We start from the raw sequence: 922,746 nt of genomic DNA on the forward strand, positions 1-922,746 counted from the left end.
GGCTTGGTTGAACAGGTCCATGCCCTACACGAACTCCGCGGGCAAATCGCAAGGTCAGCTGCTGGAGGATCTGCGCAATCAGGCCCTTGATCTCGGTTTGAAGGTGGAGAACGAAACCCTGCTGGAGGCACTCGCGCTCGACCATGCCAATGAAGTGGCCGTCAACCTCCGCCTCAAGGGCGACCAGGAGATCATGCTGCGCTGGCTGCTGACCCTGCAGTCTCCGGAGAAATTCACAGCGGTGAAGAACATCGAACTGGAGCTGGACACCCGCTCTCGTGAAAAGACTCCGCAAGCTCAGTGCAACATCACGGTGGCGCGGTGGTTCAATCCCAATCCACCCCCGAATGCCGCACCGCCGGAACCCCACCTCCAGCCCCAGCCAGCCGCTGAACCTGCTCCTGCGCCAGTTCCGGCCCCGGCTCCGGCGGACAATCCTTTGGAAATGACATCGCCCTTGGAGGTGCCCAATCCCCTCGCCAGCTAAGACAAAACCCTGCCATGAAAGCTTCCTTCTTCCTCCGACTCGCCACCGTCCTCGGCCTGGCACCTGCGTTGGTCATGGCTGCGGATCAGCCAGCCACAGATCCGGATCTTCCCAAATCGTTTGATCCCAGCGTCGCCGACGGACTGCTGGCGGCACCGCCTTTCACCCGCTCGCTCGACCTCTCCGATTCACTGGTACTCACTGGCATCGCCTATATTGAGGGCAAGCCTGTGGCCACCATCCTGAACAAACAGACCAAAGAGAACTTCGTGGTCAGTGAGACGCCCAATGCCCAAGGCTGGAAGCTGGCGGAAACCAGCGCCACAGTCCAGCTCAGCCGTACCCAGGCCAAGATCATGGTGGGAGCGGAGATGGTCACCGTCCGCTACAGCAACGAGCAACTTTCCCCCGAGTCCATGAAAAAAGGCGGCTTCCGCCCTGGTGGTTCGGACCATCGTGGTGGCGATGACGGTCCGCGCCGTGAGCGCCGCGGCCCCAGCGAGGAAGATCGCCAGCGCTTCATGTCCCTCTCTGAGAAAGCGCGCGAGAAGTTCATCCATGAGATGCGCGACTCCCGAGAGAAAATGCAGAACGCCACCCCGGAAGAACGGACCTCCTACGCCAAGAAGATCTTCGAACGCGTGGAACGGGAGGACAAAGGCGGACGTTGACCACCGCCCTGCCCTCTTCTGAACAAGCTCTCCCAGCTTCACGCTCTGGCTTTGCCATCGCATCGACCGACTCCCTTTTTACTCTTCTCACTTCCTCATGCGTCTCCCCATCCTCACGCACAGTCCCAGCCTGAAGCATTGCCTGCCTCTTCTGGCAGGATGTCTCCTGAGCACTGCGGCCCAAGCGCAGATTCGCGGTAACACCTCAAACCCCAGCACCTCCACCAGCCCTTCCCAGTTCCGGGCGCTGCAAAGCGTGCCCGCCGAAGATCGCCTGGAGACCACGGGTCTGGTGGCGCAAACTGAGGTGCCCGCTCCGCCACCAGGCGGCCCCACCAGTCCCGGAGGTCCGGGTGGCCCTGGCGGCGGGCCGGGAGGTCCCGGTGGCGGCTCGCCCTTTGGCGGTGGCAGTGGGTTTGGAGGACGGAGCAGTTTCCGCGGAGGCGGCTCCGGCCCCGGCGGCAGCTCGGATGTGGAGACATTCCGCATCGAAGGCGACAAGGTGTCCCTACAATTCCCCAACAACACCATTACGGACATCCTCGGAATCTACGAGCGCCTGACGGAAAAGACACTGATCAAGGACACGGCCATCTTTGAAGGTCAGACCATCAGTCTCGTCACTCCCAAGCCAGTGGACAAAGCTGAGGCCATCAAGTTGATCGAGGCCGCCCTCCTTACGAACGGCTACGCCATCGTGGCAGAGCCAGGAGGCACCAGTTCCCGCATTCTCTCGACCAAAGCCCAGGGAACCTCCGGCGCCCAGTTCTCCCAAGGGGTGCGCTTCTATCAGAGCGCCTCAGACCTCCCCAGCAACGAGACGATCGTGAGTTATTTCATGCCCCTCACGTTCCTGAACCCCACCGAGGCAGCGACGATGCTCGGTGGCCATGTGGGGCTCAATCCCTACGGTCGTATCACTCCGGTGCTGGCTCCCGCCGGTCTGCTCATCACGGAGAACGCCAACATCGTAAAGCAACTGGTGGCCATCCGCGAGGTCATCGACGCCCCCGCCACCTCCAGCGCCCTGGTGACAAAGTTTGTGACTCTGAAGTATGCGGATGCCGCCACTGTCGCGCAGATCGTGCAGGCCACGCTGGACGCCCAGGCCACGGATTCGCAGACCAAGGGCATCACCACCATCCGCGGCCAGGCCATCAATCTGGGAGGAAACAACCAACAGCCCCAACAGCAGGCGCAGCCGCAGATCCAGATTACCCAGGGCAATCGCAGCAACCCCAACGACCCGAACGCCCAGAAGGTGCGAGCCAGTTCCCAAGTGGTGGCGGACACCCGCTTGAACCAGGTCCTCATCGTCGCAGAGCCCGATGACTACATATACATCACCAGCCTCATCCTGGAATTCGACAAACCCGTTGAGGTGCCCACACCCTACGAGCGCAAACTGAAGAACATCTACTCCGTGGATGTGATTTCCGTACTGGCCGATCTGCTGCGCGAATCCACCAGCGGCTCCACCCAGCTTCCTGGGGGTGGCACGCTCACCCAGCAAAACCAGGCACTCACCACCAGCAGCAACCAGTTTCTCACCGGCCGGAGCAACACCACAGCCCGCGGCGGCACCTTCAGCGGGGCTTCCACCTCCGCCTCTACGACAGGCACATCCACAGGGGTGGGCAGTCGTCCCGACCAGTTGATCGAGTCGGAAGAGGACAATGCGCCCATCTCCATCATGATCAACAAGACGCGGATCATCGCCGACCCGCTGGCCAATGCGATCATCGTCATCGGGCCCAAGGAAAATCAGGACAAAGTGGATCTGCTACTGGACAAACTCGACCGCAAGTCCCCACAGGTGTACCTTGCAACGGTGATCGGCCAGCTCACGCTCAGTGATGGCATGCAGATGGGTGTTGATTACCTCCAGAAGTTTGTCAGCACCGGCAGCAACAGCGGACTCTCCAGCGCTTTCATTGCCGGTCGTGAGGAAATCATCACGAACAATAACGTCGCCGACATGCGCGACAACTTGATCACAACAGCACTGGCCAATGCCAAGGGCTTCAACATCTATGGTCAGCTCGGTCAGTCCCTCGACGTTTTCGTGTCCGCTCTGGAGACTACCAACAACTTCAAGGTGCTCTCCCGACCCAGCGTGTTTGCCTTGAACAACAAGCGCGCCGTGATCACCAGTGGTCAGAGCATTCCTGTGCCGGAGTCCAGCCTGGCCAACGCCAGCAGCAACAACAACGGGACCGGCAACGTCACCACCACCATCACCTACAAGGATGTGGTGTTGAAGCTGGAAGTCATTCCACTCATCAATCCCGATGGCGATGTGACCCTCCGCGTGGCCCAGGTGAATGACACCGTGGTCGGCAACCAGATCGTGGCCCAGAACAATGTTCCCATCATTGGCACAGAACAGATCGCCACCACCGTCACCGTTCCCACCGGCAACACCGTCGTGCTTGGCGGGCTCATTACCGAGACCGACAAGAAGGACACCGAGGGCATTCCTGTTCTCAGCCGCATTCCCGGGCTGGGACGTCTTTTCCGCGAAGACGTCACCAGCAAGGAGCGCAAGGAACTGGTCATCTTCATCCAACCCATGGTAGTGAATGATGACGGCTCACTGCAGCGCGCCAGCCTCCGCGAAGACCTTCGCACCAAGGTGGGCGAGGATGCCTACAAGGTCTTCCCTGATCGCGTTGTACCCAAGGCCACCCTCGTGGATCCCGAGCCTCCAAGAGACGACAAGCGCAAATGGTTTAATTTCAACCGCAAGCCAGCGGTCAAGTAACGCCGGAGCCTGCCCCCCATTTTCATTCCAAACCCCGCTGGTTGCCAAGCCAGCGGGGCTTCTTGTGTTTGAGGATTCTCAGGATCTTCACAGAGCCTTCACGTCGAATTCATCCTTCCCTGCTGGTGACATTTGGGCGGGAGCTTACGGTGCCACACGCCTCTGGGCGGCATGATGGACGAACCGGCTTCAACCTCCACTTCAACGACATCCGAGCATCGTGCCGGACCTGTGTCAGAGGGCAAGCAGCAACCCCGCCCCCGGTTACGATTCCCGGTGCTGTATTTCTTGCTCGCCATCATTCTTGGATTTCTTCTGTCACTCGCTGCATTGGGAGCATTCCGCTGGGAGGTGAGGGAAATGTGCGAATGGACGGGGTCGAGACGCGACTACATCGCCTATCCGCTCGGAGTCCATACAAGCGTAGTTTACGCCCCTTCCGCCCTGGAGTTACATCTCGCCAAGCACCATCCAGACAAGCTACAGCACCGATGGAGGAGCTACTCCCGGATTTCGCGGGGTTGGTTGGGGACCACGTATGCGTGCGGTCGCCCCAAGGGGTTCTTCGAGCTGCCCGGCTTCTGCATCGACAGGTTCATGGAAACTGCCAATGACACCGAGGTCCAGGCCCTTTATAACCTTGTGCGGTCCGGTAATGAAGCCGTGATCGAGATGCGGTTCCAGCAGTTGATGGAAGCAGCGATCCCCTGAGGCGGCCAGCCCGTCATAGCTCCGTTCGTGAGAACACGGAGGGTTCAAGCCATCTGCCTGATGCGCCTGGTCACTCATTCGCCCGAGCCATCCTACTTACCAAGCTCTTACGAACTCAGCCACGAGCTTCTTCTCGTCCCACCTCAGTCGTGGCTGCGTTCGTGAGAACGCGGAGGGTTCAAGCCATCTGCCTGATGCGCCTGGTCCCTCATTCGCCCGAGCCACCCTTACTGACCAAGTTCTGACGAACTCAGCCACAAGCTTCTTCTCGTCCCACCTCAGTCGTGGCTGCGTTCGTGAGAACGCGGAGGGTTCAAGCCATCTGCCTGATGCGCCTGGTCCTTCATTCGCCCGAGCCACCCTTACTGACCAAGTTCTGACGAACTCAGCCACAAGCTTCTTCTCGTCCCACCTCAGTCGTGGCTGCGTTCGTGAGAACGCGGAGGGTTCAAGCCATCTGCCTGATGCGCCTGGTCCTTCATCCGCCCGAGCCATCCTACTTACCAAGCTCTTACGAACTCAGCCACGAGCTTCTTCTCGTCCCACCTCAGTCGTGGCTGCGTTCGTGAGAACGCGGAGGGTTCAAGCCATCTGCCTGATGCGCCTGGTCCCTCATTCGCCCGAGCCACCCTTACTGACCAAGTTCTGACGAACTCAGCCACAAGCTTCTTCTCGTCCCACCTCAGTCGTGGCTGCGTTCGTGAGAACGCGGAGGGTTCAAGCCATCTGCCTGATGCGCCTGGTCCTTCATTCGCCCGAGCCACCCTTACTGACCAAGTTCTGACGAACTCAGCCACAAGCTTCTTCTCGTTCCACCTCAGTCGTGGCTGCGCTCGTGAGAACGCGGAGGGTTCAAGCCATCAGCCTGATGCACTTGGTCCCTCATTCGCCCAAGCCACCCTTACTGACCAAGTTCTGACGAACTCAGCCACAAGCTTCTTCTCGTCCCACCTCAGTCGTGGCTGCGCTCGTGAGAACGCGGAGGGTTCAAGCCATCTGCCTGATGCGCCTGGTCCTTCATCCGCCCATGCCACCCTTACTGACCAAGTTCTGACGAACTCAGCCACGAGCTTCTTCTCGTCCCACCTCAGTCGTGGCTGCGCTCGTGAGAACGCGGAGGGTTCAAGCCATCTGCCTGATGCGCCTGGTCCCTCATTCGCCCGAGCCACCCTTACTGACCAAGTTCTGACGAACTCAGCCACAAGCTTCTTCTCGTCCCACCTCAGTCGTGGCTGCGTTCGTGAGAACACGGAGGGTTCAAGCCATCTGCCTGATGCGCCTGGTTCCTCATTTGCCCAAGCCGCCCTTACTGACCAAGTTCTTACGAACTCTGCCACAAGCTTCTTTTCGTCTCACCTCAGTCGTGGCTGCGTTCGTGAGAACGCGGAGGGTTCAAGCCATCTGCCTGATGCGCCTGGTCCCTCATTTGCCCAAGCCACCCTTACTGACCAAGTTCTGACGAACTCAGCCACGAGCTTCTTCTCGTCCCACCTCAGTCGTGGCTGCGTTCGTGAGAACGCGGAGGGTTCAAGCCATCTGCGTGATGCGCCTGGTCCCTCATTCGCCCGAGCCCCCCTTACTGACCAAGTTCTGACGAACTCAGCCACAAGCTTCTTCTCGCCTCACCTCAGTCATAGCTGCGTTCGTGAGAACGCGGAGGGTTCAAGCCATCTGCCTGATGCGCCTGGTCACTCATTCGCCCGAGCCACCCTTACTGACCAAGTTCTGACGAACTCAGCCACGAGCTTCTTCTCGTTCCACCTCAGTCGTGGCTGCGCTCGTGAGAACGCGGAGGGTTCAAGCCATCAGCCTGATGCACTTGGTCCCTCATTCGCCCAAGCCACCCTTACTGACCAAGTTCTGACGAACTCAGCCACAAGCTTCTTCTCGTCCCACCTCAGTCGTGGCTGCGCTCGTGAGAACGCGGAGGGTTCAAGCCATCTGCCTGATGCGCCTGGTCCCTCATTCGCCCAAGCCACCCTTACTGACCAAGTTCTGACGAACTCAGCCACGACCTTCTTCTCGCCTCACCTCAGTCGTGGCTGCGTTCGTGAGAACGCGGAGGGTTCAAGCCATCTGCCTGATGCGCCTGGTCCCTCATTCGCCCGAGCCACCCTTACTGACCAAGTTCTGACGAACTCAGCCACGAACTTCTTCTCGTCCCACCTCAGTCGTGGCTGCGTTCGTGAGAACGCGGAGGGTTCAAGCCATCTGCGTGATGCGCCTGGTCCTTCATCCGCCCGAGCCACCCTTACTGACCAAGTTCTGACGAACTCAGCCACAAGCTTCTTCTCGTCTCACCTCAGTCGTGGCTGCGTTCGTGAGAACGCGGAGGGTTCAAGCCATCTGCCTGATGCGCCTGGTCCCTCATTCGCCCGAGCCACCCTTACTGACCAAGTTCTGACGAACTCAGCCACAAGCTTCTTCTCGTCCCACCTCAGTCGTGGCTGCGTTCGTGAGAACGCGGAGGGTTCAAGCCATCTGCCTGATGCGCCTGGTCCCTCATTCGCCCGAGCCACCCTTACTGACCAAGTTCTGACGAACTCAGCCACGACCTTCTTCTCGCCTCACCTCAGTCGTGGCTGCGTTCGTGAGAACGCGGAGGGTTCAAGCCATCTGCCTGATGCGCCTGGTCCTTCATCCGCCCGAGCCATCCTACTTACCAAGCTCTTACGAACTCAGCCACGATCATCCGTCCGCCCCATCTCGTTATTGGTCACGGCCATCGAGCCATCCTGAAAGGATGCCTCTCAGACCGCCACAACTCCATCGGAGTGGTGGCCCCTATCCCCTCCACCCTACGTAGAATCCCCAAACCCGCGTCAACGTTTGGCTTGTAGCCGCATCCTCTTCGAGGAAGAGCTTCGCCCCCGCATCTAACATCTAACATCTAACTCCCAGCCTCCGCAGGCTGAAGCCTGTACTCCGTGCAAGTTCAGCGCCCCCGCGCCGCCAACTGCCAACTGCCAACTGCCAACTGCCAACTGCCAACTGACGCACCGCCCCCCCTACTCCAATCTCCCAAACATGATCCGCTCTTTACGACTCTCATCGCTGTCGCCCTGCGTCACTGACACATAGATCTTGCCAACGCCGTCATCATGAAAGGCCGGATACTGAAATGACTTCTCCGTTTCAAACCGGTACTTCCTCTCCCACCGTTTCCCATCTTTGGACACCTCGATGTTGAAAACACTGCGGGACACATTGTTGATTCTCGTGCTCTCCTGCCACCCGAGGTAATAGACCTCCCCAAACTTATCCAAGGTTGGCTTGGAACTCGCCCCATTCTGCACCAACGGGCGGTACTCATTCACACTCCACGTCCGACCATCCGGGCTGGTGCTGAACGTGTAATTTCCATTCCCTCCCTCCTGCCTACAGATGGCCAGCCAGCTTCCGTCGGGGAGGCGGTTCGCGGAAGATTCCGTGAGTTTCAGTTCCATCGGCTGATTGTAGTGCCCCAAGACCTCAAAGGTATCGCCTGCCGCATTGAGCCGGCCCAAGGCGTTCTGTCCGCCGGGATAATTGTTCAGCGTCACATGCCACTGGCCGTCGATCCACTTGAACGAATCAAAGATGTAGAGACCGAAATCCACCGGCTTCCGCGTGAAACCCACCGCCACGGCATCGGCATGGAAGTACTGAGGCTCCATGTCAAACGTGCCTGCTGCGGTCTTGATCTTCGTTTTGTGAAGTTCATTCGCAAACGTCCCCATCTTCACATCATAGTCCACGTACCAGGTCACCGACTGCCGTCTCCCCGGTTCCTCGCTAGCGAAATAGAGCCGAAGCGTCCTCTCATTCAGTTTCAAAATGCGCGGCACAAAGCAGGCCCCTACCGGCAGGGTCACATTGGCAAAAACCTGCCCACCACGGGCGAAGTCATGTTGTGTCTCCACCTTCATGGCAGGCACATCCACCACGGTCAGCGTGACATAGACAAAGGGCCATGCCGCAGCCTCACCCGGCTTTTCGTCATTGGCTTCGGCCACAATGTACGCCTTGTCCCCCACGATCACGAACTCCGCATCGTGAGCCCCCTTCACATGGGGTTTGGTCACATTGATGAGACGCCCCAGCACCTTGTCCCCCTCTGCCTTGGCATCCCAACCCACAGGCAGCAATTTGGACTCAGCAGCGGCAGGACTGCCCCCCAATCCGCTGAAGGCGCAAACGGCGACGAAGGGCAAAAGGAAGGTTCTTCTCGTGAGCATGGACGAGACCGTACGTCCCTGGAACAACCGCCCTATCACACAGAGTCCTACAACCGCCGTTCTTCAAGGACCTCCAGCCCAGTCATCTTCCAGGCACCCTCCACCGGCTCGACATCGATCTTGGCCGTGTAACGGTTCAGCCGCTGATGAAGGTGGCCCCAATGCCCCACCGTGCCGCGCGCGGTCCACTGACAGTCCGCCACAAAGCCTTCGCGACCTTGCAGAGGCGTCACTTTGTCCACATGCACATACAAATCGTTCACCTTCACCCGCGTGCCATCCTGACCGTCCAAGGTGAGGGCCTGAGATGTCTGCAGATACAGATTCTGGAGCAGGGGACCGTTCACGCTGCGCTCAAGCACGTCGTAGATCGCTGACTCGCTGTTCTGATCAAATGACCGGTAAACGTTCTCCACCAGACTGGAAAGAATGGCCGTCGCCTGTGCAGTGGTGACCTCAGGCACTTTGGATCCTGGAACCGGCACTGGGACCCGCCAAACTGGCCACAGCAGCCAGGCCCCCGCCCCGAGCATGAGCATGGCCCCGGCAAAGACCGAGGGTTTCGAACGCAATGACCGCCCCGCAATCATCACGGCAACAAGTCCAAGCACTGTCCAGACGATCGCCCCCGCAGGCAACGGATAGGTGGCTTTCGCAGGCAGTTTGGGGACTTCCGCCAGCGGCGGCGGGTCCGGCAGCAAGCCTGTGTTCTTCCAAAGCAACATCGGTCCAGCTGCCGTGAGTTCCTGCCCCGACTCCGCCTGGGATCCAAAGAAGATCGTAACCGGCACCTTGGTGATGGTTCCGTCAAAACCCGTCCACTCCAGCTCCACGCTCTCCACATGCGGAGGCAGTTCAAACTGCCAGATCAGGCCCATCATCCCTTCAATCACCGGGATGGCATCCTTGGTTCCAATCGTCTCGCTCCGCCCCGGCATGCCCTTGAGTACTGTAGCGGAGACAATGCCGCCCTGCTGATTCACATGATTCACCCGCAGACGGCACCAAGACGGGGCCGCCTCCCGGGCGGTCGCAATCAATCGTGCTCTAGCCTCCTCTGGCAGCAGGAGGTCCTTTACAGCCGGTTGCCCCAGCCGCTCCAGCGCTGCGGGCAGCCACATCAAGCACTCCACCCGGGCCAGGCCAGGCTCCAGATACAGGTACACCTGCGTGTTCCGGCTGGCATCAGCAGCCTCCCCTGCTCCATCCCCGTCAAAGGGATGGGCCAGCGCGGTGGCCGCCAGCAGCAGCCACGTACAGACCATCCACCGGATCCAGCCTCTGCCGGATCCGGTAGTTTCCTGATTTTGAGTTTCCCCTCTCACCGTGCTGACTATGCCAGCACCCAAGGCTTGCGCCACTCCCGATTCCGCAGGCCGTTCGCCTCCTCGTCACCTGTAAAGGACTCCGCCCTGGGATCCCACTTCAGAGAAGTGCGCCCCAGACGCAGGCCGATGTTGCCCAGATGGGAGATGCTGATGGTGCGATGAGCTGTCTCCACCGGAGCCACGGGCGGCTTGCCGGAGTACACGCAATCAAGGAAGTTGTCCGTATGATCCTTGCTCTCGTACAGGTGCACTTCTTCCGGGCGTATCTTGTCGCGGAAAAGGTTGGGATCACTCGCCAGAAGTTTGCCACGGTTCACCCAAATCCACTTGCCGCCCTCGCCTTCAAAGAAAATGCCGGTCTGATCCGCAGGCTTGCTTTTGTCCTTCTGCAGCGCTTCGAGCTCTGGCATGAGTTTCTCGCTTTCATCTGCGATGATGTACTGGGTGCCGTTCTCAAACGTGCACTCATAGTGGAACTTGGAGGCCGTGTTGTAGAGCGCCTTCTTGTCAGGAACCTCCCCTCGGATGTTGTTGATCTCCACCGGGCCGGTGCTCTCAAGATCCATGGCCCACTGGGCGATGTCGATGTGGTGCGCTCCAAAGTCGGTGATCATCCCGCCGGAGAAATTGAAATTGTGACGCCAGTTCAGCGGCAGCAATGCCGGGCGGTACTCCATTTGTTCAGCTGGCCCAAGCCACATGTCATAGTCAAAGTCGGCCGGCACGGGCGCAGGGTCAGTTTTGTCTCCCAGCTTGCTCCAGTTCTTATGACCTCCGGGGAGGCCAATACGCACGCGCTTGACCTTGCCGATACGTCCGTTGCGAACGAACTCACACGCCATGCGGAAGTAGGCGTCGCTGCGCTGCTGGCTGCCGGTCTGCCAGGTGATCCCAGCTTCATTGATGGCATTTACCATCTGACGGCCTTCGCCGATGTTCAGTGAAAGCGGCTTCTGTCCGTAGAGGTGTTTGCCCTTGCGAGCACTGTAGATCGTCTGGTAGGCGTGCCAGTGGTCAGGCGTGCAGATTTGCACGGCATCAATGTCTTCTTTCTCCAGCAGTTCTCGGAAGTCGGTGTAAGCCGCACAGGCTTTGACCTTGGTCTTGGCGTTCTCGGAGTAGAACTTGTCGATGAACTGGCGACCTACTTCGCGCCCGCCTTTGAGTTCACCGCTGTACCCATAGTTTGAGCCCTCTTTCATGGGGTCCGCCACGGCTACGACCTGGCACTTCTCGTTGTTCAGGAAGCTGGGAGTCCAGTGGGTGGCGATGGTGCCCCAGCCCAGAACGGCCACCGTGATGCGCTCCGACGGAGCCGGACGGCCAGCTTTTCCCAACGCAGTAGCAGGGATGATGGCAGGAAATCCGAGCGCTGCGGCGCTCTGGAAAAGGAACCGACGACGAGACGTGGTGGGGGCAGTGGGATCAGGGAGTGTGGCTTTCATGGAGGAAACAAATGCAAAAACCACCCTCATGCTAGCGGGGAGCACCTGGCGCGGGCAAGCGCAAAGCCGCTCACTCGGAGTCCAAAGTCTCCCTCAGTGCCACCAGCAGGGCTTCCACGCTATACGGCTTGGCCAGGAAACGCTTCACACCAGAACCTGAGGTCCTCGCAAGCTGGTCATTCGTCGCAATGCCGCTCGCGGCGATGATTTTCACCGCCGGATTCATCTCCATAAGCCGCTGGATGGTCGATGCCCCATCCATGACGGGCATCATCATGTCCGTCACGACCGCAGCGATGCGGTCGCGGTTCTGCCGATACAGGGCAAGAGCCTCGATCCCATCACAGGCCACAATGACATGGTAGCCATAGGCCTGCAACGTCTGGCGGGCAATCTGGCGAATGAGCTGCTCGTCATCCACTACAAGGATCCACTCCCCCGTGCCCCGCGGTGCTACCCCTCCTGTGGGATCCAGCAGAGGCCGCCCGTCCTCTGCCCAGGCCGGCAGAAAGATGCTGAAGTGCGTGCCCACCCCAAGCTGGCTTTCCAACCGCATGAAGCCCTCATGGCTTTTCACAATGGCAAGGGATGTGGAAAGCCCCAGCCCGGTGCCCTTGCCAATCTCCTTCGTGGTGAAGAAGGGATCAAACACCTTCTCAATGATGGACTGCGGAATGCCGGTGCCGGTATCCACCACCTCGATCAGCACATGCGGTCCGGCGTGGGCATCAAAGTCGGCCGTGATGTCCTCGCGGTGCACCATGATATTCCGGGCCGAGATCGTGATGTCGCCGCCATCGGGCAGGGCATCCCGGGCGTTCACACACAGGTTCAACAACACCTGATGAAGCTGCGTGGGATCACCGTGCAGAGCCAGGAGATCCGGCGCGATTTTTGTGCGCACCCGGATGCTCTTGGGAAAGGTGTCGCGGGTGATTTTTTCAATTTCCCTAATCAGATGCTTCACCTGGATCTGAATACGCTGACCCTCCATGCCCCGGGCAAAAGACAGGACCTGCCGCACCATGTCTGCCCCGCGTCGGGCGCTGTCCGCGATGGTGGCATAGAGCTCTTGACTCTCCGGGTTGTCGTTGCTCATCTTGAGCAAGTCGATCGCCATCGTGATGGGTGACAGCACGTTGTTGAGGTCGTGCGCGATGCCTCCGGCCAGAGTGCCAATGCTCTCCATCCTCTGGGCGCGGAGGAACTGCTGCTCCAGCTTTTTTTTCTCCGAGATATCCGTGTTGATGGCCAGAATGCTCTGGGGCTGGCCCGTCTTGTCGCGCATGAGAGTCCAGCGCCCCTCCACGATCAACTGGCGGCCGTCCTTGCCCACATGATGAAGTTCCCCGGACCATTCACCCGTATCCAAAACGGACTTCATCGCCTGATGCAACCCAAAGGTGTCGCGATAGAGCACACCTGCGGCGTCGCGCCCCAGGACTTCTTCCTCCGCCCACCCGTAGATGCGTTCTGCCCCTTTGTTCCAGTAGATGATCTTGTTGTCCATGTTCCGGACCAAGATGGCATCCCGCGCGTGATCCAGCAGGGAGGCCTGCTGACGAATGCGGCGGTCGGACTCCTGACGCTCCAGCTCCGCTGCCGCACGAGTGGCGAAGATCTTGAGCGTCGTGGTGACCAACTCCGTCTTTTCCAAAGGCTGCTGGAAGATCACAAACAACAGGCCCACGAACTGGTCCGCCGTATTGGAGAGGCGGCAGCCCACATACCCCTCTGCCCTGATCTCGTGCAGCAAAGTCAAATTGGGGAACTGCCGTGCCATGCCCGATGGCACCACCCACTCCTCCTGCTCGGCAAGATTCTCGCAGGGCGTGCCAGCCAGAGAGTACTCAAAGTTCGACAACACCTCCCCACCCATCACCGCCGCAATCGTGCGCACGCGCTTGGTCTCTCCTGGCAGCAGTCTGGCCACAAATCCCGCATGTGCCCCAAGTGCCTCCGCCATGTTCCGCGCCAGTTGCTCAAAAAACTCCCGGCCTGTGCTGGACGAGATACTGGAGGCCACCTTGAGCACCGTGGCCTCCAACTGACGCCGCTCCCCTTGTGAGCGCAGGTGGTGTATGCCAAACGCCAGGTCGTCTGCCAGTTCCTGGAGCAGTTGCACCTCCTCCGGAGCAAACGGCTGCACCTCCCCGGAGTAGAGGGATAGAATACCAAAGGTGCGCGTCTCCTCCTTGAGCGGCAGGCAAATCACACTCTGATATCCCCTGCTCAGCGCGGATCCCAGCCAATGAAAGCCCGAGCCCGTGTCCCGGATGTTTTTGGCCACGACGGCCGTGCCACTGCGGATGGCTTGGCCGGCGGGTCCGAGACCGCGTGATTCGAGGTCCGACCAAGTAAGAATGATCTCGCTCAAATAGCCCAGCTCGGCCCCGGCGTGCGCCATGGGCTTGATGGTCTTTTCCGCATCGTTCTGCGCATAGCCTACCCAGGCCATGCGGTAGCCGCCTTTCTCCACTGCCAGGCGACAGATCTCTGCCACCAACTCATGCTCATCGGCGGCATGGATCAGCCTCTCATTGCAGTCTGAGAGCATTTTGAGCGCGCGATTGGAACGAGCCAGCTCCATCTCCGCCTGCTTGTAGGCGGTGAAGTCGGTCATCCCACCCACCATGCGCACACACCGGCCGCCGGAATCGCGGATGATGCGCCCCCGATCCAGCACTTGGGCCACATGGCCGTCCTTGCACAGAAACCGATACTCCGCCACCCAAGTGTCTCCGTCCCCGTTCACGGCAGTGAAAAAATCTCTCACCACCGTCTCACGCTCGTCGGGATGAATCAGGAGAGTCCAAGACTCGATCCCCTCCCCAAGCTCTGTGGGTTCATAGCCAAAGAGACGTTTAATCCCCTCACTCCACCACAGTTTGTCCTGCACTACATCCCAGTCCCAGATGGCATCATTGGTCGCTTGGGCCACGAACTTGAAGCGTTCCTCACCCATGATCACAGCATCCCGTGCCAGCTTGGGCAGAGTGATGTCCTGAATGGCGCCCTGGATGCGAATCACCGAGCCATCCAGCGCCCGCACCGCCTCCCCCATCACCCGCACCCAGATGGCATGGCCCTTCTTGGTGGTGATTTGCAGTTGCTTATCGAAGGGCGTGCCATTTTCTTGGCAGTCCTGGATGGCCGCCAGCACCACCGGCCGCGCTTCGGGATGATAAAACCCGAGCGCCTCCTCCACGGTGGGGCGGCTCCCCAGCGGGACGTCATGGATGCGGCACACCTCGTCTGACCAGGTGAGCTTACACCCTGGGAAATCCACCGTCCACGCCCCCATTTGAGACATTTGCCCTGCCATTTCCAGCAGCGCATCCTTCTCCCGCAGCGCCAGTTCAGCACGGACACGATCCGTGATGTCGTGCCCCTGGACGATGAAGTAATCCAAGCTACCTGCCGCGTCCCGCACGGCCGTGATGGTATCAAGGGCATAACGCAGGTCGCCTGATCCCGTCTTGAACGGGCCCTCGTGATGCACCGGTCCCTCCCCTGCTGCGGCAGCCTGCAGACGCACCGGCCACGCTGCACGCATCTCTGGGTGATCCCGCCACCAGCCTCCCTCCCACAAGGGCCGGCCCACCACGGATTCCCGGCGCACGCCCCCCACCCTGAGGGGCAGATCATTGATCTCCAGAACGATGCCATCCGGAGATAGCACCGCCAAAAAATGATGCTGGAGATTGAAGACGCTCCGGTAACGATCCACGCCAGCTGGCGCAGGATCGCTTCCGATCAAGTTCGGGCGTCCGGAGGGCATGATTTACATTTGTAAATCACACCCTAGAGCATCCGGAAGCCCCCAGAAAGCTTCTGGCAAAAAAATTTTTAATCAGGTGGGCAGAGGGCGATTCCATCAGCGACATGTGAATTCCACTCCGCCACCAGCAAGTTGATGGCCAATCGACAATAGGGTTTTATTCAACGGGCGAAGGCTCGGCCTCATCAAGCCGGCCCACGCCCCCTTAAGGCGGGTGCCTATAGCGGAAGCGGTTCCTCTTCGCCAATGATCTGGACCTCTGTCTCCAGCATGATGCCCCGCTCCTGTAACGCCACCTGCTTGATGTCGGAGATGAGATCCTGGACGTCCCGGGCGGTGCCTCCACCGGAGTTCAGGATAAAGTTCCCGTGCACATCCGAGACGATGGCCTTGCCGAACGAGCGCCCCTTGAGGCCCAGCTCGTCCACCAGTTTGCCAGCAGGCACTGGCCCTGGATTTTTGAAGATGCAGCCCGCGCTGGCACCGATAGGCTGTGATCCACGGCGTTTCTGGTGGGAGGCGGCCAGCTTCTCGTCAATCTCTGCCGCCTCCGCAGGCCTCCCCTGGAGCACCGCGCTCACGGCAAAGTGCCGGTCCAGTTCCGGAACACTCCGGTACTGGTGGTCGATCTCGTGTTTCATCTTCTCGCGCAGCTCTCCATTGCCATCAAGGAAACGGACGCTCACCACCTGGTCAAAAGTCTGCAAGCCCATAGCCCCGGCGTTCATGCGCAGCGCACCGCCGAGGTTGCCCGGAATGCCTTCCATCCATTCGAACCCGCCCAACCCCGCTGCACGGGCCGCGCTGGCGATCTTCTTGAGGCGGACCCCTGTGGCGGCGAAGATGAAATTGCCATCGACGCGTACTTCATCGAACTCGCCCTTGCTCGGGTGCAGTACCGCCCCCTTGATGCCGCCATCGCGCACCAGCAGGTTCGAGCCCCTACCAATGACACGAATCGGAATCAAGGCAGCGCGCAGCGCCTTTACCACCTCGGCAAAGCCCTGGATGGTCATGGGCTCGATCCAATACTGAGCAGGCCCTCCCAGGCGGATGGTCGTGTGGTTGGCCATCGGCTCATAGAGCTTGACCGTGCCACCGCCTTCGCGATTGAGCACCGTAGTGAGCTGCTCGGCCACCTTCAGGTCCCTGGCCAGGGCACTGCCCACTTCATGCACGTTCCCCGCCCCCAGGGTGATGAGGAGATCGCCGGGGCGCAGCTTGCTGCCGATCAAATCCCGGGCGTTCAGAAGCTTGGGCGTGCTATGGCACTCCACGCCTGGGGCCTGGAGTTTCACCTCTTCCAGAATGGTTTCGCCAGACACACCTGGCAGCGGTTTCTCACTGGCTGCGTACACGTCCGTCACACAGAGCACATCCACATCATTGAAGGCACCGCCGAACTCCTGCTTCAGCAACTGCGTGCGGGAGTAGCGGTGCGGCTGAAAGAGGCAGACAATGCGCTTGGGATTGAGCGCCTTCGCCGTGGCCAGTGTCGCTTTGATCTCCGTGGGATGGTGACCGTAGTCGTCGATGATCTGGTACTGGCTGCCGGAGTACTTGACCTCAAAACGCCGACGGGCCCCGCGGAAGGACTCCAGGGCCTGCTTGATGCTGGAAAAGGGGACTCCCACGCTGACGGCCAGGCTGATCGCGGCCAGGGAGTTCAAAACGTTGTGGCGACCAGGGATACCCAAGAGCACCTCCCCAAGGAGTTCCCCCTTTTGGAAGACTTCATAGCGGGTCTGGGCGGGGCGCAACTCCAGGATGTTCGCTGAGAAGTTGTGGTCACGGCTCCAGCCGTAGCTGATGCCATTCTTGCGGCCTTCGCAGAGCTCCGTGGCCACGGGATCCTCCGCGCAATACACGCTGTAGCCGCTGGTTTTCTCCAGAAGCTGGCGGAAGACGAGCTTGATCTCGTTGAGATCCTCATAGTAATCGAGGTGCTCGGCCTCGATGTTCAAGATGATGGCATGACGGGGCTCAAATTTCACGAGGGTGCCATCGCTTTCATCCCCCTCTGCCACGAAGAGCTCACCGGCATCATCCCAGTGGGCATTGCTTCCCAGAATGGGAATCTCCGCCCCGACGTAGTGCGAGGGCTTGGCTCCGCCCACACGCAGCACATGGGCCGCCATGGAGGAAGTGGTTGTCTTCCCGTGAGTACCGGCAACCACCACGCCATGCTTGCGGGCCATGATGGCGGCGAGAGCCTCGGCCCGGCGAACGAGCGGGATGCCGTGTCGATAGGCTGCTTCATATGCGGGATTGCCCGGCTTCACAGCACTGGAGTAGATGACCATGTCTGCCCCCTCCACCTCGCGCTCGCTCTGCGGGCAATGGAAGATGAGGCCCTTCTTCTCCATCCGCTCTGTCTCCAGAGTCGTCACCTTGTCTGAGCCGCTGACCTTGTGCCCGAGCTCCATGAGCAACAGGGCGAGTCCGCTCATGCCAGAGCCCGCCACCCCGATGAGGTGCACGTGCATCTTGTGGCGACCTTCCTTCAACAAACTGACGACGGCGTGATTCATGCTTTGTGCCGTGCCTTACAATGGAATGTCCGAATCACAAAGGGCAAAAATCACGGGCGAAGCTTGGGGAGCGCAGTCGGCTCGACTGCTGTTCCCGGCGGCTCGCCGGGAACTCTGCATCGAAGCGACAGAGTCCACTCTTTCGAATGCGCCCCCTGACCTGAGCTGCGGGCGAGCCGCTCTTGCAGCAGGCCAGCGGCCTGCGCTGCCCAAGCTTCGGGCTTCTACTCACCCCTCCAGCCTCGCGGCCCGACGAGCCGCTTCCCCAGCCCCTCCCACACCGGCCGATTGAGCCCGCCGCCAGAGATTGTCTTTCCAGCTTCCGGACAAGGCTGGACACTCCGCCAGCTGCCGGGCGCTCTCTGCGTCCTGACGCTGGTGGTGCATGATCTCATTGCAACGTTGCAGGGTCCACTGGGGCCAGGGGCGGTCCTTCAGCACCAGCTCATTCCCGGCCGCAACATTTCCGTGACGCAGCACCCGGAGGTAAAACCCCGTGAAGCCCGTGCGCTCCACCTGGGCGCTCAGGTCCTTTACCCTCCAACGGCGGGCCAGTTTCCAGCAGGGCTGTCGTGGCTGGGATACCTGCACGATGGCTTCTCCCAGTTCATAGACATCCCCAACAGAAACCCCGGATTCCAGCAGGCCACTGGTGGTCAGATTTTCGCCAAAGGCCCCGTGAGGCAGCGCCAGTTCCGGCAGATGCTCATGCCAATACTCGTAATGCTCCACCGGGTAAACGCAGACGGCTTTTTCCACTCCACCGTGATGCTTGCGATCCGCCTGCTCATCTCCGCTGAAGCCCTCGTACCCCAGCCAGACTGAGCCTGACTGAGCAGATTTCACAAATCCGGACCGCCAGTCCTTGTCCCACCATTCTCCCGTGCCCGTCGCTGCAATCTCCCGGGCCGCACCAGCGTGCAACGCAAGAACCTTCACGGCGCGCCCTCCCTTTCGTCCAAGGTAGCTTGATGCTCCCCGTTGAGCACCCGAAGCTGCCCCAGAATCTCTGCCAGCCGAACACCGGAGGGGGTGAGGTGATACTCCACATGCGCGGGGAGGCCGGTGCCTTCCTCCCGGATGACAAGCCCGTAGGCGAGCAGCTTGCGCAAGCGTTCGTTCAGCACCTTGCTGGAGATGCCAGGGATGTAACGCTCCAGTGCTCCGGGCCGGTGCACGCCCTGGGAAAGGGCGGCGACAACGCCAGCGCTCCATTTGCAGCCCACCACGTCCTCCAGACTGTGGTAGGCCGAACGCTCGCTCAACGTGAGAAACTTCTTGGGCTTGGCAGGCATGATGCGGTTTTCGCCACCATGGCAGATCGGCCGCCGGGTGTCATGTGGGTACTTTTCGGTACCCTCCCCCCGCCAAACTGCTACGCTTACTTGAGCTTGCCGAGGTACTTGGCAGGTGCCTTGTCGAACTTTTTCACACAAGGTTTGCAGCAGAATTTCACCTCCTGTCCCTCATGGGACTTGGTGACGACTTTTCCCATGCTGCCCAGCTCATTGCCGCTAACGAGGCATTCCTTGGACGGATAGGGTTTCACAGGTGCCGCTGAAGCCATGGGGACGCCAATGGTCAATGCCAGAGCCAACGCAGCGAGGGTACTGATGAGAGTAAGCTTCGTTTTCATAGTCTTGGGTCTTTCTGTTCTATTAGGTTTGTGTGGTGTTTTAGGGAGGGTGTTCACCCTCAAAATCGAATTTGCAGACCTCCGCCCAGGCCGTACTCGGAGTGGTACTCGCCGATGAGGGAGAATTCCTTGGTCAAGGTGTAGTCCACCCCGGCGGTCCATTCCCACTCGGTGTTGGTGTCATATTCCACCCTGCCAAAGGCCCCGAGTCGCGATGTGATCTGGAAGCGTTTCGCAAGTGCGAGCCGAAGGTCGCCCTCACTGTCCACACTGGCGCTGGCCCAGATGATCAACGGCAGGCGATAGTTCACACCAGCCACCGCCCGGTTTTCCGCATCCTCGTCGTTGGTGAGACGTGCTCCGACAAAGAGCTGCCAATCGGGTGAGAGATAGCGCTGGCAGAGCGCTTCGATCTCATACTGGGTGTCATCCACATCCTGCCAACCGACCTCCCAGCCGAGGATGAGGTCATTGCGGGCATTCATGAGGGTGATGTTCCCCTCGCTCATGTGAGACTGGGCCGATGCTGCTCCAAAGAGGAACCACATGTCATGCGCATGCTCTCCCAAGCTCCCGCCATGATGATCACTGGATGTACCTTCCACCGCCGAAGAAGCCGTGTGAGAGGGATGAACCATCTGGGACTCTCCGATACCGCCATCAGCAGGAGCCGCAGGCTTGTCATAGCTGAACACCCGGGCCATGCCGGACATCATGTGATAGAGGATGTGGCAGTGGAACATCCAGTCCTTTTCCTCATTGGCCTCGAACTCGACCGTGCGACGGCTCATCGGAGGCACATCCACCGTGTGTTTGAGCGGTGAGCGCTGCCCCTGCCCATTGATCAAGCGTACAAAGTGCCCATGCAGGTGAATGGGGTGATGCATCATCGTGTCATTCACCAGCTCGAGCTGGATCACCTCGCCGTGATGCAGGCGCACATAGGGATCCTCCGCCATCGTTTTGCCATCAAAGGACCAGACGTAGCGGGTCATGTCGCCCGTCAGGCGCATGGTGATCTTGCGCTGGGGCCGCCCCTTGGGCAGCGTGGTGTCTTCCACCGCTTTGAGCAGGCGGTACGGCGAACCCGGCCGAGGCAGGTTCAAGGAAGCACGCGGATCATCCTCCTGCTCCTCCAGGGTGAGGTTCAGCATCTCGTCCATGGTGTACACATTCGGCCGGGGTGGATCGGTCGCGGGATGTACCGCCCCCGCACCCATGTAGGCGGAGGCGTGCCCCGTCCCATCCTGGGCCGTGGCTCGCAGTTCCCACCGGCCCGTTTTGGGGATGGTGATGATGACGTCATAAGTCTCGGCGATCGCGATGAAGAGACGGTCCACCTCCACCGGCTGCACGGCGGGACCGTCCGCAGCAACAATCGTCATGGGCCCGGTGGAGGACGTTACATAGAAGTAGCTGGCCGCCGCCGCATTGATCAAACGCAGCCGCACCCGCTCGCCAGGTCGGCCTTCGATCTGCGACTCCTTCCGGCCATTGATCAAGAAGGCGTCATAGCCCACATCCGACACATCCATGGGGCTCATGCGCCCCCATTCCCGTTCCCAGTATTCCTTCAACGCGCCGTGCTGCCATGCACCGACGATGGACTGCGCATTGCCGCGCTTGAGCGCATAGTAGTCACTGCCCCGCGCCAGGGTGCGGTGCACTTCTTCGGGCTTCTCGTTGGTCCAGTCAGAGAGGATCAGCACCTGATCGCGGTCCACCTTCTCGCGTTCGGCCCCTTTGGGAGTGACGACGATGGATCCGTACACGCCGATCTGCTCCTGCAGATGTGTGTGGGAGTGGTACCAGTATGTCCCGGCATGACGGAGTTTAAATTCAAAGGTATGCGTGGCCCCCGGCTTGATGGGCGGTGTCGTAATGTGCGGCACCCCGTCTTGCTCGTTCGGCAGCAGCAGTCCATGCCAGTGCGTGGAGGTTTCCTCGGACTTTAACTGATTGTGAACACGGATGCGAGCCCACTCGCCTTCGCGAAATCGCAGGGTTGGTCCTGGGAGTAAGCCGTTGATCATCAGGGCACGCACGGGCTTGCCGGCAGGGCTGACTTTCTGTTCGGTGATGTAGAGGTCGTATTCGACCACCTTGTCAGTCGCCAGAGGGCGGACCGACTTGCATGAATCACACAGGACGGCGAACGGCGCAGCCTGTAGTGCGGAGGAGATGAACACGGCTGCGCCAAGGCACGCCGCCAGACGACGGGAGAAAGAGAACATGAGGTGAATCTGAGTTGAGTTGCGTTGCGCGAAATTTCGCGATGCACGCTGCAGGTGGGTGGAGGCTCCCACACGTCCCTGAACACACCATCAAGGTGATGCCAGGGCACAATCCATCCTAGGAGGAGGACAACTCAGATCAAAAAGGCGCAATGCAGCACCTGAACGGGCACGGTATGAAGAGGCTTCACCCCCTCCATGCGCCCCGCTTCCACCGGATGAAACTCACGCGGTGGCTGGCTCAGCCAGAGATCGGCCAATGCCATGTACAGCCACACCGCCTGCTGGGATGCGAGATCCCGACTGGCAGACGCAGGCATCACCGGAGCTTGGGCCGGGGGCTGACTTTCCTGCGAGCTTTGCAGGCAGGCACATCCAGTCTCTTGAAGTGAAGGCTCCGTGCTGGCCACCGGGGCGCAGCACTCATGCGGGCATTTCTGGGCGGGTGCCGCTTTCTCGCAGGCTCCAGATACTGTAGCCCCAGCCTGCGAGAACAGGAGGAGAAGCAGCAGTGCCAGAGCGCGAAGATTCATTTCAACAAGAGAGGATACCCTACAACTGAGAGAACTCCACCGCCGAAATGTTCAATTTCAGCCGAATCTAGCGCTTGAGCTTTTGACGCATCCGCATCCAGGTCGGGACGTCGAGGTCCTCCCCTTCTACGATGGTTTTGTCTGTGCCCTTGAAGCGGGCGACTTCTTCCTGGCTCAAATCAAAAGTGCTCTGCTTGAAGTCCGAGCTGGACTTGCCAGGCGCCCCCGGCACTGCCGCCTGCTGGGGAGAGGCTGCGACCACCGTGGAGGCAACGGCTGTAGCAGCGGCCTCAGGACGTGATGAAGAAGGGTTGGAGTATTTGTCAGCCCAGTGACCGCCGGAATCCTCCTGATAGCTCGCGGGGGCGATGTCCCCTTCATCTTCCTCATCCTCAATGATGGAGAAAATGGAGGACTTGGCAGGAGCCGGCGCAGGAGCGGATGGCTCCACAGTCACCTGGGGCTGCTGATGGTAGAGCTGCTCCTCTGCACGGAGCACGGCTTCATTCTCCTCGGCTGGCACTTCGATAGGAGCCGGGTGGGTATTCTGAGGCTCAGAAACCTGGGCTTCCACTTCCCCCGCTTCCGGCGTGTCATCTGCAATGATAAAGGATGACTTGCTTGGCTCAGGATGAGGAGCCTGCTGTGGCTGCGAGACAACGACGGGGACCGGCGCAGTCGCGGCTGCCACATTCTGAACCGGGGCGGGCGCATCCATGAAGAACAAATCTGGCTCAGCCGCCGCGCGAGAATCCCGTTGGAAGAGCTGAGGCTCCGGCTGGGTTGTGGGCTGCGGAGCCGGTGCCTGAACCGGCAATGGCGCGCTGGAAACGGGTTGCGGGGCCACCTCTGCCACAGGAGCAGGGGCTGGCACCTGGACCGGAGCAGGTGCTGGCGCGGCGGCAACGGCTGCCTGTACGACCGGCTGCGGAGCATGACCATTTTGGCCGTTCTGATAGTAAACAGGCTCAGCGGAAGGCACCGGCTCTGGCTGGGGTTGAGGAGCAACGTAAGCTTCAGCCACGGGCACCTCTACGGCAGGAATGGCGGGAAGTGACTCCACAGGCGCGGAGCGTTCCGTGCGCCCCAGCACGGAGTCCGGAGACATCTCATGCACACTCAGCGAGCTGACGAGCGTGACGGAGATCATGTCACCCAGCTTGGGCTCTACGGCCAGGCCGAACATGATCTGCGTCTCCTCGGGCACGTACTTGCCGAGTTGTTTCATCAAATTTTCCACTTCGGCCAGGGTCAGGCTTTCACCACCGGCCACATGCACTAGCAGGTTGCGTGCGTTCTGCAGCAGCATGCCCTGATTCACCAGCGGGCTCTTCAATGCACGCTTGAGTGCATCTGCCACACGGTTCGTACCACGGGCTTCACCAAAGCCAAAGAGGCAGCGGGAGTTGGGGCCGCGGAGTGCGGTAAGGAGGTCTGCAATGCCCATGCGGACAATGCCAGGCTGCATGACCATGGTGGCGATCGCACGCACACTGTGACCAATCAACTGATCTGCCTGGCTGAAGGCTTTCTGAATGCCTTCCTTGGGCAACGTAAGCTCGCCCATGCGGTTGTTTTCAAACAGGATGAGCGCGTCCGCCACCTGGCCAAGGTGCTCCAGCGCCACCTCGGCCTGCTGGATGCGACGACGCCCCTCAAAGGAGAACGGCATCGTGGCAAACACAAACACCATGGCGCCAACCTCCTTGGCCACCTCTGCCACCACCGGCGCAGCACCAGAACCGGTGCCACCACCGAGACCGCAACAAACAAAAACCATGTCATGCCCCTGCAGCGCAGCGCGGATCTGCTCGCGCGTATCGATCGCCGCTGCATAGCCGTTCTCCGGGTCTCCGCCGCTGCCAATGCCCCGCATGCGCTCGGAACCGAGTTGAATCTTCACCGGCGTCATCGCATGGCCCAGCACCCGCACATCGGTATGCATCGACACGAGCGTCGCATCCATCATGCGATCCAGAGAGATCCGGTCCAGCACGTTCAAGCCACCGCCACCCACGCCAGCCACACAGATCTTCATGCGCATACTGGGAGCCAGTTCGCGTTCGTCGGTGCGTTCAAATTCTACCATAAGCCGGAGTGGTTAAAAATTGGGTTGGAAAACGGGGTTATGGGCCGTGATTACATAAACCACAAACCGGGCAAAACTCCAAGACGAATCGAGTCTGGAAAGAAAGTTGAATCCCAGCGGGTTACACTGGAATACTATTTTAAAAATACCGGGCCTAATTCCACGCCCCCAAGGAGCAATTTATTAAATAGTCCAGGTGCTGAACACCTCCGCCATCCGGCGGCCCAGTTTTGCCAGAGGTGAAAGCCAGGGTTTCTCTGCATCCATGAGCTGTGCATACCGGATCAGACCGATCGGTGCCGAGTAGCAGGGATTCTCATAAGTGGCGGTGACTCCACCCATCTGGGACGAACCCGCGCGGGTAACGCGAACCCCAAAGATCTCCTTCGCGACGTGTTCAATGCCACGCATCATGCTCACGCCACCTGTGAGATACACCCCAGCGCCAAGGCGGCCGACGTGCTCCTCACAGCGGTCACGAATCTGACCCAGAATCTCCTGCGTGCGCAGGCTGATGACTTCATTCAGCAGAGCGCGCTCCACCTCGCCGACGAACATGCCGTTCTCATCCTCCACACGGATCATCTCACCAGGAGCCACGTCTTCATAGACAGCGCTCCCCTCCTCCACCTTCAGACGTTCGGCACGGCCGTGCGGGATCTGGAAGCAGAGGGAGATGTCGTTCGTGATGTGATCACCACCCAATGGCACACACCCAGATGCCGTGAGCATGCCGTCGATGTAGAGGACGTAATCCGCAGTGCCGCCGCCAAAGTCAATCATGAGAGCCCCATGCTGCTTTGCTTCCTTGTTAAGCACGACCTGGGCGGCTGCGAGAGGCAGGAAAACGACGTCTTCCACCTCCAACGGGATCTGGCGGACGAGCCGGATGGAATTCTGGACGCGGCTGCGTACGCCGTGAATGATGTGAAACTCTGCCTCAAGCTTCTCTGCGGGACGCCCGATCAAGGAGCGCACCTGCTCCTGACCATCCACGCTGTACTTGCGCGCAATGCGATGCAGAAACACATGATTCTGAGCAATATCCACATTACAGGCAATCTCGCGAACGTCCTCAAGATCATCTTCCGTGATGGTGTTCTGATCGGAGGGCAGGCGATACACGCCAGCGTGATTCAAGCTCTCAATGTGCGTACCGCTCACGCCGAGGAAGACATTACGGATCATCACATCACTGCGGTCTTCCGCCCGCAAGAGGGCGTCATTGAGGCAGGTCTGGGCAATGTCAAAATCTGTGATCTCGCCCTTGCGAATGCCGCGGGCAGGAGCCTGACCTACACCAAGAATCTTGATCGCACCGTCCTTCTTCACCTCGCCGACAACGACGCAGATCTTGGACGTGCCGATCTCTAGTCCTGCATAGATGGTGCTCTTGGCCATGGTGGTGAACGTGTTGAGGTTGTAGGAAATGATCTTGGAGTGTTATTGCGCCCGGGCGAGTGTACGTCGTCCGGCGGGAGTGCGCTTGGCGGGAGTGGAAGGAGGCTCGGGGGCGAGATTTTCTGGAGCAATCGCCGTTCCACGAAGGGTCACGGGTACGTTTTGGGCAACCAAGAGGTCAACGGTGGCAAGTTGCCATTTCTGACGTTCCGATTCTGCAAGGATCCGGTCGAATCGGGCAAGCTCTTTTTCCATGCCATCCACAGGGAGGGTGACATGAATGCGTGAATCATAGGTAACACCCAGCACGTGAGCACGAGTCGCGTCCACCCACTTCACCCCCAGAGTGCGGGAGGCCAGGGTACCGTCATGCATCTTCAGCATAGCCAGAGCGGCAAGTGCAGAAGGGGATTCAATTTTCTGACCAGGCACCAGACGATGGACACGACCCACGCGAATGACGGGCAGCTTGCGACGAGATTCTGTCAGTTCCCCGCTGGGAATCACAACACCATCCGCATCCAGCAGGCAACCGTAGCCGGAGACCTTGGCCTCCAGCTTCTGCTCAGGAGATTCCAGCCAGGCCACAGGGTGACGCTGCTCCACATCCAGGAACATCATCCCGGGATAGCCCCGGGTAACCCTTGCGCTGCGAACCTGAGGCATGGCCTCAAGGCGCTCCTTCACCTGCACGAGCGAGATGCCCAGCATGTTCATGCCCTCATGCAGACCAGTCGCGTTGACGATCTGCGATGGCGTGATCTCGCCTTCCGTCACCACGGAGAAGTGCTGTAGATGAAAGCGGGAGTTGTCCACGAACGCCTCCTTGACCACGATCTTGCCGGCACTGAAAATGCCCATGGCAGCCAGCAAAGCCACGGCCAGCTTGAAGCCGAAGCGTGCTGTCTTGCGGCGGGATTCACGGCGCGTGGCGGCCGTCTCTGGATTCAGTTCCAGACGGTGCACCTCCAGTCGCACCACTTTGCGGCGGCGACGGAACGCGTAATTACCTTTCGCCGCCCCAGGCTTGCGTCGGGTGTTTTTGGCAAAGAACATGTTGATGAGAAGTCGGTGGTTAGCCTGCCCTCCGCACCTCAAGCGACAGCTCGATAATGCGCTCCATCAATTGCGGAAACTCCAGCCCAGCCACTCGTGCGGCCTTGGGCAAAAGACTGCTTACAGTCATGCCAGGGATGGTGTTGATCTCCAGAACGAACGGTTGCCCGTCCTTCCGCAGCATCACATCCACGCGACCGTACACCTCCACGCCCACCGCTTTCATCGCGGCCAGCGCAGCTTCCTGGACCCGTTGGGTCGTCTCAATGTCCAGGTCCGCAGGGCAATGGTAGTTGGTCTTGCCAGTGCCTGACATCCACGGATACTTGTTGTTGATGTCATAGAACCCGCTCACAGGCTCAATGTGGATGACAGGCAGCGCTTCGCCACCAATCACCCCCACGGTGAGTTCCTTGCCATCTACAAATTCTTCCACCAGCGTATCCTGGCCATACTGTTTCGCATCGGCCAGCGCTGTAGCAAGCTCCTCCTCCGTGTGGACGATATGCACCCCTACACTGGAGCCCTCACGAGGGGGCTTCACCACCACCGGGAGGGTAAGGCGGAGCTGATCCACCCCATCAAGCTTGAGCACCTGACTCTGAGGCGTGGGGACCCCACCTGCCACAAATTTTTCTTTGCTGAGATTTTTATCGAAGGCAACGCGGCTGGTTTCCACACCGGCCCCGGTGTATGCCACCCCCTGCTTCTCCAGAAGGGCCTGCAATTGACCATCTTCACCGAAGGTGCCGTGGATCATATTCACCGCAACCACCACATCGCCTGGCACCGTGAAGTCCGTGGCGGTGACATCGATCTCAACCACTTCTGCACCAAGGGATTTCAGAGCCTCAACCACACTCTCTGCAGACTTCAGCGACACTGCCCTCTCAGAGCCTGGCCCGCCTTTCAAGACTGCGATTTTGTGATTTGCTAGAGCCATGGGAATCGGGCCGGTCAGTATTGTAGGTTAAATGCTGGGAATTATGGTCCGAGTGTAGAACCAGCACGTTAAAAATCAAGATAATCTAACTAATTTAGGACACTCATTTTCAGCGCGCAAGCCCTCGTGGATACCATATATCCTCATTTGAACACTGGTGCAACACAACCCGTAGGGGGTCAGGGGTGACACTCAGAATTGCGAGTCCGACTTAGCTTGGACTTCGGAAGACCCTATCCGCCACTTTCTGATGAAGGCATAGGCCAGCAAAGTCGCACCAAAGTACCACGGCCACCAGGTGAGCGCAGTTCCAAACACTTGAGGAGCTTCATTGGGCAACTGTAGCCTTCCCGCCAGCCATGCCATCTGCCAGCCAAAGAGCAAGGTCACACCCCCATACGCCAGGTTGATCGTCATGCCCTTGAAGCTCAGCACTGTAGCCCGATGGGACGACGGCGTAACCTCATTCAGATAGTGCGACTGGAAGAACTGGAGAAATCGAATGGCCAGGATCAACGGAGCCAGCGCCAACACCCCCCACCAGCCCGGCACCTGAATGGCCACAACGACCAGGCCCCAGAGCGTCATTGCAATGACGACGCCGAAGTTGAAGGCCGAGGAGCGATGCCTCACCAGCCACTCCATCCAGCCCGTGGTGAAGAAGGCCGCCACCGACCCGGCCACCGAGATCACGCCAAACGAGGCCTCGGCAATCCCAATGTGCCGATAGTAGTTGCTAGAGACGGTGAGGAACAACCGGATCGTGCTGTCCAGCAGGAAACCCAGGACCACCAGTAGGAAGGGCGCGGGCGTGCTCCAGATCCAGGCCCCGGCATGCCGAATCCCCTGCCAACTCTGCCGGACGGTGACCCAAAAGGGCTCCTTGGGACGTACCGAGGCTGGCTCCTTCATCGCAAGAGTCACGGCCAGACAGGCCAGGGCAGTAAGGACGCACAAGTACACTGGGAACTTGATCGTGTCCGCCTTGGCCAAGGCACCCTCCCCTGCCCCCAGCCAGCACAGCAGGCGGTTCATCTGGTGCACGTCATAAACGTAGGCACCTAGAAGGGATGTCACAATGAATCCCAAGGCCATCCAGCGACTCAGCCTGCCAATGACCGCCGGCCAGATGGTGGAGCGGTCCGCCTCAGGAATGCTGTCATAGGCCAGCGCTTCATCGGCCCCGCTGGAAAAAGCCTCCGCCGCCCCGCTGAGCACCCTGTTCACAGCAAAAACCCAGAAGACCCACGGCCCTCCCACCGGCAGCAGGGCGAACACGGTCATCTCCACCACCATGAGAACCGCAGATAGCACGACCAGATTCCGCCGCCCAATGACATCCGCCATGGCCCCGCTGGGCACCTCCAGCACCACAATGCTCAAGGCCCAGATCACATTCAGCGCCGCGAACTGCGAGAGGTTCAACCCGAAGTCGAGGAACAGAATGGTGTACACCGGGTAGTAGAACCGGCAGTTGAACAACAGGCGGAACCAGACAAAAAGCGCGGCGTTGCGGGGCATGGAATGCGAGAGCATGGGGTGGATGTCGGAAGGCGGTACGCCCGGTGCCGCGAGGAAGAAACAACCCGCTGATGAGCGGATAGCAGGACTTTCGCGAAGAGCCTTGTCTTTTTGTCGAGATTCTAAAAGAATCAACTGGTCGAGCCGAGTTCCGATGAACGCCTCACAAATCCTGGAAGAGCTCAAGCCCCTGGGAAAGGAGAGCCACAAGCGCACGCTGATGAAAACCACGGCGTGGAGGAGCCCTGCGATGGGGTGGCGACTGTGCCCACCAATGCCGCCATCGTGGGAGGCGTTGTGGTAGCGTGCTCGAATGCCGCGAACATTCCCAATGAGTGGCTCAGGATTCGGGAGACATTGAAGTTCAAAGTGTAGCGAGAGGAACCCGCCTGGCATCACCCCTGAACACTGGAGGGTCCCACCGCTGTCAACCGATAGGACACTTGCTCACCTGGCGACGAAGTCGCTTTGGAGTGCGCGCGGGAACCGCCGCTTTGGCGGAGCTTGTGAGGTCCACTCCACGATCACGGTCGAGCAGGGCCATTGTCACCCCAACCACCTCCGCAAGCCCTGGTCACACCCCAAGGTTTCAGGAACTCACAAGAGCCGCAAAAGCGGCGGTTCCCGCCACAGTCCCAGAGATGCTTCGCATCCAGGTGATGGATGCGAATGCTTATTTGGCCACGAATTCGCCCTTCGACATTGAAGGCACAGCACCTCTCCCCTCTACGGAATCTCCTCCGCCTTTTCCACGAACCAGCGTTCCGCATCAAACGCGGTGCTTTCATCGCTCAGGTTGAAGTTCCCAATGGCTGGCTCTTTCTCCTTCTTCACATCCCACGGCACCAGCGTCAGGCGGTAGCGTTTGCCCTGGGCAAAGGCCGCGGTGGGTTGCATCTGCTTCTCCCTGAAGGTCCACTGCACTCCTAGGATCTGCTTGGCCTCCATCGCGCCGGTCACCACCTTGCCCACTTCATAGGTGGCGGTGTGAAGGGCGTTGGTATAAGGGGTGCCGTTGGGGTCCTGGTTGGCGGACTTCTCGGTCAACGTGGCCTCTACCACCACATCGCCAGCAGGGGCGGCGGCATCGTGCGACACCCCGCCTGCAGCGGCTGATGAGGTCTTCTCGCTAAACTTCACCCGGGCCCAAGTGATGTTGGCGGCACGGGCGGCATTGGTGGAAAGCAACACATCGCGAGCGGCGATCACCCAGATGACGAGCTTCTTCTCCCGGACTTCATCGTCGGGACGGCGGGCCAGTTCACGGCGCACCTCGGTGGAGCCCTGGCCGTTCTTCGCGATCACATCAAGGGGACGTTGGAGGAGCAGGCTGAGGTGCTGGGCAAATCCGGACCGGATGGGCTCATCGGGCTTGTCCGGATTCTCAAAGCCCAGGGTGGGATCATCGTAGATGTTCACGAAGCTGTCCCCCAGCAGGACCAAGGGCGAGCGGCTGTTCTGCGTGCCTTCGCCAATGACATTCAGGAACACTTCTTCCTCGTCAAAGAACTGATGGGGATCCTTAAGATCCAACAGCTTCACCAGGTCTCCCAGGCTGCTGCGATGCACGCCATCCACCGCACGGATGGTGCGGAAGCCAGGGCCCAGTGCCTGCGGGTACTTGGCCTTGATGTGGTCTGCCACCTTTTCGGCGGCCAGGCGCATCGCCTCTGGCGTCCAGTGCGTGTCCTGCTTCAAGAACGCGTCCTTCTTCAGCTTGAGCGCTTCTTCGCTCTCTTTGGCAATCTCGCGGTTCTGTGAATTGGCTTCCAGGTAAAACACCCGCTTGCGCTCACCGCGCAGCTTGGAGAGGTCCTGCGTGAGATCCAGCACATCCACTCCGTTCTTGCGGAGCAGGCTGTAGAACGCCGGGGCATCCGGGTGAGTCACCCAGGAGGGCGTTGACTGCGGGGCCACCTGCTCGTTGTAAATCATCGGCTTCAGCGGCACAGGTACCAGGAGAAGGTCGATGCCCCGCTCCTTGAGCTGGGCGGCGTACTCGATGATGAGCTCGCGGGTTTCCGGCACCCTCCCCAGCTCTGGGTCCTTCATCACGCTGAAGGGCTCAGGCTTGATGGGGCCATAACCGGTGAGTGCCTTCAAATCTGGGTGGTAGAAGAGCCACCCCTCCCAACCCAGGTAGGTCTTGAGATTGCCTTCATCAGCGTACTCCAGCAGCATGCTCTGGGCCTTCTGCCGCAGCGCCACGCTGTAGCCCGCCTTGTCGGTGACCTTCTCCACCTCGCGCAGATGGTGCACAATGTCCTGCTGCCCTGGACGCCAGCTCAGCAAACGGGATGCAGGTGACTCTTTCCACTTCCCCTGACTGGCAAGGTACACATGCCAGCCCAACGCCGGGAGAATGAGCATGAGCATGAAGCCCGCAATGAAGATCGTGGCGACGCCTTTGCCGATCTCAAAGACCGTGCGGCAGCGTTCCTCCGCGAAGGGGTTGTGCATCTGGGACATGGCAGAAATGAGGCTGAAGGGGAAATCGAACCCGGAGAAACTCCAACTGGGAGACTAGAACTGGAAGTACAGGAACGGACTGTGGCCACGGGTGACCATGATCGTGACAGCAAGCAGGAAGAGCGGCACGGCGATGAGTGCCTTCCACAAGGTGAATCGCTGCAGCATGGTCTGCGTATTGGGCATAAACCAGACGGCGAAGGCGCAGATGCAGAACTGGAACAGATTGAACCCACGAAGCAGTTCCGACTCCAGCAACAACGAGGTGGCTACCGCATTGCCCTGACCGAACATGGTGCCGAGGTAACGCCAGGCGACCTCAAAGTTCTCCGCACGGAAGAACACCCAGGTGATGAGCAGGATGAAGAAGGTCAGCGGAATCTTCACCACGGCAGGTGCCTTGCCATAGAAGGAGTTTTTCCCCATGAGCCGCTCCAGTGCCAGCATGCCCCCATGGATGGCCCCCCAGATGACAAAGTTCCAAGACGCGCCATGCCAGAGGCCGCCGATCACCATCGTCAGCATGAGATTGACATACGTCCGCCCCCGCCCTTTCCGGTTGCCCCCCAGCGGGATGTAAAGGTAGTCCCGCAGGAAGGTGGAGAGAGAGATGTGCCAGCGTCGCCAGAAATCGGTGATGCTGACGCTCTTGTACGGCGAGTTGAAGTTCTCGATGAAATAGAAACCGAGCAACCGGGCCAGACCGACGGCCATATCTGAGTAGGCGCTGAAGTCAAAGTAGATCTGGAAAGCGTAGGCAACGATGCCAATCCAGGCCGCCAGGGTGGTGAGAGAGCCTGCCCCGCTGCCAAAGGCACTGTCGGCGATGGCCCCCATGGGATCGGCCAGCAGGATTTTCTTTGCCAGACCAAAACTGAAGCGGGTGAGCCCCAGGGCAAAGCCCTCCACCGTGTGCACGCGGTGGCGCATCTGGTGGTCGATGATGCCATAACGCACGATGGGCCCCGCGACCAGGTGCGGAAAGAGGGAGACGAAACAGGTGAAGTCCAGAAACGAATGCGCGGGCTTGGCGTGACCACGGTAGAGGTCCACGCAATAGCTCAAACTCTGGAAAACGTAGAACGAGATGCCCGCCGGCAGGATGATGTTCTGGAAGAAAGCGGGCACTGCCACACTGCCCCACCCCATGGCGGAGGAGATGCCCTGAACCGAATCCACGGCGAACGCGGTGTATTTGAAAAAGGCGAGCGCCGCGAGGTTTGAGGTGACGGAGAGCACCACGCCCAGCTTCTTTCGTCGCTGCACATCCTCATCCGTCCCTCCCCGCTCTTTAAGCTTGTCCGCATTCGCGATCATCGAGCCCAGGTTGTAGTCGAGCGCGGTGGTGCCCAGCATGAGCAGCACGAACCACGGGTTCCACCAGCCATAAAAGATCATCCCCGCGATGGTGAGATACAGGTGTCTCAGGGTGGTATTGGTCTTCAGGCCCAACAGCAGGTAGTAGCCGGACACTACCAGGGGCAGGAAATAGAAAATGAAGATGTGCGAACTAAAAACCACGCGCTGGACTTAAACGGGAATGCTCATGGGTCAAGGGGAGTTGCCACCCGCTGACCTGGAGGACAGTTCATCCGAACGCCTCAAGCCACCGCCTGTAGCACGCTCCGCGCCTCTGTCGCGTCCAGGGCAATCTGCGCCTTTAGCGCTTCCAGCCCATCGAACTTCCGTTCATCCCGGAGCTTCTGGACGAAGGCAACCTCCATCTGGTGCCCGTAGAAGTCGCCACTCTGGTCGAAAAGATGCACCTCCAGTGAGCGCTCGCCACCGGAGTCCACCGTGGGCCGAAAGCCCAAATTAGCCACGCCAGAAAGGCAGCGCCCGTTCAACTGCACCCGCACGGCATAGACTCCAGTGGGGGGCAGTTCTTCATTCTCCACCCGGACATTCGCCGTGGGGAAGCCCAGGGTCCGGCCGAGCTGACGGCCCACCACCACCTCCCCCAGGACAGTGTAGGGTCGCCCGAGGAGTTCGGCTGCCCTTGAGAAATCGGCCGCGCGCACAGCTTCGCGTATGAGCGTGCTGCTGACCACCTCGTCACTCAGTTTAACCTCCGGCACCCCATAGACGCCGAATCCAAACTCGCGTCCCAACTCCATGAGCTGGTGGATGTTGCCTCCTCGCCCCTTCCCAAAACTCCAGGTGTATCCCACCGAGATGAAACCCAGCGGCTGGCAACTCTGGCTCAACGCGCCAACAAATTGGGCGGCATCAATCTTGGCGAAGTCAGGCGTGAACTTGCAAATGAGCACGTCGGTCACACCGAGCTGCTCCAGGATTTGAAGCTTGTGCCGGGTGCTGCACAGAAGCCGGGGAGCCGACTCTGGACGCAATACCCGCAGCGGATGGGGATCAAACGTCATGACCACTGCCGTCCCCTGATGGGTGGCGGCGTGGTCCATGGCCGCCCGGATCACCTCCTGATGCCCCAGATGCACCCCGTCAAACACCCCAATGGCCAGCGCCACCGGGCCGCGAAGAGCCCGGAGGTCGCCGATGGAGGAGTGAGTCCGCATGGGGTCAATGAGAACGGTTCAAACGTTGGACGCAAACAGAATAGAAGCGCAGTCACACTTGAGATCCTGAACCATCTACCTCTTACCTCCAACCATTTACCATATCCTAAGCGCCCCTCAGCTTCGACACATCGTACAGAGAGTACATGGCAGCCAGGGCCTCATCACGACGACCTTCCTTGAGCACATCGAAGGTCGTGAACTTGCCAGGCTGGAAGGTGAAGTGCCCAGAGCGGGTGCGGCGCAGCGCGCTCAAGTGAGCTCCGCAACCAAGGTGCTGACCCACGTCATGCGCATAGGTGCGTACATAGAACCCCTTGCTACAGACGACGCGGAAGTCGATCTCCGGAACCTCCACCCGGGTGAGCTCGTAGTCAAACACGTGCACCAGCCGGGGCTCGCGCTCGATCACCTTGCCCTGCCGGGCCAGCTTGTAGAGCGGCACGCCGTCTTTCTTGATGGCGGAGACCATGGGCGGTGTCTGGTAGAAATCCCCACGCATGGTGTCGAAAGCCCCCTTGATCTGCTCGGTTGTGAAGGCGGGCACCTCCTTTTCTTCGATGATCTCCCCTTCCCGATCCTGGGTAGAGGTGGTGGCACCCAGCCGCGCGGTGCCGGTGTACTCCTTGTCCTCACTCATCAGGAGATCCTGGATGCGCGTGGCATTGCCAATGACCAGGATGAGCATCCCGGTGGCCATAGGGTCCAGCGTGCCGCAGTGGCCGATCTTTTTCGTATTCAGGCATCGGCGGGCCACCGCCACCACGTCGTGAGACGTCATGTCAGGCGATTTATCTACCAGGAGGACTCCACTAATCGGTTCGTTCGATTTCATTCTTTAATACTTCAAGGAAACGTGACTCCGCCTCTGCCACTGGGCCGGGCAGACGTGCCCCGGCAGCCATGACATGGCCCCCACCGCCAAACTCACCACAGACACGTGAGACATTGACGCGTGAGTCTTTAGACCGGGCACTCACACGAATGCGCCCGTCAGGCAGCTCTTCAAAAATGACAGCAGCCACCACACCCTCAATGGATCGCATGATGTCGATGAGCCCTTCGGTATCGCCCGGCTGGATCTGAATCTCCTCCTGCAGGGCCTGGCTCAGCGCCCAGCTTGCCACCCGCTGCCCGCAGGTGAACTTCATCTCGTTGAGCAGAGCCTTCTGCAAAAGCACCCGGCGCAGGGGATGGGTCTGGTAGAGATGGGTCGCGAGCGCGGCCGTGTCCAGCCCGGCCTCCATCATCTCCGCCACGATACGGTGCGTGCGTGGATTGGTGCTGCTGTACTGAAAGGAGCCCGTGTCCGTGCTGATGGCCGCGAAGAGGTTCTCCCGAACCATCGCATCCATGGGAAACTGGCTGACCTGCAGCAGCTCATAGACGAGCTGCCCCGCAGCAGGCGAGGCGCTGTCGATATGGTTGAAATGGCCGTAGCGAGGGTTCGTGCCGTGGTGGTCCACGTTGATGAGCACAGGCGCATTCTGAAAGGCGGTCAGAGTGCGCTCGCCCAGGCGGTCTTTCGCCGCGGTGTCCAAGGCCACGGCCACGTCCAGCTCCAGCGGCACGGCTTGGGAAACTTGCACGAGGTTCGACCCCGCAAGGAAAGTCAGATTGGGGGGCACGCCATCTTCAGACAAGATCGAGACAGCCTTGCCCATAAGCTGCAGGCTGCGCCCCAGACCCACAATGCTGCCAATGGCGTCGCCATCAGGCCGCACGTGACACGCGATGCCAATCCTCGACGCATCGCGAAGCAGGGCACCCAGATGGGACAGGCTGTCATTCATGGCTGGAGGGAAGAGAGAGGTTGGAGCAAGAGATCGGGACACACAGAGCTCAGGAAGGCCTCCGGATCAAGGGGCAGCCTCGCTCAGCGCTCCGTAGCGACTGACCTGCTCTGACCGGAGCAGATCCAAATGGCACCGGAGTCAACGGGATTTGTCTGAGCGGTCGTCCGCAGCATCGCGGTCGTCCTCGGCCTCATCCTCCCCTTCAGGGGCGTCGTCATTGTCAACCCCCTCCTCAGCAACAGGCTCCTCGTCAGGGAGCGGCTCGGGGAGAGTTTCAATGAGGGCCAGCACCCTCACGCCACGCTCAATGGAGGTGTCGTATTTGAAAGTGAGAGACGGAGAATTCTTGAGAATCACGCGCTTAAAGAGCTCCCGCTGGATCAGGCCGCGGTTCTCATTGAGCTTGCGCACAATATTGGGCGCAGCGTGTTCCTTGCCGAGAATTCCCACATAGATGAAGCACTGCTTCAGGTCAGGGGTGACATCGACTTCGTGAATGGTCACCACGGAGCCCGCAAAAGTGAAGTTGCGGTCCACGATGGGCCCCAACTCGCGCTTGATGAGCTCACGGACGCGCGCGAGGCGGTGGTTCATGTCGGTATTTGAAAAGAGGTTTGAGGGGTCGGGCATGCCCGGGCATGAAGCCCATTGGCAGTCCCGCACCCCGGGATGAATCGTATAGAGAGGGCGACCGTTTAGAGCGTCTGCTGAATCTTCTCGAGCTCGTAGCACTCGATGACATCGTCCTCTTCATACTCCTGGTAGCCGCCGAGGCGGACACCGCACTCCAGACCATTGCGCACTTCTGGCACTTCCTCGTGGAAGCGACGAAGCGTGTCCATGGAGCCGTCATACACGGGCTGGTTCCCACGGATCACGCGGGCCCGAGCCTTGCGGTCCAGACGTCCGTCCGTGACCACACAACCGGCCACGCGACCACGGGTCAGCTTGAAGACAACCTTCACCTTGGCATGGCCAAGGATCTTCTCGCGGGTCTCCGGATCCAGCAGGCCGAGGAGGGCCTCCTTCATCTGGTCGAGCAGTTCGTAGATGATGCTGAAGAGCTTCACCTGCACGCCTTCGCGCCTGGCAACAGCCACCGCAGTGGACTCCACCTTCACGTTGAACCCGATGACAACGGCGTCAGACGCACTGGCAAGAAGGATGTCGCTCTCGGAGATGGGGCCAGCGGCACTGTGCAGGATCTGCACCTTCGCCTTGTCGCTCTTGATCTCCATGAGGGTCTTCGTGATGGCCTCCATAGAGCCCTGCACATCCGTCTTGAGAATGATCTTGAGCGTCTTCTTTGCCCCCGCTTCGAGGTTGGCAAAGAGGGCCTCCAGAGTGCTGCGACGTGGGGCGGCGAGCTTCTTCTGACGGATCTCTTCCTGCCGCTCTTCGCTCAGGCGCTTGGCGGTCCGCTCATTGTCCATCTCCACCACTTCGTCACCCACATTGGGCAGACCACTGAAGCCAACCACCTCGGCAGGCATGCCGGGCTTCACTTCCTTGATGATCTGGCCACGATCATTGATGAGGCTCTTCACCTTGCCCCAGTAAGGACCGCAGATGAAAGGCTCACCCACCTTCAGGGTACCATTCTGGACGATGACAGTCGCCATGGGGCCGCGACCGGCTTCCATACGGGACTCGATCACCGTGGCCCGCATTGGAGCCTTGGAATTGGCGCGCAGGTCGAGCACTTCAGCCTGTAGAGACATGGTCTCCAACAGGTTGTCAATGCCGATACCCTTCGTGGCGGAAACTTCCAGCACTTCCGTTTCGCCACCCCACTCCACCGGCATGAGACCGGCTTCCTGAAGCTGCTGCTTCACTCGCATGGAGTTGGCAGCGGGCAGGTCGCACTTGTTGATCGCCACCATGATAGTGACTCCCGCCGCCTTGGCGTGGTTGAGAGCCTCGACGGTCTGCGGCATGAAGCCGTCATCCGCTGCCACCACGAGCACAACGATGTCCGTGACGTTGGCACCGCGAGCGCGCATCTCAGAGAAAGCGGCGTGACCCGGGGTGTCGATGAAAGTGATGGGCCGATCGTTGTAGCTGACGCTGTAGGCACCAATGTGCTGGGTGATCCCGCCAGCTTCCCCTGCCGTGACGCTAGTCTTGCGGACCGCATCAAGGAGCGAGGTCTTGCCGTGGTCCACGTGACCCATGAAGGTGATGATGGGTGCGCGAAGCTCGAACACGTCCTTCTCCTCAGCCTTGGGCGGCGGCGGCGGCGGCGGTTCCTCGATCTTCTCTTCCACCTTGTGGATGCCAGCACCTTTTTCGCGCTTCTCCTTCTCGAAGATGAAGCCGTGCTTCTCACATACCTTGGCCGCGATATCGGGCTCGATGGCGGTGTCCGCCTTGGCGAACACCTTGAATTCGATAAGGTCCTTGATGACGTGGAACACCTTCAGGCCCATGCGTTCGCACAGCTCCTTGACGATGATCGGCGGCTTCAGGTGGATGACCTTGGACTCAGAATTGTCTTCTACAGGCTGGGCGGGCACTTCCGCAACGGGAGCTTCCGGCTCAGGGGCTTTGACCGGAGCAGGCGGTGCCGGGGGCTCCTCGTGGCGGAGGAGGGAGATGGGCGGCAGCACTTTTGAAGACGTCACCTGGAAAGGGCGGACGGGAGCCTCACTCGGCCCCTCCTCAGCACGGCGCACACGGCGGGCTTCCTTCTTTTCCACCTCGTCAAACAAGGACAATGCCTCAGCCTTCACCTGATCCAGCGTCTTTTTCGGAGGTTCAGGGGTGGTGGAGGCGGGCTTGGCGGGAGCCGCAGACTGCTGCGGGCGTGAGCCCAGAGGAGCAAAGGCGGAGCCAGTTTTGAGTTCACCCGTGCGCTTCTTCCGAGGACTTCCCTCGTCGTCGATGAGCGAAACCGCCCCGGGTTTGCCGGAACTCTTCGCCGCGGGCGCTGAGGCTCCCTGCGCCTCCTCGGTGGAAGAGGTGCGCTTGACGGGCTTGGAAGATGACGGGGGCTTGTTTGCCATGCGAGAGTTGGAAAAGTTCAGAAACTGAAAGAGTAACGAGCGGTGCTGGAGAAAATTGGCGAAAGATCGGTGAAATAACGATTACGAACCAGAAGTGATGGCGGCTACCTTGTCCACGATTTGCTGGGCAAGTTCCGTGTCACCGTCCACGATGGAGGCGATGTCATCGACGTCTGCATCAGCAAAATTGGAAAGGTCAGAGAGACCCTCACCCACCAATTTGCGGGCGATGTTTCTGTCGATGTCGAGATCAGCGGCGATGCGATGCACTGCCTCCTCCACATGGGATTCAAAGACCTTGGCCGCGTGCTCATCCTTCTCGATCACGAGATCGTAACCGATGAGACGGGACGTCAGGCGGGCATTCTGCCCCTTTCGGCCGATGGCCTTGGAGAGCTCCTCCTCACTGACGGTGAGGAGCACCCGCTTGTGATCCTCGTCCACCTTGATGGAAAGGATCTTGATGGGCTTGAGCGCCTCCTTGGTGAACTCGGCAACGTCCTTGCTCCAGCGGATGATGTCCACTTTCTCGTTGTTGAGCTCACGCACAATGTTCTTCACGCGTGCGCCACGCAGGCCGACGCAAGCACCCACCGGGTCCACCTTGTCGTCTGCACTGTGCACGGCCACCTTGGTACGGTAGCCCGCCTCACGGGCGATGCTCACGATCTCCACGGTGCGGTCCGCGATTTCGCTGACCTCAAATTCAAACAAGCGGCGCACGAAGTTCGGGTGGCTGCGGGAAAGAATAATTTCCGGACCCCGGGAAGTACTCTTCTCCACCGCCTTGACGTAGAAACGCATGCGATCACCAGACGTATAATCCTCCGTGGGCACACGCTCACGGGAGGTCATGATGCCCTCGAACTTGCCGAGGTCCACGACGACATCTGACTTGTCAAAACGACGAATCGTTCCACTGACCACGTCACCGGTACGATCCTTGAATTCGTCATACAGGTTGGCCTTTTCGGCCTCCCGCAGGCGCTGCATCCATGTCTGCTTGGCCGTCTGGGCGGCGATGCGACCGAAGTCCTTGGGAGTGACTTCGATGTCCACCTCGTCGCCCGGCTGGGCGTCGGCCTTCAGTTTGCGGGCATGCTTGACGGAAAGCTGCTCAAAAGGGTTCTCAACGGTGTCAGAAACCAGCAGGCGCGCGAACGCGCGAATAGACCCCTTGTCGGGATCAATCTCAATGCGCAGTTCCCGGGCGGGACCGATGCTTTTCTTCGAGGCGGCCAGCAAGGCGCTCTGAAGGGCATCGACCATTTTGGAACGGTCGATTCCCTTCTCCTTCTCGTAATATTCAAACAGGGCTTTAAGTTCGCTGACCATAAAACTTTGAGGGCTGCCTGTCCTGGACGAAAAAGAGCGGGACTCGTCCCACTCTTGCGTCAGGAGATTCGCTCTCAAGTCTTCGCCCCGGAAAGGAACGATAAATGTACTCGATTGTGAAGATGTGGCAAGTGTTTTCTCTAAAATGGCTTCATGTGCCAAACTCTGCCGTAGCTTTCTCTGGCAGAACGAAATAGCTCGTGCGAAAAGCCGCCCATGCTCCCTGTTTCATGTGTCTTCTTTGACGCGGCTGGAACCCTGATCCGCCTCCGTGAACCCGTGGGCGAGGCCTATGCCAGGATCGCTGCCCGGCACGGGATTGAGGTCGATCCGCAGTCCGTGGAGACCGCCTTTCTCCAAGCCTGGAAGACTACGCCTCCCCTCCTCCACCCCGATGGCGAGCCCCCGGCAGATGACGACGCCTCCTGGTGGCGGACTCTGGTCGCCCGCACCTTTGCGACGGTCACGGGAGCCCCTCTGCCAGATGAGAGGCTCGATCCCCTCTTTGCCGAGCTGTACGCCCACTTTGCCCAGCCCGGCGTTTGGGAACTGTACGAGGACGCCCTCCCCGCCCTGGACCAGCTCCGCGATTCTCACCGGCTCTTCGTTCTCTCCAATTTCGACCGCCGGCTTACCCCCATCCTGGAGGATCTCGGCATTGCCTCCCGTTTTGAGCGCATCCTTCTCTCCAGCGAGGTCGGAGCCAGCAAGCCACACCCGCGCATCTTCCACCACGCCCTGGCTGCTGCCGGCGTTCCCGCCAGTGAATGTCTCCATCTGGGTGATGATCGGAAGTGTGACCTCGAAGGCGCAAAACAGGCCGGTATGAACTCACAACTCGTGGACCGCCCCGGCACCACCCTGCTCACCTTGGTGGCGGAACTGGATGGCAACACGAAGGCCCACCGGGGGCAGTGAAAAAGAAAATGCGAAAAAGTGATTTTGCCACTTGCACCAAGCTCCAAAATGCATATCTAAAACTCCCCTTCCAAAACGCGTGGGTAGCTCAGCGGTAGAGCAGTTGGCTTTTAACCAATTGGTCCTGGGTTCGATCCCCAGCCCACGCACTTTCCTCACACTGAGGCAGTTAAGTTAGCACTGTGTGGGTTCCTCGCCCAAAATGGGAACACTCTGGGAACAACGTCAAGGACGTTCATCATTGTTCGTCAATGTCTGCGGCTACGCTTCCCCATTATAATAGGGATACCGCCCGGACAACGCAATCACCCTTATTAAGGAAGCCAGCGCCCCCCAAGCGGTCGCAATGGAGGTGATCGGCCACGACAGCGAGCAGATGAGCCAGCACTACACTCACGTCGGCAAGGAAGCCCTGGTCAACGCTGCCGCGCGTTGCCGGATTTGACGCCACCTGAATGCGTTGCCGACGCAAACGAATCCACCCCCGTCTCTCAAGTGAGTCGCAAGGCAGGACACGTGGATCCACCCAGTCTTTGATCACACTCTGAGGCGAAACATCATGAGTCCGTGCGCAACGAATCTTGTCCACGTCTTGCCTCCCTGAACTGGTGGAAAGACAAGAGTCGGCTAACCGGGCCCACCTTCAAGCTCAAGATCCTCAGGCCAGATCGAATAAGCCTCTCCAAAACCAACCCCCCCCTTTGGGTCAACACCGAGTTCATCACACGCATCAGTATACCACTTCAACAATCTCAGACGATTGGTTCGGAGAGAACCATTGAGAGTGAGATCAGCATGCTTCTGGCCATCCATGGCTTCAACAACAAGCCAGTCAGGCGAAATCTGATTCACTTCACCCCGTTCTTTGGCTGCAAGACGCTCCCGCTTATTGCTACCACGCAAACTCTCTAAGCCGAGCAAATGCCACCTCGCTGTCGAAAGCATTTTAACACTCTTCTTGATCTGATTTTCTACTTCACCCTCTCTCTTCGTTAGGTCAACCTTGACTTCAAATATGTGCCTAATCTCCTCCTCGTGGCGCGAATCACGCCAATGATGAGCCGCCAACGGCGGCTTCGTTAAGTCAGGAGGTTCACACAAGCAATTCAAAACCGCTCTCTCGGAAGAGTCCAATCTCAACCAGGGCCGAGCAAAGAAATCCCACGTTGCCGGCTGTGAACAAATCTGCCTAGCCCTCAGCTCATAAAAAAGAGCAGAATTCTCGTACTCTTGCTTGAACAGCATTGGAAACTCTGGCCCTCGCATGCGGTCTATGTACCTCCACCACCAAGTCCCCTCCTCTTCGAGAAAAGTGATATCGAATGAACGTCTACTGTATCGAGGCAGCGATGTGCGATTCCAATCAGAACTCCAAGCCAAAAATTCTAAAGGGTGCCCACCCCGAAATGACACGCCCAGCGGAACAACGTTTTCCCCTGAGTCCCCCCAGAAAACGCCGCAAAGTTTGTGCAGCACCGCAACTGAACAAGCCAACCTACGCAACCTTGCTCTCCGCTCCCGATGCATACTGAGTTGGGAAGAAGGACATAGACTATCAAATTCGCGCTTGCTGAACTCAACATCGAAACAGCTGGCAACCATCTTCAGCCGTCGCTCGATAGTTATCTTCCCCATTTCCCAAGCATTCCAATTCTCAGCTACATGCCAAGCAAGGATGTCTTCACCGTCCTGGAAGTAGCCAACGCGAAACTTCATATCGAACAACATGCATTTCGCGTCGAGTTCCTGTTCGATGTAGATCCGACGCCATCCGCACATCCAGTCCAGAAAAGGCAAAATTGTCCTTATGCTCTTGTACTGTAAACGGCACAATACTTCGAGCCAGTCACACTCAACATGTACGATAAGCACATCGTCAGGCAGACGGTACTTCCAAAATGAGGTGTAGTGAAAATCGCTGTCCCCTCTTTGCCTTAATCCCAAGCCCGGCATCTCGCGCCTCAAGTTTGGACCACTTGCCACTGTACAAAATGCCATCACCTGTGCTCCGCAGGAGCTCTTCTCAAGCACACAGACTAGTCCCCTGCCAACAAAACCTACAGGGCATTTTCGCTCCTCTGCCAGCTTCCTCAACTCATCCCAAGTGAGTTTTCCCCTCATGTATTTCTCGACCTCAATGAATGGTAGGTCGCAATAGGCTGCAAAGACTTCCTTCGTCGGTGACATGCCGCCACAAAATATGAATTCACAGCATGTCAAGCGCTATTTCGCGACAGTACAGCACACCACTTTTGTCGCGGCAGAAAAGCGCTGGAAAGCAGACAATCCAAAAGGCTGGGTGCAGATTCCCAACATGCATCAAAAAATACTTCGCTCAGACTCACCACTGCCAATTTGGATCCGGCTCCCAAGGTCAGGGACAAAGGACCTTCATACTGGACTGTCCCGAAGCGCATTAAATGCGCTCATCCTTCCCACAGACAAAAACAACTTCCGCCCTTCGGTGCGAAGCAAGGTAGTTAAGAGCAACCGCAGTAACCGAAGAGGGGTGCGACTCATCGACCTCGAGTCACTCCTGGCTCACATCGAATCTCAAGCCTAAATGCCGCTCAGAGGCATTATTCAGTCCTCACCAAAAATTTCCGATCCCGCCATTCGGCGAGGATTGAGAAGCTGCAAACGTCGCCAGTTGCGACGCAGTACAACATCCACCCTGTGGAAACAAAATAAGACGATGAACCAAAATACGACAGCATCCCCCCCACATCAGAATAGCGAGACTCCGGCGGTAGCAGCCGCCGAAGTCTCTACCCCCAACATCGGAACCGTCGAAGCTCAGAGCCAAGGGTGGGTCCCCCATACTCCATTAAGCACCCAAATCAATCCCGACCCCAAGGAGGCGTATCGGAAACTGCGAGAAGCAGCGATCAAGCAGCTGCACGACGAGATCGGGGAAGTACGAGTTAGACTCCACCTACTCCTCGCCCAGCTCGCCGAATATGGTGGCGACGACGAATATCATAGCCCACTTCTGACCCTGGTCTCCGGAGCCGGCGAAGAAGGACTCCTCGCCTCGTCCCTACACTCAACACTGCCAGATCCCAAGTTACTCGTCGAAGCCCGTCGTAGACTCGTCGAGCTTGGCCAAATTTCCGAGCATAAGCGCGGAAACACTTGGCTCTTCAAGGTCGCCCCAGCCGCCTAATCACCCGCATGACCAGCCCTGCCCGCCCTTGCCATCACGGTGGGGGCGGGCTTTTTTATGCCCCCGCTGCGTAGAGTCGATTGGAGGCCGCAATAAACCCAGAGGATCGCATCGAAAGCCAGCCAGTAGACTTTAGCCCGACTTGGCCGATTGCCGGGGTTGATGATCATCCAGACCTTGACTCTGCAACATCAGTTTCAAAAAGTCTGCACTACATCTTCCACCATTTCGCAACTTCCTGCTCTCATCCGGTGATTTTGGGCGGGGCCTGTTCAGGCAGTGTCATCTTGAGCTGGTCCAGCAGCAGCAGAAGTTCCCTCAATGATTGAGTGTAGCGGCCCATCACCACCTCCCTCCCATCAGTTGTGGGCATGTCCACCAAATAGCTCACCGGTGGAGCGCTCTGACACATCTGTTCAAGGGTCTCTTCAGTCGGGATGCCCCGGTCCATGACCCAGATGCGTTGGGCCTTGCCGTACTGGTCTTCGATCCTGGCCAGGAAGCTCTTGAGGGTGCTCTTGTCGGTGGTGTTGCCCGGCAGCACCTCATAGGCCAGTGGGAAGCCTTCGGGGCTGACGATGAGGGCAATGACTACCTGCACGCAGTCGCTGCGCTTGCCGCGACTGTAACCAAATCGGCGTAGACCGATGGCGTGGATATGCCTCCCCGCATAGCAAAAGAGTGCAGCAGAGCTGCTCTCACTTCGAGCACCTGGCCCACGACCACTTCCCACCCATTAAACATTCTCGGCATCTCGCTGATAGCATATCGCCAACCCGCCACCAACGTACCAACCCAATCTGCGCAGCCCGTCCGAACAAATGTCCACCTTTCAAACTATCTAGCCCCCTCACAAAAACGCAACAAGCGCGGCACTACAAAAATAATTCACCCAAAACTTCTAACTCAAAGAGTCACAAACTTACAGATTCACTTTGACTTATCCACAATCTGTGCGATAAGTCGCAAATACTTCCACTGCGCCCGCTCCAACAAGAGCACCGAGTTGGACAGTGCATCGACCGTAAGAACGCACGCAGAATGGACCCGCCATTTTGTGACAATCGATGACCCACCCTTCAGTGAAACAAGGGACAATTGTGCCCACGGCCAATTTCCCTCAACAAAGTAAAACAGAAATAGAAACATAAATCATGCAAAGCATTCAAATCTTCAGTGGCAAACCTTCAGTAAGGGCGAAGCGCATGGCTCAGGCCAACATCCGCTTATTCAGCCATCCGGCTCTCTACAAGTCAATGAACGTTCTACTCGTCACTGACCTCATAGAAGCACTGCGATAGCCGCCAATCATGAAGTTTCCGCACGACCACAAAACTCTTTGCGGCAAGTCAGTATCGATTAAGCACCAAGTCCGGACACTTCGGACCACTTTTTCAGACTCGCTATAGATATTGGACCATCCACCAAGCACCGCAGCACACGCATTCGATGTCTTGGTTACACAACAACGGTTGCGCACTCCAATCGCAACTCGCCCAGTCCCATGCAATCAATTGTTAATATGCGCAAAAAACCGAGTGCACGTCAAAGACCAAGAAACGTTGCGAGGCACTCCCAAGAGCAACAACGCAAGTACAAGTAAGCATAAATCTAAATATGAACAAAACGGAAGAACCAAGAGAACCAGTGCAAATCATCATCGAGACATGCACTAACACAACGGCATGCATCAGGTCAGAAAACTCAAGTCAACTCAATCCTGTTGACCGTATACTTGGACTACTCGGGGATAAAACAGTGCTGCTACCAGTACTGTCAAAAACTAAACAGCCAAACCTCAAAAACTGGCAGAATACGACACTACGCGAAATGCAAGATAACAACTACCTGCAACATTTACAAACCGGCAACATTGGTGTCCTACTGGGCAAAGAGTCTGATAACCTATGCGCCATCGACATAGATGATGACGACTCCGTTGAACCATTCCTTGAACTCAATCCTCGACTGAGATCAACAACAAGAACGAAAGGCGCACGAGGGGTGCAACTCTGGATCAGGTGCAATGGTGAATACCCCAAGGTTACTAAAATCGAGAATGAAGAAGGACACCCTTGCGGTGAGTGGCGAGCTGACGGTGGACAATCCGTCATCCACGGCATTCACCCCAGTGGTGTTGAATACCGCATCCTCGTTGCAACTAGCCCTATCCTCATCGCATTTAGCGAAATCACATGGCCCTCAGACTGGCAACTCCCGTGGGTCAAGTCTCCCTACGACCGAATTGTTGATGAAGAAGGTCCTCCAGTACTGGAAGCCGCGAATGGAGGCATCACGCTCAACCAGATGTTCTTCGTCACCAAATACACCCAAGAACACAAATGCATCTATCACGGAAGCGAAGGTGAGTTCTATGAGTACTCCCAGAACACCGGGCTTTACTCAAAGATCAGCAAAGAAACCATCAAAAGACGATTCTTGGATGAACTGAAGAATGCTGCGAAAGTACTTGGAATGCCACAACTGCAAATCTTGCGTAAAGATTCCACTGTCACAAGCCTGCTAGCGCTCCTCCAATCTGTAGTAGAGCAGTCTCGTATCTTTGATGAAAAGCCTGAAGCCATCCATGTGGCCAATGGAATGATATGCTTTGAAGAGGATAAAGTCCTTTTAAAGTCATTTCATCCAAGCTTTCTCTCGCGGAATGCTTGCCCCTATCAATACGTTCCAACAGCTACATGCAATAGATTCCTTACGGAGCTTTTACAGCCGGCGTTACGAGAAGAAGATATCAATATGCTTCAAAAATGGGCTGGATCAGTTTTGCTTGGAAACAACAAGGCACAACGTCTGATGATGCTCCTAGGATCGGCAGGGGGTGGTAAATCTACCCTTATGACTGTTTTGGAAGGCGTCATCGGCAGTCAAAACGTCGCTCAGATGCGAACAGAACACCTCGGAGAGCGGTTCGAACTCCTCAGTTTTGTTGGCAAGACCCTTCTGACTGGGAAGGATGTGGCAGCTGAATTCCTCCGTCACAAAGGAGCATCTACAATCAAGTCACTCGTTGGCGGAGATCTTCTAGAAGCAGAAAAGAAAGGATTCAATAACCGAGTCCAAATCCGTGGAAACTTCAACATTGGCATCACTTGCAACGCAGACCTTGTGATCCGACTAGAAGGTGATGTTGATGCCTGGAGGAGACGCCTTCTTGTGCTGCGCTACGTTGCTCCGCCTCCAAAAAAGCGCATTTCTGGCTTTGACCAGGAACTCCTCAAACAGGAGGGCGCTGGAATACTTCGATGGATGGTAGAGGGCGCCATTGCTCTTATTCGAGATCTTCGTACACATGGGGACTACGTTCTCACGGAGCGTCAACAGGATCAGATAGAAGCGTTGTTGGACCAATCCGACAGCATAAAGCTCTTCGTCCGCGACTGTTTAGAGCGAAGCGAAGGGACAGACGTCACAAAGAAGGAGCTTGAACAAGAGTACTGCGAATATTGCGACACCATGGGATGGTCACCGCTATCCACTCGTGAAATATCACAGCAACTCAATGACAAGATTCTAAAGATTCACAAGGTCTCATGCTCGCACGACATCCGTCGAATCGGCTCTCAACAGCGTGGGTTTAGAGGCATCAGAATGAAGGGAGGTGCACAATGAGCCTCAACAAAACACTCCTCTCAAACGTCAAGCAGTGCTTCGGCAAGACAACTGCCCAATGCCCAGCGTGCGAAGAACTCGGTGCCGACAGCAAGGGTGAACACTTGGTGATATATCCTAATGGCAAGTACGCCTGTGTGGCATACCAGGGTGACAGAGAACATAGAAAACGCATCCATAAACTAGCGGGGGGATCCACAGAACCAAGGCGACTGACACTTTCAGTACGCCCATTCTCCCCCCCTCCCATCACTGTCATAAGAGAAATAGGAAACCTTGAAGAACCCCACCACGTATACGGCACCAAAACCTAAGTTGAGTCGCAAAATGGCGTCCGAAGTGTCCGAGCCACCCGCTCTCCCTAGATAAAGCCTGAAGGGGCATGAAGACAAGGCTGTCATGTCATGCCCTTTCAATACCCCCCCTCATCGCAAAGTTGGGCTGATAAATGCATTCTAACGCACCGCGCACCGCTTCCGCCATCATCACACTACTCAGCATCTGTAATGCCGCCACGAATATTTGTGAGGCATTCAGAGGCATCTCATGCGACAAAGGCCAACTCCAAATTTCACCACCACAACAACAATCCACATTTTTCAACATATGGCACAGTTTCCTCTTCCCTTAATCACATAATTTTGGTAAAATGTAGATGCTGGATTGTGCAGGATTTTTGTCTGTGGTGCCGATTCGTGAAAAACACGCTCAGGCATTCAGAACCTCAAACTAATGAAAGTCGTCAGGGTAACCGCAGACAGTCCAGCATATAACAATAACAAGAGGAAACACCTCGTGTCAGAAAAGGACAAAAATGAGGATAAATAAAAAAGTGGAATGGGTTTGCCCAAAAGGAACCCACCAAGCGCGAGTGGTAGATGTCAATCTCGTGCAAAAGCATGAAGGAAAGAACGGAAGTATCATTCGCGTCATTTTTCAGATCACGTCGCTGGTGCATCCATTCAAGGTCTACCAGGTTAGGGAAACCTACGATCATCGTGAACTCAACATGTTTGTCGATGACTTCAGCAGACTGGCCGGCGAGGAGGCCGTGGCGAAGGTCTTCAATATGAACGGTGAACTCATGCCCGAATTCCTGGTATCCTTGACCGGAATTGATGTGGATGTGGAAGTCGTACACTTGCTGAACAACGCATACGAAAGCCCGTTTTGCCGGGCAGCCAGGATTGCAAAACGCGGTGAACTGACTGACGGATTCCCGGATCCTCCGCTGGCAGCATAGTCCGCAACCTCGATCAAGGCGAAGGCCCGCATGTGTTTATCCTACGGGATCGATACATGCGGGCTTTTTCGTTTAAATTTCGTCGCTCGACACTGGAGACTTTCGTCGATCGCCGTAATCCTACACGACATCAATCACGCACACCAATGCAACACCACCCCAGCATCAACTGCTTATCCGAGACCTTGGCCAAAGTGTCGCCAGGCAAAGTTGAATCCTCAGAAGTCATCTCGCTCTTGGGCGACGCTTGGTTTCATTTCGGAGGCTCAGACGAAGGAGCCATGCGCGGCGACAAAGTTCTCCCTGACCGCCTGGAGAACTTGGAATGGCACCCTCCGATCCTCTCTTTCATCATCGAACGCCACGCCCGCCTCATGAACGGTTCCACTCGTGCCGATCTACAATATTGGGAAGTGAATACGGAAATCGTGGCAGCGAAAATTGTCAAAATGGGCAACCGGCAGAAACATGCTCAGGCCAAACGCTGGGATCACAAACCGCTTGCCCTTGAACTCGCCAACAAGATCCGAAATGGCCAAGACGACGACCGACTGCGTTGGAAGAAGAACGGCACAGTAACAATTAACCGCGAGTGCGTTCCCGATGGCGCGAAGCAGACACTCGACAGCCGATGCAAACGCCTGAATAACGCGATCGGTGAACTCCTCAACGACCCAGAATGGCGGGAGAAGTCTTGGCGACACAGTGAAACCGCGGATCCCAGAATGGAAGATCACCGAGAATCGTGAATCAGCAGGTGACTCTGCAAGCTTTATAGAATTAGGCATGCAGAGTCATCGCCGTCTTCGTCAGTGTACTAAAAGGACGTTGACGATGCGTTTAAAAAGAAGCTTGTGGCATTCTGCAGCATCAGTCTCAGGTCAGCTTATCTTGTAACCCACACACGGAGCAACGACCGTCAGAGTAGCGCTTCACAGCCTCGGTTCAGATTGTTCTCACCGGCAGGTCACTCGCTCCCCCAGACTGTTCCAATCTTGCGTAGTCAACATCCCTCTACGGAAGTCAGCCCTGATCAACCACTCCCTCATCTAGTCAGAGCATCACGCAACACGGAGGGATTGGCCCACAATAATTCATAGAGGCACCTGTGATGCATTTAGATCACGTGTCCGCCGCATCCATACTCGGGAGCCGCCTCAAACGCACCAGAAGCCATTTGTGAAGATTCACACAATTTGCAAGAATCTCACCCATCAATACCTCAAATAATGGACACCACCAACGAGATCAAGTCCACTCTCAAGAAATACCCCAAGTTCCTTCCAGAGGGGTTCTACACTGCAACACTCGAAGGATGCTTCACGCGCATCAATGCCGATTGCTTGGATCAGATATTCCTGCAATTCACCATCCCGATTGGTCGAATTGCATCTGCTCGCACTTTGTATCGATCATACGCTCGGAATCACCCCACTCTGTACAAGGAAATTGGCGCGCTCGTGGACTTCTCTATCGAAACATCGGATGACCTCGCATTTGCCCTCATCTACCTCCAAGCCAACCCGGGTACAGAAGTGGATCTGGAGATCTCCCCCTACTGCGGGGACGACTTCTTCCTCTACCATTCAATCATTCGTTCAGTTCATCCACCAGGTACGCTCCCAAGAAACTGCCTGAAGGACTAACCGCTCATCTCCCGCCAGTGATTCTTTCTGCGGGAGGTGGCAACATTCCTGAAAATGCGCCGCGCTAAAACAGTTCCTTGAAGACTGACTCAAACACGCTCCAGTGTCCATTCTATAGAGGTTCGGAAGGCACGGTAGCTCAAAAGACTTGTACGGGTAGTTTACCAACATTTCATTTTAAAAATGGTCTTGCACGAACTTGATGCCGCCGAGCTCTCTCCAAGGTGCAAACCGTCAATACTTGTCGGATAGCTACCATGCGCTAGGCCACACAAACTGCATACGCCATCCTGCTCCCGCTGAAATGGCCCCAACTCCCAAGAGCACACAATCCCCCCACTCGACCTGCAACTACGTACTGCAAAAAACTTGAACACATAAAATATTCGGCGACAAGTTCCCCTCATGCTCCGCTTGGACCTTCACATCAACTCCTCTTTCATTCCGCCACGACTGTTCAAAGCGTCTGACGGCACTACCCAAGCACAGACGGACGAAGGGTTAATGGTCATTCCTTCCCCCGATTTCGACAGCCGCAACTTCAGCGCCAACGACGTCCTAACGTTCTTCGTTGAACAAGGTACAAACATCGCCGTCGGCATCATTTCCAGCTACATCTACAATCTTTTGCAGTCCAAGCAAGCGAAGGAAGTTGTGATCAATCAAGAAGTCATCATCACGGTGGAAACTAGCTTGAAGGACATCGAGATCATCATCGAACATGAACGATGACTCTACAGAATACTGGCTCAACTGGTATCGCAAATGTTACAAGTTGATGCATCCTTCGCAAGAGTCGGTCAATCTCGCATCAGGTCTCTGGAAGCAATGGGAATCCGATCCCAGTCAAAGACCTGACGTCATTCAAATCTCATCCCGAGTTCAAGAGATTGAGAAAGGCTTCTTCACCGAGTTGCTTAAGGCCGCCCAAGCGCTCACCGGAACTGACCTAAAGGTCGAATACTGCCCCTTCGTTACAAGCAGCTACAATCTGGCTGCCAAAACAACCTCCGACGGATACATCGTGCTAGTAGACGATGCGTTCTTACAGTTTCTCTTCCTACTTTCAAACGTTCTGGTGCACGTAGCATATACGGACTTCGAGAGCGCCACATCGGAAGCACTAAAGCTAGAGATTAGTGATTGCCTGCATCGAGGGTACGTCAGACGCCTCTCGTACAGTGTACCTGACCAGTCCTCCATAGCACGCATCCTGGGAGGCAACTACGAGAATACCGAGGCAGGAGGATTTCTCTTTCAAGCAATGAGAACCTTCATGCTCGGGCACGAACTAGGCCATCACGCACTGAAACACTCCGCCCAAATCACTGAGAAGAACTGCCTCAACAACGGGACCGCTCTGACACTCTCCTTCGACAAGAATCAATGGCACGAAGAACTCGCAGCCGACGCATTTGGATATCAGATCTTGGATAGAATGCTTAAGGGTGGTCCACAGATCGACCCACTGCACCACTTCAGTTATTCATTCCCCTTTGCTCCGTTGCTTCTTTTTGACATTTGCTCACGAATCGAGCAAAAGGCCAGCCAGTTCAAAGGCTTACCTTTTTTGGACGGTGCTGGATATACACACCCTCCATTGGCGCAACGCCGACAGTCCCTCATTTCAACTTTCCAAATTGATGACTCAGATGACGTGTATGGATACCTAAGGGAAGCTTTAGATGACTTTATACCGCTCTGATTGAATCCCCCTCTGCCCAAGCAGCGGGTACCGATGCTGGAAAGATTCTCCACAACGTCATTTCCCGAGCCCCCGATCTCAATGGACTGCATTGTGGACTCCATCGCACGAGAGGACACTACGAAATTCGCGACCAAAGCTGATTCATCATGCGATGAGGAAGCCAAGCTGACCAATCTTGTCCCTGAATGAATGGTCGAATGCCTTTTCTCTGAAGATCACTGATAGCCTCCAGCGGGCAGTCCGGCCGCGCCGAGGCCGACCATTGTTGATAGTCTGATCAAAATCCGACCTGACCGCGTACGAAGAGGAATGCCTTTGTTTTGCGGTGAATGTAGGCTTCAAACACCTGGTCCGTGATGTTCATGCATCACTCTATCACCTTCACTACTCACTGGAACGTCAATGAGACAGGTCGACCAGTTCACCCGCTGGGGCGACAACCACGGCAAACTCCTACGGTAGATTGGGTCAAAAAGAAGCCTCCCGACCTGTTTATTGCACACATCTTCAATTTCCGTTGAGATCTGTTGAACGTGATCAAGACTGGGGAATGATTCAGAAGATCAACCTTGCCAGCACCTCTGCCGCACTCGCCCTTTTTTTCCTGCCCTGGGTAGACCTTCAATGCAGCGGTCAAAGTCTCGCAACTCAGACGGGCATTCAGGTTATCTACGGCGGCGGCTCCCCCTCCCCAGAGCTGGAATCCATGGCAAAAGACCGTGAAAATTCTGCCAATCGCACCTACTCCACCGAAGAATCGATGGGCTTCTCGTTTCTGATCGCCCTTGTTTTAGTTCTCGTCCTCGCGGCATTTATTGCAACCCTTGTGAGCGTACGCACCGGGACAGTTGACCAGAGGAATATCGGACTTGTATGCACGATTGGCCTACTATTGTTGATCACCCAAGCGAGCATCGGCTTCCCTGCAGCCGAGAAGCTGAAAGAGGCCATGAATGAGCCTGGCCCCGCCACAACGAAAACAGGATCCGCTTTCGATGCAATGGGTGAGAGCATGGCAAAAGCGGTGATGATCAACTTCCAGGCCAAGCACACGCCCTGGCTCTACCTGGAAATGTTGGCTCTCGGCATTCCTGCATTGATTTACGCAAACGGGCTTGTTGATCGCCTCAAGAGGAACTGAGCTTACTCCACTCACCATGTCAGACGACTTACGCTTTACTGAAGACCAAGAGCCGATTAATGGCAGGTTCTGGGTAGCTGGAAGGCAAGATTGCAAAGCACCAGGCGTCTTGTACCTGAAGAAGGGACAGGAAGCACTTCTTGAAATTTCCATGTTTCAAGACGAAGGAGACGATCCGTTCAGACCTTCTGCCCCTCCCAAAACCCCTGAGAACTCCGTTCAATCAGCGCACCGATCATGGTTTGCTGATGCATGCAAGGTTCTACATGGAGAAGATGATCAAGGCCAGAGGCTCACGCTCTTGAACTGTCACTCCTCTCACTCAAACTCTACACTAGCAAAAGTTGGTCACAGCTACAATTGTCAAACTGTGATCTTCGGACGCAGCCTCCCTTCCGACGATCTACTCTTCGACGGTCTTGAAGTGAGATTCGACCATCAGGAAGAATGGTTAGGGCACGACAGGCTGGGACAATACCAAAATATCGGCGATAGGAAGACAGACGACGAGCGGTACATAAAGATTCCGATTTCAAAAGAAACTGCACTCCCACTCAATCTGCCAAACTACGCGAAGAGCTCCTTAGATTTCGTCTGGGGTGCGTCGAGCAAAGCCACAGAACAGACTTTTCGCTCGTGGAGCTACCTCTGCCTACAATTTGATTCGCCGCGGACCTGGGATCAAACCAAGGAGGTTATTCAAAGCTGGCGTAAATTCTTCAGCCTTGCAATGCGAACCGCTGCAGACCTCGTTGAGCTCCGTTTGCTTCGGAAGGACCACACCTACTTCTTCAAGGAGGATCAGCTACGCGGACTTCCCACCTGGATCGCGAGGAGCCACTCTCCCGAGGTCGAACATCCCAAGGCCGACAGGCGATTTCACTTCAACTTTTCTGACATTGAGCCACAGTTTCCCGAGATTGTAAGAAGCTGGCAGAGAATTGCGGAACCATGGCATGCTGTTCTCCACAGGTTCTTTGCTGTGACAACGCCGCGCGAATTGTACATGAACGAGTCGTTCCTTTTTCTCGCACAGGCAATCGAAGCTCTGCACCGAGCCCGGACGGGACACCAAGACGTCCCAATGAAGCAGGCGGCAAAGGAAGCCTATCTACGATCACCAACTGAACTTCAGGACTATCTTGGCCCTCGCAAGGCATTTACCGATCAACTCCACAAGACTCGAAACTATTGGACCCACCACGGAAAACCAACGCCTGATGACGATCCCGAAGTTTTGGACGACATTCTCCTCATTGTAATGACTGACAAGCTGCGATTCATCCTGGAAGCGGCGATCATGAAGGAGATTGCCATACCAGACAATTGCATCTCAAATGTGTGGTCCCCACGCTGGCAAGGTCACTTCGTAGAGTTCAAGTAGTGAACAAGATCCGTGAGCAACTAACAATCGTAGCTCAACCCATTAACTTGACAACTCCACTCCCTTCAACGCACCAGCGTTGGTGGATGAGACCATTCTGACCGCAAGCCTCTGTTCTGGACCACTCTTGTAGATCTCCCACACACCGTGCGCCTTGGGATCGTAAAATTCGTGCTTACCATCATCCCGCCGGTAGATTCTGTCGAAAACATTTCCCGTATCTGTCCGCCTTTCAAGCTTTCCTCCACTGTAGTGCACTCGGCTTTGAGAGTTTACTGTCAACAAGGCAAGATCTGGCCGAACATTGACAACCTTCCTGTCCGGGTGCCTTTCTGCAAAAGCAGCCTCAATTTCTTTCACCGTCCCAACTCCACCTATTTGGTTTAAGCAATCCAAGATGAGCTTCCAGTTGGGCACATACCTCTCTTTCGAGCTCGCTTGGCTGTGCGGGACCTGGGTGTTGACCACCACCGCACAAGTCTCCTTTAGAGAAGCCACGGCCTCAGGCACTACATCAGCACTTTCTCCACCCGCGGGAGAAACATTCACGCAAAGAAATCGGAAATTGCCATACCGCTCAGAGTGAAGGTTCGAGTACCATTTCCACGACAACGGGTAGCCGCCGCTGATTGTGATAGGGGCTTCCCTACCGACAACGCTTCCAGTTCCAGCGTAGGATTGCCACTGCAATTTTCCGGTTAGAACGCGCCCATCATAAAGCCTGAACTCGCGATCGATGGTTACCCTGGAGTTCACGTCGTTCCAGTACGTCTCGTCGTTGGTCAGGATGATTGCAAAGCCCTCACTACCAGGAGTCCGCTTCGTAAACTCTTCAATTCTCGACACGTCCTTAAGAAAGTCATAGGAGCCTTGGTCGGAAGCACCCTGCCGCTTAAGGGTGTATCCCTCTCCGTTGTGAACCGCACACAATGGTGCAGTCTTGTACTTCAGTTCAATGAAAATGGGCTTGCCAGCCATATAGACGATCATGTCAACGAATGCTCTGGCCTCCTTGAAAGACTCAGGAATTTCAAGCCGCACCTCGATTTCTGGATATAACGTCTTCAACTCCCACGCTAGAGCGTGCTGAAAGTCAGCCTCCGAATGAAGAATCGGTCGCCGCACTGACAGACGCTCCAATACATTCACGATATCAATTTCCATCGCCATTTTGGTGATTATCACAAATTCTTACAGCCCCTAACGACAATCTCAATCAAACCTATCCAGGTCCAAAGCCTCCACCGGCTCGAATCCCGTCCTCTTGGAGAAGTTCATGGTATGCACAAAGCTTTTCGCCGCCTCAGAGAAGTCCACATGGCGAAAGTCGATGTGATTCAAAGAATCTCGATGGATAGCGAACGATCCCAGGCACATTCGCTCATACCTGCCGTTAGCTGGGTTCACCAAGACACAGTGAGCTGACGTAACCAGAAAGCGCACTGGCAGAAGACTGAAGATCTCCCTGGCACCACGAAACATGCAGCCACAGACGTAGTCCTGGTAGATCTCCCATTTCCTCGTCACTGGCATGGCCTTCTTCGTGAGTTTCCCAGTAGAGGTCAGCAGCTTTATCTCGTCGGGGACCACCTGCTCCCCTTTTACATCCACCTCCACACCCCCTCGATACTGGTCAGCGAACCAGAATCTGAAACCACTAGCGATGTTTTTCAGGCTGGCGAAGGGACCGATCTCCTTCAGAACCTCTTCGTAGACCACCAGATCGCCGGCATTTACTCTTTCAGCCAGCTCTTTCCTCTCCCTCCATGCATTCCACTCCTGAGTATAGCGCCCGTGTGCTTCTGTGTAGTCCCTGTAGTCGGCAGCACGAGCTTCTTCAACGGCCTGAGCCAGTTGCTGCTTCTTCTGGTGAGGCGAACCGAAGGTCTTTTCGATGAAAGAGGGCACGTAGGACGTGAACTCTCTCGTGGCAAAAGTCTCACGAGCATCCTGGAGCTCGGGCGCCATGGGTTCAGGCCTGCTTAGCTCTTGCACCCAATTGATGGACTCTCCGCAGTCTCTACCGACCCCCGTGAGGAACTCGATCAGATCATTGTAGTCTTCAACCTCGGCGGCAGCTTGGCCCAGATCGGCACGTTTCCTCGCAAGCTTCTGTTCATAGGCTGCCTGGCGCACACCCCTGTTGTGAGCGACGGTCAGCGATCGAATGATTCCGTTGATGGTCATGCTACAGCGCGTTTTCTATTCCACTCCAGAACTCATCTTCCCCAATTTCAAATGCCGATATGCTGCCTTTCAGAATCGAATACGATAGCTCCTCGATACCCTCCGGAAGCCGGAGCTTTTCCGATGTCAACCTCGGAAATTCTCTTACCCTGTTAAGAACACCGCCAGAAACGGCATAATATGTCCAATCTCCCATAACCCTGAATTGGGTTTTTGCTTGGGGCTGCAAGCTCCGAGCATCGGATCTAATGCCAAGCATTCGCAACCTGTCTTCGTATTCTGCTGTAGCATGGCGTTCGCTCTTCATATCCTCCTTAATCTCCTCTATAAGGTCACAGAGCCTGACAATCTTCTCGCCCGCACTCTGCTCTAGCGAATCACCTTCGTCCAGCTCGGGAAAACCGCGGAATGCCAAGAAGAGAACTCCTCCTGCAAAATCCAGCTGTTGAAGACTCGATATGCGGATCTTTGTTGGATTTTTCGCGGCACTCGACTTCACTTCAACACGTACCTGCCCGAAATCGAAGTCTTGGGCAGCGCCCAACGGCCCCTTCCACACTCTCATCAATGCTGCCCATGATGTTCCAAGAGACCTCTTGCGACACTCCTTCATGAACTTCAGCTCCGCAACTAGCCCAACGGCAGCCGCTCTGGACAACGGTTCTGCATCTATCCCTGCACAGAATTTGAGGTTCCCATACAGTCGTTGCCATTCAACAACCGCAAGCTCCACACTAGCGTCGGTCATTTCGATCGCCCTTCCGACAATGCGAATAAAAACGGTCCAATCGCTCTTATCACTTTGTCTAATAACAAGACACCGTTTCACGGTTACGCTCGCCGTGTCAAACTCGTCTTGAATGAACATGGACAAGAGCCCATTTTTCCTAGTTCGCCTCCAGACTGACCGATCTACACCTCCCTTGATCACACAATAGCAAGTGAATGTCTGCAATTTGTGGTTGAATCCGCAGTGAAGGATGCAACTTCGGCTCCGCACCTGTGACAACTCCGTATAGTCCTGAGGATTTACCGGCCTCTTGGTGGCGATCTGCTTCTCCCGTATTTGCTCCAACCGCCGTTCAACCTCTTCACGCGTGACAGGTTGCGTCTCCCCCACTTTGTCAAAAGCAGTTTTCATCTCAATCATTGATCTATCTCTGTTGGTGCATGGGAAGCACCACAACCACCGGAAAATGATCACTCCCAGGTGTGTCTTTCAAAACTGAAGTGACGGGTCTTCCAAGATCTCGGGTGTAGATGTGATCGAAGCAGGCGTCTGGGTATCGACCGCCCCCAGGAATGGTGATCCTGTCCTTCAGCGGCACCCCTTCGAATGTCCAGAAGAACCCCTGTTCTGTCAGCGGGCACTAATATCCGGCCACCGATGGGCACATTGAGTGTACCACCCAATTTGGCGCAAGTGAACATTACCCTTTTAAACCCATCTCACAACTCGTTGACAGAGAAGTGTTTAAAAGGGTAATGTTCAAATGGCCAGCGCGAGTTATGTAGATTTGCCTGGCCGGTCTATTCCGCCCATCGGTGGCCGGTTTTGAAGTGCCCGGTGACACCTGTTCTTCCAACTTCAACAAAGTGCGGTCCCCCGCCAAGTTGACCTGCTCCTTTGAAGTGTTGAAGTCGCCGACTACCACAATCGGTTCACCCGCTTTGCATTGGTCTTTAATGTGCCCTAGAAGCTGCTCTACGGCGTCTTCCCTCTTGGATGTGTTCTTGATCGGATCCCCCAGGTTGCTCTTCAGATGGAGCCCGTAGACGTGAAGAGGACGACCTTCCACGATCAGCTTCGCATACGCATATCCTCGCGGCGCGTTGGCCCATCCTCTCTTCCAAGATTCAGCCCACGCACCATCAGCAGCAAATCGGGACATGATCGCAATTTGTTGAAGACCGACTGCACCACCCACCTCGTCTTTGAACCGGCTCACGACATGAACTTGGAAACCTGGCATTAGCTTTGCCAACTTCTCAGCCGAGTCTTGATCCCGAACCTCCTGCAGAACCAGAACATCGGCTCGAAACTGTGGCATGACGGCCGCAACCTCTAGAAAGTGCCGATCCTTCTCATCTTGGGTAGCGTTGGGCCTCTCACCAGGAAACCACTTCAGATTCCAAGTGACCAGCCTGACCACCTCTGAGGCATAGCCAGGTGTGGAAATGGCCACAAGCAGCCCGAGGAAGATCAACCGCCACATATTTTGCATGCAATACCGGCCGTTGGTCCACAAGAGCTACCGCGCCCATAGTAGCGACAATTTGAGTTGTGGCGTTTCCCAGTAGAACTGATGGTCCATCTTGAGGTGGATTGAGTCTCCACAGGAGAAGTCCCTGTTTCGGAACTGGAAGACAGCCGTTGCATTCCAGATGCCGATGTCGTGGCACTCGAGGTCGACGTAGCGGTCCCAGAGAATTGCGATGCCGGGTTGTCGGCAATGACTGGTGCCGGTTTGGGGTATTTGAGATTGAACTCGATCCTGTCGGCTTCTGACAACAAAGCAGGTGAAATCGAAATCACCCCACTTCCGTGGATCACCTTCAGTTGGCCATTGGCATCCCAGTTGATCGCGACAGCAGGAAACACCCTTCCATCAACAAGGTGCAGATCCTTAGCACCCAGACAGGTGCAGAATGCCAGCAGCATGAGCGAACCGAGGAGTGTATTCATGGATTTCAACATTGAGGGTGACTCCTTGGTCAGAAAGAAAGTGAGGGCGGCACCAAAGCAATACTCAGCCGACGGTAAAACTGGGTTGGCGCCTCAGTCTTGCAACGCAGTCTGCCGAACTGCTTTTCACCCACCATCCCCGCCTCCGATTGAAGCCATGCCCTTGCCTCCTGCACTTCGGGCATGTCAGCACTAATGCCCACAACATGCTGGTAGAAATTCTTGGCAAGCTCGTCGATCTTTCCCGGAGCTGACATGACGAGTTCCGCATCTATGCGCTGAACCTTCTGTTGGGACGATGATCTAAAGGTCACGCTGTACTCGCGGTCTGCCTGAGTGCTGCGAGCCATCCAATAGTTGCCCCCGCCCTCCGCAACCGCAATCGAACGAACAAACCCCCTCTTTTCCAGTTCCAGCGTGCTGTAAACTTTGCTGACGTCGGGCCCCACATCTGCTTGCTCCGTCACAGGGAAAGTTGGAGGACGGAGAGGATCTAGCCCTGTCGGCTCAACTCTTTGTACTGCTGGTTCATGTCGCGGCAAAAACGCACCCGCCGATGATGCTACCGACGGATTTGACTGCGTCTTCTCTGGGGCACACTTCCCCACCACAATCCCGATGAAGAGTAACAGGAGGACTGAACAGCCACCCGCCGAACCCTTGCGCGAACGAGATCTACGCGTGAATCCAAAAATTCGAAATGGGTTCTGTGATCGTCTAGCCACGTGACATTCAATGAGCTTCCAACTCCCTTATCGACCTCAGCCACCGCAGATTTTACATGCAACGCCGTCACCTGGACCACATGAACGGCCTGATCCATAGTAGCGGCATCCCGAGTTGTGACGTTTCCCTGTAGAGCTGATGGTCCATCTCGATGCAGCTGGTGCCTCTGATGAAGAAGCTCCTGAGCCGGATCCGGGCGACAGGCTCCGTATTCCCGTTGCCGGCGAAGGGGTGTACGCAGGGGTCCTAGCAGGAGTGGAGACAGCAAGAGCACCTCTGCGAAGCTGTTCGTTCTCCTGCTGCAACTGGCTCACCTTGGCCTCCAGTTCCACTATCCGCTGAAGAAGGGCCGCCGAATCAGGTTTACTGGTCTCTGAGAGCTTCGCCCTGGTATCTGCGGTTAGCTTTTGCAGATCCAGCCGGAGAACCCCAAAATCGCTCATCACGGTCACTTCAGAGGCCGTCACCGACATCACCCTTCCCTTGATCTTGCTTCCGTCGTTGAGGAGCAGATCCATAGTCTCCTGGCCAGCGAACCCCGGAAATGCCAGGAGAACTAAGACCAAGAGGTGGAACAGGTAGGGTTTCATTGCAGAATTCAGTTTGAACCCTGCATTTTGGCATGTGGCACCCTAGAAACAAGTGCCTATTTTTTCCAAATACTCATTATGCCACCCTCAACTCTCCACCCTTTCCATCTCCAAAGTTGCGGAATTGGAACCTCGGCAGCCCCCTACAGAGGATCGGCACGGTTTGGACACTCCTCTTTTCTATTGATTGCTCTCCTGCTCCTTTCGGCTTTGCCCGGAGCAACAGCAGCTTCAGAGGAACTCGGCATGACAGATCGCGCAAGAACTGAAACAGCACCGGCGCTTGAGCTCAACAAACTCATCACCTCTCATCCCACGGACAAACTTTTCATAGTTGCCGCCATGTCTCAATTAAACTCGAACGTCGCCGAACGGTACAAATGTTTTTACAACGCATAACTCAAGATGCTTGTCCTGATACAGAGAACGAGCATGAAAACAATGCACGATGTTTTTGTATGGAGAATTTGGCGCAACATTCTCCCCAAACAGTTCGCCACCCACTTGCCCTATGGCGATTCCTCAATCAAAACCACGCCATCCCCATTTAAGAACGCCGTTCAAGCCTTCGACAAAGCTTACCCCAACCCTTCAGGTCTTCTGAAGTGGCCCTAGGCGGCAATCCAACTTGTTCATCACGGGCTGCACACGCCCCAACCCGTCCTGTTTCAAAACCAATGACGTCGTCCTCGTAGGCGTCATATCTTTTGAAACCTCGACGTCAATGATGCCAACGAGATCATAATGCTCTGGGCATCACGCTTACGCGAAACCCGATAGTTGCAGGATTGCGTCGAAATTTGCAGAGAGTGCTGGTTAGAACTCACTCAGGAAACACCACACCATCGACCATTGAATAGATGTTGTACGAAAGTTGCGACACACCATTGTCAGTTGACACCCACGACTTAATCAACCAACCTCTGATTTTTGAGTTCTGTATATCGGCGATTTCTAGAATCTCCCCAACATCATAATTACCAGGCTTTAGTTCCATCTTAACTGTGCCGGTTGGATCAAAGCTAGACAATCCTGCGAAAATTTTGCATTCTGTTTGCCTCGACATTTCCAGCATGAGTTCAGATAACGCATACGATTTTGACACTTTGACGTGAACTTTCGATGCCATTAGCAAATCGTCACATCGCGATCCTTTTCGCACAATCCAAACTCGATTTTTACGCAACAGGGCCACCAATCCTTTCTCGCCAAGTGAACTGTTGATTTTTTTTACCAATTCTTCATGACTGGCCCGTCCGCCTTCTAAGATTGACGCGAGCGCATGTTCGTCGATTAGCATTCCGTAATTCTTCCTAGAAGTTTCTTCAACATTTGGATACTCCAAATGAATCACAAGAGGAACTCCCATTTTTCGCAGTGCACTTGCCAGCACATCCAAACCCACATCTGCGGCACCAACCTGCCACCTCAGGCTAAAGCAAATTGCAACAGCCAATGGCAGAATAAAAGCTGACAAACTACGATAGCTTCCAAGGTTAGACATAGACTACAAGTAGTTTGAGTTGGCTATCCGTTACTCGCAGAGCAGTTTGCAGAGTCGAGGTCCCACGTCCCAGCTGTTTTCTTGACAACAAGGACCGCTGTGCGCTTTGGAGTATCGGTCGACAGTTCAAATTTGTTTCCGTTTCCATCATCAAGGGCATACGTGTGCTCTGTACTTGATAACGTTATGTGCCCGGTGGAACCATCTGGAGCAGCAGCAGCGACGACATCAATGGACATCCGGCCAATGATGTCAATACAGATAAAGTCCCCCTTTGCCACCCCCCCAGAATTTACATCAGGATATACCTCCATTAGTTGCCACTTGGGAATGCTGCCCGTCTGAGATCCTTGCACTGTATAATCGGCAGAACCCGCTCGTTTCAGTATTATCGCACTTTGCGAAACTTTGGCGGTCTCGTGCAGCTTGAAGTTATCCATGTCATCATCTGTTAAACATAAATTTTCCCCTTCTGTATCCCAGATGTTCATGGTAAACAACATTCCCTGCACAGGCGTACCGGTGCTAGGCCTAGTCCCATATTCATGATTAACAGGATTGATATCGTCTGATTTGTCGGGTTTTTGTATTTTGAACTCAACAACAAATGGATCTGAGTCCATCTCTTTAGATTCACAACTGCGTTTCCACTTTTGACGCTTTACTACATTGGCTGCGAGTCGCCCATCAGTCGCACGTGACAAGTTCCCCTCCTCACCATCAAATTCCGATCCCTCCTGAAATACAAGTTCGGTTCCATCACCTTCTTGCACGTCCCAATGATAGTATTCTTCGCCGTCCTTCACCCAGTCGTCTCCTTCTGGAAGATGAGGAGCGCCACCCGTCGCCTTGAAATTGACCACCTGCCCCGTCGTGCCCTTCAAGACGACGCCGCGACCAGTATCACAAAAATAGTCTGGGGTAACAACATCCACAGAGGGTGCCGCACCATCATCTGCGACCACCACACTGGATAAAAGACCGCACAACATTAAAGCCATTATTGCAGGTGAACATCTCATAAGTGGAAAAAGATCTCTGGCAAATTCACTTTTTGACCGCCTCCGCTTCAACTGCAACTAGCAATTGAGCAAACATTCGCGATTCGCGGAATCCGAGGAGTCGCTTCGATGCCGTATCGTATATGGAACGCGCCATTCCGTCGCTTCCAAAATTGACCTCGTACAAAGCCCCCGTCTGACTGTGCTGCATCAAACTCCATGTTAACTTTCCGTTTAGGAGACGGCTTATCTGCTTAGATCCTGAATACTTGAATTCACGGATCGCACCGCTTCTAAGCACATGTCGAGAAAGTTGTCCGCGACTCAAATAGGTCATAACCTCGGCGCTTCCATCAGGGTATTCACATCTCACCACATCACCACGGTCATCGAATATTTCGCGCTTCAGACCACTTGCCAAATGTGTAATTCGCTCGTGCAATAACGGTGAAGCTCCTTCATAAACGTAGTCGGTTCGCGTTTCGTTCTTTTCAGTCTTCTCTACCAAACGACCAAGAGAGTCGTACTTCAGGACTTGCAGTATACTGGAGCCCCCCGCATCCCGCTTAGTGACAACTCTGCTCAGTCCAGCACCATATTGCGTAGTTTCGAGAGCATCTGCAATTCTCTCCCTAATTGTTCGCCCCTGATTGTCAAAGCTTGCTAGCGCAAGAAGTCTCGGCTCTGTTGAACCCTTTTCAATTGTTTCTATCTTTCGGGCCTTCCCATAACCCATCCCGGGTGTTAACATAAAATAAGTTCTCTTCACCGATCCATCTGGCAACCCATGTTCCCAGATGCCGGTCTTCTCATCATAGGAGTAGCTCTCACGCTTCCCGTCACGGTCAGTGGCGACTATCTTCGCCCTCGCTCCGGCCGCAACGCCCTCAGGGATCTCGACGTTGTACGTGCGATTCCCATCAGATGCTATCGCTCCGCTTCCGACGTTCCATTTGAATGTTTCGTCATGCTGCTTTCCCTTGCCAAGCTGTTCCTCCAGGCTCATCGCCTGCAGCAAACCATCCTCATCAGGCCGGTAGCCAATCTTGCCTTGGTAGTCCTGATTGTCCTTGATTGACCCGACACTGGGAAGCATGCGAACGGGCAGCGCCTTCCCCAGAGCTTTCGCCATCACAGGAAACTCCGTGTACCCGAACTCCGTCCAGTACTTGTTGGGCACAAGTTCAAACCTCTCCAAGTGCCCGGTCGGACCGTATCGGGCCGTGAGCAGATCCCCCTTCTTTTTCGAGCTGATCTTGCCCACTCTGGTTCCATCGTAGGCCCACCTCAATTCGTCACCCTTGGGAGTCGTTGCCTCCACAATCCGGCCTTTGTGGTACCGAAACTTCCAGCCTTCCTTCTTGTCCACCACTTCAAATGCGTCGCCTGGCAGCAACTTGCCCGCTATGGCGGCATCCAGAGAATCATACGCATCGGGCTTCTTGGGGTCCCTGAACAAGCGATAGACGAAACCGCCCGGCGAATGGACCGTCACCTCAGTTTCGTCACTCTGAGTGACTGTGCTCTCCAAAAGCGGGAACCACCAACCATATCCCAGGCAGCCATCTGACACATAACGTGGCTTGCTGTTGAACAAAAACCGCACCGGCAACTCCGTGGCCTCATCAAGCGTGATCTTCTCGTCACAGAGCCACCACTTGCTGAAGCATCCCTGGCGATCAGCACTCCAGAGAGCATTGTTGAGGTACTTGAACACAGGCGGCACTGCCGCATGCGCCAGTGAAGACACAAACAACCCCAGCAGGACGAGCAAACTCCCTTTCATGCAGACGAAGAGACCAAGCTTTTCAACCAACCGTTACACCTGTTCACCAGCAACCCCTACCAACTTGTTGTAGGTGGATTGGTAGTCGACGAATCACAAGCCGCAGCGGCGGTCCCACCTGTCTCCGAACTGCTGTAACACGCAGAAGAACCTCCATTGTGACGCAGGGCGGCCGCCAGATTGAATGCCTGATGCCCCATCACTAGGAGCCCCGCCAGAAGAACCGCTCTGAATGCTTTTTTCATATTTCAGGAGAATTTGTGGAGATTATCTCCATGGTTACGCAGATGTCCACCAAAAGTTCACCCCATAGTAGTGTTTTCTCTCTCGCGATAGAAAGGAGATCCCTTATGGCCTTCCGGCTAGGTTTGGGCATTGTCATAGCGGTCGATATCCTCATGCGTTTGTTGGACGTGAGGGAGCATTATACAGACGATGGGATCTGGCCACGCAATGCCGCGATGGTAGATTTTGGCAAATACCCTTGGCTTTGGTCGCTTCACTACCTGAACGGCAGCCTCCTCTTCAACACCGGGCTTCTTATTGTCACTGCATTGTCAGGACTCTGGCTTGCCTCTGGAAGATCCAATCGATGGGCCACATTGATAACGTGGGTGCTGGTGTCCTCAGTCCAACATCGGACTCCCGGTCTAAACATGGGTGCGGACACACTTTTGCTTGTATTGCTCTTCTGGAACTTCTTTCTGCCTTCATCGACTCTTACTTCCGATAAGCAATTTTCTGCTCCAACTACCGGCTGGCCCCAGCGAGCACTTCTGCTTCAAGTATGCCTCATGTACTGGTCGACCGCTTTGTTCAAAAGTCATCCTGTATGGCGGTCCGACTATTCTGCCGTTGAGTTCGCATTGGGAATTGAGTCCTTTCAGGCGTATTTGGGTCCCGAAGCCCTGAGATTTCCTAGCCTTTTGAAGGTTCTAACTTGCTCGACGATAGTTTTGGAGGAGTTGGGACCAATTGTCGCACTGTTGGGCAGTAGATTTTGGATCGCCCGTACAGCAGCGGCGATTTCATTCATGGCATTTCATTTGCTCGGCCTGGGTCTCACAATGCGACTTGGCATCTTCCCATGGGTGTGCGCGGTAGCTTGGCTGCCTTTCCTCCCAGCACAGTTTTGGGACAGAGTTGCCCACCATTTTGGCCGTCTGGCCCGCCATCCACAGGTTGACACTTGTAGCCAACAATTGCCACTCCGCCAATGGTACCGCCTGCCGAATCCCCTTGTCATCAGCTGCTTGCTATATGTGTCATGGTGGAATCTCTCCGTCCTCTACACAAAGCCTCTTGCCAAGATCTTCCCCGAGATGCTTCGCACACCAGGACACTGGTTGGGTATTGCCCAAAATTGGCAGTTTTTTGCCCCTCGGCCGGCTACGCGAGACGGATGGTATGTCGCCAAGGCCAAAACTTCCGACGGCAGGGAATTCGACCCTCTCCATGGGGGCGGTCCAGTCACTTGGAACAAGCCAGTTCAGGGAGTTGCCAAGGAATTCAAAAACTCAAGGTGGCACAAGTATCTGCACAGCACTTTTCTAGGGCGACGCCAGTCCCAAGTCGATGAATATGCGAGATACATCACAAGGGAGTGGAACCAGAGTCACACAAGCAAGATCGAATCGCTTGAATTGTACTACATGCTCCAAGATCATTTCCATCCGGAGGATGGAATCCGGCCGATAAAGGTCTATCCCAGCTCTGGACTCAACTCAGAAGGCAAAGCTCTTTTTCAAGGAGACATCCGATGGGAGGCGGAACAGGCAGATCAAAAGCAACCGGTCAAAAAGTAGCACCCTCAACACTCAGAACAGCGGTTAGCCAATTCGGAACATATTGACCTGCCAAGGGACAGGGTTCGATTGTGAACCTCTTGGACGCAATTCCTTGGGGCTCCCAAAAAAGTTTTGCTTCACCTGTCCAGAATGCCCCCAACAACACATGAACCTCACCGTGTTCCTTGAGTTGCTCAAAGACAGTGTTGGAGGGATTGCCAGGATTGATCAACCAGATTCGCCTCGCAGCCACCGGGTTGAACTGCAACTTCTCTTCCGCGACACCAACACCCGAAACTACCGCTATGTCCACATCCTGAATGTTTCGACTATGCTCCTTCCATTGTATGTGAAATCTCGGTGCTAAATTGCTATCCTCAGCAGCGGATCGAAGCTTGTGTCCGTAAAACGCGCCGAGGACTGCTTGATCAGGCTTGGCTACAAAAACGGAAAGCTGCTCACCTCCTTTCCCGATAGTCACGATCCCCTGGCGGAGAGCAAGTTCCAGATGGCCTTTTCCCATACCCCCCAATACCGCCAACACTCCCAGGAGCATCATTCCGGCAACAGCCGAGACCGCGAATAGAATACCAGAAGGCCAGTCGGCAACAACAACACGGGCCACAACGACACAGACGAGCGAGAGGGTTGGCACTATCCAAAGCCACGGTTGATGGGCAGTGTCACTGAAGGATGCGGAAAGACCAAAGCATATCCACACCGCCAATGGAACAGACAACCAGTGTTGAGCTCTTCCCGGAAAGCAAAGGACGATGACGGCGGCCCAAGACAAGACATAGGCTATTCGGATTCCCCATCCAAACTCGACTAGCCAGGTCAAATGACTGCTCACAAGCTGACGGTACTTCTCAAGTCGACCCGTCTCCTGATACCATTGTCTGTACGCATCGCTCGCCCGCCCAGCTCCCCAGCCCTCCGGGGCATCCCACATCATCCTGGGCACCTTTTCATAAATAGCCCATCGATTAACCACTGAACCATCTTGCGCGACAAAACCTGGTTCATAGCGTTTTGAGGCACCTAAATAGCCACTGTAGCCGACCAGAGCCGCAGCGGTGACCACACATGCAATGATTCTGTTCGCGGGCCATCGTCTCACGCAGCAGACGAGGACAATGGTTCCTCCGACCAATGCGACAACCGAACCGCGTGAATAGGTGTGCACCAGACACGCGCCAAGCACGGCATTGGCTGATAACGAGAGCCAGAATCCGTACTTCCACAGATAAGCGGCTATCCACAATGAGATCATGAGAGTTGCAATCAACGCTCCCGTGAAATTGGGGTTTCCAAGGCCCCAGTCCAAACGGCGCACCCCCTCGAAAAAGTAGTCCCTCATTTAGCCTGTGGTTGAGCTTGTCCTGCTTGAGCCGCCGGCAATGCGGCGAATGCTCGTCCATCATCTGCTTTCCGCGTAGCTTCTTCCAATGTCATCCCCCACGCTTTAGCAATTCCCTCCGTTGGCAGGGGCACACGCTGTTCCTTGGGCACCCACCAGTTGTCTGCGTCACTGGCAGGACTGATTTCATGATTGATCAGGTCCCCAAAGTATGCCGGTGCTGCCATGTTTTTTGCAAACAGTACCGCAGGCGGAATCTTGGGATGCCGATCCTTGGCACGCTGCTCGACACTTGTTCGCCGGAGGCTCAACGCATAGTCAAAGAACGCCACCGAAAGCTCTTCAATGTCGCGTCGAGACGCATGACCAAGGCTTGGCCCAGCCTTGAAGATCATCGGGAGTTTGGCTTGAAGGCCACGTTGGTAGAAGTCGAAGCTGTCACGAAATCCCCCATCAGCCTCACCGGTTGTTACCAGCCAGAGCGTCTGCTCGGCACCTCTGGAAAATGGTGCCCTGTAGCCCACTCCGATGTGAGTATGAACTGCAAGAAACTGCCCTGGGTAGCGCATCGCGATTTGATTTGAGAAGAATGCGCCCCGGGAGATTCCGTAGAGAAGCATGCCATCGTTGGGCAACTTGTGCTCAGACGCAATCTTTCCAACACCTTCTCTCCAAGCTTCACCAAAGACACTGAACTTACGCTGCAGTTCATTCTCCATCTCAGGTGTCAAGGTGTCGATCCTGGTGTTAGGTGGAAGCAAGTGAGCCGTATTCCAGGTTATCATCGCAAGGCCGCTTCGATCAGCAAACCTCACCAGATAGTCGTCAGTGCTCTTGAGTTTGTTGACCAGCGAAGTGTCCTCCTGCTGCCAGGTGCAGAAACAGAGGATCCCGTTGGGACTCTGGCCTTTTGGAATCGATCCTGGCACCCTAACGAACAAATTCAGCTCAGGCATCTCCGGGAGCTTTGTTTTGAACGTTCTTTTGGCAATCTGAGCAAGGGGTGTTGATTCAGTCTCTTTCCGCATTGACTTCCAGATCCCCAGAAACTCCGAATTGGGGAACCACGCATAAGCCTTCGGATCGGGCCTTTCGGTCATCGAACGAGAAGGTGGTGTCAAACTATGGAGGTGAACCCAGCGGTTCATCTCCTTGTTGGAGCTAAAAACAGAGTCCAGGAAGCTTCTGGCAAAGCTCTCCTTCACCCGAGCGGGCAACCAAGCCTGGGGCATCGCCATGAATCCGACTGGATTGTACGGATCCGCACGACGCAAGTCCTCGAAGTGATACAAACTGTTTTTGTACTGACCATCGGATTCGGCCACCACAATCCCCGGGGGAACTTTCAACAAAGTGGTAATCGCAGGAAACTTGCTGGCACCGCTGCAGTACCAAGCCCGGTATCTGGAGGGAGCGCGGACCAACATAAACTGAAACCAGGTAGCGGCAGCACCCTGTGCATGCACCACCAATGGCAAGTCTTTGTAGTCGGCTCCCGCGAGGCTGTTGAGTTCTCTGTAAAACGCTGTTTCGAGACCCTTTACAGCCGAGTCATCAGAACGGACAGTTCCCTGCTTCAACCCCACCAGCAATACCGACCACTCACGTTTCTTTGCGTAGTCAATCCACTCAGGATCGAACCTCACCATAGCGGGGAGAGTGCTGTTTGCTATCACCAGGACGGCCTTAGGCGCTGCCACATTCTTGATCCACCGCAACTCACACGAGGCAAATTCCCGCGTGCTGAAACTCCGACGCCCGAACCCCGGCGTCATTTTGGGCCAGTCAACAGGTCTCAACGCCTTAACAACGCCAACAAACTCAGTGCTTGGATACCATCCGAATCGTATGGGATCAGGCTGGAATTTCGCGTCCTCAGGGTGAGGGGTAAGCGTGTGAACATTTAGCCATTGTCCGGACTTTCCACTGCCTGACAGACTCTCCTTCAGGTAAGACAGGACAAAGCCATCCACAAGGGACGGTTCCGCCTTGATGTCCCACCCCGCAAACGTTATCTCGTTGTTTCTATTGCTTGATCTCAGTTCTTCGAAGTGTTCGAGATGCCCGATATACTCCTTTTCGCTCAACGACAAGATTGCCCCAGGTGGCCATACAAAGTCCTTCCTTCTCGGAATCTCCGCGAAGCGGGCGGCCCCTGCCAGAACCCACCTCGTTTGTCGACCAGGATGTCGAGCCATCCAGCTCTCCAGCCAAAAACCTGTTTCGCCCGATAGGTACAGCATGATCGGCACTTTATGCGCAACTTGATTGGACACCGAATCCGAAGATCCTGACTCCTCAGAATCTCTCTTGGGGGCAGAATCAAGAAGCTTGCTGTCGATCCAATGCGGCAAGGTTTGCTCGATCGCATCGACGATGATCTTGCTTTCAACCTTCTTCACCACGTTGAAGCGCAATGTCACGAGACTCGTTCCCGTTTCCCTCGCAAACCTAATCCAAGCTTCGTCACGAAAGATGTCGCTTCGATCTGCATCATTCGCAACGACAAGAACCCTTCCGCAGTCCGCTTTCGGAGCATACCCCTGGAGCACAAATGTCTCGAATTCATTCTTTGAAACCAGTTGATGCTGCAAAACCTCCACGCCAGGCAAATTCGTCCCTTGCAGGTGGTCAGCAACTTTTGCACCAGCATCGGTGGTTGCACCGTTGCCATCCTTGCTTTGCGCGCTCACGGTCAAGGACGTCAGGCCCATTGTGAGACACAGACTGCTCAAAATCAGTTTGAATGCGTTCATGGTGCACTCGGTGTTTTTGTGGGGGCCGGGATCGTTCCTGCGCTTTGTACCGGAGGGCTCGGCGGTTCTGTAGCCTTTGAGGCCGTTGCACCCGGGCCAGGACCTTGCTTGGGAGCACTTCCGACACGCCACGCTTCCTCGATATCGGGATTGGGCAATCTCTGACGATTGGCATCTGGAACCTGTCCCTCATCCTTTCTAAAATAAACTCGACCGTTAGTCACATCAGCCACTGCCGGTGCCTCTTGCATTTGCTTAAGCATGTATTGGGACACTTCCGCTACCGCGGGTTTGCTTCCCGCCTTTTGCAGCGCCATTGCATCTCCGGCATCTTTTGCCCATACGAAAAATGCAACACTCAGCGGTGTTGTCCAATCATCAATAGTTCCGGCGGCTCCCTGCGGAGCCTTAAATACTACCGGTCTTTGACTCGACGCCGAGGACCTAAAGTACTTTAGAGACTCTTCATAACCCCGATGCTTGCCTCCTGAAGTCAGCAGCAACGGTATCTGACTGGAGCTTGCCGAAGTGGGAGAGAAGAGGGAGCCAGCGTGAAGATGCACGGCAGCATACCTTGTAGGATCCTCCAAAATCAGAGCCTGTCCGAAGTCGGCTCCACTGCCATTGGCAAACAGATAATATGGCGAACCAGGCCATCCCAGTTCCCGAATCGCATTGCCCACGACCCGCCACAGTTCTGGATTCACGAGTTTAGCCACCTTGGCTATTCGCACCACATCCTGTGGATCCGTATCAATCCCTAGGCCCAGCTTTTTGACATTCACAGCAATCACCCCAATGCGTTCTCTCTCCCACAAAGCTGATCTGAGGTCTGTGTTTGACTTAAGGCGGCCAATCAGAGCCTCATCGTCATTTTCCCAGGTAAGCCAGAGCTGCACCATTCGCACGGGAGCCCCCTCCTTCACCCTGCCAGGAACTCGAAAGTAGATCTTGGAGGATGTCGCGAGCTCTACAAGGTTCAACTCCGCTGCGGCTATGGCACAATCGGGTCTTTTGGGTCTTTCTTGATGCAGCAGCTTCCATGCACCGGGCAACTCGTCCCCCGCAACCCATGATTGAAGTGTGGCCGAGGGAGCCTTTTCCAACGTTGCACAATCCATCTCGGTATGAATATGAAACCACCGTGATTGAGCAATTCCACCCGACAGTACAAAGCTCAAGGAATTCTGCGCGTAACGATCCAAATAGGCACGCCCCACACCCTTGCCGTCTATCAGCAGGAAGTTTATCTTGTTTTCAACTTTGGTGCGCCGGAGATCTTGAAAGAAGAACAGGTTCTCCTGGTACGACTTCGCCAGCGTCGACACGACTATGCCTGGAGGATACTCAATGCCCCTCGGCACAAACGGATACCGTGGCACATCGCTCGTGCACCAGAACCCCCACAGCCAGGGTTGACGCATCATAATGCGATGCATCCAGACGGCTCCAGAACCGCTGGCAAAGCATACCCCTTTTAGATTTGCCCCGTATGCTTCCTCTGCAAGCCTGTAAATCCTGTTCGAAAGATCCCCCGTCGTCTCGGACAAACGCCGGGCAGGCTCCTGTGGATCAAATCCAACTGAAATTATTCCTAGTTGGTGTTGCTGAGCAAATTTGACCCAGTGGGGATCTTCGAGAGGCACCCTGGGCTTGGCCATCTCCGAGGCAACAACGATATATGCCTTGGGCTTCGCAGTTGCTGGAACCCAGAAAAATTCTACTCTCTTGAAGTAATCGTTTGCCCCAAATGCCTTCCGTTCAATTCGATATGGCAGAGCATTTGCCCGCATCTCTTGCATCGCTTCTGGACCCTTCGGTTGTGCCACAGCGGGTGTCGTTGCTGGCGGCACGGTTGCAGCAGGAAGGCTCTTTTGACCCAATGCCGTTTGCTGCGCCGGCAATCCAGGCACCACCACCAGCAAGGTCGAAAACAATGCGCTCTGAAAGATCTTCATGGCCGATGAAAAGTTTCCCATTTTTTAGCCAGTTTCGGAGATGGAAACCAAGAAGCGAACGTGGGGTGAGTGCTGACGTCCTTCGGGTCCAGTTCCCTGCAGGTGCCAATATCCCTCCATACCCCTGAAGGACGCAGTTTCGACAAGTGGCTTGCAAGCAGCGATTCAAAGTATTCTCTCGCAAAGGATTCGAACTCCGAACTTCGCTTATGGGACGCCTGCGGAATGCTGATCCAAGTCCACTGTCTACCAAGCTCCCTTCCTCTTTGGAAGTGCTGGAGTGAAGCCCAATAGCAGGTGGCATCAAATTCGCCACATGCCACCAGTGCTGGGGCATATTTTTCAGATGGGGCGGCCGGTTCCCATCTTACAACTCCACATCCGCTCCAACCCACCACTTTGTCAGGGTAAATCTCGGCAAAGGAAGCTGTGAATCTGGCACCTGCTGAGAAGCCGTACACCAAGAGAGGAAGGTCACCTGCGCCAGCTTGCTTGAGTGCCTGGATCACCAGGGCTCCAGACCCCAGCGTTGCGTCGGAATAGCAAGCCAGCGGGTAGGATTGCTTCGACACAAACCAGATGCCACAAAGCAAGATCTGGTTCCGAAGAGCATATTCCTGCCACTCCTTTTCAAGCAGCCACTTGCCGCCGTTTCCGTTCTTCCCGGGGCACAAAATGATTGCCGCCTTCGGTTTGTATTCTGACTTGAGATAGAAGAAGTCCGCCTTTTGGATGTGGTCGTTGGGCACCAATTGCAGATGCTCTAGAACTGGAGGTGCGCACTCAGCCGTTTCCAGCCCTGAGAAGCTCCACCATGATGCGAGCGCACACAGCACCACTCGCGCTGCTGTACCAGATCGTTTCATTAGTGAAGGGAATTCTTGTTTCGTGCCAGCACCACCCAGGCTATCCCCAAGCCCACGACAACATGGACTATCAGTAGAACCCATGACGCATTGTACTGAGCTATTGCGGTCTTGGTTGTCTGCTGGACAATATCATAGTGCCTGAAGGACTCGAAGGTCCTCAGGTAGCCACTCCATCCCCAGTACGCTGCAATAAAAGGTCGTGTCAGAAGGGTTAGCCAGGCTGGAAGCGCCAGCACGGCACCAGACAGTGGTAGCTGAAGACCAACGAGATAGATGGCCAGCAACGACGCCCTCTCCGGCGAACGTGAAACAGCTGAAAACATCAAACACGTCGAACTCATGGCCAGAGTCGACAGGAAGAGTATCCAAAACTGAGCTCCAAGTTCCCCTGGGAAGCCGCACATGGTTTTCACGAACCAAGTCATCGACAAGCTTTGCACCAGACTCAGTACAGTCACAAAGACCACTTTTGTCCCGATGTAAGCAAAGGGGGACAGACCCGATCTCAGCTCCTTGTTCAGAACATCCCTTTCTTTGGCAATCTCCCTGGCTCCATTATTGGCCCCTATCAGCGTCAAAAGGATTACCTGAAACATGCTCAGGCCAGCGACCAGCGAAGACACATGAAAAGACTCCTTCATCAAATGGAGCCTCTCGGTAAGTCCATCCACCACACTGGTTTCAATCCTTAGCGAGAGACTTCTGACTTCAGGGAGCCCATTCGAGGCAAAGACGGCCACGAGAACCGGAAAAGTGATCAACAGCATTAACTGAAGCCACATCTGCCCCTTGTCTCTAAAGAAAAGAGTGGCCTGCCTTTGAAGAAGTACACAAAACTGTCTGATCACTCCTGCCGGTGCTGCGGTACGCAGTGCAGTTGGTCCTCCCCCTCGATCTGAAGTCCCGGATTCCAATCGTGTTGCCACGAGTTGGTCGGCTCTCCCATATACCTCTTCCCACGAACTCGCACCAAATGACGGAAGGACCTGGTCTGGTGGACCGTCATAAAGCAGACGCCCTCGGTTGAGAAACAGTACCGTGTTGGCAAACTGCAGGTTGGCTACCGAATGAGTCACGAGAACCACCGTCTTGCCTGTCTGCTGCACCAACCCCGCCATCCATTGCATCATTTCAAGTTCGGCATGGGGATCCAGCCCACTGGTCAATTCGTCCAGTAGTAGAAACTGCGGGTCACTTACCAATTCCTCCGCCAGCGCCAGCCGTCGCCGTTGTCCTCCAGAAAGAGTGGCCACACGCTGATGTAGGATCGCAGATAGTCCTGACAATTCCACAATCGACCTGAGCCAGGCCGCCCTGTCATTCTGTGAAACTCCACCAGGCAGCCGTAGACTCATGGAATTGCTCAGAACCTCCTCAACCGAGAGATTCTCATGAAATGCCGCGAACTGAGGCAGGTATCCAACTGCAAGCGGTAGGGCCGTGCGAAGCTCAGCGGGATCATATCCTCCAACCCGCACAAGACCCGAAGTAGCAGAAGTCAAACCGGAAAGCACCCGCAAGAGCGTACTCTTACCGCACCCACTTGGACCAACCAAAACAGCGAAAACACCTCCTGCAATTTCAAAGTCCAGATCCTGCAGCAGCAGCTTGGCGGGGTCTTTTGAAGCTGCAAAGCTGAGCTGATGCACACTAACTCCTGTCATGGAATCGTGAAAGGGGGTGTAGGGACGCAATGGCTGTTCGACACAACTGGATCAATCAGCTCTGCCAGAATTGCTGTTCTTGGTCCCCTCTGGCGATTCCGCCCCTTTGGCACCACGCTCAGCAACTGCTGATACTGGCGCAGGTCTCCCCAGAATCGTGTTAGAGATGCGTTGAATCCCTTCATTGGCAATTTGGCTGGGAGGATATTGCCGTTGGGCATTGAGCATCCAGGTCAAAGCAAAGCCGTCATCCCCACGCCTTTCGGCATCGCGGGCTTTTGAGATGGATGCAACGAAGTCTGTCGCACGCACCGAGACGTCGGCACGAAATTTGTTAAGCTTCGAATCTTCGGGCCAATCTTGTGTAGCCAGCTCCAAAGCTTCCCAAGCGCCGAATGGATCTCGACTGCGGTCGAGAAGACTGGCCTTTTCATAAGCTAGTTCAGCACCTTTTACTTTTTCCAGTGCACTCTTCAATTGCTCTTCCCGTTTGGGGTCTCCATGTACCGCCCCGGCGAATTGCAACTGCTTCTCGAAAATGAGCCTGAAGTTTGCATCCTTGACCGCACGGTCAAAGTCGTCAGCCCCCTGGTTTTTGGTATCCTGTGATGCAAAAAACTGCTTGGATGCCGTCTCCAGATCGGGATTTCCAGGCCATGTCGCCGCCGCCACTCGGAACTCCTCCATTGCTTTGTCGAGTTGCCCCTGTTGCGCCGCAAGCTTGGCCATACCGAGACGCATCTGACTCTCACGTTTTACACCGTCCACCAAGGCCCTTGGCTTCGTGCCATCAAAGTCGACAACATCCTTCTCAAGTGCTTTCAAAGTGGTCTCCAGCTTCACAAAGTCCTTCGCTTCAATCATTGCCTGCACCTGCTGAAGCTTCTCGTAGTACTCAGCGGTTTGCAGCTTTTGAGCCCTCAATACAGACTGAAATGCCGGATGATACTGAGACTTGAAAAAAGCTTCGCGTAGGATTTTGGATCCTGAAGCAACTTTTTGCTGCTGTACTTTGAACTTGAACACCTCAATATCACTCTCCGTTTGACGAATGATTTCCGATGACAACGCCGCCTGCTGCGCCAGTTCTGGAGGCAGGTCCCCGTCCCCGAACAGAATCCTGTAGAAATCCGCAGAAACTCTCGCATGATAGTGACGCCTTCCTTGAAATAGGACGTCGACGAACTTTTTGAAATCAGCCTTGGCCTTCTTCTCAAGCTCTTCCATTTCCTTTTCATTGAGACGCATGCGGGCCCTCGAATCTAGGGAATTAAAGTATTCCTCTGTGAGCTGCAATTTCCCCATCACTCCGCTCACCGCATCTGACGCATCTTTCGGGCTCGGGAGAAATGCCTTGTTACCATTGTTTTTGTCGCCTTGATTGCCCTGCTTGCTTCCCTGACCCTGAGGTCGACCATTTATGGCATTGCGGCGGGTCCGATCCTCCTCCTTACGCCACACATCATCTGAGATCATGTCGGCATTCCGACTCGCAACCTTGACCTTCTGCTGAAGCGCCCTGTTGGCGGCATCCAATTCAGCCTGGTTGTTGCGCATGTCCCAGAAGCTCAATACGCGGTTGGCAAGCTGCCGGCTGATCCCAGCATCCCACGGATACTCGCTTAAGGTGTAGAGATTCCCGACAGCTACTGCGGCCTGCCGCTTGTCACGGAGCAAATTCACCGTTTGCTTGAACAGATCCTCGTATGCCTTAACTTCCTGAGCATCCACTTCGGCGGAGTTGAGGTAACTTTCCAGTTCCGGTGGAATGAGATTCTCAGCTCCACTGAGCATGTCTGCGGCCATTGCTTTTTGCTGCATAGTTGCAGCTCCGCCTGCGCCACCTTGGGCCGCTGAGCCATCACCAGGCTTGCGATTGTACAGATAGTCGAGTGTCGTGCCTGTCGCCCCCCCATTGGGACTGCCTTGTGGAGATGGGGTGTTGCTTTGCGGTGCAGCACCTTGAGACGTGGCTCCAGACTCCGGCGCAGGTGCGCCAGACGGTTGTTGCGCAGCAAGGCCAAGGCTGAATCCCGCACAGATCACAAGCCCAATAGCCCTACTTCTTCTTGAATCTTCGCGCATAGATAATCCCTCCTTTGCCGACTTCCAGTTCTGCGGTGTACCCCTGCCCCTTTACAAACACGACATTGTTTTGGTCCGGTGGTACAAGCACAGCTAAGTTCTTTTGTGATGTCTCCTCGCGAAACGAAAACAACCGTCCCTCGGAGATGGCCGAACCAAGATCTGCATCGACCACAAGATTTGCCTGAAACCGACCGCCAAGAACCCGCTCGTATCCAGCCATATAGTCTTCCACAGGGAACCGCTCCAGCGTCCGGTAGGGATCCCCGGTGAACGTAAGGACGTAATACCCGATGCCTAGAATGGCGATTGTGGCAATGGCCCCCACCACTGCCCACACGGCAGCATTCCCTCTAGGCTTGGATTGCATACCTGTTTGAAAATGAGCAAACGGCGGCGTCACCATTTGAGGCGGTGACACTTTTTCGTGCTGATGCTCGGGGCCGGAGTAGTCCATCGCCCCAGATGCTAGTAATTTAAATCCTGATGGCAAGCATTCTATTCATAACTTTTTGGAAATCACTGCCTCCTCCAAGACCTTCAGACGTGATTCGCAAAACTGCCCATGACTAGGACCTCTTCTTCCCCGCCCACCGCTTCTTCTGGGCCTCAATAATGCGCTGACGTCCCTCTTCGGACATCACTCGCTTCTTCCTGGCTGCCTTTTTCGCCTTGGGAGCTTTCTCCTCAACTTCCAAAACCACCTTCGCCGGCCGACCACGACGCTTGGCAACTACGGGAGCATCACTGGACTCGCCAAGGATCGCAGCCAAGTCGGTTTCCAGTCGCTGGATCTTTTCAGCGATGGCGAGGGCTTGTTTGAGGGCTTCGACAGACGGTTTGGATGAGGTATTGGCCATGGAGGCAGTGTAGTCACAAAGTATGACGCTCCAAGCAGAATCTTAGGGAGGAAAGAGCCAGGCAAAAGTTCGCTTGCACTCTCTTCGTCCACACTGCGGCCCCTAGCCGAAGATGTCATCGAGAGAACACTTTAGACGCTCCATGACTGTCTGAAGCCTCCCGAGGGTGATACTCTGCTGGCATTGCTCAAGCCGAAAGATGGTGGATGCAGGAAGGCCAACCTTCCTAGAGAAAGCAGCATAGGTCATCTCCCCTCGCTTTTTGCGAAGAAAGGCAGCTAGCTTCTCATCCAATTCTGATGCCACCCGCAGAGAATTAGCGAGAAGCCATTCCGGATACGGAATATTTGCCTTGACCGGGGAATTTCCTAGAGGTTATTCGACCCATGCCTCGCCGATCAACCGGAAGGCCCACAAAAAGTTCGGCCATGGAGATCTTCATCCTCAGAGACGGCGAAAGTACCGGCCCCTACTCTCCTGGTGAAGCCAGAGAGCTTATTGACTCACAGCAGTTCCCCGCATCCACACCGGCTTGGTACGGTCGTCTGACAGCCTGGATGCCGCTTGAGAAGGTGCTCGAACACATCGATCTCCCTTTCCCGGCACCGGAAATACCGACTCTCCCTCAGGGATCTGCTTTTCTGGTCTGCATCAGCGGCCCGGACAAAGGAAAACGGGCATCTCTCAAGGAGGATTCCCCGGTCACCCTCGGCCGGTCCGCTTCCTGCAGCATCCTCTCGGACGACTCGGACGCTCTCGACGAACACATCCGGATTTCGGTCGCCCAGAAAAAGGTCACCGTTGAACCCCTGGGGGCAGCAACGGTATTCTTGGATGGTCAGCCGTTCGCCGGCGGCAGCTTTTCCGCCAAACAACAGCTCCGTATTGGTCGATCCCTCTGGCAGGTCGAAGCTTCTCGCGACTTCAAAGCCAGTGCCGAAAAGATGCTCGGCTCGGTCGCCAGCAAGATCAGCTCCGCCGCGGGTCTTGAGGAGCTTCAGGATTTTCGTTCTGCCAATCTCTTCTCGGCAGTCTTCAAGAAGCGCACGGACGAAGAGTTTGAGGTACACTTCGCTGCCGGAACCCCCTCAAACACCCCTGAACTGGCGCAAATCGACACCCGCTGGCCTCAACCGTGGGCATTCCTGCGAGCGTTCCTTCTCTCCATTGGTGCATTCATTGGCCTCTACTACACCTGCTTCCATTTCGAGAACCTCAAGCTCATCCCAGGAGTCATCATCGTGGGAGCTTTTGCAGTTCCACTCTCGATCCTTGTTCTCTTCTTCGAGATCAACGTCCCTAGGAACATTTCCGTCTATCAGGTCATCAAGTTGGTTCTCACGGGAGGCATGCTCTCCTTGCTGGTTTCAATGTTCCTCTTCCAATGGTCGGACAGCATCGGCCTCTCTTGGATGGGCGCTTCCGTCGCTGGAATCGTAGAAGAGTCCGGAAAGTTGGTCGCCTTGATCATTGCGGCCAGAAAACTGCGGTTCCCATGGACTTTAAACGGTCTGGTACTGGGTGCCTGCGTCGGAACCGGATTCGCAATTTTCGAGACCGCTGGCTACGCATTTGACGCATTGATCACCGGTTGGGCCACGCACAGCGGTTTCCAAGGGGTGGTCATGATGACTGAGACCCTGCTGGTTCGCGCCATCTTCACTCCTCTAGGTGGACACGGAATCTGGACTGCGATGGTTGGAGCAGCCCTCTGGAGGGTAAAGAGAGACAATCCCTTCAAGTTCGAGATGCTCAAGGATCCCAAATTCCTCCGAGTCTTCATCGTTGCCGTTCTTCTTCACACCATCTGGAACTCGCCTCTGGATCTGCCGTTCATGACCAAATACATGGCAGTCGGCTTCATTGCGTGGGTGGTGGTGCTCAGCCTGGTCCAGATGGGATTGAGAGAGGTGCGGGAAGCTCAAGCCATCACAACACCGTCAAACGAGGCGTCAACACTTCCTGATTCCTCTCTCCTTCAACCCGATCAATCATGAACTGCCTTGGCAAGATCTCACTGGCCTTTTTTGGCGTCATCATCCTCTTCATCGCTCTTGCAGCCGGATCCACAACGCACACGGCAGTCCGCACTGTCGAACGTGGAGGTTCCGGATCAGGAGCAGCGATAGCCTTCCTACTTTTACTAGGAGCGGGAGCTGTGGCTTTCGTTGTCTACTCTGCTCGCCGCTCGAATGCACAGGATAAACGACGTCAAAAGTCCAAGGACGAACGCCAAGAGCTGCAACGGGCCGAGGAAATCGTCAGACAGTACGGTAGCGACGGAGAGAAACACGCGGTTGCTTCCGGCAAGGTCGACGCCCGAAGTTTGGCTCACGACATTCTCGTAAGGGCTCGCCAAAGGCGCTGACCCCCTCCCCTCATTCCAGCACAACAACTGGTATAGCAAAGTGCAGACAAAAACCACTGCACTCAAAAACCATGATGAAACACATCGTTACCACCATCGCACTCACCATTCTGGCATCCTCAGCCTTCAGCCAATCCGTTCTCAAGGACGAACTGAAGTCACTGAAGGATAAAAAAGAGGCGGCGTACCAGCAAGCCGAACAGGTGAAACTGGATCAACTCGCCAACGTCAACAAGAAGTACTACGAGGTCTTGAAGCAACTCCTGCTCAAGGCCAAGGTCTCCAACGCCAAAGACAACGAACTGATCTGGGGCATCAAGCGCGAGCTTGCTGACCTGGGACACTTCGAACCGGAAGACTGGTGCTACGGGACCTGGATTGTTGGCCCACGCCCTGAAGATCCACACACAGTGTTCAAGCTCGACTTCGACGGAGCAGTCTACCGGGTCAACAGGGATACCGGCAAAGCCTTTGAAGACATTGGCTCGTCGAAACTGGAGATCCTGAGCGACGCCAAGGTGAAGTTCAAGAGCTATCGCATTGTTTACGAGGTTCAGAAGATCTCAACAGGCAAGGCGAAGTTCTCATTGTTCACCGAGCAGGGCAAAACAAGCGAAATGCCGGCAGTCCGTCAGTAGGGCTCAGTATGGAGGGGGCGGCGCAAGCCAAACCCTTTTTTAGCTGACCGAGCACGCAGTTCTTGGAATGTCTCCAATCAGTTCAATTTCGCCGTTAGACTCAAATTCCTTTATCGGCCTTATCACCAACGGGAACGCCTTGAGACAGGCAAGATCGGTGGACCACTCGGACCAGACTAGCGCAGCGCCCAATAGACTCAACGACTCAGACGCAGTCTTCCCAGTTAGGTGACAGTCTACACTGCATGCCCTCTCCCATTCTAGGAACCACATTGCTGCGGTTGCTCCATCTTTGATCGGACAACCGCACCTGCCATCACGATTATGCGCAGCCCCACTGACAAAAGCCTCCCATAGTAGCAGCGACGGAATTTTACTAGATCTCCACTTCGAGACATCAAGTGTTGCATAGACCTCTGTTTTCAGGTGGTCCATTCTCTTCAGCAGCCACGCACACTGATGGAGGCCAATCAACCCAACGTAGCAGCCTACCTTTCCAGACCACGATGGCGATTCATTTTCAGATCTCCGTTTACTCAACATACCTGCGTCCACCGGAACAGGGATATAGCCAGGCGATTCAAACCCCAAGGCTACGGACCTTCCAGATCTTAGATCAAATTCAATCCATTCTGCCAACTTTTCAATGCTCCGATGACCTCTAACTTCATCGGAGTGGGTACTCAGAGCGCTTATCCGTGCCCATCCAAAATTCTTCTTCAGTGTGGATCCCACGTCACAGGCGTAGATGACCCTTTCCGGCAGATCTTTCTCGTCGTTCATCATCCTTTGATAGTTGCACCCAATAATCGATCAAATTCAGTTCGCCTGCCGCAAGCTAAGACAGATTCGGCCGACCTGCAAATGCGGTTCTTTTAGTGGTATAATACATTGAACGCGAAAGGGTTAGCCTCCAGCACCAGCTGAACAGGTCAAAATCCTCTCCGGAAGGCGTCATGAAGGCAAAGCACCGTCATTACAGCCCTCCCATCTCGCGGTTTCTCGTCTCCGTCCTCTACCATGAGGCCCAAGCCAAAGGCATTCCGATGACCAAACTCACGGATCAGCTTCTGCGCCAGGCTCTTACCGGCTCCTCAGGATGGCAGACTGCGGAAACCCTCCGGGAACAGGAGGCTCAGTACCAGATTCCGCCGGCGAAAGCTGCGTAGGAACCACCCACATCCCAAGGAATGAAGCACCGGCCCCACCACAGGCCGGTTTTTTCATGCTCTGGATCCACCCCACACCCACAAAACACCGCCATGGCAGTCAGACTATCCGCCAACTACAGCAAAAAGCTTGGTTTGCCCCAATACAGCAGCCACAGCTTCAGTGCCTCCGTCGAAGTCGAACTCACCGATCTCAATCAGGTCGAATCCGAATGTCAGAAGCTCTACCAGCTTCTTCAGCAGTCGGTCGACCAGGAGATTCAACAGGTCGGCTTCGTTCCCGATCCCAAGCAGTACGGCCAAAAGGGTTCCTCATCTGGTCTCCGCAATGGCTTCCACCGCAACGGGAATAACCAGAACGGCCGTCAGTTCAGGGTCCACAATGGTTCACAAGACCGCTGGGCCTGTACGGATGGTCAACGCGGGTTCATCCTGCGCATCACCAACGAGAACAACCTCGACAAGCAGGAGATCGAAGCTCTTGCCCATCGTCTCTACGGCCTGGGCGTGAAGCATCTCAACAAGATGCAGGCTTCCCAGCTCATTGAGGAACTCCTCACCCTGGCTGGCAAACCCCGTCAGTCCAGGTGGCATCAACAACCTCAACAACAGGCGGCATGACCAATCTCGCTGTTTCTCCACCCCAAAAGGTTGAGCGCAGCGAGAATGAGATCCTCACCGGCTTGCAGCAAACAGTTTCAGCCTCACGGCTCACCTTGTTTCTGCAATGCCGGTTGAAGTTCTACTACCGCTACGTGCTCAAACTGCCCAAACCCAAACCTGCTTCACTCCATGTCGGCAATGTGGTTCACGCCACCTTGAAAGCATGGCACAAGGCGAGATGGATCGGGACACCCCTCACCCTCAAAGGACTCCATGACGAGTTCTCGAAAGCGTGGGACGACCAGAACAAGGAAGAACCCGTCGACTGGCAGGGAGAAGAAGAAGACGAAAGGCTCACCGCTTGGCGTCTTTGCGAACTCTACTACCGCCAGTCCGGATTCGAACACGCTGAAAAACCCGATGCTGTGGAAGTACCGGTCGAAACCGATCTGTCCTCCCATGGTCTTCCGCGGTTGATCGGTGTCCTTGATCTGGTCCAGCAACGCAAAATCATCGACTACAAGACTTCGTCCACCACACCCAACTCTGAGAAGGTGGCGCACACTCACGAAGTGCAGACCAGCATCTATGCCATTCTCTTCCGGGAAGCCGCAAGCATCCGGGAAGAAGGCATTGAACTGCATCATCTGGTCAAATTGAAGAACCCAAAGCTCTGTATCACCCAGCTTCCTCCGATGACCGACAGCCAGCAAAACAGGCTGTTTCATCTTCTGGAAGCCTACCTGGAAGGAATCGACCGCAAGGACTTCGTTCCTTCACCAGGCATGGGCTGCGCGAGCTGCGAGTTCTTCAACGAGTGCCGCCACTGGAATTAATCGAACCATCACCACCCCAAAACCGGAAGAGAAGCCAGCCATCTGCCCTCGTGGTGGAGGCTGGCTCTCTTCTTTTACCCGCCTATGAAGATCATTCCCCTCCTCATGTTGTGCTGTCTGATGCTGGTCACAAGTCCGGCAAAGGCAGGCTGGTTTCCCGAAAAGAAAGACGATCACAAAGAACGGCTCGTCTTCATGGAGAACCAGCTCCAGTCACAACGAAAAACCTCCGATGGTTGGGCCATTGCCGCCGGCATGCTCTGCATCGGATGTGTTTTCCTCTTCGTTCTTGGAACCGCCCTTGGATCAAAAGCCCGCCATGCAGCATCCCAACCTCAACGACAGCCGCTGGATTGATGAAGACAATCCGGAAGTGCTTCCGCCAGCCCGGACCAACAACTGGGCCACCCGATGTCGCCAGTACTTTTCCAAGTACTGGAACCCCAGGTCTGTTCAGCCGCCTCAAGCGGATCCGGACTTTCCACAGTATTCGGCTCCTGAACGGGCTGCAGAAGTCCTCCGGTACATCTTCAACCTCATCGAGCACTGGCTCTCTCCTCTCGGCACCCTCCGGGAATGGCTGCGGATTAACGCCCGCATCGCCATTTTTCTGTTGGTACCGATTCTTCTGGTTGTGCCACTGATCACCTACGCGCTTGGACAGTTGAATGTCTGGGCAGCGTTGATCGCGACGATGACCTCGCAGGTAGTCATCTTCCCTCTCTCAGCCCTGCTTCTGGTAGGACTGATCATCGCCCTCATCCACGTGAGCAAAACACTGGTGGGGCGCAACACGCAGGGACGCAGACCGCCACCGAACTACTACGAATAGAGGGACTCCCCTCACCCGCAACCCCAACCCAAATCAGACCCGCATGCCTTCACCGGCGTGCGGGTCTTTTCATTTCAAGCCATGCAAACCACTCTTTACTACCGCCAAGGATCATCCGACAAAGTCTACACGGTGAGCATCGTCCCGCAGGGTCTTCGCTTCGCCGTCAACATCGCATACGGCCGCAGAGGCTCCACCCTGCAGACGGGCACCAAAACCGACGTTCCCGTTGCCCTGGAAGATGCTCAGATCATTTTCCAGAAGACGGTGAAGGAAAAGACCACCAAGGGCTACATCGAAGGAGAAGCAGGAACCCGATACACGGAGACCGGCAGCGTCCGTAAAAATACGGATATCCTTCCCCAACTCCTGAATCCCATCACGGAAGAACATGCACAGAAGTACATTGAAGATCCCGCCTATTGGATGCAGGAAAAGCTCGATGGTCGGCGGATCCTCCTCAAGAAGACCGCGAACCAGGTCACGGGCATCAACCGTCTGGGACTGGAAACGGAACTGCCCTTAACAATTGTTAAGTCAGCAATGGAACTCCCGGGTGACTTCCTTGTGGATGGTGAAGCCGTTGGCGACACTCTTCACGTCTTCGACCTCCTGGAACTTGCAAATGGAAACCTGCGTGATCAGCCCTACGGGCAGAGAATGCTTAAAGCCATCCAGTTGTTGGCAGGCAGCATCTACAACATGCACCTCAAGCATGTCCCCACGGCTACTCTGACTGACAATAAACGGTCGGTGTTCGCCGTGATGAAGGCCCGGGGCAAAGAAGGTGTGGTCTTCAAACACGAAGACTCTACCTATATTCCAGGCAGACCGGCTTCAGGTGGTTCCCAGCTCAAGTGCAAGTTCTACGAGACGGCTTCGTTCATCGTCGGCAAGATCCATCCCAACAAGCGGAGCATTTCATTGCTGCTGTTTGAAGGCGACAGGATCAAGCCAGCGGGGAACGTCACCATCCCGGTAAATCACGACATTCCAAAACCCGGGGATGTGGTGGAATGCCGGTACCTGTACGCATTCAAGGAGAGCGGCTCCATCTTCCAACCCGTCTACCTGGGCAGAAGGGATGACATTCGCGCTGCTGAATGCGTGGTGGGACAACTGAAGTATAAAATGCACTAAAACGAGTACATTGAATTGGGCTGCCCCTGCATCTAGTATACAGGGACAGTTCATCCCTCTCCAATCCCGAAAGACATGCACAAGCTTGACTTCCTTGAGGTAGGTAAAATCGACCAGGTGCCGACAGCTCCTCGACTGTATCAAAAGTCGTGCCGCGAAGCACACGCACACTTCACGTACAACGTCGGACTGGTCGCGGGTCTCGCAGTACTACCAGGCTTTTCCTTCTGGGCGGCACAGATTTGGCAAGAGTGTTCCACTGAAGCACATCGCCAGATAATGGGCAAACACCGAAAAGTGCCGACCCACAACCAGGACACCATGCTGCGTATTGGCCTCAGATCCCGTGAACTCATGGCACGAGAGTTCAATATCAGCAGCGATCAACAAATCGACCACTTAAAAGAACGAACAGTAACGTTTGAGGAGGTAATTTCGCACTCCGCCTACTTGCACGGAGTGGTAGAAAATCTACTAAAGTCCATTTGCGTCCAGATGTGGGGGGCATTTGAAGTTCTGTGTGAAGACGTCCTGAACGGATCGCTTTGCTCACTACCGACTATCTTCGGTCATGTAGCTCCAGAGGACATGAAGTTCCGAAGCAGGAAGGCAATCCGCAAGTCGTTTACAAAGGCGTTCGCGAGCGACCCAAAAATCGACTCAATATTATCCGACCTTCGCATCGACGCTAGCGCAGCCATCCGTAATTTGCTTGTACACAAAGCAGGAGTTTGCGACATCGACTTCCTCCAGGACACAAGAGGTTGCCAGACGCTGACGCAGTACGCGAACATTACACCTGGAACAGCACTAAAGTTCGATGGGCCTTCTACGTTCGCAATTGTAAATCCGATTGTCCACTTGGGACACGAGTTGCTTATTGCGACAGACAACTGGATCTCATCCAAATTGCCCTCACACCCAAGTACCTAATCCTAGCTACAACTTCGCTTTTAAACCCATGTCCTCTCAAGAGGCATGGGTTTTTCATTTTCAATCTCAAACCCAGAAAGGAAACCACACCATGACACCCATAACCTTGCCCGTCGCAGAGCTTAAATCGGCTCTCAGCGGCTTCAGCAAGATCATTCCAAAGAACAGCACCCTCCCCGTCCTGCAATGCCTCAAAATCGAGCGCACACAGGAAGGTTGGATTTGTCTCACCGCCACCGACCTCGACAGGTTCGTGACGCTCAGACTCGAACAACCGGCCAAAGGTGAACCCGCCTCGCTTCTCGTCCCCTTCGACAACCTCCAAAAGGTGGTGAAGACCTGCGACAAGAACCAACGGATCCACCTGGAAGCCGGCCCCAACAACCACCACAGCATCAAGTTTGATCTCGTCGGCCAGATCGGGGAGACCAAATCCAAAGCTCCCCCGGTCGAGGAATACCCGGAAATCCCAAGGATTAACGGAGAACCGACACCGGTCTCTGAATCGCTCAGAATGGCGATTCTAGACGCCATGACCTGCGCCTGCACTGACGACACTCGACCGCCGCTGAAAGGCGTCTGCGTCGACGTAAGCAAGCATGATGCACACTACGTTGTCGGGACGGATGGGCATCACCTCTACAGCTGCAATTCTTTCAATCTGCCATTCAAGAAATCCCTGCTCATACCAAGGCACAAGTTCCTGGCGTGGAAGGATTTCAATCTCGATGGCGAATGGAAAATGAAGGTCTCGGACACTTCGGACGCCAAATCTGAAGTCAGTCTACAAATCAGCAGCAGGAGGTGGCGCTTCATTACCAAACAACTTCCCGGCAACTTCCCGAACTGGCAACAGTGCGTCCCGGATCCTACTTTGGCAAAAACTCACCTCGAACTGGTTCCCGACAACCTGCAAGCGGTAGCGCAGGTCATCCAGAGCATGCCGTGTCATGATCCCAAGCATCAGACCATCGGCATTCAATGGAACGGGAAAGAGGTCGCACTCCTGACCAAACAGGAACCCACCGATCCATGGAGTCGCATCTCGATTCCAGACGCCAAAGGAACAGGACCAGATGTGACGATCTTTTGTGACCGTCGCTACCTATCCAAAGCCCTGGAGTACGGCCTCACCACTATTGGGCTCATTGATGAAATCTCTCCACTTCGACTCTACCGCGGTGGAAGACAGATGATCATCATGCCTGTGCGAACAATAGGCGCAGTTGAAGAAGTTCAACCTCCACAGCCTGCCCTTACTCATCGCAAAACAGCAACGTCACAAACGTCGCCCACACCTCAACCACCCAAACCAGAAAGGAATCCCATGCCAGCCCCCACAAACACCCCTCCTGATCATGAACAAGCCCCAGGCATTGATCAGATCGTTCAGGTCATCGGAGAAGCTCGTGACACCATCGTGAATGGCCTTAACCGGCTCCAGGATGCGTCCAAGCAACTCCGACAGCTCCAGAAGGGTCGTCGCAATGCTGAACGCGGTCTGCAATCGGTACGAGCCACCATTCAATCCCTCACCCGCCTGAGGATCTAGCGGAACGACCATACCTGAAACGGGAAAGGGCTGGACGTGCTTCGTGCATATCCGGCCCTTCCTGTTTTCAGATGACATCATCACATCAAATGGAAACCGAACCCAAATTCGAAATGGGCGGTCTTTCCCTCACTCCAGGCGCCCTAAACCTCCTTGATCCCGAAGAGGTGTTGAACTCACTGAACCGGCATCAACGTGGAGACTGGGGAGACTGCGATCACGAAGACGCCCAGGCAAACGATCTTGCATTGGTAGAAGGAACCAGAGTGTTCTCCGTCTACCACGACAGGCGGGATCAAAAATTCTGGATCATCACCGAAGCAGATCGATCCATGACTACGGTAATATTGCCAGAGGAATACTGACGACTCCGGACACTTCGGACGGTTAACCTGCACTCCATTTAGAATTGGGCACACCTTACGAAGTGACGCCTATTTCACTGGGGCTCAATGACTGTCCGAAGTGCTCACGGTTGAGGACGGAATTCAATTCTGTACTGCAACATCAACGGGCAGCACTGAGAACAGAGTGTCTGCCAAGTTGGCTAGGAAGCCGATAGCTTCATCACGGCCTCCCTCCCTGTTCTCAAAGAATTTACCAAAATACCATCCTCCTTCTTCGTTGACACGTTCAACAGAACGATCTCGAAGACGATTCTCCACGCCCTCAAGAAGGGATGATCCATTAACCACCCAAATACCGGCGTAGAACTGCTTCCTTGTTCCGTCACCCCCTTGCCCAGGTGTCTCCAACATCAGCATCCAAAGCTTACCTGTCACATCTGAGTAACGAAATGCCCACCCAACGTCTTTGAAGTCAAAAGCAATTCCAGGCACAGCTTTCGACAGCCGGGAATTAATCTCGCCGATCAAGAAGGCATTGTAGCCTCTTAGCAAATTCTGCGCCGCCTTTATCGTCAACAGATTCTCCTCAACAGATCTCGCCTGCTCTTCGGTTATAGTCATGTTCTCTCCTTGTAGTTCATTCATGTGAAGACATAGTTCACGGGCAAACACAACCCATTTTGAGGCTTCTTGTACTCGCTTGATGGAATCAAGGGCCTTCCCAATACGGCCAGACAGGTACCCTAGCGATCTCCATTTCCAGTTTGATTTTTCACCAGGACGTCCATCCCGGGGTGAAAGCAGAACGTACTTCCATGAGACGTTTGGGAATCCACTCCTCAACCCTCTTTCGTAGGTGTCGAGGTCATTATAAAGGTCAGCACGGACTTTTGTTTCCATCAAAATTCCCCAATCATGGCCGACAACAACAATATCGAGCCGACCGCCTTCTATTGGAAACTCACGCATTACCGACACAGGACCGTAGGCAATCAGTTCAGAGTCCAAGTCAACAGTTCCCATGAGAACTGAAAGAAACAACGTACCCAGCCCGTGACCTTCGTCTGGCTTGAGAAAGAACGCCAACAGGTCAGACAACGGATTCTCGTAGTGACCTCTGCCGGCTAAAGAAAAGAGCGTCTTCTCTGGGGAGACAACTCCTGCGCGCTCAACCAATGAACGTAAGCTCTCAAATATTTTGGGTGCATCAGTCTCCATGCAACAACGGCATACCTTCGCCAAAACTCAGTGTCCAGTCCCACAACCAAAATTCTGCTCAAACGTCTACGTCTTTTGATACCATTGACGCTGTTCCATCACCCAGATCTAGAACAACTTGGAAAAACCTGTCCGAAGTGTCCGGACGGCCCTTCTGGACCTTGCCGAAGCCGCAGGAAAATTTCGGCGATCCTCCGTCGGATCATCCCCTCATCTCTCACTGTCATCCATGTTCCCCTTCAGAGAAGCATGGGTTTTTCATTTTCAGCCAAAACCACAACCCTAGACCACCCATGCATATGCAACTACTCGAACAACCCAAACCAAAACGTCCCACCCCGAACCTGATCCTTCACTGCGGAGCTCACAAAGCTACGCTGGATGAAGTTCAGGATGTCAGAACACCCAGGTCGACATCTAGCTGGTGTCCCATCCCGCACAACCGACTGATCGACACCGTCCAGAAGACCCTGGCCAGTACCAATCTCCGCATCGGCACCCAGGCCCACAGCCTCAGCCATGAAGGTCATCGCTACTTCGGTCTGATGGAGATCTTGGGACCAAAGAACGATGATGACTACTGCTGGGTGTTGGGACTCAGAAACAGCCACGACAAGACCTTCCCAGCAGGTATTGTCGCCGGAGCCAGCGTTTTTGTCTGCGACAACCTTTCCTTCTCTGGAGAGGTCAAGTTCGCCCGAAAACACACCCGATTCATCGTCAGAGACCTCCCCGGGATCACGGAGAGAGCCATCGGTCAGCTCATGGCGAAATGGCATGACCAAGACAAACGCATCGGAGCCTACAAGGAAGCTGACATCGAAGACACCACCGCTCATGACCTGATCATTCGGGCCACTGACGTTGGAGTGTGCAGCAACCGACTCATCCCCTCTGTGCTGAAGGAATGGCGGGAACCACGATACCCGGTCTTTGAAGATCGGAGCGTCTGGAGCCTCTTCAACGCCTTCACGGAAGCTCTCAAAGACGGCAGTCTCGCAGAGCTCCCGAGAAGGACCGAAGCCCTCCACGGTCTGCTGGATGTCCATGTCGGTCTCGGGCTGAACTAGCTAAAGAAAAGGGATCCCTGCCAGCCTACGGCTTTTAGGGGTTCCTTTTCTTTAGCTTTCAAGTGGCTACGCGCCAGCACTAGACCGCGTGACTTTCACTTCCTCCAAAATGGGGCTACACCCGAAGCCATAATTCCGGGAGCCAGGAATTTATCGACATGCCGCCAACCTAAGAGGTACCAAGTCGCCTAATCAGCCGAGATTCCCTACAGAACATGCGAGGTTCCTTCTTCATTTGTTTGGTTGCATCCATCTACCGGTCTCTCCGCAACGCTGATTCCAAGCCATCCAAGTAGATTAGCGGGGGGCGTGCCAAAATCAAAGGTCAACTTATTACCGTTGATCCTGATACCTTGAACTATCTTATACTCCGCACCAGGGAACCGATCAGATACTTCGTTTGCCAATCCAGCAAAAAAGTTGTGCGCATCAAATAAGGTTGGAGCGAATGCTTGCGCAACAAAGTTGGCAAAGTCATGACTGAGACGAATATAATAGTCGTCTGTCAAGTTGATAAGATCCAAACGCCCGTCACCCTCCTTCAATCTGGACTTATCCCACTTTTTGTAACGCTCTACTAGCCATCTGGAGTCAGCCTCAATCGATAGCCTAACGGATGAGGCATCAACATTTCTCGAATAATTTCCCACAGGAAGACCGCAATGCTGTGTGAAATTTCTTAAATCTTGAAAGAAAGCAAAGGCCCAACTACTGGACTCCAAATGCTGCAAGCATTCCTGGAATTTCACTTCATCTGGCGAGCCTCTATGGACCTGAATCCAATCTTGTCGAAAGTGATCAATCACAGACTTTGCTGAGGATTGAAAGTTCAGAAGTAGCCTGTCGAGTTCCAACATTTCATCTTCAACAAGGTCCTTTGTCGGCGTGAGAAGCGACCGCACATAATTGCCCCATTGCTCGTAGTTTCGACGAAGGATCGCAAACAATTTGAAACGGTTTCTCGCATGAGCACCCACTTTTGTGTATTCTTCAATTTTCGCCTGCTCTGCATCGGACAACTCTCGAACGGCCTTGACGTCGAAGTTTGAGCTTTCAAAAATCACCCCTGCGAGAACTGGAAATTTCCACTCAGTCGGATTCGGTTTCATGGCTGCTTTGTCACAAATGACTCGTGCAGTGTCCCTCGCACCGAAGCACTTGTCAAGCTACTGGAATGCCCGCGATAGAATCGATTTCCATCCCGATACACTGATGACATCTTAGTCGGGACTGCCAGTCTTGGCACTACCTGCGCAACGCGTTTTGCACTATTACGTGGAGCACATCGATCTCCTTGTTCACGCACATTCCTTAGTAGAACTCTGACTTCATTCGGCTAGACCCCAGAATACCGGGTCCGTCTACGCCACCATATACTTCACCCACCTTTAGAGCCGGACAAATTTCGAGTCTGAGAACGGTATTTACGTCCAAGGGCGACACTACACCTCCACCGGCTTGACTGAGGTTTGCGAGACGTACACGGAGGCCGTGATCAATGAATGGCGGGCAGCGCATCTTCTCCACTCGCAGCTCACCCGCGAGACGGTGGAGCGAATCGTTGCGCTCACGAGGTTTTGATTGATAGTCTTCCAATCGTTGAGCCCGCTTCAATTGCCTATTAAAAAGTCCCATTTGAATTCGTGGTTCCATAGAGCTTGACGGTACAGTCCCGCCCATGGTTCTGGAAGTATTGGCGCGGAGCATCGCATTGGCTGCAAAGCCTCCTTCATTGACACTATAGCCACCTCAAACACCCGAGGCCCGCGACTAGTCGCCTCGCACTTCATAGATGCCGCGCGGCGCCTGCCAAGGAAAGGCGCCAAGGCATCCGCATTATTCGACATCTGCTCATTGATAATTGGCCAAGCAGAGCGACCGCGTGTCTTCCAATTCGCCGGGCATCGCTTCACGAGAATCCCTCGTTCATCTGCTTAGGCTTGACCTCCCGCGTCAGCGCTGGGAGCGCACTCTTGAAAACCTTGCATGAGCGCTTTATTGCCGCCCCGAACTGCTGACTTAAGACCTAGAGCTGAGTGCTCCGGCTACAATTCGTCCCCGAACTGTCAAGAAACGTCGGTTCACGCCCCGCCGAATCCGAGGCCATAGATTGTCATGCAGGAAAAGTGCGGTCATTATACGACAAGTCCGCAGAGTAAATTGCCTTTTGAACCGCAATTCGCGGTCTTCAACCTTGTAGCAGTAAATCTAGTAGCTCCACGGTTCACGTTAAACCAATCGAGAGTCGGAACGCCCCACCGCATCCACAGTGCTCACTCGCACTGCACCGCCACTCACAGCGCTTGCTGTGACGCGCATGAATGGTTGGACAGGTGCCGACCGGTGCATTTCAGGGATTAATAAACCATGTGGCGGGCTATAGCTTCGTCGAAGCACTATCTTCTGGATCTTGACCGTCTCCTTTCCTGCGAAGATATAGCCGAACCTTTTGGCAAGTCTCTTCGCTTTTAATGACACTTGAATTTCCGACGCTTGGAGTCCATCCATGAAGTGCGCTTCAATTCCAAACGGAACGATCAAGCGATGCTTGACCAGGAATTTCCCCGACCATGTAAGTGCAAATGGCAAAATTGCATCTGTGGACTGGCCTTGAACAAAAAACGGTTGGAGGCCAGGCGAAGCCGGATCTCTCATGCTGAGCGGCGAGTCAAATGTCACATTGATCTCTGACACCTCGATATCCTGTTCAGATGAAGAAGTCACTCCAAAGTAAAACAGCCCCATGCCATTGTTCTGATCCAATACGTGCGCGTCCGACTCTTTCACTGCCTCACCTCTTGGCAAGAGCAGCTTTAGCCTTGTTCGGTTTGCAACGAGTTCCCAGCCTGCCACAACAGGCGTAGCCAGCGTTTTACAGGCGGAAAGAAAGATTGTTCCAGGGTCCATCATATAAATTTTCCAAAAGTTGTTGGTTCAAAAATTGATCGCAGCGCCATCGCTGCCATTTTCGGAGCATGCGAATCTTCGGCAATTAGGCAGAGGGGAAATGTGCTGGCAAGTGATAATAGTACGCTACAAAACAGGTTGAGAGGCCGCAATTTTTTGGGCATCGGATGCGCGAGTTCACCATGTTGGCAGTGAAGTGGGGCAAGAGGTGAGCATCCCCATTGGCAGAAATATACTCGCCCTCCCCCCTGTTTTGGAAGCCGACCTAGTGCATGGTCCGGTTAGTGTGTGTGCAATGAAACTTGGTAAGCTTTTGTTAGTTCAATGATCCGTTTGAGTTTCTTAGGGCCTTTCGTCCAGATGTAGGCGCCGCAGGTCTTGTTGTATTGCTTAACAAACTCCTTGAGGAAGCGCACCAGCTCCCGGTTGGACCGGTGCACCGATTGTTGCAGCCCTTTGCGTGTGAGGATTGAGAAGAAGCATTCTGCCAGAGTGACCCAGCTGGCGTACGTGGGGGTGTAGCGGAAGCTCACCAGCGGTGCTTCTCCAACCACTCCTGGGCCAGGATCCCTTTGTGAGTGTTGAGGTTGTCCATCACCACGCACAGACGCACTCCAGGGTACTCTTCCACCACCTGGTTCATGAAAGCGATGAAGTCCGCGGATTCGCGGGTTTAGGCACAGCTTCCCGTATTTGTTTTTCGCCTTGGCGGTGATACTATGGAGACAATGGCCGGAAGCTCTTTTCCCCTTCAACACTATCCCACGGATCCGCCCCGCTTTTCGCATTGGTGGGCCGTCGTCGATTCGACCGGCGTTCAATGCTCTACTGCCCACGCATCAGACTATAACGAGCGCATTGATCGATAAGGAACTTCAGACCAGAAACGAAGTCCTGCGCTTGCGGGAAGGTCACTTCCAAGCGCCCTGGATTGTCGTGGCTAAGAAAGTTGATGAGATCTCCCGTTCCGAACACGCGCCCCACGGCCGTCTGGACAGCGGCTTCAGTTGTGGCTGCTGCGGCGTCGGCTTTGACCGCAGCGGCGAGTTTCTTTCGGATGTCATCTTGGATTCCAGCCGCCGCGAAATCGCCGCTGGTGTATTTGCCGTCTATCTTGAACTTCACTTTGCTTTCCAGCTTCACCGCCGCCCGCTTCAAAAAATCCTCCAGCACCAACCGGAGTGGTCCGCCCAACGCTCTGTAGGAGGCTTCATTGAGATTTGCATTGATGAACGCCCACGAATCGTCACTTACCGAAAGAGTGGGCCCGCGCTCGACTGTCCAACCTTCTACCTTCGTGAATTTCCACGTTCCTTGAATGCCGCGGGCGCGGGAAAGCGATTTGAGAAGATCGAACCAGTATTCGTCGTGGGTCGTAAGTAGAATCTGATACTCGTGGAATTCGTCAAAGAGCAGCTCGCCGACTCTATGGCGATGGTCTTTGTCGATGCTGGTGAGCACATCGTCCAACACGAGCATTGTGCCGGTAGGATTGAAGATCTTCACCGTTGCAAGGAAGATACAAAGGCCGAGCGAATCGAGATGCCCCTCGCTCAAAAACGCCCGAGGATCCTTCGGGTCTGCAAGCTCCAAAAACTGGATCGCCAGCTTCAATCCGCCAGCGGCAGCCCGGGAATCTGGTTTGAGCTCAAGCCCGGTGCATTCCGATCTTTCGTTCTGCTCTTCGCTGTCATGTAGCTTTTTGTAGAATGCAAGCACGGTGCCCGAGATTCGGGCAAACACCTCCTCGATTGCGAATTCCCTGCTTTTTTTGAAGGCCGCATTTGCAAATTTTGCCCGGCGAGCAACCTCGGTCGCGCGGCCATCTTCATCACAAGCGGCACGGATAACCTCGGCAGAAGCGATGGCGCGTTCCACGAAGGCGATAGCGCCTTCGAGTTTTGAAGAATCTGGCGCCACCAGCGCTTCCTTCTTCGTTTTCAGATCGGCGAGGCAGCCCGCCCGGAGAGTGGTTAGATCCTGAAGGCTGGCAGGAGGAGTCAACTCGTCCGAAGTCTTCGCGGCCTCAAGGAGAGCTTCCGCATCGGCCTTGGCGACCTTCAGCGACTCTACCGCATCGCGAAGCAATTGTTCCGCATGGCCCAGATCTCTGGCAATCAGGGTGACAATTGCGCCCAGACTCGTTCTTACCTTCGCTAAGGATGTGTTCCGGGCGCTCTGCGCTTCCTTGAGTTCGCGTAAAGCGGCGCTCCGAGTATTGAGACGCAAGACCAATGCGCCAACCGTTTCCGGCAATGTTTGTTCGCAAAGCGGACATGACTCTTCGTCCGGATGCGCGGCGAAGAAAGTGAGGCCGCCATCAATGATGTCGCTTTTCGCGGCATCGGCGATTCCGGCGGAGACCTCTTTCAGCTTCTTCGACTTACTCGCCAGCTCTTCCAGGTCGGTTTGCAAGGCGTGGTCCGACGACATTTCAAGGACGACAATCGCTTTGGACAATGCGTCGATTTTTTCCTTGTTCGCCTCCGGTCGCTTCTCCTTCAAGGCTTGCAAGGCCTTTCCGGCACCGTCCCAGTCGGAAACTTTTCCAACAGCTAGTCCATCAATCACCGTGGAGACCTTCGCCAGAATGTACTTGAGATTCTTCGGCGCGAATTGGGAAGCGGCGTCATCGAAGGCGGCCAGCCTCGCCTTGTAAGCCTCGCCTGCCGTTCTCGCTGTGCCGGCGCTCTCCTTCTCTGCGGTCACAAATGCTCCTTGGAGCGCATCGATTTCAGAAATGCCGAGGAGTTGAACGAACTTCTTGTAGCGGTCGGAGGCGTTGTTGGAGATGAATTCGAGAATCTGCGCGCGGCGTAAAATGAAGGCATTTACGCCCGGATGCCCATCAAGGTAGGCTTTACCTTGTGGCCGCTGGCAGAAAGTGGGGGCGTCCGTTCCGAGCGTTCTGCTAACGACCGCTCTCGATGGCGAGAGCGTAACGGAAACTTTTGGTGTTCCCCCGCGCCGGATGTGGCATACCGCCTCATCATGGTTAATGCCCTGTGTGCCCGAACCGACGAACCGCCCAACCTGTCCTGAAAAGAGATACTCAAAGCCATCCACAAGGCCACTCTTTCCCTTGCCGTTTGACCCTAGGATCACGATATTTTTCCCCCCGAGATCAAATTCCGTGTTCGGCAAGCCCCGGAAGTGCTCAAGGCTAACAAGTTTTACTGATTCACTCACCCTGCACCTCCTTCTCCTTCGGGTTCTCGATCGCCAATGCTGCTAGGATGTCCGCGGAAATCACGACGGGTTTCGCGAGGAGAGCTATGAGAGCAGCCTTAGCGGCGTCAGGCATCGTGGCGTCGGCGGACAAGCGAGCGGCAAATTCGCCTCCAAGTCCCTGATAAAGAGAGCCTTTTAGGTTTTCAGGGCCGGTTTCACCGGATGGAGGGATCTCAACGGGCATATACCTATCGCATTTACAGGACGGGAAGAAAAAAGTCAATCACCTCTCATACGGTCGGCCGTGGCCTGATCCAGCGCGACGTAACGAGGCATGAAGAAAGTTTCGATATGGGGGACACACATGTCGCACGCCGCTTCGAGGCTCGCCGCTAATCTACCTCACCAAATGCCATCAAGCTCTCGAGCTGAAAGCACCTCCAACCGCCTTTCAGGATTCAGAGCAATGCACTGCCTGAGGAAGCCCTTCGCCTTCTCGATTCGTCCCGCTTTCGCCTCAGCTTTGGCACAAGCAATCAGGACGTCACATACAGCAGCTTCAACATCATCACTTCCCGGCACCTGGTGGGCGACACTTGATACCAAAAGCAAGGCTTTGTCCAACTCCCCAACCCCAACAAGTATCTTGGCATGCAGTAGCAGCACCGACACTGTGACCTTCGCCTCAGTCGGCATGTCCTCAAGTGTATCAAACGCCTGCTGCCACATCCCTAGATCACAATAGCCCTCGGCCCGTATGAGTCCGTCGTTGTGGTTCATTTCAGTGCTGCGGTGAGGACTTCCGTCGTCCAGGCATAGAGCCCCGGCTCTTTGGATTCCCTGGAGCCCGCCACATTCAACTTGGCGACGTGGTGCGCTTCAATGAAGACACGTAGTTGCCCTACAGCATCGACCAGCCCAGCGTGAAGGTGCAGATGAGGTTTCCTGGTCTTCCGTGCCACGGCCAACGTCTTCGCAGATCCGCCCGACGCTTTTAGCGACCTGAGATCCACCTCAATGTGAAGTTTTTCCGTCGGCCTTTAAGTCGGCGAAAACCTGATATTGGTCGTTTACTAGAAGTACCGTTCTTGCGTTGGGGGGAACTTCCCCGGATCTACAATAGACTATTCCGAGAAAGTTGATGCTGCTATCCGCAAAAGTGGTGTTCCCGTAGTTGTCGGCAACTCGTGCTTCGACCTCTTGCCTCCCTTGTTCTTCTGTGAGACACCAACAAATTACAGGCAATGACAATTCTACGGTTTCGTGGCTCTCGCCAAAAATCGCCCAGGTATCAGGTTGAGCAGGGATGATTTGATGAATCTTTCGGTTGTGTGGTTTGTTCGCTTTCATCAAGTGGAATCTTCTTGGTTAGAGTCAATTGAAGAGTTTGGCAAGCCGCCACCGCCACCGCTTATCGTGAACGAGTCGTTCCTTGTGAAGATGATTGCAGAGTATATCCTTCTTGGTGAACTGCGACAATGGCTCCCAATCTGAGCCGAAAACATATGTGGCATTGTCCAATTCGGTGCTCTCCAACACAAACAGTTTACGCTTGTTGAAGCCAAAAGCAAAATAGCCCCGGAACCCGCCCCGACCCACGGCAATCAGGTCAGGGCCGAACTCCGCCAACCTCCGAAGTCTTGAAAAAACCACGAGTTGTTCGTCGGGACTCAAGTGCTTCGTAGACTCTGAAAGATGTTTTTCCGCCCGCTCCCAAGGGAACTCCCCCTTCGGCAACAGTTCCCAGTTTAATCGCCGAACTTTCGGTGCAAGCAGAGTGTGTCCACGTTCATCGAAAAGGTCAAATTCACCGAACAACTCAAGAAAGAGGTTCAACACATGGATATTTCTCGCTTCGTCTTTTGGAGTGTATGTACAAACTGAAGAGCAAAGATGGAGTGTTCCATCAATATCCTGAATATGAATTAATTCTTCCTGCGGAGGATTTATTATCCGGGGCCATCGCCTATATGGACGGGACACAATTCCTGAATGGGAAGTGCCATGCCAGTCCTCCCAGCTGCTGTAAACCATTCTATAAACCGTTTCCTTGTCGCCGGACTTGTCCAGTGTCTCGGATGCTTGCGAATTAGAGATTGAATGAGTGCCAAGGGGTGTGGGTAAAAATGATGTGTCCGTAGTCGGCTGCGACGGGCACCCAATCTCCACGAGTCGTTGACTGCCAATTTCCGGCAAGCCCAGCGAGAGCATGTACCGCTCGCCCTCCTTTAAAAACGGTCGGATGAGCGAGAGACTACGCGCTGCGGACCCTTTGATTCTTCGGGACATAACGGGAACGACTACTTGTTTGGTTAGGGGCGGAGACAACTGATAAAATGTGAACGAGTATCGATCAAACCAGACAATACTGTGCAGCCCCTTCTGCATTGCAATCTTTTTTGTTTGCAATGCAGAGGTAAAATCGGGCTGACCGGGCCGGAGAGGGTCGTTAACTGCCCGACTTCACCGGTTTGACAATAGTTCATTCCAGGTCGACAAACCTGTTGAGCGGTCCAAGGTTCCTTTATAAAAGAGACGCCCCGCCCCACTCGCCGCGCCGAAGCTGCTGAAAAGATCGAAAAGAAGCTGCAGTCAATCATTAGAGACATCGGGAAAATCTCATCCTTCAATGGAAAGGCGCGATTCATGGACAAGGTGCTTCAGGTTAATATGCTTGCCCACAATCTGGCCTGGGACCTCCGCTACGACGCAAACGAGGAAAGGCCCTCGACATGACCTTATCCCCCGCCTAATCGCAAGGTGAGCGGGCCGACACTCCTTCCGCAATGACGCATTTTGCGTTCAAGGCCAGTGAAAACCCACACTTCCGATCCAAGACTCCTCGGGTTTCCAAGCCAGTCCAGTTCCTAGACAAGGTCCCTCCATGGATTGCTGGATGTCCATGTGGGACTCGGGCTGAACTATCTCAAGAAAAGGGATCCCTGCCAGCCCGCGGCTTTAGGGGTTCCTTTTCTTTAGCTGGCAGCCATCGCTAAATGTCCACTTGCAGTCCAGTGCCCGACCTGCTAGACCAGTGACCGATTTTCATCTTCAAGAAGAAAAAACACCACCTTCACCTCGAACAAACACCACACTTCACTACGGCCCCTTCAAGCATGCACTTCGTCACAAAATGGCTAAAAGCTCCAACGATTTCTGACGTTGCTCAGCACAGATCGTTCGAGGAGCAACGAAAGAGAGCTCGAATCCTTATCATTGACGATGATCCTAACGCATTTCCTGTAGAACTACTTCAAAAGGAGGGCTACAACCTCACTCACTGGTTCAAGGTAGAGAACTACAAACCACTTGAGTCCGGAGAATATGACATCGTCGTTCTTGATATCCAGGGGATACTTCCCGAAAACAAATCAAATGAAGATGGGATCGATCTCTTGCGACATATCAAAACCTACAATCCAGCTCAGATCGTGATTGCATACTCTGGCAAGAAACACGACCTAAACAAATCAGATTTCTGGAAACTTGCTGACGACTATCTCGGCAAGCCATCGTCAATAATGATCTGCAAACAAAAGATCGACGAACTACTCACAAGCAGATTCTCTATAGACTATTACTGGTCCGTAATAAAAAACCTACTTCAATCACAGGAGGTTAGCGAGAAGGACATCAGCAAACTGGAGACAAGAATGGCCAAGAGTCTAAAGAAAAAGAAACCTTTAACGAAAGACGACATATCTGAGACTATCAAGCTCAGTCGAGAATCACTTGCAGCCGTCTCATTGGTCGTCGGTTTAATTACCCGTCTATACAGCACACCGTGAATAGAAGCATTGAGATTCTCCGGACTATATGCCCTCTGCCATTCATAGCAAGTGGACAGGAATACGATGGAAACACACAAAAACAGCCTTCTCGCTGTCTGAAATGTGTTCACAAGGCCTGCACTAGCGAGTCTGCATCGCCCCTTGAACACAATGTCTGCCCTGAAACAATGTCGTACTACACTACATCATGGCTTGGGACACAGATCACATTCAACGGGTTAATCGTGGAGGATCGAAACAAAAAAGCGCCAACGCAGCTAAAAGTGGATCTCCGAAGGCTTTGCATAACGCATCACAACGCTCAGACTATCATCGGGAATATTCAACTTGTCGGCCATTTACTGAGTCGTGAATTGGACCTTGCAACCAAGGAAACGGTGAGCTTCCTCCACGACATTAGATCTTCTCTCTCACTCGTCATGTCAAACTGCGAGGCCCTGATATCGTCATCAAGTGGCAATGACTTCAGCTCAAAGCTGCATTCGTCGAGCCAACCTCTGAGGAACCTATATGGTTCAATCGGTTTACTTACCGAACAATTGAACCTTGCAGATATTATCACGAACCCGCAGTCCATCACGTTTGGAAGGAGGTCCCAATGCTCCCTGCATGGATTTTTGTTCAGAATTGTAAAGTTGTTTGAATCCAGAGCAAGCGAGAAAAGGGTCTGGCTTCAACTCGGAGAACTCAAAGGAGAGATCTTCCTATCGCTCTATCAGTCATTCCAGTTTGTCCCCCTGATTCTCTTAGACAACGCATTGAAATACTGCAACCCTAAATCGAACGTCTATATTCAAATTTCGCATGCAGTTGGCGATCTTCGTATAACATTCACGTCTTACGGAGAAATTGTTCCAGACGACTTTCATGAAAAAATATTTGAAAGACACGTCCGAGGACCTAACGCCCTGAGTAGCCAGATCCAAGGATCGGGACTTGGTTTGTCCATTGCCAAAGCGGTAGTTGAGGCGCATGGCTATGCTATCTTCTACTCCTCAGCGCCGCAATCTCAGCAAAACTTTTTCACGATTGTCGTTCCGAAGGGTTCTTTTGTTAAGACAGGGCGTTGACGATGGATGACATATAGTAAGAGGCAAAGCTGATCACTGACAGTCTCCCTTTTCGCAAGTGTGAAGACCTCAATACCCCGACCCGACACCTTTAATGCGAACTCATTTCCCAAGGCAATGTGCCCAATCGCTAATGTTCGACCTACATTACCGTAAAGTCGAATCAGGCGTTCCAGAAGGTTTCAGTCTTTGATCGCGATCACTTTTGAGAACCCCGGGAAGAAATGCATCAATCTCCTCATCAGCGAAGGTTAAGTCCTCCTTGGTCTTCAGAGCAGCCTGGGCCTTGGCGTATGCTTTGCTAGTGGTGGCTGGAGCACTTTCGTAGATTTTCCCCAGATCCGCAGTGATCGAGTCACGTTCCTTCTGGAGTGTTTCGATAGGCCGCTCCCCCATCACGATATCAACGAGCAAAGTCAAATACCGCTCCCGAATCATCCAAAGCGCAGCGCCTGTTTGCTTATGCTTCTGAGCAAGCTGCCCATGGTCGTAGCTCTTTGTGTATGTGTTTAGCCCGAGAAGAGCAGTGGAAACCAAACCACCCACGATGGATGACCATTTCCCAGCATCGAAGGCAGCAGCTATAAATCCCCCCGCAGCCACAGCTGAGCACACAATCTGGCAGAGTTTGATCTGCGCCCAGGCGTCAAGCAACAAGTCTGCGCACTTCTCATGCGTCTTATGGCTGTAGACGACACGGCCATAACATTCCCGGATCTGCCCTTCAAAAACACGACGGGAGAAAGGGGTGTCGTCAGTTCGAGAATGGAGAGCAGCAGATGCTGCACCTGTTTCGCCTGGGGTACCGCTTTCTTCGGGATGGGACGGATTCATGAGATCTTGACGGTCTGCTGTATTGAATGTTTTCGAATCAACTTCACCTACTTCCGAGTAGCTGTTTTAGCAAGGATGCCCTGCCTATCGGTCTTCGATTGGAACGTGGATTCTATCCTTCGCTACTACTACACCATCTTTGATGGCATAGCATTCGACAATGTGATCTCCCTTGAAGTTTGTTGTCTCTGTCTTTCGCATACGGCCTCCATCAGGCCAGATCTGCCCGCGCACACAGTCCCTACGCTTCGCGACTTCACCGCGATTTAGGACCTTCCATTTAATAGTGTATGGTTCAGAGACCGTGATCTTGTTCACCCAAAATTCCAGGCTTTTGCTCGCCAAGAGTGGAATTTTTTTAGCAAGCATGTCGCGAAGGAGATTTATCCTATAGCCGGACTGCTTCACTTCACAATCAAGCTTCAACGTATATCGAATGTCGACCGGATATTTATCCTCGATGAACTCCTCGGTATCCCGCCAAGTCGAAGCAGCTTTCGTGATGGACTCCTCCATAGCCTCTTTGGGGAGGGGGAAGGGCCGCCCATATACCTTGCGCCACTTCTCGTTCGCGTTCTTCTGCTTCTCAGCGTTTATGGCTTCAACAGACAGCGCATACGCTTTTCTAGCTTTACGCTGAAATTTTTTCTTAACCCTGACCCACTGACGACTGCCCGGAGCAGCGTAGCGGTCCTGCTCAGGAAGCTTCCAAAGATAGTGAAAAAAATCACGACTGAGCCAGTCGTAGTAAAGAAAACTCCTGCTATCGTATTCGGTTGTTTGGCAAAGGAAATTGTAAGCCAAAGTGTCAACCAGAAGTCCACCCATCTCCAAGCCATGTTTATTACGCCATGCCCGCGCCATCTTGCAAAGACGCTTCAGATTGTTGTTTTTGTCAGTATCCTTGGCAGAAATCTCGGCCATCTCTTCACGCGGCTTAGTGATCTTCCAACTGGACTCGCCTTTGGTGTCTGGATACTTAAAGCTACCATCGACCTGCTCAAAGACGGGTTGAACTTCTACATGGAAGTTGGTGTAGGTAACGGTAACGACGAGCCTATCCACTTTTACAACTGTTGAGGGATAGCGGGCCTTTATTGCGTCCTTGGTGTGCTGAAGCAATCTCAGCTGTCCGCCATCCTCATATGCCGCCCACTTCCCTTGGGGCATAATGTAAAGCATGTCGAGGTCTGACAATCCGTTGATGCCAGTTTTCCGACCAAATGAACCAACCTGAAGGCTGTTGGCGGTTTTGGATTCGGTCTCACGAAATTTCTTGTTGAGCGCCGCAGTCAATTCACCGTAGCGCAGGCTGATAGTCTCTGCATTCTGGATGGTAAGATTATCTAGGAACTCGTTAAAGGTCTCCGCTACTTTCATTGTTAGGTGGCAGATGATGATGTTGTATCGCTTAAGACGAAAGGCGGCTGGGGAGGCTAATGATGCCAAAGGTCCTATTTGCGATATCGCAGGTGAGTCCACCACCAGCGAGTGCGAATATTTGAAACGAATGACAGTTTCTATCCATCACTCGTGGCATGAACGCCCCCAACCAAGTTTGCCGTAGTAAATGACGAGGTCCCGGCACCACTTCTGTGGCGCCGGGTATAGTCTTTGGTTAGGTCTGGTGCTCGACGACAGGCGCAGATCCGGAGCCTTTCACCAAGGTGATAGCATCCAAACAATCTTGCTTGTTGTGGTACCCTTCACTGCTGACTGCGAGCGTTTTTCCATTGGAGGCATTCAGCCACCACCTCCACTCGCCCTTGTTGTCTTTGTAATAGTAGTACTTCATGTGCGCACTGCCTGCTCAAAACGCTGTGCTCGGGATCTGACACCACTGTCCACCCGAACACCTGCTTCTCTCACAGGTCTTCTTAACTGCCCTTTCGTTTGACGTGGGGGCACAGAAGGTGCTAAAACTGAAGTCTCTTACCTCCTCAGTTTCCCAACGTTTTCCCACCGAGGACAACGGCAGAGAAACTTGGATGACCGCACTTGGCGAAAGCTGGGTGCGGTCTTTCTATGTACAACCTTCCCTTCTGCTATTCCTCTGTCGAACCCGCTTGGAAGCGGACTCCGCAAGTGAAACACAACCGGTAGTGGTAGGTACCGAGGATTTTGCCTATATGTAGCGCCGTCGCAACTTTTTTTTCAAAAAAAAATCAACTACGTTGAAGAGGCAACTCTGCGCTTTTTAAATATACGCATCATGATTTGATGATTCGTTCTGTTCTAAAGAACACTTCCGCGCGAGTCTTCGAAAAAATCATGCCGGGTCAAATGGAAGGCGGAGCGTAAAGACACCATCATCATTAGTGGATATGTCCCTAACGGAAGGTGCTTCGAAGAGCTCATCGTGGGCCGTAGGTGTGGCTGAAAGCTCGACTACGTAAGCAGCGTTCGTGCGGACTTTACGGCGTTACAGAAGGGCAAAGGTCATGGACGCCATCCGGCCGCTCATCGTGAAGACCTGCCCTTTCAGCAACTTGCCTGAGACTGGCAAGAGCCGTTGGGACGCAGCTTGGACGGAGAGAAGAAGCGAGAATGCCGGTGGGTGGATCCGAAGGTGAAAGCGACAGTTGCCTTCGTGGAATGGACCGAGGACGGGAAGCTCAGACACTCAAGGTTCGTCTCAATATCTTGACGCCCGTGGTACACCTGAGACATGTGTGGCCGCTTTCGCTTTCGGGGAGAACTGCGGGAAGACGAACTCAAGCATATCCCCGGGCTGGAGATCCGTAGCGCCTTTCCGCCTCGCTACAACATCGCTCCTACCCAGATGTCTCCTGTGATCCGGTCCACAGTAGGAGGAGGGCACGAGGTTGAAGCCCTGCGGTGGGGTTTGGTGCCTTTCTGGGCAAAGGATCAGTCTTTTGGCAGCAAGGCCATCAACGCCCGCTCCGAGACGGTAACGGAAAAGCCGGCGTTTCGTGCCGCATTCAAATCCCGGCGGTGCCTGGTGCTCAGTCACGGCTTTTTCGAATGGGAGAATCTTCCCGACAAGAAGAAGCAGCCATGGCTTTTTACCCTCCCCGGCCAGGGCCTCATGGTGTTCGCGGGTCTATGGGAGTCCTGGAAACCTAAAGATACTGCCCCAGACACTCCACGGACAGAGACCTTCACCATCCTCACCACCACGGCCACCACCAGGGGAGCGTGGATTCACGATCGATTTCCCGTGATCTTGGAACCCGAAGACTGGTTGCATTGGATGGATGATGCCATCAGTCCCCAGGAGCTTGCCCGACTAGTGGAAAAAGTGCAAACAGGCAGGGCAGCCACTGAAATGAACCAGTGGCCCGTGACACCGAAAATGAACACGGTGAAATACGAAGCGCCTGATGCCGTGAAGCCCCTATCTCAGGATCAATGAACGTTACCAGTGAAAATGATTAGAGCGAATCTGCTCAGAGTGGACTAGCGCTTTCGATCACACTTCCACGTCATACGAGCATTCAGCTTCGCCGCGCTCTTGACGACGAATCTCTTCTTTTAGCCGACGCCAGTGCTCTTTCACCTGCTTCTTGATTCCGCCGTCTCCCATGATGCGGGCGGCCTCAAAAGCGTAGCTAAGAAAGTTGTGACGGCCCAGGTATGAATAGCGGATGTATAGCTGCTTCACCCGTAAACGAGGAAGATGAGGAAACTCAGGGACCTCGGCACATCTGCGCATGATCGCTTTGGCACGTCTCACTCCCCTTCTCATCTTGCGACAATACCGGGCAAGAGATCCAGGGCGTATCCGCTTGTGGCGACCGTCGAAGGTAAACCCCAGATATTGCAGAGGTTTGGGAGTCGTTAACAAGCTGTTAACCATCCTGAAGTCGATGCGCTCAGTTTTCTTGTCGTTAACCTGTAGAAAGAGTCTCGTGCACCACTCCAGCACCAGTCGCTCAGCTTCGTCACGAGCCTCGGTATTGGGCAAGACTAAAAGGAGATCATCACAGTACCGGCGATACAGCCCCCCATGGGAATCCGCAAACGACTTCATTGCCTCGTCGAACTCCAAAACGTAGATGTTCGCCAGAACTGCGCTGATGGGCGATCCCTGAGGAATACCCATCCTCGATCGGTTCACCTCGACTAGCCCTCCACCTCTGACCTTGTCTCGGAACTCAGCCGGGGTGCAAATTCGCTGTCTTCTTGTGCTGTGGTTGTCGTGAGCGTCTAAACCCATGACCTCACGGAGCTGAACACGGTTCACGCTTGCGTGTTTCGTGATCGCCTTGAAGACGGCATAGTGATCCGCAGGTAGTGTTTCCACTCCCATGCACCGACACCATGCACGCTTCAGATGCCGATGGTCTAGTCTGTCAAAGAACTGAGAGAAGTCCATCGCGAGTACTGAGCACGGCCCTCTCCTGCGGATATCCTCGAACACATCATTCGCAAAGTGTATGTTTTTGAGCGCGACGTCTCTGCCTCCTTCCCGTCGTCGCAGACTCCTGAATGCAGTCACAACATCCTGAAGTCCCAGTTCACACAAGTGTAGCTCGTAGCACTCGCTTAGAATCTGTGAGTACCATCCGAAAATGTGGCTATCGGCGTGAGCCGCGTACGCGATCCTCCTTTGTTTTGGTGTTGATTTCTGGATTCCCCCGCCCTCTTTCTTCTGAACCTTCACGGTCTCCACAACGTGGTGGATTAAGGGGTAGAATGAGTGGCAGGATACTTCCGCGGCATCGGTAGCTAGAGCCCTCGCGGCGGCCTCGTTGATCGGATGGTCGAAGTGGAGGTAGGTTCGCGGATTGAATTTAAACTCTGGCATCTGGAAAAAATTTGCCAACTGACGACGGAGGTGACGACCATGTCCCGGGAGTTGTCGTCGTCAGTTAGCGTTTAAATTTCGTCTGGCACAGTCGCTAGGTGCCCCAGCACGGGTCGTAAGCAATCTGAATCTCATCTGGGAGAGGCATAAAGCCCCCCGCAACCGATGCTGCGGGCGACCACATTGGAGCTCAGTGTATGCTGTTTTGCAATTGCAAAACTACACGCTCCAGTGCACCTAAATTTCGACACACATCTTTAAACATTGTTGAACGAGAATTATTTTTCTCGTGTGGGAGATGCTGCTACTGGAACCTATCCACCCTCCAACTAGGTTAAGGATTGGCCAAGTGTGGTCACCGAGGGCCCGCGATGGCTAGGCAGATCAAGCTCAAAGCCCGTCGAACCCAGGGACAAGGTCGACGGCGGCTCGCAGGGACTGAATCTCAGCATGGGAATAGCCATCATTCGATTCCGTATCGCTGTGTCCCACGATCTTCATTCGGATCTCTTGAGCCACCCCCTTGTTTAACATGGCAGAATTGAAGGTATGCCTTAGAGAATGGAACGATTTGGAGTGACTTGATCGCCCCGCCTCCCCCTCGATCCGCAACTTCACCTTGCCCCGGGACACCCCCGCCTTCTCCATGATCTTCACGAACTTGGCAGACAGTCCGCGATTACCACTGACGCTGATTCGACACAGCGACGGAAAGCAGTAGTCATCAGAATCGGCATTGGGAGGCATCTTCGCGAAATGCTTCTGAAGTTCCCGATGCATGGGAAGCAAGACCTTGGCCTTTTTTCCTCGTCGGCTACTCTTCTCAGGAATGTACGAGATGCTTCCTTCAGCAATATTCAGATTCGACATCCGAAGTCTCGCAGCATCGCCCAGTCTGAGCCCTCCAAACGCCCCCAGAAGTATCACCCCCCTCCATTCGTTCGAATAAGCGGCCGTCACCAGGGCCTGCACTTCCTTCGGAGTGAAAGTTTCCCGTTCCATTCCATCCTCCTCAGGAAGGTCTTGGAGAGTTCCTGCAGGCAGGCTTCGAAGCAATCCTTCTTTCACTGCAGCAGACAACGAAGCCCTGAGGTCTTTGATGTAACCGTTGCACGTCTTTGCGGTCCGACCTCCCTTGTGGAGCATCTCACGAAAGCTCCTGAGATTCTGTACTGACAGATGCTCCAAAGGAAGCTCTGCCTTTTCTCCGAGGAACTCAAGGAAGGAATCCACGCTATGCTGGTAGCGCGTCACCGTGGCCTTCTTGGTGGTTGGAGTCTTCAATGCAATCCATTCATTGAGCCACCCTTTGATCGTCCAGACCTTTAGCGACTCACCGGTCGCCTCCTTAACGATCTCCGCCAGAAGTGAACGCCCTTCGTCGATCGTCAGCCTTTTCTGCATTGCCAGTTCTGCAGCTCTCCTGAGAATTCCCAAGATTCGCTTGCTGCCATCCTCTCCTGCTCCGCTCTCCCTCAGGGCATCGTCCTCCAAAACATCAGCCGCCTTCTGCGCCTTTGAGCGGTCTGTGTGCTTGGTGACTTTCCTCTCGAGCTTCCACTGCCGGTTGCCCGCACCGTCAACCAGCGGCGTCCGGTAAGCTGCATACCAAAAGCGAGAGCCTGGACGTTTGAACACAGAAGCCATAGTGTGGGAACATTATGGGAACAATCCATGATGTCCAGCAAAGTTTGAAGAGATCCCCTCCCCGGGAGTCGCGGCATAACCCACTCACTATCAACGCTGTATATCGAATCCTGGGTTCGATCCCCAGCCCACGCACTTTTCCCGTCCAAACTGGATTGAGGAAATACTTTACGGGGCGCTTCCAAAGCTGGCAGTCCTGTTCGCTGAAACAATTTGTTCGAGCGGCAACTCAACTCCGGTTCGCGCGGGTCAGATACTCTGCCCACACCAGTTCCTATCCAGAATCCACATGCCGGGTTCATTGAGACCGGGCGATCCGTGGCGGATTCCCGTTGATCATGTGGGAGTTGGGAGATCTTCCAGAAAGCCATGCAATCGTCACATGGCATCGGATTCGCAGTGTGCGGCACAAGCAGTGACTTGCGCGGCCGTGTGATTCCTGCTGGGATTCTGCCATGCAGCCAAGCGACTCCGGCTCTCATAGGATGGCAGGCATGATCTCGATTCCCCTCTTGCGGCTTGGATCACGAACCTCTCACTCTTTGATGCTTTTGGCATTGGCATGGGCAACCGGCACCGCAACCTTGTTCCTCGCTGGCACCAGTGACGCCCAGGCGCAACAGACTGCCATGGGAACTGCGCGCCCGCCCCATCTCGTGGTCTTCCTGGCGGACGACTATAGTTTCCTCGATTCCGAGTCCGAGGGGGCGAAAGACGTTAGCACCCCGAACCTCACAAAACTGGCCGCGGCAGGGATGACGTTCTCGCATGCCTTTGTCGCCTCACCCAGTTGTGCCCCGAGCCGGGCCGCACTGCTGACCGGGCTCACCCCGGTCCACAACGGGGCGGAAGTTAATCACTCCAAGCCGGGAGCGGCGATCAAAAAGCTGCCCGCCTATCTGAAGGAGATTGGGTACGAGGTCGTGGCCTTTGGCAAGGTGTCCCACTACAAGCACACGGCCGACTATGGGTTCGATCACTTCGAGCACGACACATTTCACGATCCCGAGGGCATACCCTCAGCGATCCGGTGGCTGAAGCAGCGCAAGAGCGACAAGCCGCTGTGCCTATTCGTCGGGTCCAACTGGCCTCATGTCCCCTGGCCTGCGCCACCGGCGGATGCCGATCTGAGCAAGGCGGAGCTCCCCCCTTCCCAAGCCGATACGCCGGAAACCCGTCGCGCACGGTTCGCCTACGGAGCGGCGGTGAAGCATCTGGACGATGAACTTGGGCAGGTCATGACGACAGTGAAGGATACCTTGGGCATCCAAGTGGCCTTCATGATGACCAGCGATCACGGAGCCCAGTTCCCCTTCGGCAAGTGGAACTGCTATGACGCAGGCATCAGGGTTCCCATGATCGTGTCCTGGCCCATCGCCCCGCACTTGAGCTGTACGATCTGAAGAACGATCCGCACGAGCTCAACAACCTGGCCGCAGATCCCGAGCAGGCGGAGCGGGTGAAAACGCTGCGGACGGAGCTGGATGAATGGAGGAGAGAGCAGCGGGAGTTGATGAATCCTTGAGCGGACGTGCGGGGGCGGAGGAAACACGGGGAGCGCACGCATCCCTGCGTGCTGTTTGCGGCATCTTGCCGCGAACGTCAGGCAGCACATGACATCGCATCCGTCTGAGGTGGAGGTGTTGATGGTGGTGGGGAGAAAGCAGATGCTGTCGGCCTTCCCACCTGAGGATCATCGTTGGATGTACCCAGGGTTGACTCGCTGGAAGCCGCGTCACCGTTGGGCTTGTGGCCACATCCTCTTCAAGGAAAGAACTTCAATGCCCTCCAGGCCCAATCCAGTTGCCACGTCAGGATCCGCACACGGCATGCGGAGCGCTTGCCCTACAGCGTCTATAACCGATCAACGTCGGAACAGATCTTCCGGAGGGATCAGTCGCGACGCTCCTTCAACCGTCTAATGACTTTGATGCCTCCGGCATTGGGCAATCCGGACTGGGACACCATCAGATCGTCAAAGTCGACAAGCCAACTTCCCGATGAGTAGCTGTGCTGGGTGCCAAGCTCAGTAAAAGGAGGCAGGGACATTCCTGTCCCGGTCCGCCCCAAGCGTCCCAACGCATCGCCATGCAGCCCCGTGGTCAAACCATCGTGGGTTGTAGGGCGAGCGCTCCGCTTGCCACGAATGGCCCCTGATGAGGCAACCGGAGCGGTCGCCCTACAGCCCGGGGAGACTTGGACGGAGGGACGTGTGGCAAGTTTGTGGCGGCCCCGGGCAGGAATGTCCCTCCCTCCCTTTACTGACACTTGACCCAAAGGCGAGCCCCGGGGCCACAGCTCAGATCTTGTGTCTTGCAGTCTTGTGTCTCCTTGTTCCCCCTAAAACACCGCGTCCAGCGCCAGGGTCACCAGCAGGCCACTGATGCCGACGAGGGTCTCGGTCAGGGTCCAGGTGCGGAGGGTTTGGGAGACGGAGAGGCCGAGCGTTTCCTTTACGATCCAGAAGCCGGCGTCGTTCAGGTGGGAGAGGAACAGCGAGCCACAGCCGATGCCCACGACGAGCAGCTCCGGGTTGACGCCCGGGGAGTTGACCATGAGCGGAGCAACGAGACCGCAAGCGGCCGTGATGGCCACGGTGGCGGATCCGGTGGCCACACGAATGAGCGCGGCACAGAGCCAGCCAAAGACCAAGGTGGGCAGGTGAAAGGCCAGGGCCATCTCGCCAATTGCGTTGGCCGCACCGCTCTCACGCAGCACACGGTTGAAGCCGCCGCCACCGCCTACGACGAGCAGGGTCATGCCCACCGTAGCGATGGCCTTTTCCCCCACCTTAAGGGATTCCTCACGCTTAAAGCGGAAAAGGATGGAGGCAAAGATGACAGAAAGGCCGAGCGCCACCGTGGGATTGCCGATCACGCCAGCGATATTCTTGAGTTGCTGGGGAGCATCATGCCAGAGCTCGACGGCCGTCTGGCTGAGGAGGAGGATCACCGGGAGGCTCAGTACAGCCACCGTGGCGCGCAGGGAGGGCTTGGGACGTTCGCTCTCGGTGGAGGGAGCCGCTACCGGCGGGGGCGCGGAGGCTTGCACGTTCTTTACCGCCCACTTGGCAAAGATGGGACCGGAGATGGCCGCCACAGGGATGGCTGCCACCAAGCCCCAGAGCATCACCTTGCCGAGGTTCGCATGCAGCGCCTCAATGGCCACCAGCGGGCCTGGATGCGGCGGCATGACGCCGTGCATAATGGAAAGCACCGCCAGCATGGGGATGGCGAGCTTGAGGAAAGGCTCCTTCGTCTCCTTTGCCAGGGTGAGGAGAATGGGTGCCAGCATGACCAGGCCCACGGCAAACCAAGTGGTAAGCCCCACGGCGAGCGCCAGGATCATGAGACACCAGTGCACCCGCTTGGGACCAAAGATCTTAACCAGCCGCACGGCCAGCACCTCAGCCCCGCCCGAGACGGCCAGCATGCCGCCCAGAATCGTGCCAAGCCCCAAAACGCCAGCGATCCCGCCCAGCGTAGCCCCCATCCCGTCTTGAAACGCCGTGGCCACCTTCGCTGGCGACATCCCTGCGCCCAGGCCCATGAGGAGGGCAGCGAATAACAACGCCAAAAACGCATTCAGCCGCAGCCAGGCGATCAGCAAGATCAGCACGGCAACTGCCCCGAGGGAGAGATACAACAGGTTGATAGATTCCGGACTCACGGCGCTGATAAAGCCAGTACCGCCGCGCGCCGTCAATAAAGTAACGGTTTACTTTTATTGAAAGTTTTCACGCACACGATCGGGGGTTGGTGCAGATGAGCGAGTGTCCCGTATCCGGAGGACAGCAAGGAGTGGTTGTGCCTCGAACTTGCGATGCAAGGTGCTTTCTTTGTCGAGACATCCAGCGACAACTGCTTTCGTGAGAACGCGGTCAAAATGCGCACCTTGATCTAAACTTGAGGTTGGCAACCCGCATAGACGTGCGAGCCCTGCCGCAATCTCACGAGACTGCTACAAACGCTCCGGCGAGGCGGCGTTTGAGCCAGTCGCACCGTCCGTTGCAAAATCCTCCCTCCTCACAGGCCGTGCTTGCAATTCACTCCTCCATCTTTTGCCGCATCCGTGATCGCTTTTTCCAGCGATACACTGGAGACTGACCCGGGCTGATTTCCTGATCCGCTTAAATGAACAGCGGGCGTCCCGCCCCCACCAACCTACCTGAGGCACCCATCCATGTCAGACACCGCTGAACGCGAGCCCCGGATTTTCGTCCTGCCCAACTTGATGACGGCGGGCAACCTGCTGTGTGGCTTTCTTGCCTCACTCCACATTGTAGGCCGCTTCCAGCCAGACGATGGTCACCAGCGGTACATCTGGGCCATTGGCCTCATCCTGCTGGCCTGCTTCTTTGATCTCCTGGACGGCCGGCTGGCCCGCATGACGGGACAGTCCTCCTCCTTTGGGCGCGAGTTTGACTCGCTGGCGGATGTGGTGAGCTTTGGCGTAGCCCCTGCCCTGCTCATGCATGACATTGTGCTGGCCGAGTTTGAGCAATCCATGACTGGTCTGGGCTGGCTGATCGCCTGCATCTATCTGGTCTGTGGGGCCATGCGGCTGGCGCGGTTCAACTGCCTCGCGGCCATGCCTCATCAGGGGGGATCCACCCACTTTCGGGGCTGCCCCATTCCTGTCGCAGCAGGGGTCATCGTGTCCCTCACCTTGTTTCTGCTCTGGCTGGATGGGTCCAATCGCGAGATCGGACGCTGGCGCTATGCCCTGCCGGTGCTGATGCTCATCCTCTCCTACCTCATGGTGAGCAATGTGGAATACCCGTCGTTCAAGGCGGTGAACTTCCGCACCCGACGCTCGTTTCACTGGGTGCTGGTGAGCATCCTAGTCCTCTTTTTCACTGTGCGGTACTGGCAGTGGATGCCGATGGTGCTCTTCGTCTCCTACCTGGCCTATGGGCTGGTACGCCCGTGGATTTCCCGCCGGTGGCGGCAGCAGCTTGAGGAGGAGGACGAGGAGGAAAAAGCGATCAAGCCGGCCACCCCCGCCCCGGCTCATGACGCGGGCACAGATGACCCCGCATCCCTGATCTAATACCCGCTCCCTTATCCGGCCAGACGGCCGCAGGTGGATTGAGATCCGATGTCAAGTTATGAACACGCTTCCCTCCCTGGAAGAGCAGCAGGAGCATTTCCGCCGACTGTTGAGCAGATTTTCCACCGCCATGCTGGTGACGCATGGACAGACGCATTCCTTTCACGCACGACCGATGGCGCTGGCACAGGTGGAGACCAACTGTCGCATCTGGTTCCTCACCCGTCGGGAGTCTGCCAAGGCGCACGAAATTGAGACGGACACTCGCGTGCTCGTGATCTGCCAACGGGAGCATGATGCCTACCTTACGCTCACCGGGCGGGCCACCCTCGTGGAGAACCGCGCCAAGACAGAAGCCATCTGGAAAGAGCCCTTTCGCGTCTGGTTTCCCGACGGCGTTGAGGACCCCGATCTCGTCCTGATCTCCGTCGTTCCTGAGAATGGAGAGTTCTGGGACAATTCCGGTTTTCGCAAGATCAACTCCTTCATGGAGTCGGCCGCAGCCTACGTCGCCGGACGACAGCCTCGCATCGCGGAAGGTGAGGAGCACGGCGTCGTTCGTCTTTAAAAGCGACCACTTCCCCCTTCAATACCGTTCTTGAAGTCGCAGGCAGGCAACGGACGGTCCTTCGCGGACTGACGCACTTGCCAAGTTAACCCCTACTCCATACGCGAATATGAAAACCGCCACGATTACCGACGCTAAAGGCCTGGCAGAGCACGTCGAGAGAGAGAAGCGCCAGGAGGAGCTGTTGCATCAGCATCATGAAGATCCCGTGACGGGCGAGCCCGGAAGCCACCCCCTCGGCGCAGGTCTGGGGGCCACCGGCGGAGCGGTGGCGGGTGCCATTGCCGGGGCCATCGCCGGGCCGGTCGGCTCTGCGGTGGGAGCCATTGTTGGCGGTGTCACCGGCGGGCTTATGGGCAAGGAGGTGGCCGAGTCCCTCGACCCTCAGGATGGAGTACAGGCCATTGCGCCGGAAGGCTGGGAGGAGTGGTGGCGCGATGCTTATATCAGCGAACCGTACCTGGATCCCAGTCTCGGTTTTGAGGAATATCTGCCCGCCTACCGGCTCGGTTATGAAACGTACGCGTGGCAGCGCGGCACCTTGTTTGAGGATATCGAGATCACCCTGGAGAACCGTTGGGAAGAAACTCGCGGCACTTCACGCCTCCCTTGGTCCGTGGCAAAAGAGGCCATTAAGTCCTCCTGGCGCGTGCTCGATGAACGGGGCGCGAATGGCTTTGACTCGCCAACGCCTGCCACAGCTCTCTAGCCCCTGCACTGAATCCAATCCAATCCCTGCACCCGAATTCCGCGGGCGCGAGACCATTTAGAATCAACCCAGACCTATTTCGCATTCCATGAAAACGCCTCCTCTTCTCATCGTTGCCGACCGCGGCGTGATCAAAACCTTCATGGCCAATGGGCAGCAGGCCGGATCAGTGCCACAACTTGCCGACACCATCCGCATCGACGAGGCCCACCAGAAATATCAGGATATCTACACGGATCAGGCAGGCTCCTTTGCCAAGCGCGGCACCGGCCATGTGGGCAACTCCACCGCTGAGCGCATGCATGTGGACACGGAGAAGGAGACGCGCATCATCCGCCTGATCGGCGAACATGTGACCGAGCTTCTGGACCTGCATCGCCCAAAGAAGTGGGGCTTTGCCGCCCCTTCAGACATCAATGGAGCAATTCTCTCCCATCTGTCCCAGGCTTGGACCAACGCCATAGAGGTGAATCTCACCAAGGATCTTACCAAAGAAAGCCCGGCCCACCTGCGCGATCACTTTCTCGCCGCCCGCGGCGCAGCCTGATCCCAGGCCCGTCCCCGTTTCTCCCCCAGGCACGTATCCTAATAAAACACCCCTGGTTCGCCATGACGTCCTACCATCATCGCACCCCTGTACCGCGGCCCGCTTCGTTGAAACAACTCGCCTATCTGCGGTATATGAATGTCTCCTACCCAGCCGACATCGGCGAGCTGGAGGCCAGGAACATGATCAACGAGGTGGAGCATGCCTCGGACTACGATGGATGGCACCGGCTTGTGGAGAAGAAATGCGCCTGGCGCACGGATCGCTTCATCCTCCACCCACGTCTGTTCCTGCATGAGTTTCAGGTGTACTATCATCAGGACCTGCCGGTGCAACTGCGCGCGCATCTGGTGCATCACCTGTCGGCCACGTTGCGCTGGCCCACCTTGGGATCGGTAAGGGAGTGCATGAAAGCGCTTACGAAAGCCGAGCCCAACTGGTGGCACAGCCCTTTCGTGAACGACCGCTTCATGGAGTACTACCAGGAGTGGGACAAGAATCGGCGCGCGAAGTCCGAGCCAAAACCAGAAGCCCTGTGGGACCAGCTCAAGGGAGCGATCTCGGTGTTGTCTGGGCTGACGCCGGATCTGATGCAGTTAAAGCCGGGCAAAGCATGAGGGGGCGCAAGTGGGGTCGAGGTCCCGGCCCCTTGCGCGAGTTATCTCATGAACCCGGAGGGTTCGCCCATGCGTAGCCATGGGTCGACCGAGTAGAGCGAGGACTATCCATGGTAGGGGGGAGGCGCACTGCTACCGCGGAGCGGTAGGCCCATAGCACCCAAGGATCTGCCAGTTGCATCGCGGGAATATCCTCAGCGGTCGGCCATGCGATGGGACTACCGCTCCGCGGTAGGAGTCCCATCGACGACGTCCTATTCATGGTGAACCCTCCGGGTTCTAATTTCCTGAGGTGTGCGTCGTTCATCAGAGTGTTGTAGAGGTGGCACGATTGCAATTCGTCAACGTTGGGCTTGTAGCCCCATCCTCTTCGAGGAAGAACTTCGCCTGAGTGCGTGGAGGGCGTCACTTCCTTGGTGACCACCCCAAATCGCGCGCGATTGGGATAGGCGCCAGAGGAACCAACTGCTGCTCAGTCCGCAGTTAATCCCCGAAGGGGATTTGTAGCACAGCCCAGTGGTTGGACGAGCCTCAAGCGAGTCAACCCTGGGTACCTCCACGGACGATGATCAGGTGGGAAGGCCGACAGCATCCGCTTCCTCCTCCCCGCTATCAACACCTCCACGTCGGTTGGACCAGATGTCATGCGCTGACTGACGTTTGCGGTAAGATGCCGCCAACAGCACGCAGGATGCGTGCGCTCCCCGAGCTTCCCAGGCACAGGCCATCTGAAGCCTGTCAGTCTATGCGTCACCACCCCAGGTTCCTTGGCAGCCACAAATTTCCCGGTCTATAGCCCAATGCCATCAGGGAAAACGCATCGTCTTGCTCGTTTGCCTTGGCGCGCCTCGGAGCCGCGATGGTGCAACCGCCACGACTGTAACTGGTGAGCCCCTTTCAGAAGGGCCGAAGGTCCGGGTTCATACCAGCCTGGGGCAACGCCCCAGGGATAGATGGCCAAACTACCCTTGAGGGCTGTAGGCCCGGTGTCATCAAGTCTGCCTATGACGAGCATCCCTGAATGACGTCGGGCCTACAGCCCTCAACATCTAAAACGAGCGCCTGCCTTGGGCGTTGCCCAAGGCTGCAATGATGCCGGACCTTCGGCCCTCAATACTTTCACAAAAGGGAGATGCTCGACCTCTCCACTTTTCCCTGATGGCATTGGTCTATAGCCGGTGCCCCTCAAGCCAACCCAAGGCCGAGCAACCTGCGTTGACGTTGCGTTTTGCCCCCCTTACGCCTTCCGCGGGATCCACCCCGTAGCGATGTCCCACAGGCCGGTGACATGCTCCCAGCGCCGCACCGCGACGTCCAGCATGAACATCACGAGCAGGGCCATGACGAGGTAAGGCCAGAGCTCCACATAACGACGGGCCTTGGTGGTTCCAAGATCCAACGCGGTGCTCTGGTCCATGTAGGTGCCGCCGGTGAGTCTGCTGACATCCCGAAGGAGTTTCTCGTTCACCGTTCCGAGACTGACCTCGCTGCTGGGATTGTGCACCCAGCCTGCGGTCACCATTTGGGCACCGCTCTGGGCCCGCACGAGGTACACGCCCGGCTGCTCGGGGCGAAAGGTGCCTTCGTACAATCCTGGCCCATCCTGGCGCAATGAAAGCGCCTGCACCGGCTTCAAGGGAGCGCCGAGAGATTCCGCTGAGACATAGAACACCTCTGCGGTGACACGGGCTTCATTGCCCCGCGTACCGGCATCCTCCAGTACATCCACACTTACGCGGGCCTCTTCCCCGGCGGTTTCACAGCGCAGGTCCATATTCTGACCCTGCGGCGGACGGGCGGTCTCCCGCAATACTTGGGACCAAAACTGGCCGAAGCCATTCCACCGGCTGATCCAAAGGCTGGCCCAACGGCTCTTCGCATCACTGGTGAAGGCGGTCACCTTGCCCAGGCCATAACGCCAGTGCGCCAGGAGCGGGTCGCCCAGATCCGTGACCAGCGGCACTTGGGCCGTGCTCTTCCGCAGGGTCTTCACATAGCCCAGCAGCGGGGGCGACTCGAACTTGTCCCAGCCCGCGAGGATGGGATGGCGCTCCACCAGCTTCGGCTCAAAGGCATCTTCCCGGATCATGCGTCCCGTGTGCACTAGCGTATCCTGGGTGAAAATGCGCACAATGTTGGCGGCATCCAGCGTGGTGTAGGACTTGCCACCCCCCAAGCTGGCGATGGCTTGCAAGAGGCCCACATGCGCCCCGTCGCCAATTGCCACCGTGGAGATCGTCACGCCCTCCGCGCGGCACTGGGAGGCCAGGGCCTCATACCCCTGACCGCTCGTCTGACCATCGGTGAGGATGATCATGTGCTTGATCTTGGCCTTCGTCCGCTGAAGGGCGTTGCGCGCCTCGGTAAAGGCGGGGTGCAGGTTCGTGCCCCCGCCGCTGGTCAGCCCGGCGATCTGCCCGGCCACCGCACTGCTGGAGGTCAGCCGCGTCATGGGTACCACGACATGGGCTTCACTGTCGAAGGCGTACACACCGATGCTGTCGTTGCGGGTGAGAACCTCCGCGGTGGCGATGGCGGCACTCTTGGCCATCTCCAGCTTTTCACCAGACATGGAGCCGGAACGGTCAATCACCAGGGCCAGGGCGCTGCTTTGTTTTTCCTCTTCATCCGGAGCCTTGAGGCGCACAGGCAGGACTTCCTCAATTGGGGTGCGATAGTAGCCACCGACACCAAACGAGTTGGGGCCACCCAGCATGATGAAGCCGCCGCCTAGTTTGTCCACATAGTCACGAATGGCCACCATCGCCGTCTCCCCCACCTGGTGGGCGGGCACATCGGAGAGGATCACACCGTCGAATCCGCTCAACTCCTGCGGCGTATTCGGGATGCTGTTGGGTGCGCGCAGCTCCAGCTCGATCCCCTCTTTGGCCATGGCCTGCACGAGATACTGGCCTTCATTCATATCGCCCTCCACATAGAGCAAGCGCAGGCGTCCGCGCACGTCCACCAGGGTCAGCGCCTCATTGTTGGCCGGGATGGCATCGCCCGCAAATCCCTCCAGCACCGCACGGTACTTGTAGATGTTCCGGGTATCCGGGTGTCGCACAAAGGTTTCCGTCACCGTGCTGCCGCTTACCACCTTCACCTTGCGGCGCTCCACTTCCACGCCGTTTTCAAACAGCTTCAGCAGCCCCGCGCCGTCCATGGTGCTCTCCACCTCCACCTTCAGCTGGAGGGCGGCACCTTCATGCAGACGGCTCTGGCTGGGCAGGAACTGGCGTACACGCACATCTGGCTTCCGGGGACCTGCTACGGGCACGGCATGAAGATGCACATCCGCCACCATCGCGGCGCGGGCAGCCTCCATCAGGCTGCCACGGGTCTCATGCCCATCCCCCACAAACACCACGTGACGCGAGGTGCCGGCCGGGAAAAGGGAGCGCGCGTACTCCAGCGCCCCGGCGTAGTTGCTCTGGGCTCCGTGGGTCTTCAGGGCATCAGCCCATAACTTATCCCCACCCACCTTCAGTTCCGCCTCGGAGTAGAGCCGGGCCTCATCGCCGAATCCCGTGGTGTACACCTCCACATCACCCGGGAGGGCTTTGCGAATGTCATCCGCCTTCTGCAGGACCGTCTTCACCCCTTCCGCACCCAGGCTCTGGCTGTTGTCCAGCGCCAGCACCACCGCACGCTGGCTGCTCGACACCACCTTGGCAGGGCCTGCCAGGGCGACCAGCGCCAGCATGATGCCCAGAGCCCGCACCAGCAGGAGGAGTTGCTTGCGCCGGGCTGACATCGGGTGCGCCGACCGACGCTCCGCCCACAGCAGGAACGCAAGGGCGGGAAAGATCAGCAGCAGTAGATAAGGTGACTCCCAGTCCATGTAAGTTCGTCTTCCCGGATCAAATTTAGAAACTTCTGTAATGCATCTATCAATACACCGCCTGGCGGTGGAACAACCAGCTCTCCACCAGCAGCACTCCCAGCACGAGCCAGAGGAGTGAGGTGCTCCAGTTGCCCCCGCGGGCCCAGCGCTCGCTCACCTCCTGGCCCCCGCCAGCCTCCGCCTTGACCTGGGCGGGGACGTTGGTCTCCTGCGAAGAAATCAGCAGACTGGCCAGGGTGCGGCCATCACCGCCGTCCACCAGACCCACTTGAGAAAGCTCCAACCAGCCCCCTTTGGCATCCTGGGAGGTTTCCTCGAATCTTGTCCCCGTCCACGCGTGCCACTTCACCAGACCCGCTGGCATTTCCACCAGGTCCCCAGGGCGCACGGCCTTCAGGGAGGCCAGGGCGTCGTTGTTCTCCGCTGCCCAGTAGATGGCGTTGCCCACCAGCAGCGGGAAGGCGGAAAGCAACGCGAGCTGCTCACTGCGGCCCGGGGTAAAAGCGACCACCACCAACCGTTGCCCGCCAGACTCCCCGGCGGCCAGCACGGGCTCATTGCCCGCCATCCAGAGGGTCTCCAGCGTGTCGCTGACATTGAGCACCGTCGTCTGTGTCACCGCCACCCGGCCACTGGCCACCCGGTACAGCACTGGATGCTCTGGCTGCACGGCCCGCACCGCTTCATAGGGCACGCCTGAGCCCAGCTTCTTCGCATGCACCGGGCCAGAGCTGTTGGGAGGATTCAGCACCAGTACGGGGCGATCTGTGGGCCAGGCCGCAGGCACCCAGTTCTCGAAGACATAGACGTCCGCCTTTTCCTTCATTGGCCAGTCTTTCACCCCGCCCTTCAGCACCTGGATGCGGTCCTCCGCCAGCATGGAAGTGAGCGCCAGCTCTACGAAAGGGTCGGGCGAGTCTGAAAACCATGCCACCACGAGCGGTTTGGTTTCTGGCAAGGGCGAGACGGCCACGTTGTCCCAACCCAGACAATCGCCAGGGGTGCGAACTTCCATCTCCAGACGCTGCCCCTTGCCCCCTTCCAGCGGCAGAATCAGGCGGTTGCTCTCGCCCGGCTTCAGCGTCATCTGGCGCAGCTGCACCGGACGACCGTCGAGGCGAGCCTCCAGGGTGCTCTCCACCGGGTTGGCATTGGCGCGACCAGCCGTCACCTCCACAAATACCTCGAACCGGTTCCGCGCCAGGGGTGCCGGGCGGATCTGGAAGCCCGTGATCCCGCAGTTCACCGGGCTCTCCAGTGCGACGTTCAGCAGGCGCATTTTCGGCGGCTTCACTCCTTCGGCAGGGGCTTCAGCCGCCAGCGGAGTCTGGGGAGAGACCTCATCCGTGATCTGCCAGATTTCTGAAGGTGCATCCAGGGCCGCAAGCCGCCGGGCCACGAGCAGCGCTTCATCCGCACGATCTTCCATCGGCACCGGTTGGGTCTGCTGGATCATGCGCAGCAGTTCCCGCCGGTTGGTGCTGCGGGACTGGGTCACCTCTGCCTTGGCATCGTACACGATGAGCGAGGTCACCACATTCTCTGGCAACGCACTCAGGCGGTCCTTGAGCTGGGTCTTCGCCTCCTCCATACGGGTGCGCCCCTTGCCATCCGTCGCCGCCATGGAGGCCGAGCGGTCCAGCAGGATCACGAGGCTCTTGGGCGTCTCCCCACCGCCCTCGCGGAAAGGCTTGGCCAGGGCCATCACTGCCAGCAGCACGACGAGCAACGTCATCAGCAGTGAAAGGATGCGCTTGAACCGCCTCAGCCAGGCTGACTCCTGGTGCTCCTTCGCCAGCGTGCGGAAGAAGAGCAACGTGGACACCTGCACCCGCTTGGCCTTCCGGCGGAAGAGCCAGAGAGCGATGGGGATGAGCGCCAGCCAGAGCCAGTGGAGAAAGTTGGGAGAAAGGAACTTCATTCAGAACAGAGTCGAAAGAGGCGGCAGAAAAGAGGATCCATCACGGGGCCAGGGCAGTTTACGCGGAGGCCAGGGAACCGCCCCTCATCAGGAGATCGAGGAAGCGATCCTCGAACGGTTCATCACTGCGGCAGGTGTAGAAGTCGATCTGGCGGCCCGCACAGGCGGAGCTCAGGTTTTCGGCAAACGCGTCAAACATCTCGGCATAGAGCTTCACCTCGCGCTTTGTGATCCAGAAGCGGCGACGCTCGCCGGTCTCCACATCGGCCAGCTCCACCTCCCCATCCAACTCGGGCCGCTGCTCCCACGGGTGGATTACCTGCACAAAGTGGGTCTCGCCGGGCCAGCCTGCGGCGCGTTTCACCGCCTCCACCGCTGTTCCCACCTCACGACCAAAGAAGTCGGAGATGACAAAGATGCTACCATACCTCTGCCGGGTGGGCCGGAAGTCCGTGAAACACTTTTCCAGATCGGTCACGCCGCCGTACGCCCACTTGGTCACGGCCGTGATGATCTTCTCGATGTTCCCCTGCCCCCGTAGCGGAGGCAGTTCCTGCCGCGTGGTGTCACTCATGGAGTACAGGCTCACGCGATGCTGGCCAGACAACCCTAAATAGGCCAGGGCAACGGCGAAGCGGAGCGACTGTCGGCGTTTTTCGATGAAGGGCTTCTCCATGGAGGCGCTGGTGTCCACCACGATGTGGATGTGCAGCTCCTGCACCTCCTCATAAAGACGGACAAAGAGCTTGTCCAGCCGGGCGTACAGCCGCCAGTCGATGGCGCGGAAGTCTTCCTTGGGTGTGTAGTGCCGATAGTCCTTGAACTCCCGGGTGTATCCCGTCGCCGGACTGCTCTGCATGCCCCGGCGCATCAACTGGCGTCGCTTGCGCAGCCGGAGGGCCAGAGTGCGCAGACGGTCCAGGAAATGGGCGTCAAAGAGATCCTCGCGGGTCAGGGTGGCGGTCATGGATGGGGAACGGAGACGGGAGAAGAAGGAGAGGAAGGGGCGGCAGCGGGAGCGGGCGAGTTCGCGGAAACAGCAGGTGACCCCATCGGAGCACCGCGCAGGCAGACCAGGGCCCGCTCACTGACGGGCAGGATCCACACGCCCGCAGCCACGGCGGTGGTGGAACCACAGAGAGTCCCACCGCCCCGCTCGTTCTGATAAAGCACGCCTGAAGGCAGATAGGTGCGCCGGTTCTGGAGTCCGCCAGACACCACCCGGCGTGAAGAGGTAATAACCATCGTACTGGACTGCTGCGCGGGGGCCGTCTCGTCAGCAAAGGTCCTGGCCCAGGCATCCGCCTCTGGGGGCAGTGGCACGTCAAACAAGACACTGCCACTGCGCAGGTCGGACATGCGCAGCCGCGTGCCCAGGCTGGCGTACAACCGTGAGCCATGCAGACTGCCGGACGGCAGGACATCCGCGCGTGCTGGCTGGCCTTCCGGAGTGCTGCTCTCAACCAAGCCAAGGGAAGTTTGCACGCCATTGCGTTGTGGCGAGGTGCTGCCAAAACCGGAACCGTTAAAACAGACCAGCTGCCCCTCCCCCACCCCAATGACCATCCCGCTGTGCGAGAGCTGACCCAGCGGCAGCCCCATGGCGCTTACCATGCCGGTGCCGTTGCCATTGACCATCCACACCCTGCCCTCGTGCAGCAGGGCATAGGGCGAATAATAACCTTGCCCTTGCAACAGTGCTCTCAACCCCGTCGCGTAGCCCCAGCCTCCGCTGGCTACGCCCATGCCCCCCCGCATACCCATCATATGCAACCCGGAGATGAAGCCGCCAGAAATCTGGATGCGCGACGGCGAGAAGGCCACCAACTGACGGGGCGGAGGGGGTGCCAGGGGTGTGGCAGTATCGCCTTGGGACTGGAGATCGATGGGAAATCCCGGCACATCTCCGGTGGCCAGACGCCACAACACCTGCCCGCTGTCCGCACGGAGCAGCGCCGCAGACTGGGCAAAGACGAAGACCCGGCCATGCTCCACACTCAGACCGGACTTGAGCTTGATGTAGGCATCATAGCCGCCCCAGCTGTTGTAGGGATTGGGAGCCGGTATCGGTGGAGACGGCACCAGCGTCTGCCACAGGAGCTTGCCAGTGACAGGGTTCATGGAGGAAACCGTGGAAACTCCCGGCTGCCAGACAAAAACATGCCCCTCATCCTGGTGCAGCCGGCTCATGGCAGGCGGCCCCGCCGCGGAGCCGTCCACTTCGGAGAGCTGGTTGCGCCAGAGCAGCTCCCCGGAGCGGGCATCCACACAGGTGACCTTCTCATTCTCCAGCAGACAGAGGCGGTTTCCACGAACCGACATCTCCAGCGGGACGCGGACGTCTGGCTGACCGGAGCCTCTCACGATCACCCTTGACGCGATCGTCGTGGTCAGGGCCCGTCCGCCGGACGATGAGACAGCAGGGACGACCTTGCTGCCACCGTCCGGGCTGATACGCCAGCGTAACTTGCCGGTGCGGATGTCCAGGGCATGCACGTTGCTGCGATCATCCACCACATAGGCCAGGCCAGCGGCATCGTCCGTCAGCACCCGGGTAATCAGCATCCCCTGATCCACGGCGAACCCCCAGCCCAGGGAGAAAGGCGGCAGACAAGGTGCTGGGCCCGATGGCGATCGTGTGGCAGCGGCTTCAGAGGGGCCTTCACGAAGTGATTCCCTCGCACCCGCCACACTGAGCTCCATCCCATCCGGAAAGGTGATCCACTGATTGTCGCTGAGCTTGCCAAAGGCGGAGAAGGCATCTTCAGCGGCTTTCTTATCCCCCATTCGTGAGCTGAGGTATGCCACCAGCCAGTCCATCCAGCGGCGCTGATCACTGGTGAGATCCGCTTTCTCCAGCGCGGACGCCTCGCGGCGCGCCAGAGCCCAGGTGCTGGGATCCGTCGCGCTCAGGCTGGACATCACGCTGCGCCACTGACTGGCCACGAGATGCTCCTGCAGGGATTCCCGCACCGCATCCGTCAGCTTCCAGTCATGCGCCCGGCCCAGGATCTCGCGCAGGGCGAACCGCAACCGCTCCTCCTGTCCGGTCTGGGCCAGGAGGTTGGTCCACTGCGACCAGTGCGACATTTCTGCCGGCTCCAGACGCGTGAGCCGCTCCGCGCAAGTGAGCGCCAGGGCCAGGGACCCCCTCTCCAGGCAGATGGGCACCATGCTGCGCAATCCCGAGACCTCGGTGACCTTGGACGCATCCAGAGCCTCAAGGAACTGCATGGCCAAATCCTGCCGCCCCGCTTGATGGTACAATAATGCCAGACGCAGGCGGTGATCTTCACGATGGGCAGTATCCGTCTCCAGCAGCTTGCGGAGACCTGCCTCTGTCTCCATGGCGCGGGTACTGTCTGACGCCATAAGGTCGAGCCGGAGCTTCTCCAGCATCAGGGAGCGGTCCGCCGCCAGCCCCTGCCGGGCCAGTGCCAGCTTCAGCATCTCTTCGGCTGCTTTTTCCGCCTTGTGGGCGGAGGCCTGGCCGACGAGCGCAAGCCAGCGGTTGAAGCTCATTTCATCCTCGGGAAGTTTGCCACCAGGTGCGAGCAGGCCCGCCTCCTTCTGCACCGCCAGTTCCACCATCTCCCGCGCCTCGGCGTGCTGCATGACCGCGTCGATCCAAGCTTGATAGCGGGCGTCCGTATCACAAAGAGCCCGGGCAGCTTCGAAGGCTGCCGCCACGCGGGCGTCATCCCCGAGTTTTTCCTCGATCTTGGCCAGGAGCAGGTGCCCCTCAAAAGCCGTTGGCTGGGCCACCAGCCAGGGCTCCACCAGCTTTTTAGCGTTCACCCAGAGCTGCTTGCTCATGAGGAATTGCGCAATCTCCAGTCGGGCGTCTGGGGTGAGAGTCTTGGTCCAGTCCCCTTCAAACAGGGCCGCCACTTCATCTGTGCGACGTTGGGTGAAGTAGAGCTCGCCCAACTCCCGGCGCAGATCCCACCGGTCCGGGGATTTGCCTAGTGCCGTCTCCAGGAGCAGGCCAGCATCCTGTAGCTGATTGCGCCGGCGCAACCAGCGGGAAAGCTCCACACTGCGTCCCACCTGATCGGCCATTTCCAGTCTGGACAGCAGCGTCTTAAAAGCCTCATGCGCTCTGGGGCCAAGGTTGTTGGCGAAGAGCCAGCGTACTTGACGCAGCAACAGATCCTGACGATCGGGATGCGCGGCCATCAGCTTCTCCAGCCACTGTAGCGCAGCGGCATCCGTCCCCTCTTTTTCCCACAGGTCCAGGAGACGCTGCTCCACCTGCGGAGTACCGGGCAGAGCTTCCATGGCCTCCCTGAGCACTTGCAAGGCCTCATGGCCGCGATGGGCAGCATCCAGCACATCCGCGAGTGTCAGCGCGTTCATGGCGGTGCGCCCGTCTTTGGCCTGCCAGCGGCTTCTGGCCGCCTCCACCATCAGGTCGCGCCCATCGGAGCCCGTAACGTCCAGGCGCAGCATGAGAATCTCCCGCCGCCGCCAATAGTCCGGCGCGAGCTTCTCCAACAGCGCATCAAGCAGGGAGCCTGCCTCCTTCGGCTTGCCATCGGCAGCCAGCAGTTCTGCCTGTAGCATGGTGGCGTCCACTTGGTTGTCCGTACCCAGGCGGGCGGCATCCACGCCTTCCATCATGCGAACGGCCGTCTTGGTCAGCTTCTGGCCCGCGGCCTGCCGGGCCCAGCGCAGACGCTGCTCCGGAGTCAGAGCCCCCTCCTCGATGAGGCGGCGCGTTTCTTCCAGCACCAGATCTTCGCGCCCCTGGGTGGCGGCCACTTTCATCAGTTCACCAAACCATTGCGCCTTCCGCGCGGCGGACTTCTCGAGCCGCACGGCAGAAGCCATGGCCTCCACGGCCTTGGGATTGCGCTCCTCCTGGAGCATGCGTCCCAACTGCCAGGCCAGCAACGCGCTGTCGGGATGGCGTGCGACTGCTGCTTTCAGGAAATCACCCGCCTTGCGGTCCTGGAGCAGGGTGTAAATGCGCGCCAGCACCAGACTCGCTCCGGCATCATCAGGGTACTGGGCAAGATGGGTATTGTAGAGGCTGAGGAGTTCCTCCGTGCGTCCGGCACTGCGATAGAGCTCCACCAGCTTCTGGAGCGGGACCTCCACGGAGGGGTCGTAATGCAGGGCGGTGCGCAAGGTGACAGACGTCTTGTCAAAATCCGCCGTCTCCTCCGCCGCTGCCGGGGCCCAGGTCAGGCTTAGTCCAAAAACCAGGCCCACCGCAGAGACGGTCACCGCGGCCAGACGCAGCCCGGCCGCCTTCCTGCGAAGGCCGCCGCGCCCCATCATCAGCCGTTCCCCGTACCGCATGTGCAGGGTAGTTTCCTTACGCCGCCTCCATGGCCGGTGTCGCGACCTGCTTGATCAGATCCTCCACCAGGGAGTCCACCTTGATCTGCTGGGCCTCGCCTTCGAAGTTCAGGATCACCCGGTGGCGCAGGGCCACCAGGGCCACGCGCTGGACATCCTCCGTACTCACCGCCGTGCCACCCCGCACCGCACACCACACGCGCGCTCCACGAATGAGGGCCTGCAAACCACGGGGGCTCGCCCCGTAGGAGACATAGCGCCCCACCACGGGCAGCACCCCAGGCTGATCTGGATGTGTGCCCAGCACCAGCTTGGAGGCATAGGCCGCCACCGGATCCGCCACAGGTAGCTGGGTCATCACATACTGCAGGCGCATGAGCTCGGTCCCGCTGAGCACGGATTCCAGCTTGGGTTCCTCGAACCCGGTGGTGCGGCGGCTGATCTCCACCAGCGACTCCAGTGTGGGGAAGGGCACCTTGATCTTGAACATGAAGCGGTCCAGCTGCGCCTCGGGCAGCGGGTAGGTCCCCTCCATCTCCATCGGGTTCTGCGTGGCCAGCACGAAGAATGGCTCCGGCAGCACATGGCGCTCCCCGCCGGTGGTCACCGCACGCTCCTGCATCACTTCCAGCAGGGCCGCCTGCGTCTTGGGCGTGGCGCGGTTGATCTCATCCACCAACAGCAGGTTCTTGAAGACCGGCCCTTTTTCAAAGTGCAGCACCCGACGACCGTGAGAGTCTTCATTCACAATGTGCGTGCCAAGGATGTCTGCCGGCATGAGGTCCGGCGTACACTGCACCCGTCCCGGCTCCAGACCGACCACCTGGGAGAGCACACGGACCAGGAAGGTCTTGCCCAAACCGGGAACCCCCTCCAGCAACACGTGACCGCCGGAAAAGATGGCCAGGAGCGTATCCGTCAGCAGATCGTCATAGCCCACGATGGCCTTCTGGATCTCCGTCTTCAGCTTGTTAAAAATGGTCCGGAAACCTTCCAACTCCTCCTCAAGGGGACGCTGCGGCAGCGTGCGGATGTCGATGACATTGGCAGGTGCCTCAGCTCTCTCGATCGGCACATCGTCCGACACGATGCCGGACTCGCCAGCACCGGTAGTCAGTCCATCGGGCTTGCCGCCTTTCTTTGGAGGGCGTTTCTTGGAACTCTGGTTCTGGCTGCTGGCGGATGAAAGGTCGTCACTCATGTTTCTTCAGGATGGAAAGGGAGGTGGGAAGATGGCGATAGCGGGGCGGGGCGGTTTCAGTTGCCCTTCTCAAACCGCTTTCTCAGTTCTGTAAAATAACGTCGCACCTGCTCGCGGCGGGCCGGGGGCAGGGCCTGGTCATCCAGGGCGTTTTCCTCTGCAGCGATGGACTCCAGCGTGGTGGCCTCAGCCTTGCGACCGGCAGCCTCACTGCGGGCCTGGCCTTCCACCGCACGTACGGAGGAGGCACCGTCAGCATTGCGCTGCGCATCCACCGTGGCTTGCACGCCCGCCTTGGCCTGGGCGGTGGGGGTGTTCCCGATGGCGGAAGTACCGTTGCCCGCCTGTAGTCCGCCGGGATTGGCCCCTGGCATGGAGCCCAGCATGGCTGCGGCACCGGGTGCCTGGCCAGGCGTCATGCCTGGGATGGGGGCGATCAGCATCGGCTTGTTGCCATTGTTGCCTCCAGGCGGCTGGTTGCTGCCGGGCACGATGGCCATGGGCTGCCCCGTACCGGGAACGGGGCTCATCTGCCCCATTTGCTGCTGCCCCTGATTGGGGTTGCCCTGCTGATTGCTCCCCGGGGGCGACATGGAAAGGCCGGGAATCTGCATGGGCTGCATCTGCGGCGCATTCTGCATGGTCATCATCTGCTGCTGGCCCTGCTGTCCTTGTTGACCCTGCTGCCCCTGGGCTCCCTGATTCTGTTGCGCCTGCGATCCCGCGAGCTGTTTCATCCCCTGCCCGCTCTGGCCGGCGATGTCACTGCCGGACTGGCGGAGCTGTTGGGCCAGCTTTTCCAGCTGCTCACGTGATTTCTCGCGTGCGGCCAGGGTTTTCATTTTGTCTGCCAGCGACTGGAATTCATCCCCAGCCTCCTTGGGAAGCGCCTGGGAGAGGTTGCGATCCGCCCCCAGCACATGCTGCCCCACCGTGCGGGTCTTGTCCTCCGCCTCGGCGGCCTTGCCGATCTCCTTGAGCGTTTCCGCGAACCGCTCCTTGGTCTCCAGCGTCAGCTTTTGGTCGCGCAGCTTGTCCGCCAGATCCTGGGCCTTGTCCCCGGTCTTTTCCGCTGATTTGTTGGCCACGGCATCGCCCAGTTCGGCCGTGTCCGCATGCTTGCGCATCTCCGCCACCATCTGGGCGGAGGCCCAGGCGTCCTCGCCAGCCTTGAGCTTGTCTGCCAGCTGCTCAGCCTCACGGGCGCGTTTTTCCAGCTCAGAGAGCACATCACGGGCGGTCTTGGCCTCATTCTGCTGCAACGCCTTCGCAGTTTCCTGAACCTTCTGCTGCAGGGCTTCAGCATCCTTCTTCTCCTGCTCCGTCAGAGACTGCATCTTGTCCACGTCCAGCTTCTTCTCGGCAAGTTCGCGCCCCTGTTCCACGGCCAGGCGACGGCCTTCCGCGGTCAGCTCAGGGTCAGGCAGACCGATCACCGCCCCGGAGGGAAGAAACATCATGGCCAGCGCCGCCACGGGCAGGAGTGGCAGCCAGCGAACGTCTGGCAGCGGGATGTCACGCCCCAGCTTCCCCAACGCCTCCGGCAGCTGGCGGCGGTTGCGCTCCACATGCAGGCGCTGCCCCTCTGTGAGTTGCGGTTGCCCCTCGAACCACCAGCCATTCGCAAACGCATCACTGCGGGAGGCTTGTCGGTCCCAATAGGAGAAGGCGGCATAGGGCGCGGGCCGCTTGTACCACGCCCAGCCGAAGCAGCCCAGCACCCAGAGCCCCAGAGCGATGAAGCCCACGGTGGCCCCCGCCCAACCCTGGCCAAGGAGACGAATCACCATCAACAGGACAAGGAGTCCGGCCGCATATTTCCAAGTCTGGAGCAGGTGCAGCAGACCTTTCCGGAGGACCAGCCGCCCTTGCAGCGAACTGGCGGCATTGGCGAAAGTGAGCGAGGAAGCTGGGGGTGTTTCAGTCATGCAAAAAACACTGGCTTTGAAGAGTCTATACGGCTGGCGAGCGGTTGTCTTGTCTTTCTGAGAGCATGGCGGCGGCCAGTCAGTGCTAATTGTGGGAAATCCTCTACCAACCTCACTCAAGATCGCCCAAGATGCCCTCGATCCGGCGTTTTACCTCCGGGTCCTCACTCTGCTTGAAGGCCTCCTGCAGAGAGGTGCGGGCCATCTCGCCAAAAGTAGCCAGCTCCCCGCTGGCCTTTTCCCGCACCTTCCAGTCGTCATGGCCCAGCTCTCGAATCAGCTGACCCATCCGGGCCAGCGTGCTGTCGGCGATCTTCGGCACCGGGTTGACCACGCGGACCACCTCCTTCACCGGGAGTTGCCAGGAGGTACCGCCGACCTGGAAACCCAGCACCATCTCGCGCAGCTGGCCCATGACCGTACCGCCCCCCCACAGGTCCATCTGGAACCACGCCGAGTCATCCGTGCCACTGGCGGGCACGTCCTCGGAGACGTTGCGCATCTCTTTGATGCTGGCGGGATCCAGCGGCACCACGCCGCCGGAGGTCACGATGTGCCAGATGGGGTCTGCTGGAGCCGCCACTAGACGCTGCTCTCCAGCCAAATCGACGAAGCTCGTGGCAGGCTCGCCATCGTCCGATTCAAGGCTCTCCTCAGACACCTGCGGCCCCTTTGCCGCCACCACCAGCGAGCGCACCTGTACCCCAGGCAGGGTCTGCGCGCCAAACTGGGCGGTGGCGAAGCTGAACTCCCCCTGACTGCCCATCCAGACCCGCAGGCGGGAGCCGTCCTTAAAGGTCACACTCGGGGCAGCGCCCTCCTCCGCATTCGAGGTGAGCGCGGCCACATCATTGAGCGCCACCTTCCGAACCCCCCAGGTAGTGGCGAGCGTCATCTCCGGCGGCTTGGAGTCCAGAAGAGCCCAGCGTTCGCCGTTCCAGGTCTCCATCAGCGCCGCCACGCCTTTGGGCCATTCTGCGGCTCCCGTGGCGGCGGTGGTCCCCATGACCAGGCGATCCACGTCCGCAATCTTCAGAGACATCTGGAGGCCGCTGCTCAGGGAGAACTTCAGTTCCTCCGTCTCCAGCTCTCCCCGCAGCACCTGACCATCATTCAAATAGAGGCGGCTTTCCCTGCCTTCGAATCGTCCCCCAGTGAGCGCCACTACCTGCGCCCACGGCACCACCACCTTCCCCAGGCGATGATGGAGCGTGAGCTGCCCGCAGGTAGCCCGCCCCCTCAGTCGCGTGCCCTCCCCCATGCCCAGCACATCCACCGGCTCCCGCTTGATGCCCAGAATCTCCTCCGGGAACCACGAGGCCAAATCCGACGCACCGGTGCCAGCGGACCTCACGTTGACCAGCGTCGCACCGCTGCCCTTGGGCAGATCGCGTAGAAAACGCACCAGGGCAAAGGGGCGGAAGAGCTTCTCCAACTCCGGGGCGTCCGGGCGCAGGGAGAGCTTGGCCTGGGTGATCGTGTGCAGGATCGAGGCCGACTTCCCAGCCGGTACCGTGATGCTGTAGAAAAACGACATCTGGTACTGGTTCTGCGAAGCAATGCGTGGTTTCACCGAACTCCGCGGCGCACAGGCAGTGAAGAGATAGCCCCGGTAGTTGGTGGAACCAGGGACGATGGCGATGCCGCTCTCCCCTTTTTCAAAAGCGCCGTTATTGGCCCGGGCCGCATCGGTGAGAATGCTCTTCACCTGTCCGCTGAAGTTGTGCCGGATCTCCACATTGGTCGCGATGTCGCGGCCGGAGGTGTTGGTGAACATCTCCATGAAGCGCATGCCGCCCTCCTTCTCCAGCATGCGGACATAGCGGGTGACCTGCAGCCCCTGCATGGGCTGCTGGCCCATCAGCACCATCTCCTTCCCGTCTGAGGTGCCCATGGGCTGGTTGCAGTAGAACTGCTCTGATCCCACCATCAGCATCATGGCCCCACTCAGGATGGAGTTGCCCCCGCCCTGGCGGGAGATCATGCCGTTCTGCTCCACGTACCAGTCATTGCCCAGCTTGTCCGTACGGGGCTGCGGGTTCACTGGTACGAGCCCGCTGAGCTGGGCGTTCGCCGACCCGAGCGTCCAGCAGAACACCAGTCCTGCGGCAGCCGCGCCTTTCATCCACTGCGTCATGTGCATGCTATGGGGGTAATGTCTAAGTTGTGAGCGGGTGACCTGTGGAGAGATGGCAGTTGCGGCAGGATCGCATGGGGTGTCAGGCTCTAGGACTTGGCCTTTCGGACGATCTCGGTGATCAGCCCCACCGGCAGGGATACCGTCTGCTTGTCGAGCTTCCAGGTGAGGTTTTCGTTCAATATTTCCCCGCGCACCTTGGTGCCGTTGCCCAGCTCCAGGGCCGCTTCACCGCCCGCACCGAAGTCCCAGAACACTCTGGCCACGGCATCAGGTTTCAGGGTCAGCACGCCCGTGCTGGTCCGCACGCGAAGCGTCTCATCCTCCTGAAGAATGCCCACCAGCAGGGATCCGTCGCGCATCCAGCAATATTGATTGAGAGCATCTCCCGTCGTGGGCTTGGCGCTTTCCTTCGGTTCCGGTCCACCAGCCATCTCCTTCAAGGCGGCCTCCACCGCGCCCCAGCGCACCACTTGGGGCAGCGCAATATCTGACGGGCCGTCACCCACCACCTCGCGTCGGATCGCCCCACTTCCCAACACGCCCTGAATGCGGCTGCCATCCGTCAGGGTGGCAACCATGCAATACGGAGGATCGGGACGTCGCCCCAGCGTCCACAGTTCTTCGCTGCGGACCTTGATTCTCCCGAATGATGCGACCAAGTCCACAGCCACCGGGTCACCCTTGGCAAGCCATCGCAAGGACCCGTCCATATATTGAACAAACTCAGCGGCCGTCTCTGGCACGCGACCGTCCTCTGTTGAGACTGGCCACGTGAGCAATTCCATCGCATCGGCATCCAGCGCGAGTTCCCCCAGATCCCCTTTCAGCGCCCCTTTGATCAAACGGACTCGACCCGTCAGCACGGTGCCATCCCGCAGATACAGCCGGTGATCCCGCCCCCGCCCGGCTCCGCCGCGGATTGCGGCGATGTTGGCACTCAGCACCTCTTTCTCCCCTGAAGCCAAGGTCAGCACCACCTTCTCCACCGAGATGTCGCCAGGGATCTGCTCGTCCTTGCTCATCCAGAGGAGTCCCTTGTCCGTGCGTTTGATGTCCAGCTTGCCCGTCAGCGCATCCAGCGCCAGCAGACGGCCCGCACGCGGAAAGCTGGGCACGCCGCCCTCTGTGGTGGTGGCCCCCAGGGAAGAGGGCTTGAAGTTCACCACCAGCGCCGCCACGTCAGGAGGGACCCCAGGCTCAACCAGTTTGCCGTCTTTAATAAAGAGATCGAAGGTCTTCTCCAGCTTCACCTTGGGGTCCAGTCCGGCCGTGCCCACCCAGTGGAGAAAGGCCACCTTCCCATTGGCAGGCACCGCCCCCTCATAGCGGAGACGCAGCGTGGATCCTGTATCCTGCAGGACCGCGCGCCAGGGAGCATCTGGCTGTCCCCAGATAAAAAGCGGCACCGCGGGAGTCCCTTGCTTCTCAGCCATGACGATGGCAGACCAGGTGCCGTCTGGCAGACCATTGCCCAGATCCCGCATCTCCCCACCCTGGCTCAGTGTGCCGCTGAACCTCACCCCGCCCTGACTGCCGACTGGCGTGGAGTAGTCGAGCTGGAGGTTGTTCTCCTGGCCCTCCGTGTTGGAGATGGTGTCGATGACGAGCAGCGCATTGCGCTTGTCATCCCGGCGCACCAGACGGTCCACTTTAAAAGGACGCACCTCGAACCCCATCTGGGACTGGCGACCAACCGTCGCCCCTTCGATTTCGGTGTTGCCACCCGCTTGGGCAGTCTTCTCCACCGCATCCATGGCCGTGCGGTAGGGCGTGGACTGGCCGTTGATGCCCATCTGAAAGAAGCGCCCCACGGAGAGTGTCTTGGACTTCCAAACAGTCCCGCCCTCCAGATTCCAGTCCTGCTCGCTCTGCGCGAGGGCCAGCGGGCTCACCACGAGAGCCCACACCCACAGTCCACTGGCCGGAAACGGAATACGCATGCGCCATTGCATGACGCAAACACTAGTGGGTGCCTTGGATCATGAAAACCCAAAAGTGCGTTTTTGCACATTCACACAGAGAATCCACGCCGCCAGACCGGCTCATCTGGCGGCAGCCCCCTTGGCCGCCTCGACGGAGAGCGCCTCAGAGCTGGCGGCATCAATATAGACATCCACCTGCTGCCCCACATACACGGGCACTGACTCGGGGCGCTTCATGCTGTAGATCACCTGTAGCACCCGGGTGTCCACACGCTCGGTGCTGGAACCCGTGAGCGACACCTTCGGGATGACAAACGGCTCCACACGCAGGAAGTCGAGCTGAATGGCGGTCTTGGTATCGCCCTTGATGAAGGCGGTCGCTTTTTGCCCCTCGCGAATGCGGGACGCATTTTGCTCATCCACATCGGCGCGCACCTGGAGCTTCTCCAGATCCCCCAGTACCATCACAGGAGAATCCTTCACGTTGGTAGCGAACTCACCCGCGCGGATGTTCACCTGCAGCACCACCCCATCCCGTGGGGCCTGCACATGGAGGCGATCAATCATGACCTGGGTCTGCTTCACCTCCGCGAGCGCCGCGGTGAGCTCCGCCTCACTCGCCAGGAGCTGGGCCTTGGCGATCGCCACCTCATTCTCCCGGGCTCGAATCTCATCCACGCTGAGCGCCCGCGAGTCCGGCACGGACTTCACTCGATCCAGCTGATCCTGGGCCTTGGCAAGTGTGGCCTTTTGCACCCCCACCCTGGCACGGGCCACCTCCACGGAGGCATCCTGCCGCACCTTTTGTGCCTGCAGGTCACGGTCGTCGATTTTGAAAAGCAAGGCACCTGCTTTCACCGACTGATTCACCTTCACGGGCACCTCCGTGACCAGCCCCGCCACCGGTACGCCAATGGCGACGTTTTCGCTGAGGGCCTCCAGAATGCCTGTCGCAGCCACCGTGCTGGCATAAGGCTTCTGCGGCGGGGCGACGGGGGGGGGCGCGATCTGGCGGGACTCGCCTGCCTGGATCCGCATGACCACCATGCTGATGCCCAGAAACCCCGCGCCAGCCCCGGCAAAGGTGGCGTACTTGACCAGGTTGCTAAAGATCCGGTTCATGGAAATAAAGAAAAAGAGGGTGACACAATGTTCAGTGATGCAGCTCCGGCGGACGGCTCTTGTCCACATCATGCACCTCCACGATCTGGCCATCATCCATCTGGGCGATGCGGTCAGCGTGGGAGAAGATGCGGTTGTCATGGGTGACAATGATGACGGCGCGGCCGGGAGCCTTGGCCACCTTGTCAAAGAGCTCCATCACCATGGTGCCGTTCTTCGCATCCAGTGATGCGGTGGGTTCATCGCAGATGATGAGACGCGGCTCGTGCACGAGGGCGCGCGCGATGGCCACGCGCTGCTGCTGCCCCCCTGAGAGCTGCGTGGGACGGTGGTGCCAGCGATCCCCCAGCCCCACTGCGGCCAGCAGTTCCTTGGCCCGCGCCTCGGCTTTGCGAGCGGGCGTCCCCTGGATGAGCAGCGGCACGCTCACATTCTCCGCACAATTGATGGTAGGGATGAGGTTGAACGACTGGAAAATAAACCCGATGTTCTGGGCGCGGAACTTCGTGACGTGGGCTGCCTTCATCTTGTCCAGACGCGTGCCGAAGACCTCCACCCCACCCTGATCAGCATGCAGCGTTCCCGCCATGATGCTCAGGAGGGTGGTCTTGCCACAGCCGGAGGGGCCGACCAGCATCATGATCTCCCCGGAGCGAGCGTCCAGATCGATGCCCTTCAGCACCGTCAGGCGCGAGTTGCCATCGCCAAAGCTCTTCACAATCCCGGAGAGCCGCACGGCGTGGTCCGGAAGGTGAACGGGATCAGGGTTCGAGGTCATGAGAGAGTGTCCACGAAGGCGGAAGGGCAACACATCAACCGCGGAAGACCATGGCAGGCTCGAACCGGCTCACCCGCCAGATGCCCAGCAACGCTGCCAGACTGCAGATGAAGAGGATCACGGCGAGCGCAAATACAGGAATGTGCCAGGACATGTAGAACGGAGGCTGCTCATTCTTGAGCGCCCCCATGGCAAACAGGGTGGTGCCCGCCAGCCCCAAGCCAAACCCGACAATACCAACCGTGAAAGCCTGGACGATGAGCATGAGACAGAGCTTGCCGTTGGAGGCACCCATGGCCTTCAAGGCCCCCAGGTGCTTGATGTTCTCCAGTACGAAGGCGTAGAACGTCTGGCAGGAAATGGCCACCCCTACGATGAAGCCCACGATCACCGTGGTGCCAAAGGAGATCGGGATGCCGGTGTTCTTCACATACCACCAGATGGTGGAGGTGCCGAAGTCATGCGGCGAAGAGTTGAACGACTTGTTCACGAAGGCCTTCAGCCCCGTGGTGCGGCGAATATCCTCCACCACCTGTTCTTCCGTGAACCCGGCCCGCGGGGCGGCGATCACGGCAGAGAGCATCTTGCGGGACGCAGGGGTGTATTGCAGGGCCCGCTCATAGGTGGTCCACACGTACGGACCGCCCGTGAAGCTGTTCATGGCCTCGCAGATGCCCACCACCCGGGCCTCCATGTCATTGATCTCAAACACGTCACCCACCTTGATGGCCTGACCCCGCACCTTCGCGAGCCGTTTCACCGCCAGGTCATCGATGATGACCGTGTTCGGCAGTCGCAGATCCTCCAGCCGTCCTTCGATCATCTTTACCGGTGCCCCAGCCAGCGTAGCGGGATCAATCCCGATCAACTGGATGATCTTGAAGCTGCCAGACTGCAATCGCACCCGCTGGATGCCGGAATACAGCGGCATGGCCCACTCCACGGAGTCCACGGAGCGCACGCGGGCCACATCGGTGTCACGCAGAGGGTTGGTTTCATTCACCTGCTCCACCTTCTCATCCACCACCCAGATCGGTGCCGGGACGTTGGTAAGCGTGGCGGTGGTCCACATCATGAGCCCACAGAATACGGAGCTCTGCTGGGCGATGAGGAAGGTCGCAAAGAACAACCCCAGGATCAGCATCAAGTACTTGGCGGTGTCGCCAAAGAGCATTTTCAGAGCGAGTCCCAGCATGGCAGTAGGCGGTGGGTGTGGAGAGGTTGTCGAAAGGGATCGCAGCTCCACTCGTCTAACCCGCCAGGGTCAGGAGCGCACGGCGGATGGTTTTGATCTCGTCCTCTGAAAACGGAGACAGAAGCTGCTTTTCCATCGCCTCCCCCACGACCTGAAGTTCCGCGAGGGCCTTCTTTCCCGCAGGTGTGATCTCCACGAGGTAAATGCGCCGGTCCTCCGGATGATCCCGGCGTCTCGCCAGCTTTTTCTCCTCAAGCGCATCCACAAGCTTCACCATGGAGGTACGGTCGATGCGCAACTTCCTGCCCAACTGTTGCTGGGACATGGAGCCGGACTCATCCAAAAGATGGAGCACTCCCCCGCAAGGGACGTCGAACCCCAGTCGTTTGCACTCGTCATTAAAAAGCGTCCACAGACGTTGATGCGCCTTCGCAATGAGGAATCCCATGTAGCGAGTCAGCGACTCCGGAAGCGGCTCGCGCTCGGCGTCCTCTGGAAATCTCGGCATGGAAAATGGAAAGTCGGCACCCATGATTGTCAGTATTACTGATGATTTCCTAGCTGTCAATTGAGAGACTGGGCGATCCTCAAACCCCATCCGCTGACCAACCACGCTGCTGCCTTATCCAGCATCCGCAGGCTCAGCAAGCACCGCCGAACCGCGCCAGCAGCCAACACCTTGACCACTGACGCACCGCCTACTGCCCACTGATTTCCCCTACTCTTCCAACAGCAGCGGCGGCTGGAACCAAATCTCCACCTCGCAGGTAGTACGCGCCGGATTGTCCAGCAGCAGCACCGTGTCCCAGATCAAGGGCGGCACCGGCACCACACTGGCAGGAGCGTCTTCCGCCCCCGTAGCCTTCCCACCCCAGTGGGCGGTCCGCTCATCCAGCTTGAATTCCACAAACCTCCAGCCTGTCCAGCTCACATTAGGGCCATCCGGCTGCCAGGTGCGTCCAGCGGCATCCTGAAGGCGGAGACGCAGGGCGGTCTTGCTCTTGTCCCCGTGCACCCACATGCCGAACCGGGTGACGCGATCAACCGGCCCCGCCTCAGCCATCCCTGACACGCGGTGGCGAGTGCCCTCGGCCCCGATGACTTGGGCGAACTTCCAGCCCGCACCGAACGCGCACTTGAGCCGCCAGGCGTCAGCGCTGCCCACTGGCGGGGCCACGGGAGCCGTCCCGCGGCTGAGTTCAGCCTTGCCCGACACCTTGTCGTCTCCCGTCACAAAGGTGCGCAACCCTTTCTCAAGCTCCGCAGGCTGGGCGACAAAATGACGTGCGGGGACGGTGAGCACGGTCTGACCATTCACCTCCAGCTCAGCCCCAAGGCGGTAGCTGGGTGAGGCAGATGCCTTTAGCGGAAACAAGACGGTGGTTGCCGCCTGATCTGGGGCCAAATTCAGCGATTGCGTGGCCTCCTGCACCTCCAGACCTTCCGTGCCGATGAGCTTCACCTTCCCCACCACTGGGTGCTCACCATAGGTGGTGACCTGCACCGCCGCCCTGTCCCCGGCACAGGGCAGCACGGTCAGCTTCATGGGCACCGCCTCCATCGCCTGGCGGAGCAGCGGATCTGTTTCCTGAAACTTCACGTAAATCGGGGCATCGGTGAGTTCCAGTTGGAGCTCGCCTCCACTTAGGGGTGGCAATACCTGCCCGAGATGCCCCACCCTGCTGATGGCTCCTGGCGATACCAGCACCTTCACGCTGGCTGGCACACCTCCCGCCGTCCAGGCCACGAGGCACTGCGCCCCGGCCCGCTCGAACAAGTAGCCGTGATGATCCAGATTCCCCAAGTTGATCCGCTTCACAAAGTGGAAGCCTTCCAGCTCTCGATTGAAGGTTTGCGCGGCGAGATACGCTGGCTTGGCGTTGTAGGCCGCCGCCCGCCCCGGGAAATGCTGGCGCTCCACTGTGCCAAAACGATGCTCCGCCTCCTTGGGATCCGGGCCATCGTCCTTCCAGTCATACCAGATCGATACCGGCACCGCGCTCGCGGCATTCACCACCCACTGGCGGGTGAGCATCTTCCCCTGCAAGCTCGCATCGAAGTTCGCCCAAGCCTCCGAGTAGCCCCACTCACCCGCGAGCACAGCCACCTTCTTCCCCGCCGGTGCGTGCTTGCCAATCAACTGGCGCAGCGCGTGATACTCGGCCGCAACTGATTCCGGGCCGCCCTGGCGATAAGGATGCACCGACACCGCCTGCCACCATTCCAGCAACCCGCCTTTGAAACAACCTTCCAGGAACTCGAGGTCGATCGTCGAACTCGCCGGCCCCACCACGCACTCGTCCGGAGCCGCCTCCTTGATGGCCTGACACGCCACCCGCGCCATCTTGACGTAGGCTTCCACATCCGGCTTGGGCTTCCAGAAGCCTTCGATGTTCGGCTCGTTCCAGATTTCCCAAATCACCCCTTTGCCCCGAAAGTGCTGCACCGCAGCCACGGCCCAACGCGCGTAGGCCGCCCTGCCTTCATCAGAGGTGATGGAGCGGAGCGGCTCGTAGTTCTTGTTGGAATAGTTTAAGATGAAGACCGCCCCCAACCCCTGCGCCTCCAGCGACTTCATGAGGTGATCATAGGCTGCAAAGTCGTACGCCCCCTCCTTGGGCTCCGTGGCCTCCCAAGTGAGATCCATCCGGATCCACTTGAATCCTGCTGCGCGAATCATCTCCAATTCCCCCTGCTGCGGATGGGTGAAGTGAATGTTCACCCCACTGGCATCCGTCACGATTCCCGAAGCCGGGATCTGGGCCATCAGCCCGTGGCCCAGTGCAAGACTGGCGGCGAGGATAGCGAATGAGACAAAGGAAGCAGAGAGAAAGCGGCGCGAACCTACGAACGACATGGCGCATGGTGGTACGCATGAGCCCTGTCCGCAAGCGAGGTTGGACGACGACCAAGCCCATTTCTACGCGCATCTTGAGCCAAGAAACCGGCCGAGGACGACCGAGCCACCACTCCGGTCCGCAGTCAGGGTTGGAGCACCGCGTTTACGCGGCTCAGAACGCACTGCCCTGGACGTCTCATGCAAGCAACACACTGCTTCGCCTACAACGTCCGCCAGCTTCGCTCACCAGCGGGACCGGAGATCCCGCCTCCTTTAGGTGCCCCAACTCCGCACACCTTGGGTAAAGGAGGCGGGGGTTCCAGCCCCGCACGAACGTCTCCTGATACGCCAAGCACCTCAAGCGTCAAACCACCTCGAGACGTCCACCCCTCCGCTCCCAAACCGGCCGAGGACGGCCGAGCCACCACTCCGGTCCGCCGACAGGGTTGGAGTACCGCGTTTACGCGGCTCAGGACGCGCCCCCCCTGACGTCTCATGCAAGCAACACACTGCTTCGCCTACAACGTCCGCCAGCTTCGCTCACCAGCGGGACCGGAGATCCCGCCTCCTTTAACAGCCCCAACTCCGCTCGCCCTGGGTAAAGGAGGCGGGGGTTCCAGCCCCGCACGAACGTCTCCTGATACGCCAAGCACCTCAAGCGTCAAACCACCTCGAGACGTCCACCCCTCCGCTCCCAAACCGGCCGAGGACGGCCGAGCCACCACTCCGGTCCGCCGACAGGGTTGGAGTACCGCGTTTACGCGGCTCAGGACGCGCCCCCCCTGACGTCTCATGCAAGCAACACACTGCTTCGCCTACAACGTCCGCCAGCTTCGCTCACCAGCGGGACCGGAGATCCCGCCTCCTTTAGGTGCCCCAACTCCGCACACCCTGGGTAAAGGAGGCGGGGGTTCCAGCCCCGCACGAACGTCTCCTGATACGCAAGCATATCGAACGACCAACCACCTCGAGACGTCCACCCCTCCGCTCCCAAACCGGCCGAGGACGGCCGAGCCACCACTCCGGTCCGCAGTCAGGGTTGGAGTACCGCGTTTACGCGGCTCAGGACGCGGCACCCCCTGACGTCTCATGCAAGCAACACACTGCTTCGCCTACAACGCCCGCCAACTTCCCTCACCAGCGGGACCGGAGATCCCGCCTCCTTTAACAGCCCCAACTCCGCACACCCGGGGTAAAGGAGGCGGGGGTTCCAGCCCCGCACGAACGTCTCCTGATACGCCAAGCATATCGAACGACCAACCACCTCGAGACGTCCACCCCTCCGCTCCCAAACCGGCTGAGGACGACCGAGGACGGCCGGACGACTCCTCACATTGCAGCCGAAAAGTAGTGGCGGGCTTTAGCCTGCGTCCACATGACATGAACACTCGACTGAACCGGCTAAAGCCTGTGACTACTTTACTGCCCCCTCTCCCAACTCTCCCAACTCTCCCAACTCCTAACTTTCTCTGAAATCCATTTGTCCCAGCCGAAAGTCCCCTTACGCTATTTTCACCATGCTTCCAGTAAACACATTTGCAACGCTACTCCTGTTGGCGACCGCAACGTTCAGCATCGACAATCTTCACGCCAACTCCCCTTCCCCACTCCCAGCTCGCGGCGACATTCGCGATCGTAACGGCATCGTACTCGCCACCGACAAACCAGACCCGAAGGACTCCTCGACCACGCCGCCTCCACGTCGCTACCCTTTCCAATCACTCGCCAGTCATGTCCTTGGCGCAGTGACTCAACCTCAGCCCTGGCAACCACCCTTCGGCATCGACGGCGTTGAGAAGATGCTGAATGACGACCTCGCATCCACCCCAGCTCAAACGGACCACTCTAACTCCGGCAAGTCTGGCCAGGATGTCTGGCTCACGATTGATGCCCGGCATCAGTTCATCGTCGAGAACGCTCTTCGCGATGCCAACGTTGGTCGCGGCACTGCGGTGCTGATGGATGTGACCTCCGGCCAGATCTTTGCCATGGCTTCTTTGCCGTCATTCGATCCCAACCTTTTTGTCCCGCAGATCTCCGAAGCAACGTTTGAGGCCTATCGCAGGAATCCTTCGATTCCCATGCTCAATCGTGCAACCACCCCCTTCACTCCTGGCGCATCGTTCATGTTGGTCACCGCTCTCGCGGCGGCGACCAGCGGTCACGCCATCGACGTGCACGCTTGCGACGGTGTGTTTCAGGCCGGCTCGAAGTCATTACCCTGTTGGATTCGCAGCAAAGGCGGCACACATGGCCAACAGACGCTGGACAAAGCCATGGAGAACAGCTGCGGGCTCTACTTCTATGGCCTCACCCTCTCCATGGGATATGACAAGATAGAAAGGTTGGCAGATCTCGCAGGCTTGAGGAGCAAGCCCGGCACAGGGCTTCCTGGCGAGGCCGCAGGATTCATCCCAGGGCCAAGTTGGCTGAAAACGCAAACCTCTGATCTCAACGCCGGCTCCCATTCACCATGGACGGACGCCAGTTCCGCCACCAATTCTGTGGGCAGCGGGAGGATTGCGATCACCCCCCTGCACATGACCACCATCGCGGCCACGATCGCCAATGGCGGCACGGTCTGGAAACCTGAGTTGGTTCGCCATGTCGGCGAACAAGAAACCAAACTCTACCGAAAAACAAACTCCATCCAGATCAGCAACCTGAAGGACCACGGACTCAGCGCAGAAGGATTGAGCATCATTCGGGAAGGCATGCGCAAGCGCACTGCCAAAGTGACACCGTCTCAAGCTCAGTTGGTGCCCACTATCAATGGCTTCTCTGGCACCATGGTCGAGTATCGAAAGCATCCCGTGCTACGGGAATATGTTCGTGAGAGAAACTGCTGGTACGTCTGCTACGCTCCTGCCGATAAACCGCAGTGGGCTCTGACGGTGCTGGTGCAACACGGCCGATCCGGCGGAGACACCTCCGCACCCATTGCCCACCGCATCCTCCAGGATGTGTCTGCAGTTGAGGCAGGTGCGCTCAAAGTTGAGCCAAAGCCATTGCCGCCCACGCCAGGTCATTGGGAGTTGGTGGACGCCGTGGGGTTTCCCGGCACGAAGGTCGAGGAAAAGTAGCGGAACCTTCTCGATTCCTATTGTCGCATCCCAGCGCAACGAAGCCGATTACCAATGGCGGCACAGCAGATTGCCAATCTGCGCTACACGGTCCACCACCCTGCTCATCTACCCAGGGCGAAGCCCGCCTAAACCAGCGCAGCGTCTCAACAGCCCGCTTGCGGGCCCCTCAACCAGCGCAGCGCCTAAACCACTCCACGCCCCGCCAATCTACTAACATTTTAGTCCGTGAGATCCTCGACACCATCAATGAGGACCGCGTTCCGCCGCTGGTGTACACGACGGTACTAACGTTTCTCCAGATTATGACAGACAAGGGTCTGGTCCTGCGGGACACCCAGGGCAAGACGCATGTCTATCGTGCGGCGGTCGCGGCAGAGAAAACCCAACGCCATCTCGTGAAGGATGTGCTGGAGCGCGTGTTCTCCGGCTCCGTCAACCAGTTGGTCATGCACGCCTTGGGTTCGAGGAAGATTAGCGCGGATGAAGTGCGCGAGATCAAGGCCATGCTCAACGAGAGCGATCACACTCCCCCCATCGCAAAGCCACTGCCGCCAGCGCAGGGTCACTTCAATCCGGTGGAACCTGCGGGGAGCACCGGGCCCCAAGATTGAGTAGCGACGGGGGCGAAGGGCGAACAAAGCCCGCGCCCCCAAATCGGCCAAGGAAAGCCGGACGACTCCTCACATTGCAGCTAAAAAGTAGTGGTGGGCTTTAGCCTGCCTTTACGTCACATGAACGCACGACTGAACAGGCTGAAGCCTGTGACTACTTTCCCGCCTCCACCATTACTAGCTTCACGCTCCCAGCTGAAAACTGCAAACTTGAACCCTGAAAACTCACTTCCCCATCTTCGCCCGCACCTCATCCGGCGTCATCTTCGCCACCGGAACATCATAACCCAGATTATCCCCATTGGCCTGAAAGCCGTGGCCATCGACATCCACATAGAAGGGCGTGTGATACGCCATCGGGCGCAGTTTGGCCTGGCCGCTGGTGCCGTAGCCGGTCTTCAGATCACCGTTCTCTAACAGGGCCACGACAATCAGGTGGGCGTCTTTGCCGAGCTTCACAGGAATCGTCTGGTCAAACTTTACCACCCCGTCCTTGAACATGTGCGGATGCGTGGCGCGGGTAAAGTTAAGGCTGGGCTCCTTGCGGCCGTTGACCAGGATCTGCACACGGTCGATGTCGATCCAGTCCGTGCACTGAACCTTGACCTTCAAGGGCAGCACCCCGGAGCTACGCACGTCATCTCCCGGCAGTTTACCATCTCCCGCCGTGACCTGCAGGAACGGGCCGGTGGTGAGGATGAAGTGGCCGGCCAGAGCATGCGCGGCGAGGTCGTTCGTCCAGTCAATCTTGGCGGGCTCATCCGTCTTGCTGGGCAGGTACATGCGCCAGCCGCCGACGCCGTTTCCATGAACCGCGTGGGCATCTGCCACGGCCACGGGGTGAATGCGGTGCCCCTGATTGAGCATCTGCAGCCAGATGAACTGACGCACCGTCTCCACCCGGGTGGCCAGTGAGTTCTTTGCCTTGGTCAGACGCCAGGGCGAATCCGCCAGCACCCCTTCGTCCACAAAGTTCTCCGTCTCCATGCCATTCACCATCTCGGTGATGCCCAGATAGCCGCCATCTGCCACGCCATCGGCATGGCGGTCATTGTAGAGGAAGGCCATGTCCGGGTGGTTGATCTGTACCCAGCGGTCCTGCCGCTCTCCCTGCCAGCCACGCAACGTCAGAGCAGTGATGCGAGGATCCGCATTCCACACGGGGGCTCCCCCATCCTGCACAAAAGGCACCGGATTGAGGGGGAAGCAGTTGAAGTGTGAGCCGCTGCCGGTGAGTTCCATGCCGACCACTGTCTGGATCTCCTGAGAGAGCCCGAGGCGCTCAATGGTGGGACGCCAGTCATAGATGCGGTTGTGCTCTGTTGTGGGTGTGAACTCCAGGTGCTCTGCGGCGATGTTGATGAGCCGGTCTGCGGTGCCGCAGATGTTGTCCCCGCTGGGCGTGGAGTGATTGTGGAAGTCCGTGCTGATCCACCCCGTCGTATCCACCAGACGCGCCAGTTTGGCATCGACAACCAACTCCTGGCCCTGGGCCAAGGCGACCTCCTGCTCATGGTGGGAGTATTCAATCCCGCGTGTCACCACCACCTTGTAAGTTCCGGCCGGGACTTGAACGGAGAATTCGCCCTTCTCACTATGATACTGGTCCTTGCAGCCATGCGCCCGCATCACAGGACCGAGATTCAACGGCTTGGTCTCGCCCGTGGCCAGGATCTGCACCTTGCACGGCAGGCTTTGCCCACGAGCATCTTGGACGACAAACTTCAATCGAGTGGCGGGCTCCAGCTTCTCCTGCTGTTTCACCACCCCACCCTGATTCAGCGTGAAGGACACCCGGCGTGGCAGTCTTCCAGCCTCCTCCACACTCCCGTGGTAGGTCCCGGAAGGAAGGGACAAGGCGATGAGTCCTTGACTGTCCGGATAAGCGACCACGCTCCCATCAGACTTCTGCCCAGGGTTGATCTCCTGCTCCAGCACCAGCCCCGCACCTGTCACAGGCTTCGTGCCGTCTGCCTCCGCGAGCGCCAGTTCCAGGCGCCCCGTCGGCACCCCATTGGCTCCACGAACCGCCGACCACGCCTCGGCCGGGGACCGCCCAATGGCCAGGAAGCGCACCCAGGTCAGCACCTGGCCGGGCTGCAACTCCACCTCATCCGCGATCGCTCCCGCACCGGGTGCTGAGAGCTTGCCATACGCATAGCCAATGCGATCATCGGGATCCACCGCGTCTGCCCAGGTCACACCGTCGCGCTCACCCGTTTCATTGAACCTCGTCCAGGCGTCTTTTGTGCTGACTTTTACCGGGGCCTTGCCCTCATTGCGCAGCGTGGTCTGGATTCTGAGCCCCTGCTCCCCGTCCCGCACGCGATACTCATGCCGTTTGTACACGCCGCCATTCTTCGCTGCTGTAATGACCGTTTCCACTGCGCATTCGCCCTGCTTGCCATCTTCCACGATCTTCACGTACGAGACCTGCCCACGTTGCCCCGCCGGACCAAAGTAGATCAACTGGTCGTCCTGCTTGTCACGGAGCGCCAGGTCATAGAGACACCCCGGCGTGACGCCGTCCTCACCGTAGAAGGTGCTCATGTTCGCACGGCGCAGCGGCGCGTTCTGGGAAACGAGGGCAGTGATCTTGTCATTGCGCAGGACAAAGTCTCCCCGGATGCCATCAGCCTCCTTTCCCACCGGCAGTTCAGCCTCCCGCCCCGCTCCCACTTCAAACGCCTCGGCAGCATGGAGATGAGTGCCAGGCGCAGCAATGAGCGCAGCCAACAGGCTCAGCCGGAGGGGCCAACGCGGGGTCAAGGGAGCGAAGTTCATCATGCATCTCAAACGGTGCTGGAACCTTGAAACAAGCAACAAAACCGTCACCCGGATCATTTAAGTCCGGCTCTGCCACCGCGCCGTTACACCCTGCGAAACATGCGTACCATTGGACTGATACGTTTCCAAACGCGTTTTGGGTTTCTCGATCATTAGCATTCGGATTTGATCGAAAGTTTTGAATTAACTCGCTGGTGGTGAGTCTAATCCTCCAACAACCCATCCAAAAGCCATGCGCCTGCCCGATGCCATGCGCCGCTTCCCCTGGTTCTCCGCCGAAGACTGGCTGAACCGCTTCATGGAGGCTCCTCCCGCCCCGGTGGCCCCCCCGCCACCCCGACTGGGACTGGTCCTTTCCTGTGGCGGTGCCCGCGGTCTGGCACATGTGGGAGTCATCCAGGTACTTGAGCGCGAAAAAATCCCGATCTCTGCCATCATCGGCAGTAGCATGGGCTCCTATGTGGGCACGCTTTGGGCGGCAGGGTTCAACGGCCAGCAACTGGAGGAACTGGCGGCCGAAATCAAAGACCGCCGCACGCTGCTGCGGCTCATTGATCCCGTGTGCCCGCCCCTGTCCGGCTTCCTGCGGGGCAACAAGCTGCGTCGGCATCTGGAAAAGAGCCTGGGCCAGCGCACACTGGCCCAGCTGGAGCGCCCCATGTATGTGGTGGCCACGAACCTGGACTCCGTGACATGGGAGGTGCTGCCGATGGACACGTCGGCAGCGGCGGCGGTGCAAGCCAGTTGCGCCATCCCCGGCATTGTGGCCCCAGTTGAGCTCGACGGGAAACGCTATATCGATGGCGGCGCGTCCCAACCGCTGCCGGTAAACCTGCTGCGACAGATCCTGACCTGCGGTGAGCCCTCTCTGGCGGGCGATGACAAGGGGTTCACTCACAGCCCGATGAGTGGCATCATTGCGGTGAACGTCATGCCCACCCCGGCCGACCTGGCTGCTGCGGGCATTTCCACCTACCCGATTCCCCCACCTCCTCCAGAAGGTGTGTGGCGTCGCCTGAGAGATTCCGCGAACCGCAAGGTGAACCTCTTCGCGTATGGCAACGTGCTGGACACTTTCAAACGCTGTCTGACCAGCGCCCAGTTGCGCCTCATTGCCGAGGAGGGCACACGCGCAGATGTCCTTGTGCATCCGTACTTCGGTCAGTCCCGCTGGTACGACTTTGAGAACTTCAACCGTTACATCGTGGCCGGGAGGACAGCAGCTGAAGCCGCCCTGCCGCACATCCTGGATCTGATTCAACGTCCGACCCCGGTGCCGGAACACAGCTCTGACGTGAACGACGGTGACAAGGCTGCGGCGGATGATTCCCACCCCTCAGCTTCTGGCCGCCACTCCGGACTCTCCGGATACGTCTAACCCCCCTCCACTTTCCGCCGACACCTGATCGCATGCCCAGCCTCAAATCTGAAACCACCCCAACTCTCAAGCACTATGAAACCCTTCCTCTCCTCCCCTCTCTGGGATGCCGGAGCCCCTGAATTCTGGCAGGCCTGGCAGATCCGCCGGTTGCGCGACTACCTGAAATCCCGCGTCTTGCCCTTCTCGACGCACTACCGCGAGTTGTTCAAGAGCATCGGCCTGGAGCCTGGCGACATCCGCACCATGCAGGACTGGGCCAAGGTGCCCTTCACCAGCAAGTCTGACCTCACCGTCTCCAAAGAAAAGCTGCGGGAGTTTGTCCTGATCCCCAACCATCAAACGCTGCGCCGCGAGCCCAAGGTCATCATCAACACCTTGCTGCACGGCATGAGCCATACCAAGGAGAAGCTGGAGGCGGAATTCCGCCCCCTCCTGCTGACCAGCACTACTGGCCGCAGCAGCGAGCCCGTGCCCTTCCTCTACACGAAGCATGATCTCAATCACCTCGAACTCTCCGGCAGACGCATCATGGAGACCGGGCGGTCGGACAAAGAGTACCGTCACGTAAACATCTTCCCCTACGCCCCGCACCTTGCCTTCTGGCAGTCACATTACGCCGGCCTGGGCTTCGGCACCTTCATGATCTCCAGCGGCGGCGGCAAGTCCATGGGAACGGATGGCAACATCGCCCTGATCGAGCGCATCCAGCCGGACGTGCTCATCGGCATGCCCACCTTTGTGTACCACGTGCTGCGCCAGGCCGTGGAGGAGAATCGTCACTGGACCTCGCTCAAACGGATCGTGCTCGGCGGGGAAAAGACGCCCCAAGGACTTCGTGCGAAGCTTCGCGAGCTCTGCGCCCAGCTTGGTTCACTGGGGGTGTATGTCATCAGCATCTATGCCTTCACCGAGGCCAAGATGGCCTGGACGGAGTGCCCGACCCTCCCGCATGAGGGTGCCAGCGGATTCCACCTCTATCCCGATCTCGGTTTCATCGAACTCGTGGACCCCAAGACCGGGGTGCCGGTACCTCCAGGTGCGCCCGGCGAGATTGTCTTCACCCCGCTGGATGCCCGCGGCACCGTGGCGATGAGATACCGCACGGGCGACATGGCGGAGGGCGGACTCACCTGGGACGCCTGCCCGCACTGTGGCCGCCGCTGCCCACGACTGCTGGGCCCCATTTCCCGCGCCAGTGAGGTACGCACCCTCAGGCTGGACAAGATCAAGGGCACCCTGGTGGACTTCAACATGCTGGAGCACCTGCTCGATGACCAACGCGGCCTGGCTGCCTGGCAGATCGAGCTGCGCAAGCGCCATGATGATCCGCTGGAGTGCGATGAAGTGTACCTCCACGTGGCCCCGGATGGCAACATCAACGAGGACACGCTGAAGGACCTGCTCATCCGCCGGTTCCATGAAGTGACGGAGATGACGCCGAATGCGATCCTCTTTCACACCGTGCCAGAGCTCCGCAATCTTCTGGGCGTGGGGCGCCTGCTGAAGGAGGAGAAGGTGGCTGACCGCCGCCAGGGGCTAGGCCAACCGGGACACGGACAGAGCCAGAGCCAGCCCCAGACCGCCACCCCGGGCTGACGGCCACCAAGGCTCCACCCCACCCGCACGCAATTATTACCCATTTTGATCCTCCATGAACGCCTCCCCCCTTGTCATTGTGGCCGGTGCCCGCACCCCCTTCTGCCGGGCTGGCAGCACCCTGGCGGACTTCGACGCCGTGGAACTGGGCCGCCATGCCGCCAGCGGCTTGTTTACACGAACCGGAATAGACCCCGCTGCTGTGGACGAAACGGTGTTTGGCTGCGTGTCCCAGCCCGCAAACGCGGCCAACATCGCCCGTGTCATCGCCCTGCGGGCCGGTGTGCCCAAGGAACGCCCCGCCATGACGGTGCACCGCAACTGCGCCTCCGGCATGGAGGCGGTCACCACAGCCCAGGAAAAACTCGCCGCTGGCCAGGGGGAAGTCTTCCTGGTGGGTGGCACAGAGAGCATGTCCCAGATGCCGCTCCTCTTTCGTCACGAGGCGGCAATCAAGTTTGCCCTGCTCTCCCGCGCCCGTGGGATGGGCGGCAAGCTCCAGGCGGCCACGGCCTTCCGCCCCCAGGACTTCCTGCCCCTGCTCGCCATCAAGATGGGCCTGACCGATCCTGTGGCCGAGATCAACATGGGGCAGACAGCCGAGCTCCTGGCGCGTGAGTTCGAGATCTCACGCGATGCCCAGGATGCCATGGCCGTGCGCTCGCAGCTGCTGGCGGCCCAGCACCGCGGCCATCTGCGTGAGGAGATTGCGCCCATGTTCTCCGGCCGCAAGGATCTCGTGGCTGTGGAGGATGACAACGGCGTGCGCACCGACAGCTCGCCGGCCAAACTGGCCAAGCTGCAACCCATCTTTGAGCCCCTCACAGGCACGGTCACCGCGGGGAACTCCTCCCAGGTCACAGACGGAGCCGTGGCTCTCCTGGCCTGCAGTGAAGCTCGCGCCCAGCAGCTGGGGGTGGCACCACTGGGACGTCTCGTCAGCCATGCCTACACGGGGTGTGATCCGGAACGCATGGGCTTGGGCCCCGTGACCGCCATGGCCGCAGCACTCGGTCATGCGGGCTGGAAGCTGAGTGACGTGGACATCATCGAGATCAACGAAGCCTTCGCCGCCCAAATCCTCGCCGTGCTCAAGTGCCTGAAGGATCCCGCCAGCGCCCGCAAGGCGGGCCTCAACACGCCGCTGGGCGAGGTGGATGACTCCCAGCTCAATCTTCAAGGTGGAGCCATCGCTCTGGGCCACCCGGTGGGAGCCACCGGTGCCCGCCTCATTCTCACCGCCCTCTATCAACTGCGCCGCGCCGGCAAGCGACGGGCGCTCGTCAGCCTCTGCGTGGGAGGCGGCCAGGGTGGCGCAGTCTGTCTCGAAGCCTTCTAACCCGACCGTTTTTTCCTCACACCCTTTTCGCAACCTCAGCCCCTTTGCCGCCATGGATCTCATCGTCCTCGACCCCACTGAAAACCCCTCTGAAGATGCCATGCTGACCACCCCGATCCGCAAGCACCTGAGCGAACACCGCCCCGCCAGCTTCCACAAGGAAGTGGACGCCGACGGCATCTGCTGGCTCACCTTCGACACCCCGGATTCCCCTGCCAATGTGTGGAATCCCAAAACGCTCGATGAGTTTGACTGTCACATCGAAGACCTGCACCGGGACGCCGGCGTCAAAGCTGTGGTTCTGCGCAGCACCAAGGACCGCGTCTTCATCGCCGGTGCAGACTTGAAGGCCGTGCAAACGCTGCCCGATGAGGAAAGACGCAACCTCCTCGCGCTTGGGCAGGACGTCTTCACCCATCTGGAGGCCCTGCGCATTCCCAAGATCGCCCTCATTCACGGAGCCTGTGTGGGAGGAGGCTTGGAGACTGTCCTGGCCTGTGACTGGCGCATTGCCAGCGACAGCGATGTCACCCGCCTGGGTCTGCCAGAGGTCATGCTCGGCCTCATTCCCGGCTGGGGCGGCTGCACCCGTCTCTCACGGCTCATCGGCCTGCCCAAGGCCCTGGACCTCATTGTGCGCGGGAAGCTGGTGAAGGCCAGCCATGCCCGGAAGCTGGGGATCGTGCAGCATGTGGTGCCGAGGGAGAGAATGGAGGACCTGGCGCGCAAGCTGGCGCTTTCCGCGAACCACCGGCCGCGCCGTCACCACCTGCACCTCACCCAGGCCTGGCCGGTGCCGCAATTCCTCCGTTTCCGGGCCAAGACCATGCTCTGGAGCAAGTTCCCCTGGATGCGCCATCATGACGCCGCCCCCATCGCGGCGGTGGATGTCATCACCCGCGGTGCCGGCCGTACCGCAGAGAAATCCCTGGCCCTGGAGCAGGAGACCCTGCGCCGACTCACCGAATCCGGTGGTGCCCGCCGGTTCATCGATGTCTTCCTGCGCAAGGAGGCCGCGTCCAAGAAGCTGCCTCCGTTGTTTCATGGGATCGAGGCTCCTCCGATCACCCGCACCGCCGTCATCGGAGCGGGCGTCATGGGCTCTGGCATTGCCTACACCCTCGCCAGCCGGGGCACCCGGGTGCTGCTGAAGGACATGAGCAACGCCGCCCTGGCCAAAGGGGCGGAGCGCATCGGAGGACTGCTGCATAGCGGGGTGAAGAGCCGGGCCCTCACCACCAAACAGGGCCGGGAGACGCATGACCTTATTTCCTACACCTCAGAGGAGGTGCCGCTCAAACAGATGGACCTCGTCATCGAGGCCGTCGTGGAGGACAGGGAGGTGAAGAAGCGCCTCTTTGCCGAGCTGGCCGCCCAATGCCGCCCAGACACCGTCCTGGCAACCAATACCTCCGCACTTTCTGTAGAGGAGCTGGCCGCCGCCACCCCGCATCCTGAGCGGGTCATCGGTCTGCATTTTTTCAATCCCGCCCACCTTATGCCTCTGGTGGAGGTCATCGCACCTGCTCAGGCCTCCCCGGCGGCGATCGCCGCCGCGCTCCGCTTTGTGCAGGGGCTGGGCAAGACGCCCATCGTCGTGCAGGACCGTCCTGGTTTTGTCGTGAACCGCATTCTCATGCCTTACTTGCTGGGAGCGGTGCAACTCGCCTCCACCATGCGGGACCCCTGGGAGCTGGACGACGCCATGACGGACTTCGGCATGCCCATGGGCCCCCTCCGACTGCTCGATGAGGTGGGCTTCGATGTTGCCCTGCATGTCGAGAAGACTCTGAGGGCCGCGTTTGGCGACCGCATCCCGCAAAGCGATCTGCTCGACCAACTCGCCACGGCAGGGATGATGGGGCACAAGAACGGTCGCGGTTTTTACACCGGCTTCAACGACCGCCACGGACCGCAGCCCAATCCCGAAATCCTCCGCTACATCAAGCCCAGGGAGCTGCCCGAGTTCACAGAACGTGAACAGATGGCCACCTACCTGAACGGCCTCATGCAGAAAGAGGCCCAGCTCTGCCTGGAGGAGGGCGTAGCCGCCTCCGCCAGTGACATCGAACTGGCCATGATCCTCGGCTCCGGCTACCCGGCCTTCCGGCCCCTGTTTCCTCCTGCAACTTCACCCCCATCTGACCTGCCATGAAAATCAAGCATCCCTCCTCCACACCTCCCAAGTCGGTGCTCGACACTTCAAAGATGTCTGAAGGCCAGCGGGCCGCGTTGGAGATGACCGAGGCGGCCCGCGATGAAAGGGACCGCAACTCCGGCTTCGCGGCCTCTCTCTTCGACGGCGCCCCTGACACCTCCACCCTGCTCCCCTTCCCGCGCCAGACGCTGGAAGACCGCGACCAGGGGGACGCCTTCCTGCTGCTGTTAAAAAGTTTCCTCGAATCGCATACCGATCCTGATGCCATCGACCGGGAGGGCGAGATCCCAGATGCCGTGCTGGAAGGACTCGCGTCACTCGGTGCCTTTGGCATCAAGATCCCTGTGAAGTACGGGGGGCTGGGGCTGAGCCAGACCAACTACTCCCGCACGGCCATGCTGCTGGGCGGCGTATGTGGGAACATGGCCGCCCTGCTGTCCGCCCACCAATCCATCGGTGTGCCGCAGCCTTTGCTGATGTTTGGCACAGAGGAGCAGAAGGCGCGCTTTCTCCCGCGTTGCGCGAAAGGCGAGATCAGCGCCTTCGCCCTGACAGAACAGGACGTCGGCTCCGACCCCGCACGCATGAAGACCCAGGCGGTCAAGTCCGCAGACGGCACACACTATGTGTTGAATGGGGAGAAGCTCTGGTGCACCAACGGCACCAAGGCCGGTGTGCTGGTGGTAATGGCTCGAACCCCAAGCCCGACGCATCCGCATGCGACCACCGCATTTATTGTGGAGACCAGCATGCCCGGTGTGGAAGTGGTGCAACGTTGCCACTTCATGGGGCTGCGTGCTCTTTACAACGGTGTCATGCGCTTTCACGACGTGCGGGTGCCCGTGGAGAATGTGCTGGGTGGCGAAGGCCGGGGCTTGAAGGTCGCGCTTACCACCTTGAATACCGGCCGCATCACCCTGCCTGCAGCATGTGCCGGTCTGGCCAAATACTGCCTGGAAGTCTCCACCCGCTGGGCTCGCGATCGGGTGCAATGGGGCCAGCCCATCGGCCGGCACGCTGCCATCGCAGACAAACTGGCCCGCATGGCCGCCCACACCTTCGCCTTGGAGGCGGTGGTCCGCTATGTCAGCGCCCTGGTGGATCGGGACAAAAATGCCGACGTCCGACTCGAAGCCGCCCTGGGCAAGCTCTGGGGCAGTGAGCGGGGCTGGGAGATCGTGGATGACACCATGCAGATCCGTGGTGGCCGTGGCTATGAAACGGCGGACAGTCTGAAGTCCCGCGGCGAGAAGCCGGAACCGATTGAGCGCTTCTTCCGTGACGCCCGCATCAACACCATCTTTGAAGGCAGCAGCGAGATCATGCGCCTCTTCATCGCCCGGGAGATGCTGGACTCGCATCTCAAGCTGGGGGCTGCCGCGTTCAATACCAAGCTGCCGCTCAAGGATCGCGCCCTGGTGTTTCTGCGGGCAGCCAGGCACTACGCCAAATGGTACCCCACGCGCTTCCTTCCCTTTTCGGATGACAGGGATGATATCAACCTGCACCCGGATCTGGAGCAGAGCATGCGCGATGTCCGTCGTCTCAGCCGCAAGCTGGCCCGGCACACCCTGTATGCCATGCTGCGCTATGGACCCAAGCTGGAACGTGAGCAACTCGTCCTCGGCCGGCTGGTGGACATCGGTGCAGAGATCTTTGCCCTTGGCTGTGCCGCCTCCTATGCCCAGAGCAAGGTGGAGGATGCCTTCAGCCCCACGGCAGAGGTGGATCGCGTGACCTCCCTCGTGAAGTACCACACCCGCCTGGTTCGCGGCAAAACCAGCCGTCTATTCCGCGAACTCTTCAATCCCGCCGATCACGAGGGCTATGCGCTCGCGAAGCGGATGCTTGGTTAGTTCGGTAAGCGGTAAGTGGTAAACGGGCACCTGGCGGAAGAGTCTGGCGGTGCCCACCTAGGGGGAGCGGAGCAGATGACCGGACATAGGGGCATGTGGCGTCGGTAGAAACTTGATGACATGACCGCAAGGACGAGGCTTGCAGACACTTCAGCTAGTGCCTCGTCACATCCACAACTACGAACGGTGTTGTTCGGCACCTGGCAGAAGGCATCCTCAAACACCTTCCGTATCCGCAAGCACCCCGATGGCTCGCGCCTCAACTCCTAGTCACTGGTGTTTGATCACCCATCACCCAGCGCCCCTGTAGTTGTCGACGTGAGGAGAACAGACCAACCGCGCGCGTTTTGGGGTGGCCGCCAAAGAACCACCTTGAGGCGACCACCCCAAATCGAAGCTGATCCCCAGCGGGGATCTCTAACACAGCCCAACGTTGGGCACCTCCCAGGACGATGATCAGGTGGGAAGGCCGACCGCATCTGCTTTCTCCCCACCGCCATCAACACCCCCACGTCAGTCGGACCTGATGTCTTGTGTTGCCTGACGTTCGCGGCAAGATGCCGCAAACAGCACGCAGGATGCGTGCGCTCCCCGAGCTTCCCAGGCACAGGCCATCTGAACCCTGTCAGTCTATGCTTCACCACCCCAGGTTCCTTGGCTGGCACCAACTGAAGCGTCTGCAACTTTCTGACCCGCGGAATACGACCGCATGCCCAAGGAATACTCCACGTCGTCCACGAGGGGCAGGGCCCGATGGCCGCATACGCTCCGCCGCGAGCGTCCCACAGGCACCGAGGAAAGAACCCGGTCTAATTTCCCCCAACCCTACGCCCGGCGGCTTACGGACTCGGGATTATTTCCACCTTCCCCCCCGGCCCAAAACATGCAAGAGCGGTTCTCATCCACCCCCTACCGCTTGAAAAGCGAAGACCCTGAACCCAAAAAACAAAAAAAGGCGGGGCCGAAGCCCCGCCACTCAAAAGATTAAAAAAGACTCACCTGGCCGGACTAGGCCTGCTCTTCAGCTTCGGGAGCCTTGCCTTCCGCCTTCTTCACGGCAGGAGCCTTGGTGCTCTTTTTGGCCGCAGGCTTTTTGGCTGCCTTCTTCTCGTCGGAACCCGCCTCCGCCTTGACGCGGGAGGATTTCCGAACCACGCCGGACTTGGCAAGCGCCTTCTTACGTTCGAGGTAAGCCTTGCGGCGGCGGCGCTTGATGATTTTGCTGTGCTGTTGTCCCATGATATTCAGATTGAAAAACGGCGGTCAGCTTTCCACCGGCCCACGCAGGAAGCAAGACGAAAGTTACGCGAAAGGCACTTGTCCTCCGGCACCCCCCTCCGCAACGGAATAAAAAAGGGGTTGCGCGAGCCGCCGTTATCATTCACACTCAGGATGTCGACGGGCTCGCAAGCCCGCGCATGTGACCGAAGTTGCCTCCCGCGCAACGGTTCTCCCGCCCAGAAAGCCGCAGCAGATGCGACCTATATGGTGTTTTTTCGGCAGGAGCCAACCCTTGAATCGCCCGACTTCGTTCATTGATGGTTCTCTCTTCAGGCATCCACATGCGCCGGACAGCCCGGCCTCCCCACTCCCAATCCCAGCTCTATTTTTTGCATGGCAGGCCACAACAAATGGTCGAAGGTCAAACATATCAAAGCCGTTGTTGACGCGAAACGCGGCAAAGTTTTCAGCAAATTCAGCAAGGAACTCACCCTCGCTGCCAAGCTGGGCGGTTCAAACCCTGAACTGAACGCCCGGCTTCGCACCGCCATTCTCAATGCTCGCGCTATGAACATGCCCGGAGACAACATCGAACGCGCCATCAAAAAGGGCGCGGGCGAACTCGGTGGCGCGTCGCTGGAAGAGATCGTGTACGAGGGCTACGGCCAGGGTGGAGTCGCCATGCTCATTGAGGTGGTTACCGACAATCGCAACCGCGCCGTCGCGGATATCCGGCTCATCATGAGCAAGCTGGGTGGGACCTTCGCCGATGCTGGCAGCGTGAGCTACCTGTTCCAGCGCCGGGGAGAAATCCGCCTGGACAAAGGCACCCTCACAGAGGATGCTGCAATGGAGCTGGCCTTGGAGTCCGGCGGCGAGGACATGGTGGATGGTGAGGATGACTGGGTCATCTACACGGCTCAAGACCAGCTTTTTGCCGTGGGCGGTGCGCTCCAGGCCAAAGGCGTCTCACCTCGCTCGCAGCAGCTAGTTTATCAGCCTTCCACCACGGTCACCCTCACAGATGTGGCCACCGCACGCGCTTTCCTGAAACTCTACGACCAACTGGACGACTACGACGACACCCAGAATGTCCATGCGAACTTCGAGATCGCGGACGATGTCGCAGCCCAGCTCTCAGAGTGAGCCAGCGTCAGATTATCTCTTCGACGATTCTTACAATGCCTGAAGACCTCATTATGCACCCCGCACCTCTGGCCGACACGCTCTTCCCGCTGGCTCCAGATTCGGCTCGCGGCATCGGTGCAACCAAAAAGCGTGCTGCCAAAAAAGCGGCCAAGCCTGCCGTCCGCAGCAGCTCCGCTGGCTCCTTGTTCTCTGACGAGCCCCAAAGCGCACCCGTGGTCCCAAGCACGACCAAGAAAGTCGCTGCCAAAAAGGCATCAAAGAAAACCGCCAGGAAAGTGGCTGGTGAGAAGTCGCCGCCTGCTCCACCTCCCCTCCCGGTAGAGGCTCCCGCACCTGCCAAATCCGCTGCTCCTGCAAAAAAGGCTGCCAAAGCACGTGCCACAGCTGCCAAGACCCCCAAGGCCCCCCGAAGCGAGGCATCCGCACCAGAACCTGGCCCGGCCCCCGTTTCAGTACCCGCTCCTGCCCCCAAGCCGGTGGTCGCGCCTCCGGTGGTAGAATACGCACCTCCTGCGGCACCGATATCGGCACCAGCACCCGCTCCCTCCGCCCAGTCAGCCCCCGTCGCAGGCCCCGCTCCCGCCTCCGCTCATGAAGGTGCCAGCCATCCGCAGTTTCAGCCGCGGCCCCAGCAGCCCCCCCAGGAATATTCCCGCAATCAGCAGTACGGCCGCCGTCACCAGAGCAAGTACCCCCAGCCGAGACATTCGCAACACGGCGCCTCCCATGGCGGGGAAGGTCAGTACCGCGAGAATGCAGGCGAATCCCAATCCCAAGGTGAAAGCCGTGAGAACCAGGCCTACGCCCCCGGCCCCCACCCCGGCCAGGGACAAGGACATGGCCAGGACCAGCGTGAACATCGGCAGGGCGGCAAATGGAACAAGCGTGAGCGTTTCAAGGACCGCTTCCGCAACAAGCCGCGTCACGGCCAGGATGGCCACCCTGGCGATGCCCCGCAGCCCATCCAACCAGCTCCGGAACGGCCGCTTGGCCCACCGGAACCCTCTGAAGGCATCCTGGAAATGACCCCCAAGGGCTACGGCTTTCTCCGCCAGAAGAGCCGCCTTTTCGCCCAATACGCCCAGGACCCGTGGGTCTCGCCCGAGTTTGTCCGCAATCTTGGCCTGCGCGAAGGCATGTTCATCAAGGGCATCCATCGCGAAGGACATCGTGGACCACAGGTCACGGAGATTACTGAGGTTAACGGGCTCGAACCTGAGAAGGTGCGCAACCTGCCGCTCTTTGAGGAGCTCAAGGCCATCAATCCCAACAAGCGAATCCAGCTGGAGACGCGGCCCGACCGTCTTACGACGCGTATCATGGACCTGATCACGCCCGTAGGTCGCGGTCAGCGCGGCCTCATTGTGGCCCCGCCACGCGCTGGCAAGACCACCCTGCTCCAGCATATCGCTGAGGCCGTGGTGCAGAACCATCCCCAGATGCACCTCATGATTCTGCTGGTGGATGAGCGTCCCGAAGAAGTGACCGAGTTCCGCCGCGCCCTGCCCACCGCGGAGATTCATGCCAGCTCCAACGACAGCGATATGAAGAGCCACCTGCGCACCGCTCTCTTTGCGATCGAGCGTGCCAAGCGGCTCGTCGAAGCCGGTCAGCATGTGTTCATGCTCCTGGATTCCATCACCCGCATGGGACGCGCATTCAACAACGCCCAGAAGCACGGTGCCACCATGAGTGGTGGTGTGGGCGTAGGTGCTCTGGAGGTGCCCCGCCGCCTCTTCGCTGCCGCCCGCAATACTCGCGATGCTGGCTCCCTCACCATTCTTGCCACCACGCTGATCGAGACAAACAGCCGCATGGATGAACTCATCTTCCAGGAGTTCAAAGGCACGGGCAACCTCGAACTGGTGCTGGATCGCAAAATCGCCGAGCAGTACATCTACCCGGCGGTGAACATCTTCCGCTCCGGCACCCGCCGTGAAGAACTGCTTCTGCCTGCCTTCCAGATGGAGAAAGTGCACCTGCTGCGCCGCGGCCTGGCGGGTCATAAGCCCATGGAAGCCATCCAGCGCGTCATCTCCCTCATGGAACGTTTCCCCAACAACGCCCAGATGCTCGTGGAGCTCCCCGGCCGCACATCATAGGGCCAGCCAGCAACAAACTACCGTTTCCCGCAGAGAAGCCGCTGATTCAGCGGCTTCTTTTTTGCACCCAGAACAGGATCAGAGGCTGACCTACCCCCCCGCCACAAAAGTTCGATGCGTCAACGCTCTCTCCCACGATTCACTCTAAACAACGCCCCCGCCCAAATCCCCCGCCCAAATCCCCCGCCCACATTCAACGCCACCCGCCATTGAATGTCGGACCTTCATCGCGGGCCCTTCCCTCTCCCCTGGCCCTTACCCCCCTTCCCTCCCTCCAGCCCATGCCCGCTACCAAACGCCCCCTCAATGTGGATGTGGACGTCCTTCCGCCTGACGGGAAGGGCCGTGCCCCCGTCGGCCGTGATGGCGACAATGCCTCCGAGATCTCACGCATCATCGCCCGGTGGATGGATGACTTCATCCGGATCCCCGGCACGAACTTCCGCGTGGGACTGGACCCCATCATTGGTCTCGTCCCCGGACTGGGAGATCTGCTCGCCTCCAGCGTCGGCCTTGTGCTCGTGACCGAGGGCATCCGCAGCGGCCTTCCCATCTCCGTGCTGATCCGCATGGGGGCCAATGTTTTGATCAACGACGCGATTGGGACGATTCCCGGCCTCGGCGATCTGTTCTCCGTCTGGTTCAAGTCCAACTCCCGGAACCTCCGCCTGCTCAACCGCTGGAAGACTGGCGACCGCACCGTGCGACGCAGCAGTCGCTGGTTCCTAGCGGGCTTCATCGGCGTGTGGTTCGTGCTGCTCATGTTCTGGATCTTTGTCTGGTTCCTCGTCGCCCGCGCCCTCTGGGCCGCAGTATTCCAGAACTGAGGCAGACGGTGGCGGGCCCTTCGTTCCCACGTCAGGTCTTTCGTCTTCTGTCTTCAAGTCTTCTGTCTCTCCCGTTGCCATCCCCCCAACTTTGCGGCACAACGAGGGGTGTCAGTTCGCACGTCCCATCTCCCCATTGAAGCCATTCGCAATCCGCTCGTCGGATGGTTCAACCGCACATCGAAAAGGGCCAATGCCGTGGTGAAAGCCCCTACGGGTTCCGGGAAGTCCACGCAAGTGCCCCAGATGCTGCTGGACCATGATCTGGCCGGGGATAAACGCATCGTGGTACTACAGCCCCGCCGCATTGCCGCCCGCATGCTGGCTGCCCGCGTGGCCTCGGAGCGCGGTGTCCGCCTCGGTGAGGAAGTCGGCTATCAAGTGCGTTTTGAAAATGTCAGCAGCGCCCGCACGCGCATCCTGTTTGTGACAGAGGGCGTGATGCTCCGCCATCTGCTGGATGATCCCACCCTTGGCAAGGTAGGATGCCTGGTGATCGATGAATTCCACGAGCGCCATCTGGACGGCGATCTCTGCCTGGCCTGGGCCCGCGCCATCCAGGCCGTGCACCGGCCGGACCTGCGCATCATCGTGATGTCTGCCACCATCACACCGGAGCCGCTGCGGGAGTTCATGAACCCGTGCGAGATCTTCGACTCTGAGGGCCGCACCTTCCCGGTGAGCATCTCCTACCAGGCACCGCAACGCGACAAACGCGGGTTCGAGGAAGCCATCTGGGACCAGGCCGCCCGCGCGGCGGAGGACCTCGTCACCACCCGCGGCGTGCAGGATGACATCCTCATTTTCATGCCGGGTGGCCACGAGATCCGCAAGACCATTTCCGCCCTGCAGGGCCGCAGTTTTGCCCGCGGCTACCGCATTCTCCCACTGCATGGCGAGCTGCCCCCTCAACAGCAGGACGAGGTGCTCCAGCCCGGTCAGGGCCGCCGCATCATCGTGAGCACGAACGTCGCAGAAACCTCCCTCACCATCGAGGGCGTGCGCGCCGTCATCGACAGTGGCCTGGCCCGCATCTCCTCTTACGACGCCCGCCGTGGCATCAACACCCTCACGGTGCAGAAAATCAGCCGCGCCAGTGCGGAGCAACGTTCCGGTCGCGCAGGTCGTCTGGGCCCCGGCATGGGCGTCCGCCTCTGGCCGGAGCGGGAGCATCTGCATCGGGCGGAGAACGAACTGCCGGAAATCCGCCGGCTGGACCTGAGCGAGGCCTTTCTCACCCTCAAAGTGGTGACCAAGGCTGCCGGCATGACCTTCGACTGGTACGAATCTCCTACCGAGGAATCGGCCCATCGCGCCACAGGATTGCTCGCCGCACTCGGCGCCATCCAGGGTCAGGACGGCTCTTTGACAGAGCTCGGTCGCCAGATGAGCGCCTTCCCGCTGCATCCGCGCTTCTCCCGCATGCTCATCACGGCGGCAGAGTTCAACTGCCTGGAAGACGCCGCCCTCTGTGCCGCGCTGGCACAGGGGCGCGACCTCCTGATGAAGCCCACGGAGCTGACCAAACGCAAGCAGGAAGACTTCTTCCAACGCGACGACTTGAGCGAGTTCCAGGCGCTGATGCGCGCGTTCGACAAGGCCGCCTCCACCAAGTTTGACCCCACGGCCTGCGCACCCTATGGCATCCATGCGCGTGCAGCGCACGATGCCATGCGCACCTACGAGCAAATCGGTGGCCTGTGCCGCCGCATGGGGCTGGCCAACCGCGCGCAGATGAACAACGAGGATGTGCCCCCGCCCCGTGCGGAGGATCTCGCCCGCGCCATCCTCTCCGCCTTCTCCGACCACCTCGGCGTGGAGACCGCATCGGGTTCGCGAGTTTACGCCCTGGCTGCCGGTTACAAAGGCCATTTGGAAAAAGACGCCCACATCAAGCCACCGCCCCTGCTGGTGGCAGCGGAGATCGCCGAGATCCAGGGCAAAGCACTCCAAGTGAAACTGAACCTGGTGACACGGATCGAGGAAACCTGGCTGCGGGAGCTCTTCCCCACCGACGTCACCTCCGGTTTCCACGTGGCGTATGATGCCATCAACAAGCGCGTGATGAACCTGGAGCAGACGCGCTTCCGCGATCTGGTGCTGCACAGCCGCGAGCGCGGCGAGCCCAATCTGGGGCTGGCCGCCACGCTGCTGGCGGAGGAGATCGTCTCCAAGCGCCTGGACCTCCCGACCTGGACGGAGAAGACCGAGCAGTGGATCACCCGGCTCAACTGTCTGGCCATCTGGATGCCCGAGCTGGAGTTGCCCACCATCACTGAGGAAGACCGCCGCCTGCTCATCGAGCAGATCTGCTACGGTGCCACGGCGTACCGCCAGATCAAGGACCGCACCCCCGACTCCGCCCTGCACGCCTGGCTCTCCGCCGCCCACCGGGACATGCTGGAGCAATACGCCCCGGAGCGCGTGAAGCTCGCCAGTGGACGCACCGCCCGGGTGGAGTACCGCGACAACGCCCCGCCGCAGATGGCCGTGATCCTGCAGCACCTGTATGATACCCTGGAGAATCCGCGTATTGCTGGAGGCAAGGTCAGCGTTCTGGTGGAGATTCTCGCCCCCAGCCAGCGCCCCGTGCAGACCACAGGTGACCTCGGCAGCTTCTGGAAGACCAGCTACCAGGCGGTGAAAACCCAGTTACGAGGCCGCTACCCACGGCACGAGTGGAGATAGCAAAAAACGAAGACCAGCCTCCAACCTCACGCGACTTCCCCCACCCCTCTTCCCTCCCCAGATCTCATGATCGGCATTTTCCTCATCATTCTTTTCATCACCCTCGGTATCGCGCGCTTTGCTGCCCGTCGGTATGAAGATGCGCTCAAGGCAGGTTCCATCCACACCGTGCCAGGCGCACAGACCGCGGCAGAAGCAGCCCGCGAGTTCCTGGATGAAATGGGTGCCACGAAGGTGACCATCATGGAGCACAACGCCCTGATCACGAACTACTACGACCCCAAGCGTAAATGCCTCTTCCTCGACCGGGCAATCTCCAGCGGCACCGATGCCGGCTCCTGGGCCGTCGCCCTGCATGAGGCCGCCCACGCCACCCATGAGGGAGATTCCGCCAAGGCCTTCCAGTGGCGGCAGGGCAACATCCGCCTCACCCGCTACGCCCCCACCCTGGTGGCTCTGGTGTGCCTCATCCTCATGGTGCTCAAGCGCATGCCCGCCACCCGCGTCATGATGGTGTGCTCCGCCCTCTGCGCTCTCATCATGCTGGTGAACGTGCTCAGCATCCCGGTGGAGTTCAACGCCTCACAACGCGTCATGGCCTGGATCGAGCAGAAGCTCAAACGCCACGCCTCCCTCATCGACGTCTTCGCCGTCATCCTCCCCCGCATCGCCTGGCGCGACACGGGTATTTTCCTGAAATCCCCCGCCTATTTCTTCTACGGCCTGCTGCCGATGGGCGGGAAACTGCGCCCAAATCAGAAGACTCCGCCGAAGAAGTGAGTCGGGGGGGATAGGAGTTTCGGATTAACCACAGAGGCACGTCAGAAATTAGAAATGATGAATTAGGAATTAGGAATGGAGGCCCCAATTGGGCCTCAGCAATGCCACGCCATCCGGGAAAATGTGGCGAGGCCGATGTTCTCCTTTTTGCAAACGAGCTGAGGGCTGAAAGCCCGGAGTGATGACAGCCTTGGGCAACGCCCAAGGTGGGCGTTGGTTTTAGATGTAGAGGGCTGTAGGCCCGGCGTCATTCAGGGATGCTCATCGTGGGCTGACTTGATGAGACCGGGCCCGTCTGAAGTGGCATTCCTGCCACCTGCCGACTAGACACTCCGATCACCCGCGGGCAGGTCTGCGAATTGAAGGATTGAACCAGATCAACGAACTTGCAGACTTCATCCGATGAACCATTTGGAACAATTGGCCAGAAGCTACGGAACAAGATGGACATGCTCGCAGGTGGCCTAGTCCAAATTGCGCCCCACACCCTTTTTGTCTCGATCATTGGCTGACTTTTCGTCATGATTTAAGGCATTTGGTTCGCTGCCCTACTTAAGCCGGTTCAATGACTCCGATCCAAATCTTGCTGATCAACTTCTCGCAGATTCTGGCATTTGCCCTCGCGATCACAATCCCTGTCTATCGGGTGCTCGTTTCGGGCAGGTTTTGGGCTTCAGTGGGCCTGGGGTATCTCTGTTTTATCCTTTGGGGGTTCGCCGTCTGCCTGTTCTTGCCCGCTGCCTTTGCCACTCTTTTCCATGAAAAGCGGATATACGAATACTTTCCTGACGGCCCCGGCGCTGCGGGCATGCTCATCGCAGGCTGGATCCCCAGTCTGGTGCTTTGCACATCGGCACTTGGGCTGCGCAGGCTGTGGCGGTTAGTCAGGCGTTCCAAATCGACTACGTTGTCTTCCTAGTTGAGCACTGTATACGACGTTTGAGGTGCCCCTCCATCCCCCCTGTCCCATGTCTCTCCCCAGCTCCAGGGCGTTTGAACTGAAAACTCCAGATGGGACCTTCGAATACACCGTTTCAATCTGTGCCGATGATGCCGGTGGCTCGCTGAAAGCTCTTCACCGTCGGGCTGGTGGCCACTTTTGTTCGAGGAAATACCTCCGACCCCTTCCGTCTGCCGAAGACGTTCCAGGCAAGTCAGACAGACTCTGGCAGAGCTACAGGCAGCTCATTTCTAATTCATCATTTCTAATTTCTAATTTCTAATTTCCTAGTATCTCCGCATCGTCGGATCAATCCGCACCGCCCAGACCTCAATGCCGCCGGTGAGGTTGTAAACTTCCTTGTACCCCATATGCCGCAGAGCGGCGGCGGCACGGGCGGAGCGCATGCCGTGATGGCAGTACACGACGATGGGCTTGTCCTTGTCCACCAGTCGGACGGGGGCCGATTCCATGAACCGGGATAGCGGGATGAGCTCGGCCGATTCCAGCTTGCAGATGTGGAACTCGTCCTCCTCCCGCACATCAATGAGACGGAAGGGACGCGGCCCATCCTGCTTCATGAGCTGGTCCAGTTCTTCGGGGCTGATGTCAGTATCCATCGATCACTCGGCCAGCCAACGTGTCAATACACCACCTCCACCGGGGTCCCCACGCTCACGTTGCGGAAGAAAGCCTGGGCCATGTCGCGCGGCATGCGCACGCAGCCATGTGAGGCCGGGTAGCCAGGCAGATAGCCTGCATGCATGCCGATGCCGCCGGTGAAGCGCATGAAGTAGGGCATAATGGCCCCATCGTACCGGGTGCCGGGAGGCTGGGGATCCGAGTGACGGTCGATATTCTCCACCACCACGTTGCCGGAGCTATCCACATAGTCTCCGTACTGGCTGGACTTGTGGTCCGCGTTCTTTTGGGAAATCGAGTACCGTCCGGTCGGGGTCGGATGCTGCTCGTCGCCGGAGGAGATGGCGGATTCACCCACCAGTTCACCGCCTTTGTAGAAGAAAGCACGCTGCTGCCCCAGGGAGATCACCACCTTGGCGGGACCAGGAACGCCGTCACCTCGCCACCAGGAGGAGCTGTCGGTCTGGCGGAATTGCTGCCCCCTCGGCAGGCCGGGGTCATACCCCTCCATGTACTGGGTCTGCCCACGCAGGGTGGTGGACGGCCCATAGTAGTAGAAATCTGCACAACTGGTGAGGCCAGAAAGAGCGGCGGAAGCGGCAACCAGCGGCAACAACCGGCGGAGAGTGCAGAGCTTGCGGAGGTTTTGCATCGAGACTTTTGGGGGGAGGTCCCAAACTATGAAACACTCCCGTAGGAAAGTCCATCCTCCGCCGTGCTATTCCCCTCTCGTTGGACGTATTTCCAACGTTGTCTTTGCCCTTGCCAGTCCCGCCTGCATGGGCCATCAGTCTGATTCCGTCTCATCTCCTTACCATCCCAGCATCCACCATGCCGACCTACGAATACGAATGCACCACCTGCGGTCATCAATTCGAGACCGTGCAGTCCATGAAAGACCCGCACCTGAAAGACTGCCCCCAGCAGGAGTGTGCCGGTCCGGTGAAGCGCAAGATCGGACGCGGAGCAGGGCTCATCTTCAAGGGCACAGGCTTCTACATCACGGACTATCGCAGTGATTCCTACAAGGCAGCGGCCAAGCAGGACAGCGCCAGCTCCAGTTCCAGCAGCAGCAGTTCGAGCTCGGGCTCCAGCTCAACGGCTTCCTCCCCCTCCAGCGGCAGCAGCTCGTCCGCTTCCTCCAGCACCTCGCCTTCGCCCAAGGCAGCTTGATGCCACCGGCGGGCTTCCGGGCCCGCGCGTTCCGGCATCCCTCCTCCTTCGATTGCCCGTGCTGCGCTTCCTTACCAACTGCTGCATCCTGCTGTGGTTCAGCTTCCTGCTGGCGGCTGTGTTCCAGATGCACCGCCCTGCGGACTGGTCACAGATTCAGGGTCTGGAGCCAGCGCCGGAAGGCACCGCCAAACCGGCACCTCCCGCCCTGCTCGACCGTATGGAGCAGGCTGTTTTCCGGCGCAACGCGGAGATGCAGATCACCGAAGCCGAGGTGAACCGCTACCTCGCCAGCGCATTGGAGGGTCGCCAGACCTTCGCGAGCCTGCTGGGTACGAAGTTTGACCGGGTAGCACTGGACTTCGAGGCAGATGAGTCAAAGGCCTGCTTCTCATGGAAAGGCCCTTTTGGCCTGGTTTCCACAGCGACCCTGAATTTTACCATCGACCGGCGCGGCGGGCAGTTCATAATTGAGCCCCGCCATGGCCGCTTTGGTCAACTCCCCCTGCCCCGAGGCATCCTGTGCACCCTCCTGCCCCCACTGCACACGATGACAAAGGGCCTCGAAGTCGAGATTTACACCCTGTTTCAAATGAACAAGATCCGCTTTGAGAAGGACAGATTGATCCTCGATCCGCGCTCAGAAGCCCTCAAGTAAGCACGTCCGCAAACGCAGCAAGCAAGCCCTCGGGCAAGCAAGCCTCCCGCGCCCCATCCCGCATGAGACTGGCCTCCATTTTGCCTGCCTTGACCATCGCCTTCGCGGTCCAAGGCCCAGCCCAAAGCCCCTCCTCCCTACCCCCTCCTGTCCAGTCGCAGCAGGGGCTGCTGACTGCGCCTGCAACCTCCACCACACCAGGCACGCCGGCCACTTCCGGTGCCGTCACCTCGGTGAATACGAGCGCACAGGTGACCAGCTCCACCAGTGCCACCAAGCAGTTTATCGTGTACGGAGCTGACCTCCAGACCCGCGGTGCCTTCTGCCTGCTGTGCGAGGACATCGCCTCCGACCTGGGGCGCCTGCTCAAGGACGACGGGCGTTTCGCCCTGCCCATCGTCGTGGTGCTCAAGACCCCGCCGAACATCAATCTGAGCGAGCCGGTCATCACGACCAGCTTCAGCCAGCTGGCGTACGGGGGCTTTCACCTGCAGATCAATGTGGAGTTGCGCAAGGACTTCAACACTGAGGACTTCTCCAAGGAGCTCGTTCGCATGCTCCTGGCGGAGCGCATCCTGCGCAACCACAAGGAGGTGCAGACCACCCGCAGCCAGCTCCTCTCTGGATGGCTGCTCACGGGGGTGACCCAGGCCATGGAGTTCCGCAGCCGCAGCCGGCCCAGTGCCCTCTTTGCCGCCGTGTTTCGCAGCGGCCAGGTGTACAGCATCGACCGCATCATTGAGGCGGACCCCAAGGAGCTCGATGCCCTGGCCCGTGGGATCTATGAAACCTCCTCCTGCGCCCTGGTGCTGGCCCTTCTGGATCAGGCCGATGGCGGCCTGCGCTTTTCCCGCTTCCTCAGCGCCCTTGCCAACGGTAAAAAGGGCGACCGTGAACTGCTAAAGGAGCATTTCCCCACGCTGGGCGTCTCCAAGAACAGCCTGGAAAAATGGTGGACCCTGCAGATGGCATCCCTGGCGACGCCTTCCACGTTCGAAGCCATGACCTACGTGCAGACGGAGGAGGCGCTGGAACCTGCTCTCACCTTACGCTTGCCAGAGCAGCATGCCAGCTCCGGCAACAAGCCGACCTCGGGCAACGCCACCGAGGCTCAACCGACACCCACAGACTCCCAGTCCGAGAAGAAATCCCGCAGCTGGTTCCGCTTCGGCCGGAAGGACAAGGACGAGGAACCTAACTCCGAGACCGACAAGGAGGAGACGGCGACTCCGCCGCAGCCCGCTCCCGCTCCGGCACCTACAGCCACACCCCAGCCTGCCAACACCCCTGCGACACCCGCGCCGGAAGAGAGCCCCAAGAAGCGTGGGTTCTTCAACTTCAACGGTGGTCGCAAGATTGCTGCGCCAGTGAGGGCCAAGCCGGAGGATGTTGACGGCCAGACTCCCGCCAAACCTTCGACTCCTGCCTCAGGCAACAGTCCCGCCGCGGCAGCAACAACTCCCGTTGAGGAACCCAAGAAGCCCCGAGGGTTCCGCGGCCTCTTTGGCCGCAAAAAAGAAGAGTCTCAACCCGCGCCCGCCCCGGCAGAGACCAACAAGCCTGCTACAACTGCCCAAAAGGCTGCTCAAACGAAAAAGCCCCAGGCTGAAACGGTCGAAAAAACCGCTGCGAAACCCACGACCCTAGGGAAAGAAGCCTCCAATGCGGACCAACCTGCCAAGGTGGAAGCTGAGACCAAGGGCACGGGCAAAGACAAAGGGAAGGAGGCGGACAAGCCCGAAGCCGCGCCCAAGGAAGAGGTGGCGCCTGCCATTGTCCCCGCTGATCCCGAATTCGTAGGCCCGCCTGCTCCAGGGAACCATAATGAGCCCGTCAAGACTCCTGGTGAATTGCCCGCCGGGACTGATCTCAATGCCGTGCCGGAGCTCGCCATGCCAGCCAGCGCAGGTGAACGCCGCCCCGATGAGCCGCTTCCTCCCGGTCTCTCGCCGGTGCCCCCTGCCCCCGGGGATTCTCACATGGCCTCGCCCGAGATGCCCCTGGGCCTGCCGTTCCTTACGGGTGACCCCACCCCGCCCCCTCCAGATATAGACACAAATACGGGATCCCCCCTCCCCCTGCCGGGCACCCGGCCGGCGGATCCCAACCTGCTGCCGTTGGAAGACTTCGCCAAACTGGGCAAGCGCAAGGATCGCAATGAGATCTTCAAGCGCACGCTCAACCACATCAACAGTGTGAAACTGCGGGCCCACCCGCTCTACAGGCCCGTCATCGGTGAATACGCCGCCGTCATTCAGAGCCTCATCATGGGCCGCGAGACCGGGGTGGCGGAACAGCTCGCCGCCATCCGCAAGCGCCACCTGGAGGTGCGAGAAATGGCGCGCGCAGCAGAGTCCTATGTGGACTGGTACGAAGCCTCCCAGACGCAGACCTACAGCCATGCCTTCGACGACTACATGAAGCTGCGGGACGATCTGGACAAACAGAGCATTCCCCGTGCGGACGCCGTCTCCCGGTACCTCGACGCGATCCAGCAGGAGTTCGAGGAATAGCCCCCTGAGAAAGTTGTTTCCCGCACCCCCGGCAGGTGGCAGCGCCGGAAACGCCTCGCTGCCACATGTTCGAAGCCCTCACCCAGCACCTGAAGCTGCCCGATCTGTGGCAGCACGCCGCGGTCAACCACCTGCGGGCAGGCAGAGATGTCATTGTGAGTGCGCCAACCGGTGCCGGGAAGACCTACGTGTTTGAGCTCTTTGTGAAGGCCTCGCCGCCCAAGGGGCAGGCCGTGTACACCGTGCCCACCCGGGCCCTGGCCAATGACAAGTTCGCGGAATGGACAGAAGCCGGCTGGAAGGTGGGCCTGGCCACGGGAGACCGCGCGGTGAATGTGCAGGCCCCGGTGCTGGTGGCCACGCTGGAGACGCAGATCGAGCGAATCCTCACCGGTCAGGGGCCAGAGCTGCTGGTCATCGACGAGTTTCAAATGATCGGTGACCCCGCACGGGGCAGCCACTACGAAGGGGCCATCGTTCTGGCGGGAGCCTGCACCAAGCTCCTGCTCCTGAGCGGCAGTGTGGAGAACTCCGAGGACGTGGCGGCCTGGATGCGCCGGATTGGTCGCAACGTGGAAGTCGTCTCTGCGAAAGAACGCCCCGTGCCCCTGGAGGAAATGCCAGTGGAAGTGCTGCCGCAGAAAGTCCGCGGCCTGGAAGGCTACTGGCCAAAATTTGCCGCCAGCGCTCTGATGGCCGATCTTGGCCCCCTGCTCATCTTCGCCCCCCGGAGAAAGGATGCGGAAAAGATCGCCAGACAGCTGGCGGATCAACTGCCCCAAGGTGAGCCTCTCTCGTTGACCCAGGAGCAAAAGTCACTGGCCGGCAGGGATGTCGCCGCCCTGCTGGAGAAGCGCATTGCCTACCATCACAGCGGCCTCAGCTACCCGGTGCGGGCGGGATTGGTGGAGCCCCTGGCCAAAGGCGGCCAGCTCCGCGTCATCGTCTCCACCATGGGACTGGCGGCGGGCATCAACTTCTCCGTCCGCAGCGTGCATGTTTCCTCCACCATGTACCATGACGGCACGATGGAGCAGCAACTGGCCGCCGACGAACTGCTCCAGATGTATGGCCGAGCCGGGCGTCGTGGCCTGGATGAGCGCGGCTACGTGCTCACCTCCCGCACCAGCCCCACCTTGGCAGATGCCCGGCCCGCCCGCTTGCGCCGGAGCAGCAAGCTCTCTTGGCCATTGTTTCTGCGCATCATGCGCCGGGCCGCCCTGGACGGCCTCAACCCCTTCCAGGCCGCCCTGGACTTCGCCCAACGTCTGTTCGCGAAGGCACCCCCGGAGCTTGGTCTCGAAGCAACCACCGATCCTGCCGCCACCGCCCCATCCGGGAGGTCTGGAGCGCTCTTTGGCCTCACCGGCACCCGGCATGAACTCCGCAACAGTGAAGGCCAGTGGGAGGAACTCAAGGTGCGCAAGGAAGGACAGGTCTCACTGGGCGAAGCCTGGCGCGCCACGCACTCCTACCACGGCGCAGCCTTGGGCGACGCCAGCTATGTGAAAGATCTTCCCGGCGGCCCCGGCAGAATCTTCAAACTTGTCCGCCAGTCAGGCGTTCAGCTCTATGGGAGCGAAATCGCCCTCGGCAAACCACCGGAAGGCGGTGGCGAAGGCATCGTCCCCACCCAGAGTCTGAGGAAACTGCTCAACATTCCCCGCCATCTGGAGGTGCTCACGGAGGAGCAGATCACCCAAAAGGCCCTTCCGCGGCTCATGCCCCATTTTCCTGGAGCAAACCTCCTGGGCACAACGGTGAAGGACAACCTGCGGTGGGCCCAGTTCGACCACTCCACCCAGCTCGTCACCGCCCTGCAGGACAGTCTGGGGCGCTGGGTGGTGACACCAGAGGAGCGCACCGTGCAGCGGGCGACGGAAACGGGCATCCACATGAGCGCCACCGTGCCCGATCAGACGGCCAGGGCGGGCACACCCGTGCATGCCTGGCGGATGCTTGGCCTGGTGGACAGCGACGGCTCTCCCACCCGCCGCGGCGTGATCTTTAGTTATTTCCAACATGGCGAGGGTCTCGCCGTCGCAGCCGCGCTGGAAGACGAATCCTATCCTGTGGACGAACTGGCCATTCACATGGCCAACCTCCGATCTGACTGTCGCCTGGAGATGACCGAACCCGGCGGCAGCGAACGCCTGGCCGCCGCCTGTCGGGGCATCTACGGCTATGTGAACCACGCCGGTTATCTGGAGGCCGGCCTCCCCATTGGCTACGGCGAAGGCACCGCTGAGCTGCTCGGGCTGCTGGAAGGTCGCGGCATGACCCGCCCCTCTCCGCAGAGAGACGCCGTGGCAGAAGGTGACCTCACCCGTGCGCATGTGGAATGGCTCAGCCTCCTGCGCCATGTCGTGCATGCGCCCGCTCATGACTGGGACCGCTGGCAGCACCTGAAGGCCGCCTGCGCCCTGCTGCTGGAAAAACAAGCCAGCTCCGGCACCCTGATCATGAACTTTCACGTGCCGCCCCTCACACCCAAGCAAAAGCACGACCGCCCCAAGCATTTCTTCATGCGTTATTGAGGGGAAGAGAGAGGGTCAAGGGATAAGGGAAGAGGGATAAGGCGCATCCTTGAGCCGTGGCGGCACCCGAGAGGAGTGGGTGTCTCCTAGAACCCCACCGCGCCCCCAACTCTCCCCAACACCGCCGCCAACCCCAGCACCCTCCGCATTCTTACGAATGCAGCCACAAGCCACCCCGCCACGCCCCTCAGTCGTGGCTGCGTTCGTCAGAACGCGGTGCGTCATCGAACCCAATGCGCCCCCTTCCCCCGACACCGCCGCCAATCCAGCACCCTCCGCATTCTTACGAATGCAGCCACAAGCCACCCCGCCACGCCCCTCAGTCGTGGCTGCGTTCGTCAGAACGCGGTGTGTCCTCGAACCCAATGCGCCCCCCTTCTCCCAACACCGCCGCCAATCCAGCACCCTCCGCATTCTTACGAATGCAGCCACAAGCCACCCCGCCACGCCCCTCAGTCGTGGCTGCGTTCGTCAGAACGCGGTGCATCCTCGAACCCAACGCGACCCCGTTCCCCCGACACCGCCGCCAACCCCAGCACCCTCCGCATTCTTACGAATGCAGCCACAAGCCACCCCGCCACGCCCCTCAGTCGTGACTGCATTCGTCAGAACGCGGTGCGTCCTCGAACCCAATGCGACCCCGTTCCCCCGACACCGCCGCCAACCCCAGCACCCTCCGCATTCTTACGAATGCAGCCACAAGCCACCCCGCCACGCCCCTCAGTCGTGGCTGCGTTCGTCAGAACGCGGTGCGTCATCGACCCCCATGCGACCCCATTCCCCCGACACCGCCGCCAACCCCAGCACCCTCCGCATTCTTACGAATGCAGCCACAAGCCACCCCGCCACGCCCCTCAGTCGTGGCTGCGTTCATCAGAACGCGGTGCGTCCTCGAACCCCATGCGACCACATTCCCCCGACACCGCCGCCAATCCAGCACCCTCCGCATTCTTACGAATGCAGCCACAAGCCACCCCGCCACGCCCCTCAGTCGTGGCTGCGTTCGTCAGAACGCGGTGCGTCCTCGAACCCAATGAGCCCCCGTTCTCCCAACACCGCCGCCAATCCAGCACCCTCCGCATTCTTACGAATGCAGCCACAAGCCACCCCGCCACGCCCCTCAGTCGTGGCTGCGTTCGTCAGAACGCGGTGCGTCCTCGAACCCAATGAGCCCCCGTTCTCCCAACACCGCCGCCAATCCAGCACCCTCCGCATTCTTACGAATGCAGCCACAAGCCACCCCGCCACGCCCCTCAGTCGCGGCTGCGTTCGTCAGAACGCGGTGCGTCCTCGAACCCAATGAGCCCCCGTTCTCCCAACACCGCCGCCAATCCAGCACCCTCCGCATTCTTACGAATGCAGCCACAAGCCACCAACCAAGGGCCGAGACCGCCCACCTAAATTCCACACCTATGCCAGCCAGCGGCGTAGAAACTTTGGAATTTTCTTCAGAGCGAAGTCATTCTGTTTGCCGTCGATCTTCACCTGGGCAAGCTGCCCCTTCAAACTCGCGTTGTGCTCTTTGAGCTGAGCCACCTTTTCCTGAAGCGCCTGGTTTCTGGCCCTGAGTCGTCCATTTTCATCTTCCAAAAGAGAGACCCTGACAGTAGGCAGGGATCTCTTGTGGATTTCGTAGCCAGGCTCAAGGTTCAACAGCAGGTCCTTCACATAGGCAGAACTGTCCGGCGCTGTCTGTTCGACAAGCCAGCGGAGCTCCTCCTGGTAGCCGCGCAGAAAATACAGATCGAAAATCTCGTCCGCACTCAAGTGATGGGCATTGCTGCTTTTTTCATGCACGACAAAAGTACCACAGCAATGGCGATAGAATGCAGCCTTCATATGCCGCGCATTCTGGATTCCAAATAGAGTGTCTGCACCATGCCCGGCATTCTCAGGGAAAGGGTGGCTTTTTAGAAACTCTGTCCGATACAGATTGCTGGCGGAGCTGCACAGCCAATTGTTGTAGTAGGGTGGATGAGCAGCTTTGAGTGCGAAAGCCACAAGATCCGGGCCTGACAGCTGGATGACATCCTGATCAACCTCGTCAGTCCACAGCTTGTGAATGGGCCAAACCTTCCCGGGCGTTGGCTGACAGTCCCCGTCCAGAAACCTGGGAGACGAAACCACCACATCCACGTGGGGGTGACTCGTGAAAACAGAGTTCAACGTCGCAAGATCGCGCTCTGAGATCGCATCGCCAGCAGTAGAGATATAGGTGATCGGGCGGCTCGCAGTCTGGATGCCAAAGTTCCATGCCGCATAGAGTCCGGGAGGACGGTTGTGAATCTGCACATTGGGATAGGGAAACGCCGACTCAATCAGTTCCCTCGTGCCGTCAGTGGAGTTGCTGTCCACAACGATGACCTCGCCAGCTTTGGGGAGCCATTCCTGAAGCAACGGGACCGAATGTGCGATTAGAGGCCGACTATCCCGGGTCGGCATGATCACGGAAATATGATCAAACATAAACTCAACAAATTGCTGTGGAAAGGGTTACTTGTAAGGATGGCTCCTCCATGAAGGCTTCTTCCACGGCATGAGATTCCAGCCCAGACGTGTCCACCGATTGATCAAACTGGAAATGCGGTTCTTCAGCAATTCAATGGTGGCTGTTTGTTTCTGGATCTGCTGCCGGAGTGTTTCAATCTCCTGCTGATATTTCTGAATTCTCTTGTCTGCCTTGGTGAGGGCCCTGCTCATGTCCGCCATGTTCTGGTGAGCGTCGTGTCTGCTGTTTTCGGCATACTCCAGCAGATCATACAGCTCATGCATCTGCCCCTCCAGCACGCTGGCAGAAGGCTTGCGAGAGAGTGGCAAGGCCTCTGCAAGATAGGCTCTGCCAATGGATGGTCTATCTACGCAGGGGCACATCCACAGTGGGGTAATCGGATGCACGATCTGCTTCTCGGAGGCGAAATACATCGCGGCTTGGGACACATTGGACGCTCCACAAGCAAAATGTCCGCAACGTGAGAGCAAGAGCGCGTCCAGCAACACCTCAAGACCCAGCAGATAGCGATGGTGGTGGCGTTCCCCATCAAAGAGCCATGCGTAGCTCCACTCTCGGGGAATCTCCACAAGGTCAACGGAGGTACGGTGCGCTGGGAGTGTCAGAAGACGATCTCTAAACTGGCCTTGAAACAAAGCCACCGTTTCCTGCTCGTCACATGCCAGGAAAATTCGAGAATAGGAAAACTCTTGATCTAGCAGTATGGCTTGTTCCAGGTAGGTTTCGGGGATGTTTGGAGCCGGGTGATATGGGGGGCGATGTTTCCGCATGTCCGTGCCGCGAACATGAACGCCCAGCATGTCTCTGCCAGCATCCACCGGGATAACAGCATCCAGTCTCTCAACGATGTGAGACTTGAGCCGGATGTACTTCCTCACAAGCTCACGCGCTCTGGCAAGGATGTCTGCCGGGGGGATGACATGATGGAAATTGCTCGTGAAAGGTCCGGAGACATCTCCTCCATTGTCAAGGGGGTTCTGAGCAAGCGCCTCGGCAAGCGACAGGATGCCAGGCTGATGGAAGTAGTACTCCCAGGCGTTGGTGACACCATGCACCGGCTCCTCTTCACTGTAGCGGGTAGGATGGCGCTCCATGTCAACAACGGGCTCCAGCTTTTCCCGATCCGCATAATCCAGCCCCTGAAGCACACAGGAGAAATTTGACCAGAAACCCCACCCTGGAGGCGGGCGATAGATGATGTAAGGGCGCGTGGTTTCAGAGGCCATTGCTAAAAAGTGGATACTTGGGATTGAACCGGAATGGGATCAAGGGAGGAACAAGCCAACCCAGCCGGGACGAACTGTGGACAGTAGATGCCGCCTCAGAACCGAAGACGATGCAGAAGCTTAAAGACCCACAGTTTTCGGACCGCACGCGTGCTTTCCTTCTCTTCTTTAAGCTGTTTCTTGGTCAACCGAAGCTTCTCCTTGGTCGCAGAGAGCCGCTTTTGCAGAGAGGTCTCCCGCTTCCGGTACACCGCCACATCTGATCTGAGCCTGCCGATTTCATCGCGCAACTCAGAAATGGCGAGAGAAATCTGTCCTGCAAGAAAGAGCTGGGATCTTCCCTCCGGTGAGTCAGCAATGCGTCTTACTTCACAGTTGGTCATGTGCGCCTGCATATTAATGTGCAGTTGGCGCCCCGCTGTGTGGGTCTGATCCAGCGAGTTCTGTCTGATGTGATAGTACGCCAAAGGTTCCGGCAGGAGCAAGATGTCTGTCAAAAGAATGCTTCGCAGATTGAAGTCCCAATCCTCTCCCACCGGCAGATCTTCCCTGTAGCCACCAAGCTCTGACCAAAGTGATTTCTCGAAAAGAAAACCGTGGATGACGATCTGGTTTCTGGCGATCTGCCGGGTGATGAGAAGTGATTCCACCTCTTCCCCGCTCTTTGCCCGATAGCTTTCCACCACCTCCCCGCTTTCAGTGATGGCTTCGTGGACCATAAGGTACTGACAGGCCGCAGCACGAGGTACAGGGGAGACCTTGGTCTGTAGAACCGTGGCGAGCCTTTCCAAACAGGTGTGATGCCAGGTGTCATCGTCGTCCAAGGCGATGATCCAGTGCCCCGTGGCGGCTGCAATTCCCTGATTCAACATCCCCCCGAGGCTGCTTCCAGGTGCCGCTTGTATGATCTGAGCATGGAACCTGGAGGCAACCTTTGCATTTCGCAACAGGTCTGGCGCGTAGTCAAGAGCGTCTCCGTGAGCTACGATGACGAGCTCTACATTGGGGTAGCTCTGCTGGGCAATAGAGTCCAAAGCCCGCCGCATGAATTGCGGTCGGTTGTGGGTTCGCATGATGACGGAGATGCGGGGCAGTGTAGCCTCTGTAGTCGCCGAATCGCCAAGAGACACGTAGTGGCGGACTTGCCCATGCATGTGGAGCCAACCTCTGAGGGCACCTGGGTTTCGACTGATGAACAGTTGCCGCCCATGGATCTCCCTCGATAGGACATTCTGTCTCTGGTAGGTTCCGTCCATGGGGGCGGCATTGTCGTGGTCGGGATGAACATGACGAAACACTAGATCCCGTGCGTCAACTACGACTCCATCCTGAAAGGCCCGAAAGCTGAACTCGTCATCCGAGTAGAGACCGAAGTAAACGGGAGCCAGGAAGAAACCCTGCTTCTCATAACGAGCCCGGGTGCAGATGGCCATGCAGAGCAAGTCGTCCCAACGATGTCCATCTGAGATCTTGAGCACTTTAGGCATGTCTAGATCACCCAGTCTAGCGAGAATGCTCTCATCCCAACCCTCAACAGGCACCCAGTCGTCGGAGAGTTGAACCAGCACCTGACCCCGGGCGTTTGCGGCCGCCAAGTTCCACGCGGCGACACACCCTCCCTCCTTCACCTGAACGACATGATGTGAATAACCACTTAGCGCCTTGCAGGAGTCCTCATCATCCGCGTCAAAGGCAAACAAATGCTCCACCTGGTCAGGATTGCTCGCAGCAGCAAGCCATTTCTGTCGGCATTGAAGAGCAAGTTCAGGACGGCTTCGCGTGGCATGCAGAAGTGATATGACGGGATGTAGAGGAGGTTCCATGTGGAGTTGCAGGGAGATGGGAAAGCGAACAGAGATCCTAACAGATCCTGGTATACCATTTACAGAATTATTCGTAGTGCATTTATTTCCATTCTAAGTTTTCAATTTTATAGTCGCTTATAGTTGAAGAAGCCTAAAGGGGCATCCGTGCAACACTTGGCTGCGTTCGCGAGAGCGTGGTCCGTCCATCGCCCCTGCTGTGCTCGACGTCCCGACACGTCCTCCCGCATTCTGACGAACTCAGCCACGAGCTGCTCTCTCGCGCTGTCCCACAGTTTGCCGGGATGTCTCCCCCTCTCCATTTGGTCGCCCTGACGTTCCGGCAGGATGCCGTGAACAGCACGCAAGATAAGTGAACTCCCCGCTGCGCTGATGCAGGGTCGCAGCCTGTAGTCCGTCTGAGACGGCAACTCATTACCGTAAACTTAAGTTTGAGCAAAACCGCTACCACGTCCCCATTTCCTATAACCCTATCCAACATCCACGGGCTCAATTCTGTATGTACCCTGTACAACTTCGACCCCAACACCTTGCACACTGACTACCGACCTACCTCGCGACAATACCCGCCAGCACCTCGCCAAACGAAGCCTTCCACCGCGCGGGGCTGCATTCGGAAAGCAGCCACACCCTGCCCTCGGCCCCCATGTGGCAGCGCTCAGAGAGACTCATGGACTCCAAGATGAGCACATCGTCGGCCAAGCCCGCAGCATCGCCAGGCTCGTGTAAAAACCCGGTGAGACCAGCGACCACCGTTTCTGAAAGCCCCCCGGAGCGGGCAGCGAGCATGGGTTTGCCGTAATCATAAGCCTCATAGGTCACAAGGCCCAGCGGCTCCCACCAGACGGAGGGGGCGAGCATGGCCCGACAGCCGCTGATGGCCGCATGCTTGGCTTCGCCAGTGACCAGGCCAAGGTACTTGATGTCTCGATGCCTGGCTGCCTCCACCTTGACCCGTTCCGCAAGAGGGCCCTCGCCACCGATGTGCAAGGCAGGGGTAGCGGGGCCAAGCCGGGCCCGCAGATGTCGCCAGGCCTCCAGCAGCACCTCGACACCCTTCACATCCACCAGCCGGCCCAGGAAGAGGTAGTAACCCCGGTCATCCGGTGGCGGCGGATTCTTCATCGCGTCCCACGAATGCCGCAGGGCGAACAGCCGGTCTGCCCCCACCCCGGTACCGATGGCCAGCTTGTCCCGGAGAAATTCTGAGATGCAGACCCAGGCACGCACATTCTCCAGCCAGCCGGAGGCATGCAAACGGCGCAGCACACGGGCCATCACGGCAGACTTCAGGCGCGATCCTTGCCAAGCCCCGGTCTGGACCTCGCGGCGATAGTCACCGCCCAGCGCCTCCTCCAGGAACTGCCCGTTCGAGTAGAGCGTGCCCCCTACGGAGAAGGGGCGGAAGTTGTGCACATAATGAATCACTGGCACGCGGCGTCGCGCCGCGGCGTGGTACAGAGAAGGTGAGCCGACTGGGAAGACGTTGTGAAACAGGGCAACCTCCGGGCGGAAGGTTTGGATCATCTCCTCGAACTTCCTGCGGCTGCCGTGATTGTAGAAGGTCCTGATCAACTGCCCGGGAATGGCGAGGGCAGAAGCGCGGGCCCAGTCACGACTCTCAAAGAAACAACGAGCCACCACATGCTCCTCCCCCAGATGCTGGTAGATCCGGTCCACTGACTTCTCCTCGCCACCCATGTGGACGTATCTGTTGAACACCTGAAGAATTCTCACCATGTTTTCGCCTCTCGTAATCTTCCCTCGACCGTTCTGAGTTGCCTTGCTGCAGGGAGTCCGCCGCCGCTTATTCCTGAAACCTCTCCGTCTGCCGGGCCGCCCAGGACTCCAGCACAAACATGAGCCACACGGACTGGCTCAGTCGCCAGGCCCGCTTGTCCGAGACATCCGTGCGGTAGTACGCCTCCAGATGCTTCCGCACCACTTTGGGGTTCATCAGCCCTCGTTCGCGACACTTGTGACTGTGCAGCGTGTCGCTGATGCGCTCCTTCCACGCCTCATCCCGCATCCACTTCATGAGTGGCAGGGTGAAGGTCTTCTTGCGCGTGTCTTGGGCGATCCACTCCGGCAGGATGTCACGAAACGCCGCCCTGAGGTTCCGCTTCCCACCGCGCAAGTTGAGCTTGCTGGAGGGGAGGATGCGCCCAGCCAGGGTGAATACCTCCGGGTCCACCAGCGGCACCCGTAGCTCCAGGGAGTGGGCCATGCTGGTCACATCATTGTCCCGCAACAGGGTATTGGGCAGATAGGTCTCCGTCTCCAACAGGAGCAACTGGTGCAGCCAGGAATCCGGTGCCCGCTGATCCAGATCCGCCACCAGCACATCGCGAATCTCATTGCCCAGGGCCAGATGCTCCACCACGCGGGTGCGACTGCCCAGCAGGCGGGCGGTTTCTTTGGAAGAAAAGATGCCGCGCGCATGAGCATGCATTTCAGGCAGGCTGCGTCCGGCGGCGCCACTGGCATAGTAGAGGGCCTTCCATGCCTTGTGCCCCTGCGCTCCTGCCGGGAGCAATCCATTCAAGGCTCCCGCCAACGGGGCGGAGAGCAGTCGCAGCGGCGTGCGCCCCACAGGCAGCAGCCGGGCCAGATGCAACAAACGGTGATAGTTGTACCCGCCAAACCACTCGTCCGCGCCCAGGCCGCTCAGGGTCACCTTCACATGTTTGGCCGCCACCTGGGAGACCAGCCAGGTGTTCAGCGCATCCCCTGTGGGTTGGTCCAGGCTGGAGAGATAGTCATCCAGCTTGGCAAACAATGAGGCTGAGGTCAGACGCTCGCGGAAAAACCGGCAGCCGTAGAACTCCGCCGTCTTCTCTGCGGCATCGCTCTCATCCGGCACACCCGCATTTTCCTCGTACCCGATGGAGAAGGCCTGGATGTCGGTAAGCCCGTGCTGCCTCATCAGCGCGACCATGAGGGTCGAGTCCAGCCCACCACTCAGGAACACGCCCACCGGCACATCGCTCACCAGATGCGCCTTTACGCTCTGGCTCACCACCTCCCGCGTGAGATCCAGCGCCGCCTTGCCACCCACGCGCTCAGACTTGCCCGGCCATTCGGGCACAAAATAGCGCTCCACCTGCAGATCGCCCGCACTCCAGCGCAGGAGGTGCCCGGGGGGCAGGCACTTCACGCCGTCATAGATGGTGTGAGGGGCCTGCACCGCTCCCCAGCGGAAGTACTCCGCCAGTCCCGCCCGAGAGATCGCGGTGTCTGGCCCCATCATCTTGCGCAGCGCCTTGATCTCAGAGCCGACCATCAATGAACCATCCGGAAAGAGCCGGTAGTAGAGCGGCTTGATGCCAAAGGGATCCCGTGCTGCGAGCAGGGTGCCAGACTCTTCATTCCACCAGGCGAAGGCAAACATGCCCCGCAACCGGCGCAACACCTGCTCCGGCTCTGAGGCACGCTCAAGCATCCGCCCCAGCACCTCCGTGTCCCCGGTGGAGTGGAAGGTCGCGCCCGCCAGGGTTTCACGGAGTTCGCGGAAATTATAGATCTCGCCATTGAAAGTCAGCGTACAGCGATCCCCGGCAAACCGCATGGGCTGCCTCCCCGCCGGGCTGAGGTCCTGGATCGCGAGCCGCCGGAATCCCATGTACCACCCCGGACCACCCGCTTCTGAGCCGTCATCCGGCCCTCGGTGGGTGATGAGATTCAACGCCTGGGACAGCCGCTGCCGTCGCCCGTCGTCCAAACCTCCTCCGTTCTGGAACCAGCCGATGAATCCGCACATGATGTTTCTCCGTCAAGACAGCAGAAATGAAGCCGTAATTGATCCTGACTGCCAGCCCTATTTGTCCCGGTGTCCGATTCCCCTGCTCACGAGAGTCTTGACGCCCCGGACCCGTCTGGGATAATTCGACAGCCTATTAATTCTTCCATGCGCTTCTCCGTCTTTTTTGCCACCGCTGCATTGGCCTGCGCTCCGTTTGCCCTCTCCCTTGGGCAGGCTCCTGCGGCAGGAGATCTCCGCCAATGGACAGATGTCCAAGGCCGGGTCATGCAGGCCAGGCTGGCCGGTGTGGAGGGCGACCAAGTCGTGTTTATGCTCGCCTCCGGCCAGTCTGTGAAATTTGCCCTGAGCCGCCTCTCCAATGCGGACCAGGCCTTTATCAAGCAGAACGGCACCCCGGCACCTGGCGGCCCGGCACCTGGGGCAGGCGTAACGCCCCCCACCGGCACTCGCACTCCTATCGAGAAACGTGCCTGGCCCGACGTCGTGGAAGTTTCCACCCGCGCCATCGAGATCACAGTGGTGGACGAGGTCCCGGCCGAGAAGCGCTGCATCTACCGCTCCGAGGCCTTTGAGTTCACCTCCGAGGACAAGCTCGCCTGCAGCGTGATGAAGGAGATTGCCCGCACCTTCGAGGCCACACGTGCCCTCGTGGAGGCCCTTCCCTGGGGCATCGAGCCCCGTCCCCCGGCAGATCTGGGTCGCTACCAGGCCAAGTTCTTCGCCACCCGGGCGAGCTACGTGGCCAGCGGAGCCCCGGAAAACTCCGGTGGGGTGTACTTCGGCAGTGACCGCACCTTCCGCGTCCCCTTCCAGAGCCTGGGCCTGGATCTGCGGGGAAAGACCTGGTTCAAGGACGACAACTACCGCAACGACACGATCGTCCACGAGATCACGCACCAGCTCATGCATGACTATCTGGGCTTCCTGCCCACGTGGATCATTGAAGGCACCGCCGAGTACACGGAGTCCATCCCCTACAACGCTGGCCGCTTCCAGGCTGGGCGTCACGAATCTGGCCTGAAGGAGTACATCAAGGAACGCGCCGAGCGGGAGAACATGACCCTGGCCGACTTCCGTGGTTGGGAGGAGCACATGCGCATGACCCGCGACAAGTGGGATGAGATCGCTGAGAACCCTTCGGGCCAGCACCGCGCCATGCGCCAGCTCTACTTTCAGTCCTATGTGTTGGTGTACTACTTCTGCCACCTGGATGGCGATGGCAAAGGCACCCGCTTCATGAAATACCTGGACGCCATGGCAGAAGAACGCGCCAAAGGGGCCGAGTACGACAAGAAACTTGCGGAATATCGCAAGGCCATGGAGGAATTCTTCAAGCTCCCCGGCGTGAAACAACTGGGCGGCGGACGCTTCAGCTACCCCCGCGAGCTCACTCCTCCTCCGCGCCCCGAGCGCCCTGAGCGGGTGAACTCCCGCCAGTTCGGCCTGGACAAGCTGGACATCCTCTTCGACGGCCGCAGCTCTGAAGTGCTGCTGAATGACGTTAAGAACGGGTTCAAGAAGATCGGGATCAAGATCTAGCAAAGACCCAGACTGCCAGACGCCAGACATCAGACGTGAGCTCTCGCCAAGCAGCCCACAAACATCGAAGCGGTCAGTAAAAAGGAGGGAGGGACATTCTTGTCCCGGCCCCTACCCACGGCATCCAACGCCAGGCTAATGCCCAGCACTACTTTCAGCTGCCGCCTACGGCGTAGTCCGGCTGTGCCAACCGGCCTTGGGAGCGGAGGGATACCGCGCGTCGTCCCCTTGAACCCGATGACCGTCTGCCACCTCAGGCGTTGCGCGTGCGCAGCTCCTTGATCACCCTCCCCACACCCCACCTTCAAACATCTTGGGCTGTAGGGCGGCCGCTTCGGTTGCCACCTCAGCGGCCACTCGTGGCAAGCGGGGCGCTCGCCCTACAGTTGACGTCAGGGGCGGCAACACACCAAAAAGCACGCAACATCTCTCCCTGCGCTCACCCAACCGACTGAGGACAGCCGGACCGCTCCCGCTTGGACCTCCCACCTCATGTCTTCTGTCTTTCGTCTTCCAGTCTTCTATCTCACTTCATAAACTCCTTCACACCCCGAAGAAACATCTCCACGGCGATCGCGGTCAGCAGCAGCCCCATGAGGCGCTCCATGGCGGCCAGTCCGCGCTCGCCGACGAGACGAATGATCCGCTCCCCCAGAAGCAGCACGATACAGGTCACGCCCATGGCGATGGAGATCGCCCCGACCGCGCCCAAGGTGGAAATGCCCTCCCGGGTGGTGAACAAGATCACCGTGGCCAGCGCAGACGGCCCGGCCAGCATGGGTATGGCCATCGGCACGATGAACGGCTCACCCTGGGGCAACCCGCCAAACACTTTCTCCGTGGACTCGAACACCATGCGCAGCGCAATCATGAACAAGATGATGCTGCCGGCGATCCCCAGCGAGCTTTGCGAAAGCCCCACAAGTTTCAGGAAACCACCTCCAAACGCCAGGAAAAGGAAGAGTACGACCAGCGCGATCCCGCACTCTCGCAGAATGACCCGCTTCCTCCGCGCCGGCTCCACCTGACGCAACAGCGAGCTGAAGACCGGCACGTTCCCCAGTGGATCCAGCACGATAAGCAGGAGCACGAGGGCACTGATCCAGTCGGTAGGGCGCATGCCCCATCATCCGACCCCACCCGGTGCCGTCAAGAGCAAGCGATTCGCAACCGACGCAGCCCCCACCCAAGTGACGCGGAGACCTGACCACTGATCCACCGGTTTACAGAATCACTGAATTACCGTTTTACCGATCTCAAGGGCTGAGCCGCGTCCACTTCCAGCCCGCCCCCTCCGCCAACCGGTCATACTGCACCCGGTCGTGCAACCGGCTGGGGCGGCCCTGCCAGAACTCCACCTCGTGAGGATCCAGAACGTACCCACCCCAAAAGGGAGGCAGCGGCACCTGCCCCTCGGGATATTGCGCCTTAAGCGTCCGCTCGCGCTCCTCCAGCCACTCGCGATTTGGGATGGGGCTGCTCTGCTCAGACACCCAGGCTCCGATCTGGCTGCCATAGGGGCGGCTCTTGAAATAGACTTCCGATTCCTCCCGCCCCAGCAACTTGACGGCACCCCTCACGCAGACCTGGCGCTCCCGCTCCTTCCAGAAGAAGACGAGGGAAGCCTTGGGGGTGCCGGTGAGCTCCTGCCCCTTGCGGCTCCGGTAGTTTGTGAAGAAGGAAAACCCCCGCTCATCCAGCCCCTTGAGCAGGACGGTACGGGCGGAGGGCTGGCCGTCCGCAGACACCGTCGCCAGCGTCATGGCATTCGCCTCTGTCACCCCGGCCGCCAGGGCGTCGTCCAGCCACAACCGAAACAGGGTGAACGGGTCCCCAGGCAGCGTGGCCTCGTCCAATGCACCTTTTTCGTAGCTAAGTCGGAGGTCGGCGAGATTCGGTTTGCCAGCGGGAGTCATTTGCAGGAAGTAGGGAGTTCAGTGGTTTTTCTGATACAACATGAGCGAAGCGGTTGCAGGTGTTCTTTCCAGCTTAGACAAGATCGTCTTCGATGCCGAGACGATCCAACGTCGTGTTGCTGAGATCGCCGCAGAAATTGTGCACGATTATCAAGGTCAGGAGCTGGATGTGGTCGCCCTCATGGACGGGGCCCTGTTCTTCGTGGTGGACCTGTTGCGCTCCGTGCCGCTCCCTGTGCGGGTACATACCGTTTCCGTCCGCAGTTACCATGGCGGCACCTCATCCACCGGGACGGTGCAACTCCTCCAGCGCATGCCCGCCGGGCTGGAGGGGAGGACCGTGCTGCTCATCGATGACATCCTGGATACCGGGCTGACCCTGGCCACCGTGCAGGATCAACTGATCGCCGCCTGCCGACCCGCCACCCTGCGCACTGCCGTCCTGCTCAGAAAGCAACGCCCCCGCGAACGCGAGCCCCTGGTGGATTATGTGGGCTTTGACATCCCGGACGAATTTGTCGTGGGCTACGGCATGGATTACCAGGGCCACTACCGCAATCTGCCCTGCATCGGCGTACTCAGTGAGAGCGCCATTTGACCACCTATTCCGTCCCCCGCCCCCCACATCGCATGAAGGTCCGAGTTTTGTATTTCTCAGTTCTGAAGGACCTCACAGGGATCGAGGAGGGCGAAGTCACCCTCACTGAAGGAGCGACAGTGGCGGATCTGCTGACGCACCTTTTTCAGAACTGGCCCACGCTCCAGGCCTGGGACACAAGCCTCCTCGTGGCCGTGGACCAGACCTACGCCAAACGCGACACACCCCTGCATGAGGACGCGGAGGTGGCAATCATGCCCCCGGTCCAAGGAGGCTAGTGGCCCCCAGCCGTCGAATCCCCATTCCGCCCCGCCATGGAAGCCCCCGTCCCCACTTCCCCTGCTCTCAGCTCCTGCCCGTTTCTCCCGCAGATTGATCGACGCTACTCTGCCGATGAGATTCACGCTTTGGGTCGGGATCGCAGCGCGACCTTCTACCACACGGCGCTGCACTATGCCCAGAGCCTCTGGCTGGAGGGATTCCCCGCCAAGTCTCTGCTCCTAGTGAACCGGGCGCTCTCCTGCCATCTGCCGGAAGTGTCCCTACAGTCGGAGGGATTCCGCCCCTACCACGCCGTAGCCTGGATCCTCCAGCATCGTCCAGAGGGCCAGTTCATCGGCAATCCCCGCCGTCACTATCAGCACCTCGCGACCCGCATGGTGGAGCCGCACAAGACGCTGCGCACCTGGCGCGCCTGGGCCTGCTGGTATCTCGCCAAGCATCTGCTGCCCGAGTCTGAGCACCCGTCAGACGAAAAGCAGATCCGGGAAGAAGGCATCGTTGAGCCCCGCCGCTTAGACATCGTCCGGCATCTCACGGAACTCAGCCCTAATGACGACGTGGCCGCCTGGCAAGCTGCGCTGAAGTGGGCGGGTGAACATTGGTCACCCGCCCCCCACCTGCATTTCGTTCCGGCGCAGCAGGAGGATCTGCCTATGGTGGAGGCCCTGGCACGGGAAATCTGGCCCCAAGTTTACCGTGAACTCATCAGCGCCGATCAAATCCAATACATGCTGGGACTGATGTACAACGTGCCCCATCTGGAGGAGGAAGTCCGCACCCGCGGTGTGAGGTATCAACTCATTCGCGAGGAAGACGGGAGCATGGTCGGGTTTCTGGGCTGGGAGTTGGAGGCAGGATCTGGCGCGAATCATTCCACCGCCCTGCTGCACAAGCTCTACGTGAAGCCCAACCAGCACAGCCGCGGCGTCGGGGCTTCAGCGCTGGCGCATGTCATTGCGGAGGCGACTATAGCCGGGGCGAGCACGCTCCAGCTCCGCGTGAACCGCCAGAACCGCAAGGCCATCCGCGCCTATTTACGCGCCGGCTTCGAGTTCGAGGAAGACCGCTGCACAGACATCGGCGGCGGGTTTGTGATGGACGACCACGTGATGGTAAAGCGGTTGTGAGGTGGTGAGGATTGCCCTGCTGGCAGGTCACACGCCAAACGTCCCTTGATCCCTTCTCCGCTCCGCGCACCCCACAGACCGCGGGGCCGGAGACCCCGCCTCCTTTACTCCGCGACCATATCACCTTGAAGCTTGTTCGTAGGTACAGGAGGCGGGGGTTCCCAGCCCCGCTCACTGGCCAAGCGTCCCATGACACCGGTGAACCACAACGCATCCTAGCCGATGCAAAGTAGCCCAGCACTTTAGTGCGCCAGTCGCGCACCTCACGTCATCCCATTCCGAGCTAAAGCTCTATACAACTTTTAGCTGCCCTCAGCGAGCCCAACTTCGCTCGCCGGAGATGAGCCAAATTCGGCAAACATTCACCACCACTTACCTCTAACCATTTACCACTCACCGAGCCGCCGGCTCACTTCATCGTTAGCTTGCCCATCAAGTAGCGCAGCTTTTCGTGCGTCATGGTCACGACCTCATCAGAGGGAGCACCCTCTGCCGCAGCCCAGTGGCGTTGCAGCATTTGCAGGATGCTGCCGACCTGGGCGATGGTTTCATCAGTCCGGGCCGCTTCGGTGAGGCGCTCATAACGAGCAATCATTTCATCAAGCAGGGTCTTGGAGCCAATGCAAAGAGACTTGTTCTCCAGCGCAGTGTTCCCGACCACGAGCTCGGAGCTGATCTCCAACAGGCGCAGCCACATGCCCAGATCCACCAGGATGGCCAGATCATCATCCCGCTGTTCTTTGAGCAGGTTCGAGATGACACCCTGCTTTTGCACCAGTCTTTCGCGCAGCATGGGCCAGTCCTCGGCCTCGGCCATCTTGCCTTCGGCCAGGATGTCGGGGGTGATCTTTTCCGCCAGGCCCAGCACGCGGGCGTAGTTCAGCACTTCCTGGTTGTTGTTCTTGAACTGCTGGGCATGGCCTGCCTGCAAGGTCAGATAGGCATCCGCCACCAGCCCCCCCAGAGTGAAGGCCACCTTGCGCCGGTCAGAAGAGGGCGTGGGCGGAGGCTGGCGGTAGAGCGTGCGCCACCGCGCCTTCGTCTGCTTGCCCACGCATTCCAGGAAATCCGCCGGCAGCATCTCCGGGTGAGGCTGCGGAACAACATCCGCAGCCCTGAGACCGGAGGATCCCAGCAGAACTGCGGCTACACAGACCGACAGTGCTGCCAGGCGCCATTGCATCGCAGACTGAGACCTGTACTGGCGGAGAATGTTCATTCCACCGTCACGCTTTTGGCAAGGTTCCGGGGCTTGTCCACATCGCATCCCCGGGCCACGGCCACATAGTAAGCCAGGAGCTGCAAAGGAATGACCGTAAGCAGCGGGCTCAGGATCGAGGGACTGCGCGGGATGTAGATCACATCATCCGCCACCTTCTCAATGTTCGGGTGTCCTTCAGTGGCCACGGCCACCACCGGCCCCTTGCGCGCCTTCACTTCCTCGATGTTGCTGATGTTCTTCTCGAACACCGCGTCATGCGGTGCAAGGAAAATACTCGGCAGCTCCGGCTTCACGAGCGCGATGATGCCGTGCTTCAGCTCGGCGCTGGGGTGACCGCTGGCGTAGATGTAGCTGATCTCCTTCATCTTCAGCGCCCCCTCCATCGCCACGGGGTAGTTGATCTGGCGGCCCATGAAGAGCATGCCGTCTGCGTCCGCGTACTTGTTGGCGATGGTCTTGATGTGATCCGCCTGCTCAAGGATCGAGGCAATCTTGTCCGGGATCGCCTCCAGCTCATCGATGAGCTCCAGTCCATCCGTGCTGCTCAGGTGGTGAATGCGACCAAAGAGGAAGCTCAACAGCGTGAGCACCGCCACCTGGGAGGTGAAGCTCTTCGTGGCTGCCACCCCGATCTCCGGTCCGGCGTGGATGTAGATGCCGCCGTCCGTCTCACGGGCGATCGTGCTGGCCACGTTGTTCACGATGCCGAGCACCTTCATGCCCTTGCGCTTGGCTTCACGCAGGGCAGCGAGGGTGTCGATGGTTTCACCGCTCTGGCTGATCACGAACTGGAGGGTGTTCTTGTCCGTGGGCACGTTCCGGTAGCGGAACTCGCTGGCGATCTCCACCTCCGTGGGGATGCGGGCCACGGTCTCCAGCAGGTACTCACCCACCATGCCGGCGTGGTAGGCCGTGCCGCACCCGCTGAGGATGATGCGGTCGATCTGACGCAACTCCATGGGCGACATCTGCAGGCCGCCCAGCACTACCGTGGCCTCGTCCCGTGAGAGACGACCGCGCAGGGCATTGCGCAGAGATTGTGGCTGCTCATAGATTTCCTTGAGCATGTAGTGCGGGAAGTCGCCCATCTCCGCATCGTCTTCCGTGAAGTCCACCCGGCTCACGCTGACTTTTGCGGAGCCGCCGGCCAGGGCCTGCACGTCGAAGGTGTCTTTCGTGATGGTGACGACGTCGTAGTCGTTGAGATAGATCACGTCCTTCGTGTGCGCGATGATGGCGGACACGTCACTGGCCAGGAAGTGCTCCTCCTGCCCGAGACCGACCACCAGGGGGCTGCCCAGACGGGCTCCCACGATGACGTCTGGAGCATCCGTATGGATAGCGGCGATGCCGTAGGTGCCCTTCACCCGTGGCAGAGCCGCCTGCACGGCTCCCACGAGCCGGGCGACGGGGTCAGCCTGTGGGCTGGCGTCGTAATACACGCCAATGAGGTGGGCAAGGACCTCCGTGTCCGTTTCCGAGCCAAAAGTGTGACCGTCCGCCAGCAGGGTATCCCGCAGGGTCTGGTAGTTCTCGATCACGCCGTTGTGGACGACGGCCAAGTTGCCCGACTGGTCCCTGTGAGGGTGGGCATTTTCATCTGTGGGTGCCCCGTGCGTGGCCCAGCGGGTATGGCTGATTCCTGCCATGCTTTGCGGAGCCGTCTCCGCCACCAGCTGGCGCAGGTTGTCAATGCGTCCCGCCCGGCGCAGCACCTGGAGACTGGCACCATTTTGCAGGGCCATCCCAGCAGAATCATAACCACGATATTCCAGACGCCGCAACCCATCGAGGAGGATGGGACTGGCCTGACGCTTGCCGATATAGCCTACAATGCCGCACATGTGTGAATGGAGAGGGGAAAAATGGTGATAGAAAAGCTGCCCCGATGCTAACCCCCGATGGAGACAGGGTCAAGGCGGTGTCACACCCGCAGAAAAACCTGCACATGGCCAACCTCTGAGTGCCGCAAAAGCGGAGAATGGTTGCAATCCGGGGCCTTTGGCGGTTGATGAACGGACCATGCGCGCGCCGCCCAAGAAGTTTGTCCCCCACCCGTTCCCCTACCATCACGAGCTCACACTCGAGATTGAGACCCTGACCAATCTGGGCCACGGCCTGGCCCGCGTGGACGGCTGGGTGGTGATGGTGCCCTTTGCCCTGCCGCAGGAGAAGGTGGTGGCCCGCGTGCATCGCAACCACAAGAACTACAGTGAGGCGGACCTCATTCAGGTGCTGGAGCCCTCCCCGCATCGCGTCCAGCCCCCCTGCCCGGTCTTTGGACAGTGCGGTGGCTGCCAGTACCAGAACATGGACTACCCCACCCAGCTCGACTGGAAACGCCAGCAGGTGGCGGAGCTGCTCAAGCACATGGCGCGCATCGAGCACCCGGTGGAGCCCGTCATCCCCTCTCCCACCCAGTACGCCTACCGGTCCAAGATCACCCCTCACTTCGCCCCACCGCGGGATGGGACCATCACCGAGATCGGCTTCCTGGCCGACAGCAGCCGCTATCGCATCATCGATGTGCCGCGGTGCGAGATTGCCATGCCAGAGCTCAACGAGCGCCTCACCTCCCTGCGGGATGAGGTGCGGCAGAACGCCCATCGGTACAAGCGCGCCGCCACCCTGCTCATGCGGGCATCTGAGGGCAAGGTGCTCACGGAGTCCTCCCAGACCGCCGTGGAGGTGGTGGAGGGCGTCCGCTTTGAGTTCCAGGCGGGCGACTTCTTCCAGAACAACCCGTTTATCCTGCCCGCCTTCGTCCAGCATGTGGCCCGCGAGGCCCGCACGGATGGAGCACGTTATCTCATCGATGCCTACTGCGGCAGCGGCCTCTTCGCCCTGGCCTGCGCCCGCCACTTCGAGCAGGTGAACGGAGTGGAGATCTCTGAGAGCGCCGTGGCCAAGGCCACTCACAACGCCCGGATCAACAACATCACCAACGCAAAGTTTATCGCCGGCAGTGCCGAGCGCATCTTCGCGGGCGTACTTCTGCCCGCAGCAGAATCCTCCATCATTGTGGACCCACCCCGCGCCGGCTGCGGCGAGGACTTCCTGCACCAGCTCTTTGCCTACGGACCGCACAACGTTGTGTACGTTTCCTGCAACCCTGCCACCCAGATGCGCGACCTCGTGAAGTTCGTCGAGGCTGGTTACATCCTGGAAAAGGTGCAGCCGTTTGACCTCTTCCCGCAGACCCGCCACCTGGAGTGCGTGATGACGTTGACGAAGAAGGTTGGGAGTTAGGGTGTGAGTGTTAAGAGTTAGATGCATTGCGCTCTCACGAGCGCAGCCACAGTACTGAGGTCCGCCTCAGACGAAGCTCGTGGCTGCATTTGTAAAAATGCGGTTCAGCGCCGGGCCGAAGCACGCCCTCAGACGATTCCCACACCGCCAGGACGAACCACCCACCGCGCTCTCACGAGCACAGCCACAATACTGAGGTCCGCCTCAGACAAAGCTCGTGGCTGCATTTGCAAAAATGCGGTTCAGCGCCGGGCCGAAGCACGCCCTCAGACGATTCCCACACCGCCAGGACGAAGCACCCACCGCGCCCTCACGAGCAGAGCCACAGTACTGAGGTCCGCCTCAGACGAAGCTCGTGGCTGCATTTGTAAAAATGCGGTTCAGCGCCGGGCCGAAGCACGCCCTCAGACGATTCCCACACCGCCAGGACGAAGCACCCACCGCGCCCTCACGAGCACAGCCACAGTACTGAGGTCCGCCTCAGACGAAGCTCGTGGCTGCATTTGTAAAAATGCGGTTCAGCGCCGGGCCAAAGCATGCCCTCAGACGATTCCCACACCGCCAGGACGAACCACCCACCGCGCTCTCACGAGCGCAGCCACAATACTGAGGGACGCCACAGGGGCACTCGTGGCTGCATTTGTAAAAATGCGGTTCAGCGCCGGGCCAAAGCATGCCCTCAGACGATTCCCACACCGCCAGGACGAAGCACCCACCACGCTGTCACGAGCTCAGCCACATTGACGCTCGCCTCGATTACAAAGCCGCAATCACTCGGCTCCGAACCCGGAGGGTTCACCCATCCGTAGCCATGGGTCGGCCGAGTTTGGCGAGGCCTACCCATGGTATCCCCACCCCTGATTCTACCGCGGAGCGGTAGGCCCATCGCATCGCCCCCCCTGATCCTCTCCTCCACCACATCACCCCCATCCAACTACTAACTCCCAACCCTTAACTCCTAACTCCTACCCCTCCTCCCCAACCACAGCCCCACCGCCAACAGCACCCCATCCCGCGCCAGGACCTCCCATATATGCGTGGTCCCGTTCTTCCCGCCAAAGCACCCGCACTCCACATCCAGCCCCCGCACCAATGCCGTGACCAGCGCAATGCCAAAGGCCACGAGCAACAAATTCAACAACAACAAGCCTCCCCTCCGAAACACCCCAGTCACCACCGCCAGCCCGGCAAAGATCTCCAGCCAGGGCAACCCCAGCGCCAGCCACGCCGCGAATGGATCCGGCAACATCCGGAAGGAGCGCACACTGATCAAAAACAGCGTTGGATCCTGAACCTTGAGCCAGCCTGCCCACACGAACAGCCCGCCAAAGCCCCACGCGAGCACACGGGTGAGCCAGATCTGCCAGGTGAGTTGCCGCCGCTCTTCCATAGGTCAGTGTTGAAACACAATACGCATGGCATGCGCATGACTTCTCACGCAAAAGCCGCGATGAACGCTGAGTCCAGCGCCAGCGTCTCGTTCACATTGGTGTGCAGATTGGAGTGCAGTTTGCGCAGCTCCTTCAGCCGCCTTGCCAGCGTGCTGCCATCCCAACGGGCAGCCAGAGCCTTGGTCGCCGCGGCGTAGTCTGGCAGGTCCAGACGCTCCACGCCCACCTGGTGACGCAGCACATCGCCCATCCAGGCCAGCAGCAGCTCCATCAACGCATCACGCTCCTGACGATAGCGGGACTCGATCGCCGCCTCGGTCTCCTCCTCGCGAGACTTGATCCAGGAGTTGTCCACATCAGTGGTCTGCTTGTAGTACTTTTTCTCCTCCTCAAACTGGGCCTCCAGCTGCTTGGTGAGAGCATCGTGGATGTCCTCCAGGATCTCCTCAAACTCCCGGCGCAGGGTCATGGCCCCCGCCAGGGAGTCAGACTTGCGATTGGCCAGATCTGAGAGCAGGTCCACGAGGCGCACTTCTGATTCAGAAAGCTTCCGCGTGTTTTCCTCCGGCATGAGCGAAATGCGGATCACGCGGGAAAGGATGGTCTCAAGGAACTGCTGGGGCTGCTCAGACAACAGCAGGAAGAGCGTCCGCGGCGGCGGCTCCTCCAGCGTGCGCAGGAACGCATTCTGCGCCTGCACGTTCATCCGCTCCGCATCCACGATCACCACCAGCCGGTGCTCCGCCCCGGAGGAGGTGACAAAGAGGTAGGGCTCCACCTGCTCGCGAACTGCGTCCACCTTGATCTGGCGGGACTTGCTCTCAGGCCGCACCACGCAGATGCCGTGCTTCTCCCACGTGTCCAGATCCTTGTAGGCACAGCCGGAGACGAGATTCAGCATCCGCACGGCAAAGGCCGGTAGATCCGCCTCCTTGGGGCCGCAGATGAGGTAGGCATGCCCCAGCCTCCCGCGCTCCCTGGCGCGGTTCACGAACTGCAGTGCGATGTCTGCCTTGAATGCCATGCTCCTTCCCTACGCATGACACCCCGGTTGTCGAAGCAAATCAAAAGGCGCTTTCCTTTTTCCCACCCCGGGGCATCTTCACCCTCCCCAAAAATCACTGCCTCCCCCCCCTACGATCATGTCCCTAGAAGCCTGCCAGTTGGCCTTTGCCGAGCGCGATTCCAAGCAGACCATCGAGCAGGGCCTCGTTCTGGCCCCCAAATTCGATGCCGACGGCCTCATCCCTGCCATCGCCCTCGACCACCAGACCAACGAGCCCCTCATGGTGGCCTACATGAACGAGGAAACGCTGCGCATGACCATCGCCCTGGGCGAGGCCGTGTACTACAGCCGCAGCCGCAAGGAGATCTGGCACAAGGGCAAGACCTCCGGCGAATTCCAGGTGGTCAAGGAAATCCGCGTGGACTGTGATCAGGACGCCGTGATTCTGAAAGTCGAGCAACTCGGCGGCGGCTGCTGCCACACCAAGGCCCCCACCTGCTTCTACCGCAAGGTGGACCTCGAAAACGTGACGGCGGGACCTGTGCCGCTGGTGCGGGCGTAACGGCAGCGATGCCGCGAGGTGAAGCAAAGTAGTGGTAGGCTTTAGCCTGCCTCACTCGCGCTACCCACGATTCCCAACGCAAGGCTAAAGCCCAGCACTACATTTCGGCTACCGCCTCCCGCGTAGTCCGGTTGTGCCAACCCGCTTTGGGAGCGGAGGAATACCACGCGTCATCCCCTTGAACCCGCTGACCGCCTGCCACCTCAGGCGTTGCGTGTGCCAGGCCCTTGGTCACTTTTCCCACACCCCACCTTCAAACTTCCTGGGTTGTAGTTGCCGGATCAGGAGCCGCTCGTGGCAAGCGGAGCGCTCGCCCTACAGCAGACGTCAGGAGCGGCCACACACCAAAAGGCTCGCAACAGCTGTCCCCTCCGCTCACCCACCGGCTGGGGACAGCCGGACTACTTTCAGCTGCCACCCGCGGCGTAGTCCGGTTGTCCCAACCGGCTGTGGGAGCGGAGGAATACGACAAGCGTCTTCCCCGTGAACCCCGATGACTGCCCGCCACCTCAGGCGTTTCGTGTGCGCAGGCCCTTGGTCACTTTTCCCACACCCCACCTTCAAACTTCCTGGGTTGTAGGGCGACCGCCCCGGTTGCCGGATCAGGAGCCGCTCGTGGCAAGCGGAGCGCTCGCCCTACAGCAGACGTCAGGAGCGGCCACACACAAAAGGCTCGCAAAAGCTCTCCCCTCCGCTCACCCACCGGCTGGGGACAGCCGGCTTTGGGAGCGGAGGAATACCACGCGGCATCCCCTTGAACCCGCTGACCACCTGCCACCTCAGCCATTACGCGCCCGACTGAAACAACGATGCCCCTCCCGCTACTGATTCAGGCCTTTCGTCTTCTGTCTTGTGTCTCCCCTCCCTGCTTCGCCGGGCCTCAGTTCGGCGTACTCCCCGTGATCGTCACGGGTGTACCGATCTTCACCGCCTCATACAGAATCTCAGCCATCTCCCGGGGAAGGCGGATGCAACCGTGCGAGGCTGGTCGGCCGGGTTGAGGGATATGCCCCGCGTGCATGCCCATGCCATAACCGGTGAGTCGCATCCAGTACGGCATCGGCGCTCCGGCAAACCGACCGCCGGGTGGTATCGGCTCCCGCCCAGATCTCGCATCGCCATCCACCACATTGCCCTCAGCATCCTCCAGCACACCCCAGGTGTTGGAGTATTTGTCCTGAATCTTCTCCGTGATACGGTAATTCCCCGCCGGACTGGCCCGGCTGCCCTTGCCGGAGGCGAGGTAGGTCCAGCCCACCTGCTCCGTGCCTTTGTAAATGTAGGCCTTCTGCTCATCCAGCACGATTTTGACCGAGACCGGCCCCTCAATGCTGTCTCCATTCCATTCATAGAGCACCGGCTTCGCCGGAGTCTGCCCCACGGGAGGCGGCGTTGGCTTGGAGGCACACGAAGCCAGCAGCAGCAGCGCCGCCCCGCTCAGCACCTGACCAGTCCAACGTCGTAAAGCTCCTCCAACACAGTAGTCCATGGACTAACCTGTAGCGTTTTTCGTTCCCACTGCCAACGCGAAAAAAACGGTGCCGCCGACCTGAGCAGGAGCCCCGATTTATCACCAGTTTGCGTGGTTCTGTCACTTCCACCCCAAGACAGGAGCCTGCTTCGACCGATTCCATTTGCGCAGGTTCGAACGAAACCCTAAATCGCGGCGTATTCTCGCGAGCTCACCATGAAAATTGTCCGTTACCTCGATCCACTCGACCTCATCCGCCACGGCGTCCTCAAAGACGACGGCTCCATCGTCCTCTTGGAGGGCGACGTCTTCGGTGAGCACCGCGCCTCCAACACGCCGGCCGAGGTGCAAAAGCTCCTGGCCCCCGTGGCCCCGGTTGCCATCGCCTGCATCGGGCTGAACTACCGTCACCACGCCGCCGAGAGCGGTGCGCCCATCCCCCAATGGCCGGTGCTGTTCCACAAGTCCGTCTCCGCCCTCCAGAACCCCGGCGACCCCATCGAGATCCCCACCAAGCTGGCCAGCCACCAGGTGGACTATGAGTGCGAACTCGCCATCATCATCGGCAAGCGCTGCAAGAACGTCAAAAAGGAAGACGCCCTCAGCTACGTGCTGGGCTACACCTGCGCCAATGACGTGAGCGCCCGCGACTGGCAGAAAGACTGGGGCGGCAGCCAGTGGTGCCGCGGCAAGACCTTCGACACCTTCTGCCCCCTCGGCCCCGCCCTCGTCACTGCCGATGAGATCCCGAATCCGAATGCGCTCCAGATCAAGACCATCGTGAACGGCGAAGTCCTCCAGGACTGGAACACGAACGACATGATCTTCGACGTGCCCACCTTGATCGAGTTCCTCAGCGGCTCCACCACGTTACTACCCGGAACCGTCATCCTCACCGGCACCCCGCACGGCGTCGGCATGGCCCGCACTCCGCCCCGCTGGCTTAAGGAAGGCGACGAGGTGACCATTGAGATCGAGAAGATCGGCAAGCTGACGAATCCGGTGAAGTTGGAAGCATGACCCGCTACGCGGGAGACACAAGACTTCAAGACTTGAGGCCAGGGGCGTGATGAGCGCCGCTGGCTTTTTTGTTCACGCCCGCTACGCGGGAGACGCCAGACTGCCAGACTTCAGACACCAGACCTGAGCTCTCGCCCCTGAAAACACCCACCAACCGGTAAAAGAGGCGGGGTCTCCGGCCCCGCGTGGAAGCGGAGCATAGGACACCCCTCACCTCAAGCCCCCCTGGGCTCTATCGCGAACATCTCGTCGCGATTGCCACCTCGGGGACCACTCGCGGCAAGCGGGGCGCTCGCCCTACAGCGGAGGTCTGCAGCGGCCACACAACGCAAGGCTCGTCCACCTCAGCCACGCCGCTACCCCGACCCGCGGGGGACAGCCGGACTGCCCGCGGCGGCATGGCAACAAATCAATTGTCAGTCGCGCTACCCAAGTCCTCCAATACCGAGCTAAAGCTCTGCACTACATTAAGCTGCCGCCTCCGGCGTAGTCCGGTTGTGCCAACCGGCTTCGTAAGCGGAGGGGCCGGCGCGTTACCCCCTTGAACCCGATGACCGCCTGCAATGTCAGGTGTTGCACGGCCGACCGGGACAGGAATGCTTCCTCCTTTACTGAAGCAACATCTCCCCTGCTTGACCGTCTCAGGTTCGATCCCATCACAAGGTCCACCAAAGCGGCGTCGAGCCTGCTGAAACAACAACCGCCCCCCTGAAAACACCCACCAACCGGTAAAGGAGGCGGGGTCTCCGGCCCCGCGTGGAAGCGGAGCATAGGACAGCCCCTCACCTCAAGCCCCCCTGGGCTCTATCGCGAACATCTCGTCGCGATTGCCACCTCGGGGACCACTCGCGGCAAGCGGGGCGCTCGCCCTACAGCGGAGGTCTGCAGCGGCCACACACCGCAAGGCTCGCCCTCTTCACCCAGGCCGCCCCCCAACTCTCCCACAAAAAAACGGGAGACGATCTCCGTCTCCCGTCTCAGCATCAGACTCAAGTCTTGCGTCTTTCGTCTCGAAGTCTTCTGTCTAGCCGCTTCGCGGCTACTGGCACATCTCGCAATCCTCACCCGCCTGCGCCTTCCGGCGTGCCTCGGCGAGGAACTGCTTGTACTCATCGGCATCCACCTTGGCCTTGTCGGCAACAGCGGCGGCGGTCTGGGCGACCACGCCGCGGATGTCCGTCTGCACCTGGGTGGTGGAGCCCTCGATGGAGCTCGCGCCCTTCGTGCGGAGGTAGTAGGTGGTCTTCAGCCCCTTGCGCCAGGCAGCGCGGTACATGTGGCTCAGCGTCCGCATGTCCGTGTCCGGGCACCAGAGGTTCACCGACTGGCTTTGATCGATCCACTTCTGGCGGCGGGCGGCCGCATCCAGCACATAGGCCCAGTCCACGCTAAACGCCGTGGCGTACTTGCGCTTCAGATCCGCAGGGATCTCGTCCATGGCAGCCAACTCACCGTCGAAGTACTTCAGGCGCTCTGCCACCTCGTTGGTCCAGAGGTCACGCTTTTTGAGGTCCTTCACCAGGTACGGGTTCAGCACCACATAGTTGCCACCCAGGTTGCTCTTCGTGAAGTTGTTCGTGAAGAGCGGCTCGATGCACGGGCTGCTGCCCATGATGTTCGAGATGGTGGCCGTGGGGGCGATCGCCAGCACGTTGCTGTTGCGCATGCCCTGCTTCGCGATCTTCTCCCGCACCGGGCTCCAGTCCATCTTGCCTCCTCGAACCACATCCACCGGCTCGCCGCGCTCTTTCTCCAGCAGATCCACCGTGTCCTGCGGAAGCAGGCCGCGGGACCACTTGCTGCCCGGGTAGGTGGAGTACTTGCCCAGCTCCGCCGCCAGGTCACTGCTGGCTTCATAGGCGTAGTAGGCCACGGCTTCCATGACCTCATCGTTGAAGTCCACAGCCTCCTTGGAGGCAAAGGGCAGCCCCTTGCGATAGAGCGAGTACTGCAGGCCCATCACGCCCAGACCGATCGGGCGGTGGCGGGTGTTTGCCGTCTTCGCCGCATCTGTCGGGTAGAAGTTGATGTCGATCACGTTGTCCAGCGCCCGCACGGCCATGCGCACCGTTTCGCGCAGCTTGGTGTGGTCGATGTTGCCTGCCTCATCCAGGTGGTTTTCCAGGATCACAGAGCCCAGGTTGCAGACGGCCGTCTCATCCTTGCTCGTGTTCAGCGTGATCTCGGTGCAGAGGTTGCTGCTGTGGATGACGCCGGCATGGTCCTGCGGGCTGCGGACGTTGCACGGATCCTTGAAGGTGATCCAGGGGTGTCCAGTCTCGAAGATCGCCTTGAGCATGGACTTCCAGAGATCGATCGCCGGAATCTGCTTGCCCAGCACCTTGCCCTCGGCCGCCATCGCCTCGTACTCCAGGTAGCGCTTCTCAAACGCCTGGCCATAGAGCTCGTGAAGATCCGGCGTCTCGTTGGCGCGGAAGAGCGTCCAGTGGGAGCGGGCTTCCATGCGTTTCATGAAGAGGTCCGGCACCCAGTTGGCCGTGTTCATGTCATGCGTGCGGCGGCGCTCGTCGCCCACGTTCTTGCGCAGGTCGAGGAAATCGACAATGTCGTTGTGCCACGTTTCCAGGTAGGCGCAGCCGGAGCCGCGGCGCTTCCCGCCCTGGTTCACCGCCACGAGCTGGTCATTGTGCAGTTTCAGGAAGGGAATCACGCCCTGGCTCTCGCCGTTGGTGCCCTTGATGTAGCTGCCCGTGCCACGCACCGCCGTCCAGGAGCCACCCAGACCCCCGGCCCACTTGCTGAGGAAGGCGTTCTCCGCGATGCCGCGGATCATGATGGACTCAATGTTGTCGTCCACCTTGTACAGGTAGCAGGAGGAGAGCTGGGAGTGCAGCGTGCCGCTGTTGAAGAGCGTCGGCGTGCTGGAGCAGAAGCGGCGGCTCTTGTACATGCGGTACAGGGCGATCACCTTCTCCGTGGGATCCTCCTCGCGGACGAAGAGGCCCATGGCCACGCGCATCCAGAAGAGCTGCGGCGTCTCCAGGCGCTTCGCAGGCTTCGTCTTCTTGTCGATGATCAGATACCGGTCATACAGGGTGTGGATGCCCAGGTAGTCGAAATCCATGTCCGCAGCGGGGTCCAGCGCATCGGCCAGCTTGTCCAGATCAAAGTCCAGCAGCTTGGCGTTGATGCGATCAATCTCCACCCCGCGCTGCAGATTGCGGCGGAACGCCCGGCGGTGGAAGGTCTGCAGGGAGCCGATGCCATCGCGCACGATGTCCCAGCCCAGCACTTCCTCATAGATGTAGCTCAGGAGGATGCGCGCGGCGAACCGGGCAAAGTCGGCATCCCGGGCCATGAGGGCCTTTGCGTTCAGGATGATGGTCTGCTTCAGGTGATCCAGCGAGATGTCCGTGGCCAGGGAGCGACGCAGGGAGGATTCGATCTCCGCACGGCTGATGCAGAGGTCCAGCCCCATCATGGCAAAGTCGATACGCCTCTGCAGATCCAGGCCATCCCAGAGGATGGTTTCCTTGTCTGAGATGCGCACCATGATCATCTCCTGCTGGCCGTCATCCACCGGCAGTTCCGGTGCGGAGATGTCGGCAGCCGACTTGGCATCCCGTTCCCGGGAGTCCGCGCGCAGCGCACGGTAGAGCATGTAGGCCTTGGCCGCCTTGAAGTGGCCCTGCCGCATGAGTTGCTCTTCCACCAGGTCCTGCACCTGCTCGATGTGGATGAACTGCTTGGCCTCCTCGATCATCTGGTGCGTGAGCGCCTCCGCCACCGCCTTCGCATGCGTCGTGCCCATCTCGACGGACACAAACGCCTTGCTCACCGCCAGCTCGATCTTGTTGGGGTTCCACGAGACCACCTGCCCGTTGCGGCGGATGATCTTCGTGGGCACCAGCAGGCCCACCGGGGCGTTGGCTTCGGTATCAGACATGCTTTCAAGACGCTGACGGCGGGCAATGACACTGCGTGCCACATCATGCGCGTTCTGCTTCACCAGCACGTGCTCGATGGCATGGTAGATCTCCTGCGCCGTGAGCGACAGCAGCTCATCCCCCACTTTCTCTGCATTACGCTTGGCACGCTCGTGCAGTTCCTGCGCCACCTGCAGGCTGAAGACCTTCACCCGCTTCTGGTTGGCCGGAGTGAATATGTCAGTCTCATCCTGATTGCGGGAGAGGAGCAGATCCGTCAGCGCGCCGCCGATCGTCTCGGCAATCTCCGCCAGGTCAAAGTCACGGTGCTCCCCCCTCACCCGCACTTTCAGCGTTGCCGCGCCGTTCGCGTTCTCCCCTAGGGCCACGTTTCGCCAGTCGAAACTGGGCTTTTCACTCTTCGACTTGGTGGCAAGTCGTTTCAACTCTAGGTCTTCCTGGAAATGGTGGGTCGAAATCATGTTGAGCCTTAGGTTGAGGATGGGTCGCTGAAGGGGGGCTTTTTTGGGAGTCTGATGCGGTGTAGGGGCCGGAAAAGGGGCGCGAAGTCTAGCGGGGGTCGGGAGCGGTGCAAGCCGGACTCGATCTTTCATTCACGCCTCTCATAGTAGTACGGGGGGCGGCACCCAGGGGGACGGGCGCAGCGCAGCAGGTGGGTGGTGGGAGGGGGCTTGGGAGCCTGGGCTAAATCAATCGGAGCGGAGTCTTGGTCTTTTTATCCTAGAGGTCATCGTCGGAACCCGTGTGCAGGGAGGAAGCCTTCTGGTAGTCCGTCACGGTGCCTTCAAAGAAGTTCTGCTCCTTGCGGATGTCCTGCATCTCCGCCAGCCAGGGCAGCGGATTCACGATGCCCGGGGTGAGCGCCGGCAGCCCCACGCTCGCCAGACGGCGATCCGCGATGAAGTCGATGTACAGCTCAAACTCCCCGGCAGTCAGACCCACCGCAGCCACCGGCAGGCAGTCGCGGATGAATTCCTTCTCCAGCGCCACGGCCTCTTTCATCAGCTCGACCAGCTCCTCGCGGAACTCCGGCGTCCAGATTTCTGGATTCTCATCAATGAGGTCCATGAACAGGTTGCGGAAGACCTTGATGTGGTTGCTCTCGTCCCGCAGGGTGTAGCGGAACATGGTGCCGATCCCCGGGAACTTGCCCTGGCGGTACAGGCTCAGGATCATGCCGAAGAGCCCGTAGAACTGGGTCCCCTCCATGCACTGGCCAAAGACAAAGATGTTCTTCGCCAGGAGACGCTTGTTCTCGATCTGCGTCAGGTCCAGGTCGCGACGCAGCGCGTTGGAGGAGCGCGTCACGAACGCGTTCTTCTTCACGATCGTCGGGATGTCTTCAAACATCGCCTCGCACTCGTGCGGGTTGATCCCCAGGGAGGAGATCATATAGAGCAGGGAGTCCGCGTGGATGTTCTCCTCATGCGCATGGCGGCCCAGCACCAGCTTCAGCTCAGGTGCCGTCACGAGTTCCCGCACCACGTGTTGGATGTTGTCCCCCACGATGCCTTCGGCGGCGGAAAAATAGCCGATGCCCATCATGATGATCCAGCGCTCCACCTCGGCCACCTGGTCCACAGAGCGCCATTGCTCCACGTCCTTCTGCATCTGGATGTCCTCCGGCTCCCAGTGGTTGGCCTTCATCACCCGGTACAGGTCATAGGCCCACTGGTACTTAAGAGGCAGGAGATTAAACGTCATGGTCTGACGCCCATTGATGACGCGCTTCGCATGAAAGGCCGCCTCAGCTTTGTCCTGATCCAAGACGAAGGTGCGATTGCCGATTTGAAATGTTTTTTCCATGGTGGGAGACGGAAGGAGAGATCTGCTTGAGAGAGAGGGAGTTGAGCCAGAACCGAGCGTCGGGTGTCGTGTCGTGGGGCACAAGTAGAACACAATATGTTGTGCCGGTCCACACATTTGGCCACTACCGGCGGGGCAAAACCTGCTTTCCCTAGTATTTGGCCGGATCGAGGGACTTTAAAAAGTTTTCAAGTAAAAACCCTGTTCGTTTCAATCGAAAATTTGTGATTTCCGGTTGCAAAGTACCAACTTTTCCAAGCAACTCAGAGTGAGCGAAATTAAGGAAAACTGAGCTGATGCGGCAGGAAATTTGATCCCTCCAGCGGCATTGTTCCTGCACTCCAGCGCCGCTTTTTTTGCGCCCGAAAAGTGGCAGGTGGTAGCCCGAAAATCCTCGGACGCGCCCTGGAGCACCTCTGCTAATCGGGTCCATCGACACAAATTCGGCGTCCCAAGGTGGGAGTACCCCATTTAAACCAAACTTCGCTGTTGATCATCAACCCGTAGCGAATGCTTAACACGCCGCCAGTAGCGGAGGTTGGTCGTCGGTATCAGCCCCGAAAAGCCTGAGAAGCCTCACACAAAGGCACGAAGGCACAAAGATCGGGAAGCTCTAAGTAGTGCTGGTCCCGCGTGCGGGACTGGCGTCACCCAGTTCCGCATCGGCCCCAGCCCACCAACCACCCCAGCCCCCCGCTGGCAGCGTTGGAATTCCGTCACCGCCTTGCGGGACCAATGCCATCAGGGAAAAGGATAGTTTTGCTGTTTTGCCTAGGCAAGCCCGGGATAGCGACAGCGCATCCGCCATCCCGGTGGCACGAATGCCACTTCAGAAGGACCGAAGGTCCGGCCTGATAGCAGCCTTGGGCAACGCCCAAGGAATAGATGTCCCCATCAACCCTTGAGGGCTGAAGGCCCGGCCTCATCAATCCTGCCCACGACGAGCATCCCTGAATGACCCCGGGCCTACAGCCCTCAACATCTAAACCAACGTCAACCTTGGGCGTTGCCCAAGGCTGCCATCACGCCGGGCTTTCAGCCCTCAGGTCATTCCCAAAAAGGAGGTCATCGGCCACGCCACTTTTTCCCTGATGGCATTGGCGTTTACGCGGCTCAGTCGAGCGGCACCCCTGACCTCCTAGGCGGTCACGATAGGTCAACCGCCTTTCCGGCCCCCCCACCCCTCCGCTCCCCAGCGGGGCTGGAACCTCCGCCTCCCTTAAGCTTCCCGGCAGGCGTCACTTAAGTGCAAGGCAGAAGCGCCATCCCGGCTCTTGCCCTCGCTGGGAGATCTGGAGAACAAGTACCGAGACGGTTCTTCTACAATCTTGACGTAAAGGAGGGGGGGGCCCAACCCCGCTCGTGTGACGTTTCATCGACGCCAGACGATCAAACCACCCCAGCGGTCAATCGGCAGGGTTGGAGTTCCGCGTTTACGCGGTCACTCCCCGCGCCACCCAAAGCCCCCACCTCGCCCACAACTCTCAAACCACCTCGTAGCGCAAATTGGCAATCTACTGTGCCGCCGATTGGCAATCGGCACCAGCGCCCCCAAACCTCCAAAGCACGTCCAACCCCACCCACCTCCCTCTTCCAATCTCAATTCTTCCGTCTTCCCAACCCCGCGCAGCCGCCCCCCTCTGAATACTGAAAACTTGAAACTTCAAACTCCCCTTGCACTTCCCCTCCCCTCATGATAAACCTCTCCTCCCGTCCCCAAAAGGTCGGGGAAATTAAGACCAAAAAACGGAAGGGTGGCTGAGCCCGGTTTAAGGCACACGACTCGAAATCGTGCGTAGCCAAAAGCTACCGAGGGTTCGAATCCCTCCCCTTCCGCCATCTGCTCCAAAGAGTGCCGGGAGCTTGGGCCTATCAGCCCCGCATCCTTACGATGATCCAGCGCGATCACCTCAAGGGTGAATGCCCTTCCCACCGATCTTTGGCAAAAGGGCTCCCCTGTGGAGATTTGGGATAAAATCGCAATGGCGCTTCATCGCCGACGACATTCAAGGCTTCGCACCGGGGGCGGCCAAAATAAGTCACCCGCTGCCCGCGCAGGAAGGCGAAGCAGCCCTGCACACCGCCCCTCATGGCGCGGATGCTGAAGTCGCTCCAGGACTGGTGATTCTGCTGGCTGTCGAGGATGTTCGCCCGCAGGCCTGCGGCATCAAAATCAACGGCCACTGGCGGCAGATTTTCCCACGTGACCGGCAGGATTTCCTGCGCTGCGTCCTCCGCAGCCTCCCGCCGCCACATCATGCGCAGGGCGAGGTTAAAAACCCATGCCTGGTGCCCCCGCACCAGCGCATCCAGCGCATCCAGCGCATCCAGCGCATCCAGCGCGGTCATGTCACCCTGCCGGCACCGCGCGACCAGCGTATCGTCCTCCCTGTCGGGAGGGGAGGAATCAGCGGTTGCTGCTGCAGGCTTCATGAGAGCGCTCCATCCTATGGGTCCTTTCTGCGGAGGGAACCATCGGGTAAAGCCCCACCAGCGGGCTTCACGAACTTCCTCCGCGCCCGCGAGGCTTTTGCCCGCGATGCACAGTCGGTGGCATGATCGTTCACCAGGCCCATGGCCTGCATGAAGGCGTACACCGTGGTGGGGCCGACGAACTTCCAGCCACGCTTCTTCAGATCCTTGGACAAGGCGATGGACTGAGCGGAAGTGGAGGCCGTTTGTGGTTCCGCCAGGCTGGCTGGATCCGGCTCGTAGCTCCAGATGTAGGCGGCCAGGGAGCCGGCTTCCTTCTCCAGTTCCAGAGCCCTTCTGGCATTGTTGATCACCGCCTCGATCTTGCCGCGGTGGCGGATGATGCCGGCGTCCTGCAGCAGGCGCACCACATCGTTTTCCTCGAACCGGGCCACCCGTTGATAATCGAAATCATGAAAGGCGCGCCGGAAGTTTTCCCGCTTGGCCAGAATGGTCCGCCAGCTGAGGCCAGACTGAAACCCTTCCAGGCTCAGTTTCTCAAAAAGCCGGCGGTCATCGCTCACCGGAAAGCCCCATTCCGTGTCATGGTAGGCGGGAAACTCCGGAGCGAGACTGCACCAGTGGCAACGTCGTATTCCATCGGTATCGAGGTAGGTTTCGTTCATGCTGGTTGGAGGGATCAGGAAACCAAAAACTGCAGGCGCGGATCGGCCATGCCCGGATCCAGCTCTATGATCTCCGCCGTCACCACTCGTTCTGCCACGAAGGGGTCCTCCTGCACGCGTTGCTGAATCTCGGCCAACGTCACGCCGTGCGCCAGAAGGCAACCGCCTTGAGCGGAGGCGAGACTCCCGGCGAGCAGGAAGACGCCATCGTCAAAACCCCGGCTGAGCCACTGCTTGTGTCCGGCCATGAATTGCGGCGCTTCAGACTGGCGGGAGGAAAATCGGAGCAGGATGATGAACATGGTGAAATGCTGATGCAATGGGGTTGGGAAAAAAATTGGCTCAGAGACGGCGCAACAGTTGATCCAGAGTAGAGTTCCAGCACCCTTCGTGACGAGCCCGCATCGCTTCATCCGGGAAGAGGGTGTGCCGCACCTCCACCTCGGTTTCGTGATCACTTAGCGGACGGAAGAACACGGACACCATCGTGTCCTTCCCCGCATCGATGTCCGGCGGCTCCGGCATCCAGGTGAAGATGAGGCATGCCATCGGCTGCACCGTGAGGTACTTGCCCCGCAGCAGGAACTTCGCCTGCGGCCAGGTGAAGTGGAAGACATACTCGCCACCCTCTCGCAGATCGTGCTCCACGATCTCCAGCGTGACGTCGTCATAAGGGCGAAACCACCTGGTGAGATGCTCCGGATCCGCCCAGGCCTGATACACAAGCGCAACGGGATGCGGATAACGACGGATGACTTGAACTTCGAGCGGAGGTTGATGCACGGGCATGACGCAAAATCAGGAGGCAGACTTTTGGGACTTCGGGTTCGCGGAAACGGCTCCACTTTGCTGGCTGGCCATGGTGTCGAGATACGCCCCCAACCGGTCCAACTGCCTTTCCCACAGCTTGCGATACCGTTGCACGAAGGCGGAGGCATCAGACAGCGGCGTCGCATCCAGCCGCAGCCAGTGCTCCCGCCCCTTCTGCTCACGCCGCACCAAACCCGCACGCTCAAGATTGAGGATGTGCTTGGACGCCACATTCAGCGAACAATCAAACTGCGCCGCCAGATCCGTCACCCGCACCGGCTCACGCGCCAGCAGCTCCAGCATCCCCCGCCGGGTGGGATGCGCCAGAGCGGAGAAAGTGTAGTCGAGCGCCGTCACACATTCACCCATATGGATGAATGTTTTACACGAGGAACTAATACTGTCAAGGCACCAACCGAAGAAGCCGCGCGAAAGTCAGCTCATGAGAGCCTCGCGCTCCTGAGCGGTCCACGGCGGCGGCGCAGCAGGCAGCAGCCCAGGGCCACGCCGAGCAGCAGAGCCCGGGAGGGTTCTGGGACGACCTCACCCTGAATCTGAAGACTGTCGAGACGCAGGCTGCCGTTGGTCGTCGAGTACACGCCTACAGTGAACGTGATCGGGGTGCTGACATTCGTCAGATCAGCCGAGTAGGCGCTCAAGTCAAAGGAGTAGAGATTGGAGGAAGATGGCGCGGTGTTGTTGTTCACCACGGCACCCGTGGTGTCGTAGGCTTTGGTCGTGGTGCCAAGGATGGTGCTGCCCGTCGCGCTGCTCTGCACAAAGTACGTATAGCTGCCTGACGTGTTGGTTTGATTTGCCCAAGCGTAGAAGCTGATCTCGGTCAAGTTAAGCGCGTAGCCGCTCTCAGGGGTCAACGTGACGGAGAAGAAGTCGCTGGCCGTGATCGCAGCGGCGGGCGAGGCTGTCGCTGCCGCGGCTGAGGGAAAGACATACGGATTGCTGCCGCCAACTCCCATGACGCCGTTGTAGCTGGGCGAAACCGCAGTGCCCGTGCTGCTAAGCGTTCCCGCTCCGCCGTTGGTTCTCAAACCCGAGCCCACGCTGAGACTCGACACGGTCAGATAGGGCACGGCACCTGCGGCATTCGAGTAGGTGCTTCCCGAATAGGGTCCTGCCGCGGGTGTGGTATTCAGGAAATTGAGCTCCGCCGAATTGTCGAAATCCCACAGTCCGAGAGTCACCGCAGAATGAGCCGGCAGGATGAGATACGCCAGAGCCAGCAATGTCAGGCAGAAGGCACCTTTGCCGTTCGCATTCGTTCCACCGGAGAAATGGGGTCTGTCCGGACGGGCCGTTTTCAAGGTCGCAAAAGGTAGTTTCATAGTACGCTTTGGAGGGGAAGCACTGCTTGATATTGATCAAGATCATGGCAAAACCACCCCACCCCGTCTCCCTCTCATCATGCACCATTTGGGGACACCTGGTCCCTTGACAAAATCCATTGCCGCAATTTCCCGGCATTTCTCATCCCCTCAGACCGCGTGCCCGGGCGCTGGTGAGGTCGGGGTCACACTCTCACAATCCCACGCCGAATAGCTTCTGCAGTGGCCTGCGCGCGGTCATGCACCCCCAGTTTCTCGAGAATGTGGCTCACATGGCGTTTCACCGTGTCTTCGGAGATGGCAAACAAGGCGGCGATCTGTTTGTTCGCGTGTCCTTTCGCGATCAGTTCCAGAATCTCCCGCTCACGCATGGAGATCCCCACGCACAGGCGCAGGTCCGCCAGGCGTTGCTCCAGTTCAGGCGGAAGATAGCTCCCGCCCGCGGCCACCCGCCGCAGGGCCGTCAGCAACTCGTCGCGGGAGGCGGTCTTTTGCAGGTAGCCCGCCGCCCCGGCGTCCAGCGCCATCTGCACCTCGTCATCGTGGGCAAAGGTGGAGTAAACCAGGATGCGGGCCTGTGGATCATGAGCCCGCAGGATGGCTGTAGCCTGCACGCCGGTGATCCCAGGCAGTTGCAGATCCATCAGCACCACACCCGGCTGCCGGAGCTGGTACACCTCCAGCGCGTCTTCCCCGCGCTTCGCTTCGCCCACGACCTTGACGTCGCCCTCAACCTCGAGCGCCGCGGCCAGACCGCTCCGCACGACGAAATGATCATCAACAATGAGAACGGTCAGCGGAGGGGTCATGAGTGGAGCAGCAGTTGTTTGGCGGCTTGCCCATGGGCGGCCGGGGCGGATCTTTCCAGCATCAGTTCGATCTCCAGGGTGGTGCCCTGCCCTGGCGCAGAACGCCAGAGGGCGATCCCGCCGAATTTTGCGCAACGCTCCTCAATGCCAATGCAGCCGAAGTGTCCCCTTTGTCCGCCGTGCAGTGCCTCGGCGTCAAAGCCTTGCCCATCATCCGCAATGGTCATCCGCAACCGGCTCCCCTCCACACCCAGAGAGAGGCGGATGCAACCCGCGCGGGCGTGTTTCAGCGCATTGGTCACCCCCTCGCGTGCGATCATGCGCAGATGATGAACGGTGCGGGAGGGAAGCGGGGGCATGGGGCCGCTGACTTCCAGTTTCAGCACGGGACCGCAGCCCAGAGGGTGCTCATCCACGATGGCCTGCAAGGCCGCCACGAGGTCCGCGTTCTCCCGGGAAGGCACGCGCAACTCCGAGACCAGGCTGCGTGTCTCCACCTGCATCTGCGAGACCAGGCCGCGGGAGGCGCGCAGGAGGTGTTCCCCTCTCTCATTGACGCCGTGTGCCTGCACGGCCTCCAGCCGGAGCAGCAGCCCGGTGAGCCCCTGCTCCAGGGTATCATGAAACTCACGCGCGATCCGCTGCCGCTCATCATGCGCAGCTTCGCGCTCGATCCGCCAGCGCAATGCCGTCGTCTGACGCCGCACCTGACGCCGCAGCATCGTGATCCACAGCCCCGCCAGCCCCATCGCGAACAGCAGCACGCCCACCACCAGGGCCAGACGCTGCGCCGTCCACCATGAGGGTGAGTTGAGCACCTCTACGTCATCCGCACTGCGGCTGCGCAGGCTCACCGTACGCGGCACGGACTGCACGCCTGAAGCCGTCATCTTGATGGAGTCCACCTGGCAGATCCCGGTGACCCGTACGCGTGAGCCAGCCGGCGGCTCCTGTGCCAGCAGCGGGGCCGAGACGCGAAACGTTCTGCCGCCCTCCTGCAGCACCAGCACCAGCCCCTCCTCCGCCCTGAAGGAGCCGGAGAGAGTCGCAGTCACCGCGACCAGATCGTTGTCATGCGCACCGTTCAAGAGATCGGTCATGCTCGCCTCAATCGCGGGAGGCTCCGGTCCAGGCTCCTGTTGAATGAGGCGCGTGTTGACCAGGGAGGCGCCAAACCCCTGTATCTTGGGAAAGCCGACGGCTTCGATCCTTGTGCCCGCGCTCAAAAGCATGGGCGGGTGCAGTTGCAGCCCGAGCGCCGTCGCCTCATCACGAATAAAGACCGTGCCGTCTGAAAAGGCGGCGACGACCGTGCCAGCGACACGCACGCGATGTCCGTTCTGACCCACCACTCTGAAGGCCAGCAGCTTGCTGGCGGAGATGGTCGGCACGTCCTGCACGGGTGGAGCAGCCTTCAGCACCTTGAGCCAGCTCCAGTCCTGGAGCCATAAGATGGGCTGGAGGAGCTGCCGCCGGTGGTTGATGGTCCCTGCGGCCAGCCCTTCGATGCGCACCCGGCTGTCCACCAGCAGATGCCCTTCCTGCGGCGGCGCATAGACATCCACCTCCAGCAGGTCCTGATTCATCGCCAGGTGAAGGATCGTGTGATCCCCGTCTCCGCTCGGCGTCACGGACTGCACGATGCCTTCCGCCGCCACCAGCTGGTAGTGATAGCGGCCGGAGAGCAGGTCGGCGTAGGACACCGGGGCAGCGGGCGGCGTCTCCCCATGCCCCAGCTTCTTATAGGTGGCTTTTTGGATGCCCGGCATGTACATGCCCGGCGAGGTGACACCTCGAACCCCGACCTCATCCCCCACCCGCAGCGCCAGCACGTTTGAGCCGCGAAAGAACGTCCCCGCCGTCTTGTCCTGGATGAGCACCGATCCTCGCGGATCCACAAAGATCACCGTCCCCTGCAGTGCCACGGGCAGCTCTTTCTCCGCTTCTTCCGGCGGCAGCGAACGCACCTCCAGGGCGGTTCTCAAGGGCGTCTCCACGCCGAACGCCATCGCGCAGACCAGACTGCTTCCCAGCACGGCCAGCCAGCTCAAGGCTGGCAGGCGGTATGCGGTCATGCAGGGGCGCGGAGGCATTCAGGCACTCTACACATCAAGCGAAGAGCGAGGCAATAGGTTTGCCTTCATCCGTGATGGGGATGGGGCGCGAACCGTCCATCAGCGCCCGATGGGGATCAATGCCCATGGCCGCGTGAATCGTCGCATGAAAATCCGGGATCGACACGGGATTCTCCGCGATGTTTTTCGAAAGCTCATCCGTCACGCCATAGGCGCCGCAGTGTCTCAATCCGCCCCCGGCCAGCACCATGCTGAAGGTGGTGCCTTGATGCCCACGCCCACCGCGTCCGTCGAACTCTGCGGGGCGGCCAAACTCTGTGGCCATCACCACCAGGGTCTTGTCGAGCAGCTTCTTCTCCTCCAGATCCCGGAGCAAGGCAGAGACGGCAGTGTCCAGATCACGGATGAGCGTGTGCTGGTTGATCTGGCCCTCATTGTGCGTGTCCCAGCCGGTGCCGTTGATGAAATTCAGATTTTGCGACACCTCGATGAAGCGCACCCCGGCCTGCACCAGCCGCCGTGCCAGCAGACAGCGCTGGCCGAACTCGCCTCCGTACTGCTGCCGCAGGGTACCGGGCTCTTCATCAAGCTTGAAGTGCCGCATGAAGCCCGGCCCCGCCAGTCGCAGGGCTTCACGTTGTGCCTCCTCGTACTCCCCGGCCATGGTGCCCTCCGGCGCTTTCTCCAGCAACGGTTTCAGCAAGGCCTGCCGCCGCGCGGTGCGATCCATGTTCACCCACTCAGGGCGCGTGAATCCCGCCGGTCCAGACTCCGTGTCCGTGAGATAGACATACCCATGGCGCGCCCCCAGAAAGCCCGGCCCCCGGCTCACATTGGGAAATCCCATGAGCATGTAGGCGGGCACATCCGGATCGGCCGCACCCCGTTGCTGGGCCACGATGGAGCCGATGGAGGGATACGTCACCGTGCCGCTGATCATCCTGCCGGTATGAACGAGGTTGGTGGCGAAGGCGTGCTCATCCACCACGTGATGATTGACCGTACGCACCACCGTCATCCGCTCCGCCATACGCGCGAGCTGGGGGAGATGCTCCGTGAACTGGACGCCCGGCACAGAGGTGTCGATCGCTGCATAATCCGAGCCCGCTACCTTTGGCGATGCCTTGGGGTTGCCACGACGTTTGGGGTCAAAGGTATCAACCTGCGCCATGCCGCCGCCCAGCCAGATGAAGATGCAGTGTTCCGCTTTGCCCACAGGCATCGGCGCAGCCGCCTTCATCAGGCCCGGCAGCAAGGGAGCGGCCGCGAACGCGGCACTCTGCTGTAGAAAACGGCGACGGCTCAGGTGGCGGGTTGAGAGGTTGTTCATGATCGAGGGGTGATGAGTAAAAGAGAGAGAAAGAGTCTGTGTGTCTGCATCAAGGGGCGGTGATCCAGCCCGGCGCATTGATCAATGCCCACACCACATCTTCCAGGCGGCCCCGCCAGTCTGCCTCCAGCCTTGAGGTGGGCTCATCGCCACGGCGGGCCTGCTCGGCCTGCTTCTCTCGCAGCACATTTGCCGCGGCATCCACATGGTTCGACCAACTAACATATTTCTCACGCACGCGAGGTGGCGGAGTTGATCTGGGAAGTTTTTCCATGGGCACAATGCGCTCCGCATAACCCGCCGTGAGCAGGGAGACATAGAGCGTGCGCTCCTCCGCCGAAGGCTTGCGCGTGAGCAATCTCAGAAAGAGCCGCTCCACCAGCGCATCCACCGGTTGATACTCCATCGCCAGTTGCGTGAGCGCATGGTCATCGCTCAGCCGCGTCAGCCAGCCTCCCACGGTGCCGTTGGAGATGATCGCGGGTTGCAACACATTGGGCGCGGTCTCCCGCTTGCTGACCGGGTCCACGCGAGCTCCCCGCCAGCCAAAGATCTCCAACACATCCGCCACCGCCTGAATGCGCGGCAGCATGAGGCTCGGGCGGTCACGCTCATTCGAGGTGGAGGCCAGCATCCAGGCGCGGCGCGGCTTGCCCAGCGCCAGTGCGAAATCCGCTTTCCGGTCGCCATCCACGTCCAGGCTCATTTCCTCAAGCGCAAAGGGCTTGCCCGTGGCGGTGAACAGGGAGTCAACAATCTGCTCTGCCGCCAGCCGGCGTGGCGCGGGCGAGACAAAGAGGGGCTCCTGGCCGGCCAGCATGGGATCCACCTGCCGCTGGTAGGCATGCGAGTTCAGGATGAGACGCTGGATCGCCTTCGCGCTGTAGCCAGAGCGCACAAACTCACGCGACAACCACTCCAGCAGCTCGGGATGCGAAGGCCGCCCCTTCTCCCAGTCCTCGACCGGCTCCACAATCCCGCGCCCCATGAGCTGCTGCCAGAAGCGGTTCACGACCACCTGGGCAAAGCGGGTGTTCTGCGGCGCGGTGAGCAGTGCCGCCAGGCGGTCGCGGGAATCATCCGGCTTCATCGCCAGCGAGGCCGCCGCACTCTCGGAACTCATCTGGCCCAGCGGCCACTTGGGCTCCACGGTGCTGCCCGGCTTGAGCGTGACCTTGATGAGCGGTTCACGCCCGCTCTGATGAATCCTGTCCAGCGGCACACTGCTCGTCTCTGGCAGTTTGATCGGCTTTCTCCCCATCATCGCCGCCAGCTCAAAGAGATCCTGCTGCTTGGTCAGATTGGCCGGGGAATCGTGGCACCGGGCGCACTTCATCTCCACCCCCAGAAAGGCGCTGCTCACGATCATGGCCTTCTGCGCCATCGGCACATCATTTTGCGATGCCATGCCAAACCCCGCCGGTCCGCCAAAGAGTCGGCTGCCTTCCATGCGGATCAGTTCCGTCACGAACAGGTCCATCGGCTTGTCATCCAGCAGCGACTCGTAGATCCACCAGCGAAACGGCCCCGTATTGTTCAGCGTGGGGTTCAGGAGATTAGGATTCTCCGCCAGCACATCCTGCCAGTAGCCCATCCAGCGATCCGCCCAGCGGGGGTCCGCCAGCAGACGGTCGATCATCTTCGCACGCCGGTCCGGTGAGTTATCAGCGGAGAAGTCGCGAATCTCCTTCTCACTCGGCACCAGGCCCACCGTATCGAGCGTGACGCGACGGAGAAACGTCAGATCGTCGGCAAGCGGCGTCATCTTCAGGGTGGAAAAGCGCAAGTCCGGCCAGTGCGCCCCTTCGGCAATCCAGCGCTCCAGGGTTGCCAGCTCCGCACGATTGAGCGGCTCGCCTTTGCCTTCCGGCGGCATGATTTCATCCGGATCCGCCGTCGCACGGATGAACAAAGCACTCTCTGCGGGCTTGCCCGGCACGATGGCTGGGCCGTCAGATTTGCCGCCCTTCAGCGCTGCCGCGAGCGTGTCCAGCCCCAGCTTTCCTTTGGCACTGCCACCCTGATGGCAACTGTAGCATTTGGCCTCCAAAATCGGCTGCACATCGCGGTAATAGTCCACCCCGTCAGCCGGTGTGGCGGAGCGATCCTCCGCGATCCCAGCGATGCGTGCCGCGAGGAAACGATCAATCGTATTGTGCATGGGGAACTCCGGTGGCAGATCCGGCACCGGCACTTCTGGCGTGGCGGCCAGCCACTTTGCCGTGGCATCCCGTCGTGCATTCCAGTAGGGTGCATGCTCGCTACGCCGCGCCGCGCGAGCCTCGGCATTCACCTTCACGAAGTGGGCGCTCCGCTCCGCCTCGTAGGCCGCCCAGCCCGCGTCGGTGTAGGGTACTTGCCGCGAACCAGGGGACAGCAGCGACCACGTGGTGCCCCCTTCTGGACAAATCGCCACCACCGTCTCCCCCAACTCCGGCCGGAAGGGATTGCCCGCGGAGCCGCCGCCCACCACCGTCTCCAGCACCACCAGGTGCTCTTCACCATCGCCGGTGAAGGGGCCCGTCACCTCGCTGTTCCCCGGCGGCGCAAAGCGGAAATCGGGGCCGAGCTCCAGATAGCTGTCCTGATCTGTCAGAGGGGCGTAGCCTGCCCGGTCGCGCTGCGGAAAAGGCGTCTTCAACACTTCTTGGCCATCGATGAACAACCGCGCGGCACCGAGCCCGCGGAGCAGCAGCCGGTTCTCCCCCTTCGGCAGCCGCACCATCGCTGAAGCACGCAGCATAAAAGTCGCCGCACGATCCCCGCGCACCCCGGTCGCCACATAGTGTTGCGGCAGCTCGGAGAAGCCGAATACCTCCTCGACATACGACTCCGTCGCGACAGGCGATTCCGCGGGCCACATGGGCTTCTGGGGCACGCCTTTCTCGCACAGCTCCACCAGCACCCGTCCGCCCGGCAGCTTGCTGCGGTCGATCTCTGGAGCCGGTGCTGGAGCCACCGCGAAGCGCGTTTTCAAGGTGGCCGCAGACAGCGCGGTGCGATGGATGGCCACCTCATCCAGCCAGCCATCCAGCGTCTCCGCCGTGCCACGCGTGTATCCGGTGCCAATGACCAGCGTGTCGCCATCGTGCACCGGCCCCGCATCGGTCGCCCCGCCCAGATCCCAGGCGCCCTTGATCTCCACGCCATCGATGTAGCCCCGCAGGCTGTCCTTTTTGCCAAACGTGTAAGTCACCGCGAGGTGATGCCATCCCGTGTCGGTCTGAAACGTCGCGTTGCTCCACCAGCGGTGCCACTTGGCCGCCTGCCCGTCCGCCGCGGCACTGGTGAAGATGAACCCAATCGCCGCACTCCCCTGCCCGCCTCTCAGTCGCAGTCCGTAGTTTTGGTTGTTGTCGCCAAACTCCCTGGTTCCATTGCGCCCCTTGCCCATGAGATGCACAATCTGCCCCTCGCGGATCTTGCGCACCTTCACCCACATCTCGATCGTGATGGCGTTGCCCTTTTGAAAACGCAGCTCCGGCCTGTCTGGCACCACCAGCGCCGCATCCTGCCCGGCCAGCTCCATCGCCTGGTTTCCTGCCGCAAACGTCGGATACCCCGGCCCCTGCGGGCCCGGCACCTGGCGAAAGCCCTTCCCCTGCCACACCCCCAGCACATCCCCTCCCTCGAATTTCCAGTGGGCCACGGGCGGTTGTGCGTCTGCTTTTGGCGCTGCTTCGGAGGAATGGGCGATGCTTGTGGAGAGGAGGGCCAACACAGCGCATCCCAGCCAGCCAGGAACAGAGAGGAACAGCAGAGCAAATCGAGAGCGCATGGGCATAGAGAGAGGGAGATTTCTTTGCCGATTCTATGCGTGCGGAAGCAGCACCGCACCGCATGCGCCATCACACGATCGTGCGCGAAAAGAACGCCGGGGGCCGTTCCGGCGAGGTAGCACCCGCCGCCAAGGTAGAAGAACCGTCTCGGTTCTTGTTCCCCGCATCACCCAGCAGCCCCAAGAGCCGAGACGGCCCTTCTACTTTCCCAAAGCAGCGCCCGCCGGGAAGCTTAAAAGAGGCGGGGGTTCCCAGCCCCGCGGGTGAGCGGAGCGCATCCGGGCGGCCTGGCGATTGTCCCCTATGACCGCTGACCGCATGCAGCCACGGCTCTCCGAAATGATGCAACTGGCCTGAAGGGCCCCAAAGACTCCAGCCCATGGGGCAAAGGCCGCGAAGTGGACGGAGCCAGATTCTGTGCCGCAGATTCACTGACGCTGAAGTTAACTCCTCAAATAGATCGCCCCAATTTGTTCGAAGTTGCCTTCCAGCCTTGCGAGACATATTCTGTCGCCCAAACCGCGACCCGTACACGGATGCCCAAGAAGAGCCCAAGAACAAAAAAAGTCACCTCGTCAGCACTGAAAACTGGCCCTCCACCTGTTGCACCCAAGCCCAGACTCTTGCCATTCTACGCACCCGCATTTTCATGGGATACGTTTGAGAACTTCTTTTGTGACTTTCTAGCCGCATGCCCCGAACTAATCGGCAAAGATGGAATCCCACAGCGCATCGTGTCCACCAGTCTTTATGGCATGCGTGGAGACAATCAATACGGAATCGACATTCGCGCGGAGATCGCAAATGGAGAAGTTTGGGCATTCCAATGTAAGCACTACAAGAGCTGGGGGCCTGCAGACACAAGAGATGTGATCGCCAAATGCGAGTACACTGCTGATCGAAAGTTCCTATTGGTGACACGAACAGTTTCGTCTGAATCGCGTGATGAAGTAGCAAAACACGCTGATTGGCAAATATGGGATTCGGATGACATCTCTCGCGAATTTTTGGCGCGACTTCCGTTAGAGACAGCCGCACGGCTGCTTTACACAAATTTCGGCCCATCTTGGCCTAAGGAACTTCTCAACCTTCCTGGACTTGGGCCACTATACACTTCTGACGCAAAGTTTGCTCCGTTTCTTGAAGAGGGGCGCACTTTCCATCACCGCATTGGATTGATTGGGCGGAAAGACTGGTTGAAGACCCTGGACGACTTCATTGTGAATGAACAAGAGCGGGTTTTAATATTCAGCGGGCGAGGAGGCGTCGGGAAAAGCCGAATATTACGAGAGTGGAGTCAAGGCTTTTCCCGACGGCACAACGGATGGACTCTCAGGTTTGTATCCGATTCACCTTCAGACTTCGGTCCCGCTATCGACACCTGCTCTCGTCCTCTGGTTTTGGTGTTTGATGATGCCCATCGACTGGACGACGTGCGCCGCCCACTATTCAGCGAGCTTCCGGCGCGGCAACATGTAAAATTGGTGCTTTGCTTACGACCTGGACCAATTGACCAAGTTGAAGTTGAGCTCACAGATGCTGGATTCGATGCAACGCAGATCAACCACCCCGAACCTCTAAAGCGACTGAGTTCTGAGCACGCACTTGAGCTAGCGGAAGCCGCTCTTGGCACAGAACTCTCAGAGCGCTTTCGCCTTCGCCTTAGAGACTTATCAAGGGATTGTCCACTATTGGCTGTACTGGCCGCAGAGTTGCTAAAGACTGGAAAATTAGCTGATCGGGATCTGAATGATATTGCCGAGTTCCGAATTCACGTCTTCAAGGGCCTCTTGAGTGAAGCAAGACCAGTGGAGGAAAGTTTCGGCACAACATTAACACGCGACATTCTCAGACTCCTTGCCCTTCTCGCTCCCGTCAAAGTAGATGCAGACTTCCTGAAGATCGCTGCACAATTCTTAGGTCCAGCCACGCAACCGAGTCATGTTTCTGACATCATCAATGCCATTGAGCAAGTCGGCTTGCTAGCGACCACTGGTGCAGGTGTCCGCGTGACCCCCGATCTACTGTCCGACCACCTTTCTTTTACAGCTTGCTACGACAAGCGTGGCAATGACACGACATTCGTCGGACGAGTATTCGAACTTTTCCCCCTCAACAAATTTCCTCGACTTATTCAGCATGTTGCCGAAGCTGAGTGGCAAGCCCTACAGGTGAACGATTCAGCTCAGTCCGTCATTGAACCCGTCTGGCAGTGGTTTCTCGAACGCTTCAATCAAAACAGTTTCCACGAACGCCACGAGCAATTGAAACAGTGGGCAAACCTCGCTCATATACAACCGAGGCGCACGCTCGAACTTGCCCAGCTATCGGTAAAACTTCAGAACGCGCCATCACCAAAAAACACGTGGCTAGTCGGAAAAGACATGAATTCGCATGCGCATGTTCTCTCTGCATTGCCTTCTCTATTGAAGCCGTTAGCAAAACATCAATCGGAATCAGTAGCTTCCTGCCTGGATATTCTCTGGAAAATTGGGAGAGACCGTCCTGCAACTTTCACCAATGAGCGAGAACATCCCATTTCCGCAATTGGCGACATCGCCAGGTATGATGGAGGCAGGTTTCCCGCCGTACAACGGGAAGTGCTAGCATGGCTTCAACGTCTTTTTCGCAGCAATAATTGGCACACAACCGAAAACAAGCCGGCATGGGTCTTAGCACAATTGCTGCACCCATTCTTTTCTCAAAGTATTGAAGAACAATGGAGCACCGGAAGGACTCTACACTGGCGGACAATCCCAATTCATCTTGGCAACACCGCCGAATTTCGTGAGGGAACGCTCAAAATCTGTCAAACTATTTCGGCAACGCATTCCACTCCACTTATATTGGCGACGCTTGGAGTACTTGAACATGCCATGCGAGCAGCACAGTTATCTGGACAAGATCCCACGCCAGAGTTTTTAAGTGAATGGCATAACGAACGGCTTAAGGCCCTGGCTATTGCCACAGAGATAGGAAGATCCAACGATGCGCCGGCAATTCAGTACCGTCTACGTGAAATTTTGCGTCGGATACTTCAGTTTGATGCAACGGCATTTCGCGAACATTGTCGACCTGTTTTTGAATCAATACCTAACACTCTCGAAGTTCGCCTACTGAGAGTCACTATGGAGAGCTACTGGGATGAGTTTTATCGCCCAGCACAGGCCCACACAATGGGAAGGCGGGATGAGGCGAAACAACGCCAGGAGCAATTCATTCGCTCCACGGCGGACGCACTGCTAGACACCTATCCCGATCCATCAAACTTACTTAATAAACTAGGTCAATGCCACAACGATTGCACACTAGTCGACTTCAATCCAAATTTTGACATAGTGCTCAGATCTATCTCTGATCGATATGCATCATACTCTCTCAAACTAGCCGAACAACTAATTTCCGAGCCTTCTCACCCGCTTGGCTGGACATTAGGAGCACTCATCTTTTCACCAACTTCAAATAAATTACAAAGAAGACTCTCATTCTGCGTCGCCGCGATTGAAACTGGAGCAGAAGGTTTGACTATTGGCGCAATAGATTGCATTACCTGGTGGCGCAAGGAAACGGATCTACCAAATGAAGCCTGGTCGAAGATCAGCGAGACAGCACCCAAATCTTCGATTCAAGTTGCAAGAGCCATTGTACGATTTGTTCACCTAAACGAGAACGCCCCCGCACAAGCAGATTGGTCATTACTCGCTTACATTCCCGTTCAGCCCGAAGATTCGTACCTTATCAAACAGATATTGGCTTGTTCGGCCAATCTGCTTGCAAAGGAAATCGCACCTAATCCAGAATTTGCCGATGCAATATTAGCCAAACTGGTGAATCTAAATTCACTGGGCGGACACGAAGTCATCAGTTCGCTAGCCAAGTTCGCAAAATACTTTCCCGGCAAAGTGCTCATGCTTGCTTGGCGTCGTTACAAGCTCAAACAAATGGCGAAACCGGAATTGGAACCTTTACCTACCGACTTCGGATCAATTTTTTTCGCAGATGTGTCGGCAGACCCAGATGCCGCGGCTGTAGTCGCGCAGCTTCAAGCACGATTAATTGATGGCGACGAATTGAGCTATGAAGAGCACCAAATTTTAGGGATTCCCTTGCTTCAAAGTGTCGGCGGGCCTGAAACGAACTTGTTACGCCTCCTAAGTTTTGCGTCATCTCCACACCAACTCCGCCGGGTCGCAGATTTTGCACAAAGACGACATTCAAGAATATTAGTTCTTGAATGTGTAAATTTCACCCGAGAATTATTCTTGAAGGCGCGAGCGGCGGGAGAGGAATGCCATACGGAGATTTTTCAGCACTTGCTCTCACTCCCTGCAAATAGAGGCTTCGGGGGCATTGAACCAAATAATGAATGGAAGGCTCTCGTAGAGGCTATTGAGGCGAAAGCTAAACAATATGAGAGCGATTCAGAGCTTGGCCCCTACTTTGCGGCCGTGTTGAAGCATGAACGTGCCTGGATCGCAGGCATGAGACGGAGTGGCCTTGAACATGAGCGGGCATACCAAAATGACCTGGATTAAGTATCTCGTATGCGTGCATTTTTTGGTAAATTTAGTTCCAGAATCGAACTAGCCTCAATGCTGCCGACCAACAAATGAAACTCCCCGCCCCCATCCTTCTCACCTCCCTCCTGTTCTGCCAGTTCGCTCTGGGCTTCTTCGTTCCCCTGAGTCTCGACGAAAAGGTCTTGCAAGCCGATGTCATCGCGAAGGTGACGGTACGCAAGGTTACCCGCCTCATGCCGGAGAAGCCTAATGAAGGGGCGGATCAGAAGATTCAGGGCTTGTACAACGGTCCTTTGTGCATTGCGACGGTGGAGATCGAGGAGGTTTGGAAAAACACTGGCAGGAAGACGGCATTCTCGCCCACCGAGGGCAGGTCCCTCTCGCTGCCCAAGACGATCATGGTGCCTTGCCAGTACACGTTCGATGAAAGCCCTTCCAGCCTGACGGAGGGCAAGAGCTATGTGGTCTTCCTGCAGGCGATGGGGGCCAACCTCTATCACCCACTGGATCCAGCCTCCACGCACCGGATCAAGGAGGGCAAGGTGTCCGACTTCGGCATGAACTCCGACCCCACCCCTGACTTTGGCGGGCGGGTCATTCCGGTCGCCGACTTCAAAAAGGAAGTTCTGGCACTGCTGCCCAAGCAGAAATAGGCGGGAGAGAGGACGGGAGGCCATGCCAGCAGCAAGCGAGGAGATGAGCCGGCGCCAACGCACACCTCTCCCCTCCCCGCTCCAACCATCACTCCATCACTCCATCCCCTCACTCCTTACTCGGCACCCAGACGGTCAGCTTCTTGGGCAGGCCGAAGGTGGAGCGGAGCGCTTCCTGGGCCATGGTCTTGGGGTTGCGGCGAGCCAGGGAGGTGCGGTAGTTGCGAGTCTTGACGATGAGGCTGCGCGTCTTGGGATCGAGCACGCGGAGATTCAACTCCAGGAGGTAGGGAGACATATCCCAGTGCCACTTGTCGTCATAGGTCACGATGGCATCGACATTGGCAGGGCCCTTGTAGGGCTCCCCGGCGGAGGCGGTGTAGCCCATCATGCACATCTCATCCGCAATCATCTGATGGTAGCCCCAGTCCTCCTCGGGGTGACGCTCGACGTAGAACACCTTCTTCCCAGCAAGGGAAGTGCCGGGAGTCTGCACCGTCTTCAGGGAGGTGACACAGGACGAGAGCAGCAGGCAGAGGGCCAGGGGCACGATGGATCGAAAAAACATGCGCGGACTCTAGCACCCTTGTCAACCAAACCCGGTGGTGTGGGTCCGGTGCCGTGTCTGGCGGTATTCCAGGGCAATGGCAGCCTCCAAGGTGCAGGGAGTGGAGGCCCCTGGAAAGCCTGGGGAGCGCACGCATCCCTGCGTGCTGTTCGCGGCATCTTGCCGCGAACGTCAGTCAACACGCGACGTCACCTCCAAATGACATGGAGGTGTTGGAGGCGATGGGGAAGAAGCGGATGCTGTCGGCCTTCCCACCTGATCATCTGCTGCGGCAGTACCCAACGTTAACTCGCTTAAGGCTCGTCCAACGTTGGGCTGTGTTAGAGATCCCCGCTGGGGATCAGCTTCGGTTTCAGGCGGGCACCTCAAGGTGGTTCCTTGGCGGCCACCCCAAATGCGTGGCAGACGCTGCAGCTAGCGCCTCCTCACGTCGACAACTACAGGGGCGCTGGGATGATGGGCCATCAAACACCAGGGGGTGGGAGAAGAGGCGTGAGCCATCGGGGCGCGTGCGGATACAGTAGGTGCTTGAGGATGCCTTCTGCCGTGAGGCCAACAACACCGGTCGTAGTTGTCGACGTGAGGAGGCACTAACTTCCCGGTCTGCGATGTTTCCTCGTGGAGATCAGCCAAGAGCCCAAGGGCTACTCCTTGGCCGCGAGGCGAGGCAGCATCGAACATCCCAGACATCCCCTTCCCCTTCCCGTTAAGGAGCACGCGAGATGACTGCCGGCCCTACCCCGCACTCCCTGTCCCCCGCCCCAGCCGGGACTTCAGGGCGATCATGCGGCCGAGGGTCTCGGTGATGGGGAGGGACACGGGCGGCTCCAGGGAGGCGGCGATGCGGGCGAGTTCGAGGTTCAGGTAGTCAATCTCCGTCTCCCGGTTCTCCCGCAGGTCCTGCAGAGTGGAGATGGCCTGGGTGGAGTTGGCGCTGATCTCCAGCACCCGCTCCATGAGGGCCTCCACCTCCACGGGGATGCCCAGCCGGTTCGCCAGAGTGACGCCCTCCGTGACGATCTTCCGCGCCAGGGTCCCGGGCCTCTTCGTGCTTTGAGAACAGGCTGTTGTCCACCTCCAGCAGCGGGCAGACGGCGTTGAACACGCAGTTGATAATGGTCTTCGTCCAGGCCTCGCGCTGGATGTCCGCCTCCGCTCGCAACGGGAAGCCGACCGTATGAAGCGCGGCCAGGCAGGACTGCAGCCGCTCCTTCGTGCCGGTGACGACTCCCACCGGTGAGGGCGTGACGGCGCGGAAGCGGAAGCCCTTTTTCAGATCGCCTTCGCTCACGACATACAGCACCGACCGGTAAATCTCCTGAAACCCCGCCTCCACAAACGGCCGCTCCACGCCCAGCCCATTCTGCATGATGACCACCGGGCCGCTCACCCGCGGAGCCAGCCTCCGGGCCAGGGCCACGTTGGCATGCGCCTTGGTGGCAATGACCACCGGCCCCTTGATCTCCCCCAGCCGACCGATGCCCACCGTCTGAAGGGGCAGGTCCAGCGCCTGGTCATCCACCGTGACGGGGACGGTCACCGTCTGCTCCGGCGCGTCTTCCTCGCTGGCGCGAACGCCGACCACTCGCCGCCCCGCGGCAGCGAGACAAGCCATCAAAGGCACCCCGACGGCGCCGCATCCGATCACGTAAATGGGTTCCATAGGGTTCGAGGTGAGCATGAGGAAGGTTCGAGGGAAGTCAGACGTTTATCCCTACGCCAGAACTGGGGCGCTGGACGCCTGGGGTCTTTCTCGGGCTGGGATTCTGTCTAGTTTCCATGAACCTAAAGACGCGTGAGGAGTCCCCGCCTCCTTTGCGTTGCCAGTGTCGAAGAGCCGTCTCGGTTCTTGTTCGTCGAATCGCCCAGCGCCCCAAGAGCCGGGACGGCTCTTCTACTTTCCCAACCCTTTGTGCCTTGGTGCCTTTGTGTGAGAATTCTCAGTCGCCTCCCCACCCAATGCCGATTGCCAATCGGCGGCACAGCAGATTAACAATCTGCGCTACGCTATCGCCCCGCCCAGCGCCTCAGGTCTGATGTCTGATGTCTTCAAGTCTTGTGTCTCCCGCGCAGCGGGACGGTACTCCAACCCTGCCGGCGGATGTTTAGGAATAGCTTGGTTGTCCGGGACCGATGCGACGTCACATACGCGGGGCTAGGAACCCCCGCCTCCTGTACCTGAGAACAAGCTTCATGGTCGGATGGCCTCGGAATAAAGGAGGCGGGGTCTCCGGCCCCGCGGTCTGTTGGGTGGGCGGAGCGAGAAGTGAATCAAGGGACGTTTGGTGCGTGAGCCGGTTGGCACAACCGGACTACGCCTGTAGCGATCTCTTGTGCGAGAGCTCAGGTCTTGTGTCTGGTGTCTTCTAGTCTGGCGTCTCCCGCGCAGCGGGCAGGGCTAGGAACCCCCGCCTCCTTTGCGTTGCCAGTGTAGAAGAACCGTCTCGGTTCTTGTTCGTCGAACCACCCAGCGCACCCAAGAGCCGGGACGGCTCTTCTACCTTGCCCAGAGCGACGCCTGCGGGGAAGCTTAAAGGAGGCGGGGGTTCCCAGCCCCGCGGAGGAGCGGAGGGAAGATTGCGAAAACGTCGATTGCATCCTATAACCGTCTGCAACGTCATCAGTTTATCGACTGAGCCGCCTAAAGGCGGAACTCCAACCCTGCCGGCGGATGTTTAGGATAAATTGGAGGTTGGGGACCGATGAGACGTCACATACGCGGGGCTGGGAACCCCCGCCTCCTTTACTGATTGCCGCGTTCTCAATGTAGAAGAACCGTCTCGGTTCTTGTTCTTCGAACCACCCAGCGCACCCAAGAGCCGGGACGGCTCTTCTACTTTCCCAACCCTTTGTGCCTTCGTGCCTTTGTGTGAGAATTCTCAGGTCTGGCAGTCTGGTGTCTGGCAGTCTGGCGTCTCCCGCGCAGCGGGTCCCACTATGGTGTGATGCGCCTCCCCTTGAGCATCGCAGCCTCCCACGCAACTCTTCCACCACCATGCGAATCAACCACCGCACTTCCTTCTTGCGCCGCTCTCCGATTCCCCTGCCCGTGTCCTTGGGTTTGGGTCTGGCCCTGCTTGCGGCCAACGCGCCCCTCTCCGTCGCCGCGGATCCAGCGCCCCCGACTCCCGTCTGGCTCTCGCCCAGTCAACTGACGCTCGCCACGGGCAATCCCTCCCTGGCGCTCATGTCGGGCGGTTCCATGCAGGTGCCTGTCTGGTCGTTATCCGGAGGCACGGTGGGGCAGTCGGTGGCGGGTCTGGTGACGGGGCTGCCCGGCGATTGCGCGGCGGTGAAGGTGGAGGTGCTGGTGACCCAGACGGACGCCTCCACGAGCCCGGCGTTTGAGGATGTTTACCGGGTGCATCTCTCCCAGATGATCGAGGATGCCCCGTTCACGGCCCTGTACCTGCAAGGCACGCCGGTGCGGACCGCGCTGCCCGCGGGACCGTTCCACACCCGGACGATCGTGCTGGAGTCCTACTACGAGGTGGTGCCGGGTGCGCCGCTCTGGGTACGCGTGCAGCGGGAGCCGGGCGATGCGGCGGACACGTTCACCCACCCTGCCGGACTGGCCACGGTGAAGGTGACGCCGGTGCAGGTGCCGAAGAAGCCGCACGTCGTGGAGGACGTGAAGGGCTACAACTCCTGGCCGATGCTGCAGGCCATCGGCGACAAGCTCGTGTGCGTGTACACCCGGGGCGCTGGGCACACGATCGGCGAGGACGCCCGCGCCACCTATGCGCGCACCTCCACGGATGGAGGCAAGACCTGGACGCAGGAAACAACGGTGGCCAATTCTCCAGGGTACGGCGATGTGCCCGTGGGGAAAGGACTGGATGCCAACGGCGCGATGCTCCTCTGGGTGCGTCGCGTGGGGAAAGAGCGCATCCACGACCTGTACCGCAGCACGGATGGAGTGACCTTTACCCTGCTGGCGACGCCCAAGCTGGCGGTGTCCCCCATGCAAATCACCGACGTCTTTGCCGTGCCGCAGGTCGGGCTGATGGCCCTGTGGTTCGAAGGAAACTACCAGAACGAACCCACCAACTCCTGGGGCATCGTGACCAGCAGCGACAACGGCGCGACCTGGACCCAGACCACCGTGGAATCTGGACTGCCCAAGGCAGAGTGGCCCACCGAGCCTGCGGCCGTGTACCTGGGCGATGGCAAAATCCTGGCCATCGCCCGGACGGAGCTGGGCGTGCCCACCACGGAGCGCGCCCAGTTCCAGATCGTATCCACCGACAACGGCGCGACCTGGAAGCGCACGCGCACGAACATCGGCGATGTGACCGCCTCCACCCCGAGCCTGATCCTCGATGCCAGGACAGGCCTGCTGAGCAACTACTACTACCAGCGCGGCCGCGGCATCCTGCGCCGTCGGGTGGTGGCCCCAGACACCGTGTTCAACGCCCCGCTCCAGTGGCCCGCGTCTGAGGCCGTCGCCACCGGCAGCGCAGTCACGTGGGATGCAGGCAACGCAAACGCCACCGTGATCGGCGACACCCACTACGTGTCCTTCTACTCCGGCAAGGCACCGGACACGAGCGTGCAGGTGGCCGAGGTGCCGGCACCGGGGGGGGCGGTGAAGGAGGACGAGGAGGGATCGCGGAAATAGAGGCGATGGAGTGCTGGAGTGCTGGAGTGCTGGAGTGCTGGAGTGCTGGAGTGCTGGAGTGCTGGAGTGCTGGAGTGCTGGAGTGCTGGAGTCAGGGAGTGCTGGAGTCAGGGAGTCAGGGATGGGTGGATGAGAGCAACGCTCCCGCCGGGAAGCTCAAAGGAGGCGGGGGGTCCAGCCCCGCGTAGGTGACGTTGCATCGGTCCACCACATCCTGATTATCTTAATGGTCCGCCGGCAGGGTTGGAGTACCGCCTTTAGGCGGCTCAATCGCAAAACTCCTGACGTCGCGATCGGTCATGACGCACAACGACAACACCTCCCTCTCCCCCTTCGCTCACCCGCGGGGCTGGGAACCCCCGCCTCCTTTAAGCTGCCAGCCCCTGATCAACCGTCTCGGTTCTTGTTCTTCGAACCACCCAGCGGCCCAAGAGCCGGGACGGCTCTTCTACATTGCTCTGCGGCACCGCCTGCCGGAAAAAAGTAGTGCTGGTCCCGCATACGGGACTGGCTCATCGCGCCTCTCTCGCCGGGAAGCTTAAAGGAGGCAGGAAGAGGACCGTGGGACGTTTGGCGGGTGAGCCGTTTGGCACAACCGGACGACGCCTGTGATGACCTCTCGTGCGAGAGCTCAGGTCTTGTGTCTGGTGTCTTCTCGTCTGGCGTCTCCCGCGCAGCGGGCAGGGCTCTTCTCCATTGCTCTGCGGCGCTGCCTGCCGGATAAAGTACCGTTAGTCTCACCCATGTCATCGCCGCCACTCCGCCCTATCCAACCCCGCAGCAGACGTGCGGCCGGGTGGGTCATGGCCTTGGGCCTATGCGTGAACGTGGCCTTAAGCGGCCCCACCCTCCCCTCGGTCCACGCTGCCGAGGCCCCGCTCACCACGGCGGCGGCGGTGCGTTCCTTGCGCGAGGAGGAGGCGGCCAAGAAGCTGCCGGTGGAGCTCCGCGGGACGGTCGTCTTCATCGAAGGGCCGAACGGAGCCATCGTGATCCAGGACAGCACGGCGGGCACCTATTTCCGCGGGCAGAACGAGACGTCTCTCCAGCCGGGCGACGAGGTCCAGGTCAAAGGCGTGACCACCCCGGGGACTTACCTGCCGGGCATCGAGCAGGCGAGCTATGTGAAGCTGGGGCATCGCGAGCTGCCCGCTGCCCTGCCTGCGACTTATGCGGACATCCTCTCCGGGCGCTACTTCTTCCAACGCATCGCGGTGGAGGGCATCGTGCATGCGGTGGTGCCCACGAGCGATGAATCACGCTCCATCCTGACCCTGGCCCTGGGGCAGGATCTGCTGGAGGTGCGCATCTGCGCGCCGCCGCAGGAGGGGCAACAGCTCACAGACAGCCGGGTCCGCATCGAGGGACTGGCTGCGGGCGGCGTGAACCAGCGTCGGCAGTTGGTACAAGCCATCGCCTGGGTGCATGACTGGAGCGGCCTGCAGGTGATCAAGCCCGCGCCTCCAGAGAATGAGGTGCCGCTGATCTCCGGCAGCAAGTTGCTGGCGTTCGATGCCCTCGGCCAGGACAGGCATCGCGTGCGCATGGCGGGCACGGTCATCGCTGCTTTCCCCGATGGAGAGATCTTTGTACGGGATGATGCGACCGCATGGCGGATGCAGATGCTCAAGCCTCTGCCCCTGCCCCTCCCTCTGGGCACGCGGGTGGAGGTCATCGGCTTCCCCAGGATGCAGCGCTTCAGCGCCTCTCTGGTGCATGCGCAGGTGCTGCGGCAGGAGCCCGGCCCGGTGCCTGCCGTGATCGCCACCAGCATGGCGGACCTCTTGAAGGGAAAGCACGACAACGATCTCATCACGGTGACGGCCGACCTCACGAGCAGCTTCCAAACCGAGGACGGTCACGTGCTGGTGCTCCAGGAAGGCGGTCGCTCCCTGCGAGTGCAGATGCCCGCAGATGGCCGCCCATTGCCCGCCGGTGCCCGCGTGCAGGTGACGGGCATTTGCCTGGTGGACTCCAACACCGCCTCTGGCACCACCTCCACGCCACGCAGTGTGCACTTGCGCGCCCGCTCGGCCATCGATGTCGCGGTGCTCAGCGCCCCGCCGTGGTGGACCGCGCGGCGACTCGCACTGGCCGTGGGCCTGCTGCTGCTGGCGATGGCCCTCTGCGCCCTGTGGATCGCCTTCCTCCGCCGACAGGTGCGTCGCCAGACCCAGGCGCTCCGCCGTCAGATCCAGCACGAGGCCACGCTGGAGGAGCGCCAGCGGATCGCGCGTGAGTTTCATGATACCCTGGAGCAGGGTCTCACCGGGCTGGCGCTGCGGCTGGATGCCGTGAAGGCGCGCGGTGCCGATGAGAAAAGCGGCCGCCTGCTGCAGGCCTCGCGTCGGCTCGTCTCCCAGATCCATGAGGAGACCCGCAGCCTGGTCTCTGAGCTGCGCCAGCCCTCGCATGAGGCGCTGGATCTCAAGACCGAGCTGGCCAGGATCGCAGAAGAGCACACCACCGACTGCGGCCCCGCTGTGGAGTTCCAGGCAGACTCCCCGCTGCCCGCGCTGCCTTCGCACATCGTGCACCATCTGAAGATGATCGCCCGCGAGGCCGTGACCAATGCGCTGAAACATGCCCAGGCATTGCATGTGGTAATGCGTGTGCATATGCAGTCGCAATGCTTGCGCATTGCCGTGGCAGACGACGGGCAGGGCTTTGACTCCGAGGCGCGGCATCACGGCCAGGCGGGGCGATTCGGCTGCATCGGCATCGAGGAGCGCTGCGAGAAGCTCAACGCGACCGCGCACTGGCGCACTGCCCCGGGCCAGGGCACCGTCTTGGAAATAACCTTGCCCCTGAACGCCGCCGCTTGAAGCCCCTCACATGACCTCCCCGCTGACCCTCCTCATCGTCGATGACCACTTCGTCGTCCGCAGCGGCCTCGTGGCCGCGCTGGAGATCGAGGACGACATCGACATCATCGGCGAGGCCAAGCGCGGTGATCAGGCACTGGAGGCCTACCAACGCCTGCGGCCGAGTGTTGTGCTCATGGACCTGCAACTCCCCGGCCTGAGCGGCGTGCAGGCCACCGCGGCGATCTGTGCGCACGACCCCGAGGCGCGCATCCTGGTGTTCTCCACCTTCTCCCATGAGGACGAGATCCTCTCTGCGCTGAACGCCGGGGCGGCCGGGTATGTGCAAAAATCCTCCACCCGCGAGGAGCTGCTGGACGCCCTGCGCCGCGTGGCCGCAGGCGGCACCTCCCTGCCGCCAGACCTGGCCCAGCGCCTGGAGAGCCAGCGCATCCGCCTCACCGTCACGCCGCGCGAACGTGAGGTCCTGGAACTCATCGCCAGCGGCCAATCCAACAAACGGATCGCCGCCGCCATCGGCATCACGGAGGACACCGTGAAACGCCACGTGACCCACATCCTGGAAAAGCTGGGCGTGAACGACCGCGCCCAAGCCACCGCTGAGGCGATCCGCCGCGGGATCATTCGGCCTCCTTTGCGTCAAGATGGTAGAAGAACCGTCTCGGTTCTTGTTCGTCGAATCACCCAGCACTGCCAAGAGCCGGGACGGCTCTTCTACCTTGCCCTGTAGCGACGTAGGCCGGGAAGCTCAAAGGAGGCGGGGGTTCCAGCCCCGCGGGTGAGCGGAGGGGATGTAGGTGATGCGGAAGTTGTACCCTATGACCGGGAGTGACGTCAGCGGTTGTTCGACTGAGCCGTCTAAAGACGGTACTCCAACCCTGCCGACGGTCGTTTGGGATAGCTTGGAGGTTTGTCACCGATGCGATGCCACATACGCGGGGCTGGAACCCCCGCCTCCTTGACGTTGCCAGTGCCGCAAACCGTCCCGGTTCTTGTTGCTCAAAACCACCCTGCGCAACAAGAGCCGGGACGGCTCTTCTACCTTGGCGAGTAGCTCCAGTGCTCGCGTCCAACGACGGCGAGAGCTCAAGTCTGATGTCTTCTGTCTTCAAGTCTTCAGTCTCCCGCGCAGCGGGCCTCACTTCCCCAGCCGTCGCGCGGTCGCGGCTCTGGCCTCGGTGAGAGGCCGGTAGCGGGCGGTCACGGCCTCCAGCACATCCGGCGGCGCGGTCTCCGGGTTGCCCGCCTGGAAGGGCGGTTCAGGAGCATACTGGACGTCGAGCTGGATCTGCTGCGCCACGTTCTCCCCTCGAACCAGGGCGACCAGTGTCAGCGCGCCATCGATGCCCGCGGTGACTCCGGCGGCCGTCACCAGATCACCGTCCACAACCACCCGCTCCTTGGCCGTGATGGCACCGAAGTGCCCCAGCAGGGACAATGCCGACCAGTGCGTGGTGGCCCGGCGACCCCGCAACACTCCGGCCGCGCCGCAGAGCAAAGCCCCGGTGCAGACGGAGAACAAGGCACGGCCATCATGCTGCTGCGCGGCGATGAAGTCGAGCAGGTCCCGGTGCTCCATCAACGCCTCCTGCCCTGGCCCGCCGGGGACGACCAGCACATCCGGCTGGCCTGCCTCCTTGAGCGCAATCTGAGGCGTGAGGATCAGCCCCTTGTGATCGCGAACCGGCGCGCTCGTGAGACCGACCACCTGGATGCGGGCCTCCGGCACGCGGGCGAGCACGGAGAAGGGTCCGGTGAAGTCGATCTGGTCCATGCGCTCAAAGACGAGCATCGCGATGGTGATGGGCCGCCCGCGAAGGCTCGTGAGAAATCGCGGGGGCGGCGTCGCAGAGGCAGTCGCTGCCGCTGGTGCCGCCTCGCCCCGGGTCGATGCCTGCCCCAGCGTGACCCCGGCCAGGGTGCCCATCGTGAGCCGGGCAAATTCACGTCGCCCGGTTTTCAGGGTGCTCTCCTCTTTCATGCTCTGGTTGTCGTGCTTCATGGCTTGGTAGTTTCCTCTACTTGGTGCGCAGAGTGACAAAGCGAGCCTATCCCGCCCCCAAACCCCAACAAAGGACGTTACTCCGCCAATTTACGCCATGCGCCGCACGGGCCCCGCATCGACTCAGGTCCCCTTCCCACCCAGGGCTTTCTCCAGCTCCTTCGAGATCTCCTCTGCCTCAGCACCTCCGTGCGCTGCCAGATTCAGCAGTCGCTGCATCTGCTCCAGATCGGTTTCGTAGAGGCGCCGGGCAGCTTCGTGCTCGGTCCGCGTCTTGGCGACGACCAACTTCTCCAGCCGCGCAGGACCTCCGCCATCTCGATCACCTGGCGTGCCTGCTCTGCGGGAAGGGGAAAGACAGCACCCCCAAGCCCTCGACCACGACCTTCGGCATCGGAGTCTCATGGGAGCCGGAGCAACAGTAGTCCCCCGGCCGATTCACGGCCTCCAGGATCCCCTCCAGAGACACGAGGGACTGATTGTAGGTGAGGTCGAATCCTTTGGCTGACATAAGCAAGGCCGACAAAACTAGCTAGACTGGATCGCAGGTCAAAGGGCACGTGACTTGCTCCTTCCTCCCTGCGCCTGTCTTCCCACCGCAACGCCCGCCGGGAAGGTTAAAGGAGGCGGGGGTTCACAGCCCCGCGTAGGTGACGTCGCATCGGTCGCAGACGCCCAATCCACACTCGATGTCGCCGGCAGGGTTGGAGTACCGCCTTTAGGCGGCTCAGTCGCAGAACTCCTCACGTCGCGATCGGTCATTACGCACAAGGACAGCATCACCCTCTCCCCTTCGCTCACCCGCAGGGCTGGGACCCCCCGCCTCCTTTAAGTCAACAGCCTCGAAGGAGCGTGTCGGTACTTGTTCCTCAAAATCCCAGCGGCCCAAGAGCCGGGACGGCTCTTCTACCTTTCCCACAACAACGCCCGCCGGAAAAAGTAGTGCTGGTCCCGCATACGGGACTGGCTCATCGCGCCTCTCCCGCCGGGAAGATTAAAGGAGGCGGGAAGAGGATCGTGGGAAGTTTGGCAGGTGAGCCGGTTGGCACAACCGGACTACGCCTGTGGCGACCTCTTGTGCGAGAGTTCAGGTCTGGTGTCTGGTGTCTTCTCGTCTGGTGTCTTCTCGTCTGGCGTCTCCCGCGCAGCGGGCAGGGCTGGGAACCCCCGCCTCCTTTAAGCTGCCAGCCCTGATCAACCGTCCCGGTGCTTGTTCCTCAAAACCCCCAGCGCACCCAAGAGCCGGGACGGCCCTTCTACCTTTCCACCTCAACCTCCAATATCCAACGTCCCCTTATTCACTCACACACTTCCTCTCGATTCCAAATCGATTCCGATTCTATCTCTGTTCTGAGTGGGATCTATCTCCGCCAATGACTTTCTCACTAAACAGACTTTATCATTGGAAGACTTTTTCATTAATGTTGCAGGGCTACTTGCTGAGCCGTTGCAGGTGGGGTTGGAGGCGCGTTGGAAGTGGGTTGAGAGGGATTGAGGGGAGGTTGCCGATGACATGGGGGCAGCTTGGGGTCGTGTTGCAGGGGACTTGAGGCTAAAATTTGGAAATTATAGAACTGGAGGTCCGTTGGGACAGGGCACCCACCCCCTTGGTCCAAAGTTGATGGTCCGCTTTGCGATTCTCGGCGACCGTGGCGAAGAGCGAGGTACGCAGCTCAATCACGAGCGCTTCCCGGTTCTTGTGGCGAATGCTACAGGCCGTACGCCCTCCACGTCCCGTGGGGGACCTGGAAACGCGCACGCGCAGGAAGAAACCCAGTTCCTCCAGCCGGTTCAGCGTGGCCCCCAGCATCCAGCGGGAGAGTCGCGGGCAGTGCTCTGCAGGCACCTTGCCCTTGAAGGTGCTGGCTGAGGTGTAGCCGCAGACCCGGTGCTGAAGGGTGTTCGTAGAGACCCAGGCGTATTGTTTCTGCCCAATGACGGAGAGCACGGCACACAGCACGCGGAACTCCCGCCACGAAAGGTAGCCTGTATTTTCGTGGAGAGGAGACCTGCCCACCTCCATAAAGGCGGTGTCCAAGGCGTTCCAAACCCACTTGGCATTGATGGTGACGAGGGCAGACTTGGGGAGCTCTGACGTGTGCTGTAACAGCCTCTCGTAGCCCGACCGGACTGACCGCCAGTCTCCCACCTGCGCCTGCGTGAGCTGCGAGCCGACACAGACATCCAGGTACGCCGTCCAGTCCTCCGCCTGCTCCCTACCTGGAGGATTGGGCAGGGCATGCGCTGCCGCCAGCGCCTCGTGCGCCTTGGGATCGAGCCTCCTGGCCCCCACCCCTGCTGAGAGTATGGAGTGATCCAGAATGGCATCCATGCACTGCAATGAAGTCTCACCATACGTCAGAGCACTCAGGGGAAAACGGAAATACGGATCAGTCGTGGCCATGGGGTCAAAGGGAGTTCAGCTCCCCCAGACAGCTAGCACCGGGTGGAAAAACTCGCCAGAAAATAATGTTCACATGAACACTCTTTTTACTGCGAGGATGAGGCCCTCCGGAGCGTCTCTCCCCGTCCCCGCTCTACTCATTCCCCGTAGTTCTTAGCCCGCGTTCAATCTCCCACTAGCCTCGGATTGCTCTATTGCGACTCATTCGCATTCTCAAGTTGACCCGTCTAGCGTCGGCAGCGAAGGGGGCCAAGTATGCCTCAAAGATATTGCCACAAGCAACGACTCCCACACTCCCGCTCCATCGCTCTCGTAGGATCCCTGGCCACGACCCTGGCCTGCCTGCCCCTCACCGGGGTGGCGGCTGAGCCTGCAACACCAGCCAAGCCAGAGGCGACCGCAGCCAGCGTGGCCCCCGTCCCAGTCTCAACAACGACTGCCCCTGCCGCCCCCGGTGCCGCACAGGAGCTGGACACCGTCACCGTCACCGCGACGGCCGAGCCCCCTATCACCACCGTCCCCGCCACGACCTCCACAGGCCTGGCGCTGACCATCCGCGAGACACCGCAGTCCGTCACCATCGTGGACCGCCAGCGCATCGAGCAGGAGGGCTTTACGAACATCGCGGAGGTCCTGTCCAACACGCCCGGGATCACGGTGGTGAACCTGGACACGGAGCGCACCTCCTACTACGCCCGCGGGTTCCCCATCACCCAGTTCCAGGTGGATGGCATGCCCTACTTCACCGGGGCCAATGAGTCCTGGGGCGCGACGCCCGTTTATGACACCTCCTTCTACGAGAGCATCGACATCCTGCGCGGATCCAACGGCCTGCTCTCCGGCCCAGGGTACCCCTCCGCCACGATCAACCTCAATCGCAAACGCCCCGGTCGTGAGTTCGGCGGCTCCATCGCGGCCACCATCGGCACCTGGGAGTACTACCGCGGCGAGGGCGATGTGACCATCCCCATCACGAAGGACGGCAGCGTGCGTTCGCGCTTCGTTGGCTTCTACCAAGAGCGGAATTCTTTCCTCGATCACTACAGCGAGGAACAGTTCGGCCTGTACGGCATCGTCGAGGCTGACCTGACGGAAGACACCACGCTAAGCCTGGGCTACCAGTACCAGAAGAGCGACCCCCGCGGGGCCTCCTGGGGGGCCGTGCCCTACTGGTCTGCCGATGGCACCCCGGCCAATCTCCCCCGCTCCACCAACTGGGCGGCCGACTGGAGCCGCTGGACCAAGGAGACCGGCACGCTCTTCACCATGCTGGAGCACAAGTTCAACGATGACTGGAGCATCCGCGCCGGCTACTCCCACACGGAGGGCAGCACGGACAACGTCATCGGCTACGCCGGCAGCGGCTTCCCCGACCTGACCACAGGCACCGGCATGAGCTGGTGGTTCGCGAACACCTATATGGAAGAAACGCGCGACAACGCCGACCTCCACCTGGCGGGTGCGTTTGACCTCTTTGGCCGCAAGCACAAAATCGCCGCCGGTTTCCAGTACAGCCAGTTCGAGGAAACCCCCGTCTGGACAAACTCCTCATCAAGCTACCCCGCCGACATCCCGAACGTCTTCAAGCTGGACCGCAATCCCACCGAGCCCAAGCAGGGCACGCCCAGCGCGGACCGCTATGTGGAGCAGTACGGCGGCTATGCCTCCATCCGCTTCAGCCTCGCCGATCCCCTCTCCCTCATCCTCGGCGCCCGCCTGAGCAACTGGGAGACTTACACGGACAACTATGACGCGAAGGGCAAGCACCTGTACAACGACAACGTCGCCAGTGTGGACGCCGAGTTCACCCCGTACGCGGGCCTGGTATGGGATGTGACGGACACCACCTCCCTCTATGTGAGCTACACGGATATCTTCGAGCCCCAGATGGGCCGCGATATCAACGGGAACATCATCGATCCCATCCGCGGCTCCAACATCGAAGCCGGGGTCAAGGCCGAGTTCTTCGATAAGCGCCTCATCGCGACCTTCAGCGTCTTTGAGACGGAGCAGGACAACTCCTACATCACCGACTGGTCCAGCCCCTTCCCGGATGGCAGCTACCCCTCCATCGCCACCGGCCCCATCACCAGCCAGGGCTTTGAGCTGGAGCTGGCCGGCCGCATCACGGACGACTGGACGATCAACGCCGGCTACACCCACGTGAGCACGAAGGACGACTCCGGTGCCCGCGCCAACAGCAGCGCCCCCATCGACATGGTCGTGCTCTCCACCAACTACCGCCTGCCCGGCAAGCTGAACAAGCTCTCCCTCGGCGGCGGCATGCGCTGGCAGAGCGATACCAACAACAGCTACTGGGGCAGCGATCCCAGCCTGAACTTCGAGCAGAACGGCTACTTCGTGTTTGACCTGAACGCGCAATACCGCATCACCGACAAGGTCATGCTCAGCGTGGTGGTGAACAACCTCTTCGACAAGACCTACTACCAGAACGTCGGCTTCTACGACGGCGTGTACTACGGCGAACCTCGGAACGTGCAGGTGTCGTTGAGGTACAACTTCTAGAAGTAAAAAGTAGTTAGTGAAAAGTGAAAAGTGAAAATCTGGGAGTTGAGAGTTAAATGAGAGACGTTAGACGTTAAGCGTCGCTCCCGTGATGAATTGTCCGCCCCGGCATGGCTTCCTGGCTGTGTCGGGGCGTTTTGTTTTGGCGCGACGCCTGCCGGGGAGGCTTAAAGGAGGCGGGGGTCCCAGCCCTGCGGATGTGACGCAGCAACGGCCGCCAGCGAACAATTCCCCCCCAGACGTCCGTCGGCAGGGTTGGAGTACCGTCTTTAGACGGCTCAGTCGCACCATCCCTGATGCCTCCCGCAACTAACACTCTACCGCCAACTCGAGTCTGATCCTCCGCTCCTCCGCGGGGTTGGGAACCCCCGCCTTCTTTACGCTGGCACTGTAGAAGCACCGTCTTGGTTCTAGTTCCTCGAACCATCCAGCGCCCCCAAGAGCCGGGACGGCTCTTCCACATTCCTGACGCACCTCCCGGCCCCTGCTCAGTCGTGGCTGTGTTCGTCAGAACGCGGTCAGGCAGCGCCGCCCGCACACCGCAGCCGCAATCCACCCCCAAACACCCACTCTCACCCGCCTCCTCCGCATTCTCACGAATGCAGCCACGAGCTTCCTAGAACCACCCACATCCCGCCCCTTGCTCAGTCGTGGCTGCGTTCGTCAGAACGCGGTCAGGCAGCGCCGCTCGCACACCAAAGCCACAAACCACCCCCAACACCCACTCGCACCCGCCTCCTCCGCATTCTCACGAATGCAGCCACGAGCTTCCTAGAACCACCCACATCCCGCCCCCTGCTCAGTCGTGGCTGCGTTCGTCAGAACGCGGTCAGGCAGCGCCGCTCGCACACCAAAGCCACAAACCACCCCCAACACCCACTCGCACCCGCCTCCTCCGCATTCTCACGAATGCAGCCACGAGCTTCCTAGAACCACCCACATCCCGCCCCCTGCTCAGTCGTGGCTGCGTTCGTCAGAACGCGGTCAGGCAGCGCCGCCCGCACACCACAGCCGCAAACCACCCCACCCCCACTCGCACCCGGCCCTTCCGCATTCTCACGAATGCAGCCACCAGCTTCCTAGAACCCCACACCTCCCCGACGCACTGACGCACTGACGCACTGACGCACTGACGCACTGACGCACTGACGCACTGACGCACTGACGCACCGACGCACCGACGCACCGCCCCACTCCGCTATCCCCCAAGCTCCCGCAGCCGCTTTTCCAGAAACCGCCGCTCCGGCTCCTGCTGGGCCAACGCCAGGGCCCGCTCATACGAAACACGCGCCTCCCTTTTCCTGCCCAGACGCCGGCACAGATCCGCCCGCGCGGAATGAGCCAGGTGATACTCCGTCAACACACCGCGCTGGAACAGGCCGTCGATCAACACCAGCCCCGCCTCGGGCCCATCCCGCATGGCCACGGCCACGGCGCGGTTCAGCTCAATGACGGGCGAAGGCACGGCACGGGCCAGCAGACTGTACAGTGCCACGATCTGCGGCCAGTCCGTGGCAGCCGCAGAGGCCGCCTCAGAATGCACCGCCGCGATGGCCGCCTGCAAGGTGTAGGGGCCGAAGCGACGCGACGTCAGCGCCCGCTCCACCAGCTTCACACCTTCGGCAATGAGGGCTCGATCCCACAGGGCGCGGTCCTGATCCTCCAGCAGGATCAGCTCGCCCTCAGGTGAGGTCCGGGCCGCCCGACGCGACTCCTGCAGGAGCATGAGGGCGAGCAGGCCCATGCCCTCCGGCTCCGGGAGCAGATCCAGCAGCAGACGCCCCAGGCGGATGGCTTCGCCAGAGAGTTCCGCCCGGGTGATCGAGGCGCCTGCGGAGGCGGAATAGCCCTCGTTAAACATGAGATACACCACCTGCAGCACCGCATCCAGACGCTCCGGCAGCTCCTCTGGCGCAGGCACTTGATACGGGAGGCGCTCGTCACGGATCTTCGCCTTGGCCCGCACGATCCGCTGCGCCAACGTCGGCGCAGTGGTGAGAAAGGCGCTGGCGATCTCCTCCGTGGTCAGACCGCAGACCTCTCGCAGCGTCAGCGCCAGCCGCCCCTCCGGTGCCAGGGCGGGATGGCAGCAGGTAAAGATCAGGCGGAGCTGGTCGTCAGGCACGCTCTCCTCGGATGCCGTCCCCACCTCAGCAGGGGCGAAGTCACCGCTGGGCAGGAGCTGGTCGGCGATCTTGTCCTGTGATGCATCGAACCGCGCCCGACGTCGCAGCCCATCGATGGCCTTGTGTCGCCCGGTGGAGATCAGCCAGGAGCGTGGATTGGCTGGCACCCCCTCATGGGGCCAGCGCTCCAGTCCCGCGGCAAAAGCGTCATGCATGGCGTCCTCCGCCAGGTCAAAGTCCCCCAGCAATCGGATGAGCGTGGCGAGAATACGACCCGACTCTGAGCGGTAGAGACCGTCCAGCGTGGTCCGCACGAGTTCGATGGAATTTTCCCGCATGAGCGGAAGGCTATGGGCCAGCTGCACAGGAACACAACGTGAAATCTGCCTCCCGCTGAACCTCGCCGGGCAGGCACGAGGGGGAGATCAGCTCGTCAGCTTGTTCTTCGCCAGCGCCCAGTAGGTGTAGATCGAGATGGCTGTGCCAAACGGCACATTCATGAGGTTCAACACCGCAGCCACAATCGCCGCCACCGTCCCCCAACTGCGATCTTTGAACAGCCCCCAACCCGCCAGAAAGAAAGGGATGGCCAAGAGGACCAGGATGGCAGAGAGGCCCAGCCCGATGACCAGCGGGATGAAAGACCCCTCCTCATGGGGCACAGCGATGGCCGGGATGCTCGTGCCCAGCAGGATGAAAGGCACCGCGACCAGGGGCATCAGACCGCAGAAGATATTGCCCCCCGCCAGGATGAGCCGGCGCGGCCCTTTGGTGGCAGGCGACTCATTCAAAATCGAACGAATTGCAACCCTCTTTTTGAGGACGGAAAGCAAGGCTCATTCCGAACGCCTTCTGGCGGAAGCGCACCAGCCTGGCGGCATCTGCAAGAAAAATTCCGCAACTCCCGAACAAACGGGGACATTTGCCGCCCCAATCTCCCGCCATGACGAAGCTTCTTTTAGCCGCCCTCCCGGCCCTCCTTTTTGCCATCCCCTCACCCGCCGCTGCCCCCCGCCCTGCCCAGGTAGCGAAACAGGAGCGGGAGCGAATTCTGACCCAGGCGGATGCCGCCTTGATGATGCAGCCGGTATCCATCACGTCCGACCGCTCCCCGCTCAGCGAGGGTCGGCCTGACGAATTCTTTTCCATGAGCGACTACTACTGGCCCGATCCCGCCAAGCCCGACGGGAAGCCCTACCTCATGCGGGACGGTCAGTCGAACCCGGAAAACTTCAACGCGCATCGCAAGTCCCTCATGGCCATGCGCGATGCCACTGCCGCGCTGGCGACCGCCTACCTCCTGACCCGGGAGGAACGCTATGCGGCCAAGGCGGTGGAGCTGCTGAAGGTGTTCTTCATTGACAAGGCCACACGCATGCATCCCAGCCTGGACTACGCACAGGCCATCGTGGGCAAGGCCACCCCGCAACGTGGCACGGGATTGATCGACACCCTGCATCTCATCGAGGTGCCGTTGTCCATCCTGGCCCTGCGCGACTCCCAGGCCCTGTCCCAGGAAGACTTTGGCAGCCTGCGCCAGTGGTTCGTGGACTACACGCATTGGTTCATCGAAAGCCCGAAGGGCCGAAATGAGGCCAATGCCAAGAACAACCATGCCGTGGCCTACTGGCTCCAGGTGGCCGCCTTTGCCACGCTCACCGGGGATGAAGCGCTGCTCGCCGAATGCCGCCGCCAGTTCAAGGAAATCTTCATCCCCATGCAGATGGGCACTGACGGCAGCTTCCCGTTTGAACTGGCCCGCACCAAGCCCTACGCCTACTCCATATTCCAGCTCGACCTCATGGCGGCGCTGTGCCAGATCCTCTCCACACCTTCAGACAATCTCTGGACCTTCACCACGCCGGACGGCAGAAGCATGGCCAAGGCCGTAGCCTTCCTCCACCCCTACCTGGCAGACAAGTCTTCCTGGCCAAAGGCCCCGGATGTGAACGCCTGGGAGGGCTGGCCGGTCCGGCAGCCCGCGCTGCTCTTCAGCGGCCTTGCCCTCCAGGAGGAAAAGTATGTCATGCTCTGGCAAAAGTTAAAGCCCGACCCCCAGGACTTTGAAATACGCCGGAACAACCCCATCACCCAGCCGCTGCTTTGGACTTCCCTCTTGGCCGCACCACCCGCGCAACACAATCACAATCCACCCCCACCCCCGCTCGCACCCGCCCCTTCCGCATTCTGACGAATGCAGCCACGAGCTTCCTAGAACCCCACTCCGCACGCCCGTCTGCTCAGTCGTGGCTGTGTTCGTAAGAACGCGGTCAGGCCGCGCCGCCCGCACACCCCAGCCACAATCCACCCCCAACACCCACTCGCACCTGCCCCTTCCGCATTCTGACGAATGCAGCCACGAGCTTCCTAGAACCCAACACCTCCCGCCCCCTGCTCAGTCGTGGCTGCGTTCGTCAGAACGCGGTCAGGTAGTGCCGCCCGCACACCCCAGCCACAATCCACCTCCACCCCCGCTCGCACCAGCCCCCTCCGCATTCTGACGAATGCAGCCACGAGCTTCCTAAAACCCCACTCCGCCCGCCCCCCTGCTCAGTCGTGGCTGTGTTCGTAAGAACGCGGTCAGGCAGCGCCGCCCGCACACCCCAGCCACAATCCACCTCCACCCCCGCTCGCACCTGCCTCTTCCGCATTCTCACGAATGCAGCCACGAGCTTCCTAAAACCCCACTCCGCCCGCCCCCCTGCTCAGTCGTGGCTGCGTTCGTGAGAACGCGGTCAGGCACGTCATCCGGCCACTGCGGAGACAAGACTTTCCGCGCAGCCAAATCCCCCCCGGACCTTCCCGCATTCTCACGAATACAGCCACAAGCCGCCTCCGCCCGCCTCCTCACTCCAGCTCTACCAGCACCGGAAAGTGGTCGGAAGGCGTCCGGGGCAGGTAGTTCCTGAACTTCATCTCCCGCGGAAACGCCACCGATCCAGTTTCCGCCGCATCCCCTGAGGGCGAGCGGTAGCTGTCCGTCAGCACCCCGTAGCGCAGCACCTTGAACCCCCGGGTGTGAAAGATGTGATCAATGCGACGGTCGGTGTAGGCAGTTACCTTGAACCCATTGGCGGTGCCGTTCAGAGCATACCGCTCCTCTGCGGTCTCAAAGCCATCCGCCAGGAACTGCGAATCATGAATCCGCCGATAGCTCTCGCTCGTCTGATCCACGTTAAAATCCCCGGTGAGCACCGTGGGCCGCCCACCCGCGATCTCCCGGATCTTCGCAAGGATGAGCCGTGCGCCCTCCAGGCGGGCCGTCGTGCCGTGGTGGTCAAAGTGGGTGTTGAACACATAGAGCGTCTCGTGCGTCTTGTTCGATTCCAGCTTCACCCAGGTGCAGATGCGGTTGAATTTCGCATCCCAACCGATTGAGGGCAGTTCTGGCGTCGGAGAAAGCCAGAACGTGCCGCTGTCCTTGAGGGTGAAGACATCCTTGCGATAAAAAATGGCGGCAAATTCGCCCGCCTCATGCCCGTCGTCCCGTCCACAACCGGCATGGGCGTAGGCTGGCAGATGTCTCTGTAGATCCTCCACCTGATGGTGGAGAGCCTCCTGGATCCCCAGAACATCGAAACGGTGAAAGCGAATCAGCGACGCGACGACCGGCGCCCTTTGCAGCCAGCCATTTCCGTTTTCCCCATCCCTGGGATTGTCATACCGGATGTTAAAGGTGCCGACAATGACGGCCAGCGACGTCTGAGTGCCCAGAAGCAACAACCACAACACCACCCCCGCCTGCATCAGTGTGCACAGGGCTCCTGAGCCCCTCCGCAGGCACGGGATGAACTGGCACGGCAGGCCGGGCACGCCAGCGCAGGGACGGGATGATAATGAGGCAATGTTCTTCATGGATGACAAACAGTCTCGGCAAGTCAGGCAGGCACAGCAGCGGGCAGGGTCGTTCACTTCAGCCCATCTGCTCCCGCCTCCGAGACAAGCGGGCCATCGAGCGCTCATGCGCAGGCGAACGATGGCTCACCTGTGCGCCCCCTCTGAACACGGGCTGAGACGCCCCGGCCTGCGCCGACGCCCCACGAATGCCACAGCGCCCAACACCAGCAACATGGGCACCGTGGGCTCTGGAGTTACTGCCAGATAGTAGTTGTCCGTGTAGAACACACCGCGATCCAGGTTCGTGGCAAAGATACCGCGCCCCACCGTGCCAAAGTCCGGCACCACCACCGTCTTTCCAGTGCCGCTCAAAACATCCGCCGTGACCTCAGCAGTGCCATCCGCCCCAAAGTCATCCAGCGAGACATCGACAAAGGTGAATGTACCGGTGACCGGGTCATAGTTGATGGTGCCCTCCAGCCTGTACCAGTTGCCAGACGTCAGGGAGGCCACCGTATTCCCAAAGTAAGTGCCAACTCCTCCCACTGCTCCCGTGGCCCCGTTGGCCGCACCAAAGCTGAAGCCACCCTCAGCCGTGCGAGCCAGACCCACCAGAACCGTGTCCGCAGCCGTCACCCCCGTACCCGCTCCACTGAAGGAGTTGAACTCCGTCGTGGCCCGTGTCCAGCCAAACGACATCGCGCTGCCATTAACTCCTGCATTCCCGTTATACTCGCCGTACATGGAGAAGGTGGCGGTGGAACCAATGGTCATGGATGCCGTCACGGCACCGCCGTTGTTGCCAAACTCCAGCCCCGTAGATCCGCCCACTCCCACATTCGCTCGCAACGTCGGATTTCGTTGCAGGCTGAAGTCAAACAGCCCGGCATCCGCAAAGGTGCCGGAGTTGAAGTTCGCATCGGTCACCACCGTGGCCGCCCACGCCGGGGCTGCGAAACAGGCGGAAACTGCGCAGGAGGCCAGAGCTTTGCAGACAGTGTACGAAGTGAGGCGCATGAGGAAGGGCGTGCTTGGGTTTTTTGGTTAAAGGTGATAACTCCAGGGTGCGACCCCAGCCAGGCGGCTGGAGGCACCCACATGGGTGCGGACGCGACGCAGCCCACGGCGCGGCTTCCGCCCGTCTGCGTCGAAGGCCAGCCTGGTGACGGTTTTGTCACCTTGATCGGACCGCATCCGGGCTGGAATCCCGTTACCAGCTTCTCCAGGGACACGTATGAAGTTCCAATCTCGATCAATTCCACCATTGGCGCGAGTTGATGCGGATTCTGTGATCCTCGTCCGCCAAGAATTTTCAAAACGCATCACTTTTTTAGAAACACCCTTCTACGCGGTGCGATGCCCCTCATGACGTGATGACTATCTTTCCTGTTGATGCTGGACCTCTGCTTGATGAGGCGTTTAATTGCCCTTCCAAAACCCAGACCCATCGCCATGCCCCCCTCCTCACCTGCCGAATCTTCCGGGAAGACCGCTGTAGATGGAGCAGCCCACCCGGCAGCAGCCCCTCCAGGTGAGAGCCTCACCTCAGAAGAGTTGTTGCCAGTCATGTATGGGAAGCTGCGGCGGCTCGCGGCGTCCAAGTTGTTCCGGGAGTCCGGCCTGCAGACACTACAGCCCACCGCGCTGGTGCATGAGGCTTGGCTGCGCCTGGCCACCTCCCAGTCAGAGTGGGACAGCCAGGCCCACTTCTTTGGTGCCGCCGCGGAGGCGATGCGGCGCATTCTGGTGGACCGGGCCCGGACCAAGTCCGCCGTCAAACGCCAGCTCACCGACGATCCAGCGCTCGCCCAGAGCGAGGAGCCCGCAGAGGGTGACCACATCCTGCTCATCCATGAGGCCCTCACCCGCCTGGAGAAGGAGGATGCCCACGCGGCACGGATTGTCATGCTCAAGTTCTTCAGCGGATCCACGAGCGAGGAGATCGCCTCCATGCTGGGGCACAGCCTCAGGACGGTGGAAAGACAGTGGACCTTTGCCAAGGCCCGCCTGTACCAGATGATCCAGGAGGATCTGAACCGCCCGTGAATCGGGAGCCCCTGCCTGTGAACACCGCCGTTGAAGGAGCCATCTACGAAGTCGCGCTGTCGCTGGAGGACGCGGAGCAGCAGCGGCAATTCCTAGAACTCACCTTCCGCGATGATCCACATGGGCTGCAACGGATGAAGACACTCCTGGGGGCGGCCAGCGAGGCAACGTCGTTCTTTCTGGAGGCGCGGGAGGCCCGCACGCATCTGGCCACGCAGCTCATGAGCGATCTGCCACCCCAGAGTGTGCCCTCCAACACCACGGCGGCAGACCTTCCCCCGGAGGTGGGCTCCTGCATCGGGGACTATCTTCTGGTCCGGTGCCTCGGTGAAGGTGGCAGCGGCATCGTGTACGAGGCAGAGCAGGCCCAGCCAGTGAGAAGACGCGTCGCGCTCAAGCTCTTCTGGATCGATACCGGCAGCGCCATCACCAAGGCGCGCTTCGATGTGGAGCGCCAGGCGCTCGCCATCATGGACCACCCGAACATCGCGAAGGTGCTGGATGTCGGCGGTTTCCACAACGGCAGTCCCTACTTCGTGCTGGAGCTGGTGGAGGGAGAGGCCATCACCACTTACTGCGACCGTGAGAAGCTGGACGTGCGGCAGAGAATCACCCTCTTCATCTCTGTGTGCGACGCCATTCAGCACGCGCACTCCAAACGGATCATCCACCGCGACATCAAGCCCTCCAACGTGTTGGTGAGCGGCCCCCGCCATCAACCCGTGGCCAAGGTCATCGACTTTGGCATCGCCAAGGCAGTCGCCACCGACACCAAGGTGGAGCCCCGGCTCACCGGGCACGATCACTTCCTCGGCACCCCGGCCTACATGAGCCCGGAGCAGGTGGAGATGATCGGCATCGATGTCGATACCCGCAGCGATGTGTACAGCCTGGGCGTGCTGCTCTATGAACTGCTCACCTCACAGACACCCTTCGACCGGAAGGTCCTCATGAACGCCGGCATGGCGGGCATGAGGAAACTCATTCTGGACAAGCAGCATCTCAAGCCCTCGGCACGGCTTACCGAGGTGGGTGAGGACACGTTGAAATCCATCTCCGCCGCACGCCAGGCAGAGCCTTCCCGGTTGCTCGCCTCCGTGCGGGGTGACCTGGACGGCATCGTCATGAAGGCGCTTGAGAAGGACCGCAACAGCCGCTACGAAACCGCAAGCGCTCTGGCGCTGGACCTGAAGCGACATCTGCAGGACAAGCCAGTGACGGCCCGCCGGCCCAACAACTTCTACACCTTCACCCGCTTTGTCCGGCGCAACCGCATCCCCTTCTACTCTGCTCTCGCCGGGATCACCGCCATTCTCCTGGGATTTGGCGCTTCAACAATGCTGTACCTTCGGGAGAAGGAGGCACTGAGTGAGCAGGAGCGGCTGAGTCTGGAGGCCCAGAAGTCCCGGGATCAGGAGCTCGCCCTCCGTCGGCAGGCCCAGGCGCGGGCCAATGTCTCGCGAGCCGCCTTTTTGCTGGGTGAGGGCAAGATCAGCGAGGCGGAAGAGCTCCTCCAGCAGACGCCCCTGATCTCCATCGAGCCCTCCAAGGAGGCGTCCTCCGTCTTCCGCACGCTCGGCAACTGGTACGCCACCTACGGCAGATGGGCGGAAGCCGTCCAGTGCTATCGCCTGATGGCCCAGGCCACCCAGATGACCCGCCCGGAAGAAATCCTGCGTGGCACGGACCTGCTTATCACTGCCCCCGCCCTGCTGGAACTCGGAGACAAAAAAGCCTACGAGGCCTTCCGCACCGAGACCCTCTCGCGGTATCTCCCCGCGACAGACCCCCTACAGGCCGAGCACATTCTCAAGGCCTGTCTGATTGTGAAGACCACGCCGGAAATGCTGCAACAACTGGCAGCCGCAGCCGCCATTTGCGAGGCCGCCGTGCAAGCCCACTCCGATGGCCCCTTCCCCGCATGGGAGGCATATTCTCTTGCCCTGTATCACTATCGAAAAGGCGAATACGAGAAGGTGCTCCAGATCGCCCAGGCGGCCCTCGCTGCACCCAACATTCGTGAAATCTGCGCGGCCGGCCTCAGAGCCATGATGGCAGCCTGCTATCAGCATCTGGGCCAGGATGATGCCGCCAAGACGGAGCTTAAACTGGCCAGGACCGTCATTCGTCGCACCAGGGTCGATGAAGCGAGCGAGGAAAGGGTCATCTTCTTCAAATGGTACGACTGGTCCGTGGCCTCCCTGCTCCTGAAGGAGGCTGAGGCAGAGGTTCGAGCCCAAACACGACTCCGCAAGGACAGCTCGTAGCTGCACGTTATTTCCTTTCAGTCGTGGCTGCGTTCGCAAGAACGTGGTCAGCGTGGGCCGCTCGCATCCAACGGAAGCAACCCACCCCCCAATAGGTCACTCGCACCTACCATTCCGCATTCTCACGAATGCAGCTACGAGCTTCCTCTCCGCTCACACTTCCCCCGCAAGCCAAACCACCCTCCAACCGCTCGAAAACCAACCTCCTCCAGATCACTGTAAGACCGCCCCCAACTCACGCTCCACCAAATCGCGTTACACCTGACAGCCCGGGGTCATTGGAAGACTGAAAACCAAGCCACTCGTCGCGAATCCTGTCCACCCAACTATGAACCGCCGCTCCTTTTTCCACGCCACCGGTATCGCCACCCTGGCCTCCCAGCTCGCCGCGCAGACTGCCCCCATTCCAGCCAAGGCAGACTACAGCGGCCCCGTCTTCAAACTCGGGAACATCGGCTGCGGGGGTCGAGGAAACTTTGTCTCCAGCATCATCGCAGAAAACCCCGGCTTCCAGATCGCTGCGGCCTGTGACTACTTCCCAGAGAGCGTCACCAAGTACGGCGAAAAGTTCAACGTCCCCGCCGAAAAGCAATTCACCGGGTTGGACGGCTACAAGAAGATGCTGGAGCACGTGGATGTCGTGGCCATTCACAGCCCGCCCTGCTTCCATGTGCAACAGGCCATCGATGCCGTCGCTGCTGGCAAGCATGTCCTCATCGCCAAGCCCGTGGCCATTGATGTGGCCGGTTGTGAAACCATCCGCCAGCTTGCCAGAGATGCTGCGGCAAAAGGCATCGTCGTCCTGGCCGATGTGCAATCACGCGGGGACGAGTTCTTCCAGGAAGGCATCAAGCGGGTCCATGAAGGGGCCATCGGCGACCTCCTCTATGGTGAGTGCCACTACGAGGCCGAGCTCATCCCCTGCAAGCATGATGACACCCAGCCGGAAGGCCGCCTGAGAAACTGGATCCGGCATCGCGACCTGGCAGGAGACATCATCACGGAGCAGAACATCCACGCCCTCGACATCGTGAGCTGGGCTTTCGGGCGGCCCACCCGCGTCACCGGCCAGTGCGGACGCGCCGCCCGCCCGGACCATATCGGCGATGTGGCGGATCACTACTCTCTTTTGTTCGAGTTTGCCAAAGGCTCCGTGAGCTTTGCCTCCCGCCAGTTCAACGGCTGGGGATCGCCCTTTATGTGCGGCAATCGCTTCGTCGGGAACAAGGGCATCTTCACCTCCGAGTTCGCCGGTCGTGTCATGATCCGCGGGGGCAAGGCAGCCTACTGGCCCGGCGGCGTGGCCACCAACCTCTATCGCACGGGTTCAGAGAAGAACATCGAGCAACTCCGCGCCGCCATCGCCGCCAAAGATCCGAAGGGCAACCCCACCATCGAAGGTGCCGTGGAATCCGCCCTGCTCACCCTCTTTGGCGAATACGCCGCCAAGACACCCGGCGGCGCGACCTGGGACCAGTTCATCGCGAATGCCAAGCCGGCAACGCCTGATCTGGCGGGGCTCAAGGAGTAGCCCGGGCCCGTGTTGCGGCAGGCAAAAGGCCTGAGAGTTCTCACACCAAGGCACGAAGGCACAAAGGGTTGGGAAGCTAAAGGTAGTGCGGGGCTCTAGCCTGGCGGCGATTGACTGGAGACATGCGATTGCCAGGCTAAAGCCCAGCACTACTTTGGTGGCTTCGCCCCCTGGGGGTCAAGACGCCTCCAACGTCCTCCGGCAGGGTTGGAGTACCGCCTTTAGGCGGCTCAGTCGCCGGAGGAAAAAAACTTCCTCCCACGATCAACCCACACACCCTCTCTTCACAACCTCCTCGAACCCTCTCACCCGCATTCAACACCCCGCCTAAAGGCGGAACTCCAACCCTGCCACCAACGCCCCCTGATCTGAGGACACCCACCTCGCTGCTCCTCTTCTCACCCACACCCTCCAACAGCGCGAACCCCTTCTCAATCTTCAACCAAGATCCGCACCGGGGTTGGAGTACCGCCTTTAGGCGGCTCAGTCGCCGGAGGAAAAAAACTTCCTCCCACGATCAACCCACACACCCTCTCTTCACAACCTCCTCGAACCCTCTTACCCGCATCCAACACCCCGCCTAAAGGCGGAACTCCAACCCTGCCACCAACACCCCCTGATCTGAGGACACCCACCTCGCTGCTCCTCTCTCCCCACTCACTCCAACAGCGCGAATCCGACTCAAGCAGCACCAGCCTGTTCGCCTGGCCATCCACGCTTCTCCCGTCGTTCGCCCCCGAGCCCAACCGTGGTACGACTCTGCGCTGCCATAGCCGCACACTCCTCCCGCCGCTTGGTGACAGCATACTCCAGCCCCCAAAGAGCCAGAACAAGGTGCCGCCTGCCAGGATCGGATACAACACCCTGCCCATCCATTCAGGCAGCCGTCGTCAAGCGGAAGACTAAGTTGACGCTTGTTGCATCGCCCTATGAATTCCGCCCTCGGCACTGTTCGCCTTCATCTCTTAACTCAATACATCAGCCCACGACGTCCGCGGAGCTTGTCGTTCACGTTCTCCCGCTTGTCCCAGTAGTCCTCCCTCCTGTCCCCCGGTCCACTGTAATGGCGACGGTCATAACGATCCTCGCGACGATCATAGCGATCCTCCACACGGTCCACATGCCCCGCCACACAGGACGTGAAGCACGTGGCAACAGTCAGAGCCAGCAAGGCCATAAGTACAGCTTTCATAGTTTTCAGAAGCGTGAGTTATACGGAGTGAAACAAAGACACCCAGGAGATGCCCACCGAGCACATCAGTGAAGGGCCGGGGAGCCATCCATCTTCATGGCTCGTGCACGACACTGGGTATTCGGATCGGGCGACCTGCATCGGCTGTATCTACTCGATCATGCCTCAAATCCTCTGACGAGGAAAGCGTCACCTCTATCCAAATTCCGAAAAAATCGCCACCGCCTCCTTTGCCGCGCCTTGCACCGGCGCACGCCCCCGGTCACCATGCTCATCATGGAAATGGAAACCATCGAATGGTCCGACTTCACCAAGGTGCAACTGCGCGTTGGCAGAGTCTTGAGCGCCCAGCCTTTTCCCCAGGCCAGAAAGCCCGCCTACATCCTTCAGGTGGACTTTGGCCCAGAACTCGGAGTGAAAAAATCCAGCGCCCAGATCACGGCGCTCTACACTCCTGAGAATCTGGTTGGCCGCCTTGTCCTCGCCGTGATCAACTTCCCCAAGAAACAAATCGGCCCCATTCAATCCGAATGCCTCGTCACCGGCTTCTACAATAAAGATGGCCACGTCGTCCTGTGCGCACCTGATCAAGACGTACCCCTGGGCACGCGACTGCTTTAGTCGAGATACAATAAATTGTTCTTAGCAGGCGCAAGACATCCCCATCGCCCCTCTCATGAAGACGCCTGTGTCACTGCCCCCACAATTGGGTGGAGACCCGGTAACGGATTGTGCGCAGTTATCATGCGCCTATCTTGTGGCATGCGGATATACACTATCATCTTCACCAACGGAGACCGGAAAATCTACCAGGCTGATCGTCATGTTACAGGCAGGGATGCCTTTGTTCTCCTCCGTCAGAACGGGGAAAGACTGAGCTTTGCCATGAAGAATCTCAGAGGCTGGCAGCTCGTCTCCACCTCTACACCAGCCGGTCAACCTGTCGGCTGAAGTGGGGCTTGGGCGATGGAGCATCGGGTTCAGGCCTTCTGGCCACCGGCATTTTTTATCGCTTTCATCAGGAATCATCGTGACCGCATAGCGACCCTCATTTTTCCCAGCGCACCCTTCCCTGGCCACCTCGCGGCGTGCTCTTGGGGTAGTCTGGATTCACCTGCTGATCCTTCATCTGGACCAACGCTCCAGCATCTGGCACGGGCTGCTGGTTTATCTTCACCGCTCCCAGTTTGAAGCCCTTCACCGTGACATCACGGTCCGGCGAAAAGATTTCCACCCAGCGTGCAGGCTCCGGCCCATGCCGGTAAGTGGCAGACATGGGCCCCACCTCCACCAGCTTGAAGGCAGGCTGGGGTGTGAACAGCAGGTCCACATCCTCTATGTGCAGCCCCTCCACATTCGCGGCGATCTGCACCACCCCGGGCCGCGTGAAACGCAGTTGTTTCATCGTTATATTCTGCAGTGTGCCCACTTCCACGCTGAAATCCCTGTCCCGTCCCACCTCCAGATTGGGCTGGTCGTACAGCTTGAACTCCCGGATGTCCGTGAGGTCTCGCAGCACCACGTTGCTGATCGGGCACGCCAGCATATCTCCACTGGGGAAGCGTTTCACCCCAGGCAGCAGCCGGATGGCATCCGTCGCCTTGCTTCCAGCAGGCGCCCCCGTCACCTTCTCCACCACCACATCCCGGATGGGGCCGAACGTCGGTGTGTAGTTGCGCCACTCCCAGGCATTCAGCGCCACCAGATCATCATGCGTCACACCGGCAATGTCCCGGATCACCCCGTTCCTGGCAGGCCCGTTCACATGCACGCCATCGCGCCCATTTTCCTCGAACCGCATCCCCTCCACCTGGAACTGGCTCACATTGCCCAGATGCACCCCAAAGGACCGGCAGCGGCGGATGGTCACATCTTTCACCGCAAGCCCCTGCACGTTGCTGAACACAAACGTTCCGTTGCAATTCGGCACCGTATTGCCCACATCGGACCGGCCCGCACGATTGCCGTTCATGCTGGGCACACCCACCGCCAGCGTGGTCCAGATGCCGCCTTCAACCCCCAGATTCCTGTCGGGCACCAGATCTTCTGGAACGGGACGGTCCGAGAAGTCGCGGATGCCCCGGTTGCGCACCATGCAGGAGTTCACGCCAGGTTTGAGCCGAATCTCAGCTCCAGGCTCTGCCTTGATCGACTGGCCCGAGCCAAGCAGCAACGGCGCGTCCAGGTAATACGGCTCCTGCCGGCCCGGTATCTCCAACCGCCCATGCTTTTCAATCGCCGCCTGGAACGCATCCGTCCAGACCTCCGCCGTGACCTCTCGAACCTCCACCCCGCCCTTCCCGTCCGGCCAGTCCTCCTTCCACGTGCCGCTCCGCACCAGGGTGCCAAACTCCTCCAGAACGGCCGCAGCCGCAGGCTTCACTCCTGGAGTGCCGCTCTCAAACTCGATCAGCGACTTGCCGGGAACCACCATCGGATCCAGTTCCCACACATTCCGATACCCGTAGATGTAGAGGGTGATGTAAGTGGGGATGTTGAGACCTGCGCTGGGAAACTTTGGAGGATCAAACTCTGCCGGAAAAAGAGAGCCCGGATCCCCGACGAACGCGGGCTCATCAGGCAAATTGTTCCGGCAGTAGATCAGGATCTTGGTCGAGGTATCAGGAATCAACCGCCGAAGCGTAGCCTCTGCCATCTCCGTGTACGGCAGACTCTTGCTGCCCTTGATACGCAACCGGTCAAAATGCGCCCTGCTCCTTGCATCCAGGACGACCGTCTTCTCCTCTTTTGCCATCCCCACAAAGTCCGCCTCACTGACCCGACGCATCACCCGCAGCGCCTCCGCCTCTTGGGCCGCCTTGAGGAACGCCGTGGAATCACTCGAAGCCCCCGTCGGGACCGCTGGCGGCGGCACCTCCACCTTGGGCTGCTCGCCCATCAGCAAAAGACTGGAAGCGGAGACCAGAAACAGCCCCACCCCTGTAAGAACTCGAGAAACCCGCGTCATGGGAAAAAGCATGGCGGGAAAAGTTCGAGACGGCAAGACGCAAGCACTTGGGGCCAGGGAGCGAATGGCGAACCGAGACCTTAAAACAATCGCGAAGACTCTCGATCACAGATGCAAGCAGTCAGCCGAAGCTCCTCCTCGAAGAGGATCCGGCCACAAGCCCAACGTTGACCAGCCTCAAGCGAGTCTACGTTGGGTAACCGAGATATAGAACTCTACTCCGAGGGAGTTTCGGCGGTCTGGTGCCTACTCAAACGGCCTGTGCCGGTGAAGTCAGGGGAGCGCACGCATCTTGCGTGCTGTTTCCGGCATCTTGCCGGGAACGTCAGTCAGCGCGTGACCTCGCAACGCACAGCCGAACCCTCGCGCGATGTGGGAGTGTCGAAGCCGATGGGAAGGAAGCGGATGCGGTCGGCCTTCGCACCTGCCCCCCCTCTTTGGTAGCTACCCAAGGTTGACTCGCTTAAGGCTCGTCCAACCTTGGGCTGTGCTACAAATCCCCTTCAGGGATCAACTGTAGACTCTGGCGGACCTGTTCCTGGTAAAACCCAGATTTCGCGCAGTGGTGCGGCCACCAAGGAACCAGCCCGGCCGAAGCTCTTCCTCAAAGAGGATGGGACGACAAGCCCTACGCTGATGACCTTCCTGCGAGTCTCCCTCCCCTTGCTGACTCGGTGAAGTCGCGAGCGTTGACAACGGATCTCATTGGGTGAAAGTCCCCTCAAGTGAAAAAAAAGCTGATAGTCGTGAGCAATCCGGAGGAGATGCGCAAAGCCTTGCGCAATCTGCCCGTCGTTTCGCGGGAGGAAGCCGTACGGTCTATTTTGGCCCAGAACGGGCAAAGCACCTCTCCGAAGCAAGAGAAGCGCAACTAGCGCTCCTTGCCAATGAGCCTGAAGGATCTGCTCAATAAAATCCTGACTTCGTAGGAGGCGAGCATCGGGTCTATGTGCCAGACCCACCCACCACTGTGACCAAAGTTCCATCAGAATGGATCGCAGTACCGGAGGTGCAGAACGTGACCTTCTATCCGTCAACACGATGGGATTCTCGTCACAGATGCACACCCTCGAAATTTTCGACTTACTCCAACAGGGCTCATTGTTCCAATCGATCTGGTAGTCTCCGCAGTCCCGTTGGGAGTCACCAAAGTACTCGCAGAACCTTCAACGGAGTGGGAGTTCGACGACTAACCCTTGGACTCTAAAACGGAGTTCAAGGGCAACTCTCGCTGCCCCAATCACCCCGGACGCACCACGGCTGCCAGCATCGGGCAGTACACCCGGCGATAACTCCAGGCCAGATACACCTCCATGGCCGCAAAGAAGAGCGCGATGATCGTCCCATCCGGGACAGCAAAGACATGGAAGGCCACGATGTTCACGATCATCGGAGCCAGAAACGCCAGAGCCAGCGGCACGAAGCGATTGATCAGCAGCAACACCCCGGACACCAACTGAGTGCCCGCAATCAACGGCATCATGTACCCGGATCCCATGAGGCCCGTGAAGAGGGCCATCGCCGGTGCTGGCAGGGGAGTGTCCGGTCTGGGGATGAAGTCAAGAAAGCCATTGAGGCCGAAGACCGTAAAGCCCAGCCCATAGAAAAGACGGACGATGTGAGGAGCGATGGCTCCGAAGCCGCGTTTGGTTTCGCCATTTGCATTCATAGGACAGATATTGATTGGATTTGATAGGGGTGGATTGCTCTCAGGGACACGACATGGACGCGGCGGACCTTGCGGACGCCGCCATGCGACCCCGAAGGCTCGTCATTCCATCCCCTTGACGATTGGGGCGGGATGAGAAGGACAAATCGGTAAAAAAAGTTGTGTCGCCCCTACTGAGCGAGGCTCGCACCCCCGCCCTCTTCCTGAACTCACCAACCCTTCGTGCCTTTGTGCCTTCGTGTGAGAACATCCCGCTCCCATCCTCGCGAGCCCATGCCGATTGCCGACCGACGGCAGAGCAGACCGCTACGCCGCCCCTCGCCACCCAATCCCAATCCTGTTAATCCTCAAAAATCTTGTCAATCCTGTCTCAAGAAGGTCCCCTATTTCCCCACCGCCATCTCTTCGACGATGTTCGCGATTTCCTCGGCCGCACTGGCGTGGGAGATCGCCTGCGCCGCAGCCTTCATGTTGGCCGCCCGCTGCTCGTTGGTGGTGATCTCACGCACCACGCGGATCAGCTTCTCCGGAGACAAATCAAGCTCCGGCACCATGATGCCAGCCTTGGCCTCGTGGAAGATGCGGGCATTCAGCGTCTGGTGATCATCGGCCGCATAGGGGTAGGGCACCAGCAGGCTGGGCACCCCGAAGTACGCCAGCTCTGCCAGCGTGGAAGCGCCACTGCGGGCCAGGGCGATATCCGCGATTTTGTAGGCCAGCTCCATGCGGTGGCAGAACGCCGCGATGTGGGCATGCAGCTTGATCTCCTTGCCGTCGTAGGCGTCCGAGACTTCCTGGTAGTCTCCTGGACCCGTGATATGCAGCATCTGCACCCCCAGGGCATTCAGTTCGTCCAGGGTATGCGTCACGGCATTGTTCAGCCCGCGGGCACCCTGGCTGCCACCGATCACCAGCACCGTCTTGCGGCTGGGATCGAGACCAAAGAACGCGTAGGGATCCTCCTTCGTCTCCTCTGCCGCCCGACGGAGCGCGCTGCGCACGGGTGTCCCCACAATGCGGGTCTCCTTGTCCTTCGGGAAATATTGCGCACACTCCTGGAAACCCAGCAGCACCGTATCGCAGAACCTTGCGGTGAGCTTGTTGGCCTTGCCCGGGATGGCATTGGAATCGTGAATGAGCGTCTTGATCTTCGCGCGACGACCGGCCAGTACCGGGGCAAAGGAGGTGAAGCCCCCCATGCCCAGCACCACCTGCGTGTCGTGCTCACGGATCATTGCCTTGCACTGCTTGAGCCCGTTCCACACACCCAGCAGGAACTTGGGCATCTGTAGGGACAGCGGCTTGGGCATTGCCAGGAAAGGCATTTTTTCGAACCGCAGAGAAGCGTGCCCGCTCGAAGCCAGGGCATCGATCTTCTTCTCACTGATCAAAAGGATCACGTCATGTCCGCGGGCCTGCAACACCTCACCCACCGCAATGCCCGGGAACAAATGCCCCCCGGTGCCACCGCAGGCGATGATGATATGACGGCTCTTCCAGGGCGACTGGCTGGAAGTGGGCGTCGTGCTGCGGGATTTCGTTAGCGGCTTCGCGACGGCAGTCCCTTGAACGGCACTCTGAACAGGAGGGTTCTTGGACTTCTGGCGGTTTTTCTTATAGCGAGCCATGGGAGACCGCAGTCATACGACGACGCCGTATTTCCAGCAAGTCCTTCTTCCGTTCGTAAGGCGTTTGACGGTAGATGTTGATGAGAATTCCGATGCCAATCATGCGGAAAACAAGGCTCGATCCACCGTAGCTGACGAAAGGCAGCGGCAACCCCTTGTTGGGCAGCAGAGCCGTCGTCACCCCCATGTTCAACAAGGCTTCCAGCGCAATCGTGAGCGTGATGCCAAAGGCCAGCAGGCGGCTGAAACGGTCTGGTGCCCGGTGGGCGATGCTCATGCCTGCCGCGACGAGCAATGAGAAAGTGATCACGACAAAAAGTGTGCCGTACAGGCCGAGCTCCTCCCCTACCATGGGAAAAATGAAGTCCGTGTGAGCCTCCGGGAGGTAGAGCATTTTCTGCCGCCCGTTGCCCAAGCCCACGCCCTCCACACCGCCGGAGCCGAAAGCGATCAAAGCCCGCCACTGCTGCATGCCCAGCCCCTCTTTGTATTTCTCCAGATCCAGGAAGGCGAAGATACGCTCCACCCGGTTGGGCATGAACTTCACCACCCAGGCCAGTCCTGCCAGGCCAGCCCCCAGGACAGGGAGCAGGTACAGCAGGCGGGTGCCAGCCACAAACATCATGCCGCCCCCCAGTGCGCCGACCAGCGCCGCACTGCCCAGGTCCACCTCACCAGCGATCAGGGCGACGGTGACAAAGACCATGCACCCCGGCATGAGGAACCCCTGCTTGAACTCCCGGGTCAGCGGCTCATGCCGGGTGAACCACCCCGCCAGCAGGATGGCCACCGCCAGCTTCGCCAGCTCAGAGGGTTGCAAATTGGGCCCGCCAATGCCGAGACGCTTCAGGCTGATCCAGCGGGCGGCCCCGTTCACCTCGTCGGCAAAGAAGGGCACATAGCACAGCAGGAGCGCCACCACCGTCACGCCAAAAATCTTCCACCGCAGGCGGTACAGTCGCGGATAGGCGATGAACGCCATGACCCCTGCCGCCAGCACCCCCAGGCCCAGACGAATGATCTGGCTGCGCAGCGTGAAATACGCCTCCCCACTGGTCTCATCCAAAAAGTAGCTCGTGCTGGCCAGCATGACCAGGCCGAGCGCGCTCAGCATGCTGACGGCAAAGACGAGAACGTAAACACTGGCTCGACCCATGAAAAAAGGAAAGGGAGGGAATGAAAGGGGCGCCTTTTTGGGCGCCCCGCAGATGGTTTATTTGGCTGGAATCTTGATCATCATGCCCTTCTTCAGGCGGCTGGGATTCGTTCCCGGGTTTGCCTTGATGAGATCATTGACGTTGATCCCATTCTTCCGGGCGATTGAGTAGAAGGTGTCCCCCCCCTTGATCTCGTAGGAGCGGCCACCGCCCGTCGCCGCTGTGGGTGCGGGCTTCTCTTTCGCCGTCGCTGCCACCACAGGTGTCGCCTTCGGAGCAGGCTTTTCCTTGGGCGGGGCTTCCTGCAACTTCACAGGCGAGACTGGGGTGGCCTTCTGGGTGGAGCCACCTGAACCTGCTTTGCCAGCAGGCGGGGAATCTTCCAGCTTGGCCACACGAGCATCTGCGGGAGGCGCGTCCTGCAGAGTCACCGGCTTGGCCTTGATAAGGGTCGGCGCGGGATGGGATTCACCAGACTTGCTCTTCGTACCAGCGGACTCCCCCACCACAGCTGCCTTGAAGGACTCCGGCTGCCCTTTGCCAGCTTTGCCACTGACTTCTTTGGCAGCAGCCACGGTCGTTTCGCGGCTGGTCTGACCCGATGTCAGAGCCACTGCCGCCGCAGGAGCAGGCACCTCATCGGCCACTTCCTTGCGCAGCGGGAGTTGGAGACGGCGGCTCACATAGAGCTCACCATTCTGATCCAACTGGTTCAGGCGGATGATTTCCTCAGTGGTCGCCCCGGTCGCATCTGCGATGGACTGGACCGTGTCACCCGAGCGCACTTGATACTCGGAAAGCTCACTGCGCTTCACCAAGGATCCGGTGCTCGTTTCCGTCGTATCGCCAGGGAGAGCAGGCGCAGCCTTGCCCATGCTTGCGGCCACCGAGACCTTGGGCCGGTCAGAGACAATATTGTACAGCACGATGGCCCCAATCAGAAACACATGGAGCAGCAGCAGAAACACAAACACGCGGCCCAGGTTGCCGCTCTGCTCACGCTCCGTCCAATCCGCCTGATCCCCGTTCTCCACCGCAGACACATAATGCCTGCGGAAGCTTTCTGACGCAAAGAGGCGCCGCGTGGGTGAGAGGTTGGATTTATCATTCATAAGCGTCGCTCCTCGCGGAGTTTAATTCAAAACGGGGGTGGGCAAATTCAAAACTGCATCCCGGAACACGTTGCCGCGCTCTGCATAGCCGCTGAACATGTCAAAGGAGGAAGTTCCGGGTGAGAATACGATGGACTGTCGCGGCGCGGCGAGCTGGGTGGCGATTTCCACTGCGGCCACCACACTGGGAGCCTGCCGACAGGGCACCAGGTCCGAGAACAGGGCACTCAATTTGTCGGCAATCTCTCCTATGGTTACCAGAGCAGTCACCTTCTCTGTAATTAAGCTTCGGAAAGGTGAATAATCAAGACCCTTCTCCTTTCCGCCTGCAATTAGTACCACAGGCGCGTCCTGAGATTTCAGACAAGTTTCCAGGGCATGCAGGTTCGTCGCCTTGGAATCGTTGATATACGAGCGGCCATTCACCACGCTGACGACCTCGCAGCGGTGCCGCGCCGGCTCATAGCCACTCAGGCCCTCCAGCATGTCTTCGAAGGCCAGCCCCATCACCCAGCCGGCCGCCAGGGCCGCCATCTGGTTTTCAATGTTGTGGCGCTCATGCAGCGGCAGGTCTGAGACCCGGGCAATCTTCTCCCCGCGGAAGAGGATACGGTCATGGTAGAGCATGAAATCCGCCTCCACATCTGGCTCCGTGGTGAAGGTCACCACCCGCGGCTGGAGTTCCCCCAGAGGTTCCCCCGCCCGGATGATGGCCACATCATTGGGCGTCATGTAGTCAAAAATCCGCTTCTTAGCGGCAAAGTAAGCCTCATTGTCAGGGTAGCGATCCAGATGATCCGGCGCGAAGTTCAGCCACACCGCCACCCGCGGGCGGAAGCTGGTGATGGTCTCCAGCTGGAAGGAGCTGACCTCCACCGTGAGCAGATCATACGTCTCCCCGCTCACCGCCACCTCGCTCAGAGCATGGCCGTAGTTCCCACAGGCAATGGTCCGGTGACCGCAGCCGTTGAACATCCGCTCCATCAGCTCTGTCGTGGTCGTCTTCCCGTTGGTGCCCGTGATGGCCACTGTCGGGACCTCCTTGATAGGCCTCCAGGCAAACTCGATCTCCCCCATCAGCGGCACGCCCGCATCGGTGAAGGTCTTGGGCAGGGGCCAGCCCGCATCAAGCCCGGGGCTCGTCACCACCAGGCTGAACGCCGTCTCCGCCACCGCCGCCCGCGCCGCCTCAATGCCCAGGCGACAGTCGATGCCCTCATCCACGATGGCCTGCACGGCCTTCTGGAGCTTTACCGGATCCCCTTCATCGAAGACCACTGGCACCGCGCCCAGTTGGCGAGCCAGACGGGCAGCGCCAAGTCCGCTGCGGCCGGCACCGAGGATGGCTACATGCTGATTGGCAAGGTCGAGGTCGAGGTTGGAACGTGGGTCCATGGGTGGGAGAGGCCGTGAATCAACGCAGTTTGAGAGTCGCCAGGCCCACGAGGGCCAGAATTAACGACAGCATCCAAAAACGTACCACAACCTGGCTCTCCTGCCATCCTCCGAGTTCAAAATGGTGATGGATGGGGGCCATGCGGAAAATACGAACCTTGCGCAGCTTGAAGCTGGCCACCTGGAGCATCACAGAACCTGCCTCCATGACGAAGACGCCGCCCACGATGAGGAGGATCAACTCCTGCTTGCAGCCGATCGCCAGGGTGGGGATCGCCCCGCCCAGAGCCAGGGAGCCCGTATCGCCCATAAACATGCGCGCTGGTTGACAGTTGAACCACAGGAATCCGAAACACGCCCCCACCAGGGCCATGGCCACGATGGTGAGTTCATCCGCCATGTGGAAGTACGGGATGAGCAAAAACTTGGCAAAGTTCACATTGCTCGCCAGGTAGCAGAATCCCGCATAGGCCAGCCCCGTGCTGATGGAGCACCCCGTCGCCAGGCCATCCAGACCATCCGTGAGGTTCACCGCATTGGAGAAGCCCACGATCATCAGCGAGAAGAAGATCACCGCGAAGAAGCCCATGTCCAGGATGAGCGGCTCCTTGAAGAACGGGATGTAGAGGCTGCGATACGTCACCACCTGGTTGTCATAGGTCACCCCGCCCGGCAGCCCGTAGGCAAAGATCCATGAGACGGTGATCGCCACGGCGAACTGCCAGACCAGCTTGGTTTTGGCGCTCACGCCCTTGGAGTTTTTCCGCGCAACTTTCTCATAGTCGTCCCAGAAGCCCAGCAGACCGAGTGCCAGCGTGGTGCCCAGCACCATCCACACGATCGGGTTCCCCCAGTCCGTCCAGAGCAGGACGGAGAGAGTGAAGGTGGCCAGCATCATGACCCCGCCCATGGTGGGCGTACCTGCCTTCTTCCCGTGCAGGTCGAAGAGCTTCTGCACCTCCTCCTTGGAGCGGATGGGCTGCCCCACTTTCAGGGAGATGAGCTTCCGGATGACGCGCTCTCCAAACATAAGGGAGAGCACAAACGCCGTCAGACACGCCCCACCGGCGCGGAAGGTGTGATAGTGCAGGAGGTTGAGCAGGGAGGAGAGCAGCGTGTCTCCAACGGAGTTCCGAAATTCAGCGAGCCAGTGTATCATGATGCCGGGTTGTCGAGGTGTGTGAGCACTTGCTCCATGGCAGCAGAACGGCTTCCTTTCAACAAAACCGCGTCACCTTCGTGCAACCATTCGGTGAGGCAGGCGGCAACGGCGGCATGCGATGAGAAATTTCTATAGTCTCCCGATCCACCCGACTTCTCCGCCTGACTCGTGATGAGGGCGGCTTCTTCACCCACACTAAAGACAGCGTCCACTCCCAGCTCAGCAGCATACCCCCCCACCTCCCGGTGGCTGGACTCTGCGTGCGGCCCCAGTTCCCCCATCCGGCCCAGTACAGCCACCCGACGACCGGGAATCTGTAGCGCCGCCAGCGTCTTCAGCCCCGCCCGCATGGAGTCGGGATTCGCATTGTAGGAGTCATCCAGCACGGTGACCCCGCGCCAGAATTTCACCTGCACCCGCCCTTTGGTCAGCTGCACCTCGCCCAACGCTGCGGCGATGTCCTGCGGTACCACGCCAAAGTGCCAGCCCACGGCCGCGGCGAGCGCGGCATTGCCCACCATGTGCTCCCCGGGCACGGGCAGGTGCACAGCCACCACCACACGACCGTCAAAGTTCAGACTGAAGAAGGAGCCCCGGGCACCACTCTCCGTGAGCGTGGCCACCACATCCCCTTCCCCCACCCCAGCCAGGACGACGCGCGCATGACTGCGGGCAGCGATGGAGGAGGAAAAGTCATCATTGGCATTGAGCACCACCACGCCACCGTGCGGCACGGCTGCAGCCAGCGTGCCCTTTTCCTGGGCGATCCCCTCGCGGGACCCCATGTACTCGATGTGGGCCACGCCGATGTTCGTGATGATGGCCGCATCCGGACGGGCGATCCCCGCCAGCACGGCGATCTCACCATGGTGGTTCATCCCCATCTCCAGCACCGCGCAGTTGTCCCCCTCCTCCATGCGAAGGATGGTCAGCGGCAGCCCGATGTGGTTGTTAAAGTTCCCCAGCGTGGCACACACCTGGTACTTCTTCCGCAACACCGCAGCGACGAGGTCCTTCGTGGACGTCTTGCCGTTGCTGCCCGTGATGCCGATCACGAGCGGGTTCAAGAGTTCGCGGTAAGCACGCGCGAGTTGCTGGAGCGCCAGCAGCGTGTCCGGCACCTCGATGACACCGCAGCCCAGCGCTTCCACGTTCTCTGGCAGCCGGCTGACAATGACCGCCGCCGCACCGGCCTGGGCCACCTGCGGGACAAAGTCATGCGCGTCAAACTTCTCCCCCACCAGGGCCACAAACAGCTCCCCCGGCTGGATTTTCCGGGAGTCCGTATTGACGCTGGTACAGGTCACAGCGGGATCACCATGGACCAGGCGACCGCCGCTGTACGAGGCAATGGTTTCGAGAGTCAACGCCTTCACTGACGGTCATCCCTCCTTTGGCGTGCCTCCAGCCGCTTTTCACCCTTGATGCGGATTTCGATGTCCACCAGCTGGCGGGCCACCCTGCGGTCGTCAAAGGGATGCTTCACCCCCTGCACATCCTGGTAGGGCTCATGCCCCTTGCCAGCGATGACGACAATGTCCCCTTCCCGCGCCCCTTTGATGGCGGTGTGAATGGCCTCCTTGCGGTCGGCAATGAGGGCGTGGGCGGAGCGGGTGAACCCCTTGCGGGCGTCGTCCATGATCGCCTGAGGGTCCTCCGTGCGTGGATTGTCGCTGGTGAGGATGCTGATGTCGCTGTGCTCCTCCACCGCGCGTGCCATGAGCGGCCGCTTCAGACGGTCGCGATCACCCCCACAGCCAAAGACCGTGATGATCCGCTCCGGGCGTAGCGCCCGTGCCGTGGACAGGGCATTGACCAGGCCGTCCGGCGTGTGCGCATAGTCCACAAAGACGTGGAAAGAGTGATTGTCCGGCGTGACACGCTCCATCCGCCCCGGGATCTGGGGGGAGGACTGCATCGCCTTCACCGTATCGCGCAGATTGCAGCCCATGCCATGGGCCGCAGCCAGAGCCGCCAGGGAGTTGTACACGTTGAACTGGCCGATCTGCGGGATGCGCACCAGCAGGGAGCGCCCCTTGTGCTCCAGCTCGAAGCTGGTGCCAGTGAGATCATAGCGGGGGTTCACCGCACGATAGTCGGCCGCCACACCCAGACCATAGGTGACCAGGCCGGGGTGCTCCTTGTGCGCATCCACCAGACGACGACCCCAGATGTCGTCCACATTGATGACGAGCTTGCCACTGCGGGAGGCCGCCGTGGAGGAGAAGAGCTTCGACTTCGCCTTGAAGTACTCCTCCATCGTCCCGTGGTAGTCCAGGTGGTCCTGGCTGAGATTCGTGAAGACTGCTGCGGCAAAGGGCACGCCGTGGGTGCGGTGCTGGTCAATGGCGTGCGAGGAAACTTCCATCGCCACCGCCACGCAGCCGCGGTCACGCATTTCGGAAAGCAGCCCCTGCAGCTCCAGTGACTCCGGCGTGGTGTGCGTGGCAGGCTTCAGATCCCCACCCACGTCATACACCACCGTGCCCAGCAGTCCGCAGCGACGATGCGCGTGATTCAACAGGTGATGCAGCAGAAAGGCGGTGGTGGTTTTGCCATTGGTACCCGTCACGCCGCCCACAGCCATGCTCCGGGCAGGGTGCCCCTTGTAGGCTGCCGCCATCTCGGCCAGCGCCACGCGTGCATTCTTCACATGCAGCCAGGTCACGCTGCAGTCTTCCGGCGGAGCAGTCTCGGCCACAATGGCCACCGCCCCCTCAGCCAGGGCCTTGGGGATGAAGTCATGCCCGTCCGATTTCACACCCCGCAGGGCAAAGAACACAAAGCCAGGCTTCACCAGGCGGGAGTCATAGGCCAGGCCGGCCACTTCCACGTCCAGGCCACCGCTGATGACCGGTTTATCCAGACCCTCGATAAGATCGCGCAAAATGGTCATTGGGCACCTCCGTTGCTCAGCGGGGATAACTCCCGCTGGACGGCATGAGCGACCGCCATGGTATGAAGACTTTGTTTCATGAGTTGTGAAAAGATGGGTGCAGCCAGCTTGCCGCCGTAGAGTTCTTCCGGGGCGCCATGAGGGTCATCCACCACGATGATGGCACAGAGCTCGGGCTTGTCCGCCGGGGCGAACCCGGCAAAGGAAACACAATAGTGCCCGTCCTCATAGCCGCGGCCGTCCTCCCGGCGACGCTGGGAGGTGCCGGTCTTCCCCGCCACGATAATGTCCTCGATCCCCGCCTGCTTGCCGGTGCCCTTCTGGCCCTGCACGACCTCGATCATGGCCTGCCGCATCTGCTCAGCGGTACGCGGGGTGCACACCTGCCGCACCACTTCCGGCTTCAACCGGCGGATCACGTTGCCCTTCTCATCCTTCACTTCCTTGATGAGCTGGGGCTTCATGAGATTACCGCCGTTGGCAATCACGCCCACCGCCATCGTCATCTGCAGCGGGGTCACCGTGACGGCGTGCCCCATGGCCATGCGGGAGAAGGTCAGCCCGTCCCAGGCTTTGCGCGGCCACACCGTGCCGGTAATTTCGCCCGTCAGTTCAATGCCGGTCCGCTGGCCGAAGCCGAAGTTCCTCACATACTCAAGGTACTTGTCATCGCCCAACCGCAGCGCCAGCAGATACGCCGCCCGGTTGCTGCTCTGTGCAAAGGCGTTCAGCACCGTCACCGGCCCGTTCACGTGATCCTTGATTCGCTGGGAGGCGAAGACCTTCAGACTGGGATCCACGTTGATCGTCTCACCCAGCCCGACCACCTTGCGATCCAGAGCCCCGGTGTAAGCCACGACCTTGAAGACGGAGCCCGGCTCATACTGCGCACTCACCGCGGGATTGGCGATGATGCCCTTCATCGTCTCACGATCAATGTGCGGACGGCTGGCCATCGCCAGCACCGCCCCGGACTTGGGCTCGATCAAGACGGAAGTGATCCGCTTGGGCTTGTACTGCATGAACGCCTGCTCCAGCACCTGTTCCATCGTGTCCTGCAGATGCATGTCGATGGTCAGCGTCACTTCATGACCATGTCGGGGCTCCTCCCCCTCACCGCGGAAGGAGGTGATCTCGCGTCCCTTTCGGTCCTTCTCGATCCACTGGAAGCCATCCGTACCGGTCAGCTCCGTGTTGAGCACCGCCTCCACCCCCTCGCGCCCGATCTGGATGTGCTTCTCCCGCTTGCGCCCCCCCGGGCCATCCTCCTCCAGCACGGTCTTTTCATTCACATAACCCAGCACATGGGTCAGGCGCTCTTCGCTCGGGTAGAAGCGCCGCACGCTTGAGCGCAGGCTGATGGCGTAGATGTTCCCCTCTTTGAGCCGCACCTTCCAGATGTCAGCGGTCTCAGTGGGCAGCCCCTTGATGAGGGGAAACTCGATGCGCTTCTCATCGGCCATCTGCAGGGCCAGATCGGCCGGCACCGGCTCACCTGTTTCATTCAACGTGGCGGTGACCACCGTCGTGACGTGCTCGCGATACTGGGAAATCACGTCCTCGGGCTTCATGCCGTTCACCACTTCAGTGAGCGGTCGCTTCAGAAGCCGCGCCAGCCGGGTGCGCACATCATTGAGATCCCGCAGGTGCTGCGTGTTCACCCAGACCTCATGCACCAGCTTGTCATGAGCCAGCAGCTCGCCATTGCTGTCGCGAATGACCCCGCGCATGGCTGGCAGCACCACACGCTGCTTCAGCATGCCCTCACCCCGGCGCGCCCACACGTCATGATCCACCGCCTGCAGCCCGTACAACCGGAACGCCACCCCGCCAAAGGCGGCCAGCAGCAGCACCAGCATCACCGCGATGCGGTGGGGCACCCATCGGTTCACATCGTGCGTTGGGGAGTCAGGAGCGTTCATCGGCGCAGCGGTTTGCCTGTGGCAGGCGTGATTTCTGGGTCGGCGGGAAAAGGAGTGACAGGTTCAGCAACAGGGATGGCCGCAGGGACATGGTCCGGCGCGGGGGGAACCTTGATGATGCTCTCGGGCTGGATGTTTTTCAACCTGGAGCGCTGACTTGTGAGACGATCCGTCAGGTTTTTTCGGGAGAGTGCCTCCCCCACCTTCATGTCCAGGGTGCGAATCTCCTGCTCCAGAGCCGAGATTTCCCGCTCCACCTGCTCCTGCTGGCGGCCGATCGCGTAGGTCCGGTTCTTCGTAAAAATATGCAGCAGCGCCGCCGTGCCCACGGAGATGGCGATCACCACGAGCAGGAAAGCCACCCCGGAACGCCGTGGTGTGGCGCGATTTCGAGGGAGGCTGAGCTCGGGTTCTTTCATTGGGGCAGTTTTTCGGCGGTGCGGAGTTTGGCGCTGCGGGAACGGGGGTTGCGTTTGACCTCCTCGTCTGTGGCCTCCTGGGGCTTGCGGTGCAGCAGCCTCAGGCAATGCTCCGGATTGCGGCGGGGCTCCGGCCACTCCGGGCGGTCCAGCCACTCCGTGGAAAGACGCTGGAAAGCCTGCTTCACCATGCGGTCCTCCAGCGAGTGGAAGGAAATAACCGCCAGCCTGCCTCCCGGCTTCAGCCAGGCGGGTGCCGCATGCAGAAAGTCCGCCAGTGCCGCCAGCTCGTCATTGACCGCGATGCGCAGCCCCTGAAACGTGAGCGTGGCGGGATGGGTCTTGCCCCGGCGGGGAATCACGCCCGCAATGGCCGAGGCCAGGTCCGACGTGGTGGTGAAAGGCCTCTGCTCCCGGCGCTGCACCAGGGCCCGCACAATGCGGCGCGACTGGCGCTCCTCGCCATACTCCCACAGGATGCGCTCCAGCTCCGCCGGCTCATCCTCATTCACCAGATCCGCCGCCGTACGGCCGCCCCCGGTGTTCATCCGCATGTCCAGCGGTCCCTCATGCATGAAGGAGAACCCACGGGAGGCCACATCCAGTTGGTACGAGGAAACTCCCAGGTCCACCAGAAGCCCATCCAGCGCCGTGATGCCCAGCGCTTGCAGCACCGCGGGAAAGTCGCGAAAGTTCGACTGCACACTCCGGAACTGGCCCGTGGCGGCATACGCTTTGAGCCGCTCCCCCGCGTGGCTCAAGGCATCGGTGTCCTGATCCAGGCCAATGACCTCCGCTCCAGCCTGCAGCAACAGGGAAGTGTGCCCCCCGCCTCCCAGTGTGCCATCCAGGATGACCTTGCCAGGCGCTGGAGCAAGAGCCGCCACCACCTCAGCCGGCAGCACTGGCAAATGGTAACCCGTGCCTCCGCCTGCGTCTGCTCCGGTGGGGGAGGCGTCGGCGATGGGAGAAGAACTGGGCTGGGCGGTCATTGAAACGTCAGTTGGGAGCCAAATGGCGAAAAAAGCCCCGTCGCTTAACGTCTCTTAGATATCAGGACTTGGCCAATTTGGCAATGACGGATAATGCCCCTTCTTGACCGGATTTCGACCGGAAATGCAGGAACTTTTTGCCCCCCACCCCGGAGGGAGCCGCGCCAGCTCAGAATCCGGGCAGCGGATTGATCCTGGCCCGCTCAGGTGCCGTCAGTGGCGCGTCAGCCTTCCTGAGATAAGCCGCACGATTTTCCGTCAACCACTCGCGGGTCATAATCCGGAGTTCCGTCACGGTCATCCCGGCTTTTGCGCCAGGGATCTCCCCCATCGCCGCCAGACGGGTCCGGTCACTGGAGAGACGATACTCATTGGCCCCCAGCTTGAGGGAGCCGCTCCAGGGGCCCTCACCGGCATTCGCCGCCACCAGGGACTCCACCTCGTTGGCCAGCATCTTCACCTTGCGGTAGCTGATCTGCCACGCCTTGCTCTCCCGGTACTCAATGATGACCGTGACCCCGGACTTGCTGAAGACCAGGGACTCGGGATCACTGGCCGCCAGGATGGCCGACCGACGCTCGATCACAGGGCCATAGCGCTCCATGCACTGCTCCACCGTCTCCCCCAGTCTCGCCTCCGCGACCGTGGCGAACGACGTGGTGGCAAGGAACAGCAGGGCGCAGAGCTTCAGCTTCATTGAGATCATCCGTAAGTGAAACGCCCCCAGTCTGTCAAGGTTGCGCAACCGGGCAATCTTGTTTCCCCATCTGCCCCTGCCCAGCAGAGTACAGATGGTGCTTTTTCCCGGGTTCCGTCTTGTGTCTTGTGTCTTCTGGTCTTGTGTCTCTCCATGACATCAGACAGCGTCAACTGGGAGGCCGTGCGGGCCGATTTCCCCATCTTGCACCAGGAGGTGCGGGGGAATCCGCTCATCTATTTCGACAGCGCCGCCAGCTCCCAGAAACCGCGGCAGGTCATTGATGCCCTCAGCCGCTATTATGAGCACGATAACGCGAACGTGCACCGTGGGCTCCATGAGCTGAGCTCCCGTGCCACCGATGCCTTCGAAGCCGCCCGCAGCAAGGTCGCCAAGTTCCTGAACGCCGCCAGCGCGGATGAGATCATCTTTACCCGCGGCACCACAGAGGGCATCAACCTCGTGGCCCAGGCCTATGGCACCCGCTACGTGAAGGAGGGGGACGTGGTCCTGCTCACGGAGATGGAGCACCACAGCAACCTCGTACCCTGGCAACTGCTGGCCGAGCGCACCAGCGCCACCCTGCGCTTTGTCCCCGTGCTGGAAGACGGCACCCTGGACCTGGGCAAGCTGCCCGAGCTGCTCACGCCCGAGGTGAAGATCTTCTCCTTCACCCATATCTCAAACTCGCTGGGCACCGTCAACCCAGTGGCAGATCTGTGCCGTGCCGCCCGTGCGGTGGGAGCCCTCTCCGTAGTGGACGCCGCCCAGAGCGCCGGGCACCTGCCCGTGGACGTGCAGGCTCTCGGTTGCGACTTCCTCGCCCTCTCCGGGCATAAGATGTGCGCCCCCACCGGCATCGGTGCCCTCTACGGTCGGGCCGAGGTTTTGGAGAAAACCCCTCCCTACCATGGCGGCGGGGAGATGATCGTCAGCGTCTCGCTGCACAAGAGCACCTATAAAGAGGCCCCGCACCGGTTTGAAGCAGGCACCCCCAACATCGCAGGTGCCGTGGGACTCGGCGCCGCCGTGGACTACCTGGAGAGCATCGGCCGGCAGAACATCGCGGAGCACGATAGCACCCTCGTCAGCTATGCCCAGCAGCGCATGGAGGCAGACGTGCCCGGCATCCGCATCATCGGCCCCCGTGATCGCAGCGGGCTCGTCGGGTTTGTCATGGAGTCCGCGCATCCGCATGATCTCACCACCTATGCCGACCGCTACGGCCTCGCCCTCCGCGGCGGGCATCATTGCAACCAGCCCCTCATGAAGAAGTTCAGGCTGCCCGGCACCTCCCGCGCCAGCTTCTACTTCTACAACACCAAGGAGGAGATCGATCGCATGATCACCATCCTCCAGGAGGCCGCCCGATTCTTCAGTTGATCGAAGCCGATCCGCGGATTCCTTCTCTTCCTTTCTCTCCTCCCTCCATGATCCCCAACTCCGACCTTGAAGAACTCTACCAGCAGGTGCTGCTGGACCACTCCCGGCGCCCGCGCAACTTCGGTGAGCTGACCGAGGCCGACGCCACCGAGGCAGGCGAGAAGGTGGTCAAGGTTCAAGGTGACAACCCCTCCTGTGGCGACGAGATCGTGGTCTCCGTGAAACTGGCGGACACCGGACTCAAGCTGGCCGACATCAAGTTCACCGGTCAAGGCTGCGCCATCAGCCAGGCCTCCGCCTCGCTCATGACGATCAAGACCAAGGGCCGCAGCCGGGCCGAGGTGGAAGAACTCATCGCCGCCTTTCACGACCTCATCACCAAGCAGACGGAGAATCCGCCAGACATCCTCGGTGATCTGCAACTCCTCCAAGGCGTCTGGCGCTTCCCCCAGCGCGTGAAATGCGCCACCCTCGCCTGGCGCGCCCTCGAGCAAGCCCTGCGAGAAGGCTCTGCGGGCGTCGTGACGACTGAGGTCGAAGGGTAGCAGGAGCCCCGCGCACCCGCGCATGGGGGAGCGCACGCATCCTGCGTGCCCCCTTCTGCATCCTGCGGAAGGGCCCGCCCGGTGAAGCAGCGATCAACCTACGCTGCAACACCTTGAGCGCGCCGCCCCCCGCGCATCCGGGCATTTGCCATTAGGGGGGGAGCACAGGCGACTGGTCTGCTGCAAGGTCAGCTCGCCCGAAGCTCAGTAGCACTCGAACCCGATGCCGGAGGCATCAAAGCCATTAGACGCCATGAGGTTGAAGGAGCGTAGCGACTGACACCTCCGGAAGATGAAGATGAGTATTGCATCCCGGAGCGGATGCCAGCGACGTCCCTTTGCCTGCGCAGGTTGCAGTTCAACCTTGGGATCGGGGGGAGAAAGGAAATCAGGTGTGGAGGCCGCAACCTCCCTCTCCCTCCCCGCCATCATCACCACCCCCACGACCGTCACCCGAGTCCTCCCACGCCACCAAGAGCCGGGACGACTCTTCCACCTTCCCTTCGGCGAAGTTTCGTAGTTTCCTGCACCCACTTCCACCACATCACGCCGCCTGACGTCCCCGGCAAGATGCCGGGAACTGCACGCAAGATGCGTGCGCTCCCCACCATCCCACCATCCCACCATCCCACCATCCCACCATCCCACCATCCCACCATCCCACCATCCCACCATCCCACCACTCCACCACTCCACCACTCCACCACTCCACCACTCCACCACTCCACCACTCCACCACTCCACCACTCCACCACTCCACCACTCCACCACTCCACCACTCCACCACTCCATCACTCCATCACTCCATCACTCCATCACTCCATCACTCCATCACTCCATCACTCCACCACTCCACCACTCCACCACTCCACCACTCCACCACTCCACCACTCCATCACTCCATCACTCCATCACTCCACCACTCCACCACTCCACCACTCCACCACTCCACCACTCCATCACTCCATCACTCCATCACTCCATCACTCCATCACTCCATCACTCCATCACTCCATCACTCCATCACTCCATCACTCCATCACTCCATCACTCCATCACTCCATCACTCCATCACTCCATCACTCCATCACTCCATCACTCCATCACTCCACCACTCCACCACTCCACCACTCCACCACTCCATCACTCCATCACTCCATCACTCCATCACTCCATCACTCCATCACCCCATCACTCCACCTCCCCGCCCCTCCTCATCCGCCAGCCCTCAAACACGGCCAACATCAACAGCACTCCCGCCAATCCCAACATCACACTCGACCTCGACCACGCCGTGGCCGCGCTGATTTCTTGGGCGGCGATGGCCATGCCAAAGAAGATCAACACCGCCAGCACCCGCGCCTTCCGTCGCGCCACTTTCCCCGCTGGACCGCCCACAAGTTGACTGGGCGTCAAACGGCGCTCCTTTCCCCACGCAGTGGAGCACAGATACAGCAGATGCATCTTGCGCCACAGCGGGTACCCCAGCAATCCGAGCACCAGCACCAGCCCGGCTGCCAGCCATCCCGTCGGACGAGGCATCCAGATGAACCCGATGAACACCGGGAGGAAAAACGTCGCCACATTCCACAGAGAGAACATACCCCCTAGCAGAGCGAACTCCCGCCGCTCTGTGGGCGTCAGGTGTTGCAGCACCTCCGAAACAACGGGCGAACCCGCCAGCAGTTCCATCACCGAGCGCCGCCCCTTGCGCGCCGCCCCAGGTTGTTGGGGGCTTCCCCCCCCTTCCTCCCTCTCCATCGCCGCCGCCACCGTCTCCACCTGCGTCCTGAACTCCGCCGCAGTGGGAAACCGCAACTCCGGAGTGTGCTCCAGGGCCCGCAGCACTATTTCATCAATCCGAATGTCCACCTGCACCTTGCGGGACGGCGGCTCCAGCCTTTCGCCGGGACGTTCACCGGTGAGCAACTCATAGAGCACCACCCCCAGGGAGTAGATGTCAGCCCGATGATCCGTCATCACCCCCTGCTCCTTCGCCTCCGGTGCAGCGTAAGCCGGTGTCCCCATCCCCAGCGTCGCCGAGGTGACGCCCCCCTCCTCAACAACGGCCTCATCACCCGTCACCATCTTGGCGATGCCGAAGTCCGTGATCTTCACGCGCCCCTCCTTGTCCACCAGCAGGTTCTCCGGCTTGATGTCCCGATGCACGATCCCGTGCTCATGAGCACATTGCAGCGCCTCACACACCGGCGGAACGATCGCGAGAGCCTCCTTGGGCGACAGCCGCCGCGTCTGGATGAGCTGTCGCAAATTCACCCCATCCACAAACTCCATGATCAGGTAATAAAAACCCTGCGTCTCTCCAAAGTCATGCACCGCGACAATATGCGGATGATTCAGCCGCGCCAGAGCCTGCGCCTCACGCTCAAATCGAAACGCGAAATCCTCATCCCCCACCCGCTCTGGAGCCAGCAACTTCAGCGCCACCAACCGGTTCAACGACTTCTGACGAGCTTTGTAAACCACCCCCATGCCTCCGCGCCCGAAACACTCCAGAATCTCCAGTTGTGGGAAATAAGGTGCCAGTTCCTCAGGTGTCAACGTGGGCAGCGGAGCCGACTCTCCCCCGTGAGTCTGGGTTGGCTCCAGCACCTGGCCCATCAGGCAGGCAGGACACAACCCCTGGGGAGCCTGGGCATTTACCAACGGCTTCCCACACTTGGGGCAGTTTGTTTTGATCTCTCTCGATGATTCACTCATACCCGGTCCTGACGCGTCGATTCCAAATCATCACCGAAAAGTTTCATCCATCCAGAAGAGCACGATACAATGCCTGGAGCTCCACCTCCACCATCGCAGAGTCCCCCACCGTTCCCGCCACCTCCTCGCGCACCCTCTGGCGGAAACGCCTCTTCAATCGGTGCACCGCCATGCGAAAAGCAGGAAGACTCAGACCCGCCTGGAGGGCCAGGCCGGATTGTTCGCCATACCCGCCCTCACCCATCAGCAGAGGCTTCACCTCCTCAAAGAACGGCCCGTTGCCCTGCAGCACGCATTCATCGCGCAGACGATCCAGTGCATGCGAGAGCAGCGTGACCGCCCACTGCTTGTCGTACTGCGCATCCGGAGAAGGCTGCGCGGGATCCACCACGTTTGCCATCTCCTCGCCTTCATAGTCCACCGCGATCCAGCCCGCCCCACGCTTCATGGTGTGCGCCGCCATCCGGTGATGAGACAGAAAATGCTTCACCGCCCCGAGCAGATAGGACCGGAATCGCCCGCGAGCCGGATCCACCGCCTCCATGGTGCCACCCCGCAAAACTTGCGCAAAGAAAGCGTGCGCCATCTCCCGGGCCGCATCCGCATCGCGCAACTCACAGCGCAAAAATGCCACCACCGGCTCGTAGTACGCTTCGCAGAGCTCCGCCAACGCCACCCGCCCCTCCTCAGAAGGGGACTTCGCCAGACACACCCGCGTCCACCGGGTGCTGTGAAATCCCAGCCCACTGCGTAAAGCAGGCGCTGTTGCGGTGGAAGGAATCGGTTCAGTCATGGTCGGATACAGGCCCCCTGACACATTGCAGGAGAACTATCACGCAATGAAAGGAAAAAAAGATGGCCTCAGTGCCCGGGGAGCTCGGGGAGCGCACGCATCCTGCGTGCTGTTTGCGGCATCTTGCCGCGAACGTCAGTCAGCGCATGACATCAGGTCCAACTGACGTGGGGGTGTTGATGGCGGTGGGGAGAAAGCAGATGCTGTCGGCCTTCCCACCTGATCATCGTCCTGGGAGGTCCCCAACGTTGACTCGCTTAGGGCTCGTCCAACGTTGGGCTGTGTTAGAGATCCCCGCTGGGGATCTGCTTCGATCTGGGGCGGCCGCCTCAAGGCTGGTTCCTTGGCTTCCACCCCAAAACGCGCGCGGTTGGTCCGTTCTCCTCACGCCGACAACTACGGCCGACATGGGTGGTCGCACGGCAGAAGGCTAGCTCAAACAGCTTCTGTATCCGCACTCACCCCGATGGCTCACGCCTTAACTCTCACCCACAGGTGTTTGATCACCATCCATCCAGCGCCCCTGTATTTGTCCACGTGAGGAGGCACTAGCTGAAGCGTCTGCAGGTTTCGCCTTCTCGCCACGTCATCAACCTTCGAAAGACTCAGGCACTCTTCCACTTTCCCTTCGACGACCTTTCGTAGTTTCCAGCACCCCCTCCTCTCCGTAACGCGCTGACTCACCCCATCACCCCATCACCCCATCACCCCACCACTCCACCACTCCACCACTCCACCACTCCACCACTCCACCACTCCACCACTCCATCCTCCGCCCCGCCCCGTCCCGCTCCACACCTCCTTCACCAAACCCTCACAACTCCTTCACGCCGAATTCACACCTCAGGACTTCCCACCGCATCGCCGCTTCGGCATGCTGGCGGGAGCCCGATGAAACAACCTCCGCCTGCCACCCTCCCCAAGCGCACCTGCCATCCGGCGGGGTGGCGGGTGTTCTTTGGTTGCGTGACACTCTACCTCTCCGGCTTCTATCTGGCGGACCTCGTGCTCCTCGCCAGCTCCTCAGGTTCGTGGAGCAACATTGGCTTCACCCTCCGCCAGGCTCCGGGCCCGCTGATTCACGGGATCGTCCCCGCATTGGGATCGCTCATCTGCCCGTTGGGACTGACCTTCCTCTTCCTCCCCCTGGCGCTGCACTGCCGCCGCCGATTCCTGATCGCCGTTGCCGGCCCGCTCCTGGCACTGACCGTGATCATGATCTGGTCTCAGATTCGCGAGCCTCACACCTCCCGGAGACGGATCGAGCGCCTCTGCAAAACCCCTCTGCCGCAGAAGCATCGGAACTACCTTGCCTATCACCCTTTGGGGAGCACCACCTTCACATACGCGATGGTGGGCATCAGAGAGTATTGCTCCTTCGAGATCGATCCCGAGTCCCTGCGTGAGTTCGTCGGGTCACGGCAGCCTTCCCGAGAACGGCAAGTGCGATTGCAAACGTCGCCCTACCGCGTCGGAGATCTTCCTCCGGAACTGGGCTGCGATCCGCTGGATCCCGATGCCTTGTTCTATGAACTGAGTGCCGGGGCCGACCTGATCGTCCTCCCCGGTTCACCCCGGGTGTTGATCGTCTGTTTCCAGTATGCGCGCTGAAACTGCCCACACGCCCTCAAACGGTGCCACTCACACCGCCTTCACTTTCCCGCTGTAACTTCCCCACCCCACCCGCCGTCTTGTCCCCTGCATGAATCTCCTCCATCGCGGACTGCTGCTGGCCCTGCTCCTGCCCACACTCCCCATCGTCGGAGCCCCTCCTGTCACCAATCAGGTGATCCTGGAACGGATCGGCGATCATCCCATCGAGGCCCACTTCGACCTTCCCTACGCGGGCAACACCCATCCCCGGCAGATGGTGGACTTGTACGTCCCCAAGAATCGCACCGTCACCACGCCCCTCCCAGTGGTCGAGTTCATCCACGGCGGGGCCTGGATCGGCGGCGATCGCAAAAGCGCCGCCGGAGCTCTGGGCGGCCTTTTGCTCAACGGCAACTACGCGGGCATTTCCGTAGGCTACCGCATGAGCACCGAGGCCAAGTGGCCGGCGCAGATCTATGACTGCAAGGCCGCCATCCGGTGGATTCGCGGGAATGCCGCCAAGTACAACCTCGATCCCGACCGCATCGCCGTCTGGGGAGGATCCGCAGGCGGGCACCTCACCTCCCTGTTGATTCCTCTTACCAACGGCGGCCACAACTTCCACACCGATGAGCTCAACAAACGCATCTTCCAGTATCTGGAGTGGCAGCTCCGCGGCGTGAAATCGGAGATTTCCACCGAGCCCATTCTGGTCGGGCCGTAGAGCCGACGGCAGCTCTCGAAGTTTATCCCTGAAGGGGATATCTACCTCAGCCCAAGGTTGGACGAGCCCTAAGCGAGTCAACCTTGGGTACCGGCATGAAGTTGATCAGGTGTGGAGGCCCACGTCACCCACTCCCCCCCTATCACCTTCAGCACCTCCATGCCCCTCCCCCTCCGCAACCAAGAGCCGAGACGGCTCTTCCACCTTTCCTCCATCACTCCATCACTCCACCACTCCATCACTCCATCACTCCATCACTCCATCACTCCATCACTCCATCACTCCACCACTCCATCACTCCATCACTCCATCACTCCATCACTCCACCACTCCACCACTCCACCACTCCATCACTCCATCACTCCATCACTCCATCACTCCATCACTCCATCACTCCATCACTCCATCACTCCATCACTCCATCACTCCATCACTCCATCACTCCATCACTCCATCACTCCATCACTCCATCACTCCATCACTCCATCACTCCATCACCCCATCACCCCATCACCCCATCACCCCATCACCCCATCACCCCATCACCCCATCACCCCATCACTCCACCACTCCACCACTCCCTCCCCCCTTCCGCATTCGCCTCCCCGCCCTGACTTTTTGTGACGGCTTCTTACGCATTTATCTCATCAGCCCCTCAAATTAGCCCGTTTTATCGCCTCTCCGCCGGGCATCCCTCCGCACCACGCCAGATCACGCCTGCTGATTCCGTATCTCTGTCCTGATGGACAGACAGATTCCGCAACGGCCTTTCCCCAGCCCAAGATGCAACCACCCACACCCCTCCGTGGGGCAACTGGGCTTCATCGCGACAGCGCTGTTCTGTTTCACGCTGACCTCCCCTGCCGCTGAGGCCACCTCCCAGCCGCCCAAGTCCACCGCGCTCAACTTCATCAACGACATCGAGCCCATCCTGACCAAGGCAGGATGCAACTCCGGCGGATGTCATGCCAAGGCGGGCACCGGACAGCGCGGATTCCGCCTCTCCCTGCTCGGCTTCGAGCCCCAGGAAGACTACGAATACATCGTCAAAGAGGGCAAGGGCCGCCGCGTTTTCCCCGCTGCGCCAGAGCAGAGTTTGCTGGTGCTGAAGGCCGCCAATATTGTCCCACACGGCGGTGGCAAGAAACTGGACCCCGCTTCGCACGAGTACGCCACCCTCGTCCGCTGGATCCGCGAAGGCATGGCCTACGGCCGCCCTGAGGATGCCAAGCTCGCCAGCATCGCCGTGGAGCCTGCCGTCTTGTCCATGAAGGCCAAGACCACGCAGCAGCTCAAGGTCACCGCCCGCTTCACCGATGGCTCGACACGTGACGTCACCTCCCTGTCCCTCTATGAAGCCAATGACAAGAGCATGGCGGAGACGACCGAGGAAGGACTGGTGACCGCCCAGGACATCCCTGGCAACGTGGCAGTGATGGTGCGCTATGCCGGGCAGGTCTCCGTCTTCAGCGTGACCATTCCCTTGGGAGCTCCCGTCGATACTCTGCCGCCCGCGAAGAACTTCGTGGATGAGCATGTCTTTGCCAATCTCAAGCGCATCGGCATCCCGCCTTCGCCTGTAGCTGACGATGCCACGTTCCTGCGCCGCGTCTCGCTCGATATTGCCGGACGCCTCCCCACGCTGGGGGAGGTCCAGGCGTTCCAGACCTCCCAAGCACCGGACAAGCGGGATCAAGCCATCGAGTCGCTCTTGAGCAGCCCGGACTATGCCGACTACTTTGCGAACAAGTGGACGGCCCTCCTCAAGAACAAGCGCGATGACGCGGCCGATATTACCGCGAACTTTGCCTTCCACGCCTGGATGCGGGACAGCCTCCTGGCCAACCGTCCCTATGACGACATTGTGCGCCAGATCCTGGCCGCCACGGGCACCATTGTCTCCAATCCCCCCGTGGCCTGGTACAAGCGGGTGAAGGAACCCCACCTGCAGCAGGAAGATGTGGCGCAGCTCTTCCTGGGCGTGCGCATGCAGTGCGCGCAGTGCCATCACCATCCCTTTGAGCGCTGGAGCCAGCAGGACTACTACAGCCTCTCCGCCTTCTTCAGCCAGGTGGGTCGCAAGCCCACCGCGATCGCCGGAGAGGATCTCATCTTCCACAAACGGGGCACGGCCCAGCTGGAGAACAAGAAGACCCGCACGCCGGTGAAACCTGCCGCGCTGGGCGGCCCCATCCTGGACATCGCCCCTGATGATGATCCACGTCTGCAACTCGCCGACTGGATGGGTGCCAAGGACAACCCGTTCTTCGCCACCGCCCTGGTGAACCGTTATTGGAAACACTTCTTCAAGCGTGGACTCATCGAACCCGAGGACGATATCCGCGATTCCAATCCCGCGACCAATCCTGCCCTCCTCAGTGACCTGGCCAAACACTTCGTCGAAAGCGGCTTCGACCTGAAGGAGGTCGTGCGGGTCATCACCCGCAGCCAGGCCTACCAGCTCAGCGCCATGCCCAATGATCACAATGCCGTGGACCGGCAGAACTTCTCCCACTTCTACCCCAAGCGCATGCAGGCAGAGGTCCTGCTGGATGCCATCAACCAGGTAACAGGTGCCCAGTCCGACTTCGCCGACCTGCCACCCGGCACCCGCGCCATCTCACTGCCGGACAACAGTTACAACCGGGCTTCCCCTTTCCTGAAGGTCTTCGGCCGTCCTGAGGGGGCCAGCGTGTGCGAATGCGAGCGGGTGCAATCCTCCAGTCTGGCCCAGAGCCTGCACCTCATGAACGCTGCGGATGTGAAGGCCAAGCTCGCCACCAGCAACGGTCGCGCAGACCGCCTGAGCAAGGCGGAGAAGTCTGTGCCCGACCGCATTCGCGAGCTCTATCAGGCGGCCCTCTCCCGCGAGCCCACCGCTGAAGAAATTCGACTCAGCGAGACCCACCTGCTCAAGCCGCGACTGGATGCGCAAGACAAGCCGCTCCCGGCAGCACAAGCCCTCAAACAGGGCTACGAAGACCTCATCTGGGCGCTCGTGAACACCAAAGAGTTTCTCTACAACCACTAACCGCTCCCCTATCATGATCAGCAGGCACCTGTCCCTTCCCACTCTGGGCGTCGCGGTCTCCGTATGGTTCGCAGCGTCTCCGCCCTCCCACGCGCAGCAGGTCACCCTGCCGCTGCCCCGACTGCTCACCCTCATGCCCATGGGTGCCCCTTCCGGTGGGTCCGTGGAAATCACTCTCACAGGAGAAAACCTGGAGGAAGTCACAGCGCTGCTGTTCTCCACCCCGCAGGTCACCGCCCGCCCGGTTGCGGGTGCCGACGGGTCCCCCGTGCCCAACAAGTTCCTCGTCTCCGTGGCCCCAGGCACCCCTGCCGGTGTGCATGATGCCAGAGTCCTCTCCAGGCTGGGCATCTCCTCCGTCCGGGCCTTTGCCGTAAGCACTCTTAAGGAAATAACCCGCACCGCGGCCAACAACACCGTGGAGACGGCCCTGCCGCTGGAGCTCGACTCGATCTGCAACGCCAGCATGACGAAACGGGCGGTGGATCACTATGCGTTCCAAGCCCGGCAGGGACAAGCCATCGTCGTGGATTGTGCGGCGGCAGGCATCGATTCCCGGCTGACGCCCGTGGTCGTCATCGCCGATGCCCAGGGGCGGGATCTCCTGGTGAACCGCACGGGTGGCCGTCTGAACTTCACGCCCCCGGCCGATGGTCGCTATCTCATCAAGGTGAATGACCTCACCTTCCAGGGCGGTGAACGCTACTTCTACCGGCTGGCCTTGCAGGCAGCGAATGGCAAGACACCCCTGCCCCGCCAGCCCGAGACCCGGAGCGTGAGCGCCATGTCCTGGCCGCCCACAGGCCTCACCGCCATCCCCGCCAATCGCGAAACGGAGCCCAACAACCGCGCTCCCGAAGTCCAGAAGATCACCCTGCCCTGCGACATCGGCGGGAACTTCTACCCCGCGGCAGATGTGGACACCTTTGAGTTCGCGGCCAAGAAGGGCGAAACCTGGTGGGTGGAGGTGGCTTCCGAGCGCCTCGGCCGCGACACAGATCCTTTCGTGCTGGTGCAGCAAGTAAAGCAGGCGGACGGCAAGGAGACGCTCACAGATGTGGCAGAGCTCTATGACATCCCCAGCCCCATGAAGCTCTCCTCAAACGGCTACTCCTATGATGGCCCGCCCTACAACGCTGGCTCTCCGGATGTGAACGGAAAGTTCGAGGTCAAAGGGGACGGCATCTACCGGTTGCAGTTGCGGGATCTCTTTGGCGGCACCCGCAGCGATCCAGACAATGAATACCGGCTGCTGGTCCGGCAAGCCGCCCCCGACTTCTCCCTGGCCGCCTGGGGTGTGCACATGACCCTGCGCAACGGGGACCGCGCCGCCCTCTCCAAGCCCATGGCCCTGCGTGCCGGCGAGTCCCGTGTCTTTGAGGTCGTCACCCAGCGGCGTGATGGCTTCGACGGTGCCATCGAGCTTGCCATGGAAGGTCTGCCCACCGGTGTCACCGCCACAGGCCTGAAGATCGGCGCAGGCAAGACCTACGGACACCTCGTCCTCACCGCCGCCAGCGATGCCACCGATGCCTTCTCCCTGGCTACCATCACGGGCAAAGCCCTCATCAATGGCCAGGAAACCACCCGCTCCTGCCGCATGGCCACCATGAAGTGGCCGGTCAAGGATGCGAAGGGCGAAATCCCCGCGCCTCGCCTCATGGCCGATGTGCCTGTCTCCGTGAGCAACTCTGAGCCCGCTCCCCTCACCATCGAACCCGCCGACAGCAAGGTGGTGGAGGCCACCGTCGGCACCACCGTGACAGTCCCGCTGAAGGTCACCTGGCGCAATGAATTCACCGGCACCTCTCTCAAGCTCAAGGCCTACGGCGACGGCTTTGCCGGGTTGAAGGAAATAGACATCCCCATGAAGGCGGAGACGGCCACACTCACGCTCGACCTCGCCGCCCTGAAGCTGCCCGTGGGAGAGCACGCCCTGGCGCTCTATGGCACCGCCGTGAGCAAGTACCGCTACAACCCCGCCGCCGTGCCCCTGGCCGAGGCCGAGCAAAAGAAGGCCGAGCTGCTGGCCCAAGCCGCCGCTGAGGAAGCCAGGAAGATCGCCGCCACCGATGCCGCCGCCGCCAAAGCGGCCGCTGCCAAGGCCCAACTGGCCGGCACCTTGATGGCGGAAGCCACCAAGAGAATGAAAGCCGCCTCCACCACGGCGGAACCCCGGGACACCGTGGACATCATCGTCTCCGCCCCGATCCGCCTCTCCGTCAAACCGGCTCCTGTTGCCTCCGCCGCCACGACCTCCAGCAAGCCTTGAAACCGGGGGGCTGATGCCCTCACCCGTTCCTGTTCTCGCCCTTTCCTCTTTTCCCATCTCGTGAAACTCCCTCTGGCTGCCTTCCCCTTGCTTCTGGCCACCTCCGTGCAGGCCGCCGTTGAGCCGCTCGAGTTCTACAAGGACGTCCAGCCCTTTCTCAAGGCGAACTGCATCTCCTGCCACAACAAGACCACGACCAAGGCGGGTCTGAACATGGAGACGCCGGACGCCATGAAAGCGGGCGGCGACTCCGGCCCCGCCCTGCTTCCCGGAAAGGGGGCAGAGAGCCTCGTGGTCCTGGCCTCACTCCACCAGAACGACATGGAAATGCCCCCGGCCAACAACAAGTCGGGCGCGGTCAATCTCACCTCTGGCGAAATCGAACTGCTGAAACGATGGATCGACCAGGGCGCTCCGATGGCCCAGCAGGAGGTCCGCCAGGTGCAGTGGCAACCCCTGGCCGCGGGCGTGCACCCCATCTACGCCGTGGCCATCACCCAGGACGGTCGCTACGCCGCCTGCGGCAGGTCCAACCGAATCTTCATCTACGACCTCGCCACCCGGCAACTGGTATCCGAACTGCATGACGCCGCCGCTCCTGACAAGGCTGCCCACCGCGGCATGGTGCAGAGCCTTGCCTTCAGCCCGGACGGCACGCGTCTGGCGAGCGGCAGTTATCGCGAAGCAAAGCTCTGGCAGATGGCTCCTTCCACCGCCCGTTCGGTGGCACCGTCTCCTGCCCCCGCGCCAGTTGACCCTGCCTGGCTGAAAAAGATCGAGGAAACCACCAAGACCAAGATCGCCTGCAGCGCCGCCGCCCCTCAGGGAAAACTGGTCGCCACTGCCAGCGGGGACGGTACTGTCAGGTTATGGGAAACCGGGGCCGCCAAGCCCCTCCTGGAGCTGCGCGGCACCTATGCCGGTCTCCGAAAAACCGCCAGCCTGGAGTGGGATCTGGGATTGCAGACTCTGGAACAGGCCTTCCATACCGGGGAAGTCGCCCGTATCGAAGCGCAGAACAAGGCGCTGGAGGAGTTGCTGAAAAAGGCCAACGAGACCATTGCCGCCATGCAAAAGCTCGTGCCCGAGAAGGAGAAGGCCGTGAAGCCCACCACAGACGCCAAGGACCTGGCGCAAAAGACCGTGGATGAAGTCGCGGCCAAGCTGGCCGCACTTCCGGCTGACAAACCTGACCCGGCGTTGGTGAAATCGCTCAAGGATGCGCAAGACAAGCTCATCACCACCCGCATGACGGAGACCTCCGCGCTGGCGGCCGTTTCTGCCGCCCAAAGCAACCTGAAGGACGCGCAGGATGAGGTGAAGCGCATCACGGACACCAAGACCCGGAATGCCGACGCCATCGCCGCCGCGAAGTCGGCCCTGGCCGCTTCCCAAGCCACCGCCGCCAAGATGACGGCAGAGTTAAACACGCTCAAAAAAGAAGCCGCCAATCCCACCTCGCCGCCGGCGGCCCTGGCCTTCTCTGCCGACAGTCAGCAGATCGCAGCGGTGCTGGAGGACGGCTCCCTGCGACTCTGGGCAGTGGCCAGCGGCACCCCGCTGGATGCCACCAGCAAGGAAACAACCACCGCCAGTCTGACGGCCGGCCCCGATGGAACCTTTGTCGTCACCCGTGCCGCCCATCGCACCACCGCGGCCATTCCAGCCTGGAAATTGACCCACACCTACGGTGGCGATGCCGAGCCCAACCGCTTCTCAGACCGGGTCAATACCGTGACCTTCAGTCTTGATGGAGCCAAACTCGCCGTGGGCAGCGGGGAGCCCTCCCGCTCGGGCGAGGTCGTCGTCTTCGAGACCGCCACGGGCAAGCCCCTCCAAACCCTGAAGGATCTGCATGAGGACGCCGTGCTCAGCCTCGCCTTCTCCCCGGACGGTGCCCGCCTTGCCTCCGGTGCAGCGGACAAGATCGCGAAAGTCACCGACCTCACCACTGGTCGGGCCACCAACACCTTCGAAGGGCACACGCACCACGTCACCGGGGTGGCCTTCCGGGCAGATGGGCGCGTGCTGGCCAGTTCCGGTGCGGATGGCGTGGTTCTCACCTGGGACATGCTGGCGGGTGAGCGGCGCAAGAAGATCGAAGGCTGGACCAAGGAGGTCACCGCCCTTCAGTACATCGGCTCCTCGAACCTCCTCGTCACCTCCGCCGGTGACAATCTGGTGCGCATCGTCAATGACGAAGGCACCCAAATCCGGTCCATCGCCAACCTGCCGGACTACGTGCAGGCCGTGGCCAGCTCACCGGGCGACTTGATCATAGCAGGGGGCGAAGACAGCGCCCTCCGGGTCTGGGACCGGACCAGCGGCAAGGAACTGGCAGTTTTCCAGCCCGCTGGCACCTCCCCGCCATGATGGTTTTGTCACCACACCTGATAGCGATGCCCTTCACCGGCCCCAGCCACGCAAGTCTTCCCATCTCCAGCCCGTAATCCCCTCACCCAACGCGACCATGTCCTCCATCATCACCCCTTCCAAACTGGCCCGATGTGCGGGCCCGCTGAGCTGGAGCCGACGCAGTTTCATGCAGGTGGGCTTGTCCGGTTTCGCCTCTCTCACCTGGCCGGGGCTGCTCAAGCTCCGCGCTGAGAACGCCGTGAAACCCGGGCACGAGCGGAAGGCCATCATCATGGTCTGGCTCCCCGGAGGACTCTCGCACCTGGACTCTTATGATCCCAAGCCGGAGATCGGCAGCGAGTACCGCGGCCCGTTCAAGACGATCAGCACGAAGGTCCCCGGCACCCATTTCACCGAGCTGATGCCCCTCCAGGCCCGCATCGCGGACAAGTTCACCGTGCTGCGCTCCATGAACCAGAAGGCGGGCGGACACCCGGCTGGCTCCATGCAGATGCTCTCAGGCGATGCCGATACGCGGGACAAGCCCAAGCCCCGGCTGCCCGACTGGATGTCCGTGGCCCACTACCTGCGGTCAAAGGAAGGCAAGCGCACCAATCCCCTGCCCAACTACATCGGCGTCAATCCTCCTCTGGAGTACAATGGCCCCGCGTATCTCGGCGATGCCTATGCCCCGTTCTCCGTGATGGACGATCCGAACCGCCCCAACTTCCAGGTTCCAAACCTGGGCCTGTCGGATGAGGCGGAAACGCGCCGCCTCAGCGAGCGGGTCGCCCTGCGCAAGAGCCTGGACAAGATGGAGCGCGCCTTTGACCGCGAGGGTGAGCTGGGTGCGCTGGATGAATTTGAAACCCAGGCGATGACCCTGCTCACCAATCCCCAGACGAGGGATGCCTTTGACCTCAACAAGGAAGACGCCGCGACTCGTGACCGCTACGGCCGCAACCGCTGGGGGCAGCAGCTTCTGCTCGCCCGCCGCCTTGTGGAATCCGGCGTGGAGATGGTCACCAGCAGCCTCAGCGGCCCCTTGTGCGGTCGTGTGGGCAACTGGGATGACCATGCCGTGAACCACCACCAGTTTGAAGCCCTGCGCTTCCGCATGCCCAACTACGACCAGGCCGTCGCTGCCCTCATCGAGGACATCTACGCCCGCGGTCTGGACAAGCGGGTGCTCGTGGTGGTGACAGGTGAGTTCGGCCGTACACCCAAGATCAGCTTTGACCGGAGCACCGGTGCAGGTGACGCCAGCGCCCCTGCCGGCACCCTGCAACCGGGTCGCGACCACTGGCCGCGCGCCTTCACCAACATCTGGGCCGGCGGCGGCATTCAGACCGGCGGCATCATCGGCGCGACGGACAAGCGGGGCGAAGATGTCATCGAGCGCCCCTGCGGCCCGGGCGACTTCCTGGCCACCATCTATCATCACCTCGGGATCGATTCGTCCAAGATCACCATCAACGATCTGAATGGTCGTCCCACGCCAATTGTCGATCATGGGCGTCCCATTGCGGAGCTCATCGCCTGACCTGCTGCGATGTTTCTGACGGGAGTTTCCTAAAACCCGCTTCCTCGCCCGTGTCCCATCCTCTGAGGTTGCTCGCAGCCACTGCCGCTTTCATCTCTGCCGCGTTTGCCCCTTCCCCGGTGCACGCGGCAGAGGCAGTCATCCTTGAGTCTCGCACGCAGCACCTGGGCAACGCAGGCTCTTGGGAATGGGAGCACTACAAGGACAAGCTGGTGGACGGCGAACGGCTGGAGCTCACCTTCACCTCCCATCCCAACGCCACCGCCTATACCCTGCATCTTTGGCAAAGGGATGTGAAGCTCAGCTGGCCCGTCTTCCTGAACAACAAGAAGCTGGGCAACCTGACGACTGCTGAAACTGCCTTGGAAACCCTGCTGGAGATCCCTCCCGGCACTCTGGTGGAAGGCGAGAACAAGCTGCGCATCGAGGCCCCGCCTTCACTCGATGACATTGAGGTCGGGCCCGTCTCCCTCACGCCTCAGCCGGTCGCGGTCGCGGTTGGCGGAGCCAATGTGAAAGTGGGCGTCACGAACAGGGCCGATGGGACCTCCCTGCCCTGCCGCCTCACGCTCACGCGGCGAGACGGCACCCTCCAGCCCCTGCGTGCCGAACCCGCCGCTGAGACGACAACACGCGTCGGCGTCATCTATGCAACCAAGGGTCAAGCCGTTCTCTCCATCCCACCGGGAGATTACGTGCTCCATGCCGGACGCGGGTTCGAATGGGGCATCGAGCGACGCGAGTTCACGGTGAAACGAGGCGGTACAGTTGACCTGCGAATGGCCTTGAATCGCGAGGTGGATACCACCGGCTGGGTCGCGGCCGACAGCCACATTCACACCCTCACCCACAGCGGCCACGGTGACGCCACCATGGACGACCGCATGCGCACCATCGCCGGTGAAGGGATCGAACTGGCCATCGCCACCGATCACAATCATCACACCGACTACGGTCCTGCTGCAGCCTCCACAGGCACGACACCCTACTTCACCGGTGTGCGTGGGAACGAGGTCACCACCAAGGCGGGACACTTCAACGCCTTTCCCGTGGATGCCGACGCGGTTCCGCCCAATCACCAAGAGCTGGATTGGGCCAAGCTCATCCCTTCCATCCGCGCCACACCCGGCGTGAAAGTCGTCACGCTCAATCATCCCCGCGATCTTCACAGCGGGTTCACCCCCTTTGGCGGGATGATGTTTAATCCCAAGAGCGGGAAACACCGCCATGCCTCCGTTCTGGACATTGATGCCGTCGAGGTCATCACCTCGGCCGCCATGCAGTCGGACGTGCACCTGCTCTATCGCGACTGGTTTGCCCTCCTGAATCGCGGCCACCGGATCTCCGCCATCGCCTCCAGCGACAGCCACGATGTGAACCGTTTCATCCTCGGCCAGGGCAGGACCTATGTGGCCGCAGATGACGCAAACCCGGCCAACCTCGGGCTGGACGAGATTTGGCGCAGCTACAAGGAGGGACGGCTTCTGGTCAGTCTTGGGCTTCTGGCGCAGATCAAAGTAAACGACCGCTATTCGGTCGGCGATCTCGCCACCAAGCTGGGCGAGCATCTCACGGTGCAGGTCACCGTGAGCGGGCCCTCCTGGGTGACGGCAGACAAAGTGGAGCTGTATGCCAACGGCATCCTCATCAAGGAAATGACCCTCCCTGCCAATCTCAAGGGTGGCGTGAAAGGCGTGGCGCACTTTGAGGTGGCAAAGCCCCCGCACGACGTCCACTTGGTTGCCATCGCCACCGGTCCCGGCGTCACCGAGCCCTTCTGGGAAATCCCCCGCCCTTATCAGCCCACCAGCAAGGCCTTCACCCCCAAAGTCGTCGGTTCCACCAACCCCGTCTGGATCGATGCTGACGATGACGGCCAGTTCCACTCCGCCTACGCCATCGCCCAAGCTCTGGTACACCGCGCAGGCGGCGATGTTGGAAAACTCAAAGAGCTGCTGCAAGGGTATGATGAAGCCGTGAGGACGCAGGTTCAGTCGTTGCAGAGTGCCGAGGTGGCGGAGTAGGGAAAACGAATTCTCGGTGGTCGAATCCCCCTCCGCTTCCAACCCGACGGGGACCGTCGGACTACCCTGACGCGCCGCCACAGCGTAGTCCGATGGTCCCCATCGGCTCAGTCGCCGCAGAGTCGCGCAACCAATCCCCCACAAAGTCCTCTTCCCCTGCTGCACGCGCACAGATTGGCGGATCTCACAAGGGCCACAAAAGCGGTGATTCTCACCGCAGTCCCAAAAGCGCTGCGCGCTCAGACGGAGGAGATGCTGCGATGCTACAGACTCATCACGCCTCCGATATCGGAGGCCTGGCAAACTGCCCCCTCATCCACCACACCCAACACCTGAGCGCGCAGCGCTTTTGGAGTGCGCGCGGGAACCGCCGCTTTCGGGAGTCCTGTGTGAGCATCGAACCAGGCCATCTGAACGGAGCAGAAGCACTTCGACCGCCAGACACGGTTCGCGGAATCAATCCCTACCACCTCACACCACACCCCGTCCGGCGTCCCATCCGGGACGCAATACCTTGAACCCGAATTCCGGTGGTTCCGGTCGCTCCACTCCCTTCACCACCGGCTACTCTCCGACGTCCCTCCGGGACGAAAAGCGCTCCGCGTCCCGAGGCATCACATTTCGCACGACGCCCTCTAACTAACCCCACTTCCCAAAAACTCCCACCCAACACAACACTCAGTCATGAATGGCACTGCCCTAAGGAGGTTTCTGCATGGGCTGAGCAGAGGGGAGAGTGTCCCAAACAGGCCTTAACCTCAATGTTTCATAATACATCGAACCAGCGGCCGTCAAACCCTTGCTGCATGGGCAACGGACAGCATTTTGGCCTCATTTCCAACTCTCACCTTTGGTGAACGTTTGGAAATGGCAAAGAACCCCGCGTCGTGGCGGTCTGCGCCTTGTTGCAGGAGGGTTCCCCGACAATTGGCCTCTCCGGAGGCCGGATATTTATGAAACTGGGGAGTTAAGTCAGCAACGTTCCAGTCAGTCATTCAGATACTCTGCACTCGACCTTACCACGGCATCAATGACCCGCTGCTGGCCTACCAGAACCGCCGCCCCTCGCCGCCTCAGGAGGACCAAAGGTCCGGCATCATACCAGCCTGGGGCACCGCCCCAGGATTGCATGATCAAACATCCATTGAGGGCTGAAGGCCCGGCCTCATCAAGCCTGCCCAAGACAACCATCCCTCACTCCACTCCTCCCTCACTCCATCACTCCCTCACTCCCTCACTCCATCACTCCATCACTCCACCTCTCCACCTCTCCACCTCTCCACCTCTCCACCTCTCCATCACTCCATCACTCCACCACTCCACCTCTCCACCTCTCCACCTCTCCACCTCTCCACCTCTCCACCTCTCCACCTCTCCACCTCTCCACCACTCCACCTCTCCACCACTCCACCACTCCACCACTCCACCACTCCACCACTCCACCACTCCACCTCTCCACCTCTCCACCTCTCCACCACTCCACCTCTCCACCCCTCCACCCCTCCATCACTCCATCACTCCATCACTCCATCACTCCATCACTCCATCACTCCATCACTCCACCCCTCCACCCCTCCACCTCTCCACCTCTCCACCTCTCCACCTCTCCACCTCTCCACCTCTCCACCACTCCACCACTCCACCACTCCACCACCATCCCCCCAACAAAAAACAAAGTCCTGTGAAGGCAATCTTCACAGGACTCTGTAACTAACGACTATTTTCGTTGTCTGCGGCCTTCAGGCTTCAGACACCTGCTTCGTTACTTTTTCTTGGCAGCTTTCTTGGCAGGTGCAGCCTTCTTGGCGGCTTTCTTGGCGGCTTTCTTGGCCATAGGTTTGTTCCTCGTTACTGGGTTGCTGGTTGCTGTTTTTGTCTTGGCCGCGGCAACCTTGCCGGCGCGCGCCGTCACGGCGGGCTTGGCACTTGCTTTACCACGGACAGCTTTTTTCGGAGCAACTTTGGAGCCATCCTGCTGCGCTTCTTCCTCCAACGCTGCCTGGGCTGCAGCAAGGCGGGCAATGGCCACGCGGAACGGGCTGCAGCTCACATAATTCAAACCAATACGGTGACAGAACTTCACGCTGTCGGGATCGCCACCATGCTCGCCACAGATGCCGAGCTTGATGCCGGGGCGCGTTGCGTTGCCCTTCTCCACAGCGATCTTCATGAGTGCGCCCACACCCACCTGATCAAGGGTGGCAAACGGGTTCTTCTTGAAGACTTCGTTCTCTTGATACGGCGTAAGGAACGCACCCATGTCGTCACGGCTGATGCCGAGAGCGGTCTGGGTGAGGTCGTTCGTGCCGAAGCTGAAGAACTCAGCCGTTTCAGCGATCTCGTCCGCCGTGATTGCACCACGGGGAACTTCGATCATGGTGCCGACCTGATAGTCAATCTTCACCTTGCGCTCGGAAATCACTTCCTTGGCGACACGGTGCACGATTTCAACCTGCAAGTCGAGTTCCTTTTTGAAGCCCACGAGCGGGATCATCACTTCCGGCTTCACCTTGACGCCAGCCTTGATCACGTCAGCAGCGGCCTCAAAGATGGCGCGGGCCTGCATCTCGGTGATCTCGGGATACGCGATGCCAAGACGGCAGCCGCGGTGACCCAGCATCGGGTTGAACTCGTGAAGCTGATGAATGCGCTGAACGATGAACTCGCGGCTCATGCCGGTCTTCTTCATCGTGTCCTTCATCTCGTTCTCCTGGTCTTCCTTGGGAAGGAACTCGTGGAGCGGCGGGTCAAGGAGGCGGATCGTCGCCGGCAGACCCTTGAGGGCCTTGAAGATGCCGGTGAAGTCTTCACGCTGATAAGGAAGCAGCTTCGCAAGAGCCTTCTTGCGGCCGGCTTCGTCGGTGGCCATGATCATCTCGCGAACGGCGTAGATGCGGTCCCCTTCGAAGAACATGTGCTCCGTACGGCAGAGGCCGATGCCCACTGCGCCGAACGCCAGGGCGTTGGCCACCTGGTCAGGGCTGTCTGCGTTGGTGCGGACCGTCAGGCGGGACACCTTGGAGCACCAGTTCATCAGCTTGCTGAAGTTCTGGTAGTTGCGGCCTGCAAGGGCGTCCTTGTTGCCGTCCACCAGCGCCTGGGTGATCTCGGAAGGAGCGGTCGGCAGGTTGCCTTCATACACGAAGCCGTTGGAACCGTCGATGGAGAGCGAGTCGCCTTCTTTGTAGGTCTTGCCACCCACGGTGAAGGTACGTGCTTCGTAATCGATGCTCATGCCCGGGGTCTTGTCAGACGCACCGCACACACACACCTTGCCCATCTGACGGGCGACGAGTGCCGCGTGGGAGGACACACCACCCTTGAGGGTGAGAATGCCTTCGGAGGCCAACATGCCGCGGATGTCTTCCGGGGAGGTCTCGTTACGCACGAGGAGGACGCGCTCACCCTTGTCGCCAGCAGCAGCTGCGCGGTCAGAGTTGAAGTAGATCTTGCCGGAGGCGGCACCAGGACCAGCGTTGAGGCCGGAGGCGATGACCTTGGCGGCTTTCACAGCCTTGGATTCAAAGATCGGAGCAAGCACCTGCTCAAGCTGGTCGGCGGGAACGCGCTTGATGGCGGTCTTCCAGTCGATGAGCTTCTCCTTCTCCATTTCCACTGCGAAGCGGACGGCGGCAACGCCGGTGCGCTTGCCGTTACGGGTCTGGAGCATGAACACCTTGCCCTCTTGGATCGTGAACTCGAAGTCCTGCACGTCTTTGAAGTGCGCTTCGAGCACGTGGCGGATGCGGTCGAGCTCCTTGTAGGGCTTCGGCATCACTGCCTGAAGATCAGCCACGGGGCTCGGGGTACGCACGCCAGCGACGACGTCTTCGCCCTGGGCGTTGATGAGGAACTCACCGTAGAACACCTTCTCACCGGTGGCGGGGTCACGCGTGAACGCAACGCCGGAGCCGGAGTTGTCACCCGTGTTGCCGAACACCATCGCCTGCACGTTGACAGCGGTACCCCACTCGTGCGGGATGTTGTACTTGCGGCGATAAACGATCGCGCGGTCGTTGTTCCAGGAGCCGAACACTGCGCCGACGGCACCGTTAAGCTGGTCCCAGGGATTGGTCGGGAAGTCCTTGCCCGTGCGGTCTTTGACGAGCTTCTTGAAGAGAGCGACGAGCTCTTTGTAGTCGTCCACGGTCAGGTGGGCGTCGTCCACGTCATCTTCGTGGTTGTCGTGCTTGAGCTTGTGGATGACAGCCTCAAACGGATCTTCGTCTTCATCCGGACGCTTCTGCACGCCCATCACCACGTCGCCGTACATCTGGATGAAACGGCGGTAGCAGTCCCAGGCAAAACGCTCGTTGTTCGTGGCGCTGACGAGAGCCTGCACCGTCTGGTCGTTAAGACCAAGGTTGAGGATCGTGTCCATCATGCCTGGCATCGAGTCGCGGGCACCGGAGCGCACTGCAAGGAGCAGCGGCATCTTCTTGGTGTCGCCGAACTTGTAGCCCATGATCTTTTCCATGCCAGCCACGCCAGCTTCCATCTGCTTCTGCAGCGTGGCAGGATAAGTCTTCTTGTTGTCGTAGTAGTAGGTGCAGACCTCCGTCGAGATCGTGTACCCGGGAGGTACTGGAAGACCGATGCGGCTCATTTCCGCGAGGTTGGCCCCTTTACCGCCCAGCAGCGCCTTCATAGAGCCGTTGCCGTCTGCTTTACCTGCTCCGAAGAAGTAAACGTATTTTGTTTTCTCCGCGCCGCCTTTGGTTGCTTTTTTTGCCATAGCTGATTCAGTCACTTTACGGGACTGTGATGTTCGTGTGTGTTGGTTTGGTTCGATGCGTCTAGCCAAATTGAATTAATTTCGCAAGAGTATTGGGTTCACCTCGCCTGTCAATACTCTTTGCATGTTAGTTGCAAGGCTCGAAACACCCCGATTCACCACGGAAAATGACGCTGCTGGCCGCCCCGATTTCACCTATCAAACCATGAAATCCAGGCGGCCTGAACTCACTTTCCAGGACCTGGCTCATGGCAATTGTCCCCCATTTGCTGCCCCATCGAATCACCATGCTGGAGCCATCCCGCTCCGACCGACCTTTGCCACGAGCCCCGTACACCAAGGCGGGTGTTTCAAGAACAGCCCCCTTTAAAATTCCCCTGTTGACGGTTTTCACGAAATTCCAGTATTCTGGATGGAAATCACCCCCATCCGCCCCGCCCCCCGGCAGGCGCGCCATCCTTTCCTTTCCGTCCATATAATAAATAGCGCCCTATTAACAGCTCGCGTAACCACCACCCCTGCCAGACCAAACTGACCCCCAATACACATCCATCCATGAAGACGCTGAATCCCGTCGTGCGCCTGAAGCACGGCTTCACCCTGATCGAAATGCTGGTCGTGATCGGCATCATCGCCATCCTTGCCACCATCGCCATCCCGACTGGAAACATCGTGCTGAAGAAGGCCCGTGAACTCCAGGCCAAAACCGCCATGAAGGGGCTGGAAATCGCCATCAAGGGTTACCAGACCGAGTACAATCGGTATCCGCTGGCTGCTGATCAGACGGATGATTCGGCCGTCTATGACACCACGGATGAGAGCGGCCAGCAGCTTCTCGCCGTGCTGATGGCAACAGATACTACCAACAACCCGCGCAGAGTCCGGTTCTACGACCCGCCGCCCGCCAAAAACCAAACCAACGGGTATGATTCTACGACTGGCAATCTGTACGATCCCTTCGGCAAGAGAAAGGGATACAAGATCCAGATTGACTACGATGGAGACGGCATCATCGAAGATCCATACAGCTCCGGTGAAACCCTTTCCTCTGGGGTCATCATTTACTCCCCCGGTGCGGATGCTATCGAGAGCATCGGCAGCGACACCAAGTCAGACGACGTCAAGTCCTGGCAGTAATCGAGCGCGCGGAATCCCTTTCGCCAATCCCCAAACTGGTTGACCTTCCGATCCGCCGTGGAGCCCGTCTCCCCGGCGGATTTTTTGTTGCGCCCTCGCAGCCACGTCTGATCGCCTGCATCTGTGTGCCGCAAAAGCTCAAGTTTCCAGTTGCACATCCCACCGTCCGCGCCATCATCCCCTCCCGGTTATTCTCCGTGGTTTTAGACACGGGCTGTAGCGCAGTCTGGTAGCGCGCTTCGTTCGGGACGAAGAGGTCGTGGGTTCGAATCCCGCCAGCCCGACCACGATCAGTGGGCACCTCCTCCCCGCCTCTACTCCAGCAGGCACCCCGAGGAGCAAGTGCGTCCCCGCCATCCCCAGACCGGCGCGGCTGCGCCCATGGTTCAATGCAACTACATGAGGCCCCTCAGGCAACAGTCGTGAGCGGCACCGTCTGCAGCTGAGCGACCACCAGCGCCTTGAGCATGCAGGGCAGGATTTATTAGCATCCATCAAGCCAGCTCTGAACAAACTTTGCCCGAACGCTAAGTGCGGCGGACCATTCTCCGCTCACGCACCCTTTCCACGTTGTCTGACTTTCAAAGATTGAGTGTATGGTTCTGCAACTGAACCGCGTAGAGAGCCCACGCAGCTCAGAGTCTGTCAGCTTCCAAGGTTGACTTGCTCGGGCATGCGGCTCTCTTTTTCCACCGTTCTGCGCGGCATCTCCCTCCCTCATCACTCCCCATGAGAATCGTTACCATCATCGCCCAAGTCACCCTGGCCATCTCCATGGCGTTCGGCGGCTTCAAGCTCTATCAGTGGCATCGCGAACATCCCGGTGCCAACGATCCTGTTGAAATCGTCGTGCAGGCTCCCTCTTCGGGCCTGACTCCAGAACAGGAGGAGGCTCAAGAGGTCATCAAACAGTGGATGAAAGACAACATTCGTGATCGCAGCGCCTCCATCGGCCGCTGGAGCCAGATTGTGCCAGTGCGGGGTCGCAGCTGCGTCGTCGCGTCGATAGAAGGCAAGCTGCGCTCTGGCAAGAAGCTCGTGCGCACCTACGTCTTCGAGTATCAGGGCAAGGATCTCCATGACATCAAGCTTGGACCTGAATACCTGGAGGATCTCGCCAGCGATTCCCGCTCCGCCCCTACGAGAAAGCAAGAGGTCGCGATCAAGAACACCATTGAGCATTTGAAGCTGATCATCGCCCAAGTAGGCAAGGACGACTCACCCATGTAAGCCAGCCGATCTCCTGTCGTCACGTTCAATGGAGTACCAGGGCGTCTCCCGATCGTTGCAAGGACTGTCCACCCCTGCCCGCTTACGCCGTGCAACTGACTCCACTGACTCCCTCCGACCACGACGCAACGGCCAGCCTGCTGCACCGGTCGCTTGTCCACTGGTATGAGACGCGGCTGCGCCAGGGGGCAAGGTTCGGTGATCGTCCGGAGCCATTTCGGATCTTTCCCGAGGTCTATGAGGCCCTGGACCCCGGACAAGCCGTGGCTGTCCGGGACGACGCCTCTGGTGCCCTGGTCGGCGTTTGTTTCATCCATCCCAGGGAAACCCACGTGTCCGTCGGCATCGTGGCCACTGACCCGGATTCCTCCGGCCGCGGAGCCGCCCGGCTGATGATGGAGCACGCTGTGTCCATCGCTCGTGATCGCGGCCTGCCTCTGCGGCTGGTCTCCAGTGCCCTGAATCTGGATTCTTTCTCCCTGTACACGAAACTGGGCTTTATCCCGCATACCCTTTATCAGGATGTTCTCTTCAATGTCCCTGTCGAAGGTCTGCCAGGGCCTCCGCCCGCACGAGCTGACCTTGTACGTCCTGCCCGGCCATCTGACGCGACTCCCATGGCTGACCTGGAGCAGGAGTTGCAAGCGATCCGACGGGACCCGGACATGCACTTCTTCCTGAAGAACGAAGTCGGTTCATGGAAATCTCTCGTGCTGGAGAATGAAGCCTCCGGGAAGCTGGACGGGTTCATGGTGTACAGCGTCCACCCTTCCTTCCGCATGACCGGTCCCGGCGTGGCACGTGATGAATCGGCAGCCGCCGCGCTCCTGTGGGCGGCTCTCGATGCCCAGCGGGGAGACGCCACCGTGCTGCTCGCCCCCTGCCTGGCGGGAGATCTGGTGCGCACTTTGTACCGCTGGGGTGGAAGGAATGTGGAGCTGCACACCGCCCAGATTCTTGGGCCAATCCCCCAGACCAAGGGCCTCGCCTTCCCGACGTTCCTTCCCGAGTCCGCATAGCCCCATCTTCCCATGCGCAAGCTATCCGCTTCCTGGTTGCCCACTTGTACAGCATCTCAAGCAACACCGAACCGCCTCGATAGCAGAGCGGGTAGTCCAAGTGCAACACTTCCGCGCAGCGCCTGAGCCGGACTCCCCCTAAAGTGACGCTACCGAGTAGTCCGATGGGTCTTCGTCGGAACGGCGAGGTCAGGAGGTGAGGAAAAACACCCGGCGCCATCTCACCACCCAATTTCTGCTCCGTCTTCGCTTTGCGATTTCCGCCCAGGCAACTTGGTGACAATACCGGCGAGGGATTGGATAGCCCAATTGCCCCACGTCCCCCAGTGCGCTCAATCGCAGCTCATTCCTCAATGAGGATGCGGCACAAGCCCAACGTTTGCGAGCTTCCAGCTCGTAAACGTTGGGTTGTCATCAGTCGATGCTCTACTCCGAAGGAGTTGCGGCGGTAAGATTGATCGATGCACTCAAGATTGGTCATCACGTTTAGCCGAGACTGGCTCGGACTCCGGCTCAATCTCCCCAGGAACTGCCGACGTCTCCGATCCGCGAATTCCCTTCCAAGTAGCCACCACAGCCGCCATCAACCCCAACATCGGCAACGTCCCTCCCCCGTTCTTCAATTCCAGGGAAGCGCCGATGAGAATATACGCGACAATGATGAGGAAACAGACCAGAAGGGCTAGTGCAGTACGGTTCATATGAGGTGTAGGTATTTAGAGTGATGCTGGACCATCGACCGATTGCCAATCCGTCGATGGTGCACATTTGAACATCACATCAATTTAGATTCACGCAAGTATTGTTGGAGTAAATTTCACACCCGTCGTTTTCCAGGACTCCATGCCGCACGACCCCAGGTCAACATTTCACCTGCATCTTGGCCCTGCTGAACTCCCCTCGCACCGAAAGGTCCGTGAGGACTCGCAAGGAGTAGATCTGGATGCCGCCTCGAAATGCCAGGGCAACCACGCGAGTCTCTTGATCTTCTGAATGGCCCTAGGGAATGCATTCACAAATGCTCCAAGAGCCAGAGGTCATTTCTGGGCGAGACGATGTCCTGAAACGCTTGAAGGGGTGACCGCCTAAAGGGGCGGAACTCCAACCACGGAGCGAACGTTCGTAGAAGCTGTCAGCGAATTGCCCCTGCTCATGAAGAAGGAACACGAGCAGCGAGATGAAGCATCTCATCGCCACCAGAACATCCGGGGCAGGGTTGGAGTACCGCTTTTAAGCGGAATCAGTCGCGCAACCCTACCGCCCCCGCGCAAGTTCGAGGAATTTCACTCAATCTGCGGAATCGGCGATTCACGCCCCCATTACAGCACTTGCCTCCACGATCTTACATACAGACTTGCTCCACATAGACTTCAAACTTCGTCTGCCCGTCCCGAGTTTCAATCCCCAACGGAAACTCCGTATCGATGACACATCGATCCATCCCTCTCTCGTCGATCCATTTCCTCACGATCTGACACCTCATGAATGCTGGCACGGGGAACTCGGCATCGCTCCCCAAAGGCTCCCTGCAAATCACGGTCTCTTTTTCCACGAAGGTCCGCTCGACCCAATTCGCATCTCGAAGGATGAACTCCAGCCCCCCAGGAAAGATAGGTTCATCCACAGTCCGGAGGACTTGCACTCTAACGTCGGCAAACTCAGTCTTCGGTTCGATACTAGGGGTCCAGGGGCTGCCAATCGATCAGTCGCTCTGTGTTCCCTGCGTCTCTGTGGTTAATCTTATCCCGCCGACCTCACCGCACCATCGGCAGCACGATCTGCGAGGGCCGCCCGGCATGGTGATAGATCGTATTGGTCGCAATCACCATCCGACGATGTCCGTTCAACGGCTCACCCGTGTTGGGATTCACGTCAAACCTGGGATAGTTGCTGCTGGAGATGTCCACCCGGATGCGATGCCCTTTCTTGAACACGTTGGAGGTCGGATAGAGCTTGATCGTCACCGGATACACCTCACCGGGGACCATGAGCTTTTCCACTTTCAGTGACTCCCTGAACCGGGCGCGCACGATGCCGTCTGTAACATTGAGGTCGAAACCGTCCGGCCACTCAGCGCTGGCGGGATACACGTCCACCAGCTTGGCGGTGAAGTCTGTGTCCTTCGCGCTGGATGAGATCCAGAGTTTCACCTCGATCTCGCCCGTCACTTCTGTGTCTTTCTCAAGCGGTTCGGTCTGAAACACCAGCACATCACGGCGGGCGGAAAGCGGCACCGGTTTGGACCAGTTCCAGAAGGCTTCCCCTCCCCGCTGGTTCCACGCGCCCTGCTGCATGATGCCATCGGCTGAGGAGACGTTCCCGCCCAGGGTGGGCACCGGGTCACGGGGATCGTAGTCATAGGTGGTAGCAGCCTCCTTCGCTGGCGGCTTTTCAGTTTGCAGCCCGCCACCCGCATGGAGGTACATCGGCGTGGCCACGGCGCGCGCCAGCGGCCACTCCTGTTCATCCCGCCAGGAGCCCCCATGACGCAGCATCCCCTTATCATTTTTCCCACCGTCACCCGTACCCATCACAAAGATCCTGACCTTGCTGGCGAATGGGGCCGCACTGCCCACGGCATTGCTCTGGCCCTTCAGCCAGTGGTCGAACCATTCCTTGCGCCAGGCCCACTCATCCTTGATCGCAGCCTCATCACCGAAGTCCACCTGCCCATGCACACCCTTGGTCTGCTGCCCATGGATCCACGGCCCCATCATGAGGTACACCGGACTCTTCAGCGTCCGTGAGAGCGCCGCATAGTTTGCCGTAGTGTTTCCTGCCCAGGAGTCATACCACCCGCCCACCAGGTACACCGGGATGTCCTTGTACTTGGCGGGATCCGCCAGGATGTTGGCAGGGGCCCAGAACTCATCGTCCGCCCCGTGGTTCATCGCCTCCACCAGCCAGTCCTCATACTCGGGAGCGAGACGCAAAGGAGTCGCCCCACGGCGCAGAGGCAGTTGCGGCAGGTAGGCGGTGCGGTTCTCAGCCAGCGCTTTGAGTTCCGCGGCCACGGCCGGATCTTTTTCGAGCACACTGCCCAGCCCAGCCTTGAGCATGATCCAGTTCCAGAAGCGCATCTCAAAAGCGCCAGCGTTGCGCATGCCCTGCCGGCCCATGTTGGACGCGGCATCCACGGGGATGACCGTGGCCAGTTCGGGCACATCCGCCAGCGCCATCGTGTGCTGGGTGCCGCCCACATAGGAGGTGCCGAGCATCCCGATGCGACCGTTTGACCACGGTTGTTTCCCAATCCAGGCCGCACAGTCCTTCCCATCCACTCCGTCATCCGTGAGGAATTTCCACACCCCCTCGGAACCATAGCGACCGCGGGTGTCTTGGGCCACAAACGCATACCCGTGGGAGGCAAAGTAGTTGCCGGCCCTCTTCGCCACATCTTTGTTGTACGGGATCCGACTCAAGATGACCGGCAGACGCTCTTGCTGCTTTCCAGGGACCACAGCAGGGAGATACACATCCGTGGCCAGTTTGATGCCGTCGCGCATCGGCACCATGATGTTGGCCTGTAGTTCAATCTTGGGACCTTGAGGCGTCTCAGCCTCTACCAGGGCCACCATGCTGGCGAGAAGGAAGCAGGCCACTGAGGCCCGAACGAACCGGCCCGCCAGATGTCGCCGGGACAGCTTGCCTCGATACGTGTTCCCCGTTCCATCCGCGATTTGTTTGCGAGCCCGTTTCAACATGGTTTCCCAGTACGGCTCAAGACCAGGAGATTTGCAAAGCGCAGCACGAAAGTATTGGAATGGATCACCCTTGTAGAAAAAAGCACCAGCCCCAGCCAGCTGTCTCGTTGGAAAATCCATTCGCGTCACAGTTGGCTGGGTGCGATCATTTACTCTTGTCCACTTCGCACCGGGCACGACATGACTGACTCCGATTTTCAGAAACTCATCGAACACCTGGCAGGTGAATCCCCGCCGGAAGAAGTGTTTGAAAACCTGGACCCCGCCGACCTTTCCCCTGAGCAGCGCAAGGAACTGGCCCTGTTCCTGCGGACCCAGACGCTGATCAAGCAGGAGCTTGCGGGGGGCGAGGCCTTTGTGCGTCGCGTCATGACCTGGGCCGGCGAGTCGGAAAAAGACACCTTCACCGCCAAGGTGATCGACCTGCGCAGTCATGGTCGCGAGACCAAGCGCTCCTCGCGCTCCCTGGCGCCCTGGTGGGTGGCCTTGGCGGCTTGCATCGCCGCCGCCGCTTCCTGGTGGCGCCCAGCCCTCACCCCTGCCGGGCCGGTGATTGCAGACAACTCAGCGAGCAATGCGGTGGCCGTGCTGGTGGATGAACTTGATGCATCCTTCGCCGACGGCCGATCTCCACAAAAGACGGGCTTTGCCCCTGGGCCATACAAGCTGGAGAATGGCCTCGCCCATGTCCGCATGATCAACGGCACGGACCTCGTGCTGAAGGCCCCGGTGGCGTTCCACATCGATGACCCCATGCGCGTCCGCCTGCAGACAGGGGACATGCGCGTGGTCGTGCCAGACACGGCCCACGGCTTCATCGTCGCCACCGACGGAGTGGACTACCAGGACCTGGGCACCGAGTTCGGCGTGAGCGCTGGCGAGTCCGGCACCAGCCAGATGCACGTCTTCGATGGTCAGGTGGACGTCCTCAAGACAGACGGCACCAAGATCGAGTCCGTGACGCTGGGCCAGACGGTGGCCTTTGCGCAGGGCAACCTCTCCGCGGCACCGGCTCCGGAGAAAGACAAGTTCCCCAGCGCCAGTGAGATCGGCATGCGCCGCTGGCTACAGCTCAGTCAGGGCTGGAGGGATGATCCCACCCTCCTCTGCTACTACTCCTTCCAGAAGAATCCTGAGTCCCCCCGCGAGCTACAGGACATCAAGACCAGCGGCGTTCCTTTGGCCGCGCAAGTCTCTGGAGCCCGCTGGGTCACCGGGCGCTGGCCGGGCAAGGACGCCCTCTTCTTTGACCACGATGACGATCAAGCCATCGTGGACATACCCGGGGAATACTCGCAGCTCACTGTGGCAGCGTGGGTCCTCCTCGACCGCTATGACTTCCCCAACAACGCCATCTTTGCCTCCGATGGCTGGGAGGCAAAGGACTTCCACATGAACCTGAATGGGCAGGGGCGCCTCTTTGGCGGCACCTACCCCCGCACGACGTACACCCAGTTGACGGATGATGTGGTGCAGCCCGGCGTCTGGTCGCTCGTCGTTCTGGTCACCAATGAGGATCGGAGGCGCACCGAAGGTTGGATCAACGGTCGCCTGGCCTTTACAGGAGACATGATCAACGTCTGGGGCATCCGCCCAGGGCGATGCCGCATCGGCGGTTGCAACCCCAAGCCGGGCGAGGGCAATCCCGTTCGCACCCTGCGCGGCCGTATCGACGAGCTTTTTGTCTGGAAACGCGCCCTCACCAAGGACGAGATCCACCGCCTGTACGAGGAGGGCCGCCCCTCCTTGCTGGAGGTCTCCCGTCCTGCCGCGTCAGCCCAGTAGTGCCCGCCCCAGAGATCTCACCCCCACCTCCATGCCCCTGATTCCCGTCGAAACCCTGCAAAGGGCCCAAGCTGGCGAGCTCAAGGCTCAGGCTGCGTTTGTCCAATTTTACCAGCGGGAGGTGCGGGCCTTCGTGTCCATGCTGACCGCGGATCTCGCCTCGGTGGATGACCTCGCGCAGGAGACCTTCTTGAGAGCCCTGGACCGGCTGGACCGGATCCAGCAACCGGAGAGCACGGGCGCTTTCCTCCGCGGCATCGCCCGAAATGTCGCGCTGGAGCACGCCCGCCGCTATCGACGTCAATCCGAGCGAGCTCAAAAATTCGTCCGCCTCATGGAGGACCTCGCCCCCGGTGAAGACACCCAGGACGACTGGTGGTCAGACGATACCGAGCTCACCGGCGCTCTGAAGACCTGCATGGGCACCCTGCCAGAGAAGTCCCGCTCCATTCTGGACTGGCGCTACCGCGAGGAGTGCGACGCCACTGAGATCGCCGCCCGCCTCGGCACCACCTCCACCGCCATCCGTGCCACCCTCAAACGCGTGCGGGTGAGCCTATGGCAGTGCATCCGGGGTCGGTATGAGATGGCCGGGGTCAGGGGGTAGTCATCAGCCCCGCGCCCATCGGTTTTCTCAAGCAGCGGTCCTTTTACCGCCCAATTCGCAATTCTCCCCCTTTCAACGCGAAGAGGCTCACAGTCAGCACTTTGAGCACTATCCGAAAGTATAACGCGCCCCGGCACCATTGTTGCGGAATGGTCGAATTCTCCGTCAACACCTTGCACCGAGTCCATCCCGTGTGTAAGCGTGGAGGTTCGCGCCTTTCTAGGCGCTCAAAGCCGCCCCCGTTATGCCCAGCGCCGCTGAAGTAGAATCATTTTTAGCCCCCATAGATCCAACCATCATCGCCGCGGCCAGGGCGTTAGTGGAGAAAGGCAGGGTCCGCCTGGAAGGCCATACCCACCAGTCCATCGAAGGTCGGGTAAAGACCGAAGAGGAGACCGTCCGTGTCCAACTCACCCGCAAGGGGCTCCTCTGGGAGTCCGATAGCGACACGGAGGACGAGGACCTGCACCATCTGGCCTCATGCGCCGTGATTCTGGAGTCCGAAGGCCAGCCTGAAAGCGATGTGAGCGCCACTGTGCCGGAGAAGACCCTGCACGAGATCGTGGAAGACAAGCTCTCCCGCCAGCTTACCCCTTCCGAAGAGCAGTACCTCGCCAAGGTGGAGAAGCGCTTCGAGCGCTACCGCACTCTGGGAGAGATTCACGACCATGACCTCGTGCGTCTCAACTCCCGCTGGCCCATCCAGAGCTACGATCCGCTCAAACTCTGGCCGGAACCGCCGCAGGATGTGCTGGAGTTCTGGAACTACCTGGCCGCCGCCCTGCTGGAGCGGAAACTGACCTACCCCGCCTTTCTGGAGAACGTCACGGATCTCCCGGGCACGCGGGCTCGCCTGCAGTCCTGGCGCGAACAGGAGGACCTGCCCCGCTGGGCGGAGCGCATTCGCGAGTTCTCACAGCGCGAAGCCCCCCTGCCCGTCCAGAGGGAGCTGCGCCTCCTCATCACGCCTTCTGAGGCCCGCTTCCAAGTCCGCGCCCCGGAGGAGGAAGACTCCGCCTGGCACAATCTGGCTGACCCGGAGCTTGAGAAACTGCTGGAACTGGAGCGGGCCAATGCCCTGCGACTGCCGGTGAATTCCAGCCTCATCTTCTCCTCTGCCACCCGGTGGCTGCGGGATCAGACCCGCCCGATCATCCGTCTGGAGGAGCTCACCCCGGCCCAATGGCTGGCCAGCCTGCTCGCGCAACCTGAGCTGGGCACCCACCTGGTCACCCTGGATGAAGCCCCGTTCAATCGCCCTGTCGAGCCCCTGCGATGGCAGGCCGTGGAAAAAGTCACCGCAGCCGGCCGGACTCAGTCCATCACGCTGCGACTTTTTGATGGGAACGGCAACGAGCCGCCCAAGCCCCTGCGCTACCTGCCAGCGGCAGAACCCCTCTATCTGGGCACCGACACCATCTTCCACGGCCCACCGTCCTTTGAAGAGGGCACCACCGCCCAGACCAGCATTGAGATCCCGGTGGAGGCTCTTTCCACAGAGGAAGGCATCCGCTTCCTGGAAAAGCTGGACGTCCCCCTGCCCCCCAGTCTCGCCGCCCGCGTCACGCGAGAGACCTTCAAGGTGCAACTCAGCGCCCGCTGCCTGCCTAAGGTAGAGCAAGGCGGCACCGAGCACGTGGCCATCACAGCCCAGGCGGTCAGTTCCAACGGTCTTCTCACCCAGACCCTCCGGGGCCGCCGGTGGGAGGTGACAGAGCAGGTTCGCTCCTCCAATGGGGTGATCCCCTGCTACGATCGCACCCCGCTGGATGCCGTCCTCCCCGTGCTGGAAGGGGTGAAGGCCACCTATGATGCAGAGTTGAGCGCCTTCCGCGCCCGCATCACCAAGGCCTTCCCGGAGCAGTTCCACGACTGGGCGAAGAATCTCCCGGAAGTGATGACGCTGGACACGGATGACCGCCTCCACTCCATCCTGGCCGACCCTCTGAAGGCCACGGTCCGCCTGGAGATCAACGAGGCGGGTATCGACTGGTTTGACCTTCGTCTGGTGTTCGACATTGAGGGCGTGGAGCTGAAGCCTGCCGAAATCCGCCGCCTCATCGCGGCCCGTGGGGGCTATGTGCGCCTGGCAGATGGCACCTGGCGCAGTGTCCGCCTGGAACTCAGCGAAGAGCAGCAGCAGGCCATCGCCGCCCTCGGCATCGACATCAACGAACTCACCGACGAGGCCCACCCCATCCACGCCCGGCAGCTCGCCCTCCAGGAGCGCAAGGAGTTCATTCCACCAGAACTTTGGGAGCGGGTCAAAAACCGGCTCAGCCATCTGGACCTTCAGACGAAGCCGGACGTTCCCGCCGAGCTCCAGATCACCCTCCGCCCCTACCAGGTGGATGGCTTTCACTTCCTCGTCTATCTAGCCGTGAATCGTTTTGGCGGCGTGCTTGCCGATGACATGGGCCTCGGCAAAACGGTGCAGAGCATCGCCTGGGTCCTCTGGCTCCGGCTGGAGGCTATCAAGGAGAACAAGCCCATCTCACCCGTGCTCATTGTCTGCCCCAAGTCCGTGTTGGATGTGTGGGCGATCGAGTTCGGCAAAGCGGCCCCGAACCTTCGCGTGCATGTGCTGCGCGAAAAGGACACCCTCAATCTCGCCGACATCAAGGACAACGCCGATGTCCTGGTGTTGAACTACGCGCAGCTCCGCTCCTGCATTGAGCAGCTGCAAAAGGTCAACTGGCTCGCCACCATCCTGGACGAAGGCCAGCAGATCAAGAATCCCGACTCCAAGGTTGCCAAGGCCGCCCGCCAGCTGCACGCCCAGAACCGTCTGGTGCTGACCGGCACCCCGTTGGAAAACCGCCTGCTGGACCTCTGGAGCCTGCTCACCTTTGCCACCCCTGGTGCTCTGGGTGATCGAGCCTACTTCCAGAAGCACTTCGACCGCCGCAAAGACGACCGTGCTGCGGAACGCCTCAGCGCCCGTCTGCGCCCCTTCATCCTGCGCCGCACCAAAGGCCAGGTGGCCCGCGAACTGCCTCCGCGTACAGAGGAAAACATGCTCTGCGAACTGACCGGGCTTCAGGAAAAACTCTATCGCGAGCAGCTCGCGCAGGCCCAGCATATGATCCTCACCTCCACGGGTGCAGAGATGCTGAACAAGCGCCGCTTCGCCATCCTGCAGGCCATCACCCGCCTGCGCCAGATCTGCTGCCACCCGGCCCTCGTGCAACCCGGTGCCGATGACGAGGAAAGCGCCAAACTCAACGCCCTCATGGAGCTGCTCGACCAGCTCCATGACGAAGGCCACAAGGTGCTCGTCTTCTCGCAGTTCGTCGCCATGCTCAAGATCATTCGCGACAAACTCACGGGACTGAACCGCCCCTTCCATTGGCTCACGGGTGCCTCCCAGAACCGCGCCGACATTGTGAAATCGTTCCAGGAAACTCCGGATCCCTCCGTGTTCCTGCTCTCCCTCAAAGCCGGCGGCAGCGGTCTCAACCTCACCGCCGCCAGCTACGTCATCCTGTATGACCCATGGTGGAACCCCGCCGTGGAGAACCAGGCCATTGACCGCGCCCACCGCATCGGTCAGACCCAGCCCGTCATGGCCTACCGCCTGCTGGCGAAGAACTCCATCGAGGAAAAAATCCGCCACCTGCAACAGCAGAAGAGCCTGCTCTCCAGCGATGTGCTGGGTGAGGAAAACTTCGCCCGCAGCCTGGATCAGCAGGACCTCGAGTACCTCTTCGACATCGGCGAACGCCGGGGCGATGACGAGTAGGTTCGGTTAAAGGTAAGTGGTGGATCGGTAAGCAGTGGGAGTTTTGCCTTGGATTGAAACCAAGGAGGGGCGGTTTGTGCTTCAAGCACAACCGCCCGGCAGGAGCAGCCGGCAATTCGGTGTCGCCAATGCTCCAGTGCGATAGGGTCGGCAACAGGCCATTCCTGGAACCGCGACGCCCAGTCACATTTGCGCGCCCCAGATGCCGATTGCCAATCGGCGGCACAGCAGATTACCAATCTGCGCTACGCAACCTGCGCCCCCCCCCGCGAACACTCTATCACGCGTTCGGAGCTCATCTCATAATGGGATGTGTAGCACCGCCCAATGTTGGACGAGCTCCAAGCGAGTCAACGTTGGGGAGTGCATCCATCGAATTTCAACTCTGAAGGAGTTGTGTCGCTGCTGAGGTCACGCCGTGCGCCCTCTTCCACAGGCGTCGGCGAGCCCCACAGCCCTATCAGACCCGATGGCTTTCCGCGAGCAGCCCCCGCAGGTTACTTCGCGTCCACATCGGGATGCACCAAGGCCGACCGGTTCACCTGAGGTCCCTGTTTACGCCAAAGCGCTGACTCACCCGTTCCCGAACCCGGAGGGTTCACCATGAATAGCCATGGCGTCGGCCGAGCGTAGCGAGGACTACCCATGGTCTCCTCCACCCACCCGCTCTACCGCGGAGCGGTAGGCCCATCGCAACCTCCAACCCCAGACCTCCACCTCGCCATTCTGCCTACAGAAACCACGCCTCCCCTGCGTACTCCTTCCCCTCCAGTTTACTCCCACCTTTCATGAACCGCCGCACCTCCCTCTCCCTCTTCCTTCTCCTCGGCCTCTCTTTTGCCACCTCCCTTTCCGCCGCCGCCCCCACCCCTCAGAAGATCCTTTTCCTCGGGAACAGCATCACCAAACACGGACCCAAGGCCGACATCGGCTGGACCGGAAACTGGGGCATGGCCGCCAGTGCCGAGGACAAAGACTACGTCCACCTCGTTACCAAGGGACTGACCAAAACCGACGCTCCCGCGCCCCAGACTTTCGTCCAGAACATCGCGGAGTTCGAGCGCAACTACGCCACCTTCGACCTTGCCACCAAACTCAAAGACGCTGCCAACTTTGCGCCCACACTCATCATCCTGGCCATCGGCGAGAATGTTCCGGCCCTGAAGAACGACGAGGAGAAAGCCCTCTTCACCAAGCAGGTCACCAGCCTGCTCACCACCCTGAAAGGCCCCAACTCACCCAAGATCATCGTCCGCAGCTCTTTCTGGCAAAACGCCGCCAAGGATCAGTGTCTGAAACAAGCCTGCGACACCGTGGGGGGGATTTTTGTGAACATCGCCGGGCTGGACAAAGTGGAAGCCAACTACGCCCGCTCCGAGCGCCCCTTCAAGAACGAAGGGGTGGCCCGGCACCCTGGAGACCGCGGCATGCAAGCCATCGCTGATGCCATCGTCAAGGCGGTTCCCCAGCCCTGATTCCTGGCCATCGCCCGCCACAGAGCTGGCTGGTGCGAATACGCTTGCCCGCCCGGAGATTTTCTCCACCATCGCTTGCCCCGTCCTGATCTTCTGCCCCGCCATGCCCCGCCCCCCTCTTCTCCCCTTACTGGCCCTCCCCCTGGCAGGTCTCGCTGCCCTCTGGTCCGCCGGCCCTTCGGCCAGTGCTGCGGAACCCGCCAACGCCAAGAGTGGCAACGCCGACTGGACCACCTACCTGGGTGACAAGCAGCGGAGCCTTTATTCCCCCCTCAATCAGATCAATCAGCAAAACGTCGCCCAGCTCAAGGTGGCCTGGATGTATGACACGGGCGACAAAGGCGAGTACCAGGCCAACAACCTGATCGTCAACGGCGTCCTCTACACCCCCACCCCCACCCGCAAGGTGGTCGCGCTCAACGCCGCCACCGGCGCCGAGTTGTGGAAGTGGGATCCCGCCACCTCCGTCTCCGGAGCTGGCAAGGGCCGCCAGCGCGGCATGGTCTTCTGGCAGAATGAAGAAGGCGGGGAACAGCGCCTCTTCACGGCTGTGGGAAACTACCTCTTCGCCCTCGACGTCAGGACAGGCCAGCTCATCAAGTCCTTTGGCAAGGACGGCACCTTCCATCTGGGCAGCGGGCTCGACACGGAAGGCACGCCCAACATCGGCCTCAACACGCCAGGCGTTATTTACAAGAACCTCCTCATCCTCGGTGGCGTCGGCGGCCCCGGGGCCGTACGTGCCATTGACGTCCGCACGGGCGAGCGGAAGTGGATCTTCCACCTCATTCCCCGGCCGGGCGAGGTGGGCCACGACACCTGGCCCGCCGATTCCTGGAAGACCGCCACCGGCGTCATGCCCTGGCCCGGACAGTCGCTCGATGAAGCACGGGGCATTGTTTACATCGCCACGAAGACCGCAGAACCCGACTTCTACGGCGGCAACCGCCATGGCCAGAATCTCTTCGCCAACTCCCTCGTCGCTCTCAAGGCTGACACTGGCGAGCGTCTCTGGCATTTCCAGATCGTGCATCACGATCTGCTGGACAAGGACCTTCCCTGTCCGCCCGTGCTCCTGACGGTGACCCACAAAGGGAAGAAGGTGGACGCCGTGGCTCAGGGCACGAAACATGGCCTGCTCTTCGTCTTTGACCGCGTCACCGGCGAGCCCCTTTGGCCGGTCGAAGAACGTCCCGTCCCCGCATCAGAACTGCGCGGCGAACAAGCCTGGCCCACCCAGCCCTTTCCCACCAAGCCGGCTCCGCTCATGCGCCAGGGCTACACAGAGGCGGATATCTCCAACGTCTCCCCGCAGGCGGCGGTGGCCACGCTTGACCGTATTCGTGTTTCCCCGAACTTTGGCCCCTTCCCCGCCCCCAGCCTCAAGGAAACCATCATGTTCCCCGGCTTTGACGGCGGCATGGAGTGGGGCGGTGCCGCCGTGGATCCGGACGGCATTTATTATGCAAACGTCAACGAGATCCCGTGGGTCGTGCAGATGGTGGAAACCCGTCGCGCCGATGGTGCCCCCCTGATCCACGGCGAGAAGGAATACATGATCTACTGCGCCGCTTGTCACGGCCTGGATCGCAAAGGCAATCCAGCGGGCGGCTTCCCCGGCCTGGTGGATGTGGACAAGCGCCGCCCTCGCGAGCAGGTGGCCCTGATCACCAAGCAAGGCGCAGGCCGCATGCCAGCGTTCGACATGATCCCTCCCCCGCAGCGCGAGGCCATTCTGGACTATGTCATGTCCAACGCCGCCCCACCCAGTTCCTCCCGCCAGGACGAGCCCGGTGCTTCCGCAGCGGCTCCTGCCAATAAAAACGACAAAGAGGACAAGACACCTCCGTATGCCTTCGCCGGATTCCGTCGTTATCAGGACCAGGAAGGCTACCCCGCCATCAAGCCACCGTGGGGCACGCTCAACGCCGTGGACCTCAACACCGGCGAGATCAAATGGAAGGTGCCCCTGGGTGAATACGCCGAACTCACCGCCCGTGGCCTGCCTCCCACCGGCACCGAGAACTACGGTGGCCCCGTCGCCACCGCCGGAGGACTGATCTTCATCGCCGCCACCGCCGATGAGACCATCCGCGCCTTTGACAAAAACACCGGCAAGGTCCTCTGGAAAGCCCCCCTCCCCTTTGGCGGCAACGCCACCCCCAGCACCTACATGGTCAATGGCCGGCAATATCTCGTGATCTCTGCTGGTGGCGGCAAATCCCGCCGCCCTTCCGGCGGCATGCTCGTGGCCTTTGCCCTGCCAGAGAAGTAAGGCCGCTGCGCGGCCGTTGAGACGCGTTGCTGGTTGAGGGGGCCGCAAGCGGCCTGTTGAGACACTACGTTTGGTTGAGGCGCTTCGCTGGAGGATAGCGTTGCTGCTGGAGAAGCTTGTAGCTGCGTTTGTAAAAACGCGGTCAGGGGCGCATGTGACGAAGATAACCGTCACACGCCCCCGCTCTCAAACGCCATTCTCTCCGGCAAAGGAGGCCGCAAGCGGCCGTTGAGACACTGCGTTGGTTGAGGCGCTTCGTTGGAGGGTAGCGTTGCCGCTGGAGAAGCTTGTAGCTGCGTTTGTAAAAACGCGGTCAGGGGCGCATGTGACGAGATAACCGTCACACGCCCCCGCTCTCAAACGCCATTCTCTCCGGCAAAGGAGGCCGCTGCGCGGCCGTTGAGACGCGTTGCTGGTTGAGGAAGGGGGGGGGCAAGATTTCGCATCGACTCTTGTCTGGCTAATCATCCAGTCGTTGCGCCGGCAGGGTTGGAGTACCGCCTTTAGGCGGCTCAGTCGAACAATCCATGATGTTGCAGACGTCAATGGGGCACAGGCGCTTGAGACTCTCATCTCCTTCGCTCACCCGCGGGGCCGGAGACCCCGCCTCCTTTGGTGCTGCTGGGATGCTTGTGAGCACTGGAGTTTATTGTGTCATAGAACCTCTGACCGCGTTTTTACAAACGCAGCTACAAACTTCTCCAGCAGCAACGCTACCCTCCAGCGCAGCCTCTCAACAGGCCGCTTGCGGCCCCCTCAACCAGCGCTGCGCCTAAACCTCATTTGCCCGGCAGTTCATAACACACCGCCTCGACACTGTTCCGCACGAGCAAATACTTCCCCGCCAGCGTGGGATGGGTCCACGTCTTGGCGCTCAGTGCCGGCAACTGGCCCAACACCGTCCCTTCCTTTTCCAGATCCACCAGAATCACCTCGCCCGGTTCGCTCTGAATGAGGGCCAGGTCATTGACAATAAGGCTTTGACCGGATCCGTAGCGGCCATTTTTCCAGAGTCGTTTGCCAGTCTCCGCATCCATGCAGGCGATCTGCCCGTCATCCAGCCCGTAAATGTACCTACCACGCAGAGCGGTGCTGTTGAACTGGGTCTTCATGCGGAGGTTCTGCCACACTTCTTCCGCCTCCAGCTTCTTCCCATCTGCGACAGGCTTGATCTTCAACATCGTGCACCCCATGCCGTAGCCGGCTGAAAGGAACACCTGATCCTCACCCACCACAAGAGGCTGGGAGGCCTTGGGCCAGCGGGGGTCTCCCCAGGTGTGATCCAGCAGCACCTCACCCGTGGCGGGGTCGTGAGCACTCAGGTTGCCTGCGTTGACAGACAGAACCACGCGACGTCCGGCCAGTGTCACCAGCACAGGCGAAGCATAACTCGCCTTGGCCGTACCCGCCTGCCAGGCCGGTTCCCCAGTGTCCCGACGGTACGCCAGCACCGTGGGCCCCTCCTTGTCCCCACCTGTCACCACTACAAGATCATCATACACCAGGGGTGATGCGCTCACACCCCATTCGATGTTGGGCAGGTTGTTTTCCTTCAACACCTCCCGGCTCCAGACCGCCTCGCCCGTCACCCCATCCAGACAGGTCAACACCCCTGTTCCGCCGTAGCTGTACACCCGGCCACTCTCCACCGTGGGCGTGGCCCGGGGCCCCGTGCCCCCCTGCCATTGTGAGAACCGGGCCTTGATCGCATGGCTCCAGAGCGGTTTCCCAGTCGCCAGCTCATAACAGGTCGTCATTTCCTCGTCCCCGCGCTGTTCCTGGGTGTAGGCACGTCCACCCAACACGGCAAAGGCACTCCAGCCTTCCCCAATAGTCTGACGCCACAGTTCCTTCGGAGCTTGCGACTGCCAGTCACGCGCCAGAGCGGCATTCTGCACCACGCCATTGCGCTGGGGGCCATAAAACTGCGGCACATCCATCGCCCCTTCCACCTTGGCCACCTCCGCCACTGGCACCACACTGGGTGCCGAGAAATGCCGTTCCGCAGGGCGTGTCCACGCCCACGCCAGCTTGGGCAGGCCGGTGCCATCCATCGTGCCGTCCACCCGCACCGTCCGGCTCACGCCAAACCCTGCCAGCACCAGGAGCCCTGCCACCGCGAGCCTGGCCCGGCCGGAATAGCGGCTCAAGAGGAGGAACCACAGCACCAGCAACAACCCACCCAGCAGGCTCAGCGCAGACACCCCCCAACTCTTGAAGTTGCGATCCAACTCCGGCGTCAGCACAGTGGCGGCAATACCCACAGCGATGACAGCCGCGACGACGAACGGAATCCACAGACGATGACCTTTTTGAGCAGGGACTAGAGCATTCATGGAAGTTGACTTGAAGGTTGATTTCGATTTACAAGTAAGTACTCACTAAACTATCGGGCACAAAAAACGAATCCTCATCCCTCGTTGCCCATCAGCATGGCGAAGGCCTTCGGGTTGTAATGAAGTCGGATGGCTTCATCACGCACGCCGATTCCCCGGAGGGCAAACCACGTGGACTGCTCGACCAATTCGGCATACGAAACTCCCATGTCCACCACCGGGCGACCAGGCAGCTCGTTGAGCATCAGCATCCCGGCGAGGTGTTGGGCCAGCCAAGCCCTCAAGGCCGGAGTCCCCACAGGGGTATCCGACAGATCCCCCGCCTGCCCCGCCGCGTCGATGCAGGCCTTCAGCTGATTGATCATGCCATCTCCCACCTGCCGCATGAATCCCCGCGCAAACTCACCATCCTCCGAGAAACTGTGCAGCATGAGGCGATAAAGACTGTTCTCCTCCTGAGACCGGCGCTGGGGAGGGCGCAGCATCTTCGCCATGAAGTAGTGCACCATCGTCACCAAGGACGAAGTCGAAGGCTCCAGTGCCATCATCTCCGCCGCCGCCGGGGTGTTCTTAGCCCGGCAACACTCCATCTGCATGGCGGTGTACAGTTCATCCTTGCTGGGAAAGTGGCGAAAGATCAACGCCTCCGACACGCCCGCCTCTAGAGCCAGCGCCTTCGTCGTCGAGCCATGAAACCCCCGCTCAGAAAAGACCTTCAATGCAGCACGAATGATCGCCTGCCGGCGCTCATCGCTGCTGAGTCTCTTGGGGGATTGTGAGACCATGGAATTCATCAAGTAAGCGTACACTCACAATTACGTCAACAACCTTTTCCCGACCCACTGCCTACCATTTACCTCTGACCACTCCCCCCCTTACCTCTCCCCCTACTTGTTCGTCGTCACCACACTGGCCACCTTGCCCTTCGCCAGGCGGGTAATCATCATGTCACCCGTGCGCAGCTTGGAGGCATCTTCGATCACCTTGCCAGTGGCATCAGTAGTCATGGAGAATCCACGGGAGAGCACGGAGTCCGGCCCCATGCTCTTCAGCAGCTTGCGCATGGCCATCACCTTCTGGGCGTTCTGCTCGATCCGCTGGCGGATGAAGGCCCCAAGGTGCTGCTGGATGAGCGCCACCCGGTGAGCGGCCTCCGTGAGCACCCGCTGGGGATGATACTTCTCCAGCGCCCGATGATGTTGCACCAGCCGGTCATCCAGGCTCCGCCAGTAGAGCTCCTGAGCGCGATGGTACGAGGATTCAACTTCATCCACAGACTGCACGGCATCCCTCAACAGACGCTCAGGCTCACGACGCAGCGCCCCCTTGCCCGTTAGCTCCAACACCCGCTCGTGATGCTCCAGCGTCGTCCGCATACGGTGGGTCATGCTCTTCTCCATGGCATCAAAATGCCGCTGAAGCTCCGCAGTATCTGGCGCCAACAGCTCGGCAGCCGCACTGGGTGTGGGAGCCCGCATGTCCGCAACGAAGTCGGCGATGGTGAAGTCAATCTCATGCCCCACCGCAGAGATGACAGGAATGGTGGAGGCAAAGATGGCCCGGGCCACCACTTCCTCATTGAAGTTCCAGAGATCCTCCAGGCTGCCACCGCCACGCCCCACGACAATCGTATCCGGACGAGGCAGCCCTGCGACCTCCTGGTTCAGCAGATCGATCGCACGGGCGATCTCCTGCTCCGCCCCCTGCCCCTGCACCCGCACGGGGAAAACCAGCACCCGGAGCCAGGGAGCGCGGCGAGTGAGAATGTTCAGCATGTCGCGGATGGCCGCACCGGTCGGTGAGGTCACGAGCGCCACCACACGGGGAAACTTGGGGATGGGCTTCTTCCAGTGATTCTCAAACAACCCTTCTCCCGCCAGTTTCTGCTTCAAAGCCTCGAACCGAGCTTGAAGCGAGCCCTGACCCTTGGGCTGGACCGAGCGCACAATGATCTGGTAGTTCCCCCGCTGCTCGTACACCGTGAGCTCCCCAAAGAGCTGCACTTGCATGCCATCGCGCAGCGGCGTCTGCATGCGGGCACTGGCTCCGCGGAAGAGGACACAGGAGATCTGCGCCCCCTCATCCTTAAGCGTGAAATATTGATGCCCGGACGACTGGAGCCGATGGTTGCTAATCTCCCCCTCCACCGAGACATCCCCGATCTGCCCCTCAAGGAGCGAGCGGATCTGGCGGGTCAGTTGGGAGACGGAAAGGACGCTGGACATGTTTGCCCGACCAAAGACGGGAATCGCCCGGACTCAAGGTGCAAGGCGCGGATTTTCGGTGGTCGGGTCTGAACCCGCCAGTTCAACCAAAAGTAGTGGTAGGCTTTAGCCTGCCTGCCAAGGACAGGAGCCGCGACTAAACAGGTTGAAGCCTGTGACTACATTTTCAGTGCGCCGCCTACTGCCTACTGCCTACTGCCTACTGCCTACTGCCTACTGCCTACTGCCTACTGCCTACTGCCCACTGCCTACTGCCTACTGCCTACTGCCTACTGCCCACTGCCTACTGCCTACTGCCTACTGCCCACTGCCTACTGCCTACTGCCTACTGCCTACTGCCCACTGAGCCCCCCTACAGCCCGAAGGTCTCCCGAAACACCCGCGACTGCCTGCGGGACAACTCAACCTCCGTGCCGTCCTTCAGCCGGACCTTGAGCGAATTGCTGAACCACTCCTCCGTGGAAACAATCCAGCGCACATTGATCATCTGAGCACGATTGGCCCGGAAGAACAAGTGTGCAGGCAGACGCTCTTCCAAAGCCGACAATGATCTTCCAATGACCGGACGCTCTTCATCAAAATACACCCGGGTGTAGTTGCCCTCCGACTGGAGAAGGCGGATGCTTTCCAGCGGGGTGAACCAGTGCCCCTCTGCTCCTTTGAGGAAGATGCGATCCCCTTCCCCCAGTGGCTGGGCGCGGCCTCGCTCGGCTGGCAATTCCCCTCTGAGCCGTTCCAAAGTACGGGCCAGACGCTCCGGCTCCACCGGTTTCAACAAATAATCAAAGGCAGCAAGGTCGAAGGCGCGCAGCGCATGTTCATCATAGGCGGTGACAAAGACCACTTCACAGCCGCTGCCAATCATCTGGGCGGCCGTTTCAAGACCTGTTCTCTCCGGCATCTGGATGTCCAGGAAGATCACATCCGGACGCGCCTGGAGACAGAGCTCCACCGCAACTGCGGCAGAGTCCGCCTCTCCCACCACCTCCAGGTCATCATGGACCTCCAGGAGTTTGCGCATCTCCCGCCGGGCGGGATTTTCATCATCTACGATCAGGGCTCGGATCATCGGGGTATGACACTTGCTACATTCTGGGCTTGGGGAATGACCGCGCGGGCCACCACCTTGCCGCCTGCTTCATCACTGATTTGGAACGTGGCGCGACCATCGTACAGAAGCGACAGCCGCTCCGACGCCATCTTCAACCCCATGCCGGTGGAGCCGGATGTGCGCCCCAGCCGGCCCAGGTTTTCCACCTCGATCCGGATCCAACCAGGCAAGGCACTCACGCGGTAGGCAACACGTCGCACGCCCTCGCCATCCGCACTACCGTACTTGACGGCGTTCTCCACCAGCGTCTGCAGGAGGAAGGGCGGCAGCAGAGCGTCCCCGGGATCCACATCCACCGCAGAGCAAACATCAAGTTTATCCTCGAACCTCATCTTCTCGATCTGCAGATAGGCATCCACGGTTTCAATCTCCTGGGCCAGGGGCACCAGTTGCACGTTGCCCCCGGCCAGGGAGGCGCGGAAGATCTTGGCCAGCTGCGTGACCATGAGGCGGGCCCGTTCCGGATCGGAATCGATCAGGCTCCGCAGGGTGTTCAGCCCGTTGAAGAGGAAGTGGGGATTGATCTGGGATCGCAATGAAGCCAGTGCCGCCTCTTTCACAGACATGTCCACACGAAGCTTCTGCACCTTGGCCTCCTGGAGCTGCACATAGTAGTGCAGGCTGAAGTAGGCTCCAGACCAGGCCATCAGCTGTAGGGAGATCCACACGACCAGCAATGCCGCCAGACCCGCGCCAAATCCCTCTGCCTCCCAGGTGGGGCGGTCCATGGTCCAGCTCAGCCCTGTCACAATCCCGGCGCAGACCAGAGAGGCGGCCACCACGCGTGGCCAGAGTGCACCCAGCTTTTTCTCCTTCCATTTGCCCGCGAGAATCACCCACCGGTAGGCATGCGTCAGCAGTACCGCCGCGGTGGAGAAGAACACCGTGCCCCACAAGGGGTGCAGCCCTCCCTCCACATGTGGAGAAGGATCCAGAAAGCTGCCCCACCAGCCCAGCCCAATGCAGCCAAACCACATCGCCATCTGACAGCGCCAGTAGTTCTTGTGGCCCCACCAGAAGCGGCGATTCTCCTCTGACTGGCGCACCTGGGCCGCCGCTTCCACCGCTGGGGAGGCAGAAGCGGGATGGGTGACGGGAACGGCCTGCAAAGACATCGTGAACCGGGTAAAGTGACTGGAACGCTGCCATGCATTTTCGCAGTGTCGCGGGCTTTTTGACCAGCGGTCAGGAGTCTCCATGAGCGGCAGCCCTCGCCCCCGGGTGTGCCCAATGGCGAAACCAACCGTTCGCCCAGCCAATCCCACCGCCTCCAGGGTGCACCAGACCGATCATCCGAATCCACCAGCAGCCGCTCTTCCCCGCATCATGGTGCAGGCGCACCAGAGCCTCCCGTCCAGCTGGAGCAGCCTCCTCATCCAAGCTGGCACGACGATGCCGCAACTCCATGATTGACTCCACCGCCTTTCAACGTCACCGTATATCCGTCCACGGATATGCCCCCGATCATTATCAGGCCCAAGCGATCCAACCCACTGGCCCTGGCAGTGCTGGCCCTTCTCTTTGAACGCCCCATGCACCCCTACGAGATGGCCGCGACGTTGAAGGAGAGGCACAAGGAGGACAGCATCAAGCTGCGCTATGGCTCGCTCTACACCGTGATCGACATCCTCGTGCGAGAGGGGCACATCACCCCTCGCGAAACACTGCGGGACGGGCGCCGACCTGAGCGCACCGTGTATGAGCTGACCCCTGCGGGTAATGTGGAAATGCGGGAATGGATGCGATCGCTTTTAACGACACCCGTGAAGGAGTATCCCCAGTTTGAAGCAGCCCTCTCCCTGCTGGCTGCGCTGCCTCCCAAGGAAGCCGGTCAGTTGTTGCAAAAGAGAATCGTCACCCTGCAGGAGCAGGCCGAGAGCACTCGTGCCACGCTCACCGTGGCACAGCATCATGGGTTGCCGGCACTTTTCTCCGTCGAGACGGCATACCACTTGAAATTGATCGAGGCCGAGATTGAATTCGTGCATGAGCTAGTCGCTCAGATTGCTCACGACGGCTGCGGCTGGCTGCCCCAGTGGAAACGATTTCACAAGGAGCGGGCCGCCCCCCATGCCCCCGATTTGTCCGATCCCGCCAAGCCTCCCCATCGCAAGTCAGGCTCCAAAACCGGCTCGTGACGATAACCTCACCGATCCATCCAACGGGCACAGGCATATTACCCCTGCCGCCCGCAGCGCCCAAGTCCTCCCGCCCATCCTTCCATGAGTTTAGAAAAAGCCAGTCTAGACGGTTTGCGCATCAACCGTCCGACCCTGTCCCAAGCTCCATCCCGGCCCGGGTGGCTTCTGCCCGTCGGCGTGACTGCGCTGATGGCCGCCGGATTGGCCGCGTGGTTCGTGCTCGGCCCCAAGCCTGTCCAGGTGGAGACCTTTGTGGTGCAGGCTACGGTACCGTCCGGCAAAAACGGCTCTCGCGCCCAAAGCACGCCGTTGCTCAACGCTTCGGGTTATGTCACCGCCCGTCGTGAAGCCACCGTCTCCTCCAAGATCACCGGCAAGGTGGTGGACATCAAAGTGGAGGAAGGGATGAAAGTCGAGGAGGGCCAGGTGCTAGCCAAGCTGGATGACACCAATGTTCAGGCCAGTTTGAGGCTCGCCGAGGCGCAGCTTGAGTCCGCCCGTCGTGCCATTGAGGAAACGCGCCCCACATCGGTGTTTGCTGAACAGGAAGTGAAGCGCTTCACCGATCTCGCCGCCACCAAAGCGGCCAGCATGTCTGACTTGAACAAGGCGCAGGCCGAAGCTCGTTCCCTCCAGGCCAAGCTGGCCCGCCAGCAGTCAGACCTCATCGTGGCAGAGCGGGAACTGGCCACATGGACCCAACAAGTGGATGACACGATCATCCGCGCACCCTTCCCCGGCGTGGTAACTTCCAAGAACGCGCAGCCGGGCGAGATGATCTCCCCCATGTCATCCGGCGGCTTCACCCGCACCGGCATCTGCACGCTGGTGGACATGAGCTCCCTGGAGATCGAGGTGGATGTGAGCGAGAGTTATATCAACCGCGTGGCACCCGGGCAGCCGGTGGAAGCCACTCTGGACGCCTACTCTGACTGGAAGATCCCCGCCCGCGTCGTCGCCATCATCCCCACCGCCGACCGCCAGAAGGCCACGGTGAAGGTGCGAGTCGGCTTCGACAAGCTGGATCCCCGCATCCTCCCTGAGATGGGCGTGAAGGTGGCCTTCCATGCCGCCCAGGTGGAGGCAACCCCCGGGAAGCCCACCGCCCCCACCATTGTGATCCCCAGGTCCGCGCTCCATGAGGATGGAGGAAAGAACATTGTCTGGATCATTGAGAACGGTCACGTCGTGCGGCGCGCCGTCTCCGTCAGCCTCACCCAGGGCGACCACTCCACCATTGCTGCCGGGCTCTCCAACGGGGAACGAGTCGTCGTCAGCGCCACCGCCCCCCTTAAAGAAGGCACCCGAGTCAAGGAAACAAAATCATGATCAACATCGCCAAAACGCTCGTCCACGTATCCGACGTCACGAAGATCTTCCGTCGCGGCTCGGAGGAAGTACCCGTGCTGTCGCACCTCAATCTGGAGGTGAAGGAGGGTGAGTTCCTCGCCCTCATGGGACCGTCTGGCTCGGGCAAATCCACCCTGCTCAATCTGATCGGCGGCCTGGACCGGGCGTCCCAGGGCTCCGTTTCCATTGGCGGCGATCATATTGATGAGCTCTCCGACCGGCAGCTCGCCGCCTGGCGGGCCCGGCACGTAGGCTTCGTCTTCCAGTTCTACAACCTCATGCCCGTGCTCAATGCCGAGCGCAATGTGGAGCTCCCCCTGCTGCTCACCCATCTGAACAAGGCCGAGCGGAAGAAGCACGTGGAGATCGCGCTCAAGGCCGTGGGGTTGTCTCATCGCACCCGGCATTTCCCCCGCCAGATGTCTGGTGGTGAGCAGCAGCGCGTGGGCATCGCCCGAGCCATTGTGACGGATCCCACCCTGCTGCTCTGCGATGAGCCCACCGGTGACCTGGACCGCAAGTCAGGCGATGAGATCCTCTCCCTGCTCCAGGCGCTGAACCAGGAGCACGGCAAAACCATCATCATGGTCACGCACGACCCGCACGCCTCCGCCCGCGCCACCCGCACCGTCCACCTCGACAAAGGTCAGCTATCCACCGAGCAGCCAGCATGAAATACTTCTCCCTCATCTGGGGCAACCTGAAGCGGAGAAAGCTGCGCACAATCCTGACGCTGCTTTCCATCCTGGTCGCGTTCCTCCTCTTCGCCTTTCTCTGTGCCATGAAGGAGGCTTTCACCGGTGGCGTGAGCATCGCCGGTGCAGACCGTCTCATGGTCCGGCACAAGGTCTCCATCATCCAGACCCTGCCAGTCAGCTACGCGAACCGCATCGCCGCGCTCACTGGCGTGTCCGGAGTGACTCACCAAACGTGGTTCGGTGGCATCTACCAGGACCCAAAAAAGAACTTCTTCGCCACGATGCCGGTGGAGCCGGAGTCCTTCGCCAAGATGTACACCGAGATTGTGGTGCCGCCCGATGTCATGCAGACCTGGCTCAAGACCCGCAACGGCGCCATTGTGGGCAAGGCGTTGATGGAACGCATGTCGCGTGACTATGGCTGGAAGGTCGGCTCCCGCATCCCCATCACCTCTCCCATCTGGGGCGAGCCCGCCAATCAACCGGCGTGGGAGTTTGAGATCGTGGGTGTGTACGACGTCAACAAGAAAGGGGCGGACAACACCTCCTTCTACTTCCGCTACGACTACTTCGACGAGGCCCGTGAAAAGGGCAAAGGCCAGGTGGGCTGGTACAGCGTGCGCGTGGAGAATCCCGAGAATGCCGCGACGATTGCGAAACGTATTGACGAAGAGTTCGCCAACTCGCCCTATGAGACCAAGGCAGAGACCGAAGCAGCAGCCGCCCAGGGCTTTGCCCAGCAGGTGGGCGATATCGGGACGATCATGGTCGCGGTGCTCAGCGCCGTGTTCTTCACCATCCTGCTCGTGGCGGGCAACACCATGAGCCAGGCTGTGCGTGAACGCACTGAGGAACTCGGCGTGCTGAAGGCCATGGGCTTCACCAATGAACTGGTGCTCATACTGGTGATGGTAGAGTCCTGCGTGCTGGCCGCCCTGGGTGGCTTCACCGGCCTCGGCCTCGGCTGGGCCATCATCTCTGCCAAGAATCCCGTGCCTGACCTGCTGCCCAACTTCTTCCTTCCGGAAAAGTACGTGGTCATGGGTGCCGCCATCGTGCTGGCCCTCGGCATTGTCGCCGGAGCCGCCCCCGCCATCCAGGCCATGCGACTGCGCATTGCTGAAGCCCTCCGCCGCAACGGTTAATCGGCAACCGGTTTATCCCCTTCCCTCTACACTCTCATGACAAGCTTTTCCAACTGGCTTGACCAGGTCGTCTCCGTGGCGTCCTACAACCTCCGCACCATCCCCGAGCGCAGAGGTGCCGCCTTCACCTCCGCCATCGGCATCGCGGGCGTGGTGGGCGTGCTCGTCGGCGTCCTCGCGATCGCCGAAGGCTTCCGCCTCGCCATGACCGCCTCCGGCTCCAAGGACATCGCGGTGGTGATGCGCACCGGTTCCGACAGTGAAATGACCAGCGGCCTGAGCCGCGATGAAACCCGGCTCATTTCAGACGCTCCCGGCGTGGCCCGTGATGGCGACACCCCGCTCACTTCGGCGGAGTTGTTTGTCATCATCAACCTGCCCAAGCGTTCCACCGGACTGGACGCAAACGTGCCCCTGCGCGGTGTGGAAATGACCGCCGTCAAGGTGCGCGATGACATCAAGATCGTGCAGGGCAACATGTTCGAATCCGGCAAAAACGAGATCATCGTGGGCGCGGGTGCGGCCCGCGCCTTCGGCGGGCTGGATCTGAAAAAGGAGATCAAGATTGGCCAGAACACCTGGACCATCGTGGGCATCTTCACCGCTGGCGGCGGCGTGGCGGAGTCAGAGATCTGGACGGATGCGGCAGTGCTGCAACCGGCCTACAAGCGGGAAGACTCCTTCCAGTCGGTGTATGCCCGCCTGTCCTCCGCCGGCTCCTTCACGGAATTCCGGGATGCGCTTACCTCGAACCCCCAGCTCAAGGTAAAAGTCCTGCGCCTCTCTGATTTCTACGCAGAGCAATCGGAGATGCTGACCAAGTTCATCACCACCATCGGCGTCTTCATTGCCAGCATGATGGCATTGGGAGCTCTCTTCGGCGCCCTGAACACCATGTACAGCGCCATCGCCTCCCGCACCCGGGAGATCGCCACCCTGCGCGCCATGGGCTTCAGTTCAGGTCCCGTAGTCATCTCGGTCATTGTGGAGTCACTCGCCGTGTCTCTCATCGGTGGAGCCATCGGCGCCGGCATCGCCTACCTCGCCTTCAACGGCTATGAGGCTTCCACGCTCAACTGGGCCACCTTCAGCCAGGTGACCTTCAAGTTCGCCGTCACCAAAGGACTCCTGATCCAAGCCATCATCTGGGCCTCCGTGATTGGCATCATCGGCGGCCTGTTCCCCGCAGTACGTGCAGCAAGATTGCCAATCGCGTCCGCTCTGCGGGAGACCTAGACACCCTGCCATCGTAATAAAGCCGTCCTGGTCCTTGTTCGCGCATCACCCTGCGCCCAGGAGCCGGGACGGATCTTCTACTCTATAGCACCCCAAGACGCACCATTCCTAATTCCTAATTCCTAATTTATAATTGTCCGCCCCCTCACCTTTTCCCAATCGTCACCCGGCTGCCAGAGCGCATCAGATGATAGGGCTGCCCCAAGCGCTCACACGCGGCCACGAACTCGTCCGTGGTCTCTGTGTTGAACTTGAACATCTCGTAGTGACAGGGCACCACCAGACCCGCCCCGCAGGCCTTCGCCAATGCAGCAGCCTCTGTCCCATTCAGATTGCCCGCCACCCGTCGCTCGGGCTTGTGGCCATTGATGGGCAGCAGCATCAGATCACACCGTGCATTCCGCAGCGGTTCGATGAGCCCATCATGCCAGAGAGTGTCGCCACTGTGGTAGATCGTCAGCCCATTGCGACGAATGATGAAGCCGAGAAACTGGCAGCGCCCCTGGTCATCCCGTTCCACCAGATTGTGTGCCGCGGCCACCCCCGTGAATTCCCAGCCCTCCACATGGACGGTCTGCCCATCGTTCAGGGAGACGAATTCGATGCTGGTGTCCGGCAGACGCCGTCTTGCCTGGGAAACGGTCGCCTCTGGCAGCACCACCTTGAGGTGGCCATTGGCCTGACACAGAGGTCGGAGCGTATCCTCGTCAAAGTGGTCCGTATGCTGGTGGCTGCTGGTGGCCACGCCCACCATGTCCAGCTTGTGAGGCAGGATGACCAAGTCCGTCATCCGGACGTGCGGCTTGTCCGTCCGCGCATACTTTTTCGACAAGGAGTCTGACAGATAGGGATCCAGCAGGAGGAATTCTCCGGCGCATTTCAGCAGAAAGCCGCTCTGGCCCAACCACCAGACGTGCAAGCGGTCTCCGCCATTGGAGGCGGCATGGATGTCTGCGAGGAGGGCACCGTTCTGAAGCAGGGGCTTGATGAGCATGTGAGGACCTGAGAATCGGCAAGTGTGGCACAAAAGCCCCGAATGCAGCAAGTGCGATGCACGATTTTCCCAGGAGGAACTCGCAAAAAAGTGCCAGCCCTACACCATGCCCAGCGACTCCCGAACGCTGCGAACGCCCCGGACCATGTTCACCAGCTTCTTTTTCGCCGCCCAACGTGCAGTCTGGCTCAGCCCGCAATCCGGGGCAAACACCAGACGTTCAGCCGGCGCAAACTTCAGACAGGCGCGCACGACTTCGGCGATCTGCGCCACCGTTTCCACGTGGTAGCTCTTCACGTCCACAATGCCCACGGCCACATCGTACCGCTGGGACATGGGACCGATGACCTCGAGTTCGGCGTATTCGCGATTCGCCATTTCCACGTGCACCTCGTCCGCATGCAGGTCAAGGAACGCCGGGAAAAGCGGAGCATACTTCCGCCAGCCCACCGGATGCCCCTTAAAGTTGCCAAAGCACAGGTGTGTGCAGATCCGCGCCCGTCCCAGGGCGGGTTCCACCGTGCGGTTAAAGATGTCAACAAAACGGCGGGGATCCTCCCTGTACCCATAGCAGCTCATGCTTGGCTCATCCACGCAGATCTCTTCTGCGCCCGCCTGAATGAGGTCTTCAATCTCCTTTCTCACCAGGGGCAGAAGCGCCTCCGTCACAGCATAGCGATCGGCATAGCGATCACTGAGCGCCAGACGTCCCGCCAGAGTGTATGGCCCCGGCACCGACACCTTCAGACGAGGACCCGCCGGAGCGAGCCGCCGCAAGCGCTCAAACTCCTCCACCGCCCCCAAGCCCCGGGGAGCGGCAAGTTCACCCACGATGGCATGCTTGCCCCGCTGGTCATGCGCTGGCGGGCCGAAACGTCGCGGACTGGCAGCCTCCAGAGCAATGCCTTCGATGAATCCGTAGAATGAAAGGTTGAAGTCAAAGCGGGTCTGCTCTCCGTCTGTGATCACATCCAGTCCGGCGTCCATCTGGTCTCCGATCGCCACCCGCGCCGCATCATCCTGCATCTCCTTGATGTCCTCAGAACCGAACTGGTTCAGGTTCGAGGAGGCAAACTCAAGCCAGCCCGGGAAGGGATAGGAGCCAATGACGGAGGTGCGGAGGGGTTGCGAGGTCATGGGGAGGGATCAGCGATGGAGAAGGGGCGATGGTGGGTGAGGCGTCAGTCTTTGACACCCAGTTTTTCATAGTACCGGGCCAGCCTGCGGGCGTGTTCGTCGTAGGCCGCCTCGAAGAGCTCAGCCCCCTTCTCGGCCCCGCAGACCGCCGTCGCCGTCAGCACTTTCGGGGGATGTCCGGCCCGCGTCAGGCGATCCGCAACCTCCGCCTTGATGGCGTTCACCACCAGACAGCCACCCACGGAGGAACCCGGTGCCACAGGCGTGTCCAACCCCTCGATCTTGACCATCGCATCGCCCACTGGAGCACCGGTATCCAGGACGAAGTCGGCGAAGTCCTGCAGCTTCATCCCTTGAGAATGACGGCTCGTACTGGCTTCGCTATGGGCCGCACTGATCAGCGCCACCACCTTCACCCCACGTCGCTGGAACTCCTCCGCCATCTCCACGGGCACCACGTTGCAACCGCTGGAAGAGATCACCAGGGCACTGTCGCCGTCTTTGAGATCGAAATTGCGCAGGATCCGACTGGCAAAGCCGCTCACGTTTTCCAAAAACATGGCCTGCCGCTGTCCATTGGCCCCCACCACCAGATTGTGGAAGGTCAGGGAGAGCTCCACAATGGGATTGAAGCCCGGGAACGACCCGTACCGCGGCCACATCTCCTCCACCATCATGCGGCTGTGCCCGCTGGCAAACACATGCACCATCTGCCCCTGGAGGATCGTGGCGGCAAACAGGTCCGCCACCTTCTGAATGACATCTTCCTGAGCAGACACTTGAGCCAGCAACCCCTCGCACGCGGTGAGGTAGCGCTGGGATGGGGACAGGGTCGAGGGATCGGTCAGGGAACGGGACTGCATGAGGAAGCGGCGGAAAAAATGAGGAGTGTCCCCCCAGTCTTCCCATCCCTGCCCCGCCCTGTCGAGCGGCAGATGAATTCAGAGCAGATAATCCATCTCATGAATCAGACCGTCCTCCCTGCAAGGCCCGGATCATCAACAACGTCCCGCCACGCAAGCCAGATTCTCCATGGGAGACCAGAGCTTTATCACGGGGCCGCACACTCGCGGGCGAGTTGCTGGCTCTCAGGCGAGAGCTTTGACAAGGGATACTGCACATACTTGCCGTCCGGCATCTTGAGCACCACGTTCTCGCCTTCCAGGCGCTCAAAGCCCGCCTTGATGGACCGCCCCTCGGCATTGGTCCACTTCAAAATGGGAGGTAACTCCTTCTTGAACGCCACCTTGGGCGCATTGGGATCAAAGGCGGCACCAGCGGCGATCCACTCCCGGATTTTGTCGATATCCTTCTGCGGCATCGGGCCATCGGGCGGCATGGCATTGTCCACGCCAGGGTCGGCGATGACCTCGTAGAAGTGGCTGGCGGAGGGTTTTCCCGGCTCGATTACCAAGTTGGTTCCGATGTCCTTCGCGAAGCGCTTGAGGTTGTCGAAAACAAATCCTGCCTTCTCCTTTTTGGCCTCTTCACTATGGCATTCGTAACAATGCTTCTTGAGAATAGGCTTAATTTCCTTCTCAAAATCAACAGCATACGTTGCAGCGGGGGCCGCCGCAGATGCGGCCAGCAGGGCAGGAAAGAGAGTGCGGGGGATGGGCATGGTCGTGAAGATAACGCAAAAGCAGGGTTCCCAATTAGGATTCACGCGCAAATCGTCAGATGGGGAATCGCCCCAGATCCGCTCCGCCTCAACCTGATGAGCCGCATGGGCTTCGTGAGATTTGGAGTTTGCAGAATGGCGGTTTTCCCGTTTTGGTGTCTTTGTCAGCGCCTCGCACGTCCTGCGCCACCCCCTTCTCCCCGTGAGTTCCCCCGTCCCGAAAAATCCGCCGAACCCGCTCTTTGAGATCGCTCTCACGATCGTGCTGCCATCCTTGGTGCTCGACAAGCTGAGCAAGCCTGAGATGCTGGGCCCCTTTGGCGCGCTGGTGGTGAGCCTGCTTTTCCCTCTCGGTTTCGGCGTGTGGTGCTGGTACAAGAAGACCGGTTGGAACGTCTTTTCCATACTCGGCCTCGCCACCATCCTCCTGAGCGGCGGCCTGGGCCTCTTGAAGCTACCTGCGGTGTGGGTGGCCGTGAAGGAGACCGCCATGCCTCTCATCATCGCCGTCGCCTTCCCCCTGAGCCACCGCTTCGGCAAGCCGCTCATTCAGGCCATGCTCATGCAGCCGCACATCATGAATGTGAACACCCTTCAGGCGAAGGCGGCATCCTCCCCATGGATCAAGGAACAACTGGACCAGTGCACCTTCAAGGCCTCCCTCGGCATGGGTGGCGGCATGGTGCTGAGTAGCATCGCGAATTTTTTCCTCGCACTCTACCTGTTGAACGGCAAGGAACCCGGCAGCGAAGCTTTTGTCAAAGCCCTGGGCACCCTGAACTGGGCCGGCACCGTCGTGATTGGCCTGCCCCTTCTGGTCATCATGATGGTGGTGTTCATGTGGCTGCTGAACCGCATTCAACGCATCACCGGCCTGGAAAGAGATGATCTCCTGAACCCCGGCAAAACCGTCCGCCGCCAGGTCACATCTCAGTAGAGCGGATCCAGGGACCAAGCCTCCCTTCCACACCGCCCCAGAAAAGCAGCTCGTGGCTGCGTTTGTAAAAACGCGGTCAGGCGACCTCGCTTGCCCCCACAAGACCAAGCCACCCCACCCGGCCACTTGCCCGCCCCCAACGCATTCTCACGAATGCATCCACAAACTTCCAGTCTCCCTCCCACACCGCCGCAAAAAAGCAGCTCGTGGCTGCGTTTGTAAAAACGCGGTCAGGCGACCTCGCTCGCCCCCAAAAGACCAAGCCACCTCACCCGGCCACTTGCCCGCCCCCAACGCATTCTCACGAATGCATCCACAAGCTTCCAGCTTGCCCCCCCACACCGCCGCAAAAGCAGCTCGTGGCTGCGTTTGTAAAAACGCGGTCAGGCGCCCTCGCTTGCCCCACAAGACCAAGCCACCCCACCCGGTCACTTGCTCGCCCCCGACGCATTCTCACGAATGCATCCACGAGCTTCCCGCTTCCCCTCCCACACCGCCGCAAAAGCAGCTCGTGGCTGCGTTTGTAAAAACGCGGTCAGGCGACCTCACTCGCCCCACAAGACCAAGCCACCCCACCCGGCCACTTGCCCGCCCCCAACGCATTCTCACGAATGCATCCACGAGCCTCCCTCCCACACCGCCGCAGACGCAGCTCGTGGCTGCGTTTGTAAAAACGCGGTCAGGCGACCTCGCTTGCCCCACAAGACCAAGCCACCTCACCTGGCCACTTGCTCGCCTCCAACGCATTCTCACGAATGCATCCACGAGCTTCCAGCTTGCCCTCCCACACCGCCGCAAAAGCAGCTCGTAGCTGCGTTTGTAAAAACGCGGTCAGGCGCCCTCGCTTGCCCCACAAGACCAAGCCAACCAAAAAAAACCCCAAACCCCTCCACCACCCCTTGATTTTCTCGACACCCCACCCATCCTTCCATCCACCCCCTCTTAGCCGTGGAAGCTCCAACCTCATCGTCTTCAGCCGACAAGAAGCGCCTCCCCAAGCTCCACCCCAACTCGTATCAACAGTTCTCCGCGACTCATTGGACACTCTGCATCAAGGACCGTCGCAAAGGCTGGCTCAATTCCGACTGGCACGCGCACTTCAGAGAAGTTCTCCTTCACGCCATTGTCCGCCACAATGCTGCCTGTGCCATCTACTGCCTCATGCCGGATCACGCGCATCTGCTCCTCGTCGGCACCAGCTTCGAATCGGACCAAAGGTTGCTCATCCGATATCTCAAGCGGCATAGCAGCAACCATCCGCTGTGGACCAAGCTGAAAATCGAGTGGCAGCGAGACTCCTACGATCACGTCCTGCGCAATGCCGAGCGCGGGCCGCAAGAGTTTGAGAACACCGCTCGGTACATTGCCGACAATCCGGTACGAGCAGGCATCATTGAAGCGGCTGAAAGCTACCCATTCACCGGCGTGATGCTGCCAGGATATGCCACGTTGAAATGGCACGACGAGCGCTACTGGTCCGTGTTCTGGCAACACATCTACATGCGCTACGACAGCGCCCTGTCTCAGCAGATCAAAAGCCCGCCGCAGGCGTAGCTCGCCCTCCCACACCGCCGCAGAAGCAGCTCGTGGCTGCGTTTGTCAAAACGCGGTCAGGGGACCTCACTTGCCCCCACAAGACCAAGCCACCCCACCCGGCCACTTGCCCGCCCCCAACGCATTCTCACGAATGCATCCACAAACTTCCAGCTTGCCCCCCCCACACCGCCACCGGCGCAGCTCGTGGCTGCGTTTGTCAAAACGCGGTCAGGCACGTCGCTCACCCCCCGCAAGACCAAGCCACCTCACCCGGCCACTTGCTCGCCTCCAACGCATTCTCACGAATGCATCCACGAGCTTCCCGCTTCCCCTCCCACACCGCCGCAGAGGCATCTCGTGGCTGCGTTTGTAAAAACGCGGTCAGGCGACCTCACTCGCCCCACAAGACCAAGCCACCCCACCCGGCCTCTTGCCCGCCCCCAACGCATTCTCACGAATGCATCCACAAGCTTCCAGCTTGCCCCCCCACACCGCCCTAAATCCCCTCCCACCAAAAAAACGCCACGGCCTCTCGACCGTGGCGCTCTTAAAACTCAAGGAAACTACTTTCACCTTCCTCTCACAACCCCACTCAAGGAGCCTGATAGACCGGCTTGTTGTCGTTCAAGTAGGTAATCACCGCCTTGACGATCTCATAGAAGCTTCCGCTCTCCAGGCTGGCACCGCCCACCAGGGCACCGTCCACATCCGGCATGGCGATGATCTCGTCCATGTTGGAGGGCTTCACGCTGCCGCCGTACTGGATGCGGATCTTCTGAGCCGTGTCGGCGTCGAACATCTCACCCAGCACCTTGCGGATGAACGCATGGGCCTCCTGGGCCTGTTCCGGGGATGCAGTACGTCCGGTGCCGATGGCCCAGACGGGCTCATAAGCGATCACCACGTCCTGCAGACGGCGGGAGCCGACATTGGCGAGGCTTTCACGCGTCTGGGACTCCAGCACTTGTTCAATGCGGCCGCCGTCGCGCTCTTCGAGGGTCTCACCCACGCAGAGGATCGGGTGCAGACGGGCTTCGAGCGCGGCGATCACTTTGGCATTGACGATCTGGTTCGTCTCACCAAAGAGGGCCCGACGCTCGCTGTGGCCGAGGATGACGTGGCGCACGCCACACTCCTTCAGCATGAGCGCGCTGGTCTCACCCGTGTAAGCACCGCTGGGATACTGGCTCATGTTCTGAGCACCGAGCTCCACCACTTCCGTACGACCGCCCTGGATCAGGGTCTGGGCGAGGGAGAGAGAGACAAAGGAAGGCACTACCACCACCTGGACGGGGCTCTTCTCCGGCATGAGACGGAGGAAGGCACGCAGGAACTTCTCCGTCTCGGACGGAGGGTTGTTCATCTTCCAGTTGGCAGCAACAATGGGTTTACGGAATACAGGAGGCATAGAGGGCAATCTTGTTTCTTTGGAATCCTGGTTTGATTGAGGAAAGGTGGTTGTCGGGAGGGTGATGATGCCTGTCTTGTCGTGTCTTGCCTGGCGTCAAACCAGGATCCACAGATCCATGACGCGATCTCGAACTCAGCACTGAACAACGCGGACTACTTCTCGAGCAAGGCGGCAACGCCGGGGAGTTCCTTGCCTTCGAGCAGTTCCAGGCTGGCTCCACCGCCGGTGGAGATAAAAGTGACTTTGTCGGCCACGCCGGCCTTCTTCACTGCCTTCACACTGTCGCCGCCGCCGATGATGGACTTGCAGCTCGTGTTCTCAGCAATGGTCTCCGCGATGGCAAAGGTGCCTTTGGCGCAGTCTTTGATCTCGAACACCCCCATGGGGCCATTCCAGACGACCGTCTTCGCGCTGGCGACTTCAGCGCTGAAAAGCTTCACGGACTCAGGACCGATGTCCACGCCTTCCCAACCGTCCGGGATGCCTTCGCCCGGGGTGGTGTAGCGGCCAGGACCCACGGTCTTGTCTTTGAAGTTCAACTCTTCCACGATGTAGTTGTCCACGGGAAGGAGGAACTTCACACCCTTTTCCTCGGCCTTGGCCAGGGCGGCTTTCGCCGTGTCCACCTGATCTGGCTCGCAGAGGCTCTTGCCGATGCTCTCGCCCAGAGCAAGCTTGAAGGTGTAAGCCATGCCCCCACCGATGAGGATGGTGTCGGCCTTGTCGAGGAGGCGATCAATGACCTTGATCTTGTCGCTCACCTTGGCGCCGCCGAGAATTACCACAAACGGACGCTCAGGGGCCTGCAACTCGTCGTGCATGTAGGCGAGCTCCTTCTCCATGAGGAGACCGGAAACGGCCGGAAGATAGGCAGCGACACCTGCTGTGGAGCTGTGAGCGCGGTGGGCGGAGCCGAAGGCGTCATTCACGTAGATTTCCGCCAAGGCGGCGAACTGCTTGGCCAGCTCAGGATCGTTCTTCTCTTCACCCGCGTAGAAGCGCACGTTTTCCAGCAGAAGCACATCACCATTGCCTAGTGCCTGGGCCTTGGTCTGGGCTTCTTCGCCGATGCTGTCTTCCGCAAAACCCACCGACAGACCGAGGAGTTCACCCAGACGGGCGGCCACGGGCTTGAGGCTCTGCTTGGGATCACGCTGGCCTTTGGGACGGCCCAAATGGCTGCACAGAATGACCTTGGCCCCCTGCTCCAGGAGGTACTTCAGCGTCGGCAGCGTCTCTTTGATGCGCGTGTCATCCGTGATGACCATGCTGTCGCCCTTGTCGTCGAGGGGGACGTTAAAATCCACACGAACCAGGCAGCGTTTGCCGGTCACATCTATGTCACGAATGCTCTTCTTGGCCATGGCGATTGGGAAAAAAAATGGGGGTGCATAGATGGCGGAGGAGCCCCCCCTGCGCAAGCGAAGAAGTCTGGTGATAGCTCGTTTCATGCCGTCCATGGACAATTCGACTGCCCGGGCCCAACCGTCCCCCTCCCCACCGGAAAGATTCCCCGGGGCGGCCCTGATCTCAATGGTGTCAGCGTGACCAGCCAGATTACCAGTCAGCTCTGTGGGAGGAATGCTCGATAGGGGCGTGGCATTCATAAGGGGCATCAGGAAAGCAAACCGACTCCCCCACCGGGTCACTCCCAGCAATCCGTCAATCACCCGCCTCACAATGGCTTGGTCAATGACTCAATGGTCACATGCTTGGGATCCGTATCGGGCAATTCATCCACCTTGGCCAGTTTCACTTTGTCCACGTCATACTCGGTCACGTGGTTGAACTTGAAGCCGTCCACACGCAGGTTCTCCATGGAGTACTCCTCGCCATAACCCAGCTCTCCAAAGTACTTGTCAAGGAAGGTGGAAAGTTGCTCCGGTGTCTCGAATCGGGCCACCCCAAAGTTCGGATCGTAGAACATGAAGCTGTCCTCCCCATTGTGCTTGGTCGCCCCGACCATCATGATGTGGCCGTGGACTTCCACCCCGTAGAATACGGGCTTGCCTGCCGCCAAATCAGGATGCGTGGCCAGATGCTGGATGGTCTTGCGATGTCCCGGGGTCTCGATGGCTTTGCCAGCGTGATCTTTGATCACCGTGCGGGACGCACCCAGCGTCCCATTGCCATGCACGGTGGCCAGGCACTCGGAATAAGGCGTTGATCCCCGCTGCCCAGCCTCGCGGGCCTTTTGCGTCTCCTGTTCGAACCGCCGCACCACCTGATCCATGCCACGCGGACCGGTTGACTCTCCCAGCACTGCAAGCGCCACCATGGGGAAGCAGCGGCCACCCTGGTCGCTCTTGCTCCCGATCTGCCGCAGAGGAAGGTCCTGGGGCAGCACCTTGATGCTTTTCGCTCCGCAATCCACCGCGGCATCCACCGCCAGGTTGGCCCTTGCCAGGGAGGCCACATCACTCAGGTCGGAGGAGGTTTCCGCAATCCATTTCTCCACCGCCCCCATCTGCTTCAGGGTTGATTCAGAGAGAGGCTTCGGACCATTGATCAGCTTGGCATAGATCTCCACGCCTTTGAAAAGATCCATACCTTCCTCGAACCCTTCCACTCCTTGCAGCACGGTGGCATATTGCTCCTTCCCTTCCAGATAGCTGGCATTGTTCTCATGCCGGCTTTTGCCTCCGGTGTACGCACGGTAGCTGTCACGCACACGATTCACCTCGGTCATCACCTTGTCCAGGTCGCCCCGGGTCACCACCCCCGTGCCCTCACAGATGGAGCGCATGTTCTTCTTCACCACAGATGCGAGGAACCTGCCGCCGGGCTTGATGTTGTCGAACTCGTTGTCCACCGCCTTGCCGACCATCTCGCGGGCCGTGTTCTGCTTGGCCTGTCGCACCGACTGCTTGCCGAAGGGATTCTTGAAGCCCTTCTTGGCATACAGCTCGATTTCCCCTTCCTTGTCTGCCTTGCCACGGAGTTCGGCATTCTCTCCCACTCCGTGCATGTCCATCTGTGAGATGACTTCTGAAAGAGACTTTGATTGGGCGGAAACGACTTCGGGCATGGCGATTGATCCGGTTGGCACTACAGATTCACCCCCTACTCTAGCTGAACATCCCCACAGGTTTCGAAGAAAACAATATTCAGTGCGGACCTGGACCATCCTGTCCAATTTACCATTTCCCGGCAGAAATTTACCGTGGCGAAAGACTGATGCTCGTGCGCCCGTTTTGCCACTGTCGACAGTCGACTTTGATGGATATGAACCTGCCGTCTGCCCTTTCTCCCGTGCCCCGGCTCAGCCTGGCTCACACCGTACGCACCCAGCTCAGTGAGGCCATTCTCTCTGGGGAGCTTGCGCCCGGCCAGCATGTGCCGGAGCCGGAGCTTGCCTCCCGCTTGGGCGTCAGCAGGGCACCCGTCCGGGAGGCGCTCCTGGAACTGGAACGCCATGGACTGGTCACCTTCGACGCCCGCGGGCGGACCCACATCGTTCAGCTCACGCTGGAAGATATGGAGGAGATCTACTCCCTGCGTCTGGCTCTGGAGCCCCTGGCTGCCGGGCTCACGACGGAGCGAGGTACGGCAGAGGTCTTCGCCTCACTGGAGGCCAATATCGCTGCCACAGAGCGGGCCTCCTCCCTGGCAGAGGTCACCCGGTTGGACGCCGCCTTTCATGACCTCATCATGCAGGCCAGCGGTCACCGCCGTGCCGCACGCTTCTGGGAAGGGCTTCGCTATCAAGTGGAGGCCTGGCTCGGCCTCATGCAACGCCGCCATCAGGCCGTGTTTCACTCCACCCAGGCGGAAACCGTGAAGGCACACAAGCGCCTGCTCAAGGTCCTGCGCTCGGGAGATGCCGCCGCGGCGGAGGAGGAGATGAAGAAACACATCGTGAGCTGGCGTCGGTGGCTGGCTCTGGAAGCAGACGCCGCGGCCCGTACTGACCGCAAACCCACGCTGTAGGCGCCACCGTCATGGAGTTTCCTCGCACCCCCACTCTCTCCCGGCGTCAGATGCTGGGCCGGTTCGCCAGCGGCTTCGGCATGCTGGGCCTGGCAGACCTCATGGCCGCCGACACCCCCTCCGCACCTTCGCCCGCCCCCCTGCTCCAGGCGCATCACGCCGCCCGGGCCAAGCGCATCATCTTTCTCTTCATGTCGGGAGGTCCCTCCCACGTGGATCTCTTTGATCCCAAACCGGCCCTCGCCGCTCGCAATGGCCAGCCGCTCCCCTTTGCCAAGCCCAAGCTGGAGCGAACCAAGACCGGCAACCTGCTTGGCTCCCCGTGGCAGTTCAAAAGTCACGGCCAGAGCGGCACCGAGATCAGCGAACTCATGCCTCATCTGGCCACTTGCGCCGATGACTTGTGCGTGGTGCGCTCCATGGTGGCTGACAACATCAACCACAACGGTGCCTGCCTGCAGATGAATACCGGGGAGCAGGCCTTCTCCCGCCCCAGCATGGGCTCCTGGCTCCTCTACGGCCTGGGCTCCGAGAACGCCAGCCTCCCCGGCTACGTCGTCATCAGCCCTGCCCAACCGGCCCAGGGTGCCCCGCTCTGGTCCAGCAGCTTCCTCCCCGCATCCCTCCAGGGCACCTTGGTTCAAGACCTCACCCACCCCGTGGCCAACCTGGGAAATGCGAAGATGTCCTCCGCCGCCCAGCGTGCCCAGTTGGATTTCCTCATGGCGCAGAACCGCCTGCATGAAGCCCAACGCGCCGCCGATTCCCGGCTGGAGGCCCGCATCGCCTCCTTTGAGCTGGCGTTTCGCATGCAGACGGAGGCACCGGAGGCCTTTGGTGTGGAGCAAGAGTCTGAAGCCACCCAAAAACTCTACGGTCTGGATGACCCCGTCACCGCCACCTTCGGCAAGCAGTGCCTCATGGCGCGACGTCTCGCAGAGCGCGGCGTGCGCATGGTGCAGGTTTACCACACCGCCACCTCCAAGCGATCCAGTTGCCAGCTCTGGGACCAGCACTCGAAACTGCGGGAGGAACTGCCCAACAACTGTGCCGCCACAGACAAACCCATCGCCGGTCTGTTGAAGGACCTGAAAAGCCGCGGCCTGCTGGATGACACCCTCGTCCTCTGGGGCGGTGAGTTCGGTCGCACTCCCACAGCCGAGGGCGGCGATGGCCGAGAGCATCACCCCTTTGGCTTCACCATGTGGATGGCGGGCGGCGGGGTCAAGGCGGGGCACGTCCACGGTGCCACCGATGAATTTGGCTGGCATGCCGTGGAAGACCGCGTGCATGTGCATGATCTGCACGCCACCATCCTCCACCTCATGGGGCTGGATCACACCCGCCTGCGCTACCGCTACGCAGGGCGGGACTACCGCCTCACCGACGTCCATGGCAATCTCGTCAAGGGCATCCTCGCATGAAGACCTCCCGTCTCTCCCTCGCTGCCCTCCTGTTCGTCCCCACCGTGTGGGGCGCACCACCCGCCCCCACGGCGGAGCAGATCGAGTTCTTTGAAACAAACATCCGCCCTGCCTTGCAGGAGCACTGTGCCGACTGCCATAGCGCCACCGTCGGCAAGGTGAAAGGCGGGCTGGACCTGGACACCCGTGTGGGATGGGAAAAGGGCGGTGAGACCGGCCCCGCCATCGTCCCCGGATATCCGGAATCCAGCCTCCTCATCACCGCCGTGCGCCGGATGGACAAGGACCTGGCCATGCCGCCCAAGAAGGAGCTCCCCCGGCGGGTCGTGGAGCATTTCATCACGTGGGTAAAGATGGGCGCACCGGATCCCCGAGCCGGCCATGCCGCCAGCACCCCCGCTGTTCCGACCTCTGTGCGCCCCTCCTTTGATCTGGCAGAGGCCAGGAAGCAATGGGCCTTCCGCCCACCGGAGCGAACGTCAGTCCCCACCGTGAAGCTCACCTTGTGGCCGCAGAATGAGGTGGATCGCTTTCTCCTCGCTGCCATGGAAGGTCGTGGGCTCGAACCCGCTCCCCTTGCCTCTCCGGAAGCGCTCCTGAGACGGCTCACCTACGATTTGACAGGGCTTCCCCCAACTTCTCAAGAGGTTCAAGCCTTTGTTGAGGCGGCAAGAATTGACCGCCCCAAAGCGATGACCGAGACGGTGGAACGCCTGCTGCGCTCTCCCCACTACGGTGAGAAATGGGGCCGCCACTGGCTGGATGTCGTGCGCTATGCGGACTCGCTGGATGCCCGCGGCCAGGGGAAGGAGGGAGACATCCTCGACGCCTGGCGCTATCGCGACTGGGTGGTTCAATCCTTTAACAAAGACCTGCCCTATGACGAGTTCATCCGCCAGCAGGTGGCCGGGGACATCCTCGCCGCCCGTGAGGGATGGGATCCGGACAAGGTCATCGCCACCGGCATGTACGCCATCGGCAACTGGGGCAATGGCGACAGCGACAAGTTGAAGGTGCACACTGACATCGTGGACGATCAGATCGATGTCACCACCCGCGCCTTCATGGGTCTCACGCTGGCCTGCGCCCGTTGCCATGACCACAAGTTCGACCCGCTCAGCACGGCGGACTACTACGCCATGGCGGGCTTCTTCTTCAGCAGCCACATTCTGGACAAGTTCGCCCACCCCACCGCAGGGGAAAAGATCATGCGCATTCCCCTGCTCTCTCCCCAGGAACAGCGCCGCCGTGAAGCCCTCCAGCAGCGCCTCGCTGTAGTGGATGCGGAGCTGAATCAGGGGCTCATGCCATTTGATTCCCACGAAGCCCCTGTGAAGGGAGCCGTTGATGTCGTTTCCCTAAACCGGAAGGGAGCCCCCAATCCCTCGCTGCTCGTGAACCGCTCCGGGCGGGAGGCCAGATTCTCCACCATCACCCTGCCCCCCGGGGCTGTCACCGTGCACCCCGGCCCAAAGAGCGCCGTCACGCTGGCCTGGCGGGCTCCGGAGGACCTCACGGTCAATCTTCACGCGACGCTGACAGACGCCGATGCGCATTGCGGCGACGGCATTGAGTGGGTGGCCCGCATCGGAGAACGTGACCTGTCACGCGGCACCCTAGCCAACGGAGCCACGGCCAAGTTCGAGGCAACAGAAGTGTCCCTTACCAAGGGCAGCCTGCTCGCCCTCACCATCCTGCGCGGTCGCGAGTACACCTGCGACACGACCGCCGTGAACCTCCGACTCAGCAGCACGGACGGCCGAGCCTGGGATCTCTCCCGTGACTTCGTCACCAGCACCAAGACTGCCATAGATCAGGGATGGCTCATCTGTGAAGGTGAAGGCACCCAACTCATCACCGAGCGCGCCCCCGACTCTCCCTTGGTAAAGGAACAAGCCTCATTGCGGAATGAACTCGCTGCTTTTGATGCCGCCATGTGTCATGGCTTGCGCGAGGGGGGCATCCCCGGCACTAAGTACGAAGGCTATCACGATGCCCAGATTCACGTACGCGGCAGCTATGCCCGCCTGGCCGCCCCACAGCCACGCGGTTTCCCCGCCCTCCTGTCCCATATGCAGCCAGATGGAATCCAGGGCAGTGGGCGACTGGACCTTGCTCGCTGGATTGCCTCTCCCCAGCATCCCCTGACCGCACGCGTCATGGTCAACCGCATCTGGCAGCACCACTTTGGAAGGGGCATTGTTGCCACGACGAACAACTTCGGAAAACTGGGCACGCCTCCTTCTCATCCCGAGCTGTTGGATTGGCTGGCCCATCGGTTCATGGACAACGGCTGGAGCATCAAGGCCATGCACCGGCTCATCTGCACCTCTGCCGCCTATCAACAGACGTCCATCCCCGGTGCAGAGGCCCTCCGCCTCGACCCGGACAATGCCCTCTTCACCCGGCAGCACCGCATCAAGCTGACGGCTGAGGAATTGCGCGATACCCTGCTCGTGGCCGGTGGGAGCCTCGACCGCACCATCGGTGGCATCTCCGTGAAGGACCTGCAAATCCCTCGCCGCACCCTGTATCTCACCGCCGTCCGCTCAGATCGCTCCTCCTTCCGCATGCTATTCGACGGAGCCGATCCCAATACCGTGGTCGAGGCACGCAACGACTCCGTGGTCGCCCCGCAGGCCCTTTGGCTCCTGAACCATCCGTTCGCCATGGATCAAGCTTCCAAGCTGGCGCAGAGGCTTCCTCTGGAGGCAAAGCAAGATCCTGCCAACGGAATCACCTGGTTGTACCGCGAACTTTTCTCCCGGACTCCTTCTGTCGCGGAGATCAATCTGGCGGCGCAGTTGATCGGAGGGGATCAGGCCACTCCCGCCTCTTGGGAAATCCTCTGCCACGCTCTCATGTGCTCCAACGAATTTCTGTTCGTGGACTGAGGTCGGAGGCTCCTGGATAGTTTGGAAGCCGGTGAACTATCACACCACGGAAGACGACCACCACCTGGATGCGTCCCGACCTGTCGGGGATGGAGTGCGCGCAGGAACCGCCGCTTTCGGGAGTCCTGTGTTGTACTTGAACCGTAGCGCAGATTGGTAATCTGCTGTGCCGCCGATTGGCAATCGGCATGAAGCGGAGCGGAGGGAGATGGCGGAGGTAGTAAGGAAGATCGTTTGAGCCGCCTGAAGTCCGCACTCCCCCCGACTCCCCCTTCCATCACCAGTGTAGAAGAACCGTCTCGGTTCTTGTCCCTCAAACCACCCAGCGCCCCCAAGAGCCGGGACGGCTCTTCTACCTTCCCAGCGCAACGCCAACCGGATAAAGGAGGCGGGGTTTTCAACCCCGCGCCGACGCGAACACCACAAGAACGGGACCGGGAACCCCCGACTCCCCCTTCCATCACCAGTGTAGAAGAACCGTCTCGGTTCTTGTTCCTCAAACCACCCAACACCCCCAAGAGCCGGGACGGCTCTTCTACCTTCCCATCGCAACGCCAACCGGATAAAGGAGGCGGGGTTTTCAACCCCGCGCCAACGCGAACACCACAAGAACGGGACTGGGAACCCCTGCCTCCCCCTTCCATCACCAGTGTAGAAGAACCGTCTCGGTTCTTGTTCCTCAAACCACCCAACACCCCCAAGAGCCGGGACGGCTCTTCTACTTTCCCACCCCCGCGCTCCCCTGCCCGTCCTTGCATTCCAACCTCAATCATCCATTTTCCCCTTGCGACTGAGTCGCATTTGCCCCAGCATGGTGACCGAGACGTCACCCTCGCCATGCCAGACACCGGTCCAACCCCACTCATCCAGGAGGTGCTGCCAGACTATGAACGGCTGCAATCTTTCTTCCAGGGTCAGGTGGGCTGTACCCATGAGGCGAAGGACCTTACTCAAGAAGCTTTCACACGGGTCCTCTCCTGGCAGCCGAAGGCGCAGGTGACACAACCGCGAAGCCTGCTTTTCCGCATCGCGCGAAATCTTCTGATCGATCGTTCCCGCTCGCGAGCAAAGTCCCACGAGATCTCCGGGCCCCTGACGGACGAGCAACTCGCGGCGACGCCGGATCAATCGACCGCTCCAGACCAACATCTCGCCGCCCGGGAGAACCTCAGAAAGGTCCAGGTGACCATTGCCACCCTGCCAGACCGTTGCCGGGAGGTGTTCATTCTCAGCCGCTTTGGCGGGCTCTCCTACCCGGAGATCGCCGAGCGCCTGGCCATCGCCCCCAGCACGGTGGAGAAACACATGATCCGGGCCCTCACCGCATGTCGTGCCTGCATGGACGATTCCGCCCAATGAAAGGCAGGCATCAGACATGGGGAATGATAAGTTCTCCGTCTGATTTTTTGCACTGGAGGTAGCGCTCATCCAGTGCGTCTTAATAGTCTGAACCGCACGCATGGAACCCGGCCAGCCTGAACATCCTCCCCATCCTTCATCGCCCCCGATGGATCGCGAGACGGTGCGTCAGCAGGCCATGCACTGGCTCGTGCGCAAGCTCAATCCCGCCGAGTGGTCGGCGGAAGACGAGCGCCATCTCCAGTCCTGGCTGAAGATTCGGCCCGAGCACCTCGATGAGTTTCTGGCAGCCCAGGCCACACTGGCGGTCATGAGCCAGCCTGGAGCTTTTGACCGCGCGGAAATCGCCCGCGTTCTGGCCCGCCCACCCGCCACGTCCCGCCAGACTTTCACCCGCCGACACCTGAGTGGTCTTGCCGTAGCCGCCGTGCTGACCTTGAGCGCCGCCGGTGTCTGGATCCTCCAAAGCCGGAACACCTATGCCACTGGCATAGCTGAGACCCGCCAGATCACCCTGCCTGACGGCACCCGCGTGCATCTGGATGCCCAGACCAGTCTGCACTACGAGGCCACAGGATCAGGGCGCACCGTCCATCTGCGTCACGGAGCTGCCGTCTTTCAGGTGGCACCTCATCCCACGCCGTTCAAGGTTGCAGCAGATACCTGGTCCGTGCGCGACATCGGCACCACTTTTCAGGTTCTGCTCCGCCATGATGCACCCCATGGAACTGTCGAAGTGGGCGTGGCGGAGGGTGAAGTAGAGCTGACGTCTGAGCGCCACCCGGCCACGCCTCCAGTCCGGCTCTCTGCGGGTGAGGAAACTACCTGGGAGGATGGTAGCGACCGCCCTTCCGACAAGACCCAAACCGCCTCTCCCGGAGATTTCGCAACATGGAGAGATGGCCGGCTGCGCTACCGCAACCGCCCTCTTTCCCAAGTGCTGGCCGACCTCCAACGGCATCAGAAGGACCGGCTGGTCTTGCTCGACCCAGAGCTGGGCCGGCTCACCGTCACAGGTACCCTTTCCACACGAGATCTCAAACAGGCCTACACTGCCCTGGAGCAGATCCTGCCGCTGCGCTTTGCGGTGCAGGGCAGTGGCGAAGTCCAGGTCTTGAGACGTTGAGCGCCCTGCCTCTCAGAACTTCACCGTCACACTCGCCTGCACCTGGAGCAGCGCCTCGGGATAGATCAGCGCTCCCTGGCTCTGGTAGATGCGTTCACCCGTTATGTTCTTGAAGTTCACCTGGGCAGACCAGGAGTCTCGCCGGTAAAAAAGTGCCGCATCCCATCGCCACGCAGAGGGCAGCATGACAGTCTCTTCAGCCAGGGTCGCGGGGCGGTCACTGGCATAGGCCAGCCCGGTGCCCATCCCAAACCCCTTCCAGCGGCCTGACTGCCATTCATACGTGCTCCAGAAGCCCCCCTCATGCCGGGGAATGCCCGCCAGGCGTGTTCCCTCTGCCACAGCGGTATCCTCGCTCACAAAGGCATCAGTACAGGCGTAGTTCAGGCTCACCTTCCATCCTCGCACCGGCGTGCCCGCCACCTCCACCTCCATCCCCCGGCTTTTCTGCGCGCCGGTGTTGGAAGCAAACTCGGGGGCGGCCAGGTCCGGCACCAGCACATTGGACTTGGTGATTTCATAAACCGACAGGCCGGCCGTGACGCGCTGGTCCAGCAGCTCCAGCTTCAGCCCCGCCTCCATCTGCTCCCCCTCCTCTGGATCGAAGCCCCCGCCATCTCGACTGATGCCAAAGTTGGGATTGAAGGAGTGTGACCACCCCGCATACAGGGACAATGGCCCCCACGGCTGGTACACCAGGCCCGCCCGCGGGCTCCACGCACGGTCATCATGAGTGTGGCCGGAGAGAAACTCCCGGCTGCGGGAGGTGTCATGTCGCATTCCCAGCAGGAGCTTCCACTGGGGGGACAGCGTCACGAGATCCTGCACGTAAAGGCCCAGAGAGTCTGCTCCATACCCATCCAGCGGATCATACGGCGCGGTGGGAAGCGGCGCATCATAGACGGGATGAAAAAAATCGATGGCCGACATTTCCATGAACCCGATCTCATACCGGAACTGATAGCGGGAGAGTTCCACGCCCAAAAGCAGATCATGCCTCACGGGACCGGTGTTCACTCGTCCGCTCAGTTCGTTTTGCAGGGTGTAGTTCTGGGAACGCTCCCGCCGTGCCGTCGCCTGGCGGAGCACCTTGCGCCCATCTGGGGCGACCTCATAGGGCTGGGCGAAGCGGCTGGTCTGCTCGCTCAGGATGAGGGCGAATCCACTGCGAAACTGCCATGCCTCGCTGAACCGGTGCTTCAGTTCATAGCCCGCCCTCCAGGCATCCGTCTTGGCCTCATCCTCCGGCTCCCCGAGGAACCGGCGCACCGGCACCTTCAGCGCCTGGGGCACCGCCAGCAGACCACGATCAAAAACATAGTCATACCGGTGATACTCCCCGAGCAAGGTGAGCGACGTGTCCACGGTCACCTGCCAGCTCACCGCTGGCGATAGAAACAGACTTTCTGAAGCCCCGTAGTCACGATGGCTGCCGGCATCCTCATACGCGCTGTTCCACCGATACATCAGCACTGGCTCAGATTCCCCCTGACGTGCAGGAATGAACGTGCCGCCCAGATCCAATGCCGCCCGATGAACTTCGTCCGTGGCCATGGTGAGGGTTAACTCTCGAACCTGTGCCGCGACCGGCTTCTTCGAGAGGTAATTTACCACCCCGCCGGGCTGTCCCTCCCCATAGAGGACCGATCCAGGACCTTTGAGGAACTCCACCCGCTCCACCCCGGCAAAGTCCACGGGGGAGAGAAAGGAGAAATCTCGATAACCGTTCCGGTAGCTTGTGCCGGTGCCGAATCCGCGGATAAAGAAATCCCCGCTGGAGATCCCCCCATACCCAGTAAAGGCCCTCACCCCTGCCACGCTGTCTGCCAGCTCCGCGGGTCTCAGCACCGCTCGATCCTGTAGCAGATCCTGTGGCACCACGTTCACCGTCTGCGGCAGATCTCGCAGCGGCATTTCCAGACGGGTGCCAGTGCTGGCAGATTCAGCCGTGTAGGCTCGTTCGGCAAAGTCGGTCACAACCACCTCATTCAAGAGATGGCCGCTGTCGAGATCCGCCAGCAGTCTTGCGCTCCCCCCCGCAGCAGGCACCACAGCCACCGCCGAATCTCCGGTGAATCTGGCCTCGAAGCCGGAATCCTTGAGCAAGGCGAGGAGCGCCTCCTCTGCAGTCAAGCGCCCTTCCACAGCAGGAGCCCGCCTGCCCGCGAGCAAATCACCCCGCGCAACCACATCCAGTTTGGTCACTCGTGAGAATCGATCCAGAGCCTCAGCAAGATCCCCCGCTGGCTCGGTAAAGTGAAACCGGGCGTCCGACTTCTCGGCCCTCAGAATCGGCCCTTGCAGGCCAGCCAGACAGGCGAACAAGGTCAGTCGCACCCGCCAACCATGGCCCCACCCCGAGCCTGACCCACTCCGCTGAGCGGAGGCACTGGAGCGGCGGCAGGCAAGGCTCATGGGGAACACGAGTTCACAGCGTGCCTGCGGCCTCCCGTTCATCAACTGCCTTGAGCCGGGCGCGAGCAGCAGATTTGCCTCGAATTGTCCGGCGTCGTTTCCAGTACATCATCACACCCGTCCACGCCAAGACGCCGGGAGACAGCCCCAACAGACACCAGAGGACCTTGATGGGCAGCCCGCCGAAAGTGCCAAAGTGCAAGGGTCCCATCATGACCTCGAACTTGCCCCACCAGGAGGCATGGCGGTAGTCCGTCATCTCCACCACTCTCCCTGTCTCCGCATGAAAATGGATCGTGCTGTTGTAGTCCCCCACCAGCCGGTTGCCCGGCACCACGGAGCCAATGAGGCGCATGTGTTCGTTCCGCGGCGGCAGGCTCAGGTACACGCGATTGGGGTCCAGGCCGGGCATCAGTCGCGCGGCCTCTTGCACCAGCTCGTTGATGGAGAGCTGCTGGTTGTACATCCTGGGTCTGGCCCCAGCGTCCTTCTCCCCCTCCGCCTCTTGTTGGCTCGAACCATCTTTCCCCCAAACAAGTTCCTTGATCACCGGAAGATTCCACCAGGCTCCAGTCAGGCCCAGAATCAGATTGAAGACGACGGAACTGATGCCCACCATCTTGTGCAGGTCTGAGAAAAAAAGGCGAGCACTGCTGCGCCAGCGCAGGGTGAAGAGAGTCTTCCAAAATCCCCGGTAAAGGTAGATGCCGGAGAGGCCCAGCAGGCACAACAGCAAGGCCAGAACTCCGGCAAAGAAGATGCCCCAGTCTCCCAGTAGAAGGCTGTAGTGCAGCTTCAGCGCCCACTCCAGGTAGGGCGACGCCCAGCTTTCGGGCAAATCGGGCAGGACCTCACCGGTCGCCGCCGCCACCCGGATCCAGTCCCACTCCCGGGGGTTCTCAGCCTTGGTCACCGCCGCCGCATCCACCCCATGGCCAAACATGATCGTGTCCCAGGCCACCACTTCGCGACCAGGCATCTGCTGCCGCACCTTTTGAAACAACGTGTCGTAATCCAGCCGGGCGCGAACGTCCGGATTCACCACCACCTTCTCCTCCGCCGCCGGGGCCTTGAGCAGGACCTCCAGCTCTGTCCGAAACACGAGAAGGGACCCGGTCAGCCCGATGAGGAGCAGACCGAGTCCCGAAACCAGCCCCATCCACGAATGGAGCATCCAGAGACGTTTGCGCATGCCTGCGTCAGAACTTGAACGTCACCGAGGCCTGCACGTTGAACGGCGCATCCGGATAGATGAGATAACCCTGGCTCTGGTAGATGTCCTCGTCGCTGATGTTCTTGAAGTTCACCTGGGCAGACCAGTTGTCCTTCTTGTAGAACACGGAGGCATCAAAACGCCAGTAGCTGGGCAGATCCACCCCGTTCCCCGGCATGGTCGCAGGACGGGCTCCCACATAGAAGGCCCCTGCCCCAACGCCAAAGCCCTTGAGCGCGCCGTCCTGAATCTCATAGCTGGACCAGAGCCCGGCCTGATGTTCAGGCACCGCCGCCAGCTTGGTCCCGTTCGGGATGGTGGTGTCCTCGCTCACATACGCGTCCGTGTAAGAGTAGTTGGCCACAATGTTCCAGCCCGGCACCGGCGTGCCGATGAGGTCGAACTCCACACCGCGGCTTTTTTGTTCACCCGTCAGGATGCTGTAGTCCGGGTTCTTCGGATCCGTCGTGAGGACGTTCTCCTTGGTAATGTCATAGACCGCGATAGTGCTGGCGAGCTTGTTCTTCACCCACTCCACCTTCACCCCGGCTTCAAACTGCTCGGACTCCTCCGGATCAAAAGCACTGCCGTTCTCGCTCAGCGCAAAGATGTTCGGACTGAAGGCGGTGGACCATCCGGCGAAGAGGGACACCGGCTCCCAGGGTTGATACACGATCCCCACGCGCGGGCTCAGCGCCCTGTCCGTCTGCTCCGGCATGGCACCGCCATACTGGGACTCCACATAGTCATAGCGCAGGCCGGCAAGCAGCTTGAGCTGGCTGGTCAGCGTGATCTGATCCTGCACGTAGATGCCCAGCGCATCCGCTCCGTATTCCTCCCAGGGATCCATCGCCACATTGCCCAGGCTGGCACCGTACTTCGGATTGAAGAGGTCAATCGATGCCAGAGGTCCGAAGCCGATGTTGTAGCCAAAGGAGTAGCGGGCCAGTTCCACGCCCACCAGCGCGTGATGCTCCACGGAGCCCGTGTTGAATCGTCCGCTCAACTCGTTCTGCAAGGTGTAGTTCTCAGACTTCTCATACCGGCGGGTGCTGCCGCGCAACACCGTCCGCCCGTCCGTGTCCATCCCGCTCGCCTGGGCGAAGTGGCTGTGCTGCTCACTCTGAATGGCGGCAAAGGCACTGCGAAACTGAAGGTTGTCGCTGAACTTGTGGATGAACTCGTACCCTGCGCGCCAGGATTCCGTCTCTGCATAGCTCGATGGCTCACCGAGGAAGCGGCTCGTGGGCACCTGGAAGGTCTGCTTCACCGGCAGGAGACCACGGTCAAAGACGTAGTCGTAACGCTGAAACTCGCCAAAGACCGTCAGTGTGGTGTCGGGCGTGATGTTCCAGGTGACGGAGGGCCCGATGTAATAACTCTCAGACTCGTTGTAGTCCCGGTGGCTGCCGGCATTCTCATACGCGCCCGTCAGGCGGTAGGTCAGCAAGGGCTCGCTGGTGGCTGCGTTGACAGGTGCCACCCCTTTGGGACTCTTCGCACTGACCGGCCCCGGCGTCCCGGGCACCTCACGGCTGATCAAGGTACCGCCAAAGTCGGCGGTCGTGCGGTACAGGTCATAGCTGCCGTAAGTGAAGCCGAGCTCGTTCAGCGAGTACGGCACCGGACGCTTGGAGACATAGTTCACGATGCCGCCCGGATTGTTTTGCCCATACAGCACGGAGGCCGGGCCTTTCAGGAACTCCACCCGCTCCAGCGCCACCACGTCCACCGGGGACAGGAAGCCGAAGTCCTTGAACCCATCGCGATAGGTGCCGCCGGAGTCAAAGCCACGGATGAAGAACGAGCCACTGGAAAGCCCGCCGTAGCCGCTGGAGTACTGCACCCCAGGCACATTGTCCGCCACTTCCTGCACACGGGTCACCCCACGATCTGCCATCACCTGCCTGGGGATGACGTTGATCGCCTGGGGGATGTCACGCAACGGGGTGTCCAGTTTGGTGGCCGTGGTGGCCTCCGTCACGGTGAAGCTGCGCTCCGCATCAGCGGTTACGACCACTTCGGGGAGGGTTTCACTGGAGGCCGCAGTCTGGGCCTGCGCAGCCATGGGAAGCAGCAGCAACACGCCGGGCAGGCATTGCATGGCCCGGGAGGTGTGCAGGAGTCGGGAGAGGAGATGACCGTTGTTCATGTTTGGATGTTGAGGAGCCAACAACCCACTCCAGGGCCACGGGGAATGAACCCGGGAACAGGCTGTCACCCCTCGCAGACGAAAATGCCGCCAAACACCTCCATACGATTTTTCGGTTTCTGCACTTTGTCTCTCAAAGAAGGTCTTCCTCGAAGAGGATGCGGCCACAAGCCCAAGGAGTCGCGGCGGCCTGTCGCACGTTGTCCCACCTGCCATCTCCAGCACAAGAGATTGACTTCTGCTCGCCACACCCTATAACCGCGACGTGGCACCGCGCAGGCGAAGCGAAGTGCTCACGGGGATCAAAGTTCGCCTTTCCACTCCATCCTGCTGCCGCGGTCCAAAAGCCTGCTCGCGGCAGAGTCATCTGCTTAGGTCATGATCCCCTCCCCCCTCCCTCCCTCAGGCGTGCGCTGTCGTTTTCTCGTGCAGAGCCTCCTCGTCCTCACGATCTTTCTCCTGTATGTCGTAGGGCGACTCCCCGCGGCTGAGCCGCCTACGGCCGGAGAGCTGGACTTCCTCAAGCCGGTGAACGACCTCCCGCCTTCCACCATCATCACCTCCTGCGAGCCAGCACCCGGCGGCAAACTTCGGGTTCGCGGTGTCACGCTCGACAACGGCGAAGTTGCCACGGTCACCGTGAACAACCTCCCCGCCCGCCCCCTGCGGACAGATTATGCCAACTGGGAGGCCTTCATCCCCGAGGCCAGTAGCATCACGGCGAAAAGCAACGACGCTGTGGGCAACGAGGAAAAGCCCCCCCACGTGGTGAGCTTGAAGCATTGAACTGCGCCTGAGCGGAGCAGCCGGAAAGGAGAGCAGAGCTTTAGCTCGGTATTGGACAATGTGGCCCCCCCTTGGGCAGTTGGCAACACTCCCCAGGAAAACATCGCATACCGGAAGTTAGTGCCTGCAAGCTTCGCCTTCCCGCCAAGTCACCAGGTTTAGACAGACTCAGGCACTCCACAAGCTTGAGGCGAGTCGCATGCCCGCTTCCCGCCCCAGACGCACTGTAGGGCAAGCGCCCCGCTTGCCGCGCGCCACCCCTGATGAGGCAACCGAAGCGGTCGCCCTACAACCCAGGGTGGTTGAATCCGGGGTCGGGAACAGAGCACCCAAAAGACCTTCGCACACCCAACCCGCCCCGGATGCCCTGTAGGGCAAGCGCCCCGCTTGCCACGCCCTACCCCTGATGAGGCAACCGATGCGGTCGCCCTACAGACCCAGGGTGGTTGAATCCGGGGTCGGGAACAGAGCACCCAAAGACTTCGCACACCCAACCCACCCCTGACGCACTGTAGGGCATGCGCCCCGCCTGCCGCGCGCCACCCCTGATGAGGCAACCAAAGCGGTCGCCCTACAGACCCAAGGTGGTTGGATCCGGGGGCGGGAACAGAGCACCCAAAAGACCTTCGCACACCCAACCCGCCCCTGACGCTGTAGGGCAAGCGCCCCGCTTGCCGCGCCCCACCCCTGATGAGGCAACCGAAGCGGTCGCCCTACAGACCCAGGGTGGTTGAATCCGGGGTCGGGAACAGAGCACCCAAAGACTTCGCACACCCAACCCACCCCTGACGCACTGTAGGGCAAGCGCCCCGCTTGCCACGCCCTACCCCTGAGGCAGCAGACGTCATCACCCACAACCGCCGGATGCGTTTCACCGCTCCGCCCCCAAAGCCGGTTGACACAACCGGACTACGCCCGCGGCGGCAGCTGAAAGTAGTGCAGAGCTTTAGCTCGCGATGTTCGCATTCCGCCACGCGACTGACGAGCTAAAGCTCTGCACTACTTTGCTCCGCCCCAGTCCTTCACTCGAGGCTCTTCCTCGAAGAGGATTCGGCCAAAAGCCCAACGTTGGCGAGCTTCGAGCGAGCCTACGTTGGGTTCACCAAAAACCACAGCTCCCCCTCACCCCTCCCCATCAAACGCACGCTGCAGCGCCGCGATGTCCATCTTCTTCATGCCCATCATCGCAGTCATGGCCCGGGCGGCCTTCACCTTGTCCTCATCCATTAGCAACTCCGGCAGGATCTTGGGTACCACCTGCCAGGAGACACCAAACTTGTCCTTCACCCAGCCGCAGATTTGCGCCTCGGGAGGCCCCCCTTCTGCCAGATGATTCCAATAATGGTCCACTTCCTCCTGAGTCTCGCAGTCGATCTGGAAGGAGATGGCCTCGTTAAACTTGAAGGTGGGGCCCCCGTTCAGGCCTGTGAACTTCAGACCATCCAGTTCAAAGGCGACCGTCATCACGGAGCCCGCTGGCTGCCCGTGCTGCTCCTGCCCTGCCTCCCCGTAGTAGGCAATGTCCGTGATCTTGGAGTTCTTGAAGATGCCGATGTAGAAGTTGGCGGCCTGTTCGGCCTTGCCGTCGAACCAGAGGCAGGGTGCAATTTTCATGGGGATAGCGAGATGAAGTTCGGAGTTCGTGGGATGACGAATCATCGCGGCAGATCAGGACAACTCGCTTTCAGTTTTTTCGGGGCTTTTCATGCCACTGGAAAAACCTGCTCGTCCGGAAGCAATGAGAACCGCACATGAACACCCTTTAAGAAGATTCCGGCCACATTGTGTCCATGATGCGAATCAGCGGGGCTGGCAAACCCGGCCGGGTGGCATGGGCAAAATTGCCAGCCCCAAAACACAGCACCGGGGCCGCAGACGGAAGTGATTGCACCGACTGCGGCCCCGACATGTTTCAGGGATCCAAATGCCAAAATCCCTACAGCACGCTCCGCATCCATCTCCAGCGTGACGAGATCCCCCCTCCGACCCGCACAAATCGAGACAAAATACTTGCAACTGAGTCTCGATAGCGCCATAAACGCCGCGTGCGTACTCCCCCTTCCAAATCCGAATGGCTTCACGGCTCCCTGGCCCAGGACGGCTTCCGGGTGCAGCAGATTCGCTTCTTTGCCGGTCGCGACGAGTCCCTCAGCCAGTACTTGAGCCCGAACACGCTTGCTCTGGCGGTGGTGTTCTCAGGGCATCAGTCCCTGGTGTTCCGCAACACGCGGCTAGAGGTCACGGCAGACCACGGCGCCATCCTGCAGCCACAGTCCGGCCTGTATTGGACAGCCAGCGGCGGTCGCAACCACCGCATGGTGCTGGTGGAACTGGGTGAGAAGATGCTCGTCCGCCTCCGCGGCATGGGCGATCACGCCACCCCGGTCTCTGAGGAAGCACTGAATCACCCCCTCTTCCTAGAACCCAAAGAGTTCACCGTGCCCGCCAGCGTGCTGAGCCTGGCCCAGCAACTGGCCACCCCTCCCACACACACCGCCTGCCTCCCCGTCTGGTACCAGGCCAAGGTCACGGAACTCGCCTCGCTGACGCTCTTCAAGCCAGTCATGCAGCCGGGAGAAACCAGCACGATGGAAGTGAACCGAGAACGCGTGGACAAGGCCGTCTTCCTTCTGGAGCGCGACCTTGAGAATCCCCCCACCCTTCAGATGCTGGCCCGCGAGGTGGGCTGTGGTCCCTTCTACCTCAGCCGTCTCTTCGCCAGCCAGATGGGCCGCACCATTCCCGAGTTGCTCCGCCAGCGCCGCATGGAGCTGGCCGCCAAGCTTCTCAGCACCAGCCGGGAAAGCATCAGCAACATCGCCCTGCGCGTCGGCTACGAGAGCTTCAGCGCCTTCACCCGCGGCTTCGTGCGCGAGTTTGGCGTGACCCCGAGCGGTTACAGGAAACGCTGCCGGCAGGTGGCGTAAAAGTGCTTAGTTCTTAGATCTTGGTTTTTGGTTGCCGCGCTACGGTGGCCAGCAATGAATTTCAGAATGGGCCGCGGGAGGCAGCTCCTGCGGCCTTTTTTGCGCCCACACGTCGAGACTCCCCCACAGCCACGCGTCGGCGTAGTCCGGTTGTGCCAACCGGTCAGCCACAGGGGTCACCCGTCCAAGCGTCGAGCACCCGCACCGCTGGTACAGGAAACAATACTGACGTCAAACTCATCCTCGTCGCAAACGGTGTCACCGACATCTCTGCCCCCCCTCAGCAACAACGGCACTGGCGAGGTGTTCTTGGTCAAGTCGGGCAGCCAAAGCCTCACCCTCACGGCCAACAACACCTATACCGGAGAAACCATCGTCAGCGCAAGTACGCTCTATCTCAACGGCAGCCACACCGACGGCGAACACCTGATCTTGCACAAAGGGGCAATCCTGAAGTTCAATGGCCCAATCGAAGTGGCTGGCACACTACAGATCGATGGCTTCATGGGAGATGCAGGCCGCCTGGTCTTCGCCCCCGGGCGTAAACTCACCGTCTCCGGTATGATGGCGAACCCTTCACCACCGGCACGTTCAGGCTCGCCCAAAGCGGCAACAACCTCGTAATAAACTACGCCGCGCCGTCCTGCTTTTTGGATGCCTGATCACCCTGGCCCTCCGACTACGACGAGCTACCGCCAACCTTCTCGCAAACTGATCCCTGCAAATCCAGTCAAAAACCGACGCTAACACCCTTGCCCGCCCGCACGTATCTTCCCAAAGCCGATTCACTAAAAAACCGGTATCCACGGCATCGTGGTGGTCTTTTCATTCCCATCCGTTTCAACTTTTTTCCATGTCCTTCCTCCTTCGACTCTGCGCGCTCGCGGCTGCTGCGGCCACGCCCATACCGGCAGCTGAACTTCCCTCCCTTCCAGATGCTGTTACCAGCTTCGGTGGGGTGATCTCCCAAGGCCGTCTCTACACCTATGGCGGGCATCTCGCAGGCGCACACTCCTGGTCGCTGGAGACCACCAGCGGAAAACTCCGTGCGCTGGATCTCCAGCAGCCGACCACCTGGGTGGATCTCCCGGGCGGCCCTCCCGTCCAGAGCCCGGGCCTTACCGAAGCTGCTGGCAAAATCTATCTCGTGGGCGGCATGCAGCCGCAGAACGAGAAAGGCAAACCAGCCGTCCTCAAATCTCTGGACCATGCGCTGGTCTTTGATCCCGCCACCAAGTCCTGGACCGATCTCCCCAAACTGCCTGAGGCCCGCTCCAGCCACGACATCGCCGTATTGGACGGGAAACTCTATGCAGTGGGCGGATGGCCTCTCGACACCTCCAAGGATGCCCCCGAGAAGGAAGCTGATGACCGCCATCACGTTCGCACCTTCCACAACACCTCGCTCGTCCTGGATCTGGCCAATCCCTCCAGTGGATGGCAGAGCTTTCCCCAACCCTTTGAGCGTCGCGCCCTCGCCGTCGTCGCCAACAGCGGCAAACTCTACGCCATCGGCGGGATGGACGCCAAGAACGAGCTCAGCAATGCCGTCGATGTTTACGACGTGGCCTCCAAGTCCTGGAGCAAGATCCAGGATCTCCCTGCCGAGGGCAAAGTGAAATCCTTCGCTGTCGCCGCCTGCGCCCTGGATGGCCGGGTCATCGCCAGTCCGCGCGGCGGCAAGATCTTCGCCCTGAGCAGCGACAACACCTGGTCCGAAGTCGCCAAACTCTCCGGCTCCCGCTTCTTCCACCAGCTCGAGCCCTGGAACCACAGCGTCATCGCCCTGGGCGGCACCACCGGCGACAAGCCCCTGAACACCGTGGAAATCGTCACCATCCCCGCACCTGCCAAAACCGCCGGCAAAGCAGATTGATCAAACTTCACCGGTTAGAGGTAAAACACCTTCCGCATTCCGCATTCCGCATTCACAATTCATAATTCCCATGCGTCTCCTCACCTTCGCCCTCGTCGCCCTCACCTGCTCCCTCCCCGCCCATGAAGTATGGATCGAGGATACAACCGATGGCAAACTCGTCGTCCGTTTTGCCGAGTACGGTGAAGAATATGAAAAGTCCCCGGGGCACCTTGACTCCCTGAAGACGCCAGAAGCCTGGACCGCAGGCGATGACGGCAAGCCCAAGGTATTCGAGGTGCAGAAGAAATCCGACCACTATCTCCTGGTGGACGCCAAGCCAGAGAATGGCGCCCAGGCCGAGGCGGCCTTTGCCGTGATGAAGCGCGGTGATTCACACGCCCGCAAGCCCATCTTCTATGCCCGCTGGCATCAGGCCAAGGCGGGCGCCGCCACCCCGGCGCTGACCTTTGATATCGTCCCCACCGCCACTGCCGGTGAGGTGCAAGTGTTCTTCCGCGGCCAGCCCGTGTCTTAGGCCAAGGTCAACGTAGTGCCCCCCGGCGGCGTGGAGTCAGAACTCACTGCTGACAAAGAAGGCAAACTCAAGATCGATGCCTCGAAGCCCGGAAACTACCTCCTCTACTGCAAACACCAGCGCGAAGAAACCAAAGGATACTCCGGTGGCGCTGCCTATGATGCGGTCAGCCACAACGCCTCCCTTCTGTTGAAGGTTGCCAAGTAATCCTTTATCTTTCAACCCACGGTCATCCCACCCGGGGCCCTGGCATGATTTGCCCGGCGGCCCCGCTTCATTTACCCCCATCGCCATGCGCCTGCTCCCCACTCTCGTCTCGGGCCTCGCTTTCTCTCTTCTGACCGCCCTCACCACCTGGGCTGCTGAATCTGACTGGCCGCAGTTCCATGGCCCGAGTCACAACAACACCTCTCCCGAGACAGGATGGAACAAAGACTGGCCGGTCGATGGACCACCGACCCTATGGAAGCTGAACGTCGGCCGTGGTCTGGCCTCGTTTGCCGTGGTGGGTAACCGCGCCTACACCGCCGGCAACGACGGTGCCGATACGGACACCATCTGGTGCCTGGATCTGGAGACGGGCAAGGAGATCTGGAAGCACCAGTACCCGTGCAAAACCGCAGCGCACCTCATGCCCATCGTGCCCTTCGGTCCCGCCGCCACCCCCACCGTGGTGGGCGGATTGGTTTACACCCTGAGCCGCGAGGGGGATGCCTTGTGCCTCAATGCCGGGACTGGACAGGTGGTATGGCAGAAAAATCTGCTCCAGGATTTCGGCGGAAAACGTCCCGTCTATGGCTATGCCAACAGCGTGCTCGTGACCTGCGGGCATGCATTCTACGATGCTGGTGGAGACACCGGGTCAACCGTCTGTCTCAATGCGAAGACAGGTGAGCCGCTCTGGATGGTGGGCAAGGGAGAAGCTGGCTACTCCATGCCCGTCTTCACCAAGCTGGGTGGTCAGGACGTCATGCTTCTCTACAAGGGAGAAGCTCTCGTGGTCCTGGAGCCTGTCACTGGGAAAGAACTGGCCCGCCACGCCACGACCACTCGCGATTTCAGCAACTGCGCCACTCCCTTCGTGGAGGGCAGCACTATCTTCGTCTCCCACACTGGGGCCGAGGGCAGCACCGGTCTCGACTTTAAGAACAACACGCTCACGCCCACCTGGAATGAGCGCGACCTCGGCCTTCTATTCAATTCCGGGGTTCCCTGGCAGAAGCACCTCATCGTATTCAACGACCAGAAGCGCGGCGTCAAAGATCTCCGCTGCGTGAGCATGGCCACGGGCAAGCCCAAGTGGATCTGCGACGAGATCGACAAAGGCACGGCCATCTTGAGTGATGAGCACCTCATCATTCTGACCAACGCTGGCGAACTCGTGCTGGCCAAACTCCTTCCCGACAAGCTGGATGTCGTGCAACGCGCTCAAGTGCTGCCAGGGAAAGGCTACGTCCTGCCCGTGCTCAGTCACGGGCGTCTGTTGTGCAAGAACAATGCGGGAGATGTGGTCTGCCTGGATGTGAAGCCCGGCCAGCCATAGCAGTGCGACGACCTCATCATCCCATCAGAATACCTGAGGCACCAGATGGGTTTGAACGATTCCTCCAACCATCCTTCCCACCGCTTGGGAGTTTGCCCCTGACAAACAGGTCGCCATTTTCTCATGCGGCACCTGTGCCACTGGCTCCTCCAAGCTGGAAACCGCCCTACAATGGTAAGTCAATACCCTATCTAAAAACAAGGATTTCAAGCCATTTCCAGCTCGGGGTAGAGACATATAAAGTGTAGCGCTGTTTCCTACAGGCCCGCCCGCCCCCTCACTGCGGTCATGCCTTTTGCCAGTCTCTCACCGCCTCTGGTTTGTGCTTAAGCTCCCTGCTCTCAATCACACCCCATCCCAACGTCCAACGGCATCCTCATGGCCTCAGCAACGGCTTGTTTGCGGGAGTGTATTTGCCAGCCTGTCCCGGCTTCTTTTACTCGTGGTTCTGGTTTGCATGGGGAACGCGTATCCCCTCTCCTTTGGCCAGTCTCTGTTTTGGGACGCGAACACCTCGGCAGACGCCGCCCAGGACGGCGGAGGCACATGGAATGCCGGCACCGGGGTCAACTGGCTGCCCACCGCCACCAGCCCCAGCAGCGACAATCAAGCGTGGCCCACGGACCCTGCGGGGAGCGCTACCATCGCGAACTTTGGCACGGGCGGAGCCCTGAGCAGCGACTCTCGCACCATTGCCGTGGATGGCACGGTTACCGCCGCAGGCTTGCACTTCGGGGCGGTTCAACTGTCCGCCTCGACCGACTACGCATACCAGTTCACCGGCGGCACCATCCAGATCGCCAGTGGTGGATTCATTGAGATCGGTCAGGGAGCCACCAAAATCGCCACGAACTACCGCATTGATATCAACTCGGCTCTTGCCGGGAACGACATCACCATCCGCAAGACCACAGGCTCCTCGGACCTGGGGCTCATCCAATTGCGCGCTGCAAACACCTGGACCGGCACGCTCTCTCTCGAAGGGTCTTTGTTTGTGGATATTCAGAATCTGGCGAGCCTCTCCACCCTTTCCGCGATCAACGTTGGCCCCTCGTCCACGCTGGTCATCAACTTCGCCAGCGCCTCTCCCCTGAATGTCCCCCTCATTCTTACGGGGATTGGCAGCAGTTCCCGGGGTGCGGTTCGGGTGGATCAGTCCCGCACGATCAGCGGGCCCATCACCCTGGCCGGCAATGCCGGAATATCCGCAGCGTCCGCCGGCGTGGTGGCCACCCTCTCAGGCAATATTGGTGAAGCGGGAGGGAGCCGAGTGTTGCAGATCAACACCAACAACGCCACCGGCACCGTGGTGTTATCAGGAAACAACACCTTCACAGGCGGCGTGGAAATTGTGGCAGGCACGCTCCGCATGGGCAGCACCGGAGCTCTCAATGCCAGCACCCCCAACATCGTCACTTTCACAAACAATATCAACGTGAAGACCCTGGCCCTGAACGGGATCAATACCACTGCGGGAGGGCTGTCCTCTCCTGGAGATGGCGGGACCAGCACCGTGCACAACAACCACGCCACTGCCGCCCAGCTCATCCTCAATGTCGCCGAATCCGCCAACTATCCCACCTATGGCGGGATGATTGCGGACGGCGGCACGGGTGGAGCGCTCACGCTGGTCAAGGATGGCCTGGGCACTCAGGTTCTCACTGGCACTGCCAGCACCTACACCGGAGGAACGGTGCTGAATGCAGGCGTGCTTCGCATCTCCGGGGACAGATCTCTGGGGAACGTTCCAGCCACTTTTTCCGCCACCAATCTCACCTTCAACGGCGGCACCCTGCAACTGGCGGCTTCTTTCAATCTCGATGCCAATCGTGGCATCACCCTGCTGGCGGGTGGCGGCACCCTGGACACTGCCGGGAGCGACAGCACCTACAGCGGCACGATCACCGGAGCAGGGATCTTCATCAAGGCCGGCACCGGCAACCTGACGCTCGACACCGCCAACACACACACCGGCGAGACCCGCGTCACCGCAGGGACCCTGGTCGTCCGGCACAACCAGGCTCTCGGCTTCCCCTCAGGAGAAACCAATGTACTCGTCGGTTCCCGTATCGAGCTCAAGGCCGGCGTCACCATCACCGGTGAACTGCTCTACACGCCCCACCTCATCAGTTCCGAGGGAAACAACACCTGGGCAGGAAACCTCCGCGGTGCAGTGGGATCCACGGTCACACTCGACACCGTTTCTGGACACCTGCTCATCACGGGCAGCGTCAACGCCTCGTCGGTGGACGGCGTAAATCACACGCTCGTCCTCGACGGTGCGGGCTCAGGAGAGATCACTGGAGTCATCTCCAACACCGTGGTGGTGACCAAGAACGGCACAAGCACGTGGAAGCTCAGCGGAAACAACTTGCTCACCGGTGGCTTGAACTTCGCGAATGGCAAGGTCATTCTGGCCCACCTGGGAGCCCTGAATGCCGCAGCCCCCAATGCGGTCAACTTCAGCAACAACAGCTTCGACAAGACGCTCGCCGTTCAGAGCCCTCTTGTCTATGCAGCAGGCCTCTCCAGCAGCGGCGGTGCCGGAGCCATCATCACGGAGAATGGCAGCAGCCAGGACGCAGTACTGGTGCTTTCAGGTGCAGGAAATTACACCTACGACGGCATCTTGCGTGACGGCGACGGCGGAGGACGCCTTGGTCTCACCCGCGCCGGGACGGGTACCCAGACCCTCACGGGCAGCAGCACCTTCACTGGAGCCACCACCCTCGTGTCCGGCACGCTGGCTCTCAATTTTGGGGCAGCATCCGCGCCATCGGCGAACATCCTCGGCACCGGTACCACCCTGGTCACGAGTGGCGGCACCTTGGCCGTGCTCGGCCGTGGAAGCTCCGCCGCGGCCCAGAAAGTGAATGGACTCCAGGTTTCCGGTGGAGTCTCCACCATCTCTCTCACCACCCACGCCACCACCCCGCAGGATCTGCTTTTGAATCTGGGTGCCATCTCTCGTACGGCTGGCAGTGTCAATTTTGTCATCCCCTCCGGCACGCAGAGCGCCACCAACGGGATTCGCACCAGCACCGGCAACACGCATGGCATTCTCGGCGCATGGGCCACGGTGAATGGCAACGACTGGGCCACCGTGAACAACGGCAACATCGTCGCCTACACGGACTACACCCAGGTCACCCGCTTCAGCACGGGTGCAGGGACTCTCGGCCCTCTTCCAGACAGCCCCGCAGCCAACGTTAAAATCGTTGATGGCGGCACCAGCGGACCGATCGCCCTGGAGGACATCGGGAGCAATGGCATCACGGAGATCAACACGCTCCTACAGGGCGCCACTGGAACTGCCACGGTGAATTTTGGCGCAAGTCCCTCAGGCAAAATGCTCCGCCTCGGTGCAGTAGGCGGCGTCCTTGTAGCGTCAAGTGCCGGCAGTCTCACCATCGGTAGTACCGCTGGTGAGGACAGTGTGCTGACTGCCGGAGGTGCGGCCAACACCGCAGGCGAACTGATGTTCACGAACCACTCGCCCAGTGCGGTTCTGACCGTCAACTCCAACGTAAACAACAACGGGAGCGGCATCGTCAGCCTGACCAAGAACGGCACCGGCCTGCTCGTGCTGGCGGGCACAGGCAGCACCTACTCCGGGGGCACGGTCATCAATGGCGGAACGGTTCGCATCATGGCCAACGCCAGCCTGGGCGCGACACCAGCTTCCGTCGGCGCGACCAACATCACCCTGAATGGAGGAGTCTTGCAATGGGGGGCTGCATTCAACCTCTCCAGCAACCGGGGCATCCACCTGCAGTCAGCGGGAGGCACCCTCGACACCCAGGGCAACGCCACCACCTACGGCGGAATCATCTCCGGCACAGGCGGACTCACGAAAATGGGCTCGGGCACGCTCACGCTCACGCAGGCCAATACCTACACCGGCGTTACCCTGCTCAGCGCAGGAATCACTTCCCTTGACCCCGGCGTCATCGTCGTGGCGCACAATCAGGCGCTGGGCACCGCCGATGGCGGCACCTTGGTGGGGTCTCTGGGCATCGTCCGCCTGGCCAACGGAATCACCGTCACAGGCGAAACCCTCACCATCAATGGCTATGGTACAGGAAACAACGGGAACCTGCAAAGTGCCGCCGGCACTTCCGGTTCCCCAGCCTCTGCCACCTGGGCGGGCGATGTGATCATTAGCACTAGTGGGGCGCGGGTGGGCACGGGCAGCCACTCCACCCTCACCATCTCCGGAGCCATTCGCAATGGATCGACCCCCAGCGATCTGGGCATCGCCGCCAGCGCCACGGGCGGGGTGGTGGTGCTCGCCGGGTCCAGCACCTACACCGGCTCCACCAGCATCGTGCGCGGCACCGTCCGCCTCGGTCGGCAGGATGCACTGCCTACCGGCACGCTCCTTAATGTCCATTCGTCGGACCTCACCTCGGACTTGGCCGCGTTCGATCTGGCTGGGTTCAACCAGACCGTGGGCGGCCTCTCAAGTGAGCAACGGAGCAACACCTCCAACGCCGCCTTCAGGACCACGGTGACCAACAGTTCCAGCTCCGTCGCCACCCTCACGGTGAACCAGTCTTCCGACCGCGTGTACTATGGTGAGATCACCGGAGCCCTCAACCTCGTGAAGACAGGAACGGGAAAACTCACGCTCGAGACACAGCCCCAGACACCCACCAACTCCTACACGGGCAAGACCACCGTCGCCGGTGGCACGCTCGCCCTCCGCGGCACGGGCAACATTGATGGCAGCACCTGGGTACAGCTTGACTCAGGTGCCATTCTCAGCCTCACAGGGCGCACCAGCGGGACCTATGAGATGATCAACAAGATGATCTCCGGCACTGGTGCCGTGGAGGGTACGCTCATCGTGCGGGGCAGCAGCATCCTCCGCCCAGGCAGCACCGGCGCGGGCGGCACTCTTGCCGATGCCGGCACAGGGTTCGGTGAACTAACCTTTGAGAATGTCTTCATCCATCCCACCGCCGTCCCCGGCGCTGCAAGGCTGGAAATGCAGCTCGGCGGGACCACCAGCAACATTGGCAATCCCCTCGCCCTGGGCAACGCTTCCTACTTTGCCAGCGCAGACTCCGGAGGTCTCTATGATACCCTCCAGGTGAACGGCACGCTGGGGCTCAATGACACCTCCATCATCCACGTCACCTATGGCAATGGGTACACGGCTGGCTGGGGCGACGTCTTCAACCTCCTCGACTGGGCCATTTTAGATCTCAACGGCGACGGTGCCGGCAACGCCGGGCCGTTCACTTTGGCCAGTCTTGACCTCTCCGGCATGGCGCTGTCAGACGGCTATTTCTGGGCCACTGACAAGTTCATCACAGACGGCATCATCTACGTTGCGCCGGAACCTTCGCGTATGCTGCTCGTGATCGGCGGGATCGTCGCACTCACCCTGCGCCGCCGCCGCCGTTCCTCCCCTGCATGAAGGCCCGTGCCACGCCCGCGAGGCGCGTTGCATTTGACACACTACTTCACTGCGGGTATTTAGAACCTTCCATGAACTCCGCCCGTCCCCGTCATGATCGCTCTCCGGCCAAGAAGCCGGTCGGCATCATGGAGCCTGGATGGGAGTTCTAATAAGCGCGTTTCGTCGTCTCGCGAAGTCTCTCCCACCGGCCCCAAATTCTCAGGGCGGTGGTTTTTTTGTGCCTGCCGTCGGCACCTCCCCTCCAAGCCCCTTCTCAAAAAACCCTCCACGGCAGTCGCCTATGTTACCCACTTCACCATCCAGCCCCCATTCAGTCCTGCAACAAGGTCCCCCGTGGCCTTCTTTCACCAAGGAGCTTGTTGCGACCTTTGTTCTCGCCTTTCCCATGATTGTCGGCCAGTTGGGCCAGATGTTCCTGGGCATCTCAGACACCGTCATGATTGGTCGGTTGGGGGTGAACGAACTGGGTGCCGCCACCTTGGCCAACACCCTCGTGATTGTGCCATTCGTGCTGGGCATCGGACTGCTCTCGTCCATCTCCGTCCGGGTCTCGCAGGCGCACGGGGCCAAACGTCCGGAGGAGGCCCGTCGCGCCCTTCGCCATGGCACCTGGATGGCACTCGCGTTTGGAGTTCTCTCCCTGCTGGTTTCCATCGCCATTGTCCCCTTGCTGGGCTTCCTCAACCAACCGGAGGAGGTCATCCAACTCACCCCCAGCTTCCTCATCATCATTGCCGCCTCCCTGATTCCGGCCTTCATCACCATGGCCTGGAAGAATCATGCGGATGCTCTGAACCATCCCTGGCCGCCATTCTTTATTATGATGGGCGGCGTATTTCTGAATATCTGGCTGAATTGGCTGCTGATCTGGGGTCACTGGGGAATGCCCGCCATGGGGATGGAGGGTGCCGCCCTCGCCACCCTGATCTCCCGCATCCTCACCACCATCGGACTCTTCCAGTGGCTCCGTCGTTCCCCCAAGGTCAATGCCTGGACGCCCCGGCACTGGTGGGCGAGGTGTGAATCCTCCACCTTTAAGAACCTGCTCTCCATCGGCTTCCCTGCCAGCCTTCAGCTCTTGACCGAAGTCGGCGCCTTTGCCGCGTGCACCCTCCTGATTGGCACTCTCGGTGCCGTACCCTTGGCCGCCCACCAGGTCGCCATCAACTGCGCCGGTTTTGCCTTCATGGTGCCTCTAGGCGTGGCGATGGCCATCACCGTGCGCGTGGGTGAGATCGTGGGTGCCCGGCAGCAGGCCCGCCTCCATCGGGTGCTGGCTGGCGGTTGGTTCTTCTCTACGGCGTTCATGACCTGCTCCATGCTCGTGTTCTTCACCTTTGGTCGGGAGATCGCCTCCTTCTTCGGGGACAATGCCGGGGTGCAGGCCATCGCCGCACGTCTGCTCATTGTGGCTGGCTTCTTCCAGCTCGTGGATGGCATCCAGGTCGTGTCCGCCTTCGCCCTGCGCGGGGTGAATGATGTCCGCATCCCCGCCTGGATCGCCTTTGCCGCCTACTGGATGGTGGCTGTTCCTCTGGGTTATTTCCTTGGCCTGCGCTGCGGCTGGGGTGCGGAGGGTATGTGGACAGGACTCGCGGCGGGTCTGGGAGTGGCCGCCGTCGTCCTGGCATGCCGGAGCTGGCAGTTGCTCGCCCCCTCTCGAGATGCTTCACCCCCTGCTGTCACCAGCGAGGCAGGCGATGCCCCTCCTGAACCCGCTTGACTCAGGCCAATACAGCCTCTTTTTGCCGACACCCCATTGAATATCGCAACATGCCGCTCGTCTGAACGGCATGGACCTCTCCTCCACTTCGCGCACCGGCCGGGGCCAAGTCACCGCATGGAATCCCCTGCCGGAGAATGCGGTGTACCGTATCTCCAGCCGCGACGACGAAGCTCCCGCACCATCCCGTCGTACCGCCCCGCGCAACAACTCCGACCGGGGAAGGGCACCCTCCTCCGCCTGGTGCCACCTCGCAGCGTGGCTCGTGGCCGCCACCCTTCTGGGAGCCACGGCCTGGGACCTCCGGGGCGCACGCACCCAGAATGCGGAGCTCTCTCATGAAGTCGCATTTCTGAAAGAAGCCCTGAGCGAACACCTCAACAAACTCGAAGGCACTCAAGCAAGCCTGAACGTGGCTCAAGAAGAACGCGGTGCGATGATTTCCGCCCTCCGCCACTCCTTGACCAAACAGGAAAACTTGCGCGAGGATACGGACAACTGGCGTCTGCGTCATGGTCAGGAAGTGGCAGCCAAGACCAAAGCAGTCGCCACCTGGGCTACCTACGGTGACCAACTGGCCAGCGTCGTGCAGCAAACCAACGCACTGCGAGAGTCCGAGCACGAAGAGGCGACCCAGCAACTCGCCAGCCTGGAGACAAAAACCACCCAACTATCCCAGGCCAATCAGAACCTCGCGAGCACCGCAGCGGAATGGGAGGCCAGTGCCCGCAGCCTGGCCGGAGACAATCGCAACCTTCAGCAGGAACTGGAGCGCACCCAGTCCTGCGCAGCTCACCTGGAAGTGCAGAATCGCGACCTCTGTGGCCGCAACAGCCAGCTTCTATCGGATGTGCTGAGCTTGAACGCGTGCATCAGCGGACTGCGATCCACCATCTGCCAGCTGGAATCCCGCATCCGCTGCCTGGAGTCGGAACTGTCTCAAGCGCGCAGCGCCAATAACGCCAGTTCAGGTAGCAGCAGCAATGGCAGTGATTCTGGTCCTCACCGGCCGCGTGCGCGCTGAAACCTCGGAATGATTAGGCAACTAAAAGGTTGCGCATCCCGACTCGCTGAGCCATTATGCAACCGAAAGGTTGCCTATGACTGACCAAATCAAAAAACAAATCGATATCCCCGCTCCCCGCACCCGAGTCTGGCGCGCGCTCACGGACTACCGTGAATTCGGTGAATGGTTCCGGGTAAAACTGGAAGGCCCGTTTGCAGTGGGGGAAACCGCACGTGGGCACATCCTGTATCCAGGCTACGAGCACCTCATCATGGAAGTCGAGGTGCAGCAGATAGAACCCGAGCACCTCTTCTCTTACACGTGGCATCCCTATGCCGTGGATCCAGACGTGGACTACTCCGACGAGGTCCCCACCCTCGTCGAGTTCCGGTTGGAGGAAACGACCACTGGCACCCGCCTGACCGTCACGGAATCCGGGTTCGACAAGGTGCCGGCCCACCGTCGCCTGGAGGCGTTCCGCATGAACGAAGGTGGCTGGGAAGAGCAGGTGCAGAACATCCTCCGCCATGTCTCCGCCAACCCCTGACGCTCCCCTCGCCGCGGATCAGCTCCGGGCCTCGGTGTTTGCCGCGCTGGGAGATGCCACCCGCCTCTCCCTCGTGAACCGGCTGGCCGATGGCCAGCCGCGTTCCATCGCCCAACTAAGCGAGGGGTATCCCCTCTCTCGGCAGGCGATCACCAAGCATCTCGGCGTGCTGGAAAGTGCCGGCATCCTTCACCGTGTGCGCTCCGGTCGCGAGAGTCTCTTCGAGTTCGACGCCGGCCCCATGCGCGACCTCAGCAGCTATCTGGAAGCCGTGTCCCGCCAATGGGACGCCGCTCTGGGCAGATTGAAGGCCTTCATCGCCGAGAATCCTTGAGGGGAACTGACTCCTTCGTGCTGGAGGTGGCCGTCAAGGAACCAACTCCCGCTCAGTCCGCAGTTTATCCCCGAAGGGGATATCTAGCACAGCCCAGTGGTTGGACGAGCCTCAAGCGAGTCAACCCTGGGTACCTCCGCGGAGGATGATCAGGTGGGAAAGCCGACAGCATCCGCCTTCTCCCCACCGCCATCAACACCTCCACGTCAGTCCCCCACCAGGGTCCTTTGCAGAACGAACCAACCTCGCGCGTTTTGGGGTGGCCGCAAAGGAACCTGCGCAGCGGAGATGCTCAGCCGAAGCTCTTCCTTCCGCAGAAGGCTCGGCCCTAAGTACATGCGTGTGGTCCAGACCGCCGCAGAAAGAATGGACGGCGGGGATTTGGTGACAGTGGCGCAGCCGACTTTCGCGCCTCAAGTAAAAGGAAACAAACCTTCCCACCGCTTTAATCGCCCCCCACCTCCAAGGAACGCGAAGCGTCTTGGAGTACGGTGGCTTGACACCGTACTCCAGCCGGGACCGACGAACAACAATCCTGTCGGCCTGAGCGAAGCCCAACGCTCCCGCCCGTTATCAGCAGGCCGAAAAATCACCCCCTCCGGTCGTCTCATCGGCTGGCGAAAACGGTGTCAAGCCACCGTACTCCAAGACGCTGCCGCGACGACGAACGGCCCGCCCTATAAGGCGCACCCGCCCCATTGAGCGGAGCGCCCAACACCTCCTGTCGCACGCCCCCCGACCCCGAAGGGCTCGCAGCGAGCATCCTCCGGCCACCACCCTCTCACAACCTCACGGTGGGCTGGATGGCATTCTCATCCTGCCCGGCAAAGATGTCCTTGATCGTCATCTCCGCCTTCTCCTCGGTGAAACGCCCCAAGGCCCCCTTCATCGTCGTGAACACATCCGGGAAGCTGGCCTTCACATCCCGCTCACAGTACTTGTCTGACTTCAGGTCAAACAACCGGTAGATCGGACCGTTCTGGCCGGGGGTCATCACCAGCTTGAACCGCTCCGTACGCAACACCCGCTCCTTGGTCTTCAGCACATCTTCCTGGTACTTGTCCTTGAGCACAAAGTGGAAGTCGAAATCTGGATCGATCATGGTCGTCTCGTCCATCGGAGGGATGTAAAGAGGCTCCTCACCCGGGATCTTCCTGCGGAAGAACAGGTAGCTGGTCTCTCCATACCAGGCCAGAGAGAGGTCCGCCTTGGGGTCGTGCAGATACGGCACCAGGCTTTTACCTTCGAACCGGGCTTCAGCAGGCTGGCCCACCAGATCCAGCAGCGTGGGGGCAAAGTCCACCGTGCGCACCAGCTTGTCCACCGTGCGCCCTGTCAGGGCGGGATCCAGCCCTGGCACGCGCATCACCAGGGGGATGTTGTTGCTTTGGTCGCCGCCATTAAAGGTGAGCCCATGGCCGAACGTCACGTTGGGCTCGAAAAGGTCGTCCCCATGGTCACCGGTGATCATCACCACCGTGTTGTCCTTCAGCTTCGTGGCATCCAGTGCCCGGACGATGTTGCCCACGCAGTCGTCAAACATGCGCACACAGCCGTCGTAGATGCCGTTGATCTGATCGACCTCCTTCTTCGGCAGCTTCTCCCACTTCTTGCCGATGTCCACATCGCCAATGAACTCGTCCACATTCAGCCCCAGCATGTGCTTGTGCGGGCCTTCATATTTGGGATCCGTCCAAAGCTCCGCGTACTCACGGGGAGTCCGGTACGGCAGGTGGGTGCAGGAGTAGAAAGCAAAGATGACGAACGGCTTCTCATCCTTCTCGCGACTCTGGAGACGCTCGATGACCTGGTTGGTCACCACGTCCGGCGTCATGAAATTGGCGAAGGACTTCAGCTTGGGGAACAGCCAGTGCCCCACCCGATTGTCGAAGAACAAGGGCAAGATCTGGTGGTGCAGGTACACCACCTCGCTCATGTACACTTTGAAGTTGTCAAAGTCGGAGACGATCACGTCCTTGAACCCCATGGGCAGTTCGTTGAAGCCGCAGGCACACCAATCACCAATCACCGCCGTATCGTAGCCTTGGGCCTTCAGCGTGGCCGCCAGCGCCGGCACGTTGGCATTGGCCGTGTCCACCTGCTGCTTGTTGGGGAACATGTGCTGAATGCCGTGTGTGTGGGGATACTGGGACGAGAACATCGTCGTCAGACTCTCCAGAGTGGAGGCGATCGGCGTGAAGCACTTCGAAAAGTTCACCCCTTCCTTGGCCAGCTTGTCGATGCTGGGTGAGGTGGGCCGGAAGTAGCCATTGCAGCTCAACCGGTCTGCGCGCAAGGAGTCCGAGGCGATGATAAGGATGTTCTTGGGCTTCAGCTTGGGCGGCCCTACCTCCTCCACAGGGGCAGCGTCACGCACAAACCCGTGACCCGAGACCACAAAGGCCACCAGAATCGCAATCGGACCAATCACTGGCCAAGGGAAAAAACGAGGGTTCTTCTTCCAGGCCTTGCGAAGCTCCAGAGCGTAAAATGCCACGCAGATGGCCAGAGCCACCGTAGGGAAGATATAGAGCACAAAGAACTGCGCACCGCCCTGAATGGCACCCCCAAACCACTCGCCAAACTTTCGGTACCCCTGGTCGAAGTAGCTGAAGTCCCCAAAGTACGGCTTGTTGAGCATCAACCGGAAGATGAAGAACCCGTACAAGACACCCGAGAACAGCAGCGACCGCCAGACCACGCCCCACCTGCCGAAGGTCTGGAAACGTTGCCAGACCAGCACCAGAGGATAGATCACCAGCACGTACACCAGCGCCACCAGGAGGTAGCCCTTGAGCACCTCCACGTTGCTCCAGAGCAGGTAAAACCAGTGGTCCACCATGGCCACCTCAGTGAATCGGTTGTTAAACGAGTAGGTGTTGCCAGCAAAAGTCAGCAAGGCGTTCACATACAGGCCCACGAGCGTGGCCAGCACAGTGAGGACCACGAAACGAAAAACCGTCTTGCGGCTGATCTCCTTACGGGAGGATGGGAGGGCGGCGGGCTCAGCAGTCTTGCTCATTTTGGGGGCGGGAGTCTGTAACAAAAGGTCCAGGTGACGATTGCGTGACAATTGCCCAAAGTCAACCCCGGCCCTGTGAGCGGTTTGCCCAGCCAAAATGTTAATTTTCACTCACAACATCACCAAACACCAAACCGCAGTCAGCGGAAAGTTGCACCAGTGTCCCGCGGCAACTGAGCCGGACGGCACGTCCGGACTACACCCAACGCGCGGGCCAGCACATTCTCCGTGATATGCTGCACCCGCTCATCCACCCCATGGGGTCGGCTCCAGTGCGACCATGGCAGAATGTGCCCCGGCGGGCTGCTCAAGGCCTGCGGCCAATAGATCGTCGCGGCATTGAAGACAATGTTCCCCGCTGGCCCCGGAAACACCGTTGCCGTCCAGTGGGCGGGAGAGTCGCCACCACGCCAGGAGGTTCCCTCAGCCACCACCTCCAGCCCCGGCAGCCCGGCCGGAGCCCCATGGTGCTCCCAGCCCACCAGCCCCGGAATCGAGTCTCCAGACTTCATCCCCGTTCCGGCAAAAACCCAATGCTCCGGCTTCGTGCATGTCCAGTCTCCCCCGCCATTGAAGGGGACGATGGACCGCGCGCCGATTATCAGGCTCTCGTCGGGCCCCAGCCGTATCAGTTCCTTGGGAAACACTTTTCGCTCAGCCTCAATCTCCGCATCGGTCAGCCCCCCAAACAACCCGGCCCGGCTGATGATTCGCCCTGCCGCTCCCTTCGTCGAAGGCTCGAATGGGCTGACCGCAAACACGGAGTTTCCGCAGAGCCAGAGGGCACTGGTGCCACCGGCGATGGCCTTTGCCACCGCGTCATATTGCCGCACATCCCAGTATTCATCGTGGCCCACGCTCAAAAAGGCCCGGCAACGGGAAACATGACTGGGCAGCAGAGTGTCCACGTTGGAGCCATACGTCACATCGTACCCTCGCTGCTCCAGCCAGTAGGCCGCAGGAAACTCCCACAGAAGAAACTCACCAGACCCCACCGACTGCGGAGCATCAAAAATCTGCGCGTACTTGCCGTAGGGACGGTCAAAGCTCACCGCCACATCAAACGCATGCGCCGCCCGGGGATCAGTGTACAACGAGTAGTTGTCTGGCCAGCGATTGTAAGCCTGCCACGTGTTGTCACTGCACTGAAAGAGCAGGTCCGCCTTGCGATCATCCTTCACGATGAAGATGACGTAGCTCTGCCACCACGGCTGGTCCTTCCCGCCAGGCAATGTGGTCAATCGCCCCAGATACACCCCGCTCAGCCAGTCCTCAGGAATGGTCAAAGAGAGGGAGGGCTCCCATCGGCATTCGCGAAGCCGCCGCGGCCCCACCCCCGGATCCGTCTGCACCTCGCCTGCGATCGGGCCATAGGTCGCCATCAACCGGGCTCCACGCCCCCCATAGTATCCCGTGCGGAAGATTTCGACTTTAAACGGACACGCGGGCCTGGTGCTCACCATGATGTCCAGCGTCTCGCCCGCCTTCACCGACTGACGGGAGCAATACCCTTCGATCATGGGGGAGCGGAAGCCTTTGGTGCTGTCCAGCCGCACCCGGGTGAGCTGCCAGTCTCTCGCCCCCTCCCGGGCATTCTCCACCTGCACGGGATTCAGTTGAGCGTCAGACTTCGCCCCCTCTGAGGCAGCAGCGACACTCCCGCCCCCTGTTGAGGACACCAGTGCCGTTGCCATACCGCCTGCCGCAGTGGCCGTGGTACGGAGGAAATCACGTCGTTGTGGAGCCATGGCAAACAAGAGGGAGGAGACGCGGTTGAGACTTCGGAGCAGCGGCTTCGCGCGTGAGCCACACCGCCATCATCCCTACGGCGTGAAAGGCAGGACTTTGTCCATGGGTACAGGGAAATCACCCGACCCCGCGCCTTTTTCCACGCCCACATGGATTCTTGGCCCGGAAGGCGGGGGACACGATTCTGCGGCACACCCTCTGCTACTTTGGCCGGCATACTTGGGGTTGAACCTCAACCTCAAGCCCTCTCACCCCACCTCACATCCCCCTTCGCATAGCGACCGGCCTTTCTCAGGCAAAAGGATCGGCAGCTCATGTCCTCCGTCCCAGCGTGTCTCTCGGCCAGACTCGTACTCAAGGTCCACGTCCATGACCACGCAACACCAAGCCCCAGACGGTCTCGTTCATGAACGCCCCTCTCACACTTTCCACTGGCTTTGTTCCCTCCCTGGAGGCCATCCCCCTCCTGGCAGCCACCCGATCCGTTGGCGCCCCCTGGCGCATGCACCCCTGCCCAAGCTATGGCCGGATCATTCGCCACCTCCTCACGGGCGAACTCGCCGCCGGGCTCATCCCTTGGGAACTTGGCGTCACCGAACTCGTCACCAAACCAGGGCAGAAAGGCCAGTGGAGCGTGCCACTCGTCGTGCATGCCTGTCCCATGGAACTGGTGCTCACGCCCAAGGCCATGAAGACGGTGTATCCCCCGCGGAATCGCAAAGCATCATCAGAATCCAAGCGGCTGGTCTTCGGCATTGAGGCCCGTTGCTCGCTCACCCGCTATCAGATCCTGACCTGGCAGCTCCAAGTCGCCGGCAAACTCCTCGATCCTCCCGCATTCAAGGTTCTGCCCATGGAGCTCCTCCGCAAGGGGTTGGAAGCAGGCACCATCGACGGCATGGTGGCCCCCACCCCTTGGGGCATGCAGGCCGCAGCAGAAGGCAGTGGCAAGATCGACCCAGGATTCGAGCCCGGAAAATATGCCCAGGAGGTCGTCCTCTTTTGCCAGCGGGATCTGGCAGAGACATTTGCCGCCCCTTTGGCCGCCATGCCTGAGCTCCTCCAGGCACAACATGAGCGACTGGCCGAGGAATCTGAGTTCATGAAAGAAGCCGTCGCCATGGGCGAACTCGGTACCCCGCGTTGCGATCCCGCCCAGCTCCGCCAGTCCGCGCGCCTTCACCTCTATAGGGTCCCCCAGCGAGACTTCCAGCCCGATCAAGCCTGGATTGAAAGGGAGCTCAAGCTCCTCACCGAACGCGTCCCTCTCGGTGAAGGTCTCTTTGATCTCGATGAAATGACAGAACAGCTCGCGCCACCTTGTGGCGTGGCGAGGTAGCAGGGCGAAAAAGGTGCCAACGTTCAACGTTCAAACTTCAAACTTCAACCAAAGGGCAGATGGCGTCAGAGCTCTCGCGTGCGACCAAGGCGACACCTACGAACCTGATGCGCATGCGCCAGCCGGGAGAAAGCCTACCCATGGCAAACCTTCCGGGTTCATGAGACAACTCACGCCGCCCACTGCCCACTGCCCACTGCCCACTGCCCACTGACGCACTGACGCACTGACTCACTGACGCACTGACTCACCGGCTATTCCTGCGCCACCATCTCCACCAGACTCAAAAACACCTCCGCAGCCCAGCTCAGCTCCGTCTGGCCGGACCAATGGGCCGCACACGTCATCTGCGCCCGTGGACCAGACATCTCCAGATGAACCAGCTGGCCCGCCGCGACCAATTTTGATGCGGCACGCTCTGACAGCAGCGCGATCCCCTGCCCTACGCGCGCCAACTCCCGCACGGCTTCAATCCCGGGCAAATGCCAGACTCTGGCCGACTGTCGCTGCCCCGGCGTCAGCTTGCGTTCCAGAAAGCACCTCACGCTCGTGGCGCAACTGGCCAGCATGGGCTGCTGCTCAAACACCGTCGCATCCACCTGCGGCCTCCTTGCCAGGGCGTGAAATCCCGCCACATACAGACCCAGGGTATCCTGCACCAGATCACGCCGCACCACATCCGGTGAACTGCGAGCCTGCCAGGTGAGCAGGAGATCGAGCTCCCCAGACATGAGCTGGTGCAGGGCGCGATCATCTTCACTGTCCCCAAGCACCGGCTCGAAGATGGCCATGGGGAAACACTCCATAAAGTCCGGCAGCACACGGGGCAGCATCGTGACGCTGAAAGTCTCGGGCATGAGCACCCGCAGCTTGCGCGGATTCCCCTGCACGATCGCCACCTCTTTGCGGAGGCTGGCCATCCGGTTGAGCACCTCCTCCGCCAGGGGCGTCAGGCGCATGCCCGCCCGGGTCAGGGTCACTCTTGGCCCGTGACGTTTGAAGAGATTGCAGTCAAACTCCTCCTCCAGCGTCTTGATGGCATGGCTCACAGCTGAGGGCGTGAGATTCAGGCGGTCAGCCGCCGCGACAAAACTCGACGTCTGGGCCGCAGCCAGAAAGACCTGGAGCCTCCGGGAATCAATGGCACCAGACTCGACCGGGCTGGAGGTGGGGGGTGGAAGGACGCTCATCCGCAGCAAAATTCATGTTGCATCATGGGACCCATGGCACCGCAAGGATGATGCCATGAGCGTGACAAGGTACAGCAGCAGCATTGCCCTCTTGCAGATTCACGCCTGCCATGCAGCGAAATTCGGCCGCCCCCACTTCGTCCTCTACAGGATCCCACGTTGAATTCTTTTCAGCATGTCACGGCTGGCACGGCAGGATAGCGGCACGCCCGGTGCTTGGTGATGCGTGCCAATCGAAATTACCGCCCCGGTCCATCTGGGACGGCTTTTGAGGAGGCCTCGATTCCCGGTCATTCTGGATTCGATGAAACAGCAAACCGTCACCTAATCTAACTAGATGAAACAGCGAACTCCAAGTCTTCATCGCAGGTTGCTCCCGGTCGTCGGGCTCCTTGCGTTGTCTGCCATCACAGCCTCCGCCAAGCCGCCCACATCCGAAGTGAACACCACCGGTCTCGCCGTCACTGATGACACCGTGACCGTAGGTCAGCTTCACTCCGCCACGGGCACAATGGCCATCAGTGAAACCGGCTCCATCCAGGCCGAACAGCTTGCCATTGACCAAATCAACGCCATGGGCGGCGTGCTGGGCCGGCAGATCAAGGTCATCAAAGAGGACGGCGCCAGTGACTGGCCCACCTTCGCTGAAAAGGCCAAGAAACTCCTGGTGAGCGACAAGGTCGGCACGGTGTTCGGATGCTGGACCTCCGCCTCGCGCAAGGCAGTGCTGCCAGTCTTTGAAAAGGAGAACGGCATGCTCTACTACCCTACCTTCTATGAAGGTCTGGAGCAGTCCAAAAATGTGATCTACACCGGCCAGGAGGCCACGCAGCAGATCATCGCCGGCCTGGACTGGATCGTGAAGGAGAAGAAGGCCAAGACCTTCTACCTCATCGGTTCTGACTACATCTGGCCCCGCACCTCCGCCAAGATCGCCCGCAAGCACATCGAGAATGTGATCAAAGGCACCGTGGTGGGTGAGGAGTACTACGCGCTGGGTCACACCCAGTTCGGGTCGCTGATCAACAAGATCAAGCTCAAGAAGCCGGACGTGATCTACGCCATCGTTGTGGGCGGTTCCAATGTGTCCTTCTACAAGCAGCTCAAAGCAGCGGGCATCACCAGCGCCAAGCAAACACTCCTCACCATCTCCGTCACGGAAGATGAGGTACTCGGCATCGGCGGTGAAAACCTCGTGGGCTTCTACTCTGCAATGAAGTACTTCCAGAGCCTCGACAACGACAATAACAAAGCCTTCGTAAAAGCCTTCAAGGACAAGTACGGCGCCAACAGCGTGATTGGTGACGTGACCCAGGCGGGCTATCTCGGCCCGTGGTTGTGGAAAGCTGCGGTGGAGAAAGCCAACAGCTTCGACATCGACAAGATCGCGGCGGCCTCGCCCGGACTTGAGCTGACCACCGCCCCTGAGGGTTATGTGAAAGTACACCCCAACCACCACCTGTGGAGCAAGCTCCGCATCGGTCAGTGGGGCTCAGACGGTCAGGCCAAGGTGCTCTATGAGTCCGAGCTGATCGAGCCCGATCCGTTCCCCAAAGGCTATCAATAAGCCCCCCATTTCTCCGCCCTCCCTGCCCGCCGCGGCTGTTCGCCTGAAAGCGGTCGCGGCCCAGGCAGGGGGCGGCGGAGACCCCTCCCCTTCTCTCCGCCCTTTTTTCCCTTTTGCTCCGCCCGGCCCTCCGGCGCGCTCACCCTCCCCCACATTCAACTTTCTCCACCTATGGAATCCTACAGTTGGGAAGACCTCCAGAACATTTTCCTCATGCAGGGCTTCGCGGGCATCAGCCTCTTCAGCGTGCTGCTGCTGATGGGCCTCGGACTCGCGGTCATCTTCGGCCAGATGGGCGTGATCAACATGGCCCACGGTGAATTCATGGCTCTAGGAGCCTACACCGTCTATCTCTGCTCCACCCTCACAGCGGAGTATGCCCCCTCCTTCGGCCCCTACTACTTCGTAGTGGCCATCTTCATTGCCTTTGTCGTCTGCGCCCTCGTCGGGGCGGCGGTGGAGTGGCTCATGATCCGGCGCCTCTATCACCGGCCACTGGACACGCTCCTGGCCACCTGGGGACTCAGCCTCATCATGCAACAAACCTTCCGCTCCACCTTCGGAGCTCGTGAAGTCACCCCCACACTGCCCGAGTGGCTCATGGGATCTTACTCCCCGAAAGAGGGCCTCGACATCCCCATCAATGGCATGTTCGTCCTCGGGCTCGCCATCGCAGTCTCCCTCGCGCTGCTCCTTTTCATGTACAAGTCCTCATTCGGTCTGCGTCTGCGCGCCACCGTGCAAAACCGCAAGATGAGCGGTGCGGTGGGCATCAATACCAACTCCGTGGACCGCCTCGCCTTTGCCCTCGGCTGCGGCATCGCGGGCATCGCCGGAGCTGCCTTCACCACCATCGGCTCCACCGGACCGGACAGCGGCAGCCGCTACATCGTGGATGCGTTCCTCGTCGTGGTCTTCGGTGGTGCAGCCAGTCTCATGGGCTCCCTCGCCTCCGCCTTCGGCATCGCCCAGGCCCAATCCATCCTCGAGTTCTTCCTAGAAGGCACCAAGGGCAAGGTCGCCACCCTCCTGGTCATTGTGATCGCCCTCATGATCCGGCCCCAGGGCCTCTTCCCCAGCAAGGTTCGCGCCCATTAATCCCATGCGACTCAGCCCCCCTCACCCATCCACTCAATCATGATCTTCTTTCGAACGCTCTTTAAAACCAAGGGAGAAGCCATCTCCTTCGCGGTGTTTGTCGCGCTCATCGCGATCATCCTGCCGCTCGCCCTGCCCATCTTCCGGCTCAACCTGGTGGGCAAGTACCTCAGTTACGGCTTCGTCGCCATCGGTCTGGTGCTGCTCTGGGGACGTTGCGGCATCCTCAGCCTCGGCCAGGGGGTCTTCTTCGGCCTCGGCGGCTACTGCATGGCCATGTTCCTGAAACTGGAGGCGTCAGATCCTGTTAGCACCTCGATCCAGACGACGCCGGGCATCCCGGACTTCATGGACTGGAACCAGATCACCCAGCTCCCCTGGTTCTGGGAGCCGTTCAAGAGTTTCACCTTCGCCTCGTGCGCCGTGTTCCTCCTGCCCGGTCTCATCGCCTTCATCATCGGTTGGGCCATGTTCCGCCGTCGCGTGGGTGGCGTGTACTTCGCCATCATCACCCAGGCCATCGCCCTCATCCTGTCACTCGGGATTGACGGAAACCAGGGCTTCACCGGCGGTCGAAACGGCATCACCGACCTGAAGACCCTCCTGGGCTGGGACATCCGCACCACGGGGGCGCAGTACACCCTGTACTTCCTCTGCGTCTTCCTCCTGCTGGCCAGCGCCCTGCTTGCCAAATACATCATCAACACCCGCTTCGGCCGGGTGCTGATGGCCATGCGGGATCGCGAAGACCGGGTCCGCTTCTCCGGCTATGACGTCGCCATGTGCCGCACCTTCGTGTTCGCCCTGGCCGCCATGCTCTCCGGTCTGGGAGGCGCGCTCTTCGTCCTGCAGGTGGGCTTCATGTCCCCCTCGCTGGTCGGCATCATCCCCTCCATTGAGATGGTCATCTTCACCGCTGTGGGAGGAAGGCTCTCCGTCATCGGTGCCATCCTGGGCTGCCTCATCGTGAACTTCGGCAAGACGGCCTTCTCAGAGGCCTATCCAGATGCCTGGCTCTACCTCATGGGAGGCACCTTCATTGCCGTGGTGATGTTCTTCCCCGATGGCCTGGCTGGCATCCTCGACAAATCCGGCACCCTCAAGGCCAAGCTCGCCACCCTGGGCACAGGTTTGATGAAAAAACTCAAGCCCGCCGCTTCCGCTGAAAAAGCCTCCGCCAACGTTGCAGAAATCCCCAAGACCGCTGAACCATGAGTGACCGCAATTTCGTCCTGGAAGTCGAAGACCTTGGTGTCTCGTTTGACGGCTTCAAAGCCGTGGATGGCTTCAACTTCTACCTGAACCGCAACTCCGTCCACGTCATCATCGGCCCCAACGGCGCCGGCAAGACCACCGTGCTGGACCTGATCTGCGGGAAGACCCGCGCCACCAGCGGCAGCATCCGGTTCAAGGACCGGGAGCTCCGCGGGACAAGGGAGTACAAGATCGTCCGCCTTGGCGTGGGTCGGAAGTTCCAGAACCCCTCCATCTACGAGAACCTCACCGTGCTGGAGAACCTGGAGCTCTCCCACCCCACCGGTCGCGGTGTTTTCGGCTGCCTGTTCTTTCGGCGAACCCCTGAGATCATGGGCAAGTGCCTCGAGATCGCTGAGCAGATCGGCCTCGCCGACAAGCTGGACACGGAGGGCGGCATCCTCAGCCACGGCCAGAAGCAGTGGCTGGAGATCGGCATGCTCCTCATGCAAAACCCGGAAGTCATCATGCTGGATGAACCCGTCGCCGGCATGAGCGTGCGCGAGCGCCAGGAGACCTCCCAGCTCATTCGCAAAATCAGCCAGAACCGCTCGGTCATCGTCATCGAGCATGACATGGAGTTTGTGAAGGAGATCGCCGACCGCGTCACGGTCATGCACATGGGCAAGGTCATCTCGGAAGGCTCCATGGAGACCGTGCAGAACGACCCCAAGGTCATCGAAGTTTACATCGGCCATTAACCCGCCTCCCACCATGTTTGACGTCAAGAACCTGCAAGTCGCCTACGGCCAGAGCGTCGTCATCCCGGATCTCACCTTCAACGCTGCCGAAAGTGAGATCGTCGGGATCGTCGGCCGCAACGGCATGGGCAAGACCACCCTCTTCCGCAGCCTCATCGGCATGATCCCCACCGTGTCCGGTAAAGTCACCGTGGGCACCTCAGAGATCACGCACAAGCCCTCCTACAAGCGCGTGGCGGAGGGCGTCGCCTTCGTCCCCCAGGGCCGCATGATCTTCCCCTACCTCACGGTGTATGAGAACCTCATCTCCGGCGTAAAGGGCAGAGTCAATGAAGAGGACGTAAACGAGATCTACGCCCTCTTCCCTGTCCTGCGCGACATGAAGGGTCGCAAAGGCGGCAACCTCTCCGGCGGCCAGCAACAGCAGCTCGCCATCGGCCGGGCTCTCATGACCAAGCCACGCGTGCTGCTTCTGGATGAACCCACAGAGGGCATCCAGCCTTCCATCATCAAAGACATCTCACGCAGTCTCAAAGAGATCCGTGACCTCAAAAAGCTCACCATCATCGTCAGCGAGCAGGTCCTCAGCTTCGTGCTCGACACCTGCGACCGCATTGCCGTGATCGACAAGGGCAAGCTCATCCGGGAGGACAAACGTGAGTCCGTCGATGCCTCCAAGATCAAAGCCATGCTTTCCGTCTAGCCCCTGCCCTCCACCACCCCAATCCCCCCAAAACAGACAAGTAACTACGCCCAAGCATACGTCATGAAAACACTGATCAAAGTTGACCTCAACGCCACGCCTGAATCACAAGACTACCTTCACAACCGCTGGCACCCGGATCTCCCGATGGTCGCCTATGTCAAACCCGGTGACGAGTTCCGCGTCGAGTGCATCGACTGGACCGGCGGTCAGATCGTCAATGACGACAAGGCCAATGACATTCAAGACGTTGACCTCTCCAAGGTGCATTACCTGAGCGGCCCGATCGGGGTGGAAGGCGCGGAGCCGGGCGATCTCCTTGTGGTGGATATTCTGGACGTGGGCGTCCTTCCAGAGTCCGCCTGGGGTTTCACCGGCATCTTCGCCAAGACCAACGGCGGTGGTTTCCTCGTTGACCACTACCCGGATGCCCGCAAAGCCTGCTGGGACTTCCACGGCATCTACACCACCTCCCGCCACATCCCAGGTGTGGAATTCGCCGGCATCATGCACCCAGGTCTCATTGGCTGCCTTCCTTCCAAGGAGCTGCTCGACACCTGGAACTCGCGCGAGAAGGAGCTCTACGACACCGAGCCTGATCGCGTGCCCGCTCTCGCCACCCTGCCCTACGCCCCTACCGCCCACATGGGCAAGCTCAAGGGCAGTGAGGCCGCCGCCGCCGCCGCCGAAGGTGCCCGCACCGTGCCGCCGCGCGAACACGGCGGCAACTGTGACATCAAGAACCTCACCAAGGGCTCCAAAGTCTATTTCCCAGTCTATGTGAAGGACGGCGGCCTCTCCATGGGAGACATCCACTTCAGCCAGGGGGATGGGGAAATCACCTTCTGCGGCGCCATTGAAATGGCGGGCTACCTTGACCTCCGCGTCAGCCTCATCAAGGGCGGCGTGGCCAAGTACGGCGTGGTGAACCCCATCTTTGAACCCAGCCCGCTCTCCCCCGAGTACAAGCGCCACCTCATCTTCGAAGGCATCTCCGTGGACGAGAAAGGCCAGCAGCATTACCTCGATCCGCATGTCGCCTACCGCATGGCCTGCCTCAACGCCATCGAGTACATGAAGAAGTTCGGCTACACCGGCGAGCAGGCCTACGCCATCCTCGGCACCGCCCCTGTCGAAGGCCGCATCAGCGGCATCGTGGATATCCCGAACGCCTGCGCCACCCTCTGGCTGCCCACGGAGATCTTCGACTTCGACATCCGACCGAATGCGGACGGCCCCTCCATCAAGGTGCCCCCGGGCGTGGACCTCGCCTCCGTCGTCTAGTCCCCGTCCCTCGTCACAATCCCCCTAGTCACCTCTCACCCTCCATCTACCATGCCCGTTTACGACTACACCTGCCAGGAGTGCGGCGACTTCGTCCTCTTCCGCACGGTCGAGGAACGCAATCACGCCGCCAGCTGCCCCTGTTGCCAGGGCGCCGCCCAGCGTTTCATCAGTGCGCCCAACCTCGCCCTGATGAACCCCGCCAAGCGTCGCGCCCATTCCGTCAACGAGCGCAGCCGGCACGAACCCCGGGTCAGCAACGCCCACCAGTGCAGCTCCCGCTGCGGGTGCGGCACCCCAGGCGGAACCAAGATCCGGCCCGACCGGAAGAAAAAAACCCGCCTTGGCGTCATGCAAACTCAAAAAAGTGGGTCACGCCCGTGGATGTTGGGCCATTAGAGTATGTCAGTGTGTAGTTAGGTGAGAAAAGCAAAAGCAAGCCGGATGCCCTTGTGAGGGGGGCATCCGGCTATTTTATTGGAGGACACGATCTGGGACGCGAGCTGGAGAAGTCCCGTTAAAAACTTCGGCCCCCCCCTTTCACGCTGGCCGTTCTGACGCCAATGGCGTCACACAAAACAGCCCAGGGTCAGGCGAGGCACGAGCCGCCACCCTGGGTACATCAGAGCCCAGCAACTCAGGTGTGGAAGCCGCCCCCATCCTCTTCCTCCTCACCGCCTTCAACATCCCCACGTCCATCCACCGGCATCTGCCCACCACAGACCTCCCAAGAGCCGGGACGGCTCTTCTACATTCCCCCCCTGCTCATCCGCACATTTGCTCGCGCATGATCATCCGGCGGGACGCTGGAAGCCGGTGCCACCCGATGCCAATCCCCGAACGGGATTTCTACCACAGCCCAAGGTTGGACGAGTCCCGCAAGGTGGGACGAGTCAACCTTGGGGACCGCACCCGAGCGAACCTCAGGTGTGGAGGCCAATACCATCCCCTTCCTCCCTGCCGTAGTCAACGCCCCCACGTCCTTCACCCGAGACGGCCCCCGACATCAGAGTCTTCTGTCTTTCGTCTTCCCGTCTTTCGTCTCCGGCTTCGCCGGAACTTTGTGCTTCCCATCTGGATTCCTCCCGATAGCATCGCCGCTTTCCCCCCGTTTGGTCCAGCTCATGTCCTCCGTCACGTCTGCCTCCCCTTCCCCGCCCTCGGCGCTCGACCGCGCTCGCAAGAAGGCTTTTTACCGGATCATTCCGCTGCTTTTCATCAGCTACATGATCGCCTACGTGGACCGGCAAAACGTGGCCGTGGCCAAGCTCACCATGACCAAGGACCTCGTGGGCTTCACGGATGCGGTCATTGGCTTTGGCGCAGGCATCTTCTTCATCGGGTACTTCCTTCTGGAAATCCCCGGCTCCCTCATCGTGGAGAAGTGGGGGGCTCGGCGCTGGATCAGCCGCATCATGGTTACCTGGGGCATTATGGCCGCACTCACCGCCGCCGTGCACACGCCAGTTCAGTTCTACACCGTCCGGTTCCTGCTGGGCCTTGCGGAAGCAGGCTTCTTCCCGGGGGTGATCGTTTACCTCACCCACTGGTTCACGGATCGGGATCGCTCCAAGGCGCTGGCCATGTTCCTCGTGGCCACCCCATTCGCCCAGATGGTCAGCCCCAAGATCTCGTACCTCCTCCTCAAGATTGGCACCACCGAAGTCGTCAACGGGCAAACCATCACCCATCCCCTTGTTTTGGGAATGACAGGTTGGCAGTGGGTGTACGTCTTTTGGGGCATCCCCGCAGTCATGATGGGCCTGATCGTGTTCTTCATCATGAAGGACCGGCCTCGTCAGGCCTCCTGGCTGACCGATGAAGAGAAAGAAGCTCTGGAGAGCGAGTTGGAGCGCGAACGGGCCGTGAGATCCCGCGGAAAGCGCATGAAGGTAAGCGAGGCCCTCCGCCACCCCAAAGTACTGCTGATGGCATGGGCCTACTTCAGCATCGTCACCTGCAGTTACAGCATCGAGTTCTTCATGCCCAGCGTGCTAAACGACTGGTACCACATGAATCTCAACACGCTCACCTGGCTCATCATCCTGCCCCCTGCGCTCGCGCTCGTCGGCCAGTTGGTGGGCGGCTGGAGTTCTGACCACTTCCAGGAACGCCGTCTTCATGCGTGCCTGCCCATCGTGGTGGGTGCCACCGCCCTCGCCTGCGCTCCCATGACCCAGGGAAACCTGCCACTCACCGTGGCTTGTTTCATGATCGGCTTCGCCGGGTTCAAGACCTACATGCCCGCCTTCTGGTCCCTGCCCAGCACCTTCCTCACGCAAGCCGCGGCGGCCGGCAGCATTGGACTCATCAACTCCTTCGGAAACCTGGGTGGTGCCCTGGGCCCCTATATCATGGGCAAGGTGAAGACCGTCACTGGCTCGTTTGTCGGTGGCCTCTACTTCATCAGCTGCTCCATGCTGCTCTCAGCCATCATCATCTACTTCCTCGGCCTCGGTGTCCGGAAGAAGGAGAAGGAAGAGGCCGAAGAACAAAAAGTGTTGGAGGGCCTTCCGGAGAAATAGGCAGAAACAAGGGCCATTGAAAGGCACCCTTGTGCGACGTACTGAGGGCTGAAAGCCCGGGGTTATTTCCAGCCTTGGGCAACGCCCAAGGTTGGCGTTAGTTTTAGATGTTGAGGGCTGAAAGCCTGGCGTCATTCAGGGATGCTCGTCATGGGCTCGCTTGATGAGGCCGAGCCTTCTGCCCTCCTGAGGAGAACAAAGCAACCGCGTGCGATTGGGGTGGCAGCCAAGGAACCACCTTGAGGCGCCCGCCTCAGGCCGAAGTTGATCCCAGTATGGGATCTGTAACACAGCCCAGCGGTTGGACGAGTCCCGCAAAGCGGGACGAGTCAACCCTGGGTACATCCGCAGAGGATGATCAGGTGGGAAGGCCGATAGCATCTGCTTCCTCCCCCACCGCCATCAACACATCCAAGTCATACCCCGAGGTTCCTTGGCAGGCATTCCCGCCTGCAAATGAAAGCCAACTCGATAAGGAAATCTCGGTTGGCAGCGTTTCCTTCATTATGAAGTTATCTTATCACGCTGTCCTCATCGCCGGTGCCTGCATGGCTTTCGGCCTGCATTCCAACGCTATTGCCCAGGAGAAGAAGCCCTTCCATTTCGCCCACCGTGGCGGCGCGCACGAGTTTGAGGAAAACACCCTCTTTGCCTTCAAAAGCAGCTACGAAAAAGGCCTGCGCGGCTTTGAGCTGGACGTCCGCATGACCAAGGACGGCGCACTCGTGATTCTGCACGATGACTCCCTGGACCGCACCCACAACGGCACCGGCCCAGTCGAGCAGTTGAACGCCGACGCCGCTGCCAAGATCACTTCCAAAAAGCAGAACGAACCCCTGCTCTTTCTGGACACGCTCCTCGACTATCTCAAGGACAAGCCGGGCATGTACGTGGAATTTGAGATGAAGACCAGCAACAAGACGCTGTATCCAGATGCGGTCATCGATGACTATGCGGCCAAGGTCTATCGCAAGGTCACCGCTCACGTCCCAGCAGGCTCCAGCTACGTCTTCACCTCCTTCGATCAGCGCCCCCTCATCGCTCTGAAGAAGATCGATCCCAAGGCCGACATCATGTTGATCAAAGGCGGCCCCCTCACCCCTGAACTGATGGAATCCGCCAAAGCCATCGGCTCCAAGCGAATCGCAGCCAAGATGGAAGGCACCACCCGTCTCGCCGTGAAAGAAGCGCAAAAACAAGGTTTCATCGTCACCGGCTGGCCCGGCCGTGACCTCAATGACTATTTCCTCGGCCTCGGCCTGGGCGTCGATGCCATCTGCACAGATGTCCCCGTGAAAGTGCAGGAGTACATCGAGAGCAAGAAGTAGCCGTTATTTGCACAAGCAGCGTGGCTCAGCAAAATGTAGTGGCAGGCTTTAGCCTGCCTTCCCAACGCGGGGCCACGCGACTGAACAGTCCCGCATGCGGGACTCTGACTACTTTGCTTCGCACTTCGCTGACATCAGTCGTCCAAACAGGGCTTACGCATCTAAATTTACTCCAAGCAAGGTTTGGAGATAGTCTGTACTGAGTCCGGCTTCGAATCTGCGTTGGTTGACCGATTTTTTGGAGTTTGGGTTCTCTCGCTTGATCATTGCATGAGTCAGGCGTCGAAGGGTGGCCAGATTCTCCGCACTGTAACCGCTTCTAGACCGGCTCTCATCTTCGCCAAAGGTCACATCTAGAACCCAGTGCAGCGAGTTTTCAATCCCCCAGTGAGCGCGTACTGAGGCTGCAATGAGCGCGGCATCGGCTTTCAAACTGCTGATGAAGTAACGCCTTTGCACCGTGGTCTGACCCGCCACGGTGCGCTCGCATTCCACCGCAGCCACGCTGCGCAGTCCCGCCCACTTTTCTGCCCCCTGCAGCCAGCATTCCACTTCCTCACTCACCCAACAGCGACGCACTTCATGCCGGCCGTGCCCATCGCTTTCCTCTTGATGAAAGTTGCCTTCTGCCCTGGCCAGGTCCTCCCCCGTGTCCAAATAGTGGCTGACCTGTTGATGGAGGCTTTCCTGGTTGCTTTTGAGGGCCAGGATGTAGTCCCCCTTTTGCTGGATGATTTTCCTGGCCACCTCCCTCTGGCAGCCCATGGCGTCGATGGTCACGATGCAGCCTTTCAACGCCAGCATTTCCAACAACTCCGGCATCGCGCCAATCTCATTGCTCTTGTCAGCAACCTTGACCTGTCCAAGGCACAGGCTCAATTCACTGGCCCAAGCCCCCACGATGACCGCAGGTGCCTGCCCTTTGTCGACGGCCCCGCGCAGTGCCTTTCCATCAATGGCGATCACCCCTTTGAGACCGCTCTCAAGCCCCTCGCTGGAGAGTTGGCGCAATACACCTTGGGTCCAGAGACTGAAGGCTTCCATGAAGCGCTTGGGATCAAGCAGGCTGAAGACTTTACGGAACGTGTCGTGACTGGGAATGCCGTTGGGCAGGGCAAGAAAGCTCTCCAACCAAGTGCGCTTCAGATTGCCGAAGGCTTCCATATGGGTGTAATGCCCCTGACCGCACAGCATGGCGCAGGTGGCAATCACCAGGATGTCGGCCAGATCATGTCGCTGGGTACGCTGCACCCTCCAGTCATCAATGCTCTGAAAAACTTCACGAAGGTTGCTGTCAGGAGATGCAGAGGCGGAAGACATGCCCCACTTCATTCACACATCTTAACTAATTTCCACGTGCTTTGTAAAAACTAGATGCGTAAGCCCTGGGCATCCGGCCACGCGTCATGGAACAAACTCTGGCAAGCAGCCATGATGCCACAGGTGCCCCTGACAGGTTGGGAAGGCGAGAATCAGAACGAGCGATCTCGATAAAATCCAAAGGTGGGCAAGATGCCGCTCGTGGGACCTCCTCCAGTGAGCAATCCGTCAGAAACCAGTAACCGCCATACTGGAACGCTCCCGGAACTGACTTTGGGTCTGATGGCATCTCGAATAGCTCTCGAAATTGGGCGAACTGAGGATTAAGCGACAGCGAGCGCAAGACGTCGATGACACGACAGATAGCCTCCGAGCCGTTGCCTGCATCCCTTTTGTTCGCCCTCTGCTGTGCGGAGTAGGTTCATTTCCCTGGCTGCGGATGCCTCCGGAGATAAAGCATCTTGTCGGTGGCCTGCGAGAGCTCCCAGCCCTGTTCCGCCATGCTGTTCAGGTAGTATTCAACAAGCAGTGACTCCACATCGCCAGCGGCATCAACTGCATCAAGTATCGATTCCGATGATACTTTCTTGGTGTCCCCATTGCCCTTCGAACGGGACTCGACAGCCTCATACACTTTCGGTCGGTGTGTCTTTGCCCAGGTCTTGAGCTGATCTTCGTTCAAAACGCTCCCCAGCGTAGCCAATTGGGTAACGCGGTATTCCCACTTCGGCTCTTGAGAGAAAGCTCTCAAAGTGGAAATCATCACAAGGCATAAGATAACGAGTTTTGTGTTCATTGGTGTCGTAGAGATTTGTTCGGGTCGGACATTAGCTTCGAGGTTGGTTTACTCCCCAGTTTCATAAAGTCCGCACTCAAAAGCTGAACTGAAGCACTGGCGGCGCCCTTTTTCCCGGGATAAAGCGTTGTTACCACACGTCGCAAAAACCCAAATAAAAAGACCACCATTAGTGAAAGTTTACAGCCGCTCCATTTACACCTGCCGCAAGGACATTCCAAGTCTCAAATTTGCTCCGGCCGAGCATCTCACCGCTTTTGGCGGCCTGGTCATTTTCATGAAGCTCTTCGAGCGGCTCGATCTGTGGTCCAGGATCAACCGCTGCTTCGCCCACCTTCCCAAGGCAGGGGGCTACACGCATGGCGTGATGATTCGCTGCCGGCTGGTTCATCTGCTGCTGGGGTGCCGGCATTTGCGTGAGCGCGACTTCTACGCTCACGATCCCCTGGTGCGCCAATGTCTGGGCCTGCTCCGAATCCCCAGTGTGCCCACGCTGAGCCGCTTGCTGGCCAGCACCGATGAAACCAGCGTTGAGGACCTGCGTCAGCTCAACCTTCAGCCGGTCCTTGATCGTCTCGCCCAGCAAGGCATGCGCACATTGACGCTGGATTTCGATGGCAGCGTCCTGTCCACCTCACGCCATGCCCAGGGCACAGCGGTTAGCTTCAACAAGCAGAAGAAGGGGGCTCGCAGCTAACACCCGCTGTTCTGTCATGTGGCCCAAACCGGACAGGTGCTGGATGCGCATCATCGCGGCGGCAACATCCAAGACTCCAACGGAGCGGTAAACTTCGTGCGCGAATGTGTCCGGGCTGTGCGGCTGCAACTAGCCCGCATTTCTCATACCCCCTGACTTGACAACCCAAGATCAGCGGGTTTTGGGGTGTGCGCCTTCTGTGGGGGGGAGACTTGGTGGGCGGAATGGGTCGGGCCAGGGAACTGAAGGCTCTCAGGGCGTGTTCAAGAGGCCTGGATGCTCTTTGCCCAGGGTGCGAAGGCATAAGCATCCCTCTGCATGGGCTGCAGATGTCCCTTTGAGTGAAAAGGCCCCGGTCTCAGGGGCTGCATCCAGCCAGTCTTCGCTGGGCCAGACCATAGACTTCTTTGAGAGTGCAGGCACTTGGCAGCTGCACATAAATGCGCCTCACGCTCACGGTGATCAGGGCCGCGATTTTGAGCAACTTCAGCCGGATCGTGCCCACCGTGGCTGTAGCCAGAGGCGTGCCGTGCAAGGCCACCGCACGCATCTGGCTCAACAGCAAATAGGCAAAAGTCGAAAACCACAGACGCAACTGGTTGCTGCTCTTCCAGGCAGTTGAAGTGCGGTCGGCAAACAGGTCCAGCTGCTGTTCCTTGATGCGGTTCTCCATGTTGCCCCGGGCGCAATAGAAGCGTTCATACAACCCGCTGCCCGTGGCAAACTGCTCCTCCCCCTGCGCCCATGGCTCCCTGGAACTGATGTTGGTGACAATGAAACGGGGGTTGGTCTTGCCCTGGGTTATTTCGGCCTTGCCGATGACACGCCGTTCCCGGCTCCAGGTCTTGAGCGTGCTGTAGCTCAACTCCTCAAACTCCCGTGCGGTTCCTTCCAGTTCGGGCGGAGCCTTGGCTCCGGCAGCTTTTGCAAGGCGCACCGCCTCGGCATCGAGCTTCGCGGCCGTCCGCCAGAAGGTGGGGGCGAGCATCTCCTGCAAGCGGACGTTGCGGGCCAGTCCAAAAACATAGTACAGCTGCGGCTGGGTCTCGATCCAGCTCATGAGCTCATCGCGGCAGAACCCGCTGTCGGCACGCACAATGATGACCACCTGCCTGCCAAACCGGCCGCGGATGGCCTTCACGATCTTCTGGAGGGCCTCCAGGGTGCCGCCTGCCGCATCCCCGTCGGCGGTGCGCAACTGTGACCACAGAGGCACATCCCCACAAAAGCAATAAAGGGGCAGGTAACAGTAGCCTTTGTAGTAACCGTGATAGAAGCGGCCTTCCTGGTGGCCGTGAAGCAGGTCGTCGGTGGCATCAAAGTCCAGGACAATGACCCCGCTTTTGCGTGGGATGGCCGCCACCGCCATCTGCAAAAGCAGGTCTTGGATCCTGTCGGCATCAGCGTGGATCTTTTTGGTGAGCGCGTGTTCCTGGGCACCCAGCTCCATGCGGTTGAGGGTGCTCTTGCCCGCCAGGGGGCAGCCTGCATCCTGCGCATGATGCCGCTCCTGCCCCAAGACATCGGCCCGCCCGCAAGCGGCAGCCAGGAGGGGATCTCGGCGCAGACAGTCGTGGTCATTGAGGTCTTCGTAGCCCAGGGCCAGACCAAAAATACGCTGACGCAGCATGCCCGCCAGATCGTGTTCGACGAAGCGCTGGTCGCGTCGGTCAGTGAAACAACCCGCCAGCTTCTCACACAGGCCCAGCTTCTGGTCGATCTGGCGCAACAGGAGGCTGCCCCCTTCACTGGAGAGGTAACCTCCTGAGAAATCCGCCTCCACACGCCTGCCACCCAGCGCTTGAAACTCCAACTTGGCCTGTGTACACTGTGTCGCTGCTTGAGTCTGGTGCATGCCTTGGTTTTTGCCTTGGTAATCAAAGACTAATGCGCCGCTGCACCCGGCTCAAGCTTCTCGCGTATGAGAAATGCGGGCTAGGGGACAGATAGCGCATGGACAGCGCGATCTTCAGCGAAGAGCTCACCGAGGAGCTCGACACGTTTGCAGGTGTACCACACTGTCAGCGTCCCCTTTGAGCGTTTCACCCAGCTCAAAGAGATCTTCTGCTCCCGCAAGAGCTAGTGGCAGCCCCCGGGGCGCGAGGGCAGCCACAATTTTGAGCTGCGTCGGAAGCCCAAGTGCTGGGGGCATCGGCGACGCTTTGTGTTGGCGAGCCAGGAGGTGGAAAAGCAGGATAGAGAGCCTCTACATCTGGACTTGTTCCGTCCTGTGGAACGGCGTGGACCTCAAGATCATCCTGACCCATCACACGCTGGGGGCAGCCAGGAAAAGGTGTTTGGAGAGGCTCAAAAGCCAGGTGCAACTCGGCTACGTGCCGCGCCGTCGATTGCACGCCAACCCGATGTGGCTGCTGGCGCATAACCTGGGTCGGGTGTTGCAAACGGTGCAACCCCCGCCCCAGAGGGAGTTGGGGGTCAAGCGCACGGCGCGCTGGGTGTTTGCCGAACTTGGGACGCTGCGCCGCACGGTGTTGCACCAGGTCGGCCGCTTGACCCGCCCTCAGGGCAAGTGGACGCTGACGCTGCCCGACATTCCTGCCCTCAGGGCGGCCCTTGAGGGGTTCGGGTTCGCGGTGTTATGAAACATTGGGGATTAGTTGGCCGGACGTCTAAGCTGCGCCAACCTCCGGGGCGGGGCGAGCGTGGAGACGGGATGGCGGGTTAAAGTTACAGGGAGCATGGCCAACAGAGCAGCCCTGGCGGTTGGCACCAGGGCTTTGTACGCCCTCGTTGGTTGAGATGCTTGGTTCATCTCGATTCGGTGTATGCCGGGTCGCTCGAAAACTCAATCCTCAACTCGTGTGCAGCGTCCGTAGATACCCTTAGCAGTGATCCAGCCATTGATGAGGCCGCAGTTGTTTCCGATCTGAAACTGGTCTCCCTTCCGGGCCTTGATGATGTGAAGATACTGGCGTCCGTTGACCTTGCACAGCACGATGTCCCCTACCTCAAGGCGCTCAGGCTCCATCGGCTCGACGGTGCAGAGCTGACCGGACTCAATCCGCCCCGTCATTGAGTTACCCCGAGGCCGGAACTGCGCCACCTCACCAGCCAGTAGCTTTGCGATGTATGGAGTGGCCCAGCTCATATTCGTGGATTAGGGGTAGTGTAGTGCTGCGAAGTTGGGCGACCAATCAAGCTCAGCGACCGCCGCCGGAAACGCAAGCGCGGCTGCCCAGCGGGGCGGCGGTTCGCTGGAGCGCCCTGGTTAGGCGGCCAAGCCCTAGCGCTACCAGGACGGAATTTGTCACCCATCTACCGAGATTGAGAGACAGCCACGGAGGTCTCAGGATTCACATCACCGCGAGGGTCGACCACGATGTCCGGGGCGAAGGTCACTCGCTCGGCTGGAGCATCGGTAGCGAGAAAGAGGAAAACGTAGTTGTCGTTATCGTGGAGACCGCCGAGCGCGAAAGGTCGGACCTCGCCCTGGCTTGTGGCGACCCGATAACCTCTGAGGTGTGCCGTGTCATTGGCTCCTCGTTTCGGTTTTACGCCGCCCGCCCAGATCGCAACCACGACCTGACGTGCACCGGCGGGGGGATCGCAGGGAAAGTCTCCCGCCTTGAATCCCAGAGCTTGCACCAGCGTCGGCCCGTCGGCCAACGGGATCACTGGCACCGAGAGGCCTTTCCCGTTGGCTCCGTATTCGAGCGGCAGGTCGCCGGTCACCTCGACGGAAACTGGAGGATCAGTCTGGGCGCTGCCAAGGTCTCCGATGAGGAGCACGGTGTGGCCCTTGCCCAGGGCGGACGCCGGCGCGGTCGTGGCGTAGATCGGCTGACGTAGCGCCCCGGACCGAGTTTTGACGGTGAAGGCCTTGGGGTTGACGCTGGGGCCATCCATCACCCGTCGTGAGAACGTGACCGGCATACCGTCCTTGCCGGGAGCCTCGGCGGAGAACTGGGCAGCCATCTTGGGCAACGCATCATCGAGCCCAAAGAAGGCGCTGACCAGCCGGGGAGGCTCGTGGTCCAGGTTGGTCTTGGGTATCGTCTGTCTAATCCCGACTGTATTTGAGGTGTGCGCGCATCCAGCGATAGTGAAAACCGTCGCGATGCAACTGGCGGTTTTGATGATGTTTCTTTTCATAGTTGTAATGTTTGATGTGCGCTGCCAATCTTCCGAATCGCTTTGGCGGCTGGGCGCATCGCAAAACCTTGGTCAAGAATTTTGGGATCAGCATGTAGTACCACGAGCTGAAATTAGCCCGCAAATACCGCCCCGAGGCGGACCGTCCCCCTTTGCTTGGGAAAACGCCACGGGTGACGCCATGCGGGACTTTGCACGCACCTTCGGCTCGCGAACACATCATCCAGCCACCGCAGCGGGTGGCCAGACGCAGAAGCCTCTCTGCGCCATCCTCCGATTTCGGCACCCGGCGAGCACTCCGCATGTTCCACTGATTTACCGTTTTCCCGCCTCACCCGCCCGCATCTTCTGAAACGGCACGCTTTCCACCACGGCCACCACGATGTCCTGGAACTTGTAGCCGCGCTCCTCAGCCTGCTTGGTGAGTTGCTTCACGAAGTACTTGTCTGGGTAATCCAGACCGCGACCGAGGGAGTAAATCAAGAGGTTCTCCACGAGGCAGCGGGTGAAGTCGTTCTTCTTGTTCGCCACCAGCACCTTGCGCAATTCCGCCGCGCCGTTGAATCCCTGGCCGGTGAGCAGTTTGCCCGTGGCATCGATCGGCTGCTTGTTGTCTGTATCGCGCCAGCGGCCGATGGCATCGTAGTTCTCCAGGGCGAAGCCCATGGGATCTAGGAAAGCATGGCAGCTCGCGCAGGCCGGGTTGGAGCGGTGCGCTTCGAAGCGCTGACGCAGGGTGCCTGTCACCTTGGCACCACGGTCTTCACCAAACGCCGGCACGTTCTGCGGGGCCGGAGGCGGTGGGGTACCTAGGATATTCTCCAAGATAAACTGACCGCGCTTCACCGGAGAGGTGCGGTTCGGGTGCGAGGTCAGCGTGAGCACACCCGCCTGGGTGAGGATGCCACCTCGAGGGGTGCCTTCCAGGGACACCTTGCGGAACTGCTTGCCCTTCACGTCCTCCTTGATCCCGTAGAACTTGGCGAGGCTCTCGTTCATGAACGAGTAGTCGCTGTCCAGAAACTCCAGGACGCTCCGATTGCCCCGGTAGATGTGGTCGAAGAACATGAGCGACTCCGTCTTCATGTCATAGGCCAGACGACCCTCGAACTCAGGGAACAGGCGGCGATTGGGTGCCACGAGCTCCACATCCCGCAGACGCAGCCACTGTCCGGCGAAGTTCTCCGCCATGGCCCAGCCCTTCCAGTCACCGATCATGCGAGTCACTTGGGCGCGCAGATTCTTCCGCAACTCACCCGCTGAGGCGAGGCGCAGCAACTCATCGTCCGGCGCGCTGGACCAGAGGAAATAAGACAGGCGCGCGGCCAGCGTGAACTCATCCACCAGCACGGCCTCGTTCTCCACCTTGCCTTCCGGCTCGGCACCGCCGCGGAACAGGAACTTGGGCGAGCAGAGCATGGCCTCTGTGACCACACTCAGGGTCTCCTCCAGATCCGCCCCGTCTTTGGAGGCCATTTTGGCCAGGCCCACCAGCTTCTCGAGATCCACCGGATCCAGCGGACGACGGAAGATCTTCAGTCCCATCTTGGCGGTCCATTTGGGGATCTCCTCGTCACTGAGCAGATTGAGGGGCTGGGTGTTCAGCGGCCCCTCCACGATCACCCGGTGCACCGTGAGATTGCGGTCGCCCGTCTCCTTGCTGTAGGAGTCATTGATAAAGCTCACACGCAACGGACGAAGCCCAGGTGTCAGCGGTGTCTTGAAGCTGATCGTCTGCTGCACGCCGGTCTTGGCCGTGACTTCCTTGGTGGCCAGATCCTTATCACCCAGACGCACTGTAAACTTGGCACCCTCTCCCCCCACCTGATCCGCACTGGCCACCACCATGATGCGGTACTCGCCCTCGAACGGGATGTTGACCTCGCGCTCCATGCTTCCGGAGGTGACCATCATCAACCCATCATCGTAGAAGTCATTCACCGGCAGGCTGGATTCGAAGGCATTTGCCTCAAGCACCATCTGCGGCGCGGCCAGCCCCTTGCCATCCACCAGCCAGTTCACGAACTTGGACTGCCACTGGCCACGGAACTTGATCGGCCCCTGGAGCAACACATTCTGCACCAGCAGATTCCGATCCCGCCGATGAGCTTCAGCAGCATTGGGATCGCCAAAGTCATTGAGGAACGCGACCGTGATCTTGCAGTCCCCTTTCTTCACCGGCACATCCAGGCTGACGCGCTGCCAGTTCTCGTCCGGCTTGTCGGCGTGATACTCCGCCGTCACTTCGCCCTCGCGGACGTCGTTGCCATCCACCTTCACCGCAAACTTCGCCTTCTCCGGCCCGCTCTGTGTCGCAGAGACATTGAGAATGAGGCGATACACGCCATCCTCCTTCACGTTTACCCGGGTGGTAATCTTGCCATTGGTGAAAAGAGCCACAGCGCCGTTCAGCTCGCCGCCCTGCCCTTCGGTCACCTTCAAGCCATCGCCTGAGCGCTCTTCTTTGTACACCCCGGGTGGCTTCAGCCAGACGGCCTCGTCCGCCACCTTGCGGGCAGCCTTCATGTACTTCTCCATCAACAAGGGCGAAAGGCTCAGCACATCGCCGATGTTGTCATACCCATATCCTGTATCATCAGGAGGGAAGGAACTGGCGGGGCGGGAATCCACGCCAAAGACGTCGCGGACCGTGTTGTTGTACTCCACGCGGTTCAGGCGGCGCAGAGTCACGTGGCCGGGGTCGGGCTTGGCAGGATCCACCCAGAAGACTTGATCATCAATCCAGCTGATCAGCTGATCCCGCACCTCGTTGGTCGGCATCGGCTTGTTTTCCGGAGGCATCACATGGGTCGTCACATGCTCACGCACGCTGTCCCAGAGTTTCCGGTCACCCAGGATGGCGGCGTAGTCCGTGTTATTGTCCAGGGCGAAGTTGCCCTTGTCCATGCCATCGCCGTGGCAGTCGTAGCAATACTCCGTCAGCATCGGGAGCACCTTCTTGTCATACTCCTCCTTGCCTCTCGGCTGTTGGGCAGAGGCGACAGCGGCACAGCTTCCTGAGAGCAGGATCACGAGACCGGCACGGGCAATAGAGCGGGGATGGCGACGGAAACCTTTCATTATGAGGGCGAAACTACGTGGCTGCCGCCGCTGTAGGCACACCTCCTGCAAGCAGCAGAAAGCGTACCGCCAGCAGCCTGCAGGTGCGGACTCACCCCACCTGAAAGCATACCACGTCGCGACCGTAATCACGACAAACACATGTACGTCTCAATTCTGCGCCAGCTTTCGTGATTTTGCCCTCAGCGCGAAGACCTTCGTCAACCCTTGGTCACCTTCACATCCACCTCGTGCGTCTTGCGCCACTCCCGGTACTTGTCCAGTTCCGTCTCGATGAGCTTCAGGCAGAAAGCCAGCACCGTGGCGTCATCCAGATACCCTATCCCAACAAAGAAATCCGGGATCACGTCCACCGGCGTCAGTACATAGAAGAGCGCCAGAGCAGCCGCGCCAATGGCCCAGTAGGGCACCTCGCGGTAGCGGCCAGAGAAATAGTCCTTCACCATTTGTAGCAGCAGACGGCCATGCTCCAGCAGAGCATGGAGGGCCTTTTTACCGGCCATCTTCTTTTCGATCTCGCCCTCGCTGCGCACCACTTTCTCAATGGTGGCATCGTGGCGAGTGTCGCGACCAGGAGGGAAGGCAGGCGGAGTTTCAGGCATGGCGGGATGAGCGTGCGTGAAGAAGTCGCTCACCCATGATACGACGTTCCCAATCCGATTCGCCAGGAACTTTGGTTTTTCCCGCACACAGCGCCATTTTCAGCCATACTGCGGCCCCTTCATGACTTCCGCCCCCTGCCCGTTTCGAGTCAATCGCATCGATCTGCGCGTGTTGCCCATGCGCACCCGATTTCCCTTCCGGTACGGCATCGCCTCCCTGGTCGCCCTGCCGCATCTGTTCGTAACGGTGGAACTGGAGGTCAACGGTCAATCCGTCATCGGACGGACGAGCGAGGGACTGCCGCCCAAGTGGTTCACAAAAGACCCCGGCACTCCCAATGAGCTGGAAGTGGCCGGCATGCTGGCGGTCATCCAGAACGCCGTCCGTCTCGCCACCCTCCACGGCCGGGAGCCCGTCACCTGGTACCCGCTGGTCCGGCAACTGGCCGCGGAGCAGAAACTCTGGGCCTCCCGGCACGATCATCCGCCTCTGCTTTGGAATCTCGGCATCAGCCTGATGGAGCGGGCGCTGCTGGACGCCCTCTGCCAGGCCTGGCAGGAGCCACTGCATGCAGTGTTGCGCGGCCCAGCCCTCGGCATCCGCTGGAGCGAACTGCATCCTTCCCTCGCAGACGATGCGGTGCCGCCCTTCCTGGCCGATCCTCCTGCCAGTCAGCTCGCCCTGCGCCACACCATCGGCCTCGCAGATCCCCTCACCGCTGCTGACATCCCGTCCGGCGAAGAAGTGAACGATGGTCTGCCCCACACCCTGGACGACTGCATCCGGGCTTATGGCTTGCGTTATTTCAAGATCAAGCTCAGTGGCAATCTGGAGGCTGACCGCCACCGCCTGACCTCTGTGGCATCGGTCATCCGCCAACACGCGTCTCCCGACTTTTCCGCCACCCTGGACGGCAACGAGAACTTCCAGGATCTGACCGCATTTCGCGAGTGGTTCGAGGCACTAAACAGCGACCCCGGTCTGAAGGATTTCATGCCGCATGTGCTATGGATCGAGCAACCTCTGCATCGCGACTCTGCGTTGAATCCAGAACTTTTCGATGCCTTCCGCAACTGGCCTGAGGCACCTCGACTCATCATTGACGAGAGCGACGGTGAATCCGGCGCTCTCCAGACGGCGCTGGAACTCGGGTACTCCGGCGGCAGTCACAAGAACTGCAAAGGCATTCTCAAAGGCCTGGCCAATGCCGCAACCCTCCACGCCTTTCGGGCAGCGCACCCGGAGCGCGATTTCATCCTTTCCGGCGAAGATCTCGCCAATGTCGGCCCCATACCCCTCACCCAGGACCTCGCCATGCAGGCCCTGCTGGGCATCCCCCATGTAGAGCGCAACGGTCACCACTATTTCCGCGGACTCTCCATGTACCCGGATGGAATAGGCGTCAGCGCAGCCACCCTCGCCGCCCACCCAGACCTCTACCACCAGCTTCCCGACGGGCTGGCAACGCTGAACATCAGAGAGGGCTTTATTGCGATCGACTCCGTGAACCAAGCCCCCTTCGGCACGCCCGTGGCACCGCCGGTGGATCAACTGCCCACGGTAAAGGAATGGATCCTACAGGGTGGCTTGGGAGCGCTGGAGGGGTAGCTGGCCTTTGCAAACTCACATCGAAGCATGAAGAAGATACAAGGTGATCTGTTGAAACTCGCCCTGGCGGGAGAATTCGACGTCATCGTCCACGGCTGCAACTGCCATTGCACCATGGGGGCCGGCATTGCCAAATCGATCAAATCCCTCTTTCCAGAGGCTTACGAAGCCGATTGTCAAACCAAGAAAGGTGATCGTGAAAAGCTGGGAACGATATCTCAGGCCTCCGTGAACCGTGACGGCACCAAGCTCACCATCGTCAACGCCTACACCCAGTTTCATTGGCGTGGCACGGGGGTCAAGGCTGACTACAACGCGATCCGCTCGATAATGAGGGCGATCAAAAACAGCTACCACGGTTGGCGCATCGGCTATCCCCTCATCGGAGCAGGACTCGCTGGAGGAGATTGGCCCATCATCGAGGAAATAATCAACGAAGAGCTTGATGGAGAAGACCACACACTCGTCAAGTATCATCCTTGAGCGTACCCAGCAGCTCGCAAGGAGGCTCGTAGCTAGATTCGTCAGAGTGCTGAAGGCGCGCCATGGCATGCAGCGTCTCAAGGGCAAGTCACGTGCTTCGTGCGTTGAGCACCCTCTCCGCGTTCTCACGAACGCAGCCACGAGCACCCTTTGGCGGGAGCACCTAGGAAATTAGAGGCTGCACTCGTCAGAGTGCGGAGGGGTGCGCCATGGCATGCAACGTCTCAAGGGCAAGCCACGTGATTCGTGCGTTGGGCACCCTCTCCGCGTTCTCACGAACGCAGCCACGAGTGCCCTGTGGCGGGAGCACAGAGGCAGCAAGTAGCTGCACTCGTCAAAGTGCGGAGGGGCGCGCCATGGCATGCAGCGTCTTGAGGGCAAGTCACGTGTTTCGTGCGTTGGGCGCCCTCTCCGCGTTCTCACGAACGCAGCCACGAGTGCCCTGTGGCGGGAGCACAGAGGCAGCAAGTGGCTGCACTCGTCAGAGTGCGGAGGGGTGAGCCATGGCATGCAGCGTCTTGAGGGCAAGTCACGTGCTTCGTGCGTTGGGCACCCTCTCCGCGTTCTCACGAACGCAGCCACGAGTCACCTTTGGCGGGAGCACCTAGGAAATTAGTGGCTGCACTCGTCAGAGTGCGGAGGGGTGCGCCATGGCATGCAGCGTCTCAAGGGCAAGTCACGTGTTTCGTGCGTTGGGCACTCTCTCCGCGTTCTCACGAACGCAGCCACGAGTCACCTTTGGCGGGAGCACCTAGGAAATTAGTGGCTGCACTCGTCAGAGTGCGGAGGGGTGCGCCATGGCATGCAGCGTCTCAAGGGCAAGTCACGTGTTTCGTGCGTTGGGCACCCTCTCCGCGTTCTCACGAACGCAGCCACGAGTCACCTTTGGCGGGAGCACCTAGGAAATTAGTGGCTGCACTCGTCAGAGTGCGGAGGGGTGAGCCATGGCATGCAACGTCTCAAGGGCAAGCCACGTGATTCGTGCGTTGGGCACCCTCTCCTCGTTCTCACGAACGCAGCCACGAGTCACCTTTGGCGGGAGCACCTAGGAAATTAGTGGCTGCACTCGTCAGAGTGCGGAGGGGTGCGCCATGGCATGCAGCGTCTTGAGGGCAAGTAACGTGATTCGTGCGTTGGACACCCTCTCCGCGTTCTCACGAACGCAGCCACGAGATTCCCATCGCTCAACCAGCGCAGCGCCTCAACTCACTTGATCTTCCCCAGTCTCTCCTTGCTCCAGGAAAGTCCAGCCTCGATCGTTTCATCCGTGCCGTGTCGGGTCTGGACGGCCGACCATTGCTCAGACGCCTTGGTGAAATACACCTTGGCCAGCTTGGAGTCTTTGGCCACTTCACCGCTGTGCCCCAGGATGCCATACAGCTGAGCCAGCAACACGCCACAGCTCTTGCGATCCATTTCATCCAGATGAGCCCCCCCTTCCTTGAGCAGGCCAGAGAGCCGGTCAATCGCCTGATTGGCCACTGGAATGGCATCCTTGGGTTTGCCCAGATCACACATCAACTGGGCACTCATGCCCTGCTGGCGGGCCAGCTCGGTGAGGAAGCGCGTGTTGTCGGGATTGTCCTTGCTGAGGTCTTCCATGGTCTTCACCGCCATGTCCTGTTTGCGGCGAGCTTCAGCAGCATTGCCCATGTCACGCTCCAGCGCAGCAAGGTCCCCATAGTTGCGAGCCAGAAGAAAGCGGGCGTCCGCCCACTGCGGGTGCACGCGGACCAGCTCTATCAAGATCGCCTGAGCCTCTGACTGGGCATCCTTGGCATCCGTGTTACCGAGCTTCCCAGCGACTATTTCCCCGAACTCGATGTACGATTCCGCCAGCGTCAGCGCCTGCTCCTGGTTGTTGGGCTTGGAGCGCTCCACCAGCTTCACCATCACCTCCATGGAGTCGAAGAGGGAACGCATTGCATCATCGAGCCTGCCCTCATCCCGCAGAGAGAGCGCCCGCTCGATCTGGCTGCGTGAAAGCAGAAACTGCTCATCTGCCGAGAGTTCCTCGCCTACGAGCTTGGGATTCAGCACGGTCGGCACTTTTCCCAATGCATGCTCCGCCACCGCCCCCTCGCCATCGCGGCGGGCCCGCTTGCCCAGTTCATACCAGGCCGAGGCGCACTCGAAACGCGTGTTGCGATCCTTCGGATTCGCCTCCACTGCGGGCGTCAGAAAAGTCACCGCCTGCTGGTAGAGCACGAGGGCATCACTGCGGTGCCCCGCCTCCGCCTTGAGCAAGCCGAGCCACCGGCAGGTGCGCCCCAGCATCGTCTCCAGCCGCGCCTTGTCTTTGTGATCCGGCTCGTTTTTCAGCAGGGTCGCCAGAGCCATCTGCGCCTCCTCCATCCAGTTCGCCGCCTCTGGTCGTTGATTCTTGCGAAGAAGCAACTGCGCCGTGTTGAAGTAGTTGCGAGCCCGCTCAGGCAACCGCTCGGGATCCTCCTTGATGCGATCGCGCTCCCGTTCGTAGAAAGACAGCGCATCATTGACCTGCTTGGCGGAGATCTCAGCCTGCAGGCCCAGACCTGTCGGCGTCTGCAGGAGCAGCGTGAGGAACTGATCCACCGCAGAATGAGACATCTCTAGAGAGGCCTCGGACTTGATTCTGGCCGCCTTGGCAGCCGCCACCTCACGGGCCAGATTGCCCACCTGGGACTGAAGATCCGTCACGGTCACCTCAAACAGGGCATCCTTCTGGACGTTGGCAGTTTCCGCCTTCTTCGCCCGACGCGTCGTAGCAAATCCATAAATGGTGCCATAGACCGCAGCGACCAGGAATGCAGCGGCGAGAATGATGGACGTGGACCGGAGCAGCACCAACCGCCGGATCTGGCGACGACGCTCCACATCGATCTTGCCCCGGGCATCTTCCAGCAGGTAGTCCGCCTCCAGTCGCTCGAACTCTCGCATGACTTCCCGTAGATCAGGCCAGCGATGTCGTGGATCCAGCGCCAGGCAGCGCTCGACGACCTGCCGTCGGCGCTCATCCCACTTCGTGCGGGTCTTCGTGGGCCAGCCAATCTCGGGCTGCCGACGCACGGCCGCCATGATAGCCGGATTGTCAAAAGTGGCTGACACACCCCCGCGGTCACCCGTGTGACGCTTGCGCTGGCGTTCGTACTCTTCCTCCGCACGAGGGAATCGCCCTGTGAGCAGCCGATAGGCGACTACGCCGAAAGCATAGACGTCCCAAGCCGTCCCCTGAGTGGCCAGGGCATCAGGATGCTCCGCCTGCTCCGGCGGCACATACATAAAGTGGTCTGTCGCTTCAAAATGATGCACGCCCCCTATCCAGCCCTGCACGACGTCAGTGATCTTTGTGGCGCTGGCGGGGTCATCCTCCAACAGCACATTCCGGGGCTTCAGATTGCAATGCACCAGGTTGTGCTTGTGCAGCCATGCCATGGCGTCGCACACCTCATAGATGTAACGCCAGGCTTCTTCCGGCCCCACATTGCCACAGCAGCTTTCCAGCGTGGGCGTCTCCCATGTACGGCGGCCCTTGCCATCCTCGGTGGTAAAACCCACCAGCGGCGTGGCCACGAAGTAGGGGCTGCTGTCAAAATCGAACGCTGTGACCGGGAGCAATCCCGGATGCTCCGGCATCTGCTGGAGGCCCCGCATGGCAATGCCCAGCAGCTTGCGATTGATCGCCATGCTGCTGAAGACTTTGACCGCGGCGGTAGTCCGGTTGTCCGCCGTGACTGCCCGGTAAACCGCTCCGCAACTCCCCTTTCCAATCAAATCCTGCAACTCAAGACCTGCAATCTGCGGCAAACTCATGGCAGCTTTCCTTTGATAATTTTCTCTGAGGATGGGGCAATCACTCCTCAATAGCAAGAATGTACCTCATTTCCGGGACACCGCCAGCCCCCTCCAGAGCAAGGAGGAGCCAAGGCGAGTGCCCCGGTACGGTAAACGTCTGCGACTAGGCCCTTTGCAACACCACCGTGGCCAAAGGCGGGACCGTGACCTCCACCGACCATGGCTGGCCCTGCCACGGGGTGGGCTGCGCCTGCATTCCGCCGGCATTCCCCACCCCAGAGCCACCATAGCTGACGGCATCCGAGTTGAGCAACTCCTTGTAGAAGCCAGCTTCCTCCACCCCCATCCGGTAGCCCGGACGCGGCACCGGGGTGGCGTTCACGAGCACATAGCAAGTACGCCCCTCCGGGTCCTTGCGGCCAAAGGCGAAGAGGCTGTTCTCATAGTCGTTGGGCTCCAACCACCAGAAGCCTCCGGCCTCATGATCGCGGCTGTGCAACGCCTTCTCACGGGTGTACAGGTGGTTCAGATCCCGCACCATAGACTGTAGCCCGCGGTGTTCCTCACCATAGAGCACCTCCCAGTCCAGAGACTGCTGGTAGTTCCACTCCCTCCATTGGCCGATCTCGCAGCCCATGAACAGGAGCTTCTTCCCGGGGTGCATCCACATCCAGGCATAGAACATCCGCAGGTTGGCAAACTTCTGCCAGCGATCCCCCGGCATCTTGTCCAGGAGGGACTTCTTGCCATGCACCACTTCATCGTGGCTGAGCACGAGGATGAAATTCTCATCATAGGCATAGAGCATGGAGAAGGTGGCCTCCCCATGGTGGTGCTTGCGGTGCACCGGCTCCTTTTCCATGTAGCGCAGGGTGTCGTTCATCCACCCCATGTTCCATTTAAAGCCAAAACCCAGACCACCCGTGCTCACCGGCCGGGACACCCCGCTCCAGGCCGTGCTCTCCTCAGCGATCATGGCGATGCCCGGGAAGCGGGAGTAGCACTGATAGTTCAGCTCCCGCATGAACTCGATGGCTTCCAAGTTCTCGCGTCCGCCGTAGCGGTTGGGCACCCACTGGCCCGCCTCGCGGGAGTAGTCCAGGTAGATCATGGAGGCCACCGCATCCACGCGGATGCCGTCAATGTGGTACATCTCCAGCCAGAAGAGGGCATTGGCGATGAGGAAATTCCTCACCTCATTGCGACCAAAATTGAAGATCAGAGTGCCCCAGTCCATGTGCTCGCCCTGGCGGGGGTCGGCATGCTCATAGAGCGCCGTACCGTCGAAGCGCGCCAGACCGTGGGCATCCTTGGGGAAGTGCGCCGGCACCCAGTCCACGATCACCCCCAGGCCAGCCTGGTGACAGCGATCCACAAACTCCCGGAACTCATCCGGATTCCCATGGCGACTCGTCGGCGCGAAGTACCCTCCCACCTGATAGCCCCAAGATCCGTCAAAGGGGAACTCGCTCACTGGCATGAGCTCGATGTGCGTGAATCCCAGATCCTTCACATACGGGATCAGCTCATCGGCCAGTTCGCGATACGTGAGCATCCGCCCCCCTTCCCGCCTGCGCCAGGAGCCGAGGTGCACCTCGTAGATGCTCATGGCCGTGCGGTAGAGGCTGCGGTCCTTGCGCTGGCTCATCCAGGCGTCATCGCTCCACCGATAGTGGTGGAAGTCCCACGTGAGCGAGGCGGTCTGCGGCCCATGCTGGGAGAAGAAGGCAAAGGGATCACTCTTGATGAAGAGGGCCCCATTCTCCCCAATGAGCTCAAACTTGTAGTGCACCAGACTGGCCAGCCCGGGGATGAACAGCTCCCAGATGCCAGACTCCACCCGGCAGCGCATGGGGTTCACCCGACCATCCCAGCCGTTGAAATCCCCCACCACGCTGACCCGCTTCGCATTCGGGGCCCACACGGCAAAGAGAACCCCTTCGATCCCGTTGAACGTCCTGCGATGCGCCCCCAGCACCTCATACAGATGCCAGTGCTTGCCCTCGCGGAAATAGTGCATGTCCTGCTCCCCCAGGCAGAGGCCAAAGGAATAGGGATCCGACTGGCGGTGCACCTTCCCATCCTGGGTATGCCAGACCAGTTCATACGGCTGCCCCCAGCATTTCGAAGGCAGGGCCACCTCGAACAGTCCATTGGGATGCAGCAGATCTCCAACAAAAGTCTCTCCGGTGGCATTGAGCACCACGCTCAGAGTATGGGCCTGGGGTTGGAGGGAGCGGACCGTGACTTTTCCATCAGCGGAGACGTGGGGTCCCAAATAGCTGAAGGGATCGGTGTGAGTGGCGTCTAGAATTTTCCGGGCTTGCTCGTCGAGTGGGTACGTCAGGGCCATGTTTTACTACTTAGCGTTCCTTGATCAGAGGCTCAAGGTATTCCTTGAAGATGTGCTTCCACCCGAATCGCCGCATGACGGTCTTCCTGACCGTACTACAATGATCGGACCTCACACTTTTAAGCACCAACCGCGCCACTTCTGCTGGAGGTGATGCCAGATCAAAAAACACTGCAAAATCCCCCGCCACCTCCCGGTGCGGCGGGATGTCTGAGCAGAACACCGGCAACCGATGCAGGGCAGCCTCCACCAAAGGAAGACCGAACCCCTCGCTGCGACTGGGGAAGATGAGCGCGTCTGCGAGCCGGTACAGGCTGGCCACGTCCGCATTCGTCACGGAAAAATCACGGGAGAGGAAGTGCACCCGATCTTCCAACCCAAACTGGGAAAGGGTCTCCGCGATTTGATCTGCATAGGCCGCCGACTCCTTACGGTGTGGGTCAGGTGCACCCGTCACAACGTAAGCCACATCGCACCCGGCATCCCGCAGGGCCGCCGTGATGGCCAGCCCCATCTCGATATTCTTCCTTGCCAGGACACGCGTGGGATGCACGAGCACAAGTTCCCGGTCCAGCACCTCCGTGCGTTGCACGAACCGCGCCACACTGGGTGTCAGCCCGAGCGCCTCTGTCACCTCCACCCCATTGGGTATGAGGCGACACTCCGGAACCGGCACTCCAAGACGCTCAGAAAAATACTGTCGGCGCACTTCCGATACCGCCACATGGACCACCCGTGCATCCAGCGCGGTGAAGGCCTCCCGCAAAACATCCACGTCATGTATCCAGTTCACAAAGCGGACCTCGGGCAGGTCGCGACTCAAACCCGCCAATGCTGAAGAAGCCGCCCAGTTGAACGGCATCGTGAGCATATTGTGAACGAGCACAACGTCCGCCTCCGTTAAGGCCCCTGCCAAGTCTTTGAACAGTTGATCCCCCTTCACCTCGTCCAAGGCTACATTCGCCTTCAGGCCGGGCAAAATTCGCATCTCCGCCGTGGCGACCGCAGCGCCCTCATTGCCACAGATCACGATCACCTTATGCCCGTGATCACTGAGCACCTTCGCCTGCTGCTCGATCACCCTTTCCACCCCGCCAATGACCGGCGAAGCTGCATAGTGGACAATGGCAATGCGCATAGACGGGGCGAGGGCTCACTTAAGGTGCTGCAACTGGTCACCCAGCCATAGAGCGAATCCCACAGAGTGGCAAGGCAGCAAGCAGGAAGAAGCTCACAGCTTCAGCCCCACCCGCCCCCCCAGAAGCAGCTCGTGGCTGCGTTTGTAAAAACGCGGTCAGGGACGCCGAGAGGCAACGGACCCAAACCACGCCCAATACTCCCACCGCACCCCTCAGAGACAGGTGCGGCGGATTTCACTCCCTGCCTCAGTTCGCCACCACGTTCACCAGTTTCCCGGGAACGACGATGACTTTCCGCACCGTCAGACCTGCCGTGAACTCAGCCACCTTGGGGCTGGCCATGGCTTGGGCTTCCAGGGCTTCCTTGCTGATCTCACGCGCCACCGTCAGGCGATCGCGCAGTTTGCCATTCACCTGGATGATGACTTCCACTTCGTCCTCCACCAGCGCGGCGGGATCAAAGGTCGGCCACGTCTGCTCAGACAGCAAACCGCTCTTCTTCGCAGAAGGGAACGCGGTTGCCAGACGCGCCTGCAATTCTTCCGTCACATGCGGAGCAAAGGGATTCAGCACCTGCAACAGTGTCGCCACCCCGGCCACCGGCCGGACTTCTGCCGCCGTGAAGGCATTCGTCAGCACCATCATCTGGCTGATCGCGGTGTTGAAGCCCAGACGCTCGATGTCCTCGCCCACCTTCTTGATGGTCTCGTGGATCACTTTGTTGAGCTTCTTGTCCACCGGCACATCGTGGAGCTGAGGAGACAGCGTCCACTCCCCTTCCTGGTTGCTTTCCAGCACCAGACGCCACACGCGGGCCAGGAAGCGGTACACGCCTTCCACGCCTTTCATGCTCCAGGGCTTCACCTGCTCCAGCGGACCCATGAACATCTCGTACAGGCGCAGAGAGTCTGCCCCGTACTCGACGATCACATCATCCGGGTTCACCACGTTGCCGCGGCTCTTCGACATCTTCTGGCTGTCTTCGCCCAGGATGAGCCCCTGGTTCACCAGCTTCTGGAAGGGTTCAGGAGTCACGACATGACCCAGATCATAAAGCACTTTGTGCCAGAAGCGGGCGTACAACAGGTGCAGCACGGCGTGCTCCGTGCCGCCCACATACAGATCCACACCACCGGGCTTGCCGGAGGAGCCCATCCAATAGGCATCGGCTTCTTTCGAAATGAAACGGCCGCTGTTCTTGGGGTCGCAGTAGCGCAGGTAGTACCAGCACGAGCCCGCCCACTGGGGCATCGTGTTCAGCTCACGCGTCGCCGTCTCACTGTAGCGCACCCAGTCCACCGCTTTGCTCAGCGGGGGTTCGGGCGTGCCAGTGGGCTTGAAGTCATCCAGATCAGGCGGCAGCACCGGCAGGTCCCCTTCCGGGACCACACGATGACGACCATCCTCCCAAATCACCGGGAAGGGTTCACCCCAATAACGCTGACGGCTGAAGAGCCAGTCCCGCAGCTTGAAGTTCACCTTGGCCTTGCCCAGCCCTTTCTCCTCCAGCCAGGCAGAAATCTTCTGCTTCGCCTCAGGTGTGGTCAGCCCGTTCAGGAAGCCAGAGTTCACCGCCACCCCGTCATCGGTATAGCCGCGCCACTCCGTGCCGGCAGGCGGCTCCACCACCTGCACCACCGGCAGGCTGAACTTGGTCGCAAACTCAAAGTCCCGCTCATCATGCGCAGGCACGGCCATGATGGCTCCCGTGCCATAGCTCATGAGCACGTAGTCCGCGATCCAGACCGGAATCTTTGCTCCGTTCACCGGATTCACCGCAAAGGCTCCAGTGTCCACGCCCGTCTTGTCTTTCGCCAGTTCCGTGCGTTCCAGATCGCTCTTGCTGGCCACCGCCTTGCGGTACTGCTCCACCGCGTCTTTCTGGGCCGCAGTGGTCAGTTCCGACACCAGCGGATGCTCAGGAGACAGGACCATGTAGGTGGCTCCGAACAGCGTGTCAGGGCGGGTGGTGAACACCGTCACCGCATGCGAGACGCCGACGGATTCCGGATTCTCAATCTGGAAGGCCACCTCAGCCCCTTCACTGCGGCCGATCCAGTTGCGCTGCAGCAGCTTGATGCTCTCCGGCCAGTCCAGGCCGTCGAGTTCATCCATCAGACGTTGAGCAAAGGAAGTGATGCGCAGCATCCACTGCCGCATAGGCCGACGCTCCACGGGGAAGCCACCGACCTCGCTCTTGCCATCGATAACCTCTTCATTGGCCAGCACCGTGCCCAGCTCCGGGCACCAATTGACCGGAGCCTCGGAGACAAAGGCCAGACGACGGGCGTCGATTTCATCCCGGGACAATCCTTGCGCCTCCAGTTCCTGCACGGGCCGGGCCATCTTGGTAGCCGGGTCGAAATAGGAATTGTAAAGCTGCGTGAAGATCCACTGCGTCCATTTGAAATAACCTGGATCCGTGGTGTTCACTTCCCGATCCCAGTCGTAGGCAAAGCCCAGGCGCTTGAGCTGATTGCGGAAGTTCTCCACATTCTTCTCCGTGGTAGTCCGCGGGTGCTGGCCGGTTTTGATCGCATACTGCTCCGCCGGCAGACCAAAGGCGTCCCAGCCCATCGGGTGCAGGACGTTGTGGCCCGTCATACGCTTGTACCGTGCCACAATGTCAGTAGCGGTGTAACCCTCAGGGTGGCCCACATGCAGGCCCTGACCGCTGGGATACGGGAACATGTCGAGCACGAAGTACTTCGGCTTGCTGGCATCAAAACCCTCGTCTCCCGGCCCGAGGGTGCGGAAAGACTTGTTGGCATCCCAGTGGGCCTGCCATTGGGGTTCAAACTCGTCGAAGGGATACTGCTTGCGGCGCTCGCTGCTCATGACTCTGAAAATGAAAAAAGGGCGGGATACTCCGCCCTAGGTGCGCCCCTGACAACTGGTAATAAGGAGAGTTCGGGCAGTTGAGGGGCTTCGCCGTTGAGACGCGCCCCGAGGGGGCAGGCTGGTTGAGACGGGCTCCGCCCTGGTTGAGATGCTTCGCTGGTTCAGGAATGGCTATGCGGCCGGATCTCAGGGCTGTCCACCATCCAAACGCGCAATCTCCCTACGTCGCCGGAAACAGATCCCCGAGTGGAGTCACCGGCCGGGATTCCTCCACCTTCCTTAGGGCGGGCAGGTTGTAATAGGGCACCTGCGGGAACTTGTGATGCTCATAGTGGCAGAATGTGTTGTGGGGAAAGAAGAGGAACTTGCCCAGCCAACCGGGGGAATGAGTATCCCAGCCTGGCGAGAAGCGGTGGGAGGTCTCCTTGCCCCGGGGCTCGATCCCCACATGTTCCGTCCAGGTCCGGATGCGGAAGACCGCCCAGAAGCCTGCGACAATGGACCAGATCCAGAGATAAAAGACCCACAGTGCATCCAGCCAAAAAGTGAGCGCAAAGAATGCCGCATACATGCCCAACGGCCCGAGAATCCGCCACGGTTGCTTGTATGGGAAGATGGCCTTGAGGAACTTGAAGAGATCGTAGAGCCCCAGTCCCAGAAGATCCGTCACGAAATAACGCCACACCCGACGCCAGGTCACGGGCTTGTCGTATGGCGAATCAGATCGGTAGGAGTCCAGCTCCGGATCATGGTCAGTGCCCAAATGGCGGTGATGCTCAAAATGCCACGTCCGATAGCCCTTCTCAATGACGATGAAGAGCGGCCATGCCACCAGAGTCTCGCCCAGGAATTCATTGAGCCACTTTGTTTTGAACGCCACGCGGTGGGTGGCGTCATGCACCAGGAGTCCGAGCGCTTGGATACGGGCACCGATCATCAAGGCAGCGACAGGGGCGAAGAAAATGGAATCAACCCATGCATAGGCGAAGAACGTGGCCACGATGGTGGCCCAGTCCAAGAGCATGTCTCCCACCCAGATATGGGGACGCACCTTGTACAACTCCGCCGGAAGATTCCGCTCATACGCTGGGGTTGCGGGTGCACTCATAACATCAGGCATGCTGATGCCTTGATGGCTGATTCATTCATGACCATTCAGACATTCAGGTTCGCCCAACATCCAACCACTTTTCGAAGTTCAATTCAAATTACAATTATTGTGATTATTAAATTATCCATACTATCACATTTTTGGCTGTTCTACTCATTGAATAGCACAAAACATGGCGAGACTACTCATCCCGGGCGGCACGGACCGGAGCAACAAAGCGGCCTCCAGCACCGGCTTCGGCATCAACGACGATGCCATTCACACGGCGTACATCACCGTCACCCGCTCTTCGTCCACGGTCATGGGCCTGTCGTTGACCCTCGATGCACCACCATCACTGTCACCGCGTCAGACACTTCCACATTGATGACCCGTTTCGACGAAATCGCGCTGGCCAGTGTGGCGCTGCGTCGCCGACGCCCTACCCCAGGAAGGAAGCCATACACGCGGACGGGATCGGAAGTTCGATGTCCCTGTGTATGAATCCCAGCCATGAACCAGCGCCTCTGGTGGCCCTGACAGACGAAGAAGCGGCCCAAACCATGATCAGCGAAGGCGGACCGCCGCACCAATCGGTGCCGCCCCAGCCACCCACTGCCAGCCATAATGTCACAGGCTGGCTCTGCCAGCAGGCTGAAGCCCAGTTTTACTCCCACCCCCTCACGTCCATTCTCATCGCCTTCGGTGCAGGAGTCATCATTGGTGCCGCAGCCCGGAAGGTGAGTTGAGCCTGATTGAACCCCTTCCGCGATTAGCCATAAAAGCGAAGGGCGGAACCTCCGGGTTCCGCCCTTGCAAAAAGTTGATCTGTCCGGCAAGCGTTACTTCAACCCAGACTGCGCTGCCACCTTGGTGGAGACACTCGCCTTGCTCTCGTCAAACGAGGTGATCGGCAACGCTGCGGCCACATTCAGCATCCCAGGAGGCAGCAGTTCCACCTTCTGCTGATCGCCCACTGCGAACTCACCGTAGGCGATCGGAACCACGGTGGCGCAAATGCCATCAGTCGCGTAGTTGCGTTCCACGTGGATGACACTGCCGAAGGTGGTCTTGTTGTCCAAGGCGATGCTATCCCCTTCATGATAGGGAGCGGCATCAATGCCCGCACCAGGGAACAGAAACTCCACTTCCACATCTTCCAGTTCGGTCGAGCGGAGGCGCACAATCCAGCCCTGATCCACAAAGTCCCCCGCGGCTAGGGCACGGGCACTCACTACAATGTAGTTGCCCTTCACATACACCGGGCTCTCCTCGGAGTAGTTCAAGATGTAAGAGCGCTTGAGCAGATCGTTGACCACCTGGAGTTGCTCCGGGTTGTAGTCGTAATACTTCTTCAACAAATCCCGGGGGGCGAGAAAATTGCCCTTGGGGATGAGGAGGGGGTCAAACTTCTTGATCGGATCGAGTTTTTCCAGCTTGGTGAGAAGCCGATAGTTGAAAGGTTTCTCCGGGTACTTGAAAACCATGATGCTGAAAAACCAGCAGAAGGTGGCCAGGCCCAGGAGCAGAGTGATCAGGATGGTCCACCAAAACAGACCACTGTCCTTGCCCTTCTTGGCGTTGTAGCTGCCACCTCCCCCACGGGCACGGTAGTCAGAACCACTGAGAAATTGAGCATTCATGAAATTGGAGTCAGGCAAAAATTGTTAAGAAATCTGTACCATCGGTGTATCTTACCAGCTCTATCACCAATGAGAAAGGCGTTTGTAGGGATTTCTCGATCACTTTCGACGCCTTAATTGTTTTTTGGTTCGAAAGAAGATCCACATCCGCAACTCCTTGCAGCATTTGGATTCTCAACTTTGAAACCGGCATCGCTCAGACCCTCGCTGTAGTCCAGTTGGGAGCCATCGAGGTATTCGAGGCTCTCTGGATCCACAAAAACAGACACCCCTTCCGGGCCAAAAACACGGTCGGCGGCACCGGGCGAGTCCAGCTTCATCGCATATTCCCAGCCCGCGCAGCCCCCTTTTTTCACCATCAGACGGAGGCCCACACCGGCGGCAGCATTCTGGCTTTCCAAAAGCTCACGCAGATGTTTGACGGCGTTATCAGTGACGGCAATCATGACCAAGGGCAAGCGTCGGCGCGCCATAAAACAGACTCATCGTGAGTAACGGTGGCTTTAGCCACTCTGATGGATGAGCGCGGCGGACGCTGATAAAAGTTACGTAGCAGGCTTTTCATTTCTGGCAAGATTCCAATGAGCAAAATTCGCATCCTTTCTGACGCCCTTGCAAGCCAGGTAGCAGCAGGAGAAGTCGTGGAAAGGCCTGCCGCCGTCGTGCGCGAACTGGTGGAGAACAGTCTTGATGCCGGAGCCTCCCATGTAGAGGTGCATGTGCAGCGCGGTGGAACCGCATTGATTCGCGTGACGGACAACGGACACGGCATGGATCGCGAGGACGCGCTGCTCTGTCTGGAGCGCCATGCCACGAGCAAAATCCGCACGAAAGAAGATCTCGCCGCCATCCGCACCTTTGGCTTCCGCGGGGAGGCCATGCCCAGCATTGCCAGCGTCTCACGCTTCCGCCTGGCAAGCCGGCAGCCGGAGGCTCTCTCCGGCACGGAGGTGGAAATCCAGGGCGGCAAGATGGTGAGCGTGAAAGACTATGGCGGCGCTCCCGGCACCGTCGTTGAGGCCCGCTCGCTCTTTTTTAACATTCCAGCCCGACGTAAATTCCTGCGCTCTGAGCAGACGGAGTTCTCGCATGTGGAACAGCAGTTCCGGCTTCACGCCATCGCCAACGCCCACGTTGCCTTTACGCTGGTACGCGATGGCGACGTGCTTTTCCATCTGCCCGCCACCCAAGATCTGCGTCACCGCATTGAGGGTCTGAGCGGACGGGAAACAGCCCGCCGGCTCATTGAGGTTCAATCCTTCACACTCAACGGTGTCACCGTGAGCGGCTTCATCAGCGGCCCAGGCGTGAGCCGGCCCAACCGGCAGATGCAGCTCACCTTCCTGAATGGGCGGCCCGTGGACAGTGCCACGGTCAACTTTGGTCTGCGCGAGGGCTATCACACCAGTCTGATGAAGGGGCAGCACCCCATCACGTTCTTGTTTCTCACCATGGCCCCCGAGGCCTTTGACATCAACGTCCATCCCGCCAAGAAAGAGGTGCGTTTTCATGATGGTCACGGCGTCCGCGAGGCGGTGGTTCAAGCCGTTTCCCGCGCCCTCGCAGGCTCCGCAGAGATTTCCACCGGACACATGCCCATCGGTGCCCAACGCGCCGCCCAGCCCACCCGGCAGCAGGTGCTGGAACAAATGCCCCCGTTGATCCCAGAAAGCGAACAAAGATCGCTTCGTCGCGACTGGGCAGAGCTCCCCCAACGGACACCTTCACCTCCCGGGCACAGTCCCGCGCCAGCCCCACGGACGCAGGACTTCGGATCGCGCCCGCAGCCTTTCGCTACCACTGCCCCCGCCCCATCCGACGCCCCAGTTCACTCCTCCAGCACGGAGCCCGCAGAAATCCCATCGCCGGAATACCCGGCGTCGCAAACACCTTCCCCTGCCCCGCCCCCACCCGGAGCCCCATCTGAGGTGTCCGCCGACTCCTTCCGCATCCTCGGCGTGCTACACAAACTCTATGTGCTCATGGAAAGCAGCGAGGGGCTCGTGCTCATGGACCAGCATGCCGCACATGAACGCGTTCTCTTTGAGCAGATGCGCAACGCCATGGAGCAGCAGGGCGTGCCGAGCCAGCGTCTCCTGCTGCCCCTGACATTGGAGGTATCGCCGCGCGATTTTGACATGATGTCCCGCAGCCTGCCCACGCTGCACAAGCTGGGAGTAGAGGCGGAACCCTTTGGTGCCAACGCCTTCAAGGTGGACGCCATGCCTGCCTTCATCCGCACGGATGACCCGCTCGCTCTCTTGCGGGACATCATGGAGGAGCTGGCCAGCGCCAGCAGCCGCACCTCCTCCCTCCGGTTGGGTGAGGACATGATCGCCACCACCGTGTGCCGCCACGCGGTGAAAGCCAATGATGATTTACGCGAACCCGAGCTGCGGAAACTCCTCCAGGACCTGTTCACCTGTGAGATGCCCTATTGCTGCCCCCACGGACGCCCCACGCTGATCCAGATCTCCTTTGCCGAACTGGAGCGGAAGTTTGGGCGGCGGGCTCCGTGATGAAAGCGGTGATGCTCACCGCAGTCCCAAAGCGGCTGCGCCGCCAGGTGTTGCCGACGCAGAGACATCTGAAAACCGACAGGCCTCCGACATCGGAGGCCTGTTGAATGACCTCATCCCCAAGAACGACCTCCACATGGATGCGAAGCATCTGGGGAGTGCGGCGAGAATCGCCGCTTGGACGGCGCTTGTGCGCTCCTCGTACCGAAAAAATGGGAGCAGGGCATGGAGCGGGTGGCATCCCCCCCATGCGGCCGATCAGCAGACCACGCATCACGCTCGCTGTCTCCATCGAATGCTGGCGAAAGGGGTGTCGAGCCACCAGCACCAAGACGCTGGCGCGAAGTTGGTTGGCCATCATCACAGCGAGCGCAAAAGCGCCTCCCCGACACTCTCCCCATTCCCAAAAATACAAGAAAACCCGGACTTCGGTCCGGGTTTCAAGAATAGACTATGCCTTAAAGGGGAGACAACTAGTACTCCACGTCCAGCTTGAACCCGACGGGGCTCACGGCCATCTGATCGTGGGCCACGAGACGGCGCTCACGTTCATCGCCGAATCCACCCTGGTAGTGGCGGGAAAGGAGGTACTGGCGCACTTCCTCGTCCGAGATCGGGGCAATGTAGGTACCCGCAGGCACTTGGGCACCACCGTTGCTGGCAAAGGCGCTGCCCCCCTGGTTTGCAGGACGGAGCACAATAGCCGTCCCCAGCATTGCGACTGCCGCCGCTCCAGCCATGGCCCACTTGGGAGCCAACAGACCGTCAAAGTAGGTGGTCACACGCTCCCAGAGCAACCCCCGCGCAGAGTTGTTCAGGAGTTCCGCCCTTTGGCGTTGTTGAAACGAGTGAACAAAATCGTCCACAAAATCGGGAGAGGGTTGCTCATGCCGCTTTAAGCGGATCAAGTTTTGGATGTCTTCGAAGTCGCTCATAGAGTTCCTCTTGGATGCGTCTTATGGGGTGGTGCTCTCCACGATTGCTATCGGTTTACTTGCGGAATTCCTCAAGATAATTCTGAAGCTGTCGATGGGCATAAAAAAGTCTGGAACGCACAGTTCCTTCACTCACCCCCAGGATCTTGCTAATGTCGGCATGTTGCAAGCCCTGGATGTCGTATAACGTGACCACTGTGCGATGGTCTTCGGACAGCTTCATCATGGCCTCGTTCAAACGTTTTTGAAGTTCGTGGATGTTTACATCCTTCAGGGGATTCCCCCCGGACGTGAGCTTGATAAAGTCAGGATCATTTTGGATTCCATTGTCCACGTCATCCAGGCTCAGCTTGGTGTAGCGCCCCCGCTTCTTGAGAAAGTTGAGTGTCATATTGACACTGATCGAGTAGATCCACGTGTAGAACGTGCTCTTCCCCTGAAAGCGCTTTAGCGACCGGTAGGCCTTGGCAAAGATGTCCTGCAGGAGATCCGCCGTGTCCTCCCGGTTGGAGGTCATGTTGTAAACCAATCCGTACAGCTTGGGCGTGTATTTCCTGACCAGGTCATCGAAAGCGCGTGTATCCCCGTTTTGGGAGCGTTCGACAAGTTCCTGGTCGGGATCGGGGTTGAGGGGCCGTTCGGACATGATGCAGACCATGTGGGAGCATGGCGTAGGGCTAGACAAACATGCGGGCGAGCTCGCGCGCAAGTTTTTCTTGTTCAACGGCTATGCCACCCGCTTTGAGCGTCGCATTCTCACCGCGACATGATTCGTTCCAGGAAGGATACGCTTGCGGAGCGTCACTTCGACACAATCGACCCGGTCATCCTCCAAAAAGAAGCCGACCAGTTCCGCCGCCAAAGTCTCCAGAAGCAACCTGGGACGCCCCGCCGCGAGATCCCGCGCTTGGTTGGCCGCCACGGAGTAGTCCAGGGTGCAGGACAGCTCGTCCGTCATGGTGTCGAACCCCCTCGCCAGTTCCAGGGTGATGTCGGCAGAGAGCACCTGCCAATGCTCCCGCTCCTCCGTCGGCACGCCAATGCGGACAGGCAGGTCCAGGCCCACTATTTGAATTTCATCCGGGTGAATCATGATCATGATTGAACTTCAACGCTATACCAGTCCAAAGCCATCGCGGCGTCGGATCTCTTCCATCAAGATGCGGGTGGGAATATTCAGGTCTGCCTTCATGGCTTCCTCCCATTGGAGCCACTGGAACGCTTCCGCCTCGTCGTTCAAATGCACTTCCGGTTCTGTCGAGGAGCAGACTGCCAGATAGTTGAGCAGCAGGAAGTGGGCGCTCCGCTCGAATTCTGGCGGCTCCACGCAGTCCTGCACCATCACAAACTGAATGTCTGCCTGCAACTCCAGTGCGGTTTCCTCCAGAATCTCACGGCGCAAGGCTGCTTCACAGGTCTCCCCACGCTTGATCTTGCCCCCGGGGATGCCCCACCTGTGGCTCCACTTATGGGTCCTGAGCAGGAGCACCCTCCCCTGCTGGTCCAGAATCAACGCCCCCACGGTAGCCAAGGGATGCACTGCCCCATGCCCCGTCGTAGTGGTCGCCTGGACATGCCAGCCCCCAAGCAGTTGGGGCAGACGCGCCAGATCTCGTACGAGGATTTCCGGATGCGCTTGCATCAGCACCGTCGGCGACTCATACCCCGTTGCTGTGGCGATGGACAACACGCCCGCGGCATGCGCCGCCTCCACATCGTGCCGCATGTCCCCGATGAAAGCTGTCTCCTCTGGCAGCATGGCCTGCCGCTTCAGGATCTCGTGAATGGCCTCGCGTTTGTCCACCACTCCGCAATAGGCGGCCTCGAAGAAGTCCCGCACCCCATTGGCCTGCGCCTGCGCCTCAAAATGTTCTTGGGGCGCGCTGCTCAGCAGTACCATCCGCCGCCCGGTGGCGGCAGCATATTCCAGGAACGCCCTGGCGTGCGGCAGGAGCGGCACCACTTCGTCTCCGTCTGGGAAATGACGCAGATACAGCGCTTTGGCCTCCTCCAAGTCCACTTCGGGAAGCACTTCGCGGTAAAACTCTGTATAGGGAAGCCGAAAAAGAGCGCGGAAGCCCTCTCGATCCAGCGTGGCTTTTCCATAGTGCTCCAGAATGCCATTGGTCGCAGCCAGCACCCCTCCCAGATCGTCTGCAAGGGTGCCGGACCAGTCGAGGAGAAAATTGCGGATCATCAGGATATTTTGGGGAGAAGCGGTGCCACCGTAGCCTGCCTCGATCCAGACTCAAGGTGAAGGCGCAACCCGTATCCCTTCCCCACCCCCACCGGGGGGGGGGCAGTTCCTTCTGCCGGCAACACCCCGCCCGCGATCTTCAGGCAGGCCTTCCCGATGAGATCGTTTGAAGGAGCAACGCCCTGCACCCGACACCTCCTCCACCCAGCCCATGTCTGGGCCTGGCCGGTGGTGGATGCCCCTTACGGTCATGGCTTGCAATGCCGCAGTGTCAGACTTTTCCAGCAGCGTTATTTCCTTCACATCTGCCACCGCCAGTTATGAATCGGGCAAGGCTTTACCGGACAGCATACCCGGACTCTACTCATTTCAAGTATTGATAGTAGATGAAACTACCAGTTCATCACCGCGCTTTGCACGCATCTGCATCACCTAAAAGGGGTATATTCACCGGCAAACCCTGCAAATTGCTTTTTTCTGTTACACGTTTTGGGTGGATAACCACGACATCAAATGGCATTGCAGGTGGTGAGCTGTCAAAGTGTGAACCACTTTTACTCCAACCCTTCACACGTCCCCCTCTCACTCAGTCCTTCCGACTTTTTTTGACCCACGTTTCTTCATGCGCGTTCTCATCACGAACAATTCACTCTCCGCCCGTGCGGGCACTGAACTGGTGGTTTATGAAATAGGCCGGGAACTGCGCCGCCGTGGTCACGAGGTGGCCGCCTACAGCTCCACCCTGGGCGAGGTGGCCGAGTTGATGGTAGGCTCCAGTATTCCAGTGGTGAACCAGCCGGAGGCTTGCCCCTTCCAGCCAAATATCATCCACGGCCAGCATCATCTCGATGCCATGACGGCCTTGTTAGCCTTTCCGAACACTCCCGCTGTCTATCACACGCATGGCGGTGTGCCCTGGGTGGAACGGCCACCGGTGCACCCCCGCATACTGCACTACATCGCCATGTGTGAGGATCTGGCCGATGTCACGAGGATCAATCTAGGACTGCAACGCGACCAGGTAACCGCCCTCCCCAACTGGGTGGACCTCAACCGCTTCCGCGGCAATCACCAACCTCCGGCCAAACCCGAACGCGCCGTGTTGTTTGGCGGCGGACTCGGAGACCCCGCGATGGTGGCGAAGCTGCGACCTGCCTTTGAGCCCCTCGGGATCCGACTTGATAGCACAGCGGACTGGACCGAAACCGACCGGCGAACGCCTGAACTCGCCCTCCCCCGCTACGATATCGCGCTGGCATCTGGTCGATCCGCCTTGGAAGCCATGGCCAGCGGCTGCGCCGTGATCATCGCCAATCATGAAAGCAGCACCGGTTGGGTCCGCCCCGACAACTTTGCGATGCTAAAACGGCAGAACTTCGCGCCCAAGCGTCCAGATCCCGGGTTTGATGCCTCCACCATCCAGACCTTCCTATCGGCCTACGATGCAGAGTCGGCCCGCAAGGTCACCTTGATGACCCGGGAGCAATGCGAACTCATTCGTGCCGTTGATCGTTTGCTGGAACTGTACGAAACCACCGTCCGAAGCTGGACGCAGCGCCAGAAGGCGGCACGTGACTGGGAGCTGGAGCGCGCAGAGGAGGATCGCAAAGCCGCATTGAACTATCTCCGACAGCTCGCTGTGGCAGTTCGAGATGTGGAAGCGCTCCACGTCACCAACCGCAGGAACCAAAAGCAGATCGAGTCCTATGCCAGGGCAAAGGAAAAGCTCGCGAATGAAATCGGACACCTGGAAAAGAAACTCTCCCGCACGGGTAACGATGTCCAGTTGGTGAATCAGTTGCGCCGCCACTGGCTGGGTCGCATCGCGCTCAGCTGGTGCGGGCGGCGCGCCAGGAACTAACTCACGCGCCTATTGGATCGGCCCGCCGCCAACCAAACAGGGGAAACCACCCGTGTGCCTGCTCCATGCCGTGGCATGGCAGAGCACCGGCGGGTACAACTCCCTGCGTGGGCGTAAGCTGAATCGTCTGTCGGCTGTATTTGCTGGAACATCCTGCCAACCAGCAACCGCTGAGACGCGATTCAGACGAACTACCATGCGCCCCCTTCGTCAGATTTGCCCCCCTGCCTGCCACCTGGCGCCCCCCCTCTCCATGTCCTCACTCCTGTCGATGAAAATGCTTATTGTCGAAGCATCAGCGGCCTGACACACTGAATTATGATCAGCGGCCCGATCTCGACCATCGATTTGGGAACTCCCCCATCCTGCTCGGCCGCAGGACCCGTGCATTTTGTGGGCATTTGCGGCAAAGGCATGTCAAGCCTTGCTGTCGCGCTTCATCGCGCGGGCGTTCCCGTCACCGGCTCGGATGAACCCCTCGCCTACGGCGAGCCAGTGGCCCTGTTGCAAGCAGAAGGGGTGCCCCACCGTCTGGAATTTCATCCTGACCACGTGATCGGCGCGTCCAAGGTGGTGATCAGCCGGCAATATTCCCGGGGCAACCCGGAGGTGGAGGCGGTGCTTGCTGCCCAGATCCCTTACTATTCATTGCCCCAGTTCATCCTGGAACACTTCCTTCACGGCCAGAAGAATGTCGTCGTCGCCGGGACCAAAGGGAAAACCACAACCACCACCATGCTGGCCTGGATCCTGGAGCAGGAAGGGCTCTCCCCAGGCTATTTTATCGGCGGCGTGCCCAAGAACCAGATGCCGCCAGGGCGCTTCCCAGGAAGAGGACTGAATGTGATTGAGGGGGATGACTACGAGACACTCTTCTGGGATCATAGCCCCAAGTTCGCCTACTACCGGCCTTCCACCGTCCTCCTCACCAATGTGTACCCAGACCATCCCGAGTACCACCAGGGAGATGGGTCATCACTGAACCACTTCCGTACGCTCATGTGCCAGCTGCCTGCCAACGGTCTGCTGCTAACAGGCGACAATGGCCCCCTCTCCCGTCAGGTGGCAGAGATGGCCCCCTGCATGCGCCAGCGGGTGGGATTCGAGGAAAGCGCAGACATCCGAATCCATGATTGGAACCAGGAGGAGGACGGCATCCAGTTCACCTTGGGCAACACCAAATTTTTCTTGCCGGTCACCGGGCGCCACAATGCATTGAATGCCGCGATGGCAGCCGTTGCCGCGGAACACCACGGTGTGCCCCTGGCGCACTCCGCGGCCCATCTTTCCGCCTTTCAGGGCGTGCAAGGGCGTCAGGATCTGGTCGGGTCCCACCGGGGCATCGATCTCTATCGTGATCTTGCCTATCTGCCGGAAAGCCTCCTCTTGGTGCAGGAGAATTTTCGCCTTCGATTTCCTGACCGCCGTCTGGTGCTGCTCTACCAGCCTTTCATAGTCAACGGCCTGCCGGGTAAGGACTCGGAACTTTCCGCGGTCATGAGCCAGTTCGACCTGGTACTGCTGGCGGACGTCTTTAAGCCGGTCCTGTGTGCCCCGGTCAATCCCGGCTTTTCAGATACGGTGCAAGCCATGCTTTCGGCACGCGCCACCCTGACGCATCGCGTCGGCACCGTCGAGTCCTGGCCCCAGTCTGTCCGCCCTCATTTGGTGCCTGGTGACGTCGTCCTGGCCATCGCCCACCCAAAGGTCCAGCCTCTCCTGGATCACGTTGTCGAAGCGCTCGCCCACTGACCGGAGTCCACATGCGCATTCTCATCACCAACCATTCCCTCGCGGCCCGTGCCGGCACGGAACTGGTGGTTTATGAAATAGCCCGGGGGCTGCAATTGCGCGGGCACGAGGTGGCAGCTTACAGTTCCAGCTTGGGTGAGGTGGCCGAGCTGCTGAGCGCCTCCAGCATCCCTGTCCTGACCCAGCCAGATGCTTGCCCATTCAAGCCGGATCTCATCCACGCCCAGCACCATCTGGATGCCATGACCGCCCTGCTGGCTTTTCCAGGCACACCCGCAGTCTATCACATCCACGGCGGGGTGCCCTGGGTGGAACGCCCGCCTGTCCACCCGCGCATCCTGCACTACATCGCCATGTGCCAGGACCTGGCTGACTGCACGCGGATTAACCTTGGGTTGGAAGAGGATCAGATCACCACCGTCCCCAACTGGGTGGACACCCATAGGTTTCAGGGCACCCGTACTCCCTCTGCCAGACCAGAACGAGCCCTCCTGTTCGGCGGCGGCCTGGGTGAGCCGGGCGTGGCGGCGAAACTTCGCCCCGCTTTTGAGCAACATCAGATCCGGCTGGAAACCACGGCCGACTGGACAGAGACAGATCGGCGCACGCCCGAGCTGGCGCTCCCACGCTACGATATCGTCCTGGGCTCAGGCCGGTCCGCCCTGGAGGCGATGGCGAGTGGATGTGCCGTGGTGATCGCCAATTACCAAAGCTGTGTCGGCTGGGCCCGTGCCAACAATTTCCTGACCCTGCAGCATCAGAACTTTTCACCCAAGCGTGCCGATCCGGGCTTTGACGCCTCCATCTTGCAGAGTTGTCTTGCTGCTTACGACCCTGAAGCGGCAAAAGCGGCCACAGAAATGACTCGCACTCGATGCTCCATGGGGCAGGCCATCGACCTTCTGTCAGCCCTTCATGAGAAGGTGGCCCAGTCCTGGCAGCAACGCCCGATCCACCATGATCGCGAACTTCTGACGCTGGCAGATGCGGAACGCAAAGCCGCGCTCGTGTACCTGCGGCAGCTCGCCGTGGCCGTACGCGATGTGGAGACTCTTCATGTCACCAACCGCATGCAGCAGAAGCAGGTGGAGTCGGTTGGCAGGGAGAAGGACAAGCTGGCGGCCGAGATTGCGAGGTTGGAGGCAAAAATCGCCCGTTCAGGGGACGACCTCAATCTGGTAAAAAAACTGCGGAGCCACTGGCTGGGCCGCCTCGCCCTGAGTTGGTGCCGCCGGGGCAACAGAAACTAGATGACTCCCCCTGCCCGATCCCAGAAAGGCAGATCTCGCCCAGACCAATCGGCTCGCCTCAATTTTCCTTCCACTCAAGCTGGGTGCCTGCCGGCATAAGCCTGACCGCCCGGACGATGTCCCAGTTGGTGAGACGGAACCCGCCCAACCCTTCCTGGGAATTCATCTTTGCGGGAATGCTCGTGCCATGCAGCCCAAACGGCAGGGGCTCTGCACCTTTGCCCCGGGCTAGATTGATCCAGACCACCCCTACTGGGTTATTGGGGCCGGACCCCAGAAACTGCTCCTCTTCCAGCTTCGCCTTCGGCGGTACGGCTTCTGGAGTGGGGATGGAGGAGGCCCCGATCGAAATCACAGGCGATGCCGGCGCTTTAGGCGGGTCCCGATCTTCCTGCAAAGTGGCCAGACGGGGGGCCGGAATGGCATCCAGCACCGTCCAGAAGTTGCGGCCGCGGAGGCCTGGACGCGCCGATGCAACCGGCATTACCGCCACAAGCCGACCCGCTTTGTAGATCTGCAAGCGTGTGAGTGCGATGATGGAGGCCGTAACTGGCTCCGACGCGTCAGCAAGCGGCTGCAAGCTGCCCTCCATGGCATGCTCGATTTCAAACGGAAAGACATTAGGCACCTTGAAACTGGTCCCCACCACTGGCGCACCTTTGATCTTGGTGTTTATCCGCCGGAGGAAGCTCTCATCGCAATGGAACCTCTCCGCCACCAGTTCCCACGCGCTCCGGTACAGCAACAACGGGGGCCCAACGAGGTCCCGATAGGTGAGATCAGGCTCCGCCGACCCCTTTGCCCCAGATTTCCCAGCCGCTGCGGGGCGATGGGGGGCAGTGGCCGTTGTGCCCGCACCCGAGGGGCCAGCCATGATGAAACGGAGATCATCCGGGCGCAGATGATACGTGGTGAAGGGGTCGCCCAGCACCGAGCGAGCCCGCTCCACGAGCGATGTCTGATCCGTCAGCCCCTCGTGAGAGGTCAGATAGAGCTCCACCAGTTTCTGAAACACAGGGCCGGACTTGCCGTCGATGTATCCACAGGAAAACCCCTCCCGGTCCATGTAAACCTGGAGCAGGACATTCACATACTCCTGCTGGGCCTGCAGTCCATACACTGGCATTGGCTTTGGAGCCGCCGTATTGCCACCTTTTTTCGCCCCAGCCGAGCCCTCCGCTGGCTTGGGCGGCGGGGGCGGCACCATGGCCTTCAGTTCCTCCAGCGTGGGAATCTTCAGGGTCTGGCCAATCCGAATCACGTCTGAAGTCAGGCCATTGGCCGTCTTCAGTTGATCAGATGACATGCTGAACTTGCGGGCAATCTTCGCAATCGCGTCCCCTTTCTCCACAGTGTACTCCTGCGGGCGGGGTGGAGTCATGGCGGGTGCCGCCCCTCCGGGAACGCCAGGGGTGCCCGAGCCCATTGCCCCGACAGCGGGGGCGGATGCTGCCCGAATCTCTGCCATGAGACGCCCCCACTTATCATCCGCCGGAGGCACCACCCGCCAAGTCCACTTGACCGCGTTTTCCAATCCGGGCTCAATCAGCTTGGACGGCGGCGGCACCACCATGCCCGGCTGACTGGTCACCTGGCCCAGCAGCGAGGCGGAACACGCGGTCAGCAGGAGAAGCGAGGTCGAGAGGGGGTGGGCGAAGTTTTTCGTCATCGTCAATCGGGCTCTGCAGTTCCAGAGCACTCAAGAGCAAATGACGGCGCATGCAACTTTAACTGCTTGGAAGTGCCCCCCCTGAACCAATAAGAGCCCCTTTCTCCTGCTCGACAACCGGACACCCCGACCCGCTGAGCGGGAGACACCAGACTGGAAGACAAAAGACTCAAGACTTGAGTTCTGACCATGTGAGGTCGCTACGGGCGTAGTCCGGTTGTCTCAGCCCCGCTCACCCTCCAATCGTCCCATGATCCCCTTCCCGCTCCGCCCACTCTACAGACCGCGGGGCCGGAGACCCCGCCTCCTTTATTCTGGAGCCGAGTCACCTCGCAACTTGTTCGTGGGTAAAGGAGCGAGGTTTTCAACCCCACTCAGTCGCACGTCCTATAAGGTAAGCCACAGGGAGCCCGTTCAATTTTGCGCCAGTATCAAGTCTGATGTCTGGTGTCTTAAAGTCTGGTGTCTCCCGCGCAGCGGGCCGGGCCGCCCCCATCACCCTCTCCCAGACACCATCAACAAAAAGGCGACCCCTCTCGGAGTCGCCCATTGAAAGTTGGCGCAGGTGCTTCCAGCCCTGCTATGCACAACGCACTTACGCCCCCACGAGGAGGCGGGCGGGATTCTCAATGCACTCCTTGATGCGGATGAGGAAGGTCACCGCCTCCTTGCCGTCCACTACGCGGTGGTCATAGCTCAGGGCGAGGTACATCATTGGGCGGATGACCACCTGACCGTCCACGGCCATCGGCCGTTGCTGGATGGTGTGCATACCCAGAATGCCGCTTTGGGGAGGATTCAGGATTGGAGTGCTCAAGAGTGAACCATAGACGCCGCCGTTGCTGACGGTGAAAACGCCGCCTGTGAGGTCGTCGATCTGAATCTTGCCCTGCTTGGCCTTGGCCGCGTAGTCCAGAATGTCTCGCTCGATGTCGGCGAAGCTCTTCTTGTCCGCATCACGGAGAATGGGGACGATGAGGCCGCGCTCGGTGCCGATGGCAACACCAATGTCATAGAAGTTGTTGGTGATGATCTCATCACCGTCCACCCGCACGTTGATCTGGGGCACTGCCTTGAGAGCATCCACCACGGCCTTCACGAAGAAGGACATGAAACCCAGCTTGACGCCGTGCTTCTTCACGAAGTCGTCCTGCAACTGCTTGCGCAGATTCATCAGGGCGCTCATGTCGCACTCGTTGAAGGTGGTCAGGATCGCTGCCGTTTTCTGAGCTGAAACGAGTTGCTCTGCGATGCGCTTGCGCAGCGGGGTCATCCGCTTGCGGGTCACTCGGCCTTCTGGCTCACGCTTCACCACAGGAGCGGGGGCCGGAGCAGCCTCCGGCTTGGGCACCAGCTTCAACTGGGGAGCTTCCACAGCAGCGGGTGCTGGGGCAGCAGCGGGCTTGGCAGCCTCTGGGGCAGCAGCGGGAGCCGGAGCTTCAGCAGGGGCGGGAGCGGGAGCGGCCGTCGGTGCTTCCGCCTTGGGTGCGGGAACCGCCGCAGCAGCGCCTTCTTCGATCGAACCCACCACGGCCCCTACCGGGACATCGTCCCCCTCCTGGGCGGTGATGCGCAAAATGCCATCCACATCCGCCGCGATCTCCTGGGCCACCTTGTCGGTTTCCAGCGTGATCAGTATTTCCCCCGCCTTGACGGCGTCGCCATCCTTTTTGTGCCACTTCGAGAGCAGGCCGCTGGCAATGGATTCCCCGAGGGTCGGTATCTTGATTTCTGTGGGCATGGTGCTGGGCTGACTGACTGGTTGCTGGGAGAGATTATCGAGAGGTTGAGACTAGACACTGAACGCATCTTCCACCAGGCGCTCCTGTTCGTGGGTATGGATCGCCTTGGAGCCGGCGGCAGGACTGGAGGCACGTTCACGTCCGGCATAGCGCAGCACGTGATTGGTCATATCTTCCAGACGATGGCGGATGAATGTCCAGGCCCCCATGTTTTCGGGCTCTTCCTGGCACCAGATCCACTTCTTCTGGGCACGGGGATAGCGGGCGGCGATCTTCTCGATCAATCCCACATTCAGTGGGTAGAGCTGCTCAACACGGATAATCGCCGCATTCTTGATCTCGTTTTCCTTGCGGAACTCAAGCAGATCATAGTACACCTTGCCCGAGCAGAAGATGAGACGGGTGATGCGGTTCGGGTCTGTGGTCAGCGTGTCATCATCCAGCACGTCATGGAAATGCGTGCCGTCGCCAAGGTCCTCCAGCTTGGAAACCGCCTGCGGATGGCGCAGAAGGCTCTTGGGGGTCATCAGGACGAGCGGCTTGCGGAAAGGCCGCTTCATCTGGCGACGGAGGATGTGGAAGTACTGGGCCGGGGTCGTGAGGTTGGCCACCTGCATGTTGCAGCCAGCGCAAAGTTGCAGGAAACGCTCCAGGCGGCCACTGCTGTGCTCTGGCCCCTGCCCTTCGAAGCCGTGCGGAAGCAGCATGACAATGCTGCTGGGCTGGCCCCACTTGCTCTCCGCGCTGGCAATAAACTGGTCGATGATGACCTGCGCACCGTTTACGAAGTCACCAAACTGGGCTTCCCAGCAAATGAGCACGTTGGGAGCCAGCAAGGAGTAACCGTAATCGAAGCCAAGCACGGCGGCCTCTGAAAGGAGAGAGTTGTAAACGCAGAAGCGTCCCTGCTCGGGCTGAATGTTCTGCAGCGGGATGTAGCGCTCCCGGGTGGAGTTGTCATACAGCACACAGTGGCGCTGGCTGAAGGTGCCACGCCGACAGTCCTGCCCACTCAGACGCACCCCTGTGCCATCCGCAAGCAAGGACCCAAAGGCCAGAGCTTCAGCATGGGCCCAGTCAAAACCAGCACCCGATTCCAGCGCCTTTTTGCGGGCGGCCAGGAAGCGCTTTTCAATGGTGGGGTGCAGACGGAAGTCTGGCGGGGGTTCCACCAGCTTGAGGCCCAAGGTACGCAGACCATCCGCAGGCAGGCCGGTCACCACCGGATCATGGGTATAACGTGGCTGTGGCTGGGCAGTGCTTCCTTCAAAGGGGTTGTGCCCTTTTTTCTTCTCGTCATCCGCCAATTCGGAGAAACCTGCTTCCAAAGCTGCTTCCAGCTCCTTGCGAAGCTCGTCCACGCGCTCTGCTTTGAGCACGCCTTCCTCGGCAAGACGCTGCCCGTAGAGGGTGGCGGGAGTGGGATGCTCGGCAATCGAACGGGCCAGATGCGGGGTGGTGAAGCTGGGCTCGTCGGTCTCGTTGTGACCGTGGCGGCGGTAGCACACAATATCCAGTACCACATCACGGGAGAAAGTCTGACGGAACTCAAGGGCCAGACGGGCGGCAAAAGCCACATCCACTGGGGAGTCCCCGTTCACGTGGATCACCGGAGCTTCGATCACCTTCGCGATATCCGTACAATAGTCTGACGAACGCGCATCTGCCGGCAGCGTGGTGAAACCGATCTGGTTATTTGTAACGAGGTGAATGGTCCCGCCCGTGCGATAGCCTGGAAGCTGGGAGAGGTTGAGCACCTCCGCCACAATCCCCTGCCCAGCGAAAGCGGCGTCACCGTGAATGAGGACCGGGAGCACCTTTTTGCGGTTCACCGTGTCTTCCAAGTGACGCTGGCGGGCACGGGCCTTGCCTTCCACGACGGGATCCACCGCCTCAAGGTGGCTCGGATTCGCCGCCAGATCGATCATGACCTCGTTGCCGGACTTCGTGCGGCGCTTCGTCTGGAAGCCAAGGTGGTATTTCACATCCCCGTCACCTGCCACCATGTTGGGCACGTAGTTTTCGGAGAACTCATAGAAGAGGGTCTTGAGGGGCTTCTTAAGGTAGTTCGCCAGCACGCTCAGGCGGCCACGGTGGGCCATGCCCATGACGATCTCCTCACCACCATAGCCAGGCAGATCCTCAAAAATAGATTCCAGTGCCACCATCAAGCCCTCGCCACCTTCGATTGAAAAGCGCTTCTGGCCGACATACCGCTTGTGCAGGAAACGCTCAAAAGTCTCCGGCTGCAACAGCCAGCGGAGCAACTCTTCTTGGTCTGCCGCCGTCGGGGCCGGCAGCTCCACACGGCGCTCAATCCGGTCCCGCAACCACGCACGCACTTCGCGATTGTGTATGTGCATGAACTCGAATCCGATCCGGTCGCAGTAGATGCGGCGGAGAGTCTCCAGCATCTCGCGCAGTTTCACGCGACGACCGTTGGCAAAGAACTGGGTGCTGATCTCCTCGTCGAGCTCATCTTCCGTGAAGCCGAGGCTCGCCAGGCTCAGCAGAGGCTGATCTGGAGCAGTCTTGCTCAGCGGGTTGACCCAGGCGGCCGTATGCCCCACGCGACGGAAGTCGAGGATGGCATTGGTGACCTTCGTGCGGAAAGCCAGCGCCTTTTCAGAAAGTTGCTGACCAGTGGCATCTTTTGCAGCATCCCCTCCTGCTCCCACTTTTTGCGCCATGCCCAGTTCGAAACCTTCGAAGAAGGAGGCCCAGGCGGGCTCGACATCGTGACTGTTGTTTTTCCAAGCGAGATATTTCTCTTCGAGCAGGTCAACGTTTGCCCGGTAGGGGAGAGTGGCGTTCATGGCAAGAATGCAGGGGCTGACACTATGTATCGGGACCCTCTGCGGGAAAGCAGAAATATGACTTGAATTGCAAATGTTTCGCGGGGTTGCGAACAGGCACCCCATATGAAGGAGATACGCGTACGCTGCCCCGTACGGAAACTTCAAATATCCGCAATTAAGTGCCTGCTTTTCTGAGAGTGGGACTGGAAAGGCCCCGGGGCCCACCGTTATTTCGCCCCATCCACCCGAGGGTGAACCTTCCTTGAAGGCAAAAGCTTGTCTCTTTTGCCAACCTGCGCTTTCGTTGAGGTTCCTGATGATTGATGTCCAAAACCTCACCAAGACCTATGTGGGCAAGACCGCCGTGGATGGTCTTTCCTTCAAGGTGGAACCCGGCGAGGTGGTCGGCTTTCTCGGCCCCAACGGGGCAGGCAAAAGCACCACCATGCGTATTTTGACCGGGTTCCTCTCCCCCACGTCTGGGACGGCGAGAGTAAACGGTTTTGATGTCTTCCACCAGTCGATCGACGCCCGGCGCAGCCTGGGCTACATGCCGGAGAATGCCCCCCTCTACATGGACATGCGGGTCAAAGAATACCTGCAGTTCCGCGGAGCGATCAAAGGCCTGGGAGGAAGTCTCCTGCGCAAACGGGTGGGCGAGGTGATGGATGCCTGTGCCCTGACGGAGGTTCGGCGCAAGATCATCGCCAATCTCTCCAAAGGTTTCCGCCAGCGGGTGGCGCTTGCCGATGCCCTCGTGGGCAAGCCCCCTCTCCTCATTCTGGACGAGCCCACCAACGGTCTCGACCCCAACCAGATCCGCCACGTTCGCGAGTTGTTGCTGGCCTTCAAAGGCCGCCAGACCATTCTCCTCTCCACCCACATCCTCAGCCAGGTGGAACAGACCTGCGACCGCGTCCTCCTTCTTCATCAGGGCAAACTTCGCGCCGATGACACCCCTCAGAATCTGGTGCGCAAACTGCGTGCAGCCAGTGACCTGCATTTGGAAGTTTCCGGCGGCACAGGCTACGAGGAGCACCTTGGCAAGGTGACAGGCGTGCGCAAAATCACCGCAGAGAGACAGGAGGGCAACTGGAGCCACTTCACCCTCCGCATCGAAGCCCGCACCGACATCCGGGAGGCGATCTTTGACCTCGCGCTCAAGAACCGATGGCAGATCCGGGAACTCAGACGTGAGCTACCCAGCCTGGAAGACGTCTTTGTTGAGCTGACCCACGTCTGATCTGAGCTCCCTCCCGCCTCCTCGCCCCTCCTCCGCTTTCTCCGATGCGCACCTTCTTCATCCTGCTGACCCGGGAACTCCGCAGCTTTTTCTACTCCCCTGTCGCCTATGTCGTCATAGCTCTGGTGATGATCATCAACGGCTTCTCCTTTCGCGCCGCCGTGGCCATCCTTGAGCGCGGCCCGCAGCAGGGCAGCCTGGTGAGCTGGACGTTCCACTCCCAGTGGTTCTGGCTCTCCTACTTCTTCATCTTTCCTCTCCTGACCATGCGCCTCTTTGCAGAAGAGCGGAAGCTGGGGACCTTTGAAACGCTGTTCACAGCCCCGGTGCGCACGTGGCAGGTCGTGTGGTCCAAGTACCTTGCCTCCGTGGTTCTCTACTGCCTGATCTGGGTACCCAGCCTGGCCAATTTCTTCATCTTTGAGAGCATGACCGCCGGGGCCACAGAGATCCCGCACGGCAGTCTCTACGGGATCTACCTGCTTATCTTCGTGATGGGACTCTTCAACCTGGCGGCAGGGTGTTTTGCCTCCGCCCTTACCTCGAACCAGATCGTGGCGGCGGTGCTCTCCTTCACCATCAGTCTCATGCACTACCTGCTCGGGGTATTTGTCCTGTACCTGGGCCGCCGTATTCCGGAGCAGTTTGTGGAGCTGGTTCACTACATTGCCACCGTCGAGCACATCCGCGTCTTCACCTACGGCCTGCTCGATTCCCGGCCCATTGCCTACTACGTCAGCCTGGCATTCATCTTCATCGTCGGCACCCATCAGGTGCTGGAATTCCGCCGCTGGCGGGTGTGATCCACCCGTCCACCTCTCCCGGCCCACTGCGACCGGCCGCGTTTCTTTCTTTCAGCCTTTCCTCACGTTTCATGTCGGACACCCCGCCCGCCAATCCCTCTGGCACCACCCCGCCCCAACCGCCCGCCGCCCGTCCCCTTCATCGGTTGGGAATCGGCCTCAATGTGGCCTTCCAGACCTTGCTGGTGATTGCCCTGTTTGCCACGGCGAACTACTTGAGCTATCGCCACTACGTCCGGAAGGACCTGAGCCCCAGCAGAGACTACACTCTGAGCGACACCACGGTCGGCTACATCAGGAAGCTCTCCAAAGATGTGGAGATCACGCTGATCTTCAATCGTGACTCCGTGATCATGCAGGACATGCGGGCTCTCGCTGAGGAGTACCGGCAGGTCAAAAAGTCCCGGGTGCGCGTGGACGAGATCGACCCCGCCCGGGATCTGGAAGATGCGGAAAAACTGAAGCTTTCCTATGGCATCGCCCTCACCGGGAATGGCGTGCTGGTGCGAGCCAATGACCGCATCCGCTTCATCACGGAGAATGAAATCATCATCCGGGGTCTGAACGGAGACCGCGACAACCCGAGCGTGGACCTCCGGGGGGAGGATGCCATCACCTCCGCCATCATGGGCCTCATTGAGGGCCGGGTCCGGCGCTTCTACTTCATCGCAGGCAAAGGTGCCGTCAGTCCCGGCGGCACGGAGCTTGCCTACATCGCCCTCGCGGATCTGGGGAAGCAGCAGAACTTTGAGGTCATGCCGCTGAACCTCACCGACGTGGAGTCGGTCCCCGAGGATGCCAGTGGCGTGATTCTGGTGGGCGCACGCTACGATCTGAGTGAGCGTGAAACGCAGGTGCTGGATGCCTACTGGCAGACCAAGCGTGCCGCCCTGCTCGTGCTGCTGGATCCTAATGGTGAGACTCCCCGCCTTCGCAGCTTCCTGACCAAGCAGGGGGTGACCCCGCGCCAGGACCGTGTGCTCTACGCGGAAAGCACCAGTACCGGCCCCAAGGTGCAGTTCTCCGTACAAACGGTCTTCCTGCAGGATTCTCCCATCAGCAAGCCCTTCACCGAGGTCTCCTCCAGCTTCAGCGGGCAGACACAGTCGCTGGATCTGAAAACCGAGTCCGCCGAACTGACCAGCCGCCAGATCCAGGTGCAACCTTTGATTGACGCGGCCGAGCGCTTCTGGGGTGAGACCGAATACACCCAGCAGCTTCCTGTGGTGGACCGTGAAGACACCCGCCCCCCCGTGCATCTGGCTGCCAGTGTGGAGCGCGGCGCCGTGGGCGATGAACGTCTGCGTGTGGACAGCGCCCGCATGGTGGTGATCGGCAACGCCCTCCTCCTTGATCCCGCCACGCGCCTCGCCTCCCACCAGGACTTTATTTCCTCCGGCCTCAACTGGATGCTGAATCGCGAGCGGTTCATGGGCATTACCCCGAAACGAAAGCAGATGTTCCGGCTCGAACTCAAGCAGGACCAGCGCCAGCAGATCTTCTGGGTGACGGCCATCCTCATGCCCGGTGCTGTGCTCGGCATGGGCTTCCTAGTCTGGACCTTCCGCCGGGCGTGACCTGACCTGCCTGATATGAAGCTTTCCACCACCCTCGTTCTGCTGCTCCTCGTGGGGGGGCTGATCGCCTACATCGCCGGGTACGAGCGCCATCTCCCCTCCACCACGGAACGGCTGGCCCGTGTGAACCGTCCCTTTGCCTTTGCTCCGGCAGACGCGGTGGACATCTCCATCACCACGAAGGATGGAACGCTGAAGCTACAGCGCAAGGGAGACAGTTGGCAGGCACAGGCCCCTTATCAGGATCGCGCCAATCCAGAATGGGTGGCCCAGCTTCTGAATTCGCTCAACGGCCTCGAATGGCGGGAGACCGTTTCCCGCAAGGACATGAGCAAGGAAGACTACAAGCGCACCGGCCTCGGCAATCCCGCAGCTCTTGAGGTGTCCGTATTGGGGGAAGGAGGCAAGGAACTCGCCCGCTGTCGGTTTGGCGGGAAGGCACCCTACGAAGAGTCGTTCTATGCCGCCCAGCCTGGCGAGAAACCAGACAAGAAGGGTGACGAACTGCTCCATGTCACCAAGTCAACGCTCCCCGCCCTGCTGTCCAAAAACGCAGAGGATTGGCGCGACATCAAGCTTGTCCGCTTGCAGCCTGACACCATCCATCGGTTCGTGCTGAGTGCAGGTACGGGGGCCATCGAGTTCACCCGCGAGAAAGGCAAACCCTGGCAACTGATCAAGCCGATACAGACAGCCGCCAGCGATGAACGCGTGAACGCGATCCTCGCCGCAGTCCTCAATATGGACGTCAAGCTGAATACCGCGTCGGATGGTGAGGCGAAGACGGCCAATCCGGCCCTGCCCCTCATGAAAGTCACTTTGGAAGCTGACGGTCAACCCGGCCCAGTGGTGCTCACCCTTCATCCCGTGGATGCCGGCCAAGAAGTACCCGCAGAGGTCACCAACCGCCCCGGCCGTTTCCTGGCTCCCCCCAAACTAACCGACTTCTGGCGGCTTCAGCCCAACCATCTGCGGGATCAACAGCTCGCCCGGATTCCCGTGGAAGGCGTCATCGGCGTGCGACTGCGCAGCCTGGCCCAACCTGAGGTGGTGCTGAATCGGGAATCGGGAGCCTGGAGTCTCAAGCGTTTCGGCAAACAGGAACCCGGAAATCAGGAGCGCATTCAGGCGCTGCTGGACGGTCTGAATGGCACCCAGGTGCGCGCATTTGTGACAGACAACGTCACCGCCAATCTAGGGCCCTACGGCCTCGATCAGCCTTTCCTGGAAATCGAATGGATCACCAAGGAGAGCTCCCGCGTGCTTCAGTTCGGACAGGGCGAACAAGGAGTGATCAGCGCCAAGTACCGGGGTGAGCCCACCATCGTTCAGGTGAGCCCGTTCATGCTGAGCATCTCCCCGCCTGAAACGCTGAAATGGCGCAGCGGCCGGGTACTCAGTGCCAACATGTTTGCCGTACAGCGGGTGGTGGTGGCGGAGGGCACCTCGCCGGCTCTCACGCTCAACTACGCATCGCTCAATGCCAGTTGGAGCGGCACACTGGCGGGACAAGACATCACCGCCAGGATCAACTCCGCTGCCGCAAATCAGCTCCTGAACCGGCTCGTCAACTTTGACGCCGTGGAGTGGAGCACCAACCGCACCGCCGCCATCGAGGCCTTGAAGAACCCCACGCTGACCGTTCAGCTTTTGCTGACGGATTTGGAAAAGCCGGGGGGCGAACCCCGCCCGGTCCTGCTCACCTTTGCCCCTGCGGCCTCAGTTCCCGGTCAAAAGCCCACCCTCTATCACGGCCGCATGAACGACGAACCGGACACCTTCATTGTGGATCGCGCCACGTATGAGGCATTGACCGCCCCCATGCTCAAGGTGGACGGCGAACAGTAGCGCCGGGCACAAGCTCAGCGCTAAAAACCGTAACGTGGCGGGACGACCGGATGGCCGCCCCGCCCAGTCACGCCCCGGGGTCCTTTCACATTACCGGGGCCACGGTCCTCAGACGTTGGGCGGTCCGCCCTCGATCTTCTGAATCATTTTCCGGATGTGGGACGCCTTCGTAGCGCGTGGCTTCATGATAGCGAGGCTCTTCAGGAAAGAGCCCCACTCAATCACTTTGATGTTTACTTTACGTACCCCCCACTGATCCATGGCAGCCTTGGAAGGCTTGTAGATGTCAATCGTCCCCGTGCCCACAAGCGCGGAGCCGTAATCATCTACCTCATAGACGCAAGGGTCGCCCTCAATTTGGAACTTTGTGCCCACGGGATACACTGACCAGTCCGCAGCGGCGCTGCGAACACTCCCGTATTTCAGGTTTCCGCCCGCGGCAGTTTTGGTGCCGTGCACGATGTGGTCGCTCTCGGTGTGGGTGTAAGCGGTGGTTCTCACATTGTGGATGCGCTGAACCCGCTGTGTCGGCGAGGCTGTCGTGTTTGTCGTGCCAATGCAGGCGGGGGAACCCGCGCAAAGCGCGGCCAAAGTGAGGAGGCTGGATTTCATCATAGGCGTGAGTACTGGCTACAAGGGCCACCGTGTGGTTAGGCCAACTCATTGTCCCCCATCAGTCGGGTCTGGACAATCCTAGGAACAGTCAGGGTGTTTACTGATGCCAGATGATAAAAATTTGCTCATACTTTGAACAAAACACCCCTTCGATTGTCCAAGCGACCCTTCCCACCCAATCCCCTGAATGCCAACCTTTTAGAGGCGAGCCCCCTACCGGAAAAATTGATAGTCTGACAACGCGAAAGCAGCCTCTGGAAAACGTCACCCTGCCAACCGCTTCGCTTACCAAAACAACCGGTCACGGGCGGGTAATTACATGAACCAAAACTGCGTCAGGCACCGCAGTACCGGCTGGGCAGGATCTGCCTCTTGGTGGACTTCCACCTTGCAGCCAGGCCAGATATTCCCTCTAATTCCAGAGGAGCCAGGGAGTTTTAGAATTGACCCCCTTGCCTTCCGCAAGTCCCGGCCCCCCATCGTTTTCGATTTATTACCGTCATGAAGACGTTCCGCCTCGTTTCTCTCGCGTGTTGTGTTCTGACGTCGGCCACCCTCCTTGCAGCGGACAATGCGCCGCGGGTCTGGACGGACAATCAGGGCCGGAAAGTGGAAGCCACCTTCATCAAACTGGAAAACGGCGCGGTGTACATCCAGACGGCGGCAGGCGTGATCTTCAACCTCCCCCTGGACCGGCTTTCCCTGGAAGATCAAGAACTGGCGAAGTCGTTGAAACCTTCGGCCACCTTGATGGGTCAACTCCCCGCCCTGGCCGACTCTGCCACGGTGGCCCAGGCTTCCGCACGCATAGACCAGCTTGTGGAGATGGGCTGGCAGAGAGAGAACCTGAAACGCAGCCAGCCAGCCTCTGGGAAATCTGCTGATGGAGAGCCCAAGGCCGTCCTGCCCCCCATCACAGGCAACCCAGCCGCCTCCGACGAGCAGTTCGTCCGCCGTGCTTATCTGGACATTGTGGGGCGGATTCCCAGCTACGAAGAGACAGTTACCTTCACCCGCAGCGGTGACGCTGACAAGCGCGCCAAGCTGATCAACAAGCTCCTCGACTCCGAGGGTTACGTCAGCCACATGTATAACTACTTTGCCGAGATGCTGCGGATCAAAGACGACTTTGAGCGCAACCTCGTCCGCGGCACGGCCTACAGCCAGTGGGTAAAGCAGAACCTGAGGGAAAACGCCCCCTGGGACCAGATGGCGTACCAGATGCTCACCGCCACCGGGAAGATGTGGAGCAACGGAGCGGCGGGATACATGCTGCGTGATGCCGGCATGCCGCTGGACAACCTCTCCTACACCCTGCAGTTGTTTCTCGGCACCGACGTGGCGTGCGCGCAGTGCCACGACCACCCGTTTGCCGACTGGACTCAGCGCCAGTTCTATGAAATGGCCGCCTTCTTCGGCAATACCGCCACCGAGATGGGTGCCGGCGACTTCCCAGGCGGAGATCCTGGAGAACGCCTCCTCAAAGAGGCCATGGCGCTGATGAAAAGCAAGGGGGTGGATGGCGAGCAGTATCGCGGCCTGCTGGGTGATGTGATCAATGCCAACAAGTTTGCCGTGGTGGATCGAACCGAAAACCGCCTAACCCTGCCCGGAGACTACAAATACAAAGACGGCAGCCCAGGAGAAAAGGTCTCGCCCAAACTCATCATGTGGAGTGCGGAAGACGCCAAAAATCCTGCCTATCTGCTGGCCTCCACGATCTCGGCCAACAAGGGTGCCAAGTCGCGCGAAGTCTTTGCCCGTTGGGCCACGCACCCTTCCAATCCCCGCTTTGCCATGACCATGGCCAATCGCCTCTGGAGCCGGGCCTTTGGAAAGGCGCTGACACCCTCTGTGTTGCACGTGGACAACCCCGATGAAGCTTACAATCCAGAGCTGATCAGACACCTGGCTGCCGAGATGGTCCGGCTGAAGTTCAACCTCAAGGAGTTCCAGCGCATCGTTTTCAATACCCGCACTTATCAACGTGAGGCAACGACGGTCGAACTGCCCATGGGCGCACCTTACTTCTTTCAAGGCCCCGTATTGCGGCGCATGACCGCGGAACAGGCGTGGGACTCCTACATGACGCTGCTTCTCGGCAATCCCGATAGCGTGAAGAATCCGGATGCTGACCTTTACGGTCGCTCGATGGATGTGAACCTGGCGACGGTAAATGCCCAGACGCTGCTCCAAAAGGTGAGCGTGATGAACTCCCTGGGAGCCCGCAACGAGGCCCGTATGGGTGCCACCCTCACCGACGCAGGCAGCAAGAACATGGATCCCACCAAGGTGATCGTGTTCGGCAACATGAAGCTCATGCGAGCTTCTGAGCTGGAACAGCCCGCTCCTCCCGGGCACTTCCTGCGAGAGTTTGGTCAGTCCGAGCGGTTCACCATCGACGGCGGGTCCAAGGACGGCAGTTCCCCGCAGGTGCTCATGATGATGAACGGTGCCGCCCAGAAAATGCTGACCAGCAAGGACTCCCTGATTGCCCGCAACATGGAGAAGGTGAAAAACCCGCCCGACAAGGTGGAGGTCGTATTCCTCAGCATTCTGAACCGGCATCCCAACTTCCGGGAGAAGGACATCGCCCGAAAAGCATTCGCCGCCGAAGGTGAAGCCGCCTACGGGAACATCATCTGGTCACTCATCAACGGCCGCGAGTTCAGCTTTGTGCAGTAGTTGGGACGACCGGACTACTCCCGAGGACCGCGCCCGGCGTAGTCCGATGGTCTCCATCAGCTCAGGTCGCCACGGGATCGCTCGTACAATCCCCCGCGCCCCTCCGCCGTGCCCAGCACGCCCACCGCATTTCACGCGCTTCCCCTCCGTTGCCTGAGCCGATCAGCACGGACCTACTCCCCCCTGCATTTTTCCATTGCTCCGAGGAACCGTTTTTGAGATGCTCATCACAGTGACTCGGCATTGAGCTTCACCCTCCTCATCCCTATGAGCTACGACCTGAAAAAGGACAAGTCCGGCAAGTTCACCTTCAATCTCAAGGCTGGGAACGGTCAGGTGATCCTCACCGGCCAAAGCTACGCCAGCAAACAGGGTGCCCAGGATGGCATTGCCTCTGTCCGCACTCACGGAGTTGACGACGCCAACTTTGAACTCAAGACGTCAGTTGCCGGGGAGCCGTTCTTTGTGCTGAAGGCCAAGAATGGCCAGATCATCGGCAAGAGCGAAATGTACAGCTCCACGGGGGCTCGCGACAATGGAGTGGCTTCAGTCAAGAATAACAGTTCCTCCACCACGGTCAATGACCTGACCGGAGCCTGAGAGAGCTCCACTGAATGCGCTTGGGATGGGGAAAACACTCCCCTCGCCTCCATCATGCACGGGCCTCCCACGACCCGGTAGCCACTGTATGCCCCTGGAGCAATCTCCTGGGAATTCTCTGATTGTACGCGGCTTCGATTCACCAACACCTTGCAAAAATTTCACAAGCTCCATCCAACATTTTTTGACAACGACATGCCTCATGGGAATATAGTCGAAAGCCCTATACAACATGAGACAATTACTAGATATCCAATTCACCTCGCCCCTCAGAAAGCGAACCAGCCAGGTTGTCAGAGCCCTTTTTGCCTTGGCGCTTGGATGGATCCCCCTCTCCATCCAAGCCCAGAGCTCCGCCCTTCCCTTTGATCGCGGGGTAAAGATTGAAGTGGTCGCCTCCAAACCTGCCCCGATCCGCGGGGGCGATTGGGATGACAAGACTCAAAAAATCACCCTTCGGCTCAAGTTCACCAACGTGGACACCCGCCAGAGCTACGAGGGCCACACCGCCGTCGTATCCGCCCTCGGACAGAGCGCTGCGGATCGGGACGTCCGCATTGTCTTCCTTCAGGAGAAGGTGGACCTGCCACTGACCCCTTTGAAAAGCTGCGAACACACCTGCAAAGAGATCGTCACCAAGTTTGACAAAACCGGCGCGAAGTTCGGATATGCTTACGAAGGGTGGGTCATCCTCGTGAAGGACGCGGCCGGGAAGGTGGTGTACACGAAGTCCACCTCCCCTTCACTGGAAAAAATGCCTGAGAAAGTGGAGCAGCTCGTGGCCGGAACCTGCTTTGACCGGAATCTGGCAGTCACAAGCGGAGACCCGGTTTACACCCGCTAAGCGTGATGGACCTCCGGCGTCCGATTTGGTAGTATGGAAAACCAACCTGCCAAGGAGGCCGCCATGAGTGTCATGCTCGTACCGTTGGACTTTTCTGATGTCACCTCTCGCGGGCTTGAGGTCGGAAAGGCGCAGGGTCTCTCCTTGACGTACCGTTGGACTTTTCTGATGTCACCTCTCGCGTGATCGGAGTGGCCACCCAGATGGCCAAAGCGACCCTCGAGAGCCCCTTGCTTCTTCACGTCAGCCCACCGGAGCCTCCTTACGTTGGGTACGAACCAGTTCCGGCTTCCACCCCGATTGCCGTCGAGGTGGATCCAGAGGCGGACCGACGACAGCTGGAACTGTGGCGGGAACGCATCACCGGGCTCAACAGCAACGTAGGCACGCTCCAAATGCAGGGACCTCCCGCGGAGCAGATTTTGGTTGCCGCAGAGGAACGACGCGCCCGGATGATTGTAATGGGGACCCACCGTCACGCCGCGATTCATGATGTGCTGCTGGGAAACGTCACCCATGGAGTGCTTCACCATGCACGCTGTCCCGTCACCGTGGTCCCGGCGGCACGCACCCATCTGAATCCCGCCACCGATGACCGCCTTATCCCGGGCACGACACAGATTCACTCCATCCTCGCTCTCGTGGATTTTTCTGATCTGACGAAGTCCGTCATGAAGCAGGCGGAGTTACTCGCCCTGGCGTTCGACAGCCGGGTCACCCTTCTGCACGTCATCCCGCCCGATCCATTGGTGGTTGATTTCGCCCCGCCTCCGGGCACTGAGACGGAGGCGGAGGCTTGTCGAGCCGGCCTGGACCTGTTGAGGAAACAACTGGAAAGTGCGGGCCTGGAAGCGGACATCCTGGAGGACACCGGGCCGGTGCTCGAAGTCGTGCGGCATCAAGTGGATAAACTGGCCCCGGATTTGATCATCATGGGCTCCCATGGGCATGGCGCGCTCTACAATCTGTTCGTCGGCAGCGTTACCGCCGGGCTCCTCCATCATGCCAGCTGTCCGGTGGTCGTCGTACCCCGGGCCACCTATGAGGACCCGGGAGTGACCCTGGCCTCCTAGCCTGCAGACCTCCCCTTGGGCAGACAGCGAGAGGCCAGCATTGTTTTTTGTCCGTTTCCATTCATACTGCACCCATGTCGCCGGGTGAGGCCCACGCAGCACTTGACCTCGCTCCCCCGTTCACACGGGAGCAATTGGAGACGGCTTATCACCACGCCCTGACTTTCTGGCACCCCAGTCATTTCGCAGACGACGAGGCAGCACTGGCGGAAGCCATGAATCAGACGATCCGCATCAATGAAGCCTACCAGTTCCTGCTCCGCCCGCCGGGAGAGGAAAAGTCCCCCCTGGCAACTGCCCGGAGGTTGACCCTCCCGACCGCCCCCGTTCTTGCGGAACCCAAGGTGGAGCAGATCCCACCCCGCATTCTTGGTCCCCGCCTGCGTCTGCCTCCTGCTCCTGTCGTGGCCGCCAGCCCTGCTTTCACCCCGGTTGGCCAGAACCGCACAAACTCTGGGGGATCAGGTGTGTTGACCCCTCGTACCCCCAGCGGCACGGCCTCCAGCTTCACGCCCATGCCTCCGCCGACGGCCGTCCGGCCTGCCCCTGCGCAGGTCCAGCCCTTTCGTCTCACCATGCCCTGGATGATCGGCATCGGCGGCGTCATCGCACTGATGATCTTTTGGAGCTTCACCCAGGCAGGCCTCACGAGTCGTCTGCGACGCCCTTTTTTCGGATCAGGTGCCCCCGCATCAGGTGACAGCCGCTCATTTTCAGCATCGCTACCTCCGCGCCCCACACGTCTGCCCGCGCAGTTTGAAGGGCTCTACCAACGGGCCACGGAAAATAACGACCCGGTGGCGCAGCGCAAGCTAGGGGACAACCTCCGGTACAGTGCCGCCTACGAGGAGTCCGAGCGCTCCCAGTCCACCGCTTGGTACCGCGTGGCAGCCAGCCAGGGCGACACCGAAGCCCAACGGCAACTGGGTGATGCCTACCGATTCGGCCTGGGCGTAGCGCCTGATATGAGCCAAGCCATCGCCTGGTACCAGAAAGCCGCCTCCAACGGGGACTCCAAGGCGCGCGAGGCCCTGAAAAAACTCAAGCCACAGGATCAAGCGCTCGGGTTGCCTTGACGGGAATGTTAGCATGGCCCGATGCGTTCCCGACCAGATTTGAGCCCCATGCTCGCTCGCTTGTTTCCAGTCTTCGCCAGCCTGGCTTTGCTGGCCGGTTGCGCCTCAAAAAAAGCTTGGCAGGCGGAAGGAGTCACGGAGTTCCGTGTGCTCAACACCAATTCCGAAAAGTGCGGCTCGGTGAGCGATCCGGAAAAAGTGCGCGAGTTGCTGGGTTGCTTCTCCCGGGCCACTCCTTCCCTCGATCCCAACGGACTAAGCCGCCCTTGGACCCACAAGGTGGACCTCGTGGGCACCAGTCCGGAGTGCGATCGCTGGCTCTATTCCGACCGTACCGGTGAGTTCGTCCTCCTGTCGGTCTATGGGACCTCGGTCAAGAAGCTCACCCCATCCGATCGCGAACGGGTGAATGAACTGCTGCCGAGGAAGGTGGAAGATCCCCTGGCTGCCCTGCGCACAGACGGATAATTCTTCCGGAGCCGGGTGTCCAAAAGCGGTGCGCATTGCCTTTATTCCTGCACTCACGCCGCATCATGAAACTCCTGCCGCTTCTTTTCCTCGCAGTCGCCGTCCCTGGGACGGTGTTCCCCACCCTACAGGCAGCCCCCACCATGGAGGCGGACGTCATCGTGTACGGGGCCACACCCGGCGGGTTCTGCGCTGCCATCGGGGCCGCCCGGGAAGGTGCCAAGGTGATCCTCCTGGAACCCACGGCCCATGTCGGCGGCGTGAATACCGGAGGACTCAGCTTCAGTGACTCCAACCAGACCGTGCGCAGCACGCTGAAGGGTCTCTTTGAAGAATGGCACCTCCGGGTGGAGAAGGACTACAAAGACCGCGGCACCACCCTCAAGTATGATGTGATGGTGAAGGACCATTCCGTATGGACCTATGAGCCCAGCGTCGCCGCCCGGGTCACTCATCAGATGCTGAAGGAAGCCGGGGTGCAGGTGCTGACCAAACGACAGCTTCAGAAGGTGCACAAAAACGGGGCCGCCATCCGTGAGCTCACCACCTCCGACGGCACGTTCAAGGGCAAGACCTACATCGACGCCACCTATGAGGGCGACCTCATGGCAGCCGCAGGCGTGGCCTGGACCATCGGCCGCGAGGGGCGCAAGGCCTATGGCGAAAGCCTCGCCGGCAAACAGTACCCGAAGGCCAAGATGCCCATCTCCGGCCTCAATGACCAGGGCAAGCCCCTGCCGCTCGTCACCACCACCGATGCCGGCCCTGAAGATGAGGGGGACAAGAATGTGATGGTGTACAGCTTCCGCCTCTGCCTCACCGGGAACCCCGCCAACCGGGTGCCGTTTCCTGAACCGGTCAACTACGATCCCGCACGGTTCGAGGTCGTACGCCGCTACTTCCAGGCCACGATGAATGCACCCCTCCTCTGGGACCTGTATCCCCTGCCTGGTGAGAAGTTCGATGCCAACAACGGCATTGGCAAACAGTTCTCCATGGGCCTCGTGGGTGCCTGCAACGGCTGGAGCGAAGCCAGCCCCGCCGAGCGCGAGAAGATCTGGGAGGCTCACAAGCAATACACCCTGGAGCTGTACAAGTTCCTCACCACTGATCCTGCGGTGCCGGAGGCACATCGCCGCCAGCTTGCAGAGCTGGGTCTTTGCAAAGATGAGTTTGCCGACTATGGCCACTGGTCACCCCAGCTCTACGTTCGAGAAGGTCGCCGCATGAAGGGGATGTACTGCCTCACGCAGGCCGACATTCAGGAGAAGCCGGCCAAGGACGACGCCATCGCCGTCTCCTCGTTTCCCATCGATTCCCATGACTGCCAGCGTGTCGCCCTGCCGGATGGAGGAGTCATCAATGAAGGCACCATCTTTCCGGTGCGTCTGGAAGGCCGTCGTCATGGTCCCGCCTTCCACATCCCCTACCGCAGCATCCTGCCGCAGAAGGCGGAGTGCACGAACCTGCTCGTGCCCGTGGCCCTGTCCTGCACCCATGTGGCGATTTCCTCGATCCGCGTGGAGCCCACCTGGATGACGATCGGCCATAGCGCCGGGGTGGCGGCCGCCCTGGTCGCCCGGAGCCAGTCCCCGGCCCAAGATTTGCCGTATGCGCAGCTTCGCGAGCGCCTGCTGGCCCAGGGTCAGGCCCTTGATCTTCCCATCCTGCCCCCCCTGCCACCCGCTCCGATGGTCCCCGTGAGCATCGACCCGGCCACGCTGCCAGGCGTGGTGCTGGATGACTCCCAGGCGGAACTGACCGGCACCTGGGACCGCTCCAGCAGCTTCAAGCCCCACGTCGGGCGGGGGTATCTACACGACAATCGCCGTGGTGACGGCCAGTCCACCGCGGTCTTCCGGGTGAAACTGTCGAAGACAGGGCGCTACGATGTGCGCATGGCCTACTCCCCACATGCCACCCGCGCCACCAAGGTGCCGGTGATCATCAAATCTGGCGGGGCAGAAACGCGGCTGACCGTGGATGAAACGCAACCACTCGATCCAGGCGGTGCCTTTCGCAGCGTCGGTCAGGTGGACCTGACAGGCGACGGGACCCAGGAAACCACCATCACGATTTCCAACACGCAGACAGAGGGGTTTGTGATCCTCGATGCGATTCAGCTTTTGGAAGCATCAAAGAAGTAGCCTGCACCAGGGTCCGGACTCCTCGAACCTCTGGACACCGCCCGCATCACTCGTCACTCAGCAACCCGAGGATCCTGCGCAACTCCGGCCCAATGCGCCGGAGTTGCTCGCGATGGACAGACGCAAGCTTGCCCAGCAGCTCCTCCCCTCCCTCCGTGAGGCGGATGAGCACCTGCCGCCGGTCATCCTCAGAGGGCTCCCGGCTCACCATGCCTTCACCCGCGAGACGGTCCACCAGCCCCACTGCGCTATGGTGCTGCACCTGCAAACGCTCGGCCAACTCTCCCACGGTCGCCCACTCCCGCCCGGGATAGCCCTTGATCGCCAAGAGCGCCAGGTACTGCTGAGGAGTCGTTCCCTCAGACTTGGCCGCCTCTTCGCTAAAGCGCAGGAACTGCCTCAGGGAGAACCTGAAAGCCGCCAGCGTTTCATATTCGCGTTTGGTGAGTTTGGACGCCGCCATGGGGCAGCAGCATGCACCGCTGATCGCACTCTCGCCAGTGGTTGTTGACATATATCGCACTACGATATATGTAACACTCCTTATGCCGTCCGCCCGCCCTTTCTCCCCCGCAACCGTGCATCGCCTGCCGCAAACAGGGGCTCATCTTTCGGACTACCGCATTTCTCACCGGGTGCTGGTGCTCTGCGCCCTGGCAGTGCTGGCGGCCGGCTTGAGCACCGTGGCGGCGGCCATTCTCGTCTGGCTGATCAACACGATCACCAACCTCTGCTTTCATCTCACGTGGTCCTCAGCCGAGGCCTCGCCATTGGGACACGTGTGGGGTTACTGGGTCGTCGCCGTGCCGGTGGCAGGAGCCCTGATCATCGGGTTCATGGCTCGCTATGGCTCGGACAAGATCCGGGGCCACGGCATCCCGGAGGCTCTGGAAGCGATTCTGCATGGTCGGAGCCGCATCCATCCCAAAGTGGCGGTGCTCAAGCCAGTGTCTGCCGCCATCTCCATCGGCACCGGTGGGCCCTTTGGAGCAGAAGGTCCGATTATCATGACCGGAGGAGCTCTAGGCTCCATCCTAGCGCAACAGTTCCATCTGAGCGCTGCGGAGCGGAAGACGCTGCTGGTGTCAGGTGCTGCCGCCGGCATGACCGCCATCTTTGGCACTCCCGTGGCGGCCGTCCTGCTTGCCGTGGAGCTGCTCCTGTTTGAGTGGAAACCGCGCAGTCTCATCCCGGTGGCCGTCGCTGCGCTCGTGGCCGCGTGCCTGCGCCCAATCTTCCTGGGGGCCGGTCCGGTGTTTCCCGTGTTGCCCCACGTGGGACTCTCCGGAGAGGAGATGGGCTACGCCGGGGCTTTGGGAGTTTTGGTGGGGCTGGGTTCCGGCATCGTAACGACACTCGTGTATGCTGCGGAGGATGCCTTCAAAAAGGTGCCCCTTCACTGGATGTGGTGGCCTGCCATGGGGGCCGTGTTTGTGGGCATGGGTGGACTCATCGAACCTCGCGTGCTCGGTGTGGGCTACGAGACCATCCACCACACCCTGCGCGGAGAGCTGGCCGGGCACGTGCTCCTCAGTCTGGCGGTGCTCAAGGCCCTCGTCTGGGCGGTCGCCCTGGGTTCCGGCACCTCCGGCGGGGTCCTCGCCCCTCTGCTCATCCTGGGCAGCGCCATGGGCGCGTTTCTGGGGCACTGGATCCCTGCGGGGGATGTTCCCCTCTGGGCGCTGGTCGGCCTCGCGGCCATGATTGGCGGCACCATGCGCGCCCCCCTCACCGCGATGGTTTTCGCGGTGGAGCTTACCCATGACTTCAACGTCATGCCCGCCCTTCTGGCAGGCAGCATCGCTTCCTTCGCCGTCACCGCCCTGTGGCTGCGCCGCTCCATTCTCACAGAAAAGCTCGCCCGCCGCGGTCAGCACATCACTTGCGAGTACAGCATCGACCCCTTTGAACTGGCCCGCGTGCAGGATGTCATGGATACCCAGGTGCCGACCGTCCCCAGCACGATGAAACTCCAGGAGCTCGCCAGACGGATTGCGGCAGGCGATCCCATCTTGGCCGGGCATCAGGCCACCCTGGTGCTCGATCCAGAGCAGCGGCTCAAGGGCATCGTCACCCGCGGAGACATCATCCGGGCTCTGCCAGATGCGGCAGAGAACGAGACCCTCACGGTGGAGGAGGCGGGATCAAGCCCTCTCACTGTCACCTACCCAGACGAGCCTCTGGCCGACGCCTTGAATCGCATGCTGGCCCAGAACATCGGGCGCATGCCCGTGGTGGAACGCGAACGCCCGGATCACCTGATCGGCTATCTGGGGCGTAGCGCCATACTCTCTGCACGTCAGCGTCTTCATGACGAGGAGCACCTCCGGTCCATCCGTTGAACTCCGGCTATCTGCCTCAGGGAATCAATACCCAGACACCCACCTCACCCCCCCCAACCCACACCTCCAAACCCATGCTCGTCCTCAAAGTTATGATCCTGAAGACTGCCATCGCCGCCGCCGCCGGGTGGACCATGCTGGCACTCCTGTGAAGGCTCGCGACACTCCACGCTTCCGCTACCTGCTGGATCCCCTCTTTCTGGTGGGATGCACTGCCTATGCCTTGAACCGTTGGCTCATCAAACCCCAGGTGGGCGTGGAGTTCATCTATTATCAATTCAATGACCTGTGGGTGATCCCCTGCGCGCTGCCGCCGGTGCTGTGGCTGCACAGGGTGCTGGGACTGGGGGCCCCACAAGCCATGCCCACCAGCGGGGAAATCATCTTCCATCTCCTGCTCTGGTCCGTCTTCTGCGAATACATCGGCCCCCGGTTCATGCCCCACAGCGGGAGTGACTGGCGGGACGTGCTGGCCTATAGTGCTGGCGCGCTCGTCGCCGGTCTGTGGTGGCACCGTCACCGATGGCTCCCGCGGCGGCTCTGGACTCCCCAGCCATGAGTTTTGACATTCTCGCCCCGGTTTACCGCTGGATGGAACTCCTCCTGGCGGGCCGCAAGCTCCACCGTTGCCGCTGCGCCTTCCTGGAGGAGGTGCCTACCCCCCAGCATGTCCTGATGCTGGGCGAAGGTCATGGCCGGTTCCTGGTGGAGTGCCTGAAGAAGTTTCCTAATACTCATGTCACGTATCTGGATGCCAGCACCGGCATGATTGAGCAGGCGATGAAGGCGCTGCGACGCCATCGGTTGACGGCAGACCGGGTCACCTTCATTCACGCGGATGCCCTGGCGTGGCAACCACCGAGAAAGACCTACGATCTGATCGTCACCCATTTTTTTCTGGACTGCTTCCGCCCGGAGCAGCTTCAGCACCTCATTCCAACCATCGCCTCCTCTGCCCCCCCGGCCGGGCATTGGCTGGTGGCGGACTTTCAGGAGGCACCCGCCGGCTGGCAGAAGATTCGCAGCCAGCTCATTCTGGGATTGATGTACTGGTTCTTCCGCACAGTGACAAGGCTTCCCGCCCGTCGCCTGACCTGTCCCGATCCGCTGCTACGGCAGGCTGGCTTTCAGCTCCAGGGGGAGCAGGTATTCGAGTGGGGGCTTCTCCGCAGCACCTGCTGGAAGCAAGTACCATCCTCCAGGACGCCCTCACCCGCCGCCTGAGCCGCAAGCACGGCCACCGGCAAACCCGGGTTCACGAGAACCCGTCATCCTCCCCTCGTTGTCCCCTCAAGTCCCCATGTCATCATTCAGAGCATTCCTAGGTGTCGAGCTCAACCCTGTCAGCCCGCGGGAGAAAGCTGTCTCGGCGGCAGGTGGGTTTATTTCCATTATCCTCCTGCTCGTCATCACGGAGTCCACGCTCCATCTTTCAGGTGCCGCGGCGGTCATTGCCTCCATGGGGGCAAGCGCTGTGCTTCTCTTTGCCGTGCCGCATGGATCCCTTTCCCAACCGTGGCCCGTGATTGCCGGGCATGGATTCTCTGCCTTCTTCGGTGTGCTGTGCGCCCGGGCGATCCCCAATCACTATGCGGCAGCGGCAGCGGCGGTGGCATTGGCCATCCTGGCCATGCACGTCTTCAAGTGCATCCATCCTCCCGGCGGTGCCACCGCCCTGACGGCCGTACTGGGCGGTCCGGCCGTGCAGGCGCTGGGCTACAAGTTTGTCATCTTTCCCGTCCTGGCCAATGCCGTCACCATGGTCACGATTGCCATCCTGTTTAACGCGCTGTTCGCCTGGAGGCGCTACCCTGCTCTCTTCAACCGCCCCGCCGTGACCGTTCCGGCCCCCACGACCCTGTTGCGGGACGACACTGCCATCGCGACACCGGCTCCCAGCCACGAGCAGATCGTGCAGGCCCTCCGGACGCTCGACTCTTTTGTGGACATTACCGAGGAGGACCTCATCCGCCTGGTCCAGATCCTTCGTCAAGACATCACCCCCGAACGAGGCACGCCTGCGGCAACGCAAAGCTCAGGTCTCGACCTGGCATCCATGAGACATCTTCGCGGCTGAGGCCCTGCCAGACACTCTGCCCCGTCCGCATGAAATCATTTCATCGCGTCAATGAAGGAGTCTTTCTTGACTCCCTGCCGCCAGCTCCAGTTCCTCCACCTGCACACCAAATCACAAAGAAGGCGGGCCTTCCGGACCCGCCTCCAAATACTCAAACCTGACGGCGACGATACCGCCGGAGATTCAAGCTACTTCTGCGCGACAAAATCCACCACCAACACCTTGTCGATGAGGCCCTTGAGTTTGCTGCCAAACTCCTTGTGCGCCGGGTGGGGCAGATACACCTCCAAGCCAGCTTTGTCCTTGAACGTCACGAAGAAACAGTGGGTGAAGCCTTCGTCTTTCCCTTCCGGGCTTACGTTGGTGCCCCATTCAAAGTCGGTGATGGTGTTCACCTGCTTCGGCAGCTCGCGGAATGCCTCTTCCACCGCCTTGATTTGCTCTTTGGAAGCAGTGTCTTTGAACTTGAACAAGACAACGTGGCGGTAGGGGGCATCAGCAAAGGCAGACATGGCGGTAAGGGTGGTGAGCAGAAGCGCAAAGAAGAGTGCTTTCATTCCCCAATTCTCACCAGATGCCCTCCGGGGTCAAGCAGTGCTTCCATTCGCCCTTGCACCCGGTTGCAATCCTGCTTACATCGGCCCCAATGAGTCTCTGGCAGCGTTTTCAATCCAACTTCGTCCGCTATTCTGACCTGGGCATCACGCTCGACATCAGCCGGATGAATTTCGGCGATGACTTCTTCACCAAGATGGCCCCTCTGACGGAGAGGGCTGTGGCCGACATGAAGAAGCTCGAGGCGGGCGAAATCGTCAATCCCGACGAAGGTCGCATGGTGGGGCACTACTGGCTCCGCAATGCCAAACTCGCCCCCACTCCGGAGTTGCAAAAAGGCATCGAGGACGACATCGCCGAGAGCAAGGCCTTCGCCGCCAAGATACACGCTGGCGAGATCACCACAGAAAAAGGCGGAAAGTTCACAAAGCTGCTCGTGATCGGCATCGGCGGCTCCGCTCTGGGCCCGCAGTTCATGCGTGACGCCCTTGTGGATTCCTGGACCGCCCCGCTGCAGACCTGGTTCTTTGACAATACCGACCCGGAAGGCATTCAGCGCGTGTTCAGCGAGATCGGAGAAGGTCTTGCCGAAACGCTCACCGTGGTGATCTCCAAGTCCGGTGGCACGCCCGAAACCCGCAACGGCATGCTCGAAGCGCGGGCCGCCTATGAGCGCGCCGGGTTGAATTTCTCCAAGCATGCGGTCGCCGTCACCGGCACGGCGGCCAACAACATCAGCAGCAAGCTGGAAGCCTACGCCACGCAGAACAACTGGCTGAAGATCTTTCCCATGACGGACTGGGTAGGCGGTCGCACCTCCGTGATGCACACGGTGGGCCTGGTGCCCATGGCCTTGCAGGGTGTGGACATCGACTCCCTCCTGGCTGGCGCTGCTGCCATGGACGAGAAGACCCGCTCCCTCCCCGTGGCACAGAACGTCTCCATGCTGCTGGCTCTGATGTGGCACCACGCTGGCGGCGGCAAGGGCACGAAGGACATGGTCATCCTTCCCTACAAGGACCGTCTGGTCCTGCTGAGCAAGTACCTCCAGCAACTCGTCATGGAGTCGCTGGGCAAGGAACTGGATCTGGATGGCAACAAGGTCAACCAGGGCATTGCGGTGTACGGCAACAAGGGATCCACCGACCAGCACGCGTATGTGCAGCAGCTTCGCGATGGCGTGAACAACTTCTTCGCCACCTTCATCGAAGTGCGCAAGGGCTCCGACGCAGCTCAGGTCGAAGTAGAACCGGGCACCCGCTGCAGTGACTTCCTGCAGGGCTTCCTTCGTGGCACGCGCAAGGCCTTGTTTGAGAACGGACGCGAGTCCGTGACCATCAGCATTCCAGAGGTCACCCCCTTCACCGTGGGTGCCATCATCGCCCTCTATGACCGTGCGGTCTCCTTCTATGCCAGCCTGGTAAACATCAATGCCTACCACCAGCCAGGAGTGGAGGCGGGCAAAAAGGCGGCTGGGGTGTTCCTCACCCTGCTCTCCCAGGTGCGTGAACAGCTTGTCAAGGCAGGCAGCGGCACCGCCCCTGCTATCGCCGCCCCGCTCCAGGCCGATGTGGAGGACGTCTATCACTGCCTCACTCACCTCGCGGCCAATGACGCCCAAGTGTCCGTGACTCTGGGTGGCAGCCCAGAGGAAGACCAATTTTCATCTCGCTGAGCGAAAGTTCATGCTGGAACTTTCTTTCTGCTCGATTGAAAATTGGAAATGTTAAATGAGGCGGTGCTGGCAGTAGTCCCGGGTGGCGAGGTGGAGAATTTCCCCCTCGCCTATCAGCTTGCGTGCATTGTATTCACGGGGTTGTTCCTCTGGACCTTCAGCATCGCCCGCGATCCTCGGGGGTGGCGCCGCCTCTATCAGTCGCGGTTCAGCCGCGCAGAGGAAATTTCCGTGAATCGCAACAAGCGGCTGGACGAGGTCATCAAGCGCTATGCCCTGATCATTGCCATGTTCTTTCTGGTCACGGACGTGGCCGTCTTCGTTCTGGGCATCACCTATCAGCATCGCCACACGCCGCACGAGATGACCAAGGAGGAACTGTTCCGCGCTCAGGAGCTGGACAAGTACTGATCACGGACTTCGCTCCTGGAGATGGGATCCGAGCGCCTTCGCCAGAGCTGCCCCTACGTCCCGATACCCCTCCGTGGTGCTGCTGGCCGTATTCCAGGGAGTCTCCAGACACAGGGCCACAGTCTTCGCATTACCGTTGGCCTGCACCCAGTTGCCGCTGATCTGCCGCCACAAAGGATGGTATGAGGAAGCCGTGATCTTGGGCTCTGCCAGCATGGGCATCACTGGCTCGATCTCCGTCCTGGCGAGTTTCAGGAAATCCGCCTTGAAGGCCTTCGCCTCCGGTTGAAGCAACTCCAGGGCAGGAGCGTAGAAGAAGGCCTTCAGATCCCCCGGAGCCGGGTTATGTAAATCGAGGAACACATCCAGCCTTCCCTCGGCCGCCAGGCCCTTGAGAATCTTCTGGGCGGCGGCCACCTCATTCCAGTTGGGCTTCTCACTCCAGTCGCGGTTGTGATCCTGCGGGAGCGCATCCTTGCCCCCATTGCCCGTGGCGGCGTTGTCCACATCCATCACCGGCACCACATAGATCTCCGCATTCTGCCGGAGCCAGGCAGCGCCCACATCCGCACTCATGACCCACTCCACGAACCCCTGGCAAACCCAGCTGGATCCGGACTCCCACGCATGCTGGCGGGCGTGTACCCACACGCCGAAGCGCCGCTCCGGCACCCGGTCCCCTTCACTGATCCTCAGCATGGGCACCCGCCGCCCTTCCCGGGAGCGACAGAGTTCCATCTCCTCTGCCATCCGATGTTCTGAGCCGGTCTGTCGCACCCACTCCTCTGCCTTGGCCGGGGAGTAAGGCGGCCCCCACGCCACCAGTACCCGTCCGCTGGCAGAGGCACTGCCAGGCGGAAGTTGATACTCCATCTGCCCCTCTGCTCCCTTCTTGCCAGATTGTGTTTGCCGCCAAGTCTTGCCATCGGGCGACCAGGCCGCTCGCAAAGGCATGGCCCATGCTGCTGAGAGGGGCTTCGTCAAAGGCCCGCCCGCCCCTTTGGCCACCACAGCATCACTTCCCGACAACTTCAACGTCAGCGGCTGGTCCGGCTTCACGCCGGCAACCCGGAAGTACCACCAGCAGGGCCAGCCGCGTTCCGCCTGCCCGCCCGGCATAAACCTGACTTCCTGAGTACCGGCATCCAGGCCCAGCACTCTCACCGACGCTCCGTCAAAGTCCGTCTCAACCTCCAATGCATGGCTCGGAACCATGCCCATGCACAAGAGCAATGCTACCGCTAAACCACCCGCCAAAAGCGTCTTCATGCCCGCGAGCATAAGCTGTTCCTCCACCGCCTGACAAGAGCCGAACTTGAGATGGCGACTCATCGAGTGATGACAAAAATACCAGTACCGTCCCCTATCGCATGCAACACTCCTCTGCATTCCCCGTAGGTACAGGCTTCCCATCACCCGACCCATGAAGATGCCTTACACCGCCCCCTCTTTTTGTCTCTTGATCACCAGTCTGATCCTGCTTGCGGTCGCTCCCCTCATCCACGCGGAGGGTGGCAAATCCGTGCGTGATTTCGGAGCGGTGGGTGATGGCAAGGCCGACGACACGGCTGCCATTCAGAGGGCCGTGGACAGCGGGCTGGGCTCGATCGTGCTGCCCAAGGGCAATTACCTACTTACCAAGACCATCACGGTGGATCTGGACAAGACCGGATTCACCTCGCTCGTCAGCGATGGCACTGGCAGTCTGGTCATGACGGCGGGCGGGCCAGCACTCCACTTTGTCGGCACTCACTTGACGGGCTCCGCAGATCCCAAAAGCTTCCAGGAAAATGTCTGGCAAAACCAGCGCATGCCCATGGTGCGAGGGGTCGGCATCACGGGCACCCACGCTGAGGCCGATGGCATTCAGGCGACAGGTGTGATGCAACTCACCGTCAGCGAGACGAACATCCACCGCGTGCGCCATGGCATCCGGCTCACCACGCGCAACCGCAATGTCCTGATCGCCAACTGCCACATCTACCACAACACGGGGTGCGGAATCTTCTATGACCACGTGAACCTGCACCAATCCAATATCGTGGGCAGCCACATCAGCTACAACGCCCAGGGTGGCATCGTCTTCAAAGGTGGCGAGGTGCGCAACGTCCATATCGGCACCTGCGATATCGAGAGCAACATGACCGCGGACACCACTCCCACCGCCAACATCTTGATCGACTCCTCCGAAGGCAGCACAGACGAGGTGGCCATCACCGGCTGCACCATCCAGCACAACAGCAAGTCACCGGGCAGCGCCAACATCCGGGTGCTGGGCAAGGGCGTCACCAGTCTCAAAAACAGCACCTCCACCCAGGAGGGGCACATCACCATCACGGGCAATGTCTTCAGTGATGTGATGGTGAACATCCATCTGGACAACGCCCGCGGAGTAAACATCACGGGCAACACCTTTTGGGAAGGATTTGAGCACGATCTCCTGGTGGAAAACAGCCAGTGTGTAGTGGTGGGGCCCAACGACTTCGACCGGAACCCCCGCTACGTGGTGAATGGCAACTGGTCCAAAGACCTGAATGGCCTGACCTTCCGCAACTCAGCCGACTGCAAGCTGAACGGATTGCTGGTGAAGGGAGTCTGGCAAAAGCCAGCCGCCGTACGCCTGGAGAAGTGTGACCGCTTCACCGTCACAGACTGCAGCATCTTCGACTGCGACAATATTGGACTCTGGTTGAAGGACTGCACCCGCACGCTGGTCTCGGGCTGCGTCATTCGTGATGATCGGGAAGGAGAGGCCAGAAAAGGCACCCTCTCCCTCCGGGTGGAGGGCGGTCGTGAAAACCGGGTCCGCGACAACATCGTGGCCAACGGTCTCAAAGTTGACGAAGGGGCCGGCGTGGTGCGCAACAACGACTGAGAGCGAGTCTCGGTTCACGGTAACTACAGCAGGTCTCATCATCGCTGGAGGTGCGCCCCCCTCTCCCAGCAGGGAGCGGACCGCCCCCGGAGTGTCTTTCTAGCGCCCCGGGATCGACACCGCACCTCCCGCTTCTGCGTGACAAGAAAGCTGAGATTGGTCATCTGCGCCGCTGCACATCTATGCTTTAATCAGTGCCAGCTTCCCATTTCAGCCCATGCAGCCCACCGACCTTCCGCCTCTTCGCAGTTCACAGGACCTGGAACGCATCCTGGAGTTTGAGTTCGTACGAGCCACGGAAAACGCGGCCCTCCAAGCCATTCACTGGCTGGGGCGTGGGGAGAAGGAGAAGGCCGATGCCGCTGCCTGCGCCGCCATCGCGGGTGTCTTCGATATTCTGGACATCCGTGGCGAGGTCGTGATTGGCGAGGGCATCAAGGACAATGCTCCGGGGATTTTCGTGGGGGAACAACTCGGCACCTGGCGCAATGGCAGCCCACGTTTCAACATCGCCCTGGACCCGATCGATGGCACCACCAACATCGCCAAAGGCCTTCCCAACAGCATCTCGGTCATGGCCGCCGCCCAGGTGCCGGATGGAGCGCCCAATGTGATGAAGAGCCTCCCCAGCTTCTACTGCCACAAGATCGCCTACGGTCCGGCCGTAAAGAAGGCCCTGGCTGAACAGGGCACCCGCAGTTTCCTGGACATGCCTCTTAAAGAGGTGCTCAGCTTTGTGGCCGAGGTGCTGGGGAAGCGCATCAGCGATCTGGTCGTAGTGACGATGGACCGGCCCAGGCACGGTGAGATCTTCCGCGAGATCCGCGAGGCGGGTGCCGCGATGCGCATGATCTCTGATGGCGACATCACGGCGGCGGTCGCCCCGTCCCTCCCCGAATCAGGAGTGGATCTCTATATTGGCATGGGCGGCACCCCGGAAGGCGTGCTGGCCGCAGCGGCGCTGAAGTGCCTGGAAGGCGACATGCAGCTCCGGATGTGGTTTCACAATCAGGAGCACCATTCCGAGGTGGCCGCACTCGTGACTCGCGAGGAACTGACAAAAGTCTTCTTCGTGGATGACCTGGTCTTGGGCGAAAGCGCCCTATTCTGCGCCACAGGCATCAGCGACAGCTCGCTCCTGCCCGGTGTGAAGCTGATTGGCCATCGGGCCGAGACGCACTCCATTCTCATGCGAGCCCGCAGTGGAACGGTGCGCCACATTCATGCGACCCACCAACTGGACAAAAAAGTCATCCCCTTGCGAGAATCATTTATGAAACTCGCCTAAGATCTGGCATTCGAGTTCGCGAAAGTTTCTCGACATCACCGAATTGTCGACGTCCTCCCCCAAGGGGAGGCTGCGGTGAGCTGTGGCTATAAGCTCTAAGGTGGATCTATTGTCTCAATAAACCCAACATGTCGATTCCTAGTGCTGGACTTTTGGCGATCTTCCCGCCATGATCCTGGGTCCTGTTAGCATCTCTTGACCCAGCTGAGCTCCCACAGCTGCTTCGCAAGCTCTCCGCGCACCTTCCACTCTCACTTCTCTCCTTCTCGTGAAATAATTTGCAAATCTAGCATAATTCACCGGATAGAGTCACGTCTGCCGCAGTTCCACCGATTCCGCCATGGCCACCCTCGTATTTGTCCTTGAAGATGAACGTGAAATTAATGTCCCGTTGGAGGGCCTAATCACGTTGGGCAGCTCGGAAGACAACGACGTAGTCGTTGACGATGCCACCATTTCCGCGAAACACGCGGTGCTGGAGCCCTCACATCAGGGCAGTTATGTGCTCCGCGACTTGAGATCTGACGCTGGCACCTACGTCAACGGCCAGAGGATACAATCCCAGATGCTGCACCACGGGGATGATCTCGCCTTTGGCCTGTTGCGCGGTCGTTTTTTCATGCCTCAGGGCAGCCCTTCATCTGCTCAGAAGTCCCACATCACGCTTCCACCGGGGAAGGAAACCGCCGGGGGGGTTCCAGTTGGCTCTGCTCTCAAACCCACGCCAAAAGTCGCCGCACAGGAGCCCTTCCACCTGGAAATTCATTCCAAGCAGGAACACGTGATCCAGCGCCTGAAGTCGCTCGAAGCTCAAGAGCAGCAGAAGATGGGGCAACTGGAACAACTTGATCGCCAATGCGGTGAAGCTGCGGCCAAGCTCAATACCCTGCAGGTGCAAATGCGCGAACTGCAGGACCAGGCCACACGGGAACTGCATGACGGTCATGCCGCCACAGCGCAAAAGCTGGAGGCCGCCCTCAATGAGCAGCGGGCCCAGCAGCAACGGCTTCAGTTGGAGATCAATGGTCTGGAGCAACAACGCGAGGCCAAAGATGCTGGCATCGCCGACGCGGAGAAGCGTCTCCAGCAGCTGAAAGACGCCATCCAAACCCAGGAACAACAACAGCAGGCACTGTCTGAGACACAGATCGCCATCCGCGAAGGACAGTCCCGGCTCGAGGGGCTGCTGGCAGAGATCACCACAGCGGAAGGGCGCAAGAATGAAGCCCAACAAGTGCTCGCGGACCTGGAGGCCCGCCAGGCCACAGTCGCTGAGCTTGAACAAAAAGCCCGCCAGGCGTCTGAGAGCCTGAGCACCACGCAGAACGAAATCCAGCAGGCGGAAAGCCGCCTTGCGGAACTGACCCTCGCCCTCAGCACCCAGTCCGAGCAGGAAAGCGCCCTCAAAAAATCCCGGGAGGAACTGACGGAAGCGCAAGCCGAGCTTGAGATTGTGAGGGCTGAACTTGCTGGGTGGGAAACTCAACGCCAGGCATTGCAGGAAAGCGTGAGCCAGGTGGAAAGTCACCACCAGACGCTCCAGCAGCAGATCAATGAGAAGGAAAGCGCTTTTAGCCGCGCCCAAACGGAATTGGAAACCGTCGAGCAGCGTCTGCAAGAGCTGCAAAACACGACTTTGAGCGTAGAAGCCGAGCAGCAGAAGCTGATCGAGATCACCCAGGCACTCCAGGCTGCCCAGAGCAGCCTCGAAAGCGTCCGCTCCGAGACTGCCGAGGGCGAAGCCCTGCGTCAGACCCTGCATGCGACCATCAGCGAGGCCGAGGCCAAGCAATCCACCCTCGTGCAGGATATTCAGGAGAACGAGCAGCGCCTGACCCGCACGCAGAGCGATCTGCAGAATGTGGAACTGCGGTTGCAGGAATTACAGAGCACCAGCCAGTCGCTCGAATCCAAGCAGCAAGAGCTGCAGGAAGTGACCGAGGCCCTTCAAAAAGCCCAGAGCGATCTGGAAACGGCCCACAGCGAAGTGACCGGCTGGCAGGCCAAGCTGACGACCCTGGAGCAAGCCGTAGGAGGGTTCGAGCTCAAACACTCCGAGCTTCTTACGAGTGTGAAGGAGCGCGAGATGCAGATCACCGGTCTGCACGCCTTCTTCCAGGACGGCGAAGCCCGCAAAATCCAACTTGCGGCAGATGTGGCGGACCTGGAGGAGAAACAAAGGCTCCTCGCCCAGACCAACCAGAGCCTCTTGGAAAGCCAGGGGCGTCTCGAGGCTGTCCGCAAGGACATCACCGGCTGGGAGAATCAACGCGCCGCCCTCCAGTCCAATATTGAGGAACTGGAGCAGAAACAGTCTGCCACCCAGGCCCAGATTTCGCGGAGCGACCAGCAGTTGTCCGACACCCGGGCGGCCATCCTCGCCGCGCAGGAGCAGCTTGGAGAACTACAGACTGCCGTGGCGGATTTCGATGAGCGGCAGCACCTGCTGCTCACCACGAACGATTCCATCAATCACGCTCAGGATCAGCTCTCCACGCTGACCATGGCCATCACGTCATTCGAGGCCCAGCGCCAGTCCCTCCAGCAGACGCTGGTGGGCTTTGAGCAGCAGAATCACACCGCACAAACCGAAATCCAGCAGGCCCGGGCGGAGTTGGAGCGGCTGATGGACCAAAAGCAGCAACTGGCCCGGGTCGTTGCCGAGAACAAGGAAGCGGAATCGACACGCGAAGAGTTGCGAGGTGATGTGACCAAGCTGCAAACGCGGCGCGAACTCCTGGAGCAGGAGATGGAAGCCCTGGAGAACAGCCGGATCGAAGCGGAACTGCAGATCACCCGTCTCCAGGCTGATATCACCCGGGCCAGTGAAGAGCTTCACCAGACAGAGGCCCTGAAGCTGGATGCCGAGAAGAGCGTGGCCCGCAACCGGGATGAAGATGAGCGCCTCCAACAGGCACTGATCACCCTGCGCTCTGAACACGATCTGGCGATCAACTCCCTGTCGGCCCGTCGGGAGGACCACAGTGCGATGGAAGCGCGGGTGGCCGACCTCACCGCCGAGGTCCAGGAACTCACTGCCACCATCACCAACCAGACGGTGGAGCAACAACGTCTGGATCAGACCATTGCCAATCTGGACCGCCAGCGTGTGGAAAGTGAAGCCGTACTGAAGGAGCAGGAAGAGGCCCTCCACCGCTCCACCACCGCTCACAAACTCGTCGAGGCCAAGGTCAAAGAAGCTGAGGCCAACGTGCAACACCTGCGTGAGCAGGAGGCGGCGCTGGCTGGCACCTCTGACTCCCTGACGAATGCCCAGAACCATCTGGCCGACCTGGATTCTCAAATCGGCACCCTGGAGACGAAGCGTCAGGAGATGGAGCACACCATCGTGGGATTGGAGAAACAACAACGTGAGCTCCAGACCAGCATCACCCTGCGCGAGCAAGAGGTGGCCTCTGCGATCCAGTCTCTTAACGATACCCGCACGCACAACGAGAAGCTCCGCCAGGAGGGCAAGTCTCTCGATCATAACAACGTCAATCTGGAAGCTGAGATCAAGGCACGCCAGGCCAGCCTTGCCGATCTGGACAAGCGAAACCAGGAGTGTGTGAACATGGTGCGCCAGCGCGAGAACAACCTCGCCATGGTGAGCAAGTCCCTGGAGCAGTCAGAATCCCTCCAGCAGAATCTCAAGCTGGCCCTGCAGGCACTTGCCGCCCAGCAGACCGACGCCCAGGTGGAGGTGCAACGGCTCAATGCCACCCGTGACTCCCGCGTCAGTGAAATCGAATCCCTCAATGTGCAGCGCCAGCAGCTGGATGCCCAGGTGCAGAGCCTCACCCATGAGGCCGCCACGGCCAAGGCCCGCGCCGCAGAGCTACAGGTGCTCGTACAGGCTCGCGAGGACCAGATCAAGACTTCAGAGACGAAGTACACGAATGCCGAACTCCGCCGCAAGGATCTGGAGCAGCGGATCGTGACCCTCTCCGGGACTGAGGAAAGACTCTCCCTGGCCCGCCAGCAGCTCAAACAAGCCGAGGAAGCCTACGCTGCGCTCCAAGCGTTGAACTCCAAGTTCGAGGAACGCAAGGCTGAGTACAACACCCTTGAGAAGCGGATGGAAATGCTTCGCCAGGACGAGAAGGGCACCGATGCCGCCCTTACCGCCCAGCAGAAGGCCCTCCAGACGCTCATGCAGCAGTCAGAGGCCGCCAAGCAGCGCCAGCGCGCCGAAGGACAGGCGCTGGACAAACAGCTCCAGGCCTCACGCGACGCCCTGGCCTCCGCCAACAAGCAGCTCCATGAAATCACGGCCAAGCATGAGGAGATGGTGCAGCACACCCGCCGCCTGGAAGGGGCCGAGGTGAAGCACGCTGAGATGCTTGCCCGGATCAAACAATCTGAACAGCAATCCAGTGAGATGGTCGCCCGCCTGCGCAAACTTGAGCAGGAGACGGTGGATGCCCAGGCCCGCTTGAAACAGACCCAGGCCATCGAGCAAACTTCTCAGGAGAGGCTCGACTCCCTGCGCAAACAGGAGGGGCCGCTCAAACAGGCCCTTCAAGACCTCCAATCAGCCCAACAGGCGGAACGCCAGCGGTTCGAGGAGATGCGAGTCATCAACCAGGATGCCGAGCGCCATGCCGCCCAGCACCGCGCCCAGCTCGAGAACGTCCAGGAGGAAATGCGCCAGGAGATTGCCGAACTCGAGAACCGGCTCTCCACTCTGCACAGCTACAAGGAAGATCTGGACCACCGGTATGCCCGCCTCGCGGCCCTGCCGGAGAACTCCCCAGAAGCTCGCGAGCTCTGGAAGGACATCCAACGCGCCAAGGAGGAGATCGCCTCCAAGATGCCCGCCAAAGGCGGCATCTTGGCCCGCCCCCAGACGCGCAGCGTGGTAGTGCCCCGCGGCGGCCGCGGAGAGTAGAGACCGCACAGAGATCCTGCCCCCCTTCCCTTTAACGACCACGGCCGCCACATGCAGCCGTGGTCGTTTTGTGACGGGTTCCAACCTTTGTGAAGCTTCTCTCACGGAGTTTGGCGCGACATCTTCGTCCCGGCTGCAAACTCAGGGCGTTTTCCACGTAGAGTGAGCATGCGCCCCAGGTTCCTCCCCTTGCCCACCGCCCTCTCTCTTTCACTCGCCATCTCACTGTCGCTGGCAGGGGGGCTGTCTGCGGCGGATGCCGCATTCACGATTCAAAAGACCGGGTCCGGCGGCCTGGTCATCCAACACGAAGGCAAGCCCTTTGCCGAGTATGTGGTGGATCAGGGAAACAAACCCTACCTCGCCCCGGTCTTCGGCCCTACCGGAAAACAGATGACCCGTTCCTATCCGATGAAAACAGTGGACGGCGAACAGCATGACCACCCCCACCATCGCGGCATCTGCTTCGGCCTCGAGGACACGGCGGGGTTCGACACCTGGGCCGAAAAAGCCACCTTTGAAGAACAGCTCAAAAACCCCAAGCAGGCAGAAAAAGCCAAGGCCCGCCTCGCGGCGCTGGGCGCGATCAAACACCGCGAGTACAAGGAAATCAAAGGCGGCGACAAATCCGCCGTGGTGACCGCGGTAAGCGACATCCTGGATGTGAACGGCAGGAAACTCATGGAAGAGCAACACACCATCACCTTCAGCGCCACGGCCGATACGCGGGTGATCGACTTTGACATTGATTTCATCGCCTCCGAAGGACCGGTGAAACTGGGAGACAAGAAGGACTCAGGCTTCAGCATCCGCGTGCCCACCAGCATGGCGGTGAAGAACGGCCTGGGCACCCCGGGCGGCACCATCATCAATAGTGAAGGCGTCAAAGACACCGACGCGTGGGCGAAGCGTGCGAAATGGTGCGACTACTCCGGACCTGTCGAAGGGGAAACGCTGGGCGTGGCAATGCTCAACCACCCCTCCAGCTTCCGTTATCCCACCCCCTGGCACGTGCGCGACTACGGTCTGTTTACCGCGAACCCATTTGGCATCCAGAGCCTCGACAAAACCCAGGCAGACGGCACGGTAGAACTGAAAAAGGACGAGCACCTCAAGCTCCGTCACCGCCTGATCTTCCACAAAGGTGATGCCAAATCCGCCAGCATTGAGTCCGCATGGGAGGCCTACTCCAAAGAGGATCGCAAGTAGTCCGATTTCGCTCTCCGGCCCGTCAGCCGCCCCCCAGCACCATGCTCCGATCATCCGCACTCACCCGATGGTCTCTCCCCCTCCTGCTGGTTGGTGCCACAGCATGGTGCGGCCAAGCACTGGCAGAGGGGCGGGAACAGGTGCAGGAACCCCCTGCCACCTCCTGGAAGTTTGAGGAAATACACCGATCCCCCGCTGCCGAGGCCAGGCAGGGGGTCGCGGTGGATGCGGCCCATTGTTACGTCATCGACAACCGGGAGATCGGGAAGTACCGACTGGACAATGGCGAGCGCGTCGCCCTCTGGGAGGGCCCCAAAGGCGGACCGCTCACCCATCTGAATGCGGGCATCGTGCGGGAGGGGAAACTCTATTGCGCGCATTCGAACTACCCCTCTGAGCCCACGGTCAGCTCTGTGGAGATCTGGGACTCCGCCACCCTCAAACATGTGGGCAGCCATAGCTTTGGCCACTTTGTCGGCTCACTGACTTGGGTGGATTTCAAGGACGGCTTCTGGTACGCCTGCTTTGCCCAGTACGCCAAGGCCGGGGCTGAACCTGGCAAAGACCCGTCCTTCACCGAGGTAATCAAGTTTGACGACCAGTGGCGGCGGCTGGAAGGCTGGGTGTTCCCGGCTGCGCTTGTGGCGAAGTTCCGCGGAAACAGCAGTTCCGGCGGCGGTTTCGGCCCCGAGGGACAGCTCTTCATCACCGGGCACGACGCCCGGGAGTTGTACCAGATCGCATTTCCCGAGGCGGGATCCGAACTCATCTGGACAGGAACCCTTCCCACCACCTTCCCCGGTCAGGCCTTTGCCTGGCAGCATCCCGGTCAAGGGCTTCTCTTCGCGATCGATCGCGGAAAGCGGCAGGTGGTGGCGGGCCGGGTGGTGAAGCAGCCGTGAGCGGAGCGGGCGCGGTAGTTTCCCCAACCCCACGCCTTAAGCGCCGTCGTTCCATTCAAAGACCACTCCGGCCTCCAGTGCCTGCAACACCAGGAGACCCGGGCCGACAAAGTCGAAAGACCTCCCGGGTTCGAGGACATGGTCAACCCGGTCCCCTTCCATGGTGACCCAGGCGCGCCCCTTCCAGCCGACAAGTATCAGCGTCTGCCCGGCCAGGAGCCCCCACGTACGCAGCTCCCCTTGCGAGAGGCCCGTGCAAGAAGGCATCGGAGCAACCGGAGGCCGGGCAGGCATCCGGGGTGGGGACTCCGGTTTCACCTTCCTGGCCAGTATGTCTGTCCTGGTCAAGATTATGGCGAGTGCGATTAAGAACGCCTCCGGTTGGATTGTTGATGACGAGGCCGACTGGCAGTCTGTCGCCGGGCATTGGCCCCAGAGGGAGCCTCAGCAATTGGTGGCAAGGGGGCCTTGCGCGGCTTCCCCCAAACTTTGAGCACCGTATCCCGCACTGCCATCACGGCCGGATCGTCGGCTTTGGAAGAAGGGTACCCGATGCAGAGCGGCACCGCCGCCCGGAAATGAGGCAGGGCCACAATGCGGTCTTTGAAACCCGGGGCCTCCACCTGACTACGGGACGTGAGCGTGAGCCCCAGTCCGTCCGCCACGAGATTGAGCACCGTCAGCTCTTCATTGACCCGAAACCGGGGCGTGACACTCAGCCCCTGCTCACGGCAAATGCTCTGGATCGCCAGGAAGTAAGAGCACATCCGTGATACGAAGATCCACGGCTTGGCCTCCAGCTTTTTCCAGTCAGGTTGCGCCAGCTCCTCCGCCCAGGCCACGGGAGCCGCCAGGCAGAGTTCAATGGTATCCAACTGGTGCCAGATGATCTTGGGATGGTTGCACTCGCCTTCAAAGAACCCAATGGAGATGCTGCCTTCATCCAAGCCCTGCAGGATCACGCCACTGCTGCCGCACAGAAGCTCGTAGCGCAGCTCGGAGTGATTCGCGGTGAGATCTCCCAAAATCTCCATGAGGCGCAAGATTTCAGGTCGATTGTTGAGTCCCAACACCAGCTCGCCGGAGATCGTGTCCCGGAGGGCATCTGCCTGGCATTTGAAGTCCTTGGCCGCCTCTACAATGCGCTCCGCCTGCTCACGCAGGGACCGTCCAGCCGACGTCAGCACCATCCCCTTGGAAGTACGCTCGAAGAGCTTCATACCCACCTCATCCTCCAGTGCCCGCAACTGTGCACTCACCGCCGGCTGACTGGTCATGAGCTTTTCTGCCGCCCGGGTGAGATGACCTTCATCAGCAACGGTGAGAAAGGTGCGGAGATGGTAAAATTCCATGGTGAGAAAGGGTTGTGTTTTTTTGGGGCACTTCACTGATGAGCGATCAGCTGAGTCAGTTGTCCCACAACGCATACTGCCGTTTTTTAACAGTCTGCTCCAATCGCATTTTCGGATGGTGCGCATCGAAAATTCAGATGAATGTCTCTGAAGCTCAACCCTGGGGCCGACAGAAGATTCTCGCGCCGCTTTCAGGGCGCAACTTTACAACGCCCTATTCCCAGGCCCATCGGGCCGCCATTCTCGGCTCAGCCCCCCATCCATCTAACCTCACTCAACCATGATGGCGCACTACCGACACGCCATCATGTTGATCCATCCGTGGATTCCCACCTCTCTCCCTCACCGCCCACCACGTCGCGCCTGACCTTCGCGCTGCCCCTGGGCATCGCGCTGCCCCTGACCTTGCCCACGGCCACGACCTTGGCCGCCCGCGCTGCCGCCACCACCACCGCTTCTCTGCCCCCCACCACCTTGACGGGGGCCACGACCTTCGCCACCGCGACCACGCTGGCCACCACCATCGCTACGGCGATCCATGTCGGGTGATGCAGCGGAAGGTGCTTCGTTGTAGTCAAACCCCTCTGCGCGCTTCCGCACAATGCCACGGCCAATGAAACGCTCAAGACTCTTCAGGGGTCCATGATCCTCTGGCGAGATGAAGCTGATCGCGTCACCCACGGCATGCGCGCGACCCGTGCGGCCGATGCGGTGGACGTAGTCTTCCGCATGCATGGGGAAGTCATAATTCACCACATGGGAAATACCGTCCACATCAATGCCTCGGGCAGCGATGTCCGTGGCCACCAACACTCGGGCCGCACCTGATTTGAAATCCGCCAGCGCACGCAGACGTTGGTTTTGCGTACGATTGGAATGCAGGGTGACTGTCTTGATACCGTACCGGTCAAGGTGGCGGGCGATGCGGTCCGCCCCATGCTTCATGCGGCTGAAGACAAGCACCATGTTAAATGCTGGATCCTTGAGCAAGTGCACCAACAACGCCGGCTTGAGGTGCTTTGGCACCTCGTACACAAACTGGGTCACGCTCTCTGCCGGGTTGGATCGTTTGCCGATCTGCACGGTCTTCGGATGATTCAGGAACTCATGCGTGAGCGCCTCGATCTCTTTGGACAAGGTGGCGGAAAACAGCAGCGTCTGCCGCTTCTTCGGAAGGGCCTTCACGATGCGTTTAATGGAAGGCAGGAAGCCCATGTCGAGCATCCGGTCCGCCTCATCCAGCACGAGGAATTCGAGGGAGTTGAAATTGCCGTGGCGCTGGCCCATGAGATCAATCAGGCGGCCTGGCGTGGCGATGACGAGATCCGTCCCGGCACGGAGCGCCTCGATCTGCGGCCTCTCCCCCACCCCACCAAAAATCATCGCCACTTTCAAAGGCAGATGTTTGGCGTAGGCACGCACGTTATCGTGAATCTGGGCCACCAGTTCGCGCGTGGGAGCCAGAATGAGGGCCTTGATACCCCTGAGAGGACCCTGACCATGAAGCTGTGCCAGAAGGTGCAGCATGGGCAACGTGAACGCTGCCGTCTTGCCCGTACCGGTCTGGGCGATGCCAATCATGTCGTGACCCGCCACCACCTGCGGGATGGCGGCAGCTTGAATCGGGGTTGGCTCAGAGTAACCGGCCTCCTGAATGGCTTTGAGGATATTTTCGTGAAGGCCGAGGGCGCGAAAAGGCATAAGAGGGGCACTATCGGCGAGAATAGGAAGAGTGCACGGTGAAACCTCAAATTTCAAAAAAGCAAATCTCCGCCCCCAACCGAAAACTTGAAGATTGGATTGTGAATTTTTAAGATTCCGCCCCTCACAGTCGTTTTTCCAAGATGCTACCTCCCAATCCTCACGCTCTCTCCCGCCGCAGTATGATGGCCCGCACGGGTCTCGTTGGTGCCGCCGGTCTCCTTTCCAATTTCAACATCCTCCGTGCGCAGGCTACGGACGACAAACTGATCCGTGTCGGCCTGGTGGGCGCTGGTGGGCGCGGCTCCGGCGCTGCGGACCAGACCCTCAGCGTGGGCGGATCTAACGTAAAGCTCACCGCCATTGGCGACGCCTTTGACGACCGTCTCCAGCGCTCCCTGAGCGGGCTGATGAACAAGCACAATGACAAAGTGGACGTGCCGGTGGAGCGCCAGTTCTCCGGTCTGGATGCCTATCAAAAGGTCCTGGAACATTGTGACCTCGTCATTCTGGCCACCCCTCCTGGGTTCCGCCCTTTCCACTTCGAAGCAGCCGTGAAAGCGGGTAAACACGTCTTCATGGAAAAGCCAGTTTGCGTGGATGCGTACGGTGCCAAAAAAGTGCTGGAGATGGCCAAGCAGGCCGATGAAAAGAATCTCAAGGTGGTGGTCGGTCTTCAACGTCACTACCAGACGGTGTATCACGAGACCCTGAAGCAGCTGCGTGACGGTGCCATCGGAGATGTGATCTCCGCCAATGTGTACTGGAACGGTGGCGCCATCTGGTACCGCGACCGCATGAAGGACATGACGGAGATGCAGTTCCAGGTGCACAACTGGTACCACTTCAACTGGCTGTGCGGCGACCACATCTGCGAACAGCATGTGCACAATCTGGACGTGGCAAACTGGTTCCTGGATGCCCTCCCCATCAGCGCCTCCGGCATGGGGGGACGCGCCGTGCGCAAGCCTGACCACCAGTCCGAAATCTACGACCACCACGCCGTGGAGTTCCGCTACCCCAATGGGATCGTGGTGAACAGCCAGTGCCGCCAGATCACCGGCTGCGCCAACAGTGTGACCGAGGAGTTTCATGGAACCAAGGGCATTCTGCGCCCGGGCTCCATCGTTGACTACAAAGGCAACACCATCTGGCGCTACCGGGGCAAAAACGATGCCAACCCCTACCAGGTTGAGCACGATGAGCTGCATGCGGCGATTCGCGGCAACAAACCGCTTAACAACGCCTACTACGGCGCAACGAGCAGCTTCACCGCCGTACTCGGTCGCTACGCCACCTACACCGGCAAGGAACAGAAATGGGAGGAAGCACTGGCGACCAACCACCGCACCATGCCAGAGAATCCGACCTGGGACAGCCAGCCCCCCACCCTGCCCGGCCCGAACGGCAACTACCTCGCCCCACAGCCGGGCACCTACAAGATCGTTTGAGAGTTCTGACGAGCTCTGGACGTTTGAATACACGTCGTAGTTGTTAAGTTCAGTGGAGGCGGGCGGCGCAAGCTGCCCGCCTTCTTTGTGACGGGTTGAGTCGTCACCAGCCCCAGAATTTCCCGCCAGGCTCTTGCGAACTGCGAAAATATGGCGAAAACCTCGGGATGGCTCATCGATTCCCTTTCTTGTCACTCCTTGCCATCACTCTGGTTCTCCTGACATGCGCGGGTATGCCAGCGACGTCACTTGGACAGACCGTGGCGGATTTCTTCCCCCTCCTGCCGGACGAGGCCCTCAAGCCCTGGAGCGAGATTCACGGCGAACTCACCCCGGCGCGGAGAAAAGCCCTGCTCAGCGGCGATGCCACAGCGGTGACCAAAGCCAAGGAGGAAACACATGTCCGTGAGATCCTTGTGGATACGAAGAACGGCTACCTCTACTTCACCTCGACGGGAGACGGAGAGGGCATGAATGTACACATGACTTACTGGCGCGAGAAAAAGCAGAAGGACGGAGCCTGCCTCATTGCTGTCGTCATCGATGGCTGGTCCGTGGCCAGTCATGCGACCGACCTGATCAAGTTCTATCGTTGGGCTCCGGAAGCTCCCAGGAAGCTGGAGGACGTAAGCACCCAGCACATCCCTGCTCTGCATGCGGAAAACTTCTTCAAGACCACGAAGGAAATCGGTGAAGAAGCCGAGGCCGCTGGACTGAAGTGGTGGTGGATCCTCCCGCAGAAAGGCACCTCCATCCGCATTCAAGGCGCGGAGGTCGGTGAAGATCAACTGGCCGAAAAGCTCGGCCCACCGCGATACGTGTACGTCCTCGACTGGAACGGCACTGACTTCTCGATGAAACGGGAAGCTTTAACGGACTAACACGGCAACGCTATCGAGGAGCCAACAACTCCATCAACGCAGGCACGTCTTCATCATTCACCATCTGGGGTGGCGTGCCCACCTTGATGACAAAGCGCTGCGGTTTCTCAAACATTTGCCCGTTGGCCTCCTTGAACGCATAAGGTGCCACCAGCAGCGGGGTGTCGTGAGAAGCTTCAGGGGGCACATGGTAGATCCACTCTGCCCAATCCACTTTGGCCTCTGGTTTCAAATAATCTTGCTGACGTCCCAGCACTTCCACCTTGGGGTATAGCAGGGCTTTGGTGTCCCGCAGGAGGCCAGGTCCGCATAACTCTGCGAGTGCCTTGGGCCACTTCTGATTTTCAGCATGAAAGGTCTCCAATGCAGATGCCACCTCGGCCCCGCCAGACTTGAGCGCCTCATAAGCACTCTGGTCGCCCGGCCCTCGTGATTCGCATCCCGCCAGCGGAAAGAGGAGTGCGGCAAACATCAGAGTTCTCAGGAACGCGGGCAGGATCGAAAGCATTTTCGCCCATAGCTGCATTCCTGCGTCAACTCAAGACGGTCTCCGTTTTGCCAGACGCAAACCGAGTCATCGTCGCCAAAAGCTGAAAATTCCGCTTTTGTTTTGACAACCGACATGAAAAAGGCTGAAAATTCCGCCCATGGCAGAATTACCAGCCTTAAGCAAACGAGAGCGGGAGATCATGGACATCGTGTTCGCCCGCGGCAGTGTCACCGTATCTGACCTGCTCTCCGAAATGAGCGATCCGCCCACCCGGTCGGCCTTGCGGTCGCTGTTGACCATTTTGGAGGACAAAGGCCATCTGCAGCACGGCAAACAAGGACGCGAATTCACCTATCGGCCCACGATCGCCCGCCAGGAAGCGGGGCGGTCCGCTCTCAGCAGAGCCATCCACACTTTCTTCTCGGGCTCCTTGGGCAAGGCTCTGGCCGCTCACCTCTCAGATCCTGGCGCGAGCTACAGCGAGGAAGAGCTTCGCTCAATCTCAGAATTCATCGAGTCGAAGCGGAAAGAGCACACTCGTACGGCCTCTTCCCTCAGCACACAGACTCCTCCTTCACCCAAGTCAAAATCATGAATCTGATGCTCCTGAACCATTCCGACTTGGCCGCCCTGAGCCCGCTGCTTGTGACCTTCACCGTGCAGGTCACTCTGCTCTTTCTCGCGAGCGGATTGGCGCTTGGGACATTCGGTCAACGATGGTCAGCCTCAAACCGGCATGCGCTGCTGTTGGCTACCGCCTTGCTGGTGCCCCTTCTGATCCCTACATCGATGGCACTTCAGAATCAGGGCGTGAGTTGGACGATTCTGACGACTGAAGCAGAAGGTGCCACGAAATTGCCCGGCGCATCAGGTTCATGGAAACTGGCCTCGGCCCCCTCTCCGGAGGAACCCCAAGCCGAGCCTGGCTCTTTTACCCCGACAAGCCCCCCCTCGGGTGGAGCAGGAGACAGTGGACCCGCCCAAGAATGGGACACCACGCACTACTTAGTGGCGATCTGGGCGACCGGCCTGTTGGCAGGTGCTGCCTGGCTCATGCTAGGATTGTTGCAACTCGCGGGAGTGGCCCGTATGAGTCATCAGGCGAGCAGCCATCTGCAGGCTGCCCTGGATCGGCAACTCGCTCACTGGGCATGGGCACCTGGCTTCCAGGTAAAACTGCTGCGCGGCCGCCCCGGCGAGATCCCGATGACTTGGGGTGTCTTCCAGCACGTCATCACCCTGCCTCCGGAAGCGGACGGATGGCCCGCCTACGCTCTTCGCACTGTGCTTCGCCATGAACTCGGCCATGTGGCCAGGCGCGATTTCCTATGGCTCACTTGCGCACGGGTTTGCCTTCTGGCCTGCTGGTTCCATCCCCTGGCATGGTGGTTGTTGAAAGAACTCGCCCGAAGCGCTGAGCATGCCAGCGATGATCTGGCCACGGCATCGATTTCGGGGAGGGCTGCCTATGCCCGGAATCTTGTGCAAGTGGTGTCTCGCTGCCATACGCCCGGCCGATTTGGGTTGACCTCCCCTTTCCGCCTGGCACTCGCCATGGCGCGCTCGTCCGCACTGCGACGTCGGGTGGAAGCCCTGATGGAGCACCAGCGTGATCGCGCACCGTACCGCCGGGCACTTTTGAAATGGCAGGCCCCTGCATGCGCCCTCCTGGTTTTGGCACTGGGCAGCTTCACCGCGTGCAAGCAAGAGAATCGCGTGGAGACGGTGGAACCACCCGTTCCAGCCGCAGGCCTCGCCGGCAGCACAGACGATGGCGTGGATGCAAGTCCTGCCAGGAAGCCCGACGAGACCCGCATTTATCGTCTGTCGGAAGAGTTGCGGAGGTTGTTGCTCATTGGTGCTTCGAGAGACAATACCGCGGGCGTCGATCCCTTCGCGAGCCCACCCTCCCCTGTCCCTACCACGACGGTTCATGCGAAAACTTTGGAGAGGTATGCCACCGCAGCTCGTCTCCACTTGATCAACCACGGACACGTTTCCCACCGCGCGGATCATCCTCCGCAAGTCATCATGCCAGACATCCGCACGTTGATCGTGACGGCGGACGAACCAACGCACAACGCGATCGCCACTTACTTCGCCCAGCGCGACTCGGACCAACAGGTGTTGATTCGCAGCTTCATCCTCGAGGTTGAGCAAGGCTGGCTGCCCTGGAGCGACTACGGTCTGCAAGAACCGTCCAAAGATGGACTGCAGGTTCAGGGCATTCTGAGCAAGGAGCAGGGGCAGAAGTTGCTGACACACGTCCAGTCCGACAAGAGTGTCCAAAGCCTCACGGCCGCCCCCTCGGTAGCGACGCGTTCAGGCCAGCGCACGCATGTGGACATGGTGAGGGAGTTCATTTATCCCACCGAGTTCGACCCGCCGCAACTGGCGCAACCACCCACCACCAAGGACGGCAAGCCCATCCCAGGTCTCGGCAACCTGCCCATCTTCCCCACCACGCCCACCGCATTTGAAATGCGCCCCGTGGGACTGAGGATGGAATTTGACCCTGTCGTTCAGCCCGGCAACGTCCACCGCATCGAACTCTATTGGGAGATTACTGACTTCCTTGGGTTCATGAATTACGGCAACCCGATCAAGGCCCAGGTCAAAGATCAAAACGGCAAGGAGAAGGAATTGCTGATCTCCGAGAACAAGATTCAGCAGCCGATCTTTGAAACTCTGAAACTCACCACAAGTTTCTCCGCTCGTGATGGAGAGTATGTGGTGATCGGTGGCATCAGACCCCAGCGCCGCGCTCCGACCCCTGTGGACTCAAGCGCTGTGTTCACCCCGGCCATGCCAAAACCGAAATCCGCCGACCCATCCAAGCCATCGATGTACATCCTGATTCTACAGCCCACCGTGGTGACGAACGCTGCGACAAAATAGTGAGGCAGGGCACAATGAGGCTGAGAGGTGGCCTGCCGACCAAGCGGTAGCACTGCTCGTGGTGCATGCCCCCTCTCCCTTGCTCCCACTCCAGGGTGCGAGGCACTCACAAGCACTACCAAAGCGGCGGCTCCTGCATGCACTCGTAGGGTGGTTTGCTTCTCTGAAGAGCCTGCCATTTCGAAAGCCACTCAGATTTCCCAACATCACAACACCCCCAACGTCTGGAGACGAAGTCGCTGTGGAGTGCGGCGTGAAGCGCCGCTTTCGCGCCCCTCGTAATCATCTCCCAACAGATGACTGGCAGCAGCGGCACTGGCCCGCTCAGTTTCGCGCCAGCGTCTTGAAGGTCGGTGGCTCGACACCGCTTTCGCCAGCAGGTTACGCGGACAACGAGCGTAGTGGGTGGCCTGGTGATGATGCGGTCAACCGTGAGCAGTACGCGCCCCCACTCCCCTGCTCTCACCTCACGGTACGAGGAACTCACAAGCGCCACCAAAGCGGCGATTCTCGCGCGCATTCCCAAAGATGCTTCGCATCCAGGTGCTGGAAGCCTTGGGTTCTTTTGAAAGCTCCCACGGCTTTCGACATTGAATGTCCAGCATCTTGGCCACGCATTCCAGCCTGCCCGGACATTCATCTGTCGCGACGCCCCCCACTTTTCAACCACCCCAAAACAGCGGTGTAGTTGTCGACGTAAGGAGGCACTAACTGAAGCGTCTGCGGCATGATTCTCGCCTTCGAACACCAACCACCCAGTGCTCCGCCCCCAACCGGCCGAGCGGACACCTTGGACCCTTGCCCCTTTCCCAGCCACATCACCAAAGACCGTGAAATTTGTGCCAGCCAAGGAACCTGGGGTGGTGAAGCATAGACTGACAGGCTTCAGATGGCCTGTGCCCAGGAAGCTCGGGGAGCGCACGCATCCTGCGTGCTGTTTGCGGCATCTTGCCGCGAACGTCAGTCAGCGCATGACATCAGGTCCGACTGACGTGGGTGTTTTGATGGCGATGGGAAGAAAGCAGATGCTATCGGCCTTCCCACCTGATCGTCCTCTGCGGGGGGACCCAACGTTGACTCGTCCCGCCTTGCGGGACTCGTCCAACCACTGGGCTGTGCTACAAATCCCCTTCGGGGATTGGGGATTAACTGACGGACTGAGCAGGAGTTGGTTTCTTGGTAGCCCCCAATGCGCGAGGTGGGTCGATCCTCCTCACGTCGGCAACTGCATCGGCATTGGAAGCTGGCAGGCAGAAGGCACATCCCAGACCTCTTGTTTGCTGAGGCAGCCTGAAGAGCTTGTCCGCCGCAAAGGCTTGAACAACCGTCCCGGTGCTTGTTCCCGCGTCCGCCAATGTCCCCAAGAGCCGGGACGGCTCTTCCACCTTGTACAAGGCATCCGCCCAGATCTCCAAACTGCACAACACCCCCAATACCTGGCGACGAAGTCGCTGTGGAGGGCGTGCGGGAACCGCCGCTTTTGCGGCCCTGGTGATCATCTCCCATCAGACGACTCCAACAGCGGCATCGGCCATCCCAACCTCGCGGCAGCGTCTTGGAGTGCTGGTGGCTCGACACCGCTTTCGCCGGCGGATGACAGGGACAACGAGGGTCATGGGCAGCCTGCTGATGATGCGGCCAAGCGGGAGCCGTTACGGGCACGCTGCTCCCCTGCTCCCATTCTCTGGTACGAGGAACTCACCAGAGCCGCCAAAGCGGCGGTTCCCGCACGCACTCCCAAAGATGCTTCGCATCCAGATGTTGTGGGTCCGGTAGTAGCTTGAGGATCAAACAGCCTCCGATGTCACCCACTCCAGCGCTCTCGCCCCACCCCTGACCTCAGGTCTGATGTCTGGCGTCTGGCAGTCTGATGTCTGCGTCCTCTCCCGCTTCGCGGGTCGCAGTACACAGACAAAAAAAGTCCCCGCCCTCTGGGTCGCAGAAGGCGGGGATTAACTCTGGCAACGATCTACTTTCACATGGCCTGTCGCCATACTATCATCGACGCTGAGGTGTTTCACTTCCGTGTTCGGGATGGGAACGGGTGGGGCCACCTCGCTGTGGTCACCAGACTTCTGTTTCGGTTGAGAGCTTCAAGCTCCAGGTGAAACAGCCTGTCTGAAGACTTCAGCGCTTCAGCGGTTGCAGTTATAGGTTGGGCTGGCGGCCCTGCCGGAGCAGGGTTCCCTGAAAACTGAACAAGGACAAATTAAGAGTGGTTGAAAAAGAATCAAACATCAAGACGATCGGATGATTAGTAGTGTTGAGCTGAATCGATTACTCGACTTGCACCCACACCCTATCAACGTGGTAGTCTTCCACGATCCTTCAGGGAGAACTCATCTTGGGAGAGGCTTGGCGCTTAGATGCTTTCAGCGCTTATCCTTTCCGTACATAGCTGCCCAGCTGTGCCACTGACGTGACAACTGGAACACCAGAGGTACGTTACTTCCGGTCCTCTCGTACTAGGAAGTAAACCCCTCAATTCTCCAACGCCCACGGAGGATAGAGGACCGAACTGTCTCGCGACGTTCTGAACCCAGCTCGCGTGCCGCTTTAACCGGCGAACAGCCGGACCCTTGGGACCTTCTCCAGCCCCAGGATGCGACGAGCCGACATCGAGGTGCCAAACTTCATCGTCGATATGAACTCTTGGATGAAATCAGCCTGTTATCCCTAGCGTACCTTTTGTCCGTTAAGCGACGGCAATTCCACATTAAACCGCCGGATCACTTTGGCCTACTTTCGTATCTGCTCGACTTGTAGGTCTCACAGTTAGGCGTGCTTATGCCAATACACTCAACACGCGATTGCAAACCGCGCTGAGCACACCTTCGCGCTCCTCCGTTACTCTTTGGGAGGATACCGCCCCAGTAAAACTGACCGGCTGCCATGGTCTCATGCCCTTTATGGGGTTACAATTAGACTCGCCAATACCAAAGGGTGGTGTCTCACTTTTGGCTCTGCGGGACCCGAAAGTTCCGCTTCACAGCCTCCCACTTACTCTGAGCATTGAAATCAGCGAATCAGTGACAGCTTACAGTTAAGGTGCATAGGGTCTTTCCGTCCTTCCGCGGGTAGGCGGCATCTTCACCGCCACTACAAATTCACTGAGCCCCTCGTTGAGACAGCGGTCAACTCGTTACACGATTCGTGCAGGTCGGAACTTACCCGACAAGGAATTTCGCTACCTTAGGACCGTTATAGTTACGGCCGACATTCACGGGGACTTGGGTTCAAAGCTTCGCCCCGCTTTCGCGGGACTAACATCTTGCCTTAATCTTTCCGCATTGGTCACGTGTCACATCGTATACATAGACTTTCGTCTTCGCACAATGCTGTGTTTTTGATAAACAGTCGGTTGACCCCTTTCACTGCGACCCACCGAGGTGGGCATCCCTTCTTCCGAAGTTACGGGACTAGATTGCAGAGTTCCTTAACGAGGTTTCACTCTTGCGCCTTGGTATATTCTACCCATCCACCTGAGTCGGTTTCTAGTACGGGCGGCCCTGGGAACATCATGAAGCTTTTCTAGACGGATCATTTGGAAACGCGGTCAGGCCGAAGCCCTTCCTGCCAAGTCAATAAGGTCTGTTTCCTCCTTCTCCGTGGTCTAACATGACTTAACCAGAGCCGGTGCAGGAATATTAACCTGCTTTCCATCGCCTGCGCCAGACGGCATCGGCTTAGGTCCCGACTAACCCTGGGACGAAAATCGTTGCCCAGGAAACCTTGGATTTACGGCGGGGTGGGATTTCACCACCCTTGTCGTTACTTATGTCTGCATCCTCACTTCTCAACACTCCACTTTCAGTCGCCATCCAGCTTCGATGCGTTGAGAACGCTCCTCTACCAAACCCCGGACCAAAATCCGGGGCATCCAGAGCTTCGGTATACCGCTTATCGCCAATCATTTTCGGCGCGAGATCTCTCGATGAGTCAGCTATTACGCACTGTTTAAATGGTGGCTGCTTCTAAGCCAACATCCTCACTGTCAAAGAAATCTCACTTCCTTTCCACTGAGCGGTATTTGGGCACCTTAGCTGCTGGGCTGGGTTGTTTCCCTTTCGACAATGAAGCTTATCCCCCACTGTCTTACTGCCATACTTCACCCCGGGGTATTCGGAGTTTGATTGAGTTTGGTAGGCGGGTGTGCCCCCTAGCTCATTCAGTGCTCTACCCCCCCGGGTCAGCATATGACGCTGCACCTAAATACATTTCGAGGAGAACCAGCTATTACGGGGTTTGATTAGCCTTTCACTCCTACCCACAACTCATCCGAGAACTTCTCAAGGTTCACCGGTTCGGCCTTCCACGTCGTATTACCAACGCTTCAGCCTGGCCATGGGTAGATCACCACCGCTTCGGGTTTGGCTCCTGTGACTATACTCGCCCTGTTCGGACTCGCTTTCGCTGCGCCTGCGTCCCAGAAGGACTTAGGCTCGCCACAAAAACCAACTCGCAGACTCATTAAGCAAAAGGCACGCCATCACCGGACAAGCCGGCTCTGACACCTTGTAAGCACATGGTTTCAGGTACTGTTTCACTCCGCTCACAGCGGTGCTTTTCACCTTTCCCTCGCGGTACTTGTTCACTGTCGGTCACCAGCTAGTATTTAGCCTTACGCCGTGGTCGGCGCCGATTCATGCGAAGTTTCACGTGTGTCGCATTACTCAGGAATTCCCTAGGCTGGATCAAAGTTTTCGGTTACGGGCCTTTCACCCTCTCTGGCGCAACTTTCCTGAAGCTTCACCTAACTCGATCCAATGCCACGTCGGGCTCCTACAACCCCGGAGGCAAAGCCTCCGGTTTGGGCTGTTCCGCTTTCGTTCGCCACTACTGACGGAATCACATTCGTTTTCTTTTCCTCAGGGTACTGAGATGTTTCACTTCCCCTGGTATGGCGTCGCAGCCCCTATGTATTGAGGGCTGCACGCAGCGGTATGAACCGCTGCAGGTTATCCCATTCGGAAATCTCCGGGTCAAAGCGTCTTTGCCGCTATCCGAAGCTTATCGCAGCTTAGCACGTCCTTCATCGCCTGCTGGTGCCAAGGCATTCACTATGTGCTCTAAAATACTTGATGCCTGTAGCCGCTGGCTTGCGCCAGCTTCAAATAAAAATTTATCTCTTTTTCGCTCTTAATCTGTCTTGTCCAGTTTTCAAAGAACCTCTCCGGTCCAGTGGCATTAATCAATTCTACACACCCATTGGTCACCAGATGGTGGGCCTGAATGGACTCGAACCATTGACCCCCGCCTTATCAAGGCGGTGCTCTAACCAACTGAGCTACAGGCCCGGTTTTCACCGGTCCCCTGCTTTAAAAGCACTCAGCAAGTCACATGGTGGAGGCATGGGGACTCGAACCCCAGACATCCAGCTTGCAAAGCTGGCGCTCTACCAGCTGAGCTATACCCCCTTTGGTGATGCGTGTGTATTGTCCCAAGCAAAAGCTAAGTCGTGCACTACACGTGAGGTAACTCACGCAAATATTTGAGCCTTTTAGCAGACCAGGTGTTCCGGCGAACCGGGCACTCTGGTCTCGACCTATCCAGTAAGCCGTGAGGGCTCCTGGAATACTCCATAGAAAGGAGGTGATCCAGCCGCAGGTTCCCCTACGGCTACCTTGTTACGACTTCATCCCAGTCACCAGTCTTGCCTTAGGGCCTTGCCTCCTTGCGGTCGGCGCGGGCACTTCGGGCGAAACCAGCTTCCATGATGTGACGGGCGGTGTGTACAAGACCCGGGAACGTATTCACGGTACCGTAGCTGATGTACCATTACTAGCGATTCCAACTTCATGCAGGCGAGTTGCAGCCTGCAATCTGAACTGAGCCCAGTTTTGAGGATTTCCTCCACCTCGCGGTTTCGGTTCACATTGTGCTGGGCATTGTAGTACGTGTGCAGCCCTGGGCGTAAGGGCCATACTGACTTGACGTCATCCCCACCTTCCTCCCAGTTGATCTGGGCAGTCTGATTCGAGTGCTCGGATTGCTCCGGTGGCAACAAATCACAGGGGTTGCGCTCGTTGCGGGACTTAACCCAACATCTCACGACACGAGCTGACGACAGCCATGCAGCACCTGTGCAAAGCGCGTATTGCTACGCTAGCCGGCTTTCACCGACGACACAGTGCATGTCAAGCCCAGGTAAGGTTCTTCGCGTTGCATCGAATTAAGCCACATACTCCACCGCTTGTGCGGGTCCCCGTCAATTTCTTTGAGTTTTAATCTTGCGACCGTACTTCCCAGGCGGCACGTTTAACGCGTTAGCTCCGGCACAGAAGGGGTCGAATCCTCCCACACCAAACGTGCACCGTTTACTGTCAGGACTACCGGGGTATCTAATCCCGTTTGCTCCCCTGACCTTCGTGCATCAGTGTCAGATACTGTCCAGGATCTCGCCTTCGCCACTAGTGTTCCTCTCGATATCTACGCATTTCACTGCTACACCGAGAATTCCAGATCCCCCTCCAGTTCTCTAGCATGGGAGTATCGGATGCTATTCGGAGGTTGAGCCCCCGGATTTCACATCTGACTTTCCACGCCACCTACGCACCCTTTACGCCCAGTGATTCCGAACAACGCTTGAGACCTCTGTATTACCGCGGCTGCTGGCACAGAGTTAGCCGTCTCTTCCTCTTGCGATACTATCAAATCCAGCGGAGTTACCCGCTCAAATCTTGCTCTCGCATGACAGGAGTTTACAATCCGAAGACCTTATCCTCCACGCGGCGTCGCACCATCAGGGTTGCCCCCATTGTGAATGATTCTCGACTGCTGCCACCCGTAGGTGTCTGGACCGTGTCTCAGTTCCAGTGTGGCTGGTCATCCTCTCAGACCAGCTACCCGTCGTCGCCTTGGTGGGCCGTTACCCCGCCAACTAGCTGATAGGCCGCGGACCAATCAGAAAGCGACAGGTTGCCCCGCCTTTAGTCTTGCGACCACATGAGGTATTAATCCAAGTTTCCCTGGGCTATTCCTCGCTTTCCGGTATGTAATCCACGTGTTACGCACCCGTTCGCCACTGAACAACCCGGTATTGCTACAAGATTATCCCGTTCGACTTGCATGTCTTATCCACGCCGCCAGCGTTCGTTCTGAGCCAGAATCAAACTCTCCGAACATTTGTCCATCCATCTCTGAATGAACGGTCCAATGCAAAGCATTGAACTAAATTGACTGGTTGTTTGTTATGACAACCACGCGCTGTTTCTCACACACGCGTAGTACACAACTTAGCTTTTTCTTGGTTCAAACTAAACCCCAACCCTTGCGGGCCGTTTAGTCTGATTAATGCTGCCAAAGATCGTATTCTGATTCTCGAAGAATGCCGCAGTTGCCCGCGTCGCTCTTTTTGTCTCAGCCGCTCGTTTTCGGTGCGGGTGTTGATACTACCCCACATCCTCTTTCCGTCAACAAGTTGAGGCTCTTTTTTTGAAGATTTTTGCGGAGTTTCCGATCGCCTCAGCCTCTACGTAGGCATTTTCTCGATCAAACTCCCCATTCGATTGCAAAATTTGGGCCAGTTGCCTGATCGTAAGGAAGATCCAAATGCTGGGAACAGCCTCAGTTCGGGTGGAAATCACCCTTCTTGGGACCCACTTTACCCGCTTGAAGACGGTTTGAGGCGATCGAGGCGGCGACCCGTTGCCATTTCGCCTCCCGAAGTCCCAAACCGAGGCTCAACGGGCGGCGTAGTTTCCTAATCCGGGAGTTGAGCCCTCTGGGAGGGCAACACCCGGCCGATTGAGAATCCGCCACTCACCTGAGCTCCTCCCTACCTCATCGGGAAGTTGGCTTGTCGACTTTGACGATCTGATGGTGTCCCAGCCCGGTTTGCCCGATGCCGGAGGCATCAAAGCCATTAGCCGTATGGTTGAAGGAGCGTAGCGACTGATACCTCCGGAACATCAGATTCCGTATTGCATCCCGGAGCGGATGCCAGCGACGTCGCCTCCGGCATCTCAACTTCCCTGGAACACTGTTCCCATTTTAATCGGTTATTGACGCTGTAGAGGAGAATGAGGCGGGATCTCGCTTCCAGGCTGGTTCCCGGAGTGGCTGGGACGTTCAGTGGGAAAGGCGACACATTTCCGCCGCCAATTGCCGATCTCTTCCACCCGCCCCCCCACAAAGTTAACCCAAAATTTTGCAACACTCGCAACAACTGCAACACACCTCCCCACTGCGGAAGCGCCTCTGCCGTACTGAAGCCCTGAAAAAGTTGGAGTTTTCTTCGATCAGGAGAACCCCGGCTGAAACAGTGCCCCTAACCCCTCGTTTTTATCAACGCAGATTAAAGATTCCAATCGAAAGAAAAGAGTATTGACACGTTTCCGCATCCCTTCTTAGGCTCATGGAAACGGCCGTCCGTTACAAAAAACAATAAGGGGGAACAACCATGCATGTGACCATCCGCCGCTATAGCATCCACCCGGGATCAACCCAGAAATTGATCGATCTGATCAATGAGGAGTTTCTTCCCACGATCAGCCAGGCCCCGAAGTTCATCGCCTACTACGCGGTGGATGAGGGGGACGGAGACATCAGTGCCGTGAGCCTCTTCGAGGACGAGCAGAGCGCAATTGCCTCGAACCATCTTGCCGCCACCTGGGTGATGAAGAATGTGGCCGCCCTGATCTCCCAGCCGCCAAAAATCATTTCTGGTGAGGTGGTGGCGATGGCGGAGTCTGGGATGACTATTTCTTAGTCATCTCGTACACGCCGGTCCAGTTCTCCGGCGGGTTCTTGATCAGGTGTTCGCAGCGTTCTTGATACACATGAGTGAGGGTGTCCCCCAACCCCTCGTCTGCAGCCTGGTTGAAGCGCCCCAATGCCTCGGTGAAGCGGCCGTCACGGTACGCTTTGACACCGTCCTCAAACGTCTCCAGCCCCGGCGGACGTTGCGTTCCATTCTCACCCAGCACGGCGAAAACCGCTGTCGGAACCTTTTTCCCTTTAACCTGCACGAGATCGGCAGACCGGAGCAGAAATGCGTCTCCCAGCTTCGAGCGCACCGCCTCGCTGACCACCAGATCCACTCCGTACTCCTTGGTCACCCCCTCCAGACGTGAGGCCAGATTGACCCCGTCACCAATGACGGTAAGGTCCATTTTTTCATGCGGGGAGTCACATCCGATGTTGCCCGCCACGACTTCAGCCTGGTGAATCCCAATTCCGATCTGGAAGGACGCAATCCCGCGTTCCTTCCATTCGTTGTTCAGCTTTGCAAGAGACGCCCGCATCGTCAGCGCGGCACGCACTGCATTCACCGCATTGGCTTCGTCCCCGTCCGAGCGGACCGTGCCCCAGAGCGCCATCACGGCATCACCGATGAATTTGTCCACGATCCCGCGATTCTGCATCACCGCCGCCACCATTTGATTCAGGTACTCGTTGAGCTGCCTGACCATGTCTGCAGCTTCCATCGACTCAGACATCGAAGTAAACCCGCGCACATCTGAAAACAACACTGCCACCACCTTCTTTTGCCCTTTGAGGGTGGTGTAAATGCCGTCCCGGTCTCTCATCATCTCCTGTACAAGTTCGGGCGAAGTGTACCTGGCAAGGAAGCGCGATAGTTTACGAGTCTCACGCATCTTCAGGTAATAGTCGGTGGCTAACCCGGTAAGGCCACAGAGATTGAGCGCCAGGCCAAACGGTATCGGCGAGACTTCTGTACTCAGGTGGTCGAATGCCCACGCACCTCCGTAATACATACCCACGGTGGCTGCGATCAGCCCCGTCAGGATGATAAAAGGCTGCCGGACCCCCACGATCAGCCCCCAAGCCCCCACGACGCCTGCGCCCAAGGATGCCAACACCCACCACCAGGGGCCAGGTCTGAGAAACTCTCCAGCGAGCAGCGCCGTCAGGACGTGCGCATGCAAATTCACCCCAGGCATGTCCCCGAAGGGCGTACGCTGGAAGTCCTGCAACTGGGACGCGACCCCCCCCACCATCACCACCTTGTTGTTGAAGACCGCCCCCCCTGAGAAATTGTCCTTCCAGAATGAATCAACGAACACTTCATGCAGGGACATCGCCTGGTAGGCATCTTCGCCGGTGAACCGGAAGGCCACCGGATTGGGAACCCCGTCAGTACTGCCCGGCCGCACGCCTTCTGCCAATACCCTTGTGACGTGCGGAAGTGGCCGCTCCGTCGGATCCGGCAAGCCCGCTTCCCCCAAGAGGAGACGCTCGGCCACATCTGACGTGATGGTGGGATAGAGCGTGCGCACGACGTCATCGCCGAAGGTGAAGAAGTTCAAGCAACCGACCTGATGCTTTGCCATCCCGTCAGGACCGATAACCTCGTCCACCGGAGCACTCAGCCGCAACTGGGTTGTCAGGCCCTTGATCAAGTCATATTTGGCCCCCAAGACGAGCCTGCCGGAGTATTTCTCCACGGCCTCACGCAAAAGTTGATCATCCTCCGGATTGGAGTCCTTTCCGATGAAGGCGAGGTCCAGGAATACCATCTTCGCGCCCGCCCCAAAAAGACGATCTGCCAGGTTTGCCCAAACCCGCCTCGGATAGGGGTACCGCTGTTTCATGTGTTGCAAAGTTTGCGACACTTCGAGGTCTTCTGGCCATAAAGAGTCCAGCTTGATGCTGGCGTCATCGATCCCCAGTATGACAATGTCCTCACGAACGAGAGTTTTTCGCCCCTTGATCTGATAGTGATCCAGAACGAACCGGTCGCGTGCATCCAACGCAACTCGACTCCAGGAAATACTGTAGGCCGCCGCCAGAACTCCCGCCACACCGAGCATGAGCGACAAGACCAACCACTGGCTCGAGGTTACCGAGGTGAAAGTATGACTGCTCTGGGGACGTTCTTCAGGCACAGGCGGAGGTGGAGCAACTGGGGTGGAAACTCGCAGAAAGCGTTCCATTCCATGCTGGACAACGCCAAAAGATTTTCCTAGTCTTGTCATACTGGCACACTTTGCGCGAGTCCCAATTTTCATTTAGCCAGAATTTCTTTTCATCACCTCCTCAAACATGACCCACTCCCCCTCTCCCAGGGCACTTTGGATCTCCGCCATTGCACTCGGCCACATCGGCACCGCAAGTTTGCAAGCCCAAACGATCATCGATCCTGCCAGAGCCTCGGCCGTCGTCCCCACCTCCCCCTCGAACCAACGAGAACTGAGCGCGGCAGAAAGCGCGGCCTCCACTGGCCTGGAGGAAGAGAACGACTACGCCCCCGCCACCCCGGGCGATGACGACCTGGGCCAGCAACTCATCCTCAAGCGGAACGAAAAAGTCCAGCCGTTCCGTGCCTGGTTTGACACCGCTGCATACTGGACGGACAACGCGGCCAACGTCAGTCAAGGCGAGATCGAGGACTGGTTTCTCACGGGTGGGGTGAACCTGGCCTGGCAGCAGCGCCTGCGTGGCCGCTACTACGGTGATGTGTACTTGGGACAGCGCATCTACCGCTATGATGAACTGGATGCCCTCGACTATGAGGATGGCCAGGTGTCAGCGGGGTTCCTCGTCCTGCTTCCTGAGGTGATGAATTCCATCTTTCATGTCCACTATGGCTATCAGCGCATCACCCAGGGCATCGATGATGACCCCATTTACCAGGCCCACACGCTGCGCGTCGGCCTGCAAAAGACCTTTTTGATCAACCGGCTCAACAGCCTCTACGTCAACGCCACTGCTGCACTGGCACTGGATACGGAGCCTGACATCCTTGCCCGTCACGAGTACAGCACCTCAGTCGGCTACAACCTGAAGATCACCCGGGAGCTGGCATTCTCCCTGTCGTACCGGCTGTCCTACTTTGACTACTACAACCTCCAGGGGCGCGAGGACTGGTATCACAACTGGGGTGCCGGTCTCACCTGGCAACCCTGTGACTTCGTAGAGCTCACGGCCAGCTACAATTTTGGGCTCAACCGCAGCAATCTGGACGTCTTTGAATACGAGGCCCAGCTTGCAGGCCCGTCAGTTTCCCTCAAGGTCAAGTTCTGACCGGCAACCCAGCCTTCCTCCCGCCCCTCACACCGCCATGAATACCATCACCCGCACCCTGCCCCTGGCACTACTGGGCAGCGCACTCCTGTTTCCCGCAGGTCTATCCGCCGCCAGCTACACCAAGGCGGAAGTCACCCGGCTGCACAATGAGGTCAAGGTACTCAAGGAGAACGCGGCCCCGCGTGAAGCTGTTGTCGGAGATGAAATCTCCTCCGTCACCTCCGTAGCCACAGGTGCAGCCTCCCGTGCGGAACTCAAATTTCCAGACAACTCCCTAACCCGTCTGGGTGCCAATTCCCGGTTCACCATCCGCGGGGACAAGCGGACGCTGGATCTCGACCAAGGGGTCATGCTGCTCCAGGTGCCGAAGCAGATGGGTGGTGCCAAAGTCCGCACTGCTGCCGTGACCGCTGCCGTCACCGGCACTACCGTATTGTTCGAATACCTCCCCGGGGGCTTCGTAAAGCTTATCGTCATCGAAGGGGTGGTGGATCTGTACTTCAACAAGGAGCCCGGCAAATTCACCCACATCACTGCTGGTCAGATGATCATCATGAAAACCGACAGCAATCAGCTGCCGACCCCAGTGGATGTGGATCTCTCCCTCCTGCTCAAGACCTCGAAGCTCATCAATGGCGATGATGAGTCGATGCCGAACTTCATGGAGGTGGTGAAAGCCCTCGAGTTCCAGCAAAAGGAGCTCAAGAAGGGGGACCTCGTCGCCACTAACTTCGTGCTGCCTGGCCGGGGCACCTTGGTGGAGTTGTCCAACAACACGGCGTTGAATGTCATCAATACCATTGCAATCAAGGACGCCGCCCCCGGCGGAAACTCACCTCAGGGCAATGGTGGCCCCACAGGCAACAATGGGAACAACGGCGGCATCATTCCTCCTGATTACACGGGTGAGGTGCCCCTCATCGTCGGAGCCAGCTACCTGGGGGACAACTCCTTGGTGGAGACCAATCCCCACGTGACAGTGCATAACAGCCAAGGCGAGGAAATCCGCTTTGCCGGGCAGGTTTACAATGCCAAGTCGGACCGCACCTCCAACCGGGACTTCACCCTGTTCCCGCTCTTCACCTTCGGCAAACTAGAACCGGTGGAGAACCTCAACTTCAAAAAGTTCCTCACCAACACAACTGACGAAGCGCCCACCAAGGAAAGCGAACTCTGGGCGGTGTTCAAGTTCGAGAACTTGGTGGTAAACGGCACGCCGGAGTTTGACTTCCCCATCTACACCTTTGTCGATGGCCCCGCGTTGGAGGATCCCATCCGCAATGTCATCTTTTCCGCCCAGAAGGATATCCTCTTTGCTGCCCAGTACGCACCAGGAACGGAGCCCCCTTACTGGTCCGAAGACGACAACGCCTTTGACCTGAGCTACAACTATGACGTCGAGAAAGTGGGCTTTTACTCCCAAGATGGCAGCATCACAGTCAATGAAGGTTTCGACGTCAAAGGGGGGAATCAGGACATGGCCTTCGTCGCCAGGGGCCTCGCTTCCGACGTCAACCTCTACGGGCGCGTGAGTACCGAGGGAGACGTGCTGGTGAGCGCTGGCCAGGACATCAACATCACCTATCGGCTCAGCGGAAACTTCATCGACGCTGCGGCCGGACGTGACATCAACATTTCCAACGGCGCACGAGTCAAGGCCACCCAAGGCATCGATTTGCGGGCCAAGGGGTCGATCAATGTGGCCGACACCAGCACCCTCAAGCTCATCTGCGCCAATGAAGACGCTGTCGTCAAACTCCTTTCCCAAGGCGGGAACATTAACATCGGCGATGAAAACGAAGGACTGCCCGCATCATGCAGAGCCGAAATAAAAGGTCCCATCATTGACATTGAGGCACTTGCTGCTGACGAGGTGAATGGCCAGATCAGAATCTTCAATTCCAACGTCACCGCGTCCAATATCCTAAGAGCAAGGACCATGAGCCCCAATGGGTGGATCACCATCGGCAACAGCTCCCTCTCAGGAACCAATGCACTTAAGCTGTACGCAGAGGGCGCCAATGGGGGCATCGACTTCGTCAGCAATACAACCCTCAACGGCAATGAAGTTCACATCGCGGGCCGCACCGTCCGCGTGTCCGAAGGCGTGAATGTCGATATCACCTCCGGCAATGCCAACGTGTACGCAGATGAGGCCAAGCGTCTCTTCCGGGTTAACGGGGTAGGTGCCAGCCACGGCAGCATCAATGTCAATGGGGGCAGCGGCACCCTGAACGTGAGCTCCTTTGAGTCGAAGCCTGCCTACAAGTCGGGGCCCTAGCAGCGGATGATGGACAGCCCGCAGTGTGGCGAAGCATAGCGGGCTCCCAGGCCACCCATAGCCCCGCCATTGGCCAAGAGCGGGGAGGGCACCTCCGGCAGGCGGGGCGGTTTTGCACCATTCCGCACTATCGGTAGCGATGCCCGCCTCTCGCCCGCCGCGCCCCCCCTCCCCTCCCCTTACCTCACCCACGGCTGCAACGCCTGCTGCAGCTGAGCATTCACCTCCACATTCAAGGAGCGGCCCACGCGGAGCACGGCCTCCTCACCGGAGGCGGTCATGATGCGAAGCTGGACCGGGGTTTCCCCAGGGTGATCCGTCAGGATCTTGTGAATGGCATCGAGGTCCTTGGGACCGTGCTTGAGCACATCCATGTACAGGGCCAGGGGCTTGGGTTTGCCATTGGGCTTCTCTGGTTTGACCGGCTTCAGCGGCTTTACCTCCTGCACCGTCATGCGGATGGTCTCCGAGCGGGAATCCTTCTCGCAGCGCCCCTTCATGCCGATGACCCCGCCTTCCACCAGCAGATCCTTGAACTTCTCGTAACCTTCGCTCCAGGAAATAACTTCAACCGTCCCCGAGAAATCTTCCAGGGCGAAGGTGGCGAAGGCGCGGTTGTCCTTCTTGGTGTACTTCACCTCCAGACGCTGGATCAGGCCGGCAACGCGGAGACTGACCCGCTCCTCCTTCACCTCCTGCACATCCGCGATGCGGGTGATGTACTTGCTCTCGTAAATGTGGCGGTAGTTGTCCAGCGGATGACCGGAGACGAAGAAGCCAAGCAACTCCTTCTCGAAGGCCATCAGCTCCTCCTTCTTCCATGGCGGCGGGCCAGCAGACTTGGCAAGAGTGTTCTTCGTCGCCCCCATCGTGTCATCGTCAAACAGGCTGACCATGCCCGCCTTCCTCTCCTTCTGCCGGCTTGAGGCATTAGAGAGCACTTCATCCAGCACGAAGCACATGCCAGCACGATCCTGCCCGGTCCAGTCGAACCCGCCCACCTTGATGAGCGGCTCCATGAGGCGCTTGTTGATCATCCGCGAGTCCACCCGCGCACAAAAGTCCTCCAGGCTGGTGAAGGGTCCGTTCTTCGTGCGCTCGGCAATGGCGGCGGCCATGGCGGCCTCCCCCACGTTCTTCACTGCAGCAAGGCCGTAGCGGATGGCATTGGGCACGTCACTGCCCTCGATGCACTCCGGCGCAAACTTGAGCGAGCTCTTGTTCACATCTGGTGGCAGGATGGTGATGCCCATGCGCTGACACTCGGAGACGAAGCCCGCCAGCTTGTCAGTGCTGTTGACTTCATAGGAGAGCACAGCCGCCATGAACTCTACCGGATAGTTCGCCTTCAGGTAGGCCGTCCGGTACGTCACAATGCCGTAGGCGGCCGAGTGCGACTTGTTGAAGCCGTAGCCGGCGAACTTCTCCAGCAAGTCGAAGATATCGTTCGCCTTCTTCGCGGGGATCTGGTTGGTCTCACCGCAGCCCTTCACGAAGATCGTGCGCTGCTTCTCCATTTCTTCCGGCTTCTTCTTCCCCATGGCTCGGCGGAGCAAGTCAGCCGCCCCGAGTGAGTAGCCCGCCAGCAGGTTGGCCGCCTTCTGCACCTGTTCCTGGTAGATCAGAATGCCGTAGGTTTCCTTGGAAACGTCCTCCAGCAGCGGGTGGAGATACTCCACGCGCTGCTCGCCCTTTTTACGCTTGATGAAGTCCGGGATAAGGTCCATCGGGCCTGGACGATAGAGGGCCAGCAGAGCGATGATTTCCTCGATCTTGTCCGGCTCCAGCTGCCGGCAGGTGAGAGCCATGCCACCAGATTCCATCTGGAACACTGCGATCGTCTCGCCCTTCCTCAGCATCTCATAGGTCGTCTTGTCATCCAGCGGCACCGCATCCAGGTTGAAGTCAGGAAATCTCAACCGGACAAAGTCCACGGCATCCTTGATGACCGTGAGCGTCTTCAGCCCCAGGAAGTCCATCTTCAACATGCCGACGTCCGTGAGCGGGCCCATGGCAAACTGGGCCACCACTTCCCCTTCACTGCCCCGCGTCAGCGGAATGAAGTTGTCCAGAGGCTGGTCACCGATAACGATGCCCGCCGCGTGAATGCCGGCGTTGCGGGTCATGCCCTCCAGGAAGGTGGCATACTGCCAGAGCTGCTGGGTGCTGCTCTCGTTCTCCAGCGCCGCCTTGAGCTCGGGGTTTTTCTCAACGGCAGACTCCAGATCGATGTTCAACTCCGTTGGGATCATCTTGGAGAGCCGGTCGGCATCCCCATAGCTCCAGCCCAGCACACGCCCCACGTCACGCACCACGCTCTTAGCACCCATGGTGCCGAAGGTGATGATGTGACTCACAGAACGCTCGCCGTAGTGCTGCCGCACATACTCGATCACCTCCGGGCGCCGGGTCTGGCAAAAGTCGATGTCAACGTCAGGAGGCGACACACGTTCCGGGTTCAGGAAACGCTCAAAGATCAACCCGAAGCGGATGGGGCACAGGTCGGTGATCCCGAGCGAGTAGGCCACCAGAGAACCGGCCGCCGATCCACGGCCTGGCCCCACAGGGATGCCGTGGTCACGCGCCCACTTGATGAAGTCCCACACGATCAGGAAGTAGGACGTGAAGTTCATCTTGTTGATGATGCCCAGCTCGTAGTCCAGACGCTCCCTCAGCATGGCATCATTCATGGCACGCTCCTTCCCATAGCGGAAGATCATGCCATCCTCGCACAACTGCCGGAAGTAACCTTCCCGGGTCTGCCCCTCCGGCGGCGGGAATTGGGGATACTTCTCAATGCTGGAGGCATCCAGCTTCAGCTTGATGTTGCACTTCTCCGCAATCTCCAGCGTGGTATCGCAGGCCTCCTCAAAGTCCTCAAACAGCTCTCGCATCTGCTCGGCCGTCTTGAAGTAAACCTCCGGGGAGTAGTGCAGCCGCTTTTCATCGTGCACGTTGGCCGCGGTTCCTATGCAGATCATGACATCATGAGCCTCATGGTCCTCCTTGTTCAGGAAGTGGACGTCGTTGGCTGCGACCATCTTCAAGCCGAACTCTCTGGAAAACTCCCGCAGCTTCAGCATGCAGCGCTGCTGCTGGGCCATGCCGTGATTGTGTAGTTCGAGGTAAAAGTTGTCCTTCCCGAAGATGTCGATGAATTCCTGCACCGTCTTGCGGGCCTCATCCTCGCGGTCGGTGAGGATGAACTCGTTGATCTCACCGCTGATGCAGCCGCTCAGACAGATCAGGCCCTCGGAGTGCTTTTTCAGCGCCTCCTTGTCCACCCTCGGCTTGTGGTACATGCCGTCCAGGTGGGCCAGCGTCACCAGCTTCACGAGGTTGGCATAGCCCTCATTGTTGGCCGCCAGGAGGGTGAGGTGCGAACTGCGCTTCCGCCCTGTCACATCCTTCTTCTCCCACATCGATCCGGGAGCGAGGTAGATCTCACACCCAATGATCGGCTTGATCCCCGCCTTATTGGCCTCCTGGTAGAACTCAATGGCTCCAAAGAGGTTGCCGTGATCCGTCATGGCCACCGCCGGCATCCCCAGCGATTTGGCCTTCTTCATCAGGTCAGGAATCCTCACCGCCCCATCGAGCATCGAGTATTCCGTGTGCAGATGTAGATGGACGAAAGAAGCAGACATGTCCCTTTGAGATAGGACAGAAAACAGGTCCGCGCAAGGCTCCCGGCCCCGGAACTAAATTCAAGTTTTCAGGCCACCGCCGCCCACATGAACCAGTACCATCCGCCCCGGGCCTCCGCCGCAGGCACCGCGGCCTAGGCCATCTCAGCCTTCCCTAAAAACTCCCACTCCATTCCGTTTTTCCAGTCCGGATTCCCCTGGGAAAAGGAGGTGAACTTCCGGACAATCTCGCCAGCGCTGAAATCACGTTTTGCCCGGAATTGCTGGGCACTGGAATCTTGGTGCGCCAGTTCAAACCCAACGTCACGATCCCCACTGGCCTGCAAGAAAGTACCGTCCTCCAACTGATCAAGAATCAGGAAAGCATCCCCTTCCCGGGAATCGAGCGCAAACACAGCCTCTCGAATATCCCGCTCCGTCGGATTTTCTACGCTGACGCCGCCACAAATGCCAAGCGTGTATCGTTTCATACCAGATCAGGGGTGTGATTATGCCTCCAGTAAAGGCAACGTTTTGAGTAAAACGATTATGTGAGGATTTTGTTGTGACGAAATACATACATTTTTTTCAGTCCTCATACTCAACACCTTATAATTTTTCCGCTTGAAGAATTCCCTTTTTGGTCGTGCTATTACTGCTATTCCACCCCGGTTTAGCACACTCCGTTTAGCACACAACCCCCTCAATGGAAGGCCTTTATCAGCGCGGCAAGGTCTGGTGGCTACGGTTCACCCCAGCCCCAGGCGCAGCCCAGCACCGACAGTCCTTGGAGACCCAAGACGAGGCCGTGGCCATCGTCAAGGCCCGCGAGGTCCAACAGCGCGCCAGCACCCAGATGCGCGCCCAGATGCAGGAGTGCCCCGCAGAGCGCGACCGATACCTGGCGGTCATGCACCGGGAACGGGAGCTGACAGAGAGCACCCTCAAATTCCGAAAAGCCGCCATCAACCACCTGGTGAAGTTCACCCAGGCCACCACACCCCGGCAGATCACCCCCCGGCAGGTCAGCGCATGGGTGGACGCCTTGAAGAAGCAGAACCCAGAGACGGCCATCAACTACCTCTCCGTGGCCCAGTCCTGGTTCAGCTGGCTCCAGCAGGGGTTTAAGATCAATTCCAATCCCGCCAGCCAGGTCAAGCCCCCGAAGAAGCCCACGAAAGGACGAAAGCAATTCCTGCGACCGGAGGAGGCCCGCAAGCTCATCACGGCCGCCACAGGGGATCGGGATCTGACCTTTGCCCTGTACTGCGCCCTTCACGCCGGACTCCGGAGGAAGGAGGTCATTGAGGCCCGCCCCTCCTGGTTTGACCTGGACGCCGGCCTGCTCCACGTCCAGGCCACCCCCACATTTGTCCCCAAGGACAAGGACAACCGCACAATCCCGCTCACCAAGGAGTTCCGGGAATGGCTCCGGAAGAACTACACCATGCAGGAGCCCTTCATGCTGTCCCCGGAGCGCACCCACGGGAAGAGCCCCTACCGCTACAACTTCGGCCGAATCTATGAGCGGCTGCTGGAGAGGGCGGGACTGTCCGCGAATTTCCACGATCTCCGGCGCACCTTCGCGTCCCTCCACGTCTCAAAGGGCACCAGCGTGTACAAGGTAGCCCAGTGGCTGGGGGACGGCGTGGTGGTCGTACAGCGCACCTATGGCCATCTCCTCCCCCAGGACGACCAGATTAACGACATCTGGGAGACTACCCCGCAGCCCGCCGCGCCCGATACGAAGCCCGAAAGTACTCCTTCGCCTCAGCCTTCGTAGCCACGCCATCATAGTGTGCCGCCAGCGTCCTGATTTTGTAGTGCCCTAGAATCCGGCTGCACATGGCCGCATGCCCCGTCCAGGCGGCGTAGTAGGTGGCAAACGTATGCCGGAAGATGTCGTGATGCAGCTGCACCCCCGCCGCCTTTCCCGCCCGCGCCCGCTCATGCACGTAGCGGTACACGGCAATGACGTCGTCAGATCCCGGCATCACCCGCCCCTCCGCTTTAGCCAGAGGCTTGAGCAGCGTCCAGATGATGGCGGGAATCCCCTCAATCATGCGCGCCCGGCGGATCTTGGAGACCCTGGCAGAAATGCGTATCCGCCTCTCTGAGACCTGCACATCCCTCCACTCGATCCGACACATCTCATACGGCCGCAGTCCCGCATACAGGCCAAGGACGCATCCTGCGCGGTATTCCTCCCGCACGGCCGCGAGGAATCGCACCGCCTCATCTGGAGTCCAGTAGCTGATGGACCGCTCATCCGTCAGAGCCGCCGACGGCACCTTGCCCACGTGGAAAGTTAGCTTGAGCACCTTCACCTCCCTCAGCCAGCGGAAGAATGCTTGCGTCAGTAGCGCGTGGTTCCGGCTCTTCTTGGCGGCCAATGCCACGATTTGCCCGTCCGTCACCCGCCGCACCAGCTTATCCCGCCACTCCCGCTGCATCCACCTGGCCCACACATGCCAATTCGTCATGGTGGCAGGCCGAAGATTCTTCGCCACCCTCGACTCGATGAAGTGGGGCACCAGGTCCCCCACCGTCTTCAGCCGGCGCAACTCAGCCCCGTCAATCACGCCTCACCCTCCTTCCCAAGCGCAAGGGCGATGATCGGTGACGGGATCTCCAACCGCGGAGTCACCCCTTGCTCCCAGCGGTAGCACTTCCCCCTCAGGTCATACCTCAGGCACCCGGGATGCTCCTCAAGCAGCGCCTGGATATCAGCAGATGCTTGCGCCTCCGACACGTCAAAGGCCGCCATCACGTCCCTTCTCTGGATACTCCCCCGGGCATGACAGGCCCGCTCAATCCAGGCCCGCCGTACGCGGGCCGCCCATCTGTCGCGGGAGCGGTTCACTTGCCCACCCCCATCCCTTCGATTTTACCCACCGCATCCGCCAACTCCTCAGGCCAGTAGCAACGTTCAGACCACACTCTTTGCACCGTGCCGACATCGATAGGCTCCCCATCCGTCCAGCGCTCAGGCACCAGCGCTACGTAACCGGAGCCCATCATCATCAGGCCCACCGCCACCCAACCGCCCGCGACGGACGGAGCCATCCCCGCCCACTCCGCTTGCTTTGCCGTGAGGGTCACCAGCTTTTTCCCAGCGGGCACCACCACCGGAGCGAGGATTCTCGCCCGCAATTCCGCACGTTCACGCTTCTCCCGCGCTTGCCGCTCGCGGCACTCTTCCGCCCTCTTCTCCATCGCCACCTCATTCAGCGCCGCCTGATAGGCGCGCTGCGCATCCTTGGTTTCCGCAGCGGCCGGGGCTTTCCGTTGCAGTTCAACGGCACGATCTTTCAGTTGAGCAATAGTCTGCATCTTGCAATCTCCTATGGAGTTCATCCCGGGGCCGCCGGGGCGGATCAGTAATCACTTGCTGATGTGAGTAGAATAACTACCCAGTGAAGTTTTGCAATACAAAACTTCAGTCTTTCTTCTCAGCCGTCTCTCTGGCAATCTTTTCCTGTATCGCCTCCACAAGCCAGGCCGCGAGCTTTATTCCGCGCTTGCGGGCGCAGGCCACGGCTTTCCCCTTCATGCCACTGGGAGCGCGCAGAGAGAAAGAGTCCCCATGAGATTCCTCTGGGGACTTAGCTGCGAACTTGTTGCCTTCCGGTGCGGCCATGAGCGCCACACATAGCCCGATGCGTTTAGTTTTGCAACCCATCACGCCTCCCGCCTGACGCCTTGGATGACGGAGGGTGGGAATGGCGCAATGCTCACCCGGTTCCCCTGGTTCCCGCCCAGCAGGTACACCCGGCCGCCTTCGAGCCGGTCAAACAGGGCCACATGGTGGCCGCCGTCCCGGGATGTCACGACAGTGTCTCCGCGCTTGGCGTCCTTGAGCTTTACCTCCTGGCCCCACTCCAGCCACTTGCGCGCACGATAGTGCTCCTTCGGCACCCCGGTGCCACACCAGAGCCCCAGGTACCCACGGAAGATCCCGCACCAGGCCGTCTTACTATCATCCTGGTCCAGCCACGAAGGGGCTGTCTTGAACATCTCCGCAATCAGCGGGTTGGACTGTTGTCCGGGGGTTTCCGCGACACCGAGGTAGCGCAGGGCAAGGTCGTAGATTTGCTGACTCATACAAGCCAGCCCCAGTGTCAACCCTTCCAGCTCATCCACCCGCCCAGCCTCACCCCCAGGTACATGATTCGCCGGCGACGTTTCCCCACCCCGCACTCCCGCAGCAGCCGGGCAAAGAGCCGGTCCGCTTCCTCCCGGGTCCACACGTGGGCGGCATCTTTCCAGCCAGCAGTCTCCCACCCAACGCCTGGAGACAGCACCCGGTGCACGCCCGCCGGCAATTTCCCGGCATGCCTATATAGATAGTCATGCGCCACGGCCGCCGCACGGTGCAGGCCGTCCGGGGTGATCCCCGTCAGCGTCCACAGCAGGCGCGGCACGCTTGCACCGTCCAGGCAGAATCCACGCGGCACCACCAGGCACTGCCGGGTACCGTCCGGGAGATCCCAGACATACCGCCACGGGCGGATCAGTCGGTACCACGATCCCTCACCAGGTATCCGTACCGGAATCAAGATCGGCTGAGTCGGTGAGCTCACCGGTCTTGGATGTCGTGGATCGTGTACAGCCATGCTAGGGCGAGGAGGATGCAGCCGATGGCAATGACGAGGAGCCAGTTCATCTCCGACGAAGCAAAGCGTCCCCAGCAATGACGGCCATGAGAAACAGCGCAAACACTGCCACTAGGCAGAGCGGCCCGAAACACGGGATCAGCCAGCAGAGCAACGCAAAGCCGCCATAGGTGATGCCTCCAGGCGCGTGGCCAACCATGGGATTCGCCACATCTGGTGCGGCCCATGCATCCCACACCGCCCCACCAAGGCAGAAGATGAGGAAGGCAATCACAATGCCGAGCAACCAACCGCCGAAGATTTTAGAGAGTGGTTTCATAGGTTATTTCCCACTCCTTTTTACAGGGTCCAACGTCACACCCACGCCCACCGGCTGCCCCTGCGGGGTGACGTAGTTCAGGCTATAGGTCCGCTTGTAGCCGTCCAGGTTCTGGCAGCTCGCCAGTGCCAGGCCGGCCCCAATGCAGACCCCGATCCAGATTGTCTTAAGGGTGCTCTTCATTTTCCGCTTTGTGTTGTTTCCTCTTAGCGTGATCCTCTTTCCCCTTCTCCCGCTCCGCCTTCAGGATCTTGTCAAGCTTCAGGTCCGCTTGCGGCCGGCAGGGTGATGCCGCGCAGCACTCGCACGCGTACACATGCTCTCCACGCACTCCCGCGCACGTGCAGTCTTGCGCGGGATCATACTGGCACTTCGCGCGGGCTGGATTAATGGAGTCCCGTAGCGCCTGCTTAGCCACCAGGGCCAGCCAGACCATCAGGCCAAAGGCAAAGAGGATGAAGGCGCGGACGATCATTGGCGGGGCATCTTTTCAGTTGGAGGATCGCGGAACATGCAGCCCGGCACCGGGCAGCGCTTCACCGCGTTGAGCGTACCTGTCGCGATCCCGTGCAGCGACTTCACTTCCTCCACTTCCTCCCGGAGTTCGTAGCGGTCCTTCTCACACTGCTCCTGCTTCACCCACATGAGGCGGCAGACATAAACGAGGCCTGATGTGACAGCCGTGAGAGCAGTGAGGAGCGCGTTTTCCAGGGTCATGGGGTAAATCCAGAGTCACAGATGAACTGTATGAGGTTGCCCAGGATCGCCACACACAGCCTGTCCCACCAGAGGAGGACCAGCAGGACGACCACCACAACGACGGCGAGCACCTTCATGCGCCCGCCGTCGTGTCAACTTCCTCACCCAATCCGGTGCGCCAGGATGCTCAGCTGCACCACCTCCAGATTGCCGACAGAGGGCGCCACCGACACATCACCGTACATGGCAATTCGGTCTCCGGAGCGCGGCGTCTCATACACCGATGCCGGCAACGCGCACGATCCCAGGCTGCGCGTCTGCGCGGAGGTCACCTGCGTGGGGAATGCCAGCGCGGTCCCCACATCCGCCTCCGTGTTGTTCAAGCGGTGGAACTTGAGCGTGATGGTCCGGGAGGTGGAGAACGTCGCGCCGGCCAGCTGGACGGTGGCTTGGCCAGACAGCAGCCAGATCCCAGGCAGAGGCAGCTCCACATACCCTCCCATTTGTTGCGGCGTCGCGTTGAGCGTAGATGTTGCGGCCGTACGGACGTAAGTCTGCACAGACTTCCGCAGCAGAGAGGAATCATAGTTGGGAGCCACTCCCAGATTGCTATTCTGATCGCCCAGAGTGGCCAGGCCATTGACCGTCAGGGTACCATTGCCACTGCCAAACGGGCTGATATTGGCACTGCGCACCTGCACCTCATCGTTCAGCGTAATACTCTTTCCCGGTTGCCCGGAGGCACCATTGGCAGACAGGTTTCCTGACACCCTCAGCGTGCCGTTCAACGTCAGCGAGGCATTTACGTTGAACAGCTCATCACTCGGATCTGAGATATCGATGATGTCCGTCACCCTGGCCACACCGCAGCCGATCACCGTCAGGGCAATTCCCTTCGCCGTAATCCGCCCCATGTCACCGCGCAGGGCCAGCGTCATGGTATGCGCCCCGAACTCTGAGGTGACGTAGTTGATCGTCAGATTCAGCTTGCCGGTGGAGGCATCATAACCCGGCTTCAGCTCCAGGAAGATGGACCGATAATCCACCTCATCCACCACCACCTCACTTTCATACGCTGCCAGGCCATTCACCCGCAGCGTGAAGAAATCCGAGGGCACCGCGGGAGTCGCCACCATGATCGCCTCCATGGCCGCCTGCATGGTCAGGAAGGGACGCGACGCATTACCCACCTGCCCCGTCTCATCGTCACCGTGCACATCCACCACGGCCGTCCTGCTCTCCAGGGACCCGTACCGTGCATCCAAATCCTCCCAGGGATCAGGAGCCAACACCAGAGGCGGGGCATCATCCGGCTGCACCACCGGTCTCTTCACGATCCAGTCCAAGATCTGCGAGAAGGTCGGGTGATCCTCCGCAGTCGGACGGTGACTGATCTGGAAGTACAGCGTCTTGTTCAGATCCGAGTCCTCCTCAAAGAGCGCGTCCAACACATCACTGCTCAGCACCAGCAAGCCACTGTAATAGCCCCTGTAGTCCTCCGGGAGCACCCACTCCGCGAGCACAGCCCCCGCATCCCCATCCAGGTCCGCTTTCAGCGTGGCCACCAGCAGCGAGCCGGGGAGCAGCAGCTCCGGCGTATCTCCACGGAAGCAGCGCAACCGCAGCTCCAGGCCCTCCCGGTGAAACAGGTTGTCCAGGGAATCAGCCCGCAGGCTGCCGTTGTTTAGGTCATAACTTAGGTTAATGGCGCGCATCAACGCCATCAGGTGTCAATCCCTCCTGGATCACCCCTCCACCCAGTCCACCGCATACATCGTCCCACTGCCCGCATGCGTGCCACCTTCACCCGGCGCTCCGTCCGAATAGATCACCCACGCCATGTCAGATATGACAGGATCTCCAGCCACCTGAACCTCATAGGTCCCAGGGGCAGATCCAGGGGAGACAGATACATCGCCCACAGACACCCCCAGCTCTGACGCCAGCGCCGCCAGGCCTTCCTCAGGGGATTCCACTTCGAACACTCCTATCTCCGCCCATGTGAACGGCCCAGGTCCGTCGTAGAGGTAGCCGAGAAGGATGTTTATTTCCCCAGTCCCGCCCGTCAGCGAGCCCGCCCCGTCGTACAGATGACCAGGCACCGGGCAGTCATCATCCCGCATCTCCGCCTGGTCATTCGCACTCGCACTGTATCCCGTGCCGGATCGGTACGCCTTGGCCCACACGCGGAAAGGCCCCTGGCCACGCGGTGCCGTGATGGCAAAGGTGCCATCCACCCCGTCGCCAGGGCTGATCGTGCCAGATTGAGCAATCTTCGGCCCCTTCGGCGTCCCATGGTGCACAGAGTAGAACCACAGCCCCGCCGGCGCATCCGTGGTGCCAGACAGCTCCAGGTTAAAGGAAAACTCATCCTCCACCGGAGCCTGGCTGGGGAGTCCACCCACCAGGGGAATGCACCCGCTCGTGGTCCTGGTCACCGTCAGCGTCATGTCCGTCTCAGTCGGCTCCGCCCGTTTCCGGCGAGGGGCAGGCTCTTCACCGCCGCCCCCTTCACTCCCACTGCCCCCGTTCGGGTTGTCGAAGCCCCCCGGCAGCGGGGAATCAGGATCTGAGGGGTAGTCACCCGGCCCACTCCCACCACCACCGCCAGATCCGCCACCGCCTCCAGAGCCTCCTCCACTTCCCCCCGTGCTCCCACCAGGCCCCGGTAGCTCATCCACAGGCGGTACCGTCACCGGCTCCTCATCCACCCCTTGCAGCGTCCAGTCACTAGCCCGCAGGTCATCAGCGACCACATCCGCAGCATGCACCACCCGCGTCGCCGTGGCCGTGGTGTAGTGGTACAGGCCGAAACGATAGGTCACCCAGGCCAGCTCATGCCCGCCCTCCGCGTTGTTCCAGCTCGCTCTACGGATCGCATAGCCCGCCAGGGCATAGCGCCTGGCCACGGGGAATCTCATCGTCACCAGGGCCATCAGTCTTCTGTCAGGTCAGGGGTTTGATCGCGGAAGATTTCCGTTGTGAAGTTCTGGCTGGATCTCTCCAGCACCGTGGGATCTTCATCACCCGGCAGAGTGTGCAGCACGCCCCACCGCAGCTCAGACACACCAGCGAAGTTCGTCGCCTTGTCCCCTTCGTAGTTGCTCAGCACACCAGCGAGCGCGTCAGGGTCCAGATGCACCAGGATGCGGTATCGCGTTGACTCATAGGACCCCACTTTTTCAAAGTCCCCGTCACTCTGCACCAGGAGCTGCTCCGGATCATATTCCTTCAGCGCGTAGCTCAGCGCGGAGATCTCCAGATCCTGGAGCACGTTACCCTTCCTGAATCCTACGGAGAGCATCAGCCAGTCCCCCTTTTTGCCAAAGAGCACCGCCGTGGCACTGAAGTTTCCGCCAGGCAAACTCACCGCCCCGGTGAGCAGGTTCACATCCACTTCCACGAAGGCATCCGCGTTGTACTCGCTGGTCTCGATTCCCACCGCGAGGAAAAGCGGCGCGCTCGTGCCGTCGCCATTCGTGGCCGTCAGAGTCACCACATACACTCCCGCTTCCGTGGCCGCTCCACTGATCCGGCCCGTGGTGCCGTTGATCGCCAGCCCCGCCGGCAGGCCCACGGCCGCCCAGCTTGTCGGCGTGTTGGTCGCCGCTGGCTGATAGATAAAAAACTCCCCCCGGCGGTAGGCCAGGATGGAGGTGGTGGTATCGATGACGGGTGCAGCCATGATGTTATGGTTATTTCCTACTTACGCGGACTTGATCACCGCTTTCCCAGGCTCGCTTTCGTTGTCGGACTCCTCCACGCCCACCTTGCGATCCAGCCCCAGGATGGCCACGAACCCACGCGGATCACTTTCGTTGTTTTCCGTGTCGAAGCGCACCAAACGCCCCCGCAGCATGAAGTTTGCGCTGGTCGGGGCCGGCGCACTCCCCTCCTCAGATCCGTACAGGATGCGGGCGGCCGTGATCGTATCCACCGCTGACACCAGCGCCCGCGTGATCCGGCACCCCACCGTGTGCACAGAGGGCACTGGCGTGACCTCCAGCACCTGCTCCAGGAGTGGCACCGGGTTCCATACCACTTCCTTCAGGTTGCGCCCCGGCTGCGCCGTCACCGTGATGGTACCCGTCCCAGCACTGGTCAGGTCCAGCACCGCACCGCCCAGAGCCGCAGAGAGCTGGAGCGTGTTGGTGTCCGTATTCTTCACGTAGTACACCGTGCCCGCCGTCAGACCTCCCGGCACCGTGCCACTGCTGGCCACTTTCACGGGCGTTCCTTCCGCCAGTCCGTGAGCGGCCGCCGTCAGCGTGTTGGCTCCTGCATCCGCCGTCACCGTGATCGCCGCACCCGTGGGAGTCGCGTCCTCCGTGATCGCTGCCCACTCGATCCGCACGGCCCACCGGGCATTGGTGTTGCTCTTCAGCACCGCCAGCTCCAGGCCCAGCAGCACCTCCAGCTTCTTCTTCAGGCGGAGCTGCTTTTCGTTGACCGAGATCCGGAACAACTCCCTCGCATAGTCCGTGGGGTACCAGCTCGTTTCCGATCCGATCCGCTCCACGCGATACCACATGCGCCCGTCACAGGTCGCATGCTCACCAGGGCGCAGCTGCACCGACTTGCGCCCCATCCCGCCAGGGAGCAACACCGTGCCGGCGGACTCATTTTTGAAGACCTTGCCTTTCAGACTGTCAGAGATCGCCACCAGCGGCACCGTCAGGCTCTCCACCACGGCATCATGCACCGCCGCCAGCAGCCCCCCCACCCGTGGCAAGAGCGCTTGATTGAACCCCGCCAGGCCCGTGGCCGGCACCGGCAGATTCAGGGACCGCACCGGATACACCTCCCCGATTTTCGGCAGGTCCCATGAGGAGATTACCCCCTGCGCCGCCACTGGATCAGCCACCACCGCACCCGTGGGTATCAGGTCCTCCAGCGCTTGCAGCCTGGCCCCCAGATCATCCAGAATGGTCTGAAGCCCTACAATCTGCCCCACCGTGTGGGTATGCGCATTGAAGGCGCTCGCCTGACCCATGGCCATAACCGTCACCGCCAGCGCGCCCACCGTCGGCACCGGGTCCGCGTAGTCTCCCAGCACCGTCACCGTCAGGCTATTGGGATTCGTGACATCCACCTTGTAGTCCGCGCCACGCAGCACCGCGCCTGGCGAGGTGTTTTCTCTCACCATCACCACCACGCTCTCACTACCCAGATTGTGGTCCAGTACGAAGACCGTCGCCACCCCGTCCCCCAGCGTGGTGCCCCAGTGCAGGATGCCCACCGCCACCTGGTCCGGGGTGAAGGGGACATAGCTCCGTGGTTGCGGAGGCCTCAGCCAGTCGATACCCGCCGGCTGGGACAACTCATCCCACGTCGTCTCCCGCTGCACGGTGAGATCCATCCGGAAGGTGATCCGGTCCAGCAGCTCCTCATCATTCTCATCCTCCAGGAGCAGCTCGATCTCAAAGGGCAACGTTTCCTCCCCCGTCGCACTGCGGCGCAGGAAGGCATCCATTTCAGCCGTCCCCAGCGCCAGGCGGAATTTCAAATCTCCCGGCGGCGCGTCGAAAACCTCGACTTCCAGCAAGGGTTGATCCACGCCCACCATGCTGCCGGCGAACTCAATGTGGGCCGCGTTCGGCGTGGGATTCGTCACCACCCACTCACCATCCTCATCAGCCAGAGGCTCCAGCGCCTCCGCGATCTCATCCGGCCCGTCTTCCATCGACAGGTTCGCCGTCTTGCTGAAGCCGCGCTTGATGCAGTACACCCCGCGAAATGCCGGCGGCACCACCAGCTTCTGCACCTCGCCCCATTCCACCGTGCCATTCACCCCGCCATCCGTCAGCGCCGTGATTTCCGGAGCCCCCGGCACCACTTCGGCAAAGGTGGAGACTCCCGCCAGCGGAGCCCGCACCAGGCGCACCTCATGCACCCAGATCCCGCCCAGTTGCGTCTCCCGCACCCGCACGAAGGATACCGGCCAGAGTTGATTGCTATGCACCACCAGGGGCACAATGGCGTTGTGCGACGCCCAGCGGATCAGATAGGAACCATCCACCTGCTCCACCGTGCAGGCCCCATAGGTGGGCACCAGGGTAGTCAGCTGCGCAATAGCCGCCCGCACCTGCTCCGCCGTCGCATTCCATGGCAGCGCACCCGTCACATTCACGTTTACCACCGGAGCATCCTCCCCGATGTGCAGCCGCCAGGACCCCGACACCGGACGCTCATCCTGGCCACCCAGCGTCGCTTTCAGCTGCTGGCACACCCGCGTCACCTCCGCCGTCGCCCCGCCCACCCGCTGCGCCAGGCGCAGGGCCAGCACCAGCGTATCCCCCTGCACCAGCTTCGGGAACGTGAACGCCGCCCCACCCAGCGTTTCAGACAGTCTCTTGTTCGTCAGGTCGGCATAAAGGAGTGCTTGCATAGGACGGCTTCCCGCCCCCGGGTGTCAATTACTCACAACCCAAAAAACACCGGATCAAACCCCTCCGCTCGATACGGCCACTCCGGATCAAGCGGCTCCACCGCTTCCTTCTCCGTCGCCGCCCGCTCAGCCTCCAGCCGCGCCCCCTTGTCCAGCCCATGCCCATCAGACTCAGCCATACTCAGTTCAGTGAAATTACATTAGCGTTCCGTTAGTGTCCGTTAGTGGTTCCTTTTTCTCATACCGTCCAGAACCGCCCCGCCAAGCCCTCCCGGCCAAGGAACTGCGCCGCCGCAGAGTTCGCGTCATTCACCTGCGCCAGGATAAACTGGTTCAGCGCATCGCCCACCCCGCCGGCCAGACCGGTCTGCAGGACCAGATTTTCACTCTGCCCCGGCGGGCGGAGGTAGTTCGTGGCATGGGTCAAATTCCAGAACAGCCGATGCTTCACATAGGCACCCCAGGAGCCATCCGGCTCCTGCCCCGGCCCCATCCCTTCCGGTGAGACCAGGTACACCGTGGCAATCAGCCGCTCGTCAGTCGTATCATCCGTCCAATTGCCCGCCAGGCGGTCCTGGAGCGACGCCACCGCCGGCGGAGTCCACTGGGATTCCAGATCGATGTACGAGCGCACGCGGAAATCCAGCGCCCGCGTGGTAATCACATCGAACTGCGCAAAGCTCCCGTCCAGGCCCGCGCCCGTGGTCCATTGCGTGGCCGTGCCCACCCGGTCCTGCTTCAGCACCACGTCCAGCGCCCGCAGCAGGCGGCGCTTGCCGCTCTCCGGGTCCATACTGGTCTGCTCCGTGAGAATCCCTGCGGTGAACTGAATCGCCGGCGGCTCACCCACCCCCAGGTTGCGGAAGAAATCCGGCACCTCCTCATACGTCAGGCTAATACTCCCGTCCGGGTTCGAGGTCGCACTGGTGGCCGCGGCATCCGGACCAATCGCCCGCCAGCCCGCCAGGCGCACCAGCGGCTTTTCCGTCAGCCAGGCCTCCACCGTGGCATCCTGCTTTGCCGGCAGCGCCTTTCCCCGCTTCAGCCGCTCCCGCGTCTCCAGGCTCACATCACTCACCAGCGCCTCCACCGAGGCATCCAGCCCGCCCACGAACCCCGGCCACACCGTGGACACCCACGCCTTCCGCAGCGGGTCCCACTGCGGCCGCACATTCCAGGGATGCCTCCAGCCCGTGCCCTCCACTTCCGTCACGGATACCACCAGCGACCGCCGCAGCGCCGCAATCATCCCATTCCAGGCCTCCGCCGACTGTACCGGCAGGCTCATGGCTTCTTCACATCACTCACCGCCGGCAGCAGCCCACTGTCCTCCATCCGAGGCTCAGCCATCTCCAGCTCCTTCAGCCTGGCCTCCAGCGCCTCAATCCGTTTCCACGTCTGCCAGTCCTCCCGCATATCCTCCCAATAGAACGCTTCCCGCATCTCATTCTGATGCCTCAGCTCCCGCGTGTGCCCCTTCTCCCGGATCTTGAGCCGCCCCAACACAGACTCGTGGTACACCGCCGCAATCAGCAGCACGACCACAATTCCCACCAGCTCCAGCATGCCCAGCCGGAAACGCTCCAGATCATCGAAGTTGGATTTCATTAGCGTTCCATCAGCGTCAATTGCGCGTCTCCCGTCGCGCCCCGGACTCTCCCTCTACTCGGTTCCGTCAGCCAGGTCATACCCTTCATTCTTCTTTGCGCTCACCAGCCAGGCTGGAGCCAGCCACATGATCGCACCGATGGTGTCCTGATAGAAATCGTTCGTGACCTTCTTCAGCTGGCTTTTAGGCATCCAGCACTTGCCGCGATAGGGATTCCCATAGGAGTTGAAGCGAGTTGCAGGAAATTCAACCGCCTTTGCGCTCTCGCCCGTTTGCCCCTCCAGAAGGAGAAGCCCGGTGGACATCGCCCCTGCGTTCACCCACTCGCTAACTTTCGTGAATTTGTTCGTCGTGCTCACGTTGTCATTATGTCGGCATTGCCGACTTTTTGCAACAACTATTTTCGGCATTGCCGACAAATATTCATGTGCTATGTTGGACCATGCCCTTCAAAGACCAACTCACTCAGTACACCGCCTCTCAGATCATCACCGCTCTCGGATGCCCCAGGGCAACAGCCTATGACTGGCTCGACGGCCGCCGTGAGCCACCCGAATGGCAGCAGCCCCACTGGCTGACCATCCTGGCTAAACGAGTAAAGCCAGTAGAAAAGAAGAAGCCCGAAGCTCATTAGCGTTCCATCAGCGTCAATTAGCGGTTCCTCCTGAAGCTAGACACTCCAAAAGAAATGCCGCCCCGGCTGCCCCTTTGCCGGCACGGCCGCCGCATAGGCATGCTTCAGGTTGTGCATCGTGATCTGGTCCACCCGCCGCACGCTCTTGCCATCAGCGCTCCACGTCAGCACCGCCAGCGGTTGCCACCCCACCAGCTCCTCCGGAGACGCCAGCGTGGCCGCATGCGTGATCGTGGCCCAGTCCTCCACTGTCTCCGCAGCCTTCCCATCTGCACCCACGCGCACCGCCAGGTGCACCCAGCTCTTCAGATCCGCGTTCGGCTTGTCCTTGCTGATGCTCAAGCGCGGCACCGGCACCACCTTCTTGTCCGGCATCACCCCATCCAGGGGCACCCCTTTGATCGTGGGCACATGCGAATCATTCACAAACCCCATCTTCACCGTCACTTCACCCTGCATGGCCGATACCTTGAACCGTGGCGTGAACACCGCAGGCTCCTCATCCACGATCACGCAAGTGCCCTGCGGACTGCTCACGAATCGCACTCGCCCGCTCGTAGTGTACGGCCGCAGCAGATCCGGCAGCTCCCGCACCAGGCGGTCCACAAAGGGCTGCACCGGGTCACCCGGCTTCACCAGCAGGTCATTCAGGTTCATTCCCATAACTCATCACCTCCGTTTAATCAGCCCGTACAGGATGGCCAGATAGCCGTCCCGCGGCACCAGGTCATAATTCTCCCCCAGCGTCCAACCCTCCGGCCCCTGCTGGTCAAATTTGGGAAGCTGGGTCAGCCACACATAACCGTCCGGCGTCTGGATTCCGGAATTGCCCGGCAGCCGCTCCAGCACCGTCCCCGGCTTGTCCAGCAGATCTGGAGGGAAGGACTTGCGCACATAGGTACGGCTCACCTGGCCAATCAGGATCGGCCACGTCTTCGCGCCAAACATGGGATTCACTGCCTGCTTCGTTTTCGCAGCGCCAGAGAGCCCACCGCCGGACGCCTTCCCGCTCCCGGAAAGAAACTGCGGCCACACAACCCGGCCCTCCTCAATCGTGCCCTCATACCGCGCCAACAACTCATCCAGGAAGGGGTGCGTTTCGATGGGATCTTCCCGAAACTTCAGCTCTCCGCTCCAGCGCTCATTGTCGGGCGAGGTCTCCACCTCCACCCCCTTGTATGTGATCAGCACCACGTGCCGACCTTTCCCCCCCTCCAGCTGGTGGGAGGTGCGGGAATCTTCTGGCATCCCCAGCATGGTCCGATCCCCTACCGTCAGAGTCTCCTCCAGGGTGTCCACGATCCACTTTTTCACAAGGCTGATCCCGCCCGTCCGGTCCCGGCTGGTAGTGAGCCCACGTTGTTCAAGTACAGCCATGATCTGTTATTTCCTATCTATTCAGGTCTGATGTCTGGTGTCTGGCAGTCTGGAGTCTCACGCAAAGCGCGGCGTCATATCCACCGGCTTCGATTGGGTGACATTCGGCCGCTGCACCGGCTTGCTGGTGTTCTGCTCGATCTTCTGGAGCAGCGCCGTCTGCCGCTTCGCTTCCTCCACCATCAGCTCCCCAGGGGACCGCCCCATCAGGAGATTCACCGCACTGGCAAACATCCCCGGCGTGGCGATGGCGTTCTCTTTCACTTTCGGGATCTCCGGAGCAGCCGCCTGCACACTCTTGGCCACCTCCGCAGCTTTAGCCGCATCTGCCGCCAGGCGCTTCTGGATGCCATCCAGCACCTGCTGCATCCGCCCCCGCTCCTCTTTGGTGTCGAAGACCTCACTGGCCTTCCCAAAGGCCTCTTTGAACGCCCCCGGCATGGCTTTTAGGAAATTATCAAACTGCTTCATCCCTTCCTTGATCACCGGGTCCAGCTGCTGCCCGGCGGAGGACATCGCCCCGCCGGCCGCTATCCGCATACCCTGCGCCGTGGCCCGTAGCTGCTCTGGCAGATTCCCCACTGTCAGCCCCAGCCCGGGAATACTGCGCACCCCCGCCGCCATGCTCGCCACCGCCTCAATCAGCATCGCAGAGAACTGCGCACCGATCCCCAGCAGCACATTCCCCAGACCCGCCCAAAATTCAGGCTTGCCAATCTCGCCAAAGATCGTCACGAAGACCATCGCAGCTGCACCCACCCCCGCCCCAAAGACCGCCAGGGAGCCTTGCAGCCCCGCATAGAGCACATTCACAGACTCCATGAAGGCCAGCTTCAGGCCATCCCCCATCACCGACAGCGCCCCACCCGTGCCCAGCTCCTTCACCGCCGTGATCGCCATCTTGAGACTGTCCCCGATGGCCGACCCCAGTTTCCCGGCCGCTTCCCGCACGTCACCCATCCGGGCCACCACCGCGCTCAGCATGGGGCGGATCTGGTCATTGATCGGTTTACCCAGGGCCAGCTGCACGCTCTCAATCTCGCCCAACATCGTGCTCCACAGGCCACCCGTGGTCTTACCCAGCTTCAGCGCCAGGCCCTCGAACTTGCCCCCGTTGCTGGTCAGGTCCACAAACGCCTGCTCCAGCATGGCAAAGGTCACCTTGCCCTCACTGGCCAGCTTCTTCACCGCCGCCGGCGTCACCCCCAGCTGCTTCGCAAATTCCTGGATCACCGGAATACCCCGGCCAGTGAGCTGGTTGATGTCCTCCGCAAAGAGCTGCCCCTGCACGCGAGCCTTCCCGTAGATCTCCGCAATTTCCCCGAACTGCTGGGACTTCCCACCGATCCCCGCCGTGATATCCCCGATCCGGTCCAGCGTGTTCCCCACCTTGTCCGCTTCCTCGCCAAAGGCCAGCAGACTCCGGCCCGCTTTCGTGTAGTCCGTGGCCGTATACGGGGAGATGTCCGAGCGCTTGCGGAGATCCGCAATCATCTTGGTTGCTTCCTCCACCCCGCCCAGCATCACCTCCATGCTCACCTGGAGCTGCTCCGCATCCACGGCCGCCACCACCGAATCCTTGATGATCTCCCCCACCTTCAGCGCCGCGAAGCTTGCCCCAATCGCCGCCACCAAGGCCGCCACCACCGCCAGGATGCTGGGACCGGAGCTGCCAATGCTATCACGCATGCTCTTGCCCACATCCGGCATTTTGGGCGCAGCCGCCGTCTGCGACACCGCCCCCAGGTCCCTGTAGGCCTTCACCAGGCCAAAGATGGCCAGGCCCGCCGCGCTGGATACCTTGATGATCTTCAGCAGCCGCTCTGCCAGGTTCCGTTGCGGAGGCGCGGCCGCGTTTGCCGCTGCTCCCGTCTGCTGCACCGCAGCCGCCACCTGCTGCACGGGCGCAGCCTGGCCACGGAAGCGCCGCCACACTTCCGCGATGGCCTTCACCCCGTTCACGATCCCGGCCGCGTTATTTCCAAACTGTCCCAGCCGGGCAAAGAGGATGCCCGTCTTTTGGGCAAAGCTCAACTGTGCCCCGCCAGCCGCACCCGCCGCCCCTGCCAACCTCCCATACCCAGCAGCAGCCGCACCCGCCCTGGCTCCCGCCTGGCCCACCGCCGCCCCCGCCGTCGCCGCAGAGGCCTGCACCCGGCCCATGCTCTGGGTGATGTTGTTGCTCGCCGCCTGCGCTGCCGGAGCCGAACCGCGCCACAGATTCGTATTCACGCGGTTGCCCGCCTCCTCTGCCTGCGCTGCCATCCGCTGCATGATGATCACGACCCGTTCAGCCAGTCGCTCGAACTGGTCCATGTTCATCGTCAGCGCGGATTCCATCATAAGATCACCTCAAAAGTTATTTCAGCTCACCTTCAACCCGGCCGCCTTCCCGGCCCGCAGCATGATGCCCATCAGCGCCCGCTCCATGCGGCGGAGCCGTTTCTCCATCAGCTTGTCCACCCTCACCTCCAACCCCTCCACCGCCGTGGCATAGGGGGTGGTATTCCATACCCGAATCGTCACCGTGCCGCGCCCATCCACCGCCACCTCCACCTCCCAGGCACGAGCCAGCGCCCCCACCCGCGCCTCGCGGGTGGAGATGTACTGCTGAATCTCCGGCCAGGGCACCTCATGCCGGGGGTTCAGCCGTGCCGGCACCCGGCCTTTTACGCGATGCTCCCTCATCAGGGACTCCAGACTGCCAGCCTGCTCGCCGTTCGCACGCGGCACCGCTACCCTGTACACATCACTGCGCACCCGGGCACGCCCCCGCGCAATCCCCGCCGAGAGCTTCACGCTCCCATTCGCCGGAGGCGTGACATCTTGCACCGCCTTCAGGATGCGCGGAGCCTCCCGTTGAGCCAGGGTTCCAGCCTCCCGACGCAATTCGGCCGCCATCTTGCGGATGGCGGCCACGTCCTTGCTTACGTTCATGCGGAAGGCCATGCTTCACTCGTCCGTGTCATCCAGATCCGGAGGCAGCTCCAGCCGCACCCGCTCTCGCAGGCGCTCCGCCACCTTCCTCACTGGTTGCCCGGTCGGCACCGTCCAGGCCATGTTGGCCCGCAGGGCACAGTGGTAGTACTGGAGCACTCTCGGCAGCGGGATGTACCAGGTGATGGATTCCTCCGCCTCCGCATCGATTCGTCCTCCTGCCAGGGTCCACACCATCCACGCCGTGGCCCCTGGCTCTATTAGTTTTTTGGCGCGCCTTTCTCCCCAGTGCCCGGCTTAGGCTTCACCTGCACCGCAGCCGCTTCCGCCAGTTTGGCGATCCGCTCCACCTCAGCCAGCAAGAGGGGAAGCTCCTCCATGCTCAATCCAAAGGAGAAATCCTCCACCTCCTGCTCCCATCGCCCCTCGCGCACCGCCGCCTTCACTTCAGGGAGAGGCGCGCTCTGGAGCCAGGCAAACGCCGTCAGCTGAAATTCCATCGACCAGGCCTCCACAGGCTTCGGTAGAATCTTCCTGCCCACCGATCCAGGCAACAACCCCGGCTCAACCTCCACATTGTTCGGCACCTCTCCTTCCGGGGCATCATCCAGAGCCCCAGTAAATGCCGTCAGCTTCATCTGCCGGCAGAAGCTCAGCGTGCCCAGGGAAAAGGGGCGCAGAGTCAAGCCCCCCACGTTCATTCCGCCTTCAGCAAAGGCCTTTTCAAGCGCGGTCTCACGTGCCGCCCCCGTCGTAGTGTCCATGTTGTTGTTTCCTTTTTGTGTTGCCAGGCAGGGCACCGATTACTGGCGCGCCTGTTCAAATTCTCTCAGCATCTCCGCCCGCTCCTCATCCGTGGCATCCTGAGGAATCAGCACGATAGAGGTATGCTCCCCATCACTCTCCGTGATCTTCTCCAGCGGCTTGCGCTCCTTCACGCGCTTCACGAGGCCCGCCCGCGTGCCCCACAGTGCCCGCATGTACGAGATGGGATGATCCGGATTCGCCCGGCACCATTCCACATCGTCAAAGCGTTTCACCAGCTCCGCCAGGGTGATGGTCTCCGCCGGAAAATTGGGGCGGAAGGTCGCGGTGGAATCCGCATCGAAAGTCCATACATGCTCACGATGCAGCACGCCGTCCCTATCCTCCACCGTGTCCAGCAGACACTTGTCACTGGAGAAAGCAATGCCGCTCGCCAGGGCCACCGATACCTGCCCCAGCGTAGGGCTCTGGATCGGACTCCCCGTGCCCTTGATGAATGTGATTCCTTGTCCCTTTTCCATGTCACCTTGCCAGGTTCATCAGGCCGCCGCCGGCCAGTTCTTGGCCGACACCGCCCACTCGTTGCGCGTATCGTGATGCTCCGTCTCATCCGTGTTGAGCACGATGGTCTTGCCACCCGTTACACCCACCACGGCCAGCTCTTCCTCACCAGCCAGCAGACCGTCAGGGAGATCCCCCTTGCCTTCCAGGCTGATATCAAATTTCGGGTCCCGCGCATCCCCCTCCTCGATTTCATCGTCAATGTTCAGCAGCGGCTCATCCTCCGTCAGAGACTTCTCAATCTCCACCTTCAGGCAGAGCGTGTACTCCACCTCAGTGATGGCCAGCGGATTCAAGGCAGCAGGCATATTAAAAAAACGATGTGTAGTTTCCTAACTCTTAACTCCTAACGTCTAACCCCTAACTCAATCAGGGCTCTTCAGGCTCCGTATAGACCCCGTTCTGTAAGATCCTGCCCGTGTACTCAAACATAGCCCTTTTACCCAGTTCCTTCGTCTTCTTCGCCTTGATCACCTTCACGGTTCCCACCGTGATCGTCCCGGCCGTCACCGTGGCAAAGGCCGCTTCACCCACGCCCTTCACCGTGACCTCACCCTTGATGTGTCCTCTCTGATCCGCATAGACCGTCACGCCCAGGTTGTTCTTTTCCTCCACCACCTCCACAGGCATGGACTTTTTGCTTTCGTGCGCGAACCCCCCAATAGGGGCCGCGATCAGCACGGGATCATCTGTGACTCCAATGTGGGACGACATACCCGCCCGCAGGTGTCAAACCCCCAGCTCAAGCTCCGGCGCGTTGCACATGGTCTTCGCCCGGTCAAACGGTGCACCACAGAGATCCACGTGCTGCTCAGGCGTGCCGATCTTCTCCACCTTGATCACCTTCACCCCCAGCTTCAGCGCCGTACCTTGCAACCTGGCCATGTCCTGATCCAGCAGGTGGGCAATCACAGGATACCGGCGAAACAACGGGTGCCCCATGTTCAACGTGTGCAAATGCAACGCCTGGCCGCCCGCCACCGAGTACGCCACCGCCGCCCGCAGCTCCATCATCTCAAAGCGTTTCATATCATTGTTGGAGTACCGCCTTTAGGCGGAATCAGTTTCAGGTCTTCTGTCTTTCGTCTTCCCGTCTTCTGTCTGGAGCGCAGCGACTACGCCATCTCCAGCGCGAACGTGTACCGCAGCGTCGTCTTGAACATCCCACTCCCATGAGCATCCACGGGCTCGATGAAATACCACCCCTGCACATTCGCCCCGGCCGCCGTCACCATCGCCGCAGAGATCTCATCCACGTTCTCATCCACCACCACGCCCCGTATGGCACCCAGTAGCTCCCGGTGGTTTGTCTCCGTCACCCCCGCGACCACCGGAGTACACGCGGAGATCTCCACCTCCGCATCATACAGCCCACCCGTGCTCTCCGGCCCGGCGATGCGCGGCACCCTGGCGCACTTCACCTGCACCCAGGCCACCGTATCCGGCACCGGGACAACCGTGGCCGCCTCCAGGACCATCGTCCCGGCCAGCGCCGTATCCAGGAACACCTTCAGCCCCTTCTCAACTTCCGAGGTCGTCGCCATAGCAGATTAAAGCTGGATATCCATAAAAGGAGCCACCGCCGCAGACAGCAGCTCATACGGCACCGGCTCCAGCGCTTCCGGCAGCCCCAGGAGCATTCGGAATGCCTCCGCTTCCTTCTGCGCCCCCACCAGCGCCCGGTGCGGTTTCGGCTCCGGCTCCATCCCCAGCAGCTCATAGATCTCATCCGTGTAGTAGCCTTTCGCCGGCACCCTCCGACCACAGGCCAGCGCATACGCGACGGCCAGAGTATGCAGATCCAGGGTGCGATGCACAAACGGCAGCTCCAACCCGTGCCGCTTCGCCCCCTCCTGGAGGAACCACAGATCATGCCGCGGATTCTGTCCGCAGAGGATCACCGGACCCGCGCCCACCCATTCCACAAACTGCTCCAGCGCCTCCACTTCCGCCGCCACGGTAGGGTCCAGATGCCAGTCACAGCCATTCACCTCCATGGCCCGCGCCTCAATCACCGCATCAGCATGTGGCCGACACTTCATCACAAACTCACCCGCCCCCAACATCCACACCGCCCCGATCTCCACGATCCCACAGGCCCGGCCATCCAGCCCCGTGGTCTCCAGATCCGTCACCAGCAAACGCGGCTCATCGCTCATGCACCCCACCGGGTGTCAACGGTCCCCGGCCCGCTATAATCCTCGCCACCTCCGCCCTAAGCTCTTGCGATGTGGGCACCCGGCCCAACCGCGACACTAGGCGGTTATAAATTGTATCTGGATGGTGATTAATCACCGTAAATTGGATCTTCATATCCGGGATCAGTTATTAGCGTTCCGTTAGTGTCCGTTAGCGGTTCCCTTTTCCTCAATCCCCAAACCGCCCACACACCAGCTCCCACGCCACATTCACCGTGCGCAGCCCCGCAGTCCGGATCAGACGATACACCGTCCCATCCACCGTCACCAGGGACCGCACCGCCGGCGGATTGAGCAGCAGACTTTTCCGGATCGCCACATAGAGGATATTCTGCCACACCCAGTTCCCATCCTCATTCTGCACCTGCTGACGCGCCCCCTGCGTCACCGTGCACACGTAGGGGTTGCCACCAATCCACGCCGTCCCCGGGTATGTTTCCTCCCGTGCATCCTGGTGCCGATTCCGCGCCGCCGCCACCGCTTGAGCAATACCTTTGAGACTCATGCCCGGGCGCACCTGTCAAAGTCCAAAAACAAAAGACCCGTGAGCATGCCCTACACACTCACGGGTCCTTCCTTTTCATCACCGAACTTCTCAAGACAACATTCACACAATCACTTTCACTAACTCCCCTCCGCCCCTGTCAAACAAGACGCGCCGCCATGATCACTCATGACGGCGCGCTTTGGCTTTGCCTGGCAAGGGCAGCAACCCAGTCGGAACGTACTGGGAAATTAATCACCCCGTCTTAGGAGGCTCAGACGGAGCCGTTGAAGTAGGCGCAGGAGCAGGACCAAGCGAGGTGGGAGGAACAACAGGCGGCACCGGAGCACTCGCACCCGATTCACCCCCAGCACCCGGCGCAGATTGCACCAAGCGCTCAGCCAGGGCAGTCTCCAGGCGCACCTTCAGCTCTTCAGCAAGCTTCACGGCTGCATCACGCTCCGAGATCACGGCATCACGCTCAACCTCCGCCATCTCCAGCAGCTCACGAGCCTCCGCCAGTTCAGCCTGCGCCACCTTCAACTTCGCCGCAGGCCCGGCCGCTTTCTTCAGCTCCGGAGGAAGCTTCGCCGGCACCCCAGCCTTCATCTTGTGCACCTTCTGGCCCCCGCCACTGTCCCAGAGTGCGAAGTGAGGCAGCCCCGGCAGGATCTCCCCGCCACCCAGGCCAATGACGCTCTTATGGAGCCTCACCGCCTGATCATAGGGCATGGGACCCGCCAGGTCCACCCCCTCACGTCTGGATTCATTCAGGCACAGCAGCAGGGCCAGTTTCATAGGCAGTTGATCAATTCGCGTTCTTTCCTAACACCTAACTCTTAACTCCTAACCCACTCCCGCTTACGCCAGCGGACTGCGAATGATTTTGAGCTGCGCAGCATCGCCCACCTCGAAGGAATAATGCACCTCCATCGCCTGGACTTCCTCGTCCGTGTCATCGTAGGCAATCCTGCGGTACTGGATCGTCAGGCCGTTCTCATCACTCAGCTCCTGATAGTCCACCAGCTTCTTACGCACGCCATCAGTGGGCGGCACGGGGGAAAAGCCCACCAGGATCGCAGAGGGGAGCACCGCGATACCGCGCACGTCTTCATACTTGCGCACCGTGCCGGCGGAAGCATCCACCGTGACGTTGATCGCCGCACCGCCCGGAGTCGCCGCCACCTTGAAGGCGTTCGTCGTCGCATCGCGGACGAAGTAGGCCACCGTTGCAGCCGTCAGGCCTGTACCTCCCGTCAGAGTCGGAAAGATGACCCGGTCCCCATCAGCGAACCCATGCAGCGCCGCCGTCACGATGTCATCATCCGCCTCAATCGTGCAGGCGATGGCCGTCGTGTTGTTTGGCACCAGGCCCGCGGATACATGGGTATCGAACCCCAAGACGTCACCCACCCGCCCCGACCGGAACGAGGCTCCACCGTCGCCCCGCTTGCTGGCGTCAATGATCTGCCCCTGCTTCAGCAGGTTGGCACCGTAGCTGGTTCCAAGAATGAGGCTCCTCCCCATCTCCGGCCAATGATCATCAGCGCAGAGCTGCATCATGTCCGCCACTTCGCTTTCATCGAAGTTACCCGCCGTTACAGGCGTGATGGTCGTCCCGGGATAGTTCGCAGCACCCACCACGCCGAAGATGTGGGCCAGCACATCATAGGCCAGCGCCTCCCCCTTCAGACGACCGTGCATCTCAGGATTGAAGGCAGGCTGACGCGCACGCTCAGCCCCCGTGAAGCTTAGCGCCTGCACCTTGTTGTACCAGGTCGTCATCTCACGGGAATCGGTGACGGTATTGGTCACCAACGCCTTGTAGGAACCATTCGCGGCACGGCTCTGGCTGGTCCCGGTCGCCGTGAGCGGATAGAACGGGATCGCCATCTTGTCATTGCCCTTCAGGTGCACATTGCGAAACACCGTGGAGAAGGACAGAAGCGGCAGAAGCGTACGCTTGAGCGCACGCATGGAGCTGTCTAGCACCTCAGAGAGTTGCAGGGCGGAATCAATCGTATTGGACATATGCGGGGACGTTCAAGTTTGGCTTCTGCCAGTTGGGAAGTTCTAGGTGTCAATCACCCTCAGTTGCCGCCGTGCACCTTGCGGTACTCCACCAGCAGCTTCTGGCGCTCCTGCGCAGTCGGGAGTTTCTCCATTGCCTTCTCCAGATCCTCACGGTTCGAGGGCACATCCCCACTCTTCGCCAGGTCATCACCCGACTGCGCCGCCGGCAGTTGAGCGGCAGGGAAACCCAGGGCACGCATCTGCTCCTTCGTCTTCTGGTCCACCGTCTTCGCCTCACCCTTCAGCTTCGTGGCCTCCGCTTCAATCTTGCCCAGGGCGGCCTCCGCTTCCTTCGCATCCGCCTCCAGCGCTACAATCCTGGCATTCGCCTGATCCAGCTGGCCCTGGAGCGTGGTAGCCAGCGCTTCCTTTGCCGCCACCTGGCCCTCCAGATCGGCAATCTTGGCATTCAGATCCGCCACCGCCTGATCCCCTTTCGTGACCATCGCCGCCGCCGCCGTGAACCGCTGGCCAATCGTCATCTTCTTCTCCGGCTCCTTCGCCTGGCCACCACCGGCACCACCTTCGCCACCCTGCCCCGGATCTTCCGCCTGCTCCAACAGCACCGGACGAATCCACAGCCCCAAGGACGCCGCAGCGATCCCCGCGCCCACATCATGAGCAGCCAGACCGGGACCAAACCCAAGGAACTCAGGCCCCGGCACCAACCCCGCAGCCATCGCCAAGGGAACCAACATCAGCGCCAGAATCACCAGCGCCACCACACGAATCAAAGCAGAGGATCTCATACCCCCGCCGCCACCTGTCAAAACCACCAACTCCCACCGCTCCGCACCCAGTGCGTCAGTAGGCAGTGGTCAGTGCGTCAGATTGTTTCCTGCACCGTCTCGCCAGTTCCACCAACCACGCCGCAAACGCCGGCGGAGTCGCCTCCCTCTCCCATCCTGGCACCCGAGGTCTCCAGCCACTCTGACCCTTCCGGAGACTCTGCGTGATCACATGCGTAGGCACACCCTCACGCTTTGGCACCGGAGGATAACCGTTGATCGGACAGCCCACTATGTACAGCCTGGTCATCTTCTCACATCGATGCCCCCACCAAAACTGCGCCACCTCCATGCTCCACCCCCCCCATTCATCCATTTCCCAGGTGAATGGTGCTGGTAGATTCAGGTGAGGCCAGAGGCGAGACGCCTTTGGGTGCTCCAGAACACCTCCCCATTTTCGGATCTGTTCCACGGACCACACTGCGAGCTGCTTTTCATCCAGTCTCGCCCGCGTTGCAAGTTTCGCCAGCTGACCCCACAGGCGGCACGGAGGATGCGCCACTATCGGACAGCCACCCTTCCACTTTCGCGCATCCCGATCAATATCCCATGCATCCACACCATGCATGGTTTTATAGATGCTATCCGCACGGCAAAATAGCGCCGCCACGTCAGAGGCCATATCAGTGTTCCGTTAGCGCCAATAAGTGGTTTCCTAGAGCAACTCAATAAACTCCTCCCAGCTCCCCACGAGCCCATCCGCCAGCTTCAGCTTCACCGCTTCCTCGCCGCTAAAGGTCTGCCCCTGCATGGTGCTATCCGCCACCTTTGGCCGCGCCGCAGACACCCCATCTTTGAACCACCCGTTAATCTCCTCCACCTTCCCCTGGAGCAGCTTCCGGTCCGCCTCCGTCAGCGGTTTCCCCGGCAATCCCATCCCCTTGTGGGTGCCCGCTCCAAAGTACTCCAAACGAAGCCCCTCCATGGCCATCTTCATGGATGGATCTAGCCAGGCCAGGTACGTGCCAATGCTCCCCACGGTGCTGGACGGCGTCACATAGATTTCATCCGCCTGGCTCCCGATCCAATAGGCAGCGCTGGCAATCCGCTCATCGCTGAAGGTGTACACTGTCTTTCCACGAACCTGCGTCGCCTCCCGCACGGCCGCCGCGATTTCACGGATGCCCGTCACCTGCCCGCCCGGGCTCGCCACGTCCAGGACAATAGTCTTGATCTCCTTCGCCTTCATGGCCTGCTGAATGGCCGTCATCGCCCCGTTGATGTCAGACAATCCCTGGCAGGCCTCTTCCATGAACCCTGCATTCTTCGCAAGAATGCCGTAGATCGGCACCACCGCCACATCCTCCCGGCCCTCCAGCGTGTAGTAAAATCGCTCATCCGTCACCACCGGCGTCCAGCCCTGGTAGGAAATTTTCGGCGCGGCCTTCGTTGCCCGCCTCCCCGTAAAGGCACTCTTGTGCGACTTGCCCCCAGGCGCGGCCGCAGCTTCCACCCCCTGCATATCCTTCCCATTCACGATCCGGGGCCACAGCACCGCATGCACCGAGTGGAAAACCGAGACCTCCACACACAGGGGTTCAAAGTAAACAGCCTGAAACAAAAGTGGATAGTTCATGAAAATATGTTGGAGTGCCGTCCCGCATGCGGGACGGAATCAGTCTTCAGTTGTCTTCATCTTCGTCTCTTCTGGCTCCTCACTCTCCACCGGCAGCACACTCGCCCCCGGTATCGCCGGCAGATCCGCCAGCACCAGCCCACGCTTTTCCATCCCCTCTTTGCGATAGGCGATTTCATCGAGCCACTGGTCCGTCTGGCGCTTCCAGCCCTCCCCACGGTAACCGTACAGGCTCTTCAGGGTGATGTGTCCACGGTGCCACTGATCAATGTAGATCTTGCCATCCCGGCCAAAGTCCACCGTCAACCGCGCCGGCGTCAGCCACTCGTGCGCCCACCAGATGGGATCAGTGCACGGCTCCAGATCCCCATTCGCCTCCCACTCTTGCAGGAGCAGCAGATACGCCGGAGCCAGCAGACGTTGCACCAGGTCCTCCTGGTCAGACTCAATTTGCCCCTGCGCATTTGCCAGGACAAAGCGAGTATTGGCACCCCCCAGCGTTTCCGCGTTCCATAGAACCTCGTAGGAGTACCCCGTGCCCGCCGCAATATCCCGGCGGATGCCGTTCTGGTGATTCACCACGTTCGGATGCGGCCGCTCATCCTGCAAGATCTTCAACCGCTGCCCAGGCCCCAACCTCTCCACCTCCCCCGCCTTCAGCATCTGCTCCAGGCGGATGGGTTTTCCCGTCTTAGGGTCCTCCACGATCACCGTGGGACGCTGACTGCCAGGCGGCCCCATCGATCCAGGACTGATCCCGCCTCCCTGCGGTGGCATATCCTGCTCCACCGTCCAGGCCTTCATCGCGGCGTCCTTGATCACGCGGGTGTAGGCGTTTTCTGTCTCCGTGATGTCCACCAGGCGATTCAGCGCGTGCGCCAGGCACGTTTGCCCGCGCACCCGGCCGATCCCCTCATAGTGGGCGAAGAAGAGCACGTTTTCCGCCGGCACATCCACCTGCGTCTGCTTCCCCTTCAGATCCTTTCCCAGGATGCGATACGCCAACGCGGCATCATGACGATTCATGATCACCCCGTCATGCATCCGGGTGCCCGCCGGAGCCAGGCCCTGGCCGTTGCCGATCTGCCAGCCCTCATACAGAGAAAAGCGCAGGCGGCCATCTTCGTCCCGCGCCGGCACCATGCAGGAATCCCCGCCCTTCAGCTGCGCCACTTTCAGCGCGAGCTGCGCCGTACTGGCCGAAAACCGATGGTTCAGGCTGAAACTCATCGCCTGCTCCGCCCGCTCATTCCACAGCTCTTTGGCACGAGCGTTGTATTTCTTGTCCGCCGTCAGATGCTCCGGCACCAGGCCCGTGCCGCACACCATCCGCGCAATGGTCTTGATGATCCCTTTGGCAAATCCGTTGTTGTTATACAACATGTTGGTCCGCCCCATCATCTCCAAGCGGCTTAAACTGTCCAACTCCTCGCGGCTGTCCAGGGTCGGAACATAGATGTACCCCCGGTCATCCGACCACATCGCCCCGGCAAAAGATCCATAGGCCGCATTCGGCGTCAGATCCGGAGCCGTCACACGCCCCCCAGAGCGGTCGTGCACGTGTGCGACCGCTTTACCCGTGCCGTATCTCGCTCTGGATTTATGCCTGTTCCTGCCCATGACATTCAGAGTAGTTTCATCACCCTACCACATCGCCGGACGGCACCCGTGCGTCAGGTACGTCACCTGCTCCGCCGGAGGCTGCTCCGCACCGCCAGTCGCTTCCTCCGCCGCCAGTGCCTTCAGTGCCATGTCCGTCAGCACCACCAACTCAGCCGAGGTCATGCCCCGCAGGTGCGAAGACGAACCACCCTCCGGAGTGGAGAGAGCAGTGCACAGCATATCCCCCGTCAACACCCCCTGGACGGCCAGATCATTGTAATTCTCCAGCCAGGCCTTTGCCGTCACCCCACCAGGCAACTCCGCCTGCCGTCTCGCAGACCGCACAATCGAAGGAATGAGTAAAGCCGCGTCAATAGCCACGTGCGCCCCCCTATGTCAAAGGCTCAAACTCATACCAGTGCGTCACATGCCATCCCGTGGCAGGCTCAGTATTTGCAAAGCGCCCTATCGCGGGCCGCCAGACACCTTCAGGCACCCAATGGTGCGGAGTTGCGACCGTGCACAACACCCACCCATCCCTCACCGCCACATAGTGCGTGTACTTGTAGCCTTCCGCCACGGCCTTCCCAACCCCTATCCACGGTCCCTCAAACTGCACCCGGCAAATGCCATTCCGAAGCTCGCGAGTGCGCAGGCCATAGGTTCGTTGCACCTTTACCCCCAGCTCTTTCAGCAGGTATTCCAGCATGCTAGGGCTCATCCAGCCCCGCCGCTTCTTCAGCCATTCCTCCTGCATCTTCGCGTGCACCGAGGCTAGGGACACGCCAGCCGCCGCAGCAATGCTATGATGGCCGCAGCTCGCCTTCCATTCCCGGTGCGCACGGGCGGAATCTTCCCGGGTGTAGAAGAGCCTTGGAGACGCATTCATTAGCGTTCCATCAGCGTCAATTAGTGGTTCCACTTCAGGTCCCGTCCGGCTTCATCGCAAGCAACTGCTCCCGGATCTCCTGGTAGATCACGTACTGCTGCTTCCCAAGGTCGCCGCCGTCATTCGGCCCATGCTTTGCCTTGTCGTGCTTCCACTTTTGCACGATCCGCCCGCCCTGGCCCTTCTCATTCACCAATCGCTCTGCGCGTAGCTCCATCTTCCAGTTTTCACCGAGATCCGCAGGAAACCACAACCGCGGAGCATTCCGTTTGCCGATCTTGCCTAAGTAAAAATCGTTCTTGATGGCATGGTCATAAAACTCACGAATGTAGATCTCCACCCCATCCACCACGTCCTTCCGGTAGAAATAAGTTTTACCCTTGAACTCCGAGTTCCACCCTGATCCACGCGAGGGAAACAGCGACCAGCCCAGCGTCCAGGCCTTCACACACATCCGTAGCACCTCCACTTTCTCGTCACCGCAGTCCACCAATCCTCCATGGATGAAATGCGGCTTCTCCTCCTGCCCCAGCAGGTAGTACGGCCTCAAGCGGAGATCCAAAAAGGCCTCATCATTTGGCACCTGTCCGATATCGATCAAGTACCCCTGGCCGTCCCACGTCCAGGCCTGCACCCAGTACTTGTAACAGTCCTTCTGCCTATCGCCCGTGACAGTCAAGTGCAGCGGCCCAAACAAGGGCAACGGTGCCTGCGGCTGGCCATCCGACCCGTAGGACAGCACATAGGGCACCCCGTGCGTCACCACCACCCCGTTGACGGATTCCTGATACCCGCCCACAAGCTTGTTTAAGGCATCTTCCCCCACTTGGAACTCCTTCGCGTCCCAGGGCCACCCCTCATGGTTCGTCCGGAAGTACTTCTGCCGCTCCTCATTGGGTTCGATGACAAACGCCTTCAGCCACAACGTGGCAAGAAAGCCCCAGGTCATCTTTGGCCAAAGACTGTAAAAGTCGGAGATATGAAACGACCTCACCCCCGGCTCTGCCGCCGCCAGCTTCCCCCCAGGTGCACGCCGTCTCTGATCGTGGGGCGTTGGCATCCACACGCCGGCGTTCACCATCGCCCGCTTTTCCCACTCATCGATTCGTCCGCTACAGCATGGGCACTGGTACCAGGTATCCCGCAGCACCTGGTCCAGGTCATAGTTGCCCAGCAGGTCCTTGCAGTGGCCAAATTGCAGCCCGGATAGCTTCAGCTCAATCCTCTCCCCGCACCTGGTACAGGGCACCATCCACTTCTCCTGCGTCCCACGGATGAATGCCAGGTCAATAATCCCGCCGGCCAGCTCAGGCTTGCTCAGCTTCAGGATCAGCCCGTCTGCCAGCGTGGCCTGGCGGGACTCCGCACGGTCTGCCGTGGTAGTTTCCTGATTCTGGATGTGGTTTTCCAGCTCGTCCAGGATGATCAGTCGGTACCAGGCCTCCATGAACGGCCCAGAGGAGCCCGAGCCGGACACCACCACGTCCATGTTGCGCAGTCCGAACTTCCGCGCCGTGATATCGTTCTTGTCTCCAGTGAGCTGCCCCGCCGCTGCCTTCTTCAGCGTCTTTTCCAGGCGCTTGTCCGCGACCTCTTTCGCTTTCGCGTCCGAGTTGATTGAATACAGCGCGTTACCCGGCCAGTTCTCCGGCATCCAGCGCAGCACATTGAGGCAGCCCTCAGTAAAGCCACTCTGTGAACACTTGAGCACCGCCCCCTCCTTCACGTCCGGCTGGAGAGGCAGGCACTGAATTTCCCGCGTCCACGGCGTCTGGGAAGAGTCATAGAACCCCGGCGTGGCCGCCATCTTCTCATCCAGCCAAACCTCCCGCTCCGCCCACACCCAGGCAGGCTCCGTTGGCGTCACTCGCAGGCAATCACCCGCCAGATCCCGCACAAAGGCCGATTCAGCCGACTCAACTACGCTGCATCCACCCATACATCAGCAAATCTGGTCGCCCTCAGGTGCGCAAAGATCTTGTCCCGATGCGCCAGCACCTTCTGCCGGCGCTCATCTGCCGGCACCTCCGGAGCCAGCTCCCGCACCAAGGACATCATGCCATTGAAGAAGCTCTGGCCCATTGCAGAAATAACCCCCGCCAGCTCGCTGCGCACCTCTTTGGCCCGCAGCACCTCCCCGCGCTTCTCCTGGATTTGCACAATGTCCTTCTCCCAGGCGCGCAGATCCTTCAGCGTGGCCAGCCACTCCCGCCGCAGTTCCCGGTATTGCTTCATGACCTGCCTCTCCAGGGCCAGCTGCATTTGCTTGTACGTGGCATCCGCCATGTCCCGCAACTGCTTAAGCCACTCATCAGCCGTCACATCACTACCCATCCCCAGCCTCATCGCCGGCAGCTCCTGCTCTGCCGGCACCGCAGCGGCCGCTGGCGCACCCTCCGGAGCCTGGACAGCCGCCACGGCCACCACCGGCACCGCAGCAGCCCTCACGCGCTCCAGCTCCTCCACCTCATGCCGCAGCACCTTGTCCGGCACCTTGTGAGTCATCACCCGCCGCCACCACGCCGCCATCTCCCCAGGACTATCCAGCGGAGGAAGATCCGCCGGCACCTTCTCCCGCCCGGCCGCAATCCAATTCTTGAAGCTTCGGACCGTGCTTCCGTACGTTTCCTCAAACTCCTTCAGCGGCCGGCCGTACCGCACCGCCTTCTCACGCGCCCGCGACTCATCCCCGGCCCCCTCCACCTGCGCAGCAGGTGGAGAAAACGGCAGAACCTCCCCGACCTCACCAGCCATCAGGGCAAGCTCTCCAGGCACAGGGGTATCCTCGTTTCCTTCACCGATCCCACTCACACCCGCCCGCCCCTGTCAATCGTTCCCCCCTCCCTCCCACCAGGGCGGCCGCCCAAACCCGCCCCAAACCGCCCTGGCAGGGCAACAAATAATTTCAACCATTCCCCCTCAAAAAGGGGGCAAGACCCAAACCCGCCCTCTTTTGGGGTGGGAGGGGAATAGATTCCTTATGGGGGTGGGGGTGGAGTTCCTGAAAGTGGCGAATGCTGCCCCTTTTGGGGCTGAGAGTCTCCGTTAGGGGTAAAAACCTTCAAAACCTTCCCTTACCTCCCCGATTCCTTGGATAATCGGGGGAAAGATCACCGGGGTGGTTTCGGCAGCAAGGCTGATGGTCAAGGGTGGTTCCATCTAGAGCAGGAGGAACGGAGGCGGAAAAACGGTCTAGAACCGGGGTGGTCGGGGAGGTTTTGGGTGGTCCCTATTTTTAACTCAGGGGGTACGGGGGACGGGGAGCGGCTCAACCCAGCTGCCATCAGCCCGCCTACGGCGCTACAGTGCGCCGCTGCGCGGCGAGGGATCATGCCGGCAGAGTGACCGCGCTGGTAGGCTCGTAGTGCACCGTGCCAGGTTCTGGCCATGCCGGTAGGCCCGTGGCCACGCATGACCCTACGGCCGCGCTCCTGCTCAGGCCTGCCCTATCCAGGGTCATGGCCATGCCCGGCAGAGTGGCCGCGCGCCTGGCTCTGCCGGCAGATACCGTGCAGATCTGATGCACCGCACAAGCGGCCGTGCACGTGCACGATCGCTTGTGGCGCGCTCGCTGCCAGGATCATGGCCATCACCAGGTGATGGCCATATGGTACGGATGTGCTCCCAATTGGATACTGCAGGAGCAACCTGGTCGAAACAATCCTACCAGAAACCTCCCCAGCCTACTTGCTCGGCACTGTCTCAGTGAGCGACGGTTTCCGCCGAATCATCACCTTGCTCAGGTCGTTGCCTCCACGGGCGCCCACCTCGAAAACCTCCCGATCAGCAGCTCTCCAGAAGCGGCCGCTGGCAGCCTTGCTCTTGAAGTACTTCCCAAACCAGCTCCGCATAGAGTAATTCATCCAGATCTCAGCCTGACGCGTGCGCAGCGGATCTGGCCCCTTAGGCGTAGGCTCATCCCCTTCCTCACCAAATGGCACATCAGAATGAACGCCACCAGGCTTCTTGTACTTGAAGCCATTCTTGTCCCCCTCCGTCTCCAGCACGGCCTCCACGGTCCAGAGCTTGTCCTGGAACAACCTGTTACGCCTAGCCACACCCACCACAGCCTGGAGCGTCACAGTGATCACGTGATCCTCCTCCGGAGGCAGGTCCGCCGGCCTCGCTGGCACCAGCTCACGGAAGATCGCCTTCATGAGCGTCTCCATCTCCCGTCCCTCCACGTTGCCGGCGTCGGGCGCGTCAAAGGGCGCCAACGCATTCCCCAGGCTCGCGGCCGCCACGATAGAGGGCACCACCCGGGACCAGGACTCGAACGAATCCAGCAGCTTCTCTTTGGTCAACGGCCGCCCCAGACGGTCCCACCACTGCACCAGGCCCCACAGGGCAGAGAGCACCTGGCTACGTGCAGCATCATCAGCAAAGAAATCCTCATCCAGCATCAGCACGTCATCCGGCAGCACACGCTCCCGCGCCGTGGTGCGTGAGAAAAGGTCAATCACCAGCGTGCGCCGCTCCAGGTCATCATTCAGCTTCAGCTCATTGCCGGTCATGAGCGTGGCCGCATAGAGCGGACCATGAAACAACTCCTTCGTGCCCATCACACGGCACGACCAGTCGGGAGCCGTCAGCCAGCGATGCAGGTGCTCATTGCGCACCTTACCGCGCTGCAAATCGTCGAAAAACACATATGGGCCAAAGGCCTGCGCACAGGCATCCAGTTCCTTCCTTACCTCATTCTTATCCTCATAGCTGAAGCCCGCACGCGCCGCAGAGCCGTGCACCGCATGCACACACAGCTGCGCCAGGCGCGATTTCCCCGAACCCGGCAAATTCGCATTCCACATGAACATGGGCGAACGGCCGCCGAAAAGCCGCGCAGCAAACAGCGTCAGCATGGCCGAGAATTGCACCGCCATAGATCGATTCTCAGCCCAGGGGAAATACTGCAAAATCTTGACCAGATGCAGGCGGGATCTTTCCTCATCCCAGTCCTCATCATAGTCCAGACTGCCCCGCAGAGTGAAGGTCTTCGATTCCTTGTCATACCCCTGCTTCAGCAGCTCCATTTTCCTGAAACTCTTACGCCGGTCGTCAGGCTCCCCAGTCAGAAGGTTAATCCCGGCATCCAAGGCCTTGCGAAACACCGGCAGCTTCACCTTGTGGATATGTTCCACCACAGGCAGACGGTCCCGCAGATCATCACTCTCCAAGATGGATGACGCCTGGAGCAGTTGCAGTTCTCCATAGAGCGGTATCCACTCCACCACATCCGTCTTATCGTTCCTTTTCTTCTCAAACCCCTCCACAGGCATGATCCCGCACTGCATAGGCAGCCAGGTGCGCAGCCGGCCGGGTGTCATCACCTTCCACTCCCCGGTCAGCTCATCGATGGTGCCAATCTCCCGGCCCCGGAGATACAGGCCATACTCCCCGGTAGCCATGTAGCTCACCACCTTCCGCACCACATCATGGATCGGCAGCTTGGTCTTGACGCACTTGACCCGCAGCGCCTCATCTTCCGTCGCTGGCAGACCAGCCTGCTCCCGGAGGGTCGCCAGCCCCCCAGCCAGCTCCCCACTGCCCGGGTGATCATGTCTGAAATCGTCGTCATCAAGATGAATGCTCAAACCTAAGCCCCTCCACGATTGCCCGCCCTTTCAGAGGCGCGGGATTGAAATACAAAAGTCTCTGGTTCCGCCGGCCATCCGAGAACGGCACGAACTGGAGCATGGCACGCCCCTTGTCATCCCGTAGCGCCTTCCCATCAGGCCCCTTTTTCTGGTGCATCTTCCCCTCGCGCCACGTGCACGGCAGACGGGGGTACAGCAGGCCGTGCATGGCCTGGCCGTCAGCACCCAGGATCTCCAGCACCACCCGGGCGTTTTCATTGTGCACCTCCGCCTGCCACTCTTCCTCCGTCGCCTTATCCAGGCGCACCACAGCGTGCAGAGATCTGCCGCCGCTCGCAATGATGGCCACAATCCGGATCTGCGCACGCACCAGGGCATTCAGCCACAGCTCGAAGGGTGCCTTATCGCTCTCCAGCAGCAGATACGGCCACCGTTGCACCGAGTCCTTTGTGCGACGGCTCATCGTCAGCTTGCCCCGTTGGGGCCGCCATTTGCCATCGACCGGCTGCATCAGCCAGTTCATCCCTTCCGGAGAACCCAAGGGCATCGCCGCCGGCTCCGCCTTCGTGCCAGGTGTCTTCGCCAGCTTGTACGTCCCCTTGCCGATCCAGCGCATGAAGCCGCCCGTGGATCGCATATTCTCGAAAACCATGATCTTTTCCCCAGGCTCATACAGAGCATCCAGGAACGTCTCCGCCGTCATCATGACCGGATCTGTGGGCGAACGCTCCCTCAGCCACTTGATCCACCTGGCCCAATCCATCACCAGGGCAGGGTCCTGCACTGCCTCCAAGGCCGACAGGTCAAACTTCACCTTCTTCTTCCGAGGCTGCTCAGACGCCATCCACCCCGCCTCACCCTTCGCCACCTGCTTCCCATCCAACAGGTAGCCCCGTGGCTCTTTATGAGCGGCATTCCGTGCCGAGTTGAGTTTGTACATCAGCTCACGATCTGTCCAGGGCGGCACACACTTCTGGTTCCACTCCTGCATCAGGCCCATCGCTTCCTCAGGTTCGAGCCCAAAACCCCATACCAGGATACACGCCACGCCAAAGGTCACAGCAGAGCCATTATGGCCCTCCTCCGCACCCGGCCGCGTATCCAGCAGCTTCCTCGCTCGTTCGATGATAGTCATAGTCGCTTCACTCCAGACACCAGACTAGAAGACTCCAGACACAAGACCTGACTCATGCCAGGCCTTCCAGCACTCGGAATTCAGTCACCCACACGACAGGATTCTCATCCCAGGCACCCGCACCGTAGAGCCCATCCCAAACGAGTTGGAACGCGTGCCGATGATCCCGAATATCATCACTGCAACCTGTCAGCTCATCCGTAATCTGCACCCCTTCCGCTTTCGCACCTTCTTCTGTGATCTCCTGAAGCCTTTCCAGGTGAACACTTACCACATTCAAAAGGATGCGGGCAGCCTCACGGGGCATATGAATTGAAGGGGTCCAGGGCTGGCAGCCAATTACTGAACGCTGCTCATCTTCATCATAATCAGCCCGGTAAAGCCAATTAGCCGAAATACCCTCAAACTTCGGAAAGCCCCGATGCGGACGAACGTCAAAGCAAGTTTCACGCACCCACAAAGTCTCACCAGGCCTGGCATAAGGCGTCGTGATCTCAATCGATCCCTCCTCCGGATACTCATCGATCCAAATCTTGAACACGCCATTGAACCAACCCTGGCCAACGCTTTCCTTTGTCGCAGGCTCACCATCAGCTCCGCCGCCGACAAAATCAAAACACTCAACGACTCGCCCCAGCGCGACACGGCGCGTATTCTTCTTGAGCCCCGCTCGAGTTGCTCTCACCATTTGCCCGTTCATTAAGACAGGCCGTTCACCAAGTTCATGCGCAGCAATATCAGTGATCATAAGTGTTCAATCAGTGGTTTCCTACACCTTCCCCATATCCACGAGCTGGCCCCAGTGCGCTTGCACTACCCTGCTCAGCTCATCACCCATTTCCCGCGACGACTTCCACCCAGAGCGGACCAGCTCGCAGGCCTGGCCCCACTGCCCCCGCAGAGACTCCCACTCCATCTCATTGTCCACCTTCTCCGGCTCCGCCGGCAGGTCCGCATAGTATCGCCGCTGGTAGCCCGGCGAATCCGCCAGGTACCGCTCCACCACGGCAATCGTCTGCCCACTCACCCCTGGCAGATCAAGGATGGCCCGCAGCGTTGTTTCATCAGGCCAGTCAGTCATACCTTGTCGTCAGAGCGAGGTTGGGGTGGTGGCGAAGGGAGCGCAGGCCTTTCCGGCTCCAGCACAAGCTCCATCTCCTGGAGAGAAGGCTCCGCTGGCTCCTCCGCCTTGATCTCCAGGACAACCGCCAAGTTAAACGGCAGATCCACGCCCATGGCAGACATCAGGAGGCGATGCTGGATCAGCTCCCCAGGCGTCATCTCAAAGACCGCCGCCTTAGCTTCTAGAGCCTCCACTACCTTGTCCGGGAGGCTGAAGGTGATTCGCTGGCTCATACGATCTCAAACCCTTTCCCCTTGAGGAACTCGCTATTGATCTTCTCCGGCCAGTCCGCCGGCCATTTCAAATGCCCCACCACATTGCCCGTGGTGACATCCTGCACCATGGGCAACCACCCCTCATCCCTGTAAGCCACAAGCTTCAGCCCGTAGCCTAGAAATCCCAGGCAGAGCCGGTCCGCATCGAAGACTGCCTGCACCAGCACACAATCCTCTCGCTCAGTCGCCGCCCGCACCGTCAGACTCCCACGCTCGCCCCACGACACGCGCAGATCCTGTTCCGTCCACCCAGCACACTGGAGACTGTGCCGCATCTCCGCGCAGGTCTTCTGATAGAGCCGTAATGCTCCCGTCAGGTCCACAAGACGCGGCTCCAGATCACTTACCGCGGACTCCCGAGCCTTCTTCGTGATCTCATTCACCACAGCTCCCTTCAACTCCGCCAGTCCAGCCATTCGCTGCACCGTGGCACCAAAGTTCCAGAGCATACCAACCCCGACCCCAGCCAGAAACACCCCCAGGGCAAACCAAGGCATCCAGCTCATCACGCATCCCTCCTTTCCAGCCGGATAAAAATAGCGCGCCTGGCCAGGTCGGGACAGAGTTTGATCCCATCACCGCTGATCACCGTCACCGTGGCAAGATTCCGCTGCACGATATCCTGCGTCCCCCGAAGACGATACTGCCACAGGTGAGCCGAGACCCATCGGGAGACTAGTTCACTTTCCCTCTTATTAAGGGCGCGGCAATCATCCACCCACAAGCATGGGCTAAATTTGTCCGCCACACCGGCCAACATATTCTCATCGAACGACCAGCAAACAGCAGGAGCCATATCGTACGACTCCAAGACCCGGCGCACCAACGTGGACTTCCCACTCCAGGGCTCACCATCCACGCAAACCAGTGGCGGCCGGAAAACTTTCCGTTCCAGCGTGGAGGAGCACCTGGCCACGCCCACCCAATAGGCGAACAGCAGCGCGTTCTTCCGGCTCTCCTGGTCTGCAAACCTGAACCCGTCCAATAGCTGAAATGCGTCTTCGAAACCTTTCATAGTCGTGTGTCTTGAGAGTGGATTGATAGTTATTTCTTCTTCCCCGCCTTCTTCACGGGAACCTTCTTGGCCGCTTTCTTCGCCGCCTTTTTCGCGACACTCTTAATCTTCGCCGGCGAGGTTGGAGTACCACCTTTAGGGGGCTCAGGATCAGTCGCAGGTTGCACCTTCGGAGCAGCAATGATCGTCACTCCACCCTGATCCACATCCAGCAGGCGAAGCTGCAAGCCACCACGCTCAGGCGAGGCACAGTAAACCGGGAGTGAAATCGTAAGATCCAAGGAGTTCACCCCTGATCGGGTCGTGAAATCTTCCCTTGAAATCACCTCACCCTGCAACTCGTGCCCACCGGATACCCAGGCGACCACAGTACCCACGGGAGTATCCAGAGAAGCCTCACCCTTCAACTCTGCCACGGCCGCCCGCACCTTTGCTACGAGCTCCTCCAAGACTTCAATATTGCAGGTTGAAGCTCGATAATCTGGCAATCCACCTTCGGCCGCAATCGTGTTTACCCAAGCGATGAACTCGTCAACGCTCGCCTGCACATCATCGATGTAGGTATGTCCCGCAGCCTCGTACAAGCACACCAAATCATTCTCCAGAGCGCAGCACCTTTGCATCTTCTCTGTAACGCTCAACTCCTCATCACTGACGCACTGCCCACTGCCCACTGACGCACTGACCCCAAGCTCCTCCACCACCCGCCGAGCCGCCAGCACGATCAGCTCCGCGTCCGCCAGGCCGTGATTCGGATCACTGTACGGCTTCAGCCCGTTGTCTTTGGCGATGATGTCCAGCCACTTCACCAGCTCATCCGTGTGCTCCAGGTCGTCATCATCATAGACGTTCCCCGCCTGCACATACAGGTCCACCAGCTCCTTCTCCAGGGCCACGCGACGGTCCACCATCTTGGCAGCATCCACCGCTTCCTGGTTCACTGTCTTCCCCTTCCCTTTACCCGCGTCCACCTTCGCCAGGCGCTTCACCGCGTCCATGTCCACGCCAAAGGTTCGCGCCAACAACAGGAATGGCTCATTCTTTGCCACCGGAGAATCCCCGTCCACGAACCCCAGCCGTTCACCCGCCAGACACATCACCACATAGGCCTCCAGCTTTGGCCGCGTGTAGTCGGCCGCTTTGTAGTGCTCCAGGATCGGCAGGATGAAATCTCGACCGCTCCCCTGGTACCCAGGCTCACCTCTCTTCCGGGGCTGAAGCTTCAGCGCCTTCCCCATCACCATCACCCCTTGTGCATTCATCATCCCCAGCAGGCTCTGGAGCACCACCAGGCCCTCATCCTCACCATACCCCCCACGCTTCACCACCGCTTCACCCAGGGCGTTCAGTGCCTCATAGGATTCCGCCACCGCCACCTTCTTCTCCTCAGCCCGCTTCCTCTCCGCCGCCTTGAACGCACCGTCCCCACTGCCAGCCGCTGGCCGCTTGCCAAAGAGGCTCGTTGCCCCCTTCGCTTTCGCGGCCTGGTTCGCCGCCTCAATGGCTTCATCACGCTTCACCAGTTGGTGGATTCGGCCGGTGTCTGGATTCCGGGCCACCGTCACCTTCACCTCGCAGGGCGATCCCTTCACCACCTGCTCCCACTTTGGCAGGCTGTCTTCGTCGTAGTGCCCCACATCCTGAGGGCGCGGCTTCGCGGCCAGGTCCACGTACTCGCTGTCACCCCGCACCGAGCCCTCCACAAACACCGCCTTCGCCCCCTGGACGGACAGCACGTTTTTCCCGGAACCCTCCGCACTGGCCACCACCAGCTTCCACGCCGCCTCTTGCTTTCTCCGGAAGCAAGACGGCTTCGTGCAGACATGGGGATCAACCCCCATCGATCCGCCGCCACTCTGTCCACCCACCACCTTCAGCTCCTCCTGGAGACTGGCATCATTGCCACTGCGGAAAGGGCACCCCATGCAAGCCCCACCACAGAGCCGCTCCCCCTGGGCGGAAAATTGCACAGGCAGCAGCTCAGCATCATCCACATCGAACCCACAGCCCTTCAGGGACAGCATGTAGTCCCGGCGGATCAGCGCCACCGTCTCCCGTACGTTCAATGGCAGATCCTTGTCCCGCATCTGCGGAGCCAGGATGGCCTTTGCCAGCTCCTCCCGCGCCTCCACATCAGGGATGCGCCCCACCAGCTCACAGTGCCGGGAGCCGATCACCCCTTTCTCACAGGCCTCCAGCAGACGCTTCGGCGCACGGCGCAGCTTCAAGCGTTGCGTCACGTGCGATTCAGACCGCCCTATCCGCTCCGCGATCTTCGCCACCGTGTAGAGCGGCTGCCCATCCTCCCCCTTCAGCGCCAGCAGATCCGCGTACCCGTCCGCTTCCTCCACCACCGTCAGGTCCTCCCGCTGGAGGTTTTCCACCAGCATGAACTCCCGCGCCTGCACGTCAGACATGTCCTCCACCATGCACGGCAGCTCACCCAGCTTTGCCACCAGGCGGTGCACCTGCTCCACATCATCATAGTTCACCACACGGTCCAGGGCCATGCCATTGCCCCGCCACCGACGCGCCCCGGCAATGATCTCATACTGCCCCGCCACCGTCCTGGACGGCCGCACCAGCAGGGGCTGCTTCACCCCCATCTCCTCAATGTTCTTACTCAGCTCCTCCAGGGGGCCGGGCTTGAACTCCTTGCGCGGATTCAAGATGCACTCATGCAGATTTTCGTGGGGCAGGTACACCACCGTGGCCCTGGTCGGCGCAGGGGCCGCTTCCGTTGATTGTGTCGCGATCATGGTCTTGTTATTTCCTTTTGTTTACTGGTCCTTCTTCAGCTTCTTCCCACCCCGCCGGTTGCAGTTGCCTTTCTGCACATCCCGGTACTTCTCCCTGGCGGCCTCCGATTTCGTGCCGCCGAAAAGTTTGAATCCCTTCACACCCCAGCGCTGGAGCAGCTCCTCCACCGTCCGCTTCTCCCGCGCATGCACGGCCGCCCGTGTCTCATCCAGCAGCCAGGCCACCTCCGTTTGGGATACCCCTTTGATCAGCAGCGGCTTCACCCGCCGGGTGACCGCCAGCACATTCTTCATCACGCACCAGGGCGATCTGGCACCGGACCACAGATAGTTCAGCAGCGCCTTCAGCGTCCGCACCCGCTCCCGGTCCACCATCTGCTGGAGCCCCTTACAGATTTCCTCAAACCGCTCCTCCAGCACGTCCGGATGCTCATACTTCACCCTCGCCATCAGCTCACCGACCGATTGCGCCAGAGCGGACAGGTCCCGCGGATCATCCTCCTTCGTGCCCGGCTCCATCAGGTCCCCCAGGGGCATCCGGTCGTCCACCACCACCGGCTCACCATCCACGTACACCACAGGCGGTACGTACTGCTCAGCGAAGTCCGCTTGAAAATCTGCCATGGGAGTATGTGAGGTTGCTAAGGTCCGTCTGGATCAAGTGTGTGGTCATTGGCTGCTCTGCTCTTACCGTCCGCGCCGGCAGCCAGGGCAGCGCGGGGGCGTGGCTCAATCACGGGCGGAATAGGCGGCGGCACCATGCTGGCCATCTGCACCGCCCGGCACAGCGCCACGTGCTCATGCACGCCCGCTAGCAGCTCAGTGAACCGCATCCGGATCTCCGTCACATCCGCCCGGAGCAACGGCGTAGGCACGTCCCGGTAGAGCGCAGCCAGGCGCTCGTGGACAGCCTTGCAGGCCTCCACGATCTCCTCCGCACTGCTCACCAGGTCCGCCGGCATGGCGCTTACTCAGCCCCCTCCGTGGTTGGACGATCCTCAGGACGGTCGCACACGTGTGCGACCGTATCGCCCAGTTCATCAAGTATCAGTAACGGCAATTGCTCACCTGCCACAGAGCTGCCAGCGCCAACCAATACCATCTCCATCCAAGCGTTGTGTTCGTCCCAGGGCATGATCAGTGATTGCTAGTTGTTTCCGGGTACTCCCCGGCGAGCATGCGGTTCTGCACGTCCTCCACGGCCGCGACCGCGTAGAATTCCCGCCCCTCACTCCGCGCCGTAGGCTTGCGGCAGCACGGCTCCAGCCACCCGGCGGACCGGGCATCCTCGAATACCTGGCGCGTCAGCAGCACGATCACCTCCGCCTGCGTGAGCACCTTGGTGAGGGGCAGCGCCGCCTGGCGTGGCTTCCACTTTGGTTTCTGGAACACCAGGCCACTCATCGCCCGCCGCCCCCTTTCACGGCCACCATCTTGACCACCAGCCAGGCCAGCGCCGCCACCAGCCCCAGGGCAAGCAGCTCGATCCCAAGGAAGGCCAGCAGAGTATGCTCATGCACCAGGCGCAGCAGCCACGGCGCGACCGCAGGCACCACGTGGCACGCACAAGATCTCAGCGGGGGCAAGCCCTCCAGGGCCAGCGCCGGCTGCTCCTCCGGAGGCAGATCCTCCAGGCGAATACGGACCGCCTTCCCCTGTCCCCGCTCAAAGACAGGCGGGAGATTGAAGTGAGGCACCGCCGCCGAGAGCTGCCCCAGCGCTTTCGCCGTCGCATCCGCACGATTCAGCGCGCCAATGATCCGCAGCGTCCCCTGCGCCGGAGTGTAGCCGGTGACATGCACCGTGAAGTGCGCCTTGAAGTTCATGACGCCCCACCCCCTTCTTTCAGATTGGGCAGCTCCACCGTGATCCCCTCGCTCGACAACTCCACCAGGCGCAGAGGAAAGGTCTTCGATCCACGGAAGACCGTCACAGGAAACAGGTCCCTCAGCTCAGCACGATAGGAGGCATTCAACGCCCATCGCACGCCCCGGCCATTCCCAGGCGGACGCAGTTTGCGGCGACTGATCGCCCGGGGCGCGATCCGCAGGATTCCCAGGTTCAGATCAATTTGCAGCTCCACCCGGTGCCCCAGGGCTGCAAAGCCACCCACCTCCACCAGGCGGGGAGAGAGGAAGAAGATCAGGTTGCCCGCCGCGCTCCCCGTTGGGTGCAGGTGCGCCACGATCTCTGACGCAGCCCGCCGCCCAGAGCCGCCACGCCGCACATCCAGGTCCACAGTCTTCCAGGCCATCAGCGAGGCCCTCCCTTCACACTCAGCAGCTCGCGCACTTGATTCATCCCCGCGTATCCACGGGACGCCAGTCGGACCAGCTCACAGAATCCACGTACCGACTCCCCATCTATGTCGCTAGGTGCACCCAAAAGCTGGAGGAGCATTTGCCCCAGTTTGGCCGCCGCCTGCTCCCCAGTACTGGCGGCATTCTTGGCACCGATCCCCTGCCGATAGTGCCGGACAAAGGTATCAACGGCGGACGCATCCACAGGCTCATTCCGCCAAACAGCATCCTTCTTACCAGCTGCCAGATACCCCCTGAAATCAGCCAATGCTTGCGCCTTTTCGGCGGCATCATCCGTTTCCTCGAACTCATCGCCACGAGCTTCTCCATGCTCCACGCTCATATTCACGCGGCCCTCCCTTCCCCTGCCGCGTTTGCACGCTCGTTCACCTGGAGGCGGATCATCGTCCCACCCTCGACCAGGTTCGACCAGCCCTGATGCGGGCTGGCATAGAGCATGGCCCCGAATCCAGGGCGCGCCACATGACGGCTCCCCACGTACCACACCCCACCCACATACCGGCGGAGCCAGCGGCCAGCCACCCCGCGCCAGTCCCGCATAGCGAGAGACCCCAGCCGGGAGAGCCGCTTGGCGACCACATCCCGGCGGAGTCTGGTTCCGCGTTGCCCCAGCTTTTCAGCCAGGTACCGGAGCGCAAGCACATCCGCGTGCACCCCTTCATCATTCCGCAGTCCACCCACCTCTGCGCACATCGCCGGCATCCTGACGGACTGCGCACCGGCCCCTGGTCTTCTTCTGCCTGTATTATTAGTTTTCATCCCAGTAGTTATTTCCTTTTCCTTGGTTGCTGCACCGCCAGCCAAAGCGGTGAAATCACTTCGTCGCCACCATGGCGACACGCCGCAAAGCGGACCTCTTACCCCGCCGCTTCGCGCCACCTGCAGATTCCGGAGAGGGGTTCACGAAAGCGTGCACCGCGTCACAAATGACCGCATCGATGCTCTTCTTTTCGCTCGACGCCCTCTCCAAGAGTCTTCTCACGTCATCAGGGCCTAGGCCGGCCTCCGACAGGTTCAGGTTAATGGTCGCATTCATCGTTTCGAACAGATTACACCCCATTAATTATCCATTTCGGACAACTGGCAAGAAAAAAGTTGTTCGAATCGAACAATACCCTTACCTATTGAGAATGGAGCCAGACCAATTGCGCCATTTACGAGAGTCCCGAGGCATGACCCGCGAAGCCCTTGCTGAGTGGCTAGGAGATTGCTCCGCCTCTACGGTGAACAAGTGGGAACGAGGAATGCACGCCATCCCCGGATGGGTGGAGCAGAAGATGTTGAGCGATCTCCATCTGAACCTCCCTTTGAAAGCCATTCACGCCCTGATGAATCACGCGCAAAGCACAGGGCAGGACTTCGCCAGCACACTGGCCCTGGCCATCCAGCAGTATCTAGGCACCGAGGAAAAGACCAAAGAGACGGGCACCACCTACAACAAGCCAGCGAGCAAGATCACCGAATTTCCCCTCGCGGCTGAAGAACGCACGCACTACAAGGCTCCCCGCCAGAAACCCACCGCCTCCTAATTTTGCCCGCACCCCCACCGAACGTAATACCCTATTCCAGGTTCTACGGTCAATAGTTGGATATACGGGCAAGTAAAACTTTCGGTGTACCTAAAGAAAAAGCCACGACACCGCAAGGCACCGTGGCTTCGAAATTTCTACTGCTCTCAGTTTGGCCGGGAGATCCAGCGCTGAAGCGTGCGGCCATCTATTTCCTTGACCCCGTCCCTAGCAGTCATTCCGCGGATCACGTCACCCTCCGCCACCTTTTCCTTCACACCCTCCACGTAGAGCGGAGTGGAGTAGTCCGTCCAGGCAGGCTCAGCGGCCGCCGCCCTACCACCCACGAGCGCACCCACGGCACGGGCCGCTGCACCAGGCGCACCGCCTTCGTTGTGCTTGTAGCAGACCAGCGCCCCGTCCGGCAGCACCTGGTGCACCCTCAGCGACCGATTCACCCACTCAAGATTTTCCAGACGCTGCTGACTCTTCCGCTCCTCACTCTGCAACTGCATTTTCTCGCGCAGCTCCCTCTTCCCGTCCGCCGTCGCCTTTGCCCTGGTCACACGAGCCAGCTCCGCTTTCGCGGGATCAAACGCAAAGGCCTCCCGGATCTCCGCCGGCAGCTGCTCATACGGCACCCGGGCCACACCGTCCGCATGCGTGATCCGCAGCCCGTCCGGTTCCACCGCGCTCACTTTCACAGACCGGTATTCCTTCCCGGTGGAGATCTTCAGTAGGTCCCAGCCCGCCGGCGTCTCCGCCTGGCACGGTTGCAACACCACCCAGCACAGCCCGGCTACAGCGAGGATTCCCGTCTTCATGACGGCATTTTACTCCTCAGCTTTGCAGTCCGCAACCTCGATGGCAATTCGCCAAAAGCACACTCCGTTTAGCACACAGATTCCGCACGCCTTATTTTATGGGCCTTGCATCTTCTTGTTGTTTTTGTTGTGACAAAATAAACACGGGTGCGAATTTTTATCAATTGAACATAATAATCCACTGGGAATTGATATCCTTGCTGAATCAAGCAATGCCTGTTTCAGCGGGTGTAAAGCGCTTTTGGCGTCTTAAGCTGCATAAAATCGACATTTTGGCAGAGGCAAAGGTGTAAATTTCTCGAAAGAGCCACCCACATGCGTAGGGTGCGGCATGCCAATCACTTTACCCAAAGGCGGAAACATCTCCCTGTCCCCCGAAGAGCATTCCGATGGAAAACTGGCTGTAGGACTTGGATTCAGCGCCACTCCTGGACTCCACAGCCCTATCGATGTCGATGCGAGCGCTTTCCTGCTAGGCGAAGACGGGAGAGTGAGGCGGGGAGCCGACTTCATTTTCTACAATCAGCCCTCCGACGAGGAGAGCCGTTTCATCTGCCTTCTAGAGAACTCTCCCGGGCAGTCCGCAAACCCAGTCACCGAGGAGACGGATTCGGACCACGTCCGATTCTCCATCGATCTGGAAGCAATCCCCCCAGAGATTCACAGGATCGTCTTCTGCCTGACCTTGCATGGTGCCGAAGAAAGACAGCAGAATTTCGGGTGCATCAAGAGACTCTATCTTCGCGTCCTGAATCGCACCCAGAATATTGAAACGGTTCGCTTTGAGGCTGTGGGCGAGTTTTCGACGGAGACGGCACTGCAGGTTTGTGAGCTCTATCGGCGGGGAGACGGCTGGAAGTTCCGGGCAATCGGCCAGGGATTCGCGGGAGGATTGGCGTCGCTTGCCACCGGATTTGGAGTGCACCTGGAGATGGCGACAGACACTGATGATCACCCCCCTGCCAAACAAGACGATTCAAGTGAGACAGCCAATTTTGAAGTTGTGCCTCCAAGCATCAGCAGCGGCAAGGCCCCGCCCAGTCTGACAGATGGTTTCAATCCAGAGCTCCCCTCACTCTCGAAGAAGAAGCGCAGATCCAGCTCAGAAATTTTGGCGGCGCAGACGGAGGAGATCGCCCGCGCAATGAAGCCGTTTCTCCCCCAAATCGGTCTTACTCTGAGAAACGCGGCGAATGAGAGCAGCACCCGCATCTTGCTTGACCGTATTTTGCAGCAGGTGTTGGGATACAGTCTCGAGGAGATCAAACCAGAGCACAAAATACAGGGGAGAACTGCCGACTACGTGCTCTCACCGGGCGGCGTCGATGCCGTGGTGATCGAGGTCAAGCGTATCGGCGCGCCTCTCAAACAGAAGCAAATCTTTCAGGCCACCAGCTACGCCGCCTACTCTGGGATCAAATGGGCTCTGCTCACCAACCTCATCACCTGGAAGCTCTATCGGGTGTCCACAACAGACAAGATCGAGCCCCACCTGGTTTTCACCATTGATCTGAACAAGGGGCTCTCTGAAGATGCCGCACACTATCTGACCCTGATCTCGAAGAATGGCATCGTACGGAAAACACCTTTGGAGAGACTGTGGCAGATCCGGCGATCACTCTCTACTGAAAGCCTGATCGGAGCGATCCTGCATGATGATGTGCTGGGACGCATCCGCACACTTATCGCCAGAGACACCGGCATCAACCTCGACACAGCGGACATCAAGGCTGCTCTGGAGCAGGACATTCTAAAAATTGAATAGGCGACCGCTCACTGCGCCGGAAGATCGGGCCAGTGACGTACTTTTCGCACGCCCTGGCCGGTTCATTTAAGCCCCATCGACAAGCCTTGAACGCCTGAACGCCTCAACTTCATCGATCCTTCAAAGCTGCAACGCCGCGATCTGCGCCATCAAGTCCTCGCTAATTTTCCGGTACAGATCTTTACCAGTCTCTGTGTAGTTGGCGGGATCAAAGTACCAAGGCTCCCCCACCACGAGAGTCACCTCAGAAGGGGCAGGCATGGAGCCGCCACGGGGCAGCGCCTCCCGCGTGCCGAAGAGCCGCACAGGGATGACGGGAACTTCAGACTTGGCGACGATCAACCCGACTCCAGGCTCACCGGGCAGCATCTTCCCATCCAGATTGCGGGAACCCTCAGGGAAGATCAGCACCTTCTCCCCCTGTTTGAGCAGACGGATCACCGCCTTCAAACTGCCCATATCGGGCCGATCCTGGTCCACGGGAATGGAGTTCCAGGCCCGGTAAACTGCGCGAGCCATGGGGTTGTTCATCAGCGACTTTCTGGCGAGATAATAGATCTCCTCATCAAACGCGATCCCCACGGCAGGAGGGTCAACGAAGCTCGCATGGTTGGAGACGATCAACGCACCACCTTTGAGATTCAGCCTCTCACCACCGATGACTTGATAGTTGAAGAATCCCCGGGCGAGGGTCTTGAATGTCTGATAGCCCAACCAGTAAGAGAGTTTCATGCGGATGCTACAGGAGCTTGGACCGGACCCGTTTCAGGGAAACTCCGGGATGCCAGAAGGGCGAGCACATGGGCGACCACTTCTGCGAGATTCATTTCTGAGCTATCAACCACCACGGCATCTGCCGCTGTCATGAGCGGTGCGGTTTTCCGCGTGGAATCCATGCGATCGCGATCCCGCACCGAATCCGTGAGGCCCTGGAGGCCACGACGCTTCGCGCGAACTTCCTCCGAGGCGTCGATGTAGAATTTCCAGGGAGCATCGGGAAAAATCACCGTGCCGATGTCACGCCCTTCCATCACCGCCGGCTGCGAGAGGCCAAGACCACGCTGGAGATCAAGCAGAAGCTCGCGCACCTTGGGGATGCGAGCGACGTGGGAGACGGCCTTGTTCACCGGCTCGGAGTTCAGCTCCGCTTCCACATCAGCACCATTCACCAGAATGACGCTGCGCCCATCCTGCACCGGACACGTGAATTTCGTGCGATCCATCACTTCCAACACTGCCGCTTCGTCCGTGGGATCCGCTTCCGCCAGGATCACAGCCAGTGTCGCGGCACGGTACATGTTGCCGGTGTTCACATAGGTCCAGCCCAAGCGGGCCGCCAGTTCCCGTGCGACGCTGCTCTTTCCAGAGGCAGCAGGCCCGTCTATGGCGATCACCTGGGGCATCACCTTGGATGTCGATTCGTCGAGGGTCGTCATGTTCAGTCTTTGGCGAGGCGTTCACTCACCTCGGAAGGAATGCTGCTGATGACGGGGATGGAGGTCTCGGGATCCAACGGCGCACGCTGGAAGAGTTCGAGATGTTTCTCAAAGCCGGGGTAGGAGGTGCTGATGCACTCCGTTTCGTTGATGGTGGTAACCCCCTCCGCGAAGAGGCCGGCAATGGCGAAGGCCATGGCGATACGATGGTCACCGTAGCTTTCCAGCTCGGCCCCATGAAGGTCCAGTCCGCCGGTGATTTCCATGCCATCGTCAAACTCCTCCACATGCACGCCCATCAGGCGCAAGTTTCGCGCCACGGCAGCGATGCGATCCGTCTCTTTCACACGCAACTCTTTGGCGTCCCTGATCACGGTCACGCCGCGGGCCAGCGCCCCGGCCACGGCCAGAATGGGGAGTTCATCGATCACGTTGGGAATCTCCAGCCCGCCAATCTCTGTGCCCACGAGATCACCGCCCTGGACGGTGATGTGACCACAAGGTTCGCCATCGCTGATTTCCACCGTGTCGTTGATGCGGGCCCCCATGCGAATGAGCACATTCAGGATGCCGGTGCGGGTGGGGTTGAGACCCACCTTCTTGATCGTCAGGCTGGCCCCGGGAGTGGCCGCAGCGGCCACAAGCCAAAAGGCGGCACTGGAGATGTCCCCCGGCACGAACAGGTCCTTGGGCTGAGGCTTTTGCCCGCCGTAGATGCTGATCGCATGACCGTCCCGCACGACCTTTACATCGAAGTGGGCCAGGAGACGCTCGGTATGATCACGGGTGGTGACCGGCTCGATGACGGTGGTCTTGCCAGGCGTATTCCAGCCAGCGAGCAACACGGCACTCTTCACCTGGGCACTCGCCATCGGCAGCGTGTAGGTGATGGCTTCCAGCTCACCGCCATGAATGGTGATGGGAGCCGAGATCTTTTCCCCCTGCCCCTCCAGCCGCGCCCCCATCTGGCTGAGCGGGTCTGCCACCCGCTTCATCGGGCGCTTGGAAAGACTGGGGTCGCCAGCCATGGTCGCCGTGAAGGACTGGGCTGCCAGAATGCCAGACATCAGCCTCATGGTGGTGCCGGAGTTTCCACAATCAATGGTCTCCGCAGGAGCCTTCAGTTGCATGCCATGCCCGGTGACGGTCAGCTTCACCGGTTTGCCCCGACTGTCGGTCTGGAGCACCTCATACTCCGCCCCCATGGCCTTCATCGCGTTCAGGGAGCAAAGGCAGTCATCGCTGGAAAGGAAGTTCTCGATCAGCGTCGTGCCCTCGCACAGGCCGGCAAACATGACCGCGCGGTGGCTGATGCTTTTGTCCCCCGGCACGATGAGCTCGGGGGGGACGTGTTTCAAAGAACGGACTTTGAGCTGAGACATGGAGGTGTTGGCGTATGAAAAGAAAACTGACCGGACCTGGCGACTTTTGCCGGATTCACACCACTCCGTCACGGAGGGTTTTGGCGTTCTGAAGGAAGTGGTGCAATGCCCTGTCATCCACGTTTTCGAGGATCGCAAGCAGTTCATTGTAGAGGTCCCGGGCGGCCCGCACGGAGGCCTGCACCTCCTGCCTGTTCTCGAGCAGGATGCCCGTCCACAGGGCAGGGTCCCCTGCAGCCACCCGGGTGGTGTCACGGAACCCATTCCCGGCACAAGCCGCCGCAGAGGGGTCCTCATGAAGCGCGGCCAAGGCCGTAACAGCTGCGGCGACGTGCGGCAGGTGGCTGATGCGGGCCACCTTGCGATCATGCTCCTCAGGGGACATCTCCAGAACCCGGCCGCCCAGCAGGGACCAGAAAGCGCGGACCGTGGTCAGAGCGGACTCTGCCGTGAACAAGGTAGGGGTGATCAGGCACGCCGCCCGCTGGAAGAGGTCCGGACGAGCGGCCTCCAGCCCGGCACGTTCAGATCCCGCCATGGGATGGCTGCCCACGAACCGATAGGTGGAACGGGCAAAGACATCCTCCAGTGCCGTGACGACCGTCTCCTTCACACTGCCCACATCGGTCACCACACAATCCGGGGCCACCACGCTCTGCAGCGTCACCATCTCCGCAGCCAGCGCAGGCATCGTCTCCACCGGCGTACACAGCACCACCAGCCCTACTCCATTAAGCACATCATCGAGCTTGGTGGAAGCCAGATCGGCAAAGCCGCGCTCCGTGAGCTCCACAGCCGCTTCTGGACGTCGGGCCCAAGCACGCAGATGGGCGCCCGGGAGACCGGCACGCAGCGCCATCAGCATGGAGCCACCGAGCAAACCGGGGCCCACGACAGCGATGTGAGGTGGCAGCGGGGTATTCAACGAGACAAAGAAAAAGCGTTCAAGAAGGTCGGAGCATGGTCATCAGATCTTCCCGGTCAGGCATGAGCTCAGCGGCAGCGAATGCGGGGGAAAGAAAAGGCGCGTTGGAACCCAACGCGCCCTGTTCAAGTTCAGCCATTACCCCAGGACGCTTAGGGGACAAGGAAGATTTTGCCGGTGCGCGGGTCGCGCACCTTTTGACCGGGGGTGAAATCACGCACATCCACCATGTTTTCCGGCTTGGCTTCCACGCCAGGGGGATAAACAAAGCCGGGGCGACCAGGAACCATCTTGCCATAGGTGGGCGGACCACCCGTACCAGCCCCCGTCTGCGCAGCGGGAGCGGGACCGGGCGGCGGGGGCACGGGAGGCGAAGGAGGAGCAGGCGGTGTGTCCGGAGTGCTGGGTGGGGTCACGTCCGTGGACGACGTCACCGTGGACTCTGTGGGCTGCATGTTGGGGTCCGAAGACTCCACCGTGGTCGTCGGTGCACCAGACTGGGTCACCGGACTAGTCTGGTAGCGAGCCTGCCCTGAAGGGGCGTCATCCAGCGAGTACCCGCTGTTCCGCTGGCGGATGGTTTGCTGCGAACTGGTAGTCTCACAACTGGCAAGCACCAAACAGGCGCCCGCGCTGAGCAAAGGCAACAGGATCGAGGTCTTCATCTTCAGGGGAAGGGAGTTTAGGAATTCACGCGCATCGGCATCAACACATAGAGGAAATTGGTCCCACTACGCAGTACGCCAGGGCTGATCTCGTCAATCAAATGAAGGTAAACTTCGTCACTGACGAGATTGCGCAACGGAGCCATGAAAAACTCCGGGTTGAAGGCGATGGTCATCTCCGCCCCTTTGTAGTTGATGGCGACGCTCTCGCGGGCCTCACCCACGTCGGGAGCATTGGCCACCACTTCGAGATTGTCCTTGGTAAGGTGCAGCTTCACCGAGTTGGACTTGTCGCTCAGCAGCAATGACGTACGGCCAAGCGTACGCAGGAGGGGCTCGCGATCCAGTGCAATACGCTCACGAGCCTCTCCAGGGATCACCTGGCGGTAGTTCGGGTAGTTCCCCTCGATCAGCTTGCTGGCGAGGAAGAAGTCACCCAGATCAAAGGCGATCTGGCCGGAGCCCACCTTGAGGGTCACTTCCCCCTCATCTTCCAGCAGACGCTGAATCTCATTCACCGCCTTGGTCGGGATGATGATGTCCACCTCGTTGCTCTGGGGGAATTCCAACTCCTGCTCCACCATCGCCAGACGGCGACCGTCCGTGGCCACCATGGTCAGCATGTTTTCCTTGAAGGAGCACAGGATGCCGTTGAGCACGTAGCGGGTCTCATCAGTAGAGATCGCATAGGAGGTTTTGCGCAGACAATCCTTGAGCACCCGCTGTTCCAGCTTGAACTCACGCGCATCACTGAAAGTCGGCAGCGGCGGGAACTCGTCAGCCGCCAGACCCATGACCTTGAAGAAGCTCGGTCCGCTGCGAATGTGGGCCACATTGCGCTCGTCCACGGTCACTTCCACCTCGTCCGACGGCAGTTCCCGGATGATCGAGACCAGCTTGCGGGCCGGAAGAGTGGTCGCTCCTGCCTCCTCAACTTCCGCCGCCACCGTACCGCTGATACCCACGTCAAGGTCCGTCGTGACAAACTGCAACTGGCCGTTGCCAGCCTTGATCAGGACGTTGGAAAGGATGGGGAGCGTCGTCCGGGTGCTGACGACATGTTGCACTTGTTGGAGCGCGGTGAGGAAAGCTTCCTTGCTGATGGAGAATTTCATGGTCAGGCTTGCGGCTTCTCTTAGCGAGAGGCAAAAATTAAGCAAGCATAATGGGAGCAAAACCGGATGGTGTCGAAGGAAAAAAGTCCTTTCGTCTCACCCGTTTTGCTCCCGGCAACCCGGTCAGGAAATCTTTTTAATTTTTTCCGTCAGAACACCCAACGTACGGCGAAATTCTTCAGAATTTGCCTTCGTCGAGACCGCTTTGCAGGCGTGAATGACCGTTCCGTGATCCCGCCCGCCAAAGGCATCGCCGATTTCCTTCAGCGAGGACTTGGTCAGCTCCCGCGCCAGGTGCATGGCAATCTGCCGCGGGATGGCAATGGAGGCGGGCCGACGATGGCTCGTCATGTCTGCCAGACGGATGTCGAAATGCTCGGCTACGACCTTCTGGATCCAGTCAATGGTGACCGCCTTGGCATCCGGCTCTTCCAGGATGTCACGGAGCAGGGTCTCCACGATCGTCTGGGTGAGCGGGCCACCGTTGCCCAGGGAGATGTGGGCTGCCACGCGCATGAGAGCCCCCTCCAGACGACGGACGTTGGTGCGGATGTTCTCAGCGAGAAATGAAAGGACCCAGTCGTCCACCTGAACGCACCAGTCCACCATCTTCTGGCGCAGGATCGCCGTGCGAGTCTCCAGGTCTGGAGACTCGATCTGGGTGGCCATCCCCCACTCGAAGCGCGACACCAAGCGGGCTTCAAGGTTCTTGATCTCACTCGGGGCACGGTCACTCGTCAGGACGATTTGTTTAAAAGAGTTAAACAAATCATTGAAGGTGTGGAAGAACTCCTCCTGAGTGCTCCCTTTTCCAGCAAAGAACTGGATGTCATCGATGAGCAGGACGTCCACCTTCCGGTACTTCTGGCGGAAGGCACTCACCTTGCTATGGCGCAGGGCTTCGATGTACTCGTTGGTGAAGGCTTCACTCGTGACGTAGCGCACCACCTTCTTGGGCTTGTTGTGCAGGATCTCCCGTCCGATGGCCTGCATCAGGTGCGTCTTGCCCAAGCCGACCGCTCCATGCAGGAACAGGGGATTGTAGGTGCGGCCCGGCTTCTCCGCGACGGCCTTGGCCACCGCGCAGGAGTAGGTGCAGTTGGGCCCCACGACGAAGGCATTGAAGGAGAAGCGAGTGTTCAGGCCTGACTCCATGAGGAGACGGTTGAAGCGCGAATCGCTCTCGAACAAGGGACCCGTGGCCACCTCTGGCTTGTCCGTGACCCGATCCATCTTCTTCGCAGCCTCCTTGGCCGTCAGCGCGACCCCTGCGTCGAAGCTTGCCGGCACCAGATTGGGCGCCCCAGCAGCCTGGGCCTCTTTCACCGCCGCGGGCGAGGGCGCGACCACCGCCTTGAGCACGGGCGGCTCAGACACCGCGTCCGCCGCGACCATGTAGTCGATCTCACGCCCCCCGGGCAGGACCTCGCTTGCCGCGACTTGCAGCAGCTGCTGGTAGTTGTCCTCAATCCAGTACTGGTGCATCAAGTTTGGCACCAGAAGCACGAGCCGCTGATCATCCAGCAGCTGCATCCCCACACGCTGGAACCAGCGCTCAAACATGAGCGGACCGATGCGCTCTTTCATCAGGGCCTTGATCCGGGACCAAGGCTCCTCCTCGGGCGTGGCTACGGGACTCCCGCCCGTCCACAAAGGAAGCTCGCCATCCACCTCCCCTTCCCCGATCATGACCGTATTCGTCATCTTTCCGCTTGGTACTTTTAGGCCCCCTGATTGATCCATTTCACCGCACTCTTAACCCCGCTCCCGCCGCCTGGAAAGTTTTTAAAATTCATGCTCATGGTTTAGGACTCTTCGGCACGTCAAACAAGGAAATCTTCACTTAATTTTAGAAGCAGATTTTAGTTGTCAGCTCATAACACGGATTTTTAAATTTAATTTATAGCATTTCAAAATCGGATCATTTTTTCCATGATGTTCGACTTGACGTTTTGCCGCATTCGAGAAATCAAGGCCTCCGGAACTTTCCCCCTCCCCGAGATTGCCATCTGCCCCAACTGGCATCAATCGTGCGTGCCATGTCTCTAGATTTTCCAACCCTCAAAAGCTTGTTGCAAAAGCGTCTCGCTGTCATCGGTGATCACGCTCTGCGCGATGCGGATCCCGCCTCCCACCTCACGGCGCTGCAGGAGGTCTCTGAGGCCATTGAGACCGAGCACCAGCGGCTCCGCGGCAGCCTGCCAGGGCGGTTGCGTCATTTCCTAGAACAAGCCAGCTACCAGAAGGCGCTGGCTTTGCTGGAAGATGGAGGCGCAGGGATTGAGGGGCCGCATTAAGTGGTTTCCTAGTCCGGTTGGCGGTAACTGGTGGGTAGGAACGTGACGCGAGAAGCCCACAGTCGTGGCTGCGTTTGTAAAACGCGGTGCGTCCTTCGTCCCCGCCGCGCTTCATCGTCTCGCCCCCTCTCCGACCCAGTAGCCCCGACGCATGCTCACGAATGCATCCACGAGCAACCTCTACGGCACCGATCAGTCGTGGCTGCGTTTGTAAAAACGCGGTGCGTCCTTCGTCCCCGCCACGCGTCATCGTCTCGCGCCCCTCTCCGGTCCAGCAGCTCTGACACTGACGCATTCTCCCAAATGCATCCCCGAGCAGCCTCTTCAGCACCGCTCAGTCGCAGCCATCTCATTCACATCAAAAGCAGGGCGAACAGCTTCTCCAGCGCATTGCGCGGCGCCCTGGTTGCGATGAAATAACACTGCCCACCGTCACTCCAGCGCGCCACGTTCCAGCCATCCTTCTGCATGAACTCCGGACGCCGCAGCGGGGGCGCTCCAGGCAGATCGCCGCGGGAATTGTCCACCACCACCAGGTGGGCCTCCTTGCCGGGGATGATTTCAAAGCACACCACGGTCATTTCCCGCGGCCCCAGATGGACCGTTTTGCACCCCAGGCTGCGCATGGCCTCCACACCCCTGGGAAGACTGGTCGGCACCGGACGCTCGTTCTTCGTCAGCATGCTCCGAATTTCATCGAGGTTGCTGGAAAAATGATCCAGCCGCATCGCACCAGAGTCGATCTGCCGCACGAGGGCGAATGACTGCTTCTGCCAGTCGGGCATGGAACGGCTGCCACCGAGGTCATTCCACAAAACCACCGTGCCCACCGCCACCACGGCCATGGCGGCGATGGTGGTCAACCAGACATCCAAGCGTCGGCGTGCCGGGGGGGCCTTGGGTGCCTCCTGGTGCTCAAGCGCCAGCAGCTTTGCACGCAGATCATCTGGCACGGGCAGAGCGGACATGGCAGAGGCGACCTGTTCGTCGAAATGTCGCCGCCCCTCCGCCCACTTCCCCAGCTCGGAATCCACCGCGGCCAAGGCGCGGGCCTCCTCCGCGGTGTCATGCGGACGCAGCGTCGTGGCATCGAGGTTCAACCTGGCTTCTTCAGGGGTCATGGATTCATTGGGATCAACATCGCATCAGTCATGCCAGCATCAGGGCCGCTCACGCAGCCCTCCCTTCACGGGGTACGTCGTTGTAGCGTTGGAGGATCCTGCGGAGCGCGGACTTGCCCCGGGAAAGTCGCGACATGACGGTGCCTATGGGAACGTCCAGAATATCTGCTATCTCCTTGTAGGAAAGCTCCTTCAAGTAGAACAGCACCACTGGGGCCCGGTAGGTGGCATCCAGTTGTTCCAGGGCGCTCTGCAGCGCCACACTGTCCACCACCGGAGGATCACTGGCGTCCTCCAGGACCTCACCGTGAAGTTCGGGGTCAAACTCCACCGCTTCATGACGCTGAGCTTTGCGGGCCACGCCCAGCCACTCCCGATACAGCGTGGTGAAGAGCCATGTCTTGATCTTGGATCTGTCCCGCAAGGCATCCCCTTTGCGGGCCCATTGCAGGAAGGTGTGCTGCACGAGGTCCAGCGCCGTGGCATGCTGATGGCACATGCTCAATGCAAAACGATGGAGCGGCGCATAGTGCGCATCCACGATTTGCTCAAAACTTGGCGTCACCTCCCCCACCGCCACAGCTAAGGCGTGGCAGCCTGCCCGGTCAATCAGGATCTCCGGTTCTCGATCCTCCCTCCACATCACAAGATCCCCCCCATGGCTCCAGTCTGCCAGCTTTGCACTCATCATCATGCCACCACTTTCCGCCGGCGGGATTGCAACAGCCCGTCCACAGACCAGCGGCCGGGCCCGAAGACGAAGACGATGATACTAGCAAGGAGAAACAAAAATGGCGGTGCCGACACGAAGGCATCACTGTCCTGCCAGATGCCCACCACGACCTCGCGGTGCGCCGCAAGGTAGGCTACAACCATCGTCGCTATCAGAGGCACTGACACCAACCGCGAAGCGAGCCCCACCAACAGCAACAAGCCGCCGAAACACTCCGTAGCCCCAGCCAACGTGGCCTGGGCCGTGGCTGCCGGCAATCCCAAGGAGGCAAAGAACTCCGACGTCGCCTCCAGGTTGGACAGCTTACCCTTCCCAGTGAGGAAAAACTGCCAGCCCCAGTAGAGACGGATGGCGCATAAAAAGGGATCCGTCAGAAAGGCGGCAACCCGATCCAGCTCTGACTGTAGATAAGCCCAAGTTTCGCGGAATTTCATGGTGGTGTGTTTGTGAATAGGAAGGGTCTCTACGAAGACGGAACATCAGTCCCTGGATGGTGACACAGCCAGCCCAAGGCGGCCCAGGTCTCGAACATCCCCCGGATCCGTCCGCCCCAATCCAGATGCGGGTCCGCATCCGCCAGAGCCAGTTCGAGCGCCTCGGACAGCGTCCGCCCATCGCGGAGCGCTGCAAGCAGCCGGAAGGCTTCCAGATCCAGGCGCTTGAAATAGATCGTGTTCTCGTACCGGTGAACTGCCAGCCACACATGCTCTCTTCGCAAAGCGGGCCGCCGACCAGTGACGACGGGCCTCCCAGCACGATCCGCGACGGCATGACTCGCCGCTCCGCGCAATCCCGCATCCTGCATGCGAACCAGGTCCATGTACCGGTCCACCGCATGCCCCAACTCCAGCAGCACAAGGTGTGGCTGGAGCCTGAAGCGGAGTGTCGCAGCATCCGCACCGAGGAGGTCATCCCCTCGAACGGGAGGAAGTTCGCCCTCATCAAATGCCAAGGTCTGAGCCCACTCAGTGCGGGCCAGATCCAAAGCCCTGGCCTGCACGCCCCGCCCTTTCAGCGGGTGAGCTTCAAGGTACTCCGCAAACCGGCGGCCAAGATTCCTTAGCGTCCAGGAGCCACTGGGGCAGGCAGCCAGATACTCACGACACAGCCTGTGAAAACGCCTCTCGCCCAGGAGAACCCGCAACCCGGGATAGTCATCGTACAAACAGTCCAAAAGACGGTACCAATACTGGCGGTTGTACACCTCCAGCCTCTCGAAGGCGCTCATTCGATCGTTGGGAATGATGAACTGGTCCACCACTTCGCATGCGGGCCTCCCATCCGTCCAGCGTGGCTGCATGCCGTCATGGCGCGTGAGCGGGCGAAACAGGGCCTCACTCATCACCAACTGCAACTGCCTCCAGGACGCCACGGAGTCGATCCGGGCCGGGCACAGGGCGGACGGGGGGCTCGGATCAAACGGTGGTCTCGGCATGATCGTGGAGGAATTGATTGGCCTTGAGCGCCTCTTGGTGAACCTCTTCAAAACTCGGGATGCGGTCATCCCACTCTAGAAGCGTCGCAGTGTTGCCACAGCTCTGGATGGCCGCCGCATAGAGTGCCCACACCGGGTCAGGCACCGGCTGGTCATGGGTATCCAGGATGAGGTTCTCGTACTTTGAGTGCCCGGCAATGTGGATCTGGCCCACGCGATGCAACGGCACCCCCCGCAGATAATCCATGGGATCGAACCCGTGGTTCTGGGACGACACATAGATGTTGTTTACGTCCAGCAACATGCCGCAGTCGGCACCCTCCACCACCTCCGTCAGGAACTCCCATTCCGTCATCTCATTCTGGCGGAATTCAGCGTAGCTGCTCACATTCTCCACACAGATGGGCACCTCCAGGAAATCGCTGGCCTGCCGTATCTTCTCTGCGGTATGGCGGGCGACCGCCAGCGTGTAAGGCATGGGCAGGAGGTCATGGGAACAGCGCCCGTTCACACTTCCCCAGCAAAGGTGGTCAGAAAGCCAGGGGGTGTTCGTGCGTTTCACCAGACGCTTGAGCCGGGTGAGGTGATCACGATCCAACGGGTCCGCGTTCCCCAGGTACATGGAAACACCGTGCTGCACGACCCGGTACTGCTCCAATAACTGGTCCAGCACCTCCAGAGGTCGCCCCCCGTCCACCATGAAGTTTTCGGATATGATCTCAAACCAGTCCACCACTGGCTTCTGCTCCAGAATGTGCCGGTAGTGCGGGACTCGCAGACCAATGCCGATACCGTAGTCGGTGTGTCCGTTAAAAGGGTTCGCAGGCATGGAAGGTGGCAGTTTTCAATTTCGAGTCTTCAATTTTCAGTACCCGGCGAGAATCGCGCCTGGGCCGCCGGACAGCAGGCCTTCAGTTCCTGGTCTTTCCGTTTCAAGATTCAGAGGCGATTCCGACTGCCCCGCTAAAAACTTGAAACTGAAACCGAGTCCTTCCTCCAGCGTCCGGCAGCCTACGTCTAAAGGCTGCCGGACATCAGGTCCCAGGAGTTCCGGATTCCCTCATTCAAGCTTCAGTTTTCAGCATTCATGCGGCTTCCCGGCTGAACACTTGAACTGGAAACCCGAATCCTCCCCTACTTTTTCGGCATGGTGTTGCACCCACCTTTGCCCTTGCAGCTGTTCTTGCCCTTGCAGCCGTTGTCTCCAGACTTGCAACCACCCTGGCCCTTGCACTCATTGTGCCCCTTGCATGCATGCTGGCCCTTGTCGGCCATCTTGAGGATGGCGGTGCCGGCGTCGGCAGATTTGGCGCTCACAGATTGGGAGGCATAGGCCCCGGAGAGAATGCCTGCAATGGCGGCACCGGCGATCATATGTTTCGTGCTCATGCGATGTTTGATTTTTGAGTTGGTTTCGTTGGCGGGTTTGAGGATCTGCTTTGGCTCATTGACCAGCACCGCATCCGCGGGTAGTCGGAGATGTGAGGGCTCAGCCCCTCCCGGTATTCCCGCGAAATACAAAACTTTTTGCCCACCCTCTACCGTGCCCCTGCCCCTCATCTGGAAGATAGCCGCCGACACCGGCGGGACATTCACGGACTGCCATGCTCTCACACCCGCCGGTGAGGAGCGTCGGGTGAAAGTCCTGTCCTCCGGCATCCTGCGCGCCAGGGTGCAGGGGTGGGATGAGCAGGGCGCGGTGCTGGCGCAGACATGGCAGATGCAGAACGGTTTCTTCAACGGGTGGACTCTGCGCTCTGCCTCCGGCGCAGGAGATGGCAGCAACATCCGGCACTCCCGTGTCAACAAGGGACGACTGCACCTTGAGTTCTATGAAACACCACATCCGGTCCTGCCGGGGACTCTGGTGGAACTCACCTCTGGCGAGGCCGCTCCGGTAGTGGGGGCGAGGCTCCTGACCGGAACGCCCCTGGGACAGGCGTTCCCACCGCTGCAATTCAGGCTGGCCACAACACGTGCCACCAATGCCCTCCTGGAGCGCAAGGGAACGCCGGTGGCATTTTTTGTGACTCAGGGGTTCGCGGATCTCCTGCGTATCGGCGACCAGCGCCGGCCCCATCTCTTTGCCCTGCATCATGCCCCGAGGGAGGTGCACTATGCGGCGGTGTGTGAAGTAAGCGAGCGCCTGGCGGCCGATGGCTCCGTGATCGCAGGTCTCGACGAAGCAGCACTAAGAGCGCATGCCCTGGGACTGGTGGAATCAGGATTGGTCACGGCCGCTGTCAGCCTGCTGCACAGTGACATCCAGCCTGCCCATGAACTGGCGGTGGAAAAGATCCTGCGGGAGTGCGGTTTCCAACATGTCTCCCTGAGCAGCCGCCTCGCCCCCTTCATCCGCATCCTGCCGCGGGCCCAGAGCGCGGTGGCCAATGCCTACCTGACCGGACCCGTCGAGCAGTTCATTCGCGATGTGGCAACACCCATCGCAGAGGGACACGACACCGTACCTCTGTCCCTCATGACGAGTGCGGCAGCCCTGGAGCCCTCCGCCACCATTCAGCCAAAGGACCTGTTGCTGAGCGGCCCCGCCGCTGGCGCACTTGGGGCATTGCATGCTGCCCAGAGGTTGGGCTACTCCCGCATCATCACCTTCGACATGGGTGGCACCAGCACCGATGTGGCGCGACTGGACGGTGCGGTGGCTTACCGCTTTAGCCAGACTGTGGGCGGCATCACCTTGCTGAGCCCCAGCGTTGCCATAGAGACCGTCGCCGCTGGCGGCGGATCCATCTGCCATCTCACTCCGCAAGGACTGGCGGTGGGCCCACAAAGTGCGGGATCTGATCCCGGCCCCGCCTGCTATGGCAAAGGAGGCCCCCTGGCCATCACGGATGTGAATCTGCTGCTGGGGCGATTTGATCCCGCCCGCGCGCCCATTCCCCTCAGTCTGGAGGCTGCGGAGGCCCGGCTCCAGGAGCTGCTGGCCGCCACCAACGCCCAGGGGCACGCCCCGGTCAACCGGGAGGAATTGCTGCTCCAGTTGCTGGCGCTCGCCACTGAGCGCATGGCGGATGCGATCCGGAAGATTTCTGTGCTGGAAGGGTATGATCCGGCGGAATATGCGCTGCTCGCCTTTGGTGGTGCCGGCCCCCAACACGCCTGCGACGTCGCAGCGCGCCTGGGCATGACCACCGTGCTGGCACCGCACCACGCCGGAATTCTGAGCGCCGTGGGTCTGCAGGAAGCCCTGCCAGAAAAGTTCGCGGAAAAACAAGTGCTTCAACCACTGGAAGACATGGCCGGTTCCCTGCCCGATCTGCTGGCCGGGCTTGCCTCAGGAGCCCGGTCCGCACTGCCGGATGGCGGCCAGGGTGCCACGATGCGCCAACTGGCAGAACTGCGCGTGAGAGGCCAGGACACCCCGCTGCAGATTGAGTTTGTGGACTCCTCAAACCTCGCACGAGACTTCGCCGCCAAGTACACCCATCTCTTTGGTTACGCCCCTCCTTCCACCAAGCCGGTGGAGCTGGTCAGCCTGCGCGTGATTGCCACGAGCGCCGCCCCCTCTCCCGCCAGGCTGTCAGACCGTGCCGCCCTGCCTGCACCCGTGACGGGTCCGACGCTGGTGCAGGACGCCTTCAGCACCCTGCTGGTGGCCCCCGGTTGGACAGCTCAGGATCATCCCGCGCTGGGCTGGGTGCTCACGCGGGAGGTGGCCTCGAAAGAAAGCATCTCAGCATCTGTTCCCTCGGACCTATTCAGACATCGCTTCACCAGCATCGTGGAGGATATGGGAGCCCTGCTGCGACGCACTGCCCTGTCCACGAACATCCGGGAGCGGCTCGACTATTCCTGTGCCCTGCTTTCACCTGAGGGTCGTCTCGTGGTCAGCGCTCCCCATATCCCCGTCCATCTGGGAGCCCTGGGCGTCTGCGTGCGGGAGGTGCTGAAGGTCTGCCCGGTGCAACCTGGGGACACCATCATCACGAATCACCCCGCATTCGGTGGCTCGCACCTGCCAGACGTGACCCTCATCACCCCGGTGTTCGACACCTCCTCGAACCTCCTCGGCTTTGTGGCCAACCGCGCCCACCATGCGGAAATTGGCGGGCTGTCCCCGGGCTCCATGCCTGCCAATGCCCGCACGCTTCCCGAGGAAGGGGTGGTCATCTTCCCCCAGCACCTCCGGCGGGACGGAGAGGTTCTGTGGGAGGAGATCCGCAGTCTGCTCATGACCGCGCCCCATCCGACTCGCTCCGTGGAAGACAACCTTGCCGACTTGCAGGCCCAACTGGCTGCCAATCTGCTTGGGGCAGAGCGTCTGCTGGGCCTGATTCCTGACGGCGCAGCCCCTAGCGTCCTGCCGCAGCAGATGCAGTTCATCCTGGACCAGTCGAGCCGTATCATGCGGGCCTTCCTGGACCGCATCCCCGCGGGTGAGGCAGAGGAACCGCTCGATGACGGACGCCTCATCCGCGTCAGACTAGCTCAGGTGGATGGCAGGCTCCGGCTGGACTTCAGCGGCTCAGGGTCACAGCATCCAGGCAATCTGAATGCCACACCCGCCATTGTCAGCAGCGCCGTGCTTTATGTCCTGAGACTCGTGCTGCAGGAGGATCTGCCGCTCAATGAAGGCCTGCTGGAAGATGTGGAAATGATCCTGCCGGAGGGAAGTTTCCTCAATCCCAACTTCAGTGATGGCCCACCGCCAGCCGTGGTGGGAGGCAACACGGAGGTCAGCCAGCGTGTGGTGGACACGCTCCTGAAGGCTCTAGGCGTGCAAGCCTGCAGCCAGGGCACCATGAACAACTTCCTCTTTGGAAACACCCGCTTCGGCTACTATGAAACCCTCTGCGGCGGCACCGGAGCTTCAGAGGGCCACGCAGGTGGCAGCGCCCTGCACAGTCACATGACCAACACCGCCATCACCGATGTGGAGGTGATTGAGCGCCGCTACCCCGTACGGCTTCATCAGTTTGCCATCCGGATCGGCTCTGGCGGCCACGGCATTCACTCCGGTGGAGACGGCGTCGTGCGGGAGTTTGAGTTCCTCGAACCCCTCACCGTATCTGTGCTCACCCAGCACCGGGTGACGGCACCCTATGGACAGCGAGGAGGCGAATCGGGATCCTGCGGTCGTCAAACTCTGGTGCCCGCTGATGGCAGAGCACCCGAGGTTCTCCCCTCCAGCGCCACCTTCACCGTCCAACCGGGCGATCGCACCATCATGGAAACTCCCGGCGGCGGTGGGTGGGGTGAAAATCAGGCATAGCAACATCGACTCCCTCAACGAGTGGGTGCTGCCCTTTCCCATACAGGCCGGTCAGATTCACGAGAGGGAAGTCAGGGCCACCTAGCGTTCGGCCCCGCTGACTGACGAGAAACAGAAGCGCCTCCTTGGACCCACTGAGAAAGCCACAGTCTGAACTGGCGAGACGACATCCGACTGGCAATAGGTCCGGATCATCAATCGAACGGGATCAAAAATGGAACCCATGCGCTGACGGTCAGCGGGGCGCACAAAAACCCATGAATGCCCTAGGCATCTCTGGCCGTGGAGGGGACGATGAGCACGGGACAGGGCGCATGCTTCAGCACCTCTGTGGTGGCAGTGCCCACCAGAAAGTTATACAGCGCCCCATGCCCGTGGGTGCCCATCAGGATGAGATCAGCGTCATGCTGCACGGCCTCCGCCACAATGGACTCCACCGTGGCTCCACGCAGTTGCTTGGTGGTCGTCTGCACACCGAACTTGGTGAGCGACTCGCCCAGCGAATCAAGCTTCTCCCGGTCCGTCGCTATTTCCTCGTCCGTCGGTTCCCGCAAGAGGGTCGGGGAGGCCACCCCGATTCCCACCACCGTTGATTCTTTGGGGACGACATGCACCACGATGACGTGGCTGCCAAAGGCATGCGCCAGTTTGTGTGCCTGCTTGAGGATCTTGAATGTCAGATCCGAGAAGTCCACGAGTGCAACAATGGTTTTCATAAAGTCTCTGACCAGCCGCAGGGCCGGGTGTTTGTTTCATCCCTTTGTATTTTCAAGCCGCTGGCGTGAGCGCACTCCGAATGTTATTTCTCTGCCACCGTCGTAGGGGCAGCAATCGGTGGCACCGTGGCAGTCCCCGGCACGGAACTGACGCGCCACGCCGGCTTGCCAGGGATGCGTTCGGCTTCAATTTCACACAACTTCAATCGCCGCTCGAAGGCCTCCTGCGAGGGATTAAACTGGAAAGCTTCCAGCAGGCACACGGTGGCCATAAGGCCCTCATCGTTGTCGGCGATCTCCGCGATCCACGGGTGGAAGGTCGTGAACCTAGTGGACAAGATCAGGCTCGTGTCCTGCTCTTTTTGCCCCAACACCTTGCGAAACCACCCGGAGAAATGCACATCTGATTTACACGAAGCCCAGCTCACGATGTAGGGTTTGGCCTTGGACTTGGCAAGAGCGGAGGATAGCGAGGCCAGACCGGGGCGTGTGTTCCGGTACGGGGTGTAGTCCACCCGGTGAAGGTACTTCCCCCCATCCGGCTTGATCTCGGGCGGAAAGGTATCCGGGCCTCCGCCTTCGCGGGAGTGGCCCACGTAGAGCATGACCTCTGCCTCTGAGGCCGCCTTTTGCATGAACTTCAGCGCTTCCTCGCTGCACTTCACCTGCTCCAGATACTCGGCCCCTATGTTACGGGCAAAGCTGGTGGTCCGGGCGCTCCAGATCACAGCGATGTTGAGCCGGCGTCCATTGGTGCCGACACCCTCAAACAAACGCAGGTTTCGCGCTTCAATCGTCACCCCCAGTTGCTCACGCTTCTCCTCAGTTGGCTCCACCGGCTTGTAGCCAGCCTTCTTCAGATAGTCCATGAAATGCTCCGCACGAAAGGGGTCATTCACATGGCGGATGTCTGCCGAATTATCGTAGCCAAAGACCACCCGTATGTCCGCCTCATTGTCGTTGGCAAACACACGCTGGAGGTTGCGCTCAAACGGCGTGAGCGGTGCAACGGGCGGCGAGGGTGGCACCAGAGAGACGGCAGGAGGAGATACAGAAGCCTCCGGAGGCAGGAGGGAGAGAGGCGGAGAGGTTGCGGAAGATGCCATCGCCCCCGCAGATGCTGGGAGCTCAGATGCCGATAGGCCCGGGTGGAGTGCCAACAACCCCACCCCCACAGCCATGGTAGCACCACTCCAACGGCGGAGGGCTTGGCTGCCTGATCGGAGATGCATGATGAGGGGGGACATGCAATGCCCGGGATGTCCTGGGGCGAATGACTGAATTCTACCACATGGAGCGGGGTGATCAAGATCCGACCGTTTCATCTTCAGGGACATGCGGGGTTGCCTGAAGATCGTGTGACACCCAGGCGCTGGTGGCACTCCAGCGCAAAATCTCGGACTTCACCAATCGCAAAGGCGTAATCTCCTCCCAGACATTTCGTGTCCCTGGTTTTTTGCCTGCGTAAATCCCCCAGCCTGCTTCATGGATCCCCTGACCCACTCTTTTCTTGGCATCTCCACCGCCCTGTTGGTGGCACGTCACGGCACCCCGCGGGGCCAAGCGGCCTTGGCCGGCCTGGCAGCGGGGCTCCTGCCGGATACGGATGTCTTTCTGCGCAATGCCGCCGACCCGCTCTTTTTCATCGAGTACCACCGGCACTTCACGCACAGTCTGGCATTTTCACCCGTGATCGCCGCGCTGGCGGCAGGCATCGCCTGGTTGATCTATCGAGTGATCGCCCGTCGCCGTATCTCCCTGATCCCGCTCCTGTTCCCTGCATGGTTGGCAGGACTAAGCCATATTTTTTGTGATCTCTGGACCAGCTATGGCACCCGGGTGTGGTGGCCCTTTTCAGATGCCCGTGTCTCGCTCGACTGGGTGGCGGTGGTGGATCCCCTGCTGACACTCCCGCTGCTGGTGCTGACAGCTCTAGCACTCACAGGGAAAAGAAACGCCCGGAAGTACGCCGCCCTGGCCCTGGCCTGCGTAGGTTGCTACTTGGGGCTGGCGATCATGCAGCATCACCGCGCAACGACGGCGGTGCATCAATGGCTGGCCCAGTCCGACTCTCCCTCCCCAGCCCCTGTGCAGATCACGGTCAAGCCCTCGATCGCAAACATCATCGTCTGGAGGGCGTTGATCCGGGATCCCGAGGGTGTGCGGGTCATGGCCGTTCGTTGTGGCCTTGGCGCATCGGAGATCCTGAACTCTTCGCCCCCCCACTACGCGGCCTTTGCCACCCCGGCCGAAGCTGCGGACGCCTTCGGTTTGTCGGCAGACTCAGCCCAGGCTTCGGACATCCAGCGGTTCTTCCATTTCTCCGATGACTGGGTAGGCGTGCATCCCCAGCACCCGCAAGTACTGGGTGACCTCCGCTACGCTTCACTGCCAGACGACATCCGCCCACTCTGGGGCATCCGCCTGCAACCCGCGCATCCCGAAGCCCGGGTGGAGTGGCAACAGTTCACGGAAATGGAACCCGGAGCCGTGAAGCGACTGTGGGGGATGATTTGGAAGTAGGGTTAAGAGTTAGATGTTAGACGTTATGCGACAGGAGAAGATCCCGTAACCCATAACCCATAACTCTTACCCCCCTTCACGGAATCCTGAACACCTTCCCATTCGTGGGATCCTTGGCCAGAGAGCCGGGATTGAGACCCGAGACGTCCAGCTCGGTGTAGGGTGGATAGGGACTCTTTACGCGGCCGGCAGTTTTGGCGCGGGTGGCCGTTTTGATGTCCTTGGGGTCCGTCTTGGGCGTACCCGTGTCCGGCTTAGGACCTGAGGGCACGACGTCATCCCTCAGCCTGGGCTGAGGCTGAGGTTGGGGCTCTGTCGGAGTCCGTTCCTGGGTTTCATCAGCAGCACTCTGGCGATCTTCTTCCCGCGCGCTGTGCTCATCATCCAACTCTTCATCACGCTCGTCACGGAGATACTCGTTCCTCCCGCCGTGATGAGGTCCACGTGGACCGTAGTTGTAGTAGTTGTCTCTCCTGCGATTGCTCCGGGGGGAATGCTCATAACGGTCGCCATACTGGTAGCCTTCGTCATAGTAGCGGCCAGGGCCTTGCCGCTGCCGCTGATTGTAGCGACTGGGCGGAGGCCCCCCTTCCGGCCCCGGTTCCACCATGTAGGATGGCGGTTCATCATATCCGTAGTCGTAGGGGTCATAGACGCAGCCTGCCGCTGTCACGAGAAGCAGGACAGACAGGCTGGAAAGTTTTAGACGTCGCAGAGGGGGAAAATCCATGGTTGAGTGATTGGACGCAGCAGATCGAAAATAACTCAATCTACCAGAGGATCGCGTTCTCCCACCTCTGTGAGTTTCTAAGGAATCCGGAAAACCTTGCCCGTAGCAGGATCTCTTGCCAGAGAGCCAGGGAGGACTCCCCCAGAATCCAGTTCCAAATACGGTGGATACGGGCTGCGTACTCTGCCGAAGGTGCTGCTCCGGGTCCCCGTCTTGATATCCGCGGGGTCCATGGGCATAGGCTGCACGGGTACGGGCGCAATGGCGGATGCCGGCCTCTGGGCACCCACCGGAGCCCCATCGCGGGGCAAGGGCAGGGTTTCGTACCCCGTTTCCATCTGTCGAATCGGGTAGCCTGTTTTCTTGTCGAAATGCACGGGGTCCATCGGAGCCACATCCTGCCTCAGCAAGGTCGTCGAACTCTCGGTGATGGGCGCACGGCGCGAGCCTTGATCATACTTGGGGCGCTGTGGAATGCCCGGTGCGTCTCCGTTGTTGAGATTCCCAAAGAAACCCGAACCGCCGGAGTCCTGAGTGGCACCCGTCTGCGCCACGTAGGCTCCGCCTCCGGCTGCTCCGGGAGGCAAGGCAGGCTGACCGGGCAGCGGCACCCCATCGGGCCCTAGGGCAACCTGGCCAGGCACGACACCTGCCTGTGCTTGAGCCTGCTGTGCTTTCCGCGCTCCAGAGTTGGCCTTCATGCGAGCCGCCCATTGCGGCCCCTGACCACTGGGACTCTGCAGGCCGATGCAACTTGCCAACGCCAGGCCACAAACGATTGAAGTGAGGAATGAAGAGGCATTGGATTTCATGGCAGATGGGCAGTGCATCCTGAAGACATGGGCAAAACTCCAGCCCCCGACGCCCCCTTTCATACCGCTGGAAGAAATTCCCGGCAATGAGAGAATTGGGTGAGCGAGAAGAGGCGGCAACGAGGTATCAGTCGTGGATGCGTTCATCAGAACGCGTTCAGGCAGCTTGCCACCCATGTGACCCGCTGCCCACCCCACAGGGCCACGCCACCCTTCCGCACTTTCACAAGTGCAGCTACGAGCTTCCGTTGCGCGGCCAGTGAGAGTCAGTCGTGGATGCGTTCGTCAGAACGCGTTCAGGCAGCTTGCCACCCATGTGACCCGCTGCCCACCCCACAGGGCCACGCCACCCTTCCGCACTTTCACAAGTGCAGCTACGAGCTTCCGTTGCGCGGCCAGTGAGAGTCAGTCGTGGATGCGTTCGTCAGAACGCGTTCAGGCAGCTTGCCACCCATGACCCGCTGCCCACCCCACAGGGCCACGCCACCCTTCCGCACTTTCACAAGTGCAGCTACGAGCTTCCGTTGCGCGGCCAATGAGAGTCAGTCGTGGATGCGTTCGTCAGACCCCGTTCAGGCAGCTTGCCACCCATGGACCCACTCCCACCCACAGGCCCGCGCCGCCCTCCGCACTTTCACAAGGGCAGCCACGGGCTTCCTCCGTCACTATCACTCTTCCACCACCACACTCCGCTCCTCGGCATTCCCCTTCAGCTCCGGCGCGTACATACCCTCGATCACACTGGGCAGGGCGCTGAACTTCCCGGGAATTTCAGCGCGGAGACGATAGGTCAAAGACTGCTTCCCGCGAGGCAACCTCTCCAGGTAGTGCGTCACCTTTTCATCGCGGAACTCGCGATAGGTGTTCAGCCCCTGGCTCCAGAAGTAGCCGCTCTGCAGATCCACCGCTTCACATCCGGCGGGCTTGAAGTCCTCCAGCATGAGGTACTCGTAGTCGTTCTTGCTCTCCGTGATGAGTTCCACTTCCAGCAGGTCGCCGCTTTTCACGGTGGCCTCAGGTCCCAGGGGTTCGCGGCGATAACGCGACCCCTGCTGCTTGAGAGCCTGGCCATGAGCACCCGACACCAGGTCCTGCGTTTTCTCCGGTACCAGCTTGTAGAGGTTCCGCTGCACCTTCACTTCCAGCCCGGCCGCCCGGAGGTGATCTTCCAGGGTGAAGCAGGCGAGGTAAGCGTTGGCGTACAATGGCCCCGCCCCTTTGCGACGGATCTCAAGCTGGTGTTTGCCAGCGGTGAGCGCCTCACCCTCGATCACGAAGGCGTGGTCGAAGGAGAACAGGTTGTCCTTGTTGATGGGGGCCTCTTTGACCTTCTTGCCATCCAGCCACAGCTCCACCAGCAGGTCAGGGGCGGTCTCACCGGAGGACTTGATGTACTTGGCCAAGGCGCTGATGGCCGCCGCCGTGTCGCGCGTGCTCTTCCAGTAGTTCCCATGCTTTCGATTGTTCAGCAGGTACTTCACCAGACGGGATGCCACAGGATCCTTGCCGTCCTTGATGAGCCGTAGCTTCAGGTACGCTGCCAGGGTCTCGGTCTCGTCGTCATACCAGTACCACCACCGCTGGTCGTTGCCGAAGTCCAGCCACGCGGTCTGGTTCTCCTCATCCTGTTTCTGGAACTGCTCCAGATTGCGGATGATCATGTCCCGACGCTCCGTCTCCTTGACGGTGGCGCAGGCCAGCCCCACGAGGGCCTGCATCGATTTCGAGAGCTTGAGGCGGTCGTTGTAGAGGTGGGTGCGCATGCCTTTATTTCCGCGCTCCCCGGCAACCAGGGCGGCGTGCACCAGGGCGTCTTCATTGTCCGCCTGGAATTTGTGATCCTGCGTCTTCTCCGGCAGGTTCAGGCGGCGCAATTCCTTCTCCTCATGACGTGACAGCCAGTCCAGCCCGCGGCTGAGCATGCCAGCAGGCACCTCTGCACCGGCGGCACGCGCCTGTAGCAGGCCTTCCACCACTTGGGCCGTCAGATGTGCGGTTCCCTGGGCGGCACCGGGCCACCATCCCCACCCGCCGTCGTTCGCCTGCATGGACTCCAGCCGCTCCACCCCGGCAGCGGCCATCTTTTTGACGACTTTCTCGTCGAAGACCGGATCCTGATCGTTCTTGCGATAGCGCCGCCACTGCTGGGCGCGTTTGACGGGATCTCCCAGCTCCTGGGCATTCAAGTTCACGCCCTTGTCCCGAATGGCTTTAAGATCCAGGCCCAGGTCCAGCAGCACCTTCTGGGTGATCACTGTGGGCACAAACCGGTTCAACGTCTGCTCCGTGCAACCATGCGGATAGCTCACGAGGAAAGGCAGGGCATCCACCATGGCGGCGGCCAGGCTGGGGCTGTAGCGCACCTCGAACCGCGTCTGGGCGGGACGGCGCATTTCCGGCACTTCAAAGGTTATGGTCCCCTGCCCCTGATCCGGGCGGATGGCCAGGCTCCAGGCGTCCTGTCGCAACATGCCATGCACATAGACGGGGAATTTCTTCTCCACCGCGTCACTTTCCCCAGCGGCCAGGGCCTTCATGCGGACGGTTGCCTCACCCTCGGCAATCACCTTGACCCGCCAGTCAAACCGGTGCTCGCCACCGGGGGCAATCTCAAACCGTTGCTCGGTGGCCTGCCCCTCCAGCGGAGCGAGCGTCCTGCCATCGAGTTCGAGGACCGCACGCACGTTTTGCTTCTCCTTCAGATCATTGTGCACGATGCCGGAGAGCACCACCTCATCCTTCTCAACAAAGAAGCGCGGGGCCTGCATGCGCACGAGCAGGTCCTTGCGACTGATGACCTCCACCGAGGCCTCGCCCACCTCCGTGTTGGGCCCCAGGACCCAGGCGCGAAGCTTCCAGGTGGTGAGATCATCCGGAAAATGCACCGGAAGACTGACCTTGCCCTGCGCGTCTGTGGTCGCCGCGGCATGCCACACCAGCAAATCGGCGAAGTCCTGGCGAATCATGGGCACGGCCTCGTCCGCTCCACCCGCCGTTTGATTGGCAGCCAGGAGCCCGTCAATGGAGCCGGCCATGGCTTTCGACTTGGCTGCCTCCATGGGCATGGCTGTGGCCGCCATGGGCGCTGCGGCGGGCACAACCGGCGACGCCGCGAAGCTGTCGTAGTCTGCTCTGCCCGAACCGGACCATCCCCTCCCGAACCCGCTTATGCTCCCTCCGCCGGCAAACATTATCCGGCCGAGGTATTGGGTCCCAAACATCCCCACCGGCTCCCAAGTCAACCCATACACGGAGATTCGCGAGTTCACAGTGTTCAGGGAACTCATCCCCGCCACATGGTGATTCCGCTTCCACCCCCAGAAGAAATCGCGCACGTTGGGCACGTTGCTTCCGCCAGAAATGTACTCGAGGGCCTTGTCATACCCGGTCAGGATGACCGGCCCCTGCACCGGGGTGCCATCGGGGTGCTTTACCTGGATCTGTACCGTGCCATCCGCTTGCGGTTTATAAGTCTCTTGTGAAGGGGTGACGCTCACGTCCGCAATCCTTTTACCGGGCGGCACCGGCACCTGCACCACCCGGGTGTGGATCTTGGCTCCATGAACTGTCACCACCTCCAGGAAAAAGTTGGGCTGGTCTTTCGAGCCCACGGGCAGGCTGAAGCGGGTGGACTTCCCCTGGGCCAGCGTAAGCACGCGGGGCTTGAGATAGCCACCATTCTGGGGGCGCTCGAACACCAGGAGGCTGCCGCCTTCCTGGGCGATGTTCACCACGAAGGATGCTTCTTCACCAGGAGCATACTCCGCCTTCTCTGCCACCACCTCCAGATCCGGGAAACGGAAACCTCTGCCGTCGAAGTCCTTTCCTCGCACCGTGGTGTGGGCGGTGCCGCCCACCTGATGCCCTGCGCCATCGTCAAACTCCACCGCCAGCCGGTATTGTCCTGCCTCCGGGAACTGCAGCATCTGCACGGCCGGGTCCCCATCCCTTGCGGCAAGCTCAAACCGGGCCTTCTCTGCCTCCACCGGAGCACCGCCCGGTTCATAGGTGACTGCCAGGACCTTCAGCACCGCCTTGCCGTTCACGGGGCTGCCGTCTGGTGTGCGAGCTTGCACCGAGACGCGAGCCTCCTCGCCGGCTTCATAGTACCCGCGCTGGGTCCACACGTACACCTGGTAGGGCTGGCGCGGGGCCACGACGGAGCCGGAGCCGGAGATCATGCGACGGGATGAGTCCGTCACCTCTGCGGAGATGTTGTACTGGTGATCCTGGTCACCGTGCAGTTCCTTGGCCAGAGCCGTCTCGATCGGGATCTTCACCGTACCATCCGGACCGATGTCCACGGTCGCCTCGGCCACAACCTCCGGCGGATCTGCCCGCACACCCCACCAGGGCGGCCAGATGCGGATGCAACTGGTATAGCCGGGGAGCCACGCGTAGTCATTGTTCCGCCACCAGTAGCCGGGGCCGTAGAGCCAGTCCCATCGCGTGACGGGGAACCACGATGCGTCGTGACGCACACGCTCGACTTTATAGTGCACCTTGGCCTCGCTCACCGCTCCGCCGAAGTAGTACTTGGCCTCCACCGTGGCGGTGAAGGGCTCACCCAGTTGCACCGGTTTTTCCGGTGTCTTCACTTTGACCTCGAACTCCGGCTTCTTGTACTCCTCCACCTGGAAAAAGGCATACCCCGCCATCTGGGTGGAATTGCTGATGCTCACCGAATAGCGTCCCAGAGCCGCCGTCTCCGCAAGGGTGAGGTCCAGGCTCATGGCTCCATTTGCATCCGCGACCACCTGCTGCTCCAGCAGCTTCTCCCCACGAGGGTCATTGATGTGCACCGCAAAGCGCTGATTCGCGAACTCATTGCCGGACTTGCCCTCTTCATAAGTGGCCCGCCGGGCCCAGCCAGCCAGATAGACCTTCTGCCCGGGGCGATACGCAGGACGGTCCGTGGTGATGTAGAGTTTCTGCTGCTGGCCATCGGGATCCTGGCCCCGGTAGTGGCGGTAAAACTGGGAGAAGCCCACCACGGCCTTGCCACCCTCGGGTGACTCAACGCGGAGCATCCAGCTGTAGCGGCTCTCGTCATCCCCTGTGATCAGGAAGTCTCCATCCGTCCCAGTGGTGAAGCGTTGTTCGCGGGTGAACCAAACCTCTTTGGAACGGTTGCCCTCATTGCGATACTCATTGCGGTATCCAAAAGCCACGACGCTGGCCTTCGGCACCGGGCGCCCGGTGGCCGCATCCAGCACAAAGCCGTGGGCTCCACCTGCATTGTACACGGGCTTGGTGAGTACGACCAGGTCCGTCAGGTCCACCACGGTATGCGCCACGCTGCCGCCTTCAAAGGTGGCTTCGAGGAAATAGATGCCTGCCAGGCTCAGTGGAGTCTCAATGCGGATGCGCCGGTCGGCGTGCTTCTCCCGCGGCTCCAGGGCCACCTCCCAGGTGACCGCAGATTCGCCCAGGTACTTCTTTACCTCGGCCTCCCTGATCGGCACGGAGCCGTTGAGAATGGTGGCGAAGGCCTGGTCCAGCCAGGTCCACTGGCTTTGTTCCCGTTCCTTTTTCCCGTTGGCCCGTGCCTTGTATTCCTCCTGCAGGGTATTCAGCAGGGCATCCATCCTCACCGGTCGGGCAGTGAGCTTGACCTGCCGGGCGTTGCGGAAGACCAGGTCCACCTCAGCCTTCTTCCCGGCAGGCTGTGTTTCCTTGACCTCCAGTTTTCCCAGGTTGCTCTCAATCTGGCGCAGCCGGGCCAGGGCCACGCCCTTCACTTCTGGGTCCTCGCCATGGCGCTCGATGATCTCTTTCCACACCGCAGCGGCCAGGTCACGTTGCTGCCTGGTTTCATAGATGCTCGCCAGTAAAATCAACGCCTGTGGGCCACTCGTCGTGCTGCCCGAGCCAAGCTCCCGCAAGATCGCGATAAACCGGTAATCTTCCGGAAGCGTGTGCCGACGGATCCCAGTGGCCAGCCTGGTGATGGTTTCCTCCGGCTTCAACGTGGGCAGATCCACGATGCCCTGGCGCAGCTTGCCCTCTTCCTCACTTGCCTTCTGGATCATCGGCCAGAAGGCAGTCTGCTGTAGGGTACCGACGTCCAACCACCCCTGGATCTCGCTCGCAAAGGCAAATGTCGCCAGGTGGGCTGAGGCCGGATCCGTGTCCGCAGCGAGCTTCAGGAGATAACGCCAGCGTTCCCCGTCATTGGCGGCGGCCTCCCAGGAAGCTGGAATCTTGAAGTAAACGGGATTGCCCGCCGCATCCACCGGGTAGCCGGTGCCACCGGCCGCATATCCCCACCCCCGACCTTTGCCTCTCCCCATCATTTGCCCACGCCCCCCTTCGTTGATTTCCACCTCCGGCAGTTTCTCCAGATCCGTCAGACTTTGGAGCTCCCAAGGTTCCTTGCCTGACAGCACGGCGGCGGCCTCCTCCATCAGGACGCCGACACGCTCCGCTGCCGTCGCCCCCGCATCTTGCAGGGCCAGAGTGGATGCCTTGCGCAACCACATGAGCGCCTGCCCATGGTCACGGTCCGTGCTGTCAGCCCTCTTCCCGGACCAGTTCTGCCGCTGGAATTTGCCATCTATCATACTGCCCTGGTGAGGGCTGCGATCCAGCAATCTGGCAGATAGGGCTAGTACCCGCCAGCTCTGGGGGTGGGCCTTATGCACCCCTTCAAAGAGATCATCCACCCCGGTCCCCGCCGCCCCCAAACTCTGTAGCCCGTTGTAAGCCAGATCGAGCGCGCGCTCCACCTGCTTGTCATCGACGCCTGATTCGGCAAGAGGCTTCTCCAGCAAAGGCTGAAGCAGCTTCATCGCCTCCGCCCCATTGCCCTCACTCAGCAGTTTTTCAGCCCGCGTCAGCAGCTTTTCCGGATCACCGTTGCCTTTGTCGCCGCCTGCCTGGGCCAGGAGATCCAGCGAGATAACGGCGCACAACATCACCAGCGGCACAAAGACCGCGAGGGAGGCGAACCAGGGGAGTTTCACAAAACAGCTTTTCATGAGCAGAGGGAAGACGTGCGAGGACGGGGCACCAGACGGAGGGAGACCGCAGTGCGTTCATACTAGGCCTGACGGAGAAATCGTGGCAATCTTGGAAAATAACCCTGCTATGCGGAAACTTTCCCTGACGTGCCCAGAGCCCACTTTTCTGACAGACCAAGCCAATGTGACGAAAAGTCCACTTTGGCATCAGGGAAGGTGCCCCACAGTGACAGGCTGGTGAGGTTGGGTTCGGTCGTCAGCGGGGGCGAGCTCGGACGCCGGTCTCCATAGGCATCCGCTTCTCTCAACCCCCACCGTTGGTGACATGACCGATCCCTCCCAAGGACACATTTCCAGCCAGTTCAACCGGGACCTCGGCACTCTCCGGGACAACGTCCTAATGATGTCTGCACTCACAGAGCGCAGCCTGGCCAATGCCCAGGCGGGACTCTTTCAAAGGGATGCGGAACGCTGCAATCGCGCCATCGCCGATGACGACGAGATCGACACGCTGGAGCGCGAGCTCAGCGCGGAAGCCATGCGAGTGATCCTGCGCTTTCAACCCGTCGCGCTCGATTTGCGGGTTGTCGTGGCCACCATCAAGATCAGCGTGAACCTGGAGCGGATTGCGGATCACGCCGTCAGCATTGCACGGCGCGCCCGCAAGCTGCTGGACTGGGAGCCCATCCCCCAGATGCCCGCGCTGGCCGCCCTCTTCACCGATTGCTGCAAGTTTCACCACCAGGTGGTGGAGGCCTTTGTGACGCATCACGCCCTTTCGCCCAACTTTTTGGAAATCGCCCACGCCGGCCTGATCCGCCGCGCCCAGGAATACAGCGACACGGTGGCTGCCCGAATGCCCTACGAGCTGGACCAAGCCATCAACGCCTGCATGGAGCTGGTGCACATCGCCAAGTTGCTGGAGCAGATCGTAGGCATCAGTCGTGACATCGGCACCGATACCCAGTTCGCCTTTAATCCCGAGTTCGTGGCGGTGCGTCGGCAGGATGTCGAGGGAATGGAGTGAGGCGGCCATCTCGCCTTGCGCTTGTTCGAGGATACTGGAGGCGGGGGGTCCCAGCCCCGCTGCGCGGGAGACACAAGACTGGAAGACAAAAGACTCAAGACTTGAGTTCTGACCATGTGTGGTCGCTGCGGGCGTAGTCCGATTGTCCCTACAGGCCCACTCACCAAGCCTCCCTTGATCCTCTTCCCGCTCCGCCCACCCATCAGACCGCGGGGCCAGAGACCCCGCCTCCTGTATTCCGCGGTCATGTTGCCTTGCAGCTTGTTTCTGGGCAAAGGAGGCGGGGGTTCCCAGCCCCGCTCACGCTCCACACGTCTCTTGATCCTCTTCCCGCTCCGGCCACCCATCAGACCGCGGAGCCAGAGACCCCGCCTCCTGTATTCCGCGGCCAAGTCACCTTGTAGCTTGTTCCTGGGCAAAGGAGGCGGGGGTTCCCAGCCCCGCTCACGCCCCAATCGTCCCTTGATCCTCTTCCCGCTCCGGCCACCCATCAGACCGCGGGGCCGGAGACCCCGCCTCCTGTATTCCGCGGACAAGTCACCTTGTAGCTTGTTCCTGGGCAAAGGAGGCGGGGTTCCCAGCCCCGCTCACGCCCCAATCGTCCCTTGATCCTCTTCCCGCTCCGGCCACCCATCAGACCGCGGGGCCAGAGACCGCGGGGCCAGAGACCCAGCCTCCTTTATTCCGCGGACAAGTCACCTTGTAACTTGTTCCTGGGCAAAGGAGGCGGGGGTTCCCAGCCCCGCGCGGGAGCGAAGTGGCTAGCGACGAAAACCGGATGGTGCCGTGACCGCCTGCAACGTCAGTCGCAACGCGCCCTGACCGCGCAAACGCGGAACTCCAACCCTGTAGCATCGCTAAAGGCACCTCTCGGCCAGGCGTTTGCCCCCACCGCACTCACTCCTCAAACAAGATCCGGTTCTCCCAGCAGGAGCGGCATTTTTTACCCACCGGGAAGGAGGCGGGGTTTGCACCGGGGATGACGTTGTTCCAATGGTAGGCCCGCACGCCGTCGTGGCTGCAATGACTATTCTCATTGAGAATGACGAAGGTGTCCGGATTGGCTCCTGCGATGAGCTTGCCATCCCAGAAGACCTGCCGGGCATCACGGGTGTACCAGCGGGTCATCACCTGGAAGGTATTGACATCTGCACCAGGTATGGACTTGGTGAGCTGATAGACCCGGCGAGCATCCCGGCTGTAGGCGTGACTCAGCAGGCGAAAGGTCGCCGGATCGGCTCCCTCCACCTTGATCCCATTGGCCAGCACCTGCTGCCGGTCACGGTGATAGGCCACCGCCCCAGAGTGCCCGATGTAGCGAAAGTTCGGCGCATCTTCGGAAATCACATGCCCGCACCAGTAAACACGGCGGCTGTCCTTGCCCGCGAGCTCGTCCAGCAGCTTGAAGTGGGCGGGATCCTTGGAGATGGCGTAGCCCTGGTAGTAAACCTGCTTCGCATCCAGCGCGTAGGTGTTGCGCAGGCGGGTGAAGGTAGCCGGATCAGCACCAGGGATGGGCTTGCCGCAATAATAGACGGCTGCTTTGTCCCGCCCGTAAAACGAGGCTGGCTCGAGGTCGTCCAGCTTCTGGAAGGAAGCCCCATCGCCCCCGGGGATCTCCACAGGACTCGAGATACCGAACCCACCATGATAAAAGACCTTGCCACCCCGCACGTGGTAGCCAGAAGCCGAAAAGCCCGAGGGCTTCCCCTGAGCGCAGCCACCAGAGGTCACCAGGGTGATGGCGGAAGCAAGGGTGACGGACAAAGCGGCGGCGGAACGCAAAAAGGGGAGTTGGAGCGTGCGAGGCGACATGTGAGGCGGGGCGAGGTATTTGCAGTTTTAATGTCTCTCGCGGTTTCATTGTGACAGGAAATGGTCTGTCATGCTGTCATAGTCAGGGCGAGCACGGCCCAAAAAAGTTGGCTCCATGACCACCCGCGCGCCCGCCCCCCTGGGGAAGCTCCTCCACTCTCAAGGGATCCCCGCCTCCCTTCCGTGGCCGCAAACAGGGTGGAGCACCGCGTTTACGCGGCTTACTTCACAAGCTACCCACAGCGCACCCCTTTCCTGACACCCCCGGCTGCGCGCCTCAGCACTCCGGCAACCGCTCGTCATACTCCTTCATCAACCGCTCGTGCTCCGGCCAGAACGGTCCGAGCTCGCGGTTCTCCAGCAGATCCATCAGCAGTCCTACGTGGGTGTGCCAACCAGCCGCGACGGAGACTTTGTTCTCTTTATGAAGGAGCCGCCGATGCGTCAGGACCAGCCGGACGGACTCCCCTTCTGGACTGAGTTCGAAGGTGACCTCGGACATCCCCTCACAGAACTCCCACTCGAACACCAACAGTGTCGGCGGCGTGCAGCGGATCACCTTCCCGGGAGCGGGCTCCATATCCTGGGTGCTCCGGTAGTTCTCCGGCACCTCTTCTCCGGGCTGACTGAGTTCCCGATGTCGGAACTGAAGTTCCATGTAACCGCCATTGCGCTGCTCCATCTGACCGCCCGCGAACCATTTCCGGCGTTTCTCCGGTTCCACCAAGTAGCTCCAGACTCGCTCGATGGGGCCGGGTAGCAGACGCTCCAGCTGCAAGGTGCCGGGTTCTAGAGGGACGCCGTAAGACTGATTTACCGACTGGGTATTTGGCAGGATAGCACTCATAATCATCCAGGGGGGTTATGTTTTTACGTTATTGTCGTGATTCAATCTGACTGGGTTCCTCGGGCTTGAGCAGCTCTGCCTCTAGAGCGTCCAAGCTGCGATTCCAGAAGCGCTTCATATGGGCGAGCCAGGTTTCGATCTCGCGGATGCCTGCGGGGTCGAGCCCGTGGATTCGGCGTTGGCCTTCGACACGAACGGTCACCAAGTGCGCCGTCCGCAACACTTTCAAGTGTTGGGAGATGGCTGGGGCGCTCATGTCAAAGTGAGAACAGATGGCACCGGCGGTGAGTTCCCCTTCCGACAGGATCTCGACAATGCGGCGCCTCGTGGGGTCGGCCAGAGCTTCTATCGGGTTCATGGGCTCTTTATGAAGCAGTCACTTAATTAAGTCAATGCCTAAATAAGCATGTTCGCAGACCTTCCTCGACGGCCAGTCGGATCAAACCCGGGCTTCGTAGAAGGATTGACTCCTTGAACATCGCCCCTCTCACTTCCATGCCCCCCTACTCTCACATCGCCCGCCGAATGACAGCGGCCACCACCCTGGCTTGCGCGTGTTTCAGCCTCACCTCCCTGTCACTTGCAGATGACTGGCCCCAGTGGATGGGCCCCAAGCGCGACGGCCATTGGCGGGAGAACGGCCTGTTGGAAAAGTTCCCTGAAGGCGGTCCCAAGATTCTCTGGCGCGCCCCGATCAGCGGCGGCTACAGCGGCCCCTCCGTGGCGGGCGGCAGCGTGTTCGTGATGGATTACGTGCGCAGCGACGGTGACCCAGCCCCGAGCGCGGGAGCCAGGCAGAACCTCTCCGGCAAGGAGCGGGTGCTGTGTTTTGACGCCGCTACTGGCAAACAGAAATGGGTGGTCGAGTACGATTGCCCCTACTCGGTGAGCTACCCAGTGGGCCCCCGCTGCACCGTGACCGTCGATGGCGATCGCGCCTACGCCCTGGGCGCAATGGGGAACCTCCACTGTATTCACGTAGAAACCGGGAAAATCATCTGGTCCAAGGACTTCCCCAAAGACTACGGTGCCGAGGCTCCCTTTTGGGGTTACTCCAGCCATCCAATGGTCGTGGATGATCTGGTGATCACCCTGCTGGGCACTCAAAAGGGAGTGGTCGTGGCCTTCAACAAGCGGACCGGGACCGAAGTCTGGAGATCGCTCGAAGCCACTGCGCCAGGGTACTCGCCAGTGAATCTGACCCGAGCCGGCGGGGTGGATCAACTCATCGTGTGGCACGCAGATGCGCTCAACGGCATTAATCCAAAAACGGGAAAACCCTATTGGCAGGTTCCTCTGAAGCCGATGTACGCGATGAGCATCATGATGCCACTTATTCACAATGACCTCGTTTTTGCTGGTGGCATTATGGGGATCAGCGCGACCGTGAAACTGGATGCTCACACTCCTACCGCCGCTCTCCATTGGGAAGGCAAGCCGAACAATTCCCTAGGCCCCAAGAACAGCACGCCGGTGGTTGTGGATAACTTGATGTACGGCTTTGACCGCGACGGCGACCTGCGGTGCGTGGACTTACTCACAGGCCGCAGATTGTGGACAACTACCGACCCAGTGGGCGGAAGGAGTCAAAATAGCAGCACCGCTTTTCTCATAAAAACCAACATTAACTTCATAATTTTCAATGAAATGGGTGAGCTAATTACGGCTAAACTAGATCGAGAAGGTTATTCACAAATCTCAAAGGCGAAGGTCCTAGAGCCAACAACCCCTCACGCCAACCGAAAGGTGATCTGGAGCTGTCCTGCTTTCGCTCACCGCTGCGTCTATGTGCGTAACGATGAGGAATTGATCTGTGTTTCCCTCGCCGCTGAATAGCGCCAAGAACGTAAAAAGACCCGGTCCTCCGGGAGTTGCTCCCACGGGGTACCGGGTCTTTAGTTGCTCACTTATTCACATCTTCACTTCTTGGCGAACTGGATCCCGGTGCCCTCCAGTCGGGCCTCAATGACTTCGCCATCGACGAACTTCCCGTCCAGCATGTCGAGCGAGAGCGGGTCCAGTACCAGCCTCTGGATAGCCCTCTTGAGCGGGCGTGCTCCGAAGACGGGGTCGTAGCCTTCGTCGGCAATCTTCCGCACCGCCTCGTCCGTGAGGACCAGGCCGATGTTTTGCTTCGCCAGGCGGCTGACCACCCGCTGGAGCTGCACCTTGACGATGGCGCTGAGATCGCGGGCATCGAGCCGGTCGAAGATGATGACCTCATCAATGCGGTTCAGGAACTCCGGACGGAAGAACTGGCGCAAGGCATCCCGAACGAGAGCCTCCCGCTGCTCGGGATTGGCCTCTTCCTGGATGGCATGGCTGCCGATGTTGCTGGTCATGATGATGACCGTGTTCCGGAAGTCCACCGTCCTCCCCTGCCCGTCCGTGATCCGCCCGTCATCCAGCACCTGGAGGAGGGAGTTGAACACATCCGGGTGGGCCTTCTCCACTTCGTCAAAGAGGACCACACTATAGGGTCGGCGGCGCACCGCCTCCGTGAGCTGCCCCCCCTCTTCATAGCCGACATAGCCGGGAGGTGCCCCGATGAGTCGGGCCACGCTGTGCTTCTCCATGTACTCGCTCATGTCGATGCGGGTCATGGCGTTCTCATCGTCAAAGAGGAACTCGGCCAGAGCCTTGCTCAGCTCCGTCTTCCCCACCCCGGTAGGTCCGAGGAAGAGGAAGCTGCCAATGGGGCGGTTCTCATCCTGGAGGCCGGCCCGGGCGCGCCGGACTGCATTCGAGACCGCCTTGATGGCGTTCTTCTGCCCGATGACGCGATTGGCCAGACGGTCCTCCATGTGGGTGAGCTTCGACCGCTCCCCTTCCTGAAGACGGCTCACGGGGATCCCAGTCCAGGTGGCGACCACCTTGGCGATGTCGTCCTCAGTCACCTCTTCCCGCAGCAACTGCCCTTTGGCAGTCCCCTGGGCATGGGCCTGGGTCGCCTCCTGGAGCTTCTTCTCCAGGTCGGGGATAAGGCCGTACTGGATCTCCCCGGCGCGGGCAAAGTCGCCGCGACGCTGGGCTTGCTCCTGCTCAGTGCGGAGGCGGTCAATCTCCTCCTTCACCTTGCGGCTGGCCTGCACGACTTCCTTCTCCTTCTGCCACTGAAGCTTCAGGCCGGAGCCCTTCTCTTTCAGGTCGGCAATTTCCTTTTCCAGCTTTTCCAGACGGGCACGGCTGGCGGGATCGGTCTCCTTCTTGAGGGCCTGCCGCTCCATCTCCCGCTGCATGACATCACGCTCGATGACGTCGATCTCCGTGGGCATGGAGTCGAGCTCAATCTTCAGCCTACTGGCAGCCTCGTCCACCAGGTCCACCGCCTTGTCCGGCAGGAACCGATCACTGATGTACCGGTGGCTCAGAGTGGCCGCCGCCACGATGGCGCTGTCTTGAATGCGCACGCCATGGTGCACTTCATAGCGTTCCTTCAGGCCTCGCAGGATGGCGATGGTGTCCTCGACACTGGGCTCTCCCACGTACACCGGCTGGAAGCGGCGCTCGAGAGCGGCGTCCTTTTCAATGTACTTGCGATACTCGTCCAGGGTGGTCGCCCCAACGCAGCGCAACTCTCCACGAGCGAGTTGCGGCTTGAGCAGGTTGCTGGCGTCCACGGCACCTTCACTCGCGCCTGCTCCCACAATGGTGTGGAGCTCATCGATGAAGAGGATGATCTCGCCTTCGCTGGAAGTGACTTCTTTAAGGAAGGCCTTGAGGCGCTCTTCGAACTCACCACGATACTTGGCCCCGGCCAGCATCCCGCCCAGGTCCATGCTGATGACGCGCTTGTTCTTCAGGGAGTCGGGCACGTCACCCGCGACGATGCGGCGGGCCAATCCCTCCACAATCGCGGTCTTGCCCACCCCGGGCTCGCCAATCAGGACGGGGTTGTTCTTGCTGCGGCGCGAGAGCACCTGCATGACACGGCGAATCTCGTCGTCACGGCCGATCACGGGATCGATCTTCCCCTGCCGCGCACGGGCGGTCAGGTCCGTACCGTATTTTTCCAGCGTCTGATACTTCCCTTCCGGGTCCTGGTCAGTCACCCGCTGGGCGCCACGCACGGAAGTGAGGGCCTGCAGCAGGGTCTCGTACTTCAGCCCGGCCTGCTTCAGCACGCCTTCGATATCGGTGCGCGTCTTGAAGAGGGCGAGGAGGAAGTGCTCCACGCTCAGGTACTCGTCCTTGAGCGTCTTTTGCTCCTTTTCGGCATTGGCCAGCGTCTCACGGAGATCGCCGGAGAGCCGGTCGGCCCCGCCGCCGCCAGAGATCCGGGGCTGCTTGGCCAGGAAAGCTTCCACAGCAGACTGGAGAGCAGCCGCGTTGGCACCCACCTTGTCCACCAAGGGCTTGGTGATGCCGCCGTCCTGCTCCAGCAGGGTCAGCAGCATGTGAGAGGGTTTCACCTCCGCGTGGCCATAGCGGGTCGCAAGGGATTGCGACGAGGCCAGGGCTTCTTGAAGTTTAACAGTGATTCGTTCCGGGTTCATAAGTTGTTGAGGAGCTTGCGAAAGTTGTTTCTACAATGAGTACGCATAAACCAGCCCAACCTATGCTGATTGGCCTATCCTTCAGAGAATGAGCTTCATAGCAGATAAATGCGAGCCAACGGGCTGCGAGCCATTTGAGCCAATTCGTCTCATTAAGCAATTCTCGGCTCTATTTGATTTGCGCCATATAGACACACTTGATATCCAATCGGAAAGAAAGTGCACTCCTTCATAGGAGAAATCGACACTCCCCACCTGATTCGGCGAGTGAAAATGCCAAAAAAATGCGTTTCATCCGCTCCATCACCATGCCGACGAGATGCCTTTCCTTCTGGACCGTAGCCTGCCTGCTCATCACGGGGTGCCGAGGAGTCGCCATGGGCGAGGAGATCAAAGACGTGGCTGGATGGAAAGTCCATGTGCAACCAGAACTCATGGAGCGGCATCCGGTCGAGACGGCGAAGGCGCTGAGTTTGCTGAAGCTTCAACTGACGGAGATTGATCGAAAGCTACCCGCCCCTGTGGTTGAGCGACTGCGCGACGTGCCGCTTTGGTTTTCGGTCGGATATGCAGGAGTGGTGCCTCGGGCTGAGTACCACCCCAATGCCGCGTGGCTGAAGAACAACGGCCGCGAGGTTGCCATGGCCAAGGGCATTGAGTTTTCCAACATCCTCAAGTTCGAGGAGGAGATGGATCGCATGCCCAACTTCGCCCTGCATGAGCTGGCCCATGCTTATCATGATCTGGTCCTGGGGTTTGATCAGCCGGAGATCCTGGCCGCCTTTGAGCGGGCCAAGGCGGCGGGTCTGTACGACCGGGTGGAGATGCGCCCCGGCAAGGAGCGGCCCCGGATTGTCCGGAAGGCGTATGCCCTGACAGATCACAAGGAGTTCTTCGCCGAGTGCAGTGAGGCGTATTGGAGCCGGAATGATTTTTACCCGTATGACCGCCCGGAGCTGGAGAAGTATGATCCGGAGACAGCTCGGCTGATGGGGAAATGGTGGGGCGGCGTGAAGTGAGGTGGGTGGGCGGGGCGGTCAGAAGATCTGCGCATTTGTTATTCTGTCGCTCCGCTGCCCGAGCCGGACGGCACGTCCGGACTACTCCCGGGAAAACGCAGAGGGGGGCATTCCCACTCAATCTCCCACCGGCACCGCAAACACACCTGCCGCCGCTTTCACGGAGATCTTCTGATTGCCCGCATAGGCCCGCGCGGCCGCAGCCTTCACTTCAGCATCGGATTTCCCGTCGAAGACCACCTCAAGCGCATCCCGCAGGATGAACGCGCCGGGATACATGAGCTGCGTGGTGGTCAGGGCCATGGGGGTCCCAAGTTTCGGGAAATACTTCTGCCCAATACAGCAGAGCACAAGCGCCCGGCGAGACGTCGCGGCCGACGCTCCTGCGGGAACTTCCGGCCAGTTTACCTCGAACTCCATCAGGCCGTTGTGGCCGATGTAGGCCAGCCAGCGGGCCTGTGACCCGATTGGCAGCGCGACCTCCGCACCATCCGATCCTTTCACCTGGATGGACTCCGCCGCCCCGGTCGCCCCAGCGGCATTCACAAACGCTTGCAAACACGGCTTGATCTCACGACCACGCCAGGCATCGGCGACCAAATAAACGTCTTTCCGGGTGGCGTGGCGGAAGACCACCCGCTCCAGCACCTCGGCGCGGGGCGATGCCACCGCAGGCAGGGCCTTCCAGGACTTGCTCGCCCGGAAGCAGGACTTCAACCCATCGGAACAGCCCCAGTAGAGATTGGCGTCTGGCTTGTCGCCGTCGCCAATCTTGGCTGGCACAGGGATGATTCCCTGGGAGGCGTTGTCGCAAAGGGCCACGTACACGTGAACCACCTGCACCTCAGCCCCTCTGGCTGCCGGAGCCGACATCATGCCGGCTCCGGTCAACGCCATGCCCACAAGAAACAACTTCATCACCACAGCGGTCATGGCATTGGTTTTCATGTCTGGCGTCTTCTGTCTTCAAGTCTTGTGTCTCCCGCGAAGCGGGCGGGCCTACTTGATCTTGGAGAAGTCCACGGGCTTCATGTACACTGACTTCACGCCCTCGGGCTGGGGAACGGTAAGAGAGCCGTTCTTCTCGCTCTCCCCTTTGGCAGCGATCCACACCGGATCCGCGCGGAAGGCACCGAAAGAAGCGAGGCCGGCCTCTTTGCTCTTGTGGGCAAGGATGTAGATGAGCTTGTTATTATGCCCCTGCTCCGCATCGATCGGCGTCCAGTAGCACAGGTTGGTCATGCCGTGCTTCTCAAAAAGCTTGCAGGTGTGGTTGGTAAACCGCGCATGCAGTTCCGGCAGCTTGCCTTCATTGGTGGTGTAGGTGCGCAGTTCAAACACCCGCTCCGGATCGCTGGCGGAGACCTTGAGTTCAGGAGAAAACTCCGTGCGGGTCATGAAGATGGATTCCGGCGGCTTGGCCAGGATCTTGCCGTTGGCCTCGCTGGCCTCCCGGACCTGCTTCCACTCGGGGTCAGCACCGAAGGCCTTGAAGGATTCCTTGGCGGCCTCGCGGCTCTTGTGCTCCAGCACATAGATGAGCGTGTTGTCCGCTCCGTTCTCCTTGTCCACCGGCACCCAGTAGCCAAGATTGGTCATCCCGTGTTTTTCAAAGAGCTTGCAGGTGTGATCGCGAAAGCGCTTCAACAGGTCGGGCAGCTTGCCTTCATTGGTGGTGTAGATGCGCATTTCATACACGGGCTCGGGCTCGGCGGCCTTCGCCGTCGTCGCACCCATTGTTGTCGCCATGGCCAGCCCAACGGCGGCTGCTTGCAAAAGTGATTTCATAGTAGGTTTGGATATCGAAACTCGATTCTGTTGATTCTGTGAATTCTGTCTAAAAAAACTCCGTCTCTGTGCTCCCGGTGCCTCTGTGGTTGTTTCAAGGTACTCTTCTCTCACCTCACTTTGCCACCACCCCGCGCTTCTGCTGGAAGAGCCAGTCCCACATCTCCTGGCTGTCATAGGTGACCGTCCAGGAATCGTGTTGCAGGTTGGGATACATGGTGAGTTTCACTGGCGCGCCCAGCTTGCTCAAGGAGTTGTAGATTCGCTGGGAATTGCCTGGTTCAACCACAGGGTCTTTTGCCCCGTGGAAAACCCAGATGGGCAGGTTCTTGATCTTCTGCGCCATCACAGACTTCACCCCCGCACCTCCACAGATGGGCACCGCGGCGGCGAAAAAGTCCGGGTAGGCGAAGACTGTGTCCCACGTGCCAAAGCCTCCCATGCTGATGCCGGTGAGGTAGATCCGATCCATATCCACCGGATGGCTGGCCACGACACTGTCGGTCAGGGCCTTGACGCCATAGGGATTCCATACATCTCCAGCAGGCACCTGCGGGCTCACCACGATGGCAGGGATCTTTTTCCCATTGGCGACGAGCTTGGGCGGACCGTGCTTCTGCAAACGGCGCAGGTCATCGCCCCGCTCCCCTGCCCCATGCAGAAAGACCACCAGGGGCCACTTCTTGGCGGGGTCTTTACCAAAGTCTTCCGGAAGGGAGATCAGGTACTTGTAGCCGACCTTGATGTTCACCTCCCCTTCGAAGGTCTTGGACTCCAGAGCGGGTGAGAGCACCTTGGGGAAATCATCGTCGGCTTGAGCGGAGGCGTCTTGAGACATGAAGGTAGTGGCTGCGACAACGGACATGGCGAGGGCGAGCAACGGCAAAGTTCGGCGGGATCGCAGAGAGGATGGGTTCATGGTGATAATGTGAAAGTTTACACGAGGCAGTACGAGCACAAAACGGCTTCGGGACGGCTATCTGCGGTCTGCGACTCCGCTCTTGCGTTCACCCACACAGATCAGGGACTTGTCGCCGCGGATGAACAACTGCCCCTCACTCAGGGCGGGTGAGGCAAAGACCTTCTCCCCCACGTTGCTCTCGGCCACCAGTTGGTAGCTCTCGGCTGGTTTGACGACGCGCAGTTGACCGGGGTCATTGATGAAATAGATCCGCCCTTCCGCACTCACCGGGGAGGCATGATGCTCACGAACTCTCTCCTCCCACACGATGCGCCCGGACTTGGCTTCAAAGCAATGAGCCACGCCGGAATCCGAGACCACCAGGCAGTAGTCGCCTTCTGAGATGGGCGACGGCACGTAGGAGACACCCTTGTTGGTGCGCCAGGCGATGTGGGTCTCCGTCACATTCCCTTTCCCGTCTGGGCGGATGGCCAGGATGTGTTTCTCCGGGAACCCGCCGGTGAGGAAGAGGTAGCCGGACTTCTCGTTGTACACCAGAGAGGCAACGAACTGCTCCGTGGGCCCATCCATCATCCAGATGAGGCTGCCATCATCGGGATTGTAGCTGGTCACGCACTTGGTTCCGCTGAGGACCATCTGCGTGCGCCCCGCCAGCTCACGGATGATGGGAACCACGTAGCTGCGGGTGTTGTTGGGGCGCTGGATGCGCCAGAGTTCCCGCCCATCTTCCCGGGCCAGGGCCACGATGTATCCATCTCCGTCGTGGTCGCAGTTCACGATGACCTTGTCTTTATAGACGATGGGAGAGCTGCAGAAGCCATGCTTGCTGGAGAAGAGGCCGGGGCGCACCTGCCAGATCTGTTTTCCGCTGAAGTCATGGGCCGAGACCACCACGGTGCCTTTGGCCACCTCGCCTTTGGGGATCTCTTTGCCGTCATTGGCTTTGCGGGTTTCATCGGTCGGCGTGTTGTCTAGAAAGGCCGTGAAGACTTTCTCTCCATCGGTCGCTGGCGTGCTGGAGGCACAGCTGTTCAGGCGATGGGTGGACTCGAGGGGCGCGTTGATCACCGGCACCTGCCAGAGAATTTTGCCCGTCGCCCGGTCCAGGCAGATGAGAAGGCGCTGCTCGCCCTCTGCCACGGCCGCGACGGTAAAGAGCCGGTCCCCCCAGACAATGGGCGAGGCATGCCCGGCACCGGGGAGTTCTATCTTCCAGCGGATGCTGCTGTCCTGGACCTCCGTAGGGAAGCCACTGTCTGCGCTTGTCCCATCCAGCCGGGGGCCCCGCCATTGGGGCCAGTTCTCCGCGTGAGCCAGAGGCACCGTCATCATGGTGGCAGCACCGGCGAGGAGGTAAAACTTGAGGAAGGTCATGTGAGCGGCAAGGCAGTGGTGATGAATGCGGTGGGCGACCTGTCCACAACGCCCGTGCCACGGGCCGACTTTCGCCCAAGCCAGCCGCGTGGAGCATTTACACCGATTACATGAACTATGGCGATTCCAGCACAGACAGCCTGAATATTCAACAAGGTGGTACCTGATGGGCAAATCTTCATGACTGGGAGGTTGAATGCACGACCTTGCTCCCCAAGATAGACCTTCCCCTCTTTTACCCCTTCTATGGTTCGCGCTCGCTGGATGATGGCCGGATGGCTGATGTTGCTGACGTTGGGCATGGTCTCCTGCTCCGGCACAAACAATCTGCTCAAGGCCAAACCGGTGCCCTTGTCGGCTTTCATCGAGCACCCAAACGAGATGAAGCCAGATCGTAAGCGAGTACCCTTTCATAAGATCTGGCGGTCCCCAGACCCGGGCGTGCGGGAGCGCGTGGCTCAAAAGACCTCCATCTACGTGGCACCGGTGACGCTGAAATACTTGCGCCCCATCCACAAGGCGCTCATTGAAAAAGAGATCGCCATGGGCAGCATCGAGCGCAAGGAACGCGAGATGGCCACAATGCTCCGCAATCAGTTCGCGATCACCTTCCAGCGTTCTGAACGGGCGAGGTACGTGTTGACCCAGAAGCCGAATGCCAGCTCCGTCACCCTGGAACTGGCGCTGGTGGAACTGAGCCCCACCAGCCCCAAGGGGAACGCGGTCAAGACGGCGGCCAAGTTCGTCGTGGGTCCCCTGGCGGGCATTGGCGGCATGTTCACGAAGGGCAATGTCGCGATCGAAGGCAAGGTGAGGAACTCCAGCACTGGTGAACTGGTCTTTGAGTTCGCCGACAACGAAGCTGACCGGATGACCATGTACAGCCTGGCGGACTACCGCCCGTATGGGCACGCGACAGAGGCCATTCACGCCTGGGCCTCGCAGTTCGAACTCTTCACCCGAACCGCACCCGGGGACCGGATTCAGGACACCTTTGCCTTCACGCTGGATCCCCGGTAGCGGGCGGACCGTAGCCATGCTATGGGTACCCGCCCCCATGACCCGCCTGGACCTCCGCCAACAACTCGCTGACCTTGATCTCTCCCATCCCCACCGGACCGACGAAGTGCCCCATCGGGAGAAGATGATCGCGCTGCTGGACGAGCAGGAGGACTGCTTTCACCGCAGCTGTCACCCGGCCCATTTCACCGGCAGCGCCCTGGTGGTAAGCGCAGACGGCGCCCGCGCTCTGCTCACCCATCATCGCAAACTCGACTGCTGGCTCCAGTTTGGCGGCCATTGCGACGGTGATGACAACATCCTACAGGTGGCCCAACGCGAGGCGCTGGAGGAATCCGGTGTGGAGGGGCTCATCGTGGCCTCTACGCGCCCGTTTGATCTGGACATTCACCCCATTCCAGAGCGCAAAGGTGAGCCAGCCCACTGGCACTATGACGTACGCTACATGCTCATCGCCCCGGAAAATGCGCAATTCGTCACCAGTGACGAGAGCCACGAACTGCGCTGGTTCACCCCGGAGGAAATGCGGGATCTGCCGCTGAGTGAGGGCATGCAACGCCTGGCGACCAAGTGGGAGGCGATTTTGGAGCGGCGTATGTCTCGGTAAGAGGTGAATGGTGAGTGGTGAGGCGATGATGGGTTAGATCGCAGAAAGTTCGCAGCACGCGGGGTGTGCCACTTTGACTTGGTACGTGCGGAAGCGGGGAGCCCCCCCTCTGACCGCGTTTTCACAAACGCAGCCACGAGTTGCTTGTGCAGCGCTGCGGAAGGGAAAGCTCGTGGATGCATTCGTGAGAATGCGCAGCGGGGCCAAGCGGCCAGGAGATGTGGCTTGGCAGTGTTGGGCACGAGCAACCCCTCTGACCGCGTTTTCACAAACGCAGCCACGAGTTGCTTATGCAGCGCTGCGGAAGGGAAAGCTCGTGAATGCATTCGTGAGAATGCGTAGGGGGGCAAGCGGCCAGGAGATGTGGCTTGGCAGTGTTGGGCACGAGCAACCCCTCTGACCGCGTTTTGACAAACGCAGCCACGAGTTGCTTATGCAGCGCTGCGGAAGGGAAAGCTCGTGGATGCATTCGTGAGAATGCGTAGCGGGGCAAGCGGCCAGGAGATGTGGCTTGGCAGTGTTGGGCACGAGCAACCCCTCTGACCGCGTTTTCACAAACGCAGCCACGAGTTGCTTATGCAGCGCTGCGGAAGGGAAAGCTCGTGGATGCATTCGTGAGAATGCGCAGCGGGGGCAAGCGGCCAAGAGATGTGGCTTGGCAGTGTTGGGCACGAGCCCCCCCTCTGACCGCGTTTTCACAAACGCAGCCACGAGTTGCTTATGCAGCGCTGCGGAAGGAAAGCTCGTGGATGCATTCGTGAGAATGCGTAGGGGGCAAGCGGCCAGGAGATGTGGCTTGGCAGTGTTGGGCACGAGCCCCCCCCTCCGACCGCGTTTTCACAAACGCATCACTGGCTCACCACCCCCCTGAATTACCGGTTTACTGAATCACCAAATCACCGACTTACAGCCATTTGCTCACATCAGGCACCATGAAGTCCATCATGCGTCCAAGTAGGGCCTCGACATCGCGGTCCACCAGAAGCAGCGCATGATGCTCTGGGTGCAGGAGCTCGTTTTCCACCATGGCGTCCAGCATCTTCACGAGGGGATCGTAGTAGCCAGCCACATTGAGGAGGCCAACCGGCTTGGTGTGGAAACCGAGTTGCAGCCAGGCGAGGACTTCGAACAGCTCCTCCAGGGTGCCATAACCGCCGGGCAGCACCAGGAAACCGTCGGCGTGGTCCATCATGGCCTGCTTGCGCTCGTGCATGGTCTCCACCTCGATCAACCGGGTCACGCCGCGGTGCTCCTTTTCCAGCTCGACGAGCTTCTTAGGGATGACGCCGATCACCTCCCCGCCCTGGGCAAGGGCGGCATCTGCCACCGCGCCCATCAGCCCTATGCTGCCCCCGCCGTACACCATGCCCAGTCCGCTGCGCGCCAGCTTGGCCCCGACCTCTGCCGCCACCTCGGCAAAAACAGGATTGTTTCCGAAACTGGACCCACAATAGACACAGACGCGATGCATGGTGCAATGCATGATGATCGCTCCGGCGCGATCCGGCAACCGCGAATGCGATGCCCCCTTTCTGATCTGGCCCAAGAAAATCCCGCCGATCCGCGTTATCCCAAGTGTCGAACTGTCTCTGCCAGATGCCTCTCCCAGCCAGACTGCAAAAAGGCCAACGACCCGCGTCACAGCCGGGCGGGAAGTGACAAAAATGGGTGAATGTCTGCCATCGTCAACGACGTCAGTTTCTGCTAGGCTTTGCCAAACGCTATTTTCTCCATGAAAACCCGAGCATTCTTTGCTGCGCTCTGCGCGCTTTTTGCAGGCCTCTCACCTGTTCCCGCTTCCGCCGTGGAACTTGTCATTGAGCCTGACACCCTCTCCCCGTCCTCCACCGTCGAGCTGCGATTCGACACGCCCATGGTGGGCAAGGATCGCGTCGGCTCCGTGGAGCAGGCGTCTCCCCTGGTGGCCGCCCCGGCGGTGAAGGGCGAGTTCCGCTGGACCAGCTCTCGCAGCGGGCAGTTCCGCTTTACCCAGCCGCCCTCGTTTGCCACGAGCTACAAGTTTGCCTTGCGGCCGGGAATGAAAGATGTCGAGGGGACCGCGGTGGAGGCGACGGACTTGGGCGAGTTCGCCACGGAGGGGCTGAAGGTGGCCGATGAATGGCGGGCCTACCCCTACTACTCCGGCGATTCCGCCCAGCGCACCCCGTTTTACATTCTGCAGTTCAACGACCGGGTGAATCCGGCGGAGATCGCCAGGCAAGCCTACTTTGTGAGCAAGTCCAGCCCCGCACGGGTGCCCGCCACCGCCCGCCTGGCCACGGGGAAGGACTTCAAAAAGCAGTACCATGCTGAGCTGGTGCAGACCTGGGAGGAGCAGATCGCAGGCACGAAGCCCACGATCGGGCTGACCGACACCCGGCCCAACGCGATCGTTCTGGAAACAGCGTCTCCCCTGCCCATCGGTCAGGATTGGACGCTCGTGCTGCCGGCGACAATCGCCAATGCGAGCGGCAACGCCACCCTGGAAGGCGATGACACACGGGCGTGGGGAAGCATTCTCCCGCTGGGCATCAAGCGCCTCGTGGCCGAGCCTCACCTTGACCGGCCGCACTCGATCGACATCCTCTTTAACAAGGCAATCAGCAGCAATGATATCCCGCCTGCCCAGGCCGCCCAGCGCATCGCCCCCTTCATCCATGTGGAGCCGCCCGTGCCGGGCCTGAAGGTGGAGGCCAGCTACCAGTCTGTCTCCATCACCGGAGAGTTCACCCTGCACCAGCCCTACACCGTGACGCTGGCCGCCGGATTCCAGGGTGCCGATGGCCTGGCTCTCGCGACGCGCTCCAGGGACACCGTGACCTTCCGGCCGAGCCCGGTCTATGTCTCCACCACCGCCACCACGAACACCCAGCTCGCCTCCGGGAAGGGCATCTTCGATGTCTATGCCGCGAACTACAAGGACCTGCGCCTGCGCGTGAAGCAGCTCTCCGACGGTGAACTGCTGAAGGCCCGGGCCCTGTACGACGAGAGCTACGATCCACACGCGACGGACACAAACAAGTCCGCCCAAAAGGTGAAGGACACCCCGTTTGAAGCCTTCCCCGGCACGGTCATCTACGACCAGACCTATGCGAATGACAAGCCCCTCCAGCAGGCCACGTACATGGAGCTGAAGTGGAGAGACATCCTGGGCCAGCGCCCCGCCGCACCGGTTTTCATTGAGCTGCTGGCGACCGCCCAGGATCAGGCTCCGGGAGGTGCCGTGGTGAACCGGGCGATTGTGGAGTTCACCGACATTGGCCTGCTGGTGAAGGGCACGGACCAGGAGGCTCTGATTTACGCCTTCTCACTGAAGACCGGCCAACCGCTCACGGGTGTGCAACTCACGCTGGCCGATGAGCAGCGCGGATTTCTGAAAGTGGCGCAAACGGACGCGCAGGGCTTCGCCACAGTGCCCTCCAAAGGGGCGGAATGGGTGCTGGCCACCAAGGACCAGGACTGCACCTCCATGAACATCGGCAGCCGTGGCGACCGAATCGGCATGTGGGGCCACGGCATCAACATTGCGTGGGAATCCCCTTTCCGCGACCGGTTCGAGACCTTCATCTTCTCCGACCGCCCGGTGTACAAGCCCGGTGACACGGCCCATGTGAAGGCCATCACCCGGCATCGCAACGGCGATTCCCTCACGCTGGGAGGCAAGCCCGCCACCGCCACCATGGTGCTGACGGACGAGCGCAACCGCACGGTCCTGACGAAGCCGGTCACCTTCACCGCCAACGGCACTTGGGCAGATGACATCACCTTCCCGGACACCACCACCGGCTGGTACAGCCTGCGACTGGAGTACCCGAAGATGGACGCCACGGGCAATCCGCTGCCAGCCTCGGCCAACGGGGATGACGAAGACCTGCAGATCGCCAATCTGGAACTGCGTGTGGATGACTACAAACCCAACACGTTCGAGGTAAAACTGGAGGGCACCCGCAACCGGGTCCTGGGCGACCGGGTGAAAGTGCCGCTCACGGCCAGGTACTACATGGGCAAGGCCCTCTCCTCCGCCAAGGTGAGCTGGAGCGCCGGTCTCGCGGAAGACTACGTGCCCCCTGCGGAATGGGCGGACTATCACTTCGGCGATGCACCCGATTTCTGGCACTACGGTCAGAAAGATCGTGATGATGAGACCGCCGACAGCGACGAGGAAGAGTCCCAGCTCAGCTGGGGCGCGCACGGCGAGTTGACGCTCAATGACGACGGCACGGTGGACATCGAGATGCCCGCCCCTCCGCTGCACAAGGCCTCCCTGCCGCAAACGGTGAGCCTCTATGCGGATGTGACCGACGTAAACCAGCAGACCATCTCCAGCACGACCGAGTTCAAGCTCCCCGGGGCCGACTTCATCGTGGGGGCCAAAAAGCATAGCTGGTACGCCACCGCAGGCAAGCCGTTCGCCTTTGAGCTGGCCGCCCTCACCCCCCAGGGCCAGAGCTTCACCGCGCCAGTGGGCCTGGATGTGAAGGTGGAACGCATGGAGTGGAACACGGTGCGTGTGGAAGGTGCAGGTGGGGCCATCACCACCAAGAACCAGTCCCGGATCATTGAGGAGCTCAAGACCTCCGTGCAGCTCAGCAGCAGCAATGGCCGGGCCAGTGCAGGCACCCTGAGCTTCACCCCCAAGCAGGGCGGCACTTATTTCCTCACGGCCACCGCCGCGGATGCCCAGGGGCGCACCGTGCTCACCCGGGTGCCTTTCTACGCGGTGGGAGGCAAAGGGTTCCCCTGGTCCCTGGAAGATGGCAGCCGCATCACCCTGCAGCCGGACAAGACGACCGTGAAGCCGGGCGAAGAAGTCAGCATCGTGGTGAAGACACCCTTCGCCGGCCAGGCCTTGGTGACGGTGGAACGCAACAGCGTGCTGCGCCATCTGGTGGCCCCCGTTTCGCCCGAGAATCCGGTGGTAAAACTGAAAATGACAGAGGAAGACGGCCCGAATGTCTTCGTCTCCGTGATCGTGATTCGCGGTGCAGCCGACAGCCCCCAGCCGGACCCCATGCCAGAGTACAAGGTGGGCTATTGCGAGCTTACCGTGCCCTCCGACAGGAAGCGCCTCTTTGTGGAGGCCAAGCCCTCCAGCGACACGGTACGCCCGGGTGAAGAGCTCAGTGTGACCGCCACCGTGACGGATGCAGGGAAACAACCTGTGGCCGGTGCCGATGTCACTCTCTATGCAGTGGACGAGGGCGTGCTGAGCCTGATGAACTACCTCACGCCACAGCCGTTCGAGTTCTTCCACATGCCCATGGCCCTGGCCGTGAACAGCTACAGCACCCTGGACTCCCTGCTGGAAGAGGCCCTGGATGACCGCTATCGCGGGAACAAGGGCATTGTCATCGGTGGGGGGGGCGACGACGCCGACCCCAGTGCCGCCCTGCGCAAGAATTTCGTGGCCACCGCCCTGTGGAGCGCCACGCTGACCACCGACGCCCAAGGCAAGGTGAACGCCACCTTCAAGGCCCCTGACAGCCTCACCCGCTATCGCGTCATGGCAGTCGCCGCCAAGGACGCAGATCGCTTTGGCAGTGGCGAGTCCAAGTTCGTGGTGAACAAGCCGCTCATGGTGGACCCGGTGGTACCGCGCTTTGCCCATCTGGGCGATGAAATCCTCATCAAGGGGATCGTCCATAACACGACGCCACACGATGGCAATGTAGAGCTCGAACTGACTCTGGATGACAATGCCATCCTCATCACCGAGCAGCGTCCGTTTGCCCTCGTGGGCGTGCGGAACCGCATCACCATGAATGCCAGCCGCAGCGAGCGCCGCCCCATCACTCTGAAGGCTGGCGAAACGGTCGCTGTGGCCTTCCCGGTGCGCTTTGTGAAGACCGGCACCACCACGTGGAAGTGGCAGGTGCGGACCACCACCTGGGCCCCCGGGGCTCCAGCCCTGAGCGATGCAGTGGAGAGCAAGTTCGAGGTAAATTCCCCAATCCCGGCGCTGCGTGAGGTGCAGTACTTTGAGCTGACCTCCGCCTCCGGCAGCCAGAACCTGCTACAACGGATCAATCCCCAGCTGCTGGAGAGCGAAGGCGATCTGAACCTGAGCTTCAGCCAGAGCCGTCTCTATGAGGCGCGGGATGCGCTGGACCAGACGCTGCACTACCCCTATGGCTGTGTGGAGCAGACCAGCTCCGCCACCCTGCCCTGGCTGGCCCTGTCCCGCTATGAGGCGATGTTCCCGGATCTGCTGCAGAAGGCCAAGGCGAATGACGCCATCAGCAAAGGCGTGCGCCGCCTCCTGGCCATGCAGACCGACTCCGGCGGCCTCTCCTACTGGCCCGGCGGTGATACCCCCGTGTACTGGGGCAGTGCCTATGGAGCCTTTGTCCTGATGAAGGCCAAGGAATGGGGTGTCCCAGTGCCTCAGGACTCCCTGGACAAGCTCACGGACTACCTCTCCAAGGGGCTTCGGGAGTTTGACCTCGCCGCCAGCACGGAGAACGAGAAGCTGACGGACGCCGCCATGGGCCTTTACGTCCTGGCCAAGGCAGGCAAGACAGAGCCCGCCTACGCTACACTGCTCTTCCAGCGTCGTGAGAAGCTGCCAGAGACGGCGCGTCTCTACCTGGCTCTCTCCATGTGCCTCAACAATGCCGCCCCCCGCCAGATCGCGGAGCTCGTGAAGGCACCTGCCAAGCGCACCCCACAGCATCGCTACTGGGCAGCGCCAGAGCTGGCCCATCCGCTGCGCCTCCTGGTGGCCACCCACCTGGGCATGAAGGCTGAGGCACAGGCCGCCGCCACGGAACTGCTGCGCACCCGCACGGGCCGCGGTGACTGGGGCACGACCTTTGGCAATGCCTGGAGCCTGCTTGCCCTGAGCGCCGCGGAACGCCCCACCAAGGACGCAGCTCCAAACCCGCTCACCCTGGTGGCCAACTGGCAGGGCACCCCCAACCAGGTGGTACTGGGAGACAACCTGGCCAGCCAGGCCATCCAGTTCCCGCTCAAGCGCAACGGTAGCCCAGCTCCCCTGAGCGTGGCTCTGCCTGACACACGCCCGGTGATGGGCCGCCTGGAAGTGAAGGCCTACCCAGACCTGAAGACCTTCCAGCCAGTGTCCAAGGGATTCACCATCCGCCGCAAGTACGAGCGACTCACGCCCATCGGCACGCGTGAGGCGGCCAAGAACCTCCGCGTGGGCGACCTCATCGTGGTGACTCTCGACATCACCGTGGACAAGCCCAACCGCTACATGGCCATCAACGATCCGCTGCCCAGCGTGTTCGAACCCGTCAATCCGGAGTTCGTCACCCAGAACCAGCGCCAGAATGAAGAAGGCGAGGACAATGCCTGGTTCTGCGACCATCGCGAACTGCGCAGTGACCGCGCCCTCTTCTTCACCAACGACGCCACAGATCAGGGCCAGTTTGAGCTGAAGTACCTGGCCCGTGTCATCGCTGAAGGGGATGTCATCGTGCCGCCCACCCGCATCGAGGCCATGTATGAGCCCAATCACTACGGCCTCGGTGAGATCCAGCGCGTCATGACCCTGCCCATGGGTGATGGCAGCGACGTGGTGGCGCGGTAAGGCCCGCTGCGCGGGGGACACAAGACTTGAACTCACAGGTGTAAGCAGACGTTATCGGCCACAGTGCCCGGGTGGGATTCGCCCGGGCACTGGGTGGTTCAGGACACAACCCAATCGAAGCGTATCTCTCCATGAAACTGGACTCTTTACCCGCTGAGGAGCCGTTGGCGTGCGTGGGTGAGGGGCTGATGTCGGAGGAGGAAGGCGATCGCTCGTTTTATCTGCCACGCTTGACTGAGGACGCCTATCAGGGGCTGGCCGTGGTGCACTGGACACTCACTCTGAAGCGGGGCGACGAGTTCCAACTGGATGAGTTGTTCCATCTGCGGCTGCGCGAATGCATGATGCATACCTTCGCCAGAGAAGAAGGCGGAGGGGTAATCTGCCCCGTGTATTGCCTCATGCCGGATCACTTGCATCTGATCTGGATGGGTACCGATGAACGAGGTGGGGGCGTGGGGGATCAACAGAAGCTGATGGCTTTTTTCCGTACGCACCTGAAGCGAGCCATCTCCCCTGCCCGGCTGCAGCATCAGGCGCACGACCATGTGTTGAGAGAGGATGAGCGGCGTCGGAAAATGTTTGCCACCGTGTGCAACTACATCTTGGGAAATCCTGTGGAGGCAGGTCTGGTTAAGACCGCGGAAGAGTGGCCTTATTCAGGCTGTGTGGTGCTCGGATATCCGGATTTACAGCCCCTACAGGAAAACTTCTGGGGCGTGTTCTGGAGGATCTATTGGAAAAAGCGCGGCGAAGAAAAGCGGGTCAGAGATATCGCCCGAAAGTTGAAGGACAAGGAAGACAGGGATTCCGGAAAGGAGGGGCATTGAGATGCCAGCGAACGATCCATCTCCGATGGGTGGACGCGAAGGCGCCAGCCACCAGCTTGCCTACGGCCGCGTTAGCCGAGAGACATCTCCCTCTGCCCAAGCCCAAACAACACCGTCCGTAGTTGTCGACGTGAGGAGGCACTTACTTCCCCATCTGCCACCCCTCTCCCGCTCAACCGCCCCGCCTGCCCAACGCTCGCCCCTCCACCGCGAGGCCCGCGCCATAGACGCCTCAGCTAGTGCCTCCTCACGTCGTCAACTACATGGCCGCTGGGTGGTTGGTCATCAAACACCAGTGGGCAAGCGCACAGGCGTCAGCCACCAGCTTGCCTACGACCGCGTTAGCCGAGAGACATCTCCCTCTGCCCAAGCACCACCAACACCGTCCGCAGTTGACGACGTGAGGAGGCACTTATTTCCCCATCTGCCACTTCTCTCCCACTCAACACCGCCATCTGCCCAACGCCCGCCCATCCTCCGCAAGGCCCGCACTGCACACGCTTCATCTAGTGCCTCCTCGCGTCGTCAACTACATGGCCGCTGGGTGGTTGGTCATCCATCACCAGTGGGCACACCCCATCCCCAAGGAGGTGCGGCATGAACCCCGATCCCACTTCCCCAGCCTCGCCACGTCCCCCCACCTTCAAACGCCGCGTCCTGCGCGCGGCCCTCTGCTGCGCCTGCCTCTTCGCCCTCGGCTGGTGGATCCTCCCCTGGGCCGTACCGCTCCCGGAAGGACTCCTGAAACCTCAAAACGTGTCCCCCACCTTCCTGGCAGCAGACGGCACACCTCTCCGCCAACTGCTCACCGAGGATGGCCAACGCGTCGGAGCACCCGTGCCTTTTGACCAAATCCCTCCGGCCCTGCTGCACGCCACGCTCGCCGCGGAGGACAAACGTTTCTTCAGCCACAGCGGGGTGGATCTCCTCGCCATCAGCCGGTCGGCGCGGGATAACTTTCGCCATGGCCAAGTGGTGTCGGGGGCCTCTACCATCACACAACAGCTCATCAAGATCTCCGCAGAGAAGCGCAAGCGCCGCAACCTGCTGACGAAGATCACCGAGGCCCTGCAGGCCCGACGCCTGGAGATGTCCTGGAGCAAGGAGCAAATCCTGCCGGAATACCTGCACCGGGTGAGCTATGGCAACCTGCTCACAGGCTGCGGCGGCGCGGCCCAAGGTTATTTCAACAAACCCATGCGCGACCTCACCCCTGCGGAGTGCGCCTTCCTGGCCTCCCTGCCCCAGGCGCCATCGCGGCTCAACCCCTTCAAGAACCTGAAGGCGCTCCGCAAACGCCAGCAGCATGTCTTGAAGAAGATGCAGGAGGCGGGCTGGCTCACGAGCGAAGCCTATGAGCTGGCCATCGCTGAGCCGCTGAAGCTGCAACGCGGCACGGGAGGGTTCAGCGCTCCGCACGCCGTGGAGTTGCTGCTACAGCAATGCAGCGCGGACGTCCCGACCGAATCACCCCCCGGCACCTTCCGGACGACGATCGCCCCGGACCTCCAGCGTCGGGTAGAAGCGATCCTGCAGCATCGCATGAGCCTGCTGGAAGGCAAACACGTCACCCAGGCAGCGGCCGTGGTGCTGGAGAATGCCACCGGCAGGGTGTTGGCGCTGGCGGGGTCGCGCGACTTTTTCGGCACCGACAGCGGCCAGATCAATGGGGCTTGGGCACCGCATTCACCGGGCTCCGCACTCAAGCCCTTCACCTATCTCCTTGCTCTGGAGCGCGGTTTCACCACGGCCAGCATCATCCCCGATCTGCCGGTGGAGTACACCACGCCCACGGGCCTCTACCGACCGGAAAACTACGACCGTAAGCTCAACGGCCCCGTGACGCTGCGCACCGCCCTGGGCAGTTCCCTGAACATTCCGGCCGTGAAGGTGCTGCAACAACTGGGTGGGGAGACGTTGCTTCTCAAAACCCTGCAAAACGCCGGCATCACCACCCTGGACCAGGCGGCGGATCACTACGGGCTGGGCCTGACGATCGGCAATGCCCCAGTCCGCCTGCTGGAGCTGGCCAATGCCTACGCCACCATCGCCCGCCTGGGAAAAAACCAGCCCTGGACACTGCTCCAGCCGGCCAGCACCGCCCCGCCGGCAGCAGAACCTGCCCCGCTGTTCCAGCCCACCTGTTGTTTCCTCATTGCGGACATCCTCTCCGACAACCAGGCACGGGTGCTGACCTTCGGCCCCCACTCCGTCATCCGCATGCCCTTCCCCTGTGCGGTAAAGACGGGCACGAGCACCAACTACCGGGACAACTGGACGATGGGCTTCACCCCGGAGTTCACCGTGGGGGTGTGGGTGGGGAACTTCGACAACACCCCGATGAACCAGGTTTCAGGAGTCACGGGAGCGGGCCCGGTCTTCCGGGAGATCTTCAGCCACCTGCATGACACCCGGGGCACCTCCTGGTACGCGCCCCCCGCAGACCTCATCCGGGCCAGGGTGGACCCTCGCAACGGCCGCCGCATCACGGCGCAGTCCCCGCTGGTGGGGATGAGCCGGGAGGAGTACTTCCTGCCCGGCACCCTGCCACCACCGGCCCTTTCTGCAGACTACCAGACGGGTACGGGCCGGGCCTACCTGCCCATGGAGTACTCCGCCTGGCTGGCAGGCAGCGACCACTGGCTCACCGGCATGGTCGCCCTGCGCCCGCGGGATCCGCTCATGACGCCCCCCCGCATCACCACCCCGCTGGACGGCACCGTGTTTTACCTCGATCCCGACCTGCGCGACCAGGGCGGGCGGCTGATGCTGGAGGCCTCCCCCGAGGGCCTGCAGTGGACCTCTCCCACGCTGGAGATCGCCCTGGACGAGGACCAGCCCTATGCCCTGCTCACCGTGGGGCACCATGAACTGGTGGCCCGCCAGCCCGGCAGCGGCGATCTGGCCAGGGTCCGCATAGAGGTGCGCCCGCCGCCCTCAGCGGCCCTGCGCCGGCCCGGGCTTCTCAGCGTCCCGATTCCCGCCCAGCCAGGCGCGCCAGTGGGGCAGCAGCCACAGGGCGAAGACCAGCGTCCATAGGCTGCCCACGGAGCAGGCGATCCCCAGACTGGCCACCCCGCCGTTGCTGGCGAAGACGAGACTCATGAAGCCAATGATGGTCGTGACTCCACAGAAAAACACCGCCCTGCCCGTGGTGGCCCACACCTTGCTGATATCGTTGTGGTCCCGTTTCATGGCGAGCAGCATGTGAATGCCGTAATCGATCCCCAGTCCCAACAACAGAGGCAGAGATGCCACATTCGCCAGGTTCCACGACTGGCCCAGCAGGGCCATGGAGGCCGCCAGCGCGGCGATGCCCATGAAAAGCATGAGCAGACAGAGGGCAAAGTCCACCCCATTGCGAAAGGTGAGCGCGAGCATGATGGCCAGGACGAGCAGCAGCGGCAGCATGAGCCGGGTGAGATCTTTCTGGATGCGGGCAGAGAGGGAGGGGCCGAGCGTCTCCCACCCGGCCAGATGCACATCCTGCCCCACGAGGCGCTGGCTCAGCGCTTCCAGCCTGGCCAGGTCTGGACTGCCGGGCTCCCCCGCGAAACTGACGGAGCCCAGCAACACGGAACCGCCCTGGGTGGCCTGAGGATTAAAGAAGCGTCCCACCACCCCCGCAGCGACCGGCTCGCTGGGCAGGGGTTGCGCATCACCCTTCCCCTGCCCCAGTTTTTCAAGAACCGCCAGGGTGCGGTCGGAGAGCTGCAAGGCGTCTTCTGTGAATCCCGCATCCAGCACGGCTGCATTCAGCCTCGTTTTTTGACTGGCCAACTGCACCAGCCGGGGGCGGTTGGCTCCTTGAGCCGCCGCATCCGGCAGGAGCGCCACAGGCAGGGAATGCTGGCGGATCAGTCCATCACGACGGGCCTGGTCCAGCACCCTCACCGCCGGAGCCATGCGTTCACGCGCACTCTGCCAGTCCCGCGTGGTGGCGATGAGCGGCACCGTGGCCTGGTCCGGCTTGCCCAGCGCCTGCTGCAGATGCTCCCATCCCACCATGGACTGGCTGTGTGCAGGGCGCAGCACGGCCGAGCTGGACTGGAACCCCGGGAAACCACGCACGATAAAGATGCCCCCCATCACGAGCAGCACCCCCACCGTAGCCAGCAACCCGGCACGTGGAGACACTGCCGGCTTGCGCGCAAGCAGCACGGTCGGGCGCACTTTTCCTCGAACCACCAGTTCCGGCATGATAAGCACCATGACGGCAAAGCCCGCCATCACCCCCAGGGCCACCATGAGCCCCATGTCCGCCAGACCCGGCAGGCCGCTGAAGAGCAGCGCCAGGAACACGGTGGCCGTGGTGCAGGCTCCGCCGAAGATGGGCGGCAACGCACTGCGCCGCAACTCCGCAGCAGAGAGATGCGGGTGATCCATGCCCTCCTGCAAAATAAAGACCGCGTAGTCCACCGCGATGCCCAGAAGGATGGAGGCAAACCCGAGGCTCATGATGGAGAGCTCCCCCAAGACCCAGCCACCCAACGCCAGACTGAACAACACCACCAGCGCCAGCAGCACCTGGATCCAAAGCAGCATCTTCCACCGGCGGAACATGAACCAGAAGAGCGCGGCGATCAGCACCGTGGCCAAGCCAATGGTACCGCTCAGATCCCGCTCAATGCCGGACCCGGTCTCAGCCATGAAGGAGGGCTCTCCCGTGTAGAGAAATTGCAGACGATGGCGGGCGTCGCCTCCCGCATTCTGCCATTTAAGAATCTCGCCCTGCACCTCTGCCATCCAGGCGCTGGCCCTTTTGTACCCCGTGAGCTTTTCCTTGGGCGCCACCAGCAGCAGCCGCACCGTGCCATCGGCAGAGGCAGTGCTGAATCCCGCATCGTCCATGGAGGTCAGCCCCCCCAGGTCCACCGCCTCCAGCAGGCCCAGCGGATCATAGGACCACCGCTGCACCTCGGCGGGATCTGGGGAGCTGGCCAGCTTCTCCAGCACCCGTTCCAGATGAGCAGCCAGCTTGTCCGGCCCGAGCTGGCTTTCCAGTCGGGCGATCCGATCCGGCGGGGCGTTCTGGAGCGCCCAGGCCAGCAGCGCGGCGGCGGCATCTGGATTCTCCAGGGTACCGGCCCACTCCACGCTACGCACGAGGTGGCTGACTCCGCGGAGGTGCGCTCCCAGCCCGGCCACGCTGGCCGCCGCGGCCTCCGAATCAGGGGCCACCAGTCCCACCAACAGCTCATCCCCACCGGAGAAACCGTCTCGCAGGATGCGCAATCCCGCTGCCTCCGGAAGGTCCGCAGGCAGCGTCCCCAGAATGTCCGTGTCCAGGTGCAGCCGCTTGATCCCACAGAAGGTCAGCACCGCCACCAGAATCAACAGCCCCAGTCGCATCCAAAATCGCATGGCGGGAGAATAAACACCCCGGTCCGTACGTCCATGAGTGACTGTGCAAGAGTTTGACTTTTCATCCTAAAAAAGCGTTAATCCCCATGATGTTCCCTGATGTGCTTGCAGGCCCCCATGTCCCTCATTTTGAAGTTCATTTTGACGCGAAGACCAGCGCCCTGAGCCATCTTCCCGGCACCTGTCGGCTGGACCTCCCCGTGCCTGGGTTGCACGGGCCTTTCGAAGAAAAGTGGCTCACGACCGGAGCAGTCCCACACAGGGAGGGACCTTTCTACTTTTTAGAGTCGAGCGACCACTTGCACGGCGCTGTGGTGGTGGATGTGGCAGGTCGCCTGGAGGAGCCGATTCAGGCTGCCTACTCCCAGCTTCTAGAGATCTGCACCCGCCGCGGATTTTACCTTCACCGGATCTGGAACTACGTGCCCCACATCAACGAGACCGATCATGGCCTGGAGCGGTACCGCCAGTTCAACCTGGGCAGATGGATGGCCTTCGAGCAGCGCTTTGGGCGGGATTTACGGGCCTACATGCCAGCCGCATCCGGAGTGGGTGTTGGGGGCAGTCAGTTCTTCCTTACCTTCATCGCGGGGAAAACACACCCCGTCTATCTGGAGAATCCCTCCCAAGTGCCCGCTTACCACTACCCCTCTGACTACGGCCCCAAACCACCCAGCTTTGCCCGGGCCGTGCTGGTTACCGAAGGGGGCACCACCACCGGGTACCTCAGCGGAACGGCCAGCATCGAGGGACATCGCACCGTGGGTGAGGGCGATTGGCACACCCAGTTCCGTACCACCATGCACAACATCGAAATCATGTTCGATCGTATGGACATGATGGAGGCCCTGCGCGGCCCCGAGGCCGCCGCAAAGGCCGGGATCGTGCGCCGGGATTTCAAGTGCTATCTGCGTCATGCCGAGGCACTTCCGCTGATCAAAGACTGGCTCACCGAGGAACTGGGCCTGGCCAGCCACCAGGCCACCTTCCTCCAGGCAGACATCTGCCGTCAGGAACTGGACCTGGAAATCGAAGCGGTCGTGGAAAAACGAACGTCCGGTTCCTACTGAATGGGCTTGCCGCCAACATGGTAATCATTATGCTGGATCAGGAGTAATTCCCTACAAATCAGCACCCGCGCGTCTCCTTTGCCTGTCCGACTGTTCTCCTCACTCTCTATTCTTCCCTCACGGGCTTTCACAGCCGCCCTGCTGGCGGTGTTGCTGTTTGCCTCCAAGGACTCCTCCGCCGCTCAAGATGCGTCTCCCGAGCGGGACTTGCGCTCCATGAAGCTGCAATTGCGCCAGGATCTGGTGGGTGCGATCCTGCCGGAGAAGCGTACGCAAAGGGATGAGATGACCGCTCTGGAGAAGAAACTGGCTGCAGCCCAGGACTTTGCCGGAGCCATTCGCGCCCGGGATGAGCGCCTCAAGTTGGAAAAAGAAATCGCCACCCTGGAGAAGGAGCTTCCCGCCCTGAAAGCGCAGGCTCTGAGTCTGCTGGCCAAGACGCTGCCGGACAAGATTGAGTTCAAGCTGAGCGATGCCGTGCTCAACGGCCTTACTCTGGACGCCCAAGGTGCGGTCTTGAGTGGGTTCAGTACCCCAGGGGCCTCCGCCACGTGGAAGCTGCCCGACCTGCCCCCCGGAGGCTACGAGGTCCTGCTCCGCTACACCGCAGAAGACGGCGAGGTGGTCCTGCAAGAGTCCTTCTACTCCCTGAGCGCCATCTGCCGCCCTCCCCTGAAGCAGGCTGAGGAGAAGTCACTGGGCACTCTGCGAATCCGCGATGGCAGCGGCATTCTCACCTTGAAGGCGAAAGCGCCTGAGAAAAGCGCCTCTCTGCGCGTTTACGGTCTGGTACTCATGCCGGCCGCCCGTTAATCCCTTCCCCTTCCCCAAGCCGGTGAAAACGCGTCTTGCCCTGCTGTTGTTGCCGCACCTGACTTTCGTCAGCTCGTCCCCCGCCCAAGCTCCCCCGACGGCGGCCCCGACGCTACCCGCAGCCGTTCTCCCTGGGGAACCGGTAGAGCTTAGCCAGCTACGGCAGCAGTATGCCCTGCGCGCCCTGGCCTCCTCCAAAACTCTGGCGGAACAATACGCCGTGGCCTTGGGCAATCTGGCCCGGGAGGTGGGGGCAGAGGGCGATTACGAGCAGGCCCTGACCGCGCAGCGTCTGCGCCAGGAACTGGCGGATCTGTACGCGAGGTCTCTGGACGATCCCACCCTCTCAAACGTGATGGTGCTAAAGGCGGCCGATGCCCGGCCGAGCGGCACGGTTTCTTACGACCGGACCACTGGCGACCTCACCAACTGGAAGAGCGTGGGGAGCCTCGCCGTCTGGGATGTGCAAAAGATCGTCCCGGGGAAGTACAACGTCGTCGTGACCTATTCCGTGGCCCCCATGGGAGATCCGCCCACTCGCATGAGCATCTACACGGTGAGTGAGGACCTCATCACGGGAGGTGAGTTTGAGTTCTATGAAGATTCGAGTCTGGCAGGTGCGTCCATGAACCGTCGCGCCGGCCAGGTGGCCGACACTGGAGGCTGGGACAAGCCAGCCTACCTCCAGCTCGCCCCCATCACGCTCAACCGCACCTCTGCCAGGTTCGCGGTAAAGATCACCCGCACCCGCGGTTCTGGCGGGGTCATGCGACTGAAGGAGGTGCGCCTCACCCCGGTCAAAGAAGGTGACACGCCTGCTTCAGCGCCCGCCGCCCCCCTGGATGGCAACGGGGCCCCTGCACCGGCCGTGGATGAGGTGACCAAGATCAACGAGACCTGGACCACCCGCATCCAGCAGATCGTCAAGCCGTACGTAGGTGCCTACATCGACAAGGTGAACAAAATGGCAGAGCAGGCGCACGCCCGAAATGACGAGGAGGCCGCGTCCGACCTCCAGGTGGAGATCCGCACCGCGCAGCGCCTGGTGGAACGACCAGACCGCATCATCACCATCAGCAGTGCGGCAACGCCCACCACCAGCCTGCGAGCCCAGGGCTTCAAAGAATGGGAGGGTGCGACCTACATCTCCAGCGTGAACAACACGGGAGATGAGTTTCTGGTCAGCTACCAGGGTGAGTCGGTGCCGGTGCGACTCCTGTGGGTGACGTGCCCGCCCCTCTCCGTGCACGGTGGGGCACAGGTCAAGATGTGCAGCGACTACTTTGGCCTGGATCCAGATGACATCTATCTTCTGGGCAAGCAGGCGCAGGTCTTTACCGACGCCTTCCTCCAAGGCCGCCCCCTCAAGATTCTGACCCGCGGCAACAAGGACCCGGACGGCCATCTTCTCGTGGCCGTGCAATTGGAAGGCGTGGGCGACTTCGCCGGCATCCTGGTGGACAACGGTCTCGCCTGTGTGAACAGGCCCACCGCTCGGGCCAAGAATTCCCGACGCTTCGAGGAAATGACCCTCTCCAATCTCAAGGAACGGGAGAAACAGGCCCGGCAGCGTCCCATCCCACCGGGAGCCTGGGCCGTGTCCCCAGACCAGGAAAAGCCTGCGCCCTCCGCAAACACGAACTCGACCGCGAATTGACCAGCGAACCGCGCGATGCGTCCCCTTTCCTCTCTTTTCCAGCCCCCTCACCTCCCGGCACTGTGCCGGGTGGCGGCATTGGTTGTTTCCTTGTCCGCGCCTTCTCTGGCCCTGCGGGCCCAGACCCCGGCACCGGCACCGGCACCGGCTCCCGCACCCGTGAGCGCCCCGGCCGTGGCCCCCGCTGCCGCAGCAGCCTCCGCATCGCCCAGCCTTCAGTCCCGGCTGGAGACGCTGGACGCCACTTACAAGTCCAACCTCCGCCGCCTGCATGCCCCGGTGCTGCAGGACTACATGCGCCAGTTGGAGCTGCTCCGCCAGCAGCTCGGTGCCCGTGCCCGCCTTTCTGACGCCAAGACGGTGGAGAAGGAGATCGAGCAGGTAAAGCAGCTCATCTCCAACGGCGGAGCCATGCCCTACACCGCGCTCCAGCCTGCCCCTCCCGTGGCCAGCGGCACTCCCGTGGCAGCAGTGCCCGCCCCCCCTCCCCCCCCAGGCCCGCCCGGCCCCGGCCCTGGCATGAGCAAGCGCCCCAGTCTGGTGCTGCACCCCAACATGGCCAAGGTGCAAGGTGTTCCTACGGACCCCTCCGCCAAGACCCTCTCCTTGGGAGTCGCGGAGTGGTCCGTGCCCAGCCTCCCCGCCGGCAGCTATGATCTGAGCATCGTCTTCTCCGCCGCCAAGCTGGACAACGACGCGGAGATCCGCGCCTTCTTCAATGGCAACGACCTCACCGCCACTCTCAGCGCTGATCGTGCCACAGGCTCCGATCAGACCTTCCGCATCTTCCGCATCGGCCACATCACGCTCGCTCAGGACGTGACCAACGAAGTACTGCAAATGCGCAGCAACCTCCCTCTAGGTCAGATGCAGGTGAAGAACGTGATCTTTGCCGAGCCGAGGAAGGTCAAGGAGTAGGGGGAAGAGGCAAGGGGGGCGCGTCCAACAAGTTGCATTTATTGAGCAGATCAAACCAACCTGCACGCATTGGGTTACCCGCCTCGGAGTTTCCCATTCATTCTGTAGATGCTGAGCGGCTGCAACATCCGCCAATCACTTCACACTTCGCGCGAATCGCTCAGCACTTTTTTGGAACTGCACCTGCCAAAATTCACGAACCTCCACAAGCTCCGTCACAAACTGCTTCATGTAAGGGGATCGATCTGAAGTCTTCAGGCTCGTGACCTGGCTCGCTGATCCGCTGGAAACGCTGGAGAAGAACTCTCCGTAAACAGGATTCGCTGCTGATGCTGAAATCGTCGCACCAGCACCACCGAGCCGATCATTGACCCGGGCAATCCCCGCACTGATAACGCCACCCAAACGGTGCCTGGATCCGTCAATGACGACTTCACGGACAATGTAATCCCCCCGCTGATCAGACGGAGCCTCAAACCCTCCACGATTGTTCCTGGGTCTCAGGAAACAAGCTGCGGCCAGAGTCAGAGTGTCGCGATCAAATGCCCGAAACTCTTCGATGCCACCATAGAGCGCAGAAAGCTCCATCGTCCGCCATTTGACCACCCGCTCGGGGCGCACGGCAAACCGCCGCACCGCACCGAACTTGGTGGACTTTGCCCAAACATCACGCATGCCACTGGCATCGAGATATGTGGATATGCCCACGACTTTCCGGCTGGCTCGGTCCACCACAGGCCCGCCACTGTTGCCCGGAACAATTTCGCAACTGATCTCGACGCGATCAGGCCCCACCCCAAGACAGGTCCCGGTCAACTCAGTGAAGACCCCTCCACCCAGGCTGTTTCCATAAGCCACAACTTCAGTGGTTGGAGCCAGCGAGTCTGCTCCAGAGGAGACGAGTTCGTAGGCACGAACCCCTTTGGGTGGCACGACCTCAAACCTGGCCAGATCCTCCAACCCGTGCGGAGCAGCCGCATTGTAGGTGTCTGATATCTGCACGAGATAGGGCATGGGAAGCACTGTGCCATTCGCAGTCGTAACTCTCACCAGCTTGGAATTGAACCCACCCGGACTTCCACAGAGAACGTGGGCATTCGTATAGGCGTAGTGCTTGCCATCCACTTTGGCAATGAACCCAGACCCAGTGCCCTTGTCCGTCGTGATAATCAGAAGCGATTCCTTCTCGAACAAGGCGCTTCCAGGTGCGGTTGAGGCGACTTGCCCTCCCCCAGGTTGACTAGCGAGCTCATCGTAATTTCCCCGCCCCCCGCTGACCTTAGCCTCCGAGGCACCCAGCCGCCCAAACAGGAATTGAAGCTCCGAGGGCAGTTGCAGAAATGACACCCGGGTAATCCCACCATCGTGACTGACCTTGACCCCGTCAGATTCCACATCCGTGATGACAACGCCCGTGAGATCGCCAGCACCCGTACGGATCGTCCCCAAGCGAAGTCCGCTTGCCAGTTTCGCAATCGCCTGCTTTTGCTGGTCAATATGCCTCTGATACGCGTCTTCGTTGGATTTCAGAGTTGCCTGTAGTTCATCTACTCGCTTGCGCAGGCCCTGCGCCTCCAGACTGTGATCGCGATTCTGTGAGCCTATTCGAGCCTGCAGGGCACGGTTCTCTTCCTCCAGACGGTAATTATGTACCCGCAGTTCCTCCGACTCCTTCTGCACCAACTCGGGAACCGAGGACGCGGCACCAAGGGGGACATCTACATTCGAATCTCCACCTCCGCGCTTTTCACACGCTGTAGACGAGACCATCAAGCACCCCACCAGCATCCATTGCCAGCGCGCCTTTGATACAGTTGCATGCATGTTGGTGGGGGCACTTTGGGCGTACAGCATACCCCTCTTTGTCACTCCCCCCAGAGAGAAGCAAGAAATTTCCAACTATAAGCCCATCAACCAATCCCCAAGCCCCAACCGCCCAGCTCCCCCACCAAACCACCGATTCACCAAACCACCGCCAGCCTCCTCCGCCGCAATACCACCGCACCCGCCGCCACGACCAGCAACACCATCCTCCCAGGCTCAGGTACAACCGTAACCGAAATCGTGCCGTCCAGATAGAGCTTGCTGGTGTCCCATGACAATCCCCCACCCAGGGTCGGCAGCGACAGCACACTGAACTCCCCGGTGCGGGAGGTGATCCCGCTCCAGTCAAAAAGCTGCCAGGAGTCATTCGCCGTCCATTCCATCATCTGGTTGGGATTCCCCAGCACGAGGGTGGCGCCGCTCTCGATGACCAGGGATCCGTTCACCACCATGACGTCAGACGCCGTTGCCACACCCGCGTTATTTCCCAATCCCACCCCGGTGAACAAGTCCAGCGCCAGGGTGCTGCCCGTCTTGAAGGTGAGCACCCCGCTGCCGCTGGTGGCGATCTCCAACCGGCTGGCCTGGGCCAGGGTCAAAGCCGCATCGCCCACGGAAACGCGCCCACTGACGGAAACATGATTCCCCGCAGCGGGAGCCACGCGGCCTGTCCCCGCCAGGGTGCCGCCCGCCGCGACGGTGACCATTCCGGTGCCCGTGGCAGAGCCGGTGCCCGTGCCCACGGCCGCCGTATTGAGCGCCTGCAGAGTGCCTGCTGTCACCATAGTGCCACCACTGTAGGTGTTGCTGCCGGTGATACCCCAGGTGCCGACGCCCGCCTTCTCGATCTGTGTCTTGATTGAAAGACTGGCGTCATCGATTCCGACAATCTCGTTGGCCCCCGCATTGGTGCCACCGAGCTGGAGCATGCGGGCGATGGGATTGCCCCCAGCGGCCGTGAAGAGCGAGGTGAACTTCACCGTGCCCGTGCCCACGTTCTCGATAATCCCCACCGCAGAAGGGATGTCTGTGGAGTTGTCCGTGTTGATCAACCGCACTGTCCGGTTGGTGACGGAGTTCGTGGAGCCCACATACCGAAGCGTGGCCGTCACACTGATTGGAGCACCGGTGGTGGTGTGGCTCGCTATGTCGATAATGGCGTTGTTCGGGTCCGCGTTGAAGGTGCCCGTGCCCAGGGAGCTGGTCTGCCCGGCATCCGCCAGCGTCTCCACCTCCACAATGCCGCGGTGGATGGAGGTCTTTCCGGCATAGGTGTTGTTCGCCCCGAGTTGCAGCAGCGCCCCGGTGGCAGCCACCTGGACGCCGATGTTGTTCTCATACTGCCCGCTGCCGCCGATCGTGCCCCGACGAAAATCACTCGTGATGTTGTCCGTGTCCAGAAGGATGCTGGAAACAAAAGTCCCGCCACCCACGAGCGCGTTCTGCGTGCCGTAGCCCTCAGTCCGCAGCCAGTCTCCCTGGAGCGTCAGGCTGGCGGTATTGTTCCCCACCTTGAGCTTGCCGCTGGCGGCCCCGCCGCCAATCGTGAACTGCGTGGAGGAGCTGATGCTGCCGGACTTGTAATAAAGAGTGCCCTCCACCACGCTGATGGTACCCGTGAAGGTGTGCGCCACCGTCTCCAGCACCACGGTGCCTGCACCAGCCTTGGTCAAGGTGGTGGCGCTCGAGACGGTGGCGTTGTTCGCAATCACGGAGCTGATCACGAGGTCCCCCAGCGTGTTGTTCTGGATGATGACAAGGTCCGCTTCGTCAAAGGGCGTGCTGGTGGAGACGCTACGGAGGATGCCACCATCGATGTAGGTGGTCCTGGCCCCCACCCCCTCCCCCACCAGGATGCCGCCGGTGGTCAGGATCACGCCCGTACCCAGTCCGATGTAGCTGCTCTGCGCCGCATTGAAGCGCAGGCTTGTGGTATCGGCGTTCTCGTTCAACGCTATGATGCCCGCACCGAGCACCACATCGGCATTGCCCGCCAGCGTGGTGGATGTGCCCGCCGTGTAGCCGCCCGCGATGCTGGACAGCCCGACAATACGTCGGCGATCACCCGACCTGGCCGTGGTGGCGGCCCAGTCGTTCTTGCCCCAGGTGAAGGAGGTGATGCCGTCGTGGCTGATGATGGCATTGTCGATGCCGCCAGTCGTGGTGACGCTGATGGGGCCGCCAGTCCCGGTGGCATCCGCCACATCCGTCACCGCATCGAACTGCACGATGCTGGCCGATTTGGCCCGGGCGAGATTTCCTAGATCCACCGTCATCCCCGCCCCGCCATTCTGCACCACCTTGAAATAAGACATGCCCACGCCAATGGAGAAGATGCCGAACTGCTGGCTGCTGTTGACGCCACTGCCAGTCTTGGCCGTCAGCTTCAGCGTGCCGCCCGCCAGCCTGAGTGCGCCGGGCGATGACAAGCCGTTGTAGAGCAGATTGGTGGGGGTGCCCAGTCCCGTGTAGTCGAGGTGCATCTCCCCGCCGTTCACGGTGGTGGCCCCGTCATAGGTGCTGGTGGCCTTGAGGGTGAGGGTGCCGGTGCCCTCCTTGGTGATGGAGAGGGCTCCGGTATTCTGGCGGGCAATCGCGTCCTGCACCACGATATCTCCCGCCCCGCCAAAAGTGAGCGCCCGGTTGCTGCTGCTGTTGTCTTTGATGATGGCATTTCCGGAGGCGACATCCAGCGTGAGGGTGCCGCTTTGAGACTCGATGCGCGAGGTGTTGTCCACCGTGATGAGTCCTGTGAGGGTGTTGTCACCGCTGCCATTCCGGATGCCGCCGCTGTTGTTGAACCCCGTACTGCCCAGCGAGATGGGCTCTGCCGAGAGTGTCAAACCGCCCGTCAGCTCCAGCGTGCCGCCGGTATTGATATCCGTGAGGCTAAAGGTGCCGGCGTTGTTGCCCAAGGCATTGGCGTGGCCCACGCGCACCACGCCACCGTTGATCGTGACCGTGCCAGTGAAATTGTTGTCCCCGTTCAGGACTAGCGTACCGTTGCCGGTCTTGGTCATGATGCCGGTACCGATGTTCATGCGACCATCCACGATGATATTCGACCTCCCACCGAACGTCACGGCAAACGTGCCCGTGATGGCGTTGGTGGCAGGAGTGGCGGCCAGAAGCCGCAACGTGCCAGCGTCTGACACGATGCTCACGGGGGTGAGAATGGTCAGGACGCTGGATACCGTGTTGTCCCCGCTCACATTCCGCAGCGCCCCTTCCACCGCCACAGAGGTGCCGATGCCGGAAAGCGTGACGGCACGGTTTAAGGTAATACCTCCGGACAGCCTCAGGGACGCACCATCCTGCACCGTGATGAGCCCCGCAGTCCCCAGCGCGGCGGCGTTGCGGATCTCCAGCGCCCCGCTGGAGATCGTGGTGCCCCCGGTGTAGCTGCTCGTTCCGGTGAGCACCGTGGTGGAGCCACTCGCACCATTGATGAGCACGTTCACCGCACCTCCTCCGGCATTGTTCGTGATGCCGGAGTGAATGGTAAGCAGGGAGGTGGTGGAGTTGTTGGTGAGATAGAGCTGGCCGGTCCCTGCAGAGGATCCACCCGCAGAGAGGAAGCTGCCCACACCCAGCTCCCCAATCGTGAGATTCCGTGCATCTGACGCGATCTGCACGCCGCCCACGGCAGCCAGGCGCAGGGTGTTGCCGCTGGCAATCGCGACCGCCCGGTTTCTCACCGTATCGGTCATGGAGACGGTGGCGAGATAACTCACCGCAGCCTCCGGGGTGACGACGCCAGTGGAAGTGCCGCCGATGGTGAGATGCGTGGCCACATCACTGGCCTGTGCCACACCCGTGCTGTGCGCGGTGCTGCCGGTGAAGCCAGTGAGGACACCGGACGAAACCTGGGCCCAGGTGGCGTAGCCGCTGCCGCTCTTGTAGGTGGCCCAGGGTCCTAGGAAACCATCTGCCGTGGTGGTGGTGATGCTGCCCTGTGCAGGACCGGTGAAGGAGATCATGCCCGCGCCCGTGCGGGTGATGGTGCCGAGTTGCAGCGTCATGCTACCGCCCGCACCAGAGTTCACCTGAATGTCACCTCTCAGCCCGGTGACGGACACATTGCCAAAACGCTGCACGTTATCCGTCGCCGCCTTGCCATTGAGAATGAGGAGCGAGCTGCCAATGGCGCTCGCGAGGGGGGAACCGGCAAACTCCAGCCCCCCGGCCGTGACCACACCGTTGTAGAGAATGTCCTGGACCGGTGCGCCCGTCGCAGCGAAGTCCAGGATGGTGATGCCGCCGGTATAGCCCGCCAGGTTGCGCCCCAGCACGGTCTTGCCGCTGTAGGTATTCGCGGCGGTGAGAGTGAGCGTGCCATCGTTTTTAGTGAGGGAGAACCGGTGAAAAGCATAGCCACCACCTCCGTCAGTGAGGGCGGAACTGATGAGGATGCCGGTGTTGGAAGAGTGGGTGAGAATGCCCATGTCACCCGTCATGGTGATGCCGCCAGACAGGGTGACATTGGAGCCCAGGATGCGGATGGCACCGTAGGCATTCGCGTACCCGGCAGCTGTGATCGCCTGGTTGAAAGTCGCATTGGAGGGACCGAGCGTGAGCGTACCGTTGTTCTGCACCACGATGGAGCTCACGTTGCCAATGGTCGCCTGCGCAGTCACGCCGAGATAGATGTAGCTGCCGATGGTGAGCGTGCCCGTGAGATTCGGGTTGGACGCCATGTTCAGGTTCAGGAACTGAGTGACTGCACCGCTGCCCGTGGTCTTGCGGATCGTCAGGTTGCTTCCTTGCATCGCAATGTTCGCGTTCAGCGCGACAAACTGCGAGCCCCCGGAGGAGAAGTCTGCCATCTCAATGTAGCCGCCGTCTCCAAAGTTCAGCACCGTGTTGGCTGCGGCTCCGTTGAGGAGATACTGGTTTCCCGCCACCGGGGTCGTGGCGCCCAGCGGGAGGAAGACCAGCCCTTTCAGGTTCATGTTGCCGGAGACGGTGACCACACTGGGGTTCACCGGCGTGGTGCTGCCAAACTGCGCCACCTCCAGGCCGCTGTTCGTCCACAGCACGTTGTTTCCAGAAACAGAGTCAATCCAGTTCGCCACCGTGGTGTTCCACGTGCCGCTGCCGTTCTGCACCCCAGGTGAGCCGGGCGTCAGATCCCATGTCAGCGTCTGCGCGCGCAGCCCGGCGGCTGGCAGGCAGAGGCCCAGGGCAAGAAGCGCCGAGTATCGAACAAGGCATCGGCAGATGGCACGGGGGTGGCGAGGGTGTTTCATGGGTTGGGCGCTCCTTGCCCCCGCCACCAGCGGCACACCACACGGCTGACTCACACCTTCGCCTGGTCACGGGGGGAATGAGGATGTCCCGTCAGCACCGCGCGTGCCGCGCCTCCCGCCGCACGGGCACATGGTCACATTTGTACTGGAACCCGTCAGGTACGAAGCTCCCGATAAGATCACATTTTCACCAGTCCGGAGGATATTCCACCCGGTTCAATGAAACCTCGTGAACACAATGAATGTACCAGGACCGGGGCAGTCTTTGCCCGCCGCCACCGACGCCCCGCCCGGGTGGAGCGGCCTGTTTTTGCCTCCACATCCTCAGCTGAACATCAGCCGGCCCAGCAGCACCGCCATGCCCATGCCCACCGCATCCGCACACAACCCGGCGGCCAGCGCGTGCCGGCTGCGACGGATGCTCACGCTGCCAAAGTACACCGCCAGCACGTAGAAAGTGGTCTCAGTGGAACCATAGAGAATGGCCGCCGTGTAGCGCAGGGTGTCCGTGGAGGACGGGTGCAGAATGATCTCGTTCAGGATGCCGGAGGATCCGGAGCCGCTGAGCGGCCGCATGATGGCGAGCGGCAGCAGCTCCACCGGCATGCCGATGAAGTCCAGCAGCGGGCGCACCGCCGTCTGCAACAGCAGCAGCGCCCCCGACTCACGAAAACACGTCAGCGCCGCGAACATGACCACGAGGAAGGGCATGATGCGCAACGCCACGCCGAAGCCCTCCTTGGCCCCCTCCACCATCTCCTCATACACGGCCACCCCTTTGAAGAGGCCCCAGACGACGGCGACCAGCAGGATGATGGGAATGGCCAGCACCGACACCGATCTCAGCCCCTGACGCCACGCTGAAGTGTCCTTGGGCACCTCCCCTGCCGTGGCCTTGACCGCCCCACTGGCCGCGGCGGCTTCCGCCTTCAGCACCTCCTGCCGCTCCTTGGCCTCGGCCGCCCGCTGCTCTGCAGCAGAGATCACGGCCTCCATGCCAGTGGCCCGCAGGACAGAGGCCCGGAAGTCCTTGGAGAACTCCATGGCCCCGCCCAGCGCAAAGAGGGCGCACACGAGAGAAAGCAGAACCGCCCGCGTGGGGGAAAGGCGAAAGGGCTTGGGGGCGGGAGCGGCATCCTTTGCGCCGGTCGCCGTATCCGGCTCGCCCGCGCCAGCGCTGGCAGCATCGGCGGTCACTTCATCCGGCTGCACACGAAAGGCAGGCAAACGCTGGAGGAACTTCGCCATGAGCACGGCCGCAACGGTGGCACACGCGGTGGCAATGAGCGTGGGCGCGATCACCGCATACGGATCCTTCACCCCACCAGAGCTGAGGTAGATGATCGCCCCCATGGGGATGAGCGTGAAGCCAGCCGTATTCAGCGCCAGGAACATGCACATGGCATTCGTCGCGCTCTGCTTCTGCGGGTTGAGCTCCTGGAGGTAGCCCATCGCCTTCAGACCCAGCGGGGTGGCCGCATTCCCCAGCCCCAGCATATTGGCAGCGATGTTCATGGTGATCGCCCCCATCGCCGGATGCGTGGGCGGCACCTCAGGGAAGATGCGGCGCAGGATGGGTGAGAGAATCTTGGCCACCACCTCCATGAGGCCCGCCTTTTCCATCACCCGCAGGATGCCCAGCCACAGCATCATGGTGCCCGCCAGTGGCAGGGCGATGCCCAAGACGGCATCCTTGCTGCGCTCCAGCAGCGCCGCCACCACCACGTCCAGTTTCCCAAAAAGCGCGCCCGCCACCAGGCCCGTGAGCAGCAGAAAAGACCAGACGTAGTTCAGCATGGGGCGGCACTCAAGGCAGATCAGGCCCGGAAGCAACCGGGGATGCGGGGGAATCTGCAAATCCCAAACGCAAAAATCCAAACTTCAAACTCCCCCTCGACTCCCGCGCCCCGCCAACCAAGCACCAAGAACTACGAACCAAGAACTCATCCGAACCGTATCCACCCCTGACCAGCACAGTTTTCGCCCGTTTTCCGGGCAAACTGATATTGGTGTTTGCTGTTTTGATCGCTGTCGTTTCTCATGGGGCCCCGTCTGTGAAAAAATCCGTTGTTTCCCAGTCCAGGGCCCGCACGTAAAACGCTAGCTGTACTCTCCCCCTTCTAAATTTCCCGCATGGTAGCCGCCTCTAAAGAACTCCGCCACCCCATCAAGGTTGTGTGCCACCGCACCGGCCTGACGGCCCACGCCATCCGGGTGTGGGAGCGGAGGTACGGCCTCATCTGCTGCAAACGGACGGACTCCAACCGGCGCCTGTATTCGGACGAGGAAATCGAGCGCCTGCGCCTGCTGAAGGAGCTGACAGACTGCGGCCACCGCATCAGCCAGATCTCCTGTCTGTGCCTGGATGAACTCTATGGCCTGTATAAGAAAGAGGTCAACCCCGCCCCGGTCACCGCACCGCTCCCGCAGGATCTGTCACACGACTCCGCAGAGCAGTGTCTGCAGCGCTGCAAGGAAGCCGTGCAGGTGTTGGACACCGCCGTGATCAGTGACCTCCTGGAGGAGGCCCGCCTGCGCTACGGTCAGCGCACCGTCCTGCTCCGCATCATCGCCCCCCTCGTCCACGAAGTGGGCGAAGCCTGGCGACGCGGTGAGATGCGCGTCTCCCACGAGCACCTGGCCACCAGCGTCGTGCGGGATTTCCTCGCACTGGGCGCACGGAACTACCAGCTCCGGCCCAACGCCCCGGAACTCCTCGTCACCACGCCCATCGGCCAGATCCACGAGGTGGGTGCCCTCTTGGCCACCGCCGCCGCCCGGGACCTCGGCTGGCGCGTCACCTATCTGGGCCCCTCTCTGCCGGCAGAAGAAATCGCCGCCTGTGTGCAGATCCGCAAGGCCCGCGCGGTCGCCCTCAGCATGGTGTACCCCTCGGACGATCCCAACGTCCCCAATGAGCTGACCAAGCTCCGCGGCATGTTGCCAGCGCACACCGCCCTCCTCATCGGAGGCCGCGCCGCCTACGGCTACTACCAGGCCCTCCGCGTCCCAGACGTCCGCCTCGTAAACTGCCTGGCAGAGATCGAAGCCGCCCTCGAGGAAATCAGCGTCCACAGCTGCGAATAAAGCCCCCTGCGAATTCCCTTTTCCTTTACCCCTCTTCCCTGCTTTTCACTTTTTACTAACTACTTTTCACTTCAGTGAAGCGCCTCCTCTTCGTCTGCATGGGCAACATCTGCCGCTCACCCGCCGCTGAAGGCGTCATGAAGCACCAGCTCGCCGCCGCAGGTGCGCTGGGCAAGGCTGAGGTGGACTCCGCAGGCACCATCAATCTCCACGCCGGCAATCCCCCTGATTCCCGCATGACCGCCGCCGCCGCGAACCGGGGCATCAAGCTCGTCCACCGCGCCCGTCAGGTGACCGCCCAGGATCTGGCCGACTTTGACCTCGTGCTCGTCATGGACGAGGACAACCTGCGCGACGTCCGCCGCCTGGACCGTGAAGGCAAATACGCCGCCAAGATCAAGCTCTTCTGCGACTATACCACCCGCCACAGCCAGACCGAAGTCCCCGACCCCTACTACGGCGGCCCCGATGGCTTTGAACTCGTCCTCGACCTCCTGGAAGATGGCTGTACCAACCTGGTAAAAGAAGTGCAGGGCCAGGGATAAGGGAGGAGCGTCAAGGGAGCAGGGCTTTAGACAGAATTAACACAATTACCAGAATTCAAACCGCAGGCACCACAACGCCACCAACAGCCGGAGATCCGAAACCCTAATTCCGTAAATTCTGTTAATTCAGTCTAAACCTTCCCCACAAACGCAGTCTGCCCCATCTTGTTAATCTGACAAAAATCTTGTTAATCCTGTCTAAAAGAGGTCTCTCTCCTTCACGTGACCTCTTCCCTCACAGAGCGCGTCCGCACCGCGATCACCACCGCCACGGGTTCTCCCCTCGGTGCCTGTGAGGTCCGCCCCGTTCCTGGCGGAGACATCCACCAGAGTTATGTCCTCGTGGCCCTCACGCCCTACTTCGTGAAGGTCAACACCGCCGATAAAGTCACCTTGTTCCAAGCGGAAGCCCTGGCCCTCCAGGCCCTGGCCGCCACCCACACCCTCCGCGTCCCCAAGCCCATCGTGTGGGAGGTTTGGGAAGATTCCAGCTTCCTGGTGCTGGAGTACATCCCCCTCCAGAAGGGGGCCTCCCATCAGTTCCGCCGCATGGGCGAGCACCTCGCCGCCCTCCATCGGGCCACCTCACCGCAGGGCAAGTTTGGCTGGGCACACGCCAACTACATCGGCACCACCCCGCAGCCCAACGCGTGGACCGATTCCTGGATCGACTTCTGGCGGGATCAACGCCTCGGTTTCCAGTTCCGCCTCGCCCGGCAGAAAGGGCTCGCCCTCCCCGGTGCCGACCGCCTGCTGGAGCAGCTCCCCGCCTTCTTTGCAGACACCACCGTGGCCCCCTCCCTCCTCCACGGCGACCTCTGGGGCGGCAACGCCGCCTTCGACGAACACGGCCTCCCCGTCATCTTCGACCCCGCCAGCTACTACGGCGACCGCGAGTGCGACCTCGCCTTCACCGAACTCTTCGGCGGCTTCACCCCCTCCTTCTACGAAGGCTACGACGCCACCTGGCCCCGCCAGCCCGGCTGGGAACGCCGCCGGGACCTCTACAACCTCTACCACATCCTCAACCACTTCAACCTTTTCGGGCGCACCTACGCTCCTCAGGCTGAGTCCCTTTTAGACAGGATTAACCGGAGCATCCAGGGGTAAGAGAAGAGGGTTAAGGGAGAAGGTTTAGACAGAATTAACACAATTAACAGAATTCAAAGAGCAGTCGCCACAGCGCCGCCACCAACCGCAAATCCGAAACCCTAATTCCGTAAATTCTGTTAATTCAGTCTGAAAAGTCTCATCGCTCCTCCTTCAATCCCGTCGCGCCCCCTTCACAATCTTGTTAATCCTGTCTCAAGTGGTCTCTTCCTCCTCCCTGACGCCATCCACGCGCAGAGACACTTTCACCCCGTGCTTCTGGGCAGCCACGTTCACCAGGGAGCGGATGGCACTGATCGTGAACCCGTTCTTCCCGATCACCCGGCGCACATCATCCGGCGCGAGCTGAATCCGGTACGAAATCGCCCCGGCGCTGGTCGTCCCCACAGCGATGCTCGCCTGCTTGGGGTGATCGATCAGATTCGCCACCACGTACATGAGGAACTCGCGAAGGGCTTCAGGGGCGTCCATGGGGTAAGAGAGAGTGAAAAGTGGTAAGTAAAAAGTGAAAAGTGCAGTTTCGCCCCAAACCCCAGCCCCACCTCCAGCCGAAGTTTGAACTTTGAGTTTTGAAGTTTGAGATTGGAAGCTTCTCCCCTCTGTGAACCTCCGTGCCCTCTGTGGTTAAACCGAAACTCCCCTTCCCGTCATCCCGCTGAACCAGAACGCAAAAAATCCGCCGCGAACTGGGCAAACCAGCGCGGCGGACAAAAAACAGCAAAACTGCCAGCCCTTAGGCCTTGGGAGCAGCGGCGACAGCCTTCTTCAGGATGCTGCGCACGGTTTCCGTGGGCTGAGCACCTTTGGCGATCCAGGCGTTGGCCTTCTCCACGTCCACTTCAGCGTTGTCCTTGCCCTTGAGCGGGTCATACGTCCCAAGGATTTCAAGGAAGCGGCCATCACGACGGAACCGCTGATCAGCGGCCACAATGCGGTAAAACGGGCGGTTTTTCGTGCCTTCGCGGCGGAGTCGGATGACAACCATGGGAATCGTTACAGAATACGTGAATGTGAATGAGTGGGCGAGGAGCATGCCAGCCCCAAAATGAAAATCAAGCAGGAATTTGCTTTTCTGCTTTTCATACGCAGGACCTGCGCTAGACTCCGCCCTGCCCCAGCCGTCGGTGTTCGCACCGCGAGCCTGGGAAGCACCAATTGGAGAGATGGCTGAGTGGTTTAAGGCGGCGGTCTTGAAAACCGTTGAAGCGAAAGTTTCCGGGGGTTCGAATCCCTCTCTCTCCGCCACTCTAAGGCGCTGAAAATCAGCAAGATACACCGAGTTGGAAACCGCACAGGCAATGCTCACAGGGCAACTTTGATACTCTCATTTAGCCTCGTTTGGATTCTTTTTCCTGTATCAAATCGGTATCAGGATTGAACTCTAATTCAGGCAGTTCATCGCCCTACCTACACACACATGGACTTCAGTGATGCACCCTCGAAGCTTCAGCTTCCCAATGACACACAGATCTCCTGTATGACCGATGACGACCTGTCGGAGTTCATAGAAGAGTTTCTTGAGGAAAAGGCGGACCTGCTGCCGCTCATTGACCTTTGTGACCAAGGGGGCTCGCCTGAGCCCTACACAGCGGAATTTTACAACCTGCATCTGACTAGATATCAGACTGGAGAGATTGAAGGCGAGATCGATGTGAGCTTCACGGAATCCTTTCACGGCGGTTGCCGTGACATCAATTTGAAGGAGCGCCAAAGTGGGCTTTTGGTTATCTCAATTCCTGCCAAATCTCAGCAAATAATCGTCAGATGCAGATCTGCCAACCGCTACCACAAATAAGCCCTAAAGGGCCAAGTCAAGGTTTTCGCCCCCCCTAGCAAGCTCCCAATTAAAAAAAGCCCTGCCGACGTTTTGGCGGTTATCGGCATCCCGATAACCGCCAACCACCGGGCCTATGCCGCCTTCCGGGGCGTGTCCCCGAACAGCGGATGCGGACGCTTCTTCCGCCCGGGCTTGCCCCTGCCATCGGTGAGGCCCTTCTCCAGTCGGTCCGGCTCCGGGGCGGGCATCGGATTGTCTTCAGCGATCCAGGCTTCCCGCAAGCCCTTCAGCCGTATGAACTGCGAGTAGAATACCGTGGGCGGCATGAAGGGCTTCACCGTTGCCGCGGTCCAGTCCTCCGCAATTGTCGTCTCCAGCAGATCCTGAAGGAGTCCTTCGAGCCAACCGCCATCAAAGGTCGAATCAATCGCCTCAATCCGCCGGCGGGTCTTCGGGGTCAGGATATCCGGCTTGGCCTTCTTGACGCTGGGAGCGGGCGGAGAGCCATCCAGACTCAACGCAAGGGTGCCAGTCTCCTCGATCTCGTACAGGAGGCGGGTGAGGCCAATGCGCAGCAGGTCAGGCACCTTGAGGTGCAGGGCATGTGCGGCAGCGATGGAACGGTCTTCGAGGGCGCGGTACTGCTTCCCCTGGAAAATGGAGTTGGTCATCACGCAGCCCTCCTTTCCGTCTTCTCCACCCGCTTCACACGCCAGGGCGGCAGCTTGAGCGGTGGTAGCCCGTCCTCCTTGCGCCAGCGCCCCACCATGGCCCGGTAGTCACGGCGGGCCTTCTGGGTGTCGTCGAAGTTGTAGGCATCGAACAGTAGGCCATCCTCACCGTTGAGCAGGTCACCCATGATCTCCTCCATGATCCACTGAGTGAAGCCGTTTTCCCGGCGGAGTTCGAACACGCGATTGATCTCGGCCAGGCGGGCGTGCAGCTTGGGGAAGAGTACCGGGGGCAGGTAGCCAGTGAGATCAAGCGACCCGGTGGCCTCGATCTCCCCAACAACGCGATTGACGGCGGTCTTGAGGATGGCGGCAAAGGGCACGCCAGCGGCAGCGCAGGCCTTATGTATCCGTTCCGCCTCCTTCTTGCGGGTCTTCGCGGGGTGGAGTTCAGCGACCGCCTCCATCAGGAATTGCTCAGACGCTGGAGCGGGCGGGAAGGCAGGAGCGGCAACGATCTCGTAGGGCACTGGGGCGTCTGGCCCCACCGGCTTCGCAGGAAGGCGAAGCATATCCTGCCTGAAGTAGTCTTCGAAGCTCTTGCCCGCCTTCCTCGCCAGACCTCTGAACATCGTTAGATGCTCCGGGCTCATTGCGATGACAATCTCCCCGGGGAGGTGATCCACATCAGGAACCTCCTGGCCAATCACGGTGCGAATCGTGATCAGCTTGCCCGGTTTCACTTCATTCTTTCCAGCGTCTCCAGCAGGGCTTTCAGGGTGAACCCGCGGGGTGTGCGCTGGTCGTTTTCCCACGCAATGTACGTTGGAAGCGGAGTGCCGAGTTGTTCGGCCATTTGCTTTTGCGTGAGGCTCAGGCGTTCCCTTGCCGCCTTGAGCTTGCGAACTAGCTCTTCTGACATATGCTTTCATTGTGACGATCCTCTATCCAGGATTGTTGCATGCGGGTCTGTCGGGTGTTCCACCACTCGGCAGGCCTTTTTTATGTTCCCCACGGTTGCCGTGGTTCACGAGTATGAGCTTATACATTGCATAATAATATGCAACGGAAAAGTTTCGTGGAGTGAAGATTTTTCACGGACTCGGCACGCATGAAGCGAGGGGGCGCGTGATGAACGTCGCCGACCTCCTCAAAGTCGCAGAGACTGCAACCCCTGAAGTCCAATCAGTTGGAAAGAAATGGGCCACCATGCTCCCGGTCTTCATCCAGCTTCGTGGCAAGGGCTTTTCCCGTCGCCAGTCTATCGAGTGGCTCGTGAAGCAGGGCGCCATGAAGGCTGATGACCAGGGGCGAGCGATCAAGGCGTTCGACTCACTGCTCACCCGCCGCAAGAAGGCTGGTAAGATCATGGTGCAACAGAGTAGCGCTCTACGGGACCAATGAAATCACCGTTTCAGGATCTGGACTGACGCACTGGGGAGGGCATCTTGCCGTTTACCCATTCTGGCTCATCGTGCTCAGCGAGCCACGCGACAAGACTCGCTCGATCAATGAGCACCACTCCGCGGAGAGCGCCCTTGCTACGGATGTGATGCACCTTGATAGCAGTCCCGTACTTGCGGCTGTCCCGAATGCGCTCAATAAGCCAGGTGCGAGACATGCCAGTGACCGAGCAGCGCTCTCCATTGTCAGGCAGGCGAATGAACTCCGGTGGGAACGCATCAGGAGGCACCATAAGGACCGTCACGCCAGAGGGCAGCTTGTCCGCGCAGAGCTGGAGAGCGCGGCGGGGGATCTTGAGGATGATATGGGCAGGGTCTGATTTGGATTCCATGTCGAGGAATCGCATGCTGATCAACTTCGGAGCCTGCCCCTTCACGCCTATCTCGCCTCGTAGGCGTACTTGGCGTAAGCTGTGGTGCTGCCACATGTCCCTACAATGTTCCCGTTCGCATCAATGGCTCTTGCCGCCCATCCCACATACCGCTGCCCCGTCTTCGCCTGAGCCCCCAGGGCAATATACTTGTCGTAGGTGTCTTCGGTAATGACATCAACCGTGAGGATAGCAGGTTTGCCATTTTCGGCAGTCGCCTCTTTCGCGTCGGTAGATTCAATCTCCAGATCCTTCGAGCCCTGGTTGCGGAAAAGAAAGAGAACCTGAACCTTGGCCTTTTGGGGAGCCCTGGCAACGGTGGACATTGTGATCGCAAGGCATCGACGGCTTGTAGCCTCTTTGTTGAAGCTGCCCCACGGGGCTTGCCAGGTGGTTGTGACATCCCGACTCATGCCAACAGTTTTGCCGGTCAGGGTGATTGACGGGGAGACCGTCACCGGCTCGGCTGTGGTTTGCGCGCGCAACGAGGTGAGCGACAGTACAAGAGCTGCAGCAGCGAAGAAGACGTTTTTCATGCGCGTAGAGTAACACATTCGTCAACACCCACCCTCATTTTTCGGGCTCGCCGCCAGAAACTCGCCCACCTGCTTTCCAGCGAGAGCCTGTCGGGCACTGAAAGTTTCCTGCAACCTTGCGGATATCGAAACGCTACCTGGGGACGTTCACCCGGCCATTAGCCTCAACACGCTTGATGTCCACAAGATCAAAGCGGATGGACCGCCCAAGCTGAATGTAAGGCAGCAACCCGCTTCGCATCATGCGCTGCACCTTCATCGTCGAGCATAGCCAACGCTTGGCCAGCTGCGCCTTGGTGAGCATCGTGATGTCGTCGGCATGGGCTTCAGTCGTCTTGGTCATGTGGCGCTCTAGCATTTGGTGGCCATATAGGCAAACAAAAACCCCGCCCACGCCAAAGCGCAGACGGGGTCCCTGACGGCTGAATGGTCCCTCGGGAACCGCCAGGAAATGGGTCAGCCAGCCGTCTGGAGGCGGGCAAGCTCGGACTCGGCGGCGTCGATGGCCCTGCCTACCTTCTCAACTGAGTCGGAATCTTCCGCCGTCTGTGCCGCGCTCCGAGCCTGAATAACGGTGGGGTGCAGCTTCGCAAGTTGCAGGACCAGCTTCCCAGCCGGAGACGTCTGGAAATCGCTGGCTCCGATCACGCAGGGAATGCCGTGCTTGGCCACCGCCTTGGAAATGTCGTCTCGCACCCGTTGCTCGTGCTCATCGGCTTGGGCCTTCAGCGCCCCGGTCAGTTCGGCGATGGTTCGATAGGCCACCGGGAACGACTCATCAAGAATGCGATTCGCTTCAGCCTCGGCGGCTTCAATCCGGCGATCCATGATTTTGACGCCCCATTCAACATGGGGCATTTCAGCGGCAATGACGGAAACGTCTTCTTCCGAGTTGGCGAGATGGTTTTGACGTTCGAGAAGCTTCGACTTCTCGTCTTTAAGCTCCTGAACCTTGAGGCATGCGGCTGCATGGTCTTTCTGTGATTGGCGATACGCAGGGAGGGTAGGTGTGATCATTTTGAGGGACGCTGAAGTTACTTTGCGGTGATGATCGGGGCGAGGTCGGCCACGGTGGCGGAGCACGAATTGATGTGCTGGATGAGGCTGGCTGTGTTGATATCGCCGCTGGAGCGAACCGCCTTGGCACCCTCAGCTTCACGCCACGGACGGACTACCAGCGGATGATGTCCGGCGATCTCATTGGCGCGGCCCAACATGCTCTCGGGGTCCACTCCCCAGCCCGTCACAACGGCCATCAGTTCGTTGCGGCGCTTGTCCTGCTCGATGTCACTGAGCCGGGTGAGCTCGTCAATCAGACCGGACAGGACGCCGCGGGCGGGCTCACGCAATGCCTTCCAGAAACCATCGCGCTCAGAGGTGGCAGTACGGAGGCGGTGCTCCTGGAGCTCGATTTCGCTGTCGGTGGTGGAAAGCCCCTTGGCGATTTTCGAGGCCTCGCCGTCAGAGTTCAGGAGGTCGGTACGCTTTTGGATCAGCTCCGCCTTGGAAGTCTCCAGGCGCTGGACTCTGCCAACGGCGGCAGTGTACTCTTTGGTGAGGCGGTCATAGGCTTGCTGGGGCGTGGCGGTTCGAGGAGCATCTTCGAGGGTATTCATTGGGACCATTCTGTTTGCTTGAGTCGGCCAAGGTCAGACGTTCCCGTCCACCTGGTTCCCTGACCTATGTTCAACGGACATCTCGGGAACTGCCGGCGCACCCACTCGGGGACCGGACGGAAATTCACCACGTGAAAGCGGCCATCCAGCCTATCCGCGGACCATCGGTGAGTGCGCGGATCTCCTCCTTGTGCAGGGTCCAGAGAGCTTTTCGGCCAAACTTCGTGTTGCACTGATCGAAGCCATGGGCGAGCTCGGCAAGGCGCTCGTTCTTCTCGGAGTCGGTCATGTCCTTGACTGCCTTCTTTGCAGCAGGCTGAGGGGCAGGCGCGACAACGGAGGCCTTCAGCGTCGCGTTCTCCGTTCGCAAAGCGGCAATGTCCTTCTCCATGGCGCTCAGTCGAAGCTGAAGGGCTCCGATAGTGGCGGAGTGATCCACGGCCACGGGGGCGGGCGCAGACGTTGGCTTGGCTGTTACCGCAGGCGCGGGGGTTGGAGCTGAAGGAGTGGACGCGACAGGCGGCGGGGCTTCTGCCTGAGTGACGGACTTGTCACGTTCCAGGATCAGGGCACGAGCTTCTCCCACCTTGCCCTGCTTCTTGAGGGCAGCGATACGAGAACCGAACGAATGGAAGATGTCTGAGAGTTTCATAGGACCAATTCAACAAGGTTCACGGTGTCAACGCTCAGTGCAGAAGCCTGCCTGCATACTCCTCCAGGCTGTCCGAGGTGAGCACATCCACCAGCCCGAGCTTGAGCGCCGTCTTGCCGTCGAAGCTCTGGCCCTGCATGGTGGAGTCTGCGATGCGGCGGGAGGCGGTGACGGCCTTCTTGAAGTCGGCATAGATGGAGTCAACCTGGCCTTGGAAGATGGCGCGCTCTTCATCGGTGAGCTTCTGGAAGCTGGCACCCATCGCCTTGTGTTTCCCGGCCTTGATGAGGTTCACAGTGTAACCCTCCATCTCAAGGGCGCGCGTCTCATCGAGCAGGGCCATGTACACGCCGATGGAGCCGATACAGGAGGATGGCGCGGCGGCGATCACATCAGCCTGTGAGGCGAGCCAGTAAGCTGCGCTGCAAGCCTGGCAGTTCACGAAGGCGTGAACCTCCTTGGTCTGGGCGAGTCGGGCGATGCGGGCAGCAGTCTCCGGTGTGCCAGTGACCCCGCCACCGGGAGAATGGATGTCGAGAACAACATGCGTGACAGCGCGGTCGTGCTCCGCCTGCTGCAACGCTTCGTCGATCACTTCGAGATCCACGCCCCCAAAGCACTCGGCCTCCAAGGCAGCCAGGCGTTTGTCAATCACCCCGTCAATCCGGATGATGGCCACATTCTGGAAGGTGCCGTAGATGTCGGCAGTCCTGGAGTCAGGGGCCTTCCCCTCCAAGGCAGACGACTGCGCCACAGCGGCACCCATGCGCGCCAGCAAGGCAGTTTCAAAACTCCACCTCACACCGGCGTCGAGGAGAAGCGGTGAACGAAAGAGCTTTGCGGCAAGGCGAGGGTAAGCGTGCATGATCAGACAGTGAAACGGAAGGTTGCGGTGATGATCTCAGGGCGGCGAACACACGGATGCAGCTGCACCGCGCACTGGTCCCCGGGCCGGATGTTGAGCTCATTGGTAATCATGGCGTGGGCACTGTCCGGGGTTTGCAGTTCGTTGAAAAACACGTGGCCACCGATCAGCCGACAGTCTTCACCGAAGTAGGCAACGAACTCGTGAAACGGTCCCCACGCTGCGCCGTCGTCTTCATCGAGTGGCAACACCGCGGTGACAGCTTCGCGGGGCTGGCCAGCGAGTGAGAGGAGATCAATGGGCGTCTGCATGGGCGTGGTGGTTCAGTCGTCAGGAAACAAGGTCGCCATCAGCCACAGCCAAGCCAGGGTTGGCGCGAACGTGATCATTTTCCAGAGTGGGGACCAAATCGGGATGTAGCCGTTTGGGTAGTCGCGCCGGTCGCGGTCGATTGGGAACTTGCGTTGTTTCATAGTGAGATGTCCTTTTTGCTGATGGCCATTACACGCTCGGTGGTGCCGCCTGGGGGGCGGATGTCACGCCTAGTTGCTGCCTCACGAGAACGACCAACTCTTGCAGGGACTGGGTCTGACGCTGGTTCTCGCGTAGGACTGGATCAGAGCTGCTCGACGGGCCAGCACGCCCGCCGCCGCCCACTGCCTGTAGACTGGACACTGGCACGGATGCCGCCGCCTGCTGGCGTGCGGTCATTGCGTCCTGGCGCTTCTTGGCTTCCTCGTCAGCTTTAGACTTGATGTCATCCGCCTTGCGGGTCTCGTCATCTGACAGCTTCTTCTGCTCCTCGCGCAACTTGCCACCAACAGCGATGGCCTCGGTTCTCTTCTTCGCAGCCTGCTCCGGGTCGGATTCTTCCAGTCTTGCGGCGTCGGCATCAAGTTGGTTTTTCTCCTGTTGCAGCGCGGCAATCTTCTGGATCGGCGTCATTTGCTCGAACTCCGCCTCCTTGCGCGCCTTGGCCTCCTCTTCGCGGGCCTGAGCAATGGCAAGGATGTCGGCCTCGTCTTGCTTGCGCTGGTCCTCCGCTTTGCGCTTTGCTTCCTCCTGCTGCTTCACTGTCTCCTTCTCGATCTCTCTCCGGATCTTCTGCTCTTCCTCCATGGCATCGATGCGCTTGTCGTCATCCGGGGCGGTGAGAGCCTCTTGCATAAGGCGGGCGCGCTCCTGCATCAGAGCATTGATCTTCGCCTCTCCTTCCAATCGGTCTCGCGCGGCGTCGGCTTCGTTCTTCTGGAGGCGCTCCATGCGCTCGCGGATCTTCGCTTCCTCTTTCGACACCTCGGCTTGGGCCTTTGCGGGTTCTGCCGCTTTGGTAGCCGCCTCGGCTTCCTTCTTTTTGATGGGCGCGGGATCAAGCCCGTTCATCCTGGCCATTGCCTTCTGAGCTTCATCGCCGCTCTTCATGGCTTCAGCAAGGTTCTGCTGAAGAGTCTCCCCGAACACCTTGCCCAGATCCTCCGCGGTCTTTTTCGCAGTGGCGGCCGCATCGCTAAAGTTGCCAGTGAACAGCTCGGACATGGCCTTGCTGAGTCCACCGACGCCTTGCGCGGCCACTGCAATCGCACCCGTAAAGGTGTTGCCCAAAATCATGGCGATTCCGTTGATGCCAATCGCGGCCAGGTCCACCAGCTGAATGACGAAATTGAGCGCTTTACCAAACGAACTGGACCGGCCCTCCCAACGCTCCATGGATTCCGATGCCTTGTCCGCCTGCTTGCCAAATGAGTCCAGCAGCGGACTGGCGAATGCCACCAACAAGCGGTCGAAGGCGTCTTCCAATGCGGCAAGCTTGCCAGGCAGCGTTTTAGCCTGCTCGGCCATCATGCCCCCCCAGTCGCCCCCAGCGCCGGTGAGCTTGCGTAGTGCAGCTTCGAGGTCGGCAAACGAGACCTTGCCCTCACTGGCCATCTTCTTCACAGCCGCTTCGTTAACCCGGTACTTATCGGCCAGAAGCGAGAGAATCGGAACGCCGCGGTCGAGCAGTTGGTTCAGGTCCTCTGCATACAAAGTTCCTTGAACCCGCATTTTTCCATACATCGCCGCGATTTCATTCAACGGCGCGCCTGTGCCGGCGGCGACATCGCCCAGCATCTCCAGGGTTTGAATCAGTTCGCCAGGTGCGGTGCCAAACGCCAGCAGCTTTTTCGCGCTCTCAGCCAACTCATTCAGGCCAAGCGGCGTTCTCCCTGCCAGGTCGGCAAGGTCCTTCATCATCGCCTTTGCTGCCTCACCAGATCCCAGCAACACTTTGAAGCTCGACAGCAAAACCTGCATGTTGGCGGCCTTCTCAATCGCCTTCTTGAACAAGGTGACCGCACCAGTCAGCAGGCCAAAGGAGGCAATCGCGCCAGTGAGCTTCGTTCGTAGGTCGCTGGTGAACCTGCTCGTTGATTGCCCCATTGCTGCAATCCCGCTTTGGAACTGCGCGCTATTGACCCCGACGTTGATCTGGATTTGATCGGCCATTCCCCACGGGCGGGGTGTCAACGCTTGGCCAAAGGGCACGACGGCCCCTCAACTCCGGGGTGGGAGCGGGCTCATGGGGGCAGTGTCAACGGGTGTTGCGTGTCACGCGCGGCTGTGGTGCAATTCAGCTTGCGGAGCCAACCGGATTCTGAATCATGGCCGCATGGAGACAAAAAAGATCGCTTGGCTTTTAACCGGGGGTATTGGCGTGGCCTGGGGTGCAGCCTTTGCCTTCTCCAAATGGAACGAGCACGCCTTCCACTCGATGAGCGACCGTGGCACTTTTGGCGACAGCTTCGGGGCGTTCAACGCTGTGGTGGGTGGACTGGGTTTCGCGGCTGTGGCCTACAGCCTCTATTGCCAGCAGAAGCAGATCTCCCAGGAAACGGCAGATCGAAAGGCGCAGGATGACAAGGAAGACAAAGCAAGGAAGGAGCAGGACAAGAAAGTGGACCGTCAGATAGAGGCGATGAGCACCCAGGCTGCGGCCATGACGAAACTTGCGGAAGCGATGGCCGCGGACGCCGAGTTGGCCCGGCTGGTCGCTGAGTTCGAGGTGGTGGAGAGAAGCATTGTGATCCGAAGCAAGGAGGTGCCGAGCATTGCGGACCGAACACCAGAACCACCTGAGTACTTCCAAGAGCTGAGGGACTATGACTTGGAAACCATAATTGAGTCAATACCTCAAAAGGGACTGAGGGGTCCAAGGAGAAGAGTCTCCGCTCTCGCCCGCCCCAAGGTAGATACCGCCGAAGAATACGTAGATGCACTGCAAGACATCCTTCGGCTGCGTCGCCGGAGGCGAGATTTGATCGAACGCATAAGTAAGCACGGCAGGCGGCAAGAAGAGTGACGTTGGGAATGGGAAGCAGGTGGGCAAGTTCCCAATGGTTATCAGTCATCCAGGGGCCCTCACGGCTGACGGCAGTGGGGCGGGACGACCGCCGGGGGACCGTAGGGAATGGGAACTTGCCAATATGCCCATTCGCGCATAAATGACGCTGGATACTAAAACCCCACGATTTAGACGCGAGCGGAAGCCTTCCTGCCAGGGGTACCCCTAAACAGCGCCTACCCCGTCCAGGACGCCCTGTGCCTGTGTCGGGTTCAATGATGGGGTGTTGGAGGTCTTCATGTAAAGGGTGACGTCTATGATGCCCTTTGCCGCTCAATGAAACGGAAGGTGGGACCATGGAAGTCGTAGTTGATCCAGACGCCTCGCGCGCCTCCTCGAACTTTAACCAACTCGATCAACCTCTTATCCTCCATCCTCACCTTATCGTTTCCTTCTGCGCGTTCTGGCACATGCAATGTAGCCACCACATCTGAGTCTTGGCCGATGGCCCTGGACTCCCGCAGCTTCCCCTCATCATTCAACTGCGATAGATTGATCACAGTCACGCCGAGCAACTTCGCGTCAGCCTTCATGGCACCACTCATCTCGGCAACTTCACGTTCACGTGTGTGACCGCGCTGGTCGGCAGTCACAAGTTGCAGGTAATCCAGGAAGAACACCCGCACACCATGACGGCGGACCTGGGATCGCATATCCGCCCGCAGCGCAGAAAGCTTGATGCCGGATACGTCGCGCACATGCAAAGGCCATCCCCGCATTGCGCTGGAAGCCGCCGCAAAACTCTTCATCACCGCCGGAACGCGGAGCCCTTGAACCAAGTCACTGCAGGGAATGCCGGAGAAAATGGAAACGAGGCGATCCGCGTTTTCATCGTCAGTCATTTCAAGCGAATAGATGCAGGTTGGCACCTTCTCACGCCCGAGGTGAACCACAAGGTTCTGAGTAAACGCCGACTTCCCGTCAGATGTGCCGCCGCCAATCGTCCATACATGCCCCTTCCGAAAGCCGCCCGTTGCTGCGTCCAAGTGAGGATAGCCTGTAGACATGCCAGGAAGCTGGCCAGGGTTCCTTATAGCCTCCTCGTAGCGGTCTGTGGCATCACTGAGAAGCTGAGCCCAAGATCTACCCGCGCCAGTGCATTCCCCCTCCTCCCGAATCCGGATGATTGCCTGCTCAAGCTCTGCAAGCGTATCAGTGACGGGGGCGGCCGGGTCGTGTGCAGCAATCTTCCCGAGGCCATCGTGGCAGGCCTGCTGCATCTTGCGGAGCATGAATTTGCTCTTGAGGATGCCCTTGTAGTACTCGTAGTGCGCCGGGGTCGGCACAAAGGACAGCAGGTCCGCCAGCGTGGCAGGTCCGCCAACTTTGTCCATATCCCCACTGTCCAGGAGATGATGAGATAGGGAAACGAGATCAATAGGACGGCCTGCTGTGTGAAAATCCCTGAGAACGCCGTACAAAAGCCGATTAGAGCGTTGGTGAAAAACCTCTTGAGGTAACGTGCGGATGGCATCGCCAATAAGCTCGTCAGGGGTCTGCAGGAAGCAGGAAAGGAGGCCCTTCTCTGCATCTTCACTGTAAGGAAGGGTGTCGGCGGGAATGGTGCGGTTGCTCATGTTAGATGATGTTGAGTTTGCTAATGCCTGGGGGAGGTTTGGTTCCTTGATGTTGTTGATTCCTTGAGTAATCAGGCTCCTCGAAGAGTCCTTGATAGTTCTTCTCAATGCTGAAATTGATCGCAGCGATGGCGCGCGCCTCTCCCCATCCTTGGGCTTTCTTGAGTTGCTTGCTTCGACAAGAAGGCGTCAGGGGCTTCCGCTTCTCTTTGAGGTGTTGTTCCCACTCCTGCCACGCGTTTGCAAACCCGGTAGAGGTGAAGGGCAGGATTACTGAATTCAACAATTCATTATTCCTGTTCTTCCTGTTACTGTCCCGAACCTCCTTCGGGGGTAGGCGAACCTCCTTCGGGGGTTCCTGAATTGACCCCCGAAGCAGGTTCGGGGGTTGATGGCCCGCCACCCCCGAAGCAGGTTCGGGGGTCAGGAGTTGAGCATGCCGCCCTTTGTGAACCTGCGGGTGAAGTAGGTATGAAGACTTGCAGCCAGAGTTCCTAACAATTTTGAGATGCCCGCCTTCCTCCAATTCCGAGAGCGCGTTGCAGATTGCGCGATCTGAATAGCCTGTATCCAGTTGCATGCGACCGATAGAAGGATTGCATTGGCCGGTCCTCTCATTGTACCGGGCCGCGAGCGCGTTGAGCACTCCCTTTTGGGTAGATGACGCGTCCACGTCCAGGCACAACATTACCATTTGTCCTCCCATCTACGCAGCCTCCTTTCCGGCCGCGGCCTTTGTGTGAGTGGTCATCAGCGTGGTTTCATCAACCCAGCGCTTGCGTTCACGATTGACACGCTTATCTTGAGGTACCACCCATCAAGATTTATGTGCCTCGCGTGCCCGCAAAGCCGCGGGGTTTCTTGTTTAAAGAGTGAAGGTGTTCATGGTCTCAAGTTCCCGTCAGCCGCCGCAAACACAGGCGTCGGGTTTGTGTCGCGATCATGAGGAAAGGTGGCCCTGGTCTGGCCAGAAATTCCCCTTACTGCGGCGTGTGCCGCTAAAATGTGCACCGGTTAGCCAACAGACACAGCAGAGGGAACCCTCTCCCCTGCTCCGGCGATGCGGCGGTTTGCGATAGCCTGCATGACCTCGCGGCGGGAGAATCGGAGGCACCGGGCCCCGAGCTTGTAGTGAGGCAGCCAGGATGCAGCCCAGCGGTAGGCGGTCACAGTTTCAACAACTGCGATCTTGGCGACTTCCTCGACTGTGATGAGGTCGTCCGGCAGCATGGTGGCGGTAGGTCGTGTTTTCACGGGTTGGCTTTCATTGGGGTTGCCAATCAGGCGTTGTGGGATTCGATGTAGGCCACCAAGCTCTGCCGATTGATGAGGCGACGTCCCTTCAGGCTTCCGGACACCTGGACGCAGTGAGAGCGAACCTTGCCTTCACGCATCAGTTGATATAGACCGCTCCGGCTGATGGAGGAGAACCGGATAGCGTCATCGACGCTCAGGTATGCAGGTGTGACCTGTACTTCTGCCTGCTGATAATGTGCTTGCATACATAGGGACACCGTGTCAATCTCTAGCAGCACATGGCACATAAAAACGGTTCAACGCCAACGGTTAGTCGCGATGAGCTCGCCATGATGGCGGGATACCATCCCCGTCGCATTTCTGCCTTGGCGGCAGCGGGACTCTTGCCGGGTGTGACGCCGCAGAAGTTTGGTCGAGTGACCAGATTTTTCCCCACGGAACTCACTGACACCCTTCTGAAATGGGCGCAAACTGAGAACGAAAGGAGTAGCCAGGCCAAGGCTCAAAAGAGGCGGGTGATTCGTCGAAAGTGGAGGCAGATTTCCCCTTTCACCGCACTGGTACGCCTCGAGAACGCAATCCTATTGAACCTTGAAATTGATTCGATGACCCAGCGTGAAGCGCGGGAATGGAGAGAAAGCTTTCGTAGAGTGTCGGAGTTCTGCAAAAAGCTGGAGATGCGGGCAAATGGCACACTGTCTCCAGAGGCGCGCAACAAGCTTCAGGAGATAACTTAACCCTAAGGTCTCGGTGAGGTGTTGAAATAAGCCTGTGCATCCGTCTTTGTGGCGCGCTCCCGGTAATGGCGGAACACCACTCCCGGCGACGACTGCCCCAGCCACAAGGACACCTTCGGGGCGTCCTCGTGCAGGGCCAGGGCATAGGATGCGAAACTGTGGCGCATGCCATTCTGTTTCCAGGGAAGCCCCTTCTTTGCAAGTGCGATGCGGAACTGTCTTGAGGCGTGGGATTCCAGCCCGTGGCGGGTCACAGCCCCTCCCCTGTCCTCGATCCTGAGCAGCCACATTTTGGCAGCGTCAGGGAGGGGTACAAATCGACGGGCTGCAGTTTTTGATTGTTCGGGTGACACGCTGACAAGGGCCCGCTCGAAATCCACGTCCGACCACTTGAGCCGCTCGAGCTCCGCGGTGCGGATCCCGCAGAATGCCCCGAGCACATGGAAGGCCAGAAGCTCTTGGGGACAGGTCTCCAGAATCAGGCGGAGCTCAGCAGGGGTGAAGATCTCCACCGGCCGTGCCGCGGTCTTGTTCCTCTTGGTATTGGCCCGCGGGATCGCGGCGGGGTTCTCCTCACAATAGCCGCGCTCCTTCCCCCACTCGAAAAACGTGTGCAGCACCCTCTGGAAGTTCCGCTGCGTCTGCGCCGCCAGCCCCAAGCCTTCCAGCCAGCTCCGGACGTCGGAGCGCTCTAGGTCGCTCACTCGGCAATCCGCCGGCATGTCCCCGTAGAATCGACGAAGGCGGGCGCGAACGTCCCCTAGCGACCGAGGGGCCAAGTGATTCCCCTCCCGCGCCTCAAGGTAGCTTTCCGCCGCGTCCTTGAGGTTCACACTCCGCTGGGTCAGGTTGTGCCTACGGAGATAGTCGGCCACCACGGTACGCAGATCGGCCCCCACCGGTTCCAGCTGTTCCCACGCCCAGGTGGCATCTCGCACCCATTCCTCCGGAAGCCCTGCCCCGCGCCGCCCCCGGTTGAGAACCTCCCGCATCTTCTCATCAAAGAAGTCCTTGGCCGCCTTGTGGGTGGGAAACCTCCGCCGGAGACGGTCTTTCCCAGGCTGGGGGTGCTTCCAACGTACTTCCCATTTCAAGTCTGGACGGGCTTCCCATGTGAATTCGTGCAGGGATACCGGGGCTTTGGGCATGAGCACATTTTACACTCTTTTGCCCTCAATTCAACCCGAAAAGCTGTATCAAAACTGTACCACTATCATCCTTCCCTCGCCGTTCCTAGGTCTGCTTCGGTCTTGAAAACCGTTGAAGCGAAAGTTTCCGGGGGTTCGAATCCCTCTCTCTCCGCCATCCCGTTTCCGAGCACCTTAGATGCTTGGACGGCCTTGGTGATCAAGGGTTAAGGTAGTGACATGTCACCCCAGACTGTCACACCTGCCCCCTTTCAAGACATGCCCCGCCAACAGGGTTTGCTGCTTCGCCGCAATCGCTACTACACCAACTTCAAGGTGCCTCTCGACCTCCAAGCCGCCCTTGGAAAGGAGATGATTCGCGAGGCGCTGGGAACATCCGACTATCGGGAAGCGTGCCGAAACGTCGTCTATGAGCGGGCGAGGGTTGCGGCCCTCTTTGAGGATGAACGCCGCAAGCTGGCGGTCTTGAACCCGCCACAGGCCAAGGCAGAAAAGCGGCTGCTCACGGTCATTTCTGAACGGGAAGCCTATCAAATGGCAGCCCGCTATCTGGCGACGTTTGAACACAAGTTCGGAAAATGGATGCAGGATGAAGGCCGCTTCCTTGAACCGCATGAACGCGAGGAAATGCGCTCCAATGTTCAAGAGGACGAATACGATTTGGCGCGGGGAGAGGAATACAAAGGCCAGCCGCTAGACGGCACCCGTGAGTTGCTGCAATTCCTAAAGGACGAAAACATTGAATGCGCTGTCACCAGTCCCGCTTTCCAAACGCTCCGGCCTTTGTTCTTCGCCGCGCATCTTGAGTATTTGGGACGCTCTCAAGACATCCTCAAAGGCGACGTAGCAAGAGAGCGAAACCATCAGTTCAAAGGCGTGCATTTTCATTCGCCGGCGATTGTTGAGCAGAAGAATGGGAAAACGATCAACGATCTTTTAGAACTGCGGAAGCAGACCATTCAGGAGTTCAAGCTGTCCCAAAAAAGCGCCGATGCCTCACAACTGACAGCCCGCCTTCTTCGCGAAGTTTTCGGCGGTGATCGGCAGCTTTCCACTATTCAGCCGGAAGACATCCGGCAACTCTTTGATTTGCTGCGGAGGATTCCCCCGAACGCGACAATGCGCTACAAAGGAATGACGTTGCCGCAGGCTGTAGCGGCAGCAGACAAGGCCGAAGATCAGCGGCGGTTGAGTCCGAAAACGCTGCGCAACAACTACATTCAAATCACTGCCCTGTTCAATCTGGCGATGGGGGAAAAATGGATCAGCGAAAACCCAGTTAAGAGCAAAAGACTGAGCCGGTCATTTGAAGACAATGCTGATACCCCGCCCCGCCCACAGTTCACGATTGAGGAACTGAACCGCCTTTTCCGCTCGCCGCTTCACACGGAATGCAGCCAAGGGAAGGAACGTGGCGGGCGCTTTTGGGTTCCGCTGCTGTCCCTGTTTCACGGCTTCCGCTGCAATGAAGCCTGCCAGCTCTACAGCGAGGATGTGAAGACAGTTGAAGGCATCACCTTCATTGCCATCCGCGAAGAACGGGAAGACGGCAGCAAATGCGAAAAGAAGCTCAAAACAAAGCAGAGCAAGCGCGACGTTCCTTTGCATCCTGAATTGATCCAGCTTGGCTTCATGGATTTAGTTCAAGAGCGCATGGCAGACCGTTCATGCCCTCGCCTGTTCCCAGAGCTTAAGCCCGGCAATAAGGGCTATTTTTCCGATTCTTTCTCCAAGTGGTTCGCCCGCTTCGTGGAATTGACCGTTGGCAGCGGATGCCGGGCCACCATGCACAGTTTCAGGCATCAGTTCAGAGATGCCACACGGGCCGCAAGGCTCCCCGCTGAATCGGTGGCACGTCTAGCAGGCTGGGAAGACGGTGAAGGCCCGGCAAGTCGTCAAATGAACCACTACGGCAGAGGCGCGGGCTACCTCCGCACGCTGGCGGAAGACATCACCAAGATCGAATACCCCGGCCTTGATTTGTCGCACCTTCACGCAACACCCGAAAGAGCAAGGCGAAGCCGCAACCAGTGCCCCGCGAGGATTGAGGCAAAGTGACTTTTCACAGTTGCGCGTTTTCCGCTGACTCTGTAGTTTCGCAGTGCTGGCAGAGATGCCAGCCGAGACTTTAGAACCTCGCGTAAACCGGCGGGCGTGTGCCGCAAACACGCCGCTTCCTGCCATGAACAATGGCCGGGAGGCGGCGGTTATGTCCAAGCCTCCGGCTAAAGGCCGTCGCGGTCGTGTTTACGCGGCTTCTAAACTCTCCGGCCACCCGTTCGGATTCATTCGAGCGTGGTGGAGGAAAGTTTATCAGCCCCCACCATGACCACCGCAAATTTTCGCATTGCCCTTGTTTTCTCCTGCCTCTTTTGGGCGTCACACGCATTCTCCGCAGACGATTCCATTTTCAAAGAGGCTCAAGACGCGACTCTCAAGACCCTTGATTTACCCCTTGGAGTCTCAGGCAAGCAAACGCTCCATATTCGGCTCAAGAGCAAAGGGGCAAACGTGACGTATGAACTTTGGAACGCCAAGCTACACATGCGCTTGAGTGAAGCGGCAGAGTTGAGCGTTGCCGACAAGCTAAACGGACTAGAGCAAGCCCTTTGGCAAGGTGAAGCCGTGCTAACAGCAGGAGCATACAGAATGCTCACGAATCCCGATTCTATCGGACAGGGTGAATTGAAGTATCAGCATTGGAAGGAGACGCCTTCCACCTTTGGCAAAGATGCTTTTTTGGGCTTCGCGCTGCTCAAAACCGCCCAAGGATGGAAGATCAACCCGGCCAAACGTGGAGCGACAAGCAGCAGCGAGCCGCCCTATGACAAGGTGATTTCGCTTTTCACAGAAGCCGCTGAATCGCCAGCCTCGGCTTGTTCTGAAAACGAGGTTGAGGCGGCATTCAGCCAATTGATTCACAGCCAAACCGCAGACATGCTTGTTTTGGTTGAACGAACTTTGCCGACATTCGCCGATTTCATCAATGAGGATAAGCATCACGAATTTCACACCCCATCACTGCAATTTGAAATGCTGCCTTTGACCACAGCTCAAGCCCTGAACGGCGATGCAATGGCGGTTATTCGGGTGGCTTGCCAAGCGCATCGGTTCCCCAAGACGGTCAAATCAAAGACGGCAAAGACGCCCGTGCCCTTGCCGCAAACGAACGAACGGTGGAAAGAGGAAGACGCTGGATTGAAATGGGAATCCGGCCCCTCTCCCGACATGAAGCAGAAGGGCGATTGTGATTACGTCGGCATACGCAAAGACGGCAAATGGACGTTCACGACTTCGGCTTTTTTGTTGAATCCCGTATGGCTTGAAAAAATCGTGCTCATTCCAAAAGGGGAGATTCCAAAACCAGAGGATGAACTGCCCGTTGGTGGCAACGTCGCTAAGCGTTCCCTGACAGGCATAGGTGCTGGGCTGGCAGTGAAAGGGGGCTTCGTAGAGATCGAAAGTCTTGTGACAGGAGGCCCGGCAGAGAGAAGCGGTGAACTCAAAATTGGGGACAAGATTGTGGCTATCAGTGCGGATGATCCGCCTAGCGTTTGGGGCAGAATTGAAATTTCCGACACAGCACCGAAAACCGAGCGCGACTTGCTGTTAAGCGAGGTGGTAAAACAGGTTCGCGGAGCGGCGGGCACGGCTGTTCACCTCAAAATTCAGCCCGCTGGCAGCAATGCCCCCTCACAAATCAAGCAGGTGAAAATCATTCGGGCCGAGATCAAGGTGAAGTGAGCATCCCCATTTTGAACACATGTGCGAGCCTACTAAAGAGAGAAGTCACACGCGCAAAAACCACAGAACATGGCACTTTTGAAGGAGTTCCCCTGTTCAAGCCTTGAATCCATCGCCCTTTTCTCTCGATACACAGTTTCTTCCCGATGACGCCGGGGAAGACAAGATTGATTTGGACTTGGGAAAGTGGCGAGTGTTTGGCCTGACTCCCGGTGATGGCGTGGTTGATGAGTTCAAAAGCTACCTGAGTTCCCCGCCCGAAGACGATGCAGATTTTGCATGGGAATCATCAGCCGTTCCGGGTAGCCCGCCTCTGCATGGAGCTTTTCTTTGCCGCCTATCTGGGAAAGAAGACCGGAAGTTCTGGCTACGGAAACAGGCACTCGTTCACCCCACTGATTCACGCCGCATTGAACCGCCTCTTTGCTCCGGCTTCTGCCGTTTCCGGCTGGATAGCCAACGCCTGCCCATCACGGGAGATTGCATTCATAGCGCCAAGTTGCGCCTCTCCCTCAATCTCCAACGATTCATCCGGCATCAGCCCCCGTATGACGATCTGAGCAAGTCGTTTCGCCCTCGCCTGCAAAAGCGGAAGGATAAACGCTCCATACATGATGATGAACAGTCCTTTGATGGAGAAGACAACTGGCTGCCCGACACGCCCGAATGGCGAAAGTTCGCAGCGAAGAAGCACTTGGCGAAGTATTTGGAATTGATCGGAGACCAAATGGGCAAGGAATTGTCCCGCGCCTGCTCTGTAATCGAAAAGGGCGTGCTACAGCCTAAGCCGGGTGGAAACACTCTGGGAGTTCCGCGCAGACAACCCGATTACCACCGTTTGGGAGCTTGGAACGAAGCTAATGCACCTCTCTAAGGTGGAAGGCACTGCCGCTATGCACGAAATGGAGGTCAAAGAAGCGGGGCGCGTCTTGAACTCGCCCTGTTTTAGCATCCCAATAGCCGAAAACGTGCGATTGAAGCTCTACGCAAAAACCAACAAGCGCATTCGATTCGAGATTGTGCATTCTGAACTCTGGAATCAGCGGGCCGCGCTGCTCAAAGAGGCAGGATTGAAGCCGGAAACAGGCGGGCGCTCATGGAATGAAGTTCCGCACTTGCTCAAAGCACTCCGGCAGCGTGCGGCAAAGCACATGAACAACGTCATGGAGCATTTGAGGGCTGTTCCAACGCCGGAATTGAAGCCCAAAAGGCTCTTGGAACTCCTTGTGGAAGTCGCTTCCGCTGTTCGCCCCACGCTTTCAGCACAAACGCGCATAGACCGGATTCAAACCTTGCTTATCTGGCTCTGTTTTCACAAGGGCTATCGCGGCGGCATCAACAAAGGGCCTTATTCTGATGCCCTCAAGACGCTTGCGGAGCGTGGAATCATCCGATTTGACCACAAACGGAAATTTTACGTTCTCTCAGATGCCTACAAAGACGCCGCAGCCGCACTTTCCTCGATAGCGGGTGATCCGCTTTTGGCCCTGATGGGCGTTGATCCGTCTGAATTCGTTCTGCAACCCACTAGCCTATTGCCTCCCGTCCGTGTCCGTGAGTGACCTTCACCTCCGCCAAGGCTCGCACATGTGTTCAAGCCGCTATCGAATCACCTTAAAGCTCGCCATTCATCAAAGGAACTGCACAGGCGTTGCCCGTTACGAAGATGTTTTTGCCCAACTGGTGTCTTTGCCAGTTTCTCGTGAATCAGATACTCCGTAAGCGCATCAAATTTTTCTGCGGGAAGGTCATTGCGACTGCGTTTTCTAAGGCGAAATCGGTCTTTGATATGCTTTCCTAACCTCGCCCAAAGAGCGTTTTCGTCCTTCTCGATTGGGGACATGAATTTCACATACAAGTCACACAAGTATTCGATGTAACCGGACAAATTGGCGTCTGCACCGATGCTGTTTGCAGCGTGTCCCTTTTTTGACTTCCCGCCTTTGCCATCAACACGAATGTTGATATTGCCCTGATTGTGCCCTGCAACTGAAACGGCAACCGAACCGTGCGAAGCTGTAGCGGAGGCGTTGCCTTTGACAGGTGAGCTTCTGACAGTGCGCTTCGATTTTGCAGAGTTTTTGGCATGAATGCGGGCAGCTTGCTCTGCGATTTCGGAAGTAATTTCGCTTCCTCCGCCGCGCTCGTGCATGTCCTTGATTTCAGTGAGTAGTTCTGCCGTAAACTTGGAAGGGTTCTTGTCCGCCTCCGTGTGATGGGTTGGACAGAGCAGCAGTAGATTCTTGAATTCGTCTCGTGCCTCTGCGGTCAATGTCGGATCATATCGCGGCCCGCCCTTGCGCCTCGCTCTGATATGGCAGATTTCCGCGAGAACCAAATCCCCCACGATGAGAGGAGACTTGCACCAGTGGAAAGCGCACTTGTTGCCTGACTTTGCAAAGAGGCGTTTGATAACGGTGAGGCTAACGGGCATAATTTGTGAATGGTTGGATTAATCCTCCTCGCCAAAGTCTCCTTCTGTTGACGGGTAGAATCGGCGAAAGCGAGGCAGTTCCTTTCGAGGCCACCACGGCTTCAAGACATCCATCCAAAGCAAAGCAGGCGGGATTGGCCTATGTTCACCCCACGACAGGAATGCAGGCCGTTTGCGTGGTTTGAATGCGCGAAGGATGGGAATGGTAGTCTCGAATTCTCGTGGCTTGCGAATGACCTTGTATGGCCGTTCATCCCAACCAGCCTCTTCCCAATATCCGTTTTCATTTGTCCTAAACGGCACCATCCGAGTTGCTGGCCCAAAATGAACAGGCAGGACTTCCCCACCCATACCGTGGAGCCAGTAATAGACACGCCCGAAATAAATAGCGTGTAGGTATCGCTCAATCAGTCGGGGCTGAAAAATGTCTTTTCCAAGAGGCTCTTTCAGCGGCACAACCCAAAGGATGGAAATGCCGCGCTCGTTGTAATCGCGTGTGCGAGCGATCAACTCACGAATTCCGAGTGCTGATTTTTGGATTTCAATCACCACCGGTTTCCCGTTGATTCTACCTCCAATATCCGGCTTCCTCGCTTTCCTCCCGCGAGGCGCATTCGCTTTCAAACGACGCGAATCACAAATCCATCCTCCTTGCGGGCAAGTTCTCCGCAGAGCCGTAAAGATTTCCATTTTGCATTCAAAATGCAGTCTGGATTCTCGTGAAGTATCGAGTGGAGAATGTCGGGGATGATGAGCGAAGTGATGCCGCATTCTCCACGGGTGCCGGACAATCACGTCAGCCAAACACGCCGGACAAATGAACGGGCCATCTCCCTTATGAACACTCGTAGCATGAACAAGGGCACCTGATGTGCTCTGAACAGCATATCCCCGAAGCAATCCAGCACAGCCCGACTCTCTCGCCTCACGAGTGGGCGAAAATCTGGGAGGAAATTCTGGATCGTCATCCATCACAGTTCTCACTCTTGGGTTTTCCTTAGCACACCGCAAACAAATTTGGAAAACTTAACAAAATACTGCGACTCCCTCAATACCGTCGCCGCACATGTGTTCAAAAAGCCCCGTTAGGGCATACTTCCCCCTTGTGGACACACATTAACGCCCGTAGATATGTGTCCATGAACGGGAAATTTGTCGCCTATTATCGAGTTTCAACAGTCCAGCAGGGCCAAAGCGGTCTTGGACTGGAAGCACAGAAGACAGCCGTTGAATCCTACCTCAATGGCGGCAAGTGGAACCTCATAGGTGAATTCGTGGAAGTGGAGAGCGGCAAGCGCAAGAACCGCCCGCAGCTAAACGCCGCCCTCGCTCTTTGCAAAAAGCAGAAAGCCACGCTCATCATTGCCAAGCTGGACAGGCTGGCCCGCAATCTTCACTTCATTTCCGGCCTTATGGAGTCGCGGATTGAGTTCTTGGCAGTGGACAACCCAACAGCCAACCGCCTCACGGTGCAAATTCTCGCAGCCGTCGCGGAAGAAGAAGCTCGCGCCATTTCCTCCCGAACCAAAGCGGCGCTTGCCAGCGCGAAAGCTCGCGGCGTGATTCTCGGCAAGCATGGCGCGAAGCTTGGGAAAGCCAACCATGAGAAGGCCATGCAAGGAGCACAGGATTTAAAGGCAACGATAGCCAGCCTCCAAGCGAACGGAATCAGTTCTACGCGAGGAATTGCGGATGCCCTCAATGCCCAAAAGATCGTCACGCCGCAAGGGAAGCAGTGGCATAAGACCTCTGTTCTCCGCCTTTTGAAGCGCCTCGAAAAAGCCTCTTAAACTCCGGCCTTTCGTTGCCCTTCAACGTCTTGAGCTAGCCAAGTAAAGTGCTACTGTAATCATGCCTTGGTTTGGCTTTTGCGCATTGATAGTTCCGGGCACCCCCCTGAATGCTTCACCATGCCCAAGCCCGCTTACATCCATAAAAAGCCAGCCAAAAGGCCCGGCAGGCCAACGCTTTTGAACCCCACACGGCAAGCCGCGCTTTTGGAAGCAATTGAGCAGGGAATGCCACTGAAACACGCTGCCGCAGTCGCGAGCATGTCTTACGATACGCTCAACCACTGGCAGAAGCGGGGAGAGAACGAAAGCGCCCCAGAAGAATATCGCCAGTTTTGCCAGCTACTCCGGCGCTCTCAAGCCATCGCAATGCAGGTGCATCTCTCCTCAATTTGCGATGCGGCAAAACGGGACTGGCGGGCCGCTGCATGGATGCTGGAGCGCCGTTACCCGGAAGACTTCGCCAGACAACAGCAGTTTGAACATAGCGTATCGGATGGAAAACCTTGGATGCCAGCCCCGGACTTACAGCATGAGGTTTTGATTCGGATGCAGAAGCAAAGAGGGATTGTTGAAGTCTTTAAAAAGTTGGGAGGCATCATCCAAGAAAAGCGAATCCAAAGGGAGGAAGCCGCCAATGCCGAAAGAGAAGCCGCCACACTGCAAACGCCGCTCGCTTTGAACACCAAAGTGGCGAAGCCCAAGCGTGCTCCTTTGCGAGAGTGAGCCGCAAGGAAGTGCCGGTTTAAGCCCCATGCCAGAAATTTAGAAGCACCAACCTCTACGCGCTTGGATTTTATGTGATTCGTGCTCCTTTATCGCATGATTGGAAAGTGCGTTTACCTGAAAGAGTCTTTTACCCCTGGGTCCGAAGAGCATGTGCTTCAAGCCGCATTGGGCGCACGTTGGAAAAACGGAGACTTCATTTCGCCAAAGGCGAACGCAAAATTTTCGGTGATGGATGCTCAACTCATCGAGACAGTTCATCCGTTCCGTGTGCTTCTCGGAGCGGAGGGGCAATATGGTCCGGGGTCACCGCTAAAAAACATACCGGATAAAGAAGGTAGGAAATATCGGGTAGAATCAGGTGGCGACATTTCCCTTTCGGAACCGTTTGTTGAAGTGGAGTCCTTACCGGATGGAAGCACCAAAATTCACGCTCAAATTGCCAACTCTAGCCAAGCACAGTGGGCTGCGGCAAAGATTGTGACCTTGGCAGAACAAGCCAATCCGGGAAAGACACTTTGTCAAAAATCGCTTGCTGAGGCGATCCATCAACAGGGTGAAAAGGTGCGAGCGCGTCTCACTTCGCCACTGCATTTTCAGCTTAAACTTGGTGGACTGGACGCATTGAGAGCAATCACAAAGTCTGCATTTAATTTGCTAGCTGTTTCAGCCCCACATCTAGCAATAAAGGACTGTTTCGATCCCGTGCGGCGTTTCATCTTGGATGGAGATGGCAATATGGAAGACTTCATCAGGTGGGGAACGGGCGATGCTTTGAATCAGCCTAGTATTGGCCCAGTCGATCACTTTCTGGCAGTTTGGTCTGACCGAAATGGAGTGTGGGGACACTGTCAGCTTTACGGAGCATTACTGCACCCGATTAAGCTCAGCAGTGAGGATGTGGGGGAGGAATTTGCTTTCAGCTACTTGGTTGATCCTTTGCGTGAAGCAAAACCTGCCGAGCATCGCAACTTGAGCTTTCAACCCTCAAACCTACAACGTTTCGACCAAGCCGAAGAAAAACCCGGTCCTCCTGTTTGGGCCGGTGTTTCCTCACGCACAGAGAAGATTCTAGCACATTCGCAGCTTCGTATGGCGATGAAGGAGGTGGAGAGAATCATTGAAGAGATGCTAACTCCACATGATGGCAAGGTCTTGACTGCCCACATGATGAGTGAGGTGAGTGAGGCCGTTGCCTCTTACGTCGCTAGTCTTTTTGAACCTCGTGATCAATCAGAACTGAACTGACAAAACACGAGCAACAAGAGGGGCGGTGAGGAAAACGCTTGCGGATGTCACACCGAAGCGGCACACTAACGCCCGATGTCACTGGCGTAAGCCCTTGATTCTCAAGGAAAAAGCGGCAGATGGGTATTCTCCCACCCTCTCCGCCAGGGTGGCAAAAACGAGGCGCCTCCCGCGCGAGATACTCGCCGCCCTTTGCGGACGCGACCAGGCTTCCGACAGCCAGTCCGAGCCTGGTCGCCCTGTCGCCAGTTTTCATGGCTCGATACGGCGGCCTCTGGTTTGAAAGCCTCTACGAAGTGGAGGACGATATCCTGCCCAGTCTCCCGCCGCCCCGGGTGTGGATAGGCCAGGAAGATATTGGGGGGCACAGATCGTTTTTCCCAGGGCAGGAACCACGTCTGCTGCCACGCTTTGCAGATTGACAATCCTCTGGTCAACAGAATGTTATTCCTTAAACCCGACCACTCCCCTCCTGCCGCTTTCCATATAAGCCTTCGGGGGCAGACCCAGCTCCCGGCTGAAGGCAATGCTGAATCCGCTGGCTGATTCATAGCCGACGGCGAGCGCGGTTTCTCCGACGGTCAGCTCTCCCCGGCTTAGCAGATCCTTGGCCAGGGCAAGACGCCACTGCAGCAGATACCTCAGGGGCGTGACCGTCATCACCCGCAGGAAGTGCTCGGCAAACGAGGAGCGCGACATCGAGGCTTCGCGAGCCAGCGTGGCGAGCGTCCACGGATGGTCCGGATGGGTGTGAATGGCTTGCAAGGCGGCGGCAAGCCGGGGATTCCGCAGGCCTGCCAGCAATCCCGTCGGGGCCACTTCCTCCGGAACGGATCGCAGAGACTCCACCAACAGGACTTCCACCAGACGACTTAACACAAGCGACTGGCCAGGACGGGTCGTAAGAGCTTCCCGCTTGATCAGCTCCACCAGAGCCGTGACCCCCTCCGCAGCCGGGTCCCCGGCGCGCAGATGCAGCATCCTGGGCAGCAGCCCCGTGAGCACCGAAGAGTTGGCGGGATCAAATTGGAAATAACCTCCCAACAGACTCGCCGTGGGCTCTGCTTCGGGATCGCCATGAATGGCCACCTCCACCTGCTGCCCGGAGGGAACGGGCTCAAGCAACTTGGGCCGAACCTTCGGGTCACTGGCCAGGGTGAAGCGGGGCGTCGCCGGAAAGAGCACAAAGTCCCCGGTGCCCAGCATCTGCGCGGGCTCGCCATCCGCCGCCAGCCAGCAGGCCCCCTTCAGTACGAGGGCATAACTAGGATGCCCAAACGCGGAGTAGCGTACACCCCAGCGGCCCGCGCCGTGCACGAGCTTGGCGGCGACAGCCTGGGGTTTGAGGAGGGTGACGATGGCGGAAAGGGCATCCATCTGGACGATCTACAATGCAAAGTGGACTCCGCATTATAGAAAGTCCACCCCACCTTTGCTAATTTGGTTCCGTTAATCAAACCAAAACTGCAAACCAATATGCCCTCCACGATTCTCATCACTGGCTGCTCCTCTGGCTTCGGCAAAGCAAGCGCCTCCCTCTTCCTCGCCCGCGGCTGGAACGTCATCGCCACCATGCGCACGCCGCAACCGGGTCTGTTTGAAGAGAGCGACCGGCTCCTGATCCTGCCGCTGGATGTGACGCAGCCAGCCACCCTCACCCACGCTATCGAGGCGGGCATCGCACGATTCGGCAAGATCGATGTCTTCGTCAACAACGCTGGCATTGGCTACTTTGGCGCGCACGAGGCGGTGTCGGATCAGGCGATCCGACAGCTCTTTGAAACCAACACCTTCGGCGTGATGGCGGCCAACCGCGCCATCATTCCCCACATGCGCGAGCGCGGAGCCGGAACGATCATCAATGTGACCTCCAGCGTCGGCATCGCGCCGATGCCACTGGTGGCCGCCTACACTGCCAGCAAGTATGCCATCGAGGGCTTCTCCGAATCGCTGGCCTACGAGGCCGGCATGCTCGGCATCCGGGTGAAGATCGTGCAGCCCGGACTGGCCCCCACCACGCATTTTTCCGCGAACTCCGGCGCTCTGGGCGACTATCCCGTTCCCCCTGCCTATGCCGGGCATGCTGCACGTTATTTTCAATCCATGCAGGAGTATCCGACGAACTACACGACGGAAGACGACGTGGCAAATGTGGTGTATGCTACAGCCACCGATGGCACAGACAAGCTCCGCTATCCCGCCGGGGACGACAGCGTGATGCTGGCCGAGCTCAGGGCTGCTTTGCCAGAACAGGAATTTATTGGCAGGATTCGCTGCATGACTGCGAGCGAGCCCGGGAAAATTGAGGCTTCCAGCGAGGAATGAGTCTCGATAGAGTGGTCAGCACACCGTTAGGCGTCCCATGCACCATCCCTCCGCTGCCTGAGCCGACGGGGATCGTCGGACTACTCCTGTGGCGTCGCCGCGGGAGTAGTCCGGATGTGCCAATGAAGCGGTGCCCCTTCTCAGAGCATCTCCGTTCCAATTTCACCACCAGCATTTCCCTTTCGCGCTAAGCTAGCGCCCGCCAGCGGTGCATCCCGTGCTGTCATCTCCCGCCTTTCCACCCCCAATTTTCTCCGACAGCGTGACCAAAGACGCCCAACTCTGCCCGCCCAAACGTATCCCGGCAGACCAACTCAGTGCAGCCAGTCTCACCCCACCCACCTCATGAGCACCATCAACGCCTACGCCGCCACGACAGCCAAAGCCCCGCTGGAACCGTTCTCCTTTGACGCCGGGGAACTCGGTGCCGAGGAGGTCGAGATCAAGGTCACCCACTGTGGGATCTGCCATTCGGACCTCTCCATGCTGGACAACGACTGGGGCATGACAAGGTTTCCTTTCGTCCCCGGCCATGAAGCGGTGGGCACCGTCACCGCGCTGGGCTCCGGGGCCAAGGGGTTGAAGATCGGGCAGCATGTAGGCATTGGCTGGTCCGCCTACAGTTGCCTCTCGTGCCACGAATGCCTCTCTGGGCGTCACAACCTCTGCGCGAAGTCCCAGGGCACCATCGTGGGACGCCACGGTGGCTTTGCCGACAAACTCCGGGCGCAGTGGACCTGGGTTCGCCCTCTGCCAGCGGGGCTGGACATGGCCACCACGGGCCCGCTGCTCTGCGGGGGCATCACCGTGTTCTCACCCTTCTTCGAGTACGCCATCCCTGCGACTGCCCGGGTGGGCATCATCGGCATCGGCGGTTTGGGGCACATGGCTCTCCAGTTCGCGAACAAGTGGGGCTGTGAAGTGCACGCCTTCACCACCAGCGAGAGCAAGGAGGAGGAGGCCCGCAAGCTGGGGGCTCACCACGTGCACAACACCAAAAACCCGGGCGCTTTGAGAAAGATCGCCGGCAGCCTGGATCTCATCATCTCCACCATCAACGTGCCCCTGGATCTGCACAGCCTGCTGGGCACCCTGGCCCCCACCGGACGACTGCACGTGGTCGGCGCGGTGGTACAGCCCATGCCCCTGCGTGCCATGGACCTCATCTCCGGCCTGAAGTCTGTCTCCGGCTCCCCCACCGGCAGCCCGACCGTCATCGATGCCATGCTGAACTTCAGCGCCCGCCACGCCATCGCCCCCATCACAGAGACCTATCCCATGAGCCAGGTGAATGATGCCCTGGAGCACCTCCGCTCTGGGAAGGCGCGGTACCGTATAGTGCTTGTGAACGAGTAAAACCAACCACAGAGGGAAACAAAACTTCAAAATTCACATCCCAAACTTCAAGAACGGCGTCTTGATCGCTCCTGATCCCATCTTGTTAATCTCTCAAAAAATCTTGTTAATCCTGTCTGAGGAAGCCTCTGTGCCCTCTGTGTCTCTGTGGTAAATTCCTAGTTCCCCCTACCCCTGACGCTCCATGCTGACCGCCCACGACGAAGAAGAGGACGAGCGCTTCTACCGCGACACGGAGAGCACCGCCTTCCCCAAGCTGAGTGATCACCAGCTCACCCTGCTGGAGCCGCTCGGCTCACGCCGCATCGTCCGCCGTGGGGAGGTGATCTTCCCCGCTGGGGCGCGGGATTTCCCCATGGTGGTCGTCATCCAAGGCGAGCTGGAGGCCTATGAGACGCGGGAGGACGTAGAGCAAATCCTGGCCTGCCCAGGGCCGCGAGACTTCGTGGGAGAGGTCTCCATGCTCAATGGCACCTCATCCATCGCCGCGGTGCGGGGAAAAGCGGATGAGACGGAGATCCTGGAGATCCCTGCGATCAAACTGCGCAAGGCTCTGGCGGAACTCCCCGGAGTGGGTGAGCCGGTGGTGCAGGCCTTCATGATGCGGCGGCAGCGGCTGCGGCGGGACCGGGAGCTGGCGGGCCTGCGCATCCTCGCCCACCCAGGCTGTCAGGGTGCACGGCGCATCGATGATTTCCTGGACAAGAACCACATCCCGCACCGCCTCATCGATTCCACCACACTGGAGTGCCGCACCCTGTGCGAGCGCCTGGGCGTGACCGATGGCGACCTGCCGGCCCTGATCGCCAGTGACGGCTCCATTTCACGAAACCCCGCCATCTTCGATGTCGCCCGTATAGCCGGGCTCCTGCGTCCCCTGTGCTCGGACGGGCGCGAGGAAATATTCTGCGACCTCGCCATCGTGGGGGCCGGTCCCGCGGGGCTGGCCGCCGCCGTGAATGCGGCCTCTGAAGGCCTCAGCACCGTGGTGCTGGAGAGCTTTGCCCCCGGCGGACAGGCTGGCTCCTCCTCCCTCATCGAGAATTTCTTTGGCTTCCCCACCGGCATCAGCGGCGGAGACCTCACCTACCGCGCACAGCTCCAGGCCTTCCGCTTCGGAGCCAAGTTCTCCACCCCCTCCCGGGTGCTTTCCTTGAACTTTCCCGGAGGCGAGCATGGAGCCGCCCTGGAGATCGAGGGCAGCCCCACCACGCTCCGGACCCGGTGCGTCATCGTCTCCAGCGGAGCCCAGTACAACAAGCTTGGTGCCGAGGGGCTGGAGGACTTTGAGGGCCTGGGCGTCTTCTATGCCGCGACCGTCATGGAGGCCCAGTTCTGCCGCGGCGGCACCGCCGTCGTCGCCGGAGCGGGCAACTCCGCAGGCCAGGCCGCCATGTTCATGTCGGAACACGCGGCCAAGGTGTACCTGGTGATCCGCGGGGATGACCTGACCAAAAACATGTCCAGCTACCTGTCCAGCCGCGTCGAGACCAAGCCCAACATCGAGATCCTCCGGCAGACCGAGATTCGGAAACTGTCCGGCTCAGGTCGCCTGGAGAGCATCCAGATCGAAAACACCCGCACCGGCGAGCGCCGCACGGTGGAGACCACGGCTGTCTTCTCCATGATCGGTGCCCGCCCCTGCACGAGCTGGCTCCCTCCTGAGATCCTTCTGGACGAGAAGGGCTTCATCCTCACGGGGGCCGCCATCGCCCACGCCCACGCCTGGCAGGCCGCGGGCCGGGCTCCCTACCCCTTCGAGACGAGCCGCCCCGGCATCTTCGCCGCGGGCGATGTGCGCTCCGGCTCCGTCAAGCGCTGCGGGGCCGCCGTGGGAGAAGGCAGCATGGCGATCGAAAACGTCCACCAGGTTTTAGGTACCTACACCTGACTTGATCGCTGCACTGCGGCCTGAATCCCCTGGTCCCCCATCCCAACCGGGGCAAGAAAGCGAAACACTCGCGCCACCCCGCCGCATCCCTGCCAAGGGAGCCTACTCCGTTTTCGCAACGGGCACTGCCTGCTGGTAGCTTCCAGACGACCTCAACTGCACTTCATGTTCGGAACGGATCTCCGCCCCCACCGCGACGCTGTAGGTGCCGGAGTCGTAGGCAACTCCGATGATTTGGGTGGCGGAGGGATAAACGTCTTTGGCACGCACAATGCGATCCCGCACGCCGTCTGGCCCACCCACGCTAAATGACTCCACCTGGACCTTCACGAACGGTCTTCCTTCCGCGTCGCTGCTGATGGTTGGAGTGAGACGGGTGAAAACAAACTCTCCAGGCGCAGCCTCAAAAACGTCAGCCACCACCGGTTCGCCAGAGATGACCTTTCGATCCATGTTGTAACTTCGCCCCGCAGCCTCCGTCCTGAAGGTGCGCGAGTAGGCCCTCAACTCCTCATCCGAAAGACTCGACCAGTCAAAACCAGAGCCCGCCGATTCCAGCCCGTCCCGCAGGCCGGGCGAGGAAGGCTTCACGCTGGTGGTGAGCGCGGGTGAAACCGGGGGCGACGGTTTACGGATGGGCCCCTCCTCCACCCGATGCCGCCACCCAACCCACAGTGCCAGCATCAGCATGACGGAAACCATCACGATGGCAGCGGGAAGGGAGCGGCTTTTCATATCACACTACACAGCCAAGGCTGTTCTATTTGGCATTCCCGCGCTGCCACTGTCAATTTTCAAAATCGCGCGCACCGTAGAACGCTCAAGCATGAGCGCCCCGGCATGGCCCGCTCACGCCGCGCCCAGCGCCTGCCCCAGCTTCATCGCCACGGTCATGTCGCCCTTCACCTTCAGCGTGCCCATCATGAAAGCCATGCGGGGATTGAGCCTGCCCGCCAGCAGAGAGACAAAGTCCTGATCCTTCATCGCGAACGTGCAGGTCCCCTCCTCCTCTGCAGGACGCACCCCCGCCGAGCCGGGGCGGAAGTCCACCAGCCATGACCCGCCCTGCGGCCCGGAGAGATCAAAGCGGAACGTCGCATTCACCAGCGCCTGGAGTTCCGGGCTCCCCGTCTTCTCCGCCACTCTCGTGTTGAAAAGCTCTGCTGGAGTGTTGCTGGTGGAGGAGTCATCGGAATGGCTGGACATGCCGTTTTATCGAGCGGCTCTGCCCATCCTTCAAGCAGGAAAGCTACGTGGGGCGTTGCGTGGCGACCTCCCCGCCGCATCCTTCCACGCCCCCGGCGGGCTCACCTTTTGGCTGAGCGGTCATGAACCAGTTGCCCACACGGTTGGAGAAGTTCACACTCGGCCAGTCCACCCAACGCGTGAGCAAGTCTGAGAGCCACAGCGTCGCGATCACACATACCGCCAGCCCCAGCGTGGAGGCAGCCACGGGACCCAAGCCCAACTTCATGAAAATGACCGCGACGCCCTGCCCCACGGTGTGGAGAGTCAACGCGTGCACGACATAGAGCGCGAATGAGCGCTCGCCCAACCAAACCAGGGGTCGCCAGGAGAGCAGGCCGATCGCACCTGGGGAATAGAGGGCAAGCCCGACTGCCAAGGTCGCCGCAAGGTGGAGAGGCCACACCCCGAGTGAGGGATACCATGCGAGCCATGACCCTGAGAGATCCCGGGACATGTGCACCGACCCAATGGTGACCACCACCGCCAGAACCAGCAGAGCCACGCCGCCCCCCAGGCGAAAATCCGGGCGGCGCAGGGAGTGCGCAGCCAGGAAGAGCCCCGCCATGAAGTCCACCATAAACTCCTGCGGCCAAACAAACATCATCACCCCAAGCACCGCCGCCCAAACGAGTTCGCGCCGAGCCATCGACATCGTGCAGGCAATCAGGCCAAAGAGCGCAATCGATCCGACCAGCTCCAGCCGAACCGTCCAAAGCGGTGCGTTGAACCCCTGCCCCAAAAATGCCGCCTCCCACAACATGCTCTTGAAAGTCATCGGGACCATTCCGATGGTGAACATTGCAGATTCAAAGTGGGAGAGATCATTAAAATGGCCTGCGGAAAAGCCGCCTGAGGTATAGAGGAAAAATGAAGCCACTGTCGTGATGAATGGCAGCGGCAACAGTCTGAAATATCGCTTCGCAGTGGCTTTCGCCACCAGCTCATAGGAGGCCTTTTTCAGCAGGGGCCGGGCCAGGACGAATCCGCTCAACACCCAAAAGATATACACCATGAACTCCCCATTGAGCACCACCGAAAAAGGCGGGGTCATGATCCAGTCTGCCACCGCTGGCACTGGGTACTCGGTGTTCTCCTTTCCCAACGTGAACCAGGATCCTGGATACATCACCACTGTAGCATGGAACAGAAACACGCACATCGCCGCCACGCCCCGCAGGGAATCCAGGGCATGCAGACGATTTGCCAGTGACAAAGGGGCCCCTGCGGCCCGCCCCTTTCCCATATGCTGCATCAGCGTCAACATGCCTATAAGCAGAAACGCCGAACCGCCCAGGTGGGCCGCACGCATGAAAGCCGCAGGGAGATCCAGCGCCAGGATCACCTCCCCGCTTCTGGAGGACAGCAACTCCCGGAGAGAGCCGTTGAGATAAAGCATGTTACCCTCCCTCACGCGATAAGCAGGCTCGGAGGCACGTGACAACTCCTCCACGGCCCCCACTTCAATCGCCCGCTTTCCTGAAACCCACACGCCCGGTTCAAGCCCATACCGTTTTTTCCCAAACTCCTTTTTGGAAAGCCGGGTGAACACCGCCCCGGACACCTTCCCTTCACGAAACTCCTCAAGAGTCAAAGGGCGCCCTTTCAACGGGTTCAAAAGCAAAGATATCCCTGCCAGTATTGAGGAAATGACCAGCAGTGCAAGGAGGCCATAGCGGACTGCGCGTGACGATTCGAATCCGCGGGGGAAAATCATGTTTTCGCGTACCGCGTCCGCCTAGAAGGAACAACCTGAAAATGCTACCAGGAACTACTTTTTTCCCTTAACTGGCTCCTGCTGGTGATCCAGGCCATCCGGCCATGAGGTACACGCTGTAACGCAAAATCACAGCGAGCAGCGTCTCAGAACGCAGAGTCACCTTCTTTCCATTGGCAGCAGTTTAGGAGGGGGTGCGCCCGCAGCTCTGCCGCCCAACCTTCCATGCCACGCAGATGAGTGAAGATTTATTCCTCGTATGACGTAATCTCCCTTTCCTGCCCTCCCGCTCCAGCCCCCCTTTTTACACTCTCTCCCTTCAGCTCCCCATTTCATGAACCTCATCCGCCGCTCCTTCATCACCGGCTGCACCGCCACACTGCTGACCCTGCCGTATCTTTCCGCCCAAGAATCGCCCCCGGTTCTGCGCGATGCGGCCGAGGTCACTCCGCGCGGCGGTCTGCCCAACGTGCTGGCCAAGCTACAGGCCGGGCAAGCAGTGAAGGTGGGCTACCTGGGAGGCAGCATCACTGCCGCCCCCGGCTGGCGGGTGAAGTCTCTCAAGTGGCTCCAGGATAAGTTCCCCACCGCCAAGCTCTCAGAGATCAACGCCGCCATCGGGGGCACGGGGTCTGACCTCGGCGTCTTCCGCGTGCAGCGGGACGTGCTGGATCACAAGCCGGATCTGTTGTTCGTGGAGTTCGCCGTGAACGATGGCGGAGCTGACCCAGCCCGCATTCAGAAGTGCATGGAGGGCATCGTCCGCCAGACCTGGAAGGTCGATCCCGCCACGGACATTTGTTTTGTGTACACCCTGAGCGAGCCCTTCCTAAATGATCTGAAGGCTGGCAAGGCCTCCCGTTCCGTCACCGCCATGGAAGGCGTGGCCGACCACTACCAGATCCCCAGCATCCACCTCGGCATCGGCGTGGCCAGCCTGGAGAAAGAGGGCAAACTCACCTTCAAAGGTGAGAAGCCCACTGCGCCAGCCAAACCGGGCGATCCGATCCTGTTCTCCGGCGACGGCGTGCATCCCCATGTAGAGACCGGCCATGAGCTCTATCTCCAGACCATCATCCGCGCCTGGCCAGCCATTGCCGAAAAGGGCGCTGGAGCCAAGCCGCATGCACTGACAGCTCCGCTGCGAGCAGACAACTGGGAGAAGGCCAAGCTCGTGCCTGTAACTCAGGACATGCTGAAAGGCAGTTGGACAAAGATCGACATGCCCACCCACCCCATCGGCAAAGGCTATCAACAACGCCTCCCTGGCATGTGGAAGGCCACTGGTCCCGACGCCGTGCTGGAGTTCGAGTTCGAGGGCTCACACGTCGCCGGTTATGACCTCGTGGGCCCAGACGGCGGCCTGCTGGAAGTGACCGTGGATGCCCAGCCCCCGAAAAAACTGGCCCGCATCGATGCCCACTGCACCTACCACCGCCTGGCCACCTCCCTGCTGCTCACCGGTGCCCCCGAAGGCCGCCACCACGTGAGAGCCCAGCTCCTGGCCGAGGCCCCAGACAAGCGCAAAATCCTCTTCCCGAAGAATGTCCCGGACATGGAGAAGAACCCGGCAAAGTATCAGGACAACGTCTGGCATCTGGGTGGGTTGCTGCTGCTGGGGGATTTGGTGAAATAAATGCAGAGAAGGCAGAAGTAAAAAGTTGAGAGTGAAAAGTGACAAGTGCTGAGCGACTCCAGCGGCGCTCAGCCGCCTAAACCGCTGCGCGGGAGACGCCAGACTGGAAGACAAAAGACTCAAGACTTGAGTTCTGACCATGCGAAGTCGCTGTAGGCGATGAGGTAGGGGCAGCGCATTGGTTTGCGCCGCCCCCTCCCAAACCGGACAGGCAGTTTTCCCGCATCCGGCTTTCCCGTTGGTGCACTTTCAGGCTCTGCCCTTGCGGGCCTCTCTGCCCGACCTGACTTCCCGACGGGGGGCTCCGCAGGTCCGGTCCCTCCCATCTCGATCTGCGATCTGTGTTCTCAGGCGGACGTTCGCTCCCTTGGTCGGGGCAGGACGCTTGTCCCTGGCGGTGGCTAGCCCTTTGGGAAATCCGCCAGTGGTTGAGCCCCTCAGGCCGTTGAACGCTCTCACCCACCTGCCGCCCTTGGCTCCACCTGAGTTAACCGGCTTCATCGCTACTATGACGGCTCTGACTCCTGTCAGGGACCTCGCGGCCTCCTGTCCTGACAGGTTTGCCTTCGCTTCGCTCGCCCTTCGGGCAGCCTTCGGCTGGCGATCTCCGCTTCGCTCCGGTTCCTGTGTTCACTGCAACTCCCTTGCCCAACATACCACCACCAACCACCCTCACCATCTCCCCCACCGCCTCCGTGTCTCGCGTCGGGGAAATCACAAGGCTCATGGTCATGGCCCTGTCATAGCTTCGCCACTGACTAGCAGGCTCGCCGATAAATGCTGGCCGAATCGTGTTCACTTTCGTTGCGGTCTGTTGGATTCTTTCCATTGCTCCCCACCCCGCCTCACGGCGACGCAGTTATTTCAAGTTCTCAGTCAACTACCGGGCCCCGACTGGCTGAAGTCTCCCACTCCAGAGGGTTTTGCAGCTTCACAGCGCACTAGTCCGGTTGTCCCAACCGGCTCAGTCGCCGCACGGACGCACGACCAATCCCCCAGCCTTCCACTCCATCACTCCATCACTCCATCACTCCATCACTCCATCACTCCATCACTCCATCACTCCATCACTCCATCACTCCATCACTCCATCACTCCATCACTCCATCACTCCATCACTCCATCACTCCATCACTCCATCACGCGCCGCCCACCCCCTCCGCTTTCTTGAACAAATGCGCGCGCATGCCGGGGTCATCCGTCAATCCCGCCGCCCGCAGGCAGGCCTCACGTGCCTCCCCTGTCCGTTCCAGGATCTCCAGCACGTGCCCGCGGGCCGCCCAGTAGGGCTGATAGTCCGCCACACGTGCCTCAGGCAAAAGGTCCAGCGCCTCCAAGCCAGCCTCCGCCTTGCCCACTTGGGCGAGAGCGACAGCCCGGCCCACCATCGCCCCAATGCTTGGCGTGATCTGCACCAGCCCCTCATACAACAGCAGGATTTCACTCCAGTCCAAGTTACCCGTATCCGCACGGCTGGCGTGGATGGACTGAATGGCCGCCTCCAGTTGATAGCGACCCAGTTTCCTGAAACTCGATGCTCGCCGCAACAACTCCTCCGCCTCGGTCATGAGCGGTCGCGACCAAAGGGAGGTGTCCTGCTCATCGAGCGGCACAAAGTTCCCCTCCACATCATACCGCGCGGCACGGCGCGCCTCGCAGTGCAGCATGAGAGCCAGCAGTCCCAGCGCTTCGGGCTCCTGCGGCATGAACTGCACCAGGGTGCGCCCCAGATGAATCGCCTCCCGTGCCAGCCCATGCTGGGTGGCCCCGGCTTCCAACACATTTTCCCAGCCGGTCGTGTACGCCGCATAGATGGCATCCAGCACAAAGGACAGGCGCCCCTCCCACTCCGGTGGCTCCGGCACCCGGAAGGCAATCCCCGCATCGCGGATCTTGTTCTTGGCTCGAACCAACCGCTGCCCCATGGCAGTGGGAGAAACGAGAAACGCTGAGGCAATCCGTGCCGCATCCACTCCCAGCACCACCTGCAGCATCAACGGTGTCCGCACTGCCGGATCGATCGCAGGATGGCCGCAGACGAAGAGCAGCTTGAGACGTTCATCCGGGAAGGGACCGCCAGTGTCCGCCACCGTGCGCACTTCCTCCGCCAGTTGTTGCAAGTGGGCCTCGGAGTTCTGCTTCACCCGCTGATGCCGGATCTCATCTGTGATCCGGTTGCCCGCCACCCGCAGCAGCCACGCCTCCGGCTTCTGGGGCACCCCATCGCGCGGCCAGCGCTCCAGAGCCGTGGCCAGCGCCTCACTCAGGGCATCCTCGGCCCCCGCCACATCACGGGTGCGTGCTGCCAGATACGCCAGCAGCCGGCCATAGGACTGCCGCACGAGGGCATCGATGGTTCGATGAGTCTCCTCATCGAGCGCTCCTGGCATTGCGGCAGGTGCTGGATCAGACACGTCCATGGCCCGTGGTGATACGCGTGCTCAAGCAGGCCTGGCCGCCGGGCCTCCGACAGAGAAATGCGAGCCCAGGAGCGGCCGCACCTCCACCGAAGTGAAGGCCGCCGCCGGATGACGCGCCGCCCACTCCAACGCCGTGTCCAGATCCGGCACATCAATGATGCCAAAGCCCGCCAGGAACTCCTTGGACTCTGCATAGGGCCCATCATGCACCTGACGCTGGCCATCCCGCACCCGCACGGTCGTGGCTGCCAGAGGCGATTCCAGCCCAGCGCCCCCCACAAAGATGCCCGCCGCCTGCAGCGCCTGGCCATAGGCCCGTCCCGCGGCCAGCACGGCCGCGTCATCGCGACGGTCAAAGACTTCCTGAGATTGATGAACCAGCAGAGCGTATTTCATGAGGTGTTGCGGTAGAGCTTGTGTGCAGGCGGACCAGTTCATCTGACCGCGCTACACAGGGATGACGAGCCGCCCCACCCCATTTCGACAATTGCAGAAAAAGAAGAGCATCTATCCTCACACAAAGGCACGAAGGCACAAAGAAAATGCCGCCCGTCCGGCCACAACCGCCCCTTCCCCCTCCCTCTTGTCAATCCTGTCTCAATAAGAGCCTCCTGACCAGCCCACATCGCTACGCCTTCAAACAAGTGGCAATCCCCTCGTCATACGAGGTCTTGTGGTACCCACCCAAGAGTTCCCGCAAGGCAGAGTCATCCACGATCAGCGGGTCCGTCAGAAGGTAGTGCATCTCCACCAGTTCCCGCAGGATGGGATTGAACCAACCCATCATGCGGAGCATCAGCTTGCCCGCCACCATCAGCTTTGGTTTTCCCCTGCCCGCCAGAGCAAAGGCTTTTTCCGCGAACTCCCGTTGCGTGATGACGCCTGCGCCACCCAGATTCCAGGTGCGACCATACGCCCCGGGATTACGTGCAAGCTTCATCACCACCGGCCCAACGTCTGGCACGAACACAAACTCATGCGGCTTGTCAATCGGCCCCAGCATCTGCGCCCGGCCTCCGGATACGATCGCCTTGAAGATCCCGTCCAGATAGCTGCGCTCCACCCGTGGCCCATAAAAGTCGGGTAGCCGCATAAGGGTCGTCTGGATCTGCCCGGAGCGTCCCGCCTCCATCAGGATATCCTCCTGCTCCTTTCTCATGCGCCCCTTGTAGGTGTGGGGTTCACGCGGGTGAATCTCATTCACCCGGTCCGTCTGAGGGCGGCCAAAGGGGTAGAGCGTGCCAATCAGGACCACCCGCTTCACCCCGGCCTCGATCGCTCCGGCGAGCGTCTGGCGCATGATCTGGGGATGCAGGTGAAACTGATCATAGGGCACCCCTACCATCGTGATGAGCGTTTCCACCCCTTCCGCCGCAGCCACCACCGAGGCAGGGTCGTCTGGGTTCCACGTACGAATCTCCGCCAGAGGATCCGCTCCGTAGGTCCTTTGCAAAGACGTCGCATCTCTGCCCACCACCCTGTAGCGGACGCCCGCGTCTCGCAGTGCAGCGGCTATTGACGCGCCAATGGGTCCCGTAGCACCAAACAAGGCAAATTCAGTCTTCATAAGGTTATATTAACATCGTTAAGTTAACACCGTTAATTACATCTCGACAGTCCGATGTCAAACGACATATTTCAACCATGAGCCGCCCACCCCGCAGCGCCCAGGCCACCACCGATCTCAAGGACCACATCCTCAGCGCCTCGCGCACCATCCTGGTCAACGAAGGCTATGAGGCCCTCAGCATGAGACGCCTCGCCCGGGAAATCGGCTACTCTGCGACCGCCCTCTACCTCTACTTCGAGAATCGGGAGGCCATCGTCGCCGAACTCGGCCGCCGCGGCCTTGAGGACCTGGAAAAGCTCATGCTCCCCGCATTGACCCTCCCCCCAAAGGACGCCCTGCGCGAGCTCGCCCGTCAGTACCTGCACTTCAGCACCGGGCAGCCCGAATCCTACCGCGTCATCTTCATGCAGGACAGCGCCCTGGCGGACGCCATGTTCCGCAGCCAGCCCGGCAAGGACGCAGGCGGCGCGGGCCAGCGCGTCTTCGGCATGATCCAGTCCCAGTTTAAGCAACTGGTTTCAGGAAAGGACTCCGCACAACATCATGCCGAGGTCTTCTGGACGTCTCTGCACGGCATCGTCTCCCTCAAGCTCACCTGCGAAAAGTTCCTGCAAACCCCTGCGACAGACTTGGCCGCCATCGCCATCGAGGCACTGCTGGAACGAGTGGCACCGGCTTCCAGACGGATTCAGGCCGAGCAGAGCGATGGTTAATCCTGTCTCAGTAAAGCTTCCAGCCCCACACGATCCACCTTCCCCAATCCGGTTCGAGGAATTGCCGCAACACCTCGCACCCCGCTCAGTCGCTGATATCCCGGCACCCCCTCATTGAACTGCGCCCGCAACGTCTCCAAGGCAGCTTTGCTCATCTCCCCCACCAGCACCAGCCGCGTTTCCTGCCGGTCATCAGCTATCGGCCAGATCACGCATGAGGCAGGAGCAAGCCCTTCCTCCAGGTAGATCTTCTCAAGCCGGGCCTGCAACTCGGGCAGACTCACGAGTTCGCCCAACACTTTCACAAACGAAGCCTCGCGCCCGAGGAAACGGAGAAACTGTCGCGTGCCATGATGCCAGATCTGCACGCGATCCCGCGTGGCCAGTCCGGCATCCGGATCAATCGGCTCCCATTGCCAGGCCCCATCACGAAGGACCATGTACCCCTTGGCCAGAGCGCTGCCGCGCACGTGGAGCCGGTCCGTCTGATCTGTACCAAGCTGCCAGCAGGGCAGGACCTGCAGTGATTCTGGATCAAAGCCCGTCCTCAGGTGCTCCAGCGGCTCGGTGGCAATCTGGGAGGCCGTCTCGGTCATGCCAAAGCTCTGCAATACCGGCCAGCCCAACTCCAAAGCCCGCAACGCCACCTCCCGGTTCATGCCCCCGCCGCCCACGACGATGGCCCGCAGCGACTCCGGCGCGGGAAGCCGGGCCGCCACCAGATCATACACCTGCGTCGGCACCAGAGATACCAGAGTGACCTGCTCCCTCGCACACTGGTCAGCAAACCGGCCTGCATCCCACTTCCCCTCTAGAAAAGTCCACGCAGCACGGCTCAAATGGCAACGAGCCAGGATGGAGCAGCCTCCCACATGGTGCGTGGGCAGGGCGATGAGCCAACGGTCTTGAGATGTGGACTCAAGGTGCTCATTCACTGCCTGCGCTGAGATGAGCATCCCTTCCCGAGAAAGGCCCACCCACTTGGGCACGCCTTCGCTCCCGGAGGTTTTGAAATAACACAAGCCCGCCGTATCTGCCCGCGCCTGCGTCATCTCCTCCAGACCGTCCGGAGCCATCTCCCCTGGAGCCAGCGCCAGATGCAACCTTGTCGATTGCCAGAAGGCGTCGTTTTCCTGAGGGGTGTGCTGCATGTCCGTCGTCGGTGCCGGAAGGGTTCGCCCCTACAACTTCAGCCAGGCCAGCTTGTCCAGCACCTCATTGAAGCCCAGGCCGGTGCCCGCACGATCCACTGCCAGCACTCCGCCCACCGCACTCAGCCGCTCAAAAAAAGAATCCCTGGCAAAGAGATGATCCGTGGCCAGGCCACACAGATCCATGCGCCCACCGATCTCCTGCCACGCCAGGGCAGCCTCATACGCGGCAAAGCTCTGGCCAATGGCATGGTCCATGGCGGAGGTCATCACCACCCTCACCCGCTCCGGCACGCCGTCCAGCATCTCCCGCCACTCGCGACGCCCGGGCTTGAGCACCGCCACGTTAAAGCCCTCATCCGCACCGCGCAGAGCTTTGTCCAGAGCCAGATCCACCGCATAGCGTCGCTGCATATCCTCCCAGGACTCGGGGTCGTACGGAAAGGGATCTTCCACAAAGTCGAGCCGCGCTCTCACACGCGGGGACATCCACTCCATGAAGTTGCGAAACTGATGGGGCTCCAGGCAGGAGTTAAAGTCCGCGCGCAGCTTCACCCCGGCATCCCCAGCCTTGGCGGCAAAGCTGTCCAGCCAGCGCAGCACCTCCCCCACGTTGTTCCAGCCCTTGGTCTTGATCGCCCCCCACCCCTCTGCCACGACGCGGCGCATCTGCGGCTCACTGGGCTGGTTTTGATCCCAAGAGTAATGACACGGCGGAATCTCCAGCCCTGCAAACAAGCTGACACCCGCCCGCCGCGCCGCGCCATCCACTGCCGCCATGCGCAGAGCACGCTCGATCACCTTTGAGGTGCCGCCGTCTCTCAGCAGGTCCAGTTGATCCTTGATCGGCGGATCGCCGAATTCCGGCCAGGGGTGCAGGCAGCCCACCCCGCCGTCCACCATGATGAGCACCCCGTGAAACTCCCGCCGCTGCGACACCGCATTCAGCGCACCGCGGGAGTACAGCGTGTACGGATGAATGTAGTAGGACATAGAGGTGGAAAGTTGAGACGGGCTTCGCCCTGGTTGAGACGCTACGCTGGTTTAGACACTTCGTTGGTTGAGGGATTAGCCCCAGATCAATGCGGCGATGAAGGTGAAGGAGAAGGCCAGGAGGGAGGCCCCGGCCATGGCGAGGAATTTGTTGTAGCGGGGAGAAGGTTCTGTCTTCCAAATCGCAGTGGACAGGGCGGCGGCGGCAAGGAATGCGATGGCAAAGGGAGCCCACCGCACGGCAGGTGTCTGCCAGTAAAAGCAGAGTGCCAGGGTGATGAGGTAGAGCAGCGTGATCTCCACCCGCGCGAAGGTTTTGCCAAAGCGCACCGCCAGCGTCTTCTTGCCCGTCTTGGTGTCCTCCTCTATGTCCCGCAGGTTGTTGATGGCAATAAGCACGGTGGAGAGACAGCCGATCTGCAGACCCGCCACGAGCGCCTCCACATGCCACTGACTACTCTGCACAAACGCGGAGCCCGTCACGGCAATGAGGCCGAAGAACAACACTACGAAGAGCTCCCCCAGGCCGCGATAGGCCAGCGGCACGGGTCCACCTGTGTAGCCGTAGCAGAACCACAAGGAGGGAATGCCTATGGCCAGAATGGGCCAGCCGCACTGCCAGATGAGCGCCGCGCCCTGCACGCTGGCGATCACCAGAAAGAGCACCGCCGCCTTCATCACCGCGCCGGCGGACATCATGCCAGACGCGGTGATGCGCACGGGCCCCAGGCGCTCCTGCGTGTCGCTCCCCTTCATCGCATCCACGGCATCGTTGAAGAAGTTCGTGGCGATTTGCAGGCAGATGCAGCTGCCCAGCGTGGCCAGCATGAGCCACACGCAGAACTCCCCGCTGAGCTTCCAGCCCAGCGCGGAGCCCACCAGCACAGGGGCCACGGCGGCCCCCAGCGTCTTGGGACGGGCCGCCAGGATCCAGGGTTTGATCTGTCCGGCGATCATGATGCAGGCACTGAGTTAGATCTTGAACCGCATCACGGCACGCGGGGGAACTTGGAGAAGTCCGGCTTGCGTTTTTCCACAAACGCATTTTTGCCCTCCTTCGCCTCCTCACTCATGTAGTAGAGCAGCGTCGCATTCCCCGCCAGATCCAGCAGGCCCATCTGGCCATCGCAGTCTGCATTGAGTGCCGACTTCAGGCAGCGCAGGGCCAGCGGCGAGTGTGCCAGGATTTCCCGGCACCATTTCACCGTCTCCTCCTCCAGTTCCGCCAGGGGCACCACATGGTTCACCAGGCCCATGTCCAGCGCCTGCTGCGCATCATACTGGCGGCACAGGTACCAGATCTCACGCGCCTTCTTCTGCCCCACGATGCGGGCCAGGTAGCTGCTGCCCAGACCGCCGTCGAACGAGCCCACCTTCGGCCCCGTCTGGCCAAACCGGGCGTTGTCCGCGGCAATGGTCAAATCACACACCACGTGCAGCACATGACCGCCGCCGATGGCGTAGCCCGCCACCATGGCGATCACCGGCTTGGGAATGCCGCGAATCTTCTTCTGCAGGTCCAGCACGTTCAGGCGCGGCACGCCATCGCTGCCCACATAGCCCGCGTGACCACGCACCTTCTGGTCTCCACCGGAGCAGAAGGCATCCGGCCCCTCACCCGTGAGGATGATCACCCCCACTTCAGGATCCTCATGCGCCACGTCAAAGGCATTGAGCAGTTCATGAACCGTCAGCGGACGGAACGCATTGCGCACCTCCGGCCGGTTGATCGTGATTTTCGCGATGCCGTCGCTGGACTTCTCCAGCTTGATGTCCTGGTATTCTTTAACGGAGGTCCACATGGTCAGGGTCGGTTGTCAGGAAGGGTGTCGAGGTCGTAGATCGGGAAGAAACGCTTTAGCGCAGCTTGGCGGGGAAGCATCCCGTTTCGCAGATTTTGTACGCCTGGAGGTCACCAGACGCCTCGTCATCCGCTCCGGAGCCCTCAACAGCTTCCCGATCCCTCTGCTAAGTGCCCGTCCTCGGTGCGGGCCACCGCATACTGAACCCGCATCGCGTCAAGAAACTCCGAGAGAGGCCGTCCCCCTCCCGAAAGCGCCGTTGCGATCCCTCGCTTGATGGCGACAACAGCTTCCCAATCCTCCATGCAGGCTGACTGATCTAGGGTGCCTTTCCCGTGGTTATCCAAGAGTGCAGCGTAGTCCGGAGGATGCATAGCAAAGGATCGCAGCGCACCGAGCCTGCTCAAGTCAATTCTCCACCACTCCACCTACTCATACCCAATCGACTCAAACACCGCCCCACCCAGCAGCTGATCCCCGTCATACAGCGCACAGATCTGCCCGGGTGTGAGCGCCCGCTGGGGCTCATCGTACACCAGCTCTGCGGCCCAGCCGTCTTCCCTCTCAAAAGGCGTGTACATCGCCATCCCCGCCGGGCAGCGATAGCGCGGCTGGGCGTTCAGCCGCCGTGGCACCAGAAGGTCCGGCCCCGTCGTGGAAATCTGCGTCAGAATCGCCTTTCGCGCCCAGAGCAGCGGGGTATCCGCCTGCTCAATCGCCACCACCAGCTCATTTGCGGCGGGCCGCTTCGCCACCACCACATAGGCCTGCTTGTACAGATTGGACGGCACCCGCAGCCCCTTGCGCTGGCCCAGGGTGTAGAGATGCAGACCGCGATGCTCGCCCAGCACCTTGCCTTCCAGATTCACAATGTTCCCGGGATTGTCCGGCACGAAGGTCCTTAGGAAGTCCTCCATCTTCACCTCACCGATGAAGCAGATCCCCTGGCTGTCCTTCTTCTCCGCCGTCTTCAGACCCAGTCGGGATGCCTCCACCCGCACCTCCGCCTTGGGCAGGTGGCCGATGGGGAAGCGAGCAATCTCCACCTGCTCCGGTCGCATCATGGCCAGGAAGTAGGTCTGGTCCTTGTTGCCATCCACGCCGCGTCGCACGATCGGGTGCGCCCCCGGCTCCGCAGGCAGCTCCCAGCGGGCATAGTGCCCGGTGGCGATGGCATCATAGCCGTGATCCTTGGCCCACTCCCAGAGCACGCCGAATTTCATCTCCCGGTTGCACATCACATCCGGGTTGGGCGTGATCCCTTCCTGATACCCGGCCAGGAGGTACTTCACCACCTTCTCCCGGTACTCCCTCATCAGATTCACCACGCGGAACTCGATCCCGAGCTGGTCCGCCACCGCACGGGCATCCTCGATGTCCTCCTGCCAGGGGCAGTGGCCGATGATGTTCTCCTCATTGATCCAGTTCTTCATGTACGCCCCGGACACATCATGCCCCTCGCGGACGAGCAGGGCGGCGGCGACACTGCTGTCCACGCCTCCAGACAGCGCGGCTAGGATCTTCATGGGAATCAGTTCGGTAAGGGAAAGGTACGCCCGATTTCCCACGCCGGGCGGGGAAAAACGGACCCGCGTAGTCGCTTGCCCTTCGCCCCCTGTCAATCCCCAACCACCAGGTCGGGTGCGACCTCTCGTCACGTTTTCCCTCTTCCCTTTTCCCTGTCTAGAGGCTACCAACTCCCATGTCTCAAGCTCAGAAAGAACCTACCGGCCCCTTCAGCCCGTTCTACGGTTGTGCCATTCTCATCATCGCCATTTGCACCTTCGGCGGGATCGTCGGCTGGACCCTCTACAGCGGCTACCGGCAGGACAAGGAGATCAGCCAGTTCACCATCGACAACGCCCCCCCTCTGCCTACTCCCACGCCCAGCGAGGAACAAAGAGCCGCCCTCCTCACCAAGCTGGACTCCTTTGAAGACGCAGCGTCCAATGGCAAAGCCGTTCCCCTCCTCCTCAGTGTAGAGGAGCTCAACACCTTGATCGTGATCGCAGGGGAAAAGGAAGTGGCCGACTACCGAGGCATCGCCCTCTTCACCAGCATCGATCCCCAGGCCCAGCTCCTCATGGCCGACCTCTGCTGGCAGATCAACCGTCTCCCGGGCAGCGACGGTCCCAAGCGCTACCTTGTGGGTAAGAGCGGCTTCAAACCCGTCATTGAAAACAACGCCCTGGATCTGCACATGGAGACGCTCACCGTGCCAGGCAAGGAGGTCAGCCAAGGCTTCTTCCTCCATCTCAAGACCATCCCCTGGCTCAATGTCGCCAAGCTCAAGCCTCACGTAAAAGCGGTGCTGGAGAAGGTGACCAGCGTCGAGTTCAGCCCCGATGGCTCCTCCATCATCCTGCACTCCACGGCCGGCACCGGGGTCACTCCACCAGCTTCTCCGACAAAAGCAACAGCTCCGTAACTTTGGGATGGGCAAGTGGCTGCGGGACGCTACAATCGTGGCCCGTTAGCTTGGCACGTGTACTGCTTTTCAAAATAATTGTCACCGTGGCTAATCGCAATGATTGCCACGGGAAACAGAAAAGCAGTGTGCGTCAACCCCACCTTGCCCATGCATACGACGATCCGTCTTGCCGCCTTGTTGTTGCTCGTGATTGCGGGTTCCTCCGCCCGGGCAGAAGCCCTGAACGCCGGACTGCCGGCGGAAGACCTGCTCGAACTGCAAGCGCAGCAGTGCGAGGAAAAAACAACCGCACCAGCACCCTCGCTTGATGCGCTGAAGGCGGAGGTCGGCCGCCTCACGGTCGAGAAGGAGAAACTCTCCACCGAGCTCGCCCTGGCCCAGGCCGCGGTGGAGAAGGAGCTCAGCCCCTCCAAGCTCAACACCCTGCGTCTTCAAGCCCAGCTCGCCGAGCTGAAGGCAAAGCAGGATCTGGCAGAGTATCAGGAAAAACTCGCCGAGGAAAAAGCTCTGGAGGAGGACAAACGCACCCTCGACCGCGCCCTGCTGAAAAGCAGCATCGCCAAGGCCGAGGTCGAGACGGAACTCGCCGAGATCCGCCGCATCGAAAATGCCACGCAGAAGGAGATCGCCCGGATCAACTCCGGCATCGCCCTGGAAAAAGAGGAGGAAGAGGCCCGCAACTACGCGATGTCTGACCCCGTGTATCTCACCGAGCCCCTGCAGGGTCGCAAGCTGGTCATGTCAGACCGGCGCATCGCCCTGAACGGGCCCATCAGCATGCGCACGGCGGACAACGTCATTGCTCGCATCAACTATTTCAACAACCGCGATGCCAAGCTGCCGATCTTCCTCGTCATCGATGACAGCCCCGGTGGCTCTGTCATGGCAGGTTACAAGATCGTCAAAGCCATGCAGGGCAGCCAGGCCCCCGTGCATGTGGTGGTGAAGTCCTTCGCCGCCAGCATGGCCGCCTGCATCGCCACCGTGGCCAAGCACTCCTACGCTTACTCGAACACGGTCATCCTCCACCACCAGATCCACTCCTTTGCCGGGGGCAATCTCACTCAGCAACAAGAGTGGCTCAAGGAGATGGAAGAATGGTGGCGCCGTCTGGCTGACCCCGTGGCGGTCAAGATGGGCATCTCCCGCGAAGAACTCATCAAGCAAATGTATGCCCACGCCTCCAGCGGCGACTGGAGCGAGTTCGGCGACAACGCCCAGAAGCTGAAGTGGGTGGACCACATTGTGGATGAGATCCAGGAGACGGGCACCATCAAGAGCCCCGACGTCGCCCCCAAAGCCCCCGGATCCGGCAGTGTCAGCGCAGACGATGGCATGGAAGCCAGCGCGCACGGCTCCGGCCCGGTGGCAGAGCTCAAGGCCCAGGTGGACGAGAAAGGCCGCCCCTACATGTCCCTGCCCCGCCTGAATCCCCGCGATTGTTATTGGCTTTACAATCCAGATGGGTATTTTCGGGCACCGTGAGGTAAGTCCGCCCACCCTTTTCCCAGGGTGGTCCCGCCTCCGGCAGCCTTTCCCAACCCGACTGCATGGAGAATCCCTGGACCACCCTGTCCACCCGCGAGGTGTATCACAATCCCTGGATCCGCATTCGTGAGGACCAGGTGATCAATCCCTCCGGCGGCCCCGGCATTTATGGTGTGGTCGAGTTCAAGAATCGCGCCGTCGGTGTCATCCCCATTGATGAGCAGGGCTACACCTGGCTCGTCGGCCAGTACCGCTACTGCCACGAGAGCTACGAGTGGGAGATCCCGGAAGGCGGCTGCCCCGCCCATGAGGAATTGATCGACTGCGCCAGACGCGAACTGCTGGAGGAAACCGGCATCATCGCCCAGAGCTACGAGCTCATCCTGGACGGCATGCAGCTCTCCAACTCCACCACCAACGAGGTCGCCTACATCTACACCGCCCGCGGCCTCTCCTTCACCGAGGCCGCCCCGGAGGATACGGAGAAGATCGACGTAAAGAGAATCCCCCTGGAGGAAGCCATCGAGATGGCCCGCAACGGCACCATCCGGGACGGCATGTCCGTCATGGGCCTCCTCTGGCTCGGGAGTCAACCGTAGCCCCGCTGCGCGGGGAGACACAAGACTGGAAGACTCCAGACACAAGACTTGAGCGTCGCCTGGGATGACCGCGCCTTCGCTGGCGACAAGTTGATCCCCGAAGGGGATTTTTAGCACAGCCCAGTGGTTGGACGAGCCTCAAGCGAGTCAACCCTGGGTACCTCCGAGGAGGAGGATCAGGTGGGAAGGCCAGTAGCATCCGCTTTCTCCCCACCGCCATCAACACCTCCATGTCGCACGAATGCCCCTCCAACCAAACCCCTGGGAACGGTCAACCCCCAAAAACTTCACCCAGCATTTGACAGCCTTTCCTAGCTGGGTATCCTCCCTGCCCCACTCTACCCAACCAGCAATCGTATGCCCACCGTTGATATCATTTTGAAGGAGAAAATCGCCAATCTCGGTGCCGAGGGCGACGTTGTGAAAGTGAAAGGCGGATTCGCCCGCAACTTCCTGATCCCGCAGGGCAAGGCCTATGCTGCCAACAAGGGCAACCTCCGCCAGTTGGACTCCCTCAAGAAGGTCCGCGCGGAGCGTGAGGCCAAAGAGATCGAAGAAGCTGAGAAGATCTCCACCAAGCTCAAGCGCCTGAAGCTCAAGCTCACGCTTGCAACCGGCCAGGCTGGCAAGGCTTTCGGCTCCATCACCACCATCGACATCCAGAAGGCCGTTGCCGAGAGCGCTGCCAAAGTGGAACTCGACCGTCACCAGATTGAGCTCGAGAAGCCCATCAAGAGCACCGGCACCTTCGAAGTGCCCGTCAAGCTTCACGCTCAAGTCAACTGCTTCCTCAAGATCACCGTCACCGCTGCTGACGGCACTGAAGTCGAAGCTGAAGAGACTGAGGAATAAGCGAGGGCTTTTCCAGCTGCCTCCGTTTACCTGCTGTTTTTTGGACCCCGCACAGATATCTGTGCGGGGTCTCTTTTTCTCTGTGTTGTTCACATAAATTCACAGCGTTTCCTTCTCGCTCGTCCATTGATTTTCGATTAGCATCGTCCCCGCCCCATGCCAGAGCCCGCCTCCAACGTCACCCCGTTTGACCCGGCAGCCGCCAATGCCCCGGCGCTGCAAAAAGGAGGCCAAGGCAAAAAGAAGGGAGAGGTTGATCCCCTAAGTGACATCAACCGCGCCATGCCCTTCAGCGATGACGCGGAGAAAGGCGTGCTCTCCTGCTTCCTGCAGAACCCGACGGACCTCATCAACGATGCGCTGACGACCCTCCCGGTCGAAGCCTTCTACCACCCTGCCAACCGCCTCATCTATGAGGTGCTGCGAGAGTTCAACAACGACGGTCGCCCGATCGACCTCGTCTCCCTGTCGCACTACCTGATCGACAAGGGCCTCATCGACAAGATCGGCGGGCCCGCCACTCTCGCGGATCTTTACTCCTTCGTCCCCACCCCGGCGCACTACGAGTACTACAAAGGCATCCTGCACGACAAGCACCTGCTGCGTCGTATCATCAGCGCCTGCACGGAGAGCATTCAAAACGCCTACGAGTACCAGGAGGACGTCCCCCTCTTGCTCGACCGCGTGGAGCAGCGCATGCTGAGCGTCCGTGAGGACACAGAGTCGCGCGATACCATCAAGCCCCTGCGTCAGCACATCATGGAGGCCGTGGATACCATTGAGCACCTCCTGCTCAACCCCGGCCAGATGAACGGCCTCTCCACCGGCTACCGGAAGCTCGACCAGCTCAGCACCGGCTTGCAAGGCGGGGAGCTTTTCGTCATCGCCGCCCGTCCCTCCATGGGCAAGACCTCATTCTGCATGAACATCGTCGAGTATGTGGCGGTGGAACTGCAGCGCCCCGTGGCCTTCTTCAGCCTGGAAATGAGCGCCTCCGTGCTGGTCCAGCGCCTCATTGCCGGCCGCGCCGGCGTGAACATGAGCAAGCTCAAGAGCGGCCTGCTCAACCGTGAGCAGATGCGCGCCGTCACCACCGCGTGTGGCCAGCTTCAAAAGTCAGAGATCTTCATCGATGAAACACCCGGCCTGGACATCATGGAGTTCCGCGCCAAGGCCCGCCGCTTGAAGAAGCAGCACAACATCGGCCTGATCACCATCGACTACCTCCAGCTCATGACCTCCGGGTCCAAGCGAGCCAAGGAGAACCGGCAGATTGAAATCGCAGAAATCTCCGCCGGCCTCAAAGGCGTGGCCAAGGAACTGGACCTGCCCATCATCGTGCTCGCCCAGCTCAACCGGGCCGTGGAGCAGCGCAAAGGCGGCCGCCCCATGTTGAGCGACCTTCGTGAATCCGGCTCCATCGAGCAGGACGCCGACATGGTCGGCCTCCTCACCCGTGACGATTACGCCGGCAGCAAGACCGAAGTCGGCACCGAGGAGGAAGAAGAAGCCAAAAAAGGCAAAGCCGTCCTCATCATGGCCAAAAACCGTAACGGCCCCACCGATGACGTCCCGCTGAGGTTCATCGCGGAGTACATGAAATTCCTCGAACGCGAGCCCGATCCGGATGAGGGGCAGTAGTCCGGTGCGTCAGTAGTCCGGTGCGTCAGTGGGCAGTGCGTCAGTGGGCAGTGCGTCAGTGGTCAAGGTGTTGGGGCTGGATGATAGTGGGGACGTGGCGTCAGCTTGCGGGAGTTGGTGGTTCAGCCTCCTTCACTACCGCTGCACCGTAGCACCTCCCTCTCTGCTGACCGAGGAAACAACGGCGGCATGTAATGGGGCAGTGCGTCAGATTGGGGCGGCTTGGGAGTGGCGGGGGTATGGCGGATGTGTTTCGAGGTCTCCAGCAGGGCGGTGTGGGTCCCCCTCTCGTCGGCTGAGGTCCGCGCCGGGGTTGGAGTACCGCTTTCAAGCGGAATCACCCCTCACACGTCCCATGACGTCCGCCCCCATCCAGCCGGGAGATCGAGTCTCACCGCGAGCACCTCAACAACTCTGCGACTCCTGATTCGATCACGTATACTCCAACCCTGCTGCGGAGCCGGGGCAGTGATTTGATCGGGCCGGTTGGGGCGTGAACGCTGGCGGCAGCGTAGCGCAGATTGCCAATCTGCTGTGCCGCCGATTGGCAATCGGCAATCGGCATTCGGCGCTGGAGGGGTTGGCCGTCATCCAGCCTGGAAGCGCCGTCAGGGGACGATTGTCACGGACCGGCACCGGAATCCCCTCACTCCCTTTGCTGGCACCCCGCCCTCTGATTTGCCATCGCATCCCGCTTGCAAGATCTTGTGACTACGGCGTCACTGTGGCAGACCGAGGGCCCATCCCCTCCCCCGCGCTCCGGGCCACTAGTTTACTGAATTACCGATTTACTGAATCACCGAAAATGTCCGCTCACGCCAACACCCTCGGCCAGCTACTCCTTACCGGCATCCCTGGTCCAGAACTCGACTCCGAAACGGCCGCCCGCCTCAAGAAACTCCAGCCCGGCGGCTTCATCCTCTTCAGCCGCAACCTTCAGGACGCCACCCAGCTCCGCAAACTCTGCGATGACCTCCGGGACCTGAGCGACATCGAGCCCATCATCACCATCGACCAGGAAGGCGGCCGCGTCTCCCGCTTGCGCTACATCGGTCAGGAGCCGCCGAACGCCCAGCAGCTCCGCCAGAAGGGCGATCCCCTCCTCATCAAACGCCACGGCCAGCTCACCGGCAGACTGCTCCGCCTTTTCGGGATCAACCTCGACCTCTGCCCCGTGCTGGACATCAGCTACGACGACACTGCCGACAACTCCCTGAAAGGCCGCTGCTACGGCACCGACCCCCAGCAGGTGGTGGACAATGCCGGCACCTTCAATCGCGCCATGCGCAAGGAAGGCGTCCTGAGCTGCGCCAAGCACTTCCCCGGCTACGGCCCTGCCGAGTGCGACCCCCACGAGTTCCTGCCCATCATCGAGAAGACAGCCGAACAACTCGAGAAGGAGGAACTCCTCCCCTACCGCACCCTCCTGCCCGAGCTGGACAGCGTGATGGTCTGCCACGCCAACTACCGCGCCTACGATCCCCAGAACGAGCGCTGGCCCGCCTCCCTCTCCCACAACATCGTGCAGAAGCTCCTGCGCGACCAGCTTGGGTTCGATGGCCTGGCCATGACGGATGACCTGGACATGGGTGCCATCCTTAATGAAGTGACCTTCGAGCAAGCCATTCAGGAAGCCGTGAAGGCCGGAAATGACATGGTCATGATCTGCCACCGCCTGGAGATGGTGGAAGAAGCCCGCCGCCACCTGGAAGGTGTGCCCGATCCGATTCTGCACGACGCCCTCATCCGCCTGGAGAAGACCAAGAAGAAGCTCGCCTTCCCCGACAAATTCAGCCTCGAGAAATTCGCCGCCATCAACGACGACATCTGGAAGCTCCGCGTGGACACGCTGGGTGAGGAGGGTGCCAAGAACCTCAGCGTGGAAGACGGCAAACGATCCCCTGTAGAGCTGTATTGATTTAGCTCCGATTTCAAGAGCCCTCACCAGCCGTCGCCCTTTCATCGGGGCCGCGGCTTATTATTTCCTAGATCGCAATGGATCACCCCACAACGTCGCCACAGGCGTAGTCCGGTTGTCCCAACTGGCTCAGTCAACGGAGGGACCAAGCGCACAAACACCACCGTCTCCACCGACCACCCACGACGCCTCCGACGGGGACCGTCGGACTACTCCCGCAGTGTCGCCACGATGTCCCCCACCTATCTCACAAACTCTTTCGCCGCCCGCAGCCGCGCCACATCCTCTTTGTCCGCAGGGGTGAGCCCCATCCCCTCCGCCTTCTCCAGCCACTTCATGGCCTCCTCCACTCTACCCGCGGAGCCGTAGGCGGCCACCAGCACCAGGATCTGGCTGGGATCCTTCCAGCCCGAGCCCTCACAGGCCCTGGTGGCGTGCTGTACTGCAGAGCTCGCATCTCCCACTTGCAGCGCCATCAGCGCCTTCACGCGGTGGGCCTCCGCGAGGTCGGGGTTCAGCTTGAGCGCCGAGGCCACATCCGCCTCCGCGCCCACGTTGTTTCCTAGTTTAAAGCGCGCCATCGCCCTTGTGGCGTAGCCCATGCCGAAATTGGGGTCACACTCCAGGGCCTTTGTACAGTCGGCTTCTGACCTGGCGTAGTCATTGTTGTTCCCGTTCAGCCAGGCCCTGCGGAAATAACTTCCTGCGCTTCTGGGCGCCAGCGCGACATAGCGGTCGGCCGTTTTCATGGCGTTGTCGAGCTCCAGAGTCGCCCCGTACGCATACGCCAGCATGTCCAGCGTGGTCAGATCATTCGGAATGAGCTTGATCGCGCCCAGCAGTTCCTTCTTGGCCAGCTCATATTCCCCGCGCTGCTGATACACCAGCGCCTTCCCGGTATAGGCCCGGCCCAAGATGTCTTTGTTGTCCAGCCCCAGCGCAATCGCCTGCGAAAAGTCCGCCAGCGCCTCATCCTGTTTGCTGCCAGTCTTGGCGCGGGTGACTCCCCTTTGCAAGTATCCCTGGCTGTCATTGGGATCCAGTTCGATCAGTCTGGTGAACACCTCCTCGGCACGATCTAGTTTGGACCTTCTACCGTACAAGTTCCCCAGCAACCACCACGCCTCCCGATCAAGAGGCTGCACTTTCACCACCACTTCCAGGTCACTGATCGCCGCGTCATGCTCGTTGATCTCGGCATACAGATTTGCCCGGTTGTAGAGAGCCCCCACATTCGTGGGATTGAGCTTGGTCACCTGTGTGTAGTCAGCGATCGCGCCCTCATATTGCTTGCGGGCATGGCGAATCTTCGCCCGCAGCGCATAGCCGCCGTCCAGGTCAGGCATCGCCGTCAGAGCCCGGTTGGCATCCGCGAGCGCCTCATCCAGCTTCCCTTTACGGAACAGGATGTTGCCCCGCACCACATAGCCATCCGGATTCTTGGGCTGCAGCTTGATCGCCGCCTGCGCATCCGCCAGCGCCAGATCCAGCTTGCCCTGCCGGAAATAAACGTTTGCCCTCTCCAGTCTGGGACGCACTTCTCCCGGTGCGTAGCCGATGCATTTGGTAAACTCATCCGCGGCCACACTCAGATCGCCCCTCTCAATAGCCTCCTTGCCCTTCAGCGCGGCCTCAAAGTAGGGCGACTGCTGGGCTGAGAGCGGAGACATTCCCACCAGGAAAGCCAGCGAGGTCACCACCGCGCAATGGCCCGCCCTGAATCGCCAACCCGTGGTCGCCGCAGATCCTGCTTTCTGACGACGCTTGCTTGCGTATGCCATACAACAACCTCACTCCCGCTTTCCTCATGTCAACACCCGTCAATTGCCCCGGATTTCCACCCTACCCCAATCCTCGCCTTGCTAATGCCACCGCTTCGTGGCAAAACGCTCACAGTCAATCTTTCCACCCCCGCCAACAGCCCTCAGGCCAGCGGCCCCCCATCCATCCATGCTCCCCGTCGTCCAGCAACTCCTCGTCCTGCAAGACCGCGACCAGCGCATCCGCAACCTGAGCAAGGATCTCAAGGACATCCCGAACCTCCAGAAGCGCGCCCATCTCCGTCTGGCCGATGATGAAGCCGCCGTCGCCGAGGCTCTGGGCAAGGTCCGGGAGGTGGAACTCAAGATCAAGAATCTCGAGCTGGACATCCAGACCCGGAAAAACACCATCGTCCGACTCAAGGACCAGCAGTTTGCCACGCGGAAGAACGAAGAGTTCCGCGCCATGGGCAACGAGATCGAACGCTATGGCAAGGAGGTCTTCAATCTGGAAGACCAGGAGCTGGAGTTGATGGAGCAACTGGAGACAGTGAAACCTGCCCTCTCAGAAGCACAACAGAGGCTCAACGCCACCAAGGCCAGCGTGCAGGAGGAGATCCACGAACTGGGCGAGCGCGCCAAGGCGATCGAGGTGCGACTGGGGGACCTTCGTGCAGAGCGGCTCAATCTCGCCGGCCCCATCGAACCCGGAGCCCTCGCCACCTACGACCGCCTCATCAAAAGCAAGGGCGATGCCGCCGTGGTGCTCGTAGAAGGCGGTGCCTGCAAGGGTTGCCACGTCAAGGTGATCTCCGGCACGCTCAACTCTCTGCGCGCCGACACGGAGATCACCCACTGCGAGCAGTGCGGACGCATCTTATACCTTGAAGGCTGAGTGACCTAACGCTCTGATCCCGTCGGTGCCGTGAAGAGCCTTGCCTCCCAACCGAATCTCCGACGGAACTTCTGGATGCACTGTCTGGAAGGCGGGCTTTACATGTCCGGCACGGCCTTTCTGGGTCCGGAGACCGTTCTGCCCGCCATGGTGCACTCTCTGGGCGGAAGCAATCAGTTGACCGCCCTCATGCCCGTGCTACTGCCCGCAGCCTACGCTCTGCCTGGCCTCTTTGTGGCCCCGCTGGTAGAGCGGCTGGGGAGGCTCAAGCCCTTTGTCGTTTTCTTTGGCATTCTCCAGCGGCTGCCTTACCTGCTGACCGGTCTCTTCATGCTGCTGGCCCCGCAGGCGTCGGCCATTATTCTCACCCTCGTGGTGCTCACCCCGGTGGTTTCAGGCGTGGTGGGTGGCGTGGGCGTGAATGCCTGGATGGAGTGGGTCACCCGGCTGATCCCCCAGCACCTCCGGGCCTCCGGCTGGGCCATCCGCTACCTCATCCAGGGCATTATCGGCCTTGCGGCGGGCCCAGTCATCCATTGGGTCTTCACCCACCAACCTGGGGCTCACGGGTATTCCACGCTGCACCTCATCTGCTTTGGCTTCCTCGCCCTGTCCCTCGCGGCCCAGCTGGGTATTCGGGACGAGGCACCAGCCCCTACCCCAGCGCAGGCAAAGAAGCCCCCCCTCCCTTTGCGCTACGGACCTTATCTCACCGCACTGCCGGGCATGCTGCGCTCCCAGCCGCAGCTCATCCGGCTGGTGCTCGCCCGTTTCACCGGCATGGGTTACCTCATGCTCGCCGGGTTCATGAGCATCCACGCTCTGGAGGTGACCCAACAGCCCCAGGCCGCCATCGGCCACTTTGTCCTGGCCAATATGATTGGCTCTCTCTTTGGCAACGTCTTCGCCGGCTGGTGGGGCAATCGCCATGGGGGCAAGGTGATCATGCTCCTCTCCCGCTGCCTCTGTCTGGCTCTCTGCTTGTGCCTCCCGTTCATCTCCAGCTTCCCGGCCTTCCTGGCAGTGTTCTTCGTCTGGGGCTTCGGCCTCTTTGTGGACAAGGTGGGCGACCTTACCTTCAGCGCGGAGCTTTGCCCTTTCGAGCGGCGTCCCACCTTCCAGGCCATGCTCGCCTTCTTCCAAATGGTCAGCCTGCTGGGCTCCGTCACGCTGGGTGGCTGGGTGTACACCCAGACCGGCAGCTTCCAGTCCCTCACGCTCATGTGCGGACTCTTCGCCACCGTGTCCATTCTCATTCTCCATTCCATCCCCGAGGTGCGGAAGAAACACCTGCCGCCCGTAATGGGTGAGAACCCGCCCATGGGGTGACCGGCGCGCGATTGAAATTCAGAATTCTGCGATTCCAATCACAACCACCCGTGCTAACGGAAACCCCAATGTCCATTCCCACTCCCGAACCTGTAGGCACACACATCTCCATCTGGGGCGAAGGCTCGCTCTGGGATCGCGACTCGCTCCTCTACGTGGATATCGAGGCGCACAAGATCCTCCGCTTCGACCCGAAAACGGGCACGGAAAAGATCTGGGATGTGGGTGAGCGCGTCGGCACCGTGGTCCCCCGAGCCAAGGGTGGCCTCGTTTTTGGCGGGGACAAGGGCATCTCCTTCCTGGATGAAGCCACCGGTGCGGTCACCCTGCTCGTGGACCCAGAACCCCACCTGCCCCACAACCGCTTCAACGACGGCAAATGCGACCCCGCAGGTCGCTTCTGGGCAGGCACCATGCCCACCGATGTGAAGGCTCCCAAGGCCTCCTTGTACTGCCTCTACCCCGATCACACGATCACCAACAAGTTCAGCCCGGTCACCGTCTCCAACGGCATCGTCTGGACCCGTGATCAAAGCACGATGTACTACATCGACACCCCGCGGCGCAACGTCCTCGCCTTCGACTTTGAAGTCTCCACGGGCGTGATTTCCAACGAACGCATCGTCATCGACACCGCCCAATGGAATGCCTCCCCAGATGGCATGACCATCGACAGCGAAGACCGCCTCTGGGTGGCCTTCTGCCACGGGGCTGCCGTGCGCTGCTTTGACCCGAAGACCGCCAAGGTCGAGGCCGAGATCGCTCTGCCCTGCATCGAGGTCACCTCCTGCGCCTTTGGTGGCGACGACTTGGGCGACCTCTACATCACCACCGGCAAGGCCAAGATCGAGGAACCCCTCGCTGGTCGGCTCTTTGTGACCCGCCCTGGCGCCAAAGGCGTCCCGGCCGTGCCCTTTGCAGGCTGAGAACCTGTTGGGAAAATCTCTTTCCCTTCATTAAACCTGCCACCCTGGATATTTATATCCAAAAAGGGTTCCCAGACTTACGTCACTCCCGGTTCGAGGTGCTTCCCGCAAACCAAGAACCGGGAGCTTGCCATCCGCGCTTCTCCCGCCACATGATGGCACCATGAAATTGAGCGCGACAACCGTGGCAGAGGCCGCTGCCCGCATGGGGGTGACCACGGAGGAACTGCAAGGCGTACTGGCACTGGGTGAGGAGCACAGCTACCAGTCCGGTGACCACCTGTTTTACGAGTCCACCCCCCGTCGCTGGCTGGGCTTGGTGCTGGAGGGCGAGGTCGAGCTGAGTCACGGGTTGAATGGCATGTCCGTGCATCTCGCCACGGCGACTGAGGGCAGCCTCCTCAGTGAGGGTGTGCTCTTTGATGACCTTCCCCATGCTGCCACTGCCATGACCCGCTCTGGCACGGTGGTGTGGGAGCTTTCTGCCGACCGTGTTCACCAGCTGCGCGCCACCTCACCGGGGCTGTTCTACCGCATCTGCGGGAACGTGGCCAGCCACATCGGTCGTCGCCTCCGCGAGTCCAACCGCCGTCTTTCCCTGCTCATGGCGCAGGCTCCCACACTGAGTGGATTCCGTCGTGAGCACGACCTTCTGGGTGAGCGGGATCTTCCCTCCTCCGCCTACTACGGCATCCAGACCCTGCGGGCAGTGGAAAACTTCCCTCTCTCCGGCATCAAGCTGCATCACTTCCGTCACTTCGTCGTCGCGCTGGCCTATGTGAAGAAAGCCGCCGCCCTGGCCAACATGGAGCTGCATGTGCTGAAGGAGGATCGCGCCCGCGCCATCGCCGCCGCATGCGATGAGATCATCGAGGGCAAGCTGCACCACCAGTTCGTGGTGGACATGTTTCAAGGCGGGGCTGGCACCTCCACCAACATGAACGCCAACGAGGTGATCGCCAATCGCGCTCTGGAGCTCATGGGGCACGCCCGTGGGCAGTACCAGTTTTGCCACCCCAACGATCACGTCAACTGCTCGCAATCCACCAACGATGTGTACCCCACCGCGGTGAAACTGGGGGTGTACCTCACCGTGAGAGACACGCTTTCCGCCTTGCGCGACCTGCGGGAAGCCCTGCGCGCCAAGTCCACGCAATTCAGCCATGTGCTGAAGATGGGGCGCACGGAAAATCAGGACGCCGTCCCCATGACCCTGGGTCAGGAGTTCGGAGCCTACGCCGTCATGATCGGCGATGGCCTGCGCCATCTGGAGCGGGCCGCTTCTGACCTGCTCTATGTGAACATGGGGGCCACCGCCATCGGCACTGGCATCAACAGCCCTCCTGGCTATGCAGACACCTGCACCCGGCGGCTGGCAGATGTCAGCGGCCTGCCCGTCCAGCTCGCAGAGAACCTCGTCGAAGCCACCCAGGACTCCGGCGAGTTCTCGATGCTCAGCGGCGTCATGAAGACCGCCGCCGTCCAGCTTTCCAAGATCTGCAACGACCTCCGCTGGCTCTCCTCGGGCCCACGTTGCGGCCTCTATGAGATCCGCCTGCCCGCCATGCAGCCGGGCTCCTCCATCATGCCGGGCAAGGTCAACCCCGTCATCCTGGAGGCCGTCAACCAGATCTGCTACCAGATCATCGGCTTTGACATGACCATCTCCATGGCCGCCGAGGCCAGCGAGCTGGAACTCAACATGGCCGAGCCCGTTATTGCCTTTGACCTCATCTTTGGCCTCACCCTCCTGCGCAACGGAGCCATCATCCTCGCCAGCCGCTGCATCTCCGGCATCGAGGCCAATGAAGAACGCTGCATGCAATACGTGCAGCATTCCATCGGCCTGGCCACCGCCTTGAATCCCATCCTGGGCTATGAGCGCTCCGTCGCCATCGCCCGTGAAGCCCTCGCCACCGGGGCCAGCGTCTATGACCTGGTGCTGCAGAAGAACTGGCTCACCCACGAACAGTTGGAAGACATCCTCAAGCCCGAGAACATGACCCACCCGCGTCAGTTGCCCGAAGCTCCGCCCGCAGCGGATATATGATCTGAGATGAGGGAGAGGCCCCTACGGCCACACCAGGCTTGTTCCCGGGGTACAGGCGGCGGGGGTTCCCAGCCCCGATCACCCATCAAACGTCCCACGACCCTCTTCCCACTCCGCCCACCCCACAGACCGCGGGGCCGGGGACTCCAACCCGCTGCGCGGGAGACACAAGACTGGAAGACAAAAGACTCAAGACTTGAGTCCTGACCATGCGAGGTCGCTACGGCCGTAGTCCGCTTGTCCCAGCCCCGCTCACCGGCCAAGCGTCCCATGAAGCAGACCACACTGGGCACGCCCTCCCCCTGCGCCAGCCCTCATGTCTGGCGCGCCAGCCCTCATGTCTGGCGTCTGGCGTCTTCATGTCTGGCGTCTGGCGTCTTCATGTCTGGTGTCCCCCCTTCTCCTTCTCAACCCCGCCGCCGACGCCGACGCATCACCATTGCCAGCACCCCGGCCACCAACAACAACGCCCTACCAGGCTCAGGTGCCACGATCATGATGATCCCGTTTGAGGCGAACTGCGACACATCGTAATACAGCGAACCATTGGCCAGCGTGGGCAAATACAGATCACCCCCGCCAGCACCGCCGGACCGGAAGTTCTGCCCCACGTCAAACCCGCTGCCGCCCAGCGCCCCAATCCAGTCCATCAGATCCAGAATGGTCCCCGCCACCGGGTCGTAGCCCGTGGTGAAATCAACCGTGAACGTCGTGCTGCCATCCATGGAGAGCTGCCCTTCGATATCGAGGAAATCGTGATCATAGCGATTGCCAGCGCTCGCGTAGCCATCCCAGGTGCCCAGGTTGTTGTTGATATAGGTGTTGTAGGCTCCTGAACCCACCTCCAGCGCCGCGAATGCGTTGTCCACGGCCATGTTCACCCCGCCCACCTGGAACGCGAAGGCACCCGCGCGAGCGTCAAGATTGCCCTTCACCGCCAGCGTGCCCAGATTGGTCAGGTCTCCCGGTGTCACCGCACTGCCCTGCAGGTCCCCTGGCCGCATCGTGCCCTGCAGCACGTGGGTGGTCGTATTCGCAGGCGTCACGGTGTCGCGCACGCCTTGCACCGTACCCGTTCCAGCCACAGTGGCCCCGCTCTTCACCCACAGCACACTGGTGGTCGCCCCCGTTCCCGTATCGCCCACGGCGCGCGTGGTCTTGCTCCCGCCGCCCCCCACCTGCAGAGTTCCGGTGTCCACCGTGGTGCCACCTGTATAGCTGTTGTCCAGCGTCAGCGTGGCATTCCCCGCACCGGCTTTCACCAGGGAAAGGCGGGCGGCCGGATCCGCGTCTTCCGTCTCATATATCGTCCCCGCAGGCGTGCCATCGCGGAAGTAGGCATCCCAGTTTGCATGGGTGGTCTGGGTGATCGTCAGCGTCCCCGCCACATGCGAGGCGTTTTCAATGACTTCCGTGGACCCCGCCCCGGTCTCGCCGGTGGTGGTGAGGTTGCCAATCGTAACGGCATTGCCCCCCACCTGCAGAGTGCTGTTGAAGCGAAGCGTCACGTTGTTGGAGGCACTGGCAGCCAGGGTGTTCCCCAGTCTTACGACATGCATCTTGTTCACATCGCTGGTCGCGTTTCCAATCGTCAGAGCCCCAGTCCACCCGGTGTTGACCCCATTCAGCTCGAAGTGCCCCCGACGTTGGTCCGCCGCCGTCCCCGTTCCCATCGATGTCGTGAGATTCTTCGCACCACTGAACTCGCCGTTGAAGCGGGCATAGGAAACACGCAATCCGCCGCCCACCACGGAGATCTGCATTTCAGAGGCCAGAATCAGATCACTCTGCAACGTGATGTCGCCATTGAAGTCATAGATGTCCGTATCCGTGGGAGTGGAATCGTTGCCCACCGCAATCCGGTTGCCACCCGTACCATTCACCACGAAGTCGTGATCCTCCACCAGCCAGTGGTTGTTGAACTCATTCACGGAAAGACGCCGGTAGCTGCCGGAGCCTTCGATGCGGATGGGTGCCGCAAAGTTGGACCCTGTGTTCTGCCCCTGCCCGCGGGCGGAGAGAGTACCCTCCCTGATGGTGATCGCACCGGTGTAAAGAGCATTGTTCCCCAGCATCACCAGGCTGCCGCCACCAGTTTTCACCAGATCACCCGTCCCGGAGAGATACCCCGAGCTGGCAAGGTCCAGTTGGGCACCGGTCGCGATGTTGAAGGTCGCCGTCCCCAGGATTTCTGTCACACCGATGAGGCCGAGCCGGCCCCCTGTCACCTTCAGAGTCGAGTTGTTTTCCAGCCGCACCCATTCCTCGATGCTGGGAATGCCGGTGTTGCCGTTCCGAAAGAACTCCAGCGTAGCGCCATCGCGCACCACGGTCGCGTCCATCCAGGAATCATTGGAACCCAGGGCCGTAAAGGTGCCCACAGCCGTATTGCCGGGAATGAACACCCGCAGGGTTCCCTCCCGCACATCCGTAAGGCCACGGTAGGTGTTGGTCGTGGCCGTGGTGCTGGTCGAGTTGTCGATCACCAGCATGCCGCTGCCCGTCTTGATCAGATCACCCACGCCCACGCTATTGGTGTTGGCCGCGTTGACGATGCCGCCCGTGCTCGCATTGGTCTCCGTATAGATGAAGTTCCCCTCCGAGGCGATCACGCCTGAAAGCGTGGTCGTACCCGTGGTCACATCAAACCGCCCGCCATCTCCCCCCAACGTGATGGCCCGGGCCGTCGTCAGATCCGCCGTCGTCCGCAGCGCACCGCCATTGAGGTACAGCGCGTTCGCGGAGTTCCCCAGATTGCTGTCCTGGTTCACGGAGACCACCCCGCCCACCAGATGCACCGTGCCGGTGAACGTCTTGGCCCCGCTGAGAGTGGTGACCCCAGTCCCGGCATGTGTGAAGGAGACAGCGCCCGCAATGTCAGCGCTGATGGTCGTTCCACCCGTACCGTAGTTGTGAACGATGAAGTCCTGGCTGTTCCCGCTGGCGAGACTGCCATTGGCAAACGTCAGGGCCGCACTGTGCCCAGACCCGATCAGCACTCCGCCCTCCGTCAGGGTCAGGGTGTTCCCGCCCAGATCCACAGAGGTCACGGCCGAGTCATTGATGCGCAGGCTGTTCGACTGAGTTTCGCCACTCAGAGAGGCGTTGAGGGTCAGATCGGTGTTCAGTCCGGTGCCAAATGTATTCAGTTCCCCACCGGTGTGCGCGTAGCCCGCCACGTTTCCTGAACCATTGATGTAAGCCCACTGGGTGGCAGTGTTGTTGGCCGTACCAAAGGTGGCCCACCCACCCAAACGCACGCTGCGAGGACCCGCCGCACCGCGAGTTAGGCTGATCACGGAGGTGCCAGCGCCCGAGGTGACAAAGTTGAGCGTGCCTCCTGTCCGCCGATCCACCGTCGCTGCGGTGATGCCCGCCAGGGCGAGAGTGACATTGCCGCCCGTGATGGTGTCCACGCTGACCTCCGAGCCCCCGGCCCGCACCGTCAGGTTGCCCGTCATCTTCTCAGCAATCGTACCGGCACTGGACTTGATCAGACGCACGTCCCCACCTGCGGTGGTGAACTGAGCACCGTCCAATGACTGCACCTTCACGTTGTTGATCGTGCCGTAGTCCAGCAGCAGCGTGCCGCCCAGAGCATACACCCCGCCGTCCACGTCGTTGTTCGTCCCCGTCTTTCCGGAGAGACGCACCGTGCCACGCCCCACCTTGGTGATCGCGCCCACTTCATTCGTGAGGCCAAACCCGGTGTCCTCCATGATCTCCATGCGGATGTTTACCTCCCCACCCGCTGCCGCATAGAAGCGAACATCGCGGAAGTAGTCTGCCACGTTGGCCGTACTCGCATCGTCGGAAGTTCTCGGGTTGATGTCCAGCCGCTGCGTCCCGTCACCGAAGGTCACCACCCCTGATTCATTCTCCCCACCCAACACCACGTTGGTCACCGTGGTGTTGTTTCCGTTACCGATGGTGAGGGCCGCAGTGGCGGTCGTGCCGCGATAGAAGGTCTGCCCGTCCTTGGTCAGCATCAGCGCCACTTCGCTGCCCGTGCCGGAGCCCTCGATCATGATGGTGCGGTCCGTGCCGTTGGCGCTGGTGGAAAAGAAGTTCCCCGTCCCCTCATACCGCATGTAGCCCTGGCGCAGGTAGAGGAATCCCGCCAGCTCCATCGCCTTGCCCACATTCAGCGTGAGGTCCGCGGCATTCATTTCAAACCGCAGGCGGTCATCCCGCGTCGCAGTGGCACCTGTCGCAATGTCCTTCACCGTGCCGAGCAGGTTCACCACGCCCGCACCGCTGCCGTCGAAGGCGACTCTCCGCGTGTAGCTACCGTCATTCCCCTGGTAGGTGCTGTCCGTCACCGGAGCATCCTCCTTGCCGTACACATCCCCGTAGATGGTCAGCGCCGCGTTGTTGGACACCTGCAGATAGCTGGGAGTGCTGGAGTTGCCTCCTAGTCCCACATTGCCCACGATCACATCACCATCCCAGGTGTTGTGCCCGGCGTTGGACTTGAACCCCACCGTCGCAGAGCCGTTGGATACTCCCAGCACCACATCCCGGCCCTTCACATTGATCCCGTTGGTCAGCTGTAGCAGGTTCGTGCCAGCGGTACCGTTCACATACACCGTGCCACTGCCCCCCAGGCCCAGATCATTGCGCACCTGCAGGATGCCTTCGTTCACATACACATCGCCAGTGAAGGTGTTGCGCCCCGTCAGGTTCAGAGCCCCATTCCCCAGCTTGCTCAGCCCAGCTGTGCCGGTAATGGAGGACTCAATGTTCAGCGTCCCCGTGGTGACACGGATCATCGCCTCCCGGCCCGAGAAATCCAGCGCACTGCGCAGCCCGAGAATGTTGCTGTTCCCATTGGCAATCAGCATCCCGGAGCCTTCGGTCACCGTCGGGTTCGCATCCGCACCTGCGGCATGCCCACCCAGATAGAGGGTCTTGTTCGCTCCGATGAGGGTGTTCCCGGCCGTGATCTTCAGCGCATTGTAGGCCGTGTTGGCACTCAGGGTGGTATTGGCTGACTGCTGGGCCACGTGTTCCCCAATCTGCCCACTCGTCAATACCGCGTACTCACCAGAGGTCAGTGGGCGCAAGTAATCATACCCGCCCACAGTTTCCAATGTCATGAACTCCGTCCCCGTGGTGGTCGAGGTGGACACACTTCCAAACGCTCCAATGTACAGATCACGATCCGTGCCAGTGCCACCCGCACCCGAAAGCTCAGCCGCAGAGATCGCCCCCGTGGTAACGCGGAAATAAACGACATCATTGGCACCTGAATTCACCGTACCAAAGCCTGTGGCGTTCTCACCAAAGAACACCACCTGCGATCCCGCCGAACGAGAGAGGTCAGACACCGTCAATCCGGTGACATTGGCACCCGCCGCACTGTCAGAAGAGAGGCGAATGTGGCTCACCCCGTTGGCAATGGATACCGCTCCCAGCTCCTCCGTCACTGCCGCTGTCGTCAGACCATACAAGGAAAGAACGCCTCCCCGTAGTGAGATGGAGGCCGCATTGTTGACACGGTTCAGGTTCGCCGCCGCCCCAAAGCCATTGGAGGCGGTCCGGCTGTCGAGACGCAGTTCACCAAAGCCGTCAATGATGATGCTCGAGGTGTTCGCCAACGCACCGTTCGCGCCGATCAACTGCAGGATCCCCCGGGAGACCGTGGTGCTGCCCGTGTAGGTGCTGGCACCGGCCAAGATCTGCGTACCGGTACTGGCTTTCACCAGCGTCAGGGCACCAAGGCCATCTTCCATGATGCCACCGTAGGTGCCACCCCCACCGCCCTCATTGATTCGCAACGTCACCGCTCCCGCCACGGCGGAAGTGATCACCCCAGAGGCCACTCCGCTCCCGGAGCTCAGCGCATCCAGACCTTCACTCTTGCCATTGAGGTCAAATTTGCCGTCCACCAACAGGTCGGTCTGATAGAAGATCTGGTCACCGCCCGTGCCCGTGATGCGCATCTCCGTGCCCGCACCAATGCTGGAGACAGCATTGCCTCCCAGGGCGTGCACAGAAGCGGAGGAGTTCTTTGCCAGGAACACCACCGTCGCTGAACCGGCGGCCGTCGCGAAACGCCCATTGCCATTGTCCGAGGTTCCGCCGATCACGACCGTGCCCCCGCCCGTAAGCGTCACCACAAATGAGGTGCTCCCAGACACGGCGGAGGTCGTGAGCGTCCGTCCGGTCTTCACATTCCAGGTTTGATCGCCCGATGCGACATTCAACGTCATCACGCCAGATCCGTTGTTGGCAAACGTCAGATCCTGGGTAGCCGCCGACATGTCGATGGTGGTCGCCCCGCCCGTCCCGATCAGGTCGATGACCCGGCTTGAGTTGTTGACCGCACGGATGGTGACCGCCCCGGACGGGTCAATCACAGTGATCTTGCCCAGATCCAACCCACTCGTCAGATCCATGGTCGTGAGCAAGTTCGTCGGGTTGGTTGCCGTGGCGTCAAACTGGACCGTGCTTCGGGTGCCGGAGGTCACATCAGCAGGCACGCCTCCCTGCCAGTTGCCGACGGTGCTCCATGAACTCCCACTCGCTCCAGACCACACACTGGTGGTGGCTTGGGCGGTCAGTTTTTGTGAAGCGGTGAGACCTAGAAAAAAGAGCGCGAGGAGGGGTTTCGGCAGAGGAGGCATTGACGAAAAGTGCTAAAAGGGGGCGAAAACTTACCAAAACCGGGGTGCAGGTCCATACTTTTCGCATCCCGACCAAGGATTCGGCGCAGCCCCCCTCAACTTTTGGTTTAGGGGCACACCTTCCTTGCCCGCCCTTGCCAGCAGGGTGTAGAAGAATGTCTGCCGCCTCGAAGAATCCGGTGACACCCCGTCACAAATCCTTGAACTTTTACCTGCACCCCCTGTCTCACCAGACGAGACTCCCGCAACCTCAACTACTTCACGATCATGGGCCTGATGGATTATTTTAAAGGACAGTTCCTCGAAATCATCGAGTGGACCGACGACTCTCGCGACACCCTGTCCTTCCGCTTTGTCGATGAGGACAAGGAGATCAAGAACGGTGCCCAGCTCATCGTGCGGGAGTCACAGGTGGCGCAGTTCGTTTACCTCGGCCAGTTCGGAGACACGTTCGAACCCGGCAAGCACACTCTGGTCACGGACAACATTCCCATCCTGAGCACGCTCAAGGGATGGAAGTACGGCTTCAATTCGCCATTCAAGGCGGACGTTTATTTCGTCAACACCCGCCTCTTCACCGGCAACAAGTGGGGTACCAGCAACCCCATCATGATGCGGGACCAGGACTTCGGCATCGTCCGGGCCCGGGCCTTTGGCACCTTTGACTTCCGCATCGTCGATCCCAAACTCTTCCTCAAAGAAGTGGCCGGCTCCGACCACCACTTCCGTCTCGACGAATTCGCCGACACCATGCGATCCCGCATTGTCAGCGTGTTCAGCGACGCCCTCGCTTCCGCCAAGATCCCCGTGCTGGATCTGGCCACCCGCTACACAGATCTGGGCGATGCCCTGCTGCCGCTGATCAACCCCACCCTCCAGGCCAAATACGGCATTGAGTTCCCCAGCTTTATCCTGGAGAACGTGAGCGTTCCGCCGGAAGTGGAGGCCGCGATCGACAAACGCAGCAGCATGAGCGCGATCGGCAATCTCAACGACTACGTGAAGTTCCAGATGGCCGAAGGCATGGCCAAGGGCGGTGGTGCTGGCGCTCCGGCCGAGATGGCCATGGGCTTCGCCATGGCCCAGGAGATGATGAAGAACACCAATCTCTCCCAGGGAGGTGGCAGCACTCCGCCCCCGCTCCCCGGCGGAGCTCCCGCAGCCTCAGCGGCTCCAGCCCTGAATGTGGACGTGCTCACCCCCGCTCAGGTGGCTCAGGTACTGGGAGTCACAGAGGAGGACGTCATCGCCAGCATCGACTCCGGCGACCTCAAAGGCAAAAAGATTGGTAGCGCCTACCGCATCACCCGCGCCGCGCTGGATGACTTCCTGAAACACTAGGATCCAGCCCTCACGGTGCATCTGGGTTTTTGCCCGCTCTCTGGACCGCCTGCTGCGTGCATCTCGCGCGCGGTATGGCGGTTCTTTGATGCCACAGCCTCAGCGACCTGACTCCCATGTCTTCAGACCTCACTGCTATCAACAAGTTCTCCTGCCCGGCCTGTGGTGCCGAGGCCGTGTGGAACCCCGGCAAAAAGGCACTTATATGCCCGTACTGCGGCACCGAATCCCCGGCCGAAATCAAGGCCGACGGCAGCCTCGTCGCCGAGGGCGACCTCATCGAAGCCCTTCGCAACCTCTCAGATGAGGACCGTGGCTGGGCCGCCGAGCGCAAAACCGTGCGCTGCCAGAGTTGCAACGCCATCTCCGTCTTCGATGAAAAGCGAGTGGCTCAACGCTGCGACTTCTGCGGCTCACCCGCCCTCATGGCGGTGGATGACATTAAAGCCCCCATCCGCCCCTCGGGCCTGCTTCCATTCGACGTCGCCGAGTCCACGGTGCGCGAGCAGATCCGCCAGTGGTATGGCAGTCACTGGTTCGCCCCCAACAACCTGAAGGGCAAGGCCATGACGGACACGGTTCACGGAGTTTACCTGCCCTACTGGACCTTTGACGCCCAGGTGGCCGCCCAATGGGAGGCAGAGGCCGGCTTCTACTACTATGTGCGCAACTCCAAGGGCGAATCCGAGCGCCGCGTCCGCTGGGAGCATGCCAGCGGGGCCCTGGATCACTTCTTCGATGACACGCTCGTCCCGGCCTCCAGCGGGGTTCATGAAAAACTCCTCCATCAGCTGGAGCCCTTCCCCACCACCACCGGGATCAAGCCCTATGATCCGGGCTACCTCTCCGGCTGGGTGGTGGAGCAGTACCAGATTGACCTCATCGGGGCGGCCCAGTCCTCCCGTGCCCGCATGGACTCTGCCGTACGCGGCATGTGCTCCTCCCAGGTGCCCGGGGACACCCAGCGCAACCTCCAGGTTCAAGCCGACTACTCCGCCCAGACCTTCAAGCACATCCTGCTGCCCGTCTGGCTGCTCGTGTACACTTACGGCACGAAAAGCTACCAGGTCACCGTGAACGGCTCCACCGGCAAGATCGCCGGGGAATACCCGATCAGCTGGATCAAAGTCGCCCTGGTCACCCTGCTGGGCCTCATCGTGCTGTTCATCATCATGTACTTCAACAGCAAGTAGGCCGGACCTCACAGCTTCAGCCCCCTCCCGCCACCCATGCAGCCGGCTCCGCGCCCTGCATGGGTTTTTTTCGCCGCATGTCCCGTCGTTACAAGTTATTTCCCCCACCTTTCAACCGTCCTGCATTTGTCCGCAAATGGAATGACAAAAACGTGCATACAAAAATAACTCAACATTTGACACAAGCATGAGTTCAACTTATCAAACAACCTCACCTTCCCGGTGAGAATATCGCACCAAATCCCCCTCTTCCATGTATATCCCCACTTCCGTCCGGCTTTTGCTGGCGGGTGCCTTGCTGTATGCCGGCACCTACGTCGCCCTCCGTGCCACCAGCCGCGTCGTGCTGTATGACGGCCGCGTTCTTCTCGGTTCCTGGACTGCCGGCCCATCTCTTTTGGATCCCAGCATTTCAGACGAGTACTTTCAAGTCTCCAGCTTTAGCGGAGGCTTCTTTGCTCCCCTGGCTGCTGTGGACGGAGCCATCAACAGCTCCCTGCCTTTCAATGACAAGGCAGGAGTCACCCCGCTGCGGGGCAAGCTCTCCAAGAAAGAAGCAGAGCGTCAGCTTTCAGACAAACCCGATGGCTGGTCGGTTGTCAGCGGCTGGTATGAGCACCAGGAGAAAGATCACCACGAGAGCTATCACGTGGTGTTGAAGACATCCACAGACCCCGTCGCTTCGGACGGGCAGTTGAACGATTTGGCCTACAAGCTCTCCAAAGGCAGCTCCCCCGGCGGACCGCCTGTGGTGGAGAAACTTCCCAACTCCCAATCGATCGACGTTCACACCTTCAGCACCGACTCCAATGTCTTCCGCGGTGCCGGAAATGAGGGTCACTGGGCTGAGATTGTAGTCGATGACGGCCAACTCCTGGCTCTCGTAAGCTGGGGCCGCAGTGTCCCATCTGAAGAGCAGGCCGCCGCGCGCTAGCACAGGCACCGCCCCCACTTACTAACTCTTGCATCCATCTTGGGGATGTCGCGTCCAGCATCTGGCTGGCACCCGACATCCCCTTTGCATTTCGCACTCATGAAATGAGGCGGGGTTTTGACATGCTTTTTTACTCTGCGGCCACCTGACCTTGAAGCTTGTTCGTGAGTAAAGGAGGCGGGGGTTCCCAGCCCCGCTCACCCACCAAGCGTCCCACGATCCCCTTCCCCCTCCGCCCATCCCACAGACCGCGGGGCCGGAGCCCCCCCTCCTCTACTCTGCGGCCACCTGACCTTGAAGCTTGTTCGTGAGTAAAGGAGGCGGGGGTTCCCAGCCCCGCTCACCCACCAAGCGTACCACGATTCCCTTCCCCCCCTCCGCCCACACCACAGACCACGGGGGGGAGACCCCGCCTCCTTTACTCCCCTGCCAACTGTCGCAGCCCGCAACACCTGCCACAGAAGAAACAAACACCCCTCACCCTCCTCCGCCTCACAACCTCCACAATGTGCACATTTTCAACACATTAACCCAACTCTGATCATGGCACGGGGGCTGCAACTGCGCGGGCCTGCCTAGCGTCGTCATCTCACCCATGAAGCGACTCCAGCGCCCCTCACTTGCTCACCTGCCTCCCACCATGAGACGACTCCTGCATCTGCTCCCCATCCGCACCGCCGCCGCCATCACCCTCCTGGCCACCGCTGGCCCCTCCCTTGCCGAGACCGTCATGGGGTTTATCTATGTCGGCCCCAAGGACGACTACGGCTACAATCAGGCCCATGCCGAAGGCGGTGCCGGCGTCGGCAAGGTGCCGGGCGTGAAAGTCGTGGAGGAGGCCAGCGTCCCGGAAACCAACGCCGTTCAGGAAACCATGCTGAACATGATAAACATCGACGGGGCCTCCGTGTTGTTTCCCACATCCTTCGGCTACTTCGACCCTCACATCCTCAAGGTTGCCAAGGAGGCCCCTGAGGTGCAGTTCCTCCACTGCGGCGGGCTCTATGATGAAAAAAAGCATCCCAAAAATGTCGGCAGCTACTTTGGCTGGATCTATGAAGCCCAGTATGTGAACGGCATCGTCGCTGCTCACGCCTCCAAGTCCGGCAAGCTGGGCTTCATCGCCGCGAAGCCCATCCCGCAGGTGCTCATGAACATCAACGCGTTTGCTCTGGGTGCCCGTAAGGTCAATCCCAAGGCCACGGTTAAAGTCGTCTTCACCGGAGACTGGGCCATGCCGGTCAAGGAAGCCGATGCCGCCAACAGCCTCATTGACCAGGGCATCGATGTCCTCACCTGCCATGTGGACAGTCCCAAGGTGGTCACCCAGACCGCCGAACGCCGCGGAGCCCACGTCTGCGGCTACCATGCCAATGCTGCCGCCCTCGCCCCCAAAGGCTACCTGACCGGAGCAGAATGGGATTGGAGCAGCGTTTATTCCAAGTACGCGAAAATGATCCAGGAGGGCAAATCCCTCATGAATGGCGGCATCCCCCATCTGATCCGTGGCGGCTTCAAAGAAGGCTTCATCAAGATGTCACCCTATGGTCCCGCCGTGTCGGAGGCCGCCAAGACAGATGCCGATGCCGCCAAAGCGGCCTTCATGGCTGGCACCCTTGAGGTCTTCACTGGCGAACTCAAGGACAACGAGGGCAACGTCAAAGTCCCCGCGGGCGGTGCTCTGAAGCGGGACGATCCCGCCATCGAATCCATGAGCTGGCTGGTCGAAGGCGTACTGGGCAGCACCAAGTAAGTGGGTCCGTTGCTTCCCTGATCGATGGCCGAGCTCTCTGCCACTCCCTCTGTCCAGCCCGGCGCTCCCGGGCTGGCCCCTCTGCCCGCCAGTCCCCGGCTGCGTCCCGCCTGGGGTCCGGCGTTTGAGGCCATCCTCATCCCTCTGGGGGCAGTCACCCTGGCGCTGGTCCTGTTTGGTCTTTTCTGCAAAGCGCAGGGTCAGGACCCCCTTAAGGTGTACTCCAGCATCTACAAGGCCTCCTTTGGCAGTTGGTTCGCTTTTCAGAACACCCTGATGCGGACCGCCCCGCTGATGCTCACGGCTCTGTGTACGGCTCTGCCAGCGCGCCTGGGCATGGTCGTCATTGGCAATGAAGGAGCCCTTGTCATGGGCGGCATCGGAGCGGTCATTGCCGGTCTCGCCGTCCCGGCGTGGCCACCCGCTCTGGCCCTCAGTTTCATGGCCCTTTCCGGCATGATCTGGGGTGGTCTCTGGATCTCCCTCTCCGCCGGTCTGCGCCAGTATCGCGGGGTGAACGAGACCATCAGCAGCCTGCTGCTGAACTACATCTCCATCGCCATTCTCAACCATCTGGTGAACGGGCCCATGAAGGACCCCACCAGCCTGAACAAGCCCTCCACCTTCCCGATTGCGGAGGAGATCATGCTCGGCCGCATCACCTTTGGAGATTTCACCATGCGAGTCCACTGGGGCCTGGCCTACGGGCTTTTGGCCTGTGTGATCCTGTGGTTTCTCATGCAGCGCACCACCTTCGGCTACCAGACCCGGTTTATAGGAGCCAACCCCAAGGCGGCACGCCTTGGAGGGCTCCCCGTCAATCGCACCACACTCATCACCTGCTTTCTGGCGGGTGGCTGTGCGGGTGTGGCCGGTATGGTGGAGGTCGCCGCCGTCCACGGCCGGGCCAATGAATCCCTCGCGGCCGGCTTTGGCTACGCAGGCATCCTGGTGGCCTTCGTCGCCCGGTTTCATCCCCTGGCCATCGTCCCCGTCTCCCTGCTGCTGGGCGGCATCCTCGCCAGCTCCGGCATCCTGCAACGCGCCCACAAGCTGCCTGATTCCACGTCCCTGGTCTTCCAGGGCCTCGTGTTCCTGGTCATCCTGTTCAGCGACTCTCTGTACGGCAGGTTCAAGATCTTCAAACCTTGATTTCCTAAATCCCACGTCATGGATTCATTCTGGCTTGTCACCATGGCCATCCTGTCCGGAGCGGTGCGGGGAGGCACGCCCTTCCTCTTTGTCAGTCTGGGAGAATGCCTCACAGAGAAAAGCGGCAAGATCAACCTGGGCCAGGAAGGCTCCCTCCTGACCGGTGCCATGACCGCCTATGCCGTCTCCTATCACTCCGGGTCACCCTGGTACGGAGTGCTGGCTGCCATGGGAGTGGGCATGCTGCTGGGGCTTCTCTTCGCCTGGCTTTCGCAATTGCCTCGAACCAATGACATTGCCGTCGGCATCGCCCTCATGCTCTTTGGCAGCGGCATCGCCTTCTTCTTTGGCAAACCTTACATCCAGCCCAGCGCCCCGCTTCTGCCCGGTATTCCCCTCGGAGCCTGGAGCAGTTCATCCCAGATCCAGGCCGCCCTCCGCATCTGCCCTCTCTTCTTTCTCGGGCTTCTCACCGCCTTCTTCCTGGGGTGGTTCCTCCGCAGCACCCGATGGGGCTTGCAGATCCGTGCTGCGGGCGACCAACCCTCCGCCGCCCGGGCCTTGGGCATCTCCCTCAGGGCCGCCCGCACCTGGGCGGCCATGGCTGGCAGCGGTCTGGCTGCTATCGGCGGCTCCTACCTGTCCCTCTATTATCCCGGAGCCTGGACCGAGGCCATCTCCGGTGGCCAGGGGCTCATGGCCGTCGCCCTCGTCATCTTTGCCCGCTGGGATCCCAAGATGTGCCTTGTGGCCTCGCTGCTCTTCGGCGGGGCTCAGTCCGTGGGCCCCGCGCTCCAGGCCGCCGGCATCCAGACCGGTTATTACCTTTGGAATGCCTCCCCCTACGTCCTGACGCTGATCGTCATGGTCATCACCTGTTCCACGAAGAAATCACTCGCTGGTGCCCCGGGCGCCCTCGCCACGGGTGAGTAATTTTTCCCGCTCCTGTCATGACTCTCATCCCACCGGAAAACTTGGAGAAGTTCACCCAGGCCCCGGCTTCGCTTGAGCTTTATCGTATCACCAAGAAGTTTGGCGACTTCACCGCCGCCGATGAAATCTCCCTCACCGTGCCACCGGGCACCGTTCACGCCCTGCTGGGTGAGAACGGCGCGGGCAAGAGCACCCTGGTGAAGTGCGTCATGGGCTTTCACCCGGCCACCTCTGGTGAGATCATGGTGGGCGGTCATGTCCGAGAGGTCCAGCACCCTTCGGATGCGAGGAAATATGGCATCGGCATGGTGTACCAGCACTTCACCTTGGTGCCCAGCATGACCGTCACAGAGAATCTGGTGCTCTCCCGGCCAGACGTGCCTGCCGCCGTGAACTGGAAAAAGGAAACTGCCCGTCTGGAGGAGTTCATGGCCACAGAGGCCCCATTCAAGGTGCCGCTCCACAAGCGCGCCTCCGAGCTTGCCGCCGGGGAAAAGCAAAAGACCGAGATCCTCAAGCAACTCTACCTGAAGAGCCGCATCCTCATCCTGGATGAACCCACCTCCGTCCTCACCCCCGCTGAGGCCACTGAGGTGCTCGCCCTGCTGCGTCAGATGACCGTGGCAGGAAAGCTGAGCATCATCATCATCACGCATAAATTCCGCGAGGTCTTTTCCTTCGCAGACGACGTCACCGTACTGCGTCGGGGCAGACTGGCTGGCCAGGGTAAGGTCAGAGAACTGGATCGTGACGCCCTGGCAGCCATGATGATGGGCGATGCCTCCGAAGCAAAACCTGCTCCGTCTGCACCGCAAGCGACAACTCCCGCCACCAGCCGACGCACCGCACTCCGGGTCAAGCAACTCTCGGTTCTAGGTGACAATGGACTCATCGCTGTGAAGGAAGTCTCCTTTGAACTCGGCGAGGGCGAGGTGCTCGGCATTGCCGGGGTGGCCGGAAACGGTCAGCGGGAACTCATGGAGGTGCTCGGCGGCCAGCGCCCAGCCGCCTCAGGCTCTCTGGAGGCCCATGGCCAGCCCTACCAAGGCACCCGCCGGGACATTCTCGCTCACCAGTTTCACACCTTGCCGGAGGAGCCGCTCCGCAACGCCTGCGCCCCCATGCTCAGCGTGGCAGAAAACATCGCCCTGCGCACCTTTGACCAGCCTCCTCAAGCACGGTGGAAATGGCTTCTCAACTTCCGCGCCGTCCGCAAATCAGCCTTGCCACTCATCGAGGACTATTCCATCAAGACCCGCGGGCCTGACACCCCCATTCGCGATCTCTCCGGCGGCAACGTCCAGCGAGCCATCCTGGCCCGGGAACTCTCCACCCGTCCCCTCAAGATCCTCGTCGTCTCCGAGCCCTGCTTCGGGCTCGATTTCGCGGCAACAGACTTCGTACACCAAAAGATCACCGAAGCCCGCGACCGCGGGGTCGCCGTCCTCGTCGTCAGTTCCGACCTCGATGAACTCCTCAAAATCACCGACCGCCTCCTCGTCATGAGCGGCGGCCAGATCACTTACGAGACCCCCACCGCCACCGCCGACTTGGCCGTGATCGGCACCCACATGGCAGGGCACTGAGAAGCCCTTAAACTTCCCGTGCCTAGAAAGTGCACAATGCCCGCTATCGGGGCCGATATCCCAATTGCCAGCCAGCGTTTTTCAGTCGCTTCACTTCTGGATGGTCGTCCTCATCCTTCATGTGCACTGGCCTGCAGAAGATACTGATAAAGTTATAACAGAGGAATCCAGCAAGGAAGCCTATGACAGTTGCGCCCAAAGGCCCCTCACCCCCCATGTTCCAACCCACGCCGATTCCAATCAGCAAACCTGCGCCCCAGACGGTGAGACCCGCGCGTTTTACCATTGATTCGTGTCCCTTGCACTTCGCACATCGCGCTGCGGCGACGCTAATTCGTTTAAAATCCACCCGTCCATATTCCTTCACGATATCACCGCACATGTAAATCGAGCGTGCGCAGGTTGGGTCTGCAGGCTCTGTGCCGCAAAAAAAGCACGTCGACTGATTCCGCTTGCTGGCCAGATGATCCATCGCTTCCTGAATCCTTGCCGCACCAGCATCACTCGTTGTTAGCTTGCTCGCTGTAGCCAGGGCCTCTTCTGCAACGACCAAGTCTTGACCTGTTTGCAAACAATGGTTCGCCAGCATGTACAACCCTATGGAGACCATCTCCGACAGCTCATCTGCTGCGTCGGAATCCGCACCAAACTTTGCCATCAGCTCCGGCATTCTGGGCAAGACCGATCCCTTGATCTTTCCCCATTTTGCTCTCGTCACCTCACGGCTCTGAAGAATCGCCTCAAGCGCGTTGATGAGGGGAGCAGTTTCCCGTTCAAAGGTTGCCTGGGCGTCTTGGGCACCGCCCTGCGTGGAAGGATGGTTCATACTCGGTCGAAACGGGTGTCGTCAGTCGTCAATGCCGGACCGCATGGCCCACGATGAGCTTGTGTGCCAATGGCCCACAACGCATCCGAAGTCGGTGTGAGGCTTGCCCTTCTCCCACCATTTTTGTCATCATTTAGCCACAGCAGCTTGAAGCAGGCTCCCACGGCCATCATGATGACGATCAAGACAATCGCCCCCTTCCAGCATCTGGGAAGACCCATTTGTCCGGCCGAGTGGGGTTTCTTGATCTCCTTTAGCCTGGCCATAGAAGAGACGACAGGCTTCCATTCATTGGAACTCGATTCCCTGACCAAGACGCCACCGGGAAACACACCTGCCAGCACCATCCCCTCCACAAAGTTCATGCCGAAGGGGCCCTGTTCCTTGCCGTCATGTTGGACGAAGTACTTCGGCGAACCAGGTTGGGGAACTGATTTGTTTATGTTGATCGACACTTGGAAATATTTTCATCCACATACTATCCCATGGAACAATGTCAACCCCTGCAACTCCTTTGGATATAGAATCCGTCAACACGATCCACCCAACCAAGACTCTCACGACACCATCGGGTCAGTAGAGTTTCGTGACCGCGGAACCAATGCACTTACCACCGGTTGGCTTGCCGTCCGTTTCCATGTCTCCACACCATCTCTTCGCTGCCTGACCGGATGACACATCCGGGCTATTCCCCAACAACTCAGCAGGCGTAGTCCGGTTGTTCCAACCGGCTCAGCCGCCGCACGAACGCACGACCGATCCACCGGCAGCCGTCTTCCACCCCCTCGATCAAGTATCCTTACCCTCCGGTTCAGGAGGAGAACCACATAGCCACCCGGTATCGAGGCGCTCTTTGACGAGGGGATGCTCGGGATCACCCTGATCAATCGAGTCCATGATCGCCGCGATCAAGAAGAACATGCCAAAGCCGACAAGCCCACCGCAAATTCCACCGAGAAAGAAGCCTCCGCCGCCATAGGTATTCCCGCTAAACACTCCCACGACCAGGGCCACCAAGGGAACCACGATCAAGGTAACGGCGGAGGATTGATCCTTGTTCTTGCAGGGCTCGCATCGCGGCACGGGGATCGTTGTCGTTTCGTAGTCGAGCACTCCATTCCCTCCTCCAGCTTTTTTGCGATACATCTCCACCTCACGCGCACTCGGAAGATGCGAGTTCGCTCCGCAAGACCAGCACAATTCCTTTTTGTCCGAAGAAGCAAGCGCAGCCAGGCCGCCCTCGATCAACTGCACCCCCTCATCACTAATGACCAGTTTCCGGGCAATCCTCAGCGCTGCGATCGCCGTCACACCATCTTGCTCCGCTTTGTACACGCGGGTGGCAAACATGGTTAACCCAATCGACGTTCTATCCATGAACTCCCGGGCAATCGGTGCATTGGGTTTTTGAGCCGCGATCAAGGCAGGAAGCTGCGGCAGGATGACGGACTTGATGTGTTCAAATCGTTGGGTGCCCTTTTCGTTGGAGTCCAGCACCTCTTTCCATTGCGCGAACATTGGCGCAGCCATGGCCTCGCCAAGATTCCACTCTTCCACTTCGTCATTCCCTGATTGCAAAGTGCTCATGTATACCTGGATAGAAATTTGAACTACGCGTTCACCTGACCAACTCGCTAGCGAATAGGCCTCCCCACGCGCTCCAGCTCCTTGTTGAACGCAGGAGCCTCAACTTCGAAAACCCGCAATTCACTCTCCAACTCGGCGTCCAGCTTCTTAGTTAGGGCTACCAGTTGGTTGTAGGCATCGACAGCAGCCGTATCAGAGGGACTTAGGGACTTCTTCTTCAAGTCAACCTCATCCTGAGTCGCCTTCAGCTTCTTCGCCTTCTCCTCGATCGTACGCTCCATGGTGTTCAAACGCATCTTCACTTGATACAAGCGATTGTAGTCCTCGCGGGACAGTCGATAGGATCGGCCAGTGGCGTCGGTATAGACGTCTTCCCCTGGAGTGGGGACATTGCTTGAAGAAGCAGGCGTCGCAGAGCGGGACACCTTAATCCGGTCCTTCTCCGGAATGTCCGCCGGACTACTCTTGTCTGCCACCAGGATGCCAAGCCCGATGATGGCCAGGATGAGAACAATCCCCAGCGGCCACGCACTCCTGCGTTTTCGGTAGGTGACCGCAGGCACTTTGCTTCCCACGCCCGCCCTCAGATCTGGCTCGGACGGCAGTGGCTGCCAATCAGCACCTTCACTTATTCCCTGGAACTCCACGCCTTGGGGAAAGACTCCGGCCAATACCATACCCTCGATGAAGTTCATCGTGAACGGCCCTTGAACACCTCCTGGCAGTTTCACCCGAAAGAGTGAAGCCCCAGCCTCGTGATCCTTGCCCAAATTGATTGCCACTGGAAAAATATTTCAACCAGTTACCACGTACACTTTCCCCGTCAATCCCGGTTTGGAAAAAATCGCGACACCCCAAAAGCTCGACGAGCCACTCTCAACCTTTCCTCGCCCCACTGAAAACTGAAAACTGAAAACTGAAACTGAAAAATCCCTACGGCTTCACCGACCCCGCCTCCGGCTTCGGCACCTCCGGCTCGAACTCCAACAATTTCTGATGGGTGGCGAGCGCCTTCCGGGCCTGCGCGAAAAACTCGCTCAGATCCTCAGTCTTCTTCTCCTTCACCGCGAGGTTGAGGTCGTGCAGAGCCTTGGTGAAGTTCAGGTCCACCGCGTCCATTTGCTTTTGCGCCGCCTTGTAGGCCGTGTTGAACTTGGCACTTGCCTCCTGAAACCCACGCCGCTCCCCTTCCGTGCGGTAGAACTCCCGCTCCTGCTCCCGGAACTCCCTGCTGAACATCCGCTTCCAAAACGCGTTCTTCATGTCCGGCGTCTCCACGCTGGCACTGGCCCGTTTGGAGAGGTAGGCCTCCAGCTCGGTAAACTCCTGAAACGGCTTTTGATATTGCTTCTGCAAATAGCCCAGCCCGGTGGCAATGACCGCCAGGCGCTGGTTCTCGGCTTTTGAGACTTCCTGCCCCGCCTTCACCTTCTGTTCCAGGGTGTTGAGGTAGTCCAGAGTCTTCTTGCTCCCGTCCAGGATATCCCCAAATTGCTCAAATGCCCCGCTCATCCGCTGGCGCTCCTCCTTCCGCAGATTGTCCAGCCTGCCCTCCCAGTCTGCGTTGATCGCCAGGATGGCCTCATCATGCTCCTTGGAACGCGCCGTCAGCTCCACACGATGCCGGTCCGCCTGGGCTTTCAACTCACTCAGCTTGATCGCCTCTGCCTGCTGCAGGGACTTTTGGGCCTGCCAGAGCTTTTCCTTGGTCTGCCATACCCAGGCACCCATGCCCGCCACAGCCAGCAGCATGACCACAAACAGTGCTCGAAATTGATTCATGGGAAAACCTCAGTCAGCCGTCCTCACACGCAAGACAAATGTTTCAGCATGAGCCGGCTTTGTCGCTGCAAGAACTCGTCGGGGCCTCGCGTGATGGCCTTCATGACCACACCGCACACCGCCACCTCACGTCGCCGGTTCCTCCAGTCTGGCGCAGCCGCAGCCGCCACCTTTGGCTTCCCCACGATCGTCCCTTCCAGCGTCTTTGGGCAGAATGCTCCGTCCAACCGCATCACCATGGCGGTCATCGGCTGGGGCATGATGGGGCCGAGCAACGCCAAGAGCTTCCTCAACGAGACCGACTGCCAGATCGTGGCCGCGTGCGACCTTGACAAAGGACGCCTGGATGCAGCGCTGAAGACCATCAACGAAACCTACAAAAATCAGGATTGCAGAGCCTATCATGACTATCGGGAAGTGATGGCCCGCAAGGACATCGACACCGTCATGCTGGCCGTACCCGACCACTGGCATGCCCTCACCGCCATCGAGGCCGCCAAAAACGGCAAAGACATCTACGGTGAAAAGCCCCTGGCCCGAACCATTCACGAGCAACAGGCCATCGTGAAAGCCGTACAGGCCAACAACCGCATCTGGCAGACTGGCTCCTGGCAGCGCTCACGCGACGACTTCCGCATCGCGGCCGAGGTCGTCCGCAACGGTCTCATCGGCAGGATCACCAGTGTAGAGGTGGGACTGCCCTCCGGACACAACGACTTCGCCAAGACTGGGGACAAAACCCAGATCACCCCACCCCCCGCTGACCTGGACTATGAAATGTGGATCGGCCCCGCCCAGATGGAGCCCTACATCGAGGCCCGGGTGCACAAGAACTGGCGCTGGAACTACAACATCGGCGGCGGCCAGCTTCTAGACTGGATCGGCCACCACTGCGACATCGCCCACTGGGGCATGGATTGCGACAACACCGGCCCAAACGAGGTGATCCCGATCGGTGCTGATTTCCCGCCCAAAGATGCCGTGTGGAACACCGCCACCCGGTACCGCGCCGAGGCAAAGTACGCCAACGGCATCACCATGACCATTGCCGGCGGTCATCCAGACATCCGCAGCGGCACCAAATGGATCGGCACCGACGGCTGGGTGTGGGTGGACCGGAGTGGGTACGATGCCTCCAAGGACGAACTGCGGCGGAAAATCCAGAAACGCGACAAGGATGGCAAGGTGGTGGAGGCCTACGCAGCCCCCAAGCTGGGAGAGGACATCATCAAGTCCCCCCTCTACCGCTCCCCCGGCCATCACCGGAATTTCCTGGACTGCGTCAAGTCGCGCCAGCCCACCATCACGCCAGTCACCACCGCCCACCACAGCGCCATCCCAGGGCACCTGGCCCTGATCGCCTTGATGGAGAATCGCCCCCTGAAATGGGATCCCGCCGCTGAGCAGCTCCTAAATGACTCCGCGGCTGCGAAACTTCTTGGCCGTGAGTATCGCACCCCCTGGAAACTTCCCGCTTAAAGTTCCTCATCTGCGGGCACCCGGGGACAGCATCCGCCCGTATAAATCTCGTTGATGATAGAAACCAAACAAATGAGACACGTATAAGAAAAACTTATCTTGCCAGAAGGCAAATAACTCTTTAGCCTACTTCGGCATGACCTCCTCTCCGGTCATCTATCTTTCCGCGCCTACGCGGGACCTGGACAGCGCCCGCCGTCAAGTGGCGGAGTTGCTGGCCAAGCGGGGATGTCGGGTGCTGCTGCCAGTGATCAGCCCCAATGGTGCAGGCGCAGAGGAGGTGCAGCAACAGATCCAGGCGGCAGACATGGTCATACAAATCATCGGCTACCAGACCACCCCTTTTCTGCAGGGCCTCCCCCCTTCACGGGAGCAGATCTACCTCCACGCCCTGGAGGGAAACCTCGCCTCCAGGTTCCACAAGCCCATCCATCCCATCTTCCTTACAGAGGAGTACCCCACCGATGCGACAGAGGACCAGGATGACGCCGAGCTCAGTGAGCGCCATCGATACTGGCGCGAGTTCATGCGATCTGACCATCTCCTCTACATCCCCGCCAACGAATCGGAACTGAAGAGCCACATTCAGAAGCTCCATCTCGGCCCGTTTCACCCCAGCGCCGTGATGTCCGCCCACGGAGCCAAATCAGAGTCTCCGTCTCTGAGCCTTCACCCATGAAGGGACCAAGTCTCATGGGGCACTTGAGCGCACCCCGTGCACCGACCTACAGGCAAGCCCCCCCTCGGCAAAGATCCGAGGGTTAATGCCCCACAATCAGGCAAACCGGGCCCCTCCATTTCCGGGCCAGACTCACGCCATCACCTTCTTCACAAAACAGGCTTTCAAACCGATCGAGATGCCATCCATCTTGCAGGAGATCTCGTGGTCACCGTCCACCAGACGGATGGGCTTTGATTTGGTGCCCACTTTCAGCACCTCTGACGACCCCTTCAGTTTCAGGTCCTTGATCATGGCGACAATATCCCCGTCCGCCAGCACGTTGCCATAGGCATCTTTAACGACCCGTTCTGCATCCGGAACATCTGCCTCAAGATCCGCCTCCCGCGGCCATTCATGACCACAGGTCAGGCACTCCAGATGGTCGGAGTGCTCCAGGACTTCATTCATCTCGCACATGGGACAGACAGTCTTGCTCATTACCGACAACAGATACCATCTGGGGGATGAACACAAGCAGCTCCTGCCGCCCCGAACTTACAGCATCTCCACCATCAGTGCAGTGATGTTGTCCTTCCCAGATTCCGCCAGAGCGTTCTCCACCAGGAGCTGCGCCACGGGCAGCTCCCGCTGGGCGGGCGACGGCGTCATCACGAGGTCTTTGATCGCACGATCCCACAGCCCGTCCATGAGCCCATCTGTGCAAAACAGAAAGCGGTCCCCCGCCTGGCAGCTCACCGCGCCTACTTGAGGATCGAGCAGTTGATGCCCCGCCCCCAGCGCTTGCTGGAGCACATTCCGGCGGGGATGCGTCCTCGCCTCCCGCTCATTGATCTTGCCGGTGCGGCGGAGCCATCCCACGTGGGAGTGGTCATGGCTTACCTGTGTCATCTCCCCGTCCTTGGGGAAGTAGTAGATCCGGCTGTCCCCCAGATGACCAAAGTACATCCACCCTGGAGTGAACCAACCCAGGCTGAGGGTCGCCCCCATGCCGGCACACTCATCGTACACCCTTCCCATCCGGGTGAGTTCCGTGTGAATGTTGTCGAAAAGAAGTGTGAGAATATCGGCAAAGCCCGGCACCAGACGCTGCGCAGAAAACTTGAAGCTCCGGGGGAGCAAACGCGTGATTTTCTCCACCGCAATCCGGCTCGCGAACTCCCCAGACTTGGCCCCGCCCATGCCATCGCTCACCGCAAAGATGAAGTCAGATTCGGCCAGGGTGGATTCTCCAATCTTCCCGAGGTAGCGCACCTCGTGGGCATCGAAGGTGAGAGCCAGAAACGTGTCCTCGTTGTTCACGCGCACCCGGCCGCGGTGCGTCATGCCAGACCAGCGGAGGCGGAGAGGAGTGGATTCAGGAGCAGGTTCTATCATGAAGACTGAGGAAGCGCAGGAGCAGAGGCTGAGGACTCCCCATCTAGCAAGGTGGCGAACTCAAAGTCAATCACACAAAAACGACCATCAGAGGCCCGGTAGGTGATGTTGCGCAGGAAGGCATCTTCGTGACGCACGCCGTACTGCTCCAGTTCCGCAAAGACCTCCTTCATCCGGCCTTCCGACATGCGCTCCACACGCGCCCCGCAGTTGGTGGTGACCAGTCGCAACCCCTCGGGTTCCGCCTCCAGCACGCGGGGCACAAAGTCGCACCCCCGCTCTTCCAGATACCTCAGCACCTTCACCTCATTCTCAAACCTCTCCTTCGCCAGGTGCCCGCGAAATACCTTGTGCACCCGCCCGTCATACCCGATGCGAACGCTAGCCCTGGCGGTGTCTTTGACTTCGTGCATTGGTTCTCACCATTCCACTTTGGCATGGCGGTCGCAAGATGCAGTTGTGAAGATGTCTTCATCGACGACATAAAAGGTGCCTTTTGCATCTATTTTTAATTGCACATGGCACGGGATATGCTTCATCGAAGAGCGATATCCACGGGAGCCGTCATTGGAATTCCTGCGGGAATTTGCCCTCAAGGCACAACCAACCCTAACATCACAAGCATAAAATCCATGGCCAAGTACAAACTGGAATATATCTGGCTCGACGGTTACACGCCCGTGCCGAATCTTCGCGGCAAGACTCAGATCAAAGAATACGCCAGCTTTCCAAAACTTGAAGAGCTCCCAAACTGGGGTTTCGACGGCAGCTCCACCCAGCAGGCAGAAGGCAAGAGCTCTGACTGCGTGCTCAAGCCCGTCGCCGTGTATCCCGACACCACCCGCAAGAACGGTGTGCTCGTGATGTGCGAGGTCATGCTTCCTGATGGCGTCACCCCCCACCCGACCAACCACCGCGCCACCATTCTCGACGACGCTGGCACCTGGTTTGGCTTTGAGCAGGAATATTTCCTCTATCAGGACGGCCGCCCCCTGGGCTTCCCCGAGGACGGTTATCCCGCACCCCAGGGCCCGTACTACACGGGTGTGGGCTACAAGAACGTGGGCGATGTGGCCCGCCAGATCGTGGAAGAACACCTCGACCTCTGCCTCGACGCCGGCATCAACCACGAAGGCATCAACGCCGAAGTGGCCAAGGGCCAGTGGGAGTTCCAGGTGTTCGGCAAGGGCTCCAAGAAAGCCGCTGACGACGTCTGGGTCGCCCGCTACCTCCTGAACCGCCTCTGTGAGAAGTATTGTGTGGACGTTGAGTACCACTGCAAGCCGATCAAGGGCGACTGGAACGGCTCCGGCATGCACTCCAACTTCTCCACCGAGTACATGCGCTCGGTGGGCGGCAAGGATTACTTTGAGGCCCTCATGGCAGCGTTCCAGAAGCACATGGACGAGCATATCGCCGTGTACGGTCCGGACAACCACCTCCGCCTCACCGGCCTGCATGAAACGCAGTCCATCGACAAGTTCACCTACGGTCTGGCTGACCGCGGCGCGTCCATCCGCATCCCGCACAGCTTCATCAACAGCGGCTACAAGGGCTACCTCGAAGACCGCCGTCCGAACTCCCAGGGTGACCCCTACCAGATCGCTTCCCGCATCCTGAAGACGATCGCCAGCGTCCCGACTCCTTAATCGGATCGCGCCCCGGTTCTCCTTCAGCGGCGTCTCCCTTCGCGGGGTGACGCCGCTTTTTTGTGGATACACTGGAGTCACTACAGGCATACTCCAGAGTCTCGAAAATTCATTTGGCGGCACCTCCCCATCCTCGCCACCTTCCCCCATCTGTATGGAATCCCCCTCCTCACTCTCGTCATCCTCTTGGGTCACCTTCCCCGCGCTGAACGCCCTGCCCCGATTCCGGAACGCCTTCACCCTGCGCCATCCCGAGATTGAAGTGACCGTGGACCGCGAGGAGGCGCTCCGCCGCCTGACCAGCTGGCATCACGAAGTGGTCGCAGAACTCGGGTTCCCCGTGGCCAAGTTTGCCACCGCCAACCAAGTGCATGGCAACCAGGTGGCGGTCGTCTCCGCCGCCAGCCCTGAAGCCGTGCCGAATACAGATGGGCTGGTCTGCAACACTCCCGGCATCATTCTGGGCATCTATGTGGCCGACTGCGGGGCCGTGTACTTTGCCGATCCCGTCTCCGGCGCCTTTGGCATCGTCCATTCCGGGCGGAAGGGCACGGAGCTCAACATCACTGGCGAAGCCCTCGCCACCATGCAGCAGGAGTTTGGCACACGGCCGGAGAACGTCATTGTGCAGCTTTCGCCCTGCATCCGGCCACCGGTTTACGAAGTGGACTTTGCCTCCGACATCCGCCAGCAGGCCATCGCCGCCGGCGTCCGTCCGGAGAACGTGCACGATGATGGTGTCTGCACCTCCTCAGCCCCCGCTCTGTATTACAGCTATCGGGTGGAGAAGGGCAAAACGGGACGGATGCTCGCCCTGCTGGGGCGCACCGCATAAGAGCAGATGGGCTCATCAGCTTCTCTTCTCCACACTCTATGCCTCGTCGCTGGCTTCTCCGCATCGTCGCGGCCTTCATCTTTGCCTCGCTCGCAGCAGCAGGATTCCTGCTTTGGATTGGCAGAGACCTGGCTGCACCCGCTCCGGCCAAGATCGGCCCGCCACCTGCCAGCTATCCCGCGCAATCCGTCACCCTCCCCGGCGTAGGAAAGGCCCCCGTGGCTGGCTGGCTGCTACGCGCCCCCGGCACCTCGACGGCACGCGGTTCCGTACTGCTCATGCACGGCATCCGGTCAGACCGGCAGAGCATGGTTGGCCGGGCTCGTTTCCTGTCCATGCTGGGGTACCACACTCTCTGTATTGATCTCCAGGCTCATGGAGAGAGCGCGGGCGAGCACATCACCATGGGGCACTTGGAATCTCAAAACGCCGCCGCCGCCGTCGCCTGGCTGCAGCGGGAGTTCCCCGGCACCCCCGTCGCAGTCATCGGCAGTTCCCTCGGCGGAGTCGCCGCACTGCTGGCCCGCTATGAACATCCTCCCCAGGCCATCGTGGTGGAGGCGGTCTTTGCTGATGTCCCCACTGCCGTGGCCAATCGGCTGGAAATGCGCTTCGGCACCTGGGCCCGTCCCTTGCATCCGTTGCTCACCCTCCAGGCAGAGTGGCTGCAGGGCCTGAACTTGGCAGAACTGAGCCCGGTGGCCGCCGCCCACCGCGTGCCCTGCCCGCTGCTGGTCATCCACGGAGCCAAGGACCTGCATGCCCAGATCGGGGAAGGCCGCGCCATCTATGACCATGCCCCCGGTCCCAAGGAGTTCTGGGAAATTCCCGGAGCTGCGCATGTGAACTTGCACCGCTTTGCCACTTCCGAGTATGAATCGCGGGTGGCAAGTTTCTTATCCGCCAGCCTGCCGCAGTCCACTGCTCCATGAATCCTGCCTCCCCGTCCGCCGCCGCACCGTCTGCATTGATCAGCATTGAGCCCGAACTGGGCTCAGACGAGGTTCAGGAACTCTTCAACCAACTGGCGCTTTCAGGCGAACGGCACTCCCCGCCGCGGAACTACCGCCCCCTCAATCTGGTGATGCGTGACGGAGATGGCATCATCCGGGGCGGGCTCCTGGGCTCCATTGCCTGGGACTGGCTGCAGATAGACCTCTTGTGGGTCGAGGAAACCTTTCGCGGACACGGTTTCGGCCGCGAGCTGCTGGAGCTGGCCGAAGCCTGTGCCATCAATGAACGCTGCCGTCATGCCCGGCTCGATTCCTTCGACTTTGGTGCCATCCCTCTCTACGAGAAACTTGGTTATGTCATCTACGGCTCCTTGGAAGGATTCCCAGCCGGGCACACGCAGTACTTTTTGCGCAAGACCCTCGGCCCACCGGTATCCCCGTCCGATGTGACCAAGGTCGTCTGAGCTGCCCACTTTCTTGACATGAACCCCCCCGCCCTCCGCATCTTCATTCTCTGTGGCACCGCAGCCCTGCTGCTGACCGGCACCGGCTGCAGCACCTACACCAGCACGTCCCCCACCCCCCCGGCCCAGTCGGCATTCTTGTACGGGAAGAAGAAGCTCCAGGACGTTCGCAAGCTGCCTGCCAAACTGATGGCCCTGATGCGTCGCGACGGCTCGTTCTGGGACGCCGATGACATGACCGGCGCACCCTCCATCCGCATCGATCTTGGCGAGCAGATGGTCTATTTCTACAAAGGTGGCGAACTCGCCGGCGGCTCTCCCATTTCATCCGGGAGAGAAGGCTACTCCACCCGCCCAGGGCGCTATCGCATCATTGAAAAGGACATTGATCACAAGTCCTCCATCTACGGCGACTACGAGGACTACGACGGCAACGTCATCGTGCAGAACGTGGACAACCGCAAACATCCCCGTCCAGCTGGAACCCGGTTCGAAGGGGCCAAGATGAACTACTTCATGCGCATCTACGGCGGTGTCGGCATGCACCAGGGCTATCTCCCAGGCTACGCTGCCTCCCATGGCTGCATCCGCCTGCCAGGCAGAATGGCGGAGAAGTTCTATGAAGCTACACCCATGGGCACACCGGTGACGATCGTGCCGTAGCCCGGCGGACGGAAGCAGGTTCGATCCCCCAACAACAGATCCTCCAAGGCCATGCAGACATGCGTCCGGATCGTTGACAACCAGACCTTTCTTCTGGCCGCTCACGCCCCAAGCGTCCCTTGAGCCCCTTCCCGCTCCGATCACCCGCAATACCGCGGGGCCGGAGACCCCGCCTCCTTTACTCCGCGGCCAAGTCTCCTCGACACTTGTTTCTTGGTACAGGAGGCGGGGGTTCCCAGCCCCGCCCACGCCCCAAACGTCCCTCGATTCCCTCCCCGCTCCGCCCACGCCACACACTGCGGGGCCGGAGACCCGCATCCTCGACTCTGCGGCCAAGCCACCTCACCACTTGTCTCCAGGCACAGGAGGCGGGGGTTCCCAGCCCCGCTCACGCATCAAACGTCCCACGATCCCTTCCCGCTCCGCCCATCCAACAAACCGCGGGGCCGGAGACCCCGCCTCCTGTACTCCGCGGCCAAGTCACCTCACCACTTGTCTCCAGGCACAGGAGGCGGGGGTTCCCAGCCCCGCTCACGCATCAAACGTCCCACGATCCTTGACCACAGTGGGCACGGACAAGCCTGCGCCGGCATTCATGTCTGGCGTCTCCAGCGCAGTGGGTCGCACCCTCTCACTCAAAACTATTTTGCTTTTTACCGTTAAATGCGGGCCGCAAGTGGAGATCACTCCATATCCACTTTCTCATGTTACCTGGTGAAACAGAGCGGCATACCCGATTCCTGCGGGTCTTTACCGCGCACGAGATGGCCATCCGGGCCTACGTCCGGCGGCTGGTGCCCTCCCGTGCCGATGCGGATGACGTGATGCAGGAAGTCGCGGTGGTCCTCTGGGAGAAATTTGCCACTTTCCGCGAGAACGGTGACTTCCGCGCGTGGGCCTTTGGAATCGCCCGCTACGAGGTGCTCTCCTGGCGCAGGGACAAAGGGCGGGACCGCCTCGTGCTGGACGACGATGTCCTGGAGCGGCTGGCGGAAGAAACCGTGCAGGAAGAGCCCCGCCTGCACCTGCAGCGCCAGGCCCTGGAAGGTTGCCTGGCGAAGATGAACGCCGGCCAGCGGGACCTTCTCATGCTCGCCTACGAAGAGGGCGTCTCCATCCAGACCGTGGCCCAGCAGAGTGGACGGACGGTGGCGGGCTTCTATCAATGGCTCCACCGGGTGCGACGCCTGCTGCTGGAGTGCATTCAACGTGGTCCCATGGGGAGGGTCTGGTCATGAACCGGCCCAATGACCCCTGGGATGCCCTGCTGGGCCGCTACCTGGCGGGCCAGATGAACGCGGATGACCGCCGGATGCTGAATGAGCGCCTGCGCCACGATCCGGCGGCACGACGGGATTTTGCCGAGATGCTCAACGTGGACTCCGCGCTGGCCGTGGCAGCTGCGGGCACCCGGGAGGAAAGACTGGCCAGGGCAATCAGGAACAAACGCCTGACCTGGATTGGCGCCACCATCGCCACCGCCCTGATCCTGATCTTCACCTTGGGTTGGTGGGTGATGCAGGAGGATCGTGCGCCCTTTGCCACAGTGATCACTTCCCAGGGAACGGAATGGAGCGGCCCCACCGCGGTACGAGGAAAGATGCAACACATCCAGACTGGGGCCGTAGGCTTCCAGACGGCCACAGGCAACCGCGTCATCGTGGAAGGTCCGGCCACGTTCCGGTTCACTTCAGCGCAGGAACTGCGGCTCGATCACGGCAGGGTCCTGGCCATGGTCTCCCCGGAGGGCAAGGGCTTCACCGTGGTGACACCTGCGGGCAAGATTGTTGACCATGGCACCGAGTTCGGTGTGGACGTGGATGCCGACGGCTCCGCAGAGGTGCAGGTGTACCTGGGGGCGGTGGTGATCACCCCCAAGCGTCAGGGCAGTCATCGCAGCCTCACCAAGGGCGAGGCCCTGACCATGCCCGGCGATGGCTCGCCCCCCGGTGCCGTGACCAGCGGCCGCCGCCAGTTCTTCACCCAGCCGCAGACAGTGCAGCAACTGCGCAATACCATGGACCAGCAGGCACCCGTCTCAGCCGCTCCTGACACTCCCAGCCCGCGCACTGCTCATGGCGACTTCTGCAATCTGGGCAACGGAGCCGGCCTGCCCGGGATCGTCTATGACTTCAAGCAGGATCCTCAGAAGCGGGACATCCCGTTTGACGCCGAAAGTTATTTCCAAAAGGTGAAGGCGCTGGGCGCGGCGGGCTTCCCCACCGGGGAGGTGCAGGGTTATTTCCAAGTGCCCCCGCTCCAGCGGCGCTTCGCCTACCTCGCCATGCCCGTGGAGGAGGCGGACCTCGCCCCCTGGACCCTGGGGGCGGAGCAATCCATGCAACCCACGGGCTGGGTCGCCCACTACAGCGGCGTGGTCACGCCCCCCACCAGCGGGGAATGGCGCTTTGTCGGCTACTTTGACGATGCCCTGGCGGTGTACATCAACGGACACCCTGTGTTGGACGGCTCTCGTGATGAGATGATCAATGCTGGCGAGCCCCGCCCGGATCCCACGCTCCGCCAGCCCTTTGGCACTCAGACCGTGCTCAACGGCAAGGCTTACGCAGGCAAGTGGGTGGCGTTGAACGGTCCCACCAGGATTGACATCGTTGTGGGTGAACGAGTCGGCAGCCAGATGGGGGGCCTCCTTATGGTGGAGAATCGCCGCACAGCGTACAACGTCCGCAGCGACGGCTCTCCCATCCTGCCCCCCTTCGTGACCCGCCGTCTGAGCACGGAAGACCGGGCTCACATCAAGGCCTTCTCCGAGTCTCGCGACGGCTTCCAGCTCGAGTGGCAGAACCTTCCCGTTTTCAGACTGGACGACAGCACCCCCGCCCCTGCCGCAACGTCGTCCAAATAACCGCCGCGCCCGCTCCACGGCTCCCGCTTCCCTCTGCTTCTTCACCTCCATGGCTCCCTCCCCTCTCGCAGCCAGCCCCCCACCCTCCACAGCCCGGTTCCGCATGCGTGCCCTGTCCCTGGCCGCAGGTCTGGGGACCCTGCTGGCCTCTGGAATGGCGCTGCCGGCCGCCACCGTCTTGAAGAACGGCACCGCCAACATCACCCAGACCGCAGCCGACTGGGTGGATGACGGCAGCGCGCCCATCGCTCCCACGTCAGCGGATGTCGGGCAGTTTGGCAACGGTGTCCTCACCACCCTGACGTTGGCAGACAATGTCTCACTCCTGGGGCTGAATTTCGCCGCGGTCACCACCCCCTCCTCCCTGGTCATCAATGACGGTGGGAGCAAGGTCCTCACTGTGGGGGCCAGTGGCATCGTGGTGGAGGCCGGTTCCCATAGCGTCACCCTGAACCATGCGCTCGCCTTGGATGCGAACCAGAGCTGGACGGTGGGTGCCGGACGGGCGCTGGTAGTCAACGGCGTCATCAGCGGGAACTTCAACCTGGCGCTCGCCAGCGCCGCGGGTGACTACTCCGCCGGATTCCGGTTCACGGGTACAACTGCCAATACCTACACCGGCACCACCACCCTGTCCTCAGGTGCCCTCTTCCTTGCCAAATCGGCCGGGGTCAACGCCATCGCAAGCAACATCGCTGCCACCGCCCACGGCGCGAACATCATCCTGGCCAATGATGAGCAGATCGCCAATACGGCCATCGTCACCCTCTCCAACGGGGCCAAACTCATTCTTGAAGGTCGCACCGAGACCATTGGCGGACTCCAGGCCACCGGCACCACCACGCTCGTGCAGGCCACGGAATCCGGAACCAACCGGCTCTCCACGCTCATCCTTGATGTAGCGGGATCGGATTCCTACCACTTCAATGGCGGAATCTTGCGCAATGGCGGGACCACCAGTGCCCTTTCACTCGAAAAGAAAGGCACGGGCACCCAGATCCTGGAAGGCGCTCTCATTCACACCGGCACCACCACCATCAGCGGCGGCACGCTTCTCATCCGCACGAGCGGGGCAGTGTACTACAACAACACACGGGCCATCACCCACTGGGCCAGCGCCATCGTCAACAACGCCACGCTGAATCTCCAACACACGAACACCACCGTAGTGGCAGAGACCCTCAGCGTCGCCATCAGCGGCAGCGGCAACGTGGTCAAATCCGGCGCTGGCACCATCCATCTCAGCAACACCGGCTCCAGCTACGCTGGCATCACCTATCTTGAAGCGGGCATCCTGGGGGTGTCGAAGTTCGCGGACTACGGCACCACCAGCAGCCTGGGCAATCGCGCTGCAGATGCCGCAGGCGATGTGGGCCTGGTCTTCCGCGGCGGCACACTGCAGTACGTCGGGGCCACGGCCCAGACCACCAACCGCGCCATTCGTATCGGCACCGCAGGCGGCACCATTGATGCCTCCGGTTCCACCGTGGATGCCACCCTCAAATTCACCGCCACCAGTTCGCCGGACCTGTTCGAAGGGGTCGGTGCCCGCACCCTCACGCTGACGGGCAGCAACACAGGGCGCAATGAATTCCACCTCCAGCTCACCGATCAGGACGTCAACAAGACCACTCTCACCAAGGCAGGGTCTGGCACCTGGTACATCGCCAACACCAACAACACCTACACCGGCACCACCATTCTCCAGAGCGGCATTCTGAATGTCGCAGCCCTCGCCGACTACGGTGTGGCCAGCAGCCTGGGCATCAGGCAGTCCGCTGAAGGCCCCACTGGCACAGACCGGATCGGCCTCTTGTTCAGAGGGGGGACACTCCAGTACACCGGCAGCACAGCTCAAAGCACCAATCGGGCCATCCGCATCAGCACCACGGGCGGAGCTTTCATCGATGCCTCCGGCTCCAACATCGACGCCACCCTCAGCTTCACTGCCGCCAACTCGCCAGACCTCTATGAGAACCCTGGAGCCCGCCAGCTCACGCTGACCGGCAGCAATCAAGGAAACAACACCTTCAGCCTCCAGCTCACCGACCAGAACGCCTCCACCGGGAAGACCACGCTCAACAAGACCGGCATCGGCACATGGATCCTGGCCAACCTCACTGGCACCTCCTCGGAGAGCACTTACACGGGCGACACCAACATCCTCCAGGGCATCCTGGCCACACGCGGCTTGGGCATAGGCAACAGCAGCCTCGTCAATCTGGCGGATGAAGCCACGGCCACCCTCCGCCTGGATGCCAGTGAAACCATCGGCGCACTCGGCGGTGGCGGCACCACCGGGGGCAAGGTGGACCTGCAAACCTTCACCCTCACCCTGGGCAGCGGCAATCGCGACGGCACCTTCGCAGGGCTGATTGTTGGCACAGGTGCCACCAAGGCGGATGACCTCATCAAGACGGGGACCGGCATTCAATATCTCACCAGCACGAACAGCACCTACGGCGGCTTTACCGTCCTCGCTCAGGGCGTCCTGAACGTCGCCAAGATCGGCAACCTCGGTGAGAACAGCAGCATCGGCAATCGAGCTGCGGACAACGCCGCCAGCGACGTGGGACTCATCTTCCGGGGCGGCACCTTGCAGTACACGGGCAGCACCGCCCAGACCACCGATCGCGCCATCCGCGTAAGCACCACTGGCGGCGCGTTCATCGATGCCTCCGGCTCCACCATCGACGCCACCCTCTCCTTCACCCGTTCCAGCTCCCCTGACTTCTTTGAAGCAAGCGGCAATCGCCAGGTCACCTTCACCGGCACAAACCAAGGAAACAACACCTTCAACATGGCCATCACCCAGACAGGTGGCAACACGACAGTGAACAAGACCGGCACCGGCACCTGGAGGTTGGGCGGAGCCAGCACTTACACAGGTGACACCAACATCAACGCCGGAATGCTGCTGCTCACCGGATCGCTGGCCAACTCCAAAGTCACCGTGGCCAGCGGAGCCACCTTCGGCGGTACCGGCACTGCCGCTGGCGAGATCATCATCAACGGCACGCTGTCCCCTGGGGCAGATGCCAAGCTCACCGGAAACGGATTGGGCACCATCACCTTCACCAACACGGTCAACTTTGCCCAGGGCAGCAGCTACTTCGTCCAGCTCGGTGCCCAGGTTGGCGGCGGCATAGGAGCGTCTGACCGCATGGTCGTTGCCAACGGTCTGACCCTGGATGCAGAGGTCAATCTTGGCGGTGTGTTTCAAGGCACCCTCGAGGATCGGGAAGACAACACCCGCTACTGGATCAGCACCAACGGCGGCTCCTGGGCGGTCAACGGGAGCTTCGCCAACAGCGAGGTCTGGGACTGGACCGGCCTTCTTTACACCACAGAGGAAGCCCCCTTCCATCAGGGTTACAAGGTGACCGTTGACGGCGTGGACTTCGCCCTCTTCTATGACGCGAACTTCGGCAGTGACTCCCTGTATGGTGGTAATGACATCGTACTTATTGCCACCGTGCCAGAGCCGCTTGCCGGCACTCTTTTGCTCGCTGCACTTGGCAGCATCGCTTTGCAACGACGGCGCCGCGTTCCGCGCCACCGCCTGATCGGATAGATTATTTCATCACACCCACATCATTCATCCCCCGGGACATCGGGCGGGTGGAGACCGGCACGCCCGGCCCGCCCCCTCATGCTCTGATGGTTGAATCACAAGCGGCACTCTTTTGAGATTTAAGTCTTGAATCGAGTCCCAATTCGTCATTACATCGTACTCACCGCGATTCATTCTTATGAACCTGGAGCAGTCCATCACTACCACGGGTAGCAATATGCGGGCGCAGCAAAGAACCTCTTCCGGCATGGCCTTGATCTCCGTGCTCTGCGTTTTGGCGCTGCTCATGGTGCTGGTGCTTGCCGTGCTCTCCATGAGCCGCACGGAGACGCGCGCCTCATCATCGTACGCCCGCATCACGGATGTGCGCACCCTGGCGGACCTCCCCGTGAATGTGGTGATGGGCCAGATCCGGCAGGCAACTTCCGGCCTGGGTGATGGCAAGTCGTGGACCTCCCAGCCTGGCATGATCCGCGTGTTTGGTACAGAGCCAGGCCCTTCGAATCGCGCCAGCCTCATCCAGGCCTATCGCCTCTACTCTTCGGATGCCATGGTGACTGGGGCCGCCTTTGACTCCACCACCGAGGCGGCAGGTCTCAATGGATGGGAGACCAGGAAGGCCCACTTCACGGATCTCAACGAGCCGGTGGTCACGCCTCTTGCTTCCGGCACGCAGACCTTCCTCAGGAAGACCTTCCCCATCATGGACGTGAGCGTCTTCGACTCCAATGCCGACGGGGTGGCTGATCTTGTTGGCAGCAGCGACGGCCGCATCGACGGTGCCCGTATCCTCTCCGCCCTTCCCGGCACGGACGCCTCCCACCCGCTGCCCATGCCCGTACGCTGGATGTATGTGTGTGAGGACGGCCGTCTGGTGGTACCCACGGGCGAGCAGAATGGCGAGGCGCTCTTTGATGCCTCCGTTGTCACCACCGCCAATCCCATCACCGGCCGCATTGCCTTCTGGACGGATGACGAGTCCTGCAAGGTCAACATCAACACCGCCAGTGAAGGAGTGCCCTGGGATGTGCCGGTGGGGACCTCCTGGCAGGACCAGAACTGGGCCAAGTTCATGCCAGGGCAGAACGAGTTCCAACGCTTCCCCGGGCATCCGGCCATGACCTGCCTCAGCACGGTGATGAAGAGCTTCGATCCCGCCTTCACCCGCCTCACCCAGCAGATGAGCTCCGCCTACACCGCAGGCACGGGAGAGGCCAGCTATGCCAGTCCAGATTATTTCAAGAACCTTTACGACATGCTGCCCCGCACCAACTGGGGAGAGCAGGGTCAAAGCTCCTGGGCCGGAACGAGGGCCGTCACCGTCAACACCGGACTCCCGGTGAAGGCGGAGCGCATCTTCGCCTCCGTGGATGAGTTCTTTTATGCCTCGAACCTGGATTCAGGCAAACGCAAGTCGAACGACTCCGCCAGCCGCGTGGATGGCGATGAGATCCGCATGGCCCGCGCCTTCCTCACCGCACACAGTCGCGCTCCGGAGACCAATCTCTTCAACCGCCCCCGCCTCTGTCTCTGGCCCCTTTTTGCGGATCCCAACACCCGCAACCCCAAAGACCGGCTCATTGCCTTCGCTGCCACTTCATCCGGGCAGACCGCCGCGTGGTACCGCGCCCAAAAGTGGGTTTCTGATTCCAACCCTGGCTCCTCGCAAAGCCCGGATGCGGACTTCAATCTGCAACACAACCAGCAGATCTTCTCGTATCTTCAGTCCCTCACCGCGAAGCCCGTGCCTGGTTTTGGCACCGACACGTTTGTCACCAAGTATGGCGAACTGAACCGCAACCAGATCCTCCTGCAAATGTTCGACCTGCAACGCTGGGGCGTGAACTCCTGGTACGCGGAACGCAATGCCGCCGGGTCGATCGACTTCACGAAGAGCTACGCCTACGTCCCGCCCCGCGCCTATGTGAGGCAATCCGGCGGCTTGGTCGGCGAGAGCTCGGCCCTGCCCACCAAGGTAAGCGCCTTGCCAGACGGCGGCCCCGTTCCCCCGGATGGACTCAAGGCCTTCGGCCGCTGGCCCACCGTGGTCGAGGTGGCCGTGGTCTTCATGCCAACAGAGATCAGGGCCAAGAACAACACCGTGCTGCGGGACAGCTTCGACCCGATCGAGGTGAACAAGGCCAAGTTCGAAGGCGTGCAAAACCTCTACGCAGACAGCGGCGAACCCGCGCAGAAGTGGGCAGACCGAACCCTCAAGATGCGGCCCTACATCATCATCCAGCCCTTCACGCCTGTGGTGGGCATGCCCCCCTACAGCGCGAACATCCGCTACCGCATTGAGGGGCTGGAGTCCTGGAAGATCAACGGCACCACCGCGATGTTCGCCGACATTGGCACCCTGAACACCGTTCGCACAGAGCGCTCCAACAGCAGCACCGATGAAAATGCCCATATGACCTCCTACACGGGACTGCAGGCGATCATTATGGACAAAAAACCGCGCGAGCTCGCGGGCGCTGCGGATGAAAACAACTGCTACCCCTTCATCGGCCGGGAGATCCCAGTGGACCCCGACCAGGGCACCTTCACCTTTCCCGGCAATCCCGGCGACGACGGATCAAAACAGGAGATCACGATCAAGATCTACTCGGGCTACGGTCCGGCACCCGGCCCCAACGACACGCCGCTTCAGACGATCAAGATGCGCTTTCCCACCGTGAAGCTGCGCACGCCGCGGCTTTATCTCGGCGAATGGAAGGACACACCGCTTATGGGCCTCCAACGCCGCATTGACCAGGGCAGCTTCCAGTCAGAAGTGACCCGCCCTGGTGACGTCATCCGTTCCGTCGTCGTGAATGCCGCACCCACCTCCCCCAGCGGTGGAGACTACCGCATCATCTGCGCCAAGGCTTTGGTGACTGCCGATCACTACAAGCCTCATCCAGAATACTTCTATGATGCCGACGGAACGAAGGGCAGCTTCGTGTACGAGGCCCAGAGCTTGCGGCTGGCCTCCAAGACCCATACCGGCCACTATGGCCACCCCAACATTGTTGCACCGGGCTACTTTGACAGCATTGCGGACGGAGCCCAGCACTCCTGGCAGACCGCGGGGTGGGAATGGACCGGCGCCTCCCCCAATCTCTCCAGCACCAAGCCCTATGGCCTGTTGAGGGACGTCTTCTACTGGCAGGACTGCCAGCCTGCTGGACCGATCAAACTCAACGGGGCCTATAATTCATTGAACCGGCCGGGTGACTGGGACAACGGCATCGGCCGGGTGGAAGACGGCGCCTACATCAACAAGCCGGATGAAGGCGGCTATGATGGCAGCGCCAACAAGTACTTCGAGCGTGGAGGATTCGCCGAGGACAGCGGCAAGGCCTACTCCCCCAACCGGCAAATCGCCTCTGCGGTTGCCTTTGGCTCGCTGCCCAGTGGCGTGCTGGGGAATGCCACCACCGCAGTCTCCCGCCCCTGGCAGACCCTCCTCTTCTGCCCCAACCCTCACTCCCGCAGCACCCTGGCGCTTCAGCAACCCGTCGCAGCGGATCACTTTGGTTTCACGCTCCCTCGGGATCACCTGCTTCTGGACTCCTTCTGGATGCCCATTGTGGAGCCCTATGCCATCAGCGAGCCCTTCTCCACCGCTGGCAAGGTGAACATGAATCACCAGATGCTGCCCTTCACCTATCTGCAACGGGCCACCGCCCTGCATGCCGCCCTGCGCAGCGTGAGAGTACGAGCCATGCCCGCCGCCCTGGCCTGGGTGGGAAACAGCGACCGGACCAACTACCGCGACATCACCAATGGCGTGGAGGAGTGCTACAAATCGTCCGGCCACTGGATGAAGTTTGAGACCACCTATGACGTGAATGTGGCGGAGACACTCAAGGCGTTCACCCACCGCTTCAACACCCAGAAAGACGTGTTCCGCTCGGCCTCGGAAATCTGCGAAGTCTTCCTGGTGCCGCAGATGATCCCCGGCCGCACCTACAGCACGGCAGCGGGCGGCAAGCCTTCCCGCAATCCCCAGTACGAGGAAATGACCGACTGGTGGAACGGCGCCCTGAACACCCAGAAGGATGCCATGGAACTCACCGGCGACAACACCCGGGAGTCACCGTACAACCAGCTCTACCCGCGCCTCACCACGCGGTCGAATGTCTTCCAGGTGCACTATCGCGTGCAGTCGTTGCGGAAGTCCCGCTCCACCAGCGCCAACCGGTGGGATGAGACGCGGGACATGATCTCCAGTGACTACCGCGGCTCCGCCATCCTGGAGCGGTACCTCGACCCCAACATCACCGGTCTGCCCAACTTCATCACCAACCCCGGCAACTCCTCAGCCGCCCTGGACGACCACTACCGTTTCCGCGTCATCCAGCGCAAGCAGTTCGCCCCGTGACATTCCGTCCTCCCTTCATGCACCTCTACCCTCAATCAAGCACCGCCACTCCCCATGAAACCAGTTTCCCCCGACGTGCGAGCCCGTCTGTGCCGGGCCCGCTTTGCCTCCGCCTTCTCCCTTGTTGAGGTGACCCTGGCGGTGGCCGTGACGGCCACCGTGGCCATGACCCTCCTGGGCCTCCTCCCGGCGGGCCTGGATGGCATGCGCCAGTCTGCCAACACTGCCGCCCACGCCCGCATCCTGCAGACGCTCGCCGGCCAGGCCCAGATGAACACCTGGCAGGAAATCACCAGTTCCGGCTACGCCAGCCGCACTTATGCCTTCGATTATCAAGGAGGTGAACTGGAAAGCCTGGATAGCGCACAGGTCACCTACCTGGCCAGGGCCCGGGTGCAGAATGCCCCACCCCTGCCCGGCAGCACGGCCACCAATCCCCGGCTGCGTCTCCTCTGCATCGAGGTCGTCACCGGCTCCAGCCCCGCAGACTTTGGCACCCCGCGCTGCAACACCTACGCCACGCAGATCGCCCAGATGGATGACACCCCCTGACTCCCGTTGCTTCCATGAACCGCCGCCTGCACACCCCCGCCTTCACCCTGCTGGAGATGCTCGTCTCCATGACCATCACCTCCATCCTGCTCACGCTCATGGTGCAGATCATGGGCACCACCCAGCAGACCTGGCAGCGCACCAAGTCCCAGGCCGAGGCCTTCCGCAGCGCGCGTGAGGCCTTTGAGAGCATCTCCCGCCAGCTCTCCCAGGCCACCCTGAACAACTACTGGGACTACAACGACCCCAACCAGCCCACCTACTACCAGCGGCAGTCAGAACTGCACTATGTGTCCGGCCCGGCTTCCACCCTGCTCACCTCCATGGCCAATCCCACCATCGGGCACAGTGTGTTCTTCCAGGCCCCCCTGGGCGTGGATCATCTGGATCCCGCCACCCAACCCGGCGCCGGGCTTGACCAGGCCCTGAACGCCTGGGGCTACTATGTGGAGTTCAACTCCGACCTTCCCACCCGACCCGGGTTCATGAATCAAGCCTCCCCCACCCATCCGGAAAAGCGGCGCTTCCGGCTTATGGAGTTCCGCCAGCCTTCGGAGAACTTTGATCTCTTCAAGCTCCCCGCCAATGCCACCGCAGGCACCCGACCGGCCCTGCATGCCGCCGCCACCGCCACGGATCTGTACTCCTGGTTCCGCACACCTTTGCAGAGCCGGTCCGAGCCCCTCGCAGAGAACATCCTGGCCCTCATCATCCGCCCCACCTTCCCCGGACAACCCACCCCGCCGGATGACTACCTCTATGACACACGCAGCTGCCAGCTCTCCAGCGGCAATATCTCTGATGTGGATGCCGCCCGCCGTCACCAACTGCCTCCGGCCATCCGAATCGTGCTCGTGGCTCTGGATGAAAGCTCCTGGCTCCGGGTGGAGCACGATGAAACCCTCTCCACAGAGCTGGTGAATCTCGTCAACAACGAGCTCTTCACCCGGCCCGCCAAGCTGGAGGACGACCTGACCGAACTCTCCGCAACCCTGACCACCATGAACCTGCAACACCGCATCTTCAACACCACAGTCTCCATCCGCGCCGCCAAGTGGCATACGGAGAAACAGAAGAATCCCACGACCACACCGTAGCCGCAGTGGCAGATGGACCACACCAGATCACCCGCCTGTTTATTTCAATGAACCCACCCTGTCTCACCCCGTGCCCCCTGCCCCGCGGATTCACCCTGGTGGAGCTCATCGTGGTGATCGCCGTGGCCAGTGTCATCATGAGCCTCTCCATCGGCGGGCTCAACCAGTCCCTGCAGTCCCAGCGGCTCAGCGCCTCCGCCACCCGACTCGCGGGTGAACACGGTGCCGCAACCCTTCAGGCCGTGCGGGAGAATCGCAGCCTCGAGGTCCGCCTGCTCCGCCGCACACTGGACATCAGTCCCGCCAACCGTCTGCGGGGTGTGCAGATCTATGCCGTGGAGCCCACCACCGGCCAGTCCAGCCCCGTGGGCGAGCCCATTTTCCTCGATCCCGGTGTCGTGGTGCTGGAGAACGAAGTGCACTCCACCCTGCTCAAGCACAAATCCACGACCATCCCCGACGGCTACTACACGCTCAAGGCCTCCGGCACCACGGATCTGGACAAAGGCTCCACCGACCGCTGGTGCCTGACCCTCGCACTGGAAGAGGAAATAAAAGACGAGACCACCCCTCCCCCCAACCACCGCGTCCTGGTCATCAATCCCCACACCGCCGCCGTTCAGCTGTACTAGGGCGTGTGCAAGAGATAATCCAGACTTGAAGGGCCCTTAAACCCTGCAGTGCGAATGGTCAGTCGAAGCTCTTCCTCGAAGAGGATGTGGCCACAAGCCCAACGTTGGGCGAGCTTCAAGCGAGTCTACGTTGGGAAGATGAGGTTCGGGAATCTACTCCGAAGGAGTTGTGGCGGTCTGGCTCGCTACGGCACCAAGGTCCATTGACAGGATCAAGCCTCGCCGCGTGCGGAGCCTGCCCGAGAAACTCAACCGCATGTCCAAAGAGAGGCTCACAGCCACACTTGATTTTTGGCGCATGGAACACCTATAATTGCCACACTACCCCGACCCCTATGTCCTCCGATTCCATCGCCCGCATCAAGAACGACTTGGAACTCTACGTCCGCACAGGAAAGGTGGAAAAGTTCCTGGAATGTGTGAAGGCCCTTCAGGAAGCCGGTGAGGAGTTCCTCGTGGATGCCAACTACGGCGCCAGCGCCACCCTGCTGGAACATGCTGCGGGCAGAGGGCAGCCGGAAACCATCAAGGCCCTGTTGACACTGGGTGCCGAGGTGGACCGCCCCAACAGCCGCGGCGAGACCGCTTTGATGCACGCCGCTTTCAAAGGAAGCCTGCCTGCCGTGAAAGTCCTTCTGGAGGCGGGCGCTAATCCCAAAGCCCGTGACCGCAGACGCAAAACCGCGTTGGACGGTGCCTTGTACACCAAGTCCACCGAGGTGGTGGCCCTACTCGCCAGCCTGGATACCCAGCCCGACCCCATCGCCACGTCCAACTGGTGGGCCACCGCCCCGCCCGAGGTGGCCACACCCCTGCGGCAGCTTCTGGAGACAGTCGCAAAAGACGGGTCGCGCGGTGAAGTTCTTGAGCCTGGCGCGATCGCGCGCACGCTGCCCCAGCTCAAGGTCCCCACCTGGTGGGAGGGCCTCGTGACGTCGCTCCCGCTGGCCGGAGTAGAATTCGCCTGTCCTTCACCAGAATCGCCTGACGGCGAGTACGCCCAGTTCCTCAGGCTTGATGGGATGGAGGAAATCACCTCCGACTGGGAGCACGTCATACCGACCTGGCAGGAGGAACGCCTCTATCCTATCGCAATGGCCTCCAACGCTTGCTACTGGGTCGTTCCGAGCGATGGCGGCCTCAACAGTCCCGTGAACTATTGGGACCAGAGCGGCCACTGGGTGGTTCCCGGAAGTCCCACCTTCGCCGCTTGGCTGGAATCCGCCCTGACTCTGCGCAACAAGTGGCGGGAGTACATGAACTGAGGACTGCCACGAAAAAGGGCGAACGTGCTCACACACGTCCGCCCCGCAAAAACTGAACTACTGGTTCACCGAATTACCGGACCACCGTTTTACCGGAATCACATCACCATGCCGCCATCCACCGCCAGCGTCTGGCCCGTGATGTAGCGCGCTTCGTCGCTCGCGAGGAAGGCTGCGGCGTTGGCGATGTCCACCGCCTCACCGAAGGTGGCGAGCGGGATCTGCTTGAGCACCCCTTCCTTCTGGGCGTCGTTCAGTTCATTGGTCATGTCTGTGACGATGAACCCGGGAGCGATGGCGTTGACGGTAACGGCGCGCCCCGCAAACTCGCGGGCCAGCGATTTGCTGAAGCCAATGAGGCCAGCCTTGCTCGCCGCATAGTTGCACTGGCCAGCATTGCCGATCAGACCAATGACGCTGGCCACGTTGATGATGCGACCGGTCTTTGACTTGAGGATGGAGCGCTGGAAGGCTTTCACAAGATTGAATGCCCCTTTGAGGTTGGTGTTGAGAACGACATCCCAATCCTCGTCGCTCATGCGCAGGGCCAGGCCATCGCGCGTGACGCCAGCGTTGTTCACCAGAATGTCCACGCTGCCCAGATCGGCCAGCACCTGTTTGCCCATCGCCAGCACGGCGGCGGCATCGGCCACATCCACAGCATACGCCTTCGCGGCTCCCGGATAGGCAGCATTGATGGCCTCGGCAGCTCCTTGGGAACTGTTTTCCGTGCGGCTGACGATGGCAACCTTCGCGCCTTCTGCGGCAAAACGTTCTGCGATGGCACGACCGATCCCACGGCCAGCACCGGTGACTACTGCGACTCGATTGAGGAGCTTGCTCATTCAAGGTCATTAGCGAAGCCCGGGCGGGCTTGCAACCCAGAATGCGGCACCATTCCTTCTTCTTGCTCTCGCAGTTGCGGCGGTTACACTCCCCTCATGCGGTGCCCCGTTTGTCAACAGAGCCTCCATGAAGTCTCCCCGGCGTGCCCGCATTGCAGCTTCGATCTCACCATTGCCGTGCAGCACCTGGGCATGGTGCCACGGTTGCGACCAGACGTCACGGATCTGGCAGGCATGCTCACGCCAAGCCAGACTGCGGAGCTTCAGGAGATGATCCGCCAAAAAGAGCGACGTTTCCCGCAGCTCCAGTTCGCCTGCGTCACCCTTCAGATCCCCCCTCAGGTGCCGCTGCGAGCCTATACCTTTTGGCTGCTCAATCGCGGCAGTCTGGTCAGCGCCATGGAAAAGGGGGGTGGCTGCCGTATTGTGCTCTTCGTCCTGGAAATGAACCAGATGCAACTGTGCTGCATGCTCGGCTACGGCCTGGAGCCCTTTGTAAACCAGTCCACCCTGGAGCAAATCGTCCAGTCGGCACAACCTCTGCTTGCCGGAGGAGATGCCGCTGGTGCCTTTCAGGCCTGCTTGGAGCACGCCGACCTAAATCTGACGGCTATCAGCCGAGCCATTCCCGCCATCTACGGCCTCCACGAAGAAAAAGTCGCCTCAACATTGAGCGCGGAGGCCGAGTTTGCCTACTAAGTAGCCAGCCTCGCCCTATGGCCCAACGATCCCCTTCCCATTCGTCCGCCGTTCCCCGAAGCCGCCTCGTCCAGACCGCGCTGGGCGCATTTGCCGCCTTTTTCCTGGGAATGATCGGTCAGTATCAGGCTCAGGCCCGCGAGTACCTCCCCCAATCCGTCACCTTCAAAGGGGAGGACAAATTCCAAGCCCTGGTGGCGAGAGCGCTCCGGGAGAACTGGCGCGCCCTCCCCATGGGCGAACGAGTGGCCCAGTTCGGCCTGGCCCTGCGCGGCACCCCATACGTAGGGTACACCCTGGAGATCGACAACAAGATCGAGTCCGCCTCCTGCAACTTCAACGGCCTGGACTGCTGGACCTACTTCGAGACCGCGCTCGGTCTGGCCCGCATGATCGGAACCCCCAAGCCCGCCTACACACCGAGCGACCTCCTCGCCGAGATCGAGTGGACCCGCTATCGAGGAGGCGTCTGCACTGGATTCTACTTGGAGCGGATCCACTACCTGGCGGAATGGTGGTATGACAACGAAGCCCGTGGGAATGTGCTCAACGTCACCTCAGACGTGGGGCCCACCACCCCTCTGGTCGGGAGAAAGTGTCAGGAGATGACCGTGCTCTGGAAAGGCTACCGCTACCTGAAAAATGATCCCTCGATGCTGCCAGAAATGGGGCGCATCGAGCGCCGGGAAAGCTCTCTCCCCTTCAGCTACATCCCAAAGTCCAAAGTGGCGGCGATGGAAAAGAACCTCCAAAACGGGGACATCATCGGGATCGTCACCAACCAGACCGGGGGCCATTGCTCCCACGTGGGACTGGCCTACCGCACGAAGGACGGCGTCCTCCACTTCATGCACGCCTCCAAGAACCACAAGGCCGTCGTGCTGGATGACTCCCTCTCCACGTACCTGAACCGGTTCAAGTTCCATGCCGGTATCATCGTCGCCCGCCCCCTGCCCCGCACTGCCACGATCATCGACCCCACCCACTACGCGGACCGCCTTCAGTACATCACCGGCATGCCTCCGCTGGTCGTTGCCAGGAAGGGTTAAGGCGTAGCCTCCGTCCCCCGAGCCGCAGCTCTGCCACTTCTCGCGAATGAAATCGCAACCAAAGAAAGCTCGCGGCCGCACTTGTGAAAGGGCGGAGATCGCGCGGCCCCGAACCGGCCACTCCACCCGCTGCGCACCTTGTGGCCGGACCGCGTTTTCACAAACGCAGCCACACTGACTTCTTTGGGCGCTTTGTGATCTGAAGCACTCATCTCGCAACTCGTGGCTGCACTTGTAAAAGTGCGGAGGTCGCGCGGCCCTGAGCCGGACACTCCACCCGCTGCGCACCTTGCCGCCGGACCGCGTTTTCACAAACGCAGCCACACTGACTTCTTCGGAGGCGCTTCGTGATCCGAAGCCCTCCAACTCGTGAGTTCCCAGGAACACATCCCCAGAAGCACCCGGCACCCCCCCTACTTGGCTTCCTGGTCCTTGAACTCAAAACGCTTTAAATCTTCCAGCGAGACAAACTCCAGAGCCGACATGTGGGTGGCTTCCAGCACCACATCCGGTGCCCAGCCCGCCTCCAGGGCCTCCTTCCAACGGGTCACGCAGAGACACCATTTGTCCCCGTTCTTCAACCCACTGAAACCCCATTCCGGAACCGGGGTCAGCAGGTCATTCCCACAGGCCTGTGAGAAAAGGAGAAAGTCATCCGTCATCACCGCACACACTGTGTGCAGACCACGGTCTTCCGATCCGGTGCGACAGTATCCATCCCGGTAAAAGCCGGTCAGGGGCTTCTTGCAGCAGCACTTCAGCTCAGTACCCAGAACATTGGTTGGCATGGCAGCAGAAATTTTGAGGTGCGAAAGATCCGAGAGGAATCTCCTGCCCGAAGGAAGGAGACACACTGACAATATACCATCGCATGCACTTCAAGAAAAGGATGCTCTACTTCAAGTTGTTTCGACAAGTCATCAAAATTTAAACGCCTTCCCTCATCCGGAAGATCCGGTGAAGGAAGGCGTTGTGAATTTTGAGTCTGCTGTGCGGACAGGAGAAAAAACCTAGGAAACCTCAGCGTTGTCGTCGCCAGCGGCGGCGTCACCCACAGTAGTTTCCGGGGAAGATGCACTAGGATCGGAGGCCTCAGATGCCTCCACTGCGGAAGCCCGCCCCTCCGCACCCAAGATTTCACCTTCGACTTTCTCTTCGTCGTCAGGAATAACCTTCGCCACATCCTGGATGGTTTCACCCTCGCTCAGGTTCATGAGCTTCACACCTTGGGCATTGCGGCCCGTCTGGCGGATATCCGCCACCCGGATGCGCACGCTCTGACCACTGCTGGTCATGAGCATGAGCTCGTCATCTTCATGCACCGCCATGGCTGCCACCACGTTGCCGGTCTTCTCGGTCACGTTCATGGTGGTCACACCTTTGGCACCGCGGTTGGTCTTGCGATATTCTTCAAACGGCGTGCGTTTACCCAGGCCGTTCTCCGATACCACCAGAAGCTGAGCGGTCTCATCCACCGCTGTCAGTGAGACAACGTGGTCGGTCTCACCCGGGCGAATGCCCATCACGCCGGCAGCAGCGCGGCCCATGGGGCGGATGTCCGTTTCCTCACACTTCACGCACATGCCCTCACTGGTGACGAGGCAGATTTCACTGGAACCATTGGTAAGGATGACCTGGATCAGGTCATTTCCTTCATCCAGCTTTACCGCGATGATCCCGTCCTTGCGGATGTTCTTGAAGTCGGCCAGCTCGGTCTTCTTCACCGTGCCATCCTTGGTCGCAAACAGGACGAAGCGGTCCGAGCGCCACACGCCCTCATCGTGGTCACTGTCTGCTTCGAGACGGAGCACGGCGGCAATCTTCTCCTCAGCCCGGAGGTTGAGCAGGTTCTTGATGCTTCGCCCCTTGCCTGTTCGCGCCATTTCAGGAACCTGATAGACACGCTCCACATACACACGACCTGTATTGGTGAAGAACATCAAATAGTCATGCGCGCTCGCGGCAAAGAGGTGCTCCACAAAGTCAGCTGCATCATCTTCACCCGCCGCCTCCCGCGTCTCCATGCCCTTCAGACCCTTGCCTCCCCGTGCCTGCGTGCGGAACTCGCTGGCCAGCGTGCGCTTGACGAAGCCACGGTGCGTGATGGTGACGATGTTGCGCTCGTTGGCAATGAGATCCTCAATGTTGATCTCGCCTTCCGCGGCTTCAATCTTGGTGAGTCGCTCGGTGCCGTACTTGGCGCGGATGTTGCCCAGCTCATCCTTGATGATGGTGAGCACACGGCTCTCCTTCGCCAGGATGTCCATCAAGTCCGTGATGGTATTAAGCAGGGCTTCGTAGTCAGCCTGAAGTTTTGTCCGCTCCAGCGCCGTCAGTTGATAGAGGCGCAGGTCGAGGATGTGCTTCACTTGAAGGTCCGTGAAGACATACCGGCCGCTGCGAATGCTCGGCTGGGAGCGGATCAGGATCCCCAGCGACTGGGCGGCTTCCAAGGTGAAGGTGTAGGCCTTGATCCGGCTTTCCGCCTCATCACGACTCGAAGCCGTTCGGATCATCTTGATGAAGTCATCCAGCTGGCTCAGGGCCAGCAGGAGCGCTTCAAGCTTCTCGGCATCGATCTCCGCCTGCTTGAGAAGGTACTTCGTGCGCCGGATGATCACCTCGCGGCGGTGCTCGATGTAGCAACTGATCGCATCCTTCAGCGACAGCAGGCGCGGCCGACGATTGTCGATCGCCAGCATGTGTACTGAGAAGGTCGTCTCCAGCGAAGTCTGCTTGTAGAGATTGTTCAGCACCACCTGGGGGCGGGCTTCTCGACGCAGATCCACCACCACACGCGTGTTTTCATCCGACTCGTCGCGGATGGCCGTCACTTCAGGAATGATCTTCTCAGAGGCCAGCTCACCAATGCGTTTGCACAGTTCCGCGCGGTTCACACCGTACGGAATGGCGGTGATGATGATCTGGGGCTTGGTGCCCGTTTCCGAGATTTCGGCATGGCCGCGAATGCGCAACGAGCCGTGCCCGGTCTCAAAGTAATCACGGATGCCCGCGGTACCCAACAACGTACAGCCCGTTGGGAAATCCGGGCCCCGCACGTACTGCATCAGTCCCTGCAGGGTGATTTCAGGGTTGTCGATCTGTGCGCAAATGCCATCCACGATCTCCCGCAGATTGTGCGGAGGCAGGTTCGTGGCCATGCCCACAGCGATGCCGGTGCCGCCGTTGACCAGCAAGTTCGGAAACGCGGCGGGAAACACCACCGGCTCAGTGAGACGTTCATCGTAGTTGGGGACGAAATCCACCGTCTCCTTCTCCATGTCGTCCATCAGGTGCCCGCCCAAATGGGTGAGCCGGGCCTCCGTATAACGCATGGCCGCCGGAGGGTCACCTTCCACGGAGCCGAAGTTCCCCTGCGGATGCACCAGCGGATCCCGCATGGACCACGGCTGCGCCATGTTCACCAGGGTGGGGTAGATCACCGCCTCCCCGTGCGGGTGGTAGTTCCCTGAGGTATCACCGCAGATCTTCGCACACTTCATGTGCTTCTTCGGCGGATAGAGCGAGAGCTCGTGCATCGCATACAGAATGCGGCGCTGGCTCGGCTTGAGTCCGTCTCGCACGTCGGGCAGGGCGCGCGAAATGATGACGGACATGGAGTAGTCGAGGAAAGAACCTTTGAGTTCCTCTTCTACATTGATGGGCTTGATGTTGTCTTCGCTCACAAGAATGGGCAGTGCGATGTCGGTGCAAAGAACGCCGGTCTCACCGGCAGCTCTGCGGGGTCAGATGGTCAGCCGGGCGTCTGTCACACGTCCAGGTTGCGCACATTGAGCGCGTTCTCTTCAATGAAGATCTTGCGGGGCTCCACGATGTCCCCCATGAGAATCGTGAAGATACGGTCCGCCTCAATCTCGTTCTCCTCGTTGAGGCGCACCCTCAACAACTTGCGCGTCTTCTGTTCCATGGTGGTCGTGTAGAGCTCCTTGGCGTTCATTTCCCCCAGACCTTTGAATCGGCGGATTTCCAGCCCACGGCGGCCGATGTTCATCACCCCTTCCAGGATGCCGGGCACGCTGAACACAGGATGCACTCTCGCATTGTCCCCCTCACCTTCCACCAGCTCAAACAAGGGCTTGTCCTGGCTGCTGTAGTGGTCCAGGGAAAGGCCCAGCTCGGACAGCTGGCCCAGGAGCTTTTTGATCGAGTTTGCCTCATGAATCTCCACGAGCCGGGCACGACGCGTCCGGCCGTCCTTCACGGCCGGCTTCTCCGCCACCGGGGGTTCAGCAGCCTCCGTTCCCGCCACCACGGGCGGCGGGTCGATGGAGCGGCCAAAAAGGCCCAGATCCGCATTGGCGTGGGCAAACTCGGAAAGCTCCCTGTCACCCAGGAAATAACTCACCATCTCCTCATTGCCATCGCGAATGCGCACCAGGAAGGCGGGCATCGCCCCCGTTTCCGGATCCCGGCACTGGATGTACTTCTCAAAGTCGCCCCCGTTGCGCCGGATTACCTCATTGAACCGTGAGAGGCGGGACAGCAGGTCCAGGATGGGCTTCAGTTTGTCTTTCTCCATCATCGGATTTTCACCCGAATCCGTGAGCACTCTCAGGCGCACCTCTTCCGCGCCCAGGTCGATGAGGATGTGGTTCAACTCCCCGTCATCCTGCACATACTCTTCGCGCTTGCGGCGCTTCACGAGGTAGAGCGGCGGCTGGGCGATGTAAATGTAGCCACGACGCACCAGCTCTGGCATCTGGCGGCAGAAGAAGGTGAGCAACAGCGTGCGGATGTGCGAGCCGTCCACGTCAGCATCGGTCATGATGATGATCTTGTGGTAGCGGGCCTTTTCCAGCCGGAAGCTGCCTTCGTCCGCACCGTCACCGATCCCGGTGCCGATCGCGGTGATCATGGCCTGGATTTCGCGGTTCTGCAGCGCCTTGTCGAGCCGCGCCTTCTCCACGTTGATCAGCTTGCCTCGCAGCGGCAGGATGGCCTGCACACGGCGGTCGCGGCCCACTTTGGCGGAGCCACCGGCGGAGTCACCTTCCACGATGAAGAGCTCGCTCTTCGCCGGATCGCGCTCCGTGCAGTCCGCCAGCTTGCCAGGGAGGCCACCACCGGTCATCACACTCTTGCGCACCGTTTCACGCGCCTTGCGCGCGGCTTCACGTGCGCGGGCCGCCGTGAGGATCTTGTCGATGATGCGCTTGGCCACTCCAGGATTCTCATCCAGGAACTGCTGCATCCCCTCATAAACCACGCTGCTCACCGCCCCCTCCACTTCCCCGTTCACCAGTTTCCCCTTGGTCTGGGAGTTGAAGCGCGGGTTCGGCAGCTTCACGGAAAGGATGCACACCATGCCTTCGCGGCAGTCTTCTCCGGTGATCGGCGGATCGCTCTCCTTCACCATTTTGTTCGCTTTTGCGAACTGGTTGATCGCCCGCGTCATGGCACTGCGGAAGCCGCTCAAGTGCGTGCCACCATCCGGGTTCGGGATGCTGTTGGCAAAGCACAGCATCTGCTCCGAGTAGCTGTCGTTATACTGCAACACACAGTCCACAAAGCAGATGTCCTGCTTGTCTTCCACTTCGATGAAGCGCTGCCCACGCAGCACCACCGGCTTGTCATGCACCAGCACCTTGTTGTCGCCAAGCTGCACCACAAACTCCACCACACCGAACTTGTAGAAGAAAGTCTCCTCGCGGATGGGCTCAGGCCGCTCATCCTTCAGCACGATGATCACCCCGGGGTTCAGGAAAGCAAGCTCACGAAGCCGGTTCACCAGCAACTCAAACCGAAATTCTGTGGTGGCCGTGAAGATCTCGGCATCCGGAAAGAATGTGATCTTTGTGCCCGTCCGGGTGGGGTCTTCCAGATCTCCCACCACGGTGAGCGGCTCCGTCGTCTTGCCACGGGAAAAGGAAATCGCATGTGCCTTGCCACCGCGATAGACCTCAGCCTTGAACCACTCCGAAAGCGCGTTTACGCACTTCGCCCCCACCCCGTGCAGACCGCCAGAGTACTTGTACGCCCCCTGGCCGAACTTGCCGCCTGCATGCAGATTGGTCAACACCAACTCCACCGTCGGCACACCGAATTTCGGGTGGATTTCCACCGGAATCCCGCGGCCATCGTCTTCCACGGAGCAGGATCCATCGGAATGAATCGTCACCGTGATGGTCTTGCAGAAGCCCGCCAGATGCTCGTCAATCGAGTTGTCCAGCACCTCAAACACGCAGTGGTGGAGGCCTCGCTCGTCGGGATCCCCGATGTACATTCCCGGTCGCTTGCGTACCGCCTCCAGGCCCTCGAGTTTGTCAATTTGCTCCGCACCGTAGGCCTGATTGTCAGCGATGCCGGTGTTGAAGGTCTCAGGGGTGTTATTGTCGTCAGACATGGGTCGTTGGCTCAAAATACCGACCCCGAAATGAGCGCTGCGGTCGCGAGCAGGCAAACCATCGTGCCATGCCGCAAATTAAGCGCCGCCAGCGGGGTAGATCAGTTTAGCGAGCGGGCACAGGAGCGCCAATTTTTTTTACGTTTTTGGGCGGGAAAACTGGTGGTTTTTCCCGGGAAAACACCCCCTGTTCCCTTCGTTTCTGCTGGTTCGTATCCAGAACGCCGTTACATACCCTCCCATGCACCCCGATACCGACTTTGATTTTGCCGTCTTAGGTGGCGGCAGCGCCGGTTACGCCGCCGCCCGCGCCGCCGTCGCCCTGGGCTTGAAAACCGCCATCATCGACGGTGCCGAAGAGCTCGGCGGGCTGTGCATTCTGCGGGGCTGCATGCCCAGCAAAACCCTCATCGAATCCGCCAACCGCAACCTCGTCATCCGGAATGCTGCCGCCTTCGGCCTCCAGGCCACCTCCCAAGCGGTGGACACCCGGGCCATACGCCAGCGGAAGCGGCACCTGATCAGCGACTTTTCCGGGTATCGCCAGCAGCAGATCAACGATGGCAGATTCACCGTCATTCGAGGAATGGCAAAGTTTGCCCAATCCCCAGACAATGCCGTGAACCTCAAGGTCACTCTCAAGGACGGTCAAACCCGCCGCCTCACGGTCGGGACCGCCCTGATCGCCACTGGATCGGTCATCAACGTCCCCTCTGTGCCCGGCCTCCAGGAAACAGGGTACTGGACGAGCGACACCCTGCTGGACGCAGAGAACATCCCCTCATCGTTCGCCGTTCTAGGGGGCGGTGCCATTGCGCTTGAAATGGCGCACTACCTCGAGGGAATCGGCCGCGAGGTATCTGTGATCCAACGCAGCCCCCACCTGCTCACCGGCATGGACACCGATCTCGCTGCGGTAGTCCATGGTGCGTTTGAGAGACGAGGCATGAGAATCTTCTGCGGCACGCGCCTCCTTCGTATGGAAACTGCTCCCGATGGCAAAAAGCGTGTGTATTTCCAACACGCTGGAGCGGAACAAGTGTCTGAAGCCGCAGAAATTTTAGTGGCTCTGGGAAGAAGGCCGGCAACAGGCAATTTGGAAGCTGGTAACATCGGCATAGAGCTGGATCGAAAAGGACAAATTCCTGTTTCTCCAGAAATGATCACAAGCCATCCGCGAGTGTTCGCCGCAGGTGATGTGACTGGCCCTTTGGAAGTGGTGCATCTTGCGATTCAACAAGGCGAAGTCGCAGCAAAGAACGCTGCAAGCACACTTAAGAACCAGCCCTGCAAACATCGCATGGATTATCGTTGCAAACTCTTTGGAGTCTTCACACATCCGCAGGTGGCCGTGGTGGGACTTTCCGAGGCAGAAGCACGTGAAAAACGCGTCCCTTATCTCGTCGCCAGCTATCCCTTCAATGACCACGGCAAATCCATGGTGATGGATGAGATGGAAGGCTTTGTGAAGCTGTTGGGCGACCCTGAGACGGGAGAGATTTTGGGTGGCTCCGTAGTGGGTCCGGAGGCCACGGAACTCATCCACGAAATCGCCATGGCCATGCACCTTGGCGCCACAGCAGCTCAGGTGGCGACAGCCCCCCACTACCATCCAACACTTAGTGAAATATGGACTTATCCCGCAGAGGAGATTGCGGAACAAATGGATGCGAAAATTTGACCAGAGAAATAACTCCATGGGCCTCAAAAACATCCGAGTGATTGATTGACACCCTTCCCCCCGAATGATTACTTTTTCCTAATGCTGAAACAAATTATCGGACAACCCTCGGAAGGCATGAAAGATGAACGGCGCAGCGATAATTCCGCCGCTTCTCCTGCCCATTCCGGCGCAGCACACTCCCCCTCTCCCACAACACAATCACCAAGATCGTCAACCCAACCACTCATGACCACCAGCAAGAACGTTCTCGCCAACGACGTCGAAATCAAAGGATCCATTAAATTTTCTCACGACCTGATCATCGACGGAAAGATTGAAGGTGAAGTCAGTTCAGATGGCGCATTGACCGTTGGTGAAAATGCGTTGATCAAAGGCGAGATCAAAACCCGCGCAGTGACCCTTTTCGGAAAAGTTGAAGGCAACATCACCGTACAAGAACGTTGTGAACTCAAGTCAAATGCCGTACTGGTGGGTGACGTGACCGCAGCAACCTTGGCGATTGAAGAAGGAGCTACTTTCCTGGGCCGGTCCCAGGTGGGCAAAGGCGCTGCCGCCAAGGCAGCGAACAGCGGCTCGGGCGGCTCCCAGAAGCCCTAATCCCCAACCCTTTCTAAAGACGTGCTTGGAAAATTTCTAGTCAGAGAACCTAAAGACGAGAAATCCGCACTCTCAAAAAATCAAATCGAAGTCACTTGCCCCATTTGTGGCGCGGCTCAGCGTGAGCCGCGTCTGGTGGTGACAACCTTCTGCAAGAAGTGCGGGGAACACCTGCGGATCGAAAAGCAGCGTGCAATTGCCTCGTCCCAGTGCAACCCGAATCCCAGCGCAGTCTTTCCTGCGGTGATGGATGTGTCGGCCAAGGATCCCCTCCTGGCCGAGCTAAGAAAAACGGACTCCCCTGCCACTCCGGAGTCCCCGCCGTCTCAGCCTGAAACGCAGGCTCCGGCAGAGTTCAAGGCGCTCCTCCCGACCGACGCCCCCCTCCAGGAGGAATTACCTCTTGGTCTCGGCGACATGATGGGCTTCAAGGAAGCGGAACCAGCAGCCCCATCGCTGTTTACCGGAGCCCAAACGCGCACCGGACTCCGTCCACGCCCCCAACCCCAAGTGCCTGCGCCTCAGCCACTTGGGCTCGCCGCGCTCAAGAAGCCAGCCTACCTGCAGCGCACAGAAATTTCAGAAAAAGCCGAACGCCCCAAGCCTACTGGCGAGGTGCAGGGCCCCATGGCCCAGAGCACCTTCCAGAAAATGAAGGAGCAGGGCTACTACCGCCAACAGTACTTCAAGGAAGTCGAATGCGGAAAGTGCCAGCACAAGTTCAAGGTCGGCCGCTCCGCGAAATCCACCACCTGCCCTTCGTGCTCCGCCACGATCTGCATGGAGGATTTCGACATCAATCTCGACTATAGCACCCCGATCGACACCCGTGGAGATGTGCTGATCCGCCGCAACGGCGTTGTGAAGACCACCGAAATCCGCTGCCGTGACCTTCGCGTGCAGCAGGGCCAGGTGAATGCCAGCCTCTTCTGTAGCGGAGACATCACCCTCAAGACCTCCGGCTTGATCGAAGGTGAAGTGCGGTGCAACCGGTTGGTCATCGAAAAAGGCAGCGAGGTCCAGTTCGCGAGAACCATCCAGGCCGCCGAAGTCGAGATCCAGGCCAAGGTCATCGGAAGCATCCAATGCACCGGCCGAGTCCTGCTCACAGGTACCGGCAGTGTTCAGGGTGACGTCACCGCCCGCTCCATCGGCATTGATCCCGGCGGCGAGCTCGACGGCTCCATGAATATTCTCCGGGTAGAGCCAAAAGTGGAACCCAGCGCGCCACGCCAGGTCAGCGCCTCATCCCTGGTCACAGGATGCGGCCCAGCCACCAAGTCCACCCCCTAGTCACTTTCGAACCCGAAGCCCCCGCTTCGGGTTCGTTTTTTTGGCATCCTTGGTAAATCTCACTCCGGCCGCACATCCCGGAACCGGTCAACTGCGCCCAGAACAGGTGTGGCAGCATGATTCATGATTTTTTTAGCTGGCTGTTGAACCCAATGCCGCACCGCTGGAGTTTGTGAAATGATCCATTGGGTGTGAGCCGTTTACAGCGGCCCGACCCACAAGCCTGCATAGGCTCGTCACAGAGATGGCCAGTCCTTTGACCCGCGGTTGCAGCTTGCAGATTGGTGCGTTCGTACCATATTCAGCATGGTTCAAATCGCCGCCCCAAGCATCACCGAAGAGATTCTCCGGCTGAAAAAGCAACGCAACGCCATTATCCTTGCTCACAACTATCAGAGTCGTGAGATTCAGGAACTGGCCGATTTCGTGGGCGACTCCCTCGGACTGGCTTACAAGGCCAAGGAAACCAAAGCGGATGTGATCTGCTTTTGCGGCGTTCACTTCATGGCAGAGACCGCCAAGATTGTGAATCCTGAAAAGATCGTCGTCCTGCCTGACGCCAACGCCGGCTGCTCGCTTGAGCAAAGCTGCCCTGCCCCGCAGCTTGAGAAGTTCCTCGAAGTCCACAAAGAGAAGAACTACTACGTGATTGCCTACATCAACTGTAGCGCCGGCGTCAAAGCCCTCAGCGACTGCATTTGCACCAGCGGCAATGCGGTGAAGATCGTAGAAGCAGCCCCCAAGGATCGCCCCATTCTGTTCGTGCCGGATCAAAATCTCGGCGCTTGGGTCATGGAGCAAACCGGCCGCAAAATGGATCTCTGGCAGGGCGCCTGCTACGTGCACGTGGAATTTACCCGTGACAGCATCAACCAGATCAAAGCGGAATACCCGGACGCAAAGGTTGTGGCCCACCCAGAATGCACCTACGCCGTGCGCCTCCTCGCCGACGAAGTCTGCAGCACGGAGAAAATGGTGCACTACTGCCGCGAGAGTGAGGCCGAGAGCTTCATCATCGTGACAGAAAGCGGCATGCTGCACCGCCTGGAGAGGGAGGTGCCCAACAAGCGTTTCATCCCCGGTCCCACCGGACACTGCCGCTGCGCCGACTGCCGCTACATGAAGATGAACAACCTCGAGAAGCTTCACGACTGCCTCCTCAATCTGCGTCCTCAGGTGGAAATGGCCGAAGAGGTGCGCAAGCGCGCCGAGAAGCCGATCCTGCGGATGCTGGAGCTGAGCCGGTAGGAGCTTAGTTCCGCGAACTTACAGCCAGGGAGACGGAGGGAGCCACGCTCTCACGTCTCCCTTCTTGTTTCCTCCCCCTCCCCTGACCTTATGAGCACCCGGCTGACCATCGTCATTGCCGCACTGCATCTTATTTCCTGAATCCCTGCCTCAGGATTATAAAATACCGGAGCAACCTTCCGAAGGCACTTCCATCTCAGACGCACTCGTAGCTGCATTCGTGAGAATGCGGTTCACTCCTCAAACCTCCCACGACGTCGCCACCGCTCACGCCCGTCCACCGGCCTCCTCACCACCGCGTTCTCACGAACGCAGCCACAAATTCCCTCCCGCAACACCGCACCAAATGCACTCGTAGCTGCATTCGTGAGAATGCGGTTCACTCCTCAAATTCCCCACGACGTCTCCACCGGCTCAAGCCCGTCCACCGGCCTCCTCACCACCGCGTTCTCACGAACGCAGCCACAAACTCCCTCCCGCAACACCTCATCAGAGGCACTCGTAGCTGCACTCGTGAGAGTGCGGTTCACTCCTCAAATTCCCCACGACGTCTCCACCGGCTCAAGCCCGTCCACCGGCCTCCTCACCACCGCGTTCTCACGAACGCAGCCACAAACTCCCCCCCGCAACACCGCATCAAATGCACTCGCAGCTGCATTCGTGAGAATGCGGTTCACACCTCAAACCTCCCACGACGTCTCCACCGGCTCAAGCCCGTCCATAGGCCATCGCACCCTCCGCGTTCTCACGAACGCAGCCACAAATTCCCTCCCGCAACACCTCATCAGAGGCACTCGTAGCTGCATTCGTGAGAATGCGGTTCACGCCCCAAACGGCCCTCGTCGCCGCCATCCCTCAAGCCCGTCCATAGGCCATCGCACCACCTCTCGGTCCCAGGCACGCAGCCTCACAGTATGACACCTAGTGACGAACTTCCTCAGGGGCTTCAAGCACTTCCCGAGCTGCCTTTTCCTCTTCGTCTTCAGGCAGCAGTTCTACACGCTTGAAATGGAGCTGGGCAACACGGCGGGCCTCCACCTTGGTGGCGGTCACCTCATAGTTCTCAATCCGCAGCATCTCACCCTGCTTGGGGAAATGCCCCAGGAAATGAGTCACATAGCCGCCGACGGTGGTGACCTCATCACTCTCCAGCTCAAGATCTGTCAGATCATTGAGCTCATAGAGATTGAGCATACCCTCCACCTCAAACTCCTCGGTGTTGATACGGCGGAATTCAGGCTTCACCGGAAGGTCGAATTCGTCCTGAATGTCGCCCACGATTTCCTCCACGACGTTGTCGAGCGTGACGATACCCACCCCGCCGCCGTACTCATCCACCGCCAGCGCAAGGTGGGCATGCTTTTCCAGGAAAAACTTCAGGAGCTTGTCGATGGGCATCATCTCCGGCACGAGCAGCAACTCGCGCTTGATCCGGCGAAGATCACTGCCGTCCTTGCCACCCTCATGAACGAGTTTCAGAATATCCTTGATGTGCACGAGGCCGATGGTGTGATCCAAATGACCCTCCACCAGCGGGAACCTCGTGTGCTTGGACTCAATGGCGAGCTTCAAGCTGGACTCGAAGGGCTCATCCACGTCCAGGGAAATCACATCCTTGCGCGGCGTCATGACATCGCGAACCGCGCGATCATTCAATGCCAGGGCGTTCAGCACAATGTGCTTCTCGGTCTCGGTCACTTCCTCGGACCGCTGACTTTCCGCGACGATGTGCTTGAGCTCCTCTTCAGAGTGCACACGCTCCCCCTCCGCCACTGGGTCGAGCTTGAAAACCACACGGAGAATCCAGTTGGCGGTGCCGTTGAGCAGGAAGATCGCAGGCTTGAGCACCACATAGAAGAGGTGCAGCGGCCGGCTGATCAGCAGCGTGGTGGCCAGTGCCTTGCGAATGGCCATGGACTTGGGAGTCAACTCACCCAGCACCACATGCAGGAAGGTGATGATGGCAAAGCCTGCACCCCAGCCAATCCCGCGCACCACCGCTTCACTCTCCAAGCCCACCTTAAACAGAAGTGGCTGGAGCATGTGGGACAGGTAAGGCTCGCCCAACATGCCCAGGGCAATACTGGCAAGAGTGATACCCAGCTGCGTGGCAGAAAGATAAGCGTCCAGATGACGCGTCACAGAACGGGCAAACTTGGCCCCGCGATTGCCTTCGTCGATCTCCTCCTGAAGCTGACTGTCCCGAACCTTGACGATCGCGAACTCCGCAGCCACAAAGAACCCGTTCAGGAGCACGAAGAACATGATCACCGAGATCTGCCACAACACCTGGGCCCCGGTGAGATGCCACTCTCGCACCACCGGTTCGGCGGTGCTGGCGAGGACAATAGTGGAAAGAGAGAGAATCATGAGTCGGCGCGAAGCGTTTTCCGCGCCTCAACAATGTCAAAGTTTTTCGTAAGATCCATCACAACGCTTCTCCAGGATGGTAAATCCTGCACTTTTGGCGTCGGAAACAGACATCGGCTTGGATACCCGGGGGGTGTTCACGGACGTGATGACCTTCCTCACCGGCGTCTTGCACAGCGGGCACTCCGTGAGAGCAGGTCGGCTGATGGGACGTCGCAAATCAAACCCCTTGCTGCATCGGGGGCACCCGTCTTCAGGTTTGATGGCGATGTAGTGGTAGGTCGGCATCTACAAAAACAAAGGTGCTGCGTCGCAGCACCTTCGCAAAGTCAATTTGATGTAACCTGAACTGAAATTACCAGCTGGATTTGGTCACACCGGGAATGAGCCCTGCGGAAGCCATTTCACGGAAGGTCAGACGGGACATCTCAAAGCGGCGAATGAACGCACGGCGACGACCGGACACACGGCAGCGGTTGACGAGGCGAGTCGGGCTGGCATCGCGGGGAAGCATGGAGAGACCCACGTAGTCACCCTTAGCCTTGAGTTCTTCGCGGAGTTTCGCGTACTTCTCAACCGTCTTCTGTTTGCGCTTGTTGCGTTCGATCCAGCTCGTTTTAGCCATAGAGCTTGCCAAGATATATAAAACCCGCCGCAGCGCAACCTAAAATGACGATTGTTTGCGCTTTCTTTTCGACGTCGGGGGCGGGAGACAGACAGTTTCCCTTCCCCAGAACGGCCTTGCAACTCTTTCCATCCGCCCTGGATCCCTCCCAATCCCATGGAGGGCTACTGACTAGCGCCACGCTGGCTTTGGCGATTCTGAAAACGATTCGTCGGAAAGACAAAAAAATCTGGCATGCCCGCCAATCCCGGCTATGCCATGCAACATGACTATCGGAATGATCATCGCAGTTTGTTTTTTGGTCGCGGGGGCCGTGGCATTCACCTATCTGAAGAAAGGCGCAATGTAATCGGACATGAGCACCCGCATTGAAAAAGACAGCATGGGCGAAATGCCCGTGCCCGCTGAAGCGCTCTACGGTGCCTCCACCCAGCGCGCCGTTCTCAACTTTCCCGTGAGTGGCCGGCCGGTCCCGTACCCGGTGGTGCACGCCTATGGGCTCATCAAGTGGGCCGCCGCCAAGGTGCACGCCGACCTCGGCATCCTCGCCGCTGACAAGGCCGCTTTGATCGAACAAGCCGCCTTGGAAGTCGCGGCTGGAGATCTGGACTCCCATTTCGTGCTGGATATTTACCAGACAGGCTCCGGCACGAGCACCAACATGAACGCCAATGAGGTCATCTCCAACCGGATCTGCCAGATCGCTGGCAAGCCGATTGGCGCCAAAGACCCCGTTCATCCGAATGACCACGTGAACATGGGGCAGTCGTCCAACGACACCTTCCCCACCGCCATCCACGTCGCCGTCGCCCAGGAGTTGCTCAACAAGCTTGTCCCCTCTCTTCAGAAGCTACAGGCTTCCCTCGAAGCCAAGAGCAAGGAGTTTTGGGATGTGCTTAAGATCGGTCGCACCCATCTTATGGACGCGACCCCGGTTCGTCTCGGGCAGGAATTCAAAGGGTTCGCCCGTCAGGTAGATCTCGCCGTGGATCGCTCCCACAAGGCCATCAACGCCATTCTCGAGCTTCCGCTCGGCGGCACCGCAGTGGGCACGGGTCTGAACTGTCACCCTGATTTCCCTGCCAAAGCAATCGCGCTCCTTGCGGAGAAGACCGGCATCGCCTTCCGCGAGGCCAAAGACCACTTCGAAGCCCAGTCCGCCAAGGACGCCCTCGTCGAGGCCAGCGGCCAGCTCAAGACCATCGCCACCAGCCTGTTCAAGATCGCCAATGACGTGCGCTGGCTCGGCAGCGGACCGCAGTGCGGCATCGGAGAAGTCTCGCTGCCCGCCACCCAGCCCGGCAGCAGCATCATGCCCGGCAAGGTGAACCCGGTCATGTCCGAGAGCCTCATGCAGGTCTGCGCCCGCGTAGTCGGAAATGACACCACGGTCACTTGGTGCGCGGCCAACGGCAACTTCGAGCTCAACGTGATGATGCCAGCACTGGCAGCCGCGCTGCTCGAAAGCATCGAACTGCTGTCCAACGCTGCCGGCATCTTCCGCGAGCGCTGTGTGGACGGCATCGAAGCCAAGCGTGAACGTTGCAATGAGTTGATTGAGTACAGCCTCGCCATGGTGACCGGATTGAACTCCAAGATCGGCTATGACAAGGCATCCGAGATCGCCAAACTCTCCGCCAAGACTGGCACGCCAGTGCGGAAGCTCTGCCTCGAACGCCTCTCTGAGCTGGGGATCACGGAAGAGGAACTGACCGAAGCCCTGGATCCTGCCCGCATGACCGCACCGGATGCTGGCATGGTGGGAGCTGGCGGCGGCTAGTCCACACTTCAGGGAGCCACCCAAAAACTTGAAGGGTCAAAGCAGGCACTCGCCACTTTGACCCTTACTTTTTGCCGCACGGTCGAAACCGTGTGGAAGCAGCAACTCCCCAATACGCTAGTCCGCGGAGCGCAAAGACATGCCCGTCACCAGTTCCGAGCGGAATGTCATCTGCCACGGGACCTTTATCCCCGCCTCACGCGCCATCGCCACCAGTTCCGGCAGCGATTCGGCGGTCATCTTCTCCATAATCCGACGGCGGTGAATTTTGATTGTTGCCTCTGTCGCTCCCAAGGCTTGGGCCACGGAACGGTTGGACATCCCTCGAATCAGCAGTTCCAGCACCTCCATTTGGCGCTGTGTGAGCGAGGAAACCCGGGTGTGCGCCTCTTTTTGTATAGCTCGTTTGGTCGCCAAGTTCGCCGAACGCTTGAGCGCCAGGCTGACCGCATCCATCAGGGGCTCACGTGGAGCAGGCTTGGAAAAATAGTCCACCGCCCCCAGTTTCATGGCGGCAACACAGGCCTCAACACCTTGCTTCGCTGTTACAAACACCAACTGATCGCTGCGCCCCCGTTCCTTGAGATGTCGCTGCAATTCGATGCCGGTCATGTCCGGGAGATCCACTTCAAGGATCACACACACAGGACTCGCCGCGTGACATCCAGACAGGAACCCCCTGCCGCTGGAATACGTTTCCGCTTGATAACCAGCTTCATCCAGCCATTCCAGTATCCGGAACCTTCCAGAAACGTCCGGATCGACCACGCATACCTTTGCGCTAGAGATTTTCATTATGTCGCCTCGTCAGGTTGTTGCATCCCGATGGAAATCTTGGAAACGGCAACCAAATCGCCGTCGTAAGAAATTGGTGAGTAGGGAGTTGCGCTCACACCAGCGATTGTGTTCGCAAGCAATCAATTTGTGAAATGCATTGTACGTATGCGTCCTATACACTAACCGTATGGCATGGATCTCCGTTCCCTGGGCGTGTTTGTCGAAGTGGTACGCCGCGGCGGCTTCACTGCGGCAAGTTCGAAGGTTGCGCTGACCCAGCCTTCCATCAGTCGCGTGATCAAGCAGCTTGAGGAAGACATCGGTCAGGTTTTGATCACCCGCCAGCATCGGTCCATCGTGCTCACGGACGCGGGAAAGATTCTCTTCCGACACGCCCAGAACCTCCTGCGTGACCACGCCGCACTGGAGACGGAGCTTGCGGATCTCGCTGGGTTAAAGCGAGGCGTGCTGACCCTCGGCATTCCACCCCTGAGCGGCACACTCTTTGTGCCACTCATCAAGCGTTACAAGAAGACCTACCCGGATATCGAGCTGGTTCTGTTCGAGAAAGGCTCAAAAGCCACGGAGCGAGCCCTCCTGGCTGCGGACATGCAACTGGGCACCCTCATCCTGCCCCTGGACTCGGCATTGTACGACTCCGTCCCCTTTTTCCATGATCGTCTCGCGCTTGCAGCGCCGCGCCATTCCCATTGGGCCACCCGGGAAAGTGTGAAGCTCAAGGAGCTTAAAGACGAGCCGTTTATCATCTTTCCAGAAGACTTCGCACTCAACGACACCGTGCGCAACGCCTGCGCCGCAGCGGGCTTTACGCCAGAGATCGCTGCCAGCAGCAGTCACTTCTCGCTGATTGCGGGGTTGATCGACAGCGGAGTCGGGATCGCCCTCCTTCCCATGTCCGTGGTCCGAGGGACCAACGCCGTAGCTGTCATCCGCCTTGAGGATCCCGATATTCAGTGGAATATCGCCATCGCGTGGTGCCGGGATTTTTACCTGTCGCACGCTGCCAAGGCCTTGGTCAATCTGGTGAAGGCGCATCCCATCGATTCCTGATCCCAGCCGGCAGGCGCTAAACCCACCATTGCTCTCACATCGATATACTCCAAAAGGCGTATGCGAGGAGTGCTTCCAAGCTTCGGGCAGGCATGTTCGCTGCTGCCATTTTCTATTTTCTCCACTACTTTTCCTCGATTGATCGGTTCACTTTCTGGCATTATTCGCTTTCTTAAATTTTACAAAACAACCTCACGTCATCCCCTCCCTGTGTTGAAGTCGCGTCCTTGCTCCCCTGTCCGCAAGATCACCTCGCTCGCCATTGCCAGCCTTATGGGATTGGCTGCCAGCACCCTCGCCGGTGAGCCAGTGCTGTCCTCTGAAAAGGCTGCCACCACCCCAGTTCAGGCACCCGGTTCGGACAAGTTCATCAACTTCTCCAGCACCAGCCTTTGGTACCTGTATGGCTTCAACTGGGACCAGCCCTTCGCATCCAGTCATGAACGGGACTTGATCACCCTGGAACACTTTCAGGACAACGCCTGGGGGGATCTTTTCTTCTTCACAGACTTCACCAACCTCACGACAGAAGGTCGCGGGCACCCGGAAACAGGGTTTGACCTCTACGGCGAGGTCAACCCACGCCTCAGCCTGGGGAAGCTGACTGGCAAGTCCTACCGTTTCGGTCCGGTGAAAGACATCTACTTTTATTCGGGCATGTTGGAGTTTGGCACCTCCGACTCCCTGGCCAACATCAACCGGACCTTCGGCACACACCTTGATAAAACCCAGCTCCGTCAGCTGCACGGCATGGCGCTGGAGCTCGACCTTCCGGGATTCGCCTACTCCAGCATCAACTTCTTCTGGCGGGATGACTTCGACATCAGCGGGAGCACCTGGCAGATCACCTATGTATGGGGCATCCCCTTCCGTCTGGCGGGCTGCGACTTCATGTTCAGAGGCTTTGCCGACTACAACGGGGCGGAAGGTGAACTGGCAGAATCCTTTCACACCAGCCCCCAGCTCATGATGGACCTGGGGGCCAAAGTGTTTGGCAAGAAGTCCAAACTCTGGATCGGCACCGAGGTGGACATCTGGGTCAATGAGTATGGCGTGAGAGGGCAGCACGATGTGGTGCCGCAGGCCGTGCTGGAGTTCGAGTTCTAACGATTGTCCAGCGCACCCCTGAGTCGCACAAAATCTGCGCGACATCCCCCCAAGTGTGCTGTTCTATGGCGTCAGACTCTCCTACAGTCGTCCCTATTCCTCAGCAGCCCTTTCCCGCACCCGGCCCATGCAATTGACCATCAATGGCAATCCCGCCGAGGTGGCCCCGCGACCGGGACAATGCCTGAGAACTTTGCTCAGAGAGCAGGGTTGGTATGGAGTGAAGAAGGGGTGTGACGCGGGTGACTGCGGTGCCTGCACGGTCTGGGTGGATGACAAACCGGTACACAGTTGTCTCTACCCTGCCTTCCGGGCGAGGGATCGTCGTATCACCACTATCGAAGGGCTGTCCCCAGCAGAGGGCCCCCTGCATCCGATGCAGGAGCAGTTCCTGGCAGCCCAGGGGTTCCAGTGTGGATTTTGCACTGCGGGCACCATCATGACGGCTGCCGCAAAATGCTGTGCCATGGGCGCTCCTATGGAGAGGGTCCTGAAAGGGAACCTCTGCCGATGCACTGGCTACCGGGCCATTCGAGATGCCATAGAAGGACATCGTCACGTGCAGGAAGACTTGCCCGGTGCCAGCGTGGGACGCAGCCTGGGCAGCCCGCTGGGCCCCGCTCTGGTCACGGGTCAGGCCCGCTTCACGGCCGACGAGCCCCCAATTCCTGATCTGTTGCATCTGAAGGTGGTGCGCTCTCCCCATGCCCATGCCCGGGTGGTGGCCATCCGGAAAGAGGCCGCCCTGCAAGTGGCAGGAGTGCACAGCATCTTCACATGGGAGGATGTGCCGTTGCACCGGCCTTTCACCAGCGCCACGCATGATGACTACCACGTGGACCCGGATGACACCCTCATGCTGGACCGGGTAGTGAGATTCGTCGGGCAACGTGTCGTACTGGTGGCGGCCGACTCGGAACAGGCGGCAGTTCTCGCCTGCGACAAGATTGAGGTGGACTACGAGATTTTGCCTGCCGTGTTTGATCCCGAGGAGGCCATGCGCCCCGATGCTCCGATCCTGCACCAAGGCAAAGACGCCGCCTCACGCATCTCCCACCCGGAGCGCAATGTGCTGCGGGAGATCCACGGCGAGAATGGCAGCGTGGCCGCCGGGTTCGAGGAAGCGGACGTCACCGTGGAGAACACCTATGCCACGCACCGGCAGCCCCACGTGACACTGGAGACGCACAACAGCCTGAGCTACCTCACGCCTGACGGGCGCCTGCATGTGCGCACCAGCAGCCAGACCCCCTTCCTGACCAAGGTGAAGCTGGTGTACCTGTTTAACCTCTATCCCGAGAATCTGCACGTGTACACCGAGCGGGTCGGCGGCGGCTTCGGCAGCAAGCAAGAGGTGCTCACAGAGGATCTCTGCGTGCTGGTGACGCTCAAGACAGGACGCCCCGCCCGTTGGGAGTTTACCCGGGAGGAGGAGTTCACCGCCACCACCACGCGGCATCCTTTCCGTGTGAAGGTGAAACTTGGCGCACGACGCGATGGCACGCTCACGGCCATGAGCATGCGGGTGGTCACCAACACAGGCGCCTACGGCAATCACGGCGGCGAGGTACTGGGCCATTCGCTCAACGAGGCCTTTGCCGTGTATCGCTGCCCCAACAAGCAGGCCGATGGCTACGCTGTTTACACAAACTGCGTCCCTTCAGGAGCTTTTCGGGGATACGGCCTCACCCAGACCGCCTACGCCGTGGAGTGTGCCATGGATGAGCTGGCCGCCGCCCTGCAGATGCCCCCCATCACCCTCCGCAGGAAGAACATGATCCAGCCCGGCGACACGCTCCTGAGCATCTGGCCTCATCCAGGTGATCTGGAGATTGGCAGCTACGGCCTTGCGGGATGCCTTGATCTGGTGGAAGAGGCGCTCGCCAGCGGTCGCGGAGAGTCCCTTCCGCTGGGCCACGAATGGAGCACCGGGCAAGGGCTGGCACTTGCGATGCTGGACTGCGGACCTCCCACGGAGCATCGCTCTGAGGCTCGCATTGATCTCCTCGCGGACGGGTCCTACCAGGTCTCCATTGGGTCCGCGGAGTTCGGCAGTGGCACGCTCACAGTGCAGCGGCAGATTGCCGCGACTGTTTTGGGGTGCCCTGTCGGATCAGTCAGAATGGTCACAGCGGATACGGACAAGACACCCTACGACACTGGCACCTTTGCCAGCACTGGCACACTGGTGGGCGGCGGCGCAGTGCTTGCGGCCGCCAAGGTGTTGAAGGAGCAACTCCTCCGGCTCGCCAGTCGCTACACGGGACAACCGGTTGAGTCCTGCCAGCTCACAGGGACCGCTGTCGCTTGCGCGAACCATACCCTTCCTTTGAGTGAATTGCTGACCCGGGCCGAGCAGGACGGGCATCGGCTCAGCGCCGTCCGCCGCGCCTACGCCGCCCCCAGATCGGTGGCATTCAATGTCCACGGTTTCCGCGTGGCAGTGCACCGCATCACCGGTCAGGTCCGCATCTTGCAGAGCGTGCATGCCGCAGATGCCGGGCAGGTGCTCAATCCCATGCAATGCCGCGGGCAGGTGGAAGGCGGCGTGGCTCAGGGCATAGGTTGGGTGCTCACAGAGGACATGCAACTCACTGTAGAGGGTCGCATCGCCAACCCCACGCTGCGCCATTTCCGCATCCCGGGCATGGCGGACCTTCCCGAGACGGAGGTGTACTTTGCGCACACACACGACCGCATCGGACCTATGGGGGCCAAGCCCATGAGTGAAAGCCCGGTCAACCCCGTGGCCCCGGCCCTGGCCAATGCCATAGCCAATGCGACCGGCATCCGCTTCACCGATCTACCTCTCACGGCTCCACGACTGTACCCGGCGCTTGCCCTCCCTTCCACTTTACCTTTACTAGACATCGCCCTCTCATGACGCCTCCCGGTCCCGCCTCCTCTGGTTTCCTCGAACGCCGCTTTCAGCTCTCGCGTCACGGCACATCGGTGAATCGCGAGATCATCGCTGGCTGCACCACCTTCGCGGCCATGGCCTACATCCTGGTGGTGAATCCGCAGATCCTCAAGGATGCAGGCATGCCCCAGGCCGCCGTGGTTACGGCCACGGCGCTGGCGGCCGCTGGAGCCAGCCTGTTGATGGCATTCCTGGCCAACTTCCCCCTCGCCCTCGCCCCGGGCATGGGGATCAATGCCTTCTTCGCCTACACCGTGTGCCTGACCATGGGCGTCCCGTGGCAGAGTGCCCTGGCGCTGGTGTTTGTGAATGGGTGCATCTTTCTGCTCCTCTCAGTGACAGGCATGCGGGAACGCATCGTCAACGCCCTGCCCAACTCTCTGAAGGCGGCAGTCTGCGCCGGCGTCGGGCTCTTCATAGGGTTCATTGGCTTGAAAAACGGCGGCCTCGTGGTGGGGCACCCGCACACGTTTGTGACCTTGGGTGACATCTCAAACCCTTCGGTGGCCCTCTTTGGCGTGGGCGTCCTGCTCACCTGTGTCCTGGTGGCCAGGGGCACCCCGGCGGCCATCATCATTTCAATGGCCGTGATCACCGTCATCGGCTTCTTCCTGCCGGACGGCAAAGGGGGCAACATCACCCAGATGCCAACCAGCATTCTGTCCCTGCCCGCCTCTATTGAACCCACCTTCCTGAAACTGGACTTCACCTTCCTCCTCAAAGAGCCGGCCAAGGCCCTGCCCGTCATCTTGACGCTGCTCCTCGTGGACCTCTTTGACAACATCGGCACGCTCATTGGGGTAACAAAACGCGCTGGACTGATGGACAAGAACGGTCACGTGCCCGGCCTGCCCAGGGCTCTGACCGCCGACTCCCTGGCGGCCATTCTCAGCTCTCTGCTGGGAACCTCCACTGTGGTCAGCTACATCGAGAGCGCCACCGGCGTGCAGGCGGGCGGACGCACCGGCCTGACCTCCGTGGTGGTGGCCGTGCTCTTCCTTCTGGCCCTGTTCCTGACTCCCCTCATCCTCATGATCCCCGGCGTGGCGGTTGCCCCCGCCCTGGTGGTGGTGGGCATCCTCATGTTTGAAAGCGTGAGCGAGATCGATCTCACCCGGTTCGAGGTATCCGCCCCCGCCATCCTCACCCTCATGGCCATGCCCATGACCTTCAGCATCAGCACCGGCATCGGCATCGGCCTCATCGCGCTCACCGTCATCTCCCTCGGCACCATGAACCGCAAGGGCAAGGCCTCCGCCGTGACAGAGCTCCATCGGGAGTTCGAGGAAGATCCGCCCGCCCGGCCTCGTGATCTGACGCCCTTCACCTACGCCCTGGCCATCATCTTCCTCCTGCACTTTTTTGAGAAGTGGCTCTTCAAGGTGATGGAAAAGTAAGAGCCCCATCTTTCCATGCCCACGCTCCTGGTCCGGAATGCCGAAGTGCTCGTCACGATGGACGGGCAGCGTCGTGAACTGAGGAATGCAGGCCTCTATGCGCTGGATGGCATTATCCAGCAGGTGGGGCCCAGCGCCTCATTGCCTGCAACAGCGGACGAGATTTTGGATTTAAGCGGACAGATCGTGCTGCCGGGATTCGTCAACACGCACCATCACCTCAACCAGACCCTGACCCGCTGCCTGCCCGCCGCACAGGACAACAATCTCTTCCCCTGGCTCCAAGCCCAGTATCGAATCTGGGCGGGAACCACAGAGGCGGCCTCCCGCACCAGCACGTTGGTGGGTCTGGCGGAACTGGCCCTGTCCGGCTGCACCACGGTGTTTGACCACACCTACCTCTACCAGAGCGGCAACAACGTGGATTGTCAGATTGACGCAGCCCGCCAGCTGGGGGTTCGCTTCCACGCCAGCCGCGGTTCCATGTCCCTCGGCCAGTCTCAAGGCGGGCTGCCACCGGATGACTGCGTGGAGGATGAAACCTTCATCTTGGCGGACAGTGAACGCGTCATCCGCACCCATCATGATCCCAAGGTTGGCTCCATGACCCAGGTGGTCTTGGCCCCCTGTTCTCCTTTTTCCGTGAGCACGGGACTGCTAAGAGACTCGGCCGCGCTGGCCCGCCAGCACGGCGTGAAACTGCACACACACCTCTGCGAGACCTTGGATGAGGAACGCTACACCCTCCAGCACTCCGCCATGCGCCCGGTGGAGTGGATGGAGACGCTGGGCTGGCTGGGGGATGACGTGTGGTTTGCCCATGCAGTCCATGTCAATGATGCAGAGATCCAGCGCTTCGCACAGAGCGGGGTCGGCACCGCCCACTGCCCCTGCTCCAACATGCGGCTGGCCTCCGGCATTGCCCCCATCAAGAAGTACCTGTCCGCTGGTGTGAAGGTGGGACTGGGCGTGGATGGATCCGCCAGCAACGATGCCTCCAACATGCTGCTGGAGGTCCGCCAAACCATGCTGCTCGCCCGGCTCGCTCTGGGACTGCGTCCCGCCGATCTCCCACCACCGACTCCAGAAAACTGGATGACCGCTCGAGAGGCATTGGAACTGGCCACGCTGGGAGGTGCAAAGGTGCTCGGTCGTCACGACATCGGTTCCCTCGAACCAGGGAAATGTGCCGACTTTTTCACTCTGGACCTGCACACCCTGAACTACGCAGGAGCGCTGCATGATCCGGTGGCAGCCATCGTGTTTTGCGCTCCCCAGGGCGTGCGGCACACCATTGTGCATGGACGCCCGGTGGTGAAAGACGGTCTGGTCGTGACCGTGGACATGCCGCAGGTGATCGAGGAGCACAACCGGCATGCCCTAAGGCTGGCAAGCGCGGTTTAGCTCATCAAGGGACTCAAGCCAGTCTCCCACTTTCAGCGCTGAGTCCCAAGATCCGCTCATACGCCCCTGGCACATTCATGTCGTCCAGCCACCAACTGGACGCCAGCTCAAGCACTCGCCTGGGGACGTGAATCTCCCGCAAATAGTCCCGCAGCGTGGCCGCGGGAGTCGATGCCAGACCAGCGAAGACCTGATACGGCAACACCACCGGGTGCCCTCGGCGACCTTCGCATTGAGGCTGGCAGATCTCGTCAACATGATGCGCCGCCAGATCCAGGAGGTCTTGAGCAGCGGAGCATGGAAACTGCGGCTGATCCACCAAGATCACCACCACACTTTGGAGCCCCTTCCGCCAATGCGGCCAGCCGGCAGCGGCACGCAAGGAGGACATCATGCCATCCTCCGGATGATCGTTCGCAATCACATTCGCCCAGTTCAAGCGCTTCAGCTCAACCGCCACCAGGTCATTGGCGGGATCAACGACCGCCACAACCTGCCGGGCCCCTGCAAAGCTCCACACGTCCTGATGATGCGCCAGCACCGTCCCATCTCCCCATGGGAGCAACGCTTTGGGACGTCCCATCCGCCGGGAGGCCCCAGCAGCCAGCACGAGAACCCCAAAACGATGGCTGCAATTTTTCACGATCTAGCGTAGATCATTCCGGCCATCCCTCACCTAAAAATCGGCGCATTCAAGCATGGATCTCCACCACATCACCGCCCAGCTTTCTCCTCAGTCACCGGACGAAGTCCCGACCTGGGAATCCGGGTTCGCTTGGTTGGCTGGAGGCACCTGGCTTTTCTCTGAGCCGCAGCCGGGCCTGCACACCCTGCTGGACATGGGGAGCTTCAATTGGCCGGCTCTCAATGTCGCGGAAGAGACTGGACTTGAAATCGCCGCGACCTGCACGATCGCCCAACTGCATGCCTTCGGCGGCAGCCCCAATATTCCGGCTTCCTGGCACGCCTCCCGTCTCATCCAGACTTGCTGCGAAGCGCTTCAGTCATCTTTCAAGATCTGGAACGAAGCCACCGTGGGGGGCAATCTGTGCCTGGGCCTCCCGGCCGGTGCCCTCATCTCCCTGGCGGCTGCGCTGGAAGGCACTTGCACCGTTTGGCCGCGGCAGGGTCCGCCACGCTCAGTCCCGGCCCTCAAGCTCGTCACAGGAGTGCAGCAGACGGTACTGCACCCCGGGGAACTCCTTCGCAGCATCCATCTCCCCGCATCGGCATTGCGGAAACAACCTGCTTTCCGGCGCTTCTCCCAGACTCAGGAAGGCCGCTCTTCTGTCCTCCTTATCGGCACTCGTTGCCCGGTCACAGCAGACATCCTCCTCACCATCACCGCCGCCACTGTCCGCCCGGTGCAACTGAGGTTTGCCACCCCGCCCAGCGCCAGGGACCTGACCGCAAGCTTGGACACAGCGATTCCTGCCTCAGATTATTTCAACGATCCCCACGGCACCCCGGATCACCGTCGCCATCTGGTTCACTACTTTGCGCCGCAGATCATCGAGGAACTGGCCTGACATCCGCTTGTCGCCCCCACGCGCTCACGCCATGAACGACTCGCACGCCACGCTGATCTGCACCCTCTCTGCCCGCACAGGTACCGGCATCAACCGGGCGGTGTCATCGTGGCAGATCCGGTTTCATACGAAGGTGATCCGATTTGAAGGTTTCATGAGCGCGGACCTTCTGCCTCCTCCTCATGCCAGCAGCCGGGATTGGAAACTCATCGTCCGCTTCCGCACCCCAGAGCAACTCGACCAGTGGATGCACTCTGCGGAGCGAAGCTGGCTCATTGCTGAGGCAGAAGAATTGCTGGCGGATGGTGCGGTCTTCTCAGAAACTCTTCCCGACAAAGAGGAAACATCGCATCCAGGAGGCGTCACCGAGATCATTCGCTCCCAGATCCGCCCCGGCATGGAGGAAGCCTACCGCCTCTGGACCCGGCGCACCCAGGAGGCACAAGCGCGGTTCGAGGGGTTTCGCGGCGTGCACATCATCGCCCCCACCCCAGGCAGCGGCTCCTCCGAGTGGACCACCCTCCTGCGCTTCGACTCAGAGGGCAACCTGGATCGCTGGCGTCACTCCCCCGAGCGCTCGGCCCTCCTGGAAGAAGCACGCGAAGTCATTCAAAAGACGGAAGCCACCCGCCTCAAGTCCCCCTTCCCCGGCTGGACTCCCATTGATCCAAACACCGGAGCCTCTCCGCCCCGCTGGAAGACCGGCCTGCTCGTTCTCGTCGGCCTCTATCCCCTGGTGATGATCAATCTCCGCTACGTGCGGCCATTGTTTGGCAGTCTGGACAGCACCCTGGTCACCCTCATGCTTAACATCCTCACGGTCGCCGCCACGACCTACGTCACCATGCCGTTTTTGGTTGGGCGCTTCAGTTGGTGGTTGATGCTCGACCGGACCGAAGGCGACCCGAGGAAATCGATGACAAATACCACCTGGCGTGGCCTGGGTATCATCGTCGGTATTTTGCTCGTGGAAGCGAGCATCTTTTGGATTTCACATGTCTAGAGATGCCAAATTCTTTCATCTCTGGAGAGACCGCGCACCAGCAATTTCCCAGATAGAGTCTGGGAAATCACCCTTCGCCTTGAGCTCGTCTCGCAATGTCTTGACTGCCTGGAAGGGCAAGTTCAGCGCCATGCGGCACCCGGCCAGATGCAGATATACGTGACTGGTTTAACCGCCATGTGAACTTGCCAAAAGTAAACCCCACCATCGAGATCCACCTCTGCAAACGCAAGAAGGACGCCATATAGGAGAAGCCCGACCGCAAAGCGACTAGGTCGAACTCAATCACGGCAGATCAACGTCGATCCAGCCGCGACAATCCTCAAGAGTCGGAACTAGAAACCTCATCACTGGCCGGACGCTCATCCTCGAAGGCCAGCCCCCTGAATCCACAGACATATTGACACCACGCATAGATGATCCCGAAAGTTGCGGGCGCGAGCACAAGGACCCCAATGACAATTACCCGCCATTGTCGACGGACAAACTCCCACTTCCAATAGGCATATCCCTCCTTGGGAGTCCCCTCGAAAGTCAGCATTCGTTCGTGCACAACACTAGCTACCGATTCGCACAGCAGCCAGATCAGTCCTGCGAGCACAACAGCACCAATGAGCAAACACAAGCCGACAAGAAGCGCACCGGCGAATCGCAAGAATTTATACACCAATTTCACAGCCGTCCCACAGCGAAACAAAAAGGGTGACTGGCGGCCTACCCCACACAGGGTAGGGCTCAGATGAAATTCAAACCAGCCCAAGTCAGTGGAAGCGTTCTGGGGCAGCTTTGCAAGCTCATTCCCGGGCGCTTGGTCGCAAAGTCAGCGTGCAGTTCCAGCCAGCAGCAGCTGGCAAAGGCAAAGATCTGAGCAAGAGCAAAGGCCTGCATCGGGCTGCGCCCGCGGAGTGTGCTGTAGAAGTTCGCTACGGTGCAGATGTGAGAAAGGCAAAAAGTCACCACACATCCCACGTCGCACCGTCCCTCGCATCTTTCGGTTGCTTGAATGGGCTCCATCGTCCCACTTCGGACATGCCTTCACTGTCGGAACTCAACACGCTTCCCCAAGACTCCTTCACAGACGCTTTGGCCGGGATCTTCGAGCACGCCGACTGGGTGGGGTTCCGAGCATGGACGCTTCGGCCGTTCGCTGATGTCGGCACCTTGCACGCGGCCATGTGCGCCGTCATGCACGAGGCATCCGACGGTGAAAAGCTCACTCTCATCCGCGCCCACCCTGACCTGGGCGACCGGCTGGCCACGCTTTCGCCCGAGTCCGCCGCAGAGCAGGAGGCCTCCGGTTTGAAATCATTGACCGAATCGGAGCACGATCGCTTTCAGTCCTTCAACGCCAGCTACAAAGCCCGCTTTGGATTCCCGTTCATCCTCTGCGCCAGGCTCAATGATCCACAGAGCATGCTCAGAGCATTTGAAGCCCGTCTCCCCAACGACCGCGAAACGGAGATTGCCACCGCACTGGCCGAGATTGAAAAGATTGCCAGACTTCGCCTGGACCAGCTATTCTCCAGGTAGATCCTTGCAAGCAAACACGCTCCCCGCCATGCCCGGCCGCATTTCCACACACGTCCTGGATACCTATCACGGCAAGCCTGCCGCCGGCATGCTGGTGGAACTGCACCGCCTGACCGGAGAGTACCGGGAGCGTCTGTTCACTGCCCGCACGAACGCCGACGGTCGCCTGGACGAGAGCATGGTGGATGCCGAGGAAATCACCACCGGGGTGTACGAGCTGCTCTTTCACACCGGAGATTATTTCAAAGACTCTGGCGTGGCCGTCGCCCACCCTCCTTTTCTGGATCTGGTGCCCGTGCGATTTGGCGTGGAGAGCCCACCAGCAGCTTATCACGTGCCCTTGCTGGTAGGGCCGTGGTCCTACAGCACCTACCGCGGGAGCTGACCCCGCACACATCTTGCGGACCACTTCGCAACCAACGGCTTGCCCTTTGGACAGCGCCGGGGCACAATCGCGGGTGCCATGATATTAGATTCCTCCTACCCGCGCGACATGGTTGGCTATGGACGCCAGCCGGTGCACGCCGCGTGGCCGGGTAAGGCCCGCATCGCCGTCCAGTTCGTCCTCAACTATGAGGAAGGCGGCGAAAACAGCGTGCTCCACGGCGATCCAGGCTCCGAGACTTTTCTCTCTGAGATCATCGGTGCGCCCAGCTTTCCAGACCGCCATCTCAGCATGGAGTCGCTCTACGAGTACGGCAGTCGCAGCGGCGTCTGGCGCATTCTGAAGGAGTTCGAAAAGCGCCACCTGCCCCTTACCGTTTTCGCCGTGGCCATGGCGCTACAGCGTCACCCCGAAGTGGCCCACGCCATCAGGGAACAGGAGCACGAGATCGCCAGCCACGGCCTCCGCTGGATCAGCTACCAGCAGGTGGATGAGGCCACGGAACGACTCCATATGGAGAAGGCGACACAGATCATCGAGGAAATCACCGGCCAGCCCCCCCAGGGATGGTACACTGGACGCGACAGCCCCAATACCCGCAGGCTGGTGGTGGAGCACGGGGGATTCCTCTACGACTCCGACTATTACGGCGATGACCTCCCGCTTTGGACCACCGTGGAAACAGCCTCGGGAGTCAGCAAGCCACATCTGATTGTGCCGTACACCCTGGATGCCAATGACATGCGCTTTGCCACGGCGCAGGGCTTCAATACGGCCGACCATTTTTACACCTACTTGCGGGACACCTTCGACGTTCTCTACGAGGAGGGGGCGGAGTTTCCCAAGATGATGTCCATCGGCATGCACTGCCGTCTTCTAGGCCGTCCCGGCCGGTTCGTGGCCCTGCAGCGGTTCCTGGATCACCTGGCCAAGCACGACCGGGTATGGATCACCCGGCGTGTCGATATCGCCCGCCACTGGCATCAGCAGCATCCCTTCTCCAGTACGACATCAGGCCCCCCATCATGAAGCTCGTCTCTCAAAACTACGGCAAAGCCCGGGTGCGACTCTGCAAGGTCCTCCGCGACGGTCCCGTGCACTCCGTCAAAGAGATTACCGTGCGCATCGCCCTGGAGGGCGAGTTTGCCGCCAGCTATCAGTCAGGAGACAACTCCTGCATCGTGCCCACAGACACGATGAAAAACGCGATCAACGTCCTGGCCTACAATCACCTGGGGGTGGACAACGAGCCCTTTGCCCAAACTGTGGCAGATCATTTCCTGAACCGCTATGCTCAGGTGACCAAGGTGGTGGTGGAGATTGAAGAGCGCTCATGGAACCGGCTGGTGGTGGGCGGAGTGCCCCACCCCCACAGCTTTACCCAAACCCAGCGGGCCACACCGCTGGCGAGACTCGTCCAGACCCGCTCTTCCACGTCTCTGGAGTCCGGCGTCCAGGGCTTGACTCTGCTGAAAACCACCGGATCCGGCTTCAGCGGCTTTGCCACCTGTGAGCATACCACCCTGCCGCCCACGGAGGACCGGTTGCTGGCGACCACCCTAAAAGCCCGCTGGATCTGGAACGCCGTCCCCGCCAGCTATCAGGCCACCACTGAAGCTTTCCTGAAGGCCGTGGTCGTGCCGTTTGCCCAGAATCACAGCCCCTCTGTCCAGGCCACCCTTTGGGAGATGGCGGCGGCCGCGTTTGAGGCATGCCCTGAGATTCAGGAAATCACCCTCACTCTACCCAACCTCCACTACTTTACCCAGAATCTACAGGCGTTCGGCATTGACAACACAAACGTCTTGATGCTGCCCTCCGGGGAACCACACGGTCAGATCGAGGCGACCCTTTCCCGGAACTGACGCCCGATTGCGCCCTCCACCATGACCACAGACGGACTGCTCCGCGAACTCCTCGCCGCGCGTGCGCGGCGCGAACCCTGCGTGGTGGCCACCGTGGCCGCCGTCCGCGGCTCAGTCCCGCGGGAAAAAGGGGCAAAGGCACTTATCTTCGAGGATGGACGCATCCTCGGCACCATCGGTGGAGGCAAGATGGAGGCGCTGGTCATGGCCGATGCCCTCAGCACCCTGGCAGACGGCCAGCCAGTGTTGAAAACCTACCCGCTTCACGAAGCCAGCCCGGACTCCTTCGGTGCCATCTGCGGGGGTGAGGCGACCATCTTCCTAGAACCCCAGGCGCTGGGCGAGTGGCTGCACATCTTCGGCGGGGGACATTGCGGCCAGGCCCTCGCCCGGCTGGCCATGGACTGCGGCTGGCATGTCACGCTGGTGGATGATCGGCCGGATACACTGAAGGGCGGAGCGGCGAACGTCCTGCATGAGGGACCTGCGGCAGGATACATTGCCTCACGAGCATGGAGAAAGAATGATGCTGCGGTGCTGGTGGCGCGGAACTTTCATCTCGACCGGGCCGCCCTGGCCGCCCTGCTGGCGCACCCTGGCGCAGGCTATCTGGGGATGATGGGCAGCAAGAAAAAAGTACGGGCCGTCTTTGAGGAGCTGCAAGCCCAAGGAGTCACCTCAGAGGCCCTGGCCGCAGTTCACGCCCCGGTGGGCCTGGACATTCATGCCGACTCACCCATGGAGATCGCCGTCAGCATCCTTGCGGAGATCATGGCTGTCATGCGCCAGGGTGGCGGGAGCCGTCTGCGGGACAGCCTGCACTGAATCATCCACTGCAAGGGCAGCGTGAAGCCCACGGGAGGGAGGAGGCAGCGGGCCCAGTTTTGCGGCAATATCCGCAGCCTCCTGGGCAAGCGCCCCCGCTTCCTGAAACTGGCCCAGCGAGCGATGACTTAGCACCAACAATCTACAAGTACGCGCATAGGCGGCCGCCGCCTCGTCACCCTTCGTGCCGAGCTCAATGCGAATGACATGGGCCTTCTGGTGCATTTCCAGAGCATCTTCCAGCCGCATCATGCGGTAGTTCAATGCACCCACATTGTCCGAGACATCCGCCACCTCTGAAGAAATGGCCCCAAGCTGGCTGACGTAGCCCGCCAGAGCCTCCTCGTAGCAGTACGTCGCTTTCTCAAAGTCCCCCTGGCCTTTGCAGATATGGCCCAGGTTGTTCATCAAAAGCGAGAGCGTCGGTGAGGAAGATATGCCGAGTCTGGCCGCGAGCTCCGCCGCCTTTTCATACAGTTCCCGCCCCCCCTGGGGTTCCCCCCACCTCACTTGCAGCTCTGCCAGGAGTGTGCTGATCCCCAAGATCAGTTCCCCATCCATGACGGGAGCATCCAGCAACCGATAGAGAATGCGACGGTACAGCGCTTCCGCTTGATGAAAGGCTCCCTTGCACAGCCAGAGCTCAGCCAGCGCATGCACCTCTACCATCAACTGCCCCATGCGCGACGGGTCGCGGTAAGCCTTGGGGCGCAATTCCTCCACCAGTTCATTCTGGAAGGCAAACTCCTGCTCAAACTCTGGGCTCTGAGGGTGCAATGCTGATCTGTCGGGGCTTGGGAGGGGGTGGGGCTTTGAACTCCCACGAAGGGAAAGAGCCGTCATCCTTCCATCAATCTCCAACCGTCGCAACCGCAGCTTACCACCATGAGACTCCGACAACTGAGATCAGGGTCCACAAGCCCTTCAGGAACGATTTTTTGCCAAAGTCTGTGAACGAGGATTTCCCTGAACCCCGGCCTGCTTCCCGAGATGCCTCATCCGAGGCCGCCAGGTCAGGCTCAGGCAAGGCGAAGTCTTCATCAAAGTCGGAGACCGAGCCCATGCTTTCCATGGGCTCGTCCACGGGATGCTGGCCCCTCAGGCGCTCTCTCAGCGCTGCGCGTGGGTCCGCACGATGCATGGCACCATGTGAATCCCCGGAAAAGTCCTCGTCACCCTCGGCATAGGCAGGCAGTGGGACGAGGCTCTCCACCCGACTCACGATTTCAGCCGGACCGGGCAGCGCTCCCGACGCTGTAAGTGCGCTCTGCAGTTCACAGACCAGCTCCTTCAGCTCGGCAGGCCACGTGTCACACTCCTTGATCGGCTGGTTCGAAATACTGCGGGCCCCGTCAAACAACGCGACAGCCAGGGCGGCAAATTCTCGATTGCTGTCTCCCCCCTCGCTCGCCGGCAATGACTGACGCTCCAGGGGAGGCTCCATCAGGCACCGCAGGGTTGCATGCGGCCGGGCCAGAACCAGGAAGGTGGGCCATGCATCAAGGTGACGATGTACCAGTTTCTCAACCTCCCGGTCAGACACTCTGGCCGTCACCCTCATTACGAGATTGCCAGGGCGCAGGTCCAGACGATGCAGCCCGATGGACTGGGCCTGCTCGATCGCCTGTTTTACTTGCGCCAGCAAAAGACGCACTTCCACCGGCTTCAAGCAACCCCGCTCCCGCAGGACATGCAGCAGCGGCAGGTCATGAGCCCGCTCCTCCAGGAGGAATGCCAGACTGCCTCCCTCCCAGGCCCCGGCGCACCGCATGATGTTGGGGTGGGCGTCTGTCTTTAAATCCCCAAGCTGGGGAGCGAGGCATGAAGGGTTAAGCACCATCATCACTCCCGGAGGCGGCAGCAGCTGCACGGTCAGCTTCCGCCCGGAGGGAGCTTCTGTCACCGGGAGCGAAAAGGGATGCCGCTCACCTCCCACATCCTCCAGCTGATACCGCCGGGCGAGCACCTCCATGTTGGGCGGGTTAGGAAACAACAGATCCCTCAACGAGGAATGCGGCACCATATTTTCCAGCGCCACCACATGCCGGCGAGTGTCCTTGCCGTGAAGATCGCGGCTCTGTGCCAGAAAGGCCTCCTGCACCTGGGCGCGGAGTGCCTCCAGCGTCGCAGGCACCTCCCCCGGGACCCCCAGGCAGGCACGCAGACTGTTCCGCAACCGTCCCGGCAGGGCATTCAGCACAGCCACCCTATCAGGGTGAATTCCCGCGCGCAGTGGCCCGGTGAGCAGACGGCTCAACACCAGGCAGACCTCCCGCACCTGGCGGGCCTTCTCATCCGGCTGGCTGCCCTCGCAAGTGCGAGTGTACCCGTAGTCCAGAATGCGCAGCCTTAACAAACTGTCATCCTCCAGACACACCAACACCCTCTCCAGGCTCACCCCTTGCAGATGCCCACGCACCTTTTCCAGGGTTAGCAGTTCGTCCAGGAGATGCAGGACAAGACTGAAGGCCGTAGGAGCGATAAGAGCCCCTCGCCGGGAAATGTAGTGCTCCAACAGCTCGCCATCATGAAAGGCGGTGACGTAGAAAGCCGTGCCTTGAACTTCGCCCGAATCCAGGACGGGATCCGCACCCTGCTCACTCCCGGGCGGGAGACTAATCTGACAATCAGGCGCGGCTTCAGCGACAAAATGGACCTCCACCAGTTGGCGGTGCCGTCGGTCCACACCCAGATACACCTCCTCGCAGGACGCCCGGAACAAAGGCATGGGGGCATCCCCCGCGCTCATCGCCAGTTCGTAGTGATTGAAACTTCCAATTTGCCGCATGACCGATCACGATCCCCCTTTCCAGATCCGCATTTGCGCCGGGGGTGCTGCTTGTGATTTCCTGAATTTCGAGGGACTTAATGTACCATCCTACCGGCCTACTGCCACGCACATTCCCGTTCGCAAGCACCTTGTTGCTAAAATTTATCCTCCCGGAAACGTCACATCAATCACAAAAGCGAGCAAAGGTTGGACAGGACTCGTTCCGTATTGGTATTGAATGGATATTCGCACCCGCCCATGAATGGAGCTCCCAGCCCTGCCCGTTTTCTGTCGGCCCTGCCCAAGGCTGGCATCCTCCTCGCCACCACCGCCCTGCTTTCCTGCCAGAATCTGGCCCCGAAGAAGGAAGGTGATCAAACCAGGATTTCCCCGCCAGCCACGGCACCCGCGCCCTCTGCCCCCACGGATCCACGCTTCATTTACAAGATGGCTGACGTCGAGTCCGTGGCTGCCACCCTCGCTCCCGGCCAGCCCCGTCAGGCCACGGTGACCATCTCTGGACTGTTGCATGATGGGGCAACCAGCCTGCATGAGATCAAACAACAACGCATCTCCGGTGGGGTGTTCATCACGGTGATCACTTCCAGACCTCGCGATGCCATGGCCACATTGGCCATCATTCCCTTTGAGCGCACGGTGGAAGTCGATCTCACAGGCCTGCCTCCGGGCACTGCAGTGATCACCGTCAATGGCAAGCAAGCTGCCCTGGAGTTGCCTTGATGCCTAGCGGGATTGTTTTCTAAAGGTGCCAGCCTCCCACTCCGCCTCTGTGATGCGATCCTTGTACGGATAAGGCAACAGCGCTCCGCCAATCAGATAACCCCGATACCGCGTAAGGTCGTCGTGGTTGCCAAAGTCGTCGGCGGCCTGGTCCCCAAGCTTGAGGATTTCTCCATCTAGATGGCAGTCCGCAAGTTCCAGCCGGGTATGGGCAACCACTTTGCTGGCCTCAGCATCCAGACAAACGACGAAAAAATGCCCCCGGGCCGGCGGAACATCGCTTCCCGGATTTCGAAAGCGGATGTAGAGCGCCGTCACGAGCACGAGAGTCTCTTCTTTCCAGCTCAGGGCACCCAGATATCTGGCCTCCTTTAGATGATACCTCGCGCGGACACCGCCTTCGACGCGCTCACCAGAGGTCAGTTCAGCCACACCGGAACCTTCCAGAGCAGCGACCGCCTTGAGCAGGACTTGGGGCCGCTCCACGGGAGCCTCTGCCCCCTCCCTGCGGTCACGTTCACCCATCATCATCTGGCTTGGTCTAATGCTGGAACCGCCGCCTTGGCAGGAGCCTCTGGGTTGGCCGACTCAGGAATGATCTTAATGGCCAGCTTCCCTTCGCCTTTAGGCCGGTCGGGATACATGAGCCGCACACACGTGGCGGCAGAGTCCACCACCTGCTCGATGGTGAAGGGATAACCCTCAGGGATTTTTGCCTTTTTGGCATCAATGGTCACCTCAAAATCCTCATCAAAATTGCCCACCTGGCAGGTGATGGAGAGGCCGTACCGTGAGACCATGTTCACATCACTTTTTTCCCTCCAAAACGGGTCGGAAGGCGGCACAAAGGGGAGCCCCAAGGCATGGACCCACCACTCAGGTGAGGCACCCCCCGCGACAAAAGGCACATCGATGATCTGGACGTAGGCATCACTGTCCGAGCCGTGAAGGTACACAGGCAGCTTGAGGGTTCCAAGACCAAGTGTGGTTGCCTGCACCCGGGAGGCCACGAGGGCCAGGACGATCGACAATGACAGGAGGAGGGTTCTCATGGTGGCAAATTTTACGCTGCCGCCCACCCAACGTCGAGGCACAATCGGCCCAGACCGCCACCGGACGGGCTGGCCTCGCATGCAGGAAACAACCTGAATTCGAAATCCGCGCTCGACCCGCCTCCCTCCCGCTTCTACCTTGAGCCCCGCTCCATGCCGTCCTTTCCTGTTCTCGAAGCTATTGCGAGGCGATATCACGCCTCCAAGCAGGGGCGCACAGGGACCGGAGTACGGGATTTTCTGGTGGAATACCCCGATTTGCTGAAACTGGCGGGCTGCACCGACGGAGATTCCCGTGTGCAGGCAGAAAAGGAACTGAACGCCGCGGCCGGACTGCGAGGCAGTAAACTGGTTCTGGAGCGCCATCCTCGTGACCCCTCCATCATCTGGCAGGTTCGTCTGCTGGCGGACGGAGGTGAAAGCTGGCTCTTCGACCTGCTGGAGAAGCCAACCCCCACGGCTCTTCGCGCCCAATGGGCTGCCTTATTCTACCATGCGGGCCAAGACGTGTCCGACCTGCCAGCGCCATGGCGGGAACGATGGTACCAATGGTGCACGCGTCTGGCAGGGGCCGCTCACCTTGGGCAATCGATCGCCCCCTTCACCTTCAACAACCAGGATACCGCCGCAGAATTGCTGATGACCTTGAAGGGCGTCCTGAACTGGCAGGGCTCCACGCTCATTCGTGTTGCGAGTTGCACTCTCTGCGGTGATTCCAAGCAACTGGAACGAATGGCCGCTCGCCTTGGCCAGGCGTTGGATCAGATCACTGGAGGACAACGGACGAGTCTGGCTGACATGGGCCTGACGGACACACCGCGATCTGTTCTGCTTCACGGCCCCCTCCAGATCCACACCCCTACCGGCACCGTGGATCTGGGACCGCTCAAGGAAGCATCGCGCATCTCTGCTCCAGACATTGAAAATGCCATCTCTCTGACGACGAGCGCCACCCGGTGCCTCAGTGTGGAGAATGAAACCACCTTCCACAGCCTCGCCAGGCTTCAGAGCGGCGCACTGCTCATCCACACCAGCTATCCCGGCTCTGGCGTGCTGCGGCTCTATGAAAAACTGCCTGCTGGATTGGAATTCTGGCATTTTGGTGATACCGACCCTGCTGGATTTGACATCCTCAGGGACTTGAGAACACGCATCGCCAAGTCCATCCAGCCGCTCCATATGAATTTTCGCGATGACGAAGATTCACCACGACTCACCCCTCAGGAAACTCGGTTGATAGATCGCCTGATTGCGAGCCCGCTGGTTGCCGACGTCAGGAAGGAACTGACCGCCATAAGGACCTCGGGCAGAAAAGGTCGCTTTGAGCAGGAAAGCATCGGCCTCCCCATGGCCGACTGGCCGTTTTACGGATGCCCCAACGGGCCGCGAAATTGATTTTTCACCTATACCCCACCAATACACCCCCTCCGCCGTGGCTGAATTTAACAAGACAATTGAGACTTTCTTTTGCCTCTTCTTGCCAAACGGCGGCGTATCGCCATCTTGGAATATCTGCCTATGAGCGCCCTGACTAAGTCCCTTTCCGCGTTTGTTTGTTCATCCATTGGCAAGAAATTTCTTGTAGCCCTCACCGGGGCAGCACTGGTCATTTTCATTTTGGGCCACATGCTCGGAAATCTTCTGATCTTCCTGGGGCCAGACGCGCTGAATGCCTATGGGCACAAGCTGCAAAGCATGGGAGCCCTGCTGTGGATCGCGCGCATCGGCCTGCTCGTCACAGTGGCCATCCACATCATCTTTACCATCAAGCTCACGCGCGAGAATCGCGTCGCCCGTGCAAATCGCTACGGTTACCAGGCGACCATCCAGGCCTCCAAGTCCTCCCGCTATATGATCTTCAGCGGGCTCACTGTCCTGGCGTTCATCGTTTACCACATCCTCCACTTCACGCTGCATGTAGGGAACAACTACGGCGAGCTTCATGCCAATCTCCATGGCGAGACCGTGCATGATGTGTACACCATGGTGATTCACGGCTTTTCCTGGATCCCGGCCTCCATCTTCTACATCTTTGCCATGGGACTGCTCTGTTCCCACCTGAGCCATGGGGTCTCCAGCATGTTCCAGACACTGGGCCTGGCCACAGCGCGCACCTGGCCGGCGTTCAAGGGTCTGGGCCTCGCCTACGCGGCGCTTATTTTTATCGGCAACTGCTCCATCCCCCTCGCTGTCATGTTGGGCTGGGTGAAGTAAGCGCGACTCACCACCACCTTCCCGCTCCGATCCCCTCTTCCTGACCACGACCTTTCTCCGCTGCCTGCCATGACCATCGATCCAGATCCTGCCTTGAACGCCAAGATTCCCTCCGGCCCGCTGGCTCAGAAGTGGTCCAAGCACAAGCAGGACTCGAAGCTCATCAATCCGGCGAACAAGCGCAAATACACGGTGATCGTGGTTGGCACCGGTCTGGCCGGATCTTCCGCAGCCGCTTCCCTTTCAGAGATGGGCTACAAGGTGAAGTGCTTCTGCTTTCAGGACAGCCCACGTCGCGCCCACAGCATCGCCGCCCAGGGGGGCATCAATGCTGCCAAGAACTACCAGAACGACGGTGACTCAGTGCACCGCCTCTTCTATGACACCATCAAGGGTGGCGACTTCCGGGCCCGTGAGGCCAACGTGTATCGCCTGGCCGAGGTCAGCGCCAGCATCATTGACCAGTGTGTTGCACAGGGTGTCCCCCTCGCCCGTGAGTATGGTGGCCTTCTCGCCAACCGCTCTTTCGGCGGTGCCCAGGTGAGCCGCACCTTCTACGCACGGGGCCAGACGGGACAGCAGCTCCTTCTGGGAGCCTACTCCGCCCTGAACAAGGAGATCGCCCGCGGCAACATCCAGATGTATGCCCGCACGGAGATGCTGGAACTGGTGCTCGTGGACGGGCACGCCAAAGGCATCGTGGTGCGCGATCTCGTCACCGGCAAGGTCAGCAGCCACTCGGCTGACGCCGTCATCCTCGCCACCGGAGGCTATGGCACCGCCTTCTACCTCTCCACGAATGCCATGGGCTGCAACGTGACCGCCAACTGGCGCGCTCACAAGAAGGGTGCCTTCTTCGCCAACCCCTGCTACACGCAGATTCACCCCACCTGCATTCCCGTCAGCGGTGACTACCAGAGCAAGCTGACGCTCATGTCCGAGTCCCTGCGCAATGACGGCCGCGTTTGGGTGCCGAAGCGCAAGGAAGACTGCGGCAAGCCTCCCCACGAGATTGCCGAGGAAGACCGCGACTACTACCTGGAGCGCAAGTACCCCAGCTACGGAAACCTGGCACCGCGCGACATTTCCAGCCGCTCCGCCAAGGAAGCCTGCGATGAAGGTCGCGGAGTCGGGCCCGGCGGCCTGGGTGTTTACCTTGACTTCGCGGATGCCATCCTGCGCTACGGACACGACAAAGCCGGCGGCAAGGAGCTTCCCAAGGAGAAGCTCATCGAGATGGGGAAGGCCGTCGTCGCGGAAAAGTACGGCAACCTCTTCGAGATGTATGAGAAGATCACGGGGGAAAACGCCTACAATCAGCCCATGCGCATCTACCCCGCCGTGCACTACACCATGGGCGGCCTCTGGGTGGACTACAACCTCATGAGCACCATCCCCGGCCTGCATGTGCTGGGTGAGGCCAACTTCTCCGACCACGGTGCCAACCGCCTGGGTGCCAGCGCACTCATGCAGGGCCTGGCCGATGGATATTTCGTCGTTCCCTACACCATCGCCAACTACCTCGCAGCCCAGAAGCCGGGAACCGTCACCACCAGCCACCCCGCCTTCAAGGAGGCGGAAGAGGCCGTCAGCGTGCGCACCAAAAAGTTCCTCGGCAGCAAAGGCAAGCGCAGTGTGGACAGCTTCCACCGCGAGCTCGGCCTCCTGCTCTGGTCCGAGTGCGGCATGGCCCGCAGTCATGAGGGCCTGCAGCTTGCCATCGACAAGATCCCACAGCTCCGTGAGGAATTCTGGAGCAACGTCATCGTCCCCGGCTCCGGCGAGCAGTTCAACCAGGAGCTTGAGAAAGCCGGCCGCGTGGCGGACTTCCTTGAGTTTGGTGAACTCATGTGCCGCGACGCCCAGCACCGTGAGGAGAGCTGCGGCGGTCACTTCCGCGTGGAGTACCAATACACCAAGGAAGATGAGGCAGCCAAGCGCGGCCAGGCAGGTGAGGCCCTTCGTAACGACGACAAGTTCGCCTACGTCGCCGCCTGGGAATACTCAGGTGACGTTTCCAAGCCGGTCCTGCACCGCGAACCGCTCAACTACGAAGAGGTGCACCTCGCTGTCCGCAGCTACGTGTAATCCCCCCGCCCCTTTCCCGACTTTCCGCATCCCCTTTCCCCGTTCCCACCATGGCCCGCTCTCTCAATCTCCACATCAAGGTCTGGCGCCAGGCAAGCGCCAACGCCAAAGGTTATTTCCAGGATATTGAAGCCACGAACATCCCGGAAACCGCCTCCTTCCTGGAGATGATGGACATCGTGAACCGTCGCATCATCGAGTCGGGCGGCGATCCGGTCGCCTTCGATCATGACTGCCGGGAGGGCATCTGCGGCACCTGCTCCATGGTGATCAACGGCATCCCCCATGGCCCCGAGCGTGCCACCACCACCTGCCAGCTTCACATGCGGAAGTTCCACGATGGCGACACCATCTGGATCGAGCCCTTCCGCGCCAAGGCCTTCCCCGTGATCAAGGATCTGGCGGTGGACCGCAGCGCCTTCGACCGCATCCAGGCTGCGGGCGGCTTCATCAGTGTGCGCACCGGCTCTGCTCAAGACGCCAACTCGTTGCCCATTTCCAAAGAAGCGGCCGATGCCGCCATGGACGCAGCCGAGTGCATCGGCTGCGGTGCTTGCGTCGCCTCCTGCAAAAACGCGAGCGCCATGCTCTTCGTCTCGGCCAAGGCCGGTCAACTCAACAGCCTTCCCCAAGGTCAGCCGGAGAAACACCGCCGCGTCCTCGGCATGGTGAAAACCATGGACGAAGCCGGCTTCGGCAACTGCACCAACCAGTACGAGTGCGAGGCCGCCTGCCCCAAAGAGATCAGCGTACGCTGGATCACCAAGCTCAATCGCGACTACGCCATGGCCGTAACTCACGAAGCCCTCCTCGCTCCCGTGGGCAAAGGCAAGGGTGATGGCGGTTAGGTGGAAGAAAGGAAGCTTAACGAGAGCTTGATCCTGCTGGGCGCGACCATCCCATGGGCCAAGTGCGTCAGCGGGCTGTACTTCAGTGCGTCAAATACTCGCTGTTGCCCATCGATTGCTCCTTGCCCCATCGCGGGGCCTAAACCAGCGTAGCGCCCAACCGGACCTCTTGCGGTCCATCTCAACCTGCGCAGCCGTCTCAACAGGCGTAGCCGTCTCAACTCCCTTTCCCTTGAATTTGTTCATCACCGGCACGGATACTGACGCTGGCAAAACCTATGTGACCCGGCTGCTGTTGGATGCACTGAAACAGAGCGGCATTCAGGCAGCGGGCTTCAAGCCTTTTTGCTGCGGGGGACGACAGGATTCCATCCTGCTTCATCAAGGCAGCGCCGAGGGCCCCGGATTCACGCTGGAGGAGATCAATCCCATCTGGCTCAAAACACCGGCTTCGCCCTTCACCGCCGCTCTCATCGAAAACAGGAACTTGGACTTCGCCGGATTGCGTCGGAGCCTGGACAACCTCACCTCCCGGGTCGATCACGTGCTCATTGAAGGTGCTGGCGGTTGGGAAGTACCACTCGCCCCAGGATACACTCTGGCAGACTACGCCCAGGAAATTGGCTGGCCCGTGCTGGTGGTGGTCAACAACCGCCTCGGAGCCCTCAACCACACGATCCTGACAGTAAAGAACATCCAGGCCAGAGGGCTCAAGTGCGCAGGCTTGGTGCTGAACTACGCCCACGAGGAGAGGGATGCCGCCAGCATCTCCAACCGCATGGTACTGGAATCCATGGATCTCGCCCCCGTGGTGGCCGACATCATGCATGGCGAGACGGATGGCCGGGAACTGCTGGATGCCCTGCAGGAGTGGATGTAAGAGCCCCAAGCTGACAGCCTCCGGGAAACGTCGATGCGACGTCGAAGGCGGTTGACCGGTAGAGCAGATTGGCAATCTGCTGTGCCGCCGATTGGCAATCGGCATGAGGTGGGAGCAGAGGATAGTGGCAGAAGCTGCCGCGGCGCTCGCCCGAGCAAGACTGAAGCCATGCTCCGAACAGCTAGCTTCAGGCGAAAGAGCGCTGGCCACGCAACTCACCAAGATCTCTCAGCGAGCCCTTTCAGAGCGCACGCCCTGTGCACCCCACATCAGATCTCATCTAACCCATAACTCCTAACTCCCCCCCTCCTCCTTCACCTCACTCCCTACACCGTGATGTTTGAGATACCTGGCGCACGCCTCTTCCCCCATGTACTTGCACAGCAGCTTGGGATCAGTCTCTGTCACATCCACGAGAATCAAGCCATCAAGGCAAGAGCTAAAGTCCTTGTCCACATTGAAACTCAACAGCGTGCCGTTCAGGCGCAGGTAATGTTTGAGCAAGACAGGGATGCCCTTGCCGTCCTCTTCCAGGCTGGAAATGAGGGCGGAAAAGTCATCCACATTACCAAGGTCCGCGGAAATAAACTCCCTCAGCAGCTTGCGATTCTTCCCGTAGCGGAAAGGCTTGCGCGGCTTCACCAGCGTCGCCAGATCGGGATGGAAGTTGTTCTCCCTTAGAAATTCCACCATGAGCTTGCGCGAGAGCCCCTGATAAGCCTGGCTGATGCTGACCGGTCCGTAGAGCCTGGTGTAGTGGGGATTCTGGCACACCCAGGTAAGCACGCCCTTCCACAGGAGTGGCAGCGCTGAAACGCTCCGCTGATAGTTCGGGGCTACAAAACTGCGCCCCATTTCAAGCGCCTGTTCCAGATGCTTCAGAAAGGGCTTCTGGAACTTGAACAGCGTGCTGGTGTAGAGCCCCTTGGCTCCATATCGACGCATGATCATATCCGCACGACCCAGGCGATAAGCCCCCGCCACGCGCCGCTCTTTCTCATCCCAAAGAAAGACGTGCAGGTAATAGTCATCGAACTTGTCGAGATCCACATCCTCACCAGTCCCCTCTCCCACAAGACGGAAACTCACCTCACGCAACCGGCCAATTTCGCGCAGCAGGTGGGGAATCTCCGGAGCAGCGGCGATAAACACGCTGAAGCTCCCCTGCTGCGCAATGGGCCCGCCCGCCTTCCGAAGGGCTGCAATCTCGGCCTCAAAGGCCTGCTGCAACATCGGGCTGTCAGGGGATAGCGTCAGCGTGGGAGCTGCAACCGATGCCGGAGCGTGAGCGACAGGCACCGTGACTGTACCGAGCCCTTTGAGCGGTGCCTTGGGTCGCTGGCTCAAGATGAAAGTGTGAAGCCTGAGGTAGCGGGTGAGGCTCTCATCATCCTCGAACTTGCGCAGACGGTTGAAGGGTATGGGCTGCCCCACCTTCACAGACACCACACCCTGGTCATTATGCAATAACTCACGGAAGATCAGACCGGTGCGCAGCATGGGGTGCACCAGTCCGGCCCCATGAAACAACACACTGTTCTGCCCCTCAAAATAGACCGGCAGGACGGTGGCCTTTGTGCGACGGACGAGAGCTCCCACATGCGAACTCCAGGGACTCTCCTCCACACCGCGGCCCATTTTGAAGTGAGCCACCTCCCCGCTCGGAAAGATGGCAAGTGCCCCCCCCTGTTTGAGGAAGCGCAACGCCTCTTTCATGGGGCCCAGGTTGCGCTGGGCGCTGTTCTCCCCGTTGAAAGGATCCACGGGAATGATCCAGGGACGCATCTCCTCAATCTCCCCCAACAGGAAGTTCGTCATGAACCTCACATAGGGCCGATACTGGGAGATCAGATCCCCCAGTATCACCGGATCCAGAATGCCGAAGGGGTGATTGGAAATAATGATCAACGGCCCTTCGGTGGGGAAGGTAAAGTTCTGAGGCAGATCCACCTCATACTTTGTGCCGATCTCCCGGAGCCCCGATGAGAACCACGCCCGTGCGGAAGGGTAGTCAGGGTGCTTCAAGTAGCGGTCGCGAGTGCGTTCATACAAATGGTTGAACGAACGGATGGCGAGTCCGCGCTCTACGACAGGGGCTGCGAGTTTGTAGAGATTCCGCTTTAGTGGACCCTGCAAACGTGAGGAAAGATCAATGACCATGCGATGTGCGTCGGCCAGGTTAGGTCGTCGGGGGTTGAAGGTGCGGCCGGTACACGGCGGCAATGGTGGTGGGCGCGCCGAAAGAGTCAAGGAACAAGCCTGTCACCTTGGCTGAATGAAAGGTCCTTCATACCGGGACATACCGTCCGGTTGGGTGACATCTTAGCCACTTGCCCCGTTTCCCTCCGAAGCGGCACCGAGATTCACAACCGATGAGCAACGCCGTCCTGGCTCAGCTCAAAAGGACCGCCCCCCCGGGAGGGGCAGTTACCAGGCACAGCGAAACCGCTCTTATCTTGTTCCCTTAATGAAACTGCCATACCCGGATGTTTTCATCCAACATGGCACTTAGTCATCAAAACGGACGTCCTCGACAAATCCCCCCACTTTCAGCCCCGCCTCTTCCGCCGTGGCGATGGGCCGTCCACTGACTTCCAGTCCGGCGAAAGTCACCCCGCGGATGCAATGGCCTGCTCCCAGCCCCTGCAGAAAACCGGGCCGAGATTGTTTGAAGCCCACATTCTCAAATCGCACGCCGCTGACGCCGCCTCCATCTAAGAGCTGAATCACGATCCCGTTCCTGCCACAATTCTCCACCCGGATGTCCTTGAAAACGATCTGCCCCCACTCTCCCTGGCCCTCACCGTGCATCACACTCATGGCATCCCGGCAGTGAATGATATCAACGTCCTCAAAACGCACGCGATGGAGCGCAGAACGGGCCAGCGGTCCGCAGCGTAACGCCCTTGCACTGGTCAGCGCCATGAGACGGCGCAAGACCACCTGCTCACTCACTGCATCCTCTGGTGAGGTCACAGAAAAGGCATCCTCAGTGGTGTACACCAGGCAGTCCTCGACCAAAGCGCGCTGCGTGCCAGCGAGACGTATCCCATCCACCCTGTCTTCACTGCTCAGGTCATTGATCACTTTCACCCGCCGCATGGCCACATCCTGGCAGTGCGTCGCCGATACAGCCACCGCCGTCGCCTCCTTGCAAATCACCCCCTCCAAAGTCACACAACGCGAGCGCTCCATCGTCACGCAACTCGCCAGCAATCTCTTCCCCTCCCCGTGCTTGGCCGCCCCGGCGAGCGCCAGCCCGCGTGCATCCAGCGTACCCCGCCCAAAGATGCAAACATGCTCCACCCCATCCACTTTGACCAAGGCGGCGGAAGCCGTCTTGCCAGGCGCTGAAGGATAGTCCGGGTAGCTCTCGGCATCATCCCTGCCCTGCAGCACCGCACCGGGAGCCAGATAGAGCTGGGTCCGGCTTCTCAGACGGATTCCCGTGGTGGTGTAGAGCCCGGGAGGCAGCATGACGACGGCCTCATTCGCCAACGCTCCGGCATCGTCACAGGCCTTCTGTAGCACATCCGTCCCGTCCTTGGCACCCGAGCGGTCCAGACTGTAGGGCGGAGCCGTCACATCCAGCACTTTCTGGTGCTCAGGCAGCTCATCCTCAGGCGGATCTGCCAGCAACAATAAACGCAAACCATTGACAGTCACCACCATATAGTGGGAGGTGAGCAGGGTGAACTTCAAGCGCCCCCTTTCCATTCGAGTGGGGACTTCGCATTTCTCAGGGCTCATTGTCCAATGCCTCACTCCCCCAGGCACTTCCACCTCCACCTCGGCAGAGCCCGGGAGGGTGAGAGGTGCGTAAGTGCAGTTCAATCTGCCTCCCACCCAATGCTCGATCACCGGCACCTGCTTGTCATTCACCCACACATTGATTACTGGAGGCCGATTCCCCGCATCACGGGCAGCCACACTCCCCCCGCCAGCCACAAAGAAGACGCCCGCCGTGACCACCAACGCCAGAAGGTGGAAAACAGCTCTCCAACCGGTCTGCACCGGCAATCCGGAGAATGGCGGCTTCATGGCAAATCGAAGAAGGGGCGCAACTTGCAAGCATCCCACGGCGGACAGTCCTGCTTTGGCCTGTTCACCCCATCCGTTCTTGAGACACTCCCCGCCCGTGCTGCGTTGCGAGAAATTCTTGGTCGGCACCGTTGCCAAACACCCTGACCCTCTCGTTCAATTTTCCGCACCCGTCGCCACCTGGACAGCTGGCTGCGCTTGGGCCAGACGTTCCAGGGCAGCTTGCATGGTGGCATCTGGCCTCATCACCTGTAGATCCACCGGCTTCACCGCCCCTGCCAGGTCCAGGACAAAATTCTTCCCCACCGCATCCGAAACAGCGAGTTGAAGCTCAGGATGGTGATACATCCCCTCTCCCACGCGCTGAAAGCCCAGCGTCGTCATGTACGACCAGATCTGCAAGTCCGTGGGATGCACCGCCTCACCATTGCGTGTGCGATACCACGGCTGGGTCACCACCAGACGCACTCCCTGCTCCCCGGGGAACTCCACCCAGCCAGCCACTCTATAGTCGTCGCCAAAGACCTCATTGGTGAGCGCCAGTCGCTCCAGGTAGAGCTCAATCTCGGAGTCATTGACAACCTCCATCGGATGCAGGGTAAACTTGACCACCCGGCCAGCCGTCAGGTCAAACCGCACCTCGTGCTCCGCCCCGGCGGCACGTATCAGGGGAGCAATATGGTTTAGGAACGCCCTCGGTTCGAGGAATTCAATCGCTCCAGGGCGGCCGCCACCGGATCTGGCGCCGCTGGATTCACCCCATGCTGCGACTCCAGCGCCTCCAGGGACTCCTCCACCCGCACCGCTGCGTAGGCAGTCAAGGACTCGGGCAGGGTCGAGATTTTGACCGCCGGAAGCTTCACTATGTTTTGATTCATGACAGGGCATGGTGCAGATTCACCTTCTGGAAATGAAGTCGTCTTTGGCGAAAAAGGAGCTTCGTGCTTCCATCGTGAGTGCGAATAAAAGTGCGCCCGCAGGGATTCGAACCCTGGACCAAGGGATTATGAGTCCCCTGCTCTAACCGCTGAGCTACAGGCACTTTTCACAAGGAGCGAAAGCGGACGCATAGTTTACCCGGGAATCCGATTCGTCTTGCAGAATTTTCACCTAAGTTCGCTCCGTTGGGGAGGCAGCCCTCAGAAGTCAGCAGCGAACTCCTCACTCATTCCCACCATGATCCTCCGGCTCTCGCCAAACTCAGTCTCCGGTCTCTGAAAGCTTCCCCTCGCCCGCCTCGACAAGCCTTTGCAACTGCGCTCTGGCATCCCAGTCATCGGGCGCGGGCAAACCACGGCTGTACCATCGGCACCCTGCTGTCGCCCATCGCTTCCTGGCGTCTTCATAGCTGATACCCCTGTCATCGTCGTCCACCCCAAACTGAAAACCACAACTCGGACATATTTCATAGGAACCGCCCCCGGAAGGGGCACGAGGAGGCTCACGCAAGGCCGGATAGCCGCAGACAGGACAGGTGTTCATGGGAGATTGGGGGATGGGAGAGATCAAGGCTTCCTCAGTCTTACCGGGCGGCCAGGTTGCCGGTCCCAGTATCCGGGGCTGCCAGGTTTGAAGAAAGTCTTCGTCGTACCGTCCCGATTGTACGCGGCAAAAGCCCCGCTGCCAGGATCGAAAACGCGCAGCGTGCCATCAGAAGCGTCCGCCTTGGCTGGCAACCCCTCGGCCATCGCTCGCTGTAGAAATTCCCATGCCTGCCGCGCATAGTCCTCCTCACTCTTCGCACCGAAGTCGGGGCCATGTCGCTCAAAGTGATCCCGCAGACTCGGCAGGTAACCCCAGGTGATCCGGGCAGGCGGGGCCCGTGGCGCGGCCGGGGATTCTGCCAGGGGCTTCTTCTTGAGGAGAGCCCCCTCAGCGGTCTCCCCTTTCTGCGGCAGGGTGAACTGTCCGGACTTGAGCCGGACCTTGGCCGTGCCCACTGCATAGTAGTAGGTGGTGCCGGGCATCAAACTGTCCAGAGTCACGGAGTGCTGCACGGCCACCCCATCCCCCGCTTTCCACTCCAGCTTGTCTGGCACCAGTCCGTAACGGACGCGGGTGCCACATTCTGCATCTGTGCGCCAGTTCAGCGTCACTTGTGTTCCCGAGGCTGCCACCACCACCTCCGGTCCCTGGGTCACCTCCACCGCCCCCACTCCTCCCACCAGGGAGATCAGCATCCCTACTGCTGCCCCTATCCTCATCATCCAGCGCCATCGGTCAATGCCCATCATCCTCAAAGGCTAGCGAAGAAAAAAATGAGGATCAAGCGCAAGAAACAACACTTTCCAGTTGCGCGGTTTCGAGTGCTCGGCATACTAGCGGTCCCTCAAACGAAAGGCTCGGTAGCTCAGTCGGTAGAGCAGAGGATTGAAAATCCTCGTGTCGGCGGTTCGATTCCGTCCCGAGCCACTTTCTTCCCCATTTAGCTGGAAGAATTTGGATGCAGACACCCCACCCTGCATATCGCCTCTCAACTGGCCTTTTGCCTTGGTTTCAGGAATGCACCTATCATGCGGGGCACAGGGTTCGTTTGGAGAGGGTCTTTATCGCACTACGGGTTCTTAAGGCCCGCCTCCCCTTCGGGCCAGATCTGGCGCAGAGCATTGCCCACCTCTGCAGCCCATGATTGCAGCTCCGCAACTCGCAGCCTGTCTGCAAGCCTGCTTGGAGTGAACCGATTCCTCGTTCACCCCACCCTCTTTCCCGTTGGCACGGTTTCAGGAGTCCACGACATGCATTGCTCCATAGACAAAAGAGGGAGCCCGGACCGGATCACGGAGCATCCGTTGGACATCTGCCGCTCCATCCGTGCCAGGCTATATCGGTTTTGCCCATGGGACATCCAAAACCCTGACGCCCCCCTTTAACGCGAAGTGGCCAGCCTGACGCTCATGCGTCGAGGCTGGCCAGGAATGGGAGCTTCTGTACGAGAGATCCGGGGTCTAGGCGACCATGTCCTTGAGCTTCTTCAAGGGGCGAACCTTCACCACGGTGGAGGCAGGCTTCGCCTTGAAGACGGTCGGCTCCTTGGTGAACGGGTTGATTCCCTTGCGGGCCTTGACCGCCGGCTTGCGGACGGTCTTGATCTGCAAGAGGCCCGGAAGAACGAACTCACCCACGGAGTTTTTCTTCAGGTGGGAGCTGATGATCTCCGTGAGGCTGTCCAAGACGGCGGAGACCTGCTTGCGGCTGAGTTCCGTGTCCTGCGTGATTTGCTCCAGAATCTGGGTTTTGGAGAAACGGTCTTTGATGGTTGCTGCTTTTTTCGCCATGGGAAGAAATTGTGCAAAAATCTCCGTAGAGTCAAGGCTCCAACCGCGGGGTAAGGCGCTATTTCAGCGGGAAAACACGGTCTTGAGGGCAGAATTCACGATTTGGCACTGCATCAGCCGGTTTAGGGAGAGACGTACCTAGCCGCAGTCATTCCATCATGAACCCTTCTGAAAGCCCCTTCTCCGACCCCAAAGCCGTAGCCGACTATGCCGAGAAACCCGCCCGTCTGGTCCCGGGTTTTGCGAGTCTGCAGCGCATGACATCCCTGCTGCTCGCAGAGCGCACCCCCGCTACCGGTCGGGTCCTGGTGTTGGGAGCAGGTGGCGGACTGGAACTCAAAGAATTCGCCACAGCGCATCCCGGCTGGGAGTTTGATGGAGTCGATCCTTCCGCAGAAATGTTGAAGCTGGCCACCCAAACCCTGGGCCCACTTGCCTCCAGAGTCCGGCTTCACCAAGGCTATATCGATGCAGCTCCCGAGGGGCCATTTGATTCAGCGTCCTGCCTGCTGACTCTGCATTTTGTGCCCCGTGAAGAACGACTGCCCACCCTGCGGCATGTGCACCAGCGACTTAAAAGCGGTGCGCCATTCGTGGCCGCGCATCTCAGCTTCCCGCAAGCGGAGCCAGAGCGCTCGCTCTGGTTTTCACGCTATGTCGCCTTTGCCGTGGCCTCGGGCATCGATCCCGCCATGGCTGAAAAAGCCGTGCCCACCATGCAGGCCAGGCTCGACATCCTGGACCCTGCAGAGGAAGAAGCCCTGCTGCGCGAAGCAGGCTTCACGGACGTCAGCCTGTTCTATACCGGGTTCACCTTTCGTGGATGGGTGGCGTATGCGTGAGTGGGAGGGAAACTTCTACGCACCCAGGGGCACTTGATACAGGTTCCCCTCGCGGCCATGGAGATCCCCTTGGGCACGCGGTCGCATTCCACGGGTGAACATCGCACACGAGGAAATTTTTGCCTGCCAAGGAACCCTGGATGCGATGTCATGTGCTGCCTGACGTTTGCGGCAAGATGCCGCCAACAGCACGCAGGGATGCGTGCGCTCCCCGAGCTTCCCAGGCACTGGCCATTTTGAGAAACGCCCAGACCGCGTTTCACCCCCCAGGTTCCTAGGCAGGCACTCCACGAACTTGGCGTGGGAAGCATGCCACCCCGCCCCGCATAGACAACGGTCATCGTTGCGGCAACACTCACCTCTGAGGCCTGCCACTTCCAGCTTGATTGCGTTCAGCCTTGTCGCCTTGGGCATGGTGCTGACGCCGGTGGCCCAACATGATCTACCTGGTCTCACGCACCATCTGCCAGGGCCAGACACCCCTCCTCCCGCAGTTCATCAAGGTACAACACGGCAGGGTGCTCACGCAGGCTCTGGCCCTTGGCACCTGGCGGTCGAATCAAGGAAATAAACAATCCTCACACAGCCAGATCAAGATGCGCAGACACAAAAAAGGAGCCTCTGTAGAGGCTCCTTTTTTTATGATTCAAGCTGGACTGGCCCATTCCAGCGTCCTCCTCAAATCCCCTGCAGCACACCCGTGCTGTCGCCCACGCGCTCGGCGTTGACGCCCATGCGATCCAGCATGGAGAGATAGAGGTTGGTCATCGGCACCTTGTCCTTGAGGGCGATGTGACGCCCAGGGTTAAGCGTACCATTCGCACGCCCCGCCACCAGCACGGGCAGGCGGTCATGGTCGTGGGCATTGCCATCACTGATGCCGCCACCGTACACGATCATGGAGGTGTCGAGCAGGGACTTGTCACCTTCCTTGGAGGCCTTCATGCGCTCCAGGAAATAGGCAAACTGCTGCACATAGAACTGGTCAATCTTCGCGATCTTCTCCAGCTTCTCCGGGTTGTTCTGGTGGTGGGAGATGTTGTGGTGCGAGTCCGGCACGCCGATCTCCGGGAAACTCCGGTTGCTGCCGTCATGCGCCAGCAGGAAGGTGGCGATGCGGGTCGAGTCCGTCTGGAAGGCCAGCAGCAGCAGATCAAACATGAGGCGGATGTGCTCCTGCGTCGTCGAGGGCACCCCGGCGGGCACCTGCACGCCGGAAGGCAGCACCACTTTCATGGTCTCCGACTTCTGGATGCGCTGCTCAATGTCGCGCACGGAGGAGAAGTACTCGTCCAGCTTGCGATTGTCGTTTCCGGAAAGACGCTTTTGCAGGCTCTTGGCATCGGCCATGACGAAGTCCAGAATGCTCTTCTGGTACTTCATCCTCCGCTGGGCCTCTGCGGAATTCCCGCCAGCGGCAACGGTGCCGAAGAGACGCTCAAACACCAGACGCGGGTCCATCTCAGGAGCCATCGGCATGGACTCCGTCTTCCAGGAAAGGTTGAACTGATAAGCACAGCTGTACCCGGAGTCGCACTTGCCTGAGCTGCGGTCGCCGTCCGTGCTCAACTCCAATGAAGAGAGCCGGGTGAGATGCCCCAACTGGGAGGCCGCAATCTGGTCCACGCTCTGGCCGATGCGGATGTCATTGCCAGCGGTCTTCTTCGCCTGGCAACCAGTCAGGAAGGTAGCCGTGGCACGGGCGTGGTCTCCAGCTCCGTCCCCGTTGGATTCCGCCTTGTCGTGGGCAAGATTGGAGATGACCGAGAAATCATTCCGCAGGCCCGCCAGCGGCTGCAGCGTGGGGGAAAGTTCGTACCCAGCTCCCTCGCCTTTCACGTTCCACTTGTGCACGTTCACCCCGTTGGGAATGTAGAGGAAAGCCATCCGGGAAATTGCCTCGGGAGCCTTCTCCGCCGCGAATGCCCTGAATCCGAAAGACTCCAATGCAGGCAAAGCCAGCAACGTGCTGGCGCTGCGGAGAAACGCCCGGCGGGAAACTTGTGATGCAGAGGTGGACATGGTCGCTAAGTAGAAAAGGGGGGATTTTCGAAAGGGAGGTTCTTAATACGGTACGCTTGACAGGCCGTTAAACTTTCGCGCTTGCTGGCTTCCTGCAAAAGAATCTCAGCAGACACCATGCCGCGAATCCGGGGGCAAATTGTTGCGAACGCGGCAAATTTTTTTGAGGCAGGTCCCCCGCCTTTTCGTTTGCAAAAGCCCTCCCATTGAGTCCGTTTGTCACGTGCCCTGTTTCGTGCCTGCCGCGAAGCAGGCCGACCAACACCCACCATTGCCTAAATAAATGATCCGTACTCTGCTCACCGCCGCCTGCGCACTGACGCTGCTCTCCAATGTGGCCCGCGCCCAGGATGTGTCCATCACCATCAAGCCGGACAACGCCAACCCCCTCATGTACGACACCAAGACCTTCACCGTGAAAGCCGGTCAGAAGGTGAAGGTGACTTTTGAGAACAAGAGCGCCGTGCCCCAGCCTCACAACTTCCTCGTGGTCAAGCCCGGCACCTTGCAGAAGGTCGGCGCCCTTGCCAACGGCATGCTGAGCGACCCGCAGGCGATGACCAAGAACTACATCCCCGAGTCCACGGACATCCTGTTCCACACGAAGCTCATTCAGCCCGGCCAGACCGAGTCCCTTGAGTTCACCGCTCCCGCAGACGCTGGTGACTACCCCTACCTTTGCACGTTCCCCGGCCACTGGATGCTCATGCAGGGCACCATGAAGGTCGAGAAATAAGCCTCTCCGATCTCCGTACAGGACAAGGGTCAGCAGCCAGTTTCTGCTTCTACCCTTGTCCTTTTTTCTGCCCGGTGGCAGGAAAACCCCTGTGGACCTCCCCTTTCCTCCGTTAAAGAAGCTCCTTCATCACCCTATGAAAACCGCACTCTTCGCCGCTGCCGCCCTCCTCTTCACCGCCGTCACTGCCTCCGTCCAGGCGGAAGACAAGACCGTCGCCGTGGGTGACTTCAACTTTACCGTCGCCGCCCCCTGGACCGAAGCCCAGAACACCGGCATGATGACCAAGGCCGTGCTCTCCCACCCTGTGGAAGGCGGCACTCCCTTGGAGGCCAAGTTTTACCACTTCGGCACCGGCCAAGGCGGTGATGTGGACGCCAATGTGAAACGCTGGATCGGCCAGTTCGAAGGTACGCCTGAGGTGAAGAAGGAAGATCTGGACTACAGCGGCACCAAGGTGACCCTCGTGACCATCCACGGAACCTACCTCGACGGCCCTCCCTTCGGTGGCACCAAAACTCCCCGCGCAGACTACACCATGCTGGGCGCGATCCTGGTGGGGAAAGACGCTCCAGTCTTCATCAAGCTGACCGGTCCCAAAGCAGCCACCGCAGCCGCCACCGATTCCTTCAAAAATCTCGTCGCCAGCCCGTTCAAGAAGTGAGGCTAGTTCCCCGGTGAACTGCACCGGCTTGGACTTAATGCATCAAGAGCCGCCTGTGAGGGCGGCTCTTTTTTGTTCGCAGCGTTCGCGAAAGGGCGGCATATGAAATTACCAACGGTGCCCGCCTGGTCAGTCGCCGCAGGGAGGCACGTTCCATCCGCCTGTCCCCAAACTCAGGCAACTACCTCCCAACGAGCAACAGCACTCCCGCAATCAAGGCCAAAATAGGTTTCACGATCTCCGCCTGCCCCAGCCTCAGCCCGAACAAGGCGCTCACGCCGATGAGGATGAGATAAATGGCGAGAAGGAGGGTACCGATGCTGGTGTTGAGTTTCATGGATTTCAATTAGGAGGATGAGTTGCTGCTGAATCGCAGATCGCCGGTGTTTGCGTGCATGCCATGCCAAAAGGCGAAATCTGAAGCGCTTCCTGTTCAATCTGTGTGGGTTGCCTTATACAGGGGGCATTCACGTAGGAGGATCAGGAGTCGCCGGACTCCTCCCTCGATACCATTCGCAAGAAAATTGCAAAATCCCGCTTGAGGATTTGACGCGAGGATGGAGGCTCTGCGCCTCCTGCCCCCCGGGGCACCCATCCTCTCATTATGATCGAAATCCTTCTCTGGTGCCTTGCCGGCTTTGTCGCCAATTTTGCCTTCGCATCCTTTTTTGAATGGTACTTGCACAAGTACGTCATGCACCGCCCGGTTGGAAAGTTCCGCTATGCCTTTGAGGCCCATGCGATCGTCCACCATCACATTTTCAAGGCGGACCACACCTACCATCTGGTAAATGAGAAGGACAAGGAGAAGATCCCCATGGAGTGGTGGAACGGCCCCGTACTGATCCTGCTCTGCTCCCTGCCCACCACGCTCAGCGCCCTGGCGTTCGGCATCTGGCCTCTGGCCTTGGGCGGCGTGCTCGCCGCAGGTGCATACTACGGCATTTATGAATATCTTCACTGGTGCATGCACCTGCCGAAGAACCGCCGTGTGGAAAAGCCCTGGATCTTTCAGCGCCTGAACGGCCACCACCTGCTGCACCACCGCTACATGCACAAGAACTTCAACGTGGTGTTCCCTCTCGCAGACCTCGTCCTCGGCACTCTGATGCTGCGCGCCAAAACCCACTTCGCCCAGGCACGTGGCCCCTCCGTCCCAGACGTGCAGCCCAAGCAGGCCACTGGCACCATGGCCGCCGCGTAAAAGTTTGCCTCGCACCTCGAATTCAAACAAAAAGCCCGCTGGAATATTCCAGCGGGCTTTTTGTTTTTGGGGGAAAGAGTCACTTCCTCCCCACCTGAATCCATCTTGTTTATCTGCCCTAAATCTTGCTAATCCTGTCTAGAAGGCCGCCTACTTCCCCAGCGCATTTTCTCTCAGGTACGCCGGGCGGTCCGTTGTGATCGCATCCACCCCCGCCTTCACGTGGCGCTTGGCGACCTCCGGATCATCCACGGTCCAGGTGATGAGCTTCAGTCCCTGCTCCTTCAGGCCTTTCACAAAGGCCTCATCAATCGGCCAGCCATGATGGAGGTCCAGACCATCCAGTTTGACGGCCTTGGCCTTTTCCACGAACTCTGACAGCTCGGGCAGATTGCCTGTCTCTTTGTCCTTCTTGTAGCTGGCCAGCAGATAGTGCTCCACCTCAGGGAAGAGGGGCTTGGAGAGCTTCATGACCTCGTAGTTGAAGGAAATGATGACCAGTTGCTTCGGGTACAGCGGAGACGCCTTGATGACCTTTGCCAGTTCCGGCAGGATCTCGGGGCCGCATTTGATCTCCAGCACCATCTTCTTCCCCGCCGGGGTCGCTTCAAAGATAGACTCCAGGGTGGGAATCTTCTCCCCGGCGAACTTGGGATCCTTCCAGCTTCCCACATCCAGCTTCTGCAGTTCCTCCCACGTCTGATCAGCGATCTTCCTGTCCACACCTCCAATGCGCTTGGTGGTGCCGTCATGCATGACCACGAGGTGCCCGTCTTTGGAGAACCAGAGATCGAGTTCGGCACCATCGGCCCCCTGTTTCCAGGCCTCTTTCATGGCAGACAGGGTGTTTTCAGGGGCGTCGTGGGAGGCCCCGCGGTGCCCGACGATCTCGGTGGCACAGAGGGGCAACGCCAGACTGGCGGCCAGCAATGGAAGCAGGCGATTGAACGTGAACATCATAGCGAGCAGAACGGGCCACGGGCACGCCATCCTTTCAAGAGACATTGCGTGACATCCTGTCCGCACTGGACACCCGCCCCGGAGCAGGGTCTATTGCCCACCCCATGAGCGCCGTTGTCCCTGCCCTGATCTCCGCCACTGATCTGTTCCTGTCCTACGGACAGCAGCACCTGCTTGAGGGTGTGACCTTGGCAGTAGCTCCAGGGGAGAAGGTGGGCCTCGTGGGCCGCAACGGCTGCGGCAAAACAAGCCTGCTCAAGATTCTGGCAGAAGCACACCAGGCCGACAGCGGCATCATCTCCCGCAGACGCGGTCTGCGTGTGGGCTACCTCCCCCAGGAGTTCGTGCTCGACGGCACCAAGACCGTCAGAGAGAACATTGAGTCTGGTGTGGCCGATCTCATGGGCTGGCTCCAGCGCTATGAAACAGGGGATGGCAGCGAAGCCGAGCTGGCGGAATTGCACCATCTCATCGAGGCAGCCGATGGCTGGAATCTGGAAGCCCGCATCAAGGCCGATGCCACCGCCCTGGATGTCCCTCCGCTGGATGCGCCGGTCGGCCCCCTTTCAGGTGGGGAGAAGCGTCGTGTGGCCTTGTGTCGGGCGCTAGTTACCCAGCCGGATCTCCTGCTGCTGGATGAGCCGACCAACCACCTGGATGCCGAGTCCATCCGCTGGCTGGAAGACTACCTGCGCACCTTCGCAGGTGCCGTCATCTTCGTCACGCACGACCGCTATTTCCTCGATGTCATCGCCACCCGCATCATCGAAATTTTCGACGGCAAGGCTTATTCCCATCCGGGAAACTACACCGCCTATCTGGAGTCCAAGGCCTTGCGGCAGGAGATCTCCGAGCAGACGGAGCGCCGACGCCAGCGCTTCCTGAAGGTGGAGCTGGCCTGGGTGCGGTCCGGGGTCAAGGCCCGCGGCACGAAGTCCCGCCATCGCATGGACCAGTACTACTCCATCGCCGGGCAGGACGCCCCGGTGGAGGAGCGCGAGATGGATGTGCTCATCCCCCCTGCGCCGGAGATGGGAAACATCGGCGTGGATCTGCTCAATGCATCCGCCCGCGTGGGTGAGGGCGACGAGGCGCGCTGGCTCTTCCGTCACCTGACCATGTCCCTGAAACCCGGGCAGTGCACCGGTGTGGTGGGCCGCAATGGTGTGGGCAAAACCACCCTGCTGCGCCTGTGTCTGGGTGAACGCCAGCCGGATGAGGGAACCGTCACCATCGGCAAGAAAGTCACCTTCAACTACATTGACCAGAACCGCATGCAGCTCGACGGCAGCAAGACTGTCATCGAGGAAATTGCAGACATGGATGAGACCGTCTCCTTCGGCGGGCAGAAGATGGGAGTGCGCACCTACCTGCGCCGTTTCCTCTTCAACGATGACCGGCTGCGGGAGCGCATTGACCTCATGTCCGGCGGTGAACGCGCCCGGCTCATGCTGGCCAAGGTGCTGAAGCGTGGCGGCAACATCGTCGTGCTGGATGAGCCCACCAACGACCTCGACCTGCCCAGCCTGCGCATGCTGGAGGAGGCCCTCGTGGACTTCGAAGGCAGTGTGCTCGTGGTGAGCCACGACCGCTATTTCCTCGACCGCGTGTGCGACCAGATCGTCGCCTTTGAAAACGGCGGCGTGTTTGTCCAGCCTGGGAACTACTCGTACTATCTGGAGAAGAAAAAAGAACGCGACCTCCTCGCCCGGCCCTCGTGGGCAGAGCCGGGCAAAGCCGCCCGGAAGCCCGCTGCGCCCGCTGCCGCCAAACCTCGCAAGCTCACCTACAAGGAGCAGAAGGAGCTGGAAGGCATGGAAGCCCTCATCATGGAGGCGGAAGGCAAGGTCGAGGAGCTGGACCGGACACTCAACGATCCTGAATTCTTCGTGAACCGCTCACTGGAGGCTCCCGCCAAGATTGAGGCCCTGGAAAAGGCCCGGGTAGAAGTCGCCCGTCTCTATGCGCGCTGGGAGGAACTGGAGCAGGTCCAGCAGGCAGCGACAGCTTGACCTTCTGCCCCACGGGCTCAATCGACGATAGTCCAAGGAGCGGCGGTTTGTGCCTCAAGCACAACCGCCGAGTGTGAGCAGCGCCTTGGATCGCCAGATGAGCCGATTTAAGCATCTCCTCATGGCAACCTCCAAGCGTGTTGCCAACTTGCCGATTGCCAATCGGCGGCACAGCAGGTTGCCAATCGGAGCTACTCGTCGCGTTTCCGCACGATGCGTTGAACAAAAATCGTGCTCTCGTCGTCTCATCGTCACCGGAAGCACAGGTGGAAGCGAAGGATTGACATTCTCCGCTCCCTGTCGCTAACTGTCCCAGTCGTGAACAAGTCCCTCACCAACTTCTGCATCCTCTTCCTCGCGTTCATCGCGGTGGGCTGGGCGCAAGTGGCAGGGCTTAATCACCACTACGTATGCGTCTGCACCGGGGAACCAGTGGAAGTGGCTTCTGACCACTGCCACGCCCATGGGAGCCAGGTGGTCACGGATGAAGAAGGCAGCCACGACGAACATGCCGACCATCATGACTCCCAGCCACACACTCCGCTGAAAAAGGAGTTCAAGGCACAGAACAAGACCACCGCCACAGTCACGATCCAGGCCCCGGCCCCCGTGATGCTGATAGACCTGCCCGACTTTGCGCGGCCTTTCATTCCCCTTTTGATCGCAGAAGATCAAATCGACTCACGTCCGCCTCATCATCTGGCGGAGAGTCCCCCGGCGGCACTCCAGGTCAAGGAGTGCGTCGTCCTGCTCGTTTGAGCCGGAACGTGGTGGTGATCATACCACCTGTTTTAGCAATAGAATCTGCGCGGCTTCGTCATGCTCGCGCATCACCTCCTTCATGCACCCGTCATGCAACCACGTTCCTTTCTTACTCCTCTGCTTTTTTCCACCCTTTTGCTGTCCGCCGCCTCGTTGAAGGCCGATGTCCAGCTCTCGATCAACAGCGCCCCCTCCTACGCGCTCAAACACAATCCTGATTTGGCAGCCGCGCGGATGCGCATCGTCGAGGCCCAGGGACGCCTTCACCAGGCAGGCCGGCTCTCCAATCCCGAACTGGAGTTTGACTACAACAAGAACCCGCGGAGCTCCGAGCGAAACGTCGGGGTCGCCTTCAATCAGAAATTCCCCCTCACCGCCCGCCTCAGTCAGGAGAAGACCCTGAGCCGCCAGCAACTGGCGCAAGCTGAGGCAGAGGTGCGAAATGAAGAGCGCAAACTCATCGCTGAGGTCAACGCCGCGGCCATCAAACTTCTGGTGGCCAACCAAAAGACGGCCCTGGTGGAAGCGCAACTGAAGCTCTCCAACGCTCTGGTGGAGGTGGTGGAGAAGCGTACTCAAGCGGGTGAAGTCGCAGCGAGCGACGCCGCCCAGCTGGCCATCGACAACCAGAACCGGCTGCTGGAACTCCAGCAGATCACCGGACAAAAAGCGGTCCTCTTGAATGAACTCAAGCCCCTGCTGGGCGTGAGTGCGCCCGATGGCCTGACGCTCACCGGCTCCCTCCCCGCCATCACGGGTACCGCGAAAGGCATCGACGTGCAGGGTCGTCCCGATCTGGACTCCTCCCGGATCGCCCAATCCGTCGCCCAGAGCGAGGTGGAACTCGCCAAGTCATCCCGCTGGGAAGACATCGGCGTAGGTCTGACCGTCGAGCATGAGAAGAGCGAGGACGCTCCCGAAGGCATCCGCGGCGACAGCTTCGTCGGCTTCCGCATCAGCCTGCCCCTCCCCCTCTGGAACAAGCAGAAAGGATTGATCGCCGAGAAGAAGGCCGCCCAGCAGCGCGCCATCCTCGAAACCAAGGCACTCGAGTCCCGCATCCAGAGTGAGGCCGCCGCCGCCCGCGCCGAGATGGCAGCCAGCGCCCGTCTCTACAAAGAGACCAGGACCAAGCTCCTGCCCACCATCGAGCGACACTCCCAGACCATCGAGAAGGCCTACAGTGTCGGTGAGGCAGACGCCATGGCGCTCCTGCGATCCAGAGAACAGAAGCTGCATGCGGAAACGGTCGCCCTTGATGCCCTGCAAAGCTACCACCTGGCCCGGGCGCGGCATGAGGCCGCCACCGCCACCCAGCCCGCCCTTCGCAACCACAGCGGAAAATAATTTCCTCGTTCCCCACTCCATTTCTTTCGTTACATGACACCATCTACTTTTACCGCCGCCTGGCGCGGCATGAGGCTGCTACTGCTCACGGCCTGTCTGGTGCTGCTGCACGACTATCCTGCCCACGCCGCAGAAGGCGGCGGCAACCGCAAGGACAGCACCATCATTCTGGACGAGACCCGGATCAAAAACCTGGGCCTTGAACTGGCGGAGACCGAGGAAACAGAATTCGAGGAAACGATCTTCGCCCTGGGCGGCATTGAGGTGCTGCCGGGCAAGAAAGCCGTGGTGAGCAGCCGCATCCCCGGACGTGCCTTCTCTGTGCTGGCGCTGCCAGACCAGGAAGTGGACGAGGGCGAGGAGCTGATGTGGGTGGAGAGCCGCCAACCCGGAGATCCCCCGCCCACCGTGCGTCTGGAGGCCCCCATCGCGGGCACCATTGCCAAGGTGGCCATCGCCCAAGGCCAGCCCATCAGTCCGGACCAGTCGCTCATCGAGATCGTGGACGTCACCCAAGTGGAGGCGGCCGCCCGGGTGCCGGAGCATCTGGCAGGCAGGCTCGCCAAGGAGCAACACGCCCGCATCCGCATCGCCGCCTACCCGGACAAAGTGTTCGAGGCCCAGCTCAACCACCTTGGTGCCTATGCGGATGAGACCGCAGGCACCGTGGAAGCCGCGTTTCACGTGCCCAATCCCGACAAGCTGCTGCGCCCCGGCATGCGGGCGGAGTTCAGCATCGTCACCAGCAAGCGAGATGCCGTTCTCTCCATCCCCCGCTCGGCCCTGCAGGGCGACGCCGGGGAGCGGTATGTCTTCATCGCAGACTATGAACTGGAGCACGCTTTTGTGAAGACACCGGTGCAGATCGGTGCCCAAAACGATGATCGCGTGGAGATTCTGAGCGGTCTGCTGCCAGGTGACCAGGTGGTGACCAAGGGAGCCTATGCCCTGAGCTTCGCTGGAGCTGGCAGCGTTTCACTGCGTGAAGCGCTCGATGCCGCCCACGGGCACCCTCACAATGAGGACGGCACGGAGATGACCAAGGAGCAGATTGCGGCAGGCGGCAAAGGCGGCCACGATCATGACCATGATGATGGTGGCAAAGGCGGATGGACCCGCCTGACCACCTTCTTCGCCGGGACCAGTGCGCTGCTCTTTTGCATGCTCGCGCTAAGTTTCATCTTCCGCAAACGCAGCCTGTAAGCCCCGGCCATGCTGAACCATCTTATTCGCTTCTCGCTGCGACACCGCCCCATCATCCTGGCGGCGGCGCTGTTAATTCTGGTGTCTGGATGGCAGGTCTTGAAGAACCTGCCGGTGGAAGTCTTGCCAGACATGACCAAACCAACCGTGACCATCCTCACGGAATCTCCGGGACTTGCTCCAGAGGAGGTGGAAACCCTCGTCACCCAACCCATTGAATCCGCACTTCAAGGTGTGGGCGGCCTCGACCGGTTGCGCTCCAGCTCAGACGTCAGCCTCTCCCTTGTCTTTGCGGAGTTCAAGTGGGGCACAGACATTTATCGCGCGCGTCAACTGGTGCAGGAGCGGCTGCAGGCCGTGCTCAACACCCTGCCCGAAGGCACGCAACCGGGGATGACGCCGGTGTCCTCCCTCATGGGTGAGATCCTGCTGGTGGGCATCCACAGCAAGGACAACAAGACGGCCCCCATGGATCTTCGCACGCTCGCGGATTGGACGGTCCGCAGGAGGTTGCAAAGCATCAATGGCGTGGCGGAGGTACTGGCCATCGGCGGTGGGGTGAAGCAGGCCCAGATCCTGCCAGACCCGCAAAAGCTGGCCGCTTACGGCATCAGGTTCGATGAATTACAACAGGCAGCCACCCGTGCTGCTGATAATTCCACCAGCGGGTACCTGACCACCGACACGCGGGAAATCATGGTGCGCAACCTGGGCATGACCACAGACCTAGACGAACTCGGGCAGACGGTGGTCAAGCAACTCGACCATCGCCCCGTGCTCATCCGGGATGTCGCCACGCTCCAGTACGGCCCCCAGCTCATGCGTGGCAATGCCAGCATCGATGGCACCATGGGCGTCATTCTCAGCATCGACAAAGCACCCGGCTTTGACACGCTCAAACTGAGCGCCAGCATTGAAAAGGCATTAAAGGACCTGAAACCCTCCCTCCCCGAGGATGTCGAGCTGGAGATTCTCTTCCGCCAGGGAGACTTCATCCAGAGTGCGGTGGACAACCTCAAGCAAGCCATCCTGGAGGGAGCGGTTATGGTCGCCGTGGTCTTGCTGCTGTTCCTGTTGAGCGTCCGCACCACGCTCATCACCCTTGCAGCCATGCCCCTCTCCTTTGGCATCACGCTGCTCGTGTTCCAGTGGCAGGGAGTCAGCGTGAACTCGATGACCCTCGGCGGCCTGGCCGTGGCCATCGGCATGGTGGTGGATGACGCCATTGTGGATGTGGAAAACGTCTGGCGTCGTCTCCAGGAAAACGCCTCCTCATCCGCCCCCAAACCCAAGCTGGAGGTCATCGCCACCGCCTCGGGTGAGGTGCGAAACTCCATCCTCTACGCCACCGTGCTCATCGTGCTGGTCTTCCTGCCCCTCATGGGACTCGAAGGACTGGAGGGACGCCTCTTCACTCCTATCGCCATCGCGACCATCACCAGCATGATCGCGTCCTTCGTGGTCTCGCTGACCGTCATCCCGGTGCTCTGCTCTCTGGTGCTCAATCCCAAGCCAGTCAAGGAAGCCCACGGCTCCCATGATGGCTGGCTGGTGAGGCTGTTGAAGGAGACGGTGAAACGCACCCTGCTGAAGGTGGCCCTGGGCAATCCGCTTCTGGCTCTAGGTGTCACCGCCGTGCTCCTCATGGGCTCCTTCATGCTCTACCCCAGCATGGGCAAGGAGTTCCTGCCGACCTTCAATGAAGGCAGCGCCACCATCTCCCTGGCTGGACCACCCGGCACCGGCCTTCGCCAGTCCAACGAGATTGGTGAAGTGGGCGTGCGCATTCTCAAAAGCATACCCGAGGTGAAGAGCGTGGGGCGTCGCGCAGGACGGGCAGAACGAGACGACCACGTCGTGCCGGTTTCCGTCAACGAGTTCGATGTCGAGTTCAACAAAGACGGGCGTCATCGCAACGAGGTCTTCAAGGAAATCCGCGAGAAACTGGGCACCATCCCCGGCACCTTTGTGAATGTGGGGCAGCCCATCGGCCACCGTCTCTCCCATATGTTGAGCGGTGTCAGCGCCAAAATCGCGGTGAAAATCTACGGCCCCGATCTGCAGAAACTGCGCGAGTACGGCAAGCAGGTGGAGGCCCTGGCCCGTGGCATTCCCGGGCTTACCGATGTGAATCTGGAGGCCCAGGTGCCAATCCCCCAGCTCAAGATCGAAGTGAACCGCGAACGAGCCCACGCCTATGGGATGCAACCGGGGGAACTCAACGCCCAGCTTTCCGCGCTGGTGGGGGGTACCACCGTGACCGAGTTGCGGGAAGGCCAGCGCACGATGGACCTCGTGCTGAGGCTGCCGGAGTCGTGGCGGGATTCCCCGGAAAAAATCCGGGATCTGCCCATTGAGACCAGCAGCGGACGCCGCATCCCCCTGCACCTCGTCGCCGATGTCAGGGATTCCAAAGGTCCCAACGTCATCAACCGCGAGAACACGCAACGCCGCATCGTTATAGGAGCCAACACCAGTGAGCGCGATCTGGAGTCCCTCGTGACCCGGTTGCAAAAAGAAGTGCGGGAGAAGGTGCAGCTTCCCACCGGCTACTTCGTGAGCTTTGAAGGGGAGTTCCAGGCCCAGCAGGAGGCGGCGCAGCGCATCACATTGCTGTTCATGCTCGTGCTGGCTGTGGTGAGCGTCCTGCTCTTTGGCTATTTCAAGAGCGCCTCCCTGGCGCTCCAGGTGCTGGTGAACATCCCGCTCGCCCTCATGGGCGGTCTGGTGCTCACGTGGCAGGTGGTGAACAACATCTCCATCGCCACGCTGGTGGGCTTCATCGCTGTGGGGGGCGTCGCCGCCCGCAACGGCATCATGATGATCTCCCACTACCTCCACCTCATGAAACACGAGGGCGAGGGGTTCACCCGGGAGATGATCATCCGAGGCACGCTGGAGCGTCTCGTTCCCGTGCTCATGACCGCCCTCAGCGCGGGCATCGCCCTTATCCCCCTGGTGCTGGCTGCTGGCGAGCCGGGCAAGGAAATCCTCCATCCTGTGGCCGTGGTCATCGTGGGCGGCCTGGTCAGCTCCACGCTGCTCGACTTGCTCGTCACGCCCGCCGCCTTCTCCCTCTTCGGCCGCAAGGCTGCCGAGCAGGCCATCCGGTTGGAGGCGCCCGCCGCCCATTGATCCCTTTTAATTTTAGACCCTTTCTCCTGAATTCCAGGGGATCTCCGACAGTCAAAAGACAAACCCACAAAAACCGAATCGAATCGATTCAAACCAAACTCCGACCAACCCTCTCACAACCCTGAGCCAAACCAGAACGAACATGAAAACTCAATTGAAAATCACCTCCGTCTTCGCCGCTGTGCTGCTTGCTGCCAACTCCCTCTTCGCCCATGGCGGCGTTGAACTGGGCCCCAACGGCGGCCGCATCCTTGAATTCAGCAAGGATGAAACCATGCACGGCGAAGTCACTGCCAAGGACGGCAAGTTCCACATCGCCCTGCTCGACAAGGACATGAAGCCAGTCGCTCTAGGGGACCAGGTGCTCACCGTCACGGCAGGTGATCGCGACAAGCCAACCAAGGTGGAAGTTACCAAGGCCGATGGCAAATTCGTGGTGCCCATGCAGAAAGGCGAAGCCTACTGGGTCATCTTCCAGTTCAAACCCAGCGCCAAGTCCAAGCCCGTGACCGCCCGCCTCCACTACAACGCGGAGAATTGCTCCGAGTGCAACTCACCCGAATGGCTTTGCAAGTGCCCAGCTGAAGGCGAAGCAAAATCGAAGAAAAAGTAATCCCGGCATCCCCGCTCTCTTCTGATCCACGGCACCCTCCCTGCTCTTTGCATGGAGGGTGTTTTTTTGGAGAGCGGCAAATTTCCCTACCGCACCCAGCCCTGAAAACTAAAAACTCTTCCTCATCATGACCGGCTTCCAGATCCTGAAGTTTCTTCTCAGCGCAGCGATAATCGTCGCCGTTACAGAAGTTGCCAAACGCAATAATTTCGCCGCCTCCATCATCCACTCCCTGCCCCTCACCTCCCTGCTTGCCTTCATTTGGCTTTATGCAGAAAAGAAGGACCCTGAGCTGATCGCGAACCACGCTTTCGGCACTTTTTGGTTTGTCCTTCCCACCTTGCCTATGTTTCTGGTACTGCCCTACCTGCTGCGACGCGGCTGGGGCTTCTGGCCGGGACTGGGACTCTGCCTCCTCGGCACGTTTCTGCTCTACCTCCTCACCATGTGGTTGTTGCGCGTGGCCGGGGTGAGGCTATGATTCAGGGTCCGAGGAAGTTTCTATCGCATTTTGCCCTTTAGAACCGGGTAATGTGACGCAAACTTCACATGTCAGCATTAGCTTGCAGCCTCCCTGTGATGTTGGGTGGTGCACAAATTCCACCATTCCATCTCAGTACGTCTTCCGTCATCATGAACGACCGCCATATCCTCTCCAGCTTTGACCAGGCCCTCGATCAACTGCGCCAGGATCTGTTTCATATGGCCAGCGTCACCACGCAGAACCTGAATGATGCTGTGCGTGGCTTGATTGAACGGGACACTGACCTCTGCAATCAGGTCATCGCCGAAGATGAGCAGGTGGATCAGTACGAGAAAAAAATCGATGCCACTGGCATCTCCATCCTGACCCGCTTCACCCCCCTTGCGCAGGATCTCCGTCGCGTGGTCAGCACCATGAAGGCCTCCAGCAACTTGGAACGCATCAGCGACCAGGCGGTGAACATTGCCCGTCGTGCCAAGCGTATCCTCCAGAGTCTGGATCTGCCGGAGACCCGCATGATCGAGCCGATCCATGCCCAGGCCATGGCCCTTCTGAAGGATTCCGTTCAGGCATTCAGCGTGGAAGACGTGCCTCTGGCCACCAGCCTCAAGGCCCGCGACAAGGAGCTGGACCACCAGCAAAATGAGTTCATCATCCGCCTCACCAAGCGCATGGAGGAAGACACCTCCCGTCTCAAGGATTACATCGACCTCGTGTTCATCGCCCGATTCCTTGAACGCGCTGGCGACCATTCCGTGAACATCGGCGAAGACGCCGTGTACGCCGGTGTCGCCAAGGACATCCGCCACGAGCACTAAGAGCTGCCCGACAGGAGCATCTCCTTCCCAATTCATCCCAGGCTGGCCATGTCCCGCCTGGGATTTTTGTTGGCGTAGCGGAGTCATTGGGCTCCTCGAACTATTCCGCTCAGGCAACCATTCTGGCATCCCTTCAGGATGCGAGCTTCTTTTCTCCTATCCAGGGGCATGGGCTCGCAAAACTCGCCCGACCCCTGGCTACCGTCTTTCATGCCTTCGGCATTGTAGTTTCATTAATTCCCACGGTGTAAGGCGACCGCTCCGGCAGCTTCAATCAGGAGCCACCCGGGGCAAGCGGAGCGCTTGCCCTACAAGTCCCAACAACCGATTGCAATCGAAGCTGTGCCCCTGGGAAGTTCGATGCCGGAGGCATCCCAGCCCTTAGCCGGGGGTTGAGCGTAGCGACACCCCCGGACAGCAAGAATTCTAACTCACCCCGGAGGGGTGGCAGCAAGATGTGGTGCCCCCTGCACGCCCCAACGACACGGCAGTTTCCGCACATGACACCCAAATCCATTTCTATCCCTTTCTCCTCACTCGGCACTATGCCGAAGGCATCCCAGAAGGTAGGAGCCAGGGGTCGGGCTCGTTGTACTCGCCCGCCCCCTGGAACAGGCAGAAAAAGACCTGCATCCTGAAGGGATGCCAGAGACGCCCCCTCCATCCGCAGTCTGCACCTCCCCAAGGAGCCGCGGTTTATGCTTGCACAACCGCCGGACGCGGCCGGAGGAAGGCGATCCCCAATCCAGCAAACAGCAACCACACCGCATACAGCCACGGGAAACTGGCCGCCCCCCGCTCCGCTCCGCCTCGGCGATTGTGCTCAAGGCACAAATCGCCGCTCCTTGACCTCCTCCGCAACATCCCGCCCCCGCAGCCCCCTCTCGCAACAATCTCCACTTTCCTCGAACCGACCTTCAAAAAACCGATCCCAACCTCAAGTCTTGTGTCTCCCGCGCAGCGGGCTACGCCAACCCCTTGAGCGGCTCCTTGCTGTCGCCGAACCGGTCAGTCTTCACGCCGGCAGTCTGTAGCATGCTGAGGAAGAGGTTGCACATCGGAGTGTCCTTTGGATTCATCAAGTGGCGTCCCGTCGCCAGCTTCCCACCGCCCTTGCCCGCCAGGATGAGCGGCAGGTTGTTGGGGTTGTGGGAGTTGCCATCTCGCAGGCTGGAACCAAAGAGCACCATGCTGTTGTCCAGCAGCGTCCCCTCGCCCTCCTTGATGGACTTCATGCGATCCAGCATGTAGGCAAACTGGTCCACATGCCAGGTGTTGATCTTTTCGTATTGGTCGAGCTTCTCCTGGCGGTTCTCATGGTGGGACAGCTCGTGGTGGCTCTGGGTCACGCCGGGCAGGAAGGAGAAGTTCTTGCCGCTCACCGCCCAGCCAAACATGAAGGTGCTGGCCCGGGTGCTGTCGCTCCAGAAGGCCAGGGTGATGAGATCCATCATCAGGCGTGAATGCTCCGTGTGATCCAGACGCAGACGACCGCCGGGGTCGGCATTGTTCCCGGCCATGATCTTGCTGATGCGCTCGTCCAGATTCTTGATCTCGCCCTGCAATCCGGGATCGAGATTCTCACCGGTGGCCACCCGGGCAATATCCGCCTCGATGCGTTGCTCCACAGAGCGGATGCTTTCCAGATACTGGTCGAGCTTCTGCTGATCTTCCGTTCCAACCTTGGAGCGCAACGCCTTGGCGTCCGAGAGCACCAGATCCAGCACACTCTTGTTCTCCAGCGCCGAGGCACGCCGCTGCTGGGCGTTCTCACGGAAGAGGCGGTCAAAGACGAAGCGGGGGTTGATCTCCGGCGGCAGCGGCGAGGTTGGCGTACGCCAGGCGATGTGTGAACCATACAGCATGGTGTAGTTCACATTGAAATCCACCCCCGTATAGATGGGCTCTGTTCCCAGTTCCAGGGAGGAAAAACGCGTCTCATGGCCGAACTGCTGGGCAAAGGCCTGGTCCACGCTCACGCCGCAGTGCAGATCCTTGCCCGTGGTCTTGGCGATCTTCGTGCCGGTCAGCCAGTTGGCCGTCTTCGCATAGTGGCCGTCTCCACCCTCGCAATTCTCGTGGCCGAGGTGCGTGAGGATGTTGATATCGCCCCGATGGCGATCAATCGGCTGGAGGATGGGTGAAAGTTTGAAGTCCGCCCCTTCGCCTTCCGGCGTCCAGCGATCCTGGCGAACGCCGTTGGGCATGAAAATATACGCCATGCGCACCGGCGGCTTCCCAGCCACGGCGGCGGCAGCCCGGGCAGAGGGAACCATCGCGTTTAGAAACGGCAGCGCAATGGTGGCCCCCAGGCCACGGAGCACCTGGCGGCGGGAAAGCGGTTCACGGGGGATGATGAAACTCGGCATGGACTGAGAAACTACGCGCCCTGAAGGACGAATGTTGCGGAGGCGACTGCGAAAAAACCTCTATTCGAAGCGTAGCAGCGGGTGTGCCCACATCATCGCCATATGCCTGATGAGCCGCTACGCTTCTTCCTCACCCACATCGCATGAAGCTCTTCCTCCCTCGGTCCCCCCGCCCATCCGTCACCCTGCTGGCTGCTCTGGCCGTCTTGGCCCTTCCCTCCGTTTTCCCCGCCGCTGAGCCCGCCCCGCTCTTCCGGGAGTTTGTCGGGCTGAATGGCCACACAGTGAACTTCAAGCCCGACCTCTACCAACCCGTCTGCCGGGTGGTGCGGGACTACCACCCCGTGGAGTGGGACCTGAAGGATGACACCAGCACCCTGCCAGAATGGCCCTTTGCCAAAAACCGCGTCTCCTGGGAGAAGGTGTACGGATCCTGGCATGCGGCAGGCCTCAAGATCAACGTGTGCCTCATCTTCGACAACATGAAGGTCACGGCATGGAAGGACCTCGCCAAGGACGCCGAGGCCTACGCGCGCAGCTTTGCCCAAAACTTCGGCCCCGGCGGAAAGTGGCCCTATGTGGAGACGGTGGAGATTGGCAATGAACCCGGGCTGTACGACGACGCCACCTACATCACGCTCTTCGAGGCCATGACCAAGGGCATCCGGGAGGGCAATCCCAAGATGAAGATCGCCACCTGCAATGTCGAGGGAGGCAAGAGCGACCGCTACTGGAAGGGAGCTGAGCTCTTCCGGAATCTCGGCAGCCACTACGATGTGCTGCAGATCCATCGCTATGCCATTGCGGAGCAGTGGCCAGTCTGGCGTCGCACCTACCCGGAAAACCCCAAGGTGCCTTACCTCAGCGCCATCCAGGATCTGATCGACTGGCGCAATGCTCACGCCGCGGGCAAGCCCGTGTGGGTGACAGAGTTCGGCTGGGACGCCAGCAGCAAGACCCCAGACCCGAAGGGCGAGTGGGCCAAATGGCAGGACAGCACCGACGAAGAACAAGCCCGCTGGCTCGTGCGTTCTTTCTTCCTCTTTGCCGAGATGGGTGTGGACAAGGCCTTCGTTTACTTCTTCAACGACGAGGATGAAGCCAAGCTGCACGCCGCCTCCGGCCTGACCCGGCACTACCAGCCCAAGCCCGCCTACCATGCGGTGGCGTGGATGCTCCGCTCGCTGGAGAACTACCGTTTCACCAAGGCGGTCAAGAAGTCGCTCGACGACGGTTATGTGTTCGAGTTCACACCGGAGAAGGCGGGCGAGCCCATCATCTGGGCCGCCTGGCATCCTACGAAAGAAGCCCACCCTCTGCCTCTGGATCTGGCCGGCAAAAAAGTGCTCCGCCAGGAACGCATGCCACTGGCCAAGGACGAGCCCACCGCCACCGCTGCGCCCGAAGCTTCCGGTGCGCTCAAGGTAGGTGAACGGCCCAGCCTGCTCTGGCTGGAGGCAAGCCCCTCCTCCTCCTAAGCCCGGGAGCCTGTTACAGCCGGGTTGGAACGGCCTCACGATCTCTTGGGAACCCCTCTCTGTTCCCATGAGACGCCCCTCCCCATCCCGGCTATTGAGCGCAAGCACCGCAGCGGTGCTCCTCCTCCCTTTCCTCACCCACCCTGCCATCAGCCAGGAGGCAAAGGTGAAGAACTTCGACCTCCTCACGGGCGAGTCTGCCATGGGAGACTGGACGACTGATGCGCCAGGAGTCCGGCGCAAGCTCACCCTGAAGGATCTGCCTCCTCCGAATGAGAAGGAATCTGTCCGGAACCAACCAAAGATCGTCAAGCGCCCTGATGATGCCTGGCCTAAGGTGCCCGAAGGTTTCAAGGTAGATCTCTTTGCCGCCGATCTGAAGAAGCCGCGGGTGATAGTGACCGCTCCCAACGGCGACATCTTCGTGGCAGAAAGCAAATCGGATCGCATCACTGTCCTGCGCGACAACGATGGCGACGGCAAGGCCGATGCCTCGGAGGTCTTTTCCACGGATCTCAAGCAACCCTTTGGCATCGCCTTCTACCCGCCCGGCAACAAGCCGACCCACGTCTATGTGGCCAACACGGACTCCGTAGTGAGATTCCCTTATACCAAGGATCTCATGAAAGCCCAATCAAAGCCTGAGCAGATCGCATCCCTCTCTGGCGGTGGCCAGCTCACCGGTGGAGGTCACTGGACGCGTGACATCGTGTTTTCCAAAGACGGCAGCAAGCTCTATGCTTCGATCGGCTCCAAATCCAATGCGAGTGACGATGAGGTGGAGAACAACCGCGCACGCATCTTTGTGATGAAGCCGGATGGCAGTGACATGAAGGTGTACGCCACCGGCATTCGCAATCCCGTGGGCCTGGCCATCCATCCCGCCACAGGCGAGCTTTGGACCTCGGTGAATGAGCGCGATGAGATTGGTGACCATCTCGTGCCAGACTACGTCACCCGCGTGAAGGAGGGCGGATTCTATGGCTGGCCCTGGTACTACATGGGCGGGATTCAAGATCCCCGGCATCCCGGTAAACATCCCGAACTCAAAGCCAAAGTCATCACGCCTGACGTGATGCTCCAGTCGCACTCTGCCTCGCTCGATCTGGCGTTCTACAACGATGACCAGTTTCCTGCCCAGTACCGGAATAGCGCCTTTGCCGCACAGCATGGTTCATGGAACCGCACCCGCCGCACCGGTTACAAGGTGATTCAGATCCCCACCAAGGAAGGAGCCGCCACCGGTGAATATGTGGACTTTCTCACGGGATTCGTCACCGCAGACGGTGATGTCTGGGGCCGCCCCGTGGGCGTGACTGTCGCCAAAGACGGTGCCCTCCTCGTCAGCGATGACGCGGGCGATTGCATCTGGCGGGTCTCCTACCAGGGGAAACTCCTGGTGCCCGCACCGCCCAAGGCCCCCTAAGGGCCTCACCTACGCCTGCCGCGGCCTTGAGTCCCGCCCCCCCGGCGGGACGTCACTTGATGTGCTGGACCGGCGGGCTGGTGACAATTGATTAAAGCGATGCTGTTCTCCAGATTCTCCGTCACCTCCCTCGTTCTCGCCAGCGCACAGGCTTTCGCAGCAGCTCCGGCCCACCAACCGGATGCGAAGGGATTTGCCGGCATCACCCAGCCCTTCATCCAGCAGAACTGCATCAGCTGCCACGGGCCGAAGAAGCAGAAAGGCGAGCTCCGCCTCGACACGCTGCCCAATGACTTCTCGGATCCGAGGACGGCCAAGAAATGGGCGGAGGTGCTGAACACCGTGAACAGTCACGAGATGCCGCCGGAGGAGGAGGACCAGCCCACACCGGAAAGCGCGGGCAAATTCACCGATTGGCTCACCGCGGAACTCGGCCGTGCGGAGATCGCGAAACGCAGCTCTGGCACGGTCATGCGCCGCCTCAATCGGGCGGAGTACAACAACACGATCCGCGATCTCGTCGGCATCGATTTCGATGCGGCGGAGAGTTTCCCGCAGGATCCGCCGGCGGGTGGCTTCGACAACATCGGCCAGGCGCTCACGATTTCGCCGCTCCACATGGAGCTTTACTACAGCACCGCGCGCCGGATTCTGGATCGAGCGATCGCCACAGGAGAGAAGCCGCCGATCATCAAATGGCACTTCGAGCCGGAGGAGCACAAGGACAAGAGCGACGGCGCGCGCATCAAGCGCGATGGCAAGGACATCATTCTCGGCAAGGGCTCATTGCCCGCCGAGAACGGTTTCGCGGTAATGCACCACGCCGGATGGGACCGCGTGGTCTATGCCCGCAATCTCGCGCTCGCCAATCCTGGCAAATACACGATCCGATTCCGCGCTGCGGGCCGCATCCCCACCCGCGCCCAGGTGATCGAAGGGGCAAAGCTGGTCCTGGCCCAGCGCCGTGATCAAGCCATCGCCAAGGGCTCCAGCCGCGAATATCAGCAGGGGCTCTACGATGCCGATATGAAGCACTTCGAGACGCACCGCATGTATGACTACGGTGCGCCCCGTGTGAAGGTGGTGACGAACATCGGCGGCGTGCCGAAGGTGATCGCGGAAATGGACATCAACGCCACCGAAGCCGAGCCGCAGGTGTATGAGGTGACCGCGGACTTCACCAAACAGAAGTCCCACATTCAGTTCGAGTACGCTTACTCCATCCCCTCCGTGCTTGATCGCGACTGGCAGATCAAACCGGAGTTCGCTGCCCCGCTCCTGCTCATTGGCTGGTTCGAACTGGAAGGTCCGATCAACACTGTCTGGCCGCCGGAAAGCACCACCCGGCTGGTGGGAGACAGCTCCATCACAGATGAGCGTGAACGTGCCCGGAAGGTGCTCGAAAACTTCATGCCCCGTGCGTTCCGCAGGCTGGTGACCAAGGAGGAGATCGAGAGCCGACTGGCGATGTTCGATGCGAACCGGCCGAAGAAGCCATCGTTCGAGGAAACGATCAAGATACCGCTAGCCTCCGTGCTCACCTCACCGAACTTCATCTATCTCATCGAACCCGAGCGGGCAGGAGATGAGAAGAAGCTCACGCCCTTCGAGTTCGCCTCACGTCTTTCGTATTTCTTGTGGTCGTCCATGCCGGATGACACGCTATTCCGCCTCGCTTCCAGTGGTGAACTGATGAAGCCGGACGTGGTCAAGCAGCAGATCGACCGCATGCTGGCAGATCCCAAGAGCGAGGCGCTGGTGAAGAACTTCACCGGCCAGTGGCTCGGCCTGCGCAAGGTTGGATCGAACCCGCCGGTCAAAAGCATCTATCCGGAGTACGACCGCCACCTGGAAGTCTCGATCGTCCGTGAGAGTGAGGCGTTTTTTGAGGAGATCTTACGCAACGACCTGGACTCACGGAACCTGATCAAGAGCGACTTCGTCACCATCAACGAGCGGCTTGCGAGGTTCTATGGCATCCCCGGTGTGAAGGGGGATGAGTTCCGGAAAGTGAAGGTGTCCCCAGATTCGAACCGCGGCGGCATTGTCACCCAGGCATCCATCCACTCGATCACTTCCAATGGCACGCGCACCTCGCCGATCTCCCGCGGTGTGTGGGTGTTGAAAACCATGCTCAACACCGATCCCGGTCTGCCCGTGGCCAATGCCGGCGAACTGCCTTCCAAGGTGCCCGGCATTGGCAAGGCGACCGTGCGCCAGCGGCTGAACATCCACCGCGAGGCGGCCGCCTGCGCACGCTGCCATGACAAGATTGACCCGCTGGGTTTCGCTCTGGAGAATTTCAATGCTGCGGGCGAGTGGCGGGAAGTCGAGTCCAGCGGCTGGAACGGTCGCGAGCAGCCGAATGATCCAAAGATCGACGCCTCTGCCACCATGCCAGACGGTACGAAGTTCATCGGCGTGCACGGTTTGCAGGACGCGCTCCTGCAGCAGCAGGACAAGTTCCTCGGCGGGCTCTCCGCCAAGCTCCACACCTACGCCCTCGGCCGCGAGCTCGGCTTTTCCGATCAGCCGATGATTGATGCCAGCGTCGCGAAAATGAAAGCGGGCCACTACACGCTGCGCTCGTTGATCCACGCCATTGTCTCCTCCGAATCTTTCGCCTCCAAGTAAGCCATGCACTTCCTTTCCAACACCCCGCTTGCCCGCCGCACCGTCCTGCGAGGACTCGGCGTCAGCATCGCCCTGCCGCTCCTGGAAGCGATGGCACCGCGCTCACTCTATGCAGCCTCCAAGGTGAAACCTGAAACCAAGGGCGCGAAGAGCGCGCCGCGCATCATCTACTGCTACGTGCCGAATGGTGTGAACATCTTCGACTGGATCCCGAAGGACAATGGCAATGGTTACCAGCTCTCACCGACGCTCAAGGTGCTGGAAAAGCATCGTGATGACTTCTCCGTGATCAGCGGGCTGAGCCACCACCGGGCCGAGGGGGGCCACAGCGGCGCGGACACCTGGCTCACTGGGGCGAGACTGAAAGCCGTGCCCGGCAAGGACTACTCTAACACCATCTCGGCGGATCAGGTGATCGCGGAAGCGATCGGAGCGCAGACTCGTTTCCCCTCACTGGAGCTCTCGGATGAATCCGGCACCGGCGCCGCCTTGCAGACCCACACGCTGGCGTTTGATCGCAATGGCACACCCCTCCCGGCCGAGAACAGCCCCCAGCGGTTGTTCGAGCGGTTGTTCGTCCCTGAAGACGCCTCCTCCCGCGAGGCGATCCTGCAACTCTATGCGGAGAAGCGCAGCATTCTAGACAACGTGCTCGGCGAGGCGAAATCCCTGCGTGGCAAACTCGGTGTCAGTGATCAGCAGAAGCTCGATGAATACCTTGCCTCCGTCCGCCAGACCGAGCTACGGCTGCAGCGGCAGGTGGAATGGATCGATGTCCCGAAACCGGAGGTCTCTGCCGACGGGCTGCGCCTCTCCAGCCAGCCGACCACAGGCCGGGATCGTGCCGCGTGGCTGGAGACCATGCTGGACATCAGCTATCTGGCCTTTGCCACAGACACCACGCGGGTGATCACCTTCGAGTGGTCCACGGAGTCCCACGGCTTCGGCGGCTCCGGTGAGAGCCACCACGAGCTTTCCCACCATGGCGGCGATGCGGGCATGCTCGCGAAGCTCGCCAACATCGATCGATTCCACCTCGCGTGCCTCGATCGCTTTCTCACGAAACTCAAGAGCGCGCAGGAGGAGAACCAGAGCCTGCTGGATCACACCACCGTTGTGTACGGCTCCGGCATGAACAACGGTGAACGAGGCGGACACCTTGGCACCAACCTCCCGCTGCTCATCGCCGGTGGCAAAGCCCAGGGCTACAAGCACGGCCAGCACCTCGCCCACGACTCGGCGAAAAGCCCTCCCCTCACCAATCTCCTGCTATCGACCATCCAGAAGATGGGTGTCGAAACCAGCACCTTCCAAGACTCCAATGGCACGCTCACAGGCGTGGATTGATGCAGAGGCGCGAGGTCCGCACGGCTTGATCTACCGTGCTGACAGTGTCGCGGCCGCTTTTTGGCGGGGCTTCAGCTCCTTGTCAAAGAACGCCACGGTCTCCCGGCGCATCTTGATCAAGGCCATTTCCTTGAACCGATGATCCTGGTCGTCATAAATCGAGGTCGAGAATTGCGCCGCCCCATGCTTTGAGTTCACAAAGCGCTGCATCTGCGGCACATACCGGCTGAACTCCACCCGGTGGTCCTGGCGGCCATGGATCATCAAAAGTGGCGGCACCTGTTTCACTCCCTTGTCATACCCATCCCAAATACCGCCCGCGTGCACCACGGCGGCATTCACCCGGGGATCATGAAATGACTCTGCCACGGTGAGGAAGCCGCCCAGCGAATAGCCGTAGAGGCCGATCGCCCCCTTCTGCCCCTCCGACTCCCGCACCCAGGTCGCCGCATCCCGCACGGTGCCCACCCAGACATCAAAGTGCCGGGTCATCCCGGAATCAAAAGTCACCGGCCCACCCGCACGGTCGAAATAGTGCACGACATAGGCATCATGCCCGGCCAGGGCCAGTTCGTTCGCCATGCTTTTGATCTCCGGCCCGTCAAAGACCATGCCCCCTGCCCCATGCAGCACGAGAACAGCGGTGGGTGCCGGTCCGGGTTTGACAGCCTCAGGCCGGTAGCGATCCACCCGAATCAATTTACCCCCGCTTGGGAAGCGATGAGAGGAAACCTGAACCCCGGGCGCGGCCACCGTCCCACAGGAAACAACAGCAAGGCACATCGCCAGCCCACCCAGTCCGCGCAGCACGGGTGATCCAGATGCAGTGACGTATTTCCACAATTTGGTTTTCATGGGTGGGCGGGAAACTTACCTGCGCATTCAGGACGACTGCGGATGATTCGCCGGAGCGGGAGGTTTGGTTTCAAAAGTCGTATGAAACGTAGTGCATCCGGTGTCAGCATCGGCCCAACCCCTTGGGTACTTGGCAGCACGCCGCGAGAAAACACCGCATACCGGGAAATTAGTGCCTCCTTACGTCGACAACTACGACCGACATTGATGTTCGCACGGCAGAAGGCATTCTCAATCACCCGCTGTATCCGCACCCACCCCGACGACTCACGCCCCGGCATTCACCCACTGGTGCTTGGTCTCCAACCACCCAGCGCCCCTGTAGTTGTCGACGCAAGGAGAACAGACCAACTGGCGCGCATCTGGGGTGGCCGCCAAGGAACCACCCAGAGGTGCCATTCTCAGTTCGAAGCTGATCCCCAGCGGGGATCTCTAACACAGCCCAACGTTGGACGAGCCCTAAGCGAGTCAACGTTGGGTACCTCCGCAGAGGATAATCAGGTGGGAAAGCCGACGGGATCCGCTTTCTCCCCACCGCCATCAACACCTCCACCTCAGACGGATGCGATGTCATGTGCTGCCTGACGTTCGCGGCAAGATGCCGCAAACAGCACGCAGGGATGCGTGCGCTCCCCGAGCTTCTCAAGCACAGGCCGTTTTAAGAACCGTCAGACCACGTTTCGCCAGACTCCGCCCTCTCTCCCACACACACTCTCCGCCTAATCTACATAACAAAAGGCACTACTATTGATCACCGCCAGGCAATAATCCGCCACCGCCTCCTCCAGGGTCTCAGTCATCGCAGTCTGCCGGTTCAGAAACTCGCGCCCCAACGCCCTCTCCGCCGGGCTGGCCGCACGGGACAGACACCGCCACGATACCGCCTCCACCATGGCGTCATGATCACTCTGCCCCGCCATCAGGATCTGCCGGGCCAAGCCCTTCACCAATTCCAGGCTGAAGGCCGAATTCATCAACATCAATGACTGCGGAGCCGTGGTGGAGACCTCCCGCCGGGCACACGAGGCCAGGGCATCTGGGCGGTCAAAAATCTCGAACAGCGGATACCGCAAGTTCCGCCGGGCAAACACATAGATGCTGCGGCGATCATGCTCTGCCACATCCTCCGTCACGCTGGCTTTCCCCTTGGGAATGGTCACCTTCACCTCCTGGGGCATGGGCAGCCTCACACCCGGCCCTCCCTGTCTCAAACTGGGCCGTCCTCCGGCGGACAACAGAAAGTCCCGCAAGGCCTCGCCAGAGAGACGGCGACGGTACATGCGGGAGTAGTCCAGGTTCGCGGAGTCCACGGCAAGGCAGGCGGATCCTGGCGGCACCACATGCCGACGCTCATCCTGGCTGTGGATGTCGGGCATGCCGACCCTGCCACCAGGTACCCGGTGGTGATCGCATGGTCATCGCCTGCTCTCCCGGACGCATCGTCGTCCCTTGAAAGGCAGCGGGAAGATAACCATTCCCCAATCCGGTGGTCCCCCCTTGAGACCGCCCCCCGGGTCCGGCATCACCAAAAAGGCGGGCATGCCTTAATGGGTGGACCCACCCCGCCCCCTCGTTCTTGCGTGAGGATTGACGAAACTTATCCACATGGAAAAATCATCCATCCTTCTGCGCATCACCTTCGGCGGTACTCGCTCGGGGCACAGCCCACCCAGCGCTTGAAAGCGCGTGAAAATACCAGCCCATCCCGGTAGCCCACCTCACCTGCCACCACCTCCACCTTGTCACTGGTCGTCTCCAGGAGCTGCCGGGCCCGTTGCATTCTCATGTAGGTCAGGTGCTGCATGGGACTGCGGCCCAACTCGCGCTGACAGACACGCCGCAGATGCTCTCCGCTGGAGTGGTAGGCCCTGGCCAGTGATTCCAGAGTCCACTCTTCAGCAAGGCTCTGCTGCACACTCGTCCACAAGGTCCAGAGCCGGGCCTCCATCTCAAACGGCTGCGCCGCGCGCCGTGCCAGCCCGTGGGCCAGCTCTATCCAGTGGTGCAGGAGTTTGGGATCCCGATGCCCCTCCCATTCGGTCCTTAGACCGTCAATCGCTCGGGCGATCTCCATCGCTCCTTCGGCTGCCAGCACGGGAGAAGACGCCCCCACCATCGGTGACACGAACGCTGGCTCGTCATACCGCAACCAGGCGAAGCGCCAAACCTCCGCCCCCTCTGCGTGAAAGGCATTCAGCACCCGGGGCGGCGCCATGCAGACCATGCCTGCACCGACCCGCTGCCAGCGGCCGTCCAGCAGCACTCTTCCTTTGCCCGCAGTGCATGCCAGAATAAAGCTGCCCGCCGGCCGCAATCGCACCCGCCGGTAGGGCATCCACGCCTCATCCAGTCCGAGCCGGGCGATCCGGTGCGCGGCCAGCTCCCGACAATCGCCGCTCTCCAGCACCCATCGTTTCGACCGCGGGCCATCCCGCGTCGTTTCCACGAACTCCATCTCCTGTTTGCCCGGACTCATGATTCAGGTGGGGCTTCAGCCTTCAAACCTGCCCAGATAGACGTTGGAATCGTAGTCAAAGAAGACATGCCCGTCGTCCTGGTGGGTCTCAAACAAGGCATCAAGGTCCTCAAGCATGGGCCCATAGCCTGACTGCCCCGCTGCGGGAACATAGGATGAGGACAACAAACGCCCCCGCAATCCTTCGCGATCAAACACCTGCCGGTTGAAAAAGGAGTGATAGGTAAAGCTTCCGGGACGGAAGAACTCGGCGAGCATCACCTCGGAGATCCTCGTGTGGTCCACGTGTTTGTAGTCCGTGCCATGCTGCAAGAGGAATGCCTCGTAAGCGATCAGGAACGGGGAGGTGGTGGTCAGACGCTTGTTCCAAATCAGCGCCACCGCCCCCTCAGGCCGCAGGATGCGCTGAAGCTCCACCTTGGCGCGCACCGGATCAAACCAGTGAAATGCCTGCCCTGCGGACACCAGATCCACACTGTGGTCCGCCAGCCCTGTCTGCTCGGCCGTGCCCGCCACGCTGTGGAGCCGGGGGTAGCCCGCCAGCAGGCGCTCGGCCGCCGTGCGCATCTCCAGGTTGGGTTCCACCGCAAAAACCTCGTTCCCCGCCTGCAGGTACATTTCAGTGAGAATCCCCGTGCCGGATCCCACATCGGCCACGACGGATTGCTCATTCCAGCCCGCCTCCTTTTTCAGCAGGTCGAGGACCGCCAGAGGGTAGCCCGGCCGGTATTTGACGTAGTTGTCAACACGGTCGGAGAAACGTGCAGTCGGGTCGGACATAACCAGAGGCTACCTCCACCCGACCCAGAAAAAAAGGGAAATCACTGAGGTCCCACCTCACTTCACCGGGAGCCATTGCACCGCATCCACTGAGACAAAGCCCCTAGTCCAGGCATTGCTCACCTGCACAGAGGCAGGCTGGTTGGCCGCGAAATCGAAGGTTCCCAGGCTGACAAAAACCTTGTCATGCACGCCCGGCTTGCGTTCATCCACCCATACCTTGGCAACGCCGCCCGCGTGGGTGATCTCCACCGGGACACTCGCCGCACGGTTGGGCGCAGACGAGTAGGCGAAGCGTACCTCATACCTGCCCGCCGCGGGAAGCTGGGCGACAAAACGGGCGGTCTTCTCCCCTTTGCCGGAGTCGGCGTCATTGTGACTGGCGTCATCGACCGGAGCCCCATAGCCACTGGACACCCAGGAGCCGGTGAACTCCGCATGCGCATCATCCACCACCACGCCAGCCAGTTGATCTGAAGCAGGCCCAAGCACCAGGTTGGGCAAATCCAGCACCGCCTTTTGCTCACGCAGTTTCGCCTGTAGGGCAGGCACCGAAACATCCTGCACCGCCACATTCCCCTTCACAGCCATGGCCGCAGAGAGACCGCTGGCCTGCCCCAGTGCCATGTACACGGGCTCCATGCGCAGCGAGCAGGTGGCGATGTGCGAGGCGGAAAGGCATACCGGTACGAGGAGATTATCGCACTCCGCCTTCTTGGGCACGATGGAGCGGTACGGGATCTGGTACGGCTTCGCGGGGGCGTCCTGGAAGGAACCTTCGTCCGTGACCGTGCCATCTTCCGCCACTATGCGCTGCACTATGTGGCAATCGATGACAAAGGAACCCATGCCCACGGTGTCCGGCTTGAAAATCTCCCGCTGCACATCGCGCTGGGTCATCACGTAGTCGCTGATCATGCGCCGCCCTTCCCGCACATACAGCGCATACGGCCAGTGACCGTTGTCGGTGAACTCGTCTTTGCAGAGCCCCCAGGTGTTGGTCTCGTCCCGCAGCTTCTGAGGCACCCGGGAGTCGTTGCCCAGGAAGTACAGGAGGCCCTGCACGTAGTTCACGTGATCCTTCGCGATCCTTTCCCGCGTGGCGGCATCCCCTTCCAGGTAGCCGACATTCCCACCGGGATAGTCCGTGGAAAAGAACCCCTGCGCATTCAGGTCCACCTTACCATGACCGATCTGCCCAAGATGGACGAGACGACCAAAGGCCACCTCCGAGTAGCTTTGAATCAATCTCAGCAGCAGTTCGTACCGGGCGGGCTCATACCCCTCTGGCTTCGGGAATGGCACGCGAATGTCCGGCCGCTGCGTCACGCAGACGCGGAAGTTGTAGGCTTGAGTCAGCTTGTCCGCGTCTCCAGGCTTCCCCTTGAGTTCCGTGACCCCAAACAGCAACTTGCCGTCGTCTCCCCGGGCATTGATTTTGCACGGCGTCCCATGGATGTAGTGCGGCCCGGTGCCTCCCACACATTTGCACGCCACGCCCATGACATCCGCGCCATGCGGGCGAACGGGCATCGGGTGGATGCCTGCCAGAGGCTCGCCGTACTGCGCTTTACTCTCCCGCCCCAAAGTGTGACTCACACCAGAAGCCGCCAGCAGATCCCCTTCATACGTCGCGTCCACAAAGACCCGCCCCTGATACACCTGCCCATCGGCGGTGGTGAGGCTCGTGATCCGTCCACTCTTCTTCTCCAGTGCCTTCAAAGATTGTTCCGTCACCACTTTCACGCCCGCTTCCTTGAGCATGGCCTGGAACGCGGCCATGTTCGCCTGCGGCTCTGCATACCAAAGTGGCGTCTCCGACTTGATCGCCGCAGCCCTTTTGAAGTACTCCCGTGGAAACCCACCGATGCATTCCTGTTTGCCCAGGTCCGTGGAGGAGAGTCCGCCCGTCACCATCCCACCAATCCATTTGGTGGGCTCAATCACGACCACCGACGCCCCTTCCCGCGCCGCAGTGATGCCTGCGGCCAGCCCGGCAGGCGTGCCTCCATAGACCACGAGATCATACGAGGCCGCCGGTGCGGCCGAGGCACCCGCAGCAAGACCTACAACAGCCACGGCAAGGTGCCTCAAACGCGGAAACAGATGGAAAAACATGACAGGATTGAGCAAGATTGAATTCTGCTACGGTGAGTCCTCAACCCCGAAAAATGGACAGGTATTTTGATCCATCCGTTTCGCCAGGGCCCATGCCGCGAACGCGCCCCCCCCTTTCAGATGAATCTCCCGCTGGTGGATTTCTGCCATGGATTCCGCCCCCCGTGCAGCGTTTAATCCCCTGTCCACCCTCTTCCGCGCCATGCTTCCTACCCGAATCCGACTGCTCCTTTGTCTCCTGCCCTTGCTCGCGCTTCCCTCAGCGCAGGCAGAAACCGTGCCCCTCTTTGACGGCAAGACCCTTCAGGGATGGGAGGGCGATGCCAAACTGTGGAGTGTGCAGGACGGCCTGATCACGGGCGGCTCGCTCACGGAGAAGGTGGCTCACAATGACTTCCTGGCCACCACCCCGAGCTATCACAACTTTGACCTCCGGCTGAAAATCAAAGTCACGGGCACGGAAGGCTTCATCAACAGCGGAGTCCAGATCCGCAGTGTGCGGGTGCCGGGGAACCGCGAGATGAGCGGCTATCAGGTGGACGCCGGTGACGGCTGGTGGGGCAAGCTCTACGACGAATCGCGTCGCAACAAGGTAGTGGGTGAACCCAAAGACGCCGCCGCCGTGACCGCCGCAGTGAAGAAGAACGACTGGAACGAGTACCGGATCCGCGCTGAAGGGCCGCGCATCCAGTCGTGGATCAATGGGGTGCCAGCGCTCGATTACACCGAAGGCGAAGCAACCATCGCCCAGGACGGGCGGATTGGCATTCAGGTGCATGGCGGAGGCAAGGCCCTTGTTCAGGTTAAGGAAATTACCATTGAAGAACTCGCCCCGACCGCAGGAGCAACCACCTGGGACAAGCTCGGCGGCTATGAAGGGATGAAGGCCAAGCTCCCCGCCCGGGCGAAGCCTGCCGAAAGCAAACCCAAGCGGGACATCAGCTACAACAGCGTCAGCACCGCCGCGCTCACCCCTGAGCAGGAGCTGGCCACCTTCAAGGTGCCTAGTGGGTTCAAGGTCGAACTCGTGGCCGCAGAGACTGAGGGCATTGGCAAGTTCATCTCCGTGGCCTGGGATCATGCGGGCCGCATGTGGACCATGACCGCGCTCGACTACCCTGTGGATGCCAATGAAAACCGCCCGTTCGCGGAATCGCTCTACAAGAACGGCGGACGGGACAAGCTCGTCGTGTACGATCAACCCTATGGTCCCGAACCGGCCAAGCCTCGCATCTTTGCAGAAGGACTGGCCATCCCGCTGGGCATCCTGCCTTGGGGTGATGGCGTCTATGCTCAGCATGGCCCTGACATCCGCTATTACCGGGACAAAGATGGCGACGGCAAGGCGGATGGCTTTGACACCATTCTCTCCGGGTTCGGCATTGATGACTCGCACCTCTTCGCCCACCAGTTCACGCCCGGACCAGGAGGCTGGATCTATCTGGCTCAGGGTGCATTCAACCACGGCGAAGTGCGTCGCCCAGACGGCAGTGATTTTGCCACCGGGGGCTTGTTCTCTGCCAACCCGCAGAAGGGTGTGCCCTTCAGCTTCTGCAAGCTCGCCCGCATGCGGGCCGATGGCTCCGACTTCCAACTGGTCTCCAGCGGACCCAACAACATTTGGGGACTTACCGTGGATCGCACCGGGGAGATGTTCATGCAGGAGGCCAATGACATGGGCTATCCCATCATCCCCTTCCGTCCCGGCACCCACGTTCCAGGCATCGGCAGCCAGAAGCTCAAGCCCTATGCCCCCATCCAGCCCCCCTCTCTGAGCCCGCCCCAGATGGGCGGCACGGGTCTCTCCGGTCTGGCGCTCAAAGAGGAGTCTGACTGGCCGGCATCCTCCACGGGTGAAGGCGACCACCGCATCTTCTACCTGGCCAATCCCATCACCAACCGCGTGCAGGCGGTGAAGGCCACCGCGGCCGGCTCTGGCTACACGTTCACCAAGCTGGACGACTTCATGACCAGCACGGATCCCTGGTTCCGCCCCATCGCCATTCAGTTCGGCCCAGATGGCGCGCTCTATGTGGTGGACTGGTACAACAAGATCATCAGCCACAACGAGGTGCCTCGCATCCATCCCGATCGCGACAAGACCCGGGGCCGCATCTGGCGCATCCGCCATAAGGACCAACGCCCCGCCCAGGTGCCGGACATGACCAAGATGCCGACCGATGACCTCCTGCTCTACCTGGAGTCACCCAACCAGTGGGCCCAGAAGGCCGCGTGGCAGCAGCTCGTCCTGCGCAAGGCTAAAAACTTGGTGCCGACCCTGAAGACACTCGCGATGGACGAGAACAAATCGAGCGACACCCGCATTCACGCGCTCTGGACTTGGGAGGAACTGGGCGGCACCGACTCCGCCCCGCTCGCCGGACTGCTAAAGGAGGCAGACCGTGACTACCGTCGTGAGGCGGCCCGTGCCATCAGCACCTTTGCCGCAGAGCTGGGCCAGGGGCAGGTCGTTAATCTCCTGAAACCCGTCCTCACCGATGCCGATGCCGAGGTGCGCTTCGCTGCGGTTCTTACTCTTAACAGCATCAAACAGCCCGAACCCGCCGTGCTTGATCTGGTGGCCCGTTTTGCCGTCCCACCGGACTCTGCCACGCCCTATGAGGCCGAGTTCCAGCGCTTCCTGGTGCGCGCCACACTGGAACAGCATCCCGCCAAGCTGGCCGCCTTCCTGGACAGCCCCGATGCTGCCGCCCTCCCTGCGGAGGCCAAACTGTTCGCTTCCCTGGCCCTGCCGGAGCTGGAGGCCCTGCCCCGCTTCGTCAATGCCTTCGCCGCAGCCAACCGCGCTCCTACCGACGAAGAGATCGTGCTCCTGCTGAAGGCCCCTCCTGCTCTGGAAAAAGGCGTCACCATCCTGCTCGGTCAGCAGACCAACCGTCTCCCCGCCCTGCTGGCGGCTGTTCGCCAGCGTGACCGGGTGGATCGCACTCGCGCCGCCCGCATGCTCAGCCTGGCGGCTTCTGCTCTGGCCAAGAAAGGCGCTGGCGCCCAGATGAACGCGGACCTCGTCGCCTATGCCGCCAGCTTCCCCACTCCGGATCTCGCGCCCACCTTGGTGGACACCGCATTGCATGCCGTGGATGAATCCACCGCTCCTGCTTCTGCCAACTTCATCCCCGCCCCCAAGGCCGAAGCGCGTCGCCAGCTTGCCATCGAAGCTCTCACCCTGCTCAGCCCTGACGCCGCTCTTCCGCTGGAACCGTTGCTAAAGGATGAATCCGTCTCGCCAGCGCTGCGGGCAGCCGCCTTGGTCGCCCTGGCTCCTGGCAAGCAAGACGCGCTGGCACCTGCTTTCAACACCCTCTGGCCCAAGCTGGGTCCGGTGGAACGCAGTCGCCTGACCGCAGGCCTCGCCTCAACCAAGTCCTCAGCCCGGGTCCTGCTCGCGGCCATCGACAAAGGCATCCTGAAGGACAACGAGATCGATGCCTCCCTGCTGGAGCGCCTGAACGGACTCTATCCAGAAGATCCCGCCATGAAATCCCTCTGGGATCGCATGGCGAAGAACTTTGTCCGGGTGCTCCAGCTCAACGGCAAAAACGACAGCTATGTGGACAGCAACCTGGACCTTAACGGCCCCTTCACCGTTGAAACGTGGGTGAAGCTCGATGAGGGCATCGACAACGGAGACGGCATCCTCTCCAATGGGAAGAACCTGGACCTGAATTTCTTCGGCAAGAAGTTCCGCGTTTATGTGGGCGGCACCCTTCACGATGTAGCCGTGGCTCAAAAGGAAATAACTCCCGGTGCCTGGACCCATGTGGCGGTGACTCGCGATGGGGGCGGCACCTTCCGCATCTACCTCAATGGGGAGCTGGACGCGACCAGCACCAAGACCACCACGGAACCCTTCGTGCAATGCGACATAGGCCGTACCAGCCCCTCCCAGAAGGGCACCTCGGGCGAGCTCACTGAGTACCGGGTGTGGAACCTCGCCCGCAGCGCCGCCGATGTTCGCGCCAGCTTTGACCGCAGCTTCGCCGGTGAACCTCGCCCCGAGGGGCTGGTGGTCTATCACTCCCCTCTCTCCGACTGGAAAGGGGCCAGCAAGACCACCAAGGTCACGCCCGTGTTGGCCGGACCGCACCTCCTGAGCGCCAAGGACGCCCGGGTGGTCGGGGAAAAACTCGCCCGGTACAAGGCCATCTCCCAGAAGTCAGGCGACGCCAAATCTGGCCAGTCCTTGTTCGCCGGCCTGTGCCTGAGCTGCCACACGCTGGCGGGCAAAGGAGGCAACCTGGCCCCCGCTCTGGATGGTTCCGGTCACAGGGATCTCGACGGCCTCCTGCGCGCCCTGATCACTCCGAACGCCGCTGTCGAGGGCGGCTATCGGGCATTCCGCGTGGACACCCGGGACAACCGTCAGCTTGAAGGCTTCCTGGTCACCCGCGATGACTCGGGCATCACCCTGCGGTTGATGGGCGGGGCGGAAGTACGCGTGCCTGCCGCTCAAGTGGCCAAGGCTGAATTCACCAACCGTTCCCTGATGATCGAGGGCATCCTCGATGCCCTGCCAGATCAACAGGTGTCCGATCTGTTTGAGTACCTCCGAACCGTGAAGTGAAGTTCTCAAGGCGATGCTCCTGCGGCCCTCAGTCCCGCAGGAGCATCATCCCAATAGACTGCCCGGGCCCGGAAGGACCACGGAAATTAACCGGTGGCGACAATCACCGGTCAACCGGCCACCCTGCGCCATTGCGTCCTGGAGGGACGCCGGACCGGCCCCGCTCACCAGCCAATCACCTGCCCCCGCCGATGCCTCCCATTCCCAGACCCATTCACGGGGCAGCAAAATCATGTTGGCCTTTCAAAGGATGAACCAGAGAAAAATGGGGGCTGCTTCTGAGGATTTCAGGCTCGCCAAATTCATCAGGCCTGTACAGAGAAAATCAGGGAACCGAATCAAGGCACGACCAAACAACCCTTCTTATCACTTCCATCACGCCACACCCAGGAAACTACCCTTCCGTCACAAGCCCCGCTGACGGGCGTACACCATGTTCTCGATCCGTTCGATGGCAGAGGCTGATCGGGGCCAGGAGATGAGGAGATCGATTGGCTGAACCAACCCTCCAGGGAGTGTTCGAAAGTTCTTCGGCAAGGCATCCGTGACCTTCACTTCCTCGCCCGTGTGCCACCAGGCCCCCTCAAAGATCTCGGCGAACCCCAAGCACGTCATGTAAGCCGCAATCTCCCGGGCGGTGGAAAGCCTCCCCGCACACCAGCTCTGAGTAGCGACCAGTCTTGGTGCGTGTTCACCTGGCATCAGCGCCCAACCCTCAATCATCACATCATCCTGGAATCTCCGATTGCCATACTCCATCTGCTTCAGGTAGTCGCTCAAACATCCCCGGGCTCCGTACAAGCCCGGCTTCGTAAGCTTGACGACTCTCTGCGTCTGGGCATCAAAGAATACTTCATGCTCCTGTCCGTGCTCCCGGGAGGTAAGACGACGCGTCTCCCGCAGACCATACACAAGGGACGCGGAGTCTATCTCAGGGAGCTTGTCCAGAGGATGACCGGATCCGGCTCCAGTTCCGGCTGAGCGTTCTCGTTCTGCAACGCCGCCATCTCTTCCAGGGTCAGCCGGGTGGAGGCATGCCAGCGCTCTTGCGGGGTCGAGAGCCGGACGAACTCCGATGGCACCTCGGGGATCAGAGGAGCTTTCGCTCCGGAGCACGATGAATGTGGGTCGGACATAACAATAGTCTAGCCCCAGACAAGGCAAGGGCGTTCTGACATTGGATGACATTAAACTCCATACGTCTCGCGCAGACTGCAGGCGCAAAAACTCCTGCCCCATGGTCCATTTGTCACGCCTTGTGTTCCTTTCCTCACTGCCGGGAAAGGTCTCAGCGTGGTCGAGCGTCTCGTTCCCATGCTGTTTTCCCGGCTCCCCCTCCTCCCCGCTTTGGTCTGGTCTTGTTCCGCTCTCCTCGCAACGGCGGCTCCGCTCAAACCACTGGGCGATCCGGAGGTCAAAGAAGAGCATATCAGGATCCCCATGAGAGACGGGAAGAACCTGTCCGCCTATCTCTATACGCCGGTCCGTGACCGGGGGCAGTTACCCGCCATCTTCGAGCAGCGCTACGCTGACCTCACCGGGCTTGGCACCCGGAAGGCCGCTGCCGATCTGGCGCGTGCCGGGTTCGCCGTCGCGATGGTCAACTACCGCGGCACGCACGAAAGCGAAGGCACCTGGGTGGGTTACCGGACCATGCAATGGGGGCCGTTGCGCGACGGCTATGACGTGTGCGAGTGGCTGGCTCAGCAGCCTTGGTGCACGGGAAAGATCGGCACCTTCGGCAGCTCGCAGGGCGGCTATGCGCAGAACTACCTGGCCGTCTCCCAGCCCCCTCACCTGACCTGCCAGTACATGGTGGACACTGGGCTCAGCCTTTTTCATGAAGGCTACCGCATCGGCGGTGCCACCCGGCCGGAACGCTACGTGGCCATGGGCAAGGTGGCACGGAACTACGCCGATCACGATGCCCTGCTCGCGGAATGGGACTTGCACCCCAACTACGACACCTACTGGCAGGCGGAAGATGCCTCCCGGCATTTCCCCAGGATGAACGTGCCCTGCTTCACCATCGGGAGCTGGTATGATTTCATGAACCAGGGGAGCATCGCCAGCTACATTGGCCGTCAGAAACAAGGAGGCCCGGCTTCCCGGGGTGCACAACAGCTCCTGCTGGGGCCATGGCTGCACGGACGGCTCAACAAAGGCAGCAAGGTGGCGGAGATGACCTACCCCGAAAACGCGACTTTTCCCGAACTGGCCCACATGATCCGCTGGTTTGCCCACTATTTGAAGGGCGAAGACAACGCCGTCGAGAAGGAGCCAGCCGTGCGCTACTACGTCATGGGGGCGACAGGTGAGCCAAGCGCCCCGGGCAACGAATGGCGCAGCACTGTGGACTGGCCACCCAAGTCAACGCCCACCGCCTATTTCCTGCAATCCGACGGTCAGCTTGCCACCAGCGCACCAGCAGCCTCCGGCAGCTCAACCAGCTACGCCAGTGATCCCCGCCAGCCCATGAATATCCCGGGCACCTCCTTCCCAGGGGCCAGAGATTCCCGCCCCTTCGAAGCCCAAAGCGAAGTCCGAACCTGGACCACCGAGGTCCTCACCGCACCCGTGGAATGGACGGGCGAAATCCAGGCCGAGCTCCACATCAGCTCCACCGCCCGAGACACGGACTTCATCATCCGCCTCAGCGATGTGTATCCCGATGGGCGCAGCATGCTGCTCATGGACTACCCCATGCGCGCCCGCTATCGCGAAGGATACGACAAGCAAAAGCTGCTCACGCCCGGCGAACCCACCCGCCTCTCCTTTCACGTCGGACACACCAGTATCATCTTCAACAAAGGCCACCGCATCCGCGTCACCATCGCCTCCACCGGCGCCCCCCTCTACGAACCCAACAACCAGACCGGTGGCCCGCAAACCCGCGACTGGATGAAGAACTCCGTCAAAGCCATCAACACCATCTGGCACGACAGCACCCGCCCCTCGAAGATCATCGCCCCGCAGGTGGGTTCATGAAACCGAGACAGGATTGACAAGATTTTCAGAAGATTTACAAGATCCTTCACGCAACACGTTGGATGAAAAATCGGACAGAGTCTCTTTGAACGCAACGATCAGGACTTGGATTGAGTCTGATCTTGAACTTGCTTCAAGAGGTCCTTCACAAGCATGTTCGCGAGCTGCGTTTGTTTTTCATGAGTCACGGGATCATCATACCTGTGACTCAGCTTGGGAAAATCCACATTGATGGCAGACAGCGCCCAAGAAAATGCATCCAGCTGAATATGAATCGACTGTCTGGCTTTCACTTGGCGACCTTCGGCCAGGAAACCCTCCAATGAAATGAGAAAGTCGAATCGATCAGGCACGACAAGCGCGCCCGATTGACTGCGACTATAGACCAGCAGCACATCGTGCCATCCAGTCTCAAAACTCTGAACAGAGCCGGACCACTCCTTACATGGTTTCTCCGAAAACCCATAGATTCCGGGCTTTAGATGTTGAGACACGCTCCACTGCGCATTGCCAAAGATGCCAAGCAAAGGTGACAGCTTCTCTATGACCATCTGCATAGTTGGAATCCACACCTGACGGGCGTTAGCCTGCACCAACTCCACCGACTTTTCAGGAGGCTTGGCCCGAGCCTGGTGGCGCCGCGCGAAGATGGCCACCTCCTTGTCCACATCATCGGGCTCTTCAATGCTCTCCCCCCTTGCGGCCTTCAAAGATACTTCGAGTGACCAGACCAGCTCGTTTGCCAGATACAAAACGAATGCATCAAGATCCCCAACATCGGCGCGATTTAAGGCCGCCAAATAGTTTTTCTTGTCTCTGCTCTTGATAATGATGGGCGGGTAACCCAGGCGATAAAGCACGTAGTTTACCAGCAATCTCGCCACCCTTCCGTTACCATCGTCAAACGGGTGAATGAGGACGAACTCATGGTGCAACTTTCCGATGATGCGCGTCACATCATCCTCGCCTGATTCGAGGGCGTGTCGCAACCAGGCAATCAATGCCGACATCCTGGCCGGGATATCGATGGGATCTGCAAATTGGAAGATTTCACCAGTAGCAGTTCTCACATTATTGGGAGAGGTCTTGTACTCGCCGGGTATGATCTGCTTGCGTGTCGCCTCTCCCTCAAACGTGGCAGCCGCCTTCCAGAACGGCTCCTTCAGCAGCATCTTGTTGAGCGAGCGGACATCCCCTTCTGTCACCGGTTGGGGAGCTCGCGCGAGTTCCCGCACATAATCGATCGCCAGATCGTGTGCCTTCATCTCCTCGTACTCACGGAAAGCATGCCCTCCTTCGGTCTGACCGAAGATGAGCAGCAACTCCGTTTCTCCGTACGTAAGGGTGTTACCCTCGATGTGGTTGGAGTTGTAGTTCCACTCCAGGCGAAACTTACGCCAGAGGCGATCACGATCCGCGGTTGGGAGAGGCTGGGCGGCATCCCACTCTTGTTTAAGGCGGTCAATCTTGCCAATGACTTCGTCGAGCATCATCTGGGTAGCGGCGATTTCTTGCGTGCGAGCAGCACCCTAACATCAAAGGATCGGGCTGTCACTCAGGCACTCCCAAATCGCCATTCACACTCGAGTCCGCCCCTTTTGCCCATCTTGTAAATCCTTCAAAAATCTTGTAAATCCTGTCTCAATAAGCCCCCGCCCCACCCCTCCGGCCTCACAGAAATCAGTTGCGGCCCCGCCCGGAGCAGACAACGCTGACGGTCTCTATGATCGTTTCCCCTAAAATTCGCGGGTTCATCTGCACCACCGCTCATCCTGAGGGATGTGCAAAGCACGTGGCCGACCAGATTGCGGTCGTGAAGAGCCGCGGCCCTGTGGCGAATGGCCCAAAGAAAGTCCTCGTGATCGGCTCCTCCACCGGGTACGGCCTCTCCTCCCGTATTGCCGCCGCATTTGGCTCGAACGCCGCCACCATCGGGGTGTTTTTTGAGCGCGCTGCCGAAGGCAACCGCACCGGCACCGCCGGCTGGTACAACACGGCCGCTTTTGAGAAAGAAGCCGCCGCCGCGGGCCTCTACGCCCGCTCTTTTAACGGCGACGCCTTCTCGGACGCCATCAAGGCGGAAGTCATTGCCGCCATCAAGGCCGACCTTGGTCAGGTGGATTGCGTGGTGTATAGCCTCGCCTCCCCTCGCCGCACCGATCCGAAGAGCGGTCAGGTGTACAATTCCGTCCTCAAGCCAATTGGTGAGAGCTACACCAACAAGAACCTCAACACCAACACGGGTGTGGTGAACGAGGTCACCATCGAGCCAGCCGCAGGCGATGATCTCGAGCAGACCATCGCCGTCATGGGTGGCGAAGACTGGCTGCTCTGGATCGATGCCCTCCTCGAGGCTGGCGTCCTGGCACAGGGCGTGCAGACCGTTGCCTATTCCTACATCGGGCCTGAAGTGACCTGGCCCATCTACAAGAATGGCACCATTGGCCGTGCCAAGGAAGATGTGGAGCGCGTCCAGAAAGTGCTCGACGCTCACCTCGCCCCTCTCGGCGGCAAGGCCTGGGTCTCCGTCAACAAGGCACTGGTTACTCAGGCTAGCTCCGCCATCCCCGTGGTGCCCCTTTACATTTCCCTCCTCTACAAGGTGATGAAAGATCAAGGGACCCATGAGGACTGCATTGAGCAGATGGACCGTCTCTTCCGCGATCGCATGTACAGCGGCACCCCCCAACCAGACGAGGCCGGCCGCATCCGTGTGGACGACTGGGAAATGGCCCCTGCGGTGCAGGAGCTCGTCGGCCAGCGCTGGAAAGAAGTGAATTCCGAGAACCTCGCCGAACTTGCCGACTTTGAAGGCTACAAGTCCAGCTTCCTCCGCCTCTTTGGCTTCGGTCTGGAAGGCGTGAACTATGAGGCAGACACAGACGTGACCATCGGCATCCCCTCGCTGCCGACGGCCCCTGCTGCCGCCTAAGACGAACTGCTTCACCACAGGACCTGGATCCGATCAGCCCCGGCGGAGACCTCTCCACCGGGGCTGATCATTTTCAGCGGCCTCAACCGCACAGGTTTCAGCATAGCGGTCGGCACTACAGCTCCGACCACAAACAAAACACCGGGACGCAGGACGATCAGGAACTCCTCAGGTCGTCTAGGGCGATCAACCTCGCAGCAGAAAGAACGGCCCATCATCCGGCTGGACTCCGCATTTTTTTGACAGGATTTTCCCCATCAATTCACCAAATTCATCTTGCACCGCGTGCCTCACCTTGGACCTTTGCCAAGGTCTTGATCCACACCCATGTCCACCCCGCCCTACCCCGCTAAAACGCGCCTGACGGGCGCCTCCATCACGGTTTTGATTCTGGCCTGGCTCGCCTGGGCGCTTTTGCTCCTGAGTTATGGCATCGATCTTCTCATCGCTTCCTTCGGACATAGTCCCAACCAGTCCTCCCTCCCCCAGCCGATGAACAACGATTTCACGGCAGTGCTCGTCGCCTGTTCTGTCTTCCAGATCCTTGTTATCGCCTTTGTCCGCTGGTTGGGTCTTCACTTCCTTATCACACCACGCCGCCTCATTCCTGGCACTTGGTCCGCCGCGATCGTCGCCTTGCTGGTCACAGGATTGATTCTCGTCCTGATCAAGTCCATCGAGGTGTACGGGCTGATTCTATGGTTTGGCAGCATGTCCTGGCCGCACTATCTCCCGTTCTATGGGGTCAGCCTGCTCCTGCTATTGGCGCACCTGCCCTGCTTTCTGCTTACTGACCGCGTACTACAGCGTCCTTTGCCCACACCACCAGCCCGTGCCGCCCTGTCAGCATCGAACTGACAGGGCTCACTCGCACCTGGAACGCCCCGGTAGAGCCCAAAGACCGCCGACGGTCCCAAAAGGAGTCACAATCAATCAGCGTCAGCCATTGCTCGACAAGAACGGAGTTCCGCGGCCTATTGGCACCTTCAGGCCGAACCCTTCGCCGGGGAAGTCCTGAACCTCCGTAGCTACGGCGCGCGTCAGGGCACGCTCGATCCCTCCAGCCGCTTCACCGCCGACGGTGCAGTTCAAGCCTACAACCTCCCAGGCTATCAGGCGCGACTGGATGCCCCCCTCGATTCAGAAATCGTCGCTGCCTGGGACCAGGCATTTAAAGAGCTCCAGACCGGAAGATTGAACCACAACCACTCGCGCCATCCATTGCTTCTCTAGAAAAACAAAGCATCACACCCGTGTCGCCCGTAAAGGCTGGCAAAACCCGGGGCACCGTCTTGCTGGAAATGTGGCAGCCCCTTGCGGATCACCCGCACGCCAACCGCACCGTAGCTTTTGGCGACACCGGCACCAAATAGACCGTCAACGCCTTGAGTTCCTCAGCATTCAGACACGCTCATGCAAATATTCGCAATAATGCCGGACAAATCAGACATTATTTCATCGACGGTGCGGTCGGCACCACCATGATGTAGTCGCTTGTTATTGAGTGGGTTTCACGCCAATTCGTGGATGCTTTACCTGACAAATCTGTCAGGTGCTCACTTCACAAAAAATTCTAACGACAAACCCACGTGCTACACTATAGGTAATAGGACTCCACCTGATACCCTTGATGTCCTGTAAACATGAATCAGCACTCAGTACTGATAGTTCACGGCGAACCGCTGGTGCGAGTAGGACTGCGGTCGCTGTTTGAATCACAACGCGCATGCGCAACCTGTGGAGAGACCAGCAACCCGGCAACGGCGCTGGCTCTTGCCACAGAACTGACGCCCCGCTTTGTGCTGTTGGATCTGGTTCTTCCTCAAGGAGACGGCGTCGTGCTCATCAAAGATTTGCATCGCTTTGTCCCATCTTCCCACTTGATCGTCATCAGCAGTCTGGTTGACACAGAGTCGGTGCAGCGCGCCTTCCGTGCCGGTGCCGAGGCTTATGTGACCACTCAAGATGAGCCAGGTGAGGTGCTGGCCGCCATGGATGCCGTACAAGAAGGCCGGCGTTATGCCAGCAACCGCGTTTCCAGCAGTCTTTTGCAGGACCTCTCTTGTGGAGCCTTGGGCCGCCCACGGGACGCTGAGGTGTCACGCCTCTCTGACCGCGAGCTGCAGGTGTTCCGGATGATCGGTCGGGGCATGAGCAGCACCAGCATCGCCCAAGAGCTGGGCGTCAGCAGCAAGACGGTGGAAACCCACCGCCAAAGGATGAAGGACAAGCTTCAGGTGCACAATGGGGCTCAACTGGCCCAGCGCGCCGCCTCATGGTTTGCCTCCATGGCGAAACGCAGCGGCCATCCACAGCCACGCATTGAGCCCATCTCACGTGTTCCACTGCGCCGCCCCAAGGACGCGCCAGTGGAACTGGCCCGCTTCAAGGTTGAATAACGCGGATCGCCAAGTTGGCCGTGCCCACGCCCCCTTGACCATCTCGCGCATAGCCATAGATCCGGTATTCCCCAGGTTGGACAGGCGCGGCGAATGATGCGTTACTTCCTTTAACCTCCAGGATGGATGCCGGGTGGGCAGGTGGCGTCAGCTCGCGGCCTTCCCTGTCCCGCGCTCCGCGGGCCGACAACACCCGCCAGTCGTAGCTGAGCGTATCGCCGTCTGGATCTTGCGCCACCATCCTTGCAGAGAACTTCTGCCCGGGGCGCACCGTCTGCCCCGCCTGATCACAACGCAAGGGCTCCACCGCCGGAGCGCGGTTGGAGGGTTTCTGTCCGCTCCACACCTCTTGCAACACATCCACGGACGGCGTCGCCGCGCCGTCCTCTGTTAGCAGCCCGAACCACGTCGCACTGGCCTCCTGTTTTTGGCCCCAGAGGAAGGCATATCCACCAGCACATCCCCCCGTGGCTCCCGGGCCCAATGCCTTGGTGGCCGCCATCTTCAGGAACTCCGCCTTCTGCGTACTGGTATCTTCCAGCGGAGCGCCCCATGAAGTCTTTCCGACCTCCCAGAAGCCCCGTGGACCGTATTCCGTCACCAGCCAGGGACGCTTCCACCCCAGCTTCGCCAGCGTCTCCCTCAGTCCCGGGAGAGCCCCATAGGTATTGATTCCCACAAAATCCAGATCAGGGGCATGTTCGTTCAGCCCTTTTGCTTTCAGGTCACTGATGCCTGCCAGGGCCGTAAAGGTCGGGTGGGCAGGGTCTGTTTCATGAACCAGCTTCGCCAGCCGGTTCACTTGTTTCCACAGCGCAGCATTTCCCCCATCCCCCTCCATCTCATTCCCCAGCCCCCAGAGCAGCAGCGCCGGGTGGTCTTTGTGTTCGGTCACGATCTGCTTCACCCGCGCCGCCTGCCGGTCACAATGCTCCGGCCAGCTGTAGGAGAACCATGAGCACTCCGGCTCCAGCCAGATGCCCGCCGCCACGGTGAGCCCCAGAGCGTTGGCTTCATCCAGTTTCGCCCCCAAACCCTCGTGTCCCCAGGTGCGCACGGAGTTTCCACCCCGCGCCCTCAGCAGCTTGAGCGGGCCATCCCCTCCCGCGCCGTGAATGAAATACGGTTCCCCGCCGCGCTTGAGCCCCCCTTCCGGCACCACCTCCACCTTTACAGGAGCAGCGTGCAATGCCGCACTCACGGTGCAACCCCACAGAAAGAGAGAAACGCGCATCATATTCGCCCCCATCCTACCAGCCGCAGAAACGCTCTGCAAGCTCCTGCGGATCGGGATTGCGAATCGATCAAGGCTTCAACTGCTCCACCAGAAAGCCGAAGATGTCCGGATGCTTCACATCTTTGGCACCCGTGTAGTTGAACTCGTACGGCACTCCCACCGTTTTTAGCTTCTCCACCAGTCCGGCTCCAAAGTTGGCGGAATGCGGCGGATCCTTGTGCGGTTGACCAAGCGCCGGGACAGAATCATAGAACAGGTACAGTGGCGGGTCGCCTTTCGACGCCAGTTCGTACGGTGAGAATTCCTTGATGTACGGCATCAGCGACTCGCGCTTGTCCAGAAAGTCCTGGTAGCTGGGCAGCGTGAAGGCGTGGTGACCATAGTCATTGTTGGCGATCCATTCCCGCATCTGCTTGGGATCCAGCGAGGTCTGAGGCACGAATGCCATCACGCACGTGAGCCGGGTGGATTCGCGTGCCACCGGATCCGTACTTCCCGGTTCCGCCCGGTCATCATGGAGCGCCAGCCACAACACGTTGAAGCCTCCGGCAGATCCACCACACCCTGCAATACGCTTCTTGTCCACCCCCCACTCCACCGCCTTCGTGCGGACGAACTGCAATGCCCGGGCAGAGTCATCCAGGCACGCATTGACGGGCGGAGCCACCTTCTCAGCAATGGCATCCGGGATGAGACGATAGTTGATCGACACCACCGAGATGCCCGACTCCAGGCACTTTGCCAGAAAGTCCGGGTTGGCCTTGTCGCCATTCATCCAGCCCCCGCCGTGCACAAAAAATAACAGCGGCACCGGTCCCTGGCCAGCCTTGGGAGTCTTCCAGAAGTCCAACACCTGCTTGGGGTGCGGTCCGTAGGCCACATTTGCCTGGGTGGGTGCTGACACCGCTGGTGCCTGAGCATGGATCAGCGGGCTGCCCAAGCCCAAGACGACCAGTGAGAGGCAGGCGGATAGGTGGCCGAGGCGCAACATAGTGGCATCGATAGCGGGGAGCCCTTCCCTTGCCAAGGGGCAACTGGCGAATTCCCGAATCGAATTCTACTTTCCACCCGCCGCAGTCGCCACTCCCAGCCCGCAATAGACCACTCCGGAAATGTACTTCTCGTGTTTCAGTACCGAGCTTCGGCGGAGCCAAGGGGCGAGGGTTCCACTCATCAGCGCGTACAGACCATCACTGAGGATGGCCATGACCACGAAAACGCATCCCATCACCAGCATCTGCAACCAGGGGTCCACATAGCCCGCTCCCTTGGCCACGAACTGCGGCAAGAACGCCAGAAAGAAAAGCGCGGTCTTGGGATTGAGCGTCCCCACCGCATACCCTTGCCAGAAGACTGCCCTCAACCGTTCCACCTGAAAGCTCAGGGTCTCCACGGTCATCGGCTTGGACATGAACTTGCGAATGCCAAAGACGATGAGGTACAGGGCTCCGGCATACTTCAAGACGGAAAACAGTGTCGCCGACGTGGCCAAAATAGCCGACAGCCCCAGCGCCGCGAAGATGGCATGGGTCAGATTCCCCAATCCCACTCCGGCCACAGATGCCAATCCTGCCAGGCGCCCCTGACTGATGCTGCGCGTCACGATGTACAGTACCGCCGGCCCGGGTGTGAGAATCAGCAGCACGGAAGCCAGCAGGAACAAGGTGAACTTCGCGGGATCAAACATGGGGAAATGTGTACGGAATCAGGTCACAGACGCCTGGTCACTCAACAAGCATGAGGAAAGGTTGACAACATTTTCCCATCCAGATAACAGCTCATGGCAAAGGCGCGCTCCGCATCGGAGCAAGCCGTTCAACATCGGCCATCACTCCCCATGAACACTTCCCGCCGCGCCCTGCTTGCTCTTGCCGTTCTGCCCGCCTTCGCTGGATGTCGCACGGTGTACTACACCGCCATGGAGAAGGTCGGCTTCGAGAAACGCGATCTCCTCCGCCGGGCCGTGAAGGCCGCCCGTGGAGAACAGCAAGATGCCGGGAAACAATACAAGGACGCCCTCGAACAGCTCCAGGCCATCTATGGTCGCAGCGGCAGCAATCTGGAGAAAGCCTACGACAAGCTCAAAGCAGAGTATGAATCTTGCGCCGCCGACACCAAAGCCGTGCAAGGCCGCATCAAGGAAATGGACCGGGTGGCCTCCGACCTCTTCCGCGAATGGGAGGGAGAAATCCGCCAGATGGATGACCCCACGCTCTCAAGCTCCAGCCGGAACAAGCTGGCCCAGACCCGGACGAACTTTGACAACGTCTCCAGCGCCCTCCATCGTTCCTATGAGGCCATGCCTCCAGTGCTCAAGAAGCTGCAGGACCACGTCCTCTATCTGAAGCACAACCTCAATGCCGAGGCACTGGGCTCACTGCGTGGCCGCGCCCAGGAGATTGAGGGCGACATTCAGACGCTTCTCACCCGCATGAATGCCGCGATTGCCGAGGCGGACGGCTTTGTGAAGACGCTGAAATAACGCCTCCAGCAACAACCGGGCTGTAGACAACGCGCTTTCATCCACCAGTCTCCGGGGCACTACTGCTGCACCAGATGCTGGTGGTCGCCCGTTGCCACTTGCTTGAGCACACGGCCTACACCGTTGCCCCCTCTGGCCCGCCGCCAAAACCGGCGTAGCTCGAGACCAAATACACGCTTTTGCAGGTGCCCGGAAACGTTCCACCGGCTCCCGCGTACATATGGCGTGCCCCCATGGAATCGACCTGGATCATCCTCGCCATCTCTCTCATCGTGATCTGCTGCTGGCTGATCAGCAACTGTTTAAAATCCACCCGCATTCATGCCTACATCACCGATCGCGGAGGGAAAGTGGTGAGCTGCGAATGGCAGTCTCAGAACCGGACGGAGGGAGGCCCCCTGAGCCGGGCCCACTACCGGGTGCGCTATGTGGACGCAGGAGGCAGGCTGCATGAGGCGGCATGCCGCACCCACACGTTTTCAGATGTGTACTTCATGCATGACGAAATCGTCGGCCCCCATGGCGTGCCAGCGCAGTTTGTCATCAGCACCGCCCCCGACACGCCCGAGGGGCACCTTAAGAGCGCCTCCCATCCCTCTTCAAAAGTCCAGATTGCCGAGCTGGAACGAGAGGTCCGCCGACTGCGCAAGCGCCTGAAGGAGGAGGACCAAAGACCGCCGTCAGACGGTTGACCCATCACGATCTGGCGGTTTCTCCCACTGTTCCATTTACCTCCGTCGCAAAAAACGATAGGCTGGGGTCATTGGCCTCTGCCTGGAGGCAAGCCGATTTCCCCCCATGAAGCGTCTCCTTGCCCCATTCATCATCGTCCTGGCAGGCCTGGGGTTGTTTTGGTACTTTTCCCGTGACACCACCCCGGCCACCATCAGCAAGGACGTGAATCTGGGAGAAACGATGAAGTTTACAGGCACCGTCTCCCTGCGAAGCCGCCCCTTTACGGGCGACCTGGTGCTGCCCGAAGGAGTCTTTGGCAGCAAGCCTGCCTTCGCAGGCTATTCTTTCCGGGATGCCACGCGCACCCTTCACCAGTACGATGTCTTCCTTTTCCATCGGGGTGAATCACAAGGCGCCGGATTTGCCGCCGCATTGGCCAAGGCCGCTTCCTCGAACCCAACTGGCGCCCCAAAAACGGGCTGGTCCACCGACTCCTCCGGGCGCAAAGTTTGTTTCCTCCCCCTCCCTGATTCTCCTTTCCGGTATGCACCGGGAAAAAAAGTCACCCATCGGGCTCTTCTCTTCGAGCACCGCACGGCTCCCGTGGACGTGCTAGTCATAGAGACGGTGGTGAGGTCGGACCAGGTCGGGCATGTCGTAACCCTGCCCGGTGCGAGTCCACCGGAAAAACTCCCCGAGCCTCTGGTACGTCTGGAGGATGCTGCTACCGCTTTCGAAAGCATCGTGACGCCTTCTTGAGCGCTCGGCCCTCTGCCCAGACCAACGGCTTTTCCTGAATCCAGAAGGTGCCACGCCCGCGAATCATGAGCATATGGCACGCTGCGCCCCCCGTTTGTCCCTGGCACTTTCTACGGTTTTGCTCGGTCTAACCGTTACGGCGTGCTCCACCCCACGGTCCACGCCGCCCATGAATCAAACCCCCGCCCACTCGAGTCGCCCCGCCACCGTAAGCAAGGTGGATCTCCCCCGTTACATGGGTGAATGGCGCGTCATTGCCCATGTCCCCTACTTTCTGGAAAAGGGGAAGGTGGATACTTCGGACATCTACAGATTGCGACCTGACGGCCAGATCGACAACATTTTTCAGTTCCGGAAGAAGAACATGGACGCACCTCTACAGCAGTGGAAGGCACGGGCCTGGGTGGTCAACCAACAATCCCAAGCTGAATGGAAACTCCAGTTCATCTGGCCCTTCACCACCACCTACCTCGTGGTGGACCTCGACCCCGACTATCAGTGGTCTGTCGTCACCATCCCGAGCCGCAAACTGATCTGGATCCTGGCGCGGGAGAGGTCCCTGCCACCCGCTACTTATCAGGCGATAGTCGCCCGGTTGAAGACAAAGGGATTCGACACGACAAAACTCGCCCTTGTGCCCCAAGGCCCCGGCTGACACCCATTGCGGGACGCCACTGCCTCAGCGCCACGCTCGCGCCATAAGTGCCAACGCCGGGAAAAGCACTCCGCCAGCCAGCACGATCACATGGATCCAAAACCTAATCGGTTCTGACTTGCGGAAGTAAAGACCCGTATTGGTATCCAGCCGGCCGGTGAGCAGGCCGCACACCAGCGGGACGGCAAAGGCTCCTGACACCCCAACCACAAGGGAGGCCGTGCTCAGCGCCATCGGCGGCAAAAAGAAGGTCCGGTACCAGCAGGCGAACAGTGCAGGTGTCATGCAGCAGCACCACCAAGCCAGAAATCGCCCTCGCGAGCACGCCCGCATGTCAGAACGCCAGTCGCACCCGCATCGCAGAATGCGCTCCCGGGGACTCAGGTGGCTGAGATGGTTGTCGTCGAACAGCTTTCGCATCGCTTGGATTCAGGAACTGATTCGGGGAGTCGGTCGCGATCTTGCCGGATGCCGGGCCTTCACACCAGATTTTTCTTTTGCCTGGGTCTGACCTGAAAAAGTTTGCTGTGCGAAATTTCGACTTCCCTTCTCCTGCGGCGTCCGCTCCAGCATTGACAACTCTCCTGCCTCTTGACCATGGTGGAGCCCAGCCGCCCCGTCGGCACTGCTTTCGCCCCCCTCACTCCATGCGCCCAGACTTTCTCCCCCGCCGTCTTTCCATTTTTACGGCCTGTGCTGCGTTGGCCAGCTTAGGAGTCCTGCCGAACGCTCCTGGCCAGTTGTCTGAGCCCAAGCAGGCACCGTCCCCTTTCCAAAGCACTCCAGCCAAGCCGGTCCAAACGCCCCCCCAACTGGACGTGGTGTATGGCGACACAGCGGACGGACAAAAGCTGCTTCTGGACGTCTTCCAACCTCCTGTCTCTCCCCCCAAAGAAGGGCTCACGGCACAGCCCAGGCTCCGTCCCGCCGTCTTGATGGTGCACGGCGGCGGCTGGGCAGGCGGAAACAAGAAGGAATTTCGCAATCTGGCCCTCCTGATGGCGCAACTCGGCTACGTAACCGTTCCGGTGAGCTACCGCCTTACCACGAACGCGGCCAACACCTGGCCCGCCCAGTTGGACGATGTGCAACTGGCCGTGCGCTGGCTCCGTAGCCACGCCACCCAATATCGTGTCGATCCCAAGAGGATCGGAGCGGTGGGCGTCTCAGCCGGGGGGCAACTGGTAGCCAGCCTGGGTCTGAGAGAGACTCGTGATCCCGCTACCGCCAAATATCCCGACCAATCCAGTCGCGTGGCCTGCGTCGTGGACGTGTGCGGGCCGACAGACCTGGCCGACGACTTCAGTAGCAAAGTCAAGCAGGGTGACTTCGTCAACGACCTCCTCAAGCGGCTCTTGGGAGGGTCCGTTGCTGAGAAATCAAGTCTTGCTGGTGATGCCTCTCCCCTAACCCATGTGGACGCTAGAGCCGTCCCCTTTCTGATCATCCATGGCACGAATGATGACGTCGTCCCCTTCGACCACTCCCGGCGTCTGCATGATGCCCTGACGAAGAATGCCACTCCCGCCAGTATCCTCGCTTTGGAAAACGAAGGACACGTCTTTCAGAACCGGGAAAATCAAAAGAAGTTCATCCAGGAGACCATCGTATTCTTCAATCAGAACCTGATGCCCTGAGGAAACGCATGGCCGGACGGACCTGCGCCCCATCCTATGGCTACAGCTCGGACTCCTGGACCGCTGCTGCGCCCACTGTCAAGTTTCCGCGAGTGTAATAGACCTCTCCACCAGTCCATTGGGAACTGTACCCATCGGACCCAAAGGACGCCCCCGCTCCCACACTCCCATGGATCTCCCCGCGCTCCTTCTCGGGCGGGGCTCCGATCGTGTAGCTTCCTTCGTCTTTGAAGGTGCTATTGCTGGCACAACTGGACAGCAACAGCACCGGTCCAGCGCAGGCAAGCCACACTGCCAGATGAAAAACGGGCCGCACCGTGGACGGGAGTTTCATACAAACCAACCGTAGAGGGGAATGACAGTCTGACAAGGGGCAAGCTGGACCTCACGCTGGCTCACTGCACCGTACCGGTGTACACCCCCACGCTTCCTCCCACGGAGACCTTGTTGCCTTTTGATCCGGTCGCGGCTTTGCCACTCGTGGTATATGAGCCTTCATCTTTGACTTTGGCTGAAGAGGCACACGAGCACAGCGTCCCGAGCAAAAGCCCGGCACTGAGCATGGAGGCAAACAACGGGCGGAGGAGAGGGAGACTGTTCATTTTTGGAGTGAGAGGTTCGTTAACGGGGACCACTTCTGTAGCCCTTCTTGGCATCTCGTTCAAAATTGCCACCACTGGCTGGAGAGACGCGCGCCGCCGGGTATTTGATCGTATTCCCATCACGGAATCATCCCAACAGAAACCCCTGCCCCCTAACCTCATGCTTCCTTCTGCCATCCTGGAAACCGCCCTGAGTGTGGCGGATCTCAATTTATCACGAGAGTTCTATGCCCGGCTGTTTGGCCATCCCATCCTCGCGTCTGATGAGCGCCTCTGCGCCTTCGACGTTCAAGGGAGGCAGGTCCTCCTCCTGTTTCCCAAGGACAGCGATCCAGAAGGCACCACCATGCCGTTTGGCGGGCACATTCCGGCTCACGGGTCCCACGGGCGGTCTCATGTGGGCTTTGCCATCCCGGCAGAGTCACTGGATGAATGGCGTCAGCATCTTCACCATCTGAGCATCACCGTGGAAAGCGAATTCACGTGGCCTCGCGGTGGCAGAAGCCTCTATTTCCGTGATCCCGACGGTCACCTGCTTGAGCTTCTCACCCCTGGTGTCTGGCCCACTTACTAAGAGTGCAACGGTCCCGGAAGCGGAAAGAGCTACCGAGAAAATTTCAGTCAGAAATTTTACCCCATGTCATTCCCATCTTGCCTTCTTCCGGCTCCTGCCTAATGAGCTCTTATTCAACACAACACCAAGATTAACAAAGTTCATTCATGAGCGTAAATTTCGCCCCCATCCGCCTGGTCATTCTCGTCGTTTGCGTATTGGTCTTTTACTATGGGGGGGCTTTCACACTCCCGGCAAATGCAGAGTGGATCCGCACGGCCATCGTCTTCGGACTGGGCGCAATCGCCGTCTCCGTCATTGACCACCGCATCGGCCTTATGGAGCCGGTCAATATTCGCTGGATCTACATCCTTCTCGGCGTCGTGCTCATGGCCGTCTCCCTGTGGTGGATCCAGCAGATGAAGGCTGTTGCCGAGGCGGCCTGACAGTCTGCGTCGAAGTTTTTGTTGCATCTATCACTCGGATGCAACACTCGGATGGGCATATGGTCACCCGATACAACACTTTCCAGATTCTCGCAGGCATTGGCAGTTCTGCAGGCAGCCTCATCGGCTACGGAGCCGCGTGGTTGTTTTTCCGATACATGCCAGCCTTCGTGGCCCACGGGTTTAGCATTCAGCTCCCCGCCCTGGCATTTGATGCTCTGGCCATCGTGATTTTAATCGTTATCACACTGGCTGGGTACCAACAGTGGAAGAAGCGAGGAGGATTCTATGGCTATCACGAGTCCAGTCTCTACCATGATCTGGGTGAAGACACCGCTGGCGCACTGGTGGTGGACTTCTATGCTCACCGGATGACAGGGCCCGCCTACGTGCTCAGCCAGTTGTTCCTGGCAGGCCCCTTGCTCGCTCTTAGGGCCATCACTCATTTTCGAAATCTCATTCCAGCACAGCCGGACCTCAATGAACGATTGGGAGCAGTGCTGGAGCGACTTCGTAAGGCCAACAAGTGGCAGGGCCTGCCCGATCATCCGGACGCACGGCAGGAGATCCTACTACTGGCAAAGATGGATCTGATTGATTTCAGCGTCGCCAAAGGAAGCCCGAGGTTCAAGGCGGAACCTGAGAGCGCCTGACACGCCAGTGACACCCTCTCTCCATGAGCTTCACCCTCGCTCCATTCCGAATGCTGATCCTATTGATCTGTCTCGGGGCGTTCTACGCGTTCGGAGGCTTCGACAGTCCTGTTGTGTCAGAGGATGCCTATCAAGCTCCCGCCAAGGTAAAGCAAGCATGGTTCAAATGCGTGCTGATGTTTGTGGCCGGAGCCGTCAGTGTCTCGTTGGTTGATCACCATGTGGGCCTCTTTGAGCCCACCAATCTCCGGATCCTCTACGTGATCATTGGGCTCGCCCTCATGGTTGGAGCAAGTCTGTGGCTCAATGCGCTCAAAACCGCCGTGGCTGGCGGCGGCTGAGCAAATGTTCACACAGAACTGCCGCTCTTCACTTCCCCTCGCCTTTCAGGAAGGCCAGCAGGTCCGCCATCTGTTCCTTGCTGATTCCGCCTTCCAATCCTACAGGCATGAGTGAAGCATCAAGGCTCTTCATCTTGCTGATCGACCCACGCGGCAGCACCTCGGTAATGCCGCCCGCCATCTTGACGGTCACCGCATCCGCCGATTCTGAGGCAATCAGCCCCGACACAATGCGCCCCTCGCGGGTGTCGATTTGATAGGCACTCCAGCGGGCCTCCACCATCCGGTTGGGATCCAGGATATCACTGAGAAGCGCCTCTTTCTCCTTCAGCTTCACGTCCGTGATGTCTGGGCCAACGTCCATGCCCTCCCCCTTCACCTTGTGGCAGACCATGCAAACCGTCATGAAAACGATCTTGCCCTTCGCAGCATCGCCCTGCATGGAGATGCAGTCTTTGTAACTCGCGATCACAGCTGCACGATCTTCACTTGGACGGCCAAACAACCGCTCAGCAAGTTCACGCAACGGCTTGCTGCCCGTGTGCAGGTAACGCCAGCGGGTTTCTGCGTCCACAAGACCCTTGGAGACCTCACCACGCTCGATGCGCTCAAAGAAGTCCTGCACCGTCTTGCCATTGCCGGTCAGCATGGCCACCACTTCACGCTTTGCCGTCGGCCCCAGTCTGGGCAGCAGCTCATAGAGCAGCGTTGAAATCTTCTGTGCACCATATTTCTTGAGCACGGGCAGGGCTGCCGTACGGACCGCCTCCGGCTGTCCCTCAGCCAGCAGCATTCGCAGCACCGGCTCGGCTTTGTCCCAGGATCTCTGCGCAAGCAATGGCAACACCGCCAGACGCTGCTCCACAGGCGCAGTGCCATCCACCATCACGCGATCCACTTCAGAGAGAAGCGCATTGATCTCCTTCGCTGCGGCTTGGTACGGAGCAGGTGCCTTGGCAGCCAGTTCCGCGAGTGTACCGACTCCCAACTTCCTGCCCGACTTAGGCAGCCCTTCTGAAAGCCCCTGCAAGACCGCCGGCTTCCACCAAAGCAACTTGCCCGGCTCCTTGTTGAGGACCGCGAGCGAGGCTGCAAAATCATCTGCCGACGCGTCTGCTGCCGATGCCGATGCGAGAGCCCGAATGAAGTCAGCGCTTTCCACGGAGTACGAAGCGGCCAAGTGCCCCCTCAGCACCTCAGACAAGACCTTTCCTGCTTCGTCTTTTGAACTCGCCAGCACCGCACGGTTGATCCAAACGTCTCCGGCAAACCGGGCTGCATCAGCAGCCCGCGCTCCAAAACTCTGTCCGCCCATCAGGATCTGCATGAAGGCTGCCCGGGCATCCACCTCAACACGATTCATCGCTTCAGGTGCCAAGGTGACCTCATCGATCATCGGCACAATGAAGGCGGACGACACCTCTTGCAGTCGGGGACTGGCCTTTTCGTCCAGGTGCAAGGCGTTCTGCATGGCTCCACTGCCACTGTCCGACGCAGGCACGCCCAAGCCATGGGCACGCGATGACAGTGACACCTCGTTTATGGCCAGGACGTGCAGACGGAACAGCTCCGTGGGTTGCTGCTTGGCCACCGCGTCCCAATACCCCTTCAGGTCCTCCGTTTTCTTTTCAAGCAGCACCCGCTGAGCCGTCTCCCGCTGCCAGGCATTTTCATGCGCCAGCCAGGCCACGAGCCCTGCAACGTCAGTCGGAGCAGCAGTGATCTTGCGGAGCTTGCCTTTTGCCCCCTTGGGCACCACCCGCCAGATCCGGCCTTCGTTCTCACCTTGCCTCATGTCATGCGTCTTTGTGAACTCCTCCGGGAAGAACCGTGCATGATCGATGTAGCGGCGGTAGATGTCGCACACATACATCGCGCCATCCGGCCCGGTCGTCACGTTGACCGGCCGACACCACTCGTCGCGGCTCCGGAAGAACTCCGTGTGTTCTCCTACTCGCGTCGCCTTGAAACTGGCTCCTTTGGGCTCAGGATGATAACGCACCATCAACTGCCCGGTCGGATCCGGCACAAAGATCTCGCCTCGCAATTCCGGCATCAAATCACCGCGATACACTCCCAGCCCGCACGCGGCAGTATGCGTCCCCGCATGTGCATCCGCCGTGGTGTGTGACAGCATCAACGGATACACCCGCGTCTCCGCCCCGAAAGGCCCCACATCCTCCGCGCCACTTGAGATGCCCGCGTTTGGATTGCGCATCACCGCCTCATAGGGCATGACCGCAAACATTACCGGATTCCGGTTAGAGCAGAAAAAATGACGCCCCCAGTCATCAAAGGAAGCTCCAAACTGCCCGTACCCAGATGTTGGTTTGAGCCGACCCGTCACAGGATTCCACTTCAAGTTAGTGCGGGTGAAGTTCAGCTTGCTCTCTGGAGACTCGGCCGGGTAGATCTCCTTGGTATCAAGACCGTTGTTGAAATAGAGATTCCCATCCAATCCCCAGCGGGGCGAGGAAACTTGCAACTGTGAATGGTTGGGGTTGAACCCCTCCACCAACGGCTTGCGCTCGTCGGCCACGCCATCGCCGTTCGTATCACGGAGGAAAAGAATCTGTGTACGGGTCGTCGCGATGAGCCCGTCCCGGCAGGGCGCAAGCCCTTGCACATGATCCATCTCCGGCGCGAAGGTCACCGCCCGGTCATACGTGCCGTCCCCATCATCATCGTAGAGGCATTGGATTCTCGACAACGGTGGTTTTCCCGGTCCTGCGCCCAGGGGATAGTCGATCATGTCCGCCACAAACATCCGGCCTTGGGCATCCCAGCACACTTCCACGGGATCTCTGACCAAAGGCTCAGCCGCGACCAACTCCACCTCATAGGAACCATCAAGCTCAATGGACTTGCGGGTCTCTTCAGGCGACCAGGCGCTCTCCCGGCTCTTTCTCACCGGGACATTGGTGCCACCTGATGCCGAGGCGGGATTCCAAGTTTCCTTGAACTTGCCCAGAGGATGAAGCTCAAAACGTCGCACCAGCATCTCCGCCCCCTCCGTCTGCAGGCAGATCCGCCCCTCAGCAGGCTTGCACTCCAGCGCCTCATTCACCTCCACGCCGTTCACATAGTAGGTCAACTTGTCCCCCTCGGCGACCACCTCCATCCGGGTCCATTCATGGAACTTGGACTGTACATCGTTTTTCCCATAGAATCCCGCCTTGTCTGCCCAGTCCGGGTCGCGCTTCGCCCAGTTCAGCCGCTTCGGTTTTCCGTCGGTGCCCATGGGCAGCTTCTCTGAACCTCGCTGCCAGACCAGCTCTCCATCGCGATCTTTGACAAACTCACCAGTCATCGTGGTGGGCACCGGCGTGCCGTCTTCAGTCTTGCCGGGAAGCACCAGGATGTCACCCGTGCCACCCTCGATGATCTGGGCCTCTATGCTCGCCAGCCAGGTGCCGCCCACCGAACCTTCGGGTCCATGCCCATGCACCAGCACCCCGTTGTCGCGCGCCTTGTTTTCCCTCGAACCCATGGTCGGCCCTGGAAACTTGTACTCTATCACCAGGTGATAGTCCTTGTAGTCCGCCTTGGTGGCCAGATAACCAAAGCCGCGGCCGCTAATTTTGAGTTGCCCTTCCTCGCCGAACGTCCAGATCTGCTCCGGAGAGTCCTTGAGCGTCTGCTTCTGACTGACGAAGTAAGTCACCCCTGCGGACTTGATGGACTGCAGGAGATCCACTTTGGCCGTGGGCACCTCCGCTCCGTGAAGCAACGGACTTAGGGGGGTCAAGGCAATCAAGCACGCGGCTGGAAAATGACGGAAGATCATGGCGGCAGGAATACGCATCATGCGACAAGAGTATTACTATTTCCGCTACAAGGTGCTCGCCGGCTCCCCTCACCGCAAGCCATTTAAGCCCCGCATCCCTCTATTTACAAGGAATCAGGCATATTAGTACCAGTCCCAACGCCTCCCCCACCCCCGCAAGAATATCACCCAACATGATCTTTTTATAACACCACCCCTCACCCCCTTCCTGACTCTCTCACTGGCCCACGCTATGCACAGCATCCTCTCAAGCGTTTGATGATGGTATGGTGCCCCCCCGGCCCTCCCACACTTCAAGCTCCAACCCCCATGCATTCGCCCTTCGTCACTTTGCTTTTCATGGGCACTCTGGGCTGGCTGTCCACGGCCCCCTTGATACCCGCCCAGGCAACCGGCGACCTCCCTTCTGATGTCGCGTTTCTGCTGGACCAGTTCAAAATGCAGGCCGCACCGCTGCTAAACAGCAAGAAGATCGACTGGAAAATTGTGCGTACCGAATTCACTGCCGCGGCCCCCGATGCAAAAACAGACCATGATCAATATCAGTTGGTATCTCGACTCCTCAGCCGCCTCCAAGATGGCCACGCGACGATCACCCATTCCACGATCAAGGCTGACGACCTCTCAAAGGGAAGACGCAACACCGGACCTCGCGTACACCTCGCGGTGAGCAACGACACCATACTCGTAAGGGCTGCGTTCAAGGATGCGGAACAGGCTGGCCTCAAACCTGGACAGCGGGTTAACCGCATCGACGGGAAGTCCGCGCTCGACTGGCTCAAATAGCAAACTCAGGCCCTGCAAAACCGTGGATCCAGCTTCTCAACTCCCCAGCAGGCGCTCTACGCCGCGTGTCATTGGGGACTGGCGGACTGGGAAGGCACCGAGATCACTTTCGAAGTCACCACCGCTGCTGGCGAAGAATTGACCGTCAAACGTCAACGCAATGGCGGCCCAAACTTCGTCCCCATCGGTCCCATCTTCCCGCCAGAAAATCTACAGAGCGTAGGACGCCAGAGCTACGGTCGGACCGCAGACGGTAACGGCTACATCCACCTGCGCGACATCCCAGGAGACCTCCCCCAGCAACTCGATCAGATTTTGAAAACCCTTGGAGACATCCCCGGCCTCATTCTGGACATGCGCGCCAATGGCGGCGGGGGCTGCGATCACGAGGCCGTGTTCGGGCGGTTTCTCGCCATCGGCCCATCGCTCGGTCAGCACCGCGGCCTTTCCGGGAACTCCTGTACGGGCCCCATGGTGGTCATCATCGATGCTGGCGTTCGCTCCGCGGGCGAGACCATTGCTGGCATGTTCAAAGAAGACGTCCGAGCCTACCTGATCGGCGACACTCCCACCGCTGGAACTTCCTCCCAAAAACAAAAGATCACCACCCCCAGTGGAAAATTCACCGTCCGATTCTCCGTCAGAAGCAACATGCAGCGCTTCAACGGTGGACGCGGGATCGAAGGCATCGGCATTCCCCCTCATGAACTGGTGCCAACCAACGCGGTTGATCTCACGCAGCGGGAAGACACAAAGATCAAGCGGGCGACGGCACTCTTGAAATCCGGATTCCCGCAGGGCACCGTGAAATACAACACCACCCGTTAAGATTCAATCATAGCTTCCCATTCCCCCCAGAGGCCAAAGCAGCCCCTTTGAGAGTGAAGGAAGTCGCTGACTCCTTTTCACCACCTGCTCCGCTCGCGGCTTTTGCCGCGGGGACAGTCTTCGCCAACGGCTCCCCTTCCTCCCGTAGCAACTCCTCATCCGCCTTCGGCAGATGCACGAAATCACTTTCCGGCACAGGGACCGGCTCACTGGTGGCCACAGCCTTGGATTTCCCTTTGCTTCGCACCTTCCCTGCCGCAGCGGTGGCGGCTTCAGCACGTTTTTCCTCTTCCGTTTTCGGGCTGATCAGACCGCCGGAGACGATCAGTTTCATGGCCTCCTCAACGGTCAATGGGGCATCTTCCAAACGACTCGTCTCCGTAACGATCACAAGGCCCGTCATGGGACTGAGGGCGGCAGGGAGCAGCACGGCACTCATGCCCGCACCTGACTTGGGATCAATATACTGACCGGTCACAAAGCCAAGCATCTTCAAGCCCGGGGAGGGGTAGTCCACGTACACCACCCGCTTGAAGCTTTTGACCCCTCCAAACCCCTTGAACGAGTCCATGACTTGTTTCATGAACTTGTAGATGAAGGCGACCAGTGGGATGCGCAGGAGGAACTTCTCCAGCGCGGAAACCACCCTGACCCCCAGGACGTTCGTCGCCATGACACCCAAGGCCACGAGGAACACGATGGGGATCAGGAATCCCAGGAAATTCATGAACTGCAGCAAGCGGGGATCGTGGGTGTCAATCATCCACGCCACCGGCACCGCCTGATTATAGATGGCGGCGAAGAACTCCAGCAACGGAATGCTCACCTGCTTCAGGGTCGCATACACGATCTGAAGAATCCAGAAGGTCACCACCAGCGGAGTCACCAGCGCCAGCCCGGCCAGGAACTTGTTGCGCACCCAGATGATTGGGTGTCGCAGAGGTGGAGGTGTGGGCTCAGCCATGGCAGGGTTATTTTTCGGTGCAGAAGAGTTGTCAGTTACGGGCACGGACAAAGAGAACGACAGCAGCAATACGGGGCGGGTTCAATCTCTCCGTGCACGATTTTGCGGCATTCTTCGAGCCCGACTCAGGGATTGCATTCACACAGGCGCCGAGAACCCGGCCGTGAAAACAGCGCGTTAACCTATGATGCCCAGAGAATTGCAACAAGGTCACCCCTCTCCCGGGCGCTCCGGCATCGTAGAACGATGCCGGTTCTGTGCCCCTGCTTTTTATCCCTTCACCATCTCGGTAGGCAGCGCCGCCCCTTCCTCCCGCTTGTCCGACTTGTCCGACTTGTCCAGAAAATGCAAGATCACTGCATAAACTAGGAAAGCCGATTGCAGAGCCCAGAAGCGGTAGAGCCAAGTCCAGACGCCATCCGTGAATCCGTACGCATGCAGCCCCACTCCAAGCTGATTGGTGCCAAACCAGGAAAACGCCACGATCATCCCCAAGACGATGTTCGAAGCATGGAAACCGACTTCCCGGATATAGCCACCGAGGCGTGCGTGCAGAATGATCAGATTCATGAGCACGATCATGAGCGCTCCGTTCTCCTTGGGATCCCATCCCCAGAAGCGACCCCATGAGTAGTTGGCCCAGATGCCTCCCAACACCGTGCCCACCAGGGAAAGGAACAGGCCGGCCATTACAAAGGCGTAGGCCATGCGGCTGATGTCCTTGGAAGTCTCGTCCTTGTGCTTGGCGATGCCAAAGAGTCGCATCACGAAGTAGATCATCGAAAAGATGGCGGCCACCATGCCAGCTGCGTAGCCGAGGTTGATACAGGGCACATGTGTGGACAGCCAGAAGTTCGTGATCAACACCGCCTGCAGTTCCTGAAGCGTGTCAGCGCCGTCCATTTCCATGAATCGCAGGGAGAGGAAGAGTCCAGACATCCCCGCCAGACAGGCCACCGCCAGCCCGAGCCCCTTGGCCCGACGACCAAACCCCTCCATCAGCAGTCCCAGCCAGACGGATGAAACCGCGATGAACAAGATGGTCTCATAGAGTGTCGTGATAGGAGGCCGCTCCATGATCAGGCAGCGGACCACAATCCCCGTGGTCCCGTAGCCCGCGCCAGCAAGCATGAGCAGCCAGCACAGGGCGCGTACAATCCTGCCCCAGAGAGCCTCCGGCGCCACCCAGCTCAATCCCAGCGCAATCGTACCCGCCACAAAGAGGATAAGCGCATAGTAAAAGTAGTCCTTCTGGTGGTACTTCAGCTCCATCGCAATGTGACCGCTCTCCCCACGTTCCGCGGCAGATTTCACCACATGATTGTGAAACGCCTCCAGGCTGTTTTTGAACTTGGCCACATCCATCCGGCTCCGGTAAATGTTCTCATATTCAGCCAGCAGCTTGAGTTCATCCGCCTTGGCCGCGGTTCCTTCGATGGCCGTCTGCAGCACAGAACCCGGCCCGTACCAGATCTCCACCTTTTGGTCGTCAGGCGGAAAGATGCGGAGCACCGTTTCCGAATTGCCACTCATCAGCGCGCCCAACACAGCGCGAAAATACTCGCGCAGCCAAGGATTGTTCATAGGTGCCGCCGCTTCCGGGTGCGCCTGTAGATGCGCCTGAATTTTGGGAACCAAGGCTGCGACACTCACTTTCCCACTCTCGCCTGCTGCGAGGATGTCGGTCGGCACCGTGGCGGCCAGACCGCCAAACGGATCGCGGGCAAAGTCGAAATGCCCCATGATCATTTCGTAGTCGAGGAAATCCATCGCCAGCTTGCCGAGCGCCCGCTGCACCGGGTTGCGGTTCTTGGAGTCCACCTCGCGGATCTCCTGCATCTTTTTCATCAGGTTCGACCGGCCTGACACCAGCTCGTTGTAAGAGTAGCGATCCCGCTTGTTCTTGGCTTTAACGCCGATCTCAATGATCGCATCCGAGTTGTCCACGATGAAGACCCGCAGATCCTTCGCAATGTCCGGGCGGAACCAGGTGAGAGCCAGCCATTCGGTGGCACTCAATTTGTAGGGCTTGCCCTTGGCATTGAGCAACTCCTTGCCCGTGACCGGATCGGTGAGCGGCTTGCCAGAGGACTTTGCATCCTCCGTCACTGGGATGGACTGCCGCCCGCTGAAGCGCAGCAAGCGAAAGCGCGCGATCGTATCCAACGGCTTGATTCGCCCAGACTCCTGGGCCGGCAAGCCAGCCAGCAGAGCAACGACTTCCGGGTCCAACACCGTCGCCAGATCCGCCATCTGCGGAGCCGCCGGAAGCTGGACTTTTTCTGCCGGTGCCGGCACAGGCGCTGCGGGCGCAGGCGCGGGATCTTGCGCCACCAACGCGGTCGCAGGCACCACTGCGGCAAGAAACAGGCTGAGGAAAGAACGAACAATCATGGCGTGGCAGGGTTGGTGGTGCTGGCGCTGGAGGAGGCCTCCGGCTGGAAAGCTTTGGTGGAACGGGAAGCAGGTTTACGGAGGAAGCGGACCAGTTGGGCAATCATGTGACCAAGCATGCCAGCCATCGTCGCGAGCATGGCGTAGAGCGGCCAGTGATCAGAGGGGTTGTTCACCACCTGCAGCGTGGAAGACTCCACCATGGCGCCTCCCCGCTCGCCCACATCGAATGCCGACTGGAACAAGGCAAACCCCTCATCGCGCAGCGGTTCATTCATGGTGATGATCTTCTTCTCTTCGTTCTCACCGGTGATCTTGGTGATCACACTGGTAAACTTGCGCGCGCGCTCCGTACCAGGGTGGACTTCGCGCTGAAAGTCATCCAAGCGCACGGAGAACGGCAGCTTGTAGGTCTTTCTTGTAAGGGAGATGCCATAGACCTCGTCCCCCACCTTCACAGAGAAGGGGGCAGCCGCGAAGCGCCACAGGATACCTTTCACAGCCTCCCCACCCTTCTTGGGGGTGACCTTCACATACGCACCGTCAGCATTGCGCTCCTGTTCGAGCTCCTCTTTGAGGGTCTGCAGGAAATATCCGTCCGCCACCTCCCGGCTGGTTGAGGAACCTGCCGCCTTTTTGGGGGCAGAGTTCACCTCGTAGTTCATGACCATCAGGTCGAAAGGAAGATCCTTGTTCACGAAAGTGCGGGCCTTGCCACCCGTCAGATCCTGAAACTGACGTCCGGGAATCACCATCGCCGTCCTCTTCCCATCCTTTGAGACGGGTTCCAGACGCTCGATCTCAATCACCACATCGTGAAAGCTCTGAAACTCATCCGCCACCTGTCCTTCAGCCAGTCGCACCGCTCCCTCTTTCTTGAAGACGAAGGAGACAAGCCCCGCCACCAGCATGAACACAATGGAACCGTGAGTGACGATGACCCCAAACGTGCGGCCTGTCTTGCGAATACGAATGAGCCCCCCAAGGACCATGTTCACGGTCAGGACCGCCATGAGGGTCATGCCGCCTGGAATCAGCACCGGCAGGTTCCAGTTGCCCTGATAGTGGACGTGCATGGCGCGGAGGCAACAGGCCAGATCCACGCTCGTGATCACAAAGGAATCGAAGTACTTCCTCACACTGTCATACAGGCCATGCTCCACCTGTTCCAGAGTCCCAAGGAAGGTGATCAGGAGCAGAAACACCAGCACCACTGTCGCCAGACCAAAAGAGGCGAAGAAGTGATAGAGCTTCACGTGGAGCGGCACGGCAGATCGTGGCGGCGGAGTGGGCTTGACGGCAGGCATTGACGGGAAAGAGTTGCGGTTCGCAGTAAAAATTGAGAGGTGGATCCGGAGTGATGGCTTCCGCTCCGCTGAGGCTGATTTCGGATTTAGATCAGAACTTTTTCCATGAACCCAGGCAGGCGCTCATGAGATTATCGTTTCAGGCTGATGGAGCTCGCAAACTGGTCGAAAGCGGCCTCATTCTTGACAACAAGGTCTTTTGGACCCGTGAGTTTGACAAAAAGCGTGAACTCGGGGGCTTCCTGGACCAGCCCGAGCATACGAAAGCCGGTGGCGGCGGCTTCTGCACCCACCCCTTTGAAATCACCATCGAACGCCACAAAGGTGGCATCCCGACCCACAAAGGTCTTTTTGGGAAGCGCGGCCAGTTCCGCTTCCGAGTAGGGCGGCAGCCCCATTTGGGTCCGCCAGCGATTGACGTTCGCCGCAAGACCGCCCGCCTGGCCCGGCATGATCGAGAGATAGCACTCCCCTTCCTGATTGGGTCCGAATCTCAGATCGATCAGCCGCATGCCGCCACCGGATCCCGCAGGTGCCTCCGTCCAGCCTTCCGGAGTGATCCATGCGAGCGGATTCTCAGCGGGTGGCTGTGCTTGTTGGGTGTCGAAGAACCTCTCGGCACTGGTCGCTTCCGCCTTGGGCATGATGGCATGCTCAGAAATCACACGAGACTCTTTGATCTCCATGCTCTCTGTCAGGCGCTCACAAGAGCTCAGCAACAGCCCTGCGCTGATCCCCATAGACATCCCCATGCCGGTCAATACCGACCCTCTGGATTGCTGGACATTGCGTCCAGGCTCGCGGCCGGTCACTTTCGTCATGCTGAAAAAACGGTTCATCCTCTTCTTCCTTAGGCTGGCTCCCGCCCGGGCATCAAGCCGTGAGTGGTCATTTCGTGACGGGAGACAAGGTGGATATATACGCACCAGGGCGGGTTGTCGTTGCGGATCAGTCAGAGTGGTGTTTGCAGTGCGGCAAAACGCCGCACCTTCATTCCGAGATCATCAAAAGTTCTGAAGGGGCTCCGATCAAGTCGCCAGCTACCCCTTCAGATCGTCATTTCCATCTGCCTCACTTCTTGTTGGCGTCCGCAGCAGGGGCTGGCACCGCTGGCGGGGCATCAGGCTTCTTCTCCTCAGGTTTTGGCGCAGGAGCGGGAGCGGGTGCAGGCGCTGCATCAGGCTTCTTGACCTCCGCGGGCTTCGCGTCGGCCGGTTTTGCCGGAGCAGGAGCCGCAGCTGGTGTCTCAGGCTTTTTCGCTTCCGGCTTCTTCTCCTCGGGCTTGGCTGGGGCGGCGGCTGGCTTCGGGGTCTCGGCAGGTTTCGGCGGCGGTTGGGCGGACTCTATGAGTTTGGCAATTTCAGCCTCGCTCAGCCCCACATTCACAACCAGACCTGGGATTTGAGCCTCCAGCTTCTTCGCCCCTTCCCGCGTAGCCCCTGTCTGCCAGACGAAGAGCTTCTTCAGGGATTTGGCAGCGGCCAGTTTGGCCAGGCCGGCATCGGTCACCTTGGTACCGTAGAGATTGAGGTACTCCAGCTTGCCCAGCTTGGCCAGGTGATCGAGTCCGGCATCCGTGATTGCCGTATTCTCCAGATGCAGGCGCTCCAGGTTGGTCATCCCCGCCACCATGGCGAGTCCTGAATCCGTCACCTTCGTCCGGGCCAGATCCACCCAGATGAGATGCGGGTTCACAGGAGCCAGCAGCGCCAGCTCCTTGTCACCGAACTTGTCCGCTGCATTCACCGTACCGAGACGCAGTTGCTCGCTGTCCAGAGACACCGCCATCATGGAGGCATTCAGCGCAGTGACCTTGGCAGACACTTCAGCAATGATCTTCTTCTCCGCATCTGTCAGGGGCTTGGGCTTCGGTTTCTCGACAACCTTTTTGCCACCGTCAGCTTTGGCAGGCTTGGCAGCGTAGAGCGCCTTGGCGATCACTTCGATCTCCGGGGTCTTCCTGGCGTTGGCAAAGGTCAGGGATTCACTTGCCCCCTCGGCGATCCACCACTCCAGGAAGGCCAGCTCTTCCTTGCTGAGCTGCGGCTCATCAGCTGGCGGCATGTGCTCGTCGTCCTCCTTGGGCAGCTTGGCACGCACCAGCAGCAGGCTGTCCTTGGTGTTGCCAGCGATCACCGTGGTGGCACCATCACTGCCGCCTTTGAGCAGGTCGGAAAATGTGTGCATCTTAAGCTTGCCCTTGCTTTTGTCTGTTCCGTGGCAGGCGTTGCATTTGGCGGCCAGGATGGGCGCAACCAGTTCGTCGTAAATTTTGGCATTGGGGTCAAGAGCCTTGCCCCCGCCAGCCACAACCTTTGCGCTTTCAGGCTTGGCCGGAGCAGGAGTTGCAGCCGGAGCAGGCGCAGGCGTTGGCGCAGGAGCTTTCGGCTCCACTTTGGCCACCACAGGGGCAGGAGCAGCAGCAGGCTTCTTGGCGGAAAGATAAGCATTGGCGAACCCCTCGATCTCTGGAGACTTCTTGGCCGCCGCTAGGGTCAGCGTCTCGCTGGCTCCCTCCGCCACCCACCATTCCAGAAGTGCCAGCTCCTCTTTGGTGAGCTGGGGCTCATCGCTCGGCGGCATGTGATCGTCATCATCCAGCGGCAGCTTGGCCCGTACCAGCAACAAGCTCTCCTTGGCATTGCTCGCGATCACCGTCGTGGGACCGTCGCCACCGCCCTTCAGCAGATCCGCAAAGGTGTGCATGCGCAGCTTGCCTTTGCTCTTCTCCGAGCCGTGGCAGGCATTGCACTTGGCGGCCAGGATCGGGGCCGCGATGTCCGCATAGATTTTAGAGTTGGGGTCAGCCTTCCCTGCCGGAGCAGCAGCTGGAGCAGGCGCAGCGGGCTTCTCAGGAGCGGGTGCAGGGGCAGGTGCCGCAACCACTTTTGCATTGTCCTTCTCCGTCCAGCCGATGTTCACCAGCAAGCCGGGGCGCTTGGCGCGGAAGGCTTCCGCCGCCGGCTCGGTCACTCCCGTCTGCCAGAGGTAGAGCGCCTTGAGCGCTTTCAACCCTTCCAGATCGCCAAGGATCTTGTCTGTCACTTTCGTACCGTACAGGTTGAGGTACTCCAGCTTCGCCAGCCCCTTCAAACTGGACCCAGCGGCATCCGTCACCGCCGTATTTTCCAAATGCAGTTCCTTGAGATTGGTCATTTTGGCCAGAGCAGCCAACCCTGCATCGGTGACCTTGGTGCGAGCCAGATCGAGCGCCACCAGAGAGCTACCGATAGACTCCAGCTCCTTGAGATTCGCATCACTGTAGTCACGCGCCACATTGAGCGCTGTGAAGCGCAGCTCCTTGGCATTCTGAGCCACTGGTGCCAGGGAAGCCCCGGTACCATTGATCTTCTTCATGGCCTCCGCCACGGCGGGATCCACCCCGCCCGCGCTTGGGGCCTGCGCTGCCGCTTCCGCCAGGGTCAACATGACCGGCGGCGTACTTCCACCACTGCCACCTTTGGCCTTGGAAAGGAGTGCCTGGAGCGTCGGCTTCAGGTTGTCCGGAACCTGGGCGTCAGCCACCTTCAGATCCTTGCTGGCACCGGCTTTGACCCAGATCGCCACCAACTCAATTTCTTCGGCGGTCGGCTGATCCTTGTTTTCCGGAGGCATGTGGTCGTCATGATCCAGCGGCAGCTTCATGCGAGCCACCAGCAGGCTCTTCTCAGGATCGCCCGCCACGACATTGTCGCCACTTTCGCCCCCTTTCAAGATGGCCTCATGATTGTCGAGTCGAAGATCGCCTTTGGTCTTGTCGGCATTGTGGCAATTGTTACACTTGGCCTCCATCAGCGGGGCCACCACCGCCGCGTAGAACGTCGGGCTGCCCGCCGTGTCCACCGTCGCCACGGCCGGAGCCGGGGCAGCAGGACCGCCACCCACTTCTGTCCCATTTGTTTCCGGCACCATGGCTGGGGCAGGCGTCCCGACCGGAGCGGGCTCGGTGGCCACAGTCTCAGCGGTGACGCGTGTCACCTCAACCTGCGCTGCACTTGGCGCAAAAAAGTCCACCACCTTGGCCTCCACCGTCCGCACCGTGTTGCGCACGTCTTTCGGCGCATACTCCAGCAGGTAGTCGCTGCCATGCACCATGTTGCCGCCAAAGTGCGCGCCCACGCTCATGATCCCCAGCGTGAGGAAAAGCAACCCCCGATAGACGAACCGGATCCTTCCGCCACTATCTTCGGAGATCTGCTTGAAGATGAGGGCCAAAAGCGACCCCACCACCGTGGCGATGCCCAGCGCCTGGTGCGCGGCGAACATGCCCCCCTTGTACCCGCCCTCGCGAGAAAGCAGGATGCCGAACACCACCGCCACAATCGAGCCAAAGGCCCCAAAGCCCATCACAAATCCCACGGACCCCCTGACCGCCTGTCCGAGAGGAAAGCGAAGCATGACCAGAGCTTCCATGAAGGCGGCCATGATAAGCACCCCAACAGGCAAGTGCACCGCGATGGGATGGAATCGCCCAAAAAACAATGCCCACTCCGGAGTCGGCAGTGCTTTGGCCGCATTCGTCACGGGCGGGACAAGCATCATCGAAACGGCAAAGAGCACCACAAGCCCCACGGCACAGATCCAGCCCACCAGCGGACGACGCGGGTTGGATGGGTTCTCGGGGGATTCACTCTGGCTGAGACTGGCTGCTGAAGCTGGCATGTTGAGAAGGTCGGGATGACGTTATCGTGTTCCTACGTAAGTCCAAAACGAACGGCACAGCCGGGATAAATCAATTCCAGTATAAATTCATGGCAATCTCCGGCCCTGCAAAAAGAAGTGACAGAAGTGGATGTCACAAACCACCCGGCGTTACGCCATCGGGCATTTTTTGCTCAGAATCAGTCCTATCCGGCGAAGTAGCCCCCGTTAAGGTCGTCGGCCAGATGCAAGGCGGTGAATCCCAGCCAGATCACCAGGAACCCTGCGATGAGCAGTTTCTCCAGTGAGAAGGTCCGTCCTGCCAGTCGCACTGGCATGTCCTTCAGCAGCCCATGCACCACCGCCATGCAGAACAACAGCGGCACCAGCGAGATGGAATTCACCAGTCGCGGCCCCACCTTGAGGGTGGTGAACCACCCGAACAGGTAGCAGAACGCCGTCATGAGTCCCGCCACATAGAGCAACTCCCACTTCCACTTCAGCAGTCCTAGAGACGCCTGCTCCCAGTTCACCGCCATCGCCATCAGCATGAGAGCCCCCCAGAGCAGCAGCATGACAAAGAACGGCGGATACTCAGCCAGCGCGTTGTTGAACATCATCACCACCCCGCGCTCCACCCGCCGCTCGATGCTCTCCAGCGAGTGCTCCCGGAAGTACTTCCTGGCACTCGGCAGTTCATCCGGGTTGTCCACTTTCCCATCCCCATCCTTGTCCACACTCTCCAGAGACCGGTCCAGCCCCATTCCCTGCATGTCGTGCTTGTCGTCCACATCGGTCGCCCACATGTAGTACATGCTCTGCACGTTGTAGAGCGGATTGCCGAAGGTCTTGTACGAGGTGTAGAGGTACGGGGAGATCGGCACCATGTAGCCCAACACCATCACAGGTCCGGCGATGAGGATGGCGATCCGGCGTTTATTGCCGGCAAAGATGAGCTGCAGGCCCATAACGCCGCCCGCCGCAGCGAGCGCCACCAGGGCATTGGCCTTGCTCATGTGCCAGGCACACAGGAAAAATCCCGCGATCAGGGCATGCCACCACTTCGGGTCCTGAAGGGTTCGCACGATCCAGGCTACCGCCACCACGATGAGGGTCGCCACCAGCACCTCAGGCTGCACATAGGGTGCTTTCAGGATGAACAGCTGAAAGGCCACAATCAGACAGAAGGCCAGCCCCATCCAGTTCCCCAGCCAATGCCGCAAGGCAAAAAACAACCCCACCAAGAGCACAACGGAGAGGCCAATGTTAAAGGCCCGCGCCACGGGGAAGTATTCGTTGTAGAATTTCTTCAACCCTTCCGGATCCTGAGGGCGCAGGGTGGAATCTGCCGTGGTTGAAAGCAGGTACATGAAGAGCGGCATTCGCATACGGGTGATGAACATCTCGTAGTTCGACTCCCGGAGCCCCTTCCCGTAGTTCATGTACACCCGCTGATCATTCAGGTCGTACGCGTTCACTGGCCGGTTGGCCTTTGCGGCCGCGGCCTCATCGCCGTTGAAACGATCCTTGACCTCCGTGTCCATGGTCCGCTGCAACTTCACGTTGACCTCGTAGCCATGTTTCACAGCCCTCTCCACATAGAACCAGCCCGCGCCCACCAGCACCAACAGAATCAAGCCAGTCGCCCAACGGGGAAGTTTGGCACCAGGGGCAAAGGCATCGAGCAGGGCGGAAAACATGGGAGACGGGCGTGAAGAATCGGGAAAAGCAGGCGCATTAGAGGCGGATTGCGGGAAAGGGCAAGGGGGAGGACAAAATTGAACCGTGTTTTCATGCTCCTCGATGGCGCAATCGCCATTCCCAAGCACATGGGACCCGGGGATGGGAGCTGCCGCCCCACTTGGCAGCACGTTCAAGCCCGTGGACGCCGCCTCCGACACCCGCAACTGGAAAGAAGGCGACTCCTGACAGCTCGTCGACTGGGCCCACGTCACCATACGGGGCCGTCACCGGCACCTTCGCCGCTTATGGCCCCCCACTCTGGCCACAGGTCTCGAGTGGGACATCAGTCTCCTCGTCCAGACCGGGGGCATCTCCGTGGTCGCCAACCACCCTGCCGCAGCCGCCTCAACCAGCGCAGCGTCTCAACGCGCCACTTGAGGCACATCTCCGCCCCCCTTCCCCTCCGGTGCCGCGTCCCATTCTGCGACATCATGAAAGGTTGGCGCATCGAACCCACTGCTCAGCCCATCCTTCACAAAAAGGCTGTCCAGTTCTGGATGATCTTCCGGGCGTTGCAACCGGAGTTTCAAGGTCTGCCCCAGTTGCAGCTTCTGGGCTGGGAGGGGGTGCGCGCCCATCCAGCTCCAGTGGGAGACCACGATCTGATCCCCGGGTTTCACCCCAAGGTCACCCACCCCTTCCACCACCTCCGTCACTTCATAGAGGTGATTGACGAGAGCCTCAGTATAGGGCTGAAACTCCTGCAACGTGGGCGTGGGAGACATCTCCGTCAACTTCGCCCAAACGACGCCCTCCTTCACGGGAAGACGCTGTCCCGACATCACGATGGACGAATTGGCATGCTGGGCCACCTCCTCGTCCCTCAACTTGCGATTGTAGATCAGCACCCGTTCGATCTCGCCACGCCAGGCTTGCTTGCCCTCTGATGAGGCACCCAGACGCATCTTCATGGACTCCCAGTTGCTGAAGTCGCCCGTGATGCGGTTTCTAGTCCAGGCCACCTGCCCGTCCACATACACGGTCAGTTTATCCTTGCCGTAGGCCAGGACGAGGTGGTGGGGGTATCCCTTCTGCACCACCGCCAGGGAGGTCTCCTCCACATCCCCCGCCGGGCCGTTGGCCGGGGTCCTCATCCAGAGAAATAGGCGCGGCCCACGCTGGATGATCGTGAGATTGCGCTCCTGGTCATTGTTTGCCAGCGTCAGGATGCGCCGGTCCTCCTTCTCCTTCACGTTGCCCTGGGGCGTGATCACCATTTCCAAGCTCACCTCATGAGTCTTGCGGCATTCCGAAGAAACCAGCTCACCGGCATCCGGCGCATCAAACCAGCCGCCACGCAATTTCATCGCCCCCCGCTGATCCCAGAAGGCCACCCCTTGAGGCACCACGGTGCAGGGGTTCCCATTGGGCAGCTTCGTCAGCCCCCGCACCTGTTCCCACACAAAAACAAGCCCTTCATCGGTGGCCGGCCAGGCAGCCTTGGGCACACGAAGGGCCGTCGCCGCCATCCGGTTGGGATGTTGCGCCCGGTCCTTGAAGCCCTCGATCACCAGTGCCTCTGCATCTTTCGACTGCTCCGGAAGCTTCACGGAAAGGGAAAGATCCCCCTCACTCAGTTTCCAGCCATTCAGCACGGTGCCATCCGCCAGCTTGACGATGGCCTCCCTGCTGTCAACAGGCTCGTCGAAATCCACCACAATGCCATCCTTGCCCTCACGCCGGGCGCCTTCCACCTTGGGCGGAGCAGGGGGGCTCACATGCACGTAGCCACGCAACTTTCTCCCATCCGGAAGCTGTCGGGCTTCAATCCAGTATTCACCCGGTTTTTTGAACGTGTGCTGCACCTTGTCCCCTTCATAGTTCACCTTGCCGGTCATGTGCCAGCCCCATGGCCCCTTCCCCACATCCTTCACCGCAAAGTCCAAGGTAGTTTCCCCTTCCACATACCGGGTGCCCAGGGGCAGCTCTGTCCGGTACACGTCGGGATAACGGTCCGTTCCCTTGAAACTGGTATAACGTACAGGGTTGCCAATGATCTCCAGTGTCACCGGGTTCAGGTGGGCGAGGTACAGATCGTAGTCCGCCTCGAAGTGGTCATGGCTGTCCGGGGAGGCAGCGAACGCGATGAGCCGTTGACACGGAGAAACCATGGGAAAGTAGATGTAATTCCGCTTTCCGTGCAGGCGCTCGTCGTCCTTCTGCAGGATCTGGCCGATCTCGCGCGTGGCCAGACGCATCTTGTTCACAGGTCCGCCGGCCCCTCCCATCCAAAACCCCCACTTGCTGTCGGCGGTGAAGTAGGGCTGACAGCCGCTCTGCCTCTGTTCATGCCAGAGGGTCTGGGCCTCCGTATCCACCCTTGCAAATTCTGGCGTGCCGGAGGTGGCATGCCTCCCGTCTGGACTCATCAGGTAACCAAACACCTCACTGGGCTGCTTGAGCAGGCGGGTCGTCTGCCCCGTGCTCAAGCTGAACTCCTGGGTAAATCCCTTGTTGTCGATAAAGCACAGCCGGTCCTCCCCCCTCCAAACCACGGCACGGTGCTCCGCATAGCTGCGAGCTTCCGCAGCCACCACTCGGCGTTTGCGGCTTTTCAGGTCCATCACCCACAGCACTCCGTACCGCCCCACATGCCCAGGGTAGCCTGTGGACCCCCGCGGATAGCTCAGGTAGGCCAAGCGCCTGCCGTCGGGGGAAATTTTGGGGCAGAAGTGATCCCGCCCAGACTCAGTCGGCACCAGACGGCGTTCCTTGCCGCCGTTGATGCGCTTCGACCAGATCTCCCAAGCTCCCGACTTCGTGCGGCGCTCCCACACCAGAAATCCGGACCCCACGCGGGACAACCCCATCATCTTCTTTTGGTCCAGATCCAGGGGCACCTCTTCAGCACGAACGTCTTTTTCACGGTTCCGCCTCCATTCCACCACGGCAATGGCTGCCGCCGTAATCACTACAAAAACAGGAACATAGATCTTCCAAAAGCGCGACATGTACTAGAATGAGGAGAGGGCGGATGATGAAATAGATGAACGAAAATTCAGAATCGTAAATCTGCACACATCCTCCTCACCGGGCAATGAGGAAAAGTTCCTTGATACAATTAAAGCATGCCTCCGGTTGCGGTGCAGCCGACGTATAGCTGCAACTTCGTCTTCCCCTTCCGATGTTGACCAAAACACCCGTCTCACTGCACTGGTTTCGCCGCGACCTGCGACTCACAGACAACACTGCCCTACACGCCGCTCAGACGGCTTCCACTCAGGTGATCCCCTTTTACGTCCTCAGCAGTTGGAAGAAGGCGCACGCCTGGACAGGCCCCAATCGCCAGCATTTTTTGTGCGGCAATCTGGAGTCTTTGGCCAAGAATCTGGAGGCAATCGGTTCCCGTCTCATCATCCGGTCTGGAGAGACGGTGTCAGAAATCGAGCGGTTGATTCGCGAGACGGGGGCCACCGCGCTCTATACAAACCGTGATCCCGATCCCTATGGGCAGACGATCGAGACCCATGTGATCGCTCTTTGCAACAAGCTCGGCGTGGCGTTTCATACCTGCAAAGACGCCGTGCTCCACCAGCCACAGGAGGTGCTCACTGGCAATGGCGGCCCCTACCGGGTCTTCACTCCTTATTCCAAAAACTGGTTGTCGCTTCCCAAAGCCCAGCCTCTCAGCAAGGTACGCACCCTGGGAGACGCACCCTCGCCGAAGATCAAGAGCCTCCCCCTCCCCACAGTGGTTCACTGGCACCTGCCAGAGCCGACCGCCACCCTGCCCACCCCCGGCGAAAAAGCCGCTCGCGACCGGATGAAGACGTTTGTGGACAGCGTCAGGCTCCCCCGGTACGAGGAAACGCGAAACTTCCCTTCCGTGCCCGGCACCTCGCAGCTCAGTCCGGACTTGCGATACGGCCTGATCAGCATCCGGGAGCTCTATCATCGCTGTCAGCAGGCGCTGGCCCAGGCGGGCGGACAGCCGGCGGCACAGTCAGGCATCAACACTTATATCAAAGAACTGGCCTGGCGGGAATTTTACATGGCTGTTCTCCACTTCTACCCGGAGGTGCTGGAGACCGACTTCAACCCAGACCTCCGCGGCGTTTCCTGGCACCAAGATCCCGCCGGTCTCGCAGCGTGGAAAGAAGGCCGCACAGGCTTTCCGCTGGTGGATGCCGGCATGCGCCAGCTTCTCGCCACCGGCTGGATGCACAACCGTGTGCGTATGATTGTTTCCATGTTCCTCACCAAGGATCTTCATGTGCACTGGATGGAGGGTGAGAGCCACTTTATGCAACTCCTGGTGGACGGGGAGATCGCCAGCAACAATGGCGGGTGGCAGTGGAGCGCAGGCACCGGTGCCGACGCCGCGCCGTGGTTCCGCATCCAGAATCCCTGGACCCAGACCAAACGCTACGATCCCGAGGGCAAGTACATCAAGACCTGGGTGCCGGAGTTGAAAGACGTCCCGGCGGAGATGTTCTTTGCACCGCCCACGAATGGCCTGCCTCTGGCCAAAGGATACCCCCTTCCGATAGTCGATCACGCCACAGAACGGGATCGCACGCTGCAACGGTTCAAGGTGGCAACGAAGCGATAAAGATTCACCCTAATTCCGCCAGTCCTGCATAAACCTCCGTTTCGATCGCGGAGGCCCCCGCGCTTCTGCGGCAGAGCCAGTCTCACCCTTCCGCATCCGCCATCTCCACCAGCCACGATGCCTGGGTGAGGCGTCGTACGATGGCCCATCCTTCGCCACCATAGCGGGCAGCCAGTTCGTTCAGGCTGAACTGGCTCGTCCACAGAACAGGCAGGCCGCAAGAACCCCGGTGGTCGAGCAGAGCTTCAAGCTCCGGCGCAGCCTCCCGAGGTGCGTCTTCCTCACCCATGTCGTCTAACAACAGCACCCGCACCCGACGTGCTTCACTGAGCAGGCGCCTGGCTCTCTGCACCACCCGGGCGTCATCATCGTGTTGATCCGTCACCGCAGTGGCCAAACGGGAGGCCGGCAGATACATCCAAGAGCAAGTGTCCGGCAACCGCAGGAGCAACGTGACAAGCATCCGCGTCTTGCCCATCCCATCTGGCCCAAGCAGACCAATCCCATGAGAATCCTCCGCGCCTTCCACACACCAATCCAAGGCTCTCCGCACCACTTCACGTGGGAGACTCGTCCGCCACGGTTCAAAGGGTTTCAAAAGACTGTCCGGTATTTCCGCCAGGCGTCGAGCCCGACGACGGACAGACTCACCACGTTCCTTCCCGGCCACGAACGGACGAAAAAGTCGCGGCTCCACCTGGCGACTCGGCGAGATCTGTCCTGCGCAATGGGGCCGGTCGTCGTGGGCAGATAAGGTGTCTGGGAAGGCGAACATTTTCGTGATATTCGCCGGAAACTCCAGATTGGCCGTAATGGGCTGGTGACTTTTTTGCCACCGCCTGAATGCGCGCTCCCCCTCCCCTCTAAAGCCCTCAGAATCAACGCAAAAATCCGCCCTGAAAATGTTCAAATTCCGTTGGAAAACTGGCTCTGAAGCGCCTCATCCCGCTTTACCCCTCTAAGAGTGATGATGGCCATGGCAAATTTCGCCGCAACCGCATCGGTTTGAGGTCTCCCGATTTTCTTAATACACCTCACAGGTCTCTTGGCCCCACGCATCCCGCGGCCAGAAAGGACATCAAGCATACCTGAGAGGTAGCCTCAAGAGACGCACACAGTCTTATCCAGTTCGCTGTGCGTATGGTCCGTTAAACCCATGAAGACGGAACTGACTTCAACCCCGCGTCACAATCGCAGTGCTGAGAACAAGAAGTTGGATAAGAGCCGCCCACAAGGCCATCAGAACATGAAAACCAACACCACGACTGACCGCACCCGCCATTTTGACGAGAGCGAGACCACTTCCATCGAGACGACCATCTACTCGGAGAACTCCATCTCCATGAGCGAATACCGCATCCTCAATCCCCAGACCGCCGAGGTGCCCACCTTGACGCAAAGCCGGGTGCTGGCTGCCGTGCTCGAACGCGTGCGGATGAAAGAAGCCCGTCGCGCCAGGAGTGCAGCCCGCCGCAAAGAACTGTTAGACGCAGCAATGAACGCGGTGCTTCATCCCTGGGAGCAGTTCATGAGTGTGTTCCACCACGCCCCGCAGCCCGCACTGGCCCGCGTGCATGTGGCGACCGGCAGCCAGGCTGGCAAGAGCGTGCGCGTGACCTCCCCCTATCTCACTCTGCCACGCGCCTGATTGCTGGGAGAGGATGATCACGCCGCCCGAGTCCCGGACATGGGGCGGCTGCTCTTCACACGCGCAAGCAACATTCTCCCGAGTCGTTCTACAAGCTTTCCGGCCCGGCCAACTGGAGACGCAGAACCTGCTTGGGGAAAAGACGCCCGGAGTGTTGCGGTGCATTTAGAGGCGGGAAGAAGAAGTGAATCGAGATTCACACCTGATGCCCAACGCCGTCCGGCTCAAAAGGGCCGCAACCCGCAGGGGCAGACCTTGGTACCGACGGTGCCGCACTTATTTCGCCCCCTTGAAACAACCTGCCACACCAGGAGGTTTTCACCCTAACTTGGAGACGGTCCAAAAAAGGTTGTCGTTCGGTGCTGGTTCATGGTCTAAGTTGGACAAGAGCAGTCTGTCCGCCTCCGGCCATCGCCATGATCCATCTCTTACCCGCTGCCTCCGAGCACCACGATGCCATCTGGCACATCTTCCATGAGGTGATCCAGGGTGGGGATGCATACGTCTTCCCGGAGCACATGAGCCAGTCAGAAGCGCTGGCTTACTGGCTCGCTCCAGGCCACCACGCCTATGTCGCCGTGAATGGCGGCGGCCGGGTGATCGGCAGTTATATCCTAAAACCCAATCAACCCGGGCGCGGGGCCCATGTCGCCAATGGCAGCTACATGACCGCCGGCAGTGCCCGCGGCATGGGCGTCGGCTCCATCATGGCGGAGCACTCCATCGCGGAGGCGGAACGGCTGGGCTACCGGGCCATCCAGTTCAACATCGTCGTCAGTACGAACGGCACGGCAGTGCGACTTTGGCAGCGGCACGGCTTCAAGATCCTGGCCACCCTGCCCCTGGCATTCCATCATGCGAAGCTGGGCTACGTGGATGCCTATCTCATGCACCGGTTTGTGGGTGAAGCCCCAGCGGCTCCTACCATGCCAGGTGAATCCCCGCCTTGATCACACAGGGCCACTCCCACCAGCATCAGAATGCCCCCTATCGTCAAACGAAGGAAAGGTTAACCCTCCGCCGGGAGCTGTCGGACTGCAGGCGGGATTCTCAAAACTCAAAGGGCCGCAGCCCCCTTTTCCTGCCCACTACTAGTACGAATATGATCCACCCTCACACCCTCTGCCGGAGTGGCATGCTGGCTGCTTGGTGAACACTGGCCCAAGACTACCCTAAAAAAATACCGCCTTCAGCGGGACAAGGGATGTCCACGACCTCGTCACAAGCAGCCCCCGCCGTATGAGACACATCACATTCGTATTTTTTCCACTTCTTGTTTGTACGTTTCTGACTCTTCCCGGCCTGGCTCAGACGCTCACATTTGACGGTGTGCCTACCCCCGTCGATTCCGGTGCGCAGAATGGCGGCGGAGACTGGAACACCACTGCTCTCAATTGGTATGACCTCACCCTCAACCAGAACGCCACCTGGAACAACGACGGGGCCCACGATGCCGCCTTTGGCAACACAAACAGCGTCACCGGAGGCACCATCAACCTTGCGGAAAACATCTTCGTCCGTAACATGCGATTCAACAGCCTTCAATCCGGCCCGACCCTCGCCGGAGGCATGACCCACACCTTCAGTTCCACCAACGGCAGCACGCTGAACTTCGCCGATGGAGCCGTCATCACGTCGGCGGAAAACAGTTCCTCCGGCTCTGGCACCATTCTGTTTATCAACTTCAATCTCGCCGTCAAAGCCCACAACCTCACGATGGCCCGCGATTCCGGCACGCTGTCGGCCACTTTCCAGTACCTCCGTTTTGCCAATGACAACGACCTCACCGGCACACTGACGCTCCAGTCCGCCCCTGATCTCACCAAGGGCATCTTCCTGCTGACCGCAGGTAACAACACCCTCGAAGGTCTGGACAAAGTGGTGGTTCAAGCGGGAAGCGTTCTTGCCACCAGCGGCACCGGCCAGACCTATGTGACCGATATTCACCTCGCTGGCAACGGTGTCGGCAACGGAGCCATCCGGGTGGACTCCGCAAACATCACCTATACGGGCGACATCGTTCTGACAGCGGATGCAGGAATCATGACCAACACGTCCGCAGGGAACGCCATCATTTCCGGTGGCATCTCAGAGCAGGGAGGAAGCTACGGTTTCGCCCGTTTCGCGTCGGCAGTGGATACCATCCTGACCATCACCGGGGTCAATACCTACACGGGGAAAACGACCTTTGGTCGCTCCAGCTCCGTCGCGGGCGGCATCACCATCCTGGACTTCAATGGTGCGGGCGCACCAGAGGACGACATTCTTTACAACAACGTGACCAGCGCCGGGATGCTGGAACTCATCGGCGGCACCTACGGTCGCGCTGCCCTGGTGCTGCAGGGCAAGGACGGGATGGCCAACAGCCAGCGCTTCGGCAATCTCAGCGCCACCGGCACCCGGTCCAGCTTGGCGCTCATCTCGGGTACGGGGGGGACAATGGACCTCTCGCTTGGCACCATCAGCCGTGTGCAGGCATCCACCACTCTGGCGTTTGTCACGCCAGCTTCGGGCACCATCACGACCACCCAGGCCAATGGTCTGATCGGTCCGTGGGCAACCATTGCAGATGCTTCCGGCAACGGCGGGTGGGCCCAGGCCAGCGGAGGCTTCGTGACCCGCTTCACCGGCACCACCACCCATGCTCTCGGCACCACGCTGAACGCCTACACCGCCACGACGGATCTCCAGCTGACGAATGCCTCCCGCGCCGTTGTGACCGCCAGCGAGTCAGCGACGGTGGCGTCCATCTCTCAAACCGACACCGTCTCAAAGCGCCTGCTCGACATTGGCACTGGCAATCAACTGCAGCTTGGCCAAACCGCCGGCATCCAGATAACAGGCGGAGCCAGGGATCTGATCGTGGGACGCGCCGGCAGCGCGGGAAAGCTCACGGCAGGCACCGCCACCGGGGCCAGTCTCTTCCTCACCAACATGTCTCCCAGCGCCACACTCACGGTCCATTCCCAGATCGTGAACAATGCCGCTGGCCCCGTCAACCTCTACATCAACGGCTCTGGCAATGTCGTACTGGATGGTGACAACACCTTTACAGGCAGCGTCCAGATCGCCAGCGGATCCCTGGAGATACGTCACCCAGGGGCGCTGGGCACCACAGCGGGTTCCACCACTGTCCTCGCGGGGGCCGCACTGCGCCTCTCCGGGGACGTCTCCTCGGCAGAAGCCATTAGCTTTGCGGGGACCGGAGTGAGCAATGACGGAGCCCTGCGCAGTGTGAACGGCAACAACACCCTGACGGGGCTTCTCACCCTGGCCGGGCCGGGCCGTATCAATGTAGATGCCGACACGCTGACGCTTCAGGGGGCCACCCTCGCCACCAACGTGATTACCGTCAGCTCCACCTCCAACACCTTGAATTTTGGCGGGGCTGGCACCCTGGTCGTCAACGGCCGGATCAACTCCTCCACTGGCACCGCCTTTACGAAAGACGGCAGCGGCTTGATGGTAGTGAACGGCGACAACGCCTACACCACTGCGACCGCCGTGAGCAATGGCATCCTGCGCATTGGCCACGTCAACGCGCTGGGCACTGCCGCAGGCACCACCACAGTCTCCGGCACCGGTGCGGTGGAACTTTACGGAAACGGGTGGACCGTGGCCGAAACCTTCACCTTGGGCAGCACCGGCACCAACCAGAGCGGAGGTCTGCGCAGCACAGGCGGGGACAACAGCTACACCGGGCTCATCACAGTCAACGGCACTTCCCGCATCCAGTCACTGGACGGGACTCTCACCCTGGATGTCGCGAGTGGCAGCGCCATCATCAAAGACAACTCCAGCACCAACCGGGCGCTCAGCTTCGGCGGCGCAGGAAACATCCTGGTGCTCGATGCCATCTCCAGGCAGAGCACCGGCATCTTCTCCATCACCAAGGACGGCAGTGGCACCATGACGCTGCACGCCGCCAGCAACTATGACGGCACCACCACCCTCAGCGCAGGTGAGTTGCACCTTGACTTCGGCGGCGCGGGCGTTTCCACGAACCTCCTCTACAACGGCCTGTCCACCCCGGGCGGGCTCACCATCTCCGGCAGCACCCTGCGCCTCACCGGGCGGTCGGGCACCACCACCAGCCAGCAGTTTGGCAATCTGGCCATCGGCGTCGGCCAGTCCTACATCACCACGGTGCAGAACGGTGCCACGGCCATGAACGTCTCATTCGGGAACATCTCCCGGGCACTCTCCGGCAGCGTTCTGGAGTTCACCCCACCCACCGCTGGCAGCTACACCACCACCGGCGGAGTGAACGATGCCATTATCACCCATGATGGCACCGCCTCCGTCACCTGGGGTAAAAACGACTGGGCCGCCACCACCGGAGCGGTGGATGGGCGGCGTCAGGTCGTGGGACTATCCAGCATTGTGGACGGCTACACCGCCAGCACCTCCACCACCTTGTCAGGAAATGCTGACGTCGTGCTGGGTGCCGGAACCATCACACTGGCCGCAAGCGCTGACACCAGCAGCCTGCGGTTCAATGCCTCTCAGATCAACTACATCGGCATAGGCGAAGGCAACACACTCACCACTGGGGGCATCCTTGTCGGTGAGGGCGTGGGAGCGCACGCGACCTACATCGACGGCGGCATCCTTCGAAGCAATTCCACCGGACTGTCATTCACCACTTCTGATCTGGTCATCGTGCAGAACAACACCTTGGGCGATCTCATCATTACCGCGAACATCGACAACAACCTGGGTGGCACAAACACCAGCACCTCTCTCACCAAGAGCGGCGCAGGCACCGTCATCCTGGACACGGCCACTCACAACTACTCCGGCACCACCAAGGTGGTAGAAGGTACCTTGCACCTCCGCACAGGCAACATCAACACCGCCGGCCAGTACACCCTGGGCGGAGGCTCCACCAGTGGCAAGTTCAAGATCGGCAACAACAGCACCTCTATTCTGGTCTATTCAGACTGGCTGCAAATCGACGGCTACGGCACACAAAACGCCCTGGTCGGCGGAGGCTCCCTGCTCTCCACCTTCCTGCTGGATGGCTCAAACATCACCAGCGACTTCCGCAAGGGCTACATCGGCGGCACCGGAGAGTATGAGAACAACATCAGCATCCGTATGGCGGCCGACAACGCCCCGCTGATTTTGGGTGCGAACAACACCTATGCAGGGAAGACGACGATCTCCTTTGGCATCATTGAGGTGGAAAAGCTGGCCGACCTCGGCCAAGTCAGCTCCCTGGGCACCGGCACCTTCAATGGCACCGGCCTCACCGCAGACTCCGGCATCATAGACCTCTCGAACCGCACGACCGGCTCGACTGGCCTCAATGCCTACTCCGTGCTCCGCTACATCGGAAGTACGGACTCCTCCACCAACCGCGTGGTCCGCATTTCAAACTCTGATCTTCCCAACGAGATCATTTCGGTCGTGGCGGTACTTGAGAACAACGGTACCGGCTTGGTGAAATTCACCTCCGCGATGCAGGCGGGCGGGTCCAATCCCGTCGAGCGGCTCCTGCGTCTCAGTGGCACCAACACCGGAGCCAACTCCATCGTCAGCATCAACAATCCGAGCGCCTCCATTCTGACCCGCATTGAGAAGACCGGAACTGGCACCTGGGCCATCACGGGGGCCAGCACCCACGGCGGCGGCACAGACATCCTGGCGGGCACCCTCCTGGCCATGAACACCGGCGGCAGCCCCGGATCCGCCACCGGCACCGGAAACGTCACCGTGGCCGCGGGAGCGACCCTGGGCGGTACCGGACGGGTCGCACCGGGCGCAGGGTCGAACATCACCGTGAATGGCACCGTAGCGGTGGGTGACTCCACGTTGACCATCGCCCAAGCCGCCCGCCTTGAAATCGCCACCACCGGCATCGGCACCCTCACTTTCAAGACTGGCAGCAGCCTCGCACTCGACCTGTTCCATGGCCAGACGTTAGGAAACAACACCAGCGACAGCACCGCAGCGGATGTCATGGTCATCAACGGCTCCCTGGTGATCGAGAACGGAGCCACCCTGCTCATCAACAACCCTGCGGACATGATGGAGTGGGCTGTGAACGATTCCTGGAAACTCTTTGACTGGTCCGGCCTCGGGTCCCGCACGGGAGAGTTCAGCGTCCTCTCCCTCCCCGGATTGAGCGGTGATCTTTCGTGGGATACCAGCAAGCTCTACACCGACGGCATCATCTCCATCACCAACGTCCCCGAGCCGGGCAGGTTGGTGCTGCTGACGGCGGCCCTGGCAGCTGGGGTGACGAGGAGGAGAAGGCGTCTTTAGGACTTGGGCGGGTTTCTGTTTGTACTACGATCAGTTCCCTCCGGGCTCCAAGCTGACATCAAATTGCCCCATCACGAGGCAAGACAATCGTTCGCCCTCGAACCCGAAGGATTCCCCATGGAATCGGCCACCTCTAGTCAAACAACCTCGCCAGCGCCTCCCGCATCACGCCCTTGTCTGGGGAAACACCTGACCAATACTCGATATTCGTCGCCCCCTGGTTCACAAGCATGCCCAGCCCATCCAGCACCTTGCAGCCCAGGTTCTCAGCCTCCTTGAATAGCCGGGTATAGGGGGGATTGGGAATGACATCCGCCACCACCATCTCCGGCTTCAAGGAGGCCAGATCAATCTCAGGCATGTCATCCACGTCCGGATACAGCCCTATGGATGTCGCATTCACCACCACCCCGGCATCACCGGGGATGGCAAAGGGGCCGGTCCACGGCACAAACACCGCTGCGGCAGGCGTGTTTCGCGTGACATGGGTCGCCAGTTCCATGCCGCGGTCCTCGGAGCGGTTCACGATGGTGAATTTCCTCGCTCCCGCCAGGGCCAGCTCCACGGCGATGGCACGGGCTGCGCCACCCGCCCCCAGGATGACGACATGCTGCCCGCTGGGGTCTGCCACCTCCTGCAGGCTGTTGAGGAAGCCTTTGCCATCGGTATTTTCCCCGATCCACTGGTCCCCACGTTTCACTGCGCAATTCACGGCCCCGATCAACCGGGCCGCTTCGCCCAGACCATCCAGATGCTCAATCACTGCCACCTTGTGCGGCAGGCTGCAGTTGAATCCCACATACCCCTGAGCCTTGGCACCGCGCACGGCGTCTGCCAGATCTCCAGGAGCCACCTCCATGTTCACATAGAGGTAGTGCAGCCCATGATGCCGGAATGCCGCCTCCATCATCACCACGGTGGGATTTTCGGCGACGGGCTTGGCAAAACAGCCGGTGAGGGTGGGCAGGAAGTTCATGCAGAGGCAGGCGGGGCGTACTGGACGGACCGAACGACTCTGGCCTTTCGATCCATCGAGCAAAGATCATGACTCCCGGATTGTTTCCTTGTCAACCGTTGCGTAAACTGGCGCTGATGAACGGTGTTTCCCTCCCGCCAATCCCGGCCTTGTCTCTGACGGCTGGACTTTTCCTGCTGCTGATGCCCCCTGCATGGGGCCAGAACGGGGGCGGCGGCACTTCGAAAGAAAAAATCGAGCCCCCCACGGTGGTGGACCCAGGCCTCAAGGTGGACCTCTTTGCCAGCGATCCCCTTCTGCGCACCCCCATCGGGCTGACTTTTACCCAGGACGGCAAGCTGCTCGTCATCGAAAGCAACACCCATTTCCGCCCCCCCGGCTACCAGGGACCAGAGCACGACCGCATTCTCTGGATGGAAGACGCCGACAACGACGGCAAGGCCGAGAAGGCCAACGTGTTTTTCGAAGGCACCAGCATGACCCTGGATCTAGCCACGGCCCCGGATGGCTCCGTTTATGTTGCCACGCGCAATGAGATCTTCCGACTCCGGGATGCAGACGGGGACGGCAAGGCTGAGCAGGTGGACCGAAAGCTCGTCTCTCTTGAGACGGACGGAAACTATCCACACAATGGTCTGGGTGGACTGGCCTTTGACGGCAACGGCGGCCTTTACTTCGGAATGGGAGAGAATCTGGGTGCCGCGTACACGCTGGCGGGATCAGACGGCAGCAAGCACAGTGACCAAGGGGAAGGCGGGAACATCTTTCACGCCACCGTCGAAGGCGGCAGGCTGCGGCGTGTCGCCACCGGGTTCTGGAACCCCTTTGGAGTCTGCGTGGATTCCTGGGGCGACGTGTTCGCCACAGACAATGATCCTGATTCCCGCCCCCCCTGCCGTTTGCACCATGTCATCGAGGGTGGCGACTACGGCTACCAGTTCCGCTACGGCCGCAGCGGTCTGCACCCCTTCATCAGTTGGGACGGAGAACTGCCTGGGACACTGCCCATGCTCGCCGCCACCGGCGAGGCCCCGTGCGACATCACCTTCTATGCCCCAGGCGCGACCAAGGGATTCCGGGGTCTGCCCGCACCATGGCACGGCAGCCTGCTCGTGGCCTCCTGGGTGGATCACACCATCGAGGCCTACTCCCTGCCCGACACCGCCCACGCCTACCTCTCGGCGGAGAAAAAAGTTCTGGTTCAGGGTGGCAACGACTTCCGCCCGGTCGCCTTTGCCACGGCTCCAGATGGTTCCATCTATGTGAGTGACTGGGTGAAGCGAGACTACGAACTGCACGGCAAAGGGCGAATCTGGCGAATCTCCGCCAAAAAAGCGACCGACTTGAAGGGCCCGCTCGCAGTAAAAAGCGGCATTGCCTGGAAGCAGGAGCAACTCGACAAGATCCTGAACAAGGAAAAGGTCACCCCGCTGGAGGCTGCTGAATGGCTCAATGATCCCAACCCTTGGACCTTCTCCGCCGCCATCACCCGGATGTCCAGAGAGCAGGACCTGCTCTGGATTCTAAAGGACAACAAACTCCCCTACCCCCGCCAGCGGCAGGGACTTCTCCTGGCGCTGAGCCGTGATGCCAAACGTACTGGAGCAGAGCCCCTCCTCCTGCCCAAGGAATTCCTCACCGATTCCGATCCCACCGTCCGCCTCCTCGCTCTGAAGTGGGTTTCCGACAACCGGATGGCGGACTACAAGACGGATGTCGAAAAGCTGCTGACCGATCCTGATCTCACACCAGCACTGTTCTACGCCGGCATCACCGCACTGGGGCGCCTTGAATCCGAGCAGATCCAGGAGGCCGATCTCATCAAGCGCTTGAAAGCCCGCCTTTCGGATGCCCAGACGCCATACCGCCTCAAGCGTGCCGCTCTGGAAATACTGCCGGATCGCGAACATCAACTGCTGGCTGCCGATCTCGCGCCCCTTCTGAATGAGGGTGACGGTGCCTTCCAGGAGTTTGTCACCCAGATCATCGGCTCCCTCCGCGACAACAACCGCGAGGGCCTGCTCCGACAGGTCGCGTTTGATCCCAAGAAGTCTCCCGAGGCCAGATCCTCTGCATTGATGCGCATGACCTTGAATGAGGAGGACAAGAAAGCTCTGGGCATCCTCAGCATGGACTCCGATCCGATCATGAAGCGGGCCAAGGAACTCGCCATGAGCGAATCCCCGCTGCCGCCTCCTCCCGCCGGCCGGCCCCCGCTCAATGACATCCCGGCATGGGAAAAATACCTGGCTGCAGTGCCCGGCAAGCCCGATCTCGCACAGGGGCGCGAGGTGTTCTTCCACCCAAGGCTTGGTGGTTGCGTCCTCTGCCATCGGATCGATGGCGTGGGCAGCCCCGCTGGCCCCAACCTCTCCACCATCGGTGCCACCAAATCACCAGATTATATCCTTGAATCCTTGCTTCAGCCCAGCCGCAACGTCCCACCCCTGTACGAGTCCTACAACCTGACCACCAGTGATGGAAAGGCGCGCACCGCCTTCCAGCTCATGGAGCGCGGCAATGTCCACACCTACGTCGGTCTGGATGGGCGCTCGTTTGATGTGAAGATTGAGGAAATCACCAAACGTGAGCACCTCCCCGTCTCCATCATGCCCGAAGGAATGGTGGCCCGCCTGAGCGACGCCCAGATCCGGGATCTTGTGGAGTATTTGAAGTCGAAGAAGTAGCGGTGGTTGAGGCTGCGGTGCTGGAGTGGCCAGTGCCGCCAGGACTATGCTGCGTATTCCTCTCCGCTCCCGCCCCGACGGGGACCAGTGTGCCAATGCTCCCCCCTGATCACCTGTCCCCGACAAAACCCCAGGTCTTGCGTCTTGTGTCTCCCGCGCAGCGGGCTCTACTGCCGCATGATCAGCACATCCTCCGTGCGCGCCATCAGCCGCAACTCATCCGGCCCAGGCTGGTACAGCGTGGAGGGGTTCATCTCACTGATGCGGAGCAATGTCCCATCCCTGGTACAAAGCTCGTACTGCACCATCTCGCCGAGATAGGTGGTCTCGATGATGTTCCCAAAGAAGCGATTGGGAGAGTCCCCCACCTCCCCTAGAAAAAGGGCCTCCGGCCGGATGGACAAGGTCACCGGCTGACCAGCCACAGGCACGAACTCTCCGCTCGGGCTGCCCCGCAACATGCCACAGGGCGTGTCCACATCCCAGAGACCGGCACGGTAGCTCTGTTGTTTCACCGTACCATTGATCAGGTTCGTCTCCCCGATGAAGGCGGCCACCATCTTGCTGGCGGGCTGGCAGTAGATCTGCGGAGGCGTCCCCACCTGGACGATCTTGCCGCCGTCCATCACCGCCATCCGGTCCGCCATGCTCAGCGCCTCCTTCTGATCGTGGGTCACATAGACTGCCGTCAAACCGGAGTCGCGGCAGATCCGGCGGATCTCGGAACGCATTTCAATCCGCAGACGTGCATCCAGGTTGGAGAGCGGTTCATCCAACAGCAGCACCTGCGGTCGCACTACCAGCGCCCGGGCCAAAGCCACGCGCTGCTGCTGTCCCCCGCTCAGTTGCGATATCCGTCGGTCCCCCAGCCCGTCCATCTTCACCATGCCCAGGGCATCTTCCACCCGGCGATCGATCTCCTTCGCCGGGCGGCGGCGCTCCTCCAGCCCAAAGGCCACATTTGCCGCCACATCCATGTGCGGCCATAGGGCATAACTCTGGAACATCATGGCGGCCCCTCTCCGATGCGGCGGCAGCCCACTCACATCTTCCCCGTCGAAAAGCACCTGCCCTTTGTCCGGACGGTAGAATCCGGCGATGTGACGCAGCAGAGTCGTTTTCCCACAACCGCTCGGCCCGAGCAGGAAGAACATCTCCCCGCGCAGGATCTCCAGGCTCACGTCATTCAGGCCAAAGACCTGGCCGAAGCGTTTTGTGACGTGCTTGATGGAGATCGAAACCATCCCGCTTTCTAGTGGGTCTCAACGGTCGTGGCAAGCAACGAACCGCACAACGTGACCGGAGCCCTGCAGCCCCGGCCTGAGTCAGGCACTACCGGCGCGAAGGCGATGCCGCATGCTTGAGGATGAACTCCACGATGGGGGTGCTGTCCTGCAACCCATGGGGATGATGCCCCACGCCCGCTTTCGCGATCAATTCAATCGGGGCACCTAGCTTGCGATAACGCTCAGCCACCAGGCCGGTGTTCTCCTGCCAGGGTACGATGTCATCGGTATCGCCAAACACATGGATGATCGGCACCTTGCGTTTGGCCAGACCTTCCAAGTTGTCCACCGGATTGCCCTTGTACGCAAGCGCCTCGGCTTCGTCCTTGAACCCCCAGAGATCCATCACCAGCTGCCAGTTCTTCGCATCGCCTTTGCCATTGCCTTTGCCACCCGGCCAGCTCTTGAAGTCGCACACCGGCGCATCGCCATAGATGCAGGCCACCTTGTCCGGGTTGGCAATGGCCCAGTTGTAGCAATAGAGACCACCACGGCTCAGCCCCACCAGGGCAGGCTTCTTGTTGAACCCATACTGCTTCGTGAGCACGGCATAAAAAGCATTCCAGTGCTTCACCGCAGGAGGACTTCCGAGCATGTCGCTCACGCGCATGTAGGCGATGTGGAAACCTTTTTCCAGCAGGGCCACATCGGGATCCGGCTTGTGGCCAAAGAACTCACCATGCCACACCCAGGGTTTGCCCTTGGCTGCCGTCGTGGGGGCCACCACCGTCACCAGCGGACCATTAACATCGAAGTCATAGCGGTCAAAGCCCTGCCACTTGCTGCGACGCCCAGGGAAAAGCGCAGGACCTTCAGCCTCTGCGGAGGAGTCCACACTGATCCCTGGCGGCGGGGGCACACCGGGATTCTTCAAAGCCGGAGGAGGCACAGGGGCAGACATGGGGACCGGCTCCGCCTTCACCAAGGTGGCGGCGGCCACCATCGGCGCGGGAGGCAGGGGCGAAGAGAGGGAGACCTGCGGCGCCGGGGCTGGCGCTGGAAGTGGCGCGGGTTGGGGTGCTGGAGCAGCCTCCGGTTGCGGAGCAGGAGTTGCCACCACCATGGGGGGCGGCGGGGGTGCCCCCACAGGAGCGGGTGCTGGTGCAGCCTCTCCCGTTGGGGTTGCGGGAGCGACCGTCATGGGAGCGCCGACGCTGGCCCCTGGTTCAGGAATCGGCACCGCAGAAGGAACAGATGCCTGCGGAGTAGAAGTCGCGGCCAGGACCGCTGGGCCACCCTTCAAAATCGCCTCGATCTCCGTGGTCAACGCCGCGGCTTTCTCTTGGGCCTCCTCCAGCGGCAGCCCGGCTTTCACCCCAGGCCGCTTGTGCCCCACCTCACTCAACCAGGCGGCCTTCATGAGGCGCTGGCGTTCTGCAACCACCGCATAGAGCTTGCCCAGCCGTCCCTCGGGCGTCGTCATATCTTCCAGCTTGTAGTCATGCTTCACTCCCCATGAGGCGAGCAGCGGTTGGGCCATGACCCAGTGCCCCTCTTCATTGGGGTGCACCCCGTCTTTGGCCATGGTGAATTCTGGATCCGCCTTGCGCTTCTCCTCCAAGTAGTCCGCCATGGCCTTGTGCACATCCACCACACGCCACCCGGTACGGCGGCTCTTCCCGTTCATCCACAGGGTGTAGCGGTCGAGCACCGAGTTGTAGCGCTCGAACGGCTGCGGATAAGAATTTCTCCCTGCTGGCAGGACCTTGTCCTTGATAGGCAGAGGGTCGAATACGGGCGGGGTGAGATGGGTGACGGCGATCTTGCGATCCCAGGCGCGGTCCCGGACGACCTGCACCCCGGCCACGAACTTGTTGAAGCGGTCATCCCGATACGGGTGGTAGATGCCATCATTCATGCCATAGCAAGCAACGATGAGCTGGGGCTTGGTCTTCTCCAGTGCCCTGACGAGACGTTCATGCAAATTGGGCCGTGGGAACTTCCCGTCCGCGTGCCCGTTCTCCGTCAGCCCGGAAACCGTCTCGCTGGCCAGCCCCAGGTTGATCATGTCGTACCGCTTTTTGCTCGTGGCCAGCACGATGGTCTCCACGTACTCAATGTACTTGCCATCTGCCGTGATGCTGTCGCCAAGGAAGAGGATGCGATCAACCTTGGGGAGTTCACCCACCTTCCCCACCGAGTAGCCGGAGGCAGAATTTTGCGCGGAGACATTTCCCGCCATCACCCCCGCGCAGATGGCAATCAGGGCAGACAGCACGGGGGTCGGCCAAGCATGCTTCAAGAAAAGATTCATCGCGAGAGAAGTCAGAGGTGGATGGGACAGGACTGGCAGCAGTTCACCGGACACGTCCGGTGACGCACCGCCCCGCCTTGTGGCAGGGACTGTAAACCGACCTCTGAAAACGCCCCTCGCAAGCGATTTTTGACAATCTGTGTGGGTTCCCGCCCCGCAATGCCCTTATGAGGCAGCCTTCGTGGGTACGCTGGCGTGGTTGAGAATGAACTCTACAATGGGAGCGCTGTCCTGCAGGCCGTGCGGATGGTGGCCCACGCCCTTTTTCTCGATCAACTCAATGGGCCCGCCGAGATCGCGATAGCGAGTGGCGATCACGCCGGTGTTCTCGTCCCAAGGCACCACATCATCCGCATCGCCATAGACATGGAGCAGCGGCACCTTGCGCTGCGCCAGGAGTTGGAGGTTGTCCACCGGATTCCCCTTGTAGGCCGCAGCCTCCATCTCGTCCTTGAATCCCCAGAGTTTCAAAACCAACTGCCAGTTCTTGGGGTCACCCTTCCCCTTCCCTTTCCCGCCCGGCCAGCTCTTGAAATCGCAGACCGGCGCATCCGCATAGATGCAGGAGACCTTGTCCGGGTTGGCGATGGCCCAGTTGTAGCAGTACAAGCCACCTCGGCTCAGCCCCACCAGCGCCGGCTTCGCTCCCAGGCCATACTGCTCCGTCAGAACCTTGTAGAGGCCGTTCCAATACTGCACCGCTGCCGGACAGCCCAGCATGTCATTCACCTTCAGGTACACAATGTGGAAACCCTTGCCCAGTAGGGCCACATCCGGATCAGGCTTGTGCCCAAAGAACTCCCCATGCCAGACCCATGGTTTCCCTTTCGCGGCGCTTTTGGGCACCACCACACTCGCCACGTGCCCTTCCACGTCGAACTCATACCGATCATAGCCCTTCCAGTCGCTCTTTTTGCCGGGAAACGGCGCTGCTACAGCAACCAAACCCGGTGCGGGGGTCTCCGGTTTGGCCACACCCACCCAGGCGGAAGGTCCCGCCGCCAGCAGGGCCTGGATCTCAGTCGTCAGCGCCGCCGCCTTGGCTTGCGCTTCTGGCAGGGGCAACCCTGGGGCCACGCCGGGACGCTTGTGCCCTACATCGCTCATCCAGGCCGCCTTCATCAGACGCTGGCGGGCAGCTACCGCCTTGTAGAGGGCGGACAGCCTGCCTTGAGGAGCCGTCAGGTCTTCTACCTGGTAATCGTGTTTTACGCCCCAGGCGTTCAGCAGCGGCTGCGCCATCACCCAGTGCCCTTCCGCGTTCGGGTGCACCCCGTCCCGGGCAAATGTAAAGGCGGGATCTGCCTTGCGCTTCTCATCGAGAGCTTTGGTCATGGCTCCATGGATGTCCACCACCACCCATTTTTCGCTGTCTGCCATCCGTTGGAGCCAGGCGCCATATCGGCCCAACACTTCATCGTACCCCACGAAAGGCTTCGGGTAGGCGTCCAGGCCTGCCGGCAGGACTTTGTCCTTGATCGGCACCGGATCAAACACCGGCGGCGTCAGATGCGTGACCGCGATACCCCTTGCAGACGCCTCCCTGCGCAGGTCTCCCATACCCGATTCATATTTCCCAAACCGCTCGTCACTGTACGGGTGGTAGATCCCGTCGTTCATCCCGTAGCAGGCGACCACGAGTTGCGGCTTGGTTTTGTCCAGAGCCCGGGTCAGCCGTTCATGCAGGTCCGGACGCGGAAACTTCCCGCCTGCATGCCCATCCTCAGAAAGTCCGGAAACTGTCTCGCTGGAGAGCCCCAGATCGATGATTTCATACCGCTTGGGGCTCCTGGCCAGCAGCACGGTTTCCACATACTCGACGTACTTGCCATCCGCCGTGATGCTGTCTCCCAGAAAAACGATCCGCCCGGCCTCGGGAAGCACCTGCTGGGCAGATGAAGATGCAGACTGGGCAACCAGGGTATCGGGTCCGATAACGGCAGATACGGACGCGGCAACCGCCAGCAGCAATGACGGCCAAGGACGACTCAATGAGATGCTCATACGGTGAGAGAGGAAGAAACGGATGGGGTAAACAGACGGGATTGCAGGCACCCCTTTATCCAAATAACCAGCCGCAGGCGTTTCTTCCCCACTATTTGCCATTCACTGGCGCAAAACCTCCCCCACCGTCACGCGCATCGCTTGGAGTTTGAATGGACCAAACAACGTCGCCAGCGCCACGTCGGCAGCATCCCGCCCATAGGCCACCACGATGCGGTTGCCCTTGGTCACGTCCTCGGTCGCATCGAAGGTGAACCACCGCCCTCCCAGATAGGCCTCAAACCAGGCATGCAGGTCCATGGGATGGAGTTCATGCAAAAAGCCCACCACCATCCGCGCCGGAATGTTCAGTGCCCGGCATAGGCTGATCCCCAGGTGCGCGAAGTCCCGGCACACGCCTACCCGGCTCTGAGCGGTATCCAGAGCGGAGGTGCAGGGCTTACGCATGAACAGAGTGAGAAAACTTAACATCTCTTAACGATATGATTTTTCTACAGGGCACCGCTGTTTAAGCTGGGAGAGTGACCCACTCCCTTCCTCCTCAAGGCACTTTGGAAGCCCTCCGGGCCAAATTTGCCCAGATTCATGATCCCCGCCAGGCTGGCAAAGTACGTCATCGCATTGATGAGGTGCTCATCATCGCTTTCTGTTCGACTCTCTGCGATGGCGAAAGCTATTTGGATATGGGGGATTTTGCCCAGAGCCAGCTGTCGTGGCTGCAAAGCTTTCTTCCTCTGAAGCATGGGGCTCCGTCCCACGACGTGTTTCGCAATGTGCTCATGGCCATACAACCGCAGGCCCTGCTTGAGGTGCTCACGGGCTGGTGTGGCGACCTTGAGGGCAGACATATTGCCATAGATGGCAAAGCTCTGCGCGGCACTCACAACGCTGAAACCGGCAGGCACTTGGTCCATTTACTACGGGCCTGGGTGGACGACTACCACCTCAGCGCCGGGCAGATCACCTGCCATGAGAAGAGCAACGAAATTGAGGCCATTCCCCGTCTGCTGGAAAGCCTGCAACTCAAAGGGGCCACCGTCACCATTGATGCCATGGGCACCCAAGCTCACATTGCCGAGCAAATCACCGGGGCAGGGGCCGATTATGTCCTGGCACTCAAGGCCAACCACCCAACGGCTCATGAGACTGTAAGAAAGCACTTCACGGAAGCCGAGCGCCTGGACCTCAGCCCCTCCCACCATCGCAAAAGCGTGACGCTGGAACTCTCCCACGGGCGCTGTGAAAGACGTGAGTACACCATCACTGAGGAACTTGACTGGTACCACAAGAGCTGGAAATGGGCCGGACTGCAAAGCGTGGCACAGGTGCGCCGCCAGGTGCAGCGCAGCCACGATGGGCCGCCGTTGGAAGAGGTGCACTACTTCCTGTGCAGCTTCAAAGCCGATGTGGAACGCCTTGCCAAACTGGTGCGCGGACACTGGAGTGTTGAAAACCGCTGCCACTGGGTGCTGGATGTGACCTTCAATGAGGACCACTGCCAGGTGAGGGACCGCAACGCGGCCCACAACCTCACCATCCTGCGCGAAATGGTCATCACCACCCTGCACCGGCACCCAGCAAAAGTCAGCCTGCGCAGGAAGCGCAAAATCGCCACCATGGACCCGGCCTTCAGGCTCCAAATGCTAGGCCTCCTTCATGCGTAAGCCCTGGCGGAGGTGGAGGAGTGGCTCGCCCCCGGTTGATAGGTGACGTTCCGGTGAATCCAGGTGCGGATGCGCGCCACCCTCAAGTAGGTGCGGGGAGAGTTTCCCGCCACCTGAAGCGCCAGTTTACCCAGTTGATCTGATGGGCAATACCGACTTGGAAGCAGGTAGTGCATCACCTCGGTGGGGAGTTGCTCCACCGGGAGGATGGGTGCCATGAGATCCACATCCACGCCATCCGCCACATCCGCCCGGTACTCCACAGACAGGTGAAGCCGTCCTCTGGGTATGACGAGCCGCTGGCAGAGATTGCCATAGAGATCGTCAAACTCCACCACCGGCACTCGGGGCTGGAGATGAAAGGACTCTTTCATGATCCACTGGGCCCACCCACTGCGCGGGCGCAGCATGAACACGGCAGAAATGGAAGTGGAGCATTCATAGTCCAACTGGCAGGTGGCATCGAGAATCATGGGTGTCAAAAATCGCGGCTTGGTTTTGCCAGGCCGTCTACCCCCGATTCGCCCTGCCGCACCGCGCTGGTTGTGAGGCATGCGGGGGAAGTTGCCTTCGCAATCAAAATGGTTTTACATCATCCTCATGCGAACCAAGCGCGACCGCCCCCCTGTCCTGGCCCCGGCGTCCCTATGCCTCACCCTCATGCTGTTGGCGGCGTGCAGCAGCCCCGTCAACGCACGCAAGCCCACCTCACGCAAAACCGCCCGCCAGATGGAACACTACAACTCCCTTTACGGCGGGGCTCCAGTACTGGGTGAACCCTCGCCAGACGACCAGTACGTGCCCCGGTCACAGCAGGAAGGCTTCACCAACTTCCAGGTCCGCTAAGTGACGGTCGCAGTCGCTCCGCCAGACCTCCCTCCACCATGGAATCCCCCTCCCCTCCGATGCTTCAAGAGACCGTCACGGACGGTCTGACTTCCGGCGAGATCCGGGCGGTGACCCATGAGCGGCTCCGGCTGCTCTCCTGGGGATATTCAAATCTTAGCCGCCCTGAGTCACGGTCACGGTCAGTCCGGGAACGGACTTGATCTTCTCAGCCAGGTATCGCGAGTAGATGCTCGCCCCCAACTGGTTTAAGTGGGTGCGGTCGGCGAGGTCGTCCTCACCTGCGCCACACTCATCCGTGTCCAGGATCTGAATCACGGCCGCGGGAGCTGGCTTGAGAGAAGCCACATAGTCAGAGAACTGCTGGAACCCCTTCATGTACCGCGGATCCGACTTCACGAGTTTCACCACCTCGGGATGTACGGGCATCTGATGCAACACCACCGGCACCTTGTGCTCATCGAGCCAGGCCAGAAGATTCCGTAACGACTCGTCCTGGAGCTCTGACACCCTCCAGTTGCCAAAGAAGCGTCGGGCGACCATGTCTGGGGAGGCCTTCTGACGTTCGCGATTGTCGCGATGGGCTCGATTCACCACCCAACCGGCAGCGGGCAGAGCCTTCTGCTCCGGACAGGGACATAGCGCATTTCCCGGACAGGGATCAAGCACGTTAAAAAAGACCGTGCGCAGAGATCGGCGGGCTGAGTAGAGCGGCAGCACGAGATCCATCAACTGCCGCCTCCGCATCTGGGCGCTGGCAATCGTGAGCCGCTCATGCAGAGTCGCTTTCTGGCTCAAACTCAGCACCATGCGGTCATCCCCTTCCAGCCCTTTTTGCAGGACAAACGGGTTGATCTCCACCACCGCAAGGTGCAAGTCCTTGAAGCTCTCTGGATTCCGGCGCACGAGACTCCACATGTCGAACGGCGTCCCCCCGGGGGTTCCGAGATTGCGCACACGTTCCGCCTTTTCTCCCAGACAGGTGGCCACTTCACTCTCGGAGATTCCAAAGACGCTCTGGCTCGTGCCAAAGCAGGCGACCTCCACGGGATTCGGATTCTTTTTCAGATAGTAGGTCTCCACCGCTCCGTAGGCATCCATCCCGCCCCGCTCATCAAAGTGGGGCAGCCCACGCAACTTTTCTGCAGCGAATCTTCCTGCCAGGAGGACGGCCAGAGCCACCAGCGCTCCTGATCCAAACCACTGCGAAAAACCGCGCTTGGGTGAGGTGGGGAGAATGTCGGCCATGTCGAGGGTAGAATGCCGGAAAGGCATAACATACCCAAATAAAAAATCCAGCCTCAAGCTGGGCCGGATTCCTTCAGAGATCGTCCCGCGCCTTTTCCGCCGCCACTGGATCCACCAAAGTACGGATGTTCTCGCCCAGATGAAGGGAGTAGTAGCCGGCACCGCTTTCATTCAGGTGCATGCGGTCCGCCATGCCCGACATCCCCGCGCCGCACTCGTCCGGATGCAGGAGCCGCACCATGCCAGCCGCCTTCGGACGCAGGCGATCCACATAGGCGGAGTACTGGGTGTAGCAGTGATGAAAATGGGCGTCGTTGTGGATGAGATCCACCACCTCCGGATGCAGCGGGAACTGGTGAATGAGCACCGGGATCTCATGCTCCTCCATCCAGGCCAGCACCTTCTTCAGGCACAGGTCCTGCAAGGCAGAGGCCTTCCACCCCTTGTATCCCACCAGCCGCCGGGCGGCTATATCCGCCGGCACCAACGAGCGCTTCGTGACGGCACCAGCATTGTGCATGTACCAATCGGCAACGGGGTGAATGCGCCCTTCCGGAAAAGGATAAAGTTCCGCCCCTTCCTCTGGATCGGCCAGCGCGAGAAACACCGAGCGCAACGAGTGCCTCGCAGAGGTCAGCGGCAGCAGCCACTCTGCCTGCTGCTTGAGCCGCTCATGCCGGTGATGCAGCAGATTGCGCTCCTCCAGCGTCGCGTGCTGGCTGATGGAGTGCTGCAAGCGTGCATCCCCCTCTTTCCCTGTCTGCATCATCACGGGATTCACCTCCACCACCGCCAGTTTCAGGTTGTCAAAGTACTCGGGGTTGCGCCGGATCAGGTTCCACATGTCAAACGGCGTGCCCGCTTCCACTCCAAGGACCCGCAGTTCGTCCGGATCGTGCCCGGAGGCGCGACCGATCACCTCCGGCACCAAACCCCAAAAAGTCTGGCTGCTGCCAAAGAAAGCCACCTGAGGATCCACCGGCTTCTTGCGCAAACCGTAGTGCTCCACGGCCGCAAAGGCCTCCATCGCACGGCCATCATAGTGCCCCAGCGTTCTGAGAGGCTCAGCGGCCAGCCTTCCCAACACGAATAGTCCAGCGGCGATCAACGCCCCAGAGCCCAACCATCGCTTCTTTGAGAGAGGTGCCGCCGGGGTGTCAGGTGAGGGATCGATGGCGAGCATTGTGAATCATGAATGAATTTTCATTCATAGTCCAGCGCGCAACGATACCTGCTTGAAACTTTTTTAGCACCTGTCTTGAGTGAACGAATCAGGCCGCCAGGGCGTCCTCGTCCCCCTTGTCGTCGGCATACGGGCCTTCAGACAACTCGATATCCGGGTTGCGATTCTGAAAGGTGCCCAGGTACCAGGCGTCCGAGATCAGCAACACGGGACGGCCCAACTCGTCCCGGGCCAGGGCAGTTTCCCGCACAGGCGTGACCGCATCATCTGACCATGCTTCCCCTCCCTTACGCCGCACCCAACGGACAACCTGCCAGGAGGCATTCTCCAGGCGCGATTCCGCGTTGTATTCAGACTGAAGACGGTACTTCACCACCTCGAACTGGAGGGGGCCCACCGCTCCGAGCAGAGGCACCCGCTGCACGGAGCCGGGCTGGTGGAACTGTTGGATCACGCCCTCCTGGAGCAGCTGTTGGAGACCTTCACGGAACCGCTTGTAGGTGGAAGGGGAATCGCCATGCAAATAGGCAAAACACTCCGGCACGAAGCGCGGCATCACATCGAACTTCAGCTTCGGATCGGCCGCCAGAGTGTCACCGATCATCAGGTCGTAGTTGCCCACGACGCCGAGCACGTCCCCTGCGAAGGCCTCGTCCAAGGTCTCACGCTCCCGGGCAAACACACGTTGGGAGTTGGACAGCTTGACCGCCTTGCCGGTGCGCGGGTTGTTCACCACCATATCGCGACGAAAGGCTCCTGAGACCACGCGGAGGAAGTAGATACGGTCGCGGTGGCGGGGATCCATGTTCGCCTGGATCTTGAAGACGAAAGCCGAGAACTCTGGAGCTTCAGGGGTAACCGCCCCAGTATTGGCTACCCGCGGTGCTGGAGGTGGAGCCATCTCCAGGAAAGCGTCCAGCAGGAGCTGCACGCCGAAGTTGTTGCTCGCACTGCCAAAGAACACAGGCGTCAGTTCACCGCGCGAGATGGCGTCCATGTCAAAGGCATGGCCCGCTCCATCCAGCATCTCCAACTCTTCACGAGCCTGGGCCAGGGCATGCTCATCTACATGCTCTTTCACATACTCATCCTCCAGCCCGCCCACCCGGACTGGTGCCCGATAAGCACCGCCAGCAGTGCGCTGGAAGAGATGCACCTGACTCTCGCGACGCTCGAAGATACCGCGGAAGCGGTCCCCCATGCCCAGCGGCCAGTTTTGCGCACAAGCTCCGATCCCCAACACTGTTTCCAGCTCATCCAGCAGCGTCAGCGGTTCACGAGCCGGACGGTCCAGCTTGTTCATAAACGTGAAAATGGGCACACCGCGCTTGCGGCAGACCTCAAAGAGCTTCCGCGTCTGGCTCTCGATGCCCTTACCGGCATCCACCACCATGATGGCGGCATCCACGGCGGTGAGCACCCGGTAGGTGTCTTCTGAGAAGTCCTTGTGACCGGGTGTGTCCAGCAGGTTCACCACGCAGTCTTTGTACTCGAACTGCAACACCGTGGAGCTCACAGAGATCCCACGCTGCTTTTCCAGATCCATCCAGTCGGAGGTGGTGGAGCGCTGATTCTTCCTGGCCGTGACTGAGCCAGCCAGCTGCACCGCCCCTCCGTAGAGGAGGAGCTTTTCCGTCAGCGTGGTTTTCCCGGCGTCCGGGTGGGAAATGATGGCAAAGGTGCGGCGGCGGCGGACTTCGGAGGCAATGTCCATAAGGTCGGGTCAGAATCGAGCGGCTCCCCTGAGAAGTCCCAGAGGAAAAAGTGGGTGGCGAGCAAACCACGGAAAACGGGTGCTGGCAAGCGATGGTGCACCGCCCGTCAGTACCCACGCCGATCAAAACTGGAAGTACACGAAAGACACCCCGGTCATCTCCCCCAGATAGGTGAGCAACAGGAGCAGGCAGCCGAAGACCAGCCCACGCTGCCACGAGGGGGCGTCATCCGCCACGGGACGCTCGCGATCATTCCACCAGCAGGGGAAATCCAGCAGCACCACGACGAGACCGTAGAAGGCAAAATAGACGGCCGGAATGGTATCGGCAGTGGAGAAGCCCTTTGTGAAGATGCCTGCCACATGGTTCCAAGCCTCCGTCAGGTTCCGGGTCTTCACGAACACCAGGGTGAGACAAACCGCGTGGAAGGTGAGGAACATGCCTGCCAGCTGGACCGCCCAAGCGCGGAGAGTGTGAGGACGATGCGGGTGTTTCCCCGCCTTGGGACCCGCCCACAGCTTGTGGATCACCAGCAGTATCCCCAGCACCATGCCCCAGAAGACGAAGTTCCACGAGGCACCGTGCCAGATGCCAGACACGAGCATGGTGACAAAAAGATTGAACGGGATCCACTTCTTGCCCCTAAAGATGCGGCACAGCGGGACAAAGAGGTAGTCCCGCAGCCAGCTCGAAAGGGAAATGTGCCAGCGCTCCCAGAACTCGGTGATATTCCGTGAGAAGTAGGGCTGGCGGAAGTTGATCATGAGCTCCACCCCCATGAGGCGGGAACAGCCCCGGGCAATGTCGCTGTAGCCAGAGAAATCCCCATAGATCTGCAGGGCAAAAAGGTAAATGCCCAGCAACAGCCCCACCCCTGAGTGGGTCAAGCCGGGATTAAACGCATCGGCCGTGATGGGGGCAATCGCGTCGGCGATCGCCACCTTCTTCACATAGCCAATGATCACCAGCTGGAGGCCGCTCCAAAAGCGCTCTGGCGTAAGCGTGCGCTGCCGCATGAGCTGGGGCAGCAGATTCGGCGTCCGTTCAATGGGGCCGGCGACGAGTTGCGGAAAGTACGCATGAAACAACGCAAAGTCCCACAAGCGATCCGGCGGCTTCTGGGAACCGCCATCCACGTCAATGAGATACGACAAGCCCTGGAAGGTATAGAAGCTGATCCCTGCAGGAAGTATGAAGTGCCGCTCCATGGCGGTGAGGTGCCAGCCCATCTGTGCCGCCAGCGCCTCCACGTTCTCCATGAAGAACCCCCGGTACTTGAAGTAACCCAGCATTCCCACGTTGATCACCACGCCCACCCAGAAGATGACCCGCCTTCGCTTCGATTCCTCGGGCAGCGGATACAGCGCCACGGCACAGACATGCGTGGCGACGGTGGAGGTGATCAGCAGCACCAGGGGCAACACACGATCAAAGCCCTGCAAGCCAGGCGCATTGAACCCCCACCACCCGTAGAACACGTAGCTCGCGCTCAGAAGGAACCAGTTTTGCCAACGCCAGCGGCGCGCCAACATCCAGTAGATGGCGAAGACAAAGAGAAAAAAACCAACAAACTCCGGTGAGTTGAAAAGCATCAGTGAAACAGGAATGACAGTATGCGCGTGAGCCCGCTCCCCCCGATGGCCAAGTGCCCGGAGGTTTATAGTTTGGGTTGTGCTTCACTCATCTGAAGCACGTCAACCCGCCATCACGGCGGCGTCATGGTCCTGGTCAATGGCATCACTGGTCTTGAGCTAGGAAACCTGCGTTGGCAAATCAGAATATGAAGAAAGTTTCAGCATGTATTCACCCACACGCCCTTCCCGAGGAACGAAGCCAAAATCCGCGAGGAGCGTCTGCACCGGGACGTTTTTGGCCGTCGGCACGTATTCGCCATTCACGGCATCATAGCCCAACTCCCGCGCCAAACGGGCGAGATGGTTGAGGGTCCAGTGCTCCACCGTCCGCCCCATGGCTCTACAGCTCATCAGCCAGCTGTCCAAACGGAGCAAACTCTCCTCTCCAAGGACCTTCGTGCCCAGCACCACCGCGATCAAGCCGTAGTCACCAAACTTGTCCGCCAGACTCACGGCAAAGGCCACGGAGCCGGACTCGGCCATCATCTCCTCCACTGCGGCGCGGGAGTGACGCCGGGTGGTGAGGTTGAACTGGTTGGTCTTGGTGATGAGATCCACCACGCGGTCCAGATTGGCTCCGTTCACAGGCTGGGCCTCCGCCTTCATCCCTAGTGAGGCAAGATAGTCCTCGGGTGAGGCAGCGCTCTCCTGACTGGCGCGTCTGGAACTTTCGGCCTGATACTGCGCAGTGCGTTCCGCATCCGCACTGTTCACGTCCACGGCCTCAAAAGCCAGAGACTCCTGTAGCGCCCGGATGTAGAGGTCCGGATCGACCGGAGCCTCAATGACCGTCACCTCCGGTAGCTCCGCCCGCATGCGCTCACGCTCCACAGGGTTGTCATCGAAGAACACAAAGCTGTCCAGGCCCAGGTTAAGCTCCATCGCCATCAGACGCAGTCGAGTGGGTTTGGGGTCCCAACTCGCATGAAACGACGCGAAGTCGGTGAGCTTCAGCACCATCTCCTCGTTTTTCTCGAAGGGCTCCCGGGCATCGGCATCGTTGTTTTTGGATGATACGGCGAGAATGACACCCGAGTCCTTGAGGCGCTTCGCGTACTTCTGAAACGCGGTGAAGGCCTGCCCTTCCCCGGTACCACCCACAGCGATGCCATGGGGACCACTTTCCCCCACCACACCGCCCCAGAGGGTATTGTCCAGATCCAGCACCAGCACCTTTCGCCGTCCGGAGGTCAGCGCACGCACTCCAGTGGCCAAATGACGGCCCACCAGCGACAATCCCGCGGGCGAGAAAGGTTGCTTGAGCCAGTGGTAGTTGCGCTCGTCATAAAACTCCGCCTTGCCACGCCAGGCGCTGACGCTTTCGAGATCCACATAGTACGCACCCGCAGGAAGCGCCGTCCGAAGATCTGCATTGACACGCTGCACCAGCTCCACCGTACCACCACGTCGTGAGGAAAGACTGTAGCCTAGGGGACCGGGATGCACCCAGTCGTAGGAGACCTGCACCAGTTTGACCTTCAGCCGGACTACCTGGGCCCACACCTGTCCGAGAAAGGCCAGTTCGTCATCCACGCGCTCAGCCACTCCACGATCGCCAACCCCAAGGAGACGCTGGTTCCACGGCAACACCACAATCACCGCCGGAGCCTGGTCCGGCGTCAATTGCATAAGCTCCTGCAGCACCTGGTCATACTCTCCATCCTTTACACTCACCCGCAGACCCTCTGACCACGCCCAGGCAGTGACCACCGGCGGCAGGTAGGTCGTAGTGCACTGCCCGAGCAGGAGCACCTCCACAACAGGTGTGTCGCCGGCGGAGCCCGGCAGATCTTTTTGCAGCAGTTTCCCGAGCTGGGCGACCTGCCCCGGTTCCACGGTGGACACCCCCTTCCGGGCCAGCCGCAGAGCCTCATTGAGGGCACCATCCTTACGCAAGCGGCGATAGTTGGCAACGAGGTCCGGTGAGACGTTGGGCTCCATGATGGGTCAGCTCAGAAAAGAAAAACAGGATGCGGTTCCGGCAGGACAGGCGTGCGCCCTACTTCTTCTTTTTCCTGTCGATGAGTTCCACAAGGTCACCCACGTTCTTCAGGTAGGCCATTTCTGAGGTGGACAGGCGCACCTTGAAAGCATCCTCCACTTCCAACATCAAGGTCACATGCTGGACAGAGTCCCATGCCTCAATGTCCTGGGCAGTGGTTTCATTGGCGATCACCAGCGAGTCATCGTCGAAGACATTGCGAAAAACTTCCTGAAGCTGCGCGAGAGTACTCATGGTGCTTTCGCTAGCTCAACCTGGGTTTTTATCAACCCGGTGTTGCAGAAGGCCTTTTCAGAGCCGGATTTGCGCCCCGCCGTTTCTCGACAACTCCCCCGCGCTGACCTAGTTTGGGCAAAATCTGACCATGAAATCCCCTTTCCTTCTCACACTCTGTGCCGCTCTAGCAACCACTCTGGTGGCCCTGCCATCTTGTTCCAAAAAACAGGCACCGCCAACCGTTGGCAACGAAGAGGCCACAACGACGCCCCCGGCTTACAAAGCCTTGGCTGACGTCCCAGAGGCAGATCGCACGGCCCTCGACGCCTTCGCAAAAAAGCTGGAGCAGGATCTGAAGGATGGGAACGCCGCCGGAGTCAAGGCAGCTTTCAATCTGAAAGGCATCATCTCCAAGATCCTCTCCGGAGTGCAGACCTCCGGTCCGGACATGGACAAGTTCCGCCTCGGCCTGAACCAGGGCTTGAGGCAGAATCTGGACCACCTCGTCAAGACGTGGGCGGAGCAGCAGGTGACTTACAAGCACCTTGTCATCCATGAAGGCATGCCCAAACCCAGGTTCCGTTTTTCCTCAGACACCATGGGCACCATCCTCCTCGACTTCACCGTTGAAAAGGACTCCGAGGGCAAGTTGGGCATCGTGGATTTCTACAACCAGGTGCTGGGCTCCGGCATGGTAGAGCAGAGCCGGCAGGCCGCACTTCCCGCTTTGGCGGAAATGGACAAGTCCTTCATGAAACGACTCTTCGACAAACCCAACACCAAATTGGAGGACATCGAGAAGTTCGGCAAACTCTCAGACAAGTTCCGCCAACAGGATCACAAGGGCGTCGTTGAGGTGTACAACTCGATGCCAACGGAGATGAAAAGCAACATCACGGCAAATGCCATGTACCTGGGTGCGCTGCAGGCCGCGGGGGATATGGAGGGCTACAAGAAGGCTCTACAGGCCTCTGCAAACCAATACACCTCTGCCAACTTCCAGTTCAAGCTGGTGGATCTTTACTACATGGAGAAAAACTATGACAAGGCCATCGAGTGCCTGGATGGATTCATGGCAGCGTTGGAACAAGACGCGGAACTCCTCTCGTGGAAGGGTCAACTTCAGGTGGCCAAAGGCGAACCCGCCCTTGCAGCCACCACGATCCGCGAAGCCCTGGCCCTGGAGCCGAAGAACACCGAGGTCCATGCCCAGGGGTTGGATGTCTTCCTGGCCGCCAAGGACTTTGAGGCAGCGGCCACCAGCATGAAGTTCCTGGAAAGCACAGGGAAGTATAACTTCAAGGACTCCCTGAAGGATCCGCTCTGGGCGGAGTTCCTCCAGTCCCCTGCCTCCCTGCCCTGGCGCTGATCCGGTGCCAGGCAGAAGCACAAAAGTACCTCTTGCTGGCACAAAGGAGCGCCAGTTGCGGTCGGGAATGCCCGTATTCCCCGCATGACCCGACGTTTTGTGATTTCTGCGCTCACGGTTCTTGCCGCCGCCATGGCCGCACCCGCCTCCCCTGCTGCTCCGGTTTTCAAAGCCGGGGCGCACGCTCAGGACATTTCCCCCACGCATTTCCCCTCACCCGTGAACGGAGGCATGAAGGGCGGCTTTGCCAAGGGCATTACGGATCCCATTCACGCCCGCTGTCTGGCCCTGCAGGATGGCAGCAAGGCCATGATTCTCGCAGTGGTGGACGCTTGCATGATCCCCCTGGACATCTGCGACAAAGCCAAAGCGGCAGCCTCGGCCAAAACGGGCGTGCCGGTGGAACGCATGCTCATCTCCGCCACACACACGCACAGCTCCGCGACGATGACGCCCGTGTTTCAGAGCGATCCCGATCCGGCCTACCTCGCCACCTTGCCCGACCGCATCGCCCTTGGACTGATCACGGCGTATCAAAACCTCGAACCCGCTGAGGCTGGCTGGGCGGTGGGCGAAGATGCCACGCAGGTCTTCAACCGCCGCTGGCTCGTGAAGGAGGGTGAGAGCTATGAGAACCCCTTCGATGGCAAGGCCGACCGCGCCTGGATGAACCCCGGCGTGGGCAATGCCAAGGTGAGCGGGCCGACTGGACCAGTGGACCCCCAGGTGGCGGTCTTCGCCGTGCGTTCTGCAGCCGACCACCGCCCGATCGCGGTCCTGGCCAACTACAGTCTGCACTATGTGGGCGGCAATCCTCCCATCTCCGCCGACTACTTTGCCGCTTTTGCCAATGAACTCGCACACCAGTTGGAGACAGGCGACCATCGCTATCAAAACAAGCCACCCTTTGTGGGCATCATGTCCAACGGAACGAGCGGCAACATCAACAACCTCAACTTCGGTGCCACGGTCCCTGCCGGCAGACTTCGCGCCGGACAACGCATTCAGGAGGTGGCCGCATCCGTGGCCGGGGCTGCCATGAAGGCCTACGGTGCCGTCCCCTGGAAAAAAGACCTCACGCTGGACTCCCGGGAAGAGGTGCTCCACCTGGACGTTCGGAAGGCCTCCGGGGAAGAACTGGTTCGAGCCCGTAACTTGCTGAACTCCGTCCCCAAAGACAAGGACGGGCAGTGGGCGGACCGCAAGGCCATCTACGCACGGGAGGCCCTGCTGCTGGACGCCTACCCTGACAAGGTGCCGGTGAAGCTGCAGGCGCATCGGATCGGCGATCTCGCCATCACCAGCATTCCCTGCGAGGTGTTTGTGGAGATCGGCCTGGACCTGAAAAAGACGAACCCCTTCAAAGGCAGTTTCACCATCTCCCTGGCCAATGGTTACAACGGCTATCTTCCCACCACAGAGCATCACGCCATGGGTGGCTATGAGACATGGAGGGCCCGCAGCAGCTATCTGGAGGTGCCGGCGGCAGACAAGATCAGCACCTCCTTGAAGGCGATGCTCGCCAGCTTGAAGAAGGACGCCTCCTGAGGTTCCAGGAAGCACCGTCGCCAGGGCGGAGGGTGCGACAGCCTCGATGCAGCCCGGTCAGGCAAAGGAAAAGCGTGCTTTGCAGAGGCAAATTCGCTATCTATTGGGAAAACGCCGCAGGTTATCCTGTGGCGGAACCCCCATCCTGACAGCACCTATGCAACCTCCCGTTTTCCGGGCCGTCTTGGCGGCGGCCGCTGGCCTTCTGTGCCTGCCCTCCTTGATCGGGGCGCAGCCCAACCTCGCCCAGCCTGTGAATCCCGCCCTGCTCTACTGGCAGGGCATCGGACTCCTCACAGAGATGACCCGCAATGAGGTCGCCCTGTTGCAAGGGCATCGCAATGGCAACCATTGGGACCCGGAGAACGTCCGCGCCCTTCTCTCCCACCAGAAGGCCGCCCTCAACCGCTTCACCAAAGCCGGTGTCTCCACCGCCCCTTGCGACTGGGGTCTGACCATGGAGGAGGGCCCCTTCATGCCCCTGCCTCACTTGGGCAAGATGCAGACCCTCTGCAATCTGGGACTCATGAAGGCGGCACTCGAATTCAACGAAAACCGCAAAGGCCACGCCCTGGATGCCGTGGAAGCCGTCCGACGCGCCGCGCGACATTTGGGCGACAGTGACATGCTGGTGACCGCGATTGCGCAGTACTCAACCGAGAGCGATGCTCTCGCCCTGCTGGCCAAGCACCTGCTGACCCTGGATGAAGCCACGCGTCGGGAACTGCTCACCAGACAGACCAAACTGCCCCCCCTGCGCACCATGGCTCAGGCCGTGTCTGGCGAACGGGGCTTTGCAGCGTGGGCAGAGCAACAGGCGACGGAGGTGGCCACGCTGATGATGCTACAGAATTCGAGTCAAGCCGGGGGAGCTCCCACAGAGAGCGCCCCTGCCCCCACTCCCGCAGGGGTGGAGGAGCACCTGTTTTCCTCCCTCACCCCGGAACTGCTGACTGCCTGGCTGGCGGAAATGAGGTCACGCTATGCTGAGGCCGAGTCCGCCCTCACCCTCCCTTGGCCACAATCCCAATCGGCCATCAAGGAACTCCAGGAACGCCTGAAAGCGGGCAATCCTCTGGTGCGCACCATCTTCCCCTCCCTACAGGCTGCAAGGGACACCCAAGCCCGTACGGAGACGCACCTGCTGATGGTCAACCTGGCTCTCCTCCACGGGCCAGGGCTGACGCCCGAGATCGCCGCAAAAGCCGCCGATGCCTTCGCTGGGCAGCCTATCCAGTTCAAAAGCAACCCGGATGGGGGTTACACGCTTTCCAGCCTCCAGGCAGTGCGGGGCAAGCCGGTGTCCCTGAAATTTACAGCCCCCAAGCAAAACTAGAATTTCTGAACTCTTGTTAAGCAATCCTGTCAAAAACGGATCTCTGGCGAGCGCCCTCCAGCACTCGCCCCCTTTTATCAGGTCATGAATCCGTCCTCTCCCACGGATCCCGTTCCTGCCGGACCGAAGATCCTCTATCACGATGAGTGGGTGCCCAACCGGACCCGTCGGCGCATGGCAGCCGCGCTGGCTGGCACCACGGCGGGAGCATTGCTGGGAGCAGCAGGCTACCCGTGGATCGCTGGCAAACGGCAACAGGAGCTGGTCACCCTCTTGGACCGGGCCTGGAACGGCACCCCGAAGTCCCCCCGAGAACTGGTCCAGCGCATCAGAGAAGAGGCCGGTGACCGTGAGAGCACCCATCGCCCCATGGTTCTGGACGCCACCGGCGTGGCGTACCAGACGTTTCTAGAAGAGCTCCAACTCCTGCACATCCGGCCCAAGGATCTGCTGGCCGCCCACTTCCGCACCCGCCAAGGGGTAAACAACGAACTGCCCGGCCGCCATCTCTGGAAAAACATGGTGGCCACCCTGCGGATGGCGGATCGTCTTCAGGACGAACTGGGCGTCCGGTTGGTGACCATTGCCAGTGCCTACCGCAGTCCCGCCTACAACGCCACCTGCCCCGGTGCCGCTCCGCAGTCCTTCCACCTCCATAACCTCGCACTGGACTTGGTGTACGACTGCCCTCCTGCCAAGGTGGCCGAGGCCGCCCACGCCCTGCGAAACCGCGGCTTTTTCCGCGGTGGCATTGGGAAGTATCCCAGTTTCACCCACATCGACACGCGCGGAAAAAATGCGGACTGGGGCTGAGGAATGAGGCTTTCGGAAGTTGGAATAACGGGCGCTGGGCATGCCTTCCGCATTCGTTTCCGGCCCAGTCGAAGTTCTTCCGCGAAGAAGCCACAGCCACCAGCCCAACTTTGACGAATTCCCAGCAAGTCCACGTGGAGCAAACAGAAAAATGCGTTCCCGCTCCGATGGAGTTTGGGCGATCTGGCACTGTTCTAGGAACCAACAGAGGAAACAAGCCCAACTCGACACCTCCCGCCCCCTTTGCTCCCCGCCCCGCCGGGGACCGTCCAACCCCTGCATTTTGCAATCAGAGTCGCGGTTTGCATGACATTTCGGAACTTCCAAGGCCAAACCCTTCACACGTCTCCATAGAGCAATCAAAAATCCAGACTTTGGCAACCGCCTCAAAATGAGGCTCATTCGTCAAGACAACCTCCCTTGCGCACGAGCGATCTGTCACAGGGCACATTTGATGCACCAGCAAGGAGCATGAAGACGCCCAAACCCTTTCGCACCGAGCTTCGGGGATCCCTCATGGTGCTTGGCATCATCTCCCTCACCAGTTTGAGCGTCAACGCCCAAACCTATTCCAGCTCTAATTCCAACGGCAACTCAAACTCCCGACGGACAACGGTCGCCACCTCTTCAACCCGCGAAGAGCCAGGATTCCTGGATCGTCTTTTCTCTCGATCGACACGTCGGGAAACCACCCAGACCCGGGCCCAGAACCAGCGTCTGCAGCAGCAGGAGTATGCCGCAGCCAGGACCAACAGCCGCTACTATAACCCACCCACTTCCACCTACATCCCCACCCAGCCCACGGCCCCGGCGATGACGTTCACAAACCGCACCAGCCAAGCGCGGAGCACGGTGATCTATCAGAACGCGGCACCCCAGCCAGGCGTTGTCACTTCAAACTACACCTCCAGTTACACCACGAACTCCACCGGCCGCCAGCTCCAGCCCGGGGAATCTGCCACGATCACTTCAGATGGCACGATGTACCGGACACAGGAGGGCCAACCCTTCACCAACGAGCCGCAGACTGATTCCCCGGCAGACGCCATCACCCAGCCGCCACGCGACCTCATGCCGGTGACGGAGCCCAAGCCCCTCACCCCGCCCAAGGCTCTGCTCGACAGGGAATCCCTGCCAGTGGCGAAGCGCTCCCCCACATTTGGCCGCGTTGTTTCCCCTTACCCCCCCCATCATGAGCTGGATGTCACCGGCCTTCCGCCCGGCTCCCTGGCCCGTGACCCCGTTTCGAAACTGATTTTCCGCCTGCCATGATCAAAGCCCCCGCCACGACCGGAGCCGGAACACCGGCCACCGAAGGAAAGAGTCTTCGGGAACGAGTGGAACACCAGTGGCATCTGTTCGCCAGCGACCAACCAGGTGAACGCTTCGTGAATCTCCATAAGCGCCGTCAAGAGCAGCGCCAAGGCAACTTCAGCTGGAGTCGGATACTCTTTGTCGGAGCTGGCATATTGCTGATCATCGCCGGATTGTTCTTCATGGCGGTGCCTGGACCTGGGCTGCCCGTGCTGGTGGCCGGGCTTGGGTTGATGGGCAGCGAATCCCTCGTCATGGCCCGAGGGCTGGACTGGACGGAGCTGAAACTGCGTCCGCCCGTATTAAAGCTCAAAACCCGTTGGGACGCTTTAACATCTCGAACCCGTCTGTATTGCTGGTGCGGCGTCGGGGCCGCTGGTGCCGCCGCCGCCATCTGCCTGCTGATGTGGTGGATGTAGCCCAAACCGGATCACGCGGCGTCCGGAGCTTCCAAGAGCCCTTTGAGCCGACGCAGGTCTGACAGCACCATTCGCTGATCCGCGGCAAATTCCGAGTCGGACATGCCCGGCAGACGAAAAAGGGTGAACATCACCTCACTGCCATACGGAGCGGCCACAACACGCATCGGCACGTGAATCTCGATCTCAGGTGCCGGCCGCACCCAGTGGTCCAGCACCCCCAGGTCATTGCGGGCCGTGAACTGTACACGGATCTGGGCCTCGGGAGTGTCGATGATCCATTCATCGCCCCCGTCGCCACGGCGGATGTTATTACATAAACCGGGCGCCCAGCGCGGCAGATGGGCAGGATTGGAGGCAAAGTCATAGACCACCTGCGCCTCTCGCAGGATCGAAACGGTGAGCGTGACAGAGTTGGAATGGGGGGCGGGGTCGGACATGCGCAAACCCCAACTTGAGGCGATCCCGCATAACTTGCAAGGCACCTTGCATCTTCCAGAAGCGTAGTATGTTAAAGGAGGCCCGCCGAGTCCGGGCTTGTCACCCTGCTGTCATGACACCCGCACTGAAAACTTCCAGCCCCGCCCGCCCGGTCATCCGACGGTGGACGGGTGGTCGCGGGCACCGTCTTGACGCCAGCCGCGCTTAAGCGGGGCAGGCCTTTGCCAGGGATTACCGGCCATTGAGCCCGTCCTGGCCTGCCCTGATTCATTCCTTGCTCCATGCGCACCCACGGGCCTGCGCAGGTTCTCCACGGCCCGGTCTTACCATGTCCGGAGCCTCTCTCAATCCGTGCCCATATTCCCCTTTTGAAACATCATGAAATCTTCCTCTCATTTCGCCATCTCCCAGTCTGACCTGCATACCCTCCGCACCTTCTTGGACCATGACGACGCCTTTAACCCGCTCGATGCGCGAGAGCGCAGTCTGCTCATAGAGCGGCTTCAGGATGCCAAGGTCTTTGAAGATGAATCCGACGACGAGCCTTCTGTGGCCGGACTACAAACACTCGTGCGAGTGGAGGACCTCTCCACCTCACCTCCAGACCAGTTCGACTTCACCCTCGTGCTTCCCCATGAGGCAAACTTCGAAGACGACCAGATCTCCATCCTCTCCCCGTTGGGGGCGGCGGTCTTCGGCCGGTCGGCCGGTACCCAGGTGGTGATGGACTCACCGACCGGAACCAGAAGGTTGCTAGTGCTTGCAGTTTTTAGAAAGGCGGCGATCCATTGATGGCCCCGGCCCCATGAATCACGACGATCTCCACACCGCCGCCGAACCAGCCCGTCACGCAGGCACCAGTGCGGCAACCCTCGCTGAAGTCCCCCGACAAAGCAGTGCGGACCAGGTGGAAACCTGGATCCGCCGGGTGAATGACCGCTGGCTCGTGCACTCAGGGCTGAACCACCATGCCCGGGCCTACATGGACCGGCTGGCGGTGCAGGATCCCCAACGGCTGGCCCGGTCTTGTGAAATCGTGCACCGGCTCATGAAGGCCCATGATCCGGACTCGGATCCCAAGCCTTGGTTCTACGGTGGGCTCTTCTCTCTGGTGACCCCGGAAGAGGAGAGCCAGTATCTGGAAGGTCACCGCTTCACGCGGATGCTCCTGCCATCCACCCCGGAAGCACGCGTACGCGGCGAGGCGGAAGACTTGGAGCTGGCACCGGAAGTGCTGCGGAGGGTGCAGAACATCCGCTCCCAAATCCGGGAGCAGATCCTCCACACCGCTCGCACCGGCCGGGAGCTCAAGGCTGCTTGTTGAGCACCGCCTTGATGGGCCGCCCCACGCAACCGTTGGGCATTTGAATGTGCAACAGCGCCGCCACGGTGGGCGCGATGTCGTGCTGATAGACGACCTCGTGGCTGCTGCCGTGGCGGATGCCCCAGCCCATGAACACCACCGGGATGTGGGTGTCGTAGGGATACCAGGAGCCGTGGGTGGTGCCCTGTTTGCCAGCACCGGGGACCCAGCCAGGATTGGGCACCACATGGATGCTGCCGCAGCGCTTGGCATTGAAGCCGTTTATCATCATCGTCCGCAGGGGCTCAGGCACTGGAGCGCCGTCCATGTCCTCCATATCCACAGCGAAAAGCACGCCCGGATACTTCCGAATCCAGCGCACCGCGGCACTTCTGATCGCGTCGAAGTCCAGGTTCTTCTCCTCGATCCTGGGCAGGTCGAAGTTCACCAGATAGTTTGCCTCACCTGCCACCAGCTTCTCCACGCCGAACCGTCCGTTCAAGTAGTCATTGAGCTCACGCACCAGGCCCTTCGGGTTCCACCCCTCTGAAGGGAGGCGGTTTTCTTTCATATAACCCACCGTGTGGGCCACCCCGTGGTCCGCAGTGAGGAAGACCAGGTAGTTTCCCTTACCCACACGACCGTCCAGAAAGTTGAAGAACTCCGCCAGGTCCTGGTCGAGCCGCAGGTAGGTGTCTTCCACCTCCATGGAGTTCGGGCCGAACTTGTGGCCGACATAGTCGGTAGAGGCACAGTTGATGGTGAGAAAGTCCGTCTCCGGTCCTCCACCGAGGTTGTAGCCTTCCACCGCCGCCCTGGCGAAGCGCAGACTCAGCGTGTTGCCAAACGGGGTGGTACGAATGGTGTCCTTCTTCAGCTTGTAAGATAAAGAAACACGGTGGGGGAAGACTGGAGCCGCCTCTTTGTCAAACTTGCCCTCCCAAGGCACATCGTCACGGGTGCTCTGCACATACTCCTCCGCCGGGCGGAGGAGATTCCACTCACCGGACAGAAGCTGCTCTCCCACCTTGGCGTCATTGAACTGCTTGACCCACTCCGGCAGGTCGTTCATGTAATAGGTGCTGGTGATGAAGTTGCCCGTCAAATCCTCCAGCCAGTACGCAGCCGTGGCAGTGTGCCCGGCGGGAAGGATGGAGGCACGATCCTTCAGCGACACCCCCACCACCTTCGAGCGGTAATTCGTCGCAATCCGCAGTTCATCCGTCACCGTTGACGTGAGCATGTTGCGAGGAGACATTTTGCCGTCATCAGTGGTGCCACCCACCGTTTGCACCGTGTCGTCATCCGTGCAATAAACACTCTTTCCGGTGAACTGGTCGGTCCAGTCGTTTCCTGTAATCCCGTGGATCGCCGGAACAGAACCGGTAAACACCGTGGCATGGCCGACCGCAGTGTAAGAAGGCAGATGACCGATCATCCCATTCTCACATGTGAACCCCTCACCAACCAGTCGTTTAAAGCCACCCTCGCCATAGCGTTCCTGATACTTGTACAGGAAGTCCCAGCGCATCTGGTCCACCGCGATGCCGACCACCAGCTTGGGCCGCTCAGGACCCGCGCCCCCAAGGGACGTCTTACCAGGCTCCTTGGCTCCCTCTTGCGCGGTCGCACCGGATGGAAGCCAGACTATGGACAGGGTGAGGACGGAACAGAATAGTGCCAGGGGCGGGCTGGAGAATCTCATGGAGCAGGTTGCGTTGTGGTAAGACCGGGGGGGCTGGTAAAGGCTCACACCTTCACCATCGGACCCAAGGCAACGCAGTGGCCCCTGGCATTCTGTCTTGCAAATGGGAATCACCGAAACATCGGAAGACCCGCTGGCAGCAAAATCAGTATCTCCGGACATGGACGCCTACACCAGGCCCGCGATAGGCGCCGCCGTAGTAATAGCGACCACGGTGAAAGTAGCGGTGGTCATAGTACCGGCCGCGATGGTAGTAGCGGCCCACATCATACCGTCCGCCATAGTAATACCGGTTCCCATAGTAATAGGTGGGACCAGCATATCCGACGGGCAGGCTGTTGTAGTAACCCAGGTCTGCCGTGACCACACGCCCAGGGGGAGGAGGCGGCAGGGGTTCGACAACGCAGGAGGGCAGGACAGCCATGGCCGCCAAACCCAGAGCGAAAAGTGCAGGTGTCTTCATCAATCCGGAATCGTCCCCCCCTCACGTCAGGACTTAAAATTCAGCTCCATCGAGCTTTCCAGTTTCTTCCGCCCGCGTTGACCCGCCTGCCGTACGGTGCCACCTTTCGCCATGATCTGGCGATTCCAGTTCCCGGAAAGAACGTTCCTGCTTGCTGTGCTGGCCGGTTGCCTGAGCCTCTGGCTTTTCATCGAGGTGGCGGACGAGGTGCAGGAGGGCGAGAGCCATGCCTATGATGAGGCCATCCTGCGCAGCCTTCGCCAGCCCGCCGATCCAGCCCTGCCCATCGGTCCCACCTGGCTGAGAGAAGCCAGCCGCGACATCACCGCGCTGGGAGGCGGCACGGTGGTCACCCTGGTGACTCTGGCCGTGCTGGGCTTCCTGCTGCTCAGGCAAAAGCTCGCTCTCATGTTGGTGGTGCTGATCTCCACCGCGGGCGGTGGATTGCTCTCGGGAGTTCTCAAGAGCTTCTTTGCGCGGGAGCGTCCCTCCCACATCCCTCATTTGATGGAGGCGACCTCCCCCTCCTTCCCCAGTGGTCACTCTATGCTTGCGGCCATCGTGTACCTCACCCTGGGTGCCATGCTCGGTCGCATCACCCAGCGCCGTAGGGAGAAATACTACTTTCTGGGCGTGGCAGTGGTCATCGTCATCCTCGTGGGGCTGAGCCGCATGTTCTTGGGGGTGCACTTTCCCACAGACGTCCTGGCTGGTTGGTCCGCGGGGATTGTCTGGGCTGTGTTTTGCGCCTCCGCAGCCCGCTGGCTGCAACAGAAGGGACAGGTGGAACCACCTGACGCCATCTGACATTGGATAGCAACCCCATGCACCAATTTCTCCATTACGCCACCAACATTAAACATTTTACTTGAAATCGTCATACAGTCTCACTCCCACTGGGAGGCTGATTCCAGCGGCTTTTTGTTGACAGTCTGCTCATGAAAAGGCCTGCGCAGAGTCTTGACAGCGCGCCTTTCCGACCCCTAACATGCGCCATGGCCAAGAAATCCACCTCCTCCGAGCGCAAACCCAATCCTGCGCTGATGAAACCCGTGCAGCCCGATGAAATCCTCGCGGTCATCGTGGGCTCTACACCCATCCCACGCAGCGAAGTTACCAAGAAGCTCTGGGATTACATCAAGAAGAACGGGCTCCAGGATCCGAAGAAGAAGACGAACATCAACGCGGACGAAGCCCTCAAGGCCGTATTTGGTGGCAAGAAGCAGGTCACGATGTTTGAGATGACAAAGCTCGTCTCTGCTCACATCAAGTAAGCGACCCGCTGCCTGCCGAGCAAGGCGGTTCGCGACGGGAAGCTCCGGTTGAGACCGGCCGCGCCCCGTGGCACTCCCACTTCCCTGCTGAAAGGCACCCATCATTCTAGGTATTCCTGCAGAAGGAGGGCCCTCACCGGCCCTCCTTCCTTTTTGCACCTGCAGCCACCCGGTAGTTCCTTTGAGTAAATCCGGGCCGGTCGCTGTCGGAATGTGCCAGTTCACCTCCGTTCCACTTATGAACATGCGCCCCCGACTCCCCCTTCTGGCGACCCTGGCCCTGCTGCTGGCGTGCCCGCTGCTGAGCGCCGCGAGCACGGACTCTCCGACCCGCACCTCCGGCGAGGAAGTCACTCCGGTGCCAGCCGCTCCGCCCAAGATAGAGCCCGCCCCCTCTCCAGGCGCTGCTGACGCGTTGTCCCATCTGCCAGGAGTGGGTCTGGCCGAAGGGGTCTCCCAGATCACCGGCACCGCCGTCAGCCCCCTGCTGGGCGTGAGCGCTGTCGGGGCCTGGAAGTACTTCACCACTGAGGAAGGCCTGCGCTCCCGACTGCCCTGGTACTGTCATCCAGGCGTCTGGGGCAGTTGTTTCGCGGTCTTGGGACTTTGTTTCCTGAAGGATTTTCTGGGCGCAGCCGCCCCGCCGCTGGTAAAGAAACCCCTGGATTTCATCGAACTCTTTGAGGACAAGGCCAGCGCGCTGGTCGCCAGCACCGCCTTTGTACCGCTTGTAGCCGTGGCCATGGCACAGATGAATGCCATCCCACTGCAGCCGGAAAACGCAGCCCAGAGCACAGCCATGATCACGCAGACCGCGCAGATGGGTTTTGCCACCCTTCCAGTTCCCGGCCCGGCACTCGCCGCGACGGATTTCACATGGGTCAAGACCGCCCTCTACATACCGGCTGGCTTCGCCATCTTTGCGGTGGTGTGGCTTTCCAGCCATGCCATTAATGTCCTCATCGCCCTCTCGCCGTTTGGCATCGTAGATGCCGCCCTCAAGGTGGTGAAGCTGGGGGTGCTGGGGCTGATCACCGCCAGCGCCTTCATCCACCCGGCATTGGGCCTGCTGGTGTGCCTTCTGATCATCATTCCAGCCTGCTTCATCGCTGGCCCGGCCTTTCGTCTCATGGTCTTTGGCAATGTCTTTGGCCTGGACCTTTTGCTCGCCCGCAAAGCAGTCCCCACTGACGTTGCCACCGGGGTTCGCGCCTTCAACTCCACCAAGATTGGCAGCACACCTGCACGCACCTATGGCCGACTGGGGAGAAATGCCGAAGGCGCAGCGGTCTTCCGCTATCGCCCCTGGATCATCCTTCCCATGCGTGAGACAGCGGTGGCCGCCACCCCCCAGCCCGACGGCATTGCCCAAGGGCTGATCTACCCTTCACTGACGCGGGACGACAGCTCCGGCAAGTCAAAGACCTCATTTGTTCTGCTACCCCGTTACCGCGATTGCGTCAGCCGCATCACCGAGCACTTCGGCATCACCAAGGTGACTGACAGCACCCTGCTGCGCGGATTCAAAGCCATGCGCAACTGGCTGGTTGAGGCCCTCAGCTTTGGCCGGAGTTCCGTCGCACTGACCGCCCCAGGACGACAGTAAGGACCACGACCGCCCGCATAAAAGCAACACACCGTGATGCACACAGCGCATTGAATTGCATTGTGCCAGTCCTGCGCTGTAGTACGCGCATGATCGTCGAACGGGTCAAATACATCATCTGGGCCGCAGACATGGACCGGGCAGCGCGCTTCTACACACACGTGTTGGGAGGCACGGTGTTGCGTCAAAATCCGCACATCTGTGAGATCCAGATCGCTGGCGGCATCATCGGCATCCACGGCGGCGGCGAGGGAACCCGTACCTGGACCGGCCTCAGCTTTCAAGTGCCGGACGTGGTGGCCGGCGCCGCCGAGATTGTGGCCGCCGGCGGCGAGTTGGTCCGAGAACCCCAGCCTGAGGACGATGAACCGCCCCACCTCGCCATGTGCGTGGACACGGAGGGGAATGAAATCATGCTGACACGAAAGCGATAGGACCCCAGTGTCGGCCAGCATCGGCGACGTCACTTCCGCGAACCTCGTTCAATCGCCATCCCACCCCGCCTCCGCTGCTGTAGCATCGGCTCAAGCCCGACACAGGACTCCCCAAAGGCGTTGGATATTCCAGCTTCTCAGGATGATGCGTCAGCTTCCCACCCAACGAAAACTCCTCGCCCCCACACTGACACACCGGTTTACTGACCTACTGAATCACCGACTGCCAGCAGGCTCACCTTCAGCTCTGCACATCGGCGGAACACTTCGCTTTGATCCAGGATCAGAGTCATGCCGGCCTCCACGGCAATCACATCCACTCCCGCAGCAGCGGCGGTGGAGATGGTATCAGGACCGACGACTGGGACGTCAAAGCGCATATCCTGGTTGGGCTTGCTCACCTTGACCATGGTGGCACTGCCCTTACCCAGGGCACCGCCACGTTTGATGGCTTCATTCGTGCCCTCGAAGGCCTCCACAGCGAGCACCGTGCCGTTGCGCACCACCACGGTCTGACCGATGTCGAGCTTGCTGGAGGCCTTGGCGATGGTGAAGCCGTACTCCGCGTCTTCCCAGCGACGTTTTTTGGGATTAGGCCCCGCCACATGACCGGCGGCGGGCATGAACTCCTCCAGAAACGTCGTTGCGGGCAGCAACTCGATGCCGTCCTTTTTCATCTCATCAGCAATGCCGCCAAAGAGGGTCTCCGCATTGCGCCGTTTCAGACGGGCCAGCATCATCAGCAGCCGCAGGTCGGGCCGGAGATCGAAGAGATTTTTGGGGGCGATCTGACCTACCATCACTACGTGTTTTACCCCTTCTTTCTTGAAAAAGGCGATCATCTTGCTGAGCTGGCCCACCCGGAACCAGGCCATGGCATCCACACTCCCTTCCAAGCTGGGACGGGTCTCATCAACAAAACCTGCGACGACGAGGCGATCCACCCCAGCCTTGCGGGCAGCACGGACGAACGTTTCTGGATAGACGCCGTTGCCGGCGATCAGGGCGATGGTGGACGGAGGAGGCGCGGCGGACACTGGAAGACGGTAATGGGGCAAAAGCTGGGCAGCTAGTTAGACGCGGTTGTACGCCAAATCAACTGGGCAGCCATCCACTAAGACCGCCCGGCCCGCGCCCAGAGCACTCAGTCCAGATGAAACTTCCCGCTCTGCTTCATGAAGGTCACGGGGTTGTCATAGGCCACCCGCTGTACGGCGCTGGGGCTCCAGCCACGGCGCCTCATCTCCAGCATGGTCTTGGGGACGGCCAAGGGATCACTGATACCCCAGTCACACGCCGAATTCATCCAAATGCGCTCGCCACTATGACCCTCGAGCATATCAATCGCACGATGCGGGGTGCACTTGCTCTCCGGGTACAAGGTGATGCCCGCCCAGAATCCCTTATCCAGCACGAGGTCGATGGTGTGCTCTTCCACGTGATCAATGATGACGCGGTCCGGCGTGATTTTGGAATGGTTCTTGAGGGCGTCTAAAATCAATCGAGTGCCCTTGAGCTTGTCCTCCAGGTGGGGCGTGTGCACCAGAATGAGCTGATCGTAGTCGGCCGCGATCTGAATGTGCTTCTCCAACACCTGAAGTTCATTGCGGCTGTTCTTGTTCAGACCGATCTCACCGATCCCAAGCACGTTGGGCTTGCCCAAAAACTGCGGGATGAGTGCCAGCACGTCGTCCGCGAGCTCGGGATCCTCTGACTCCTTGGGATTGATACAGAGCCATGTATAGTGTTTGATGCCAAAGCGGGCCGCGCGCTTGGGCTCGTACTCAGTGATTTGACGGAAGTAGTCGTAGAATCCCTGGGCGCTGGCGCGGTCAAACCCCGCCCAGAAGGCAGGCTCGCAGATGGTTTCACATCCGGCCAGAGCCAGCTTTTCGTAGTCATCCGTCGTGCGGCTGACCATGTGACCATGAGGCTCGATGTAGGGCATTTTGAGTAGGGGAGAAGAAGCAGATGAGAAAGACAGTAGCGGAGCAACAGGACAAAACAAACCGCCAGCCCTCAGCCCAGAGCGGGAGGAACGGCTCCCACCGCCCCTTGGGTCGTAGCCTTGGGGATCGGCTCTGTGCTGGGATCGCTAAAGCTCAACAAGATGTTCCGGGCCCGCTCGGGCTGATCGCCCGCCAGGAGCTGAATGGCCTGCTTCAGGGCGACCACACGAAAGTCCCCCTCCTGCCCGGCCCGCTGCACCCGATCCAAAAAGGCAGCGAGATCAATGAGCTTGCTTCGCGAATCCATGAACCCGAGGTCCACAAGATTCACATTCGCAGGAGGCGTCCAGGTGTTCATGAGTGAGCGTGAGAAAGCGGCAGGTGCAAAAGACGGGATACGACAGACAATGCCGTCGAATCAAGTATTTTGGACACCTAACCGCCCAAGTCGCTGGTTTTTGCCCGCGCCCACCCTTTGGGGGTGCCTCACTCACCAAGCATCGCCGCTCTGGCCTCAGAATTGACCCGTCCCCGCTTTTGGAGGCCCGCACTCCTCCATAGAGACTACTCCAACCCCTGCCCAATCGAGAATCGGAGGGTATCCACACTCGCAGTCTTGGTGAACCGTTGGGGCTCAGGTTTGGCTCCACTGGATTGGACCGTGCGCACCTCCCGCTTCTTAGGTTGTGAGTTAGCCACTCCAACGCGGTTTGCATCGATTAACTCCAGAATCATCCAGAGACCGAATCCAACAGAAAGGGTCGCCATCGCCAGCCCCGAACCAAGCACAAGAATGGCAATCAGCCAGGAACCCTTCCGCTTGACGGTCCGCCGGAGTGGAGTCTGCAAACGCTTCGAAGTCATGCCCGCTAAATGCCCTACTATGGCTCATCCGTCGAGGAATAATTTCTCACAACTCATTCACCCTCAATAATATCTATTTGGAAACTAATTTGCCACCATAGATTCTATTGACACAATATTTACCCTACGTATTCCCTTTTTCTGGACACAATTTACCAGTGTATAGAGCTAACCCCCTTCTCATCCCTTGAAGACGTGTAAACTTCACTAATATTTTCAAACAGCATCATAACCCGCACTTCATCTACATCATCGACTAACTTTTTATTGCGACAGCAGTTGCAATTATAGTTTCTTGAAATTTGCACTCAGGAGCTATCTCAGGCTCGCCCATAAATATCTTTTTGCAGGAAACAACATACGGACTCCCCCCCCACTTTTTCATCCGCCAAATTTCAAAGATGCCGATGCGCTGCGTTCCAGCTCAGTCCCGGGTACCCATCGGCGCCAAGCCACCTCCCCACGGAGTCATTTCCCGGGTTGCAATCTGCGGTCTGGACGTACCTTGAGAACCCGGCCGGACGCCTCGCTCGAATCTGTCCGGCTGGCTTTTCCTGCTCCTCCGCTTCATGTCAGATCCTCTTCCAGCCCTGTCACCCGATGAATTGCGCCGCTATGCGCGGCACCTGAGCATCCCGGAGTTTGGGCTTGATTCACAGCGCCGTCTTAAGGCGGGAGGGGTGCTTTGCATTGGTGCCGGGGGGTTGGGCTCCCCCATCGCCATGTACCTGGCAGCGGCCGGACTGGGGCGGATCGGCCTGGTGGACGCCGACGTAGTGGATGTCTCCAACCTCCAGCGACAGATCTTGCACGGCACGGCAGATGTGGGTCGGCCGAAGCTCGAGTCTGCCCGGGACCGGCTGCACCAGATCAATCCCCATGTTCAGATCGATCTCTACAGGACCGTTTTCACTGGCGAAAACGCAATGGCCATGGCGGCGGACTACGACGTGATCATCGACGGCACAGACAACTTCCCCACCCGTTACCTCAGCAATGACGTCGCCGTCTTTCTGAAAAAACCGAATGTGTACGGCTCCATCCTGCGATTTGAAGGGCAGTGCAGTGTCTTTGCCCCGCACTTGGGCGGCCCTTGCTACCGCTGCATGGCCCCACAGCCCCCCGCACCTGGGCTGGTACCCAGTTGTGCAGAGGGAGGGGTGTTGGGAGTGCTGCCAGGGCTGATTGGCACCATGCAGGCGACGGAGGCGATCAAGCTGATCACCGGCATCGGCCAGCCCCTCGTGGGTCGCCTGTTGCATGTGGACACTCTGAGCATGAAGTTCCGCACCTTCAATCTCCGGCGCGATCCCGAATGCCCGGTCTGCGGCGACCAGCCGACCATCACTGAACCGATCGACTATCAGGGCTTTTGCGGCCTGCCTTCCCAGAATCAACCCACCATGAGCTCCCCCACCCCTCCCGACGTCCCCGCCATCACCGTAAAGGATCTCCAGGCCATGCAGGCCAGCGGGGAAAACTTCTTCCTTCTGGATGTGCGTGAACCCTACGAGTTCGAGATCGCCCGCATTCCCGGCTCCACCCTTATCCCGCTGGGCCAGTTGGCCGACCGCTTGGGCGAGGTGCCGCAGGACCAGAAGGTGGTGATCCACTGCCGCAGTGGCATGCGCAGCGCAAAGGCCCTGAGTCTGCTCGAGCAAGAGGGTTACAAGGATTTATGGAACGTCACCGGCGGCATCCTTGCCTGGAGTGAGGAGGTTGATCCAACTGTGCCTGCGTATTGAGCCAGGGGTCTGTCCACATCTGCCCCACCCCTGCCAGCAGGCCCCCATCCGTCCGCCCGGAAGCCGAGCTTTCGGGCTTTTTTTTGCGATCATCAAGACCGCACTTTCGCGTCACACCTGGGTTCAACTGGTCATTCGATACGGTGCTTGGGAAAAGCTCGTGCGCTTCATCTGATGATTTTGTAACTTTTATCTACTCCAAACTTTCTTCGAGTTGAAGCAAGTCCGGCGCAATCTACCATCTGATTGAATCATGCACGAAGTTCTCGCCCAAATTGAGAAGCTTGCTGTTGTCCCTACGATCGTCCTCTCAGACGTTTCGCACTCTGAACCCCTTGCCGAGGCACTGATCGATGGCGGCCTGCCCTGTGCCGAGGTCACCCTGCGTACCCCCGTGGCTCTGGAGGTGCTGCGCCGCATGGCCAGCATCAAAGAGTCCCTCCTCCTGGGGGCGGGTACCGTGCTCAATATTGAGCAGGCGGATGAAGCGATCGCCGCCGGGGCCAAGTACATTGTTTCACCCGGCATGGATGAAGGCCTCATCCGCCACTGCCAGTCCAAGAACGTGCCCATAATCCCCGGGGCCTGCACACCCACGGAGGTGATGCTTGCCGTGAAACTGGGGCTGGAGTGCGTGAAGTTTTTCCCCAGCAGCGCGTATGGCGGCATCACGGTCATCAAGGCCCTGCATGGACCGTTCCCCCAAATGCGCTTCCTCCCCACCGGTGGGGTCACCCGGGAGACCATGGGCGAGTACTTGGGCTTCAAACCTGTGATCGCTGTCGGTGGCACGTGGATGGTCCGGAAGGAGTGGCTTGCCAACGGGCGCTACGACATCGTCTCTGACGCCTGCATCGTCACCCGCAGTACCATCGACCTCATTCGCCGCTCAAAGCCTCAAGAGGGCGCCGACGAATGACCTCCGCAAGGCGATGCCCCCTTTCCTCCGATGAGAGTTCTGTTCATTCCGTAACATTCCCTGCTTCGAGACATTCCCTCCATCGCAGTCTGCCTTCCTCACCACACTACCATGAACCGACGCTCCGCTGCTGAAGCCTACGAAAAAGTCCCCACCAGTATCTTTGAATCCTCTTCGGCCGCAGCCGCCTCCCTGGCCAAGGAAGTGCGCGAACTGATCGAAGCCCGCAACAAGGAGGGCAAGCCCGCCATTCTGGGGCTGGCCACGGGGTCCACCCCGGTGCCCTTCTATCGGGAGCTCATCCGCCTGCACCGTGAAGAGGGCCTCAGCTTCAAGAACGTCATCACCTTTAACCTGGACGAATACTACGGCCTCGGCTCCGACCACCCGGAGAGCTATTACCGCTTCATGTGTGATCAGCTCTTTGATCACATTGACATCCCCAAAGAGAATATCCACCTGCCCAGCGGCACCGTCCCAGGGGACCAGGTATTCGAGCACTGTCGCCAATATGAAGAAATGATCGATGCCGCCGGCGGCGTGGACTTCCAGATCCTGGGCATTGGTCGCACCGGTCACATCGGCTTCAACGAACCAGGCTCCTCCCGCGAGTCGCTGACCCGCCGCATCACGCTGGATCGCATCACCCGCCAGGACGCTGCGGCTGACTTCCGCGGGGAAGAGAACGTCCCCCGCTTTGCCATCACCATGGGGGTGGGCACTATCCTCCGGGCAAAACAGATCGTCCTGATGGCGTGGGGCGAAAACAAGGCGGGCGTCGTGGCCCGCGCCGTGGAGGGCCCGGTCACGGATGCCGTCTCCGCCTCCTTCCTGCAGGACCATGAAACCGCCCGCTTCTTCATCGACCAGGCAGCCTCCCGCGAGCTCACTCGCATCAAGCTGCCATGGCTGGTGGGTCCGGTGAAATGGTCCCCAAGCGAGACCCGCCGCGCCGTCTGCTGGCTCTCCAGCACCTACAAGCGCCCGGTGCTGAAGCTCACGGACGAAGACTACAATGAGCACGGTCTCTCCGACCTTCTCAGCGAGCAAGGCCCTGCCTACCAGCTCAACATCCGCATCTTCAACCAGCTCCAGCACACCATCTCCGGCTGGCCAGGCGGCAAACCCAATGCGGACGACACCTTCCGCCCAGAGCGAGCCAAGCCCTACCCAAAACGCGCCCTCATCTTCAGCCCTGAGCCGCAGGACGCCATCGTCAGCATCGGCGGCACCATCGACCGTCTCATCGAGCAGGGCCACGATGTCTGCCTCGTAAGCATGACCAGCGGCAACTTGCGCGTGCCCGACAGTGAGGCAGACAAGTTCGCCAGCATCCTGCAGGAACTCGCCACCGCCACCCCCGAAGGCTGGGGCGAGCAAACGGAGTATGCCCGGCACATTCTGCGACTCCTGGAGGAGAAGGGCCCCTTTGGTGAGGACCCACCCGCCGTCCGCCAGCTCAAGAGCCTGATCCTGCGTGGAGAACTGCGCGATGCAGCCCACGCTCTGGGCCTGCCACCTGAGAAAGTGCAATTCCTAAATCTGGCCTTCTACGAGGCAGGGCGTTACCGCCGCTTCAAGCCTTCGCGTGATGACACGGCACAAATCGTGAACTTGCTCCGCGAGTTCAAGCCCCACCAGATCTATGCCACGGGCGATGCGGCAGATCCCTCTAGCGTGGCCGCCCTGTGCTACCGCGGTATCGAGGCCGCCCTGGCTGAACTCCAGAGCGAAGACTGGGCCGCCGCCTGCTCCATCTGGCTCTATCGCGGCAAGGAAAAAGCCCTCGAACCCTGGGAGATCGACATGGCCATGCCCATGAGCCCCAACCAGCTCGAGCGCAAGGCCCGCTCCCACACACGATACCAGTCGCTGACAACCATCGAAAAAGACGTCGTGCGCAGCAACCAGTCCACCGCAGAGCAGTACGACTCCCTCGGCCTCGCCAACTACGAGGCCATGGAGACCTTCCAGCGCAACCGCCGCGGCTAGCCCCCCTCCTCAAATCACAAGATGCCTCAGGCCTCCTGACACCCCGTTGTCAGGAGGCCTTTCTATGTTGCCCCGCATTCTGCATTCCACCTCATAATTCATAATTCATAATTCATAATTTACCCCCGCCGCCGTCGTGCGCAAGGCCCGCGCGGTGGAGCAACACTTCAACGGGAGCCTGGATGGGTTTTCTGAATTTCTCTGGGATCACGTCGACGGCAAGCCGGTGCAGAATGAGTTCGAGGCAACTTCCCAAGTGCCAGCGAAGACCGAGGTGAGCGACCGCTTGAGCAAAGAAGGACTTCACCTTCGTGGGCTCCACCATCTGCTATGCTTTTATGCAGGCCGTGAGCATGGTGAATGATCATCTGGAGAGCTGTTCACGCTTTCGTGAAGTGCGGAAGACGGTAAAGCGCAAGGTTTGAAACGGGGGCCAAATGGTGCGACCGAACAGGCTGAAGCCCGTGACTACTTTTGCTGTCCACAAAAACGAAGGAAGCCCAACGTTGACGAGGTTCCAGCGAATCTACGTTGGGTAGGTGAGGGTGGCGAAACTACTCCGAATCAGTTGCGGCGGCCAGGTTCGCAGCGCCCCCAAGGTTCCTTGGCAGGCAATGCTGAAGCCTCTCTTTGAAGGTGGCCACGCGATCACCGGTCAGCCGTCCCCACACCTTGGTTCCTTGAACCTCCAACTGCTCCGCTCCCAAACCGACGGAGACCGTCGGACTACTCACGGGCCTCGCCACGGGATGTCGAGAGGCCGCGACTGCCAGCCTCCCCCTCGCTCCCGCTGGTGCGGGAGTTCAGGTCTTCTGTCTTTGGTCTTCCCGTCTTCTGTCTCCTCTCCTACTTCTGCGCAGCCGGCACGCCTTCCTTCAAGCTCAGCATGAAAGCCAGCACATCTGCCAGCTCCTGAGGTTTCAGGATCAAACCCATTGGAGGCATCGGAGAGATCGGTGTAGCCGTGTAGCTCTCGGCCAGTTTCGCATTGGGTTCGAGGAGACTCTGCTGAATGTAGGCCTCGTCCTTGTGGCCGGCGATACCATCCAGGGCCGGCCCCACCGCACTGCCCTTCCCGCCGAGCATGTGGCAGTTCACACACGCCGCCACGGGATGGGTCCAGAAGATGGTCTCACCACGCTTCACATCACCCGCCAGAGGGGCATCCCCCGCCGCCTCCCCGGGCAGCACCTCACACAGGCTCACGTCGTCAAAGATCGCGTCGCCCTTGGCCACATGCAGAATGTTGATGCTCAGGCGGGTGCGATCCTTGGAGTTGAACACCACCTCCACCTCGCTCCAGTTGAAGTTCCGCTGCACCTTGTCCGTCTCCACCGGGGTGCCATGGGCGTTCAGACTGGCTTTGCCTTTGAAGGCATGCGTTTTGATCCATCCGGCCAGACGGTACTCTGTATTCGGCTTCACCGGCACATCCGCATACAGGCTTGTATCCGCATCCGCCCGGGTGATGCAGCGGACGCCGTTGCCGCCAGAGTGTGCATTACCCTCACCTGTCACCACCTTCCATTCCGCATCTTGATTGCCGGGATTGCGGTCAGAGCCGTAGTCACGGCGGGTCCAGCCCTCGGGCAGCCCGTTGGCCGCCAGCACCTCGAATCCTGGATTGGGCAGCAGATTTGGGCCCAGTTGATATGCCTGCACCCCGTGCTTCTTCTCCAGCACCCGGTTCATTTCGCGCAGCCATTCGTCGTTCTTCACCGTGGTATCTGAAGCCAGGCTCACGACCAGGGTCTTGATCTCAGGTGTGGTGGGGAATTCGCCCAGCTTTACCAGCGCCGCCAGTCGGGTGGTTAGATCAGGATCACTCACCACCCCGGCTCCAAAATACAGGCTCTGACTTTTCCCATCGATGCCAAGAGCGCGGATGGCGTTGCGACGCAACTCAGGAGACTTGGCCAGGAGGGCGGCACGATGCGTGGCCTCATCCAACTGACTCAAGCCTTGTAGGGCCCAGAGAGCATGGATGGCCCCGATGGAACCATCACTGGCCAGCACCTTCTGCTTGAGGGCGGGCACAGCATCCATCACCCGGTCCTCTACCAGACGCTGCTGGACGTGCAGACGCGTGTACTGCACATCGTCATCCAGGAGCGTGACGAGATCCGCCGCGCTGGCACCGCGATATTGCGCCGGTTTACGAGCCGGGGCATCGGCCGCCACGATCCGGTAAATGCGACCACGCTCGTGATCACGCAGGTCATTCACGTGAGCGCCACCGGGACCTGTTCTGGCTTTGTAACCGCCGCGCTCAGGGCTAGGCGTGGGGTTGTGCTGGATGATGAAATTCTGCCAGTCGGCAAACCAGACCGCCCCATCCGGCCCCACCTCGGCAAAGACAGGCGACATCCACTCATCCGTGCTGGCCACGAGGTTGTAGGCGTCCTTCGCCACAAAACCCGCGCCTTCAGGCACCACTTTCATCAGGGAGATGATCTTCAGCGTCGGCTCGCACACCATGGCGCAGCTCTGGAAGCGGGAAGGCAGGCTCTTGGAATAGAGGAAACTCGACCCCGCTGCGGACGTGTAGCCGCCAAACACATCCACCTGGCGGAAGTTGGGGGTGATGGTATGGGCCTTCTCCACGAGGTTGATCTTCTTGGCCGTCATCGTACGCACACCATCCGGCACCACGGTTCTAGGAATACCCCCGTAAAAGAGGGGCGCACCGTTGGCCGTGCCGCCAAACTGGTCTCCCGCAGCGTTGTAGCTGTGCCCCCACGTGTTGTTGGTGAACTGGTGCAGGAACTCCAGCGAAGTGCCGTCTGCCTTGAAGCGGTAGGTACCCTGGGTGAACTCGATCGCCTTCCCCGCCACGGTACCCTTGAAGGCCGAGTAGCCCACCGCACCGTAGAGCCAGTTGTCATAGCCATAGTGCAGGTTGCTGGCCTGGGCATGGGTGTCACCGATCCCCCACCCGGTGAGGATCTCTTCCCGCACATCCGCCTTGTCATCGCCATTGGTGTCCTTCAGGAAAAGGAAACGCGGCGGCTGGGAGACGATGATGCCCCCCTTGGCAAACACAATCGCAGTGGGAATGTTCAGCTTGTCGGCGAAGACCGTGAACTTATCCGCGCGGCCGTCTCCGTCGGTGTCCTCGCAGATGCGGATGGTGTCATTTCCTCGCCCCTCGGGATTCACCCCATGTGGGTAGTCGCAGGTCTCTGCCACCCAGCAGCGGCCGCGGTCATCCCAGGCCATGGCGATGGGTTTGCGAATCTCCGGCTCGGACGCGAATAGCTGCAGCTTCAGATCGGCAGGCACCTGGGTGCGCTCCATGCTGCCTTTCACGTTGAAGGGCTTCTGGAAAGTCAGCGGCTCCGGCCGCTTCTCGTAGTTGGCCACATTGTCGTTTTTCTCCCGGACCTCAGGCTCACGCTGGGCCAGAAAGGTCTGCCACTCCTTCTCCAAGCCGAGCTCGCGGGCAACAGCGACCACCTTCTCACGGATCTGCGCGGGCGTTTCCGTGCCGCTGAGAGCGATGCGCCCCTTCGCGGGCAAAGCGGTGGCGACGTCAGCACCTGATCCAGAGACGACGGCGATTTGATAGCGCGCCGCCAGCTCAGGCGTCAGGTCCTTGCCTGCCACATAGTCAAAGAAAATGGCCTCCCGGCCCAGTTCGGCCATGGCGGGGTGAAGCGGTCCCAACTGAGATTGCTCAGCACCGCTGGCATCGTAGTAGAGCACGCGTAAAGGACCGCCCGCCGCGAGAATCGGAGCGGCGCAAGCAAGGCTGAACAAAGAAGCGAGGAAGCGTTTCATGGTTTCGTGGGCACTTGAATTTCGCCACAAACAACGCCTTTCTGCGATACCTTTGTGCTGACATGTTTTATGGGGAATCAGACAGCGTCCCACCAGCAAAGCTGGCCTGAAAAAGGGTGAAATCGGCCCCTCCCTCCACTTGTCAGGTTTTGCTTTTGGACCAAACGGTCTGTAGATGAAGCTTTTACTCCCGGAACAAGTGTGCTAAATCAGACACGTGGGCTTACACCATCCAACACCACAAACTCAGGAAGAATTGCTCTCAGCCAGAGACCAGTTCATGCGGCAGATCTCACCGGACTCCGCCTTCCACAGGTTGTTTGACCACATGCCGGAAGTGTCCTTTTTCGCCAAAGACCGCGAATTCCGGTTCATTGCCGCCAGCCGTCGCTTTTACGAGAGGTTTGGGTTTACCGAGGAAAGGCAGATCATCGGGCACAATGATTTCGACATCTTCCCCACCCGTCTGGCGGAGAACTTCCGCAAGGATGATGAAGTGGTGATCTCCACCGGCCAGCCCAAGCTCAACATCATGGAGTTGTTCTTCACCCAGCAGGGAATCCCTGACTGGTTTGTGACCAACAAGCTGCCTCTCTTCAACCGCGAGGGTCAGCCCATCGGCATCATGGGCTCCGTGCAGAGCTATGAAGGGCGCAAGCAGGTCATGCAGCCCTATCTACAGCTCGACAAGGCCGTGAACTACATTCGCCAGCACTTCCGCACGGGGGTGACCATCAGTGAACTGGCCGAACTCGTCCACCTCTCCCCGCGCCAGCTGCATCGCAAGTTCGTGGAAACATTCGGCAGCAGCCCGCAGGCCTTCATCATGAAACTGCGAATCCAGGCCGCATGTGAAGCGCTTCAGCATGAAGACCGCCAGATCAGTGAGGTGGCCATGGAAATGGGCTTCTGTGACCAAAGCTCCTTCACCCAGCAGTTCCAGAAGCATGTGGGGCTTACGCCCATGCGGTATCAGCGTCAGTTCCGGCTGCGGGCAGGTTAGCGGGAGCGCTAGAGAGACCGGATTAACAAGATTTCGGAAGGGTTCAAAAGCTGGGAGCAGGGTCGGCGGGCGGCTGGGACGCGGGAAATGGTTCCAGGTTTTGCCGGGCAGCACTTGGCCTGACTCCAAAGCCCCCCCGTCCGCAGCAGCGCCAGCAGGTCTTTCGTCCTACCAGTCTTCAGTCTTTGCGTCCCCTACACCCGCTCTGCCTTGCCAGCCTGATGTTCGCCATGCGCTTGAGCCCGGACGACGGCATGGCTGAGCGCTGCTGACTGGTTGGTCAATCGATCAATCCATGCGAGAACGAGAGCAGAGATGAGGAAGGTGACATGGATCCCAGTCTGCCAGAACAACTCATGCAAGGTCTTGCTGTTGGCGTCGATGAAACTCTTGAGCAGATGAATGGATGAGATACCGATCAGCGCTGTGGCCAGCTTCACCTTCAACACGCCGGCGTTCACGTGAGAGAGCCACTCTGGCTGGTCAGGATGCCCGTCCAAATCCAGGCGGGAGACGAAGGTCTCATACCCGCCGATGATGACCATGATGAGCAGATTCGCGATCATCACCACATCGATCAGCCCCAGCACGATGAGCATGATTTCCTGTTCCTTGATGGTGTGAGCATGTCCCACCAGATGCCAGAGCTCCTTGAGGAACACCCACACATACACCCCTTGGGCGAGAATCAGGCCCAGATAGAGCGGTGCCTGTAGCCATCGGCTCAGGAAAATCAGGCTGCTGAGAGTGGTGCGGAATCCGTGGCCGTATTGGGGAGTCATGCGCGGGAGATGTAGAGCATGACTTGCGGACTCGTCAACCGCGCAGCCAGCATCTCGACAACGGCATTACTCCCGGAAACGACACCCATCTGGCAGCCTACATCGCACGTCGTCCGCTCAGGGCATGATGCAGCGTCATCTCATCCACGTGATCCAACCCACCGCCTGCGGGCATGCCTTGCGCAAGCCGAGTTACCTTCACGCCCAAGGGGCGCAAAATGTCCGCCAGGTAGTTGGCCGTCGCCTCCCCTTCTACATCCGCACTCAGCGCCAGGATCACCTCCTCCGCCCCCAGGGCGGGAACTCGTGCCGCCAGCTCGCGGATGCGCAGGTCAGAGGGTGTGATGTTATCCAGTGGCGACAGACGCCCCCCGAGCACATGGTACTGACCAGAAAAGGCCCCGCTACGCTCCAGGCGCAGCACATCCGCTGCCTGCTCCACCACGCAGACCACGGTGGTCTGCCGTTTGTCACTCTGACACAGACCACAGGCAGCATCCCGCTCAATGAAGAAGCCACACTCCGGACAGATCCCCACCCGCTGCTCCAGTTGCGCCAGCGCCCTCGCCAGCTCCGCAGCCCGGGCATGGCCGCGCCCCATCATCCACAACACCAGCCGCTCAGCGCTCCGCTGGCCAATGCCAGGGAGTGATTTCATCTGGAGGATGAGTTCCCGAATGGGGGCGGGATAATCCAGAGCAGGCATAAGATGGAAGTAAGGCCGTAAGAGAGAGGTCTGAAAAAGCAGACCGCCGGGTGCAGGGCAACCCGGCGGGAGAGATTCTAGCGGTTCACAATGGATTGGAAACTTATGGATTCACCGTGAGCAGACGCACGTGACGGGAGACCCCCTTCGTGTCGGGAGTGGTTTCGTCCTTCATACCAGCCTCCGCACGCTCCAGGAAATACTTCAGGGGGGGATCTTCACGGGTGTCGATCCGGGCCTGCATGAGCTGCTGCACCGCTTCTTTGTAGTTGCCCTTGCGCAGGCTCACCACACCCTGCCAGAAAGCATCGCGGGCTTTGGACTCTTCATCGCTGAGTTTCCCCTTCTCGGCCAGCAGCTCGTACACTTCAGAAATCTGGTGCAGCTTCGGTGCATAGACCATTTCCATCGGCCGGGTTTCCACCTTTTCCTTCGTGAGATGGAACGTGCGGGCAGAGATGAGCAAGTGGCTGCCATACACCAGGTTCACGGCGCAGAGACGGCGGCTAAAGTCGAGCGGCTCACCCACCGCGCTGTAGAATTCGAATTCGCGGAAGCCAAAGCGACCCACGCTCATCTGCCCTGTGGCCAGAGCAACGCCGAAGGCGGGCTTCCTGTGCCAGCGGTTCTGGATCTCCTGGTCCAGATTTACCAGGCGCTGCTTCAGTTCCAGCGCAGACTTGCAGGCATCCATGGCGTGAGTCCCACCATTCTTGTCCATCATGCCGAAGAAAACACGCACGCCATCCGCCGTGCAGGTGTCCAGGTAGGCTCCTTGGGCCACCATGAACTCCCCGGTAACCTGTAGGAAGAGCGAGCCGAGCTGCTCCAGATCCTTGGGCTCCATCTGATTGGCCAGATCCGGGTAATTGAGAATGCGGCAGGTCAGCACCGTCAGTTCCCGCTTCCCGGTGAGCATCGAGTCATCCTTGGCGTTGATAAGTCGCTCGAAGTTCTCGGTAGAAACACGTCCGACGAAGTAGCGGAACAGCTTGTGCCTCTGCCAGCCTGGATCCACATGGCCAAAGATGATTCCCCCCAGCCCCGTGGCCACCACCGCCAGCACCGCAGAAAGGGGCTCAAACAGGATGCCGCAAAATGCCAGGATGGGAGAAAGCAGCAGCGTCAGGAATGCCGCAGCAATGATGAAAGCGATCTTGCTGGAACGACGCGGCAGCTCAATGCACACCCAGGAGGAGATGTAGGCCATCAGGGTGATGAAACCATATTGCAATGGCACCATGAACTTCAAGGGCCCCTCCACTGGAAGGATGAAGATGCTCCGGTAGAACTCCTCCAGCTGCGACATCTTGTCGCTGAAAAAGCCAGTCAGGTGGAAAACGCCCACGAGGGCGGCACTCACTACTGCTCCCAAAATCAAACTAGCCGCCCAACTGCGTCCCATGGTTTTGCTTAATCTATTTGCTTTGATCGTTGCCATGCGCCCGGCGGTAAGATGCCACCACCAGATCGCTCAAGTATTTGTCTGGCTCCTGCACCGCCCGCAACGGAAGCACAAATGATTTTTCTGCATTGTTGCTCGCGATGAGCTGTAGTCCGAAGGGGTAATCTTTAAACATCTTGCGGCAAAGATCGGCCACCGTACTCCCCTCCCGGGCACTGCGCTCCACCAGAAGCTTTGCAGCATCCCACTCAAACCGGATCTCCAGCCCGTAGTCGTGGCTGAAGCTCTGGGCAAAATCCTCGACTTCCCGTGCAGCAGCACTCACCTGCACGTTCTGCGCCTTGTCCCGGCAGTGGGCCAGGGCGGCATCAGGATCGCGCAGCAGCGTCTCATCCACCAGCAACTCCTTCAGTCCCAGGGAGGGGAGCTCGAACTTGAAGTCCCTCAGCGACTTTTCCCACACGGTCATCAGACCTCGCGCACCGGTCTTCTCCTCGGCCGCCTGGCGGGCCTTCACCCGCAACGCACTGTCGTCAAAGGTAGCGTGAATGCCATAGGCCTGAAACTCGCGCTCGAACTGGCGGATCAGGCTTCCCTCGCTGCTCTTCATGATGTCGAAGAGGTCGTCCGCGGTCAGGGAGTCACAAACCACCCGCACGGGCAGTCGTCCGATGAACTCTGCTTCGAAGCCGTAGTCGATAAAATCTTGCGTACGAGCCAGGCGCAATGGTGTGCCAGAGATCACATCCTCCCTCACGGCGGCACCGAAACCAATGCTCCCCTTGCTCACGCGACGCTCAATGATCTTCTCCAGTCCGCTGAAAGCGCCACTCACGACAAAGAGGACGTTGCGAGTGTTCACCACCTGGCGGCGGGGGGCATCCCCTTTCCTCATCTCGAACATCATCTGAATCTGGCTGCGCATGTCATTGGGCGCATGCAGAGACACTTCCGTCTCCTCCATCAGCTTCAGCAGCGTGGTCTGCACCCCGCGCCCATTCACATCCCGGCCCGGGCGGTCACCTGCTGTGGCCAGCTTGTCCACCTCATCCAGGTAGATAATGCCGTGCTCCGCCAGATCGATGTTGCCGTTGGCCTTGGTCACAAGGTCGCGCACCAAGTCATCCACATCAGCCCCCACATAGCCCGTCTCACTGAACTTTGTGGCGTCTGCCTTCACAAATGGCACCCCGATCAGATCCGCGATGTGCTTGACCAGATAGGTCTTACCCACACCAGTCGGCCCCACGATGATGACATTCTGCTTGGCAAACTCCACCTCGTCAGCCGCCTTTGGGTCGCGCCTGCGCATCTCCCGCAACATGCGGGCATGGTTGTAGTGGTCGCAGACCGCCGTCGCCAGCACCTTCTTGGCGTCATCCTGGCGGATCACAAATCGGTCGAGGTACGCCTTGATGTCGGCGGGGCGGTAGCGGAAGTCCAGCCAGCTCTCATCATCCTCCTGGGGAGTCGTTTCCATGGTCGGGGGTTCCAGTTGTGCGCTCGGCCCGTCATCCTTGCCCTGCCCATCGCGAAAACTGGTGAAAAGCACGTTCCCGCCAAACTGGTTCCGGATGAACTCCTCCAGTTTTTTCCCAATCTCCTCAGGAGAGTTGGGCGGATCGGGCTTCTTGTCGCTCATGCAGCAGAATACGCCCGCAACTGAGCCTATGACAAGCCGACTGTGCCTGAAACTTTCGAAATCCAATTCCAAAAGTTCCCTCCAGGCCCAAGGCTTTCGGGGGTAAAACGACCCTTCAAAAGCCACAACTCATACGTCCTCAACCGGTCACCAACGCGCACCAGCGTCGGAGCATCCAACGGTGCCCGCGCCCCAAAAACCAAGAACTAATTCCCCCCACTCTGCTCCACTCGCGCCCAACGCTGGCGGAAGGCGCGGTTCTCTTCCATGAGCTGATTGGCCACGGTATTCGCCATCTGGTCCAGACCTTGCATCTTCGCAAAGACCACGATCATCTCCAGGCGGTTGTAGTACTCAGTGGAGTCACTCACGTTCTCCACCATGGCCTGCGCCACTGCCACCAGGGTCTCCGGCGTGAGCGAGTCAGTGGGGATGGTGAACTGGCCGCGGTCAAGCGAGATGATGGCGTTGTCGAACTCCAGGCGCGTCAAGCGCCCCTGCAGAGGCAGACCCGAGCGGCGGTAAAGCGTGCCGTTGTATCCACGACTGGCCACATCGGCTTTGAGCACGTCCATGAACTCCTTGGCCTTCGTCCAGAGGTAGATCTTGTTGGCGATCACGTTCTGCACCTCGGGAGTCTCGAACTTCATCCCCTGCAACAGCTCCACCGCGTGGCTGTAGTCGTAGCCCCGTACCAGAGCCGGAAGGCTGTTGCTCAGCTCAGCAAGCTGGGCCACCTCCCGCTGGCGCAGGGAGTCCAGCCGTTTGCGCTCTGTCTCCTCAATCTGGCGGCGCAGGCGGGTTATTTCCTCCTGGGCAAAGCGAATGCGATGCGTGAAAAGATTCCTCAGCGCCCCGTTGGTTTTGAGCTGCTCCAGCACTTTGCGGCTCTCTGCGACCTCATCGCGTGCTTCATCAATGGAGGCAAAGGGTTCTTTCCTCAGCTCTCCAGCGCTCTTGGCCAGCTGCACGTCTGCAATATAGGGGGCGATCAGCTTCTTGTACGAGCTGATCCACTCCAGCCCTCTGCCCGGGGCGCAGGAATTAAAGGTCTCCAGCCACTCCACCGCCGCGCGCGGCTTGCCAAAGTGCCACTGGGCCAGGCCATGGGCCAGGTACCCGAGCACCTCCTCGGAGGTTTCCTCGTAACTCACTTCCCGGCGGGCCATGCCAAGACCCAGATCCTGACTCATGCGGCCACCGATCTTGCCGAAGAATTCCTTGAACTCCACCCCGCTCATCTCGCTGCCGGCACCGGCATCCTGGCGAATGGATTCGAAGTACTTCTCCGCATCCTGACGCTTACCATCCACCATGGCGCACAGGGCAGCATTGAAGCGAGCCCAGTTCAGCGTCGGCTGCTTCGCCCGGCCGGAGGAGATCAGTCCGTCGAAGAGCTTGCGCGCTTCGGCAAACTTGCCTTCCAGCAGCGTACCACGGGCTCGCAGGAAGATGTCCGCCACGGTCTCCGTGGAGGCCTCTGAGGTGCCCCCCAACGTGGTGAGTTCCCGCTCATTGGTGCGGATGGACTTGACCTTCGTTTCTGGAGCTGGCTTGGCCAGCACGGCGATGATGGCGATCGCCACCAACGCGCTCGCGCCGCCCAGGATAAAACGCTGCCGCAGAGACTTCTCCCGGATGGTCGAGTAGCCCAGGAGGCTCTCCGCATCGCGAAAGGCCTCCACCAGCTCATCATAGCTCGCGTAGCGATCCTCCGGGCGGAGGGCCAGGGTCTTGTTGATCAACTCACAGGTGCGGGTGGAAAACTTGAAGCCGCTGTCCTCCAGGCGTACCACGCGGCTCTTGATCACCTTGAGCTCCTGGATGGAGTTCGTGTTCGCCTTGTGCGGCGGCTTGCCTGTGAGGGCGTGGTACAGGGTCGCTCCCAGACTGTAGATGTCACTGCGAAAGTCTTCGCGGTCATCCCGCACCTTCTCGGGTGCCACATAAAACGGGGTGGCCCAGATTTCGCCTGAATCATCCACGTCCCGCGCATGGAAGAGCGCCAGACCAAAGTCCACAATTTTCGGCGTATTCTCCTCCGTAAAGAGGATGTTCGCCGGCTTCACGTCACGGTGGATCAGACCTTCGCGGTACGCAGCGCGCAGCCCCTCAGCCACCGCGCGGCCCACCCGGAGGGCTTCAGCTTCCGTAAGGTGTTCATTCTCAGCAATTCGATGCTCCAAGCTGCCTCCCGCCACCAGCTCCATGGCGATATAGAAGTTGCCTTGATCCTTGCCCACGGAGTAGAGCTTCACCACGTTCGGGTGGGTCACCGCAGCCGTCAGCTGGGCTTCCCGCTCGAAACTGGCCATCCGCACACTGTCCCTGCTGTAGTGACGGTTGAGGATCTTCAGCGCCACATGGCGCCCTAGAGTGGAGTCTTCGGCGTCAAACACACGGCTCATGCCGCCTTCGCCAATCTGCTTGATGATGGAAAAGTGGTCGAACTTGCGGCGGACTCGAACAAACTCGCCGCAGTGCGGACAGGCCACCTTGGAGTAAGGCTCAAGCGTTGAGACGTCAATCACGCCTTCGCAGGCCGGGCAGGTGCTGTAATATTGGAAAATGTCTTGGGGGGGTGTCACAGGACGCGGAGGGTAGCTCGAAAACCGAGGTTCTCAAAGCTGAAAGTTCAGGGCAACTTTGTCACTAGAAGGTCAGAGAACGGCCGTTCCACTCACGCAATTACCATGTAAAGCAGGGCGCAGGCCATGTCGTATTTATTTATGAAAATTAAACGATCGGAAGTCGAGTTGGTTTCGCTGCTTGCGAAAAGAAATCGAAATTTCATACTGACAGATGGATTTCACGGTCAATGAATCAGCCCCTGCCAAACAGAGGCTGGATCACTATTTGCAGGGCGAGCTGCCCGACATGTCTCGCACACGCCTTCAAGGCCTAATCAAGGACGGCCACATCCTTCTGAATGGGAAGGCCGCCAAGCCCAATACTCCACTCAAGCAGGGGGACCGCATCACCATGGAGGTGCCGGACCCTGTTCCCACGGAAGTCGTTCCACAGGACATCCCCCTCAACGTCCTCTTTGAGGACGAGCACATCATCGTCATCAACAAGCCCGACGGCCTTGTGGTGCACCCGGCGGCTGGCAATCCGGACGGCACCCTGGTAAATGCCCTGCTCTTCCATTGCAAGAACCTCAGCGGCATCGGGGGGGAGTTGCGCCCGGGCATCGTCCACCGTCTTGACAAGGAAACCAGTGGCTGCATGGTCGCCGCCAAGCATGACCTGGCCCACACGCGGCTTACCGAGGCCTTCAGCCAGCGGGACCTGACCAAGATCTACCTGGCCGCCGTGAATGGTACCCCCTCCTCGTCCTCAGGCCGGATCGAGAACCGCATCGGCCGCCACCCCGTGGACCGCAAGCGCATGGCCCTCGTCACTGGCGAGGCTGGCAAGGAAGCCCTCACCGAGTGGGATCGAGTGGCCGTCCACCAAGGCTGCGCGCTCATCCGCTGCCGCCTGCTGACCGGCCGGACTCATCAGATCCGGGTGCACATGAAGGAAGCCCTCGGCTGCCCGATCCTGGGTGACACCATCTACGCCCAAATCCAGCGCCAGCTCATCAAGATGCCCCGCCTCATGCTCCATGCGTGGAAGTTGGAGTTCCAACACCCCATCACCAAGCTGGGACTTAAATTCGAAGCACCCGTGCCTGAGGCTTTTGGTCCGTGGATGAAGAAGAACGGGTAGATCTGCGGCCCGCTCATCTTCACTCCTATTGCTCCGGCGAAAACCGGTTCGGAGTTCAACAGTGTTCCATCGATGCCTATCAGTGGTTCTTCTCAGCTGCTCGATCAAGCCCCCACACCAAAGCCCGCCCCGCCCCTTTGCGTCGCACGAGGCCGATCTCCTGCTCAAGCAGCTTCATCCACTCCGGGCACGGCCGGTCGTAGGGCAGCGCCAGTGTTTCCCTCAGCTCCACCCAGGTCGCCCCCTGGCGACGGGCTTTCAGGTGCTTGTGAATGGCTGACTTGAATTCCACATACTGCATGGCTGACCACAAAATAACAGGGCACTGAGGTTTCCGTACAGGAAATTCATCAGTGCCCCACAAGCACGGTTCAGACTGTCAACAACTCAGGAAAGCGTCTCCTTCGGCAGGTGCTTGATGGCCCCGTCGTCCAGCGCGCTTTGATGAGCCAGAATGCCCGTGCAGGTCCAGTTGGCGCTCTGCTTCGCATTCGGGAAGGGCTGACGGCCTTCCACCAGCGCCATGGCAAATTCATGCGCCAGGTGCGGATGGCTCCCGCCGTGTCCTGCGCCTTGCGTGAAGCTCAAATGGGCGTTTTCATCATCGTACACGCCTTTGGTCGTGTACTTCGCAATACTCTCCGGCAGACGGCTGGCGTAGTCGGGGCTCTTGATCAGGGACGGGATCTCCGGTTCGGGCTTCTTCGCCGTGTGCAGCACCAGTGGCTCATGCTCGATGAGCGGCCATTCCACGGATTGCTTGCTGCCATACACGTCGATGCTCTCGCGGTACTGGCGGGCGGTGTCGAAGAGGCTGCGGATGATGCGCACACTCAGGTCAGAGTTGCTCACCTTCACATGCGCCGTCTCCACGGCAAAGGGTGAGTTGTAGTGCCCGATGAGTTCCTCACGGATGGTGCCGGAGCCAAAGCAGCTCACGTACTCGGCGTCGCCATTTGCAAGGCCCAGCACCGGTCCCACGCAGTGGGTGGCGTAGTGCATGGGCGGCAGGCCCGGCCAGTAGTTCGGCCAGCCGTCCATGTCCTGCTGGTGACTTGCCTGGATGAACTGCAGTTTACCCAGATCTCCCTTGTCACGGAGTTCCTTCATGAACAGGTACTCCCGGGCATAGACCACGGTCTCCATCATCATGTAGGTCAGCCCCGTCTCCTCAGTGAGGCGTATGATCTCCAGGCAATCCTCCACACTCGTGGCCATCGGCACGGTACAGGCCACATGCTTGCCCGCTTTCAGCGCGGCAATGGACATCCAGGCGTGATCCGGGATGGGCGAGTTGATGTGCACCGCGTCCACTTCTGGATCTTTCAGAAGCTCGGCATAGTCCGTATAGCGCTTCTCCACCCCAAAGTGGTCCCCCACCTCCTTGAGCTTTTCCGGATTGCGCTGGCAGATGGCACCGCAGGTGGTGTGCGGGTGTTTTTGCCAAAGGGGAATGAACTCGGCGCCAAAGCCAAGACCGACGACTGCGATGTTGAATTTCTTGCTCATGGAGGAAGTTGGACTGCCTCCATGGAACGTGCGCCCGCCGGTTTTTGCACGGACATTTTTTGTGCCCGTTCGGCCATGCATCAGGTCGGCCACCGCAGGCAGCCGACCCGGAAAATCGGCCCTTACTTGATGCCCACCACCATGGAGTCCGGCCCCACCAGATGCTCCACGCGGATGTCCTTGAACCCAATCTCCTCCATCCACCCCCTGCAATCAGCCCCGCTGTAGTCAAAGCCCCCGTCCGTCTCGACGAGCATGTTCAAGCTCATCATCAGACCGAAGGCATTTTGGGAGCGATCGTCATCGATGATGGAGTCATAGACGATCACCGCCCCACCCTCGGGCACCGCCTCGTACGCACGACGCAGGAGCAGCTTCTTTTGCTCCAGATCCCAGTCATGCAGGATGTGCCCCATCATCACCACATCCACCTTCGGCAGATCGTCGGTAAAGAAGCTTCCTCCTTGGAACGAAAGCCTGTCCGCCACCCCCGCTTGCGTTGCATAATCCTCAAAAATGGGGGCCACCTCGGGAAGGTCAAAGCCTATGCCGCGCACATGCGGCTGGGCCAGCGCCACCTGCACGGCCAGATCCCCCTGGGCCGTTCCCGCATCCACAAACGAGTTGTACTGCGCCCAGGGGAACTGCCTCGCAATCGCGAGGTTGGCCCCACGGCTCACGCCCGACATGGCCCGCAGGAACTCCTTCAAACGTGCGGGATCAGCATACAGCGTGGCGAACATGTCATCGCCATGTTTGCCTTCGTTCTGACGCAGACCCGTGCGCAGCGCCTCCGTCAGACTGCCCCAGAACTTGAACAAGCGGCTGTTGGCCATCTCCAGGATGCCCCCGATGTATGAGGGCTTGTTCTTGTCCAGAAACAGGTCGGTCTCCGGCGTGTTGCGGTACACCCCGCCCTCACGCACCAGGAAGCCCAGCGCCACCAGCGTATCCAGGAAATCCCGTCCCCCTCTCGGATGCAGCCCCAGCCTCCCCTGCACCGTGGCGAGGTCGCCGGGATGCTTCGCCAGCTCCGTGAACACCTCCATCTCCACAGCGCTGAGCAACACTTTCGAAGGCCAGAAGGCCAGACCAGTTTGAAAGATTCTGTCGGGGGTCGGATTTTCCATAAGCCAACCAAACTTTGCGTCCTGATTTTTGGCAAGCGAAGTTTGCTACAGGGAAATCCGTTGTCCTTTGTCAGGAGCAAACAACCGTCTTTATCAAATCAGATCCACCTCCGACGCCGGCGCATCACCAACGCGCACAAGCCCACGGCAAACAGCATCATCCGCCCCGGCTCAGGCACCACGACGACAGCACCGTACTCTTTGAACAGCGAGACATCCCATAGGAAACCAGAATCACCAAGATCAGGAAGCACCAGGTCGTACCCGGCTCCTCCGGCGTAAGGACCTGTCGGCAACAGGAACTCTGCTGGCAACATGCCCGACCAGTCGAACAGGTTAAACACCATGCCGTAGGAGTAGCTCACCCCCAAATCCTCCACGACGATCTTTGTGGTCTGCGTCCCACCGGTGCCGGCTTCCCAAGTCAACTCGCCCACTACATTGATGTGATCGTGATCACCCGTAGTTTCGAACACGAGGTGACCGGCATTCTCTGCCAGCTCTGCAACGGAGTACTGACTCAGATCGGCAATGCCCGTGGCTCCCCGAATCTGCATCACCACACTGTTTGGCGTGGCAGTGGGGCCTGCTTTGACGATCAGCCCGTTCTCAAACACCAGCTTGCCGATTTGATTGCCGCTGATTTCGCCAGGACGGATGCTTCCGGAATTGAGAGTGGTGGTCCAAACATTGCCATTGCCTGCAAGCACTGCGGAGTTGTTCACGGCGACATTGCCGCCACCCAAGTTGGATCCAGTGAGCAATTCCACCGATCCGCCATTGATGTTGATGCCGCCGTTCGCATTAACCAAACCGCCAACCTTTAAGAGACCACTCCCATTCTTATCAAGCACCGTCGCCCCGCCGTTAAACTGCCCGAGATTCCTCAACGTGCCGGAGTTGAGGACAAAGTTAATCATCGCGGTGGAAGCCCCAATCGACCGACCTGACATGTCCAACTCACCTCCGTCGAGCGTGACCGTTACCGATACCGCACCTGCGTTGAGCCCGGCCCCAGAGGTGTTCCCGCGCACGATGTTGCCCGACATCGTCACCTTCCCGCCCGTGATGTTGATGTGAGCCACAGACTGCGGAGTGTTCCCGGTACTCGTTGCTGTGTTGGCTCCCATCACCACCGAGTTGTTGCTGGTCTGCCCTACCGTCACCTCTCCTCCCGAGATGTTGACGATCCCCGTCACCACTGGTGCCGGGTTCAGTGAAGCGTCATACGATCCTGCAACCGAAGCCAGCGAAAGGATGCCGTTGTCAATGATCACCACACCGCCTCCAATGTCCATCGTGCTGGTAACGTTTCGAGACTGGCTCGCTCCCGTCGTCGTGGACCCTCCAGTTCTGCCGGACAACGTGAGACTGGTCATTTGGAGCCTGCCCGTATCAAAAGCAAAGTAGTTGGTATAAGCATTCAAGCGGTTCTGGGTGCCGATGATGGTGGTGCCAAAAAGCAGGTCCACACTGTGCCCCCGGACGTCGAAAAGATTGCCGTCGCCACCCGCGCCAGTACCGCCGCCGGCCGAAGCCATGCTAAAGGCAGCCCGTGAGGTGTCACCAGTGGTGCCGCGCACGCGCAAGGTGCCGGTTGTGTCAGCCGCATCGAAGCGGATGGCCCCCATGTCACGGTTGCCAGTCCCAATGTTGATGGCGTTGACGTAGAACTCGTTCTTAACGCTGCCCAAGATGACGGTGTTCACCTGGCCGGCGAGACCGCTGTGCACCCCGCCATCCCCCACTGCAAGGGTGGCCGCAGTGATTTCTGTCTCCTTTGCCAGGGTCAGTGTGCTCCACCGGTTGCTGACGTTGTTGGAGTTGGATGGGTTCACCCTGAAAACCCCATTGGTGGAGTTCAAGGTGACCGTCATCTTCGCGAGATCACCGAAATCAGCGACCGCCCGGTTTGCCTGTCCGCTTCCGGTATTCACCCCTCCAACCTGGAAGAGCGAACCGCTAGCCGTGTTGTTCACTTCAAACTCCCCATCCCCGCTGGCTTTGAACAACGTGGTCGTCGCTGCCGCCGCATTGCTACCAATGGCCACGGCACCGTTGATGACGAGTTTTTGACCGGCACCGATCATCAGTTCATTCGTGTTGGCATCAGAGTTGGTCTGTACCACCATGCTCGAGAACTGCGCGCTCGCAGCGCTTAGGTCCAGTTTCCCGGACGTGGTGATGTTGTTTGCACTGCCAAACTGTAGCGCCCCAGACAGGCTCTGATTCACATTAAATTTCAGGACCCCTGCATTGATGTTGGTAACGCCGGTGTAGGTATTGACGGAATCAAACTCCAGCGTGCCTGTTCCTGTTTTGGTAAGTCCTCCGGCACCCGATCCGTCTGCAACGACGCCTGACAAACGCGCCGTAGTGGCCTGCACGTTGACGGTTCGCACAGCACCGTTGAGATTGAGATTGGTGGCCCAGTTCAGAAGGCCGTCCGCAGTGGCAGCATTGAGCACCAAGGCAGAAGGGTTGAACCCAAAAGTGCCCCAACTGGCCGTTCCGAGACTGACCGTCAAAGTGCCGCCGTAGGCGGAAAACCCTGAGGTTCCACCCGTCATGATGAACTGTCCGGCTCCCATGCCGATGGTCCTGGAAAAAGAACCATTCCCTTCCAGGATGCCACCGTTCAACTCCAGCATGGAACTGGTGGAGAACCCATTCGCAGAAGTGAAACGCAGCACCCCTTCTGAAATCAGGGTATCGCCTGTATGAGAACTGACTCCCGTCACCGTAACAAGCCCCGCAGTGGTTTTGACCACCTTCGACGTCCCGGTCAGATTCATTTCCACTGTCCCGCTCTGTAGATCAAATACGCTGCCATCGCTGGTCAATACGCCACTTCCGAGGATCTGGGCACTGGTCCCACTGAGTGTTACCCGACGCACGTTGGCGGAAAGTGTTTGCAGATCAAGACTGCCGCCGGACACAACCAGATCACCGGTGCCAATGGCCTGATTGACCGCTCCTCGCAGAACGCCTTCCAACACGGTGGTGGCGCCCGTGTAACTCGAAGCCGCCCCAAGCGTAAGGGTTCCGAGTCCCTTCTTGGTAAGTCCCCCATTCATTCCGGCCACATCCACCAGCGCGGTATTGACGACAACGTCAACGCCATTGGTGTCCACGGTACCGCCTGCGTCAGCCAGCGCGATGCCACCGGTGCGGTTCAATGCCCCGGCAATCCCTGTCTGCAGACGAAGCGTGCCGCCAGCAAACACGATGGCCGCAGTGCCGGATGAGCCCCCGATGCTCTCCCAGCCGTCGATCTCCAAGACCCCTTCGTTGAGAGTGGTGGTACCGCTGTAGGAATTGTTTCCCGTCAGGATCAAGGTCCCAATACCGGACTTGGTCAGAGCCGTGTTGCCCGCCGTGGAGTTGATCAGGTTCGAGGTGATGGTCACACCCGAAGCCGCGCTGTTCACCACATGAAAGATGAACTCATTGCCCACGTTGCCAACCGTCGGCCCCACTGTAATGTCCGAGAATCCGCTGAGCGTGATTCCCTGTGGGGAGGCCAGTTCTGCAAAGGTGGCATTGGCTGAATCCACAGCCGTGAAAAGAAACGCGCCGCTGGTCACCACCAAACTGCCTGACCCCGTGACGATCGCGGCGGCTGTCGTTGAAGAATTGTCCAAAACGAGGGAATTGATCGTCTTGCCTGCAAGCCCGGAAAGATCCGTCGAAAAAGTCTCCCTCACGTTGGAGGCGGCCCCTGCTGCGGCAAAGGCACTGTACTCAGAGGTCAGATTCAACGGCCTGAAACCAATGCCCGCAACATAAGTGACAAATGAATTCCCCCGCTGGTTGTTGACGGTAGTGGACAGCAGGTTCCATCCCAAATCCTGCCCCACCGCCCATGGCACGATGCTGATCGTGCTGGAGAGTGCCGCGCCACCTCCACCAATATGGTTGTTGGTGGTGAAGGCCGATTCCGCCGCCGTCGCCAGCCTGAAAAAGGTTCGTCCAACAACGGTGGACGACGTCCCAAGGTTCGTACCGCGAACGTTGAATGTCGCGTAGTTGTTCCGGGCGACGGACGCCACAGTAATCTGCGCCAGACTGCTGGTATTCGCGACATTGGTCGAGGCTTCCAGAGTGCTGTATGAAGAGCCCGAATCCAGGGTGACAGCCCCCACCGTTTCCGTTCGTCCGCCATTCTGATCAGTGCGTTTCCACAGGCCCCGATACGGAAGGGCGGTGCCACTCAGACCGTTGGCACTGTTCATCACGATCGCAGCGGTATCCCCCACGCGACTGGGAGCGCTCGATGAGCCGTTGTTGTCGATTAGAAGACCGCCCCCGGAATTTAACTTCCACAGCGTGGCGTTTGTCATGTTCGCGATGCCATTGCCCGTCAAGCTTACCAATCCCTGGTTCACCTCCACAGTCCCGGTGAAGCCAGTGTGCGACACTGTGTTCAGGGTGAGGTTCGTTGAACCCAGCTTCACAATGGTTCCGGCCCCGGAAAAGCGCCCACTGAAGGTTGAACCGTTGTTCAGTGTCAACGTCTGGCCATTGAGCATAACCACCCCACCGTCCGTACCGCCTCCAGTGAGGGAACCGATCGTCTCATCGGCGAGCAGGTTCAATGTCACTCCCGTGACAGCATCGAGATTGACCACCGACGAATCGCCAATGGCATTGCCGCCGTTGACAGTGAGCGTCCCCTTGTTGACGTAGGTCGAGCCCGAATAGGAGTTCGAAGCCGAGTTGAGAATGAGCTCGCCCTCGCCCGCCTTCGTAATCGAGCTGCTACCACTGATGAGTGAGGAGATGGTCAGTGCAGCGCTCGTGTTGAACTGGTGAATGAAAAAGGCATTACCTGCGGAAGTCAGCCTGCCTCCAGAGATGGAATTCCCCCCAGCCGAGGCTACGCTGACAATACCGCCGCTGGTAATATCAAGCGTGTCCGTAATCTGGAAAGCAGAGCCCGCACTCTGAAAGACAAGGCTGTTAATCTTGGCCAAACTGAGCGTCGAGCCAGAGTAGCCTGAAGCATCGGTGACATTCTCATCCGTTGCCCAAGTGGACACGTCATCCTTCGCCGCCGCTGCTGCCGCCACGATGTTCCCGTTGGCGTCCACGGTGGCAAACTTGGAGCTGTTGAACGTTGCCCAGCCACCCAGAATGCCGTTTGTAACCACCCACCCAGTGGTGTTCACAGATGCATTGGCCCCGGTGATGACAACATCCAGAGACCGACCCGCCGCCGTCGAGGTCAGGGCCCCGAGCGACAAGATCATACCAGGACTGCCACTGTCGTTGACAAGAATGCGGTTGGCTCCCTGCCCTACCGTATATCCCGCCGCCGATTGGGTTACCGCATTGGAGGCATTGCCGACCAGTTCCAAGGTGCCTCCATTCATCGCGAGCGCTCCGGCGCTGGCGATTTTCGATGCCGTATTGGAGCGGTAATCGAGCTTGAGCACCCCTTCCGAAACAGTAGTGGTCCCCGAGTATGAATTGGTGCCAGACAGCACCAGCGTCCCGTTGCGCGTTTTGGTGATGCCTGGTGAGCCCGTGCCATTGATGATGCTCGCGCTGACGACCAACTCCTCATCCGTGCCATCTGAGGGTCTCACATCAAAGGTCCTGGTCGTGCCATTCAGGCTCAACGAGCCCGTACCCTCGATGGTAGCCGTGCCTGTAACACCGCTGTTCGCAGCATAGACCACCAACCCCGTGAGATTATAGACCACTCCCGCTCCATCAAGTTTCAGCGTGGCCTCGCTGCCAGCCACGGCGGTGTTCGAGAATACCAGAGAGTTGGTCGAGGTCTGCCCACCCATGCTGGCCCTGAGTTCCAGGGTGCCGTTATTGAGTCGAAGCTCGTTGGTAAACGTCGGAGTCGTCAGCACAATCACCGACCCGGCCCCATCCAGCCGGAAGGCACTGGATTGGGTCGTGCCGTTTGCGATGACACCACTGATGGTGGCGGTGGATCCGGCCGCGACGTTGAAAATCATCGTCCGGGCTGAAGTGGTGCTCTCGGTGAGGGTAATGTTGTTAAAGAAGACACCCCCGGTGTTGGTGATGGTGATGGTACGGTCAGCCAGGGCCTGCCCAAAGGTGTTGCTGAATGTGATAACACCTGTGCCAGCCAGAGTCAGATTCGCCGCGAGCGGGGTGAGACTGCTGATGGTAAGATCCCCCCCTCCGACATTGGAGATAGTGGAGGACGCGCTGAGCGTGATGGTCCCGCTATACGCACTGGCCGTGGTGCCGATGTACTGGAGACTGCCTCCGCCCAGAGTCACCGCATTGCCGCCGGTGCCCCCCAAATTCTCATTTTGGGAGAACTGCAGGATTCCCGCAGATACGGTCAAGGCTCCTTCGAAGGTATTGACCCCACGCAGTTCCAGCGTACCCGCACCGGTCTTCGTGAGCGCTGAAGCTCCGGTGCCGCTCAGCACACCGGAAAGCACGGCCTTGTCAGCCGTAGAGGAAGTATTGTCCAGCACCTGGACGGTGCGAACAGCGCCGTTCAAGTCAATGCTGTTCACAAGCTCTACAACATTGTCCGATCCCGTGGAGCCAAACAACAGCTGTCCGGTGCCATTCACAAACTCGGTGTTTGCATCCCAGACCAGCTGCAATCCACTGCTCAACGTAACGGTAAGCTGCCCCCCGTTGGCAGAAAAGCCCCCGTGGGTCCCCACCCCCCAGCGGACCTGTCCATTCCCTGAACCAATATCGACATTGAGAGCTCCGCTTCTCTCATACACACCGCCATTTAGGATCAAATTGCCCGTGCCCACATTGCCGCGAATGGCTCCGGCGCTGATGGTCGTCAATCCACCGTAGGTGTTGGTTCCAGACAGGACCAAGATTCCTGCCCCCAACTTGGTAAGTGTACCCGTCCCAGAAATGTCCCCTGCGAAGGTTGAGAGGTTGGAACGGTTAAACTCCAAAGCCGCATTGTTGAGGATGTTCCCCAGAAGGGAACCAGTCGTCCCTCCCGAGCCCACTCTGATCGCGCCAGCGTTGATGGTCGTGCCACCTGTGTAGGTGTTGTCACCACTCAAGATGAGCATCCGGGCACCCTCTTTAACGATTCCACCATTCTCGATGATGGTTTCGATCGTCGCGTCTGTATCAACCGCATTCGATCCCGTGGAGGTTGTCGCCACCGTAATGGTGCGAACACCACCGCCCAGATCCAGATACCCGGTATTCGGCGCGGCGGTGCCGTCAGTCCCAGTGCCAGTAATCAGAATGTCACGAGCACTATTCCCCGTAGTCGCACTGCGGTTGTTGTTGAAATTGATGTTGCCGTTGACGATCAACCTGCCTCCAGTCCCCGTCAGGACCTGCGCACCAGCCCCGGTGACCGTGGTGAGGGTCAGCCCACCAATCGTTTCGGTGAACCCGTTGAGCTGAAAGTTGCTGTAGTTGGAGGTGCTGGTGCTGTTTACGGAAACCGTCGCCGTATCGGCAAGCTGTTCGTCGGCCCTCAGAATGGTGGTGACAACCCCACTCGTAGAATTGATGACCAAGTTGCCCGCGATGGCATTCACGCCCGCAGATTTTGCCAGTTCCAGAGTGCCCGCCGAGACTGTAAAGTCCGCTGACAGGGTGTTGGCGGTTGAGCCCGCCAGTCGAAGCGTCCCCGTGCTGGTTTTGGCCACCGCGACAGAACCGGACAGCACGGAGTTGATGATGGCAGTCCGGCTGGCAGCAACAGAGATATTTCCTGCGGTGGTCCAGTTCAAGGTGCCACCGTCCAAGGTCACAGCCCCATCCTCAAACGTCAGGCCTGCGATGCTATGCGTCCCTGCAACAGTCACGGTGTAGGTCCCCGTGGCATCGGTTCCAGCAGAGAAGAAAGCTGCATTTCCCGCCGCCCAGGCAGCCACCGCACCTGTTCCCGCGCTGCTGGTGTTCCACCGGGCGGTCGCCGCATCCCATGTGCCTGAGGGCGAGGTGCCACCTGCACCGGTCGTCGTCCCATTTGTATCCCAATACACGTTGGCGCTGAAGCCCTTCGGTGCCGCAAGCACCATCACCAGCCACGACGCTATAACGGAAAACTTGTGAAACATGGGGATCAGAAAACTAGAGGTGCCTGAGGAGCCTCCGGGTTGAGGATTTCCCTTTTTTGGCAAAGTCTGCCAAAAACATGACCGGATGTGAATAAAATCCTCACTCTAGGAGTGACTTTGTACATCCTAGCCTCTAAGCCTATCCTTTAGACCCCCTCCCTGCCATTTCTCCCTATTTGCACTTTTTGTTCCCCCGGAATGCTGTGGTGCACTATGGTTCACCATGGCCGAAATCGGAAAATTCAACTTCCTGCGCGTAGTGCGGCAGGCATCCCAGGGGCTCTATCTTGACGGGGGGGCCTATGGCGAAATCCTACTGCCCCGCCGGTATGCTCCGCCCTCGGTCATCCCGGGAAGTGACGTTGAGGTCTTCATCTACTCCGATTCTGAGGACCGCCTTGTGGCCACGACTGAGACTCCGCACGCCGTGGTGGGTGAGTTTGCCTGCCTAAAGGTGCTGGGGTTCAATCACCGCATCGGAGCCTTCCTCGATCTGGGGCTTAGCAAGGACCTCCTGCTGCCCATGAGTGAGCAAAATGGCCACGTGGCACCTGGGGATCGCATCATCGTTTATCTCATGCTGGATGAGCGCAGCGACCGTCTGGTGGCTTCCATGAAGCTTAACCGCCACATCAACCGGACCAAGCCCCTCTATCAGGACGGCGAGGCCGTGGATTTGCTCATCGCGGACGAGACCCCGCTGGGCTTCAATGCCATCGTGGAAAACGCCCACTGGGGCCTCCTCTACCATTCGGATCTCAACGCCGCCCTTCAACCCGGCCAGCGCATGCAGGGCTATGTGAAAACGGTGCGCCCAGACGGCAAAATCGACCTCCGGCTTGATGACACGGGCTATCAGCGGATCTCCCCGCTCACGCAGAAGATCCTCGACAAGCTCAAAGAAAGCGGCGGCCACCTCGACCTGGATGACTCCAGCCCACCGGAAGCGATACGCTATGCCTTTGGGGTCTCCAAGAAGTCCTTCAAGCAGGCCATTGGGGCTCTCCTTCGCGAGGGACGGATCCGCTTTGAACACGGCGGTGTGCAACTGGTGGACGTGGACTGAGCCACTCCCCACGCCCAATCCCTACAAGCCCAAATAAAACGGCTGCCGGCATCCTTCGACACCGGCAGCCGCTGATAATGTCTAACGTCTAACTCCTCACTTCGCAAACCGCGCGTCCTGCGGATTTCCCGCCGACAGGATGTAGGCCACCAGATCCAGCACCTCATCGGGGTTCAAGGTGTTAATCAACCCTGGAGGCATCATGCTCACCGCATAGGGCTTTTTCTCCTTGATCTCCTCGTTCTTGATCTTCGTCAGCTGCGTGGGGGCAAACGGATTCATCATCACCATGGTGACGCCATTCTCCTCACCCACCGCTCGGCCAATGATCATGCTGCCATCCGTGCGGATGATCTGATGACTGTCGTATTGGTCGGAGATGACCTTGCTGGGATCGATGATGTTTTCCAGCAAATCGCGCAAGGTATAACGGTTGCCAGAGCCCGTGATGTCCGGCCCGATGCTGCCGCCGTCGCCGTTGAAGCGGTGGCAGGTGAGGCACATGGTGGAGTTGAACATGGCTTTGCCATTCTCGTAGCTGCGGTTTTTCAAGCCTCCCTGTGCGAGCTTGAGCACGTCTTCGATGGTGTAGGCCTTGCCCGGCCCTTTGGGTGCCACGTAGTTTGCCACCGTCTGGGCATCGGACTTGCTGGAGAGCTGGTCCAGTGCGGCGCGATCCGCATCCGGCACGAAGTTCGCCAGCGCTTCCTGGCGGGTATTTTCAATGAACCCCTTGAAGCTGTTTCCGCCCTTCCACTGACGGGCGCGGGGAAACCAGGAGAAATAGGTCTGCCGCAGTTCCGGTGTCCAGCCCAGGCGCGCATTGCGCAGGGCAAACATGTACGAGATCTGCTGGCGATTGGGCTGGCTGGAGTGCACGTCACCGGCAGCGCGGGCATAGCCGGAGTTGCGCGCCAGCAGCTCCTCAGAGGCGAGTTGGCCGCTTTCATCTTTGGCCGTGGCCATGAGTCCCAGCGTCTTGGCCACCACCTGCTTGGAGTCCAGGAAGATGAGGATCTGGCTCAACTCCTGATTGGCCGCATTGCTCTTCTGGGGGAACAGCGGCTCCAGCTTCTCTGCCAGTTTCAGGCACACATCGGGTGCCGGTTTGCCAAAGCGCACCAACGCCAGCTGCCAGGCCCGCAGGAGTTGCAACTGGTGCTCCTGGTCGAGACTGTTGTAGTCAATCGTGGCCAGCGATTCCAGGACCGGAGACTGGTGGCTCTTGTTGCCAACACGGCTCAAGGCAATGAGCGCCTCGATGCGACCCTGCACATTGGATTCCATGATCGCTTTCTTGTCCCAGAGGTCCACCGGCTGCTTCTCGATTGCCACCCGGGCGGCGTAGCGCACAAACCGGTCTGGATGAGAAAGGTGGGGCCAGGCCTGGCCAATCGCATCGGGATGACTCCCATCCACGTGAAACTTTTCAAGCTGACGCCGCAACTGCATCTCCTGTGTGGGGGCAAGTGGACCGACCTTCGCCGTGGACTCCTTGCCCACGTAGGTCACACGATAGAGCGCGCTCTGGGTGCGACGCCCTCCCACTGCGAAGTACATGGCACCATCTTGCGGATGAATGAGCACATCTGTCAGTGGGAGTGGTTTGCCGCTCACAAACTCTTCCTTCACGCTCTCGTAGGTGCCTCCCTTGGGCGTGCTGTGAATGGCGTACATGGTGCCGTAAGTCCAGTCCGCCGCATAGATGGCGTGCTGGTACTTCGCGGGGAAGCTGGCACCCGTGCCCGCGGCGACGCCGGTGGGGCTGCCGGGACCGATGTCCACCGTGGCAGGCAGGCTGTCTGGGTAGTACGTGGGCCATTTCCCTGAACCACTCCTCCAGCCGTAGTCGGCACCGCTCACGCAATGATTGATGCGGGTAGGCCGGTACCAGGGGCTGCCCAGGTCCCACTCCATGTCGGCGTCAAAGGTAAAAAGATCCCCCGCATCGTTGAAGGCCAGGTCAAACTGGTTGCGGAAGCCATAGCAGAACAGTTCCACCGATTTGCCCTCTGGATCCGTCCTGGCAATGTAGCCGCCAGGAGCCAGGATGCCGCGAGCATGGCCGTTGGCATCCCACATGCGGGGCAGGATGTGATCCTCCCCCCAGGCCCGGGCTGCGCGGGAGAACTCCATGTTCACTGGCAGCTGAGTGTGATTCCCACAGTCAATGTAGAATGACTTGCCATCGGGGCTCAAGGCGATGGTGTGGGGTCCATGTTCGCCACCGCCCTTGATAGCGCGCAGGAGTTGCGGTTCGGCAAACTGGCCCTTGCCCAGATCTTTCAGGCGATAGAGACCGCTCTCACGCCCCTGGTTCTGGGGAGCGCCCTTTTCATTCACCATCACATAGAGGCTGTCGAACGCGTAGAGCAGCCCGTGCGCCCCGCCGATCTTCAAGTCCAGTGTCTCAACTTTGGCCTGGGCATTGGACTCCACCGGGGGCAATGTCACGCGATAGATGCCACCATACTGGTCGCCGACCAGCATCCGCCCCTGCGGATCTGTCGTCATGCTCACCCAGGAGCCTTGATCGGCCTTCGGCACGGTGTAGAGCAGATTTACCTTGAACCCTGGCAGTACTGCAATGTCCTTCGGATCCGTCGCCGTACCCGGCGCATTGTTGGCACCGGCCCCCTTGCCTCCTTTGCCAAACACATCCCCCCAGGGGCCCGCCCCGTACTTGGCCACCGTGACGGCAGGCTTCCAGTCCGTGGTGTTTTCTGCCGCGACCTCCCAGCCGTTCCCTGTTTCCACCACCGTCTTCTTTCCATCACTGCCTTCCACGGTCAGCACGGCCACCAGACCGGCCATACCCCCTTCGTTGGAGGCCTTGATCACCAACTCGTTCGAGCCCGGCTTGAGCGAGGCTTTCACATCTGCCTGGCTCGGCTCCTGCCAGTCCGGGTTCACCAGCACCTGCTTGCCATTGAGGAAGGCAGTGGCCCCGTTGTCACAGGTCAGTTTCAGAATGGCGGACTTGGCATCGCCAGCCACCTCGAAAGTTTTGCGGAAGGAGGGTTTCTCCTTGTCCACGGCCTTGGTGGAGGCCCAGATCCACTGGGGTTCGGCGGGTAACGAGCTGGCGGCCAGGGAGCACACCAGGGATGCAAAGAGGAAACGACAACAGGACATGGTGGGACAATACGGGAAACTCGGGGCAAATTTAAACTCTCAATTTGCACAGAACGTCACGCGTTCGCGTGGAGCATCTCCCTAGCGGCCCCAACCTCCAGACCTACGCACTGCCCTTCGGCACATTTTCGGGGCATTTTTCCCGATTCGCTGTACCTTCCCAGCCCCCCATTCCGCGCTCCTGACCCATGCCTGCGATCCGTTATCCCGCTGATCTTCCCATCACGGCCCGCCGAGAGGAAATTCTCGCGACCATTCGCAGCCATCAGGTGGTGGTGCTGGCCGGGGAGACCGGCTCTGGCAAAACCACCCAGTTGCCCAAGATGTGTCTGGAAGCGATGCCTGAGGGCACGCGCGGCCAGATCGGCTGCACCCAGCCCCGCCGCGTGGCCGCCATGAGCGTGTCCCGCCGTGTGGCGGAGGAGCTGGGCGTCCAGTGGGGCCGGGAGGTGGGGTGCAAGATGCGTTTCAACGACGACACCAGTCGGGACACCCGCATCAAATTCATGACAGACGGCATCCTGCTGGCGGAGATCCAGTCCGATCCCCTGCTGCGGAACTATGCGATGCTCATTCTGGATGAGGCCCATGAGCGCTCGCTCAACATCGATTTCCTCCTGGGCTACCTTCAGGGCCTGCTGAAAAAGCGGCCCGACCTCAAGGTGCTCATCACCTCCGCGACGATCGACACGGAGGCCTTTTCCAAGGCCTTTGGCAACGCCCCCATCATCGAGGTCTCCGGCCGCATGTACCCGGTGGACATTCGCTACGCCCCGGTCGAGGCCGGCGACGACGATCTCAGCCTGCTGGAGGCGGCGGTCAATGCGGTGGAAGACGCCCTCATCGAGTCTGAGAACGGTGACGTTCTCGTCTTCATGCCCACAGAGCGCGACATCCGGGAGACGCGCGACCTTCTGGACGGCCGGCTCGGCCGTGGCATTGAGGTCCTGGCCCTCTTCGGCCGCATGCCCGCGGCGGAGCAGCAGCGCATCTTTGCCCCCGGGCCGAAGCGCCGCGTGGTCATCGCCACGAACGTGGCCGAGACCTCCATCACCATCCCGCGCATCCGCTATGTGGTGGACACCGGGCTGGCCCGCATCAGCCGGTACAATCCTCGAACCCGCACCAAGCGATTGCCGGTGGAGGAGGTCTCCCAGAGCAGCGCCAACCAGCGCGCCGGTCGTGCCGGTCGTATCCAGGACGGCATCTGCATCCGCCTGTATTCGCAGGAGGACTTTGAGAAGCGGCCGAAGTTCACCCAGCCGGAGATCCAGCGGGCGAACCTCGCCGAGGTCATCCTGCGCATGAAGGCCTTTCGCCTCGGCGAGATCGAAAGTTTCCCCTTCATCAACCCGCCCGTGTCTGCCGCCATCCGCTCCGGCTACCAGCTCCTGCATGAGCTCGGAGCCTTGAGCGAGGTTCATGACATGACCCCCCTGGGCCGGGAGCTGGCCCGCCTGCCACTCGATCCCACACTGGGTCGCATGCTACTACAGGCCCGCAAGGAAGGTGCCCTGGCAGAGATGCTGGTCATCGCTGCTGGCCTCAGCGTCCCCGACCCACGCGAACGCCCTGAGGAAGCCAAAGAGCAGGCTGCTGCCGCACACAAGGCCTTCACCTGCCCGGACTCAGACTTCCTCACGCTCTTGCGCATCTGGCAGGCCGCACCGGACGTGGAAAACCGCAGCAACAACGCCCTGCGAAAGTTCTGCAAGAGCAACTTCCTCTCCCTGACCCGCATGCGGGAGTGGCGGGACATCTGGCGTCAGCTTAGCGATACTCTCGATGACGAGGGGGAGCCTCTCCCCAAGCTGGAGGATCGCACCGCCAGCCATGACGACGCTGTGCATCGCAGCATTCTGGCGGGCCAGCTGGGCAACATCGCCCTGCGGGAGGAGCGCAATCTCTACAAGGCCGCGGGCAACCGTCAGGTCATGGTCTTCCCGGGCTCGTGCCTCTATGAACGCCGGGAGAAGAAGCCCGGGAAACCTGGCACGGAAAAATCAAAACAACCTCTGTGGATGGTGGCGGGAGAGATCGTGCAGACCTCTCAGTTGTTTGCGCGAACTCTGGCCAAAATCGATCCCGCCTGGGTGGCGGACATCGGCTCCCACCTCTGCCAGCACAAGTACAGCGAGCCCCACTGGCATGGCCGCTCTGGCCGCGTCCTCGTGACCCAGCGCACCCTCGTGCACGGACTTGAGGTGATGAAGCAGTCGATTGATTTTGGCAAGGTGGATCCCGTGGGAGCCACCCAGCTCTTCATCCGCGGAGCCCTGCTGCATGGCGAGTCCCAGCTCCCCCACCGCTTCTTCCAACACAACCGGAAGCTGCGTGACAAGATCGAGACCACGCTCACCCGCGTTCGCAGCCAGCGGGTGTACGACATCGAAGAGGCCCTTTTCAGATACTATGAGGCACGCATCCAGGACGTGTCCTCCGTTCACGATCTGAACCGCCTGGTGAATGATCGCATCCGCACGGAGCCAGATTTTCTCTGTGCCCGGGAGGTGGATCTCACTGGCGGTGATGAGCTGACGTTCGACATAGCGTTGTTCCCTGACCGGGTGGATCTGGGCAACTCGGTCCTGCCCGTGAGCTATGCTTATACTCCGGGCAAGGAGGAGGACGGCGTCACTGTTCAGGTCCCCCTGCCCGTGGCCGAACATCTCACCTCCGGACAGATCCAGTGGATGGTGCCCGGTCTCCGTGAGGAGCAGATCAATGTGCTCCTGCGCGCCCTCCCCAAAGTCGTGCGCCGCCAGCTCATGCCCATCGATCCCAAAGTCCGCGAGATCGCCCGCGAGTTTGATCCCGGCCGCGGTGACTTCCTCGAAGCACTTGCCCGCTTTATCGGCATCAAGTACCGCGTGGAGGTGAAGGCCTCCGACTGGCCCGCCCAGAGCATACCCGCCCACCTGCAACCACGCGTGGAGGTGGTGGATCAGAAAAAGCAGACGGTCATCACCGCCCGCGATCTCGAGACCATCAAGGCCACGGTCAAGAAGCAGGAGGTGAAGTCCGACGCCTGGGACCGGATGGTTCGCAGTGTGGAACGCTATGCCCTGAGCTCCTGGTCATTCGGCGACCTTCCAGAATCATTGGTGGTCGAGGAAATCAACGGAACTCCCGTCCTCGGCTATCCCGGCCTGATGCTACGCGATGGAGAAGTGGACGTTCGCCTCTTCCGCAAAAAGGAAGAAGCAGTGAGATCCAGCCCTCCCGCAATCCGGAAGCTGGCAGAAGCCGCCCTTGGCAAAGACATCGCCTGGTTGTGGAAGGAACTGCGGAATCTGGGCGGCGGCTCCGTGTACAAGGCTCCTGCCAATTTCCAGGCCGCCCTGTCCTCCTTCGATCTCACAGGAACCAAACCCACTCCGCTGGAATCAGGAGACCTGCTTCAGCAGCAGGCACAGGAACACATTCTCCAGCACGCGCTCCGGCTGGAGCCAGTGCTTCCTCTGACGACAAAACGTTTCAACCAACTCTGCGAGAACGTTCGCAAGGAACTTCCGACCTACGCCCACAAAGTGCGTGATCTGGTCAAGCAGGTGCAAGACCTGAAGCAAAAGCTCCTTCAGTCCCCAAAAAAATATCCCGGCATGGAGAAGGATGTAGCCCGGTTAACACCCCCTGGTCTGCTGGCAAAAACACCCCATCAGCAACTACTCCAACTTCCCCGCTTCTTGAAAGCCATTCAAGTGCGGGCAGAGCGGGCCAGCATCAACCCTGCCAAGGATGCAGACAAAGCCGACCTCATCGCCGACTACGACAACTGGGAACGCTACGTGGCAGAAGCTGACCACGAAACCTTCCGGTGGATGCTGGAAGAGTATCGCGTCTCCGTCTTCGCCCAGGAACTCGGCACCGCCCAGCCTGTGTCAGCAAAGCGGTTGGAAGCGATGATGAGTTAGGTGAGAGCGTGCGGCTTAATGAACCACAGAGGAATGAAACTGAGATTTAGACAGAATTAACAGAATTTACGGAATTAGCGTTCAGCTTCCGAAGGATCGTTTCAGAGTTCCCCTATTCTCAGTAGAATCCTAATTCCGTTAATTTTGTTAATTCTGTCCAAGAAAAGTCACTCCACGTGGATGGCAGGGCACAGACAGTGGTGAGCAGAAGAAAAAAGGTGGATGCATTCATAGACGATCAATACAGACCCACCAGGCCTTTCCGCCAAGCCCGACTTGCTCCGGAATGGCCGCGAATTGCCATTCGTGGCCGCGTCGATTATTTCCTGAATTCTCAAGGCCCCTTCAAAGGGCGAATCGACGCCCCGTCCACCCATGCTGGAGGAATCAAGATTTGTCGGGGCACCTCCGGCACGCCCCGCTCATGATGGAGCAACTGGGTGGCCACCAGGTCCACTGCTGCACTGGCCACGTGCTCCCGCCGCTGATGAATGCCCGCCATCCCACTCATGGCGTCCGTCCAGTCATGCACCACAAGGCCAATATCCTCCGGCACCCTGAGCCCCAGCTTCTTTAACCACCCGGGCACATGGGTGTCGAAGCTGATGATCGCGTCAGGGCGGTGGGTGTTTACCCAACTGGAGAATATCTCTCCGCACTTGCGCAGGTCGTTGTGAGGAAACAACAGCAGGGGCACCCGGTTCTTCTTGGGCACTCCCTCCTGGTAGTGGAGCATGGCCCCGCTATAGGCACTTTCCGCCCTCTTGTCCACCCACTGCGTGATGGCCAGGCCGATGCGCTTGTAGCCCCGGGCGTTGAGTTCATCCGTCGCCCGATGAATTCCCAGCGTCATGTTCCCAGCAGACCGATGCAGGGATGGCTCCCGAAGCCCATACCCGAATGTCGCAGCGGAGAACCGGGAGAAGTCGAACTGCGCACATTTCATTTGGGATGACTGCGGAGAAATGATGATCCCCTCGATGCCGCGAGCCTGCAGGATATCCGCCAGCCGCCCCGGCGTCATGCCATCCCGTCCCAGCCAAAACTCCTCTGCATGGTAGCCATGCTGCTCGGCCCGTTTCTGGATGTCCTTGATCGACACATACTGATAGGCCGGGTCGTGCAGTTCATCCTGGGGGAGCGACTCCCGGATCACGGCAATCACCGCTCGCACTTTCGAGTCTTTCCGTCCCCGCACGAGGTGCATCATCCGCGTGAGATGCGCATCCGGCTGGTAGTTCAACTGCCGCGCCACCTCCATCACCGTCTCCCGGGTCTTCATGGAGACCTTGGGCGAATTGTGCAGCACACGCGAGACCGTCATCGCCGACACCCCAGCAGCGCGGGCCACATCCTGCAAACTCACCTTCGGTGGTGCATCACCATCCCCTGTCGCAGTGACCACTGCGACAGGAGTTGAACTTGGAACTGGGGTCCCTCGACTTGGCATGAACGAAAAGCAGCCTTGAATGTTACGATAACCTGGGGGCAGAAGTCACTACGTCGCCCAGGTCAAAACCCTTTCCTGACGACGAGGCAAGGGCGCGCAAATCATCTGCCAGAAAGAACGGAGAAAACTCACCAGAGAGGTGGACCGACCCTGACCTTTTGAGTGCATGGGGGGGGGACCGCCGCTTTGGCGGCCCAGGTGACGTCTTCCGTTGAATGATTGTGAAGCGGCACACTGGCCCACCCAGCCACGCGCCAGCGTCTTGGAGATCGTCTGGTGGCTCGAAGCTGCCAAGCGGGAGCCATCCAATGCGCTCGCTTCTCCCCAGCTTCCATCCCACGGTACAAGGAACTCACAGTACCGACAAAGCGACGCATTCCAGCCTGCCTTGGCATCCATCCGCCGCGACGACTCCGCTTCTGCTCAACTGCCCCCAACGCCGCCGTAGTTGTCGAAGTAGGGAGAACCAACCAACCGCGGGCGTTTGGAGTGGATGCCAAGGAACCACCTTGAGGCGGCCACCCCAGATCGAAGCTGATCCCCAGCGGGGATCTCTAACACAGCCCAACGTTGGACGAGCCCTAAGCGAGTCAACGTTGGGTACCTCCCAGGACGATGATCAGGTGGGAAGGCCGACAGCATCTGCTTTCTCCCCACCGCCATCAACACCCCCACGTCAGCCGGACCTGATGTCATGCGCTGACTGACGTTTGCGGCAAGATGCCGCAAACAGCACGCAGGATGCGTGCGCTCCCCGAGCTTCCCGGGCACAGGCCATCTGAAGCCTGTCAGTCCATGCTTCACCCCCCAGGTTCCTTGGCAGGCACTAACTGAAACGTCTGCGGCATGATTCTCGCCTTCGAACACCAACTACCCAGCGCTCCGCCTCCAACCGGCCGAGCGGACACCTTGGACTCTTGCCCCTCTCCCAGCCACATCACCAAAGACCGTGAAATTGGTGCCTCCTTACGTCCACAACTACACCGGGATTGAGACTGGCAGAAAAAAGGGAAACCCCAGAGCTGTTGTTTGCTGAGGCAGCCTGGAAAAGCCTGGTCACCGAAGAGGTCGAACAGCCTTCCCGGAAGTTGTTCTCGCATCTCCAAATGTACCCGAGAGCCGGGACGGCTCTTCTACCCCATCACCAGAGCCGCCAAAGCGGTGTCGAGCCACCGACACTCCAGGACGCTGGCGCGAAGATGGATGAGCCAGCGAAAAATGACCATCCTTCATGCTGCGGACATGGCTCCAGCGCGGGCATCGTCGCGAAGCGTCCTGGAGTGCGTGCGGCTCGACGCCGCTTTCGCCGGCGGATGACAGGGACAACGAGGGTCATGGGCAGCCTGCTGATGATGCGGCCAAGCGGGGGCCGTTACGGGCACGCTGCCCCCCTGCTCCCATTCTCTGGTACGAGGAACTCACCAGAGCCGCCAAAGCGGCGGTTCCCGCACGCACTCCCAAAGATGCTTCGCATCCAGATGTTGTGGGTACGGTAGTAGCTTGAGAATCAAACAGCCTCCGATGTCACCCACTCCAGCGCTCTCGCCCCACCCCTGACCTCAGGTCTGATGTCTGGCGTCTGGCAGTCTGGTGTCCGTCCTCTCCCGCTTCGCGGGTCGCAGTACACAGACAAAAAAAGTCCCCGCCCTCTGGGTCGCAGAAGGCGGGGATTAACTCTGGCAACGATCTACTTTCACATGGCCTGTCGCCATACTATCATCGACGCTGAGGTGTTTCACTTCCGTGTTCGGGATGGGAACGGGTGGGGCCACCTCGCTGTGGTCACCAGACTTCTGTTTCGGTTGAGAGCTTCAAGCTCCATGTGAAACAGCCTGTCTGAAGACTTCAGCGCTTCAGCGGTTGCAGTTATAGGTTGGGCTGGCGGCCCTGCCGGAGCTGGGTTCCCTGAAAACTGAACAAGGACAAATTAAGAGTGGTTGAAAAAGAATCAAACATCAAGACGATCGGATGATTAGTAGTGTTGAGCTGAATCGATTACTCGACTTGCACCCACACCCTATCAACGTGGTAGTCTTCCACGATCCTTCAGGGAGAACTCATCTTGGGAGAGGCTTGGCGCTTAGATGCTTTCAGCGCTTATCCTTTCCGTACATAGCTGCCCAGCTGTGCCACTGACGTGACAACTGGAACACCAGAGGTACGTTACTTCCGGTCCTCTCGTACTAGGAAGTAAACCCCTCAATTCTCCAACGCCCACGGAGGATAGAGGACCGAACTGTCTCGCGACGTTCTGAACCCAGCTCGCGTGCCGCTTTAACCGGCGAACAGCCGGACCCTTGGGACCTTCTCCAGCCCCAGGATGCGACGAGCCGACATCGAGGTGCCAAACTTCATCGTCGATATGAACTCTTGGATGAAATCAGCCTGTTATCCCTAGCGTACCTTTTGTCCGTTAAGCGACGGCAATTCCACATTAAACCGCCGGATCACTTTGGCCTACTTTCGTATCTGCTCGACTTGTAGGTCTCACAGTTAGGCGTGCTTATGCCAATACACTCAACACGCGATTGCAAACCGCGCTGAGCACACCTTCGCGCTCCTCCGTTACTCTTTGGGAGGATACCGCCCCAGTAAAACTGACCGGCTGCCATGGTCTCATGCCCTTTATGGGGTTACAATTAGACTCGCCAATACCAAAGGGTGGTGTCTCACTTTTGGCTCTGCGGGACCCGAAAGTTCCGCTTCACAGCCTCCCACTTACTCTGAGCATTGAAATCAGCGAATCAGTGACAGCTTACAGTTAAGGTGCATAGGGTCTTTCCGTCCTTCCGCGGGTAGGCGGCATCTTCACCGCCACTACAAATTCACTGAGCCCCTCGTTGAGACAGCGGTCAACTCGTTACACGATTCGTGCAGGTCGGAACTTACCCGACAAGGAATTTCGCTACCTTAGGACCGTTATAGTTACGGCCGACATTCACGGGGACTTGGGTTCAAAGCTTCGCCCCGCTTTCGCGGGACTAACATCTTGCCTTAATCTTTCCGCATTGGTCACGTGTCACATCGTATACATAGACTTTCGTCTTCGCACAATGCTGTGTTTTTGATAAACAGTCGGTTGACCCCTTTCACTGCGACCCACCGAGGTGGGCATCCCTTCTTCCGAAGTTACGGGACTAGATTGCAGAGTTCCTTAACGAGGTTTCACTCTTGCGCCTTGGTATATTCTACCCATCCACCTGAGTCGGTTTCTAGTACGGGCGGCCCTGGGAACATCATGAAGCTTTTCTAGACGGATCATTTGGAAACGCGGTCAGGCCGAAGCCCTTCCTGCCAAGTCAATAAGGTCTGTTTCCTCCTTCTCCGTGGTCTAACATGACTTAACCAAAACCGGTGCAGGAATATTAACCTGCTTTCCATCGCCTGCGCCAGACGGCATCGGCTTAGGTCCCGACTAACCCTGGGACGAAAATCGTTGCCCAGGAAACCTTGGATTTACGGCGGGGTGGGATTTCACCACCCTTGTCGTTACTTATGTCTGCATCCTCACTTCTCAACACTCCACTTTCAGTCGCCATCCAGCTTCGATGCGTTGAGAACGCTCCTCTACCAAACCCCGGACCAAAATCCGGGGCATCCAGAGCTTCGGTATACCGCTTATCGCCAATCATTTTCGGCGCGAGATCTCTCGATGAGTCAGCTATTACGCACTGTTTAAATGGTGGCTGCTTCTAAGCCAACATCCTCACTGTCAAAGAAATCTCACTTCCTTTCCACTGAGCGGTATTTGGGCACCTTAGCTGCTGGGCTGGGTTGTTTCCCTTTCGACAATGAAGCTTATCCCCCACTGTCTTACTGCCATACTTCACCCCGGGGTATTCGGAGTTTGATTGAGTTTGGTAGGCGGGTGTGCCCCCTAGCTCATTCAGTGCTCTACCCCCCCGGGTCAGCATATGACGCTGCACCTAAATACATTTCGAGGAGAACCAGCTATTACGGGGTTTGATTAGCCTTTCACTCCTACCCACAACTCATCCGAGAACTTCTCAAGGTTCACCGGTTCGGCCTTCCACGTCGTATTACCAACGCTTCAGCCTGGCCATGGGTAGATCACCACCGCTTCGGGTTTGGCTCCTGTGACTATGACCGCCCTGTTCGGACTCGCTTTCGCTGCGCCTGCGTCCCAGAAGGACTTAGGCTCGCCACAAAAACCAACTCGCAGACTCATTAAGCAAAAGGCACGCCATCACCGGACAAGCCGGCTCTGACACCTTGTAAGCACATGGTTTCAGGTACTGTTTCACTCCGCTCACAGCGGTGCTTTTCACCTTTCCCTCGCGGTACTTGTTCACTGTCGGTCACCAGCTAGTATTTAGCCTTACGCCGTGGTCGGCGCCGATTCATGCGAAGTTTCACGTGTGTCGCATTACTCAGGAATTCCCTAGGCTGGATCAAAGTTTTCGGTTACGGGCCTTTCACCCTCTCTGGCGCAACTTTCCTGAAGCTTCACCTAACTCGATCCAATGCCACGTCGGGCTCCTACAACCCCGGAGGCAAAGCCTCCGGTTTGGGCTGTTCCGCTTTCGTTCGCCACTACTGACGGAATCACATTCGTTTTCTTTTCCTCAGGGTACTGAGATGTTTCACTTCCCCTGGTATGGCGTCGCAGCCCCTATGTATTGAGGGCTGCACGCAGCGGTATGAACCGCTGCAGGTTATCCCATTCGGAAATCTCCGGGTCAAAGCGTCTTTGCCGCTATCCGAAGCTTATCGCAGCTTAGCACGTCCTTCATCGCCTGCTGGTGCCAAGGCATTCACTATGTGCTCTAAAATACTTGATGCCTGTAGCCGCTGGCTTGCGCCAGCTTCAAATAAAAATTTATCTCTTTTTCGCTCTTAATCTGTCTTGTCCAGTTTTCAAAGAACCTTCCGGTTCGAAAGCATTAATCAATTCTACACACCCATTGGTCACCAGATGGTGGGCCTGAATGGACTCGAACCATTGACCCCCGCCTTATCAAGGCGGTGCTCTAACCAACTGAGCTACAGGCCCGGTTTTCACCGGTCCCCTGCTTTAAAAGCACTCAGCAAGTCACATGGTGGAGGCATGGGGACTCGAACCCCAGACATCCAGCTTGCAAAGCTGGCGCTCTACCAGCTGAGCTATACCCCCTTTGGTGATGCGTGTGTATTGTCCCAAGCAAAAGCTAAGTCGTGCACTACACGTGAGGTAACTCACGCAAATATTTGAGCCTTTTAGCAGACCAGGTGTTCCGGCGAACCGGGCACTCTGGTCTCGACCTATCCAGTAAGCCGTGAGGGCTCCTGGAATACTCCATAGAAAGGAGGTGATCCAGCCGCAGGTTCCCCTACGGCTACCTTGTTACGACTTCATCCCAGTCACCAGTCTTGCCTTAGGGCCTTGCCTCCTTGCGGTCGGCGCGGGCACTTCGGGCGAAACCAGCTTCCATGATGTGACGGGCGGTGTGTACAAGACCCGGGAACGTATTCACGGTACCGTAGCTGATGTACCATTACTAGCGATTCCAACTTCATGCAGGCGAGTTGCAGCCTGCAATCTGAACTGAGCCCAGTTTTGAGGATTTCCTCCACCTCGCGGTTTCGGTTCACATTGTGCTGGGCATTGTAGTACGTGTGCAGCCCTGGGCGTAAGGGCCATACTGACTTGACGTCATCCCCACCTTCCTCCCAGTTGATCTGGGCAGTCTGATTCGAGTGCTCGGATTGCTCCGGTGGCAACAAATCACAGGGGTTGCGCTCGTTGCGGGACTTAACCCAACATCTCACGACACGAGCTGACGACAGCCATGCAGCACCTGTGCAAAGCGTGTATTGCTACACTAGCCGGCTTTCACCGACGACACAGTGCATGTCAAGC

At 60.1% G+C, this 922,746-nt stretch carries 709 protein-coding genes, 10 tRNA genes, 6 rRNA genes and 5 pseudogenes (2 of these 730 only partly in view); 325 read left to right on the forward strand and 405 right to left on the reverse strand.

Going from position 1 to position 922,746, the window contains the following annotated elements; genetic code table 11:
- From VSP_RS18395 to VSP_RS18410, 4 genes are all read left to right on the forward strand, one after another.
- Nucleotides 1-487, forward strand: partial view of a hypothetical protein gene (locus VSP_RS18395; protein ID WP_009962534.1) — the 3' portion only. It extends 200 nt beyond the left edge of the window; the window shows 487 of its 687 coding nt (coding positions 201-687); the start codon falls outside the window, past its left edge; it ends in the stop codon at nt 485-487.
- Nucleotides 488-501: 14 nt separating this feature from the next.
- On the forward strand, nt 502-1,158 hold the full coding sequence (locus tag VSP_RS18400; protein ID WP_009962536.1) for a hypothetical protein: 657 nt from the start codon (nt 502-504) through the stop codon (nt 1,156-1,158).
- 97 nt (nt 1,159-1,255) lie between these two features.
- Nucleotides 1,256-3,922 (forward strand): secretin N-terminal domain-containing protein, encoded by a 2,667-nt coding sequence (locus VSP_RS18405; RefSeq protein ID WP_009962538.1) that lies wholly within the window; start codon nt 1,256-1,258, stop codon nt 3,920-3,922.
- 171 nt (nt 3,923-4,093) lie between these two features.
- Nucleotides 4,094-4,633, forward strand: coding sequence for a hypothetical protein (locus VSP_RS18410; RefSeq protein WP_156346526.1), 540 nt, complete (start codon nt 4,094-4,096; stop codon nt 4,631-4,633).
- A 3,008-nt stretch (nt 4,634-7,641) separates the two neighbouring features.
- Here the strand turns inward: VSP_RS18410 and VSP_RS18415 are convergent.
- From VSP_RS18415 to nusA, 23 genes are all read right to left on the reverse strand, one after another.
- Nucleotides 7,642-8,850: a sialidase family protein gene (locus VSP_RS18415; RefSeq protein WP_009962540.1), complete on the reverse strand. Its 1,209-nt coding sequence runs from the start codon at nt 8,848-8,850 to the stop codon at nt 7,642-7,644.
- A 47-nt stretch (nt 8,851-8,897) separates the two neighbouring features.
- Nucleotides 8,898-10,115, reverse strand: coding sequence for a hypothetical protein (locus tag VSP_RS18420; RefSeq protein WP_009962542.1), 1,218 nt, complete (start codon nt 10,113-10,115; stop codon nt 8,898-8,900).
- Between the two features lie 68 nt (nt 10,116-10,183).
- Entirely contained in the window at nt 10,184-11,623 is a 1,440-nt protein-coding gene (locus VSP_RS18425) for a Gfo/Idh/MocA family protein (protein WP_009962543.1), read from the reverse strand.
- 70 nt (nt 11,624-11,693) lie between these two features.
- Entirely contained in the window at nt 11,694-15,404 is a 3,711-nt protein-coding gene (locus VSP_RS39640; RefSeq protein ID WP_009962544.1) for a PAS domain S-box protein, read from the reverse strand.
- A gap of 218 nt (nt 15,405-15,622) precedes the next feature.
- Nucleotides 15,623-17,935, reverse strand: coding sequence for a UDP-N-acetylmuramate--L-alanine ligase (gene murC, locus VSP_RS18435; protein ID WP_009962545.1), 2,313 nt, complete (start codon nt 17,933-17,935; stop codon nt 15,623-15,625).
- A gap of 228 nt (nt 17,936-18,163) precedes the next feature.
- Nucleotides 18,164-18,874 (reverse strand): MOSC domain-containing protein, encoded by a 711-nt coding sequence (locus VSP_RS18440; protein ID WP_009962547.1) that lies wholly within the window; start codon nt 18,872-18,874, stop codon nt 18,164-18,166.
- Nucleotides 18,871-19,230, reverse strand: a complete 360-nt coding sequence (locus VSP_RS18445) for a winged helix-turn-helix transcriptional regulator (protein WP_009962549.1) — start codon at nt 19,228-19,230, stop codon at nt 18,871-18,873. The genes VSP_RS18440 and VSP_RS18445 overlap by 4 nt, the downstream gene beginning before the upstream one ends.
- Nucleotides 19,231-19,316: 86 nt before the next feature.
- Nucleotides 19,317-19,571 carry a hypothetical protein gene (locus VSP_RS36130; RefSeq protein WP_009962550.1) on the reverse strand — a complete coding sequence of 85 codons (255 nt, stop codon included), beginning with the start codon at nt 19,569-19,571 and terminating at the stop codon, nt 19,317-19,319.
- A gap of 59 nt (nt 19,572-19,630) precedes the next feature.
- A complete protein-coding gene (locus tag VSP_RS36135) occupies nt 19,631-21,805 on the reverse strand; it encodes a multicopper oxidase family protein (protein ID WP_009962551.1) in 2,175 nt (724 codons plus the stop codon).
- Between the two features lie 134 nt (nt 21,806-21,939).
- Nucleotides 21,940-22,338 carry a hypothetical protein gene (locus VSP_RS18460; protein ID WP_009962553.1) on the reverse strand — a complete coding sequence of 133 codons (399 nt, stop codon included), beginning with the start codon at nt 22,336-22,338 and terminating at the stop codon, nt 21,940-21,942.
- A gap of 67 nt (nt 22,339-22,405) precedes the next feature.
- Nucleotides 22,406-24,427: a cell division protein FtsZ gene (locus VSP_RS18465; RefSeq protein ID WP_009962555.1), complete on the reverse strand. Its 2,022-nt coding sequence runs from the start codon at nt 24,425-24,427 to the stop codon at nt 22,406-22,408.
- Between the two features lie 183 nt (nt 24,428-24,610).
- Nucleotides 24,611-25,828: a cell division protein FtsA gene (gene ftsA / locus VSP_RS18470; protein WP_009962556.1), complete on the reverse strand. Its 1,218-nt coding sequence runs from the start codon at nt 25,826-25,828 to the stop codon at nt 24,611-24,613.
- 42 nt (nt 25,829-25,870) lie between these two features.
- Nucleotides 25,871-26,884, reverse strand: a complete 1,014-nt coding sequence (locus tag VSP_RS18475; protein ID WP_009962558.1) for a cell division protein FtsQ/DivIB — start codon at nt 26,882-26,884, stop codon at nt 25,871-25,873.
- Nucleotides 26,885-26,903: 19 nt separating this feature from the next.
- Nucleotides 26,904-27,827 carry a D-alanine--D-alanine ligase family protein gene (locus VSP_RS18480; protein ID WP_009962559.1) on the reverse strand — a complete coding sequence of 308 codons (924 nt, stop codon included), beginning with the start codon at nt 27,825-27,827 and terminating at the stop codon, nt 26,904-26,906.
- Between the two features lie 192 nt (nt 27,828-28,019).
- Nucleotides 28,020-29,363 (reverse strand): MFS transporter, encoded by a 1,344-nt coding sequence (locus VSP_RS18485; RefSeq protein ID WP_009962560.1) that lies wholly within the window; start codon nt 29,361-29,363, stop codon nt 28,020-28,022.
- A gap of 711 nt (nt 29,364-30,074) precedes the next feature.
- Entirely contained in the window at nt 30,075-31,817 is a 1,743-nt protein-coding gene (locus VSP_RS18495; RefSeq protein WP_009962562.1) for an alginate O-acetyltransferase AlgX-related protein, read from the reverse strand.
- 54 nt (nt 31,818-31,871) lie between these two features.
- Entirely contained in the window at nt 31,872-33,338 is a 1,467-nt protein-coding gene (locus VSP_RS18500) for an MBOAT family O-acyltransferase (RefSeq protein WP_009962563.1), read from the reverse strand.
- A gap of 80 nt (nt 33,339-33,418) precedes the next feature.
- On the reverse strand, nt 33,419-34,351 hold the full coding sequence (locus VSP_RS18505; RefSeq protein ID WP_009962564.1) for a bifunctional riboflavin kinase/FAD synthetase: 933 nt from the start codon (nt 34,349-34,351) through the stop codon (nt 33,419-33,421).
- A gap of 106 nt (nt 34,352-34,457) precedes the next feature.
- The gene (truB, locus tag VSP_RS18510) at nt 34,458-35,132 is read right to left on the reverse strand and encodes a tRNA pseudouridine(55) synthase TruB (protein WP_009962567.1); all 675 of its coding nucleotides are present in this window, start codon (nt 35,130-35,132) and stop codon (nt 34,458-34,460) included.
- Between the two features lie 31 nt (nt 35,133-35,163).
- Nucleotides 35,164-36,144, reverse strand: a complete 981-nt coding sequence (locus tag VSP_RS18515; RefSeq protein ID WP_009962568.1) for a DHH family phosphoesterase — start codon at nt 36,142-36,144, stop codon at nt 35,164-35,166.
- Between the two features lie 141 nt (nt 36,145-36,285).
- Nucleotides 36,286-36,741, reverse strand: a complete 456-nt coding sequence (gene rbfA, locus VSP_RS36140) for a 30S ribosome-binding factor RbfA (protein ID WP_053332356.1) — start codon at nt 36,739-36,741, stop codon at nt 36,286-36,288.
- A gap of 101 nt (nt 36,742-36,842) precedes the next feature.
- A complete protein-coding gene (infB, locus tag VSP_RS18525) occupies nt 36,843-39,152 on the reverse strand; it encodes a translation initiation factor IF-2 (protein WP_009962571.1) in 2,310 nt (769 codons plus the stop codon).
- 81 nt (nt 39,153-39,233) lie between these two features.
- A complete protein-coding gene (gene nusA / locus VSP_RS18530) occupies nt 39,234-40,487 on the reverse strand; it encodes a transcription termination factor NusA (protein WP_009962573.1) in 1,254 nt (417 codons plus the stop codon).
- Nucleotides 40,488-40,703: 216 nt separating this feature from the next.
- Between nusA and VSP_RS36145 the strand changes: the two genes are divergently transcribed.
- Together VSP_RS36145 and VSP_RS18540 are read left to right on the forward strand one after the other, a co-directional pair.
- Nucleotides 40,704-41,405 carry an HAD-IA family hydrolase gene (locus VSP_RS36145; protein WP_009962574.1) on the forward strand — a complete coding sequence of 234 codons (702 nt, stop codon included), beginning with the start codon at nt 40,704-40,706 and terminating at the stop codon, nt 41,403-41,405.
- Nucleotides 41,406-41,482: 77 nt separating this feature from the next.
- Nucleotides 41,483-41,554 (forward strand) — tRNA-Lys (locus VSP_RS18540).
- 478 nt (nt 41,555-42,032) lie between these two features.
- Here the strand turns inward: VSP_RS18540 and VSP_RS18550 are convergent.
- Together VSP_RS18550 and VSP_RS42395 are read right to left on the reverse strand one after the other, a co-directional pair.
- Entirely contained in the window at nt 42,033-43,592 is a 1,560-nt protein-coding gene (locus VSP_RS18550) for a hypothetical protein (RefSeq protein WP_009962576.1), read from the reverse strand.
- A gap of 1,346 nt (nt 43,593-44,938) precedes the next feature.
- Nucleotides 44,939-45,217, reverse strand: a pseudogene (locus VSP_RS42395) (transposase); the annotation flags it as partial.
- Nucleotides 45,218-46,188: 971 nt separating this feature from the next.
- Here VSP_RS42395 and VSP_RS18575 point away from each other — a divergent pair.
- From VSP_RS18575 to VSP_RS18620, 8 genes are all read left to right on the forward strand, one after another.
- Entirely contained in the window at nt 46,189-48,201 is a 2,013-nt protein-coding gene (locus VSP_RS18575; RefSeq protein WP_081452600.1) for a phage/plasmid primase, P4 family, read from the forward strand.
- An 889-nt stretch (nt 48,202-49,090) separates the two neighbouring features.
- Nucleotides 49,091-49,444 (forward strand): hypothetical protein, encoded by a 354-nt coding sequence (locus VSP_RS18580; RefSeq protein WP_156345265.1) that lies wholly within the window; start codon nt 49,091-49,093, stop codon nt 49,442-49,444.
- A gap of 146 nt (nt 49,445-49,590) precedes the next feature.
- The gene (locus tag VSP_RS18585) at nt 49,591-50,193 is read left to right on the forward strand and encodes a hypothetical protein (protein WP_009962587.1); all 603 of its coding nucleotides are present in this window, start codon (nt 49,591-49,593) and stop codon (nt 50,191-50,193) included.
- A 480-nt stretch (nt 50,194-50,673) separates the two neighbouring features.
- Complete coding sequence (locus VSP_RS18590) at nt 50,674-51,090, forward strand: hypothetical protein (protein WP_009962588.1); 417 nt, start codon at nt 50,674-50,676, stop codon at nt 51,088-51,090.
- Nucleotides 51,091-51,495: 405 nt separating this feature from the next.
- A complete protein-coding gene (locus tag VSP_RS18595; RefSeq protein WP_009962589.1) occupies nt 51,496-51,822 on the forward strand; it encodes a hypothetical protein in 327 nt (108 codons plus the stop codon).
- On the forward strand, nt 51,812-52,795 hold the full coding sequence (locus tag VSP_RS18600; RefSeq protein WP_009962591.1) for a M48 family metalloprotease: 984 nt from the start codon (nt 51,812-51,814) through the stop codon (nt 52,793-52,795). The genes VSP_RS18595 and VSP_RS18600 overlap by 11 nt, the downstream gene beginning before the upstream one ends.
- A gap of 553 nt (nt 52,796-53,348) precedes the next feature.
- Complete coding sequence (locus tag VSP_RS18615) at nt 53,349-53,939, forward strand: hypothetical protein (RefSeq protein ID WP_009962594.1); 591 nt, start codon at nt 53,349-53,351, stop codon at nt 53,937-53,939.
- A gap of 16 nt (nt 53,940-53,955) precedes the next feature.
- Nucleotides 53,956-55,323 carry an ApeA N-terminal domain 1-containing protein gene (locus VSP_RS18620; protein WP_156345262.1) on the forward strand — a complete coding sequence of 456 codons (1,368 nt, stop codon included), beginning with the start codon at nt 53,956-53,958 and terminating at the stop codon, nt 55,321-55,323.
- 42 nt (nt 55,324-55,365) lie between these two features.
- On the opposite strand, the gene VSP_RS39645 is transcribed toward VSP_RS18620, so the two are convergent.
- From VSP_RS39645 to VSP_RS18670, 10 genes are all read right to left on the reverse strand, one after another.
- A complete protein-coding gene (locus tag VSP_RS39645; protein ID WP_009962596.1) occupies nt 55,366-56,493 on the reverse strand; it encodes a DUF7669 domain-containing protein in 1,128 nt (375 codons plus the stop codon).
- A 42-nt stretch (nt 56,494-56,535) separates the two neighbouring features.
- On the reverse strand, nt 56,536-57,510 hold the full coding sequence (locus tag VSP_RS18630; protein ID WP_009962597.1) for a hypothetical protein: 975 nt from the start codon (nt 57,508-57,510) through the stop codon (nt 56,536-56,538).
- A 1-nt stretch (nt 57,511) separates the two neighbouring features.
- On the reverse strand, nt 57,512-58,378 hold the full coding sequence (locus VSP_RS18635) for a PD-(D/E)XK motif protein (protein WP_157210958.1): 867 nt from the start codon (nt 58,376-58,378) through the stop codon (nt 57,512-57,514).
- 562 nt (nt 58,379-58,940) lie between these two features.
- Nucleotides 58,941-59,735 (reverse strand): endonuclease/exonuclease/phosphatase family protein, encoded by a 795-nt coding sequence (locus VSP_RS18640; RefSeq protein ID WP_232289494.1) that lies wholly within the window; start codon nt 59,733-59,735, stop codon nt 58,941-58,943.
- Nucleotides 59,714-60,196 carry a hypothetical protein gene (locus VSP_RS42400; protein WP_156345259.1) on the reverse strand — a complete coding sequence of 161 codons (483 nt, stop codon included), beginning with the start codon at nt 60,194-60,196 and terminating at the stop codon, nt 59,714-59,716. The genes VSP_RS18640 and VSP_RS42400 overlap by 22 nt, the downstream gene beginning before the upstream one ends.
- A 29-nt stretch (nt 60,197-60,225) precedes the next feature.
- A complete protein-coding gene (locus tag VSP_RS18645) occupies nt 60,226-60,645 on the reverse strand; it encodes a hypothetical protein (RefSeq protein ID WP_157211247.1) in 420 nt (139 codons plus the stop codon).
- A gap of 312 nt (nt 60,646-60,957) precedes the next feature.
- The gene (locus tag VSP_RS43095; RefSeq protein WP_009962601.1) at nt 60,958-61,512 is read right to left on the reverse strand and encodes a coiled-coil domain-containing protein; all 555 of its coding nucleotides are present in this window, start codon (nt 61,510-61,512) and stop codon (nt 60,958-60,960) included.
- An 823-nt stretch (nt 61,513-62,335) separates the two neighbouring features.
- Entirely contained in the window at nt 62,336-63,016 is a 681-nt protein-coding gene (locus VSP_RS18660) for a hypothetical protein (RefSeq protein ID WP_156345258.1), read from the reverse strand.
- 23 nt (nt 63,017-63,039) lie between these two features.
- Complete coding sequence (locus VSP_RS18665; protein ID WP_157210959.1) at nt 63,040-64,038, reverse strand: hypothetical protein; 999 nt, start codon at nt 64,036-64,038, stop codon at nt 63,040-63,042.
- 25 nt (nt 64,039-64,063) lie between these two features.
- Complete coding sequence (locus VSP_RS18670; protein ID WP_009962605.1) at nt 64,064-65,803, reverse strand: RHS repeat protein; 1,740 nt, start codon at nt 65,801-65,803, stop codon at nt 64,064-64,066.
- A 350-nt stretch (nt 65,804-66,153) separates the two neighbouring features.
- On the opposite strand from VSP_RS18670, the gene VSP_RS18675 reads away from it, so the two are divergent.
- On the forward strand, nt 66,154-67,608 hold the full coding sequence (locus VSP_RS18675) for a hypothetical protein (RefSeq protein WP_029190562.1): 1,455 nt from the start codon (nt 66,154-66,156) through the stop codon (nt 67,606-67,608).
- Here VSP_RS18675 and VSP_RS18680 read toward each other — a convergent pair.
- The 9 genes from VSP_RS18680 to VSP_RS43990 form a co-directional block, all read right to left on the reverse strand.
- Nucleotides 67,598-68,950, reverse strand: a complete 1,353-nt coding sequence (locus VSP_RS18680) for an O-antigen ligase family protein (RefSeq protein ID WP_009962607.1) — start codon at nt 68,948-68,950, stop codon at nt 67,598-67,600. The genes VSP_RS18675 and VSP_RS18680 overlap by 11 nt on opposite strands.
- Nucleotides 68,947-71,706: a hypothetical protein gene (locus VSP_RS18685; protein ID WP_156345256.1), complete on the reverse strand. Its 2,760-nt coding sequence runs from the start codon at nt 71,704-71,706 to the stop codon at nt 68,947-68,949. Before VSP_RS18685 ends, VSP_RS18680 begins: the two co-directional genes overlap by 4 nt.
- Nucleotides 71,703-73,664: a hypothetical protein gene (locus VSP_RS18690; RefSeq protein ID WP_009962610.1), complete on the reverse strand. Its 1,962-nt coding sequence runs from the start codon at nt 73,662-73,664 to the stop codon at nt 71,703-71,705. The genes VSP_RS18685 and VSP_RS18690 overlap by 4 nt, the downstream gene beginning before the upstream one ends.
- Complete coding sequence (locus VSP_RS18695; protein ID WP_009962612.1) at nt 73,661-74,530, reverse strand: alpha/beta hydrolase; 870 nt, start codon at nt 74,528-74,530, stop codon at nt 73,661-73,663. The genes VSP_RS18690 and VSP_RS18695 overlap by 4 nt, the downstream gene beginning before the upstream one ends.
- Nucleotides 74,530-76,197: an ABC transporter ATP-binding protein/permease gene (locus VSP_RS18700; protein WP_009962613.1), complete on the reverse strand. Its 1,668-nt coding sequence runs from the start codon at nt 76,195-76,197 to the stop codon at nt 74,530-74,532. Before VSP_RS18700 ends, VSP_RS18695 begins: the two co-directional genes overlap by 1 nt.
- 51 nt (nt 76,198-76,248) lie before the next feature.
- A complete protein-coding gene (locus VSP_RS18705) occupies nt 76,249-78,282 on the reverse strand; it encodes a hypothetical protein (protein WP_157210961.1) in 2,034 nt (677 codons plus the stop codon).
- Entirely contained in the window at nt 78,257-78,739 is a 483-nt protein-coding gene (locus VSP_RS18710) for a hypothetical protein (RefSeq protein WP_156345254.1), read from the reverse strand. The genes VSP_RS18705 and VSP_RS18710 overlap by 26 nt, the downstream gene beginning before the upstream one ends.
- Before the next feature lie 112 nt (nt 78,740-78,851).
- Nucleotides 78,852-79,142, reverse strand: coding sequence for a hypothetical protein (locus tag VSP_RS18715; protein WP_009962616.1), 291 nt, complete (start codon nt 79,140-79,142; stop codon nt 78,852-78,854).
- Between the two features lie 102 nt (nt 79,143-79,244).
- The gene (locus VSP_RS43990) at nt 79,245-79,448 is read right to left on the reverse strand and encodes a helix-turn-helix domain-containing protein (RefSeq protein WP_009962617.1); all 204 of its coding nucleotides are present in this window, start codon (nt 79,446-79,448) and stop codon (nt 79,245-79,247) included.
- A gap of 122 nt (nt 79,449-79,570) precedes the next feature.
- Here VSP_RS43990 and VSP_RS18725 point away from each other — a divergent pair, with 122 nt between their 5' ends.
- From VSP_RS18725 to VSP_RS18735, 3 genes are all read left to right on the forward strand, one after another.
- Nucleotides 79,571-81,139, forward strand: coding sequence for a PrsW family glutamic-type intramembrane protease (locus VSP_RS18725; RefSeq protein WP_009962618.1), 1,569 nt, complete (start codon nt 79,571-79,573; stop codon nt 81,137-81,139).
- Nucleotides 81,136-81,510, forward strand: coding sequence for a hypothetical protein (locus VSP_RS18730; RefSeq protein ID WP_009962619.1), 375 nt, complete (start codon nt 81,136-81,138; stop codon nt 81,508-81,510). Before VSP_RS18725 ends, VSP_RS18730 begins: the two co-directional genes overlap by 4 nt.
- A gap of 71 nt (nt 81,511-81,581) precedes the next feature.
- Nucleotides 81,582-82,148 (forward strand): hypothetical protein, encoded by a 567-nt coding sequence (locus VSP_RS18735; protein WP_009962620.1) that lies wholly within the window; start codon nt 81,582-81,584, stop codon nt 82,146-82,148.
- A gap of 39 nt (nt 82,149-82,187) precedes the next feature.
- Here VSP_RS18735 and VSP_RS18740 read toward each other — a convergent pair whose 3' ends face one another.
- The gene (locus tag VSP_RS18740; protein WP_009962621.1) at nt 82,188-82,934 is read right to left on the reverse strand and encodes a hypothetical protein; all 747 of its coding nucleotides are present in this window, start codon (nt 82,932-82,934) and stop codon (nt 82,188-82,190) included.
- Between the two features lie 170 nt (nt 82,935-83,104).
- Here VSP_RS18740 and VSP_RS18745 point away from each other — a divergent pair, with 170 nt between their 5' ends.
- The 9 genes from VSP_RS18745 (at nt 83,105) to VSP_RS18785 (ending at nt 89,578) form a co-directional block, all read left to right on the forward strand.
- Complete coding sequence (locus tag VSP_RS18745; RefSeq protein ID WP_009962622.1) at nt 83,105-83,317, forward strand: hypothetical protein; 213 nt, start codon at nt 83,105-83,107, stop codon at nt 83,315-83,317.
- A 93-nt stretch (nt 83,318-83,410) separates the two neighbouring features.
- Nucleotides 83,411-83,938, forward strand: coding sequence for a hypothetical protein (locus VSP_RS36155; protein WP_009962623.1), 528 nt, complete (start codon nt 83,411-83,413; stop codon nt 83,936-83,938).
- A complete protein-coding gene (locus tag VSP_RS18755; RefSeq protein ID WP_009962624.1) occupies nt 83,935-84,756 on the forward strand; it encodes a RecB family exonuclease in 822 nt (273 codons plus the stop codon). The genes VSP_RS36155 and VSP_RS18755 overlap by 4 nt, the downstream gene beginning before the upstream one ends.
- An 84-nt stretch (nt 84,757-84,840) precedes the next feature.
- Nucleotides 84,841-85,113 (forward strand): hypothetical protein, encoded by a 273-nt coding sequence (locus VSP_RS18760; protein ID WP_009962625.1) that lies wholly within the window; start codon nt 84,841-84,843, stop codon nt 85,111-85,113.
- Nucleotides 85,076-85,588, forward strand: coding sequence for a hypothetical protein (locus tag VSP_RS18765; RefSeq protein WP_009962626.1), 513 nt, complete (start codon nt 85,076-85,078; stop codon nt 85,586-85,588). The genes VSP_RS18760 and VSP_RS18765 overlap by 38 nt, the downstream gene beginning before the upstream one ends.
- A gap of 81 nt (nt 85,589-85,669) precedes the next feature.
- Nucleotides 85,670-86,728 carry a WGR domain-containing protein gene (locus tag VSP_RS18770; protein WP_009962627.1) on the forward strand — a complete coding sequence of 353 codons (1,059 nt, stop codon included), beginning with the start codon at nt 85,670-85,672 and terminating at the stop codon, nt 86,726-86,728.
- Between the two features lie 75 nt (nt 86,729-86,803).
- Nucleotides 86,804-87,661, forward strand: a complete 858-nt coding sequence (locus tag VSP_RS18775; protein ID WP_009962628.1) for a hypothetical protein — start codon at nt 86,804-86,806, stop codon at nt 87,659-87,661.
- Nucleotides 87,609-89,213: a beta clamp domain-containing protein gene (locus VSP_RS18780; protein WP_232289495.1), complete on the forward strand. Its 1,605-nt coding sequence runs from the start codon at nt 87,609-87,611 to the stop codon at nt 89,211-89,213. The genes VSP_RS18775 and VSP_RS18780 overlap by 53 nt, the downstream gene beginning before the upstream one ends.
- 89 nt (nt 89,214-89,302) lie before the next feature.
- The gene (locus VSP_RS18785) at nt 89,303-89,578 is read left to right on the forward strand and encodes a hypothetical protein (RefSeq protein ID WP_009962631.1); all 276 of its coding nucleotides are present in this window, start codon (nt 89,303-89,305) and stop codon (nt 89,576-89,578) included.
- 123 nt (nt 89,579-89,701) lie between these two features.
- On the opposite strand, the gene VSP_RS18790 is transcribed toward VSP_RS18785, so the two are convergent.
- Entirely contained in the window at nt 89,702-90,778 is a 1,077-nt protein-coding gene (locus VSP_RS18790; protein ID WP_009962632.1) for a PD-(D/E)XK nuclease family protein, read from the reverse strand.
- Between the two features lie 293 nt (nt 90,779-91,071).
- On the opposite strand from VSP_RS18790, the gene VSP_RS18795 reads away from it, so the two are divergent.
- Nucleotides 91,072-91,848 carry a DUF932 domain-containing protein gene (locus VSP_RS18795; protein ID WP_232289496.1) on the forward strand — a complete coding sequence of 259 codons (777 nt, stop codon included), beginning with the start codon at nt 91,072-91,074 and terminating at the stop codon, nt 91,846-91,848.
- A 206-nt stretch (nt 91,849-92,054) separates the two neighbouring features.
- On the opposite strand, the gene VSP_RS18800 is transcribed toward VSP_RS18795, so the two are convergent.
- The 8 genes and pseudogenes from VSP_RS18800 to VSP_RS42405 all read right to left on the reverse strand — a co-directional run bounded on the left by VSP_RS18800 (nt 92,055) and on the right by VSP_RS42405 (nt 100,215).
- The gene (locus tag VSP_RS18800; protein ID WP_009962634.1) at nt 92,055-92,957 is read right to left on the reverse strand and encodes a hypothetical protein; all 903 of its coding nucleotides are present in this window, start codon (nt 92,955-92,957) and stop codon (nt 92,055-92,057) included.
- Nucleotides 92,958-94,077: 1,120 nt separating this feature from the next.
- Nucleotides 94,078-94,758: a hypothetical protein gene (locus VSP_RS18805; RefSeq protein ID WP_029190567.1), complete on the reverse strand. Its 681-nt coding sequence runs from the start codon at nt 94,756-94,758 to the stop codon at nt 94,078-94,080.
- A 526-nt stretch (nt 94,759-95,284) separates the two neighbouring features.
- Nucleotides 95,285-95,413 (reverse strand): annotated as a pseudogene (locus VSP_RS41105) (transposase); the annotation flags it as partial.
- Nucleotides 95,414-95,580: 167 nt separating this feature from the next.
- Nucleotides 95,581-97,944: an AAA family ATPase gene (locus VSP_RS18820; protein WP_029190568.1), complete on the reverse strand. Its 2,364-nt coding sequence runs from the start codon at nt 97,942-97,944 to the stop codon at nt 95,581-95,583.
- Entirely contained in the window at nt 97,937-98,170 is a 234-nt protein-coding gene (locus VSP_RS18825; RefSeq protein ID WP_009962640.1) for a hypothetical protein, read from the reverse strand. The genes VSP_RS18820 and VSP_RS18825 overlap by 8 nt, the downstream gene beginning before the upstream one ends.
- A gap of 158 nt (nt 98,171-98,328) precedes the next feature.
- Nucleotides 98,329-98,706, reverse strand: a complete 378-nt coding sequence (locus VSP_RS18830; protein ID WP_009962641.1) for a tetratricopeptide repeat protein — start codon at nt 98,704-98,706, stop codon at nt 98,329-98,331.
- Entirely contained in the window at nt 98,703-98,939 is a 237-nt protein-coding gene (locus tag VSP_RS36160) for a YpsA SLOG family protein (protein WP_009962642.1), read from the reverse strand. Before VSP_RS36160 ends, VSP_RS18830 begins: the two co-directional genes overlap by 4 nt.
- A gap of 361 nt (nt 98,940-99,300) precedes the next feature.
- Nucleotides 99,301-100,215, reverse strand: a complete 915-nt coding sequence (locus tag VSP_RS42405) for a hypothetical protein (protein ID WP_198141186.1) — start codon at nt 100,213-100,215, stop codon at nt 99,301-99,303.
- Between the two features lie 827 nt (nt 100,216-101,042).
- Between VSP_RS42405 and VSP_RS18845 the strand changes: the two genes are divergently transcribed.
- Nucleotides 101,043-101,714, forward strand: a complete 672-nt coding sequence (locus VSP_RS18845; protein ID WP_009962647.1) for a DNA-binding transcriptional response regulator — start codon at nt 101,043-101,045, stop codon at nt 101,712-101,714.
- Nucleotides 101,711-102,787 (forward strand): sensor histidine kinase, encoded by a 1,077-nt coding sequence (locus tag VSP_RS18850; protein WP_157210964.1) that lies wholly within the window; start codon nt 101,711-101,713, stop codon nt 102,785-102,787. Before VSP_RS18845 ends, VSP_RS18850 begins: the two co-directional genes overlap by 4 nt.
- A gap of 147 nt (nt 102,788-102,934) precedes the next feature.
- Here VSP_RS18850 and VSP_RS36170 read toward each other — a convergent pair whose 3' ends face one another.
- The 3 genes from VSP_RS36170 to VSP_RS41110 form a co-directional block, all read right to left on the reverse strand.
- The gene (locus VSP_RS36170; protein ID WP_156345247.1) at nt 102,935-103,621 is read right to left on the reverse strand and encodes an SLATT domain-containing protein; all 687 of its coding nucleotides are present in this window, start codon (nt 103,619-103,621) and stop codon (nt 102,935-102,937) included.
- Nucleotides 103,622-103,705: 84 nt separating this feature from the next.
- Entirely contained in the window at nt 103,706-105,001 is a 1,296-nt protein-coding gene (locus tag VSP_RS18860) for a nucleotide-binding domain-containing protein (protein WP_009962650.1), read from the reverse strand.
- 238 nt (nt 105,002-105,239) lie between these two features.
- On the reverse strand, nt 105,240-105,416 hold the full coding sequence (locus VSP_RS41110; RefSeq protein ID WP_009962652.1) for a YegP family protein: 177 nt from the start codon (nt 105,414-105,416) through the stop codon (nt 105,240-105,242).
- A gap of 729 nt (nt 105,417-106,145) precedes the next feature.
- Here VSP_RS41110 and VSP_RS43860 point away from each other — a divergent pair.
- The gene (locus tag VSP_RS43860) at nt 106,146-106,268 is read left to right on the forward strand and encodes an ATP dependent DNA ligase (protein ID WP_198141187.1); all 123 of its coding nucleotides are present in this window, start codon (nt 106,146-106,148) and stop codon (nt 106,266-106,268) included.
- 21 nt (nt 106,269-106,289) lie between these two features.
- Entirely contained in the window at nt 106,290-106,997 is a 708-nt protein-coding gene (locus tag VSP_RS18870) for an SOS response-associated peptidase (RefSeq protein WP_009962654.1), read from the forward strand.
- A gap of 57 nt (nt 106,998-107,054) precedes the next feature.
- On the opposite strand, the gene drt2 is transcribed toward VSP_RS18870, so the two are convergent.
- Both drt2 and VSP_RS18880 read right to left on the reverse strand, forming a co-directional pair.
- A complete protein-coding gene (drt2, locus tag VSP_RS18875) occupies nt 107,055-108,392 on the reverse strand; it encodes an antiviral reverse transcriptase Drt2 (RefSeq protein ID WP_009962656.1) in 1,338 nt (445 codons plus the stop codon).
- 390 nt (nt 108,393-108,782) lie between these two features.
- On the reverse strand, nt 108,783-109,886 hold the full coding sequence (locus tag VSP_RS18880) for a tyrosine-type recombinase/integrase (protein WP_198141188.1): 1,104 nt from the start codon (nt 109,884-109,886) through the stop codon (nt 108,783-108,785).
- A gap of 698 nt (nt 109,887-110,584) precedes the next feature.
- Between VSP_RS18880 and VSP_RS36175 the strand changes: the two genes are divergently transcribed.
- The gene (locus VSP_RS36175; protein WP_009962659.1) at nt 110,585-111,442 is read left to right on the forward strand and encodes a sulfatase-like hydrolase/transferase; all 858 of its coding nucleotides are present in this window, start codon (nt 110,585-110,587) and stop codon (nt 111,440-111,442) included.
- A 26-nt stretch (nt 111,443-111,468) separates the two neighbouring features.
- On the forward strand, nt 111,469-111,564 hold the full coding sequence (locus tag VSP_RS43995; protein WP_425509797.1) for a hypothetical protein: 96 nt from the start codon (nt 111,469-111,471) through the stop codon (nt 111,562-111,564).
- Between the two features lie 368 nt (nt 111,565-111,932).
- On the opposite strand, the gene VSP_RS42415 is transcribed toward VSP_RS43995, so the two are convergent.
- Nucleotides 111,933-112,088, reverse strand: a complete 156-nt coding sequence (locus VSP_RS42415) for a hypothetical protein (RefSeq protein WP_157210965.1) — start codon at nt 112,086-112,088, stop codon at nt 111,933-111,935.
- Nucleotides 112,089-112,379: 291 nt separating this feature from the next.
- Nucleotides 112,380-113,708 (reverse strand): GntT/GntP/DsdX family permease, encoded by a 1,329-nt coding sequence (locus VSP_RS18890; RefSeq protein ID WP_157210966.1) that lies wholly within the window; start codon nt 113,706-113,708, stop codon nt 112,380-112,382.
- A 513-nt stretch (nt 113,709-114,221) separates the two neighbouring features.
- Here VSP_RS18890 and pssA point away from each other — a divergent pair.
- From pssA to VSP_RS18915, 5 genes are all read left to right on the forward strand, one after another.
- Nucleotides 114,222-115,091: a CDP-diacylglycerol--serine O-phosphatidyltransferase gene (pssA, locus tag VSP_RS36180; RefSeq protein ID WP_009962661.1), complete on the forward strand. Its 870-nt coding sequence runs from the start codon at nt 114,222-114,224 to the stop codon at nt 115,089-115,091.
- A 58-nt stretch (nt 115,092-115,149) separates the two neighbouring features.
- Nucleotides 115,150-115,659 carry a pyridoxamine 5'-phosphate oxidase family protein gene (locus VSP_RS36185; RefSeq protein ID WP_009962662.1) on the forward strand — a complete coding sequence of 170 codons (510 nt, stop codon included), beginning with the start codon at nt 115,150-115,152 and terminating at the stop codon, nt 115,657-115,659.
- Between the two features lie 109 nt (nt 115,660-115,768).
- Nucleotides 115,769-116,368: a hypothetical protein gene (locus VSP_RS36190; protein WP_009962663.1), complete on the forward strand. Its 600-nt coding sequence runs from the start codon at nt 115,769-115,771 to the stop codon at nt 116,366-116,368.
- Nucleotides 116,369-116,456: 88 nt separating this feature from the next.
- Nucleotides 116,457-116,915 carry a host attachment protein gene (locus VSP_RS18910; RefSeq protein ID WP_009962665.1) on the forward strand — a complete coding sequence of 153 codons (459 nt, stop codon included), beginning with the start codon at nt 116,457-116,459 and terminating at the stop codon, nt 116,913-116,915.
- A 62-nt stretch (nt 116,916-116,977) separates the two neighbouring features.
- Nucleotides 116,978-117,532, forward strand: coding sequence for a hypothetical protein (locus VSP_RS18915; protein ID WP_156345242.1), 555 nt, complete (start codon nt 116,978-116,980; stop codon nt 117,530-117,532).
- A 1,237-nt stretch (nt 117,533-118,769) separates the two neighbouring features.
- On the opposite strand, the gene VSP_RS18920 is transcribed toward VSP_RS18915, so the two are convergent.
- From VSP_RS18920 to VSP_RS39655, 13 genes are all read right to left on the reverse strand, one after another.
- Nucleotides 118,770-121,376 carry a VWA domain-containing protein gene (locus VSP_RS18920; RefSeq protein WP_009962667.1) on the reverse strand — a complete coding sequence of 869 codons (2,607 nt, stop codon included), beginning with the start codon at nt 121,374-121,376 and terminating at the stop codon, nt 118,770-118,772.
- 49 nt (nt 121,377-121,425) lie between these two features.
- A complete protein-coding gene (locus VSP_RS18925) occupies nt 121,426-123,300 on the reverse strand; it encodes a vWA domain-containing protein (protein ID WP_009962668.1) in 1,875 nt (624 codons plus the stop codon).
- Between the two features lie 58 nt (nt 123,301-123,358).
- Nucleotides 123,359-124,267: a DUF58 domain-containing protein gene (locus VSP_RS18930; protein WP_009962669.1), complete on the reverse strand. Its 909-nt coding sequence runs from the start codon at nt 124,265-124,267 to the stop codon at nt 123,359-123,361.
- A complete protein-coding gene (locus tag VSP_RS18935; protein WP_009962671.1) occupies nt 124,264-128,607 on the reverse strand; it encodes an outer membrane protein assembly factor BamB family protein in 4,344 nt (1,447 codons plus the stop codon). The genes VSP_RS18930 and VSP_RS18935 overlap by 4 nt, the downstream gene beginning before the upstream one ends.
- Nucleotides 128,608-128,623: 16 nt before the next feature.
- Entirely contained in the window at nt 128,624-129,808 is a 1,185-nt protein-coding gene (locus VSP_RS18940; RefSeq protein WP_009962673.1) for an AAA family ATPase, read from the reverse strand.
- A gap of 56 nt (nt 129,809-129,864) precedes the next feature.
- On the reverse strand, nt 129,865-131,736 hold the full coding sequence (locus VSP_RS18945; RefSeq protein WP_009962674.1) for a TrbL/VirB6 family protein: 1,872 nt from the start codon (nt 131,734-131,736) through the stop codon (nt 129,865-129,867).
- Nucleotides 131,737-131,848: 112 nt separating this feature from the next.
- Complete coding sequence (locus VSP_RS18950; RefSeq protein ID WP_009962676.1) at nt 131,849-133,879, reverse strand: hypothetical protein; 2,031 nt, start codon at nt 133,877-133,879, stop codon at nt 131,849-131,851.
- Nucleotides 133,880-133,962: 83 nt separating this feature from the next.
- Complete coding sequence (locus tag VSP_RS18955) at nt 133,963-135,816, reverse strand: hypothetical protein (protein ID WP_009962677.1); 1,854 nt, start codon at nt 135,814-135,816, stop codon at nt 133,963-133,965.
- Nucleotides 135,817-135,918: 102 nt separating this feature from the next.
- Nucleotides 135,919-136,920, reverse strand: coding sequence for an efflux RND transporter periplasmic adaptor subunit (locus tag VSP_RS36195; protein WP_009962678.1), 1,002 nt, complete (start codon nt 136,918-136,920; stop codon nt 135,919-135,921).
- 31 nt (nt 136,921-136,951) lie between these two features.
- On the reverse strand, nt 136,952-137,698 hold the full coding sequence (locus VSP_RS18965; RefSeq protein WP_009962679.1) for an ABC transporter ATP-binding protein: 747 nt from the start codon (nt 137,696-137,698) through the stop codon (nt 136,952-136,954).
- 34 nt (nt 137,699-137,732) lie between these two features.
- Entirely contained in the window at nt 137,733-138,893 is a 1,161-nt protein-coding gene (locus VSP_RS18970) for an ABC transporter permease (protein WP_009962680.1), read from the reverse strand.
- A gap of 55 nt (nt 138,894-138,948) precedes the next feature.
- Nucleotides 138,949-139,401 carry a MarR family winged helix-turn-helix transcriptional regulator gene (locus VSP_RS39650; RefSeq protein WP_157210967.1) on the reverse strand — a complete coding sequence of 151 codons (453 nt, stop codon included), beginning with the start codon at nt 139,399-139,401 and terminating at the stop codon, nt 138,949-138,951.
- A gap of 210 nt (nt 139,402-139,611) precedes the next feature.
- Nucleotides 139,612-141,750: a cellulase family glycosylhydrolase gene (locus tag VSP_RS39655; protein WP_081452606.1), complete on the reverse strand. Its 2,139-nt coding sequence runs from the start codon at nt 141,748-141,750 to the stop codon at nt 139,612-139,614.
- Nucleotides 141,751-143,249: 1,499 nt separating this feature from the next.
- Between VSP_RS39655 and VSP_RS18985 the strand changes: the two genes are divergently transcribed.
- The gene (locus VSP_RS18985) at nt 143,250-144,815 is read left to right on the forward strand and encodes a penicillin-binding transpeptidase domain-containing protein (protein WP_009962684.1); all 1,566 of its coding nucleotides are present in this window, start codon (nt 143,250-143,252) and stop codon (nt 144,813-144,815) included.
- A 158-nt stretch (nt 144,816-144,973) separates the two neighbouring features.
- A complete protein-coding gene (locus VSP_RS41120; protein ID WP_075089893.1) occupies nt 144,974-145,429 on the forward strand; it encodes a BlaI/MecI/CopY family transcriptional regulator in 456 nt (151 codons plus the stop codon).
- A 225-nt stretch (nt 145,430-145,654) separates the two neighbouring features.
- Here VSP_RS41120 and VSP_RS43630 read toward each other — a convergent pair whose 3' ends face one another.
- Nucleotides 145,655-148,216, reverse strand: coding sequence for a CehA/McbA family metallohydrolase (locus VSP_RS43630; RefSeq protein WP_009962687.1), 2,562 nt, complete (start codon nt 148,214-148,216; stop codon nt 145,655-145,657).
- 232 nt (nt 148,217-148,448) lie between these two features.
- Here VSP_RS43630 and VSP_RS19000 point away from each other — a divergent pair, with 232 nt between their 5' ends.
- The 5 genes from VSP_RS19000 to VSP_RS36220 all read left to right on the forward strand — a co-directional run bounded on the left by VSP_RS19000 (nt 148,449) and on the right by VSP_RS36220 (nt 156,546).
- Complete coding sequence (locus tag VSP_RS19000) at nt 148,449-149,594, forward strand: patatin-like phospholipase family protein (protein WP_009962688.1); 1,146 nt, start codon at nt 148,449-148,451, stop codon at nt 149,592-149,594.
- Nucleotides 149,595-149,669: 75 nt separating this feature from the next.
- The gene (locus tag VSP_RS19005; RefSeq protein WP_009962689.1) at nt 149,670-151,193 is read left to right on the forward strand and encodes a phenylacetate--CoA ligase family protein; all 1,524 of its coding nucleotides are present in this window, start codon (nt 149,670-149,672) and stop codon (nt 151,191-151,193) included.
- Nucleotides 151,194-151,248: 55 nt separating this feature from the next.
- On the forward strand, nt 151,249-152,532 hold the full coding sequence (locus VSP_RS19010; RefSeq protein ID WP_009962690.1) for a thiolase family protein: 1,284 nt from the start codon (nt 151,249-151,251) through the stop codon (nt 152,530-152,532).
- A 52-nt stretch (nt 152,533-152,584) separates the two neighbouring features.
- Entirely contained in the window at nt 152,585-154,687 is a 2,103-nt protein-coding gene (locus VSP_RS36215; RefSeq protein ID WP_009962691.1) for an FAD-dependent oxidoreductase, read from the forward strand.
- Nucleotides 154,684-156,546, forward strand: coding sequence for an acyl-CoA dehydrogenase family protein (locus VSP_RS36220; protein ID WP_009962692.1), 1,863 nt, complete (start codon nt 154,684-154,686; stop codon nt 156,544-156,546). The genes VSP_RS36215 and VSP_RS36220 overlap by 4 nt, the downstream gene beginning before the upstream one ends.
- A 1,008-nt stretch (nt 156,547-157,554) precedes the next feature.
- Here the strand turns inward: VSP_RS36220 and VSP_RS43100 are convergent.
- Nucleotides 157,555-157,785 carry a hypothetical protein gene (locus VSP_RS43100; RefSeq protein WP_009962694.1) on the reverse strand — a complete coding sequence of 77 codons (231 nt, stop codon included), beginning with the start codon at nt 157,783-157,785 and terminating at the stop codon, nt 157,555-157,557.
- Nucleotides 157,786-158,160: 375 nt separating this feature from the next.
- Here VSP_RS43100 and VSP_RS19045 point away from each other — a divergent pair, with 375 nt between their 5' ends.
- The 6 genes from VSP_RS19045 (at nt 158,161) to VSP_RS19070 (ending at nt 166,232) form a co-directional block, all read left to right on the forward strand.
- Nucleotides 158,161-158,913 carry a YebC/PmpR family DNA-binding transcriptional regulator gene (locus VSP_RS19045; protein ID WP_009962695.1) on the forward strand — a complete coding sequence of 251 codons (753 nt, stop codon included), beginning with the start codon at nt 158,161-158,163 and terminating at the stop codon, nt 158,911-158,913.
- Between the two features lie 53 nt (nt 158,914-158,966).
- Nucleotides 158,967-161,018, forward strand: a complete 2,052-nt coding sequence (gene rho, locus VSP_RS39660) for a transcription termination factor Rho (RefSeq protein ID WP_081452891.1) — start codon at nt 158,967-158,969, stop codon at nt 161,016-161,018.
- A gap of 281 nt (nt 161,019-161,299) precedes the next feature.
- Nucleotides 161,300-161,845 (forward strand): DUF4112 domain-containing protein, encoded by a 546-nt coding sequence (locus tag VSP_RS36230; protein ID WP_009962697.1) that lies wholly within the window; start codon nt 161,300-161,302, stop codon nt 161,843-161,845.
- A gap of 108 nt (nt 161,846-161,953) precedes the next feature.
- Nucleotides 161,954-164,533 carry an ATP-dependent helicase HrpB gene (hrpB, locus tag VSP_RS36235; RefSeq protein ID WP_009962698.1) on the forward strand — a complete coding sequence of 860 codons (2,580 nt, stop codon included), beginning with the start codon at nt 161,954-161,956 and terminating at the stop codon, nt 164,531-164,533.
- Between the two features lie 66 nt (nt 164,534-164,599).
- A complete protein-coding gene (locus VSP_RS19065; RefSeq protein WP_009962699.1) occupies nt 164,600-165,313 on the forward strand; it encodes a zinc metallopeptidase in 714 nt (237 codons plus the stop codon).
- 565 nt (nt 165,314-165,878) lie between these two features.
- Nucleotides 165,879-166,232, forward strand: a complete 354-nt coding sequence (locus tag VSP_RS19070; protein WP_009962700.1) for a hypothetical protein — start codon at nt 165,879-165,881, stop codon at nt 166,230-166,232.
- A 308-nt stretch (nt 166,233-166,540) separates the two neighbouring features.
- On the opposite strand, the gene VSP_RS19075 is transcribed toward VSP_RS19070, so the two are convergent.
- Nucleotides 166,541-166,873 carry a rhodanese-like domain-containing protein gene (locus VSP_RS19075; protein ID WP_009962703.1) on the reverse strand — a complete coding sequence of 111 codons (333 nt, stop codon included), beginning with the start codon at nt 166,871-166,873 and terminating at the stop codon, nt 166,541-166,543.
- 23 nt (nt 166,874-166,896) lie between these two features.
- Nucleotides 166,897-167,547 (reverse strand): L,D-transpeptidase family protein, encoded by a 651-nt coding sequence (locus VSP_RS43105; RefSeq protein ID WP_009962704.1) that lies wholly within the window; start codon nt 167,545-167,547, stop codon nt 166,897-166,899.
- Nucleotides 167,548-167,726: 179 nt separating this feature from the next.
- On the opposite strand from VSP_RS43105, the gene VSP_RS19085 reads away from it, so the two are divergent.
- The 4 genes from VSP_RS19085 to VSP_RS36245 all read left to right on the forward strand — a co-directional run bounded on the left by VSP_RS19085 (nt 167,727) and on the right by VSP_RS36245 (nt 173,776).
- The gene (locus tag VSP_RS19085) at nt 167,727-168,068 is read left to right on the forward strand and encodes an FmdB family zinc ribbon protein (protein ID WP_009962705.1); all 342 of its coding nucleotides are present in this window, start codon (nt 167,727-167,729) and stop codon (nt 168,066-168,068) included.
- A gap of 58 nt (nt 168,069-168,126) precedes the next feature.
- Nucleotides 168,127-168,726, forward strand: a complete 600-nt coding sequence (locus VSP_RS19090; RefSeq protein WP_029190575.1) for a hypothetical protein — start codon at nt 168,127-168,129, stop codon at nt 168,724-168,726.
- Nucleotides 168,727-168,788: 62 nt separating this feature from the next.
- Nucleotides 168,789-171,239: a hypothetical protein gene (locus VSP_RS19100; protein WP_009962707.1), complete on the forward strand. Its 2,451-nt coding sequence runs from the start codon at nt 168,789-168,791 to the stop codon at nt 171,237-171,239.
- 65 nt (nt 171,240-171,304) lie between these two features.
- A complete protein-coding gene (locus VSP_RS36245; RefSeq protein ID WP_009962708.1) occupies nt 171,305-173,776 on the forward strand; it encodes a DEAD/DEAH box helicase in 2,472 nt (823 codons plus the stop codon).
- 1,410 nt (nt 173,777-175,186) lie between these two features.
- Here the strand turns inward: VSP_RS36245 and VSP_RS19110 are convergent.
- The 5 genes from VSP_RS19110 to asnB form a co-directional block, all read right to left on the reverse strand.
- Entirely contained in the window at nt 175,187-176,218 is a 1,032-nt protein-coding gene (locus VSP_RS19110) for a glycosyltransferase (protein WP_172683217.1), read from the reverse strand.
- A 51-nt stretch (nt 176,219-176,269) separates the two neighbouring features.
- The gene (locus VSP_RS19115; protein ID WP_009962710.1) at nt 176,270-177,511 is read right to left on the reverse strand and encodes a hypothetical protein; all 1,242 of its coding nucleotides are present in this window, start codon (nt 177,509-177,511) and stop codon (nt 176,270-176,272) included.
- Nucleotides 177,512-177,606: 95 nt separating this feature from the next.
- The gene (locus VSP_RS19120) at nt 177,607-179,334 is read right to left on the reverse strand and encodes a glycosyltransferase (protein ID WP_009962711.1); all 1,728 of its coding nucleotides are present in this window, start codon (nt 179,332-179,334) and stop codon (nt 177,607-177,609) included.
- Nucleotides 179,335-179,883: 549 nt separating this feature from the next.
- Complete coding sequence (locus tag VSP_RS19135) at nt 179,884-181,074, reverse strand: glycosyltransferase family 4 protein (protein ID WP_081452608.1); 1,191 nt, start codon at nt 181,072-181,074, stop codon at nt 179,884-179,886.
- 67 nt (nt 181,075-181,141) lie between these two features.
- On the reverse strand, nt 181,142-183,094 hold the full coding sequence (gene asnB, locus VSP_RS19140; RefSeq protein ID WP_009962715.1) for an asparagine synthase (glutamine-hydrolyzing): 1,953 nt from the start codon (nt 183,092-183,094) through the stop codon (nt 181,142-181,144).
- Between the two features lie 147 nt (nt 183,095-183,241).
- Between asnB and VSP_RS19145 the strand changes: the two genes are divergently transcribed.
- Nucleotides 183,242-184,636 carry a hypothetical protein gene (locus VSP_RS19145; protein WP_009962716.1) on the forward strand — a complete coding sequence of 465 codons (1,395 nt, stop codon included), beginning with the start codon at nt 183,242-183,244 and terminating at the stop codon, nt 184,634-184,636.
- A 526-nt stretch (nt 184,637-185,162) separates the two neighbouring features.
- Here VSP_RS19145 and VSP_RS19150 read toward each other — a convergent pair.
- Both VSP_RS19150 and pdxH read right to left on the reverse strand, forming a co-directional pair.
- On the reverse strand, nt 185,163-185,756 hold the full coding sequence (locus VSP_RS19150; RefSeq protein WP_009962717.1) for a MarC family protein: 594 nt from the start codon (nt 185,754-185,756) through the stop codon (nt 185,163-185,165).
- A 136-nt stretch (nt 185,757-185,892) separates the two neighbouring features.
- A complete protein-coding gene (gene pdxH / locus VSP_RS19155) occupies nt 185,893-186,552 on the reverse strand; it encodes a pyridoxamine 5'-phosphate oxidase (RefSeq protein ID WP_009962718.1) in 660 nt (219 codons plus the stop codon).
- A 40-nt stretch (nt 186,553-186,592) separates the two neighbouring features.
- Between pdxH and hpt the strand changes: the two genes are divergently transcribed.
- Genes hpt through VSP_RS41125 form a run of 3 tightly spaced genes read left to right on the forward strand, consistent with a single transcriptional unit; the run spans nt 186,593 to nt 188,559 of the window.
- Nucleotides 186,593-187,150, forward strand: a complete 558-nt coding sequence (hpt, locus tag VSP_RS19160; RefSeq protein WP_009962719.1) for a hypoxanthine phosphoribosyltransferase — start codon at nt 186,593-186,595, stop codon at nt 187,148-187,150.
- 32 nt (nt 187,151-187,182) lie between these two features.
- Nucleotides 187,183-187,428: a MoaD/ThiS family protein gene (locus VSP_RS19165; protein ID WP_009962720.1), complete on the forward strand. Its 246-nt coding sequence runs from the start codon at nt 187,183-187,185 to the stop codon at nt 187,426-187,428.
- 36 nt (nt 187,429-187,464) lie between these two features.
- Entirely contained in the window at nt 187,465-188,559 is a 1,095-nt protein-coding gene (locus VSP_RS41125; protein ID WP_009962721.1) for a GNAT family N-acetyltransferase, read from the forward strand.
- 409 nt (nt 188,560-188,968) lie between these two features.
- Here VSP_RS41125 and VSP_RS19180 read toward each other — a convergent pair whose 3' ends face one another.
- Together VSP_RS19180 and glmS are read right to left on the reverse strand one after the other, a co-directional pair.
- On the reverse strand, nt 188,969-189,778 hold the full coding sequence (locus tag VSP_RS19180; RefSeq protein ID WP_009962722.1) for a hypothetical protein: 810 nt from the start codon (nt 189,776-189,778) through the stop codon (nt 188,969-188,971).
- Nucleotides 189,775-191,625 carry a glutamine--fructose-6-phosphate transaminase (isomerizing) gene (gene glmS / locus VSP_RS19185; protein ID WP_009962724.1) on the reverse strand — a complete coding sequence of 617 codons (1,851 nt, stop codon included), beginning with the start codon at nt 191,623-191,625 and terminating at the stop codon, nt 189,775-189,777. The genes VSP_RS19180 and glmS overlap by 4 nt, the downstream gene beginning before the upstream one ends.
- 178 nt (nt 191,626-191,803) lie before the next feature.
- Here glmS and VSP_RS19190 point away from each other — a divergent pair, with 178 nt between their 5' ends.
- Nucleotides 191,804-193,030 carry a class I SAM-dependent RNA methyltransferase gene (locus VSP_RS19190; RefSeq protein WP_009962725.1) on the forward strand — a complete coding sequence of 409 codons (1,227 nt, stop codon included), beginning with the start codon at nt 191,804-191,806 and terminating at the stop codon, nt 193,028-193,030.
- A 958-nt stretch (nt 193,031-193,988) separates the two neighbouring features.
- Here the strand turns inward: VSP_RS19190 and VSP_RS19195 are convergent.
- Both VSP_RS19195 and VSP_RS19200 read right to left on the reverse strand, forming a co-directional pair.
- Nucleotides 193,989-194,420 carry a MauE/DoxX family redox-associated membrane protein gene (locus VSP_RS19195; protein ID WP_009962726.1) on the reverse strand — a complete coding sequence of 144 codons (432 nt, stop codon included), beginning with the start codon at nt 194,418-194,420 and terminating at the stop codon, nt 193,989-193,991.
- A 44-nt stretch (nt 194,421-194,464) separates the two neighbouring features.
- Nucleotides 194,465-195,445, reverse strand: coding sequence for a DNA polymerase III subunit delta' (locus VSP_RS19200; protein ID WP_009962727.1), 981 nt, complete (start codon nt 195,443-195,445; stop codon nt 194,465-194,467).
- 118 nt (nt 195,446-195,563) lie between these two features.
- Here VSP_RS19200 and hisI point away from each other — a divergent pair, with 118 nt between their 5' ends.
- Complete coding sequence (gene hisI, locus VSP_RS19205) at nt 195,564-195,989, forward strand: phosphoribosyl-AMP cyclohydrolase (RefSeq protein WP_009962728.1); 426 nt, start codon at nt 195,564-195,566, stop codon at nt 195,987-195,989.
- A gap of 880 nt (nt 195,990-196,869) precedes the next feature.
- Here the strand turns inward: hisI and VSP_RS19210 are convergent.
- Nucleotides 196,870-197,478 (reverse strand): L,D-transpeptidase, encoded by a 609-nt coding sequence (locus tag VSP_RS19210; protein ID WP_029190581.1) that lies wholly within the window; start codon nt 197,476-197,478, stop codon nt 196,870-196,872.
- Between the two features lie 198 nt (nt 197,479-197,676).
- Here VSP_RS19210 and VSP_RS19215 point away from each other — a divergent pair, with 198 nt between their 5' ends.
- The gene (locus tag VSP_RS19215; RefSeq protein WP_009962730.1) at nt 197,677-198,480 is read left to right on the forward strand and encodes a fumarylacetoacetate hydrolase family protein; all 804 of its coding nucleotides are present in this window, start codon (nt 197,677-197,679) and stop codon (nt 198,478-198,480) included.
- A 1,039-nt stretch (nt 198,481-199,519) separates the two neighbouring features.
- On the opposite strand, the gene VSP_RS19220 is transcribed toward VSP_RS19215, so the two are convergent.
- Nucleotides 199,520-202,849 carry a ribonucleoside-diphosphate reductase subunit alpha gene (locus VSP_RS19220; protein ID WP_009962732.1) on the reverse strand — a complete coding sequence of 1,110 codons (3,330 nt, stop codon included), beginning with the start codon at nt 202,847-202,849 and terminating at the stop codon, nt 199,520-199,522.
- Between the two features lie 259 nt (nt 202,850-203,108).
- Nucleotides 203,109-204,194: a ribonucleotide-diphosphate reductase subunit beta gene (locus VSP_RS19225; RefSeq protein ID WP_009962734.1), complete on the reverse strand. Its 1,086-nt coding sequence runs from the start codon at nt 204,192-204,194 to the stop codon at nt 203,109-203,111.
- 1,748 nt (nt 204,195-205,942) lie between these two features.
- Here VSP_RS19225 and VSP_RS19230 point away from each other — a divergent pair.
- Nucleotides 205,943-206,033 (forward strand) — tRNA-Ser (locus tag VSP_RS19230).
- A gap of 66 nt (nt 206,034-206,099) precedes the next feature.
- Here VSP_RS19230 and VSP_RS39675 read toward each other — a convergent pair.
- From VSP_RS39675 to VSP_RS19280, 10 genes are all read right to left on the reverse strand, one after another.
- Entirely contained in the window at nt 206,100-206,627 is a 528-nt protein-coding gene (locus VSP_RS39675) for an RNA polymerase sigma factor (RefSeq protein WP_009962735.1), read from the reverse strand.
- A gap of 14 nt (nt 206,628-206,641) precedes the next feature.
- Complete coding sequence (locus tag VSP_RS19240) at nt 206,642-207,292, reverse strand: DNA-3-methyladenine glycosylase I (RefSeq protein ID WP_009962736.1); 651 nt, start codon at nt 207,290-207,292, stop codon at nt 206,642-206,644.
- A gap of 14 nt (nt 207,293-207,306) precedes the next feature.
- The gene (locus VSP_RS19245; RefSeq protein WP_009962737.1) at nt 207,307-207,594 is read right to left on the reverse strand and encodes a YciI family protein; all 288 of its coding nucleotides are present in this window, start codon (nt 207,592-207,594) and stop codon (nt 207,307-207,309) included.
- Nucleotides 207,595-207,634: 40 nt separating this feature from the next.
- Nucleotides 207,635-208,081 (reverse strand): SRPBCC family protein, encoded by a 447-nt coding sequence (locus VSP_RS19250; protein WP_009962738.1) that lies wholly within the window; start codon nt 208,079-208,081, stop codon nt 207,635-207,637.
- A 9-nt stretch (nt 208,082-208,090) separates the two neighbouring features.
- Nucleotides 208,091-208,471 carry an ArsR/SmtB family transcription factor gene (locus tag VSP_RS19255; protein WP_009962739.1) on the reverse strand — a complete coding sequence of 127 codons (381 nt, stop codon included), beginning with the start codon at nt 208,469-208,471 and terminating at the stop codon, nt 208,091-208,093.
- Between the two features lie 71 nt (nt 208,472-208,542).
- Nucleotides 208,543-209,445, reverse strand: coding sequence for a PEP-CTERM sorting domain-containing protein (locus tag VSP_RS19260; protein ID WP_009962740.1), 903 nt, complete (start codon nt 209,443-209,445; stop codon nt 208,543-208,545).
- A 185-nt stretch (nt 209,446-209,630) separates the two neighbouring features.
- Nucleotides 209,631-210,254, reverse strand: coding sequence for a response regulator (locus tag VSP_RS19265; protein ID WP_009962742.1), 624 nt, complete (start codon nt 210,252-210,254; stop codon nt 209,631-209,633).
- Nucleotides 210,251-212,329, reverse strand: coding sequence for a sensor histidine kinase (locus VSP_RS19270; protein WP_009962744.1), 2,079 nt, complete (start codon nt 212,327-212,329; stop codon nt 210,251-210,253). The genes VSP_RS19265 and VSP_RS19270 overlap by 4 nt, the downstream gene beginning before the upstream one ends.
- A gap of 34 nt (nt 212,330-212,363) precedes the next feature.
- On the reverse strand, nt 212,364-213,659 hold the full coding sequence (locus tag VSP_RS19275; RefSeq protein ID WP_009962745.1) for a DUF1501 domain-containing protein: 1,296 nt from the start codon (nt 213,657-213,659) through the stop codon (nt 212,364-212,366).
- Between the two features lie 49 nt (nt 213,660-213,708).
- Nucleotides 213,709-217,437, reverse strand: a complete 3,729-nt coding sequence (locus VSP_RS19280; RefSeq protein ID WP_198141189.1) for a DUF1553 domain-containing protein — start codon at nt 217,435-217,437, stop codon at nt 213,709-213,711.
- A gap of 537 nt (nt 217,438-217,974) precedes the next feature.
- Between VSP_RS19280 and VSP_RS42430 the strand changes: the two genes are divergently transcribed.
- Both VSP_RS42430 and VSP_RS19295 read left to right on the forward strand, forming a co-directional pair.
- On the forward strand, nt 217,975-221,973 hold the full coding sequence (locus VSP_RS42430) for a restriction endonuclease (RefSeq protein ID WP_157210970.1): 3,999 nt from the start codon (nt 217,975-217,977) through the stop codon (nt 221,971-221,973).
- 74 nt (nt 221,974-222,047) lie between these two features.
- The gene (locus VSP_RS19295) at nt 222,048-222,611 is read left to right on the forward strand and encodes a hypothetical protein (RefSeq protein WP_029190583.1); all 564 of its coding nucleotides are present in this window, start codon (nt 222,048-222,050) and stop codon (nt 222,609-222,611) included.
- Between the two features lie 109 nt (nt 222,612-222,720).
- Here VSP_RS19295 and VSP_RS36260 read toward each other — a convergent pair whose 3' ends face one another.
- The 3 genes from VSP_RS36260 to VSP_RS39680 all read right to left on the reverse strand — a co-directional run bounded on the left by VSP_RS36260 (nt 222,721) and on the right by VSP_RS39680 (nt 224,842).
- On the reverse strand, nt 222,721-223,179 hold the full coding sequence (locus VSP_RS36260; protein ID WP_009962748.1) for a hypothetical protein: 459 nt from the start codon (nt 223,177-223,179) through the stop codon (nt 222,721-222,723).
- A gap of 735 nt (nt 223,180-223,914) precedes the next feature.
- Nucleotides 223,915-224,166 carry a ketopantoate reductase family protein gene (locus tag VSP_RS43110; RefSeq protein WP_332306730.1) on the reverse strand — a complete coding sequence of 84 codons (252 nt, stop codon included), beginning with the start codon at nt 224,164-224,166 and terminating at the stop codon, nt 223,915-223,917.
- Nucleotides 224,048-224,842: a ketopantoate reductase family protein gene (locus VSP_RS39680; protein ID WP_009962752.1), complete on the reverse strand. Its 795-nt coding sequence runs from the start codon at nt 224,840-224,842 to the stop codon at nt 224,048-224,050. The genes VSP_RS43110 and VSP_RS39680 overlap by 119 nt, the downstream gene beginning before the upstream one ends.
- Nucleotides 224,843-226,174: 1,332 nt before the next feature.
- Between VSP_RS39680 and VSP_RS19320 the strand changes: the two genes are divergently transcribed.
- From VSP_RS19320 to VSP_RS36270, 3 genes are all read left to right on the forward strand, one after another.
- On the forward strand, nt 226,175-227,800 hold the full coding sequence (locus VSP_RS19320) for a sialidase family protein (RefSeq protein ID WP_009962753.1): 1,626 nt from the start codon (nt 226,175-226,177) through the stop codon (nt 227,798-227,800).
- 803 nt (nt 227,801-228,603) lie between these two features.
- Nucleotides 228,604-230,625 (forward strand): sensor histidine kinase, encoded by a 2,022-nt coding sequence (locus VSP_RS19330; RefSeq protein WP_009962755.1) that lies wholly within the window; start codon nt 228,604-228,606, stop codon nt 230,623-230,625.
- A 10-nt stretch (nt 230,626-230,635) separates the two neighbouring features.
- The gene (locus VSP_RS36270; protein ID WP_009962756.1) at nt 230,636-231,355 is read left to right on the forward strand and encodes a response regulator; all 720 of its coding nucleotides are present in this window, start codon (nt 230,636-230,638) and stop codon (nt 231,353-231,355) included.
- Between the two features lie 408 nt (nt 231,356-231,763).
- On the opposite strand, the gene VSP_RS19340 is transcribed toward VSP_RS36270, so the two are convergent.
- From VSP_RS19340 to VSP_RS19355, 4 genes are all read right to left on the reverse strand, one after another.
- Nucleotides 231,764-232,627 (reverse strand): DJ-1/PfpI family protein, encoded by an 864-nt coding sequence (locus tag VSP_RS19340; protein ID WP_009962757.1) that lies wholly within the window; start codon nt 232,625-232,627, stop codon nt 231,764-231,766.
- Between the two features lie 123 nt (nt 232,628-232,750).
- The gene (locus VSP_RS42440; RefSeq protein WP_009962760.1) at nt 232,751-232,915 is read right to left on the reverse strand and encodes a hypothetical protein; all 165 of its coding nucleotides are present in this window, start codon (nt 232,913-232,915) and stop codon (nt 232,751-232,753) included.
- Nucleotides 232,916-232,949: 34 nt separating this feature from the next.
- A complete protein-coding gene (locus VSP_RS19350) occupies nt 232,950-233,138 on the reverse strand; it encodes a hypothetical protein (RefSeq protein WP_009962761.1) in 189 nt (62 codons plus the stop codon).
- A 1,041-nt stretch (nt 233,139-234,179) separates the two neighbouring features.
- Entirely contained in the window at nt 234,180-235,031 is an 852-nt protein-coding gene (locus tag VSP_RS19355) for a hypothetical protein (RefSeq protein WP_009962762.1), read from the reverse strand.
- A 255-nt stretch (nt 235,032-235,286) separates the two neighbouring features.
- On the opposite strand from VSP_RS19355, the gene VSP_RS19360 reads away from it, so the two are divergent.
- On the forward strand, nt 235,287-237,557 hold the full coding sequence (locus tag VSP_RS19360) for a TonB-dependent siderophore receptor (protein WP_053332357.1): 2,271 nt from the start codon (nt 235,287-235,289) through the stop codon (nt 237,555-237,557).
- A gap of 1,198 nt (nt 237,558-238,755) precedes the next feature.
- Here VSP_RS19360 and VSP_RS19365 read toward each other — a convergent pair.
- The gene (locus VSP_RS19365) at nt 238,756-240,021 is read right to left on the reverse strand and encodes an RNA polymerase sigma factor (protein ID WP_029190587.1); all 1,266 of its coding nucleotides are present in this window, start codon (nt 240,019-240,021) and stop codon (nt 238,756-238,758) included.
- Nucleotides 240,022-240,108: 87 nt separating this feature from the next.
- Nucleotides 240,109-240,474: a hypothetical protein gene (locus tag VSP_RS39685; protein ID WP_009962765.1), complete on the reverse strand. Its 366-nt coding sequence runs from the start codon at nt 240,472-240,474 to the stop codon at nt 240,109-240,111.
- Between the two features lie 152 nt (nt 240,475-240,626).
- Here VSP_RS39685 and VSP_RS19375 point away from each other — a divergent pair, with 152 nt between their 5' ends.
- Nucleotides 240,627-241,874: an alginate lyase family protein gene (locus VSP_RS19375; RefSeq protein ID WP_009962766.1), complete on the forward strand. Its 1,248-nt coding sequence runs from the start codon at nt 240,627-240,629 to the stop codon at nt 241,872-241,874.
- Nucleotides 241,875-242,530: 656 nt separating this feature from the next.
- Here VSP_RS19375 and VSP_RS19380 read toward each other — a convergent pair.
- From VSP_RS19380 to VSP_RS43115, 3 genes are all read right to left on the reverse strand, one after another.
- Entirely contained in the window at nt 242,531-243,538 is a 1,008-nt protein-coding gene (locus VSP_RS19380; RefSeq protein WP_198141191.1) for an endonuclease/exonuclease/phosphatase family protein, read from the reverse strand.
- Nucleotides 243,539-243,664: 126 nt separating this feature from the next.
- Entirely contained in the window at nt 243,665-244,537 is an 873-nt protein-coding gene (locus tag VSP_RS19385; protein WP_009962769.1) for a PEP-CTERM sorting domain-containing protein, read from the reverse strand.
- Between the two features lie 27 nt (nt 244,538-244,564).
- Nucleotides 244,565-244,714, reverse strand: coding sequence for a hypothetical protein (locus VSP_RS43115; protein ID WP_009962770.1), 150 nt, complete (start codon nt 244,712-244,714; stop codon nt 244,565-244,567).
- A gap of 258 nt (nt 244,715-244,972) precedes the next feature.
- On the opposite strand from VSP_RS43115, the gene VSP_RS19395 reads away from it, so the two are divergent.
- The 3 genes from VSP_RS19395 to VSP_RS19405 all read left to right on the forward strand — a co-directional run bounded on the left by VSP_RS19395 (nt 244,973) and on the right by VSP_RS19405 (nt 249,364).
- Nucleotides 244,973-245,566, forward strand: coding sequence for an ECF-type sigma factor (locus VSP_RS19395; protein WP_009962771.1), 594 nt, complete (start codon nt 244,973-244,975; stop codon nt 245,564-245,566).
- Nucleotides 245,567-245,583: 17 nt separating this feature from the next.
- The gene (locus VSP_RS39690) at nt 245,584-247,833 is read left to right on the forward strand and encodes a serine/threonine protein kinase (protein WP_157210971.1); all 2,250 of its coding nucleotides are present in this window, start codon (nt 245,584-245,586) and stop codon (nt 247,831-247,833) included.
- A 328-nt stretch (nt 247,834-248,161) separates the two neighbouring features.
- Entirely contained in the window at nt 248,162-249,364 is a 1,203-nt protein-coding gene (locus VSP_RS19405) for a Gfo/Idh/MocA family protein (RefSeq protein ID WP_009962773.1), read from the forward strand.
- 970 nt (nt 249,365-250,334) lie between these two features.
- Here the strand turns inward: VSP_RS19405 and VSP_RS19410 are convergent.
- Nucleotides 250,335-250,556 carry a hypothetical protein gene (locus tag VSP_RS19410; protein ID WP_156345970.1) on the reverse strand — a complete coding sequence of 74 codons (222 nt, stop codon included), beginning with the start codon at nt 250,554-250,556 and terminating at the stop codon, nt 250,335-250,337.
- A 282-nt stretch (nt 250,557-250,838) separates the two neighbouring features.
- Here VSP_RS19410 and VSP_RS19415 point away from each other — a divergent pair, with 282 nt between their 5' ends.
- Both VSP_RS19415 and VSP_RS36285 read left to right on the forward strand, forming a co-directional pair.
- Nucleotides 250,839-251,177, forward strand: a complete 339-nt coding sequence (locus VSP_RS19415) for a tRNA-binding protein (protein WP_009962776.1) — start codon at nt 250,839-250,841, stop codon at nt 251,175-251,177.
- A 141-nt stretch (nt 251,178-251,318) separates the two neighbouring features.
- Complete coding sequence (locus VSP_RS36285; RefSeq protein WP_009962778.1) at nt 251,319-251,507, forward strand: hypothetical protein; 189 nt, start codon at nt 251,319-251,321, stop codon at nt 251,505-251,507.
- Between the two features lie 97 nt (nt 251,508-251,604).
- On the opposite strand, the gene VSP_RS39695 is transcribed toward VSP_RS36285, so the two are convergent.
- The 13 genes from VSP_RS39695 to VSP_RS19485 all read right to left on the reverse strand — a co-directional run bounded on the left by VSP_RS39695 (nt 251,605) and on the right by VSP_RS19485 (nt 268,573).
- Nucleotides 251,605-253,524, reverse strand: coding sequence for a hypothetical protein (locus VSP_RS39695; RefSeq protein WP_198141193.1), 1,920 nt, complete (start codon nt 253,522-253,524; stop codon nt 251,605-251,607).
- Nucleotides 253,525-254,764: 1,240 nt separating this feature from the next.
- Nucleotides 254,765-255,193, reverse strand: coding sequence for a hypothetical protein (locus tag VSP_RS19430; RefSeq protein ID WP_009962782.1), 429 nt, complete (start codon nt 255,191-255,193; stop codon nt 254,765-254,767).
- Nucleotides 255,194-255,576: 383 nt separating this feature from the next.
- Nucleotides 255,577-256,821, reverse strand: coding sequence for an undecaprenyldiphospho-muramoylpentapeptide beta-N-acetylglucosaminyltransferase (gene murG / locus VSP_RS19435; protein ID WP_009962783.1), 1,245 nt, complete (start codon nt 256,819-256,821; stop codon nt 255,577-255,579).
- The gene (locus VSP_RS36295) at nt 256,808-257,977 is read right to left on the reverse strand and encodes an FtsW/RodA/SpoVE family cell cycle protein (RefSeq protein WP_009962784.1); all 1,170 of its coding nucleotides are present in this window, start codon (nt 257,975-257,977) and stop codon (nt 256,808-256,810) included. The genes murG and VSP_RS36295 overlap by 14 nt, the downstream gene beginning before the upstream one ends.
- Before the next feature lie 57 nt (nt 257,978-258,034).
- Nucleotides 258,035-259,090: a LysM peptidoglycan-binding domain-containing protein gene (locus VSP_RS19445; RefSeq protein WP_009962785.1), complete on the reverse strand. Its 1,056-nt coding sequence runs from the start codon at nt 259,088-259,090 to the stop codon at nt 258,035-258,037.
- Nucleotides 259,091-259,111: 21 nt separating this feature from the next.
- Nucleotides 259,112-260,485: a UDP-N-acetylmuramoyl-L-alanine--D-glutamate ligase gene (gene murD / locus VSP_RS36300; protein WP_009962786.1), complete on the reverse strand. Its 1,374-nt coding sequence runs from the start codon at nt 260,483-260,485 to the stop codon at nt 259,112-259,114.
- A gap of 19 nt (nt 260,486-260,504) precedes the next feature.
- Nucleotides 260,505-261,644, reverse strand: a complete 1,140-nt coding sequence (mraY, locus tag VSP_RS19455; protein ID WP_009962787.1) for a phospho-N-acetylmuramoyl-pentapeptide-transferase — start codon at nt 261,642-261,644, stop codon at nt 260,505-260,507.
- Entirely contained in the window at nt 261,641-263,014 is a 1,374-nt protein-coding gene (locus tag VSP_RS19460) for a UDP-N-acetylmuramoyl-tripeptide--D-alanyl-D-alanine ligase (RefSeq protein WP_157210973.1), read from the reverse strand. The genes mraY and VSP_RS19460 overlap by 4 nt, the downstream gene beginning before the upstream one ends.
- Before the next feature lie 5 nt (nt 263,015-263,019).
- Nucleotides 263,020-264,543 (reverse strand): UDP-N-acetylmuramoyl-L-alanyl-D-glutamate--2,6-diaminopimelate ligase, encoded by a 1,524-nt coding sequence (locus tag VSP_RS36305; RefSeq protein WP_009962791.1) that lies wholly within the window; start codon nt 264,541-264,543, stop codon nt 263,020-263,022.
- On the reverse strand, nt 264,540-266,465 hold the full coding sequence (locus tag VSP_RS19470; protein ID WP_009962792.1) for a peptidoglycan D,D-transpeptidase FtsI family protein: 1,926 nt from the start codon (nt 266,463-266,465) through the stop codon (nt 264,540-264,542). The genes VSP_RS36305 and VSP_RS19470 overlap by 4 nt, the downstream gene beginning before the upstream one ends.
- Nucleotides 266,462-266,884: a hypothetical protein gene (locus tag VSP_RS19475; RefSeq protein WP_009962793.1), complete on the reverse strand. Its 423-nt coding sequence runs from the start codon at nt 266,882-266,884 to the stop codon at nt 266,462-266,464. Before VSP_RS19475 ends, VSP_RS19470 begins: the two co-directional genes overlap by 4 nt.
- Nucleotides 266,881-267,876, reverse strand: coding sequence for a 16S rRNA (cytosine(1402)-N(4))-methyltransferase RsmH (gene rsmH, locus VSP_RS19480; RefSeq protein WP_009962795.1), 996 nt, complete (start codon nt 267,874-267,876; stop codon nt 266,881-266,883). Before rsmH ends, VSP_RS19475 begins: the two co-directional genes overlap by 4 nt.
- 169 nt (nt 267,877-268,045) lie before the next feature.
- Nucleotides 268,046-268,573, reverse strand: a complete 528-nt coding sequence (locus VSP_RS19485; protein ID WP_029190591.1) for a hypothetical protein — start codon at nt 268,571-268,573, stop codon at nt 268,046-268,048.
- Nucleotides 268,574-268,726: 153 nt separating this feature from the next.
- Here VSP_RS19485 and VSP_RS19490 point away from each other — a divergent pair, with 153 nt between their 5' ends.
- Together VSP_RS19490 and sufU are read left to right on the forward strand one after the other, a co-directional pair.
- The gene (locus VSP_RS19490) at nt 268,727-269,956 is read left to right on the forward strand and encodes a cysteine desulfurase (protein WP_009962799.1); all 1,230 of its coding nucleotides are present in this window, start codon (nt 268,727-268,729) and stop codon (nt 269,954-269,956) included.
- A gap of 47 nt (nt 269,957-270,003) precedes the next feature.
- Nucleotides 270,004-270,501, forward strand: a complete 498-nt coding sequence (gene sufU, locus VSP_RS19495) for a Fe-S cluster assembly sulfur transfer protein SufU (RefSeq protein WP_009962800.1) — start codon at nt 270,004-270,006, stop codon at nt 270,499-270,501.
- A 204-nt stretch (nt 270,502-270,705) separates the two neighbouring features.
- On the opposite strand, the gene VSP_RS42445 is transcribed toward sufU, so the two are convergent.
- The 3 genes from VSP_RS42445 to VSP_RS19515 all read right to left on the reverse strand — a co-directional run bounded on the left by VSP_RS42445 (nt 270,706) and on the right by VSP_RS19515 (nt 274,015).
- The gene (locus VSP_RS42445) at nt 270,706-271,293 is read right to left on the reverse strand and encodes a hypothetical protein (protein WP_009962801.1); all 588 of its coding nucleotides are present in this window, start codon (nt 271,291-271,293) and stop codon (nt 270,706-270,708) included.
- A gap of 399 nt (nt 271,294-271,692) precedes the next feature.
- Nucleotides 271,693-273,222 carry a serine/threonine-protein kinase gene (locus VSP_RS43635; RefSeq protein ID WP_081452612.1) on the reverse strand — a complete coding sequence of 510 codons (1,530 nt, stop codon included), beginning with the start codon at nt 273,220-273,222 and terminating at the stop codon, nt 271,693-271,695.
- A gap of 43 nt (nt 273,223-273,265) precedes the next feature.
- On the reverse strand, nt 273,266-274,015 hold the full coding sequence (locus VSP_RS19515) for an RNA polymerase sigma factor (RefSeq protein ID WP_044134625.1): 750 nt from the start codon (nt 274,013-274,015) through the stop codon (nt 273,266-273,268).
- 891 nt (nt 274,016-274,906) lie between these two features.
- On the opposite strand from VSP_RS19515, the gene VSP_RS19520 reads away from it, so the two are divergent.
- From VSP_RS19520 to VSP_RS19550, 7 genes are all read left to right on the forward strand, one after another.
- Nucleotides 274,907-275,626 carry a hypothetical protein gene (locus tag VSP_RS19520; RefSeq protein WP_009962804.1) on the forward strand — a complete coding sequence of 240 codons (720 nt, stop codon included), beginning with the start codon at nt 274,907-274,909 and terminating at the stop codon, nt 275,624-275,626.
- A 91-nt stretch (nt 275,627-275,717) separates the two neighbouring features.
- Entirely contained in the window at nt 275,718-276,332 is a 615-nt protein-coding gene (locus tag VSP_RS36320; protein WP_009962805.1) for an alpha/beta hydrolase, read from the forward strand.
- Between the two features lie 805 nt (nt 276,333-277,137).
- Complete coding sequence (locus VSP_RS19530) at nt 277,138-279,363, forward strand: DUF1549 and DUF1553 domain-containing protein (RefSeq protein ID WP_009962806.1); 2,226 nt, start codon at nt 277,138-277,140, stop codon at nt 279,361-279,363.
- Nucleotides 279,364-279,376: 13 nt separating this feature from the next.
- On the forward strand, nt 279,377-281,635 hold the full coding sequence (locus VSP_RS36325) for a hypothetical protein (RefSeq protein WP_009962808.1): 2,259 nt from the start codon (nt 279,377-279,379) through the stop codon (nt 281,633-281,635).
- 60 nt (nt 281,636-281,695) lie between these two features.
- The gene (locus VSP_RS19540; protein WP_009962810.1) at nt 281,696-284,008 is read left to right on the forward strand and encodes a c-type cytochrome domain-containing protein; all 2,313 of its coding nucleotides are present in this window, start codon (nt 281,696-281,698) and stop codon (nt 284,006-284,008) included.
- Nucleotides 284,009-284,105: 97 nt separating this feature from the next.
- Nucleotides 284,106-285,533: a DUF1501 domain-containing protein gene (locus tag VSP_RS19545; protein ID WP_009962811.1), complete on the forward strand. Its 1,428-nt coding sequence runs from the start codon at nt 284,106-284,108 to the stop codon at nt 285,531-285,533.
- 50 nt (nt 285,534-285,583) lie between these two features.
- Nucleotides 285,584-287,557: a CehA/McbA family metallohydrolase gene (locus tag VSP_RS19550; RefSeq protein ID WP_009962812.1), complete on the forward strand. Its 1,974-nt coding sequence runs from the start codon at nt 285,584-285,586 to the stop codon at nt 287,555-287,557.
- Nucleotides 287,558-288,799: 1,242 nt separating this feature from the next.
- Here VSP_RS19550 and VSP_RS41145 read toward each other — a convergent pair.
- Together VSP_RS41145 and ppdK are read right to left on the reverse strand one after the other, a co-directional pair.
- Nucleotides 288,800-289,048: a hypothetical protein gene (locus VSP_RS41145; RefSeq protein WP_157210975.1), complete on the reverse strand. Its 249-nt coding sequence runs from the start codon at nt 289,046-289,048 to the stop codon at nt 288,800-288,802.
- Between the two features lie 271 nt (nt 289,049-289,319).
- Nucleotides 289,320-292,292: a pyruvate, phosphate dikinase gene (gene ppdK / locus VSP_RS19560; protein WP_009962814.1), complete on the reverse strand. Its 2,973-nt coding sequence runs from the start codon at nt 292,290-292,292 to the stop codon at nt 289,320-289,322.
- 555 nt (nt 292,293-292,847) lie between these two features.
- Between ppdK and VSP_RS39705 the strand changes: the two genes are divergently transcribed.
- From VSP_RS39705 to VSP_RS19585, 4 genes are all read left to right on the forward strand, one after another.
- Entirely contained in the window at nt 292,848-293,429 is a 582-nt protein-coding gene (locus VSP_RS39705; protein WP_009962816.1) for a prepilin-type N-terminal cleavage/methylation domain-containing protein, read from the forward strand.
- Between the two features lie 210 nt (nt 293,430-293,639).
- Nucleotides 293,640-293,716 (forward strand) — tRNA-Pro (locus tag VSP_RS19575).
- A gap of 442 nt (nt 293,717-294,158) precedes the next feature.
- Entirely contained in the window at nt 294,159-294,659 is a 501-nt protein-coding gene (locus VSP_RS19580) for a hypothetical protein (RefSeq protein ID WP_009962817.1), read from the forward strand.
- Nucleotides 294,660-294,748: 89 nt separating this feature from the next.
- Nucleotides 294,749-295,678 (forward strand): GNAT family N-acetyltransferase, encoded by a 930-nt coding sequence (locus tag VSP_RS19585; protein WP_009962818.1) that lies wholly within the window; start codon nt 294,749-294,751, stop codon nt 295,676-295,678.
- 1,342 nt (nt 295,679-297,020) lie between these two features.
- On the opposite strand, the gene VSP_RS43120 is transcribed toward VSP_RS19585, so the two are convergent.
- Nucleotides 297,021-297,302, reverse strand: coding sequence for a hypothetical protein (locus VSP_RS43120; RefSeq protein WP_156346257.1), 282 nt, complete (start codon nt 297,300-297,302; stop codon nt 297,021-297,023).
- 130 nt (nt 297,303-297,432) lie between these two features.
- Complete coding sequence (locus tag VSP_RS19600; protein ID WP_198141194.1) at nt 297,433-299,382, reverse strand: CocE/NonD family hydrolase; 1,950 nt, start codon at nt 299,380-299,382, stop codon at nt 297,433-297,435.
- Nucleotides 299,383-299,562: 180 nt separating this feature from the next.
- Here VSP_RS19600 and VSP_RS19605 point away from each other — a divergent pair, with 180 nt between their 5' ends.
- The 5 genes from VSP_RS19605 to VSP_RS19625 all read left to right on the forward strand — a co-directional run bounded on the left by VSP_RS19605 (nt 299,563) and on the right by VSP_RS19625 (nt 309,266).
- Nucleotides 299,563-301,167 (forward strand): LamG-like jellyroll fold domain-containing protein, encoded by a 1,605-nt coding sequence (locus tag VSP_RS19605; RefSeq protein ID WP_009962822.1) that lies wholly within the window; start codon nt 299,563-299,565, stop codon nt 301,165-301,167.
- A gap of 31 nt (nt 301,168-301,198) precedes the next feature.
- Entirely contained in the window at nt 301,199-301,774 is a 576-nt protein-coding gene (locus VSP_RS19610; RefSeq protein ID WP_009962824.1) for a sigma-70 family RNA polymerase sigma factor, read from the forward strand.
- A 244-nt stretch (nt 301,775-302,018) separates the two neighbouring features.
- Nucleotides 302,019-305,516 carry a DEAD/DEAH box helicase gene (locus VSP_RS39710; protein ID WP_053332358.1) on the forward strand — a complete coding sequence of 1,166 codons (3,498 nt, stop codon included), beginning with the start codon at nt 302,019-302,021 and terminating at the stop codon, nt 305,514-305,516.
- Between the two features lie 788 nt (nt 305,517-306,304).
- Nucleotides 306,305-306,991 (forward strand): SGNH/GDSL hydrolase family protein, encoded by a 687-nt coding sequence (locus VSP_RS19620; protein WP_009962827.1) that lies wholly within the window; start codon nt 306,305-306,307, stop codon nt 306,989-306,991.
- A 103-nt stretch (nt 306,992-307,094) separates the two neighbouring features.
- Nucleotides 307,095-309,266, forward strand: coding sequence for a pyrroloquinoline quinone-dependent dehydrogenase (locus tag VSP_RS19625; RefSeq protein WP_009962828.1), 2,172 nt, complete (start codon nt 307,095-307,097; stop codon nt 309,264-309,266).
- Nucleotides 309,267-310,045: 779 nt separating this feature from the next.
- Here the strand turns inward: VSP_RS19625 and VSP_RS19630 are convergent.
- The 5 genes from VSP_RS19630 to VSP_RS39715 all read right to left on the reverse strand — a co-directional run bounded on the left by VSP_RS19630 (nt 310,046) and on the right by VSP_RS39715 (nt 316,053).
- Nucleotides 310,046-311,602, reverse strand: a complete 1,557-nt coding sequence (locus tag VSP_RS19630) for a PQQ-binding-like beta-propeller repeat protein (protein WP_009962829.1) — start codon at nt 311,600-311,602, stop codon at nt 310,046-310,048.
- Nucleotides 311,603-311,676: 74 nt separating this feature from the next.
- Nucleotides 311,677-312,387, reverse strand: coding sequence for a TetR/AcrR family transcriptional regulator (locus VSP_RS36340; RefSeq protein ID WP_044134635.1), 711 nt, complete (start codon nt 312,385-312,387; stop codon nt 311,677-311,679).
- Nucleotides 312,388-312,489: 102 nt separating this feature from the next.
- Entirely contained in the window at nt 312,490-313,827 is a 1,338-nt protein-coding gene (gene xseA, locus VSP_RS19640) for an exodeoxyribonuclease VII large subunit (RefSeq protein ID WP_009962831.1), read from the reverse strand.
- Between the two features lie 352 nt (nt 313,828-314,179).
- Complete coding sequence (locus tag VSP_RS19645; protein WP_009962833.1) at nt 314,180-314,896, reverse strand: LytR/AlgR family response regulator transcription factor; 717 nt, start codon at nt 314,894-314,896, stop codon at nt 314,180-314,182.
- On the reverse strand, nt 314,893-316,053 hold the full coding sequence (locus VSP_RS39715) for a sensor histidine kinase (protein ID WP_009962834.1): 1,161 nt from the start codon (nt 316,051-316,053) through the stop codon (nt 314,893-314,895). The genes VSP_RS19645 and VSP_RS39715 overlap by 4 nt, the downstream gene beginning before the upstream one ends.
- A 115-nt stretch (nt 316,054-316,168) precedes the next feature.
- Between VSP_RS39715 and VSP_RS19655 the strand changes: the two genes are divergently transcribed.
- The 6 genes from VSP_RS19655 (at nt 316,169) to VSP_RS19680 (ending at nt 321,508) form a co-directional block, all read left to right on the forward strand.
- Nucleotides 316,169-316,351, forward strand: a complete 183-nt coding sequence (locus VSP_RS19655; RefSeq protein ID WP_009962836.1) for a hypothetical protein — start codon at nt 316,169-316,171, stop codon at nt 316,349-316,351.
- Between the two features lie 41 nt (nt 316,352-316,392).
- Entirely contained in the window at nt 316,393-317,076 is a 684-nt protein-coding gene (locus VSP_RS19660) for a PadR family transcriptional regulator (RefSeq protein WP_009962838.1), read from the forward strand.
- A gap of 84 nt (nt 317,077-317,160) precedes the next feature.
- Nucleotides 317,161-318,408 (forward strand): efflux RND transporter periplasmic adaptor subunit, encoded by a 1,248-nt coding sequence (locus VSP_RS19665; RefSeq protein WP_029190597.1) that lies wholly within the window; start codon nt 317,161-317,163, stop codon nt 318,406-318,408.
- Nucleotides 318,405-319,103, forward strand: coding sequence for an ABC transporter ATP-binding protein (locus VSP_RS19670; protein WP_009962841.1), 699 nt, complete (start codon nt 318,405-318,407; stop codon nt 319,101-319,103). The genes VSP_RS19665 and VSP_RS19670 overlap by 4 nt, the downstream gene beginning before the upstream one ends.
- Entirely contained in the window at nt 319,100-320,272 is a 1,173-nt protein-coding gene (locus VSP_RS19675) for an ABC transporter permease (RefSeq protein WP_009962842.1), read from the forward strand. The genes VSP_RS19670 and VSP_RS19675 overlap by 4 nt, the downstream gene beginning before the upstream one ends.
- A gap of 36 nt (nt 320,273-320,308) precedes the next feature.
- Nucleotides 320,309-321,508: an ABC transporter permease gene (locus tag VSP_RS19680; protein ID WP_009962843.1), complete on the forward strand. Its 1,200-nt coding sequence runs from the start codon at nt 320,309-320,311 to the stop codon at nt 321,506-321,508.
- Nucleotides 321,509-321,653: 145 nt separating this feature from the next.
- Here the strand turns inward: VSP_RS19680 and VSP_RS19685 are convergent, their stop codons facing one another.
- The 4 genes from VSP_RS19685 to VSP_RS42450 form a co-directional block, all read right to left on the reverse strand.
- Nucleotides 321,654-322,502 carry an MBL fold metallo-hydrolase gene (locus VSP_RS19685; RefSeq protein WP_009962844.1) on the reverse strand — a complete coding sequence of 283 codons (849 nt, stop codon included), beginning with the start codon at nt 322,500-322,502 and terminating at the stop codon, nt 321,654-321,656.
- A 99-nt stretch (nt 322,503-322,601) separates the two neighbouring features.
- Nucleotides 322,602-323,639, reverse strand: a complete 1,038-nt coding sequence (locus VSP_RS19690; protein WP_009962846.1) for a methionine synthase — start codon at nt 323,637-323,639, stop codon at nt 322,602-322,604.
- 44 nt (nt 323,640-323,683) lie between these two features.
- Nucleotides 323,684-324,502 carry a sugar isomerase domain-containing protein gene (locus tag VSP_RS19695; protein ID WP_009962847.1) on the reverse strand — a complete coding sequence of 273 codons (819 nt, stop codon included), beginning with the start codon at nt 324,500-324,502 and terminating at the stop codon, nt 323,684-323,686.
- A 188-nt stretch (nt 324,503-324,690) separates the two neighbouring features.
- Entirely contained in the window at nt 324,691-325,260 is a 570-nt protein-coding gene (locus VSP_RS42450) for a c-type cytochrome domain-containing protein (protein ID WP_009962848.1), read from the reverse strand.
- A 202-nt stretch (nt 325,261-325,462) separates the two neighbouring features.
- On the opposite strand from VSP_RS42450, the gene VSP_RS42455 reads away from it, so the two are divergent.
- Nucleotides 325,463-326,197 (forward strand): VC0807 family protein, encoded by a 735-nt coding sequence (locus tag VSP_RS42455; RefSeq protein WP_157210976.1) that lies wholly within the window; start codon nt 325,463-325,465, stop codon nt 326,195-326,197.
- Between the two features lie 948 nt (nt 326,198-327,145).
- Nucleotides 327,146-327,751: a transposase gene (locus VSP_RS36350; RefSeq protein ID WP_009962853.1), complete on the forward strand. Its 606-nt coding sequence runs from the start codon at nt 327,146-327,148 to the stop codon at nt 327,749-327,751.
- Between the two features lie 574 nt (nt 327,752-328,325).
- Here the strand turns inward: VSP_RS36350 and tpiA are convergent.
- From tpiA to VSP_RS19725, 3 genes are all read right to left on the reverse strand, one after another.
- Nucleotides 328,326-329,141: a triose-phosphate isomerase gene (gene tpiA / locus VSP_RS19715; protein WP_009962854.1), complete on the reverse strand. Its 816-nt coding sequence runs from the start codon at nt 329,139-329,141 to the stop codon at nt 328,326-328,328.
- Nucleotides 329,142-329,296: 155 nt separating this feature from the next.
- Nucleotides 329,297-330,508 carry a phosphoglycerate kinase gene (locus VSP_RS19720; protein WP_029190599.1) on the reverse strand — a complete coding sequence of 404 codons (1,212 nt, stop codon included), beginning with the start codon at nt 330,506-330,508 and terminating at the stop codon, nt 329,297-329,299.
- A 311-nt stretch (nt 330,509-330,819) separates the two neighbouring features.
- Nucleotides 330,820-332,172, reverse strand: coding sequence for a YopT-type cysteine protease domain-containing protein (locus VSP_RS19725; protein ID WP_157210977.1), 1,353 nt, complete (start codon nt 332,170-332,172; stop codon nt 330,820-330,822).
- A 197-nt stretch (nt 332,173-332,369) separates the two neighbouring features.
- On the opposite strand from VSP_RS19725, the gene VSP_RS36355 reads away from it, so the two are divergent.
- The 5 genes from VSP_RS36355 to VSP_RS19750 all read left to right on the forward strand — a co-directional run bounded on the left by VSP_RS36355 (nt 332,370) and on the right by VSP_RS19750 (nt 339,877).
- Entirely contained in the window at nt 332,370-333,074 is a 705-nt protein-coding gene (locus tag VSP_RS36355) for a GntR family transcriptional regulator (protein WP_009962857.1), read from the forward strand.
- An 11-nt stretch (nt 333,075-333,085) separates the two neighbouring features.
- Entirely contained in the window at nt 333,086-334,498 is a 1,413-nt protein-coding gene (locus VSP_RS19735) for a DUF1501 domain-containing protein (RefSeq protein WP_029190600.1), read from the forward strand.
- On the forward strand, nt 334,495-337,392 hold the full coding sequence (locus VSP_RS36360; protein WP_009962861.1) for a PSD1 and planctomycete cytochrome C domain-containing protein: 2,898 nt from the start codon (nt 334,495-334,497) through the stop codon (nt 337,390-337,392). Before VSP_RS19735 ends, VSP_RS36360 begins: the two co-directional genes overlap by 4 nt.
- 837 nt (nt 337,393-338,229) lie before the next feature.
- On the forward strand, nt 338,230-338,751 hold the full coding sequence (locus tag VSP_RS19745) for an RNA polymerase sigma factor (RefSeq protein ID WP_053332359.1): 522 nt from the start codon (nt 338,230-338,232) through the stop codon (nt 338,749-338,751).
- Nucleotides 338,752-338,899: 148 nt separating this feature from the next.
- The gene (locus VSP_RS19750) at nt 338,900-339,877 is read left to right on the forward strand and encodes a FecR family protein (RefSeq protein ID WP_009962863.1); all 978 of its coding nucleotides are present in this window, start codon (nt 338,900-338,902) and stop codon (nt 339,875-339,877) included.
- A 12-nt stretch (nt 339,878-339,889) separates the two neighbouring features.
- Here the strand turns inward: VSP_RS19750 and VSP_RS36365 are convergent, their stop codons facing one another.
- Genes VSP_RS36365 through VSP_RS36370 form a run of 3 tightly spaced genes read right to left on the reverse strand, consistent with a single transcriptional unit; the run spans nt 339,890 to nt 345,657 of the window.
- The gene (locus VSP_RS36365) at nt 339,890-342,292 is read right to left on the reverse strand and encodes a TonB-dependent siderophore receptor (RefSeq protein ID WP_009962864.1); all 2,403 of its coding nucleotides are present in this window, start codon (nt 342,290-342,292) and stop codon (nt 339,890-339,892) included.
- Between the two features lie 13 nt (nt 342,293-342,305).
- Entirely contained in the window at nt 342,306-343,484 is a 1,179-nt protein-coding gene (locus VSP_RS19760; protein ID WP_009962865.1) for a PepSY-associated TM helix domain-containing protein, read from the reverse strand.
- Nucleotides 343,485-343,491: 7 nt separating this feature from the next.
- Entirely contained in the window at nt 343,492-345,657 is a 2,166-nt protein-coding gene (locus tag VSP_RS36370; protein ID WP_009962866.1) for a TonB-dependent siderophore receptor, read from the reverse strand.
- A gap of 378 nt (nt 345,658-346,035) precedes the next feature.
- On the opposite strand from VSP_RS36370, the gene VSP_RS19770 reads away from it, so the two are divergent.
- Entirely contained in the window at nt 346,036-346,443 is a 408-nt protein-coding gene (locus tag VSP_RS19770) for a hypothetical protein (protein ID WP_009962867.1), read from the forward strand.
- Between the two features lie 1,122 nt (nt 346,444-347,565).
- Here VSP_RS19770 and VSP_RS19775 read toward each other — a convergent pair.
- Nucleotides 347,566-348,057 carry a VOC family protein gene (locus VSP_RS19775; RefSeq protein ID WP_009962868.1) on the reverse strand — a complete coding sequence of 164 codons (492 nt, stop codon included), beginning with the start codon at nt 348,055-348,057 and terminating at the stop codon, nt 347,566-347,568.
- Between the two features lie 431 nt (nt 348,058-348,488).
- Here VSP_RS19775 and VSP_RS19780 point away from each other — a divergent pair, with 431 nt between their 5' ends.
- From VSP_RS19780 to VSP_RS19835, 11 genes are all read left to right on the forward strand, one after another.
- The gene (locus tag VSP_RS19780; protein WP_009962869.1) at nt 348,489-349,370 is read left to right on the forward strand and encodes a helix-turn-helix transcriptional regulator; all 882 of its coding nucleotides are present in this window, start codon (nt 348,489-348,491) and stop codon (nt 349,368-349,370) included.
- Between the two features lie 255 nt (nt 349,371-349,625).
- Nucleotides 349,626-349,994 carry an autotransporter-associated beta strand repeat-containing protein gene (locus VSP_RS42460; RefSeq protein WP_009962871.1) on the forward strand — a complete coding sequence of 123 codons (369 nt, stop codon included), beginning with the start codon at nt 349,626-349,628 and terminating at the stop codon, nt 349,992-349,994.
- Between the two features lie 229 nt (nt 349,995-350,223).
- Nucleotides 350,224-351,246 (forward strand): Kelch repeat-containing protein, encoded by a 1,023-nt coding sequence (locus VSP_RS36375; protein ID WP_009962873.1) that lies wholly within the window; start codon nt 350,224-350,226, stop codon nt 351,244-351,246.
- Nucleotides 351,247-351,316: 70 nt separating this feature from the next.
- Nucleotides 351,317-351,763, forward strand: a complete 447-nt coding sequence (locus tag VSP_RS19795; protein WP_009962874.1) for a hypothetical protein — start codon at nt 351,317-351,319, stop codon at nt 351,761-351,763.
- A 30-nt stretch (nt 351,764-351,793) separates the two neighbouring features.
- Complete coding sequence (locus tag VSP_RS19800) at nt 351,794-351,970, forward strand: hypothetical protein (protein ID WP_157210978.1); 177 nt, start codon at nt 351,794-351,796, stop codon at nt 351,968-351,970.
- Nucleotides 351,971-352,055: 85 nt separating this feature from the next.
- The gene (locus VSP_RS19805) at nt 352,056-353,306 is read left to right on the forward strand and encodes an outer membrane protein assembly factor BamB family protein (RefSeq protein ID WP_009962876.1); all 1,251 of its coding nucleotides are present in this window, start codon (nt 352,056-352,058) and stop codon (nt 353,304-353,306) included.
- 457 nt (nt 353,307-353,763) lie between these two features.
- Nucleotides 353,764-358,731: a beta strand repeat-containing protein gene (locus VSP_RS19810; RefSeq protein ID WP_009962877.1), complete on the forward strand. Its 4,968-nt coding sequence runs from the start codon at nt 353,764-353,766 to the stop codon at nt 358,729-358,731.
- A gap of 388 nt (nt 358,732-359,119) precedes the next feature.
- Nucleotides 359,120-360,457 carry an MATE family efflux transporter gene (locus VSP_RS36380; RefSeq protein WP_009962879.1) on the forward strand — a complete coding sequence of 446 codons (1,338 nt, stop codon included), beginning with the start codon at nt 359,120-359,122 and terminating at the stop codon, nt 360,455-360,457.
- A 70-nt stretch (nt 360,458-360,527) separates the two neighbouring features.
- On the forward strand, nt 360,528-361,481 hold the full coding sequence (locus VSP_RS19825) for a coiled-coil domain-containing protein (protein ID WP_009962881.1): 954 nt from the start codon (nt 360,528-360,530) through the stop codon (nt 361,479-361,481).
- Nucleotides 361,482-361,557: 76 nt separating this feature from the next.
- A complete protein-coding gene (locus VSP_RS19830; protein WP_009962882.1) occupies nt 361,558-362,010 on the forward strand; it encodes an SRPBCC family protein in 453 nt (150 codons plus the stop codon).
- The gene (locus tag VSP_RS19835; protein WP_009962883.1) at nt 361,991-362,344 is read left to right on the forward strand and encodes an ArsR/SmtB family transcription factor; all 354 of its coding nucleotides are present in this window, start codon (nt 361,991-361,993) and stop codon (nt 362,342-362,344) included. The genes VSP_RS19830 and VSP_RS19835 overlap by 20 nt, the downstream gene beginning before the upstream one ends.
- 781 nt (nt 362,345-363,125) lie before the next feature.
- On the opposite strand, the gene VSP_RS19840 is transcribed toward VSP_RS19835, so the two are convergent.
- Together VSP_RS19840 and VSP_RS19845 are read right to left on the reverse strand one after the other, a co-directional pair.
- Nucleotides 363,126-365,366, reverse strand: coding sequence for a sulfatase-like hydrolase/transferase (locus VSP_RS19840; RefSeq protein ID WP_009962884.1), 2,241 nt, complete (start codon nt 365,364-365,366; stop codon nt 363,126-363,128).
- A 140-nt stretch (nt 365,367-365,506) separates the two neighbouring features.
- Nucleotides 365,507-367,114, reverse strand: a complete 1,608-nt coding sequence (locus VSP_RS19845; RefSeq protein ID WP_009962885.1) for a N,N-dimethylformamidase beta subunit family domain-containing protein — start codon at nt 367,112-367,114, stop codon at nt 365,507-365,509.
- A 407-nt stretch (nt 367,115-367,521) separates the two neighbouring features.
- Here VSP_RS19845 and VSP_RS19850 point away from each other — a divergent pair, with 407 nt between their 5' ends.
- Nucleotides 367,522-368,454, forward strand: coding sequence for an ABC transporter substrate-binding protein (locus VSP_RS19850; RefSeq protein ID WP_009962886.1), 933 nt, complete (start codon nt 367,522-367,524; stop codon nt 368,452-368,454).
- Nucleotides 368,455-368,708: 254 nt separating this feature from the next.
- On the opposite strand, the gene VSP_RS19855 is transcribed toward VSP_RS19850, so the two are convergent.
- A complete protein-coding gene (locus VSP_RS19855; protein WP_009962888.1) occupies nt 368,709-369,644 on the reverse strand; it encodes a LysR family transcriptional regulator in 936 nt (311 codons plus the stop codon).
- Nucleotides 369,645-369,981: 337 nt separating this feature from the next.
- Here VSP_RS19855 and urtA point away from each other — a divergent pair, with 337 nt between their 5' ends.
- From urtA to VSP_RS19900, 9 genes are all read left to right on the forward strand, one after another.
- Nucleotides 369,982-371,211, forward strand: a complete 1,230-nt coding sequence (gene urtA, locus VSP_RS19860; RefSeq protein ID WP_029190602.1) for an urea ABC transporter substrate-binding protein — start codon at nt 369,982-369,984, stop codon at nt 371,209-371,211.
- A 171-nt stretch (nt 371,212-371,382) separates the two neighbouring features.
- Nucleotides 371,383-372,309, forward strand: coding sequence for an urea ABC transporter permease subunit UrtB (urtB, locus tag VSP_RS19865; protein WP_009962890.1), 927 nt, complete (start codon nt 371,383-371,385; stop codon nt 372,307-372,309).
- A gap of 39 nt (nt 372,310-372,348) precedes the next feature.
- A complete protein-coding gene (gene urtC / locus VSP_RS19870) occupies nt 372,349-373,524 on the forward strand; it encodes an urea ABC transporter permease subunit UrtC (protein ID WP_009962891.1) in 1,176 nt (391 codons plus the stop codon).
- Nucleotides 373,521-374,264 carry an urea ABC transporter ATP-binding protein UrtD gene (urtD, locus tag VSP_RS19875; RefSeq protein WP_009962892.1) on the forward strand — a complete coding sequence of 248 codons (744 nt, stop codon included), beginning with the start codon at nt 373,521-373,523 and terminating at the stop codon, nt 374,262-374,264. Before urtC ends, urtD begins: the two co-directional genes overlap by 4 nt.
- Nucleotides 374,265-374,277: 13 nt before the next feature.
- The gene (gene urtE, locus VSP_RS19880; protein WP_009962893.1) at nt 374,278-374,967 is read left to right on the forward strand and encodes an urea ABC transporter ATP-binding subunit UrtE; all 690 of its coding nucleotides are present in this window, start codon (nt 374,278-374,280) and stop codon (nt 374,965-374,967) included.
- Nucleotides 374,968-375,030: 63 nt separating this feature from the next.
- Nucleotides 375,031-376,251 (forward strand): formamidase, encoded by a 1,221-nt coding sequence (gene fmdA / locus VSP_RS19885; protein WP_009962894.1) that lies wholly within the window; start codon nt 375,031-375,033, stop codon nt 376,249-376,251.
- A 51-nt stretch (nt 376,252-376,302) separates the two neighbouring features.
- Nucleotides 376,303-376,650 (forward strand): FmdB family zinc ribbon protein, encoded by a 348-nt coding sequence (locus VSP_RS36385; RefSeq protein WP_009962895.1) that lies wholly within the window; start codon nt 376,303-376,305, stop codon nt 376,648-376,650.
- Between the two features lie 725 nt (nt 376,651-377,375).
- The gene (locus VSP_RS19895; RefSeq protein ID WP_009962896.1) at nt 377,376-378,776 is read left to right on the forward strand and encodes an MFS transporter; all 1,401 of its coding nucleotides are present in this window, start codon (nt 377,376-377,378) and stop codon (nt 378,774-378,776) included.
- 506 nt (nt 378,777-379,282) lie between these two features.
- Nucleotides 379,283-380,104 (forward strand): glycerophosphodiester phosphodiesterase, encoded by an 822-nt coding sequence (locus VSP_RS19900; protein ID WP_009962898.1) that lies wholly within the window; start codon nt 379,283-379,285, stop codon nt 380,102-380,104.
- A 153-nt stretch (nt 380,105-380,257) separates the two neighbouring features.
- Here the strand turns inward: VSP_RS19900 and VSP_RS19905 are convergent, their stop codons facing one another.
- Both VSP_RS19905 and VSP_RS19910 read right to left on the reverse strand, forming a co-directional pair.
- Nucleotides 380,258-381,436, reverse strand: a complete 1,179-nt coding sequence (locus VSP_RS19905) for an ISAs1-like element ISVsp18 family transposase (protein ID WP_009959057.1) — start codon at nt 381,434-381,436, stop codon at nt 380,258-380,260.
- A 409-nt stretch (nt 381,437-381,845) separates the two neighbouring features.
- Nucleotides 381,846-382,220: a hypothetical protein gene (locus VSP_RS19910; RefSeq protein WP_009962899.1), complete on the reverse strand. Its 375-nt coding sequence runs from the start codon at nt 382,218-382,220 to the stop codon at nt 381,846-381,848.
- A 172-nt stretch (nt 382,221-382,392) separates the two neighbouring features.
- On the opposite strand from VSP_RS19910, the gene VSP_RS19915 reads away from it, so the two are divergent.
- Complete coding sequence (locus VSP_RS19915; RefSeq protein ID WP_009962900.1) at nt 382,393-382,917, forward strand: transposase; 525 nt, start codon at nt 382,393-382,395, stop codon at nt 382,915-382,917.
- A 358-nt stretch (nt 382,918-383,275) separates the two neighbouring features.
- Here the strand turns inward: VSP_RS19915 and VSP_RS19920 are convergent, their stop codons facing one another.
- A complete protein-coding gene (locus VSP_RS19920; protein WP_009961251.1) occupies nt 383,276-384,772 on the reverse strand; it encodes an IS1380-like element ISVsp19 family transposase in 1,497 nt (498 codons plus the stop codon).
- 385 nt (nt 384,773-385,157) lie between these two features.
- Here VSP_RS19920 and VSP_RS19930 point away from each other — a divergent pair, with 385 nt between their 5' ends.
- Nucleotides 385,158-385,520 carry a hypothetical protein gene (locus VSP_RS19930; protein WP_009962901.1) on the forward strand — a complete coding sequence of 121 codons (363 nt, stop codon included), beginning with the start codon at nt 385,158-385,160 and terminating at the stop codon, nt 385,518-385,520.
- Nucleotides 385,521-385,723: 203 nt separating this feature from the next.
- Here the strand turns inward: VSP_RS19930 and VSP_RS19935 are convergent, their stop codons facing one another.
- The 4 genes from VSP_RS19935 to VSP_RS36400 all read right to left on the reverse strand — a co-directional run bounded on the left by VSP_RS19935 (nt 385,724) and on the right by VSP_RS36400 (nt 390,713).
- Nucleotides 385,724-386,026, reverse strand: a complete 303-nt coding sequence (locus VSP_RS19935) for a S24 family peptidase (protein ID WP_009962903.1) — start codon at nt 386,024-386,026, stop codon at nt 385,724-385,726.
- Nucleotides 386,027-386,193: 167 nt separating this feature from the next.
- Nucleotides 386,194-387,030, reverse strand: a complete 837-nt coding sequence (locus VSP_RS19940) for a hypothetical protein (RefSeq protein WP_009962904.1) — start codon at nt 387,028-387,030, stop codon at nt 386,194-386,196.
- A 315-nt stretch (nt 387,031-387,345) separates the two neighbouring features.
- Nucleotides 387,346-390,111 (reverse strand): DUF1592 domain-containing protein, encoded by a 2,766-nt coding sequence (locus VSP_RS39720; protein ID WP_009962906.1) that lies wholly within the window; start codon nt 390,109-390,111, stop codon nt 387,346-387,348.
- A 200-nt stretch (nt 390,112-390,311) separates the two neighbouring features.
- On the reverse strand, nt 390,312-390,713 hold the full coding sequence (locus VSP_RS36400; RefSeq protein ID WP_009962907.1) for a YkvA family protein: 402 nt from the start codon (nt 390,711-390,713) through the stop codon (nt 390,312-390,314).
- A 121-nt stretch (nt 390,714-390,834) separates the two neighbouring features.
- On the opposite strand from VSP_RS36400, the gene VSP_RS36405 reads away from it, so the two are divergent.
- Together VSP_RS36405 and VSP_RS19965 are read left to right on the forward strand one after the other, a co-directional pair.
- On the forward strand, nt 390,835-392,322 hold the full coding sequence (locus tag VSP_RS36405; RefSeq protein ID WP_009962908.1) for an enolase-like domain-containing protein: 1,488 nt from the start codon (nt 390,835-390,837) through the stop codon (nt 392,320-392,322).
- A gap of 27 nt (nt 392,323-392,349) precedes the next feature.
- A complete protein-coding gene (locus tag VSP_RS19965; protein ID WP_009962909.1) occupies nt 392,350-392,805 on the forward strand; it encodes a macro domain-containing protein in 456 nt (151 codons plus the stop codon).
- 1,206 nt (nt 392,806-394,011) lie between these two features.
- Here the strand turns inward: VSP_RS19965 and VSP_RS19970 are convergent.
- The 5 genes from VSP_RS19970 to VSP_RS19990 form a co-directional block, all read right to left on the reverse strand.
- Nucleotides 394,012-396,597, reverse strand: a complete 2,586-nt coding sequence (locus VSP_RS19970) for a protein kinase domain-containing protein (protein ID WP_009962910.1) — start codon at nt 396,595-396,597, stop codon at nt 394,012-394,014.
- A gap of 145 nt (nt 396,598-396,742) precedes the next feature.
- A complete protein-coding gene (gene glgB, locus VSP_RS19975) occupies nt 396,743-398,932 on the reverse strand; it encodes a 1,4-alpha-glucan branching protein GlgB (RefSeq protein WP_009962912.1) in 2,190 nt (729 codons plus the stop codon).
- A 10-nt stretch (nt 398,933-398,942) separates the two neighbouring features.
- On the reverse strand, nt 398,943-400,070 hold the full coding sequence (locus tag VSP_RS42465) for a glycosyltransferase family 4 protein (protein WP_009962913.1): 1,128 nt from the start codon (nt 400,068-400,070) through the stop codon (nt 398,943-398,945).
- Between the two features lie 247 nt (nt 400,071-400,317).
- Nucleotides 400,318-402,909 (reverse strand): leucine--tRNA ligase, encoded by a 2,592-nt coding sequence (gene leuS / locus VSP_RS19985; RefSeq protein WP_009962914.1) that lies wholly within the window; start codon nt 402,907-402,909, stop codon nt 400,318-400,320.
- A gap of 223 nt (nt 402,910-403,132) precedes the next feature.
- The gene (locus tag VSP_RS19990; protein ID WP_009962915.1) at nt 403,133-404,020 is read right to left on the reverse strand and encodes a fatty acid desaturase; all 888 of its coding nucleotides are present in this window, start codon (nt 404,018-404,020) and stop codon (nt 403,133-403,135) included.
- Between the two features lie 175 nt (nt 404,021-404,195).
- Here VSP_RS19990 and VSP_RS19995 point away from each other — a divergent pair, with 175 nt between their 5' ends.
- The gene (locus VSP_RS19995) at nt 404,196-404,390 is read left to right on the forward strand and encodes a hypothetical protein (protein WP_009962916.1); all 195 of its coding nucleotides are present in this window, start codon (nt 404,196-404,198) and stop codon (nt 404,388-404,390) included.
- 112 nt (nt 404,391-404,502) lie between these two features.
- Entirely contained in the window at nt 404,503-404,751 is a 249-nt protein-coding gene (locus VSP_RS20000; RefSeq protein WP_009962917.1) for a hypothetical protein, read from the forward strand.
- 93 nt (nt 404,752-404,844) lie between these two features.
- Here the strand turns inward: VSP_RS20000 and VSP_RS20005 are convergent, their stop codons facing one another.
- The gene (locus VSP_RS20005; protein ID WP_009962918.1) at nt 404,845-405,645 is read right to left on the reverse strand and encodes a hypothetical protein; all 801 of its coding nucleotides are present in this window, start codon (nt 405,643-405,645) and stop codon (nt 404,845-404,847) included.
- 113 nt (nt 405,646-405,758) lie between these two features.
- Complete coding sequence (locus VSP_RS20010; RefSeq protein ID WP_009962919.1) at nt 405,759-406,091, reverse strand: HesB/IscA family protein; 333 nt, start codon at nt 406,089-406,091, stop codon at nt 405,759-405,761.
- Between the two features lie 135 nt (nt 406,092-406,226).
- Between VSP_RS20010 and mutL the strand changes: the two genes are divergently transcribed.
- Nucleotides 406,227-408,164, forward strand: a complete 1,938-nt coding sequence (gene mutL, locus VSP_RS20015) for a DNA mismatch repair endonuclease MutL (RefSeq protein WP_009962921.1) — start codon at nt 406,227-406,229, stop codon at nt 408,162-408,164.
- A 473-nt stretch (nt 408,165-408,637) separates the two neighbouring features.
- Here the strand turns inward: mutL and VSP_RS20020 are convergent, their stop codons facing one another.
- From VSP_RS20020 to VSP_RS43125, 4 genes are all read right to left on the reverse strand, one after another.
- Nucleotides 408,638-409,099, reverse strand: coding sequence for a hypothetical protein (locus tag VSP_RS20020; RefSeq protein ID WP_009962922.1), 462 nt, complete (start codon nt 409,097-409,099; stop codon nt 408,638-408,640).
- A 55-nt stretch (nt 409,100-409,154) separates the two neighbouring features.
- Entirely contained in the window at nt 409,155-409,745 is a 591-nt protein-coding gene (locus VSP_RS20025; RefSeq protein WP_156345590.1) for an RNA polymerase sigma factor, read from the reverse strand.
- Between the two features lie 81 nt (nt 409,746-409,826).
- Nucleotides 409,827-410,198, reverse strand: coding sequence for a dihydroneopterin aldolase (locus tag VSP_RS39725; protein WP_009962924.1), 372 nt, complete (start codon nt 410,196-410,198; stop codon nt 409,827-409,829).
- 15 nt (nt 410,199-410,213) lie between these two features.
- A complete protein-coding gene (locus VSP_RS43125; RefSeq protein WP_009962925.1) occupies nt 410,214-411,296 on the reverse strand; it encodes an NUDIX domain-containing protein in 1,083 nt (360 codons plus the stop codon).
- A 622-nt stretch (nt 411,297-411,918) separates the two neighbouring features.
- On the opposite strand from VSP_RS43125, the gene VSP_RS20045 reads away from it, so the two are divergent.
- From VSP_RS20045 to VSP_RS20055, 3 genes are all read left to right on the forward strand, one after another.
- Nucleotides 411,919-413,157, forward strand: a complete 1,239-nt coding sequence (locus tag VSP_RS20045; RefSeq protein WP_009962927.1) for a glycosyltransferase — start codon at nt 411,919-411,921, stop codon at nt 413,155-413,157.
- A 318-nt stretch (nt 413,158-413,475) separates the two neighbouring features.
- Nucleotides 413,476-414,909 carry a Mur ligase family protein gene (locus tag VSP_RS20050; protein WP_009962929.1) on the forward strand — a complete coding sequence of 478 codons (1,434 nt, stop codon included), beginning with the start codon at nt 413,476-413,478 and terminating at the stop codon, nt 414,907-414,909.
- An 11-nt stretch (nt 414,910-414,920) separates the two neighbouring features.
- On the forward strand, nt 414,921-416,159 hold the full coding sequence (locus VSP_RS20055) for a glycosyltransferase (protein WP_009962930.1): 1,239 nt from the start codon (nt 414,921-414,923) through the stop codon (nt 416,157-416,159).
- A gap of 58 nt (nt 416,160-416,217) precedes the next feature.
- Here the strand turns inward: VSP_RS20055 and VSP_RS20060 are convergent, their stop codons facing one another.
- The 3 genes from VSP_RS20060 to VSP_RS20075 all read right to left on the reverse strand — a co-directional run bounded on the left by VSP_RS20060 (nt 416,218) and on the right by VSP_RS20075 (nt 422,386).
- A complete protein-coding gene (locus tag VSP_RS20060; RefSeq protein ID WP_009962932.1) occupies nt 416,218-417,828 on the reverse strand; it encodes a LysM peptidoglycan-binding domain-containing protein in 1,611 nt (536 codons plus the stop codon).
- A gap of 595 nt (nt 417,829-418,423) precedes the next feature.
- Entirely contained in the window at nt 418,424-419,569 is a 1,146-nt protein-coding gene (gene sucB / locus VSP_RS20070; protein ID WP_009962933.1) for a dihydrolipoyllysine-residue succinyltransferase, read from the reverse strand.
- A gap of 51 nt (nt 419,570-419,620) precedes the next feature.
- The gene (locus VSP_RS20075) at nt 419,621-422,386 is read right to left on the reverse strand and encodes a 2-oxoglutarate dehydrogenase E1 component (protein ID WP_009962934.1); all 2,766 of its coding nucleotides are present in this window, start codon (nt 422,384-422,386) and stop codon (nt 419,621-419,623) included.
- A 298-nt stretch (nt 422,387-422,684) separates the two neighbouring features.
- Between VSP_RS20075 and VSP_RS20080 the strand changes: the two genes are divergently transcribed.
- The 4 genes from VSP_RS20080 to VSP_RS20095 all read left to right on the forward strand — a co-directional run bounded on the left by VSP_RS20080 (nt 422,685) and on the right by VSP_RS20095 (nt 427,839).
- The gene (locus tag VSP_RS20080; RefSeq protein ID WP_009962935.1) at nt 422,685-423,611 is read left to right on the forward strand and encodes an ABC transporter ATP-binding protein; all 927 of its coding nucleotides are present in this window, start codon (nt 422,685-422,687) and stop codon (nt 423,609-423,611) included.
- Nucleotides 423,612-423,655: 44 nt separating this feature from the next.
- The gene (locus VSP_RS20085) at nt 423,656-424,414 is read left to right on the forward strand and encodes an ABC transporter permease (RefSeq protein WP_009962936.1); all 759 of its coding nucleotides are present in this window, start codon (nt 423,656-423,658) and stop codon (nt 424,412-424,414) included.
- Nucleotides 424,415-424,485: 71 nt separating this feature from the next.
- The gene (locus VSP_RS20090; protein ID WP_009962937.1) at nt 424,486-425,991 is read left to right on the forward strand and encodes a GldG family protein; all 1,506 of its coding nucleotides are present in this window, start codon (nt 424,486-424,488) and stop codon (nt 425,989-425,991) included.
- Between the two features lie 15 nt (nt 425,992-426,006).
- Nucleotides 426,007-427,839 (forward strand): DUF4340 domain-containing protein, encoded by a 1,833-nt coding sequence (locus VSP_RS20095; RefSeq protein WP_009962939.1) that lies wholly within the window; start codon nt 426,007-426,009, stop codon nt 427,837-427,839.
- Nucleotides 427,840-427,947: 108 nt separating this feature from the next.
- On the opposite strand, the gene VSP_RS20100 is transcribed toward VSP_RS20095, so the two are convergent.
- Nucleotides 427,948-428,454: a 3D domain-containing protein gene (locus VSP_RS20100; protein WP_009962941.1), complete on the reverse strand. Its 507-nt coding sequence runs from the start codon at nt 428,452-428,454 to the stop codon at nt 427,948-427,950.
- A 501-nt stretch (nt 428,455-428,955) separates the two neighbouring features.
- On the opposite strand from VSP_RS20100, the gene VSP_RS36420 reads away from it, so the two are divergent.
- From VSP_RS36420 to VSP_RS20140, 7 genes are all read left to right on the forward strand, one after another.
- Nucleotides 428,956-431,139: a DUF1549 domain-containing protein gene (locus VSP_RS36420; RefSeq protein ID WP_009962943.1), complete on the forward strand. Its 2,184-nt coding sequence runs from the start codon at nt 428,956-428,958 to the stop codon at nt 431,137-431,139.
- A 267-nt stretch (nt 431,140-431,406) separates the two neighbouring features.
- Complete coding sequence (locus VSP_RS20110; RefSeq protein ID WP_009962945.1) at nt 431,407-431,739, forward strand: YegP family protein; 333 nt, start codon at nt 431,407-431,409, stop codon at nt 431,737-431,739.
- A 310-nt stretch (nt 431,740-432,049) separates the two neighbouring features.
- On the forward strand, nt 432,050-432,583 hold the full coding sequence (locus VSP_RS20115; protein WP_009962947.1) for a hypothetical protein: 534 nt from the start codon (nt 432,050-432,052) through the stop codon (nt 432,581-432,583).
- Nucleotides 432,584-432,738: 155 nt separating this feature from the next.
- Nucleotides 432,739-433,656 carry a universal stress protein gene (locus VSP_RS41165; protein WP_081452622.1) on the forward strand — a complete coding sequence of 306 codons (918 nt, stop codon included), beginning with the start codon at nt 432,739-432,741 and terminating at the stop codon, nt 433,654-433,656.
- Nucleotides 433,657-433,730: 74 nt separating this feature from the next.
- Nucleotides 433,731-434,732, forward strand: coding sequence for an SEL1-like repeat protein (locus VSP_RS39735; protein ID WP_009962950.1), 1,002 nt, complete (start codon nt 433,731-433,733; stop codon nt 434,730-434,732).
- Nucleotides 434,733-434,780: 48 nt separating this feature from the next.
- The gene (locus VSP_RS20135; protein WP_009962951.1) at nt 434,781-435,200 is read left to right on the forward strand and encodes a hypothetical protein; all 420 of its coding nucleotides are present in this window, start codon (nt 434,781-434,783) and stop codon (nt 435,198-435,200) included.
- 65 nt (nt 435,201-435,265) lie between these two features.
- Nucleotides 435,266-437,347, forward strand: coding sequence for an FAD-dependent oxidoreductase (locus VSP_RS20140; protein ID WP_009962952.1), 2,082 nt, complete (start codon nt 435,266-435,268; stop codon nt 437,345-437,347).
- Nucleotides 437,348-437,393: 46 nt separating this feature from the next.
- Here the strand turns inward: VSP_RS20140 and VSP_RS20145 are convergent, their stop codons facing one another.
- Nucleotides 437,394-437,810, reverse strand: coding sequence for a MarR family winged helix-turn-helix transcriptional regulator (locus VSP_RS20145; protein WP_009962953.1), 417 nt, complete (start codon nt 437,808-437,810; stop codon nt 437,394-437,396).
- Nucleotides 437,811-437,892: 82 nt separating this feature from the next.
- Here VSP_RS20145 and VSP_RS20150 point away from each other — a divergent pair, with 82 nt between their 5' ends.
- The 4 genes from VSP_RS20150 (at nt 437,893) to VSP_RS36435 (ending at nt 441,766) form a co-directional block, all read left to right on the forward strand.
- The gene (locus VSP_RS20150) at nt 437,893-439,689 is read left to right on the forward strand and encodes a chloride channel protein (RefSeq protein WP_009962954.1); all 1,797 of its coding nucleotides are present in this window, start codon (nt 437,893-437,895) and stop codon (nt 439,687-439,689) included.
- Nucleotides 439,658-440,248 carry a hypothetical protein gene (locus VSP_RS20160; RefSeq protein ID WP_157210979.1) on the forward strand — a complete coding sequence of 197 codons (591 nt, stop codon included), beginning with the start codon at nt 439,658-439,660 and terminating at the stop codon, nt 440,246-440,248. The genes VSP_RS20150 and VSP_RS20160 overlap by 32 nt, the downstream gene beginning before the upstream one ends.
- A complete protein-coding gene (locus tag VSP_RS20165; protein ID WP_009962958.1) occupies nt 440,245-440,913 on the forward strand; it encodes a class I SAM-dependent methyltransferase in 669 nt (222 codons plus the stop codon). Before VSP_RS20160 ends, VSP_RS20165 begins: the two co-directional genes overlap by 4 nt.
- A gap of 76 nt (nt 440,914-440,989) precedes the next feature.
- Nucleotides 440,990-441,766, forward strand: coding sequence for an HPP family protein (locus tag VSP_RS36435; protein ID WP_009962959.1), 777 nt, complete (start codon nt 440,990-440,992; stop codon nt 441,764-441,766).
- Between the two features lie 188 nt (nt 441,767-441,954).
- Here VSP_RS36435 and VSP_RS20175 read toward each other — a convergent pair whose 3' ends face one another.
- Nucleotides 441,955-442,278 (reverse strand): Dabb family protein, encoded by a 324-nt coding sequence (locus tag VSP_RS20175; protein WP_232289497.1) that lies wholly within the window; start codon nt 442,276-442,278, stop codon nt 441,955-441,957.
- A 134-nt stretch (nt 442,279-442,412) separates the two neighbouring features.
- Between VSP_RS20175 and VSP_RS20180 the strand changes: the two genes are divergently transcribed.
- Nucleotides 442,413-443,996, forward strand: coding sequence for a glucose-6-phosphate isomerase (locus tag VSP_RS20180; RefSeq protein ID WP_009962961.1), 1,584 nt, complete (start codon nt 442,413-442,415; stop codon nt 443,994-443,996).
- A gap of 42 nt (nt 443,997-444,038) precedes the next feature.
- Nucleotides 444,039-444,407 carry a hypothetical protein gene (locus tag VSP_RS20185; protein ID WP_198141198.1) on the forward strand — a complete coding sequence of 123 codons (369 nt, stop codon included), beginning with the start codon at nt 444,039-444,041 and terminating at the stop codon, nt 444,405-444,407.
- Here VSP_RS20185 and VSP_RS20190 read toward each other — a convergent pair whose 3' ends face one another.
- Nucleotides 444,408-445,739, reverse strand: a complete 1,332-nt coding sequence (locus VSP_RS20190) for a M14 family zinc carboxypeptidase (RefSeq protein WP_009962964.1) — start codon at nt 445,737-445,739, stop codon at nt 444,408-444,410. It abuts the gene before it with no gap.
- A 91-nt stretch (nt 445,740-445,830) separates the two neighbouring features.
- Here VSP_RS20190 and VSP_RS20195 point away from each other — a divergent pair, with 91 nt between their 5' ends.
- The 5 genes from VSP_RS20195 (at nt 445,831) to VSP_RS36445 (ending at nt 455,572) form a co-directional block, all read left to right on the forward strand.
- The gene (locus tag VSP_RS20195; protein ID WP_009962965.1) at nt 445,831-447,282 is read left to right on the forward strand and encodes a right-handed parallel beta-helix repeat-containing protein; all 1,452 of its coding nucleotides are present in this window, start codon (nt 445,831-445,833) and stop codon (nt 447,280-447,282) included.
- A 217-nt stretch (nt 447,283-447,499) separates the two neighbouring features.
- Nucleotides 447,500-448,570: a class II fructose-bisphosphatase gene (gene glpX, locus VSP_RS20200; protein WP_009962966.1), complete on the forward strand. Its 1,071-nt coding sequence runs from the start codon at nt 447,500-447,502 to the stop codon at nt 448,568-448,570.
- 340 nt (nt 448,571-448,910) lie between these two features.
- Entirely contained in the window at nt 448,911-453,461 is a 4,551-nt protein-coding gene (locus tag VSP_RS20205) for an FHA domain-containing protein (RefSeq protein WP_009962967.1), read from the forward strand.
- A 168-nt stretch (nt 453,462-453,629) separates the two neighbouring features.
- A complete protein-coding gene (locus tag VSP_RS36440; RefSeq protein WP_009962968.1) occupies nt 453,630-454,670 on the forward strand; it encodes a DUF6807 domain-containing protein in 1,041 nt (346 codons plus the stop codon).
- 41 nt (nt 454,671-454,711) lie between these two features.
- Entirely contained in the window at nt 454,712-455,572 is an 861-nt protein-coding gene (locus tag VSP_RS36445) for a hypothetical protein (RefSeq protein WP_009962969.1), read from the forward strand.
- Nucleotides 455,573-455,608: 36 nt separating this feature from the next.
- Here VSP_RS36445 and VSP_RS36450 read toward each other — a convergent pair whose 3' ends face one another.
- The 3 genes from VSP_RS36450 to VSP_RS20230 form a co-directional block, all read right to left on the reverse strand.
- On the reverse strand, nt 455,609-455,839 hold the full coding sequence (locus VSP_RS36450; RefSeq protein ID WP_009962970.1) for a DUF2917 domain-containing protein: 231 nt from the start codon (nt 455,837-455,839) through the stop codon (nt 455,609-455,611).
- Between the two features lie 98 nt (nt 455,840-455,937).
- The gene (locus VSP_RS20225) at nt 455,938-456,924 is read right to left on the reverse strand and encodes a LysR family transcriptional regulator (protein ID WP_009962972.1); all 987 of its coding nucleotides are present in this window, start codon (nt 456,922-456,924) and stop codon (nt 455,938-455,940) included.
- Between the two features lie 342 nt (nt 456,925-457,266).
- A complete protein-coding gene (locus VSP_RS20230) occupies nt 457,267-458,625 on the reverse strand; it encodes a DEAD/DEAH box helicase (RefSeq protein WP_009962973.1) in 1,359 nt (452 codons plus the stop codon).
- A gap of 143 nt (nt 458,626-458,768) precedes the next feature.
- Here VSP_RS20230 and VSP_RS20235 point away from each other — a divergent pair, with 143 nt between their 5' ends.
- The gene (locus VSP_RS20235; protein ID WP_029190606.1) at nt 458,769-460,076 is read left to right on the forward strand and encodes a Gfo/Idh/MocA family protein; all 1,308 of its coding nucleotides are present in this window, start codon (nt 458,769-458,771) and stop codon (nt 460,074-460,076) included.
- Nucleotides 460,077-460,309: 233 nt separating this feature from the next.
- Entirely contained in the window at nt 460,310-460,957 is a 648-nt protein-coding gene (locus VSP_RS20240; RefSeq protein ID WP_009962975.1) for a hypothetical protein, read from the forward strand.
- Nucleotides 460,958-460,967: 10 nt separating this feature from the next.
- Here the strand turns inward: VSP_RS20240 and VSP_RS20245 are convergent, their stop codons facing one another.
- A complete protein-coding gene (locus VSP_RS20245) occupies nt 460,968-461,465 on the reverse strand; it encodes a hypothetical protein (protein WP_029190607.1) in 498 nt (165 codons plus the stop codon).
- A 139-nt stretch (nt 461,466-461,604) separates the two neighbouring features.
- On the opposite strand from VSP_RS20245, the gene VSP_RS36455 reads away from it, so the two are divergent.
- Complete coding sequence (locus VSP_RS36455; RefSeq protein ID WP_009962977.1) at nt 461,605-462,042, forward strand: BlaI/MecI/CopY family transcriptional regulator; 438 nt, start codon at nt 461,605-461,607, stop codon at nt 462,040-462,042.
- Nucleotides 462,039-464,345, forward strand: coding sequence for a M56 family metallopeptidase (locus tag VSP_RS20255; RefSeq protein WP_009962979.1), 2,307 nt, complete (start codon nt 462,039-462,041; stop codon nt 464,343-464,345). Before VSP_RS36455 ends, VSP_RS20255 begins: the two co-directional genes overlap by 4 nt.
- A gap of 1,956 nt (nt 464,346-466,301) precedes the next feature.
- On the opposite strand, the gene rrf (VSP_RS20270) is transcribed toward VSP_RS20255, so the two are convergent.
- From rrf (VSP_RS20270) to VSP_RS20290, 5 genes are all read right to left on the reverse strand, one after another.
- Nucleotides 466,302-466,417: ribosomal RNA gene (gene rrf / locus VSP_RS20270) — 5S ribosomal RNA — on the reverse strand.
- A 161-nt stretch (nt 466,418-466,578) separates the two neighbouring features.
- Nucleotides 466,579-469,429: ribosomal RNA gene (locus tag VSP_RS20275) — 23S ribosomal RNA — on the reverse strand.
- A gap of 136 nt (nt 469,430-469,565) precedes the next feature.
- Nucleotides 469,566-469,642: transfer RNA gene (locus tag VSP_RS20280), tRNA-Ile, on the reverse strand.
- Nucleotides 469,643-469,686: 44 nt separating this feature from the next.
- Nucleotides 469,687-469,762 (reverse strand) — tRNA-Ala (locus VSP_RS20285).
- A 168-nt stretch (nt 469,763-469,930) separates the two neighbouring features.
- Nucleotides 469,931-471,469 (reverse strand): 16S ribosomal RNA (locus VSP_RS20290).
- Together the 16S, 23S and 5S rRNA genes with 2 tRNA genes alongside form the textbook arrangement of a ribosomal RNA operon.
- Before the next feature lie 1,277 nt (nt 471,470-472,746).
- Between VSP_RS20290 and VSP_RS20295 the strand changes: the two genes are divergently transcribed.
- The gene (locus VSP_RS20295) at nt 472,747-473,055 is read left to right on the forward strand and encodes a hypothetical protein (RefSeq protein ID WP_009962984.1); all 309 of its coding nucleotides are present in this window, start codon (nt 472,747-472,749) and stop codon (nt 473,053-473,055) included.
- On the opposite strand, the gene VSP_RS20300 is transcribed toward VSP_RS20295, so the two are convergent.
- A complete protein-coding gene (locus VSP_RS20300) occupies nt 473,045-475,195 on the reverse strand; it encodes an adenylate/guanylate cyclase domain-containing protein (RefSeq protein ID WP_198141199.1) in 2,151 nt (716 codons plus the stop codon). The genes VSP_RS20295 and VSP_RS20300 overlap by 11 nt on opposite strands.
- A gap of 157 nt (nt 475,196-475,352) precedes the next feature.
- On the opposite strand from VSP_RS20300, the gene VSP_RS20305 reads away from it, so the two are divergent.
- On the forward strand, nt 475,353-476,333 hold the full coding sequence (locus tag VSP_RS20305) for a hypothetical protein (RefSeq protein WP_009962986.1): 981 nt from the start codon (nt 475,353-475,355) through the stop codon (nt 476,331-476,333).
- A gap of 37 nt (nt 476,334-476,370) precedes the next feature.
- Nucleotides 476,371-478,617 carry a FecR family protein gene (locus tag VSP_RS20310; protein WP_009962987.1) on the forward strand — a complete coding sequence of 749 codons (2,247 nt, stop codon included), beginning with the start codon at nt 476,371-476,373 and terminating at the stop codon, nt 478,615-478,617.
- A 179-nt stretch (nt 478,618-478,796) separates the two neighbouring features.
- Here VSP_RS20310 and dnaE read toward each other — a convergent pair whose 3' ends face one another.
- Together dnaE and VSP_RS20320 are read right to left on the reverse strand one after the other, a co-directional pair.
- Nucleotides 478,797-482,264: a DNA polymerase III subunit alpha gene (gene dnaE / locus VSP_RS20315; protein ID WP_009962988.1), complete on the reverse strand. Its 3,468-nt coding sequence runs from the start codon at nt 482,262-482,264 to the stop codon at nt 478,797-478,799.
- A gap of 134 nt (nt 482,265-482,398) precedes the next feature.
- The gene (locus VSP_RS20320) at nt 482,399-482,734 is read right to left on the reverse strand and encodes a hypothetical protein (protein ID WP_009962989.1); all 336 of its coding nucleotides are present in this window, start codon (nt 482,732-482,734) and stop codon (nt 482,399-482,401) included.
- Between the two features lie 215 nt (nt 482,735-482,949).
- Here VSP_RS20320 and VSP_RS20325 point away from each other — a divergent pair, with 215 nt between their 5' ends.
- A complete protein-coding gene (locus VSP_RS20325; protein ID WP_009962990.1) occupies nt 482,950-484,026 on the forward strand; it encodes a tyrosine-type recombinase/integrase in 1,077 nt (358 codons plus the stop codon).
- Here VSP_RS20325 and VSP_RS20330 read toward each other — a convergent pair.
- From VSP_RS20330 to VSP_RS20425, 18 genes are all read right to left on the reverse strand, one after another.
- Entirely contained in the window at nt 483,962-484,825 is an 864-nt protein-coding gene (locus tag VSP_RS20330) for a tyrosine-type recombinase/integrase (RefSeq protein ID WP_009962992.1), read from the reverse strand. The two genes, VSP_RS20325 and VSP_RS20330, sit on opposite strands and share 65 nt — an antisense overlap.
- The gene (locus VSP_RS44085) at nt 484,822-485,106 is read right to left on the reverse strand and encodes a BrxR family helix-turn-helix transcriptional regulator (RefSeq protein ID WP_484600325.1); all 285 of its coding nucleotides are present in this window, start codon (nt 485,104-485,106) and stop codon (nt 484,822-484,824) included. Before VSP_RS44085 ends, VSP_RS20330 begins: the two co-directional genes overlap by 4 nt.
- A complete protein-coding gene (locus VSP_RS20340; RefSeq protein WP_009962994.1) occupies nt 485,103-485,576 on the reverse strand; it encodes a hypothetical protein in 474 nt (157 codons plus the stop codon). The genes VSP_RS44085 and VSP_RS20340 overlap by 4 nt, the downstream gene beginning before the upstream one ends.
- Before the next feature lie 348 nt (nt 485,577-485,924).
- Nucleotides 485,925-486,347, reverse strand: coding sequence for a TIGR02594 family protein (locus VSP_RS36460; protein ID WP_009962996.1), 423 nt, complete (start codon nt 486,345-486,347; stop codon nt 485,925-485,927).
- 17 nt (nt 486,348-486,364) lie between these two features.
- Complete coding sequence (locus VSP_RS20355) at nt 486,365-486,826, reverse strand: DUF1353 domain-containing protein (RefSeq protein WP_232289498.1); 462 nt, start codon at nt 486,824-486,826, stop codon at nt 486,365-486,367.
- 79 nt (nt 486,827-486,905) lie between these two features.
- Entirely contained in the window at nt 486,906-487,178 is a 273-nt protein-coding gene (locus VSP_RS20365; protein WP_009963001.1) for a hypothetical protein, read from the reverse strand.
- 3 nt (nt 487,179-487,181) lie between these two features.
- Nucleotides 487,182-487,361 carry a hypothetical protein gene (locus tag VSP_RS20370; RefSeq protein WP_009963002.1) on the reverse strand — a complete coding sequence of 60 codons (180 nt, stop codon included), beginning with the start codon at nt 487,359-487,361 and terminating at the stop codon, nt 487,182-487,184.
- Complete coding sequence (locus VSP_RS20375) at nt 487,345-487,653, reverse strand: hypothetical protein (protein ID WP_009963003.1); 309 nt, start codon at nt 487,651-487,653, stop codon at nt 487,345-487,347. Before VSP_RS20375 ends, VSP_RS20370 begins: the two co-directional genes overlap by 17 nt.
- On the reverse strand, nt 487,650-487,895 hold the full coding sequence (locus VSP_RS20380; RefSeq protein ID WP_009963004.1) for a hypothetical protein: 246 nt from the start codon (nt 487,893-487,895) through the stop codon (nt 487,650-487,652). The genes VSP_RS20375 and VSP_RS20380 overlap by 4 nt, the downstream gene beginning before the upstream one ends.
- The gene (locus VSP_RS43640; protein WP_009963005.1) at nt 487,892-488,014 is read right to left on the reverse strand and encodes a hypothetical protein; all 123 of its coding nucleotides are present in this window, start codon (nt 488,012-488,014) and stop codon (nt 487,892-487,894) included. Before VSP_RS43640 ends, VSP_RS20380 begins: the two co-directional genes overlap by 4 nt.
- 24 nt (nt 488,015-488,038) lie before the next feature.
- On the reverse strand, nt 488,039-489,592 hold the full coding sequence (locus tag VSP_RS20390) for a hypothetical protein (protein ID WP_157210981.1): 1,554 nt from the start codon (nt 489,590-489,592) through the stop codon (nt 488,039-488,041).
- 30 nt (nt 489,593-489,622) lie between these two features.
- On the reverse strand, nt 489,623-490,798 hold the full coding sequence (locus VSP_RS43130) for a hypothetical protein (RefSeq protein WP_198141200.1): 1,176 nt from the start codon (nt 490,796-490,798) through the stop codon (nt 489,623-489,625).
- 14 nt (nt 490,799-490,812) lie between these two features.
- Nucleotides 490,813-491,562, reverse strand: coding sequence for an Ig domain-containing protein (locus VSP_RS20400; RefSeq protein ID WP_009963009.1), 750 nt, complete (start codon nt 491,560-491,562; stop codon nt 490,813-490,815).
- Between the two features lie 21 nt (nt 491,563-491,583).
- Nucleotides 491,584-494,265 carry a hypothetical protein gene (locus tag VSP_RS39740; RefSeq protein WP_009963011.1) on the reverse strand — a complete coding sequence of 894 codons (2,682 nt, stop codon included), beginning with the start codon at nt 494,263-494,265 and terminating at the stop codon, nt 491,584-491,586.
- Nucleotides 494,266-494,297: 32 nt separating this feature from the next.
- Nucleotides 494,298-494,444: a hypothetical protein gene (locus VSP_RS42475; RefSeq protein ID WP_009963012.1), complete on the reverse strand. Its 147-nt coding sequence runs from the start codon at nt 494,442-494,444 to the stop codon at nt 494,298-494,300.
- Nucleotides 494,445-494,503: 59 nt separating this feature from the next.
- The gene (locus VSP_RS20415) at nt 494,504-495,553 is read right to left on the reverse strand and encodes a hypothetical protein (RefSeq protein ID WP_009963013.1); all 1,050 of its coding nucleotides are present in this window, start codon (nt 495,551-495,553) and stop codon (nt 494,504-494,506) included.
- Nucleotides 495,550-495,873, reverse strand: coding sequence for a hypothetical protein (locus tag VSP_RS20420; RefSeq protein ID WP_009963014.1), 324 nt, complete (start codon nt 495,871-495,873; stop codon nt 495,550-495,552). The genes VSP_RS20415 and VSP_RS20420 overlap by 4 nt, the downstream gene beginning before the upstream one ends.
- 54 nt (nt 495,874-495,927) lie before the next feature.
- Nucleotides 495,928-496,233 carry a hypothetical protein gene (locus VSP_RS20425; RefSeq protein ID WP_157210982.1) on the reverse strand — a complete coding sequence of 102 codons (306 nt, stop codon included), beginning with the start codon at nt 496,231-496,233 and terminating at the stop codon, nt 495,928-495,930.
- Nucleotides 496,234-496,316: 83 nt separating this feature from the next.
- Between VSP_RS20425 and VSP_RS20430 the strand changes: the two genes are divergently transcribed.
- Nucleotides 496,317-496,508 carry a hypothetical protein gene (locus VSP_RS20430; protein ID WP_009963016.1) on the forward strand — a complete coding sequence of 64 codons (192 nt, stop codon included), beginning with the start codon at nt 496,317-496,319 and terminating at the stop codon, nt 496,506-496,508.
- Nucleotides 496,509-496,544: 36 nt separating this feature from the next.
- On the opposite strand, the gene VSP_RS20435 is transcribed toward VSP_RS20430, so the two are convergent.
- The 37 genes from VSP_RS20435 to VSP_RS20625 form a co-directional block, all read right to left on the reverse strand.
- Nucleotides 496,545-497,165: a hypothetical protein gene (locus VSP_RS20435; RefSeq protein WP_009963017.1), complete on the reverse strand. Its 621-nt coding sequence runs from the start codon at nt 497,163-497,165 to the stop codon at nt 496,545-496,547.
- A 12-nt stretch (nt 497,166-497,177) separates the two neighbouring features.
- Entirely contained in the window at nt 497,178-497,885 is a 708-nt protein-coding gene (locus VSP_RS20440; RefSeq protein ID WP_009963018.1) for a hypothetical protein, read from the reverse strand.
- Nucleotides 497,886-497,942: 57 nt separating this feature from the next.
- Nucleotides 497,943-500,228: a tape measure protein gene (locus tag VSP_RS43645; protein ID WP_009963019.1), complete on the reverse strand. Its 2,286-nt coding sequence runs from the start codon at nt 500,226-500,228 to the stop codon at nt 497,943-497,945.
- 21 nt (nt 500,229-500,249) lie between these two features.
- Nucleotides 500,250-500,822 carry a hypothetical protein gene (locus VSP_RS43650; protein ID WP_009963021.1) on the reverse strand — a complete coding sequence of 191 codons (573 nt, stop codon included), beginning with the start codon at nt 500,820-500,822 and terminating at the stop codon, nt 500,250-500,252.
- A gap of 15 nt (nt 500,823-500,837) precedes the next feature.
- Entirely contained in the window at nt 500,838-501,059 is a 222-nt protein-coding gene (locus tag VSP_RS20455) for a hypothetical protein (protein ID WP_009963023.1), read from the reverse strand.
- A gap of 23 nt (nt 501,060-501,082) precedes the next feature.
- On the reverse strand, nt 501,083-501,586 hold the full coding sequence (locus tag VSP_RS20460) for a hypothetical protein (protein WP_029190612.1): 504 nt from the start codon (nt 501,584-501,586) through the stop codon (nt 501,083-501,085).
- Nucleotides 501,587-501,625: 39 nt separating this feature from the next.
- Nucleotides 501,626-502,108, reverse strand: coding sequence for a hypothetical protein (locus VSP_RS20465; RefSeq protein WP_009963025.1), 483 nt, complete (start codon nt 502,106-502,108; stop codon nt 501,626-501,628).
- 18 nt (nt 502,109-502,126) lie between these two features.
- Nucleotides 502,127-502,456 carry a hypothetical protein gene (locus VSP_RS20470; protein ID WP_009963026.1) on the reverse strand — a complete coding sequence of 110 codons (330 nt, stop codon included), beginning with the start codon at nt 502,454-502,456 and terminating at the stop codon, nt 502,127-502,129.
- Between the two features lie 61 nt (nt 502,457-502,517).
- Nucleotides 502,518-502,862, reverse strand: coding sequence for a hypothetical protein (locus tag VSP_RS20475; RefSeq protein WP_009963027.1), 345 nt, complete (start codon nt 502,860-502,862; stop codon nt 502,518-502,520).
- A 15-nt stretch (nt 502,863-502,877) separates the two neighbouring features.
- Nucleotides 502,878-503,177 (reverse strand): hypothetical protein, encoded by a 300-nt coding sequence (locus tag VSP_RS20480; protein ID WP_009963028.1) that lies wholly within the window; start codon nt 503,175-503,177, stop codon nt 502,878-502,880.
- Nucleotides 503,178-503,263: 86 nt separating this feature from the next.
- Nucleotides 503,264-503,692 carry a hypothetical protein gene (locus tag VSP_RS20485; protein ID WP_009963029.1) on the reverse strand — a complete coding sequence of 143 codons (429 nt, stop codon included), beginning with the start codon at nt 503,690-503,692 and terminating at the stop codon, nt 503,264-503,266.
- Between the two features lie 6 nt (nt 503,693-503,698).
- Nucleotides 503,699-504,307 (reverse strand): 3'-5' exonuclease, encoded by a 609-nt coding sequence (locus VSP_RS20490; RefSeq protein ID WP_009963030.1) that lies wholly within the window; start codon nt 504,305-504,307, stop codon nt 503,699-503,701.
- Between the two features lie 208 nt (nt 504,308-504,515).
- Nucleotides 504,516-504,851 carry a hypothetical protein gene (locus tag VSP_RS20495; RefSeq protein WP_009963032.1) on the reverse strand — a complete coding sequence of 112 codons (336 nt, stop codon included), beginning with the start codon at nt 504,849-504,851 and terminating at the stop codon, nt 504,516-504,518.
- A 234-nt stretch (nt 504,852-505,085) separates the two neighbouring features.
- Nucleotides 505,086-505,628 carry a hypothetical protein gene (locus VSP_RS20500; protein WP_009963033.1) on the reverse strand — a complete coding sequence of 181 codons (543 nt, stop codon included), beginning with the start codon at nt 505,626-505,628 and terminating at the stop codon, nt 505,086-505,088.
- A 63-nt stretch (nt 505,629-505,691) separates the two neighbouring features.
- The gene (locus VSP_RS20505; protein ID WP_009963034.1) at nt 505,692-506,861 is read right to left on the reverse strand and encodes a hypothetical protein; all 1,170 of its coding nucleotides are present in this window, start codon (nt 506,859-506,861) and stop codon (nt 505,692-505,694) included.
- A 59-nt stretch (nt 506,862-506,920) separates the two neighbouring features.
- Nucleotides 506,921-507,652, reverse strand: coding sequence for a hypothetical protein (locus tag VSP_RS20510; RefSeq protein WP_009963036.1), 732 nt, complete (start codon nt 507,650-507,652; stop codon nt 506,921-506,923).
- Nucleotides 507,653-508,346: 694 nt separating this feature from the next.
- Nucleotides 508,347-509,267, reverse strand: coding sequence for a S49 family peptidase (locus tag VSP_RS39745; protein ID WP_009963038.1), 921 nt, complete (start codon nt 509,265-509,267; stop codon nt 508,347-508,349).
- Nucleotides 509,268-509,306: 39 nt separating this feature from the next.
- A complete protein-coding gene (locus VSP_RS20525; RefSeq protein ID WP_157210983.1) occupies nt 509,307-510,827 on the reverse strand; it encodes a phage portal protein in 1,521 nt (506 codons plus the stop codon).
- Between the two features lie 84 nt (nt 510,828-510,911).
- Nucleotides 510,912-511,214: a hypothetical protein gene (locus tag VSP_RS20530; protein ID WP_198141201.1), complete on the reverse strand. Its 303-nt coding sequence runs from the start codon at nt 511,212-511,214 to the stop codon at nt 510,912-510,914.
- A gap of 46 nt (nt 511,215-511,260) precedes the next feature.
- Nucleotides 511,261-511,758 carry a hypothetical protein gene (locus tag VSP_RS20535; RefSeq protein WP_009963041.1) on the reverse strand — a complete coding sequence of 166 codons (498 nt, stop codon included), beginning with the start codon at nt 511,756-511,758 and terminating at the stop codon, nt 511,261-511,263.
- 34 nt (nt 511,759-511,792) lie between these two features.
- Nucleotides 511,793-513,697 (reverse strand): terminase gpA endonuclease subunit, encoded by a 1,905-nt coding sequence (locus tag VSP_RS20540; RefSeq protein ID WP_009963042.1) that lies wholly within the window; start codon nt 513,695-513,697, stop codon nt 511,793-511,795.
- Nucleotides 513,679-514,533, reverse strand: coding sequence for a hypothetical protein (locus VSP_RS20545; protein WP_157210984.1), 855 nt, complete (start codon nt 514,531-514,533; stop codon nt 513,679-513,681). The genes VSP_RS20540 and VSP_RS20545 overlap by 19 nt, the downstream gene beginning before the upstream one ends.
- Nucleotides 514,534-515,441: 908 nt before the next feature.
- The gene (locus tag VSP_RS20555) at nt 515,442-517,349 is read right to left on the reverse strand and encodes a hypothetical protein (RefSeq protein WP_009963048.1); all 1,908 of its coding nucleotides are present in this window, start codon (nt 517,347-517,349) and stop codon (nt 515,442-515,444) included.
- The gene (locus tag VSP_RS20560) at nt 517,333-518,487 is read right to left on the reverse strand and encodes a hypothetical protein (RefSeq protein ID WP_009963049.1); all 1,155 of its coding nucleotides are present in this window, start codon (nt 518,485-518,487) and stop codon (nt 517,333-517,335) included. The genes VSP_RS20555 and VSP_RS20560 overlap by 17 nt, the downstream gene beginning before the upstream one ends.
- Nucleotides 518,488-518,539: 52 nt before the next feature.
- A complete protein-coding gene (locus tag VSP_RS20565; RefSeq protein WP_009963050.1) occupies nt 518,540-519,235 on the reverse strand; it encodes a hypothetical protein in 696 nt (231 codons plus the stop codon).
- A 21-nt stretch (nt 519,236-519,256) separates the two neighbouring features.
- On the reverse strand, nt 519,257-519,568 hold the full coding sequence (locus VSP_RS20570; RefSeq protein ID WP_009963051.1) for a hypothetical protein: 312 nt from the start codon (nt 519,566-519,568) through the stop codon (nt 519,257-519,259).
- Nucleotides 519,565-519,843: a hypothetical protein gene (locus VSP_RS20575; protein ID WP_009963053.1), complete on the reverse strand. Its 279-nt coding sequence runs from the start codon at nt 519,841-519,843 to the stop codon at nt 519,565-519,567. Before VSP_RS20575 ends, VSP_RS20570 begins: the two co-directional genes overlap by 4 nt.
- Nucleotides 519,840-520,382, reverse strand: a complete 543-nt coding sequence (locus tag VSP_RS20580) for a hypothetical protein (RefSeq protein WP_156345928.1) — start codon at nt 520,380-520,382, stop codon at nt 519,840-519,842. The genes VSP_RS20575 and VSP_RS20580 overlap by 4 nt, the downstream gene beginning before the upstream one ends.
- 8 nt (nt 520,383-520,390) lie before the next feature.
- On the reverse strand, nt 520,391-520,900 hold the full coding sequence (locus VSP_RS20585; protein ID WP_009963055.1) for a hypothetical protein: 510 nt from the start codon (nt 520,898-520,900) through the stop codon (nt 520,391-520,393).
- A gap of 29 nt (nt 520,901-520,929) precedes the next feature.
- Nucleotides 520,930-523,659, reverse strand: coding sequence for a ParB/RepB/Spo0J family partition protein (locus VSP_RS20590; protein WP_009963056.1), 2,730 nt, complete (start codon nt 523,657-523,659; stop codon nt 520,930-520,932).
- Nucleotides 523,660-523,680: 21 nt separating this feature from the next.
- Nucleotides 523,681-524,283, reverse strand: a complete 603-nt coding sequence (locus VSP_RS20595) for a hypothetical protein (RefSeq protein ID WP_009963057.1) — start codon at nt 524,281-524,283, stop codon at nt 523,681-523,683.
- A gap of 17 nt (nt 524,284-524,300) precedes the next feature.
- Nucleotides 524,301-524,621 (reverse strand): hypothetical protein, encoded by a 321-nt coding sequence (locus tag VSP_RS20600; protein ID WP_009963059.1) that lies wholly within the window; start codon nt 524,619-524,621, stop codon nt 524,301-524,303.
- 175 nt (nt 524,622-524,796) lie between these two features.
- A complete protein-coding gene (locus tag VSP_RS20605; protein WP_198141202.1) occupies nt 524,797-525,051 on the reverse strand; it encodes a hypothetical protein in 255 nt (84 codons plus the stop codon).
- Nucleotides 525,052-525,059: 8 nt separating this feature from the next.
- On the reverse strand, nt 525,060-525,485 hold the full coding sequence (locus VSP_RS20610) for a hypothetical protein (RefSeq protein ID WP_009963063.1): 426 nt from the start codon (nt 525,483-525,485) through the stop codon (nt 525,060-525,062).
- Nucleotides 525,482-525,913 carry a hypothetical protein gene (locus tag VSP_RS20615; protein ID WP_009963064.1) on the reverse strand — a complete coding sequence of 144 codons (432 nt, stop codon included), beginning with the start codon at nt 525,911-525,913 and terminating at the stop codon, nt 525,482-525,484. Before VSP_RS20615 ends, VSP_RS20610 begins: the two co-directional genes overlap by 4 nt.
- Nucleotides 525,913-526,302, reverse strand: coding sequence for a hypothetical protein (locus VSP_RS20620; protein ID WP_009963065.1), 390 nt, complete (start codon nt 526,300-526,302; stop codon nt 525,913-525,915). The genes VSP_RS20615 and VSP_RS20620 overlap by 1 nt, the downstream gene beginning before the upstream one ends.
- A gap of 2 nt (nt 526,303-526,304) precedes the next feature.
- A complete protein-coding gene (locus tag VSP_RS20625) occupies nt 526,305-526,739 on the reverse strand; it encodes a hypothetical protein (protein WP_198141203.1) in 435 nt (144 codons plus the stop codon).
- A 371-nt stretch (nt 526,740-527,110) separates the two neighbouring features.
- On the opposite strand from VSP_RS20625, the gene VSP_RS42480 reads away from it, so the two are divergent.
- Complete coding sequence (locus VSP_RS42480) at nt 527,111-527,509, forward strand: helix-turn-helix domain-containing protein (protein ID WP_044133613.1); 399 nt, start codon at nt 527,111-527,113, stop codon at nt 527,507-527,509.
- Between the two features lie 146 nt (nt 527,510-527,655).
- Here VSP_RS42480 and VSP_RS20640 read toward each other — a convergent pair whose 3' ends face one another.
- Nucleotides 527,656-528,312, reverse strand: coding sequence for a hypothetical protein (locus VSP_RS20640; RefSeq protein WP_009963070.1), 657 nt, complete (start codon nt 528,310-528,312; stop codon nt 527,656-527,658).
- A 331-nt stretch (nt 528,313-528,643) separates the two neighbouring features.
- Between VSP_RS20640 and VSP_RS39750 the strand changes: the two genes are divergently transcribed.
- Entirely contained in the window at nt 528,644-530,077 is a 1,434-nt protein-coding gene (locus tag VSP_RS39750; RefSeq protein ID WP_053332362.1) for a TerD family protein, read from the forward strand.
- 120 nt (nt 530,078-530,197) lie between these two features.
- Here the strand turns inward: VSP_RS39750 and VSP_RS20650 are convergent, their stop codons facing one another.
- The 7 genes from VSP_RS20650 to dnaA all read right to left on the reverse strand — a co-directional run bounded on the left by VSP_RS20650 (nt 530,198) and on the right by dnaA (nt 537,304).
- Nucleotides 530,198-530,809, reverse strand: coding sequence for a lysophospholipid acyltransferase family protein (locus VSP_RS20650; protein ID WP_009963073.1), 612 nt, complete (start codon nt 530,807-530,809; stop codon nt 530,198-530,200).
- The gene (gene cmk, locus VSP_RS36490; protein WP_009963074.1) at nt 530,806-531,513 is read right to left on the reverse strand and encodes a (d)CMP kinase; all 708 of its coding nucleotides are present in this window, start codon (nt 531,511-531,513) and stop codon (nt 530,806-530,808) included. The genes VSP_RS20650 and cmk overlap by 4 nt, the downstream gene beginning before the upstream one ends.
- Before the next feature lie 2 nt (nt 531,514-531,515).
- Entirely contained in the window at nt 531,516-532,895 is a 1,380-nt protein-coding gene (gene aroA / locus VSP_RS20660) for a 3-phosphoshikimate 1-carboxyvinyltransferase (protein WP_009963075.1), read from the reverse strand.
- Between the two features lie 55 nt (nt 532,896-532,950).
- The gene (locus VSP_RS36495) at nt 532,951-533,787 is read right to left on the reverse strand and encodes a prephenate dehydrogenase (RefSeq protein WP_156345923.1); all 837 of its coding nucleotides are present in this window, start codon (nt 533,785-533,787) and stop codon (nt 532,951-532,953) included.
- A 185-nt stretch (nt 533,788-533,972) separates the two neighbouring features.
- Nucleotides 533,973-534,485, reverse strand: coding sequence for a hypothetical protein (locus VSP_RS20675; RefSeq protein ID WP_029190615.1), 513 nt, complete (start codon nt 534,483-534,485; stop codon nt 533,973-533,975).
- 17 nt (nt 534,486-534,502) lie between these two features.
- Nucleotides 534,503-535,600 (reverse strand): DNA polymerase III subunit beta, encoded by a 1,098-nt coding sequence (gene dnaN / locus VSP_RS20680; protein WP_009963080.1) that lies wholly within the window; start codon nt 535,598-535,600, stop codon nt 534,503-534,505.
- A gap of 123 nt (nt 535,601-535,723) precedes the next feature.
- Entirely contained in the window at nt 535,724-537,304 is a 1,581-nt protein-coding gene (dnaA, locus tag VSP_RS36500) for a chromosomal replication initiator protein DnaA (RefSeq protein WP_009963081.1), read from the reverse strand.
- A gap of 335 nt (nt 537,305-537,639) precedes the next feature.
- On the opposite strand from dnaA, the gene VSP_RS20690 reads away from it, so the two are divergent.
- Nucleotides 537,640-537,897, forward strand: a complete 258-nt coding sequence (locus tag VSP_RS20690; protein WP_009963083.1) for a hypothetical protein — start codon at nt 537,640-537,642, stop codon at nt 537,895-537,897.
- 353 nt (nt 537,898-538,250) lie between these two features.
- Here VSP_RS20690 and VSP_RS20695 read toward each other — a convergent pair whose 3' ends face one another.
- From VSP_RS20695 to VSP_RS20720, 6 genes are all read right to left on the reverse strand, one after another.
- Nucleotides 538,251-539,018 (reverse strand): DUF3379 family protein, encoded by a 768-nt coding sequence (locus VSP_RS20695; RefSeq protein WP_009963084.1) that lies wholly within the window; start codon nt 539,016-539,018, stop codon nt 538,251-538,253.
- 49 nt (nt 539,019-539,067) lie between these two features.
- A complete protein-coding gene (locus VSP_RS20700; RefSeq protein WP_009963085.1) occupies nt 539,068-539,712 on the reverse strand; it encodes an RNA polymerase sigma factor in 645 nt (214 codons plus the stop codon).
- Nucleotides 539,709-540,185, reverse strand: a complete 477-nt coding sequence (locus VSP_RS20705) for a DoxX family protein (protein ID WP_009963086.1) — start codon at nt 540,183-540,185, stop codon at nt 539,709-539,711. Before VSP_RS20705 ends, VSP_RS20700 begins: the two co-directional genes overlap by 4 nt.
- Nucleotides 540,186-540,214: 29 nt before the next feature.
- Nucleotides 540,215-541,186, reverse strand: coding sequence for an HvfC/BufC N-terminal domain-containing protein (locus tag VSP_RS20710; RefSeq protein WP_009963087.1), 972 nt, complete (start codon nt 541,184-541,186; stop codon nt 540,215-540,217).
- Complete coding sequence (bufB, locus tag VSP_RS20715) at nt 541,167-542,015, reverse strand: MNIO family bufferin maturase (protein WP_009963088.1); 849 nt, start codon at nt 542,013-542,015, stop codon at nt 541,167-541,169. The genes VSP_RS20710 and bufB overlap by 20 nt, the downstream gene beginning before the upstream one ends.
- 305 nt (nt 542,016-542,320) lie before the next feature.
- A complete protein-coding gene (locus tag VSP_RS20720; RefSeq protein WP_198141204.1) occupies nt 542,321-542,575 on the reverse strand; it encodes a hypothetical protein in 255 nt (84 codons plus the stop codon).
- A 154-nt stretch (nt 542,576-542,729) separates the two neighbouring features.
- On the opposite strand from VSP_RS20720, the gene VSP_RS20725 reads away from it, so the two are divergent.
- The gene (locus VSP_RS20725; protein WP_009963090.1) at nt 542,730-546,419 is read left to right on the forward strand and encodes a hydantoinase B/oxoprolinase family protein; all 3,690 of its coding nucleotides are present in this window, start codon (nt 542,730-542,732) and stop codon (nt 546,417-546,419) included.
- Between the two features lie 266 nt (nt 546,420-546,685).
- Here the strand turns inward: VSP_RS20725 and VSP_RS20730 are convergent, their stop codons facing one another.
- Nucleotides 546,686-547,135, reverse strand: coding sequence for a universal stress protein (locus tag VSP_RS20730; RefSeq protein WP_009963091.1), 450 nt, complete (start codon nt 547,133-547,135; stop codon nt 546,686-546,688).
- 83 nt (nt 547,136-547,218) lie between these two features.
- Nucleotides 547,219-548,241 carry a hypothetical protein gene (locus VSP_RS20735; protein WP_009963092.1) on the reverse strand — a complete coding sequence of 341 codons (1,023 nt, stop codon included), beginning with the start codon at nt 548,239-548,241 and terminating at the stop codon, nt 547,219-547,221.
- A gap of 379 nt (nt 548,242-548,620) precedes the next feature.
- Between VSP_RS20735 and VSP_RS20740 the strand changes: the two genes are divergently transcribed.
- Entirely contained in the window at nt 548,621-549,658 is a 1,038-nt protein-coding gene (locus tag VSP_RS20740) for a metal-dependent hydrolase (protein ID WP_009963093.1), read from the forward strand.
- A 76-nt stretch (nt 549,659-549,734) separates the two neighbouring features.
- Here the strand turns inward: VSP_RS20740 and VSP_RS20745 are convergent, their stop codons facing one another.
- The 3 genes from VSP_RS20745 to VSP_RS36505 form a co-directional block, all read right to left on the reverse strand.
- On the reverse strand, nt 549,735-550,388 hold the full coding sequence (locus VSP_RS20745) for a hypothetical protein (protein ID WP_009963094.1): 654 nt from the start codon (nt 550,386-550,388) through the stop codon (nt 549,735-549,737).
- Nucleotides 550,389-550,465: 77 nt separating this feature from the next.
- Nucleotides 550,466-551,200, reverse strand: coding sequence for a hypothetical protein (locus VSP_RS20750; protein WP_029190619.1), 735 nt, complete (start codon nt 551,198-551,200; stop codon nt 550,466-550,468).
- Nucleotides 551,201-551,868: 668 nt separating this feature from the next.
- Nucleotides 551,869-558,180 carry an alpha-2-macroglobulin family protein gene (locus VSP_RS36505; protein WP_009963097.1) on the reverse strand — a complete coding sequence of 2,104 codons (6,312 nt, stop codon included), beginning with the start codon at nt 558,178-558,180 and terminating at the stop codon, nt 551,869-551,871.
- Between the two features lie 307 nt (nt 558,181-558,487).
- Here VSP_RS36505 and VSP_RS39755 point away from each other — a divergent pair, with 307 nt between their 5' ends.
- On the forward strand, nt 558,488-559,189 hold the full coding sequence (locus VSP_RS39755; protein ID WP_009963098.1) for a phosphate signaling complex PhoU family protein: 702 nt from the start codon (nt 558,488-558,490) through the stop codon (nt 559,187-559,189).
- Between the two features lie 897 nt (nt 559,190-560,086).
- Here VSP_RS39755 and VSP_RS20765 read toward each other — a convergent pair.
- The 3 genes from VSP_RS20765 to VSP_RS20775 all read right to left on the reverse strand — a co-directional run bounded on the left by VSP_RS20765 (nt 560,087) and on the right by VSP_RS20775 (nt 562,209).
- On the reverse strand, nt 560,087-561,004 hold the full coding sequence (locus tag VSP_RS20765; RefSeq protein ID WP_009963099.1) for a DKNYY domain-containing protein: 918 nt from the start codon (nt 561,002-561,004) through the stop codon (nt 560,087-560,089).
- A 277-nt stretch (nt 561,005-561,281) separates the two neighbouring features.
- Complete coding sequence (locus tag VSP_RS20770) at nt 561,282-561,851, reverse strand: SRPBCC family protein (protein ID WP_044134681.1); 570 nt, start codon at nt 561,849-561,851, stop codon at nt 561,282-561,284.
- 28 nt (nt 561,852-561,879) lie between these two features.
- Nucleotides 561,880-562,209 (reverse strand): ArsR/SmtB family transcription factor, encoded by a 330-nt coding sequence (locus tag VSP_RS20775; RefSeq protein ID WP_009963101.1) that lies wholly within the window; start codon nt 562,207-562,209, stop codon nt 561,880-561,882.
- 245 nt (nt 562,210-562,454) lie between these two features.
- On the opposite strand from VSP_RS20775, the gene VSP_RS20780 reads away from it, so the two are divergent.
- Nucleotides 562,455-563,687, forward strand: a complete 1,233-nt coding sequence (locus tag VSP_RS20780; protein ID WP_157210986.1) for a PQQ-binding-like beta-propeller repeat protein — start codon at nt 562,455-562,457, stop codon at nt 563,685-563,687.
- Between the two features lie 83 nt (nt 563,688-563,770).
- On the opposite strand, the gene clpB is transcribed toward VSP_RS20780, so the two are convergent.
- Entirely contained in the window at nt 563,771-566,347 is a 2,577-nt protein-coding gene (clpB, locus tag VSP_RS20785) for an ATP-dependent chaperone ClpB (RefSeq protein ID WP_009963105.1), read from the reverse strand.
- Nucleotides 566,348-566,655: 308 nt separating this feature from the next.
- On the opposite strand from clpB, the gene VSP_RS36515 reads away from it, so the two are divergent.
- On the forward strand, nt 566,656-567,366 hold the full coding sequence (locus VSP_RS36515) for a hypothetical protein (protein WP_156346388.1): 711 nt from the start codon (nt 566,656-566,658) through the stop codon (nt 567,364-567,366).
- Nucleotides 567,367-567,483: 117 nt separating this feature from the next.
- Here the strand turns inward: VSP_RS36515 and VSP_RS36520 are convergent, their stop codons facing one another.
- From VSP_RS36520 to VSP_RS20815, 4 genes are all read right to left on the reverse strand, one after another.
- Nucleotides 567,484-568,314 carry a hypothetical protein gene (locus tag VSP_RS36520; protein ID WP_009963107.1) on the reverse strand — a complete coding sequence of 277 codons (831 nt, stop codon included), beginning with the start codon at nt 568,312-568,314 and terminating at the stop codon, nt 567,484-567,486.
- 51 nt (nt 568,315-568,365) lie between these two features.
- Entirely contained in the window at nt 568,366-569,154 is a 789-nt protein-coding gene (locus tag VSP_RS20805) for an NIPSNAP family protein (protein ID WP_009963108.1), read from the reverse strand.
- Nucleotides 569,155-569,269: 115 nt separating this feature from the next.
- Nucleotides 569,270-570,073: a carboxylesterase family protein gene (locus VSP_RS20810; RefSeq protein ID WP_198141205.1), complete on the reverse strand. Its 804-nt coding sequence runs from the start codon at nt 570,071-570,073 to the stop codon at nt 569,270-569,272.
- 57 nt (nt 570,074-570,130) lie between these two features.
- A complete protein-coding gene (locus VSP_RS20815) occupies nt 570,131-571,450 on the reverse strand; it encodes a PQQ-binding-like beta-propeller repeat protein (protein ID WP_009963110.1) in 1,320 nt (439 codons plus the stop codon).
- Between the two features lie 246 nt (nt 571,451-571,696).
- On the opposite strand from VSP_RS20815, the gene VSP_RS20820 reads away from it, so the two are divergent.
- Together VSP_RS20820 and VSP_RS20825 are read left to right on the forward strand one after the other, a co-directional pair.
- On the forward strand, nt 571,697-572,470 hold the full coding sequence (locus VSP_RS20820; RefSeq protein WP_009963113.1) for a DUF3313 family protein: 774 nt from the start codon (nt 571,697-571,699) through the stop codon (nt 572,468-572,470).
- A gap of 37 nt (nt 572,471-572,507) precedes the next feature.
- Nucleotides 572,508-573,077, forward strand: coding sequence for an NUDIX hydrolase (locus tag VSP_RS20825; RefSeq protein WP_009963115.1), 570 nt, complete (start codon nt 572,508-572,510; stop codon nt 573,075-573,077).
- 904 nt (nt 573,078-573,981) lie between these two features.
- Here VSP_RS20825 and VSP_RS20830 read toward each other — a convergent pair.
- Complete coding sequence (locus VSP_RS20830; protein ID WP_029190623.1) at nt 573,982-574,548, reverse strand: LOG family protein; 567 nt, start codon at nt 574,546-574,548, stop codon at nt 573,982-573,984.
- Nucleotides 574,549-574,809: 261 nt separating this feature from the next.
- Here VSP_RS20830 and VSP_RS20835 point away from each other — a divergent pair, with 261 nt between their 5' ends.
- The 3 genes from VSP_RS20835 to pbpC all read left to right on the forward strand — a co-directional run bounded on the left by VSP_RS20835 (nt 574,810) and on the right by pbpC (nt 584,498).
- Nucleotides 574,810-580,629 (forward strand): alpha-2-macroglobulin family protein, encoded by a 5,820-nt coding sequence (locus VSP_RS20835; protein WP_009963117.1) that lies wholly within the window; start codon nt 574,810-574,812, stop codon nt 580,627-580,629.
- Between the two features lie 131 nt (nt 580,630-580,760).
- A complete protein-coding gene (locus VSP_RS20840) occupies nt 580,761-581,459 on the forward strand; it encodes a hypothetical protein (protein ID WP_009963118.1) in 699 nt (232 codons plus the stop codon).
- A gap of 597 nt (nt 581,460-582,056) precedes the next feature.
- Nucleotides 582,057-584,498, forward strand: a complete 2,442-nt coding sequence (gene pbpC / locus VSP_RS36525; RefSeq protein ID WP_009963119.1) for a penicillin-binding protein 1C — start codon at nt 582,057-582,059, stop codon at nt 584,496-584,498.
- Here pbpC and VSP_RS20850 read toward each other — a convergent pair.
- Nucleotides 584,397-586,823 carry an MMPL family transporter gene (locus tag VSP_RS20850; protein ID WP_081452634.1) on the reverse strand — a complete coding sequence of 809 codons (2,427 nt, stop codon included), beginning with the start codon at nt 586,821-586,823 and terminating at the stop codon, nt 584,397-584,399. The genes pbpC and VSP_RS20850 overlap by 102 nt on opposite strands.
- A gap of 86 nt (nt 586,824-586,909) precedes the next feature.
- Between VSP_RS20850 and VSP_RS36530 the strand changes: the two genes are divergently transcribed.
- From VSP_RS36530 to VSP_RS20870, 4 genes are all read left to right on the forward strand, one after another.
- Nucleotides 586,910-587,893 carry a chorismate transformation FkbO/Hyg5 family protein gene (locus tag VSP_RS36530; RefSeq protein ID WP_009963122.1) on the forward strand — a complete coding sequence of 328 codons (984 nt, stop codon included), beginning with the start codon at nt 586,910-586,912 and terminating at the stop codon, nt 587,891-587,893.
- A 78-nt stretch (nt 587,894-587,971) separates the two neighbouring features.
- Complete coding sequence (locus tag VSP_RS20860) at nt 587,972-588,706, forward strand: hypothetical protein (RefSeq protein WP_157210987.1); 735 nt, start codon at nt 587,972-587,974, stop codon at nt 588,704-588,706.
- Between the two features lie 22 nt (nt 588,707-588,728).
- The gene (locus VSP_RS20865; protein ID WP_009963125.1) at nt 588,729-590,363 is read left to right on the forward strand and encodes a thermonuclease family protein; all 1,635 of its coding nucleotides are present in this window, start codon (nt 588,729-588,731) and stop codon (nt 590,361-590,363) included.
- 15 nt (nt 590,364-590,378) lie between these two features.
- Nucleotides 590,379-591,281 carry a hypothetical protein gene (locus tag VSP_RS20870; RefSeq protein ID WP_009963126.1) on the forward strand — a complete coding sequence of 301 codons (903 nt, stop codon included), beginning with the start codon at nt 590,379-590,381 and terminating at the stop codon, nt 591,279-591,281.
- Between the two features lie 135 nt (nt 591,282-591,416).
- On the opposite strand, the gene VSP_RS20875 is transcribed toward VSP_RS20870, so the two are convergent.
- The 3 genes from VSP_RS20875 to VSP_RS40560 all read right to left on the reverse strand — a co-directional run bounded on the left by VSP_RS20875 (nt 591,417) and on the right by VSP_RS40560 (nt 600,151).
- On the reverse strand, nt 591,417-593,105 hold the full coding sequence (locus tag VSP_RS20875) for a S1 family peptidase (RefSeq protein WP_157210988.1): 1,689 nt from the start codon (nt 593,103-593,105) through the stop codon (nt 591,417-591,419).
- A 137-nt stretch (nt 593,106-593,242) separates the two neighbouring features.
- Entirely contained in the window at nt 593,243-598,354 is a 5,112-nt protein-coding gene (locus VSP_RS20880; RefSeq protein WP_044133615.1) for a beta strand repeat-containing protein, read from the reverse strand.
- A gap of 324 nt (nt 598,355-598,678) precedes the next feature.
- Nucleotides 598,679-600,151: a nucleoside recognition domain-containing protein gene (locus VSP_RS40560; RefSeq protein ID WP_029190627.1), complete on the reverse strand. Its 1,473-nt coding sequence runs from the start codon at nt 600,149-600,151 to the stop codon at nt 598,679-598,681.
- 336 nt (nt 600,152-600,487) lie between these two features.
- Between VSP_RS40560 and VSP_RS36535 the strand changes: the two genes are divergently transcribed.
- The 3 genes from VSP_RS36535 (at nt 600,488) to VSP_RS20900 (ending at nt 603,096) form a co-directional block, all read left to right on the forward strand.
- Nucleotides 600,488-601,441 carry a MerR family transcriptional regulator gene (locus VSP_RS36535; protein WP_009963130.1) on the forward strand — a complete coding sequence of 318 codons (954 nt, stop codon included), beginning with the start codon at nt 600,488-600,490 and terminating at the stop codon, nt 601,439-601,441.
- Between the two features lie 74 nt (nt 601,442-601,515).
- Nucleotides 601,516-601,986 carry a low molecular weight protein-tyrosine-phosphatase gene (locus VSP_RS20895; protein WP_009963132.1) on the forward strand — a complete coding sequence of 157 codons (471 nt, stop codon included), beginning with the start codon at nt 601,516-601,518 and terminating at the stop codon, nt 601,984-601,986.
- Between the two features lie 222 nt (nt 601,987-602,208).
- On the forward strand, nt 602,209-603,096 hold the full coding sequence (locus tag VSP_RS20900; protein ID WP_009963133.1) for a fructosamine kinase family protein: 888 nt from the start codon (nt 602,209-602,211) through the stop codon (nt 603,094-603,096).
- Nucleotides 603,097-603,291: 195 nt separating this feature from the next.
- On the opposite strand, the gene VSP_RS20905 is transcribed toward VSP_RS20900, so the two are convergent.
- Nucleotides 603,292-603,567: a KH domain-containing protein gene (locus VSP_RS20905; RefSeq protein WP_009963135.1), complete on the reverse strand. Its 276-nt coding sequence runs from the start codon at nt 603,565-603,567 to the stop codon at nt 603,292-603,294.
- A 262-nt stretch (nt 603,568-603,829) separates the two neighbouring features.
- Nucleotides 603,830-604,081, reverse strand: a complete 252-nt coding sequence (gene rpsP, locus VSP_RS20910) for a 30S ribosomal protein S16 (RefSeq protein ID WP_029190628.1) — start codon at nt 604,079-604,081, stop codon at nt 603,830-603,832.
- Nucleotides 604,082-604,253: 172 nt separating this feature from the next.
- Between rpsP and VSP_RS20915 the strand changes: the two genes are divergently transcribed.
- Both VSP_RS20915 and VSP_RS20920 read left to right on the forward strand, forming a co-directional pair.
- Nucleotides 604,254-604,341, forward strand: a tRNA-Ser gene (locus VSP_RS20915).
- A gap of 172 nt (nt 604,342-604,513) precedes the next feature.
- Nucleotides 604,514-604,891 (forward strand): hypothetical protein, encoded by a 378-nt coding sequence (locus VSP_RS20920; protein ID WP_009963137.1) that lies wholly within the window; start codon nt 604,514-604,516, stop codon nt 604,889-604,891.
- Nucleotides 604,892-605,004: 113 nt separating this feature from the next.
- Here the strand turns inward: VSP_RS20920 and VSP_RS20925 are convergent, their stop codons facing one another.
- Genes VSP_RS20925 through VSP_RS36540 form a run of 3 tightly spaced genes read right to left on the reverse strand, consistent with a single transcriptional unit; the run spans nt 605,005 to nt 606,466 of the window.
- Nucleotides 605,005-605,544, reverse strand: coding sequence for a hypothetical protein (locus VSP_RS20925; protein WP_009963138.1), 540 nt, complete (start codon nt 605,542-605,544; stop codon nt 605,005-605,007).
- Nucleotides 605,544-606,287 (reverse strand): hypothetical protein, encoded by a 744-nt coding sequence (locus tag VSP_RS20930; RefSeq protein WP_009963139.1) that lies wholly within the window; start codon nt 606,285-606,287, stop codon nt 605,544-605,546. The genes VSP_RS20925 and VSP_RS20930 overlap by 1 nt, the downstream gene beginning before the upstream one ends.
- Complete coding sequence (locus VSP_RS36540; protein ID WP_009963140.1) at nt 606,284-606,466, reverse strand: helix-turn-helix transcriptional regulator; 183 nt, start codon at nt 606,464-606,466, stop codon at nt 606,284-606,286. Before VSP_RS36540 ends, VSP_RS20930 begins: the two co-directional genes overlap by 4 nt.
- Nucleotides 606,467-606,627: 161 nt before the next feature.
- Between VSP_RS36540 and VSP_RS20940 the strand changes: the two genes are divergently transcribed.
- Nucleotides 606,628-606,948, forward strand: coding sequence for a hypothetical protein (locus VSP_RS20940; protein ID WP_009963142.1), 321 nt, complete (start codon nt 606,628-606,630; stop codon nt 606,946-606,948).
- 10 nt (nt 606,949-606,958) lie between these two features.
- Here the strand turns inward: VSP_RS20940 and VSP_RS20945 are convergent, their stop codons facing one another.
- The 10 genes from VSP_RS20945 to VSP_RS21000 form a co-directional block, all read right to left on the reverse strand.
- Nucleotides 606,959-607,339, reverse strand: coding sequence for a hypothetical protein (locus tag VSP_RS20945; protein WP_009963144.1), 381 nt, complete (start codon nt 607,337-607,339; stop codon nt 606,959-606,961).
- 47 nt (nt 607,340-607,386) lie between these two features.
- The gene (locus VSP_RS20950; RefSeq protein WP_009963146.1) at nt 607,387-607,914 is read right to left on the reverse strand and encodes a hypothetical protein; all 528 of its coding nucleotides are present in this window, start codon (nt 607,912-607,914) and stop codon (nt 607,387-607,389) included.
- A 133-nt stretch (nt 607,915-608,047) separates the two neighbouring features.
- Nucleotides 608,048-608,257 (reverse strand): helix-turn-helix domain-containing protein, encoded by a 210-nt coding sequence (locus VSP_RS20955; RefSeq protein WP_075088690.1) that lies wholly within the window; start codon nt 608,255-608,257, stop codon nt 608,048-608,050.
- A gap of 113 nt (nt 608,258-608,370) precedes the next feature.
- The gene (locus VSP_RS20960) at nt 608,371-608,931 is read right to left on the reverse strand and encodes a hypothetical protein (protein ID WP_009963148.1); all 561 of its coding nucleotides are present in this window, start codon (nt 608,929-608,931) and stop codon (nt 608,371-608,373) included.
- 17 nt (nt 608,932-608,948) lie between these two features.
- Nucleotides 608,949-609,530 carry a hypothetical protein gene (locus tag VSP_RS20965; RefSeq protein ID WP_009963149.1) on the reverse strand — a complete coding sequence of 194 codons (582 nt, stop codon included), beginning with the start codon at nt 609,528-609,530 and terminating at the stop codon, nt 608,949-608,951.
- Nucleotides 609,531-609,654: 124 nt separating this feature from the next.
- The gene (locus tag VSP_RS20970; protein ID WP_009963150.1) at nt 609,655-610,182 is read right to left on the reverse strand and encodes a hypothetical protein; all 528 of its coding nucleotides are present in this window, start codon (nt 610,180-610,182) and stop codon (nt 609,655-609,657) included.
- Nucleotides 610,183-610,216: 34 nt separating this feature from the next.
- Nucleotides 610,217-611,047: a S49 family peptidase gene (locus tag VSP_RS39765; RefSeq protein ID WP_009963151.1), complete on the reverse strand. Its 831-nt coding sequence runs from the start codon at nt 611,045-611,047 to the stop codon at nt 610,217-610,219.
- 2 nt (nt 611,048-611,049) lie between these two features.
- A complete protein-coding gene (locus VSP_RS20990) occupies nt 611,050-611,358 on the reverse strand; it encodes a hypothetical protein (RefSeq protein WP_009963152.1) in 309 nt (102 codons plus the stop codon).
- Between the two features lie 12 nt (nt 611,359-611,370).
- Complete coding sequence (locus VSP_RS42485) at nt 611,371-611,520, reverse strand: hypothetical protein (RefSeq protein ID WP_009963154.1); 150 nt, start codon at nt 611,518-611,520, stop codon at nt 611,371-611,373.
- Between the two features lie 28 nt (nt 611,521-611,548).
- Nucleotides 611,549-613,531, reverse strand: coding sequence for a tape measure protein (locus VSP_RS21000; protein WP_009963155.1), 1,983 nt, complete (start codon nt 613,529-613,531; stop codon nt 611,549-611,551).
- 163 nt (nt 613,532-613,694) lie between these two features.
- Here VSP_RS21000 and VSP_RS21005 point away from each other — a divergent pair, with 163 nt between their 5' ends.
- Nucleotides 613,695-614,384 (forward strand): hypothetical protein, encoded by a 690-nt coding sequence (locus VSP_RS21005; protein ID WP_009963157.1) that lies wholly within the window; start codon nt 613,695-613,697, stop codon nt 614,382-614,384.
- 296 nt (nt 614,385-614,680) lie between these two features.
- Here VSP_RS21005 and VSP_RS21010 read toward each other — a convergent pair whose 3' ends face one another.
- From VSP_RS21010 to VSP_RS21025, 4 genes are all read right to left on the reverse strand, one after another.
- On the reverse strand, nt 614,681-616,111 hold the full coding sequence (locus VSP_RS21010) for a replicative DNA helicase (protein ID WP_157210989.1): 1,431 nt from the start codon (nt 616,109-616,111) through the stop codon (nt 614,681-614,683).
- Nucleotides 616,005-616,709, reverse strand: a complete 705-nt coding sequence (locus VSP_RS44000) for a helix-turn-helix domain-containing protein (protein WP_029190633.1) — start codon at nt 616,707-616,709, stop codon at nt 616,005-616,007. The genes VSP_RS21010 and VSP_RS44000 overlap by 107 nt, the downstream gene beginning before the upstream one ends.
- A gap of 308 nt (nt 616,710-617,017) precedes the next feature.
- Nucleotides 617,018-617,257: a helix-turn-helix domain-containing protein gene (locus tag VSP_RS21020; RefSeq protein ID WP_157210990.1), complete on the reverse strand. Its 240-nt coding sequence runs from the start codon at nt 617,255-617,257 to the stop codon at nt 617,018-617,020.
- Between the two features lie 26 nt (nt 617,258-617,283).
- On the reverse strand, nt 617,284-617,505 hold the full coding sequence (locus tag VSP_RS21025; RefSeq protein WP_009963161.1) for a helix-turn-helix domain-containing protein: 222 nt from the start codon (nt 617,503-617,505) through the stop codon (nt 617,284-617,286).
- 33 nt (nt 617,506-617,538) lie between these two features.
- On the opposite strand from VSP_RS21025, the gene VSP_RS21030 reads away from it, so the two are divergent.
- Entirely contained in the window at nt 617,539-617,997 is a 459-nt protein-coding gene (locus tag VSP_RS21030; RefSeq protein WP_009963163.1) for a hypothetical protein, read from the forward strand.
- A gap of 2 nt (nt 617,998-617,999) precedes the next feature.
- Here VSP_RS21030 and VSP_RS21035 read toward each other — a convergent pair whose 3' ends face one another.
- A complete protein-coding gene (locus tag VSP_RS21035) occupies nt 618,000-619,145 on the reverse strand; it encodes a tyrosine-type recombinase/integrase (RefSeq protein ID WP_029190634.1) in 1,146 nt (381 codons plus the stop codon).
- Between the two features lie 258 nt (nt 619,146-619,403).
- On the opposite strand from VSP_RS21035, the gene VSP_RS21040 reads away from it, so the two are divergent.
- The 4 genes from VSP_RS21040 (at nt 619,404) to VSP_RS21055 (ending at nt 624,451) form a co-directional block, all read left to right on the forward strand.
- Nucleotides 619,404-621,203 (forward strand): site-specific integrase, encoded by a 1,800-nt coding sequence (locus VSP_RS21040; protein WP_009963166.1) that lies wholly within the window; start codon nt 619,404-619,406, stop codon nt 621,201-621,203.
- 267 nt (nt 621,204-621,470) lie between these two features.
- The gene (locus VSP_RS21045) at nt 621,471-622,889 is read left to right on the forward strand and encodes a carboxy terminal-processing peptidase (protein ID WP_009963167.1); all 1,419 of its coding nucleotides are present in this window, start codon (nt 621,471-621,473) and stop codon (nt 622,887-622,889) included.
- Between the two features lie 103 nt (nt 622,890-622,992).
- Nucleotides 622,993-623,763, forward strand: coding sequence for a hypothetical protein (locus VSP_RS42490; protein ID WP_157210991.1), 771 nt, complete (start codon nt 622,993-622,995; stop codon nt 623,761-623,763).
- Complete coding sequence (locus VSP_RS21055) at nt 623,750-624,451, forward strand: hypothetical protein (RefSeq protein ID WP_044133619.1); 702 nt, start codon at nt 623,750-623,752, stop codon at nt 624,449-624,451. Before VSP_RS42490 ends, VSP_RS21055 begins: the two co-directional genes overlap by 14 nt.
- A 47-nt stretch (nt 624,452-624,498) precedes the next feature.
- Here the strand turns inward: VSP_RS21055 and VSP_RS39770 are convergent, their stop codons facing one another.
- From VSP_RS39770 to VSP_RS44090, 3 genes and pseudogenes are all read right to left on the reverse strand, one after another.
- Nucleotides 624,499-625,323, reverse strand: coding sequence for an HNH endonuclease (locus tag VSP_RS39770; RefSeq protein WP_009963170.1), 825 nt, complete (start codon nt 625,321-625,323; stop codon nt 624,499-624,501).
- 18 nt (nt 625,324-625,341) lie between these two features.
- Nucleotides 625,342-626,013 carry a competence protein CoiA family protein gene (locus VSP_RS41175; RefSeq protein ID WP_484600328.1) on the reverse strand — a complete coding sequence of 224 codons (672 nt, stop codon included), beginning with the start codon at nt 626,011-626,013 and terminating at the stop codon, nt 625,342-625,344.
- A 60-nt stretch (nt 626,014-626,073) separates the two neighbouring features.
- Nucleotides 626,074-626,295 (reverse strand): annotated as a pseudogene (locus VSP_RS44090) (competence protein CoiA family protein); the annotation flags it as partial.
- 167 nt (nt 626,296-626,462) lie between these two features.
- Between VSP_RS44090 and VSP_RS21070 the strand changes: the two are divergent.
- From VSP_RS21070 to VSP_RS21080, 3 genes are all read left to right on the forward strand, one after another.
- Nucleotides 626,463-627,113: a recombinase family protein gene (locus tag VSP_RS21070; protein WP_009963173.1), complete on the forward strand. Its 651-nt coding sequence runs from the start codon at nt 626,463-626,465 to the stop codon at nt 627,111-627,113.
- Nucleotides 627,114-627,233: 120 nt separating this feature from the next.
- Nucleotides 627,234-627,839 carry a hypothetical protein gene (locus VSP_RS21075; protein ID WP_009963175.1) on the forward strand — a complete coding sequence of 202 codons (606 nt, stop codon included), beginning with the start codon at nt 627,234-627,236 and terminating at the stop codon, nt 627,837-627,839.
- A 96-nt stretch (nt 627,840-627,935) separates the two neighbouring features.
- Entirely contained in the window at nt 627,936-629,087 is a 1,152-nt protein-coding gene (locus VSP_RS21080) for a hypothetical protein (RefSeq protein WP_009963176.1), read from the forward strand.
- 444 nt (nt 629,088-629,531) lie between these two features.
- Here VSP_RS21080 and VSP_RS21085 read toward each other — a convergent pair whose 3' ends face one another.
- Entirely contained in the window at nt 629,532-630,464 is a 933-nt protein-coding gene (locus tag VSP_RS21085) for an AraC family transcriptional regulator (RefSeq protein ID WP_009963177.1), read from the reverse strand.
- Between the two features lie 99 nt (nt 630,465-630,563).
- On the opposite strand from VSP_RS21085, the gene VSP_RS21090 reads away from it, so the two are divergent.
- The 3 genes from VSP_RS21090 to VSP_RS21100 all read left to right on the forward strand — a co-directional run bounded on the left by VSP_RS21090 (nt 630,564) and on the right by VSP_RS21100 (nt 634,659).
- The gene (locus tag VSP_RS21090) at nt 630,564-631,412 is read left to right on the forward strand and encodes an SDR family oxidoreductase (protein ID WP_009963178.1); all 849 of its coding nucleotides are present in this window, start codon (nt 630,564-630,566) and stop codon (nt 631,410-631,412) included.
- Nucleotides 631,413-631,757: 345 nt separating this feature from the next.
- Complete coding sequence (gene ahr, locus VSP_RS21095; protein ID WP_009963179.1) at nt 631,758-632,768, forward strand: NADPH-dependent aldehyde reductase Ahr; 1,011 nt, start codon at nt 631,758-631,760, stop codon at nt 632,766-632,768.
- Nucleotides 632,769-632,952: 184 nt separating this feature from the next.
- Nucleotides 632,953-634,659 carry an FAD-dependent oxidoreductase gene (locus tag VSP_RS21100; RefSeq protein WP_009963181.1) on the forward strand — a complete coding sequence of 569 codons (1,707 nt, stop codon included), beginning with the start codon at nt 632,953-632,955 and terminating at the stop codon, nt 634,657-634,659.
- 102 nt (nt 634,660-634,761) lie between these two features.
- On the opposite strand, the gene VSP_RS21105 is transcribed toward VSP_RS21100, so the two are convergent.
- From VSP_RS21105 to VSP_RS21115, 3 genes are all read right to left on the reverse strand, one after another.
- Nucleotides 634,762-635,394 (reverse strand): hypothetical protein, encoded by a 633-nt coding sequence (locus tag VSP_RS21105; protein ID WP_009963183.1) that lies wholly within the window; start codon nt 635,392-635,394, stop codon nt 634,762-634,764.
- Nucleotides 635,395-635,508: 114 nt separating this feature from the next.
- Complete coding sequence (locus tag VSP_RS21110; RefSeq protein WP_009963184.1) at nt 635,509-635,865, reverse strand: SCP2 sterol-binding domain-containing protein; 357 nt, start codon at nt 635,863-635,865, stop codon at nt 635,509-635,511.
- 43 nt (nt 635,866-635,908) lie between these two features.
- Entirely contained in the window at nt 635,909-637,513 is a 1,605-nt protein-coding gene (locus tag VSP_RS21115; RefSeq protein ID WP_198141206.1) for an acyltransferase family protein, read from the reverse strand.
- 442 nt (nt 637,514-637,955) lie between these two features.
- Here VSP_RS21115 and VSP_RS21120 point away from each other — a divergent pair, with 442 nt between their 5' ends.
- Nucleotides 637,956-639,257 (forward strand): SGNH/GDSL hydrolase family protein, encoded by a 1,302-nt coding sequence (locus VSP_RS21120; RefSeq protein ID WP_009963186.1) that lies wholly within the window; start codon nt 637,956-637,958, stop codon nt 639,255-639,257.
- Between the two features lie 1,139 nt (nt 639,258-640,396).
- On the opposite strand, the gene VSP_RS21130 is transcribed toward VSP_RS21120, so the two are convergent.
- The 3 genes from VSP_RS21130 to VSP_RS21140 form a co-directional block, all read right to left on the reverse strand.
- On the reverse strand, nt 640,397-641,677 hold the full coding sequence (locus VSP_RS21130; RefSeq protein WP_009963187.1) for an RNA polymerase sigma factor: 1,281 nt from the start codon (nt 641,675-641,677) through the stop codon (nt 640,397-640,399).
- A gap of 21 nt (nt 641,678-641,698) precedes the next feature.
- Complete coding sequence (locus VSP_RS21135) at nt 641,699-642,073, reverse strand: YciI family protein (protein WP_009963188.1); 375 nt, start codon at nt 642,071-642,073, stop codon at nt 641,699-641,701.
- Nucleotides 642,074-642,305: 232 nt separating this feature from the next.
- A complete protein-coding gene (locus VSP_RS21140) occupies nt 642,306-643,244 on the reverse strand; it encodes an NAD-dependent epimerase/dehydratase family protein (protein WP_009963189.1) in 939 nt (312 codons plus the stop codon).
- 77 nt (nt 643,245-643,321) lie between these two features.
- Between VSP_RS21140 and VSP_RS36555 the strand changes: the two genes are divergently transcribed.
- Nucleotides 643,322-643,960 carry a TetR/AcrR family transcriptional regulator gene (locus VSP_RS36555; RefSeq protein WP_009963190.1) on the forward strand — a complete coding sequence of 213 codons (639 nt, stop codon included), beginning with the start codon at nt 643,322-643,324 and terminating at the stop codon, nt 643,958-643,960.
- Here VSP_RS36555 and VSP_RS39775 read toward each other — a convergent pair.
- From VSP_RS39775 to mnmA, 5 genes are all read right to left on the reverse strand, one after another.
- Nucleotides 643,957-645,111, reverse strand: a complete 1,155-nt coding sequence (locus VSP_RS39775; RefSeq protein WP_009963191.1) for an AMP-binding protein — start codon at nt 645,109-645,111, stop codon at nt 643,957-643,959. The two genes, VSP_RS36555 and VSP_RS39775, sit on opposite strands and share 4 nt — an antisense overlap.
- A 30-nt stretch (nt 645,112-645,141) precedes the next feature.
- A complete protein-coding gene (locus tag VSP_RS21155) occupies nt 645,142-646,104 on the reverse strand; it encodes an enolase C-terminal domain-like protein (protein ID WP_009963193.1) in 963 nt (320 codons plus the stop codon).
- A 75-nt stretch (nt 646,105-646,179) separates the two neighbouring features.
- Complete coding sequence (locus VSP_RS21160) at nt 646,180-647,061, reverse strand: 1,4-dihydroxy-2-naphthoate polyprenyltransferase (RefSeq protein WP_009963194.1); 882 nt, start codon at nt 647,059-647,061, stop codon at nt 646,180-646,182.
- A gap of 32 nt (nt 647,062-647,093) precedes the next feature.
- Nucleotides 647,094-647,906 (reverse strand): 1,4-dihydroxy-2-naphthoyl-CoA synthase, encoded by an 813-nt coding sequence (gene menB, locus VSP_RS21165; RefSeq protein ID WP_009963195.1) that lies wholly within the window; start codon nt 647,904-647,906, stop codon nt 647,094-647,096.
- A gap of 428 nt (nt 647,907-648,334) precedes the next feature.
- On the reverse strand, nt 648,335-649,432 hold the full coding sequence (mnmA, locus tag VSP_RS21175; protein ID WP_009963197.1) for a tRNA 2-thiouridine(34) synthase MnmA: 1,098 nt from the start codon (nt 649,430-649,432) through the stop codon (nt 648,335-648,337).
- A 176-nt stretch (nt 649,433-649,608) separates the two neighbouring features.
- Here mnmA and VSP_RS21180 point away from each other — a divergent pair, with 176 nt between their 5' ends.
- From VSP_RS21180 to nagZ, 6 genes are all read left to right on the forward strand, one after another.
- Nucleotides 649,609-650,334: a hypothetical protein gene (locus VSP_RS21180; RefSeq protein ID WP_009963198.1), complete on the forward strand. Its 726-nt coding sequence runs from the start codon at nt 649,609-649,611 to the stop codon at nt 650,332-650,334.
- A 150-nt stretch (nt 650,335-650,484) separates the two neighbouring features.
- Entirely contained in the window at nt 650,485-651,822 is a 1,338-nt protein-coding gene (locus tag VSP_RS39780) for an ATP-dependent Clp protease proteolytic subunit (RefSeq protein ID WP_157210992.1), read from the forward strand.
- A 65-nt stretch (nt 651,823-651,887) separates the two neighbouring features.
- Nucleotides 651,888-652,424, forward strand: a complete 537-nt coding sequence (locus tag VSP_RS21190) for an NUDIX domain-containing protein (RefSeq protein WP_009963201.1) — start codon at nt 651,888-651,890, stop codon at nt 652,422-652,424.
- A 357-nt stretch (nt 652,425-652,781) separates the two neighbouring features.
- A complete protein-coding gene (gene rplI / locus VSP_RS36570; RefSeq protein WP_009963203.1) occupies nt 652,782-653,276 on the forward strand; it encodes a 50S ribosomal protein L9 in 495 nt (164 codons plus the stop codon).
- Nucleotides 653,277-653,432: 156 nt separating this feature from the next.
- A complete protein-coding gene (gene dnaB / locus VSP_RS21200) occupies nt 653,433-654,917 on the forward strand; it encodes a replicative DNA helicase (protein WP_009963204.1) in 1,485 nt (494 codons plus the stop codon).
- Between the two features lie 805 nt (nt 654,918-655,722).
- Complete coding sequence (gene nagZ / locus VSP_RS21205; protein WP_009963206.1) at nt 655,723-656,835, forward strand: beta-N-acetylhexosaminidase; 1,113 nt, start codon at nt 655,723-655,725, stop codon at nt 656,833-656,835.
- Nucleotides 656,836-657,077: 242 nt separating this feature from the next.
- On the opposite strand, the gene VSP_RS21210 is transcribed toward nagZ, so the two are convergent.
- A complete protein-coding gene (locus VSP_RS21210) occupies nt 657,078-658,505 on the reverse strand; it encodes a tetratricopeptide repeat protein (RefSeq protein ID WP_009963207.1) in 1,428 nt (475 codons plus the stop codon).
- A 280-nt stretch (nt 658,506-658,785) separates the two neighbouring features.
- Between VSP_RS21210 and VSP_RS21215 the strand changes: the two genes are divergently transcribed.
- The 4 genes from VSP_RS21215 (at nt 658,786) to VSP_RS21230 (ending at nt 663,795) form a co-directional block, all read left to right on the forward strand.
- Nucleotides 658,786-659,490 carry a zinc ribbon domain-containing protein gene (locus VSP_RS21215; protein WP_009963208.1) on the forward strand — a complete coding sequence of 235 codons (705 nt, stop codon included), beginning with the start codon at nt 658,786-658,788 and terminating at the stop codon, nt 659,488-659,490.
- Nucleotides 659,491-659,520: 30 nt separating this feature from the next.
- Complete coding sequence (locus tag VSP_RS21220) at nt 659,521-660,819, forward strand: MFS transporter (RefSeq protein ID WP_157210993.1); 1,299 nt, start codon at nt 659,521-659,523, stop codon at nt 660,817-660,819.
- Between the two features lie 68 nt (nt 660,820-660,887).
- A complete protein-coding gene (locus VSP_RS21225; protein ID WP_009963210.1) occupies nt 660,888-661,745 on the forward strand; it encodes an SMP-30/gluconolactonase/LRE family protein in 858 nt (285 codons plus the stop codon).
- A 163-nt stretch (nt 661,746-661,908) separates the two neighbouring features.
- Nucleotides 661,909-663,795 carry an aspartate ammonia-lyase gene (locus VSP_RS21230; protein ID WP_009963212.1) on the forward strand — a complete coding sequence of 629 codons (1,887 nt, stop codon included), beginning with the start codon at nt 661,909-661,911 and terminating at the stop codon, nt 663,793-663,795.
- A 407-nt stretch (nt 663,796-664,202) separates the two neighbouring features.
- Here the strand turns inward: VSP_RS21230 and VSP_RS36575 are convergent, their stop codons facing one another.
- Nucleotides 664,203-670,424 carry an autotransporter-associated beta strand repeat-containing protein gene (locus tag VSP_RS36575; RefSeq protein WP_009963214.1) on the reverse strand — a complete coding sequence of 2,074 codons (6,222 nt, stop codon included), beginning with the start codon at nt 670,422-670,424 and terminating at the stop codon, nt 664,203-664,205.
- Nucleotides 670,425-670,691: 267 nt separating this feature from the next.
- Here VSP_RS36575 and VSP_RS21240 point away from each other — a divergent pair, with 267 nt between their 5' ends.
- From VSP_RS21240 to VSP_RS21270, 7 genes are all read left to right on the forward strand, one after another.
- Nucleotides 670,692-671,765, forward strand: a complete 1,074-nt coding sequence (locus tag VSP_RS21240; protein ID WP_009963215.1) for an SPFH and helix-turn-helix domain-containing protein — start codon at nt 670,692-670,694, stop codon at nt 671,763-671,765.
- A 116-nt stretch (nt 671,766-671,881) separates the two neighbouring features.
- A complete protein-coding gene (locus VSP_RS21245; RefSeq protein WP_009963216.1) occupies nt 671,882-672,958 on the forward strand; it encodes a TFIIB-type zinc ribbon-containing protein in 1,077 nt (358 codons plus the stop codon).
- A gap of 253 nt (nt 672,959-673,211) precedes the next feature.
- Complete coding sequence (locus VSP_RS21250; protein ID WP_009963217.1) at nt 673,212-673,892, forward strand: hypothetical protein; 681 nt, start codon at nt 673,212-673,214, stop codon at nt 673,890-673,892.
- Nucleotides 673,893-674,532: 640 nt separating this feature from the next.
- Complete coding sequence (locus VSP_RS21255; protein ID WP_081452894.1) at nt 674,533-675,645, forward strand: BMP family ABC transporter substrate-binding protein; 1,113 nt, start codon at nt 674,533-674,535, stop codon at nt 675,643-675,645.
- A 24-nt stretch (nt 675,646-675,669) separates the two neighbouring features.
- Nucleotides 675,670-676,797: an ABC transporter permease gene (locus tag VSP_RS21260; protein WP_009963219.1), complete on the forward strand. Its 1,128-nt coding sequence runs from the start codon at nt 675,670-675,672 to the stop codon at nt 676,795-676,797.
- 18 nt (nt 676,798-676,815) lie between these two features.
- On the forward strand, nt 676,816-677,730 hold the full coding sequence (locus VSP_RS21265) for an ABC transporter permease (protein ID WP_009963220.1): 915 nt from the start codon (nt 676,816-676,818) through the stop codon (nt 677,728-677,730).
- 17 nt (nt 677,731-677,747) lie between these two features.
- On the forward strand, nt 677,748-679,316 hold the full coding sequence (locus tag VSP_RS21270) for an ABC transporter ATP-binding protein (protein WP_009963222.1): 1,569 nt from the start codon (nt 677,748-677,750) through the stop codon (nt 679,314-679,316).
- 43 nt (nt 679,317-679,359) lie between these two features.
- On the opposite strand, the gene VSP_RS21275 is transcribed toward VSP_RS21270, so the two are convergent.
- On the reverse strand, nt 679,360-680,142 hold the full coding sequence (locus VSP_RS21275; RefSeq protein ID WP_009963223.1) for a hypothetical protein: 783 nt from the start codon (nt 680,140-680,142) through the stop codon (nt 679,360-679,362).
- 171 nt (nt 680,143-680,313) lie between these two features.
- Between VSP_RS21275 and VSP_RS43135 the strand changes: the two genes are divergently transcribed.
- Nucleotides 680,314-680,817 (forward strand): hypothetical protein, encoded by a 504-nt coding sequence (locus tag VSP_RS43135; protein WP_198141207.1) that lies wholly within the window; start codon nt 680,314-680,316, stop codon nt 680,815-680,817.
- A 114-nt stretch (nt 680,818-680,931) separates the two neighbouring features.
- Here the strand turns inward: VSP_RS43135 and VSP_RS21285 are convergent, their stop codons facing one another.
- From VSP_RS21285 to VSP_RS21295, 3 genes are all read right to left on the reverse strand, one after another.
- On the reverse strand, nt 680,932-681,729 hold the full coding sequence (locus VSP_RS21285) for a hypothetical protein (protein ID WP_009963225.1): 798 nt from the start codon (nt 681,727-681,729) through the stop codon (nt 680,932-680,934).
- 47 nt (nt 681,730-681,776) lie between these two features.
- Entirely contained in the window at nt 681,777-682,424 is a 648-nt protein-coding gene (locus tag VSP_RS21290; protein ID WP_156345683.1) for a hypothetical protein, read from the reverse strand.
- 238 nt (nt 682,425-682,662) lie between these two features.
- The gene (locus VSP_RS21295) at nt 682,663-683,511 is read right to left on the reverse strand and encodes a hypothetical protein (protein WP_009963228.1); all 849 of its coding nucleotides are present in this window, start codon (nt 683,509-683,511) and stop codon (nt 682,663-682,665) included.
- 102 nt (nt 683,512-683,613) lie between these two features.
- Here VSP_RS21295 and VSP_RS21300 point away from each other — a divergent pair, with 102 nt between their 5' ends.
- A complete protein-coding gene (locus VSP_RS21300) occupies nt 683,614-684,990 on the forward strand; it encodes a Gfo/Idh/MocA family protein (RefSeq protein WP_044134703.1) in 1,377 nt (458 codons plus the stop codon).
- A gap of 136 nt (nt 684,991-685,126) precedes the next feature.
- Entirely contained in the window at nt 685,127-685,669 is a 543-nt protein-coding gene (locus VSP_RS21305; protein ID WP_009963230.1) for a hypothetical protein, read from the forward strand.
- Nucleotides 685,670-685,801: 132 nt separating this feature from the next.
- On the opposite strand, the gene VSP_RS21310 is transcribed toward VSP_RS21305, so the two are convergent.
- Genes VSP_RS21310 through VSP_RS21320 form a run of 3 tightly spaced genes read right to left on the reverse strand, consistent with a single transcriptional unit; the run spans nt 685,802 to nt 687,459 of the window.
- Nucleotides 685,802-686,149, reverse strand: coding sequence for a zinc ribbon domain-containing protein YjdM (locus VSP_RS21310; protein ID WP_044133623.1), 348 nt, complete (start codon nt 686,147-686,149; stop codon nt 685,802-685,804).
- A gap of 57 nt (nt 686,150-686,206) precedes the next feature.
- Nucleotides 686,207-687,046, reverse strand: coding sequence for a PP2C family protein-serine/threonine phosphatase (locus VSP_RS21315; RefSeq protein WP_009963232.1), 840 nt, complete (start codon nt 687,044-687,046; stop codon nt 686,207-686,209).
- Nucleotides 687,043-687,459, reverse strand: coding sequence for a BUD32 family EKC/KEOPS complex subunit (locus VSP_RS21320; protein WP_009963233.1), 417 nt, complete (start codon nt 687,457-687,459; stop codon nt 687,043-687,045). The genes VSP_RS21315 and VSP_RS21320 overlap by 4 nt, the downstream gene beginning before the upstream one ends.
- A gap of 219 nt (nt 687,460-687,678) precedes the next feature.
- Between VSP_RS21320 and VSP_RS21325 the strand changes: the two genes are divergently transcribed.
- From VSP_RS21325 to VSP_RS39785, 13 genes are all read left to right on the forward strand, one after another.
- Nucleotides 687,679-688,695, forward strand: coding sequence for a glutamine synthetase beta-grasp domain-containing protein (locus VSP_RS21325; RefSeq protein WP_009963234.1), 1,017 nt, complete (start codon nt 687,679-687,681; stop codon nt 688,693-688,695).
- Nucleotides 688,696-688,849: 154 nt separating this feature from the next.
- Nucleotides 688,850-689,530 (forward strand): purine nucleoside phosphorylase YfiH/LACC1 family protein, encoded by a 681-nt coding sequence (locus VSP_RS21330; protein ID WP_009963235.1) that lies wholly within the window; start codon nt 688,850-688,852, stop codon nt 689,528-689,530.
- Nucleotides 689,531-689,568: 38 nt separating this feature from the next.
- Nucleotides 689,569-690,462 carry an alpha/beta hydrolase gene (locus VSP_RS21335; protein ID WP_009963236.1) on the forward strand — a complete coding sequence of 298 codons (894 nt, stop codon included), beginning with the start codon at nt 689,569-689,571 and terminating at the stop codon, nt 690,460-690,462.
- Nucleotides 690,459-690,947, forward strand: a complete 489-nt coding sequence (locus VSP_RS36580) for a GNAT family N-acetyltransferase (protein WP_009963237.1) — start codon at nt 690,459-690,461, stop codon at nt 690,945-690,947. The genes VSP_RS21335 and VSP_RS36580 overlap by 4 nt, the downstream gene beginning before the upstream one ends.
- 18 nt (nt 690,948-690,965) lie before the next feature.
- Nucleotides 690,966-691,610: a L,D-transpeptidase family protein gene (locus VSP_RS21345; protein ID WP_009963239.1), complete on the forward strand. Its 645-nt coding sequence runs from the start codon at nt 690,966-690,968 to the stop codon at nt 691,608-691,610.
- A 704-nt stretch (nt 691,611-692,314) separates the two neighbouring features.
- Nucleotides 692,315-692,848, forward strand: a complete 534-nt coding sequence (locus VSP_RS21350) for a sigma-70 family RNA polymerase sigma factor (RefSeq protein WP_029190647.1) — start codon at nt 692,315-692,317, stop codon at nt 692,846-692,848.
- A complete protein-coding gene (locus VSP_RS21355; RefSeq protein WP_009963241.1) occupies nt 692,845-694,476 on the forward strand; it encodes a FecR domain-containing protein in 1,632 nt (543 codons plus the stop codon). The genes VSP_RS21350 and VSP_RS21355 overlap by 4 nt, the downstream gene beginning before the upstream one ends.
- Before the next feature lie 49 nt (nt 694,477-694,525).
- Complete coding sequence (locus tag VSP_RS21360) at nt 694,526-698,050, forward strand: beta strand repeat-containing protein (RefSeq protein WP_009963242.1); 3,525 nt, start codon at nt 694,526-694,528, stop codon at nt 698,048-698,050.
- A gap of 247 nt (nt 698,051-698,297) precedes the next feature.
- The gene (gene vccA / locus VSP_RS21365) at nt 698,298-702,419 is read left to right on the forward strand and encodes a Verru_Chthon cassette protein A (protein ID WP_081452895.1); all 4,122 of its coding nucleotides are present in this window, start codon (nt 698,298-698,300) and stop codon (nt 702,417-702,419) included.
- Nucleotides 702,420-702,473: 54 nt separating this feature from the next.
- Nucleotides 702,474-702,971 (forward strand): Verru_Chthon cassette protein B, encoded by a 498-nt coding sequence (gene vccB / locus VSP_RS21370; RefSeq protein WP_009963244.1) that lies wholly within the window; start codon nt 702,474-702,476, stop codon nt 702,969-702,971.
- A 14-nt stretch (nt 702,972-702,985) separates the two neighbouring features.
- Complete coding sequence (vccC, locus tag VSP_RS36585; RefSeq protein WP_009963246.1) at nt 702,986-704,068, forward strand: Verru_Chthon cassette protein C; 1,083 nt, start codon at nt 702,986-702,988, stop codon at nt 704,066-704,068.
- Nucleotides 704,069-704,115: 47 nt separating this feature from the next.
- Nucleotides 704,116-704,700 (forward strand): Verru_Chthon cassette protein D, encoded by a 585-nt coding sequence (gene vccD, locus VSP_RS21380; RefSeq protein WP_009963248.1) that lies wholly within the window; start codon nt 704,116-704,118, stop codon nt 704,698-704,700.
- Nucleotides 704,701-705,035: 335 nt separating this feature from the next.
- The gene (locus VSP_RS39785) at nt 705,036-705,965 is read left to right on the forward strand and encodes an ankyrin repeat domain-containing protein (protein ID WP_009963249.1); all 930 of its coding nucleotides are present in this window, start codon (nt 705,036-705,038) and stop codon (nt 705,963-705,965) included.
- 98 nt (nt 705,966-706,063) lie between these two features.
- On the opposite strand, the gene fabG is transcribed toward VSP_RS39785, so the two are convergent.
- Entirely contained in the window at nt 706,064-706,810 is a 747-nt protein-coding gene (fabG, locus tag VSP_RS21390; protein ID WP_009963251.1) for a 3-oxoacyl-[acyl-carrier-protein] reductase, read from the reverse strand.
- Nucleotides 706,811-706,906: 96 nt separating this feature from the next.
- Here fabG and VSP_RS21395 point away from each other — a divergent pair, with 96 nt between their 5' ends.
- Nucleotides 706,907-707,509, forward strand: a complete 603-nt coding sequence (locus VSP_RS21395) for a TPM domain-containing protein (RefSeq protein WP_044133625.1) — start codon at nt 706,907-706,909, stop codon at nt 707,507-707,509.
- Nucleotides 707,510-707,526: 17 nt separating this feature from the next.
- Nucleotides 707,527-708,558, forward strand: coding sequence for an N-acetylmuramoyl-L-alanine amidase-like domain-containing protein (locus VSP_RS36595; protein ID WP_081452640.1), 1,032 nt, complete (start codon nt 707,527-707,529; stop codon nt 708,556-708,558).
- Nucleotides 708,559-708,971: 413 nt separating this feature from the next.
- On the opposite strand, the gene VSP_RS21405 is transcribed toward VSP_RS36595, so the two are convergent.
- From VSP_RS21405 to gyrB, 3 genes are all read right to left on the reverse strand, one after another.
- Nucleotides 708,972-709,346, reverse strand: a complete 375-nt coding sequence (locus VSP_RS21405; protein WP_009963254.1) for a DUF2237 family protein — start codon at nt 709,344-709,346, stop codon at nt 708,972-708,974.
- A 222-nt stretch (nt 709,347-709,568) separates the two neighbouring features.
- Nucleotides 709,569-712,244 (reverse strand): DNA gyrase subunit A, encoded by a 2,676-nt coding sequence (gyrA, locus tag VSP_RS21410; RefSeq protein WP_009963255.1) that lies wholly within the window; start codon nt 712,242-712,244, stop codon nt 709,569-709,571.
- Between the two features lie 83 nt (nt 712,245-712,327).
- Nucleotides 712,328-714,922, reverse strand: coding sequence for a DNA topoisomerase (ATP-hydrolyzing) subunit B (gene gyrB, locus VSP_RS21415; protein ID WP_009963256.1), 2,595 nt, complete (start codon nt 714,920-714,922; stop codon nt 712,328-712,330).
- A gap of 241 nt (nt 714,923-715,163) precedes the next feature.
- Here gyrB and VSP_RS21420 point away from each other — a divergent pair, with 241 nt between their 5' ends.
- From VSP_RS21420 to nadA, 4 genes are all read left to right on the forward strand, one after another.
- Nucleotides 715,164-716,603 (forward strand): dihydrolipoyl dehydrogenase family protein, encoded by a 1,440-nt coding sequence (locus VSP_RS21420; protein WP_009963258.1) that lies wholly within the window; start codon nt 715,164-715,166, stop codon nt 716,601-716,603.
- An 81-nt stretch (nt 716,604-716,684) separates the two neighbouring features.
- A complete protein-coding gene (locus VSP_RS36600; protein WP_232289500.1) occupies nt 716,685-717,203 on the forward strand; it encodes a bactofilin family protein in 519 nt (172 codons plus the stop codon).
- A 135-nt stretch (nt 717,204-717,338) separates the two neighbouring features.
- On the forward strand, nt 717,339-718,496 hold the full coding sequence (locus tag VSP_RS21430; RefSeq protein WP_029190649.1) for a polymer-forming cytoskeletal protein: 1,158 nt from the start codon (nt 717,339-717,341) through the stop codon (nt 718,494-718,496).
- Between the two features lie 306 nt (nt 718,497-718,802).
- Complete coding sequence (gene nadA, locus VSP_RS21435) at nt 718,803-719,744, forward strand: quinolinate synthase NadA (RefSeq protein WP_009963262.1); 942 nt, start codon at nt 718,803-718,805, stop codon at nt 719,742-719,744.
- 921 nt (nt 719,745-720,665) lie between these two features.
- On the opposite strand, the gene VSP_RS36605 is transcribed toward nadA, so the two are convergent.
- The 3 genes from VSP_RS36605 to rpsN form a co-directional block, all read right to left on the reverse strand.
- Nucleotides 720,666-722,114: a hemolysin family protein gene (locus VSP_RS36605; protein ID WP_009963263.1), complete on the reverse strand. Its 1,449-nt coding sequence runs from the start codon at nt 722,112-722,114 to the stop codon at nt 720,666-720,668.
- A 36-nt stretch (nt 722,115-722,150) separates the two neighbouring features.
- Nucleotides 722,151-722,402, reverse strand: coding sequence for an FmdB family zinc ribbon protein (locus VSP_RS21445; RefSeq protein ID WP_009963264.1), 252 nt, complete (start codon nt 722,400-722,402; stop codon nt 722,151-722,153).
- A gap of 67 nt (nt 722,403-722,469) precedes the next feature.
- Nucleotides 722,470-722,739 carry a 30S ribosomal protein S14 gene (rpsN, locus tag VSP_RS21450; protein WP_009963265.1) on the reverse strand — a complete coding sequence of 90 codons (270 nt, stop codon included), beginning with the start codon at nt 722,737-722,739 and terminating at the stop codon, nt 722,470-722,472.
- A gap of 355 nt (nt 722,740-723,094) precedes the next feature.
- Here rpsN and VSP_RS21455 point away from each other — a divergent pair, with 355 nt between their 5' ends.
- On the forward strand, nt 723,095-724,519 hold the full coding sequence (locus VSP_RS21455) for a class II fumarate hydratase (protein ID WP_009963267.1): 1,425 nt from the start codon (nt 723,095-723,097) through the stop codon (nt 724,517-724,519).
- A 117-nt stretch (nt 724,520-724,636) separates the two neighbouring features.
- On the opposite strand, the gene VSP_RS36610 is transcribed toward VSP_RS21455, so the two are convergent.
- Nucleotides 724,637-725,314 carry a response regulator transcription factor gene (locus VSP_RS36610; RefSeq protein WP_009963268.1) on the reverse strand — a complete coding sequence of 226 codons (678 nt, stop codon included), beginning with the start codon at nt 725,312-725,314 and terminating at the stop codon, nt 724,637-724,639.
- 174 nt (nt 725,315-725,488) lie between these two features.
- Here VSP_RS36610 and VSP_RS36615 point away from each other — a divergent pair, with 174 nt between their 5' ends.
- The 5 genes from VSP_RS36615 to VSP_RS21485 all read left to right on the forward strand — a co-directional run bounded on the left by VSP_RS36615 (nt 725,489) and on the right by VSP_RS21485 (nt 733,195).
- A complete protein-coding gene (locus VSP_RS36615) occupies nt 725,489-726,367 on the forward strand; it encodes a LysR family transcriptional regulator (protein ID WP_009963269.1) in 879 nt (292 codons plus the stop codon).
- Nucleotides 726,368-726,580: 213 nt separating this feature from the next.
- Nucleotides 726,581-727,474, forward strand: a complete 894-nt coding sequence (locus VSP_RS21470) for an outer membrane protein OmpK (RefSeq protein WP_157210996.1) — start codon at nt 726,581-726,583, stop codon at nt 727,472-727,474.
- A 127-nt stretch (nt 727,475-727,601) separates the two neighbouring features.
- Nucleotides 727,602-730,358, forward strand: a complete 2,757-nt coding sequence (locus tag VSP_RS21475) for a molybdopterin-dependent oxidoreductase (protein ID WP_009963271.1) — start codon at nt 727,602-727,604, stop codon at nt 730,356-730,358.
- Nucleotides 730,355-731,791 carry an NCS2 family permease gene (locus tag VSP_RS21480; RefSeq protein WP_009963272.1) on the forward strand — a complete coding sequence of 479 codons (1,437 nt, stop codon included), beginning with the start codon at nt 730,355-730,357 and terminating at the stop codon, nt 731,789-731,791. The genes VSP_RS21475 and VSP_RS21480 overlap by 4 nt, the downstream gene beginning before the upstream one ends.
- Before the next feature lie 15 nt (nt 731,792-731,806).
- Entirely contained in the window at nt 731,807-733,195 is a 1,389-nt protein-coding gene (locus VSP_RS21485) for an 8-oxoguanine deaminase (protein WP_009963274.1), read from the forward strand.
- 13 nt (nt 733,196-733,208) lie between these two features.
- Here the strand turns inward: VSP_RS21485 and VSP_RS21490 are convergent, their stop codons facing one another.
- Complete coding sequence (locus VSP_RS21490; RefSeq protein WP_156345155.1) at nt 733,209-733,838, reverse strand: nucleotidyltransferase family protein; 630 nt, start codon at nt 733,836-733,838, stop codon at nt 733,209-733,211.
- A gap of 55 nt (nt 733,839-733,893) precedes the next feature.
- On the opposite strand from VSP_RS21490, the gene VSP_RS21495 reads away from it, so the two are divergent.
- The 7 genes from VSP_RS21495 to VSP_RS36620 all read left to right on the forward strand — a co-directional run bounded on the left by VSP_RS21495 (nt 733,894) and on the right by VSP_RS36620 (nt 740,332).
- On the forward strand, nt 733,894-734,724 hold the full coding sequence (locus tag VSP_RS21495; protein WP_009963277.1) for an FAD binding domain-containing protein: 831 nt from the start codon (nt 733,894-733,896) through the stop codon (nt 734,722-734,724).
- A 31-nt stretch (nt 734,725-734,755) separates the two neighbouring features.
- A complete protein-coding gene (locus tag VSP_RS21500) occupies nt 734,756-735,727 on the forward strand; it encodes an antibiotic biosynthesis monooxygenase (RefSeq protein WP_009963278.1) in 972 nt (323 codons plus the stop codon).
- Nucleotides 735,728-736,756: 1,029 nt separating this feature from the next.
- Nucleotides 736,757-737,257, forward strand: a complete 501-nt coding sequence (uraD, locus tag VSP_RS21520) for a 2-oxo-4-hydroxy-4-carboxy-5-ureidoimidazoline decarboxylase (RefSeq protein ID WP_009963282.1) — start codon at nt 736,757-736,759, stop codon at nt 737,255-737,257.
- 28 nt (nt 737,258-737,285) lie between these two features.
- Entirely contained in the window at nt 737,286-737,642 is a 357-nt protein-coding gene (gene uraH / locus VSP_RS21525; protein WP_009963283.1) for a hydroxyisourate hydrolase, read from the forward strand.
- A gap of 78 nt (nt 737,643-737,720) precedes the next feature.
- Entirely contained in the window at nt 737,721-738,671 is a 951-nt protein-coding gene (gene puuE, locus VSP_RS21530; protein WP_029190652.1) for an allantoinase PuuE, read from the forward strand.
- The gene (gene pucL, locus VSP_RS21535; protein ID WP_009963285.1) at nt 738,668-739,507 is read left to right on the forward strand and encodes a factor-independent urate hydroxylase; all 840 of its coding nucleotides are present in this window, start codon (nt 738,668-738,670) and stop codon (nt 739,505-739,507) included. Before puuE ends, pucL begins: the two co-directional genes overlap by 4 nt.
- A 21-nt stretch (nt 739,508-739,528) precedes the next feature.
- Complete coding sequence (locus VSP_RS36620; protein ID WP_009963286.1) at nt 739,529-740,332, forward strand: XdhC family protein; 804 nt, start codon at nt 739,529-739,531, stop codon at nt 740,330-740,332.
- Here the strand turns inward: VSP_RS36620 and VSP_RS41180 are convergent.
- A complete protein-coding gene (locus tag VSP_RS41180) occupies nt 740,240-741,109 on the reverse strand; it encodes a tetratricopeptide repeat protein (RefSeq protein WP_075087025.1) in 870 nt (289 codons plus the stop codon). The genes VSP_RS36620 and VSP_RS41180 overlap by 93 nt on opposite strands.
- 100 nt (nt 741,110-741,209) lie before the next feature.
- On the reverse strand, nt 741,210-743,120 hold the full coding sequence (locus VSP_RS41775; protein ID WP_157210998.1) for a hypothetical protein: 1,911 nt from the start codon (nt 743,118-743,120) through the stop codon (nt 741,210-741,212).
- A gap of 240 nt (nt 743,121-743,360) precedes the next feature.
- On the opposite strand from VSP_RS41775, the gene VSP_RS21555 reads away from it, so the two are divergent.
- Entirely contained in the window at nt 743,361-743,843 is a 483-nt protein-coding gene (locus VSP_RS21555) for a hypothetical protein (protein WP_009963290.1), read from the forward strand.
- A 3-nt stretch (nt 743,844-743,846) separates the two neighbouring features.
- Here the strand turns inward: VSP_RS21555 and VSP_RS21560 are convergent, their stop codons facing one another.
- Nucleotides 743,847-744,374 carry a hypothetical protein gene (locus VSP_RS21560; protein WP_029190654.1) on the reverse strand — a complete coding sequence of 176 codons (528 nt, stop codon included), beginning with the start codon at nt 744,372-744,374 and terminating at the stop codon, nt 743,847-743,849.
- Nucleotides 744,371-744,895 (reverse strand): hypothetical protein, encoded by a 525-nt coding sequence (locus tag VSP_RS21565; RefSeq protein WP_009963294.1) that lies wholly within the window; start codon nt 744,893-744,895, stop codon nt 744,371-744,373. Before VSP_RS21565 ends, VSP_RS21560 begins: the two co-directional genes overlap by 4 nt.
- Nucleotides 744,896-745,048: 153 nt before the next feature.
- On the opposite strand from VSP_RS21565, the gene VSP_RS21570 reads away from it, so the two are divergent.
- The 5 genes from VSP_RS21570 (at nt 745,049) to bioD (ending at nt 750,925) form a co-directional block, all read left to right on the forward strand.
- Complete coding sequence (locus VSP_RS21570) at nt 745,049-746,290, forward strand: Wadjet anti-phage system protein JetD domain-containing protein (RefSeq protein ID WP_081452647.1); 1,242 nt, start codon at nt 745,049-745,051, stop codon at nt 746,288-746,290.
- Between the two features lie 123 nt (nt 746,291-746,413).
- Nucleotides 746,414-747,109: a succinate dehydrogenase cytochrome b subunit gene (locus VSP_RS21575; RefSeq protein WP_009963296.1), complete on the forward strand. Its 696-nt coding sequence runs from the start codon at nt 746,414-746,416 to the stop codon at nt 747,107-747,109.
- 69 nt (nt 747,110-747,178) lie between these two features.
- On the forward strand, nt 747,179-749,197 hold the full coding sequence (locus VSP_RS21580) for a fumarate reductase/succinate dehydrogenase flavoprotein subunit (RefSeq protein WP_009963297.1): 2,019 nt from the start codon (nt 747,179-747,181) through the stop codon (nt 749,195-749,197).
- 50 nt (nt 749,198-749,247) lie between these two features.
- Nucleotides 749,248-750,045, forward strand: coding sequence for a succinate dehydrogenase/fumarate reductase iron-sulfur subunit (locus tag VSP_RS21585; RefSeq protein WP_009963298.1), 798 nt, complete (start codon nt 749,248-749,250; stop codon nt 750,043-750,045).
- Between the two features lie 232 nt (nt 750,046-750,277).
- A complete protein-coding gene (gene bioD, locus VSP_RS21590; protein ID WP_029190657.1) occupies nt 750,278-750,925 on the forward strand; it encodes a dethiobiotin synthase in 648 nt (215 codons plus the stop codon).
- 294 nt (nt 750,926-751,219) lie between these two features.
- Here the strand turns inward: bioD and VSP_RS36625 are convergent, their stop codons facing one another.
- The 7 genes from VSP_RS36625 to VSP_RS21625 all read right to left on the reverse strand — a co-directional run bounded on the left by VSP_RS36625 (nt 751,220) and on the right by VSP_RS21625 (nt 757,200).
- Nucleotides 751,220-753,085, reverse strand: a complete 1,866-nt coding sequence (locus VSP_RS36625; protein WP_044133627.1) for a bifunctional lysophospholipid acyltransferase family protein/GNAT family N-acetyltransferase — start codon at nt 753,083-753,085, stop codon at nt 751,220-751,222.
- Between the two features lie 348 nt (nt 753,086-753,433).
- Complete coding sequence (locus VSP_RS21600; RefSeq protein WP_157210999.1) at nt 753,434-754,966, reverse strand: glycosyl hydrolase family 28 protein; 1,533 nt, start codon at nt 754,964-754,966, stop codon at nt 753,434-753,436.
- Nucleotides 754,967-755,122: 156 nt separating this feature from the next.
- Nucleotides 755,123-755,680, reverse strand: coding sequence for a putative polyvalent protein kinase domain-containing protein (locus VSP_RS21605; RefSeq protein ID WP_269724137.1), 558 nt, complete (start codon nt 755,678-755,680; stop codon nt 755,123-755,125).
- Entirely contained in the window at nt 755,650-755,844 is a 195-nt protein-coding gene (locus VSP_RS21610) for a hypothetical protein (RefSeq protein WP_009963303.1), read from the reverse strand. Before VSP_RS21610 ends, VSP_RS21605 begins: the two co-directional genes overlap by 31 nt.
- 91 nt (nt 755,845-755,935) lie before the next feature.
- Nucleotides 755,936-756,008 (reverse strand) — tRNA-Ile (locus VSP_RS21615).
- Nucleotides 756,009-756,166: 158 nt separating this feature from the next.
- Nucleotides 756,167-756,448 (reverse strand): hypothetical protein, encoded by a 282-nt coding sequence (locus tag VSP_RS41205; RefSeq protein ID WP_009963304.1) that lies wholly within the window; start codon nt 756,446-756,448, stop codon nt 756,167-756,169.
- Between the two features lie 23 nt (nt 756,449-756,471).
- Complete coding sequence (locus tag VSP_RS21625) at nt 756,472-757,200, reverse strand: fibronectin type III domain-containing protein (protein ID WP_009963305.1); 729 nt, start codon at nt 757,198-757,200, stop codon at nt 756,472-756,474.
- A gap of 105 nt (nt 757,201-757,305) precedes the next feature.
- Here VSP_RS21625 and VSP_RS21630 point away from each other — a divergent pair.
- Nucleotides 757,306-757,378, forward strand: a tRNA-Phe gene (locus tag VSP_RS21630).
- 533 nt (nt 757,379-757,911) lie between these two features.
- Here the strand turns inward: VSP_RS21630 and VSP_RS21635 are convergent.
- Complete coding sequence (locus tag VSP_RS21635) at nt 757,912-758,241, reverse strand: HU family DNA-binding protein (RefSeq protein WP_009963306.1); 330 nt, start codon at nt 758,239-758,241, stop codon at nt 757,912-757,914.
- A 158-nt stretch (nt 758,242-758,399) separates the two neighbouring features.
- Between VSP_RS21635 and VSP_RS21640 the strand changes: the two genes are divergently transcribed.
- Nucleotides 758,400-759,083 carry a class I SAM-dependent methyltransferase gene (locus VSP_RS21640; protein ID WP_009963308.1) on the forward strand — a complete coding sequence of 228 codons (684 nt, stop codon included), beginning with the start codon at nt 758,400-758,402 and terminating at the stop codon, nt 759,081-759,083.
- Between the two features lie 678 nt (nt 759,084-759,761).
- Here VSP_RS21640 and VSP_RS21645 read toward each other — a convergent pair.
- Nucleotides 759,762-761,105: a DUF1552 domain-containing protein gene (locus tag VSP_RS21645; RefSeq protein WP_009963309.1), complete on the reverse strand. Its 1,344-nt coding sequence runs from the start codon at nt 761,103-761,105 to the stop codon at nt 759,762-759,764.
- A gap of 283 nt (nt 761,106-761,388) precedes the next feature.
- Here VSP_RS21645 and VSP_RS21650 point away from each other — a divergent pair, with 283 nt between their 5' ends.
- Complete coding sequence (locus VSP_RS21650; protein WP_009963310.1) at nt 761,389-761,841, forward strand: plastocyanin/azurin family copper-binding protein; 453 nt, start codon at nt 761,389-761,391, stop codon at nt 761,839-761,841.
- A gap of 136 nt (nt 761,842-761,977) precedes the next feature.
- Nucleotides 761,978-762,505 carry a hypothetical protein gene (locus VSP_RS39790; RefSeq protein ID WP_009963311.1) on the forward strand — a complete coding sequence of 176 codons (528 nt, stop codon included), beginning with the start codon at nt 761,978-761,980 and terminating at the stop codon, nt 762,503-762,505.
- 181 nt (nt 762,506-762,686) lie between these two features.
- Here the strand turns inward: VSP_RS39790 and VSP_RS43140 are convergent, their stop codons facing one another.
- Nucleotides 762,687-762,842 carry a hypothetical protein gene (locus tag VSP_RS43140; RefSeq protein ID WP_009963313.1) on the reverse strand — a complete coding sequence of 52 codons (156 nt, stop codon included), beginning with the start codon at nt 762,840-762,842 and terminating at the stop codon, nt 762,687-762,689.
- Nucleotides 762,843-763,109: 267 nt separating this feature from the next.
- On the opposite strand from VSP_RS43140, the gene VSP_RS21665 reads away from it, so the two are divergent.
- Complete coding sequence (locus VSP_RS21665; protein WP_009963316.1) at nt 763,110-763,709, forward strand: sterol desaturase family protein; 600 nt, start codon at nt 763,110-763,112, stop codon at nt 763,707-763,709.
- 150 nt (nt 763,710-763,859) lie between these two features.
- On the opposite strand, the gene VSP_RS21670 is transcribed toward VSP_RS21665, so the two are convergent.
- Nucleotides 763,860-764,669, reverse strand: a complete 810-nt coding sequence (locus tag VSP_RS21670) for a glycerophosphodiester phosphodiesterase (RefSeq protein ID WP_009963318.1) — start codon at nt 764,667-764,669, stop codon at nt 763,860-763,862.
- Nucleotides 764,670-764,773: 104 nt separating this feature from the next.
- On the opposite strand from VSP_RS21670, the gene VSP_RS21675 reads away from it, so the two are divergent.
- The 8 genes from VSP_RS21675 (at nt 764,774) to phoU (ending at nt 775,043) form a co-directional block, all read left to right on the forward strand.
- Nucleotides 764,774-766,681, forward strand: a complete 1,908-nt coding sequence (locus tag VSP_RS21675; protein WP_009963320.1) for an ABC-F family ATP-binding cassette domain-containing protein — start codon at nt 764,774-764,776, stop codon at nt 766,679-766,681.
- A 318-nt stretch (nt 766,682-766,999) separates the two neighbouring features.
- Nucleotides 767,000-767,440 carry a hypothetical protein gene (locus tag VSP_RS21680; protein WP_009963322.1) on the forward strand — a complete coding sequence of 147 codons (441 nt, stop codon included), beginning with the start codon at nt 767,000-767,002 and terminating at the stop codon, nt 767,438-767,440.
- 93 nt (nt 767,441-767,533) lie between these two features.
- Nucleotides 767,534-768,790, forward strand: a complete 1,257-nt coding sequence (locus VSP_RS21685) for a TolC family protein (protein ID WP_009963324.1) — start codon at nt 767,534-767,536, stop codon at nt 768,788-768,790.
- Nucleotides 768,791-768,823: 33 nt separating this feature from the next.
- Nucleotides 768,824-769,993, forward strand: coding sequence for an efflux RND transporter periplasmic adaptor subunit (locus tag VSP_RS21690; RefSeq protein ID WP_081452649.1), 1,170 nt, complete (start codon nt 768,824-768,826; stop codon nt 769,991-769,993).
- Between the two features lie 9 nt (nt 769,994-770,002).
- Nucleotides 770,003-773,128 (forward strand): efflux RND transporter permease subunit, encoded by a 3,126-nt coding sequence (locus VSP_RS21695; RefSeq protein WP_009963327.1) that lies wholly within the window; start codon nt 770,003-770,005, stop codon nt 773,126-773,128.
- A 142-nt stretch (nt 773,129-773,270) separates the two neighbouring features.
- Nucleotides 773,271-773,741 (forward strand): hypothetical protein, encoded by a 471-nt coding sequence (locus VSP_RS21700; RefSeq protein ID WP_009963328.1) that lies wholly within the window; start codon nt 773,271-773,273, stop codon nt 773,739-773,741.
- Nucleotides 773,742-773,868: 127 nt separating this feature from the next.
- Nucleotides 773,869-774,222, forward strand: a complete 354-nt coding sequence (locus tag VSP_RS21705) for a DUF3147 family protein (RefSeq protein WP_009963329.1) — start codon at nt 773,869-773,871, stop codon at nt 774,220-774,222.
- 152 nt (nt 774,223-774,374) lie between these two features.
- Nucleotides 774,375-775,043 (forward strand): phosphate signaling complex protein PhoU, encoded by a 669-nt coding sequence (gene phoU, locus VSP_RS21710; protein WP_009963330.1) that lies wholly within the window; start codon nt 774,375-774,377, stop codon nt 775,041-775,043.
- 965 nt (nt 775,044-776,008) lie between these two features.
- Here the strand turns inward: phoU and VSP_RS21715 are convergent.
- The gene (locus VSP_RS21715; RefSeq protein WP_009963331.1) at nt 776,009-777,412 is read right to left on the reverse strand and encodes a DUF1552 domain-containing protein; all 1,404 of its coding nucleotides are present in this window, start codon (nt 777,410-777,412) and stop codon (nt 776,009-776,011) included.
- Nucleotides 777,413-777,555: 143 nt separating this feature from the next.
- On the opposite strand from VSP_RS21715, the gene VSP_RS21720 reads away from it, so the two are divergent.
- The 4 genes from VSP_RS21720 (at nt 777,556) to VSP_RS21735 (ending at nt 784,297) form a co-directional block, all read left to right on the forward strand.
- On the forward strand, nt 777,556-778,890 hold the full coding sequence (locus VSP_RS21720; RefSeq protein ID WP_009963333.1) for a glycoside hydrolase family 5 protein: 1,335 nt from the start codon (nt 777,556-777,558) through the stop codon (nt 778,888-778,890).
- 67 nt (nt 778,891-778,957) lie between these two features.
- Nucleotides 778,958-780,316 carry a PQQ-dependent sugar dehydrogenase gene (locus tag VSP_RS36640; protein WP_044133629.1) on the forward strand — a complete coding sequence of 453 codons (1,359 nt, stop codon included), beginning with the start codon at nt 778,958-778,960 and terminating at the stop codon, nt 780,314-780,316.
- A gap of 99 nt (nt 780,317-780,415) precedes the next feature.
- On the forward strand, nt 780,416-782,950 hold the full coding sequence (locus VSP_RS21730; RefSeq protein ID WP_009963335.1) for a DUF1592 domain-containing protein: 2,535 nt from the start codon (nt 780,416-780,418) through the stop codon (nt 782,948-782,950).
- A 3-nt stretch (nt 782,951-782,953) separates the two neighbouring features.
- Nucleotides 782,954-784,297: a DUF1552 domain-containing protein gene (locus tag VSP_RS21735; RefSeq protein ID WP_009963336.1), complete on the forward strand. Its 1,344-nt coding sequence runs from the start codon at nt 782,954-782,956 to the stop codon at nt 784,295-784,297.
- A 30-nt stretch (nt 784,298-784,327) separates the two neighbouring features.
- Here the strand turns inward: VSP_RS21735 and VSP_RS39795 are convergent, their stop codons facing one another.
- From VSP_RS39795 to VSP_RS21760, 5 genes are all read right to left on the reverse strand, one after another.
- A complete protein-coding gene (locus VSP_RS39795; protein WP_081452651.1) occupies nt 784,328-785,152 on the reverse strand; it encodes a dienelactone hydrolase family protein in 825 nt (274 codons plus the stop codon).
- Between the two features lie 719 nt (nt 785,153-785,871).
- Nucleotides 785,872-786,528: a DUF1553 domain-containing protein gene (locus tag VSP_RS21745; RefSeq protein WP_009963338.1), complete on the reverse strand. Its 657-nt coding sequence runs from the start codon at nt 786,526-786,528 to the stop codon at nt 785,872-785,874.
- Nucleotides 786,529-786,785: 257 nt separating this feature from the next.
- The gene (locus tag VSP_RS21750; protein WP_009963340.1) at nt 786,786-787,628 is read right to left on the reverse strand and encodes a helix-turn-helix transcriptional regulator; all 843 of its coding nucleotides are present in this window, start codon (nt 787,626-787,628) and stop codon (nt 786,786-786,788) included.
- Between the two features lie 15 nt (nt 787,629-787,643).
- Nucleotides 787,644-788,408, reverse strand: coding sequence for a class I SAM-dependent methyltransferase (locus VSP_RS21755; protein WP_009963341.1), 765 nt, complete (start codon nt 788,406-788,408; stop codon nt 787,644-787,646).
- A gap of 57 nt (nt 788,409-788,465) precedes the next feature.
- Nucleotides 788,466-790,526: an FAD-dependent oxidoreductase gene (locus VSP_RS21760; RefSeq protein WP_009963342.1), complete on the reverse strand. Its 2,061-nt coding sequence runs from the start codon at nt 790,524-790,526 to the stop codon at nt 788,466-788,468.
- A gap of 148 nt (nt 790,527-790,674) precedes the next feature.
- Here VSP_RS21760 and VSP_RS40565 point away from each other — a divergent pair, with 148 nt between their 5' ends.
- On the forward strand, nt 790,675-795,111 hold the full coding sequence (locus VSP_RS40565) for a DUF7133 domain-containing protein (protein ID WP_009963343.1): 4,437 nt from the start codon (nt 790,675-790,677) through the stop codon (nt 795,109-795,111).
- A gap of 405 nt (nt 795,112-795,516) precedes the next feature.
- Here VSP_RS40565 and VSP_RS21770 read toward each other — a convergent pair whose 3' ends face one another.
- The gene (locus tag VSP_RS21770) at nt 795,517-796,023 is read right to left on the reverse strand and encodes a hypothetical protein (RefSeq protein ID WP_029190660.1); all 507 of its coding nucleotides are present in this window, start codon (nt 796,021-796,023) and stop codon (nt 795,517-795,519) included.
- Nucleotides 796,024-796,037: 14 nt separating this feature from the next.
- Nucleotides 796,038-796,247, reverse strand: coding sequence for a hypothetical protein (locus VSP_RS21775; protein WP_029190661.1), 210 nt, complete (start codon nt 796,245-796,247; stop codon nt 796,038-796,040).
- Between the two features lie 304 nt (nt 796,248-796,551).
- Between VSP_RS21775 and VSP_RS21780 the strand changes: the two genes are divergently transcribed.
- A complete protein-coding gene (locus VSP_RS21780) occupies nt 796,552-798,099 on the forward strand; it encodes a CocE/NonD family hydrolase (RefSeq protein ID WP_009963344.1) in 1,548 nt (515 codons plus the stop codon).
- A gap of 98 nt (nt 798,100-798,197) precedes the next feature.
- On the opposite strand, the gene VSP_RS39800 is transcribed toward VSP_RS21780, so the two are convergent.
- A complete protein-coding gene (locus VSP_RS39800) occupies nt 798,198-799,592 on the reverse strand; it encodes a Fic family protein (protein WP_009963345.1) in 1,395 nt (464 codons plus the stop codon).
- A 230-nt stretch (nt 799,593-799,822) separates the two neighbouring features.
- On the opposite strand from VSP_RS39800, the gene fabV reads away from it, so the two are divergent.
- The 3 genes from fabV to VSP_RS36660 all read left to right on the forward strand — a co-directional run bounded on the left by fabV (nt 799,823) and on the right by VSP_RS36660 (nt 803,430).
- On the forward strand, nt 799,823-801,031 hold the full coding sequence (fabV, locus tag VSP_RS21790) for an enoyl-ACP reductase FabV (protein WP_009963346.1): 1,209 nt from the start codon (nt 799,823-799,825) through the stop codon (nt 801,029-801,031).
- Between the two features lie 327 nt (nt 801,032-801,358).
- A complete protein-coding gene (locus VSP_RS21795; protein ID WP_009963348.1) occupies nt 801,359-801,889 on the forward strand; it encodes a hypothetical protein in 531 nt (176 codons plus the stop codon).
- A 785-nt stretch (nt 801,890-802,674) separates the two neighbouring features.
- Nucleotides 802,675-803,430, forward strand: coding sequence for a LuxR C-terminal-related transcriptional regulator (locus VSP_RS36660; protein WP_009963350.1), 756 nt, complete (start codon nt 802,675-802,677; stop codon nt 803,428-803,430).
- On the opposite strand, the gene VSP_RS36665 is transcribed toward VSP_RS36660, so the two are convergent.
- From VSP_RS36665 to VSP_RS21815, 3 genes are all read right to left on the reverse strand, one after another.
- Complete coding sequence (locus tag VSP_RS36665) at nt 803,417-804,631, reverse strand: glycoside hydrolase family 2 TIM barrel-domain containing protein (protein WP_198141208.1); 1,215 nt, start codon at nt 804,629-804,631, stop codon at nt 803,417-803,419. The genes VSP_RS36660 and VSP_RS36665 overlap by 14 nt on opposite strands.
- Before the next feature lie 103 nt (nt 804,632-804,734).
- Nucleotides 804,735-805,658: an alpha/beta hydrolase gene (locus tag VSP_RS21810; protein ID WP_009963352.1), complete on the reverse strand. Its 924-nt coding sequence runs from the start codon at nt 805,656-805,658 to the stop codon at nt 804,735-804,737.
- A 66-nt stretch (nt 805,659-805,724) separates the two neighbouring features.
- Nucleotides 805,725-806,354: a LysE family translocator gene (locus tag VSP_RS21815; RefSeq protein WP_009963353.1), complete on the reverse strand. Its 630-nt coding sequence runs from the start codon at nt 806,352-806,354 to the stop codon at nt 805,725-805,727.
- Between the two features lie 150 nt (nt 806,355-806,504).
- Between VSP_RS21815 and VSP_RS21820 the strand changes: the two genes are divergently transcribed.
- From VSP_RS21820 to VSP_RS36670, 4 genes are all read left to right on the forward strand, one after another.
- Nucleotides 806,505-807,149, forward strand: a complete 645-nt coding sequence (locus VSP_RS21820; RefSeq protein ID WP_009963354.1) for a DUF2959 family protein — start codon at nt 806,505-806,507, stop codon at nt 807,147-807,149.
- A 233-nt stretch (nt 807,150-807,382) separates the two neighbouring features.
- Nucleotides 807,383-807,841 carry a hypothetical protein gene (locus tag VSP_RS21825; RefSeq protein ID WP_009963356.1) on the forward strand — a complete coding sequence of 153 codons (459 nt, stop codon included), beginning with the start codon at nt 807,383-807,385 and terminating at the stop codon, nt 807,839-807,841.
- Nucleotides 807,842-807,947: 106 nt separating this feature from the next.
- Nucleotides 807,948-808,583: a hypothetical protein gene (locus VSP_RS21830; protein WP_009963358.1), complete on the forward strand. Its 636-nt coding sequence runs from the start codon at nt 807,948-807,950 to the stop codon at nt 808,581-808,583.
- 169 nt (nt 808,584-808,752) lie between these two features.
- Nucleotides 808,753-809,238, forward strand: a complete 486-nt coding sequence (locus VSP_RS36670; protein WP_009963359.1) for a lipocalin family protein — start codon at nt 808,753-808,755, stop codon at nt 809,236-809,238.
- Nucleotides 809,239-809,262: 24 nt separating this feature from the next.
- Here VSP_RS36670 and VSP_RS21840 read toward each other — a convergent pair whose 3' ends face one another.
- The gene (locus VSP_RS21840; RefSeq protein WP_009963361.1) at nt 809,263-809,523 is read right to left on the reverse strand and encodes a hypothetical protein; all 261 of its coding nucleotides are present in this window, start codon (nt 809,521-809,523) and stop codon (nt 809,263-809,265) included.
- A gap of 362 nt (nt 809,524-809,885) precedes the next feature.
- Between VSP_RS21840 and VSP_RS39805 the strand changes: the two genes are divergently transcribed.
- Nucleotides 809,886-810,875, forward strand: coding sequence for an alpha/beta hydrolase (locus VSP_RS39805; protein WP_009963362.1), 990 nt, complete (start codon nt 809,886-809,888; stop codon nt 810,873-810,875).
- Between the two features lie 40 nt (nt 810,876-810,915).
- Here the strand turns inward: VSP_RS39805 and VSP_RS21850 are convergent, their stop codons facing one another.
- Together VSP_RS21850 and VSP_RS21855 are read right to left on the reverse strand one after the other, a co-directional pair.
- Nucleotides 810,916-811,209, reverse strand: coding sequence for a hypothetical protein (locus tag VSP_RS21850; protein WP_009963363.1), 294 nt, complete (start codon nt 811,207-811,209; stop codon nt 810,916-810,918).
- Nucleotides 811,210-811,270: 61 nt separating this feature from the next.
- On the reverse strand, nt 811,271-811,477 hold the full coding sequence (locus tag VSP_RS21855; RefSeq protein ID WP_009963364.1) for a hypothetical protein: 207 nt from the start codon (nt 811,475-811,477) through the stop codon (nt 811,271-811,273).
- Nucleotides 811,478-811,637: 160 nt separating this feature from the next.
- Here VSP_RS21855 and VSP_RS21860 point away from each other — a divergent pair, with 160 nt between their 5' ends.
- The 4 genes from VSP_RS21860 to VSP_RS21875 all read left to right on the forward strand — a co-directional run bounded on the left by VSP_RS21860 (nt 811,638) and on the right by VSP_RS21875 (nt 813,470).
- A complete protein-coding gene (locus VSP_RS21860) occupies nt 811,638-812,051 on the forward strand; it encodes a VOC family protein (protein ID WP_009963365.1) in 414 nt (137 codons plus the stop codon).
- 146 nt (nt 812,052-812,197) lie between these two features.
- On the forward strand, nt 812,198-812,476 hold the full coding sequence (locus VSP_RS21865) for a hypothetical protein (protein WP_009963366.1): 279 nt from the start codon (nt 812,198-812,200) through the stop codon (nt 812,474-812,476).
- Between the two features lie 38 nt (nt 812,477-812,514).
- The gene (locus VSP_RS21870; protein ID WP_009963367.1) at nt 812,515-813,129 is read left to right on the forward strand and encodes an ABC transporter permease family protein; all 615 of its coding nucleotides are present in this window, start codon (nt 812,515-812,517) and stop codon (nt 813,127-813,129) included.
- Between the two features lie 23 nt (nt 813,130-813,152).
- Nucleotides 813,153-813,470: a hypothetical protein gene (locus VSP_RS21875; RefSeq protein ID WP_156345138.1), complete on the forward strand. Its 318-nt coding sequence runs from the start codon at nt 813,153-813,155 to the stop codon at nt 813,468-813,470.
- A 28-nt stretch (nt 813,471-813,498) separates the two neighbouring features.
- Here VSP_RS21875 and VSP_RS21880 read toward each other — a convergent pair whose 3' ends face one another.
- Nucleotides 813,499-817,257, reverse strand: a complete 3,759-nt coding sequence (locus VSP_RS21880) for a PVC-type heme-binding CxxCH protein (RefSeq protein WP_009963370.1) — start codon at nt 817,255-817,257, stop codon at nt 813,499-813,501.
- A gap of 309 nt (nt 817,258-817,566) precedes the next feature.
- On the opposite strand from VSP_RS21880, the gene VSP_RS21885 reads away from it, so the two are divergent.
- Together VSP_RS21885 and VSP_RS21890 are read left to right on the forward strand one after the other, a co-directional pair.
- The gene (locus VSP_RS21885) at nt 817,567-818,043 is read left to right on the forward strand and encodes a S41 family peptidase (RefSeq protein ID WP_009963371.1); all 477 of its coding nucleotides are present in this window, start codon (nt 817,567-817,569) and stop codon (nt 818,041-818,043) included.
- 138 nt (nt 818,044-818,181) lie between these two features.
- Entirely contained in the window at nt 818,182-818,871 is a 690-nt protein-coding gene (locus tag VSP_RS21890; RefSeq protein ID WP_009963372.1) for a S41 family peptidase, read from the forward strand.
- Nucleotides 818,872-818,878: 7 nt separating this feature from the next.
- Here the strand turns inward: VSP_RS21890 and VSP_RS21895 are convergent, their stop codons facing one another.
- The 7 genes from VSP_RS21895 to VSP_RS21930 form a co-directional block, all read right to left on the reverse strand.
- The gene (locus tag VSP_RS21895) at nt 818,879-819,835 is read right to left on the reverse strand and encodes a DUF502 domain-containing protein (RefSeq protein ID WP_009963373.1); all 957 of its coding nucleotides are present in this window, start codon (nt 819,833-819,835) and stop codon (nt 818,879-818,881) included.
- Nucleotides 819,836-820,105: 270 nt separating this feature from the next.
- Nucleotides 820,106-822,229 carry a cytochrome c biogenesis protein gene (locus tag VSP_RS21900; protein WP_009963374.1) on the reverse strand — a complete coding sequence of 708 codons (2,124 nt, stop codon included), beginning with the start codon at nt 822,227-822,229 and terminating at the stop codon, nt 820,106-820,108.
- On the reverse strand, nt 822,226-823,536 hold the full coding sequence (locus VSP_RS21905) for a cytochrome c biogenesis ResB family protein (protein ID WP_009963375.1): 1,311 nt from the start codon (nt 823,534-823,536) through the stop codon (nt 822,226-822,228). Before VSP_RS21905 ends, VSP_RS21900 begins: the two co-directional genes overlap by 4 nt.
- 131 nt (nt 823,537-823,667) lie before the next feature.
- Complete coding sequence (locus VSP_RS39810) at nt 823,668-824,357, reverse strand: hypothetical protein (RefSeq protein ID WP_156345131.1); 690 nt, start codon at nt 824,355-824,357, stop codon at nt 823,668-823,670.
- 250 nt (nt 824,358-824,607) lie between these two features.
- On the reverse strand, nt 824,608-828,198 hold the full coding sequence (locus VSP_RS39815) for a c-type cytochrome domain-containing protein (protein ID WP_009963378.1): 3,591 nt from the start codon (nt 828,196-828,198) through the stop codon (nt 824,608-824,610).
- Between the two features lie 185 nt (nt 828,199-828,383).
- Nucleotides 828,384-829,877 (reverse strand): hypothetical protein, encoded by a 1,494-nt coding sequence (locus VSP_RS21920; protein ID WP_009963379.1) that lies wholly within the window; start codon nt 829,875-829,877, stop codon nt 828,384-828,386.
- 405 nt (nt 829,878-830,282) lie between these two features.
- A complete protein-coding gene (locus VSP_RS21930; protein WP_009963381.1) occupies nt 830,283-832,871 on the reverse strand; it encodes a LamG-like jellyroll fold domain-containing protein in 2,589 nt (862 codons plus the stop codon).
- A 173-nt stretch (nt 832,872-833,044) separates the two neighbouring features.
- On the opposite strand from VSP_RS21930, the gene VSP_RS21935 reads away from it, so the two are divergent.
- Entirely contained in the window at nt 833,045-834,472 is a 1,428-nt protein-coding gene (locus VSP_RS21935; protein ID WP_009963383.1) for a cryptochrome/photolyase family protein, read from the forward strand.
- An 82-nt stretch (nt 834,473-834,554) separates the two neighbouring features.
- Here the strand turns inward: VSP_RS21935 and VSP_RS43145 are convergent, their stop codons facing one another.
- Nucleotides 834,555-835,247: an ATP-binding protein gene (locus VSP_RS43145; protein ID WP_198141209.1), complete on the reverse strand. Its 693-nt coding sequence runs from the start codon at nt 835,245-835,247 to the stop codon at nt 834,555-834,557.
- A gap of 471 nt (nt 835,248-835,718) precedes the next feature.
- Here VSP_RS43145 and VSP_RS21950 point away from each other — a divergent pair, with 471 nt between their 5' ends.
- The 3 genes from VSP_RS21950 to VSP_RS21960 all read left to right on the forward strand — a co-directional run bounded on the left by VSP_RS21950 (nt 835,719) and on the right by VSP_RS21960 (nt 842,390).
- Nucleotides 835,719-836,120, forward strand: a complete 402-nt coding sequence (locus VSP_RS21950; RefSeq protein ID WP_156345126.1) for a hypothetical protein — start codon at nt 835,719-835,721, stop codon at nt 836,118-836,120.
- Nucleotides 836,121-836,536: 416 nt separating this feature from the next.
- Nucleotides 836,537-837,070: a GNAT family N-acetyltransferase gene (locus VSP_RS21955; RefSeq protein ID WP_009963387.1), complete on the forward strand. Its 534-nt coding sequence runs from the start codon at nt 836,537-836,539 to the stop codon at nt 837,068-837,070.
- Nucleotides 837,071-837,449: 379 nt separating this feature from the next.
- A complete protein-coding gene (locus VSP_RS21960; RefSeq protein WP_009963389.1) occupies nt 837,450-842,390 on the forward strand; it encodes a beta strand repeat-containing protein in 4,941 nt (1,646 codons plus the stop codon).
- Between the two features lie 133 nt (nt 842,391-842,523).
- Here VSP_RS21960 and aroE read toward each other — a convergent pair whose 3' ends face one another.
- Nucleotides 842,524-843,366, reverse strand: coding sequence for a shikimate dehydrogenase (aroE, locus tag VSP_RS21965; protein WP_009963390.1), 843 nt, complete (start codon nt 843,364-843,366; stop codon nt 842,524-842,526).
- A gap of 116 nt (nt 843,367-843,482) precedes the next feature.
- On the opposite strand from aroE, the gene VSP_RS21970 reads away from it, so the two are divergent.
- A complete protein-coding gene (locus VSP_RS21970; RefSeq protein ID WP_029190666.1) occupies nt 843,483-846,053 on the forward strand; it encodes a PVC-type heme-binding CxxCH protein in 2,571 nt (856 codons plus the stop codon).
- A 167-nt stretch (nt 846,054-846,220) separates the two neighbouring features.
- Here VSP_RS21970 and VSP_RS21975 read toward each other — a convergent pair whose 3' ends face one another.
- The 4 genes and pseudogenes from VSP_RS21975 to VSP_RS36705 all read right to left on the reverse strand — a co-directional run.
- Nucleotides 846,221-847,297: an ABC transporter ATP-binding protein gene (locus VSP_RS21975; protein ID WP_009963393.1), complete on the reverse strand. Its 1,077-nt coding sequence runs from the start codon at nt 847,295-847,297 to the stop codon at nt 846,221-846,223.
- Nucleotides 847,298-847,385: 88 nt separating this feature from the next.
- Nucleotides 847,386-849,593, reverse strand: a complete 2,208-nt coding sequence (locus VSP_RS43430) for an SGNH/GDSL hydrolase family protein (RefSeq protein ID WP_009963394.1) — start codon at nt 849,591-849,593, stop codon at nt 847,386-847,388.
- 165 nt (nt 849,594-849,758) lie between these two features.
- A complete protein-coding gene (locus VSP_RS41220; protein ID WP_009963395.1) occupies nt 849,759-851,597 on the reverse strand; it encodes an SGNH/GDSL hydrolase family protein in 1,839 nt (612 codons plus the stop codon).
- Between the two features lie 102 nt (nt 851,598-851,699).
- Nucleotides 851,700-852,029, reverse strand: a pseudogene (locus VSP_RS36705) (transglutaminase-like domain-containing protein); the annotation flags it as partial.
- 89 nt (nt 852,030-852,118) lie between these two features.
- On the opposite strand from VSP_RS36705, the gene VSP_RS22005 reads away from it, so the two are divergent.
- Nucleotides 852,119-853,261, forward strand: coding sequence for an ISAs1-like element ISVsp7 family transposase (locus VSP_RS22005; RefSeq protein WP_053332335.1), 1,143 nt, complete (start codon nt 852,119-852,121; stop codon nt 853,259-853,261).
- Here the strand turns inward: VSP_RS22005 and VSP_RS36710 are convergent.
- Nucleotides 853,252-853,734 carry a transglutaminase-like domain-containing protein gene (locus VSP_RS36710; RefSeq protein WP_009963398.1) on the reverse strand — a complete coding sequence of 161 codons (483 nt, stop codon included), beginning with the start codon at nt 853,732-853,734 and terminating at the stop codon, nt 853,252-853,254. The genes VSP_RS22005 and VSP_RS36710 overlap by 10 nt on opposite strands.
- 127 nt (nt 853,735-853,861) lie before the next feature.
- On the opposite strand from VSP_RS36710, the gene VSP_RS22015 reads away from it, so the two are divergent.
- The gene (locus VSP_RS22015; RefSeq protein ID WP_156345538.1) at nt 853,862-854,107 is read left to right on the forward strand and encodes a hypothetical protein; all 246 of its coding nucleotides are present in this window, start codon (nt 853,862-853,864) and stop codon (nt 854,105-854,107) included.
- Between the two features lie 156 nt (nt 854,108-854,263).
- Here the strand turns inward: VSP_RS22015 and VSP_RS22020 are convergent, their stop codons facing one another.
- From VSP_RS22020 to VSP_RS22045, 6 genes are all read right to left on the reverse strand, one after another.
- Nucleotides 854,264-855,355 (reverse strand): hypothetical protein, encoded by a 1,092-nt coding sequence (locus VSP_RS22020; protein WP_009963402.1) that lies wholly within the window; start codon nt 855,353-855,355, stop codon nt 854,264-854,266.
- Nucleotides 855,356-855,428: 73 nt separating this feature from the next.
- Entirely contained in the window at nt 855,429-856,538 is a 1,110-nt protein-coding gene (locus tag VSP_RS22025; RefSeq protein ID WP_009963404.1) for a hypothetical protein, read from the reverse strand.
- Nucleotides 856,539-856,626: 88 nt separating this feature from the next.
- Nucleotides 856,627-858,252 (reverse strand): peptide chain release factor 3, encoded by a 1,626-nt coding sequence (locus VSP_RS22030; protein ID WP_009963405.1) that lies wholly within the window; start codon nt 858,250-858,252, stop codon nt 856,627-856,629.
- 123 nt (nt 858,253-858,375) lie between these two features.
- Nucleotides 858,376-859,845 carry an MBOAT family O-acyltransferase gene (locus VSP_RS36715; RefSeq protein ID WP_009963406.1) on the reverse strand — a complete coding sequence of 490 codons (1,470 nt, stop codon included), beginning with the start codon at nt 859,843-859,845 and terminating at the stop codon, nt 858,376-858,378.
- Nucleotides 859,846-860,004: 159 nt separating this feature from the next.
- The gene (locus tag VSP_RS39825) at nt 860,005-861,828 is read right to left on the reverse strand and encodes an HAD-IIIC family phosphatase (RefSeq protein WP_009963407.1); all 1,824 of its coding nucleotides are present in this window, start codon (nt 861,826-861,828) and stop codon (nt 860,005-860,007) included.
- A gap of 58 nt (nt 861,829-861,886) precedes the next feature.
- Entirely contained in the window at nt 861,887-862,123 is a 237-nt protein-coding gene (locus VSP_RS22045) for an acyl carrier protein (protein WP_009963408.1), read from the reverse strand.
- 130 nt (nt 862,124-862,253) lie between these two features.
- Here VSP_RS22045 and VSP_RS22050 point away from each other — a divergent pair, with 130 nt between their 5' ends.
- From VSP_RS22050 to VSP_RS22075, 6 genes are all read left to right on the forward strand, one after another.
- Nucleotides 862,254-863,474, forward strand: a complete 1,221-nt coding sequence (locus VSP_RS22050; RefSeq protein ID WP_009963409.1) for a tetratricopeptide repeat protein — start codon at nt 862,254-862,256, stop codon at nt 863,472-863,474.
- An 84-nt stretch (nt 863,475-863,558) separates the two neighbouring features.
- Nucleotides 863,559-865,022 carry a hypothetical protein gene (locus VSP_RS36725; RefSeq protein WP_009963410.1) on the forward strand — a complete coding sequence of 488 codons (1,464 nt, stop codon included), beginning with the start codon at nt 863,559-863,561 and terminating at the stop codon, nt 865,020-865,022.
- A 157-nt stretch (nt 865,023-865,179) separates the two neighbouring features.
- Nucleotides 865,180-866,358: a hypothetical protein gene (locus tag VSP_RS22060; RefSeq protein WP_009963412.1), complete on the forward strand. Its 1,179-nt coding sequence runs from the start codon at nt 865,180-865,182 to the stop codon at nt 866,356-866,358.
- Nucleotides 866,359-866,442: 84 nt separating this feature from the next.
- Complete coding sequence (locus tag VSP_RS39830; protein WP_009963413.1) at nt 866,443-867,171, forward strand: YcbK family protein; 729 nt, start codon at nt 866,443-866,445, stop codon at nt 867,169-867,171.
- A gap of 471 nt (nt 867,172-867,642) precedes the next feature.
- Nucleotides 867,643-868,443 carry a hypothetical protein gene (locus VSP_RS22070; RefSeq protein WP_009963414.1) on the forward strand — a complete coding sequence of 267 codons (801 nt, stop codon included), beginning with the start codon at nt 867,643-867,645 and terminating at the stop codon, nt 868,441-868,443.
- Nucleotides 868,440-868,904, forward strand: a complete 465-nt coding sequence (locus VSP_RS22075; RefSeq protein ID WP_009963415.1) for a hypothetical protein — start codon at nt 868,440-868,442, stop codon at nt 868,902-868,904. The genes VSP_RS22070 and VSP_RS22075 overlap by 4 nt, the downstream gene beginning before the upstream one ends.
- Before the next feature lie 11 nt (nt 868,905-868,915).
- On the opposite strand, the gene VSP_RS22080 is transcribed toward VSP_RS22075, so the two are convergent.
- Complete coding sequence (locus VSP_RS22080; RefSeq protein WP_009963416.1) at nt 868,916-869,344, reverse strand: hypothetical protein; 429 nt, start codon at nt 869,342-869,344, stop codon at nt 868,916-868,918.
- 379 nt (nt 869,345-869,723) lie between these two features.
- On the opposite strand from VSP_RS22080, the gene VSP_RS22085 reads away from it, so the two are divergent.
- Together VSP_RS22085 and VSP_RS22090 are read left to right on the forward strand one after the other, a co-directional pair.
- Nucleotides 869,724-870,137, forward strand: coding sequence for a GreA/GreB family elongation factor (locus VSP_RS22085; RefSeq protein WP_009963417.1), 414 nt, complete (start codon nt 869,724-869,726; stop codon nt 870,135-870,137).
- Between the two features lie 13 nt (nt 870,138-870,150).
- A complete protein-coding gene (locus VSP_RS22090) occupies nt 870,151-870,669 on the forward strand; it encodes a hypothetical protein (protein ID WP_009963419.1) in 519 nt (172 codons plus the stop codon).
- On the opposite strand, the gene pafA is transcribed toward VSP_RS22090, so the two are convergent.
- Together pafA and VSP_RS36735 are read right to left on the reverse strand one after the other, a co-directional pair.
- Nucleotides 870,653-872,353 (reverse strand): alkaline phosphatase PafA, encoded by a 1,701-nt coding sequence (gene pafA, locus VSP_RS22095; RefSeq protein ID WP_009963421.1) that lies wholly within the window; start codon nt 872,351-872,353, stop codon nt 870,653-870,655. The genes VSP_RS22090 and pafA overlap by 17 nt on opposite strands.
- Nucleotides 872,354-872,498: 145 nt before the next feature.
- Entirely contained in the window at nt 872,499-872,816 is a 318-nt protein-coding gene (locus VSP_RS36735; RefSeq protein WP_009963422.1) for a hypothetical protein, read from the reverse strand.
- Nucleotides 872,817-872,927: 111 nt separating this feature from the next.
- Between VSP_RS36735 and VSP_RS22105 the strand changes: the two genes are divergently transcribed.
- From VSP_RS22105 to VSP_RS22120, 4 genes are all read left to right on the forward strand, one after another.
- Complete coding sequence (locus tag VSP_RS22105) at nt 872,928-873,623, forward strand: phosphatase PAP2 family protein (RefSeq protein WP_009963424.1); 696 nt, start codon at nt 872,928-872,930, stop codon at nt 873,621-873,623.
- Between the two features lie 188 nt (nt 873,624-873,811).
- Nucleotides 873,812-874,090, forward strand: coding sequence for an SWIB/MDM2 domain-containing protein (locus tag VSP_RS22110; RefSeq protein ID WP_009963425.1), 279 nt, complete (start codon nt 873,812-873,814; stop codon nt 874,088-874,090).
- 238 nt (nt 874,091-874,328) lie between these two features.
- Nucleotides 874,329-875,696 (forward strand): hypothetical protein, encoded by a 1,368-nt coding sequence (locus VSP_RS22115; protein WP_009963426.1) that lies wholly within the window; start codon nt 874,329-874,331, stop codon nt 875,694-875,696.
- 89 nt (nt 875,697-875,785) lie between these two features.
- The gene (locus tag VSP_RS22120) at nt 875,786-876,130 is read left to right on the forward strand and encodes a VOC family protein (protein ID WP_009963427.1); all 345 of its coding nucleotides are present in this window, start codon (nt 875,786-875,788) and stop codon (nt 876,128-876,130) included.
- Between the two features lie 200 nt (nt 876,131-876,330).
- On the opposite strand, the gene VSP_RS22125 is transcribed toward VSP_RS22120, so the two are convergent.
- From VSP_RS22125 to VSP_RS22135, 3 genes are all read right to left on the reverse strand, one after another.
- Nucleotides 876,331-877,167 (reverse strand): LpxI family protein, encoded by an 837-nt coding sequence (locus VSP_RS22125; RefSeq protein WP_009963428.1) that lies wholly within the window; start codon nt 877,165-877,167, stop codon nt 876,331-876,333.
- 107 nt (nt 877,168-877,274) lie between these two features.
- Nucleotides 877,275-878,078 (reverse strand): TatD family hydrolase, encoded by an 804-nt coding sequence (locus VSP_RS22130; protein ID WP_009963429.1) that lies wholly within the window; start codon nt 878,076-878,078, stop codon nt 877,275-877,277.
- A gap of 71 nt (nt 878,079-878,149) precedes the next feature.
- Nucleotides 878,150-878,437, reverse strand: coding sequence for a hypothetical protein (locus VSP_RS22135; RefSeq protein WP_009963430.1), 288 nt, complete (start codon nt 878,435-878,437; stop codon nt 878,150-878,152).
- Nucleotides 878,438-879,512: 1,075 nt separating this feature from the next.
- On the opposite strand from VSP_RS22135, the gene moeB reads away from it, so the two are divergent.
- The 4 genes and pseudogenes from moeB to VSP_RS36740 all read left to right on the forward strand — a co-directional run bounded on the left by moeB (nt 879,513) and on the right by VSP_RS36740 (nt 884,024).
- Nucleotides 879,513-880,688 carry a molybdopterin-synthase adenylyltransferase MoeB gene (gene moeB / locus VSP_RS22145; RefSeq protein WP_009963434.1) on the forward strand — a complete coding sequence of 392 codons (1,176 nt, stop codon included), beginning with the start codon at nt 879,513-879,515 and terminating at the stop codon, nt 880,686-880,688.
- A 253-nt stretch (nt 880,689-880,941) separates the two neighbouring features.
- Nucleotides 880,942-881,607 (forward strand): bifunctional 4-hydroxy-2-oxoglutarate aldolase/2-dehydro-3-deoxy-phosphogluconate aldolase, encoded by a 666-nt coding sequence (locus tag VSP_RS22150; protein WP_009963435.1) that lies wholly within the window; start codon nt 880,942-880,944, stop codon nt 881,605-881,607.
- Between the two features lie 111 nt (nt 881,608-881,718).
- Nucleotides 881,719-883,599 (forward strand): glucosamine-6-phosphate deaminase, encoded by a 1,881-nt coding sequence (nagB, locus tag VSP_RS22155; protein WP_009963436.1) that lies wholly within the window; start codon nt 881,719-881,721, stop codon nt 883,597-883,599.
- 154 nt (nt 883,600-883,753) lie between these two features.
- A pseudogene (locus VSP_RS36740) lies at nt 883,754-884,024 on the forward strand (DNA-3-methyladenine glycosylase I).
- 421 nt (nt 884,025-884,445) lie between these two features.
- Here VSP_RS36740 and VSP_RS22165 read toward each other — a convergent pair.
- Nucleotides 884,446-887,379 (reverse strand): PVC-type heme-binding CxxCH protein, encoded by a 2,934-nt coding sequence (locus VSP_RS22165; protein WP_009963438.1) that lies wholly within the window; start codon nt 887,377-887,379, stop codon nt 884,446-884,448.
- Between the two features lie 280 nt (nt 887,380-887,659).
- Between VSP_RS22165 and VSP_RS22170 the strand changes: the two genes are divergently transcribed.
- Complete coding sequence (locus VSP_RS22170) at nt 887,660-888,382, forward strand: AraC family transcriptional regulator (protein ID WP_009963439.1); 723 nt, start codon at nt 887,660-887,662, stop codon at nt 888,380-888,382.
- Nucleotides 888,383-888,576: 194 nt separating this feature from the next.
- On the opposite strand, the gene VSP_RS22175 is transcribed toward VSP_RS22170, so the two are convergent.
- The 5 genes from VSP_RS22175 to VSP_RS22195 form a co-directional block, all read right to left on the reverse strand.
- The gene (locus VSP_RS22175) at nt 888,577-889,164 is read right to left on the reverse strand and encodes a TIGR00645 family protein (RefSeq protein WP_009963441.1); all 588 of its coding nucleotides are present in this window, start codon (nt 889,162-889,164) and stop codon (nt 888,577-888,579) included.
- Nucleotides 889,165-889,261: 97 nt separating this feature from the next.
- Nucleotides 889,262-889,870 (reverse strand): recombination mediator RecR, encoded by a 609-nt coding sequence (gene recR / locus VSP_RS22180; RefSeq protein WP_009963442.1) that lies wholly within the window; start codon nt 889,868-889,870, stop codon nt 889,262-889,264.
- A 103-nt stretch (nt 889,871-889,973) separates the two neighbouring features.
- Nucleotides 889,974-891,275, reverse strand: coding sequence for an adenylate/guanylate cyclase domain-containing protein (locus VSP_RS22185; RefSeq protein ID WP_198141210.1), 1,302 nt, complete (start codon nt 891,273-891,275; stop codon nt 889,974-889,976).
- Nucleotides 891,276-891,288: 13 nt separating this feature from the next.
- A complete protein-coding gene (locus VSP_RS36745; RefSeq protein WP_009963444.1) occupies nt 891,289-892,917 on the reverse strand; it encodes an AAA family ATPase in 1,629 nt (542 codons plus the stop codon).
- Nucleotides 892,918-893,123: 206 nt separating this feature from the next.
- Complete coding sequence (locus VSP_RS22195) at nt 893,124-895,505, reverse strand: serine/threonine-protein kinase (RefSeq protein WP_009963445.1); 2,382 nt, start codon at nt 895,503-895,505, stop codon at nt 893,124-893,126.
- A gap of 214 nt (nt 895,506-895,719) precedes the next feature.
- On the opposite strand from VSP_RS22195, the gene VSP_RS22200 reads away from it, so the two are divergent.
- Complete coding sequence (locus tag VSP_RS22200; protein WP_009963446.1) at nt 895,720-896,631, forward strand: RluA family pseudouridine synthase; 912 nt, start codon at nt 895,720-895,722, stop codon at nt 896,629-896,631.
- A gap of 79 nt (nt 896,632-896,710) precedes the next feature.
- Here VSP_RS22200 and VSP_RS22205 read toward each other — a convergent pair whose 3' ends face one another.
- The 4 genes from VSP_RS22205 to VSP_RS22220 form a co-directional block, all read right to left on the reverse strand.
- On the reverse strand, nt 896,711-896,932 hold the full coding sequence (locus VSP_RS22205; RefSeq protein ID WP_009963447.1) for a hypothetical protein: 222 nt from the start codon (nt 896,930-896,932) through the stop codon (nt 896,711-896,713).
- Nucleotides 896,933-897,018: 86 nt separating this feature from the next.
- Nucleotides 897,019-898,140: a Gfo/Idh/MocA family protein gene (locus VSP_RS22210; protein WP_009963449.1), complete on the reverse strand. Its 1,122-nt coding sequence runs from the start codon at nt 898,138-898,140 to the stop codon at nt 897,019-897,021.
- 122 nt (nt 898,141-898,262) lie between these two features.
- On the reverse strand, nt 898,263-899,270 hold the full coding sequence (locus VSP_RS22215; RefSeq protein WP_009963450.1) for a methyltransferase: 1,008 nt from the start codon (nt 899,268-899,270) through the stop codon (nt 898,263-898,265).
- A gap of 98 nt (nt 899,271-899,368) precedes the next feature.
- Complete coding sequence (locus tag VSP_RS22220; RefSeq protein ID WP_081452657.1) at nt 899,369-907,321, reverse strand: autotransporter-associated beta strand repeat-containing protein; 7,953 nt, start codon at nt 907,319-907,321, stop codon at nt 899,369-899,371.
- 223 nt (nt 907,322-907,544) lie between these two features.
- Between VSP_RS22220 and VSP_RS22225 the strand changes: the two genes are divergently transcribed.
- A complete protein-coding gene (locus VSP_RS22225) occupies nt 907,545-908,387 on the forward strand; it encodes a CvfB family protein (RefSeq protein WP_009963452.1) in 843 nt (280 codons plus the stop codon).
- A 96-nt stretch (nt 908,388-908,483) separates the two neighbouring features.
- Here VSP_RS22225 and VSP_RS22230 read toward each other — a convergent pair whose 3' ends face one another.
- A complete protein-coding gene (locus VSP_RS22230) occupies nt 908,484-911,522 on the reverse strand; it encodes a c-type cytochrome (protein WP_009963454.1) in 3,039 nt (1,012 codons plus the stop codon).
- A gap of 188 nt (nt 911,523-911,710) precedes the next feature.
- Here VSP_RS22230 and hrpA point away from each other — a divergent pair, with 188 nt between their 5' ends.
- Nucleotides 911,711-915,436, forward strand: a complete 3,726-nt coding sequence (hrpA, locus tag VSP_RS22235; protein ID WP_009963455.1) for an ATP-dependent RNA helicase HrpA — start codon at nt 911,711-911,713, stop codon at nt 915,434-915,436.
- Nucleotides 915,437-915,770: 334 nt separating this feature from the next.
- On the opposite strand, the gene VSP_RS22240 is transcribed toward hrpA, so the two are convergent.
- From VSP_RS22240 to VSP_RS22265, 6 genes are all read right to left on the reverse strand, one after another.
- The gene (locus tag VSP_RS22240) at nt 915,771-916,841 is read right to left on the reverse strand and encodes a LacI family DNA-binding transcriptional regulator (protein WP_009963457.1); all 1,071 of its coding nucleotides are present in this window, start codon (nt 916,839-916,841) and stop codon (nt 915,771-915,773) included.
- A gap of 1,719 nt (nt 916,842-918,560) precedes the next feature.
- A 5S ribosomal RNA gene (gene rrf, locus VSP_RS22245) occupies nt 918,561-918,676 on the reverse strand.
- A gap of 161 nt (nt 918,677-918,837) precedes the next feature.
- Nucleotides 918,838-921,688, reverse strand: a 23S ribosomal RNA gene (locus VSP_RS22250).
- 135 nt (nt 921,689-921,823) lie between these two features.
- A tRNA-Ile gene (locus VSP_RS22255) sits at nt 921,824-921,900 on the reverse strand.
- 44 nt (nt 921,901-921,944) lie between these two features.
- Nucleotides 921,945-922,020 (reverse strand) — tRNA-Ala (locus VSP_RS22260).
- A gap of 168 nt (nt 922,021-922,188) precedes the next feature.
- Nucleotides 922,189-922,746 (reverse strand): 16S ribosomal RNA (locus tag VSP_RS22265); it runs 981 nt beyond the window's last position.

The sequence above is a fragment of the Verrucomicrobium spinosum DSM 4136 = JCM 18804 genome (genome assembly GCF_000172155.1).
Taxonomy (GTDB): Bacteria; Verrucomicrobiota; Verrucomicrobiia; order Verrucomicrobiales; family Verrucomicrobiaceae; genus Verrucomicrobium; species Verrucomicrobium spinosum.

Bases quoted from the DNA above. Each gene is read 5' to 3' on its own strand.
- VSP_RS18400 (WP_009962536.1), top strand. From the start codon at position 502: ATGAAAGCTTCCTTCTTCCTCCGACTCGCCACCGTCCTCGGCCTGGCA.
- VSP_RS18405 (WP_009962538.1), top strand. From the start codon at position 1,256: ATGCGTCTCCCCATCCTCACGCACAGTCCCAGCCTGAAGCATTGCCTG.
- VSP_RS18410 (WP_156346526.1), top strand. From the start codon at position 4,094: ATGATGGACGAACCGGCTTCAACCTCCACTTCAACGACATCCGAGCAT.
- VSP_RS18415 (WP_009962540.1), bottom strand. From the start codon at position 8,850: ATGCTCACGAGAAGAACCTTCCTTTTGCCCTTCGTCGCCGTTTGCGCC.
- VSP_RS18420 (WP_009962542.1), bottom strand. From the start codon at position 10,115: ATGGTCTGTACGTGGCTGCTGCTGGCGGCCACCGCGCTGGCCCATCCC.
- VSP_RS18425 (WP_009962543.1), bottom strand. From the start codon at position 11,623: ATGAAAGCCACACTCCCTGATCCCACTGCCCCCACCACGTCTCGTCGT.
- VSP_RS39640 (WP_009962544.1), bottom strand. From the start codon at position 15,404: ATGCCCTCCGGACGCCCGAACTTGATCGGAAGCGATCCTGCGCCAGCT.
- murC (WP_009962545.1), bottom strand. From the start codon at position 17,935: ATGAATCACGCCGTCGTCAGTTTGTTGAAGGAAGGTCGCCACAAGATG.
- VSP_RS18445 (WP_009962549.1), bottom strand. From the start codon at position 19,230: ATGCCTGCCAAGCCCAAGAAGTTTCTCACGTTGAGCGAGCGTTCGGCC.
- VSP_RS36130 (WP_009962550.1), bottom strand. From the start codon at position 19,571: ATGAAAACGAAGCTTACTCTCATCAGTACCCTCGCTGCGTTGGCTCTG.
- VSP_RS36135 (WP_009962551.1), bottom strand. From the start codon at position 21,805: ATGTTCTCTTTCTCCCGTCGTCTGGCGGCGTGCCTTGGCGCAGCCGTG.
- VSP_RS18460 (WP_009962553.1), bottom strand. From the start codon at position 22,338: ATGAATCTTCGCGCTCTGGCACTGCTGCTTCTCCTCCTGTTCTCGCAG.
- VSP_RS18465 (WP_009962555.1), bottom strand. From the start codon at position 24,427: ATGGTAGAATTTGAACGCACCGACGAACGCGAACTGGCTCCCAGTATG.
- ftsA (WP_009962556.1), bottom strand. From the start codon at position 25,828: ATGGCCAAGAGCACCATCTATGCAGGACTAGAGATCGGCACGTCCAAG.
- VSP_RS18475 (WP_009962558.1), bottom strand. From the start codon at position 26,884: ATGTTCTTTGCCAAAAACACCCGACGCAAGCCTGGGGCGGCGAAAGGT.
- VSP_RS18480 (WP_009962559.1), bottom strand. From the start codon at position 27,827: ATGGCTCTAGCAAATCACAAAATCGCAGTCTTGAAAGGCGGGCCAGGC.
- VSP_RS18485 (WP_009962560.1), bottom strand. From the start codon at position 29,363: ATGCTCTCGCATTCCATGCCCCGCAACGCCGCGCTTTTTGTCTGGTTC.
- VSP_RS18495 (WP_009962562.1), bottom strand. From the start codon at position 31,817: ATGTCCCAGATGCACAACCCCTTCGCGGAGGAACGCTGCCGCACGGTC.
- VSP_RS18505 (WP_009962564.1), bottom strand. From the start codon at position 34,351: ATGCGGACTCACTCCTCCATCGGCGACCTCCGGGCTCTTCGCGGCCCG.
- truB (WP_009962567.1), bottom strand. From the start codon at position 35,132: ATGACGTCTCACGACGTGGTGGCGGTGGCCCGCCGATGCCTGAATACG.
- VSP_RS18515 (WP_009962568.1), bottom strand. From the start codon at position 36,144: ATGAATGACAGCCTGTCCCATCTGGGTGCCCTGCTTCGCGATGCGTCG.
- rbfA (WP_053332356.1), bottom strand. From the start codon at position 36,741: ATGAACCACCGCCTCGCGCGCGTCCGTGAGCTCATCAAGCGCGAGTTG.
- infB (WP_009962571.1), bottom strand. From the start codon at position 39,152: ATGGCAAACAAGCCCCCGTCATCTTCCAAGCCCGTCAAGCGCACCTCT.
- nusA (WP_009962573.1), bottom strand. From the start codon at position 40,487: ATGGTCAGCGAACTTAAAGCCCTGTTTGAATATTACGAGAAGGAGAAG.
- VSP_RS36145 (WP_009962574.1), top strand. From the start codon at position 40,704: ATGCTCCCTGTTTCATGTGTCTTCTTTGACGCGGCTGGAACCCTGATC.
- VSP_RS18550 (WP_009962576.1), bottom strand. From the start codon at position 43,592: ATGTCACCGACGAAGGAAGTCTTTGCAGCCTATTGCGACCTACCATTC.
- VSP_RS18575 (WP_081452600.1), top strand. From the start codon at position 46,189: ATGAACAAAACGGAAGAACCAAGAGAACCAGTGCAAATCATCATCGAG.
- VSP_RS18585 (WP_009962587.1), top strand. From the start codon at position 49,591: ATGCAACACCACCCCAGCATCAACTGCTTATCCGAGACCTTGGCCAAA.
- VSP_RS18590 (WP_009962588.1), top strand. From the start codon at position 50,674: ATGGACACCACCAACGAGATCAAGTCCACTCTCAAGAAATACCCCAAG.
- VSP_RS18595 (WP_009962589.1), top strand. From the start codon at position 51,496: ATGCTCCGCTTGGACCTTCACATCAACTCCTCTTTCATTCCGCCACGA.
- VSP_RS18600 (WP_009962591.1), top strand. From the start codon at position 51,812: ATGAACGATGACTCTACAGAATACTGGCTCAACTGGTATCGCAAATGT.
- VSP_RS18615 (WP_009962594.1), top strand. From the start codon at position 53,349: ATGATTCAGAAGATCAACCTTGCCAGCACCTCTGCCGCACTCGCCCTT.
- VSP_RS18620 (WP_156345262.1), top strand. From the start codon at position 53,956: ATGTCAGACGACTTACGCTTTACTGAAGACCAAGAGCCGATTAATGGC.
- VSP_RS39645 (WP_009962596.1), bottom strand. From the start codon at position 56,493: ATGGCGATGGAAATTGATATCGTGAATGTATTGGAGCGTCTGTCAGTG.
- VSP_RS18630 (WP_009962597.1), bottom strand. From the start codon at position 57,510: ATGACCATCAACGGAATCATTCGATCGCTGACCGTCGCTCACAACAGG.
- VSP_RS18635 (WP_157210958.1), bottom strand. From the start codon at position 58,378: ATGTTCATTCAAGACGAGTTTGACACGGCGAGCGTAACCGTGAAACGG.
- VSP_RS18640 (WP_232289494.1), bottom strand. From the start codon at position 59,735: ATGCAAAATATGTGGCGGTTGATCTTCCTCGGGCTGCTTGTGGCCATT.
- VSP_RS42400 (WP_156345259.1), bottom strand. From the start codon at position 60,196: ATGAATACACTCCTCGGTTCGCTCATGCTGCTGGCATTCTGCACCTGT.
- VSP_RS43095 (WP_009962601.1), bottom strand. From the start codon at position 61,512: ATGAAACCCTACCTGTTCCACCTCTTGGTCTTAGTTCTCCTGGCATTT.
- VSP_RS18660 (WP_156345258.1), bottom strand. From the start codon at position 63,016: ATGTCTAACCTTGGAAGCTATCGTAGTTTGTCAGCTTTTATTCTGCCA.
- VSP_RS18665 (WP_157210959.1), bottom strand. From the start codon at position 64,038: ATGAGATGTTCACCTGCAATAATGGCTTTAATGTTGTGCGGTCTTTTA.
- VSP_RS18670 (WP_009962605.1), bottom strand. From the start codon at position 65,803: ATGAAAGGGAGTTTGCTCGTCCTGCTGGGGTTGTTTGTGTCTTCACTG.
- VSP_RS18675 (WP_029190562.1), top strand. From the start codon at position 66,154: ATGGCCTTCCGGCTAGGTTTGGGCATTGTCATAGCGGTCGATATCCTC.
- VSP_RS18680 (WP_009962607.1), bottom strand. From the start codon at position 68,950: ATGAGGGACTACTTTTTCGAGGGGGTGCGCCGTTTGGACTGGGGCCTT.
- VSP_RS18685 (WP_156345256.1), bottom strand. From the start codon at position 71,706: ATGAACGCATTCAAACTGATTTTGAGCAGTCTGTGTCTCACAATGGGC.
- VSP_RS18690 (WP_009962610.1), bottom strand. From the start codon at position 73,664: ATGAAGATCTTTCAGAGCGCATTGTTTTCGACCTTGCTGGTGGTGGTG.
- VSP_RS18695 (WP_009962612.1), bottom strand. From the start codon at position 74,530: ATGAAACGATCTGGTACAGCAGCGCGAGTGGTGCTGTGTGCGCTCGCA.
- VSP_RS18700 (WP_009962613.1), bottom strand. From the start codon at position 76,197: ATGACAGGAGTTAGTGTGCATCAGCTCAGCTTTGCAGCTTCAAAAGAC.
- VSP_RS18705 (WP_157210961.1), bottom strand. From the start codon at position 78,282: ATGCGCGAAGATTCAAGAAGAAGTAGGGCTATTGGGCTTGTGATCTGT.
- VSP_RS18710 (WP_156345254.1), bottom strand. From the start codon at position 78,739: ATGGACTACTCCGGCCCCGAGCATCAGCACGAAAAAGTGTCACCGCCT.
- VSP_RS18715 (WP_009962616.1), bottom strand. From the start codon at position 79,142: ATGGCCAATACCTCATCCAAACCGTCTGTCGAAGCCCTCAAACAAGCC.
- VSP_RS18725 (WP_009962618.1), top strand. From the start codon at position 79,571: ATGGAGATCTTCATCCTCAGAGACGGCGAAAGTACCGGCCCCTACTCT.
- VSP_RS18730 (WP_009962619.1), top strand. From the start codon at position 81,136: ATGAACTGCCTTGGCAAGATCTCACTGGCCTTTTTTGGCGTCATCATC.
- VSP_RS18735 (WP_009962620.1), top strand. From the start codon at position 81,582: ATGATGAAACACATCGTTACCACCATCGCACTCACCATTCTGGCATCC.
- VSP_RS18740 (WP_009962621.1), bottom strand. From the start codon at position 82,934: ATGATGAACGACGAGAAAGATCTGCCGGAAAGGGTCATCTACGCCTGT.
- VSP_RS18745 (WP_009962622.1), top strand. From the start codon at position 83,105: ATGAAGGCAAAGCACCGTCATTACAGCCCTCCCATCTCGCGGTTTCTC.
- VSP_RS36155 (WP_009962623.1), top strand. From the start codon at position 83,411: ATGGCAGTCAGACTATCCGCCAACTACAGCAAAAAGCTTGGTTTGCCC.
- VSP_RS18755 (WP_009962624.1), top strand. From the start codon at position 83,935: ATGACCAATCTCGCTGTTTCTCCACCCCAAAAGGTTGAGCGCAGCGAG.
- VSP_RS18760 (WP_009962625.1), top strand. From the start codon at position 84,841: ATGAAGATCATTCCCCTCCTCATGTTGTGCTGTCTGATGCTGGTCACA.
- VSP_RS18765 (WP_009962626.1), top strand. From the start codon at position 85,076: ATGCAGCATCCCAACCTCAACGACAGCCGCTGGATTGATGAAGACAAT.
- VSP_RS18770 (WP_009962627.1), top strand. From the start codon at position 85,670: ATGCAAACCACTCTTTACTACCGCCAAGGATCATCCGACAAAGTCTAC.
- VSP_RS18775 (WP_009962628.1), top strand. From the start codon at position 86,804: ATGCACAAGCTTGACTTCCTTGAGGTAGGTAAAATCGACCAGGTGCCG.
- VSP_RS18785 (WP_009962631.1), top strand. From the start codon at position 89,303: ATGGAAACCGAACCCAAATTCGAAATGGGCGGTCTTTCCCTCACTCCA.
- VSP_RS18790 (WP_009962632.1), bottom strand. From the start codon at position 90,778: ATGGAGACTGATGCACCCAAAATATTTGAGAGCTTACGTTCATTGGTT.
- VSP_RS18795 (WP_232289496.1), top strand. From the start codon at position 91,072: ATGCATATGCAACTACTCGAACAACCCAAACCAAAACGTCCCACCCCG.
- VSP_RS18800 (WP_009962634.1), bottom strand. From the start codon at position 92,957: ATGAAACCGAATCCGACTGAGTGGAAATTTCCAGTTCTCGCAGGGGTG.
- VSP_RS18805 (WP_029190567.1), bottom strand. From the start codon at position 94,758: ATGATGGACCCTGGAACAATCTTTCTTTCCGCCTGTAAAACGCTGGCT.
- VSP_RS18825 (WP_009962640.1), bottom strand. From the start codon at position 98,170: ATGCCCGTTGAGATCCCTCCATCCGGTGAAACCGGCCCTGAAAACCTA.
- VSP_RS18830 (WP_009962641.1), bottom strand. From the start codon at position 98,706: ATGAACCACAACGACGGACTCATACGGGCCGAGGGCTATTGTGATCTA.
- VSP_RS42405 (WP_198141186.1), bottom strand. From the start codon at position 100,215: ATGTCCCGAAGAATCAAAGGGTCCGCAGCGCGTAGTCTCTCGCTCATC.
- VSP_RS18845 (WP_009962647.1), top strand. From the start codon at position 101,043: ATGCACTTCGTCACAAAATGGCTAAAAGCTCCAACGATTTCTGACGTT.
- VSP_RS36170 (WP_156345247.1), bottom strand. From the start codon at position 103,621: ATGAATCCGTCCCATCCCGAAGAAAGCGGTACCCCAGGCGAAACAGGT.
- VSP_RS18860 (WP_009962650.1), bottom strand. From the start codon at position 105,001: ATGAAAGTAGCGGAGACCTTTAACGAGTTCCTAGATAATCTTACCATC.
- VSP_RS41110 (WP_009962652.1), bottom strand. From the start codon at position 105,416: ATGAAGTACTACTATTACAAAGACAACAAGGGCGAGTGGAGGTGGTGG.
- VSP_RS18870 (WP_009962654.1), top strand. From the start codon at position 106,290: ATGTGTGGCCGCTTTCGCTTTCGGGGAGAACTGCGGGAAGACGAACTC.
- drt2 (WP_009962656.1), bottom strand. From the start codon at position 108,392: ATGCCAGAGTTTAAATTCAATCCGCGAACCTACCTCCACTTCGACCAT.
- VSP_RS36175 (WP_009962659.1), top strand. From the start codon at position 110,585: ATGCTTTTGGCATTGGCATGGGCAACCGGCACCGCAACCTTGTTCCTC.
- VSP_RS42415 (WP_157210965.1), bottom strand. From the start codon at position 112,088: ATGTCCCTGCCTCCTTTTACTGAGCTTGGCACCCAGCACAGCTACTCA.
- pssA (WP_009962661.1), top strand. From the start codon at position 114,222: ATGTCAGACACCGCTGAACGCGAGCCCCGGATTTTCGTCCTGCCCAAC.
- VSP_RS36185 (WP_009962662.1), top strand. From the start codon at position 115,150: ATGAACACGCTTCCCTCCCTGGAAGAGCAGCAGGAGCATTTCCGCCGA.
- VSP_RS36190 (WP_009962663.1), top strand. From the start codon at position 115,769: ATGAAAACCGCCACGATTACCGACGCTAAAGGCCTGGCAGAGCACGTC.
- VSP_RS18910 (WP_009962665.1), top strand. From the start codon at position 116,457: ATGAAAACGCCTCCTCTTCTCATCGTTGCCGACCGCGGCGTGATCAAA.
- VSP_RS18915 (WP_156345242.1), top strand. From the start codon at position 116,978: ATGACGTCCTACCATCATCGCACCCCTGTACCGCGGCCCGCTTCGTTG.
- VSP_RS18920 (WP_009962667.1), bottom strand. From the start codon at position 121,376: ATGGACTGGGAGTCACCTTATCTACTGCTGCTGATCTTTCCCGCCCTT.
- VSP_RS18925 (WP_009962668.1), bottom strand. From the start codon at position 123,300: ATGAAGTTCCTTTCTCCCAACTTTCTCCACTGGCTCTGGCTGGCGCTC.
- VSP_RS18930 (WP_009962669.1), bottom strand. From the start codon at position 124,267: ATGACCGCCACCCTGACCCGCGAGGATCTCTTTGACGCCCATTTCCTG.
- VSP_RS18935 (WP_009962671.1), bottom strand. From the start codon at position 128,607: ATGCGGTACGGGGAACGGCTGATGATGGGGCGCGGCGGCCTTCGCAGG.
- VSP_RS18940 (WP_009962673.1), bottom strand. From the start codon at position 129,808: ATGAGTGACGACCTTTCATCCGCCAGCAGCCAGAACCAGAGTTCCAAG.
- VSP_RS18945 (WP_009962674.1), bottom strand. From the start codon at position 131,736: ATGACTGAAACACCCCCAGCTTCCTCGCTCACTTTCGCCAATGCCGCC.
- VSP_RS18950 (WP_009962676.1), bottom strand. From the start codon at position 133,879: ATGCACATGACGCAGTGGATGAAAGGCGCGGCTGCCGCAGGACTGGTG.
- VSP_RS18955 (WP_009962677.1), bottom strand. From the start codon at position 135,816: ATGCGTATTCCGTTTCCGGCCAGTGGACTGTGGGTGTGGGCTCTCGTG.
- VSP_RS36195 (WP_009962678.1), bottom strand. From the start codon at position 136,920: ATGAACCGGATCTTTAGCAACCTGGTCAAGTACGCCACCTTTGCCGGG.
- VSP_RS18965 (WP_009962679.1), bottom strand. From the start codon at position 137,698: ATGACCTCGAACCCTGATCCCGTTCACCTTCCGGACCACGCCGTGCGG.
- VSP_RS18970 (WP_009962680.1), bottom strand. From the start codon at position 138,893: ATGCTGGGACTCGCTCTGAAAATGCTCTTTGGCGACACCGCCAAGTAC.
- VSP_RS39650 (WP_157210967.1), bottom strand. From the start codon at position 139,401: ATGCCGAGATTTCCAGAGGACGCCGAGCGCGAGCCGCTTCCGGAGTCG.
- VSP_RS39655 (WP_081452606.1), bottom strand. From the start codon at position 141,750: ATGTCGTTCGTAGGTTCGCGCCGCTTTCTCTCTGCTTCCTTTGTCTCA.
- VSP_RS18985 (WP_009962684.1), top strand. From the start codon at position 143,250: ATGCTTCCAGTAAACACATTTGCAACGCTACTCCTGTTGGCGACCGCA.
- VSP_RS43630 (WP_009962687.1), bottom strand. From the start codon at position 148,216: ATGATGAACTTCGCTCCCTTGACCCCGCGTTGGCCCCTCCGGCTGAGC.
- VSP_RS19000 (WP_009962688.1), top strand. From the start codon at position 148,449: ATGCGCCTGCCCGATGCCATGCGCCGCTTCCCCTGGTTCTCCGCCGAA.
- VSP_RS19005 (WP_009962689.1), top strand. From the start codon at position 149,670: ATGAAACCCTTCCTCTCCTCCCCTCTCTGGGATGCCGGAGCCCCTGAA.
- VSP_RS19010 (WP_009962690.1), top strand. From the start codon at position 151,249: ATGAACGCCTCCCCCCTTGTCATTGTGGCCGGTGCCCGCACCCCCTTC.
- VSP_RS36215 (WP_009962691.1), top strand. From the start codon at position 152,585: ATGGATCTCATCGTCCTCGACCCCACTGAAAACCCCTCTGAAGATGCC.
- VSP_RS36220 (WP_009962692.1), top strand. From the start codon at position 154,684: ATGAAAATCAAGCATCCCTCCTCCACACCTCCCAAGTCGGTGCTCGAC.
- VSP_RS43100 (WP_009962694.1), bottom strand. From the start codon at position 157,785: ATGGGACAACAGCACAGCAAAATCATCAAGCGCCGCCGCCGCAAGGCT.
- VSP_RS19045 (WP_009962695.1), top strand. From the start codon at position 158,161: ATGGCAGGCCACAACAAATGGTCGAAGGTCAAACATATCAAAGCCGTT.
- rho (WP_081452891.1), top strand. From the start codon at position 158,967: ATGCACCCCGCACCTCTGGCCGACACGCTCTTCCCGCTGGCTCCAGAT.
- VSP_RS36230 (WP_009962697.1), top strand. From the start codon at position 161,300: ATGCCCGCTACCAAACGCCCCCTCAATGTGGATGTGGACGTCCTTCCG.
- VSP_RS19065 (WP_009962699.1), top strand. From the start codon at position 164,600: ATGATCGGCATTTTCCTCATCATTCTTTTCATCACCCTCGGTATCGCG.
- VSP_RS19070 (WP_009962700.1), top strand. From the start codon at position 165,879: ATGACTCCGATCCAAATCTTGCTGATCAACTTCTCGCAGATTCTGGCA.
- VSP_RS19075 (WP_009962703.1), bottom strand. From the start codon at position 166,873: ATGGATACTGACATCAGCCCCGAAGAACTGGACCAGCTCATGAAGCAG.
- VSP_RS43105 (WP_009962704.1), bottom strand. From the start codon at position 167,547: ATGCAAAACCTCCGCAAGCTCTGCACTCTCCGCCGGTTGTTGCCGCTG.
- VSP_RS19085 (WP_009962705.1), top strand. From the start codon at position 167,727: ATGCCGACCTACGAATACGAATGCACCACCTGCGGTCATCAATTCGAG.
- VSP_RS19100 (WP_009962707.1), top strand. From the start codon at position 168,789: ATGAGACTGGCCTCCATTTTGCCTGCCTTGACCATCGCCTTCGCGGTC.
- VSP_RS36245 (WP_009962708.1), top strand. From the start codon at position 171,305: ATGTTCGAAGCCCTCACCCAGCACCTGAAGCTGCCCGATCTGTGGCAG.
- VSP_RS19110 (WP_172683217.1), bottom strand. From the start codon at position 176,218: ATGCCGACCCGGGATAGTCGGCCTCTAATCGCACATTCGGTCCCGTTG.
- VSP_RS19115 (WP_009962710.1), bottom strand. From the start codon at position 177,511: ATGGCCTCTGAAACCACGCGCCCTTACATCATCTATCGCCCGCCTCCA.
- VSP_RS19120 (WP_009962711.1), bottom strand. From the start codon at position 179,334: ATGGAACCTCCTCTACATCCCGTCATATCACTTCTGCATGCCACGCGA.
- VSP_RS19135 (WP_081452608.1), bottom strand. From the start codon at position 181,074: ATGGTGAGAATTCTTCAGGTGTTCAACAGATACGTCCACATGGGTGGC.
- asnB (WP_009962715.1), bottom strand. From the start codon at position 183,094: ATGTGCGGATTCATCGGCTGGTTCCAGAACGGAGGAGGTTTGGACGAC.
- VSP_RS19145 (WP_009962716.1), top strand. From the start codon at position 183,242: ATGCGCTTCTCCGTCTTTTTTGCCACCGCTGCATTGGCCTGCGCTCCG.
- VSP_RS19150 (WP_009962717.1), bottom strand. From the start codon at position 185,756: ATGCGCCCTACCGACTGGATCAGTGCCCTCGTGCTCCTGCTTATCGTG.
- pdxH (WP_009962718.1), bottom strand. From the start codon at position 186,552: ATGACTCCCGCTGGCAAACCGAATCTCGCCGACCTCCGACTTAGCTAC.
- hpt (WP_009962719.1), top strand. From the start codon at position 186,593: ATGAGCGAAGCGGTTGCAGGTGTTCTTTCCAGCTTAGACAAGATCGTC.
- VSP_RS19165 (WP_009962720.1), top strand. From the start codon at position 187,183: ATGAAGGTCCGAGTTTTGTATTTCTCAGTTCTGAAGGACCTCACAGGG.
- VSP_RS41125 (WP_009962721.1), top strand. From the start codon at position 187,465: ATGGAAGCCCCCGTCCCCACTTCCCCTGCTCTCAGCTCCTGCCCGTTT.
- VSP_RS19180 (WP_009962722.1), bottom strand. From the start codon at position 189,778: ATGAACATTCTCCGCCAGTACAGGTCTCAGTCTGCGATGCAATGGCGC.
- glmS (WP_009962724.1), bottom strand. From the start codon at position 191,625: ATGTGCGGCATTGTAGGCTATATCGGCAAGCGTCAGGCCAGTCCCATC.
- VSP_RS19190 (WP_009962725.1), top strand. From the start codon at position 191,804: ATGCGCGCGCCGCCCAAGAAGTTTGTCCCCCACCCGTTCCCCTACCAT.
- VSP_RS19195 (WP_009962726.1), bottom strand. From the start codon at position 194,420: ATGGAAGAGCGGCGGCAACTCACCTGGCAGATCTGGCTCACCCGTGTG.
- VSP_RS19200 (WP_009962727.1), bottom strand. From the start codon at position 195,445: ATGGCATTCAAGGCAGACATCGCACTGCAGTTCGTGAACCGCGCCAGG.
- hisI (WP_009962728.1), top strand. From the start codon at position 195,564: ATGTCCCTAGAAGCCTGCCAGTTGGCCTTTGCCGAGCGCGATTCCAAG.
- VSP_RS19210 (WP_029190581.1), bottom strand. From the start codon at position 197,478: ATGGACTACTGTGTTGGAGGAGCTTTACGACGTTGGACTGGTCAGGTG.
- VSP_RS19215 (WP_009962730.1), top strand. From the start codon at position 197,677: ATGAAAATTGTCCGTTACCTCGATCCACTCGACCTCATCCGCCACGGC.
- VSP_RS19220 (WP_009962732.1), bottom strand. From the start codon at position 202,849: ATGATTTCGACCCACCATTTCCAGGAAGACCTAGAGTTGAAACGACTT.
- VSP_RS19225 (WP_009962734.1), bottom strand. From the start codon at position 204,194: ATGGAAAAAACATTTCAAATCGGCAATCGCACCTTCGTCTTGGATCAG.
- VSP_RS39675 (WP_009962735.1), bottom strand. From the start codon at position 206,627: ATGAAGCCTGCAGCAGCAACCGCTGATTCCTCCCCTCCCGACAGGGAG.
- VSP_RS19240 (WP_009962736.1), bottom strand. From the start codon at position 207,292: ATGAACGAAACCTACCTCGATACCGATGGAATACGACGTTGCCACTGG.
- VSP_RS19245 (WP_009962737.1), bottom strand. From the start codon at position 207,594: ATGTTCATCATCCTGCTCCGATTTTCCTCCCGCCAGTCTGAAGCGCCG.
- VSP_RS19250 (WP_009962738.1), bottom strand. From the start codon at position 208,081: ATGCCCGTGCATCAACCTCCGCTCGAAGTTCAAGTCATCCGTCGTTAT.
- VSP_RS19255 (WP_009962739.1), bottom strand. From the start codon at position 208,471: ATGGGTGAATGTGTGACGGCGCTCGACTACACTTTCTCCGCTCTGGCG.
- VSP_RS19260 (WP_009962740.1), bottom strand. From the start codon at position 209,445: ATGAAACTACCTTTTGCGACCTTGAAAACGGCCCGTCCGGACAGACCC.
- VSP_RS19265 (WP_009962742.1), bottom strand. From the start codon at position 210,254: ATGACCCCTCCGCTGACCGTTCTCATTGTTGATGATCATTTCGTCGTG.
- VSP_RS19270 (WP_009962744.1), bottom strand. From the start codon at position 212,329: ATGACCGCATACCGCCTGCCAGCCTTGAGCTGGCTGGCCGTGCTGGGA.
- VSP_RS19275 (WP_009962745.1), bottom strand. From the start codon at position 213,659: ATGAACAACCTCTCAACCCGCCACCTGAGCCGTCGCCGTTTTCTACAG.
- VSP_RS19280 (WP_198141189.1), bottom strand. From the start codon at position 217,437: ATGCGCTCTCGATTTGCTCTGCTGTTCCTCTCTGTTCCTGGCTGGCTG.
- VSP_RS42430 (WP_157210970.1), top strand. From the start codon at position 217,975: ATGCCCAAGAAGAGCCCAAGAACAAAAAAAGTCACCTCGTCAGCACTG.
- VSP_RS19295 (WP_029190583.1), top strand. From the start codon at position 222,048: ATGAAACTCCCCGCCCCCATCCTTCTCACCTCCCTCCTGTTCTGCCAG.
- VSP_RS36260 (WP_009962748.1), bottom strand. From the start codon at position 223,179: ATGTTTTTTCGATCCATCGTGCCCCTGGCCCTCTGCCTGCTGCTCTCG.
- VSP_RS39680 (WP_009962752.1), bottom strand. From the start codon at position 224,842: ATGGAACCCATTTACGTGATCGGATGCGGCGCCGTCGGGGTGCCTTTG.
- VSP_RS19320 (WP_009962753.1), top strand. From the start codon at position 226,175: ATGCGAATCAACCACCGCACTTCCTTCTTGCGCCGCTCTCCGATTCCC.
- VSP_RS19330 (WP_009962755.1), top strand. From the start codon at position 228,604: ATGGCCTTGGGCCTATGCGTGAACGTGGCCTTAAGCGGCCCCACCCTC.
- VSP_RS36270 (WP_009962756.1), top strand. From the start codon at position 230,636: ATGACCTCCCCGCTGACCCTCCTCATCGTCGATGACCACTTCGTCGTC.
- VSP_RS19340 (WP_009962757.1), bottom strand. From the start codon at position 232,627: ATGAAGCACGACAACCAGAGCATGAAAGAGGAGAGCACCCTGAAAACC.
- VSP_RS19350 (WP_009962761.1), bottom strand. From the start codon at position 233,138: ATGTCAGCCAAAGGATTCGACCTCACCTACAATCAGTCCCTCGTGTCT.
- VSP_RS19355 (WP_009962762.1), bottom strand. From the start codon at position 235,031: ATGGCCACGACTGATCCGTATTTCCGTTTTCCCCTGAGTGCTCTGACG.
- VSP_RS19360 (WP_053332357.1), top strand. From the start codon at position 235,287: ATGCCTCAAAGATATTGCCACAAGCAACGACTCCCACACTCCCGCTCC.
- VSP_RS19365 (WP_029190587.1), bottom strand. From the start codon at position 240,021: ATGCGGGAAAATTCCATCGAACTCGTGCGGACCACGCTGGACGGTCTC.
- VSP_RS19375 (WP_009962766.1), top strand. From the start codon at position 240,627: ATGACGAAGCTTCTTTTAGCCGCCCTCCCGGCCCTCCTTTTTGCCATC.
- VSP_RS19380 (WP_198141191.1), bottom strand. From the start codon at position 243,538: ATGAAGAACATTGCCTCATTATCATCCCGTCCCTGCGCTGGCGTGCCC.
- VSP_RS19385 (WP_009962769.1), bottom strand. From the start codon at position 244,537: ATGCGCCTCACTTCGTACACTGTCTGCAAAGCTCTGGCCTCCTGCGCA.
- VSP_RS43115 (WP_009962770.1), bottom strand. From the start codon at position 244,714: ATGCGGTCCGATCAAGGTGACAAAACCGTCACCAGGCTGGCCTTCGAC.
- VSP_RS19395 (WP_009962771.1), top strand. From the start codon at position 244,973: ATGCCCCCCTCCTCACCTGCCGAATCTTCCGGGAAGACCGCTGTAGAT.
- VSP_RS19405 (WP_009962773.1), top strand. From the start codon at position 248,162: ATGAACCGCCGCTCCTTTTTCCACGCCACCGGTATCGCCACCCTGGCC.
- VSP_RS19410 (WP_156345970.1), bottom strand. From the start codon at position 250,556: ATGAAAGCTGTACTTATGGCCTTGCTGGCTCTGACTGTTGCCACGTGC.
- VSP_RS19415 (WP_009962776.1), top strand. From the start codon at position 250,839: ATGGAAACCATCGAATGGTCCGACTTCACCAAGGTGCAACTGCGCGTT.
- VSP_RS36285 (WP_009962778.1), top strand. From the start codon at position 251,319: ATGCGGATATACACTATCATCTTCACCAACGGAGACCGGAAAATCTAC.
- VSP_RS39695 (WP_198141193.1), bottom strand. From the start codon at position 253,524: ATGACGCGGGTTTCTCGAGTTCTTACAGGGGTGGGGCTGTTTCTGGTC.
- VSP_RS19430 (WP_009962782.1), bottom strand. From the start codon at position 255,193: ATGAATGCAAATGGCGAAACCAAACGCGGCTTCGGAGCCATCGCTCCT.
- murG (WP_009962783.1), bottom strand. From the start codon at position 256,821: ATGGCTCGCTATAAGAAAAACCGCCAGAAGTCCAAGAACCCTCCTGTT.
- VSP_RS36295 (WP_009962784.1), bottom strand. From the start codon at position 257,977: ATGGGTCGAGCCAGTGTTTACGTTCTCGTCTTTGCCGTCAGCATGCTG.
- VSP_RS19445 (WP_009962785.1), bottom strand. From the start codon at position 259,090: ATGAATGATAAATCCAACCTCTCACCCACGCGGCGCCTCTTTGCGTCA.
- murD (WP_009962786.1), bottom strand. From the start codon at position 260,485: ATGGACCCACGTTCCAACCTCGACCTCGACCTTGCCAATCAGCATGTA.
- mraY (WP_009962787.1), bottom strand. From the start codon at position 261,644: ATGATACACTGGCTCGCTGAATTTCGGAACTCCGTTGGAGACACGCTG.
- VSP_RS36305 (WP_009962791.1), bottom strand. From the start codon at position 264,543: ATGACCATTTTGCGCGATCTTATCGAGGGTCTGGATAAACCGGTCATC.
- VSP_RS19470 (WP_009962792.1), bottom strand. From the start codon at position 266,465: ATGAACGCTCCTGACTCCCCAACGCACGATGTGAACCGATGGGTGCCC.
- VSP_RS19475 (WP_009962793.1), bottom strand. From the start codon at position 266,884: ATGAAAGAACCCGAGCTCAGCCTCCCTCGAAATCGCGCCACACCACGG.
- rsmH (WP_009962795.1), bottom strand. From the start codon at position 267,876: ATGACCGCCCAGCCCAGTTCTTCTCCCATCGCCGACGCCTCCCCCACC.
- VSP_RS19485 (WP_029190591.1), bottom strand. From the start codon at position 268,573: ATGAAGCTGAAGCTCTGCGCCCTGCTGTTCCTTGCCACCACGTCGTTC.
- VSP_RS19490 (WP_009962799.1), top strand. From the start codon at position 268,727: ATGACATCAGACAGCGTCAACTGGGAGGCCGTGCGGGCCGATTTCCCC.
- sufU (WP_009962800.1), top strand. From the start codon at position 270,004: ATGATCCCCAACTCCGACCTTGAAGAACTCTACCAGCAGGTGCTGCTG.
- VSP_RS42445 (WP_009962801.1), bottom strand. From the start codon at position 271,293: ATGGAGTGGTGGAGTGGTGGAGTGGTGGAGTGGTGGAGTGGTGGAGTG.
- VSP_RS43635 (WP_081452612.1), bottom strand. From the start codon at position 273,222: ATGAGTGAATCATCGAGAGAGATCAAAACAAACTGCCCCAAGTGTGGG.
- VSP_RS19515 (WP_044134625.1), bottom strand. From the start codon at position 274,015: ATGACTGAACCGATTCCTTCCACCGCAACAGCGCCTGCTTTACGCAGT.
- VSP_RS19520 (WP_009962804.1), top strand. From the start codon at position 274,907: ATGAAACAACCTCCGCCTGCCACCCTCCCCAAGCGCACCTGCCATCCG.
- VSP_RS36320 (WP_009962805.1), top strand. From the start codon at position 275,718: ATGAATCTCCTCCATCGCGGACTGCTGCTGGCCCTGCTCCTGCCCACA.
- VSP_RS36325 (WP_009962808.1), top strand. From the start codon at position 279,377: ATGATCAGCAGGCACCTGTCCCTTCCCACTCTGGGCGTCGCGGTCTCC.
- VSP_RS19545 (WP_009962811.1), top strand. From the start codon at position 284,106: ATGTCCTCCATCATCACCCCTTCCAAACTGGCCCGATGTGCGGGCCCG.
- ppdK (WP_009962814.1), bottom strand. From the start codon at position 292,292: ATGGCAAAAAAAGCAACCAAAGGCGGCGCGGAGAAAACAAAATACGTT.
- VSP_RS39705 (WP_009962816.1), top strand. From the start codon at position 292,848: ATGAAGACGCTGAATCCCGTCGTGCGCCTGAAGCACGGCTTCACCCTG.
- VSP_RS19580 (WP_009962817.1), top strand. From the start codon at position 294,159: ATGAGAATCGTTACCATCATCGCCCAAGTCACCCTGGCCATCTCCATG.
- VSP_RS19600 (WP_198141194.1), bottom strand. From the start codon at position 299,382: ATGTTGAAACGGGCTCGCAAACAAATCGCGGATGGAACGGGGAACACG.
- VSP_RS19605 (WP_009962822.1), top strand. From the start codon at position 299,563: ATGACTGACTCCGATTTTCAGAAACTCATCGAACACCTGGCAGGTGAA.
- VSP_RS19610 (WP_009962824.1), top strand. From the start codon at position 301,199: ATGCCCCTGATTCCCGTCGAAACCCTGCAAAGGGCCCAAGCTGGCGAG.
- VSP_RS39710 (WP_053332358.1), top strand. From the start codon at position 302,019: ATGCCCAGCGCCGCTGAAGTAGAATCATTTTTAGCCCCCATAGATCCA.
- VSP_RS19620 (WP_009962827.1), top strand. From the start codon at position 306,305: ATGAACCGCCGCACCTCCCTCTCCCTCTTCCTTCTCCTCGGCCTCTCT.
- VSP_RS19625 (WP_009962828.1), top strand. From the start codon at position 307,095: ATGCCCCGCCCCCCTCTTCTCCCCTTACTGGCCCTCCCCCTGGCAGGT.
- VSP_RS19630 (WP_009962829.1), bottom strand. From the start codon at position 311,602: ATGAATGCTCTAGTCCCTGCTCAAAAAGGTCATCGTCTGTGGATTCCG.
- VSP_RS36340 (WP_044134635.1), bottom strand. From the start codon at position 312,387: ATGGTCTCACAATCCCCCAAGAGACTCAGCAGCGATGAGCGCCGGCAG.
- xseA (WP_009962831.1), bottom strand. From the start codon at position 313,827: ATGTCCAGCGTCCTTTCCGTCTCCCAACTGACCCGCCAGATCCGCTCG.
- VSP_RS19645 (WP_009962833.1), bottom strand. From the start codon at position 314,896: ATGATCCGAGCCCTGATCGTAGATGATGAAAATCCCGCCCGGCGGGAG.
- VSP_RS39715 (WP_009962834.1), bottom strand. From the start codon at position 316,053: ATGTCTTTGCAGGCCGTTCCCGTCACCCATCCCGCTTCTGCCTCCCCA.
- VSP_RS19655 (WP_009962836.1), top strand. From the start codon at position 316,169: ATGGCGAAACCAACCGTTCGCCCAGCCAATCCCACCGCCTCCAGGGTG.
- VSP_RS19660 (WP_009962838.1), top strand. From the start codon at position 316,393: ATGCCCCCGATCATTATCAGGCCCAAGCGATCCAACCCACTGGCCCTG.
- VSP_RS19665 (WP_029190597.1), top strand. From the start codon at position 317,161: ATGAGTTTAGAAAAAGCCAGTCTAGACGGTTTGCGCATCAACCGTCCG.
- VSP_RS19670 (WP_009962841.1), top strand. From the start codon at position 318,405: ATGATCAACATCGCCAAAACGCTCGTCCACGTATCCGACGTCACGAAG.
- VSP_RS19675 (WP_009962842.1), top strand. From the start codon at position 319,100: ATGAAATACTTCTCCCTCATCTGGGGCAACCTGAAGCGGAGAAAGCTG.
- VSP_RS19680 (WP_009962843.1), top strand. From the start codon at position 320,309: ATGACAAGCTTTTCCAACTGGCTTGACCAGGTCGTCTCCGTGGCGTCC.
- VSP_RS19685 (WP_009962844.1), bottom strand. From the start codon at position 322,502: ATGCTCATCAAGCCCCTGCTTCAGAACGGTGCCCTCCTCGCAGACATC.
- VSP_RS19690 (WP_009962846.1), bottom strand. From the start codon at position 323,639: ATGACCTCGCAACCCCTCCGCACCTCCGTCATTGGCTCCTATCCCTTC.
- VSP_RS19695 (WP_009962847.1), bottom strand. From the start codon at position 324,502: ATGCAGTCCCGTTCCCTGACCGATCCCTCGACCCTGTCCCCATCCCAG.
- VSP_RS42450 (WP_009962848.1), bottom strand. From the start codon at position 325,260: ATGCCCATCCCCCGCACTCTCTTTCCTGCCCTGCTGGCCGCATCTGCG.
- tpiA (WP_009962854.1), bottom strand. From the start codon at position 329,141: ATGCCTCCTGTATTCCGTAAACCCATTGTTGCTGCCAACTGGAAGATG.
- VSP_RS19720 (WP_029190599.1), bottom strand. From the start codon at position 330,508: ATGGCCAAGAAGAGCATTCGTGACATAGATGTGACCGGCAAACGCTGC.
- VSP_RS19725 (WP_157210977.1), bottom strand. From the start codon at position 332,172: ATGCCCGAAGTCGTTTCCGCCCAATCAAAGTCTCTTTCAGAAGTCATC.
- VSP_RS36355 (WP_009962857.1), top strand. From the start codon at position 332,370: ATGAACCTGCCGTCTGCCCTTTCTCCCGTGCCCCGGCTCAGCCTGGCT.
- VSP_RS19735 (WP_029190600.1), top strand. From the start codon at position 333,086: ATGGAGTTTCCTCGCACCCCCACTCTCTCCCGGCGTCAGATGCTGGGC.
- VSP_RS36360 (WP_009962861.1), top strand. From the start codon at position 334,495: ATGAAGACCTCCCGTCTCTCCCTCGCTGCCCTCCTGTTCGTCCCCACC.
- VSP_RS19745 (WP_053332359.1), top strand. From the start codon at position 338,230: ATGCCAGACACCGGTCCAACCCCACTCATCCAGGAGGTGCTGCCAGAC.
- VSP_RS19750 (WP_009962863.1), top strand. From the start codon at position 338,900: ATGGATCGCGAGACGGTGCGTCAGCAGGCCATGCACTGGCTCGTGCGC.
- VSP_RS36365 (WP_009962864.1), bottom strand. From the start codon at position 342,292: ATGAGCCTTGCCTGCCGCCGCTCCAGTGCCTCCGCTCAGCGGAGTGGG.
- VSP_RS19760 (WP_009962865.1), bottom strand. From the start codon at position 343,484: ATGCGCAAACGTCTCTGGATGCTCCATTCGTGGATGGGGCTGGTTTCG.
- VSP_RS36370 (WP_009962866.1), bottom strand. From the start codon at position 345,657: ATGAACAACGGTCATCTCCTCTCCCGACTCCTGCACACCTCCCGGGCC.
- VSP_RS19770 (WP_009962867.1), top strand. From the start codon at position 346,036: ATGATCCCCTCCCCCCTCCCTCCCTCAGGCGTGCGCTGTCGTTTTCTC.
- VSP_RS19775 (WP_009962868.1), bottom strand. From the start codon at position 348,057: ATGAAAATTGCACCCTGCCTCTGGTTCGACGGCAAGGCCGAACAGGCC.
- VSP_RS36375 (WP_009962873.1), top strand. From the start codon at position 350,224: ATGTCCTTCCTCCTTCGACTCTGCGCGCTCGCGGCTGCTGCGGCCACG.
- VSP_RS19795 (WP_009962874.1), top strand. From the start codon at position 351,317: ATGCGTCTCCTCACCTTCGCCCTCGTCGCCCTCACCTGCTCCCTCCCC.
- VSP_RS19805 (WP_009962876.1), top strand. From the start codon at position 352,056: ATGCGCCTGCTCCCCACTCTCGTCTCGGGCCTCGCTTTCTCTCTTCTG.
- VSP_RS19810 (WP_009962877.1), top strand. From the start codon at position 353,764: ATGGGGAACGCGTATCCCCTCTCCTTTGGCCAGTCTCTGTTTTGGGAC.
- VSP_RS36380 (WP_009962879.1), top strand. From the start codon at position 359,120: ATGATTGTCGGCCAGTTGGGCCAGATGTTCCTGGGCATCTCAGACACC.
- VSP_RS19825 (WP_009962881.1), top strand. From the start codon at position 360,528: ATGGACCTCTCCTCCACTTCGCGCACCGGCCGGGGCCAAGTCACCGCA.
- VSP_RS19830 (WP_009962882.1), top strand. From the start codon at position 361,558: ATGACTGACCAAATCAAAAAACAAATCGATATCCCCGCTCCCCGCACC.
- VSP_RS19835 (WP_009962883.1), top strand. From the start codon at position 361,991: ATGTCTCCGCCAACCCCTGACGCTCCCCTCGCCGCGGATCAGCTCCGG.
- VSP_RS19840 (WP_009962884.1), bottom strand. From the start codon at position 365,366: ATGAGCAAGACTGCTGAGCCCGCCGCCCTCCCATCCTCCCGTAAGGAG.
- VSP_RS19845 (WP_009962885.1), bottom strand. From the start codon at position 367,114: ATGGCTCCACAACGACGTGATTTCCTCCGTACCACGGCCACTGCGGCA.
- VSP_RS19850 (WP_009962886.1), top strand. From the start codon at position 367,522: ATGAACGCCCCTCTCACACTTTCCACTGGCTTTGTTCCCTCCCTGGAG.
- VSP_RS19855 (WP_009962888.1), bottom strand. From the start codon at position 369,644: ATGAGCGTCCTTCCACCCCCCACCTCCAGCCCGGTCGAGTCTGGTGCC.
- urtA (WP_029190602.1), top strand. From the start codon at position 369,982: ATGAAACAGCGAACTCCAAGTCTTCATCGCAGGTTGCTCCCGGTCGTC.
- urtB (WP_009962890.1), top strand. From the start codon at position 371,383: ATGGAATCCTACAGTTGGGAAGACCTCCAGAACATTTTCCTCATGCAG.
- urtC (WP_009962891.1), top strand. From the start codon at position 372,349: ATGATCTTCTTTCGAACGCTCTTTAAAACCAAGGGAGAAGCCATCTCC.
- urtD (WP_009962892.1), top strand. From the start codon at position 373,521: ATGAGTGACCGCAATTTCGTCCTGGAAGTCGAAGACCTTGGTGTCTCG.
- urtE (WP_009962893.1), top strand. From the start codon at position 374,278: ATGTTTGACGTCAAGAACCTGCAAGTCGCCTACGGCCAGAGCGTCGTC.
- fmdA (WP_009962894.1), top strand. From the start codon at position 375,031: ATGAAAACACTGATCAAAGTTGACCTCAACGCCACGCCTGAATCACAA.
- VSP_RS36385 (WP_009962895.1), top strand. From the start codon at position 376,303: ATGCCCGTTTACGACTACACCTGCCAGGAGTGCGGCGACTTCGTCCTC.
- VSP_RS19895 (WP_009962896.1), top strand. From the start codon at position 377,376: ATGTCCTCCGTCACGTCTGCCTCCCCTTCCCCGCCCTCGGCGCTCGAC.
- VSP_RS19900 (WP_009962898.1), top strand. From the start codon at position 379,283: ATGAAGTTATCTTATCACGCTGTCCTCATCGCCGGTGCCTGCATGGCT.
- VSP_RS19905 (WP_009959057.1), bottom strand. From the start codon at position 381,436: ATGAAGTGGGGCATGTCTTCCGCCTCTGCATCTCCTGACAGCAACCTT.
- VSP_RS19910 (WP_009962899.1), bottom strand. From the start codon at position 382,220: ATGAACACAAAACTCGTTATCTTATGCCTTGTGATGATTTCCACTTTG.
- VSP_RS19920 (WP_009961251.1), bottom strand. From the start codon at position 384,772: ATGCACCAGACTCAAGCAGCGACACAGTGTACACAGGCCAAGTTGGAG.
- VSP_RS19935 (WP_009962903.1), bottom strand. From the start codon at position 386,026: ATGAGCTGGGCCACTCCATACATCGCAAAGCTACTGGCTGGTGAGGTG.
- VSP_RS19940 (WP_009962904.1), bottom strand. From the start codon at position 387,030: ATGAAAAGAAACATCATCAAAACCGCCAGTTGCATCGCGACGGTTTTC.
- VSP_RS39720 (WP_009962906.1), bottom strand. From the start codon at position 390,111: ATGAAAGGTTTCCGTCGCCATCCCCGCTCTATTGCCCGTGCCGGTCTC.
- VSP_RS36400 (WP_009962907.1), bottom strand. From the start codon at position 390,713: ATGCCTGAAACTCCGCCTGCCTTCCCTCCTGGTCGCGACACTCGCCAC.
- VSP_RS36405 (WP_009962908.1), top strand. From the start codon at position 390,835: ATGACTTCCGCCCCCTGCCCGTTTCGAGTCAATCGCATCGATCTGCGC.
- VSP_RS19965 (WP_009962909.1), top strand. From the start codon at position 392,350: ATGAAGAAGATACAAGGTGATCTGTTGAAACTCGCCCTGGCGGGAGAA.
- VSP_RS19970 (WP_009962910.1), bottom strand. From the start codon at position 396,597: ATGAGTTTGCCGCAGATTGCAGGTCTTGAGTTGCAGGATTTGATTGGA.
- glgB (WP_009962912.1), bottom strand. From the start codon at position 398,932: ATGGCCCTGACGTACCCACTCGACGAGCAAGCCCGGAAAATTCTAGAC.
- VSP_RS42465 (WP_009962913.1), bottom strand. From the start codon at position 400,070: ATGCGCATTGCCATTGTCCACTATGCAGCTTCGCCGGTCATTGGCGGG.
- leuS (WP_009962914.1), bottom strand. From the start codon at position 402,909: ATGAGCAGCGAGCGCCGCAAGCAGTATCCCTTCGACGAGTTTGAACCC.
- VSP_RS19990 (WP_009962915.1), bottom strand. From the start codon at position 404,020: ATGAGTGCACCCGCAACCCCAGCGTATGAGCGGAATCTTCCGGCGGAG.
- VSP_RS19995 (WP_009962916.1), top strand. From the start codon at position 404,196: ATGGCGAGACTACTCATCCCGGGCGGCACGGACCGGAGCAACAAAGCG.
- VSP_RS20000 (WP_009962917.1), top strand. From the start codon at position 404,503: ATGAATCCCAGCCATGAACCAGCGCCTCTGGTGGCCCTGACAGACGAA.
- VSP_RS20005 (WP_009962918.1), bottom strand. From the start codon at position 405,645: ATGAATGCTCAATTTCTCAGTGGTTCTGACTACCGTGCCCGTGGGGGA.
- VSP_RS20010 (WP_009962919.1), bottom strand. From the start codon at position 406,091: ATGATTGCCGTCACTGATAACGCCGTCAAACATCTGCGTGAGCTTTTG.
- mutL (WP_009962921.1), top strand. From the start codon at position 406,227: ATGAGCAAAATTCGCATCCTTTCTGACGCCCTTGCAAGCCAGGTAGCA.
- VSP_RS20020 (WP_009962922.1), bottom strand. From the start codon at position 409,099: ATGAGCGACTTCGAAGACATCCAAAACTTGATCCGCTTAAAGCGGCAT.
- VSP_RS20025 (WP_156345590.1), bottom strand. From the start codon at position 409,745: ATGTCCGAACGGCCCCTCAACCCCGATCCCGACCAGGAACTTGTCGAA.
- VSP_RS39725 (WP_009962924.1), bottom strand. From the start codon at position 410,198: ATGATCATGATTCACCCGGATGAAATTCAAATAGTGGGCCTGGACCTG.
- VSP_RS43125 (WP_009962925.1), bottom strand. From the start codon at position 411,296: ATGATCCGCAATTTTCTCCTCGACTGGTCCGGCACCCTTGCAGACGAT.
- VSP_RS20045 (WP_009962927.1), top strand. From the start codon at position 411,919: ATGCGCGTTCTCATCACGAACAATTCACTCTCCGCCCGTGCGGGCACT.
- VSP_RS20050 (WP_009962929.1), top strand. From the start codon at position 413,476: ATGATCAGCGGCCCGATCTCGACCATCGATTTGGGAACTCCCCCATCC.
- VSP_RS20055 (WP_009962930.1), top strand. From the start codon at position 414,921: ATGCGCATTCTCATCACCAACCATTCCCTCGCGGCCCGTGCCGGCACG.
- VSP_RS20060 (WP_009962932.1), bottom strand. From the start codon at position 417,828: ATGACGAAAAACTTCGCCCACCCCCTCTCGACCTCGCTTCTCCTGCTG.
- sucB (WP_009962933.1), bottom strand. From the start codon at position 419,569: ATGCCCACAGAAATCAAGATACCGACCCTCGGGGAATCCATTGCCAGC.
- VSP_RS20075 (WP_009962934.1), bottom strand. From the start codon at position 422,386: ATGAACGCCACTCTCCCCTACCGGGCAAACGTTGACCTGCTCGAAGAG.
- VSP_RS20080 (WP_009962935.1), top strand. From the start codon at position 422,685: ATGATTGATGTCCAAAACCTCACCAAGACCTATGTGGGCAAGACCGCC.
- VSP_RS20085 (WP_009962936.1), top strand. From the start codon at position 423,656: ATGCGCACCTTCTTCATCCTGCTGACCCGGGAACTCCGCAGCTTTTTC.
- VSP_RS20090 (WP_009962937.1), top strand. From the start codon at position 424,486: ATGTCGGACACCCCGCCCGCCAATCCCTCTGGCACCACCCCGCCCCAA.
- VSP_RS20095 (WP_009962939.1), top strand. From the start codon at position 426,007: ATGAAGCTTTCCACCACCCTCGTTCTGCTGCTCCTCGTGGGGGGGCTG.
- VSP_RS20100 (WP_009962941.1), bottom strand. From the start codon at position 428,454: ATGATGAAATCCAGCCTCCTCACTTTGGCCGCGCTTTGCGCGGGTTCC.
- VSP_RS36420 (WP_009962943.1), top strand. From the start codon at position 428,956: ATGAAGACGTTCCGCCTCGTTTCTCTCGCGTGTTGTGTTCTGACGTCG.
- VSP_RS20110 (WP_009962945.1), top strand. From the start codon at position 431,407: ATGAGCTACGACCTGAAAAAGGACAAGTCCGGCAAGTTCACCTTCAAT.
- VSP_RS39735 (WP_009962950.1), top strand. From the start codon at position 433,731: ATGTCGCCGGGTGAGGCCCACGCAGCACTTGACCTCGCTCCCCCGTTC.
- VSP_RS20135 (WP_009962951.1), top strand. From the start codon at position 434,781: ATGCTCGCTCGCTTGTTTCCAGTCTTCGCCAGCCTGGCTTTGCTGGCC.
- VSP_RS20140 (WP_009962952.1), top strand. From the start codon at position 435,266: ATGAAACTCCTGCCGCTTCTTTTCCTCGCAGTCGCCGTCCCTGGGACG.
- VSP_RS20145 (WP_009962953.1), bottom strand. From the start codon at position 437,810: ATGGCGGCGTCCAAACTCACCAAACGCGAATATGAAACGCTGGCGGCT.
- VSP_RS20150 (WP_009962954.1), top strand. From the start codon at position 437,893: ATGCCGTCCGCCCGCCCTTTCTCCCCCGCAACCGTGCATCGCCTGCCG.
- VSP_RS20160 (WP_157210979.1), top strand. From the start codon at position 439,658: ATGACGAGGAGCACCTCCGGTCCATCCGTTGAACTCCGGCTATCTGCC.
- VSP_RS20165 (WP_009962958.1), top strand. From the start codon at position 440,245: ATGAGTTTTGACATTCTCGCCCCGGTTTACCGCTGGATGGAACTCCTC.
- VSP_RS36435 (WP_009962959.1), top strand. From the start codon at position 440,990: ATGTCATCATTCAGAGCATTCCTAGGTGTCGAGCTCAACCCTGTCAGC.
- VSP_RS20175 (WP_232289497.1), bottom strand. From the start codon at position 442,278: ATGTCTGCCTTTGCTGATGCCCCCTACCGCCACGTTGTCTTGTTCAAG.
- VSP_RS20180 (WP_009962961.1), top strand. From the start codon at position 442,413: ATGAGTCTCTGGCAGCGTTTTCAATCCAACTTCGTCCGCTATTCTGAC.
- VSP_RS20190 (WP_009962964.1), bottom strand. From the start codon at position 445,739: ATGAGTCGCCATCTCAAGTTCGGCTCTTGTCAGGCGGTGGAGGAACAG.
- VSP_RS20195 (WP_009962965.1), top strand. From the start codon at position 445,831: ATGAAGATGCCTTACACCGCCCCCTCTTTTTGTCTCTTGATCACCAGT.
- glpX (WP_009962966.1), top strand. From the start codon at position 447,500: ATGCAGCCCACCGACCTTCCGCCTCTTCGCAGTTCACAGGACCTGGAA.
- VSP_RS20205 (WP_009962967.1), top strand. From the start codon at position 448,911: ATGGCCACCCTCGTATTTGTCCTTGAAGATGAACGTGAAATTAATGTC.
- VSP_RS36440 (WP_009962968.1), top strand. From the start codon at position 453,630: ATGCGCCCCAGGTTCCTCCCCTTGCCCACCGCCCTCTCTCTTTCACTC.
- VSP_RS36445 (WP_009962969.1), top strand. From the start codon at position 454,712: ATGCTCCGATCATCCGCACTCACCCGATGGTCTCTCCCCCTCCTGCTG.
- VSP_RS36450 (WP_009962970.1), bottom strand. From the start codon at position 455,839: ATGCCTTCTTGCACGGGCCTCTCGCAAGGGGAGCTGCGTACGTGGGGG.
- VSP_RS20225 (WP_009962972.1), bottom strand. From the start codon at position 456,924: ATGGAATTTTACCATCTCCGCACCTTTCTCACCGTTGCTGATGAAGGT.
- VSP_RS20230 (WP_009962973.1), bottom strand. From the start codon at position 458,625: ATGCCTTTTCGCGCCCTCGGCCTTCACGAAAATATCCTCAAAGCCATT.
- VSP_RS20235 (WP_029190606.1), top strand. From the start codon at position 458,769: ATGCTACCTCCCAATCCTCACGCTCTCTCCCGCCGCAGTATGATGGCC.
- VSP_RS20240 (WP_009962975.1), top strand. From the start codon at position 460,310: ATGCCAGCGACGTCACTTGGACAGACCGTGGCGGATTTCTTCCCCCTC.
- VSP_RS20245 (WP_029190607.1), bottom strand. From the start codon at position 461,465: ATGCTTTCGATCCTGCCCGCGTTCCTGAGAACTCTGATGTTTGCCGCA.
- VSP_RS36455 (WP_009962977.1), top strand. From the start codon at position 461,605: ATGGCAGAATTACCAGCCTTAAGCAAACGAGAGCGGGAGATCATGGAC.
- VSP_RS20255 (WP_009962979.1), top strand. From the start codon at position 462,039: ATGAATCTGATGCTCCTGAACCATTCCGACTTGGCCGCCCTGAGCCCG.
- VSP_RS20295 (WP_009962984.1), top strand. From the start codon at position 472,747: ATGCATGTGACCATCCGCCGCTATAGCATCCACCCGGGATCAACCCAG.
- VSP_RS20305 (WP_009962986.1), top strand. From the start codon at position 475,353: ATGACCCACTCCCCCTCTCCCAGGGCACTTTGGATCTCCGCCATTGCA.
- VSP_RS20310 (WP_009962987.1), top strand. From the start codon at position 476,371: ATGAATACCATCACCCGCACCCTGCCCCTGGCACTACTGGGCAGCGCA.
- dnaE (WP_009962988.1), bottom strand. From the start codon at position 482,264: ATGTCTGCTTCTTTCGTCCATCTACATCTGCACACGGAATACTCGATG.
- VSP_RS20320 (WP_009962989.1), bottom strand. From the start codon at position 482,734: ATGAAACGATACACGCTTGGCATTTGTGGCGGCGTCAGCGTAGAAAAT.
- VSP_RS20325 (WP_009962990.1), top strand. From the start codon at position 482,950: ATGGAAGGCCTTTATCAGCGCGGCAAGGTCTGGTGGCTACGGTTCACC.
- VSP_RS20340 (WP_009962994.1), bottom strand. From the start codon at position 485,576: ATGCAGACTATTGCTCAACTGAAAGATCGTGCCGTTGAACTGCAACGG.
- VSP_RS36460 (WP_009962996.1), bottom strand. From the start codon at position 486,347: ATGAGTCAGCAAATCTACGACCTTGCCCTGCGCTACCTCGGTGTCGCG.
- VSP_RS20365 (WP_009963001.1), bottom strand. From the start codon at position 487,178: ATGAAACCACTCTCTAAAATCTTCGGCGGTTGGTTGCTCGGCATTGTG.
- VSP_RS20370 (WP_009963002.1), bottom strand. From the start codon at position 487,361: ATGAAGAGCACCCTTAAGACAATCTGGATCGGGGTCTGCATTGGGGCC.
- VSP_RS20375 (WP_009963003.1), bottom strand. From the start codon at position 487,653: ATGATCGTCCGCGCCTTCATCCTCTTTGCCTTTGGCCTGATGGTCTGG.
- VSP_RS20380 (WP_009963004.1), bottom strand. From the start codon at position 487,895: ATGACCCTGGAAAACGCGCTCCTCACTGCTCTCACGGCTGTCACATCA.
- VSP_RS43640 (WP_009963005.1), bottom strand. From the start codon at position 488,014: ATGAAGGTGCTCGCCGTCGTTGTGGTGGTCGTCCTGCTGGTCCTCCTC.
- VSP_RS20390 (WP_157210981.1), bottom strand. From the start codon at position 489,592: ATGCGCGCCATTAACCTAAGTTATGACCTAAACAACGGCAGCCTGCGG.
- VSP_RS43130 (WP_198141200.1), bottom strand. From the start codon at position 490,798: ATGAGATTCCCCGTGGCCAGGCGCTATGCCCTGGCGGGCTATGCGATC.
- VSP_RS20400 (WP_009963009.1), bottom strand. From the start codon at position 491,562: ATGGCTGCACCCGTCATCGATACCACCACCTCCATCCTGGCCTACCGC.
- VSP_RS39740 (WP_009963011.1), bottom strand. From the start codon at position 494,265: ATGCAAGCACTCCTTTATGCCGACCTGACGAACAAGAGACTGTCTGAA.
- VSP_RS42475 (WP_009963012.1), bottom strand. From the start codon at position 494,444: ATGGCTGAGTCTGATGGGCATGGGCTGGACAAGGGGGCGCGGCTGGAG.
- VSP_RS20415 (WP_009963013.1), bottom strand. From the start codon at position 495,553: ATGAGCCTGCCGGTACAGTCGGCGGAGGCCTGGAATGGGATGATTGCG.
- VSP_RS20420 (WP_009963014.1), bottom strand. From the start codon at position 495,873: ATGAAATCCAACTTCGATGATCTGGAGCGTTTCCGGCTGGGCATGCTG.
- VSP_RS20430 (WP_009963016.1), top strand. From the start codon at position 496,317: ATGCCCTTCAAAGACCAACTCACTCAGTACACCGCCTCTCAGATCATC.
- VSP_RS20435 (WP_009963017.1), bottom strand. From the start codon at position 497,165: ATGAACCTGAATGACCTGCTGGTGAAGCCGGGTGACCCGGTGCAGCCC.
- VSP_RS20440 (WP_009963018.1), bottom strand. From the start codon at position 497,885: ATGGCTGTACTTGAACAACGTGGGCTCACTACCAGCCGGGACCGGACG.
- VSP_RS43645 (WP_009963019.1), bottom strand. From the start codon at position 500,228: ATGATGGAATCCGCGCTGACGATGAACATGGACCAGTTCGAGCGACTG.
- VSP_RS43650 (WP_009963021.1), bottom strand. From the start codon at position 500,822: ATGAACGTAAGCAAGGACGTGGCCGCCATCCGCAAGATGGCGGCCGAA.
- VSP_RS20455 (WP_009963023.1), bottom strand. From the start codon at position 501,059: ATGGTGTGGACCCTGGCAGGAGGACGAATCGATGCGGAGGCGGAGGAA.
- VSP_RS20460 (WP_029190612.1), bottom strand. From the start codon at position 501,586: ATGGACACTACGACGGGGGCGGCACGTGAGACCGCGCTTGAAAAGGCC.
- VSP_RS20465 (WP_009963025.1), bottom strand. From the start codon at position 502,108: ATGGAAAAGGGACAAGGAATCACATTCATCAAGGGCACGGGGAGTCCG.
- VSP_RS20470 (WP_009963026.1), bottom strand. From the start codon at position 502,456: ATGCCTGCTGCCTTGAATCCGCTGGCCATCACTGAGGTGGAGTACACG.
- VSP_RS20475 (WP_009963027.1), bottom strand. From the start codon at position 502,862: ATGTCGTCCCACATTGGAGTCACAGATGATCCCGTGCTGATCGCGGCC.
- VSP_RS20480 (WP_009963028.1), bottom strand. From the start codon at position 503,177: ATGAAACGCTTTGAGATGATGGAGCTGCGGGCGGCGGTGGCGTACTCG.
- VSP_RS20485 (WP_009963029.1), bottom strand. From the start codon at position 503,692: ATGGCGACGACCTCGGAAGTTGAGAAGGGGCTGAAGGTGTTCCTGGAT.
- VSP_RS20490 (WP_009963030.1), bottom strand. From the start codon at position 504,307: ATGAGCGATGAGCCGCGTTTGCTGGTGACGGATCTGGAGACCACGGGG.
- VSP_RS20495 (WP_009963032.1), bottom strand. From the start codon at position 504,851: ATGAGTCTCAAAGGTATTGCTCAAGCGGTGGCGGCGGCGCGGAATCGG.
- VSP_RS20500 (WP_009963033.1), bottom strand. From the start codon at position 505,628: ATGAAACTGGCCCTGCTGCTGTGCCTGAATGAATCCAGACGTGAGGGG.
- VSP_RS20505 (WP_009963034.1), bottom strand. From the start codon at position 506,861: ATGTCCAATACGATTGATTCCGCCCTGCAACTCTCTGAGGTGCTAGAC.
- VSP_RS20510 (WP_009963036.1), bottom strand. From the start codon at position 507,652: ATGAGATCCTCTGCTTTGATTCGTGTGGTGGCGCTGGTGATTCTGGCG.
- VSP_RS39745 (WP_009963038.1), bottom strand. From the start codon at position 509,267: ATGAACTATCCACTTTTGTTTCAGGCTGTTTACTTTGAACCCCTGTGT.
- VSP_RS20535 (WP_009963041.1), bottom strand. From the start codon at position 511,758: ATGAATGCGTCTCCAAGGCTCTTCTACACCCGGGAAGATTCCGCCCGT.
- VSP_RS20540 (WP_009963042.1), bottom strand. From the start codon at position 513,697: ATGGGTGGATGCAGCGTAGTTGAGTCGGCTGAATCGGCCTTTGTGCGG.
- VSP_RS20560 (WP_009963049.1), bottom strand. From the start codon at position 518,487: ATGACTATCATCGAACGAGCGAGGAAGCTGCTGGATACGCGGCCGGGT.
- VSP_RS20565 (WP_009963050.1), bottom strand. From the start codon at position 519,235: ATGATCACTGATATTGCTGCGCATGAACTTGGTGAACGGCCTGTCTTA.
- VSP_RS20570 (WP_009963051.1), bottom strand. From the start codon at position 519,568: ATGACTGACTGGCCTGATGAAACAACGCTGCGGGCCATCCTTGATCTG.
- VSP_RS20575 (WP_009963053.1), bottom strand. From the start codon at position 519,843: ATGAGCCAGCGAATCACCTTCAGCCTCCCGGACAAGGTAGTGGAGGCT.
- VSP_RS20580 (WP_156345928.1), bottom strand. From the start codon at position 520,382: ATGCCTTGGTTTGCCCTGGGGGTGTTTCTGGCTGGGGTCGGGGTTGGT.
- VSP_RS20585 (WP_009963055.1), bottom strand. From the start codon at position 520,900: ATGAAAGGTTTCGAAGACGCATTTCAGCTATTGGACGGGTTCAGGTTT.
- VSP_RS20590 (WP_009963056.1), bottom strand. From the start codon at position 523,659: ATGATCGCGACACAATCAACGGAAGCGGCCCCTGCGCCGACCAGGGCC.
- VSP_RS20595 (WP_009963057.1), bottom strand. From the start codon at position 524,283: ATGGCAGATTTTCAAGCGGACTTCGCTGAGCAGTACGTACCGCCTGTG.
- VSP_RS20600 (WP_009963059.1), bottom strand. From the start codon at position 524,621: ATGCCGGCGGACCTGGTGAGCAGTGCGGAGGAGATCGTGGAGGCCTGC.
- VSP_RS20610 (WP_009963063.1), bottom strand. From the start codon at position 525,485: ATGAACTTCAAGGCGCACTTCACGGTGCATGTCACCGGCTACACTCCG.
- VSP_RS20615 (WP_009963064.1), bottom strand. From the start codon at position 525,913: ATGGCCTGGAAGACTGTGGACCTGGATGTGCGGCGTGGCGGCTCTGGG.
- VSP_RS20620 (WP_009963065.1), bottom strand. From the start codon at position 526,302: ATGAGCGTGGAGCATGGAGAAGCTCGTGGCGATGAGTTCGAGGAAACG.
- VSP_RS20625 (WP_198141203.1), bottom strand. From the start codon at position 526,739: ATGAAAACTAATAATACAGGCAGAAGAAGACCAGGGGCCGGTGCGCAG.
- VSP_RS42480 (WP_044133613.1), top strand. From the start codon at position 527,111: ATGGAGCCAGACCAATTGCGCCATTTACGAGAGTCCCGAGGCATGACC.
- VSP_RS20640 (WP_009963070.1), bottom strand. From the start codon at position 528,312: ATGAAGACGGGAATCCTCGCTGTAGCCGGGCTGTGCTGGGTGGTGTTG.
- VSP_RS39750 (WP_053332362.1), top strand. From the start codon at position 528,644: ATGCCAATCACTTTACCCAAAGGCGGAAACATCTCCCTGTCCCCCGAA.
- VSP_RS20650 (WP_009963073.1), bottom strand. From the start codon at position 530,809: ATGAAACTCTCTTACTGGTTGGGCTATCAGACATTCAAGACCCTCGCC.
- cmk (WP_009963074.1), bottom strand. From the start codon at position 531,513: ATGACGACCCTCGACGAATCGACATCCAAGGTGATGCCCCAGGTGATC.
- aroA (WP_009963075.1), bottom strand. From the start codon at position 532,895: ATGTCTCAGCTCAAAGTCCGTTCTTTGAAACACGTCCCCCCCGAGCTC.
- VSP_RS20675 (WP_029190615.1), bottom strand. From the start codon at position 534,485: ATGAAGACCTCGATCCTGTTGCCTTTGCTCAGCGCGGGCGCCTGTTTG.
- dnaN (WP_009963080.1), bottom strand. From the start codon at position 535,600: ATGAAATTCTCCATCAGCAAGGAAGCTTTCCTCACCGCGCTCCAACAA.
- dnaA (WP_009963081.1), bottom strand. From the start codon at position 537,304: ATGACGAATACGGTCATGATCGGGGAAGGGGAGGTGGATGGCGAGCTT.
- VSP_RS20690 (WP_009963083.1), top strand. From the start codon at position 537,640: ATGTCTCTAGATTTTCCAACCCTCAAAAGCTTGTTGCAAAAGCGTCTC.
- VSP_RS20695 (WP_009963084.1), bottom strand. From the start codon at position 539,018: ATGACCCCTGAAGAAGCCAGGTTGAACCTCGATGCCACGACGCTGCGT.
- VSP_RS20700 (WP_009963085.1), bottom strand. From the start codon at position 539,712: ATGATGATGAGTGCAAAGCTGGCAGACTGGAGCCATGGGGGGGATCTT.
- VSP_RS20705 (WP_009963086.1), bottom strand. From the start codon at position 540,185: ATGAAATTCCGCGAAACTTGGGCTTATCTACAGTCAGAGCTGGATCGG.
- VSP_RS20710 (WP_009963087.1), bottom strand. From the start codon at position 541,186: ATGCCGAGACCACCGTTTGATCCGAGCCCCCCGTCCGCCCTGTGCCCG.
- bufB (WP_009963088.1), bottom strand. From the start codon at position 542,015: ATGCCTGCGAACCCTTTTAACGGACACACCGACTACGGTATCGGCATT.
- VSP_RS20720 (WP_198141204.1), bottom strand. From the start codon at position 542,575: ATGAGCACGAAACATATGATCGCCGGTGCCGCCATTGCAGGCATTCTC.
- VSP_RS20730 (WP_009963091.1), bottom strand. From the start codon at position 547,135: ATGAAAACCATTGTTGCACTCGTGGACTTCTCGGATCTGACATTCAAG.
- VSP_RS20735 (WP_009963092.1), bottom strand. From the start codon at position 548,241: ATGGCATCTTCCGCAACCTCTCCGCCTCTCTCCCTCCTGCCTCCGGAG.
- VSP_RS20740 (WP_009963093.1), top strand. From the start codon at position 548,621: ATGGATCCCCTGACCCACTCTTTTCTTGGCATCTCCACCGCCCTGTTG.
- VSP_RS20745 (WP_009963094.1), bottom strand. From the start codon at position 550,388: ATGGATTTTCCCCCTCTGCGACGTCTAAAACTTTCCAGCCTGTCTGTC.
- VSP_RS20750 (WP_029190619.1), bottom strand. From the start codon at position 551,200: ATGAAATCCAATGCCTCTTCATTCCTCACTTCAATCGTTTGTGGCCTG.
- VSP_RS36505 (WP_009963097.1), bottom strand. From the start codon at position 558,180: ATGAAAAGCTGTTTTGTGAAACTCCCCTGGTTCGCCTCCCTCGCGGTC.
- VSP_RS39755 (WP_009963098.1), top strand. From the start codon at position 558,488: ATGACCGATCCCTCCCAAGGACACATTTCCAGCCAGTTCAACCGGGAC.
- VSP_RS20765 (WP_009963099.1), bottom strand. From the start codon at position 561,004: ATGTCGCCTCGCACGCTCCAACTCCCCTTTTTGCGTTCCGCCGCCGCT.
- VSP_RS20770 (WP_044134681.1), bottom strand. From the start codon at position 561,851: ATGAGTGCTATCCTGCCAAATACCCAGTCGGTAAATCAGTCTTACGGC.
- VSP_RS20775 (WP_009963101.1), bottom strand. From the start codon at position 562,209: ATGAACCCGATAGAAGCTCTGGCCGACCCCACGAGGCGCCGCATTGTC.
- VSP_RS20780 (WP_157210986.1), top strand. From the start codon at position 562,455: ATGGGCCCCAAGCGCGACGGCCATTGGCGGGAGAACGGCCTGTTGGAA.
- clpB (WP_009963105.1), bottom strand. From the start codon at position 566,347: ATGAACCCGGAACGAATCACTGTTAAACTTCAAGAAGCCCTGGCCTCG.
- VSP_RS36515 (WP_156346388.1), top strand. From the start codon at position 566,656: ATGCCGACGAGATGCCTTTCCTTCTGGACCGTAGCCTGCCTGCTCATC.
- VSP_RS36520 (WP_009963107.1), bottom strand. From the start codon at position 568,314: ATGAAAACCAATGCCATGACCGCTGTGGTGATGAAGTTGTTTCTTGTG.
- VSP_RS20805 (WP_009963108.1), bottom strand. From the start codon at position 569,154: ATGAAATCACTTTTGCAAGCAGCCGCCGTTGGGCTGGCCATGGCGACA.
- VSP_RS20810 (WP_198141205.1), bottom strand. From the start codon at position 570,073: ATGAACCCATCCTCTCTGCGATCCCGCCGAACTTTGCCGTTGCTCGCC.
- VSP_RS20815 (WP_009963110.1), bottom strand. From the start codon at position 571,450: ATGACCTTCCTCAAGTTTTACCTCCTCGCCGGTGCTGCCACCATGATG.
- VSP_RS20820 (WP_009963113.1), top strand. From the start codon at position 571,697: ATGGTTCGCGCTCGCTGGATGATGGCCGGATGGCTGATGTTGCTGACG.
- VSP_RS20825 (WP_009963115.1), top strand. From the start codon at position 572,508: ATGACCCGCCTGGACCTCCGCCAACAACTCGCTGACCTTGATCTCTCC.
- VSP_RS20830 (WP_029190623.1), bottom strand. From the start codon at position 574,548: ATGCATCGCGTCTGTGTCTATTGTGGGTCCAGTTTCGGAAACAATCCT.
- VSP_RS20835 (WP_009963117.1), top strand. From the start codon at position 574,810: ATGAAAACCCGAGCATTCTTTGCTGCGCTCTGCGCGCTTTTTGCAGGC.
- VSP_RS20840 (WP_009963118.1), top strand. From the start codon at position 580,761: ATGAAACTGGACTCTTTACCCGCTGAGGAGCCGTTGGCGTGCGTGGGT.
- pbpC (WP_009963119.1), top strand. From the start codon at position 582,057: ATGAACCCCGATCCCACTTCCCCAGCCTCGCCACGTCCCCCCACCTTC.
- VSP_RS20850 (WP_081452634.1), bottom strand. From the start codon at position 586,823: ATGCGATTTTGGATGCGACTGGGGCTGTTGATTCTGGTGGCGGTGCTG.
- VSP_RS36530 (WP_009963122.1), top strand. From the start codon at position 586,910: ATGATGTTCCCTGATGTGCTTGCAGGCCCCCATGTCCCTCATTTTGAA.
- VSP_RS20870 (WP_009963126.1), top strand. From the start codon at position 590,379: ATGCGTCCCCTTTCCTCTCTTTTCCAGCCCCCTCACCTCCCGGCACTG.
- VSP_RS20875 (WP_157210988.1), bottom strand. From the start codon at position 593,105: ATGCATGCAACTGTATCAAAGGCGCGCTGGCAATGGATGCTGGTGGGG.
- VSP_RS20880 (WP_044133615.1), bottom strand. From the start codon at position 598,354: ATGAAACACCCTCGCCACCCCCGTGCCATCTGCCGATGCCTTGTTCGA.
- VSP_RS40560 (WP_029190627.1), bottom strand. From the start codon at position 600,151: ATGCTGAACTACGTCTGGTCTTTTCTGCTGCTCACGGGCCTGGTGGCG.
- VSP_RS36535 (WP_009963130.1), top strand. From the start codon at position 600,488: ATGGTAGCCGCCTCTAAAGAACTCCGCCACCCCATCAAGGTTGTGTGC.
- VSP_RS20905 (WP_009963135.1), bottom strand. From the start codon at position 603,567: ATGGACGCCCCTGAAGCCCTTCGCGAGTTCCTCATGTACGTGGTGGCG.
- rpsP (WP_029190628.1), bottom strand. From the start codon at position 604,081: ATGGTTGTCATCCGACTCCGCCGCGAAGGCACGAAAAACCGCCCGTTT.
- VSP_RS20920 (WP_009963137.1), top strand. From the start codon at position 604,514: ATGGACTTCAGTGATGCACCCTCGAAGCTTCAGCTTCCCAATGACACA.
- VSP_RS20925 (WP_009963138.1), bottom strand. From the start codon at position 605,544: ATGACCAACTCCATTTTCCAGGGGAAGCAGTACCGCGCCCTCGAAGAC.
- VSP_RS36540 (WP_009963140.1), bottom strand. From the start codon at position 606,466: ATGTCAGAAGAGCTAGTTCGCAAGCTCAAGGCGGCAAGGGAACGCCTG.
- VSP_RS20945 (WP_009963144.1), bottom strand. From the start codon at position 607,339: ATGGAATCCAAATCAGACCCTGCCCATATCATCCTCAAGATCCCCCGC.
- VSP_RS20950 (WP_009963146.1), bottom strand. From the start codon at position 607,914: ATGAAAAACGTCTTCTTCGCTGCTGCAGCTCTTGTACTGTCGCTCACC.
- VSP_RS20955 (WP_075088690.1), bottom strand. From the start codon at position 608,257: ATGACCAAGACGACTGAAGCCCATGCCGACGACATCACGATGCTCACC.
- VSP_RS20960 (WP_009963148.1), bottom strand. From the start codon at position 608,931: ATGATCACACCTACCCTCCCTGCGTATCGCCAATCACAGAAAGACCAT.
- VSP_RS20965 (WP_009963149.1), bottom strand. From the start codon at position 609,530: ATGAATACCCTCGAAGATGCTCCTCGAACCGCCACGCCCCAGCAAGCC.
- VSP_RS20970 (WP_009963150.1), bottom strand. From the start codon at position 610,182: ATGAAACTCTCAGACATCTTCCATTCGTTCGGTTCTCGTATCGCTGCC.
- VSP_RS39765 (WP_009963151.1), bottom strand. From the start codon at position 611,047: ATGCACGCTTACCCTCGCCTTGCCGCAAAGCTCTTTCGTTCACCGCTT.
- VSP_RS20990 (WP_009963152.1), bottom strand. From the start codon at position 611,358: ATGCAGACGCCCATTGATCTCCTCTCACTCGCTGGCCAGCCCCGCGAA.
- VSP_RS42485 (WP_009963154.1), bottom strand. From the start codon at position 611,520: ATGAAACAACGCAAGTTCCCAATCGACCGCGACCGGCGCGACTACCCA.
- VSP_RS21000 (WP_009963155.1), bottom strand. From the start codon at position 613,531: ATGGCCGATCAAATCCAGATCAACGTCGGGGTCAATAGCGCGCAGTTC.
- VSP_RS21005 (WP_009963157.1), top strand. From the start codon at position 613,695: ATGGAGACAAAAAAGATCGCTTGGCTTTTAACCGGGGGTATTGGCGTG.
- VSP_RS44000 (WP_029190633.1), bottom strand. From the start codon at position 616,709: ATGGGAGGACAAATGGTAATGTTGTGCCTGGACGTGGACGCGTCATCT.
- VSP_RS21025 (WP_009963161.1), bottom strand. From the start codon at position 617,505: ATGCAAGCACATTATCAGCAGGCAGAAGTACAGGTCACACCTGCATAC.
- VSP_RS21030 (WP_009963163.1), top strand. From the start codon at position 617,539: ATGGCACATAAAAACGGTTCAACGCCAACGGTTAGTCGCGATGAGCTC.
- VSP_RS21035 (WP_029190634.1), bottom strand. From the start codon at position 619,145: ATGCCCAAAGCCCCGGTATCCCTGCACGAATTCACATGGGAAGCCCGT.
- VSP_RS21040 (WP_009963166.1), top strand. From the start codon at position 619,404: ATGCCCCGCCAACAGGGTTTGCTGCTTCGCCGCAATCGCTACTACACC.
- VSP_RS21045 (WP_009963167.1), top strand. From the start codon at position 621,471: ATGACCACCGCAAATTTTCGCATTGCCCTTGTTTTCTCCTGCCTCTTT.
- VSP_RS21055 (WP_044133619.1), top strand. From the start codon at position 623,750: ATGCACCTCTCTAAGGTGGAAGGCACTGCCGCTATGCACGAAATGGAG.
- VSP_RS39770 (WP_009963170.1), bottom strand. From the start codon at position 625,323: ATGCCCGTTAGCCTCACCGTTATCAAACGCCTCTTTGCAAAGTCAGGC.
- VSP_RS41175 (WP_484600328.1), bottom strand. From the start codon at position 626,013: ATGGAAATCTTTACGGCTCTGCGGAGAACTTGCCCGCAAGGAGGATGG.
- VSP_RS21070 (WP_009963173.1), top strand. From the start codon at position 626,463: ATGAACGGGAAATTTGTCGCCTATTATCGAGTTTCAACAGTCCAGCAG.
- VSP_RS21075 (WP_009963175.1), top strand. From the start codon at position 627,234: ATGCCCAAGCCCGCTTACATCCATAAAAAGCCAGCCAAAAGGCCCGGC.
- VSP_RS21080 (WP_009963176.1), top strand. From the start codon at position 627,936: ATGATTGGAAAGTGCGTTTACCTGAAAGAGTCTTTTACCCCTGGGTCC.
- VSP_RS21085 (WP_009963177.1), bottom strand. From the start codon at position 630,464: ATGGATGCCCTTTCCGCCATCGTCACCCTCCTCAAACCCCAGGCTGTC.
- VSP_RS21090 (WP_009963178.1), top strand. From the start codon at position 630,564: ATGCCCTCCACGATTCTCATCACTGGCTGCTCCTCTGGCTTCGGCAAA.
- ahr (WP_009963179.1), top strand. From the start codon at position 631,758: ATGAGCACCATCAACGCCTACGCCGCCACGACAGCCAAAGCCCCGCTG.
- VSP_RS21100 (WP_009963181.1), top strand. From the start codon at position 632,953: ATGCTGACCGCCCACGACGAAGAAGAGGACGAGCGCTTCTACCGCGAC.
- VSP_RS21105 (WP_009963183.1), bottom strand. From the start codon at position 635,394: ATGAAAAGCCGCTCCCTTCCCGCTGCCATCGTGATGGTTTCCGTCATG.
- VSP_RS21110 (WP_009963184.1), bottom strand. From the start codon at position 635,865: ATGTCCAGCCATTCCGATGACTCCTCCACCAGCAACACTCCAGCAGAG.
- VSP_RS21120 (WP_009963186.1), top strand. From the start codon at position 637,956: ATGAACCTCATCCGCCGCTCCTTCATCACCGGCTGCACCGCCACACTG.
- VSP_RS21130 (WP_009963187.1), bottom strand. From the start codon at position 641,677: ATGGACGTGTCTGATCCAGCACCTGCCGCAATGCCAGGAGCGCTCGAT.
- VSP_RS21135 (WP_009963188.1), bottom strand. From the start codon at position 642,073: ATGAAATACGCTCTGCTGGTTCATCAATCTCAGGAAGTCTTTGACCGT.
- VSP_RS21140 (WP_009963189.1), bottom strand. From the start codon at position 643,244: ATGAAGACTGAATTTGCCTTGTTTGGTGCTACGGGACCCATTGGCGCG.
- VSP_RS36555 (WP_009963190.1), top strand. From the start codon at position 643,322: ATGAGCCGCCCACCCCGCAGCGCCCAGGCCACCACCGATCTCAAGGAC.
- VSP_RS39775 (WP_009963191.1), bottom strand. From the start codon at position 645,111: ATGCAGCACACCCCTCAGGAAAACGACGCCTTCTGGCAATCGACAAGG.
- VSP_RS21155 (WP_009963193.1), bottom strand. From the start codon at position 646,104: ATGTCCTACTACATTCATCCGTACACGCTGTACTCCCGCGGTGCGCTG.
- VSP_RS21160 (WP_009963194.1), bottom strand. From the start codon at position 647,061: ATGATCGCCGGACAGATCAAACCCTGGATCCTGGCGGCCCGTCCCAAG.
- menB (WP_009963195.1), bottom strand. From the start codon at position 647,906: ATGTGGACCTCCGTTAAAGAATACCAGGACATCAAGCTGGAGAAGTCC.
- mnmA (WP_009963197.1), bottom strand. From the start codon at position 649,432: ATGAAGATCCTAGCCGCGCTGTCTGGAGGCGTGGACAGCAGTGTCGCC.
- VSP_RS21180 (WP_009963198.1), top strand. From the start codon at position 649,609: ATGTCTCAAGCTCAGAAAGAACCTACCGGCCCCTTCAGCCCGTTCTAC.
- VSP_RS39780 (WP_157210992.1), top strand. From the start codon at position 650,485: ATGCATACGACGATCCGTCTTGCCGCCTTGTTGTTGCTCGTGATTGCG.
- VSP_RS21190 (WP_009963201.1), top strand. From the start codon at position 651,888: ATGGAGAATCCCTGGACCACCCTGTCCACCCGCGAGGTGTATCACAAT.
- rplI (WP_009963203.1), top strand. From the start codon at position 652,782: ATGCCCACCGTTGATATCATTTTGAAGGAGAAAATCGCCAATCTCGGT.
- dnaB (WP_009963204.1), top strand. From the start codon at position 653,433: ATGCCAGAGCCCGCCTCCAACGTCACCCCGTTTGACCCGGCAGCCGCC.
- nagZ (WP_009963206.1), top strand. From the start codon at position 655,723: ATGTCCGCTCACGCCAACACCCTCGGCCAGCTACTCCTTACCGGCATC.
- VSP_RS21210 (WP_009963207.1), bottom strand. From the start codon at position 658,505: ATGTCTCCGCTCTCAGCCCAGCAGTCGCCCTACTTTGAGGCCGCGCTG.
- VSP_RS21215 (WP_009963208.1), top strand. From the start codon at position 658,786: ATGCTCCCCGTCGTCCAGCAACTCCTCGTCCTGCAAGACCGCGACCAG.
- VSP_RS21225 (WP_009963210.1), top strand. From the start codon at position 660,888: ATGTCCATTCCCACTCCCGAACCTGTAGGCACACACATCTCCATCTGG.
- VSP_RS21230 (WP_009963212.1), top strand. From the start codon at position 661,909: ATGAAATTGAGCGCGACAACCGTGGCAGAGGCCGCTGCCCGCATGGGG.
- VSP_RS36575 (WP_009963214.1), bottom strand. From the start codon at position 670,424: ATGCCTCCTCTGCCGAAACCCCTCCTCGCGCTCTTTTTTCTAGGTCTC.
- VSP_RS21240 (WP_009963215.1), top strand. From the start codon at position 670,692: ATGGGCCTGATGGATTATTTTAAAGGACAGTTCCTCGAAATCATCGAG.
- VSP_RS21245 (WP_009963216.1), top strand. From the start codon at position 671,882: ATGTCTTCAGACCTCACTGCTATCAACAAGTTCTCCTGCCCGGCCTGT.
- VSP_RS21250 (WP_009963217.1), top strand. From the start codon at position 673,212: ATGTATATCCCCACTTCCGTCCGGCTTTTGCTGGCGGGTGCCTTGCTG.
- VSP_RS21255 (WP_081452894.1), top strand. From the start codon at position 674,533: ATGAGACGACTCCTGCATCTGCTCCCCATCCGCACCGCCGCCGCCATC.
- VSP_RS21260 (WP_009963219.1), top strand. From the start codon at position 675,670: ATGGCCGAGCTCTCTGCCACTCCCTCTGTCCAGCCCGGCGCTCCCGGG.
- VSP_RS21265 (WP_009963220.1), top strand. From the start codon at position 676,816: ATGGATTCATTCTGGCTTGTCACCATGGCCATCCTGTCCGGAGCGGTG.
- VSP_RS21270 (WP_009963222.1), top strand. From the start codon at position 677,748: ATGACTCTCATCCCACCGGAAAACTTGGAGAAGTTCACCCAGGCCCCG.
- VSP_RS21275 (WP_009963223.1), bottom strand. From the start codon at position 680,142: ATGAACCATCCTTCCACGCAGGGCGGTGCCCAAGACGCCCAGGCAACC.
- VSP_RS43135 (WP_198141207.1), top strand. From the start codon at position 680,314: ATGATGACGATCAAGACAATCGCCCCCTTCCAGCATCTGGGAAGACCC.
- VSP_RS21285 (WP_009963225.1), bottom strand. From the start codon at position 681,729: ATGAGCACTTTGCAATCAGGGAATGACGAAGTGGAAGAGTGGAATCTT.
- VSP_RS21290 (WP_156345683.1), bottom strand. From the start codon at position 682,424: ATGAACTTCATCGAGGGTATGGTATTGGCCGGAGTCTTTCCCCAAGGC.
- VSP_RS21295 (WP_009963228.1), bottom strand. From the start codon at position 683,511: ATGAATCAATTTCGAGCACTGTTTGTGGTCATGCTGCTGGCTGTGGCG.
- VSP_RS21300 (WP_044134703.1), top strand. From the start codon at position 683,614: ATGACCACACCGCACACCGCCACCTCACGTCGCCGGTTCCTCCAGTCT.
- VSP_RS21305 (WP_009963230.1), top strand. From the start codon at position 685,127: ATGACCTCCTCTCCGGTCATCTATCTTTCCGCGCCTACGCGGGACCTG.
- VSP_RS21310 (WP_044133623.1), bottom strand. From the start codon at position 686,149: ATGAGCAAGACTGTCTGTCCCATGTGCGAGATGAATGAAGTCCTGGAG.
- VSP_RS21315 (WP_009963232.1), bottom strand. From the start codon at position 687,046: ATGATAGAACCTGCTCCTGAATCCACTCCTCTCCGCCTCCGCTGGTCT.
- VSP_RS21320 (WP_009963233.1), bottom strand. From the start codon at position 687,459: ATGCACGAAGTCAAAGACACCGCCAGGGCTAGCGTTCGCATCGGGTAT.
- VSP_RS21325 (WP_009963234.1), top strand. From the start codon at position 687,679: ATGGCCAAGTACAAACTGGAATATATCTGGCTCGACGGTTACACGCCC.
- VSP_RS21330 (WP_009963235.1), top strand. From the start codon at position 688,850: ATGGAATCCCCCTCCTCACTCTCGTCATCCTCTTGGGTCACCTTCCCC.
- VSP_RS21335 (WP_009963236.1), top strand. From the start codon at position 689,569: ATGCCTCGTCGCTGGCTTCTCCGCATCGTCGCGGCCTTCATCTTTGCC.
- VSP_RS36580 (WP_009963237.1), top strand. From the start codon at position 690,459: ATGAATCCTGCCTCCCCGTCCGCCGCCGCACCGTCTGCATTGATCAGC.
- VSP_RS21345 (WP_009963239.1), top strand. From the start codon at position 690,966: ATGAACCCCCCCGCCCTCCGCATCTTCATTCTCTGTGGCACCGCAGCC.
- VSP_RS21350 (WP_029190647.1), top strand. From the start codon at position 692,315: ATGTTACCTGGTGAAACAGAGCGGCATACCCGATTCCTGCGGGTCTTT.
- VSP_RS21355 (WP_009963241.1), top strand. From the start codon at position 692,845: ATGAACCGGCCCAATGACCCCTGGGATGCCCTGCTGGGCCGCTACCTG.
- VSP_RS21360 (WP_009963242.1), top strand. From the start codon at position 694,526: ATGGCTCCCTCCCCTCTCGCAGCCAGCCCCCCACCCTCCACAGCCCGG.
- vccA (WP_081452895.1), top strand. From the start codon at position 698,298: ATGGCCTTGATCTCCGTGCTCTGCGTTTTGGCGCTGCTCATGGTGCTG.
- vccB (WP_009963244.1), top strand. From the start codon at position 702,474: ATGAAACCAGTTTCCCCCGACGTGCGAGCCCGTCTGTGCCGGGCCCGC.
- vccC (WP_009963246.1), top strand. From the start codon at position 702,986: ATGAACCGCCGCCTGCACACCCCCGCCTTCACCCTGCTGGAGATGCTC.
- vccD (WP_009963248.1), top strand. From the start codon at position 704,116: ATGAACCCACCCTGTCTCACCCCGTGCCCCCTGCCCCGCGGATTCACC.
- VSP_RS39785 (WP_009963249.1), top strand. From the start codon at position 705,036: ATGTCCTCCGATTCCATCGCCCGCATCAAGAACGACTTGGAACTCTAC.
- fabG (WP_009963251.1), bottom strand. From the start codon at position 706,810: ATGAGCAAGCTCCTCAATCGAGTCGCAGTAGTCACCGGTGCTGGCCGT.
- VSP_RS21395 (WP_044133625.1), top strand. From the start codon at position 706,907: ATGCGGTGCCCCGTTTGTCAACAGAGCCTCCATGAAGTCTCCCCGGCG.
- VSP_RS36595 (WP_081452640.1), top strand. From the start codon at position 707,527: ATGGCCCAACGATCCCCTTCCCATTCGTCCGCCGTTCCCCGAAGCCGC.
- VSP_RS21405 (WP_009963254.1), bottom strand. From the start codon at position 709,346: ATGCCAACCAATGTTCTGGGTACTGAGCTGAAGTGCTGCTGCAAGAAG.
- gyrB (WP_009963256.1), bottom strand. From the start codon at position 714,922: ATGTCTGACGACAATAACACCCCTGAGACCTTCAACACCGGCATCGCT.
- VSP_RS21420 (WP_009963258.1), top strand. From the start codon at position 715,164: ATGCACCCCGATACCGACTTTGATTTTGCCGTCTTAGGTGGCGGCAGC.
- VSP_RS36600 (WP_232289500.1), top strand. From the start codon at position 716,685: ATGCTGAAACAAATTATCGGACAACCCTCGGAAGGCATGAAAGATGAA.
- nadA (WP_009963262.1), top strand. From the start codon at position 718,803: ATGGTTCAAATCGCCGCCCCAAGCATCACCGAAGAGATTCTCCGGCTG.
- VSP_RS36605 (WP_009963263.1), bottom strand. From the start codon at position 722,114: ATGATTCTCTCTCTTTCCACTATTGTCCTCGCCAGCACCGCCGAACCG.
- VSP_RS21445 (WP_009963264.1), bottom strand. From the start codon at position 722,402: ATGCCGACCTACCACTACATCGCCATCAAACCTGAAGACGGGTGCCCC.
- rpsN (WP_009963265.1), bottom strand. From the start codon at position 722,739: ATGGCTAAAACGAGCTGGATCGAACGCAACAAGCGCAAACAGAAGACG.
- VSP_RS21455 (WP_009963267.1), top strand. From the start codon at position 723,095: ATGAGCACCCGCATTGAAAAAGACAGCATGGGCGAAATGCCCGTGCCC.
- VSP_RS36610 (WP_009963268.1), bottom strand. From the start codon at position 725,314: ATGAAAATCTCTAGCGCAAAGGTATGCGTGGTCGATCCGGACGTTTCT.
- VSP_RS36615 (WP_009963269.1), top strand. From the start codon at position 725,489: ATGGATCTCCGTTCCCTGGGCGTGTTTGTCGAAGTGGTACGCCGCGGC.
- VSP_RS21475 (WP_009963271.1), top strand. From the start codon at position 727,602: ATGCAATTGACCATCAATGGCAATCCCGCCGAGGTGGCCCCGCGACCG.
- VSP_RS21480 (WP_009963272.1), top strand. From the start codon at position 730,355: ATGACGCCTCCCGGTCCCGCCTCCTCTGGTTTCCTCGAACGCCGCTTT.
- VSP_RS21485 (WP_009963274.1), top strand. From the start codon at position 731,807: ATGCCCACGCTCCTGGTCCGGAATGCCGAAGTGCTCGTCACGATGGAC.
- VSP_RS21495 (WP_009963277.1), top strand. From the start codon at position 733,894: ATGGATCTCCACCACATCACCGCCCAGCTTTCTCCTCAGTCACCGGAC.
- VSP_RS21500 (WP_009963278.1), top strand. From the start codon at position 734,756: ATGAACGACTCGCACGCCACGCTGATCTGCACCCTCTCTGCCCGCACA.
- uraD (WP_009963282.1), top strand. From the start codon at position 736,757: ATGCCTTCACTGTCGGAACTCAACACGCTTCCCCAAGACTCCTTCACA.
- uraH (WP_009963283.1), top strand. From the start codon at position 737,286: ATGCCCGGCCGCATTTCCACACACGTCCTGGATACCTATCACGGCAAG.
- puuE (WP_029190652.1), top strand. From the start codon at position 737,721: ATGATATTAGATTCCTCCTACCCGCGCGACATGGTTGGCTATGGACGC.
- pucL (WP_009963285.1), top strand. From the start codon at position 738,668: ATGAAGCTCGTCTCTCAAAACTACGGCAAAGCCCGGGTGCGACTCTGC.
- VSP_RS36620 (WP_009963286.1), top strand. From the start codon at position 739,529: ATGACCACAGACGGACTGCTCCGCGAACTCCTCGCCGCGCGTGCGCGG.
- VSP_RS41775 (WP_157210998.1), bottom strand. From the start codon at position 743,120: ATGCGGCAAATTGGAAGTTTCAATCACTACGAACTGGCGATGAGCGCG.
- VSP_RS21555 (WP_009963290.1), top strand. From the start codon at position 743,361: ATGAATGGAGCTCCCAGCCCTGCCCGTTTTCTGTCGGCCCTGCCCAAG.
- VSP_RS21560 (WP_029190654.1), bottom strand. From the start codon at position 744,374: ATGATGATGGGTGAACGTGACCGCAGGGAGGGGGCAGAGGCTCCCGTG.
- VSP_RS21565 (WP_009963294.1), bottom strand. From the start codon at position 744,895: ATGAGAACCCTCCTCCTGTCATTGTCGATCGTCCTGGCCCTCGTGGCC.
- VSP_RS21570 (WP_081452647.1), top strand. From the start codon at position 745,049: ATGCCGTCCTTTCCTGTTCTCGAAGCTATTGCGAGGCGATATCACGCC.
- VSP_RS21575 (WP_009963296.1), top strand. From the start codon at position 746,414: ATGAGCGCCCTGACTAAGTCCCTTTCCGCGTTTGTTTGTTCATCCATT.
- VSP_RS21580 (WP_009963297.1), top strand. From the start codon at position 747,179: ATGACCATCGATCCAGATCCTGCCTTGAACGCCAAGATTCCCTCCGGC.
- VSP_RS21585 (WP_009963298.1), top strand. From the start codon at position 749,248: ATGGCCCGCTCTCTCAATCTCCACATCAAGGTCTGGCGCCAGGCAAGC.
- VSP_RS36625 (WP_044133627.1), bottom strand. From the start codon at position 753,085: ATGGTCATTGATCTTTCCTCACGTTTGCAGGGTCCACTAAAGCGGAAT.
- VSP_RS21600 (WP_157210999.1), bottom strand. From the start codon at position 754,966: ATGAAGCCGCCATTCTCCGGATTGCCGGTGCAGACCGGTTGGAGAGCT.
- VSP_RS21610 (WP_009963303.1), bottom strand. From the start codon at position 755,844: ATGAATCAAAACATAGTGAAGCTTCCGGCGGTCAAAATCTCGACCCTG.
- VSP_RS41205 (WP_009963304.1), bottom strand. From the start codon at position 756,448: ATGAACACCTGTCCTGTCTGCGGCTATCCGGCCTTGCGTGAGCCTCCT.
- VSP_RS21625 (WP_009963305.1), bottom strand. From the start codon at position 757,200: ATGATGGGCATTGACCGATGGCGCTGGATGATGAGGATAGGGGCAGCA.
- VSP_RS21635 (WP_009963306.1), bottom strand. From the start codon at position 758,241: ATGGCGAAAAAAGCAGCAACCATCAAAGACCGTTTCTCCAAAACCCAG.
- VSP_RS21640 (WP_009963308.1), top strand. From the start codon at position 758,400: ATGAACCCTTCTGAAAGCCCCTTCTCCGACCCCAAAGCCGTAGCCGAC.
- VSP_RS21645 (WP_009963309.1), bottom strand. From the start codon at position 761,105: ATGTCCACCTCTGCATCACAAGTTTCCCGCCGGGCGTTTCTCCGCAGC.
- VSP_RS21650 (WP_009963310.1), top strand. From the start codon at position 761,389: ATGATCCGTACTCTGCTCACCGCCGCCTGCGCACTGACGCTGCTCTCC.
- VSP_RS39790 (WP_009963311.1), top strand. From the start codon at position 761,978: ATGAAAACCGCACTCTTCGCCGCTGCCGCCCTCCTCTTCACCGCCGTC.
- VSP_RS43140 (WP_009963313.1), bottom strand. From the start codon at position 762,842: ATGAAACTCAACACCAGCATCGGTACCCTCCTTCTCGCCATTTATCTC.
- VSP_RS21665 (WP_009963316.1), top strand. From the start codon at position 763,110: ATGATCGAAATCCTTCTCTGGTGCCTTGCCGGCTTTGTCGCCAATTTT.
- VSP_RS21670 (WP_009963318.1), bottom strand. From the start codon at position 764,669: ATGATGTTCACGTTCAATCGCCTGCTTCCATTGCTGGCCGCCAGTCTG.
- VSP_RS21675 (WP_009963320.1), top strand. From the start codon at position 764,774: ATGAGCGCCGTTGTCCCTGCCCTGATCTCCGCCACTGATCTGTTCCTG.
- VSP_RS21685 (WP_009963324.1), top strand. From the start codon at position 767,534: ATGCAACCACGTTCCTTTCTTACTCCTCTGCTTTTTTCCACCCTTTTG.
- VSP_RS21690 (WP_081452649.1), top strand. From the start codon at position 768,824: ATGACACCATCTACTTTTACCGCCGCCTGGCGCGGCATGAGGCTGCTA.
- VSP_RS21695 (WP_009963327.1), top strand. From the start codon at position 770,003: ATGCTGAACCATCTTATTCGCTTCTCGCTGCGACACCGCCCCATCATC.
- VSP_RS21700 (WP_009963328.1), top strand. From the start codon at position 773,271: ATGAAAACTCAATTGAAAATCACCTCCGTCTTCGCCGCTGTGCTGCTT.
- VSP_RS21705 (WP_009963329.1), top strand. From the start codon at position 773,869: ATGACCGGCTTCCAGATCCTGAAGTTTCTTCTCAGCGCAGCGATAATC.
- phoU (WP_009963330.1), top strand. From the start codon at position 774,375: ATGAACGACCGCCATATCCTCTCCAGCTTTGACCAGGCCCTCGATCAA.
- VSP_RS21715 (WP_009963331.1), bottom strand. From the start codon at position 777,412: ATGCCGAGTTTCATCATCCCCCGTGAACCGCTTTCCCGCCGCCAGGTG.
- VSP_RS21720 (WP_009963333.1), top strand. From the start codon at position 777,556: ATGAAGCTCTTCCTCCCTCGGTCCCCCCGCCCATCCGTCACCCTGCTG.
- VSP_RS36640 (WP_044133629.1), top strand. From the start codon at position 778,958: ATGAGACGCCCCTCCCCATCCCGGCTATTGAGCGCAAGCACCGCAGCG.
- VSP_RS21730 (WP_009963335.1), top strand. From the start codon at position 780,416: ATGCTGTTCTCCAGATTCTCCGTCACCTCCCTCGTTCTCGCCAGCGCA.
- VSP_RS21735 (WP_009963336.1), top strand. From the start codon at position 782,954: ATGCACTTCCTTTCCAACACCCCGCTTGCCCGCCGCACCGTCCTGCGA.
- VSP_RS39795 (WP_081452651.1), bottom strand. From the start codon at position 785,152: ATGAAAACCAAATTGTGGAAATACGTCACTGCATCTGGATCACCCGTG.
- VSP_RS21745 (WP_009963338.1), bottom strand. From the start codon at position 786,528: ATGCCCGACATCCACAGCCAGGATGAGCGTCGGCATGTGGTGCCGCCA.
- VSP_RS21750 (WP_009963340.1), bottom strand. From the start codon at position 787,628: ATGAGTCCGGGCAAACAGGAGATGGAGTTCGTGGAAACGACGCGGGAT.
- VSP_RS21755 (WP_009963341.1), bottom strand. From the start codon at position 788,408: ATGTCCGACCCGACTGCACGTTTCTCCGACCGTGTTGACAACTACGTC.
- VSP_RS21760 (WP_009963342.1), bottom strand. From the start codon at position 790,526: ATGTTTTTCCATCTGTTTCCGCGTTTGAGGCACCTTGCCGTGGCTGTT.
- VSP_RS40565 (WP_009963343.1), top strand. From the start codon at position 790,675: ATGGATTCCGCCCCCCGTGCAGCGTTTAATCCCCTGTCCACCCTCTTC.
- VSP_RS21775 (WP_029190661.1), bottom strand. From the start codon at position 796,247: ATGTCCGACCCACATTCATCGTGCTCCGGAGCGAAAGCTCCTCTGATC.
- VSP_RS21780 (WP_009963344.1), top strand. From the start codon at position 796,552: ATGAGAGACGGGAAGAACCTGTCCGCCTATCTCTATACGCCGGTCCGT.
- VSP_RS39800 (WP_009963345.1), bottom strand. From the start codon at position 799,592: ATGATGCTCGACGAAGTCATTGGCAAGATTGACCGCCTTAAACAAGAG.
- fabV (WP_009963346.1), top strand. From the start codon at position 799,823: ATGATCGTTTCCCCTAAAATTCGCGGGTTCATCTGCACCACCGCTCAT.
- VSP_RS21795 (WP_009963348.1), top strand. From the start codon at position 801,359: ATGTCCACCCCGCCCTACCCCGCTAAAACGCGCCTGACGGGCGCCTCC.
- VSP_RS36660 (WP_009963350.1), top strand. From the start codon at position 802,675: ATGAATCAGCACTCAGTACTGATAGTTCACGGCGAACCGCTGGTGCGA.
- VSP_RS21810 (WP_009963352.1), bottom strand. From the start codon at position 805,658: ATGTTGCGCCTCGGCCACCTATCCGCCTGCCTCTCACTGGTCGTCTTG.
- VSP_RS21815 (WP_009963353.1), bottom strand. From the start codon at position 806,354: ATGTTTGATCCCGCGAAGTTCACCTTGTTCCTGCTGGCTTCCGTGCTG.
- VSP_RS21820 (WP_009963354.1), top strand. From the start codon at position 806,505: ATGAACACTTCCCGCCGCGCCCTGCTTGCTCTTGCCGTTCTGCCCGCC.
- VSP_RS21825 (WP_009963356.1), top strand. From the start codon at position 807,383: ATGGAATCGACCTGGATCATCCTCGCCATCTCTCTCATCGTGATCTGC.
- VSP_RS21830 (WP_009963358.1), top strand. From the start codon at position 807,948: ATGAAGCGTCTCCTTGCCCCATTCATCATCGTCCTGGCAGGCCTGGGG.
- VSP_RS36670 (WP_009963359.1), top strand. From the start codon at position 808,753: ATGAATCAAACCCCCGCCCACTCGAGTCGCCCCGCCACCGTAAGCAAG.
- VSP_RS21840 (WP_009963361.1), bottom strand. From the start codon at position 809,523: ATGACACCTGCACTGTTCGCCTGCTGGTACCGGACCTTCTTTTTGCCG.
- VSP_RS39805 (WP_009963362.1), top strand. From the start codon at position 809,886: ATGCGCCCAGACTTTCTCCCCCGCCGTCTTTCCATTTTTACGGCCTGT.
- VSP_RS21850 (WP_009963363.1), bottom strand. From the start codon at position 811,209: ATGAAACTCCCGTCCACGGTGCGGCCCGTTTTTCATCTGGCAGTGTGG.
- VSP_RS21855 (WP_009963364.1), bottom strand. From the start codon at position 811,477: ATGAACAGTCTCCCTCTCCTCCGCCCGTTGTTTGCCTCCATGCTCAGT.
- VSP_RS21860 (WP_009963365.1), top strand. From the start codon at position 811,638: ATGCTTCCTTCTGCCATCCTGGAAACCGCCCTGAGTGTGGCGGATCTC.
- VSP_RS21865 (WP_009963366.1), top strand. From the start codon at position 812,198: ATGAGCGTAAATTTCGCCCCCATCCGCCTGGTCATTCTCGTCGTTTGC.
- VSP_RS21870 (WP_009963367.1), top strand. From the start codon at position 812,515: ATGCAACACTCGGATGGGCATATGGTCACCCGATACAACACTTTCCAG.
- VSP_RS21875 (WP_156345138.1), top strand. From the start codon at position 813,153: ATGAGCTTCACCCTCGCTCCATTCCGAATGCTGATCCTATTGATCTGT.
- VSP_RS21880 (WP_009963370.1), bottom strand. From the start codon at position 817,257: ATGATCTTCCGTCATTTTCCAGCCGCGTGCTTGATTGCCTTGACCCCC.
- VSP_RS21885 (WP_009963371.1), top strand. From the start codon at position 817,567: ATGCATTCGCCCTTCGTCACTTTGCTTTTCATGGGCACTCTGGGCTGG.
- VSP_RS21895 (WP_009963373.1), bottom strand. From the start codon at position 819,835: ATGGCTGAGCCCACACCTCCACCTCTGCGACACCCAATCATCTGGGTG.
- VSP_RS21900 (WP_009963374.1), bottom strand. From the start codon at position 822,229: ATGATTGTTCGTTCTTTCCTCAGCCTGTTTCTTGCCGCAGTGGTGCCT.
- VSP_RS21905 (WP_009963375.1), bottom strand. From the start codon at position 823,536: ATGCCTGCCGTCAAGCCCACTCCGCCGCCACGATCTGCCGTGCCGCTC.
- VSP_RS39810 (WP_156345131.1), bottom strand. From the start codon at position 824,357: ATGACGAAAGTGACCGGCCGCGAGCCTGGACGCAATGTCCAGCAATCC.
- VSP_RS39815 (WP_009963378.1), bottom strand. From the start codon at position 828,198: ATGCCAGCTTCAGCAGCCAGTCTCAGCCAGAGTGAATCCCCCGAGAAC.
- VSP_RS21920 (WP_009963379.1), bottom strand. From the start codon at position 829,877: ATGTTTTCCGCCCTGCTCGATGCCTTTGCCCCTGGTGCCAAACTTCCC.
- VSP_RS21930 (WP_009963381.1), bottom strand. From the start codon at position 832,871: ATGTCGCGCTTTTGGAAGATCTATGTTCCTGTTTTTGTAGTGATTACG.
- VSP_RS21935 (WP_009963383.1), top strand. From the start codon at position 833,045: ATGTTGACCAAAACACCCGTCTCACTGCACTGGTTTCGCCGCGACCTG.
- VSP_RS43145 (WP_198141209.1), bottom strand. From the start codon at position 835,247: ATGTTCGCCTTCCCAGACACCTTATCTGCCCACGACGACCGGCCCCAT.
- VSP_RS21950 (WP_156345126.1), top strand. From the start codon at position 835,719: ATGAAAACCAACACCACGACTGACCGCACCCGCCATTTTGACGAGAGC.
- VSP_RS21955 (WP_009963387.1), top strand. From the start codon at position 836,537: ATGATCCATCTCTTACCCGCTGCCTCCGAGCACCACGATGCCATCTGG.
- aroE (WP_009963390.1), bottom strand. From the start codon at position 843,366: ATGAACTTCCTGCCCACCCTCACCGGCTGTTTTGCCAAGCCCGTCGCC.
- VSP_RS21970 (WP_029190666.1), top strand. From the start codon at position 843,483: ATGAACGGTGTTTCCCTCCCGCCAATCCCGGCCTTGTCTCTGACGGCT.
- VSP_RS21975 (WP_009963393.1), bottom strand. From the start codon at position 847,297: ATGGTTTCGATCTCCATCAAGCACGTCACAAAACGCTTCGGCCAGGTC.
- VSP_RS43430 (WP_009963394.1), bottom strand. From the start codon at position 849,593: ATGAATCTTTTCTTGAAGCATGCTTGGCCGACCCCCGTGCTGTCTGCC.
- VSP_RS41220 (WP_009963395.1), bottom strand. From the start codon at position 851,597: ATGAGCATCTCATTGAGTCGTCCTTGGCCGTCATTGCTGCTGGCGGTT.
- VSP_RS36710 (WP_009963398.1), bottom strand. From the start codon at position 853,734: ATGATTCTCGATGCCACCTGCCAGTTGGACTATGAATGCTCCACTTCC.
- VSP_RS22015 (WP_156345538.1), top strand. From the start codon at position 853,862: ATGCGAACCAAGCGCGACCGCCCCCCTGTCCTGGCCCCGGCGTCCCTA.
- VSP_RS22020 (WP_009963402.1), bottom strand. From the start codon at position 855,355: ATGGCCGACATTCTCCCCACCTCACCCAAGCGCGGTTTTTCGCAGTGG.
- VSP_RS22025 (WP_009963404.1), bottom strand. From the start codon at position 856,538: ATGCTCGCCATCGATCCCTCACCTGACACCCCGGCGGCACCTCTCTCA.
- VSP_RS22030 (WP_009963405.1), bottom strand. From the start codon at position 858,252: ATGGACATTGCCTCCGAAGTCCGCCGCCGCCGCACCTTTGCCATCATT.
- VSP_RS36715 (WP_009963406.1), bottom strand. From the start codon at position 859,845: ATGCTTTTCAACTCACCGGAGTTTGTTGGTTTTTTTCTCTTTGTCTTC.
- VSP_RS39825 (WP_009963407.1), bottom strand. From the start codon at position 861,828: ATGGAGCCCAACGTCTCACCGGACCTCGTTGCCAACTATCGCCGCTTG.
- VSP_RS22045 (WP_009963408.1), bottom strand. From the start codon at position 862,123: ATGAGTACTCTCGCGCAGCTTCAGGAAGTTTTTCGCAATGTCTTCGAC.
- VSP_RS22050 (WP_009963409.1), top strand. From the start codon at position 862,254: ATGAAATCCCCTTTCCTTCTCACACTCTGTGCCGCTCTAGCAACCACT.
- VSP_RS36725 (WP_009963410.1), top strand. From the start codon at position 863,559: ATGACCCGACGTTTTGTGATTTCTGCGCTCACGGTTCTTGCCGCCGCC.
- VSP_RS22060 (WP_009963412.1), top strand. From the start codon at position 865,180: ATGCAACCTCCCGTTTTCCGGGCCGTCTTGGCGGCGGCCGCTGGCCTT.
- VSP_RS39830 (WP_009963413.1), top strand. From the start codon at position 866,443: ATGAATCCGTCCTCTCCCACGGATCCCGTTCCTGCCGGACCGAAGATC.
- VSP_RS22070 (WP_009963414.1), top strand. From the start codon at position 867,643: ATGAAGACGCCCAAACCCTTTCGCACCGAGCTTCGGGGATCCCTCATG.
- VSP_RS22075 (WP_009963415.1), top strand. From the start codon at position 868,440: ATGATCAAAGCCCCCGCCACGACCGGAGCCGGAACACCGGCCACCGAA.
- VSP_RS22080 (WP_009963416.1), bottom strand. From the start codon at position 869,344: ATGTCCGACCCCGCCCCCCATTCCAACTCTGTCACGCTCACCGTTTCG.
- VSP_RS22085 (WP_009963417.1), top strand. From the start codon at position 869,724: ATGAAATCTTCCTCTCATTTCGCCATCTCCCAGTCTGACCTGCATACC.
- VSP_RS22090 (WP_009963419.1), top strand. From the start codon at position 870,151: ATGAATCACGACGATCTCCACACCGCCGCCGAACCAGCCCGTCACGCA.
- pafA (WP_009963421.1), bottom strand. From the start codon at position 872,353: ATGAGATTCTCCAGCCCGCCCCTGGCACTATTCTGTTCCGTCCTCACC.
- VSP_RS36735 (WP_009963422.1), bottom strand. From the start codon at position 872,816: ATGAAGACACCTGCACTTTTCGCTCTGGGTTTGGCGGCCATGGCTGTC.
- VSP_RS22105 (WP_009963424.1), top strand. From the start codon at position 872,928: ATGATCTGGCGATTCCAGTTCCCGGAAAGAACGTTCCTGCTTGCTGTG.
- VSP_RS22110 (WP_009963425.1), top strand. From the start codon at position 873,812: ATGGCCAAGAAATCCACCTCCTCCGAGCGCAAACCCAATCCTGCGCTG.
- VSP_RS22115 (WP_009963426.1), top strand. From the start codon at position 874,329: ATGAACATGCGCCCCCGACTCCCCCTTCTGGCGACCCTGGCCCTGCTG.
- VSP_RS22120 (WP_009963427.1), top strand. From the start codon at position 875,786: ATGATCGTCGAACGGGTCAAATACATCATCTGGGCCGCAGACATGGAC.
- VSP_RS22130 (WP_009963429.1), bottom strand. From the start codon at position 878,078: ATGCCCTACATCGAGCCTCATGGTCACATGGTCAGCCGCACGACGGAT.
- VSP_RS22135 (WP_009963430.1), bottom strand. From the start codon at position 878,437: ATGAACACCTGGACGCCTCCTGCGAATGTGAATCTTGTGGACCTCGGG.
- moeB (WP_009963434.1), top strand. From the start codon at position 879,513: ATGTCAGATCCTCTTCCAGCCCTGTCACCCGATGAATTGCGCCGCTAT.
- VSP_RS22150 (WP_009963435.1), top strand. From the start codon at position 880,942: ATGCACGAAGTTCTCGCCCAAATTGAGAAGCTTGCTGTTGTCCCTACG.
- nagB (WP_009963436.1), top strand. From the start codon at position 881,719: ATGAACCGACGCTCCGCTGCTGAAGCCTACGAAAAAGTCCCCACCAGT.
- VSP_RS22165 (WP_009963438.1), bottom strand. From the start codon at position 887,379: ATGAAACGCTTCCTCGCTTCTTTGTTCAGCCTTGCTTGCGCCGCTCCG.
- VSP_RS22170 (WP_009963439.1), top strand. From the start codon at position 887,660: ATGCGGCAGATCTCACCGGACTCCGCCTTCCACAGGTTGTTTGACCAC.
- VSP_RS22175 (WP_009963441.1), bottom strand. From the start codon at position 889,164: ATGACTCCCCAATACGGCCACGGATTCCGCACCACTCTCAGCAGCCTG.
- recR (WP_009963442.1), bottom strand. From the start codon at position 889,870: ATGCCTGCTCTGGATTATCCCGCCCCCATTCGGGAACTCATCCTCCAG.
- VSP_RS22185 (WP_198141210.1), bottom strand. From the start codon at position 891,275: ATGGGACGCAGTTGGGCGGCTAGTTTGATTTTGGGAGCAGTAGTGAGT.
- VSP_RS36745 (WP_009963444.1), bottom strand. From the start codon at position 892,917: ATGAGCGACAAGAAGCCCGATCCGCCCAACTCTCCTGAGGAGATTGGG.
- VSP_RS22200 (WP_009963446.1), top strand. From the start codon at position 895,720: ATGGATTTCACGGTCAATGAATCAGCCCCTGCCAAACAGAGGCTGGAT.
- VSP_RS22205 (WP_009963447.1), bottom strand. From the start codon at position 896,932: ATGCAGTATGTGGAATTCAAGTCAGCCATTCACAAGCACCTGAAAGCC.
- VSP_RS22210 (WP_009963449.1), bottom strand. From the start codon at position 898,140: ATGAGCAAGAAATTCAACATCGCAGTCGTCGGTCTTGGCTTTGGCGCC.
- VSP_RS22215 (WP_009963450.1), bottom strand. From the start codon at position 899,270: ATGGAAAATCCGACCCCCGACAGAATCTTTCAAACTGGTCTGGCCTTC.
- VSP_RS22220 (WP_081452657.1), bottom strand. From the start codon at position 907,321: ATGTTTCACAAGTTTTCCGTTATAGCGTCGTGGCTGGTGATGGTGCTT.
- VSP_RS22225 (WP_009963452.1), top strand. From the start codon at position 907,545: ATGGCCGAAATCGGAAAATTCAACTTCCTGCGCGTAGTGCGGCAGGCA.
- VSP_RS22230 (WP_009963454.1), bottom strand. From the start codon at position 911,522: ATGTCCTGTTGTCGTTTCCTCTTTGCATCCCTGGTGTGCTCCCTGGCC.
- hrpA (WP_009963455.1), top strand. From the start codon at position 911,711: ATGCCTGCGATCCGTTATCCCGCTGATCTTCCCATCACGGCCCGCCGA.